An 896,810-nucleotide genomic window follows, 5' to 3' on the forward strand; every position below is an offset into this window, starting at 1 on the left:
GCCCGGCTGTTTGGGCCCGAGCGCGCCAATTCGGCCGGGCTCGACCTTGCGGACGAGAGCGTTCTCGCCGGCCTCGCCGGGGCCCTCGGGTCGAGCGCGCGATCGGAGTGGTCCGCCGCCCCGGGGGCCGGGGAGGGGACGCGCCGGCCGGTGCGCAATCCGGCCCGGCCCGCCGACGTCGTCGGCCATGTGACGGAGGCCTCGCCCGCGGCGGTCGTCGAGATGCTCGACCGGGCGGAGCGGGCCGCGGCGCGCTGGCCCGAGAGCCCGCCGATGATCCGGGCGGCCATCCTGGAGCGCGCCGCCGCGCTGATGGAGGCGCGGAGCGGCGAGCTGATCGGCCTCATCGTCCGCGAGGCGGGCCGCACAGCGCCGAACGCCCTCGCCGAGCTGCGCGAGGCGGTCGATTTCCTGCGCTACTATGCGGCCGGCGTCAGGGGCTGGTCCGAGGCCGCGCACCGGTCGCTCGGGCCGATCGTGTGCATCAGCCCGTGGAACTTCCCGCTGTCGATCTTCACCGGCCAGGTCTCGGCGGCGCTCGCGGCCGGCAACGTCGTGCTGGCGAAGCCCGCGGAGGAGACGCCGCTGACCGCCGCAGCTGCGGTCGCGCTGCTGCACGAGGCCGGGATCCCGAAGGACGCGCTGCAGCTCGTTCCGGGCGACGGCGAGGTCGGGGCGGCCCTCGTGGACGATCCGTCCGTGCAGGGCGTGCTGTTCACCGGCTCGACCGAGGTCGCGCGGCTCATCCAGAGGCGGCTCGCGCGGCGGCTCGGGCCGAACGGCGCCCCGACGCCGCTGATCGCCGAGACGGGCGGCCAGAACGCGCTGATCGCGGACTCCTCCGCCCTGCCCGAGCAGGTCGTGGCGGACGCGCTCGCCTCCGCGTTCGACTCCGCCGGCCAGCGCTGCTCGGCGCTGCGCCTGCTCTGCCTGCAGGAGGACGTCGCGGACCGGCTCCTCGACATGCTCAAGGGCGGGATGGCGGAGCTCACGGTCGGGGATCCGGCGAGCCTCGCCACCGATGTCGGCCCGGTGATCTCCGACGAGGCTCGCAGGACGGTCGAGGAGCATGTCGAGGCGATGCGCCAGAAGGGCTTTCCGGTCACGCGCGCGGCGCCGCGCGGCCCGGCGGCCGGAAGCTTCGTCGAGCCCACGCTGATCGAGATCCCGCGCGTCGCGGAGCTGAGCCGCGAGGTGTTCGGGCCGGTGCTGCATGTCGTGCGCTACGCGCGCGACCGGCTGGACGAGCTGATCGGGGAGATCAACGCGACCGGCTATGCGCTGACCTTCGGACTGCACACCCGCATCGACGAGACCGTCACGCGGGCGCTGGCGCGCATCTCCGCCGGCAACCTCTACGTCAACCGCAACATCATCGGCGCCGTGGTGGGCTCGCAGCCCTTCGGCGGACATGGTCTGTCCGGAACCGGGCCCAAGGCCGGGGGGCCGCTCTATCTGCGGAGGCTTCTGGCCTGGAAGGGGCCGGACCGCGACCTCGTGGAGGCGACGGCCGCGGATCCGTGGGCGCAGTGGCTGTCGGCCGCTGGCTACGAGGCGGCCGCCGCGCGCTGCCGGCGGCTCGCCGCCCGTTCGCCGCTGGGCGTCAGCCTGAAGCTGCCGGGGCCGGCCGGCGAACAGAACACGTATGAGTTGCGTCCTGGCGGCGCCGTGCTCTGCCGCGCGCGGGCGGCGGACGCGCTGTTCGTGCAGATCGGGGCCGCACTGGCGACCGGCAATGTCGCGCTGGTCGACGCTCCCCCGCAGGTCGAGGGTCTGCTCGACGACCTCCCGGAGACGCTGCGGCCCGTGATCCGTCTCGCGCGGCTGGAGCAGTCCAGCCCGCTCGCCGCAGCCCTTGTGGAGGATCAGCCCGAGGAGACGCTCGCGCTGCTGCGCGAGATGGCGGCCCGGCCGGGCCCGGTCGTCCCGGTCCATGTTGTCCCCGCGCCTTACGGCGACGAGGCGATCGGCCTCGAATGGCTCGTGCGCGAGCGCAGCGTCAGCGTCAATCTCGCGGCGGTGGGCGGCGACGCCGGCCTGATGTCGCTCGACGTCTGAGATCAGGCGCGCTGCAGCGCCTTGGACGCGTCCGGAAGGTCCGGCATCTGGATGCGGCGGTAGAGCGCCTGCACGACCCCGAACGCGCCGAATGCGAACAGGCCGAGCGCGACCAGCCCGAGCAGCGCCCAGCCATAGGGCTGGCTCTCGAGGCTGTGCAGCGCGCCGCCCAGTCCCTTCGCCTCCTTGGAGTTGCCATGCAGGGCCGCGGCCACGAGGAAGCCGCCGATCAGGATGAAGGTCACCCCGCGCGCCGCATAGCCGATCCGCCCGAGATATCTGGCGAACCGCTCCCGCGCCGGAGGAACCGACAGCCGCTTCAGCACGTCGCCGCGCCAGCCCTTCAGCACGTGAACGCAGCCGCCGACGATGAAGCCGATCCCGACGGCCGCGACGAGCCAGCGCCCGAACGCATGCGCCAGCGCCCATTCGGTCCAGTCCTGCGCGGCCTGATCGTCGCCGCCGGAGCTGAAGCCGAGGCCGAGCGCGAGGCTGATCGCCGAGACCGCCAGCGCGCCGTTGGCGAAGCCGCTGAGCAGGTGGACGGCGCGCGTCGCGAGCCCCTTGGGGGACGAGCCGCAGCCATCCGCGTCGGTCGTGGCCTCCACGATCCGCCACAGCGCGAAGAAGGCGAGCCCGAGCCCGACGGCGAGCAGCAGCGCCGCCCCGAAAGGCTGGCCGAGCAGCGAGCGCAGCGCGCTCTTGTTGCCGCCGACGTCGCCGCCCGAGCCGATCGCGGCCAGCAGCGCGAGCCCGCCCACGAGGCAGTACACGGCGCCGCGGGCGGCGAAGCCCGCGCGGGCGAAATGTTCGAGGCGAAGAGCGGCCGGGGGAGTCATCTAAGGATCATCGGTCGCCGCGGCCGGGCTTCAAGCCGCCGGCCCGCGAGCGGCCGAAAAAACCGCAAGGCGCGTGAGCGCTTAGCTTGCGGTCGTCCCGCGCCGGGCCCACATGGGCTCTGTCGTCAACAACCGAAAGGAGGTGATCCAGTGTCTCGTTGCGCCAATCGCCGTTCGCAGAACGCCGTGACCTGGATCTTGGCCTCAGCCGGGATTCACGCCTGATCAAGGCGAAGGCCGCGGCCTTCTCGAAACGCCGCGATCTGCAATGTGAAGGGCCGTCCCTCCGGGGCGGCCCTTCTTCTTTCCGGCTCAGGCGGCGCCGACGGTCCGCGCCTCGGCCGGCAGGGCCACGGCCGGCAGCGTCTCGAACCCCGGCCGGGCGAGCAGATAGCCCTGCATCAGCCGCACGCCCATCTCCTGCAGGCGGCGGAACTCGCCCTCGGTCTCGATCCCTTCGGCGATGAGCTCGACGTCCAGTTCGCGCGCCATCCGGACGACGCTCGCCACGATCGCTTGGCGCGGACGGTCATGGTCGAGGCCCCGGACCAGATCCATGTCGAGCTTGATCACGTCGGGCTGGAACTCGGCGAGCAGGTTGAGGCCGGAGTGGCCGGCGCCGAAATCGTCGATCGCGGTGATGAAGCCTTGCCGCTTGTACTCGTTCAGGATCCGGACGAGATGCGGCCGGTCCTCGATCCGCTCGCCCTCCGTGACCTCGAACATGATGCGCTCGATCGGAAAGGCGTGGCGCCGCGCGGCCGCGAGCGTGGTGCCGAGGCAGAGGCTCGGCTGATAGACGGCGTTGGGCAGGAAATTGATGCTGACCCGGCTTTCGACGCCGAGCCGGGCGGCGTGCTCGACCGCGGTGCGGCGGCAGAGCTGGTCGAATGCGAACCGGTTCTCCGGCGTGACCCGCGACAACACCGCGCCGGCGCCCGATCCGTCCGCGCCGCGCACCAACGCCTCATAGGCGAACACCGATCCGTCGGCGACGTTCACGATGGGCTGGAAGGCCATCGTGATCGCTCCCTCGAACGGCGCCCGGCATCCCGGGCAGCCGCTCTCCTCCAAGAGATCAGATGATTCCCGGCCCTCTGTCATGCCATCCTCTTCGGCGGGAAGGAGTGGGGTTTGGTGTTCGGCTACCACCCTGCAGCCCTGACTCTTACGAGCCGGTTACTCCTGGCGGGGATGCGTTCGATGACGAGCAGGTATCGCGAGGTTTACAGGGCGTCGCTGGAGGACCGGGACGCCTTCTGGCTCAAGGCCGCGGAGGCGATCGACTGGTTCGAGAAGCCGCTCAAGGCGTTCGATCCCACGCTCGGCGCCTATGGCCGCTGGTTCCCGGACGGCATGACGAACGCCTGCCACAACGCGCTCGACCGGCATGTCGAGGACGGCCGCGGCGACCAGGCGGCGCTGATCTATGACAGCCCGGTCACGGGCGCGAAGCGGACCTACAGCTACGCGGAGTTGCTCAACGAGGTCTCCAGCTTCGCCGCGATCCTGCAGGATTTCGGCGTCCGGAAAGGCGATCGCGTCGTCATCTACATGCCGATGGTCCCCGAGGCTCTCGTCGGCATGTTCGCCTGCGCCCGGCTCGGCGCGATCCATTCGGTCGTGTTCGGCGGCTTCGCCGCGAACGAACTCGCCAAGCGCATCGACGACGCCCGCCCGAAGGTGATCCTCACCGCCTCCTGCGGCGTCGAGCCGAGCCGCAAAGTCGCCTACAAGCCGCTGCTCGACGAGGCGATCAGGCTGTCGAGCCACGCGCCCGAAGCGGTGATCCTGCTGCAGCGGCCGCAGCTCGAGGCGGAGCTCGTCTCTGGCCGCGACCATGACTGGGCGACGCTGCGCGAGGCCGCGCGCGGCCGCAGCGCCCAGTGCGAGCCGATGCGGGCGACCGACCCGCTCTACATCCTCTATACCTCCGGCACGACCGGCGCGCCCAAGGGCGTGGTCCGCGACCTCGGCGGCTACATGGTCGCGCTCGCCTGGTCGATGGAGGCGATCTACGGCGTGAAGCGGGGAGAGACCTTCTTCTGCGCCTCCGACATCGGCTGGGTGGTGGGCCACTCCTACATCGTCTATGCGCCGCTGCTCGCGGGCTGCACGACCATCCTCTACGAGGGCAAGCCGGTCGGCACGCCGGACGCGGGCGCGCTGTGTCGGGTCGCGTCCGAATACGGCGCGGTCGCGCTGTTCACCGCGCCGACCGCGATCCGCGCCGTGAAGAAGGAGGACCCGCAGGGCGAAAAGCTCGCGGGCCACGATCTGTCCAGGATGCGCGCGCTGTTCCTGGCCGGCGAGCGCGCAGACCCCGCGACGGTCGACTGGGCGGAGAAGCTGCTCGGGGTCCCGGTTATCGACCATTGCTGGCAAACCGAGACCGGCTGGGCGATCGTGGCGAATCCGCTCGGGCTCGGCCTGCTGCCGGTGAAGCACGGCTCTCCGACCGTGCCGATGCCGGGCTACGACGTGACGATCCTCGACGACGCCGGCCACGAGGTCGCGCCCGGCACGCTCGGCAACATCGTGATCCGCCTGCCGCTGCCGCCCGGCTGCCTGCCGACGCTGTGGAACGACGAGGAGCGCTTCCGGTCCGCCTATCTGACGGGCTTCCCCGGCTACTACCAGACCTCGGACGCCGGCTTCATCGACGAGGACGGCTACGTGTTCTTCATGGCCCGCACCGACGACATCATCAACGTGGCCGGGCACCGGCTGTCGACGGGCGGCATGGAGGAGGCGATCGCCAGCCATCCGGACGTCGCGGAGTGCGCCGTCGTGGGCGTCGCCGACACCATCAAGGGGCAGTCGCCGCTCGGCTTCGTGGTGCTGAAGGCGGGCGTCGACCGCACGCCGGCGGAGATCGAGCGCGAGATCGTGACGCTGGTGCGCGAACGGGTCGGGCCCGTGGCCTCCTTCAAGCAGGCCCTCACCGTGCCGCGGCTGCCGAAGACCCGCTCGGGCAAGATCCTGCGGGGCACGATCCAGAAGATCGCCGACGGCGAGGCGTGGACCATGCCGGCGACGATCGAGGACCCGGGCGCGCTCGACGACATCGGCGACGCGCTGGCGGACCGGCGCTAGGCCAAGCAGCACGACCTCGGCGCCGCGGCCGGTTTCGGCGGGGCGTCGAGCAGCGCATATTGCGCGCCAATCTTCTCGGCGATGAGCATCCAGATCTGCCGCAGCCGGTGGACGTGCAGGTCGTCGATCATCAGGCGCACGAGGCGCCGGACGCCTTGCCGGGTCAAGGCCTCGGCGTTGTGGGCCAGACGATCCGGCGCGTCGGCGGGCGCCGCGCCGGCGTAGGTCGGCTCGAACTTGAGCGCGCGCCGGCAGCGCGCGTTGCGGTCGTGATCCGTGAGCAAGACGGCGCCGACCAGGTCGACCAGCGTTTCGTCGCTCTCTACCGGAAGCACCGCGCGCTCGAGATCGAAGATCGTCCGGATGTTGTAGGACTTGAGCAGCAGGAACCGCTCCGGCCCCACGACGGTGCAGAGTTGCGCCTGCGCCACCCAGTCGATCGCCTCATAGATCCCATAGGGGTTCTCGATGTGGATCATGATCGGATTGGCGGTGGCGAGGTTCTGGATGTCGAAGATGTTGGCCTCTTCGAGCCGGAACGCCGTGAAGGCGTCCACGCCGTCCAGAATGGTCAGCGGGACCGTCTTGGCGTGCTCCTCGATCTCCACATAGCGGTCCTTGAAGCGGACGCCCGAGCGCTGCAGCACATATTGCAGGGCCGCGTCCGGCACGAAGCCGAGCGCGAAGGACAGCATCAGCCAGATCGAATTGACGCCGTCGCGCGGGTCCGGGCCGGGGATCGCGCCGGGCGCCGGCTTGTCCGCCAGTCCCACGGACGCGACGCTGTCCCTGATGAAGTCCGCCGCGCCCGCGACGCTCGGGAACACCCGATACAGGACGATCGCCAAGGTGGTGGCCAGCACCATATGGGCGAACGCCCGCAGGAAGGTCAGCGGCGAGAGGTCGAACACGCCGACGGCCCTGAGCAGCAGCCGGACGCAGTAGAAATACGCGCCGGCGAAACAGAAAGCGCCCACCGTCAGCAGATTGGCGTGCGCGGCGGCGAACATGTCGGGGTCGCGGATGAGGCCGACCGGGGCTCCTCCGAGCGACAGGAAGCTCGCCCACAGCCAGCCGCTGATGCTCTTCTCGGGCTCCAGCACCTCGATAATCGGCGCGAACAGGATGAAGCCCCAGAAGAACGAATAGGCCATCAGGGGCAGGGCGCAGACCAGAAGCATCCAGTCCGCGTGCAGCATCATGGGGAAGCGCGGGATCGTCTCGAGCTTCGGCTCTTCCCCGTCTCGCAGGTCGAGGTCGACGTAGTACTTTCCCTTGACGAATTCGAACGACACCGGCGCGCCCTCGCGTCCGGCGGCGCCCGGGGCGGCCATGCTCAGATCGAAGGTGGTCGCGAACAGGCTGATCAGCTTGATGCGCGTCAGCCGGATCTGGTGCCGGATCGCGATCGTCGTCACCGGGAGGATGACGGCCAGGAACAGGCTCGTCACGATCGGGAACAACAGCTGGGTCCGCCAGCCGAGCGCGGCGTAGACCAGGAAGCCGATCAGCGCCGCCAGCGCCGCAAAGCCCAGAAATCCCAGGACGCCGACGGCGACGCCCTTCGCCCGATGGCCTGCCATTGGCGCGGTCCCCCTGAAGGCGCGCTCGCAAAGCGAGCGCCTGCAGGGTGACGCTACCTCAGATTGTATTCAGCGGAAGGCGTACAACTACGTACCGGCCGTGGGGGGCCGGCGCTGGGAAGCGCTTCGGATGTCCGTGACGTGACGAGGAGACGCCGGGGCGCCTCCCGGGAAGCCGCCTTAGCGACGGTCCTCGTCGTCGTCCTCGTCCTGATCTTCGCGCTTGAGCTGGTTGAGCTTCGCGAAGACGCTCTGGACGTCGAGTTCGGCCTCCGCGCCGGGCTCGGCGGTCGTGACCTCGGCCGGCAGCAGGGTGTCCTCCGGCTCCTCCTTGCGGAGCACCGCGTCGGGATTCGCCTTGCCGGCCTTCGCCACCTCGAAGTCGAGGTCGATCTGCGAGCAGAGGCCAAGCGTGACCGGATCGGCCGGCGCCAGGTTCTGCGCGTTCCAGTGGGTGCGGTCGCGGATCGCCGCGATCGTCGTCTTGGTCGTGCCGACCAGACGCATGATCTGGCTGTCCTTGAGCTCAGGATGGTTGCGCACCAGCCAGAGGATCGCGTTCGGACGGTCCTGGCGGCGGGACACGGGCGTGTAGCGCGGACCCTTGCGGGGCTTGACCGGCGGCAGCCGCACCTTCGACACCGCCACGCTCAGGCGGTAGTCCGGGTTCTTCTGCCCGCGCTCGATCTCTTCGCGGGTCAACTGGCCCGAGGTGATCGGGTCGAGGCCACGAATGCCCTGCGCCGCCTCGCCGTCCGCCACCGCCTTCACTTCGAGCTCGTGCAGCTTGCAGAAGTCGGCGATCTGCGCGAACGACAGCGACGTGTTCTCGACGAGCCAGACCGCGGTCGCTTTCGGCATCAGCGGCGCGTTCGACATCTGCAATACTCCTCTCGCTCCGTCCGCCGGAACTGCGACGGAGCCCTGACCGATATCTCGATGACGGGATCGGGTGGATATAGGCCTTTCGGCATATCCGCGCAACGGAGCCGGAGACCGGACTTCTCGTCTTCGGCGCCCGCTCCGGATCGGGACTCGCGGCGGCGCCTTGCGGCCGCACGTCCCGCTGCGGCACGGTGCCGGTCCCGGCGCGACAGGAGATCAGACATGGCCGCGTTCGACGACGAACTTCCCCGGGCCCCCGCGGCGTCGCCGGAGCACGTGATCGGGCAGGATCTATCGACGCTTTCGGTGGAGGAGCTGACGCGGCGCGTCGCGGTGCTGAAGTCGGAGATCGAGCGCCTGGAGGCGGCGGTCGCGGCCAAGACCGCGCACCGGAGCGTAGCGGATTCGCTGTTCCGCTCCTGAAACTCCAGGACTTAACGCTCTGTTAACCTTTCGTCGGGCTCAATATCGGCGAGTGGTTTTCCTGCCCACTCGGTACGCCTCCCTATGATCAGCCTCCGGCCGCCCCCTCCGGCGGCCTTTTTTTGGCTTAACGTTTCGGTAACCCTCGACTCAGGTCGGCTGGGGACAAGCGGCCGGTTGGTCCGGCGTTTGCCCACCGGGTCTCGTTGATGCGAAGATCGGGTCCCGCTAGCGTGCGGCGCCCGCGTGGCGTTCCGGAAGGGTGGCGAGGATGACGGACAGGACCGCGAAAGCGGAGGACGGCGGCGCGGTGTCGTTCGGCGCGCGGCTGGTCGGCTCTGCGGCCTTCACCTCGCTGTTCCGCGAGGGAATGGCGCTGGTCGAGGAGACCGCCGCCTATCTGGACGGCGACGGACGGACCGAGTCCCGCAGCCTCGGCCGCCCGGAATCGATCGCCTACGCGACCGAGAGCATGCGGCTCACCACCCGGTTGATGCAGATCGCGTCCTGGCTGCTGGTCCAGCGCGCGGTCAACGACGGCGAGATGTCGGCTGATCAGGCGCGCGACGAGAAGCGCAAGGTGCGGCTCAGCCCGATCACCTCCACGCTGTCGCCGGAGATCTTCGGGCGGCTGCCCGAGCGGCTGCGCGACATCGTCGAGCGGGCCGGGCGGCTGCAGGAGCGCGTGCAGATCCTCGACGCGCAGCTCGACGGCAAGCTGGTCGCCGAAGAGCCCTCGCGCAACCCGCTCGAGGGCCAGATGGAGCTGCTGCGCCAGGCCTTCGGCCGCGGTTGACGGCGCAAACGAAAACCCCGGCCGCAGGGCCGGGGTCGGGCAGCTCGGCTATCAGGCCGGCGCTCAGGTCTTCGAGATGCCGAAGTTGGCGAAGCGCTTGTTGAAGCGCGACAGGCGGCCGCCGCGGTCGGTCAGCTGCGCCGAGCCGCCGGTCCATGCCGGATGGGTCTTCGGGTCGATGTCGAGCTGGAGGGTGTCGCCCTCTTTGCCGTAGGTCGAACGGCTCTCGTACTCGGTGCCATCGGTCATGACGACCTTGATGGTGTGGTAGTCGGGATGGATGTCGGCCTTCATGGGTCGTCTCTGTCGGTTGCGCGCGAGAAACCGCAGCGCGTCTGAAATCGTCGCGATGGCGTCAGGCCGCAGCCTATATCGCAAAGGCGCCCGCCGGACAACCGCGCGCGACGAGACGGCCGCGGACTTGTCCTCCGGCCTCCGAGGGCTCAATAAGGCCGCGCATGACGACTGGAAAGACCCAAAAGAAGCGCGCCCATGGCCCGACGCCGCTCCGCCGCCGCTGACGCCGGAACGGAGGCCGCGCCCCGATCCCGCTCGCTGAGGCCGCTCGCGGCGCTCAAGCCCTATGCGCTTGCGCACAAGGGGCGGCTCCTCGGCGCGCTGGTCGCCCTCACTGCGGCGTCGGCCGCGACGCTCGCGATCCCGGTCGCGGTTCGCAGGCTGATCGACTTCGGGTTCTCGCGCGACCATCCGGGCATGGTGGACGCCTATTTCGGCGCGGTGCTCGCGGTCGTCGGAATGCTCGCGGTGGCGAGCGCCGCCCGCTACTGGTTCGTGACGACGCTCGGCGAGCGCGTGGTCGCGGACCTCCGCAAGGCCGTGTTCGCCCATCTCACGCGGCTGTCGCCGGCCTTCTACGACGCGACCCGCGCGGGCGAGATCGTCTCCCGGCTCACCGCCGACACCACCCAGATCAAGTCGGCCTTCGGCGTCACCGCCTCGCAGGCGCTGAGAAACCTGTTCCTGTTCATCGGCGCGGCCGTGATGATGGTGGTCACCAGCCCGAAGCTGTCGGCGATGGTGCTGATCGCGATCCCGGTCATCGTGCTGCCGCTCGCGGCGTTCGGGCGCTCGGTCCGCCGCCGCTCGCGCGCCGCGCAGGACACGCTGGCTGAAGCCTCCGCGCTCGCGGCCGAAGCTGTCGGCTCGATGCGCGGCGTCCAGGCCTTCACGGCGGAGCGCAGCGTCGTCGCGCGCTTCTCGGCGGCGGTCGAAGACGCCTACGGGGCCGCGCAGGGCTCGATCACCGCGCGCGCGGTGCTGACCTTCATCGCCATCTTCCTGATCTTCGCGAGCGTCGTCGGCGTGCTGTGGTATGGCGCGAACGGCGTGCTGACCGGCGAGATGACGCCCGGCACCCTCGGCCAGTTCGTGCTCTACGCCGTGTTCGGCGCGGCGGCGATCGGCGAGCTCTCCAATGTCTGGGGCGAGATCTCGCAGGCCGCCGGCTCGGCCGAGCGCCTGAACGAACTGCTGCTGACGCAGCCGGCAGTGGCCGATCCGGCGAGCCCGCGCCGGCTGCCGACGTCGTCGCGCGGGGCGCTCGCCTTCCAAGACGTAGTCTTCTCCTATCCGGCCGAGCCTGCGGCCGGCGTGCTGAACGGCGTGACGCTCGAGGCCGCGCCGGGCGAGACGGTCGCGATCGTCGGTCCATCGGGCGCCGGCAAGAGCACGCTGTTCCACCTCGCGCTGCGCTTCTACGACCCGCTCGGCGGCCGGGTGACGCTCGACGGCGTCGACGTGCGGGAGGCCGCGCTCGCCGAGATCCGTTCGCGCATCGCGCTCGTGCCGCAGGACCCGGTGATCTTCGCCGCCAGCGTGCGCGACAACATCCGGCTCGGCCAGGACGAGGCCGGCGACGCCGAGGTCGAGGCCGCCGCGCGGCTCGCCGGCTGCGAGCGCTTCGTGTCGGCGCTGCCGCAGGGCTACGACACGCCGCTCGGCGAACGCGGCGTGAACCTCTCGGGCGGCCAGCGCCAGCGCATCGCGCTCGCCCGCGCGCTCCTCAAGGACGCGCCCGTGCTGCTGCTCGACGAGGCGACCTCGGCGCTCGACGCCGAGAGCGAGACGCTGGTCCAGGAGGCGCTCGCCGCCACCCGCGCCGGCCGCACCACGCTCGTCATCGCCCACCGGCTCGCGACCGTGCTGGCCGCCGACCGGATCATCGTGCTCGACGGCGGCAGGATCGTCGAGGAGGGCACGCATGCGGAGCTTGTCGCCCGGCGCGGCCTCTACGCCCGCCTCGCCGAGCTTCAGTTCGGCGGACATGAGCGCGTGCGCCGCGCGGAGATCGCGGCCGGCTGAGGTGGCCCTCGAGATCGTCCTCTCCGATCCGCCCTCGGCTCACGACCACGCCGCGATCGTGCGGCCGCTGGTGGCCTTCAACACGGCCGCCTTCGGCCCCTCCGGCCATCGCACGCTTGCGCTGCTGCTGCGCGACGAATCCGGCGCGACGGCGGGCGGCCTGTGGGCGCGGGCGAACTTCGGCTGGCTCTATGTCGAGATGCTCGTCGTGCCGGAGGCGCAGCGGGGCAGGGGGCTCGGCGCGCGGCTCATGCGCCGCGCCGAGACGGAAGCGCGCCGCCTGGGCTGCCGCGGCGTGTGGGTGGACTGCTTCGCGCCGATGCGGGGCTTCTACGAGACGCTCGGCTATGTGGCCTTCGGGACGATCCCGGACCACCCCGAGGGCGTCGAGCGGGTGTTCCTCAGGAAGCCCCTGTGACCGCCCAACTCCGCCTCAGCGCTCGGTCAGCTTGAGCTCGATGCGGCGGTTGCGCTTGTAGGCCTCTTCGTTCTGCGCCGTGTCGAGCGGCTGGAACTCGGCGAAGCCGGCCGCGAGCAGCCGCTGCGGGGCGACGCCCTTCTGGACCAGATACTCCACCACCGCGATCGCGCGGGCGGTCGACAGCGACCAGTTCGACGGGAAGGCGCCGCGGGTCGGTCGGATGTCGGTGTGGCCGTCCACCCGCATCACCCAGTTGATGTCCGGCGGGATCTCCTTGGCGAGCTCGATCAGCGCGGTGGCGATCTTGTCGAGCTCGGGCTTGGCGGCCTCGTTCAGGTCGGCCTGGCCGGTCTCGAACAGCACCTCCGACTGGAACACGAAGCGGTCGCCCACCACCCGCACGTCCGGCCGGTCGGCGAGGATCTGGCGCAGTCGGCCGAAGAAGTCCGAGCGGTATCGGTTGAGCTCCTGGACGCGCTGGGCGAGCGCCACGTTCAGGCGTGAGCCGAGATCCGCGATCTTGGCCTGGCTTTCCCGGTCGCGCGATTCGGACGCGTTGAGCGCGTCCTCGAGCGCGGCGATCTGCCGGCGCAGCGCGGCGATCTGCTGGTTCAGAAGGTCGACCTGGCTGAGCGCACGGGCGCTCACCTCCCTCTGCTGATCGAGCTGGGCCGCGAGGCCGCTCGCCTTGTCGCCCTCGGAGCGAGCGCGGTCGGCGCCGCTCGCCGCGTCCGCCTTGAGCTTCTCGGTCTCGGTCTGCAGCGCGCCGAGATTGGCCTGCAGGCTGGTGAGCTCGTCCTTGGCGGAGCGCGAGGCGCCGCGCTCCAGCGCCAGCAGCTCGGTCAGCTCCTCGATCTGCGCATTGAGCCGCTGCAGCGCGGTGTCCTTGCCCGTGACCTCCCGGCCGAGCAGGAACTGGGCGATCATGAACACGGTCAGCAGGAAGATGATGACCAGCAGCAGCGTCGACAGGGCGTCGACGAAGCCGGGCCAGTAGTCCACCGCCCGGTAGCGCCGGCGGGAGCTCAGCGCCATCAGGGGCGCTCCGCCGCCGTCACGGCTCAGCCCTGGCGCGCTGCTCCAGCAGGCGCTCGAGCAGCGCCTTCAGGTCGCCCTGCTGGTTGGACTGCGCCTCGACCCAGTCGCGGATCATCTGCTGCTCGGAGCGCATGTGCTTGACGAGGCCCTGAATGCCTTCGGCCAGATGCGCGGTCGCCTGGGCGGCGGTCTTGGTGCCGGATTCGGAGAGCGTCTTGTTGAGCCGCTCGAGCGACGCGATCAGCTCCGCCGGGTCGCGCGTTCCGGGCGAGCCGACCGGCGACGCCTCATCGTCGAGATCGGCCGAGACCACGGCGGCCAGCCAGTCCTCGAGCTCGTTGTGGAAGCGGTTCTGCGCCTGGCCGGCCTGGAGGTCGAGGAAGCCGAGGATCAGCGAGCCCGAGAGGCCGAACAGCGAGGCCGAGAAGGAGGTGCCCATGCCGGCGAGCGGGCCCGCCAGGCCCGACTTCAGCTCCTCGAACAGCGCCGCCGTGTCCTCGGTTCCGTTGCCGCCGAGCGTGGAGATGACGTTGGAGATCGAGCCGACCGTCTCAAGCAGGCCCCAGAAGGTTCCGAGCAGGCCGAGGAACACGAGCAGCCCGGTGAGGTAGCGGCCGATCTCGCGCGCCTCGTCGAGACGCGTGCCGATCGAATCCAGGATCGAGCGCATCAGCGCCGTGCCGATCGGCGCGTTGCCGAGCCGGTCGCCGAGCAGGGACGCCATCGGGGCCAGCAGCCGCGGCTGCTCGCGCAGCGCCAGGCCGGGCTCGCTCATGCGGAAGCCGTTGACCCAGCGGACCTCCGGGAACAGCCGGATCACCTGCCGGAACGCCAGCAGCACGCCGATCACCAGCACGGCGAAGATCAGCCCGTTGAGGCCGGGATTGGACAGGAAAGCGCGCTTGATCTGCTGGTTCAGGATCAGCGCCACGAACCCCGCCAGTGCGAGGAAGATCACCATCCGGAGCAGGAAGACCCGGGGCGACGACAGCTTGTAAGGGTCTAGCTCGGACAGGGACATCGCGGACCGGAGGCCGTGTTGAACGCGCACGCGTCCATAGTGCACGGTTTGCGTTCGCGAAGAAGTGCGCCGCAGCCACGCCGCCCGGTCATTGCGAGGAGCCTTGGCGGGCGAGGAGCCCTCAGGCCTTCACGAGCTTCAGCAGCTCGCCATGCATGACCTCGTTGCCCGCGACGATCGAGCCGTTGGTCAGCATTCCGTCGCCGCCCTGTCCGTCGGTCACGAAGCCGCCGGCCTCGCGCACCAGCAGGATCCCGGCCGCCATGTCCCACGACTTCAGGTGGCGCTCCCAGTACCCGTCGAAGCGGCCGGAGGCGACCCAGGCGAGGTCGAGCGCCGCCGAGCCGAAGCGGCGGATGCCCGAGACCTTGATCTGGACGCGCGCCAGCTCCTCGCGGAACCGGTCGTGGTTGGGCTTGCCGAGATGCGGCACGCCGGTCGCGATCACGGCGTCGGCGAAGTCCCGCCGGGCCGCGACGCGCAGACGCCGGTCGTTCATGTAGGCGCCGCCGCCGCGCTCGGCCGTGTAGAGCTCGTCGGTCGCCGGATTGAAGATGACGCTCGCCACCAGCACGCCGGCGCGCTCGAGCGCGACCGAGATCGCGAACATCGGGATGCCGTGCAGGAAATTGGTGGTGCCGTCGAGCGGATCGATGATCCAGCGGTGGTCGGGGTCGCTGCCCTCGATCACGCCGCCTTCCTCCATGACGAAGCCGTAGCCCGGCCGCGCGCGGGACAGTTCGGCGCGCAGCGCCTCTTCCGCCCGGCGGTCGGCGACGCTGACGAAGTCGCCCGGTCCCTTGGTCGAGACCTGAAGCTGCTCGACCTCGCCAAAGTCGCGCCGCAGGGCGCGGCCGGCCTTCATGACGGCCTGGACCATGACGTGGAGAACGGGGGAGCGGGCCATGGGTGCTTTCAGTCTGCGGAACGGGGCGCGCCCCGAGCGTCAGCCCGGACGGGGCGACGCGCAGGGCCGGGTTCGTCGCGCCTGGGGCGGCGCTGGTTCTGCGACGGTCGGCCGGGCGGCGTGGCCGCTCACGCCGGACCGACGTCCTCGGAGCGCCGCGTCAGTCGGCGCGGCGGAGATAGGTGACTTCGTTGGTGTCGACCACGATGCGCTCGCCGGACGCGATGAAGGGCGGCACCATCACGCGCAGGCCGTTCTCGAGCTTCGCGGGCTTGTAGGAGGAGGCGGCCGTCTGGCCCTTCACGACGGGGTCGGCCTCGACGATCTCGAGCGTCACCTGGTCGGGCAGCTTGACGCCGATCGGACGCTCCTCGTGCATCTCGACCGTCACCGTCATGCCGTCCTGCAGGAAGGCCGCGCGCTCGCCGACGAAATCGCTCGCCAGCTGCATCTGCTCGTAGGTCGCGAGGTCCATGAACACCAGATCGTCGCCTTCGGCGTAGAGGAACTGGAAGTCCTTCTGCTCGAGCCGGACGCGCTCGACGGTCTCGTCGGCCCGGAAGCGCTCGTTGAGCTTGCGGCCGTCGATCAGGTTCTTGAGCTCGACCTGGTTGAACGCGCCGCCCTTGCCGGGCTTCACGGCGTTGGTCTTGACGGCGGCCCAGAGGCCGCCCTGGTGCTCGATGACCATGCCGGGGGTGATCTGGTTGCCGTTGATCTTCATTCGTCAGGTCTTTCGAGAGAGGCGGCGTGCGTGCTGGGCGCCACGTCGGCGCCCGCTCGTTTGCCCTCGGATCACAGCCGCGTCAAGGTTTGCGGCCGCCGGCCTCGGCGGTCGTCTCCTGCGCGATCGGGCCGAAACCTTCGCTCCATTTCGCGACAAGACCGTCCGCCGCGGCGCGGTCCGCCGCCGGCAGGCTCGCCACGAAGCCGTCGAGCCAGGCGTCCGCCAGTCCCTGGCGGCGGGCGAGCTGGTGCCAGGCGGCGGCGCGCGCGGGATCGCGCGCGAGGCCCCGGCCATGGGCGTAGAGCCGGGCGAGCCGGTTCTGGGCGATGGCGTTGCCGCGCTCGGCGGCGCGCCTGAAGAACTGCGAGGCGGCCGCCTCGTCCTTTTCGACGCCGCGCCCGTTGAACAGCGAGATGGCGTATTCCACCATCGCGGGGATGTCGTCCTGCTCCGCCGCCCGCCTGAGCCAGTCGGCGGAGGCCGCGAGGTCGCGATCGACGCCCTGGCCCTCCCTGAGCAGGACCGCATAGGCGTACTGGGCCTGCGCCTGGCCGAGCTCGGCGGCGGCCTTCATGTGCCTGGCCGCCGAAGCGAAGTTCTGCGGCCGGCCTTCGCCCTGCAGCTCGATCACCGCGAGGTTGTAGAGCGCCTCCGGCTCGCCGAGCGCGGCCGCCTTCTCGAACAGCTTCGCCGCGCCCGCCACGTCCCGCGATGCGCCCTCGCCATTAAGCTTGAGCAGGCCGAGCTGCAGCATCGCCTCGCGGTCGCCCTTGGCGGCGGCGCGCTCATACCAGCGGGCGGCCTGCCTGGGGTCGCGGGCGACGCCGGCGCCGTCGGCGTAGAGCTGGCCGAGCAGCGTCATCGCGGCGGTGTCCGGCGGGTTCGCCTCAGCGCGCTTCTTCGCCTCGTCGAAGGCGGCGCGGTAGAGGCCGCGCTGGTAGGCCCCATAGGCGACGTCGGCGTTGGGGTCCGTTGGGCCCTCGTCGTCCTCGACGGCCTGCGTCGGCGCGTTCTGCTGCGCGTCCCAAGGGTTGACGAGCATCATGTCGCGGAAGCTCGGCACCGCGGTCGAGGGCTGCTGCAGGTCGGACGCCGAGGGAACCGGGGCGGACAGCGTCTTCCGCGGCTCGCTCGCCGCGAACGCGCCGCCGGAGGCGGCCAGCAGGGCCGCCGCTGCGAGCAGCGCCCGCGTCATGGGGCGGGCTGGCGGGAGAGCGACAGCATCGCCTCCGCAGAGGCGACCGCGGCCGCAGGGCCTTCCTCATGGCGCCAGACGGCGTCGCCGAGCGCCGCGAACTCCGCGTCCGCGGCCGCGAGCGCCGCGACGTCGTCGAGCGCGCGGGCGAAGCCGACGCAGGGCACCTCGAAGATCGGCGCCCACCATTCGACCCGCTCCAGCGTCGCGGCGAACGGCTCGTCCCTCGCCGGGTCGCCGAACAGCACGTAATCCGCGCCGGCCTCGCCGGCCGACATCGCGTCGTCGCGCGCGCCCTGCGCCACCGCGCCCACGATCTTCTCGGGCTTGAACCGGCCGATCACCTCGCCGAAGCCTTCGCCGGCCTCCGCCTGCAGCCCGTCCGCGCCGGATCTGCCGACGATGTCCTCGACGCCCTCGCCCGAAAGCAGCGCCGCGGCGCCGGCGTCCTGCGCGGCCTGCACAAGCGTCTTGGCGCGGGCCAGCCGGGACCGCTCGTCGGCCGGCGCGAGGCGGATCACCACGGCCGCGACGTCGCCCGCCGCGAGCGCGGCGCGCAGCATCGGCTCGAACGCCTCGACCTCGTCGAGCTCGGGCGTGATCAGCATCAGGCGGGTGGCGGGCGCTTGGGCCATGGCTGAGGACTCAGGATAGGAGAAGGGATCGTCGCGAAGCCCGATGGCGAAACCGGGGCGAGGTCGACCGGATCGGCCTGCGAACGACAAGGGCGCGGCAATCGCCGCGCCCCTGCCTGATGGGTCCGCTCCGGCTGGCGATCCGGGCGATGCGCCCGTTCACGCCGCCTTGGCGTAGATGTCCATGATCTGGTGGAGGAGCTGGATCGCCTCCTCCTTCGGACGCTGGAAGGCGTTGCGGCCCATGATCGAGCCGAACGCGCCGCCGGCGGCGATCTCGCGGATCTCGTCCAGCACGGCGTTGGGGTCGCTCTTCGCCTCGCCGCCCGAGAAGATCACGATGCGGCGGCCGTTGAAGCAGCTCTTCACCACGTCGCGGATGCGGTCCGACAGGGTGCCGAGCTCAATGCCGCCGGCCTTGTAGGCCTTCTTGGCGGCGTCGAGCGCGATGTGGTCCGACGGCGGCTTCACCTTGATGATGTGGGCGCCGAGCAGCGCCGCCATGTGCGCCGCATAGGAGATCACGTCGGCCGCGGTCTCGCCCTTCTTGTCAAGCGTGCCGCCGCGCGCATAGGACCAGATCACGACCGCGAGGCCGACCGACTTGGCTTCGGCCGCGAGCTGGCGGATCTCCTCCATCTGCGAATAGGCGCGGTCGGAGCCGGGATAGATGGTGAAGCCGATCGCCGAGCAGCCGAGCCGCACCGCGTCGGCGACCGAAGCCGTGACGGCCTGGTCGGCGTCCTCGTTGAGGCGCGACAGCGAGTTCGCGCTGTTCATCTTGAGAATGGTCGGGATCTGGCCCGCGAAGGTGTCGGCGCCGGCCTCCAGCATGCCGAGCGGCGCGGCGTAGGCGTTGAGCCCGGCGTCGATCGCAAGCTGGAAGTGATAATGCGGGTCATAGGCCGGCGGATTGACCGAGAAGGAGCGGGCAGGGCCGTGCTCGAAGCCCTGGTCGACGGGCAGGATCACGAGCTTGCCCGTGCCGGCGAGGCGCCCGGTCATCAGCAGCCGGACGAGATTTCCCTTCGTCCCCGGATTGTCGCTTTCGTACCAGGACAGGATCTCGCGCACCCGCGGCGTGATCGCGAGGCGGCGTTCGGCGGTGATCGGGGTGGAGACGTTCATCGTACTCTCGGAAGCGCGTTTTCTGATTGGGCGCGGATTATAGGGCGGGGCCGCTACTTTGTCGCGGTCAGCGCGGCGACGCCGGGCAGTTCCTTGCCCTCGAGCCATTCGAGGAAGGCCCCGCCGGCCGTCGAGATATAGGAGAAGTCGTCCGCCACGCCGGCTGCGTTGAGCGCCGCGACCGTGTCGCCGCCGCCCGCCACCGTCAGCAGCCGCCCCTCGCGGGTGAGCGCGGCGGCCTTCTGCGCCACAGCCACGGTCCCCTCGTCGAAGGGCTGCATCTCGAACGCCCCGAACGGTCCGTTCCAGACCAGCGTCCTGGCGCCCTCGATCACCTGCGCGACGCGCTCGACCGACTTCGGCCCGATGTCGAGGATCATCTCGTCGGCGCCGACCTCGGTGGCCGGGACGACGCGATTCTCGGCGTGGGCGCGGAACTCCTTCGCGACCCGGCCGTCGACCGGCAGCACGATCTCGCAACCGGCCTCGCCGGCCTTGGCGACGATCTCGCGGGCGGTGTCGAGCAGATCGCGCTCGCACAGCGACTTGCCGATCTCGGCGCCCTGCGCGGCCAGGAAGGTGTTGGCCATGCCGCCGCCGATCACCAGCGCGTCGACCCGCTTCACGAGATTCCCGAGAAGGTCGAGCTTGGTCGAGACCTTGGCGCCGCCGACGATCGCCACCACCGGCCGCTCGGGGGAGGAGAGGGCCTTGTCGAGCGCGTCGAGCTCGGCCTGCATGGACCGGCCCGCATAGGCCGGCAGCAGCCGGGCGACGCCCTCCGTGGAGGCGTGCGCGCGGTGCGCGGCCGAGAAGGCGTCGTTGACATAGATGTCGCCGAGCCGCGCCAGCGCTTCGGCGAAGGCCGGGTCGTTCTTCTCCTCGCCGGCGTGGAAGCGGGTGTTCTCGAGCAGCAGTACGTCGCCCGGCGTGAGCTTCGTGACGGCGGCCTCCGCGGCCTCGCCGACGCAGTCGTCGGCGAAATGCACGTCCTGCTTCAGCGTCTGCTCGAGCGCCGGCAGGATCGCCTTCAGCGACTGGCTCTCGTCGCGCTTGCCCTTCGGCCGGCCGAAATGGGCGAGCAGGATCGTCTTGGCGCCCTTCTGGGCGAGTTCGTTGATGGTGGGCGCGACGGCGCGCAGCCGGGTGTCGTCGGTCACCCGGGCGCCGTCCATCGGCACGTTGAGATCGACGCGCACCAGCACGCGCTTGCCGGCCACGTTGACGTCGTCGAGGGTCTTGTAGGCAGCCATCAGAGCACCCGCGCGAAGAGTTGTGCGTAGTCGGTCACGAGCCCGTCCTCGTCGACGGAGAGCTCGGCCTCGAAGGATAGGTCGGCCGCTTGGTACTGGAAGCGCCGGCCGGGCTCAATGCAGCGGTAGATCTGCGCCTCCGCGACGGGCTCGAAGCTGTCGAAGGGCACGAACGCCATCTTCAGCTCCCGCTGCTCCCCCTCGCGCCATGACAGGCGGCGGATCGGCAGGGTGTTGGTGAAGGGCGTGCCCGAGAGATCGAGGTCCAGGCAGCCGTCGAGGGCGGGGAGGGGCTCGCCCGTCCCCATCGCCCAGCGCCCCTCGCCGTTCGCGACGAGGTGGAGGCCGCGTCCGTCGGAGGTCGCCAGCGCGAGCTCGCGCGTGCGCCAGCCGAGATCGCAGTCGATCCGGTAGTAGACGCCGTAGGGGACGTCGCCGCGCGCTCCGACCGCAACGCCGCGTGCGACGATGCGGTCCGGCTCGGACGCGAGGGTCACGTGGTCGAGACCCTCGCAGTCCAGGCTCCGCCAGCGGGCGGAGACGGCCTTCAACTCACGGAAGGCCGGCACCGCGTGGCGCTCAGATGAGCTCGGCCATCGCGACGGCGGTGTCCGACATGCGGGACGAGAAGCCCCACTCGTTGTCGTACCAGCTGAGCACGCGCACGAAGTTGCCCTCGAGCACCTTCGTCTGGTCGAGCGCGAAGCTCGACGAGTGCGGGTTGTGGTTGAAGTCGGACGAGACCAGCGGCGCGTCGACGATGTCGAGGACGCCCTTGAGCGGGCCGGCGGCGGCCGCCTTGATGGCGTCGTTCACCTCCTGCACGGAGGTCTGCCGCTTCGCCACGAACTTGAAGTCGATGCACGACACGTTCGGGGTCGGCACGCGGATCGAGACGCCGTCGAGCTTGCCCTTGAGCTCCGGCAGCACGAGGCCGACGGCCTTCGCGGCGCCCGTCGAGGTCGGGATCATGCTGAGGGCCGCCGCGCGGGCGCGGTAGAGGTCCTTGTGCATGGTGTCGAGCGTCGGCTGATCGCCCGTGTAGGAGTGGATCGTCGTCATGAAGCCGTGCTGGATGCCGATCGCGTCGTTCAGCACCTTGGCGACCGGCGCCAGGCAGTTGGTGGTGCAGGACGCGTTCGAGACGACGATGTGGTCCTTCGAGAGCGTGTTCTCGTTGACGCCGAACACGACGGTCAGATCGGCGCCGTCCGCGGGAGCGGAGACCAGGACGCGCTTGGCGCCCGCCTGGAGATGGGCCGAGGCCTTCTCCTTGGAGGTGAACAGGCCCGTGCATTCGAGCGCGATGTCGACGCCGAGGTCCTTGTGCGGCAGCTCCGCGGGGTTGCGGATGGCGGTCGCCTTGATGTCGCCGTAGCCGGCCACCGAGATGACGTCGCCGTTGACCGACACCTCGGCCGGGAAGCGGCCGTGGATGGAATCGTAGCGCAGCAGATGCGCGTTGGTCTCGACCGGGCCCAGGTCGTTGATGGCGACCACCTGGATGTCCTTGCGTCCGGACTCGACGATCGCCCGCAGCACCAGCCGGCCGATGCGCCCGAACCCGTTGATCGCGACCTTCACCGCCATTTTCGTAACGTCCTTCCCTGAACCTCTGCGCGGCTGATCCGCCGCGACCCTTATCTAGGCGCCGTTCGCCTGTTTTTCCTTAGCGAGCGAAACGATCGCGTCGGTCGTGATGCCGAAGACGCGGTAGACCTCCTTGTACGGCCCGCTTTCGCCGAAGCCGTTCATGCCCACGAAGCCGCCGTCGGAGCCGATGATGGCGTCCCAGCCCTGCCGGATCGCGGCCTCGATCCCGATCTTCACCGGGGCCGTGCCGATGACCTCGGCCCGATAGGCGCCGGGCTGGTCGAGGAACAGGTCCATGCAGGGCACCGAGACCACGCGGGTCGGCAGCCCCTCGGCCTCGAGACGCTCCCTGGCCTCCATCGCAAGGCTGACTTCGGAGCCGCTCGCGAACAGGCTGACCGCGGCGACGCCGTTCGCCGGCGCGAGCTCGTAGGCGCCCTTCGCGGTGAGGTTCTCGCCGACGTCCTTCAGGCGGAGCTGGGGCAGGTTCTGGCGGGTCAGCGCCAGGATGCTCGGCCGCGTCTTGCTCGCGACCGCGACCTCCCAGGCCTCCGCCGTCTCGATCGCGTCGCAGGGGCGGAACACGTTGAGGTTCGGGATCGCGCGCAGCGCCGCCAGATGCTCGACCGGCTGATGGGTCGGGCCGTCCTCGCCCACGCCGATCGAGTCGTGCGTGAAGACGTGCACGACGCGGATCTTCATCAGCGCCGCGAGCCGGATCGCCGGACGGCAGTAGTCGGAGAACACCAGGAAGGTGGAGTCGACCGGCAGCAGCCCGCCATGGATCGCGAGGCCGTTCGAGGCCCCCGCCATGCCGTGCTCCCGGATGCCCCAGTGCATGAACGAGCCGCCATATTCGCCGGGGCGGATCACCGTCATGTTCTTGGTGAGCGTGTTGTTGGACGGCGTCAGGTCGGCCGAGCCCGAGATCAGCTCGGGCAGCTGCCCCTTGACCACGGTGAGCGCGGCCTCGCCGGCCTTGCGGGTCGCCATTTCCTTCGGCTCGGCGAACAGCTTCGCCTTGTGCTCCGCCATCGCGGCCGCGAAGCCCTCCGGCAGGTCGGCGCGCAGCCGGCGCTCGAGATCGGCGAGCGTCGCCGGGTCGACGGCGGCGCGCCGCTTCTCCCAGGCTTCGCGCTGAGCCGCGCCGCGGCGGCCGGCCTCAAGCCAGAGCGCGCGCAGGTCGTCCGGGATCTCGAACGGCGGGTAATCCCAGCCAAGCGCCTTGCGGGCGCCCTCGATCTCCTCCGCGCCGAGCGGCGAGCCGTGCGCCTTCTCGGTGCCGGCCTTCTTGGGCGCTCCGAAGCCGATGATGGTCTTGCACGCGATCAGCGTCGGCTTGTCGGAGCCCTCGGTCGCCCGGAGGGCGGCCTCGATCGCGTCGGCGTCATGGCCGTCGACCCGCACGCCGTTCCAGCCGCAGGCCTCGAAGCGGGCGATCTGGTCGACCGAATCCGACAGCGAGGTGTCGCCGTCGATCGAGATGGAGTTGTCGTCCCACAGGAAGACCAGCTTGTTCAGCCGGTAGTGCCCGGCGATCGCGATCGCCTCCTGGCTGATGCCTTCCATCAGGTCGCCGTCCGAGCACAGCGCGAAGGTGCGGTGGTCGAACAGCGTGGGGTATTCCGCGGCCAGGATGCGCTCGGCGAGCGCGAGGCCGACGGCGTTCGAGATGCCGGCGCCGAGCGGGCCGGTCGTGGTCTCGACGCTCTCGGTGTGGCCGCGCTCCGGATGGCCGGGCGTCTTCGAGCCGACCTGCCGGAAGCGCTTCAGCTCGTCGATCGTCATCTCCTTCGAACCCGTGAGGTGAAGGAGCGCGTAGAGCAGCATCGAGCCGTGGCCGGCCGACAGGATGAAGCGGTCGCGGTCGATCCAGTGCGGATCGGCCGCGTCATATTTCAGGACCTTGGTCCACAGCACGGTCGCCACGTCGGCCATGCCCATCGGCATGCCGGGATGGCCCGAATTCGCCTTCTCGACCGCGTCCATGGCGAGCGCGCGGATCGCGTTCGCCATCCGCCGGGTCGTGGTCGCATCAGTCATTGCGAGAAGTCCGATCCTGGATATGCGGGCCGCTCCCGCCTGCGTCCGCGCCTGCGAGGGGCCGGAGCCGTCGCGCGGACGTTTAAAGTGGACCTAGGGCATGTCAATACAGGGGCTGCCCTGCGGTTTTGCCGAAACTCCCGTGGACGAGGCCGGTCGCGGATTGACGGCTTTTCAAGGCGGCTCCTAAAGTCGCACCCGCAAGGCGTTGCGGAGCCGTCGGTTTCGCCGCGCGGCATGGTCCGCGACTTGGCCCGGGGGGATTGGGTGAGCGATCTCGACGTGGCGCTGCGGCGCCTCGACCAGGCTCTGGAGGCGGCGGAGGCCGCCGTGGGGCGGGCGCTCGACGCCGCCGATGCGGCGCGCGCCCGCGAGGAGGAGCTGTCCGCCTTCGCGGAGGACCGCCAGCGGTTGGCCGAACTGCTCGACGTCTCGGCCGCGCAGGCCGAGTCCGCCAAGGCGGCGCGCGACGAGGTGAAGACGCGGCTCGACTCCGCGATCGCCACCGTGGAGTCGGTGCTGGCCGAGGCGGGGAGCTGACGCCATGCCGCAGGTGACGGTGCAGATCGGCGGCCGCGACTACAAGATGGCCTGCGGCGAGGGCGAGGAGCAGCACCTGCTCTCGCTCGCCCGCAGCGTCGACGAGCGCCACGCGCAGCTGAAGCGGCAGTTCGGCGAGGTCGGCGACATCCGCCTGTCGATCATGACGGCGATCATGATGGCCGACGAGCTCAACGAGGCCAGTCGGACGCGCGCCGAGCTCGAGGCCGAGATCGTCGCCCTCAAGGCCGCCGACCAGAACGCCGTGGAGGCCTTCGACGCCCGGCACGCCGACGTCGCCGAGCAGGTCAGCAACGCCGCGGCGCGGCTCGAACGGCTCGCCGAGGAGCTCGCAGAGGGCGTCCGGCGGGAGTGAGGCGCCAAGCCACTGGCGCGCGGCCGCGCGGTCGCCTATCTTCCCTCCCGCGGTGCTGCGGGGCGCGTCAGGAAACTAGAATCCCCGGGCCCTTACGATTCCGAACGGGAGCTGTCACTGGCCTTGACCGTGGTCTTGGCCACAACGGCGCCCACCTACTCTGTAGGTGTCCCGGGATCAAAACTCCAACGGCCATCGTGGCTCCGCGCTCAGTTTCTTGATGATCCAGCAGGCCCTTCAGACCACCGCCGCCGACGAGCAGAAGGCGGCGCTGCGCGCCAGCGCTCTCAAGGCGCGCTCGGAGCTCGCGGAGGAGGGCCGCATCGCGGCCGGCCTCGCGGTCGCGGCCGAAGGCGCGGCGCTGGTCGCGCGCCGGCGCCCGAAGCGGGTGTCGCTGTTCTTTTCCGTCCGCGGCGAGATCGACACGCTGCCGCTCGCGCGCCGTCTGGCGGAGCAGGGCGTCGCGCTCTGCCTGCCGGTGATCGTGAAGAAGGCCGCGCCGCTCGTGTTCCGCGACTGGCGGCCGGGCGACCCGCTGGTGGACAGGCCTTTCGGCCTCAAGGAGCCGCCCGCCGACGCCGCCGAGGTCACGCCCGATTTCGTGTTCGTGCCGCTCGCGGCCTTCGACGCCGCCGGCGGCCGGCTCGGCTATGGCGGCGGATTCTACGACCGCACGCTTGAACAGCTGCGCGCGAAGCAACGCGTCGTCGCTGTCGGCCTCGCCTTCGCGGCGCAGGAGGTCGAGGCCGTGCCGACGCTCGACCATGACGCGCCGCTCGACGGCGTGCTGACCGAGCTCGGTTTCCGCCCGACGGCCGGAGCCGAGATCTGATGCGCTTTCTGTTCCTGGGCGACGTGGTCGGACGCGCCGGCCGCAACGCGGTCGCCGAGCGCCTGCCGGCGCTGCGCGAGCGCTGGTCGCTCGACCTCGTGGTGATCAATGGCGAGAACGCCGCCGGCGGCTTCGGCATCACGGAGCAGATCTACGAGGATCTGCTGAACGCCGGCGCGGACGCGGTCACGCTCGGCAACCACTCCTTCGACCAGCGCGAGGCGCTGGTGTTCTCCGAGCGCGCCGAGCGGCTCGTGCGGCCGGTGAACTTCCCGCCCGGCACGCCCGGGCGCGGCGCCACGATCGTGGAGGCGCGCGACGGCGCCCGCGTGCTCGTCGTCAACGTCATGGGCAACGTATTCATGGGGCAGGCGCTGAACGATCCGTTCCGCGCGATCGACGCCGAGCTCGAGGCCTGCCCGCTGGGTCTCGGGGCCGACGCCGTGATTGTGGACTTCCATGCCGAAGCCACCAGCGAGAAGCAGGCCTTCGGGCATTTCCTCGACGGCCGCGCGAGCGTGGTGGTGGGCACCCACACCCACGCGCCGACCTCCGACCACAGGATTCTTCCGGGCGGCACGGCCTTCATGTCAGACGCCGGCATGTGCGGCGACTATGACAGCGTGCTGGGCATGCGGAAGGACGAGCCGATCCACCGCTTCCTGACCAAGCTCTCGGCCGGGCGCTTCGAACCGGCCGACGGCGAGGCGACGCTGTCGGGGCTGGCGGTCGAGATTGACGGGCGGGGCCTCGCCGCGAAGGTCGCGCCGGTGCGCGTGGGCGGCGTGCTCAGCGAAGCGCTGCCGGAGTTCTGGGAAAGCTGAGGACACGCGGCGCGGTCCGCCGCCGGACCGGCGCCCGATGGCCCGCCGGCTTGCCAACACCCCCGCCAGGGGGTATGTATTCATTGTCGATCTTGTCCGTTGGATGTTGTTGAGCGCCTCTGCGCGGCGGCGAACTTCCTCTCAATATCGATGTTTCAGCGCCGTCGGGTTTAACTCCGGCGGAGTAAATCCGCGTCGATTTTAGAAGGAAATCGTCATGACCACCGGAACCGTGAAGTTTTTCAACGTCCAGAAGGGCTACGGCTTCATTCAGCCGGACGGCGGCTCGACCGACGTGTTCGTGCACATCTCGGCCGTTGAGCGTTCGGGCCTCCACACCCTCGTCGAAGGCCAGAAGGTTAGCTTCGAGATCGTGCAGGACAAGCGCTCCGGGAAGAGCGCCGCCGAGAACCTGCAGGCCGCGTAAGGCCTGATTGTCGTGGGGAACGCGATGGCGCTCCCCACGGCCGATCAACGCTTCGAAGGCCGGGTCTCCGACCCGGCCTTTTTCATTTCTCGAGCGGAGTTGGCCGGCATGCAGAAGATGTCCAAGGAGACGTTGTTCAAGCCGTCCCGCGGCGAGGTGAAGGGCGACGCCACCACGCGCGCCGCCCGTGAGATCATCGACCGCGAGCGCGCGGAACGTGACGCCAAGACCGAGCGGCTGCGCACGGCGCGCCTGGCCAAGGAGGCCGCTGACGAGGAGGCCGCCCGTCTGGCTCCGCCGCCGGCCCCGCGTCGCGCCGCCGCCAAGAGCCCGGCCAAGAGCACGACCAAGACCGCCGCGAAGGCGAAGCAGTCCGCCTGAGGGCGGGACGGCCTAGGCCGCGAGCGCCGCGCCCTCGAGGAGCCGCGCGCCGGCGTCGGTGAGTTCGAGCCGCGTGCGCTGCGTGCGCGGATCGCGGCCCGTCACTGCGACCAGACCGAACTCGTCTGCAAGCTCGCTCGTGGCGCGCAGCACCAGCGCGTGCGGGACGCCGAACACCTTGGCGAAGGCCCGCGTATCGCCCGCCACCCCCATGCGCAGCGCCGCCAGCAGGCCCGCGTCGAGCGGCGACAGCTCAGGCGCCCGCCCGACCAGCGATTCCACAGCCGCCATGAAGGCGCCCGCGTCGGGAGCCTCCGTCGCCATCAGGCGGCCTCGCGCGGCCGGAACGTCACCATCACGGACTTCGACAGCGGCGTGTCGCTGAGGTCGCCGGCCTCGGAGAACGGCACCACGGCGTTGAGCTCGGGGTAGTAGCCCGCCACGCAGCCGCGGGGGATGTCGTAGGCGACGAGCCGGAAATCCTCCGCCACCCGGGTCCGGCCGTCCTCGTGCAGGCCGACCACGTCGACCCGCGCATTGGGCGTCGCGCCCATCGCGGCGATGTCGTCCGGATGCGCGAACACCACGCGGCGCTCGCCGTAGACGCCGCGGTAGCGGTCATCCATGCCGTAGATCGTGGTGTTGTACTGGTCGTGGCTGCGGAAGGTCTGCAGCACGTAGGCGCTCTTCCGGCGGCGCGCCTGCTGGTGCTCGATCTCGGCGGGCAGGGGCGCGGCCGAGAACTCCGCCTTGCCGGAAGGGGTGTTCCATTCGCGCTCGGCCGCGGCGTTGCGCAGGCGGAAGCCGCGCGGCCTGCGGACGCGGACATTGTAGTCCTCGAAGCCGGGAATCACCCGCGCGATCGCGTCGCGGATGCGGTCGTAGTCGGCCGCGAATCCCGCCCAGTCGATCCGCTCCGAGCCGACGGTCGCGGCCGCCATGCCGGCGATGATCGCGATCTCCGACTTCAGATGCGGGGAGGCCGGCTTGTTGATGCCGCCCGAGCCGTGGACCATGCTCATCGAATCCTCGACGGTCACGATCTGCGATTTGCCGGCCGCGTCGCGGTCGATCTCCGTGCGGCCCAGGCAGGGCAGCAGGAAGGCGACCTCGCCGACCGCCATGTGGCCGAGGTTCGGCTTGGTGGCGATCTGCACCGTCAGCCGGCAGCGCCTCAGGGCTTCGGCGACGAGCTCGGTGTCCGGGGTGGCGCGGGCGAAATTGCCCCCGAGGCCGATGAAGGCCCGGGCGCGGCCCTCGGTCATGGCGTGGATCGCGTGCAGCACGTTGTGGCCGGGCTCGCGCGGGACAGCGACGCCGAACTCGCGCTCCAGAGCGGCCAGAAACCACTCCGGCGCGTTCTCGTTGATGCCGACCGTGCGGTCGCCCTGCACGTTGGAGTGGCCGCGCACCGGGCAGAGCCCCGCGCCCTCGCGGCCGACATGGCCGCGCAGCAGCAGCAGGTTGGTGATCTCCCGCACCGTGATCACCGAATGGCGGTGCTGGGTGACGCCCATCGCCCAGGTGGCGATCACCCGCTCAGCGCCGAGATAAACCTCGGCGAGCGTCTGGATCTCGTCGAAGGTGAGGCCGGACTGGTCCTCGATCTGGCCCCAGGAGGTGGCCTCGACTTCGGCCCGCCAGGCGTCGAGGCCGGTGGTGTGCTGCGCGATGAAGGCGTCGTCGAGCAAGCCCGGCTCGCCCGCCGCGCGCGCCTCGGCGTCGCGCATCAGGACGATCTTGGCGACGCCCCGGATCGCGGCCATGTCGCCGCCGAGCTTCGGCTGGAAGTAATGCGTCGCGATCGAGGTGGAGCCGCCGCGCAGCATCTCGATCTTGGCCTGCGGATCCGCGAAGCGCTCGAGGCCGCGCTCACGCACGGGGTTCAGCACCGCGACCCTGGCGCCGCGCTGCGCGGCCCGGCGCAGGTCGCCCAGCATGCGCGGATGGTTGGTGCCGGGGTTCTGGCCGATGACGATGATCGCGTCGGCGCGCTCGAAATCCTCGAGCAGCACGGTGCCCTTGCCGACCCCGAGCGACTGCGTCAGCCCCACGCCCGAAGCCTCGTGGCACATGTTCGAGCAGTCCGGGAAATTGTTGGTCCCGTAGGCGCGGGCGAACAGCTGGTAGAGGAAGGCCGCCTCGTTCGAGGCGCGGCCGGAGGTGTAGAACTCCGCCTCGTCCGGCGAGGCGAGGGCGCGCAGTTCGGCGCCGATCTCGGCGAACGCCTCGTCCCAGGACACCGGCAGGTAGCGGTCGGTCTTGGCGTCGTAGCGCATCGGCTCGGTCAGCCGGCCGACATTCTCGAGGGCGTAGTCGGTCCAGCCGCGCAGCTCGCTCACAGTGTGCTGGGCGAAGAAGGCCGGCGTGGCGCGGCGGGCGGTGGCCTCCCACGAGACCGCCTTCACGCCGTTCTCGCAGAACTCGAAGGACGAGCCGTGCTCCGGATCGCCCCAGGCGCAGCCCGGACAGTCGAAGCCATCGGACTGATTGGCCTTGAGCAGCGTCATCGCGCCGGTCAGGGCCGAGCCGCTCTTCAGCAGGTGCTTTCCGCAACTGCGAAGGGCGCCCCAGCCGCCGGCTGCATGGGACTTCTTGAGAGGCGGCGCGACGTTCGCCATAGTGTTTACCTATTGGAAAGAAGCGCAGGGCAAGCCCCGGCCCGCCTTTGCCATCTACGTCCGAATGCGCTGATGTTCAATATGAAAAGCGCAATTTGGAGGTGTTGAAAGATGCCGGAGCGCGATCGCTTGATCGGAGATTCTGATCACGGCGTTTAACGGTCACGATAGAGAAACCCGATCGCGTAATTCGGTTGGGGCCCGCCATTGGCATGCCAGACGGAGCGTCCTTGCTGCGATGCAATGCGCGGGCGGCGCTGATCGGTGGGCGCGAACTCGTGGCCCTCGGTCGCGCAGGCGCGGACGCTTCGTCTTCCTTTCGAGCCGTCCCGGCCCTATAAGGCCGCTTTCCTCAAGCGTCGGACGTCCGCCGCGCCCGCCTCGCCGGCGACCCGGGACGTCCCCACATCTCGGAGGCGACCCTTGGCCGGGCATTCGCAGTTCAAGAACATCATGCACCGCAAGGGCCGCCAGGACGCGGTCCGGGCGAAGCTGTTCTCAAAGCTTGCGCGCGAGATCACCGTCGCGGCCAAGGCCGGTCTGCCCGATCCCGACATGAACCCGCGCCTGCGGCTCGCGATCAACGCCGCCAAGGCCCAGTCCATGCCGAAGGACAACATCCAGCGCGCCATCAACAAGGCGTCCGGCGGCGACAGCGAGAACTACGAGGAAGTCCGTTACGAGGGCTACGGCCCGGGCGGCGTGGCGATCATCGTCGAAGCGCTGACCGACAACCGCAACCGCACGGCGTCGGCGGTGCGCTCCTACTTCACCAAGTCCGGCGGCGCGCTCGGCGAGACCGGCTCGGTCGGCTTCATGTTCAACCGCGTCGGCGAGATCGTCTATCCGGCCAAGGCGGGCTCGGCCGACGACGTGCTGGAGGCGGCGATCGAGGCCGGCGCCGAGGATGTCCAGTCGGACGAGGAGAACCACGTCGTCACCTGCGCCTTCGAGGACCTGAACGAGGTCTCCAAGAGCCTGGAGGCGAAGCTCGGCGCGGCGGAGAGCGCCAAGGCGGTGTGGCGTCCGACCACCACGACCGCGCTCGACGAGGACAAGGCCGCCTCGCTGATGAAGCTGCTCGACGCGCTGGACGAGGACGACGACGTCCAGAACGTGCACGGCAACTACGAGATCTCCGACGAGGTGATGGCCAAGCTCGGCTGACGGCGGCCGCTCAGCGCCACGCTGCGTCCCACACCGGGGCCGAAAGCGCGGCGGCGAGCAGGATCACCGCATAGGCGGCGCGCCGGTAGCCGGCCTCCGTCGCGCCGAGGAAGCGCCGCGCGCCGAGGAAGATGCCGATCCCGTAGGCCGGGCCGAGCCAGAGGCAGAGCCACAGCACCTCGGTGGTCACGAGGCCTGCCCACAGCAGCGACCCGAAGGTCACGAACGACACCAGCGCGAACACCGCGATCATGTTGGCGCGGATGATCCCGCGCTCGCCCGGCCCCGCCAGCCAGTAGGCCGCGATCGGGGCGCCGGAGATCTGCGCGGAGCCGCCCAGCACGCCGGCCGCGGCGCCGACCGCGAGCGTGGCGGCCGCCGGCGGCCGGCCACGGTAGCGCAGTCCGCTCGCCAGCAGCGCCAGCGTGGCCGCGACCGCAAGCGCGATCGCCCAGCGCAGCGTGACGGGATCCACCGCCACCAGCGCATAGACGCCGAGCGGCGTGAAGGCCGCCGTGGCCAGCGCCATCGGGGCGACCTCCGCCCAGTGGCAGCGCCCGAAGGCGCGGAGCGCCATCGGAGCCATCAGGGCTGCGTCGATCAGGCAGAACGTCGGCGTCGCCCGCGCCGGATCGTAGAGCGCCGAGATCAGCGGCACGAAGATCAGCGCGCTGCCGAAGCCCGAGAATCCGCGGACGACGCCCGAAAGCAGCGCGATGGCGATGGCGAGAGCGAGCGTCATGGAAAGGCCGGCGGCGGGGCGTTCATCTAGCACCGGGGCGCGCGCGCCGACGACCCGTCCTTTAGCCGGCGGCGCCGCGGCGCGTCGCTTCGTCCAATCGCCTTCGCGGGCGTCCTGCGCGACACGAGCGCGATGACAGCCTGCGGACTCGATTTCGGCACTTCAAACACCACGCTCGGCCTCGCCGAGGCGGGTCGCCCTGCGCTCATGCGGCTGGAGGGCGACGAGACCACCATCCCGAGCGCGATCTTCTTCGCCCCCACCACGGAGGCGAAGGTCGGACGGGCGGCGATGAGCGCCTATCTGGACGGCGAGCCCGGCCGGCTGATGCGCAGCCTCAAATCCGTGCTCGGCACGGGGCTGATCGACGAGGCGACGCAGGTCGGCCGCGAGCGCGTGAAGTTCCGCGAGGTCATCGCCCGCTACCTGGCCATCGTTAAGCGCCGCGCTGAGGCGGCGGCGGGCCGCCCGCTCGACGCCGTGGTGCACGGCCGCCCTGTGCATTTCGTCGACGGCGACCAGCAGGGCGACCAGCGGGCCGAGGACACGCTGCGCGAGATCGCGCTGTCGCTCGGCTTCCGGGAGGTGTCGTTCCAATACGAGCCGGTCGCGGCCGCGCTCGATTATGAGCGTGGGGTGGCGGGCGAGGAGCTTGCGCTGATCGCCGACATCGGCGGCGGCACCTCGGACTTCTCGGTGATCCGGCTCGGCCCGGACCGCCACGCGCGAGACCGCGCCGCCGACATCCTGGCCAATGAGGGCGTGCGGGTCGGCGGCGTCGATTTCGACCGGCGGCTCAGCCTTGGCGCGGTGATGCCGCTGCTCGGCTACGGCTCGCGGATGAAGCGCGCCGAGCTCGAGGTGCCATCGACCTATTTCCACGAGCTCGCCACTTGGTCGAGCATCAACAAGCTCTACGACGGCCGCGCCGTCCGGCAGATCAGGGAGGTGCGGCGCGAGGCGGCGCGGCCCGAGCTGCTCGACAGGCTGATCCGGGTCATCGACGACGAGCGTGGCCACGGGCTCGCGGCCGAGGTCGAGACCGCCAAGATCCGGCTCTCGGAGCAGGACGAGGCCGCCCTGCCGCTCGGCTGGGTGGAGAGCGGTCTCGAGGCGCGCATCCGCCGCGAGGCCTTCGAGCGGCACACCCACGCGCTCGCAGAGAAGATCCGCGAGCGCATCGCGCGTTGCCTGATCGCCGCCGGGATCGCGGCCGACCGCATCGACGCGGTGTTCCTCACCGGCGGCTCGACCCGCATCCCGCATGTCCGCCAGGCGATCCTCGGCGCGGTTCCGGCCGCCCGCGCGATCGAGGGCGACACCTTCGGGGCGGTCGGCGCCGGGCTCACCATCGAGGCCGCCCGCCGCTACGGGTGAGGGCGGTTCCGTTCCGCTTGTGTTCCGTCAACCTCTGCGCGGCTATGCTCGCCGCATGAGCCTTGCCCCGATTCGCATCCTCGGCATCGACCCCGGACTCCGCCGCACCGGCTGGGGGGTGATCGGCGTCGAAGGCTCGCGGCTGTCTTTCGTGGCCGCGGGCGTGGTCACGCCGGACGACGCGATCGACCTCGCCCGCCGGCTCGCGCTGCTGCATGAGGGGCTGTCGGCGGTGATCGCCGCCCATGCGCCGGACGAGGCGGCGGTCGAGGAGACCTTCGTCAACGCCAACCCTGCCGCGACCCTAAAGCTCGGCCAGGCGCGCGGCGTCGCCATGCTGGTCCCGGCGCTTTGCGGCGTGCCGGTCGCCGAATATTCGCCGAACCTGATCAAGAAGACCGTGGTCGGGGCCGGCCACGCCGACAAGCGCCAGATCCAGGCGATGATCTCCATCCTGCTGCCCAAGGCGGTCGTCAGCGGGGCGGACGCCGCCGACGCGCTCGCCATCGCGATCTGTCACGCTCAGCACCGCGGCGCGGCCGCCCGCATCGCGGCCGCGAGGCTCTCGGCATGATCGGCAAGCTCACCGGCAAGGTCGATTCGGTCGGCCCGGACTGGGTGATCCTCGACGTCGGCGGCGTCGGCTATGTGGTGCACTGCTCGAGCCGCACGCTGGGCCGGCTGCCCAAGGCGGGCGAGATCGTGCGGCTGTCGATTGAGACCCATGTGCGCGAGGACCGCATCCAGCTGTTCGGCTTCATGGCCGATCTGGAGCGCGAATGGTTCCGGCTGCTCAACACCGTGCAGGGCGTCGGCACCAAGGTCGCGCTGGCGGTGCTGTCGACGCTCGAAGCCTCCGATCTCGCGACCGCGATCGCGCTGCAGGACAAGGCGGCGGTCTCCCGCGCGCCGGGCGTCGGCCCCAAGGTCGCGGTGCGGATCGTGACGGAGCTCAAGGACAGGGCGCCGCTGTTCGCCGACGTCGACCCGGGGCTCGCGCGCTTCGCCGGCGAGGTGGCGGAGGCGAGGGGGCCGCGCCCGGCCCGCGACGCAGTCTCCGCGCTCGTCAATCTCGGCTATGCGGCCCCGCAGGCGAGCGCCGCGATCGCCGCCGCCATGAAGGCCGCAGGCGACGACGCCACCACCGAGACGCTGATCCGCGCCGGCTTGAAGGAGCTGGCGAAGTAGCCAGCTTCGACGGGCTGCAGGCGCGGTCGGCCGCTCGCGCGTTTGCTGATCGCCGCGGATGCCGTATCACCGAGCAGCCCCCTTCGCACCGATCGGCCGCATGACCGCTCCAAGCCCCGTCCGCGATCCCGCCGTACGCGAGGACGACGCGCTCGACGCCACCATCCGGCCGCAGACGCTCGCCGACTTCACGGGCCAGCGGCAGGCGCGCGAGAACCTGTCGGTGTTCATCCAGGCCGCCAAGGCGCGCGGCGAGGCGCTCGATCACGTGCTGCTCGCCGGCCCGCCCGGCCTCGGCAAGACCACGCTCGCCCAGATCGTCGCCCGCGAGCTCGGGGTAGGCTTCCGGGCGACCTCGGGCCCGGTCATCGCCAAGGCGGGCGATCTCGCCGCGCTGCTGACCAATCTGGAAGAGCGAGATGTCCTGTTCATCGACGAGATCCACCGGCTGAACCCGGCGGTCGAGGAGATCCTCTACCCGGCGATGGAGGACTTCCAGCTCGACCTGATCATCGGGGAGGGGCCGGCGGCGCGCTCCGTGCGGATCGACCTGTCGAAGTTCACGCTGGTCGGCGCCACCACCCGCGCCGGCCTGCTCACCACCCCGCTGCGCGACCGTTTCGGGATTCCCATCCGGCTCAATTTCTACGAGGTCGACGAGCTGGAACTGATCGTCGCGCGCGGCGCCCGCGTGCTCGGGCTGCCGATGAGCCGCGACGGCGCGCGCGAGATCGCCCGGCGGGCGCGCGGCACCCCGCGCATCGCCGGCCGGCTGCTGCGCCGCGTCCGCGATTTCGCCGCCGTCTCGGGCGAGGTCGAGGTGACGCGCGCCGCCGCCGACCGCGCGCTCCGGCTGCTCGACGTCGACGATCTGGGGCTCGACGCCATGGATCGCCGTTATCTCTCCGCCATAGCGATGAACTACGGCGGCGGACCGGTCGGGGTGGAGACGATGGCGGCCGCGCTGTCGGAGCCGCGCGACGCGATCGAGGAGATCATCGAGCCCTATTTGCTGCAGCAGGGGTTTTTGCAGCGGACGCCGAGAGGCCGCATGCTGACGGCGCACGCCTATCGGCACCTCGGCCTCGAGGCTCCGACCTCGACGACCCAGATGCCGCTGTTCGACGGGACCGAAGATTGAGCGCAGACGTGAATGACCCCCTCGGGGGCCGGATGGACGGGGTGCGTCACATCATGACGCTCCGCATCTACTACGAAGACACCGACTTCTCGGGCGCGGTGTATCACGCCAGCTATCTGCGCTTCCTGGAGCGCGCCCGCACCGAAATCCTCCGCGCGATCGGCTTCGACCACCGCCATCTCTACGAGACGAAGCGCGAGGGCTTCGTCGTGCGCCGCATGACGATCGACTATCTGAAGCCGGCGCGGATGGACGACGTCGTGGCGGTCGTGACCTCGGCCGAGAGCGTCAAGGCCGCCTCGCTGGTGCTGCGCCAGACGGTGGTGCGCGACGGCGAGACGCTCGTCACCGCGCTCGCGCAATGCGCCTATCTGCGCCACGGCCGGCCGGCGCGCATGCCGGAGCGTATGCGCCGGGAAATGATGCGCACCGAGTAGGGTCGTTCAGTTCGACCGCTTGGCCCGCGACAGCATGGTGCGGAAGCCGCGCGACCGCGGGTCGAGCACGGCCATGAACACGGTTGAGTTGCAGAGGCTCTTCTTCCGCACGATCGCGATCACCACGCCCCAGACGCCGGCGGACGACGCCACCGGGCCGCCGCTGTCGCCGCGGCAGATGGAGCCGCCCGCGACCCCGAGCGCGACCGCGGTCGGCCCGTCGGTGACCACCTCGGCGTCGACGCGCGCGATGCGGAGCTGGCCGGCGGAGCCTTCGTCGGCCGGGACCCGCAGCCCGGCCCCCAGCAACACGGACGACCGCTTGGCGGCGTCGAGCGGCCGCGAGGCCAGCGCGATCGGCCGGCGGTCGGCGGGCGCCGGGTCCGCGAGCTTCAGGATGGCGAGGTCGGCCCCGAGCATCTCGGGCTTGGGATCCTCGGCGCTGGCGCGGCCCGCATAGTCCGGGTGCAGGGCGCCCGAGGCGACCTGCACGGTGCGCACGATGCGATTGGAGCTGTCGAAGAACTGCGCCACCACGAGGCTCGGGCCGCCCATGTCGGACAGGCAATGGCCCGCGGTCAGCACCAGGTCACGTTCGATCAGCACCCCGGTGCAGTTGCCGACCTCGGCGCGGTCGCGGCCGGACGGGGTCAGGCTGGTGATGAACACGGTGGCGCGGGTCAGCCGGTCGCCGGCGCGCGCGGGCGAACCCCCGGCGAGCGCGCCGGCTGGCGAAGCCAGGCCCAGCGACAGGCACGCCGCCAATGTCATACGCCACGCCGTCGACCGCATGCTCACGTCCCGAACGAGCCGCCACTGCGGTCTCCAATGCGGCGCACCTTGGCACGCCAAAAACCGCCCGGGCGATGATTAATCGCCGCGGAGGGGCCTGCGCGACGGGGCTGTGGCCCCACGGCGACATCCCCTCTCAGGGGGCGGCGACCATCGACCGCATCCGCGCGAAGCCCGGAGAGGCGGGGTCGACGAGGGCGGCCGCGAACCGCCCGCCGCAGCCGGAGGACGGGCGCAGAACCGCGACCGCGACCGCCCAGACGCGCTCTCCGTCCGGGCCCGGGGCGGCGAGCGGGCCGCCGGAATCGCCGCCGCAGACCGTCCCGCGCGCGCTCGCGAACGCGATCGTCGCGCCGGTTCCGGAGGACAGCCTGAACGACGTCAGCGGCAGCCGCTTGAGCAGGCCGCCGCGGGCGCCCGCGGCCGCCGGGCCGGTTCCGCTCACCGTCGCGGCCTGCGTCGCCACATCCGGCGGCGGGCCAAGCCGCGCGGGCGTGACGCCGCCGGGCGGGGTCGCGAGGCGCAGCAGCGCAAGATCTGCTGCGATCTCGCGCTGCCGGGTCTCGGGAGCGCCCGGGCGGGCCCGCCATCCGAGGACGTGGTCCGGGTGGCGGGCGAAGGCCGCGACAGCGAGCGGGCGCGGGACCGGGCGGGGGCCGTCATAGGCGAAGGCCGCGACCTGCGCGGGCGACGAGATCAGGTCGAGGCAGTGGCCGGCGGTCAGCACGAGGTCAGGCGCGATCAGCACGCCGCTGCATTCGGTGACCCGCGCGCGGCCGTCCGGGGTCGGCGCCACCGCCTGCACGGCGAGCGTCGCGCCGCGCGGGTCCTGCGCGGAGGCAGGCGATGCGGCGAGCAGGAGCGCGGCGGCGAGCAGAAGGGGACGGTGGCGCATCCCGCGAGCCTATCAGGCCACGCCGCGACGGCCGTCGCCGCCGGGCAACAGGGGAGGGCGGTAACGCCGTCTTAACCCTGACAGTTCATGAACGAAGCCGGATATGCGGGATCGGGTCGCAGTTTCAACACATTAACGCGCGACACGCGCCGTCGCTCCGAGCCTTGGGTCGAAGGATGCGGCGCCGGCGGCGGACATGGCCGCGTCGCGCCTCCCGTGAACGTGGCCGCGCACGGAGACTGGAGACGACCTGACGATGCATACCCCCGACATGTCGCTGTGGGGCCTGTTCCTGCAGGCCAGCATCATCGTGAAGTTCGTGATGCTCGGGCTCATCGCGGCCTCGATCTGGTGCTGGGCGATCGTCATCGACAAGCAGCTGCTGTTCTCCCGCACCAAGCGGAACATGGACCGCTTCGAGAAGATCTTCTGGTCGGGCCAGAGCCTTGAGGAGCTCTACCGCTCGCTGGTCAACCGGCCCAACACCTCGATGGCCGCGCTTTTCGTGGCCGCGATGCGCGAGTGGAAGCGCTCCTTTGAGGGCGGCGGCCGCTCGGTGGCCGGGCTCCAGCAGCGCATCGACAAGGTGCTCGACGTCACGATCGCGCGCGAGGTCGAGCGGCTGGAGTCCAAGCTGCTGGTGCTCGCCACCGTCGGCTCGGCCGGCCCGTTCATCGGCCTGTTCGGCACGGTGTGGGGCATCATGACCTCGTTCCAGTCGATCGCCGCCTCGAAGAACACCTCGCTCGCCGTCGTCGCGCCCGGCATCGCGGAGGCGCTGTTCGCGACCGCGATCGGCCTCGTGGCCGCGATCCCGGCGGTCATTTTCTACAACAAGTTCTCCAACCAGGTGACGCGCCAGGCGAGCCGCATGGAGGGCTTCGCGGACGAGTTCTCCGCCATCCTGTCCCGCCAGATCGACGAGCGGGCCTGACCCGATGGGCATGAGCGGCGCAGGCGGAGGATCGAGCGGCCACGGCGCGCGCCGGCGACGGCGCAGCCATGTGATGTCCGACATCAACGTGACGCCGATGGTCGACGTCATGCTGGTGCTGCTGATCATCTTCATGGTCTCGGCGCCGCTGCTCACCGTAGGCGTGCCGATCGACCTGCCGCAGACCTCGGCCAATCCGCTCAACGAGGAGAAGGAGCCGCTCACCATCACGGTGAAGAACGACGGCGCCGTGTTCCTGCAGGAGACGCCGATCGAGGTCGACGAACTCGCGCCGCGCCTCATTGCCATCACGAACTCGGGCTATGAGGAGCGCATCTATGTTCGAGGCGACCGCAACGTGAACTACGGCCAGGTGATGAAGGTAATGGGCACGCTGTCCTCGGCGGGCTTTCGCCGGGTCGCGCTCGTCACCGAGCTGGAGCAGGGGGGCTGACGCTTGAAACTGCGTCCGGGCCTCATCTGCTCGTGCGCCGGCCACGCGCTGGTCCTCGCGTGGGGGCTCATCAATTTCTCGTCCGCGAAGCCGTTTGACGTCGGCGCCACCGAGGCGCTGCCGATCGAGATCCTGACGCCTCAGGAATTCGACGCCATGACCAAGGGCTCGAAGACCTCCAAGAAGGTCGACGCGCCCAAGGTGAAGGCCGAAAAGGTCGCCGAGGCCGATCCGGAGCCTGCCGACGACGACACGCCCGTCGCCAAGGAGGACGTGAAGGCGCCGCCGCCGCCGCCGGAGGCCGCGCCCGTCACCGCCGAGGCGCCGCCGAAGCCGGAGCCCAAGCCCGAGCCGAAACCCGATCCTGAGGCCGCTAAGGCCGCCGCCGAGAAGGCCGCGCAGGCGGAGGCCGCGAAGGCCGCCGAGGCCAAGGCCGCGCAGGAGAAGGCCGCCGCCGACAAGGCCGCCAAGGCCGCCGCCGAGAAGGCGGCGCAGGAGAAGGCCGAAAAGCTCGCCCAGGCGGCCGAGGCCGAGAAGCTCGCCAAGGCTGAAGCCGACAAGGCCGCCAAGGAGAAGGCGGAGGCCGAGAAGGCCGCCAAGGCCGAGGCCGAGAAGGCGGCCAAGGAGAAGGCCGAGAAACTCGCCAAGGCGGAAGCCGAGAAGGCCGCCAAGGAAAAGGCCGAGAAGCTCGCCAAGGCCGAGGCCGAAAAGGCCGCGAAGGAGAAGGCCGAGGCGGCCGCCAAGGCCAAGGAGCGCAAGTTCGATCCGTCCAAGATCGCGAGCCTGCTCGGCGACAAGCCGTCCTCCAGCGACAGCGCCATGAAGGACGTGCGCGACGCGAGCCGCAAGGCTGCGGCGGCGCGCGAGACCTCGCCCGAGACCACCGCCGGCACCTCGCGCGGCACGGCGACCAAGCTGTCGATGTCGCAGCGCACCGGCATCGACAATGCGGTGCGCGAGCAGGTCATGCAGTGCTGGAACCCGCCCTTCGGCGCCTCGAGCGACGGCAGCCTTGCGGTGCGGGTGCATTTCACCCTGAACGCCGACGGTTCGCTGTCCGGCGGCCCGGAGGTGATGAATTCGTCCTCCAACCCCGCGTTCCGGGCCGCCGCCGACGCCGCGACCCGCGCGGTGCGGCGCTGCTCGCCCTTGAAGCTGCCCGCCGAGGCTTACGATTACTGGCGCCAGGTGAACATCAATTTCGACCCCAAGGACATGATGGGCGGATGACGGCGTTTCGACGTTCTCCGTTCCGGCCCGGCCGACCCGGTCCGACCTCTCATTCGCGACTGCGCTTCGTCGCCTTTTCATTCCGGCGCAAGCGCGCCTCATCCGGAAGAGCCTGATGACGCTTCTCCCCGCTCGCCTTCTTCGAGCCGCAACCTTCGCCGCGCTCGCGCTCCTCGCCGCGGCGCCCCTTGCTCCGGCGCGCGCGCAGGTGTCGATCGACATCAACCAGGGCAATGTGCAGCCGCTGCCGATCGCGATCCCGGACTTCCTGGCCAATGGCAGCGATCCGAAGCTCGCCGCCGACATGGCGGGCGTCATCGCCGCCGACCTGCAGCGCTCCGGCCTGTTCGCCCCGATCGACAAGCGCGCCTTCATCGAGAAGATCTCGAATTTCGACGCCGCGCCGCGCTTCGGCGACTGGCGCATCATCAACGCGCAGGCGCTGGTCACCGGCCAGATCGTGCGGCAGGGCGACGGCCGGCTGCGCACCGATTTCCGCCTGTGGGACGTGTTCGCGGGCAACCAGCTGGAAGGCCAGCAGTTCTTCACCGACAAGAACTGGCGGCGCGTCGCGCACCTGATCGCCGACATGATCTATGAGCGGCTGACCGGCGAGAAGGGCTATTTCGACACCCGCATCGTCTATGTCGACGAGAGCGGCCCGAAGAACAACCGGGTCAAGCGCCTCGCGATCATGGACCAGGACGGCTATGGCAGCCGCTTCATCACCTCCGGCAGCGAACTGGTGCTGACGCCGCGCTTCAGCCCGACGAGCCAGGAGATCACCTACATGTCGTTCGGGCAGGGCGACCCGCGCGTCTATCTGCTGAACATCGAGACCGGGCAGCGCGAGGCGGTCGGCAACTTCCCCGGCATGACGTTCGCGCCCCGCTTCTCGCCGGACGGCCAGAAGGTGGCGATGAGCCTCGAGCAGGGCGGCAACGCGTCGATCTATGTCATGGACCTGCGCTCGCGCGCGACCACCAAGCTCACCGATTCCGGGGCGATCGACACCTCGCCCTCGTTCTCGCCCGACGGCTCCAAGATCGTGTTCGAGAGCGATCGCGGCGGCAATCAGCAGATCTACGTGATGAGCGCCTCGGGCGGCGGCGCGCAGCGCATCTCGTTCGGCGACGGGCGCTACTCGACCCCGGTGTGGTCGCCGCGCGGCGACCTGATCGCCTTCACCAAGCAGTCCGGCGGCAAGTTCGCGATCGGCGTGATGCGGCCGGACGGCACCGGCGAGCGCATCCTGACCGAGGGCTTCCACAATGAGGGCCCGACCTGGGCCCCGAACGGCCGCGTGCTGATGTTCTTCCGCGACGTCGGGCCGGGGCCGAAGATCTTCTCGATCGACATCACCGGCCGCAACGAGCAGCGCGTCCCGACCCCCGGCTTCGCCTCCGACCCCGCCTGGTCCCCGCTGCTGAACTGACCCCGCTCCAGCGCACGCGAGCGCGCCGCCTTTTCTCCCTCCTCGCGGCGAAGCCGCGGCGAGGGTGGCCTCGGCCGCAAGGCCTAGGTCGGGTGGGGCCTTGGGCGTGGGGAGGCGCCCGTCGTCCTCGGGCCTGCGACGGACCCGCGGGGCCGCCTCGCCGTGATGCCCGCTTGCGAGCATCCACGACTTCCTTCCGCAACGCCGGTCAGAGAAATCGTGGATACCCGCGCGAAGGCGCGGGCATGACGCGCAGGTTCGGGCGGTCCATTCCGAGAACACCCCACCCGGCCGGCTTTCGCCACTCACCCTCCACCCTCCGCGTCTCGCGAGGGAGGGAGAAGAGCGGCCTTCGCCTTGGCGGGGCGCTTCATCTCGCCCTTGAGGGCTGTGTCCTCAAGGACTCACACGGCGCCGAACACTCCACGGCCGCGGTCGCGCCATGAAGCGGTCGCGTTCGCCGGAACAAGGTTAACGGCGCGGGTTTATGAAGAGGCCGAAATAAACCCTTGTTTAAGCCTAACGGAACCTTCGGTTAAGGGGGAGAATGCTATGGATCGCGCAACCGACAGCCACAAGGAGTCATCGGGCATGTTGCGTACCATGCGTATCGGTCGGAGCGCGAAAATCGCCGTCGTGCTCTGCGCGGCGCTCGCTCTCGGCGCCTGCGCCAAGAAGCCGGGCGACGGCCTCGACGGCGCGAACGGGGCCTATGGGGCCGGCGGCCGCGGCGGCCCTCCCGGCAGCCAGCAGGATTTCGTGGTGAACGTCGGCGATCGCGTCTTCTTCGAGACCGACTCGACCGAACTCACCTCCACCTCGCGCGCCACCCTCGACAAGCAGGCCCAGTGGCTGTCGCGCTACCCGCGCTACGCCATCACCATCGAGGGTCATGCGGACGAGCGCGGCACGCGCGAGTACAACTTCGCCCTCGGCGCCCGCCGCTCGCAGGTCACGCGCGACTATCTCGTGGCGCGCGGCGTGCCGGCCAACCGGATGCGCACGATCTCCTACGGCAAGGAGCGGCCTGTCGCGGTGTGCGACGACATCTCCTGCTGGTCGCAGAACCGGCGCGCCGTCACGCTGCTCGGCGGCGCCGGATCGTGATGATCTCTCGGTCCCGGCGGGCGCGCCTCTGGCGTCGCCCGCCGGGATCGGCCCTAATTCAGCCGAACTGCGAGCGTAGCGGCCTCATGACAGCCCTCGCGTCTCAGCCGGGATTCCCACTCAAGATGTTCGACGTCCTGCGCTCTTCGCCCGTCCGACGCTTCGCGCTCGGCGCCCTGCTGGCTTGTGTCGCGTCCGGGGCGGCCGTCGCCGCGCAGCCCGGAGACGCGGAGGCGCCGTCCTGGGTCGAGCAGCGCGTCAGCGGCCTCGAGCAGAAGCTCGCCTTCTTCGGCGAGCGGCCCGAGCGGCGCGGCGAGCCGAGCTATGTGCAGCCTGCGCAGTCGTCCTCGATGGCCGACATCGCGGTCCGGCTAGACCGGCTCGAGAACCAGATGCGCCAGCTGAACGGCCGGCTCGAGCAGCTCGAATTCCAGAGCCGCAAGAACGACGAGGCGCTGAAGCGTTTCCAGGGCGACGTCGACTACCGCTTCCAGGACCTCGAGAGCGGCAAGGGCGGCGGAGCCAAGCCGGGGCGGCGCAGCGACGTCGGGCCGGCGTCCGGCTCCAGCGGCCCGGCGCAGATCGGCTCGTCCTCCGGACCGGGCGCGCCGCCGGCCTCGCTGGGCGCCTCGCGCTCGGCCGACAGCAGCGACGCGATCGGCGGCCTGCTGGGGAGCGATCCGGGCGACGATCCGGATGGGCCGATGAGCATCCAGCCGCCCGGCCTCTCGCGGGGCGACGCGGGCCCCGCCCGGGGGCCGAGCGCGACCGCGTCGCTCGGCGACGGCGGCGGCGTCGTCGCGGGCTCGGGCAGCGCCCGCGACCAGTTCGATCTCGGCGTCGGCTTCATGCAGCGCCGCAACTACGACCAGGCGGAAGCCACCTTCCGCGACTTCCTGCGCAGCTATCCCAACGACGCCAAGGCGCCGGAGGCGCGCTACTGGCTCGGCGAGAGCCTGTACCAGCGCAGGAAGTACACCGACGCGGCCGACAGCTTCTTCACGATCTACAAGGAGGCGCCGCAGTCCTCCAAGGCGCCCGAGAGCATGCTCAAGCTCGGCATGTCGCTGAACGGCATGGGCAAGAAGGAGGAGGCCTGCGCGACCATCGCGGAGGCCGGCCGCAAATATGCGCGCATCAAGGCCCAGTCCGACCGCGAGTTGAAGCGCATCTCCTGCTAGCCTGCGGCCCCGGCTGAAGGCGGCCGGAGCGGGCGCGGGCGATGCTGCGGAAGGTCGAGACTCCAGAGAAATCCGAGCGCCCGATCGAGGCGGCCGAAGCCGAGGCGCTGTTCGACGCGGCGTTCGGCGGCGTGTCGCATGTGGTGCTCGCCGTCTCCGGCGGCGCCGATTCCATCGCGCTGCTCCGCCTCGCCGCCGAATGGGCGCAGGCGCGCTCGGCGCCGCGGCTGTCGGTCGCGACGGTTCATCACGGACTGAGGCCGGAGGCCGACCAGGAGGTCGCGCTGGTCGCGGCCCACGCCGCCGCGCTCGGCCTGGCGCACGCCCGCCTCGACGCGCCGCTCGCGCCGGGCGCGACCCGGATCGAGGAGACCGCGCGCGACCTGCGCTACGCCGCGCTCAAGGCTCACGCGCGCGCTCTCGGCGCCGACGCGATCGCGACCGCCCACACGCTCGACGACCAGGCCGAGACGGTGCTGCTGCGGCTCGCCGCCGGCAGCGGCCCGCGCGGCCTCGCCGGCATGCGGGCGACGACCGAGCGTGAGGGGCTTCGCCATCTGCGCCCGTTGCTCGGGACGCCCAAGAGCCGGCTGGTCGCGAGCCTCCGGAGCCGCGGCCTCGCCTGGGCCGAGGACGCGATGAACGCCGATCCGCGCTTCGCCCGCGCCCGGCTCAGGGCGTCGCGCGCGGCGCTTGAGCGGGAGGGCCTGACGCCTGAGCGGCTCGGAACGCTCGCGGCCCGGCTGGCGCGATGCGAGGCGGCGCTCGAGAGCGCGGTGGACGCGGCGCAGAGCGCGTGTCTGGCGCAGGACGGCGCGGCCTGGCGCATCGACCCGGCCGCCGCGGCGCTGCCGGCAGAAATCCGCCTGCGGCTGCTCGAACGGGCGCTTGCGGCGGGCGAGGGCGGACGGCTGCGGCTCGACCGCGTGGAGCGGCTCGCGTCCCGGATCGCGGCCGAGCCAGCGGGCGTCGCGACGCTCGCCGGGTGGCGGGTGGCCTGGACGGCCGAGAAGGAGATCCGCGGCGCCCCGGCGCCGGCGCGGAGATGGCGCGGCGCGCCGTCCGGGCGTAAGGAGCCGGAATGATCCGCCTGCTCAGCGGCCGCCGCCGCTTCGCCTATCTGCTGGCCTCGATCTTCGCCGCCTACCTCATGGCGGCGGGCGCGACGCTTGGCGGCCACGCCGCGCGGGCGGCGGAGTTCGGCGCTTTCGTCATCTGCTTCGGCGAGCCCGGGGGCGCCCCGCCAGCCGATCAGTCCTGCCCCTGCGCGGACCTCTGCCGGATCGCCGCCTCGCCGATGCTGGACGTGGTGGGGCCCGCGGCCGTGGCGGCCGCGCCGCCGGTCGCGTTCCGGGCGGATTTCCTGCTGCGCCGGCCGGCGCGCGCGGCCTCGCCGACCGAGCCATCGGCGCGTGACCCTCCGCGACCGGTCTGACTGCTTTTCGTCGTCAGATCATGCAGCCGCGGCAGGCTGACCGGCCGCGCATGGAGGCACCAAAAATGTTCAGATCCCTTCTTCCCGCTCTCGCGGCGCTCGGCCTTCTCTGGGCCGGCGCGGCCTCGGCGGAGGACTACAAGGCGGGCGACCTGCTGATCAGCAATCCCTGGTCGCGCGCCACCGCCAGCGGCGCCAAGGTCGGCGCCGGCTATTTCACCCTCACGAACCATGGCGCCACGCCGGACCGGCTGGTGTCGGTTTCGAGCGGCTTCTCCGAGAAGGCCGAGATGCACGAGACCACCACCGAGAACGGCGTCTCGCGCATGCGGCCGATCCCGGACGGGCTGGAGATCAAGCCCGGCGAGACAATCCAGTTCGAGCCGGGCGGCAAGCACCTGATGTTCCTGGGGCTTCGCCAGCCGCTCAAGCAGGGCGAGAGCGTCAAGGGCGCGCTGGTGTTCCGGAACGCCGGAAAGGTCGACCTCGAATTCGAGGTGAAGGCCGTCGGCGCGTCGCCGAAAGCCGGGGAAATGAGCGGCGGTAAGCGGATGGATCACGCCAACTGACCCCGCGCGGATCGCTTCCGGCCGGCGAATCTCCTAGACCGGCCGGATGACGGCGACAGCCCTTCTTCCCCAGTCCGCCATGCCCTCTGTGGAGCCGGCGGTCGAGGACGAGAAGCGGCGGGTGCTCAAGAGCGCCTTCGGCTTCGACGAGTTCCGCCCTGGACAGGAGCGCGTGATCGACGCGCTGCTGTCGGGGCGGAACGTGCTCGCCGTGATGCCGACCGGCGCGGGCAAGTCGCTCTGCTATCAGGTTCCGGCGCTGGTGATGGGCGGGCTGACGATCGTCGTCTCGCCGCTGATCGCGCTGATGGAGGACCAGGTCGCGGCGTTGCGGCTCAACGGCGTCGCCGCGGAGGCGATCCATTCCGCGCGCAGCCGCGAGGAGAACGTCGCCTCCTGGCGGAGAATCGCGTCCGGGGAGGCGCGGCTGCTCTATCTGGCGCCCGAGCGGCTGATGACCGAGCGCATGCTCTCCGCCCTGTCGCGCCTGCCGGTGTCGCTGATCGCGATCGACGAGGCGCACTGCATCTCCCAATGGGGGCACAGTTTCCGCGCCGAATATCTCGAACTCGGCCGGGCGCGCGAGGTCCTCCCGGCCGCCCGCATGATCGCTCTCACGGCGACCGCCGACGAGGCGACGCAGCAGGACGTGCTGCAGAAGCTGTTCGGAGGAGACGCCGAGGCCTTTGTGGCCGGCTTCGACCGGCCCAACATCTCGATCGCCGTGGCCGAGAAGCGCGACGCGGCGGCCGCGATCGAGCGCTATGTCGCCGCCCGGAAGGGCCAGAGCGGCGTCATCTACCGGATATCGCGCAAGAAGGTCGAGGAGACGGCGGAGCGGCTGAGGCGGTCGGGCGTCAACGCGCTCGCCTATCACGCCGGCATGGAGGCGGCGGCGCGCGCGGCGGCCCAGGAGGCGTTCCTGGCGGAGCCCGGGATCGTGATGGTCGCGACCGTGGCGTTCGGCATGGGCATCGACAAGTCGGACGTGCGCTACGTGGTCCATGGCGACATTCCGGGCTCGCTCGAAGCCTATTATCAGGAGATCGGCCGCGCAGGCCGGGACGGCGCGCCGGCCGAGGCCATGATGTTCTATGGGCTCGAGGATGTTCGCACGCGCCGCCGCTTCATCGACGAGCAGGACAGCGCGCCGGAACGCAAGCGCGTCGAAGCCCGCAGGCTCGACGCTCTGATCGGCTTCTGCGAAACGACCGCGTGCCGCCGTCAGACGCTGCTCGCCTATTTCGGCGAGACGTCGGGCGCCTGCGGAAACTGCGACGTCTGCCTGAATCCGCCCGAGGTGGTCGACGGCACCGAGGAGGCGCGGCTGCTGCTGTCCCTGGTCTCCGACACCGGCGAGCGTTTTGGCGCCGCGCATATCGTGGCGCTGGCGGTGGGACATCTGTCGGAGACCGTCGAGGCCCGCGGCCACGATAAGCTCGCGGGGTTCGGGCGCGGCGCCGACCGGCCGGCCTCCGACTGGCGCGCCATCCTGCGCCAGCTGGTGGCCGCCGGGGCCCTCACGGTCGAGACCGGCGCCTATGGCGGACTGACGCTGACGCCCAGGGGCGCGCGTATCCTGCAGGCCGGCGAGCGGATCTCGATCGCGAAGCCCAAGCCGAAAACGCGGGAGCGCGGCCGGATGGCGGCCGAGGCGGTGGCGCCCGACGGCTACGACGCGGAACTGCTCGCGAAGCTCAAGGCGCTGAGGCGGGAACTCGCGACCGCCCGGGCGGTGCCGGCCTATGTGATCTTTTCGGACAAGACGCTCGTGGAGATGGCCGCCGGCAAGCCGCGTGACGCCGAGGCGCTGTCGCGCGTGAAGGGCGTGGGCGCCGCCAAGCTCGAGGCCTTCGGCGACGTGTTCCTCAAGGTTCTGCGCGCAGCCTGAAGCGCTACGCTCCGCGCGCCAGCCGGTACAGCGCGATCCCGCTGGTCGTCGCGACGTTGAGACTGTCGAAGCCGTGCGCCATGGGGATGCGGACCGTCGTGGCGCGGGCCATCAGCGCGTGCGGAAGACCGGGTCCTTCGGCGCCGAGCATCACGCAGGTGCGGGCGGCCGGCCGCGCCTCCTCCAGCGTAAGCTCGCCCGAGGGGCTGAGAGCGAAGGTGGTGAAGCCGGCGTCGGCGAGGGCGTCGAGCAGTTCCCACCCGGAGCCGCCCCGCGCGAAGGGCGTGACGAGACTCGCCCCGACCGAGACGCGGATCGCCTTGCGGTAGAGCGGGTCGCAGCTCGCGCCGTCGAGCAGCACGGCGTCGGCGCCGAAGGCCGCCGCGTTGCGGAATACGCCGCCGACATTGTCGTGGTTGGAGACGCCGACGAGGGCGACCACGAGCGCCCGCGGCGGAAGCCGGGCGAGCAGGGCGGCGGCGTCTTCGGCCGGCGCCCGTCGGCCGATCGCCAGAACCCCGCGATGGATGTGGAAGCCGACGATGGCGTCCATGACGGCGGGGCTCGCGACATAGATAGGAACGTGGCCGGCCGCGCCGAGGAGGGGCTCCAACCCGGCCACACGGCTCTCGGCGATGAGGACGCTTTCGGCCTGGTGGCGGGAGCTGTCGCCCAGCAGCAGGCGGAGCACGACCTCGCCTTCCGCCACGAAGCGTTCGCCGCGGCCGACGACGTCGCGTTCGCGCACCGCCCGGTAGGCAGCGATCCGCGGATCGTCGGGATCGTCGATCCGGATCACCCGGCGGCGAGCTCTTCCCGCAGCATCTCGAGCTCGAGCCAGCGGTCCTCCGCCGCCGCCCGCTCATGCTGCGCTTGGCTGAGCGCCTCGCTCGCGGAGGCGAACGCCGCGGGATCGGACGCGTACAGCGCCGGATCGGCGAGCCGCGCCTCGAGCCGCGCGATCTCCGCCTCCAGAGCGGCGATCCGAGCCGGCAGCGTCTCCAGCGCGTGCTGGTCCTTGAACGACAGCTTCTTGCGGGCCGGAGCGGAAGCCGGCGCGGCCGCCGGAGCCCGTTCACGAGGGGCCGAGGGCTCGGCGGACGCGCGCGGGTCGATCCCGCGGCCCCGCTGCGCGACCATGTCGCCATAGCCGCCCGCATACTCGACCCAGCGTCCGTCGCCTTCAGCGACGATCACCGAGCCGACCGTCCGGTCGAGGAAGTCACGGTCGTGGCTGACCAGCAGGATCGTGCCCGGATAGTCGGCGATCATCTCCTGCAGCAGGTCGAGCGTCTCGAGGTCGAGATCGTTGGTCGGCTCGTCGAGGACGAGCAGGTTGGCCGGCTGCGCGAGCGCGCGCGCAAGCAGCAGGCGACCGCGCTCGCCGCCTGACAGCGCGCGGACCGGCGAGCCCGCCTGTTCGGGCGCGAACAGGAAGTCCTTCATGTAGCTGACGACATGCTTGGTCTGCCCGCCCGCCTCGACCGTGTCGCCCCGTCCGCCGGTCAGCGCGTCGCGCAACGTCGTGTCGGGGGCGAGGCTCGCGCGCCGCTGGTCGATGGTCGCGATCGCGACATTGGCCCCAATCCGCACGGTCCCTTCGTCGGGCGGGAGCGCGCCCGTGAGCAGGTTCAGCAGCGTCGTCTTGCCCGCGCCGTTGGCGCCGACGAGGCCCACGCGATCCCCGCGCGCGATCCGGACCGAGAAGTCGGAGACGATCGGGCGATCGCCGAACGCCTTCGACACGCGCTTGGCCTCGATCACCAGCGCGCCCGAGCTTTCCGCCTCCGTCACCGTGAGCTGCACCGAGCCCTGGGCGCGGCGCGCGTTGCGGCGCGTTTCGCGCAGCGTCTCGAGCGCCCGCATACGACCCTGATTGCGCTTGCGGCGGGCGGTGACGCCGTAGCGAAGCCAGTCCTTCTCCATCTCGATCTTGCGATCGAGCTTGTGGCGGTCGCGCTCTTCCTGGGCGAGCAGCTCGTCGCGCCACGCCTCGAACGCAGCGAACCCCTGGTCGAGCCGGCGCGTCCGGCCGCGGTCGAGCCACAGCGTCGTGCGCGTCAGATTCTGGAGGAAGCGACGGTCATGGCTGATGAGAACCAGCGCCGAGCGCGAGCTCTTGAGCTCGGCTTCGAGCCACTCGATCGCCGGCAGGTCGAGATGGTTCGTCGGCTCGTCCAGCAACAGGATGTCGGGCTCCGGCGCCAATGACCGGGCGAGCGCCGCGCGGCGCGCTTCTCCTCCGGAGAGCTTGTCGGTCGGGAAGTCGCCCGAAAGACCAAGCGCCTCGAGCAGGTATGCGCCACGGTACGGGTCGTCACCGGGAGCGAGGCCGGCGTCCACATAGGCGCGCAGCGTCGCGAAGCCCGAGAGGTCAGGCTCCTGCGGCAGATAGCGGATGGTCGCGCCCGGCTGCACGAAGCGCGAGCCGTCGTCCGCCTCCACGGCGCCGGCCGCGATCTTGAGGAGCGTGGACTTGCCGGAGCCGTTGCGGCCGACAAGGCCGAGCCGCTCTCCGGCCGATACGGAAATTTCAGCGCCGTCCAGCAGGGGCTGACCGCCGAAGGTCAGCCGGACGTCCTTGAGCAACAAAAGGGGAGGGGCCATGGCGGTGGAGATACGCCGGGCCGGCAGGGTCCTGCAAGGTGGACAGCCGCCTCAGGCGGCCGTTCGCGACCGCATCCCGATCGTAGGCTTTTCGGAGGCGAGGGAGACCACGAGCCGGATCGCGCCGCCGTCGAGTTCCTCGATCGCCGTTCCAAGCTGATCCGCATAAGCGCGGATCAGACGCTGCGACAGGCCGGGACCGGGCAGCCATCCGGGAGGCGGCCCCGAAATGGTCAGCGCGAGCTTGCCCCCAGGCTCCGCAGAGGCTTCGACGACCGCAGAGTCGGCAGCCGCAGCCGCGGCGCTGAGGAGTTCGGTCAGCAGCAAGGCGAGCGACACCGCGAGGTCCAGATCGACCTCGAAGGCGTCCTCGGGGAAATGCGCCACGACCTCGAACAGCCGCGCGCCGTTCGTCTGACGCGCCTGAAGCGCGACGTCGCGGATCAGCTCCGCGACCGCCACATGGCCGATCTCGCCGGACGCGTAGGAAACCTTGTAGGCCGCGGCCATCGCGCGCACCCGGTCCTCCGGGGCGCGGAGCACGGCGCTCAGAGTGTCCGGCGCTTCCTGGCGCTGCAGCGCGAGCAGGCTCGCGATCATCTGGAAGTTGTTCTTCACCCTGTGGTGCAACTCACGCAGCAGGCGGTCGCGCTCCTCGATCGCCGCCTCCAGCGCCAGCGAGCGCTCCTCCACGCGCCGCGACATCGCCGCCAGCGTATCGCCGAGCTCCGTGAGCTCGCGCGGCGCGCCCTTGAGCGTGGCGGCCTTGGTGTCCAGGCGACCGCCGTCATAGGAAGCGGTCGACGCCCGGAGCGCCCGGATCCAGCGGAGAACGAAGCGCTCGATCCCGAACAGCACGAGGCCGACGCACAACAGGACCATGAGCGCCGGGAGACCGAGCGCGAGAAGCAGCCACTGGGTCTGGCTGTGGCCGGTCACGTCGAACGGAGCGGCCACGATCGCGGAAAGCCCCGAGCGCGGTATCGGCGCGATGGCGTAGCGATAGGCGCGTCCATCCTCGCCACGCGCCTTCAGGACGCGAGGGTCGTCGTCGAGCCGGTTCGTCGGAAGGCCGTCCTTCGGCAACCAGGCGGAGCCATAGGGCGCGGTCTCGTCGTCGCGAGCGAGCAGGCGGCCGTCCTTGTCGACGATCGCAGCTGCGATCTCCGCTCGTGAGCCACGGTCGCGGAAGATCTGGTGGCGCTCCTCCGCCGTGATCGGCTGCTCGGCCCGCAGGGCTGCCGCGCGAGCGGAGACCAGCTCCGCAGCCTGCACAAGCCTGTCGCGGTCGAACCGGTCGGACAGGGCGAACTGCTGCAAGCCGATCGTGATCGCGAATGCGATCACGGGAAGATTGGCGGCGATCAGGAGAAGCGCGATGCGGCTTCGGAGAGTCTTGAACACATGAACCCTACGGTTCGGCGCCTCGCGCCATCAGCCGGTTCCGGAGCCCACCGCCGGTCCCAGAGCGGCCTTGAGAGCGGGCTCGATGCCAATCTCGCCGACTTCGAGATTGAGCCGGCGCGCCAGCGCGGTGCGAGCGCGGTTGACCCGGCTTTTCACCGTGCCGACGGCGCAGCCCGAAATCTCCGCCGCCTCCTCGTAGGAGAATTCCGCGGCGCCGATCAGGATCAGGGCCTCGCGCTGCTCTTCCGGAAGCGCGGTGAGCGCCTTGCGGAAGTCCTCGAGGTCCATGTGGCCGTTCTGCTGAGGCGCGACGGCGACGTTCTCGGAGAAGACGCCGTCGGTGTCCTGAACCTCGCGCCTGCGGCGGCGGATCTCGGAGATGTAGACATTGCGCAAAATCGTGAACAGCCACGCGCGCATGTTCGTGCCCTCGGTGAAGCTGCCGAGGTTGCGCCAGGCCTTGACCAGCGTCTCCTGAACCAGGTCATCGGCCCGGTCCAGTTGCCCGGAGAGCGAAACCGCGAAGGCCCGGAGACTTGGGATGTGAACAAGAAGTTCGTCGCGCGGTGCGCGGCTGACACCTTCGCTCATCGAGAGCCGTTCTGACGCAGCTCGTCACTCGTCCGTTCCGCCTCGCCCTCGCGGGTGTCGAGTTCCGCAAGGAGCTCAAGGAAGCGATCAGGCACGGGCTGATTGAGGATATCTACGTAGCCGGCCCGCAGTTGCCGGCCGATATGCGCCTGGACATCAGGATCCAGCTTATTTTCAGGCTTCCGCTGGGTCATCCACTCACCTTCCCGCACGCTCGCAGGCTGTTCCGGCGAGGTGCGATGAACCCGCGCGTACTGCGCAGGCGCGCCCGCGAGGGCGCTCGTCCCATGATCGCCGACTGCGGTTGACGATCTGCTAACGATATTGGTGCGGTCGCCGCCGTTGGCGAGTGGCGCATGGCCTTGATCGTGAGGCACTTCGAAAGCGTCACTTCCCTGCGTCATCCAGCGGCGAATGCCTCGTTAGCGGCACCGTCGCGTTTCGCGCGACGGTCGTCACCTGGCCGGCAGGATCGTTCATGTAGACGACGCGGCCCGCCGCGTCACGGCGGATTTCAGCGCCTCCGGACAGTCGCCCGCCCTCGGTTGCCACTGACGCCATCCTGATCGGAGCGCCCGCGAGGCGATCCCCCTTGGCCGCAGCGCCGCTCGCGACCTCATGGCGGCTCATGCCGGCGCCCGAGAGCGCCACGATCACGGCTCCGGCAGCGACAGCGACCAGCGCCGAGCGAGCGAGGAGCCCGCTGCCGGCCGGCGACGACGAGAGGCTGCGGCGGTCGAGATGATACGCGCGATACTGGCCTTGGCTGACATACGCCATGAGCGGCTCCTTTTCGTCAGTCGGCGACGATCGCCCTCAGCATCCAAATCGCCTTCTCGTGGAAGGCGAGACGCTCGGTGAGAAGGTCGTGCGTCACGAAATCGTTAACTTCTTCGGCCTGCGCCGCGCCTTCGCGGACGAGACGCACAAGCGCCTCGTGGTCTTCCACGAGCTCTTCCACCATCGCCTTGGCGGTGAGCTGGGAGCCGAGCGAGAGCGCCTTGTCGAGGCCAAGCGCCGCCTTGCCGGTCGGCACCGGATAACCCAGCGCCCTGATCCGCTCGGCGAGAAGATCGATCGCGGCGAAGAGGTCGGAATAGTGCTGTTCGGTCAGCGCATGGATCGGCTGGAACAGCGGGCCGACCACGTTCCAGTGCACGACCTGGGAGCGCAGCAGCGTCCGGTAGGTCTGGACCGTGAGTTCGCTCAGCGTCTCCGCAATGAGCTTGCGGTCCGCGTCGCGCAGACCGTTGTTGGGCTTTTCGGCCCTGGTCCTTACCTCAAGTACGACGCCGGCCTTCGACATGCACCATCTCGCTGTAGTGAGCGGCAGTGCGGCGATCGGGCCGCGCTGCCTCGCTCCAACAACGTTGATGCAGCCATAAGGTTGCAGTGCGTCGTGACGTGATCGTCAGGCCGCGCCGCGGCGGTCCGTGTTCCGGGCGCGGGCGCCGAAGAAAAGCGCTTGGCTGACGATCGCCTTCACGGTCGAAGCCTGGAACGGCTTCGTGACCAGGAACACCGGCTCCGGCCGCTGGCCGCTGAGCAGGCGTTCGGGATAGGCGGTGATGAAGATCACCGGAACCTCGAGGTTCGGCAGGATCTCCTTCACGGCGTCAAGGCCGGAGCTGCCATCCGCAAGCTGGATGTCCGCGAGCACGAGCCCGGGGGAGGTGCGCTCCGCCAGGGCCAGCGCCTCGGTGTGCGTGCGGGCAGTGCCCACCACCCTGTGGCCGAGGCCCTCGACGAGCTTCGCGAGGTCCATGGCGATGATCGGCTCGTCCTCGATGATCAGGACGTCGGTCGCCACCTGCTCGGCGATCTCACGGCCGGCCTCATCGATCGCGCGCGTGATCTCGGCATCGGACAGCGAGAGGATCTGGCCGGCTTCCGACGGCGTGAAGCCCTCCACCGACACCAGCAGGAAGACCTGCCGCGAGCGCGGCGTCAGAGCCTCGATGGTGCGCTCGGAGTAGGGCGCCTCAAGGCCGGTCTCGACGTTGAGGGCGACGGACGACCAGATTCGCGAGAAGATCGAGTAGAGCCCGACGCGCGGCTCGCAGTCCGAAGGGAAGATGCTGGGATCGGCGATCAGCGCCTTCAGCACCGCGGCGACATAGGCGTCTCCGCTGTCCTGCCGACCGGTCAGCGCGCGGGCGTAGCGCCGCAGGAACGGAAGATGGGGAGCAATGGTGTCGGCGAGAGCCATAGCGATGCGTTTCCAAGGGCGAAGTCAAAGACAAGCGAAGCCGGGCAGGCCGGCGCAAAATGGAGCGCGCCACGCAATGAGCAAGCCTTAGCGGGTGAAGTCAACGCCGTTTGCTTCGCGGGGAACCGACACCCGCCTGACCAGGCCGTCGCCGCCCCGCACGGCCGCGCCGCCAAGACTTCGGGCTAGCCCTTCCAGAAGAAGCTCCCCGAGCGAGCCTGAGGCGGCCGCGCTCTCGTCAGCGAACTCCCGCTTGGTCAGCCAGATAGCCAGGAACTCCCCGTCCTCGGCCAGGACGATCTCCGCTTCGTCATCTTCGCTGCGATAGATCTTGATCAGCAGCTCCGTGACGATCTGCGCGAGCACGCCGGTCTGGCGCGGCGGCGCCTGCAGCGGGCAGATCTTGACGGCCACCCGACGACGGCCGTCCGGATCGTAGAGCTGGCGGATCCGGTGGCCCAGCAGCGTCAGCATGCGATCGGCCGCGAGCAGCCCGCCGGAGGCGGAGTCCTCAGGCTGGATGATCGTCAAAGCCTCCATGCGCGCGCGCAGATCGTCAAGCGCGGCGCGGCTTTCCTCCGCCGAAGCGCGCTGAGCCGCCAGGCTCACCAGGCTCGCCATCGTCTGGAGCTGGTTGCGGAACTGATGGATGAGACTCGCGACGGCCGGGCTTTGGCGATCGAGAGGCGCGACAGAGGCGGCCAGTTCCGTTGTGTCCATTGAAGCGATCTAGCGCGCGCAGATCGGCTTAGGTATGTGTTTTGACATAGCGCGATTGGGTAAATTCATGGATGGCTCGCGCGCGTCGCAAGCCTCCTCTTCCGAGCTCCTGAATCCGCTCATGTACGTACGCTGTCACGGTTGCCCTCTCCGCACCAAACCGGCGTTCCACGACAAGACTCAAGACGAGATCGCGGTCATCGACCAGATGAAGAGCGATCATCTTCGGGTCTCGGCGGGAACGGAATTCATCCATCCCGAGCAAACGGATGCGGAGCTCTACACGCTCTTTTCCGGTTGGGCTTTCCGCTACAAGGAACTGGCGGACGGCCGCCGCCAGATACTGAATTTCTCCCTGCCCGGCGACCTGATCGGGATGCAGGCGGCGCTGCTCGACAAGTCGCTCTACGGGGCCGTCGCGCTGACTGACGCGGAGCTCTGCGTCGTGCCGAGACGCCGCCTGTTCAAGCTGTTCGAACATGCGCCCGGCGCCGCCTACGAGCTGACCTGGCTCGGCGCGCGCGAGGAGGCTCTGGTCGACGAAAACCTGCTCACGGCCGGGCGACGCAACGCGATGGAGCGCGTCGCCGCCATGGTCGCCGCGCTCTACAAGAGGGCCGAGCAACTCGACCTGGTGCAGGACGGGGTGATGGATTTCCCCCTGACGCAGCAGCATATCGCCGACGCGCTGGGTCTTTCGCTGGTCCACACCAACAAGACCCTCGCGCGCCTGCGGGCGCAGGGCATGTTCAGGATAGCGGACGGCAAACTCGCCTTGTTGAACCCACGCGCGGTCGCTCGGCTGGCTCAGTACTTCGAGAAGGAGCCGGCCCGGCGGCCTATCATCTAGCAGCCAGGCGGGGCCGCCCGCGGACAAGACAGCTTGCGGCGATCGCCGCCGCCGTGTCCTTCTCCGCGTCAGTGCTCCCGTTTCGAAAGGAACAACGATGACCGTCCTCGTCACCGGCGGCGCCGGCTATATCGGCAGCCACATGGTGCTCGCGCTGTCGGACGCCCGGCGGCCGGTCGTGGTTCTGGACGATCTGTCCACCGGCTCGCGCGCCGCCGTGCCGTCCACGGTCCCGTTGGTGCAGGGCTGCTGCGGCGACGAAGGCCTGCTGGACGACGTGATCCGCGACCATGGCGTCACCGCGATCGTGCATTTCGCGGGATCCATCGTGGTCCCCGACTCCGTCACCGACCCGCTCGGCTACTACCTCAACAACACGGTGCGGTCCCGGGCGCTGATCGCCGCCGCGGTGCGAGGCGGGGTCAAGAGCTTCGTCTTCTCATCGACGGCCGCGGTCTATGGCGAAGGCGCCGCCGAACCGCTGCGCGAGACCGCCGCGCTCGACCCGGTTTCTCCCTACGGGGCGTCCAAGCTCATGACCGAGCGCATGCTGTCGGACGCCAGCCGCGCCCATGGCTTCGCCTACGCGGCTCTGCGCTACTTCAACGTCGCGGGAGCCGATCCCGCCGGGCGCGCGGGGCAGTCGACCCCGCGCGCGACCCATCTGATCAAGGTCGCGGCCGAGGCCGTGACCGGCAAGCGGGACAGGTTGCAGATCTTCGGGGACGACTACCCGACGCCGGACGGCACCTGCGTGCGCGACTACATCCATGTGAGCGATCTCGCCAAGGCCCACGTCCTGGCGCTCGATCATCTCGCCCGTACCGGCGAGAACCTGGTGGCGAACTGCGGCTACGGCCGCGGCGCCTCGGTGCTCGAGGTGATCGAGTCGGTGAAGCGGGTGTCGGGCGTCGACTTTCCGGTCGAGCGCGCGCCGCGCCGGCCGGGCGATCCTGCGCTGCTCGTCGCAGATCCGGCGCGGGCGCGCACGACGCTCGGCTGGCGCCCGGACTACGACGATCTCGACACCATCGTCGGTCATGCGCTCGCATGGGAGCGCAAAATCGCCGCCAGGGCCGCCGCCGAGTGACCGCCCGGGGGCAGGCGGACCAGCGCGCCGCGGCTGTCGAGATCGACATCCCCGCCCGCATGGACCGGCTGCCCTGGTCGCGCTTCCATCTGCTCGTCGTGCTGGCCCTTGGCGTGACCTGGGCGCTGGACGGTCTCGAGGTCACCATCATCGGCGGCCTCGGGCCGCGGCTTCAGGACAAGGCGACGCTCGGGCTGTCGGAAGCGGACATCGGCGCGCTCGCCTCGGCCTACCTGATCGGAGCGGTCGGGGGCGCCCTCGGCTTCGGCTGGCTGACCGACCGCTACGGCCGCCGGCTGATCTTCTTCGTGACGCTCGGCATCTATGTCGCGGGCGTGCTGTTCTCCGCATTCGCCTGGGATTTCTGGAGCCTCGCCGCATTCCGGCTGCTGACGGGGATCGGCATCGGCGGCGAATACGCGGCGGTCAACTCGGCCATCGACGAACTGATGCCCGCACGCCTGCGCGGGCGGATCGCCCTGATCGTGAACGGCAGCTTCTGGGCCGGCGCCGCCGTCGGCTCCGTCGCGACGATCGTGCTGCTCGATCCGGCGATCTTCGGGCTCGACGTCGGGTGGCGGCTGGGCTTCGGGGTCGGGGCGGCGCTGGGGCTCATGATCCTGCTGACGCGCCGCTTCGTGCCCGAAAGCCCGCGCTGGCTGGCGAGCCATGACCGGATCGCCGAAGGCGAAGCGGTCATGGCGGAGATCGAGCGACGGGTTCAGCAGGACACCGGCGAGCGGCTCCCTCCCGCGGAGGGGCGCCTCACGATCCATCCCCAGAGGCATTTCGGGCTCGGGGTGATCTTCAGGGCGATGTTCCGCCAGTACCGCTCGCGCTCGCTGCTGGTGTTGCTGCTGATGGCCGCGCAGGCCTTTCTCTACAACGCGATCTTCTTCACCTACGGCCTGGTGCTCGCGCGCTTCTATGGCGTCCCCCCAGCCCATGTCGGGCTCTACCTCATCCCCTTCGCGATCGGGAACGTGCTCGGGCCGATCGTGCTCGGGCCGTTCTTCGACAGCGTCGGGCGGCGCAAGATGATCCTGCTGTCTTACGGGCTCGCGGGCGTTCTGCTTCTCGGGACCGGCTGGCTGTTCGCCGTCGGCGTGCTCACCGCCGTCACCCAGACCGCGGCGTGGTGCGTGATCTTCTTCTTCGCGTCGGCGGCGGCGAGCGCGGCCTATCTGACAGCGAGCGAGGTGTTCCCGCTCGAGGTTCGGGCTCTGGCGATTGCAGCCTTCTACGCCCTCGGCACCGCGATCGGCGGGGTTCTGGCGCCGTACCTGTTCGGCCTGCTGATCGGCGCCGGAGATCCGTGGGCGATCTTCTGGGGATATGCCGGCGCGGCCGTTCTGATGATCGTCGCCGGGGTCGCAGCGCTGCTCTATGGCGTGGATGCGGAAGGCCGGTCGCTCGAAGAGGTCGCGGCGCCGCTCTCACAAGCGGCCTGATCGGCGCATCGATCCGCGACGCAACCTTCGCCGCATTTCTGGCGTTTGTTCGGCTGGTCGATTCGGTGCGCGCGCTGGCGCGAGCTCGTTCGGATATGGCGGCCTTGAGCCCGGGAGGATCGATGTCTCAGCGAGAGCCGGCTGCCGCCACGCCCCCCGCCGCCCCCGGCGCGAGCGCCCGCGACTGGCGGATCGATTTCTGGCGCGGCCTCGCCATCGTTTTCATTTTCTGGAACCACTCTGTCGACAACGTCATGAGCTGGTTCACGACCAAGAACTTTGGCGTTTCGGACTCCGCCGAGCTGTTCGTCTTTCTGTCGGGCTTCGCGATGGCCGGCATGTTCACGGCCAAGTTCCTGACGCGGCCCGTGATGGCGATGCCCTATGCGGTGAGCCGCGCCTTCACCCTCTACCTGCATCACCTCTCGGCCTTCGTGGTGATCGCCACGCTCGCGGTTCTCTACCGCGGCTATGCGGGCTCCAGCGTGATGGAGCGCGACCTCTTCATCCGCCCGTTCCTGATCGCGACCGAGACCGTGCTGCCGAAGCTCGCGACGCTCGCCTATCTGCCGCCGCTGCTCGACATCCTGCCGCTCTACATTCTGCTGACGCTGCTTGTGGGCGTGCTCTTCTTCGCCTTCCGCGCCCAGTGGCGGCTCTACGCGGTTTTCGCCGTCGTGGTGTGGCTGATCGCCGAGGTGACCGGCGCCACGCTCTCGTCCTATCCGGACACGCGGCTCTGGACCTTCAATCCTTTCGCCTGGCAGGCCGTCTTCCTCGCGGGCTTCGTCGTCTGTCTGGCCCGCGACGAGCCCTGGCTGCGCAGGATCGTGAGCGCTCCGGCGACGGTCGCGCTCTCGATCACGATCCTGATCATCGGCTTCATCGCGGCCGCGCCCTGGGCGACGCTCGGGCTGCTCGAGTGGCGGCCGCTGCGGATCATCACCGACTACGCCTCGAAGGCGAACGCGTCGCCGATCCGTCTCGCGCACTTCCTCGCGATGGCGCACATCGCGACGCTGCTCCTGAAGCAGACGAACCCGCTCGGCAAGACGCTGATCGGGCGTTCGATGATCCTGATCGGCAGGCGCAGCCTGCCGATGTTCGTCATCTCGACCGTCTTCGCGGCGATGAGCCACGGGGTGTTCGACTGGTTCGGAAAGTCCGTTCCGGTTCAGGCCGCCTATTCACTTGGCATGGCGGCCATCCTTGTCGGCCTCGCCTTCGTCGCCGACGCCCTTGGCCGGGCGAGCCGGGGCGGCCCGGGGGCGCCGTCGACCGCGCCCCGCGACAAGGCCCCTCGCCCGGCGAAGGCCGCGCCGATGCTGCCGGCCCCCGCAGCGCCCGAGTTCCGCTGACCCCGGAGCCCGGTCCGGAACGACGCCGTTTTAGACCGTTCCCTCCGCGCGACTTTGGTTTAACGTCGGCCTGAGCGGCCGCAGGTGGGGGCGGGCGCTTTCCCGCCATTCGGCCGCCCGGCCGCCCGCCTCATTGAGGTCGCCGCTCGCGATGAACGTCGATAGCTCCGTAGCGTCCCGGAAGATCACCAAGCTTCTCGTCGCCAACAGATCCGAAATCGCGATCCGGGTGTTCCGGGCCGCGGCGGAACTGGGGATCCGCACCGTCGCGATCTATGCGGAGGAGGACAAGCTCTCCCTCCACCGGTTCAAGGCGGACGAGGCCTATCGCGTCGGCAAGGGGATGGGGCCGCTCGAGGCCTATCTGTCGATCCCCGAGGTGATACGGGTCGCGCGCGAAGCGGGCGTGGACGCGATCCACCCGGGCTACGGCTTCCTCTCCGAGAGCCCCGAATTCGCGGACGCCTGCGCCGCGGCCGGCATCCTGTTCATCGGGCCGAGCCCCGACACGATGCGCAAGCTCGGCAACAAGGTCGCGGCTCGCAATCTCGCGATCAGCGTCGGCGTGCCGGTGATGCCCGCCTCCGAGCCGTTGCCGGACGACCCCGACGCGATCCGCAGGGCCGCGGAGGAAATCGGCCTGCCGGTGATGCTGAAGGCGTCATGGGGCGGCGGCGGGCGCGGCATGCGCGTCATCCGCGACATGGCGAAGCTTCCGCAGGAGGTGATCAACGCCAAGCGGGAGGCGAAATCGGCCTTCGGCAAGGACGACGTCTATCTCGAGAAGCTCGTCGAGCGCGCTCGGCACGTCGAGGTCCAGGTCCTCGGCGACCGGCACGGCAATGTGGTGCATCTGTTCGAGCGCGACTGCTCGGTCCAGCGGCGCCACCAGAAGGTCGTCGAGCGCGCGCCTGCGCCAAATCTTGACGATGAGCGCCGGGGCGCGCTCTGCGAAAGCGCGCTGAAACTCGCCCGCGCGACAGATTATGTCGGCGCGGGCACCGTCGAATACCTGATGGACGCCGACACTGGCGAGTTTTACTTCATCGAGGTCAATCCGCGCATCCAGGTCGAGCACACGGTGACCGAGATGGTCACCGGCGTCGACATCGTGAAGGCGCAGATCAAGGTCATTCAGGGCGCCGCCATCGGCTCGCCCGAGTCAGGCGTGCCGGGCCAGGCGGAGATGCGGCTGAACGGCCACGCGCTGCAGTGCCGGATCACCACCGAGAACCCGGAAGACAACTTCATCCCGGATTACGGCCGGATCTCCGCCTATCGGGGCGCCATGGGCTTCGGCGTGCGGGTCGACGGAGGCACCGCCTATTCGGGCGCGGTCATCACCCGCTTCTACGACCCTCTGCTCGAGAAGGTCACCTGCTGGGCGCCGACCCCGGACGAGGCCTGCCTGCGCATGAGCCGGGCGCTGCGCGAGTACCGCATCCGCGGCGTCGCCACCAACCTCGCCTTTCTGGAGAACGTGGTCGAGCACCCGATCTTCCTGCGCGGCGAGACCACGACCCGCTTCATCGACGAGACGCAGGAACTGTTCGCCTTCGAGAAGCGGCAGGATCGCGCCACGCGGCTGCTGACCTACATCGCCGACGTCAGCGTCAACGGCCATCCGGAGGTGAAGGGGCGCGCCCGGCCCAAGGAGGGAGCTCCCCGGCCGCTTGCGCCGCTGTTCGGGGAAGGCGAGCCGCCCGCCGGCTCCCGCCAGCTGCTGCAGCAACTGGGACCCAGGAAGTTCGGCGAATGGATGCGCGCCGAACAGCGCGTGCTGGTCACCGACACGACCATGCGGGACGCGCACCAGTCGCTCTTGGCGACCCGCGTGCGCACGGCCGACATCGCCGCCGCCGCCGGCTCCTACGCGAGCGGCCTTCCGAACCTGCTGAGCCTCGAATGCTGGGGCGGCGCGACCTTCGACGTCGCCATGCGTTTCCTCACCGAAGATCCGTGGGAGCGGCTCGCAAAGATCCGCGAAGGCGCGCCGAACCTGCTGCTGCAGTGCCTCGTGCGCGGCTCGAACGGCGTCGGCTACGCAAATTACCCGGACAATGTCGTGGCCGCCTTCGTGAAGCAGGCCGCGAAGGAGGGCATGGACCTCTTCCGCGTCTTCGATTGCCTCAACTGGATCGAGAACATGCGCGTCACGATCGACGCCGTGAACGAGACCGGCGCGATTTGCGAAGCGGCGATCTGCTACACGGGCGACGTGCTCGACCCGTCGCGGGCCAAGTACGATCTCAAATACTATGTCGATCTCGCCAAGGAGCTCGAGCGCGCCGGCGCGCACGTCCTTTGTCTCAAGGACATGGCTGGGCTGCTGAAGCCGGCGGCCGCGAGCGTTCTGATCAAGGCGCTGCGCGAGGAGGTCGGGCTTCCGCTGCACCTCCACACCCATGACACGTCGGGCATCTCCGGCGCGACCCTGATCGCGGCGATCGACGCCGGCGTCGACGCGATCGACGCCGCTATGGACTCGTTCTCCGGCATGACCTCGCAGCCCTGCCTTGGCTCCGTCGTGGCCGCGCTGAAGGGCGGGCCGCGCGACAGCGGCCTCGACATGGACGCGATCCGCAAGATCTCGCTCTACTGGGAGGCCGCCCGCGCGCAATACGCGGCTTTCGAGAGCAACCTGCTTGCGCCCGCCTCCGAGGTGTACCTGCACGAGATGCCCGGCGGGCAGTTCACCAACCTCAAGGAGCAGGCGCGCTCGCTCGGTCTGGAGACCCGCTGGAACGAGGTCGCCACCACCTATCGCGAGGTCAACGACATGTTCGGCGACATCGTGAAGGTGACGCCGACCTCCAAGGTCGTCGGCGACATGGCTCTGGTGATGGTTTCGGCGGGCCTCTCCCGGGAGGAGGTCGAGGACCCCCGCGTGGAGGTCTCTTTCCCCGAGAGCGTCGTCCAGCTGATGAAGGGCGAGCTTTCGATGCCGCCCGGCGGGTTTCCGGAGAAGATCCAGAAGAAGATCCTGAAGGGCGAGGAGCCGCTCAGGGAGCGCGCCGGCGCGTTGATGCCGCCAGCGGACTTCGGGGCGGTTCGCGCCGAGCTCGAGGAGAAGATCGGCCGGCTGCCCTCCGACACCGAGCTTGCGTCGTTTCTGATGTACCCGAAGGTCTTCGTCGATTACGTGGCGGCGGAGAAGAAGTACGGGCCGGTTTCGACCCTGCCGACCCCGATCTTCTTCTACGGGCTGCCGGTCGGGGAGGAGATCTCGGTCGAGATCGAACGCGGCAAGACGCTCGTGATCCGCTGTCTCGGCGTCGGGGAGACGGACGAGGAGGGCCAGGTCAAGGTCTTCTTCGAGCTGAACGGCCAGCCGCGCGTCATCAAGGTCCCGAACCGCCACGCGACCAATGTCCGCGAAGCGCGGCGGAAGGCGGAGGAGGGCAATGCGAGCCACATCGCGGCGCCCATGCCCGGCGTGATCTCGACCGTCTCGGTCAAGCAGGGACAGGCGGTCAGCCAAGGCGACGTGATCTGCTCGATCGAGGCCATGAAGATGGAGACCGCGCTGCACGCGGAGCGCGGCGGCGTGGTGAAGGAGGTCCTCGTCAGCCCCGGCACGCCGGTGGACGCCAAGGATCTGCTCGTCGTGCTCGGAGACTGACCTGCTGACTCCCGCTGCGCGCGGGGACCGGCTAGTGTCGCCGGATGCAGGACGCGGACGTCAGGGGCGGATCGCCCCAGAAAACCCCGGTGGTCGGGCCGCTGCGCGAGGCGCTGCGGCGCGCCCGGGCGGAAGCTGCGGAGCGTGGCGAGGTGGTGGCCGATTTGCGCCAGGCGGAGATCGCGCGGCTCGAAATCCTGCAGGACGCCCTGCGGCCGGTGTTCGCCGAGGTTCCGGAGCCGATCGACATCTTCGATGTCGGACTGGTGCCGGGCGAGCGGCCGCGCCTGTTCGTCGACATGGTGGCGTTCGTCGAGATGGGCCCCGACCGCAAGGTCTACCGGTTCCTGCGCGACGGACGGCATGGCCGCTCCGTGGTGGCGGAGAGCGAGCAGACCCAACCGATCGTCGACGCGGTGACGGCCTATGTGGCGCGCCGCCTCGTGGAGCGTGAGCAACTGCTCGCCGACCAGGAGAGGTTCGTCGCGCCGCGCGCCGCGCCTGCGGCCGCTCCGGCGGCGGCGCCGGTCGAGCCAGCTGCCGCTTCCAAGGCGGAGGCTGCGGTCCCGGCGCCCGCAAGGCCTTCGGCCGGCGCCCGTTGGCTTCGGCTGGTGGCGATCGTGCTCGCCTTCTGCGTCGGCGGCGGCGTCGGAGGCGCGGTCGTCGTCGGACTGATGGTCGCGGCCGCGAAGGGATTGCTGCCGGGCGTGGGGTGACGCCTCAGGGCAGCGCGTAGCGGTCCGTCTCGCCGATGGTGCCGTCAGGGCGAAGGCCCCGAGTCACCACCTCGCAGTTCCACGCCGAAGTCTCTCCGGTGACGCAGTAGAGGTTATAGGCCGCCAGCGGCTCATGGCTGAGCGGCCCTGCGGAACAGGACGGCACGCCGATCACCGGAATCGGCTTCTCGGGGCCAGGAATCTCGTTCCGCGCGGGCTCGTGATTGTGGCCGTGGATGACGAGTTCGGCGCCCTCCAGCGCCAGCACCTCGCGCAGGCGGTCGGCGTCCCTCAGCCGCCGAAGCCAGGGCGTCCCGTCCTCGGCCACCGGGTGATGCACCATCACGAGCCGGAAGAAGCCCTCCTGCTTCAGTCCGCGCAGCATCGGACCGAGCGCGTCGAGCTGGACAGCGCCGACTTCTCCGGTCGCGGCGAGCGGCGCCGTGGCGACCGCGGAGGACAGCCCGATCAAGGCCACCACCCCCTGACGCCGGATGAACGGGAAGCCGACGCGCCCGTCGTCGCTCGACATGTGCGCGCCCCAGACGCGCGCCGGGGCGCTCTTCACGGTGCGCACATAGGCGTCGTGATTGCCCGGAATCGCGGCCACGCGGTCAGCTGGGCCGAGCTTGCCCAGGAACTCGGCCGCCGGCAGGAATTCAGCCTGCAATCCCAGGTTGGTCAGGTCGCCGGTGACCGCGATCGCGTCGGGCGCCTCGTCGACGACGTCGGCTACGATCTGCTCGAGCACCGCCATGTCGTGCCAGCGGCGGCGGCGGCGGAAATAGTTGATCGCCCCGAGCCCGCGCTTCGACATCATCTCGAAAAGCGTGAAGTGGGGCAGCGGCCCGAGATGCGGGTCCGACAGGTGGGCGATGACCGTCACGAGCGAGCGCCGGATGAGAGGGCTGGAAGGTTCCGGGGCGGCTTCGCCCCGCCGTCAGTCATACGGTCAGGCGCAGGCGCCGTCAGTTCTTCGCAAATGTCGCGAGCGCGGTCACCGCGGCCCCGCTCGGAGTGCGCAGCGCGCTCAGCCATGAATGAGCCGCCTGGGCCGGGCCCTGACGGAACGAAAAAAGCCAGAACATATGATCCTCGTCGAGGCGCAGCCTCGGCCCCCGATGGGCGTCCGGCTCCGCTGAGCTTGAGATGGCGACGCAAGGCTCCGGACGCCAGCGGCGGGCGGGAAGGCGGCGCGCGCGCGGGGGCTATATCACGTTCCGGCATGAGGCGGGAGGGGAGACCATGAGCTCGATCCGAGGGCGGATCGTTCGGGCCGCGGCGGCGCGCTGGGGCCGCGCGCGCCGCGCGGTCACGCTCGGCGTCAGGGTTCTGGCCGTCGATGGCGATCACGCGCTGCTGGTCCGGCATGGATATGTGGAGGGCTGGCACCTGCCCGGCGGCGCGGTCGAGCTTGGCGAGACCGCCGAGGAGGCCGCCGCGCGCGAACTGCTGGAGGAGACCGGGGTGTCGGCGGCGCGGCCGCTGCGGCTCGTCGGGCTTTACTTCAATCCCGCGTTGGGCGGACGCGATCATGTCGCGCTGTTCAGAACCGACGCCTTCGCGATCGGCGCGGCGCCCGAGCCGAACCGCGAGATAGCCGAGAGCGGCTGGTTCCCCTTGTCGGCGCTTCCACAGGGCGCGACGCCCGCCACCCGCCGCCGCATCGAAGAGTGTCTGGGACAGCGGGCCGCGAACGGTCGATGGTGAGCGCGGATGCGCTGGCGCGCGGCTTTGCGCCGTGCTAAGCGCGCGCCGTCATGGTCATCATCCGCCACACCCCTTCGCGACGACGCGCGGCGCGCCGGCTGCCGGCGCCGATCCAGCGCGGCTGACCCTCGCACAGGCGACGGGCGGCCTCTCAAGACCCTTTCGTCCGAGCCCGCCATGACCTCCCTTCCGCTTGCGATCCTCCATGAGCAGCCCGACGACCGGGCGGCGATCGACCGCCTGCAGGAGCGCGCGTTCGGGCCGGGCCGCTACGCCCGATCGGCCTATCGCCTGCGGGAGGGCGTCGCGCCGCTGCCGAAGCTTTCCTTCGTGGCCCGCGTGGGCACCTTTCTGGTCGGGTCGAACAGGATGACGCCGATCCGCATCGGGAGGACGCCGGCTCTGCTGCTGGGGCCGCTCGTCGTCGATCCGGCCTTCCGTAGCCGGGGCATCGGGCAGGCGTTGATCAACGCCTCGATCGCCGCCGCGGAGAGCGCCGGACACCGCCTCGTCCTGCTTGTCGGCGATGAACCCTATTATGCGCGGCTCGGCTTCCAGCGCGTGCCTGACGGCCGGGTGGTCATGCCGGGACCCGTCGACCCGGACCGCGTTCTGTGGCGAAGGCTCGCGCCGGATGCGGACAGCGAGGCGCGGGGCCTGGTCTGGAAGACGTTCTGAGCCGCTGAGACGTCAGCACGCGACGGCCTCGACCGCCTCCAGGATCACGCCGATGCAGACGAGGAACAGGCCGATCGGGATGATCAGCAGCCCGATCAGGTATTTGAGGGTCGCGACGCCGAACGCGACGACCTTCCAGCCGAAGTTCTTGGTGGCTTTGCCCTGCCCGCAGCTGTCGTCCTTCTTCTCGACCGCCAGCGACGGGAGGCTGATCGCGGCTGCGGCCGCCGGATAGCCGCCGGCGCCGCTGACGCGAACCCCTCCCGTCAGACAGAGCAGGCAGAGCAGCGTACGGATCAGCAGGGTGCCCCGAGCTTTCATGGCGGAAGTCCTTCCGGTTGCGGGGGTCATCGCGCAGGAACGCCGGGACCGCAAGTCGGCCGCCAGGCAGACGGACCTCGAGAGGCTGCCGGCCTCGCGGTCGCCGTGAACCGGCGAGGCGCTACTTGTCACGAGTTCCACCTCGGAAGGAGCACTCGATGACGCGCATTCGCACGCTCGCCCTCGCGGCCGCCATCTCGTTCGGAGCCGTGAGCGCCGCGCTCGCCGACGAGCCAGGACCGGACTGGATGTCGGCCGAGCAGGTGAAGGAGAACGTTCTGAAGTCGGGCTACACGGGCGTCGCGGAGATCAAGGCGGAGAAGGACCATTGGCGCGGAGAAGGGATCAAGAACGGTCAGAAGATGGAGTTCTTCGCTGATCCGAAGAGCGGCGCTCTGGTGATCGAGAAGCCGGTGGTGGAGTGACGGCGTTCACCGGAGGGCCGCTCCCAGTCCTGCGGCGCGCAGTGCGTCCAGAACGCCGTTGAGCGTGATCTGGACCCCGACGCACAGCAGGATGAAGGCGGCGAGCCTGGCGATGATGCGAATGCGCGGCTCGCCCAGCAGCCGCGTGATCCAGTCCGCCGAGGAGTAGGCGAACCAGACGACCGCCGCGATCGCGATGGCGGCGAGCGATGATCCGACCACGAAGCCGATGAACGCGCCCGGCTCGGACGGCCGGTTCGCCCCGAGGGCGATGGCGACCGAGATGGTGCCCGGCCCGGTGGTCAGCGGCAGCGTCAGCGGGAAGAACGCGACCTCGTCGGCGTTCATGGCGTGGCCGGCCTGAGCCTGCTTGACCTCGTCCATATGCTCGGGCGCCGTCAGCAGACGCCAGCCGCTGACCGCGACCACGAGGCCGCCCGCGATCCGCAGGGCGGGGAGCGTTATTCCGAAGAAGGCGAGCACATAGGCGCCCATCCAGAGCGAGATCAGCATCACCAGCGCCGAGTAGGTCCCGACGCGCCGCGCGAGCAGGATACGTTCGGCGTGTGTGCGGTCGCCCGTCACCTGCGCGAAGATCAGCGCGCCGCCCATGGGGTTGACGATCGAAAACAGCGCTGAGCTCGCAAGCAGGAAGCTCTGGAGCAGCTCGACCTGCCAGTTCAAGGCGCGCTCCTCAGGATGGCCGGCGCGAGGACGCGCTCATCGTCCTTCGCGCGCCCAGGCGGCGGCGAAAGAACCTATCAGCAGCAGAAGGCCAAGCAATCCCGCGAAGATCGGCAGAATGCCAAGGCCGCGGACGACGCTGGCGTCCGCCTGATGAACGCCGATCCAGTCGGCTCCGGACGCGCGCGCGCCCGAGCTCACCGGCACGACGCGCGGAATGTCCAGATCTCCTCCGGCGTCGGGCTGGACCCTGCGAACCGAACCGCCCGTCGCGGACGCGACCGCCTGCAGCCGCTTGTCGGTGCTCGCCACTTCGGTGAACTCGCGCGGATTGGGCGGTCCGACATTGACCAGAGTGGTGAACGTCCCGTCGGTCGCGCGGTGCAGCCCCAGCTCCGGCGTCTCCAGGACGCCGCGCCACAGCCCCGGCTCCGCTTCCGCGAGCGCCACGCGACGGCGCTCTCCGCTCGGCAGGGCCACGTCGACCGGGCTGACCTCGTCCTTCAGCGTCTGCCGCTCGAAGGTGACGGTCCTGCCGGTGGCCCTCGCGCGCAGCGCCTCCTCCTCGAGGTCGGGCTCCTTCATCAGCCAATGCGACAGCCGGCGCAGCAGATCGACATGCGGGCCGCCGCCGTCGAAACCGCGCGCCCATAGCCAGGCATGGTCCGACAGCAGGACCGCGACGCGCCCCTTGTCCTCGCGCGCCAGCACCAGAAGCGGGCGGTCCTCGGGACCGTCGAGCACGGCTTCGCCCCCGCGAAGCCGGGAATCGACCATCCGGAACCATGGCGCCCAGCTCGGCGGCTCGGTCTCGGAGCCCGTCAGGCCACGGGTGACCGGGTGCTTGCGGCCGACCTCCGAGAGCGTCGGTCTGAACTCCCGCTCGATCACCCCGCCCATGGGCTCCGCCGGAAGCACCTGGGCAAGCGGCGTCTCGAAGAGCGAGCCGGGATCGGCGTAGTCGGGTCCGCCCGCGACCAGCACGGCGCCGCCGTTGCGGACGTAACGGGCGATGTTGTCGAAATAGACGATCGGCAGGATGCCCTGACGCGCGTAGCGATCGAAGATGATGAGGTCGAACTCGTCGATCTTCTGAGCGAACAGCTCGCGCGTGGGAAAGGCGATCAGCGAGAGCTCGTTGATCGGCGTGCCGTCCTGCTTCTCCGGCGGCCGCAGGATGGTGAAGTGCACCAGGTCGACGCTGGCGTCGGCCTTGAGCAGGTTGCGCCAGGTGCGTTCGCCCGCGTGCGGCTCGCCCGAGACCAGCAGCACGCGCAGCTTCTCGCGCACGCCGTCGATCGGCAGGACGGCGCGGTTGTTGACCGTGGTGATCTCACCGCCGGCGTCCTCGGCCTCGACCTCGACGAAGTTCACGCCCGGATGGACGATAGGGACGTCGATCGTCGTGACCTGACCGGGCGTCGCGTTCAGCCGCTGGATCTCCTCGCCGTCACGCCGGACGATCACCGGGGCAGGGCCGCCGAGGCCTGGGCCGACCTCGTCGATCCGGAAGCCGATCTTCTGGGTCTGGCCCACGATGCCGAAGCGGGGCGCAAGCGTCAGCGCCACCCGCCGGTCGCGCTCGTCGGGCCTCCCGGTGATCAGCGCATGCACCGGCGCGCTGAAGCCGATCGATCTGGCGTCCGGCGGCGCGTCGTGGACCACGCCGTCCGTCAGGAACAGCGCGCCCGCGATCCGTTCGGGCGGCACGTCGGCGACGCCGTCTCGCAGCGCCGCGAACAGTTCGGTGCCGTCGCTCGACGTCGCGTCCTGACCGGCCTCGATCCAGCGCACCTCAGTGTTCGGCAACCCGGCCAGCCTCTGGGCGAGCTGCTCGCGAGCGGCGTCCGTCTGTCCCTTGCGGCCGTTGAGCGTCTGGCTGCCGGAGCGATCGACCACGACCGGGAGCACGTTCGTCAGCGGCTCGCGGTCTTCCCGGGTGAAGGACGGGTTCGCCAGCGCGAGCAGCAGGCACGCGAGGGCCCCCGCGCGCAGCCAGGCGCCGCGGGTGCGGCCGAGCAGGCACAGCAGGACGACGACGCCGCCGGCGATCGCGAGCGCGATCAGGCCGGGGAGCGGAATGAGCGGCGAGAAGGCGACGTCGAGATTCATGCGCTACGGCTTGCCGCGCGGCGGCGTCCCAGGGGCTCGTTCATTGGCCGAGCCTTTCCAGCAGAGCCGGCACATGCACCTGGTCGGCCTTGTAGTTTCCGGTGAGGGTATACATCACGATGTTGACGCCGACCCGGTAGGCCATCTCCCGTTGCCGCTCGTCGGTCGAGGTCGGCAGCAGCGGCTCGCCATTGGCGCCGATCGCCCAGGCGCCGGCGAAGTCCGCGCCCGTGATCAGGATCGGCGAGACGCCGTCGCCTGCGCGCGCGGGGCGCTCCTCGCCCTCATCGACCGGCGGCAGGGCTTCCACCCAGAGCGGGCTGCCGGCGTATCGCCCCGGAAAATCCTCGAGCAGATAGAAGGCCTTCGTCAGCACGTGGTCCGGCGGCGCCTTCTCGAGCGCCGGGACGTCGAGACCGCCGAGCAGGCGCTTAAGCGTCTCGTTCTGCATGCCCGGCCCGCTGGTGAGCGCGTCCCGCGTGTCGAACAGAATGGTGCCGCCCTGTTTCATGTAGGCGTCGATCCGCGCCAGCGCTTCCGGGGAAGGCGCAGGCGCGCCGTCGACCACAGGCCAGTAGAGCAGCGGGAAGAACGACAGTTCGTCCTTCGCCGGGTCGACGGCCATCGGCGCGCCGGGCTCCAGCGCCGTGCGCTGTCCCAGCGTCTGCGTGAGGCCTTCGAGCCCGGCCTTGCTGACGCGATCGACCTCGGAGTCCCCCGTCGTCACATAGGCGAGCCTCGTCGAGAGCGTCGCCTCGAGGGCGAAGCGATCGTCGATCGGAGTGCGCCCGGCCGGCTCGGCGCGTAGCGCGCCGGGTCCCGCGAACAGAGCGAGCCCCGCAGCCGCAAGGAGAAGCGCCGCGGCTCGCGGACGGCGCCCGAGCAACGCCGCGCCACCCCCGAGCAGGAACACGACCAGGCTGTCCACAATGGCGGCGATCGCGGCCAGCGTGAGCAGCCATGGCGCGATCGGCATGGGCTCCTCGGTCGCGATCTGCGCCACGGACATCCTCAGCCCCGCCAGGTCGAGCCGCTGCAGCGCGGCGTCTGCGGGCAGCGTATTGATCGCCACGCCGGCGTCGATGGGGCCGTAGAAGCCTGGCGGATTGTCCGGCGTCGCAGCTGGGCGGCCCTCGGCGGGAGCGGGGCGGGCGGTCGCCGGCGGGCTGCGGAAGGCGCCGTAGCCGTCCAGGGTGCGCGTCGGCGGAAGCGCGGGACGCCGGGCCGAGGACGCTGCCGACGCAGCGTCGGGCGCGAGCGCGGCGGGACTGGAGCCGGCGAGGTCGACGATCCGCCGCAGCATGTCCACGAAGGCTCCCGAGAGCGGCAGGTTCGACCACCGCGTATCGGACGTGACGTGGAAGAGAACGCTCAGGCCCTTGTCCTGGCGCGCTCCGGTCACCAGAGGCGTGCCGTCGCCGAGCGTCGCCCACACGCGCCCCGGAAGCTCCGCGTCGGGTTCGGCCAGAACCTGGCGGCTGACGGTTACGTCGCTAGGCGCGACGAGCGGCGCGAAGGGGCCGTTCGGCGAGAAGCTCGCAAGCGGCTGCGGGGTCTCCCAGGCGAGCGCCCCGCCCAGCACCCGTCCTCCCTGGCGCAGGCGAACGGGAGAGAGTTCGTCGTCCGGCGCTCCGGCCAGGCGCGGCCCGGCAAAGCGGATCAGCACGCCGCCGTTGCGCAGCCACCCCGCGAGCGCAGCGTGAGCCTCCCGGGTCAGAGCGCCGACATCCGCGAGAATGATGACCGGAAGCTTCTCGGAGACGAACCTCTCGACCGCCTGGCTTGCGCCCTGGCCGCTCGCTTCACGGACGTCGGCGAACGGCTTGAGCGCGCGCGAAACATAGTAGGTCGGCGACAGCAGCGGCTGGGCGACGTCGGCGGTCGCTCCGGTGACGAGCCCCACAGCGCGCCGCTTGGAACGTTGATCGAGCAACTGGACGGCCCCTGCGGACCGCGCGGCCACGATCTCCAGCCGCGCAACGTCGTTGCGGAGTTCTATGGGGAGGTCGAAGGTCGCGCTAGCGTCACGGGCGCCAATTGCGAATGCGCCCTCGGCCTCGGCGAGCGGGCGGCCGCGGAGATCGGAGGCGCGAACGCGGAACGGCTCCGGCCCGGCCGCCTCGGCCCGCAGCGCCTTCACGGTCAGCGCCGCCGGCGTGTTCTCGGCGGCCGCCAGGGCGCGGGCCGAACGCGTGTCGTCGAGCCGCATCTGCAGGCGACCGCCGAGCGCCGCGTCGAGGCCTTCGGCGAAGGCGCGCGCCTCGCCGCCGGCGAGGCCGTCGGAGATCCACACGGCCTCGGTGGCGGGATTGGCAGAGAGCAGCTTGCGGATCGGACCCAGCAGCGGCGTCCGGTCGGGCGTGAAGGGCTCCGGCGCAAGGACGCGCAGCCGCTCGGTGGCCTCGCCCGCCGTGGTCAGCGTCAGCTCGCGGGGCGGCTCCGCGGTCCCGACCAGGGCCACGGGACGCCCGGCGTCGCCCGCGGTCGCGATCGCCGCCTCGGCGGCTGCCGCCCGCGCCGCCCAGTCCGGCGCCGACGCCCAGCCATTGTCGATGATGACCAGCAACGGGCCGCTCTGGCCGGAGGCCGCCTCAGCCGGGTTCCAGATCGGCCGCGCCAGAGCGAGAATGATGAGCGCTGCGAGCGCGAGGCGCAGCAGCAGCAGCCACCACGGCGTTCGGACCGGCGTCTCGCGCCTGGCGGTGACGTCGAGCAGCAGGCGCAGGGGCGGGAAGTCCACGCGCCGCGGCCGCGGCGGCACGATCCGCAGCAGCAGCCACAGCGCGGGCAGCGCAAGCAGCGCCGCCAGCATCCAGGGGCTGAGAAACGCGAGCGGCAGCGCGCTCATCGCTCGGCCTCGCCGAGCTGCGCATGCAGGCCGAGCAGCGCCTCGGTCGCGGGCCGATCGGTGCGGTGGATGATGAAGCTCCAGCCATGGCGGCGCGCGATCCCGGCGACTGCGGCGCGGTGGCGCGCAAGCCGTTCCTCATAGCCCGCCCGCCACTCCTCGGCCCGGCCCGCGACCAGCCTGAGGCCGCCATCCGGGTCGATGAATTCGGTGCGGCCCCAGAACGGGAACGTCTCCTCCGCGGGGTCGGCGATCATCACCAGATGCCCCCGGCCGCCGCGTCCGGCGAGACCCGCGACCGCCGCTTCGATCTCCTCTTCGGGCGCCAGCAGGTCGCCGATCACCACCGCTTCCGCGAGGCGGGCGATCGGCGCCGTGGCCGGCGGCAGATGTCCGCCATCGTCGGGAGCGTAGGCGAGCGCCTGCGCCAGACGCTCGGTGGCGAGCCGGCTGGCCGTCGGCCGGCTGAGGCCAAGCAGGCCGACCCGCTCTCCGCCCCGCACCAGAAGATCCGCGAGCGCAAGGCCCAGCACCACGGCCCGCTCGATCTTCGGGACGGGCGCGAGACTCGATCGGAAGGCCATGGACCGGGAACGGTCGATCCAGATCCAGACGGTGTGGGCCGCCTCCCATTCCTGCTCGCGCACGTAGAGGTGCTCGTCCCGGGCGGAACGGCGCCAGTCGATCCGGCCGGGAGCGTCGCCGGCCGAGAAGCGGCGGAACTGCCAGAAATTCTCGCCGACGCCGGCCCGCCGCCTGCCGTGCAGCCCATGCACGACCGTGGCCGAAGCGCGCCGCGCCGCGACCAGCAGCCGGGGCAGGCTTCCGGCGAGATCGAGCGCGGCCTCCTCGTGCCGCGAGACGATCCGGACGGCCGAGGAATCGACGAGCTCGGCGCGAACCGCCATCAGCGTCAGCCGAGCCGCTCGACGAGCCTGGCGATCACCGCCTCGAGGGTCTCGCCCGAGCTGCGCGCCGAGAAGTTCAGGGCCATGCGATGCTTCAGCACCGGCGGCGCGAGCGCGGCGACGTCGTCGATCGATGGCGCGAACCGCCCGTCGAGCAGCGCGCGGGCGCGAACGGCGAGCATCAGCGCCTGGCTCGCGCGCGGGCCGGGGCCCCAGGCGATCTTGTCCGCGAACGCCTTGTCGGCGGTCTCCGGCCGCGCCGAGCGCACCAGGTCCAGAATGGCCTCGACCACGGACTCGCCGACCGGCAGGCGGCGCACCAGGCGCTGGGCGCCCATCAGGTCCTCGGCGCTGAGCGCCTGGCGGGGGCGAACCTCCTCGGCGCCGGTCGTCGCGAGCAGGATCCGCCGTTCCGCGTCGCGGTCCGGGTAGTCGACGTCGATCTGCAGCAGGAAACGGTCGAGCTGGGCTTCGGGCAGCGGGTAGGTGCCTTCCTGCTCCAGCGGGTTCTGGGTCGCGAGCACATGGAACGGACGGGGCAGGTCGTGGCGCGCGCCCGCGACCGTGACGTGATACTCCTGCATGGCCTGCAGCAGCGCGGACTGCGTGCGCGGGCTGGCGCGGTTGATCTCGTCCGCCATCAGGAGCTGAGCGAACACCGGCCCCTGGATGAAGCGGAACGAGCGGCGCCCGTGGGCGTCTTCCTCGAGCACCTCGGAGCCCAGAATATCCGACGGCATCAGGTCCGGCGTGAACTGCACGCGCCGTGCGTCGAGGCCGAGCACCGTTCCCATCGCTTCGACCAGCTTGGTCTTGGCGAGGCCGGGGACGCCGACGAGCAGGGCGTGCCCGCCGCACAGCACCGTCAGAAGCGCCTGCTCGACCACCTTCTCCTGGCCGAAAATGACCTCACCTATGGCCGCGCGCGCCGCCGCGACATGGCCGCCGATGGCTTCCGCGCCCCGCACGATGGCGGCGTCCAGGTCAGTCGCCGGCTCGGTCATCCGAACTCTCCTCGATTCCGCGTTGGCGGACTTGCCGTTCATCCGACGACCCTACGGGCGATATTGCAACCGCCGATCTGGCGGCGCAGCAAGGCGCGGACCTTACCCGCCGCGTCCGGGCGCCATACCTTCAGGCGGACCAGAGACCGACAACCGGGCGATGTTGAGGCCGGCATGTCGACCATGAGAGCGTCAACCTGAAGTGAACATGGAAGTTCCAGACGCATCACCGCAAGACGCGGCAGCCGCGCGGATGCAGCTCCTCGCCGAGGCGGCCCGTGAGGCCTGCAGCCGGGGGCCGGCGCCGGTCGAGGCCTGGAACCCCGCCCATTGCGGCGCGCTCGACCTCGTCATCAAGGCGAACGGAACCTGGGTCTATGAGGGCTCGCCGATCAGCCGGCCCGCAATGGTCAAGCTGTTCTCCACGGTGCTCCGGCGGGACCCGGACGGCTATGTGCTCGTGACGCCCGCCGAGAAGCTGTCGATCACGGTGGAGGATGCGCCGTTCCTGGCGGTCGAGATGGCGGCCGAGGGCGAGGGTCTGGCGCGCCGCATCCGCTTCCGCACCAATGTCGACGAGGTGATCGACGCAGGGCCCGACCATCCGATCCGGTTCGACCAGTCAGGCCCGGGCCTCAAGCCCTATGTGCGGGTGCGCTCCGACCTGTGGGCGCTGGTGGCGCGCTCCGCGACCTATGATCTGGTCGAGCTGATCGAGGAGCGCGACGGTCAGCAGGGCGTCGCGGCCGGAGGGATGTTTTTCCCGGTTGATCCGCAGGGGACGACGCCGTGAGCGGCGTCTCCGCGGTCGCCGAGCAATCGCTCTTCGGGCTCGATGACATCCGTCGCCGGGCGAGCCTTCGCCTCCTGCCCGAACCGCCTGACCCCGACGACCCCGAGACGGTCGTGACCGGCGAGAGCGAATTGCTCCCGGCCCATGTCACGCCGCGCGCGGCTGCGGTTCTGGTCGGGGTGGTGGCGCGGCCGCAGCCGCAGCTGCTGTTCACCCAGCGCGCGCAAGGCCTGCCCGTCCACGCCGGGCAGATCTCTTTTCCGGGCGGCAAGCGCGAGCCAGAAGACCGGTCGCCGCTCGATACGGCGCTCCGCGAGGCCGAGGAGGAGATCGGCCTCGATCGCGCCCTGGTCCGGCCGCTCGGCTATCTTGACCTTTACGTGACCAACTCGGGTTTCGGCATTGTGGGGGTGGTGGCGGAGATCGACCCGCTTTACCGACTGACGCTCGATCCGGGGGAGGTGGACGACGCCTTCGAGGCGCCGTTCGATTTCCTGATGAGCGAAGAGAACCACAGCGTGGAAATGCGCGAATGGCGCGGCGGCTTCAGGCGGATCCACCACATGCCCTGGCAGGAGCGCCATATCTGGGGCGTGACGGCGGGACTGCTCCGCAATCTGTATGAGAGGCTGTACGGCTCATGAGCCGCATCGCGCTTCAAGCGCTCCTGTTTTTCCTGCCTTTCGTGATCTACGCGCTGTGGCTCGGCGCAAGCGGCCGCGGCTGGCGGGCGCCCGAGCGGTGGCGCGGCGTTCCGATGGCGTGGCTCGGCGCGGCCGGCGTCGCGCTCGTGCTCTCGAGCCTCGCGGCGCTCGCGCTCACGAGCGGCGGCTCCACGCGGGCGCTCTACATCCCGGCCCATGAAAAGGACGGCGTTTTCGTGCCCGGCCGGCTCGTCGAACCGGGCCAGCAATGACCGAACGTCGCGGCCGGATCGCAGATCTGGCGTGGCTGACGTCGCGGCCGCTTGCGGGCCTGCTGGCCGCGCTCGATTCGGACGGCGAGGAGGCGCGGGTCAGCGGCGGCGCGGTTCGCGACGCGTTGCTGGGCGATGCGCCCGGCGACGTGGACGTCGCGACCACGGCCACGCCGCAGGTCGTGCTGGCGCGCGCCGCTGATCGCGGCTGGAAGACGGTCCCGACCGGCCTCGCGCATGGCACGGTCACGGTCATCGTCGACGGGACGCCATTCGAGGTGACCACCCTTCGCCGCGACGTGGCGACCGACGGCCGACGGGCGGTGGTGGCCTTCACGCGGGACTGGGCCGAGGACGCGCAACGCCGCGACCTCACCATCAACGGCCTCTATCTGGATCGCTCCGGCGTGGTCCACGACCATGTCGGAGGGCTCGCGGACCTGAAGGCGCGGCGGGTGCGCTTCATCGGCTCGGCGTGCGAGCGGATACGGGAGGACTACCTTCGCATCCTCCGCTTCTTCCGCTTCCATGCCCGCTACGCCGAAGGGGCTCCGGATCCTGACGGCCTTCTCGCCTCGGTCCGGCAGCGAGAGGGGCTCGTGAGCCTCTCGCGCGAGAGGGTGCGGGCGGAATTGCTGAAGCTGCTCGTCGCGCGTCGCGCGGCCGAGACCATCGCCGTGATGGCGCAGGCCGGCCTGCTCGCCCCGCTGATCGGCGGCGCCTACCGGCTCGCCCGTCTCGACCGCCTGACCCGGCTCGACGCGCGCGCCCCGGACGCGCTGCTTCGGCTCGCAGCGCTCTCGCAGTTCGTCAGCGAAGACGCAGAACGCCTGCGCTCACGCTTGCGGCTGTCGAACGCGGAAGCCGAGCGCCTCGAAAAGATCGGCGACATGATCCCCGCCCTTTCCCCTGACGGCGACGAGGCGGCCGCGCGCCGCCTGCTGTACAGGGAGGGGGCCGAGGCCTATCGGGACCGCGTCCGTCTCGCCTGGGCGGACGCGGGAAAGGAGCCCGGCGACTGGCGCTGGGCCATGCTGCTGACGCTCCCCGACCGCTGGAAGGCGCCGCCTCTGCCGTTCTCGGCGGCGGACCTGTTCGACAGGGGCGTGCCGCCTGGCCCGCGCATGGGCCGGGCGCTGCGGGCCGCCGAGCGGGCCTGGATCGCGGCGGATTTCCCCGACGGCGCCACGGCGGTCGCGCAGGTGCTCGAGTTCGCTCTCGGAGAGGTCGGAGAGCTCTAGGGCCAGGCCGCGTGCGGCGGCAGGGAGGAGAGGATCGAGGCGACGTTGCCGCCGGTCTTCAGCCCGAAGATCGTGCCGCGATCGTAGAGCAGGTTGAACTCCACATAGCGGCCCCGGCGGACGAGTTGCTCGGCACGGTCCTGCTCGGTCCATGGCGTCTGCACGTTGGCTCGGACGATCTTCGGATAGATCTCCAGGAATTTCTCACCGACCGAACGCGTGAAGGCGAAGTCGGCTTCCAAGTCCCCGCTGTCCAGCCAGTCGTAGAAGACGCCGCCGATGCCGCGCGGCTCGCCGCGGTGCTTGAGGAAGAAATACTCGTCGCACCACGCCTTGTACTTGGCGTAGTCGGCCACCGCATGACCCTCGCACGCCTCGCGCATCGCGGCATGAAAGGCCTGCGCGTCCGGATCCTCCTGCGTCCTGCGCCGGTCGAGCACCGGCGTGAGGTCGGCCCCGCCGCCGAACCAGGCCCGGCTCGTCACCACGAACCGGGTGTTCATATGCACGGTAGGCACGTTCGGATTGATCGGGTGCGCGATCAGCGAAATCCCGGACGCCCAGAACTCCGGCGCCTCCATCGCGCCGGGAATCTCCTTGCGGAACTCGGGCGCGAACTCGCCATGCACGGTGGAGACGTGGACGCCCACCTTCTCGAACACGCGGCCCTTCATCATGCCCATCACGCCGCCGCCGCCGGGCTTGCCGGTGTGGTCGGTCCTGTTCCAGGGCGTGCGCTCGAAGCGTCCCGCCGGGCCGTCGCCCGGGCCGGCGTCCTCGATCGCCTCGAACGCGGCGTGCAGCCTGTCGCGCAATTCCTCGAACCAGGCGCGGGCGCGCTCCTTGCGGTCAGCGATGTCGACGAGCGACGCGGTCATGGGTGTCTCCAGCACAATCAGTGCGGTCTACGCCGGCGGCGGCCAGGAGGGAAACTGCCCGGTCTGCCGGAGCGCCTCCGACAGGACCATCGCGGCCGCTATCGCGACATTGAGCGACCGCAACTCCGGCAGCATCGGGACGGCGACCCGCAGCTCGGCGGCGTCATGCACCTCCGGCGGCGCGCCGACCGATTCGCGACCGACCATCAGGACGTCGTCCGGGGCGAAGCGCGCGTCCAGATAGGAGGTCTCGGCGCGGGTGGTCAGCAGCACGAGCCGGCTGCCTTCCGCGCGCCGCCGGGCCTCGAACGCCGCGAACGACGCATGCCGGACGACCGAGACCTTCTCGAGATAATCGAGCCCCGCCCGCCGGAAAGCGCGGTCCGAGACCGGGAAGCCGGCAGGCTCGACGATGTCCGCCGCAAGGCCCATGCAGGCGGCGAGTCGGAGGAGCGTTCCGGCGTTCTGCGGAATGTCCGGCTGGTACAACGCAAGGCGCATGATCGCGAAGGCCTTAAAATCACCGCGTGTTACCGCGCTGCGACATGGTGTCCCGATCGGTGCGACACCGCGTCGTAACCCCGGCCGCAGGGTGGACAGCCGCGGCTTCCGGGTGCGAGAAGCCGGCGACTGTTTCGACTTACTCTCATGACAAGCCGACCGGGAAACGCGGCGCGTGAGACGAGACGAATTCGTGGCTGGGAGCACGAGTGTGACAGCGATGGACGACGCGCAAGATCCGAATCGTCGCGACTTCCTTTTCCTGGCGACAGGAGCTGCGGCGGGGGTCGGCGCCGCGTTTCTGGCGTGGCCGTTCATCGCGCAGATGAACCCTGACCGCGCGGCGCTCGCGCTCGCCTCGACCGAGGTCGACCTCTCGCAGATCCCCGAAGGCCAGGTCGTCACCATCAAGTGGCGCGGCAAGCCCGTGTTCGTGTGGAACCGGTCCAAGGAGCAGGTCGAGGAGGCCAAGCAGGTCAAGCTCGAGCAGCTGGTCGACCGCGTGGCGCGCAACGACAACCTGCCGCCCGACGCTCCGGCGACCGACGAGAACCGCGCCGCGCAGGGCAAGGAGAACTGGCTCGTCGTCGTCGGCGTGTGCACCCATCTCGGCTGCGTGCCGATCAGCAACGCCGGCGACTTCGGCGGCTGGTTCTGCCCCTGCCACGGTTCGCATTACGACAGCGCCGGGCGCGTCCGGCAGGGTCCGGCGCCGCAGAACCTTCAGGTTCCCACCTACGCATTCGAGTCGGACACCAAGATAAAAATCGGCTGAAACGACACAATCATAAGCAACGCCGATATTCGGGGACGGGACGTCGATGGAAGGGCACTCAACGTACGAGCCGAAAAGTCGGGCCGCGCGATGGCTCGAAGACCGGCTGCCGATCGCGGGTCTGGTTCATTCCAGCGCAATCGCCTATCCGGTGCCGCGCAACCTGAACTATTTCTGGACGTTCGGCGCGATCCTCGTGGTCATGCTGGTCGCGCAGATCCTCACCGGCGTCGTGCTCGCGATGCACTACGACCCGAACGCCGGCAACGCGTTCCTGTCGGTCGAGAAGATCATGCGCGACGTCAACTATGGTTGGCTGCTGCGCTACATGCACGCCAACGGCGCGTCGATGTTCTTCATCGCGGTGTTCATCCACATCTTCCGCGGCATGTATTACGGCTCCTACAAGGCGCCCCGCGAAGTGCTGTGGATCCTCGGCGTCATCATCCTGCTGCTGATGATGGCCACCGCCTTCATGGGCTACGTGCTGCCCTGGGGCCAGATGTCCTTCTGGGGCGCGACCGTCATCACCAACCTGTTCTCGGCGATCCCCGTCGTGGGCGAGGCGATCGTCACGTGGCTGTGGGGCGGGTTCGCGGTCGACAACGCGACGCTCAACCGGTTCTTCGCGCTGCACTACCTGCTGCCGTTCATGATCGTCGGCGTGGTCGGGCTCCACATCTGGGCGCTGCACCATGTCGGGCAGAACAATCCGACCGGCGTCGAGGTCAAGGACATCCGCAAGGACACCGTTCCGTTCACGCCCTACGCGACGCTCAAGGACGCCTTCGCGGTCGTCTGCTTCATGATCATGTTCGCGTGGTTCATCTTCTACACGCCGAACTACCTTGGGCACGCCGACAACTACATCCCGGCGAACCCGCTCGTGACGCCGGCCCATATCGTTCCGGAATGGTACTTCCTGCCGTTCTACGCGATCCTGCGCGCGATCCCGTCCAAGCTCGGCGGCGTGATGGCCCTGTTCGGCTCGGTCGCCATCCTGGCCTTCCTGCCCTGGCTCGACACCTCCAAGGTCCGGTCGGCGAACTACAGGCCGCTTTACCGTCAGTTCTTCTGGATCTTCGTGGGCGTGTGCATCCTGCTGGGCTGGCTGGGCTCGAAGCCCGCCGAGGGCTGGTACGTCGTGTTCGCCCGCATCGCGACGGTCTACTACTTCGCGCACTTCCTGATCATCCTGCCGCTGCTGGGCTTCTTCGAGAAGACCAAGCCCTTGCCGCCGTCCATCGCGGACTCTGTTCTGGACGTCGCGCGCGGGCCCGCGCCGGGCACTCCCGGCCTTGCGGCGCCGGCGACGGGAGGCGGGCGTTGAGCGCGGCCATGTGGGGGCGGATCGGGGGAATGAGCATGAACGCCGCACACGCTGCGCGCACGCTGCGCGCCGCCGCGCTGGCCATGGGCGTCGGCCTGGCGTTCGCCGCTCTTGGCGCGGGCGCCGCGGGCGCCGCCGAGCAGGTCCAGCCGCCGCGTGAGAAGTGGTCGTTCTCGGGGCCCTTCGGCAAGTTCGATCCCGGCCAGCTCCAGCGCGGCTTCAAGGTCTACCGCGAGGTCTGCGCGAACTGCCATTCGCTCTCCATGGTGGCGTTCCGCAATCTTGCGGAGGAGGGCGGCCCGGGCTTCACGGAGGCCCAGGCCAGGGCCATCGCGGCGGAATACCAGATCAAGGACGGCCCGAACGACCAGGGCGACATGTTCGAGCGCCCGGGCCGGCTGTCGGACTACTTCCCGGCCCCGTTCCCGAACGAGCAGGCGGCGCGCGCCGCCAATGGCGGAGCCTATCCGCCGGACATGTCGACGCTCGCCAAGGCGCGCACCTATGAGCGCGGCTTCCCGTGGTTCGTGTTCGACATCTTCACGCAGTTCCAGGAGCAGGGGCCGGACTACCTCCACGCCGTGCTGAACGGCTACGAGGAGCCGCCGGCGGGCCAGAAGCCCGCGCAGGGGAACCTGCACTACAACAAGTACTTCCCGGGCCACTGGATCGCGATGCCCAAGCCGATCCAGGACGGGCAGGTCGAGTACACGGACGGCGCTCCGACCACGGTGGACCAGTACAGCCGTGACGTGACGGCCTTCATGGTCTGGGCCGCGGAGCCGCACCTGGTCGACCGCAAGCGGCTCGGGCTTGTGGTGATGTTCTTCCTGATCGTGTTCGCGGGACTGCTGTACTTCACGAAGCGGCGGGTGTGGGCTTCCGCTCACTGACCTGTTGATTTCCGCGAGCAGGGATTTTCGTGCGGCGGGCCCCGGTGGTCCGCCGTTCCTGCATCTGGAGGGAGACAGTCATGAAAGCGACCCTCGGCATCATCGGCGGCTCCGGCGTCTATGATCTGGCGGAACTCACCCGCGTCCGCGAACTCGACATCACGAGCCCCTGGGGCATGCCTTCGGCGCCGCCCAAGGAGGGCTGGCTCGGTGAGACCCGGGTGGTCTTCATGCCGCGGCACGGGGCCGGGCACCGGCTATCGCCGTCCGACATCAACTACCGCGCCAACATCGACGTGCTGAAGCGGGCGGGCGTCACCGATCTGGTGTCGCTGTCGGCGTGCGGGTCCTATCGCGAGGATCTGCCGCCCGGGACCTTCGTTCTCGTCGACCAGTTCATGGATCGCACCTTCCGCCGCGAGACCTCGTTCTTCGGCGCCGGCTGCGTCGCCCATGTGGCGTTTTCGGATCCGGTCTCGCCCAACCTCGTCGCGCGGCTCGCGAACGCGGCCGTCGAGGCCGGAGCGCGGCATGTGGTGGGGGGGACCTATGTCTGCATGGAAGGCCCACAGTTCTCCACCCGGGCGGAATCGCTGGCCTACAAGGCGATGGGGGCGTCGGTCGTGGGCATGACCAACATGCCCGAGGCGAAGCTCGCCCGGGAGGCGGAGATCGCCTATGCGAGCGTCGCCATGGTCACGGATTACGACGCCTGGCGGCCGCACGAGGACGGGGTCGGGGTCGCCGAGATCCTCGAGGTGATGCGGGAGAACGGCGCGGTGGCGCGGCGCCTGATCGCGAGCCTCGCGGCCGCCTTCCCGGCGGAGCATGAGCCGTGCCCGATCGGGTCCGACCGGGCGCTCGATTTCGCTCTCGTCACCGCGCCCGAGCATCGCGATCCGGCTCTGCTGGCGAAGCTCGACGCCGTCGCGGGCCGCGTGCTCGGCTGACGGCGAGGCGGCGGCTCAGTCCGGTCGCCGCTCCACCAGAACCACGCTGGTGAATTCCAGGACCTCGACGCCGTCCTGATTGACCGCCGAGTTCCGGGCGCGCAGCACGCCCCAGCCGGGACGCGAGGCGCTCGGCCGCGTCTCCAGCACCTCGGTGAAATAGGTGATCCGGTCGCCGGCGTAGACCGGACGCTTCCAGCTCAGATTGGAGAAGCCCGGCGAGGGGCCGACGCGGCCGACCGGAAGCCCCGCCGCGGTCCGCTCCTTCGCGAGCCGCGCCTGGAAGCCCAGCAGCAGCCGCATCCACACCGCGCAGGTGTGCCAGCCGGAAGCCGCCAGCCGCCCGAACGGGCCGGCGCGGCCGCCTTCCTCGGAGAGGTGGAAGGGCTGCGGATCATATCTGGACGCGAACCGGATGATGTCTTCCGCGGTGAACAGGTGCGAGCCGAGCTCGGCCTTGTCGCCGACGGCGTAATCCTCGAGATGCATCAGGCGGCGCTCCGGTCGCGGCGGCCGAGCATGACCGGGTTGACCTGGCGCATCGCGACGACGCCGTTCTGGTTGATGACCTCGAAGGCGAAGGTGACGAGGCCCATCTCCGGCCGCGACTTCGAGGGGCGCGTCGCCAGGGTCGTTCGCCGCACGCGCAGCCGGTCGCCGGCCCGAACCGGCGCCAGCCATTCGACGCTCTCGACGCCGGGCGCGCCCAACGAGGCCGCCTGGAGCAGCATGTGCTCGCAGTTGATCCGCATCAGAAGGGCGATCGTGTACCAGCCCGAGGCGATCAGCTCGCCCAGCATGGTTCCGCGCGCGCCTCCTCGGAGAGGTGCATGGGCTGCGGGTCGAACTCGCGCGCGAAGGCGACCATGTCCTCGCGATCGACGAGCCAGTCGCCATATTCGGCGACCTCGCCCGGCGCGAAATCCTCAAAGGTAAGCAGGGGCTCGGCCATCTTGCTCTCCGCAGCCGCGCCCCTTGCGGCCGCAGCTAGTTCGCGAACCGGAAGTGCAGCACGTCGCCGTCGGCGACGACGTAATCCTTTCCTTCGAGCCGCATCTTGCCGGCCTCCTTCGCGCCTGTCTCGCCCTTGAGCGCGACATAGTCGGCGAACGAGATCGTCTCGGAGCGGATGAAGCCCTTCTCGAAATCGGAATGGATGACGCCGGCCGCCTGCGGGGCCTTGGTGCCGCGCTCGATCGTCCAGGCGCGCGCCTCCTTGGGCCCCACGGTGAAGTAGGTGACGAGGCCGAGCAGCCGGTAGCCGGCGTTGATCAGGCGGTCGAGGCCGGTCTCATGCAGCCCCAGCGCATCGAGATACTCGGCGCGCTCCTCGGGCGGCAGCGTGGCGATCTCGCTCTCGATCCGGGCGGAGATCACGACGGCGACCGCGCCTTCCTCCTTGGCGCGCGCCTCGACCTGCGCGGAATAGGCGTTTCCGGTCGCGGCCGAGCCCTCGTCGACGTTCGCGACATAGAGCACCGGCTTGGAGGTCAGCAGGTTGAGGGCGGCGAAGGCCGCGCGCTCGTCGTCGGAGATCTTCGCGAGCCGCGCCGGCTTTCCGTCGCGCAGCAGCGGCAGCACCCGGTTGACGAGATCGAGCTGCTCCTTGGCCTCCTTGTCGTTCGAGCGCGCGCGCTTCTCGAGCGCCACGACCCGCTTCTCGAGGCTCTCGAGGTCGGCGATCATCAGCTCCGTCTCGACCGTCTCGGCGTCCGACAGCGGATCGATGCGGCCCTCGACATGGGTGATGTCGTCGTCCTCGAAGCAGCGCAGCACGTAGGCGATGGCGTCGACTTCACGGATATGGGCGAGGAACTGGTTGCCGAGGCCCTCGCCCTTGGAGGCGCCGCGGACAAGGCCCGCGATGTCCACGAAGGTGAGCCGGGTCGGGATGATCTGCGCGGACTTCGCGATCGCAGCGAGCTCCGTCAGGCGCGGATCCGGAACCGCGACCTCGCCGACATTCGGCTCGATCGTGCAGAACGGATAATTCGCGGCCTGCGCGGCGGCGGTCTGCGTGAGCGCGTTGAAGAGCGTCGACTTGCCGACGTTCGGCAGGCCGACAATGCCGCATTTGAAACCCATGGAACTCGCTCGTGACGTTCGGGAGATGGGGCGGCTTCTAGCACGCGCCGAAGATCATGCGCGAGCTTCGCCGATCCTTTGCGGATTGGCGAAGCCTGCGGCCTCCATCCGGAGATGGACCTTGTTCTGGAAGCTCTCGTCCTCGTTCCGCGCCAGAAGCTCGGCGGCCTCCGCCACGGCGTCGGTCAGCCCGTCCACCCAGGGCTGCTCCGATTTGCCGAAGTCGTTCAGCACGTAGGAGAGCACCGCGTCCCGGCCGGGATGGCCGATGCCGAGCCGCACGCGCTTGTAGTCATTGCCCATATGGGCGGTGATGGAGCGCAGGCCGTTATGGCCGGCGTTGCCGCCGCCGACCTTCACCCGGAGCTTGCCGGGCGCGAGGTCGAGCTCGTCGTGGAAGACAGCGAGATCGGACAGCGCGGCCTTGTAGAAGCGCGCGGCCTCCGCGACCGCCCGGCCGCTCTCGTTCATGTAGGTGCGCGGCTTCAGCAGCAGCGCCTTGACGCCCGCGATCGAGCCTTCGCACGCATCCGACTGGAAGCGCGCCCGCCAAGGGCCGAAGCCATGGCGGGCGGCGATCCGGTCGACGGCCATGAAGCCGATATTGTGCCGGTTCTTCGCGTATTTCGGCCCCGGATTGCCGAGGCCGACCAGGAGCAGCATCGCGAGTGGCTCCGGCAGGTTCGCGTCAGCCCTCGGCGGGCTTCTCGCCTTCGCCGGCTTCCGCCTCGTCGGCGGACTCGGCTGCGGCCTCGGTCTCAGCCGGCTCTTCAGCCTCGACCGGGACGGTCGGAGCCGCGATCGTCGCGATCGTGAAGTCGCGATCGTCGATCGAGAAGGCGACGCCTTCCGGCAGCTTCACCGCGGAGGCGTGCAGGCTGTCGCCGATGTTCAGGCCCGCGAGATCGACCTCGATATGCTCCGGCAGATGGCCGACGTCGGTCGTCACCTCGACGGTGTGACGGACGATGTTCAGCACGCCGCCGCGCTTGAGGCCGGGCGCCTTGTCCTCGTTGAGGAAGTGCACCGGCACGTCGACATGGACCTTGCTGGTGGCCGAGACGCGGAAGAAGTCCACGTGCAGCAGCGTGTCCTTCACGACGTCGCGCTGATAGTCGCGCGGGATCGCCCGCTCGACGCCGGCGCCCGTGTCGATCTCGAACACGGTGGTCTTGAAGCCGCCGGCGTGCAGCAGGCGGAACATCTCGTGGCCATCGAGCGCGATGCTGACGGGAGGCTTCTTGCCGCCATAGATGACAGCCGGAATCTTGCCTTCACGGCGAAGCGCGCGGGCGGCCCCCTTGCCGGCCTTCTCGCGCGCGACCGCCTTCAGGGGCTTGGTCGCAGTCATATCCGTTCTCCGAAATGAAATGGCCGCTCGCGACGAGCGGCCTGCCGCGGCGAACCCCTCCAGGGGTGTGGGACGCCGCGCGCGAGGCCATAGCCCAAAAACCGCCCCAAGACAATCAGGGCCTTGGGGATGACGCCGTCAGTCGAACAGGCTCGACACCGATTCCTCGGAGGAGGTGCGGGCGATCGCCTCGCCGATCAGCGTCGCGATCGAGACGGTGCGGATGTTCTTGGCGACGCGCACCGCCTCGGTCGGCTGGATCGAGTCGGTGATCACCATCTCCTTGATCCGGGAGGCGGTGACGCGGGCGACCGCGCCGCCCGAGAGCACGCCATGGGTCAGGTAGGCGTAGACTTCCTTGGCGCCCTGGGCGAGCAGCGCCTCGGCGGCGTTCACCAGGGTGCCGCCGGAATCGACGATGTCGTCCACCAGGATGCAGGAGCGGCCCTCGACCTTGCCGATGATGTTCATCACCTCGCTCTCGCCGGCGCGCTCGCGGCGCTTGTCGACGATGGCGAGCTGGGCGTCGATGCGCTTCGCGATCGCGCGGGCGCGGACCACGCCGCCGACGTCCGGCGAGACCACCATGACGTTGTCGGCCGGCAGCCGCTCCTTGATGTCGCGGACCATGACGGGGGCCGCGAACAGGTTGTCGGTCGGGATGTCGAAGAAGCCCTGGATCTGGCCGGCGTGCAGGTCGAGGGTCATGACCCGGTCCGCGCCGGCCTGGGTGATCATGTTGGCGACGAGCTTCGCCGAGATCGGCGTGCGGCCGGAGGAGCGGCGATCCTGACGGGCGTAGCCGAAATAGGGCATCACGGCCGTGATGCGCCGCGCCGAGGAGCGGCGCAGCGCGTCGATGATGATCAGCAGCTCCATCAGGTGGTCGTTCGCCGGGAACGACGTGGACTGCACGACGAACACGTCCTCGCCGCGCACGTTCTCGAGGATCTCGACGAACACCTCCATGTCGGCGAAACGCCGGACATTGCAGCGGGTGAGCGGTGTCGCGAGATAGGCGGCGATAGCCTCGGCGAGCGCCCGGTTGGAGTTGCCGGCGACGACCTTCATGCGACTTGTCCTGATATTTTCGCGTCCCGCAGCCTTGAGCATGCGGGGCCAAAGGGGCTCTGGGCTCTTAACAGCGATTCAAAACGGGCTCAACAAGCGCTGAGCCGCGGCCGGCCGCCGTCCGCCGGCAAAACCGCCGACATGGTTAGCCTCGAGCGCCTGTCGAGAACGTTGGCGGCCGCTCGCCGCGGGCGCTTCAGGCCAGCGTGATCGCGGCGATGAGCCGCCCGTAGTCCGGCTCCGCGCGATGGGTGGCGCGGCGGAAGCTGAAGAAGCGGGCTTCATCCGCATAGGTGTCGAGACCGAGATCGTCGACCTCGCCGACGCCTGCCGCCTCCAGGCGCGCCACGACGAAGCCGCCGAGATCGAACAGCGCGTGCCCGGGCTTGCCGGAGGGGACGAAGAACCGCGCATTGCCCGGATCGCCCGCGGTGAAGCGGGCGGCGAACTCGGGCCCCACCTCGTAGCTCGGCTGCCGGATGCACGGGCCGAGCGCCGCCGTGACGTCCTTGCGACGGGCGCCGAGCTCCTCCATGCGGACGAGCGTCGCCTCGAGCACGCCTCCGATGGCGCCCTTCCAGCCCGCATGGGCGGCCGCCACCACGCCGGACTTCGGATCGGCGAACAGGATCGGCCCGCAATCCGCGACCGTGACGGCGACCGCGAGGCCCGGCGTCGCGGTCGCGACCGCGTCGACATGCGGCGCCTCGTGGCGCGCCCAGGGCGCGGCGGCGATCGTCGCCTCCGCCGAATGCACCTGCCACGGCACGGCGAGACGTCCTGCAGAGAGCCCGAGCGCGGCCGTCATGCGCCGGCGGTTCTCCTGCACCGCATCCGGGTCGTCGTTCGACCCGAGTCCGCCGTTCAGGCTGGCGTAAAGCCCGGTCGAGACGCCCCCCTGACGGGTGAAGAAGGCGTGCCGGACCCCCGCCAGCGCCGCCAGCTTCCGCGACTGCACGAAGACCGCAGCCTCGGTGGGGGGCTCGCTCAAGGCGGCGTCGGTCATGGCGTCGGCTCCTCTCATGGGGCCGCGGGAGCGAATCCCGGCAGCGGTCCGAGCCGAGGATCGGCGAAGGCGAGCGCCTTGAACAGCGCCCCCATGCCGGTCGGCGCGCGATCGGTCAGGCGCGCGGCCGCCGCCTCGATCGCCGCGCGCTGCTCGTCCGTCGCCGCCCGGCGCAATTGCGCGGCGCGCTGGGGGAGGCCCAGTCGCTCGAGGAAATCACCCTGGGGCAGCAGCTCCATGACGCTCGCGCCGGCAGCGGCGGCCGCGCGGGCGAGAGCGCCGAAATCCACATGGGCGGTGAGATCGGCCTCGCCGGGAGCGCAAAGCGGATCGACGTAGCGGTGGGCGCGCACCGCCTGCAGCGTGTCGCCGCCGGCCGCCCCTGCGCCGTAATCGATGGCGAGCGCCGCCCCGCCATGCGCGGCGACATGGCGCGCGATCCGCGCGCCGATCACAGCCGCATCGGGGCAGATCTCGAGAACCGCGCCAGCCGGACTTTCCGGCAGCCGCACGTCGCGCGGCGCTTCCGGCGCCAGTCCGAAGACGAGGGAGCGCTCGGCCGAGAGCCCCACCAGCCGCTCACGCCAGCCCGCCTCGGTCCGAACGAACTGGCGGACCGCAAGCGCGTCGAAGAATTCGTTGGCGACCACGAGCGCAGGGGCCGGGGTGGAGAGCGCTTCCTCGACCGTGGCGGCCCAGCGCGGCGGGACGGCCGTTTCGGCGAGAGTCCCGGCCTGGACATCTCTCAGCGTGGGACTGGTCTCGACCAGCACGACGTCGAGCGCGGCGCGGAACTCCGGAACCGCTTTCGCCGCGCGCAGCATGTCCGTCATCAGGGTGCCGCGGCCCGGGCCGAGCTCGACCAGGAGGACGCGCGCGGGGGAGCCCATCTGGCGCCAGACTTCGGCGCACCACAGGCCGATCAGCTCGCCGAACATCTGGCTGATTTCGGGCGCCGTGACGAAGTCGCCGCGCGGGCCGAACGGATTTCGGGTGACGTAGTAGCCGTGCGCCGGATGGCCGAGGCAGAGCCCCATGTAGCGGGCGACGGTGATCGGGCCCTCGTGGGAGATCAGCTCGACGATCTCGCGCTCGAGCGCGGTCATGCGGCCGCGGGACGCCTTGCCGCGTAGACCACCAGCGCGAGGCCCGCGAGCAGCATGGGGATCGACAGCAGCATTCCCATCGTCAGGCCGCCCGCCAGGAAGCCGATCTGGGCGTCCGGCTGGCGGAACTCCTCGCCGATGATCCGGGCGACCGCATAGCCGGCCGCGAAGGCGCCGGTGACCAGGCCGGGCCGCTTCAGGGCGCCCGATCGCGCCAGGATCTGGACCAGCAGGAACAGGCAGACCCCTTCGAGCGCCGCCTGATAGAGCTGGCTCGGATGACGGGGCTCCGGGCCGCCGCCCGGAAACACCATGCCCCACGACACGTCGGTGGCCCGGCCATACAGCTCGCCATTGATGAAGTTCGCGATGCGGCCGAAGAACAGGCCGATCGGCGTCACCGCCGCCGCGAGGTCGAAGGTGGGCAGCACCGGCAGTTTTCGGGAGCGGGCGAACAGCGCGAGCGCGAGCGCCGCGCCGAGCAGGCCGCCATGGAAGCTCATGCCGCCGCGCCACAGCTTCAGCGCCTCGAGCGGCTCCTCGACGTAGAGCGCGAAGTCGTAGAACAGCACATAGCCGAGGCGCCCCCCGAGGATGACGCCGAAAGCGACCCAGACAATGAGGTCGTCGACGTCGAGAGGCTTCGGATGGGCGGTCGCGCCCCAATACGCGTCGCGGCCGGCGATGCGCTTGGCGAGCCACCAGCCGATCAGCAGTCCGGCGATATAGGCGAGCGCATACCAGCGGATCACGAGCGGTCCGATCTGGAGCGCGACCGGATCGATCATCGGAAAGGCGATCGCGAACAGCGGCATCGGACGCTCCGGAGGGACCGGCGCGTGATGGTCGAAGCCGCCCGGAGCGTCAAGCGCGCGTGGTCGCTTTCCCGTGTCGCCGTTCACGTTTGCCCAACCGCCATCGGGCAATCTGACGTTCAGGGGGAGATCGACGATGACGCGAGGCGGATTGCTCACCACGCTGGCGGCGGGATTGCTCGCCGGCGCCGGAACGCCGGCGGCGGCGCAGGACGTCGGCCCGTTGAAGACGTTCAAGGACTGGGTGGTCGGCTGCGACAACCTCAGGGCGTGCGTGGCGCTCGGGTCCTCCCCCGACGAGGCGAAAACCGCCTATGTGAAGATCACGCGCGGCGCCGCCGCCGACGACGAGCCCACCGTCTCGTTTCATGTGGCGCCCGATGCGGAGCCGGCCGCGCCCGGTCTGTCGCTCGTTCTGGACGGGGCGGCGCCGACGCCGCTTCAGGCGGCGCTCGACGGCTCCTATGTCGTCGCCTCCCTCCCTGCAGGAAAGGCGCGCGAAGTCGCCTCCGCGCTGAAGCAGGCGAAGAGCCTCGCCGTGACCCTGAGCGACGGCGGCAAACTCGCCGGGTCGTTCAATATTTCGCTGTCGGGCTCTGCGGCCGCGCTCCTGTTCATGGATGACCGCCAGGGCCGGGTCGGAGGCGTCACGGCGCTCGCAAAGCCCGGCCCGGCGCCGGCCAGCTCCGTTCCGCCGGCGCCCCGTGCGCCGCTTGTGAAGGCGCTCGCGATGAAGGAGGTCGAGCAGCCCGACCCTCTACCGTCCGGGATCGGGAAGGCCAGCTCGGACGACTGCAAGGATGTCCCACCGATCGAGCTGCGTCTGGAAGGCGGCAAGGCGCTGTGGGGCGTGTGCACCTACCTGGCGGCCTACAATGGCGGCTTCCGGATGTGGCTCGCCGGCCCCGAGGGGGCGTCTCAGGTCAACTTCGCGCCGCCCGGCGAGAAACCCGACGACGCCGCCGAGCTGACCAATCCCTATCTGTCCGAGGACGGCCTCATCCTGAACGCCTTCGCGAAGGGGCGCGGCATCGGCGACTGCGGCGAGGCGACGTCCTGGACATGGGACGGCTCCGCGTTCCGGCTGGCGCGGCTGATGCGCATGGAGGAGTGCCGCGGCGTGCCGCAGAGCGACTGGCCGGTGCTCTACCAGGCCGAGCTCGCGCGCGACTAGGCCGCCGAGGGCGCCGCGTCGGTCGGGAACTGGTCGGCCGCAGGCCTTGGCGCGGCGACCGGGCCCAAACCTGCGGGGTTCGCGGCCGGCCTGATCGCCAGAAAGCGCATCATGCCGTGGGCGATCTCGCGCTCGCCCATCACCACCTCGTCGGCGCCGAGCTTCATGAGATGCTCGACTTCCGCGTCCGAGTGCGCGCGCGCGATGATCTTGAGGCTGGGGTTGAGGGCGCGGGCCTGCTCGACGGTCTGGCCCGCCTCGAACGCCTCCGGGATGGCCACCACGAGGGCCTGCGCCTGGGGCAGGTTCGTGAGCGCGAGCACCGCCGGGTCAGCGCCGTTGCCGACGATCGTCTCCACGCCGCGTTCGCGCAGTTCGGTGAGCGGCTTCTCCGAATCCTCGATGACGAGAAAGCGCGCGCCGCTTTCCGCGAGCTCCGCCCCGACGGCGCCGCCGACGCGGCCGAAGCCGACCAGCACGACATGGTCCGTCAGCGCCGTGGGATGCGGCGTGCCTTCGTCGGCCGAGAGCTCCGGCGTCGAAGACTCGGAGCGCGTCTGGGCGGCCGGGGCGACGGCCGCCTCCAGTGGAGAGGACGGCGCCGCCGCGGGCGCCGCCGTCGCCTCGACGGGCGCTGCCTTGGGCTGCCTGCGCCCGATGAATGTCTCGATGCGCGACCGGAATCGCTCGGCCGCGAAGAACGCCAGCGGGTTCAGGACGATCGAGATCAGCGCGCCGCCGAGGATCAGATCCCGCCCGGCTTCAGGCAGAAGCTTCAGCCCGACCCCGAGCTCGGCGAGGATGAAGGAGAACTCGCCGATCTGCGCGAGGCTCGCCGAAATCGTGAGCGCCGAGGACACCGTGCCGCGGAAGGCGAGCACGATCAGGAAGGCGGCGATCGACTTGCCGATGAGGATGATGAACACGACCGCCGCGACGCTCCATGGGTCGCGCAAGATGATCGACGGGTCGAACAGCATTCCGACCGAGACGAAGAACAGCACCGCGAAGGCGTCACGCAGCGGCAGGCTCTCCTGCGCGGCGCGATGGCTGAGCTCGCTTTCGGCGAGCACCATCCCGGCGAAGAACGCCCCGAGCGCCAGCGACACGCCGAACAGGGCGGAGGAGCCGAAGGCGACGCCGAGCGCGATGGCGAGCACGCCGAGGCGGAACAGTTCACGCGAGCCGCTGTGCGCGATGCGGTGGAGCACGGCCGGGATCAGCCGGCGTCCCACGACGAGCATCAGGCCCACGAACACCGCGACCTTGAGCAGCGTCAGGGCGACCACGCCCGCCATGCCGATCTTGATGCCGAGCGCCTCGCTGACCGCCGCGGCCAGCGGCTCCGGCGCTTGATCCGCCGATCCCGCAAGCGCCGGGATCAGGACCAGCGCGAGCACCATCGCGAGATCTTCCACGATCAGCCAGCCGACCGCGATCTTGCCCCGCTCGCTGTCGAGCAGGCGTCGATCCTGAAGCGCCTTGAGCAGCACGACCGTGGAGGCGACCGAAAGCGCGAGGCCGAACACCAGGCCGCCGCCCAACGACCACCCGAGCAGCCAGGCGAGGCCGCAGCCGAGACCTGTCGCGGCCGCGATCTGCACGATCGCGCCGGGAATCGCGATGCCTCGGACCGACATCAGGTCCTTCAGGGAGAAGTGCAGGCCGACGCCGAACATCAGCAGGATCACGCCGATCTCGGCGAGTTCCGGCGCCAGGCTCTGATCGGCGACGTAGCCGGGGGTGTGCGGCCCGACGAGCACGCCGGCGAGAAGGTAGCCGACCAGCGGCGGCAGCCGCAGGCGATGCGCGATCGCTCCGAAAATAAACGCCAGAACAAGCCCCGCCACGATGGTCGAGATCAGCGGGGTTGCGTGCGGCATAGGCTTGGCGGACCTCCTGCGGGTGCGGCCGTCTTTCTAAGTCAAAGCGGCGTCGGCCGATATTGGCCGCCCGCAATGGTCAATTCAACTTGTCGTAGAGGCCGCGGCTTGATCGCCGGGGCAGGACGGGCCACATCTGGGGAGAACAGAGAGGATGCCTCATGACTGAAACCCGCGGGCGCATGTTCGACGAGATCGGACGCCTGATGACCGACGCCGCCGGCATGGCTTCAGGCTTGCGGCGCGAGGTCGAGACGGTTGTGCGGCAGCAGGCCTCGCGGATCCTCTCGGACCTCGATCTCGTGCGTCGCGACGAGTTCGAGGCCGTCCGGGCGATGGCGAGCCGCGCGCGGGAAGAGAACGAGAAGCTCGCCGAGCGGCTTGCGGCGCTCGAGGAGCGTCTTGGTCGCTCCGAGGTCGACGCCGACAGCGTGTTCGGCGAGAAGGCCGCCGAGCCGGCCCCGGTCGGCGCGCCCAAAGGCTTTGACGACGCGGTGGGGGATTGATCCCCCTGTCTGCGCAACAGCCTGTGTGCAGCGCCGCGAGAGGCGCCATATACTGAACCAGGCGGCTCGAATCGCCGGAGGTTTTCCGGGGTTAGGAGTCGCGGTTGGCGAGCCGCGCACAGCGGCGCGCCCGTCACGCGCGACGTCGTTCCCACGCCCGCTGACGTCGGGCCTCACCCGGGGAGGAGCTTATGGCTCTCATCGACGTGGACGCTGATCGCCAGGGACATCCTGTCGACATGATCGAACGTATCGCGACGTTGAACGACTGGGTGTTCGACCGGTCGGGCGACGACGAGATCACGATCTCCGTCGACGGAGCATGGACCGATTACCACGTGTCGTTCACGTGGATGGGCGATCTGGAGTCCCTTCACCTGGCCTGCGCCTTCGATCTCAAGGTTCCCGATCGCCGGAAGACGGAGGTCCTGCAACTGCTGACGCTCGTGAACGAGCAGATGTGGCTCGGCCATTTCGACCTGTGGAGTCAGGAGGGCGTGGTGGCCTATCGTCACTCTCTGCTGCTGTCCGGAGGCGCGGAGGCGAGCGCGCCGCAATGCGAAGCTCTGCTCGAGGCCGCGATCGAAGCGTGCGAGCGCCACTACCAGGCCTTCCAGTTCGTTCTGTGGGCCGGCAAGAGCGCCAAGGAGGCCATGGAGGTGGTGGCCTTCGAGACGGTGGGGGAGGCGTGACGACCTCAGCATTCTCTTGAACGCGCACTGCTCCGGGCCGCTCGATGCGGGCGGCCCGGTTCTGCTGATCGGCGCCGGCAAGATGGGCGGCGCGCTGCTCGACGGCTGGCTCGCCCGCGGGCTCGACCCGGCGAGCGTGTTCGTCGTCGACCCGGCGCTGCCGGAGTTCACGGCCGAGCGCTGGCGCCGCGCCGGCGTGCGGCTCGGGCCGCAGCCGGGCGATCTTTCCGGCCCGGCCGCCATCCTGCTCGCGGTGAAGCCGCAGGCGGTCGAGGGCGCGCTGCCGGCCGCGGCGACCTTCGCCGGCCCCGACACCGTCGTGGTTTCGGTGCTCGCCGGCACGACGCTCGCCACCCTGTCCGCAGGACTGGCCGACGGTCAGGCGGTCGTTCGCGCCATGCCGAACACGCCCGCCGCCGTCGGCCGCGGCGTCACGGGCTGCGTCGCCGGCGGCCAGACGCGTCCCGAGCAGCGCGATCTCGCCGACCGGCTGCTGCGCGCGGTGGGCGATGTGGTCTGGGTCGAGGACGAGGGGCTGATCGACGCCGTCACGGGCGTTTCGGGCTCCGGCCCGGCCTATGTTTTTCTCCTGGTCGAGACGCTGGCGCGCGCCGGCGTCGCCGCGGGCCTGCCGGCCGAGCTGGCCCAGACCCTCGCGCGCAAGACGGTCGAGGGCGCAGGCGAGCTGCTCGCGCGCTCCTCCGAGCCGCCCGAGATCCTGCGCAGGAACGTCACCTCGCCGAACGGCACCACGGCGGCCGCGCTCGAGGTGCTGATGGCCGAGGACGGCCTCGCGCCGCTGATGGAGCGCGCCGTGGCGGCCGCCACCAGACGCTCCCGCGAGCTCGCCGGCTGAGGCGACCTTGGATGCCGGCCGGGTTCGGCCCTATCTTGAAGGCGCGACCCATCAGCCGAGGAGAGACGTCCATGGCGGCCGATTTCAATGCGGGCGCGACGCCCGGCGCAGGCGAGGCGGGCCCGGGCGCCGCAAGGCTCGACAGGCCGGCGGCGCCCGCTGATCCGAAGGACAAGATCGTCGCGGCGCTTTTCACGCTTCTCGGTGAGAAGAGCTGGGGCGAGATCGGGCTCTATGAAGTCGCGCAGCGGGCCGGCGTGTCGCTCGCCGAGCTCCGCAGCGCCTTTCCGTCGAAGGGCGCGATCCTCGCCGCCTATCTGCGCAAGATCGACCTCGACGTGCTGTCGCACGACATGCGCGACATGGCGGACGAGCCGGCCCGTGAGCGGCTGTTCGACGTGCTGATGCGCCGGTTCGAGGCGATGGCGCCGCAGCGCGAGGCGCTCCGGGCGGTGCGGGACGGGCTGCGGACCGATCCGCTCGGCGCGACGGCGCTGAACCAGGTCGCGGTCTCCTCCATGCAGTGGATGCTGGCGGCGGCGGGCGTCAACGAGGCGGGTCCGCTCGGCGCCGCCCGCGCGCAGGGCCTCGTGCTGGTGACGGCGCGCGTCTTCGACACGTTCCTGCGTGACAGGGAGCCCGGCCTGCCCGAGACCATGAAGGCGCTCGACGAGGAGCTGCGGAAAGCCGAGCGCTGGGCCCAGCGCGCGGACGATCTCGGTCGCCTGGCGGCGCCGTTGCGCTCCGCCCTCGACCGAATCCTCGGACGCGATCCGCGCCGCCCGCGCGATCGCAGCGGCGGCGACGACATGGCGTCCGCCGCGTGAGCGGAGCGTCCGTCGCGCCGCAGATCGGCTTCGATGATTTCCTCCGCGTCGACATCCGGGTCGGCACGGTGATCGAAGCCGAGCCCTATCCGGAGGCCCGGAAGCCGGCGATCAAGCTGCGGATCGATTTCGGACCGCAGATCGGCGTGAAGCGTTCGTCGGCGCAGATCACTCGCCACTACGCGCCGGAGGCGCTTGTCGGGAAGCAGGTCGTCGCGGTGGTGAATTTTCCGCCGCGGCAGATCGGCAAGTTCATGTCCGAGGTGCTGACGCTCGGCGTTCCTGACGAAAGCGGCGAGGTGGTGCTGCTGTCGCCCACCGTCGCGGTTCCGGACGGCGGGCGGATGTTCTGACGGAAGCTGGCTTCACCCTGACCTGGGCGGGACGGGAGCGTCGGAGTTGATGACCGTCCGCCAGTGGTGATGGAGAGCCGCAACGTCGCCGCTGGTCAGGATGGGCATGGCCTGCTGCAGTTGGTCGTCGCTCCAATTCCACCAGCGAAGTTCGAGCAGTCGGTCGATGTCGGCGTTGGCGAAACGCTTCCGGATGATCCTGGCCGGGTTCCCGCCAACGATGGCGTAGGGCTCGACATCCTTCGTCACCAGAGCCCGCGTCCCAATGACGGCGCCGTCGCCGATCGTGACGCCGGGCATCACGATCGCTTCGGACCCGATCCAGACATCATTTCCGACCACCGTATCGCCGGCCGGCTGGAATCCGTTCTTTGCCCCGGCGAAGGATGAGACTTCAGGCATCCAGAAGAAGGGAAAGGTGCTGATCCAGTCGCTGCGATGCCCCTGGTTTCCGGCCATGATGAAGGCGGCCCCTGAGCCGATGGAGCAGAACGAGCCGATGATGAGCTTGTCGGCGTCTTCGTCTGGCAGGAGGAAGCGGGCGCAGTCGTCGAAACCATGCCCGTGATAGTAGCCAGAGTAATAGCTGTGCCGCCCGACCCGAATGTTGGGATGGGTGACAAGACGATCGAGAGTGATGCCCTTGAAGGGGCTTTCGAAGACATTGTGCATGATGAGCGCCATCGGCTAGTGGGCCGCGCATGCGGCGACGGTCCACCCGCTGGGTGCGGGCGAACGTCCGCGGACGACCATTGGTCGCCTGCTTCAGCTTCTCACGTCAGAGACGCGGAAGCGCGATGCGGATGGTACTCGGAGCGACCTTCATTCTCCGATGATAGATTGAGCGGCCGCCCGCCGCCAAGCGCGGTGGCGGCCAGCCGCCTGGCTGACACGCTCTGACAGACCCTAGGCCGGTACCCGCACCACCGCCCTCAGGCCGCCGAGGGGGCTGGCCTCCAGCGTCACGTCGCCGCCATGGCTGCGGGCGATGTCGCGGGTGATGGCGAGGCCGAGACCGGAGGAGCCCGCTCCGTCCTGGTTGCGGGCTTCGTCGAGCCGCAGGAACGGTCGAAAGACCTCCTCGCGCTTGTCCGGCGGAATTCCCGGGCCGTCGTCGTCGATCCTCACCTCGAGCAGGCGGCCGTCGTGGACGGCGACGATCGCGATCCGCTTGGCGTAGCGCGCCGCGTTGGCGACGAGGTTCTGCAGGCAGCGCCGGAACGCGTCGGGACGGACGATCGCCATGCGCTCGCCGTGGCTCTCGACCGTGGCGCCCACGCCCGAGGTCTCGGCCGCCCGCTTCAGATCCTGCAGCATCTGCGGGATGTCCGTGGGCGAAGCCGGCTCGCCGGCGTCGCCGCGCATGAAGGCCAGATAGCCTTCCAGCATGCGCGACATCTCCTCGACGTCCCGGTTGAGGTCCTCGACCTCGGGCGAGTCGTCGAGCAGCGCGAGCTGCAGCCGGAAGCGGGTCAGGATCGTGCGCAGGTCGTGGCTCACGCCTGCGAGCATGGTGGTGCGCTGCTCCATGGCGCGCTCGATGCGATCCCGCATGCTGACGAAGGATTCCGCCGCCAGCCGGATTTCGCGCGCCCCGCGCGGCCGGAAGTCCGGCGCCGCTCGCCCTTTGCCGAAGCTGTCGGCCGCTTCGGACAGGGCCAGGATCGGCCGCAGCTGCGCGCGCAGGAAGTAGATCGCCACGCCGAGCAGCACGAGCGAGGCCCCGACCATCCAGATCAGGAAGATGTGGCTGTTCGAGGCGTAGGTCTGGTTGCGGCGGGCCAGCACCTTCATCACGGCGTCGCCGAGCTGGATACGGATCTCGACGAAATTCGATCGTCCGACGGTGTCGATCCAGAACGGCAGCTTGATGTCGTCGGCGATTTCCTCGGAAAGGCGCTCATCCAGGATCGAGAAGAACGGCCGCGGCAGCGGCGGAGGCAGCGCCTGCGGCGGCAGGAATTCGACCTGAAGCGCCAGCCGCTCGCGGGCGATGCGAACGATCTCGGCGTCGCTCACCGGCGGCTTCGATTGATGCAGGTCGACCAGTGCGGCGATGTCGCGGCTCACCGCCGAGGAGAGGCGTTTGGTGACGAGCTCGTAGTGCCGCTCCAGGAACACGAACGCGACGACGCCCTGCAGCAGCACCATCGGGGCGATGATGATGATCAGCGATTGGGTGTAGAGCCCGCGCGGCGCCCGCCGCCGGAGCCAGCCTATGAAGCCGGTCTTCCTGCTCATTCGTCTGTGAGCAGGCGGTAGCCGAGCCCGCGCACCGTCTGCAGCAGGATGGGGTTGGCGGGATCCGCCTCGATCTTGCGGCGGAGCCGGGTGACCACGACGTCGACCGCCCGGTCGCCCGGCGCGGCGTCGTCGCCCGCGATGGCGGCGCGCGGCACCGTCTGGCCGGGGCGTTCGGCGAGCGCCGCGAGCAGGTCGCGCTCCCGGTCGGTGAGCCGGACCACCTCGTCGCCGCGCTTCAGCTCGCCCCGACCGCGGTGGAAGACGAACGGGCCGAAGCGCACCTCGGGCGCCGACCCGGAGGTGGCGGCGGCGGCCGAGCGGCGCAGGATGCCGCCGACCCGCAGCAGCAACTCCCGCGGGTTGAACGGCTTGATCAGGTAATCGTCCGCGCCGGTTTCGAGCCCCGCTATGCGGTCCTCCGCCTCGGAGCGGGCGGTGAGCATCAGGATGGGCACCGGGGAGCGCGCGCGCACCGCGCGGGCGAGCTCGAGGCCGTTTTCGCCGGGCATCATGACGTCCAGCACGAGCAGGTCGAACGACAGCGAGTCGAGCTTCAGCCGCGCCTCGCTGGCCGAGGACGCCGTGGTCACCCGATAGCCGTTCGTGGTCAGGAACTTGTGCAGCAGCGACCTGATCCGCGAATCGTCGTCGACCACCAGCAGGTGCGCCGCGTCGTCGGCTATCGGCCGGCGCTCCGCCGCTCCCGCCATCATCTCACCTCCGTCCGTCCGCTCCGAAGCCCGACAGGCGCGAGACCTTGCCGCGCTCCTCCGGATCGATGATCTCGAACAGAAAACGCTTCACGGCGTCCCGCTCGGCCGGCTCCGCGTCCACCAGCGCGCGCGCGACGCGGCGTCCCTGCAGCCGGGCGAGCTCGCGCGCCAGCCGGTCGCCGCGATCGGTGACATAGAGCAGGCGCTGGCGGCGGTCGGCTTCGCCTTCGCGCTGCACGATGAAGCCCTTGTCGACAAGCTCGCGCAAGACGCGCCCGAGGCTCTGCTTGGTGATCTTCAGGATGTCGAGCAGTTCCGTGACCCTGAGGCCGGGATTGCGGTCGACGAAATGCAGCACGCGATGATGCGCGCGGCCGAATCCATAGACCGCAAGCGCTTCGTCGGCGTCCCGCACGAAGTCCCGATACGCGAAGAACAGCAGCTCGATGATGTCGTAAGCGGCGCCGCTCGCGGCCTCCAGCGCCGGGGCGCTCGCCGCGGCGACGTCGTCCCCGGCCGAAATTACGTCAGCCATGTTGACTTATTTCGATCCCGTGGCAAAGTGCCGACCGTTTTCGGAACCGGCCGGTTCCGTCGCGCCAGCCGGCCCGCGGGCCCTCCAACGCTCTTGCGAAGATACCGGCTAGAAGGCGGCGACGCAAAAGAGCTTGCCCAGCGCAGCCTTTGCGACGATCTGATTTATTGTGGTCACGCGCTTGGGCGCGGGTCCATACGCAGCCGGCGACCCGGCGACTGGTCAAGGAGCTCGAACCATGGCGGACGCTCAACCCTTCGATAGCCGGGACGGCGTCATCTGGTTCGACGGCGCGTTCGTGCCCTGGTCCGACGCCAAGGTGCACGTGCTCACGCATGGCCTGCATTACGCCAGCGGCGTGTTCGAAGGCGAGCGCGCCTATGGCGGCGTCATCTTCAAGATGCGGGAGCATAACCAGCGGCTGATCGAATCCGCGCGGCTGCTCGGCTTCGAGATCCCGTTCACGGTCGAGCAGATCGACCGCGCCTGCGTGGAGACGCTGGCGCGGCAGGGCTTCGAGGACGCCTATGTGCGGCCGATCGCCTGGCGCGGCAGCGAGATGATGGGCGTCGCGGCCCAGCAGAACACGATCCACCTCGCGATCGCGGTCTGGCAGTGGCCGAGCTATTTCGACCCGGCCCAGCGCCTGAAGGGCATCCGGGTCGACCTTGCGGAGTGGCGCCGCCCCGACCCGCGCACCGCGCCTTCGCGGGCGAAGGCGACCGGCCTCTACATGATCTGCACCCTGTCGAAGCACGCGGCGGAGCAAAAGGGCTACGCGGACGCCCTGATGCTCGACTGGCGCGGCCAGGTCGCCGAGTGCACGGGCGCGAACGTGTTCTTCGTGAAGGACGGCGCGCTGCACACGCCGACGCCGGACTGCTTCCTGGACGGCATCACCCGGCGCACCGTCATCGATCTCGCCCGCAAGCGCGGCGTCGAGGTGATCGAGCGCGCGATCATGCCGGAGGAGCTGGCAGGCTTCGAGCAGTGCTTCATCTGCGGCACGGCGGCCGAGGTGACGCCCGTGTCCGAGATCGCGCAGTGGCGCTTCACCGTCGGCGACCTCACGAAGGCGCTGATGGAAGACTACGAGGCGACGGTCAGGCCGGCCGCCAAGGCCGAGGTCGCGGCGGCCTGAGAACAGCCTCGCCTGGCCGTTCTCCTGTTCGTCAGGAGACGGCCGGGCGACGGGCGATCAGGCGCGCCAGCCGCGCCTCCAGACTGTCGACGCCGTGGTCGGCCTCGGCTTCCGCGGTGAGCCGCGCGAGGCGATCCGGATCGGCCTCCAGCCAGACCGCCATCAGCACGCCGGCGTCGTGCGCGATCAGCGCGCCGATCCGGGCGAGGATCGCCGCGCTCGGGATCATGGTCGCGAACCAGAGGCCGGGGATCGACTGAAGCCCGCCGTCCTGCATCGGAAGCCGCAGCGCGTGGAGGGCGGCGGCGGTCAGGCCGGCCAGCGCGTACAGCGCCGCGATCGCGATCAGATAGTTGAGGGCCTTGTCGAGGCCGATCACGCTGGCCCCCTTGTGCACGACGCCCCAGGCGAAGCCGCCGGCGGTCAGGGCGCCGATCAGCCCCCAGGAGAGGGAGGCGGCAAGCGTGTAGAGCCCGGCCGTTCCGGGATGTCCGGCGGCCTTGAGCGCCGCCACGCGGGCGCCCGTGGTCTCGGCCGTGAGCCATGAGACCTGAGGCTCGTAATGACCGACGGCCTGCCAGAGATCGCGGCCGACGCCGAAAACGAGGACGCTCACGATCGTCGCGTAAGCGCCGACGATCAGGGCCGTTCCCATACGAAACGAGATGCCTTGGCCCATTGGCGGCGGATCCTGCGCCCGCCCCGCGGGCCGGCAGCGTTAACACTTCGTTACGCTACCAGCATTTTTTACGCGTCCCAAGACGGGACAGCAAAGCGCGGACTATTTTTTCCAGCGGTCCGCGGCTGCGTCGTCGGTCGCCTTGGCCGCGACCCATGAGCGGCCGTCCGCCGTCTCCTCCTGCTTCCAGAACGGAGCGGAGGTCTTGAGGTAGTCCATCAGGAACTCGGCGGCCTCGAAAGCCGCCGCCCGATGCGGCGCCAGCGTGACGACCAGAACGATCGGCTCACCGGCGAGAATCCGGCCGTGACGGTGGATCACCAGCGCGTCGGCGAGGCTCCACCGCGCGCGGGCCTCCGCCTCGATCCGCGAAAGCTCGTCCTCGACCATACCAGGGTAATGCTCGAGAGTCAGCGCGACGAGCTCGGCGCCGGAATCCGTGCGGTCCCGGCAGACGCCCATGAAGGTCACCACTGCGCCGACGTCGGAGCGGCCGTCGGTCAGGCGCGCGACCTCGGCGCCGAGGTCGAACGGCTCCGTCTGCAGCCGGACCGTCATGCCGGGCTCAGCCGCCCGTCATGGGCGGGAAGAAGGCGATCTCGCGCGCGCCCGCGATCGGCGCGTCGGCCCGCGCGTGGCGCTTGTCGATCGCGGCGCGGATCGCGGGTCCAGCCTCGAAGGCGTGCTCATATTCGGGGCCGCGCCCGCGCAGCCACTCGATCAGCTCGGCGACCGTGCTCACGCCGGCCGGCGCCTCGGCCTCCTCCTCGGCGCGGCCGACCCGCTCGCGCACCCAGGCGAAATACAGCAGCTTCATTCCGAAGGCTCCTCCAGGACGTGGCGAAGGCCAGCCCGGAGATAGTCATAGCCGGTGTAGAGCGTAAGGAGCGCCGCCACCCACAGCAGGCCGATGCCGATCTGGGTGTTGCCGGGCAGCACCTTGTCGCCGGCGGGCCCCGCGAGCAGGAAGCCGATCGCGATCAGCTGGGTGGTCGTCTTGTATTTGGCGAGCTGCGTCACCGGTACGCTCGCCCGCAGCTCCGCCAGGAACTCGCGCAGGCCAGAGACCAGCACCTCGCGGCACAGGATCACCATCGCGGCCCAGATCGACCAGCCCGAGATCGTGTTGTTCGCGGCCAGCATCAGCAGGCAGGCCGCGACCAGAAGCTTGTCGGCGATCGAGTCCAGCATGCGCCCGAGCGGCGACTGCTGCTGCCAGGCGCGCGCCAGATAGCCGTCGAGAAAATCGGTGACGGCCGCGATCGCGAAAATGGCGAACGCCGCCCAGCGCAGGGAGTCGCCGCCGACGAACAGGCACGCCGCCACCATCGGCACGGCCGCGATGCGCCCGTAGGTCAGCATGTTCGGCAGGCTCAGCGCGTGCAGCCGGGATGGATTGACGCGCGGACGACGGAGGCCCATCGGTGCGAGATGGCTCTCAGAACTCATGTTTTCGAAGCGAACTCAGGCGCAGGTGACCCGGGACACGACCACGCGGGGCGGCGGGCGTCAACACGCAGATTTGAGGGTCGGGCGGCCGGCGGGATGCGGCCTCAGCCACGGTCGCCGCGCTCGTGGAAGAAGTCGTAGATCACCTTCGCCATCGCTTTGCTGACCCCGGGGGCCTTCTCGAGATCGGCGAGACCGGCCCGCGCCACCGCCTTCGCGGTTCCGAAGTGGCGAAGCAGCGCACGTTTCCGCGTCGGCCCGACGCCCGGCACCTCGTCGAGAGGATTGGCGACGAACTCCTTCGAGCGACGCGCCCGATGGGTCCCGATCGCGAAGCGGTGCGCTTCGTCGCGCAGCCGCTGGACGTAATAGAGGACGGGGTCGCGCGGCGGCAGACGGAACGGCGTCTTGCCTTCCACGAAGAAGGTTTCGCGACCGGCCTCCCGGTCGACGCCCTTGGCGATGCCGACCAGCGGCGCGTCGGCGAGCCCGAGCTCGGCCAGCGTCTCGCGCGCCGCAGTAAGCTGCCCCTGGCCGCCGTCGATCATCACGAGATCGGGCCAGGGAGGCGCGTCCTGCGCCGTGCGACCCTCCGCGTCGCGCGGGGACTCCTTCTGCAGCCGCGCGAACCGCCGCCGCAGCACCTGCCGCATCATCGCGGTGTCGTCGCCCGGCGTGATGTCGTCGGGGCGGATGTTGAACTTGCGGTAGTGGTTCTTCTGGAAGCCCTCGGGCCCGGCCACGATCATCGCGCCGACTGCAGCGGTCCCCATGATGTGGCTGTTGTCGTAGACCTCGATCCGCTGCGGCGGGGAGGGCAGGCCGAACGCCTCGGCGACGCCGGCGAGCAGCTTGGCCTGCGTCGAGGTCTCGGCCAGCCGGCGGCCCAGCGCCTCGCGGGCGTTGGCCAGCGCGCGCGCCACGAGATCGCGCTTTTCCCCGCGGGCGGGGACGGAGACCTCGACCCTGCGACCGGAGCGGATGCTCAGCGCCTCGGCGAGCAGCGCCCGATCCTCGATCTCCTCGCTCAGCAGGACGAGGCGCGGCGGCTCCTCGGCGTCATAGAACTGGGCGACGAACGACCCCAGGACCTCGCGCGGCTCCAGACTGCGGTCCGCCTTGGGGAAGTAGGCCCGCGCGCCCCAGTTCTGATAGGCGCGGAAGAAGAAGGCTTCGACGCAGGTCTGGCCGCCCTCGGCGTGGATCGCGAAGACGTCGGCCTCCTCCACCGTGCGCGGATTGACGCCCTGATGGGACTGGATCGCCGCGAGCGCCGCTAGACGGTCGCGGTAGACGGCCGCGCGCTCGAAGTCGAGCGTCTCGGACGCCTGCTCCATGGCGTGGGCGAGCTCCTGCTTCACCTTGTCGGTCTTCCCGGTGAGGAAATCGCGCGCCTCCTGAACGAGCTCTGCATAGGCCTGCGGCGTGATTTCGCCGGTGCAGGGCGCCGAGCAGCGCTTGATCTGGAACAGCAGGCACGGCCTCGTCCGGCCCTCGAAATAGCTGTCCGAGCAGGAGCGCAGCAGGAAGGCGCGCTCGAGCGCGTTGATCGTCCGTCCGACCGCGCCGGCGGAGGCGAACGGGCCGAAGTAGTCGCCCTTCCGCACCCGGGCGCCGCGGTGCTTGGCGATCTGCGGGGCAGGGTGGTCGGTCGCGATCAGGATGTAGGGGAACGACTTGTCGTCGCGCAGCAGCACGTTGTAGCGCGGCCGCAGGCGCTTGATGAGGTTCGCCTCGAGCAGCAGCGCCTCGGTTTCGGTCTCGGTCGAGACGAACTCCATGGAGCAGGTCTCGGCGATCATCCGCGCGATGCGGGTGTTGTGGCCGATTCCGCGCGCATAATTCGCGACCCGCTTCTTCAGCGAGCGCGCCTTGCCGACGTAGAGCACCTCGCCGGCGCCGTCGAACATGCGGTAGACGCCGGGAGCGTTCGGCAGATGTCGCAACTGTGACCGGATCACCTCGACGCCGCGCCTGAGGTTCTCCGGGGCGGCTTCGAGCTCTCCCGTTTCGGGGGAAGAGAGCTCCAGGTCGTCGATGTCGTCGGCCTCGTCCGCTTCCGCGGGCGGCCTGTCTGGTTCGGTCATGGCGTCAAGGCTGGGGCGGGGCGATCGCGCATTCGCTGCCTCCACATAAGGGCAGGAGAGCGCTTTGGCACGCCCCGTCGGTCCCGGGCGGCGGGCTCCCCCCGCGAGCCTGGCCCCGCAGATCCACTGGAGCGCGGGGCCTGCGAGGCGGGGACGTGGCGCGGAACCGCCGCGCCATGTTGCACTGCGGCCACGGAGGGCAGGCGCCACATTTTGGCCGGTGGGACGCCACATTGCCGCGCGCCAGGGCCCCTATGTGGAGGCCGCTGTCTTGAATCGCGGCCGCCTCGTCACTTCATGGAACTAAGTTGAAGCGACGGGCGTTTGCGGGGCAGGTCTGGGGCTCACGCCTCGACTGGTCGCTCATCAGAGCGTCGGGGAGTTTGGAAATGAGGCGCATTGCAGGGCTGGTCGGCGCGACCATCGCGCTGCTGTCCGGAGGAGCGGCCGTCGCGGCCGACCTCGGCGCGCCCGCGCTTGCGCCCGCAGTCTCCGTGCCGTCGTTCTCGTGGACGGGCCCCTATGTCGGGGTTCAGGCCGGCTATGACTGGTTCAAGGCCGATTCGAAGGTGAACGGCTTCTCGGCGAACTCCAGCCCCAGCGGCGTCACCGTCGGGGGCTATGTCGGCTACAATCATCAACTCGACGGCTCGCCGCTCGTTCTGGGCATCGAGACGGATCTCAGCTTCTCGGACGCCAAGGACAGCGGACGTGGCGGCGGCACGCGGCTGCGGACGGATCTCGGCCTCAACGGCGCCGTGCGCGGCCGGGTCGGATACGCCTTCGAGCGGTTCCTGGTCTATGGCGCGGGCGGTCTCGCCTATGCCGACCGGGACACTAAGGCCCGCGGCCTGGCGAACGGTTCGGATGACACTGTCGCGGTCGGCTGGACGATCGGCGGCGGCGTCGAAGCTGCGCTCAGCGACAACGTCACGGCGCGGGTGGAGTATCGCTATTCAGATTTCGGCACGGACTCGTTCAGCGTGGCCGGGACCCGGATGAAGTCTGATGTTACCGATAATCGAGTTCTTCTTGGGCTCGGTTACAAATTCTCAACGGGTTGGTGACAACCACTTATGAACGTCGACTAAAAGGTCTCGGCCCATTTTTGGACACGTTTCGTCCGGAATGACGTCATGGTTACAGGGGATTTGCTAGCCGGCGTAGGAATTTACAGGTGAATGGTGTGTTGCAGAAGCGTCACTGTTCTCCTGTCTGTGAGACTGGCTCTATGAATGTTCAGGGCCGTGCAGTAGAACTAGCTCAAGTGTCTCAATCGGAGGGATTCAAATGATCCGCCACATCGCCCTCGGCGCAGCGTCTGCCGCCGTTCTTGCCCTTTATGCGCCTGCCGTCATGGCGGCGGATCTTCCGGCGTATGAGCCCGCTCCTGCGGTCATCGCTCCCGCCGGCTTCACCTGGACCGGCCCGTACATCGGCGCCCAGGCCGGCTACAGCTGGGGCGACGCCGCGAAGGCCAGCCCGGACGGCTGGATGGTCGGCGGCTATCTCGGCTACAACTACCAGTTCGACGGCTCGCCGGTCGTGATCGGCATCGAGACCGACATCAACTACGCCGACATCGACGACCGGCGTAGCGCCCGTGGCGGCCGCACCAAGGTCTCCACGAACTGGGCCGGCGCGACCCGCGCCCGCATCGGCTACGCCTTCGACCGCTTCATGGTCTACGGCGCGGGCGGTCTCGCCTACGCCGGCCGCGAGTTCAGCCGCAGCCCGGGCGACAAGGACAAGAAGACCGCTGTCGGCTGGACGATCGGCGGCGGCGTCGAGTACGCCGCGAGCGACAACGTCGCGGTTCGCGCCGAGTATCGTTACAGCGACTACGGCAAGGACACCTTCCGGCTGGCCAACAGCTCGCCGAAGTCGAGCTACAGCGAGCACCGCGTGATGGTCGGCGTCGCCTACAAGTTCGACTCGCCGTTCTGATCTGACATCGCGCCCCTCGGGGCGCCGTGTTCCGGAAAACCCCGCGACGCAAGTCGCGGGGTTTTCTTTGTGTTCGGCTAACCTTCACCAATCGCTAAGGAATGCGCGGTAGCGTCCGGGCGACGTTCGGGACCTTCCCCGGCGTCTCTGCCAGCGTGATGCGTTCCGGATATCCCCCCGTTCCGGCTGTTGAGTACCGAGGTTCACATGTTGCGTAACATCTTCGTCGCGGCGGCCTCCGCCGCCGCCGTGGCCGTCGCGGCGCCGGCCGCCATGGCCGCCGATCTGCCGGCCTACGAGCCCGCTCCCGCCTACGCAGCTCCGGCTCCCGCCTCCAACTGGAGCGGCGCCTATATCGGCGCTCAGGCCGGCTATGGCTGGGGCCGCGCCACCAACAAGCGCGGCGCTCCGAACACCAAGCCGGACGGCGCCGTCCTCGGCGCCTATGCCGGCTATGATCATCAGTTCGACGGCTCGCCGGTCGTGGTCGGCGTCGAGACCGACCTGAACTACAACAACGCCCACGACACCAAGAGCAACGCCGGCGGCCGGATCCGCAACGAGCTGAACTGGTCGGGCGCGACGCGCGCCCGCATCGGCTACGCCATGGACAACGTCATGGTCTACGGCGCCGCGGGCGTCGCCTATGGCGAGCACAAGGTGAAGGCGCGCGTCGGCGCGGCCCGGTCCACCGACGACAAGACGGCGATCGGCTACACGGTCGGCGGCGGCGTCGAGGCGAAGGTCGCCGACAACGTCACCGCGCGCGTCGACTATCGCTACAACGATTACGGCACGGACAGCTTCCAGGTCCCCGGCGGCAAGGTGAAGTCCGACCTGACCGAGAATCGTCTCACCGCAGGCGTCGCCTACAAGTTCAGCTCCTGGTGAGCTGAACCGCTTCTGCGAACGAGCAAGCCCCGTGGCGCAAGCCGCGGGGCTTTTTCGTTTTCGGACGATTAAGGGCTTGTTGATCTTCTGACAGTTCCATTCGGGGGCCGGCCCTTCTTCGGCCGGCGTTCCGACGCCGCGCGGGGATAAGCGCCACCGGACGGTCCATGTCGCTGCTGATCCGCTCAGCGCTGACGGCGTCGCTGCTCTGGACGCCGTCGCAGCTTCAGGCCTGGGAGCGCCTGGAAGCCTCGTCCGCAGGCTCGCCGACCGCGGCGACCTGGCTCAGCCTGCGGGCGCTCGATTCGCTGCTCACCGGCTCGACGCCGGATCTGTCGGTCCCGCGCAGCGCCTTCGACCGAATCGTCGTCGGGTTCGGCGGCGGGTCGAGTCGGGCGGGCGCCGACGCGCGGTTCGCCGACAGCCTGACCGACGGCCGCATCTCTTCCGCGATCGAGGCGCGGATCGGCTACGCGTTCGGCCGGTTCGTCGCCTACGGCGCGGCCGGACTGGCGTCGGCCTCCGCCGAGTTCGCCCGGGGCGGGCAGGGAAGGTCCGCGCTCGCCTGGAGCCTGGGGGGAGGCCTGGAAGCCCAGCTGCCGGGCGGCGTCACGGCGCGGTTGGGGTACCTGTATGTCGATCTCGGCCGGCGGCGCTCGGAGGGGAATGGCGAGGCCAGCCTCGCGCCCGCCGGGGGACAAATGACGGCCGGGCTCAACTATCGGTTCTGAGGCGCCTTCTCCGACCGCCTTCGGGCGGTATCATCAAGTGCGGTCACGACAGAGGAGGCCGCGCGCATGGGCGTGTTCGATTTCATCAAGGACGTAGGCGAAAAGCTGTTCGGGGCGAGCGAGGCTCAGGCCGCCAGCGCCGAGAAGATCAAGGCGGAGATCGAGAAGCACGGGCTCGACGCGAAGGACCTTAAGGTCGACGTGTCGGGCGACACCGTCAAGATCAGCGGCACCGCGGCATCCAACGAGGTGCGCGAGAAGATCATCCTCGCCGCCGGCAACACGCTCGGAACCGCGAAGGTCGAGGAAGCTCTCCAGGTCGAGAAGTCCGAACCGGAGTCGCGCTTCTACACCGTCAAGAAGGGCGACAATCTCTCGAGGATCGCGGAGGCCGAGTACGGCAAGGGTCAGGCGGGGCGCTACAAGGACATCTTCGAGGCCAACAAGCCGATGCTGAAGGACCCCGACAAGATCTATCCCGGCCAGGTCCTCCGCATCCCCGCCTGACGCTCGGCGCGCCTCACCCGGTGGGGCGCGTCTTGTCGAAGGCGGGGGTGGCGGCCTCGAAGGCCTTCAGCCATTCGGCGAGGCGCGGGTGCTGCTCGCGCCAGCCCTCGCCGAAGCGGAAGTCGAGATAGCCGAGCGCGCAGGCCACCGCGATGGTTCCGACATCGTGGCCTGCGCCCGGCAGGTCCGCCTCGAGCGCCGCGAGCGACCGGGCGACCTTGTCGGCCTGCCGCTGGGTCCAGCGTTCGGAGCGCTGTCCCTCGTCCCGGAACCGCACCTCGTAGACCTGCAGCAGGGCGGCGTCGAGAACGCCGTCGGCCAGCGCCTGCGTGCGCAGCGCGCGGAAGCGGGCCGCAGGCTCGGCCGGTATGACCTTGCCGCCGCCGGCGAGGTGGTCGAGATATTCCAGGATCACCCGGCTGTCGAAGAGCGTGCTCCCGTCCTCGAGCTCGAGCGTCGGGATCTTGCCGAGCGGATTGAGGCGGCGGATCGGGTCGTCCTCCGCCACCGTGTCGGTCTGGACGACCTCGATCCTGTCCGACAGGCCGAGGATCGCCGCCGCGATCTTGACCTTGCGACCGTAAGGAGAGGGCGTCGCGGAACGCAGGATGAGCATCGTCATTTCCCGAGCATGAGCGGCGCGGCGCGCGCAGCGGATGGACCGCTTCTAGGCGATCCGCCGCTTCGGGAAAACCTTCGGCGTTGCTGAAGACCGGCCGCGCGCGCGAGCACAGGCGCCGCCGGCGCGGCGCCTGCCGAAGGCCCGCGAGCGCCGTAGGATCGGCTGCGCGCCGATCCTCCGATGGCGCGAATTCAGCCGACGGAGATGTTGACCGCCTTGGGGCCCTTGCCCTTGCGGTCCGGCTCCACTTCGAAGGACACCTGCTGTCCTTCCGAAAGCGTGGTCAGCCCCGACCGCGTCACGGCGGAGACATGCACGAAGATGTCGGACCCGCCGTCGTCCGGCTTGATGAAGCCGTAGCCTTTTTCAGCGTTGAAGAACTTTACCGTTCCGCTCTGAGCCATCGAGCGCCCCCTTGCCAGTCCCCCGGTCCCGCGCCGTCCGCCTATCGGCCACGAGAGCTCCGGCAGGTCGAGACGACGCAATGCGAATGCTGGCAAGTATTCGCCGGCTGCGAGCCGCTAGAGCCTCTATTTGGTAGCGGCATGTTCATTCGGATGGCAAGGCGAAAAAGTGGCGTGTTCCGGAGGCGGACCGCTGCATTCCTAAGCGCCGGCGAGCGTCTCCACGACGGCCGCCGCCCCGGGACCCTGCGCCAGCGCCTGCGCCACCTCCGGAAGGCCGGCGCGGAGATCGGCCTCAAGGGTCCACGGCGGATTGGCGATCAGGAGGCCCGAGCCGGAAAGCACTTTCGGGTCGGAGGGCGCGCGAACGAGCAGTTCGACGCGCAGCAGCTTGGCCGCGCCGCTGGCCCGGATCGCGTCGAGGAACGCGCGCGTGTCCGCCGGGTCCTTGATCGGCCGCCAAAGCGCGTAGACGCCCGTCGGCCAGATCCGCTGCGCGCGCGAGAAGGCGTCCGCCATGCGCCTGAGTTCGCCGGGCTCCTCGAACGGCGGGTCGATCAGCACGAGACCGCGGCGCTCGCGCGGCGGCAGCCAGGCGTTGAGCGCCGTCCAGCCGTCGATCTCCACGACCTTCACGCGCCGGTCGCGGCCCATCGCCTCCGAGAGCGCGGCGCAGTCCTTCGGGTGCTTCTCGCAAAGCCGCAGACGGTCTTCGCGCCGCGCCATGCGGCGCACGATCTCGGGGGAGCCGGGGTAGAGCCGGCCGCCCGGGTGGTCCGCCGCAAGCCCCGCGATGACCTCGCGCCAGGGCGCCAGGAGGGCTTCCGCGGCGTCGCCCAGCCGCCGTCCTTCGAGACGGCCGACGCCGTTGCGCCACTCGCCCGTCCGCTCCGACTGCTCGCCTTCGAGGTCGTAGATCCCGCAGCCGGCGTGGGTGTCGAGATAGCTCCAGGGCGAGGGCTTTGCGTTCAGATGGCGCACGATCAGCGCGAGCACGACGTGCTTCAGCACGTCCGCGAAGTTTCCGGCGTGGAAGGCGTGGCGATAGTTCACGGGACTGCGACGGGCCTCACGCCTCGTCCGCCTCGGGCGGCAGCATGACGACGAAGTCCTTGGCGCAGGGTTCGATCACCGACCACACGCCCGTGAAGCCTGGCTCCAGAACCATCGCGTCGCCGGGTCCAAGCGTGGTCGGCTCGCCGCCGTCGGGCGTGACGACGCAGCGCCCGGAGCGCAGGCGGCACCATTCCCATTCCTCGTAAGCCACCCGCCAGGCGCCCGGGGTGGCCTCCCACACGCCGGCGAACAGCCGGCCGTCCGGCGCCTCGTAATGCACATGGGTGCGGAAGGAAGGCGACCCCTCGATCACGCGATCGGGCCGCGGCGCGCTCTCCTCGGGCGGCTCGGCGGCCGCGCCGAGCCGGTGAAGCCGCATGGCGGCGTCGGGATTGCCGGTCATCCTTCATCTCCGCCAGAGGCCGGCAGGACCACGCGATCGGACCGGCAGGCGCGCCGGTCGACCTCCGCGCAGGGCCTGAAACGCAGATCCTTTGTCATGCAGACGCGCACCTCGTTGAGCAAGCGGCCCCGGCACTGGACGGCGATCATCGACGGGCGCAGCGAGGGATTGGCCGCGACGAACGCCTCTTCCACTGCGGCCGGGGACGTCTCGATCGGGCTGTCCGGCGCGGCGAAGGCCGGCGGCACGCGGACGTGCTCCGCGGCCCTGCGAACCTGCCTGAAATATGAGCTCGGATCGAGACCCGAACAGGTTCCGTGCTTGCGCCATTGATGGCGGATCAGGCCGGGGCTCGGCATCAGGTCGAGCATTCCGTCGACCTGAGCGCGCGTCGGATTGCGGCCCGTGACAGCGCAGAAGCCGGGGAAGCCGCGCTCATATTGCGGCCACAGCCCGTGAACCACGAAGCCGCGGGGCGCCGCCGAGCCGCACTGGACAGGATCGGCGCGCGACCCCTTCGCGGCGCAGTAGCTCGGCGACCAGGACAGCGAAAGCACGTAGAAGTCGAAGTCGCCGGGCCGGTCGGACTGCGCCTGCGCAGCCCCGCAGCTCAGCGCCGCGGCGGCCGCCAGGGCCGCCGTCAGCAGCCTCATGGACGCGCCATCTTGCAGTCCGGCGCGTAGGCGTAGTTCCGGTCGAGCCCGGTCACGCACCAGTCGACGCCCGGGCCGAGGGACAGCCATTGCTGCCCTTCCGCCACGAGCCAGTAAACGTGGCGGCGCACGCCGTCATTCGTGAAGGCCTCGGCGGAGCAGAACCTGCGAGGGATGAACTCGACGCCCCAGCTTCGATAGCCGAGCTCGGCCGGGCGGACGAAACCCGAAAGCGCCAGTCCCGAATGCCAGTACATGCGCTCGCGCTTGGCGAACGCGTCGCGGATCTGGCGATGGACATGCGGGTCGGCGCAGGACGGCAGGCGTCCGGTGTAACCCCGGTAGAAGGAGTCGGACGCGCTTCGAGCCGTCGAGCCGCCGCCGTAGCCGTAATCCGCCGCTGACGCGGCGCCGCCGCTCGCGATGCAGAGCAGGGCTCCCGCGGCAGCCGCAATCAACGCGTTTCTCATCACGAAACCCTCTGGCCGACAGCGCCGACCATCCTTCGGCCGGCCCCGCAAATCAAGCGGAGCGGACGACGGGGGTGGGGATCGCGCCCGCGACCGCTACCTTCAGGCCCGGGCGATGGAAGGGCGTGCGCATGCAGAAGTTCGAGACGGCGCGGGACGCGGCGCTGGCGCTGAGGCCGGACCGGCCGCTTTACGCTTTCAGGCCATCGGTCCTGACCGCGGACGCCGGCTCCTTCCTCTCCGGCTTCCGCGGCCTCACCGCCTATGCGGTCAAGACCAACGGCGAGGATTTCGTGCTCGACGCGCTCGCGCGCGCGGGCGTGTCCGCCTTCGACGTCGCGAGCCCGGCGGAGTTCGCGGCCGCGCGCCGGGCCTCGGGCTCGGCCCGGCTGCTCTACATGCATCCGGTCAAGGCGCAGTCCGACGTCAGGCTGGGCCTCGAGACCTACGGAATCAGGTCGATCGCGGTCGACCATGAGGACGAGATCGCCAAGGTTCTGCGGGTCGTGCGCGCGCAGGACATCCCGCCCGGCGACATCACCGTCTTCGTCCGCCTCGCCACCAAGGGGCATGCGGCTTACGAGCTGTCGAAGAAGTTCGGGGCGACGCCGGCTCACGCGGTCGAACTGCTGCGCCGCATCGACGGCATCGGCTTCCGGGCGGGACTGACCTTCCATGTCGGCAGCCAGGTCGAGGACCTGGCCGCCTATGATCGCGCGGTCGCGACCGCCGCCTGGGTGCGCGGCCGCGCCGGCGTGCCGCTGGCGGAGCTCGACATCGGCGGCGGCTTCCCCGCGCCCTATGGCCATGATCCGAAGCGCCCGGCGCCGCCGCCGCCGGACCTTGGAGGGCTGCTCGCCCGCATCCAGCGCGAGATCGACGACTGGGGCCTCGGCGACCTGCCGCTGGTCGCCGAGCCCGGCCGGGTCATCGTGGCGCGCTGCCTCTCGGTGGTGGTCCGCGTGCTGCTGAAGAAGGGCCAGCGGCTCTACATCAACGACGGCATCTGGAGCTCGCTGTCCGATTCATGGACGGGCAAAATCATGCTGCCCGCGCAACTTATTCCCGATCCGGCGCGGACGCGGGCGAAGCGGAACACCGCCCCGAGGCTCGCGCCGTTCCGCGTGTGCGGGGCGACCTGCGACTCGGTGGACATCCTGACGCGCCCGTTCTGGCTGCCGGACACGGTCGCGACGGGAGACTGGATCGAGATCGGGCACATCGGGGCCTACAGCCTGGCGCTCAGGACCCATTTCAACGGCTTCTACCCGAACGATTTCGTCGAGGTCGCAGCGCCGTTCGAGAGCACCGAGGGGCTCGAGGGCGTCGCCAATGTGGAGCCGCGCGCCGCGATGGCGTGAGGCGCTCAGCGCTCGCCGCGGAACACGATCGGAAAGTTCTCCGCCTTGCCGGAGCCGTCGCACTCTTCCTTGGCCCGGTACTCGATCATCCGGAACGCGGCGCCGACCCACTCCCACGTGCCGACCGTTCCGCAATCGCCGGCCGCGCGTCCCTTGTCGAACGCCGTGAGCTGCCTCTTGTCGGGGTCGTAGGCGACGTTCGAGAGCGTATCGACGCCGGTCCAGCCGATCGACTCGACGAAGGACGCGAACAGCAGCGGCTCGAACCGGTTGGCGGCGCGCGAGGGATCCTCGACGAACAGCACGGATTCGACGTTGTAGGCGCCGGACGTGCAGACGATCGACCACAGCGTGCGCCCTCCGCCGAGGTCGGCCGCGAACGATTCCTCGGCGAGGAAGGAGGGGTTCCCCTCGGTCGTGTCCCAGACGGGGCAGTCCCGGTCCGCCATGGCCTGCTTGAGCGGCGCAGGCGCCGCGTCGCGGGGGACGTCCCTCAGGCGGCCTGACAGCGCCGCCGGGCTCGACCCGCCGATCAGCGCCGTGAGCGCGTCCTGGCGTTCGGCGCGGCCCTGCCGGTTGTCCATCTCGGCGGCCGCGGGTCCGAAGCCGGCGAGCGACAGCTCGACCGCGATCTGGTCGCCGCCTTCGCCGGACACCGATGCGCTCAGCGTCTTGCCGCGCCGCAGGAACGGCAGAAGGCGGCGCGTCGCGCTTTCGGAGAGCCGCAGTTCGATCGCGCCCGGATCCGCGCCGGGGCCGATGCTGAGATCAGAGCCCGAGGCGAGCCGGACAGGCGGCCCGCCGTCAATGGCGAGCGCCAGCCTTGGACGCGGAGGCGTGCGCAGCGCGCCCACGAAGGTCAGGCTGAGCCGGGGCGGCGCGTCCTTTCCCGGCTCGCGGGAAACCGTCAGCCGCACGCTCTGCGCGCCGGAGGCCGGGGCCTCGGTCCGCGCGTGGCAAGCCGGGCCGCTCTTGGCGTCGGCGCACGCGGCGGTCCACGCCTCGAAGCTCGTCTCGGCCCCGAGGGCGGAGCCGGGCAGCAGGATGCTGGCGAGCAGGAGCAGAGGCGATCGCATGGGTCATGGCATCCGGCTGCGAAAGGGCGGGAATCCCCGATCGGTCTGGTGGGGGAAAGCCCAAGTTTAATCACGAAGACGTTATCGCGTCGCGGGGGAGGGGGTCTGAAAAGTCGCAACCGGTGGCCTCCCGCCACAGTTGAACCCCCGGGCGGACTGTGGCGCGGCGACGCGCCGTGAGCATCAGAGGAGAAGAAGATTTGAAGAAGGCCCTCACTTTGGCGTTCGCCGCCACCTTCGGATTCGCAAGCTTCGCGGAAGCGTCCCCACGCACGCAGGGCGACGCTCCGCGACCGGCGCAGTCGCTCGAACAGGTTCGCGCGGACGCGATGGCGCGTCTGGCGGCCGGCGACATCGAGCAGGTCGGCAAGCGCGGGAGGCGCGGCGGCCGCGGTTGGCACGGCGGCGGCGGTCGTGGCTGGCACGGAGGAGGCCGCCGGGGCCATCGCGGTCACTGGAACCGCGGCTGGAACGGCGGCACGAACTACGGCTATCGCCGGAACTGGCGCGGGGGCCGTCATTGGGGAGGGCGACGCCACTGGGGCGGCCGCCGCTACTACTATGGCCACCGTCACCGCCACAGGGATTACGGCTACTGGGGCGCCGGGGTCGCGGGCCTGGCGCTGGGCGCCGCCATCGCAAGCTCGGCCCGGCCGGGCTATCGCGCGGGGCCCGGCTATCGCACCAAGCGCTGGTGCGCGAACCGGTACCGCACCTACGACTGGCGGACCGAGACCTTCATCGGAAACGGCGGCCGTCGTTATCGTTGCCCCTGACGCATCCGACCCGGCCGGCCCGCCGGCCGGGTCTCTTCCTGTCGTCGGAACCTTGCCTGGCGCGGAACGTTGAACGAGAGAACGAAAACAGAACGGAGGCGAGGATGGCGGCCTATGACACACCCGAAAGCCGGACCGACGCGCGCCGCGCGGCGGACCCGGACGCTCCGAAGCCGGGATCGGACGCAAAGACGGTGGACGTAAACCCGAAGACCGCGCCGGACCCGGCGAGCAACACCGAAAAGGATCCCGCGGACTGGGTCTCGGGCGACGAGCCGATGACGGGGGCGCAGGCGTCATATCTCAAGACGCTCTCGGAGGAGACCGGAGCTGCGGCGTTCAGGCCGGACCTCACGAAGGCGGAGGCGTCCATGGTGATCGACGAGTTGAAGACCGCGCGGAACCAGAAACGCTGAAGCGGCCGGTCCGCTTGTGAGGTTCGTGTTCCGCTTCGCCGCCGGTCTATAGTTCCGGCCCACGAAATTGCGCGACGCGGCATGGCGAAGACGAAGATCATCCCGGTCATCTTGTGCGGCGGATCCGGGATGAGGCTGTGGCCCTCGTCCCGCGAGAGCTACCCCAAGCAGTTCCTCCCGCTCGCCGGCGACAACACGCTGTTGCAGGACGCCGCGTTGCGGGTGAACGACCCGGACCGCTTCGAGCAGCCGATCGTGGTGGCGAACCACGAGCACCGGTTCATCGCCGCGGAGCAACTGGGCCAGATCGGCGTCGCCGCGCTTCTGGCGCTGGAGCCGGTCCGGCGCGATTCCGCGGCGGCGATCGGAGCGGCTGCGGCGCTTGCGCTGAAGCGCGACCCTGAGGCGGTCGTGCTGGTCCTCGCCTCCGACCATGTGATCGCCGACACGGCAGGGTTTCTGGCGGCGGTCGACCGCGGCCTGCCGGCGGCGCTCGCCGGCCGGATCGTGACGTTCGGGGTCCGGCCCAGCACGGCGACGTCCAGGTACGGCTATATCCGCGTCGGAGCCCCGCTCGAGGATGGCGGGGACGTGATGGGGGTGGAAGCCTTCGTCGAGAAACCGGACCGGGCGGCGGCGGAGCGGTTGATCGCCGAGGGCTGCGTCTGGAACTCGGGCAACTTCCTCGCCCGGGCCGAGACCCTGCTGTCGGAGCTCGACAGGCTGGCGCCCGGGATCGCCGGGCCCGCCGTGGCGGCGGTCGAACGGGCGAGCCGGGACCTCGATTTCCTCAGGCTCGACGCCGAGAGCTTCGCCGCGGCCGACAAGGGCTCCATCGACTACGCCGTCATGGAGCGCACGCCGCTCGCCGCCGTGGCGCCGGCCGAGTTCGGGTGGTCCGACGTCGGCGGCTGGTCGGCGCTGTGGGACATCGCGGAGCGGGACGCCGCCGGCAACGCCCTGATCGGCCCGACTGCGGCGGCCGACAGCCGGAACTGCTACGTCCGCTCGGAGAAGCACTTCACCGCGCTGGTCGGCGTCGACGACCTCGTCGTGGTCTCGACCGGCGACGCGGTTCTGGTGACGACGCGCGAACGCTCCGACGAGGTGAAGGACCTGGTCGCCCGGCTCGCGGCGGAAGGCGAGGGCACGGCGACCCAGGCCGCGCTGGTTCATCGGCCCTGGGGGTCGTATCAGGTCATCGATCAGGGCGGCCGCTTCCAGGTGAAGCGGATCACCGTGAAGGCCGGCCGGAAGCTGTCCCTGCAGAGCCACGCGCACCGCGCCGAACACTGGGTGGTGGTGCGGGGCGAGGCGCGCGTGACGATCGATGACCAGATCAGGCTCGTTCAGGAGAACGAGTCCGTCTACATCCCGCTTGGCGCGCGCCACCGCCTGGAGAACGCCGGCGAGCAGCCGCTCGACCTGATCGAGGTGCAGTCCGGCGCCTATCTGGGCGAGGACGACATCGTCCGCTACGAGGACGACTATCGCCGCCTCTGACGGTTCAGAGGCCGAGTTCGCTCAGCGACGGGTGATCGTCCGGCCGCCGGCCCAGCGGCCAGTGATATTTGCGGTCCGCCTCCGTGATCGGCAGGTCGTTGATGCTGGCGATCCGCCGCCGCATCAGCCCCTCCTCGTCGAACTCCCAGTTCTCGTTGCCGTAGCTGCGGAACCAGCTGCCGCTGTCGTCGCGCCATTCATAGGCGAAGCGCACCGCGATCCGGTTCTCGCGCCAGGCCCAGACTTCCTTGATCAGGCGGTAGTCCAGCTCGCGCGCCCATTTGCGGGTGAGGAAGGCTTCGATCGCGTCGCGGCCCTGAAGGAACTCGGCCCGGTTCCGCCAGACGCTGTCCACGGTGTAGGCCTGCGCGACGCGATGGGGGTCGCGGGTGTTCCACGCGTCTTCGGCCATCCGGGCCTTTTGCGCGGCGGTCTCGGCGGTGAATGGCGGGAAGGGCGGGCGGCTCATGGGCGGCGATCCTCGCGAGCGGTCGTGGCGGTCCTCAGCCGGCGCAGCTTCCAGCAAAATCGGCGTGAGTCCAGCGCGAGACGCAGGCGTCCGCGGAGCGGCTCCCATGCGGCGGCGGCCGTTGCGCGCGTGCGCGGAAAAGTCCAAGCCCGCCCCCCATGCAGCATCCCGAAAGCGATGCGCCGCCGGCGCGCCGCAGTCCCCGACTGTCGCTCGCCGCCGCGCCGCCGCCGCTTCATTGGGCTGCGCTGCTGGCCCTCTCGGTCGTGTTCGTCGCCGCGCTCGGGCTCCTGCGGCTTCCTGCTGCGGTGCTGCTGGGGCCGATGGCGGCCGGGATCCTCGTCGCGATCAGCGGGGGCGAGCCGCGCGTGCCGCGCCCCGCCTTCTTCGCCGCGCAGGGCGTCATCGGCTGCATGATCGCGATCAGCATCCCGATCTTCACCATCCAGAAGATCGCGGACGACTGGCCGCTGATGCTTGGGAGCGTGGCGTTCGTCGTGGTCGCGAGCAACGCGCTCGGCTTCGCCCTGGCCCGCTGGGGCCTGCTGCCGGGCACGACCGCCGTCTGGGGCTCGTCGCCGGGGGCGGCTTCGGCCATGACGCTCATGTCGGAAAGCTATGGCGCCGACATCCGCCTCGTCGCCTTCATGCAGTACACCCGCGTCGTCGTCGTGGTGCTCGTCGCCTCGGTCGCCATCCGGATGTGGGGCGGGGCGGACCCCGGCGCGACCGGGATGACGTGGTTCCCGGCGGTCCGCTGGCTGCCGCTCGCGGAAACGGCCGCGATCGCCATCGGTGGCGCCTGGCTGGGGCGCGCGCTCCGCGTCCCTGCCGGCCCGCTGCTGATACCGCTGGTGGCCACGCTCGCGCTGCAAGGCTCAGGTCTGGCCACGCTCGATCTGCCGCCCTGGCTGCTGGCCCTGAGCTATTCGGTCGTCGGCTGGAGCATCGGGCTGCGCTTCACGCGCCCCATCATCCTTCACGCCGTGCGCGCCCTGCCGCAGGTGCTGGGCTCGATCCTCGCCCTGATCGCGGTCTGCGGCGGCTTCGGGGCCTGCCTCACGATCTTCGCCGGGATCGATCCGCTGACCGCCTTTCTGGCGACCAGCCCGGGCGGCGCGGATTCAGTCGCGATCATCGCCGCGTTCAGCAATGTCGACCTGCCGTTCGTGATGGCGCTGCAGACGGCGCGGCTGCTGGTCGTGATCGCGACCGGTCCGGCCATCGCGCGCTTCGTCGCCCGCCACGCGGCGCGGCGCTAGGCCAGCCCCCCGGCGCGCTTGATGAACGCGACCACCGGCTCGACGCCGTCGCCGTTCCGGACGCTCGCGAACACATAGGGCCGGTCCTTGCGCATGCGGATCGTGTCGGCCTCCATCACCGAGAGGTCGGCGCCGACCATCGGGGCGAGGTCCGTCTTGTTGACGACCAGCATGTCCGACCGGGTGATGCCGGGGCCGCCCTTGCGCGGGATCTTCTCGCCGCCCGCCACGTCGATCACGTAGATCGTGATGTCCGCGAGCTCGGGCGAGAAGGTCGCCGCGAGATTGTCGCCGCCGGACTCGATCAGGATCAGGTCGAGGGCGGGGAACTTGCGGGTCATCTCCGCGATCGCCGCGAGGTTGATCGAGGCGTCCTCGCGGATTGCGGTGTGGGGGCAGCCGCCCGTCTCGACGCCCATGATGCGCTCCTCGGGCAGGGCGCCGGTCGCGGTGAGGATGCGGGCGTCCTCCTTGGTGTAGATGTCGTTGGTGATCGCGCAGATCTCGTAGGGGCCGTGGAAGGCGCGGCAGAGCGCCTCCAGCAGCGCGGTCTTGCCGGAGCCGACCGGTCCGCCGACGCCGACCCTCAGAGGTCCGTTCGAAGAGCTCATGAGCGAAAAAGCCTTGTGTACTGGGTCTCGTGCCGGGCGGAGCCGAGATCGAGCCTGAAGGTGGACGACGCAAGGTCGTCGAGGGTGAGACTGGCGGCTTCCACGGCGAGGCGCTGCGCGAGCGGCGCAAGCCGCGCCACGATCCGCGCGCCCGCCGTCTGGCCGACGGGCGCGAGGCGGACCCCGGCCGAGACGAGCGCCTGCGTCAGCGCGGCGAGATAGGCTGCGGCGGCGGTCTCGCCCGCGATGCCGTGGGCCGCGGCTGCGGCCCCGACGGCGACCGGGTAGGCGACTTCGCCGGGCAGCTCGGAAGCGGTCGTCCGGAGCGCGTCGTTCGGCCAAGCGGCCAGAACGGCGTCCAGGAAGCTGCGGCCCTGCTGCGCGGTTTCGAGATGAAGCTCCCGCGTGGGCGCGAAGGCGAGCGCGAGCTCGTTGGCTTCCCTGAGCGTCGCCAGGTCGCCTGCGGCCACGGCGCGCTGCGCCGCCTGCAGCAGGATCGCGTCGTTGCGGCCAAGCCCGAGCGCCAGCGCCTCCTCGAGCCAGACCTCCAGCGACGCCGGGTCCATGACGTCGCCATCCTCGACCGCCTGCTCCAGCCCGTGGCTGTAGGCATAGCCGCCGACCGGAAAGGCGGGCGACAGCCACGCGAGCAGCGGGAGGAGGGTGGCGGCGTCGGTTCTGCGCACGCCGTCATGCCCCGGCTTGTCCGGGGCATCCAGGCTTCCGCTCGCGCGGCGCTCGGTCGTCTGGCATGGATCCCCCGGACAAGCCGGGGGATGACGCATCTCATTCTGCAGACGCCGAAGCTCACTCATGCGCGTGCCCGTGATAGGCGCCGTGTTCGGGCCGGAACGGGCGCGTCACCGGCCGCGCGGCGCCGCCGAGGCCGCGGACCATCTCGACCAGCACATGGTCGGGGGCGACATAGATCGCCTCCTCGGTCACCTCGGCCGGCGTGTGCCGGTTGCCGAGGTGCCAGGCGATCTTGGCGAGCCGCAGCGGGGTCGCGGCGGTGATCTCGACCAGCTCTTCGTCCGCCGCGCGCACCAGCACCAGCCGTCCGTCCTCGAGCTCAAGCGCGTCGCCGTCGTTGAGGTTCGCGGGCCGGGCCAGGTCGAGCAGGAAGGCGAGGCCGCCATCCGTCGTCATGGCGAGCCGCCGCCGCCCGCGCGCCTCATGGTCGAGGGTGATGGAGTCCGTGACGGCGCCAGGCTTCACGGCGGGTCGGCGGATGACGGAGACGGCGCGGGTCATGATTGGCGGAAGCGATCTGCGTGCTTCGAGACGCTTCGGCTGACGCCGAAGCTCCTCAGCATGAGGAACGTGGAGGATGGCGAAAGCAACGCCGCCGTCGGCCTCCGGCTTGACCGGAGGACCCATCGTCAGCGTCGAGCCCTACGCCGGACATGGATGGTCCGGTCAAGCCGGACCATGACGAACTCGAGGGCTCAAAACAGAAAATACCGCTGCGCCATCGGCAGGTTCTCGGCCGGCTCGCAGACCAGCAGCTCGCCGTCGGCGCGCACGTCGTAGGTCTCGGGGTCGATCTCGATGACGGGCGTGGCGTCGTTCAGGATCATGGCCTTCTTGCCGATGCCGCCGCGCACGTTCTCCACCGCCACCATCGGCTTGCGGCCGGAAATCTTCGACGGAAGGTCGTCCTCCAGCGCGGCCCGGGAGACGAAGGTCAGCGAGTTCGCGAGCGGCGCCGGGCCGAAGCCGCCGAACATCGGACGGTAATGCGCCGGCTGCGGCGTGGGGATCGAGGCGTTCGGGTCGCCCATGATCGCGCAGGCGATCACGCCGCCCTTGATCACGAGGTCCGGCTTCACGCCGAAGAAGGCCGGCGTCCAGACCACGAGGTCGGCGAGCTTGCCGGCCTCGACCGACCCGACATGCTTCGACACGCCATGCGCGATCGCCGGGTTGATCGTGTACTTCGCCACATAGCGGCGGGCGCGCAGATTGTCGTTGTCGCCGGTCTCGCCCGGCAGGGCGCCGCGCTGGCGCTTCATCTTGTCCGCCGTCTGCCAGGTGCGGATGATCACCTCGCCGACGCGGCCCATCGCCTGGCTGTCCGAGGACATCATCGAGAGCGCGCCGAGGTCGTGCAGGATGTCCTCGGCCGCGATCGTCTCGCGGCGGATGCGGCTCTCCGCGAAGGCGAGGTCCTCCGGGATCGACGGGTCGAGGTGGTGGCACACCATCAGCATGTCGAGATGCTCGTCGATGGTGTTGCGGGTGTAGGGCCGCGTCGGGTTGGTCGAGGACGGCAGCACGTTGGCGAGCCCTGCGACCTTCATGATGTCCGGCGCGTGGCCGCCGCCGGCGCCTTCCGTGTGGAAGGCGTGGATGGTGCGGCCCTTGAACGCCGCGATCGTGCTCTCGACGAAGCCGCTCTCGTTCAGGGTGTCGGTGTGGATCATCACCTGGACGTCCATCGCGTCCGCGACCGAGAGGCAGCAGTCGATCGCGGCCGGCGTCGTGCCCCAGTCCTCATGGAGCTTCAGCGCGCAGGCGCCGCCGCGCACCATCTCCTCGAGCCCGGCGGGCAGCGAGGCGTTACCCTTGCCGGCGAAGCCCAGGTTCATCGGAAAGGCGTCGGCCGCCTCGATCATGCGCGCGAGGTGCCACGGGCCCGGCGTGCAGGTGGTGGCGTTGGTGCCGGTGGCCGGCCCCGTGCCGCCGCCGAGCATCGAGGTGATCCCCGAGGCCAGCGCCTCCTCGATCTGCTGCGGGCAGATGAAATGGATGTGGCTGTCGAAGCCGCCGGCGGTGATGATCTTGCCCTCGCCGGCGATCACCTCCGTGCCCGGCCCGACCACGATGTCGACGCCCGGCTGCACGTCCGGATTGCCCGCCTTGCCGACCTTGTGGATGCGCCCGTTCAGAATGCCGATGTCGGCCTTGATGATCCCGGCATGGTCGAGGATGACCGCATTGGTGATGACGGTGTCGACCGCGCCTTCTGCCCGCGTGGCCTGGCTCTGCCCCATGCCGTCGCGGATCGTCTTGCCGCCGCCGAACTTCACCTCCTCGCCATAGGTGGTGAGGTCGCGCTCGACCTCGATGACGAGCGAGGTGTCAGCGAGGCGAATCCTGTCGCCGGTCGTCGGGCCGAACATGTCGGCATAGGCGGAACGGGAGATCTTGGCTGGCATCAGAGCGGCCCCATCACGTCCTGGCGGAAGCCGAACACCTTCCGGTCGCCGGAGAACGGCACCAGCGTCACGGTCCGCGTCTGGCCGGGCTCGAAGCGCACGGCGGTGCCGGAGGCGATGTCGAGGCGCATGCCGCGCGCGGCGGCGCGGTCGAACTCCAGCGCCGGGTTGGTCTCGGCGAAGTGGTAGTGGCTGCCGACCTGGATCGGCCGGTCGCCGGTGTTGGCGACCGTCACCGTCACGGCCTCCGCGCCGGCGTTCAGCTCGATCTCGCCCGGCGCGGGGATCACCTCGCCGGCGCTGAGCTCCGACGCCTCGCCCCGGATCGGATGATGCACGGTCACGAGCTTGGTGCCGTCCGGGAAGGTCGCCTCGACCTGGATGTCGTGGATCATCTCCGCCACGCCGTCCATGCACTGGTCGGCGGTGACGACATGCGCCCCGGCCTCCATCAGCTCCGCGACCGTGCGGCCGTCGCGGGCGCCTTCGACCACGAAGTCGGTGATCAGCGCGATCGCTTCGGGATGATTGAGCTTCACCCCGCGGGCGAGGCGGTTGCGGGCCACGATCGCCGCCATGGCGACCAGCAGCTTGTCCTTTTCGCGGGGAGTGAGATTCACCGGATCCTCTCAGCAAGACCAGACACGGGGCAGGGGGCGGCCCATCAGCAGCGGCAGGACCGCGCGCGCGGCGTCGCGCAGGCGCTCGGCGAGACAGGCGAGGAGGCGCACGACGAGCAGCCCGTTCCAGGCGCTGGCGCCGGCCTCGACGTCGCAGCCGTCGAGCGCCCGCCGGACATCGTCGACCTTCGCCTCCGCGTCCGGCGCGACGTAGAGCAAAGTGGCCAGGCAGGCGCGGCCGCCGGCCACGGTGCGTTTCGCCATCAGATCGCGGATCTGGCCGTTCAGGCGCAGCGTCTCGGCGAAGATCAGCCTGCCGCCGCGGCGGACGCGCCAGCGGTCCTCGAGATCGCCGACCTGCACGGTCTCGCCGCGGGCGGCGCGACCGAACATCAGCGCCTCCCAAGCGAGCAGCCGCCCGTCGGGGGCGACCTCGGCGTCGAGGCGGCGGGCGAGCCGCGCGCGATCGAACAGGATCGTCTCCTGCGGCAGCCAGGCGAGCGCGCCGCCGGCCTCCACCGCAAGCCGCGTGGCGACCTGCGTGGTCGCGCCGTCGGAGCGATAGATGCGTTCGGCGCCGGGGGTCGAAAGCGTCAGCGCCGCGTGCGGCCCGACCTCCGCCTCGACGCTCATGCGGTCGCCGCAGGCGAGCCCGCCGGCGACGTTCAGCATCGCCCCGTCGAGCCCGTGCTGGCCGCGCGGAAACCTGAGCCGGGACGCGCCGCTCTCCGCCACCCGGACGGCGCGCGACACGCCGCGCGAGGCCTCGACGCGGAGGACGATGGCCCCCTCGGAGCGCTGGCGGCGACGAGCCCCCGCATCCGCGCCGGGGCCCGGACGGGTCGGATCGGAGGAGGCCTGCGCCGTGGCGAATTCCTCAGAACGCAAGGCGCTGCCGTACATCGTCCCCCTGCAGCGCCTTGGCGTCGCCGCTCTCGATCACCTCGCCGCGCTCCATGACGATGAAGCGGTCAGCGAGCTCCTGCGCGAAATCGAAATACTGCTCGACCAGCACGATGGCCATCTGCCCCGTGCCGCGCAAGAACCGGATGGCGCGGCCGATGTCCTTGATGATCGACGGCTGGATGCCTTCGGTGGGCTCGTCAAGCACCAGAAGCTTCGGGCGCATGACGAGCGCGCGGCCGATCGCGAGCTGCTGCTGCTGCCCGCCCGAGAGGTCGCCGCCGCGCCGGTGCAGCATCGACTTGAGCACCGGGAACAGCTCGAAAACCTCGTCCGGGATCGTGCGCTGCCCGCGCTTGAGCGGCGCGAACCCGGTCTCGAGGTTCTCGCGCACGGTCAGCAGCGGAAAGATCTCGCGGCCCTGCGGCACGTAGCCGACGCCGAGGCTCGCCCGCTCATAGGGCTTGAGCTGGGCGATCGGCTTGCCGTCGAAGGAGATGCGGCCGCCCGAGATCGGCCGCTGGCCGACGATGGCGCGCAGCAGCGAGCTCTTGCCGACGCCATTGCGCCCGAGGACGCAGGTGACCTCGCCCACCTCGGCGGTCAGCGAGACGCCTCTCAGCGCGCGCGACGAGCCGTAGTGCAGCGAAACGTCCTCGACCCTCAGCATCCGGCCGTCCTCTCAGAACAAGGCTCGTCATGGTCCGGCGCGACCGGACCATCCACGTCGACCCTGCGCTCGGCGCCCGGCGTGGGTCCTCCGGCCAAGCCGGGGGACGACGACCCTTCTTGAAACCTCGAGCCCGTCCTCATCGCCCGAGATACACCTCGATCACCCGCTCGTTCGACGACACGGCGTCGAGCGAGCCTTCCGCCAGCACCGAGCCTTCGTGCAGGCAGGTCACCTTCACCCCGAGGTCGCGCACGAAGGTCATGTCGTGCTCGACCACCACGACCGAGCGCGTCTTCGCGATCTCGCGCAGCAGGTCCGCGGTGTCGGCGGTCTCCTGGTCGGTCATGCCGGCGGCCGGCTCGTCCACCAGCAACAGCTTCGGCTCCTGCGCGAGCAGCATGCCGATCTCGAGCCACTGCTTCTGGCCGTGGCTGAGCTCGCCCGCGAGCCGATGGCGATGACCCGTGAGGCGCACGCGCTCGAGCAGCGCGTCGATCCGCTCCTTCTCGGGCGGTGTGCGACGGGAGAACAGAACCGGGAAGGGGCGCCGGTCGGTCTTCAGCGCGAGCAGGATGTTGTCCTCGACTGTGTGCATCTCGAACACGGTCGGCGTCTGGAACTTCCGCCCGATGCCGAGCTCGGCGATCGCGGCCTCGTCGAGCCGGGTGAGGTCGTGGCTCGCCTCGAACACGGCCTCGCCGGAGTTCGGCCGGGTCTTGCCGGTGATCACGTCCATCATCGTGGTCTTGCCCGCGCCGTTCGGGCCGATGATCGCGCGCATCTCGGCGTGGTCGATCGAGAGCGACAGCCCGTTCAGGGCGCGGAAGCCGTCGAACGTCACGGAGACGTTGTCGAGGTAGAGCAGGGCGTTGGTGGTGCGGCCGCCGATCACCATGGGCTCACTCCGCCGGGCTCTTCGCGGCCGCGACAATGCTCTGCGCGGCCGGCAGCTCGCTCTTGCGACGGACGCCGAGGAGGTCCGTGACGGCGCCGACGACCCCCTTCGGGATCAGCAGCGTGGTGGCCACGAACAGCCCGCCGAGCGCGAACAGCCACAGGTCCGGCAGCACGCCGGTGAACCAGGTCTTGCCGGCGTTGACCAGGAAGGCGCCGAGCGCCGCGCCGAGCAGCGTGCCGCGTCCGCCGACCGCGACCCAGATCACCGCCTCGATCGAGTTCGCGGGCGCGAACTCGGAGGGGTTGATGATGCCGACCTGGGGCACGTAAAGCGCGCCCGCGACGCCTGCGAGCATGGCCGAGAGGGTGAAGACCAGGAGCTTGTAGTTCTCGACCCGGTAGCCGATGAACCGGGTCCGGCTCTCGGCGTCGCGCACCGCGACCACCACCTTGCCGAGCTTCGACGTCACCACCCAGCGGCAGAGCAGGTAGGACAGCGCGAGCGCGACCGCGGTGGCGGCGAACAGCGCGGCGCGCGTCTCCGGCGCCTGGACGGAGAAGCCGAGGATCTCCTTGAAGTCGGTGAGGCCGTTGTTGCCGCCGAATCCCATGTCGTTGCGGAAGAAGGCGAGCATCAGCGCGAAGGTCATCGCCTGCGTGATGATCGAGAGGTAGACGCCGGTGACGCGGGAGCGGAAGGCGAACCAGCCGAAGCAGAAGGCGAGCGCGCCGGGGACGAGGATCGCCATCAGGGCCGCGAACCAGAACTGGTCGAAGCCGAGCCAGAACCAGGGCAGCTCCTGCCAGTTCAGGAACACCATGAAGTCCGGCAGAACCGGATTTCCATAGACCCCGCGCGGGCCGATCTGGCGCATCAGATACATGCCCATCGCGTAGCCGCCGAGCGCGAAGAACGCGCCGTGGCCAAGCGAGAGGATTCCGCAATAGCCCCACACCAGGTCGAGCGCGAGCGCGAGCATCGCGAAGGCCAGATACTTGCCGAGCAGCGGCACGAGATAGTCGGAGACGTGCAGGGCGGAGTCCGGCGGCAGAAGCAGGTTCGAGGCCGGGACCAGCACGGCCATCGCGAGCACGACGCCGAGGAAGATCAGCCCGGCCGCGTCGAGGAAGCGATAGCGGCTCATGCCTCCACCGCCCGGCCCTTGAGGGCGAACAGGCCCCGCGGCTTCTTCTGGATGAACAGGATGATGGCAACGAGCAGCACGATCTTGCCCAGCACAGCGCCCGCCCAGGGCTCCAGCAGCTTGTTGGCGACCCCGATCGACAGCGCGCCGACGAGCGTGCCCCACAGATTGCCGACGCCGCCGAACACCACGACCAGGAAGCTGTCGATGATGTAGCCCTGGCCGAGGTTCGGGCTGACATTGTCGATCTGGCTGAGCGCCACGCCTGCGACGCCGGCCACTCCCGAGCCGAGCCCGAAGGTGAGCGCGTCGATCCGCGCCGTGCGGATGCCCATCGAGCCCGCCATGCGGCGGTTCTGGGTGACGGCGCGCACCTGCAGGCCGAGGCTGGTGCGCCGCAGGAGGAGCTGGAGCCCGGCGAACACCAGCAGCGCGAACAGCACGATCGCGATGCGGTTCAGCGTCAGCGAGACGCCGAGGATCTCGATCGAACCCTGCAGCCAGTCGGGCGTCTGAACCTCGCGATTGCTCGGGCCGAACAGCGTGCGGACGGCCTGCTGCAGGATCAGGCTGACGCCCCAGGTGGCGAGCAGCGTCTCGAGCGGGCGGCCGTAGAGGAAGCGGATGACGGTGCGCTCGATCGCGACGCCGACCGCGCCCGCGACCAGGAACGCGACCGGGATGGCGATCAGGAGCGAGGCGCCGTCGAGCGCCGGGGCGTGCGCCCGGATGAGGTTCTGGGTGAGGAAGGTCGCGTAGGCGCCGATCATCACCATCTCGCCATGGGCCATGTTGATCACCCCCATCACCCCGAAGGTGATGGCGAGGCCGATGGCGGCGAGCAGCAGCACGGAGCCGAGCGACACCCCGTAGACCAGGTTCTGGATCAGGTTGGCGATCGACCGCCAGCGTTCGATCTTGGCGATGCCCGCCGCGGCGGCGTCGTTCACCGCCTGGGGGGACCCGGCCGGCAGCGAGTTCAGGATCGCGAGCGCGTCCTGGTCGCCGGCGGCCGCGACCGCGTCGACCGCTGCGATCCGCTCGGCCTCCGGCGCGTCGGGCTTGCTCACGATGATGGCGGCGCGGGCCTGTTCGAGCGCGGCCCTTGCGCCGGCGTCGGTCTCGGCGGCCAGCGCGGCCTCGATCGCCGGCAGCGCGGCGGCCTCTCGCGAGCGGAACACCGCGCGGGCCGCGGCGGCGCGTTTCGCCGGGTCCGGCGCGCGCAGCGCGAAGGCGCCGGAGCCGGCCTCGACCGCGCGCCGGATCCGGTTGTTCACCCGCACCGTCTTGAGCGGCTTGCCCGCGATCTCCGCGGACGCCGGCTCGCCCGTTCTGGCGAGGCTCAGCTTGCCGTCGGCGTGCCTGACCAGGACGGTCCTGCTTTCCGGCTCGTAGGCCAGACGGCCGGAGCCGAGCGCAGCGAGGATCTCGGCGCCGTTCGGCGGAGCCGCCGCGACGAGCGCCGCGATCGCCTTCTCGGTGTCGTCGTACTTGTCGGCCGTGAACCCGGCGAGGGCGTCGTCCAGCGCGTCCGCCCGCGCGGGAGCGGCCAGGGCGCAGAGCGCGAGGCCCAGCAGGAGGAGCAGGGCGCCGCAGCGTCCGCCCCCGAAAAATCGTATCGATCGCATGGTCTGGCCGGTCATGTCAGAGGTCGAAGGGCGACGGCGGGAGGAGGAGGCCGCCGCCCTTCGCAAGAGGCTCGTCAGGTCAGCTCACGAGCCCTGACCGCCGCACTTCTTGGTCTTGGCGTTGTAGTTGCCGCACTTGAGGTCGACCCAGTCGGCCTCGAGGTCCTTGGAGCCCGGCAGGAAGTCCGACCAGGCGTCGCCCGCGACCAGCTCGTCGGTCTTCGACACGACGTCGAACTGGCCGTCGTCGCGGATCTCGCCGATCAGGACCGGCTTGGTGATGTGGTGGTTGGGCAGCATCTTGGAGACGCCGCCGGTGAGGTTCGCCTGCTCGGTCCCGGGCAGCGCGTCGATCACCTTGTCCGGGTCCGTCGTGCCGGCCTTCTCGACCGCCTTCACCCACATGTTGAAGCCGATGTAGTGCGCTTCCATCGGATCGTTGGTGACGCGCTTCGGGTTCCTGGTGAAGGCGCGCCACTGGTCGATGAACGCCTTGTTCTCGGGCGTCTCCACGCTCTCGAAGTAGTTCCAGGCCGCGAGATGGCCGACCAGCGGCGCGGTGTCGATGCCGGCGAGCTCCTCCTCGCCGACCGAGAAGGCCACGACCGGGATGTCGGTCGCCTTGACGCCCTGGTTGCCGAGCTCCTTGTAGAAGGGAACGTTGGCGTCGCCGTTGATGGTCGAGACCACCGCGGTCTTCTTTCCGGCCGAGCCGAACTTCTTGATGTCGGACACGATCGTCTGCCAGTCGGAATGACCGAACGGCGTGTAGTTGATCATGATGTCCTCGTCCTTGACGCCCTTCGCCTTGAGATAGGCCTCGAGGATCTTGTTCGTGGTGCGCGGATAGACGTAGTCGGTGCCGGCCAGCACCCAGCGCTGCACCTCTTCCTCCTTCATCAGGTAGTCGACCGCCGGGATCGCCTGCTGGTTCGGCGCGGCGCCGGTGTAGAACACGTTCCGCTCGCTCTCCTCGCCCTCATACTGGACGGGATAGAACAGGATCGAGTTCAGCTCCTTGAACACCGGCAGCACGGATTTGCGGGACACCGAGGTCCAGCAGCCGAACACGACCGCGACCTTGTCCTTGGTGATCAGCTCGCGCGCCTTCTCGGCGAACAGCGGCCAGTTGGAGGCGGGATCGACGACCACCGGCTCCAGCTTCTTGCCGAGCACGCCGCCCTTCTTGTTCTGCTCGTCGATGAGCATGAGCATGGCGTCCTTCAGCGTGGTCTCGCTGATCGCCATCGTGCCGGAGAGCGAATGCAGGATGCCGACCTTGATGGTGTCGTCGGCCGCAGCAGCAGGCGCGGGCGCGCCCGTCAGAAGCGCGGCGGCCATCGCGCCCGCCGCCGCCAATCCCCCAAGGAAGGTTCGCATCTATCGCTCTCCGTCGATCCGTTTCCGCCAAGCGGCGGGCAGGACCACGCAAGCGGGATGCCAACGAAGCAGGCGGCGTCCATCAACGGATTGCCTGAAAGTTGCGCCGCAAACGGGCGCCGGCAGTGATCAAATGTTGAGCAAACTCCAAATTTTGCACACGAAATAGGCTGATACGCCCCGTGCGGCCTCCGCAATCAGGCGAAAGCGGGTGGCGCAAGCTTTGCTGGCTTTCGTGTCTGCCGTTCGGAGCGAACATAGCCGCCCGTTCGTCACGGTGATTCCAGGAGCAGTCGATGCGCAGAACATTCCTCAGGTCAGCCCTCGCTCTGGCGGCGGCCTTCGTCCCGGCCGTCGCGCAGGCGCATGTCGGCGCCGGCGCGACCCACGGCTTCGCGCATGGCCTCGCGCATCCCGTCGGCGGGCTCGACCACGTGCTGGCGATGACGCTGGTGGGCGTGCTGGCCTTCCAGATGGGCGGGCGGGCGATCTGGATGGTCCCGGCGGCGTTCGTCGGCGTGATGATGCTTGGAGGAGCGCTCGGCGCAGCGGGCGTGGAGCTGCCGTTCGTCGAAACCGGCATCGCGCTTTCGGTGGTCGTGCTCGGCGCGATGGTCGCGTTCCGGGCGAAGGCGTCCGCGGCGGCCGCCGCCACGATCGTCGGCCTGTTCGCGGTGTTCCACGGGCACGCCCATGGCGCCGAAATGCCCGCGACGGGCAGCGGCCTCTCCTATGGCGCAGGCTTCGTGCTCGCGACGGTCGCGCTTCATGGCGCCGGCGTCGCGCTGGGCTACGTGCTGCATCTTCTCACCGAAACCAGAGCGAGGCTCCTCACGCAGGGCGTCGGAGGCGGCGCGGCGATCCTCGGCCTCATGATCATGGCCGGCGTGGCCTGACGGGCCTCGCATGCGCCGCTTTCGCGGCGGCGCGGCGGCGCGGCTCCGGCCGGCGCGCGGCGACGCAGAGGGCTTGACGCGGCCGCCATGCATCTATACCTCGCGGTACGATACCGATCGGTATAGTTTCAGGGGGCGGCCATGAGGCAGGTTCTTAGCGGATCGAAGTTCTGGCTCGGCGCCGCTGTCGTGGTTCTGGCGGGCGGCGCCCTCTGCCTTCCCTCGGTCATTCCGGCCGGCGAGGCCACCGAAGCCGTCGCGGCGACGCCGCCGGCCGCGACGCCCGTCGCGGTCGCCAAGGTCGAGGCGCGCGAGATCGTCTCCTGGTCCGAGTTCTCCGGCCGGCTCGAGGCGGTCGATCGGGTCGAGGTCCGGTCGCGGGTCGCCGGCCAGATTCAGACAGTCCATTTCCGCGAGGGCGCGCTGGTGCGCGAAGGCGCGCCCTTGTTCACGATCGACCCGGCGCCGTTCCAGGCCGAGGTCGAGCGGGCGAAGGCCGACGTCGCCGCCGCAGAGGCGCGCGTGACGCTGGCGCGCTCCGACGTCGAGCGCGGGCAGAAGATGACGGCGCTCGCGACCATTTCGCAGCGCGACCTCGACCAGCGGCAGAGCGCGCTGCGTGGGGCGGAAGCGAGCCGGCAGGCCGCCGAGGCGGCGCTGCGCACGGCGGAGCTCAACCTCGGCTACACGGAGGTTCGCGCGCCGATCGCCGGCCGCGTCGGCAAGATCGAGATCACGCCCGGCAATCTGGTGGCGGCCGGCCCCGGAGCGCCGGTGCTGACGAGGCTCGTCTCGGTCGATCCGATCTACGCGAGCTTCGACGCCGACGAGCGGGCGGTGCTGGCCGCGGTCGACACCCTGCCCGGCGAAGGCGACCTGCCGAGCCGGATCGACGCGATCCCGGTCGAGATGACGACCACAACGGCGGGGCAGGCCGTCCGCGGCAAGCTTCAGTACATCGACCCCTCCGTGGATCCCGGCACCGGCTCCGTCCGCGTCCGCGCGGCGTTCGCCAATCCCGGCGGCCGGCTGATGCCGGGTCAGTTCGCGCGGCTGCGGATGGGGCAGGCGAAGCCCGAACAGGCCGTTCTGGTGAGCGAGCGAGCCGTCGGGGTCGACCAGGACAAGAAGTTCGTTCTGGTCGTCGGCGCGGACGACAAGGCGGCCTATCGCGAGGTCAAGCTCGGCTCGTCGACGGATGGTCTGAAGGTGGTGCTGAGCGGGCTGCAGCCCGGCGAGCGCATCGTGGTCAACGGCCTGCAGAAGATCCGGCCGGGCGCCCTGGTCGCGCCCGAGCCCGCCGCGATGGACGGCTCGGCTCTGAACCAGAAGCAGGCTTCGGCGGAGTAAAGCCGTCATCCCGGACGGCCGTCAGGCCGATCCGGGATCGTCACTGAACAGGGCCCCTGCGGGACCCGCATATCCTGAAAACGATCCCGGCTCTCCGCTTCGCTGCGGCCGGGACGACGGCGCGCTCAACCCGGGAGCCGGCCATGAACATCTCGAAGTTCTTCATCGACCGGCCCGTCTTCGCAGGCGTGCTGTCGACCGTCATCTTCCTCGCCGGCCTGCTGTCGCTGCGCGTGCTGCCGATCTCCGAATATCCGGACGTCGTGCCGCCGCAGATCGTGGTGCGCGCGACCTATCCGGGCGCGAGCCCGAAGGTCATCTCGGAAACCACCGCGACGCCGATCGAAGAGCAGATCAACGGCGTCGAGGACATGCTCTACATGGCCAGCCAGGCGACCACCGACGGCGTGATGACGCTGACGGTGACGTTCGCGCTCGGGACGGATCCCGACAAGGCGCAGCAGCTTGTCCAGAACCGCGTCAGCCAGGCCGAGCCCCGGCTGCCCGCGGAGGTGAGGGCGCTCGGCGTCACGACGGTCAAATCATCGCCCGACCTGACCCTCGTGGTGCATCTGACCTCGCCGAACGGCCGCTACGACATGACGTATCTGCGCAATTACGCGGTGCTCAACGTCAAGGACCGGCTGGCGCGCATTCCGGGCGTCGGGCAGGTCCAGCTGTTCGGCTCGGGCGACTATTCGATGCGCGTCTGGCTCGATCCGCAGAAGGTCGCGGAGAACGGGCTGTCGGCCTCCGACGTCGTCAACGAGATCCGCGCCCAGAACGTGCAGGCGGCGGCCGGCGCCGTGGGCGGCTCGCCGACGCCTTCGGACGTCGACCTGCAGCTCTCGCTGAACGCCCAGGGTCGGCTGCAGAGCGAGGAGGAGTTCGGCGACATCATCGTCAAGACGGGCGCGAACGGCGAGATCGTGCGGCTGCGCGACGTCGCGCGCATCGAGATGGGCGCCGCCGACTACGCGCTGCGCTCGCTGCTCGACAACAAGTCCGCCGTCGCGGTGCCGATCTTCCAGGCGCCGGGCTCGAACGCCATCGAGATCGCCGACCGGGTGCGCGCCGAGATGGAGGACATCAAGGCCAACATGCCGGACGGCGTGGACTACTCGATCGTCTACGACACCACGCAGTTCGTGCGCGCCTCGATCGAGGCCGTGATCCACACGCTGCTCGAGGCGGTGGCGCTGGTGGTGCTCGTGGTCGTGCTGTTCCTGCAGACCTGGCGGGCCTCGATCATCCCGCTGGTCGCCGTGCCGGTCTCGGTGATCGGCACCTTCGCGGTGATGCACCTGCTCGGCTTCTCGATCAACGCGCTCAGCCTGTTCGGGCTGGTGCTGGCGATCGGCATCGTGGTCGACGACGCGATCGTCGTGGTCGAGAACGTCGAGCGCAACATCGAGGATGGGCTGCAGCCGCGCGACGCCGCGCTCAAGGCGATGCAGGAAGTGTCGGGACCGATCATCGCGATCGCGCTGGTGCTGGTCGCCGTGTTCGTGCCGCTCGCCTTCATCAGCGGCCTGACCGGGCAGTTCTACCGCCAGTTCGCGCTGACGATCGCGATCTCGACCGTGATCTCGGCGATCAACTCGCTCACCCTGTCGCCGGCGCTCGCCGCGCTGCTGCTGAAGGGCCACGGCGCGCCGAAGGACCGGCTGACCCGCTTCCTGGACTTCACGCTCGGCTGGTTCTTCCGCGGCTTCAATCGCGCCTTCGGCTGGGGCGCGCGCACCTATGGCCGCGGCGTCACCTTCGCGATCGGCCGCAAGGCGGTGATGCTCGCGCTCTACGTCGTCCTGCTCGGCGTCACCGGGCACCTGTTCCGCGTGATCCCCGGCGGCTTCGTGCCGGCGCAGGACAAGCAGTATCTGGTCGGCTTCGCGCAGCTCCCCGACGCCGCAACCCTCGACCGCACCGAGAACGTCATCCGCCGCATGGGCGACATCGCGCTCAAGCAGCCCGGCGTGCAGAGCGCGGTGGCCTTCCCGGGCCTGTCGATCAACGGCTTCACCAACTCGTCCAACGCCGGCATCGTGTTCGTCACGCTGACGCCGTTCGAGGAGCGGCGCGACCCGTCGCTCAGCGCGGGCGCGATCGCCATGAACCTGAACCGGCAGTACGCCGGCATCCAGGAGGCGGTCATCGCCATGTTCCCGCCGCCGCCCGTCCAGGGGCTCGGCACGATCGGCGGCTTCAAGCTGGAGATCGAGGACAAGGCGGGCCTCGGCTACGAGGCGCTCGACCAGGCCACCAAGGCCTTCCTCGCCAAGGCGCAGACCGCGCCCGAGCTCGCCGGCCTGTTCTCGTCCTATCAGGTGAACGTGCCGCAGCTGTTCGCCGACATCGACCGCACCAAGGCGCGCCAGCTCGGCGTGCCGGTCACGGAAGTCTTCAACACGCTGCAGATCTATTTCGGCTCGCTGTACGTCAACGATTTCAACAAGTTCGGACGGACCTACTCGGTCCGCGTCCAGGCCGACGCCAGCTATCGCGCGCGCGCCGAAGACGTCGGCTTCCTGAAGGTGAGGTCGAACTCGGGCGACATGATCCCGCTGTCCGCGCTCATGACGGTCAGGTCGAGCGCGGGTCCCGAGCGCGCGATGCGCTACAACGGCTTCCTGTCCGCCGACATCAATGGCGGCGCCGCGCCGGGCTTTTCGACCGGCCAGGCGCAGGCGGCCGTGACCAAGATCGCCGCCGAGACCCTGCCCAAGGGCTTCGCCTTCGAGTGGACGGAGCTCACCTACCAGGAGTTCATCGCGGGCAATTCCGGGCTGATCGTCTTTCCCGTCGCGATCCTGCTCGTCTTCCTGGTGCTGGCCGCCCAGTACGAGAGCCTGACTCTGCCGATCGCGATCATCCTGATCGTGCCGATGGGCATTCTGGCGGCGCTGACCGGGGTCTGGCTGTCGGGCGGCGACAACAACGTCTTCACCCAGATCGGCCTGATCGTGCTGGTCGGGCTATCGGCCAAGAACGCGATCCTGATCGTCGAGTTCGCGCGCGAGCTCGAGCTCTCGGGACGGACGCCGATCCAGGCGGCGGTCGAGGCGAGCCGGTTGCGGCTGAGGCCGATCCTCATGACCTCGCTCGCCTTCATCATGGGCGTCCTGCCGCTCGTCACCTCGGTCGGGGCGGGCGCCGAGATGCGCGCCGCGATGGGCGTCGCGGTGTTCGCGGGCATGATCGGAGTGACGGCCTTCGGCCTGTTCCTGACGCCGGTGTTCTACGTCGTCATCCGCATGATGGCGGGCGGCCGCAAGCTGAAGGGCGCGGGCGGGCATGCGCCGCTCACCGGCGAGCACGAGCAGCCCGCCCCGGGCGCCGCCGGCGCCCCGCTGTCGATCGGTTAGGGCCTCGCGAGGCGAAAGCGTCCCCACGCGCTCGCCAGGCCTTGACGGTGGCGGCCGCCGAAGAAATTCGGCGGCCGCCGACCTGTCTGGTTTTCGGCAGGAGAGGGGGAGCGCCGAGACCCTGAAGGGTTCAGGCCACCTCGGCGGCGCGGTCGGCGCGGACCGGCAGCGCCCGGAGCGCAAGGTCGGCGACGCGCTCCAGTTCGCAGCGGCTCGCGCCGGAGGCGGCCTTCACCGCCATGCCGAGGCCGACCGACATCACGTAGCGCGCCCAGTCGGCCGGGTCCTCGCCGGGCGGAAGCTCGCCCTCGGCGGCGGCGCGCTCCAGCCGCTCGCGCAACGTCTCCTCGCTCAGCGAGCGTCGGGCGATGAGTTCCTGCCGGATCGTGTCGCTGCCTTCGCCGCCGCACACCGCGCTGTTGACGCCGAGGCAGCCGGGGGGGTGCATCGGGTCGGTCAGCACGTCGGCGTAGCCCTTGAGCAGCTTCTCGATGGTGGAACGCACGCTGGGCTCCGCGAGCGCATGCGCCACGAAGCACATGTGGTTCTGCTCGTAGCGGTCGAGCACCTTGCGGAACAGCTCTTCCTTGTTGCCGTAGGTGGCGTAGAGGCTGGGCCGCGTGATGCCCATCGCCTCGGTCAGCTCGGTGAGCGACGCGCCCTCATAACCGTGCCGCCAGAACACCTGGAGCGCAGCGCACAACGCCTCGTCGACGTCGAATTCCTTGGGCCTGCCCATGGTGGCGACTGATCCGTCCGAGTTCTGTACCGACCGATATAGTGTTACGGTCGGTCTGTGTCGAGGTTGTGGTCGGGGTGCGCCGCAGGGGTGCGGTTCGACATGGCGGCCGCGATCACCTGGACGATCTCGCCCTGCGCGAAAGGCTTCGCAAGCTTCGGCAGCGAGATGTCGAGGTTCTCCGAAAGCTCCGCATAGCCGGAGGTGAGGATGATCGGCAGGTCCGGCCGCTCGACGCGGATCGCGCGGGCGAGCTCGACGCCTGTCATCTGCGGCATCGCGTGGTCGGTGATCACGAAGTCGATGGTGGGCTCGCGCCGCAGGGTCGCGAGCGCCTCGTCGCCGGACGCCGCCGGGAACACGGTGAAGCCCAGATCCTCCAGCATCGCGGTCGTGTTCACCAGCACCAGCGGGTCGTCGTCGACGGCGAGCGCCACGAAGCGGTGCAGGTCGTCGCTCGAATGCGCGGCATCCCTGCGCGCCGCGTACGCCCCCGCCAGCGCCGGCGTTTCGGAGACCGGCATCCAGAGTTCGACCGTGGTCCCTTCGCCCGGCCGGCTCCTGAGCGTCATGCGGCCGCCAAGCTGCTCCATCGTGCCGTGCACCATGGAGAGGCCGAGGCCGGTGCCTTTCCCGACGCCCTTGGTGGTGAAGAAAGGCTCCACCGCCCGGGCCACGGTGGCCTCGTCCATGCCCACGCCGGTGTCGGAGACCGCAAGGCGCACATATCTGCCGGGCTTCAGGCCGTCGGGGGCGTCGGCGATCTCAACGGGCTGCGCCTCGATCACGATCGCTCCGCCGTCCGGCATCGCGTCGCGCGCGTTCACGACGAGGTTGAGCAATGTGAGCTCGAGCTGGTTGGCGTCCGCCTGCACGGCGTCGAGGGCGCCGGGGAAGCGCGTCTCGAGCGTCACCGTCGGGCCGAGCGAACGCATCAGCAGATCCATCATGCTGCGGACGAGCTCGGGAACGTCGACGGCGGTCAGCGTCAGCTCCTGCCGCCGCGCGAAAGCCAGCATGCGCTGCGTCAGCGAGGCGCCGCGGCGGGCGCCCTGCAGGGCGTTCTCGATCAGACGGCTGGCGCGCGGATCGGAAGGCACGTGTTTGCGCAGCATCTCCAGGCTGCCGATGATCACCATCAGCAGGTTGTTGAAGTCGTGCGCGACCCCGCCGGTCAGCTGGCCGATCGCCTCCATCTTCTGCGCCTGGAAGAACGCCTCGCGCACCTTCTCCAGCTCGCGCTGCGCCTCGCGGCGCTCGGTGATGTCGCGGGTGACCTTGGCGAAGCCGATGAGCTTGCCGGCGTCGTCGCGGATGGCGTCGATGACGATGTTGGCCCAGAAGCGGGTGCCGTCCTTGCGGACGCGCCAGCCTTCCTTCTCGAACCGGCCCTCCCGCGCCGCGATGCCGAGCCCGCGGGCGGGCTCTCCGGCGGCGGCGTCTTCCTCCGTGTAGAAGCGCGAGAAATGCTGGCCGATGATCTCGTCGGGCCGGTAGCCCTTGATGCGCTGGGCGCCAGCGTTCCAGCTCGCGATCCGCCCTTCGGCGTCCAGCATGTAGATCGCGTAGTCGGTGACGCTCTGCACCAGAAGCCGGAACTGCTCCTCGCTGCGCTCCAGCACGGCCGCCGCCTGAAGGCGTTCGCTGAGGTCGCGGGTGATCTTGGCGAAGCCGATCAGCTCGCCCGCCTCGTCCCGGACGGGGTCGATGACGACATGCGCCCAGAACCGCCCGCCGTCCTTGCGGACGCGCCAGCCTTCGGCCTCGAAGCGGCCCTCGCGCGCCGCCATCTCCAGGGCGCGCTCCGGTCCGCCCGCCTGGCGGTCCTCGTCGGTGTAGAACAGGGAGAAGTGCTTGCCGAGGATCTCGCCCGGAGCGTAGCCTTTGATCCGCGCGGCGCCCGAATTCCAGCTGGAGACGTAGCCGTCCCGGTCGACCATGTAGATCGCGTAGTCGGTCACCGCCTCGACCAGCAGCCGGTAGCGCTTCTCCTCAGCCTGTGCTTCGCCAACCCGCTCGTGATGCGCCATTACGTTCCTTCACGGGATCGCTCCCGCGTCCCCGCCGTTCATCCGCCCCCCTGCGCGAAGTTGCAAGGAGCTTATGAGCGCAGAGGCCCGGCTTCAGCGCCGGGCGGTCATTTCTCCACGAAGGCCTTCTCGATCACGAAGTGGCCGGCCTCGCCGTGGTTGCCCTCCTGGTAGCCGCCCTCGATCAGCAGCGCGCGCGTGTCGCGGATCATCTCGGGGCTGCCGCACAGCATGAAGCGGTCGCGCTCCTTCGACATCATCGGCAGCCCGACATCGGAGAACAGCCGGCCCGAGCGCATCAGGTCGGTGATCCGCCCGGTGTTGCGGAACGGCTCGCGGGTCACGGTCGGGTAGTACACCAGCCCCGCCGAGATCATCTCGCCGAGATGCTCGTCCTGCGGCAGCCCCTGCGTGATCGTGTCCCCATAGGCGAGCTCGGCCACCTGCCGCACGCCGTGCACCAGGACGACCTTCTCGAACCGCTCATAGGTCTCGGGGTCCTTGATGATCGACAGGAAGGGCGCGAGCCCCGTGCCGGTGCCGAGCAGGTAGAGGTTCTGGCCCGCCATCAGATTGTCCAGCACCAGCGTGCCGGTCGGCTTCTTGCCGATCAGGATCGGGTCGCCGACCTTCAGGTGCTGCAGACGCGACGTCAGCGGCCCGTCCGGAACCTTGATCGAGAAGAACTCGAGCTCCTCGTCATAGTTCGCGCTCACCACCGAATAGGCCCGCGTCAGCGGACGGCCCTCGACCTCGAGCCCGATCATCGTGAACTCGCCATTGCGGAAGCGGAACGACGGGTCGCGCGTCGTGCGGAACGAAAACAGCGTCTCCGTCCAGTGATGCACATGCGTCACGCGCTCTTCCAGATACTTGCTCATCGTCCCGTCTTTCCCGAAGAGGCCGCTCCGCCCCGCAACCGGCAGGGCCCGGGCGAGGCCGTCCCGCTCGACGCGGGCTGAGCCGTCGCGGCAACCTCCACCTGTCTGCGCTCGAGGGGATTTTGCGGGACCGACATAAGCGATCCGGGCGTGGATTTCCACCGTCCCCGGGGGCCTTTGGGGCCACGCTGGCGAAGACCGCCTATGCGGCAGGCTGGGCGCTCGCCGGGGCCGCGGCGTTGGTCCGCTGGGCGGTCGCCTTCAGGATCGCCGTGACCGTCTCGAAGTCCGCCGGCCGCGCGAAATGATAGCCCTGCGCCAGCCGGCATCCCATGGCGGTGAGCTGTTTCGCCTGCAGCGGGGTCTCCACGCCCTCCGCCACGATCTTCATTCCGAGCTTGCGCGCGATCTCGACCAGTCCCTCGACCACCGCCGCGCTCGCCGATCCGGACCTCAGGTCAGAGACGAAGGACCGGTCGATCTTGATCACGTCGACCGGGAAGGTGACCAGATGGGTGAGGGAGGCGTAGCCTGTCCCGAAGTCGTCCAGCGCAACCAGGAGGCCGCGCGCGCGCAGCCCCTTCACGGCCTGGGCGACGGTCTGGTCGCTGTCGCCCATATAGACGGACTCCGTCACCTCCAGGATGACGTGCCTGAGCGGCACGCCGAAGCGCTCGAACGTGGTGGCGATGCGTTGCTCCAGGTCGCCGCGCTGGAAGTCGCCGGTGGTGACGTTGATCCCGACATGCTGGAACGGGATGCCGGCGTTCAGCCATGCGCGCACGTCGCGGGCGACCGCCTCCAGCATCCGCTCGGTGAGGCGAGCCGCCGCCGTCGGATCCGACATCGCCTGATGGAACCGGGCCGCCGGCAGGATCTCGCCCTCCGGGGTGCGGATACGGCAGAGCGCCTCGAGGCCGACGGTCTCGCCCGTGGCGAGGCCGACGATCGGCTGGTAGTGCGCCTGGAGCCGGTTCTCGTCGAGCGCCGAGGTGAGCTCATGGATCGCGCGGAAGCGCTGGGTGATGGTGGTGCTCAGGTCCGGGCGGTAGCGCAGATAGCCGCCGCGCGCCTTCTCCTTCGCGTCGTAGAGCGCGAAGTCGGCGTTCTGCCGGAGAGCGTCCACCGTCGAGCCGTCCCGGTCGAAGACCGCCGCGCCGAGGGTGACGGTCGGTTGCAGCGCGCGGCCGCGGCAGATCGCCGGCAGCTTCATCGCCTGCAGGATCTCGTGGGCGATCTCCTCGATCCGAAGATCGGCGTCAGGCCCGCTATAGATCGCCGCGAACTCGTCGCCGCCCAGCCGATAGCCCACTCCGGGCCCCACGCTGCGCGCGATCCTTGCGCCGACTTCCCGGATCAGATCGTCGCCGCCAGCGTGGCCCAGGGTGTCGTTGACGATCTTGAGGCGGTCCACATCGATCAGGAGCAGGCCGAACGAGTTGGTCTCCGCGAGCTCCGCCTGCTGGAGCGCGAGGTTGAAGCTCACTCTGTTGGCCAGCCCCGTCAGGCTGTCGAAGTAAGCAAGCCTGCGGTTGACGAGTTCTGCTTCATGCCGCTCCAGCGCGATGGCGCAGAGATTGACGCAGGCCTCGACGATCCGTCGCTCCATCGCGTCGGGCCCGCGCGGCAGGCGGTAGTAGAACGCGAAGGTCCCGACGACCCGGCCGGTATTCCCGAAGATCGGCGTCGACCAGCACGCGACCAGCCCGAGCGGAAGCACCAGGTCGCGATAGTTCTCCCAGAGCGGGTCGGTGCGGATGTCGGTGACCGTGACCGGGGCCTTGAGGAAGGCGGCGGTCCCGCAGGAGCCGACTTGCGGCCCGATCTTCAGGCCGTCGAGCGCGTCCGAATAGGCCTGCGGCAGACTTGGCCCGGCGAGCGGATGGATCGCGCCCTCACAGTCGACCGTAAGCACGGAGCAGATGCAGCCCGGCGCGAGGATTTCGGCCTCGGTGCAGATGCGTTCCGCGGTCCGCGCCAGAGGCGCTCCGCGAGCGACCATCTCCAAGACCACATTCTGAAGCTGTACGATCAACATGCGCTTCGTCGCCGCCCCCGCAGCGTCGTTCTACGCTGCGCCACCTGAACCGCAGGTGCATCTCATGCGAGCAATTTTAGACGAATGCGACTTCGCGGATCGCCGCGGCCGATCGGGGGCCTCCGGCGTCGTGGCTTCGCGCCCGAGCAACGGCGGGCGCCCGTCAGTGCGCCGAATGGCGGGGAGCAGGGCTCCCCGCCTCAGCTCTCTTCAGGTCTTCAGGCGGCGGTCTTCTTGCGGCCCCGCTTGGCCGGCGCGGAAGCGGTCTTCTCGGCCGCGGCGGGCTTCGCGGCGGCCTGCGCCGCCTTGCGGCCGAGGCCCATCTTGAGCGCGAGCTGCGAGCGCGCGGCCGCATAGTTCGGCGCGACCATCGGATAGTCGGCCGGCAGGCCCCACTTGGCGCGGTAATCTTCCGGGCTCATGTCGTAGGCCGTGCGCAGGTGGCGCTTGAGGCTCTTGTACTTCTTGCCGTCCTCGAGGCTGATCAGATAGTCCGGCGTGATGGACTTCTTGATCGGAACCGCCGGCTTGAGCTCGACAGCCGGCTCTTCCGTCTTGCCGCGCGCCGTCGCGCCCAGCGCCGCATGCACAGACTGGATCAGAGCGGGGAGCTCGGCCGCAGGCACCGAATTGTTGCTGACATAGGCGCCGACGATATCGGCCGCGAGGCCGACGAAATCAATTTCATCGTTCATCGTGTCTTTCGCTCCTTCACGAGTGAAGCACACATGCGCGCGCAAGACCGGAGATGCAAGCTCTTTCCCGGGAAATTTTTGGTCTCCCGACCTGCGTTGTTGCGCGCGCCGATGACGAGAGGGCCGCGAGGTCCGGAGGAGAAGTAAAAATGGCGCGCATTCAGGTGGACGGCATGTCACGACGGCGGCGACGCGACCGGTCGCAACTGGCGGCCGGAAAAATTGTTTGTCCAGAAGGCGTTATGAGGCGCTTCCTTGCGCGATCCAAGTTCTGTCAGAACGCTGACAGCCCCGTCAGGCCGCGTCCGATAATCAGCGCATGAATGTCATGCGTGCCTTCGTAAGTGTTCACAGCTTCGAGATTCAGCATGTGCCGCATGATCGGGAAATCTTCCGAAACGCCGGCCGCGCCAAGCATGTCGCGCGCCTGCCGGGCGATGTCGAGCGCCTTTCCGCAGTTGTTGCGCTTCACGATCGACACTGATTCGGCGGCCAGCTGGCCTTCGTCGAACAGGCGCCCGACGCGAAGCGCCGCCTGCAGGCCAAGCGCGATCTCGGTCGCCATGTCGGCGAGCTTCTTCTGGACGAGCTGGTTGGCCGCGAGCGGGCGATCGAACTGGCGGCGTTCGAGCGTGTAATCGCGCGCCACCTGCAGGCACTCCTCGGCCGCTCCCATGGCGCCCCAGGCGATGCCGTAGCGCGCGGCCATGAGGCAGCTGAACGGGGCGCGAAGGCCGGCGGCGCCCGGAAGCAGCGCCTCCTCCGCAACATGCACGTCGTCCATCACGATTTCGCCCGTGACGGACGCCCGCAGCGAAAGCTTGCCGGCGATCTTCGGCGCGGAGAGCCCGCGCGCGCCCTTGTCCAGCAGGAAGCCGCGCACCTCGCCGTCATGCGCCTCCGACTTCGCCCAGACGAGGAAGACATCGGCGAGGGGCGCGTTCGAGATCCAGGTCTTGCTTCCGGTGAGCACAAAGCCGTCGGAGACCTTGCGGGCCCGCGTCAGCATCGAGGCCGGGTCTGACCCGGCGCCCGGTTCAGTGAGGCCAAAACATCCGATCAGTTCGCCGGTCGCGAGCCCGGGCAAGTAACGGGCGCGCTGGCGCTCGTCGCCGAAGGCATGGATCGGATGCATCACGAGCGAGGACTGCACGCTCATCATGGAGCGGTAGCCGCTGTCGACCCGCTCGATCTCGCGAGCGGCCAGCCCCGACGCGACATAGGAGGCGCCGGCGCAGCCATATTCCGTCGGCAGGGTCACGCCCAGCAGCCCGCGGGCGCCCATCTCGCGGAAGATGCCGGGGTCGGCCTCCTCCCGGGCGAAAGCCCGGACGACGCGTCGACGCAGCGTCTCGCGCGCGAAATCCGCCGCCGCGTCGCGGATCATCCGCTCCTCCGAGCTCAGTTGCTCTTCGAGCAGAAACGGATCGTCCCAGCGAAAGGTCTTGCGGCTCAACTGCGGCTCCCTGGTGAGACCGGACGATCCTGGCGCTCGGCGCTCGGCGCCCGGCGGTGGCGGCCGTCGCGCTTTGTCGCCAGACAGGTATTGACCGCCTGAAATGCTGCGCATAGCCTTTGCTGCAAGAGCGAAGGGGCTCTCGCCGGCGCAGGCCGGGCGAGGGCCCCTTTTTTCGTTTTTGCGGGGGCTCATGGCGGCGAAACTAGACCTGAACCGTCCGCTGATCGTCGGCGCGCTCTACTCGCAGACAGGGCCGACGGCGTTCGTCGAGCGCACGCAATACAACGCGACGCTGCTCGCCATAGAGGAGGTCAACGCCGCCGGCGGCGTGGGAGGCCGGGAAGTGATCCCGGTCACCTATGACGCGCGTTCCGATCCCGCCCGCTTCAGCCAGCTCGCGGAACGCATGATCGACGAGGACGGCGCGTCCCTGCTGGTCGGCTGCTACATGAGCAACACCCGCCAGGCGGTGGTCCCGGTCGTGGAGCGGCGCGGCGCGCTGCTCGCCTATGCGGCTCCCTATGAGGGCTTCGAGTATTCGCCGAACGTGATCTATGGCGGCGCGGTGCCGAGCCAGCACATCGTCATGCTGGCGCGCCATCTGATGGGCGCAGGCGGCAAGAGCTTCTATCTCGTCGGCACCCGCTACACCTTCCCGATCGAGTGCAACCGCGTGATGATGACGCTGGTGGCCGAGCGCAACGGGCAGACGCTCGCCGAGCGCTATGTGCCGCTCGACGTCTCGCGGCGCGAGCTCGACCAGATCGTGCAGGACATCCGGGCGAAGCGGCCCGACGTCGTCTTCTGCGCCGTGGTGGGGGAGGCGGCGAGCGCGTTCTACGAGCTCTGCGCGGAGGCCGGCGTGGGCCAGCACACCACGATCGCGAGCCTCACCACCACCGAGGCCGAACTGGCCCTGATGCCGCCCGGCCTCGTTGAAGGCCACCTGACGGCCGCGACCTACTTCCAGTCCGTGGCGTCGGCCGCCAATCGTCGCTTCGTGCGCAGCTACCAGGCGCGCTTCGGCCTGCAGGAGCGGCTGAACGCGATGGCCGAGACGGCCTACAGCCTGACCCACATGGTTCTCGCCGCCGTGGGCCGCGCCGGCTCGGTCGACGCCTCCGCGCTGCGCGAGGATCTCGCCGCCACGCCGTTCCAGGCGCCGCAGGGGGAGATCCGGCTCGATGCCGAGAACGGGCACATGTATCTCTGGCCGCGGATCGCGCGGGTTCAGTCGAACGACTTCAAGATCGTGGAGGAGACGGCCGCCCCGGTGAAACCCGACCCGTATCTGATCGACCACGCGCCGCCTGAGTGGGACATCAGGCCGGAGACGACGGGCCGGGCGGTGGGGCTGTAGGCCATGCTCAAGGCTCTGCGCGACATCCGCAACGTCCGCGTCGTGGTCTTTCATCCGAAGGATCGCGAATGCGACGAGCTGGTCGCGCAGCTCAGACGGATCGGCTGCCAGGTGGAGGCCATCTGGCCGCCGCGCGAGGAGGTTCTGCCGCTCGCCGAAGTGGTCTTCATGCTGTTTCGCCAGGACGGCTTCACCCATGTGCTGCTGAAGGCCCTGGCGGAGCGCGGACCCGACGTCACGCTGGTCGGGATCGTCGAGTTCGAGAGCCCGGCGGTGATCGAGGCCGTGGCGCGCGCCGGGGTCAGCGCCATCATCACCAAGCCGATCCGGGCCTTCGGCCTGCTGACCAGCATGGTCGTGGCGCAAACTTTGTCGACAAGAGAAAAAAGCCTGCTTGACAGAGTTCGGAAGCTTGAGGATAAATTAAACGGCTTCAGGCGGCTTGAGAAAGCCAAGTCTATTCTGATGACCCGCAGGGGATGGTCTGAGAAAGAGGCTTACGAAGCTATCAGATCTCGCGCGATGTCTGCGCGAGTTGCTATGGACGTCGTCTGTTCGACGATCATAGATGCAGAGGAATTGACCGGACCCTAGTCGCGTCGGCGCTGCTGCGCCGCCACCGGTCCGGACATATCGATCCGCGCGCGCCACCGATGTCGCGAACGGGTCACGGCTAAGGAAGCCATCGCCAGCATCACCGCTGGCGGTGGCTTTTTTCGTTTCTGCGCCCGGCCGCTGCGGCGGACGGCGCCGACCGCATGGAGAGCGATCGATGACGACGGAAATAGACGCCCTCGACAAGAAGGTCCGGGTCGCCTGCGACGTAGGCGGCACCTTCACGGACATCTGCGTGCTGAACGAGAAGTCCGGCCTGATGCACGTGGCGAAGGTGCCCACCACGCCTGACCCGATCGACGGGGTGTTGGCGGGCATCGACGCCGGCGGCGTCGACCTCAACGACCTGCTGCTGTTCAAGCACGGCACCACGCTCGCCACCAACGCGCTGATCACCCGCCGCTTCCCGCCCGCGGTGATGATCACCACCAAGGGCTTTCGGGACACGATCGAGATCCGGCGCGGCAACCGCGACGATCTCTGGGACACCTACAAGGAGATGGCGAAGCCCTACATCCGCCGTCGCGACCGCCTGGTGGTCACGGAGCGGACGGACTACGCCGGCAAGATCGTCACCCCGCTCGACGAGGCGGAAGCCGCCGACCTCGCGCGCATCGTCAAGAAGCGCGGCGTGAAGACCGTGGCGATCTGCTTCGCCAACGCCTTCGTCAATCCGGAAAACGAGCGCCGGATGCGGGACGTCATCGCCCGCGAGATCCCGGATGCGACCATCTCGATCTCGAGCGACATCATGCCCGAGATCTTCGAGCATGAGCGCTTCTCCACCACCGTCGCCAACGCGGTGCTGGCCCCGGTCGTGGGCGGCTACGCCAAGCGGCTCGAGGGCCGCATGAAGGAAGGCGGCTACAAGGAGGACGTGCTGCTGCTGCACTCCGGCGGCGGCGTGATGACGGCCAAGATGGCGGAGAACTTCGCCGCGCGCCTGTCGGCCTCCGGCATCGCGGCGGGCGCGATCGCGAGCCGTTTCGTGGCCGAGCAGGCCGGCTTCAAGAACTCGATCGGCCTCGACATGGGCGGCACCTCGACGGACGTGTCGCTGTGCGACGACGGCCAGCTGCGGGTCACCAAGGAGTGGTTCGTCGAATACGGCTACCCGATCTGCTTCCCCTCGATCGAGGTGCTGACGATCGGCGCCGGCGGCGGGTCGCTCGCCTGGATCGACGCGGCCAAGTCGCTGCGCAACGGCCCGCAGTCGGCGGGCTCGACGCCGGGGCCGGCCTGCTACGGCCGCGGCGGCGAGAACCCGACGAACTGCGACGCAAACGTCGTGCTCGGCCGGCTCAGCGACGAGCTCGCCGGCGGCAAGGTCTCGCTCGACAAGGCGCTTGCCACCGAGGCGATCCGCAAGGGCGTCGCCGAGCCGATGGGCATGTCGATCGAGGACGCGGCGCTGTCCATCCTCAAGGTCGCCAACGCCAACATGGCGGACGCGGTGCGGCTGCTGTCGATCCGCCGCGGCTATGATCCGCGCGACTTCGCGCTGGTCGCGTTCGGCGGCGCAGGCCCGCTCCATGGCGCGGCGCTCGCCAAGGACCTGTCGATCCCGGTCGTCCTGGTGCCGCCGAATCCGGGCGTCACCTCCGCGCTCGGTTGCCTGCTCGTCGACATCCAGCACGACGTCACGCAGATGTACCTCGCCAAGGCCGACGACGTGGACATCGCGGAGGTCGAGCAGACCTTCCAGGCGCTCGAGCGCGAAGGCCGCGAGCGCCTCAAGATGGAAGGCGTCACCGACGACCGCATGGTGTTCCAGCGCAAGATCGACATGCGCTATCTCGGCCAGTGGCGCGCGCTCTCGATTTCGCTCTCGGCGCCCGTGACCTCGCTCGACGAGGCGATCGCGACCTTCCACCACGAGCACGGCCGCGAGCACAATTACTCGCGCCCTGGCGCGCCGGTCGAAATCTACCGGCTGAGCGTCATCGCGACCGGCGTCACCGCCAAGGCGAAATTCGCCGAGTTCGAGCCCGTGGACGCCAGGCCGGAGCCCTCGGGCGCCCGCATGGTGCGCTTCGACGAACTGCCGGAGGCGGTCGAGACGCCGGTCTACGACCGCACCGATCTCCGCGCCGGCATGAAGGTCGCGGGCCCGGCGGTGATCGACCAGCTCGACTCCACCGTCATCGTTCCGCCCGGCGTCACCGCCGAGGTCGACCGGTTCCTCACCATCGTCATGCGCATCCCGCAGGCCTGAGCCCGGCGAAGCGACAAGGGAAAACAGTCATGGCTGGCAGCTATCAAGACCTCGACCCGGTGACTTTCGAGGTTCTCAAGAACGCCTACGTCAACATCGTCGACCAGATGGCCGAGCAGATCTTCCGGACCTGCTACTCCTTCGTCATCTATTCGCGCGACTTCTCCTCCGCCCTGTGCGACGCCAATGGCGACACGATCATGCAGGGCTCCGGCGACATCGCCGCGCATGTCGGCACGCTGCACTACACGGCGAAGGCGGTGATCAACGCCTTCAAGGACGACATCCATCCGGGCGACGTCTTCGTCGTGAACGACGTCTACCAGGGCGGAACGCACTTCAACGACACCCGCATCGTCCGCCCGATGTTCTACAAGGACGAACTGCTGGGCTTCGCGCAGGCCAACGGCCACTGGGCCGACGTGGGCGGCGCAGTGCCGGGCTCGTTCAACGTCAACGCGCTCGACCACATGGCCGAGGGCCTGCGCATCACGCCCACCCGGGTGTGGAGCAAGGGCAGGTGCCTGGACGACGTCTGCAACCTGATCGCCTCCAACACCCGCGCGCCGGCCGACATCATCGGCGACATGCAGGCCCAGGCCGAGGCCGCCAAGGTCGCGGAGCAGGAGATCTGCCGGCTGGTCGAGAAATACGGGCTCGACGTGATCAAGACATCGTTCGGCGCGGTGCAGGACTATGTCGAGACGCTCACCCGCCAGCGCATCGACGCGCTGCCGGACGGCGTGTGGGAGACCGAGGACTACATCGACGTCGATCCCGGCGCCGGCGAAGGCCTCGTGCCGATCCGGGTCCGCATGACGATCGACGGCGACACGGTGCATTACGACCTGTCGAAGTCGCATCCGAAGTCGATCAGAAGCTTCCTCAACGCCTGTTTCGGCGGCTCCTTCGCGGCGATCGTCGCGGGCACCAAGATGCAGTTCCCGGAGATCCCGCTGAACTCCGGCTTCTACCGCGTCGTGACCGTCGACCTCGGGCCGGAGGGCTCGGTGGTCAACGCCGCCTGGCCGACGCCGGTCGCGGGCTTCTGCTCGGGGCCGTTCGAGAAGATCATGAACTCGATCTTCGAGCTCTGGGCGGAGGTGATGCCGGAGCGCGCGATGGCCTGCACCTTCAACCTCGACTACCTGCTGATCGGCGGGCGGGACGGGCGCGAGGCGGGCCACAAATACTTCATGTGGTACGACTGGATGGTCGGCGGCTGGGGCGCCCGCAACGGGCGCGACGGATGGGCGGCGACCGGACCGGTGTTCGGCGTCCAGCTGGGCACGCAGCCCTTCGAGGGGCAGGAGCGCCTCGCGCCGGTGCTCACCACCTGCCACGAGCTGCGCGTCGACTCCGGCGGACCGGGGGAATCCCGCGGCGGCATGGGGGTCGAGAAGGGCGTCATCCTGACCAATGTCGACCGGACCGTGGTGTCCTACTGCTGCGACCGGGAGCGCTCGATCACCTGGGGCCTCTGGGGCGGGTTGCCCTCGATCCCGCACGGCGTCTGGGTGAACCAGGGCCGGGAGAACGAGAAGTATCTCGGCTCGCTGTTCTCCAACGAACCGCTGCAGTCCGGCGACCTCGTCAGCCGACCTTCCGCCGGCGGCGGCGGCCTCGGCGACCCGCTCGAGCGGGATCCGCAACTCGTCTGCGAGGACGTCGCCGACGGCTATGTGTCGATCGCGCGGGCCGCGCTCGACTACGGCGTCGTCGTGAAGGAGGTCGACGCCGATCTCGCCGAGTACCGCGTGGACCACGAGGCGACGCTCGCCAAGCGGGCCTTTATCCGGGCCAACCGCCTCAAATGGCTGCAGGTCGATCCGGAGGAGATCGCGGCGAAATACCGCGCCGGCGAACTCGACATGCTCGACCTGATCCGGACCTACGGGGTGATCGTCAACTGGGGCTCGGGGGAGTTGCTGCGCAAGACCACGGAGCAGTTCCGAGCGATGCTTCTGCGCCGCGCGGCGCCCTATTGGGGCAAGCGGCGCTCGCCGGGCGAGGACGCCACGGTTTCGCTCAAGGTCGCCTGAGCGCGTGCCGCGCTGGCCGGCCTCCTGCGGGAGGCCGGCTCGGTCATCGGCTGCGGGCCGCGCGGCCAGAACCCGCGCGGCCGGCACGCCTTCGCCGGCCGATACGTCACCTAAACAATTCGTCTAGACGTACAATCGCGCAACATGCCGCCGCCCATGCGCTTGACGCACCTGCGCGGCATGTTGCGTTGCACGGTACGGGCTCTCGCAGAGACGGGGAGGGCGCGCCCCCGGGTCTGTCCGTGGCCTCGAATGGAGCGAAGCCGGCTCATCGACCGAAGCCACGCCAGGCGGGCCCGCTGGGGCGCGGATCAGAGCGCGCTGCGGTCCGTCGTTGAGTTCGCGCCCCGCCGATTTGTCCGACAGGCTGGCGCGTCGGATGCGCGCTCGACGCTTGGCGGCGTTGGAAAAATATAAGCCTAAGCAGACGTTTGTGCCTACGCGCTAGGCGGCTTCTGTTCAGTCGTGGCCCGCTTGATCGAGCTCGGAGGCAGACATGGCCGCAGAGCGCGTCTGCGTTCGGGTGCGGCGCCCGCGCACGCCGCGCGAGGCTCCTTTGGGGCTGATGCGTTCGGAGGCGCGCCGCAGAATCGGCTCCCTTCTGCGGTGCAAAAAACTGCGCCTCTTGGGCATCCGAAAGCGAAAAAAAGCAGCAACGACCGCTAGGCGCTGCGCCACAAAGAACGTCTAGATCATGCTCGAAAGGGGGCTCGCGCCGCCGCTTCGGGATTTGTCCTTCATCATTGATCGGCCCTTGAGACGGCAAGCAGACCGGGGCGGCGGGTCACGTCGTGTCGCAAGTCGATCTGCTGTTGGAGAGCATTATAGAGTCGCACCTAAAACTGAAAACTAGCGTAAAAGTGGCGAGATGATACTTCATGCAATCGGCGTATTCGAAGGTATTATGCTGTTTTGCATGGTGTTCACACGGAGAAACGAGACTGGCACGCGGCTTGCTGACATTGCACGACCTTCAAACGGGGAGAATGCCAATGTCGATGACCCGCCGCACGATGCTCAGCGTCTCGGCAGCTTCGCTCGCCGCGCCTTACTTCTTCACGAGGTCGGCCCAGGCCGCCGGTCCGATCAAGGTCGGGGTGCTGTTCTCGCTCACCGGCGGCCTGTCGATCATCGAGAAGTCGCTGCGCGACGCGACCATGATGGCGATCGCGGAGGTGAACGCGGCCGGCGGCGTCGGCGGTCGCCAGATCGAGGCGATCGTCGAGGACGGAGCTTCCGACCCCAAGACCTACAATGAAAAGGCCTCCAAGCTCGTCATCCGCGACAAGTGCGTGACGGTGTTCGGCTCCTACACCTCGGCCAGCCGCAAGGCGGTGCTGCCGGTGTTCGAGAAGCGCAAGAATCTCTACGTCTACCCGACGTTCTACGAGGGCTTCGAGTGCTCGAAGAACGTGATCTACACCAATGCGGTGCCGAACCAGCAGCTGTCGAACTTCATCCCCTGGATCTCCAAGACCCTTGGCAAGAAGAAGTTCTTCATCGTCGGTTCGAACTACGTCTACCCGCGCGAGATGGCCAAGGTCTCCAAGATCCTGATCCAGCAGCAGGGCGGGGAATACGTCGCTGACGAGTATCTCGAGCTCGGCGATTCCGAGTGGGGTTCGATGGTCAACAAGATCAAGAACTCGGGCTGCGACGCCGTCATCTCCAACGTGGTCGGCGACTCGATCGTGGCGTTCTACCGCGAGTTCAAGAACCAGGGTCTTTCGCAGGACAAGATCCCGATCTGCGCCTCGGTGACCTCGGAGATCGAGATCGCCGCGATGGGCCCGGAATACGCCGCCGGCAGCTACTCGTCCTTCCCGTATCTGATGGCGATCGACACCGACGCCAACAAGAGCTTCATCGAGCGCTACCGGAAGTTCGTCAACGATCCCAAGGCGGTGACGCACAGCCCGCTGCAGTCGGCCTATATGGGCGTGTTCCTCTGGAAGCAGGCCTGCGAGAAGGCCGGCGAACTCGAGCCGCTCGCCATCCGGGACGCCTTCAAGGGGCAGGAGATGGACGCCCCGATCGGCCGCGTGAAGATCGATGGCGAGAACCTCCACACCTACCTGACGCCGCGCATCGCCCAGTGGGGGGCGGACGGCCAGGGCAAGATCGTCGACGAGTACAAGGAGCCGCTGCGGCCGCTGCCCTATGCGGCCTATGGCGAGACCGCCGACAACCTGTTCTGCAAAGAGAGCGGCCTCGACAGCTCCAAGCTGAAGCTCTGATCAAGCCCTGACGACCGGTCGCCATGGCGGCCGGTCGCAAGCATCAATCGAGGTCAGGTTCATGGTAGACACGTTATTCATCGGTCTAAGCGTCGGCTCGGTGCTTCTGCTGGTCGCGCTTGGACTCGCGATCACCTACGGCGCCATGGGGGTCATCAACATGGCCCATGGCGAGATGGTGATGCTCGGGGCCTATACGACGGTGATGACGTCGACCTGGCTCGGTCTGGGGATCTGGTGGTCGCTGCCGATCGCCTTCGTGGTCACGGCCCTCGTGGGGCTGCTCATCGAGCGCCTGATCATCCGCCGCCTCTATGGCCGATTGCTCGACACCCTGCTCGCCACATGGGGCGTGGCGATCCTGATCCAGCAGATGATCCGGCTGGAGTTCGGCCTGTCCTTCTTCGGGATCCACATCCAGGGGCTCGGGCCGGGCCTGCAGAACATGTCCATCCCCGACGTATTGGCGGGAACGATCAATATCTTCGGGGCTGAGTTCAACAAGTACCGCGTCTTCATGATCCTGGTCTGCGCCCTCATGACCGGCGTGACCTGGTTCATCATGTACAAGACCAGCGTCGGCATGCAGGTGCGCGCCATCATCCGCAACGCCAGGATGGCGGCCGCCTGCGGCATCGACGTGAAGCGCGTCAACGCGCTGACCTTCGCGTTCGGCTCCGGGCTCGCGGGCGTGGCGGGCGTCCTGATGGCCGGCTTCAAGACCGTCTTCCCCGACATGAGCACGCCGATGGTGGTCGACGGCTTCCTGGTCGTCGTGGTCGGCGGCATCGGCAGCCTGATCGGCAGCATCCTGGCGGCCGGGCTGCTCGGACAGGTCAACGCGCTCGTGGCGTGGGGCCACAACGACGTCATCGCCCGCGCGGTGGTGTTCGCGGTCGTCATCCTGACCATCGTGCTGAAGCCCAACGGGCTGTTCGCTTACAAGAGGCGCTGAGATGCAAGCCACAAAGCTGCGGCTGAATCTGGCCGTCTACCTCATATTCATCGCCTGCATCCTGCTCGCCCCGATGTTCCTGGAGGAGTTCGCGCTCAACCGGCTCGCCAAGTTCCTCGTCTTCGGAATGCTTGGCGTCGCCATCGCGCTGTCGTGGGGCTATGCGGGCATCCTCAATCTCGGCCAGGGGCTGTTCTTCGGCCTCGGGGCTTACATGCTCGGCATGTCGCTGAAGCTCGCGAGCCCGACCAGCATGGCGCAGGGCTCCGATACGCCCGTGCCGGACTTCATGCTGTGGAACGCGGAGCCGGGCTCCAAGACCGACCTCTGCTGCATCAATGGCGGCTCATGGCTGTGGATCCCGTTCCAGAGCCACTGGTTCGGCATCCTGATGGGGATGGCGCTGCCCACTCTGGTGGCGTTCGGCCTCGGCACGGTGGTGTTCCGCAAGCGGATCGCCGGCGTCTTCGTGTCGGTGATCACGCTCGCCTGCGTGCTGCTGGTCCGCCTGCTGATCGTGGACGCCCAGCCGCTCACCAATGGCTGGAACGGTCTCACCGACCTCGGCGTGCTGACCATCGGCGAGACCGAGTTCGACCCGTACAGCGCCACGACCTACTACCTCGTCGCGATCTCGCTTTCGGTCACGCTCATCCTCGGCCGGCTGCTGACCGAGACGCGCAGCGGCATGATCCTCCAGGCGATCCGCGACGACTACAACCGCGCGCGCTACCTCGGCTTCGAGGTGTCGTCCTTCCAGGTGTTCTTCTTCTGCGCGTCGGCCCTGATCGCCGGCTATGCGGGCATGCTCTACGTCATCGTCGCGGAGTTCGCCTCGCCCTCCTTCATGGAGCTGTCCTTCTCGATCACCATGGTGGTGTGGGCGGCCGTGGGCGGCCGGGGCTCGCTGATCGGCGCCTGCATCGGCGCGCTGCTGATCAACGTGATCGAGACTTCGGTGAGCGAGACCCCTGCGCTGGTCGAGGCGTGGAAGGTCATCATCGGCCTGATCTTCGTCCTTGTCGTGCTGTTCATGCCGCAGGGCATCGCCGGCCTCGCGAGCTCCGTGACGGACCGGGCGCTGGAGCGTTTCAGCGGCCGCGCCGCCCGTCTGCGGCAGGCCGACAGCCAGCACCAGCCTGCGGAGTGATCGAGCAATGACTGTCGCAGCCCTGACCCTGGACGGACTCGGCGTCGCCTTCGCGGGCTTCAAAGCCGTCGACGGCGTCTCGATCATCATCGAAGAGGGAGAACTGCGGGTCGTGCTCGGCGCCAACGGCGCCGGCAAGACCACGCTGATGGACCTGATCAGCGGCAAGACCCGGAACACCTCCGGCCGGGTCTTCCTCTACGACACCGACATCACGCACTGGCAGGAGCACCAGATCGCGCGCGCCGGGATCGGCCGCAAGTTCCAGATCCCGAGCGTCTTCCGGGAGCTCTCGGTGCGGCGGAACCTCGAGGTCGCGAGCTTCGAGACGCCGGGCGTGTTCTCGAACCTCTCGCTTCGCCAGACCGCCGCGAGCAAGCGGCGGGTCGAGGAGGCCCTGGAACTGACCGGACTCGGGCCGCAGGCGGATCGTCTCGCCGGCGGCCTCAGCCACGGCCAGACCCAATGGCTCGAGCTCGGCATGCTGATCACCCAGAACCCGAAGATCCTGCTGCTCGACGAGCCGACCGCCGGCATGACGCAGGCCGAGACCCACAAGACCACCGAGATCCTCAACGCGCTGCGCGGCAAGCACACGATCATCGTCGTCGAGCACGACATGGCCTTCGTGCGCGAGGTCGCCCGGCGGATCACCGTGATGCATCTCGGCCAGGTGCTCGCCGAGGGCGACATCAAGACCATCGAGAAGGACGAGCGGGTGAAGCAGGCCTATCTCGGCTCGAAGGGGATCATGTGATGCTGAGCGTCGCCAACATCGACAGCTACTACGCGCGCAGCCAGATCCTGCATCGCGTCACGGCCGACATCCCGACCGGCGAGATCACCGCCGTGCTCGGGAGGAACGGGGTCGGCAAGACCACCTTCCTGAAGACCATCATGGGCCTGACCGACAGGATGTCGGGGCAGATCACCCTGGACGGCAAGCCGCTCGGGACGGAGCCGACCTTCCGGCGCGCGCGCGCCGGCATCGCCTATGTGCCGCAGGGACGCGAGATCGTTCCCGACTTCACGGTGCGCGAGAACATCCTGATGGGCGCCTTCGCGGCCCCTCCGGGCGAGCGCGAAGTGCCGCCGCTGGTCGGCGAGCTGTTCCCCTATCTGCGGGACAACATGAACCGGCACGGCGGGCTGCTGTCGGGCGGGCAGCAGCAGCAGCTCGCCATCGCGCGGGCGCTCGCGGCCAAGCCCAGCATCCTGCTGCTCGACGAGCCGACCGAGGGCATCCAGCCCAACATCGTCGAGGAGATCGAGAACATCATCATCCGGCTCAACAAGGAGCTCGGCCTGACCATCATCCTTGTCGAGCAGAACCTCGAATTCGCCCGCCGCGCGGGAGACAACTTCGTGATGATGGAGAAGGGCCGGATCGTGGCCTCGGGCCGGATGAGCGACCTGACGGACGACCTCATCCACCGCCACCTCGCCGTCTGAGGCCGCCGGCCCGCTTCACCGGCGCCTCTCCCGAAAAGCGCGGCCGGCCGAGGGGGCCGCGGCGCGTGGACCGGCCCGCCTTCCCGCCCCAAGGGTCAATCCGAAACCGTGGATCGTCGGAGCGCCGGCGATCCGCCTCGGGAGCCCCTTTCGGGCGGCTGAACGGCGGCGCCCCCCGGACGCCCCCGGGGGCGCCGTTCGTTCTCTCTTCCCGTCGGAGCAAAGGCGCGCAAATGATCACAGGACGTCTCGAGGCGATCTGGCGTCACCCGGTGAAATCCCTGCTCGGGGAGAGCCTCGGCGCCGCCGCGATCGGCCCGGCGGGCGTCGAGGGGGACAGGGCCTACGCGCTGGTCGACGTCGAAACCGGCAAGGTCGCCAGCGCGAAGCGCCCGCAGCTCTGGCGGCGGCTGCTTGAGGTCGGCGCCGAGACCGCGCCGGACGGAGAGCTTCGGGTGCGCTTTCCGGCCCGTGACCCGGAGCCGCTCGGCGGGGCCGGAATCGATCAGCTCTTCTCCGAGTTTCTCGGCCGCAAGGTCCGGCTCTCCGCTCTCCGGCGGAGCAGCCAGAGCCTCGACCGCTCCGTGCCCGAGGAGGTGCTGGCGGCGGGCGAGGGGGAGGCGGTCGGCATGACCGATCTGCCGATCGCGCAGGCGGCGCCTGACGGCGGCTTCTTCGACTACGCCCCGATCCATGTGCTGACGCGCGCGAGCCTCGATCGCATCCGCCAAGCGTGCGGCGACGACACGGTGACGGCCGAACGCTATCGGCCGAACCTCGTGATCGACTGTCCGGACGCGCCGGCCTTCGCCGAGAACGGCTGGACGGGCGGCGAGATCCAGATCGGCGGCGCGGCGCTGAAGATCATCTGCCCCACCCCGCGCTGCTCGGTGCCGATGCTCGCTCAAGGGGCGCTCGGCAGGGCGCCGGGCGCGCTGACGGCCGTGCTCGAGCTCAACCGCATCGAACTGCCGGACTTCGGCCCCGGCCTCTATCCGTGCCTCGGCGCCTTCGCGGCGCCGGCCGCTCCCGGTCGGGTGAGGGTGGGCGATCCCGTCAGCGTCCTCATCTGACCACGTTGACGGAGGTCCTCACCGTCGCCTGTTCGAAATCCGAGATCAGGATGTCGACCCGCACCGTCCAGCGGCCGGGCGACGGAATGCTGACCTCGTCCACCACCCAGCTCGCGTCGGTGAGCCTGCGCGCCGGACGGCGGATCGGCTCCAATCGCCCGAGCGGATCGAGCAGGACGACGGTGACCTCCCTGGCCGCGAGCGGCGTGGCGTCGACGTTGAGAACGTTCACCGTCGCTTTGGAGCGGCCGACGCGGGCGGGGCTCAGCTCCAGGTTCGCCATCGCGCGCACGCCGTGGGCGTGGAACTGCAGTCCGTTCACGGTGACGGTCACGGCCTCCATGCTGCGCGGCGGCGGCGTGAAGCGCCACAGGCCGACGACGCCGAGCGTCAGCACGCCCAACAGCAGCTCGGCGGCGATCGTCCTGCGCAGCCGCCGGATCGCGGCGGGGCGGCCCGCCGCCACCCCGCGCGCCAGGGCGAAACGGTTGACGGCGCCGAGCGCGAACATCGGCGCGACGAGCGCGAGCTTGGCGAGCAGCACGACCCCGTAGGCGCTGCTCCAGAGCTCCGAGACGGCGCCGAGCTGCGCCCACGCCATCACGAAGCCGGTGAGCAGCAGCACCGCCGAGGTGACGAAGATCGGCGCCGAGAAGCGGGCGAGGGCGGTCGCGCCTTCCCCGGGGGAGGAGCGCAGCGCGTTGAGCAGCGGAGCGAAGGAGCCGAGCCAGAGCAGAACCGCCGCGACGTGAAGCGCGATCGCAGGCTGCATCAGCCATGCGGGCTCCGCGGCGCGCGCATGTCCGTAGGCGACGAAGGCCGCCACGACGGCCGCCGCCGCGGCGGCGGACAGCCAGCGCCCGGCGGCTCCGCTGACGCCTCCCGTCGCGCAGACCAGCGCGAGGATCAGGGCGCAGCCGGCGAGGCCTGCGCCCAGCCCGAAGCCGTTCACGAGCAATGCGTTCCAGACGTCCGACGCCCGCAGGCCGGAGGCCCCGAGGCCGCTGACGTCGACCGCCTGCGCGTAGACGAAGGCCGCGAGGCTCAGCGCCCCAAGGCCGGCGGCGCCGGCCGCGAGCCGCATGTCGCCGCGCCGTTCGGCTGCGAACACCCAGTAGCGGAACAGGATCGCCCCGACGCTTGCGAACAGCCCGACCATCAGGAGGAAGCGCGCGGCCCAGCTCGGCGCCCGATAGGTGCTCCAGGCGAGGTCCTGCGCCGGCTCGGTCCCCGCGCCGATCGTGAAGGTGATGCTGCCGCCGACCGGATGGCCGTCGGCCGAGGCCACGCGCCAGTTCAGGATCGCGGTTCCGGTCACGCCCTCAAGCGCGAGCGGAGCCTCGATCGTCGCCCCGTCGGCGCGCGGATCGGGCAGCCTGACGATCTCGCCGTCCGGGCGCAGCAGTCGAAAGGCGAGCGGCGTCACGGGCTCGCTGAACGTCAGCACGACGCGCGTCGGTGGCGCGTCGAGCGAGGCGCCGTCCGCAGGGGTCGCCGTCTGCAGGATGGCGTGGGCCTGCGCCGCGCCGCCCAGGAGGCACAGCAGGACCGCGAAGGCCGCGATCCGAAGCAGCAGGCTCAACGACCCGCGCCGACCACCAGGCTCGCCGCCGGCGTCTCGCCGTCCTCCGACGGATCGATCCAGCGAATGACGTTCTTCTCGCATTGCTGAACCGACGGAAAGACGAGCCGATCGCCTGGCTTGAGCCCATCCGCGAGGCCGAAGGCGAAGGTGAAGGCGCCCTTCGTATGGGCCCCGAGCCGCCCTGACCAGACAATCTCGACGACGCCGCCCGCGAGCTCGGCGCCCTTGTAGATCTGCGGCTTCCCGTAGGCCCCGGTGACGGTCTCGACCTTCCATCCCGCCGGCGCCGTCGGCGCCACGTCCACCACGCCGGGCGGCATCCGCACCCTGAGCGTCACGGTCGGATCGTCGGCGCCGCAGCCATGGCCGACCATCAACGTCTTTTCCTGCGCCTCGCCCACGACCGCGCCGGGCGCGGTGAACGCCACATGGGCTGCGGCCGGGGCGGCGCCGAGCACGAGCGCGAAGGCGGCGGCGCCGAGGCGGCGAACTGCAGTCATGAGCCGTTCCTTCTGCTGGCGGTCCGGCGGCTTACCATTCATGTCGTCGGGCGCGCCAGCAGGCGCGGCAGCTCCGCCGCGAGCGCGCCGGCCAGGCCGTCGGCGGAGTCGATGCGGACGGATCGCGGATAGAGGCGGCCGACGTCATAGCCGATCCCGATCGCGAACAGCTCGACGAGCCCGCGGCGCTCGATCGCGGCGATCGTCTCGCGCAGATGCGCCTCGAGGCAGTTCCCCGGATAGGCCGACAGCGACAGCGTCGTCTCCTCGCTCGGGGCGCCGTCGGAGACCATGATCAGGATCCGCCGCCGCTCGGGCCGGCGCATCAGGCGGCGGCAGGCCCAGTCGAGCGCCTCGTCGTCCACGTTCTCCTTCGGCAGGCCGCGAACCTGAAGCAGCTTCAGCGCCTGCCGCAGGCCGCGCGAAGGCGCGTCCGCCGCCTTGTAGACGATGTGGAGCAGCTCGCTCACCCGCCCCGGGTCGGCGGGCCGGCCGGCCGCGATCCAGGCCTCGCGGGCGCGACCGCCGCGCCAGCTCCGGGTGGTGAAGCCGAGCGCCTCCACCCGCACGCCGGCGCTCTCCATCGCCCACGTCATCAGCTCCGTCGTCAGCGCGACGATCCTCAGCGGCTCGCCGCGCATGGAGCTTGAATTGTCGAGCAGCAGGGTCACGACCGTGTCGGCGAAAGGCTCGTTCTTCTCCTGCCGGAAGAAGCGGCCGGAAGTCGGGTCCGTCACCACCCGCGCGAGACGGGCGGGGTCGAGGAGTCCCTCGGCCTGGTCGCGCTCCCACCCGCGCGGCTGCATGGCCATCAGCGAGCGGCGCAGCCGCGCGGCGAGGCGGGCCGCCTCCCGGCGCCGCTCCGCGAAGCCTTCGGGATCTTCGTCCTCCTCCGGCGGCGACAGCTCGGCGAGCAATGTCGCGGCCGAGACCGTCCGGTCGAACGCGGTGGTGAACACCCGGTAGTTCGACGGCGCCCGGGACTCTCCGCCGCCGGCTGTCGGTCGGGCGGCCTGGGTGGCGGCGTCCTCGACCGACGCCAAGGCGGCGGCGTCGGTCTCGCCGCCGCTCGTCTCCGTCGCCTCGGGCTGGCCGAACAGCGGCGCGTCCTCGGTCGCCTCCTCGGTCGCGGATTTCAGCCCGCGCGCCTCACCCTCGGACTTCCGCTCGCCCTGGATCGGACCGGGGTCGCGGTCGCCGCGGGCCGGCTCCTCCTTGTCCACGAGGCCCTCGGCGAGGCCTTCGGTCTCCGGCGTCAGCGCGCGCGCCAGCCTGAGCGCGGCGGTCGCGAAACGGCGCTGGTCGCGCAACGCCGTTTCGAGCTCGGGCAGATACGTCGCCAGCGCCGCCGACAGAGCCGCGCGCCGCGCCTCGACGAAGCCGAAGCGGCGCGCGGGCAGGGCCGCCGGCGCGAGCCGCTCGCGCAGCAGCATGGCGAGCGCCTCCGCCTGCAGGATCTCGCCGGCCGCTTCCGCGTAATGCGGCTTCAGGCACCGCTCCTCGAGGGCGGCGGCGAGATTGTGCGCGACGCCGCGATACTCCGCGCCGCCGATCGCCTCAATCCGCGCCCGCTCGAGCGCCCGCAGCACGCGCGCCTCCCGGTCGGACATGGCGGCACCCACGCGGGCGGGGTCGTGATGAGCCCGGTAGAGGCCGACGAGGTCGGCCTCCCCGCGCAGGGCTGCGCGCAGCTCCGGCGGCAGGTCGGGCGCGCGGCGCGTGACGCGCCCGGCCGCCGGGTCGGCCTCCTGCTCCGCGCCGCCGAAGGAAATCGCGACCTCCGCGCCGGCGCCAAGCGCGCGGGCGCAGACGGCGATCGCCTCCTCGAGGTCGTCGCCCTTGGCGCGCGCGCCGGTGCGGTGATCCTGGGTCGCGGCGCCCCGGACGCCCGCGGACGATCCGGTGAGGCTCATGCGGCCGCCGGACCGGAGAGCCGGCCTCCGAGCTCGCGGTCGAAACAGCGCTGGAAGAACTCGCGCACCGCCCCGTGCTCGGCGCGGTCGCACTTGTTCAGGAAGGTGACGCGGAAGCCGAAATCGAGGTCTCCCAGGATCTGCGCGTTCTCCGCCCAGGCGACCAGCCCGCGCGTGCTCATCAGGACGCTGAGATCGCCATTCGCGAAGGCCGTGCGGGTCAGGCCCGCAAAGCGCACCATCGCGGACACGGTCTCCGGACCCTCGCCCTCGCGCATCCAGGGCGCCTTGGCGAGCACGATCGCGAGCTCCTTGTCGTGCGGCAGGTAGTCGAGCGTGGCGACGACGTTCCAGCGGTCCATCTGGCCCTGGTTCATCTGCTGGGCGCCGTGATAGAGGCCGGTCGCGTCGCCGAGACCGACGGTGTTGGCGGTCGCGAACAGCCGGAACGCCGGATGCGGCTCGATCACCCGGTTGTCGTCGAGCAGGGTCAGCGCGCCTTCCGCCTCCAGCACCCGCTGGATCACGAACAGGACCTCTGGCCGGCCCGCGTCGTACTCGTCGAACACCAGCGCGCAGGGCCGCTGGAGCGCCCAGGGCAACACGCCCTCCCGGAACTCCGTCACCTGCTTGCCGTCGCGCAGCACGATGGCGTCGCGGCCGACGAGATCGATGCGCCCGACGTGGCCGTCGAGGTTGACGCGCAGGCACGGCCAGTTGAGCCGCGCGGCCACCTGCTCGATATGGGTCGACTTTCCCGTGCCGTGGAAGCCGGTGATCATCACCCGCCGGTTGTGCGTGAAGCCGGCGAGGATCGACAGGGTGGTCTCGGGGTCGAACAGATAGTCCGGGTCGATCGCGGGGGTGAGGCGCGACCGCTGGGAGAAGCGCGGCGCCCGCAGGTCGCTGTCGAGCCCGAACAGTTCGCGCGCCGTCGCCTCGCTGTCCGGCCGGTCGGCTGCGATCGTCTCTGGCGACGGCATGGCGGTCATTGGCTGACGGGCGCAGGCCCGGGCGCGCCGGGCTCGGGCGTCGGCCGGAACAGCAGGCTCACGGCGCCGTAATGGCCCTGGCTGACCTGACCGCCGCCCAGATAGAAGGTGAGCTCCGCCGCGCGGTCCCCGGCGTCGAGGCTGCAGAGCTGGACGACGAGATATTCGACCTCGGCGCCGTGCAGCCGCGCCGGCATCGAGGGCTCGCCGATCATCTGCAGCCTGAACCATTGCGCCCAGCCATGCGGCTCGTCCTCGCAGGCGCCGCTCGACGGCCGGGGCGCGACGACGTCGCCGCTCACGCCCTGCACCGCCTGGATGCTGCGGACCTCGAGCGGCCCGGTGACGCGCGCCTCGTTGTGCACCTTGACCAGAAAGGTGCTCCAGCGCCACTGGACGAGCGGACGATCCGCGGGGTCGCGCGAACCCGGCGACACGCTGAACCAGGCCTCGTCGTCGAGATGGACCTCGGCCAGCGCATAACCGTTCAGGATCTCCTGAATCCGACCGACCGCGTCGGCGTCGGGCAGGGCGGCCGTGGCCGCCAGCGCGGCGCGATCGGGCTCGGAGATCGGCCGCCCGGCCTCGGCCATGACCTTCAGGATCTCCGCCACATTGGCGTCGAGCCGTTCGCGCGCCGGCCGCGGCTGGCGGGCGACCTCGATCGCGAGTTGAGCCGCCGGAGGCGGCGGGGCGGCGAGGTCGCGCGCCGAAGCGGCGCCCGCTCCGGCGAGCAGGCTCATGACGATGGCGGGCGCGAGCGCGCGGAGACGGGCGACGGCGCTCAATGCTGGTGCGCCTCGAAGCCGAAGCCGAAATGCGCGTGATAATGCGCGATCTGCCACTGTCCTGCTTCCTTGCGAAGTACGTAGGTCGTGAGCACGCTGTGAAAGTGCTGGATCTCGTCGGGCTTCGCCTTGAAGGCGATGTGGAACTGGCTGAGCTCCGTGACCCACGCGACCGAGCCGGACTGCTCCACGACGACCTGCAGCGGCTCGATCGTCAGGGCCTGGACCTCGCCGAAAGTCTTCTTCCAGCTCGCGATGACGTTCTCCGGTCCGAAGAACGGCACCGGCGCCGTCGGCTGCAGCGCGGTGACGCTCTTCTGCGGCGAGAACAGCTCGAACATCGCCCCGAGTTCGAGCGCCGAGAACGCCGCAGTGAAGCGCTCATGGAGCTTCCACACCGGGTCGTCCGGGCGCTCGATCGGCGGCGGCGCGAGGACGATCGTCGCGGGATCGTCGGTCATCGTGCGGAAGCCGGGAAAATGCCCGTGATAGTGCGCGAGCCGCCATTCGCCGTTCTGGCGCTTGTAGACCTCGGTGGTGAACATGCGGTCCAGCAGCACGAACTGCCCGGTCTGGGTCTGGACCGCCTCGTAGCGCACGGCGCTGACGAACCAGGCGACGTCGCCCTCCCGGGCGCTGCGCAGCAGCCTGGCGTCGACCCTGACGTTGCGGTTGTGCGCGAAGGTGCGCCGGAAGCTCTCCTGCACGTTGCCCCAGCCGACCGAGAGCGTCGCCGAGGCGGGGAACGCCGCCGAGATTCTGTCGTCGTCGCGCGCCCAGAGCTGGCTCATGCGCCAGAGGTCGCCGGCCTCATAGGCGCTCCAGAAGGTCCTGTGAGCGGCGATGAGCGCCGCGTCGTCCTGCGCGGCGGGCGCCTGGGGCGCTTCGGCGCTTGCGGGCGAGACGACCGTACAGGCGAGCGCGAGGCAGCCCAGAAGGGCGGCCGCAAAACGGTGACGCATCGGAACTCCCCGCCGGCAGGCGTCGTGAGGGGGCGGCCCGGAGGCCGCCCCGCATGGCGTCTCTCGCACGTCGGCTGTTCCCTCAGGGCGCCGACGTCTCGTGGAGGATCTTCTTGAAGGACTGGTAGGCGTAGTCGTAGGCGGCGGTCGCCTCGTCATAGTCCTCCGGCCGCCAGCCGTTGCGCTTCACCTCATAGGCCTGCTGGAGCGCCCGGATCATCCACTCGACGCTCGCCTTCGACCCGCGGATCGGCTTCTTGTCCACGAGCACGAAGGCCGGGTTGGTGTGGCTCGCCCCGAGGATGCGCAGCGCGATCCAGCTGCTCTGCTCGATCGGGATGTTGAACTCGACCGGCCGGATCTCCCCGTCGGCGACGATCTGCTTGCTCGCTGCCGGCTTGCCGTTGACCACGACCTCGAGCAGCACGTTGCGCGTGTCGCCGATGCGGGCGCGCTCGATGTGCCACCAGGGGATGTTGCGCCAGCTCACGCCCGTGACCGGAAGCTCGGAGATGCGCTGCTTCCTGGGCTCCGGCATGGGGTGATAGACGGTCGCCTGGGTCTCCATCGGGTAGCTCGAGCCGAGCACCTCGATCGTCTCCGGCTCGTCCTGCAGGAGCGCCGTGACGTCGGCCGTGACGGTGACGGTCGAGCCGGCGGGCAGCTTGATCTCGCCGCCGACCTTCCGGGACGGCAGATCGCCGTTGACCTTGAAGTTCATCAGGTGGCTGCGGCCGTCGGAGACGTAGGAGTCGCCGGCGTCGATGGAGTCGAGGATGCCCTGATAGGTGACCGCCGCCTGCGGGTTGGGGATCTTGGCGTAGGAGCGGCCGCGGCCGACATTCTCGCCGTTGATGCAGGGCCAGTCCGTCTCGCCCGCGATCTGCGCCCGGTAGCCGGCGTTGAGCGTGTGATACCAGATGTTCAGTTCGGAGATGAAGTTGGTGTTGCCGACGCCGAGCAGATCCGTCGCGCCATGCGCCACCGTCATGATGTATTCGTTGGCCCCGATGCTGTCCATCGGCGGCGTGATGTAGTTCGGAAGATCCGCCGACTGCACGTCGAGGCCGAAGCCGGAGTGCGTATAGCTGGACAGGGCGCCCTGCGACTGCATCCATTTGAGGACGGGAAGCGTGTAGCTCGGCCAGTCCTCGATCTTCTTGGCGCCCGGATAGTCGATGTCGCGGATGCCGTGGCCGGAGGTGTGTCCGCCGGCGCTGCTCGGGAACTGCGAGACTTCGAGGTTGTGGGTGACGACGTTGTTCGGCGTCGAGATCGGATCGGGCTGGCCGGTGAAGTACTTGGCCTTCTGGTAGTACCAGTTCGGGCCCCAGATCAGGATGTCGGCGACGTCGAGGTCCTCGCCGGTCGAGTAGCGCAGCATGTCCTTCGGCTCGATGCCGTAGGTGGGGTCGTTGTAGTGCAGGCAGCCGGCGGTGTGGACGTGCTTGTCCAGGCTCTGGTAGCCGAGCGCCCGCGGGTTGACCCAGCGCCTGTATTTGAACGTCTCGGTCGAGGGCGCGTCGGCCTTGACCGTTATGGTCCGGCTGTACTTCTCGTATTGCGGGCCGCGGCCGGTCTCGACCGTGTATTCGCCGGCCGGAAGGTCGACGGTCTCGCCGTCATAGCGATAGATCTGGTTCTGGAAGAACAGGTCCGGGACGTAGCGCTTCGAGCGGTAGGGATAGACCCGGCCGAGCTTGTCGCGGATCGTGAAGCGGGCCGCTGTGGGCTGCCCGTTCTCGTCGAGCACGCGCAGCGTCACCGGCACCGCCTTGGCGACGTTGAAGCTGAACTGCGCCTCGCCGCGCATGCCGGGATTGCCGGGCGCGTAGGGCGCGGATCCTGTGCCGCTCGAGCGCAGGCTCCCGACATTGAAGGACATCGTCATCGACTTCAGGCCTTCGTCGCGGCTGTAGACCTGAAGGATCGCGTATTCGAGCGGGAAGCCCGACAGCGTCTTCTGCATCGGCGCGCCCTGGAACAGGCTGACGGCCGCCCACCGGTCCTTGGTCGGCACGAAGGACAGGTCGCCGTGCTGCGGCCAGACCCCGGTCTGCTCCGGCTGCGGCGGCTGCTTGTACGGATAGCCGCCGCCCCAGGTGCCCCAGGTCACGCCGGTGTGGAACACGTGCTCCAGCATGACGTCGGTGAACTGGTCGTCATAGACGCTGCGCTCGACCTGCATGCGGGTGAAGTCGTAGGGCATCGCCGCCTGCGGACTGTCGACGTCGAGAGCGTCGGTCGCGCCGGCGCGGTTCGAGATCTTGACCAGGAAGGTCGTCCAGCCGTCCTTGGTGAGGCCTTCGGCCGAGCCGGTCACCGGCAGCACCGTCACCTTGCGCAGCGGATCGATGTCGACGCGGGCGATGGCGTAGCGGTCGAGGATCTGCTGGAGGGCCGCGACGGCCTGGTCGTCCGGCAGCTGGCCCGCCTTGTAGAGCGCGTCGCGATCGGCGTCGGCGATCGGGCGCCCGACGAAGGCCATGGCCTGCAGCAGGTGATCGACCTGGACCATCAGCGGCTGCTTCGCGATCCCGCTGACGAGGGGCGACAGCGCGCTTGCGGACTGGAAGGGCTGCCCCAGCGCGATCTCGGACGCGGCTGGAGCAAACAGCAAGGGCGCCGCCACCAGGCCGACGCAAGTCACGCGCGACGCGACGGCGCGCATTCCCGAAGAACGCCTGATCATCTCATCTCCTGCCAAAGCCTCGGAAGCCACGGCGCGCCCTCGCCTGCTGCACTGCAAAAGCAGAGTCCGTGCCACGCGGTCGCCGGGGCCTTCAGGGCGCCCGATCGGCGCGGCGCGGCGAGGCGAGCCACGCGGTCCGTCCCCGGGGCGGAACGCTTGAGGCCAGTGGCTTTCCGGCGGCGGGGGCGGGGGGCGCCTCGGGGGCGCCTCCGACCTGAGCAGAAGAGGCGCGGCGGCAAGCAATAAAACGGGAGGGTGTAAAATATAGACGGCGCAATGTGCGGTTTTGGCGAGCGAGTTTCTTAAGCCCGCGAGCCGGAGCGTGGTTCAAGGACGCCCGTCACGAGATGACGCGCCTCGTCCTCGCTCCTGCATGACGCGATCCGTCCGCACGAGCGGAACTTTGCGCCGTCAGGGCGTCTCGGTTTCGTTGAGGATTCCGCCGTAGATCTCGTAGGCGTACTGGAAGGCTGCGGCGGCCACCGGCGCGTCGTCCGGGCTCCATCGGGAGCTTTCCGCGTCATAGGCCTGGAGCAGGGCGCGCTGGCTCCACTCCACGCTGGCGCGGGACGCCCGGACCGGCTTGTTGTCGACAAGCACGAAGACGGGATTCGAGTGCCCGGCGCCCATCAGGCGCAGCGCGATCCAGCTGCTGCGCTCGATCGGGATCGCGAACGTGAGGTTCTGCAGCGTGCCGTCGGCCGGGACGGGTTTGCTCGCCGCCACGCGGCCATTGACGACGATCTCGACCGTCACCGACCGGGTGGAGCCGTAGCGGGCGCGTTCGATGTCCCAGCCGGGCGCGGCCGACGCGGCGGAGGCGCCCTTCAACTCCGCCGCGAGCGTGGCGTCGATCCGGACGACGCCCGGCGCTTCGAGCTTCACCTCCGCGCCGGAGCGGCGGTCCGGGCTCTTCCCCGCCACCGTGAACGCCACCAGCGCGCTGCGGCCGTCCGAGACATAGAGGTTGTGGGCGTCGAAGCGCTCGCGGACGGAGGCCGGCGCGGCGCCGAGCGACGCAAGCGTCGGGGTCGCGGCCTCCACGCCCTCGGTCGCGTCGCAGCGCAGGCCGCCGACGATGTTGGCCCGCATGCCGGCGTTGAGGCTGTGATACCAGGGGTTCAGCTCCGCGACGAACGAGCCGCGGCCGACGTCGAGCACGTCGAGAGCGTCATGGGCGAGGCCGAGCGCGAAGGTGCCGGCTCCGGGGCTCACCGCGTTGGCCGTGTTCGGCAGCCGCTCAAGGCCGGCCTGCGCGGGACCGGGCTCCGGCGTGAAGCCCGCCAGTCCGCCCTGGCTCCGGATCGAGGCCAGCAGGGGCAGGGCGTAGCCGGCCGCGTCGGCGTCGGCCGACGTGCGGATGAGGCTCGGGTCGCGCACGCCATAGCCGTCGATCACGCCCCCGAACGTCCCGCGCAAGGTGGCGCGCGAGACGATCTCCGAGCCCTGGCCGGGGCCGCGGCCGGCGAGCGCGCACAGGGCGAGCGCCTGACGGCGGGGGGCGTCCTGCGCCACGTCGCCGCCAGGGGCCGCATTCGCGGGAGACGAGGCGGTGGCGGGCGCCGCCGCGGCGGGGGCCGCCGGCTGCGCGCCGGCTGCGCTCACCGGCGGTCGCGCGACGTCCTGCGTCGCCGGCGCAGCCCCGCCCTCCGGGGCCGCGGGGCCCCAGGAGACGCGGAACTGGCTGCCGCCGTCGAAGGTCAGGGAGAGCAGGGCTCGGAGCTCGCCGAGGGCCGGCGCGGTCCAGGGGCTGCCGAACAGCGCCTGATAGCTTCCGGCGACGACGATGATCGCCGCTGCGGCCGCCTTCACCGCCGTGGCGAGCCGCCGGTACAGGCGCGCTTTGGCGGCCCCGAGCATGCCTCAGCCGCGCCCGGGGGCCTGCAGCAGAAGCTGCGCGCGCTTCCGCACGACGGACATGCACTTGTCGGCGAAGAAGCCGAGAACGCCCGGCAGCGTCACTTCGAGCTTCACCATTTCGGGCAGAACTTCGATCTGGCCCAAGCAACTCTGCCCCATCGCGCTGACGCGGAACTGGAGCACGTTGTCCGCCCAGCTGTCTTCCTCGATCGTGAGCGGAAGAGACATGTTCTTCGCCTTGACGATCCCGTCCTTTATTCGCTTGATGGCTTGATCTTGCCCGAGTTGATGACTGACCGTCATTGTCACTGGCTTTGACATCTGTACCTCCTGACCGGACCCGATCGATGAAGACTTCCGTCGTCCGACCCATGCTGGTCTTGGTTGCGGCGCTGGGCGTTGGCTCCGCCGCGGACGCCGCCGGCAGCGCAGCCGCCGGAGGGGCGCAGTTTCGCGCGCGGTGCGGCATCTGTCACAAGGCCGCTCCTGAGGCGAATTCCATTGGGCCGACGCTCTACGGTGTGTTCGGCCGGAAGGCCGGGACCGCGCCAGGATACCACTATTCGGATGCGATGGTCTCTGCCGGAACGGTGTGGGACGAGGCGAGCCTCGACGCCTTCCTGAAGAGCCCGAACGCTGCGGTTCCGGGAACGAAGATGTCGTTCGCCGGGATGGCCGACGCCGGGCAGCGCGCGGATCTCGTCGCCTTCCTGAGGACTCTCGGCGAAGGCCAGCCCTGACCACGGTCACAGCCCGGCGCTGCGGAAGCGGGCGCGGGTGATGGCGTCCGCCGACAGGGCTTCGGCCTCCAGCCGGGCGAGCTTCCGCTCCAGCATCGCGAGTTCGTCTCCCACGAGCGCGGACTGCGGCGCCTCGCCCGAGCGGAACGGCGCCTCGATCATCGGTTGCTCCTCGTCGGGCGCGAAGGCGAGGAGCACCCGCGCCACGACGTAGAACGCGGCGTAAGCCAGCAGGGTGGTCGAGGCGCTGAACACGAGGCCGAGCAGGAAGGCGCCCCGGAACATCAGCGGGCTGATCCCCGTGAGGTCCGAGAGCGTGGCGCAGACGCCGAGCAGCCATCCGCCGAGCCGCCGGGGAACGAGAGCCCGCGCCCGCCGGATCATCGCATGAGCTCCGACGCCGCCTGGCCGCGCTCGGCGCGCATCACCGTCTCGAGGTTCTCGATCCGCATCGCGATGTCCGCCGCATTGCTGGTCAGGGCCTGCATGCGGTCCTCCTCGTCGGCCTTGGCGGCCGCGCTCTCCAGCCAGCGGAGGAGCGCCGCCGCGACCGCCACCGTGGGGGTCACGACGAAGCACAGGAAGGCGAGCGCCGACAGCAAGGGTCAGCTCTTGGCGTAGGAGAGCGCGCTCTGGCCGGCGAGCTTCTCCTTGAGGTCCTTGAGCTCGGCGCTTGCGGCCGACTCGATCGCGAGCCGGTTCAGCGCGGCGTTGACCTCCGAGGCGCGGCCGACGTCATAGACCTCGACCCGGCCCTCCAGTTCGTCGAGCAGTCCCTCCACCTCGCCGAGCTGCGACATGGCGGCGTCGATGCGCTGGTCGTAGGTCTTGCGGCGCAGCCACAGCCGCGTGGCGGCGGAGCGCTGGAGGGTGCGCATGGCGCGTTCGCGGGCCTTGGCCTCCTGCAGCTTCATCTGCAGACCCTGCATGTCCTGGCTCTGATGGGCGAGCGAGCGAAGCACGCTTTCGAGCTGCTCCTCGAGCGTCGCCAGCATCGAGACGTTGCGCGCCTTGGCCTGCAGGGCTTCGGTCGCGAGGTCGTCGCGGCCGCGCTGGACGGCGATCTCTGCCTTGGACTGCCAGTCCGCGACCTCGGCCTTCAGCTTGGCGACGCGGCGCTCGAGCTCCTTCTTCTCCGTGATGCTGGCGATCGCGGAGGAGCGCGCCTTCACGAGCGTCTCCTCCATGTCCTGGATGAGCAGGCGAAGGCGCTTCTGCGGATTGCTCGCCCAGGTCACGACCGAGTTCACGTGTGACCGGCCGACATGGATCGCTCGCGAAATGATTCCCATGCCAAGCTCCCTGCTGGACGCGGCCGGAAGCGACCGCGCGCTCCGCCGACGCGGAGCAAGTCGCATGCCATGGGATCTCAACGACGGCGCGTCGCGGGGCGGGGCTTCTGAAACGCGCTGTGATGGCGCAGCGCGGTCGCGCGCTTGATGCCCCTTGGAGCCTATGCCATAGGCAACGCCTCCCCGCGGGCGCAGACTTCAGAAGGTGGCGTAGATGACGGAAGTCCAGGGCCTGATGGCCGGCAAGCGCGGGCTCGTGATGGGCGTCGCCAACAACCGGTCGATCGCCTGGGGCATCGCCAAGGCCGCCGCCGCCGCCGGCGCGAAGCTCGCCTTCACCTATCAGGGCGAGGCGCTGAAGAAGCGGGTCGAGCCGCTCGCCGCGGAACTCTCGGCCGAAGTGGTCGGCCATTGCGACGTCACCGATCCGGCCACGATAGACGCCGTCTTCGAGAAGACCGGCGAGCTTCTCGGCGGGCTCGACTTCCTGGTCCACGCCATCGCCTTCTCGGACAAGGACCAGCTCGACGGTCGCTACCTCGAGACCACGCCCGAGAACTTCCACAAGACGATGTTCGTCTCCTGCTATTCGCTGACCGCGGTCGCGCAGCGCGCCGAGAAGCTGATGTCCGGCGGCGGCTCGATCCTGACGCTGACCTATTACGGCGCCGAGAAGTGGATGCCGCACTACAACGTCATGGGCGTCGCCAAGGCCGCGCTCGAGGCGAGCGTGCGCTACCTCGCGGCCGACCTCGGACCGCAGGCGATCCGCGTCAACGCGATCTCGGCCGGTCCGATCAAGACGCTGGCCGCATCGGGCATCGGCGACTTCCGCTACATCCTGCGGTGGAACGAGTACAACGCGCCGCTGCGCCGCACGGTCTCGATCGAAGAGGTCGGCGACTCGGCGCTCTATCTGCTGTCCGATCTCGGCCGCGGCGTGACCGGCGAAGTCCACCATGTCGACGCCGGCTACCACATCGTCGGCATGAAGAACCCGGACGCGCCCGACATCTCCGTCGTGGGCTGACCCGGCGGGCGCGGTCGTCGCGCCGGCTCGGGGAACTGCATCCTCCAACGGCGTTGGACGTTCGGCGATCGCCAGCATACAATCTTGCGATCGTATGGAATCCGTAGCGAGGATCGTGGCGCGTGACGTCTGCGTGGAGGCCGCGGATCGGAGCTGCGGCGGGACCGCTCTATCTGCAGATCGCCGACCAGATCGAGGGCGCGCTCGCGTCCGGCGACCTGCGCGCCGGCGACCGGCTGCCGCCCCAGCGCGCGCTGGCGCAGGAGCTCGGCGTCGATCTGACGACCGTGACGCGCGCCTATGCGGAGGCGCGCCGGCGCAACCTGCTTGACGCGGTCACCGGCCGCGGCTCCTTCGTGGCCGCGCCAAGACGGCCTGCAGGGCCCGCCATCGACCTCACCATGAACGTGCCGCCGTCGCCGCGCGGCGTGCGGATGGCGGAGGAGATCGGCCGCGGGCTGCGCGAGCTGCTGGCGCGCTCCGACGTCGACACGCTGATGTCCTACCACGCCGGGCCGGGCGCCCCCGGCGACCGCGCCTGCGCGGCCGCCTGGCTGCGGCGGACGCTGGGGCCGGTCGATCCGGAGCGGCTCTGCATCAGCCCGGGCGCGCAGCCGGCGCTCACGGCGGTGCTCGCGATGCACGCGCGCGGGCAGGGCGTCGCGCTCGCCGAGCCTCTCACCTATCCAGGACTGCTGGCGGCGGCCGCGCATCTGCGGCTTCAGATCGCGCCGGTGGAGGCCGACCAGCACGGCATGCGGCCGGACGCGATCGAGGCGGCGGCGGCGCGGACGGGCGCGCGGCTGATCTACCTGAACCCCACGATCTGCAATCCGACGACTGAAACCATGCCGGAGGCGCGGCGGCGGGAGATCGTCGCGGTCGCGTCGCGCCTGGGCCTGACGATCGTCGAGGACGATCCTTACGCTCCGCTCGCCGACGACGCGCCGCCCGCCTTTGCGGCTTTGGCCCCCTCGCTGACCTGGCACGTCGCGACGGTCTCCAAATGCCTCGCGCCGGGCTTCCGGACCGCCTTCGTGGTCGCCCCGGACAGCGCTGGCGCGGCGGGGCTCGCCCGCGGCCTCCGGGCGCTCACCCTGATGCCCGCGCCGCTGATGGTTTCGCTGCTGAGTTGCTGGATCCGGGACGGCGTCGCCGGCGAGGTTTTGGCGGGCGTGCGCGCCGAGGCGGCCGCCCGGCAGACGCTGGCGCGGGAGATCCTGCCCGCCGAGGCGCGGGCGCACCCGAACGGGCTGCACGTCTGGCTGCCGCTGCCGAGCCGCTGGAACAGGCACCGGCTGATCGAGAGCGCGCGCGCCCAGGGGCTCGGGGTCACGCCATCCGACGCGTTTCTGGCGGGCGGCGGCGACGCCCCGGAGGCGGTGAGGATCGCGCTCGGCGGGGTGCCGGAACGCGCCCGCCTAGCCGGCGCGCTGCGGACGCTCGCGGCGGTCGTCGCGGACGCGGAGGCGGCCGCTCACGAGGTCGTCTGAGACTTGATGTCCAGCCAGACGGAATGGGCTTCCGCCTCGTCCTTCCGCACAAGCCGGCCTTCGCCGGCCTTGTGGTGATACTGGCTCGCGACCAGCCAGCCCTTCAGGGGGCGCAGCGGCGGGATGCAGGTCAGCAGCAGCAGCGGCAGGGTGGTGAACAGGTGCACCCAGTAGGGCGCCGTGTAGGCCGCCTCGAGCCACACCGCGAAGAAGGCGGACGGCAGGCACGCGAAGGTGATCGCGAAGAAGGCCGGCCCGTCCGCCGGATCGGCGTAGGAATAATCCAGGCCGCAGACCTCGCATTCCGGACGCAGCTTCAGGAAGCCCTGGAACAGGTGGCCTTCGCCGCAGCGCGGGCACCGGCCGCGGATGCCGACAGCATAGGGCGCGAGGTTGGGCTGGTGAGCGGACATGGCGTCTTGCCTCCCGGCCGCCCGTCACGCGAGCGGCTCCTGTGACGCAATATGGGGAGCCGGAGCATACAATGTCAACATTGTACGCTCCAGAACTCAGCTCCGGGAGAAACGCGCCACCGCCTCCACATGGGCCGAATGCCGGAACTGGTCCACCGGCGTGACGGAGTCCAGCCGATAGCCGCCGGCGATCAGGATCGCGGCGTCGCGCGCCAGCGTCGCGGCGCTGCAAGACACCGCGACTACGCTGCGGACCTTCGAGGCGGCGAGCGTCCGGGCCTGCGCCTCCGCGCCGGCCCGCGGCGGATCGAACACGACGGCGTCGAACTTCGCGAGCTCCGCCGCGGTCAGCGGGCGGCGGAACAGGTCGCGCGCCTCAGCCGTGACGCGCTTCAGCCCGCTCGCCATGCGGGCGGCGGCGGCCAGGGCCTCGACCGCGGGCTTTTCGGTGTCGGCGGCGTAGACCTCCGACGCCCCGGCGAGGCGGAGCGCGAACGGCCCGACGCCGCAGAACAGATCGGCCACGCGCTTCGCGCCCGCGACGCCTTCAGCCACGAGGCGCGCAAGCTCGGCCTCGCCCAGCGCCGTGGCCTGCAGGAAGGCGCCGGGCGGCGGGGTCACCTCGGCGCGGCCGATCGCGAGCGTCGGCCGCCGTCGTTCCACCACGACGTCGCCATGAATCGAAAGGCGGGCGAGATCGAGCCGGCCGGCGAGTTCCACGAGCCGCAGCCGCAACGACTCCGGCGGAGGACCGCCGCCTCTGACGTCGACGTCGAGGCCGGCGAGCGTCGCGCTCGCCACGATGTCGAGCGGCTTGCGGCGCGAGCTCAGCGCCGCCGCGAGCGCCCGCGCGGCCGGCAGGGCGCCGGCGAGTTCGGGCGCGAGCAGCGGGCAGGCCGCGATCGGCACGATCGCATGGCTGCGCGCTTCGGCGAAGCCGACCGCGATGCGCCCGTCTGCGCCCGGGCGCGCGTGAAAGGTGACGCGCCGACGACCGGCTCCGTGGGCGTCGAGGCAGGGCGCGATGCGGTCCTCGACCTCAAGGCCCGCGCGCCCGAACGCCTCCGCAAGCAACTGCCGCTTCCAGGCGAGCGCGGAAGCTTGCGCGAACTGCTGGGTCGCGCACCCGCCGCAGGCGCCGACCTCCGGGCAATAGGGCGCGACCCGCTCCGGGGCCGCTTCGACGACGCGGACGAGGCGCGGCCGCTCCCCCGAAAGGTCCGCCTCGACCAGCTCGCCGGGCAGAGCCAGCGGGACGTGAACGGCGCCGCCGGCGGCGAGCGCGACCCCGTCGCCGCGGTGGCCGAGGCGATTGATGCGCAGCATCTCGGTCATGCGCGTCGCGCTCCGAGCAGGAATTCGCGGTTGCCGTCGCCGCCTGCGATCGGCGAGTCGACGACGCCGAGCGGCTCGCAGCCGAGCCCGGCGACGAGCGCGGTCGCGGCCTCGGTGACGCGGGCGTGCACCTGCGGGTCCTTGACCACGCCGCCCTTGCCGACGTCCTTCCGCCCGGCCTCGAACTGCGGCTTCACCAGCGCGATGAGGGCCGCCGCCGGGGCCGCCAGCGCGAGCGCGGCGGGAAGCACGACGGCGAGCGGCGCGAAGCTCACGTCCACGGCGATGATCGAGGGCGGGGCCGGCAGCGCGTTCGGGGCCAGCGTGCGGATGTCGGTGCCCTCGAGGCTCAGCAGGCGCGGCTCCCCCTGTAGCCGCGGGTGAAGCTGCCCGCGGCCGACGTCCACCGCCGTGACATGTGCGGCGCCGCGCGACAGCAGGACTTCGCTGAAGCCGCCGGTCGAGGAGCCGACGTCGAGCGCATGCGCCTCCGCCACGTCGATCCCGAAATGGTCGAGCGCGAAAGCGAGCTTCACGCCGCCGCGGGAGACGTAAGGGTGGGCCGGCTCCGCCTCGATAGCGGCGTCGGCCGCGAGCCCGTCGGAGGCGCGCCGGACCGTCGCTCCATCGGCGCGCACCAGGCCGGCTGCGATGGCCGCCTGCGCCTTGGCGCGGCTTTCGAAGAAGCCCCGCTCGACGAGCAGCAGGTCCGCGCGGCGGCGGGGAGGGGAGGACATGAGGCGGATGCGGCCGTCTGGATGAACCGGGCCGCTGTCTAGCACGCCGGAAACGAAAACGGGGGCGCAGAGCGCCCCCGTTCCGTCAGATCAGATCTGTCGATCGTCTCAGTACTTGGTGACGATCGGAGCCGGAGCCGCCGGGGTCCACAGCGGGATGATCACGCGGGTCCAGAGACGGGTCTCCTTGCCGCCGAGGTTCCGCTGCCACACGTCGCGGGTCAGGTAGGCCTGCATGATGACCGGGCCGAAGTTGTAGCCGACGAGCGGGCCGAGGGCGAACTGCTTCTGCTTCGGACGGCCGTTCGGGGTGTCGTACTCGGTCGAGCCGAACGCCGCGAGGCCGAGTTCCCACTTGCCGAAGGTCTTGGTCGCGGTCAGGTCGAGGTTGAAGCCGTTCGCGGTCTTGCCGCCGACCGACTTGTCGGTGTCGAACGTGATGCCCCAGAGCAGGTTGGCGGTCAGGTTCCAGCCGTCGCCGGTGTAGCTCGCCGCGAAGTCCTGACGCCAGGTGGTGGCGCGAACGCGGATGTCCTTGTCGCCGGCGTTGAAGTAGAAGCCCGACAGGTAGCTGACGCCGAAGCCGTTGCCGAGGTCCCAAGCGAGGGCGGCGGCGGCGAACGGGTTGTAGAGGCCGTAGTTGTCGGCGCCGCCAGCGGCGTCCACGTGAGCGTTCGGCAGGGCGCCGAGCAGCTGGAAGTTGCCGCCGAGGATGGTCCACGGGGTCGACCAGGCGATGACCGGAATGTCGACGAGGAGCTTGGTGTCGGGGTTCGTGTTGCGAACGCCCCAGCTCAGCGTGTTGACGAAGTAGACGCCTTCCGGAAGCGGCGCGCCGCGCGCCAGGCCGACCGTCTCACCGGTCTGCGCAGTCGCGGGGAAGGCGCTGGCCTCCATCGACGAGGCGCCGAGCATCATTGCGCCCACCGCCGCAATTTTCATCACGTTCTTCAGCATGTTGCCTTTCCTCCGATCGGCGCCCTGCCGGGACGCCGCCTCTCCGAGCACGAAATCGTTTTCGCCTACCGGTTCGGTTTCTTCCGTCCCCGAAGTCGAAATCTGTCGGAAACAGAACCGATGGCTCAACAAGCGCCCCCGACTCGGCGCCGCTAGGTGGAGAGGACATTTTTTGGGCGCGTTTCGCCACCGGAATCACGGGGTCTCGCCTTAGTTGCGAGCCCACTGTCGCTGAAATGTCGCAGCACTTGTTGGGTAAACGAGTCGTTAATTCACGTTGCAGCGAGAGCGGAGCGGCGCCCTCTCTTTGTGCAAGTTATAAGAACTTCAAACAGTTGGCGGGTTGCAGAAGCCTCGCCAGCGGCGGCCCACGCTACCTGAGCGTGTTTTGCGCGACCGTCAGCCCCGGCAGACCACCCGAGCCGCCGATCGCCAGATCGGGCGTCGCGACCTGGTCCCAGCGGTAGCCCAGAACCCCGCCGCGCCGTGATCCCGTCACAGTATTGCCCACGATCGTCGCCGGTCCGACGCCTTCGACGACCGAGACGCTGATTCCCACGTCGCAGCCGCGCACGACGTTCCCGGTGATCGTGACGTCGCGCAGATAGGGGCCCCACCCGGCGTTGATCCCGGCGGTCGGCGCGTTCTCGACCACGTTGCCCGTTACGGCGACGTCCGCCTCCACGCCGATCCCGAGGCCGTAGCTGTCGCCCGGGCCGTCGAGCTTCTTCCGCCGGAAGAGGTTGCGGACGAGATTGCCGACCACCGTGCCGAGCCGGCCTCCCTCGTTGAAGTTCGCGATGCAGATGCCGTTGCCGGCGCCGTCGACCAGGTTCGAGGAGATCACCGCGCCCGAGAAGCCGTATTCGGCGAAGATGCAGGTCTCGCCGCTGTCCAGGCACAGATTGTCGGTGATCATGACGTCGTCGGCCGCGTGGGCGCGAACGGCCGAGAAGGCGGAGCGGCGGATGGCGTTGCCGGAGATCATCACGCCGCCGGCCTTGGAGACGTTGATGGCGTTGCCGTTCCAGCCGAGGCCGCCGTCGAGCGCGCCGGTGTCCTCGATCCGGTTGCGGCTGATCACGGAGCTCTCGTCGGCCTTGTCGTTCCGGCGGAGCAGCACGCCGTTGTTGCGGCAGCCGAGGATGACGCTGTCGGTGAGCGACACGCCCTTGCCGTCGATCGAGAACAGCGCCGCCTGACGCGCGCCCTCGAAGCGGCAGTCGCGGAGCGTGCCGCCGGAGCGCACCAGCATCACGCTGTTCGCGCCGGCGTCGAGCACGGTCACGTCGTCCATGGCGAGCCCGGAAACGTCCGCGAATTCGAGAACGCCGGTTTCGGCCGCGCCCGGGATCGAGCCTCCCACGAAGGTGATGCCGCGCAGCGCGATCCGCCTGGCGCCCCTTGCGGACAGCACGGGGCCCGAACCGGAGAGCTCCAGCCGGGTCGCCCGCGGCGCCCCGACCAGCGTGACCCCGTCGGGCAGGCTGACGTTCGACACGCGGTAGGTCCCGGGCCTGAGCGCGAGCGGCCGGCCTTCGCGCGCCGCGCGCTCGAGAGCGCGGCCCAGAGCGCGGCTCTGGTCCGCCTCGCCGGGACGCAGCCCGAGCGTCTCGCCGTCGAGCGCGCCCGGCAGCGCTTCGGCGAAGGGAGGCGCCGCCGCGAGCCCGGCGAAGGCCGCGCTGGCCGCCATGAAGCGTCTGCGCGAGAGCGAGAGATCGGCTGGCGCCGCGCGGGTCACTGGTCGCCTCCGGGAGAACGCGGTCCCGCCGGGCGGGGACGCCTCAAGCTTCGCCGTTGGCGAGCTCGCGAACAAGCCGCGCGTGGGAGTCCAGCGTTCGCGCTCGGTCGATCGTGATGCAGCGGCCCTGCTCGACGACGACGCGGCCGCCGACGATCGTGGTCGCAGCGCGGGCCGGCCCGCACAGCACGAGCGCCGCGACCGGGTCCCACTCCGCACCGGCGAAGGCCGGGCCGGAGACGTCGAACGCGGCGACGTCCGCCGCCTTTCCGGGCGCGAGCCGGCCGATGTCGGGTCGGCCGAGCGTCCTGGCGCCGCCGAGCGTCGCAAGCTCCAGCGCCTGGCGCGCCGTCATCGCCGCAGCGCCGGTCGCGACGCGCTGCAACAGCAGCGCCTGGCGCGCCTCGTTGAGAAGATGGCCGGAATCGTTGGACGCCGATCCGTCGACGCCGAGCCCCACCGTGACGCCGGTCGCCAGCATCCTGCGCACGGGAGCGATCCCGCTGCCGAGGCGCATGTTCGAGCACGGACAATGCGCGACCGCGGTTCCGGTGCGGGCGAACAGGTCGATCTCTGAAGGATCGAGCTTGACGCAGTGCGCGTGCCAGACGTCGGGGCCGCACCAGCCGAGCTCCTCGGCGTACTCCCCGGGCCGAACCCCGAACCGCTCCAGCGAGTAGCTGACGTCCTCGTCGTTCTCGGCGAGATGGGTGTGCAGCGGGACGCCATAGCTCCGCGCCAGTTCGGCGGAGTCGCGCATCAGCTCGCGGCTGACCGAGAAGGGCGAGCATGGCGCCACGCCGACGCGGGTCATGGAGAAGGGGCTCGGATCGTCGAACGCCTCGATCAGCCGTCGCGTGTCGGCCAGGATCGCGTCCTCGCTCTCGACCATGGCGTCGGGCGGCACGCCGCCCTGCGACTGGCCGATGCTGATCGCGCCGCGGGTGGCGTGGAAGCGCAGCCCGACCTCGCCCGCCGCCTCGATCGAATCGTCGAGCCGGGCGCCGTTCGGGAACATGTAGAGGTGGTCGGAGCTGGTGGTGCAGCCGCTCTCGGCGAGCTCGGCCAGCGCCACCATCGCCGAGACCCGGATGTGCTCCGGTCGCATCCGCATCCACAGCGGATAGTGCGCGCTGAGCCAGCCGAACAGCAGCGCGTCCTGCCCCGCAGGCAGCGCGCGCGTCAGGTTCTGGAACATGTGGTGGTGGGTGTTCACCAGGCCGGGGGTCACCACGCAGCCGCGCATGTCGAGCGAGAGGTCGGCGTCGCGCGGCAGCTCCGCGGTCGGGCCGACCTGCTCGATCACCCCGTCGCGGGCGAACAGGCCGCCGTCCCGGATCTCCCGCCGTTCCTCGTCCATCGTGACGAGGACGTCCGCGTTCCGGATCAGCAGGGTCGGCAAGGGCGGCTCCAGGGCAGGGGCGGGTCCGGCGCTTCATGGCCGACGGCGAAGGCGGCGTCGAGGACGCGGAACGAGCGCGGACGGGACAGGACGCGGCTTTCGAGGATAGCCGCTTGCGGCGGCCTATTCGGCCGCCGCCGGCGCCTCGGCGCGCTCCGGTTCGAGCGCCGCCGCGATCGCGTCGTCGACACGCTCCAGCCAAATGAACTCCAGCCGGTCCCGCGCGCCTTGCGGGATCTCGTCATAATCGCGGCGGTTGCGCGCCGGCAGCATCACCCGGGTGACGCCGGCGGCCGCGGCGGCGACCACCTTCTCCTTGATGCCCCCGACCGGCAGCACGAGCCCGCGCAGCGAGATCTCGCCGGTCATCGCGGTGTCGCTGCGGACGGTGCGGTTGGTGAGCAGCGACGCCAGCGCGACATACATGGCGACGCCTGCGCTCGGCCCGTCCTTCGGCGTCGCGCCGGCCGGGACGTGCACATGCACGTCGTTCTTCTCGAACATCTCCGGCTCGACCCCGAGCGAAGCCGCGCGGCTCTTCACCAGGCTCATCGCCGCCTGCGCGCTCTCGCGCATCACCTCTCCGAGCTGGCCGGTGAGGATGAGCCCGCCGCGGCCCGGCGTGCGGGTCGCCTCGATGAACAGGATGTCGCCGCCGACGGGCGTCCAGGCGAGGCCGGTGGCGACCCCCGGGACGCTGGTGCGCATCGCGACCTCGTTCTCGAAGCGCGGCTGGCCGAGGATGGTCGTGAGCTCGTCGACGCCGATCCGCACCTGGGCGGCGCTGCCTTCGGCGACCTGCACGGCGGCGTGCCGCAGCGCGCGGCCGATCTCGCGCTCGAGATTGCGCACGCCGGCCTCGCGCGTATAGGCGCGGATGATCGCCCGCAGCGCGTCGTCGTCGATGTCCGCCTGTTCGGCCGTGAGGCCGTTCGCCTCGAGCTGCCGGCGAACGAGATAGCGCCGCGCGATCTGCAGCTTCTCGTCCTCTGTGTAGCCGGCGAGGCTGATGATCTCCATGCGGTCGCGCAGCGGCCCGGGGATCGTGTCGAGCATGTTGGCGGTCGCGATGAAGGCGACGCGCGACAGGTCGAACGGCACGCCGAGATAGTTGTCGCGGAAGGTCGAGTTCTGCTCCGGATCGAGCACCTCGAGCATCGCGGCGGAGGGGTCGCCCTGCACGCCGCGGCCCATCTTGTCGATCTCGTCCAGCATCATCACGCAGTTGCGCGCCTTGGCCTTGCGGATGCCCTGGATGATGTTGCCCGGGAGCGCGCCCACATAGGTGCGGCGGTGACCGCGGATCTCGGCCTCGTCATGCACGCCGCCGAGGCTGACGCGCACGAAGGGCCGGCCCATCGCGCGGGCGATCGACTGGCCGAGCGAGGTCTTTCCGACGCCGGGCGGGCCCACGAAGCACAGAATGGGCGCGCGGCCCTGCGGGGCGAGCTTTCGGACCGCGAGATATTCGACGATCCGGCTCTTGATCCGTTCCAGGCCGTAATGGTCCTCGTCCAGGATGCGGCGGGCTTCGGCGATGTCGATCAGCTTCTCGTCGCCGAGCCGCCAGGGCAGCTCGATCAGCCAGTCGAGATAGGTGCGCACCATGCCGGCTTCGGCGGCCGCCTCCGGCATGCGCTCATAGCGGCGCAGCTCCTTGCGGGCCTGCTCCTCGACCTCGGTCGGCATTTCGGCCTTGGCGATGGCTTCGCTGAGTTCGGCGACCTCCTGCGTCTTGCCCTCGCCCTCGCCCAGCTGGCGCTGGATCGCGGCCATCTGCTCGCGCAGCACCGCCTCGCGCTGCCGCTCGTCGAACGACGCCTTGGTCTGCCGGCCGATCTCGGCCGTGATGCGCAGCACCTCGATCCGCTCGGCGAGCAGCCGGGAGACCTTCTCCATTCGCGCGCTGAGGTCGAGGGTCTCGAGGATCTCCTGCTTGTCCTCGGGCCTGACGTCCAGATAGGCGGCGGCGAGGTCCGCCAGCTGACCCGCCGACGTTGCGCCCTGCACGGCGGCGATCAGCTCCTGCGGCGCCTGCGGCAGCAAGCTCAGCGCCTCGACGGCCTGGCCCTGCAGGTGCAGGAACCGCGCCTCGATCTCGGGCGAGCGCGACTCCGGCTCCGGGATGTGCAGGACGCGCGCGGTGGGAAACGGCGTGCCGGGCAGGAAATCCAGCACGCGCATGCGCTGGACGCCCTGGCAGACGATGTGATGCGAGCCGTCCGGCGCCGTCATGTAGCGCACGATGTTGGCCACCGTGCCGACGCGGTGGAGCTGGTCCGGCGTGGGATCGTCGATCTCCGCGTCGCGCTGCAGCAGCACGCCGATCGGCCGCTCCTCGCGCACCGCCTGCTGGACGGCGGCGATGGATTTCGGCCGGCCGATCGAGAACGGCGCGATGAGGTGCGGGAACAGCACCGCGTTGCGCACGGGAAGGATGATCAGCGCGTCCGACGGGATCGGCTCGCCCTGCGAGGGCGCCGGAGTGTCGGGGCCGGGGGCGCCCGAGGCGTCGCTTGGCGTCATCGGCTTGCTCCTACGTGACCTTGGAGAGGCTGAAGACGAGGCAGCCATTGTGCGCGACGCGACGGACCACGTAGCGGCCCGCCGGAAGCGGGATGCGGCGCTCGAACCGGCCCTGCGGCAGCTCCAGCCGGTGGATGGCCGCGTTGCGCAGTTCGGGCGGCAGCACGCGCCGACCCGCGACGATCAGCGCGCCGTCGTCGATCACGGCCTCGACCTGGTCGGGATCGACGCCCGGCAGGCCGACGATGACCAGAACCTCGTGCTCGGTCTCGATGACGTCGACCGGCGGCTCCCAGCAGGGCTCCGGCGCGGCGCCTCCCGGCCTGAGCTGAAAGATCTGCCGGCGCATGCGTTCGGCGCGCGCCAGCGTCTCGACCGCTTCCGCCAGCATCCAGTTCGCCGGATCCCGGTTCGCCATTGGGGGCCTCTCTTCGTCGTGTCCGCCGAGCGCGCCCGACAGAGCGTCGTCGGCGAGTCAGCGCGTCTGGCCTGAAAGCGTCAAGCCGACGTCCGGCCCCCAGTTAAGGAGTCCGGACGTCGCCGGTCCATGACCTCGGACAATCGCGAGACGCAGATCGCCTGCTCGCCTTCGTCACTGCTGTTTCCGTCGCTCCGCGACCTTTTCGGGCGTCACCTGGCCCTGCTTCCCGCTGAAGTGGCCGATGACGTAGTTCGCCACGGCGGCGAGCTCAACGTCCGAATAGGCGGCGAAGCTCGGCATCCACGCGCCGGAGTTGATGTCCTTCAGGTCCGATCCCTGAAGCAGCGCCATCGTCAGGTTCACGCCGTCGGGATCGTTCACCGAGCGCAGGCCCGCGAGCCCGGCGTAGGGCGTCTGCTGGCCCTTGCCGTCGTACTGATGGCAGCTGGCGCAGGCGCCCTCGAAGATCTTGCGGCCGAGATCGCCCTTCGCGGCGTCCGCCGGCGGGGCCCAGGCGGTGGATTTCTTCAGCGACTCCGGATCAGGCGCGATCTCGGTCCCGGCGGGCCCGGGCTGCGCCTTCACGATCCGCAGGTAGCTGATCAGCGCGTTCCGGTCGCCCTCGTTCAGGTGGCGGGTGCTGTATTCGACCGCCTCCGCCATCGGGCCGGAAGCCGCCGCGCGTCCCTCGGCGTGGCCCTTCGCGAAGTAGTCGGAGAGCTGCTGGTCGGTCCAGGCGCCGACGCCGAAGGTCTTGTCCGAGGTGATGTTGTAGGCCCGCCAGCCCTGGATGTCGGCGCCGGCGAACTCCTTGCCGTCATCGAGCGCGAAGGCGAGGTTGCGCGGCGTGTGGCACTCGCCGCAATGACCCAGCGCGTTGGCCACGTAGTCGCCCCTGTTCTGCTCCGGCTTGCGGTCAGGATCGTCGCGGAAGCGGCGGGCGTCGAGGAACGCCATGTTCCAGAACGCCATCGCCCAGCGCTGGTTGAACGGGAAGGACAGCTCGTTCTTCTTCGCCGGCGCGTGAACCGGCTCGAGGCTGAACAGGTAGGCCTTGATGGCCACCGCGTCGTCGCGGCTCATCCTGGTGTAGGACGTGTAGGGGAAGGCCGGATAGAGATGGCGGCCGTCCTTGCGGACGCCGTGATGGAGCGCGCGGACGAAGTCGTCGTCGCTCCAGGTCCCGATGCCGGTCTCCTTGTCGGGCGTGATGTTGGTCGAATAGATCACCCCGAAAGGCAGCTTGAACGGCGTTCCGCCCGCATAGGGCTTGCCGCCCGGGACCTGATGGCAGGCGACGCAGTCGGCCGCATGCGCCAGATACTCGCCGCGCCTGACGAGTTCGGGCGACGCCGGCGCGTCGGCCGCCATGACGTCCCTGTCGTTGTGCAGCCAGCGGTAGCCGGCGAGCCCCGCGATCCCGATGGCGGCCAGAACGACGATCGCGACCGCGATCCTGACCAGGTTTCTCACGACCGCCCTCACGCCGCGCCCGCCTTCGGATCAGCGAGCAGCCGGGGGTCGAGCGGCAGCCTCCGCAGGCGGACGCCGGTCGCGGCGAACACCGCATTGGCGAGCGCCGGGGCGGCGATCGCGGTGCCGACCTCGCCCATGCCGCCGATGGGGCCTTCGTTCTTAACGATGTGCACCTCGATCGGCGGCGTCTCGTTCAGGCGCATCATCCGGTAGTCGTGGAAGTTGCTCTGCTTCACGGCGCCCTTCTCGAAGGTGATCTCGTTGAAGAGGGCCATCGTCCAGCCGAAGATCAGGCCGCCCTGGATCTGCGCCTCCACCGTGTTCGGGTTCATCACCGGGCCGCAGTCGATCGCGGCCACGCCGCGCCTGATGCGGATGACGCCGCGCGGCGACACCTCGACCTCCGCGATCGCGCAGACATGGCTTCCGAACGGCGATGCGAAGGCGACGCCGCGGCCGACGCGCGGCGGCAGCTTCTCGCCCCAGCCGATCGCCTCCGCGGCCTTGTTCAGCACAGAGAGCGGACGCGGGTTCTTGGTCAGCATCTTGCGCCGGAACTCCACCGGATCCTTGCCGGCGGCGTGCGCGAGCTCGTCGACGAAGCCCTCGACCTTGAAGATGTTGTGCGTCGGTCCGACGCCGCGCCACCAGCCGATCGGAATGGCCTCCGGCATGTCATGCGGCACCCATTCCACGTGGAAGGCGGGGATGTCGTAGGACAGCTCGTCGGAGCACTCCGTCAGGTCGGCGTCGAAGCCGTCCTTGCGCAGCATCTGCGGCGCCCAGCGCTTCGGCACCGAGGCTCCGCAGGTGCGATCCTTCCAGACCACCGGGTAGCCCTCGTCGTCCACCACGGCCGAGACCCGGTCGAGATAGGCCGTGCGCGGAATGTCGTGGCGGATGTCGTGCTCGCGCGACCAGATCATCTTGACCGGGTAGGGAACCTGCTTGGCGATGTTGACCGCGAGCTCGACGGAGTCGACCTCGAGCCTGCGCCCGAAACCGCCGCCCAGATACTGGTTGTGGAGGATGATCTTGTCCTCCGGCAGTCCGGTCAGCTTCGCGGCCGCGCCGACGGCCCGGGTCGGCACCTGGCTGCCCACCCAGATCTCGCAGGCGTCCGGCCGCACATGCACGACCGCGTTGAGCGGCTCCATCGGGGCATGCGCGAGGATCGGGTGCTGGTAGACCGCCTCGATGGTCTTGCCCTTGCGGTCGAGCGGGCCGTCGCTGCGGGCGACCAGCGCCTTGCCGGTGCGCGACGCCTCGTCGAGCGCCTTGAACAGGCCCTCGGTCGAGAAATCGACGTTGGGCCCGTGGTCCCACTCGATCTCCAGGGCCTCGGCGGCCTTCTTCGCCGCCCAGTAGTTCGGCGCCGTCACCGCGACGCCGTGCGGCAGGCGGATGACGTCCTTCACGCCCGGCTGCTTGCGCGCCTCGTCCTCCTTGACCGACTTCAGCGTGCCGCCGGCGGTCGGACAGGTGATCACATAGGCGACCTGCATGTCGGGCACGCGGATGTCGATGCCGAAGATCGCCGAGCCGTCGACCTTGGAGGGGCTGTCGATGCGCCGCATCGGCTTGCCGACGAGCTTGAAGTCCTTCGGGTCCTTCAGCCCGACCTTCTCGGGCGTCTGCTGCCTTGCGGCGGCCTCGGCGAGTTCGTTGTAGGTCGCGGAGCGTCCGCTGGCGGCGTGCTTCACGACGCCCGCCTTGGTGACGCATTCGGCGGCCGGCACGCCCCACTGCTCGGCCGCGGCGGAGATCAGCATGGCGCGCGCCACCGCGCCGGCCTCGCGCAGGATCATCCAGTTCGCCCGCACCGTCGTCGAGCCGCCGGTGGTCTGCGACTTGAGCAGCGGCGTGCCGTAGAGCGCGTCGATCGGCGGGGCGTGCTGGACGATGACCTGGTCGAGCCCGACGTCGAGCTCCTCGGCGAGCAGCATCGCTTCCGTGGTGTAGACGCCCTGGCCCATCTCGACGTTCGGCATCACCAGCCGCACCGGCCCTTCTCGGTCGATGCGGATCAGCGCGTTGGGGGCGAAGGTCGCGCCTTCCCGGGCGGCGAGCTCGGCGTCGCCGGGCTGGGGGCGCGCCGAGATGGTGGCCCTGGCCGAGCCGACGCCGAGGAAGAAGGCGAGCGCGAAGCCGCCGCCGGTCTGCAGGAGCGCGCGGCGGCTGGGCTGCGCGACGTCGGGGATCGGGAGGGTCATTGCGCCGGCCCCTTCTGGAGGTTGTAGGCGATCGTCTGTTCGGCGACCGGCTTACCGGTGGCGGCCTGATGGATCGCCTGGCGGATGCGCACATAGGTGCCGCAGCGGCAGATGTTGCCCGACATGGCGGCGTCGATGTCCTCGTCGGTCGGCTGCGGGTTGTGCCGCAGCAGCGCGGCGGCGCTCATCACCTGGCCGGTCTGGCAGTAGCCGCACTGCACGACCTCGACGGCGAGCCACGCGTCCTGGATCTTCTTGCCCTCCGGCGTCGCGCCGATCGCCTCCACAGTGGTGATCTTGGCGTCGCCGAGCTCCCCGACCGGCAGCACGCAGGAGCGCACCGCCTGGCCGTCGACATGCACCGTGCAGGCGCCGCACTGGGCGATGCCGCAGCCGAACTTGGTTCCGGTGAGGCCGATCACGTCGCGCAGCACCCAGAGGAGCGGCATGTCCTCGGGAACCTCGACGGAGCGGTCCTCGCCATTGACGTTGAGCGTGAGCATGCCGGCGAGCCTCCCTCGATCCTGAGGCGGCGCCTGGACGCCGCTTCGGGCGACATAGCGCCGGGATCCTGCGCTTTCGACGCTCGCTGCTGCAAGCTAGACGTGCAGAGATGAGCATGGCCGGGAGGGCCGCCGGGGTCGCAAGGTCCGCCGCGACAGGGCCCCGGTCGCCCGCCCGGTCCGTAGGCTGCGTTTTCTCTCGACCGGCCCGTACGGCCCCCATCTGCGAGAACAAGCATGGATTACGTCAAACTCGGCTCCACCGGCCTCGACGTCTCGCGCGTCTGTCTCGGCTGCATGACCTATGGCGAGCCCGGACGCGGCGCCCACGCCTGGACGCTCGACGAGCAGACCAGCCGGCCGCTGATCCGGCAGGCGCTCGAGCTCGGGATCAATTTCCTCGACACCGCGAATTTCTACTCGCTCGGCTCCTCGGAGGAGATCGTCGGCCGCGCGATCCGGGACTTCGCCCGCCGCGACGAGATCGTGCTGGCCACCAAGGTGTTCATGCCGATGCGGCCGGGCCCGAACGGCCGCGGCCTGTCCCGCAAGGCGATCTTCGCGGAGCTCGACGCGAGCCTGAAGCGGCTGGGGACGGATTACGTCGATCTCTACCAGATCCACCGCTGGGACTACGCCACGCCCATCGAGGAGACGCTGGAGGCGCTGAACGACGTCGTGCGCGCCGGCAAGGTCCGCTACATCGGCGCCTCGTCCATGTACGCCTGGCAGTTCGCCAAGGCGCTCTACGTGTCTCGGCTCAATGGCTGGGTCGAGTTCGTGAGCATGCAGAACCACCTCAACCTGATCTACCGCGAGGAGGAGCGCGAGATGCTGCCGCTCTGCGCGGACCAGGGCGTCGGGGTGATCCCGTGGAGCCCGCTGGCGCGCGGGCGGCTCACCCGGGACTGGGACGAGAGCAGCGCGCGGCAGGACAGGGACGAATTCGGCCGAACGCTCTACGTGCCGAGCGACCGGCAGGTCGCCGAAGCCGTGGCCAAGGTCGCGGCGGCGCGCGGCGTGTCCCGCGCCCAGGTGGCGCTCGCCTGGGTGGCGCAGAAGTCGGAAGTCACGGCGCCCATCATCGGCGCCTCGAAGCCCGGCCACCTTACGGACGCGGCCGCCGCGCTCTCGCTGGACCTTTCGGCCGACGAGATCGCCGCGCTGGAGGCGCCCTACCAGCCGCACGCCGTGGCGGGCTTCGCCTGAGCCCTGACGATAGACGTTGCGCCTTGACCGCGTCGGCTGATAGGTCTGCTATATGATATAAGACTGTGCGCGCTGTTTCGGTCGCCCGCCGCTGCGCGACTCCCGCTATAGGGTGGCTGGTCTACGGCATGTCTGGCGCGAGCGCGATGAACGAGAAGGAACTGGCCGAACTCTCCGGCGGCGTGGAATCGCTGGGGTTCCGGCCGCTTTACCGGCAGGTCCGCGACCGGCTGATCAGGCGGCTCGTGGACGGCGTGTGGGCGCCGGGCGAGCCGCTGCCGAGCGAGATCCAGCTCGCCGCGGAGCTCGGCGTGAGCCAGGGGACGGTCCGCAAGGCGCTCGACGCGATGGCGGCCGAGAACCTGGTGGTGCGCCGGCAGGGCCGGGGGACCTTCGTGGCCCGCCACGACGAAGAACGGATCATGTTCCAGTTCTTCAAGCTCGTCGGCGATGACGGCCAGAGGACCTTTCCGCAAAGCAAGGTGCTCGCCCTGTCGCTCGCCAGGGCCAACGCCGCCGAGCGCGCCGCGCTGAAGCTCGCCAAGGACACGCGCGTGATCCGCATCCGCCGGCTGCGCTCGATCAAGGGCGCGCCGGTGATCGTCGAGAACATCGCGCTGCCGGAGCCGATGTTCCCGGGCCTTGCGGCCATGGAGCCGCCGAACAACCTCTACGGCCTCTATGCGATGCGGTTCGGCGTCACGGTCGCCAGCACGCGGGAGCAGCTCAAGGCCGTCGCCGTCTGCGAGGCCGACGCCGAGGCGCTCGGCGCGACGCCGGGCGTTCCGGCGCTCAAGATCGACCGCCTCGCGCTGTCGCTCGAGCGCCAGCCCGTCGAGTGGCGCGTCAGCGTCTGCCTCACCGAGAAGCTGCACTACCTCTCTGAACTGCGCTGAGGCCCGATGGCGGGCGCGCTCGCGAAGCCGTGTCGGCGCGCAGTCTTATAAAAGATATGTTATCACTTTACTTCGCGGGGGAGGGCGTCTAGCGTCCTCGACCTGTCAGAGGACGGCCCGCCAAGAGGCCGCCTCGCAGTCGGCGCGAACCGGCGCCGGCGAGCAGCGGGATGGAAGCGTGACGAACGGCGTGGAACACGCAAAGGCTCACCTGTCCGAATGGCGGAGCATGGCGCACGGCGCCTGCTCCGCCCGCACTGCTGCTCCCGATACGCGACAAGATCAGAACAATCGATTTGTCCTTGGGAGGGACGCATGGCTTCAGAGGGCCCTCTTCTGGAGGTGGCCGGCGTAACGCTTCGCTATAAGACGCCGCAGCATCTGATTACTGCGACCTACCGGGTCGATTTCCAGGTCTTCACCGGCGACCGGTTCATTCTGCTCGGACCTTCGGGCTGCGGGAAGTCGACGCTGCAGAAGGCGGTCGGCGGCTACATGACGCCGACCGAAGGCCAGATCCGGCTGAAGGGCAAGGTCGTGACGCGGCCGGGCCCGGACCGCATGATGGTGTTCCAGGAGTTCGACCAGCTGCTGCCGTGGAAGACGGTGCGGCAGAACGTGGTGTTCGCGCTCGAGGCCTCCGGCCGGCTGACCGGCAAGGCCGCCGACGACAAGGCGATGCACTACATCGAGAAGGTCAATCTCGGCGGCTTCGCCGACAGCTACCCGCACATGCTGTCGGGCGGCATGAAGCAGCGCGTGGCGATCGCGCGCGGCATGGCGATGGAGCCCGACATCCTGCTGATGGACGAGCCGTTCGCCGCGCTCGACGCGCTGACGCGCCGCAAGATGCAGGACGAACTGCTGATGCTCTGGGAGGAGACGCGCTTCACGGTGCTGTTCGTCACCCATTCGATCCCGGAGGCCATCAAGATCGGCAACCGCATCCTGCTGCTGTCGCCGCATCCGGGCCGGGTCAAGGCCGAGCTCAACAGCGTCCAGGACCCGCAGGAGGCTCGGGTGCTCGAGCAGCGGATCCACAACATGCTGTTCTCCGACGAAGTCAGCGAAGCGATGGAGCCGGTTCATGCGTGATTCCGCCGGCGCCGCCGCCATGCCGGGCTTCCCGTCTCCGCGCCCCGAACTGGTGCGCGAGGACGCTTCCGGAGAGGCCATCACGGTCGTCGAGAAGCCGCTTTCGACTTTCGAGATCTGCTACAATTCGAGCTGGCTCAGGAAGGCGCTCATCCTCGTCGTGCTGGCGGTGATCTGGGAGCTCTACGCCCGTTACCTGAACAACGACCTGCTGTTCCCGACCTTCACGGCCACGATCTCGGCCTTCGCCCGCAACGTGGCGGACGGGGTCCTGCCGGCGCGCGCCTGGGCCTCCATCAAGGTTCTGCTGATCGGCTACGCCCTCGGCGTGTTTCTGGCGGCGTTGCTCACCGCGCTCGCCATCGCGTCGCGGATCGGCACGGATTTCCTCGAGACCATGACCTCGATGTTCAATCCGCTGCCGGCGATCGCGCTGCTTCCGCTCGCGCTGATCTGGTTCGGCCTCGGCAATGGCAGCCTGGTCTTCGTGCTGGTCCATTCCGTCACCTGGGCGATCGCGCTCAACACCCATTCGGGCTTCTGCTCCGTCAGCAAGACGCTGAAGATGGTCGGCAGGAATTACGGCCTCGGCGGCGCGCGCTTCATCTGGAAGATACTGATCCCGGCGGCCTTCCCGAGCATCCTCACCGGGCTGAAGATCGGCTGGGCGTTCGCGTGGCGCACGCTGATCGCCGCCGAGCTCGTGTTCGGCGTCAGCTCCGGCTCCGGCGGCCTCGGCTGGTTCATCTTCGAAAACAAGAACATGCTGGACATCCCCAACGTGTTCGCGGGGCTGCTGACCGTCATCCTGATCGGTCTCGTGGTCGAGAACCTGATCTTCCAGACCATCGAGCGCCGCACGATCCAGCGCTGGGGCATGCAGAACTGACGACCGCCCCCTCCATATCAACTATCTTATATATGACCTAAGACGTTGACATCGTCGGACCGCCGGATAGCCTCGGCGGGTCAATAAGAAACGATAAAGCCGCCAACAGGCGGCGGGGAGAAAACGCATGGCCATCGGATTGACGCGGGGCCTCTGCCTCGCCGCAGCGCTCGCTTTCGGCTGGTCGACCGCCGCCTCGGCGGAGGTCAGCACCGTCAGGCTCGCCAAGCAGTTCGGCATTTCCTACCTGCCGCTGACCGTGATCCAGGAGGAGAAGCTCCTCGAGAAGCACGCCAAGGACCAGGGTCTCGACGTCACCACCGAGTGGCTGCGCTTCACCGGCGGCTCCGGCATGAACGAGGCCCTGCTGTCCGGCAATCTCGACTTCGCGGCCGGGGGCGTCGGTCCTGCGCTCACCATCTGGGGCAAGACGCGCAACAATCTGAAGGTCAGGGGCGTCGCCGCGCTCAACGCGATGCCGCTCTACCTCGTCACCACAAATCCTGACGTAAAGACGATCAAGGACTTCACCTCGAAGGACAAGATCGCCCTGCCGACCGTCAAGACGTCGATCCAGGCCGTGACGCTGCAGATGGCCGCCGAAAAGGCGTTCGGAGAAGGTCAGCAGAACAAGCTCGACCCGCTCACGGTCTCGATGGGCCATCCGGACGCGCAGATCGCCATGATGGGCGGCAAGTCCGAGATCAACGCGCATTTCGGCTCCTCGCCGTTCCAGGAGCTTGAGCTCAAGGACCCGAAAGCCCACAAGGTGCTCGACAGCTACGACGTGCTGGGCGGGCCGCACACCTTCAACCTGGTCTGGGCGAGCACCCGCTTCGTCGACGCGAACCCGAAGATCGTGACCGCCCTCGTGGCCGCGCTCGAGGACGCGATGCAGCGGATCAAGACCGATCCGAAGGCGGCCGCGGAGCTCTGGATCAAGGCCGAGAACGTCAAGATGCCGGTCGAGGACGCGGTGGCGATCATCTCCAATCCCCAGAACGAGTGGACCACGACGCCGAAGAAGATGCTCGCCTATCTCGATTACATGAACCGGGCGGGCCTGGTCTCCACCAAGACGGATGACTGGAAGGAACTGTTCTTCCCGAACATCCAGAACGCCCAGGGCAGCTGAGGCGAAACCGGCATGAGCGCAGCGGCGACGGCGGCGCGCGCGGACGCGGACGGTCAATTGACCGTTCGGGTCTGGCGAGGCGCGGAGCACGGCGGGTTCCAGACGTTCCAGGTCGCCCGTCGGGCGAACCAGACGATCCTGGACGTGGTGACCGAGATCCAGCGCGAGCAGGACGCGACGCTCGCCTATCGCTACGCGTGCCGGGTCGGCATGTGCGGGTCCTGCGCGATGGTGGTCAACGGCCGCCCGCGCTGGACCTGCCGCACCCGCGTGGCGCGGGCGGAGGAGGGCGGGCAGATCACGCTCGAGCCGATGCGCAACATGCCGGTCGTGAAGGATCTCGCCGTCGACATGGAAAGCTTCTTCGAGAAGTGGCGCGACGCGAAGGGCTTCTTCGAGCCGGGCGAGACGCCGGCGAACGACTTCGCGGTCGTGCGTCCCGACAGCCCCGAACGCGCCCAGGCCGACGCCGGCGTCGAATGCATCAATTGCGGCGTCTGCTACTCGGCCTGCGACGTCGTCAGCTGGAATCCCGAATATCTTGGCCCGGCGGCGCTCAATCGCGCCTGGACGCTCGTCAACGACGTGCGGGACCGCGGCCAGGACGCGCGGCTCGACGCGGTCAGCGGCGACGCCGGCTGCCACTCCTGCCACAGCCATATGAGCTGCACCGAGTTCTGCCCCAAGGCGCTCGCCCCCACCTATGCGATCGCGGGGCTGAAGCGCGTCACCGCGCGCCGCGTCTGGAAGCGCGGATCGTGAGCGCGCGTCTCTATCTCGCGCAGCGGCTGACCGCGATGGTGCTCGCCTTCGCGGTGACGGTCCATCTCGTCACGATCGTCTATGCGGTGCGCGGCGGCCTCACGGCCGGCGACATCCTGGCCCGCACCACGGGCAATGTCGGCTTCCTGGCGTTCTACGTCGTGTTCGTGATCGCCGCGGCCATCCACGCGCCGATCGGGCTGCGGAGCGTGCTGCGCGAGTGGACGCCGTGGCGCGGCCGCTCGCTCGACCTCGCGATGCTGGGCGTCGCGGCCGTGATCGCGGCGCTGGGCCTCAGGGCCGCCTATGCGGTCTACGCCGCATGACCGCCGCGACCGGCGCGCTCCGGGCCTCCCGCCGCAAGCCCGGCTTCATCGCCGCGATGCTGCATCGCCTGTCGGGCGTCGCGCTCGCGATCTTCCTGCCGATGCACTTCATCGCGCTCGGCACGGCGCTGGGCGGCGCCGACCGGCTCGAGAGCTTCCTGCTGCTGACCCACAATCCGGTCGCGCGCTTCGCCGAGTGGGGCCTCGTCAGCGCGCTCGCGCTGCACATGGCCCTCGGGCTGCGGGTGCTGGCGATCGAGTTCGCGGCGGTGCGCGAGCGCACGGCCGTCACGGTTTCGCTCGCCTGCGCGGCCGGCATGGCGGTCGGCCTCCTGTTCCTGATGAGCGGAGCATGACCGCGCTCGCGGGCATCCCGCTGTCGACGCTGGCCTATCTGTGGGCCGGGGCGTTCGTGGGCGGCGTGGCCTCGGGCGGCGCCGGCTTCGCCTTCGCGCTCGCGGCCTCCGCGATCTGGCTGCACGCGCTCGAGCCGGCGCAGACCACCGCGCTCACCGTCACCTGCGGGACGCTGCTCCAGTTCGTCACCGTCTGGCCCTTCCGGAAGGAGATCGACCGCGGCCGGCTGACGCCCTTCGTCATCGGGGCTGCGATCGGCGTTCCGCTCGGGGTCGCGGTGCTCTCCAGCGTCGACGTGCCGAAGCTCAAGATCGCGATCGGCGCCGGCCTTGCGGTCTACGGCGCCTATGCGCTGATCGCGCCGCGACTGCCCCGCGTCAGCGCCGGCGGCCGGAAGGCGGACGTCGCGGTCGGCATCGCGGGCGGCGTGCTTGGCGGCATCGGGGGCTATTCGGGCGTGCTGCCGACGATCTGGTCGCAGCTGCGCGGCTGGCCCAAGGCGACCGCGCGGGCGGTCTACCAGCCGTACATCCTGTTCGCGAACTTCCTGACCATCGCGCTGCTCGGCGCGGTGGCCTTCGACAGCCGGGGCGTCTCGCTGTTCCTGCTCGCCCTGCCGGCGCTCGCGCTCGGCGGCTGGGCGGGACTTTCGATCTTCAGCCGGCTCGACGAGCGGCTGTTCCGGCGGTTCCTGGCCGGGATGCTGCTCGTCTCCGGCCTGGCGCTCCTGATCTAGGAGGACGAACGATGCGACTGGACATGAACGAGGTCGAGGCGGTCTGCTCGGACCTCTACGTCCGCGCGCTCAAGATCCTGCCGCCGGACATCAAGGCGGGCTTCAAGGAGCTCGTCGGCGCGGAGACCGGCGAGACCGCCAAGGCCGTGCTCGGCACCATGGTGGAGAACATCGCGGTCGCGGAGCGCACCAACAACATCCTGTGCCAGGACACCGGCATCCCGATCTACAACGTCACGATCGGTCGCGGCGTCGATTTCGACGGCGCCGAGCTGAAGGCCGCGATCCGCCGCGGCTGCGAGCGCTCCACGAAGGAGAACTCGCTGCGCTCCTCGGTGGTGCATCCGATCACCCGCAAGAACGACCAGACCTCCTGCGGCGTGCGGGTGCCGATCATCCATGTCGACTTCGACGAGCGCCAGGAGACGGTCGCGATCGAGATGATCCCGAAGGGCTCGGGCTCGGAGAACGGCTCGTTCCTGCAGATGCTGCTGCCCTCCGACGGCATCAACGCCGCCAAGCGCTTCGTCATCGACCGGGTGATCGAGCTCGGTGGCCGGGTATGCCCGCCGACCATCGTGGGCGTCGGGCTCGGCGGCACCTCGGATCTCTGCATGCACCTCGCCAAGATGGCCGCGACGCGGCCGTTGAGGTCGGTCTGCTCCGACCCGGAAGGGGCGAGGATCGAGGCGGAGCTGTCGCGCGCCGTGAACGAGCTCGGCATCGGCCCGCAGGGGCTCGGCGGCCGCTCGACCAGCTTCGCGGTCCATGTCGAGATCGCCGCCACCCACATCACGCAGAACCCGGTCGCGGTGAACATCCAGTGCCACTCCGCCCGGCGCGCCACGGCGACCATCACGCCGGGCGGCATCGCGTTCAGCTGAGGCAGAGATGACCCATCATGTCCTCGACATGCCCGTCGACGAGGCCGCGGTCCGCGCGCTCAGGGTCGGCGACACCGTCACGCTGCGCCGGACGCTGTTCGGCATCCGCGACGCGACGCTGATCCACATGTTCGACCGCGGCCGCGAGACCCGGCTCGAGCTCGCGGGCCACGCCGTCATCCACACCGCGCCAAACGTGCGGCGGGTGGAGCCGTCGGAGGCCGCGCCGGTCGGCTATGAGCCGTTCTGCATCGGCACCACCACCTCGATGCGGATGGAGCGCTTCACCCGCCCGCTGATGGAGCGGGAGGGCGTGCGGCTGATCATCGGCAAGGGCGGCATGGGGCCGGGGACGCTGGAGGCCTTCCGCGACCTCGGCGGCGCCTATCTGGCGATCGTCGGCGGGGCCGCGGCGCTGGAGACGACCTGGATCGAGCAGATCGAGGACGTCGACATGGACGACCTTCACCCCGAGAGCCTGTGGCGCTTCAGGATCCGTGACTTCGGCCCGCTGCTGGTCGGCATGGATTCCCACGGCGGCTCGCTCTACGCCAACGTCCGGGACGACGTCGCCAGCCGGCGCGCCGCGGTGCTGGCGAGCATCGGAGCCGGCGAATGACGCCGGCGCTCCGCACGGTCGACACCGACATCCTGATCCTCGGCTCCGGCGGCGCGGGTCTGTTCGCAGCCCTGCACGCCAAGAAGACCGCCCCCGATCTCGAGGTCACGGTCGCGGTGAAGGGCCTGCTCGGCAAGTGCGGCTGCACCCGCATGGTGCAGGGCGGCTACAACGTCGCGCTGGCGCCCGGCGACTCCGTCGAGCGCCACTTCATGGACACGATCGAGGGCGGCAAGTGGCTCAACGACCAGGATCTCGCCTGGACGCTGGTGACGGAGGCGCAGATCCGCATCCGCGAGCTTGAGAGCGAGCTCGGCTGCTTCTTCGACCGCAACCCTGACGGGACCGTCCACCAGAAGGCCTTCGCGGGCCAGACCTTCGACCGCACGGTCCACAAGGGCGACCTGACGGGCATCGAGATCATCAACCGCCTGTCCGAGCAGGTCTGGCGCCGCGACGTGAAGCGGCTCGAGGATCACAGGGCGCTGGAGCTGATCCCCGCCGCGGACGGCTCCGGCCTCGCCGGCGTGCTGATGCTCGACATGCGCTCCGGCGAGCCGCTGTTCGTGCGCGCCAAGGCCACGCTGCTCGCGACCGGCGGCGGGCCGACCATGTACAAGTACCACACGCCCTCGGGCGACAAGTCGTGCGACGGGCTCGCCATGGCGCTGCGCGCCGGCCTGCCGCTGCGCGACATGGAGATGGTGCAGTTTCACCCGACCGGGCTGCTCGCGGGTCCCGACACCCGAATGACCGGGACGGTGCTGGAGGAGGGGCTGCGCGGCGCCGGCGGCTATCTGCTCGACGGCGGCCGCGAGCGCTTCATGCATCTCTACGACCCGCGCAACGAACGCGCGACGCGCGACATCGTCAGCCGCTCGATCATCCGCCGCATCCGCGACGGCCACGCCACCGAGAATGGCGGCGTCTACATCCAGATGAGCCATCTCGGGCCCGAGAAGGTCAGGAAAGACTTCAAGGGCATGGTGGAGCGCTGCGCGGATTGCGGTTTCGACCTCGCGGCGGGCCTCGTCGAGGTCATCCCGACGGCGCATTACATGATGGGCGGCGTCGCCTTCGGCGGCGACTGCCGGACCGAGCTGCCGCGGCTCTACGCGGCCGGCGAGGACACCGGGGGAGTGCACGGCGCCAACCGGCTCGGCGGCAACGGTGTCGCGAACTCGACCGTGTTCGGCGGCGTGGCGGGCCGCGCCATGGCGCATGAGGTCGTGCGCGCAGGATCGCGCGCCGACCCGGACCCCTCCGCCATCGAACAGGGGCTGGCGCGCTGCTTCGGCCCGCTCGGGCGGCCGTCCGGCGAGCTCGGCGCGATCCGCGAAGCGCTCTACGAAACGATGTGGGCGGACGCCGGCATCCTGCGCGACGCCGCCGGGCTCCAGCGCGCCGAGGTCGCGCTGGCCGGGCTCGCCGAGGCGGTGGCGCGCTCCGGCGCGCCGGACGGCGACCGCCGCTACAACCTGACCTGGATGGACCGGCTGAACCTCGAGAGCCTGGTCGCCGTCAGCCGCGCGATCTGCGCCGCCGCGCTCGCCCGCACCGACAGCCGCGGCGCGCATTTCCGGGAGGATTTTCCGGAGACGTCGGACCTCGCGACCTCGCGCTACACCGTCGTGCGCGAGCGTTCCGGCGCGCTTCAGGTCGGGACCGAGCCGGTCGTGTTCACCCGCGTCCGGCCCGGCCAGTCGCTGCTCGACGAGGCGGCGTGAGCGTGGAGGCGAACGCCATGAAGTCCCTGCGCGGCGCCGACATCGTGGCCCGATCGCTCGAGCGGCTCGGGGTCACGCGGATCTTCACGCTGTCCGGCAATCACATCATGCCGATCTTCGACGCGCTGCTCGAGACCGGCATCGAGATCGTGCATGTCCGCCAGGAGGCGGCGGCGGTGCACATGGCGGACGCCTGGGGCCGGCTGACCGGCGAGGTCGGGGTCGCGATGGTGACCGGCGGGCAGGGCCACTCCAACGCCGCCGCCGCTTTGTTCACCGCCCAGGCGGCGGAATCCCCGCTGCTGCTGCTGTCCGGCCATGCGCCGCTGCGCGAGCTCGGCCGCGGCGCCTTCCAGGAGATGGCGCAGGCCGACATCGCCCGGCCGATGACCAAGGCCTCCTGGACCTCCGCCTCGCTCGACGCTCTTGGGGACGATCTGGCGCTGGCCATGAAGCTGGCGCGCGAGGGCCGACCCGGGCCGGTGCATGTCAGCCTGCCGAGCGACCTGCTCGAGGAAGAGGCCGCCATCGGCGACCTCCGCCTGCCGGACCCGGGCGCCGCCCGGCCGGCTCCGGCGCCGGCCGACCCGCATCTCGTCGACTCGGTCGCGCTGCGGCTCACGCAGGCCGAGCGGCCGCTGATCCTTTGCGGTCCCGCGATGTGCGGCGAGCGCGGCCGGATCGCGATGGAGGCGCTGGAGCAGGCCTCCGGCGTCCCGGTGATCGGCATGGAGAGCCCGCGCGGGGTCAACGATCCGGGCCTCGGCGCGCTCGGCGAGGTGCTCGGCGAAGCGGACCTCATCCTGCTGCTCGGCAAGCCGCTCGACTTCACGCTCAAATTCGGCGCCGCGCCCACGGTCGCCGCCGATTGCGGCTTCGTGGCCGTCGATCCCGATCCCTCCCTGTTGCTGCGCGCCGCGCGCGAAAAAGGCGACCGGCTGCTGGCCTCCGGGGTCGCCGATCCGTTCGCCTTCATCGCCGCGCTCACGGAGCGGCTGGCGGCCTCGAACGACGCGTCGCGCTGGCGCGAGACGGTCGCGGCCGCGCTGTCCTATGCCCCGCCGGACTGGGACGACGTCCGCGGCTCGCCCGGACGGCTGCACCCGGTAGAGCTCTGCCGGGAGGTCTCGGCCTTCCTGTCGCGCCATGCCGGCGGCACGCTGATCTGCGACGGCGGCGAGATCGGCCAATGGCCGCAGGCCCTGGTCCCGGCCAAACGGCGCCTCGTCAACGGCGTGTCAGGCACGATCGGCGCGTCGATTCCGTTCGCGATCGCGGCCAAGACGCTCTCGCCGGACGCGCCCGTGGTGGCGGTGCTCGGCGACGGCACCTTCGGTTTTCACATGGCCGAGTTCGACACCGCCGTGCGCTACGGGCTGCCGTTCATCGCGGTCGTCGGCAACGACGCGCGCTGGAACGCCGAGCACCAGATCCAGCTGCGGAACTATGGTCCGGAGCGCGCCCGCCACTGCGACCTGCTGCCGTCCCGCTACGACCAGGTCGCGGTCGCGCTCGGGGGCTTCGGCGCGCTCGCCACCACGCCGGCCGAACTGTCCGAGGCGCTCGAGGAGGCGCACCGCAGCGGCAGGCCAGCCTGCATCAACGTGATGATCGACGGCGCGCCCGCGCCGGCGATCCGGCGACCCAAAGCGGCCTGAGGCCCGGTCGCGACAAAGAGACTGCCGACAAGAGCAGGCGACTGGGAGGGACGGGCATGCTGGGTAGGGTTTTGTTGGTCGCCGCGACGATGGTCGCAGCGGCCGCGCTGACGGCCGCGCACGCGGAGGTCGATCAGGTCAGGATCGCGCGGCAGCCGAGCCTCGGCCATCTGCCGCTGATGATCATGGAGGAGCGGAAACTCCTCGAGAAGAACGCGGCCGCGCGCGGCGTGCCCGATCTCAAGGTGACCTACGCGACGCTCGCCGGCGGCGCCGCGATGAACGACGCGCTGCTGTCGGGCGCGATCCAGTTCGCGGCCGGCGGCGTGCCGCCGCTCGTCCTGCTGTGGTCGAAGACCGCCGGATCGGGCAATCCGGTGAAGGCGGTCACCGCCATGAACTCGATGCCGCTGCTGCTGAACACGACCAATCCCGAGGTGAAGTCGCTGAAGGACTTCACCTCGCGCGACAAGATCGCGCTGCCGGCCGTGAAGGTCTCGATCCAGGCGATGTTCCTGCAGATGGCGGCCGAGAAGGAGCTCGGTCCGGATCGCCGCAACGAGCTCGACAAGCTGACGGTGACGCTGTCGCACCCCGACGGCATGGCGGCGCTGCTGTCGCGCAACGAGGTCACGGCGCATTTCACCGCGGCGCCGATCCAGGAGCTCGAGCTGAAGCAGGCCGGGGTCCGCACCGTGCTGAACAGCTTCGACGTCATGGGCGGCCCCTGCACCTTCAACGTCATCTGGGCGACGTCGCGGTTCGTCGAGCAGAACCCGAAGGTCTACGAGGCCTTCGTGGCCTCCGTCGATGAAGCCGTCGGCGTCATCAACGCCGACAAGAAGGCGGCCGCCGAGGCCTATGTGCGTCTCGCCAAGGACTCGAGCGACCTCGCGCTGATCGAGCAGATCCTGAACGACCCGCAGGTGACGTTCACGACCACGCCCCAGAACATCCAGAAATACGTGGACTTCATGGCCCGCACCAAGGCGATCGGCCGCAGCGCCGACAGCTGGAAGGAGCTGTTCTTCGAAAACGCGCATTCCAAGCAGGGCGGCTGACGTCGCCCTGGCGCGAACGTCGTTGACCAAAAACATGTCATATGTCTTATACAAGATATGTCCGAGGCAGCCGCTAAGGGCGCGCCCGGCAGCAGGGAGGATCAGGAGCCGATGACCGAGCAAGCCAACGGGGACGGCCGCAACCCGCATGTCCTCGCCCATAGTCCGAAGGACAATGTCGCGGTCGCGGTCATCGAGGGGCTGAAGGCCGACACCGACGCGTTCGGCGTGGTGACGGAGAACGACAGCACGTTCCGCGTCCATGTGAAGAGCGACATACCGATCGGCCACAAGGTCGCGCTGACCGATCTCAAGGCCGGCGACACCGCGATCAAGTATGGTCAGGACGTCGGAAAGATCACCGCGGACGTCGCCAAGGGCGAACACGTCCACACCCACAACATGAAGACAAAGCGCTGGTGAGGGCGGACTGATGGCTGACGTCATGATCTCCAATCAGAGCCCGTTCGTCGGCGGCGCTCCGGACCAATTCTACACCCCGGCGCTGCCGAGCGCGCGCGCGTCGGTCGACGCCGCCAAGGCCACCTTCATGGGCTGGCGGCGCGAGAACGGCCGCGTCGGCGTGCGGAACCACGTCGTGCTGCTGCCGCTCGACGATCTGTCCAACGCCGCCTGCGAGGCGGTGGCGAACAACATCAAGGGCACGATGGCGCTGCCCCACGCCTATGGCCGTCTGCAGTTCGGCGAGGATCTCGCGATCCATTTCCGCACGCTGATCGGCATCGGCTCGAACCCGAACGTCGCGGCCGTGATCGTGATCGGGATCGAGGAGCAGTGGACCAACCGGGTCGTCGAAGGCATCGCCAAGACCGGCAAGCCGGTCGTGGGCTTCGGCATCGAGCAGCACGGCGACATCGCGACGATCGCCCGGGCGAGCTACCAGGCGAAGAAGTTCCTGCAGTGGGCGACCGAACTGCCGCGCGAGGAGTGCTCGATCACCGAGCTCTGGATCTCGACCAAATGCGGCGAGTCCGACACCACGACGGGCCTGTCGTCCTGCCCGACGGTCGGCAACATGTACGACAAGCTGATCCCGCACGGCATCTATGGCGTGTTCGGCGAAACCTCCGAGATCACGGGCGCGGAGCACCTCTGCAAGGAGCGCGCGGCGAGCCCGGAGGTCGCCGAGAAGTGGTACAAGATGTGGAAGTCCTATCAGGACGACGTCATCGAGGCCCACAAGACCGACGACCTGTCGGACAGCCAGCCCACCAAGGGCAACATCGAGGGCGGCCTGACCACCATCGAGGAGAAGGCGCTCGGCAACCTCGAGAAGATCGGCCACGAGTGTAAGTACATCGACGCGCTCGAGCCGGCCGAGACGCCCGCCAAGGGCCCGGGCCTGTACTACATGGACACCTCGTCCGCCGCGGCCGAATGCGTCACCCTGATGGCCGCCGCCGGCTATGTCGTGCACACCTTCCCGACCGGCCAGGGCAACGTCATCGGCAACCCGATCGTCCCGGTGATCAAGATCTCCGGCAATCCGCGCACGCTGCGGACGATGGGCGAGCATATCGACGTGGACGTCACCGGCGTGCTCAGGCGCGACATGACGATCCCGGAAGCCGGCGACGCGCTGATCGACATGATCGTGCGCACCGCGAACGGCCGCCTCACGGCCGCCGAGGCCCTTGGTCACCGCGAATTCGTGATGACCAAGCTCTACCGCAGCGCCTGACGCCTCGCCCCTCCCTGCGGCCGACGCGGGGAGGGGCGACCGTCGGCCCTCCGACATCCTGACGCCCGAAAGCCCTGACGCGAGCCGAGGCCTCGGAGCACGCAGTCGACCTCCGCTCAGCAGGCGCAGCGCATGCCCAAGATCGTCATCCCGGAGTTCATGGACGAGGCCGCGATCCGCAGCGCCTTCGTGGGCTTCGACGTCGTCTATGATCCCGCCCTCGTGGACCAGCCTGACCGGCTCGCCGCCGAGGCGTCCGACGCCGACGCGCTGATCGTCCGCAACCGGACGCAGGTGCGCGGCGCGCTGCTCGAGGGCGCGGCGCGCCTGCGTTGCGTGGGGCGGCTCGGCGTCGGGCTCGACAACATCGATCTCGCGGCCTGCAAGACGCGCGGGATCGCGGTCTATCCGGCGACCGGCGCGAACGACGTGTCCGTCGCCGAATACGTCATCGGAACCGCGATGCTGCTGCTGCGCGGCGCCTATCGGGCGAGCGACGAGATGGCGGCCGGAACCTGGCCGCGCGACGCCTTTTCGGGAGGCCGCGAGATCTCCGGCAAGCGGCTCGGCCTCATCGGCTACGGCTCGATCGCGCGGGAGACGGCGCGCCGGGCGGCGGCGCTCGGCATGTCGGTCGCGGCCCACGATCCCTATCTGGCGGAAGACGACGCGCATTGGCGGCCGTCCTGGGGGCGGGTCGAGCCGAAGCCGCTCGACGACCTGCTGCGCGTCTCCGACGTCGTCTCGCTGCATGTGCCGCTGACCGAGGGCACGCGGGGGATGATCGGCGCCGAAGAAATCGCGGCGATGCAGGACGACGCCATCCTGATCAACGCCGCCCGCGGCGGCGTGGTCGACGAGGCCGCGGTGGCGGACGCGCTGCGGGCCGGCCGGCTCGGAGGCGCGGCGCTCGACGTGTTCGACGCTGAGCCGCTGAAGGGCGCCGCGGCCGAACGCTTCGCCGGCTGCCCGAACCTGGTGCTGACGCCGCACATCGCCGGCGTCACGGCGGAATCGAACGTCCGCGTCTCGCGCGTCACGGCCGAAGCCGTCGCGCAGCACCTGAGGGATCTCTGACCATGGCCAGGCTCTCGCTCGCCGAGGCGCGGGATCTCGTCGCGGCCGCGCTGACCGCCAACGGCGCGTCGCAGCCGAACGCCGCGAGCGTCGCCCGCGCGCTGGTCGGCGCAGAGGCTGACGGGTTGAAGGGCCACGGCCTCTCCCGGGTCGCGACCTATGTGGCGCAGCTGCGCGCCGGAAAGGCGCTCGGCGACGTCGCCCCCGTCGCGACCCGACCTCGGCCGGGGGTCCTGGCGATCGACGCCGCGCATGGCTTCGCCTATCCGGCGCTCGACCTCGCCGTGGACGCGCTGCCGGCGATCGCGCGCGAGCAGGGGATCGCCGCGGCCTCCATCAGCCGGTCGCACCATTGCGGCGCTGCCGGACAGCCGGTCGAGGCGCTCGCGGATGCGGGGCTCGTCGCCATGCTGTTCGCCAACACGCCGGCCGCCATGGCGCCCTGGGGCGGCCGCACGGCGGTGCTCGGCACCAACCCGATCGCCTTCGCGTGCCCGCTGCCGGGCGAGGCGCCGATCGTGGTCGACCTGTCGCTGTCGCGCGTCGCCCGCGGCAACATCATGGCCGCCAGGCAGCGCGGCGAGCCCATCCCGGAAGGCTGGGCGCTCGACGCCGAAGGGCGGCCGACGACCGATCCCGCCGCCGCGCTCAAGGGCACCATGGCGCCGCTCGGCGACGCCAAGGGCGTCGCGCTCGCGCTGATGGTCGAGCTGCTCGCCGCCGGGCTCACGGGCGCGCTCTACGCGGGCGAGGCCTCCTCCTTCCTCGACGCGGAGGGCGGTCCGCCCGGCACCGGCCAGCTGATCATCGCCTTCGATCCCGCGGCCTTCTCGGCCGGGGCCCCTGAGCGCTTCGCGGCGCTGGCGCGCGCCATCGACGGCCAGGAGGGCGCGCGGCTGCCCGGCGCCCGCCGGCTCGCCAACCGGGAGCGCGCGGCCCGGGAGGGGCTCGAGGCGCCCGACGCGCTGATCGCCGAAATCGGATCGCTCGCCGGCCGCAACGGCTGACCCGCTGTCGAGCGATAGATCATCTGGAGGAGCCGTAAGGGCGCAGCTATCGCCGCATAGGAACTAACGTCCTGCTGCGGCTGCGCAATCTTTCGGATCGGCGGCGGCCGTGTGATAGAAGGCGATCACGGATCCGTCACCGGACGATCCGTCGACGCCCCGCCGCAAGCCGGCCGCCGCTCTCGCGGCCTGACTGACACCGCCACGCGAAGATCGCCTCATGCCGCCGATCCTGCCCCGCTCTCCGGCGCAAAGCTCCGCCCGCGACGGGCGCGCTGCGGCCGGCGGGCCTGCGCGGGCCGCCTGCGCCGGGGGCATGCGGTGATCCGGCTCACCTCCGGCTGGTGGCGCCAGGTCAACCGCAACACGGCGCGCGCCGACGCGCTCGCGGGGCTGCTCGGCGCGCTGCTGGTGCTGCCGCAGGGCATCGCCTTCGCGACCCTGGCCGGACTTCCGCCGCAATACGGCCTCTACAGCGCGGTCGTGCCGACCATCGTGGCCGCCGTCTTCGGCTCGAGCCTGCACGTCGCCTCCGGCCCCACCAATGCGAACTCGCTCGCGCTGTTCGCGGCGATCAGCCCGCTCGCGGCGGCCGGCAGCCCCGAATATGTCACGCTCGTGCTGGCCGTCACCGTGATGGTCGGCGTGATCCAGTTCGCGGTCGGCGCGTCGCGGCTCGGCGGCCTCACGGACTTCCTGTCGCCCTCCGTCCTGCTCGGCTTCATGAGCGGGGCGGCGATGCTGATCGCCTGCTACGCGCTGCCCGACGCCGCCGGCCTCCCGGCCCACGCCGGTCGCGGACCGTTCGCGGCCGTGGCCTCGGTGTTCGCCGAGTGGCGCATGATCAATCCCGGCGCGGTGGCGGTCGCGCTGGCGACGCTCGCCGTCACCCTCGGCGCCCGCGCGATCTCGCGGCGGCTGCCCTTCATGCTGTTCGGCCTCGCGGCGGGGTGGATCGTCTCGGAGGCGCTGACCTTCTGGGGCGGGCCCGAGGCCGTCGAGGTGATCGGCGCGATCCCGACCCCGATCCCGCCCCTCAGCATGCCGCTGCCGCCGCTCGACAGCCTGCCGCATCTGGTGCCGATCGCCGGGGCGCTGGCGGTGATCGCGCTCGGCCAGTCGGTGTCGATCGCGAAGGCGGTCGCGGCGCGCTCCGGACAGCGGATCGACGTCAACCGTGAGTTCATCGGGCAGGGCCTGTCCAACATCGCGGGCGGCTTCTTCTCGTCCTATCTCTCCTGCGGCTCGCTCAACCGGTCGCTGCCGAACCTCGAGGCGGGCGCGCGGACGCCGCTCGCGGCCGTCATGTCGGCGGGCTTTCTGGTCGTCATGGTGGCGGTCGCCGCGCCGATCCTGCGGGACATCCCCACCGCGGCGATCGCGGCGCTGCTGCTCTACACGGCCTGGAGCCTGCTCGATCTCGGCCGCTTCGCCGAGACCGCGAAGCTCAGCCGGATCGAGTTCGCGGTCGCGGCGACGACCTTCGTGGCGATGCTGTTCCTGCCGTTCCACGTCGCGATCCTGATCGGCGTCGCGTTCTCGCTGGTCGCCTATCTGCACCGGACGTCGCACCCCAACATCCTCGCGCTCGCGCCGGACCGCGACACCGAGGTCGGCCGCTTCACGCCGCTGTCCCACCTCCCGCAGGCGCGGGAATGCCCGCAGCTCAAGCTGCTGCGCATCGAAGGCGCGGCCTATTTCGGCGCCGCCCCCTATGTGGGCGATCGCCTGCACGACCTCCGGACCCAGTCGCCCACGCAGAAGCACCTGCTGGTCATGGCGCGCAGCATGAACTTCATCGACCTCGCCGGCGCGGAACTCTGGGAGACCGAACTCAAGCGGCGCAGGCTGGTGGGCGGCGACCTTTACTTCCATCGGCCCCGGCAGGCCGTTCTGGACCTCTGGCGCAAGACCGGTTTTCTGAAGCGGCTCGGGGAGGACCACATATTCCACTCGAAGGCGGACGCGATCGGCGCGATCTTCCGCAAGATGGATCCGAAGATCTGCGCGGCCTGCCAGGCGCGGATCTTCAGGGAATGCGGCGAAGGCTCGGCGACCTCGTTCTTCGACGCCAAGGCCGCCGGCAGCTACCGGGACGACGAGGCGGCGCTCGAGACCGCCACGCCCCCGACCCGCTGAAAGGCGCTCTTTCCCCACGCTGCGCGCGAGGAGGGAGAAGAGGCGTCGCGCGGCGGCGAAGGGCGCTCTTTCCCTCCCTCGCAGAGGGGAGGGTGGACGGCGAAGCCGGCCGGGTGGGGTGGTTTCAGGACTGAGCTCTACGCCCGAGGCCCCACCCGACCCTTCGCTGCGCGAAGGGTCACCCTCCCCACGCTGCGCGTGAGGAGGGAGAAGAGGCGGCGCGGCTTGGCGAAGGGCGCCCTTTCCCTCCCTCGCAGAGGGGAGGGTGGACGGGCGAAGCCCGGGGGGGGTCTCAGGACGGAGCTCTACGCCGAAGACCCCACCCGACCTCGGCCTGTCGGCCGAGGCCACCCTCCCCACGGCTCACGCCGTGAGGAGGGAGAAGAGGCGGCGCGGCTCGGCGAAGGGCGCTCTTTCCCTCCCTCGCGAGACGCGGAGGGTGGACGGCGAAGCCCGGCCGGGTGGGGTGGTCTCAGGACGGAGCTCTACGCCCGAAGACCCCACCCGACCTCGGCCTGTCGGCCGAGGCCACCCTCCCCACGGCTTCGCCGCGAGGAGGGAGAAGAAGAGGTCCGCGAAGGCGCGCGTGGAGGAGCCGGCGGCGGAGGAACCTGCTCCCTGGGCGGGGGCGCAAAAAAAGGCCGGCGGGGATCGCGCCGGCCTTTGGCTGCAGAGGGAGAAAGCGGTCAGGCCGCCTTCTTGCTCGCCTTGCCGGCGAGACCGAGGCCGAGCAGCCGGTCGGCGTTCTTCCAGGTGGCCTTCTCCCAGGCTTCGGGGGACAGGCCGAGCTGGCGGAAGTCCTCGACGCCCTGCTTCATCGGCCGGAACGGATAGGAGCTGCCGAACAGGAACTGGTCCGCCATGAAGTGGTTGGCGGCCTCGACGTAGAGATTGCCGCCCGGGCAGAAGGTGTACATGTCCGGCGAAACGAAGACGTTCTCGTTGCGGAACGCGACGGTCACGATCTCCCGGACGTTCGGGTAGAAGCCGTGGCAGCAGACGATCGGCAGCTTCGGGAAGGTCTTGGCGACGTTGTCGACCGCGTAGGGGTCGTTGAGGCGCAGGTCGGGCGTGGTGGGGCCGGACATCACGAAGGCCGGGACGCCGAGCTGCTCGCAGACCTCGTAAAGCGGCATCAGCCGGTAGTCGTCGGCGCGCAGCGGGGTGGCGTAGAAGCCGGCGTCGAGGTTGAGTCCCTTCATGCCGAGCTTCTTGATCGCGCGGGTCGCCTCCGCGACGGCCGCCTCGCGGCCGAGCTCGATCGGATCGACGGAGGCGATCGGCACCAGGCGCTTGCGGTTCGCGGCCGCGACGGCGGCCAGATCGTCGTTCGAGACGCGCACGCCCGGCACGCTGCGGGCGACCATCACGGCGACGCTGATGCCGGCGTCGTCCATCTCGGAGACCACGCCGTCGGCGTCCTTGGCGCGGGTGAAGTGTTCGATGTCGCGGCCGCCGACGCGCTTGTTGAGCCACTTCACGACTTCGAACTGCGGCGTATCCGGCTGCGCGCCGAAGAAGGCGTGAAGAAACGCCGGCCGGCTTCGCATGTCGACCACGGGCGTATTCGTCGGATAGGCCTCGGACATGTGTTTCGCTCCTGAGGGGTGTTCTTGCTTGTTGTGCGCGACGGCGCCGACGCGTGGCCGCCGATCATCCGGCGACCGTCGGAACGACCATGTTCGGGAACGCTCAGCCGGTTACGCCCCGCCACTATCCGCGCGCGCAGAGCCTCAAGGCCATTCGATTTTCTGCATCGTTTCATAGAAGCCGGTTATTCCGCCCGAGGAGCGGCCGGACCCGGAGCGGCGTTGAAAGCGGATATCCCGGTCAATGAATTGATAGACGCAAACGAATTTACAGGCGGAATCTGGGGCTCCACCGTGAACTTTGCGCCGGCGTCAAAGAACCGGCCGTCAGGTCATGGGAGAGAACATTGAGCCCATTCGAATGGAGGTCCGTCGGCGACCACGATCCGAAGCGGCTGGCGGAGGCCCGCAACCAGCTTCTCAGCGCGACGCAGTGGCTGGCGCGGATCGAGCGGAGCTACGCCGCGCCCCACGACCCCGAGGTGAGCCTGCGCTGGCTGGACGACCGCAACGTCATCTCGACGCATGATCTCGGTTCCGAGCTCAGCCTCGTGCTCAACGTCGACGACCTGAGGATGCAGTTCAACGAGGCCGGGAACCCGTCCGATCACGAGATCGACGTCGAGGAGAGGTCGCCGGCGCATATCGAGGCCTGGCTGCTCATCGAGCTGCTGCACCGCGGCGTCGACCGCGAGCGGTTCTCGAAGGACCTGCCCTATGACAGCGTGGGGCTGCTGAACGGCGACGGCGTCGAGTTCTCGCCCGGCGAATACGAGCCCGAGCTGCGGGCGCTCGACGCCTGGATGCGCAACGCGGCGCAGGCGATCAAGGCCGCCGCGTCCGCGCCCGGCGGGCAGGACGACGTGTTGCGGGTGTCGCCGCGCGACCTGCGGGTCCAGGCGGCGGCCGGCGGGCGGGTGCTCGGCTTCTCGCCCGGCGACGAGATGATCCCGGAGCCGTTCTTCTTCGTGGCTGAGGCCGGCCGAGCCGACGGGGCGGCGGAGCCGATCGCCGTCCTTCGCGCCTCGGAGATCCGTGATTCCGACGCGCCCGAAAGGGTGGTCGCCTTCCTCCGGTCCGGCGGCCAGCCGACGACGCACTGAGCGTCGTCGGTGCCTATCGGGGCCGCGCCGGCGCCTTCAGGCCGGCAGGGGGACTGCGTTTCTCGCGCTCTCGCGGCTCGTCTCGCTCGACAGCGGGGCGAGCGAGGCGTTTTCGGGGGTGATCTCCGCAAGGCGGGCGTCGAGGCCGCCCTGCTTGTTCAGCTTCTTGACCGCGCTCACCAGCGTCGCCGCCATCGGCGTCATGATCTCGCCCTCGGCCCAGAACAGGCAGACGTCCTGGCTCACCACCGGGTCGACCAGACGCAGCGCCCTGGTGCCGCGATGCAGGCCCGGCATGTGGGTGAAGTGCGAGGGGATGATGGTGCAAAGGCCCGCGAACTGGACCTGGAACATGAGGTGCAGGATCGACTCGGACTCCACCTTCGCCTCGGGCGCGGCGCCGACCTTCTCGAAGACGCGGTCGACGAAGCGCCGCTCGTGCATGCCTTCCCGCAACATCGCGAGCGGCAGTTCGGCCGCCTCGCTCCAGCTGATCTCGTCACGGCCCCGGAACTCGGCGACGTCCGGCACCAGCAGGCTGAGGTTCTCCTTGTAGATCTTCAGCGTGTTGCGGCGCCCGAGCTCGGCCTGGTCGAAATAGGTGAGGGCGACGTCGAGGGTGAAGTTGTTGAGCCCGGTCTTCATCGCGTCGTTGCCGAGAAACTGAACGTCCATCGCGACGTTCGGGTGCTGCTCGCGCACCATCTGCAGCAGGACCGGCAGAATGGGCGACATCGACGGCATCGCGCCCATGCGCAGCCGGCCGTGCAGGTTCTTCTGCATGGCCGCGACCTCGTCCCTCATCGCCTCGCAGTTCGCGATGACGTTGCGCGCCCACTTCGCGACGCGGTCGCCTTCCGGGGTCAGCCCGCAGAAGCGCTGTCCGCGGCCGCGCAGGAAGATCGGCACGCCGATCTCGAGTTCGAGCTGCTTGATGCCGCAAGACAGGCTCGGCTGAGTGACGTTGCACTTCTGCGCTGCCCGGCCGAAGTGCCCCTCCTCCACCACCGCCGTCAAGTACTTGAACTGACGAAGAAACATGGCGTGCTCCATCCCAACAGTCACCGGACGAAGATGTCTCGACGTCCGTTCGGCCGTTACCGGCTCTTTGGAATTAGTGTAGTTGAACCCGCGCAGTTCGCAATCCGATTGAGCGCTTCAATTATTGAAAGTAGCGATCAAATCGTTTTGAGACGCAGGGAGTCTCGGTTTCGCGCTGCGGTTGTTTTCTCGCGATTAAGTCAAGAGCCCTGCCTCATCACAGCGAGACAGCCCGATGGATGAGCTTGCACTGGCTGTGGGCGTCATCGGCCTGACCGCCGGCGTGATGATCGGCTGCGTCGGGGTGGGCGGCGTGATCGTGGTGCCGGCGCTGGTCTACGGCCTCGGACTGAGGATCCAGGACGCCATCGCCTCCGCGATGATGGGCTACATCCTGACCGGTCTGATCGGCACCATGGTCTACGCCCGGGCCGGGTCGATCCGCTGGTCGCTCGCCGGGTGGATCGCCGTCGGGGCGGCTCCGGGCGCTCTCGCGGGCGCCTGGGCCAGCAATGGGGTCGATCCGCGGCTGCTCGAGCTGCTGGTCGGCGCGTTGGCGCTGTGGTCGGGGGCGAACAGCCTGTTCGGCGGGGGAGGCCATGCCGAACGGGACCGCCCGCTGCGGCCGCTCGAACTCGCCGCCGTGGGCGCGCTGACCGGGGTTCTGTCGGCGATGACCGGCACCGGAGGCCCTCTGGTGCTGGTGCCGCTCCTGATCTGGCTGCGGCTGCCGCCGCTCGCCGCCGTCGGTTTGAGCCAGGCCGCGCAGATCCCGATCGCCGCGCTCGCGACCGTCGGGAACTTCGCCTATGGCGATCCCGACGTCAGCATCGGGCTCGTGCTGGGGCTCAGCCTCGCGGCCGGGACCTGGGGCGGCGCGAAGCTCGCCCATGCGCTCTCGCGCGAGGCGCTCGGGCGGGTGGCTTCGACCCTTCTGGTGGTGGTGGGCGTGCTGATCCTGACACGGCTCGGCCTCAGGCAGTTCGCCTGAGGCCGCTTCAGCCGTCGCGATGGGAGGGGCGTCCCCCGTCGCTCAGCCGAACTTGTCGTAGCGGATCGCGGAGGGGCTGAGCCCGCCCTGCGTGATGAGCGTGCGCAGCGCGCCGTCCACCATCGGCGGCGGTCCGGCCACATAGGCCATCAGGTCGTCATAGCGGCCCGCCATCGCCCGGCTCGCCACTTCGTGAACCATTCCGCCTGCGAGCTTCACGCCGGGATGGTCCGGATGATCCTCCCGCGAGGGTTCCTCGTGCGACAGCGCCAGGGTCACCTCGAGATTGCCGTTCGCCTCGGCGACGCGCCGGGCGAACTCCTCCAGGTAGAAGCCGTCCGCCAGCGTACGGACGCCGAAGAAGACGTAGCCCTTGCGCGTGCGGAAATGATCGGACTCGGCGGCCGAGGCGAGGATCGACATCATCCCGGCGATGCCCGAGCCGCCGGCGATCATCAGGAGGTTCTTGTTCTCGTCGGCGTGGAAGGTGGCCCGGCCGAGCGGCCCGAACACCTTCACCTCGGCGCCTTCCGCGCCCGGCCCGAACAGCCAGTCGCCGAAGCCGCCGCTCGGCTTGCGCTTGACGACCAGCTCGATCCGCTCGGCGGAGCGCGTGAAGTTCACCATGGAGTAGGCGCGGGCGCCCTGCAGGCCCGGAGCCTCCACCACCACGAACTGACCGGCGTCGAACTCCATCGGCGTCGACAGGGCGACCTCGAAGCTGATGACGTCGCTGGTGAGCCTGCGGATGTTCTCCATCAGCCCCGTCCGATAGGCGGGGATTTGGTGGCGCGCCGGCTTCTCGGCGACCTCCGCCGGCACGCGCAGCACGCAGTCGCCGAGCGCCCGGGTCTGGCACAGCAGGATGTCGCCCTTGTCGCGCTTGAGGCGCGCGGCGCCCGGCGCCTCCTCCCAGGCGACGTCGACCTCCCCCGTCATCACCCGCGCGCGGCACGTGCCGCAGGTTCCGGTCGCGCATTCGTGCGGAAGGGTCAGGCCGTGCCTCAGCCCTGCATAGAGCAGGGTTTCGCCCGGCGCGCAGTCGAAACCGAAGACGCCGGACTTCGTCTCGACCGAGACGGCGCAATGCTCGTGCGCGAGCGGCTCCGCCGCGAGGTTCTCAGCTCTTGCTAAAGAAGTCATCGTCCATGTCGTCTTCTTCTTCGAAGTCGTAGGTCAGCTCCTCGGTGATGTAGGCGAGCAGCTTACCGTCCTCCTCCTTGACCTCGTACGTCTTGAGCGGCTTCTCGGTCTCGCCGAGCATGTCGAGCGAGATCAGGTTCCAGGCCCAGAGATGCTTGGTGCAGGTGAGCACGCAGTTGGCGATGACGCCGGATTCTTCCAGCGGCTCCTCCATGTGCGGGCAGATCGGCGGGATCGCGCGGAAGCCGGAGCCGTAATTGGCGACGACGATCCGGATGTCGTTCGCGTCGACGAGCTTCAGGGAATTCGGCGCCACCTCGGCGGCGTCGCAGAGATACGTCCAACTCATCAGGGCGCCCTTTTCTTGGGTGAGGTCGGCGGCCGAGCGTCGATCGGGGCGAACCTCCGACGCCCGGCGCGACCGCCCGCCACGGAGTCCGGCGGCGGACTCACGATCAGATCGGCCAGTGGGAGCCCTTGTCCAGCCGTCGGTTCTCCAGCCTGGTCTCGCGGCTGGTGAACAGAGCGCGGCCGTTTTCGATCCGGAACGTGTCGTAGTACTTGCCGACCAGGAACAGCCGGCTCTCGCCCGAGTCGATATGCGAGTTGGTGCCGTCCAGCAGGTGCTGGAACACGATGAAGGCGCTGACAGTCTTCGCCGTCGCGCCGTCGTCGGCGACATCGACGGTGTAGACGGTCGTGTGGCGGGTCAGCGGCGAATGATCGGTGTTGTGCTTGGGAAGCAGTCGGATCAGCGCTTCGAGATCTTTCCGCGACCCGTGCAGATAGGTCATGTCATAGTTGATCTCGGGGCTCCACGCCTTGATGTCGTAAACGAAGTTCTCGTCGCAGAGCGCGAGCCACTCGTCCCACTTCTGGCTGTCGAGCAGGATGGTGGCGCGGTAGATCGCGTTCCGGACGGCGTCGGCGGCCTCGCGGGCCTGCGCGGGGTCAAGTCCGCCGCTCAGCGGCGGCGCGGTCATCTCGGTCTGGATATCCATCTTGCTCTCGTTTCCTCGCGCGGTGGAGGGCCTGATCGGCCAGGCGCAGCTGCGCCGACCGGCCTCTTCTCGTGTTCTTGCAGAAGAATAAGGAGGCCCGGCGGGAGAGGGGCGACCCGCCAGGCCTCCGACCGTCACTCGGCGGCGATCGCCGGCGCGGAGTAGGGCAGTTCGGGATTGCTGGGCGAGCGGTTCATCCACTTGCCCCACTCGTCGTAGTAGTGACGCATCCCGTTCTCGTCGTGGATCGTCTGGTTCTCCTGGCGGCCGTGCAGGATGCGGCGCGGCTCCTGGCCCGGCCGCATGGTCGTGCCCTGGCCCTGCACGCCGATCAGGTCCTCATGCAGGTTGCGGCCGAACGGGCCCCAGATCGAGTTGTGGTGGTTGATCCGGGTCTGGCGCTCCTCGGGCGTGTCGCTCTTGAGGCCGAGGCCGCGGAACTCGATCATCACCTTGTTGGGCCCGAGCGGCGTGACGACGTCACAACGCAGCGCCGAGCCGCGCAGGTTGAAGTTCATGCCCGGGAACAGGTCGATCATGTACCACTGGTTCGGCGGCAGATGCGGGAAGGAGAGACCCGCCCGGCTCTCGAAGCCTTCGTACTGGTCGTAGTTGACCTCGAAGGTGCCGACCACGATGTGGCCGTGCTCGAAGGACTCGTTCTTCCGCGCGAAGTAGGCGTCGTTAAAACCGGTCACGCGGTTATGATAGTGCATGAAGTCATGATAGAACTCGCAGTTCGTATCATGCCAGAGCTTGTAGTTCGTATCGACGATCGCCTTGTGATAGTGGAAAACCTCCATCGGCTCGGCTTCGAGCGTCTTGCGGAGGCACTGGAACGGCTCTCCGGCCCAGTCTTCCAGTGAGATCGGGTTGTCGTCGAGGTTGACCCACACGAAGCCGCCGAACTTCACCTCGCAGCGCAGCCGGCGCAGGCCGACGTTCTCCTTCGGGAGCCGGTCCTGGTAGCCTTCCTTCTCGCGGCTGATGTAGACGCAGTTCCCCTTCATATCGAACTGCCATGCATGGAACATGCACGTCATCCGCTTCGGGTTCCCGGAGGGCTGGCCCTCATAGAAGCTGCCGGAGGGGCGGCGCTCGATCAACATGCCGCGATGCGGGCACACGTTGAGGAAGGCGCGAACCTCGTTGTCGGGGCCGCGCGTCACGATGATCGGCTCGTTGGCGATGCTCGTGGTGCGGAAATCATAGGCCTTGGGCAGTTCGGACTCGTGGCAGACCGGGACCCACGCCTTCTTGAAGATCTTCTCGAGCTCCTCGTCGAAAATCTCCTGGTCGGTGTAGACGCGGCTGTCGACCCACTCGCCCTTCTGCAGGGGCGGGGTGGCCATCCATTGGGTGTGATTCCTCGCTGGCATCGGCGCTTCCTCTGCTCCTTTTTATCGGCGACGGCTTGCCGCCGCCGTGCGTTGCCGCTCCATTCGGTGCGTGGGGAAACGATCGCCGGGACAATCCGATTGGCCAAATGAAAGGTTCTTATTGTTTGATAGATACAGCCTTCGCAGCGCGCCCGTTCCGCCGGCGCCCTCGCGCGCGGGAGCGCGGCGGCGAAAATAGGCGGGCCCCGCATCTATGCGCGTCCGCAATAGCGCGACCCTATCACTCCATTTGAAGGAACAATTTTACTCTGGCGGCGTGGCGGCGTGCCATCGCTGTCGAGACGGGCGCTAGCGCGTCTCCAACGCAAAAAAAGCTCTGCCGGACAAGATCCGCAAAAGCGGGCACGTCAATCAACGGCCGAGCTTCCCTTGGGAGGGAACATGGCCAGCACCAGAGCATCGGCGATGCTCGTCGCAGCGCTCGCAGCTGCGACGACCACGGCTTTCACGCCCGCGAACGCGGCGATGAGCTTCGGCAAGCCCGGCGAGAAGGTCGACCTCGTGGTCGGCTATCAGCCGTACTACACCGCGTCCTGGTCGGGCGTGGTCAACAACGGCAAGAGCTTCTGGAAGAAGTATCTGCCGGAGGGCTCGACCGCCTCGTTCCAGATCGGTCTGCAGGGCGCGGTCATCGTCAACGCGATGACCGGCGAGAAGCAGCACATCGGCTACGTCGGCGACATGCCCGCGATCGCCGCGACCTTCCGCAATCTGCGGGATCGCGGCGGCACCGACCTTCGCATCGTCGCGACGCTCGGCACCTCCGAGCAGCAGTGCAACATCATGCTCGTCCGCAACGACGCGCCCGACTTCAAGGACGGCCAGGAGGCCGTCAAATGGCTGGGCGGCAAGCAGACCTCGGCGCCCCAGGGCGCCTGCTCCGACCGCTTCGCGCGCCTGGCCTTCGATCAGACCGGCGCCAAGCCTGCGACCTACCTGAACCAGAACGTCGAGGTGATCACCACCAACTTCCGCGCCAAGAAGCTCGATGGCGCGACCGTGTGGGAGCCGACCGCATCGAAAATCGAGATGACGGGGCTCGCCAAGCGGGTGGCGACCGGACGCGACTTCAACGCCATCGACGGCGCCTTCCTGGTGATGGCGAACGATCTCATCCAGCAGCGGCCCGACGTGGTGAAGGGTTGGCTCGAATCCGAGATCGACGCGCAGCTGTTCATGGCGGACATGAAGAACGCCGATGAAGTGGCGCAGCTCGCCGAGGCGCAGACGGAGCGGATGGACCGCAAGATCCTCTGGACCGCGCTTTACGGCGCGGCCTCCGAGAAGGACATCGGCTCGACCAAGCTGCAGTTCGACTTCGTCGTCACCGACCGCGTGCACAAGCTGCTCGATGACGCCACCGCCTTCCTGAACACGCTGCCGGCGAAGCCTGCGGCCGAGCCCAAGATCCGCGAAGGCGGCGTCGACGACTCGATCGCCAGGGAAGTGCTGGCCGCCCGCGGCCTGCAGAGCCCGATCGGCGTCATCACCGCCCATCCCGCCGCGGATTCCAAGGCGAACTGACGACTACGCCCGCGGGCGCTCCGGCGCCCGCGCCGCTCCCTGACTCACAGAGGAATGCAAGATGAGCGTACTCGCCGATGACGCGTTCGCGGCCGGCCAGCGACCCGCGAAGGCGCCGAGACGGCAGCCGACAGGGTTCGGCCTCATGGCCTACCGTGCGAGCAAGGGCGTCCGGTCGCCGACGCCATATTTGATGCTGTTCGGGATCAGCCTGTGGCTGGTCGCCTACTGGATGCTGTGCGAGGGCCTGCAGCTTCCACGTTTCGAGAAGATACCGGGTCCGATCACCATTCTGTCAGACTGGCTGTCGAGGACTCCCGCGCAGGGCACGTCCGTCTTCACGCCTGAATACTACCAGCACATCTATGTGAGCTGCCGGCGCATCGCGATCGCCTTCTTCCTCGCGACTCTCCTCGGCGTGCCGCTCGGGCTCCTGATGGGTTGGTCGAAGACCATCAAGGACTACACCTTCCCGGTGCTCGAGACGCTGCGCCCGATCCCGATCATGGCGTGGGTGCCGCTCGCGATCCTGATGTTCTCGGGCTACGAGACCCCCGTCATCTTCCTCGCGACGCTCGCCTCGTTCTTCGCCACGACGCTCAACACCATGCTGGGCGTGCAGTCGATCGACGAATCCTACTTCCGCGCGGCCGGCTGCCTCGGCTCCAAGAAGTGGGACGTGTTCCGCCACGTCGTCGTGCCGGGCGCGCTGCCCTTCATCTTCACCGGGCTGCAGATCAGCGTCGGCGTCGCCTGGTTCTCGCTCGTCGCGGCCGAGATGGTCTCGGGCGATTACGGCCTGGGCTACCTGATCCTGTCTTCGTACGTGAACAGCGTCACCGTCCCGATGGTGATCGGCATGCTCACGCTCGGCTTCGTCGGCTGGTTCTCCTCGGCGGCTGTCCGCTGGGTCGGCAACCGACTGATGCAGTGGCACGTCAAAGCGCTCGCGATGCAGGGCCGGTGAGGGGAACCACGATGCAAACCCAGCTCAATAATCCGGCCGGCGCTCCGGCTTCCAAGGGCGCCATCAGCATCCGCAACGTCACCAAGGTCTACGACCCCGACGGGGCGCAGGTGATGGCGGTGGACAACTGCTCCATGGAGATCGCGCCCGGCGAGGTCTGCATGATCGTCGGCCCCTCGGGGTGCGGGAAGACCACGCTGCTGAACGCGATCGCCGGCTTCCACTCGATCACCGGCGGCGAGATCCTGCTCGACGGCGTCCCGCTCTGCGGAGCGAAGAAGCCGCTCGCCGACCAGGGCTCCGATCGGATCGTGGTCTTCCAGAACGGCGCGCTGTTCCCATGGAAGACTCTGGCCGAGAACGTCGCCTACGGCCCGATGGTGCAGGGCCGCTGGCCGAAGGCGGAGTGCATTGAGCGCGCCAGAAGCGCGCTCAACGAAGCGGGGCTCGGCGCCGTCGCGGACAAGTATCCGGGCGAGGTGTCGTCCGGAATGGCGCGGCGCGCCGAGATCGTGCGCGCCCTGATCAATGAGCCGAAGGTCCTGCTGCTCGACGAGCCCTATCGCGCGATGGACGCTCTGACCAAGCAGATCATGCATGAAGCTCTGCTTGAGATGTACGACCGGACGAAGGTCACGATCTACTTCATCACGCATGATCTCGAGGAGGCGATCTTCCTCGGCGACCGGGTCTACGTCATGACGACCCGGCCCTGCCGGGTGAAGAAGGTGATCGACATCAACCTGCCGCGTCCGCGCGATTACCACACGCTGACGTCCGAGGCCTTCCGCCTGCTGGTGCAGGAGGCCGACGAAGCCGTCCACGAGGAGGCGATCAAGGCCTTCCAGGCGGGCGAGCGCGAGATGGCCTGAGCGGCCTGAGCCCCAGCCATCCAGCGCTTTATCAAGGACACAAGAAAATGAGCGCCGTAACACTCGACCCTGCCGCCGCCCCGCCGCCTCCGGCCTTCCGCCGCCGCTCCAAGCTGGAGCGCACGCTCTCGAACGCCGCGTTCTGGCGGGGGCTCGCGGGCCTCCTCGTCTTCCTGCTGGTCTGGCAGGCGGGCGGCTTTCTTCACACCTCGCTGGGGATCGATGTTCCGTTCTTCAGCAAGCTTCCGGCCCCGACGGCCGTCGCGGCGGCGGCGTCCGAAGTGGTGGTGCAGTCCGGCTACTGGATGAGCTGGATCGAGAGCATCAAGCGCGTCATGATCGGCTTCCTGATCGCTCAGCTGATCGGCATCCCGTTCGGTCTCTTTCTCGCGGTCAACAAGTATTTCCGCGACATCTTCTTCCCGCCGTTCGAGATCCTGCGGCCGATCCCGCCGCTCGCCTGGGTGCCGGCGGCTCTGATCTTCTGGCCGACGAACGAGATGTCGATCATCTTCGTCACCTTCCTGGGCGCCTTCTTCACGATCGTGATCAACGTGCTGGGCGGCGCCCGGACGATCGACGTCCGCTATCTGCGGGCCGCGCAGTCCATGGGCGCCACCCAGTGGCACCTGTTCTCGCGGATCATCCTGCCCGGCACGCTGCCGTCGATCTTCACGGGCGCCGCGGTCGGCATGGGCATCACCTGGAACGTGGTGCTGGCGGCCGAGATGGTCTCCGGCGGCGGCTCGCAGTCCGGCGGCGGCTTGGGCTTCTTCATCTGGAGCTCGTACATGGGCGGCTCCATGGAGCACATCATCGTCGGCATGATCTCGATCGGCATTGCGGGCTACCTCTCGAGCGCCCTCATCCGCCTTCTCGGCGAACGCGTCATGCCCTGGCGGCGCGCCTTCTGAGCGACCGCGCCCGTCATTCTCCAGGAGTTCGACCTATGGTCACGACCGTTCCGCAATCGGAAATCGACATCCCCGCCACCGCGGCCGGGAAGAGCCGCGTTGAACTGAAGAACGTCTCGCGCGGTTTCGGCGAGGAGTGGGACCGCGAGGAGGTCATCAAGAACCTGACCTTCGAGATCAAGCCCGGCGACCTCACCTGCATCGTCGGCCCCTCGGGCTGCGGCAAGTCCACGATCGTCAACCTGGTCGCGGGCTACGACACGCCGGAATCCGGCGAGATCCTGCTGAACGGCAGCCCCGTACGGGGACCGGGCAAGGATCGCATGGTGGTGTTCCAGGAAACGGCGCTGATGCCGTGGCAGACCACCTATGACAACGTCGTGTTCGGGCCGCTGCTGCGCGGCGAGGGGACCCGCGCCGAGATCGACAAGGAGGCGCGCCGTCTGCTCGACCGCGTCGGCCTCGGCGACTTCAAGAAGAAGTATCCGTCGCAGCTCTCGGGCGGCATGCAGCGGCGCGCTGAGCTCGCCCGGGCCCTGATCAACAAGCCCGTGCTGCTGATCATGGACGAGCCGTTCCGCGGCCTCGACGCCATGTCCCGGCCGCTGATGCAGGAGTTCTTCCTGCGGCTGTTCGAGGAGAACCGGCGCACCAACCTGTTCGTCACCTCCGAGATCGAGGAGGCGATCTTTCTGGCCGACCGCCTGATCGTGCTGTCGAACCGTCCCGCCCAGGTTCGCGCGGTCATCGAGATTCCGCTGCCGCGGCCGCGCCAGTTCCACATGATGAGCTCGCCCGAAGTGTTCGAGATCAAGAGGCAAGCGCTCGAGATCCTGCACGAGGAGGCGATGAAGAGCTTCCGCGGGCAGGGCGCGCGGGGCGAGCAGGTTCGGCCTCAGGCCCAGCCATGACGGGGATCGGCCGAGGCGCGCGATGAGCGTCCTCGGCGTCCTCCTCTCGCGCGAGGCGATCATCGCGGTGGCGATCTGCGGCGCGCTCCTGTGCGTCGTAGGCTCGCTCCGGGCGGGTCGAACTGCCCCGGCCGGAGTCCTGGTGAAGACCGGCTACGCGTTGACGGGCGTCAGCATGCTGCTGATGATCGTGGCGGGGTTCATGTCCGGTCGCTGACGGCGAGTGCGCGTAAGAATGCTTGTCGTGGCGCAGTCTCTCGCCAAACGCTTCGGAGGAGCGCCGGCTCTCGGCGGCGTCTCCTTCCAGGCGGGGGCAGGCGAGATCGTTGGTCTGCTCGGGGCCAACGGAGCCGGCAAATCCACGACGATGCGGCTGCTCGCAGGCTATCTGAGGCCCGACGCGGGCTCGGCCTCCATCGCGGGACGCGACGTGGTCTCGGATCGTCTGGCTGCGCGCGCGGCCGTCGGGTACCTGCCGGAATCGCCCACGGGTTTTCCCGATCTCACGATCTCCGAGTTCCTTGCCTTCGCCGCGGAGGCCCGCGGGCTCTTCGGCGCCGCGCGACGCCGCGCCATCGAGCGCGCCGTGGACTTCGCCGATCTCGCCCTGGCGCTCGGCCGGCCGCTCGGCGCGCTCTCTCAGGGCTGGCGGCAGCGGGCCTGGATCGCGCAGGCGGTGGCGCATGATCCGCCGGCGCTCATCCTCGATGAGCCGACGACGGCGCTCGATCCGGAGCAGAAGGCGCGCCTGCGCGGCAGGCTCAGGGACGCAGCGCCCGGCAAGGCGATCCTGATCTCCACCCACATTCTCGAAGAGGCGGAGACGCTCTGCGACCGCGTCATCGTCTTCCGCGCGGGCCGCATCGTGGCGGATGCGCCGCTCCCCTCGCTCCTCGACGAGCGGGGACGGCTCGCCCCGGCCTACGCGGCGCTGAACGCAGCCGATGGCCGCTGAGCCGGCTCTCCCGCGACCGCCGTCCTGGCTGCAGGCGGCGCGCGCCGCGTTCCGCCACCAGCTGCGGCTGCTGGTCTACTCGCGGCTGACGCTGGTCTTTCAGGTCGGCTTCCTGATCACGCTTCCGGTTTTCGTGTTCCTGATCGGCGATCTGTTCGCCGGGGACCGCGCCTCGCTCGACCTGATGCTGGCCTTCCTGCCATGGGTCGCGCTGATCTTCGTTCCGGCGCTCGCGATGCGCGCCTTCGCGGATCGGCCGCTCGACCGGGAGCGGGAGTTCCTCCTCACGCTTCCCCTGCCGCCGAGCGCGATCGCGGCGGGCGCCTGGCTCGCCGGCGCCGTGGTGATGCTCGTCACGCTGCTCTTCACCACGCCGCTCGTCGCCACGCTCGCCTATCTCGGCGAACCGGATTTCGGGGCCGTGGCGGCCGGTTATGTCGGCGCCGCCTGCCTGCTGGTCGCCTTCTACGCGATCGGTCTTTTCGCCTCGGCGCTGGCGCGCAGCGAGGTCGGCGCTTTCGTGATCGCGCTCGCCATGCTGTTCGTCCTGCTGCTGTTCGGCTGGGACGGCGTCGGGCGGCTGGCGCCCGGCTCCTCGACGGCGCGGCCGTTCGACGTCCTGGCCTTCGCCTCGCCCAAGTTCTGGCTCGACCAGCTCGCGACCGGAGAGGTGCAGCTGAGGGCGCTCGCCTATTTCGCGTTTCTGACGGCGCTCGCGGTGGCGGGCGCGGCGGCGGCGTTGCGGGCGGGCGGCGACCGTCGCCCGGGGGGCGCTGCGCGGCTGGTCGCTGCGGTCGCCGTGGCCGCGGCGGCGGTGGTCGCGGTCACCGCCGCCATCCCCGCGCGCTTCGCGCTGGACTTCACCGAGGCCCGGCGTTTCACGCTGTCACGCGGCCTGCTCGAGATCGTCGGCCGCCTGCCGGAGGACGCGCGCATCGACCTCTACTGGAGCGCGCAGGGTCCCGAGACGCCCGAGGCGATCCGGGCCTATGCGGCGAGGGTGCGGGACTTCCTCGAGCTCGTCACGGGCCGCTCGCAGGGCCGGCTCGCGGTCGCGGTTCATGATCCCGCTCCCGGCAGCCGTGCGGAAGCCGCGGCGGAGAGCGCCGGAATCCGCCGGATGCCGCTGAGTTCAGGCGACGCCTTCTTCCTCGGCGCCTCGCTGACATCCGCCGGGCGTCAGATTCCCATCGGCTATTTCGACCAGACGCGCGAGGCCCTGCTGGAATATGACGTCGCCACGGCCCTTGCCGGGCTCGCCCGGGCGACCGCGCCCAGGGTCGGCGTGATCTCGCCACTTCTGGCGCCCGGCGGCGCCGACCCCAGCCAGGCCGGGCTGAACGCCATAGCCGAGCTCAGGCGCGCCTACGACGTCGCCATCATCCCGGCCTTCGCCGACAGCCTGCCCGAGGGGCTCGACTGCGTCATCGTGATCGGCGCGACCTTCCTGAAGAAGGAGATGCTGCGCTCGATCGACCAGGCGGTCACCCGGGGCGCCGGGCTGATCGTGATGATCGATCCACGGCTTAGGCTCAGTCCCAAGAGCGACAGCGCGACGCCCCAGCCGTCCCGCGAGATCGACGACATCTCCGATCTGCTGCTGCGTTACGGCCTCCGCTACAGGGGCGACGACGTGGTCGGCGACGCGAAGCTCGCGACCCCGGTCGCAGACCCGTCCGGCAGGACCATCACCTTTCCGTTCTGGATGAGGTTCGCCAGGGACCGGCTGTCGGCCGCGAACCCCGTCACGGCCGGACTCGGCGACCTCCTGTTCGTCGAGCCCGGCGCGTTCGAGGCGCCCGACGAGGCGGCGTTGGTCGCGACCACGGAGGCGGCCGGCGCAACGCCGCGGGCCGGGATGGCCGCGACGGCCCCGGCGGCCCTCGCGGCGGCGTTTCGGCCGGGCGGCGGCCGCCGCGTCATCGTTGCCGAGGCGGAGGGCCCGTTCCGCAGCGCCTTCAGCGAAGCCGCCGCCGCTCTGCCGCGCGAGGGCGGCGCGTCAACGGTCTTCGCGGTCGCGGACATCGACTGGATCCTGGATCCTTTCGCCTATGAGGGCGGCGCCGACGCGGGCGGCGCGCGCAAACCGCGCAACGACAACGCCGCCCTGTTCCTCAACATGGTGGAGCGGGCGAGCGGAGGCGGCGCGCTGATCGCGACGCGCTCGCGGGCGACCGACAGCCGTCCGCTGAGCCGCGTGGCGGCGCTCGCCCGCGAAGTCTCGCTCGCCGATCAGGAGGCGATCTCGGCGGCGGCCACACGGGTCGCCGAAGTGGAGCAGCGGATCGCTGCGCTTCCGGAGGCCGCGGGGGTGCGCTCCTTCGCGGATCTGCCGCCCGACGTGAGGGAAAGGGCGGACGAACTGCGCCGCGCGCTCGCTTCCGACCGGGCGACGCTGCGGGCGGTTCAGGACCGGGAGCGGGCCGCGCTCCAGACGCTTCGCTCGCGCGTGATCCTGTTCAACCTCGCCGCCGGCCCGGCGCTGGCGCTCGCCTGGACGGCGGGCGTGGCGCTGCTGCGCCGCCGCCGCGCGCCCTAGCGCGCTGGCCTGTTCGGGCCCATGGGCGGCCCTTCTCATCTATTGGCACTGTTTATTTCCGTCGGCGCTCAAGGAAGCGTCTAATGCCGCCTGGCGGCTGCGCGTCGAAGCAATCGGAAAGTACCCGCAAGAAAGCCGCTCCCTCAGGATCGGGCGGGTTCAAAAGAAGATGATAGTAAAATCCTGCGCAGGAAAATCGCTGGTCGCTTCAATGGTCGCGAATGGGCTCGGTTCTACCTCAATCTAAATCGACGAACGAAACGATCGATTTAAATCATAAGCGAATACAGTCCTCATGCGTTGCGGCCAGTTTGGGGCTTGTCTAAAAATAATCAGGCGCTGTTTCGCCTGCTGATCTTGGGATGTGCGGATCGCTATGAGTCTGATCTCTGATGCTCTTGGGCACGCAACCGGCTTCTTCCGGCGCGCCGGCGGGCCGCGCCCGGTTCGGTCCGAGCCTGGCCGTCCGGACATGCTGGAGGCGCTCGCCGGCCCCGGCGAGGTGGTGGAGACCTCTCCCACGGTCGCGGACGAGGTCAAGTACACGACCTGCTACATGTGCGCGTGCCGGTGCGGGATCAAAGTCCACCTGAAGGACGGCCGCATCCGCTACATCGAGGGCAACAAGGATCATCCGGTCAATCGCGGCGTGCTGTGCGGCAAGGGCTCGGCCGGCATCATGCAGCAATATTCGCCGGCCAAGCTGCGCAAGCCGCTGCTGCGGACCGGCGAGCGGGGATCCGGCGAGTTCAAGGAGATCGAGTGGGACGAGGCGCTGGCGCTGGCCACCAAGTGGCTCGGCGACATCCGCCGCACGGATCCCAAGAAGCTCGCCTTCTTCACCGGCCGCGACCAGAGCCAGTCGCTGACGGGCTGGTGGGCCGCGCAGTTCGGCACGCCGAACTTCGCCGCGCATGGCGGCTTCTGCTCGGTCAACATGGCGGCGGCGGGTCTCTATTCGATCGGCGGCGCCTTCTGGGAGTTCGGCGAGCCGGACTGGGATCAGGCGCGCTACTTCATGCTCTTCGGCGTCGCCGAGGACCATGACTCCAATCCGATCAAGATCGGCCTGTCGAAGCTCAAGGAGCGCGGCGCCAAGTTCCTTTCGGTGAACCCGGTCAAGACGGGCTATTCGGCGATCGCCGACGAGTGGGTCGGCATACGCCCGGGCACGGATGGGCTGTTCATCTTCGCCCTGATCCATGTCCTGCTGCGCAACGACATCGTCGATTTCGAATTCCTCGCCCGCTATACCAACGCGACCTGGCTGGTGATCGACAATCCCGGCGGCTCGGACCACGGCCTGTTCGCCCGCGACGCCGAAGGCGCCCCGCTCGCCTGGGACAAGGATCGCGGTGAGCCTGTCGCCGCCTCGAAGGCCGACTTCTCGCCCGCCGTCGTCGGAACCTTCGACCTTCCGGACGGCCGGCGCGCGTCGCCGTCGTTCCAGCTGCTCGCCGACCGCTATCTGAGCGACGAGTTCGCCCCCGAGGCGGTCGCGGACCGCTGCGGCGTCACGGCGGAGCGCATCCGGCGCATCGCCGCGGAGATCGCGGAGGCGTTCAACAATCCGGTGGTGATCGACCAGCCCTGGACGGACTGGGCCGGCCGCCGGCACGAGACGATGGTCGGGCGCCCGATCGCGATGCACGCGATGCGCGGCATCTCGGCCCATTCCAACGGTTTCCACACCTGCCGCGCCCTGCATGTGCTGCAGATGCTGCTCGGCGCGGTCGATACGCCGGGCTCCTGGCGGTACAAGGCGCCCTATCCGAAGCCGCTGCCCGGCGGTCCGAAGCCCGCGGGCAAGACCGTCGCGCCGAACACGCCGCTCGGCGGCATGCCGCTCGGCTTCACGATGGGGCCGGAGGATCTGCTGGTCGAGGCGGACGGAACCCCGAAGCGTCTCGACAAGGCCTATTCGTGGGAGGCCCCGATCGCCGCCCACGGCCTGATGCACATGGCGATCCACAACGCCTGGGCGGGCGATCCCTATCCGATCGACGTCCTGTTCATGTACATGGCCAACATGGCCTGGAACTCGTCGATGAACACGGCGGGGACCATGCAGATGCTGACCGACAAGCATCCGGACGGGACCTACAAGATCCCGAAGATCATCTACTCCGACGCCTATGCGTCCGAGATGGTCTCCTATGCCGACCTCGTGCTGCCGGACACGACCTATCTCGAGCGCTGGGACTGCATCTCGCTGCTCGACCGGCCGATCGGCAGCGCGCACGGCCCGGCCGACGCCATCCGTCGCCCGGTGCTGAAGCCAGACCGCGACGTCCGGCCGTTCCAGGAGGTGATGATCGACCTCGGGGCGCGGCTCGGCCTGCCGGGCTTCGTCAACGAGGACGGCTCCCCCAAATATCCGGGCGGCTACCCCGACTACATCGTCAATCACGAGCGCAAGCCCGGCATCGGGCCGCTCGCGGGCTTCCGCGGCGAAGACGGGGAGACCGCCGGCAAGGGCGCGCCCAACAAGAGCCAGCTCGACCGCTACGTCGCCAACAAGAGCTTCTGGCGGATGGAGCTGCCGCACGATCAGCTCTACTTCAAGCACGGCAACAAGGGCTATCTCGAGAACGCGGTGAAGCTTGGCCTGATCGACAAGGCCGAGCAGATCGTTCTGCACCTCTACAGCGAGCCGCTGCAGAAATTCCGGCTCGCCGCGGAGGGGCATGGCGAACTCCAGCCGCCCGAGCGCGACCGCGAACGGCTCAAGGCCTATTTCGATCCGCTGCCGATCTGGTACGCGCCGCTCGAGGAGCAGGCCGTCTCGGCCGAGGAGTTCCCGCTTTCGGCGATCACGCAGCGGCCGATGGCGATGTACCATTCGTGGCACTCGCAGAACTCCTGGCTTCGCCAGATCTACTCGAAGAACTTCCTCTACATGAACCGCGAGACCGCCAGGTCCCTCGGCATCGAGGACGGCGACTACGCTTGGGTGACCAGCAACCACGGCCGCATCCGCGCCCCGGTGCGGACCATGGAGGGCGTGAACCCTCACACGGTCTGGACCTGGAACGCGATCGGCAAGCGCAAGGGCGCCTGGAACCTGCCGGCCGACGCGCCGGAGGGCCAGGAAGGCTTCCTGCTCAACCACGTGATCTCCGAGCACCTGCCCGAAAAGAACGGCTACAGCCACTCGAACTCCGACCCCGTCACGGGCCAGGCCGCCTGGTACGACGTCCGGGTCCGGGTCGAGAAGGCGGTCGATTGCGAACAGTCGCCGCTGCCGAGTTTCCCGCCGCTCGCGCGGCCTCCCCGCATGCCGAACCGCCCCGACGTGCTGCGCTACGACGCGGAAGGCCGCAAGTGGCCGTGGCAGCGCCGGCAGGCCGCAAAGACGTCTGGAGTTAAATGACGTGACTTGTCTTCCCGAGGCCGTTCCCGGCCAGAAGAAGCTGGGCCTGGTGATCGATCTCGACACCTGCGTCGGCTGCCACGCCTGCGCGGTCAACTGCAAGGAGTGGAACGCGAGCGGCCATTCCGGACCGCTCACCGACTACCAGAACACCTCCGACGGCGTGTGGTTCAACCGCGTCCACACCTTCGAGGCCGGGCAGGGCGAGACCTCCCGCACCGTGAACTTCCCGCGCTCCTGCCTGCATTGCGAGGAGCCGGCCTGCGTCACCGTCTGCCCGACCGGCGCCTCCTACAAGCGCGCCGAGGACGGCATCGTGCTGGTCAACGCCGAGACCTGCATCGGCTGCAAGCTCTGCTCCTGGGCCTGCCCGTACGGCGCCCGCGAGTTCGACGAAGACGACGGCGTGATGAAGAAGTGCACGCTGTGCGTCGACAAGATCTACAATGACAATCTGCCCGAGGCCGACCGGGTGCCGGCCTGCGTCGCCACCTGTCCGTCGCACGCCCGGCACTTCGGCGATCTCGGCGACCCGAACTCGGACGTCTCGATCCTGGTCGCCGAGCGCGGCGGCTACGAGCTGATGCCGGAGCTCGGCTACAAGCCGGTGAACCGCTATCTGCCGCCGCGGCCGCGCAAGAACGGGCCTCCGCCGCCGAGCGCCGCCTCGTCGTCCTCCTGCGGCTCGGACGAAACCATCTCGCTCCTCGATCTTGCGATGAAGAAGCCGGACGGGAAGGGCTCGGCCTTCCTGCGCTGGGCCGATCGCGTCCTGTCGCGGTGACGTCATGCATCCTGCGCTATCAGTCATCATCTTCACCACGGCCACCGGCGCCGGCTACGGCCTGCTGATCTGGTCCGGCCTGTTGTCCGCGTTCTCGGCGACCCCCGCCGAGCGGGTAGTGGCGCTCGTCACGCTTGGGACGGCGTTGCTACTCGTTACGCTCGGGCTGCTGTCGTCCACGCTGCATCTCGGCCGGCCTGAGCGGGCTTGGCGGGCCTTGTCGCAGTGGCGGACGTCGTGGCTGTCGCGTGAAGGCCTTGCGGCGATCGCGACCTATGTGCCCGCGACGCTGCTCGGCCTCGCCTGGATCGTGTCGCCGGACCCGGGCCTTGCGGCCGTGTTGCTCGGCGTGATGACCGCCTGCTGCGCGGTCGTGACGATCTACTGCACGGCGATGATCTACGCGTCGCTGAAGACCGTCCACCAGTGGCGCAACCAGTACGTGGTGCCCAACTATTTCGCGCTCGGCCTGTACTGCGGCGCGCTGCTGTTCGCCGCGCTGCTGCACCTGCTCGGCCACGGCCAGCCGCTGGTCGACGGCGTCGCGGCGGCGGCGGGTCTGGTCGCGCTCGGCGGCAAGCTCGCCTACTGGCGCTTCATCGCCACGACCAGCCACGTCAGCACGCCGGAATCCGCCACGGGTCTCGGCGGCATCGGCAAGGTCCGCCTGTTCGAGGCGCCGCATACTGAAGAGAACTACCTGATGCGCGAGATGGGCTTCACCATCGCGCGCAAGCACGCCGACAAGCTGCGCAAGCTGGTTGTGCTCGCGCTGTTCGGCGCTCCGATCCTGCTGATGCTGATCTCGCTGCTGCTCGGCGGCGTGGCGGCCGCGGTGGTCGCCCTGATCGCCGTGCTCTCGGCGGGCGCCGGGATCCTGGTCGAACGCTGGCTGTTCTTCGCCGAAGCCAAGCACACCGTGATGCTCTACTACGGAGCGCGCGCCGCATGAGCGACCACGCTCCGTCTTCTCCAGTGGGACTGGCGTGGGCGGGGCTTGGTCGCGCGCTGCGACCGCAATGGATCTCCGCCGTCACGCCGGCGACCATCCGCTCCGACGTCGTCGCGGGCCTGACCAGCGCCACCGTTGTCCTTCCGCAGGCGGTGGCGTTCGCGGCGATCGCCGGTCTGCCGCCGCAATACGGCTTCTACACCGCGATCGTCGTGCCGGTGGTGGCCGCGCTGCTCGGCTCCTCCTGGGTCATGGTGTCGGGACCGACGCTCGTGATCTCGGCGCTGATGGCGAGCACGCTCAGCGCCCACGCCCAGCCGTTCACCGCCGAGTTCATCTCGCTCGCGATCTTCCTCACCTTCCTGGTCGGCGTCCTGCAATGCGCCTTCGGGGCGCTGCAGCTCGGCCGGTTCGTGAACTTCATCTCGCACTCCGTGATGATCGGGTTCACGGCGGCGGCCGCGTTGCTGATCTCGGTCAGCCAGCTGAAGGACGCGCTGGGGCTGAGCGCCGAGCGCGGCCAGAGCATCTTCGGCCAGATCGCGAATCTGGCGGCCGCGGCGGGCGAGACGAATCTGGCCGCGCTCGCGATCGCGGGCGTCACGCTCGGAACGCTGGTCGCCCTGCGGGTGTTCGCGCCGAAGCTGCCGGGCTTCATCGTCGCGCTCGGCGTCGGCAGCCTGCTCGGCGTCCTGATCGAGGCGGAGGCCAGGGGCGTTCGCATGGTGGGAGCGCTGCCCTCGGTCGCGCCGACGCCGGCGATGCCGGCGTTCTCGTTCGAGACGCTGCACGCGCTCGGGGAGGGGGCCTTCGCGATCGCTTTGCTCGGTCTCGTCGAGGCGATCTCGATCGGCCGCGCCTTCGCGCTCAAGCAGAACCGGCCGTTCGAGGCCAACCGCGAGATCGCGGCGCAGGGGGTGTCGAACGTCGTCGGCAGCTTCTTCCAGTGCTACGCGGGCTCCGGCTCCTTCACCCGCAGCGGCGTCAACTACGAGGCCGGCGCGGCGACGCCGCTGTCCGCGATCCTGTCGTCCTGCTTCCTCCTGGCGATCCTGCTGGTGGTCGCGCCGCTGTTCGGGCAGGTGCCGATCCCGGCCGTCGCGGCCGTGATCCTCTACGTCGCGTTCCGGCTGGTCGACCTTCGGGCGATCCGGCGGCTGGCGGCCACGAGCCGGACCGAGACGACCATCGTGGCGATCACCTTCGCGGCGGGTCTCTTCGTCAACCTGGAGTTCGCCGTCTATGGCGGCGTGATCGTCTCGCTGCTGATCTTCCTGTCGCGCACCGCCAAGCCGACGCTGTCCGTCGGCGCGCCTGACGGGCTGCAGTCTCACCGCCCGTTCCGCAATGCCGAGCTCTACAGCCTGCCGGAATGTCCGCAGGCTGCCTTCGCCCGGCTCGAGGGGCCGCTTTACTTTGGCTCCGTCGACTATCTCGAGCGCGAGCTTGGCCGCATCCAGCGGCAGCGGCCGAACCAGAAGCGCCTCGGCATCATCCTGCGCGGCGGCGGCGACGTCGACCTTCCGGGGGCGGAGCTGCTGATCTCCGAGGCGAAGCGCCGGCGGGCCATGGGCGGCGACCTCTACCTGATCGCGCGCTTCCCGCCGCTGCTGCGGACGCTCGAGCGGTTCCATGTGATCGAGGCGCTCGGCCGGGACCACGTCATGGCGTCGAAGGGCGAGGCCATCGCCCGGATCGTCCCCGAACTCGATCCCGAGATCTGTCGGGCCTGCAAGACGAGGATCTTCCGCGAATGTCCCGCGGCGGCCGGCATGGAGAGCGCGCCGTCGACCGAGCGCCTGTCAGCGAGCGTCGCGGCGTCATGAGGATGATCCTGTCTGATCGCGACCAGATGCGGCTGCGCCGCCGCCCCGGCCCCGGTCTGCCTGCCCGAGAAGACGGAAAATGCGGCGAGAAAGCCCGCATGGGGAGGAAGCGCAATGAGACGGAGAGGGTCGGACGAAGCGTATGAACCTTTGGCCGCGTCGCGGCCGGTGGACGAGGAGTGCCCCTGCCAGGAGGGGATGAGGCCGCAGGCGGGGCTCGGGCGTCGCCAGCTTCTGCTGTCGGCGGCCTCCACGCTGGGCGCGACGGCGCTCGCGGCCGGCGCGGCGAGGGCGGCTGAATCCGCGCCTCCGGGTTCCGTGCATTACGACGTGCCGGAAGATCCCACCAAGGAACAGGGCCGGCCGCTGCTCGCCGACGGCGGCTACGGGACGCGCTCCCAGTTCGAGACCGAGGTGCGGTCCAAGGCCAACAACCCGACCGACCTGACGTCCTGGACCTTCACGCCGCTCGCAGCCCAGATCGGCAATCTCACGCCCTCGGGCCTGCATTTCGAGCGCCATCACGGCGGCATTCCGACGATCGATCCCGCCCGTCACGAACTGGTCGTGCACGGCATGGTCGGGACGGCCAAGAAGTTCTCTGTCGCCGATCTCAAGCGGATGCCGTCCGTCACTCGGAAGCACTTCATCGAGTGCTCGGGCAACACGCTGACCGAATGGGCCAAGCCCACCGCCAAGAACGTGCAGGTCACGCATGGCCTGCTCAGCACCTCGGAATGGACGGGCGTGCTGTTCTCGACGCTGGCGCGCGAGGTCGGGCTCAAGGAGGCCGCGCTTTGGGTGCTGGCGGAGGGCGCCGACGCCGCGGTGATGACGCGCAGCGTGCCGCTCGAGAAGCTGCTGTCGGACGGCATGATCGCCTACGGCCAGAACGGCGAGGCGCTGCGCCCCGAGCAGGGGTACCCGCTGCGCCTGCTGCTGCCCGGCTATGAGGGCAACACGCACATCAAATGGCTGCGGCGGCTGCAGGTCAGCGACCGGCCGTTCATGACCCGGGAGGAGACCTCGAAATACACCGACCTGATGCCGGACGGCCGCGCCAAGCTGTTCACGCTGCAGATGGGCGCGAAGTCCGTGATCACTTTCCCGTCGGCGGACATGATGCTGCCGAAGCCCGGGCTCTACGAGATCAAGGGGATCGCCTGGTCGGGGCGCGGCCGGGTCCAGTCCGTCGAGGTTTCGACCGACGCGGGCAAGACCTGGCGGCCGGCCAACATCGAGAACGTCGCGGAGCCGATGTGCACCGTGCGCTTCAACTGCCCGTGGGCCTGGGACGGACAGGCGGCGACACTGCAGAGCCGGTGCGTCGACGAGACCGGCTATGTGCAGCCCACGCGCGAGGAACTCGTCCGGCTGCGGGGCCTGAATTCTGTCTACCACTACAACGCGATCCAGAGCTGGGCGGTCGCCGCCGACGGAGGGGTCAGCAATGTCCACGCTTAAGTTCGGCCTCGCCGCGCTCGCGCTCTCGCTCGGCGCCTCCGCCGCCTTCGCCGAGACGCTGGAGGTGGGCGCGCCGGCGTCCGACCAGGACCTTGCGCGATACTTCGCCATCCAGCCGGACGGGGAGGGGCTTCCGCCCGGCAGCGGAACGGTGTCGGCGGGCGCGAAGGTCTACGGGGAGCGATGCGCCGCCTGCCACGGCGACAAGCTCCAGGGCGTCCCGGCGGCGGGCGGAGCGCCGCTCGTCGGGGGGCGCGGCACCCTGTCGTCGGCCAAGCCGGTGAAGACCGTCGAGAGCTACTGGCCCTACGCCTCGACGCTCTACGACTTTGTCTGGCGCGCCATGCCGTTCGACCAGCCGGGTTCGCTGTCGCCCGACGAGGTCTACGCCGTGACGGCCTACGTGCTCGCGAAGGGCGGCGTCATCCCCGAGGACGCCACCCTGGACGCCAGCAGCCTGCCCAAGGTCGAGATGCCGAACGCCAAGGGCTTCTACGACGGGCGGGGGCCGGACCTGCCGCTCTACAACGCCGGGCGCTGACGCCGGGCCGGCGGGACGGCGAGGCTTCACTGCCTCGCCGTCTCGCGATCGTCCCCTGCCATATCCGGAGCTTCGCTCAGGACTGCGGCTTGATCTTCAGCTGGTCGATGGCCCAGAGCCATTCGCCGCCCGCCTGGCGGCGCGCGACCTCCGCCGAAATCGCGCCATTGGGCAGGCGGGCGAACGTCATGGCCGTGTCGCCGTTGCGCAGCGTCGGCAGCTGCTCTGGCGCGGGGAAGCTTTTTCGCCGCTCGAGCAGGGCGGCGTAGAATTTGCGGATCTCCGCGTGGCCGGTGGCCACGATCTCGCCCGCGGCCAGAACGGCTTCGGGCTCGTAGAGGGCGACGAGACCCTCGACGTCGCCTTCGTTGGCGCGGGCGATGAAGAGGCGGGCGAGATCGTCCGGGTCCCGTGCGGCCTCGCGTTCGGCAGTGGTCATCTGCTGGCTCCTTCTTGAGGCGAAGGCGAGCGGCGGGCCCTCAGGTCAGCAGCCGCCCTTCGCGATCGCGCACCACGACGCTCACCGGAACGCCGGTCTGGACGCTTTCGGACACGGTGCAGAAGCGCTGGAACTGGGAGATCGCGCTATCCGCCCGAGGCATCTGGTCCGCCGACGCCCCAAGCGTGATCGCGACGTCGATGCCCTCCACCCGCAGCCGGTTCTCGGCGTTCCGCGCGACCCGGCACGACGCCTCGGCCTGCACGTCGCCCGCATCCTGCTTGTACTTGCCCAACGCGAAGACCAGGCTCGCGCACAGGCAGTTCGCAACGCTCGCGACCAGCAACTGCTCCGGGTGCGGCCCGGCGTCGTCGCCGATCGGCGCGGCCTCGTCGACCAGCAGATCCGGGATGGCGGCGCCGAAGTCGACCATGAAGCGATAGCCGTCGATCTGGCGAATCCGGATTCGCGCTTCGGTCGTCATGGATGATCCCGGGCTGATGCTGCGGCGACGTTCGGGGCTAGCCACGGCGCGGGAAGGGCCGCAGCCGCGGGCCTCGGCCGGCCGGAAGCGGCCCGCTGTTCGTGACCCCGCCGGAGTATGGAGCGCAGGGCGCCGGCGGCAACCGCCGGCCTCAGCGGCCTTGACTTCAAGCCGAAGCTGGCATACCAAATACCACATATAACAGCGCGCAAAGTCACACAAAGTGACGCGCAGTCGGAGACCCAAAAGCGGCTCCGGCAAAAGGAGGAAACAGTAGATGACGAAACAGCGTCCTATTTGCGACTGAAGCCGGCTACCGAACGAGTTTCTCTCGTCTTGAACAGCCGTTGAACGATCTGGCGCCGGTCTTGGCGACCCGTGTCCTGCCTGCGCACCCGGACCTCCATGTCAGGAGCGGGCTGATCGGAGGATTTATGTCGCAGAACGTGGATCTGGAGCAGTTGGTGGCCGCAGTCGGCGACGCGATCGTCGTGTCGGACCGCGACGGCCGCATCACGCTCTGGAACCCCGCCGCGGAACGGATGTTCGGCTTCACCGAGGCCGAGGCCGTCGGGCAGTCGCTCGATCTGATCACGCCCGAACGGCATCGCGCGCGACACTGGCGCGGCTACGCCAGGACGGCCGAGACCGGCAAGACCAAGTACGGGCACGAGCTCCTGAAGGTGCCGGCGATCGGCAAGGATGGCCGGTCGCTGTCGATCGCCTTCACGGTCTCCCTCCTGTTCGACGCTGATCGCCGGGTCACGGGCGTCGCCGCGGTGATCCGCGACGAGACCGCCCGGTGGAGCGAGGAGCGGGAGCTTCGCAAGCGGCTCGCCGCGCTCGAAGCCGCCCAATCCGCGAGGCAGGAGGCTGAGCCACAGGTTTCCCCCGCGTGAGGCGGACGCGCCGAGGACGTTTCGGCGCACAATCGCAAGTCAGTCAACAGAAATCACGATCCAAAGATCGAAAGGGAGCACCACATGAGCAAGCCGCTCGAGGGCATCAAGATCATCGACTTCACGCATGTGCAGGCGGGTCCTGCCTGCACCCAGCTGCTGGCGTGGTTCGGCGCTGACGTGATCAAGGTCGAGCGCCCCGGCGCCGGCGACGTCACGCGCTCGCAGCTCCGCCACGTCGAAGACGCCGACGCGCTGTACTTCACGATGCTGAACTCCAACAAGCGCTCGCTGACGCTCGACACCAAGACTCCCGAGGGCAAGGAAGTCCTCGAGAAGCTGATCCGTGAATCGGACGTGATGGTCGAGAACTTCGGCCCCGGCGCGCTCGACCGCATGGGCTTCTCCTGGGCGCGCATCCAGGAGCTCAACCCGGGCATGATCCTCGCCTCGGTGAAGGGCTTCTCGGACGGCCACCACTACGAGGACCTGAAGGTCTACGAGAACGTCGCGCAGTGCGCGGGCGGCGCCGCGTCGACCACCGGCTTCTGGGACGGCCCCCCCACCGTTTCGGGCGCGGCGCTCGGCGACAGCAACACCGGCATGCATCTCGCGATCGGCATCCTCACGGCGCTGCATCAGAAGAACAAGACCGGCAAGGGCCAGAAGGTCGCCGTGTCCATGCAGGACTCGGTGCTCAACCTCTGCCGCGTCAAGCTGCGTGACCAGCAGCGCCTCGACGCCCTCGGCTATCTCGAGGAGTACCCGCAGTATCCGCACGGCGAGTTCTCCGACGTGGTGCCGCGCGGCGGCAACGCCGGCGGCGGCGGCCAGCCGGGCTGGGTGCTGAAGTGCAAGGGCTGGGAGACCGATCCCAACGCCTACATCTACTTCACCATCCAGGGTCACGCCTGGGCCCCGATCTGCAAGGCGCTCGGCAAGGAAGAGTGGATCGACGATCCGGCCTACAACACCGCCCGCGCCCGCCAGGACAAGATCATGGACATCTTCGCCACGATCGAGGAATGGCTCGCCGACAAGACCAAGTTCGAGGCGGTCGACATCCTGCGCAAGTTCGACATCCCCTGCGCGCCGGTGCTGTCGATGAAGGAGATCGCGAACGACGAGTCGCTCCGCAAGAGCGGCACGGTCGTCGAGGTCGATCATCCCAAGCTCGGCAAGTATCTGACCGTCGGCAGCCCGATCAAGTTCTCGGACATGGAGGTCGACGTGAAGGCTTCCCCGCTGCTCGGCGAGCACACCGACGAAGTGCTGCGCGACCTCGGCTACACCGAGCAGCAGATCGAGATGCTGCACCAGGCCCGCGCGGTCTGATCGCCGCCCGTCAACTTACCTGACGGCATGGCGGCGCGTTCCAACGCGCCGCCATTTTCTTTTCCCGGCCTCGTCCTGTGAGGCGTGCGCCATCCAAAACGGGGCCTCATGATCGACCCCCACCTGGCCGGCCGGCTCGACTTCGCCCACCGGCTGCCGACCCTGCCGCCGCTGCCTCCCGGTCGGAACGCCCTGGGGCTGTTCGACCAGCGCGACGCGGTGCTCTACGTGCCCGAGGGGATCGACGCGCGCCGGCCGACGCCGCTGGTGACGCTGTTCCACGGCGGCGGCGGCCACGCGGCCAAGATCCTGCCGATGCTGGAGGAGCACGCCGCGCGGCGGCGCTTCCTGCTGCTCGCGCCGCAATCGCTGTTTCCGACCTGGGACCTGGTGATCGCCGGCCATGGGCCGGACCGCGAGCGGCTGGACGCCGCCCTCGGGGCGGTCGCCGCGCGATTCCTCCTGGACCCGAGCCGCTTCGTGTTCGCGGGCCACTCCGACGGCGGCAGCTACGCCCTGTCGCTCGGCCTCGCCAACGGGGCGTTCGTCAGCCATCTGGTGATCTCGTCGGCCGGCTTCATGTCGGTGCATCTTCAGACCGGCGCGCCGAAGATCTTCATCTCGCACGGCACGCGCGACGAGCAGATCCCGATCGAGCGCAGCGCCCGGGTCCACGCCGCGAGGCTGACCGAGGCGGGCTACGACGTCTCCTATGTCGAGTATGCCGGACCGCACGCCTGGCAGCCGACGGTGGTCTCGCAGGCCGTGGACTTCTTCATGGCGCCGACGGCCGCCGTCTCGGTGGCCCAGTCCTGACGCCTTCCCGCCGGGCGCCGCCGCGTCCGGCCTGCCTCAACGCCTGATCCGGAAATCTGGAGCGCGCGGCGGCTGCTGCGGCTGCCCGGCCGCGCCGGGCTCCGGCCCACAGGACAAAAAAAAACCGGCGGGCTTGCGCCCGCCGGGGTTCGGATGCCGTGAGGAGGGGAGCCCAGGGCGTCCGTCGTCAGGGTTACTTCTTGCGGACGACCACGCTCTGCGGGTTGAGGCTGCCGATGTTGCCGCTCTCGCTGCCGGCCGCCGGGTCGATCACCGCGTTGATGAGCGTCGGGCGGCCGGAGTCCATCGCCTCGTCGACGGCGCGCTTCAGCTCGTCCGGCGTCGTCACGTGGACGCCGACGCCGCCGAAGGCCTCCATCATCTTGTCGTAGCGCGAGTCCTTCACGAACACGGTCGTGCCGGGGTCGCGGCCGGTCGGGTCCATGTCGGTGCCGCGATAGATGCCGTTGTTGTTGAAGATCACGATGCACACCGGGAGGTTGTACCGGCAGATCGTCTCGACCTCCATGCCTGAGAACCCGAAGGCCGAGTCGCCCTCGACCGCCAGGACGGGCTTGCCGGTCTCGATCGCGGCCGCGATCGCGAAGCCCATGCCGATGCCCATCACGCCCCAGGTGCCGACGTCCAGGCGCTTGCGCGGCTGGTACATGTCGATGATGCCGCGGGCGAGATCGAGCGTGTTGGCGCCCTCGTTGACGAGGATCGCGTCCGGCCGCTCCTTGATGACCTGCTTCAGGGCGCCGAGCGCGGTGTGGAAGCACATCGGCGAGGAGTTCTTGCCGAGCTTCGCCGCCATCTTGGAGATGTTGGCGTCCTTCTTGGCCTTGATGGTCTCGGTCCACTCGGCGGGCACGCCCGGCCAGCTGGAGTCGATCCCGGCGAGCAGCGCGGAGACCACGGAGCCGATATCGCCCACGAGCGGCGCGGCGATCTCGACGTTGGAGTCCATCTCCTTCGGCTCGATGTCGATCTGGATGAACTTCTTGGAGCCCGGCTCGCCCCACTGCTTGCCCTTGCCGTGGCTGAGCAGCCAGTTCAGGCGCGCGCCGACCAGCACCACGACGTCGGAGTCCTTGAGCACCGTCGAGCGGGCGGCGCCCGCCGAGAGCGGGTGGTTGTCGGGCAGGAGGCCCTTCGCCATGCTCATCGGAATGTAGGGGATGCCGCTCTTCTCGACGAACTGGCGGATCTCGTCGTCAGCCTGGGCGTAGGCGGCGCCCTTGCCGAGAACGATCAGCGGGCGCTTGGCGCTCTTGAGCAGGTCCATGGCGCGCTTGACGGCCGAGGGGGCCGGCAGCTGGGCCGGGGCCGGGTCGATGACCTTAACCAGGGAACGCTCGCCCTTGGCGGCGTCGAGCACCTGGGAGAACAGCTTCGCCGGCAGATCGAGATAGACGCCGCCCGGACGGCCCGAAACCGCGGCGCGGATGGCGCGCGCGACGCCGATGCCGATGTCCTCGGCGTGAAGCACGCGGAACGCCGCCTTGCAGAGCGGCTTGGCGATCGCGAGCTGGTCCATCTCCTCATAGTCGCCCTGCTGCAGGTCGACGATCTCGCGCTCCGAGGAGCCCGAGATGAGGATCATCGGGAAGCAGTTGGTGGTGGCGTTGGCGAGGGCGGTGAGGCCGTTGAGGAAGCCCGGAGCGGACACCGTCAGGCAGACGCCCGGCTTCTTGGTCAGGAAGCCCGCGATCGCGGCCGCGTTGCCGGCGTTCTGCTCATGGCGGAACGACACCACGCGGATGCCTTCAGCCTGCGCCATGCGGCCGAGATCGGTGATCGGAATGCCCGGCACGCCATAGATCGTCTCGATGCCGTTCAGCTTCAGCGCGTCGATGACGAGGTGAAAGCCGTCCGTCAGCTCCTGGGGAGCGTCGGCTTCGGCCATGCTGACGTCGGCGGTCGTGGAGTTGATCAGCTGCGCTACTGCGGACATTTGCTTCCTCCGGAGAATTCTTGGCTGTTCATCCAGCCGTTGTTGCTAGGCGCCTGGCGTGTGGGGCACGTGACGTTGCGACCGCTTCAGAGCTCGAACAGGGCGCGCCGGCTGGCCGGGCGCTGGATCTGCGGCGAGGGGCGGCGCGCCGCGCCGTCTCCGCGGGCCATCGAACAGAACCGTGCTGCTGGCGGCGTCAGCCTCGTGGCTGTCATGGGCCGTCTCCTCGATCCCTTCGCGCCGCCGCCGGTTGACCGGTCTCTGGAATGACGCGTCTTATTTAGTTTTCCTGAGCCCGAAGCGGCCTCTCTTCAGGAGACCAAGTATCCGACCCTCAGTCGCGCCCTCATCCGGTCTCCAACGAAAGTCGTGGAGCGCATATGGACGTGTTTCAGCGCGTCAGTACGTTGTCCAGAACACTGGCATGCCAGATGCCAAGCGTCAATACGATCTTCGATCGACCCATTGCCAAATGCGCGCGTCGGCCCATTGCGGCCGGGGCGATTTCGTCGGACGCCGGGGGCCACGAGCGGCGAAACCTCGTGGGGCGGCGCCCGGCCTCTTCCGACCAGAGAACGCCGCTGGCGCGACCCGTTCCGCGGCCCCGGAGTCCCGGGCGCCCGCCCGTCAGTCCGCCTCGGACGGCGGCTGTTTGGGAGGGGCGATCACCGAGATCGCGCGGGGCAGCAGCCGGAAGGTCGCCGGCGTCTTGGTGACGATCTCGCCGTCGGCGTTGACCGAGCGGGGGCGACGCGTGCGGATCTCGAATTCGTGGCCGGACATCGCCCGCACCTCGCTCCACGCGCCGTGCTCGCCCGCGCGGAAAGAGCGGAGCATGAGCGCGAGCCGCCAGGCCCGCGAGAACTCCAGGCTGTAGAGATCGAGCCGGCCGTCGTCGATCTCGGCGTCCTGCTCGATCACGTTGCCGCCGCCATAATAGCGCCCGTTGCCGATCGCGACCTGCAGGGTCAGCGCCCGGCACGTCCTGTCCGCGCTGCGGATGCGGACCCGGAAAGGCCTGGCGCGGGCCAGCACCTTGAGCGCCGTGATCAGATAGCCGAGCTTGCCGAAGCGCTGCTTGATCTCGCTGGTCAGCGACTTGGCGAGTTCGGCGCTCAGGCCGATGCTCGCGACGTTGAAGAACAGCCGGCCGTTGACCTCGCCGAGGTCGATCTGGCGGACCTCGCCTTCCGCGATGATGCGGCACGCCTCCGGAATGTCGGCCGGAATGTCGAGCGTGCGCGCGAGATCGTTGGCGGTGCCGGTCGGCACGAGGCCGAGCGGCCGCCCGGCGTCCACGACGCCGCGCGCCGCGGCGTTCATGCTGCCGTCGCCGCCGCCGACCACGATCACGTCGTAGGCGGGTCCCTCCCGCGCGATCAGGGCCGAGGTCTTGTCGGGCGTGTCGCAGTCGAGGGGGGTGACGGCGAAGCCGCGGCCCTCCAGCTCTTCCCGAATCTGCTTGGCTGCCGCCTCGCCGCTACGGCTTTTGGCGTTTACGACGAGCAACGCGCGACGCATGAACGGTCGGCTCCCCAATGACTCTCGCCGACTATCTAGCGCGCCGCGCGTCCGTGGCGCTGTCTTTCGACATGCCCGCCGCCACTTCTCGGCCGCGGGCTTCAGGAGGGCGACCGGAGCGAAGAGAACGGCGTCTGCGCGAGGCCATCGCGCTCTCGACCTCGTCGCGTCATCCGCACGAAGGCCCGCGGGCGGCGAAAAGCCGCCGCCCGCTTCCTTTCAGAAAAACCCCGTGAGCGGCACGCGCTCGCCCGAGATCAGGTGCTGGCCGACGCCGCGCGCCTTATAGGCGGCGGGGTTGTGGGTCGCGAGCGTGCGGGCGTTCCGCCAGTGCCGGTCGAGATTGGCGCCTCGCCTCGTCGAGCTCGCGCCCCCGACGTCGAAGATGCGTGAGCCTGAGCGGATCGCGAGTTCATCGACGATCACCTTGGCCTTGGCAGCCGCGAGCGCGCCCTCATGGGCCGCTTCGAGATCCGGCGCACCGTCGACACGGCTCTCGACCGCGCGGTCGAGAGCCTCGGCCGCCGCGAGCACCGCCGCCTCGGCCGCGAAGGCCGCGCTCGCGATCTCGCCGACAGCCTGCTGCAGGATCGGGTCGTCGGCCGGCTTCTCGGCCGGCGCGAAGGAGAAGGAGCGGGCGCGGCGCTTCACCAGCGCGGCCGCGTCGGCGGCGGCGGAGCGGATGATCCCGGCGACGATCGAGGTGAGGAACAGCTGCTGGAAAGAGCCGTGATAGGGGCGGTCGTAGGCGAGGCCGCGGCTCTCGTCGTCGAACACCGCCTCGTCCCGTGCGACGGCCGCGTTCTCGAAGATCGTGGAGCCGGTGCCCGTGAGGCGTTGCCCGAAGCCGTCCCAGTCGTCGACGCGCGTGACGCCCTCGCGGTCGACCGGGATGACCACGGTCACGAAGCGGCCCGCGAGGTCCTGCGCGCGCACCGTGACGTAGTCGGCGAACAGCGTGCCGGTGCTGAAATACTTGGTCCCGTTCAGCACGTAGCCGTCGCCGCTGGGGCTGAGCCTGGTGTCGAAGTCCACGCCGCCGACGCTCCGGTTGTTGAGCTCGGTCATGGCGAGACCGACGATCTCTCCGCCGGCGACCAGCCGCGCCCAGCGCCGATGCGCGCCGCCCGGCGCCGGCTGGCAGAAGCGCTCCACGAAGCCGAAATGGTTGCGCAGGATCTGCGCCACGTTCGGGTCGGCCTCGCCGAGCGCGATGACGGTCGCGAACACCTCGCGCAGCGAGGCGCCGCCGCCGCCTTCGTCCTTCGGCACGCGAAGCGCGCCGAGCCGCGCGCGGCGGACGAGCTCCACCTGCTCGAACGGCAGGATGCGCTTGGCGTCGCGTTCGGAGGCCCCCTGGGCGATTCCAGCGAGCAGGGCCTTCAGCTCCGGAGAGCCGAGGCGCGGGATGGCCGGTCCCTTGAACCGGATGGCCGGGGCGATAGCGTTCATCGGATCCTCTTCGGGCGACAGGCGGGGGCGCGTTCGTTCCGCGACCCGCGCGTACGCGCAGGCCGCGGCGGCGGTCAGGGCGGAAGCGCCTGCGGAGATCAGACCTTCGCCAGCAGCTCGCTGACGGTGACCTTCTCGGGCAGCACCTTGCGCTCGACCAGCCAGTCCGCCGCGTTCTGCAGCCGGGCCACGAAGTCCTGGTCGGTGACCGGATAGATCTCGTAGCGACGCTTCAGCTTGAGGAAGTTCTCGCGCACGACGTCGCCGTAGCGGGGCGGCGCGCCCTGCGCGATCTTCTCGGCGTCCTCGGGGCTCGCGCTCGCCCAGTCGGCCTCTGCCTTGAAGGCGGCGTTCACGGCGCGGACGATGTCGGCGTTCTCCTCCGCGAACTGACGGCGCGTGAGCCAGGTCGTGAAGTCGATCTGGAAGTCGAGGTCGCGCTCTTCGATGAAGACGTCGTGCGCCTTGTATTCGACGCGCGCGATGTCGACCCCGGGGCTCCACATCGACCACGCGTCGACCTTGCCGGAAGCGAGCGCGGGCGCGGCGTCCGGCGGGTTCAGATAGACGAACTTCACCTGGCTGCGGTCGAGACCGTTCTTCTCGAGCGCGGCGACGAGCAGAAACTCGCCAAGCCCGGAGCGGTTGACCGCGACCGACTTGCCCACGAGGTCCTTCACGCTGTCGATGCCGGAGCCGTCCCGGGCGATGATCGCCGTCGTGCGCGGCCGGTAGATCAGGAACTGGGTGAACACGAGCGGGGAGCCGGCGATGATCGCCGCCAGCGCGGGCGTCGTGGAGCCGCCGAACGAGAAGTCGGCGCTGTTTCCGGTCACGGCCTGCAGAGTCGGGGCATGGTTCGGGAAGGGGCCAACCCACTCGACCTTGAGGCCCTGGTCGGCGAGCGTCTTCTCGAACGCGCCGCGTTCCTTGGCGATCAGCGTCAGCCCTCCGGACGGGCCGAAGGTCAGCCGCACCTTGTCGGTGTTGCGGGAGAGCGCCGCCCCCGGCTTCAGCCCGAGCGCGACTGCGCCGGAGGTTGCGGCGGCGGCCGCGAGGAGGGAGCGGCGCGACAGTTTCTTGAACGAGGGCATGTCGGGACTCGGTTTGCGACTCAGAGGGTGTTGAGAGAGGGCGCCGGGCGATGCGCGGCGCCGCGGGGGCCGGGCGCCACGCCCAGCTGCGCGAGCAGCTCTTCGCGCAGGCCGGGATGCGGCTCGCCGTCGAGCCTGCGCTCGAAGGCGATCGCGCCTCCGCGCATCACGAGAATCCGGTCGGCGAGGCCGATCGCCTCGTCGACGTCATGGGTGACGAGCAGCACGCCAGGGCGATGGCGGGCGACCAGCTCCTTGACCAGCGCCTGCATCTTGAGGCGGGTCAGCGCGTCGAGGGCCGCGAACGGCTCGTCGAGCAGCAGCAGTTCCGGCTGCTGCACCAGAGCGCGGGCGAGCGCGACTCGCTGCGCCTGTCCGCCCGACAGGTTGCGCGGCCAGTCGTCGAGCCGCTGGCCGAGTCCAACCTCGGCGAGCGCCGCCGCGGCGCGCTGGCGCGCGTTCTCCGCGGGCTGCCCGAGCGACACGTTGCGCCACAGGCTGTCCCAGGGAAGCAACCGGTGCTCCTGGAACACCACGGCGGGCTTGCCGGGGGCCTGGATGCTGCCGCCGTCGATCGGATCGAGGCCGGAGAGCGCGCGCAGCAGGGTGGTCTTGCCGCAGCCGCTTTCGCCGAGCAGGGCGACGAACTCGCCGCGGTCGATCACGAGGTCGAGCCCGTCGATGACCGTGCGCTCGCCGTAGCGGCGGACGAGGCGCCGGACGATGACGGCGGCGCTCATCGACCGCCGCCCCCGAAGTTCGGGTGCCAGCGCAACAGCCGCCGCTCGAGCAGCCGCGCGATCCAGTCCGAGCCCGCGCCGATCAGAGCGTAGATCACGATCGTCAGCACGATCACGTCGGTGCGCAGGAACTCGCGCGCGTCCATGGCGAGGAAGCCGAGCCCCGCCTGCGCGCCGACGGTCTCGGCCACCACGAGCGCGAGCCAGGCGACCGCGAGCGCGTAGCGCAGGCCGGTCAGGATCGAGGGCAGGGCGCCGGGCAGCACGATCCGACGGATCGTGGTCCAGTGCGACAGGCCCTGGACGCGGCCGAGCTCCAGCAGCTTCGGATCGACCTGCCGGATGCCGAGCACGGTGTTCACGTAGATCGGGAACAGCACGCCGAGCGAAACGAGGAAGATCTTCTGTCCCTCGCCGACGCCGAACCAGATGATGGTCAGCGGCAGCGCGGCCAGGAACGGCACGGCGCGCACCATCTGCACGCTCCGGTCGATCGCGGCCTCCGCGACGCGCGAGAAGCCGACCGCCACCCCGAGCGTGAAGCCGAGTAGCCCGCCGATGGCGAAGCCGGTCGCCGCGCGGGCGAGACTGACGGCGAGATCGTTGAACAGGCCGCCCGTGGAGGCGAGCCTGACCGCGGTCGCGGCCACCTTGCTCGGCGCTGGAAGGATCTGCGGCGCGACATAGCCGGAGCGGCAGAGCGTCTCCCAGACGACGAGCAGGATCAGCGGCGCCGCCCAGGAGAGCGCGAACAGCCACGATCCGGAGGGAGCCCGGCGCGGCGCGCGGGGCTTTGCGAGCGGCGCGCTCGCCGGCGCGAAGCCGCCCGTCGGGTGGATCTCGGCGACGCTCATTTCGCCCCCGAGAGCAGAGGGGCGAGCGGCGCCGCCCTGCCGACCCGCGGGAAGACTTCCTCGGCGAAGCGTCGCATTTCGGCGCGCAGCGGCTGGAACTGGAGCATGAACAGCTCCACGCCGGCCTGATGGAACGCCCAGATGCGCTCGGCGACCTGATCGTAGGAGCCGACGAGCCCGGCCGCGGTGCCGCCATTGGTGCCCACGAAGGCGTGCTTCGCCATCGTCTGCAGCATCACGACCTTGCTGTCGGCGTGCGCCCGCTGCGCCGCCTTGTCAGGCCGGTCCAGTTCGGCGAGCGCGACCAGTCGGCGGTGCTCCGCCTGGGCCTCGGCCTCGGTCTCCCGCGCGATCACGAAGGCCGCCAGCCCGAAGCGCAGCCCGGCGCCGCGGCGCGGCCGAGCCTTCGCGTCCTGGATCAGGGTCGCCACCGCGGGAAGCGGCTGGCCGTTGATGAACCAGACGTCGCTCTGCGCCGCCGCGAGGTCCCGCGCCGGCTCCGACTCCCCGCCCAGATAGATGCGCGGACGGGGACGGAAGCGCCCCGCGGGCGCCAGCCTGTAGCCCTCGACCGTGAAGTGCCTGCCGCGATGGTCGACCGTCTCGCCTCGCAGAAGCCGCTCGACGATCCACAGCCATTCGGCGCCGTAGGCGTAGCGTTCGTCATGCTCGAGGAAGGGGAGGCCGGCCCTTTCGAACTCCGCCCTGTTCCAGGCGTTGACGAGGTTCAGGGCGAAGCGGCCCCGCGAAATCTCCTCGATCTGCAGCGCCATCTTGGCGAGCACGACCGGATGGTAGAGCGCTGGCTTGATGGCCGCGATGATCTCGATCCGGCTCGTCAGCGCCGCAAGCGCGGCGGAGGAAGCCCAGGCCTCCAGCTGGTCGCGCTCCGCGAAGCGCGGGTTGGCCGTGTGCTGCGCGACGAGCGTGGAGTCGTAGCCGAGCGCCTCGGCCTCCAGCACCGTCGCGCGGTTGTGCTCCCACGAGGCGTCATAGGGTTCGGCCGGATCCTGCGCGGCCGCGCGGGGCCCGTGCACCGGGGCCCAGATTCCGAAGCGGATGAACGACATGAAAGCTCCCAGACCTGCGATCTGGGGCGCAGTCTAGAAGCAGCTCCGGTCATCAGTCTATAAAAAATATCGAAATAGTGGATTTGCTTTCGTGGCTGCAGCCGAGGCTCCTTGAGACTGCTGGCGCCGAGCCGGCGCGCTTTTGCGAACGCCGGAGAACTCCTGGCGCCTGAGATCGCGGAACGGAGGCATCGGAGCGTCGTTGCTTCCCGAAAGGAGTACGCATGGCTGAGCCGCGTGGCGTCCCTGATCACTGAAGATCCGGCCACTGGCGCGCGCCGCCCTCCGGGCGGGGTGGCGCGGTCGCAGGATGGCGGCTGCCCTGCGGGCGCGTCCCGGCTCAGCATCGACTTGTCCGAAGGACAGGTTTTGGCCGGCTACGAAGCCGGGAGCGGCCCGGACGCGGTGCTCATCCACGGAACGATCGTCACCTCCGAGGACATGGGCGCGAGCCTTCTTGGCCCCTTCGCCCGCCGCTTTCGCACCGTCGCGTTCGACCGGCCGGGGCATGGGGCCAGCACCCGCCCGCCCGGGCAGGGGGCTCTCTCCCAGCAGGCGAGGTTCGTGCGGGAGGGGATGGATCGGCTCGGGCTGCGGCGACCGGTTCTGGTCGGACACTCCATAGGCGGCTCGCTCGCGCTTCAGCTCGCTCTCGCCGCGCCCGAGCGCTATGCGGGCGTGGTCGTGATCGGTCCGCTGGTTTTCCCCGAGCCGCGGCTCGGGCCGGTTCTGTTCGGCCCCCGCGCGCTGGCGCGTCTGGGCGGCAATCGGGCGGGCCTGGGCGGGCCGGGCCTCGACGCCGCCTCCCTGCCGCTGCTCTGGCGCGCGATCTTCCTTCCGCAGCATGCGCCTGCGGAGTTCAGGCGGCGAATGGCTTTCGAAGCGGTCGGGAGCGACGCCGGCATCGCCTCGGTTGGAGAGGATTCCCTGGCGATCTGGAGCGATCTCACGCTCAACCTCTTCAGATACCGGAAGCTGATCTGCCCGGTCGAGATCGTGTGCGGCGAGATCGACATCGTCGTGAACCCCGCGCTGCACGGCCGCGCGCTCCGACGGCTGCTGCCGCGGGCGAGCTTCACCTCGGTCCCCGGCGTCGGCCACATGGCCCACCACTTTGAGCCCAGGCTCATCCTGGAGAAGGCGCTGCAGGTAAGCGCAGCGGCGGCGCCGAGGCCCGTGGCGGCGCGTTGACGCCTGGCTTCGCAGAGAAGGCCGCCACGGCGCGCGGAGCCGGGCTTTCCGCGCGCTTTCGTCAAATTGGGCTCGTCCCGGGAATCGGGAACAAGTGCCGCCCTCGCGGCGTTACGGCCGCAGGCCGGGCGTCTTCGCCCCGGCACAGGAGCGAATACGTATGATTGATCTGACCATCAACGGCCAACCGCGGCGCTATGAGGGCGACCCGGCCATGCCGCTGCTTTGGTATTTGCGCGACGAGCTCGGCCTTACCGGAACAAAATTCGGCTGCGGGATCGCGGCGTGCGGCGCCTGCACGATTCACCTCGACGGCAAAGCCGCCAGAGGGTGCGTCACGCCGGTGTCGGCCGCGGCCGGCAAGAAGGTCACCACGATCGAGGGGCTGTCTCCCGACGGGAACCATCCGGTCCAGGTGGCGTGGAGGGAGCTCAACGTCTCCCAATGCGGTTACTGCCAGCCCGGCCAGATGATGCAGGCGGCCTCGCTGCTCAACGAGAAGCCGCAGCCGAGCGATGACGACATCGATCAGGAAATGTATGGCAATCTCTGCCGCTGCGGGACCTATCCGCGCATCCGGAACGCGATAAAGCACGCGGCCAAGAGCGTGCGGCCATGACGGTGGCGCGGAACCCGGGCGTGTCGGTCGAGGCCGCGCGAAGCGCTCTCAATCCCGACGTCAGCCGCCGCGCCGCCCTCGGCGGCGCGCTCGCGTTGATCATCTCCGCATCCCTGCCGTCGGGCGTGCTCGCCAAGGAAGACGAGCCGCTGAAGTTCGGACGGGACGCCATGCCGAACGGCTGGCGGGACGATCCCCGCGTCTTCGTGGCGATCGACCCCGAGGGGATCGTCACGGTCACCTGCCACCGCTCCGAGATGGGCCAGGGCGTGCGCACCTCCATCGCCATGGTGGTCGCCGAGGAGTTGGGCGCAGACTGGTCGAAGGTCCGCGTCGCCCAGGCGTGGGGCGATGAAACCGTCTTCGGGAACCAGGACACGGACGGGTCGCGCTCGCTCCGTCACTTCTTCATGCCGCTGCGCCGGGCCGGCGCGGCGGCCCGGACGATGCTCGAGCAGGCGGCTGCGGCCGAATGGGGCGTGCCGGCGAGCGAGGTGGTCGCGGGAGACCAGATGGTCCGGCACGAGCCCTCGGGCCGGAAGGAGAACTGGGGCCGGTTCGCCGAGCGTGCGTCGAAGCTTCCGCTGCCCGATCCGGCCTCGCTCAAGCTCCGGGCGCCGGCCGACTTCCGCTACATCGGAAAGGGCGAAATCGGGTTGATCGACAACCACGATTTCACCACGGGCAAGGCGAATTACGGGATCGACGTGCGTCTCGATGGACTGCTCTATGCAGTCATCGCGCGGCCCCCCGTGTTCCGCGGCCGGGTCAGGAAGTTCGACGCCTCCGCCGCCATGAAGGTGCCGGGCGTTCTCAAGGTCTTCGAGATCGAGCCGTCCCCGCCGCCGACCGAGTTCAACCCGTTGGGCGGGGTGGCGGTCGTCGCGCGCAACACCTGGGCGGCGATCAAGGGGCGCGAGGCGCTGAAGATCGAGTGGGACGACGGCCCGAACGCGTCCTACGACTCGGCGGCGTTCCGGACCGCGCTCGAGGAATCGGCCCGCAAGCCCGGCAAGACGGTTCGCGCCGACGGCGACGTGGACGCGGCCTTCGCCGCCGCCAAGCAGCGTGTGACGGCCGAGTACTACGTCCCGCACCTGGCCCAGGCGCCCATGGAGCCCCCGGTCGCGACGGCTCGCGCCACCGACACGTCCTGCGAGGTCTGGACCTGCACCCAGGCGCCGCAGGCGACGCGCGCCAATCTCGCCAAGCGCCTCGGCCTCAAGCTGGACGACGTCCGGGTGAACGTGACGCTTCTGGGCGGCGGCTTCGGGCGCAAGTCCAAGCCGGACTACGTGGTGGAGGCGGCGCTGTGCAGCCGGGCGATGGACGGCGCCCCGGTGAAGCTCACATGGACACGCGAAGACGACATCAGCCACAGCTACTACCACACCGTCTCCGTCGAGCGGATCGAGGCCGCGCTTGACGAACGCGGCTTCCCGACCGCCTGGCTCCACCGCAGCGTGGCCCCGACGATCGGGTCCACCTATGTCGAGGGAGCCAAGAACGAACTTCCGTTCGAGCTCGGCATGGGGCTCGTGAACCTGCCGTTCGCGATCCCGAACATCCGGATCGAGAACCCCGAAGCGCCTGCGCATGTGAGGATCGGCTGGTTCCGGTCGGTGTCGAACATTCCGCACGCCTTCGCGATCCAGTCGTTCGCCGCCGAGCTCGCGCACGCCGCCGGGCGGGACCCGAAGGAGTATCTGCTCGAACTCATCGGCCCGGACCGAATCCTGGACGCGGCGGCGCTGGGCGATGTCTGGAACTACGGCGAGGACCCGGCCGTCTATCGCCTCGATACGGGGCGGCTGAAGCGGACGATCGAGGCGGCGGCCGCCGGCGTCGGCTGGGGGCGCAAGCTCGGCGAGGGCAGGGGCCTCGGCATCGCCGGCCACTACAGCTTCGTGACCTACACGGCGGTCGCGGCCGAGGTCGAGGTCAAGGACGGCGAGATTGCTGTCCGGCAGGTCGACATAGCGGTCGACTGCGGTCCTCAGGTGAACCCGGAACGGATCCGCTCCCAGATGGAGGGCGCCGTCATCATGGGGATGGGCCTCGGGCTCAGCGCCGAGATCACCTTCAAGGATGGCCGCTCCGAGCAGCGAAACTTCGACGGCTACGACCTGACCCGCATCGACGCCTCGCCGAAGATCCTGAACGTCCACCTGCTGCCGTCGGGCGACTATGACGGTCCGCTCGGGGGCGTCGGAGAACCTGGGGTTCCCCCGGTCGCGCCGGCGATCGCCAACGCCGTGTTCGCGGCGACGGGCAAGCGCATCCGCGGGCTTCCGCTCAACAAGCATTTTGGAGCGTGAGGTCATGAAGATGCGTCGATACGCCTACGCGCTCGCGGCCTGCGCCGCGATCTCCGCCTCATCCGCTTCGGCTCAGCCCTGCCAGGACAGGATCGCCGCGCTGGAGCCGCGCCTCGTCGACGAGGGGCGGGAGGCGATCTCCGCGTCCACCAGCGGCAAGGAGACGGGCGCCCGCCGGGAGGCCAAGGCCGTGGACGGGAGGTCTTCGGCCGCAGGGGGCGCCGAAACCCAGGGAGAGCGCGCGGCTGAAGAGGCCGCGGGCGGAGGGGACGGGGTCCTGCAGGCCAAGGCCCGGCTGAACGAGGCCCGGATCGCGTCGCGGGACGGCGACGAGAACCGCTGCGCCGAATTGGTGACGGAAGCCGAGCGGCTGCTTGAACCTCGGCCCTAGCCTGAACCCCGCCAAGATCGCCGAGGGACCGGTCGTCATGCGGGCGACCGGTCCCAGCCTTGCCGCCGGCGGCCAGACGCCCGCCTCCCGATGAGACGCCGCGCCCGGGTCGCCTTCGGCGTCATGGGCAGGGCGGCCGTCGCCCTCGCGTTCCTCGCCCTTTCCGCGTGGACTTGCCTGGCCCTGTGGCATCAGGCGGGGGACGACGACCGCTGGCGTCTGGCGGCGGTCGTCGCCTGGGCCGCGCTTCTCGTGTTCCTGGCCCGGTTCGCGTGGCGCCGGACGAGGCTCGGCCTCATCCTGATCGCGGCGGCCTTCGCGGCCTTCGGCGCCTGGTGGCTGTCGATCGAGCCCCGGCTGGACCGCGACTGGGCGCCGGACGTCGCGCGGACCGTCACTGGGCGCATCGAGGGCGATGTGGCCACCCTGGAGAACGTCAGGGACTTCGCGTGGCGCGACGCCTCCGACGCCGAAGAGCGGTGGAAGACCGAGCGATACGACCTGTCCGAGCTGAGGGAGACCGACGTCATCCTCTCCTACTGGGGCACGGAGGCGATCGCCCACACGCTGGTGAGCTTCGGGTTCTCGGACGGCCGGCGCGTCGTGTTCTCGATCGAGATACGCCGCGAGACGCACGAGCAGTTTTCTTCCCTCGCGGGCTTCTTCAAGACCTATGAGCTGGCGCTCATCGCAGCCGAGGAGCGGGACATCCTGTACCTGCGCACCAACGCCCGGGGCGAGCGCGCCTACCTCTATCCGCTGAGGCTGCCGAAACCGGCGGCGGCGGCCCTGTTCCGGAGCTATGTGGAGACCGGCGACGCCCTGGCCCGGGAGCCCGAATTCTACAACACCCTCACGGCCAACTGCACCACCGTGGCGTTCGATCTCGCCCGTCTGATCGAGCCGGGAATTCCGTCGGACTGGCGCATTCTCCTATCCGGGTATCTGCCGGGCTACCTGGCCGATCAGGGCGTGCTGCTGTGGAACATGCCCCTGGAGGCGCTGCGGCGACGGGCGGAGATCAGCACGAAGGCGAAGGCCGCGCCGCCCGGCGCCGACTATTCCGAGGCGATCCGCCGTGAGCCCTGACCAGAGGCTTTCGCCTGAGGCGGCGCCGGTCGAGCCATACGACAGCGCCGCGGGGCTTCGTCGGAGCACAACCCCGCCTAGATGATCTGGCCGCGGCCGGCGCCTGAGGGCGTCAGCTGCGCTCGACCTTTCCATCCCTCTGTCCGGAGCAGACATGTGCGCGCATTGATCGTCGTCGCCCACCCCGATCCGGGCTCACTGACGCACGCCGTCGCGACGATCATCGCGAACGCCGTGAAGGGGGCGGGCCCGGGCCATGCGGCGAGCATCGCCGACCTCGCGGCGGAAGGCTTCGACCCGCGGCACAAGGCGGACGATCTGGCCTTCTTCAGAGGGGAGGCCAGCGCTCCGGCCGACGTTCTGGCCGAGCAGGCGCGGATCGACCGCGCGGACGCCCTCGTCCTGGTGTTTCCCGTCCACTGGTGGTCGATGCCCGCGCAGTTGAAGGGCTGGATCGACCGCGTGTTCACCGGCGGCTGGGCCTTCAACGAGCGGCCCGACGGGTCGATCGAGAAGATGCTGGGACGCCTCGCCGTCCATCTGGTCGCCATCGGCGGGGCCGATGAGGGCGTCTACGACCGGCACGGCTACGCCGAGGCCATGCGGACGCAGATAGACCACGGCGTCTTCGGCTATTGCGGCGCTCGCGTCCTGAGCTCGGACCTGCTCACCCCTTCAGACGCGCCGTTCCCGCGCGCGGCTCTGGACCGTGCGGAAAGCATCGGTCGAGCCGTCGTGGCCGGTTGAGGCCTGACTAGTCGGGCCCCCCAGACCGGGGCGCGCGATGCCAAGAGAGTGATGGTGCCGCGTGCAGGGATCGAACCCGCGACCCCCTGATTACAAATCAGGTGCTCTACCAACTGAGCTAACGCGGCGGATCTTCGTTCTGTCTGGCTCTCGCTCCGAACACGCCTGACGGCGCGTCCGGAGCTTTTTGCAGCGACAGGCGGCCGATCACAAGAGCGTCGGCCGTATGTCGCGTCAGGCGAGCGCCGTGCGGCGCGCCGTGACGAGGTTCACCGCCACCGCGACGCCCACGTTCAGCGCGAGCGCCACCAGCCCGATATAGACCGTGACGCCGGCGGGGCCGCCGAACGGCAGCGCCTGCAGCGGCTTCAGGCCCTCCGGTCCCCAGGCCATCCAGCTGCCGCTCGCGAAGCCCACCGCCCAGCCGGCCAGCAGCCCGGGGGCGCGGAACCAGCTGGTGTAGAGGCCGAACACCAGCGCCGGCAGGGTCTGCAGGATCCAGATGCCGCCGAGCAGCTGCAGGTCGAGCGCGAACTTGGTGGGCAGGTAGACGATCACCAGCAGCGCCCCGACCTTGACCACCAGCGAGGTGATCTTGGCGACGGCGGCCTCGCCCGCAGGCGTGACCTGCGGATTGACGTAGGCCTTCCAGAAGTTGCGGGTGAAGAGGTTCGCGGCGCCGATCGACATGACGGCCGCCGGGACCAGCGCGCCGATGCCGATCGCCGCATAGGCGAAGCCCGCGAACCAGCCGGAGAACAGCGTGTCGAACAGCGCCGGCACGATGTCGTTGTTGGTGGCGACCTTGATGCCGGCGGCATGGCCCATATAGCCCAGCATGGCGATCAGCCCGAGCAGCAGCGTGTAGGCCGGCAGCAGCACCGCGTTCTTTCGGATCGTGTTGGCGCTGTTGGAGGCGAAGATGCCGGTCAGCGTGTGCGGATACATGAAGGCCGCGAGCGCCGAGCCGAACGCCAGCGTGGCGTAGGCCGCCATCTGGTTTCCGCCGAGCAGCAGCCCGCCCTTGCCGGCGGCCGCGAAATCCGCCCCCGCCTTGTCGAACACGGCGCCGTAGCCGCCGAGCTTCATCGGCACCACGACGACCGCCACGATCACCACGATGTAGATCATGATGTCCTTGACGAAGGCGATCAGCGCGGGGGCCCGGAGGCCCGAGGAGTAGGTGTAGAAGGCGAGGATCAGGAAGGCGGTCGTGAGCGGGACATTGTGGATCGGCCCGAGCGAGATGCCCGCCAGACCGAGCGCCTTGATCACGGCCTCCATGCCGATCAGCTGGAGCGCGATGTAGGGCATCGTCGCGACGACGCCCGTGATCGCCACGACGAGCTCCAGCGCGCGCGAGCCGTACTTGCCGTGCACGATGTCGCCGGCCGTGACGTAGTTCATCCCCTTGGCCTTCTTCCACAGCAGCGGCATCACGAGGAAGACGAACGGATAGACCACGATCGTGTAGGGCAGGGCGAAGAAGCCGTAGGCGCCGACCGCATAGACCAGCGCCGGCACCGCGATCACCGTGTAGGCGGTGTAGAAGTCGCCGCCGACCAGGAACCAGGTGATCCAGGTGCCGAAGTTGCGGCCGCCGAGGCCCCATTCGTCGATATGGGCGAGCGTTTCCGGCTTCCGCCAGTGCGCCGCCACGAAGCCCATCAGGGTGACGAGCAGGAAGAAGAACAGGAAGACGGCGAGCGCGGGATAGTTGAGCGTCGGCGTCCAGACCGCCGGAGCGGCCGCCGGATCAGTCGTCATCGCGCACGCTCCGATAGGCGACGTACGTCAGGAGCGCGGTGATCGGCACGAAGGCGAGCTGGTACCAGTAGAAGAACGGGAAGCCCCACAGCCTCGGCTCGAGGTGGTTGTAGAAGGCCGGGTAGAGCAGCCCGACATAGGGAATGATCAGCAGCCACAAGGCTGCGCGCGGCTTCCGACGGTCCATCCTTACCTCCCAGCCGATAACGAAGTTGTGATAGCGGTTTGGGGAGTCGGCGCGGCCCGTCAAGTCGCGGCGCTCGGGCGGGGCCTCCTGGCGGGTCGCGGGAGACGTTCCGTCGCCAGTCTTTGCCGTCCGGCCGGCCGCGCGGCCCGCTGACGTCGCGCGGCCGCTTCTTCTGCGATCTCCGGCGCGTCCCATGCGGTCAAGGGCATGGCGCCGCTCCATGGCGGCGAACTTCTGCATGCGGCGTTGCAGGGCGAACTTCGCATCGACGCACTCGAGCGCGCGGCCGCGCGCGAGACCCGCGCTTTCGAAGAATTCTTCGAGCAGAAGAGCGTCGTTAAACTGAAATAAACGGCGGATCGCGCCTTTTAGTAGAATTGTTCCCGCCGGACACGTCCTCCATGCGTATCAGCACCAAGATCTTCGCCCTTGTGGGCTCGCTCGGCCTCGTGGCCGCGACGCTGACCGGTGTCGGCCTCTACTCGCTCTCAAGCTTGCGGACCGCTTTCGTCGCCGCCCAGCACGCCGACACGGAAGCGCTGAACGGCGAGCGGCTCAACCGGCTCGTCACCGCGACCGTGATGGACGCGCGCGGCATCTACGCGGCCGAGGACTCGGCGAGCGCGAAGCCCTTCGGGGCGGGCGTGATGGCCTCGCTCGACGCGATCGACGAACTGCTGAACCGGTGGCGGGCGATCGTTGACGAGCAGGACCGCGAGCTGTTCGAGGCCGTGGCCCGGGACGTGGCCCGGTTCCGGGAGTTCCGCACCGAGACCGTGCGCCTCGCCGCGGAGGTTTCGCCGCGCGCCGCCAACGAGCAGGGCAACAACGAGGCGAACCGCTCCAACCGGAAGGCGTTCCAGGCCAGCATCGACGCCCTGACGCGAAGGAACCTCGACCAGCAGCGGGCGATCAACGCCGCCGAGGAGGAGCTTTACGCCCGAACAATCACGCTTCTTCTTCTGCTGTCGATCGGCGGCGTGGCCGGCGCCCTTGCGCTGTCCTTCTTCGTGGCCCAGCGCACGATCGTGCGGCCGCTGCGCGGCGTGACGGGCGCGATCCAGCGGCTCGCCGCCGGCGACTACCGCCTCCCGGCGGTGAAGGAGAGCGCGGACGAGATCGGAGACATCTGGCGCAGCATGCGCGTGTTCGCGGCCGCGATGGAGGAGGCGGAGACGCTGCGCGCCCGGCAGGCGGAGGCCGACAGCCAGCGCGCCGCGGGCCGCCGCAGCGAGATGAACGGGCTCGCCCGCACGTTCGAGGGCAGCGTCGGCGAACTGGTGCAGAGCCTTTCGGCGGCCGCGCAGGAGATGGAGGCGACCTCCCGCGGCCTCGCCGCCAACGCCGAGCAGACCACGCGCCAGTCGGCCGCCGCGCTGTTCGCCGCGAACGAGACCTCCGCCGCCATGCAGGCCTGCGCCGCCGCGACCGAGGAACTCGCGACCTGCGCCGAGGAGCTCGGCCGCCAGGTCGAGCGCACCTCCGGCGCGGCCTCCGAAGCCGTCAACAATGTGCGGCGCGCCCATGAGCGGGTCGACGTGCTGGTCAACGGCTCGCGCAAGATCGGCGAGATCGTGTCGCTCATCCAGAGCATCGCGGAGCAGACCAACCTGCTCGCGCTCAACGCCACGATCGAGGCGGCGCGCGCCGGAGAGGCCGGGCGCGGCTTCGCGGTCGTGGCGGCCGAGGTCAAGGATCTCGCCGGACAGACCGCGAAGGCGACGGAGGAGATCACCGCCCAGATCGGCGCCATCCAGGACGCCACCAACGGAACCGCCGGCGCGATCCAGGAGATCGCCGGCATCATCGACGACGTCCACCACATCGCGACCGAAACCTCCGCGGCGGTGGAGCAGCAGCGCGCCGCCACTCAGGAGATCGCGCGCAACGTCAGCCAGGCGGCCGCCGGCACGCAGCAGGTGAGCTCCGACGTCTCGCAGATGCAGATCGCGGCGCGCGAGGCCGGCCAGGGCGCGGTGGACGTGAACTCCGCGGCCGGCGAGCTCGCCCGCCAGTCGGCGCGTCTCGAGCAGGAGGTCGACGGCTTCCTGGTCGGCGTCCGCGCCGCCTGAGACCGCTACGCCGCCAACCGACTGGCCGCCTCCGGCGCGCCGCGCCGGCGCTCGGCCGCCTCCAGGCGGAACGAGGCGAACAGCACGACGCCCCCGGCGACCGCGAGCAGCGCTCCGACCGCGCCGGGGGAGGTCCAGCCGAAGCCCATCGCGATCGCGGCGCCGCCAAGCCAGGCGCCGAGCGCGTTGGCGAGGTTGAAGGCGGAGTGGTTGAGCGCCGCCGCGAGCGTCTGGGCGTCGCCCGCGACGTCCATCAGCCGGGTCTGGAGCGCCGGCCCCATCGCGATGCAGCCGCCGATCAGGAACAGGTTGATCGCCGCGCTCCAGCTCGCCGCCGAGGTGAACACGAACGCGCCCAGCACCGCGCCGTTCCAGACCAGCGCCCCGACCAGCGTCGCCTTGAGCGCCCTGTCCGATAGCCAGCCGCCCGCGACGTTGCCGACGATCATGCCGAGCCCGAGCAGCGCGAGCATCGGCGGCACCATCGACAGGCTGAGGCCGGTGACGTCGGTCAGCGTCGGCGTCACGTAGCTGTAGACGGCGAACATGCCGCCGAAGCCGATCGCTGCGACGCCCAGCGTCAGCCAGACCTGCGGCCGGCGCAGCGCGCCGAGCTCACGGCGCGGGCTGGCGCCTTCCGGCGCCGGGATCTCGGGCGTGAACAGCCGCACCGACAGGGCCGTGAGCGCGGCGAGCGCCGCCACCACCAGGAAGGTCGTGCGCCAGCCGAATTCCTGCCCGAGCCAGGTCGCGAACGGCACGCCCACGACATTGGCGACGCTCAGGCCGAGCAGCACGTTCGCCACCGCCCGGGCGCGCCTGGCGGGCGGCACGAGCGCGGCCGCGGCCAGCATGGCCACGCCGAAATAGGCCCCGTGGGGCAGGCCGGCGATGAAGCGGGCGGCGATCACGCTCTCGTAGCTGGAGGCGAGGGCGCTGAGCAGGTTGCCGACGCCGAACACCGCCATCAGACCGATCAGCAGCATCCGCCGCGGCGCCCTGGCGAGCGCCACGGTGATCGCGGGCGCGCCCACCACCACGCCCAGCGCATAGGCCGAGATCATGTGGCCGGCTTCCGGGATGCTGACGTCGACGGCCGTCGCGACGGACGGGAGAATCCCCATCGCGGCGAACTCGCCGGTGCCGATGGCGAATCCGCCGATCGCCAGGGCGAGCTGCCCGAGGGCGGCGCCATGAGGCGCTTCCATCGGCGCCGCCGCAAGCTCGGCCTCGGCGGCGGCGAGGTCGGCGGGATCGGAAAGGCGGCGCTCGGCGGCGGTCATAGGCGCTCGGCGTGATATCGGCAGAGCCGGCGAAGCTGGGCCTGTCCCCCGTCTGTTGCAATGCAGCAGCCGCGCATGGCGGCCATACGCCTCACCTGTGTGCGGCCCCGCATCGCAAAGCCGTGCGGGCGGCGCTAAGGTCGGGCGGGAAACGACGGACGATTCCGATGCAAGCCTATCTCGAGCTCCTGCGCCGCATCCTCGATGAGGGCGCGCGCAAGGAGGACCGCACCGGCACCGGCACGCTCTCGATCTTCGGCGCGCAGCTGCGCTTCGACCTCAGCCGCGGCTTCCCGCTCGTCACCACCAAGCGGCTGCACCTCAAGTCGATCATCCACGAGCTGATCTGGTTCCTGCGCGGCGACACCAATGTCGGCTATCTGCGGGAGAACGGCGTCACGATCTGGGACGAGTGGGCGGACGCCAACGGCGATCTCGGGCCGGTCTACGGCAAGCAGTGGCGCTCCTGGGCGGCGCCCGACGGCCGCGCGATCGACCAGCTGGCGGGCGTGCTGGCGGAGCTTCGCCGCAACCCGTCGTCGCGCCGTCTCGTGGTGTCGGCCTGGAACCCGGCCGATCTGCCCGATATGGCGCTGGCGCCATGCCACTGCCTGTTCCAGTTCCACGTCTCGGAGGGGCGGCTCTCCTGCCAGCTCTACCAGCGTTCGGCGGACGTGTTCCTGGGCGTGCCGTTCAACATCGCGTCCTACGCGTTGCTGACCCATCTGGCGGCGCGGGACGCCGGGCTTGAGCCGGGCGACTTCATCCACAGCTTCGGCGACGTCCATCTCTACCTGAACCATGTCGAGCAGGCCCGCGAACAGCTGACGCGCGACCCGCGGCCCCTGCCGAGGCTGCGGCTGAACCCCGCCGTCCGCTCGCTGTTCGACGTCGCCTATGAGGACATCTCGATCGAAGGCTACGATCCGCATCCGGCCATCAAGGCGCCGGTCGCCGTATAGGCGCCGCGCGGCCGGCCGACCCCGTTCCGGCGCGGGAACGGGTATTGGAAGGCCTTCAGGGACGTGGCGAGCCACGTCCAGACGGTGTATCGCGTGAGCGGGGCCGGGGCGGCCCGACTCACAGGTTCTGGTGGACAACGCGCCATCGCCCGCGCGTTCGGGGACAGGGACGGACAGAGATGAACCTCAGGATCGCGGCGCTGGCGGCCGCTCTGCTGGCCGGAAGCGTGGGAACGGCGTTCGCGCTCAGCACGCCGGCCGTGTTCGCGCAGACCGAGCAGGCTCTTCGGGCCAAGCTGAAGTCGGCCTACGCCGGCCAGCCGGCCCGCTTCGGCTTCGAGAACTTCCGCCGCCGCACCAACGGCAAGGACGAGGCGGTCTGCGGCCAGGCCACGATCTATATCGGCCGCGACAAGCCGAGCCTCGTGCGCTTCGTGTATCGCTACAATTCCGGCGACGCGGCGATCGAGACGCTGAACGCAGGCGAGACCGCGACCGTCCAGAAGCTCTGGACGCCGCTGTGCCTGCGCGGACGGCCGATCGAGTGAGGGTTCCGATCGCAATCGTCGCGGCGGTCGCGTCGAACCGGGTCATCGGCCGTGACAACGGGATGCCCTGGCGGCTCCCGAGCGACCTGAAGCGGTTCAAGGCGATCACCTGGGGCAAGCCGCTGATCGTCGGCCGCCGCAGTCATGCGGCGATCGGGCGGCCCTTGCCCGGGCGCGAGACCATCGTGCTGACCCGCGACAGGGCCTTCCAGGAGGAGGGCGTGCATGTCGCCCACGACCTGAAGGACGCGCTGGGCCTCGCCGAGGCGATCGCGGAGGGGATGGGGGCGGACGAGATCATCAGCGTCGGCGGCGGCGAGATCTACGAGCTGACCCTGCCGCTGGCGACCGTGATGCACCTGACCGAGATCGACGCCGCCCCGGACGGCGACGTGCTGTTCCCGGAATACGACGCCTCCCAGTGGCGCGAGACCTTCCGCGAGGAGCATGCGGCCGGCGGCCGGGACGAGTATGGCTTCACCTTCCGGGACTTGGTCCGCACACGTGGCGCTTGAGAGGACGTGATCGGATCCATGCCGAATTCCGATTGACGGGCCGGCGCCGGCGCCCCACTGGCTGAGCGCCGGCGTTGAACGCGCGCGCAGCGGGTATATCCTGCGCCCGCCGGCCACTGACGTAGCAAGGAGTCTTGATGCCCTGGAGCAACCAGAGTGGCGGCGGCGGGCCGTGGCGCAACCAGGGCGGACCCTGGGGGCAGGGCCCGCAGCAGCCGGGACCGACCCCTCCGGACCTCGAGGACATGCTGCGCCGCGCCCAGGAGCGGTTCCGCACGATGCTGCCGGGCGGCGGCGGCGGCGGCCGTGGCCTTCTCGCCCTCGTCTTCCTCGGCCTGATCGGCTGGGGCCTCTCCGGCTTCTACAAGGTGGAGGCGGATGAAGAGGGCGTCGTGCTGCGCTTCGGCAAGTATGTCGGCACCACCCAGCCGGGCCTGAATTATCATCTTCCCTATCCGATCGAGACCGTGCTGACCCCCAAGGTCACCACGCAGAACTCGATCGAGGTCGGCATGCGCAGCGGCCCCGGCGGAACGCGCGGCGCAAGCCGCGACATCCCGCAGGAGAGCCTGATGCTGACCGGCGACGAGAACATCGTCGACGTCAACTTCTCGGTCGTCTGGGTGATCAAGCCCGCCAACGGCGCGACCGGCCAGCCGAGCGGCGCCGCCGACTATCTGTTCAACCTCGAGAATCCCGAAGCCACCATCAAGGCCGTCGCCGAGAGCTCCATGCGCGAGGTGGTGGGCCGCTCGCGCCTCCAGCAGATCCTCACCGAGGGCACGCCGGAGACCGAGAGCGTGGCCCAGCCGCTGGCACCCGACGCGCCGCCGGTCGAACCCGTCGGCCCGCAGGTCGAGGCGCAGCCTGCGGCGGTCACCGCCGCGGCCGTTCGCGAGCTGATGCAGAAGACGCTCGACAGCTACCGCGCCGGCGTCGACATCACCCAGGTCCAGCTCCAGAAGATCGCGCCGCCGAGCGAGGTGCTGAGCGCCTTCCGCGAGGTGCAGGTGGCGCAGGCCGACCGCATCCGTCTGACCAACGAGGCGCAGGCCTACGCCAACCGCGTCGTGCCGGAAGCGCGCGGCAAGGCGGCCCAGGCGACCCAGGCGGCGGAGGGCTACAAGGCCTCCGTGGTCGCGGCCGCGCAGGGCCAGGCGTCTCGCTTCCGCGAGGTCGCCGCCGCCTACGACCAGTCGCCGGCCGTCACCCGCGAACGGCTGTTCCTCGAGACCATGGAGCGCATCTACGGCGCCGTCGACAAGGTGATCATCGATCCGAAGGCGAGCGGGCAGGGCATCGTGCCGTTCCTGCCGCTTGATCAACTGCAGAAGTCGGGGCGCAACGCTCCCGCGGCCGAAGCGACGGGAGCCGCGCAATGAACCGCAGCGTGTTTGGCGGCTTCTTCGCCGCGATCGTCCTGTTCGCGCTGGTCGCGCTCTACAGCGCGCTCTACACCGTCTACCAGACCCAGCAGGTCATCGTGCTGCGCTTCGGCCAGCCGGTCGCCACCGTCACCGAGCCGGGCCTGCACGTGAAGATGCCCTTCATCGAGACCGTGACGCGGATCGACAAGCGCATCCTCGACCTCGACATGCCCGAGCGGGAGGCCACCACCAACGACCAGAAGCGGCTCGTGGTGGACGCCTTCTCGCGCTACCGCATCACCAACCCGCTGCGCTTCAGGCAGGCGGTCGGGTCGATCGAGCAGGCGAATGCGCGGCTGACCAACGTGCTCACCGACGCGCTCCTGGAGGTGATCCGTTCCTCGACCTTCCAGCAGATCGTGCGCGACCGGCGCGATCAGATCATGGAGCGCATCCGGGACCAGGCGAACCGCGAGGCCGACCGCTTCGGCATCCAGGTCGTCGACGTCCTGATCCGCCGCGCGGACCTGCCGGAGCAGAACTCGAAGGCGGTGTTCGAGCGCATGGAGTCCGAGCGCGCGCAGGAGGCGGCTGAGATCCGCGCCCGCGGCGCCGAGCAGGCGCAGGGCATCCGGGCGCGCGCCGACCGCGACTCGCAGGTGATCATCGCCAACGCCAACCGCGACGCGGACATCGTGCGCGGCCAGGGCGAGGCCGAGAAGACGCGGATCCTCGCCGAGGCCTACAGCTCCAATCAGAGCTTCTTCGAGTTCTACCGCTCGATGCAGGCTTACGAGACCGCGCTGAAGAACGGCACCCGGCTCGTGCTGGCGCCCGACAACGCGTTCCTCCGGTTCTTCCAGCAGCCCGCTGGCGCCCAGGGCGCGCCGGCCGCGCCGACAGGCGCGCCGCCGGCGCAATGACGGACTTCTTCGCGGCTCTCGGGCTGGTCCTGGCGATCGAGGGACTTGTGTTCGCCGGGTTCCCCGGGGCCGCGAAGCGCGCCAGCCAGAACATCGTGGCCACTCCGGATCAAACGTTGCGGCTGATCGGAGTGGCTTCGGCCGCGCTCGGCGTCCTGATCGTCTGGATGGTCCGCGGCTGAGGGCAGCCTCCCGGTCAGGCATGCTCTGGCCGCGTGGCGGGACGTCGTGCTAAACCGCGCCGTCCCCGCCATGGAGCTCGCCCGGATGGACGGTCCGACCGACCCTGCGCTGCATCTCATGCAGGCCTATATCGACGGCGCGCTTGTGGGCGAGCCGACCGAGCCGGTGACCGACCCGGCCACCGGCCGTCTCGTCGGCCGCGTGCCTGATCTCGGCGCGGAGCACGCCGCGCAGGCGATCGACGCCGCGCAGCGCGCGTTCCGTCCGTGGGCGGCGAAGACCGCCAAGGAGCGGTCCGCGATCCTCCGGCGCTGGTTCGATCTCGTCATCGCCAACAAGGAGGAGCTCGCGCTCCTGATGACGCGCGAGCAGGGCAAGCCGCTCGCCGAGGCCCGCGGCGAGATCGACTACGCCGCCTCGTTCATCGAGTTTTACGCCGAAGAGGCGAAACGCGTCTCGGGCGACACCCTGCCGACCCACCGCGCCGACGCGCGCATCCTGGTGCTGCGGCAGCCGGCCGGCGTGGTGGCGGCGATCACGCCGTGGAACTTCCCGGCGGCGATGATCACGCGCAAATGCGCGCCGGCGCTCGCGGTCGGCTGCACCTTCGTGGTGAAGCCCGCGATGGAGACGCCGCTCACCGCGCTCGCGCTGGCGCGCCTCGCCGAGGAGGCGGGGTTCCCGAAGGGCGTCTTCAACGTCGTCACCGGACAGGACGCGGCGGCGATCGGCAAGGTGTTCACCAGCCACCCGGCGGTCAGGGTCGTGTCCTTCACGGGCTCCACGGAGGTCGGCAAGATCCTGATGAGCCAGGCCGCGGCCGGCGTGAAGCGGGTCGCCCTGGAGCTCGGCGGCAACGCGCCGTTCATCGTCTTCGACGACGCCGACCTCGACGCTGCGGTCGAGGGCGCGATGGTGTCAAAGTACCGCAACATGGGCCAGACCTGCGTCTGCGCCAATCGCATCTATGTCCAGTCCGGCGTCTATGACGCTTTTCTCGAGAAGCTGACCCGCGCGGTCTCCCGGCTCAAGGTCGGCTCCGGGACCGAGGAGGGCGTGACCCAGGGGCCGCTGATCACGCTCGAGGCCGTCGAGAAGGTCGAGCGTCACCTCGGCGACGCAGTGTCCAAGGGCGCGCGCGTCCTCGCCGGCGGCAAGCGCCATGCGCTCGGCGGCTCCTTCTTCGAGCCGACGGTCGTGGCGGACGTCACGCAAGACATGGCGGTCGCGCGGGAAGAGACCTTCGGCCCCGTCGCGCCGGTGTTCCGCTTTGAAACCGAGCAGCAGGCGATCGAATACGCCAACGCGACGGAGTTTGGTCTCGCGGCTTACTTCTATGCGCGGGACGTGGGACGGATATTCCGGGTCGCGGAGGCCCTTGAATACGGCATGGTCGGCATCAACTCTGGTCTGATATCGACCGAGCTGGCGCCCTTTGGGGGCGTCAAGGAAAGCGGTCACGGCCGCGAGGGATCGCAGCGCGGCGTCGACGAGTTCGTCGACATCAAATATCTGCTCGTCGCCGGCATCTCCGGCTGAAAGGACGGGACGTCTTGAGCATTCAGGATTTCAAGCGCGCAGCCGCGGAGGCGGCGCTCGCGCATGTCGAGCCCGGCATGAAGCTCGGCCTCGGCACAGGCTCGACCGCGGCGATTTTCGTGGAGTTGCTAGGCCAGAAGGTCGAACAGGGGCTGGACGTCGTCGGCGTGCCGACCTCCGAGGCGACGCGCGAACTCGCCGAGCGCTTCGGCGTCCCGCTGACGACGATGAAGGACGAGCCGGAGCTCGACCTCACCATCGACGGCGCCGACGAGGTCGACCCGCAGCTCCGGCTGATCAAGGGCGGCGGAGGCGCGCTGCTGCGCGAGAAGATCGTCGCCTGCGCCAGCAAGCGGATGATCGTCATCGCGGACGAGAGCAAGCGCGTCGAGCGGCTCGGCAAGTTCCCGCTCCCGATCGAGGTCGTTCCGTTCGGCAAGGAGTCCACGTTGCGCGCGATCGCCAAGCTCGCGCTCCGACTCGGGCTGGAGGGCGAGGTGGTGCTGCGCCGCTCCGAGGACGGCTGCCCGGTTGTGACCGACAGCGGGCACGTCATTCTCGACGGCCATTTCCACCGGATCGACGATCCCGAGGGGCTCGCGGCCGCGCTTGTCAGCCTTCCGGGCGTCGTCGAGCACGGCCTGTTCCTCGGGCTCGCCAGCCTTGCGATCATCGCCGGCGAGAACGGCGTTTCGACCATCGAGCCAACCCAGTTCCAGCAATCCCCCAGGAGGATCGCATGATCCTGTCGCTCGCTCCGCGTCGCGCCGCGTCGGCGGTTCTGTTCGCAGCCGTCATGGCGTGCGCGCCGGCTTCGGCGGCGGACCTCAAGCTGGCGAGGCAGGTCGTCGAGGTCTCCGGAGCGGCTTCGAGCTTCAAGGACATCGTGCCGATCTTCCTCGATGAGGCGAAGCGCACCTTCGTCCGCACCAACCCGGAGCTCTCGGGCGATCTGGATCAGGCGATCAAGACCCTGACCCCGGAGTTCGAGCAGCGGCGGGAGCAACTCCTCGATGAGATCGCGAGGGCCTACGCGGCCCGCTTCTCCGAGCAGGAGCTCATGGAGATCAAGACGTTCTACGAGACCCCGACCGGCGCGAAGCTGGTCAAGGCCCTGCCGGGCATCCTCCAGGAAAGCTACGACAAGACCAACGCCTGGAGCCGCCAGATGAGCCAGGACGTGGTCACGCGCCTGCGCGAGGAGCTGAAGAAAAAAGGTCACGACTTGTGACCTGGCGCGAGGAGCGCGACTGCATTGAGTGAGTACGACGTCGACCTCTTCGTGATCGGCGCGGGGTCCGGCGGGGTTCGGGCCGCGCGCATCGCGGCGGGCCATGGCGCGCGCGTCGCGATCGCGGAGGAATTCCGCATCGGAGGCACCTGCGTCATTCGCGGCTGCGTGCCGAAGAAGCTGCTGGTCTACGCCAGCCGGTTCCCGGACGCCTTCGAGGACGCGGAGGGTTTCGGCTGGACCCTGCCGCAGGCGCCGCAGTTCTCATGGCCGGCGCTGATCTCCGCCAAGGACCGGGAGATCGCGCGGCTGTCCGGTCTCTACGAAGCCAATCTCGAGCGCTCCAACGTCGTCGTGCACCAGCAGCGCGCCGTCATCGACGGCCCTCACGCGGTGCGGCTCGCGGACGGCTCCCGCATCACCGCGGGGGCGATCGTGATCGCCGTCGGCGGCTATCCGGTGACGATGGAGTTCCCCGGCTTCGAGCTCGCGATCTCCTCCAACGAAGCGCTCGATCTCCCTGAGCTGCCTGAGCGAATTATTGTCCAGGGCGGCGGCTATATCGCGGTCGAGTTCGCCTCAGTGTTCGCGGCCCTCGGGGTCGAGACCACGCTGATCCACCGCGGCGGCAAGGTGCTGCGCGGCTTTGACGAGGATCTGCGGGACGACGTCCAGGAGGCGATGGCCCGGCGCGGCGTGAAGTTCCTGATGAACGACCATGTGGTCGCGATCGAACGGACCGAGGCCGGCAAGCTGGTCCGCACCGATTGCGGCGCGACGCTCGAGGCGGGCGAGGTCATGATGGCGATCGGCCGCCGGCCGCTGACGGCCGGGCTCGGCCTCGAGTCCGTGGGGGTCGAGCCGGACCACAAGGGCGCGATCGCCGTCGACGAATACTCGCGCACCTCGGCGCCCTCGATCTACGCGATCGGCGACGTCACCAACCGGATGAACCTCACCCCCATCGCGATCCGCGAGGGCCATGCGCTCGCGGACACGCTGTTCGGCGGCCGCCCGACGTCGATCGACTACGCCAACGTGCCGACGGCGGTCTTCACGACGCCGGAGATCGGCACCGTCGGCCTGAGCGAGGAGCAGGCCCGCGAAAGCGGTCGCGCGATCGACATCTACAAGACCCGCTTCCGGCCCATGAAGGCGACGCTGTCGGGCGCCGAGGGGCGGATGCTGATGAAGCTCGTCGTCGACGCGCAGAGCGACCGGGTGCTGGGCGTCCATGTCCTCGGCGAGGACGCCGCCGAGATCGTTCAGGTCGCGGCGATCGCGGTGAAGATGGGCGCGACGAAGGCCGACTTCGACGCGACGGTCGCCCTCCATCCCACGGCCAGTGAGGAGCTCGTCACCTTGCGCACGAAATGGACGGGGGCTTGAGGCCAGCCGCCACGGCGTCCCGGCCGGCGCGGGAGGCTGCGAGCGAAACGCCGCTGACCGAGGCGCGCAAGCGGCAGATTGTGGTCGGCGTGCTGGTCGCGATGCTGCTCGCCGCGCTCGACCAGACCATCGTGGCCCCGGCCATGACCACGATCGGGCAGAGCCTCGGGTACATCGAATATCTGCCCTGGGTGATCTCGGCCTATTTCGTGACCGCGACCGCCGTCACGCCGCTCTACGGCAAGCTCGCCGACATCCACGGCCGGCGGACCATGATGGTCCTGGCGGTCGTGATCTTCGTCGTGGCGTCGGTGCTGTGCGCGCTGGCCTCGACCCTGTGGGCGCTGATCCTCGCCCGCGCGCTTCAGGGGCTTGGCGGCGGCGGGCTGATCGCGCTCGCCCAGACCATCATGGGCGACCTCGTCCCGCCGAAGCAGCGCGCGAAATACGCGGCGCAGATCTCCGCCGTGTGGGCGACCGCGAGCGTGCTCGGTCCGCTCGTCGGCGGCGTGTTCGCGCAGCACCTGCACTGGTCGCTGGTGTTCTGGATCAACCTGCCGCTCGGCGTCGCGGCGCTCTGGGTGATGAACGCGCCGCTGAAGGATCTGCCGTTCCACCGCCACCCGCACCGGCTCGACGCGCCGGGCGCGGCGCTCGTCGTGCTCGGCACGTCGATCGCCATGCTGGCGCTGTCGATCGGCCGCCAGGGCGGCGACTGGTTCTCGCCGACCGTGCTCGCCCTCACGGGGGCCTCGCTGCTGTCATGGCTGCTGTTCGGCGTGCGGCTGAAGACTTTCGCGGAGCCGCTGATCCCGATCGAGGTGCTGCGCGACAGGGTGGTGCTGTGCGGCACGCTCACGGTCGCGATGGGCATGGCGAGCTTCGTCGGCCTGGCGGCGATCGCGCCGATCTATTTCGAGGTGCAGAATCAGGTCAGCCCGGACGTCGCCGCTCTCGGCCTGATCGGCATGGCGGCCGGATCGGTCTCCGGCGCGGCGCTGACCGGCCGCTCGATTCCGAAGCTCGTGCACTATAGGCGCCCCGCGCTGTTCGGCCTGGCGCTGTCGGCGGCCGCCCTGGCGGCTCTCGCGGCGACGATCGAGATGCGCTCCTTCGCGCTCGCCGACGGGCTGCTGTTTCTGTTCGGGCTGGGCCTCGGGCCGATCTTCCCGACCGTGACGGTGAGCGTGCAGAACGCCGTGGCCCGGCGCGATCTCGGGGCGGCCACCGGGCTGCTGGCCTTCCTCCGCTCGCTCGGCTCCGCCTTCGGGGTCGCGATCCTCGGCGCGATCGTGCTCGGCGCGGGCGGCGAGGGGGTGACGGCGGCGGGGCTCGACATCGACCCGTCCGACTTCCGGCTCGCCTTCATCGCGGCCCTGATCGCGACCCTGATCGGCCTCGGCTGCCTCGCCGCCATGCCCGAGCGCCCGCTGCGCGACACGATCGAGCCGCACGTCTCCGGCGACTGACGGGTGGCGATGTCGGGCCGGCGGTGCTAGAAGCCCGCCAACGAGCGGCCGCCTGCGGCCGGGCGACGCATGGTCGTTTCCGCGAAGAGCCGCTCGGTCGACCAAATGGAGCAGGACATGTCGGAGCGTTGGAGCCCGTCGAGCTGGCGCGACAAGCCGATCGAGCAGTCGCCGGTCTATCCGGACCACGCGGCCCTCGGCGCCGCCGAGGCGCAGCTCGCGAGCTTTCCCCCGCTCGTCTTCGCGGGCGAGGCGCGCAAGCTGAAGCGTCAGCTCGCCAAGGTCGCGGCGGGCGAGGCCTTCCTGCTGCAGGGCGGCGACTGCGCCGAGGCCTTCGCGGAGCATTCCGCCGACAACATCCGCGACTTCTTCCGCGTGCTGCTGCAGATGGCGGTGGTGCTGACCTATGCGGCCGCCTCGCCGGTGGTGAAGGTCGGCCGCGTGGCGGGCCAGTTCGCCAAGCCCCGTTCGTCCCCGACCGAGGTCATCGACGGCGTCGAGCTGCCGATCTATCGCGGCGACATCGTCAACGGCACCGAGCCGACGCCTGAGGCGCGCATTCCCGACCCGCGCCGCCAGCTCGAGGCCTACCGGCAATCGGCCGCGACGCTCAACCTGCTGCGCGCCTTCGCGAATGGCGGCTACGCCAATCTCGATTTCGTGCACCAGTGGATGCTCGGCTTCGTGAAGGAGAGCCCGCAGTCCGGCCGCTACCGCGAGGTCGCCGACCGGATCGCCGAGGCGCTCGACTTCATGCGCGCCTGCGGCATCGACCCGGAGTCGCATCCCGAGCTCAAGACCACGGATTTCTTCACCAGCCACGAGGCGCTGCTGCTCGGCTATGAGCAGGCGCTGACCCGCGTGGATTCCACGACCGGCGACTGGTACGCGACCTCCGGCCACATGATCTGGATCGGCGACCGCACCCGGCAGCTCGACCACGCCCATGTCGAATACGCCCGCGGCGTGAAGAACCCGGTCGGCCTGAAGTGCGGACCGTCGCTCAAGCCGGACGACCTGATGCGTCTCATTGAGACGCTCGACCCGGACAACGAGCCGGGGCGGCTGACGCTGATCGCGCGGTTCGGCGCCGACAAGGTGTTCGACCACCTGCCGGCCCTGGTGCGCGCCGTGAAGGCCGAGGGCCGCAGCGTCGTGTGGTCGTGCGATCCGATGCACGGCAACACGATCAAGTCGGCCTCCGGCTACAAGACCCGGCCGTTCGAGCGCATCCTGCAGGAGGCGAGGGCGTTCTTCGAGGTGCACCGCGCCGAGGGGACCTACGCCGGCGGCATCCATGTCGAGATGACGGGCAAGAACGTCACCGAATGCACGGGCGGCGCCCGGGCGATCTCGGACTCGGATCTGCACGACCGCTACCACACGCACTGCGACCCGCGGCTCAACGCCGAGCAGGCGATCGAACTCGCATTCCTGGTGGCCGAGGAGCTCAAGAAGGAGCGTCTGGCGCGCGGGCCGCGGCAGGTCATCGCGGCGGAGTGAACGGAACGCGCGGCGGGGGCGAACAGCGAGCAGGGTTCAAGCGTTCACTTCGTGGCAGAGGGTAAGGCGACGGTCATCCGACCGGCGTCCCCGACACGCCAGGGAGGAAAGAAGATGCGAAAGCGTCTGATGCTGCCCGCCGTTCTCACCGTCGCCGCCTGCCTGTCCGGCGCAGGTTTCGCCGCCGCGCAGGCCGGGCCCCCGCCGCCCCCGCCGCCGCCTCAGGGCGGTCCCGGCGGCCCCGGCCCTGGGCCAGGCGGTCCCGGCCCCGGCATGCGCGGCATGCCGATGCACGGCATGCACGGGATGCGCGGCATGTCCCACCACGGCATGCGCGGCGCGCGCCGCGCGATGTGGCTCGCCGAGCGTCTTTCGGCCATGGAGACCCTGCTCGGCATCCGGCCCGACCAGCTCGACGCCTGGCGCGCCTTCACGGCGGCCGCGATCAACTTCGTCTCGCCGTTGCGGCCAAAGCCGCCCGCGGAGGGCGACAAGCCGGATGATGGCGGCGGGGCCTTCGCCCTCGCCGAACGCATGGCCGACAGGGCGATAGCGCGGGCCGACAGGGCCAAGGCCCTGAAGGACGCGATCGCGGCGCTTCGCCAGAAGCTGACGCCGGAGCAGCTCGAACGCGTCAAGTCGGTGGAGGCCGAGATGCGCGGCCGCTTCCATGGTCGTGGCCACGGGCCGATGCACGGCCCCGGTGGGCCGGGGGCCGGCGGGCCCGGGCCGGATGGACCTGACGGGCCCGATGGGCCCGATGGACCGGGGCCGGATGGGCCGCCGGAGCCCGACCAGCAGTAGCGGTCCCGCCAAGCGGGACATGAGCCTCGAAGGCCTCGCAGTCCGCTGCGGGGCCTTCTTCTTGGGGGCTGGCGATTGCCCGCGGGCGGGCGGGCGGCTAGACGACCTGATGCCACGCTTCCCTGCGCCGACCCTGACCAGGAACTCGCCCGAGACACCCGCTTGCGCGTGGCTGACCCCATGAACGTCTACCGCTTCGCCCCGTCGCCCACGGGCTATCTCCACCTCGGCAACGCCCGCACGCTGCTGCTCAACGCGCTGCCGGCGCGCGCTGGGGGCAAGTTCATCCTGCGGCTCGACGACACCGACGCGGCGCGCGTGCGCGAGGAGTTCGTCGCGGGCATCCGGGAGGATCTGGCCTGGCTCGGGATCGCGCCCGACGAGGAGCGCCGCCAGTCGGAGCGGGAGGAGATCTACCGCGCCGCCTTCGAGCGGCTGCGCGCCGCCGGCCGCATCTACCCGGCTTACGAGACGCCGGAGGAGCTCGAACGGGCGCGCAGGCTTGCGCGGCTCTCGGGTCGGCCCCCGGTCTATGACCGGCGCGCGCTCAGGCTGACGGAGGCGGAACGGGCGGCGCTCGAGGCGGAAGGCCGGCGGCCGCACTGGCGCTTCCGGCTCTCCGAAGGCCGGATCGGCTGGCCGGACGGTTTCCGGGGACCGCAGGAGATCGATCTCGCGAGCCTCTCGGATCCGGTGATCGTGCGCGACGACGGCGCGTTCCTCTATGTCTTCAGCAGCGTCGTGGACGACGCCGACCTCGGCGTCACCTCGGTGGTGCGCGGCGAGGACCACGTCACCAACACCGCCGTCCAGCTCGACATGTTCGCGGCGCTCGGCGCGACCCCGCCGGCTTTCGCGCACCACAACCTGCTGACGAGGGCGGACGGCGAGGGGCTTTCGAAGCGGCAGGGCAGCCTGTCGCTGCGATCGCTTCGCGAACAGGGCGTCGAGCCGCTGGCGGTCGCAGCCTATGCGGCGCTGATCGGCAGCTCCGAGGCGGTGCGGCCGGTCGCGGATCTCGGCGAGCTCGCGGCTCTGGTCGCGTCCGCCCGCCCGTCGCGCGCGCCGGCGCGGATCGATCCGGACGAACTCGCCGCGCTCTCGGCCAAGACCGTCCATGCGCTCGATTTCCAGGCGGTCGCGCCCCGGCTCGAACAGCTCGGCGTGGGCGGCGGCGCCGTGTTCTGGGAGACCGTGCGCGGCAACCTCGCGACCTTGGCGGAGGCCGCGGACTGGTGGCGTATCGCGCGCGAGGCGGCCGCGCCCTCGTCGCCAGCCCTCGAAGACGTTCCGCTGCTCGCCGAGGCCGTGCGGTCGCTGCCGGCCGAGCCCTGGGACGAAACGACGTGGAAGAGCTGGACCGCCGGCCTTTCGGCCGCGACCGGACGAAAGGGGCGCGCGCTGTTCGCGCCGCTCCGGCTCGCGCTCACGGGTCTGCCCCACGGGCCCGAACTCGCCCGCCTGCTGCCGTTCATCGGGCGTGAGCGCGCGCTCGCGCGGCTCACGGAAGCTCAGCTTCGCGCAGCCTCGTCCTCGCCGGCCGAAGGCGACGGCTGATCGCGCAGCCAGCGGACGACGCCGTCGGCCGCCGCCGCTCCGGTGGCGAAGCATGCCTGCAGCAGATAGCCGCCGGTCGGCGCTTCCCAGTCGAGCATCTCCCCGGCCACGAACACGCCGGGCTTGCGCACGAGCATGAAGCGGTCGTCGATCTGGTCCAGGCGCACGCCGCCTGCGGTCGAGATCGCCTTCTCCAGACCGTAAGGCGCGACAAGGGTTAGGGGCAGATTCTTGATGCGCCGTGCGAGCTCTGCCGCCTCCTCGGGCAGGGGCCCGGCCTCGCGCAGGAGCGCCACGGCGACCGGCGGCAGCGCCGCGGCCTTGCGCAGATGGGTCGACCATGAACGGGACCCGCGCGAAGCGGCGAGCCGCCGCGCGAGTTCGTCCTGCGAGAGATCGGGCCGGAGGTCGAGCAGCGGCCGGGCCGATCCGTCGCGCTCGATGGCGTCGCGCAGCTGCGCGGAGAGGGCATAGATCAGCCCGCCCTCGATCCCCTCGCGGGTCACGATGGCCTCGCCGCGGGCTCGGCGGCCCTCGAACGAAAGAGCTGCGCGCTTGATCGGCTCGCCGGCGAAGCGCTCGCTGAGATGCTGCGACCAGCGCACGACGAAGCCGCAATTCGCCGGCCGCAGCGTCGCCGCCTCGACGCCTTCAGCCGCCAGGATCTCCAGCCAGCCGCCGTCGGAGCCGAGCCGTGGCCAGCTGGCGCCGCCGAGCGCCAGCACCACCGCGTCGGCCTTGACCGCGACCGCTCCTTCCGGAGCCTCGAACAGCAGGCCGCCATCGGGGGCGAACCCCGTCCAGCGATGCCGGAGACGAAACTCCACGCCGAGCTCCGCCAGCCGCCGGAGCCAGGCGCGCAGCAGCGGCGACGCCTTCAGGGGCCGGGGGAAGACGCGGCCGCTCGTGCCCACGAAGGTCTCGACCCCGAGCCCCTCGCACCAGGCGATCAGCTCAGCGGGCGAGAAGGCCTGCAAGGCGCGCTCGAGCGCCTGGCGGGCGCTCCCGTATCGCTCCAGCAGGCGCTCGAACGGCTCCGAATGGGTGAGATTGAGGCCGCCCCGGCCGGCGAGCAGGAACTTGCGCGCAGGCGCGGCCATGCGGTCGTAGACCGTGACCGCGCAGCCGGACGCGGCCAGCCGTTCGGCGGCGATCAGCCCGGCGGGGCCCGCTCCGACGATCGCGACCCGGCGTCGCGGCGAGCCCGGCCGGGCCGTTTCCGCGTCCGTCACAGGGGCCGATCCGGCCGGACCGCGCGAACGAGAAACGCCCGACGATCAGGGCGCTTACCCCCTGATTTCTCAGTGCTCATTGTCTTTTCTTTAAGGCGTTTTTGCTAGACCGGGCAGGATCGCGTCAGTCCGACGAGAGGCTTCCGGCGGCTACCTGCGCCGGCCAGTCATCGTCATTCGCACGGTTTACGCGAGCGAGGCCGGCGCGGCCAAGAGGTTTCGACGACCGACATGCCGCTGATCTGCATCCTGGACGACCGCGTCACCAACCGGAACATCTTCGCCAAACTCGCGGCGTCGATCGAGCCGGACGTGACCGTGCGCGCGTTCGGCAGCCCGCTCGAGGCGCTCGCCTGGATGGCGGAGAACACGCCCGACCTCGTCATCACCGACTTCAAGATGCCGGAGCTCGACGGCGCGGAGTTCACGCGCCGCTTCCGGTCGCTGCGGGGCTGCGAGGACGTCCCCGTCGTGGTGCTGACGGTCTACGAGGAGCGCAGCTTCCGCCTCAGCGCGCTGGAGGCCGGCGCGACCGACTTCCTGCAGAGCCCGGTCGATCATCACGAGTTCCTGACCCGGGCGCGCAACCTGCTGAAGATGCGCCGCCAGCAGCTGGTCATCGCCAGCCGGGCCGTGACGCTCGAGAAGGAGCTGCGCAGCAGCGAGCGCTCGCGCCAGCAGGCGCTGCGCGATTCCTCGGAGCGTCTCGCGCAGGTGATCGACACCGTGCCGGCGATGATCAGCGCCGCCGACCGCGCCGGCCGCTGCATCTTCGTCAACGCCTACCAGGCCGCCCTGAAGGGGCTCGAGGCGCCGGCGCTGCTCGGCCGCTCGGCGATCGACATGTTCGGGCCCGAGCACGGCGCCCGCAGCGCGGCGCTCGACCGGCTGATCTGCGAGAGCGGCGCCACGATCCCGTCCTTCGAGGAGGAGATCGTCACCCGGGGCGGCGAGCGGCGCTGCTTCCTGACCACCAAGGCGCCGCTGCGCGACGCCGCCGGCGACATCGTCGCGGTGCTCACCACCTCGCTCGACATCACGGACCGCAAGCGGGCGGAGGGCCATCTCCGGCATCTCGCGCACCACGACGCGCTGACCGACCTGCCGAACCGCGCGCTGCTGCACGAGCGGGTGCGCCACGAGATCGCGCATGCGCGCCGCACCGACCGCAAGTTCGCGCTGCACCTGTTCGACCTCGACCGCTTCAAGGGCATCAACGACGTGCTCGGCCACCATGTCGGCGATCGGCTGCTGCGCGCGGTCGCCGACCGGCTGCGGGCGACGGTGCGGGACAGCGATACGGTGGCTCGCCTCGGCGGCGACGAGTTCGCGATCCTCCAGGCCAATGTGCTCACCGTCGACGATACCACGGAGCTCGCCCGCAGGGTGCGCGAGGCGCTCGCCATCCCGTTCCGTTTCGACGGCGAGGAGGTCTCGACCTCGGCCAGCATCGGCATCGCGCTGTTCCCGGACAACGGCTTCGACGTCGACGACCTGCTCAAGAACGCCGACCTCGCGATGTACCGCGCCAAGGCGGACGGCCGCGACGGCTTCCGCGCCTTCGCGGCCGACATGGACACCAGCGCCCGCGCCATCACGGTGCTGGAGAGCGATCTGCGCCGCGCCCTGGTCCGCAATGAGTTCGAACTGCACTACCAGCCGCAGGTCGACCTCGCGACCGGCCGCATCGTCGGCGCGGAGGCGCTGATCCGGTGGCGGCGGGAGAACGGCGATCTGGTGAGCCCGGGCGAGTTCCTGCCGCGCGCCGAGGAGAACGGCCTGATCGTCCCGATCAACGAGTGGGTGCTGCGGGAGGCCTGCTCGCAGGCCGCCTCCTGGCCGAAGCTCGGGCTTCCGCCGATCCGCATCGCGGTCAACCTCTCGGGCGTCCAGTTCCGCAAGGTCGACGTCCGGCAGGTGGTGCTCGACGCGCTGGAGGCCTCCGAGCTCGACCCGACGCGGCTCGAACTCGAGCTGACCGAGACCATCCTGCTGCAGGACACCGGCACGGTCGTCGGGCAGCTCAAGGCGCTGCAGGAGCGCGGCGTCACCTTCTCGATCGACGACTTCGGCACCGGCTACTCGTCGCTGGCCTATGTGAAGAACTTCCCCGTCGACCGGCTGAAGATCGACCGCAGCTTCGTCGACAACCTCAAGAACGACGCCAACGACGCCGCGATCGTGCGCGCCATCATCAATCTCGGGCACAGCCTCGATCTCGAGGTCATCGCGGAGGGCGTGGAGACCGCCGCGCAGGTGGCGCATCTGCGCGCCGAGGGCTGCGACGAGGTCCAGGGTTTCTATTTCGGGCGGCCCATGCGCGCTCCCGACCTCGTGGAGCTGGTCCGGCGCGAGACGCTGCTGGTCCGGACTGCATGATGAGGCGCCGGTCGAAGGCCGCGGCGGCGCAGCAGACGCCGCGTCGCCCGTCGCTTCTCAGAAGGATGATGACGCGTCTCCGGAACAGGCCGGACGGCGAGCACGAGATGGCGCTCAACCGCCTGGTGCTGGCGTTGCTGGTGCTCGGCTATCTGAGCGTCCAAGCCTATGAGGAGAGCAACCCGTTCACCGGGCCGTTCGAGATCACGGCCGCCTACACGCTCGGCGCGATCGGCTTCCTCGCGCACATGCTCTGGCGGCCGGGCTCCTCGCTGCCGCGTCGCACGATCGCGATGGTGTTCGACTTCGCCGGCATCTCCTATTGCCTGCACGCTGGCGGGGCCATGACGGCGATCATCTACCCGACCTATCTGTGGGTGATCTTCGGCAACGGCTTCCGCTTCGGGATTCCCTCCCTGCTCGGGGCCGCCTCGGTCGGCATCGCGAGCTTCGCGGTGGTGATCGCGACCACGCCCTACTGGCACGACAATCTCGGCCTCTCGCTCGGCCTGCTGTTCGGGCTGCTGGTGCTGCCCGCCTATGCGGCGACGCTCATCAAGAAGCTGCAGCGCGCGAAGCTCGCCGCCGAGGAGGCGAGCCGGGCGAAGAGCCAGTTCCTGGCGAGCGTGAGCCATGAGCTGCGCACGCCGCTCAACGCCGTCATCGGCCTGACCGACCTGCTGGACGCCACCGAGCTCGATCCGGAGCAGCGCGACATGGTGCGCACCACGGGCGAGTCCGGCCGGGTGCTGCTCGGGCTGATCGACGAGCTGCTGACCTTCAGCCGCATCGAGGCGGGCCGGATGCCGACGAACATCGTCGACTTCGACCTGCACGAACTGCTCGCGGGCGTCCGCGGCCTGCTGACGACGCAGGCCCGCACCAAGGATCTCCGCTTCGGGATCCACGTGACGCCGCGCACGCCGTTCCGGCTGCGGGGCGAGTCCCGGCAGATCCGTGACGTGCTGCTCAACCTCGCGGGCAACGCGGTCAAGTTCACGGAGCAGGGCGGCGTCGCGGTCAGCGTCGATCTGGTCGGCGGCTCGGACGAGCGGCCGCGGCTGCGCTTCGAAGTCTCCGACACCGGCATCGGCATCGCGCCCGAGGCACGCAGCCGGATCTTCGACAGCTTCACGCAGGCCGACGAGACGATCATCAACAGCTACGGCGGGACCGGCCTCGGCCTCGCCATCTGCAAGCAACTCGTCGAGCATCAGGGCGGGACCATCGAGCTCGAGAGCGAGCCCGGAATTGGCAGCACCTTCGCGTTCGAGCTCGATCTCGCCGCCGCCCAGGATCCGGCCACGATCCCGGAGCGCGTGGAGGCGCAGGTCGTCGCCCTCGCGCCGCGACCGGACGCAGCGGCCGCGCTCGCGCAGGCTCTGCGGGACATCGGCGTCGAGGCGGCCCCGGCCGTCGACGTCCGTTCGGCGGTGCGGCTGCTGCGCGCGGAGCCGGGCGGGCGGCGCGTCGTGATGGTCGAGGCGCAGCCCGGCGAGGCCGACGCCGAGGCGCTGGCGCGCGCGGTCCGCGCGGCCGACACGGAGGAGCTCGTCGAGATCGCGCTCATCGACCGGTCGCTGGGGGCGGGCCTGCCGGAGATCGACCTTCGCCTGCTGTGCGCCTCGGCCGCGGCGCGGCCGAGCTCGGCCGAGCTCGCCGCCATGGTCAGGGCCGCAAGCGCGGGCTCGGGCGGACGGCTGGGCGCGCGTCGCGTCGCCGGCGAGGTGAAGCTCGCGGAACGCCGGCTCGCCATCCTGGTCGCCGAGGACAACCGCACCAACCAGAAGGTCATCACCAAGATCCTCGAGCGCGCCGGCCACGAGGTCCGCATCGCGGACAATGGCGAACTTGCGCTCGACGCGCTGACCGAGCGGCAGTTCGACCTGGTGCTGATGGACGTCAACATGCCGGTCCTGGACGGCATCGAGTGCGCCAAGCTCTATCGCTTCGCCTCGATCGGGAAGGCGCGGACGCCGATCGTCGCGCTGACGGCCGACGCCACTCCGGCCGCGCGCGAGCGCTGTCTCGAGGCCGGCATGGACGCCTGCCTGACGAAGCCGATCGAGCCGGACCGGCTGCTTGCGATCATCGACGAGGTCACGGCCGGCGCGCCCGGGCACGCGACGGCCGAGGCCGAGGCGGCCGCGGCGGAGCCGCTGCACCCGGTCGACGACGAGCTCGTCGCCAACATCGCCGCGCATCCGAACTTCCGCCCCGCGCGCCGCGCGGTGGTCGACAAGCGCACGCTGTCCGACCTCGAGGACCTCGGCGGCAAGGAGTTCGTCGGCGATCTCGTGGGCGAATTCATCGGCGAGGCCGCCGGCGTGCTCAAGGCGCTGAACGACGCGGTCCGGCATGGCGAGCCCGGCGCGTTCCGCGAGCAGGCCCACGCGCTGCGCAGCGGCGCGGCGAATATCGGCGCGCGCGGCATCTACGAGATCTGCCTGTCGTGCCGGAACTTCGACGCGCGCGAGCTCGCCGCGCACGGCGCCGAGCGCGTCAGCAGGCTCGAAGCGGAGTTCGACAGGGTCCGCAAGACGCTGCTGCGGCAGTTCCCGGATCGCGAGGAGCGCCAGGGGGAAGGCGGCTAGCCCCCCGGGCTACTCCGCGGCCACCGAGCCGCCGGTCTGGAGCCGGCGGTCTTGCGCGGCCGTCAGCCGGCCCATCTTGCGAAGGTCCGACTCCTCGATCTGCAAGGCGGCGTCCACCCAGATGTCGGTGATGTCGCGCAGCTCGTCATAGAGCAGGGGCGCGACCCGCCGTCCGGCCCGGAACAGGGCGGAGAGGCCGTTGTGCCGCCGCAGGTTGCGGCTCAGCAGGCGGTGCGTCTCGGCGACGCCGTCGCCCGGCTCCGCGAGCGCCTGCACGAGCCCGCGCTCGTGAAGCTCCTCCGCCGAGTAGAGCTTGCCGCTGGCGATGATCTTCTCGGCCTCCGCCATCCCCACCCGGCGGGCGAGCAGGCTGTAGGCGCCCATGCCCGGAAACAGGTTGAACAGGATCTCGGGCAGCCCGAACTTGGCGCCGCGCTCCGCGACGATCATGTCGCAGGACAGGGCCGCCTCGAATCCTCCGCCGAGCGCGTCCCCCTGGACCAGAGCGACGGTGATGACCGACTGGTCGAAGCCGATCGCGTTCTCGTGCAGCACGTCGATGCAGGCCCGCGCGTAGTCCCGCAGCCCCTCGCGATCCTGTGCGCGGATCCAGCCCCGGAACAGGTCGAGGTCTCCGCCGAGGTTGAACATGCCGGGCAGGCGGGACGCCAGCACCCAGTATTTCAGCGGCGGCTCCTCGGGCGCGGCCTCGGCGAACGACTCGCGGATCGCCATCTGATGCGCAGAGATGTCGCGCAGCAGGCCTGGGGTGAAGCTCGGCGCGCCGATGGGGTTCATCCAGCACCAGCAGGCGCTCTGCGCGGCGTCGAGCTCGACCTCGATTTCATCGTAGCCGATTGCGTCCAGCGCGGGACGGGCGGGCTGGCGGATCGCCGACGTGGCGCCCAGCGCCGAGCGCAGCTTCGCGCGCGCTCGGTCAAGGCTCACGAAAGGGCGACCTTCAGGGAGGCTCATCGACACCGACATTGCGAACTCACCCAACCCAACTGACAACCGCAGAGCGTCCGTCCTTGCGATATTAACGTTCTGTTTACCTCTCTGAAAGGGGCGGCCAATTCTCACTCCCTTGTTTACGTCTCGTTAACTATATATTCGCGCTCCGGGCCAGACGATCTGAATGAAGTAGTGTTGTCTCACGTCGGGAATACTGATGATGCGGCGGCGCGGCAGAAGTCGAGAGCATGCGGTGCGGCCCAGGATTTTGCGTTAGTTCCCGCCGCGACCGCCTCGCCGGAGGTCGAGGGCAGGTCGAGAGATCGAATAGAGGGCGCCGCGGAGGCGTCCGGCGCCGGGAGTTTATTGTAAGCTGGCCAACCTCTTGGCGATTCCTCAACGGCACATAGGGCGGGACCGGCGAACTGGGCCCCCCGCCACTGTCACGGATGCGTGGCGTGCGGCATTCTGACGCACGTCCGGCGGCGGCGCCCCTCCACGGGTGCACCGCGTGGCGGCCGGCCGGAAGACACCGGCCGTGGGAGCGGGTAGGTTCCGCGGCGACGTTGGGCTCGGACGGGACTTGTGATGACAGGACTGCGCTGGCTGCTCGCTCCGCTGTGGGCGGCGCAAATCTTCACCGGGGCCAAGTCGTTCTGCGACAATGGCATCCTGGGCAGCGAGAAGCTGAATCGCCGGGGCCTGCATGTCTGGCGCGTGCGGCTGGCGTATCGGATGGCCGAGAAGCGCCGCGCGCGTCTCGCCTCAAGGGTCGCGGAGAGCGACCGCCGGGCGTTCGCGCGCGACGGCTTCATCATGAAGAACGATTTTCTCCCGCCGGAGGCGTTTCGCGCGCTCGTCGCCGAGTTGGAGGACGCCCGCGTCCCGGCGCGTGAGATGAAGCAGGGCGACGCCGTCACGCGGCGGATCGCGCTCGATCCCGAGACGCTCAAGGACCTTCCGGCCTGCGCGGCGCTCGTGCGGCGGCCGGAGTTCCAGAACCTGCTGCGCTACGTCGCGAGCTTCGACGTCGAGCCGATCATCTACGTCCAGACCGTGTTCGCGCAGGTGGACCGCTCCGCGACCGATCCGCAGACGGCCGTCCACGCCGACTGCTTCCATCCTACGATGAAGGCGTGGCTGTTCCTGCACGACGTGGAGGAGGATCTGGGGCCGTTCGTCTACGTGCCGGGCTCGCATCGGCCGACGCCGAGAAAGCTCGCCTGGGAGAAGCGGATGAGCGTCCGCGCCTCCTCGCTCGACCGGCTCTCCGCCCGCGGCTCCTTCCGGGTCGGCCCGGGCGACCTCAAGCGGATGCGGTTGCCGGAGCCGCGCAAGTTCGCCGTGCCGGCGAACACGCTGATCGTGGGCGACACCTCGGGCTTCCACGCCCGAGGCAAGAGCGAGCGGCCGTCGACGCGCGTCGAGATCTGGGCCTATTCGCGGCGCAATCCGTTTCTGCCCTGGACCGGGCTCGACATCTGGTCGCTCGGTCCCCTGCGCGGCCGTCAGGCGCCGCTGTTCTGGGGTCTGCTCGACCGGCTCGAGCGCTTCGGCCTCGGCCGCAGCCCGTGGCGAAAGGCCGGGATCGTCACCCCGTCCTCGCCGCCGGCTCCGCGCCGGTGATCGCCGCTCACCATTTGCCGCTGTTGGGCATCGAGGCCCAAGGCTCGGCCGGCGGCTTGGCCGGCCCCACCTGCAGCAGTTCGATCGAGATGTTGTCGGGGGAGCGCACGAAGGCCATGCGGCCGTCGCGCGGGGGCCGGTTGATCGTGACGCCGGCCGCCATCAGGCGCTCGCAGGCGGCGTAGATGTCATCGACCTCATAGGCCAGGTGGCCGAAGTTCCGGCCCTCGCCATAGACCTCCGGGTCCCAGTTGTAGGTCAGCTCGATCTGGGCCTCGGGCTGCCCGGGCGCGGCCAGGAAGATCAGCGTGAAACGTCCTTGCGGGCTTTCGGTGCGGCGGACCTCCTCCAGCCCGAGCTTCGCGCAATAGAAATCGAGCGAGGCGTCCACGTCGCTCACGCGCACCATCGTGTGCAGATATTTCATGAAGGCGTTCTCCGGCTTCCGGCGCGGCTAGCTATAGGCCCGAACGCCAAGCGCAAGAGAGGCGCGACGGACCGCCTCCGCCGAAATTTCGACCTCCGGTTTAACCGGCTCTTCGCCCTGTGCATGGACGCGACGCCTTGATTGGGCCATTTTTCGCTTCCCCCCGACCCGTCGGGTGGTATCGTTAGGTTTGATGGAGTCGAGGCGGCGGCTCTCGTCACGCGGTGTTTCCGGGCGGGCGGTTGTAATGGGTGCTGACAGGGCGAGGAGTGGTTCCCCCGGAGCGATGGAGCGTTCAGACGCTTCGTCCGAGGCGGTTCCCATCGATCTGTACGAGGTCTCCGGCACCATCAAGTGGTTCGATGTGGCCAAGGGATACGGCTTCATCGTGCCCGATAATGGCGGCCCGGACGTCCTGCTGCACGTCACCTGCATGCGCCGCGACGGCTTCCAGACCGCCAATGAGGGCGCCCGCATCGTCTGCGAGGCGCAGCTTAGGCCCAAGGGCGCCCAGGCGTTCCGGGTGCTGTCGATCGACGACAGCACGGCGCTTCACCCGGGGGAGCTTCCGCCGCCGCGCACCCATGTCTCGGTGACGCCGACCAGCTCGCTGGAGCTGGTCGAGGTGAAATGGTTCAACCGGCTGCGCGGCTTCGGCTTCCTGACGCGCGGCGACGGTTCGCCTGACATCTTCGTCCACATGGAGACGCTCCGCCGGTTCGGCATCATGGAGCTGCGGCCCGGACAGAAGGTGTTCGTCCGCTATGGCCCCGGCCCGAAGGGGCTGATGGCCGCTGAGGTCCGGCCGGACGGGCCGGGCGGCGGCCCGTCCTCGCACTGACCGCGGCGCCTCCACGGGAATCCGCATGACGACGCAAATGCTGGCGCGCTTCGCGCTCGCCTTCGCTCTGCTTGTCTGCGGCCTCAGCCCGGGCCGGGCCGCTGCCCTCGAGAAGCTGACCTTCGAGACCGCGACCGGCCCCCATACGTTCATGGTCGAGGTCGCCGTCACGCCGGAGGAGCGCGAGGTCGGCCTGATGTACCGGCGGTCGATGCCGGCGGATCACGGCATGCTGTTCGACTTCGGCAAGTCGGACGAGATCGCCATGTGGATGCAGAACACCTACCTGTCGCTCGACATGGTGTTCGTCACCGCCGACGGTCGCGTGAGGCGCGTCGAACGGGCCACGCAGCCGCTGTCGACCCGCGTGATCCCCTCCGAAGGCCCGGTGAGATACGTCGTGGAGCTCGTGGCCGGCGCCGCCGAGCGCATCGGGCTGAAGCCCGGGGATCGGGTCGTCCACCCCCGCATCGCGCAAACCGACCTCTGAGGCGGTCGCTCAGATCTTCCTGACCTCGCCCGGAGCGACGCCGAGGCGGCGGAGCTCATCGGCCGACAGCGGCAGCAGGGGCGCGCTTGGAACCGAGGAGCCATAGGGGATCGCGCGCCTGGCGGCGGCCTTGTCCACGATCGCGGCGGCCCATGAGCCGGCCTTCGCCCGCTCCTCGCCGCGAAGGTTCGCGAGCGGAAGAGTGAGCCGCCAGCCGGCGGGCGTCACGTCATGCGGCGCAGCGTCGGACGCCATGCGGCCCGCCTCAGCCCGCGCCGTCATCGTTCTCACTCGTCAGCTGGTCCACCGGAATGGCGCCCGCGCCGGAGGCCGCGGCGAGCCGTCCGCGCACCGCCTCGCGCAGCGTGTCGTTGATGCGGTCCTGCCAGCCCGCGCCGTCGGACTGGAACAGCTCGAGCACGTCCGAGTCGATGCGCAGCGTCACCATCTCGCGCGCTCCCGGAACCCCCTGCTTGCGCTCCGGAGCGGGCGCGGGCGGCGCCTTTGGCCGGAACGCGGCTTCGGCGGCTGCGCGCGGGTCGATCGGTCGACGGGCCATCGATGCTCCTGCCTTACTGCTCGCTGTAGGTTTCGCCGCGCCGGCCTCCGACGCGCTCGAAGCCGGCCACGGCGCGGGGATCCTTGCCGTCGATGTTGAGCGCCTGCGCGAAGGACGCGCGGGCGTTGCCGATCTCGTTGCGCTTCTCGAACGCCAGGCCGCGGCCGATCCAGGCGTCGATATATTTGGGGTTGAGCGTGCGGGCGGTGTTGAAGTCGTCGAGCGCGGCCTTGTCGTCGCCCTGAGCCAGATAGCTCATGCCGCGCCCGACATAAGGCTCTGCGGCGGTGACGGAGATCGCCGTCGCCTTGGTGAAGTCGTCGATCGCCTCGTCCTGTCGGCCCTGCGACTGATGGATCAGTCCGCGATTGTGCCAGGCCTGCGCGTTGTTCGGATCGAGCTGGATCGCCTGGTCGTAGTCCGCGACCGCGGCGTCGAGGCGGCCCGTCTGCCGGTAGAGATTGCCGCGGCCCACATAGGCGGGGCTGTAGTTCGAATCGGCCTGGATCGCGCGATTGTAGTCGGCGAGCGCGGCGCTCATGTTGTTCTGCGAGCGGTAGGCGAGCGCGCGGTTGGCGTAGGCCTTCGCGAAGGAGCCGTTCAGCTGGATCGCGCGGTTGAAGTCGCCGATCGCGTTGTCGTACTGGCCGAGCCGCGCATAGGCCGAGCCGCGCATGTTCCAGGCTTCGGGGTCGCTCGGGTTGTTGTTGACCACCTGGGTCAGCGAGCCGAGGTCCGTCTGGCGGGCTGCGTAGACGTCCGGGTCGATCGAGCGCGAGCCTGAGCCCGAGCCGACGGTGTCGCATGCCGCGAGGCCGAGCGCCGCGAGGGCCAGCCCCGCCAATCCGCCCAACGTTCGTGAAGCGCTGCCCCGTCCCATAGCCTGTCCCGCCTTCTGTGCGCCGCCTGAAGGCCCGTCAGACAAGGCGATTGCGGCGGCAATGCGATTCTAGGGCGCGTCCGGCCCGGCGTCGCGTCGCAACAGCCACGGACACGAAAAAACGCCCGCCGGCGTGGCCTGACGGGCGCACTGCGCGAACCCGGCGGGCGGCTCTGGGCCGGCGCGCCGCGTCCGCCGAAGCGATCAGCGAATCACTTCTTCTTCATGGGAAGCAGGCCCTCGCGCTGGGCGCGCTTGCGGGCCAGCTTGCGGGCGCGGCGGACGGCTTCGGCGGCCTCGCGGGCGCGCTTCTCCGACGGCTTCTCGTAATGGCCGCGCAGCTTCATCTCGCGAAAAATGCCTTCGCGCTGCATCTTCTTCTTGAGGGCCTTGAGGGCCTGGTCGACATTATTGTCGCGAACGAGAACCTGCACGTCGTGCCTCGTCTGGGCGTTTCGGGATCGGCGAAACAGTGGTCCGCCTGCGCGGACGCGGAAAACAAAAAACAGCGCGCCCGCATTGGCGCGGGCCGCCGTCTGCGAAGGAAACTAGCAAAGACCTTGGGGCTTGTCACGCGGGCGTGTGGGGCGGCCATGCGATTTCCGCAAGGCCCTCCGGGGACGCCTGGCTTCAGCTTTTCACCCGCGTGACATGGCCCATCTTGCGGCCCGGCACAGGCTCGGACTTGCCGTAGAGGTGAAGCGCGGCGCCGGGCTCCGCCAGCAGGGCGCGCCAGTCGTTCGCCTCGGCGCCGAGCAGGTTCGTCATCGTCACCCGGCCGCGCGTGTCGGTCGCCCCGAGCGGCCACCCGGCGATCGCCCGGACGTGCTGCTCGAACTGGCTCGTCAGCGCGCCCTCGATCGTCCAGTGGCCGGAGTTGTGCACCCGCGGCGCGATCTCGTTGACCACGACCCGCTCGCCGGCCGGCCCGTCCACGAGGAACAGCTCGACCCCCAGCACGCCGACATAGTCGAGGGCCTCCGCGATCTTGCGCGCGATGGCGACCGCCGAGGCGGTGGTCTCCGGCTTGACGTCGGCCGGCGCTTCCGATGTGCGCAGGACGTGGTTCTCATGGCGGTTCTCGACCACGTCGAACGCCGCGAAGGTCCCGTCGCGGCCGCGCGCCGCGATCACCGAGACCTCGGCGCGGAAATGCACGAAGGCCTCCAGGATGGCGGGCTGGCCGTTCATCATGGCGAGCGCCGCGTCGAGGCCGAGCCCCTCCCGCACCAGCACCTGGCCCTTGCCGTCATAGCCGAAGCGGCGCGTCTTCAGCACGGCCGGGCGCCCGATGGCCCCGACGGCCGCCGCCATGCTGGCGCGGTCGTCGACCGCCGCGAAGGCCGGCGTCGGGATGCCGAGATCGCGGACGAAGGTCTTCTCGAGCAGGCGGTCCTGCGTGGTCGCGAGCGCGCGGGCGTCCGGATACAGCGGCCGGTGCTGCGCGACGAGCTGCGCGGTCGCGGCCGGCACGTTCTCGAACTCATAGGTCACGACGTCGACGCTGTCGGCGAACAGCGCGAGCGCCGCCTCGTCCTCATAGGCCGCCACGGTCCGCTCGGTCGCGACGTCGAAGGCCGGGCTCTTGGGGTCCGGCGCATAGATGTGGGTCTTCAGTCCGAGCGGGGCGGCCGCGAGGGCGATCATGCGGCCGAGCTGGCCGCCGCCCAGGATGCCGATCGTGTCGCCGGGGGCGAGAATGCGCGTGGTCATGTTCAGGCGCTCCCGGAAGGGGTCTCGGCGACGCCGTCGGTCTGCGCGCGCCGCCATCCGGCCAGGCGTCCGGCGAGCTCGCGGTCGGAGAGCGCGAGCACCGAGGCGGCGAGCAGGGCGGCGTTCACCGCGCCGGCGCGGCCGATCGCCAGAGTGCCGACCGGCACGCCGGCCGGCATCTGGACGATCGACAGCAGGCTGTCGAGCCCCGAGAGGGTGCTGGACTGGACCGGCACGCCGAACACCGGAAGCGCCGTCATGGAGGCGACCATCCCGGGCAGATGCGCCGCGCCTCCGGCGCCGGCGATCACGACCCTGAAGCCCTCGGCCTCGGCGCCCTTGGCGAACGCCACCAGCCGGTCCGGGGTCCGGTGCGCGGACACGATCCTGGCCGAATAGGGCACCCCGAGCGCGTCCAGCGTCTCGGCGGCGTGCGCGAGCGTGGCCCAGTCTGACTGGCTGCCCATCACGATCGCGACGGGGGGCGGCTCGGCGCGGTTGTCCGCGACCATCTGGGCATGCTCCGAAGAAAAGAGGGGATCAGCGGTCGACAATAGGCGCCCGCGGTTTGGCAGGCAAGCAAGCCCGCCGGACGTCAGGCGATGATGTCGGGCGTGAGCTGGTCTTCCAGGAAGCCGATGCGGTCCTTGAGGCTCAGCTTGCGCTTCTTCAGCCGCTGGACCTGCAGCCGGTCGCCGGAGCCCAGCGCCTCGAGCGCGTCGATCGCGTGGTCGAGATCGCGGTGCTCCTCACGAAGGCGGGCGAGCTCCTCCCGGGCCGCCTGTTCCTGGGCCCGCGTCTCCTCGTCCCGCCCCGTCATTCGTCAGCCTGTCTCTCACGCACGCGCTCTCCGCCCCCGAGTATCGCCGCCGTCCGCACGAGCGGCAAGCTCCGCCCGGCACGGCCCTGTGAAGGTCCGGAGAGCGATCTCTGTTCGACAGGCGGGGTCGACCGTGACATCATCGCCACGTCGATCCTAAAAAAAGGGAGACGTGCTTTATGTCCATCGAGTCCCACATCGCTGAGCTCGAGAAGAAACATCAAGCGATCGAACGGGAAATTGAGATCGAACTCACGCGCCCGAGCACCGACGATGTCAGGGTAGCGTCTCTAAAGCGGAAGAAACTCCGCATCAAAGACGAAATGATGCGTTTGCAGTCACCGCAGCCCACGATTCACTGAACCAGCGGTTTTCAAACCTATCTTGCGTTTGCGCCGTCGACCTCATGGTCGGCGGCGCTTTCATGAGCGGAGCCGTGCTCGCGACGCGGCGGCCGCAGGCGCCTCAGCGCACCACGACCTTGGTGCCGATCGGCACGCGCTCATAGAGATCCTGCACGTCGAAATTGATCATGCGGATGCAGCCCGAGGACATCGCGCGGCCGATGGTCAGCGGTTCGTTCGTCCCGTGGATGCGGAACAGCGTGTCCTTGCCGTCGCGGTAGAGATACATCGCGCGGGCGCCGAGCGGGTTCTCGGGGCCGCCCGACATCCGCAGCGGCAGCTCCGGGCGGCGCTGGAGCATCTCGGCGGGCGGAATCCAGTCCGGCCACTCCTGCTTGGCGCCGACCTTGGCCTCGCCGGTCCAGCCGAAGCCCTCCTTGCCGACGCCCACCCCGTAGCGCATCGCCTTGCCGTCGGGCTCGACGAAATAGAGGAACTTGTCCTTCGTATCGATCACGATCGTGCCCGGCTTCTCGCCCGTCGGATCGACGACCTGCTGCCGGCGGTACTGGACCGGAAGGGCTGAGGGGTAGCTGGTCGACATTGCCGCGGCGATCGGGTCGGAGCCGAGATTGCTGGCGCAGCCCGCCAGCATCGAAGACGCCGCGAGCAACGCGGCCGCGGCGCAGCCTCGTACGACGTGAGACACTGAACTCATCTTGATCCCTGGCGTCCTGCACGTCGCGCTGGGGTCTCTTCCGGAGGACCCGAGCCGCCTGCTCCCTTGTTCGGACGATAAACGCAGCAATGGCCGTTCCGGGAGCATCCGGTTTCTTCGTTGTTGTTTTCGAAGCTGCTCGTGGCGCGCGGGCCACACTCCGGGGCCAGGAAATCGCCAAGACGGCCCAAGAAGAGACGGGCCCGGACCCCGGAACCGACGCGGCGCGGTCTTCAGCCGCGCGGCCGGCCGATCCCGTGGTAGACGAAGCCGTGCCGCTGCATCTCCTCGCGCGCATAAACGTTGCGCAGGTCGACCACGATCGGCTCACGCAGCAATTGCCTGACCCGGGCGAGGTCGAGCGCGCGGAACTGATCCCATTCGGTGAGCAGCACCAGGGCGTGGGCGCCGTCGAGCGCCTCATAGGCGTGGCCGGCGTAGATGACGTTGGGGAGATGGCTCCGCGCCTGCTCGGTCGCCTCGGGGTCGTAGGCCGACACGACGGCTCCCGCCGCCTCCAGCGCCGGCACCAGCGCGAGCGCCGGGGCCTCTCGCATATCGTCCGTGTTGGGCTTGAAGGCCAGACCGAGCAGACCGATCCGCTTGCCCGCGACCGACCCGCCGCAGGCCGCGATCACGCGGCCGGCGAGCGCGTCGCGGCGCGCCTCGTTGACCGCGATCACGGTCTCCACGATCCGGACCGGCGAGCCGTATTCCTGCGCCGTAAGGGCAAGCGCCCGCGTGTCCTTCGGGAAGCAGGAGCCTCCGAAGCCAGGCCCCGCGTGCAGGAACTTCGGCCCGATGCGGTTGTCGAGACCGATGCCGCGCGCGACCTCCTGCACGTTCGCGCCGACCTTCTCGCACAGGTCGGCGATCTCGTTGATGAAGGTGATCTTGGTCGCGAGGAACGCGTTCGAGGCGTATTTGATGAGCTCCGCCGAACGTCGGTCGGTGAACACCAGCGGCGCGACATTCAGATAGAGCGGGCGGTAGAGAGCCTCCATGGCCGCCCGCGCGCGGGGATCCTCGACGCCGACCACGATCCGGTCGGGCCGCTTGAAGTCGTCGATCGCGGAGCCTTCCCGCAGGAATTCCGGGTTGGAGGCGACGGCGAGGTCAGCGTCCGGATTGGTCTCGCGCATGACGCGCTCGACGTCGTCGCCGGCGCCGACCGGCACGGTCGACTTGTTCACCACCACCGTGAAGCCTTCGAGCGCCCCGGCGATCTGCCGGGCCGCCTCCATCACGAAGGTCAGGTCGGCGTGACCGTTCCCGCGACGCGAAGGCGTGCCGACGGCGATCATCACGACGTCCGCCTCGCGCACCGCAGGCGCAAGCTCGGTCGAAAACGTCAGCCGGCCGGCGGAGAGATTTCGCTCGACGAGTTCGTCGAGGCCGGGCTCGTAGATCGGCACGATCGCCTTGTTGAGCGCTTCGATCTTTCGTTCGTCAGAGTCGATGCAGGCCACCTGGTGGCCGAAATCCGCGAAACATGCGCCGGAGACCAGCCCGACGTAGCCCGAACCGATGACAGTGACGCGCAACGACTAGGCCCTCTGATGCTACGCCCGCGGTTCGGCCCGTGGGATGGTGGGCGGATATGGCTTTCCAAGCGAACCAAGTAGAGCGCCCGCGTCGGAAGTCCTCAGGGCGCAAGGTCGCGGAATAGTTGTGCGTACACCTTGGCGGACGCGGCCCACGAGACGTCGGTCGCCATGCCGTTGCGCTGGAGGCGGGCCCAAGTTCCCTGATCGGCGTAGAGCGCGGCCGTCCGCCGGATGGCGGCCTCGAGAGCCCCGCGGCCGGCGGGAGAAAACTGCACGCCGGTCGCCACGCCGGCGGCGATCGCCACCGGGTTGGCGTCGATGACCGTGTCGGCGAGCCCGCCCACCCGGGCGACGACCGGAACCGCGCCATAGCGCAGGGCGCAGAGCTGGGTGAGGCCGCAGGGCTCGAAGCGCGACGGGACCACCAGGGCGTCGGCGCCGCCCTGGATGAGATGAGCCAGCGTCTCGTCATAGCCGAAGGCGCAGCCGATCCGGCCCGGATGCGTCTCCGCAAGGGCGCGGAAGCGATCCTCCAGGGCCACGTCGCCCGCCCCGAGCACCGCCAGGTTGGCGCCGGCCTCGAGCAGGGCCGGCATCGCGTCCGCAAGCAGGTCGAGGCCCTTCTGCGCGGACAGCCGGCTCACGACGCCGAAGGTCGGCCCGGCGCTCGCGGCCAGCCGGAACCGCTCCGACAGCGCGCGCTTGTTGAGACGCCGGCCCGAAAGGTCCTTCGCCGAGTAGCGCATCTCGAGCGCGGGGTCGGTCGCGGGGTCCCAGACTTCGACGTCGATGCCGTTCAGTATGCCGAAGACGTCGCGCTTGCGGCTGCGCAGCAGCCCCTCGAGGCCCATCCCGCCGGCGGGCTCCAGGATCTCGGAGGCGTAGCTCGGCGACACGGTGGTGATCCGGTCGGCGTAGTAGATCCCGGCCTTCAGGAAGCCGATCCCGCCATAATACTCGACGCCTTCGATCGACATGGCCTGCGGGGGAAGCCCGAGGCGCGGAAGCAGATCCGCCGGAAACGAGCCCTGGAAGGCGATGTTGTGAATGGTGGCGACGATCCGCGGCCGCCGTTCGGCATGGGCCATGTAGGCCGCCGCGAAACCGGACTGCCAGTCGTGCAGGTGCGCCACGTCGGGGGCGGGAAGAGCGGTCGCGCCGCGGCCGATCTCGGCGGCGACCCGCCCGAGGGCCGCGAAGCGGAACGCGTTGTCCGGCCAGTCGCGGCCGCCGGCGTCCGCGTAAAGCCCGCCGGGCCGCGCGTAGAGATGAGGCGCGTCGATCGCGATCACCTCGAGCCCCGCGGCTCGGCCGGCCACCGCAGCGGCGGGCCCGCCGAACAGGTCGTCGAAACGCGCGACGATCTCGCCGTCGCGCAGCGCGTGCAGCACCGCCCCGAAGCCCGGGAGTAGGGTCTGGACGCGCACTCCGGTCGGCTCGAGCGCGGCGGGAAGCGCGCCGACCACGTCCGCCAGCCCGCCGGTCTTGACCAGCGGGTAAGCTTCGGAGGCGACGGCCAGAACGTTCAATGACATCGGCTCTCTCTTGTGGGAGCGAGGCGAGGTTCATAGCCCTTGATGGCGGCGGAGACGACCCCGCGCCCGGGGATCAAAGACGGTCGATCATCGACTGGGTGATCAGGCAGACGCCCTTCTTGGTCCGCCGGAAGCGTTGCGCGTCGAGTTCGGGGTCCTCGCCGACGACGAGCTTTGGCGGAATCTTCACGCCGCGGTCCACCACGACGTTCTTCAGCCGGCAGGAGCGCCCGATGTCGACATAGGGGAGCACGACGGCGCGCTCGACCTCGGTGTAGGAGTTCACCCGCACGCCGGTGAACAGCAGCGACTCCGTCACGCAGGCGCCCGAGACCACGCAGCCGCCCGACACCAGCGAGGAGACCGCCTGGCCGCGGCGCCCGTCCTCGTTGTGGATGAACTTGGCGGGCGGGACCATCTCGGCGAAGGTCGAGATCGGCCAGTTCTGATCGTAGAGATCGAGGGCCGGGACGAAGTCGGTGAGGTCGAGATTGGCCTCGAAATAGGCGTCCACCGTGCCGACGTCGCGCCAGTAGGGCTCCTTTTCCGAGGATGACCGCACGCAGGAGCGCGAGAAGTGGTGCGCCACCGCTTTCCCGCCCTTCACGATCTGCGGGATGATGTCGTGCCCGAAATCGTGGCTGGAGTTCGGGTCCTCGGCGTCCTTGCGCAGCAGCTCGAACAGGAACGGCGTGTCGAAGACATAGATGCCCATGCTGGCGAGCGCCTGGTCGGGCTTGCCGGGCATCCCGGGCGGATCGGCGGGCTTCTCCAGGAAGGCGATGACGCGGTCGCGTTCGTCGACATGCATGACGCCGAAGGCGCTCGCCTCGCTGCGCTCGACCTCGAGGCAGCCGATCGTGACGTCCGCGCCGCTCTCGACGTGCTGCGCGAGCATCTGCTCGTAGTCCATCTTGTAGATGTGGTCGCCAGCCAGCACGACGATGTGGCGCGGCGCGTAGTCCTCGATGATGTCGATGTTCTGATAGACCGCGTCCGCGGTCCCGAGATACCAGGCGCCTTCCGAAACCCGCTGGCTGGCCGGGAGCAGGTCGAAGCTCTCGTTGCGCTCGGCGCGGAAGAAGTTCCAGCCCCTCTGCAGGTGGCGGAGCAGGCTGTGCGCCTTGTATTGCGTGGCGACGCCGATCCGCCGGATCCCCGAGTTCAGCGCGTTCGAGAGCGCGAAGTCGATGATGCGCGACTTGCCCCCGAAATAGACCGCCGGCTTGGCGCGCCGGTCGGTCAGCTCCCTGAGGCGGGATCCGCGCCCCCCCGCCAGGACGAACGCCATCGCCCCGCGGGCGTAGGGCGGGCCAAGCGGCGTCTTGGGGGGCATGCGGGCGTCTCCTGGCGTCGCCTGGCTCCGCGGCCTCAGGCGAGATCGCTCGAGGGCTGCACGTTCCAGATCTCCTTGGCGTACTCAAGTATGGTCCGGTCGGACGAGAACCAGCCCACCTGCGCGGTGTTCTTGACGCTGGCGCTCATCCAGGCGGACTTGTCGCGCCACAGTCTGTACACGCTCCGCTGGGCGTCGAAATAGGCGTCGAAGTCCGCCGTCACCAGGAAAACGTCGTTGTCGAGCAGCCCGTCGATCAGGCCGCGATAGCGGCTCGGATCGTCCGGCGAGAACACGCCGTTGCGGATCGAGTCCAGCACCTCGCGCAGGGTCGGGGAGGCCTCCACGGCGGCGTGGGCGTTGAAGCCGCGCTGCTTGCGCGCCTGCACCTCCTGGGCCGTGAGCCCGAAGATGAAGATATTGTCGTCGCCGACGCGCTCGCGGATCTCCACATTGGCGCCGTCCAGCGTGCCGATGGTGAGCGCGCCGTTCAGGGCGAGCTTCATGTTGCCCGTGCCGGACGCTTCGGTGCCCGCGGTGGAGATCTGCTCGGAAAGGTCGGCCGCCGGGATTATCGCCTCGGCGAGGCTCACATTGTAGTTCGGCAGGAAGGCCACCTTGAGCAGCCCGCGCACGGTCGGGTCGGAATTGACGATCCGGGCGACATCGTTGGCGAGCTTGATGATCAGCTTGGCCTGATGGTAGCTCGCCGCCGCCTTGCCCGCGAAGATCTTCACGCGCGGCATCCAGGCGCGCATCGGCTGCGCGCGGATCGCGTTGTAGACCGCCACCGTCTCGAGAATGTTCAGAAGCTGCCGCTTGTATTCGTGAATGCGCTTGATCTGGACGTCGAACAGCGCGTCCGGGTCGACCCAGACGTCGTTGCGCTCGGCGATGATCTTGGCGAGCGCCACCTTGTTCTCGCGTCGCGCGTTCAGCAGCGCGTCGTGCAGTCCGGCGTCGTCCGCCATCGGCAGCAACAGCTCGAGCCGCTCCGGATCGTCGAGCAGCTCCGGGCCGACGGCCTCGATCAGGATTTTGGTCAGCCTCGGATTGGCCTGCGCCAGCCAGCGCCGGAAGGTGATGCCGTTGGTCTTGTTGACGATCCGGTCCGGGTGCAGCGCGTGCAGGTCCCGGAACACGGTCTGCTTCATGAGGTCGGTGTGAAGCGCCGAGACGCCGTTCACCTTGTGTGAGCCGATGAAGGCCAGCACGCCCATCCGCACTCGTCGGCCGCCGTTCTCGTCGATCAGCGAGACCGAGGACAGCAGCCCGTCGTCGCCCGGCCGCTTGCCGCGCGCGGTCTCGAGCTCGAGCGCGTTGATCATGTAGATGATCTGCATGTGGCGCGGCAGCAGCCGCTCCATCAGCGGCAGCGGCCAGCTCTCCAGCGCCTCGGGCAGAAGCGTGTGGTTGGTGTAGGAGAACGTGCCGACCGTGATCAGCCAGGCCTCCGCCCACGGCACGTCGTGGAGGTCGATCAGGATGCGCATCAGCTCAGGGATGGCGATCGCCGGATGCGTGTCGTTCAGCTGAATGGCGACGTGGTCGGGCAGCGACCCGAGGTCGCCATGCTCCTCCAGATGCCGGCGGACGAGATCCTGCAGCGAGGCGGAAGCGAAGAAGTATTCCTGGCGCAGCCGCAGCTCCTGGCCGGCCGGCGTCTCGTCGCTCGGGTAGAGGACCTTGGAGATCGACTCGACCCGGACGCGGTCGGCGAGCGCGCCGACATAGTCGCCGCGGTTGAACGCCGCGAGGCTCAGCGGGTCGGGCGCGCGGGCGGACCACAGACGCAGCGTGTTGACGTGCTTGCCGCGCCAGCCGACGACCGGGATGTCGAACGCCACCGCGTCGACCTTCTCGGCCGGCCGCCAGACGTGCTTGGCCCGGCCGCCCGAATTGATCTGTTCGACATAGCCGCCGAAGCCGATGGCGTAGTCGATCTCCGGATGGGCGAACTCCCAGGGGTTGCCGAACGAGAGCCAGTCTTCGGGATATTCCTGCTGCCAGCCGTCGCGCATGCCCTGGCGGAACAGGCCGTGGTCGTAGCGGATGCCGTAGCCGAAGGCCGGGACGCCGACGGAGGCCATCGAATCCATGAAGCAGGCGGCGAGCCGGCCGAGGCCGCCATTGCCGAGCGCGGCGTCCGGCTCGGCTTCGCGCACGCGGTCGAGCTCGACGCCAAGGCCCGCGAGCGCTTCGCGCGCGGCATCGGTGAGGCCGAGATTATGCAGCGCGTCGAACAGCAGGCGGCCGATGAGGAACTCAAGCGAGAGATAGTAGACGCGCTTGCGCGGCCGCGCGTGATCGGGCGCATGCTCGAGCAGCCAGCGATCGACGATCCGGTCGCGCACGGCGAGGGCGGTCGCGACGAACCAGTCCCGTGTGCTGGCGGTCTCCGGGGAGCGGCCGACCGAATAGGTCAGCTCCGCCAGGATCTCCTGCCGCAGCTTCGTGGCGTCCGTCGTTCCGCTCGCCTCTGAGCCCGCCTTGCGCACAGGGCGGCGCGCCACGTCCGCCGCGAGGGCGGTGGGTGTGTCGTTCATCGCGCTGTCTCCGTCTTCGCCGGCGTCCGCACCGACGCCGCGGCTCCAGTCAAACACGTGGAGTTCGCGATGGCGACCTCCAGAGCCGGCCTCTGTGGAAGATGACGCGGGGCGACGCCGGCGCCCTCAGGAGCCGACGGGGCAGGCCACGAAGGAGAAGGCGCGCAACCGGTCAGGCGCGCGCGAACAGCAATACGTTGCCTTCAGGGTCGTCCGTCGCTTCGCGGACGGCGTCCTCCTGGTCGGCGGCGGCTTCGAGCCGGCCTCGCAGGTTGCGCACCGCGCCCAGCATCTCGAGGCCGAGGCCGAGCGGGGCGCACATCAGGGTCGTCGCATATACGTCCAGAGCCTGACCCAGCAGTTCCGCGTCGTGACGGGAGAGCGGCAGTTTCAGCGTGTCCATGGCCAAACCATCAGGGAGCCGTGGCGCGAGTGGGAGCTCTAATCCTGCGACTCGCGCGGTGTTGGCCGGCTCACTGAATTTCTGCTCTCGCACGGCATGAATTGACATACGCAGTATGTCTCATGCCCCGTCGCCGACGCTCAGCAACGCGACCGGCAGGCTGAGCGCGTCAGCCAAGGAGATCTTGGCCTGAAGCGCGACCTTGCGGCCCGAGAACAGCTCCGTCGCCGATCGGCCGACAAGCTCCGATGGAAGCGTGACGTGGCATTCGCGCAACAGTTCGGGTTTAGCCACAAGGCTCGGGAACGAAGTCTGCTTATCGTAAAGGTTGCGGAGGCCGACCACGCACACGGCTTCCCCGTTGAGCGTCCGCGCGAAAGCCACCACGTCGTCGGCGTTCCCTCCCTCGGCCTTGAGCGGGGTGTAGGCCCCGTCGGCGAACAGCGCGGCGCGCTTGCGGCGCTCGGCCAACACGGTGCTGATCAGGGCCTGCTTCACCGCGCCGTCCCGCCAATGCTCCGCCGCCTCGAGCACGGTCTCGCCGCGGGCGAGGGAGGCCTCGCGCGCCGGGTAGTCGACCGGGCGGCGGTTGTCGGGATCGACCAGAGTAAGGTCCCAGTACTCCGTCCCCTGATAGGTGTCGGGCACGCCGGGGACGGTGAGCTTCAGCAGGATCTGGAGCAGGCCGTTCGCCGCGCCGGCGAGACCGATGCGGTCGGCGAAGGCGGCGATCTCCGCCCGCAGCGGCAGGCCGGGCTCGGTCAGGAGGCGCGTCAGGAGCTCGCGCGCGGCCGTTTCGTAGGGCTCGTTTTGCTTGCTCCAGTCGGTGGCGAGCTTCGCCTCGCGCATGGCCTTCTCCTGCCAAGCCACGAGCCGTTCGGCGAAAGCCTTGCAGCCTTCGAGATCGTCGGGCGCGAGATCATGCGGCCATGCCCCGACGAGCGTCTGGTAGAGGATGGCCTCATCGCCGGGCGCGGGCGCGGCCTCGCTCCGCAGCGGCTCGGCGGCCGCGCGCCAGCGGGTGACGGCCTCCGCCCAGTCCTCCGGGATCTCGCTCAGCACCGCCACCCGCGCGCGGACGTCTTCGCCGCGCTTGTGGTCGTGCGTCGCGGTGGTCAGCATGGCGCGCGGGAAGCTCTTGGCCCGGGCGATCATCTTGTCGTGGAAGGTCTCGACGCTGATCGAGAAGGTCGCGACGTCGAAGCCGACGTCGGTGCGCGAGATCAGGCGGCCGTAGCGGTAGAAGGCGGTGTCCTCGACCGCCTTGGCGGCCACCGGCGCCGACAGCTGCTGGAAGCGCTGGATCGCGCGGTCGCGCAGATAGAGCTGGTCGGCGGGGCCGACCTCGCCGCCGAGCCATTTGTCGAGCAGGTCCAGCACCGGCGCGTCGGCCGGCAGGATCGTCTGCCGGGCCTTCTCCAGCGCGCGGCCGAACAGCTCCTTGTCGGCCTCGGTGCGGCCGGTCGCGGCGGAGGCGTAGGTCCGGTAGGCGGGAAAATGCACCAGCAGCTCGGTCAGCGCGCGCCGGATGGCGGCGCGGGGCGTGTCGCGGGTGTGGTAGTCGAGCCGCGCCACGGCGTGCAGCGCGTTGGTCGCCTGGTCGAGCTGCGCGGAGAAGGATCGGTCGAGGATCTCGCGGCGGGCGATCTCCTCCTCGGCGTGGAAGTCCGGCGAACGGCCGCTGATCTCGGCCCAGAAGGCGCCGAGCTTCTCCTCGCCGCGCGGGTCGTGCAGCAGGGCGCTCACGTCGTCCATGAAGTCGTAGCCGCTGGCGCCGTCGACCTTCCAGTCGGCCGGCAGGCGCTCGCCGGGGCCGAGGATCTTCTCGACGACCAGATAGGCGGGCTGCCTGGCGAGCTCACCGGGCCGTTCGCGCTGCGCCTCCTCGAGATGCTCCCGAAGGTTGCGCGCATAGAGCTTCGGGTCCGCCAGACCGTCGATGTGGTCGACGCGGAAGCCGTCGATCAGCCCTTCCGCATAGAGCCGCAGCAGAAGCTCGTGGGTGGCCTCGAACACGGCGGGATCGGAGATCCTGAGGCCCGCGAGTTCGTTCACGTCGAAGAAGCGCCGCCAGTTGATCTCGTCGCCCGCCACCGTCCAGGAGGCGAGGCGGAAGTTCTGCTTCTCGAGCAGCGCGTGGAGCAGGGCCTCGCCCTCGGGCGTGGTCCCGTCATAGGCCTCGAGGCCGTTCGCCTCGATCTCGAGCCGGTCCTGCGGCCGAAGCGGGAACAGGTGGTCGGCGTAGCGCAGCGTCAGCCCGCCGCGCCGGCCCTCGCGGGTGATCTTGAGCTCGCCGGACCGCAGCGCCTCGCCATAGGACATGCCGAGCGTCGGCAGCAGGATCTTGCCGTCGAGCGCGGGGTCGGCCGGCTCCCAGTCGATGTCGAAGAAATGGCCGAAGCGGCTCCCGCGGCCATAGGCCAGCACGTCGAGCCACCAGGCGTTGTCGTCGCGCCCCACCGCCATGTGGTTCGGGACGATGTCGACGATCATCCCGAGCCCTTCCGCGCGCAGCGCGGCGACCAGGGCGCGGAAGCCCTCCTCGCCGCCGAGCTCGGGATTGACGGTGGTCGGGTCGACCACGTCGTAGCCGTGCATCGAACCGGCGCGCGCGGTCAGGATCGGCGACGAGTAGAGGTGGCTGATCCCGAGCTTGCGCAGATAGGGGACGAGCGGAATGGCCGCCTGGAACGGAAAGTCCTTGTGGAACTGCATCCGCATGGTGGCGCGAGGGGGGTAGGCGGGCGCCTGCGCTTGCGTCACGAGGAACGTCTCCTGTCGAGGGCCGAGAGGCGGCCGGCGGCGTCGGGTTCGGCCAGCAGTTGCGGCGCAGGCGCGGGCAGGCGCCGCCGCCAGTTGGGATGTTCGTCGAGCGTGCCCGGCAGGTTCGGCTGCTCGGTCTGGCCGAGCGCGTCCTCGAGCGGGAGCAGCACCAGCCGCGACGGCGTGGCGCTCAGGAACCGGATCGCGGCGTCCACCACCGGGCCGGTGTCGTCAGGCGCGGGCGGCTCGCCTTCGGCCGCGCCCGCCTCGCGGAAGGTCGCCCATAGCAGCGGCCGATCCGTGGCGCGCTGGGCGGCGGCGCCCGCCTCGTCGTCGCCGAACTGGTCGCCGGGGATCGAGGCCTTGAGCTTGATGTCGGCGCCGGACCACCAGCCGGCCGTGGTCGGCAGGTCATGGGTGGTGCTCATCGCGAGCGCCTCGGGCGGATAGGCGCTGGGGGCGAAGAAGCGCCGCTCGTCCCGTTCGAACTGCAGCACGCGCATGCCCGCCACCCCGGCCTCCGCCAGACGCTCGCGAAAACCCTCCGGCACGGTGCCGAGATCCTCGCCGACCACCACGGCGCCGTGGCGGTGGGACTCGAGCGCGATCAGCCTGAGCATGTCGTCGAGCGGCAGGCTGAGATAGGCGCCCTCCGTGGCGCGCGCGCCGTCGGGCGCCATCCACAGCCGGGTGAGCCCCATGACGTGGTCGATCCGCACGCCGCCGGCGTGCCGCATGCAGGCGCGCAGCGTCGCCAGGAAGGGCGCGAAGCCTGTCGCCCTGAGCGCGAGCGGCGAGAAGGTCGCGAGCCCCCAGGACTGGCCGTTCGGATTGAACAGATCCGGCGGAGAGCCGACCGAAAGGCCGACCAGCACGTCCCTGTGCCGGCTCCAGGCGTGGCTGCCGCCGGCGTCCATGCCGACCGCGAGGTCAGAGATCAGGCCGATCGACATGCCGGAATCGCGCGCGGCCTTCTGGGCGGCGGCGAGCGAGCGGTCCGCGATCCACTGCATGAAGCTGTGGAAGTCGACCTCGCCGGCCGCCCGCGCCGCGAACGCCGCGACTTCCGGGCTGTCGGGATCGCGCAGCGGCTCGGGCCATGAGCGCCAGTCCCACTGCGAGGGATCGGCGCCGAAACGCTCGGCGTGCAGCGCCTCGAAGCGCGCGTGCTGCTCCAGCAACTCCCCGCCTTCCTTGCGGAAGGCCGCGAAATCGAGCGCGAGGCGGCCGCCCGGCTGCTGCGCCTGATCGAAGGCGCGGAAGCTCTCGAACAGGGTGCGCAGCGTGGCGAGCTTGGCGGCGGCGGCCGTCGGCCAGTCGATCAGACCCGCGCCTTCGCCGGCGCGCCGCGTGTCGCCGACGCCCGAAGCCTCGATGGCCTCCGCGACCCGGTCCTCGCCGAACAGGAACTCCGGGTCGGCGTTGAGCGGATTGAGGAACAGGCGGCTCGACGGCGAATAGGGCCCGAAATGGTGCGGATCGGCGCTGAAGCCGGCATGCAGCGGGCTCAGCGCGAGCGCGTCCGCTCCCGCGCGGCCGAGCGTGTCGGCGAGCGCCGCGACGCCGCCCATGTCGCCGATGCCGCCGTCGCCGCGGCGCGGCAGGCCGTAGACCTGCGCCGCCACGCCCCACATCCGGCGGCCGCCGCCGGCGTCGAGGATGCTCCTGCCACAGGTGGGCGCGGCCGCGATCGTCACGACCTGGTCGCCGACTTCGAGGCGGTGATAGCCGGGCTCCAGGACCGGGCGCATCAGGGCGAGCCCGCCCGGGGCCTCGCCGAGCGTCAGGTCGAAGGTCGCGCCGTCCTCGCGCACGAAGCGGGCGGGCGCGTTCGGCCGGGCCTTCAGGGCGAAGGACTGGCCGACGGGGGCGGTGACGAGCGGCTCGGGGGTCCGGTCGATCTGGTCGAGCCGGTTCAGCGAGTCCTGCGCGTCGGCGTCCGTCCCGCAGGGAAGGTCCATCGCGTCCAGCAGACGGCGCAGCGCGTCCGGCGCGACGGTCTGTTGCTCCCCTGCCTGATCCGTCCAGTCGACCGCGAAGCCGACGCGGGTGGCGACCTTGCTAACGAGATCGTCCTTGCTCAAGCGGCGCGCTCCAACAACGCTACGGTCGTGTAGCCGGGCAGCGTTCCGGCCGCGGCGGCCTCGGCGGCGCCGGAGGACGATTCAAACAGCACGGGTCCGGCGAGACCGGACGCCGCGATCGAAGCATCGGCGAGGTTCACCGCGATGGTGAGCACGGCCCCGTCCTCCGCCTTCCAGCGCGAGACGACGGCCTTGGGTCCGATCACCTCGGCGCCCGCCGGGGCGAAGCCGGGAAGGCGGGGCGTTATCTCGGCGGCGCGCAGCGACAGCAGGCGCCGGAACAACGCCGTTCGGGCCTCCGCCCGCTGCGGGTGCGGCTCGGGGATCGAGGCCTCGAAGGTCTCGACCGCGTTCGGGTCCGGCACCTCGGCGCCCGCGAAGGCGGCGAACTTGGCGAACTCCTTCCGCCGGCCCTCCCGGACCGCGTCGGCCAGGTCGCCATGATGGTCGGTGAAAAACAGGAAGGGGGTCTCGCTGGCGACCTCCTCTCCCATGAAGATCATCGGCACCTGCGGGCACAGCAGCAGCACGGCGGTGGCGGCCTCGACGCCCTCCGGCGGGGCGAGCTTCGTCAGGCGATCGCCGAAGGCGCGGTTGCCGATCTGGTCGTGGTTCTGCAGGAAGCTGACGAAGGCGGTCGGCGGCAGATGGGCGCTCGGCGTGCCGCGCGGCTTGCCGCCCTGATGCGGCGAGGGATCGCCCTGGTAGACGAAGCCCTCCTGCAGCGTGCGGGCGAGCTTGCCGGCCGTGTCGTGGGCGAAGTCTTCGTAATAGCCCTCGTGCTCTCCCGTCAGCAGCACATGGAAGACGTGGTGGAAGTCGTCGTTCCACTGCGCGTCCACCTCGCCGGCGAGGTGGCTCTGCTCGTTGAACTCGTTCTCGAGGATGAGGTGGACGTAGCGGCCGTCCTGCTCGGCTTCGCGCACGGCGCGCGCAGTCTCGTCGATCCAGTCCTGCTCGGAGATCGCGTGGACGGCGTCCATGCGCAGGCCGTCGAAGCGATACTCCTGGAGCCAGAACAGCATGTTCTCGGTGAAGTAGCTGCGCACCTCCGGGAGCCGGAAGTCGATCGCGCCGCCCCAGGGGGTCTGGAGGTCGTCCCGGAACATCGGCGGCGCATAGGCGCCGATGTAGTTCCCGTCCGGGCCGAAGTGGTTGTAGACCACGTCGAGGATCATCATCAGGCCGAGCTCGTGGGCGCGGTCGACCAGCGCCTTGAGCTCCTCCGGCGTGCCGTAGGCAGCGTCCGGCGCATAGGGCAGCACGCCGTCATAGCCCCAGTTCCGGGTCCCGGGAAAATCCGCGATCGGCATCAGCTCGATCGCCGTCACGCCGAGCTCGGCGAGCAGGGGCAGGGCTTCCGCCACGCCGACGAAGCCCCCGAAGCAGCCGACATGCAGCTCGTACACGACGGCTTCCTGCCAGGGCCGGCCGCGCCAGTCGCCCGATCGCCAGGAATAGGCCTTCGGGTCGACCACCACGCTCCAGCCATGCACGTCGCCGTCCTGGAAGCGCGAAGCCGGGTCCGGGACCGTCAGCCCGTCCGGCAGATGGAAGCGGTAGCGGGCGCCGGCCGGAACCTCGACCGTCTTGCTGAACCAGCCCCCGTCCTCGGGATCCATCAGGATCGGATCGCGGTCGCGGATCTCGAGCCGGACCTCCGGATGCGCGGGCGCCCAGAAGCGGAACGTCGCGCGGCCATCGGAAAAGGCCGCGCCGAAAGGCAGGCGGCGTTCGAACACGGAGGGCAAAAAGCTAAGCTCCCGATGGGCCGGACGGGGATCCCGGCTCTGGCGAGGGGACGAGGGAAAGGCCGAGCACCGCGCTTTTCGCCGCGACCTGCACCACCTCGCGATCGACGACGCGCTCAGGCGCGTCGGGCCGGGCGCTGTCGATCAGGAGAAAGGTGGGCAGGCCCGGAGAGGGCAGCCGGAACGCGCGGTCCTTGTCGGTCGGATTGAGCATGAGAGTGAGAATGGGCGTCGAGCCGTCCTCGCGGCGCTCGGCGCGGCGGAGCGTCAACGTTCGCTCCGCAGGGTCGTTCCAGGCCTCCGCGCTGATTGGCTCGCCGTGCTCGTCGAACCACGCGATGTCGAGCACGCCCGGCGCCGGCTCCTCCCGCCCGTGCAGGAAATTCTTCGAGCGGAGAACCGGCTGCGCTTTGCGGAGCGCGATCAGACGGGCGACGAAGGCCGTCAGGGCCGCGCCCTCGTCCTCCTCGGCGAGCGTCCAGTCGATCCACGAAATCTCGTTGTCCTGCGCGTAGGCGTTGTTGTTGCCCCGCTGGCTGCGGCCGAACTCGTCGCCCGCCAGCAGCATGGGCGTGCCGTTGGCGAAGATCGTGGTGGTGAGCATGGCGCGCGCCACACGGCCTCTGATCGTCCGGATGATGGGGTCGAAGGTCGGGCCCTCGACGCCCCAGTTCGCCGAATAGTTCTCGTGGTGGCCGTCGCGGTTCTCCTCGCCGTTGGCGTGGTTGTGTCGCGCGACGTAGGAGGTCGCGTCGGCCAGCGTGTAGCCGTCATGCGAGGCGACGTAGTTGATCGAGGCCCACGGCTTCCTCGAACGGCGGTCGAACAGGTCGCTGGAGCCGGCGAGCCGCGCGGCGAGCTCGGGGCGCTGGCCGCCGTCGCCGCGCCAGAAGCGGCGCACGCTGTCCCGGAACCTGTCGTTCCATTCCGCGAAGCCCGGCGGGTGGTGGCCGAGCTGGTAGCCGCCCGGACCGATGTCCCACGGTTCCGAGATCAGCTTGACCCGGGCGAGGGTCGGATCCTGCCGCAACGCGTCGAAGAAGCCCGAGCCGGGATCGAAGCCATGGGCCTCGCGGCCGAGCGTCACCCCGAGGTCGAAGCGGAACCCGTCGACGTGGTAGGCCTCAACCCAGTACCGCAAGCTGTCCATGACCACCTGAAGCACCCGGGGGTGCGAAAGGTTCACGGTGTTGCCGGTGCCGGTGTCGTTTACGCAGTAGCGCGGCTCGCCCTCGATCAGCCGGTAGTAGCTGGCGTTGTCGAGTCCGCGGAACGACAGGGTGGGACCGAGCTCGCTGCCCTCGGCGGTGTGGTTGTAGACGACGTCGAGGATGACCTCGAGGCCGGCCGCGTGCAGCCGGCGAATCGCAACCTTGAGCTCGTTCAGCGAGCCGTCGGAAAGATACCGGGCCTCGGGCGCGAAGAAGCCGAGCGTGTTGTAGCCCCAGTAGTTCCTCAGGCCTTTCTCGACGAGCACGCGGTCCTGCAGGAAGGCGTGGATCGGCAGAAGCTCGATCGCGGTGACGCCCAGCCGCTTGTAGTGCTCGATCATCGGCGGGCTCGCCAGCGCCGCGAAGGTGCCGCGCTCGTGGGCGCGGATGTCCTGGCGCAGCATCGTCAGGCCGCGGACATGCGCCTCGTAGATGACGGTGTCGCTCCACGGCGTGTTGGGCGGCCGGTCGTCTCCCCAGTTGAAGACGTCGTCGGTCACCACCGCCTTCGGCATCGCGGGCGCGCTGTCCCGCCGGTCCATGGTCAGGTCGGCGCGCGGGCTGTGCAGGCGGTAGCCGTAGAGCGCGTCGGACCAGCGCACCTCGCCCGCGATCTGCTTGGCGTAGGGGTCGAGCAGCAGCTTGTGCGGGTTGAAGCGGTGCCCGTCCTGCGGCTCGTAGGGGCCGTGCGCGCGGAAACCGTAGAGCAGTCCTGCGCGGGCGTCGGGCAGATAGCCGTGGAAGACCTCGTCGGTCTTCTCCGGCAGGGGCATCCGGGCGATCTCCCGGCGCCCCGAGGGGTCGAAAAGGCAGAGGTCGATCTGCTCGGCGTGCGCGGAGAACACCGCGAAGTTCACGCCGAGCCCGTCCCAGGTCGCCCCGAGCGGGTAAGGCGAGCCGGGCTCCAGGACCCCGCTCACGAGCCGCCCCCTCGGACGGCTTTCGTCCCTCTAAGAGCGGAGAACGGAGCGCTCGGCCGGCGGTCAGGCGGGCCTGAGCGCCACGACGCCAAGCGGCGGAAGCGTGAGGTCGAGCGCCTGCTGCTCGCCGTGGCTGGCGGCCTCGACGGTCGGGACCGCGCCCCCATTGCCGACGTTGGATCCGCCATAGATCTCCGCATCCGTGTTGATGATCTCCCGCCAGACCCCGGCCGTCGGGACGCCGATGCGATATCCGTGCCGAGGCACGGGCGTCATGTTCGCGACGACCAGCACGGGCGGGGCGCCCGCCTCACCGTAGCGCAAGAACGCGAACACCGAGTTGGCGCGATCGTCGCCGATCATCCAGCGGAAGCCGGCCGGCTCGGCGTCCTTGGCATGCAGGGCGCCCTCCGCCGCGTAGACGCGGTTCAGGTCGCGGATCAGGCGCTGCACGCCCGCGTGATTGGGGTTGTCGAGCGCGGGCCAGTCGAGCTGGTCGTCATGGTTCCACTCGCGCCCCTGCGCGATCTCGCCGCCCATGAACAGCAGCTTCTTTCCCGGATGGGTCCACATCAGGCCGTACAGGGCGCGCAGATTGGCGAATTTCTGCCACGCGTCGCCCGGCATCTTGCCCAGCAGCGAGCCCTTGCCGTGCACCACCTCGTCATGGCTCAGCGGCAGCACGAACTTCTCCGAAAAGGCGTAGACCAGCCCGAAGGTGATCCCGTCATGATCGTACTGACGGTAGATCGGGTTCTGCTGCATGTAATGCAGCGTGTCGTGCATCCAGCCCATGTTCCACTTGTAGTGGAAGCCAAGTCCGTTCTCCTCGGTCGGGCGGGTGACGCCGGGCCACGCCGTCGATTCCTCCGCGATCGTCATCGCGCTCGGGACCCGCTCCCGCACCACCGCGTTCATGTGCTGGAGGAAGGCGACCGCCTCCAGGTTCTCGCGCCCGCCATACTGGTTCGGGATCCACTCGCCGGCCTTGCGGCTGTAGTCGCGGTAGAGCATCGACGCGACGGCGTCGACGCGCAGCCCGTCGACGTGGAAGCGCTCCAGCCAGAACAGTCCGCTCGCGATCAGGAAGTTCTGCACCTCGCGGCGGCCGAAATTGTAGATCGCGGTGTTCCAGTCGATGTGGAAGCCTTCGCGCGGGTCGGCGTGCTCGTAGAGCGCTGTGCCGTCGAAGCGGTAGAGGCCGTGGCTGTCGGTCGGGAAATGCGCCGGAACCCAGTCGACCACCACGCCGATGCCGGCCGCATGCGCGGCGTCCACGAAGCGGGCGAAATCCTCGGGCGCGCCGTACCGGCCGGTCGGCGCGAACAGGCCGAGCGGCTGATAGCCCCACGAGCCGCCGAACGGATGCTCGGCCACGGGCAGCAGTTCGATATGGGTGAAGCCGAGATCGGCCACGTAGGGGATGAGCTTCTCGATCGCGAAGCTCCAGTCGACCTCGCGACCGTTAGGCTTCATCCACGAGCCGAGATGAACCTCATAGAAGCTGAGCGGCGCCTCCGGCGCCTGGCGCTCGCCCCGTCGCGCCATCCACTCGTGGTCCGTCCAGGCGTAGGGCTCAGCGGACGCCACGATCGAGGCGGTGCCGGGCGCCTTCTCGGCGGAGCGGGCGATCGGGTCGGCCTTGTCGGGCAGCCGCGAGCCGTCGGGGCCGATCAGCGCGAACTTGTAACGCTCGCCGGGCCTCAGCCGCGGAACGAAGATCTCCCAAACGCCGGAAGGCAGACGGCGGCGCATGCCGTGCCGGCGGCTGTCCCAGGAGTTGAAGTCGCCGATGACCGAGACGCGCCGGGCGTTGGGCGCCCAGACCGCGAAGCGCACGCCCTCGACGCCGTCGATGGTCATCGGGTTGGCGCCGAGCGCGGAGGCGAGCTCGAAGTGCCGGGATTCGCCAAGCAGATGGAGGTCGAGGTCGCCGAGCAGGAGCCCGAACGAATACGGGTCCTCGGTTTCCTGAACGCCGCCCGGCCATTCGATCCTCAGCAGATAGGGATCGACGCCGGAGATCGGGCCCTCGAACACGCCAGTGCCCTCGATCTCGCGCAGGACGCCGAGCGGCCGACGATCATCGCGCGACACGACCTCGACGGAAGCCGCGCCCGGCAGGACGGCGCGCACATAGGGTCCGTCGCCGTCGTCACGCCGGCCGAGCGCTCCGAAGGGATCGCCGTGCGTTCCATCGGCGAGCGCCGCCAGGGCGCCGGAGTTGAGCGACGTCGTCGCCACGCTCATGCCGCGCCTCCTTCCTCGGGAGCGAGCCGTTGGGCGAGCGCGTGGAGGCCGCCCAGCGGCACGTCGAGCCAGCTCGGCCGGTTCGCCGCCTCATAGGCGATCTCGTAAGCCGCCTTCTCGATCAGGAACATGTCCAGCAGCTCCACGGATAGCGGCAGCCCGGCGGCCAGGGTGGTCTGGCGATAGGCGTTGAGGAAGGCTTCGGCCGCGTCGGAGCGGAAGCGCTCCAGGAAGTCCTCGCGGCGCGCGCCGGAGACGTGCGGAGACGACTGCTCGTTGCGGCCGACCATCGCGGCCGCATAGTCGAAGGACCGCAGCACGCCGGCGACGTCGCGCAGCGGGCTCGCCTTGCCGCGTCGCTCCTCGAGGGGCCGGGCCGGCTCCCCCTCGAAGTCGATGAAGACCGCGTCCTCGCCCGCGACGAGGATCTGGCCGAGATGGAGGTCGCCGTGGATGCGCGTCACCGGGGAGCCGATGCCGGTATCCGCCAGCCGCCCGATCGCCGCCTCGAGCGCGTCCTTGCGCCTGATGAGCGACGCCGAGCGCTCGGCGTCTTCCTCGCGCTCCCAGTCCGACCGCGCCTCGAGCGCGTGCATGGCCCCCTCGAGCAGGCTCAGGGCGCGCTTCTTCCAGCTCTCGACCTCGCGGGTCGTGGCGGACAGCGGCGCGAAGTCCGGCTCGGAGCTCGGGCGCGCCAGCACGCCGTGCAGCTCCGCGAGGCGCGCGCCCAGATTGCCGGCGAACCGCGTGAACTCGGTGAAGCGGTGGTGTTCGGACATGTCGCCGCCGCCGGCCGCGCCGAAATCGTCGAGGGCGCGGGTGAGATGGTCGAGCGTCCACTGCCAGGCGTCGCCCTGGTTGCGGACATAGCCCTGGATGATCGCGAGCGTCGCGCGCGAGCCGTCGGCCGCGACGCGCACCATCTCGCCCAGGAAGGGCGCGGCGTTGCCGTAGCCCTGCTCGGTCAGGTAGCGCCCCATCTCGGCTTCCGGGTGGACGCCGGGGGCGACCTTGCGGAGCAGCTTGATCATCATCGCGTCGCCGGCGATCAGCGACGAGTTGGACTGCTCGGCCGAGAGCCAGTGGATCTCGGCGTCCTCGGGCAGCTCCGGAATCTCCACGCCCGCGGCGCGTTCGAAGATGATCTCGCCTTCGCCGCTCTTGAGGCGCTTGCCTTCCCGCAGGGAGCTCCCGATCGCGAATGCGAAGGACGGCAGCGCGAAGGCGTCGGTCAGAAGCTGGACCTCGCGGCCGCGGCGGACGCGGGCGAGCGCCAGCCGGCTCGCGAGCGCGGACAGGCGCTCGTCCTCCGAGACCACCGCGAGCGGGAGCAGCCAGCGCGTCGGCTCGGCGCCGCCGGTGACTTCGACCTCGATCAGGCCGATCTCCTGTGCGCCCCCCGGCAGACGGGAAAGCGCCTTGATCCGCGCCACGATCTGCTTCTGGTCCTTGCCTGAGAACCAGCGGCGTTTCGCCAGATAGCTCGGCAGCACGGCGCTCTCGAGCGTCTTGCGAGCTTCCGTCTGCATCGCGTCGTCCACGCCTGCGCGCAGCACGAGTGTCTCGTAGTCAGCCATGGGTTCGGGCGCCGGGGTATGCCAGGCGGGCCGGGCTTCCTCGGTGGCGAGGACGAACCAGTAGAACCCGTATGGCGGGAGGGTGAGGAGGTAGGTCAGCTGGCCGATCGGCGGGAACACCGATCCCGCCGTCAGTTCGACCGGCACGCGGCCGGCGAACTCTGAAAGCTCGAGCTCCACCGCCTGCGGGGACCGTCCCATATTGGCCACGCACAGGATGGTCTCGCCTTCGTGCTCGCGCAGATAGGCCAGCACCCGGCGGTTCTGCGGGAACAGGAACCTGATGCTGCCACGGCCGAAGGCCGGGTGCTGTCGCCGCGTCGCCAGCATGCGGCGCGTCCAGTTCAGCAGCGAATGCGGGTCGCGGGCCTGCGCTTCCACATTGACGGCGTAGTAGCCGTAGAGCGGGTCCATCACCGGCGGCAGCACCAGCGACGCCGGGTCGGCGCGCGAGAAGCCGCCGTTCCGGTCGATCGACCACTGCATCGGCGTGCGCACGCCGTCGCGGTCGCCGAGATGGATGTTGTCCCCCATGCCGATCTCGTCGCCGTAGTAGATCACCGGCGTGCCGGGCATCGACAGCAGCAGGCAGTTCATCAACTCGATGCGGCGCCGGTCGCGCTCCATGAGCGGGGCGAGACGGCGGCGGATGCCGAGGTTGATGCGGGCGCGCTTGTCGGAGGCGTAGGTGTTCCAGAGGTAGTCGCGCTCCTTGTCGGTGACCATCTCGAGCGTCAGCTCGTCGTGGTTCCGCAGGAAGATCGCCCACTGGCAGTTGTCCGGGATCGCCGGCGTCTGCCGCATGATGTCGGTGATCGGGAAGCGGTCCTCGCGCGCGATCGCCATGTACATCCGCGGCATCAGCGGGAAGTGGAACGCCATGTGGCATTCGTCGCCGTCGCCGAAATAGTCCTTGGTGTCCTCCGGCCACATGTTGGCCTCGGCGATCAGGAACCGGTCCGGATAGGTGCGGTCGAGCTCGGCCCTGATCTTCTTCAGGATGTCGTGGGTCTCGGGCAGGTTCTCGTTGGAGGTGCCGTCGCGCTCGATCAGGTAGGGGACCGCGTCGAGGCGCAGCCCGTCGATGCCGAGGTCGAGCCAGAACTTCATCACCCCGAACACGGCCTTCAGCACGGCAGGGTTCTCGAAGTTCAGGTCGGGCTGGTGGCTGTAGAACCGGTGCCAGAAATACTGGCCGGCGACCGGGTCCCAGGTCCAGTTCGACCGCTCGGTGTCGAGGAAGATGATGCGCGTTCCGGAGTAGAGCGTGTCGTCGTCCGACCAGACGTAGAAGTTGCGGTGCGCGGAGCCCTTCTTGGCCTTGCGCGCCCGCTGGAACCAGGGGTGTTGGTCCGAGGTGTGGTTGATGACGAGCTCGGAGACGACCTTCAGGCCCCGCCGATGCGCCTCGTGGATGAAGCGCTTCACGTCGGCGAGCGTGCCGTAGTCCGGCGAGACGCCCTTGTATTCGGAGATGTCGTAGCCGTCGTCGAGCCGCGGGCTCGGATAGAACGGCAGAAGCCAGATCACGCTGACGCCGAGGCCCGCGATGTAGTCGAGCTTCGAGATCAGGCCCGGGAAATCGCCGATGCCGTCCTCGTTCGAGTCGAAGAACGACTTGACGTGCAACTGGTAGATGATCGCGTCCTTGTACCACAAGGGATCGACGCCCTCGCGGGTGACGACGGTTCCGCGCGGCTTGGTCAGCTCGGCGTGGGCCACGGGCGCATTCATCAAGCGACTCCCTGGAGGCGGGTCAGCCTCCACACGTGAAACGGCATTTCCCGGGGGTTGAAATAGACCGATTGGGTCTTGCCGGTCAGCGTGAAACGATTGCCGCGCATGAGATCCTCCACGGCCAGTGCGCCATGGTCGGGAAGACCAAACTCCCAAAGCGGCAATTCGTAGGTCGCGTGGCGTTCAAAATCCGGATCGAGCGAGATGAGGACGAGGATCATCTCGTCGAGCGGGGCGCCGTCCGGCGAGCCGCCCGGCTTGCCGAAGCACAGCACCATGTCGTCGAACGCGTTGTAGAAGCGGACGTTGAGGTGCGTCTGGAGCGCCGGGTTCTCGCGCCTGATGCGGTTCAGGCGGGTGATCTCGGTGATGATGTTGCCGGGCTGGTTCCAGTTCCGGACTCGGATCTCGTACTTCTCGCTGTCGAGATACTCCTCCTTGCCCGGCAGCGGCGCGGCCTCGCAAAGCTCGAAGCCGTTGTACATGCCCCAGAGGCCCGACAGCGTGGTGGCGAGCGCCGCCCGGATCAGGAAGCCGGCGCGCCCCGACGTCTGCAGGAAGAACGGGTTGATGTCAGGCGTGTTGACAAAGAAGTGCGGCCTGAAGAAATGCTTCGGGTCCGCGGTGCTCAGCTCCGTCAGGTACTCCTGAATTTCCTGCTTGTGGTTGCGCCAGGTGAAGTAGGTGTAGGACTGCGAGTATCCGAGCTTGGCGAGCCGATACATCACCTTCGGGCGCGTGAAGGCCTCGGCCAGGAAGATCACGTCGGGATGTTCGGCGCGGATGTCGGCGATCATCCATTCCCAGAAGGCGAACGACTTGGTGTGCGGGTTGTCGACCCGGAAGGTCTTCACGCCCTGCTCGACCCAGTACAGCACGACGTCGCGCAGCGCCTGCCACAGGCCGGGCACCGCGTCGGGCGCGTAGAAGTCGACGTTGACGATGTCCTGGTACTTTTTCGGCGGGTTCTCGGCGTATTTGATGGTGCCGTCCGGCCGCCAGTCGAACCAGCCCGGATGCTCCTTGAGCCAGGGATGGTCGGGCGAGCACTGGATCGCGAAGTCGAGCGCGATTTCGAGCCCGTGCTGCGCGGCGGCCGCGACCAGCTCGCGGAAATCCTCGATGGTGCCGAGCTCCGGATGCACGGCGTCATGGCCGCCCTCGGCCGATCCGATGGCGTAGGGGCTGCCGACATCCGCCGGCCCGGGGGTCAGGGTGTTGTTGCGGCCCTTGCGATTGGTCTCGCCGATCGGGTGGATCGGCGGGAAATAGAGGACGTCGAAGCCCATGTCGCGGATCATCGGCAGCCGCCGGATGACGTCGCGGAACGAGCCGTGGCGGTTGGGATCGCCGCTCTCGGAACGTGGGAACAGTTCGTACCAGCTCGCGAACTCCGCCTGGATCCGCTCCACCTCTAGCGGATAGGAGTCGCTGCGCGAGGCGAAGGCGCGCCGGTCCGCCCTGAGCGCGGCCTCATGGGTCGCCCGCGAGAGCAGCTGGCTCACCCGGTCCGCCACGTCGGAATCGCGCGCCCTCAGGATCAGGTCGACCAGCGGCCGCGCCGCCTCGGGGCGGGCGGCGGAGGCCAGCTTCTCGAGCAGGATCAGGCCTTCCTCGGTCTCCAGCGAGACGTCCAGGCCGACCTCGCGCTTCTTGGTCAGGTCGCGCCGGAACGTCCCGAACTCGTCCCACCAGGCCTCGACGACGATCTCGTGCCGCCCGATCGCCTCGGGCGTCAGCACGGCCCGCCAGCGGTCGTTCGCGATCAGCCGCATCGGCGCCCGGCGGAACTCCTGGTCGTCCGGGCCTCGCCACAGCACGTCGGCGAGCAGCATGTCGTGGCCGTCGGCGAAAATGTCGGCCTCGACCGTGACGGGCCGGCCGACGATCGTCTTCACCGGGAAACGCCCGGCGTCGACCGTAGGGCTCAGCGCCTCGATCGCGATCCGGGGCCGCCTGGCCGCCTCGACGGCTCCGGCAGAGTCATCACGCATAAAAAGGGCTCCGGCTGGTTCAGCGACTGGCAGGGTGGTTCGAACCGGGAAATGCTGTGCGGGGTTCCGCCCGGAACTCGACACATCGGTCGGAGGTTCTTTCCGACAACCCCTGAGCACCACGAAGGAAGCCAGGAATGAAGGACCGCGAACGCAGAACTCGGGAAATCGCCTATCGGCTCTGGGAAGACGCGGGGCGCCCGGAGGGCCAGGAGCGCGAGCACTGGCTGGAGGCGGAGCGTCGGGTGGCGGCGGAAGCCGGCGAGCCCGCTCCGAAGGCGGTCCAGAAGGCCGACAAGAAGGCCGACAAAAAGCCGGTCAAGGCGCCGAAGGCGGCCGCGCTCGGCGCCGCCGACGCCGCGAAGGCGGCGGTCGCCGCCGGCAAGGGCAAGGCGGACCCGAAAATGCAGCCCAAGCCGTCGGGGAAGAAGCCGTCGCCGGCGGACACGCCCGCGGTCTCGGCGCCTCCGGTCCGCGGCGCCGCCGGCAAGGCCGCCAAGGCGAAGCCGGCCAAGCCCTCCAAATGATTTCAGCCGGAACGTCCGGCGGGCGGGAACGCCTGTCGCGGGTTCGCCGTTAGGAAGGCTGCGATTGGCAGGCGGCTTTCCGCCCGCCGCAGAGGGGCGACATCCATATGGCCGATATCAGGACGGACCGCCGGGCTGAAGCCGGGCGGCCGACGCAGCTTGGCGCGACCTATGACGGGGAGGGCACCAATTTCGCGCTGTTCTCCGCCTATGCCGAGCGGGTGGAGCTCTGTCTGTTCAACGCCGACGGCGTCGAGACCGAGCGGGTCACGCTGCCCGAATACACCGACGAGATCTGGCACGGCTATCTGCCGGGCGTCGGCCCCGGGCAGATCTACGGCTACCGCGTCCACGGCCGCTACGCCCCGGAGGAGGGGCACCGCTTCAATCCGAACAAGCTGCTGATCGACCCTTACGCGAAGTCGCTGGTCGGTTCGATCGACTGGAACGACGCGCATTTCGGCTACGATCTCCTCGCCGAGGACAAGGATCTGACGTTCGACGAGCGCGACAGCGCGCCGTTCATGCCGAAATGCGAGGTGATCGACCCCAGCTTCGATTGGTCGGGCGACGTCAAGCCGGACGTCCCGTGGGACCGGACGGTGTTCTACGAGACCCATGTGCGCGGCTTCACCAAGCTGCATCCGGGGGTGCCGGAGGAGCTGCGCGGCACCTTCGACGGGCTCTCCCAGGACGTCGTCGTGGACTACATCAAGGCGCTCGGGGTGACCTCGGTCGAGCTGTTGCCGGTCCACGCCTTCCTCGACGACCAGCATCTGCTCGACAAGGGGCTGCGGAACTACTGGGGCTACAACACCATCGCCTTCTTCGCCCCGATGGGCCGCTACATGGGCAAGGGGCGGCTCGCGAGCTTCAAGAACATGGTGCGCCGGTTCCACGACGCCGGCCTCGAGGTGATCCTCGACGTGGTCTACAACCACACCGCCGAAGGCAATGAGCTCGGCCCGACGCTGTCGTTCAAGGGCATCGACAACCTGTCCTACTACCGCACGATGCCGGACGAGCATCGCTATTACATCAACGACACCGGCACCGGGAACACCGTCAACACCAGCCATCCGCGCGTCCTGCAGATGGTGACCGACAGCCTGCGGTACTGGGTGGAGGAGTGCCACGTCGACGGCTTCCGTTTCGATCTCGGCACCATTCTCGGGCGGGAGCCGCACGGCTTCGACCAGCGCGGCGGCTTCTTCGACGCCGTGGGCCAGGACCCGGTGCTCAGGAACGTCAAGCTGGTGGGCGAGCCCTGGGACATCGGCCCGGGCGGCTATCAGGTCGGCGGCTTCCCGCCCGGCTGGGCGGAGTGGAACGACAAGTACCGCGACGAGGTCCGCGATTACTGGAAGTCGGGCGCCGGCCATCTGGGCAACTTCGCGGCGCGCGTCACCGGCTCGGGCGACGTCTATGACTTCCGCGGCCGGCGGCCCTGGGCGGGGGTGAACTTCATCACCGCGCATGACGGTTTCACGCTGAACGACCTCGTCTCCTACAACGAGAAGCACAACGAGGCGAACGGCGAAGACAACAATGACGGGCACGGCGACAACCGCAGCTACAATTACGGCGTCGAGGGCGAGACCGACGATCCCGGCATCATCGCCGTCCGCGAGCGCCAGAAGCGCAACCTGATCGCGACGCTGCTGCTCAGCCACGGCACGCCGATGATCCTCGCCGGCGACGAGTTCGGCCGCACCCAGGGCGGCAACAACAACGGCTACTGCCAGGACAACGAGATCTCCTGGGTGAACTGGGAGCTCGACGAGAAGGACGAGATTCTGCTCGCCTTCACCAAGCGCCTGCTCCAGCTGCGCGCCGACAACCCGATCCTGCGCCGCGCGAACTGGCGCGACGGCATGGGCGTCACCTGGATCAATCCCGGCGGCGGCGAGCAGACCGCGGAGCAATGGGCCGACGAGGCCGCGGACTGCATCGGCCTGCACCTCAGGACGCCGGAGGGCGCGGAGGCGGTGCTGGCGTTCAACGCGCATGACGGCCCGGTGCCGTTCGTCCTTCCGGAGCGCGAAGGGGGAGGGGCGTGGCGGGTCGTGGTCGACACCGGCCAGCCGCAGGACGACGCTCGCGAGGTTTCTGGTCCCGAGCCGATCGAAGTCGAAGGCCGCTCGCTCCTCCTGCTGCTCTGAGCATCCTCGCCCCAATCGCGACGCCTCTTTCTCCCTCCTCGCGGCGAAGCCGTGAGGAGGGTGGCCCCTTGCGGCAGCGAGGGGTCGGGTGGGGTCTTGGGCGTAGGGGCGCAGCCGCCCGTCGTCCTCGGGCCTGCGCCGGGCCCGCAGGCCCTCCTCGCCGTCATGCCGGCGTGCGGGCATCCACGCCTTCCTTCGCCGTCACGCTTGAGCAAGTCGTGGATACCCGCGCGAAGGCGCAGGTATGACGCGGAGGTTCGGGCGGTTCGGCCTGAGAACACCCCACCCGGCCGGGCTTCGCCCGTCCACCCTCCCCTCTGCGAGGGAGGGAAAGACCGCTCTTCATCCACAGCGCGACGCCTCTTCTCCCTCCTCGCGGCGAAGCCGTGGGGAGGGTGGCCCCTCGCGGCAGCGAGGGGTCGGGTGGGGTCTTGGACGCGTGGGACGCCCGTCGTCCTCGGGCCTGCGACGGACCCGGGCCCTCCTCGCCGTCATGCCCGCTTGCGGGCATCCACGCCTTCCTTCGCCGTCACGCTTGAGCAAGTCGTGGATACCCGTGCGAAGGCGCGGGCATGACGGGGAGGTTCGGCGGCGTTCCGAAGACACCCCACCCGGCCGGGCTTCGCCCCGTCCACCCTCCGCCTCTCGCGAGGGAGGGAGAAGAGCGCCCTATGCCTGAGCGGGGCGCTTCTTCTCGCCGAGCGTGCGCGAAGGCATAGGATCGCCGATGCGACGGCCAGAACTCCGCGGCTCGAGGCCGCCGGAGCGATCACGGCTGGGCGCGCGATGAATCGCTTCCGCGCAGCGCCGGACGCACTGTTTGGCGGCCGCCGTCGCCACCATATGACCCCATGAACCGCCCCGCGCGGGGGCGCCCCGAGGGTCCCGCGCGGATTCACGCCCGACCCGGATCGTTGTGCTTGATGCCTTGATCGGCTAGGGTCCGGCCCGCGCGCGGCGTCGCCTCACAGCGGCGACTTCCGATTCGCGCGCGCGCCGGAACGACGACCGCATCCGGTCATGCCCGACCAACCGGCAGGTGTTATGGATTTCCTCAAGCCACGGTATACGCCGATGAACCGCCGCCGCCGCATCTATGAAGGCAAGGCGAAAGTCCTCTATGAGGGCCCCGAGCCCGGCACCCTGATCCAGCACTTCAAGGACGACGCGACCGCGTTCAACGCCAAGAAGCACGAAGTGATCGACGGCAAGGGGGTGCTGAACAACCGCATCTCCGAGTTCATTTTCCAGAATCTGAACGACATCGGGGTGCCGACGCATTTCATCCGGCGGCTGAACATGCGCGAGCAGCTCATCCGCGAGGTCGAGATCGTTCCGCTCGAGGTGGTGGTGCGCAACGTCGCCGCCGGCTCGCTGGCGACCAAGCTCGGGCTTGAGGAGGGCACGCAGCTCCCTCGCTCGATCATCGAGTTCTATTACAAGAACGACGCGCTCAACGACCCGATGGTGTCGGAAGAGCACATCACCGCGTTCGGCTGGGCGACGCCCCAGGAGATCGACGACATCATGGCGCTCGCCATCCGGGTCAACGACTTCCTGTCGGGCCTGTTCCTCGGCGTCGGCATCCGTCTCGTCGACTTCAAGATGGAGACCGGGCGGCTCTGGGAGAACGACACCGTTCGGATCGTGGTGGCCGACGAGATCTCGCCGGATTCGTGCCGGCTCTGGGACATCAAGTCGAACGACAAGCTCGACAAGGACCGCTTCCGCCGCGACATGGGCGGCCTCGTCGAGGCCTACACCGAAGTCGCGCGCCGTCTTGGCATCCTGCCCGAATCCGAGACCCCGAACGGTCGCGGCCCGGTGCTGGTGACGTCCAAGGACTGAACGGCCTCGCCCTCCGATATCCGGAACGCCCCGCTCGACGGCGGGGCGTTTTGCGTTCCGCGGGAGCGTCAGAACCTGAGCGGAACGGCGAAGGTCACCACGTCGCCGGTCATTTCCCCTGGCGGCGGCGCGGGGAAGTATTGGGAGGCGCGCCGCACGATCCGCTTGGCCACGTCATCGACGGTGGTGGAGCCGAAGCCCTTGATGGCGCGGCAGCGGACGAGCTTGCCCTGCCGGTCGACCGTGAACTGGACCACGACCACTCCGCTGTAGGGAACGGAAATTCTGGCGTGCGGCGGCCGCGAATGCATGAGGATCAGGCTGTAGATCGACGTCGCATAGCGCGACATGGCCTGGGACGGGGCGCTCTGCGCCGCCGCGCCCTCGCATGCCGCGACCATCATCAAAGCGGCCGCCAGGAAGGATCGGATCGTTCGCGAATCGCGCATGGGAGCCCCCCGGCTTTGCACGAGGACGATTGTCGAGCGGAACCTGGCCGCCCGCAAAGGAGGTCCCGCAGCCGATTGCGCGCCACGCCCGGAAACATCGGCGAGCGATCCTGTGGCGCTCCGTCGTTTGATATGGCCATCGCGGCGCTCGTTCGTTAAACGGCTCGTCTGACCGATCTCTGATCCGGAGCCCCAAATGAAGGCGCGCGTCACCGTCACGCTCAAGAACGGCGTGCTCGATCCGCAGGGCAAAGCCATCCAGGGGGCCCTCGGCTCGCTCGGCGTCGCCGGCGTCGAGAGCGTGCGCCAGGGCAAGCTGTTCGACGTCGAGCTCGCGACCAGCGACCGGGCCGAGGCCGAGGCGACGCTCAAGGCGATGTGCGAGAAGCTGCTCGCGAACACCGTCATCGAGAGCTACCGCTACGAGATCGCCGGCTGAGCTCGCGACCGCCCGCAAGGGCGCGCGGCGCCAGGAAAGCTCAGGGAGAACACGCCATATGACGTCTGTCCTGCGACTGAGCGCGGCCTTCGCCGCCCTGCTGGCCTGCTCTCCGGCCTTCGCCCAAGGGGCGCCTGCGCCGTCCCAGGGGGCCGCGCCGGGGCCGGGCGGCCAGCAGCAGCCGTCAGGGCCGGCCGCCGGCCAGGCGCCCGGGCCGTCGACGCCGATCATCGGCCCGAAGGGCTCCTTCCGCCTGACGCCGGACGGCGAGAAATGGGCGCGGTTCCAGACGGTGCGGGCGATCGGCGTCTCCTGCACGGACAAGAACTGCGGCGGCGACCGCGTGTTCTGCATGATCCAGGTGCGCGCCGCGGCCGACGCCAAGCCGGGCGGCGACGTGCCGGCCGAATCGGCGAAGAAGCTCGGCGACGGCCTGATCGGCCACACGCCGAAAGAGATGAAGGCCGAGTGGGCCGCCCCCTTCGCGCCGAAGACGATCGGCGGCCATAAGGGCCTCTGGGGCGAGATTCAGGCCTCCGGGGAGCCGGGCTCGGTGCATTCGGGGCTGTTCATGGTCGCGGCCGAGGGCCACGAGGTCGCCTTCAACTGCGTCGCTCCCGCCGACAAGTGGACGACGCATCTCCCCAAGATCGAGCAGGTGATCGCCTCGCTCGAGATCACCAAGTAAGCCGCCGCCGGAGACCGCCGTGAACGCCGCCGTACTCGTCTTCCCCGGCTCGAACCGCGAGCGGGACGTCGTCCGCGCCCTCAAGGCGGGCTCCGGCCAGGAGCCGAAGCTGGTGTGGCATGCGGAGACCGAGCTGCCGGCGGGCACCGACCTCGTCGTGCTGCCGGGCGGCTTCTCCTATGGCGACTATTTGCGCTGCGGCGCGATCGCGGCGCGCGCGCCGATCATGGACGCGGTGCGGGCGCACGCCGCGCGCGGCGGCCTGGTGCTCGGCATCTGCAACGGCTTCCAGATCCTCGTCGAGGCCGGCCTGCTGCCGGGGATCCTGACCCGCAACGCCAATCTGCGCTTCATCTGCCATCTTCAGCATCTGAAGGTCGAACGCGCCGACACCGCCTTCACCCGCGCCTATCAGCCCGGGCAGACGATCGAGGTGTGCGTGGCGCATGGCGAGGGCAACTACTTCGCCGACGCCGAGACGCTGGCGCGGCTCGAAGGGGACGGCCGCGTCGCCTTCCGGTACTGCGACGCCGAGGGCAATGTCGGCGGCGACGCCAACCGCAACGGCTCGCTCAACGACATCGCCGGGATCTACTCCGAGAAGCTGAACGTGCTCGGCATGATGCCGCACCCCGAGAACCTGATCGACGCCGCGGTCGGCGGCACGGACGGCGCCAAGCTGTTCGCCGGGCTGGCTCAGGCGGCGTGATGGCGGCCGGCGCGATCCGGGTCGGGATCGGCGGCTGGACCTACGAGCCCTGGCGCGGCGTGTTCTATCCCGCCGACCTGCCGCAGAAGCGCGAGCTCGCCTACACGGCCGAACGCCTGACGGCGATCGAGATCAACGCCACCTTCTACGGCGCGCAGAAGCCAGAGAGCTTCCGCAAATGGGCGGCGGAGACGCCGGAGGGCTTCGTGTTCTCCGTGAAGGGTCCGCGCTTCGCGACCCAGCGCCGCGTGCTGACCGAAGGCGCGGAGTCGATCGAGCGCTTTCTCGGCGGCGGCGTGACGGAGCTGGGCCCCAAGCTCGGCCCCATCGTCTGGCAGTTTCCTGCGACCAAGCGCTTCGACCCGGCCGACATAGAAGGCTTCCTCAAGCTGCTGCCGCGCGAGCGCGGCGGCGTGCGCCTCCGCCACGCCATCGAGGCGCGCCACGAGAGCTTCGCCGATCCGGCCTTCGTCGACCTGCTCAGGGCCGCCGATGCCGAGGTCACGCAGGTGGTCCTCGATGATCCGGACCACCCGATGATCGCCGACGTCACCGCCGAGTTCGTCTATCTGCGCCTCGAACGCGCCCAGGAGGAGCTCGAGGGCGGCTATCCCGCGGAAGATCTCGACGCCTGGGCGCCTCGCCTCGAGACCTATGCGAGAGGCGGCCAGCCGGCGGATCTGCCTGCGCTGACCGGCGACAAGCCGAAGAAGCAGCCGCGCGACGTGTTCGCCTTCTTCATCTCCGGGGCAAAGGTCCGCAATCCGGCCGCCGCGATGGCGATGATCGGCCGGCTCGACTCCGCGCACTAGCGCGCCGGGCCCCATTGGCGTAGCAAGACCTCACCTTTCCCAGCCTCAGCCCGCGAGTCCGATGCCGACGTCCGAGCCCGCAATCACGCCCGAACTCGTCGCCGCCCACGGGCTCAAGCCGGACGAATACGAGCGGATCCTGAAGCTCATCGGCCGGGAGCCGAGCTTCACCGAGCTCGGCATCTTCTCGGCGATGTGGAACGAGCACTGCTCCTACAAGAGCTCGAAGATCTGGCTCAAGACGCTGCCGACCTCCGGGCCGCGCGTCATCCAGGGCCCGGGCGAGAATGCGGGCGTGGTCGACATCGGCGACGGCGAAGCCGTGGTCTTCAAGATGGAGAGCCACAACCATCCCTCGTTCATCGAGCCCTATCAGGGCGCGGCGACCGGGGTCGGCGGCATCTTGCGCGACGTCTTCACCATGGGCGCGCGGCCTGTGGCGGCATTGAACGCGCTTCGGTTCGGCTCCCCGGAACATCCCCGCACCCGCCACCTGGTGTCCGGCGTCGTCGCCGGCGTCGGCGGCTATGGCAACTCATTCGGCGTCCCGACGGTCGGCGGCCTCGTCGGCTTCCACAGCCGATATGACGGCAACATCCTGGTCAACGCCATGGCGGTCGGCCTCGCCAAGGCGGACGGCATCTTCTACGCCAAGGCCACCGGCGTCGGCCTGCCCGTCGTCTATCTCGGCTCGAAGACCGGCCGGGACGGCATCCACGGCGCCACCATGGCGTCGGCGGAATTCGACGAGTCGTCCGAAGAGAAGCGCCCGACCGTGCAGGTCGGCGATCCGTTCGCGGAGAAGCTGCTGCTCGAGGCCTGCCTGGAGCTGATGGCCTCCGGCGCAGTCGTCGCGATTCAGGACATGGGCGCCGCGGGCCTCACCTGCTCGGCCGTGGAGATGGGCGCCAAGGGCGACCTCGGCATCCGGCTCGACCTCGAGAACGTGCCCACCCGCGAGGAGGGCATGACGGCCTACGAGATGATGCTCTCGGAGAGCCAGGAGCGCATGCTCATGGTGCTGCATCCCGAAAAGGAGGATGTGGCCCGCGCGATCTTCACCAAGTGGGGCCTCGACTTCGCCGTCGTCGGCCACACCACGGACGATCTCCGCTTCAAGGTCTATCTGAACGGCGAGCTCAAGGCCGACCTCCCGATCAAGGAGCTCGGCGACGAGGCCCCGGAATACGACCGTCCGTGGACCGAAACGCCGAGGCAGCAGCAGGTCGCGGTCGCGAACGTGGACGCGCCCTGCGACACCCGCGAGGCTTTGCTGACGCTGATGGGCTCGGCGGAGCTCTCCTCCCGGCGCTGGGTGTGGGAGCAGTACGACCACATCATCCTCGGCGACACAGTCCAGAAGCCCGGCGGCGACGCCGCGGTGATCCGCGTCGAGGGCGGCCGCAAGGGGCTTGCGTTCACCGCCGACGTGACGCCGCGCTACTGCGAGGCTGATCCGTTCGAGGGCGGCAAGCAGGCGGTCGCCGAGGCGTGGCGCAACCTCACCGCCGTGGGCGCGACCCCGCTCGCCGTGACCGACAATCTGAACTTCGGCAATCCCGAGCGGCCCGAGATCATGGGCCAGCTGGTGGGCTGCATCAAAGGCATCGGGGAGGCCTGCCGGGCGCTCGACTTCCCGGTCGTGTCCGGCAACGTGTCCCTCTACAACGAGACCCAGGGTCGCGCGATCCTGCCGACCCCGACCATCGGCGCCGTCGGCCTGCTCGACGACGTGGCCAAGAGCGCGACGCTCGCCTTCAAGCGGGAGGGCGAGGCCGTCCTGCTGATCGGCGACTCCAAGGGCTGGCTCGGCCGCTCCTGCTGGCTCTGGCTGGTCGCCGGCCGGGAGGAGGGCGCGCCCCCACCGGTCGATCTCGCGGCGGAGAAGCGCAATGGCGACTTCGTCCGCAGCATGATCTCGGCCGGCGTCGCGACCGCTGTCCACGATGTCTCGGACGGCGGGCTTCTTGTCGCGGTCGCCGAGATGGCGCTCGCCGGCCGCATCGGCGCGAGGCTCGACGGCGCTCATCCGGGCGCGCCCGCCCACGGCTACTTCTTCGGCGAGGATCAGGGTCGCTACCTCGTCACCGTCCCGGAGGATCGCGCCGGGATGGTGATCGACGCGGCGAGCGCCGCCGGAGTGACGGCCACGCGGATCGGGACCACGGGCGGCGACCGATTGATTCCCGGCGACGAAGCCCCCATCCTCCTGAACGAACTGCGCGAGTCCCACGAAGGTTGGTTCCCGCGCTACATGGCCGGCCCGGCGATCGACGCCGCGCCCGCGGACTGAGGAGGCTCCGACCAGATGCCGATGGACGCACGCGAGATCGAGCGCCTGATCCGCGACGCGCTGCCCGACGCGCAGGTGACGATCCGCGACCTCGCCGGCGACGGCGATCATTATGCGGCGACGGTGGTCTCGGAGGCTTTTCGCGGCAAAAGCCGCGTGCAGCAGCACCAGATCGTATATCAGGCGTTGAAAGGTCAGATGGGCGGGGCGCTTCACGCGCTTGCGCTGCAGACCAGCGCGGGCCCGGCGCCGGAGCCCGACACAGCGAAAGGCTACGTATTATGAGCGCACAGCAGCAGATCGCCGACGCGATCGCTTCCAATGACGTGGTGCTCTTCATGAAGGGCACGCCGCAGTTCCCACAGTGCGGGTTCTCCGGTCAGGTCGTGCAGATCCTCGACTATCTCGGCGTGCCGTATGCGGGGGTCAACGTCCTCGCGAGCGACGAGATGCGTAACGGCATCAAGGAGTTCTCGAACTGGCCGACGATCCCGCAGCTCTACGTCAAGGGCGAGTTCATCGGCGGCTGCGACATCGTGCGCGAGATGTTCCAGGCCGGCGAGTTGCAGAGCCACCTCAAGCAGGCAGGCGTCGCGGTCAAGCAGCCCGCCGCCTGAAAGATCCTGACCATCCAGAAAACGCCCGGCTCAACCGCCGGGCGTTTTCTTGTTCAGGCCGCCGCTCCGGAGCAGACGAGTCAGGGCCGTTCGGTCCGCCGTGGCCGCTCGAGAGCGACTGGTTAACCGCTCCGCCGGCCGTGACTGGACCGGCGTCCCGCCCGGCGCCATAGGTCACCTGCCTCCCGCCCCTGAACCGAAACGACCGTGATGCCGCTCGTCACCCGCCGCGCTTTGCTCACCGCCGGCAGCGCGGGCTTCCTGGTCTCCGCCGCGGGCGGGGCCTATGCGGGGCTGATCGAGCCGTCTCTGATGCTCGACGTCACCGAGTACCGGCTGACGCCCCCAGGCTGGCCGGCGGATCTGCCGCTGACGATCGCGGTGATCGCGGACGTGCATGTCTGCGAACCCTACGTGCCGATCGGCCGGGTGCAGCGGATCGTCGAGACGGTCAACCGGCTGAAGCCCGATCTGATCGTCCATCTCGGCGACCATGAGGCGACGTCCCGGAAGATCGCTGCGCGGCGGGTGCCGCCGCGCGAATGGGCGGCGGCCTATGCGGACCTCTCGGCGCCTCTCGGCCTCTACACCGTCCTCGGCAATCACGACTGGTGGCACAACGCCGACGAGATCCGGCGCGCGCTCGACGGCGCCCGCATCCGGGTGATGTCGAACGAGGCCGAGCTGATCGAGCATGCGGGCAGGCGCTTCTGGCTGTGCGGTCTCGGCGACCAGCTCGCTCATTGGCTGAAGCGCGGCGGCTTCCGCGGCGAGGACGACCTGCCGGGCACTCTCGCCCAGCTGAAGACCGACGATCCCGCGCTGCTGCTCGCCCATGAGCCGGACATCTTCACCGAGGTGCCGGCGCGGGTGTCGCTGACGCTCTCGGGGCACACCCATGGCGGGCAGGTCCACATCCCGCATCTTAGGAACCCGTTCATCCCCTCCGCCTATGGCGGGCGGTTCCGCTACGGCCACATCGTGGAGGACGACCGACACCTGATCGTCTCAGGCGGCATCGGGATGAGCGGCCTGCCGGTCCGCTTCGGCGTCCCGCCGGAGATCGTCCTGGTGCGCCTCGGCCAGCAGACCGCGACCGTCTAACGAAAAAGGCCGCCCGGAGGCGGCCTTCGAATTCGTCAGGAAGAACCCGTCAGCGCGAGTAGAACTCGACGACCAGGTTCGGCTCCATGTGGACCGGGTAGGGCACCTCGGTGAGCACCGGGATGCGGACATACTTCGCGGTCATCTTGTTGTGATCGACCTCGAGATAGTCCGGCACGTCGCGCTCGCCGGAGGCGGCGGCCTCGATCACGATGGCGAGCTGCTTCGAGCTTTCCTTCACCTCGATCACGTCGCCGACCTTCACGAGGTAGGACGGGATGTTCACGCGGCGGCCGTTCACCCGGACGTGGCCGTGGTTCACGAACTGGCGGGCCGCGAAGGGGGTCGGGACGAACTTGGCGCGGTAGACCACCGCGTCGAGACGGCGCTCCAGCAGGCCGATCAGGTTGGCGGAGGTGTCGCCCTTGAGGCGGGTCGCCTCGGCGTAGATCCGGCGGAACTGCTTCTCGGAGATCGAGCCGTAGTAGCCCTTGAGCTTCTGCTTGGCGCGCAGCTGGACGCCGAAGTCGGACAGCTTGCCCTTGCGGCGCTGGCCATGCTGGCCGGGGCCGTACTCACGGCGGTTCACGGGGCTCTTCGGGCGACCCCAGATGCTCTCGCCCATGCGGCGATCAATTTTGTACTTCGAGGCGTGCCGCTTCGACATCGCGTCCTCCTGTGACAGGTTGAGGAACGCGCCCTCCTGCTGCGCCCTCTCGGGCGCCGACAGGTCCAAGCGTCGCGAGAACGCCGGACCACGGGTGCGCAAAACGCCGACGCGGGGCTTTTTGGCCCCGCGCGACGAGGCCGTTCTCTAGAGGGAGAGGGGGGCGGTGTCAATCAGTCCGGCGGCGCGGAGCCGCCGACCCCCGCTCCCGCCAGCCCTGTGAATTACGGGCGGCGTTGAGCGCGCCGTCCGCGACTCGCGCCGCACGTTGTATTATCGCCGATTGGTCACCCTCCGGAACGATCCCTGCGCGATGCGCTTCAGCCCTTCCTTCCTCGACGAACTGCGCCAGCGCCTTCCGGTCTCGGAGGTCGTGGGCCGTCGCGTGAAGCTGAAGCGGCAGGGGCGGGAGTTCGCCGGGCTCTCGCCGTTCAATCAGGAGCGGACGCCGTCCTTCTTCGTCAACGATCAGAAGGGCTTCTATCACTGCTTCTCGTCCGGCAAGCACGGGGACGTCTTCAAGTTCCTGATGGAAGTCGAGGGACTGTCGTTCCCCGACGCGGTCGCGCAGATCGCGGAGATGGCCGGCGTGCCGCTGCCGAAGGACTCGCCGGAAGAGGAGCGCCGGCAGGAGCGTCGCGCGGGTCTCGTCGAGATCATGGAGATGGCGGCGCGGTTCTTCGAGGCGGAGCTGCAGGGCAGGGCGGGCGCCGCCGCGCGCGGCTATCTGGCGAGCCGGGGCATGAGCCCGCAGACCCAGGCCAACTTCCGCGTCGGCTACGCCCCGAATGATCGAGGCGCGCTCAAGGGGCGCCTGCGCCAGCAGGGGGTCTCGGTCGCCGACATGGTCGAGGCCGGTCTGCTCGTCGCCGGCGACGACGTGCCGGAGCCGTTCGACCGCTTTCGCGACCGCGTGATCTTCCCGATCCAGGACGTGCGGGGCCGCATCATCGCCTTCGGCGGCCGGGCCATGCAGGCCGACGCGCCGGCCAAGTACCTGAACTCCCCGGAAACCCCGCTGTTTCACAAGGGAGCCACGCTCTACAACCACCATCGCGCGCGAGCCGCCGCGCACAAGGCTGAATCGGTCGTCGCCGTCGAGGGCTATATCGACGTCATCGCGCTCTCGGCCGCCGGCGTGGAGCATGTCGTCGCGCCCCTCGGCACCGCGCTGACCGCCGAGCAGATCGAGCTGCTCTGGCGCATGGCGCCGGAGCCGATCCTCTGCTTCGACGGAGACAAGGCCGGACGACGGGCGGGCTTCCGCGCGGTGGAGACCGCGTTGCCGTTGCTCCAGCCGGGGCGCTCGCTGCGCTTCGCCTTCCTTCCCGAGGGTCAGGACCCGGACGATCTGGTTCGCGCCGAGGGCCGGGAAGCGGTGGACGCGGCGCTCTCCGCCGCAGCGCCCCTGGTCGACGTCCTATGGGCGCGGGAGCTCGACGCCGGGCCGACGGACACGCCCGAGCGGGCCGCGGCGTTCGAGCGGCGCCTGCACGAGGCGCTCGCGGCGATCCGGGACGAAACGGTCCGGCGCCACTACCGCACCGCGATCGAGGACCGGCTGGCGCGGTTCGGTCGTTCCGCGCCTGCGCAGCGGCGGCAGGGCCCGCGGCCGCAGGGCCGCCGGGGTAGGACGGACCGGGCCTGGCGCGAACCTGCGGCGCCGCTCGCCGCCTCGGCAGGCCTGCGGAAGAGTTCAGCGGTGGCGGGCCCCTCGGGGCGGCTCCAGTCGCGCGAGGTTGCGCTCGTGCTCGCCATCGCCAATCACCCGGCGCTGCTCGACCAGCTGGCGGAAGCCTTCGCGGAGCTGGAGCTCACGAGCCGTGAGCTCGCCAAGCTGCGGACGGCCGTTCTGGACGCCTACGCCCACGGCGCGCTTGAACGGGAGGCGATCGTCCAGGAGCTCGACGCGGCGGGCCTCGCTCCGCTCCTTGAGCGGGCGCGCGCGGCGCTCTTGCCGGGCGATTGGTGGGTGGGCGACGAGGCGGATCCTGCCGACGTGGGCTTGGCGTGGCGGCACGCGGCCGCCTTGCATAACAAGGTCCGGGCGTTACATAGAGAGCTCCGCGAGGCGGAGCAGGAATTCGGGCGCGAATTCACGGACACGAATTTCCGCCGCATCGTGGAGATTCAGCGTCAGCTTTCCACAGCGGAAGGCTCTGAAGCGTCGATTGACGGCTTCGGCGGCGCTTCGGGTCGCGCGGTGCGGCCGATGTGACAGATGGAGCCGCCGCCGTGGGACTCGCTACGTGGCGGCCCGTGGTTTATGGCGAGGTTCCTCCAGGGTTAAAGTGGGCGTAAGGCTGCTCTGCTTTACCTTTTAAGCGACACTGATTCGCCGCCGCCGGGACGCCGGGGGCGGTTATTGCGTGGCCGGGCGGCGCGGTCTGGCGCGGAGATTGGACGAATGGCGACCAAACTGCAGGCGAAGGACGAAACCGAGACGAGCGCGCCGGAGGCCGAAGCTGGTCCCCTGCTCGATCTCAATGATCAGGCCGTCCGGCGCATGATCAAGGCCGCGAAGAAGCGCGGCTACGTCACCAATGACGAACTGAACGACGTTCTGCCGTCGGACCAGAATACGGCCGATCAGATCGAGGACATCATGTCGATGCTCAACGAGATGGGCATCAATGTGGTGGACTCGGAGGAAGCCGAGGAAAAGACGGAGCGCGAGGAAGGGGCGTCCGACGAAGACGAGCCCGAGGGCGGCGAACTCGTCGAGAGCAGCCCGCGCGCCTCGGCGGTCGCTGTCACCCAGAAGGCCGAGCCGACCGATCGCACCGACGATCCCGTCCGCATGTATCTGCGCGAGATGGGCTCGGTCGAGCTGTTGTCGCGCGAAGGCGAGATCGCGATCGCCAAGCGCATCGAGGCGGGCCGCGAGGCCATGATCGCCGGGCTCTGCGAGAGCCCGCTCACGTTCCAGGCCATCATCATCTGGCGTGACGAGCTCAACGAAGGCAAGATTCTGCTCCGCGAGATCATCGATCTCGAGGCGACCTACGCCGGTCCGGAGACCCGAGCCGACGCGACGCAGACGGACGGCGAAGGCGAAGAGGCGGAGGCCTCCGAGGCCGCGGCGCCCGAGAGCGACGTCGACGACGACGACATGGAGAACAATGTCTCGCTCTCCGCGATGGAGACCGAGCTGAAGCCGAAGGTCGTGGCGACCTTCGACGCCATCGCTGACGACTACAAGAAGCTGCGCCGCCTGCAGGACCAGAACGTCGAGAACCGGCTGCAGAACCGCACCCTGTCGCCCGCGCAGGACCGCAAATACAAGAAGCTCAAGGACGACATCGTCGTCAACGTGAAGTCGCTGTCGCTCAACCAGAACCGCATCGACTCGCTGGTGGAGCAGCTCTACGACATCAACAAGCGGCTGGTGGCGCTTGAGGGCCGGCTGATGCGTCTCGCCGAGAGCTTCGGCGTCGATCGGCTGGACTTCCTGAAGCAGTACCAGGGCTACGAACTCGACCCGAACTGGATCCGTCGGGTCGCCAACCTCGGCACGAAGGGCTGGAAGGGCTTCGTCGCGGCCGAGAAGGATCTCGTCAAGGACATCCGCGGCGACATCCATAACCTCGCGACCGAGACCGGCCTGGAGATCCAGGAGTTCCGCCGCATCGTCCAGATGGTGCAGAAGGGCGAGCGTGAGGCCCGGCAGGCGAAGAAGGAGATGGTGGAGGCGAACCTCCGCCTCGTGATCTCGATCGCCAAGAAGTACACCAACCGCGGCCTGCAGTTCCTGGACCTGATCCAGGAGGGCAACATCGGCCTGATGAAGGCGGTCGACAAGTTCGAGTACCGCCGCGGCTACAAGTTCTCGACCTACGCGACGTGGTGGATCCGGCAGGCGATCACCCGCTCGATCGCGGACCAGGCGCGCACCATCCGCATCCCGGTCCACATGATCGAGACGATCAACAAGATCGTCCGCACCTCGCGCCAGATGCTGCACGAGATCGGCCGCGAGCCGACCCCGGAGGAGCTGGCCGAGAAGCTCGCCATGCCGCTCGAGAAGGTCCGCAAGGTCCTCAAGATCGCCAAGGAGCCGATATCGCTCGAAACCCCGATCGGCGACGAGGAGGATTCTCACCTCGGCGACTTCATCGAGGACAAGAACGCGATCCTGCCGATCGACGCCGCGATCCAGAGCAATCTGCGCGAGACCACGACCCGCGTCCTGGCCTCGCTCACGCCCCGCGAGGAGCGCGTTCTGCGCATGCGTTTCGGCATCGGCATGAACACCGACCACACCCTCGAGGAGGTCGGCCAGCAGTTCTCGGTGACGCGCGAGCGCATCCGCCAGATCGAGGCGAAGGCGCTCCGCAAGCTCAAGCACCCGAGCCGCTCGCGGAAGCTCCGCAGCTTCCTCGACAACTGAGGCTGTGCAGCTTGGCGCTAATTCGATCCTTTGAGGAGACGGCCAAAGAGCGCGTGTCTCTTCACGAGGAGATCAGCGCCAAATACTGCGTCATTGAACGTGATGGCCGGACCCTAGTCCAGATCGACACCTACGGCCGCACCAGTCGCGAAATGCCAGGTAAGATAAGTCAGTCGTTTCAACTGGATCGAACAGGTGCCGAACGTCTGGTGAAGATCCTGAAAGCGGCATTCGACCTCTGATGTGCAACGTGTGACCGTCGGGCGTCTCTCCCGTCCCGATCGCGTCCCCTATGCCGACCGCAGCGGCGCCTCCGGCGTCGTGGCCTATGCGGCGGGCGACGGCTTCATTGACCTCTGGTTCAGGGACGGCGGCGGTTATCGCTACGACGCGACCGCGCCGGGGCAGGAGCACGTCGCGGCCATGACGCGGCTCGCGGCTGCGGGCGAGGGACTCGCCACCTACGTCAACCAGCACGTCCGCACGAACTACGCCCGCAGACTAAGAAGGCGCGGGGCGGTTCTGCGCGCCGCCGTCAATCCGCTCAACGGGGTTTGAGCGTGAGCGGCTTCACGCCGGCCGCGGGATGGGCGACAAACCGCCTCCCCCGTAACGGTCCGGAACGCAGATCATGAAACAGCTTCTTTCGGCCCTCGCTGTCGCGCTCGTCGCAGCCGCCGCGCCCGCTGTGGCGCAGCAGGTCCCCGGCGCGGCCGACGTCTCGAAGGTCCAGGCCGGCGCCTACAAGGCCGACCCGAACCACACCCAGGTCGTCTGGTCCGTCGATCACATGGGCTTCTCGACCCTGACCGGCATGTTCGGACAGATCACCGGCAGCCTCACGATCGATCCGAAGGAGCCCGCCAAGGCGAAGCTCGAGGTCGAGGTCCCGATGTCGGGGCTCGCCGTCACCTCCGAGAAGTTCGCGAAGCACCTCGCGACGCCGGAGTTCCTGGACGTCGCCAAGCACCCGACGGCGACCTTCCGGTCGACCTCGATCGAGGCGTCGGGCGATAAGGCGACGATCGTCGGTGACCTGACGCTTCACGGCGTCACCAAGCCCGTGACGCTGCAGGCCGTCTTCCACGGCGTGGGCGTCAACCCGATGAACAAGGCCGAGACGATCGGCTTCTCGGCGACGGGCAAGGTGAAGCGCAGCGATTTCGGCCTCGGCGCCTTCGCCCCGGTGGTCTCCGATGAGGTGGACCTCACGATCGCCGGCGCGTTCGAGAAGTAGGTCTCCCGGCGGACCCTCAGCCGCGGAACACCGAAAACGCGAACGGCGCCCCGTGGGGCGCCGTTCTGTCGTTGTGACTCTCGCCGGATCGTTCAGTTCAATGCGCGGCCGGCAGGTATCACCAACTCGCCGTCGGTATGGTGGCTCTTGCCGTTGACCGGGGCCGTCCAGAGCGGAACAGCCTCCTGGATCCGCCGGAACTCCGCGAGAGCCTGACCGACCACCTGATCCATGTTGTAATAGCGATAGGTCGCCAGCCGCCCGACGAAGTGGACGTTGTCGGTCTCGGCGGCAAGAGCTTGATACTTCTTGTAGAGCGCCTGATTTTCAGGCCGCGGGATCGGGTAGTACGGATCGCCCTTCGCGGACGGATATTCATAGGTGATGGTCGTGGCGTGGTGCTTCTGCCCGGTCAGGTGCTTGTACTCACTGATCCGGGTGTATTCCTCGCTCATGGGGTAGTTGACCGTTCCGGTCTCCTGGAACTGTTCCTGCTCCAGCGTCCGGTGCTCGAAGCGCAGCGACCGGTAAGGGAGCTTGCCGTAACGGAAGTCGAAGAACTCGTCGATCGGGCCGGTGTAGATCAGCCGCCGGTGCGGAACGATATCGCGGATTTCGCGATAGTCAGCGTTCAGCATGATCTTGATGTTCGGATGCGACAGCATCTTCTCGAACATGCGCGTGTAACCATGCTTCGGCATGATCTGGTGCGTGTCGGTGAAGTAGCGATCATCCTCATTGGTCCGCGTCGGCACCCGCGCGGTCACCGACTTGTCGAGCTCCGACGGATCAAGGCCCCACTGCTTGCGCGTGTAGCCGCGGAAGAATTTCTCGTAGAGCTCGCGCCCGACCTTGCTGACGACCACGTCCTCCGACGTCCTGATCTCCTCGACGGGCTCTGCGCGCGAAGCCAAGAAGGCTTCCGCCTCCTCGTCCGTCCGCAGGTCCAGCCCGTAGAGCGCGTTGATCGTCGTCCGGTTGATCGGAATAGGGACCAGCTTGTCGTCGATCCGTCCGAGCACCCGATGCTCGTAAGGCCGCCACTCGGTGAACTGCGACAGGTAGTCGACGATGGCGTCCGAATTGGTGTGGAAAATGTGCGGACCGTACTGATGCATCAGGACGCCCGCGTCGTCGTGCCGATCGTAGGCGTTGCCGGCGATGTGCGGACGGCGGTCGATGATCAGCACGGACTGGTCGCGCTGGGAGGCGATGCGTTCGGCCAGCACGCTGCCGGCGAAGCCGGCTCCGACGATCAGCCAATCATACACGGAAGGTATCCTTTCTCAGGTGCGCCCCTTCGTGGTCCGCGCCGCTGCGCCGACCGGCGGCCGCGACGAGTTCGTAAATCCTCTCGAATGTCTGATCCCAGGAGGACTCCGCGAGCTTCTGGTCGACGCGCTGGAGCCAGTCCGTCCGTTCCATCGCCATCAGCTCTTCGGCAGCTTCGACGAACGCCGCAGCGCCTTGAGCGATCACGACATGCTTCTCGTCGCCGTATGAACGCACGACGTCGACGATAGGGGTCGAGACGACCGGCACGCCGGCCGCCAGAAACTCGGGCGTCTTGGTCGGGCTGATGAACTGGGTCGACTCGTTCATCGCAAACGGCATGAAGCCCACGTCCCAACCGCCGATGTACTCGGGAAGGGTCTTGTAGTCGCGCCCGCCGAGCCAGTGGATGTTCGACCGGCGAGGAAGGTCCGCCGGGTCGATCTTGACCACCGGGCCGATCATTACGAACGACCAATTCGGCCGCGTGTCCGCGAGCTCGCGCACGAGGTCGAGATCCATGCGCTCGTCCACCACGCCGAAAAAGCCGACGCGAGGGCCGGGGATCGCCGCCTGGTCCTCCGGCTCCATACGGTCATGGGCTCGTCCGCGCCCGAAATGGGCCACGTCGATGCTGCTCGGGAAGGCGTGGATGTTGTCGTGCCGGTGCTTCTTCGCCTCGTAAAGGCTGTGTCCGCCGGTGAACACGACGTGCGCGCGGGCCAGCATCTCGTCCTCGAGCGCGACCAGCTCGGGCGGCGCGCCCTTGAAGGCGGACAGCTGGTCCATGTTGTCGAAGACGACGACGTCGGCGTCGAGATGGCGGCTGAACAGCAGCGCCATCGGCGTGTAGTACCAGAGGATGCGTGGGGAGGGGGGCAGCGACGCCAGTTGCTGATCCACCAGTTGCCGTTGGGCGAGGATCTTGCCGCTTTCGCTCAGCCCGTGCGGCAGCACCGGAACGCCGACCCGGACGCGGCCTTCGCGCGCGCCGAGGCGCATCGTCGGCTCGGCGACGTCCTCGAACACCGGCTCCTCGATGAACAGCACGTCGTGACGGCGCGCGAGGCGGCTCAGCAGATGTTGCGGCCGCTGATAGACGAAGTCCCATCTGAGATGAGAGAAGCAGACGACGGTGGCGTCCTCGATTGTCAGAAGCTCTTCGGATCCCACGCTTTCGGCGTAGTTGGCCGTCGTTCGCATATTCTCTCCCGCTGATATGTGGCGACAGTCCGAGGCTGGCGGAGGCAGACGACATGGCGACGCGCGCCGCGCCCCGCACTTCGTCCCTTGCGAAACAACCTCTGGCTCCGGCGGTTCCCGGCGGCCCTATTTTGTACGCTGCCGTACAAAAGCCTCGACGGCGGGTTTACTATTCCCAAACCGGGCGTGGGGAAGGCGCGTCGCGCGGGCTTTCAGGAGTGGCTTTTGACCGGATCAGCGTTGCCGCCCACAGCGGGGCTGCGAAGCTTCTTTCTTGCGGGCTTTGAATGCGCCGCGCAGAAGAGAGGCGATGGCCGCAGGCTCGATCTGCTGGCGTCGACCCGGCACGACCTTCATGCGCGCGCCGACTACGCGGCGGTCGCCGCGCATGGCATGCGCGCCGCCCGGGACGGAATGCGCTGGCACCGGATCGAGGTGTCGCCCGGCTTCTACGACTGGTCGAGCGTCGCTCCCATGGCCAAGGCCGCGGCGGAGGCCGGAGTCCAGGTGATCTGGGACCTGTGCCACTACGGCTACCCGGACAAGCTCGACATCTGGTCGGCCTCTTTCCCCGAGCGCTTCGCCAGGTTCGCCAAGGCCGCCGCGCGTTTCCTCCGCAACGAGAGCGACGACGTTCCCTATTTCTGTCCCGTGAACGAGATCTCGTACTGGGCGTGGGCCGGCGGCGACATGGCGCTGTTCAACCCGATGGCGCGTCGCCGGGGCGCCGAGCTCAAGCGTCAGCTGGTGCGCGCCGCGATCGCCGCGACCGACGCGATACGTGAGGTCGAGCCGCGGGCGCGTTTCATCTGCGCCGAGCCGGCGATCAACGTCGTCCCTGCGTCGGCCCGGCAGGCTGATCAGGCAGCGGCGGAGAACTACCGGCTCTCGCAGTTCGAGGCCCATGACATGCTCGCCGGGCGCGTCGCGCCGGAACTCGGCGGATCCCCGGACAAGCTCGATATCATCGGCCTCAACTTCTATCCGGACAATCAGTGGGTGCACGGCGGCGGGGCGATCCCGATGGGCCACCACGACTACAAGCCGTTCAGCGAGATGCTCGCGGAGACGCACGAGCGCTACGGCCGCCCGGTGATCGTCTCGGAGACCGGAGCGGAACGCTCGGCGCGGCCGGCCTGGCTCAACTATGTGTCCGGCGAGGTGCAGGCGGCGCGCCAGTCCGGCGTTCCGGTCGAGGCCGTGTGCCTTTATCCCATCCTCGACTATCCAGGCTGGGAGAACGACCGCGCCTGCGAAGTCGGCCTCCTCGGATCGCCGGACGAGAGCGGTCGACGCGCCGTCTATCAGCCGCTCGCCGAGGAGCTGGAACGTCAGCAGGCGCGGTTTGCGGCCGCGGCCGAGAGCGCTTCCCCTCCGCTTCTGCGGCGCGTCGCCTCGTGAGCGCGGCGGAGCTCGCCTACGCGCCGGAGCGCCGCGAGGAAGACGCGCCGCTCGCCTCCGCGCTGCGCAGCCCGAAGGCGTTCCTCTGGCGCTACTGCAAGCGCTGGCCCGGTCACTTCATCGGCCTGATGACGGTCGTCACCGTGGCCTCGTGCTGCATGATCGCCTCCCAGTACGGGATGAAGCTTCTCGTCGACGCGATGGAGAAACCGGCGCGCGGCAATGAGGCGGTGTGGTTCGCGCTCGCCTTCTTCATCGGCCTGACGGCGATCGAAAGCATTCTGTGGCGTGTGAGCGGATGGCTCGGCTGCCGGACGACGGTCGGCGTCGGGGTCGATATCAGGCTCGATCTGCTCGACTACGTCGCCGGACACCCCATGCGGTTCTTCCAGGAGGAACGCGCCGGCGGCCTTGGGCACCGGATCACCTCGACCGCCGGTGATTTCGGTCAGTTCGTGAACAAGCTGACCTGGAACGTGATGCCGCCGATCGTCAGCTTCTTCGGCGCGCTCCTCATCTTCTTCACGATCAATGTCGGCATGGCGGTGGCGCTCACCGTGGCTGTCGTCGGCATAACCCTCGGGCTGATCGCCTTCAGCGTGAAGGGCAGGCCTCTGCACCGGCGCTACGCGGAGCAGGCCGGGACGGTCGGCGGCGAGCTGATCGACGTCATCTCGAACATCTGGGCGGTCAAGGCTTTCGCCGCGAATGCGCGGGAGCGGGCGCGGCTGCGCGCGACGTTCGACGTCGAGGCGCGGGCGCAGCGAAGGAGCTGGATGTTCACCGAGAAGGCGCGGATCCTGCACGACGCGCTGCTCTGGGTGATGGCCGGTTCGATGCTGATCTGGGCCGTGACGCTCTGGACGCGCGGAAGCGTCACCGGCGGCGACGTGGTGGTGGTCAGCACGCTGGTCTTCCGGATCCTTCACGGGTCCCGCGACCTCGCGATGGCCCTCGTCGATATGGAGCAGCACCTCAGCTACATCGGCGAAACGCTCAGGGTGATCGGAAAGCCGCACGAGGTCATCGACGCCCCGAACGCGCGGCCCTTCCGGCGCAAGGGCGGCGCCATAAAGTTCGAGAACGTCAGCTTCGGCTATGGCGGCGGCAAGCCCGTGCTGCACGACTTCTCGCTCGAGATACCGGCCGGCCAGAAGGTGGGCGTGGTCGGCGCCTCGGGAGCGGGCAAGTCCACCCTGATCCACCTCGTCCAGAGGCTGCACGACGTGCAGCAGGGACGGGTGCTGATCGACGGCCAGGCGACCTCGGAGCTGACGCAGGAGTCCCTGCGCTACGCGATCGCGGTGGTGCCGCAGGAAATCTCGCTGTTCCACCGGACCGTGATGGAGAACATCCGCTTCGGCCGTCCTGAGGCGACCGACGAGGAGGTCTATGAGGCAGCCGCGGCGGCGCAGTGCGACTTCATCCTCGACCTCCCCGAGGGGTACGACACCCTGGTGGGCGAACGGGGCGCCAAGCTTTCGGGCGGGCAGCGGCAGCGCATCGGCATCGCACGCGCGATCCTGAAGAACGCGCAGATCGTGGTGCTCGATGAGGCGACCTCGGCGCTCGACACCGAGGCGGAGATCGAGGTGCAGCGCGCGCTCGACCGGCTGACGCGCGGCCGCACCGTTATCGCCGTCGCCCACCGTCTGTCGACGCTGTCGGATTTCGACCGCATCGTCGTGCTCAGCAAGGGACGCGTGCTCGAAGACGGCTCGATCGAGGAGCTCCTCGGCTCTCATGGCGCCTTCGCAAAGATGTGGCGCCTTCAGTCGCGCGGGCTCTCGGTCGACGAGGCTCTCGAAGAAGTCGGGTGACGCGCCGGCGGTCGTCGCGCCGTCGCCGTCAGCCCGTCGGCGCTCGCGGGGCCTCGCATCCGCAGGACAGCGCCTCGAGCCTCGCCGGATCGCGGATCTCTATCCGGCCTCGCCAGCAGCGGATCGCCATCTCGCCCTCCAGCAGATGAAGGCTCGTCGTGACGCTGGCGCGCCGGACGCCGAACAGCGAGGCGAACTGCTGGTGCGTGATCTCGACCGGCTTGTGCCCGAGCAGCTGCGACGCCTGCAGCAGCCAGCGCGCAAGGCGCCGCTCGATCGAGTGACGCGCCGCGCAAACGCAGAGCTGCTCGGTCTCGGCGATCCGCCGCGCGGCGTAGTCGAAGAGTTCACGCCGCAGGACCGCGGAGCGCTGAAGGGCCTGGAGAACGGCGGACCGGGGGACCTGCACGCCACGAACCGACGTGAGGGCGACCGCGACCGTGCGCGTCGCGCTCGTCCCCAGCACAGCCTGATACTCGACGAGCCCGGCGGGCCCGACCAGACCGGCCTCCGCGATTCCGTCGGGCGCCTGGGCGAGGATCGCCACCAGTCCTTCCGTGACGAAGTGCAACCGATCTGGGCCGTCCTGGGAGGAGTGAACGAATTGGCCGCGCTCCCGCTCAAAGGCCTGCGCCGTGGGCCCAATCGGGGCGGCGCCTTCCATGCGAGCGTCCAGAAGCAGCCTTTGCAGCTGCCCCAGGGTCGAGTTCCTCGACGTCCCCGGATCCACCGAAGCTCCCGTTCTGGCTCAGCGCGACAGGAGCGCCATCCTAGATCTCGTACACGAACGAATTCATGTCGGTGTCGCCGATGTCCCTGAGCTCCGCGAGGCTCTGCTTGTCGAGCACATCGGAGATCGAGTTGCGGACCTCGATCATCAGCAGGCGCACCTGGCAGGTCTTCACGTCGCGGCAGTCGTCGCAAGGCACATAGGCGCTGCGGCTGGCGCAGGCGATCGGCGCGAGCGGCCCGTCGAGCGCGCGGACGATGGAGCCCACCGTGATCTGCTGGGGCGGCTTGGACAGCATGTAGCCGCCGGCCTTGCCCTTCTTGCTCGTAAGCAGGCCGGCGTTACGCAGTTCCCCGAGAATGGCGTCGAGGAACTTCTTCGGAATGCCGTTTCGCTCGGCCACGTCCGCGACGAAGCTGGAGCGCCCCGCCTCCAGCCGCGCGAGGTCGACCATCGCCTTGAGACCGTATTTGGCTTTCTTGGTGAGCATTCTGCCGTCCTGAGCGCGAGGACATAAGCTGAACGCCCTACGCAAACAATAGAAATGCGGGAGAGCGGCTAGCTCCCTGCGGCGGCTTCGTCCGAACGGCTCGTCGCGCGCGGCTTCAGGATCTTCCAGAGCCCCGCCGCGGAGGCGATGTTGCGGCGGCCGACCCGCAGCGTCCCACGCAGGAACACGATAGAGGAGGTCAGCCGCAGCACCTCGGGCTCCACGAAGACGAAGGAGCCGAGCGGGGCGGCGGTCAGGAACTGCATGTCGAACTGAACGGTGACGCAGGGCCGGCCGCCGGCCGCGTCCCATGCCGCCACGCCGAGCGCGCGGTCGGCGAGCGTCATCAGCATGCCCCCCTGCACGACGCCGACAAGGTTCGAGTGCTTCTGCCCGGCGCGAAAGCCGAAGGCGCGGGGCGAGCCCGGATCGCTGCGCTCGTAGAGCGGCCCCACCAGGTCGATGAACCCTTCGTCTTCGAAGAGCGTCCAGCCCTCCGGCGCGGCGTCTGTCCGATTGATCATGAGCGCCTCGGGAGCGGAATACGGCCTGCCCCCTCAGGCCGCATTGAGCCTCCCGCGTCAACCGCGCGCGTGAGTTGTGAAGGCCAGAATAGCAACGAGGAATTGCAAAAGGATCCTCGGCGCCTACTCTGGGTCGGCACAGGCGCGGGGGACGGCGCATGACGGACGGGGCCGTCGAGGCTTTCATCCAGCGTTGGCAGGGACGCGAAGGCGGGCAGGAGCGCGCGAACTACGCGCTGTTCCTCTCGGAGCTGACCGACGTGATCGGCGCGCCCCGTCCCGAGCCCGCCTCGGCGGTGGACGCGGACCGCTATGCGATCCGGCGGTCGCCTTGAGCCTGACGTCGCGGGGTTGGCGAATCGCGGCGTCACCCGCCATGGTCGCGAGCTGACGAGACCGGAGTCTCCATGAGCTCGTTTCGCTTTCTCCATGCGGCCGATCTGCACCTCGGCAGCCCGCTTGCGGGCCTCGCCCGGGCGGACGCCGAGGTCGCGGCCCTGTTCGCGGCGGCCAGCCGCGACGCCTTCGCCGACCTTGTCGATCGGGCCATCGAGGCGCGCATCGCCTTTGCGGTGTTCGCCGGCGACATCTACGACGGCGAGTGGAAGGACGCGTCCATCGGCCTGTTCTTCAACCGCCAGCTCGCGAAGCTCGACCGCGCCGGAGTGCCGGTCTTCCTGCTCAAGGGCAACCATGACGCGGACAGCGTCGTCACCAAGAGCATTTCGCTTCCCCCGAGCGTGCGCGAGTTCGGCTCCAGAAAGCCCGAGACGTTCCGGCTCGAGAGCCTGCGTGTGGCGCTGCACGGTCAGAGCTTCGCGGCGCGCTCCGCGCTCGACAATCTGTCCTCCTCCTACCCGGCCCCGGTCCCCGGCTGGTTCAATATTGGCGTGCTGCACACCTGCTGCGAGAGCTCGGCCCATGCGCGCTACGCGCCGTGCACGCTCGATGAGCTCTGCCGCAAGGGCTATGACTACTGGGCGCTCGGCCATGTTCACGAGCACGCGGTGCTCTCCCGGGAGCCCTGGGTCGTGTTTCCCGGCAACCTCCAGGGCCGCAGCGTGCGGGAGTGCGGTCCCAAGGGCGCCGTCCTGGTCGACGTCGCGGATAGCCGCGTCACGGGCGTCGAGCGCCTCCTGACCGACCGCGCGCGTTGGGCGGCTGCGACCGTGGATCTTTCCGGCGCGGAGAGTGAGCAAGCGGCGCTCGCGGCTGTCGAGAGCGCCATCCGGCCGGTCGTCGCCGAGGCGGACGGGCGGCCGGTCGCGCTCCGGATCACGCTTGTGGGGGAGACGCGGCTGCACGGCGGCTTCGCCCGGGACCCGCGCCGCCTTGCGGATGAGGTTCAGGCGGCCGCGCATCGGGTGTCTCCCAATGTCTGGATCGAGAAGGCGAAGCTCGAGACGGCGCCGCTTCACCGCGGCGACGGGGCCGCGCCCGAGTTGAAATCGCTCGACCTGGCGGCCTTGCTCGAGGGCCTGGACGCGGAGCCTGAACTGCTCGAGCGCGCCGCCGAGACGGTCGGCGTCATCGCCGCCAAGCTCCCCGGCGGCGTCTTCGTGGATGAGGCGGCCTTGGCCGACGAGCTTCCTGAACTTGTGAACGAGGCGCGCGAGCTCGTCCTCGGCCGCCTCGGGCGCTGACGCGTGCGGCTTCGACGGCTCGATCTGGAGAAGTACGGCGCCTTCGAGGGCCGCTCGCTCGTCTTCCGGCCGGAAGCCGCGCTGCATGTGGTCTACGGACCCAACGAGGCCGGCAAGACCTCGGCGCTGGCCGCCGTGTCCGATCTGCTGTTCGGGTTCGGGCAGCGGACGGATTTCGCGTTCCGCTACCCGACGAGCGACCTTCGCCTCGGGGCGACGATCTGCGACGCCAGCGGCCGGGAGCTCAGCTTTCGCCGTCGCAAGGGAAACAAGGCGACGCTCGTCGGCCCCGACGACGCGCCGCTGCGCGACGATCTGCTCGCGGGCCATCTCGGCTCGCTGACGCGCGACGTGTTCGAGCGGGCCTTCGGCCTGAGCGCCGCAGCGCTGCGGGAGGGCGCCGAGGATCTGCTCTCGGCGGACGGCGAGAGCGGCGCGAGCCTGTTCGCGGCGGCGTCCGGACTGCGTGGCGTCGAGGATCAGCGCAAGGCGCTGGAGGCGGAGGCCGATGCGCTCTTCCGTCCGCAGGCCTCCACCCGGCGGTTCAACGAAGAGTTCCGGCGTTACGAGGCGTCGCGCCGGGATGTCGCGACGCATGAGCTCGGGGCGTCCGCGTGGAAGCGGATCAACGAGAGCATCGAGGCGCTCGAGGCGCGCCACGCCGACCTCGATGCGAAGCTCAAGGCGCTGAGAACCGATCGAGCGCGCGTCGAGCGGCTGGGCCGCGCCCATCGCGCGGCCGCCGCGGTGGACGAAGCGCGCCGGGCGCTCGACGAGGCGGGCGCGGCGCCGGAGCTTGCCCCCGGGGCGGCGGACGCCCTGAGGCGCGCGCTCGACGCCGCCGACGGCGCGGAGGCGCAGGCGGCGCGCGCCGCGGAGGCGCTGAAGCGGGCGGAGGCGGACGCCGCCGAGATCGCCCTCGACCCGCGCCTGATCGCCGCCGCGGAGGAGATCGAGGCGGTGTTCCGGGATTCCGGGGCGTACCGCACGCTGCAGAACGACCTGCCGCGCGTGCAGCGCGAAGCGGACGAACGGGACGCGGCGCTGCTGCGACTGGCGGCCCGTCTCGGCGTCGCCGAGATCGGAAGCGCGCGACCGACCGACGCCGCGCGCGCCGATCTGAGGGCGCTGATCGAAGAAGGACGTGAGTTCGCCCGCGCGGTCGCCGACCGGACGGCCGCGATCCAGTCCGAGCGCGAGCGGCTGCAGGCGTTGAGGGAGCAGGGCGCAGGCGGCGAGGCTGTCGATCCGCGCCCGCTGCGCGAGGCCTTCGACGCGCTCGAAGGGCGCCTGAGGGCGCTTGATCGGCGCGACGAACGCGCAGCCGAGGCGGCCGGGGAGGCGCGGGCCCTGCGTGACGCGGCCGCGCGGCTTTCGCCGGCGGTGGACGATCTCGACGCGCTCGCGGTCCGGCCGCTGCCGACCGCGGAGACGATCGCGCGCTTCCGGGACGAGATCGAAAAGCGCGCTCAGGCGGAAGGTCGCATGCGCGAACGCGCCGAAGCGGCGCGGGCCGAGATGGAGCTGGTCGACTCCGAACTCCGGGCGCTCGCGTCGGACGGCCCGATCGCGTCCCCTGACGCGATCCGCGAGGCGCGGGAGGCGCGGCAAGCGGCCTGGGAGCCGATCCGCGAGCATGTGCTCGGCCTCGCGCCCCTGGACGCCGGGAGCCTGCTCCCCAATGTGGCTTCGTTCGAGCGGAAGACAGCGGAGGCTGATCGCCTTTCCGACCGCGCGGCGGAGGACGCCGCCCGGGCCGCGCGCGCGGCGGAGCTCGCCAGGCGACGCGCGGACCTCGCGCGCGCTGTCGAAAGCGGCGAGGCGCGCCTTGCCGAGTTGGCCGCGGCCATGGAGGCGACCGAAGGCGCCTGGCGCAAGGCGTGGCGCGCGTGCGGCGTAGCCCCGGAGTCGCCGGCGGAGATGGAGGCATGGCGAAAGGACCTCGCCGCCCTGCTCGCCCGACGCGACCAGAACCTGCGGCGTCTCGCCGAGATCGCGGTGCTGGACGAGGCGGCGGCCGCCTTGCTGCCTGAGCTGTCGTCGATCTGCGAGCAGGCGGGGCTGGACGACTGCGGCGACCGGAACCCGCGCGCTCTCGCGGCCCGGCTCAGCGCGCGCCTCGCGACGCTCTCCAGCCGCTGGCACGAGGCGGCGGAGAGAGCCGCGGCGATCACCGAGCTCGAGCGCCGCATCGCCCATCTGGCGGCGCAGGAGCGCGCCGCCGAGGCGGAGGCGACGTCCCGTCGGGAGCGGTGGGGGGCCGCTCTCAGGTCGGTCGGCCTCGCGCCAGACTCCTCGCTCGCGGCCGCGGCGGCCGCGCTCGCGGCCTGGGATGAGGCGCCAGCGCTGATCGACGAGCGCGACAACAGGCTTCGGCGCATCCGCGGCATCAAGCGAGACGCCGATGCGTTCTCCGCGCGCGTCTTGGCCCTGGTGTCATCGATCGCGACGGACCTGGCGGACCTCGCGGCCGATGCGGCCGCCCGCAGGCTGCACGAGCGGCTGACGGCCGCCCGCGAGGCGCATGCGCGCCACGCCGAAGCGTCCCGCCGGCGAGACGAGGCGCGTCGCGCCGACGCCGAGGCGCGCGTGAAGGCCGCGGACGCCCGCGCTGCGGTGGCGGCGGCGGCGGCCGGCCTGCCCGAGGACACGGATCTGCGCGCGCTTCTCGCCAGAGCGGAGACCCGCGAGGGACTCATGAGGACCTTGGCCGAACGTCGGGCGCAACTGGCGCTCGTCGGCGAGCGCGCCGAGGAGGAGATCCTGAGAGCCGAACTCGACGGCTTCGACCCCGACGCGGCGCCCGCGATCATCGAGGCGGCGAAGGCCGAAGAGGCGCGGCTCGAGGCCGAGGACCGGCAGGTCTATGCGGAGCTGGCGGCGGAGCGCGAACGGCGCGAGGCGCTCGGCGGGGCCGCGGCGGAGGCCGCGGCGGCCCAGCAGAGAGCCGCCGGGGCCGCGCTCGCGGCCACTGCGCGTGAATGGGCGGTGTTGCGGATCGCCTCTCTGATGCTCGGCGCCGCGATGGAGCGTGCGCGGCTCGCGGAGCGGAACCCGACGCTGGAGCGCGCCTCGGCGCTGTTCCGGGAGCTCACCGGCGGCGCCTTCGCCGGCGTCGCCGAACGGTTCGAGGACGACGCCCAGAGGCTCGTGGCGCTGCGGCCCTCGGGCGAGACCTGCCCGGTTTCCGGCTTGAGCGAGGGCACGCGGGACCAGTTCTACCTGGCGCTGCGTCTGGCCTATCTCGAGGATTACGCCGAGCGCGCCGAACCGGCCCCGTTCATCGGGGACGATCTGTTCGCGAGCTTTGACGACGCCCGCACGGCCCACGGCGTCCGGGCGCTCGCCGCCACCGGCCGCAAGGTTCAGCCGATCCTGTTCACGCATCACCGCGCGGTCGTCGACATCGCCCGCTCCGCTCTTGGAGACGCGGTGGACGTGGTGGAGTTCGCGCAGCTCACGCCCTGAGAAGCCGCCGCAGGCTCGCCCGCAAACGTCTCAGCAGCGCGGCGCCCTCCCGCCACACGCGCGTCGCGCGGATCCACGCGAGCGCCGCATCCCGCAGGCCGGTGAGGAAGAAGAAGCCGCGCGCGAACCAGCCGATGGTCAGCAGCTTCGGTCGGCCGACATGAAAGATCCGCTCGCAGATCAGGATGCTGGCGAGATGTGCGGCGATCGTGGTGACGGCGCCGAGAAGCAGGCGGCCTTCCGCGAGCCAATAGAGCCCGATGTACTTGAACGGCTCGATCACCGCGAACGGCGCCAGCAGCAGGACGAGGATGACGTAGGGCGGCAGCGCCGCGATCGCCCTGCCGAGGCGCACGAAGAAGGGCGCGCGCGCGAGCACGGCGATCGCCGGCAGGACAAGCCGCCGGAACAGCGCCTCGCCCGCCTCGTAGATCAGCAGGAACGCCGCGAGCGGGACCGAGGCGAGACGTTTCAGATGCTCCGTCATGCCCGCGGCCGCCCGGCCAGGACGGCGACAGGGGGCGGGAGGGCTGGGCGCTCGCTCAGCTCAGAGGATCTGTCCGAGGAAGGCGCGCGTGCGTTCATCCTTCGCATTGGCGAAGAACTCCTCGGGCGGCCCATGCTCGACGATCACGCCGCGGTCGGTGAAGTAGATGTGGTCGGCGATCTCGCGGGCGAACTTCATCTCGTGGGTGACGAGGATGCAGGTCATGCCCTCTTCCGCGAGCTCCCGGATCGTGACGAGCACCTCCTTGACGGTCTCCGGATCGAGCGCCGCCGTCACCTCGTCGAACAGCATTATGTCGGGCCGCATCGCAAGCGACCGGGCGATCGCCACGCGCTGCTGCTGACCGCCTGAGAGCTCGCCCGGATAGCTGTTCTCCTTGCCCGTCAGCCGGACCTTGGCCAGGAGGCTGCGGGCCCGCTCCTCCACCTCCGCCTTGTTCTGCTTCAGCACCTGGATCGGCGCCATCATGACGTTCTGCAGGGCGGTCTTGTGCGGGAACAGGTTGTACTGCTGGAACACCATGCCGACCTTGCGGCGCAGCATCAGCTTGTCGAGAGCGGGATCGTTGACCTCCTGGTTCTCGACCAGGATGGAGCCCTGGTCGATCGGCACCAGCGCGTTGATGCAACGGATCAGGGTGGATTTGCCTGATCCCGACGGGCCGATGATGCAGACCACCTCGCCCTTCCGGACGTCGAACGAGACGTCCTTCAGCACCTCGAGCGCGCCGAACGACTTCCGCACGGACCGGATGCTGACGATCGGCTGATCCGGGGTCCAGGGGGCGGCGGCGGGTGCGCCGATGGGAGCTTTCAAGACCGGTCTCCTTGCCGTGCGGTCAGGTCTTCACGTGGAAGCGGCGCTCGAGATACTGCGTGGCCCGGTCGATCGGCCAGCAGTAGATGAAGAAGCACAGCATCGCGAAACCGTAGAGGGGCGCCAGCAGCTCCGGCCGGCCGCCCTCGGCGGCGTGAACCTCCGCGGTCAGCGTCAACATCTCGGACACGCCGACGAGGTTCGCCATCACGGTCGCCATCGTGATCAGCGAGTACAGGTTCATCCAGGGCGGCAGCATGCGCTTCACGCATTGGGGCAGGATGATCAGCCACAGCGTCTTGTTGCGCGAGAAGGCGAGGGATTCGGCGGCCTCCCACTGGCCGTTCGGGATCGAGCGGATCGCGCCGCGCAGCAGTTCCGCGACGTTCGCCATGACGGGCAGGCCGAAGCCGATGATCGCCTTCACCCAGTCCGGGAACGGGATGACGTAGCCGAACACGGTGAACTGGTACGGGATCATGAACATCGCGAAGAACAGCAGCACGAGCCACGGCGCGTTCCGGAAGAACTGCGTGGTGACCCAGGCGAACTGCCGGAGCCAGCGATGCTGGCTGATCTGCGCCAGACCGAGCATCAGCCCCGCGACCGTGCCGAGCGCCATGGCCAGCACGGAGATCAGGATGTTGAAGAGGAAGCCCTTCATCAGGAGGGGCAGCCACTTGATGATCACGGTCAACGCGGTCGCCGGCGCCTGTGTCAGCGCTTCGGCCGCGGGCGCCGCGGCCGGAGCGTCCGGGGCCTGCGCGTGGGCGACCGTCGCGATGAGCAGCACCGCGGTCACGAACAGGAGGCCGTGCCGCGTCGTGACGCGCGGCAGCGGCTCCGGCTCGCGGGGCCGCAACGGGAGCAGCACCGCCATGGGGCGGAACGGAGGATCGCGCTCCGGGGTCATCGGACGCCTCCCTGTCCGTAGCCCGGGATCGCCAGCGCGCGCTCCCACCGGTGCATCCCCCAGACCAGGACGCCGACCAGCAGAACGTAGACGACGAGCAGGGTGATCATCATCTCCGGCACGTTCTGGCGGTCCGTCCAGATCTGCTTGCAGACATAGAGCAACTCCGGAACCGCGATCGCATAGGCGAGCGACGTCACCTTGAGCAGGTTGACGAGATTGTTGTTCAGCGCCGGCAGGCAGACCCTGAGCGCGAGCGGCAGGACGATGTGGCGATAGACGCCAAGCCGCGTATAGCCGAGCGCCTCACCGGCCTCCTTGGTCGAATTCGGCACCGCCTCGATGCCCGAGCGGAAGATCTCGATGTTGAAGGCGCCTGCGAACAGCGACAGCGCGATGATCGCCCACTGCACCGAACTCAGCAGCGGCTGCATCATGCCGTCGGGGTCCTCGACGCGCGGCAGCAACGGGCTGAGGCCGAAGTAGAAGAACAGGATCTGGACGAGCGGCGGCGTGTTGCGGAAGAAGGTGACGAAGGCGTTCACCAGCCAGCGCACCGGCGCCAGCGGGGAACTCTGCGCCCAGGCGCCGACCGCGCCGATGATGAGGCTGAAAATGACGCCGACGACGCTGAGATAGATCGTCATCCAAAGGCCGGACAGGAACCGCGCCCGGTCCCAGGGATCATAGATGTAGCTTAGATTGATCCCGGTCGTCTCGTAGAGGCTTCGCGCCCACTCCGCCAATAGGTCCATCGGTCCTCGCGCCCGCCAAGGAGAAGCTTCGGGCCGGCCGTGGCCGGCCACAGGCGCGCCGGGTCAGGCCGGCGCGCCGCCCGAGCTCAGCCCTTGTGCTTGTCGCGCATGCGCAGCGAGTAGTCGGTGGGCTGGATGCCCCATTTCTGCTCTTCCTCGACCACCGTACCGTTCTTGAACCAGTCGATGGTGGTCTCGCTGAGGAACTTCTGGAAGCCGTCCTCGCCGTTCTTGACCGCCATGATCCACGGGGTCTCCAGGATGCCCGGAAGCGGCATGTGGTAGCCGGACTTCCATTCGTCGTCGAGCAGCTTCCCCTGGACGAAGGTCTGGTCATACAAGTAACCGATGCACTCACCCTGCTTCAGGGCGAACAGCGGCTTGTCCGAACCGTCGAAAGCCTTGATCTGGACGCCGTACTTCTCCGCGACATCCTTGTTGTAGAATGATCCCGAGGTGGCGCAGAGCGTCTTGCCCTTCAGGTCTTCCCAGTTGGTGTATTTCGCCTTCTTGTTCATCAGGACGTTGACCGAGTCGGAATAGTACTGCGGGTCGACCGCCAGCACGCTTCGGCGTCGCTCGGGCTTGTCCGACATCGTCGCGATCAGCAGGTCGATCTTGCCCTGGTTCAGGAACTCGATCCGGTTCGAGGCGACCACCGGCACGAGCTCCAGCTTCACGCCGAGCCGCTTGGCGATGTCTGCTGCGAGGTCGGGCTCGATCCCGACCACCGTTCCCGAGGGATCGCGGAAGCCGAACGGCTTGTAGTCCGCCTTGACCCCGACCACGAGCGTGCCGCGCTGCTTGACCTGCTCCATGACGTCCGCCGCGGCGGGCGCTGCTCCGGCCAGGAGCAGGGCGATCGAGCCGATGATCAGCTTCTTCATTGTCAGACATCCTTCCGGAGCGGCGTCTGGCGACGAGCCCAGACGTCCTGTCGCTTCTTAGCGTCACCAAAGTTGGAGCAGCGTCAAGCGGCGGCCAGCGAATGGCGCCCATGAATGCGCCTTGCCTTGATTGGAGGCGCGAAGGCGACCTAAAGCGCCCTGGAAGGAATCGGCAGGCGCCGAACCGGCCGGGGCGGGTGCGTGAGGGAGCGCGCGCCGCAGCCTGGAGGCAGAAGGGCTTCGCGAGACAAAGCGCGTCGCGGCGCTATGCGCGGTCGCCTCAGTCGGCCGATCTCGCGTCGGTCTCGGGGGGTGCGCCGAGGTCGGCCAGGAACGCCTTCAGCGCCTGCGTGACGTAGCGCTGCCGGTGCATCAGCGCGAGGAAGCGGCGGCGGGGCAGGGGGAAGCTGACCGCCACCAGGGAGCCGGCGCGCAGCGCCGCCTCGGCGACCAGCCGCGACATCACCGTCGCGCCGGCGCCGGCCTCCACCGCCGCCCGCACCGCCTCGTTGGAGGGCAGCTCCATCGCGACGTCGAGGTCGGCGAGCGAGAGCCCCGCGCTTTCGGCCGCCCGCTCCAGAATCGACCGGGTGCCGGAGCCCGGCTCGCGCAGCGTCCAGCGGCTGTCGGCGAGATTGCGCCCCTCGATGGCCCGGCCGTCGGCCCAGGGGTGGCCCGGCGCGACCACCAGCACGAGCTCGTCCTCGGCGACCGGAGCGACGCTGAGCGTCGGGTCCTCGGTCTCGCCCTCGACGATGCCGAGATCGGCGGTCCCCTCGCGCACCAGCTTGGCAACCGACTCGGTGTTGCCGATGGTCAGCTCGACCGACACCCCCGGGAACCGCTCCTGGTAGCGGTGGATCAGCGGCGGCAGCCAGTAGCTCGCGACCGTCTGGCTGGCGCCGAGCGCGAGCCGGCCCTTCTTCAGCCCGGCGAGATCGGCCAGCACCGTCTCGGCGGCGGCGGCGCGGGCCAGCACGGCGCGGGCCTCGTTCAGAAACAGCCGGCCCGCCTCGGTCAGCACGATCCTCCGGCCGACGCGGTCGAACAGCTTCGTGGCGTAGCGCGCCTCGAGCGTGGCGACGGCCGCGCTGGTGGCGGACTGCGTGAGATGCAGGTCGCCGGCGGCGCGGGTGACGTGCTCCCGCTCGGCGACCGCCACGAAGATCCGGAGCTGTTCGAGGGTCATCGGCCTTCTGTCATGCGGCGAGCTTCACGAGGACGAGGCTGAAGCCCGCGATGAATAGGAATGACGCGAGGCCGAGAAGCAAGGGCCGCAGACCCATCGCCCTGAGCTTCCGCAGGTCGGCCGAAAGCCCCATCGCGGCGAGCGCCGCCGAGAGCAGAAAGCCGGTCGCCGTCGCGACCGCGGCCTTGGCCTCGGCCGGTATGACGAAGACGCTGTTCAGGGCCGCGAGCGCCAGGAAGCCGAGCACGAACCACGGCATCGGCGCGCCGCCGCCGCCTTCGCCGCGCCGTGCCGCGAAGAAGCTTAGCGCGAGCACCGCCGGCGCGAGCAGGATGACCCGCGAGAGCTTGGCGATGGTCCCGAACTCGCCGGAGTCCTGGCCGTTCTGGAACGCTGCGGCGACCACCTGCGCGATCTCGTGAATCGAGGCGCCCGACCACAGTCCGTAGGCCTGCGGGTCGAGATGCAGCAGGCCCGGCAGCCACGGATAGAGGAACATGGCGATCGAGCCGAACACCGTGACGCACGCCACCGCATAGGCGACGTCCTCGTCCGAGCCGCGCGTCACCGTGTTGGCGGCGATCACCGCCGAGGCCCCGCAGATCGAGGTGCCGGCTGCGATCAGCTGCGCCAGCCGCGCCTCGACGCCGAGCAGCCGGCCAAGCCAGACCGTGAAGATGAAGGTCGCGCCGAGCGTGGCCGCGATCACCGCGAGGCCGCTGACCCCGACCTCGGCCACCTGGCCGAAGGTCAGCTGCAGCCCGAGCAGGATGATGGCGAGGCGCAGGATCCGGCGCAGCGAGAACGCCACCCCCGGGCCGGCGAGCGCCGGCATGCCGAACATGTTGCGCGCCGCCATGCCGATCACGATCGCCAGGATCATCGGGCTGAGCGCGGTGAAGCCCGTCGCCCAACGCGTCGCGTAGGCCAGCCCGGCGATCCCGAAGGCCAGCGCCAGGCCCGGCAGCAGCCGCCCGCCGGCCTGGGCGGCCGTCACCCAAACGGACGCCGGCTGCGGCAGCTCGGCCGCGTGATAATTCGTCGTCATCGTCGTTCTCCTCGAGGGGAGAAATGACGCATTGCGGTAGTTCAGAAAAACGAATTGTTCTCCTAGAAACGTTCGAGTTTATCGAACGATCGTGAGGGCGTCATTCCCTCCCCTCAGAGGGGAGGGTGGACGGGCGAAGCCCGGCCGGGTGGGGCGATCTCAGGACAGAACTCTACGCCCGAAGACCCCACACGACCCTTCGCTGCGCGAAGGGCCACCCTCCCCACGCTGTGCGTGAGGAGGGAGAAGAGGCGGCGCCGATAAGGGGCGCTCTTTCCCTCCCCCGCAGAGGGGAGGGTGGACGGGCGAAGCCCGGCCGGGTGGGGTGGTCTCAGGACAGAGTTCTATGCCCGAAGACCCCACCCGACCCTTCGCTGCGCGAAGGGCCACCTTCCCCACGCTGTGCGTGAGGAGGGTGAGGAGGCGGCGGTTGGGCGAAGGGCGGGCGAGCGCTCGCGCGGCGTCGACGCCAAGCGTCGCGCGGGCCGAGGAGCGAACGGAAACCTGAAGAAAGGGAAAGTGGAGGCTTCTGTTGCCAGGCGCCTCCGGGCCCCGCCCGACAGCTGCTAGACCGTCAGGACTTTAGGTTTGGTCTTTCAAACCGCTCACGCGGCCTGAGCAACCGGAGCATAGTTGTCGTTGGCAACTATAGAAAGGCCCGATAACGGCGGTACCATGCCGGGCAAAAGCCCGCCCTTTACGCCCCCGTCGATCCTGTTTCGCCCCCGCCGAAATCCGCGAACTTGCGCGGACTTTGGTGGAGGCGCCGGGTACTGCCCCCGGGTCCGAAGGGTTTATTGCGGCGAACGTTTATCACCATAGCCGGATGCCTCCGGCAGGATTGAATATAGGGGACCAGGCGGCGCCGCGAAAGGGGTGATCGCCCGCCCGGGCGCGATGTCGCGCGTCAGTACCGGCGGAACGAGGGCTTGATCTCGACGATGTCGGCGAACCTGACGGTCTCGACCAGCGCGCCGCCCTCGTCGCAGATCTCGATCCGGTCGCCGTCGAGCGGGCGGCCCTCCTCGATCTGTTCGGCCAGGATGTCGCGCGCGCCCACGATGGCCGCCGCGACGGCTTGGGCGAGCCCTTCGAACTCGGCTCCTTCGGCGTCTTCGGTGAAACCGTCACGGTCGCGGATGTGCAGAAAATATCGCGGCATCGGTCTCGGGCGCTCGGGTGACGCTTGCTTTCCCGCCTGCAACGGGGACGGGAGGGCAACCGTTCCACCAGAGCCGCGCCATCGACTGTGCGGTGACACAGGGCCGCGGACAGCGGCCCGGAAGCCTCACATGGCGAGGGCGAGGCGCCCCGCTTTGGACCGCCGGGCGCGGGGCATGGCCGACGCCGCGGCGCCGCGGCGGAGCTCGTCGATGACGCCCGCCAGGAAGCGCCGGCAGCGCGCGTTGACCGGGTTCGCGAGCTTGACGGGGAACATCGGGTCATAGGCCTCGAGCGACTTCAGGAGCGCCTCGAGCCGGAACAGCAGAAGGGCCCGCTCGTGGGCCAGCGAGCAGAGCAGCTCCCGCGACAGCTCGCCCGCGAACTCGCGGGCGCGGGAGCCGATCTCGTCGTCCTGCGCCAGGGCGCAGGACAGAAAGCGGGCTCGGGCCCTGCTCTCGACGCCTTCGATGTTCATCGCAGCCGTGCCTCGTCATGCCTGTCCGTGTCCCGAGCGGACCATGACGGCGATGACGGCTTGATGACGCGGCGGCGCCTCGGCCGGGCGTCAGGACTCCCGGCCGGCGAACTGCGCTTCGTGAAGGCTGCGATAGAGCCCGGCGCGGGCGAGCAGATCCTGGTGCCGCCCCTGCTCGACGCGGCCGCCGGCGTCCACCACCACGATGCGGTCGGCGTCGCGGACGGTCGCGAGCCGATGCGCGATGACCAGCGTGGTGCGCCCGCGGGCGAGCTCGCTGAGCGCCTGCTGGATCAGCCGCTCGGTCTCGGTGTCGAGCGCCGAGGTCGCCTCGTCGAGGATCAGGATGGGCGGGTTCTTCAGGAACATGCGGGCGATCGCCACGCGCTGCTTCTGGCCGCCAGAGAGCTTCACGCCGCGCTCGCCGATGATGGTGTCGAGCCCGTCCGGAAGCGAGGCCACGAGGCTCTCGAGCCGCGCGCGCCGGGCGGCGTCCATGATCTCGGCGTCGGAGGCGCCGAGGCGGCCATAGGCGATGTTCTCGCGGATCGTCCCGGCGAACAGGAACACGTCCTGCTGGACGACGCCGATCTGCCTGCGAAGCGAGGCGAGCGTCATGTCGCGGATGTCGATCCCGTCGATCGTGATCCGGCCTGAGGTCACCTCGTAGAACCGCGGCAGCAGCGAGCAGAGCGTGGTCTTGCCCGCGCCCGACGGTCCGACGAACGCCACCGTCTCGCCGGCCCCGATGGCGAGGTCGAGGTCGCGCAGGACCTCCCGCCCGCCCGAATAGCCGAAGCTCACCCCCTCGTAGCGGATGTCGCCGCGCAGCGACTTGACCTCGATCGCGCCCTGTCGGTCGACGATGTCCGGCTCGGTCTCCAGGAACTCCAGATAGCGGCGGAAGCCCGCGACGCCCTTCGGATAGGTCTCGATGACGGCGTTGATCTTCTCGATCGGCCGGAAGAACACCGTCACCAGCAGCAGGAAGCCAACGAAGCCGCCTTGGGTCAGCGAGCCGGTGATCACGAAATAGCTGCCGGCGATCATCACCACGAGCTGGGTGAGCCGCATGCTCAGATAGCTGAGCGACGTGCTCGCGGCCATGATCCGGTAGGCGTGCAGCTTGGTCGCGCGGTAGCGGACATTGTCCTGAGCGAACAGGCGGCGCTCGTGGTCCTCGTTGGCGAAGGCCTGCACCACCCGGATGCCGCCGACATTCTCCTCGATGCGGGCGTTGAAGGCGCCGACGCGGCCGTAGAGCTCGTGCCAGTTGCGCGTCATCCGCCCGCCATAGCGGCTCGTCACCCAGGCAGTGAGCGGCAGCGCCGCGGCGGTGATCAGCGCGAGCTTCACGTCGACCGAGAACATCAGCACGAAGGCCCCGATCACCGTCATCACGGCGATGAACAGGTCCTCGGGGCCGTGATGCGCGACCTCTCCGATCTCCTCCAGGTCCTTGGTCAGGCGGCCGATCAGGTGGCCGGTCTTCTGGTTGTCGAAGAAGCCGAAGGACAGCTTCTGGAGATGGTCGAACGCCTTGCGGCGCATCTCGGTCTCGATGTTGATGCCGAGCATGTGGCCCCAATAGGTGACCACCGCCATCAGACCGGTGTTCAGCAGGTAGATCGCCAGCAGGCCGAGCACGGCGAGCACGACCAGGCCCCAGTGCTGGCTCGGCAGCAGGTCGTCGACGAACATCTTGACCGCCAGCGGGAAGCCGAGCTCGAGCAGCCCCGACACGACCGCGCTGGAGAAGTCGAGGATGAAAAGCCGCTTGTGGGGTTTGTAGTAGCCGAAGAAGCGCCTCAGCGTCGGCTGCGCTCCGGGCGATCGCTGCGTGTCCATGGCGTGAGGCGATAGCGGCACCTGAGCCGCTCGTCCACCATGGTCGCGCGGCTGTTCAGGGAGAGCCGTCGGGCCGCCGCCGCCTTCATGGCCGCGCGCGATGCGGAAGCGGTCCCGAAACGCCTTCCTCAGGCGCTGGAATCCGCCGCCTCACGGGCCCAAGGACAGCGTTCGCCGTGGCATTGTGCATACCCAATGCGGCGAATTGTGCTGTCTTTCGAAACGCAGTAGGGAGGGAAAATTCTCGTGTGCATCCGGAAGAGAACATGGCTCGCAACATTCTAGTTCTTGGGGCGTCTTACGGCTCGTTGCTGGCGACGAAGCTGTTGATGGCGGGCCACAACGCTACGCTGGTGTGCCGGCAGAAGACTGCTGATCTGATCAATCGCGAAGGCACCGAAGTCCGCATCAAGCTGCGCGACGAGCCGACGCACCGGGCGATCTTCTCGCGCGACCAGCCGGGCCGGCTGGACGCCACGCCGCCGCAGGACGTCGACGTCTCGAAATACGACCTGGTCGTACTGGCGATGCAGGAGCCGCAATACGCCAACCACACGATCCGCGTGCTGATGATCAAGATCGCGGAGGCCGGGCTGCCCTGCCTCTCGCTCATGAACATGCCGCCGCTGCCCTACCTGAAGCGCATTCCGGCGCTCGCCGGCATGGACCTCGACGAGGCCTACACCAACGCCTCGGTGTGGGAGCGCTTCCAGCCGGGCCTGATGTCGCTCTGCTCGCCGGACCCGCAGGCGTTCCGCCCGCCGGAGGAAGGGGCGAACGTCCTGCATGTCGGCCTGCCGACCAACTTCAAGGCCGCGACCTTCGAGGACGAGGCGCACAACCAGCTCCTGCGCGAGCTCGAAGCCGACATCGACGCCGTCCGGATCGACGGCCACGACGTGCCAGTGAAGCTGAAGGTGTTCGATTCGCTGTTCGTGCCGCTCGCCAAATGGTCGATGCTGCTCACCGGCAATTATCGCTGCATCACCACCGGCGAGCCGCAGTCGATCCGCGACGCCGTGCATGGCGACCTCGAGCTCTCGCGGTCGATCTATGAGCATGTCGACGCCGTCGCTCGCCGGCTCGGGGCCGACCCGAGCGACCAGGTGCCGTTCGAGAAGTACGCCAAGGCGGCCGAAAGCCTGCTCAAGCCGTCCTCGGCGGCCCGCGCGGTGGCGAGCGGCGCGCCGTTCATCGAGCGCGTCGACCTGCTGGTGAGGCTGATCGAAGATCAGCTCGGCATGCCGAACGCCGAGATCGACCGCACCGTGAAGACGGTCGACGCCAGGCTGGGCGAGAGCATCGTTCCGGGCTGAGCTCCGAAGACGCGAAGCGGGAGCGCTCCGGCAGGAAGCGCTCCCGCGACGCTCTGCTTCTTCGCCCCCGGCGCCTCGCGGAAGAAGGCGGGTGACCATGCGGGCCCGCGGGCCATCGCCATCGCGACGGCCAGGGTCCATATCAAGCGTCACGTCGGGATTCGAGGTGACGAGATGGCCGCTGCGAGCGCGCTGAAGCTCCGCATCGAGGGCATGGACTGCGGGTCCTGCGCCCAGAAGATCGAGACCGCGATGCGCCGCCTGCCGGGCGTCGCCGAGGTCGAGGTCAGCGTCTCCGCGGCCTCCATGTCGATCACCGTCGACGAGGACCGCACCAGCCGCGCCGCCATCCGGGCCAAGATCGACGCGCTCGGGTTCAAGGCCCACGATCCCGCTGCGGCCGGCGCCGATCTTTCTCACGGTCACGATCACGGTCACGAGGAAGGCCCCTGGCACGCCTCCTCGAAGGGCCGGCTTGTGCTCGCGACAGGGGCGCTTCTGGCGGCGGCCTGGGCCGTGTCGCTGGCGGAGCCCGGCTGGGCGGCCTGGCCCTATGTGGCGGCCGCGGCGCTTGGCCTCGTGCCGATCGTCCGCCGCGCCGTCGTGGGCGCGCTCAACGGCACGCCCTTCAGCATCGAGACGCTGATGTCGGTCGCGGCGATCGGCGCGATCGCGATCGGCGAGGCGCCGGAGGCCGCGGTCGTGGTCTTCCTGTTCGCGGTCGGCGAACTGCTCGAGGGCGTCGCGGCGAGCCGCGCGCGGGCCGGCGTGAAGGCGCTGGCCGACCTCATCCCCAGAACCGCCCGGCGCGTCCGCGGCGACGCGGTCGAGACCGTGGCGGCCTCCGAGCTCGAGGTCGGCGACCTCGTCCTCGTCCGGCCGGGCGACCGCATCCCCTCCGACGGTTCGGTCGTCAGCGGGACCTCCGAGGTGAACGAGGCGCCGATCACCGGCGAGTCCCGTCCCGTCCCCAAGGAGGCCGGGGCGAGCGTCTACGCGGGCAGCATCAACGCCAATGGCGAGCTCCACGTCGCCATCACCAGGACCGCCGCCGACAACACGATCGCCCGCATCGTCCACATGGTCGAGGAGGCGCAAAGCTCGAAGGCGCCCACCGCCCGTTTCATCGAACGCTTCAGCCGCTGGTACACGCCGGCCGCGATGGCGCTCGCGCTCGCGGTCGTGGTCGGGCCGCCGCTTCTCGTCGGCGCCGACTGGCAGACCTGGATCTACCGCGGCCTCGCCGTGCTGCTCATCGCGTGTCCCTGCGCGCTCGTGATCTCGACGCCGGCGGCGGTCGCCTCGGGGCTCGCGTCGGGCGCGCGCCGCGGGCTGCTCATCAAGGGCGGCGCGGCGCTTGAGACGCTCGGCCGGATCAGGACGGTCGCGTTCGACAAGACGGGCACGCTGACCGAGGGGCGGCCGAGGGTCGTCGACGTGGCGGAGATCGGCGCGCCCGCCGAGGCGGTGCTCGCGAAGGCCGCGGCGGTCGAGCGCAGTTCGAGTCATCCGCTTGGCGCCGCGATCATCGAGGCGGCCGAGGCGCGCGGGCTCGAGATCCCCCGCGCGTTCGGCGGGATCGCGACGCCCGGCAAGGCGGTCACGGCCCGCATCTCCTCGGGCTTCGTGTCGGTCGGCTCTCCCCGTCACGCCGCCGAGCAAGGGATTCTGACAGCGGAGGCCGCCGAGCGCGTCGCCTCGCTCGAGAGCGAGGGCAATACGGTCGTCGCGGTCAGCGAGGGCAAGCGGCTGCTCGGCTTGGTCGCCCTGATGGACCGGCCGCGCGCCGACGCTGTCGCCGGGCTCGCCCGGCTCCGCTCGCTCGGCCTGCGCGCGGTCATGCTGACCGGCGACAATGCGCGCGCCGCGGCGACGATCGCGGGAGAGCTCGGCATCGAGCACCGGGCGGAACTGCTGCCGGCCGCCAAACTGGACGCGATCGCGGCTTACCGTGCGGACGGGCCGGTCGCGATGGTGGGCGACGGCGTGAACGACGCCCCGGCGCTCGCCGCGGCCTCGGTGGGCGTCGCCATGGGCGGCGGCGCGGACGTCGCGCTCGAGACCGCCGACGCCGCGCTGCTCAAGGACCGGGTCGGCGGGGTGGCGGAGCTGGTCGTGCTGTCGCGCGCGACGCTGGCGAACATCTGGACCAACGTCGCGCTCGCGCTCGGGCTGAAGGGCGCGTTCCTGGTTGCGACCCTGGCGGGCGCGACGCCGCTCTGGATGGCGATCCTCGCCGACACCGGCGCGACCGTGCTCGTCACCGCCAACGCGCTCCGGCTGCTGCGTTTCAATCCGTCGGACGCGTCAAGGTGAGGTCGCGCGGCTGAGGCCTCGACCTCCCCGGGCTCTCGCGTCGTTCGTTGCGTCTGTAACAGAAGCCGATTTTTCGGTAGCCGGGACGTAACTCTCCCGGCGCACCTCACGAATGTACGCTCGTGCCCCTTTTCGGCTCGGCGCGACCTGAGGTCGCGTCGTCGCCGGGCCCTTCGTTGAGAAGGGGCGGGGTTCGTTCGTCCTCGGCGGGGGCGGGAGATCGCGGCCCAGGATTGGGCGCATTCGCCCGATCCAGTCACCGCCGCCGGCCGAAAGTGTTCGATCAGATCTGACGCGGAAACGACTTGCGTGAACTTGGCGCGGCGCGTCATCCATTAGCAGCGGGGCGGGCGTGGCGCGGAAGTATCATGTCGCCGTCGTCGACGACGACGCATCAATGCGCGATCTGATCGGAGATTACCTGGTCAAGCACGGCTTTGACGTGAGCCGCGCCGCGGACAGCGTGGCGATGAAGCGGGCGTTGGCGTGGAAGCCCGCCGATCTCATCATGCTCGATCTTCAGCTCGGCGAAGAGAACGGCCTCGACGTCCTGCGCAAGCTCGACGGCGAGGACGACCTCCCGGTCATCATCATCACCGGCAATGGCGGGGAGGAGGCCGACAAGGTCGTCGGGCTGGAGCTCGGGGCCGACGATTACATCGTGAAGCCATTCGGCCTGCGGGAGATGCTGGCCCGCGTCCGGGCCGTCCTGCGACGGGCCGAGGGCGCCCGGGCCGCCGCCCGGCGGCGGGCGGAGCGCGCCGTCTACCGCTTCGCCGGATGGAAGCTCGCGATGAAGACGCGCGTGCTCACCGGACCGGACGGCGCGGCGACGCGGCTGACGGCGGGAGAGTTCAACCTGCTGGCGGCCTTCGTCCGCAACCCCCAGCATGTGCTGACGCGCGAGCAACTGCTCGGGGCGAGCCGCGTCCATGACGAGGAGGTGTTCGATCGAAGCATCGACGTGCAGATCCTCCGGCTCCGGCGAAAGCTCGAAGTGGATCCGACGCAGCCGAAGCTGATCCGCACGGAGCGAGGGGTCGGATATGTCTTCGCCGTCGCCGTCGAAGTCGTCTAGGCGCGGCGCGGCTCTCGCCCGGGTCCTCGCGCCGCTCGTCGGGGCCGCTCTCGTCGCCGGCGCGGTGTTCGCGATCGGCGGCTCGGGGGTCGGCCGCAGCTGGGGCGCCGCGCAGAGCTACGCGATCGCGCCGATCGTCCCGCTTCCCGTGGACCCTGCGAAAGCCGTGCTCGGGGGGATGCTGTTCGAGGACGAGCGGCTGTCCCATGACGATCAGACCTCCTGCGCCACGTGCCACGATCTGAAGAAGGGAGGGGTCGGCCCCAGCCCGGCCAAGCCGCGGAACGGCGCGAAGAGCGCCTTCGACACGCTCAGCGTCTTCAACGCCGTTTTCAACTACCGCCTGAACTGGCTGGGGGAGTTCAGCAGCCTGGAGGAGGCGATCGACTCGGCGGTCGACGATCCCGCCGAGCTCGCGACCAACTGGAACGACATGCTGACGAAGCTGAAGGCGGATCCTCTCTATGCCGACCGGTTCCGGGCGCTCTACGGCGGCGGCTGGGACAAGGCCGCCGTGCTGGACGCCCTCGTTCAGTTCCAGCGCACCCTCGTCACGCCGGACAGCCGGTTCGACCGGTTTCTGCGGGATCAGGAAGGCGCGATCACGGCGGAGGAGGAGAAGGGCTTTCGACTGTTCGAGGGCTTCGGCTGCATCGCCTGTCATCAGGGCCGCAACGTCGGGGGCAATCTCGTCCAGAAGTTCGGGGTGTTCGCGAAGCCGGCCGGCGACCGGAAGATGATGAAGCCGGCCGACCTCGGGCGCATCGCCATCACGGGTCTCGAGCGCGACCGGTTCGTGTTCCGCGTTCCAAGCCTCCGGAACGTCGCCGTGACGGCGCCGTATCTGCATGACGGCAGCGTCGCCTCGCTCGAGGAGGTCGTCGCGATCATGGGGCGGACGCAGCTCGGCCGCGAGCTCGGCACGTCGGACATCGACCTGATCGTGAAGTTCCTCCGGACCCTTACCGGGCGCTACCAGGGCGTGCCGCTCGACCAGGCCGAGGATGTCGGGGCCGCGAAGTGAAGCGTATCGGCGGGCCGGCTCTCATCGGCGCCCTGCTGCTGGTGTCTGTCTACCTGGTGACGCGCGGGGCCTTTCCGGACGCGACGCTGCATCAGCGCGTGCTGGTCGCCCTGATCGAAACCTTCCTCGACGACGCCGCGCTGCAGCGGGACGTGCTGCAGGCCCGCGCCGGAACGCTCGGCAACTACGACAGGCTCAACGAACGCATCGCGGAGCTGCGGCAGGCGACCGAAGAGCTGAAGGCCGCGAACTCGATCGCGTCGGGGGAGGCCAAGGCCGGCATCGAGGATGCGCTGGTCGAGCTCGACGACGCCGTCGCCGCCAAGGAGGACCTCGTCGAGCGCTTCAAGGGAGCGGTCGCGCTCACGCGGAACTCGGTGCGCATCTTCATCTACGCCGCCGAACGTATCAACGAGAGCAGCGCGGCCGCGGGCGCGGACTGGGCCGCCGCGATCTCGCAATCCGTGGTGGCGATCATGGCGTTTCTGGAACGCCCCGAGATCGACAATCGCGATCGCGCGATCGCGGCGCTGAAGGGGCTCGACGCCGAGGCCCAGAAGCCCGGCGCGCCAGCCGAGTTCAAGGAGCTCGCGCTCCACGGCAAGCTGCTGATCAACTACGTCCCTACGCTCGCCTTCCTCACCGACGAGATCCAGGGCGACGCCGTCCGGGATCGCGCGAAGACGCTCCGCTCCAGATATCTCGAGGCCTACAACGAGGCCGAGACGCACGCGGCGCGGATCCAGGCCTTCCTCGTCCTGAGCGCTATCGGCCTCTGCCTTCTCAATTTCTTCCTGATCGTGCGCCTCGGCGTGGGCGCGCGGCGCCTCGAGCGGCGCGCGTCGCTGGAGCGCGCGGCCGCCACCATATCGGGGCGCTTCATCGCGCTTCCCTGGCGCCAGACGGCGGACGCCGTGCGGTTCGCGCTGGAGCGGCTCGCCGAGCAGACCGGGGCCGACGAGATCGACCTGCTGGTCCTCGACGACGACCGGCAGATCGACGAGAAGCACCACTGGCCGCCGTCCGGAGGCGGGCTCTCGGACGCCGAGACGGCCGCCGTGCTGTCGCTTTCGGAAGGCGCCACCGGCCCGCTGATTCATTCGGTGCGTGACGCGCAGGGCAAGTTCGTGGAGTCACGGGCCGTCCTCAAGTTCCCGCTTCAGGGGCCGGGACGCTCCGCCGGCTTCCTCGTGCTGAGGGCGCAGGATCCGAGCGCGCGTTTCGTCGACGAGGACCGCGCCCTGCTCGGAATGGTGGGCGACATCTTCCGCTCCGCCCTCGAACGATCGCGCAACGAGAAGGAGCGCCACGCGCTTCAGACGCAGCTGTCCCGCGCCCAGCGGCTCGAGGCGCTCGGCACGCTCGCCGGCAGCGTCGCGCACGAGTTCAACAACATCCTCGGCGCCATAAGGGGGCATGCCGAGTTCGCGTCCGACACGCTTCGGCGGGACGGGCCGGCGCGGCGCCACATCGCGCAGATCCTCACCGCCAGCGCCCGGGCCCAGACCGTGATCGACCGGATCCTAGCCTTCGGCCGCCGGCGGCGCGAGCACAACCGTCCGTTCGACGCCAGCCAGGCGCTGGAGGAGGCGCTGACCCTGCTGCGCGCCTCGCTGCCGGTGGGCATCGAGTTCAAGACCCAGATCGCCCCTGACGTGATCCTCCACGGCGAGGTGACCGAGCTTCAGCAGATCGTGCTCAACCTCTGCACGAACGCGGCGCACGCGATGAACGGGGAGGGCGTCGTCACGGTCGAGCTGTCACGGGTGAAGCTCGACGGCGATCGCGCGCCGGCTCTGCGCCGCCTGCCGGCCGGCTGGTGCGCGCGCATCGCGGTGGCGGACCACGGCAGCGGCATCGCGCCGGGCATGCTGGACCGCATCTTCGAGCCGTTCTTCACGACGAAGAGGGTCGGCGTGGGGACGGGCCTCGGCCTGTCGACCGTCCAGGAGATCGTGGAGGCCTGGGGCGGCGGGTTGACCGTGTCGAGCGCGCTCGGCGCCGGCACCGTGATGCAGGTCTACCTGCCGGTCTCGCGCCAGAGCGCCCTGAACCAGGACAAGGGCGCCGCGCGCGGCAGCGGGGAGACGGTCCTGATCGCCGAGCGCGACCGTCAGGCGCTCGAGCGCGACGAGGAGATCCTAGCGGCACTCGGCTACGAACCCGTCGGCTTTACGGACGCCGGCCAGGCGCTCGCCGCGATCCGCGCAGAGCCGGACCGGTTCCAGATCGGCGTCATCGACGACCGTTTCGCGCGCGAGACCGGCGTCGACCTGCCCCGGCGCATCGCCGAGATCGGAGCGGGCTTCCCCCTCCTGCTCATCGCCCATTCCGAAGAGGAAGCCGACGCCGCCTATCTGAAGGAGGTCGGCGTGTCCGACGTTCTGCGGAGACCGCTCCGGCTGCGCGACATCGCGGACGCGCTCTCGCGGCGCAAGGCCAAGGCGTCCCAGGGCGGCTGAATCCGGCGTGGCCGGCGATCCGGCCGGGCATGGCCGTCCGCCGCGGTTTCAGCCGTAGCCGAGAAACGGCGTGCGGAAACCATACACAGTCCCGGCGACGGCACCCTCGGGGGAGACGGACGCGTCGCGCCCGCTTGCCCACGCTACGAGGGACCGCCAATGGTCGAAAGCCTCCGCACGCCCGAGACCTTTTCCGACTTCAGCCACACGCCGCCCGCTATCAAGACCACCGAGGCGCTCACGCTCTACAACCCCTTCTACTACGACCTCTCGACCACCCCGCTCGCGATCGACCCCGAGTGGGCGGCGGCGCCCGGGATCACGCTGAACTGGCTCGCGCAGACGATCGACGGCCAGACGCGGCTCGTCTTTGGGGTGGAGGCCGACACGCCGGCGAACTTCCTCGCCTTCGCCGACCGTTTCGCAATGGGGCACAACCTGACGGAGCAAGACGCCGCCCGTCTGTGCTTCACGGGGCACCCGACGCTCGCGCATATCGGGACCGGCGCGCCCCAGGGTCGCGACCTCAGAGGAAGGGACCTCGCCGGTTACGTGGGCAGTCTCCAGAACTACACCGGGGTGATCGGCGGCGAGCTGAGGCGTCAGCACGACGAGTGGTGGATCAACGATCAATCCGGCCGCTATGGCAGCCAGCGACAGTCGCGGGGGCCCAACGCGGCGGAGCTCAGGCTGGACAACCCGGCGCGAATGGCGGCCTTTCGGAAGGAGCTGATGACCATCGTGAAGAGGAAGTTCAGCGAATCCGCGAGTCTCGACGTGCAGTTCGCTCCTTGATGCGGTGAAGCGCCCGGCGTTACGGCCAGTCGATCGGCGAACGATCGCCTGATCACGCCGCTTCCGCGATCCGGGCCGAGGAGAACGTCGCCTCGGCCGCGTCGCGCCTTCGCCCCCCGCTGACCGGAAGCCATCCGGTCCAGCCGAGCCTGCAGGGGGCGTCGGGACCAAGGGTCGGGGCCGGAACGGCCGGCGCCGCCAGCACGGGGTTCACCGCAAAGCCGGTCGCGGCGCCGAGATAGGCCCGGGCGAGCGCAGCCAGACGCTCGAGCAGCGCGCCGCCGGGAAGCAGGGCGTTGAACTCCTCCAGATCAAGCGGCCCGATCCTCAACGTGATCCGGGACTGGATGTCCCATGCGCGCGCGCCGATGGCGGCGTCGACGCCAAGCCGATTGAAGCGGCCCGCGCCGGCCCTCGGCAGCATCGTCATCTGCCCCTGGCCAAGCTCAAGCCACCCCCCGGTGAATTGCTCGACGGCGACCGGCCGTCCCAGCCATTCCGAAAGAAGGCTCTCGAGCCGGTCGGCCGAGCGGGGGCGGGCGGAAAAGGCGCCCGAATAGAACAGCAGCGGCTCCAGCCCTGGACGCGCGCGCGCCTGCAGATCGGGGGCGGCGTATCCGACCAGAGCGAGCAGCGCGTCGCGGATCCCGTCTTGTGGGGAAACGGTCGCGTCCGCGCCGCCGATCGCTGCGGCGTCGGCCGATCGCGCGGGGCGATACTTGAGGCCCGCGGCGGCGAACTGGGCCGCCGGCCGCTGGACCAGCAGGTCCAGAAACTGGCCGAGCGCACCGGACCGGTTGCGCGCCTCCGAGATCGCCAGCTCCGTGTAGGACCGCGGCAGGACGCCGGCCGGCCCCGTCAGCCCAAGGAGGCCCGTCCTCACGATGAAGCCGCCGTCGTCGGATCGGCGGATGGCGAGCACGTCGCTCGGGACGAAGGCGAGGCCGAGCGCGGCTTCATGCCGGACGGCGCTTCCGGGATCGCCGCGCCCGCTCGCGCGCCTCAGGACCGACAGGGCGGCGTCGAATGAGAAGCGCGCGGGCTCGTCCAGCAGGGTCTGCAGCAGGGAGCGGCGCGCCGCGTCCGGCGAGACGCGTGGGAGAACAGGCGCTAAGCTCGTCCGGCCGAGCTCGCCCGCGGCGGGAGCGGATCCGTCGCGCGTCACAGCAGCGCCTGCGCGCCCGCGCGGGGCGGATATCGCACGACCGGGCCGGGCCGCCCGCGCAGCATGACCTCCGTCCTGACGAAGGAGTTGACCGTGGCGTGCAGCGCCAGGAACCGCTCCAGCACCGTCGCGAGCAGGAACAGGCCGCCGCTCTCCCAGGCGTCCTTCTCGAAGGTCAAGGTCACGTCGAGTCCCCGGCAGAAGCTACCGCGCCTGGCCCCCGGAACCCGGGCGGTCGCGTCGGACGAACGGACGTCGACCAGCGCCGCGATCGCCGCGCGCGTCTCGGCGGTGTCGCGCACGTCGTAAAGCCGAAGCGCTTCGCGAAGCGTCCCGGCCGCCTCCTGCCCACCGACGATCGACAGGTGGCCGAGCGAGAGGTGCGAAATCAGCCGCCAGCTCCGCGGCTCGTGAAGCGGCGGCCGCCAAGACGGGGTCGGCGCGGTCAGACAGGCGATGCGCGAGACGGAGCTCAATCCGTCCTGGGCGAACAGGCGAGGCTGGTCGCCCCCGAACGGAAGCTGCGCGGGAAGCTCCCGATTGGTGCAGAGCGCGTCGACGGAGAGAACCTTGTCGGCCGGTCGGTTCACGTCCAGCTCGGGATAGAAGGGCGCCAGCAGAACCTCCGACCCGCCTGCGGCGCCCGGGCTGTCGCGCCTCGCGGTGGCGTAGAAGCCGGCGGGCGCCTCTCCGGCGTGAAGCGCGCCGACGTTCCTGTAAAAGGGAAGCAGCGGGGCGCTGGAGCCGTCGTCGGCGATCTCCCGCACCTGCTCCACGCTCCAGACCTCGTAGGCCCGCGGACTCTGGTAATCCGGGACGAGGGGATATTCGACGCGGGCGCCGTCGACCTCGACGGGCTCGCATCGCCGGGGGAACAGGTTCACGATCGGCGTGCAGCCGAGCGCCAGCGTCTCGGCGCGCACCGAGCGTTCGAGCGCAGGGGCCGCCTGGTCGAAATAGATGAACAGCTCCAGGCGGCCGCTGTCCTGCACGAGCGTGCGCGCGCCCAGTCCCGCGATGTCCACGAACAGGAATTTCTCGGGCAGGGCGAAGTATTCCGTCAGGAGCCGGAACCCGGAGAACGATCGCGCCGGCCATGGGCACAGGGCCTCCTCCGGCGCGAAGCCGACGGGGCGCAGGCTCGCCGCCGGCAGGAGGGTCGGCCGGTCGTCGTTCGGCCCGTCGGCCAGGGCGAGGCCGACCGTGTGGGCGCACAGCAACTCGTAAAGCGGAAGCGTCTGCTCCGATGGGCCGCGCAGAAAGAAGCGCAGCTCATCCGTCTCTAGTTCGGCGAAGGTGGCTTCCGGGTCCGTGAGGCGCAGCACGACCCTCAGGCTGGCGCGCGCCCCCGGCGCCGCCGGGTTCGCCGGCGCGGTCAGCGGGAGGCCCGAGAGGCGCGCGCTCTCGACCTCGATCGGCCAGAGCGTGGCGGGATAGACCGTCCGGTAGCGGATCGGCTCGCCGGCGACCGGTTCGGTCTCGAGCATCGTTCCCGCCGGGACGACGACCGGGACGCGGAGATCCGGCTTGCAGCCGAACTGCGCGATCGCGGCCGACGGAGTCGGGCGGAGATAATTGGGGTAGAGGACGCCGAGCAGCGCGTCGGTGAGCTCCGGCAGCTCGTCGTCGAGCCGCTGATGCGTCCGCGCGGTCAGGAAGGCCACACCCTCGAGCAGCCTCTCCACATGGGGATCGTCGACCTTGTCGCCGCTCAGCCGCAGGCGGCCCGCGATCTTGGGATGCGCGTCGGCGAATTCACGCGCGAGACCCCGCAGCGCCTCGAGTTCCCGGTTGTAGGAGAACAGCAGCGCGTCATCCACGGTCAGACCTCCTCGGCCAGCCGGAGCACGACGTCCGCGGTCGTGGTGTCGACCAGCGTGTCGAAGCTGATGGGTTCGGGACTCGGGTCGATCATCAGGAGCCCGCCGATGCTGAGGGCGAGCGTGGCCCGGAGCGTCGAGGCCTGTTCGGCGAGACGGACCTGAACCTGGCCCAGCCGGGGCTCGAAGCGCCGGATGGCGTCCTCGATCTCCGCCCGGAAGTCCTCCCGGGCCTCCTCGTCGTTGAAGGCGCCGGCCGTCAGGTCCGGGACGCCGTATCCGAGAGGCGACGTGCGCAGCGCCGGCCAGGCGACGGACCGCCAGGGGCGGCGGGCGTTGAGCAGGTGCTCGACGTCGCGCTGAACGGCGGATCTGAGGTCCTCGACCGTCTGGGAGGTGGTCTTCGTCCTGTCCCTTGCCCTCTGGGGCTCGGCGTCGAGCAGCCGGTCGAGCACGGAGGCTCTCGCCCGCAGAGGCTTTGACGCGGCGCTCATGCGAACTCCACCGAGCGGAGGTCGCCGAGAGCGACGCCATCGTCGCCGGCCAGAAAAATCCTCTGGCCGCTGCCGCGCACGGGCGCCGTGTCGGTCCAGTCGGTGCGCCGGCCGAGGCGCAGCTCGTCGTCGGCCGTCGGCCCGTCATAGAGCGCAGGCAGGTAGACGTCGCCCTGCGGGCCGTCCCGCACGGTCAGCGTGCAGCGCCGCCAGAACAGGTCGCGCGGCCGCTCCTGCGGGTGCAGCTCCATGCTGACCACCCGTTCGAGCGGCGCCCAGAAATACTTCCCGGTGGTGGTCAGAACCTCGAGGCTGCCGCCGCAAAGGTCGTCGGCGTCACGGAAATCCTCGAACGCCGCGCCGTTCGCCTGACCGGAGACGGACGGGCGGAGCCGCTCCGCCGCCTCCGCGGCCGCGGCCGCGCCGGCGTCGTCCCCGTCGCGCAGCGCGACGACCACGCCGAGCGCGGCCTTCTGGCTCTCGGTGGGCTCGCCCAAGAACTCCGGGAGACGGCCTTCGCCGAAAAGCTGCCGTCGCGCGGTCGCGGCCCGGAGCAGCTGCCGGAACTCGGCGACCACCAGCGCCGCCCCCGGCTCGATCGCCTCCGCCGCCGCCATCATGTCGTCCGCCCGCTTGAACTCGCCCGCGAACAGCAGGAGCTCGGCGAGCAGAAGGCGCGGCGCGACGTCGGCCGGGCGCTTCTGGACGCTCGAGGCGGCCGCCGCGATCGCTTCGGCGAGCCTGCCCTGCCGGAAGAAGGCTCCGGCGTCATGGCTGTCCATTCTCTGCCTCCATTCTCTTCGGGTTCGTCGGACGGCTCATGCGGCGGCGCCCGGGGCGCCGAGGCCGGTGACCAGGCGGAAGGTCGTCGAGAGATCGTCGAGCTGATGGTGCGGCTGCAGGTGGATCACGCAGCCATAGGCGCCCGGGCGCCCGGGCGTCTCGCGGACCTGCACCGAGGCCGCGACGAGCGGGTGGCGGGCGCGGCCGTCCGCCGACTGGCCGGGGTTCACATTGGTGTAGCGGGCGAGCCATGCGGACAGGCGTCGCTCGATGGCTGCGGCGTCCGCGAGCGAGCCGGTCAGCTCCCGTCCGATGATCTTCACGTAATGGGCGAAGCGGGAGACGCAGAGCATCGCGCTGATCTGCGCCGAGAGCCGCCTGTTGGCGAGGAAGGCCGTGGGCTCGCGCCCGGGCGCGCCGGGCGGCGTCGCGTGCAGGCTGTGGACCGAGGCGAACGCCGCGCCGCCATGCGGCAGCGTGTTGAGCGGCATGATCCCCGCGAGCACGAGATCGCGCTCCTGGCGATCCGTCAGCGCGAGGTCGAGCGGCGACCGCTCCCAGCGGGTCCTCTCGCCGAGGACGAACGCCTCGCCCGGAAGGTCCAGCACGAGGCCGCCGCCGATCCGGTCGATGCTGACGCCCCGGATGTCGGCCGGCCAGCCATGGGCGGCGAACGCTCGCCCGACCGTGGCCGCGAAGGCGTAGCCGGCGACGAACCAGGTCCGCTCGCGGGCGCTCGGGGCGTGCTCCCGGTACCAGAGGCTGCCGGGATGCTCCGACCAGGGCGGCCGCGCCAGGATGCGGGGCATGGTCACGCTCAGGAAGCGCGCCTCCTCACGGGAGGCGAGGGCCCGCCAGCGCGCGTGGTCGGGCCCGGCGAACTGCGCCGTGACGTCGTGCGACAGAACGAGGTCGGCGAAGTCGTCGACCCCGAGAAGGCCGGGCGAGGCCGTCAGAACCACGGGGGCGAAGGCCGCGGCCGCGATCGCCGCGAGCGCCTCCATCACCACGACGTCGTCGATCGGCGCCGGGTCGCCCGGACGGCGCGGCGCGGGCCTGTGCCGGACTTCATGGTCCACGACCAGCAGGCCAAAAGGCTCTCCGCCCGCATGGCCGAACTCGTTCTCGTAGATCAGCCTGAAGAGGTGCGACTGGTCGAACTCGATCGCCCGCGAGAGGTCGCGCTCGAGTTCGCGCCAGCTCGCCGCCAGCAGCGAGATCTTCAGCCGCTTGCCCGGCTCGAAGCGCTCCACGAGCCAGTCGAGCCCGCGCCACGACCCTTCAAGCCGCCTGAGCCGGGGGTGATGCAGCACGGCGTCGAGCTGCGCCGTCAGAAGCCGGTCGATCAGGACGAGGTCGCGGTCGATCAGCCCGCGCAGTCGCGCGGGGTCGGCAGCCAGGGTCTCCATGGCTTCCGGACCGAACCAGCGCGTGAGCGCGCCCGCGTCGCTGTCGAGGAACAGCGCGAGATCGTCGCCGAAGTCGGCGGCCCCGGCCAGGCTGTGGCGCCCGCTCAGGAGCAGCGCGCGCAGCCCGGCCCGAGCCGCGGGCGCGTCCTGAGCCGTAAGGCCGGTCAAACCCGCTCCGGGATGCGAGCGACCATGCGCATGCTGGTGGTGAGCTCCTCGAACTGGAGCCAGGGGCGCAGGAAGGCGACGGCGTTGAACGCTCCCGGGCGTCCCGGGATCTCCTGCACCTCGATCCGCGCCTCGCGCAGCGGATAGCGCGCCTTGTTCTCGGGGCCGGCGTCCTCGTTGGTGTTGACGTAGTTCTGGATCCAGCGGTTGAGCCAGCGCTCGCAGTCGTCGGCCTCCATGAAGCTGCCGATCTTGTCCCGCGCCATGACCTTCAGGTAATGGGCGAAACGTCCTGTCGCGAGGATGTACGGAAGACGCGCCGAGATCCGTGCGTTGGCGTTGGCCTCCGGCCGATCGTATTCCTTTGGCTTCTGCGCCGTCTGGCCGCCGAAGAACACCGCGTTGTCTTCGTTTTTGTAGTGGCAGAGCGGCAGGAAGCCGAGGTTCGACAGCTCGTATTCGCGCCGGTCGGTGATGCCGATCTCCGTCGGGCATTTGGCGTCGAGGTCGCCGTCGTCCGACATGAAGATGTGCGTCGGCAGGTTCTCCACCTTGCCGCCGCCCTCCGCGCCGCGGATGGCGGTGCAGAAGCCGTATTTGGCGAACGCTTCCGTCAGCCGCGTGCCCATGACGAAGGCGGCGTTCATCCAGCAGTAGTGGTCGTGCTCCATCTGGAGCGGCGCGCCGTTCGGGTCGATCGGCGCCTCCTCGTAGCCGAACTCGTCGATCGGGCTGGTCCGGGCGCCGTAGGGAAGCCGGGCGAGGACGCGCGGCATGACGAGCGAGACGAAGCGGCTGTCCTCGCTTTCGCGGAACCCGCGCCACTTCTGGTACTCGACGGTGTCGAAGATCTTGGCGAGGTCGCGCGGCCGCGACAGGTCGCTCCACCGCTCGAAGCCCATCAGCGAGGCGCCGGCGGCGGAGATGAACGGCGCGAACGCCGCCGCGCTGACGCTGGAGATCAGCCGCAGGGCCTCGATGTCCTCGGGGTGGTTGGTCCACTCATAGTCGCCGATCAGCGCGCCGTAGGGTTCGCCGCCGGGCGTGCCGAACTCGTTCTCGTAGATCTTGCGGAACAGCAGGCTCTGGTCGAACTCGACCGAGCGCGTCAGGTCGCGATGCAGCTCGCGCTTCGAGGCGTTGACGATCCTGATCTTCAGGTTCGTGCTCGTCTCGGTGTTCATGACGAGGTAGTGCAGGCCGCGCCAGCTGCCTTCGAGCTTGAGAAAGCGCTCGTCATGCATGACGGCGTTGAGCTGCGACGACAGCGCCTCGTCGATCTGCCGGATCGCCGCCTCGATGGTGCGGCCGAGGTTTTGATCGAAGCTGACGGTGCCCCTGTTGGCTTCCTCGATCAGCGTTCGCACCAGCTCCTGGGCTCGGCTGGGCTCGGTCTGGCGCGTCGCCGACACGACCTGGTCGAGCAGGCTGACGGCGTCGGTCGCCGGCGCGGCTTCGGCGAGGCCCTGGGTCTCGGTGTCGGCCATGTCAGTCGTCCTTTCCGGCGGCTTCGACGCCGAGCTCGCCCGCGATGGCGTCGAGGTCGGCCCTGTTCTTCAGGATCTTCTCCAGCAGCAGCTCGAGGTTCTCGGACCTGTCGGCCTTGCTCATGAGGTCGCGCAGGCGATTGCGGGTCTCGAGCAGGGTCTTCAGCGCCGGCACCTGGTCGAGCACCCTGCCGGGCTCGAAATCCTCGATGCTGTTGAAGGCGAGGTCGACGGCCATCGAGCTGCCGTCGCCGGCGAGCTTGTTCTCGACCTTGAGCTTCAGGCCGGGCGCGAGCCGCCGCATGACCTCGTTGAAGTTGTCGCGGTCGATCTGGATGAACTTCCGCTCGGCGAACGGCCGCAGCGGCTTGGTCGGATCGCCCGAGAAATCGCCCACGACGCCGACCACGAAGGGAAGCTCCCGGACGATCTCCGCGCCCTCGGTCTCGACCTCGTAGGTGATGTGGACCCGCGGCCGGCGCACGCGCGCGAGCTTCTCGTGGATGCTGGGCATGGTTTGCGCTCCTGCTGTCAGTCTGGCGTTCCGGTTGCGTCGGGGCGGCTCAACCCGGCGGTGGTCAGCACCGCGCTCCGGGCGCCGGCGTCGGGCATCAGTTCGCGCAGCAGGTCGGGCCAGGGCATCCGCGCGCGGCGGACGGCCTCCTCCAGCGTGAAGCCGACGGGAGAGCTCGGCTCGCTGAGCCGGAAGGCGGCCGCGATGCGCAGCACCTCGTCGAGCAGCGCCTCCCGGCCATGCGCCGGCGCCGCGCCTGCGGCCGGCGCCCCGCCGGCGGCTTCCTCCGCGCCGGCGGGGGTGTCGGGGGCGGCGGGGCTCTCGGGCGCGTAGCGCGTGGCGATCCTGCGCACGGTCTCGAGCAGACCGCGGACGCGGCCGGTGGACGGGCGCATGGCTTCGGGGACCGATCGTTCGATGGAGGCCTCCATCGTCGCCCACGCGGCCTCGGCGCGCGCGGCGTCGCGCCCGACGGCCTGCAGCGCGGCGCGGCCCGGTCCGCGCGCCTCGGCCTCGAGATCCGCGAACGGCGCGACCGTGTCCGGAACGCGCTGGGCCTTGCCCACCTCGGCGCCCAGCGCCGCCACGCTCATCGAGCGCTCGAAGCTCCAGAGCGTGACCGGCGCCCCATCGGCGCGCGCGAACAGTTCCGTCTTGCGCAGGGGCTGCATCAGCGACCCGTCGCGGTCTCGTCCGCTGAGGCCCGTCAGCGCCAGAAGGCGACCCTCCGGATCGTCCTGCTCCGCAGCCGGATGGAGGCCCACGTCCCAGTACCGTTCGACGAGACCGGCGATGAGCCCGGCGCCGGCGGCGAGACCGGCGAGGCCGTCATGGCGCGTCAGGCTCTCGGTCAGCCAGCAGGCGATCTCCACGTCCTTGCTGCGCGTCGCCAGCGCCTCCAGCGCAAGCTCACGCACGGTCGACCATTGCGGCGGAGCCGCGTCGCCGAGATCCGGGTCGTTGTCCGCCAGTCGTTCGGCCGCCCGCGCTTCGAGCCGGGCGTCGCGAAGCCTCGAATAGAGCCCGTCATGCGTCTCATCGAGCCGGAGATCTTCGCCGGCCGGCGCCTCATCCAAGATGGGCTCGAGCAGCGATGACAAATGTTCGGTTTCGCCGGAAGCCAGCATGGAGCCATCGATACGATTTGCAGGTAGATCACGTCTTCATTTGACGTCGCAGAAAGTATGGATGTCATCCGTGTTTATTGTTTCAGCGATAAGTCTGAGTGTTACAAATGAAGGTAAGTAATAATGGATCGGCGGGCGGTATGAGAGATAGCGTTGCTGGTGACGCCGGGCGAAAGCCGGCCGCGGGAGCGAAGAGCCTTGCCGAGCATCGATCTGCCAAAGCTGGTGAGCCGGCTCGACGGGCCCGCCCGAAGGGCGCTCGAGGGCGCGGGCGGAAGCGCGCTGTCGCGCACGCACTACAATGTCGAGATCGAGCACTGGCTGTCGCAGCTCATCGACGAGCCGCGGGGAGAGGTCGGCGCGATCCTTGGCGCGCACGGCGTCGACGCCGGGGTGGTCCAGGCGGCGCTCACGGCGGCGCTCGACCGCATGACCTCGGGCGCCGGCCGCACGCCGAGCCTGTCGCCTGACATCGTCCGGGTCGCGAAAGAGGCGTGGTTCCTCGCTTCGGTGGAGCAGGGAAGGGCCGCGATCCGGCCGGGGCACCTGCTATGGGCCGCGCTCGCCGACGAGGCGGTGGCGGCGCGGCTGCACGCCGCCGAGCCCGCGCTGAGGAGGATCGTCCCCGACGTGCTTCGGCGCGACCTGCCGGAGATGCTGGTCGGCGACGACGAAGGCGGCGCACGCGCTGCGGCGTCAGGCGCCGCGGACCCTGCCGCCGGAGGCCCGAGCCAGACCCCCGCGCTCGATCGGTTCACCGTCGATCTGACGGCGCGGGCGAAGGCCGGGCGGATCGATCCGGTGCTCGGCCGCGACGCGGAGATCCGGCAGGTCGTCGACATCCTGCTGCGCCGCCGGCAGAACAACCCGATCATGACCGGCGAGGCCGGGGTGGGAAAAACCGCCGTGGTCGAGGGGCTCGCGCTCCGGATCGCGGCCGGGGACGTCCCGCCGCCGCTGGCCGACGTGGCGCTGAGGACGCTGGACCTTGGCCTGCTTCAGGCCGGCGCGGGCGTGAAGGGGGAGTTCGAGAACCGGCTCCGCGCCGTCATCGACGAGGCGCGCGGCGCGGCGGTCCCGACGATCCTGTTCATCGACGAGGCGCACACGCTGATCGGCGCCGGCGGCGCGGCCGGGCAGGGCGACGCCGCGAACCTGCTCAAGCCGCCGCTCGCCCGCGGCGAGCTTCGCGTGGTCGCGGCGACGACCTGGGCGGAATACAAGCGCTACTTCGAGAAGGACGCGGCGCTGGCGCGCCGCTTCCAGCCGGTCGCCGTGGCGGAGCCGAGCGAGCCGGTCGCGACCGACATGGTGCGCGGCCTGATCGCCTCGCTCGAGCAGCACCACGGCGTCCGCATCCTCGACGAGGCGGCGGAGGCCGCCGTGCGGCTGTCGGCGCGCTACATCCAGGGCCGGCGACTGCCCGACAAGGCCGTCAGCCTGATCGACACCGCCTGCGCCCGGGTTGCGATGAGCCAGGCCGCCACGCCGCCTGCGATCGAGGATCGCCGGCGCCGGATCGCCGCGCTCGAGACCCGGGCGCGCGTGCTGCGGCGGGAGCAGGTCTCCGGAGCGGACCATGCGGCGGCGCTCGCCGCGCTGGAGACCGAGAGCGAGGCCGAACGATCCGCGCTCGCGGCGCTGGAGGCCCGCTGGGCGGAGGAGCGCGGCCTCGCCGCCGAACTCGGCCGCCGCCGCGAGGCCGCCGAGAGCGGACCCGACGATGCCGGCCTTCGCGCCGGAGTGGCCGCCGCCGCCGCGGCGCTCTCCAGACTGCAGGGCGAGCAGCCGATGGTGTTCCCCGTGGTGGACGGCCAGGCGGTGGCCGAGATCGTCGAGAACTGGACCGGCGTCCCGGCCGGCCGGATGACGGCGGGCGAGATCGGAAGCGTGCTGAACCTTCGCGAGGCGCTCGGCCGCCGGGTGATCGGACAGGGCCACGCGCTCGAAGCCGTCTCGCAGGCGATCCGCACCTCACGGGCCGGGCTGACCGATCCGCGCAAGCCGGTCGGCGTGTTCCTGATGGTCGGGACGTCGGGGGTCGGCAAGACCGAGACGGCGCTCGCGCTCGCCGAGCTGCTCTATGGCGGCGAGCAGAGCCTCACCACCATCAACATGAGCGAGTTCAAGGAGGAGCATAAGGTCTCCCTCCTGATGGGAAGCCCGCCCGGCTATGTCGGCTATGGGGAAGGCGGGGTCTTGACCGAGGCGGTCCGCCGCCGGCCGCATTCGGTGCTGCTGCTCGACGAGATCGAGAAGGCGCATCCGGGCGTCCAGGACGTGTTCTTCCAGGTCTTCGACAAGGGGACCATGAAGGACGGCGAGGGGCGGGACATCGACTTCCGCAACACCGTCATCATCATGACCTCGAACGCCGGGACGGAGCTGATCGACAGCCTGTTCGCGGACCCGGAGACCGCCCCCGACGCCGCCGGCCTCGCCGAAGCGCTGCGGGGCGAGCTGTCGCGGCGCTTCAAGCCCGCCTTCCTCGGCCGCGTCACGCTCGTCCCCTATCTGCCGCTCGCGCGCGAGACGCTGCGCCGCGTCGTCGGCCTGCAGATCGACAGGATCGCGGAGCGCCTGGCGCGCGCCTATGGCGCGACGCTGAGCGTGAGCGACGCCGCGCGTGAGGCGATCCTCGCGCGGTCCGAGTTGCCCGGCGCAGGCGCCCGGGGCGTGGAGGCGTACCTGTCGCAGACGGTCTTGCCGGCGCTGTCGGCGCGGCTCTTGGCGCAGATGGCGGAAGGCGTCCCCACCGGCGAGGCGCGGATCGACCTTGGTCCGCACGACGAGATCGTCTGCCAGGTCGGATGGGCCGCCGAGGGGCGGCCACCCGAGCACGTGATGAAGCGTTGCGCTGTCGGCTCGTAATTGGTGGCGATGGAGCTGCGCAGTCAAAGCGATGCTCCGAATAGTTACAGATCAAACGTGCCGGCTCGTTCTGAAAGACGGGCGTCGCGCAGGCACGATTATATTGAATTTCGCTGCTTTGGCGGATGGAGAGATGAAATGGCGATCTACATGAAGCTTGCAGGCGCTGACGGCGACGTGACCGAGCAGGGCCACAAGAACTGGATCGAACTGCTCGACCTGCAGTGGAGCATGTCGCGCACGGTCCGCAGCGCCGTCGGCGTCGGCAAGAACCGCGAGTCGACCTCGGCCTATGTCAGCGAGATCACGGTGACGAAGTATGTCGACTCCGGCAGCAAGGGCGTCGCGACCAACGCCTTCGTCGGCAAGGCGTCCGACGTCCAGATCGACTTCACGCGCGTGGAGAAGGGCCAGGAAGCCGTGTTCCGGACGCTGAAGCTCACCAACGCGATCATTAGCGGCCTCAGCAACAAGGCGACCGGGGGCGAGCGTCCGGTGGAGGTGATCGCGCTGAACTTCACCAAGATCGCCATCACGGACAAGACCGCCGGGGTGGACAATTCGGCGGGGTCGCAGTCGGTGACGACCTACAACCTCGAGACCGCGCAGACGGAGTGACGGTCGCGGGTGTCGTCTGAGGGCGCGCGGTCGCGAGACCGTCGCGCCTTTTTTCGTGACGCCGCGCCGGTCCTGTTCCGCGCCGGTCCTGCGCCGTGTCGTCAGACGGCCGCGACGATCGCGGTGACGTTGTCGCTGGCCAGCGCGACGAGCGCGGCGTCCAGAAGCGCGGTCACCGGCTCGCGGCGCGCCATGCAGGCGGCGATCGTCTCCTCGGGCAGCGCCTTGAGCAGGCCGTCGCTGCACAGCAGGATGCGGTCGCCGGGTTCGATCGTGGCGATGACCTTGTCGATCAACGCGTCCTCCGGCCCGGCCCCGATCGCCCGGGTGATGACGTTGCCCCTGGGGTGCCGGCCGGCCTCCGGGTCCGTCAATCGCCCGGCGCGAACCATCTCCTCCACCAGGCTGTGATCCGCGGTGAGCCGCGTCAGCCGCCCGTCCCGCAGGACATAGGCGCGGGAATCGCCGATCCAGACGCAGGTCAGGTGGCGGCCGCTCACCAGCACGACCACCACGGTGGTGGCCGGCGAGCCGCCCTTCGCGTCCGGTCCGGCGCGCCGGAGCGTCTCGTGCGCGGCCTGCAACTGGCGGCGGACGGCGTTGAGCAGTTCGGCAGGCCCCAGCTCGGGCGGAAGCTCCGCCAGCAGCCGCACGACTTCCGATGAGGCGAAGCCGCCGCCTGCGCTTCCGCCGACGCCGTCCGCGACGGCGAACAGGCCGATCTCGGGCCGGCTGAGGAAGGCGTCCTGGTTGCTCCGGCGCAGCGCGCCGGGATGAGTGGCCGCCCAGTGCCGAAGAGCGGGCGTCATGGCGTCAGCATCCGGGCCAGCATGCCGGCGTCGGGCATTCCGGCGCTCTCGAAACGTCTGTGGGCCGCCGGAGCGTCGCTGCGCCACCAGCGCGCGCCGGCCTGCGGCGCGGCCGGTCCGGGGAGCGCCTCGGGCATGTGGCTCAGGCGCTCCGCCAGGTCGTCCGGGCCGAGTTCGCCCGCGATCGTCGCGAGCCCGAGCGCCTCGGCGCGATCGAGCCAGATCTCCGTGATCGCCCCGCCCGTCGCGACGACCAGCGGAAAGGGCCGTCCGGCGCGGTCCGCGCTGGTCAGCCAGACGCCGGTCATGGCGCCCCCGCAGAGACCGGGCGCGAGAGCGAAGCGCCACGGGCGCGCCGCGCGCCAGGCCGCGATCCAACGCCCGTCGAACAGCGCCGCGACCTCGGGCAGGGTCGCGTCCAGCCAGCCGTCCCAGGCCGCCGCCGCGGCGCGCGGCAGCCCCCTCCGGACGAAATCGCCCCGCGACGGGATCTTGCCGTAGAAGCCGACGGGCGCGGCGGCCCCGTTCATCGGATGATGGGGCATCTGAAGCCGGTCAGCACGTCACGCGCGAACGGGTTCCGCACCGAACCGGCCTGAAGCACGAAGGCCGCCCGCCGGCCGGCTGCGTCGAAGGTCAGGTTGAAGACGGTCGGGTTCCGGGTCGGCGCCACGCGGCCGCGCCTGATGAGCCGCAAGGCGGCCCAGGGGCCGCTGAACTGCAGCGCAGGGCCGGCCGCCTGCGCCCTCGTGGTCAATCCCGGGAACTGGAACCCACCCTGGTCCTCGAAGGACAGCGAGGCGGCGCTCAGTCCGCCGCCCCCGGGCCAGTTGAACGACGCGGCCTGGTTGACGTCCTTGCTGACCGTCGTGCCGCCGATCGCGAGCGTCGCGGCCGGCTCGCCGCCCGCGGCCGGCGCGAGCGAGAAGCTCAGCTGCGGCGCGCCTCCGGTCGGAAAGAACGCATCGCGGATGGCCGCGATCCGCTGAAAGCCGGCTGCGGTCGCGGCGTCGATCGGCGGCTCGACCCCGCCGAGCGTCCGCGGACGCCAGGTCGCGCCGCTGGTGTCGACGAAGGGCGCGATCTGCTTCGCGAAGTAGAGGTCGAACTGGCCGCCCGGCCCGAACAGGCGGGCGAAATCGTCGATCGGCGCGTCGAGCGTCGACGAGGCGTCGAACGGGAAATGGCCGTCCACGACGCTTCGGCAGGTCGCCTGAGGCCCGTTCGCGGCCGCATAGGCGGCGACGAGCGAGGCGCGCGTGGCGTCCCCGAGAATGGCCCGGCCCGAGGTGGCGAGCTCCCGAAGCCAGCTCGAGACCGGCGCGGGCTGGCGATCGGCCTCGGCGAGCAGCAGCTCGGCCGGATCGCCGCCGCCCGGCAGGCCGTTCTCCGCGTTCGCGGCGGCCGGCCCCGACGCGGCGAGCGCCTGATGCAGGGCGGAGACCGCCTGGAGGATCCTGCCGAAAGGCGCGGCGTCGTCGCCCTTGCCGACGAGCTCGAAGAGCGCGCCGTAATGGCTTGCGATCGCGGCGAGAGCGGGCGGCGGCGGCCCGCCCGCCTCGCGGCCGTTCTCGGAGGCGTCCTGCGGCTCCCGGACGCGCAGCTCCTGCGTGATCGCGACCAGAAGATCGCGCATCGGCGATTGCGGCGACGACAGGACATAGAGGTCGCGGATGGTCTGCTGGCGGCCGCGGAACGGCGCGAGGACGAGGTCGCCGAGAAGCGCGTCCCAGACCTTCCTGAACTCCTCGGCGTAGAGCGTGACGACCGACTGCTCGAGCGCGGCGAGCTGCGGACCTTCCGTCGGCGCCTGCTCGACGCGTCCGAGCACCCAGCTTTCGACCGCGACGTCGCGCGTGACCGCCGGCAGCGCGCGGACCAGGGCTTCGCGGTGGCCGCGGGCGGTGAACAGGCCCGGGACACCGTCGGTCAGCGGGCGGCCGGACGGACGTCTGAAAAAGCGGACGCCGTTCGGCCCGAGGACCGCCGCCGGCGCCCAGTCGGGCAGGCTCTGGGCCGCGCTGTCGGCGCGGACCCGGCTGTAGATGCGCTCGGCGAGCGACACGCGGCTCAGGACCGCGCGGGCGGCCTCGATCAGCGCGGCGTCCGACGAGATCTGCGGCAGCGGGGCCGCCAGCAACGCGTCGAGGTTCGCGGCGAGCGAGCTCCTGAGCGGCGCGTTCAGCGCTCCGGGAAAGCGGACGTCCCAGTCGGCCTTCATCCAGGCGCGGACGGCGCCGGCCTGCAGCGGCCCCTGGCCGGCGAGCATGAGGTAGACGCGGGTGGCGTCATAGAGGCGGGCCGGGTCCTCGAAGCTGGCGCGCAGCTGGTGCTCGAGCCGCCACAGCAGCCGGGGGAGCAGGATGCGCTCAAGCGCGCGCCGGTAGACGAGCCGGTCGGCCTGAGCGAGCTTCGCCTCCTGCGACAGACCGAACGACGCCGGGGGCTCGGACGCCGCCCGCTGCAGGGCTGCGGCGGCGTCGAGCGCGGGCGCGACGCCGGGCAGATCGTCGTCCGTCACGGGGTCGAGCTTGAGGCCGGAGATCCTCTGGCGGTACGCGGCGAAGGCTTCGCTGGCCTGCTCGACGGCGACCCGGTTCGCGGCGTCCGCGCGCCAGATCAGCCCTCCGCCGACGGCCAGGCCGAGGCCGATCGCAGCGAAGCTCGCGACGCGCAGGGCGCGGGTGGTCCGCCAGCCGCGGTTGCGGGAGACGAGCAGCGCCTCGCCGAGGATGACCTCGCGGATAAGGCGGGTCACGAAATAGCTTTTGCCGGAGACCGGCCGGAGCGCCTCGATCGAGGTCTGGTCGAGGCCGAACGACCGCGCCAGCATGCCGGTGAGCCGGTCGATCGGCGTGCCGTGCTGGGTGGCCGAGGTCATGTAGACGCCCCGGAGCATCGGCGCAGGGTCGACCCGGCTCCCGGAGAAGGCGAGCTTGAGGAACTCCGCCAGCGGCTGTTCGAGGCTCGCGACCTGCAGGGGGAACTGGCCGATCAACGCCCTGCGCTGGCCGGCGCGCTCGGCCTGCAGGCGCTCCACGAGCCGGTCCTCCAGACGGCGCAGCAGCAGCCTGAACTCGGATGCGAAGGCCTCCGCGCCCTTGTCGAGCGGAAAGGTCACGCCCCAGACCTGCGAGCGGCCGCCGGCGTCCAGATCGTCGAAATAGGCGTCGAAGCCCCGGAGCTGGTCGGCCTTGCTGAGCATCAGGTAGACGGGGACGCGCAGACGGGTGCGCTCCGTGATCTCGTTGATGCGCAGGCGGACCGCCCTGGCGTGCGCGCCCAGCTCCGCGGGCGTCGCGGTGGCGAGCTCGGGCAGGGACAGGACCACGATCACGCCGTTGATCGGCTGCCGCGGTCTCGTCCGCCGCAACAGGTCCAGGAAGCCCCGCCAGCCGGCGGCGTCCACGGCGGCCGACGAGTCCTGCGTGGTGTAGCGGCCGGCCGTGTCGATCAGCACCGCCTCGTCGGCGAACCACCAGTCGCACAGCCGGGTGCCGCCGACGCCGCTCACCGCCGCTCCGCCCTCGTCGTCGCGAAGCGGGAGATGAAGGCCGCAGTTCATGAGCGCGGTGGTCTTGCCCGAGCCCGGCGGCCCGATCAGCACGAACCAGGGCTGGTCATAGAGCTGGCGTCCCCGCCAGCCCCTGCGCCGGAGCCGGAGAAGCGACTGCTTCAGCCGCGCGCGCAGCTCGGCGACCTCCTCGGCGGCCTCGGCTTCGTCCGCCTGCGCCCGGCCCGCGGGGGGATCGTCCTCCATTCCGGCCGCGAGCGCCCGGCGCCGGAGGCGCGCGCGCCACGACAGCGCGCCGTTGACGGCGAGACAGACGACGAGCAACGCCGCGATGGCGCCGAAGCGCACCGCCGGCGGCTCCAGCGCCGGCACGAGCGGAAACAGGTAGTAGATCGCGGCGCTGACGATCGCCCAGCCGGCGAGGCCTGCGCCCCACGTCGCGGCGAACTGCATGAGAACAGCGACGAGCTCGTTCATCGTGGGGGCGCTTCCCGGCCGGCGACGAGTTCGATCCGCCGGTTCGCCCGACGACCCGCGGGCGTCGCGTTGCTGGCGATCGGCTCCGCGTCGGCGCGGCCCTCGATGGTGATCCGAGCCGGGTCGATCTCGGTCGTGATCGCGGCGCCGGCGGCCTTCGCCCGCGCTTGCGAGAGCTCAAAATTGGAGGGGAAGGCCACGGTGCGGATCGCGACATTGTCCGTATGGCCGACGATGCGCACGGGTCCGCCGAAACCCTGGAGAGCCGCGCCGACCCGCCTGAAGATCGGCAGGAACTTCGGATCGATCGTCGCGCTGCCGGAGGCGAACATGCCCGCGCTCTGGATGCGGATGATCGGGGCGGCCGGAGTGCCAGCGATGCTGACGAGGCCCTCCCGCACCTCGGGCTCGAGGAAGCGCGCGAACCGGTCGCCGACGTTGTCGGGCGGCGGCGATTGCGGCGCCGGGGCAGGCGGCGCCTCGGTCTTTGGCGGCTCCTCGCGCGCGATCGCCGGCATCGCGACGGGCGGGACGACGCCTGCGGCCGCGAACAGCCGGTCGGAGGCGCCGTTGAGGCCGAACAGCACGAGCGCGTAGGCGAGGCCCAGAAGTCCGGCCGCTGCGAGCGCCGCGAGCCAGACCGGGACCTCGGCCCTCAGCGGCCGATAGGGGGCCGAAACGCCCCGCCAGTGCGGCGACAGCGCCGGATCCGCGGCGCCCCGCTGGCGCAGGATGACGAGGTAGGTGTCCTCGCGCACGCGGTCGAGTTCAGCCACGCCGCGGGCCGAGACCCGATAGCGCCCCTGCATGCCGAGCGACATGCACAGATACATGAGCTCGATGGCGGGCAGGAACGTGCCCGGCGTCTGCCGCAGCCGGGCGAGCAGATCGAAGAAGCGGTCGCCGCTGCGGACCTCCTGATGAAAGGTCGAGACCAGCGAGGCCGACGCCCATGAGCCGCGGCTGCCCCAGGGCGTGTTCTGCACGACGTCGTCGAGGCTCGCGCACAGCGCGTAGTGACTGGCGCGGATCAGCTCGAGCGGCAGCCGGGCGTCGCGCAGCGCCTGCTCGTAACGGCGCACCTCGATGATCGCGCGTTCCCGCAAGCCTGAGGGATCGGGCGCGGTCGCGACGTTGCGCAGGCTCGCGAGCAGCGCGAGAAGCGGCGCGGCGGCCGACAGGACGGGCGAACCGCTGACGGCCGGAAGGTTGGCGAAGGCGTCCGAACCTGCAGCCTCCGGCTGCCGCGGGGCGGGCGGAGCGGGAGCGGTCGCCGGGCGCGGCGATCTTGGAATGACGATGGTGCGGTCGTCATCGCCCGGCTCCGCGAACGGGTTGTCGCTCAACGGCGCTCTCATGCCCGGATCGCCCAGAGCTCGAGAACCAGGCCGGGAAAGTCCCCGGAGACGTGGACGGCGAAGCCGCCCGAATTCTGCATCTGCCGCCAGTGCGGCGAATTGCGGTCGAGCTCGAAGTACTGCGCCTCGGGGATGAAGCGCATCTGCCTCGGCGCGACCGGCAGGGGCCGCAGCTCGATGCCCGGAATGGCCACGTTGACCAGTTCGCGGATGTGCTCGACGGCGCCGATCTTGGCTGTGCTGGGAAACAGGCGACGCAGGTTCTCGCTCGGCACGTCGGCCTTCGCGACGAGCACGATCGTCGTGCCGGCGAGCAGCGTGCGATCGAGGATCGGCCCGACCCTGACGCCGTGCCGGCGCTCCTGCAGCGGGATCTGGATCGCGGTCTGCTCGAGCACCGCGGAGAGCGACCGCCGGATGTCCGCGATCACGGGCGTGAACGTCCGCTGCAGATCGTCGTGGCGATAGGAATCGAACCGACTCGGCCGCCGCCGCGGATCCGTGAAGGTCGCGAGCTCGCCCGCCATCTGCAGCAGGATCACGTAAAGCGACTCCGGATGGATGTTTCCGGCGTCCGCGAGATGCGAGAACATCGTCTGCCAGCCGTTGATCGACTGGAGCAGCAGGAAGTCCGCGACCTCGGTGTTGCTCTTCGACGCCGCCGCCGTGAGCCGCGCGGCGATCGCTTCGCCGCGCTGGTTCAGCATGCCGGCGAGCTCCGTGAGCACGCTCGCCAGCTGCGGCGCCGCCACGCAGGCAAGCACGGTCGGTATCCACGCGTCGTCCAGGATGACGCGCTGGTCGGCGGTCACCTCGACGATGCGGGCGACGGGCAGGCAGACATAGCCCTCGCGGTCGTCGGTCCCGAGAAGCAGGCGCAGGCGCAGCGTGCCGACCTCGAGCTGCGCGGCCTCCGTCGCCCCGGAATGCGTGTCGAAGGCCTCGAAGGTCTCGGCCTCATAGCGCCCCGAACGGTCGTGCCCGGCGACCTCGGCGGCCCCAGGCTGCTGCAGCTGGACGCCGAGATAGACGAGCACGTCCCGCGCGGACTCAGGCGGCGTCAGGGGCGGCGGAAGCGGCCCCTCGTCGGGCGCCGAGAACACGGTGCCGTCGTCGAACGAACCTGCAGCGGCGGTCAGCGCGAAGCGGCCCGAGCCCAGCAGGTCGCGCGAGACGGAGAGCGTCGTGAAGCCGAACGGGAACGGCCGAAGCCCCCGCACGCTTCGGCGCAGCTCCGAGGAGGCCCAGCGGTCCTGCTGCTGGAAATGCTGCGCGCGCAGGAACATGCCCTCCTGCCAGAGGACGCGGCTGTGCCACGTCACGTCGCCCTCCTCGGGGTCGTGGCGGGCCGGGCGGCGGGAGCGGCGGTCATCGCTCTTCCTTCATGGAGATCGAGGACAGCGCGGCCTCGTAGGCGCGGGCGAACGACCTGCCGAACACGCTGTCGAAGTCGTCCCCGAGGGCGCGCAGCACCTCGGCGTGGCGCGCGGCGTAGATGTCCCAGGCGAGCTGCTTCCGGCGTCCCAGAACGCCGTCGATCGCGCTCTCGCGGACCCCGTTCAGGATCTTCCGGGGCGCGATCTCCGCGACGAGGTCGCGGACCGCGCTCTGCAGGGCCGCCGCGGTGGCGAGTTCGTGCAGGCGGATGTCGCGCAACGCCTCGCTGACCGCTTCCTCCGGGCTCATGCCCCCGCGGCGTCCCGCACCGAGCAGCGCCGCCAGCGCGTCGTCGTCGTCCGCTGCGAACTTCAGGGGGTTGTTCCCGGCGGCGCGGATCATCGTCTGGCCGATCCGGAACTCGTCCTTCACGGTCGCCCGGGCGATCATGCTCTGGCGCAAGCCGCTGACCATCGCTCGGAACGCCGCCCCAAGCGCCTCGAAGGCCTTCCGGACGTCGGCCGGCGGGACGCCCGCCAGCCCCGCGCCCGTCAGGAAGGCCGCGAACGCGTCGGCGTCGGCCGGAGTCGTGTTCGCCTCGGGCTCCTGCGACGGAAACGGGACGGGGCCATTCGGCGCCGGCGGGGCGGCGTCCGGGTCCGCCACGGCCGCCGGCGCCTCCTGCTCGGCGTCCCAGTCTTCAGGCAGCAGGTCGAAGGTGGGGCGCGGAGGCCGAAAATGCGCGTGGATGTCGGGGACGTTGTCCGAGGCGGGGAATGGGCTCTCGGCCGGGTCGTCGTCGAACCTCAGCGGATCGAAGTCCTGGGGCAGTCCAATGGACGCGCGCGCTGCGCCGAGATCGTCATCCGCTTCGGCGCGGAACGGGTCGCTGGTCAGCCGCCCGTCGCCGGGCGCCTCGGAACGGAAGGCGAAGCGCGTCGGCGCGTCGCTCGGGTCCTGAATCTCCGCGTGACCGATCTGCGCCTCGATCTCGTAGTCGCCGAGCGTCAGCCGGTCGTTGTCCCGCAGCGGATGCGGCAGGTCGCCCTCCAGCGCCGCGCCGTTGAGGAAGGTGCCGTTGACGCTGGTGTCGGTCACCAGCCACCCGTCGGGGCGGGGCGCTATCAGGCAATGCCGCTTGGAGAGCACCTTGGCGGGATCGGGAAGCACCCAGCCGCATTCCACGCCCCGGCCGATCGCGAGCGGCTCGCCCGTCACCTCCCGCCGCGTGGCCGCGACGCCGTCCGGACAGCGGGTGGTGGTGAGGATCAACGGCATCTCTAGGCGACGCTTCCGCTGAGGAGGTCGCCGCCGGTCAGCCGGCCGGCGCCGCCATTGCCGATGTCGACGCCGCTGTCGAAGAACCGGGCGAAGCGTCTCCGTCGCTCCTCGCCGTCGCGCCGGCCGCGCTCCGCCGCGCGCGTCACGGCCATCGCCGCGCCCCGTCCTCCGCAAAGGTCGGCCATGAACTCTTCGCGGTGGCTCCACGAGGCGCCGAGCGCCGACCAGGAGCCCGGGGCCGCGTAGCCTGCGGCGCTCGCGGCCATCGCGGCCTCCCGGCGAGCCTCAGTCTCCGGCTGGCGGACCCAGGCCTCGGCGGCCTCGACCGCGACAAGCTCGAGCCCCGTCACCGCGTCTCCGGCGTGCCGCACGCACATGCAGCTCCACCACACGGCCTCGCGCTCGGGCAGCCCGTAGGCGAGCAGACGCATCGCCTCCGCCCAGAGGCCGAGCTCGCGAAGCCGCGCCAGCAGCGCCGCCGGCTCGTCCGTCTCCCGGATCAGGCCGACGTGGTCCGGGGGAAGCTTCAGCCAGTGCTGGAGCAGCTCGGGCTCGAAGCGGCGCAGCTTGGCGCAGGCAAGATCGCTCATCCGCGCTCCTCAGGCCGGTATCGGAGGCGGCGCTTCGAACAGCGGCGTCGCGAGGACGACCGCGCCCGCCTGCACGGTGAACGTCGCCGCGGTGACGTTGAAGGTGGCGCCGACTGTCTGGATCGCCGGCGCCTGGATGCTGAGAGCGGGGGTCGCGATCCTGATGCCGGCGGGGGTCAGGACGATGGAGCTCGCCCCCACCCTCAGGGTCAGCGTGGTCGCCGCGGTCACGGTGACCGCGCCTGCGGCCGCCGTTATGGAGACGGCGCCGGTGCGGCTGGTCAGGCTGTCGTCGCGGATGGTGGCGACGGTCCGGTCGCGGCCGATCTCGACGTCCTGGTCGTTCTCGACCTCGACCTTGTGGTCCTTCTGCGCGTGGAGAAGCACGACCTCCTGGCCCGCGCGATCATCGAAGGACAGCTCGTTGTAGTCCCTTGTCCTGCCTCGCAGGGTGGAGCGGCTCCTGAAGCCCTGCTTCGTCTGCTCGGCCGGCGCCGGAAAGGGCGGCAGATTCTCGTCGTGGTAGAAACAGCCGACCACGACCGGATTGTCCGGATCTCCGTTCATGAAGGAGATGCCGACTTCCGTGCCGACGCGCGGCAGATGCTGCCAGCCCCAGCCGTCTCCGGCCCAGGCGTGAAGGATGCGGACGAAGATCGACTTCGCCGCCGTGGTGTCCTTGCGGTGATCGAACAGCGGCTGAACCTTGACCCGCGCCAGACGGTCCGAGTGGATTTCCTCGCCCGGCTCGCCGAGCACGATCGCCGAGAACACGCCGGTCATCGCCGGGCGCGGGATCGACAGGTCGTCCCGCCATGTCACCGCCTGCCGGAAGCAGACGAAACTGCTCTCGAAGCTGGCCTCCCCGGCGCCGCCGAGCCAGGTGTCGTCCGCCGCCGTGTGGACCACGCTGTGGATCACATGCTCGACGCTCCGCGCGCCCGTGATCGGATCGGTCGCCAGCGTGAAGCGGAAGCCGGGGCAGAAATTGGGATCGTAGCCGTGCCCGCTGCAGAGCGCCGCGGACGCCTCCGCCGCCTCCTGCCGGAACCGGGCGCGATCGGCGGCGACGGCGTTGTCCGTGGTCATCGCCGGCCAGCGATAGGCCCTTCGCCGCGCGGCGCCTGCGGTGCGGAGGCGCGTCCGCCGTTCGCCGTTCACCGGCTTGCGCGGCTTTTCGGGATCGTAGTCCTGGAGCTGCACGCGGCCATAGGTGGTCTCGCGCGCGTCGCTCCAGGCGTCCACGATGTCGCTGTTGTCGCCCTGATAGACGACCCGATGCACGGTATCGACCTGCGGCCGGAACGCCTGGTTGTGATCCGCTATGACCAGGACGTGCTTCGAGGCGGAATGCTCGAAGAAGTAAAAATAGCCGCTCTCCTGCATGATCCGCTGGACGAACTGCAGGTCGGTCTCGCCGAACTGGGTCGTGTAGGGGCGGACGCCGCCGCGGCTAAGGACGCGGAACTCGACATGCTCGACGCCGTGCTCCCCGAAGATCTCCTTCAGGATGTCGATCGCCGTCTTCTGCTGGAAGATCCGGCAATCGCTGATCTGGCTGAGGAACCAGAGGCGCGGGACGATCTCCAGCCGGTACCGCCACCGGTCGCGCTGGTCGCTGCCGAGCGCCTCCATGCGGCGGACGACGCCGTGGAACAGTCGTTCATGCCCGTCCTTGAGCCGCACGGTGATCGTGACAGGCTGGTAGAGCAGTCTGTCGGGGTCGAGCGCCCGGATGGTCGAGACGGCGAGGACGTCGATCTCGAACGGCGCGCTCAGCCGCTCCCGGGCGCTCATGCTGACCGCATGAAGCGTCTCGTCCTGGAATGGCCGCCGGTCAGCGCCGAGCGGCGACTTGAGCAGCAGGAGCGGGGACGATCCGCCGGCCATCAGCGAGCCGCTCCGGCGCGCCGGGTGATTTGCTCGTCGGGGACGGGGGGCCGCGCCGGGTGGGAAGAAGCCATGAACGATCTGCGTCGCCGGGCATGAGAGCGCCGGCGTCATCCTCTTGCGGGTGCGTGTCGTTGATCCGGAGCCTCGGCCCGCTCGATTACGCGACGGTTTCAGGATCGTCGGGCTTCAACACAGCGGTAATCGGCCTTCGCGCGTGGATGGCATCCGATCCTCGCCGCCGCCGGCGCTACCGGTCGGAGTGCGCCGGCGCGCGCGGTTTCGGAACCGGGCGACACACGCCTGTGCTCTGCACGAGGAGCGGCGTGGCGCCGATCATCGCCTGTCGGCCGAGGGCGCTCGGAACGCCGCCGCTCCGTCCCGCCGAGACGAACAGCGTCAGGGTCGCGGCGTCGCCGTTCGGGTTCACGGAGGCGAGCAGGGCCTGCCTGTCGGTCCTGATGATGCGCGCGACGGTCGCGCCGTCTCGGTCGATCAGCGCCGCGCGCCGCCGCCGCACGTCCTCGGCGGAAGCCGCGATGAGCAGCGTCGACGAGCCGCTCGGCGCGCCGGGTCCGTAGTCCAGCCCACGGAACTGGCCGACCGACACGGCGTGGAAGCTGCAGGCCAGCGGCGCTGCGAGCAGATCGTCGAGCGCATCCGGAGCGCCCCCGGACGCCGGCGGCCTCTCGGCGGACGGAGCCGCCGCGTCGAGGACGGCGAGGCTTCGTCGGAGGAGATCGCGTGCGCTCGGCTCGGGCTGGTCTCCCCCTGCCGCGCCGCCCGCGATGGCGTCGATCCCGAACTGACTGATGCGCTCCGCCAGCGCGGTCTCGGCTGACGTCAGGGGCTTCTCGGGAAGGGTAGCGGATGGAGGCGCGTCGGCCGATCCAGCCGCATCCGGTTCCGGAGAACCGGATGCGGCTGGCGCAGCCGGCGGATAGGTCGCCTGGCGCTTCTGCTCTCCCGAGGCGGAGGACGGCCCGAACTGGGCGAGCTTCGGCGGGGACCCCGTCCCGCTCTCGGGATTCGGGCGCATTTCGCCCGGGCGAGGAGGGGCGAAGTCGTAGCTCCTTCGAGCTGTGTCCGGCTTCTCCGGCGCCGGCGCCTCCGCGGGGGAGAACGCGGTCAGGGCGACGATCGCGGCGATCCCCATGAGCCGCCGGGCCCGCGCCGCCAGCATCCGCTCACAGGACATGAACGGCCACCACCAAATTGTTGAAGGTGAGATAGAAAAGGAGGTTGCTCGCACGATCGGCGCGCTGCTTCGGGACCCGGAAAGCGATCTTCCCGAGCACAACGCGATCGGGATCGTCCCGGCGCAGCGTCACCTTGACCGGTCGAGCGTCGTCGAACAGCCAGTCGACCTTCCGGCCGCGTTCCGCCGGGCGGTACAATGAGAGGCCGAGCCAGTCGAAGTGGAGCTCGCCCGTCTCCCGCGTCGCGCCGCCGTCGCTCGGGTCCATCGACACGTTGAGATAGTCGACGGTCACGACGTAGGCGTCGCCCTCGTCCTGGCAGCGCGCCGCCCCGCTTGCGAGGACGCCCCAGGAGGCGCCGGCGATCTTGACCGGCGACGGCTCGCCCCGCCCCGCGCAGAGCGCCGCGTTCCGGCCGAAGCCGAGCCAGAAATCCGGCTGGCCCTCGTCGGCCCCGGCTGCGGCGGATGACGTCAGAGCCGCCGCCAAGGCGAGGCAGATCGGGATGCGCCGTCGCGCGCGGGCGTCACCGAATGACGACACGGCCGTCGTCCTCCACCGTGAGCGTGGCCGCCCGCACCCGCTCCCTGGCGGTCCGCAGCGTCCGGGGCGGAAGCGCGCGGCGTCCCGTCCGGTCGAACACCGCGCCGCTCACCTCGACGGTCGACCCGGCCGGCAGGCCGTTCGCCACATAATCGATCTGGTAGGGGCCGGGCGTCGCCGCCGGATGCTCCCAGACTTCGACGCCCGGGCCTCCGGTCATGTCGGAGCTGAGTTCCGCGGCGCTCGAGGCGTAGTCGAGGCCGCTGGCGTTCGGCCGGCGCCAGAAGAACTCCTGTCCGGCCGGGTCGGTCACGTGCAGGTCGACGTCGGCGCCGCTCGCGGCCCAGCGGATACGCACCAGCACGAAAGGCGGCCCCGGCGGCCGCGCGGCTTCGAGCTGGCTCTCCAGCCTCCGGATCGTCTCGTCCTTGAGCGCGAGCCGCTCGGGCGCGGTGCGCCCTTCGCCGTAATAGGGGAACAGGATGATCGTCACGAGGATGAAGGCGCCGAGCGCCGACGCGAACAGATCGAGCGCGGAGATGCTGAAGATCTCGATGTGGCGGCGTCGCCGGCGAAGCATGGCGGCGGCTCAGTCCGCGGCCGCCGGGGCGGCTGTGCGCTGCGTGGGGCCGTCAGGAACCTCCCGTTGCTTCGGGACCGGGATGCGGGACCGCGCGTCTCGGCGCCACCACGGTCGCGTCCGGGTCACGGGCCAGGTCGCGGCGCGTCCCGCCGTGATCCTCGGGCCGCGAGGCGGCCTGCTCCTCCCTCGCGCGTTCCCGTCCTCGGCTGGCGTCGCGGGCCGGCCAGGCCAGGCGAGCGGAGACCGGGACTGGTCGAGGCGGCAAGACGGTGACGTCGAGCTCCCTGTCCGGCCCGCGGGTCGCGGCGAGCTCGGCTTCGGGCGTCCGCCGAAGCGGGGCGCGGCGGGGCGAGCGCGACAACAGGGCGAGGATGCGTCTGAACACGGGGGCGCCTTCATGCGGCCGGCTCGGGGTTCGGGACGTAGAGCCGGTTGATGAGATGATCGAGGCAGCGCTGGCCCGAGAGATTGAGGGCGTGCTCTTCGCGCGCCTCCGCGACGCCCTGCCAGAACAGCAGGACCGCGGCCATCAGCAGCGCCACCAGCGTTCCGTCGAACGACACGGCGAGCCGGGCGGTCACCTCGGTCAGCAGCGTGGGCTCCTGGAGCCGGCCGGGCTCGCCCGCGTAGGACAGGGCGTGGCCGATGCCCGTCACGGTGCCGATGAAGCCGAGCGACGGGATCAGCCAGGTGATGTAGCGGAGCGGGGCGTAGCGCAGCTCGATCTCGTGGGAGATCAGGTCGAGCGTGGAGTTCATCAGCATGGTGCACTGCTCGACCGAGGAGCTGATCTGGAACTGGAGGATGCAGCGGGAGATCAGCCGGGGCAGGAAGCTGCGCTCCGCCGCGCCGCTCTCGCGCACCCGCCGGTAGATCAGTTCGAGATCGTCGGCCTGCAGCACGACGCTCGGGTCTTCCGGCAGGTAGCCCAGGGTCAGTTGCCGCAACTCGCGGGAGGCGGCGCGCATCCGCAGCGCGAGCTCGCCCGCCGCGATGCAGAACACGATCCACATGACGTTCTGCACGGAGAACGGATAGAGCAGGCCGCCGCGGTCTATCATGATCTTCGCGGCGGCGTCGGGCAGCACGGCGTGGAAGGCTGCGCAGAGCGCGACGCCGAACAGGCCGGTGGCCGCCGCGAGCGTGGCCCGGCGGTCTTCGAGCCGGGGGCGGCTTCCAGAGAGGCCGTCCGGCGTCGCCGGTTCGGCGGCTGCGATCGTCATCGATTGCGCACCACGATCCGCCCCGTGAGGGGGTCCCTTTCCACGCGACGGAGCGGCCGCGTGGGAGAGGGCAGTTTTGCGCGCTCGAGAAGATCCCCTACCGTCGTCTCGAACTCGCCGAGGCGGATGAGGTCCCCGGCCGCGAGCTGCGCCTCCGTCATCGGCAGCCAGTCGTCGCCCTCCCTGCGGCAGCTACCGGCGGTGCTTCCCGTGTCCACGAACAGGAACCGGCCGGGCCCCACGGCGCTGAGCCGGGCGTGCTGGCGGGACACGGTCGGATCGACGACGACGATGTCGCAGCTCGGCGCGCGGCCGATCGAGAAGCTCGACATGGTCTAGCGCCCCTGCTTTCCGGCCAAACGGACCACCACCGACAGGCGCTTCGACATCACCGGCGGATCGAACTGCCGGCCGTCCGCGTCGGTGAAGACGAGCTGCAGCGTGTGCCGCCCGGGCGGGAGCCGCAGTTCCGCCTCGGTGGCGCCGTCCGGGAAGCCGCGATGACGATCGTCCTGCGGAAGGAGATCGTCCGGCGAGAGCTCGCCCGCGTCGACCAGCAGATGATGATGCCCGGAGTTCGGCCGGGCGCCGGCGTCCGCCGGAGCGACGCCCATGCCCCGAAGGCCGAAATAGACGGTCATGCGCGGCGGGACGGTCTGGCCGTCGCGCAGCCCGACCAGGTAGACCTCGGCCCCGGCCGGCGCCGACAGGCGTGGCGGGACGGCGACGACGTTGATCGTGGGCGAGGCCACGGACGGTTCGAGCGGCGCGTGATCCTTGTCGCCGATCACGAGCTGCAGCGTGTGGGGGCCGGGGCTGAGCTCTATGTCGGCCTCGGTCTGGCCCTGGCCGAGATGCAGATGATTGTCGTCGGCGGGGATCGGCCGGTCGGGCGCGGGCGGTGGGGCGTCGATGAGCAGGTGATGGTGGCCGGTTCCGGGGAACGCCACGCCGGCCGGCGAGACGCCCATGTTGGACAGGCCGAAGCGGACCCGGAGCTTCAGCGGCACGCGCGCGCCGTCCTGGAGATCGATGAAATAGACGGCCGCCCCCTCCGGCGCCCGCGTTGGCTCGGCGTGCGGCGGCGCCGCGTGGGATTGGTCGGCCCGCACGTCGGCGGCCGCGCCCGCGAGAAGCAGGGCGGCGACGGCGGCTGACCGCCATCCGCGCAGGAAGCAGCCGGCGCTCCGCTCAGGCGGCGGCCCCGGCCGCCGGCTCGGATCAACGTGGGTCGCGGCTTTCCTGAACATGATCTTCCCTGGGTTCGAGGGGCGCTGACCAGACGCGGGCGCTGAAGCCGTCACTCGTTGTCGAAGGGCCATGGCTTTCGCTCCGGCGGCGCGCCCGCGTCCGTCGGCGTGGCGGTGTCCAGGCCGTCCGCCGCGATCGGCGCCGCGAAGCGCTGTCCGGGCGGGCTCGGCCTCGCGAAGGGCGGGAAGGCGCCGGTCCGCATCGCCGCAGCCATGCGGCGCGCGCGCAGGGGCGAGTCCGAGCGGCTCCACTTGGACTGCTCCATCGACGCCGTGGCGGCCGGCCAGTCCTGCGCCTGCACGGCCGGGATCAGCCGCCGGAACTTGCCGAACCGCGCCTCGCCCATCTGGTAGACCATCGCCGACAGGACGATCTGGCGCGGCAGGTCGATGACGCGGAAGCGGGGGAAGTGGCGGCACACGCCGTTGAGAGCCACGAACTCCGATATCAGCAGCAGCGACTGAGCTTCGGGCTCGGTCAGGAAGGCCGCCTTGGCGATCAGGTCGGACGTCGTCTTCGCCGTCACGCGGCGCAGGACGCCCGCCGCGCCGCCGTCCTCGAGGTTGAACCCGTAGCCGATGGTCGCGATGCCCTTGCTGTCCCGGTAGGACACATGCAGCCCGTTCCGCACGATGCGGCCCTCCTCGAAGATCAGGAGGTTCTTCAGCCGGTCGGTGAGCTCGTCGGCGGAGCCGGCGGCGACGCAGGGCGGCGGGGGCGAGAGCGCGGCCGTCATGGCAGGTTGATCGTCACGATCGCGCTGTTTTTTTTTGAGCAGGCGGCGTCCGCGCAGGTCTGCGCGATCCAGAACTCGCCGCCCGCGAGGCCGACCTCGTCGCCGCGGACGATCATCCGGCTTTCGTCCGTCACGGCCTCCCGGAGTTGCGCGGCCTTCAGCAGTTTTTCGGCGACCGTCCGCAGCTGCTCCCTGGGCACGACGGTGTTGGACGCGCCTTCCGTCACCCGCACCTGCGGGGCCGTCAGCTCCAGGATCGGCGCAGGGTCGCCGGATGCGGCGCTCCGGGCGATGCCGTTGACGACGCCTTCGACCTGCGCGACGTCGAAATCGCGCGCCTCGAGGTCGCGTCGCAGCGTCGGCGAGGCGGCGTAGACGCGCCGCTCGGCGGTCTGCGCAGCGGCGAGGGCGCAACTCCCCAGCGTGAAGGCCAGGCTTGCCGCGAGCGTCCTGATCATGATGGCCATGATGCCGCCTCCTATGGCCGCGCTGCCGGCGCGGGGGCGGCCGCGAGATCGCTCACGACCCGCAACCCGTTGGTCACGTAGGGGACCGCCGCGTCGTACTTGAAGCGCGCGGCGGACCGCACATAGCGGGCGTCGCTGTTGAAGCCGCCGCCCCGGAGCACGCGCTGTCCGCAATCCGGAGTGGTCACAGCGCGCGCGTCCGACGGTGCCGAGCGGTAGTCCGGGGTCCAGCAATCCTCGACCCACTCGGCCGCGTTTCCCGCTGTGTCGTAGAGCCCGAAGCCGTTGGGCGGGAAGCTGCCCGTCGCCACGACGGCGCCCCGGGCGCCGCCGCAGTCCGCGCAATTCGCGTGGGTCTCCCCGACCTCGTCGCCCCACCAGAACGAGCCGACTGCGCCGCCCCGCGCGGCGTATTCCCACTCGGCCTCGCTCGGCAGGCGGTAGGGCTGGCCGGTCGCGTCGGAGAGCCAGTCGGCGTAGCGGCGAGCCTGGTTCCAGCTGACGCCGGTGGCGGGCGCGCGGTCGTCCGCGGCGCGCGGATTCCGGGCGAGCGGCTCGCAGCCTCCCGCGGCCACGCAGGCGACCCATTCACGCCGCGTCACCTCGCGCTGGCCGATCGCGAAGGGCTTCGCCAGCGTCACGATGCGCACCGGCCGCTCGTCGGCGCGGCCGTCGTCGGAGCCCATCCGGAACGCCCCGGCGGGCGCCACCGTCATCACGGGGCAGTCCTGGCAATCCTTGAACGTGGCGCCGGGACGAAGACCCGCGGTCTCCCGCTCGGAAAGCGCCTTGGGCGGCGCGCTCGCTATCGCGGGCGCATCGGCTTCCGGCGCCCGTGCCCGCGGCAGCAGGAACGCCGCGGCCCCGGCGACGATGACGACGGTCGCGACCGCGAGGCCGACGACTTTCGCGCGGCCGCTCGCGGACCTGGCGCCCCCGCCGGGCGCGGGCGCCGCAGGAGCCTGCGCGGCGGCCGGCAGCAGGCTTCTTGCGTGGGCGACCGAGGCCGGCCGCCCGGCGGGCTCGATCGCGAGCAGCGCATCGACGAGCCGAAGAAGCGCCTCGTCGTAGCGCCCCGCGGCGGCGACGCCGGCGGGCGGAAGCGGATCGTCCCGCAGGCGCCTCAGGGAGTCGGTCGGAACCTTGCCGGTGACCGCCCGGTAGAGGATCGCCCCAAGGGAGTAGATGTCCGACCAGGGTCCCTGCTGATCCCCGATGCCGTACTGCTCGGGCGGCGAGTAGTTCGGCGATACGATCTGGGTGACGGTCGCGCTGTGGCGCAGTCCGAAATCGCGCGCCGCGCCGAAGTCGATGAGGACCGGCGTGTCGTCGTCGCGCAGGATCACGTTCCTCGGCTTTAGGTCGCGATGCAGGATGGCCCGGTCATGGAGCGCGCCCAGCCCATCGAGCACGCCGTTCAGGATGCTGAGGACGCGGCGCTCCGGCAGCGGCGCCTCCTCGAGCGTCGCCTCCAGCGAGCGGCCCTGCACGAAGTCCAGCACGATGTAGCCGGTGCCGTGGGCCTCGAAGAACCTGCGGACCTGCACGATGTTGGGGTGCCGAACGCGGGCGATGATCCGGGCCTCGTCCAGGAAGGACGCGACGCCGGCGTCGAAGGTCGCGGCGTCCCGGCTCGACCGCGCCCGCGCCGACTGGTCGCTGGCCCTGATCGCCGCGTGCGCGGGAAAGAACTCCTTGACCGCGACCGGCTCCCTGAGAAGCGTGTCCTCGGCCAGATAGGTGATGCCGAAGCCGCCGTGGCCCAGCACGGCGTCGATCCGGTACTCGAACAGGCGCGTGCCGCGCGAAAGCGCGGCCAGGTGGTCGTCCGTCCCGCCGAAGCGGGCGGCGTTCCGGAGCGCCGGATCTGTCGCCCGCAGAAGATCGCCGCTGTCCTCCTTCGCCATCAATCGGCGCTTCGGAAGGTGAGGCCGGCGAACGTCCGGCATCCCGGCTGCGCGGGGTCGACCGCAAATCCTCCGAAGACGCTGGCGACCCGGCAGGTGAAGGGAAACCGGGTTCTTCCGACGTCGCCGTCGCCGTTCACGAAGGTGATGGCGCCGGCGCGGCTCTCGTAGCGGCCGACCGCCTGGCGAGCGCCTCCGAGTTCCTGGACCAGGAACGCGCCGTCCGGCTGGAGGGAGAGGGCGACGGAGGCCGAGAGGTAGATTCCGGGCCGCACCCTCGCGCCGCCGCCGCTCTTGGTCCCGACCGCGTCCGCGGCCGCGATCCCGAGGACGGACGCCGCAAGCGCGACCACGCCGACGCTGCGGCTGCGCGCCGGCCGTAGCGGCGCGGCCGCGCCGTCCCGTCGAGAGGAGGGAAAAAGCTTCCTGCGGCTCAGCTTGGACCGTCGCCGGACGTCGGCCTCGGTCGGGCGCATCATGATTTCGAACAAGGGATGACCGGCGGCTGAAGGGCTTCGATGACTGAATGAAGACCCGGCGCGTTGCACCCAGATGTTCCGCTGGTTACGCCTGTAATTGCGTCTTCCGGGGAATGGGGCGCCGAATTCATGCCGGCCGCCGCGAAAGCGCTGGTCGCCCCTCGCGCCTGCTTCAGTCGGCGAGCGGCCGCTTCGGACCGCCCAGCAGCGCGGCGCGCACCCGGACGTCCGCGAGCGCCAGCCCGACCCAGATCGAGAGCCCGAGGAAGATGCTCAAAAGCTGAGGCGGGGACCCGAACCCCTCGACCCGAAAATGCGAGCAGATCGCTCCGCCGAGGAAGCCGGTCGTGAGCACCGCCCCGAGCGGCGCGAACCGGGGGATCGCAAGCAGGGCCGCGCAGGTCAGGGTGATGACCGCAAGTCGCGGGCCCTGGTCCGCGGCGAAGCCGATCTGCGTCAGGGCGCGCACCATCACGTCCGGCGAAAGGATCTGGAGGATGCCGTCTGCGAGCAGGAGCAACGAGGCCCCCAGGACAACCGCGCGCCCGAGCACCGCGGCGCGCACCGTCCCGATGCTTCGGGATGAGGGAAGTGCTTCGTACGTCATCTCTGGATGTCCTCGTCTGAGGGTGAAGTCGTCTTCAGACCGCGCCAGCAACGCCGACGGCCGCGCCGCCGCGTGAGGCGGTCGCCTCGGATCGTCGGCGTCGCGCTAGATGGTCAGTTCGCCCGTCCGGGCGGCGCGGTAGCGTTCCTCGATGCGCGCCCAGTTCAGCACGTCCCACCACGCCTTGAGGTAGTCGGCGCGCCGGCTCTGATACTTGAGGTAGTAGGAGTGCTCCCACAGATCGTTGCCGAACAGGACGCGTTTGCCGTCCATCAGGGGCGTGTCCTGGTTCGGCCGGGTCTCGATCGCGAGCCTGCCCGTCCGGTCGACCGTCACGAACACCCAGCCCGACCCGAAAACGCCGGCGCCGGCTGCGTTGAACCGGCGCTGCAGGTCATCGAGCCCGCCGAAGTCGCGCTCAATCGCCTCCATGGCTTCGCCGGTCGGCGCGCCTCCGGCGCCGCCCATGACCAGCCAGTACATCGAGTGGTTCGCATGGCCGCCGAGATTGTTGTGCACCGTGGCGCGCACGGCGTCCGGCAGGTCGCCGAGGCGGGAGAGCACGTGCTCGATGGGGCGCTTCGCGATCTCCGGGGCGACCTTCGCGGCCTGGTTCAGGTTGGCGACGTAAGCCGCATGATGCCGGCCGTGATGCAGAGCGACGGTCTGGGCGTCGATGCTCGGCTCCAGCGCGCTCGCCGCGTAGGGCAGGGGAGGAAGCTGGAACGGACCGGAGGAGCCGCCCGCGCTCGTGTTGTCGTAGGACTGGCTGAAGCCGTCGCGCGAGGTCGCGACGATCGCCGTCGCGCCGGCGGCGACGGTCAGCAGGGTGCGGCGTGTCATGGCCACGGTCGATCCTTTCCCGAGAGGAACGGAGGGGGAGCCGGAGGCGAGGATCGCCTTCGGGTTCGATGCGGAACTTGTGGGCGGGGCGGCGCGACGGGCGCTCAGCCGCGGAGAAAGACGTACTCCGCGGCGTAGGGTTGGAGATGGAGAGCGCCGGGCTCGCCGCAGATCCCGCTGAAGACGCCGCCATGGGTCTCCAGCCGCTGGATCGTTGTGGCCTGCGCGAGCGATCCCTCGCCGCTTCGCCGGACGACGGCGAGCTTGAGCTGGGCGATGTCGCCGGCGGTCGGGCCCGGGCTCTGGGCTTCCACGCGGCCGACGACCACGTCTCCGGAAAGCTCCCAGCTCGGACCTGCGAAGTGGCGGCCGACCGTCTTGCCGTCCTGCAGCAGCGTGGCGAGCGGCTCCCGGAACCGCCACGCCAGGCCCGCCGGCCCGGCGACGCATTCGTAGATCTGGACGCCCTCAGCGTGCAGCCGCGCGATCTCGACCTTGCCGGGCGCGGCGATCTGCGCGGGAATGTCGGCGGCGGTCGGGGCGCCGGCGGCGAGCAGACCGCCGATGGCGATCAGGCCGAGCCCGCCCGCCGCGAGCCAACTCGCTGACATGCGAGGCGCGCCGGGCGCGCTCGCGGAGACGTCAGGCTTCATCGCGATTACCCCTCCGAGAGCGCCGGGGCCCGTGTCGCTCGGCCCGTGTGCGGCTCCGCCGAAGCAAGTCCGTCAGTGCGACGGGGCTGGCGCGGCGGCGTTCCTGGAGGTGATCTGCAAGTATGGATAATGCAGTCGCGTTTCACTTGGGGTTTGTCCTGCTACAGAAGTAATGGCGCTCCGCTGATGCGCGAAGATGCGCCGGCTCCCCAGCGCCCCTTGTGTTGCATTCGTAATGGGGCGGCCGATCGCGCCATGCCCGTGTAACCGAGGCCAGCTACCTCGCGGCCCTTCAGGACCGCCCGCGCCATCCCGGCCGGCGGCCCGCCGGAGAAGCGAGATGGCGATGGACAGACAATCGAGCCTGGGCGCGGCCGCCCGCATGCGTGAGCGCTTCGAGGAGCCGGCCGGAGCGGCGCGCATCCTCGCCGAGATCGACGCGCTCGCGCCGGTGATCGTCGCGGAGGCGTCGAAGGGCGAGGCGGAGCGGCGGATATCGCCGGTCATCATGGAGCGGCTCGGCGCGGCCGGCCTCTACCGGGCGACCGCCCCGCGGAGCCACGGCGGCCTCGAGGTCGACCTCGCGACCATCGGCACGATCATCCGCCGCCTCGCGCGGCTCGACGCCTCCGTCGGATGGGTCGCGGGCGTGCGCATGGTGGTGCAACTCGGCCTGCCTCTGCTGCCCCGCGACCGGTACGAGGCCGTGATGGGCGATGGCCCGGACGTCCTGCTCAACGCCAGCAACCAGCCCGGCGGACAGGCCGAGGCGACGCCGGAAGGACTGCGCGTCACCGGCCGCTGGCCGTTCGCGAGCGGCTGCGAGGATTCGCACTGGATGGCGCTCGCCTGCGTGCTGACCCGGGACGGCGCGCCGCTTCCCGGCCCGATGGAAGGCGTCCCGGCGATGCGGATGGTGCTCGTGCCGCGCCGGCACATACGGATTGAAGACACCTGGCGCGCCCTGGGGCTCGAGGCCACGGCGAGCCATCATGTGGTGGTTGATGGCGCGGTGATCCCGGAAAGCGACGCGATCGACGTCGGGTCGGCGCGCTCCTGCCTGCCGGGCCCGCTCCAGGGCCGGGCGATGCAGATCGCGGCGCTCATGCATTGCCCCCTGGCGCTGGGCGTCGCCGAAGGCGCGCTCGACGACCTCGTCGCCGCGGCGAAAGCCGGCCGCCGCCTGCTCGGCTCCGCGACGGCGTTGAAGGATTCCGAGGTCTTTCAGTTCCAGCTCGGTCAGGCCCAGGCTGAACTGAGGGCGGCCGAGGCGCTCACCGACGCCGAGACCGCGCGGCTGTGGAACGACGCCGAGGCCGGCCTGCTTCAGCCGGGGCTCCCGCACCCGGCGCTCCTCCAGTCGGCGGCCTGGATCACGCAGGCCTGCCTGCGGGTGACCCAGAAATGCTTCGAGCTCTGCGGCGCCTCGGCCGTCTACGAAAGCTCGTCCCTGCAGCGTCGTCTGCGCGACCTGTCGACCGCGGCGCAGCACACCCATGTGCAGGGCCGCAACTACATCCCGGCGAGCCGCCTGCTCCTCCAGTGAAGCCGGCGTGACCGGCGCCGTGTGGGCTGGCGGAGGCCTGCGAGCAGGACTGTCCTCACCGCCAAGCACGTTCGGGAGCGCGGATGCGCGCGCTCTCGAACGATGCGGCGCACGAGCTTCAGCGGCGCGGCCTCAAGGCTTCCCGCTGGAAGGCGCTGCGCCTCCAGCAATGCCAAGCGGACGGCCGAATATGCGCCGCGGTTCGCCCAAGGCGTCTAGCGGGTGTCAGGCCGCCTCGAGCACCCTGACATCGAGGGTCCGCCCAAGCGCATCGAAGGCGGCTTCCAGTTGATCAAGCCGCGAGGCGTGATCCAACCGGAAGAGCCGGTCCACCTGCTCACGATGCCAGCCAAGGCGGCGCGCGAGTTCAGCCCGCGACATGCCTTGAGCCTTCAGAGCCATGTAAAGCAGGGTCTTCACGGCGGTGAGCGCCGGAAGCCGCGCCACGCTGTCGCCGGCCTTCAAGGCCGGCGTCGGGATCTCGGCGCCCTCTGCGATCCTCGCGGCGATCGCCTCCTCGATAGCGGAGACGGCGTTCGACAGGACGCTCGGACCATCCTCGCCGTAGGTGGTGACCTCCGGCAGATCGGGACAGGTGACAAGGAACGTGCCGTTGTCATCCGGTGTGGTCTGGATCTTGTACGCGAGCATCACTTCAGTCCCAGGTCCTTGAGGATCTTGTTCACGAGCCCCGTGCCGAGCTCCTTACGGCCATGCATCGGAAGCTGAGAGGTCCGGCCGTCACGCTTCACCGTCAGGTGACCGCTGCCGCCCCGGTGTGTCTCGAAGGTGCAGCCGCTCCTGGCGAGGAGCTTCTTGAGTTCGTTCGCGTTCACGAAATTAGGGTGCTCCACACTTCTGTGGAAGTCAACAGAAGTGTGGAACGTTGGTCTCGTTGCTGCAGCGCCTGCGATTGGGAGACCGACATCAGTCGCCGTTAGAACCCGATGACGTCCCTGCTGGCGTTGGTCGCGGGCATCAGCGAACTGCCGGCTTATGTCCGGCATCCGGGAGCGTCCTGTTCCGCCATGTCGGCTTTGTCCGCAGGACACTTTCCCAAGAAGCTCTCGGGATGTATGGCTGGGGCGGGAGGAACCCCACCTGCATACAAGCTCTCTCTGCGGCCCTTGAGGCATCAAGGATTTCCGCCGACGCGCGGGTGGACGGTGCGCCACCCCAGCGCGCCAGGTCAAGGCCCGGGCGCGAGACGTGTCAGCCGCACGACCGAGGGACGACAGACGGGCTGAGGCCATGGGCCTCGAGGATGGCGAGCGCATCCGCCAGAGCGGCTTCAGCATTGTCGCCGCGCGACCGCTGCGCTGCGAGCTCCGCGTCCATGGAGGCGCGGTAACGCCTGGCCCTGTGGAACTCCTCGGCCGCTTCAGCCTCGCGCGCCGCCAGACGTGCTTCGTCCTCGTTCCTCAGCTCGATAAGGCGGTTCTGAAGCCGGCGCTTCGCATCCATGATCGCCTTGTCCCGTTCGCGCTCGAGGCGCCGCGTCGTCAGATGGACTTCGCGCGTCCGCCGGCGGCGACGAGGACCATAGCGCTCATGGCCGAACCGGGAGCCGACAGCGTCGTGATAATCGTCCAGCAGGCCGCTCATCGCCGTGCAGTAAGCGAGCCGCTCGGCCCGCTTACTTTCCCTGTCGGAGCCGGGCGCGGGCGCGCCTGCGACGACGCTCTTTTCCCTGGCGGCGACGATCGCGGCGCGACCGCAGTGGATCAGATCGTGCCGCAGCCGGCCCTCCAGGAGTGGCGGCACGATGAAAAAGTGGATGTGAGGATATTCCTCGTCGAGGTGCAGGACCGCGGACTTAAGCGCGGAGCCAAACTGCTTCTGCGCCCATTTCAGCGCCGCTTCCTTCCAGGCGAGGAAGGCGGGATCGACGATCCTGCGGCGGCCGCCGTGATCACGGCTCACGACGCTGCTTGTCTGCTTCGGGTAGCTCGCGACTGCGGCGAACATGACGATGGCGTCGATCCGGACTTTTCTTCCGATGGCGTCTCTGGCGTGATCAGCCTGCGCGATCGCCTCGGCGGCCGCCTCGCTGGGCGAGCCGCCGAAGAGGCGGATCGGCTTCATCGGCGACGGAACGTGGCGGCAGGCATGCCGCTGGCGTTCAGCCTCGGCGATGATCCCGGCGACATGCGCCTTCGGATCGCCGGTTTTGCGGGCGGCTCGCGGGTACCCGATGATGTGGAAAAAGTCGAACTTTGGCATCGCTGTCTCCTTCGAGACGTTGATGCCCGAGAGTCTGGAAAGAGACACGCGATCATCGAACGTGCCATCGGGCGCGATCGATATCCTATGACCGACTAGGCTATGTTTTTTTCCGGGGGCGCGAAGGACGATAGAGGGTCGACACCTCTGCGAGATCGGGGCGCGGCGGCGGCATGCGGATCCCCAGCGGCGCCGGGCGAGATTTGCGGGTCCGGCTAAGGTAGCGGGCTATCGCCGGAGCCCTGTCGCGGATCGTCGGACGGCCGATGGCTTCGAGTCCCACATCGAGCAGATGATGGACGAAAGCGTTGACGGACACGCGGTGCGTCCGAGCGAGATCGTGCAGATCGTCGATCACCGCGCGAGGCGTACGCACGACTAGCTGGTCCACAGCTCCAATTGCGGCCGTCAGATCCGGATCACGCTCGGCCACGTCGCGGATCTCGTCGAGGAGGGTTCTGTGTGCGGAGCTCACGTCACGCTCCTGCGGTCTGAGCAAGCCGGCGGCGGATCGCTCGCCAGGCGACCTTCGGCTCGTCCGCGAGCTCAGGGTCTCCGGACATCTCGGAGACCGAGAGACCGCTCGCGATCGCCGATTGATATCGGACCCGGTCCGAAAGCTGCGCATCAAGCACGCAGCCGCCAGACCGGCGATGGTAATCTCGGATCTGCTGCACTCGGGCTTCCGTGTTCGCCTTCACGCATGTCAGCAAGACACCGAACGCGACGCCCGCCCTCCGGCAGGACCAGACGTTGGGCGCGATCGCGTCTCGATCCAGCACCGTCGGACGACACGGCACAGCGACGAAGTCGGAGCACGCGATCAAGCCGGTCAAGGCCGGGTCGTCACGACCGGCGGTGTCGACGAAAACGAGATCGAAGCCTTCATCTCGGGCCCGGCGCAGCCTGCGATCAACGTCAGCCAGGCGACACGCTTCCACCACAGGCCAGGGAGCGTTCCGGCGGCCGCGCCAGGCCAGCGCACTGCCCTGCGCTATGTCGGTGTCCAGGATCAAGACGCCGGCCCTTTCCATCCGCGCAGCGGCCACGGAGACTGAAATAAGGCTCGTGGTCTTTGCTGAGCCGCCCTTCTGCGAAATGAACGCGACGCATTCCATCTCCGACCTCACCGCTGATCACTGGAGCCGGCTATTGGGCTCTATGCAAAAAAGCGTAAGAGGAGATCGCCTCGCGGAAAAAGGAATTCTTGTCGAGTAAATCGCGGCGGCTCGCAGAACGCGAGTTTCGTCGATCTCAAGACATCAAGACCACAAGACCTCAGCGTCTCTGCCGCCGGGCTTCAAAGGCCGCGTGGGTAGCTCGGGCGAAGAACATCAGCGAGGGGAGGAGCCGGGGCCCCGTTCCACCAGGTAACGCGTCACTCAGCAGTCGGAAGGCCAGTGGCGTAGCGCATGTGCGTCACGGCTGACCGCGAGTTCAGACCCTAAAGCGCCACGCCGTCCTGCTTTTCACCACGCGCGACAACCATCAGCGCGTCGTCCGGCAACGGACGCTGGAGCGCCTTCGCCTCATCCCAGGACGCGCGCATCCAGACGTCGATCTCCTCCGCCGTCGTGAGGATCACCGGCATCGCCTTCGGGTGGATGAGCGCGACGACGGCGTTCGGCTCCGTCGTGAGGAAGCCGTAGACGTCGCAGGTGACCTCGCCCTCCGACTTCTTCCGAACGCAGCTCCAGTTCGTCCAGAGCCCGGCGAACACGCAGAGCGGCCGGCTCTCGTCGAGCGCGAACCACACGGGGACTTTCTTGCCCTCAGGGTTCGTCTCGTATTCCGAGAACGACGTCATCGGAACGACGCAGCGGTTCGCCGGGCCCAGCCACCGCCGCCAGTGCTGAGACGCGACGTTGCGGATGTTGGTCGTGCCGATGTCCGGCTCCGCCCTCAGCAGCGCCTGGAAGTCGACGGGCTGCCCCTTCTTCTCCAGCGCCGCGGCACGCTTCTTCGTCGCCTCGAAAATGGCGCGGCTGGAGGACGGCATTCCCCACCGGGCGAGCACGAGCTCGCGGCCCTCTTCCGAGTTGCGGACGATGGGGGCGGGATAGTCCGGGAAAATCGCCGGCATGGGTGGGAGGTTGCCGGTGCGGTCGACGAGAGCCTTGGTCAGCTCGCGGATCGCCGCCTGGCCTTTGGTGACGCTGTAGAGGTTGCACATCGGCGCAGTCTGCCGCGGTGGACGACTCACTTAAAGACCCGCTTGCGGCCCTTCGGAAGGTGGGCGCGGACCCGTTCGATCTCCGCGTTCACCGCGGCCGGCGCCTCCGTCGAGGGCTCCGGTTCCGGATGCTGCGCCACCAGCTGTCCAAAGCGCCGAAGCACGATCTGCTGCCCCTGCTCCAGCTTCAGAACCTCGATCGCGGCATGGAAGGCCGCGCGCGCGACGTCGCTGTCCGCTGAGGCGGCGATCATGCGGTCGAGAGAGCCACCGGCGCGGTAGAGCTCCACCCGATGCGGCAGCGCCGCCATGTCCTCGCGTGGCGAGGGCGCACGGACGCCGCCCTCGTCCGTGATCGGAGGCGGCATGAAGGCGACGGCGACTTTCAGCGACCGGCACGCCGGGCAACGGAGCCGGCCCGCAAGATCGCCAAGAGGAAGCCCGGCGCCGCGCGTCCAGACGAGCGTCTCCATCTCGAGCTCGTATTCGCGATGACACTCCCGGATCGACTTCATTCCGTCGCGCTTGCCGTGCGCGCAGCGCGCCTTCACGCGCCAGCCGGCGCGCCAAGCTTCGCCGAGCGTCTCGACGGTCACGGGAGCTTCCGCAGCGGCTGGCGTCCGCGCCGATAGCCGAGCGAGATCCGGCTGTGCGCCAGGGCCCTGGCCTCCTCGCGCTCAGCCAGCTGCACAAGCAGCGCCCAGACCGCCGCACGTGGGTCCCCGCCGGCCGCCCGAATCGCGTCGTCGACGGCGGCTTCGCGCGCGCCTAAGCTCTCGTCCTCAAGCCGCTCGGCAGCGTCCGTCATGATCCATCTCCATCTTCAGGAGAGATGGATTCCATGAGAACGAAATGAGAACAAGAGCGATGAGGAAGGACGGTCGCCGGCACTGGGATCATGACGAGGATCCGCGGCCGATCCTCTCGACCGTGTTCGCGATCGTCACGCCGCTAGCGCTTGCGGCGCTCATCTGGCTGCGCTGGGGATGAGATGAAAGCCCCCGAACGCCGCCCGATAAAGTAATGCCCTTAGCGCTAGTGGGTAAATTTGGCCCGGCTTGGTTAGCTTCATACGACGCGCTTCCTGTGTCCCGCGCTGCTCCGCCGCCGCGGTGCGCCGATCTTCCCGGCTCCACGACAGCTGCAGAGACGTCAGTCCCCAAGCGGCCACTTTCGCCTCAGGCCCACGGCGCATGCTCCTCCGATCAAGCAGCGCTGCTCCAGCAGCAGCTCCCCCAGCGTCCTCACCTCCGCCTCGCGTGCGCTGACGAGCTCCATGGTCTCCCCCATCAGCCGTTCGAGGTCTTTGCTGACGATGCGCCGGAGCTCCGGATCAAGCGCGAGCGCCTTTTCGGCGCGCTCCGGAGGCACGCGTGAGAGCAGCGTGTCGGCGAGCCCGAACGAGGCGTGGACCGCGGTCACGAGCGCCGTCGCGTGCCGCAGATCGGACGTCGCCCCGGTCGTCGCTCCGCCCGAGAACAGGACGTCGGCGGCGCGACCGGCGAGCGTCGTCTTCACGTCGCGCTCGATATCGCCGCGGCTGAGGACTCCCGTGTCGGCCGCGAAGGTGGTGACGCCGCCCATGGCTCCTCTGGAGACGATCGAGACGCTGAGCAGCTTGCGGCCAAGCGCCAGGCCGACCACGGCGTGAGCCGCTTCGTGCAGGGCGATTGCCCGCCGCAGCTCGAGCGGCGTGGCGTCCGGCGGCGCGATGGCGTCGATGAGGTCGGCGAGCGTTATGGACCGAGAGGCAACGCGGGCGCGCTGACGCGCCTGCTTCACCCAGCCCTCCGCCTCCGCGCCAGTGGCGCCAAGGCCGAGGCGTGCGGCTCTCGTGACGTCATGATCTCGCAGATCGTCACCAAGATGATGGCGAAGGACCTCCGAGAGTTCCTCCACCGTCTCCGGCGGGCGGATCTCGATGTGACGGTCGAAGCGGCCCGGTCGCTTCAGCGCCCCATCGAGCCGATCGATGTGGTTGGTGGCGCCGATCAGGATGACCGACGGCCGCTCGGCGCGGACGCGGTCGATCATCAGCAGCACGCCCGTGATCACAGGCGTCCACCAGTCGCGTCCGCGGTCTGACAGGCGCTCCCGATCCGGCAGAGCGTCCAGCTCGTCCAGGAAGCCGATCGCAGGCGCGGCCGCGGTCAGCCAGTCGAAGAAGGTCTGAGCCGCCTTCGCGACGTCGCCGAGGTTGCCCTCGGTCCTGGCGAACCATTCGCTGACGCTGGTGGTGACGATCGGCAGGCCGAGCGTTCTGGCGATCGACCTGGCCAACATGGTCATGCCCGTGCCGGGCGCGCCATGCAGCAGCATGCTCGGCGGCGGCGCTCCAGCTGCGTCCGCCGCGATCCAGTCGCGAGCCTCGGCGATGATCGTCTCGATCTCAGCCATGGCGCCGCCATAGCCCTTGAGCTGCTCGAGCGTCGGGGTGGCGTGGTCTGCCCGAACCGCGATGCGACGCTCCGCCGTGCGGCGCATGCGCCGAACAGCGGCCGCGGCGCTGGAACGGGGCCTTACCGCCAGCATGAGGTCCGGCAGATCGAGGCCTGCGACGTCGCGCGGCGTCACCGCTGCGCTGCGGCCAAGCGCGAGGCGCAGCCCCTCACGCGCGATCCTCGGCGTGAGGCGCAGGCGCACCCGAAGATCGGCCGCGTCCACATAGCCCGCCGGCAGCCAGGCCGGATTGTTGGTGATGGCCAGCACCGGCCGGTCGGCCGGCAGCGTAACGAGCTGCTCGAACCGGCTCGGCGCCTTGTTCATCGCGATGATGCGGCAGAGCGGCCAGAGCTCGCCGGCCGCACGGCCAAGCTGCGGGACCCAGTCCGGCGTGGGCGCCTCGACGACCACCACCAGCGGCTTGCCGCGTTCAAACGCGCGCCACACCCTGCGGGGCAGCAGCTCGACGATCGCGGCTCGCGCGAAGGCCGCGCTCGGCGACAGCTGCGGATCCGGCCCGTCCAGATCGTCATCGGGATCCGTATCATCATCGGAAGCCCCCTCGATGAAGGGGAGCAACGGCTCGTCGATCACCTGCGCCGTCTCCTTGTCTGCCGGCGCGTGGGGGCTGCGATCGAGCCGCGCGAGGGAGACGCTGGTGGACAGCGTCTTCCCCTTGGGCGTGTCAGCGGCTGCGGAGCGGGAGGCTTTGGAGCTGGTCATGATCAGAACCCCATCCCGATCGGCGCGCTGATCGCCAGGCCCCTGGCCTTCAGGCGGATCAGCAGAATGTCGAACACGTCCGCCGCGCTCGGCGTCCCGTCGATGGCGCAGGCCAGCACCGCGCTCATGGCGAGGTCGAGCGAGCCCGTCGCGGCCGGCTCGCCCTGGAGCGGGTTGGTGACCCTGAGCGCCGCCCGCACCGCCGCCTTGAGGTCTCCCTGCACGGCGCGCGGCCAGTCCGGCTCGCCGAGCAGCGCGGTGCGCCCCAAGACCTCGCGGATGCTCTTCGCGTCCTCCGCCGTGCAGGCCTGCGGGGAGGCTTCACGCCAGAGCGTGAGCCAGGCGGCGGAAGCCGCCCGCGGCTCCGCCTTCGGCGTGGAGGCGCGCTTCCAGTGGCCGGACGTGCTGCCCGAGACGAAGCAGGCGAGCCGCGTCTGGTTCTCGAACAGCAGGTCGCGCATCGTGATGAGCGCGCCGTGCTGCTCGGTCACCAGGCCGGCATAGAGCGCCTCCTGCCGGTGGATCGCCGCCCGGGTCCCGATGCTGGCGACCGTGAAGGAGCGGACGTGGCTGCCCTTCTTCAGCAGGCAGCGACCGTCCTGCAGGAACAGGGCCTCGGCCTTGTAGCCGCCGCCCCGGGTCCGCATGCGCCGGGCGCCGATCAGCGCCTCGAGCGCGGGCTCCACCAGCAGCTCGGCGCACATGCTCATGCCGGTCAGAGCCTGCCGCCAGCGGCCCCCAAGAGGCAGCAGACTGGACTGGCCGATGCGCGTCAGCACGTCGGCCGTGAAGCAGCAGAGCTGCTCGAAGCGCGGCTGGTCGACCGGCGCGTGGGAGGGCTCGTCGAGATTGTCGAGCTCGATCATCGGCTCGGCGGCAAGCCCGAGGTAGATCAGCCGCTCGAGCGTGCGGACATCCGGCTTGGCGAGGTCGCCACGCTCGGACGTGACCGCGATGACGAACACGGCTCCGCTGTTCGGCCGCAGGCGGCTGTGCCCGGCGAGCCGGTTCGACAGCAAGCCGGCCTCGCCGACATAGATGGAGGGCGGCGAGCCGGGCTCCTCGCGGACGATCAGATAGGCCCCGGCGTTCTCCAGCGCCTCGGCGTCGCCGAGGGGCAGGCTCGAACCCGAGATCACGGTGATGACGGGACGGCTGAGGGTGGGCGTCAGGGTGTAGACGGTCGGCAGCCCGGTGAGCAGGTGGGGGCGGGGCTTGGCGCCCGAGAAGATGAGTGAAGACATGGAGAGAGTCCTTCCGCGCCGCGTCCGGCAGCGCAGTTGAGATGAAGACAGAGGGGTTCAGAAGCGCGGACGCGCGCCGCCGCGGGCAGCCGTCACGAGCGACGTGACGTCAGATCGAAGCTGCTGATGCGGAAGACGTGCGCCCGGGCTTTGGCGTCAGCGCTCGATGCGCAGCCGCGACGCCGCGCGGCGCGTGAGGTCGGGCGTGCGGCGTCGGCGGTCAGGCCTGATCCGGCGGCGTCCGGCGCTGCTCTGCTGAGCCCTCAGGCTCTCTCCGGGGGGATTGCGGTCGGCGCGCAGCCGACCATAGATGGCGCAAGCCATGCTTGGTTCTCCTGTCACAGCAGGATCGCCGACATGGTCAGGGCGTCGGTCGCTGTTAGCGCAGCTTCCGGCGCCCGCCTCACCGCTCATGCGGGGACCAGGGCGAATCCGCGACGTCGGTGACGTCACATGCCAAGGATCAGCGGGGGTTGCGCGGGGCGCAAGCGGTTTGTGGCTGAAGACAACGCGATCGTCCGGGATGGTTAATCGCTCTGCGGTTGCGCGATGCTTGTGGCAGTGTGGCGCGCCGTCGGCGCCCGCCCGACTGGGCGCGTGGTGCGTGATGGCGTCTCTGAACGGCCGTGCGGCCGCTGCAGTTGCAGGGGAGGCGACCTGGCCGACGCTCGGTTTGTCTGCGCGGAGACGGCTACGAATGCGGGCGCCGGAACTCGAACCTGGAGCGGTCTCGTTCTTGGCCCTTCTGACCATCACCAAGGTCGGCCGCTGCGTCGCGCTCACCGCCAATCGTGATAAGCCAACGCGCACGGGAAACGGCAGGCGCCGTGCGGCCTTGTCCGGTGATCAGGTAGCTCATGCGAGCTGAACCCGAGTTCGAAATCTCTGTGCCGGCTTGGCGGGCTCGGCGGCTCCGTGGTCATCTGGCGGCGCAGAGAGCCGCGGGGCGCGCGGCAAAGGCGGCCGGTGAGTCCAGGATCGTCCCATCTGAACTGGCGCATCGAGCCGAGGCTCGGTGCTGGCTCTCTGGCTGGGATCAGGCCGGCTCCGACAGCGGCGACGTCAAGCCCGCGCCGACGGCCAGGCAACTGATGAAGCTCGACCGGTGGCAGCGCGGCGCCGGCCGGCTGTCGCAGACGCAGGGCCAGCTTCGGCGAGCGATTCTGCAAGGCGTCACCGATGAGTTGCTCGCCAACCGCCCATTGAGGTCTGGCGCCATTGCAAAGGCACACAGGGAAGCGGTGCGCCGCTGTCGTGATGCGGGACTACCAGCGCCGAAGGCGTCTCGGTATCGTAAATGGCTGAAGCTGATCAGAGGGATATAGAAGTAACTGTCTGCTTCTGACCCGTCTCGGACCTTCGCCAGGTCCGCTTCCGGTAGACTGGTTGCCCGAAAACTGACCTGTCCTCGGACAACGGAACCGAGCTGACGCCGCACGCCATGCTGCAGTGGCAGGAGGAGTGCAGCGTCGGTCGGCATTACATCGCGCCGGACACGCTGGAGGCGAAGGGTGCCGATACCTTGGCAGCCGGTCCAGGCTTACGAGCGGTCGGAGCGCTTGCCCATGGGAAGGCTGGTCCTCACCGACGACAGCAGCGCGCTTGCGCGAGCCAGATCTCGCGTCGAGAATCCTTCGTCGAATTGCCTGTACAGGCGCTCGAGCCTTTCCGTCGCGTCGGGCTGAAGGCCCATTTCCATCATGCTGACGGCGATGCGAAGCTGCCACGACTTGGCGCCGATCGCCTCTGCATCCGCCATCGCGCGGGCAAACAGGCGGGTGGCGCCGTCCGTGTCGCCGCCTCGCATGCGCACGACGCCAGCGACCCGCAACACTTCAGGACGGCACCACCCTTCGCGCTGCGTTTCTACGCCTGCCTCGGCCGCGGCGATCACCCTCTGCGCTTCGACAAGTTGACCGTTCGTCGCGAGCGCCTCGGCGAGGACGCTCCGGTAGAACGGCACGCGTATTAGGAACCGCCCCCCTGCAAGTTCGGCGATCGAGGAGCGTAGCGTTTCGATCGAACCCGGGCTGCGGCGCTCCGTGGCGGCCCAAGCTGTGAGCGTGCGGCCGAGTGGACGCCAGATCCAGATGTCGTTGCGACGAACGGTGTCGTCGAGAAGCGCGAGATACTTATCGGTCTCGTCCAGATCTCCGCGCCAAAGCGCCACTAGGAGCGCTGACGCGACGAGCGAATTGGCGACCGACATGCCGTGTTCGATCGATTGCGCGATGCCCACGGATTCCGCGGCGGCCTGCGCCGCCTGATCGGGGAATCCCAAAAGCCAGAACGTGAGTGACCGGGTGCTGCGGATCCCAACTGTGAGATCGAAGTGGAACCGGCCTAGCTTCACGCGCGGCGACGAGGCGTGATGGCCGCGCGCCAGCGCTTCGAGCCGACGATGCGCGGCTTTTAATTCGCCAGCTTGAAACTCCGCGAGCGCGCGAAGTCGCTCGCCATCCGGAAGCGCTGCGGCGTCCTCACGTGTCGCGACCTCGGCGAAACGGTCGAGCGGCGACAACGCTTCGAGATGACGACCCGAGTAGATAAGGTAGTAGACTAAGCCCCAAAGCGCGCGCAGCTGGATGTCCGCGTTCCCAACGCGTTTGGCGAGTTCGATGCAGCGCTCCCATGCGCCCTCGATCTCGGGCACGAGCGTTTCTTCGCGTGTCAGACCCCATGCGTGCGACGCGCGCAGCTTCGCCTCGATGGAGCCGTCGCCGCACTTCCTATCTTCTAACAGGGCGAGCGCGCGGGCGACATGAGATCGGCTTTCTCCGACGAGCGACAGCGCATCCCAAAGCGGGATCGCGGCGCTCGTCAGGCGCAGTCCGAGGTCCGCGTCTTCGCAAGGGCCGAAAGCCCAACCGAGCGCCTTGCGAAGATCGTCGATCCGGCCTGCGTAGAGAACTGACCAGTCGCGGGTCGGACGGAAATGCCATTCAGCTTCGGCTCTTTCGAAAACCGCAAGCAGATGGCGCGCATGCCGGCGGGCGCAGTCGCGATCCTCGCCCGCGGCCCGCAGGCGACTTGACGCATAGACCCGCGTGCTTTCCAGAAGGCGGTAGCGAAGGGTGCCCCCGCGATAGTCGCTCGTGATGAGGGATTTCGCTGTCAGTGCCGCGACGCCGGCCGCGACTTCGGCGGGGAAAGGTGCGCGTTCGCGACCACGGCGATCGCATCGTCGGCGCCGAAGTAGCCGGCGAACACCGACACGCTGCGCAGAATGAGCGCCTCGTCTTCCGACAACAGGCTATAGCTCCAATCCAGCGTCGCGGTCAGTGTCTGTTGTCTCAGCGGAGCGCTGCGGGGGCCATGCGCGAGAAGCGCGAGGCTGTTCGACACCAGGGCGCGGATGGTTGTGAGATCCAGGGTGATTACCCGCGCGGCGGCGAGCTCGATCGCCAGCGGAATGCCGTCGAGAAGGCGGCAGATGTCGGCGACGACCGGCGCGTCGCCGCTGCACAGTTCATAACCGTTCCGCTGGCGCGCACGGATCACGAAAAGCTCGATCGCGGGGAAGGCGAGTGCTTCGTCCACCCTTAGCGCCACGTCCGGCCGGGGGCTGGCAAGCGGCTGGAGCCAGTAAACGTGCTCTTGGCTGAGGCCAAGAGGCGCGCGGCTGGTCGCAAGGATGCTCGCGGCCGACGCTAGCTTGTGAAGGCGCTCCGCCGATACGGCGACGACGTGCGCCAGATGCTCGCAGCCGTCGAGTACGACCAGTCCCGGCTGGAGGCGCAGCGCGGCGACGGCGGCGTCGAGTGCATTGGGATAGGTCGCGGCGCCGAGCGCAGCAGCGATTGCGATGGGCGCCAACTGCGGATCGCCAACAGTCGAGAGATCAACGAAGGTTACAGTTTGCCCAAGCGCAGCCGCCCGGCGCGCAGCAGCTGCGGCCACCGTGGTCTTGCCTACGCCGCCTGCGCCGACGATCGTCACAAGCCGCGCTGTCGCCAGCTGCCGGACCACTGCCTCGATGTCGTCGGCGCGGCCGATAACGCCGAGATCCTTGGGCAGGTTCGCGGGACTGTTTGCGACGGGCGCGATCACCATGGTCTCGACGCTGACCGGAGCGACGAAACGATAACCCCGCCCGATTTCGGTGGCGATGAACGCCATTCCCGGCGCGACTGCAGCGAGCGCGCGGCGCAGGGCGGCGATGTTCACCCTCAAGTTGTGTTCTTCGACGAACGTGTTCGGCCAGGTATGGCGTACCAAATCCTCCTTGGAGACAACGCTTCCGGCACGTGCAACGAGTAACGTTAATATATCAAAAGCGCGAGAGCCGATCGTAACTGGTTGCCCGTCGGCCAACAGAAGTCGTGTGTGAGGCACAAAACGAAACGGACCAAAGAAATACTGAGATTCTTCGGGCGCGTACTTATCTGTAACGGCGATCGCGTTCTCCGGAGCGCCAGGCGGTGTCAGATCCTCAGGTGATGACATGGCGTTTCCGCTCCCCCAGCCATGATCGCGCCAGTCCGCACGCCAAGCCGGCGAGGCCTAGCTGGAACCAGCCTCCACCAAACGACGGAACCGCGACATCGAGGGTGAAGCGCATAATTTATACCAGTTTACGCCGCTTAACGAGACAGGTCCTCCAAAGACGAGCAGGTTTTCATCAACGCTCTGTGCAAGCAGCGTGGATCGCGCATTGCGATACAGGCTAGGCAACCAGAGTACGGAAAGCCGCTCGCGGAAAAAGAGGACAGTTATGGAAACGATGCGTGCAGTCGTAGCGGAAGAGCTACGTAGGCCGATGGAAGTCAAGAACATACCGATCCCGAACATCGGCGACGATGATATTCTCGTTCGTCCCTCAGCGTCCGGCATTTGCCGGACTGATTGGCACGTCTGGAACGGCGACTGGACTTGGGGCGGGCTAAAGCTCCCGCTTCCGATCGTGCTCGGTCACGAGATCGGTGGCGTGGTCGAGCGTGTGGGAGCGAACGTCAGGCACCTCAAGCCCGGCACGCGCGTCTGCGTGCCGTTCAACTACGCCGACGGAGACTGTCCCTACTGTCGCAAGGGGCTGCAGAACCTCTGCGACAATCCTGCCTGGGGGTTTACCACCCAGGGCTCCGGAGGTTTCGCTCAGTTCGCCCGGGTCCCGAACGCGAACCTCAATTGCGTGGCTTTGCCCGAGAACGTCACGGAGAAGGACGCCGCCGCACTGGGGTGCCGCTACATGACGTCCTTCCGGGCGGTCAAGACGCGTGCGCAGGTTCAGGGCGGCGAAACCGTCGTGGTGGTCGGCTGCGGAGGCGTCGGCAGATCCGCGGTGCAGATCGCGGCGGCGATGGGCGCCCTGGTGGTCGCAATCGACACCAAGGACAGTGCGCTGGAAGCATCCAAGGCGCTGGGCGCGAGCTACGCGATCAATTCCTCCGGCCTCACGCCCTTTGAGGTTCGCGAGAGCCTCGACAAGCTCGTCGGAAGCCGGGGCGCTGACGTCGCGATCGACGCGATGGGTGGACAGAATTCGACTCTTACGTCCCTGCATACGCTGGCGAAGGGCGGTCGCCTGTGCGTCGCCGGCCTGACCACGCAGGATGACCGAGGCGAGATAACGCTTCCGATCGACATGCTCGTGTTCAAGGAGTGGTCGCTCGTCGGCACGCTCGGCAACCCGCACAGCGACTATCCCGAACTGCTGCGATTGGTCGACAGCGGCAAGCTTCAACCAAGCAAACTGATAACGGAGGAGGTCGGGCTCAAGGACGTCCAGAGCGTCTTCGATCGGATGCCGAGCTTTAAGACAGAGGGCTTCGTCGTCGTCACCGATTTCAACTGAGCCGGATCACAGGAGATACCTCATGCCCATCATGTTCCTCAGCGCCGCCGAAGGCACCTTCGACCAAGCCGCCAAGGATGCAATCGCCCAACAGTTGACCGATCTTGGTGCCGAATGCGAGCGCCTCGCCCGCACCGACTTCGTGCGCAGCACGACTTTTCTGCACGTCTGCGATCTCCCCGCCGGCGACATCTACCATGGCGGCAAGCGCGCCACGGCCAAGATTGCAACGCTTCTCGTCAATGTCCTCGAGGGCGGCTTCGACGCGACGGCGAAGGAGCTCTTCATGGAGCGCGCCACCAAGATCCTTGGTGACGCCTCCGGCCAGACCGGACGGGTGCCGGCCTACATCATCTTCAGGGACGTCTCGAACATCAGCCTAGCCCTGTTCGGCGGGACGGCCACGCTGAAGGATCTTCGCGAACCCGATCCGAACGCAAAGCCGATCTGAGTTCGGCGAGTAGACGGCAGCGGTGTCGATGACCGACCGGCAGGCACAGCCGTCGGCGCCGCAGGCTCTAAACAAGCAGTAAGCTGCCGATCGGAAACAGAGATGAGCGAGAACATTATTTTTTCGGACGCAGTCAGACTGGCCGAACGGATCCGCACCAGGGAGGTGTCGCCGGTCGAAGTCGTGAAGGCGTATCTCGAGCGGATTGAAACGGTCGACCGGAAGATCAACGCCATCGTCGCCCTCGCAGACGGCGCAATTGAGGGCGCTAGGAAGGCGGAGGCCGCGATCTTGGCCGGCGACGACGTCGGACCGCTCCACGGCGTTCCGTTCACAGTCAAAGATTCAATCGACACAGCCGGCGTCCTCACTCAGCGCGGCTCCCCGATCTTCGAGGGGCGCATCCCGGAGACAGACGCCACGAGCGTCGCGCGAATGAAGAAGGCGGGCGGCATCCTGCTCGCCAAGACTAACCTTCCCGAATTCTCCTACTGGATCGAGAGCGACAACCTTCTTTCCGGTAGGTCGAACAATCCTTGGGACGTGACCCGCACGCCCGGCGGATCGAGCGGGGGCGAGTCGGCCGCAATCGCAGCTGGTATGTCGCCGATCGGGCTCGGCACGGACCTCGCCATTTCGGTTCGCGGCCCGGCCGCGCAGACCGGCATCGTCTCGCTCAAGGCGACGCATGGGCGGGTGCCGATGACCGGCGTCTATCCACGCGCGCCGCGCCGCTTCTGGCACGTGGGCCCGATGGCGCGCAGCATTCGCGACCTCGCTCTCGCGTTTTCGCAGCTTGCAGGTCCGGACGGAAAGGATGCCTTCGCCACCAGCGCCGGACAGTTCGACGCGGGCATCGGGCGTCAACCCTATCGGCAGCTCCGTGTCGGCTGGCTGGTGGAGCCGGGCTTCGGTCCGATCGACCCTGAAGTCGCCAGGACAGTCGAGGAAGCGGCTGAAGCTTTGAAGAGCCTCGGCCTCCACGTCGAACCCGTCCGCATTCCCGCGCTCGAGACGGACTTTGCGCTAGACGTCTTCAACCGGCTGCACGTGATGGAGATGAAGCCCGAGTTCGCCGCGGCGACTGCCGGGCACGAAGACCAGATGTACAAGATGTCAAAGACAATGCTCTCGCTGCCTGACACGTCCATGAAGGACTTCATCGCCGCCGAACAGGCCGCCGAGCGCCTGCGCGACGGCTATGCCGAATACTTCCGAAGCTTTGACGCGCTGGTCACGCCCGTATTGCCGCTGCCTGCGCACAAGCATGGACAGGCAGAATTCGTCATCAACGGGCAAAAGGTCGACGCAACCTACCTGCAGGGCGCGACAGTCCCACTCAACATCACGGGCCTGCCGGGTATTTCGATGCGGTTTGGCAGCAGCCAGGAAGGGCTCCCGATTAACGTTCAGATCGTCGGAAGTTGGCTGGCCGAGTCCACGATCCTCAACGTCGCATCGCTTCTCGAAAGCGTAAGTCCGGTCCGCGGTCTGAATCCGGACCTCTGACAGGTCTCGGGCCAAGTCTGTTGTGCTTGCCCGCCCCCTACGTGGTCGGGGCGTTCCGGCTAACAACCGGCGCCAACGCGACGGACTCGGGCGCCTTAGACGATCCTGCCTTTCTCTGATCGGATCTGCATATAGGCGAAGTTCCCGGCATGCTCGTCTTCGTCTCGCGCCTGATCGAGGCATTCAGTAAGCCGTTTTTGCTTGGCGACCATGATGAAGATAAGCATGCAGAATAAGTCTTACTCTTCTGTCAACCGACGTGATCTTGTACTTAGATCGTCTGCCGGAGCTGCGTCGGCGGTCATGCTCGCGGATGCGGCTACCGCACGGGACCAGAACGCGCCGGTCCGGAACCCGCACGACCCGAACCGAAGAGATTTGCAGGCAAACGCGTTCTCGTCACGGGCGACTCGCGCGGCATCGGAGCAGGGATGGCTGCCGCACCATCAATTGGTTCAATCACCGGGCGTCAGGTTCGCCGCCACCTCGCCGATCAGCGATCTCAGCCAGCGGTGCGCGGCATCGTGCCGATAGCGCACGTGCCATGCCATCTCGACCGGGAAGGTCCCGAGGTCGACCGGGGCAGGCAGAACCTTCAGCCTCCGATCGTGCGCCACCCTGCGGCAGATCAGCTTTGGCAGCGTCGCGCAGTAGTCGGTGACGGCGATCATCTCAACGACGGCAAAGAAGTTCGTGACCGAGATCGCAACGTCGCGCCTCAGCTGTTGCTGCGACAGTGCCTGGAACAGGCCGGCGCGCATACGGCCGGGCGGCACAACGTTGATGTGCTTGAGCCGCTCGAACTGTTCGCGGCTGATTCTGTCGCCGATCTCGGGATGATCCGTCCTCACGACGCAGGCCAGACCGTCGTCCAGCAGGTGCGTCACGACCAGATTGTCGGGGGGATCGACGATGCGGCCGAGCGCAAGCGCGGTCGCGCCGGAGCTGACGCCGGTCTCCACCAGGTCGTTTCCATAGGGGATCAGGCGCAGCTTAACGCCGGGAGCGTCACGCCCGAGCCGAGCGATGATCGCGGGCACGATCGCAAACTCGACGTAGCCGTTGGGCGCGATGGCGAACAAGCGTTCGGCATTCGCCGGGTCGAAGTCCTGCTGGCCGAGGACCGCGTCGTCAAGCCGGGCTAGGGCCTCCGCGATGACCGGCGCAAGCTCGAGCGCGATCGGCGTCGGCTGAACGCCGTAGCGCTCACGGGTGAAGAGCTGGTCCTGCATCATCACGCGCAGGCGCGAGAGGGCGTTCGAAAGCGCCGGCTGGGTCATGCCGAGTCGGTCCGCCGCGCGGGTGACGCTGCGCTCCTCCATCAGGGCGACGAAAATCGGCAGCAGGTTCAGGTCGTAGCGCATCAGTTATAACGCAAAGCACATAACTAAGATTAAGGAAATAAATTTCTGTAATATGTGGTGCTGAGCCACATTCCGTCTGCCCGCAGCGACCGCGGCCAAACTCAGACGGAGGCTCAGATGACAAACGCCACAGTTCTCGTGATCGGCTCCAACGCCACCCGGATCGAGCTCCAGGGCGGCGGCTCGGCGGAGATCGGCCAGTACCTCAACGAGACGGTCGTGCCGGCGATGGCGCTGCTCGAGGCCGGCTACGACATCGTGCTCGCGACCCCGGACGGAACCAAGCCGCACATCGACGAGGCGTCGGATACCGCGGACCATTTCGGCGGCGACGCGGCATCCTATCAGCGCGCCAGGAGCTTTTACGCCGACCACCCGTCGATGAATCAGGTCCGCACGCTGGCGTCCGTGCTGCGCGACGGCCTGGACGGTTACGCCGGCGTATTCGTTCCCGGCGGACACGCGCCGGCGGTCGATCTGATGCAGGACGCGGACGTCGGCGAAATCCTCCGCCGCTTCCACGACGCCGGCAAGCCGACCGCCCTGCTGTGCCACGGCCCGATCGCGCTTCTGGCGGCGCTGCCCAACGCGCGCGCGTTCCGCGCCGCGCTGATCCAGGAAGACAGGGAAGCCGCGACCGACGCGGCGCGCGACTGGCCCTACGCCGGCTACGCCATGACCGTGTTCTCGGCCAGCGAGGAGCGGGTCGCCGAGGAGCATCTCCTCAAGGGCAGGCTGCACTTCAACATGCCCGAAGCCCTGGAGCTCGCCGGCGGCAAGGTGAACGTCGTCGCGACGGACTTCGCGCCGAACGTGGTCGTCGATCGCGAGCTGATCACCGGCCAGAACCCGGCCTCGGATCACCAGATCGCCGCGCAGCTGATCGAAGCGCTCGGCGGCCGCCGCGCGGCCGCATGAGCACGCGCATGACCGGCTGGGCGCCTCCGTCTGCGCCCCGCCTTCACCCCCACGCACCGCAAGAGGAACGTCACCATGTCCCGTCACGTGAAGATCACCGCGATTCTCGTCGCCCACCCGGGCAAGGCCGCGGAGCTCAGGACCCTCCTTGAGGGCATGACCGCTCCGAGCCGGGCGGAGGCCGGAAACCTTCGCTACGACCTCTGGCAGGATCAGGCCGATTCCGACCGCTTCGTGATCGACGAACTCTACGTCCACGACGACGCCGTCGCGGCCCATCGCGCCACCCCGCATTTCCAGAACTACGCCGCCGCCGTCGGCGGCCTGGCGGAGCGCACCGCCCTCGTCCTCAACCCCGTTTCAGTCGCCTGAAGAAGGCAAGAAGGAGAAACTCGTCATGTTCGGCAAGATTTCAGGCCTCCTCGCTTTGGCGATGGCCGCAGCGGCCGTTCTTCCCGCGAAGGCCGCGGAGAAGCCGGTCTCCATCGTTCTGGTCCACGGCGCTTTTGTCGACGCTTCCGGGTGGCGCGCGGTCTACGACCGGCTGACCCGAGACGGCTACGAAGTGCTGGTGGTCCAGAACCCGACGATCACGCTCAAGGACGACGCGGCCGTCACGAGACGCGCGATCGCGAAGGCGAAGCACCCGGTGGTTCTGGTCGGCCATTCCTACGGCGGCGCCGTCATCACCGAGGCCGGCGACGATCCCAAGGTCCGCAGCCTCGTCTATGTCGCGGCCTTCGCGCCGGACGTCGGAGAGTCCGTCGCGACGCTGGCCGAGAAGCCGGTTCCCGGCGAACCGCAGGCGCCGCTGCTGCCGCCCGCAGATGGCTTCCTGATCGTGGACCCGACCAAGTTCGCAGCCGCCTTTGCGGCGGATGTGGACGCCGGAACGACGGCGTTCATGGCGAACGCGCAGAATCCCTGGGGCATCGGCGCGGTGGGCGGCGCGGTCACCACGGCGGCCTGGAAGTCGAAGCCGAGCCACTACCTCGTGGCGACGGAGGATCTGATGGTGCCCCCGACCGCCCAGCGCAGGATGGCGAAGCGCATCGGCGCGACGATCAAGGAGCTGAAGGCCAGCCACGCCGTGATGATGTCCCAGCCCGACGAGGTCGTGGCCTTCATCGAAAGCGCGGACGCAACGCCCAGGTGAGCGAAAGACGGAGCGCTTCTCTTTACGGAGCGGGGCGCTTCAACGCTCAAGGGCTCTCTCGGAGCTTTTTGCGACGAGAGGGGCGCGGTCCAAGAGTCCCGGGGTGCCTGCCGAGACGTCGAGCCGCCCTGCCGATTCCGTCGCCCGAGCGCCACGACGCCGAGCGCAAGCCTCGTCTTCAACCCCGTCACCGAACCGTCCGGCCGCCGCCGAACAGAGCGCCAGCGACCGCGACACTCTGAAAAGGAGAGCAGACATGAAAGTCTTCATCATCGGCGTCGCCGGCGGCGTGGGACGCCGGGTCGCGGAGCAACTGGCCGAGGCGGGCGACGAACCCACCGGTCTCGTGCGCCGGCCTGAGCAGGCGGCGGCGCTGGCCGCGAGCGGCGTACGAACCGCGGCAGGCGATCTGGTCGCGATGTCGGTCGACGAGTTGGCGGAGGCCATGCGCGGCTCCGACGCCGTCGTGTTCAGCGCCGGAGCCGGCGGCAGGGACAGCGACGACGCGACCACCCAGGTCGACGGCGACGGACCAGGAAAACTGGCCGCTGCGGCGAAGCTCGCGGGCGTTCGACGCTTCGTCCTCGTCTCGGTCTTCCCCGAGGCGTGGCGCGAGCGGCGCATGGACGCCGCGTTCGAGCGCTACATGGTCCAGAAGAAGAAGGCGGAGACCCACCTGGTCCTGACCGGCCTAGACTGGCTGATCGTGCGGCCCTCCGCCCTGACGAACGAGCCCGGGACCGGCCGCGTCGACCTGGGCCTTGCGAAGACCCACACCGAGATCGCGCGTGACGACGTCGCGGCCACGATCGTCGCGCTTCTGAGGGCGCCCCACCTCAAGCGGCTGATCCTGGAGGTCACGGGCGGACCGACGCCGATCGCCGACGCGGTCGAAGCGATGACTGGCGCGCCGCAGTGAAAAGGGGTCATCGGGTGGCGATGGGTTCACCGATTCCAGCGCGCTTCCGGCGATCGGCGCCAGTTGACCCTCAGCGGATGTTCGTGAGGTCTGCTGTAGGGCAAGGGAGCAGATGTCCCCGCAGACGATCTGGGGCTGAGCTCGGCGCTCCGGGGCCCGGCGCCCCGAGGCCCTGCTTTGCCAGCTTGGCCGGCTGGACGGTACGCTAGCTGCGCGTCTCGGCGAGGGCGTCGCTCGTGGCGTGCTCTGGCTTCTGCACAAACATCTTCATGTTCGTCAGCTCGCCCAGCCTGTCGAGCACCGCCTGGAGCAGGAGGTCAAAGGGCTCCCGGGGCACGCCTCCGGACACAATGCCGAAGATGCCCCGCTCGCGCCCGATGTCGGCACCGTGGGCGCAGCGGGCGCGCATTCGCGGCGCGTAGTTCCGGAACGCCTGCGGATCGAGGTCCAGGCGGCGGATCTCATTCTCATACCGGTCGAGCCACTTCGACCGCTTTTTCTTGTCCACGATGAGCAGCTCCAATGCGCGGTAGAGCGCCAGGAAGCGGTAGTGGCGGGGGATCTCGGGACGCATGGCCTCCCTGAGCGCGGCGAGCGCGTCCGAATGCTCGGCCGTTTGAGCCGCGAGGGTGAGCAGGCCGTTGAGGTCCCAACGATGAGGCAGGCCCTCAGGCAACGTGATGCCGATCCCGTAGGCGCTCGGCACGGGCTCGGCGCTGAAGTAGCCGACGGAGATGAAGTCGCCGTCATCCCCAGCGAGGACCGGCCGGACCTGGGTGGAATAGCTGATGCTGGCCGCCGCGAGCAGCCGGCTCAGGGCGTCGCTGACCAGCCGATGGTAGGGCTCTTCCGACCGCATGAACCAGGACGGCACGGAGACGCCGAGCACGTCGATGTGGCCGGGCTCGCCCTTGCGGGGGCCTGGACGTCCCATCAGGTACATGTGCCAGGTCCAGCCCTTGTCGTGCCGCACATCTACCGCCGCAAGCAGCCGCACCTCGGCGGGCTCTGGCGGGGGCGAGAGGGGCCAAGCGCAATGCCAGTAGGGCTTATCGTCCCCAGGTCCGCCCTGCCCGGGCCGGGAGGGCTCAGTCCTCGTAGCTCCAACGCAGGTCGATGTTGCCGAAGTCGACGTGCAGGCGGCGACGGTTAACCTCGACCTCCACGGCGGAGGGCTCTGGATCCAAGGCGCGGTTGATGGTGACGCTGACGCTGACGCGGTGGCTGCTCTCAACGTCGTCCGACTGGGTGTTCAGGCGCACATACTCCCCGTCAATGCTGTCGCGGACCGAAAGGTCGAACTGCGCCACGAACCGGATCAGGCAGTCGAGCTCCATCGAGAAGGTGACCTCGTCGCCTTCGAGCGACAGCACCTGCGGGGGCGAGGCGATCGTCCAGGTCTGCTGAGAGGCGCTTTCGGGCTCCGCTTCGAAGTGGAAGGACGAGCGCGCCTCCACCTCGAAGTCGGCTTCGTCCAGCCAGGCCTGGATCGCTATATTGAGGTCGTGCTCCACGTCCGGCGCCTGGCCGGCCTTGAGCAGCTCCACCGCCCGGTGCACCACTCGCTGTCCGGCCTGGTTGAAGAGGTTGAGCGCGCCGGTGAAGTTGGGCGTGCAGACGAGGCGCGTCGAACCCTCCGCGAAGGCCCGCCAGTCGCCGTCGCGGCTGATGGCGAGGACGGTGGTGTCCTGCTGCTCTGCCCAAGCTTCGAGAGCCAGGAGGGCTATGGCGTCCGGGAACTCGGCCTTCTTGGACACCGCGCCCCTGAAGGGCGGCTGGGAGCTGAAGTAGCGCTGCAGCAATGGGCCGACCTGCCAACCCCTCGCACCTGATCTCCGTCCCCCCGACAGCGCTCAGGAAAGACTCCCACTCCTCTTGCGCCAGCTCTGCGGGGTCGGCCTGCAGGTCGTCGTCAGCGCCGACGCTTCGTTTTCGGGCCTGCGCCAGGCCTTACGGTACTGGTTCAGGGCGGCGGTGAGCTTGGCGGCTTGGTCGGTCGCCGCGCGCGCGATGTGCGCCTGCACCTCCCGCGCGGTGACATCGGTGAAGATGAGCGCCACCCCATGCTGGGAGGCCACCGGTCCGAGCGACCGCAGCGCCCGGTAGTCGAGGTTGCACTCGAACTGGTCGAAGACGCTTGTGTCCAGGGTCATGGCGCCGAAGCAGCCCTCGGCGACGGCGTCGGCCAGCTCGGCGTCGCTCATGGCAGGCAAGGGGCAGGTCTCCTCGACGGCGCTAGTCTGTGCTCCGCAGCGGTGGGGCCAAGCGCCGCCGCCGTCACCCGCTGCAACCTCATGGGGCCGCTGAAAGCCGCTCCCGGAGCTGGCTGATCCAGACCTTCACCATAGCGGAGTACGGCGCCTGGGGAGCCGCCATTCGCCTGAGCTCCGCCAAGATCTGGTCCTGCAGGAAGTGCAGCCGCTTCACCGCCACGGGAACGATGGCCCCCGTGGCGCCGGTCTCCAGGTCTTCTGCCAGCTTGCCCAGCTCGATGATCAGCATCTCCAGGAACTCGAGGCGGCGAAGGACGCGCGTGCGCTCCTGGACGAGGCCCAGGCGGTTGAGGCCGTAGACCTGGATCGAGACTGCGCCGCGTTGGCTGATGGCGGGATCGCCGGCCTCAGGATCCGGCGTGGCGGCAGCGTCGGGCCGGGGCAGGACCAGGCTGATGGGGTTGGTGCCTTCGGTGTAGAAGAGCAGGTGCTCCTCTGGATCGTCGTCACAGGGGTTCAGCAGGAGCGGCTGCTCCCCGGCGAGAGGGTCGTTCTCCGACCTCGCCCGAACCCCCGCGATGGGGAAGGCGTCCTTCTTGCCCGAGGACAGGACGGCGGACGAGCCGAGCGTCCGGCTGTTCTCGTCCAGGGTCTGGAGGCTGGCGCTGCCGGTGGGGGTCACCTGCCGGCGGCGACGGTTGCAGTCGATGCAGCTCGGCAGGAGGTTCTCCCACACCATGGCGAGCCACCAGTAGCCATGATGCTGGTCGTCGCCTTCCACCGCCGCCTTTGGCCTGAAATGCTCCACGTCGACCGGGGCGCTGGAGGCGTAGACGGTCTCGCAGTAGGCGCACTTGCCGTGGAAGAGGTCCTCCAGGCGACCCTTCACCTCTGCGGCCTTGTAGACCGCGAAGGGGAAGCTGCCGGTCTTCGGATCGTAGGGGTCGGAATAGTGCGCCCTGCCGCGCTCGAGCTCGGTCTGACCCTGGACGAGGACGGCCAGGGCGCGGGGAGGCGGAGAGACGCCGCGGCTCGCCCTTCGCATTAGACGCCCTCCAGCGCTTTGACGATCCGGCGCCGCGTGTCCTCCCGAAGCTCCCGCAGGCTCTGGCTAGACTGCTCGCGCTTGAGCTTCAGGTAGTCGGCGACGGCCTGCTGCACCTGGCGCTGCACTTCCGTGGCGCCCACCGGGAGGGCCGAAGCGACTTCCGCCTCGAACTGGGAGAGCGTCGCCGCCTCTTCAGGGTCCAGCGGCTTGCCCGCCGCGCGCTTCGTGAGGAGGTCGGCGACGCTCGCAAGCCTCCGCTCCGTCTCCGGCTCGTCGGTGGAGAAGAGGCTGAAGAAGTCCGATGTCAGGAGCTGCTGGACCGTAAGCGCGCCCACGTTCGGCAGATCTGTGAGCTGTTCGACGAAGATGGGCAGGCTGGTCCTGTCAGTGGCCGCGCCGGCGATCCGGTGCAGGACCAGCACCTCCCCGTCGGCCATCCCGCGCAGGCAGAGGGGGTCGTGGGTCGTGGCGATGAAGGTCATGTTCGGCAGCGCCCGGCGAAGCCCGGTCATGATCTGTATCTTCCACCGTGGGTGCAGGTGCGCCTCGACCTCGTCCACGAGGACGACGCCGCGGGCCGAGGCGAAGGTGTTGAAGACCGGGTTGACCCGCTCGTCCATGAGGCCTTCGAGGATGTCGCAGATCATGGCGAGGACGGAGCGGAAGCCGGACGAGACCAGGCCGAGGGGCGTCTGCGTCTCGACGAGGCGGCCGTCGGGGCCGCGGGTCGCCGTGACGACGAGGCAACGCCGCCGGGCCGGGTCACGACGAAGGACCTCGAAATCCTCCTCCACGGAGAGGATCTCACGAAGGGCACGGACCACCATGTTGAAGCGGTCCTCCTTCAGGCCCAGCAGCCACTCCTCCGGGTTGGACAGCAGCGTGTCCGTCCTGAACAGGCTGGCGATGGATCGGGCGGGCATATAGCGCCGGCGACCGTCCAAGTACTGGCGGTAGGCGCCGTAGGCGAAGACCGGCGGCCGGTCCTGCCGGCCGGAGGCGGCCATGCCGCGCGCATCGATGACGAGCCGTCGCTCCTCCCCGTCGTCGAACGACAGCACCACCTCCGCAGATGGCACAGGTCGGGCCTGGTCGACGCCCATAAAGGCCGGATCCAGGCGCAGCTTCGACGGATCGAGCTTTAGGCCTTCCCAGGCCAGACCGGAGCACATGGCCAGGGCGATGGCCTCGAGGATGGAGCTCTTCCCCGCGGCGTTCTCGCCGAGGATCAGCAGCGCCGGCGTGGGCGCCTCCGGATCGGAGTCGGCCGCATTGAGCCCAACCGGAAAGTCCAGGGACTCCAGGCCCTTGAACCTGCGGATGCTGACGTGCGTCAGGCGGGCCTTGCTGTGGGTGAGGTCCTGCGCCACGGGCTCGAGGGGCGGCCCCGCCTCATCAAGTTCCCGGACGGCTTCGAAGGCGGCCGTCAGCTCGGTCGCTGAGACCCGCCGCCGCGGCGACGTCAGGAAGGCGGCGATGCGGGCGGGCGAAAGGGTCGGCGTTCCGCCCTCGCGGCGCGCCAGTTCGCCGGCGACCCGGCGAAGGAGGAGATACCAGCCGCCGCCGAAGGGCAGGGCTGGGAAGTCGAACACCTCGGGGGTGTCCGGCGGCCTTGGGGCGTCCTCCCCGTCGATGGAAAGGAGCCGGAGCAGGCGGGCGCGATAGCTGGCGAAGGCCGTCGCTCGCTGATCGACGAGCTTCGGGCGATGGAGCCTGAATTGCTGGATCGTGAACCTCGCGCGGTCCGTCTTGCCGACAACGCGGCCGTCCTCCTGGAGATGGAAGTGGGACACGAAATCCTGCTGCACGCAGGGCTCGATGAGCATGGGCCGCTCGCGAGGAGGATAGTCCCGCCACAGGCCGGCCCCTTCCTCCACATAGCGCTCGATCTGTTTGGGCGTCGGCACGGGCGCCCGCGAGCCGCGCACCGGAAACAGGTCGGGCTGTTCGGGGCGGCAACCCTCGCAGATCGGGTAAAGGTTCTCCCAGGCCTCCGCGAGCCAGGCGTAGTAGAGATGGCCAGTGCGGGGCTGGAAGGGCAGGGCTTCGCTGGCGGGTCTGAAGCGGTAGGGCGTGATGGGATCCGGCGCCTCGCAGAAGGCGCACCTGCCCCGGAAGAGCCGCCTCAGGGATTCCCTGACGGAGACGTGGTCCAGGTTCGGGCGGCGGTTGACCGCCGTCTGCAGTTGCCGTTCCGCGCCGGAGCTGAAGAGCCGCTGCAGGTCCTCGCGCGCGACCTGGGCTTCCCTTTCCAGGAGAAACTTCGGCGGCGGCTCTGTGTTGCGCTCGAACTTCTGCATGCGGCCCTCCTTCCCCAAGGCGACGCTAGCAACTGTAACCTCAGGTTGTGAAGCCTAAGGGCCTCGCTCACCTCTGCTGAAGCGACCGGTAGTAGACGCGCGGGGCGCCCGGCGTGGGCTCCCACGTAAAGCACTCGCAGTAGTCGTCGATGGCCTGAATGACTCCGAGGAGCGAAGCGCCGGTGAAGGTTAGGGTCTGGCCCGTGCCCCAGTGGCTTAGAAAGTTGCTGGTGATGGTGAAGAAGTTGGCGTTGAGGCCCGCGACCTGCGCCGGCTCCAGCACCAGGATCCCGGCCGCCTGATGCAGCTTCACGGCGGCCTCTAGGGCCTTCAGAAATTCGCCGGCCAGCTGCTTGTTGTCGTTGAAGGCGACGTCCACGGGCACTGGGATCCGCAGCCGGCTGATCAGGTCGCTCAGGCGGTACTCCAGGTATTGGCGCAGGCCTTCCTTGGCGTTGTCCACCTGGCCAGCCTGGAGCATAGAGATGGTGCCCTCACGGACCTTGTTGACCGCGCCCGCCTGGGGGAGGACGGCGAACTTGGGCGTCCCTTCCAGGCGCTGATGCCACCATCCCCCTAAGTTGCAGTGCTTGTTGAACAGCTTCTCGAGCATGGTGTCGTGGCTGAGCATGATCACCTGCGGGCCGCACGGATTGCCGGGCCTCGCGTAGCTCGTCCGGATCAGCTCGACCAGGTAGTTCTGGTGGCCGGCGTCGAAGCTCGAGGTGACATCGTCGAGGATTATGAACTTCGGCAGCCCGCCGAAGAGCGAGGCCGCGGCCAGGTAGAGGGAGATCGAGAACGCGTTCCGGAAGCTCTCCGAGAGGACGGCCTGGGGCGAGACATTCGACTGCCCGTGGAAGTCGGCGAGCCGGATCTGCAGGTCCTCGCTGCTCGCGCGCTTGGCCACGGCAGGCTCGACGCCCAGGAACCACATCCGCTTATAGTAGTCTTTGAAGACCGGCTCGACCGCCGCCAGCCGCGCCTTGCTGAGATTGGATTCCGCCACGCCGAAGGTCTGGGACGCGAAGTCGAGGAAGGTCTTGACGCGGGTGACGCGCCCCTCCTGCTCCAGCAGGCGCGAGACTTCCGCCTGCGCCGCGGCGAGCTTGCGCCAGTTGTCCTGCAGCCGGCGCGCGGTCTCGATCTTCTTAGTGACCTCCACCGAGGATTGGGGCAGCTCCTTCTCGAGCTGCGTCTGTTCCGTGGCGAGGGCCTCTTCGCGGGACCGGGCCTGCTCGCGCAGCGCCTGCAGCCAGTCCACGAGCTGCTGGGCCTCTTCGCGCGTGATAGCGCCCGCCTCCGCGCGCGGATGCAGCGCGCCGATCAGCCTCGCCTCGGGCGCGGCTTGGAGCTCCGCCTCCAGCGCGGTCAGCTCCGCCCAGCCCGCCTCGCCCCATTCGACGCCGCAAGCCTCCGCGGCCTGGTCCAGCAGGCTGAATTCGGCAAGCTTCGCGGCGAGGTGGTGGCGCAGGTCGTGGGGCGCAGAGCTGTCGCAGAGAGGGCAGATCTTCGGATCCGTCCAGTCGGGATCCTGCACCACCTTTGCTCCGGTCTGGAACAGCTGGAGCATGAGGTCGCCCGCGGTCTTGGCGAGGGCCTCGTCCCGTTCGGCGGCGCGGCTGACCAGCTGCTTCGCGCGCTCCGTGGACGGGGCTTCCAGGTTGAGCTTGCCGAGCTCGGCGCGCTCGCGCAGGCAGGCCGAGAGTCGCTCGCGCTTAGGGCCGCCCTCGGCCGCCTTGATGGCCTCGATGCAGCCCTCGATATCTACCTCGCCGAAGGTCTTGGCCTCGCACAGCCCCTTCAGCGGCGCGATCTGGGCCAGGGCGTCGAGGCATCGCTCTTGGGCCTGGGCGTCGCCGAGACCCTGCAGGGACGCGCCCACATGGAGCTCGAAGTCCGTGGCGAGCGCCGCATTGGCGTCCGCCGCCGCCTTGCGCTCGCGCGCCAGCGCCTGGGTCCTGGCCGTCACCTCGAAGTGGTTGTTGAAGGCCTTGGCGTGGGCGAGACCGGCCAGGGCTTGGCGCAGGGCGCTGTAGGCGGAGAGGCCCAGCAACCCTGCGAATGTGCGTCCACGCTCCAGCGGCTTGTCGGCGATGAACCGCCGGAAGGTTGGGCCATCGAGGAACACGAACTCCCGATCCAGCCCGGCCAGGATGGCGTTCGCGTCCCAGGGGGCCGGCGCGCTGACGGTGCGGACTCCCTGATCGTCGCGGACGACGGTGATCTCGCATTTGGCGCCCGTGGGCTCGGCGACCAGCCGCAGCTTGATGGTCGCCTTGCGCCCGGAGTGGAAGCGATTGAGGTAGTAGTCGCCCTCGCGCTCCGCAGCGGGCAGGTCCTCCAGCCAGGGCAGGCGGCCGGTGATCGCGTAGCGAACGGCGTCGTGGACGGAGCTCTTTCCCACCCCGTTGACCGCCGCGACGCTGTTGACCTTGTTGGGGTGGAACTTCAGGTCAAGCGGCTTGCCCTCGTTGTTCACGCCCCGGAAGCCCTCGATGCTAATCCCCTCCAACAGCCAACCGGTGATCGGGTTGGGCGCTGGCGGCGACGGTCCAGCTGCCGGCGGCGTAGGAGCAGGCTGAGGCGTAGCTGCCGGCCCAGGGGCGGCCACGGCGGAGGATGGCGGCGACGGCGATGTCGCGGCCAGGAGGTCCCGGACGGCCTCCTCGTCGTGAGTGTCCGCCGCCATCGCGGCGAAGTGCTTCGCCAGCTCCGGGCCGAGCGCAGCGTCGGCCTGGGTCAAGTGCGCGGCGAAGCGTGCGAGATTGTCCTCCAGGGAGGCGCTTTCGTCGAAGGCGAAGGAGCTGACTGGGGTCGGCATGGCGTTTTCTTAAGGGCCCGATCCTAGCCGCCGGGGGCGTCCGCCTCGTCGCCAAATAGCGCATGCGGAAGATTACGGCTCGTGCGTCTCAGGAGCGGGCAAGTGTGTCCTGCGCCGTTGTACCGTGTAGCCTGGGCGGGCAGTAGCTGAGATCACAATGAGCTCACAAGACCGGATCGATCCCAATGCAGCTCGAAGACGGCCGACTCCTGCTCAGCGCCTCGGACCTCGTCGGCCATCTGAACTGCCGTCACCTCACGGAGCTGGACCGCGCGAGCGCTCATCGCCAGCTGCAACGCCCACAGGTTTGGGATCCGCTCCTCGATCTCCTGCGCGAGCGGGGCGCGCGCCATGAGCAGGGCTATGTGGACAGCCTGCGCGCCCAAGGCCTGGGGGTGGTCGCCATCGACGGTGTGGGTGTGGACGCCGCCGCCGTCGCCCGGACGGTCGAGGCGATGCGGGCTGGTGCGGCGGTCATCGTGCAGGGCGCGCTGCGCCATAGCGCCTGGGGAGGCCGGGCCGACATCCTCTTGCGCGTGGAGCGGCCGAGCCAACTGGGCGGCTGGTCCTATGAGCCGCTCGACGCCAAGCTGGCACGCGAGACCAAGGCAGGGTCGGTGCTGCAGCTTTGCCTCTACGCCGACCTGCTGGCCGCCGTGCAGGGCGCGTGGCCGGAGACGGCCTACATCGTCGCGCCGTGGACGGACTACACCCCGGAGCCCTTCCGACTGGCCGACTACGCCGCCTACTACAGGCGCGTGAAGGCGGGGCTGGAGGACGCTGTCGCCGGCGGGCCCGGCGCGACCTACCCCGACCCCACAACCTATTGCGACGTCTGCCGGTGGCGGCTCGCCTGCGAGGCGCGGCGGCGGGAGGACGATCACCTCTCGCTGGTGGCCGGGATCAGCAAGATCCAGCACAACGAGCTTCGCGCCCACGGCGTCGAGACCGCCAGCGCCTTGGCCGCCCTGCCGACGCCCCTTCCGTGGCGGCCGGAGCGCGGCGCGCGGGAGTCCTATGAGCGCATCCGCGAGCAGGCGCGCATCCAGCTGGAGGGCCGCACGGCAGGCGCTCTGCTCTACGAGCTGCTGCCGGTCTCCGCCGAGTGCGGGCTCCCGCGCCTTTCGGAGCCCAGCGCAGGCGACATCTTCCTCGACCTGGAGGGCGACCCGTTCGTCGGTGAGGCCGGGCTCGAGTACCTCTTCGGCTACGCCTGGGCCGAGGCGGACGGCGCAGAGCAGTACCGCGCCGCATGGGCGCTCTCGCGAGACGCAGAGCGGCAGGCGTTCGAGGGGTTCATCGACTTCGTCCTCGAGCGGCTCGAGACTTACCCGGACCTGCACGTCTATCACTTCGCGCCCTACGAGCCGGCGGCGCTGAAGCGGCTGATGGGCCGCTACGCGACGCGGGAGGAGGCGTTGGACCGCCTGCTCCGCGCGCAGGTCTTCGTGGACCTCTATGCGGTCACCCGCCGCGCCATCCGGGCCAGCGTCGAAAGCTACTCGATCAAGAAGCTGGAGCCCCTCTACGGCTTCACGCGCGAGGTGCCGCTGGTGGTGGCGAACCAAGCCCTGGCCCGGCTGCAGGCGCACCTGGAACTTGGCGAGACGGCCGCTATCGGGCCAGCGGAACGGGCCGAGGTGGAGGGCTACAACCGCGACGACTGCATTTCCACCTGGCGTCTGCGGGACTGGCTTGAGGCGCGCCGCAGCGAACTCGTCGCCGCCGGCGTGGAGGTTCCCCGGCCCGAGCCGGTCGTGGGGGAGGCAGGCGAGGGTGTGGCGGCCTGGACCGCGAGGATCGCGCCTGTCATGGCGGCGCTCCTCCAAGGCGTGCCGGACGATCCGCAAGCGCGGAGCGCCGAGCAGCAGGGACGATGGCTCCTGGCCCACATGCTCGACTGGCATCGGAGGGAGCAGAAGGCGGTCTGGTGGGAATTCTTCAGGTTGGCGGACCTGACGGCGGAGGACCTCCTGGAGGAGCGGGCGGCCATCTCCGGCCTGGAGTTCGTCGAGGCCGCCGGCGGCACGGCCGCGGCGCCGATCCACCGCTACCGTTTCCCGCCGCAGGAGACGGAACTGCGCGGCGGCGAGGAACTGCGATCCCGCGGCGGCGGCAAGTTCGGCAAAGTGGAGGCGATCTCGGTCGAGGCCCGGTGGGTTGACATCAAGAAGCGGAAGGACACCGCCACGGTCCATGCGGACGCGGTGTTCTCGCACAAGCTGGTGCCCGTCGAGGTGCTGCAGGAATCGCTGCTTCGCCTTGGGACCTATGTGGCCGAGAACGGGCTCACGGGCGCGGGCCCTTACAGCGCCGCCCGAGACCTGCTGCTGCGCGCGCCACCGCCTTCAGGAGGCGGGGTTGTCCAACAGCCCGGGGAAACGACCCTGGACGCCGCTCTCCGGCTGGCCGACGCGCTCGGACCCGGCGTGCTGCCGATCCAGGGCCCGCCCGGTGCCGGCAAGACCTTCACGGCGGCGCGGATGATCTGCCGGCTGGTCGACCGGGGACAAACCGTGGCCATCACCGCCAACAGCCACAAGGTTGTGCGCAACCTGATCGACGAGGTGCTCGTGGCCGCCGCCGAGATGTCGGTGGACGTCATCTGCCTGCAGAAGCCGGACGTCATGGAGCCGAACCAGGCGCGGCTGCGCTTCGCCAAGGTGAATGGCGAGGTGTTCGCGGGCCTCGGGTCCGACTGCTCGGTGGCGGGCGGGACCGCCTGGCTCTGGGCCTCGCCCGAGGCCTTCGAAAGCGTCGACGTCCTCTTCGTCGACGAGGCGGCCCAGATGTCGCTCGCCAATGTGCTGGCGGTCGCCCAGTGCGCGCGGACCGTTGTTCTGCTGGGCGACCCGCAGCAGCTCGATCAGCCCTTGCAAGGAAGCCACCCCGACGGGACCGACGCCTCCGCCCTCCACCACCTCCTTGAGGGTTGCCAGACCATCCCGCCGGAGCGCGGGCTCTTCCTCGACGAAACCTGGCGGCTGCACCCGCGAATCTGCGCCTTCACCTCGGAGGTCTTCTACGAAGGCCGTCTGCAGTCGCGCCCCGGGCTGGAGGGGATGCGCTTGGAGGGCGCCGGTAGCCTTGGCGGCGCAGGGCTCCGCTACCTGCCGGTCCTCCATGAGGGCAACCAGAACGCCTCCCCGGAGGAAGCCGAGCGGGTGGCCGCGCTGGTGCGCGAGCTCCTCGCCGCGGCCCCCATCTGGGTGGACCGGCGCGGGCAGTCGCATCCCCTCCGCCTGGAGGACGTGCTGGTGATCGCGCCTTACAACGCCCAGGTCTTCGAGCTGCAGCAACGACTCCCCGGCGCGCGGGTCGGTACGGTCGACAAGTTCCAGGGGCAGGAGGCGCCGCTCGTCATCTACTCGATGACGACCTCGTGCCATGCGGATGCGCCTCGGGGTATGGAGTTCCTCTACAGCCTGAACCGGCTGAACGTGGCCACCTCGCGCGCCAAGTGCGTCTGCGTGCTGGCGGCGTCGCCCGCCCTGCTCGCCGCCGACTGCCGCACCCCGCGGCAGATCCAGCTGGTCAACGCCTTCTGCCGCTATCTGGAGCTGGCGGAGCCGGTCTAGACGAGGTCCGCGAGCTTGAAGCGGTCCAGATAGTCGGGCGTCTTGGGCCAGGGTGCCCCTGGCAGCCGCTGGACAAGCCGCGAGAACACCTGGGCGAAGGCGGCGCGGCCCGCCTGGTCCGTCAGCGCCGCCGCCGCGGCGTTGGGCAGCAGGGGTCTCCCCTGAAACGGTGCACGAGCACCTGGAGCTGGCGGAGCGGCGCTATGGGCCGCTTACGGACTGCGTCCGAGGTGTCGTGTTTCCGCGCCGACCTCAATGTCGCCTCCTGGCGCCAAGCGGCTGCCGACGACCGGCTGCTGACCTGTTGCGGGCGATGAGTGAGCGTGGAAGCGGAACGGCCGGCGTGGCATGATATGGGCATGACCTACCACGTCGAGATAATCGAGTTATCGGATCCCACTGACGACGGTTTCCTGTCGCAGCGGCTATCTGGGGCCTATCCCACGCTAGACGCCGCGCGGGCGGGCGCTCATGCCTATCTTGGAAGGCGAGACGCCAATCTCGGCAGGGTGACGTTCAGAATCGTGGATGAGAACGGGGATCCTGCGGAGACCGGCGGCGGTTAGTCTCGGTTTGCCCTGGACTGAGAGGGCGGGTAAGCGGACTTCCCCTCAGCCTCCAGCTGAGCTTTGGCGCGCCCCCAGTATAGCTCGGCCCTTCCTTCCGGCCTTCCGTCTTGTTCCCACATGCTATACGCAAGCTCGCGAATGCGATCTTCTATGTGAGCGGGATTTTTGTCGTTCTTGTCATAGTGCTGGTTTGGCTGGTCAGCCATGGCTCGATCTTTTTCTTAGTTTGAACGCTGACCTTAGCACACGGAAGGTGAGCCAAGCAGCGTTAATCGCCGTTCTTCCATCGGGCATTTATCTGCAACCGGCCGCTAATGTGGAGCGAGGCTCAGTACCCGAAGGCGCCTCGCGATCGCGGCTTGGACAAGGTCGGCTACGGCGCTGCCGTCTGCTTGCAGGAAGAAAGAGACCTCCAGCAGCCGAAGCCCTTTGGTCTGAGAAGCGGCGTTCGAGGCATAGCCGGTCAGGAACTTGCTGATGGCGATCTGGCCGATCGGCAGATCTAATGGCCCCAGCTTGGTGAGGGCTCCGAGGCATGTTTCGAGTTTGGACATGCCTTCAAGTACGCGCTTGTTTCCAGACGAACGCAAGCTGCGGGAACCCAAAGACCCGGCGACAGCCCTTTGAACACACAACAAGACCATGCGGATGGCACATGCGCCGCCTCACGCGCCTGACGAGCGTCTTCTTAGGAGCTATGGTTTACCCATGCCCCGCCGGCGGCGTAGCCTTGAGCTCTTCCTGGGCCTCGACATCCTCTCGGATGATCCACCAGGAGCCGCGGCGGCGTTCCGCAGCAGAAGCGATATCTTCTCTGGCGTCAGCTCGGCCCGGACCTCCGTCCCTGTCCGAGCTGAGCAGGAAGCGGAGGTGGCGCCGGTCACTAATTTTGCCGCGCCCGATCGCTTCCGATCTCTTTTGAAGCTGGAACATCGCCTCGCACGCGGTGAAAGACGAGCGCGAATAAGCCGAACAGTGCGGAGGCAGCGGCGCAGTTCGGCATGTCGGACCACAAGAAGATCGCTGCGAGCCCGGCCGACGGAACCACGATCAGGGCGAACCGGACCGTGCGGAGACGCCACCGTTCAGTCGTCGGCTTGGAGAGAAACGCGCGGCGTTCCTCCAATTCCCTCGCCATCTGTTGATCAAAGGCGCGACGCCAACTCATTCTTCTGGGCCTAACGTCAGTTCGGGTGGCGACCAGCCGACTGGGTGCACCAGCCGGCCGCGCTTTCGAACGGTTCCGGGAGTGACGCCCTTATTGGGCGGCTCTCCAGGCGGCGTGCACGGCCGTCAGCCGGCCTCGGCTCTCGCCGCGGACGGCCGCTGAGTTGGCGGCTAGCCCGGCCGTCGCATAGTGCATCGCGCCGATCGTGCCCGGGCTTTGAGACGCGGCCCCGTCGTTCGCGGTGCGTCCCGCAGGGCCCATGCGGCGGTCCATTGTTGAAGCGTCCAGTCGATCGGGCCGGTCGACGGCCATGGACGACGTCGCCGTAAGCGCCACGATCGCTGCGGCGAATAAGTATTTCAATAGCATCAGAGGATCCTTCCGGAGGATGGCCTCAAACGTTTCCTCGAAGTTTAAACATTAATTTCCCTAGATAATGCACGAATGAACGTCTATGTCAATATTATTCGTAGCGGCGTTCTATTTTTTACAATCCGGACGTCGCTATCCATCGGTCCGTGAGCATAGGCGCAAGCGCAATATTCAGGCCGCCGTGCGCTCGAACATTCTGGTGCGGAGACGCCGCGCTGAGAAATCAGGAGCGATTCGGCATTCTGCGACTGCTGCGGACCAAGAAGATCGACCCTGGCGGCCGCTGATCTAGATGCCGACCAGACTCGCGGCGCCGTTGGCGGGGCGGTCTCTACGCCGCCCCTCTGGGCAGACAGAGCGTCAGGTCGTGCTCCTGCGCATCGAGGGGTATCCGCACGCCTTCAGCGGTAAGCTCGAGCGTTGATCCGTCAAGCGTATGTGACGCTTGACGGAGACCCGGGGGGAGCCTTTCGACCCGAACCCGACAGACTGTGCCTTCAACTGAGAGCGTCGCTTCGAAGCCTGGCCATGACGGCGGCACCACCGGCGCGACCCGAAGATGCGACGCCTCGCGGGTGACGCCGAGAATGCCCTCAAGGCCGGCCCGGTACATCCACGCGGCCGAGCCCGTGTACCAGGTCCAGCCGCCGCGGCCGACATGGGGAGCGACCGAGTAGACGTCCGCGGCCACCACGTAGGGCTCAACCTTGTATCGTTCGACCAGTTCGGCATCGAGCGCGTGATTTATCGGATTCAACATGGCGAACAGGTCGTGCGCCTTGGCTCCGTCGCCGAGCTTTGCGAAGGCGAGTACCGACCACATGGCCGCGTGGGAGTACTGGCCGCCGTTCTCGCGCAGTCCTGCCGGATAGCCCTTGATGTAGCCCGGATCGCGCGGCGTGGAGACGAACGGTGGGGTAAACAGCGCCGCGACGCCGTCCTCTCGCCGGATCAGCCGCTCGTCGACCGACGCCATCGCTCGGGTCGCCCGCTCCGGGTCGGCGGCGCCGGACAGCACCGCCCAAGACTGCGCGATCTGGTCGATGCGGCACTCGTCACTGGTCGCGGACCCGAGCCAGGCGCCATCGTCGAAGGTCGCGCGACGATACCATGCGCCGTCCCAGGCCTCGCGTTCGATCGCAGCGCGGACGTTTTCCGCGTGCGCCCGCCAACGCGCGGCGCGGTCGGGGGCGCGCGCGTCCGAGTGGGGCGCGAACAGCTCCACGGACCGGATGAACAGCCAACCGAGCCAGACGCTCTCGCCTCGGCCGCCTTCCCCTACGCGGTTCATTCCGTCGTTCCAGTCCCCGGTGCCCATCAGGGGCAGCCCATGCGGGCCGGTGAGTTCGACGCACTGGTCAAGGCCGCGGGCGCAATGCTCGAAGAGCGAGGCGCGTTGAGCAGACTCCATCGGCTGGAAGAAGGCGTCATGTTCGCCGGCTTTCAGGAGCGGGCCTTCGAGGAAGTTGGTTTCCTCCTCGAGCACTGCGGCGTCGCCGGAGGTCGCGACATAGGTCGCGGCCGCATAGGCAAGCCACACGCGGTCGTCCGAGATGCGCGTGCGGACGCCCTGGCCCGAATGCGGCAGCCACCAATGTTGGACGTCGCCTTCAGGGAACTGACGGCCCGCGGCGCGCAGCAGGTGGCGGCGGGTCTCAGCAGGATCGATCAGCGACAGCGCCATTCCGTCCTGCATCTGGTCGCGGAACCCGTAGGCGCCGCTCGCCTGATAGAAGCCGGAGCGCGCCCAGATCCGGCAGCCGAGCGCCTGATAGAGCAGCCACCCGTTGAGCATGATGTCCATGGCGCGATCCGGCGTGCGGACCTGCACGGCTCCGAGACGCCTCGCCCAGCTTTGGGAGACCACCATCAGCATGGCGTCGATGTCCGCCGCACGGGTGCGGACCAAGCAAGCGCGGGCTTCCTCTTCCGAGCGGCACTGCCCCAACAGCCAGACGATCTCGACGCTTTCGCCTACGCCGAGCGCGACATCAGTTGAAAGGGCAGCGCAGGGATCAAGGCCGGCTCCTGCGGCGCCTGAAAGGCAGCTTTCGCGGAACAATGCGGCAGGCGCCTCAGGCCCGCCATTCCGTCCTAGAAATTCCGTTCGGTCGGAGGTCCAGCTTGTTTGGCGGCCCAGCAGATCGGCGAACGCCACGCGATCGGGGAACGCGGAACGCCAGCGGTTGCGCGCGAACAGCGCGCCGGTTTCGGGGTCTACAGAGGTGACGACGAACGGCGCGGACGCCTCCCGCGCGGTGCCGAGCGCCCATTCGGCGAACGCCGTGACCGAGAGCCGCCTCGGACGCCCGGAGGTGTTGCGAAGCGTCAGGCGCGAGATCTTGATGGGGTCCGCGACAGGAACGAACTGGGTCAGCGCCAGCGCGACGCCGTTGGCCTCGTGCTCAAAACGGGTCGAGCCAAAGCGATGCCGCGCCACGTAGAGCCCGCCGTCGCAGATCGGTTGGGCGGTCGGCGTCCAGACGTCCCTAGTCACTTCGTCCCGGACGTACATGGCTTCGCCCACTGGGTCCATGACGGGATCGTTCGACCAGGGCGTCAGCTGGTTCTCCCGGCTGTTTTCGGACCAGGTCGAGCCGCTGCCGCCGGCGGAAGCCTGGAATCCGAACGCCGGGTTGGCGATCACGTTGATCCACGGCGCGGGCGTCGTCTGTCCGCCGTCGAGAACGACGACATATTCGCGGCCGCCGTCGCCGAAGCCGCCGAGCCCATTGAAGAATTCGAGGTCGTCAGTCGCCCTGCCGCGCTGCGTTTCCGTGCTTTTCGTTGCGGGGGTCTTCCGCGGCCGGGGCGCGGCGAGCGGCGCGGCCGCGGGAAGGCGCTCCATCTGCGCCGCGATAGGCCCGCGCCGAGCGACGAGCACGACGCGCGCGACCGACAGCAGCAGATTGCGGGCTTCAATCGGAAGCAGGTCGGCGCGCAGCGTGTAGACATCGCCCTGCGCGGGCGCATCGCCGGACCGCGGCCGCGACTGGCTTGAGCGTACGGCGGTGTCAATCGCGATCTGCAGGTCCTGAAGATAGGACGAGGCGTGCTCGTTGATGATGACGAGATCAACCGAAAGGCGTTTCATACGCCAGTACTCGATGGCGCGGAGAAGCTGCCGGACCTGGTTGATGTCCTCGACGTCATCGATCCTGAGCAGGACGATCGGCAGGTCCCCAGAGATCGAATAAGGCCAGAGCCCGGACTGCGGACCCGCGCCGCCGAGGATGACGTCCGAGGCCGCCCGAAAGCGCGCGTCGGGGTAGAGAAGCGGCGCCGCGAGACGCTGGAAGTCGGCGGCTTCGTCCGCCGTCACGTCGAGATGACGAAGCTGCACCTGCGCCTGCGTCCAGGCGAGCGTCTTCGCCCGTTCGAATGCACTACGGTCGTGATGGGCGTCGACGAGGTCGAGCAGGTCCGCACGCGTGGCGGCGACCACCGTCCAGAACGCAACGCGCACCTGGGCCCCTGAGGGGACCACCACCCGGCGGCGGATGGAGAACACCGGGTCGAGGACCGTTCCTGCGGTGTTCGAAAGCGGCCGGGCGGCGTTGCATGCGAAGGCCGCCGGGTTGGGGAGGCCGCGCCCGAGGAATTTCGCACGATCACTCTCGTATTGTGGCTCGGCGGACTCGGCGCCTTCGATAACCGCGAAATGCGCCGCCCACGGTGTCGCCTCACCATTTGCTCGCGGGCGGCGGGTCGCGACCAGCGCGCCGAACTCGGGCAAATGCTCGGTCACGACAAACAATTTCGCGAAGGCCGGGTGCGCGGCGTCGGCGGCCTGCGGCCCGAGCACGATCTCGGAATAGGACGTGAGTTCGATTTCGAAGGCGGTGCGGCCGGCGTTCGTCAGCGTCACGCGTCGCACCTCGGCGTCGACCTCGCCGGACACGATGACCTCAACGGTTGTGGTGAGCGGACCGTCGCGGCGAATGAAGCTCGCCTGGTCCTCGGCGAATACCACCTCCTGCTGGTCGGCCGGAGCGCCGAGCGGCTGGGCGGTCGCCGACCAGATCCGGCCGCTCGCGACATCGCGCAGCATCACGAACGAACCGAGGTCGTCGCGCGTGGCGTCGCCGCGCCAGCGAGTGACCGCGAGGTCGCGCCAGCGGCTGTAGCCGCCGCCGTCCGCACTCAACATGACGGCGTATCGGCCGTTCGACAGCAGGTGCGTGACCGGGGCTCCGCCCGTCGCCGGCGTCACATGCCGCACGACCGAGGCTTCCGTGAGGTCGCCCGGCGAGGCCCTGACTTCTTCGGCCCGCGGCTGGAGCACGGCGACGTCCCGCGGCACCCGCTCCTGCATCAGCGAATCGCAGGCCTCGATCATCGGCTCCCGGTGAAAGCGCGCACGCATCCGGCCGTCCTGCAGGACGTTTGCGAGGGACACGATGGTCATGCCCTGGTGGTGGGCCATGAAGGTGCGCACGATCGCGACGTTTTCGCCCGCCGGCAGGCGGCCGCGCGTGAAATCGATCGCGTCGTAGAAACCATAGCGGCCGCTGGCGCCAATGGCGGCGAGGCGGGTGAAATTCGCCAGCGCTCCCTGCGGATCCACCATGGCGGCGAGGGCGGTCGCGTAAGGGGCGAACACCGCGTTCTCAGCGAGGCCCCGCTTGAGCCCCAGGCCTGGCACGCCGAAGTTCGAATACTGGTAGGTGAACTCGAGGTCGCGGGCGTTGTAGGCCGACTCCGAGACGCCCCACGGAACGCCGAGCGATCGGCCGTAATCCTGTTGGCGGCGTACGATCAGGCGGTTGGTCTGCTCCAGCAGACTTCCGGCCGGCGCGCGCATGACGAGCGACGGCATCAGATATTCGAACATTGAGCCCGACCACGAGAGCAGCGCGGACGCGCCGCCGGTCGGAGTCGCAGTGCGGCCGAGGCGGAACCAGTGCCGCGTTGGGGCGTCGCCCTTAGCGATGGCGAAGAGGCTCGCAAGCCGCGCCTCTGAGGCGAGGAGGTCGTAACAGCTCGGATCGAGCCGGTTGTCCGGCAGCGAGTAGCCGATGGAGAACAGCTTACGCTCAGGGTCCAGCAGGAACGCGAAGTCCATCGCGAGTGCAGTGGCGCGCGCTTCCACGGCAATCCGCGCAGCCCGTTCGCGAAGAGGGAGGGCCGTTCGATCGCACCCCGCGTCGCGAGCGTGCTCCGTGACGCCGCGCATAAACGCCGTGATCCAGAACTGAAAATCCGCCGCGCCTTCGGATGCGATCGGCGGCAGCACACCACGAGCGATCTTCAGCGTCTTGTCGGACAGTCGCATCAAGGCCGGCGCGAGTGTCGAAATAGGGACGCCGCCGTTCAGCTGGGCGTCGATCTCGTCGATGATCTCGCTGATCGGCCGGGTCTGGGCCTTGTTCCCCGAAACGAGCTTGGTGAGGGTCCTCCGAGCCAGCGCCAGGGAGTCGGCGAGCCCCTGCCGGGCGAATAGCGCCACAGGCTCCGCAGGCCAATCCTCGCAGGCGTTGGCGAGTGCGATGAGGTGACCGGCAAGGTTGCCACTGTCGACAGTCGACACATAGGCCGGGATCAGTGGCTCGCCGTTCTCGGTGCCGTACCAGTTCAGAAAATGGCCGCGGTGGCGCTGCAGCGTCTTGAGCGACGCGAAGGTTGCCTCGAGCCGATCCAGGGTCTCGGTCGTGCCTGCCCAGCCGAAGTCGCGCGCCGCTACCGCCGACAACAGATAGAGCCCAATATTGGTGGGCGAGGTGCGCCGTGCGATGACTGGGTGAGGATCTTCCTGGAAATTGTCCGGCGGCAGCATATTGTCGGCCGGCGTCACGAAGGTCTCGAAGAACCGCCACGTCCTGCGGGCGATCAGACGGAGTTCAAGTGCGTCGTCCGGCGACAGCGCGAGATCCGTGGCGGCGTCCGGAGAGCGGCTCGCCCATAGCGCGATCGCAGGGGCCGCGCCCCAGGCGACGGCGAACGGCAGAATCAACGCCCAGCTTGCAGGGGCGAGCACGAGGCACAGGCCCGCAAGCCCAAGCCCGAGAGCCACGCCTCCCGCCATCATCCTGTAGAAGCCGGCCAGCGTGAGCCGCGGCGCGGCAGTGGACTGCGCCGCAGTTGTCCATTCGAGCAGCCGCCGCCTCGTTCGAAACACGCGGTCGATCGTGCGCCCGATGGCGTCGCCCGCCCGCCAAGCCTGATCCGGCAGGAAGGCGAGGGACAGGCCGATCTGGGTCGCCGCCAGCCTAAGGTCGCTGAGCAGCGCCCGGTTGTGGGCCGCGAGCTGGATTCCGGCCCGGCGTGGCACGACGGAGAAGAACAGGTGGAGGGCACCGGGCAAGACGAGCGCCAGAACCAGGAACAGCGCACCCCACGCGGCTGCGGGCGGTGGAGCGAGCCAGCACGCCGCGAGCGTCGCTAACGCGGCCGGCGCGACGAGCGAGCGGCGGAGATTGTCGAGCATCTTGACCCGACCAACCGGGGAAAGGGCTCCGGGCCCTCCCAAGGCGCCCAGCACCAACGGCAGCAACTGCCAGTCGCCGCGCATCCAGCGGTGCTGCCGCCGCGCTGCGACGTCGTAACGGGACGGGAAATCCTCAATGACCTCGACATCCGATGCGAGACCCGCCCGTGCGAACACACCTTCGAACAGGTCGTGGCTCAGCATTGCGTTTTCGGGGGTCCGGCCAGCGAGCGCCGCCTCGAAGGCGTCGACGTCGTAGATCCCTTTCCCCGTGTACGAGCCCTCGCCGAACAGGTCCTGATAGACGTCCGAGATCGCAGCTGCATACGGGTCGATGCCGCCGGGCGCCGAGAATGCTCGCTGATAGACCGACCCCTCCCGGCCAATCGGGAGGGACGGCGTCACGCGGGGCTGAAGGATGCCATAGCCCGCGACGACGCGCTGTCTGTGGGCGTCGAAGTTCGGCCGGTTCAGCGGATGGGCCATCTTGCCTATCAGCCGGCTCGCGGCGTCTCGAGGCAGGCGCGTGTCGGCGTCGAGCGTGATGACGTAGCGAACATCGGCAGGGACGCGCGGCGCGCGTTCGTCGACCCGAGTGAAGGTCGTGTCGGTCGCGCCGCGTAGAAGTCGGTTCAGCTCGTGCAACTTGCCGCGCTTGCGCTCCCAGGCCATCCAGACGCCGTCGACGGAGTTGAAGACGCGGCGGCGATGGAGCAGCAGGAAGCGGTCGCCGCCGGGGGCCGGCCCATGCTTGGCGTTCAACCGCGCTATCGCCGAAGAGGCTATCGCGAGAAGGGCGGCGTCGGTGCGAAGCGTCTCGCGGTCCGCATCGACGCCGTCGACCACGAGCGCGAACGAGATATCGCCGCCTGCGCCGGACAGATGGTGCACCTCCAGGTGTGCGATCTGCTCGGCTAGATCGGCTTCGCCCGTGAGTAGGGTCGGTATTGCGACCAAGGTCCGGAACTCGGACGGCACGCCGGCGGACAGGTCCAGCCCTGGAAGGGGATGGGCTCCAAAGCTCCAGCCGATCAGGCGGTTGACAAGCGCGGTCGCGACGTCCGTGGCCGGAATGAAGCCGAGCAGCGCGATCACAGCCGGCCAGGTCGTTCCGCCGCCCGCCGCGATCAACGCCGAGACGGCACCGCCGAGCAACGCAGCCGTAAGGGCCAGGATCGCGCCCAAGTAACCGGCGACGCCGAGCCTTATGCTGAGCCGGTTGAACCACAGCCGGGGCGACGCTCGAAAGTCGAGCGCCCGTTCGAGGTCGAGGCGGCCTTCCGCGATTAGATGGTAGCCGGGATCGCGGACACGCTGCGTCCCGGGGGCGTCCGTCGGACCCTCGCGTCGCGACGCGGCCAGAGCCGCGTCGGCGACTACGAGTTCGCTGGCCAATGAGCCGCGCGAGAGTTGCTCTATCGCGCTCCGATAGAGATTACGGGTCGGGAAATCCATCGCCGCGAAATCGCTCGAGCGACGCAGCTTCTCGTCGACGAGACTGACAGCTTCGAATAGCTCCGCCCAATCGATGTCCGAGATCAGCCGCATGCTCGTGATGACGTTGCGGATCGTGAGGTTTGACGCGCCCTGACGCATCTGAGCGTGCCGGATGGCCTCCTCGATCGACGAGCCTTGCAGCGTCATGCGCCGATCGAGCCACTCCAGCGCGGGATTGGTGCGCGGATCCTGATCGCGGAGCCGTTTGGCCAGTTGAGCCGCGAACAGTTCGGAGACTGGTCCGGTGGCGCGTGTGGCGATGTCGGTCTCGAGCGCGGACCGCGCGCCGCCGGACGCGAGCAGCCGGTCGGCCAGAAGATCGGCGTCGGCGCGGGCCGCTCGCGCGACGCTGATCTGATCGGCGAGCCTTCGCAGATTCTCGATGAGGACTATGCGGATCGTGATCGCTACGGCCCAGAGTTCACCCATCGTGAGCGGCTGCACTCCTTGATAGGCGGCCACGAAACGCTTCAGGATCTCTGGATCGAAGTGGCTGTCGGTGTGGGCGACATAGGCCCAGGCGAGGCCGAATACACGCGGATAGCCCCTGAACGGTCCTCCGGAAAGCTTCGGTAGCTGGCGGTAGTACCCCGGCGGAAGATCCTCACGGATCTCTCGCACTTGATCTTCGACAAGATGGTAGTTGTCGAGCAGCCACTCCGCCGCCGGCGTGACGCCACCTCCGCTCTCGAGCTCCGCGGCGCTTGCCTTGTAGGCGGCGAGCAGTCTAGCCGCATTGTCGTTCAGTCGAACTCGAAGCGATCGGACGAATAGCGGCCGGTCAGTAACGGATTGGGCGGCCGCGAGAGATTCTGCGTGCTGCTCGAGGCGCTCTACTCCGAATAACTCATCCCGGACTGGCGCCGCACTGTCCCAAGGAGCTGAGGACGATCGACCATTAAAGAGATTTCCTACAACTTCAAGCATGCTCACCCTCGCTGCCCGGATCTAACGGCGAGGAGAACTGCAGCGGCTATTGATGCGGCAAGGCCATCGTTGACGTCAGAGGACGGGCTTGATCGATCTCGTCCCTCGGAGAAGGGTGGTAGTCGTGATAATCGCCGACGGAAGATAAATCTCTCCTTTATCTGATGTCGACTTTGCGCGGCAGGTTGCAATCGACCAGAAGGTCTCACAATCCTGCAACCGCTTTCTTGTCGGCCTCGAGAGCTGCTTCGAGATCCGCGGGCTCGACGAGGTGGGACTGAACGGTTCGGCTGCGGGTGGCGAGCGCGGGCGTCTGTAGTCGCGTGGCGACTCGATGGTAAGCGAGGATGGAGACGCCAAGAATCTCGGCTTCATCGACAACCAGCCGATAGGTTCCGGGTGGCTGCGGACCATCCAGCGCCTTCAGAGTAAAGGGTCGCTTGAACGTCACTGTGGTTTCGAGTGTTCGATCAGCCACATCTCTCTCCGTCGGGTTCTTTAAGTTCGGGCGCGTGTCCAGTAGGAAAGGGGTTGAACGTCATGCAGGTCAGGTCCCGCTTCGGCCCTTGATCTTGGTCCGCCGGGCTTCTCGCGGTGGCGGTCTTCTTCTGTTCTCCGTCGGACGTCGTGCCATCCAAAAAGAAGACGACGCCGCGAACGCTGCGGCGGGTTTGGGACGCCAAGACGCCACTTCGGAACTGATGCCGTCCCGCCGCTGAACGAGGTTAGATCGTTGTCGACTTCGCTCGTTAACGCGTGTCGCTGTCCCCTGGAGCGCCGGTCGGGGAGGGCGACAGTCAGGTCTGATCTGCAGCTGATCGCAGTGAGCTATCCGCTCTTGCGGTCAAGAACGAGCTCGTAAGCGATCTTCTGGATCTCCTGCAAATCAGATATGCCGGCGCGCTCCAAAGCGCTCATATGCACGAACTCGTCACCGCCGCCATTGTCCGGCTCGCTGAGGCCTACGCCTTATCGGCGTAACCTTTGACCTGCTCCGGAGGAATGAAGTCCCCTCTCAAGTAATAGACGCGTCAGCCTTTGAGGCCGGAGAGCGGCAGTGTTCCGGATGAAAAATAGAAACGGGTCGCTCGGGTGCCGGGTTGAGTGGCGCAACATCGAGCGATTCTGTCAGCAAATCAGAAGATGATGTGCTTTTTGCCGCTTGCAATGATGTGGCTGGCTTATTTTTGCAGAATTGCATCCTTATGGCTGAATTTATCGTGCCACACTCCTGATCCTCGGCGCGCTTGGGTCTACAGCTAGCGGATCGTCCGCGAGAAGTTGGTTTTGACCGTTGCGGCCCGTTCGCGGCAAGTCCCAAGGCCGTCGCGTCATCTCCTCCGAGGTCAGGTGCCCGTCCTCGTGACTGCTGCGCGAAGGATCTTGACGAGGTCTGCGCTCGATTAAGCACCACATCGCCATCGTCACGCTGTCGTTCGCCGGGGACGCTGTCTTCGACGATAGTTAGATAAATGAGCGCCGCGCCCTCTGGAGGGCGCGGCGCTTGCGCGCGGCCGTCAGAGCGGCAACCGTCAAGCGGATGTCGATCGAGGCGGCTGACTAGCGCTCGACCCGCCGCGGTATCATCATCGAGCGAACATCTCATCGTTCCGGGCGCGCCAGGCGAGATCCGTCAGCCAACCGAAATCCTGGTCTGGCATTTGCGGAATAGTTGTCATCTCAGCGTGCGATATTCTAAGAAAGAAGATGCTGCGCTCCTGAGCGACTTGCATCGACTGTAGCGGGACGACGATGCTGCTTGTCCCGGGGGTGAAAAATCCGCCTGAGGCTACAATCACGTAGTCGCGACGATCTTTCGTCCCGAACACAATGTTCCTGACCTCTCCGACGATCTTATCATCGGCGCTCCTGACCTCGGCGCCCATGATTTCGTCAGCTCTCAGTCCGGGCGAGAGACTGTCAACGGCGACGAGTGGCTTAGCGCCTGCGTCTGCCCGGTGCCCCACCCCGCCTCCTGCCCGGATTTGCGGCTTCAGCGCGTCGGCTTGCTTGTCAGCTTCCTCCTCGTCGTTATCTCCCAAGGATGACATCACGGGGCCCGATATGAGCTCTCTGATGTTTCCGAGAAGGCGCTCGCAATCCTCGTGGCGCCCATACGAACGAAGGGTAAAAGCCGCGTCTCGGAGATTTCGAAGGTCGCGAACCGCTTGTCTGTTCGCCGGACCGCGAAGGGCCGGACTTTTGAGGACTGCTTCCTCCAATTTCGCGTCGGCAATCTGACAGTCGGCGAGAGCTCCCGCAGCCCCAGACCCGCTCAGAACAGCCGCTATCAATGCAATTTTCGCGATTCGCATAATTGGTCCCGTCTCTGGCAAAGCAGATGTTGGAGTTAGTGTATCAGCAATCTCGTCAGGCGAGGGAAAAAGAGAAGAAATAAAATCGACTGGTGAGAATGAAGCGAGGGCGGTGAAGCTGCTGAGCGTCACGTGGCACCGGCGTAGGCTGGCATTTTACACGGCGTTATTTGAATGGGAGCTTAGGCGCCCCATCGATCCGTTGCTTGAGCTGCGGCCCATCGGATCGAAGGCGCTCGCCTCAAGCGACGGTGACGGAGCGGCCTCGTCGTGCGCACGCGGTCGGTGGGGCAGACCGCACGGCGGCGACCCACAACGGTTCTGAGCGGCGGATCGCTGCTGCGCCTTCAGGGGCGGCGGCAGCCCGACTCGGCCGTCAGAACGCTCTTCGAGGAGTCGGCCGACCGGCTGAACGCGATGGCTCGCGTCCACGACATGCTGAGTCGGTCCGAACACGCGCAGCGCGTCGATGTCGCCACCTATGTCGCCGAGCTCTGCGAGGCGCTGAAGTCGCTGACCGGCGGAGATGGGCGGATCGCCCTGAGGGCGCGCGTCGAAGAGGATATCCTAGTCGACGCCGACGCAGCCTTTCCGATCGGTATCGTGCTGACAGAGCTGATCACAAACGCGGTGAAGTACGCCTTCCCAGAGCACCGCTCGGGGATCATCCTGGTTCAAGCTAGGCGTAGCGGACCCGGTCGGGTGGAGCTGATCATCAGGGACAACGGCGTCGGGATGACTGACTTCCGGGAGGGATCGCTCGGCTACGGCTTGGTCCGTTCTCTTGTGAAGCAAATCGGGGGCGAGCTGGAGATACAGGGCGATGCAGGCGTGACCGTCACCATCTCATTCTCGGACGCCTCCCGGTTCCCGCCGCCGGGCGGCCGCGATCCCGCATCGGCCTAGGCAGAGGACGAACCCCGGAGCGAGCCACGGTCGCGGCTGGGACCGCAGGGCAGACCCCGGCGGCCGCTCCGAACAGCGGACGTGAGACCGTGTCGCAGCAACCTTCTCGGCCGTCGCCTTGAAGCGGACGAGTTCGCGGTAGCCGAATGTGACCTTTCGGAAGCTCAGGATGTCCGCCTTCCGGGCGGCGATCAGCAGCGCGTTCCTGGGAGTCCCGCGAGGGTGAGGACGCTCCCCCGGAGCTTGTCCGGGGGAGCTGTCAGCGAACGGGCTCGCGCCGCTCAGAAGCGGTAGGAGACGCTGGCGGTCGCGCCGTGCTTGGTCGTTTCACGGCCGAATTCGCCATCGTACTGGACGCGCAGATCGATCGAATTGTCCTGGTAGAGCTGCAGCCCGGCGCTGGCGCGGCCCGTGACCCGATCGAGAGGCGCGTTCAGCCGGAAGTCGTCGCTCGACGAACCGGCGCTGAATTTGCCGCGGCTGCGCCACTCGTCATTGGTGCGCACGTTCAGGCCGACCGTCACGAAGCTCCGCAGCGTCCGTCCGCCCCAGACCTCGTCCGCCCTGCCGATCTCCAGCGCGGGGGTGACGATCGCCGAGGTGTAGGAGCCGTGCGAGATGGTCAGGCCGAGGCCGCCCTTCTCCTTCTCCGAGAAGCCGCTGTTGCGCGCATGAACGAGGTCGAGGTTGAGGTAGGGCCTCAGATAGAAGTCCTCCGCCCCGAGCGTGTAGGCGACGCGGGCCCGGACGCCCGCGCTGTACGCGTCGCTGTCGGACTTCGCGGTGGCGGCGTAGCCGGCCGCGGAGATTCGGCGCTTGATGTCGTAGTCGCCATAGCTCCCGAACAGCGCTCCCGTCAGCAGGAACGGGCCGCTCTGGCGCTTCAGGGTCAGGGCGCCCTGCACGCTGGAGCCCTTAGCCGAAACGCCGTCGTGGCCGTTGAAGGAGTCCGCCTGATAGGCGAGCGAGCCGCCCAGCAGCAGCCCGGAGTCGAGCTCTCCCTGGACGCCGACCTGCCAGGACAGGCTGTCCATGTCGGACTTGCCGCGATTGGCGTCGCCCTTGAACGAGGCGCGCTGTCCGCGCGTCGTTCCGTAGACGCAGGAGCCCTCGGTGAGGAACGTCTTCGAGCCCGACGGTCCGGCGTCGAACACCGGGCAGCTCATCGACGCGTCGGCGATTCGCGAGGCGTCCGCGGCGACCCGCGCGAACAGCGTCGAGATGCTACGCGGCGAGACTTCCGCGATGGCAGCCTCGTAGCGGCCGAGATCCGCGCCTGCTGTCGCGTCCAGTCCGGCGAAGAACGAGCCGAGCTCGGCGCGCCCTTCCGCGAACACGTTCTCGAGCGCGTTGGCGACCGCGCTGTGATGCGACGTCAGACCGAAGCTGTCCTTGTCGAACTGCGCGCCCGTGATCGCGATGTCGTAGCGGCCGGCGTCCTCGCGCAGCGCGTAGGAAAACAGCGGGCTGTCGGGCGCCGTCAGCGAACCCGTGACGGCGCCCTGCACGGTGAGCGCCGGCAGGAAGATGTTGGGCAGCGCGCTCGCAAGATTGGGCCGGACGCCGCCGTCGAGGACGGCGTTCCCGGTCACCACATAGGCGCCGCTGGTCATGTTGCTGAAGTCGAGATGCGGCGCGATGCGGCCTTCGGCGGTCTGGATGAGGTGCCCGTCGAGGTACGAGCGCTGGCCCGGAAGCGCGACGAGCGTACCGGAATTCGTCAGGGTGCCCGCCATCTCGCGGGGCGGCGAGCCGTTGGTGTTCTGGAAGTTGCCGGTGATCGACCCGCCCTGAAGCCAGGTGTCGCCATAGATCTGGCCCTGGTTGTCGACGTCGACCTTCTGCGATCCGTAAGCCCCCGTGGTCTTGATGGCGTTTCCGGACGCCGCCCACACCCAGCCGTCCTTGCCGATGTTGATCTGGTTGGACGCGTTCCCGCCGTCGATCAGGATGCCGACGCCCTGCGCGCCGGAGCCGCCGGCGACCGTGCCGTTGACGTTCACCGTCACCGCGCCTGCGCTTCCCGGCGCGCTGCTCTGCGCGAGCACGCCGATGCTGTTCTCGCCCGTCGCCGACACCCCGCCATCGACGTTGACCGTCACCGCCCCCGCCGTGGACGAGGCGTTCCGGCCAGTGTGGCCGATGAACACGCCGCCGCCGTTCGCGATCAACCCGCCGCCGCCGCCGATGCTCTGCGCGATGATGCCGAAGGCGCCGGCGGCCGAGGTCCCGACATAGCCTGCGGCGCTCACCGTGACGGCGCCGCCGGAGCCGACGCCCGCATCGGCGTCGGAGCTCTTTGGGCCATCATATGTGCCGGTCAGCACCGGAGGCGCTCCGCTCGAGGCGTATCCCATGAACAGGCCGCCGCCGCCGCCGACGCTCTGCGCGATGACGCCATGGCCGCCGATCCCATAGGTGTAGACGCTGCTTTCGGACTGCGGGAGCGAGACCGAAACGCTCCCGCCGTCGCTCGCATATTTCGTGCTGGAGTTCAGCGAGCCGAACTGCGCGACCGAGGCGCTCTGGCCGGGCGTCGCCGCCGCGATGCCGCCGCCGCCGCCGACGCTCTGCGCGATCATGCCGGCCGCGCCCGTTCCGCTCGTCCTGATGTTGGTGACGCCCTGGCCGAAGTCGGCGGTGACCTTGCCGCCCTTGCCCGCCGCGCCGGCGCCGCCCCCGAGCGTGAAGTTCACCGCCCAGTCGTCGGTGGAAGTCGTTGATCCGGTCGCCCCCATGCCGCCGCCGCCGCCGACGGATTGCAGCACGACGCCATGCGAGACGTCGCCCTGGGTCACGACGCTGAACCCGTTGGACAGGGCGGCGAGCGACACCGAGCCGCCGTCGCCTGCGCCCTCGGAGGAATCCGTGATGGTCAGGCCGAGCGCGACGCTGCCCGAAGGCGCGTCCGAACCGTCATAGGCGCTGCCGCCGCCGCCGCCGACGCTCTGCGCCAGAAGCCCGACGGCGTGGGCCCCGACGGTAGACAGCGAGGGGATGCCCTGGTCCAGATTTACGGCGACCGAGCCGCCATTGCCGCCATAACCGCCGGACCCGTTGAAGCCCAGCGTCATGGAGGAGCTGACCGAGAGCTGCGCGAAGGTATAGAGCAGGCTGTTGGCGCTGCCGCCGGCGACCGCCATGCCGCCCATTCCGCCGCCGCCGCCGATGCTCTGCGCCAGCAATGCAGGCGCGTGATCGCCCTGCGTCGCAATCGAGCCCTCGAGGTTCACGGCGACGGCGCCGCCGTCGCCGCCCGGGCCCCCCAGTCCCCCGAGCGAAAGGGTCGGCGTGACGTAGATCGTGGGCATCGGCACGCCCTCGACGTTCCGCGCGACCACCTCGGCGGCCGACGTCGTCCCGCCATTCGCCGGAGCGACGCCGGCGGTCCCGCCGACGCCGCCGCCGCCGCCGACCGACTGCGCGATGAGGCCGGCGGAGTTCGCCCCCTTAGTGGTGATGGCCCCTGCATGGGTCACGGTCACCGTCCCGCCGTCCCCGCCCGAGCCTCCGGTGCGGCCGACATTCACCGTCGGCACGATGGAGATCGTCGGCGTCACCTGGGTCTTCTCGACGCTCTTCGCCCAGCTCAGAAGGCCGCTGACGTCGAACGATCCGCCCGACGCCACTCCGCCGCCGCCGCCGATCGACTGGACCAGCAGACCGTTCGAACTGACGCCCTCGGTGGCGATCACGCCATTGGCGTTGACGGTCGCGGCCGCCGCGCCTCCGTCGCCGCCCGCGCCGCCATTCGATCCCGTCGTGACGCTGACGTTGATGGTCGAACCGGCGCCGACGCTGTTGGCGTTCGCCGAGCCGATCCCTGCGTTGCCGCCGCCGCCGCCGATGGACTGAACCAGGCCGCCATTGGAAAAATCGCCATAGGTGGCGATTTGCGACGTCGTCGTGGAGGCGTCTCCGACCGTCAGGGTCGCGTGGCCGCCGGCGCCGCCGGCGCATTTGTCGTCGCAGTCGCCGCCGACCGCGACGCTCAGATCGACGGCCATGCTCGTCAGCGTGTTGTCGGCGATATAGCCCGAGCCGTAGCCGACGGCGGCCGCCATCGCCGAACTGTCGCCGCCCTGGCCGCCGCCGCCGCCGATGGACTGCACGACGGCGCCGCTGCTGCCCGCGCCATAGGTGAGCACTCCGGCGCCGTCAGCGAGCGAGATGGACGCGGAGCCGCCGTCGAGCACCGCCGAGCCGCCATTGCCGCCGGAGCCGCCGGTGGCGTGGGCGATGCTCAGGGTAGGGGTTCCGGAGATCCCCTCTTCGGTCGGAACCGGCAGCGAGATCGCGGTCGCGAGCGCCGAAGCGCCGCCGCCGATGCCGCCGCTGCCGCCGATCGATTGCGCGAGCACGCCGATGGCGTCGAACTGGGCGTTGTCGTCCGAGGACACGCCTGTGGTGATCCGGGATCCGGACAGCGTCACGTCCACGGTTCCGGGAGCGCCGCCATCGCCGCCGCTGCCGCCCACGGCGACTGCGTAGCTGAGCAACCCGTTGGCGCTCGTCGCGTAGGCCGCGCCGCCTGCGCCGCCGCTGCCGCCGATCGACTGGGCGACCACGCCGATCGCGCCGCTCCCGGTCGTGGTCGCGGTCAATCCCGTGGCGTCGAGCGCCACGGCGCCGCCCGCGCCGCCGGTCCCGGCCGTGCCGCCGATCGAGATCACGCTTTCGAGGCCGGAGCCATAGGCGTTGCCGCCGATGCCGCCGCCGCCGCCGATCGACTGCGCCACGATGGCGTGGGCGAGCGTGCCTGCGGTCGACACGGACGCGCCGTCGTCCCCGCCGAGCGTCATGTCGACCTTGCCGCCGGCGCCGCCATTGCCGCCGGCGCCGCCCTCGACGCTGATCATGCCGCCCGCGGTGCCGCCGGCGCCGCCGTCGCCGCCGATCGACTGCGCGACGACGCCCTGGGCGCTCTCTCCGGACGTGACGACCGCCCCCGTATGGGTCAGCTGGATCTCGCCGCCGGAGGCGCCGGACGCGCCGCGCCCGCCCTTGTCGGAAAAGGGGCTGCCCGAGGCGGTGCCGGCCGCGCCGCCGCTGCCGGAGATCGACTGGGCCAGTATGCCCTGGGAGTACGCGCCATGCGTGGTGATCGCGCCGGAGTTCTTGACCGTGATCAGCCCGATGCCGCCGCCGCTGCCGGCGTTTCCGCTGGTGGTGCCGCTCGCGCCCGTGGCGGAGCCGCCCGCTCCGCCCGCGCCCGACATCGCCTGGACGAGGATGCCGCGCGCGGTGGCGCCCGACGTGTTGATGGTCGCTCCGGACGTGACGGCGACGCCGCCCGAATCCCCGCCGCGGCCGCCGTCGCCGCCATGACCGTCGCCCAGGCCGGCGGTGATCGCCCCGGCGTCGCCGGCGTCGCCGCCGATGCTGAGAGCCGTTATCCCGTTCGATGAATCGCCCGAGGTGGTGAGCGTGACGCCGGCGTCCGCCGAGACCGTTACGAGCTTGGCGGCGCCGCCGGCCCCCCCGGGCTGGCCTTGGGAGAAGGTGCCGACGGCGTCCACCGTCCCGCTCATGCCGCCTTGGCCGCCCTTCGCGGAGGCCAGAACGGCGCTCGATGAAGAGCCGCTGGTCTTGATCGTCGCGCCGGCGCCGACGCTGACGCTCACTGAATCGCCGCGACCGCCGGCGCCGGCCGCAGAGGGGGTGATGCCGGTGCCGCGCGCTTCGCCGCCGTTGCCGCCTTTCCCGCCCTGGGCTTTCGCCTCGATGCCCGACGAATCCGAGCCTGTCGTGGTGATCGCGAGCAGGCCGGTAGTGGTCACCGACACCGCGGTCAGCCCGGCGGCGTGTCCGGCGTTGCCGCCGTCGCCGCCATTGCCGGGCGTGACGTTGATGCTGACCCCGATGCCGTCGTCGCCGCCGGTCGAGCCATTGCCGCCGGCCGCTACGGCGGAGACGCCGGACGCGGTTGAGCCGGCCGTCGAGATGACGTTCCCGGCGCCGGAGCCCTGCGTGAGCGTGATCGTCAGAGCGTTGCCGCTGCCGCCGATGGCGCCGTTGCTGTTGTCGTTGTCGTCGCCGTCGGCCACGCCGGCCGCGCCGCCGGTCTGTCTGGCGACGAGACCGCCCATGTGGTCGCCTTTGGCCGAGATCGTGCTGTCCGTCACCTTGATCGTCGCCGGACCGCTGCCGCCGCCGAGCCCCGCGGACTGGTCGTGATAGCCGGCGCCGCCGGCGCCGCCGATCTGCTCGACGAACACGGCCGCCCCCTTGGGGGTCTGCGCGTTGGTGTTCACCGAGATGGTGCTGTTGCTGAGCGTCAGATCGACCACGCCCGCCGCGGAGCCGGGCGCGCCGCTGTAGTCGTGGCTGGTGCTGTCGCCTCCCGTCCCCCCGTGAGTCTGGACGTAGAGCCCGAATACGGCGTTCATCGGTATCGAGCCGGGGGTGAAGGCGAGCTCCATGTCGAGCAGGCTCAGGTTGGTGGTGATCGATCCTGTCGGAGTGCCTGCGCCGGGCGGCTCCCCCTTCTGACCGCCGTTTCCGAGGGTCGACTGGTAGATGCCCCCGATGACCCCTTGAGCGGTCGACGCCGAGGGGTTGGTGAACGTGACGCTCGCGCCGGAGCTCGTCAGGGAGAGGGGCGTCGCGTCGGTCACGCTGCCCAACTGCTCCACCGCGAAGCCCGGGCGGCCGGAGATCGTGTAATTGTATGAGCCGCTCAGCGTGTCGTCATAGCCCATATACTGCTGCGCGAGAGCCGCGCTTCCGGAGAACCCCGCCTCGACGGTGAAGACGATCGACAGAACCATTCGATTTGTTAGTCGGCTCATCTTTTGGCTCCAAGAAGCTCTTGCGGCCGCTCCCCGGGCGGGGCGCAGTCCAGAACGTCACGGCTGCGGACCGCGGTCGCGCATGTTTGATCGCCGGATTCAGCGGCCACCTTCAGATGAGAGGCGGCGGAGATCCTTTGGCGTCGCCGAGTTGCGCCGTGGTCTAAGTTTAGGCTGACCGATAGGCGCGACGTCAGTCCGCGCGTCTAAGACGTGATTTAATGTAAATTTTTTTATAGCTTTCCATTATTCGTCCCCTTCGCCGTCCTGCGATCGACACTTGTCCAGCTGGCGCCCTTGCAACGTCGAATTCTATTCGTCGGCTAATTTGAAATGTACATTGATGGCGCGGAAACACCGAAATCAAGCGCGCGGCCGGTGTTAATCCTACGATCAACAACCGCTGGTAGCTGGTCCGGCAGATTGCGGGGGGGGGGGGGGGGGCGAGCGTGCCTCGTCGACGGCGGGCAGGTCCGGATCTTCACGAAGAACGGCTTCGACTGGGCGGCGCGCATGCCAGCGATCGCCGCGCTCGAGCAGCTGCCGGTCTCCTCCTGGCCTCAGCCAGGCGCTGACCGAAGCCGGCGCGCTTCCCCTCTCGGCCGGCTGGGATACACGACAGGAAGTGCCCGGCGTCGGCGCATTGCCCCAGCGCCGGATTCCATGCCCGACCTTCGCTGCCACGCGATCGGTTCTGGAACGCGTCATCAGCCAAAGGCTAAAGGCGCAGACCAACGTCACGATCCGCCGCGGGGTCGCCGCGCTTGGCGTTTCCACGGCTCCTGACGGAAGTCGGGCGACCGGCGTCCGCGTCGACGACGAGAACGGAGAGGCCAAGGATATCAGGGCCGATCTGGTTGTGGACGCCTCGGGCCGGATTGGTCTTATCGCCAGGGCTCTGGAGGCGATGGGGCGCCCGACGCCGAGGGGCGAGGCGATCGGCATCGACATCGGCTACACGACCGGAGTGTTCCGGATCCCGAACGACGCTGAGCCCCATGTCGGGGAGGGGTTTGTCGCCCCTCGAGCCGAAACGCTTCTGCGCGCAAGCGCCTCGTTCAGCAGGCTAGACCGGGGAGATGCCGTCAGACAGGCCTCGCGTCGGCTCGCGATCTGATGATGTCATCACATCAAAATCTCCTCACATCGCCGAATACCGCGACGACCACCGGCAGAGGCAAGTCCTCGGCCGCCGGTCGTTCAGGCTCGCAGAAGAGCCGCTCGGCGAGAGGCTTTCGCCCAAGGCGCGGCTTCACGGTTTGCGACCCAGTCGAGCAGCTGGACTTCGACCGGTTTCAGGTGCTTCGTCAGTGTGGGAAGCTTCTCCAGAAGCTTGCGCTGCTTCATGACCTCAATCGGGTCGCAATAGCGGTTGGTCGTCTCCGACCTGCCTGTGTGGCCCATCAGATCCTGGCGAAACTCTTCCGCTACGCCGGCCTTCTTGAGCTGGTCGTTGAAGAAGTGACGGTAGCCATGGGGCGAGGCGGCGTTCGTTTCGATGACCGACGCGATCTCCTTGTAGAAGCGGTCTCCCAGCTGGCCCCTTGAGGAGGCTGAGTAGAGATCAGGAAACAGCAGCTCATGGCCAAGGGCCCTGATTTTCTCGACATAGCCGACAAAGCCGAGGCGGATGAGTTCGGGATGAGCGAGGATGTTCCGCTCCGAGACCTCGTTCTTGAGGCGCCGGAATTTGTTTCCGCGAACCATGAAATAGGCTGCGCCGTCAACGAAGCCGACATCATCGACGGCCAGGCCGCAGGCCTCGTCGCGTCTCATGCCGGAGTAAGCCAGTATGATCGGGACCCAGTAAGCGGCCCGGTGAAGGACGAGCGGTCCGGGTTTGGCGAGCCTGCGCCAATGGGCGTAGCCGGTGTAGATCGTGGACCCGAAAAGGCCCGCGACGGCGTCCTCCTTCGGGACCGGCCGTTGTCGGCGAGCCGGCTTGTTCTGACGCTGGTGAAATTTGGACGCGTCGAGCCGCTCGTCCACGGTCTCGCCGCTTGATTTTGCGAACTCGATCAGCTGGCCGATGAAGGTCCAGTGCCTGTTGCGCGTGCCGATTTCGAGACCGCGTTCCGCGCTTTGCGGCCCCTTCGCGCTGTCCTCGAACTCGCGGATGGTCCTGAGTTTGTCGTGAGGGCTCTTGCCATACGTTTTGGGAAGGGTCCGACGTAACAGGACATCGAACGCGGCGAGGCGGTCCTGTCTCAGATCGGCGATCCGATCCGATCCATGGCTCTCGCTCATGAAGCGCTGGAGCAGATTGAAGATCGAACGGGCCTGCGAGGCGGTCTTCGGCGTCCAGTGATGATCGTCGCCCTGCTTGTTCGCGCAGAGGCGATCGCCGAGCGCCACGATGGTTGGGCCGACTGCGGCGCTCCTGTTCGTATCCTGAGCGTTCGCCACATTGCTCGGCGCGGGGGAGGGCGTCCGGGGCGAAGTTGCGGCGAGCTCGCCCGCACGGTCGATCGGGGCTCCTTCTTCCAGAAGCGCCGCGACCGCCTCCACCACGAGGTCGTCGTAGGGCAGATCAAGGTTGACCATGTCCGCGCTTCGGATCAGGGCTTCGCCAAGCGCGCGATAGTAGATGTTTTTCGAGGCCGTCACGTTGCGCGCGTTCGGCTCGGCTCCGATGGTCGAAAGCAGCTTCTGGATCCGACCGACCGATGTTGCCGAAGCCGTTATCGTGCGGAGCTCTTCGAGCTGCTGGAGGGCGCGATCCGCGCCCGGTTCGCTCAACCCGCGTGAGAGCAGGTGCTGGCGCTCTCCGGACGACGGGGCTGCGCCAAACTCCGACAGCATCAGATAGGCGTGGCCTCTCGCGCGCTCGAGCTCGGCGATGTTCTCGAGGTTGCGGCCGTCGGCGCGGTCGATTTCCCTCAGCTGCATCATCTTGACGAGATGCTTCGTGAAGGCCGCGGTGAACAGGTCGCTGGCCTGCTGCTTGGTGAGGATTGCGGAGATCGGCATTGCGAACAGACGCTCGGCGAGTGCTGACATCTGCGCTCCCCGGAAACGTGCGATCCGCGAATCCATCGTGCGCAATGAAATTTTCAGGTGTGATTTGCCAATCCGACAAGCGATTTCGGCGGGCAGCCTGCGGCGCCAGTAATAGACGGCGCCGCGCCGCGCGAGATTTGAAACCCGACCCATGGGACTGCGCCTTCGCTTCAGGCGCGCGTTCAGAGTGTTTCGCCGGCGGTTGAGGCGCGTGACCCAGGCTTGTGACCCCGGACTGTGCCCCACCTCGCGGCTGGACTCCCCAGCTGGAACGGAAGATCCAAGAGGTTCTTGGGCCAAAGATGTGCTTGGCTGGGGCGGGAGGATTCGAACCTCCGCATGGGGGAATCAAAATCCCCTGCCTTACCGCTTGGCGACGCCCCACCGAGCGGCTATGGCCGCTCGCCGTGGGCGATGGATAGCGGCGCGCGGGAGCGCCCGCAACCGCCAACATCTCGGGGAGCCGAACAGGGGCCGGTGATGAGCGACGACCTCGACCTCGACCTGAGCGCGGAGGCGCAGCCCGGCGCGGTCGTCGAGGTCGCCCCGCTGGTGCGCCGCATCGTGGCCCCCAATCCTTCGCCCTTCACCTTCACGGGCACCGCCAGCTACGTGGTCGGCCGCGGCCAGGTCGCGATCGTCGATCCGGGCCCGGACGACCCTGCGCACCGCGCCTCCCTGCTGCGCGCGGTGGCGGGCGAGACGGTGCGGTTCGTGGTGGCGACCCACACCCATATGGACCACACAGCGGGCGCGCCCGCGCTCGCCGCGGCGGTCGGGGCGCCGATCGTCGGGGCCGGGCCTCACCGCACGTTCCGCCCGCCGCACGAGGGCGAGGCCGCCCGGCTCGACGCGGGGGTCGACGGGACCTACCGGCCCGACCAGGAGATGGCGGACGGCGACGTCGTCTCCGGGCCCGGATGGTCCCTGAGGGCGGTCGCGACCCCGGGCCACACCGCGAACCATCTGGCGTTCGCGCTGCCGGAGGCGGGGCTGCTGCTCTCGGGCGATCACGTGATGGGCTGGTCGACGACCATCGTCGCGCCGCCCGACGGCTCCATGGCCGCCTATATGGCTTCGCTCGAGAAGCTGCTGGAGCGGCCGGAGGAGCTCTATCTGCCCGGCCATGGCCCGGCGGTGCGCAACGCCCGGGCCTTCGTGCGCCAGATCATCGGCCACCGCCGCATGCGCGAGGCGGCGATCCGCAGCCGGCTGGAGGAGGGCGCCCGCACGATCCCTGAGCTGGTGGCGGAGCTCTACCGCGACCTCGACCCCCGGCTGAAGGGCGCGGCCGGGCTGTCGGTCTTCGCGCATATCGAGGAGCTGGTCGCCCGCGGCGAGGCCGCCGCCGAGGGTCCGCCGGCTCTCGCCGCGACCTACCGGCGCGCCGGCTGAAGTCGGTTAGGGCACGGCGTTCGCCGCCGCCGCGAGATCCGCCAGGAAGCTCCTGATGCGCGCCGCCCCGGCCCCGAAGTCGACGCCTCCGACCCGGGAGGCCGAGCGCATGTCGACCCGCGCGCCGTCGCCCTCGGGGCGAACGCGGATCGAGACGTCCGATTGCAGCCCGAGAATCGACGAGGCCGCGACCGCCTCGATGCGCCCGGTCGGCGGACCGCCGCGCGGGAAAGCGGTCGGCCCGAGGATGCGCCATCCCCGGCTTTCCACGACGCCGAGCACGAGGCCGGCGACGTCGTCGGGCGGAAGCGCGAGCCGCAGCGGGGCTAGGTCCGGATAGGCGCTTCGTTGCCGCTGCGCCTGTTCGGCCGGGATCAGCTTCGGCGGCGCGGGAAGGTCGCCCGTCATCCGGTCGTGCGCCGCGCGCTCGAAGCGCGGCGGATCCGCGAGGTCGGTCGAGACGTCGTCGATCCGCGTCGGCCAGGAGCCGTGCCCAAACGCGACGTAGAGCGGTCCGGCGAGCACCGCCGTCCCGAGCAATGTCGCGAAGATCGCGCGCACGCCGCCGCGTCGGCCGCTCCGCCACACCGCCGCCATCGCGGCGAGGCCGGTCAGCACCGCGAACCCCGCGATGGCGAGGCCGGAGGCGAAGGCCGCGAAGCCGGGTCCGGCCGCGACCGCATGGGATCGCAACAGCAGCATCGAATAGAGCGTGACGCAGATCGCGAAGCCGGCGAGCGCGAGGGCCGCCCCCGCGAGGCGCGAGCGTCCGCGCGGGGTGAGCCGGAGATCGAGCGTCATGCGGCGCTCCGAGGACCGAAAGCCCGCTGATCGCGGGAGAAAGGCCTGTCGTTTCCGCGCACCGAACCACCCCTTCGGCGTGACGCCGACATGCGACTTCTTCCACATCGAGGGGGAGGGTGAAAGGTGGCGGCGCCGTTCAGGCGGCCTGCCGTGCGCCTTCGGAGGCGGCCCAGCTCTCGGCCCGGTCGAGCGCCCGTCCGAGGCGATCGAACAGCTGGTCGATCTCCTCTTCGGTGATGACGAGGGGCGGGCAGATCGACACGGCGTCGCCGATCGCGCGCACGATCAGGCCTTCCTCCTGCGCGAGCGCGACCACCTTGGCGGCGGCGAAGCGCTTCGCGTCGAACGGCCGCTTGCTGGCCTTGTCGGCGACGAGGTCGACCGCGCCGACGAGCCCCATGCCGCGGGCCTCGCCGACCATCGGGTGATCGCCGAAGGCGCGCAGCCGCTGCTGGAAGTGCGGCATGACCTCGCGCACATGGCCGAGGATGTTCTCGCGCTCATAGATCTCCAGCGTCTTGAGCGCGACGGCGGCGGCGACCGGATGGCCCGAATAGGTGAAGCCGTGGCCGAACACGCCGATCTTCTCGCTCTGCCGGTTCAGCGCCTCGTCGATCCAGTTCGGGATGATGACGGCGGCGATCGGCAGGTAGGAGGAGGAGAGCTGCTTGGCGACCGACATCGTGTCCGGCTTCATGCCGAGAGCGGTCGAGCCGAACCATTCGCCAAGCCGTCCGAAGCCACAGATCACCTCGTCGGCGATCAGCATGACGTCGTATTTCTCAAGCACCGGCTGGATCTTCTCGAAATAGGTCCGGGGCGGCACGATCACGCCGCCGGCGCCCATCACGGGCTCGGCGATGAAGGCCGCCACCGTGTCCGGGCCTTCGGCCTGGATCATCGCGTCGAGTTCGGCTGCGAGCCGGCTGGCGAACTCCTCCTCGGTCTCGCCCTCGAGCGCGAAGCGATAGTGATGCGGGCAGCCTGCGTGCCGCACCTGCGGCAGCGGCAGGTCGAAGTCGATGTGGTTGTTCGGCAGCCCCGTCAGGCTGGCGCTCGCCACCGTGACGCCGTGATAGGCCTTGATGCGGGAGATGATCTTCTTCTTCTGCGGCCGGCCGAGCGCGTTGTTGACGTACCAGACCAGCTTCACCTGGGTGTCGTTGGCTTCCGAGCCGGAATTGCAGAAGAACGCCTTGGCGGCGTTGCCGGGGGCGAGCTCCTTCAGCTTCTCCGCAAGCGCGATCGCCGGATCATGGCTCTTGCCCGTGAAGAGATGCGCGAAGGGCAGCCTGCGCATCTGCTCCGACGCGGCCTCCACGAGCTCCTCGCGGCCGTGTCCGAGCGCATTGCACCACAGTCCGGCCATGCCCTCGATGTAGGGCTTGCCCTCGACGTCATAGACGAACACCCCGTCGCCCCGCTCGAGGATGAGAGAGCCCTGCTGCGGCAGCGCGGCGAGGTTCGTGTAGGGGTGGAGGACCGTGGCGGCGTCGCGCGCCTGGAGATTGCTGAGCATTCAGGAGTCCCTTCCAGCTTCGCCGGCGGCTGCGGCCCCTCAGGATAGCGTCCGGGCGCGTCGATCCGGGCCAGCGTTTTCGGCGCGGCTCCGCCCCACAAAAGAATCTTCACGAACGTCGACTTTAGTGGAACTATCCAATCAGGTCGCCGTTGTCGCGGCGGCTCCCACTCTTACCCCGGGTGATCTTCGATGCGGCTCGCCCTGTTCGGCGCAGCTCTGGCTGTTGCGGCGTTCTCGGCCTTCAGCCATGTCACCTATCTCAACACCGGCGGCTTCTCGGCCGACTGGGCGGAGCATCGTCGGATCGACGTCGTGTCCGCCACCGCCTGCGCGGAGATCCTGCAGCGGGCGGAGAGGACGCTTGGCGCCGGCAACGGGCTGCGCTGCGAGCCGGTCCCGCTCTACCGCCACTGGTTCAACCTCGCCCGCGCGAGCTATGAGCAGCGCGGGCTGATGACGCTCGCCTCGACGCTGTTCGGCGGCGAAGCGCTGGCGAGCGCCGCGGCCCCTGCGCCCTCCAACGCGCGCTGACCTCAGTCCGGACGCCACTGGCACAGCCGGGAATTGCTGCGCCGGGGCTGCAGGTCGACGTGAAGATGGTCCTCGTGGGCCTCGTCGGAGCCCGGCCCCAGCACCGTGTTGAACCGCGTGCAAGCCGCGCCCTTGACCACGACCCCCAGAAGCTCCGGCAGCTCCTTGGCGTAGACGCCGACTGAGCGGCCGCCCGACAGGCCGAAGCCCGAAATGTCGAGCGCGTTCGCCCGGCCATGCTCGCTGAGCTTGGCGCCGGAGACGTTGTTGCGCCCCCGGCAGGCATAGGAGCCCGCGACGTTGACGGCGTCGAGCTTCGCGCCCGACGCCTCGGCGGCCGGGGCGAGGTCGTTGCGCACATAGGCGGCGACGACCCGCGCCATCGCGCAGCGCAGGGTCGCGGCGGGCTTCAGCTCGACCACGCCGCCATCCTTCCGGCGCACGCCCGAAAGCTCGACCAGCGCGCCCGTGCGGCAAATCTCCGGCTGGTCGGAAAGCTCCGCGGGCTTGAAGATCGCGACGCCCTCCGAAGTCAGCTCCCGGCAATCTGCATCCTCCTCGCGGGAAGTTTCCGGAAGCGGGAGGTCGGGCGGGGCAGGACCCGCCGGCTTTTCGGCCGGCAGGGGCGCCTTCGGGATCAGGGCGGCCGTCCTGGCGTCTCCGTCGGGGCGCTCCGGCGGAACCGGAACCGAGGCCTCGGGGCTTTCCTTCGGCGGCTCGGGCGCAGTCGGGCCGTCGGGCTCGGCGCGCGCGACGGTCTCGACGGGCGGCGCAGGAGGCTCGTCGCGCGGCCGCTCGGGGGGCAGCGGGACGCCCGGAGCGCCGGCCTCGGCGCGCTTCGGCGGCGCCGGCGTCTCCACGACGGGCGTCGGGGCGGGCTCCGCGACCGGCTTCGGAACCGGTCTCGGGGCGGGTTTGGCCGCCGGCTTCGAGGCCCGCCTGGCGGCAGGCTTCGCCGCCGCCGGACGCTTCTTCGCCGTCGCGGGTTTCCGTGCGCGGCGCGATGAGGCCCGCGAACCCTGCCACGGCAGTCCCAGCTGCGACAGGAATGAACCGCCGCGCGTCTCGCGCGCCACGGCCGGACTTTCCGGAACCGCGGAGGCGACGAACGCGAGGCAGGCGAACAGCAGGACGGCGCAGCGGCCGGACAGGATTGGCATCGCAGGACAACTAGGTCGCAGGGCCGCAAAAGCCCGGCCTCAGCCGAATGGCCGATGCCAACGCCCGGTTTGCGCAAGCTATCGTGTTTGCGCGCCTCTGGCGGCTGGTGTAACGCTCCGAGGCTGAATTCTGAGGACGCCGTTCCGCCTGTGCCCCTGCCGACAGCCAAGCCGGCGCTCGACTCGGTCCGTACGCCGGCCGACCTCCGGCGCCTCCCTGAAGACCGTCTCCGCCAGCTGGCGGACGAGCTCCGCCAGGAGACCATCGAGGCCGTCTCGGTCACCGGCGGCCATCTCGGCGCCGGCCTTGGCGTTGTCGAGCTCACGGTCGCGCTGCATTACGTGTTCGACACGCCCGACGACCGGCTGATCTGGGACGTCGGCCACCAGTGCTACCCGCACAAGATCCTGACCGACCGGCGCGACCGCATCCGCACGCTGCGCCGCGGCGGCGGGCTGTCCGGCTTCACCAACCGGGCGGAGAGCGACTACGACCCATTCGGCGCCGGCCACTCCTCGACCTCGATCTCCGCCGGCCTCGGCATGGCGGTCGCCCGCGATCTCAAGGGCGGCGACAACCACGTCGTCTGCGTGATCGGCGACGGGGCGATGTCGGCCGGCATGGCCTATGAGGCGATGAACAACGCCGGCGCCCTCGGCTCCCGGCTGATCGTCATCCTGAACGACAACGACATGTCGATCGCGCCGCCGACCGGCGCGATGTCGGCCTATCTCGCGCGCCTCGCGTCGAGCCGCACCTATCTGTCGCTGCGCGACATCGGGCGCGGCCTGGTGAGGAAGCTGCCCAAATTCGTCGAGCGCGGCGCGGCCAAGGCCGAGGAATACGCCCGCGGGCTCGCCATGGGCGGAACGCTGTTCGAGGAGCTCGGCTTCTACTATGTCGGGCCGATCGACGGGCACAATCTCGACCACCTGCTGCCGGTGCTCAAGAACGTGCGGGACGCCGGCCACGGGCCGATCCTGGTCCACGTCGTGACCCAGAAGGGCAAGGGCTACGGGCCGGCCGAGGAATCCGACGACAAGTATCACGGCGTCTCGGCCTTCGACGTGGTGTCGGGCGCCCAGGCCAAGCCCAAGGCCAACGCCCCGACCTACACGAGGGTTTTCGCCGAGGCCCTGATCCGCGAGGCCGAGGCCGACGAGCGCGTGGTGGCCGTCACCGCCGCGATGCCGGGCGGCACGGGGCTCGACCTGTTCGGCCGCGCCTTCCCGGCCCGCACCTTCGACGTCGGCATCGCCGAGCAGCACGCCGTCACCTTCGCGGCCGGGCTCGCGACCGAGGGGCTGAAGCCGTTCTGCGCGATCTACTCGACCTTCCTGCAGCGGGCCTACGATCAGGTGGTGCACGACGTCGCCATCCAGCGGCTGCCCGTGCGGTTTGCGCTCGACCGCGCCGGCCTGGTGGGCGCCGACGGCGCCACGCATGCGGGCGCCTATGACCTCGCCTATCTGGGCTGCCTGCCGGACTTCGTCCTTATGGCGCCGGCCGACGAGGCGGAGCTCGTCCACATGGTGGCGACCGCGGCGGCCTATGACGAGGGCCCGTCCGCCTTCCGCTATCCGCGCGGCGAGGGCGTCGGCGTCGAACTGCCGACCCGGGGCGAGGTGCTGCCGATCGGACGCGGCCGCGTGCTGCGCGAGGGCGCGACCGTCGCGCTGCTGTCGCTCGGCACGAGGCTCGCCGCCGTCCGGGAGGCGGCAGAGGAGCTCGGCCTGCGCGGCGTCTCCGCCACCGTGGCCGACGCCCGCTTCGCCAAGCCGCTCGACCGGGAGCTCATCCTCCGGCTCGCCCGCGCGCACGAAGTTCTGCTCACGGTCGAGGAAGGGTCTTCGGGCGGCTTCGGGGCCGCCGTGCTGCAGCTGCTCGCCGGCGAAGGCGCGCTCGATCGCGGCCTCAAGATCCGCACGCTCGCGCTTCCGGACCGCTTCATCGAGCATGACAAGCCCGAGGTCCAGGTGGCCGAGGCGGGGCTCGACGCCCGCGCCATCGCGGCGGCCGCGCTCGCGGCTCTGGGCCGCGAGGTCCGGCCCGCGCTCAGGGCCTGATCGGCGCCTCGGGCCGCATCGTCGCGCTGTCGAACACCCGGAACGCGCCGCGCCCGGCGGCCTTGGCGGCGTAGAGCGCGACGTCGGCCTGCATGAACAGCTCCGAGGGGGTCCCTCCGGCGGAGAACGCCACGCCGACCGAGGCCCCGAAGCGGATCCGCCCGGCGCCGCGCTCGACCGGCGCGCCGAGGGCCTCGACGACCGCCGCCGCCAGCCGCTCCGTCTCCGGCCGGGCCCAGCCGCGGTCGAGCAGGACGGCGAACTCGTCGCCTCCGATGCGCGCGACGAGCGCCGCGCCGCGGCACGCGGTCCGGAGCCGCGCGCCGGTCTCCCGCAGGCAGTCGTCCCCGATCGCGTGGCCGAACGTGTCGTTGACCTGCTTGAAGCCGTCGAGGTCGGCGAGCAGCAGCGCTCCGCCGCGGCCTTCCACGCAGAGCCCGGCGAGCCGGGCCTCGAACAGCGCCCGGTTGGCGAGCCCGGTGACCGGGTCCATCTGCGCGAGCCGGCGGGCCTGTTCGGCGGCCGCCTTGGCTTCCGTCACGTCCTGCTTCAGCCCGTAGAGCTCGCGGACCCCGCGGCTTCCGCGCCCCACGGTCGCGGAGATCCGGATCCACCGGCTGCGGCCTCTCGCGGTGACGATCGCGGCGTCGAGCGCAAAACCCTGGCCGTCGCTGATCGCGCGGGCGCGCGCCGCCTCGAGCGCCGCGCGCGAGCGCGGCTCGTAGAGCTCCAGTATCTCCTGCCGGCGCAACGGCGAGCCCTGCCGGACGTCGAAAAGGTCATAGACGCCGGCGGTCCAGTTCAGGCGCTCGTCGGCGAGCCGGCAGCGCCAGACGCCGGCGCCGGCCGCCGAGAGCGCGCCGCCGATAAGCCGCCGGGCCTCGCGCAGGCAACTCTCCCGCTCGCGCAGCCTTTCCCGGGCCGCGGCAAGCTCCGCCTTCAGCGACGCGACGGTCTCGGCGTCCGCGCCGGGGCGCGCGGCTGGTCCTGACCGGTCTTGCGGTCGTCTGGCGCGGGTCGCGAGATCGAGCATCGAAGCCGGGAGTCTCCCAAGGGGGCTGCCGCCATCCTGGCCCGGGAGCCTTAAACCTTCGTTTGAAGCTCGCCTGCGCGCTCGGGAGTCGCCCGGCCCGCCGATTGTCCCTCCAGAAGCTCCCTGAACTCCGGGATCCCGAACGTGGCGACGACCTCGCCCTCGGGTCCGAGTATCTCATAGATCGGTCCGCGGACGTTCCTGTTGGTGAAATAGACGATCGCGTCGCAGTCGCCCCCGCCCTCGGTGTGCGGCTCGCCTCCGGCCGCGGCCGCGACATAGCTGCCGACAGGCCTCACTTCCTTCAGCTCGCCGTCCGGACGGTAGATCCGGAGTTCGCCCTGGAGCACCAGGGTTCGGTAGTCGGCCATGTGCCGATGAAGAACGATCCGCTCGTTGGCGGCGAACCGGAAGAGCAGATCGACGATGCGGGCGTCTTCGTCCACGCTCAGAACGTGGTAGGCGATGTGCTCGAAACCTTCGATGGTTCGCCATGTGATGTTTCGATCGTCAAAGCCGCGTTCCGGCATCCTCTGCTCCCATCTCCGCCGTGTCGGGCGGGATCGTAGGAACGCGTTCTCCACGCCGCTTGCCATTTCGCGCCAAACCACGCCCTCCGCGGCGAGGAGCGAAGCGCCATGACGCTCGCGCTCACGCGCGCCAGCACCGTCGGGCCGGTCGCGCAGGCGGTGGAGCAGGCGGGCGGCTCCGTGCGCCGCCTCCTGCGGGCGGTGGACCTTCCGGCCCGGACGCTGGAGCGGCCGGACTCGCTGATCCTGCTGCGCGACCAGTTCCGCCTTGTCGAGGTGGCCGCGCGGCTGATCGGAGACGACGCCTTGCCGGCCCGGCTTGCGACCGACGCCGGCGTGCAGGGCCTCGGGCCCTACGGCGACCACGTCATGTCCTTCCCGGATCTCGGGGCCGGGATCGCCCGCGCCTATCTCGACTATGGCCGCCTGCTGCAGGCGGCGACGCAGATGGAGCTTCGCGTGCGGGACGGCCGGGCGGTCTGGTCCTACCGGGTGACCGCGCCGCTCACGACCGGGCGCCAGAAGAACGAACTGCTGGCGCTCGGCTACATGCTCAGCATCATCCGCAGCTTCGCCGGCGCCTCCTGGACTCCGGACCGCGTCGAGGTTCCGGGGACCCTTCAGGGAAGGGCGGCGGTGGAGGACGTCTTCCGGGCCGCGATCGCGCCCGGCGCGCGGGCGGCGGTGGTCTTCCCGGCGGCGCTGCTCGCCTGCCCGGCGCCCGCTACGGCCGGAACGAAGCAGGCGGCGCCCGAAGCGCCCGTTCCGGCCGCCGACGACGTGCGCGGCGTCGCCAGGATCATGATCGGGATCGAGCGCGATCTCGGTCGTTTTGGAGTGGCGGCGGTCGCGGCGCGCCTCGGGATGACGCAGCGCAGCCTGCAGAGGCTGCTGTCACGGTCGGGCACGTCCTACACGGCGCTCAGGGCCGAGCATCATCGGGACGCCGCCATGGAGCTGCTCGGCGCCGTCGGACTGTCGGTGACCGAGACCGCCGCTCGGCTTGGCTACGCAGACGTGGCGCATTTCTCCCGGGCCTTCCGACGCTGGACCGGGATGGCGCCCAGCCGGTGGCGAGATCGACGGGGCTGATCGGCCTTGCGCGCAGGTTCGGCTCCAGCGGCGGGGCTCAGAACCCCAGCACGCGGGCGATCTCGTCGGCCGCCATCGTGGGGGCGGTCTCGCCGGAGGCGACGGCGCGCTCCAGCGCGGGAAGCCGCTCGGCCAGCCGCGAGTCTTCGGCGAGGCGCTCGCGGAAGCGCGCCTCCACCATCGTCCACATCCAGCGCACCTGCTGGCGCTCGCGCCGGGCGCGGAGTTCGCCGGCCGCTTCCCGGGCGGCGCGACAGGCCAGGACGCGCGACCAGAGCGTGTCGAGGTTCAGGTCGGCGCGGCCCGAGATCGTCAGCACCTCCGGCTCCCAGGCGCCGGACTGGGCGTCGAGGATCCGCAGCGCGGCCTTGTACTCCGCGGCGGCCGCCCGGGCCCCTGCGGCGCCGTCGCCGTCGGCCTTGTTGACGGCGATGATGTCGGCGATCTCCAGCACGCCCTTCTTGATGCCCTGCAGTTCGTCGCCCGCGCCCGGCAGCATCAGGACGAGGAAGACGTCGGTCATGTCCGCGACCGCGACCTCCGACTGGCCGATCCCGACGGTCTCGACCAGGATCACGTCGAAGCCGGCGGCTTCCGCGAGCAGCATCGACTCGCGCGTCTTGGCCGCGACGCCGCCCAGCGTGCCGGCGGAGGGCGAGGGGCGCACATAGGCGTTCGGATCGAGCGCCAGCCGGTTCATGCGCGTCTTGTCGCCGAGGATCGAGCCGCCGGTGCGGGTCGAGGACGGGTCGACCGCCAGCACGGCGACGCGGTGGCCGGCCGCCGTGAGGCGGGAGCCGAGGGCGTCGATCGTGGTCGACTTGCCGACGCCCGGCACGCCGGTGATCCCGATCCGCACGGCCTTGCCGGTGTCGGGCAGCAGCGACTGCACCAGCGCGCGGGCGGCGGCCTGATGATCGGTCCGGCGGCTCTCGACCAGCGTGATCGCGCGGGCGAGCGCGGCGCGCTCCCCGGCGCGGATGCGCGCGGCGTAGTCGTCGACGTCGATGGCGGGCCTTTGCGGGGACACGCGGCAAACCTTCGGAGGAGGCGGGGGAGGGAGGCTAACGCGGCCGGAGAGGCCCGTTCACGGAAATTTCGTGAGCTGCCGTCCGAACTGTCATCAAGCCTTTAGCGTTCTCGGAGCATAAAGACGTTACAAAGTGTTTCAGCTCTCAGGGAGGGCGCCATGAACGCGGATCGCTTGGAAGGCCGGTATCGTCAGCTGAAGGGCCGGCTGCAGCAGATTTGGGGCCGGATCACCGGCGACCGCACGCTGACGCTGCGGGGCCGGGCCACCGAATTCGCCGGCGCCGCCCAAGCGAGCTTCGGCCGCGCGATGGACGCCGCGCGCCCCTTCGGCCTGCGTCGCCGCCTCGGGGTGTGAAACTGCACAGCTGAGGCGCCGTTACTGCGGCGCCTCGAGCAGCATCTCGTGGGCGCGCTTGCGATAGGCGTCGCGCGCCTCGTCGGTCGCCACCTGGAAACCTTCGGTCGAACGCCCGGGGGCCTCGAACAACTTGGTGTCCCAAAGCAGCGAGGGCGGGTTCTCCGCCCGGAACAGCTGCTTGGCCATCGCCTCGACCAGTTCGGGCGACGGCTCTTCGGGCGTGTCGTCGATATCGCTCATTCGGCCGCCTGAGCCTCCGTATAGCCGAGCCGCGCGCTGAGCAGCCGCATCAGCTCCTTGGCGGCCTCGGCCACCACCGTGCCGGGCGGGAAGATCAGGCTCGCGCCCGCGTCTTTCAGCGCCGGATAATCGACCGGCGGAATGACGCCGCCGACCACGATCATGATGTCGTCGCGACCCTCGGCGCGGAGCGCGTCGCGCAGCGCCGGCACGAGCGTCAGATGGCCGGCGGTCATGGTCGAGATGCCGACCACGTGCACGTCGTTCTCGATCGCCTGCCGCGCGGCCTCCTCGGGCGTGGCGAACAGCGGCCCGATGTCGACGTCGAAGCCGAGGTCGGCGAAGGCCGAGGCGATGATCTTCTGGCCGCGGTCGTGGCCGTCCTGACCGACCTTGGCGACAAGAATGCGCGGCCGGCGCCCGTCGGCGCGCTCGAAAGCCGTCACCTGCGCCTGCACGTCCTCGATCGCGCCCATGGCGCGGGCCTCCCGCTTGTAGACGCCGGAAATCGAGCGGATCTCCGCCTTGTGCCGGCCGAACACCTTCTCCATCGCCTCGGTGATCTCGCCGACGGTGGCCTTGGCCCGCGCCGCCTCGATCGACAGCGCGAGCAGGTTGCCGTCGCCCCGCGCGCCGTTCTCGAGCGCCGTCAGCGCCGCCTCGACGGCCTTCGGGTCGCGCTCCTCGCGCAGGCGCTTGAGCTTGGCCTCCTGCGCGGCGCGCACCTCGGCGTTCTTGATCTGGCGGACGTCGAGCGTCTCGTTCTGCAGCACCTTATACTTGTTGACGCCCACCACGGTCTGCTCGCCGGAGTCGATCCGCGCCTGCGTGGTGGCGGCGGCCTCCTCGATGCGCAGCTTCGGCACGCCGGCCTCGATCGCCTTGGCCATGCCGCCCAGCCGGTCGATCTCGGCGATGTGGGCGAGCGCCTTGGCGGCGAGGTCGTGCGTCAGGCGCTCCACATAGGCAGAGCCGCCCCATGGGTCGATGAAGCGCGTCGTGCCGCTCTCCATCTGCAGCACCAGCTGCGTGTTGCGGGCGATGCGGGCGGAAAAATCCGTCGGCAGCGCCAGCGCCTCGTCGAACGAGTTGGTGTGCAGCGACTGGGTGCCGCCCTGGGTGGCGGCGACCGCCTCGAGCGTGGTGCGGATGACGTTGTTGTAGACGTCCTGCGCGGTGAGCGACCAGCCGCTGGTCTGGCTGTGGGTCCTGAGAGGCAGCGACTTCGGGTTCCTGGCCCCGAGGTCGCTCATGAGCTTCGTCCAGATGAGGCGCGCGGCCCGCATCTTGGCGATCTCCATGAACACGTTCATGCCGATCGCCCAGAAGAACGACAGGCGCGGCGCGAAACGGTCGATGTCGAGCCCGGCCGCCATGCCGGCGCGGACGTATTCGGCGCCGTCGGCGAGCGTGTAGGCGAGCTCGAGGTCGGCCGTCGCCCCGGCCTCCTGCATGTGGTAGCCGGAGATCGAGATCGAGTTGAACTTGGGCATGTGCTCGGACGTGTGCGCGAAGATGTCCGAGACGATCCGCATGGAGGGCTGCGGCGGGTAGATGTAGGTGTTGCGGACCATGAACTCCTTCAGAATGTCGTTCTGAATGGTCCCGGCCAGCTTCTCCTGCGGCACGCCCTGTTCTTCGCCCGCCACGATGAACAGCGCGAGGACCGGCAACACGGCCCCGTTCATCGTCATCGACACGGTCATCTTTTCGAGCGGGATGCCGTCGAACAGCGTGCGCATGTCGTAGATCGAGTCGATCGCGACGCCCGCCATGCCGACGTCGCCCGCGACGCGCGGATGGTCGCTGTCATAGCCGCGGTGGGTCGCGAGGTCGAAGGCGACCGACACGCCGGTCTGCCCGGCCGCGAGGTTCGCGCGATAGAAGGCGTTGGAGTCCTCGGCGGTGGAGAAGCCGGCATATTGCCGGATCGTCCAGGGCTGCGAGGCGTACATGGTCGGGTAGGGGCCGCGGATGAACGGCGCCAGCCCCGGCCAGGTGTCGAGGCCTTCGAGCCCGGCGAGATCGGCCTCGCCGTAGAGCGGCGCGACCGCGATGCCTTCCGGCGTGATCCACGGTTCTGCGGCCCGCGGGGGCGGGGCGAGATCCGGCCGGCGCCACTCGATCGCTGCGAAATCGGGGAGCTTGGCGGTCATGATGCCTCTCCGGCGCGCGCGTCCACGACCGCAGCGAGCTTCGACGCTTCCCGCAGAACGTCAAGCGCGTTGTCTCCGGCGGCGACGAGGCGGCTGACGCCCGCCTCCTGCAGTTCCGCGGCGTTCTTCGGCCGGCCGGCGAGCCACACCGTCGCGCCGGCCGCGCGCAGCGCCGCCACGCAGGCCGCCGCCTGTTCGTCATAGGCGTCGTCAGAGCCGCAAAGGATCGCGAGCGGAGCGCCGCTGGCGCGCCACGCCGCGGCGGCGGCCAGCGGCTCCGCTCCGATCGGCCCGTCCACGGCTTCGACGCCGCCTGCGGTCAGCAGGTTGCGGACGAAGCCGGCGCGCGGCGCGTGGCGGGCGATCGGGCCGAGCAGAGCGAGGAAGGCGCGGGGCCGGCGCGCCGCGCCTTCATTGACCGCGCGCAGTTCCTCGAAGGGAGACGCCAGGCGGTCGAGGTCGAGCGGCGTGGCGGAGGCGGTGGGCCTCGGCCGCGACGCCAGCCGGATGTCCGCGACGCTTGCGCCGGCGGCGAGCGCCGCGACGATCGCCCGGAAGCCGGCCGCGTCGTCGCCGAACTCGCCCACCGTGCGGCTGGCCGCGGACGGCGCAGGGCTGTCGACGGCGGGCTGCGGCGCGAGTGACGGCGGAACCTCGCCGCTCTGCGGGAACTCCGAGACGCCGACGAGCGGCGCGCGGCGCGTCGCGACGGCTTCGGCGCGCGCGGCCCTGATCTCGAGGATCTGGGTCTGCCAGAAGCCGGAGCGCAGCGCCTCGAACAGGCCGCCCTGGCGCTCGATCTCGCGGAACGTCCGCCAGCCGGCTTCGGCGAACTTGTCGGTCAGCCGTTCGATCGCTCCGGCGCCGGCGGCCGGGTCCGCGACGCGATAGGCGTTGCTCTCCTCGAGGATGATCGACTGCGCGTTGCGGGCGAGCCGCCGGCTGTCGGCGTCGGACGCGCCGAAGGCATGGGTGTAGGGCAGCACGACGATGGAATCCGCCCCGCCGACGCCGGCCGCGAAGGCGGCGATCGTGGTGCGCACCATGTTCGTGTGGGCGTCCCGCTGGGTCATCATCCGCCGCGAGGTCTCGGCGTGGATGTGGACGGGCGCGGGCGCGAGACCCGCTTCCTCGCGCCAGCGCGCCCACAACAGCCGGGCCGCGCGCAGCTTGGCGATCGAGGCGAATTGCTGGGCGTCGCAGGCGAAGGCGAACGCGATCTGTCCCGCCGCCGCCTCAAGCGTGAAGCCATGATCGATCATCGCCCGGACGTGGTCCGTGGCCGACCCCAGCACTGTCGCGAGTTCCTGGATCTCGCTCGCGCCGGCGCAGTGCACGACCCGCGAGTCGGCCAGCACGACGGGGCCGGCGAAGCCACGCGCGGTGATGTCCTCGGCGACGCCTGCGAAGCGTCGCCGCATGTCCGGCCACGCCCTGGCGAGCGCGCCGGTGCGGCTGAGGTCGCGAAGCAGGTCCACCCCGAACAGCGCCTTCACGGAGGCGGGCGCGAGGCCCCGCCGCTCCACCAGCGCGGCCAGCATCGCGGTCGCGATGCGGCCCTCATAGGGCGCGAGGTCGAGATGGATCGGCGCGAGATCGAGCAGCACGCCGTCCAGCGTGCGGTCGAGATCGCTCAGGCTCTCGATCCGCAGCCCCTGGCCGATGCCTTGGCCCGCCAGCGTGAGGGACAGGCCCGTGGCGCCGTTGTTCAGGTCCTCGAGCGCCTGCGCGTTGGCCTCGGACGGATCCGCCAGATCGATCCGCGTCATTGCGATCCAGGGCGCGCCCGCGGGTCGCCCGGCGATGGTCCGGGGAGCCGCGCGGGACGCGATGGCGTCGACCGAGACGCCGTCGATCGTGCGGTGCGAAAGCACCGAGTCGAGCGAGCGGCCCTTGAGCGCCGCTTCGGCGGCGCGGCGCCACTCTTCCTCGGTCGCTGCGAATTCGGCGGCGAAGCTGGTCGCCGTCATGTTCGATTCCATCGTCATCCGGTTCTCGGCCTGAAGCGGCGGGGACCCTGCCACACGGGCCGTGCCCTCGCCATTACCGACAATGGAATTAGGGCGTTCGCAGCATGTGGCGCGATCGCCCTGTCGACACAGCGCGCCAGGCGCTGTGCGCTGCAGCGAAAATAGGCCCGTGCGCCGGACGGGGAGCCTAGAAGTGAACGCCCAGTCGGGCGCGGCTCGAATGGGTCGCCAGATCGTCCCGGCGCCCATAGTCGTAGTTCACGCTCAGATTGACGCCGGGCGCGAGGTCGGTCCCGGCGCCGACGCCGCCCACCACGCCGCGCCCGTTGGGGCTGCCCACCGAGGCGAGGCGGGCGCGGGCGCCGGAGGCGTCGGTCGACGACAGCGCTCCGGCCTTGAACGCGAGCACCTCCTCGGCGCCGATGAACGCCTCCAGCGCCAGTTCATGCCCCGGGGCGAGCCCGACCTTGCGCGCGCCCGTCAGGCGGAACGACCCGATCGCCGCGCGGGCGCTGCGGGAGGCGAACGACCGCGGGTTCTCCCCGCCGCGTTCCCGGTAGGCGGTCGAGGTGCTGGAATAGGCCGCGAGCCCGACCGTCGGCGTGATCCTGATGCGGTCGAAGGTCAGCGTGGCGCCGATCTGGCTGCCGGCGCGGAAGCCGTAGCCGAAGGCCGAGGCGCGGCTCCGGCCGTCCTCGGGGCCGCGATCAACCGACCAGAAGTCGAAGACGGAGCCGCCGAACAGCATCTTGACGAAGACCGGCCCGCGGTTGAGCCGGCCATAGATGTCGGCGTTCTGCGCGAAGGTCTTGGCGCTCAGGTCGCCGGAATTGACGTCGCCGAAGCCCGCGCTGGCCGCCGCGCCGACGATGGTTCCGGACCCGATGTCGCGATCGACCCCGAGCCGCATGACCGACGTCGATCCGCCCGAGCCAAGCCGGCCGTCTCGCTCGGCTTGCCCGAACGAGGCGGAGCCGTTCTCCCAGTAGACGGAGGCCTTCGGGATCGGCTGCTTGTCGTCGGGCCGGGCCGCGTCGAGGCGGGCGAAGGCGGCGTCGGTCTCGGCATGCGCCAGGAAGGCGCCGCTCTCGGCCAGCGCCTGCGCGGAGCGCAGATCATCGGCGCGTGCAGCCGAGGCGCAAGCCAGCGCCGCCATGCCGAGCGCGAGCCCGGCGCGTGATTTCAGCAAGTCCATAGTCGTCACTCGGAGCGACGCTGCCGACGGCCCGCACGGCGACGGCCAGCGTTCTTCGCAGGCGCAGTATGAACGAACGTTCAGATTTCGCGATTCACACTGGTTCACGATGGCGAGAGAGGTATTCGGCTAAATACCTTTCTCGTCTTCCCGGCCGCCTGCGCAACAATCCCGGCCCGCCGCCGCGCGCCCCGGAGAAGCTTTCGCGATCAGCCGGCGAGCGCCGCAAGTATGCGGATCCAGGAACGCGTGCCTTTTCGGAAGCTCTCCAGGTCGTATTTCTCGTTCGGCGAGTGGATGCGATCGTCATCGAGCGCGAAACCGACGAGCAGCGCGTCGAGCCCGAGCGTCCGCTTGAAGTCGCCGACCACCGGTATCGAGCCGCCTGAGCCGATCGTGACCGGCGCGACCCCCCACTCGGCTTCCAGCGCCGTCCGGGCCTTGGCGAGCGCCGGGCTGTCGAACGGCAGCTGGATCGCGCGCGAGCCCTTGTGGCCGGTGAACTCGACCTTGCAGTCGGCGGGCGTCCGTTCGCGCACGAAGGCGCGGAACGCCTGCCGGATCGCCGCCGGGTCCTGGTCGCCGACCAGCCGGAAGGAGATCTTGGCCTGGGCTTCGGACGGGATGACGGTCTTCGCTCCCGCGCCGGTGTAGCCGCCCCACAGGCCGTTCACGTCGCAGGTAGGGCGCGACTGGATCTGCTCGATCACCATGCGATCCGTCTCGCCGGCCGGGACCGAGAGGCCGATCGGGCCGAGGAACGTCTCCGCGTCGAGGCCGAGCCCGCGCCACTGCTCCCGCACCTCTTCGGGGATGTTCGGGACGCCCTCGTAGAAGCCGGGCAGCGTCACGCGCCCCTGCTCGTCATGGAGGTCCGCCACGATGCGGGCGAGCACGTGGAGGGGGTTGCGCGCCGCCCCGCCATACATGCCGGAGTGCAGGTCGCGATCCGCGGCGCGGACCGTGACCTCCTCATAGAGCAGGCCACGCAGCGAGGACGTGATCGCCGGCGCGCCCTCGGCCCACATGGTGGTGTCGCAGACCAGCGCGACGTCGGCCGACAGCTCCTCCCGCGCCTCCTCCAGGAAGCCCGGCAGGTTGACCGATCCGGACTCCTCCTCGCCCTCGATCACCATCGTGACGCCGCAGGGCAGCGAGCCGGTGGCGGCCTTCCAGGCGCGGCACGCCTCGACGAAGGTCATCACCTGGCCTTTGTCGTCGCTCGCGCCGCGCGCCACGATGATCTGCCGGCCGGCCTTGGTGGCGGCGATCCGCGGCTCGAAGGGCGGCGTCTCCCATTTCTCCAGCGGGTCGACCGGCTGCACGTCGTAATGGCCGTAGAACAGGACGTTCGGCCCGTCCGGCCGGGGCTGCTTCGCGAGCACGATCGGGTGACCCGGCGTCTCGCGCAGCTCGGCCGCGAAGCCAAGCGTGGCGAGGTCGCGCCGCAGCCAGTCGGCGGCCTCGCGGCAGCCGTTGCGGTAGGCGGGGTCGGTCGAGATCGACGGGATCCGCAGCAGCGCGAACAGCCGCTCCAGGCTTTTGTCGAGGCTGTCGTCCGCGGCTGCGAGGGCGCGGTCGAGATCGGACATCGCTGTCGGCTCCTGTGGCGAAGGGCGCAAGGTGGCGCGGTATGGACGAAACCGGCCCCGATGTGGAGCCTCGCTCGCGCGGCCCAGATCTACCGACGCATCAGGCTGCCGAGCACCCCGCGCACGACGGCCCGGCCGAGCGAGCCGCCGAGGCTGCCGGCGACCGACTTGCCGACGGAGGCCGCGACGTCGCCGGCGGTGCGGTTGACGATGGTGCGGGTCACCTCGCGGGCGACGCGCTGGCCGGGCGTCAGCGTCCCCTTGCGGCCTGCGCCGGCCCCGAAGACCGTCTTGAACAGGCCGCCCAGCAGGTCTTCGCCGCCCGCGTCCGCCTGCGTCGCCGCCTGATCGGCCGCGACTGTCGTCTCCGCCTTTCGCGCGAGCATCTCGTAGGCGGAGTCCCGGTCGATCGCGATGTCATAGCGGCCGGCGACCGGCGAGGACGCGATCAGCGCCTTGCGCTCCTCGGGCGTGACCGGGCCGATGCGGCCCGCCGGCGGCGCGATCAGCGTGCGCTGCACGATGGTCGGCGCGCCCTTGCCCTCGAGCGTCGAGACGAGCGCCTCGCCGACGCCGAGCTCGGTGATGACCTGCGCGGTCTTGAGGTCGGGGTTCGGCCGGAAGGTCTCGGCCGCGGCCCTGACCGCCTTCTGGTCGCGCGGCGTGTAGGCGCGCAGCGCGTGCTGGATGCGGCTGCCGAGCTGCCCCGCCACCGTCTCCGGCACGTCGATCGGGTTCTGCGTGACGAAATAGACGCCGACGCCCTTGGAGCGGATCAGCCGCACCACCTGCTCGACCTTGTCGATCAGCGCCTTGGGCGCCTCGTCGAACAGCAGATGCGCCTCGTCGAAGAAGAACACGAGCTTCGGCTTGTCGGGGTCGCCGACCTCCGGCAGCTCCTCGAACAGCTCCGACATCAGCCAGAGCAGGAAGGTCGCGTAGAGCCTGGGGCTCGCCATCAGCTTGTCGGCGGCCAGGATGTTGATGACGCCGCGGCCGTCTCGCGCCGTGCGCATGAGGTCGTTCAGCGACAGCGCCGGCTCGCCGAAGAACTTGCCGCCGCCCTGTTGCTCCAGCACCAGCAGCTGGCGCTGGACGGCCCCGACCGTGGCCTTGGCGACGTTGCCGTATTTGGTCGTGAAGGTCGCCGCGTTCTCCGCCACGTAACCGAGCAGCGCCTGCAGGTCCTTGAGGTCGAGCAGCAGCAGGCCCTGTTCGTCGGCGACGCGGAAGACGATGTTGAGCACGCCCTCCTGGGTGTCGTTGAGCCCCATCAGGCGCGCGAGCAGCAGCGGCCCCATCTCGGACACGGTGGCGCGGATCGGATGGCCCTGCTCGCCGAACAGGTCCCACAGCGCCACCGGAAAAGCGCTGTTCTGATAGGGCTCGAGGCCCACCTCCCTGGCGCGCTTCACCAGGAAGTCCTTGGGCTCGCCCATCTGGGAGACGCCCGAGAGATCGCCCTTGATGTCGGCGGCGAACACCGGGACGCCGGCGCGCGAAAATCCTTCGGCGAGGACCTGCAGGGTGACGGTCTTGCCGGTTCCGGTTGCGCCGGTGACCAGACCGTGCCGGTTGGCGAGCCGCAGCTCGAGCTCCTCCGCCTTCACCCGCGCGCCATGGGAGTCGAAGCTCGTCCCGATGAAGATCTTGCCGTTCTCCGCCATGCGGCCTCGTCCTTCGCCCGTCAGGCGCGAGCCTGCCACGGCGGGCGGAGCGAACCAAGCGGGCCTCCTTCCAATGGCCGCTTGTCATGGGACCACCGACCCCTAAACTGCGCCGCCGAACGGAGGGGACAGGCATGGACGAATTGGTGAACCGGCTATCCAACGCCGCTCACATCGACCGCGCCAAGGCTGCGGCCGCGGTCAAGACCATCTTGGTTTTCCTCGACAAGGAGGCGCCTCCGGCGGCCGTGAAGGAGCTGGTGGACGCGATCCCGGGCGCCGCTTCCGTGCTCGACGAGGGCAGGGCGGAGGCGGCGGAGTCCCCCGGCTACCCGGGCTTCGGCGCGATGGCGGCCTATCACGCGCTGACCGCCGCCGGCCTCTCGGGCGGCGAGGTTCAGGTCGTGACGCGTGAAATGCTCGCCTATTCGCGCGATGCCGTCGGGGAGGAGACCACGGGCCGCATCGTCGGGGCCGTGCCGGGGCTCGAAGCCTTCATCTGACCGGAACGCCGCCTCGCGCGGCGTTCCTGCCTGCGCGTTCGCATGGCCCGCATAGCATTGGGCTCGGGCCGATCACCATGCCGCGCAGGAGGGGCGACGCATGTCCTATCCGGTCTCCGAGGTTGGGTGCGTCGGGCCGGAGGTCATCGCGAAGCTGAAGGCCGTGCGGGTGCGGACGACGGCGACGCTTCTGGAGAAGGCCAGCACGCCGAAAGGCCGCAAGGCGCTCGCGGCCGCCGCCGGGCTCGACGACACGGTGATCCTGAAGCTCGCGAACATCGCCGATCTCACCCGCGTGCCGGGCGTCGCGCTCGACTACGCGGTGCTGCTCGAAGCCGCGGGCGTCGACACGGTTCCGGACCTGCGCAACCGCAATCCCGCCAATCTCGCCCGGGCGGTGGCCCGGCTGAACCAGGCGCGCAGGATCGTGCACGCGCCGCCGTCGGAAAAGCTGCTGGCGAAATGGATCGAGCGCGCCAAGGCGCTGCCGGTCACGCTGACCTATTGATCGCCCGCGGGGCTTCTTCCGGCGGCGAAATCATGCTGATGGTCTGCCGCTCGCCATCCTAGCGCCCGGGTTCCGCATGTCCGACGGCTCGTCCAAGCCCGCCTTCTCCGCCGCCCGCCTGTTCGATCGCGCCGGCGGCCCGCGCATCATGGGCATCCTGAACGTCACGCCGGATTCGTTTTCCGACGGCGGGCGTTTCGCGGCCGTCGAGAACGCGGTCGCGCACGCCCGCGCGATGGCGGAGGAGGGCGCCGACGTGATCGACATCGGCGGCGAGTCGACCCGGCCGGGCTATCAGGCGGTCGACGCCGAGGAGGAGATCCGCCGCGTCGTGCCGGCCATCCGCGCCGTGAGGGTGGCGGTCGACACGCCGATCTCGATCGACACAATGAAGGCCAAGGTGGCGGCCGCCGCGCTCGAGGCCGGCGCCGAAATCGTCAATGACGTCTGGGGCCTGCAGCGCGATCCGGACATCGCCCGCGTGGCCGCCGAGCACGGCGCCCCGGTCGTGGTGATGCATCACCGCACGGAGGTCGATCCCGCGCTCGACATCGTCGAGGACATGAAGCGGTTTCTCGGCCGCTCGGTCGAGATCGCCCAGAAGGCTGGGATCCCGGACGCCGCGATCGCGCTTGATCCGGGCGTCGGCTTCGGCAAGACGATCCCCCAGAACCTGATCGCCATCAGGCGGGTCGACGCGCTCGTCGCCATGGGTTTTCCGGTGCTGCTCGGGACCTCGCGCAAATCGCTGATCGGGCACATCCTCGAACGCCGGCCGGAGGAGCGGGTGTTCGGTACGGTGGCGACCTCGGTGCTCGGCTGGCGTCAGGGCGCGGTGATGTTCCGCGTCCACGACGTGCGCGCCAATCGCGACGCGCTGCTGGTGGCCCAGGCGATCCTCGACGCCTGAGGGGGCGCTCCAAACGAAAAGCGGGGCCCGAAGGCCCCGCGGGATCAGTCGCTTGCGACGATCACTTCGCCTTGGAGTACAGCTCCTCGACATACTCCCAGTTCACCAGATTCTCGATGAACGCCTTGAGGTAGTCGGGACGGCGGTTGCGGTAGTCGATGTAGTAGGAGTGCTCCCAGACGTCGACGCCGAGCAGCGGCGTCGCGCCGTGCACCAGCGGGTTCTCGCCGTTCGGGGTCTTCATCACCTCGAGCTTGCCGTTCTTGAGCGCGAGCCACGCCCAGCCGGAGCCGAACTGGCCCTTGCCGGCCTCGATGAAGTCCTCCTTGAACTTCTCGACGCCGCCGAGGTCCTCCTTGATCTTGGCCTCGAGCGAGCCCGGGATCGCGCCGCCGCCGTTCGGCTTCATCCACTTCCAGAAATGGATGTGGTTGAAGTGCTGGCCGGCGTTGTTGAACAGCGCCTGGTTCTTCCCGTAGGAGCCGATCACCACCTCTTCGAGGGACTTGCCTTCAAGGCCGGAGCCGGCGAGCAGCTTGTTGCCCGTCTCGACATAGGCGTTGTGATGCTTGTCGTGATGGAACTCCAAGGTCTCCTTGGACATATAAGGCTGCAGAGCGTCGTAGGCGTAGGGCAGGTCCGGAAGCTCGAAGGCCATCGAAAATCTCCACGTGAAAGATGGGCGTTCCGCTGGGCCGCGAGTCGTGACGAAGCTCCGCGTGCAGCGGCAGGTCGCCCGCGTTAGATATGCTTGTCGGCCCTTGGGGACAACGCCGCTGCTGATCAGCGGTCGCTTCACCGGCCGGTAACCATCACGGGTCGAGACAGACGCAAGAGCAGACACCTCGCGAGGCCGCCATAGCCATGTCCGTCGTCCTGTACCTGCTCGGAGCGGGCCTGCTGGCCTGGAGCGGCGTCATGCTGCTGCAGGGCGACGCCTTCGCGACGCTCGACATCGCGACCCGGCTCGCCGGGTCGGGCGTGCTGGCGATCGGCCTTGGGGCCGTGACCGGCGCGATCCAGAGATTCGGCCGAATCGTCGCCCGCGTCGCCGGCGGGCGCGAGGGCGAGGCCGGCTGGCTGGATGGCGTGCTTTCGCGCCGCCGGAGGCCCAGCCCCCCGCCGCCGCCCCGGCCGTTGCCGAGGGCGCCCGCCCCGGCCGCCGCTCCTTCCGAGCCCGACCCCGTGGTCGCGGCCGCGCCCGAACCCGAGGTGGAGCGGCCCGTCCCCCGGCCGGCGCCTGCGCCGGAGCCGGTAGCGGTCCGTGTGGAGCCGCCGGTAGCCGTGGAGCCCCGCCCCGGGAAGGGCAAGCGCGCAAGGGAACGCCAGGCGGCCGCGGCGGCTTCGGCGACGTTCGAGCCGCCGGTGGTGGTCGCGCCGGCGTTGGGCGGGGTGACCGCGCCCCAGCCGCCCCGGCCGGAGCCGTCGCCCGAGGCCGTCGTCCGGGAGCGCGACCCCGCGCCCGAAGCGTCGGAGAAGATCGAGGTCGAGCCGGCGCCTGCCCCCGAGCCCGTCCCCGAACCCGAAGCCGCGCCGGCGGCTGCGCCGGCGGTCGAGGTCCAGGCTGACGAGAGCGCCGGTTCGCCGGAGCCCGCGCCGGTCGAGGAGCCCGCGCCGCAGCAGCCCACGGCCGCCGCGGAGGTCGCGTCAGATCCTGCCCCGAACGAGAAGCGCGCGGCGCCGCCCGAGTGGCTGATCCGCGCCCGCGAGCGGCGCGAGGCCCGGGCGCGCGGAGAGCGGGTCGAGCCGAGGCTCGGCGAGCCCGCGCCGGAGCCTGCGCCGATCGCGCCGCAGGCCGAAGCCCAAACCGAAACCGAAACCGAAACCGAGGCCTCCGTCGCGGCGGATCCCGCGGTCGAGCCGGAGGCGCAGACCGCTGGTCCGCGGCTCGTCCGGGAGGGCGAGCTCAAGGGCGTGACCTACCGTTTCTTCGACGACGGTTCGGTCGAGGCGGAATCGCCGCATGGCCGCCGCCGCTTCGCTTCGGTGGACGATCTGCGCAGGACGGTGCTGGCCGCGCGCGGCGGGGTGTTCGACCCCGCGGACGAACCCGAGGAGGAAGACGAGCCGGCGCCGGCGGCGGCCTCGGCGGAGCACGATCGGCCGCGCTTCGGCGGAGAGCCTCAGGAGGCGCCGCCGGTCACCGTCAGCCCCGCCGATCGCGTCTCGGAGGACCCGCTCGACGCCGCGCTCGCGGAGCTCGAGCAGGGCGCGCCGCCGATCAGGCGGTAGCGGCGGCCGGCTCCGCTTCGGCCTTTCCGACGGCCCAGAGCGCGAAGGCGTAGGACAGCGCGACCTCCTCCAGCCGGTCGAACCGGCCCGCGGCGCCGCCATGGCCGGCGTCCATGTTGGTCTTCAGCAGGATCGGCCGGTCGGAGGTCGTGGCGTCGCGCAGCCGCGCCGCCCATTTGGCCGGCTCCCAGTATGTGACGCGCGGATCGGTGAGGCCTGCGAGCGCCAGGATCGCCGGATAGGGACGCGGCCCGACATTGTCGACCGGGCTGTAGCTCCGGATGCGCCGGAACGCCTCCGGGTCCTCGATCGGATTGCCCCATTCGGGCCATTCGGGCGGCGTCAGCGGCAGCGTGTCGTCGAGCATCGTGGTCAGCACGTCCACGAACGGCACGTCGGCGATGATCCCTGCGAACAGGTCCGGCCGCAGATTGGCGATCGCGCCCATCAGCATGCCGCCGGCCGAACCGCCATGAGCCACGATCCGGCCGGAGGAGGTGAAGCCGGCCTCCGCGAGATGCTCCGCCACGGCGATGAAGTCCGAAAAGGTGTTCGGCTTGTTCTCGAGCTTGCCGTCGAGATACCAGCCCCAGCCCTTCTCGGTCCCGCCGCGGACATGTGCGATCGCATAGACGAAGCCGCGATCGACCAGCGACAGCCTGCCGCCGGAGAACCCGGCCGGGATCGAGATGCCATAGGCGCCGTAGCCGTAGAGCAGGCACGGCGCGGAGCCGTCGAGCGCGAGACCCGCCCGGTGCAGCACGGTGACCGGCACCTGCGCGCCGTCCGGCGCGGTCGCGGTCAGCCGGCGCGTCACATACGCGGCCGGGTCGTGGCCGGAGGGAATCTCCTGGCGCTTGCGCAGCCGGCGCTCCCCCGTCGCCATGTCGTAGTCCCACACTTCAGCTGGCGTCGCCGGCGAGGAGTAGGTGAAGCGCGTGCGATCGGCGTCGAACTCGCGGCCGGCGTCGAAGCCGAGCGCGTAGGCCTCCTCGGGGAAGGCGATCTCGTGCTCGCCGCCGTCCGCGAGCGTGCGGACGACCAGCCGGGGCACGGCGTCGACCCGCTCGAGCCGCACGAGGTGACGCGCCGTGACAGCGTGGTCGAGCACGTAGGTCCCCGGCCGGTGGGGCAGGATCTCGCGGGCGGGGCCCGCCGGCTCGTCCGCCGCGACGGCGACCAGCTTGAAGTCGACCGCGCCGTCCGCGTTGGTGCGGATGACGAGGGTCGAGCGGCCGTCGAGATCAGGGTGATGGTCGAGCTCATAGCGGACGCCGGTGCGGCGCGGCCAGACCAGGCGCGGCGGGCTTTCGGGCGCGCCGCGCGGGATGAGATGCGCCTCGCTGGTGTCGTGGTCCGAGACGGTGATGACGCAGAACGCGCCGGAGCGCGTCTCCTCGACGCCGACGAACCAGCCGGGATCCTGCTCCTTGAAGACCAGTTCGTCCTGCTCGACCGGGCTCCCGAGGCGATGGCGATAGACCTCGAGCGCGCGGTGCCGCTCGTCGAGCCGGACGTACCAGAAGCTCCGTCCGTCGGCCGCCCAGACGGTCGCGCCGGTTGCGCTCGGGATCTCGTCAGGCAGATCCGCGCCGGTTTCGAGGTCCCTCACCCGGATGGTGTCGAACTCCGAGCCCTTGTCGTCGGCGCTCCAGGCGAGCAGCGCGTGGTCCGGCGAGGCGCGCCAGTGGCCGAGCTGGAAAAAGGCGTGGCCTTTCGCCAGAGCGTCGCCGTCGAGCAATGTGCGCTCCGCTTCCGCCTCCGCTCCGCGGGGCCGGCGGACGATCAGCGGGTGCTGGCCGCCCTCGCGATAGCGGACGGCGTATTCGTACGGGCCGTCCGGCGAGGGCGTCGTCGAATCATCTTCCTTGATGCGGCCGCGCATTTCGCCGACGAGTTTCGTCTTAAGCGGCTCGAGCGGACCCAGCAGCGCCGCCGCATAGGCGTTCTCGGCGTCCAGGTAGGCGCGGATGTCCGCCGGCAGGACCTCGGGCCGGCGGATCGCCTCGGCCCAGTTCTCGGCCTTGAGCCAGGCGTAGGGGTCCTCCAGCCGGACGCCGTGGATCTCGCGCGCGAACGGCCGCCGCTCCGCCCGGGCCGGCGTGGGGTCGCGACGTTCGGGTGTCTGAGCCGGAAGGGTCATGCCCGCCTTTCTTTCGCCGTTTACCGGAGCGACTTGGCGTCGCAGAACGCCGGGACCGTAGTTTTGGCGGGACGCTTCGGCAAGAACAGGACCGCTTCGCCGGCCGACGGCGAGCTGTGCGGCATTTCGCCGGAGCCGAAATTGGTTGGTCGGCTTCTAGGAAGCGCCGGTAATCGCTACAGTCATTGCGATGGGGCGCAAACAAAAGCAGTTGAGAACGTCCCCGAGAACTTGCGCCGACATGGGTGATTGTCTATTTCACAATGACTCCCGCCGGCCGGATCCATAAAGCTCGCGGCCGCCGCCAGTCCACAAGGGCGCGCTGATATTATCTCACAGGCCCGGCCGGTCGCCTGGGCCGACAGTTTTCAACAAAACTCACGGAACGGGATCTCCATGAGCGAAACCGCCACGACGTCGAACTATATCGAGCTCGCGGCAGACATCGTGTCTGCCTATGTCAGCAACAATTCGGTCGCATCGGCTGACTTGCCTGGGCTGATCAACGAGGTCCACGCAGCGCTCACCCGCATGTCGACCGGAGCGGCCGAGCCCGCCGCCGAGGCGCTCAAGCCCGCGATCCCGGTCAAGAAGTCCGTGACCTCGGACTACATCGTCTGCCTCGAGGACGGTAAGAAGTTCAAGTCGCTCAAGCGTCACCTGCGGACGCAGTACAACATGTCGCCCGAGGAATATCGGGAGAAGTGGGGCCTGCCGTCCGATTACCCGATGGTGGCGCCGAACTATGCGGCCGCCCGCTCGGAGCTGGCCAAGAAGATGGGCCTCGGCCAGCAGCGCGTCCGCGGGCGCTGAAGCTCGAACTGCCCGCCTCTCGAAAAAAGCCGCCCCTTCCGGGCGGCTTTTTTTGCGCCTGAAGCGCACGTCCGGCCGAGGGCTCAGTCATCTCCCGGCGGCGGGTCGTCGTCCGTCCTGTTCCGCCTGCAGGGCCTGCAGCAGGGCGATATGGCGGTTGAGATCGTAGGTCCAGTGCCCGGCGCGGCCGCGCCGTCGCTCGGCTCGGAGCGCCTGCGCAAGCCGCGTCACGATCCGGCGACGAAGCGCCGGCCCGTCTTCCGCGAGCTCCCGGGGGTCGAGCCCGATGAGACGCGGGAGAGCAAGGCGCCGATCATAGTCCCCGGTCGCGCGCGTCGTCGCGGCGAGGCCGCGCTCCGCCGCGGCTCGCAGCGCCGAATCCAAGCCCGGCGAGCGTCCCCGCCCGAGCTCCGCCACGACGCGTCGTCCATCCTGTTCCGGCCTCATCGCGCTCTCCTCCAGGTCGCCGGGGAGCATGCGGAGCTTTGTGTCGCTGGACAAGAAAAAAATCCTATGCAAGTTTTCTGTCCTAAAGCGGGAGGCGCGCATGGCGAGACGCAAGGCGGGTGGGGACGAGGGGGCGGCGGTGTCGGCCGCCGGGATGAGGCTGCTCGGCAGGGTCATGGCCGCGGGCCGCGCCGGGTTGCGCTCGGCGCCGGCCGGGCCGACGGCCGAACTCGAGAGCCGCGGCCTTGTCCGGGTCAGCGGGGAGGGAGGGCTGGTGGCCACCGCGGAGGGCGCGGCGCGGCTCGCCCGCGCGCAGGGCGGCTTTCTCGCGCAGCACCGCGCGCTCGGCCGGCGCTCGGTTCCGGCGGACGGCGGCGGCGGCTTCGAGAGCGCGCTGGTCGATCTCGACGAGAGCCCGCTGGGCTGGCTGGCGCGCCGCAAGGGGCGGGACGGCAAACCGCTGCTCGCCCCCCATGAGGTGGCGGCCGGCGAGCGGCTGCGGGCCGATTTCACGCGCGGTCAGATGACGCCGCGCGTCACCGCGAACTGGGAGGCGTCAGTGTCGCGCGGCAGGCGGGGCGGCGCAGGGGCGGGCGCCGAGCTTTCGGACCACGCGATGGCGGCGCGCGATCGGGTGCGCCGCGCCATCGAGGCCGTGGGCCCCGAGCTCTCCGGCGCGCTGCTCGACGTGTGCTGCTTCCTGAAAGGGATGGAGGAGGTGGAGCGGGATCGCGGCTGGCCGGCGCGCGGCGCCAAGCTGGTGCTCGGCCTCGCGCTGTCGCGGCTCGCCCGGCACTACGGCTACGCGCCCGACGAACCGGCGCCGGACAGGCCCGGACGTATCGTCAGGTGGGGAACGGCGGACAGCCGGCCCACGATCGACGGCGCCGAGCCGCAGGCCTGATCGTCAGGAAGCCGCCGCGGCGGTCTCCGCGCCTGCCGCCGCGGCGGCCTCGCGCTTGATGCGCTCCACCATCGAGCGAAGCCCGTTTGAGCGTTGCGGGGTGAGATGCTCGCGCAGCTGGATGCGGTCGAAGACCTCTCCGGCGTCCGTCTTCAGGATCTCCCTGGCGGTGCGGCCCGAATAGAGCGTGACCGTGATCGCCACGAGCCCCTTGACCAGATGGGCGTCGCTGTCGCCCCTGAAGGTGAGCACCGGATCGGCGCCGTCGCCGATGGTCGTCTCGAGCCAGACCTGGCTGGCGCAGCCCTGCACCTTGTTGGCGGCGGTGCGCGCCTCCGGGGGCAGCGGCTCCAGTTCGCGGCCGAGCTCGATGAGGTAGCGGATGCGCTCCTCCCAGTCGTCGATGAACTCGAAGCCTTCGAGGATTTCGTCGATCTTCATCACGCCCTCTCGTCACGTCCGAGGTAGTGCGGATGCCGGCGCTCTGCAAAGGAAAAGCGCCGCTCGTGGCGGCGCCGGGGGCAGGGAGTCCGAGCCGTCAGGCCGAGCGGGCCGGGACGGGGCCGCGCCAGGCGGGCTTCCTGTCGGTGGCGGTCAGCGTGTCGCGCGTTCCCGCCGTGCTGGCCGCGGTCGCCTTCGGGGCGCTCGCGCCGTCGCTCAGATAGCCGGTCAGCATCTCGGCCCCGCTGCGGGCGCGCTCGCCCACCAGCTTGAGCGCCTGCGAGCCGACCGCGCAGGCGTCCGGCTGCCGCTCGCAGAAGCCGCTCACGTCCGAAACGGTGGCGCCGGCCGCCGCGAGCGCCGACAGGGCGTCGATCGAGGCCCGCTCCTTCTCGTTCGGACCGTCGCCGCCTCCGCCGCCGATCGGCAGAAAGACCGCGAGGACGCAGAGCCAGAACGCGATGCGCAACAGGAAGAACATGGCGGGCAGCCTCTCGTGACCACGGCGTCCGGCGGCGCTGGCCGGGCGACATCCATCAAGCTAGCACGGCCGCACTAACCGCCGTTGAAGCCACAAACGGCAAATGTCTCAGATGGTTTCATGTTTTTGAAAGGAGCTGGAAAGGTTCCGTAAAGTGTTGCGGCCGCGCCGCGGCCTGCGCGTGAAGGTTGATGCCCGGCGCCTGTAAAATCGCGCTTTTTAGCGTTCGCTTAAGCGGCGCCTGCGAACGTGGCGGTGGAGGCGGAACCCGGATCAGCGCCGCCGCAGGCGAAGCGGTTCCAGGGCGTCGACGCGTGGAGTGTGCGTGTTGCTTCAGTTCGCGGATCTGAAAGCGTTCGCGGAGCAGGTCGCAGCCAGGCTCCGTGTGTCCGCCGAAACGAGCGCAGGCGCCAGCTTCCGCCAGCGCGCCTTCGTGGCGACCCATCTTATCCTCGGCGTGCTGCCGTTCGGCGTCCTGCCCGTGCTGCTGGCGCTCGGCCGCGCGCCGTCGGCGCTCGACCTGGCGGCTTTCGCGCTGTCCGTGGCGCCCATCCTGATCGCTCTCCAGCTGTCCCGCTCCGGCGACCTCGACCGCGCCTGCGCGCTGTCTGCGGTCGCCTTCGCGTCGTTCGCGACCTGCGTCGGGGCGGTGCAGGGCGGCCTGGCCTCCGCGGCCACCGCCTGGCTCGCCCTGCCGCTGATCGAGTCTGCGCTGTCGGGCGGCCGCCGCGCCGTGTGGGCCGCGGCCTCCGCAAGCGCCGCCGCCTTCGCGGCCCTCGCACTGGTGAGCGTCGCCGGCGGGGCGCCTGCGCCCGACGCTTCGGCGCTCGCGGTCGCGGGCGTGCTGGTGGCGAGCGTCTATGGCGTCGCGCTCGCCGCGCGGACGGCGCTGACGCTCGGCGCCGCCGAGCACGCGCAGCGTGAGCGGGGCGCGCTCGCGGATCTGTTCGCCGGCTCCGTCGCCGATCTCGTCACCCGTCACGGGCCGAACGGCGCCGTGAGCTTCGCGTCGCCCGCCGCGAGGGCGATGCTTGGCGTCGAGCCGCGGGAACTCCTGGGCGGCGGTCTTCTGGCCCGAATCCATATCGCCGACCGGCCGGCCTTCCTGCAGGCGCTGGCGGCGGCGAAGGATTCGCATGGGCCGAGGGCGGTCGAAGTCCGGCTGCGGCGAGACCCGCAGGACGGCCGCGTGGGCGCGCCCAGCTTCATCTGGACCGAGATGCGCCCGCTGCCGCCGGCGGCCGCCATGGGGGCCGAACTCGTCGCCGTGTTCCGCGACGTCTCCGAGCGCAAGGCGCATGAGGAGGCGCTGGTCGCCGCCCGCGACGAGGCCCGGCAGGCGAACGTCGCCAAAACGCGCTTCCTGGCGCATATGAGCCACGAGCTGAGGACGCCGCTCAACGCCATCATCGGCTTCTCGGAGATTCTCTCCGACGACGAGCTCTGCCGCCTCGCGCCCGAGCGGCGCGCCGACTACGCGGCCCTGATCCATCGCTCCGGCGCGCATCTGCTCGAGGTGGTGAACTCGATCCTCGATATGGCGCGGATCGAGAGCGGCGCTTTTGCGATCCTTCCCGAGCCCTGCGAGGCGGCGCCGATCGTCGGGCACTGCGTGAGCCTGATGGCGCTGAAGGCGCAGGCCGCCGGCGTGCGCCTCTCCGCGCATGTCGATCCCGAGGTCGCGGAGATCCACGCCGACCGCCGCGCGCTGACGCAGATCCTGATCAACCTGCTGGCCAACGCGATCAAGTTCACGCCGCGGGACGGCGAGGTCTGGGTCGAGGTCCGCAGCCGCCACAAGGGCCTGGCGCTCTCGGTCCGCGACACCGGCGTCGGGATCGCGCCCGAGGACATCGGGCGGCTCGGCGAGGCCTTCTTCCAGGCCGACGCCGGCTACGGGCGGCGTCATGAGGGCGCGGGCATCGGCCTGTCGGTGGTGCGCGGCCTTGTGGCATTGCACAATGGCGAGATGCAGGTCGAGAGCTCGCTCGGCCGGGGCACTCGGGTGACGATCCTGCTGCCGGCCGACTGCCGCGGCGGCGCCAGCGTCGTGACCTCCATGCCGCGCGCCGAAGCGAGCCTCGGCCTGGCGAACGAACCCCAAACCCTGAGGATGAAACGACGTGCCTAGCGCCCGCCCAGACCCGCGCAGTTTCGATGAGCCGCACGGGATCCTGTCCGCCGTCGCGGGGGTGCTGCGTCGCCGGCCGCTCGACTGCCTTGCGGGGGCGCTCGCCGCGGCCTGCGTGGCCATGGTGTTCGTGAACGCGCTGGCGCTGCAGCCGGCGCGTCCGCGCACCGAGGCGTTCGTCCCGCCGGTCAAGGCGGAAGCAGTCGCGGCCGCTCCGGCCGCGAAGCCGGACGAGCTCGTCTCCCAGATCCAGTCGGCGCTCGCCGCCCTCGGCTATTATGACGGCCCCGTCGACGGGCTGATGGGCGCCCGCACCGGCGCCTCCATCCGCGCCTTCCAGCAGGCGCAGCGGCTCGATCAGACGGGCGCGCCGAGCGAGGGCCTGCTGGCGGCGGCGCTGATCGCCTCGCCGCGCAAGGCGGAAGCCGCGGCGCCGGCGCCCGTCGCGCGGCCGGCGGCGGCTGCGCCGGCCACCACCGGTTCGACCGAGATGCCCGCCGGCAAGCTGATGGCCGTGCAGCGCGCGCTCGCCCGCATCGGCTACGGCCCGGTGACGATCGACGGCAAGATGGGGGCCGAAACCCGCAACGCGATCCGCAGCTTCGAGCGCGACCACAAGATGCCCGAGACCGGCGAGCCGTCGCCCCAGGTGCTGCGGGCCCTGCAGGCGATGACCGGCGCGCAGCTCCAGTGACGCGGCGCGGCTGATGTCGTCCCGCCTGACTTCCGACTTCTGGGTCTCCGCCTATGTCCGGCGCTGTCACCTCGAGGGCGGCTTCGCGCTCGTCCGCCGGCGGGGCGCCAAGGAGGCCGGCGCGATCTTTCTGGTGATCGACCGGCTCGACGGCGGCAACGACCTCTATGCGCCTGCTCCCCAGAGCGAGGCCGATGATACGCGCGGCCGGTCGTTCGAGCGCGTGCTCGAAGCGGTCGACGGGCTGACCATCGAGGAGCGGCTCGCGCGCGAACTGCGCTTCGACTCCGACATCTGGATCGTCGCGGTCGAGGACCGGCAGGGCCGGGCCTTCCTCGACGAGGACTGAGCGTCAGCCGCGCTGGCGCGCGGCCACGTCGCCGGCCCGCGAGAAGGTGCGGCGGGCGCGGGGCGCGGCGCGCGCGGCGCCGGCGCGTTCGGGCGTCCCGGAGGGGTCGAGCAACGGCTCGTGCCGCGCCGGCGCGCGGGCTTCGGTTCTGGTCAGAGCCGCCACGATGTCGCCGGCCACAGCCCGGGAGGTGCTCTCGGCGACCTCGACGAGCTCGAAGAAACGCGCCACCGAGGCGGCGATCTCCGGCTGGCCGACGAGCAGCGCGCGGGCCACGGAATCGCTGTCGACGCCCGTCGCGCGCAGCATCATCACGAACGCCTCTCCACTCGGCTCGGAGGCGAGCCAGGCGGCCTCCTCGGGCTTGAGTCCAAGCGCCTCGCCCAACGCTTCGACGATGACATGGCTGCGGCCGCTTTCGGTCGCGGCCTCCACCAGGGCCGCGTCCACGGCGTCGGCGTTGCGGACCGGCCGCGCCGCGAAGGCCGGGCGGGTGGGGCGGCTCTCCAGCGCCTGACGGATCTCGGCGCGGCGCTCGCGGCTCGCCAGCAGATAGAGCGGCGCGAGCCCGGCCGCGTCGAAATCCTGGCGGCGGAGCACGGCGGAGGCGAGCGGGGGCGCGGCGAGCGCGCGCGAGACGAGCGCGGCGAGCGAAGCCTCGCCGGGCTTTGCGGCCGGATTTGCGACCAGGCTCTCGAGCACCAGGTCGTCCGGGTGATGCGAGAGGATGCGGATGATGTCGCTGTCGATGTCGGACCGCAGCGCCACCGCGCTCGCCTCGATCGCGCCGCCGTCGAGCGCGACCGTCAGCAGCACATGACGCGGCACGTCCAGGCAGCGCGCAAGGATGGGGGCCGCGACCGCGGGTTCGTCCTGCAGCAGCCGGTCGATCAGCCGGCGCGGCGCGCGCGGCTCCTCCGCGAGCTTGCGGGCCACGATCGCGCGGGTGTGGGCGTCGACCGTCTCGATCAGCTGAAGCGCGAGTTCTTCGTAGCGCGCGACCTCTTCGGGGGCGTGGTGCGGCTTCTGGATGAACAGATCGGTCAGCACACGCACCAGGATCGGGCGCACGTCGACGCCTTCCTGACGGCTCAGCCGGTCGAGCGTCTCTACGGGCAGCAGCTCGTCGCTCATCGATCGTCCGTGTTCGCAGGGAGGACGCCGCGTTTTATCGGCCGTCCCACGTTGGGACGCTACCCGCACTATGGTTAGCATTCGGTAAAGGAGCGGCTGAGACGCGCATGGTTCTGGCGACGGTAACGAGCCGTTAACCATTCCGGCCGCTCAATCTCATGACGAGGGCCCGCATCCGCCATCCGCCCCGGGCCCAGAGCGAACCAACCCCCTGACGGGGAGGAGCGACATGGGCCTGGTGCTCGCCTTCCAGACGCCGCGACCGGCGTCCCGACCGCCGCAGCGGCGCGCAAATCCGGCGCGCAGCGCCGAGGTGCTGTTCTTCACCGGCGTCCGCTACGAGCGTGAGAGGCCGCCCGCGCGGCCGTCCACCTCCGAGCGCGCGGCTGAGCGCATCCCGCCCGCATCGTGAGCGCCGCTCCTGCGCTGGCGGCGACCGACCCGCCGCCCGGCGCCGGACGACGCGCCGCGCTGGCCGGTTTGGCGGCTTTCCTCGTCGCTCCGCTTGCGGGCTGCGGGCCCGCGACCGGCGATTTCGGCCGGCCGGTCCCGAACGTGATCCACGACGAGCTGATGCCGGCCGCCGGCGACGCTCTGGCGCGCGCGCGCCGGGAGCCGGTCTCCGCCTATCCTCTCACGGACGACGAACGACTGCTGCGCGATCTCGGGTGGGCCGTGGTGATGCCGCCGCTTGAGGCGCAGCGGCGCCAGCGCGCGCTCGCCGAGCTGCGCCGCACCCGCATCCTGCCGGTCGACCGCCGGAGGTTCGACAAGGCGTCCTACGTGAAGACGCTGCTCGCGGAGCCCTATCGATCGAGCGCGGCGCGCTACGCCCGGCTCAAGGACGACGTCGTGGCCGACACGCTCCGGATCGACCCGTTCTTCCAGGTCGCCGCGCGGGTCGCCGCCGCGGACCGGGCGCGGCGCAGGGCGCTCGGCCTGGCGCCCGAGGTGCAGCCTGCCGAGCAATCGAACGCGCTCGCGCGGATCGAGGAGAACGGACTGTTCATCGCCTGGGTGCGCGAGTCATTCGATGAGCGCCTGATCTCCTACCGCTATGCGCTCGATCGGCTGATTCTCGCGACGCCCGACCGGGCCTCGATCGAAGTCGCGGGCGCGATCGACGCCTTCGAGGACGTTCTGGCGAGCCTGAGGCCGCTCGGCGCGCCGCGAGGCGTGTTCAAGGGCTGATCTGACGCGTCGGCTCGCGGTCGCAACTCGCCTTGCCGGCGAGATCCCGCAGCGCCGGCCGCGCGCTCGGACCGGACGCGAACAGCCGCACGAGCACGAAGCCCGTCGCGGTCGGCGACACGATCCGCAGGGCGGGCCGTCCCTCCGGCGCCTCCTCGACCTCCGCCGCGGCGACGTCGTCCGAACTCAGGATCGTCACCTCGACCGCCCCGTCGGTCGCCGCCTTGTCGGTGAGCGCATAGAACGGCTGGCCGTAGCGGTTGTGGACCGACATGGAGCCGTAGGTGGAGGGGAGGCTCGCCCGGATTGCGACCGGGCCGGCCGCCAGATCGTAGCGGCAGGCGGCCACCACGAAGCTCGGGTCGCGGAACGGCAGCGTCTCCGCGCCGGCCTCGGGCAGCACCGCGAAGCGGCCGACCGGCGCCGCGCCCGCGAGACGATCATAGGCGGAGCCCGGCGCCATCAGCGGCACCGCGAACAGCGTCGCGATGTGCACGAGGCCGCCGAGCGTCACCCCCAGCGCGAGCGCGTAAAGCAGCCGCATCATCGGCAGCTCTCCCGCCGGATCGCGAGCAGCGCGTCCGGATCGGAGCGGTCAAGCGGCGTGCCGATCGTGGTGTCGTAGAGGGTCAGCCTCAGCACGAAGGGCCCGGCGCCGCTGAGCTGCTGCCAGTTTCCGGGTCGCGCCTCCCGCGACAGCGCGATCCGCAGCGGGCCGCCGTCGAACCGGATGATGTTCGCGCTGTTCAGGCCGACCGTCTCGCCCTGGCTTTCGATGGGGCTGCCGGAGGGCGAAAAGGCCGCCAGGCTCCAGAGCCGCGCATTGGGCAGCCGGCCCTCCAGCGCATAGTCGCAGGCGAGGTCGAGCGGCCGTCCGGCGTCGTCGGTCTCGGCCGTGAAGGGCAGCCCGTCGCCGGCGGCCAGCGGGGCCTCGCCTCGCCGCGCGGCTCCGGCGCGCTCGTAAGGATCGGCCGCGAGCGTGCCGGCGTCCGGCTCCGCCCGCCAGGGGCCGATCGCGAGCCGGGCCACCGGCAGGCCATGCGCCACGGTCCACCAGGTCGCCCCCAGACCGATGCCGGCGGCCAGACCGAAGACCAGAATGACGAGCAGGATCAGGCGCATCGCCGCGTCCGTGTCACTGAGCGACCTGCGCCGGGGCGCGTCCGGCCGGGATTTCGAGCGAAGCCCTCTCGGGCTTCGGACCGCCGGCCGCGGTGACGTCCGAGACGATCGCGTTGAGGATCCGCGCCGCGCCGTCCGTCAGGTTGCGGGAGCGCGGCAGGCCATCGTCGCCGCCGCCTGCGCCGGCCGCGGCGACCGCTGCGCCCGGCGGCAGCTTCAGCCCCGGGATCGGGCGCGGCGGGAGGCCCTGATGCGCGAACGTCATGATCTCCTTCCAGGTCATGGCCGGCAGCGAGCCGCCGGTCATCTCCTTGGTGGTGGTGAAGTCGTCATTGCCGAACCAGACGCCGCCGACGAACGACCCCGTGAACCCGACGAACCAGGCGTCGCGATAGGACTGCGACGTGCCGGTCTTGCCGCACACCTGGTAGCCGTCGAGCCGCGCCCGGCCTCCGGTGCCGTTCTCGGTGACGGCGAGCATCATCCGCGTCATGTCGGCGACCACGTAAGGCGCGAGCACCTGCTCGGGAGGCTTGGTGTCGCGGTCGTGCCGCCAGATCAGCTCGCCCTTGGAGTCCGCCACCTCGATCGCCGCGTAAGGCGGCGCGCGCCGCCCGCCGTTGGCGATTGTGGAATAGGCCGAGGTGTGGTCGAGCACCGTCACCTCCTCGACCCCCAACGCGAAGGCGCGCCCCGGATCGAGCTTGCTGCGCAGGCCCATGCGATGCGCAAGATCGATCACCGGCTTCTGTCCAATTGCCAATGCGAGACGTACAGGCACAGTATTGATAGATTTCGCATAAGCATTGAGGAGTTGGACTCGGCCGGCGAAGCGGCGGCCGTAGTTTCGCGGGCACCAGTTGCCGATGCAGAACGGCGCGTCGACGATGTAGGCCTCGGGCGTGTAGCGGCCGGAGGCGAAGGCGGCGGCGTACACATAGGTCTTGAACGACGAGCCCGGCTGCCGGAGCGCGTCGGTCGCGCGGTTGAACTGGCTCTGCCCGTAGTCGCGCCCGCCCACCATGGCGCGCACCGCCCCCTCGGGCTCCATCACCACCGCGGCCGCCTGGTCGACGTCGTACTGCTCGCCATACTGCCGGAGCGTCTGCTCGATCGCGCTCTCGGCGTGGCGCTGCAGCGCCGGGTCGAGCGCGGTGCGCACCGTCAGCACCCGCTGCCCCCGGAACGCGCCGTCGCGCGCAAGCCCGCGCACCTCCGCATAGGCCCAGTCGAGATAATAGTCCGGGCTCGTCGCCTGCGCGGTCGGAACCGGCGTCGCGGGGCCGAGCCGCGCCGGCTGCACCTGGCCCTCGGTCATGAAGCCGGCGTCGACCAGATTGTCGAGCACCTGGCTCGCCCGCGCGCGCGCCGCCGCGAGGTTGATGTGCGGCGCGAACTTGGTCGGCGCCTTGAACAGGCCCGCCAGCATCGCGCTCTCGGCGAGGTTCACGTCGCGCGCGCTCTTGCCGAAATAGAAATGCGCCGCCGCGTCCACCCCGAACGCCCCGCCGCCCATATAGGCCCGGTCGAGATAGAGCTTCAGAATCTCGTCCTTGGTCAGGTGGTGCTCGAGCCACAGCGCCAGGAACGCCTCCCGGATCTTGCGCTCCAGCGTCCGCTCATTGGTCAGAAAGATGTTTTTTGCGAGCTGCTGGCTGATCGAGGAGCCGCCCTGCCGCACGCCGTTCGCCCTTGCGTTGGTGACGAGCGCCCGCATCGTGCCCGCGATGTCGATGCCGAAATGCTGGTAGAAGCGCCGGTCCTCGGTCGCGAGCGCGGCCTTGATCAGATGGTCGGGATATTCGGCGAGCGGGATGCCGTCGTTCTGCATCACGCCGCGCTTGCCCATCTCGACGCCGTGCCGGTCGAGGAAGGTGACCGAGATGTCGCCGCGGTTCAGCCAGTCGCCGACCGTGTCCTGGAAGGCGGGGGTGGCGAGCGCGAGCAGCAGCACCGCGCCGGCCGCCCCGAGCGTCAGCCCCTCGCAGGCGAGCTCCACCGTCCAGCGCCGCCAGCCGCGCGCCCGGAACGCGTCGAACGCCGCGCACACCCCGTCCCACTGCCGCGAGAAGCCCGGCCAGATGCGCCAGACCGTGTCGTCGAGCCAGGAATCGAGCGCCAGCAGCGTGCGCCGCATGTCGAACTTTTTCCGCCCGCCGCCCGCGGCAGCCGCCGCGCCGCCGGCCGCCGCCGCTCCGGCGCCCGTCCGCCGCATCAGCGCGGCGCGCCGCTCGGCGGCCTCTTTGCGCTCCGTCCGGGCCGCGGCGCGCGCGGCGGCTTTCTCCGCCGCCGCCTGCTCGGATTCCGCCCGCGCCTGCGCGAGCCTTGCGCGGCCGCGGGCCTGCCCGGCCTCCAGCGCGTCGAGCGTCCGTTCCGCCTGGGGCCGCAGGCGGGCGAGGAGCGCCTTCCATGCCGCGCGGGCCTTTGCGCCGAACTCGTCCACTCGAAAAAAGCCCCCGATCGCCGCGCGCGTCCTGCCCAGACACGACTTGACGCCACGCCCCCTGCGCGCGCAAGAGCCATGCCGCGCGGTATTTTGGAACAGCCCGGCTCCCTTGACGCAAGCCACGACCCTAAAGCCCGCCCCCTTCTGGAGGGTGAAGCGGCTCGACGAGATGTCGTCACAAGAATGGGAGAGCCTGTGCGACGGCTGCGGCCGCTGCTGCCTGCTCAAGCTGCAGGACGAGGAGACCGAGCGGGTCTACTACACCGACGTCGCCTGCCGCCTGCTCGACTGCGACAGCTGCCGCTGCAAATCCTACCCCGACCGCAAGGCCCATGTGCCGGACTGCGTGCAGCTGACGCCCAAGACCGTCGAGGACATCGGCTGGCTCCCGCTCACCTGCGCCTACCGCCTGGTCGACGAAGGCCACGACCTCCCCTGGTGGCACCCGCTGGTGTCCGGAAGTCCCGAAACGGTGCACGAGGCCGGCGTTTCCGTGCGGGGGAGGGTCTCCGGCACGGAAGACGAGGTGCCGCCGGAGGACCTCGAGGACCGGGTGGTGGACTGGCCGGTGCGGAAGGTGCGGGGAAAGCGGAGGGGGTGAGGGGGCCGGGATAGGGGGGAGAGCCCGCTACGCATTCGAGCTCATCCAAGATGGACGGTGCGGTTCCTTAAGTTAAGGCTGCTTCTACTCCGAACCGATACTTGCGCCGTCTAAGGTCGAAAGCCATTTCTCCGCCTTCCATTATATCAGTGATTGCGCGCTTTACAGATGGCGTCTCGATTGCTCCGTCAGTCTTCAATCCCACGCGAGGGCTCTCCGCACCCGGTCGCGGGTCTGCCCGGCCACCCTCCAGCGTGATTACTTTATCCGCGTCTCCGTTCACGACAATGTTCGGATTATGCGTGGCAAACACGAGCTGACGGTTGGTTTTCGACGAGCGGATTAGCTCTACGATCTTCATGACAACGTTGTTATCTAAATCGTCTTCGGGCTGATCGATGATCAGAGTCCCGGCCGATTGACGCAACAGTAGTTCGAGCAACGCTGAGGCCTGCTGTCCCTCCGATGCTTTCTCAAAGGCGAGATCTTTTCCGTTCGAATCCAAGTAAGTTAAAATGATGTGGTCTCGTGGAGCCGCCGACAGGACGGCTCCGACGGTGGCATCGGACAGCAGACTATAGACGCGGGTAGCGGCGAAGGGCGTCAGCTGTCCTCCTCCAAAGAATAACCCCTGGATACGGGTGAGGAGCGTATCCCCCGGCTCGGCTGGCGCGCCAGCCATCGACTTGGTCTCGTACAGCTGAAGGATCTGACCGGAAATCGAAGCCCAGGCTCCTGGATCACTGCTGAGTGCCGCTTTGATCCAGTCCCCGATCCGCTCGCGGCAGTCTGAAACCCGGCTCCCCTCTAGGAGAGCCGCTATCGCATCCACATACTCGGACGGAACGGGGTCGGCCTTCACCCTTGCTTTGAGGGTTTGGCTGGAGTGGTCCGCGACCTTGGCGGCTGCATCTTTAAGAACCCGGCGGCGGCGTTCTAGGTGTTCCTTCAGGCGCTCGGATGCTGTGGCCAAACCGTCGACCGCGTGACTGGCCTCTTCTGCCGCCTTTGCCGCAGCCTGCTCCTCTTGCTTTGCAGCCTGAAGAGCTTCGGTCAGCTTAGCGTTCTCATCGATGATCGCTCGATGCGCTTGCTGCTCAAGGCGAGCTTCCTCGTAGATCTCCCTGAACGCTAATTCTTCGTGTCCAAAAGCGACTTTCGCAACGTTCTTCAGCCGATCTAACTCACTAAGTGCTCGGATCGCCTCTTGGATATGCTGCTGAACGGCGATTCGCGCCTCGCCGGCATCTTTCTTCAACTGACTGATAACGGGTAGATCGGCGTCGTTCGGCGCCTGTCCTGCCGCGCTGAGTACCCTTGGCGAGATAGCAGTTAACTCGGCTACTGCCGAGCTAATGCTAGCGTCAAGCTGTCGGATATAAGCGCCACTCTGCGCGAAGCTGGGCGCTTTGGCGATGATCTCACGAGCCTCGGAACTTACACCTTCCGCCCTGAGTCGCTCCGCCACCAGTGATGCTCTAGTTTGCATTTCGCTTGTGAAAGCCGTCTTCCGCTGAGCGTCCAGCCGGGCCTGCCAGTAGGCGGCGAGTTGTTGCAAAGCCAGCGTCACCGACCTTTTCGCGGACTGGATATCCTCGTCGATCCTGCGCCGCTGCTCGACCTCCTCGGCGGCCGCGATGCCCGTGATCTGGTCCGCCGCCCGCTTGGGGTCAGTCATCGTCGATGACAGTCCCTTCTGATCGAAAGCCCTCGCAGGGAACCTGCGCTGGGCATCGCCGAGGGGAACTATGGTCTCGCTGCCGGCAGCATCGCGTACAGAGATTGTTTCTCTGTTCGCGTAGTCCCGCCTCCAAGTCTCGGCGATGCCTTCCCGCTCAAGAGCGACCTCAACATAACCGCCGTCTTTTAACGTCTCCTCGATCAGCTTAGCGGTACGGTCCTTCAGTCGGGATTCACCGCCCGGCATGTCAGTTGCGGTGCGTCCGAGCCCAAATCGTAGGTATTCGAGAAGCGCACTTTTGCCTGAGCCGCGGCCCCCAATTATGGCGTTGAACCCGGGATTGAAGCGAATGCTGACGGGATCATTGCCGAACAGTGTGGATTGCACCGTCAGTGTAACCAGGCGCTCGTCCGGCTCCCTGGGAGCCTCGAACGCGACCCGCGCTTCATCCGCAAGAAGCGCCTGACGGATGCCCTCTATGGTCGGCTCGCCCAGCTTTATCCAGCAGCCGTGAGCACCGAGCCGGGCCCAGTCTTCCCGTCGATTGTCGCCTGTCGGGATAAGGGCGCGGCGACGGCTACCCCAGTCCGGGATCTCTCCACGGATCTTCCGCTTTGTCAGTTCGTCCACTTGAGCGATCGGGACTTCAACGTAAACGCCGTCGCAACCGAGGGATGCGAACCGGTGGTGATGCCCCACCTCGTTCAGGCTCTTGTGAGAAGTGTCCTGGTTTCCAAAATGTGGGAAGAGGATGCAATGCTCACGGAGATGCTCGTCATCAAGTATTGCTTGGTACAGCTCGGCTACGGTCCTCCCGATCGGCTGGATCACGCATGTTTTCTCCTCCTCTCGACCGGCAGGCATCGCGTTAGTAAGAAGGCCAAGGACCTTGTTCTGGAAGTCAACGCCGCATCTGGGATCAAAAATAACCAGGCATTGCGCGTTGTCTCTGCAGGTTATCTCGATACCGGGATAGAAAACGAAGCTATCATCATCTTCCGCGGTGATCCTGACATAATCTGCCAGGCAGATGTCATGATGGTCGGTGATGGACGCGATACTCAGCCCCCTTTCCTTGCAGGCGGCGATGAACTCGGCCGCCCAGGCACGCCGCGCATGTTCTTGCGCTTGGCGGCCACCCGGAAGAGAGGCTGTGCCTTGCCACCCGCGATCTCGTGGTGAATGACACTGTAGGTCGGCCTTATGCCATACGGTTCCCGGATGCATGCCCTTTGCGTACGCCACCGCGGTCCCCCAGCTCCTCAACCGACGACAGTTTGAATAAGGGGGAGGCGCGCACGCAAGCATATGTTCGCGCCTGGGCTGTGGCAGCTGAGACGGACGGCCAGGAAGGCCCATTCACAGGCGCTGCAGAAACATCCGCTTCCGGCGCTAACCGGCCGAAGCTTCGCGCTAGTCACCTAGGAAAAAAAGCATAGAACGCGCCGCGGCGTCGTGCGATGATCGGCGGGTCGCCGCCCGGACCCCCACCATGCCCGCCTTCCGCGCCCATTCCGCTGACGAGATCGCCCACGCCAGGACCCTCTATGAGGAGACCGATCTCTCGCCGCATGACATCGCCAGAATTCTCGGGATCGGGACCAACACCTTCTATCGGCGGGTGAAGAGCTGGGGGTGGCGGCGGCGCAGGCTTCGGGTGGAGGAGGTGGAGGCTGCGGCGGTCGTGGCCGCGGGCTCGCGCGACAGGGCGCTCCAAGAACTCGGCCAAAGGGTGCTGGACGAGCGGCGGGCGGCGATCGACCGGGCGGAGGACGCCATCGTCGCGCAGCTCGACGCGCTCGAGACGATGCAGGCGCGGGTCGCGGCGGCGGCCATGACGGTGCTTGAGGGCGAGAAGGCGGCGCGCACGCTGCGGCTTCTGACGCAGACGCTGGTCGAGGTCGGCCGCTACCGCAGCGAGGCGGCGGCGCAGGCCGCGGGGCGGCGCGCGCGCGGGGAGGCGGACGCGGCGGAGCTGGAGAAGGCGCGCGAGGCGCTGCGCGGCAAGATCGAGGCGCTGTGGGCGCAGGAGCGCGGCGGCGGCTGATTTTTGGCGCGTAGCGCGCCTTGGGGGCCGGCGCCTCTGCGGCGGCCGGCTCCACGCCTGTCTGGGCGCGGGGCCCGGCGAGGCGCCGAGGGTCAAGAGGGCGGCGGTCGGCGCGAGGGCCTGAGCGCGGCTCGCTTGACAGCGGGGCCGGCGGCGCCTTCCTACGCCGGTCTCTCCGAGCGCGAGCGAATGCTGGCATGACCGACCTTCCGGCCGCAGTCCGGCTCCGCGCGCTCTCCAAGACTTTCGGCGCGAAGCCCGTGCTGCGGGAGCTCACGCTCGACGTCGCGGCCGGCGAGATTCTCAGCCTGGTCGGCCAGTCCGGCTGCGGGAAATCGACCCTGCTGCGCCTGATCGCGGGGCTCGACACGCCGTCCTCCGGCGAGATCCGGATCGCCGGCGCGCTGGTCGCCGGGCGCGGCGTGTTCGTCGAGCCGGACCGGCGCAGCGTCGGCTTCATGTTCCAGGACTACGCGCTGTTCCCGCATCTGTCGGTCGCGCAGAACGTCCGCTTCGGCCTGCGCGGCCTTCGGCGGGCGGAGGCTGACGCGGTGGTCGACGCGTGGCTGGAGCGGGTCGGCCTCGCGGGCTTCGGGCCGCGCTATCCGCACGAGCTGTCCGGCGGCGAGCAGCAGCGCGTCGCGCTCGCCCGCGCGCTCGCGCCGGGGCCCGCGGTGCTGCTGATGGACGAGCCGTTCTCGAACCTCGACCGCAGGCTCGGCGCGCAGATCCGCGAGCGCACGCTCGACGTGCTGCGCGCCGCGGGCGCGGCCGCCATCCTGGTCACCCACGATCCCGAGGAGGCGATGGCGAGCGGCGACCGCGTGGCGCTGATGCGCGCCGGCGCGCTGGTTCAGGCCGGCCCGCCCGAGGAGGTCTATCGCCGGCCGGCGAGCCGCGAGGCGGCGGACTTCTTCGCGCCGGCGGTCGCCCTGCCGGGCCGCCGCGTCGGCGCAGCGGTGGAGACGCGGCTCGGCGCCTTCCCCGCGCCGGCGACGGTCGCGGACGGGGAGGCCGCCACCGTGTTCGTCCGGGCGCGGGACGTGAGGCTGGCCTGCGCCGCCGAGGGCGTTCCGGCCGAGGTGCTGGCGGTCGCCTTCGTCGGCCACGCGCATGACCTGACGCTCCGGGTCGCCGGGCTGGAGGAGCCCGTGCGGGCCCAGGTCATCGACCCGCCGGCGCTCGCGGCCGGCGACCTCGTTCACATCGTCGTCAACCCGGCCGCCGGAATGATCTTTCCGGCGAGCGCGAAACACTGAAGAACAGGCGGCCTCATCGGCGCCGATGGTGTAAATCGCGCCCTCGCCGCAGTATCTTTGAACAACTCTAAAACAACGCGCTTGATCTTGGGCCGGAACTGTCGCCAATCCTCTTCGCCGCGCCCCGCGGCGAGACGAAAGGAGACGACAATGGCCATCGCCGGACGTTCCATGCGCCTCGTTCTTGCGGGGATGATCGCAGCCGCCGCGCCCGCGGCCGCCGGCGCCGCCGAGGTCAACCTCTACACGACGCGCGAGCCCGGCCTGATCAAGCCGCTGCTCGAGCGGTTCGAGAAGGAGACGGGGACGAAGGTCAACACCGTCGTCCTCAAGGACGGCCTGGCGGAGCGGGTCAAGTCGGAGGGCGCCAGTTCGCCCGCCGACGTGCTGATGACGGTCGACTTCGGAAATCTCGTCGATCTCGTCGACCAGGGCGTGACCCAGCCCGTGACGTCCGCGGCGCTCGAGAACGCCATTCCGCCGCAGCTGCGCGACAAGGACGGCCAGTGGTTCGCGCTCTCGATGCGCGCGCGGGTCGTCTACGCCGCGAACGACCTCGACCTCTCGAAGATCACCTATGAGGAGCTCGCCGATCCCAAGTGGAAGGGCAAGCTCTGCATCCGCTCCGGGCAGCATCCCTACAACACCGCGCTGGTCGCGGCGTTCATCGCGCGGAACGGCAAGCCGGCGGCCCAGGAGTGGCTGACGGGCCTCAAGGCCAATCTCGCCCGCAAGCCGGCCGGCGGCGACCGCGACGTCGCGCGCGACATCCTCGGCGGCGTCTGCGACATCGGCGTCGCCAACTCCTACTATGTCGGCCTCATGCGCTCCGGCAAAGGCGGCAAGGAGCAGGAGGAGTGGGGCAAGGCGATCAAGATCGTCCTGCCGCGCTTCGAGAAGGGCGGCGCGCATGTGAACGTCTCGGGCGCCGCGATCGCCAGGAACGCGCCCAACAGGGACGCCGCGGTGAAGCTGCTCGAGTTCCTGGTCTCGGACGAGGCGCAGAAGATCTACGCCGAGGCGAACTTCGAGTATCCGGTGGCCCGCTCCGCCCAGGCTCATCCGCTCATCGCCGAGCTCGGCGAGCTGAACGTCGACGACACGCCGCTGATGACGATCGCCGCCCATCGCAAGGAAGCGAGCGAGCTCGTCGATCAGGTCGGCTTCGACAAATGACGCGGCGTTGATCCGGCTGCGGCGTCAGTGACGGCGGCGCTGAAAGCGGGCGTGGTCGGCCGCCGGATTCTGCCGCGCCACGCCGGCTGGATCGCCGCCGCGGCGCTGGTCGCGGCGCTGCCCGCGGGCTCGGCGCTGTCGCTGGTCGCGACGGCGCTCGGCGGCTCGCTCGAGCAGTGGCCGCACCTGCTCGCCTATGTGCTGCCGGACGCCGTCCGGGAGACGGCGGCGCTGCTCATCGGCGTCGGCCTGTTCGTCGCGACGGTCGGCTGCGGCGCGGCCTGGCTGGTCACCGCCTGCGATTTCCCCGGGCGGCGCGCGCTGGAATGGCTGCTGCTGCTGCCGCTCGCGATCCCGACCTATGTCGTCGCCTTCGCCTATCTGGACATGCTGCATCCGGTGGGGCCGGTGCAGGGCGCCGTGCGGGCGCTGCTCGGCTATGAGAGCCCGCGCGCGTTCCGCCTGCCCGACATACGCTCGATGACGGGCTGCATCCTGCTGCTCGGGCTCGTGCTCTACCCTTACGTCTATCTCTCGGTGCGCGCCGTGTTCCTCACCCAGTCCGCCGGTCTGCTCGAGGCCGCGCGCACGCTCGGCGCCTCGCGGCGGGAAGCGTTCTGGCGGGTGGCTCTGCCGCTCGCACGGCCGGGAATCGCGCTCGGGGTCAGTCTCGCCCTGATGGAGGCGCTGAACGACATCGGCGCCTCCGAATTCCTTGGCGTCCGGACCATCACGGTCACGATCTACACCACCTGGATCACCCGCTCCGACCTCGCAGGCGCGGCGCAGATCGCGCTCGTGATGCTCGCGCTCGTCTCGGCGCTCGTTGCGATCGAGCGCTGGGCGCGCCGCCGGCAGCGCTTCGCGAACGCCGGCCACGCGCCGCGCCGCTGGGAGCCGCGGCGGCTGTCGCCCGCGAAGGGCGCGCTCGCCTTCTCGCTCGGCATGCTGCCGGTCCTGTTCGGCTTCGCCGCGCCCGCGGCCCATCTCGCGGTGCAGGCGGCGAAGCGCGTGGCCGAGAACGGTCTGTCGGACCAGATCCCGCGCGAGATCCTGAACACGGCGCTGGTCGCCGGCGCCGCCACCTTGGTGGTGATCGCGCTCGGCGCGCTCGTCGCCTATGCGGCTCGCCTCGCGCCGCGGACGGCGGCGCCCGGCCTCGCGCGCGTCGCGACGCTCGGCTACGCGATGCCCGGGACGGTGGTGGTGATCGGCCTGCTCGGGCCGCTCGGCGCGCTCGACGGTCTGATCGCCGCGGCGGCGCAGGCCGGCTTCGAGGCGCAGCTCCGCGCGCCGCTGATCGGGGCCGGGATCGCGCTCGTGACGGCCTATGTGATCCGCTTCCTCGCCATCGGGGTCGGGGGCGCGGAGAGCGGGCTCGCCCGCATACCCCCGGCGGTCGACGGCGCCGCGCGCACGCTCGGCCAGAGCGCAGGCGGCGCCTTCCTGCGCATCCACCTGCCCCTGTCGAAGAGCGCGCTCGCGGCCGCCGCGCTGCTCGTCTTCGTGGACTGCATGAAGGAGCTGCCCGCGACGCTGCTGATCCGTCCGCTCAATTTCGAGACGCTGGCGACGCATCTCTACGGCGAGGCCGCGCGCGGAACCTATGAGGACGGGGCGGTGGCGGCGCTGATCATCGTCGCGGTCGGGCTGCTGCCGGTCATCCTGCTGTCCCGGATCGGCGCTACGAGGACGGCCCGGGCGACCGTCTCGGCCACGCTTGGCGACGCCCCGCGCGGACCGGTCGAGGTCAGCCCCGCGCACTAGACCGGCGACGCCGGGCGCCCTCTCGGCAAGCCGGCGCTTCGTCGGAAGACGATCCGGACCTCGCCGGGCGTTCCGTCCGGCCATGACGCTGGGCCTCGGCGCGCTATCCTCAAGCGGGCTGCGGCGCGGCGCAGGGCCGGCCGGCGCGCGGGAGGCAAGCTCATGTCCGAAGCGAAGCGCGTTCTCATCATCGGCGAGAAGCCCGACATGGTCGACTTCTCGGACCCGGCGATCCCGCCGGGCATGGACGCCGCCAAGGTGCAGGCCGGCCTCGACGCCGCGATGCGCGCGCTGCGCGAGCGCGGCCATGAGGCGGAGCTTGCGCTCACCACGACGGCGGAGGCCGCGGCCGGCGAGGTCGCGGCCGCGCTTGCGGGCAAGCGGTTCGACTGCGTCGTGGTCGGGGCGGGGCTCCGGATCGTGCCCGCCATGACCCCGATCTTCGAGGCGGTGATCAACGCGCTGCGCGAGCATGCGCCGGAGGCGCGGCTGGCGTTCAACCTCAGCCCTGAGGATTCCGCGGACGCGGCCGAACGGCAGTTAAGCCGGGCGGGCTGAGGCGAGGGAGGCTGCGGATCAGCGCACCTGCTGGCGCTCGCGCGCCTGGGCGACGGCGTCGCGGAACTCCTCATAGGTCGGCGCGGCTGCGACCAGCAGCGGACCGATCAGATAGACCGGCGTGCCGGCGAAGCCCATGCCGCGCGCCTGCGCGTCGTTGCGCTTGAGCAGCGCGACGATCTCGGCGTCGTGGGCGGCGGCGTCGGTCTCGAGCCGGGCCATGTCGATGCCGGCCGTGGCGGCGGCCGCCAGCATCTTGGCATGCGCGACATTTCCCCCCGGCAGGCTCATCAGCGCGCGATGGGCGGCCTCGTACTTGCCCTGATACTTGGCCGCGAGCGCGATCTTGGCGCCGGCGACCGAGCTTTCCGCGAGGATCGGCCAGTCCTTGTAGACGAGCTTGATCCTGCCGTCGGTCTTCACCAGCCTCTCGAGCGCCGGGGCCGACCTTTTGCAGAAGCCGCAATTGTAATCGAGATAGGCGACGATGGTGACGTCGCCCTTCGGATCGCCCCCGACCGGGGCCGCCGGGTCGCCGATGATCATCTCGCGGCTGATGTCGCGCGCGTCGAGCCCGGGCGGGGCCGCGTGCGCCGCCGCCGGCGCGAGCGCGGCCAGCAGGGCGATCAGGCGGAGGGCGAAGCGGCGGGAGCAGGGCGGGGCGATGCGCATGAGGCCAGCCTGACAGCCTTGCGCCTCGCGGTCGAGCGGCGGCCGCGCACGCTTTCGCACCGCTTTCGCACGGCGCCCGGCAAGAACTGCCGGGTCGTTTACGCCCCGTTAACCAAGCGGGCGTCAACTCAGCTCAACGCTTCCTTAACCACCTGAGTCCGGGACGCCGACCGTGCCGCCAGCCGCCGCCCTCCAGATCGTTCCCAACACGCCCGAACCGGAGGGCAAACGCCGGCAGGTGCGCTTCCGCGGCCGCTCCTTCATGGCGCTGGTGCTGACGCCCGAACCGCCCACCGAGGACTGGCTGGCCGAGCTCGACGCGCTCGCGGCGCGTTCGCCCGGCTTCTTCGGCGACCGCCCGGTGGTGCTCGACGTCTCCGCCATCAAGGCCTCGCCGCGCACGCTCGCGGCGCTGCTCGGCCAGCTCGAGAGCCGCGGCGTGCGGCTGATCGGCGTCGAGGGCTGCGACCCGAAGTTCCTGGACGGCCCCAACGCCCGGCTCGCCATGCCGGTCGGCGGCCGCGCGGCCGGCGAACTCTCGGCGCCCGAGCCCGGCAGCGTCGCGACCGGCTCGCTGGTGGTGGAGCAGCCGGTGCGCTCCGGCCAGACCATCTCGTTCAACGGCGACGTGACGATCTGCGGCTCGGTCGCCTCCGGCGCGGAGGTGATCGCCTCCGGCTCGATCCACGTCTACGGCGCGCTGCGCGGCCGGGCGATCGCGGGCTCCGCCGGCAACGCCAAGGCGCGCATCTTCTGCCGCAAGCTCGACGCCGAGCTGCTCGCCATCGACGGCGTCTACATGACCACCGAACGCCTTGATCCGAAGCTCAAGGGCAAGGCCGTAAAGGCCTGGCTCGACGGGGAAAACTTGCGCGTCGACGCGCTCGACTGACGTGACGCTCCAAACATCCTTTACGGGGAGAATTCCAAATGGCTGAGGTTCTGGTCGTCACGTCGGGCAAGGGAGGCGTCGGCAAGACCACGTCGACCGCGGCGCTCGGCGCGGCTCTGGCGCAGACCGGGCAAAACGTCGTGGTCATCGACTTCGACGTCGGGCTGCGCAATCTCGACCTCGTCATGGGGGCCGAGCGGCGGGTGGTGTACGACCTGATCAACGTGGTCCAGGGCGACGCCAACCTCAACCAGGCGCTGATCAAGGACAAGCGGGTCGATTCGCTCTCGCTGCTGCCCGCGAGCCAGACCCGCGACAAGGACGCCCTGACCGCCGAAGGCGTCGAGCGCGTCATCAACGAGCTCAAGGGCCGCTTCGACTGGATCATCTGCGACAGCCCCGCCGGCATCGAGCGCGGCGCCTATTTCGCGATGCGCCACGCGGATCTGGCGGTGATCGTCACCAACCCGGAAGTCTCCAGCGTCCGCGACAGCGACCGGATCATCGGCCTGCTGGACAGCAAGACCGAGAAGGCCGAGCGCGGCGAGACCATCGAGAAGCTGCTGCTGCTGACGCGCTACGACCCGGTGCGGGCCGAGCGCGGCGACATGCTCAAGGTCGACGACGTCCTCGAGATCCTGTCGATCCCGCTGCTCGGCATCATCCCCGAGAGCCCGGAAGTGCTGAAGGCCTCCAACCTCGGCTCGCCCGTCACCCTGGCCAACCCGATCTCGGCCCCGTCCCGGGCCTATCTGGACGCCGCCCGCAGGCTGAGGGGCGAGACGATCGAGATGACGGTCCCGACCGAGAAGAGGGGCCTCTTCGGCTCCCTGTTCGGAAGGAGGGCGGCATGAGCGTTCTCAAGTTCTTCTCCCGGCGCAGCTCCGCGCCGGCGGCCCGCGAGCGGCTGCAACTGCTGCTCGCCCATGAGCGGGCGGTGTTCGGCCGCACCGACCTGGTCGCGACGCTGAAGGACGAGATCCTCGCGGTGATCGCCAAGCACATCGCGATCGACCCCGAGAAGGTGCGGATCACCACCGACACCAAGGACACGCTGGCGACCCTCGAGGTCGACATCGAGATCCGCACGCCCAATGGCGGGCTGAAGCTCGCCGGCTGAGGCGCTTGCCGCAAGGGTCGCTTCCCCGGCTTCGGGGAGGCGTTATGATCGCGGCGGGGAGAAACGCCTTGCCGACGATCTTCGATCTGCAGAGCCGTCCGCTCGACGCGCTCAGGGGCCTGATGGGCCGAGCGCCGCGCGAGGCCGTCCGCGGCGACGGGCCGGACTTCTTCTGCGTCGGGCTGCAGAAGGCCGGCACGCAGTGGCTCTACGACCAGCTGCAGCTCCATCCGGACTTCTGGATGCCGCCCTTCAAGGAGCTGCATTACTTCGACCGGACGTTCCCGACCGGCCGGATCGCGCACGCGACCCAGCGCTTCCTCACCGATCCTGAGCGCTATGCGCGCACGCGCCGCCGGCGCGGCCTGAAGCCGCTCGACGCCCGTGACAAGGCCTTCTTCCGCAAGGTCGCGGCGCTCGCGGACAAGCCCAAGGACCTCGACGCCTATGCGGATCTGTTCGCCGACAAGGCGGATCAGATCTCGGGCGACATCACGCCCGGCTATTCCTCGCTGGCGAACCCGGTCATCCGGCAGCTCGCGCGGCGGTTCCCGTCCGCGAAGGTCGTGCTGCTGCTGCGCGATCCCGTCGAGCGGGCGTGGTCGGCCTGGCGGATGGCGCTCGCGGGAAACGACGACGCGGCCGAGCGCGAGCAGGACCTCGCGGCGGTCACGGCCTTCCTCGACCGGCCGGGGGTGATCCACCGGTCCTATCCGACGCGGATCGCCGCCAAATGGAGCAAGCGCTTCGACGGCCGCTTCCGCTTCTTCTTCCTCGACGACATCGCCGCCGAGCCCGAGGCCACGCGCGCCGAGATCCTGGGGTTTCTTGGCGCGGCCGCCGCGAAGCCGTCCGGCGTCCGCCCGGATTTCAACCGCAAGGCGAAGCCGAAGCCGCCTTTCCGCTCCGAGCCGATCCAGGCGCTGATGCGCGAGCGGTTCGCCGAGGAGCGCGAACGCTGCGCCCGCATGTTTGGAGGGGCGGCGACCGAGTGGCCGAACGCCTCCTACTGAGCTTCGCCGGGCCCCGCGTCGCTTCGACACGTCTTAAGCGATCTGCTACCCGTCCTGCCGAAAATAACGAATCAGGCCTCACGGGGCCGGCGGCGAAAGGGTCGGGGGGACCATGAGCGACCTGGAGCTTGAAGCAGCGCTGGCCGGCATTCTGGCGCGCCTGTCCGACGGCGACGACCCGGCGCTCGCGGACCGGGCGATCGACCTCCTGCTCAACCGCATCGGCGACGATCAGGCGGCCCGCATGGCGGCGATCAAGCGGCTCACGCGCGACCTGCTGGCGGCGGCGCCCGCCGAGGACGAGGCATCCGAGATCGAGCCTGCGCGCGCACGCAGCAAGGCCTGATCGCGCGCCGTCAGGCGGGCGTGAGGCTGGTCGTCATCGCGTCGCTCACGAAACCGAACGCCGCAAGCGCCCCCGCCAGCACCGCGTCTTCTTCTTCGGCCGGCACCGGGGCGGCGTCGAGCCGGCTCCGGAAGCTGCGCCAGAACGCGCCGAGGCCTTCGGGCGGAGGGGCGAGGTGGCGCGCGCCGAAGGCGGCGTTCAGGCCGAGGCGGTCGGCCGTCGCGGCGAGCACCGCCCCGCCGAGCCGGGAGCCCTCCGCCACATAGAGCCAGCCCAGCCCTTCCGCGGAGGTCGCCCGGAGGCGCGGAACGGCCCGCAGCGGAGGCGCCCCGAGGTCCTCGGCGTCGGCGTTCACCGCGCGGAGCCGCGAGGAGCCGGAGAGCCGGGGCAGCCAGCTCGCCAGCACCGGATCGTGATAGAGGTCTTCGACGTGGTGCAGAAAGCTTCGCTGGGCCGAGAGAAAACCGGCGAAACGCGCGCGGTCCCGGAACGGCTCGGCCGCCATGATCCGGCGGTCCAGGCCGGCGTGGGAGGCGGCCGTGTCACGGCGAAGCCGGGCGGCGCGGCCGGCGTTCGGGTAGGCAGGACACGTCAAATCAGGTTTTCCATATCGGCGTACCATGCCATAGCTCGCGGCGGGGAGCTGTCCAAGCCGGAGACCCGTCACCTTTGAGCAGTCCCGACCTGACGGCGTGCGACCGGGAACCCATACACGTTCCGGGCGCGATCCAACCCCATGGCCTTCTTCTCGCGCTGGACGGCGATCAGAACGCGGTCGCGGGCGCCGGCGACATCCAGGACGTGCTCGGCGTCGGCGACTGGCTCGGCAAATCCGCGACCGAGCTGCTTGGCCTCGAGATCGTCGACGCTCTGCCGGCCGCCTCGGCGGCGCGCTCCGGCGCGGCCTGCATCGGCGTGTTGCGCGGGCCGTCGGGCGCGCTCTTCGACGTCAGCGCGCAGCGATCCGGCGACCTCACCATGGTGGAGCTCGAGCCCGCCGGCCCCGACGGCGCGCGGCTGGGCGTGGTGCTCGGGGATCTCGAAGCGGCTGCGTCCGAGTTCGAGCGGGCTTCCACGGTGGAGCAGCTGTGCGGGTTTGCGGCCGCCGAGTTCCGGCGTCTCACCGGCTTTGACCGGGTGATGATCTACCAGTTCCTCGACGACGATTCCGGTTCGGTCGTCGGCGAGGACCGGCGCGAAGGTCTCCGCTCGTTCCTGAATCATCGCTTCCCGGCTTCCGACATCCCGCGGCAGGCGCGCGCGCTCTATCTCCGCAACCCGATCCGCGTGATTCCGGACGTCGACTACACGCCGGCGCCCCTTCAGCCCGCGACCCTCGGCGGCGAGCCGATCGACCTCAGCGACGTCGCGCTTCGCAGCGTCTCGCCGATCCACCTCCAGTATCTGCGCAACATGGGCGTGCGCGCCTCGGCGTCGGTCTCGATCGTCAAGGACGGGGTCCTGTGGGGGCTGGTGGCCTGCCACAACGAGACCCCCCTGCACATTCCGTTCGCGCGGCGCGCCGCCTGCCGGGCGCTCGCCGGAATGCTCGGACGGCAGATCCGGGCCAAGGACGAGAGCGACGCGTTCCGCGAGCGCGTGCGGCTGCGGGGCTTCCAGGACGATCTCGTGGCGCTGCTGTCGCGGGAGGGGTCGCTCGACGCCGCGATCTCCAACCATGTGGCCGAAATCCGCCGTGCGCTCGGGGGCGACGGCGTGGCGATCCTGCGCGGCGGCGATCTGCTGACCAATGGCCGCTGCCCGGCCGAGGAGCAGATCCGCGCGCTCGCCGCCTGGGCGCTCAACCGTAGCGCCGACCAGGTGTTCAGCACCGCGCGGCTTGCTGAGCTGCTGCCTGACGCGGCGGCCTACCGGCACGCCGCGAGCGGCCTGCTCGCCATCACGCTCTCGCTCAGCGAGCCCTGGATCGTGATGTGGTTCCGCGCGGAGGAGATCGAGGTCGTCGAGTGGGCCGGAAACCCCCACAAGGACGTTGCGAAAGGACCGGAGGAGGCGCTGACGCCGCGCGCCTCGTTCGAGAGCTGGCGCGAGACGGTGCGCGGGCGCGCGCGGCGCTGGACCGGTCCTGAAATAGAGGCCGCGGGTCGGCTGCGGGCCGCCGTCACCGAGGTCTGGCAGTCGCGCCGGCTGCGCGACCTGAACCGTCGCCTGGTGGCCGCGCTCGACGAAAAGGACCTGCTGATCCAGCAAAAGGACTTCCTGGTCGGCGAGGTCAATCACCGCGTCCAGAACAGTCTTCAGCTGGTGTCGAGCTTTCTGGCGCTGCAGGCTCGCGCGTCCGATCAGCCGGGGCTCGCCCCCGCGCTGGACGAGGCGCGCCGCCGGCTCACCGCGGTCGCGCTCGTGCATCGCCGGCTCTACCGCGCCGACCAGGTCCGCTCGGTGGACGCCGCCCGCTATGTCGAGGAGCTGGTCCACGACATCGCGGCCTCGATCGGCGACGACTGGGCGCGCCAGATGTCGCTCGACGTCGCGCCCGTCCTGGTTCCGACCGACCGCGCGATCAGCCTTGGGCTGGTGCTCACCGAGCTCGTGATCAACGCCACCAAATACGCCTATGGGGGCGCGGCCGGCCCGCTCGCGATCTCGCTCGTCGAGGATCGGGCGCGGCTCCGGCTTTCGGTCGCGGACCAGGGCGTTGGGGCGCAGGATCAGTCCAAGCAGGGTTTTGGCACGCGCATGATCGCCGCGCTGGTCAGGCAGCTCGAGGGCGAGCTCGTCCAGGAAGACAACCGGCCGGGCCTCAAGGTCACGCTGGTCGCGCCCGTGGCGGCCGACGCCGCGCTCGCGCCGCACGGCGTCTGACGCCGCGGCGGTTTCAGCCGGCCGCGTCGTCCAGCACCGCCCGCACGCGGCCGGCGAGATTGTTGAACGTGAACGGCTTGCTGATCAGCTCCACGCCCGGGTCGAGCCGGCCGTGATGCACGATGGCGTCGCGCGCATAGCCGGAGGCGAACAGCACCTTGAGCGACGGCCGCAGCGCGCGCGCCCGCTCCGCGAGCGCCGCGCCCGTCATTCCGCTTGGCAGCACGACGTCGGTGAACAGCAGGTCCACCCGGCCGTCCTGGCGCTCCAGCAGCCGGAGCGCGGAGGGCCCGTCATGCGCCTCCAGCACATGGTAGCCGAGGTCGCGCAGCACGCCGACGGAATAGGCGCGGACATGGTCGTCGTCCTCGCAGACCAGGATGGTCTCGCCGCCGCCGCGCCGGGTCTCGACCGGCTCCGGCTGCGTCTCCCCGGGATCGCGCTCATCCTGTCCGACAAGACGCGGCAGGTAGATCCGCACGGTGGCGCCGCCGCCGAGCTCTGAAATCGCCTTCACATAGCCGCCGGACTGCCGGACGAAGCCGTACACCATCGAAAGCCCGAGCCCGGTGCCCTTGCCGACCTCCTTGGTGGTGAAGAACGGCTCGAAGGCCCGCTCCAGCACGTCGCGCGCCATGCCCACGCCGGTGTCGGCGACGCTGATCGTGACGTATTCGCCGGGCGCTATGTCGCGTGTCCTCGCGTCGACCTTCTCGTTCGCCGTTTCGATGGTCAGCCTGCCGCCTTCCGGCATGGCGTCGCGGGCGTTGATGGCGAGGTTGAGCAGGGCGTTCTCGAGCTGGTTCGGGTCGACCTCGACCCGCCAGAGATTGGGCGCCGGCGCGATCGCGATCTCGACGATCTCGCCGAGCGTGCGGCCGAGAAGCTCGGACATGCCCGCGATCAGCCCGTTGACGTCCGTCGGCTTCGGCTGGAGCGGCTGGCGCCGGGAGAAGGCGAGCAGGCGCTGCGTGAGCTGGGCCGCCCGCCGAGCGCCCGTCATGGCGTTTTCCGCGGCGCGCCTGAGCCTCGGCGCGTCCTCCGGCAGGTTGCGCTGCATGAGCTCGAGATTGCCGCTGATGATCTGGAGCAGATTGTTGAAATCGTGCGCCACGCCGCCGGTGAGCTGGCCGACGGTCTCCATCTTCTGCGCCTGGCGCAGCGTCTCCTCGGCCTCGCGCAACGCCTCGGCGGCCTCGATCTCCCGGGTGACGTCACGCGCCACGCAATAAACCAGCCCATCCTCCGCGACGGCCGTCCAGGAGAAGCGCGAATAGCCGCCAGTGCTGCTGCGGAAGCGGCTTTCGAACCGCTCGACGGTCTCCTCGCCGGCGGCGAGGCGCGCCAGCCAGTCCCTCATCGTGGCGCGATCGTCGGGGTGCTCCATCCACTCGGAGGTCCGCCCCAGCAGGTCCTGCTCGGTCCAGCCGAGCAGGTCCGTCCAGGCGGGGCTGACGCTCAGCCAGCGCCCCTCGCGGTCCGCCACCAGGAAGGGGTCGCGGGACAGCCGCCAGATCCGATCGCGCTCGCGGGTCCGCTCCGCCACCCTGGCTTCGAGCGTCCGGTTGAGCGCCTGCTGGGCCTGGAACAGGCGGGCGTTGTCGATCGCGATCGCAGATTGCGCGGCGAGCCCGGTGATCAGCCGCTCGGTCCGGTCGCCGAACACGCCGGGCTCGGGATGTCCGAAGAAAAGCCCGCCGATGACGTCGCCGCCGCGGGAGGTCACCGGAACGGCCAGATAGCTCCGCACCGACAGCGGCGCCTCGGAGGCTCCGTCCGCCAGCAGGGCCTGCCCGTAGCGCGGATCGGCCGCGAGGTCGGCGCAACGCACGACGCCTTCCCCGCGGAAGGTCGGCCCGAACAGCTCGGGCGCGTGCGGCGTCGGGAACTGCGAGAAGCCGCCGACCTCGGCGCCCGGAAGGCCCTGCGCAGCGCCGCCGGCGTCTTCCTCGTCGCGCGGCGCGCTGTGGAAGAACGCGCCATATCGGGCGCCGGAGAGCTCGACGCCGGCGTCGACCACCGCCTGCACGAGCTTGTCGAGATCGAGCTCGGCGGCCAGCCGGGCGGCGGTGGAGTTCAGGATCTCGAGCGCGTTGGTCTCCTCGCGGAGCGCCCGCTCGGAGGCGATCAGCGCCGCCTCGGCCTGCTTGCGGCTGCTGATGTCGACCACGGTGCCGACGAAGCGGCCGCTGGCGCCGCCCTCGCCGACGACCTTGCCGCGGGCCGACAGCCAGCGCTCGACGCCGTCGTCGATCCCGATCGTCCGGTATTCGATGTCGAACTGGGCCCCCTCCAAGGTGGCGGCGCGCACCGCGGCCGCCACGCGGTCGCGGTCGTCGGGATGCAGGCCAGCGAGGAAGGCGTTCTCATAGGTGATCGGGCGGTCAGGCGAGATGCCGAACAGCTCGCGGCAGCGCCGGTCCCAACGCAGCGCGCCGCCGCGCGGGTCGTAGTCCCAGGTGCCGACCGCGGCGGCCTCGGTGGCGAGCCGTAGCCGGTCCTCGCTCTCGCGCTGCCCCTCGAGCGCGCGCATCTGGTCGGTGACGTCCGTGCCCTCGACGAAGATCCCGGTGACGCGTCCGCCGCGGTCCTTGAGCGGCTGGTAGATGAAATCGAGCGAGCGCTGCTCCGGCGGCCCACCGCCGGCGCGCGGCAGCGCCGCGGTCATGCCGCGGCCTGTGAACGGCTCCCCTGTCGCGTAGACGCGGTCGAGCAGCTCCAGAAATCCCTGGCCGGCAAGCTCCGGAAGCGCCGCCCGCAGGGGCTTTCCGAGAACCTTGCGGCCGCCGATCAGCCTCTGATAGGCGGCGTTGGTCAGCGTGAACACGTGGTCGGGACCGTCCAGCACGGCCATGAAGCCCGGCGCCTGCTTGAACATCTCCGCCAGACGCTCGCGGTCGGCGATCGCCTTGCGCTGCGCCTGGATGCGGTCGGTCGTCTCGTTGACGATGCACAGCACGCCTTCGACGGCGCCTCCGTCGTCGAACAGGGGCGAATACGAGATGTCGAAGAACACCTCTTCGCCGAAGCCGTGACGCTCGATGTAGAAGGGGCGGTCGTGCGCGAACACGGTCCCGCGGCCGTCGCGGACCCGGCTCAGCAGGGGCTCCAGGTCGTCCCAGAGCTCGCCCCAGTTCTCGATCGCGGGGCGGCCGAACGCGCGCGGATGCTTGTCGCCGATCGTGGGCGCGTAGGCGTCGTTGTACAGGGCGACGAAGTCCGGGCCCCAGAACAGCACGATCTGGACGCGCGCCGGGAGGATCGTCGTGACGATGTTGCGGAGCGCGAGCGGCCAGCGGTTCGCGGGGCCGAGGGGACAGTTGCCGGCGTGGAGGCCCGCGAGCAGCCTGGAGCAACCGTCGCTCGCTGAGCCAGGCGGGGCGAAGCTCACCTGCGTCTGCAACTCGCCCGCCATGCCAGTCCATCCTCCGCCCCTGCCGGCAAGCCGGCTCAGGCTAACTCGCGACAAGCGGCTTCAGGTTCCTCGCCGACCGCTTTATTTCGCGTCACCATGCATCGCGCGCCCTTTCCGGAACCCTTACCCGGCTTCAGAAGTTTGCTGCTCGTAAGCGCGTCGTTCGACGCCGTGACGAGCGGTTAGATTCGGAGCCAACAGATGTCGACGATCCTGATCATCATTCTCGTTCTGCTCGTCATCGGCGCGCTGCCGACCTGGCCCTACTCGTCGGGCTTCGGATACGGCCCGAGCGGCATTCTCGGCATCATCCTGATCATCATCGTCATTCTGGCGCTGACCGGGCGGCTCTGATCCGGCGGCGGCGCGGGGAGCTTCCCGCGTCACCGCCAGAGCCCGTAACTCTCCCAGTCCTTCTGGGGGATCGCAGCGCCGACGCGGTAGGTCAGCGCGAGCACGCGCATGCGATCGCCCGTCGCGCGGCAGCTGAAGGCGAGCCGATACCACTTGCCGCCGCTGCGGATGGCCGCGCCGCTGCCCGACAGGGTGTCGCCGGTCGCCGTGGCGGGGCGGATCGCGTCCATCACCATGCGGTCCGGCTTCAACGGGCCGCCTTCCTCCTGGATGCGCCGCATCGTTTCGATGTCGCAAAGCTGATGGAAGCGCGTCTCCGGCTCGAGCCGCCGGAGGCTTGCCGCGAGGCCGGCGTCGGCGGCCGAACAAGGAGCGGAGCTGAGCAGGAGCGCGAGCGCGCAGGCAAGGCGACGCATGAACAGGGACCCTCGATTCGTGTGTCGGGGTCCCGACTAGCATACCTCGCGGACGACACGGCCCGGCTCAGTCGACGCGGCGCAGCACCTGGGTCTTGCACAGAAGCCCGCCGATCACGCAGCCGCGCAGCTTCAGCCGGCTGCTCCCGTCGGCCATGATCGTGCCTGCATAGGTGCGGCCGTCGTCCGGATTGTAGAACCGGCCCGCCCATCCGTTGCCCTCGCGCCTCATGTCGGTGAGCAGCGAGAGACCGATCACGGGGCGATTGCGCAGGGCAGGGTTGGGGTTGTGCTTGTCCACCTTGGGGCGGCCGTTCTTGTCGTTCGGCTTCCTGAGGCCGATCAGGGTCGCGCACAGCGCGTCGCCGCAGGTCGAGATCCGGATCGTCGCCTTGTCCTTCGGCATGCTCCACACGCCGACCGGAGCCGGGGCCGCGACGGCCGACGCCGCGAGCAGCAGCCCCGAAGCGACCAGAATCCCGCGCATCATGAGCGCCTCCTTCTCACATACGTTCTGCGGCTTGCACGCAGCGGCCCCGGGCTCTCTGCGCGCCGCACGCGCAGGCGAGCGTTCGGGCTCAGGCAGCGGGTCGTCGTGCATATCGGCGCCCATGACGTAAATGTTCCATGCGGCGGCGAAAACAAATCCGGCGCGTTCGCGAAACAGATGTGTCGACACGGACCGTATCGGGATCGCGGCTGCGCTTCTGCGGCCGCTGTCTGGCGGCGCACGTAAGCCTGATCCGAAGCCGTGTGACCTGCCGCCCCAAGTCGAAGACATAGCGGAGGAATCATGATCACTCGCAACGCCATCGCGGCCAGCGTCGCCGCGCTCGCGCTCGCCGCCGCGCCGACCCTCGCCATGGCGCAGGCCACCGGCGCCGGGAACAACGCGTCCGGCATGGGCGCGAACTCGGCCATGGAGCAGGGCCCGAGCGGCTCCATGAGCGGCGATCACATGGGGAAGCACGCCAAGGACAAGAAAGCGGACAAGCACAAGAAGGCGGACAAGCACCACAAGAAGGCCAAGCACGACAAGAAGTCGATGGACGGCTCGGCGGGCGCGGATGGGATGAAGGACACGCCGACCTCGGCCGGGACCGCCGACGCCCCCGTCAAGGACCTGCGCGGCCACAGCGAGACCCCGACCACCGGCAGGTGACGGAGCGCCCGAACGCGCCGGCCGTCCTGCGCAGGCGGCCGGCGCGGTTCGTTCTGCGCGAGAATAGGAAAATAGTCATTGAGAGCGTGACGCTCCTCGGTTAGGGTTCAGCCATGCTCCGAAATCGCGTCCAGAACGGCCGGGCGGTCCCCGCCGGCGAGGACGCGGCGTTCCCCAGGCGGACGGCGCCGGCGTCGCGCATCACCGAGACGATGGTCGCCGAAGCCCGGCGGCTATACGAGGAGAGCGAGCTCAGCCAGGTCGAGATCGCCCTTCGGGTCGGCCTCTCGCGGAGCTCGCTCGGCCGGCTCGCGGCGCGCGAGAGCTGGCGGCGTCGCAGCGTCGAACGCGCTCGCGCCGTAAGCCGGATTCGCTGCGAAGTGGACAGGCAGATCAGCGCCGTCGAGGCGGTGTTCGCCGGACAGGACGGCCTCGCCGCCGGCGAGGCGGCGGTCCACGCGCGGACGCTCGCGAGCCTCGTGCGCTCTCTGCGCGAGCTTCAGAAATACGAGGCCGGGCCGGCGATCGGCGCTGCGGAGGATGATGACGCGGATGGCGCTCCCGCCGATATTGACGCCCTCCGCGATGCGCTTGCGGACCGCATTGCTCGCCTGCGAGGGGAGGACGCGTGACCGCCTGCTGGCGTCGCTGTCGCCCAATGAGATAGAATTCCTTGACGGCGACTGGCCCGTCTGGTCCCGCGAGGACCAGCAGCCGCCGCCCGGCGACTGGACCACCTGGCTCGTGCTGGGCGGCCGCGGCGCCGGCAAGACCCGGGCCGGCGCCGAATGGGTGCGCGGGGTCGCGCTCGGCGCGACCGGCTTCGCGGAGCGGCCGGCCGGGCGCATCGCGCTGGTGGCCGAAACCTATTCGGATCTGCGCGAGGTGATGATCGACGGCGTTTCCGGCCTGCTCGCGGTGCATCGACGCTGGGACCGGCCGACCTATGAGCCGAGCCGGCGCCGGCTGGTCTGGCGCAACGGCGCGATCGCGCAGGGGTTTTCGGCCGAAGACCCCGAGGCGCTGCGGGGGCCTCAGTTCGACGCCGCCTGGTGCGACGAGATCGCCAAATGGCGGCGCGCGGAGGAGACCTGGGACATGCTGCAGTTTGGGCTGCGCCTCGGGCGGCTGCCACGGCAGATCGCCACCACCACGCCCCGCGCCGTCCCGCTGCTGAAGCGGCTGCTCGCCGATCCGGCGGTCGCCGTCACCCGGGCCACGACGCGCGCCAACGCGGCCAACCTTGCGCCGGGCTTCCTGCGCGCGGTGGTCGGGACCTATGCGGGGACGAGGCTCGGCCGACAGGAGCTCGACGGCGAACTGCTCGAGGATCGGGACGACGGGCTCTGGACGCGCGAGGCGATCAACCGCGGCCGGGTCGCGGCCGCGCCTGAGCTGACCCGCATCGTGGTGGCGGTCGATCCGCCGGCCGGCGGCAAGAAGTCGGACGCCTGCGGGCTGGTGGCCGTCGGGCTCGGCGCGGATGGGCGCGGCTATGTGCTGGAGGACGCGACGCTCCACGCCAGCCGCCCCGAGGTGTGGGCCGCGCGCGCGGTGGCGCTCTGGCGTCGCCTGGAGGCGGACGCACTCGTCGCGGAGGTCAATCAGGGGGGCGACATGGTGCGCGCGGTGATCGCGCAGGCCGACCCGCAGGTTCCGGTGGTCGCCGTGCGGGCCACGCGCGGCAAGTGGTTGCGGGCGGAGCCGGTGGCGGCGCTCTACGCGCAGGGCCGCGTCCTCCATGTCGGCGCGCATGCGCGGCTGGAGGACGAGATGGCGGCGCTGGGCCTCGACGGCCTCGCCGACGGGCGTTCGCCGGACCGCGTCGACGCGCTGGTCTGGGCGGTGACGCATCTGATGCTGAGCGCGCGCGGCCGAGGGCCGCGCGTGCTCGGCCTGTGACTAGCGGCGCTCGATGCCCGCGTTGAGCGAAGGATCGTCCGCCGCGCCTTCGGACGCGCCCGGCGCCCTTCCGCCGGCGGTCGCGCCGGATCGGCCGGCGCCCGCGCTGCCCTGGCCGGGGGCGGTTCCGGACGAGCCGGTCAGCTGGCCTGTCTGACCGGACTGGATGTTCGACTCGACGCTCCCGCCGCCGTCGATCCGGCTGTTGCGGGTGGTGTTCGGCTGGCCGCTGCTGTTGAAGCTCGGATTGGACAGGCCGCCGGTTCCGCCGGGGGCGACGCCGACGGAGTTGCCAGGCCCGCCGTTCATGGCGCCGCCCATGGTCCCGCCGGTCGCGGCCGAGCCGGTTCCGGCGGCTCCGCCCGATCGGCCGGCCGCGCCGCCGACGCTCGAGCCCGCCGAGCCTGCGGACGCGCCCCCGGCCGAGCCGCCGCCCGAGCCGCCTCCGGAGCCGCCGCCGCTCTGGGCGAGGGCCGCGGGAGCGGCAAGAAGCGCCGCTGCGAAGAGCGGCGCGAGAAGTTTGTTCGTCATGGCGAGAATCCTCCTGATCGCGAACGTCTCGTTCGCCTGGAGCTCGTCCCGGAAACGTAGGGCCGTCTGGCTTTGTTCCAGTCGGGCCGCGGATGCGCTCCGCGGCCCGACCGGACGTCGGTCAGCTCTCGATGACGTAGACGATCTCGTAGGTGTCCGGATCGACGATGACGATCACGTCGTCATCGGTGATGAAGTAGCTGTACTCTGCGTATTCCGGGACGATCTCGACGATCTTCGGCGGCAGCCGATGGATCGTGACCGTCCGCGGCACCGACACGCCGACGCTGACCTTCGCTCCGCCCAGGCTCGAGCGCGAGACTTTCGCGCCGCCGCCGGAGCTCACGATGGTCTGGCGGATCGTCGTCCGCTGATCGCTGGTGACGTTGACCTTTGTCTTCGAGGTGCTCGTCTCCCGGGATGCGCCGCCGCTGCGCGTGTCGCTTTCGGTGGTCGAGCGGGAGTCCGAGCGGTGATCGGAGCCGGATTTGTCGTCCGGAGAGGAGGTGGAGCGATCCGAGCCCGAGCGATGCCCCGCGCGATCCTTCGTGGCGTCGTCCCGGCCCGCAGAGCCGGACCCGGTGCGCGACTTCTCGGAATCCTGGCTCGGTTCCGACCGGTCGGAACCGCTCTTCTCCATTTCGCCCGGCCGGGTTTCGGAACGCGATCCATCGGCCTTCTCGGAACGCGAGGACTCTCCCGCGGAAGGCGAGCCGGAGCCCGAGCGGTCGCCGCCACGCTCATCCGACGCTGAACCGCCGGCCGAACCGGACATGCCCCGCTCGCCGGCCGAACCGCCTCGCGAGCCGGGCTCCGAGCCGGCGGAAGGCGAGGTCCCGCCTGAGCTCGTGCCGCCGCCGGCGGTCGAGCCGGACGAGGATGCGTCGCCGCCTGCGGAGCCGGACGAGCCCGCGCCGCTCATGCCCGCGCCGCCGGACGAGCCGGATGACGAGCCCCCCGCGCTGGACGGGCTCGATGATGAGCCCTGGTTGGAACTCTGCGCGAACGCGCCGACCGGCGCCGCGACGATGGCGATCGCCGCGGCCGTGCCAAGAAGAATGTTCCTCATGAATAAAGCCCTCATACGCCGCGATATTGCGCGGCTCACAAGTGCGCCCTCGGCTCCCGAACGTCGCCCAGTCAGAATTGTTCCAGAACTCCCGCGCCGGTCTCTCCGTCGGAGCTGACGATTACGCTGCAATGCGGCAGGGGCGCTGCGTGCGATCCTGCGAAGATCTCCTCTCCGCCGGACGGGCGTCCAGCCCGTTCATCTCTAGTTCAGAATACTGGAGGGCTTCATGGGCTTTGCTTTCCCGCGCCTGTTCCGCCGCGCGCCGCACACCAAGAGCGGGGGCTTCGCGGCCTTTGCGGCGCTGCACGGAGGCGCTCGGGCGGTCTGGAGCGCGCGCGATCCGGCGACGCTCGCCCGCGAGGGCTACCAGCGAAACCCCGTGGCGCATCGCGCGGTGCGGATGGTGGCGGAGGCCGCGGGCGGGGTGCCGCTGATCCTCACGGAAGGCGAGCGCGAGCTCGACGCCCACCCCCTGCTCGACCTGCTGGGCCGACCCAATCCGCGGCAGGGCAAGGCCGGGCTCGTCGAAGCCCTCGTCTCGCACCTGCTGATCTCCGGCGACGCCTATCTGGAGGCCGTGACGCTGGACGGCGAGCCGCGCGAACTGCACGTGCTGCGGCCGGACCGGATGCGGGTGCTGCCCGACCCGGAAGGCTGGCCGGAAGCCTATGAGTACCGCGTCGGCGCGGAGGTCTCGCGCTTCGACCAGCGCGCCGAGCCTACGCCGCCGATCCTGCACCTGACGCTGTTCCACCCGTTCGACGATCATTACGGGCTGAGCCCGCTCGAGCCGGCCGCGCAGGCGGTCGACCTCCACAACGCCGCCTCCGCCTGGAACAAGGCGCTGCTCGACAATGCGGCCCGGCCCTCCGGCGCGCTGGTCTACAAGGGGCCGGAGGGGCAGGGGCTTTCGGACGACCAGGTCGAGCGGCTGAAGGCGGAGCTCGAGGCGCAGTTTTCGGGCGCCGCGAACGCCGGGCGGCCGCTGCTGCTCGACGGCGGGCTGGACTGGCGGCCGATGGCGCTGACGCCGCAGGAGATGGACTTCCTGCAGGCCAGGAACGCGGCGGCGCGCGACATCGCGCTCGCCTTCGGAGTGCCGCCGATGCTGCTGGGCATTCCGGGGGACGCCACCTACGCCAACTACAGCGAGGCCAACCGCGCGCTGTGGCGCCAGACGGCGCTGCCGCTGCTGTCGCGGATCGCGCAGTCGATCGCCGGATGGCTCGGCCCGGCTTGGGGCGCGGAGCTGGCGCTCAGGCCGGACCTCGACGCGGTCGAGGCGCTGGCGGGCGAGCGCGAGGCGCTGTGGCGCCGGGTCACCGCCGCGACCTTCCTCAGCGACGACGAGAAACGCGCCGCGGTGGGTTATCAGCCGCGAGACCGGAGGCGCGACGAGGCGTGACGGCCGCTCAGCGCTTGTCCTCGCCCGCGGGCTTCTCCGGAGGCGGCGGCGGCTCCGGCTTGAAGCTGGCGCCGGCGTAGTTCGCCCAGCCGCGCTCGACCGCCGTCTTCAGGGGACCGTCCGGACACTCGGTCCGCCGGCCCGCGCGCCGCGCCGCGGCGAGGCGTCTTTTCTCCTTTGCGGTGAGCTCGCCGAGCCCCGCGCTCAAACGCTCGAACATCTCCGCGGCCTGCGCTTCGGTCGCCACCTTGCAGGCCACGACATAGCCCGCGAACAGCCCGAGATTGAGGATCTTCTCCTCCTGGATCCGGGGGTCCGTCGCGCTCGCCCGGGTCTGCGCGCAGACGAGCGCCGCCAGCGCGATGGCGGCGACCTTTCCCCGGCTGGTCGTGGCTGAGCTCATCGCTGCGTCATAGCGCTTCTGGAAGAACCCGCCATGCCCCATCCGCTCACCCGGGCGCGCTCCGACGCGCCCGAACTGAAGCGCCTGCCCGTCGCGCCGGCGGTCTCCGCCGATGGGCGGGTCGAGGGTTACGCCTCGCTGTTCGGCGTCGTCGACCTCGGCCGCGACCGGGTGGAGCGCGGCGCCTTCGCAAGATCGCTCGCCGCCAGAGGCCCGCTCGGCGTGCGCTTCCTGTTCCAGCACGATCCGGCCGAGCCGATCGGCGCCTGGAGCGCGCTCGTCGAGGATTCCCGCGGGCTGCGCGTCACAGGCCGGCTCAACCTGGCGGTCGCCCGCGCCCGCGAGGTCCACGCGCTGCTGCGGCAGGGCGCGCTCGACGGGCTGTCGATCGGCTTCCGCGCCGTGCGCAGCGTCCGCGAGGCCGGCGGCGTGCGCCGCCTCACCGAGATCGACCTCTGGGAGATCTCGGTCGTCACCTTCCCGATGCTGCCGGACGCCCGCGTCGCGGCGGTCAAGCGCGGCTCACTTCATCCTTCCCGCCGCCTCAGCGCGGCTGTTTCGCCAGAGGCTGACCGATGACGCATGCCGAACTCCGCTCGCCCGAGACCAAGGCCGCCGAGGGCGCGCCGTCGAGCCTCGAGGTGGTGACCGCCTTCGACGACTTCATGCGCGCTTTCGAGACCTTCAAGGAGGTCAATGACGAGCGCCTGGCCGAGATCGAGGCGCGGCTCTCGCCTGACGCGCTGACGAGCGAGAAGCTCGCCCGGCTCGACGACGCGCTCGACCGCCAGCAGCGGGTCCTCGACACGCTCGCGCTGAAGAGCCGCCGTCCCCCGCTCGAGGCCGCAGGCGGCCGGGAGCCGGCGGCGCGCGGCGAGCACAAGGCGGCGTTCGACGCCTATGTGCGCCGCGGCGAGGTCGCCTCGCTGAAGAGCCTCGAAGGCAAGGCGCTCGCCGCCGTGACCGACGCGCAGGGCGGCTATCTCGTGCCGGAGGTCACCGAACGCGAGATCGGCCGCCGGCTCGCCGAGGTCTCCCCGATCCGCGCCATCGCGACCGTGCGCCAGGTCACCGCCTCGGTGTTCCGCAAGCCGTTCGCGACCGCGGGCTTCGCCTCCGGCTGGGCCTCCGAGACCGGCGGCCGGGCGCAGTCCGCGACGCCGACGCTCGACGAGCTCGCCTTCCCGGCGATGGAGCTGTTCGCGATGCCGGCCGCGACCCAGACGCTGCTCGACGACGCGGCGGTCGACCTCGACCAGTGGATCGCCGAGGAGGTCGAGACCGCCTTCGCCGAGCAGGAGAGCGTGGCCTTCGTCACCGGCGACGGAACCACCCGGCCGCAGGGCTTCCTGACGCCCGCCAAGGTCGCGAACTCGGCCTGGGAGTGGGGCAAGATCGGCTATGTGGCGACCGGCGCGGACGGCGCCTTCGCGACCACGAGCCCCTCCGACCGCCTGCTCGACCTGATCTATGCGCTGCGCTCGGGCTATCGCCGCAACGCGACCTTCGTGATGAACCGCCGCACCCAGGCGGCCGTGCGCAAGCTCAAGGACGCCGACGGCCGCTATCTCTGGGAGCCGCCGGCGACCGGGCAGGGCAGCGCCACGCTGATCGGCTTCCCCGTGGTGGAGGCCGAGGCGATGCCCGACGTCGCCGAGGACGCCCACGCCATCGCCTTCGGGGATTTCCGCCGAGGCTATCTGGTGGTCGACCGGATCGGCGTGCGGATCCTGCGCGATCCCTTCACGGCCAAGCCCTACGTGCTGTTCTACACCACCAAGCGCGTCGGCGGCGGCGTCCAGGACTTCGACGCCATCAAGACGCTGAAGTTTGGCGAGAGCTGAGCTTCCGTCATCCCGGCCGGCGGCGCCGCGCCGCCGATCCGGCATCGCGTTCAGGATCGAGCGCCCCTCGGGGAGGACGATCCCGGCTCGCAGCGCGCGGCCGGGATCACGCGCTCACGCCTTTCCTTCATCTCAGGACATCGTCATGCCCGCCGTGATGCTCACCGCGCCGGAGGCCGAGCCGATCGGCCTCGCGGACGCGAAGGCCTATCTGCGCCTCGACCACGACGCCGAGGACCCGCTGGTCCAGGACCTGATCGCGGCCGCGGCCCGGCAGGTCGAAAAGCTGACGCGTCGCGTTCTGATCGCGCAGCGCTGGCGGCTCGACGTCCGGCTGCCCTGCGGCGAGGCGATCCCGCTCAGGCCGCGCCCGGTGCGCGAGGTCGAGGCGGTGCGCCTGCGCCGCCCGGACGGCGGCTTCGAGACGCTTCCCACGGACGCCTGGAGCTTCGACTGGGCCGGGGAGCGGCTGATCCTGCTGCGCCCGCCGCCCGGCCGCGGCGCGCTCGAGATCGAGCTCGCCTGCGGCTATGGCGATCCGGAGGACGTGCCGGAGTCGCTGCTGCTCGCGATGCGCCGGCTGGTCGCGGACGGCTACGAGCGCCGCAGCCCCGCCGAGGGACCGCCGGCCGACGTCGCGGCGCTGCTCGCGCCCTACCGGGACCTCTCGCTGTGAGCCCGGGCGCGCTGCGGCGGCGCGTGACGATCGAGGCGCCCGCCGACGCGCCGGACGGCGCAGGCGGCGTCGTCCGCGGCTTCGCCCCGCTGGCTCAGGCCTGCGCCGCGCTGGAGCCGGTCTCGGCCGCCGAGGCCGAGCAGGGCCGCGCCGCCGGCCTCAGACGTCTGTGGCGGGTGACGATCCGGGCGCGCGGCGACGTCACCGGCGGCTGCCGCCTCGTCTGGCGCGAGAAGCGTTTCGACGTGCTGTCCGTCCGCCCGCTCGACGCGGACGGGCGCTACGAGGAACTGCTCTGCGAGGAGACCGCGCCGTGACGCAGCTCTCCTCCGCGCTGGCGCTGCGCAGCGCCGTCCATCAGCGTCTCGCCGGCGACGGCGCGCTCGGCGCCCTGCTGGGCGGCGCGCGGATCTATGACGAGCCGCCCCGCGCGGCCGCGCCGCCTTACCTGGTGCTGGCCGAGATCGAGACGCGCGATCTCTCGGGCGACGCGGCGCCGGCCCACGAACACGCCTTCGCGCTGGAGGTCTGGTCACGGCAGGGCGGTCTGTCGGAGGCGCTCAAGGCCGCCGACCGCGTGGTCCGCCTGATCGACGGCGCGGCGCTCGAGCTCGACGGCGTCCGGCTCGCGAACCTCGCCTGGATCTCGACCGAGGCCGAGCGGCTCGTCGGCCGGGACCTGCGCCGCGCCGCCATCCGTTTCCGCGCGGTGACCGAGCCCGCGGCCCCCACCGACGCGCTCTAGACGAGGATCAAGATGGCCATCCAGAAGGGCAAGGACCTGCTCCTGAAGGTCTCGGACGGCGCCGGCGGCTTCGTCACCGTGGCGGGGCTGCGGTCGCGCTCGCTGTCGTTCAACGCCGAGCCGGTCGACGTCACCCATTCCGAAAGCGCCGGCCGCTGGCGCGAGCTGCTGGCGGGCGCCGGCGTCAAGAAGGCGAGCGTGGCCGGCGCGGGCGTGTTCCGCGACGAGGCCTCGGACGGCCTGGTGTTCGACGGCGCGATCGCCGAATTCCAGATCGTCATCCCGGATTTCGGAGCCGTGCAGGGCCCGTTTCAGGTGACGGGGCTCGAGTTTCGCGGCGAACACGCCGGAGAGGTCGCCTACGACCTCGCGCTGGAGAGCGCCGGCGCGCTGAGCTTCGCGGCCGCCTGATCAGGCCGCACGCGGGCTGTCGAAGCCGCCGTCACGTCGTCCCGGAAGGTTTCACCGGCAGGCCGACGGCCTCACGCTCGGCAGCGAGCGCGTCCGCGATGTCTTCGCGGCTCACCGAAGCCTCCGGAAAGGCGTCGTGAAGTTGTGCGGCGGTCGCGTGCACGTCCAGCGGCCCGTCCGCCGCGGTCGCGACATCTGCGATTTCTACCGCCAGGGGCAGCTTGCTCATCGTCTTCCTCCGGAGGGCAGGTGACGCAACGCGTTCGTTACCGGACCAATCGTCCCCGGCGGCTCTTGGTTCCTTGAAAAAGCAGAGGAACTCGCCATGGGCGTCGTCGAGCTGATCGTCGCGCTCTGCCTTCAGGCGGAGCCCGGCGCCTGCCGCGTCGAGCGCCGGCAGCAGCCTGCGCCGTTCACGGCCTGCGTCGTCGCCGAGGAGGCGCGGGAGCTCGCGCCGCCGCCCGGCTGGTACCTGGCGCGCTGGACCTGCCGGTGGCGGGGTTAGCCCCCGAACGCTTGGATTCAGAGGAGATCGCGATGCCCGTGAACCGCCGCCGCGGCGAGACCGAGGCCGTGTTCGACGGCCGGCCGCACCGCCTTGCGCTCACGCTCGGCGCGCTCGCGGAGCTCGAGCACGCGTTCGGCGTCGCCGACCTCGCGGCGCTTGCGGAGCGCTTCGAGAGCGGCCGGCTTTCGGCGTCCGACGCTTTACGCATTCTTGGCGCGGGCCTGCGCGGCGCCGGGGCGGAGATCGCCGACGCCGAGGTGGCGCGCCTGACACACGCGGCCGGCGCGGCCGGCTTCGTCCGGGCCGTGGCGGAGCTTCTCGAGGCGACCTTCGGCGGCGCGACGGAGGGCGGCGGCGGAGGCGCCCAAAACCCTTTCCCTGGGACGAACTGACTGCCTTCGGGCTCGGCGTGCTGCGGCTTTCGCCGGACGCCTTCTGGCGCGCGACGCCGCGGGAGATCGCGGCGGCCGCCGAGGGAATGTTCGGCCGCCGGACGGCCGCGCCGCTGAACTGCTCCGAGCTCGCCGCCCTGATGGCGCGCTTTCCAGATCGGGAGACCATCCATGCCGGACGCTGATCCCATCGTCGTCTCCGTCGACATCAGCGCCTTCCGGCGCGAGGTGACGGAAGCCGAGCGCCTGTCGCGCGGCTTCGGGCGCGCGCTCGGCGACGCGCTGGAGGGCGGGGTCGTGCGGGGACGCTCGCTGACCGACGTGCTGCGCGGTCTCGGGGCGAGGCTCTCGGCGCTCGCGCTGTCCGCAGCGCTGAAGCCCGTCGAGAACGCGCTCGGCGGCCTGTTCTCGAACCTCACGCGCGGACTGCTCGGCGGCGTCGCCCCTTTCGCCGCGGGCGGCCAGCTGAGCGCGCCGGGCGTCCTGGCGTCGGGCGGCGCGGCGTCCGCGCTCGCTGACCCCGGGGCCGCGCCGCCGCCGGCCCGCGGCGGTCCGGCGGCGGCCGCGGCGACCGCGCCGGTGACGGTGAACATCGCGACGCCCGACATCGAAGGGTTCCGGCGCTCGGAGACCCAGGTGGCCGCGGCCCTCGCCCGCGCCGTGGCGCGGGGCCGCCGCGGGCTGTGAGGTCGACGCGTCATCCCGGACGGCCTTTGGGCTGATCCGGCGTCGCGCCCCGATCCGCTCCTTTTCTGCTCACGATCCCGGCTGTCGCGTCGTTCGGCCGGGATGACGGAGGTCTCCATGACCCCCTTTCACGAGGTGCGCTTCCCGACCGACATCGCGCGCGGCGCGACGGGCGGACCGGAGCGCAGGACCGAGATCGCGACGCTCGGCTCCGGCTTCGAGGAGCGCAACGCGGTGTGGGCCCATGCGCGCCGGCGCTGGGACGCCGGGCTCGGCGTCCGCACGCTGGCGCAGCTGTCCGTCGTGGTGGCGTTCTTCGAGGAGCGGCGTGGCCGGCTGATCGGCTTCCGCTTCCGCGATCCGCTCGACCACTCCTCCGCCGCGCCCGGGGCCGCCGTCACGGCGACCGACCAGCCGCTCGCGACGGGCGACGGCGAGACCATGACGTTCGGGCTGCAGAAGACCTACGGCGCCGCGTTCGATCCCTACCGGCGGCCGATACGAAAGCCTGTCGCCGGAACCGTCAGGGTCGCGGTGGCGGGCGTCGAGACCACAGCCTTCACGCTCGATCCCGTGAACGGAGCGGTGACGCTCGACGCGCCGCCGCCTGGGGGCGCAGCCGTGACGGCCGGCTTCGCGTTCGACGTGCCGGTCCGGTTCGACACGGACCGGCTGGAGATCGAGCTATCCGCCTTCGAGGCGGGCTCCGCGCCGTCGGTCCCGCTCGTCGAGATCCGGCTGAGCTGACGAGGGCCGCCATGCGCCAGATCCCCGAGCCCCTGCAGGCGGCGCTCGCCTCGGGCGTCACCACGCTCGCCCGCTGCTGGCGGCTGACGCGGCGCGACGGCGTCGCGATGGGCTTCACCGACCATGACGAGGACATCGCTTTCGACGGCCTCGCCTATCGGGCCGCGAGCGGCATGACGGCCTCCGCCGCCGAGACCGCGCTCGGCCTCGCGGTCGGCGGGCTCGAGGTGGCCGGCGCGCTCGACGACGACGGCCTGGGCGAGGCCGACCTCGCCCGCGGCCTCTATGACGGCGCGGAGGTCGCGCTGTTCCTGGTCGACTGGTCGGCGGCCGACAGCCGGCTGCTGCTGTTCGCGGGCGCGCTCGGCGAGGTCGCCCGGGAGGGCGGGCTGTTCACCGCCGAGCTCCGGAGTCTGGCGCACGCGCTGGCCCAGCCGCAGGGCCGCGTCTACCAGCGGACCTGCGACGCCGACCTCGGCGACGCCCGCTGCGGCGTCGATCTCTGCCGCCCGGAGCATCGCGCCGAAGGGCAGGTGGCGAGCTTGGCGGGCGCCCGCGGCTTCTCCTCCGCGGCGCTCGCGGGCCGCGGCGCGATCTTCGCCCGCGGGCGGCTCGTCTGGACGGCCGGCGCCAATTCGGGCGCGGCCTGCGAGCTGCGCCGCCACGCGGACGCGCTCGCGGAGCTCGCCGAGCCGCCCGCCATGCCGATCGCCGTGGGCGACGCGTTCACGGTCACGGCCGGCTGCGACAAGCAACTCGCGACCTGCCGCGAGCGCTTCGCCAACCTGCTGAACTTCCGCGGTTTCCCGCAGATGCCCGGCAATGACTGGCTGTCCGGGGCGGCCCGCGAGGACGGCGACAATGACGGAGGCCGGCTTGTCTGAGCGTGCGCACGGCCCGACGCAGGACGCCGCCGCCGTGGTGGCCGCCGCGCGCTCCTGGCTCGGCACGCCCTACCGCCACCAGGCGAGCCTCAAGGGCGCGGGCGCCGATTGCCTCGGCGTGGTGCGCGGCGTGTGGCGCGAACTGGTCGGGCCCGAGCCCGAGCCGCCGCCGCCCTACGGCCGCTCCTGGGCCGCGGACGGCGCCGGGGAACTGATGCTGGAGGCCGCCTCCCGCTGGCTGGTCGCGGCGCCGCCCGTCCCGGTCGCGGCCGGCGACGTGCTGCTGTTCCGCGTGCGCCGTGACGGTCCCGCGCAGCATGCCGGGATCGCGACCGGCGCGGACACGATGGTCCACGCCTATGACGGCCACGCCGTCGCCGAGACCGCGATCCCGGACGTCTGGCGCGCCCGGCTCGTCGGCCGCTTCCGGTTTCCGGCGCGCTTGACCGGTTGAGCCGAAGCCGACGCCCGCAAGGCTGAGCTCGCCGTCCTCCGGCCTGGCCCGAGGACCCATGCCCCGCCGGGGCTCGACGCTCGAACGACTCCTCCGGCCAAGCCGGAGGATGACGCCCTTCTTCCCCACGCGCTTCCTGATCCCGAAAGCCCTTCTCATGGCCGTGCTTGCGCTCACCGCCGTCGGCTCCGCGATCGGCGGGGCGCTGCTGCCCGGAGGGCTCAGCTTCCTCGGCGCGAGCCTGTCGGGCGCCGCGCTCGGCGGCGCGCTGGGCGGGCTCGCGGGCGCCGCGCTCGACCAGAGCCTGCTCGCGCCGACCCACAAGGCCAGGGGGCCGCGCCTCACCGATCTGCGCATCACCGCCTCGACCGAAGGCGCGCCGGTGATGCGCGTCTATGGCCGCATGCGGATCGGCGGGCAGGTGATCTGGGCGAGCCGGTTCCGGGAGACCAGCTCCACCGAAAGCCATGGCGGCAAGGGCGGCGGCCCCAAGGTCCGGACCACCACCTACGCCTATTCGGCGAGCTTCGCGGTCGGCCTGTGCGAGGGCCCGATCTCGGCGATCGGCCGGATCTGGGCGGACGGCGAGCCGCTCGACCGGGGCGCCCACGAGATCCGGCTCCATCGCGGCACGGGGGACCAGCAGCCCGACCCCAAGATCGTGGCGGTGGAGGGCGCGGACTTCGCGCCGGCCTATCGCGGGCTCGCCTATCTGGTGTTCGAGGAGCTGCCGCTCGAGGCTTTCGGCAACCGCGTGCCGCAGATCACCGTCGAGGTGATCCGCCGGCCGCCTTCGGAGGCGCCGCAGCTCGAGGATCTCGTCACCGGCGTGACGCTGATCCCCGGCGCGTCCGAATTCGCCTATGCGACCGACGTGGTCGAGCGCAGGACCGGCTTCGGCGCCTGGCGGGCCGAGAACGCCCATGTGGCGGGCGGGCGGGCCGATCTCGTCGAGGCGCTCGAAGACCTTCAGGCGCTGGCGCCTGCGGCGGGCCACGTCTCTCTGGTGGTCGCCTGGCACGGCACGGATCTGCGCGTCGGCCATTGCGAGATCGTCCCCAAGGCGGAGCTCGTCGCGAAGCCGACGCGGCCCTGGGAGTGGCTCGTGTCGGGCCGCGAGCGCCATCAGGTCCCGCTCGTCTCCCGGCGCGACGGCGCGCCCGCGGTCGGCGGCGCTCCGGCGGACCGCGCCGTCTTCCAGGCGATCCGCGAGCTGAAGGCCCGGGGCCTCAAGGTCATGCTGAACCCGTTCGTGATGATGGACGTCGCGCCGGAGAACGGCCTGCCCGATCCCTATGGCGGGCCGGAGCAGGCCGCCTATCCCTGGCGCGGCCGCATCACCTGCATCCCCGCGTCGGGGCGTCCGGGCTCGCCGGACAGGACGACCGCGATCGCGGCCGAGGTCGACGCATTCTTCGGGGCCGCGGCGGCCGGCGATTTCACGTGGCGCGAAGGGCCCATGACGGTCGGCTATGACGGGCCCGACGAATGGTCCTACCGCCGCTTCGTGCTGCACATGGCGCGGATCGCGCTCGCGGCCGGCGGCGTCGACGGCTTCCTGATCGGCTCCGAGATGGTCGGCCTGACCCGGCTGCGCGACGCGCCCGGAAGCTATCCGGCGGTCCAGAAGCTGCGGGAGCTCGCGGCCGAGGCGCGCGCCATGCTCGGGCCGGAGGTCCGCATCGGCTATGCGGCGGACTGGACCGAATACGCCAATCATCGCCCGCAGGACGGCTCGGGCGACCTGTTCTTCCACCTCGACCCGCTGTGGGCCGACGACAACATCGACTTCGTCGGCGTCGACAATTACGCGCCGCTCGCCGACTGGCGCGACGGCCCGGGCCATCTGGACGCGGAGGCCGGCTGGCGGGGCCCGCGCGACGCCGCCTATCTCGACGCCAACATCGAGGGCGGCGAGGGCTTCGACTGGTTCTACGCCAGTCCCGCCGACCGGCTGTCGCAAAGCCGCACGCCGATCGTCGACACCGCGCATGGCGAGCACTGGGCGTTCCGCTTCGAGGATTTTCGCGGCTGGTGGGAGAACCCGCACCATGACCGGCCGGGCGGCGTCCGCGCCGCCACGCCGACCGCCTGGGTCCCGCAGTCGAAGCCGATCGTGCTCTGCGAGATCGGCTGCCCGGCGGTCGACCGCGGGCCCAACCAGCCGAACGTGTTCGTCGACGCCAAGTCCGCCGAATCCGCCATTCCGCATTTCTCCAGCGGAAGCCGCGACGACCTCGCCCAACGCGCCTGCCTGACCGCGCAGCTCCAGCACTGGGCGCCGGCGAGCGGCGCCAATCCCGTCTCGGCGCTGACCGGTGAGCGGATGATCGATCCGGCGCGGATCTTCGTCTGGACCTGGGACGCGCGCCCGCACGCCGCCTTCCCGCTGCGCCGCGACGTGTGGGCCGACGCGGAGAACTGGCGGCTCGGCCACTGGCTCACCGGCCGGCTCGGCTTCGCGGCGCTGCGCGACGTGGTGGCGGACATCGGCGGCGGGCTCGGCGCGCCGCTCGCGCTCGACGATCTCGACGGTCTGGTGCGCGGCTACGCGCTCGACGCGGTGATGAGCCCGCGCGAGGCGATCGAGCCGCTGCTCGACGCCTATGGCGCCGTGGCGCGGGCGAGCGGCGCCGCGCTGCGCTTCTCGAACGCCGCGCCGGCGCTCGCCGCGGAGCTCACGCCGGCGGAGCTGATCGATCCCGGCGCTGACAAGCGGCTCTACCGGCTGACGCGCGGCCAGGCCTCGGAGGCGCCGCGCGCGCTCAAGCTGACCCATATCGACCCGGAGGCCGACTACCGGCAGAGCGCGGTCGAGGCGCGGCGGCTCGCCGGCGAGGGCAGGGCGGTCGCCGAGGCCGCCTTCCCGCTCGCGCTGCCGTCCGAGGAGGCGCAGGCGCTCGCCGACGGCATGCTGATCGAGACCTCGGTGGCGCGGGAGCGGGCCGAATGGGCGCTGCCGCCGAGCCGCCTCGCGCTCGAGCCGGGCGACCTCGTGACCTTCACGGCCCAGGGCCGCGCGATGCTGATGCGGCTCGACAGCGTCGGCGAGGAATATGCGCGCCCGATCAGGGCGACGCGCTTCGACCCCGGCGCGCGCGACGTCGAGGCGGCGGCGATCGAGCGTCGCCCGCCGCCGCCGCCCGGGCGGCCGACCGCGCCGGCCTTCGAGATCCTCGACCTGCCGCTGCTGTCCGGCGAGGAGCCGGCGCACGCGCCGCGGCTCGCGGCTTACGCGCGACCCTGGACCCCGGTGGCGGTCTACCGGTCCGACGGGGGCGACGGCTTCGTCTACGACCAGACCTTGCCGCAGCCGGCGGTGATCGGCCGGCTCGCCGCGCCGCTCGCCCGCCACGACAGCGGCCGGTTCGACCGCGCCAACGCGCTCGAGGTCGAGGTCGGGCCGGACCGCACGCTGGAAAGCCGCAGCGAGGCCGCCGTGCTGAACGGCGCCAATGTCGCGGCCGTGCGCGGTCCCGCCGGCGCCTGGGAGGTCCTGCAGTTCTGCTCCGCCGAACTGGTCGGCCCCGGGCGTTATCGCCTGACGGATCTGCTGCGCGGCCAGGCCGGGACCGAGGACGCCATCGGCGCGCCGACGCCGGAAGGCGCGGCCTTCGTGCTGATCGACGCGCGCACGCCGCCTTCCGCCGCGCCCGAGACCGAGCGGGGACGCCTCGTCAGATGGCGCGTCGGGCCGGTCAGCCGACCGCGCGACGATGCGAGCTATGTCGAGGCGCAGGCCGTGATGGCCGGGCGGGGCCTGACGCCGCTTGCGCCGGTCCACCTGCGGGCGCGGCGGAACCCGGGCGCCGGCGACGTGACGCTGAGCTGGGTCCGTCGCACTCGCCTCGGCGGCGACGATTTCGAGATCCGCGACGTGCGGCTCGGAGAGGACGCGGAAGCCTACGAGGTCCAGATCCTCGACGGCGGCGTCCCGGTGCGGACCATCCCGGCCTCCTCGCAGTCGGCCGTGTACCCGCACGCAGAGCAGCTTGCGGACTTCGGCGCCGCGCCTGAGGCGGTCGAGATCGCGGTCCGCCAGCTTTCCGCGACCGTCGGGCCGGGCCTCACCGCCCGCGCGACCCTGCCGCTTTAGCCGTCCGGGGTCCGCCCGTCTTCACCCGCCTTCTCGGGAGCCTGCCCATGAGCCAGAGCCCGCATCTCGGCCTGAGCTATCTCGCGCCCGCGCAGGCGCAGAAGCACGTCACCGTCAACGAGGCGCTCCGGCGGCTCGACGCGCTGGTGCAGCTCGGCGTGCTCGACCGCACGCTGACCGCGCCTCCGCCGGATCCGGAGGAAGGCGAGCGCCACATCGTGGCGGAAGGCGCGGCCGGCGCGTGGGCGGGCCATGACGGCGACATCGCCGCCTTCCTCGACGGCGTCTGGGTGTTGGTCACGCCGAAGCCCGGCTGGCTCGCCTATGTGGCGGCGGAATCCGTCCTGCTCGCCTATCTCGGAGGCGCGTGGGTCGGGGCGGTCGGCGCGCTCGCCTCGCTCGACGGGCTGGCGCGGCTCGGCGTCGCGACGGAAGCCGATGAGGTCAACCGGCTCGCGGTCGCGTCCGGCGCCGTGCTGCTCACCCATGCGGGCGCGGGCGTGCAGCTCAAGCTCAACAAGGCCTCCGCCGGCGACACCGCGAGCCTGCTGCTGCAGGACGGCTATTCGGGACGGGCCGAGTTCGGCCTGGCGGGCTCCGACGCGCTCAGCCTGAAAGTCTCGGCGGACGGCGCGGCGTGGACCACGGCGCTCGCCGTGGATCCTGCGAGCGGCGCCGTCAGCCTGCCGCAGACGCCGCGCCATCAGGTCGACAGGTTCACCGCCTCCGGGACCTGGACGAAGCCGGCCTGGGCGAACTGGGTGCGCGTCATGCTGTGCAGCGGCGGGGCCGGCGGCGGGTCGGGCGCGACGGGGGCGGCCGGGGCGCAGACGGCGGGCGGCGGCGGCGGCGCGCCCGGAACCTGGGTCGAGGCCCTGTTCGCCGCGGCGGATCTGCCGGCCAGCGTCGCCGTGGTGGTGGGCGCGGGCGGCGCGGGCGGCGCGGCGCAAAGCGCCGCATCCTCGGCCGGCCTCTCCGGTTCGAGCGGCGGCCACACGACCTTCGGGACGCTGCTCAGGGCGTTCGCCAACGGGGCCTCGCCCGGCGGCGGCGGAGGTCTCGCGGCGGCGGGCGCAGGCGGCGCCGCCGCGGGCAGCCGCTTCGTGCCCCCGGCGGGCGACATCTCGGGCGGCGCCGGAGGCTATTCGGCCGCCGCCGTCGCGGGCGGGGTCGGGGCCGGGCGCTATTCGGGAGGCGCGGGCGGCGGCGGCCGCATTTCGACCGGCGACGTTCCGAGCGTCGGTCAGGCGAGCGGGGCCACCGCTTCCGGCCTCGGCTTCTATTCACAGACCGCGGCCGGCGGCGCGGCGGGCCTCGACGGCGCGGACGGCGCGGCCGGACCCTCGCTGCCCGCGATCCTGGGCGGCGGGGTCTCGGGCGGAGGCGGGGCGCCTTCGCGACCGGGAACGGCGGCCGCGGCGGCGACGGCGGCGCGCCGGGCGGGGCGGGCGGCGGCGGCGGCGCGGCGCGCAACGGCTTCTCCTCCGGCCGCGGCGGCAATGGCGCGCGGGGCGAGGCCTGGATCATCGCCTACGCCTGAGCGGCCCCGCGCGGCCCTCCATCGGCATCTCTCGCACCGGAGACCTTCCATGAACGTGCTGGACCTCCAGCGGCGGCTCCACGCGCTCGGCTTCGATCCGGGCCCGCGCGACGGCGTCTGGGGCCGCCGCACCATCGCGGCGCTGAAGGCGTTTCAGCGCACGCGCGGGCTCGTCCCGGACGCGGTCGTCGGGCCGAAGACGCTCGCGGCGCTCGGCGCCCCGAACGGCGCCGTGGCGCCCGATCCGCCATGGCTGATCGAAGCGCGGCGCTGGATCGGGCTGACGGAGATCGCCGGTCCCCGTTCCAGCGCGCGCATCCTGGCCTGGGGGCAGGCGATCGCGGACTGGTATCGCGACGACGACACGCCCTGGTGCGGCGCCTTCGTGCACGGCCAGATCGCCGCCGCGCTGCCCGAGGAGCCGCTGCCGGCGAACGCGTTGCAGGCGCGCGCCTGGGCGACGTTCGGCGTCGCGCTGCCGCGGCCGGCGCCCGGGGCCGTGCTGGTGTTCTCCCGGTCCGGCGGCGGCCATGTCGGCTTCTATCTCGGCGAGGATTCCGCCCGCTACCGGGTGCTCGGCGGCAACCAGTCCAACGCCGTCGGCGAAACCTGGATCGCCCGGTCCCGCCTGCTCGCCATCCGCTGGCCGAAGACCTTTCCGGCGCCGTCCGCGCGCCCGGTCCTGATCACCGCCGGCGGGCCGACCAGCCTGGACGAAGCCTGACTGCCCGCCGGCATTTCCTCTCCTCCCGCCGAAAGGTCGCGCCATGTCGAAGGCGATCACGAAGTCGAAACTGCAGAGCGTTGTGGCGGACGTCGCCGCAGGCGTGATCCGCGAGGCCGCCGTTGCGGGCGAGGCCACCCCGGGCAAGGCGGTCGCCAAGGCGCGCAGGGTGGCGGACGCGGTGGTGGCCGATCCGCGCATCGCCGCCGCGCTCGAGCCGGTGCCGCGGCTCCAAAGCCAGACGCTGCGCGGCCTCCTGATCGCGGCCGGCGCGCCGCTCGTGGTGGCGCTCGCGCGGCTCGCCGGCGTCGAACTCGCCGAAGGCGACGCCGTGACCGCCGTGTCGAGCCTCGTCTCGCTCGTCGGCGCGGCTTACGCCTGGTACGGCCGCGAGACCACCACGCGGCCTCTCGGCCGATCATGAGCGCGGCGGTCCAGCCGCGGGGCGCGGCGCCCTATGTCCGCGGCGACGCCAAGCTCGCGGCGCTGGAGCAGCGGGTCTACGGCCTGGAACGCGGGGTGCAGGACCTCAACCAGCTCTTCACCGGGCGGATCGGCGAAGTCTCGGCGCAGCTGTCGGGGCTCGCAGCGAAGCTCGACGAGCGCTCCCGCACCCCGTGGGCGACGATCGTCTCCGCCATGGGCGTCGTGCTCGCGATCGTGATCGCCGGCGGCCAGCTCGCCAAGACCCCGGTCGACGACGCCATCCGCCGGCTCGAGCGAGACGCCGCCGAGGCGACGCCGCTGACGACCTTCGGGGACTTCAAGGCGACCTATGAGAACAACCGGCTGGTCAACCGGCAGGACATGGACGCCCGGTTCCTCCGCGTCGAGACGATGCTCAAGGCGCTGGAGATTCAGGCGAGAGAGGCCCAGGCCGCGGTCGTGCCGCGCGGCGAGCATCAGGAGCGGTGGCGGTCCCAGGATCTCGCGCTGCAGACAGTCCAGCGCCAGATCGACGATCTGAAGCAGGCGCTCGGATCGATCTATGGCGCGCGCGACGTGATCATCGATCTGCGCGAGCGGCTCGATCGGGTCGAACGCGCCGGCGCGCCGCCCGCGGGCTGATCCGCACTGGTCGCCCGGCGGCGGTCGCTTACCTGTCCGGGGGAACGCGGCGCCAGCCGCTCATTCATCGCGGGTTCAGGGCGGAGGCCCAAGAAATCGCCACCATGTTCCGGCCCATCGCAGCAGCGTTGATCGCGTCTCTGGCGATCTGCGGCATGGCGGTCGCCGTCGTCGCCGAGGACGCCCCGCGCGTCATGCGCGGCGACGGCCCCCGCGAGCAGCCGCGCGCGCCCGACGACCGCCGCGGCCCCGACGACTTCCGCCGCCCGCCGGATGATCGCGGACGCAGTTCCGACGACGCCCGACGCGGACCCGACGACCGGCCGCGTCCGGAGGAAGGCGGCGGCGGGGATGACCACCCGCGGCCCGGCCCGCGGGAGTCGGAAGACGCCCGCGACATCGACCGCGCCCGCGCCGCGGCGCGGGCCAGCGAGACGCCGGGCGACGACCTTGACCGGGCGCGCGCGGCGGCCCGGGCCGCAAGTCCGTGGTTCCAGGGCCTCGAACGCTCGCGCGCTCTCGCCCGGGGCGGCGACCCGACCGGCGGCACCGACTGCCTGTCCGGCCGCGACGCCCGCCGCGCGATTATCGCCAAGCGCGCCGTCCCGCTGTCGCAGGCGGTGCGCTCGGCGCGCGAAGCCTGGTCGGGCGAGGTGATCGACTATCGGCTGTGCACCTACGCCGGCAGCCTCGCCTACGAACTCACGCTCCTCAACGCCGACGGCAAGGTGGCCCGCGTCAGGGTCGACGCCGCCGACGGCCATCTGCTCGGGGTGAGATAACCATGCGCGAAGCTGCTCTCACCGCGGCCCGTTCCGGAGCGCTATAACCAGCGGCTCAACCGCCCGAGGCCTGTTCAATGCGTCTGCTCGTCGTCGAGGACGATCCCGACCTCAATCGCCAGATCACCGCCGCGCTGGAGGAGGCCGGCTACGCCGTCGACCGCGCGTTCGACGGCGAGGAAGGGCATTTCCTCGGCGACACGGAGCCTTACGACGCCATCGTGCTCGACATCGGCCTGCCCAAGATGGACGGGATCAGCGTGCTCGAGCAGTGGCGGCGCGACGGAAAGACCACGCCGGTGCTGATCCTGACGGCGCGCGACCGCTGGTCGGACAAGGTCCAGGGCTTCGACGCCGGGGCCGACGACTACGTGCCGAAGCCGTTCCACATGGAGGAGATCCTCGCCCGGCTGCGGGCCCTGCTGCGGCGCGCCAGCGGTCACGCCTCGAGCGAACTGCTGTGTGGCCCGGTGCGCCTCGACACCCGCGCCGGCCGCGTCACGATCGACGGCCGGGCCGTCAAGCTGACCTCGCACGAATACCGGCTGCTCGCCTATCTGATGCACCATCAGGGGCGCGTGGTGTCGCGCACCGAGCTTGTCGAGCATCTCTACGACCAGGACTTCGACCGCGACTCCAACACGATCGAGGTGTTCGTCGGGCGTCTGCGCAAGAAGCTCGGCGCCGACGTGATCCAGACCGTGCGCGGCCTGGGCTACGTGCTCGCGCCGCCCGAGGCCGCATGAGCGTCGGCGCCGAGGGGTCGGCCGACGCGGGCCTCGGCGCCTCGGCGCCCGCGGCGCGCGCCGAGCCTGCGCCAGCCCCGGCCGTCGCCGACGCCTCGCGCAAGCCCGCCTCGATCGCGGTCCGGCTGTTCCTCTCGGCGGCGCTGTGGACCGGCGCGGTCCTGCTGATCGTCGGCGTGACGCTGTCGTCCTACTACACCCGCTCGGTCGAGCGCGGCTTCGACCAGCGGCTGCACGTCTATCTCAAGACGCTGGTCGCGGCGGTCGCCGACGGCACCTTCAGCCGGGAGGACCCGGGCTCCTTCGGCGAGCCGCGTTTCGATCTGCCGCTCTCCGGCTGGTACTGGCAGATCACCCGCATCGATCGCGAGCCGCCGGAATCCACGACCTCCAAATCGCTGTTCGAGGAGCAGCTGCCGCGCCTCGCCGATCTGGGCGTCGGCGAGACGCTGGTTGGCACGCGCGAGGGCTATGCGCTGGGGCCGGAGGAGCAGCGCCTCCGGATGGTCGAGCGCATCATCGATCTTGGGCAGGACGGCCGCTACCTGATCTCGATCGGGGCGGCGTCGGGCGAGATCGACAAGGACGTCGCGGACTTCAACTTCGCGCTTCTGATGAGCTTCCTTGCGCTCGGGCTTGGCCTGATGGCCACGACCGGGTTCCAGGTGGTGTTCGGGCTGCGCCCGCTCGGGCGGATGCGGAGCCAGCTCTCCGAGATCCGGCGCGGCGGCCGCTCAAGCCTCGATGGCGATTTCCCCAAGGAGATCGCGCCCTTGGTGGGCGAGCTCAACGCGCTGCTTGAATCGAATCGCGAGATCGTCGAGCGCGCCCGCACCCATGTCGGCAACCTCGCGCACGGGCTGAAGACGCCGCTCTCGGTCATCGCCAACGAGGCGCATGCGGGCGAGGGCGGCTTCGCCGAGAAGGTCCGCGAGCAGGCGCTCGTCATGCGCCGCCAGATCGACCACCACCTCGAACGGGCCCGGCTCTCCGCCGGCGTCGCCTTCACGGGCGAGACCGCCGAGGTGAAGCCCGCGCTCGAGGCGCTCGCCCGCACGATGCAGAAGGTGCACCGCGAGCGTGAGCTCATCGTCGAGGCCTCCGCGCCGGCGGATCTGCGGTTCCGGGGCGAACGGCAGGATCTCGACGAGATGGTCGGCAACCTGGTGGACAACGCCTGCAAATGGGCGCGGACGCGCGTGACGCTCTCGGCCGAGGCGGGGGCGGCGCGCGGCCGCCCGACGCTGCGCGTGGTGATCGAGGACGACGGTCCGGGCCTCGGCGCCGACCAGCGCGAAGACGTGCTGCGGCGCGGGCGAAGGCTCGACGAGAGCAAGCCGGGCTCGGGGCTCGGCCTCGCGATCGTCAGCGACCTCGCCGCCATGTATGGCGGCCGGCTTCAGCTCGGGGAATCCGCCTCCGGCGGGCTGCGCTGCGAGCTCGAACTCCCCGCGGCGTGACGCCGTCGGGCTCTTCTCCTCAGATCGAGGTCACGCCCGGTCGGCCTTGAAGGGGGCCGTGGCGCGCGCGGCGAGCAGTCCGACCGTCGGGCGCCCGGGCGAGGGCGCGGGCGGCCTGCCGGCGCCGATCGTGGCGAACAGCCGGGCGGGAAGGTCGGCCGAGAGCCGGCCGCCGTCGAGCCCGCCGCCGAGCCCCAGTCGCCGCGCCAGAGCCCCCGGCCCGGGGGTCACCGCCGCTTCGGCCGCCGCATAGACGTCCGCGGCGGTGACGTCGGCGCCGATGTCCACGAAGGCCGTGCCGGCGCGCGCCGGGTCGAGCCGCTCCAGATAGCCGGCGACGCCGTCGTCCGGTTCGTCCCTGGCGGCGTCCACGTTCGGGGCGGCGGCGGTCGGCTCCGCGCCGAGGCGGCGCGCGGCCGCCGCTCCGGCGGCCCAGCCGCCGGCGACCGCATCGGCCGCGTCCGGCCCCGTGTGAGCGACGAACAGCCCCTCCGCTTCGGTCAGGCCGCAGCGCCGCGCCAGTTCATCGCGCGGCGCGAACCCGCCCGACACCACCAGCGCGTCCGCCTCGAGCGTCCGGGCGCCGGCCGAGACGCCCTCGCCGAAGCGGTTCTGCGCCCGCACCTCGCAGAGCCCGCCCCGCGCCGGGTCGTATTCGACGCCGGTCACGACCGAGAACAGGCTCAGCGGGACCCCGAGCGCCTTTGCGAGATCGACCGCAGGCCCCTGCGGGTTGTCCCGGGCGTCGAGCACGAGACCGACCTCGACCCCGGCCCGCCTGAGATCGATCGCGGTGCGGTAGCCGTCGTCGGAGGTGGTCGCGACCACCACCCGCTCGCCCGGGGCGATCGCCTGCCGGCGCAGCAGCGCACGCGCGGCGCAGGACAGCACCACGCCGGGCCGGTCGTTGTCGGCGAAGATCAGCGGACGTTCGCGGTATCCGGTCGCGAGCACGATCGCGCCGGGCGAGAGCGCCCGGACCGCGATTTCGCTCGGCCGGCTGGCGTCGGTCCGTTCGACGACCGTCACCGCGCCGTCCGCGCCGATCGAGATGGCGGTCGAGTTGAGGGCGAGCGCGCCGCCGAGCGCGGCGGCTTCGGCGTCGGTCCAGACCTTGAGCGAGAGGCCGTCGATCTGGCCGTCGAACAGATCCGCGACGCCGCCGGCGCGCCTTGAAGCCTCCACGACGCGGACGTCGAGGCCGGCCGCGCGCGCGGCGGCGGCTGCGGCGAGCCCCGCGAGGCCGGCGCCGATCACCACGAGATCGCAGGTCTCGCGCCGCGCCGGGGGCGGCGGGCGCGTCGCGGCGAGCCGCGGCGCCGGGAGCGGCAGGGAGCGGCGCAGCGCCTCGGTCAGCCGCCGGACCGCGGGCAGCAGCGCGCGGCCGCCCGCAAGACCGGCCGGATCGGCGCCCGCCGCAACCGCGCGGCGCGCGCTCATCGCCTCCCGCAGCACGATCTCGTCCGCGGCCGCGGCCGACCAGGCGCCGGAATCGCCGCCGACCGTGAGCAGCGCGGCGTCGTCGACGCCGAGCCCCATGGGGCCGCGCGGCCGGCCGAGTCGCGGGCTCGTCGACCAGACGGGCACGCCCGCCGCCAGCAGGCCGCTCGCCAGCGTGTCGCCGTAACAGCCGGTGTGCTGGCGGCCCGCGAAGCGGAAGCTCGCCGGCTCCGCCGCGTCGAGCTCGACGCCGAAACCGGCCGGAGGCGCCGGCAGCCGGCGAGGACCGCTCATCGCGAGAGCTCCCTTTCGCGCGCCGCGGGGCGACGGGTCGGGGCGAACGGCTCGAAGGCGGGGTCCACCCGGCGATCGAACAGCAGCCCTGCGATCTGCCGTGCGGCCGCGCCGGCCGCCGAAAGCGGGTCGCGGCCGAAGCCGAGCGCGAGCCAGAGCCCCGGAATGTCCGCGGCCCCGACCTGGGCACGACCGTCGATCCCGGTCCAGACCGTCACGGGCTCCTCGGCCGCGACCGAGAGCCCCGAGAGCGACGGCGCCAGCCTGACCAGCCGCTCCGCCAGCGCGTCGATCGGACCGGAGGTCGTCAGCACGCCGGCCGGGTCGCGCGACAGCGTCACGTCGCCGGCGATCAGCGCCGGCCCGATGTAGGGCGCGCCGGGTTCGGTGGTCAGCGACAGCCTTTCCTCGCGCTTCAGCGACAGCCGGCCCTTGCCTTCACGCACGAGACGGATCGCCGAGAGATCGTCGGCCAGCACGACGGCGCCGGCCGCGACGACGGCGTCGCCGAGGACGACCCCGCGCACCTCGCCGTCTTCCCGATCGAGCGCCGAGACCTGCGTGAACGGAAACAGATCGACCCCTGCCTCCGCGATCGCGGTCGCGAGCGCCAGCGCGAGCGCGTCCGCATCCAGCGTGACGGCGCGCTGCTCGTGCAGCGCGGGGGCCAGGGCGCGACCGCCGGCGAGCGGCGGGCTGAGGGCCGCGACCTCGCGGGCCGGCACCATCCAGGCGTCGACGCGCGCTGCCTTGGCCTGGGCCGCGACGGCTGTCAGCGCCTCCACGGTCTCGGCGCCTCCCGACAGGGCCAGGCATCCGGTCACCTGCCGCGGGACGCGTGTGGGCAATCGCGAGATCAGGCGCAGCACCCGCTTCGGCGCGCGCGCCTCGACCGCGAGCCGCAGCCGGTCGCCATGGGCGGACCGTACGACGGGCCAGGCCCGCTCGTCGGGCGCAGCCGCGATCTCGCCGGGCGCGAGCAGCGCGACCGCCGCCCCGTTCGCCGCGCAGGAGCGCGCGATCGCAAGCGCGCGCACGCCGCCGCCGATCACGATGACGTCGTAGGACGCTCGCAGCGTCGGCCGGCGCGCCGCCGGATTCTCAGCGGAGCGCTGCGTCAGACGCAGGAGAGGCAGCGTGGCGAGGGCGCTTCGGAGCAAGGGTCCCGCGGGGGAGGGAATGAGCCTTCAACCCGTATAATGCGTTGCGGCGCCGGGTTCAGCCCGCCCACGACGATTTCACCGCCCCTGCGGCCTTCGCGCGACGGCGTGTCCCTTCACCTCGCGGCGTGGGCCCGCTATGTCACGCCCCGGAAGGAAACGGACCAATGACGGCTCTCTGGCTGACGGTCGCGCTGATGACCGGCGCGGCGGTCTTCGTCGTGCTGGGCTCGCTGGCGCGTCGGCGCGAGGTTCCCGCCGACGCCGCCGAGGCGGACGTCGCGGTGTATCGCGACCAGATCGACGAGATCGCCCGTGATCGCGCGCGGGGGCTGATCGACGAGCGCGACGCCGACAGCGCCCGGGTCGAGGTCGCGCGCCGGCTGATCGCAGCCTCCGACCGGGGCGGCCTGGAGGCCGAGGCCGCGCCGAGCGTGCGCCGCCGCCGCGCCGCCGCCGTGATCGCTCTGGTCGGATTGCCGCTGGTCTCGCTCGGCGGCTACGCGGTCCTCGGCAGTCCCGGCGTTCCGGATCAGCCGCTCGCAGCCCGGGCGAAGCAGGCGCCGGACGTGAGCCGCGTCGCCGACATGGTTTCGCGCGTCGAGGCGGCGCTCGCCAAGAACCCCGACGACGGCCGCGGCTGGGAGGTGATCGCGCCGATCTACCTCGGCATGGGACGGGCCGACGACGCCGCCGGCGCCTACCGCAACGTGATCAGACTGCTGGGCTCCACGCCGGACCGGCAGGCCAATCTCGGCGAGGCGCTGTTCGCGGCCGCGGAGGGCGTGGTCACGCAGGACGCCCGAATCGCGTTCGAGCGGTCCGTCGAGGGGGACGCGCCGTCGATCAAGGGCTCGCTCTATCTGGCGCGGGCCGCGCAGCAGGACGGCGACCTGCCGGCCGCGCTCGCCCGGCTCAAGACCCTGATGGAGCGCGCGCCCAAGGACGCGCCCTATCTGGGCGCGCTGAAGGACGAGCTGCAGCGCATGGCCGAGGTTCCGCCGCTGCCGCTGCCGACGGGAGCGGAGGCCGAGGCGCTCAAGACGCCAGAGCAGCGCATGGCCAAGGTGCGGGAGATGGTCGACGCCCTGGGCGACCGGCTGGCCGGGGAGGGCGGCGACCTCGGCGAGTGGCTGAGGCTGGCGAGAGCGCGCGCGGTGCTCGGCGACACGGACAAGGCGAGGGCCGCGATCGAGCAGGCGAGGGCGAAGTTCTCCGGCGACGGCCGGGCGGCCGCGCGGCTCGATGCGCTGGCGCTGGGGCTTGGTCTCGAGGGCAGAGGCGCGTAGAGGGTTCAGGAATGACGATCGACGCCGCTCCTTCCTTTCCGTCTCCGCGCCGGCGCGCGGGCGCCCGCAAACGGCGAAGGCTGGCGCTGCTGGCGGTCGTCGGCGTGGTGCTCGCCGCCGCGACCGCGCTGATACTCAACGCCTTCAGCGACACGCTGGTGTTCTTCCGCACCCCGAGCGAGATCGCCGCGCGCGCCGAGGCGCCCGGAGCGAGGCTCCGGCTCGGCGGCCTCGTCAAGCAGGGCTCCGTCAGGCATGAGGGGACGACGACGCACTTCGTCGTCACGGACATGAAGAGCGAACTGCCGGTGACCTTCACCGGCCTGCTGCCCGACCTGTTCCGCGAGGGGCAGGGCGTCGTCACGGAAGGCTCGGTCGGCCAGGACGGCGTGTTCCGGGCCGACTCGGTGCTCGCCAAGCACGACGAGAACTACATGCCGAAGGACGTCGCCGATCGGCTCAAGGCCCAGGGCGAATGGCGGCCCGAAACCGGCGGAGCGGCCCCCAAATGATCGCGGAAGCCGGACATTACGCGCTCGTTCTCGCGCTCGCCGTAGCCCTGCTGCAGGCGGCCCTGCCGCTGTGGGGCGCCCGGGCACGGGACGCCGCGCTCATGGGCCTCGGGAGCCCGCTCGCGGTCGCGCAGTTCGTGCTGGTGGCGATCTCGTTCGCGGCGCTCACCCACGCCTATGTGACCTCCGACTTCTCGGTGCTGAACGTCGTCGAGAACTCGCACTCGGCCAAGCCGCTGATCTACAAGATCTCCGGCGTGTGGGGGAACCATGAGGGCTCCCTGCTGCTGTGGGTGCTGATCCTCGTTCTGTTCGGCGCGCTGGTGGCGCTGTTCGGGCGCAATCTCCCGTTGCGGCTCAAGGCCGACGTTCTCGCCGTGCAGGCGATGATCTCCGTCGCCTTCCTGCTGTTCGTGCTCGTCACCTCGAACCCGTTCCGGCGGGTCTGGCCCGCCCCGCTCGAGGGGCAGGACCTCAATCCGCTGCTGCAGGACCCCGGCCTCGCGATCCATCCGCCGCTGCTCTACATCGGCTATGTCGGCTTCTCGATGGCGTTCTCCTTCGCGGTCGCGGCGCTGCTCGAGGGCCGCGTCGACGCCGCCTGGGCGCGGTGGGTCCGGCCCTGGACGCTCACCGCCTGGCTGTTCCTGACGCTCGGCATCGCAATGGGCTCCTACTGGGCCTATTACGAGCTCGGCTGGGGCGGCTTCTGGTTCTGGGACCCGGTCGAGAACGCCTCCCTGATGCCGTGGCTGTCCGGGACCGCGCTGCTGCACTCCGCGGTGGTGATGGAGAAGCGCGAGGCGCTCAAGGTCTGGACGATCCTGCTCGCGCTGCTGACCTTCGCGCTGTCGCTGCTCGGCACCTTCCTGGTGCGCTCGGGCGTGCTCACCTCGGTGCACGCCTTCGCGGTGGATCCCGCCCGCGGCGTCGCGATCCTGCTCATCCTCAGCGTGTTCGTCGGCGGCAGCCTGACGCTCTACGCCTTCCGCGCCCCGGTCCTGAAGCAGGGCGGCCTGTTCGCGCCGGTCAGCCGCGAAGGCGCGCTGGTGATGAACAACATCTTCCTGACGGCGGCCTGCGCGGCGGTGTTCATCGGCACGCTCTACCCGCTCGCGCTCGAAGCCTTCACGGGCGAGAAGATCTCGGTCGGACCGCCCTTCTTCAACATGACCTTCGGCCCGATCATGCTGCCGGTGCTGATGGTCATGCCGTTCGCCCCGCTGCTCGCCTGGAAGCGAGGCGACGCGCTGCGGGCCGCCCAGGGCCTGACCTTCGCGTTCGGCGTGGCGATCCTCGGAACGGCGCTGGTCGCGGGCTTCCTGCGCGGCGGACCGACGCTCGCGCCCCTCGGGGTCGGCGTCGCGCTGTTCGCCATGGTGGGCGCTTTCGCCGAGATCCAGGAGCGCACCAAGCTGTTCCGGGCGCCGTTGGCCGAAAGCCTTCGGCGCGCGCGCGGCCTGCCGAGCTCGGCTTGGGGCGCGGCGCTCGCCCATGCGGGCGTCGGCGTGACGCTGCTCGGCATCGTGGCCGCCACGGCCTGGTCGAGCGAGTCGATCGTCGCGCTCAAGCCGGGCGAGACGGCCAAGCTCGCGGGCATGGAGCTCACCTTCGACGGCGTGTCGCAGCGCAAAGGTCCGAACTATCGCTCGACCATCGCCGCGCTCACGGTGCGGGAGGACGGCAAGGTGATCGCGACGCTCGAGCCGGGCCGCAGGCTCTATCTCGCGCGCAATATGGACCTGTCGGAATCGAGCATCGCCACCTTCGGCTTCTCGCAGCTCTACGCCTCGATGGCGGAAGAGCGCGACGACGGACAGACCGGGCTGCGGCTGCATTACAAGCCGCTGGTCGTGCTGATCTGGCTCGGCTCGGTCATCATGAGCCTCGGCGGGCTGCTGTCGCTCGCCGACCGGCGCCTCAGGGTCGGGGCCCCGCGCAAGGCCGCGCGCCCGGCGCCCGCGCTGCAGCCCGCCGAATGAGGCCGCGCCGGCGGAGCGGGCGGCTTTCGGCGGCGGCGCTCGCCCTCGCGCTGCTCGCCGCGCCGGCGCTCGCGGTAAACCCGGGCGAGCAGCTGCCGGACCCGGCCCAGGAGGCGCGGGCGCGGGAGATCAGCGCCGAGCTGCGCTGCATGGTTTGCCAGAACCAGTCGATCGACGATTCAGACGCTCCGCTCGCGAAGGATCTGCGGCTGCTCGTCCGCGAGCGCATCAGGGCGGGCGACGACGACAAGCAGGTGCTGGCCTTCCTCACCGAGCGCTATGGCGAGTTCGTCCTGCTGCGCCCGCGGCTGCGGGGCGAGACGCTGCTGCTCTGGGGTTTTGCGCCCGCGATCCTCGTTCTCGGCCTCGCCGGCTACGCCATCTGGGCGTTCCGGGCGCGCCGCCGCACGGCCGCCGCGCAGGGTCTGACCGAGGAGGAGCGTGTCAGGGTGGAGGCGCTTCTGGCGCGCGAGGCCGGGCCCGGCGCCAAGGGCTGACGCGCCGGCCCGGAGCCTTAACGAAATTTCACGCCGCAGTCAGACAGCCGTAAGGCCGAATACGTGAATCTCCGCATCAACCGCCCATATGGGGCTCAGGACCTTTCCGCCTGGAGATCACACGAATGACGATTGAACCCAGAAGGCCGTCGGATACCGGCAGCGGCTTCCTCGCTCGGCGCCGCAGGACGGTCATCGCCTCGGCGCTGGCGCTCGGCGTCGCGGGCGCGCTCGGCGGGCAGGCGCTCACCTCTTATGTCGCGCCGGCTCACGCCGACACCGCCTCCGCCATCCAGCCTCAGGCCGGCCCGGCTCTGCCGAGCTTCGCCGAGGTCGTGGACCGCGTTAAGCCCGCGGTCGTCAGCGTCCGCGTCAAGAACATCGCGACCGACGACGAGGCCAGCGCCGGCGGCATGCCCGGCGTGCCCGGCCTCGACCAGCTTCCCAACGATCATCCGCTGAAGAAGTTCTTCAGGGAGTTCGGCCAGGGCCAGGGCGGCAAGCCGCGGCAGCATCGCGGCATGGCGCAGGGCTCCGGCTTCTTCATCTCGTCCGACGGCTACGTGGTGACCAACAACCACGTCGTGCAGGGCGCCAAGGAAGTCGAGCTCAAGCCCGACGACGACACCACCTACAAGGCGAAGGTCGTCGGCACTGATCCGCGCACCGACCTCGCGCTGCTCAAGGTCGAGGGCGACAAGAAGGACTTCCCCTATGTGAAGTTCGCCAAGGACGGTCCCCGCGTCGGCGACTGGGTGATCGCGGTCGGCAACCCGTTCGGTCTCGGCGGCTCGGTCACGGCCGGCATCGTCTCGGCGCGCGGCCGCGACATCGGCGCCGGCCCGTATGACGACTTCCTGCAGATCGACGCGGCGGTGAACCGCGGCAACTCCGGCGGCCCGACCTTCAACCTCCGGGGCGAAGTGGTCGGCGTGAACACCGCGATCTACTCGCCGTCCGGCGGCAATGTCGGCATCGCGTTCTCGATCCCGTCGGAAGTCGCGACCGGCATCGTCGAGAAGCTCAAGACCGGCGGCACGATCGCCCGCGGCTATATCGGCGTGCAGATCCAGCCGGTGACGGATGAGATCGCCGAGAGCCTCGGCCTGAAGAAGGCGCAGGGCGCGCTCGTCGCGGAGGCCCAGAAGGGCACCCCCGGCGAGAAGGCTGGCCTCAAGTCCGGCGACACCATCCTCAAGGTGGATGGCGAGGAGATCGGCAGCGCGCGTGACCTGTCGCGCAAGATCGCCTCGATGGACCCGGGCAAGGAAGTCACGCTCACCATCTGGCGCGACGGCAAGGAAGAGACCAAGACGCTCAAGCTGGGCACGCTGCCCGAAGAGCCCAAGCAGGCTGCGCTCGACCAGAGCGACGACGACGCCTCCGGCTCAAAGGTCAAGCTCGGCATCGAGGTCACGCCGGCCAGCAAGATGGCGGGCGCGGGCGACCAGGGCCTTGTCGTCACCAATGTCGACGAGGACGGGGCCGCAGCGGGCAAGCTCGAGGCGGGCGACGTGATCCTGCGGGTCGGCGGCAAGGACGTGTCGAGCGTCTCTGACGTCACCTCCCAGCTCGACGCTGCGCAGAAGGAGGGCAAGAAGTCCGTGCTTCTGCTCATCAAGCGCAGCGACGCCACGCGCTTCGTGGCGATCGAGATCGGCAAGAGCTGAGGCTCTGCCGACAGGTCCCGCCCGGCCGACCCCCCGCGGCCGACGGGACCTGACTGCGAGCGGCGGACGGACCTCCCCCCGACCGTCCGCCGCTTCGCATTCGCGCCCGGGCGGGCCGCCTCTCCCTCGCCCGCCCGGGACCGCGCCTTTCAGCAGCGCCGCGCTTGCAGCCGGATCGCCTCCGCGCCATGACCAACTCCATGAAACTCCTGATCGTCGAAGACGACCGCGAAGCGGCGGCCTACGTCGTCAAGGCCCTGACCGAGGCCGGCCACGTGGCCGACCACGCGGCGGACGGGCTGGACGGCTACGCGCTCGCCACCGGGTCGAACTACGACGTGCTGGTGATCGACCGCATGTTGCCGAAGCTCGACGGCCTGTCGCTGATCGGGCGCCTGCGGGCGGAGGGGCTGAAGACGCCGGTCCTGATCCTCTCGGCGCTCGGCCAGGTGGACGACCGCGTCCAAGGCCTGCGGGCCGGCGGCGACGACTATCTCACCAAGCCCTACGCCTTCGCCGAGCTGCTCGCCCGCGTGGAGGCGCTGTCGCGCCGCGGCGGGCCGGCGGCGGCCGAGACCGTCTACCGGGTCGGCGATCTGGAGCTCGATCGCCTGTCCCACACGGTGACCCGCGCCGGGCAGGACATCCCCCTCCAGCCGCGCGAATTCCGCCTGCTCGAATATCTCATGCGCAACGCCGGCCAGGTGGTCACGCGCACGATGCTTTTGGAGAATGTCTGGGATTATCATTTCGACCCCCAGACCAACGTGATCGACGTCCATGTCTCCCGCCTGCGCTCGAAGATCGACAAGGGCTTCGACAAGCAGCTGCTGCACACCGTGCGCGGCGCGGGCTACATGATCCGTGACGGCGCTCGGTAAGCTCCTCCGCACGACCGCCTTCCGGCTGGCGCTCGCCTATCTGCTGGTGTTCGCGACGCTCTCGACGGTCGTGCTGGCCTATGTGGCCTGGCACGCCAACGCGCTGATCGCCGCCCAGCTGAACGCCACCGTCGACGCCGAGATCACGGGCCTCGCCGAGCAGTACCGGCAGGGCGGCATCCGCAAGCTGGTCGCTGTGGTCGAAGAGCGCTCCAACCGCTCCTCGCAGGGCACGCTCTACCTGCTGACGACCGCCCAGGGCGACGTTCTGGCCGGCAACCTCCAGGCGATCCCCGGCGCCTCTCTGGCGGAGGCGGGCGAGCGCGAGATTCCGTATCAGCGCGTCGGCGAGAACAGCGTGGCGCCATATCCGGCGGTGGTGCGGGTGTTCGTGCTGCCGGGCGGCTACCGGCTGCTGGTGGGGCGGGACACCGAGGAGCGCGAGCGGCTCTCCGCGGTCATCGCGAACGCCGTGCAGTGGTCGCTCGGGCTGGTCGTGGTGTTCGGCCTCGCCGGCGGCGTGTTCGTCGCCCGTCGCGTCCTGAGGCGGCTCGACGCCATGACCGAGACGAGCCGGACCATCATGGCCGGCGATCTTTCGGGTCGCCTCGCCGTGACCGGGTCCGACGACGAGTTCGACCGCCTGGCGCAGGCCACCAACGCGATGCTCGACCGCATCAACGAGCTCATGGCAGGCCTCAAGGAGGTCTCGGACAACATCGCGCATGACCTCAAGACGCCGCTGACCCGCCTGCGCAACCGGGCCGAGGCGGCGCTGCGCGCCGCCCATGGCGATGAGGAGTGGCAGGCCGCGATGGAGCAGATCATCTCGGATTCGGAAGGCATGATCCGGATCTTCGACGCGCTGCTGCTGATCGCCCGCGCCGAATCGGGCGGCGCCCGGGGGCAGATCTCCGAGGTCGACGTCGCGGAGGTCGCGCGCGGCGTGGTCGAGCTCTACGAGCCGCTCGCCGAGGAGCGGGGCGCGACCCTCACGGTCGACGCGCCCGCCAGCATCCGGGTGCTCGGCAACCGCGAACTCATCGGGCAGCTCGTCGCGAACCTTGTGGAGAACGCGCTCAACTATGGCGCCTCGGAAGGCCGGCCGGGCGAGGTGACGGTCTCCGCGTCGGCGAGCGAGACGGAGGCGCGCATCGTGGTGGCCGATCGCGGGCCGGGCATCCCCCCGCAGGACCGGTCGCGCGCCATGGAGCGCTTCGTGCGGCTCGACACCAGCCGCTCCAGGCCCGGGTCAGGCCTCGGCCTCGCGCTGGCGGCCGCGGTCGCGCGCCTGCACGGCGGCGCCTTGACGCTCGAGGACAATGGGCCCGGGCTGAGGGCGACGCTGAGCCTGCCGCGCGCGGCCGACGCCATCCTGGCGCCGGCGGAGACTGCGAAGCTCCCGCCGCCCGCCGCCGCCGAATAGAGCCGCGCCGCCGGGCTTGCCTCGCTCGCCCGCGCGTGGCAAGCCCGACCCACCACCAGACGGGGCAGGCTTCCTGGCCGCTCTTCGCTGGCTCCCCCCGCCCCAAGGAGGCAAGCTTGGAGAAACGCGAGCTCGAGCGCGTGCAGACCTACATGCGCAAGCTGTTCCAGAACCAGACGGTTCGGGTCGTGGCCCGGCCGCGCAAGGACGATTCCGCCGAGGTCTATCTCGGCGACGAGTTCGTCGGCGTGCTGTTCCGCGACGACGAGGACGGCGACCTGTCCTACAACTTCCAGATGGCGATCCTCGAGACCGACCTCGAGTGACGCCGGACTGACCGTCCCGCGACGGGACGGCCCGCGTCTTGCCACAGGGCCGGCGACCACGACGCCGACGCGGAGAGTGTCCCATGTCCTTCCTGATCCCGGCCCTCACCGTGGCGCTCGGTTTTGCGATATCGGGCGCCGCGGCGTCCGCTTTCGAGGCGCTGACCGAGCGGCGGGCGAGCTTCGGACTGCTGCGCGAGCCGGACGTGACCGCGGCGGCCGCCGTGCCGGTGGTCACCATCGGCGCATCCTATATCCTGGCGCGCAGCCTGCTGTTCGGCGGCCGCCGGCCGGCCTGGGCGATGTGCCTGGGGACGGCCCTGCTCGGCGGATGGAGCCTCGTGCTCGGCGCCGCGGCGCTCGCAGCCTTCGTCGGCTAGAGAAGAACGGAGATCCAAGGTGGCGCTTTATTCGCTCGGCGGCGTGAGCCCCAGAACCCCGGCCAACGGCCGCTTCTTCGTGGCCGAAAGCGCCGTGGTGGTGGGCGACGTCATCCTCGAGGAAGACGCCAGCGTCTGGTTCGGCTCGGTGCTGCGCGGCGACAACGAGCCCATCACGATCGGCGCGCGCTCCAATGTGCAGGACGGCTGCGTGCTGCACACCGACCCGGGCTTTCCGCTGGTGATCGGCGAGGACTGCTCGCTCGGCCACGGCGCGATCGTGCATGGCTGCACCATCGGCGACTGCAGCCTGATCGGCATGGGCGCGACCGTGCTGAACGGCGCGAAGATCGGCCGCTACTGCCTGGTCGGCGCCGGCGCGCTGGTGACCGAGGGCAAGGAGTTCCCGGATTTCTCGATGATCATCGGCGCGCCTGCCCGGGTGGTGAAGACGCTCGGTCCGGAGTTCGAGGTGCGCCAGCTCGGCTCGGCGGCGCGCTACGTGGCCAATGGCCGGCGCTTCCGCGAGGGCATGGCGCGCGTCGGCTGACGTCCTGATCGCAGAAAAAGGCGAGGCCGGCTCCCTGGCGGAGAGCCGGCCTCTGGCTTGCGGCCTGTCGGGCGGGAGTTGGGGACGTGACAGGCTGCGAGCGTTCCCTGGAATTGCGGCTTACGGGGCGGTGGCGACCCCGACCGGGCCGATGCCGTCGCCCAGCAGCACCCACACGTTCGGGTCGATCTGCGACTGGCGCTTGATGTAGGTGTAGCCGGTCTCGAACCACGGCTTCACGTCGTCGGCCTGGTTGTCGAGCGTGTAGTCGCCGCGGTCGGTGACCACGGTCAGCACTGCGTGACCATCGCCCTTGAGGTCGCGCACGACCGTGATCAGCAGCGCCTGGCGCGGCCAGCCGGCGTCCATCAGCATGCGGCGCTTGAGCAGGACGTAATCCTCGCAGTCGCCCTTATCGACCGGATAGGTCCACTTCTCCTCGACGCCGTAGAGCTCCTGGTCGGTCATCGGCGCGATCGCCGCGTTGACCTTGCGGTTGATGGCGTCGAGCTCCTTGAGGCGGGCTTCCGTGAGCGGCGCGCGGACAGGCCGGGCCGCCTTCACGTCGCAATCCGCCGAATGGGTCTTGCAGAAGTCGATCCAGCCGATCGGCGACTTCGCCGAGCCCTCGACCTGCATCGGCGTCGCAAGCGCCAGCTTCACGGACGGCGCCGCCTGCGCGCCGGAAAAGGTGAATCCAGCTGCAACCAGTCCAAACAAGAAGTAAATCGACTTAAACTTACCCCGCAGAAGCATTTCCAACTCCCGTTCTGTCCCGGGAGCAAAAGTCTCATATCCGATTTGCCGTCCGTCTAAGTCGAAGTTCAGAGTTTTAGGAACGAGATTTGGACTTTGGCAAGGTTCTGGAGATGATTTGTTTAGAGATGCATTGCAAGTTTTATTTACCAACAGGCATGGAGCCAAGAAGATGAGCGGTCGACTTGGCGACCAAAAAGTTAACGCGACCCCGGTTTCGGCAGGGTCGTTTTAGAAAGTGTAAACCATGTCGCTGAATGGCTGTTCAGGCGTCAGCCGAGCGCCCGCCTCGTCCCGAGGTCGGACGGCGCGCATGAACGAAAAACGCCGCCCCTGGGGCGGCGCTCTGAAGACCCGGCAGACGGAAGGCGGCGTTAGCCGAACTGCTCCTGCAGCGCCTCGAGATTCTGCGTGCGGGTGAACTCGACCGCCAGGCCGCGCTCGAAATGCCGGACCACCCGCGCCGCGGTGCGGCCGAGCATGACCGGGGTCCCGATCGGCAGGTCGAGATTGATGTTGATCGCCGCGCCCGACAGCGAGACGTCGATCACGCGGCATTCGTGCTCGACGCCGTCCTCGGTGGTCAGCACCGAACGGGCGTTGCGCGGCACGAGACGTTCGTGGCGGCGATCCTCGGGCAGTCCGAGGATGCTGCGGTTGGCCAGCCAGGTGAGCTGGGCCGCCAGCTTGTCGCGCTTGCGGATGGTGGCGGTCACGGTCATCGCGAAGCCGTTGGCGATCGGCCGCACCATCAGCCCCTCGATCCGGCCGATATGGTCCAGATAGGCGACGACGCGCTCGCCGGGCTGCGCCGGGACGGGCGCGATCAGGGCCAGTCCGCCCGGCGACATGTCGAGCGTCTGGCAGGGATATTCGCGCCGGGACGTCAGCATGTAGCGCCCGAGCAGCGCGACCTTGACCCGCTGGTGGCGGCGGCGCTCGTCGGAGAGCGGCATCTTCAACGAAAACATCGAAGGGCCTTCGAGGATGGGTGACGCCGGCCGCAGCCAGCCGCCTTCCTCGAATCTAAAGGAACGCCGTTAACGCGGCGTAACCCGCTCGCTCAGCGTCCCCCGTCGAACACCAGGAAGCGGCCGATGCGCCGTCCAAGCCCCGCGAGCGTGTGGGGCGCAGGCGCGACGGGCTCGGGCGAGGGATCGGAGAAGGAGCGGTTGCGTCCGCTCGGCCAGATCATCCGGAGCGAACTGAGCTCGAAGCGGGTGACCGGGCAGGCGCCGAGCCAGTAGGGCGTCTCGACCGGCGCCAGCGAACCGAGGATGCGGGCATGCGTGCGGCCGCGGTGGCGCAGCGGCAGCAGGGCGAGCTCGAGGTCCACCTTCCGGCCGAGATCCGTCGACCCCTGCGCGCCCAGCACCGCGACGGCGGCGTCGTCCGAGACGGTCTCGAGCGCGCCGAGCAGGGTCGCGCGATCGGGCCCCCGCCACAGGGACAGGAACTGCTCGTCCCGCATCTCGTGTCCGGTGACGGCGCAGATCCGCGACCCGGACAGCCGGAACGGGTAGCCGGCGGAGCCGTCGGCTTCGAGGATGAAGGTGTCGCCCAGGATCGAGCGGATCTGGCCCGGGTCCACGTCGGAGCGCTCGGGGGCGGCCCGGGCGCCGCGCAGGCGGTTCCAGTACCCGAACAGCTCCTTCGTGGTGACGGCCTTCATCGTGACGCTCTCACACGGTCTGATCTGCGCCGGTCGTCCCGCTTCGGCACAGGCCGGGCGGCGACGGGCGGTTAACAAACCGTTGAGCAGGAGCCGTGCCATTCTTCGGTGGTTCTCCGTGAGCCTCGCCTTGCAATCGCCTGAACTTCAGGCGAGCACTTGCGCGTGGCGCGTCCATGATGGGACCAGCCCCGTCCCGAGAGACCGATCCAGCCCTTGCCCCGCGAACATCAGCCGGCCTTCAACGCTCCGCGCGTGATCACCGTGACGCTCGTCGTCCTGGCGGCGATCCACCTCGTCCGCTTCTTTCTGAGCGACGAGGCGGACCTCGAGCTGCTGCTCCGCTTCGCCTTCATACCGGCCCGGTACGACCCCTCCTTTCCATACGCCGACGAGCTGCTCGGGGGGGAGGGGGCGAAGGTCTGGACCTTCGTGACCTACGCCTTTCTCCACGGGAATCTCACCCACCTTGTGGTCAACGGTGTATGGCTGCTGGCTTTCGGCAGCGCTCTGGCGTGGCGGTTCGGCACAAGCCGCTTTCTTGTGTTTTCGGCCTTGACGGCGGCCGCAGGCGCGGCCACGCACCTCGCGCTCCATTACGGAGAGGCCACGCCGGTGATCGGCGCGTCGGCCGCGATCTCCGGACACACCGCGGCCGCGATGCGGTTCATGTTCGAATCCGGCGGCCCGCTCGACGTGTTCCGCCGCGGCGGGCGCGAGGCCTTCCTCATCCCGGCCGAGCCCCTGCGCACCTCCCTGCGCCGCCCGCAGGCGCTCATCTTCCTGCTCGTCTGGTTCGGCGGCAACGCGCTGGCCGGCCTCGGTTCGACGACGATCGGGATGGGCGACGCCAGCATCGCCTGGGAGGCGCATATCGGCGGCTTCATCGCCGGGCTGCTGCTGTTTCCGCTGTTCGACCCGGTCCGGAGGGGCGTCCGCCCTTCGTCGCAAGAGACTTTCGACGTCTTGCCACCCTCGCGGCATCCGCCCCATGATGACGGAACAGGGGCCGCGGGTCGGCCGTAAGGATCAAGAGTAGCCGCCGCCGACGTCCCGCGCCCGACCAGATACCGCCGACCGCTCCGGCGGCGGCGAACAGGGAGGACAGGACATGCGCGTCAAGGCGATTCTCTCGACCAAGGGCAGCGGCGTCGTCACCGTCTCGCCCCAGGCGCTCGTCTCCGACGTGGTCCGCACGCTGGCTGAAAAGAGCATCGGCGCCGTCGTGGTGGACGACGGGGCGGACGGACTTTCCGGCATCCTCACGGAACGGGACGTGGTTCGCGCGCTCGCCGCGCACGGCTGCGACGCGCTCGACCGCCCGGCTTCCGACTTCATGACCCGGGAGGTCGTGACCGGGCATTTCGACAACACGGTCGACGAGCTCATGGATCGCATGACCAACGGCAAGTTCCGCCATGTCCCGATCATGGACGGGAACCGGCTCGCCGGCATGATCTCGATCGGCGACGTCGTGAAGCACCGCATGGACCAGATCGAGGCCGAGGCCTCGGCCATGCGGGACTACATCGCGACGGCGTAGGATCAGGACGCCTCATCCCGGCCGTTTCCGGGAAGAGGCGCGTGCTTCAGAGATCCAGAAGCTCTTCCGGCTTCTCCGGCAGCCGGCCTTCGGGAACATGCGCGGCCTGCCGGTCGAGACGCTCGCGCCGCACATCGGGCGGCGTCGCCTCGTCGGCGAGGCTCGCCACGCACTCGTCGAGCGACATCGGCGTCTGGTTCTGCGAGCCGAGGCGGCGGATCGAGACGTGGCGCGTCTCGGCCTCCTTCTTGCCGACCACGACCAGCACCGGGATCTTGGCCAGCGAGTGCTCGCGGACCTTGTAGTTGATCTTCTCGTTGCGGAGGTCGAGGTCGACCCGCAGCCCGGCCTTGCGGAGCTCCGCCGCGACTTCGCCCGCGTAGCCGTCCGCCTCCGAGGTGATCGTGGTCACCACCGCCTGCACGGGCGCGAGCCAGAGCGGGAAGTGGCCGGCGAAATGCTCGATCAGGATGCCGGTGAAGCGCTCGAGCGAGCCGAAGATCGCGCGGTGGATCATCACCGGCGCATGCTTCTCGCCGTCCGCGCCGATGTAGAAGGCGCCGAAACGGTCGGGCAGGTTGAAGTCGACCTGGATGGTGCCGCACTGCCAGTCGCGGCCGATCGCGTCGCGCAGCACATACTCGAACTTCGGCCCGTAGAACGCGCCTTCGCCGGGGTTCACGGCCGTCGTCACGCGATTGCCGTAGCGCGACGAGATCTCCTTGAGCGCGTCGCCCATCACCTGCTCGGCGCGGTCCCACAGCGCGTCCGATCCGACCCGCTTCTCCGGCCGCGTCGAGAGCTTCAGCACGATGCGGTCGAAGCCGAAGTCGGCGTACATCGACAGGATCAGTTCGTTCAGCGCGAGCGTCTCGGCCATGAACTGCTCGTCGGTGCAGAAGATGTGCGCGTCGTCCTGCGTGAAGGCGCGCACGCGCATCATGCCGTGCAGCGCGCCGGACGGCTCATAGCGATGCACGATTCCGAATTCGCCCATGCGGATCGGCAGTTCGCGATAGCTCCGCAGGCCGTGCTTGAAGATCTGCACGTGACCCGGGCAGTTCATCGGCTTGATCGCGAAGACGCGCTCGTCCTCGGTCTCCGTGACGAACATGTTCTCGCGGTACCAGTCCCAGTGGCCGGAGGTCTGCCACAGCGAGGCGTCGAGAACCTGGGGGGTGTTGACCTCGACGAAGCCCGAGCCGGCCGTGCGGCGGCGCGAATAGTCCATCAGCGTGCGGAACAGCGTCCAGCCCTTCGGGTGCCAGAACACCGCGCCTGGGCCTTCCTCCTGGAAGTGGAAGAGGTCCATCTCGCGGCCGAGGCGGCGGTGGTCGCGCTTCTCGGCCTCCTCCAGCATGTGCAGATAGGCGTCGAGTGCGGCCTTGTCCGGGAAGGCCGTGCCGTAGATGCGCTGGAGCATCGGATTGTTGGAGTCGCCGCGCCAGTAGGCGCCCGCGACCTTCATCAGCTTGAAGGCGTCGCCGACCTTGCCAGTCGAGGTCATGTGCGGACCGCGGCAGAGGTCCATCCACTCGCCCTGGGCGTACATCTTGATCGTCTGGTCCGCCGGGATGGCGTCGACCAGCTCGACCTTGAAGGTCTCGCCCCTGGCGGCGAACCAGTCCTTGGCGCGGTCGCGGCTCCAGACGTCCTTCGTGAACGGCCGGTCGCGCGCGATGATCCGGCGCATCTCGGCCTCGATCGCCGCGAGGTCGTCGGTCGAGAACGGCTCGTCGCGGGCGAAGTCGTAATAGAAGCCGTTCTCGATCACCGGGCCGATCGTGACCTGCGTCTCGGGCCACAGCGTCTGCACGGCCTCCGCGAGGACATGCGCGCAATCGTGGCGGATCAGCTCGAGCGAGCGGGGATCGTTACGGTCGAGGAACTCGATATGGACGTCGCGCTCGATCGGGTCGGCGAGGTCCACGACCTGGCCATCGAGCGCCATGGCGACGGTGCGCTTCAGCAGCGACTTCGAGATTTCGCCGGCGATCTGCGCGCCGGTGACGCCGGCCTCATAGGATTTCTGTGCGCCGTCGGGAAAGGTGACGAGGGGCATGTCGGGTCTCCGCTCACTCGCTGCCTACGAATGCAGGTAAGCGCTTCAGGTGGTTGGTCAGACGGTCCGCCGGCCGCCGCCGACGGGTTCGCAGCGGGGCCGTTCGGGGCCCGCCGCATAGCGCCACGGCCTAGACCAGCGGGCGCCGGGAGGCAATTCCCGCGGGACCGGTTCGTAGCCCGAGCCGCCCCATGGATGGCAGCGGCAGACGCGGCCGGCCGCCATCCAGCCGCCGGCCCATGCGCCGTGGCGGGCGATCGCCTCGTCGGCGAACTCCGAGCAGGTCGGAAGATAGCGGCAGCGCCGCCCGATCAGCATCGACAGCGAATAGCGATAGGCCAGGATCGGCAGGCGCAGCGCATGGCGCGGCGCGCGCCGGAGCCACGCGAGCAGGCGCGCGCTCACGCCGCCCGCTTGGCCGCGATCTGGTCGAGCGCGTCGACGACGGCCTCGAAGGTCAGCAGGGTGGAGGCGTGGCGGGCCTTGTAGTCGCGCACCGGCTCCAGGACCTTCAGGTCCTCCCACACGCCGTCCGGCGCGGGCCCGTTCTCCTTGAGCATCCGGCGCACGGCCTCGCGAACCTCGCGCAGCTCCTGCGCCGTGCGCCCCACCACGACGCGCGCCATCACGGAGGACGAAGCCTGGCCGAGCGCGCAGGCCCGCACCTCGTGAGCGAAGTCGGTCACCGTCTCGCCGTCGAACACGATATCCACCGTCACGGTCGAGCCGCACAGCCGCGAGTGCTGGGTCGAGCTCGCGTCAGGCGCCGCGAGGCGGCCGAGCCGCGGGATGTCCGCCGCGAGCTCGAGGATTCTGCGATTGTAGATGTCGTCGATCATCGGGGCTCCCGCCCTACGCCAAGCGTTTTGATCAATCGCGTCGATTGTTCGGCGCCGTGGGTCCATTATATAAGCGGCCGCGCCGGCCCTCGCCATGATCCGTTACGGGCCTTGTGCCAGGAGTGCAGGTTGAGTTCCGCCGGTGGCGTTGAGGGGGCCGACGGTCCTCCGAAGAGGAAGCCCATGGACGCTGTCGTACAGCACCCGTTCGCGCGCGTGCCCATCCCGGCCCCGAAGGGCCACCAGACCTTCCGCAAGCCGACCCGGGAGGAGGCGGAGGCCGCCGTGCGCACGCTGATCGCCTGGGCGGGCGACAATCCGAACCGCGAAGGCCTGATGGACACGCCCAAGCGCGTGGTGAAGGCCTATAGCGAGCTGTTCGCCGGCTACGCCCAGGACGCCGCGCAGGATCTCGAGCGCGTGTTCGAGGACGTGCAGGGCTACGACGACATGGTCGTGCTGCGCGACATCCCGTATTTCTCGCATTGCGAGCACCACATGGTGCCGTTCTTCGGCAAGGCGCATGTCGCCTATTACCCGCAGAACGGCGTGGTCGGCCTGTCCAAGATCGCACGCGTGATCGACACCTACGCCAAGCGCCTGCAGACGCAGGAGGCGCTGACGGCGCAGATCCTGGCGGCGATCGACGAGCATCTGCGCCCGCGCGGCGTCGCCGTGATGCTCGAGGGCGAGCACATGTGCATGTCGATGCGCGGCATCCAGAAGCAGGGCGTTTCGACCGTGACCACCCAGTTCACCGGCGTCTTCCGCGACGAGCCGGCCGAGCAGGCGCGGTTCATCACGCTGGTGCGCGCCGGCCACGGCTCGCGCTGAAGCGCCCAAGGGGCGGCGCTCGCCCGTTCCCTCTCCCCAGGCGCCCTCGATCATGACCTCAAGCTTTCCGCCCCCCGGTCCTCATGAGGAGCTGGAGGAGGGGCTGCGCCTCACGCCCCGATTCGACCGCGACGGGCTGGTGGCGGCGATCGTGACGGATGCGCGCGCCGGCGGGGTGCTGATGTTCGCCCACATGAACGCGGAGGCGCTGCGGGCCACGATCGAGACCGGCGTCGCGCATTTCTGGTCGCGCTCGCGCGGCAAGCTCTGGCGCAAGGGCGAGGAAAGCGGCCACCAGATGAAGGTGGTCGAGCTCCGGGTCGACTGCGACCAGGACGCGCTGTGGCTCTCGGTCGAGGTCGCCGGAACGGGCGCCGCCTGCCACACCGGCCGCCGCTCCTGCTTCTACCGCAAGGTCCCCGTGGGCCCCGGCGCGCTCGGGGAGGCGCTGGCGCCCGCCGACGCCGCGCGGCTGTTCGAGCCCGGCTCGGTCTACAAGGCGCCCAAGGGCTAGCCGCCGTCGGCGGTGAGCTGTACGGCCGTCGGCACGCCGGTCTTCACGGCGAAGCTCTGCTGATACATGCGCCCGTCATGGCGCGCGATCGCCATGTAGTCGCCCTCCGCCAGCACGATGCGCGGGAGCGCGCCGATCGAGTCGCGGATCACGTCGCCGCCCGGCGTCAGGATCGTCCAGGAGGTGTTGCCGAGCTCCCGGCCGCCCGCGCGGTCGACGAGCTTCAGCGTCACCGAGGCGGCCCTGTGGTGAACCTGGGCGTTGACGAGCTTGCCGGGCGGGACCTGCAGGTCGACCTCGACGATGGCGTTGGCGTCGCCATAGTTCGACACGACGTGGTAATCGCCCGCCGGCAGGCGCAGCAGCGTGCCCGGACGGACGTTATCGGCCACCTTCTGGGCCATGCCGCCCTCGTCGCGCGACAGGGTGAAGGTGACGTCGGCCTCCGGCGGCTTGGCGTCGCCCACGAAGGCCGACAGCCTGACGCCGCCCGCCTTCAGCACCATCCGCTGGGTCGTGGGCTGGCGCGGGCGGACGGTCACGAACTTCGCCGCGCTCGCAAGCCCATAGACCGCGTGCACGATGTAGTTGCCGGGATCGAGCTCGAAGCGCGGCTCGGCCTCGGTCGATTCGGCCACCAGAAGGTGCTCGCCATTGGCGTCCGGCTGGTCGGTGAACACGCGCCACTTGACCCCGCCCGGAACCTTGGCGCCGCCCTCGTCGAAGACGGCCGACAGGGACACCGGCTCCTTGATGACGGGCGCGACGGGCGGCGGCAGGGCCGCTTCCTTGGGCGCCGAGGGCGAGGGCGCCGCGGGCCGCACGGGCGCCGGCCCGGCGGGGTCGAGCCTCGGCAGCCGGAGGCCGTCGATTACCGCAGGGTCGACCTTGTCGAGCCGCTCCGGCGAGAACATCGACGGCGGCGGCATACGCGGGGTCTGCTCGCGCTGAGGGGCTTCGCTGGAGGACGGGCCGATCAGGTTCATGCGGCCCGAGATCGTGCCGCCGATCAGGCCGCCGCCGGGCTCCCGGCCGGGCATGGCGGGCGCGGGCGTCCGGTTGGCCGCCGGCGCGCCGGGCGGCGTGCGGTCTTCCGCGGCGGCGGTCGCCTGGACGCTGACCGCCAGCAGGACGGACGCCAGAGCGCGATGCAGGATGCGGCCCATGCGTGGAGCGATGCCACCGGCGACCACGCCTGGCAAGATCGTCACTTGGCGGATCACGCCGACTTTTTCGCCTTGGCGAGCCGCGACATGGCCCGTGACGGCGCAGCGCGGCCGGGGGAGGTGCGGAATGGCTTGAATCCCGCTGCGGGAGCGATCGGCAATGGCCGGAGCCAGAGCCTTCCTGAGGTGAGGGCCTGCGTGATCTACACGCCGGAACGCGGGATGAGAAGGCGACGGCTGCGCGCGCCTCGTTGGCGCGCGGGGACGAACATCGCTAAAGCCTTGGTCCCCACAGCGCCCCGTCGGCCTCGGGCCGGCGGCGTCTCCTCAGGAGAGGTCATGAACGAGACCCTGGACCTGCTCGGCTCGCGTCGCTCCGTGCCCGCCAACGCGCTGGCCGAACCCGGCCCGTCGACCGACGAACTGGACCGCATGCTGACGCTCGCGGCGCGCGTGCCGGATCATGGCAAGCTCGCGCCCTGGCGCTTCATCCTGATCGAAGGGGAGGCGCGCGCCGCCCTCGGCGCGCGGCTCGCCGCGCTGCTGAAGGAGCTCGATCCCGGCGTCGCCGAGGGCCGCGTGCAACAGCAGGCGAACGCGTTCTCGCAATCCGCCCTGGTGGTCGCGGTGGTGAGCTGCGCCGCGCCGCATGTGAAGATCCCGGAATGGGAGCAGGTGCTCTCCGTCGGGGCCGTCTGCATGAACCTGTCCGTCGCCGCCAACGCGCTCGGCTACGGGGCGCAGTGGGTGACCGGCTGGGCCGCCTATGAGCCCCGGGCGCTCGAGATCCTCGGCCTCAAGCCGAACGAGAAGCTCGCCGGGTTCATCCATATCGGGACGCCGACCGAGCGCCTCCCGGATCGCCCGCGTCCGGCGCTGTCGGAGATCGTCACCCGCTGGAGCGCGTGACGATGTTCTACGAGCCCGGGGCCGGCCACGGCCTGCCGCATGATCCGTTCAAGGCGATCGTCGCGCCGCGCCCGATCGGCTGGATCTCAACCGTGGACCCGGCGGGGCGGCCGAACCTCGCGCCCTACAGCTTCTTCAACGGCGTCTGCGACGATCCGCCGATCGTGATGTTCTCGTCCGCGGGCCGGAAAGACTCCGTCGCGAACGCGGAGGCGACCGGCGAGTTCGTGTGCAACTTCGTGAGCTTCGCCCTCAAGGACGCCATGAACGAGAGCTCCGCGCCGCTTCCGGCCGGCGAGAGCGAGTTCGAGCGCGCCGGGCTCGAGACCGCGCCATGCCGGCTGGTGAAACCGCCGCGCGTCGCGCTCAGCCCTGCGGCGCTCGAATGCAAGGTGCTGAACGTGACCGAACTGCACGACCTCGCCGGCCGCTCGGCCGGGCGGTTCGTGGTGACGGGCCAGGTCGTCGGGGTCCATATCGACGACGCCGCGTTGACGGACGGGCTGTTCGACACGAGCCGCGAGGGCGCGGTGGCGCGCTGCGGCTACCTCGACTACGCGGCCGTGTTCGAGATGTTCGCGATGCCGCGGCCGCGCGGCTGAGGCTGCTCAGGGGGCGTCCCGGAACACCTCCGCAAGCGCGGCGAGCTGCGCCGCGTCGACCGCGATCTTTCCCGCGAATCCGTCCCGACGGGCGGTCTCGGCTTCGCCACGCAGGGCGCCGGCCGCAGCGTTCCGGAAGGGCGCGTCGATGGCCGGGATCCCTGCCGCCGCGGCGGCCGCGAGGACGAGGGAGCGCGCCGTCTGGCAGCACCCGGTCCAGCTTCCTTCGGCGTCGCGCGCAGCTTCCGCGCCGACGTCCCGCGCCAGCGACTCGCCGTCCCAGAGCAGAGCCTCCAGGCGGCCGCTGCAGCCGGGCAGGGAGGGGAGACGCAGAAACGCCGCTGCGCTGTCCACGCAGGGCAGGAGGGTGAGCGCGCCGTCGGGCAGGCCGGCGCGCGCTTCCGCGACCGCCAGCAGCGCGGCGACGTGCTGGACGTCGGCGCCGGACGCGGCGTCGGTCAGCACGACGCCTTGCAGCTTCGCCTCGGCCGCCGCCGCGAGATCGGCTTCCGCCTCATCCGTCTCCAGAGAATGGATCCGCGCGTAGAGCGGGGTCGGGGCGGTCCGCGAGATCAGCACGAGCCGCGCGCGAGCCTCCCGGACCGACAGAGCGGTCGCCGGCAGGTCGAGCACGAGCGCCTCGGCGCCGGCCGTAGGGCCGCTTTCGGGGGCGTCTTCCGGCCGCAGCATGAGCCAGCGCCGGGGACCGGGGGAAAGGCGGGCGGCGACGGCCATCTGTTAAGGTCTCACAGGCGCCTGAAGGCGGCGTTAACGGCCGGTTTACCATAAAGGCCCGATAGTTTGCCGGCATCGCCCATTGGCGGCGCAAAGGGCGCGTGGCGCGTCGGCAGAGCGGGCATAGGGCGAATGCAGCTCATCACTCCGGCGGATGCTGCGGGGGGCGTGGCGGCGGCGCTTCGGAAAGCCGCGCAGGCCACCGGGGCGAGTTTCGACTATCTCCTGCAGACCGCCAAGCGCGAGTCCTCGCTCGATCCGGCCGCCAAGGCGCCGACCTCCTCCGCGCGCGGGCTGTTCCAGTTCATCGACCAGACCTGGCTGCAGGTGTTGAAGGAAGACGGCCCGAGCCTCGGCTACGCCAGCGAGGCCGCGGACGTCTCCCGCACGTCGTCCGGCCGCTACGTCGTCGCCGATCCCGCCCGCCGCGCCGAACTTCTGGCGCTGCGCGACGACCCCACGGCGTCTGCGCTGCTCGCCGGCGCCTTCACCCGCCGCAACGCGCAGGCGCTCGGCTCCGCGCTCGGCCGGTCCGCTACCCCGGGGGAGCTCTACGCCGCGCATTTCCTGGGCGCGCAGGGCGCGATCCAGCTGGTCAGCCTCGCCGCCAACGCCCCGACGGCTTCGGCCGCCGACGCCTTCCCGGCGCAGGCCTCCGCCAACCGGGCGATCTTCTTCGACAAGGGACGGCCCCGCACGGCCTCCGAGGTCTACGCGCGGATCACCGCGGCGCATGACGAGATCCCGAACGCGGCGCCCGCGCGCGCGACCGTTCTGGCGCTCCAGGAGGCTCCGCAGGACGAGCAGTACGGGCCGTTCAACGGCGGCGTGGAGAACGACGCCGCGCCGTTCCATTCGCTGTTCAAGACCGGGCGGCGCTCGCCCGTCTCGGCCTATGTGGCGCAGGCCTGGTCGTCCTTCGGCGCGGCCGGGCTGGTGTCGGACGCCGCGCCCGCGACGCGGCGGCGCGCCGCCTCCGCGGCCGAGGCGCAGCCGGCGGCGCGCGCGCAGGCCGTGGCCTCGCCGGTTTCGGCTCCGGCCGGCATCGCGGTCCGCAGCGCCGCAACCGCTCCGGTCGAGGCCCCGTCCTTCGCGAAAGTCCACCTCGCCGCGCCGCCCGCGTCCTCTCCCGCGCCGCAACGGATCGCCCGCAGATGATCGTCGAACGCTACCTGGAATGGGCCGCGGGGGCCCCGGCGCATCTGCGCGCCGAGGCGGCCGGAGCGCTCGCCCGATCCTGGCTGCATGGCGATCTCGAGCCGCAGGTCCGCGACGAGGTCGAGGCGGTGCTCACCCGCAGCCTCGACGATCCCGCCATCGCGGTGCGCTGCGCGATCGCGGAGGCGCTCTCCGCCGCGCCCGACGCCCCGCATGCGCTGATGCTCTCGCTGGCGCAGGACGCCGCCGACGTGGCGGAGCCGGTGCTCGCGCGCTCTCCCGGGCTGACCGATCTCGAGCTCGTCGATCTGGTGGCTCTCGGGGATGTCCGCGCCCAGGTCGCGATCGCCAGGCGGCGTATGGTCTCCGGCCCCCTCGCTGCGGCGATCGCCGAAGTCGGCTCCGCCCGCGCCTGCGAGGCGCTGCTGCGCAACCCCGGCGCGCGGCTGACGCGTTCGGCGGCGGCCCGCATGGCGGAGCGCCATGGCGGCGACGGCGGGGTGCGCGACGCGCTGCTGGCGCATGACGAGGTCGGCGCGGAGCTCCGGCATATCCTGATGCGTTCGGTGGCGCAGGCGCTGTCGGCGTTCGTGACGGAGTGCGGCTGGCTTCGTCCGGACCGCGCGCGCCGGGCGGCCGACGAGGCCTGCGACCGCGGCGCGGTCGCCATCGCGGGGCGCTCGGACGACGCCGGGGCCTTCGTGCGGCATCTTTCGGAACGCGGCGAGTTCTCGCCGAGCCTCGCCCTGCGCGCGCTGCTTTCGGGCAATCTCGCTCTGTTCGAAGCCTCGCTCGCCACGCTGAGCGGCCAGCCCGCGCGGCGGGTCGCGGGCTTCGTGCGCGATTTCGAAGGGCGCGGCTTCGAGGCGCTCTATCGCTCCGCGGGCTTTCCGATGTCGGCGCTGCCGATCTTCCGTGCGGCGCTGTCGGCGGTCCGGGAGTCCGGCTTCGTCGGCTCGGCGTCGGGCGGCGCGGCTCTTTCCCGCCGCATGGTCGAGCGCGCCCTGAGCGCCTGCGAAGGCTCCGACGTCGACGTCGAGAGCATGCGCGCGCTGCTTCGCCGGTTCGCGGCCGAGGCCGCGCGCGAGGAGTCGCGTCGCGGCTATGCGGCGGCTCCGGACGTGGCGCGCGCCGCCTGAGGGCGGACTACTCGGCCCCCATCCCCGGAGCGTATTGGGCGCGCAGCTGGGCGAGCCTGAGCGTGAGCGCGACGCCGACCGGGTTGTCGCGGCCGCGCACGTCCTGCCGGACGATCGCGCGGATCGACTCGACGTGGCGGTCCACGACGGCCTGCGGGAGCGGCCTCGCCTCGAGCCGTTCGATGAAGACGCAAAGCCCCTCGGCGATCTCGCCCGCGAGCGGGTAGCCGAGCGTCGCGGCCTGGCCGCGCAGATCATGGGCGACCCGATAGAGCGCGTCCGCCGCGTCCCGGTAGGGCTTCGTCGCGAAGGCCTTGCGCGCCTCCTCGAGACGCTCGATCTCGGCGTCCATCCAGGAGGCGAACTCCTGGGACAGCACTCCGAGCGCCCGTTCGGCCCGATGGATGGCCTCGGCCTCGCCGGAGCCCCGGGGGCCGATCAGCTCCGTGGCGCGCTCCTTCAGCCGGTTAGGCGGATGCAGCACCGTGTGATCGGAGAACACCTCGGCGTCGACTTTGCGCCATTCGACGTCGAGCGGCGGATCGAGGGGCGTGTGCGGCATCTGGGCTCGCCTCAGGACAATGCGCTGTCGCGCAGCCGCTTGGCCGCTGGATCGGCCACCACGGCGTCGTTCGAAGTCCGGCGCTCGGGACCGCTGTACACGCCGGAGATGTTGCGGCGACGGTCCGGGCCGAAATAGTCGCGTGTCTTGATGAAGGGGCGCGGGTTGAGCACGCAGTTGAGCAGGCGCTGGTGCAGCGACTTCGCCGAGATCGGCTTGCACAGGAACTCGGTCACGCCGGCGTCCCGGGCGCGCATCACCTTGCTCTTCTCGGAATGCCCGGTGAGCATGATGATCGGCACATAGGGGTTCACGGCGCTGTTCGGGCGCCGGATCATGCTGGTCAACTCGATGCCGTCGAAGATCGGCATCGCCCAGTCCACGATGATGATGTCCGGCAGATGCGTGGTGAACATCTCGAGGCCCGCGGCGCCGTCCTCGGCCTCGTAGACCTCCCGCGAGCCGAACCCGTGCAGCAGCGTCCGGACGATGCGGCGCATATGCGCGTTGTCGTCGACGACGAGGATTCGGAGCTTGGTGAAATCGACGCGGACCATCTCGGTCGACGATGATCCGCCAACGTCGTTAACGGCGAGTGTGCGGCGTCACCAGCCGAACTGCTCGGCCAGTATCCGTTCGTCGAGGCCGTGGCCGGGATCGTGCAGCATGGTCAGGCTGGTCTTGCGGTCGAGCGCGATCTCGACCCGCCGGATGTCGCGGAACTCGCTGTTGTCCGCGACGGCCGCCACTGGCCGCTTCTCGTGCTCCAGCACCTCGATCGCCACCGCGGCGCGGTCAGGCAGCAGCGCGCCGCGCCACCGCCTCGGACGGAAGGGCGAGATCGGCGTCATGGCGAGCAGCGGGCTTGCGAGCGGCAGCAGGGGGCCGTGGGCGGAGAGATTGTAGGCGGTCGATCCCGTCGGGGTCGCGACGAGGATGCCGTCGCAGGTCAGCTCCGCCAGCCGCACCTTGCCGTCGACCTCCACCCGGAGCTTGGCGGCCTGGTAGGTCTGCCGCCACAGCTGGACTTCGTTGATCGCCTTGGCGATGTGGACCCGACCCTCGCAGTCGCGCGCCCGCATCGTCAGCGGGTGGATCACGGCGCGCTCGGCCGCGGCGATCCGCTCCGGCAGGGCCTCCTCCGAATAGTCGTTCATCAGAAAGCCGACGGAGCCGCGGTTCATGCCGTAGATCGGCAGGCCGCGGCCCATCACCTCGTGCAGCGTCAGCAGCATCTGGCCGTCGCCGCCAAGCGCGACCACCACCTCCGCCTCGTCGAGCGACGCCTCGCCATAGCGGGCCGCCAGCGCGGCGCGGGCGGCCTGCGCGTCTTCCGTGGCGCTCGCCGCAAAGGCGATGCGTTCGATCGGCCGGTTCGCGCTCATCTGGATCGGGATTGGCTCGACAGGACTCCGGGCCGGCCGTGCTTACACGGGGCCGGAGCCGTTCGTCCATCCGCGGGAGGGTTCAAGGCCTAGAGCGCGGCGTCCCACATCACCGGAACGAACGTGTAGCTCGTGCCGCGCCGCGCGATGTGGCCGACGGCCGGGAAGGGGAAGTGGTAGCCGGCGATCGGCAGCCGGTCGGCGGCCACCATGTCCAGCATCCGCCGGCGCGTCGTTTCGGCGAGTTCGGGATCCATGTCGAACACCGCATGCCATCCGGGATTCCGGACGAACAGGGCGGGGTGGTTCGTCACGTCGGACCAGATGATCAGGTCCTTGCCTTCCGAGCTCAGGCGGAAAGCGGTGTGGCCGGGCGTGTGTCCGGGCGCCGGCAGCGCCGTGATCCCCGGCGTCACCTCCGCTTCGCGCTCGAACTTGCGGACCTCCCGGGCCATCGGCTCGAACACCCGGCGAACCATCTTGAAGGCGGGCTGCAGCGCGTCCGGGGCGCGGCTCATCTGGCCTTCGTCCATCCAGAACGCCCACTCGGCCTGGGGGACCAGCACCTCGGCGTTCGGGAACGCGGCGGTTCCGTCCTTGAGGCGCAGGCCGGCGATGTGGTCGGGGTGGAAATGCGAGATCAGGACCATGTCGATGGCCTTGGGGTCGACGCCCGCGGCCGCCATGTTCTCGTAGAGCTGCCCTGCCGTGGGGGCCAGGAAGCCGCCGGTGCCGGCGTCGATCAGCACAAGCCTGCCGCCGGTGTTGACGACCACGCAGGTGAAGGGGATCGAGACCTTGTCGATGCTGAGGAAGGCCTGGTCGAGCGCCTGTCTGACGTCCTCGAGCGGGGCGTTGCGGACGAGGGTGGCGTCAAGCGGGCGACGGGCGACGCCGTCGGTCAGCGCCGTCACCTCGAACGAGCCGACATGGTAGCGGTAGACGCCCGGCGCCTGCCGTCCGGCGGCCGGCGCGGCGGCTCTGGCGGTTCCGGACGCGACCCCGGAGGCCGCCGACGCGGCGGCTGCAGCCGCCAGGATGGTTCTGCGCGACATGGCGGTCATCTCGTCACTCTCCCGCGTGCGCGGACGGCCGGGCCGTCGGATCTGCGTACCTCGGGGATAATCACGGCGCCCGACCGGCACAATCGGGCTTCCCGCGCTGGGCCTCAATCTTGCGTGACGCCCCCGGCGTCGCGAACCCGCGAGATAGGCGGCCGGCGTGGGAGAACAACCGTCTGCGACAGGATGGCGTCAGGCGACGACGCGGGCCTCCGCGACCCTGCCCGCATAGCTGCGGATGACGTCGCCGGCGACCTCCTCCGCATGCCGCCCGACCTCCGGCAGGCCCATCAATTCGCCGAAGGCGCCCCGGGCGAGAGGGCCTGCGATCCAGAACGTCGGTCGTGCGCGCCCGCCGCGGCCGACGGCCCGGCTTCGCCCGTCGACCGCGAGCGCGAGACCGACGTCATCGAGCGTGACCAGGCCGCTTCGATGCAGTTCGAAGAACAGCGGATCGGTCTCGACCAGGGCGCGGTGCGCCGGGCCGGTCGCTAGCGCCACCGCGTCGAACGCGCCGGTCTCAAGGCGGCCGCCGCGATGCTGGATCGTCACCTCGATGGCGGCGTCGTTCGGCTTGGCCTCCACGATCCGCGCGGCGTCCACCCGCAGCCCGCCCTCGCGAAGCCGGCGCCGCAGCACCGCGTCCGTCTGAGGCGCGACCCGGAAGCGATGGGCGTCCCAGAACGGACGCAGCCGTCGCGCGAGGCGGCGACGCTCGGCCGGCGGGAGAGCCGCCCAGATCGCGCGCCCCTGCGTCCGGCAGGCGTCCATGACGTGCTGCCAGGGGCGCCCCTCGGCTTCGGCGAGCCGGATCGTCCCGCGGACGCGCCGAAGAAGGGCGAGCGCCGTGCGGCTCGGGGCCTCGGCGAAGGCGCCGAACTCGCCCGGCGCATCGGCGTGCGGGCGCGGAATGAGCCCGCGCCGGGAGATCGCGTGGATCGGGCCGCCATGTCCACGCGCGTCCAGCGACGCCACGATGTCCGCCATGGCGAGCCCGCAGCCCACGATCAGCACGCGGGCGTCCGGGGAGAGCCGGCGCAACGCCTGCCCGGTCATCGCGTTGCGGATCAGCCGTGGATCGCCGGCGAAATGCGCGAGCGGCGGCGGTGCGGCCGGCGCCGGATGGCTGGCGGCGAGCGCCACGAAGTCCGCCTCCTGAGCGGCGCCCTCGGCGAGCTCTATCCGGTAGCCGTCGGCGGTCTCGCGGACCGCCGTCGCGCGGTCGCAGAGATGCTCGATCTCGCCGGTCAGGAGGAACGGTTCGATCGTCTCGGCGGCGTAGCGGCCGAACAGGCTTCGCCGCGGAAACTTCCGGCCGTCCGGCAGCGTCGCCTCGGGGTCGTCCCTCAGCGCCCCGTCCGCCTTCAGCCAGCGGTCGAAATGGCAGGGGTCGGACGGCAGGAAGGTCATGCGCGACGCCGGAACGTTGGTCCGGTGCGCCGGATCGGGCGTCGAGTAGGCGAGCCCGCCGCCGAGCTGCGGCCTCGGCTCGATGACGACGATCCGGAACACGTCCGGCGCCCGTCGGGCCAGCTGATAGGCCAGCGCGGCGCCGACGAAGCCGCCGCCGATCACCGCGACGACCAGCCGGCCGCGCCCGCTCATGACTCGGCGATCCGCAGCTCGGGCCGCACGGCGTTCGCGATGGTCTCGCCGAACGGGCCCATGTTGACCGGGACAGGCCGGTCGCCGGCCTGCGTCGCGAGCGGGAGCAGCGGGAACACCAGCTCCGCCACGCGATAGGCTTCCTCGAGGTGCGGGTAGCCGGAGAGGATGAAGGTGTCGACGCCGGCCGCCATGTACTCCTTCATGCGCGCCGCGACGGTCTGCGGATCGCCGACCAGGGCCGTGCCGGCGCCGCCGCGCACCAGGCCGACGCCCGCCCACAGGTTGGGACTGACCTCGAGCTTGTCGCGCCGCCCGCCATGCAGGGCGGCCATCCGCTGTTGTCCCACCGAGTCCATGCGGGCGTAGACCTTCTGGGCGGCCGCGATCGTCTGGTCGTCGACCTGGCTGATCAGCCTGTCGGCGGCGTCCCACGCCTCGGCGTTGGTCTCGCGCACGATCACGTGCAGGCGGATGCCGAAGGTGACCTTCCGGCCGATGCGGTCCGCAAGCGTCCGCACGCCTGCGATCTTCTCCGCGACCTGCGCCGGAGGCTCGCCCCAGGTCAGGTACTTGTCCACCAGAGCGGCCGCCACATTGGTGGCCGCGGGGGACGAGCCGCCGAAATAGAGCGGCGGGCCGTCCTTCTGGTGCGGCTCGAACAGCAGCTTCCCGCCTTCGATCTTCAGGTGCTCGCCGTCAAAGTTCACGGTCCTGCCGCGCAGCAGGTCGCGATAGATCTCGAGGAACTCGTTCGTCACCTCGTAGCGCTCGTCATGGTCGAGGAAGACGCCGTCGCCGGCGTTCTCGACCGGGTCGCCGCCGGTGACGACGTTGATCAGCAGACGCCCGTTCGAGATTCGGTCGAGGGTCGCGGTCATGCGCGCGGCCACCGTCGGGGACTGCAGACCCGGCCGCACCGCCACCAGGAAGCGAAGCTTCTGGGTCAGCGGCGCGAGCGCCGAGGCGACGACCCAGCTGTCCTCGCAGGATTTTCCGGTCGGCAGCAGCACCCCGAAATAGCCGAGCCGGTCGGCCGCCTGCGCGACCTGCGTGAGATAGGTGAGGTCAACGGCCCGGCCGCCCTTCGCGGAGCCGAGATAGCGGCCGTCGCCATGGGTGGGCAGGAACCAAAGCACATTGGCCTGATGCGCGGCGTGACGGCTCATTTCGCGACCTCCGCGGTCTTGAGCTTCAGGACGGCGTCTTCGACGACGATCGGCTTGGGCAGGAGCTTCAGCTTCAGGAAGGTGTCGGCGATGCGCTGCTGGGCGGCGACGACCTCCGGCGTGACCGGCTGGACGCCCAGCCCCTGGCGGGAGATCGCGGTGGTGAGCAGCGGGGCCGGGATGCCGACGAGCGGCGCGAGTTCGGCCGCGGCCGCCGCGGGGTCCTTCGCGACCCATTCCTCCACCGCGCGCAGCTCCGAGAGCACGGCCCGCAGCACGTCCTCATTGTCCTTGGCGTAGTCGCGCGAGGTCAGGAAGAACTGATGGTTCTCGACGATGCCGGTCCCGTCCGTCAGCACCCGCGCGCCCGCCGCTTCGGCGGCTGCGTAATAGGGGTCCCACACCGACCAGGCGTCGACCGATCCGCGCGTGAAGGCGGAGCGCGCGTCGGCCGGGGCCAGCCAGGAGAGCGTCACGTCCGAATAGGGGACGCCGCCCTTCTCGAGCGCCTTCACCAGCAGGTAGTGGCTGTTCGAGCCCTTCGCGACCGCGATGTTCTTGCCCTTGAGGTCGGCCAGCGTCCGGATCGGGCTGTCCTTCGGAACGAGGATCGCCTCGCCCCGCGGCGAGGCCGGGTCGTTCGCCACATAGGCCAGCCTGTCGCTGGCCGCCTGGGCGAAGATCGGCGGCGCCTCGCCGGTCGTGCCGAAGTCGATCGCGCCGGCGTTGACGGCCTCCAGCAGAGGCGGGCCGAACTGGAACTCGGCCCATCTGACCGTCACGCCGAGCGGCTTGAGCTTCTCCTCGAGCGTGCCCTTGCCCTTCAGCAGGATCAGGGTGCCGTATTTCTGGTAGCCGATCCGCAGAACGCGGTCGGCCGCGGAAGCGCCCGGAACCCCTGCGGCGGCGGCGAGCAGCGTCGCCGCGAGGGAGAGGCGGATGAGGCGGGAAAGCTTCGTCATCTGGTGGATTCCTGAAGACGGCGCATGAGCCGTTCTGTGCTTGATGATCAGGCGCGGGCGGCGGCCTCGGCCGCCGCGGGAAGGCGCCCGCTACATCGGCGCCGGTCCCCGGCCGGGGCGCTGGCCGCGCGGCCGTCGCGGCTCACGCGACCGCCTCCTGCGGCGCGCCCGCCGCGACCCGCTCGACGGGCGCCGGCTTGCCGAACAGGCGGTCGAGGATCTCGCCCTCGAGCCGCGCCATCTCGGGCGAGCCCCTGCGCCGCGGCCGCGGGAGGGAGACCGGGAGGTCGAGCGCGAGGCGTCCCTCCTCGATGAGGATGACGCGGTCGGCGAGGGCGAGCGCTTCCGAGACGTCGTGGGTGACGAGCACCGCGGTGAAGCGCTGGCGCCGCCAGACGCTTTCGAGCAGGTTCTGCATCTCGATCCGCGTCAGCGCGTCGAGCGCGCCGAGCGGCTCGTCGAGCGCCAGCAGGGAGGGGCGGCTGACGAGCGCGCGGGCGAGCGCCACGCGCTGCTTCTGGCCGCCGGACAGCACGGAGGGCCATTCGCCCGCGCGGTCGCCCAGGCCGACCTGCTCGAGCGCCGCTTGCGCCGCGGCGCGGCCGGCGGCCTTGCCCTCGCCGCGCGGCGCGCCGACCCGGACATTGTCGAGCACGCGCGCCCAGGGAAGCAGGCGCGGCTCCTGGAACATGATGCGGCTCAGCCCCGCGCGGCGGCCGTCGCCGACCGCGACCGCGCCGGAGGTGGGCGCGTCGAGGCCGAGCAGGATGCGCAGCAGCGTGCTCTTGCCGCAGCCGCTGCGACCGACGATCGCGAGGAACTGGCCGGCCGGCACGTGAAGGTCGACCTGCCGCAGCACCTGCTTGTCGCCGAAGCTGCGGCTCAGGCCGCGCAGATCGATCGCGGCGGCCTCCGACGCGGCCCGGGACTGAACCGGAGCGAGGACCGTCGGCGCGAACGGCATGGCGGGATTGCTTGCTGTCATCGTCAGCCTCAGGCGGGGAGGTAGGCGGGGTGCCAGGAGAGCGTCGCGCGCTCGAGCAGCCTGGCGAGCGAGTCCGCGAGCTTGCCGAGGGCGGCGTAGATGAGGATCGACAGCACGACGACGTCGACCATCATGAATTCGCGGGCGTTCATGGCCATGTAGCCGAGGCCGGTGGAGGCCGAGATCGTCTCCGCGACGATCAGGGTCAGCCACATGATGCCGAGGGCGTAGCGCAGGCCGACGAAAATCGACGGCAGCGCGCCCGGAAGCACGACGCGGGCGAACAGCTCCCAGGCCGACATGCCGTAGGCGCGGGCCATCTCGACGAGCTGGGCGTCGACCGTGCGGATGCCGTGCAGCGTGTTCAGGTAGACGGGGAAGAACACGCCGAGCGCGACGAGGAAGATCTTGGCGGTCTCGTCGATGCCGAACCACAGGATGACGAGCGGGATCATCGCGAGGTGCGGGATGGTCCGCACCATCTGCAGGGTGGGGTCGGTCAGCCGCTCCGAGAGCCGCGACAGGCCATTGGCGAGGCCGAAGGCGAAACCGACGCCGCCGCCGATGATCAGGCCGATCACCGCGCGCCAGGTGCTGATCGTGACGTTGCTCCACAGCTCGCCGGTCCAGGCGAGCCGCCACCCGGCGGCCGCGACGGCGGTCGGGGCCGGCAGCACGGACTCGGGAATCTCGCCGAGGCTGGAGAGGGCCTGCCAGCCGAGCAGCAGGAGCGCGGGGATGATGAAGGCCAGCAGAGCCTTCCCGTCGAGCTTCATGTCGCCTCCCGTGAGACTGGGCTCCGCCGCCTGCCGCGTGGCCCGAGGGGTCCAGGCCGGCGCGGCGAAGCAGCGGAGTTCGAAACTATCCACACAATCTATAGAACGAGTCAACTGATGAAGTCGGGCGCGGTGGGCCGTCCGGCGGCTGGCTAAGCCAGGCCGAATCCGCCACGACTCGGCGGCGCCAAGGCGCGAGTCCGCCTCGTTCCCAGGGAGCCGCCGTGTCCGAATCTGCGCAGAGCCCGGCCGAAGGCCGCGACGTCCCGCGGCCGATGCTCGCCAAGCGGCTCGCGAGCGGTCTGCTCGGCTACGCCTCGGGGCTGCCGCTGCTGCTGGTCGGCGGCACCTTCGCGTTCTGGATGCGCGAGGCGGGCGTCAGCCTCCAGGTGATCGGGCTGCTGTCATGGGCGAGCATCGCCTACAGCCTCAAATTCCTGATCGCGCCCGTGATGGACGCCTACGCGCTTGGGCCATTCGGGCGGATCTTCGGGCGCCGGCGGGCCTGGATCCTGCTCGCGCAGCTCGGCGTGACCGCGGGGCTCGCCGCGATGGCGTTCGGCGATCCGGCGACCAACCTGCCGCTTGCGGCCGCGGCCTGCTTCGCGGCCGCCATCGCCTCGGCGTCGCAGGACGCGGCCGTCGACGGGTGGCGCGTCGAGCTCGCGCCGACGGAGGAGCAGGGGCTGCTGGTCGCCGCCTACCAGCTCGGCTATCGCCTCGCGATGCTGACCGCCGGCGCGGGCGCGCTCTACCTCGCGGAGGGCCTCGACTGGGTCGGCGCCTATTCGGCGATGGCGGGGATCATGGCGCTGATCGCGGTCGTGACCGCGACCCTCATCCCGCGCACCCCGAGAGACGACGAGCCGCGCGACCCCGCCGCCAGGGGCCTGGCGCTCGCGGCCCCGCTGAAGGATCTCATGGCGCTGGTCGCCGCCACGCCCCTCACGACGCTGGCGATGATCGGGCTCTACCGGGTGCCGGACCAGCTGGCCAACGTGATGTCGTCGCCGCTCTACAAGGACCTCGGCTTCACCAATATCGAGATCGCCAACGTCACCAAGGTGTTCGGCGTCGTTCTCGGGATCTTCGGCGCCTTCGTGGGCGGCTTCCTGCTGACCCGGCTTTCGCTGCGCACGGTCCTGATAATCGGGATCGTGGCGTCAGCGGCCACGAACCTGTTCTACAGCGCGCTCGCCGTGACCGGGCACAGCGTGCTGATGCTCGCCGCCACGATCAGCTTCGACAATGTGGCCTCCGCGATCGCCGGCACCGCGCTGATCGCCTTCATGTCGAAGCTTGCGGCCTCGGAATTCTCCGCCACCCGCTACGCCGTGCTGAGCTCGATCTACGCGCTGCCCGGCCATCTGCTGGCGGGCGGCTCCGGCTTCGTCGCCAGCGCCAGTGGCTTCCCGGTCTATTTCGCGCTGACTTTCGTGTCCGGGCTCCCGGCGCTGCTGCTCGTCCTCGCGCTCAGGGAGCCGAGGCCCGCGCCGACGCGCGCCGGGCCTAGCCTCGCCGCCTGATCGCGGCGACGAGGGAGAGCAGGACGAGAGCGATCCAGCTCAGGATGAGGATCATGCCGCCGGTCGGGGCCGCCATCGGCAGCGGGCTCGCCCCATAGGCGACGCGGATCATCAGGTCGCCGGAGAACAGCAGCGCGCCGAGCGCGAGCCCTGCGGCCGGCAGAAGTCCGAACCGCCCCAGGCCGGCGGAGACGGCCACCACGCCGACGATCGCGGCCGCGTTCAGCATCAGGAAGCTGGCGGCGGTCGCAAGCCGCGGGTCGCCGGTCATGTGCGCCCCCGCGGCGGCGGCGGCGACGCCGACCGCGCCATAGAGCCCTGCGACGGCGAGGAGGAGGAGGGCGGAGCGGGACATCGGGGGCTTCCGGGTTCAGGAGTGAAGCGATCTTGCCGCGCGTTTCGGGGCGGGAACCTTCGCCGTCATGGTCAGGCCTGACCGGGCCATGACGAGGGAGCGCCCGCCTTACAGGGGCGCGCAGGCGGCTTCCAGCCACGCGCGCGTCTCGCGGTCGACCAGCGGTCCGACCTCGGCGAGCACCCGGGCGTGGTAGCCGTCGAGCCAGGCGCGCTCGCCCGTGGTCAGCAGCGCCGGCTCGATCGCGCGGCGGTCGATCGGGGCGAGCGTCAGCGTCTCGAAGCCGTACATCTCGCGCTCCGCGCCGGGGATCGCGCGCTTCTCCACCAGCACCAGCGTCTCGGTGCGGATGCCGTAATGACCTTCCCTGTAGTAGCCGGGCTCGTTGGACAGGATCATGCCCGGCTCGAGCGGGACGGTCCCGAGCTTCGAGATGCGCTGCGGGCCCTCGTGAACCGAGAGATAGGAGCCGACGCCGTGGCCGGTGCCATGGTCGAAATCGAGCCCCGCCTCCCATAGCGGACGGCGCGCGAAGGCGTCGATCTGCGCGCCGCTGACGCCCTTCGGGAACACCGCGGTCGAGATCGCGATGTGGCCGCGAAGGACGCGCGTGAAGCGGTCCTTCATCTCCTCGCTCGCAGCCCCGATCACCACCGTGCGGGTCACGTCGGTGGTGCCGTCCTCATACTGCGCGCCGGAATCGATCAGGTAGAAGCCGGGGGTGAGCTTACGGTTGGTGGCGCGCGTCACGCGATAGTGCGGCAGCGCGGCGTTGGGGCCGGCGGCCGAGATCGAGTCGAAGGAGATCTCCTTCAGCTTGCCCGTCTCGCGCCGGAAGGTCTCCAGCGCCTCGGCGCAGCCGATCTCGTCCAGCGCGCCTTTGGGGGCCTCGCGGTCGAGCCAGCACAGGAAGCGGCACAGGGCTGCGGCGTCCCGTAGGTGCGCGGCGCGGGCGCCGGCGATCTCGGCGGCGTTCTTCACCGCTTTCAGCTTCGCGATCGGGTCGGGGCCGCGCTGCACGGTCGCGCCGGCGGCCTCGAGCGAGCGGGCGTAGGCCACCGCAGATCCTGACGGATCGAGCCGCACCTTCGCCTGCCCGGCGCCGAGCCTGCCGAGCGCGCCCTCCAGATCTTTCGGCTCCGCGACCTCGGCGATCCGTGAGAGCGCCGCGCGCACGGCGTTGGAGAGCTTGCGGGAATCGAGGAACAGATCCGGCCGCCCCTCCCGGCGCACGACGGCGAAGCCGAGCGGCAGCGGCGTGTGGGCGACGTCGCCGCCGCGGATGTTGAACAGCCAGGCGAGGCAGTGCGCGTCGGTGACGAGCAGCGCGTCGGCCTTCACCCTGGCGAGCTCGCTCTGGACCCGCGCGATCTTCGCCGCGGCGCCTTCGCCGGCGAGCGCGTCGTCGTGCGGCGCGACCGGCGCGAGCGGCGGGGCGGGGCGGTCGGTCCACAGCGCGTCGAGCGGATTGTCCCGAACCGCGACGAGCTCGATCTCCGCCCCCTTGGCCGCGGCCTCGAAACGCTCGAAGCCGTCCACGGTGTGCAGTTTTGGATCGTAGCCGACGCGCTGGCCGCGAACGGCGTTCTGCTTCAGCCATTCGGACGGCGAAAGCTCCGCGACGTTGACGATCACGAAAGCCTTCTGGTCGACCTGCGAGCGGGCCTGAACCGTGTAGCGACCGTCGACAAAAAGCGCCGCCTTTTCAGGCAGAACGATCACGAAGCCGAAGGAGCCCGTGAAGCCGGTCAGCCAGGCCAGCCGCTCCGCGGAGGGCGGCAGGTATTCGTTCTGGTGCTCGTCCGCCCGCGGCAGCAGGAAGCCGTCGAGGCCATCCGCCGCAAGCGCACTGCGCAGCGCCGCGAGCCGCGCCGCCCCCTGGGAGGGGTCGGCGGTCTCCTCGAACGACTGGAACCGGGCTTCGAACATGGGCGCTCCTCCAGGCCGGTCGGCTTTGTAGGCCAGCGCGGTCGAAGGCGCATCTGCGTCAGCGTCGCGTCAGTGGTCCATCAACAGCGGCGCCCGGGTGTTCTCCAGCATGCTCTGCGTCACGCCGCCGAACAGCCATTCCACGACGGAGGATCGAGCGAAGGCGCCCATGACGATCAGGTCGGCGCGGGAGAGCCCGGCCTGCTCCCTGAGACTCTCGCCGATGTCGCGGCCGGCGGGCAGGTCCTTGACGACGGCGTTCACGCCGTGCCGGCCGAGGGCGACGGCGATGTCCGCCCCCGGCGCGCTCCGCGTCAGGTCCTTCTCGCCGAGATAGCAGACGATCTCGACCAGCTCGGCGGCGCGCAGGAAGGGCATGGCGGCGGCCACGGCCCGCGCCGCAGGCTCGCTTCCGTCCCACGCGACGATGATGCGCCTGCAGCCGAACTCACGGACGCCCTTCGGGACCACGATGCTCGGCCGGCCGCTCGCGAAGATCAGCTTCCGGAGCAGGCCGCCGTCGATCGTGATGGCGCTCGGATCCGCGTCCAGAACGATCAGGTCGCTGACGCGGGCCTGCGCGAGAATACGGTCACGGAGGTCGGCATAGGAGAGCTGCGGCGCTTCCACGACGCAGGTGACGCCGGAGAGCGCCGCGGCCTTGCGGGTCTCTTCCGCCACCCGCTCGGTGAGCTTGCGGAGCCGGGCGTTCTCCTCGGCGACAAGCTGCCCGACGATCGCCGAGCTACGCGTATGCGGGACGTTGAGCGGCACCGAGCCCGAGTGGATCACCAGCCGGGCGTCGGCCTGGGCGGCGAGCGACAGGCCATAGGCCAGAGCGGAGGAACGCTCGCCCTCTCCCTCTTCGGTCGCGACGACGAGGATGTTCTTGATGTTGTCGATCTGAGGCATGCGTCCCTCTTGCCGCGGGTGGAGGTGAGACATGCGGCCTAGCTTCGCCCAGACCGGCGCGATCTGGAACGATCCGCCCTATCACGTCTCCTTGGCTGCGGCCAAGATCAACGTGGACCACCCTTCGAGTTGACGCGACGCCACGACCTCCAGCCCCTGCGCCGCATAGGCCGCCGCAACCCGCTCCGCCTCGTGGTTCATCAGACCTGACAGGACGACCCGGCCGCCTGCGGCGAGATTGCGTTTCACGTCGGGGGCGAGCTCGACCAGCGGGCCGGCGAGGATGTTGGCGACGATCAGGTCGAAGGGGCCGCGCTCGGCGAACGCCGGATGGTCGAAGCCGGTGGCGTGGATCGACTCCACATAGTCGCCCGCGCCGTTGGCCTCGGCGTTCTCGCCCGCGATGCGGGCCGAGACCTCGTCGATGTCGGTCGCGAGCACCGGGGACTTCTGGGCGAGGCCGATCGCGATCGCGAGCACGCCGGTGCCGGAGCCGAGGTCCAGCACGCGCTCGAAACGGCGCTCCGTCAGAAGCTCGTCGATCGCCAGCAGACAGCCGCGGGTGGTGCCGTGATGGCCGGTGCCGAAGGCGAGCGCGGCCTCGATCTCGATGCCGATGACGCCGTCCGGAATCTTGTCGCGGTCGTGGCTGCCGTGCACCACGAAGCGCCCGGCCGGCACGGGGTTGAGGCCGGCGAGGCTCTTCGCCACCCAGTCCGCCTCGTCGATCGCGCCTTCCTCGACCCGCAGGCCGGCGCTCTCCGGTCCCAAGGCCTCGCGCATCGCCCGGGCGAGCTCGGCGCTCGACAGCTCCGGCGAACCGTAGACCTCGACGTTCCAGGCGTTGGGGCCGGTCTCGAACGCCGAGACCGAGACCTCGCCGAACGGGAACGCGTCGTCGAGCATGTCGGCGACGCGCTTTGCGGTGGCCTCGTCGAGCGCGAGGCGGATCATGGGGGTTTGGGTCACGGAGGCGTTCCGGAGCTTGCGCGGGAGGCGGAGCCTTAAACCCTAGGACCCACCGCGTCATCCCGGCCGAGCGTCAGCGAGCGCCGGGATCGTTTGCAGGATCGAGCTTTCGACATCAAAGACGATCCCGGATCGGCCTGCGGCCGTCCGGGATGACGGCCCGCTTACGCGGCCTTCACGAAGCCGTCCAGCACGCGCTTTTCGCCGGCCTTGTCGAACGAGACGGTGAGCTTGTTGCCGTCGACCTCGACAACCGTGCCGTTGCCGAACTTCTGGTGGAAGACGCGCGCGCCTTGCTTGAAGCCGGCGGACTTCGCGCTCGACGAGGCGACCAGCTCGCCCTCGATGGTCATCGGGCCGCCGCGTCGCGCGCCGGGGCCCGGCGAGGCGGTCGCGCCGCCGCGCTCCTGCGCCCGCCGCCAGCCGGGCGTGGCGTAGGTCGAGGAGAAGGGCTGCGCGTTGTCGAACCGGCTCGGTCCATAGCCGCCGCCCATGCCGCCGCCGAAGGTCGCCGGCGCCTCCACGACGTCGACATCCGCCTCCGGCAGCTCGTCGAGGAATCGCGAGGGGATCGACGACTGCCACATGCCGTGGACGCGGCGGTTCGAGGCGAACCAGATCTTGGCGCGCCGCCGCGCGCGGGTCAGGCCCACATAGGCGAGCCGGCGTTCTTCCTCGAGGCCGGCGCGGCCGCTCTCGTCCAGCGAGCGCTGATGCGGGAACAGGCCTTCCTCCCAGCCGGGCAGGAAGACGGTGTCGAACTCCAGCCCCTTGGCGCCGTGCAGCGTCATGATGGTGACGGCGTCCTCGCTGGGGCCTCGGTCGGCGTCCATCACCAGCGAGACATGCTCGAGGAAGCCGCGCAGGTTCTCGAACGGCTCCATGGAGCGCACGAGCTCCTTCAGGTTCTCGAGCCGCCCCTGGGCCTCCGCGGTGCGGTCCTTGGCCCACATGTCGGTGTAGCCGGACTCCTCCAGGATGATCTCGGCGAGCTCGGTGTGCGGCGTCTTGTCGATCAGCCCCGACCAGCGGTCGAAGGACAGGATCAGGTCCTTGAGCGCCGCGCGGGCCTTGCCCTTCATCTCGCCGGCGTCGCACAGCCGGCGCGCGGCTTCCGGCAGCGTCACCTCGTCGGCGCGGGCGCGCTCGTTGATCAGCTTGAGCGCGGCGTCGCCGAGGCCCCGCTTCGGGACGTTGACGATGCGCTCGAACGCGAGCGCGTCCGCCGGGCTCGCCACCACCCTGAGATAGGCCATGGCGTCGCGAATCTCGGCGCGCTCGTAGAAGCGCGGGCCGCCGATCACCCGGTAGGGCAGGCCGAGCGTGATGAAGCGCTCTTCGAACTCGCGCATCTGGAACGACGCGCGCACGAGGATCGCCATGTCGTCGAGCTTGTGGCCCTTCGACTGGAGGGCCTCGATCTCGTCGCCGATGGCGCGCGCCTCTTCGCCGGAATCCCAGGATCCGGCGACCGTCACCTTCTCGCCGAGCTCGGTCTGCGGCCGCAGCGTCTTGCCGAGCCGGCCCTCGTTCTTCGCAATCAGATGCGAGGCGGCGTTGAGGATATGTCCGGTCGAGCGGTAGTTGCGCTCCAGCCGGACCACCTTGGCGCCCGGAAAATCGCGCTCGAAGCGCAGGATGTTCTCCACCTCCGCGCCGCGCCAGCCATAGATCGACTGGTCGTCGTCGCCCACGCAGGCGAGGTTCTTCGAGCCCTGCGCGAGCAGGCGCAGCCACAGATACTGCGCGACGTTGGTGTCCTGGTACTCGTCCACCAGCATGAACCGGAACCGGCGGTGGTACTGCTCCAGCACGTCCGGATGGTCGCGGAAGATGCGGATCGGCCCGAGCAGCAGGTCGCCGAAATCGACCGCGTTGAGCTGCTTCAGGCGCGCCTGGTAGATCCCGTAGAGCTCGGCGCCGCGGCCGGCCGCGAAGGCCTGCGCCTCTCCGGCCGGCACGTCCTTGGGGCCGAGCGCGCGGTTCTTCCAGCCGTCGATCGCGAAGGCGAGCTGGCGCGCCGGCCAGCGCTTGTCGTCGATGTTCTCGGCCGAGAGCACCTGCTTGATCAGCCGGATCTGGTCGTCGGTGTCGAGGATCGTGAAGCTCGACTGCAGGCCCACGAGCTCCGCGTGACGGCGCAGGATGCGCGTGCCGATCGAGTGGAAGGTGCCGAGCCACTGCATGCCCTCGGCGGCCTGGCCCAGCAGCTTGCCGACGCGCTCCCGCATCTCGCGGGCGGCCTTGTTGGTGAAGGTGACTGCGAGGATCTCGAACGGCCGGGCGCGGCCGAGCGCGAGGATGTGCGCGATGCGGGTCGTCAGCACGCGGGTCTTGCCGGTGCCCGCGCCGGCGAGCACCAGCAGGGGGCCGTCCAGCGTCTCGACCGCTTCGCGCTGCTCCGGGTTGAGCCCCGCCAGATAATCCGGCCCGGCCGCGCGCAGGCCCGCGGCGGCCCGCGCGGCTATGCCGCCGGGGCGCGGGGCGGCGAATTCGCCGGGACGGTCGGCCAGTGGCTCGGGCAAGCAGGAGCTCCGAAGGGAGAATGGGGGCGGGCGTACGAATCGCGCCCGGCGGCCTCGCCAACATGGCGCCGCGAGGCGGCGATTTCGAGGTTCGCTCTCGGCGACGCGGCCGGAACGTAATTTGACATACGACGTTTGGACGGTGGGCGGACCACAGGAGGATAACCTCATGCGTTCCAAAACTCTCGTTCTTGCTCTCGCTCTCGGCCTGGCGGCCCCGGCCGCGGCTTTCGCTCAGGAAGGCACGGCGTCCGGCGTCGCAGGCGGCGCCGCGACCGGCGCGGTGCTGGGCGGACCTGTCGGAGCGGCGGCCGGCGCAGTCGCCGGCGGCGTGATCGGCACTGCGATCGCGCCTCCAAAGAAGGTCAAGGAATACGTCGTGCGCGAGGAGCGCCCGTCGGTGCGCTATGAAGGCGAGGTCGTGGTGGGCAAGGCCCTGCCGCAGGACGTCGAGATCTATCAGGTGCCCGACAGCGACTACAGCTACACGGTCGTGAACGACCGCCGCTACATCGTCGACAGCGACCGCAAGGTGGTCGAAGTCGTGGAATGAGCGGACTCCGCTGACGGACTTCCGACAAAGCCCTGCGCCTCCCGGCGCAGGGCTTTTTTGCGTTCTCAGACCGCGGGCTGAAATCTGCTAGGAGAGGCGGGCAAACCCTCGCTGGCCCCGGAGAGACAGACATGGCGCCCGCCGCCGGAATGAGGCCGTCCCCGGACGCCCTCTCGGTCGTGATGGACGCGCTCTCGCGGCGCCTCGCCGACCGCTTCTCGGTTTCGGCGGCCGTAAGAGAACAGCACGCCCATACGCTGACCTGGATCCAGAACCAGCCGCCGGACTGCGTGGTGTTCCCGCGGGACACCGCGGAGGTCGCGGAGGTCGTGCGGCTCTGCGTCCGGCACGGCGCGCCGATCGTGCCGTTCGGGACCGGCACGTCGCTCGAGGGCCACGTCAACGCCCCGTTCGGCGGCGTCTGCGTCTCGACGGAACGGATGAGCGAGATCGTCGCCGTTCATCCGGAAGACCTCGACGCCGTCGTGCAACCCGGCGTCACGCGAAGACGCCTGAACGACCATCTCCGCGATCAGGGCCTGTTCTTTCCGATCGACCCGGGCGCCGACGCCTCGCTGGGCGGCATGGCCGCCACGCGCGCCTCCGGAACCAACGCGGTCCGCTACGGCACGATGCGCGACAACGTGCTGGGGCTGACCGCGGTGCTCGCCTCCGGCGAGATCATCCGCGCCGGCGGCCGGGCGAAGAAGTCCTCGTCCGGCTACGATCTCACGCGCCTTCTGGTCGGATCAGAAGGCACGCTCGGGATCATCACCGAGCTCACCCTGCGGCTGCATGGGACGCCGGAGGCGATCGCCGCCGGGGTCTGCCCGTTTCCGAGCGTCGCCGCCGCATGCGCCGCCACGACGGCGACGATCCAGTGCGGAATTCCGGTCGCGCGCATCGAACTGCTGGACGCGCTGCAGGTCCGCGCCTGCAACGCCTATTCGAAGCTCGCTCTGCCCGAGGTCCCGACGCTGTTCCTGGAGTTCCACGGCAGCGACGCCGGCGTGGCGGAGCAGTCAGAGCGCTTCGGCGAGATCGCGGCCGACTTTGGCGGCGGGCCGTTCGAGTGGGCGACCCGGACCGAGGAGCGCAACCGGCTCTGGCAGGCCCGGCACGACGCCTTCTGGGCGGCGGCCGCCATGCGGCCCGGCGCGCGGCCGATGTCCACCGACGTCTGCGTGCCGATCTCCCGCCTGGCCGATTGCGTGGCGGAGACTCAGGCCGACATCGCCGCCTCCGGGCTGGTCGCGCCGATCGTCGGTCATGTGGGCGACGGCAACTTCCACTGCCTGCCGCTGATCGACATGGCGGATCCCGCCGAGATCGCGGCGTGCGAAGCCTTCGTGGGCCGGCTGGTCGAGCGGGCGCTCGCGATGGGCGGCGCCTGTTCGGGCGAGCACGGCGTCGGCCAGGCCAAGATGAAGCACCTCGAGGCGGAGCACGGGGCCGGGGCGATGGCGGCGATGCGGGCGATCAAACGCGCGCTCGACCCGCAGAACATCATGAATCCCGGTAAGATCGTGATTCCGTGACGAGGGGCTGAGCGTATAGTGAGACCCTCGGGAGGGCGGCCGGACAGTCGCCGATCGGATCGGGCGGACCCGACGTCGTGAACAACACCCTCACCGGGCTTGGGCTCGCGCTCGTGCTGGCGCTGCTCGTCGCCCTGATCGGTCCCTGGTTCATCAACTGGAGCGTCTACCGCGACGAGTTCGCCGCGCAGGCGAGCGCGCTCGTGGGCGCGCCCGTGACGGTTTCGGGCGCGGTCGACGCGCGGCTCCTGCCGAGCCCCTATGTCCGCTTCCGTGATCTCACGGCCGGCCGCGGGCCCGGGCGCCTGGCGGCCGCCGAGGTCGAGATCGAATTCGCGATCGCCCCGCTGCTGCGCGGCGAGTTCCGCGCCGAGCGCGTCAAGATCGTCCGTCCGAGGCTGGAGATGGCGGTGCGGCCCGACGGCGCGGTCGAGGCGCCGTTCTCCGCCGCCCACGGCTCCGCGAGGGCCGAGCGCATCTCCTTCGATCGCGCGGAGATCATCGACGGCGCGGTCTCGGTGAAGGGGGCGAGCGGCGACTTTCTGCTCGACCGGCTGAACGGCGTCGCCGAGGCGGGCTCGCTCAAGGGCCCGTACCGCTTCGAGGGCGAAGGCAGCGCCTTCGGGCGAACGGCTGGCCTGCGGCTGTCCACCGGCCGCGCCGACGCCGCCGACCAGCTGCGCCTCAAGCTCAACGTCGCGCCGCGCGGGCGCCCCGAGACCTTCGATCTCGACGGGACGCTCTCGTTCGCGGCCGCAAAGCCGACGCTCGAGGGTCAGGCCAGTCTGGTCCGGGCGGCCCCGCCTCGGAAGGAGCCGCAGCCGGCCGACGCCGCCGAGCCGTGGCGCGTGTCGGCGCGCCTCAGCGCGCGGCCCGATCTGGTCGAGTTTCAGGATATCGACGCCTCTTATGGCCCTGACGAGCGCGCGCTGCGTTTCGGCGGCCGCGGGAGCGCGACGCTCGGCCCCGCGCCGCGCTTCGACGTCACGCTCGACTCCCGTCAGATCGACTTCGATCGGATGGCCGGGGGCGGCGGCCGCGGCCCCGGCGACGTTCTGGCGGCCGTCGCGCCCCGGTTCGCGGCGGCGGCCCGCCCGCCGATCGACGGCCAGCTGACCATCGGCGTCCGCGGGATCGTGCTGGGCGGCGACGTCGTCCGGGACCTGCGCGCGGTCCTTCGCGCCGAACAGGGCGCCTGGCGGATTCAGTCCGGTTCCGCCGAGCTCCCGGGCGCATCGACCATGACGGCGTCCGGAGCGGTCGCGTTCGGAGAGGCGGGGCCGGGCTTCGCTGGCCCGGTCACGTTCGCGTCCGAAGACTTCCAGTCCTTCCGGCGGTGGCTCTCGCGCGGGGATGACGTCGTCGGCTCGCAGCTCGGCGAGAAGATCACCCTGAAGGGCGACGTCAGCGCGCGGCTTGGCGCCGTGCAGATCCAGAACGCCGACCTTTCGGTGGACGGCGCGCTCTCCTCGGGACGGCTCGCCTGGACCTCGGGCGAGGATGGCGGGCGGCCGCGCCTTGACGCGCAGCTCGTCTCCGACCGGCTGGACCTCGACGCGCTCGGGATCGGCCGCATCGCGAGCGGCGCCCTGGCCGGCGGTCCTCTGGACCTCTCGCTGTCGCTGAACGCGAAGACGCTCGTGTTCGGCGGCGTCACCATGGCGGGCGTCGCCGTCGAAGGGTTCGTGGGCGCAGACGGAATCGAGCTCACGCGCCTGGCGGTGGCGGATGCTGACGGCGCGGCGCTGTCCGGCGCCGGGAGGCTCGCCGCGGACGGCGCCGGGAGGCTCGACTTCAAGCTTTCGGCGCGGGACCTGGCGCCGCTGCTGACGCTCGGCAGACGGGCCGGCGCCCCGCCGGCGGCCCTCGCGCTGCTCGACGCCCGCGCGGACGCGTTGGCGCCGCTGAAACTCGACATCGGCGTCGACTCTGCGGGCGAGGCGCGGCGCATCTCGGTCACCGGGCAGGCGGCCGGCGGCGCGGTCGACCTGACCGCCACATCCTCCGAGCTCTCGCTCGACTCCGATATGGATCTCGACCTCCGGATCGCCTCGGGCGACGGCCGCAGGCTGGCGGCGCTCGTCGGCGTCTGGACCAGTCCCCTGGCCGCGGCGCGGGGCGGCGAGATCGCGCTGAGGCTGCATGGCGTTCCGACGCGCTCGATGAGCGGCGATGCGCGCTTCTCCGGCGTCGGGCTGGAGATCACCGGCCGCGGCGCCGTCGGCTTCGCCCCGGAGACCGGCGTCAGCGCCTCCGGCGACGTGTCGCTCGCCTCCACGGATCTCGCGACGGCGGGCGAGGCGCTGGCACGGCTGCCGCCAGGGGGCGCGCCGCCGCTGCCCGCGCGGCTGAGCGCGAAGATCGTCATCGGCGACGAGCAGGCGCGGTTCGACGATCTGCGCGGCGAGGTCGCGGGCCGGGCGCTCTCCGGACGGCTGCGGATCCCGTTCACGGCCGCCCGGGGCTTCGAGGGCGACCTGAAGATCGACCGCATCTCCCTGGCCGAGCTCGCCGGTCTGGCGCTCTCGCCGGAGGCCTTGGGACGCGCGCCCGGCGGGCGTCCGTCTCTGTGGCCGACCGCCCCCTTCGGCGGGTCGCCGCTCCAAGGGCTCAGCGGGCGTCTGACGGTCACCGCCGCCGAGACGCCGCTGGCGGCGGGTCATGTGGCGACCGGCGCCAGATTCGCGCTCGCGCTTCGGCCGAACGCGATGACGATCGCGGACTACGCGGCCGACCTCGACGGCGGCCGGCTGACCGGGTCGCTCAGGATCAGCCGCGCAGGGAGCGACGCGACGGCGACCCTTGCGGCTGCGCTTTCGGGGGCTTCCGCGGAGAAGGCGCTGGGCATGTCGGGGGGCGCGTCGCCGCTCGCCGGAACGGTCGACGTGAAGCTCGACGCGCAGGGGACGGGCCGTTCGCTGGCGGCCGTCGTGGGTTCGCTCGCAGGGGCCGGCTCGATCTCCTTGCGGGACGGGACGATCCGCAGGCTCGATCCTGCGGCGATCGATCGGATCGAGCCGCAGGTCGAGGCGGGGCTGGCGCTCGACGGGCCGAAGATCGCGGCCGCTCTCGAGGTTCCGCTTGGACGCGGCGACCTGACGCTGCGGCGGCTGTCCGCGCCCTTCACCATATCGGGCGGCGTGGCGCGAAGCGGGGCGGTGTCGAGCTCCGGGGCGGCCCGGCTGGGCGGCTCGGCGACGCTGGACCTCGCGCGCCTCACGCTCGACGCCGACCTGACCCTTGCGCCAGACCGCCCGGATGGGCCGCAGATCGGCGTGTCCTTCGAAGGACCGTTGGCGTCGCCGAAGCGGCGGATCGACGCCACGTCGTTCACCAGCTGGCTGTCCGTTCGGGCCGTCGAGCGGGAGACCAGGCGCATCGAGGCGATGGAGGCCGATATGCGTGAGCGCGCCCGGATCGCGCGTGAGCGCGCCGAGCAGGAGCGGAAGGCCGAAGAAGCCCGGAAGGCGGAAGAGGCCCGGAAGGCGGAGGAGGCGGCGCGCGCCGAGGCCGAGCGCAAGCGGCAGGAGGAGCAGGCGCGCTCGCTGATCGAGGCCGTTCCGCCGCCGGCCGCCGTCGCTCCGATGAGGCCCTCGTCCCCGCTCGATCTGACGCCGCCTGCCGTTCGGACCGAACGCGGCGCTCATGGGGGCGTGGGCGGCGCCGCGGCGCCCGGAACCCGGCGGCCCGGGCGGCCGTCTCAGGACGAGCCGCAGATCCTGCCGCCGCCGATGATCATCAGCCCGCTGGCGCAGTAAGGCCGATCAGGCGCCGGCTACGCTCGCCGCGGCGCCCGCGCGCCGGCGGTAATGGTCGAGAACGAAGAGCCGCACGGCCGACGACAGATTGCCGCCGCTGCGGCGCGCGTCGATCTCGGCCACCAGGCTGCGCAGGGACTGAGCGCGCTCCCGCGCGATGTCCTTGAGCGCGTGCCAGAAGGCGTCCTCCAGGCTGACGCTCGTCTTGTGGCCCGCCACGACGATCGAGCGCTTCACGATCTCAGGGTTCGATCCCGCGCCCGCCTCCGGCGCGGCGTCGCCCAGCAACTCCTGAACGATCACGCCTTCCGCGCCCTGAGTGGGAATCGCGCGCAGATGGCCTTCGCCCTCAGCAGGGGAATTGGCGATCTCGATATCGATGCCAGGTACAGTCATGAATCGGCGTCGCCCCCATTCTCGCGACGATGATCCTCGAGCCGCCTGTCTGCCAAGGTGCGGCGGGCGGTCTCGAGATCCTTGTCCTGCTTCGACGTTCCGAACCTGGTGCGGTTCTCCGCAGCCAGCTTTTCGGACGCCGCACGCGCCCGGCTCTTCCGGGCGCGCCGCAGATTGATGATCTCTGCCACGCCCATGCTCTTACACGTCCGTGACGTAAAAATCGAGGGCGGCGGGAACAGAACAGGGAGTGCGGGAGTTAAGGCCGATTCAGCTCGGCCGGATCATGGCCTCGGGGCGGACGATGCGGTCGAACTCCTCGGCCGTGACGAAGCCCAGCCGCACGGCTTCTTCGCGCAAAGTCGTGCCGTTCTTGTGCGCAGTCTTCGCGACCGTGGTGGCCTTGTCGTAGCCGATGGTCGGCGCGAGCGCCGTCACCAGCATCAGCGAGCGGCTCATCAGATCAGCGATGCGGGCCTCATCGGCCTCGATGCCGACCACACAATTATCCGTGAAGCTGACCGCGGCGTCGGCCAGGATGCGGATCGACTGCAGCATGCAGTACGCCATCACGGGCTTGTAGACGTTGAGCTCGAAATGGCCCTGGCTGCCGCTGAAGGTGATGGTCGCGTTGTTTCCGAACACCTGGGCGCACACCATCGTCAGCGCCTCGCACTGCGTCGGGTTCACCTTGCCGGGCATGATCGACGAGCCGGGCTCGTTCTCCGGCAGCTTCAGTTCTCCGAGACCCGAGCGCGGACCCGACCCCAGCAGCCGGATGTCGTTGGCGATCTTGAACAGGCCCGCCGCAAGCGCGTTCAGCGCCCCGTGGGCGTGCACATAGGCGTCGTGCGAGGCGAGCGCCTCGAACTTGTTGGCGGCGGTCACGAAGGGCAGGCCGGTGATCTCCGCGACGCGAGCCGCGAAGCCCTCCGCGAAGCCGACCTTGGCGTTGATGCCCGTGCCGACCGCGGTGCCGCCCTGGGCGAGCGGGTAGAGGTGCCGCAGCGTCTCGCGGATTCGCTCCGCCCCGAGCCGCACCTGGGCGACATAGCCCGAGAACTCCTGGCCGAGGGTGAGCGGCGTCGCGTCCTGGGTGTGCGTGCGGCCGATCTTGATGATGTGCTCGAACGCCCTGGACTTGGCTTCCAGGGCGTCGGCGAGATGGGCGAGGGCGGGCAGCAGCCGGCGTTCGATCTCCTCCGCGGCTGCGATGTGCATCGCGGTCGGGAAGGTGTCGTTGGACGACTGGCTCATGTTGACGTGGTCGTTCGGATGAACCGGCGTCTTGGAGCCGAGCGCGCCGCCAAGCAGCTCGATCGCGCGGTTCGAGATCACCTCGTTGGCGTTCATGTTCGACTGCGTGCCGGAGCCCGTCTGCCAGACGACGAGCGGGAAGTGGTCGTCGAACTTGCCGTCGACGACCTCCTTGGCGGCGGCCGAGATGGCCTCAGCCAGCCTGGGGTCGAGGATGCCGAGATCGCGGTTGGTGAGCGCCGCCGCGCGCTTGATGATGCCGAGCGCCCGAACCAGCGGCTTCGGCATGGTCTCGCCGCCGATCTTGAAGTTCTGCAGCGAGCGCTGCGTCTGCGCGCCCCAGTACCGGTCCGCGGGCACCTCCAGCGGGCCGAATGAGTCGGTCTCGGTGCGGGTCGCTGTCATCGGAGGCCCCCAGGCTCGTCGTCGCGCTTCGATCTGCGCGAGGCGTGCCTAGCACGCGGCGTTCGGCCGCGTCACGCCGCCTTCGGGCGCAGTCACTTCTTCCGGAACTTGTCCAGGCTGACGACCTCGGCGCCGCCCTCGGAGGCCGCCGCGGGAGAGGCGTCCGCCCCTTGCTCGTCCGTCCCGCTCGGCTCCGGCTGACGGAGCGGCTCGACGGCGGCCCCGGAGGTCTCTCCGTCGACGTCTTCATCGGCCGCGCCGGGCGCGTCGGGGTTGTCGAACTTCAGCCCGAACTGGACGGACGGATCGAAGAAGCCGGTCACGGACGCGAACGGGACGCTCAGCTTCTCCGGGATGTTGCGGAAGGAGAGGCCGACCTCGAAGCCGTCCTCGCGCACGGTCAGGTCCCAGAACTGGTGCTGGAGCACGATCGTCATCTCGGCCGGATATTCCGCGCGCAGACGCTGCGACAGCCGGACGTCGGGATCGGTGGTGCGGAAGGAGATGTAGAAATGATGGTCGCCGGGCGCGCCCTCGCGCGCCACGCGGGCCAGCACGTCGTGCACCACGCCGCGCAACGCCTTCTGCGTCAGCAGGTCGTAGCGGATGAAGTCCTGAACGGGCGGGGTCGGCGGCGTCGTCGTCATGCCCGGTACATAGTCGGATTCGGCGCGCAGGGAACATCGCGACCGGTCGCCGCGACCCGAAATCGCGTGAACGGCGGCGGTTGCGCCCCGGCCAAGCGAGGGGCGCCCCTGAACGAACGCAGCCCGGCGGTGAGCCGGGCTGCGCGCGAAGCGTCGGTCCTGTCGCGAGACAGGGAGGACCTCAGGAGTGTTCGTAGGTCTCGAGGTCCCGGTCCTTGGTCTCGGGCACGAAGAACAGTCCGATCACCACCGTCATGAGGGCGAAGACGATCGGGTACCAGAGGCCGAAGTAGATGTCGCCGGTCGCGGCCACCATGGCGAAGGCCGTCGCCGGCAACAGGCCGCCGAACCAGCCATTGCCGATGTGGTACGGCAGCGACATCGAGGTGTAGCGGATGCGCGTCGGGAACATCTCGACCAGCGCGGCGGCGATCGGCCCGTAGACCATCGTCACGAACAGCACGAGCACGAACAGCAGCAGCACGATGCCGCCGGTCTGGGCTCGGAAGATGTCGAACACGTGCTCCATCTTCGCGATGCCGGGATCGCCCGCCTTCGGGTAGCCGGCCGCCTGAAGGGCGGCGAGCGTCGCCTTGCTGGACTCCGCCGCGGCCGCGCCGCCGACGAACGGAATCTCCTGATCGTTGACGCGGACCTTGGTCTCGCCGGCCGGGCCAGCTTCGGTCGTGTACCTGACCGAGGACTTCGACAGGAAGTCGCGCGCCTGGTCACAGGCGCTCGTGTACTTGCGCGTGCCGACCGGGTTGAACAGATCGCCGCATTCGGCCGGATCCGCGATCACCGTGACCTTGACGGTCTCGATGGCGTGGTTGAGCGCGGGATTACCGAGCGCGGTGATCTGGTGGAAGATCGGGAAGTAGCAGACCGCGGCGATCAGGCAGCCGCCGAGGATGATCGGCTTGCGGCCGATCTTGTCGGAGAGCGCGCCGAACACGATGAAGAAGCCGGTGCCGAGCAGCAGCGACCAGGCGATCAGAAGGTTCGAGGTGAAGGCGTCGACCTTGAGGATCGATTGCAGGAAGAACAGCGCGTAGAACTGGCCGGTGTACCAGACGACGCCCTGGCCGGCGGTGAGGCCGAGCAGCGCGATCAGGGCGATCTTGGCGTTGCGCCACTGACCGAAGGACTCCGAGAGCGGCGCCTTGGAGCGGGTGCCCTCGGCCTTCATCTTCTGGAAGGCGGGAGACTCGTTCAGCGAGAGCCGGATCCACACGGAGATGCCGAGCAGCACGACCGAGATCAGGAACGGAATGCGCCAGCCCCAGTCCTTGAAGGCCTCCTCGCCGACCATGCCGCGGGTGAACAGGATCACCAGCAGCGACAGGAACAGTCCGAGGGTCGCAGTGGTCTGGATCCACGAGGTGTAGAAGCCGCGCCGGCCGACCGGAGCATGCTCGGCCACATAGGTCGCCGCGCCGCCATACTCGCCGCCGAGCGCGAGGCCCTGCAGCAGGCGCAGAATGATCAGGATGACCGGAGCCGCGAAGCCGATCGTCGCGGCGTTGGGCAGGATGCCCACCACGAAGGTCGACAGGCCCATGATCAGGATGGTGACCAGGAAGGTGTATTTGCGGCCGACGAGGTCGCCCAGGCGGCCGAACACCAGGGCGCCGAACGGGCGCACCAGGAAGCCCGCCGCGAAGGCGAGCAGGGCGAAGATGCCGCGCGTCGATTCAGGATACTGGCTGAAGAACTGCGCGCCGATGATCACGGCGAGCGAGCCGTAGAGGTAGAAATCGTACCACTCGAAGACGGTGCCGAGCGACGAGGCGAAGATGACCTTCTTCTCCTCCCGCGTCATCGGCCGCGCCTGCTGGGGCGCTACAGTCGTGCTTGCGACGGACATAGGCCTGTTTCACCTCGGCGTTAGGGAGCGGCGTCGCGTGGGCGCGGACGCGACGACGACCGTGAGCCGTCCCTGCGGACGGCGCTGTTTTTTTGTTGAGTCGGCTGGCCCGCGCCGCAGGCCCTTCTCAGGTGGATGCGGCGCCCCCCGCATCGGTTTCTCCCTGACGAGCCGGATCACGGCGCGCTTCGCGGATCTGTCCGTGGCCCTGAAATCCCCTCGAGCCCTAGCGCACAACTCCGCACCACCTAGATACACAGTGTGGCGACGACTCGTCGACGGGCCCGCGAATGCGACCTTCGTTTAATCTGCTGTTAAGTTTTTCTTTGTGCGCGCTGGTGCTGGCGCCTGAGGTCCGGGCCGAGTACCGGCCGGGCACGATCATCTCCGAGCCGGCTGACCAGCGCGGGGGCGCGATCACCCGCCCGGCCGGAAAGCCGGATCGCGAATGGCGACGCGGGCGGAAGACGCCGGAGCTGCGACGCGCCCCGCAGCGGCCGATCGCCGGACCGGCCGCTCCGCCCCGATTCGACAGCCGCGGCCGCCGGCTGGACGTGCCGGGCCGGCCCGACACCTATGACGCGATCGGCCGTGTGCGGCGCGATTATCCGAGGCCGGGCGTGACGATCGTCCCGAGCGGTCCGACCGTGCGCACCGACGCCGCCACCAGAATCAATCAGTTCCCGCCGCGGTGAGCGGCTTGGCGCGGCGCGCCACGTAGAGCGCGATCGCGGCGGCGTTCGAGACGTTGAGGCTCTTGATCGCGCCCGGCGCGTCGAGCCGGGCCAGCCGGTCGCAGGTCTCCCGCGTGAGCTGCCGCAATCCCTTGCCTTCCGCCCCCAGCACCAGCGCGACTCCGCCAGAGCCCAGAGCCGATTCGTCGAAGCTCGCGTCGCCTTCGGAATCGAGGCCGATCCGCAGGAAGCCGCGGTCGCCAAGCGTCTGCAGCGCGCGAGCGAGGTTCTGCACCAGCACGAGCGGCGCATGCTCAAGTCCGCCGCTTGCGGACTTCGCGAGCACGCCGGTCGCCTCCGGGCTGTGGCGCGCGGTGGTGACGATCGCGTCGACCGCGAAGGCCGCGGCGGTGCGCACGATCGCGCCGACATTGTGGGGGTCGGTGATCTGGTCGAGCACCAGCACCAGCCCGTCCCGCGGGATCGTCTCCAGCGTCGGGCCGTCGAGCGCCTCCGCTTCCAGGTAGAGGCCCTGGTGAACGGCGTCCGGTGTGAGCAGGCGGTCGATCGCGCCCGGGCGCACGATCTCCGGCGTGACGCGGCCGAGCAGGCCGGCCTCGGTGAGCCGCGCGACCGCGTTCTCGGTCGCGAGCAGCCGGATCGGCTTGCGGCGCGGATTGGCGAGCGCCTCGGCGACGCTGTGATAGCCGTAGATCACCACCGGCCCCTCGTGATCGCGCGGGAAGCCGCGGGGGCCTTCGCGCCCGCCGCCCTGAACGGGGCGCTTCTTCCAGCGCGGAGAGCCGGACCCGGCTGGGCGCGGCGAACGGGGCGGGCGCATTCTGCGATCTCAGGGCAGGAGACGGGGGACGGCCGGCGTTCTGTCACGGCGCCGACGCCTTGGCAACGCGCGGCCGGGAAGCCGCGCTTCCGGTTTTCCGGTTGACACCGGGGCGGGCCGAACCCTAAAGCACCGGCCGCGAAGGACGACGGCGGCGACGTCGCGGCCTTCCCGCTTCGGCCCGGTTGACCGCGCCGATGCGAGCGTGGAGGGGTGCCCGAGTGGTTAAAGGGGACGGACTGTAAATCCGTTGGCTTAGCCTACGTTGGTTCGAATCCAACCCCCTCCACCATCTCTCGCCTCCCACCCGATCCTCTCTGAATTTCCCGCGCAAAGCGGCGGCCTGACGGCCGCGGCTGCGGGCGCTTTCGCCTTCGCGATGGCGCTGCGCTGGAACGAAAGCCCGCCTTCGCGACTTCGCGACAGGGGCGGTCAAGTCCGCGCGTCCGCGCCTGAACCACGGCGCGCCGCGCCGCCCTGCGGAGGATGGCGAGGGCCGGGCGGCATGGGGGCAGACGAAGATCAGGCGGCGCTGCTCGCCCTGCGCGCGAGCGCTGCGCGTTACAGGCTGATTCTCGAAAGCTCGACCGAGTTCGCGATCATCGCGGCCGACGGCGACCGTCGGATCACCGAATGGAACGCCGGCGCGGAGAAAATATTCCAGTGGCGTGAGGAGGAGGTGCTCGGTCGCAGGGCCGACCTGATTTTTACGGAAGAGGATCAGGCGAACGGCGCGCCCGCCCGCGAGGCCAGCACCGCCGACGCCGAAGGCCGCGCCGTCGACGATCGCTGGCACCTCCGCAAGGACGGCGCCCGGTTCTGGGGTTCGGGGATGATGTTCCCGCTTCGCGACGGAGCCCGGGGTTACCTGAAAATTCTCTACGACCGCACCGAGCATCGGAACGCCGAGGAGCGCCAGAAACTTCTGCTGGGCGAGCTCCAGCACCGCGTCCGCAACATTCTCGCGGTGGTGAGGTCGCTTGCGAGGAGGACCATCGAGATGAGCCCTAACCTCCAGGAGTTCGAACAGAGCTTCGACGGGCGTCTGGCGACGCTGGCCCGAACCCAGAACGTCCTGACCCGCTCGGGCGACGTCGCGCTCGAGCTCGGCGAGCTGATTCGCGACGAACTCGCGGCGGTCGGCGCATCGGTGGGCGACCGGGTGACCGTTCAGGGGCCGGACGTGAAGCTGCGTCGGCGCGCGGCGGAAGTCGTGGCGCTTGCCGCGCATGAGCTTGCGACCAACGCGCTGAAGCATGGCGCGCTGGCCGTGCCTGACGGGCGGCTCGACGTGCGCTGGCGCCTTGTCCCGGGCGCCGACGGCCCGCTGCTCTCGATGGAGTGGCGCGAGCGGGGCGTGTCGTTCCCGGAGGGGGCGCCGGCCCGCAAGGGTTTCGGCAGGGAGCTGATCGAGCAGGGCCTGCCCTATGAGCTCGGCGCCGCCACCTCGCTGGAGTTCGACGTGGAGGGGCTTCGGGCGACCATCCGGTTTCCTCTGTGCCAAGGAGACGAAGGAGAGCAGGACGCGTGACGCCCATCCAGGATCCGCCTCTCGCCGGCTGGAAGGTTCTGATCGTGGAGGATCAGTTCCTGATCGCCTCGGACATGAAGCGCATCGTGGCGGCGCTCGGCGGCGAAACGATCGGGCCATGCCGCAGCGTCGAGCAGGCGCGGGAATTGCTGGCCTCCCGATCGCCCGACTTCGCGCTGCTCGACATCAACCTCGACGACAAGCCGGTCTTCGACCTGGCCGAGGAGCTCTCGCATCGCGGCGTGCCGTTCGTGTTCGCGAGCGGCTACGACGATTTCGCTGTTCCGGAGCCGTATCGGCACGTGCCTCGTCTGGACAAGCCGCTGTCCCGCGCCGATCTGGAGCAGGCTGTGCTCCGCCTGAGGGCCGGCGTCTCGCCGTCCTAGAGCAGGAGGCCCCCGGCGAAAGCGGCTCCGAACGCCAGGATGACCAGAACCAGAATCATGGCCACGCGTGGGGTGTGGCGAGGCCGCGCCGCGGCATGCTCGTCGCGCGGTCGTTCGTCCGAGAGGCCGGGCGCCCGGCTCATCGCGCCTTGGCCGCCAGGCGTTTCGGCCGCGAGGGCCGTCTGCGTCCGCTCGGCCGTCGGCGGTTCGCCTGCAGCCTCGTCGTCGGCGCCGAGGGGCGCCGCCGCCGGATCCGTGAACGGCGCCTTGTCGCCGGTCCGGCCGCTGTCGATCGCGTCGCGCAGCCGTTCGACCCCGGCGTCTGATGTGTCGCGTTCAGCTGTCATCGTCTCCGTCATCCTTCCGGCCGCCGCGCAGGAGCCGTCCGCGCGGTCGCCCGCCAAGGGCAATCCCTGAAATGGCCGGCATGTTCCCGGACGAGGGTCGCGAAAGCCCGCGTCACCGCGCGCGGAACCTGCTGGCGCTGGTCCAGGCGCTGGCGGAAGCGTCGCGCCCGGGCGAATCGCTCGAGGATTATCGGTCGAGGCTCGGTCGCCGCCTGGCGGCGCTCGCCCGCGCCGAGAGCCTGCTGCCGGAGCGGGAAGGGGAACAGGCGCCGTCGGTCGGCCGGCTTGTGCGGGGCGAACTCGCGAGCTGGGGCTTGGGCGAGGACAGTCGCGTCGCCCTCGCCGGGCCCGTGGCGCCGATACGTCCGCGCGCGGTTCGCATGCTCGCTCTCGCGCTGCACGAACTCGCCGCGAACGCCGCCGAACACGGCGCGCTCGCCCGCGACGGCGGCGGCCTCGCGATCTCCTGGGAGCGGAAGGGCGGCCACGTCGTCATCGAATGGCGGGAGACCTGCGCTTCGGCGTCTCCGGATGCGCCGCGCGGCTTCGGTCGTGAACTGATCGAGGAGGGATTGCCTCACCAGCTCGGCGCGACGGTCGATTACCGGCTCGGTCCTGAAGGGCTCATCTGCCGGATCGTCGCCCAGATCGCGGCTGATTGACCCGATCTGGCGGGAACCAGCCGGCCGCCGGGCGATTTCAGAAGGAGACCCCCCGCGACAGCGGACCGTCTGAAGGAGGCCACGATGACGAGGAAGGCGACGCCCCCGGTTCCTCCCGGCAACCGGAGCCCGAAGGGAGCCGGCGACGACAAGCGCGCTTCACCGGGATCCGCCGCCGGCGGCAGCGGCCAGGTCGCGAATCCCGAGCAGCGCGGCCAGACCGGCAACACCAAGCAGAACACGACCCACCAGGGCCACCAGCAGGACCGCTGAGGGAGCAGCCCATGTCGACATCGACCAAGACGCCGAACAGCATCCGCCAGGGCGGCCCCGGCGCCTCGCACGAGAACGCCAAGGAGCCCCTCGAGGTCAGGAAACCGCCGGCGGACAGCGATCAGCGGGCGCGCAGCCGCGTGTCCACGGGCGGCGGCGAGGAGGACGCCCGGCACAGCCGCGACGAAAAGCGCAAATGAGAGAGGGCGGGGATCGGATGCCGATCCCCGCCCTCGAATCTGGAGCGGACGACGAGACTCGAACTCGCGACCCTCAGGGTGGAAACCTGATGCTCTACCAACTGAGCTACATCCGCGGACGGCCCCGCGCGGAGGCCGTATCGACGAGATAAAGCAGCCGCGCCTGGGCCGCAATGGCGTCGCGGCGCAGGTGAGGCGCGCGGTCCTCAGACCCGGCTCATAATGGGTCTCGGCGCCAATCCGCGGACGTGTTTTGTGGGTCCTCAGCAGCCAAGACGCCATTTCGGGCTTGTGCGGCGGCGTGAACCTGCCTAGAGGAGCGGCGCTTCTCGGCACCGAGACCTCGAGCAGGATACGTCTATGGCCAAGGAAAAGTTCGCGCGGACGAAGCCGCATTGCAACATCGGGACGATTGGCCATGTCGACCATGGCAAGACGTCCCTGACGGCTGCGATCACGAAGATCCTTGCCGAGACGGGCGGCGCGACGTTCACGGCGTATGACCAGATCGACAAGGCTCCTGAGGAGAAGGCGCGCGGCATCACGATCTCGACGGCGCATGTCGAGTACGAGACCGAGAACCGTCATTACGCGCATGTCGACTGCCCCGGGCACGCCGACTATGTGAAGAACATGATCACCGGCGCGGCGCAGATGGACGGCGCGATCCTGGTGGTTTCGGCGGCTGACGGCCCGATGCCGCAGACCCGCGAGCACATCCTTCTGGCCCGCCAGGTCGGCGTTCCGGCGCTGGTGGTGTTCCTGAACAAGTGCGACATGGTCGACGACGCCGAGCTTCTGGAGCTCGTCGAGCTCGAGGTTCGCGAGCTGCTGTCGAAGTACGACTTCCCGGGCGACGACATTCCGATCATCAAGGGCTCGGCGCTGGTGGCGCTCGAGAACGGCGATCCGAAGCTCGGCCATGACGCGATCCTGGAGCTGATGAAGGCTGTCGACGCCTACATCCCGCAGCCGGAGCGTCCGGTGGACCAGCCGTTCCTGATGCCTGTCGAGGACGTGTTCTCGATCTCGGGCCGCGGCACGGTGGTGACGGGTCGCGTCGAGCGCGGCATCGTCAAGGTCGGCGAGGAAGTCGAGATCGTCGGCATCCGTCCGACGGTGAAGACGACGGTGACGGGCGTGGAGATGTTCCGCAAGCTGCTCGACCAGGGGCAGGCGGGCGACAACATCGGCGCGCTGCTGCGCGGCACGAAGCGCGAGGACGTCGAGCGCGGCCAGGTGCTGTGCAAGCCGGGCTCGGTGAAGCCGCACACCAAGTTCAAGGCCGAGGCCTACATCCTGACGAAGGAGGAGGGCGGCCGCCACACGCCGTTCTTCACGAACTACCGCCCGCAGTTCTACTTCCGCACGACGGACGTGACCGGCGTGGTGCATCTTCCCGAAGGCACCGAGATGGTGATGCCGGGCGACAACATCGCGATGGAGGTGCACCTGATCGTGCCGATCGCGATGGAGGAGAAGCTGCGCTTCGCGATCCGCGAAGGCGGCCGAACCGTCGGCGCCGGCGTCGTCGCCAGCATCATCGAGTGATCGAAATCGGGGCGGCCCTCGCGGCCGCCCTGGTCGCCCGGCGGCGCAAGCCGTCCGGGGCGGGCCGCCCGCCCGCGAAAGGGACTTGAAAGAACGCGCCGGGGCGTGCCATAAGGCGAGCCCGCTCGAAACCCCCCGGCGACTCTAGGAGTGTAGCTCAACTGGTCAGAGCACCGGTCTCCAAAACCGGGGGTTGGGGGTTCGAGTCCCTCCACTCCTGCCACGCTCGGGCGGCGTTGGCGGGGCGGAACGTGAAGCGGAGCGCGCGACGGCTGGTGCGTCGCAGTCTTCCATTGTTGTGCGGGGTGCGAGCCTGTCTAGGAGCGCGCCCCTTTGGACGTTAACGAGGCCATGGCGAAGACTTCTCCGGTGGAATTCCTGAGGCAGGTAGGCGCCGAGACCGCGAAGGTGGTCTGGCCGACCCGCCGCGAGACGATGATCACCACCGCGATGGTGTTCGTCTTCGTGTTCATCGCGGCCGTGTTCTTCTTCGTCGCTGACCTGCTTATGCGCACCGGCGTCACCTGGATCCTGGGGTTCGGCCAATGAGCGCTGTTGAGGCTCGCGCGGGCGGACGTCCCAAGCGCTGGTACATCGTCCACGCCTATTCGAACTTCGAGAAGAAGGTCGCCGAGTCGATCCGCGAGAAGGCGGAGCAGACCGGGCTTGCGGACCTCTTCGAGGAAATCCTTGTCCCGACTGAGAAGGTCGTGGAGGTCCGGCGCGGCCGGAAGGTGGACGCCGAGCGCAAGTTCTTCCCGGGCTACGTGCTGGTGAAGATGGACCTGACCGATCAGGCCTACCATCTCATCCGCAACACCCCAAAGGTCACCGGCTTCCTCGGCGCGGAGAACAAGCCCTCGCCGATCTCGGAGGCCGAGGCCACCCGCATCATGCGGCAGGTTCAGGAGGGCATCGAGCGCCCGAAGCCGTCGGTCTCGTTCGAGATCGGCGAGCAGGTCCGGGTGTCGGATGGCCCGTTCGCGTCCTTCTCGGGCGTGGTGCAGGACGTCGACGAGGCGCGGGCGCGTCTCAAGATCGACGTCTCGATCTTCGGCCGCGCGACGACGGTCGATCTCGAATACGGGCAGGTCGAGAAGGTCTGATCCGTTTCCAGCCGTGGGAGAAAGACGCCGGGCTCTTCGCTGCCCGGACGATCGATCGCACCACGGATCACGACGGCCGGTTGCAGCGCCGTCCAGGAGAACCTAAATGGCGAAGAAAGTAACTGGCTACATCAAGTTGCAGGTGCCCGCGGGCGCCGCGAACCCGTCGCCGCCGATTGGCCCGGCGCTCGGTCAGCGCGGCCTCAACATCATGGAATTCTGCAAGGCGTTCAACGCGCAGACGGCCCAGCTTGAGAAGGGGATGCCGATCCCCGTCGTCATCACGGCCTATGCGGACCGCTCCTTCACGTTCCAGATGAAGACCCCGCCGGTCTCGTACTTCCTCAAGCAGGCGGCGAAGATCACCAAGGGCTCCCAGGCCACCGGCAAGTCCGCTGCTGTCGGCAAGGTCAGCCAGGCTCAGCTCCGCGAGATCGCGGAGAAGAAGATGGCCGACCTCAACTGCGACTCCGTCGATGCGGCGGTCGCGATGATCGCGGGCTCCGCCCGCTCGATGGGCCTCGCGGTGGAGGGCTGACCATGGCGAAGATCGGAAAGCGCGTCGCCAAGGCCCGTGAGGGCGTCGATCGCACCAAGCTTTACGGCCTCGACGAGGCGCTTGCGCTCGTCAAGGAGCGGGCGACCGCCAAGTTCGACGAGACCATCGAGGTCTCCATCAACCTCGGCGTCGATCCCCGCCACGCCGACCAGATGGTCCGCGGCGTCTGCCAGCTGCCGAACGGCTCCGGCCGGACCGTGCGGGTCGGCGTGTTCGCGCGCGGCCCGAAGGCCGAGGAGGCGAAGGCCGCCGGCGCCGACGTCGTGGGCGCCGAGGATCTGCTCGAGATCGTCCAGGGCGGCACGATCGAGTTCGATCGCTGCATCGCGACCCCGGACATGATGCCGCTCGTCGGCCGTCTCGGTAAGGTGCTGGGCCCGCGCGGCCTGATGCCGAACCCGAAGGTCGGCACGGTGACCACCGACGTCGCCGGCGCGGTGAAGGCCGCCAAGGGCGGCGCGGTCGAGTTCCGCGTCGAGAAGGCCGGCATCATCCACGGCGGCGTCGGCAAGGCGTCGTTCGACGCCGCCAAGCTCGCCGAGAACATCAAGGCGTTCACGGACGCCGTGGTGAAGGCCAAGCCGACCGGCGCCAAGGGCCAGTACGTGCAGCGCATCGCCGTGTCCTCGACGATGGGCCCGGGCGTGCATGTCGAGCCCTCGACGGTGCTCGGCTCCTGATCTGACGAATTTCGCGCCGGGCTCGTCCCGGCGCGGGAAGGGCGGGGCGGAGCGATCCGCCCTCCCGACCTGTCCGAGAAAGCAGGCGTTCGCCCACGGGGGCGGATCCTAAGCCCGGAGCACCGGGACCTGCCGAGACGGGGAAGACCGGATTTCATCGTCCGGTTCGAACCATCGCCGTGAGCGCTCTTCGGGCGATCACGCGCGGACAGGCTTCAAGCCGCCGCTTCCGAGGCTCTCTGGCTCCGGAGGCGGTCGTTGCAACCCGGCGGTCCGGCGCTTGTCGGATCGTCAACCGGAGAGAGCACGTGGACCGCGCGGAAAAGCGTGACATGGTCGCGACGCTGAACTCGGTGTTTTCGAACTCCGGGGCCATCGTCGTCGCTCACTACTCGGGCCTGACCGTCGCCCAGATGTCGACCCTGCGTCGGCAGATGCGCGACGCCGGCGCGAGCGTGAAGGTCGCGAAGAACCGTCTCGCCAAAATCGCTCTCGAGGGCACGGAAGTGTCCCATCTCGGTTCGTTGCTGCAGGGCCCCACGGTCCTGGCCTACAGCGACGATCCGGTGGCGGCGCCGAAGATCGCGGTGGAGTTCGCCAAGGCGAACGACAAGTTCGTGATCCTTGGCGGCGCGATGGGCGCGACCTCCCTGAACGCCGACGCAGTGAAGGCGCTCGCCTCGCTGCCGTCGCTCGACGAACTGCGCGCCAAGCTCGTGGGCCTCATCCAGGCGCCCGCGACCAAGCTCGCTCAGCTCTCGACCGCGCCCGCTGCCAAGCTGGCGCGTGTGTTCGGGGCCTACGCCACCCGAGACGAGGCGGCGTGAGCCGTTCTTCACAATTCAAACCTGGTTCGAACTTAAGGACGTAAGACAATGGCTGATCTGACGAAGATCGTCGACGAGCTGTCCAACCTGACGGTGCTCGAGGCTGCCGAGCTCGCGAAGCTCCTGGAAGAGAAGTGGGGCGTCTCGGCCGCGGCTGCGGTCGCGGTCGCGGCTCCGGCCGGCGGCGCTGCGGCTCCGGCCGCGGAAGAGCAGACGGAGTTCACCGTCGTGCTCGCGGCTGCGGGCGACAAGAAGATCGAGGTCATCAAGGAGGTCCGCGCGATCACCGGCCTCGGCCTCAAGGAAGCCAAGGACCTCGTCGAGGCTGCGCCGAAGCCCGTCAAGGAAGGCGTCGCCAAGGACGAGGCCGAGAAGCTCAAGGCCCAGCTCGAGAAGGCCGGCGCCAAGATCGAGCTCAAGTGAGGCTGGGCGGACGAGCGATCGTCCGCGCCGCCTGAATACCTGCGGGGCCGCTCGGCCGGTCCCGCAGGCGCATCAAAGCCGCGGGGAACGGCGTCGTTCGCGACGTCGGTTCCTACGCGGCTTTCAGCGCCTCCGGACCCTTCCGGGACCGGAAAGCGCTTCTACAGCGGGCTCGCGACGAGATGGAGCCCGCCGCGCCTGATCCAAGCCCCGCGTCCGCGGTTTTTGGATCAGGCGTGCCCTCGGCAGGATTGAGGAAGACGATGGCTCAGACGATCACCGGCCGCAAGCGTGTTCGCAAGTTCTTCGGCAAGATCCGGGAAGTGACGCAGATGCCGAACCTCATCGAGGTTCAGAAGGCGTCTTACGACCAGTTCCTGCTGTTCGACGGAAACGAGGCGCGTCCGGACGAAGGTCTTCAGACGGTCTTCAAGTCGGTGTTCCCGATCTCCGATTTCTCGAACACCTCGATGCTCGAGTTCGTCAAGTACGAGTTCGAACAGCCGAAATACGACGTCGACGAGTGCCGCCAGCGCGGCATGACCTTCGCGGCCCCGCTGAAGGTGACGCTGCGCCTGATCGTGTTCGACGTGGACGAGGAGACCGGCGCCAAGTCCGTCAAGGACATCAAGGAGCAGGACGTCTACATGGGCGACATGCCGCTCATGACGGACAACGGCACCTTCATCGTCAACGGCACCGAGCGCGTCATCGTCTCGCAGATGCACCGCTCGCCGGGCGTGTTCTTCGACCACGACAAGGGCAAGACGCACTCGTCGGGTAAGCTGCTGTTCGCGGCGCGCATCATCCCCTATCGCGGCTCCTGGCTCGACATCGAGTTCGACGCCAAGGACATCGTGCACGCGCGCATCGACCGTCGCCGCAAGATCCCCGTGACGTCGCTGCTGTTCGCGCTGGGCATGGACGGCGAGGAGATCCTCGACACCTTCTACAACAAGGTCCCGCACGCCCGTGACGGCGACGCATGGCGCATGCCGTTCGACGGCGAGCGCATGCGCGGCTTCAACGCGACCGTCGACCTGATCGACGCCGACACCGGCGAGGTCGTGCTCGAGGCCGGCAAGAAGCTGACCCCGCGCCAGGCCCGCCTCATCGGCGAGAAGGGCGTGAAGTTCCTCCGGGTCTCCAACGAGGAGATGGTCGGCCAGTATGTCGGCGAGGATCTCGTCAACGTCGAGACCGGCGAGGTCTGGGCGGAAGCCGGCGAGGAGATCACGCCGAAGCTGCTCGAGCTGCTGGCCGAGGTCGGCGTCAACGAGCTCGACCTGCTCGACATCGACCACGTCAACACCGGCGGCTACATCCGCAACACGCTGCACGCCGACAAGAACTCGACGCGCGAAGAGGCGCTGTTCGACATCTACCGCGTGATGCGTCCGGGCGAGCCGCCCACCCTCGACACCGCGGAAGCGATGTTCCAGTCGCTGTTCTTCGACAGCGAGCGCTACGACCTCTCGGCGGTCGGCCGCGTGAAGATGAACATGCGCCTCGACCTCGACGCGGAGGACACGGTCCGCACGCTGCGCAAGGCCGACATCCTGGCGGTCGTCAAGACCTTGGTCGACCTGCGCGACGGCAAGGGCGAGATCGACGACATCGACCATCTCGGCAACCGCCGCGTCCGGTCGGTCGGCGAGCTGATGGAGAACCAGTACCGCGTCGGCCTGCTCCGCATGGAGCGCGCCATCAAGGAGCGCATGTCCTCCGTCGAGATCGACACGGTCATGCCGCAGGACCTGATCAACGCGAAGCCCGCGGCGGCCGCGGTGCGCGAGTTCTTCGGCTCGTCGCAGCTGTCGCAGTTCATGGACCAGACCAACCCGCTCAGCGAGATCACGCACAAGCGTCGTCTCTCGGCGCTTGGCCCGGGCGGCCTGACGCGTGAGCGCGCCGGCTTCGAGGTGCGCGACGTGCACCCGACGCATTACGGCCGCATCTGCCCGATCGAGACGCCGGAAGGCCCGAACATCGGCCTGATCAACTCGCTCGCCACCTTCGCGCGAGTCAACAAGTACGGCTTCATCGAGGCCCCGTACCGCAAGGTTCGGGACGGCGCGGTGACGGACGAGGTCCACTACCTCTCGGCGGTCGAGGAATCGAAGCACCACGTCGCCCAGGCGAACGCGGTGATCACCGAGGACGGCAAGTTCACCGAGGACCTGATCGTCTGCCGCCACATGGGCGAGGTGGTGTTCGCGCCGGTCGAGCGCGTGGACTACATGGACGTGTCGCCGAAGCAGCTCGTCTCGGTCGCCGCGGCGCTGATCCCGTTCCTCGAGAACGACGACGCCAACCGCGCGCTGATGGGCTCGAACATGCAGCGCCAGGCGGTGCCGCTCGTCCGCGCCGACGCGCCGTTCGTCGGCACCGGCATGGAGGCGGTCGTCGCCCATGACTCCGGCGCGGCCATCGCCGCCCGCCGCGGCGGCATCGTCGACCAGGTGGACGCGACCCGTATCGTCATCCGCGCGACCGACGAGGCCGACGCCTCGAAGCCCGGCGTCGACATCTATCGCCTGATGAAGTTCCAGCGCTCCAACCAGTCGACCTGCATCACGCAGAAGCCGCTGGTCCGCGTCGGCGACCTCGTCAAGAAGGGCGACATCATCGCCGACGGCCCGTCGACCGAGCTCGGCGAGCTCGCGCTCGGTCGCAACGTCCTCGTCGCGTTCATGCCTTGGAACGGCTACAACTTCGAGGACTCCATCCTCCTCAGCGAGAAGATCGTCTCCGACGACATCTTCACCTCGATCCACATCGAGGAGTTCGAGGTGATGGCCCGCGACACCAAGCTCGGGCCGGAGGAGATCACGCGCGACATTCCGAACGTGTCGGAAGAGGCGCTGAAGAACCTCGACGAAGCCGGCATCGTCTACATCGGCGCTGAAGTGCAGGCGGGCGACATCCTCGTCGGCAAGATCACGCCGAAGGGCGAGAGCCCGATGACGCCGGAGGAGAAGCTGCTCCGCGCGATCTTCGGCGAGAAGGCCTCGGACGTGCGCGACACGTCGCTGCGCGTTCCGCCCGGCGTGACGGGCACGATCGTCGAAGTGCGCGTCTTCAACCGGCACGGCGTCGACAAGGACGAGCGCGCCCAGGCGATCGAGCGCGAGGAGATCGAGCGTCTTGCGAAGGACCGCGACGACGAGCTCGCGATCCTCGACCGCAACACCTACGCGCGTCTCGCCGAGATGCTCGTCGGCAAGACCGCCATCGGCGGTCCGAAGGCGATCAAGAAGGACGAGGCGATCACCCGCGAGGCGCTCACCGAGGCGCCGCGGTCGCAGTGGTGGCAGATCGTGGTGTCGGACGACAAGCTGACGTCCGAGCTCGAGGCCATGCGCGCCCAGTACGACGAGCAGAAGAAGCGTCTCGAGCAGCGTTTCCTCGACAAGGTCGAGAAGCTGCAGCGCGGCGACGAGCTGCCCCCGGGCGTGATGAAGATGGTCAAGGTCTTCATCGCGGTGAAGCGCAAGATCCAGCCGGGCGACAAGATGGCCGGCCGCCACGGCAACAAGGGCGTCGTGTCGCGCATCGTGCCGGTCGAGGACATGCCGTTCCTCGAGGACGGCACGCATGTCGACATCGTGCTGAACCCGCTCGGCGTGCCGAGCCGGATGAACGTCGGACAGATCCTCGAGACCCATCTCGGATGGGCCTGCGCGGGTCTCGGCGCTCAGATCGGCAGGGCGATCGACGCCTATCGGGCCGGCGCGGGCATCGACGAGCTCAAGTCGCGCATCGACCTCGTCTATGGCGACAACGCCGAGGTCAAGGGCATGAACGACCAGGAGCTGGTCGAGATGTCCGAGACGCTCCGGCGTGGCGTGCCGATCGCGACGCCGGTGTTCGACGGCGCCAAGGAGGCGGACATCGAGCACATGCTCGAGCTCGCCGGCGTGCCGACCTCCGGGCAGGTGACGCTGCATGACGGCCGGACCGGCGACGCGTTCGATCGACAGGTCACGGTGGGCTACATATATATGCTGAAGCTCCACCATCTCGTGGACGACAAGATCCACGCCCGTTCGATCGGCCCGTACTCGCTCGTCACCCAGCAGCCGCTGGGCGGAAAGGCGCAGTTCGGCGGTCAGCGGTTCGGCGAGATGGAGGTCTGGGCTCTGGAGGCTTACGGCGCGGCCTACACGCTGCAGGAGATGCTGACGGTGAAGTCCGACGACGTCGCGGGCCGCACCAAGGTCTACGAGTCGATCGTCCGCGGCGACGACACGTTCGAGGCCGGCATTCCCGAGAGCTTCAATGTGCTCGTGAAGGAGATGCGCTCGCTCGGCCTCAACGTCGACCTGCACACTTCGAAGCGGCGCGCGGGCGATCCGCCCGCCGAGGCGGCCGAATGACGGCCGCGTCCTAGGACGCAGCCTCCGGGCGGACGGGCCATTGGCCCGCCCGCCTTTTCGACTTTGGATTTTCAGGCGGGCGGGAACGGCGTGGCGGCGGCGCCCCGTTCCAGGCTTCGCTAAAGGAGACGGCGATGAACCAGGAAGTGATGAATCTCTTCAACACGCAGGTTCCTGCCCAGACGTTCGACCAGATCCGCATCTCGATCGCCAGCCCGGAGAAGATCCTCTCCTGGTCGTTCGGCGAGATCAAGAAGCCGGAGACGATCAACTACCGGACCTTCAAGCCGGAGCGTGACGGCCTGTTCTGCGCGCGGATCTTCGGCCCGATCAAGGACTACGAGTGCTTGTGCGGCAAGTACAAGCGCATGAAGTACAAGGGCGTCATCTGTGAGAAGTGCGGCGTCGAGGTCACGCTGTCGCGCGTTCGCCGCGAGCGCATGGGCCATATCGAGCTCGCCGCGCCGGTCGCCCACATCTGGTTCTTGAAGTCGCTGCCGTCGCGCATCGGCCTTCTGCTCGACATGACGCTGAAGGACCTCGAGGCGATCCTGTACTTCGAGAAGTACGTCGTGCTCGAGACGGGTCTCACCCCGCTCAAGGACCGGCAGCTGCTCTCGGAGGAGGAGTACCTCCACGCTCAGGACGAGTATGGCGAGGACGCCTTCACGGCCCAGATCGGCGCCGAGGCGATCCAGTCGATGCTGCGCACGCTCGACCTCGAGAAGATGGCGGCCGACATCCGCGTCGAGATCGCCGAGGCGACCACCGAGCTGAAGCCGAAAAAGCTCGCCAAGCGCCTGAAGATCGTCGAGGCCTTCATCGAGTCCGGCAACAAGCCCGACTGGATGATCATGACCGTCGTGCCGGTGATCCCGCCGGATCTGCGCCCGCTCGTCCCGCTCGACGGCGGCCGGTTCGCGACCTCGGACCTGAACGACCTCTACCGGCGCGTCATCAACCGCAACAACCGCCTGAAGCGGCTGATCGAGCTGCGCGCCCCGGACATCATCATCCGCAATGAGAAGCGGATGCTGCAGGAGGCCGTCGACGCGCTGTTCGACAACGGCCGCCGCGGCCGCGTCATCACGGGCGTCAACAAGCGCCCGCTGAAGTCGCTGTCCGACATGCTGAAGGGCAAGCAGGGTCGCTTCCGCCAGAACCTGCTCGGAAAGCGCGTCGACTATTCCGGCCGCTCGGTGATCGTGGTCGGCCCGGAGCTCAAGCTGCACCAGTGCGGCCTGCCGAAGAAGATGGCGCTCGAGCTGTTCAAGCCGTTCATCTATTCGCGGCTTGACGCCAAGGGCCTGTCGGCGACCGTGAAGCAGGCGAAGAAGCTCGTCGAGAAGGAGAAGCCGGAGGTCTGGGACATCCTGGACGAGGTGATCCGCGAGCATCCGGTCATGCTGAACCGCGCGCCGACCCTGCACCGTCTGGGCATCCAGGCGTTCGAGCCGGTGCTGATCGAGGGCAAGGCGATCCAGCTTCACCCGCTGGTCTGCGCCGCCTTCAACGCCGACTTCGACGGCGACCAGATGGCCGTGCACGTTCCGCTGAGCCTTGAGGCTCAGCTGGAGGCGCGGGTCCTCATGATGTCGACCAACAACATCCTGCACCCGGCGAACGGCCAGCCGATCATCGTGCCGTCGCAGGACATCGTGCTCGGCCTCTACTACCTCACCATCATGCGGGACAACGAGCCCGGCGAGGGCATCGCGTTCTCGAACATGGGCGAGCTCGAGCACGCCCTGTTCAACAAGTCGGTCACGCTCCACACCAAGATCAAGGGGCGGTTCACCTCGATCGACGAGGACGGCAACGAGGTCTCGAAGGTTTACGAGACCACTCCTGGCCGGATGATGCTCGGGCAGCTGCTGCCCAAGACCCCGAAGCTGACCTTCGACGTCGTCAACAAGCTGATGACGAAGAAGGAAATCTCCAACATGATCGACACCGTCTACCGGAACTGCGGTCAGAAGGACACGGTCATCTTCTGCGACCGGATCATGGCGCTCGGCTTCCACAACGCGTTCAAGGCCGGCATCTCGTTCGGCAAGGACGACATGGTCGTGCCGGACACCAAGCCGAAGATCGTCGAGGAGACCCGCACGCTCGCCAAGGAGTACGAGCAGCAGTACCAGGACGGCCTGATCACCCAGGGCGAGAAGTACAACAAGGTCGTCGACGCCTGGGCGAAGTGCACGGACAAGATCGCCGACGAGATGATGGCGCGCATCTCCTCCGTCCAGATCGACGAGGAGACCGGCCGGGCCAAGCAGATCAACTCGATCTACATGATGAGCCACTCGGGCGCCCGCGGATCGCCCGCGCAGATGAAGCAGCTCGCCGGCATGCGCGGCCTCATGGCCAAGCCGTCGGGCGAGATCATCGAGAGCCCGATCATCTCGAACTTCAAGGAAGGCCTCTCGGTTCTCGAGTACTTCAACTCGACCCACGGCGCCCGTAAGGGCCTTGCGGACACCGCGCTCAAGACGGCCAACTCGGGCTACCTGACCCGCCGCCTGGTCGACGTGGCGCAGGACTGCATCATCACCGAGGACGATTGCGGCACCGACGCCGGCATCCGCGTTCGCCCGGTGGTCGACGCCGGCCAGATCGTCGCGACGCTCGGCATGCGCACGCTCGGCCGCACCGCGGCCGAGGATGTCGAGAACCCGGCGACCGGCGAGGTCATCATCGCCAAGAACACGCTGATCTCCGAGAAGGACGTCGACGCCATGGCGGCCGTCGGGGTCCAGGAGGTCCGCATCCGGTCGGTGCTGACCTGCGAGACCAAGGTCGGCGTCTGCAAGGCCTGCTACGGACGCGATCTCGCTCGCGGCACGCCCGTCAACATGGGCGAGGCCGTCGGCGTCATCGCGGCTCAGTCGATCGGCGAGCCGGGCACCCAGCTCACGATGCGCACGTTCCACATCGGCGGCACCGCGCAGCTGGCGGACTCGTCCTTCGTGGAGAGCTCGTTCGAAGGCACGGTGAAGATCCGCAACCGCAACGTGGCGCGGAACTCGGACGGCGACGTCATCGTCATGGGCCGCAACGTGGCCGTGGTGATCGTCGACGCCAACGGCGTGACCGAGCGGGCGACGCACCGCCTGCAGTACGGCTCCAAGCTGCGCGTGGACGAAGGCGACAAGATCAAGCGCGGCCAGCGGATCGCCGAATGGGATCCGTACACCCGTCCGATCCTCACCGAGGTGGACGGCAAGGTCGGCTTCGAGGATCTGGTCGAAGGCGCCTCGATGAAGGAGACCTCGGACGAGGCGACCGGCATCACCAAGCGCGTCGTCACCGACTGGCGCACCTCGGCCCGCAACGCGGACCTGCGGCCGTCGATCATCATCCAGGACGAGACCGGCAAGATCGCCAAGCCGGCCAAGGGCGGCGAGGCGCGCTACCAGCTCGCCCCGGAGGCGATCCTGTCGGTGTCTCCGGGCTCTGAGGTCAAGGCCGGCGACGTGCTCGCGCGTATCCCGACCGAGAGCGCCAAGACGCGCGACATCACCGGCGGTCTGCCGCGGGTGGCGGAGCTGTTCGAGGCGAGGCGTCCGAAGGATGCGGCGATCATCGCCGAGATCGCCGGCACCGTGCAGTTCGGAAAGGACTACAAGAACAAGCGCCGCATCACCCTTGTGCCGGCCGACGGCGGCGATCCGGTCGAGTACCTGATCCCGAAGGGCAAGCACATCCAGCTGCAGGACGGCGACGTCGTGGAGCAGGGCGACTACATCGTCGACGGCAACCCGGCGCCGCACGACATCCTGGCGATCAAGGGCGTGGAGGAGCTCGCGGCTTACCTCGTCAACGAGATCCAGGAGGTCTACCGACTGCAGGGCGTGCAGATCAACGACAAGCACATCGAGGTGATCGTCCGCCAGATGCTGCAGAAGGTCGAGGTCTCGGACGCCGGCGACACCGACCTGATCACCAACGAGCAGGTCGACCGCATGGACTTCGACGCCGTCAACGCCAAGATGCTGGAGGAGGGCAAGAAGCCCGCCGTCGGTCATCCGGTGCTGCTCGGCATCACCAAGGCGAGCCTGCAGACCCGCTCGTTCATCTCCGCCGCCTCCTTCCAGGAGACGACGCGCGTCCTCACCGAGGCCGCCGTCAACGGCAAGGCGGACGACCTCGAGGGCCTGAAGGAGAACGTGATCGTGGGTCGCCTCATCCCGGCCGGCACCGGCTCGGTGATGAACAAGGTCCGCGAGATCGCAATGCACCGCGACGACCTGATCCTCGCCCAGAGGGCGCAGGAATCGAACGGCGGGCGGCAGGATCTGCTGCCGAGCCCGGCCGACGCCGCGGAGTAAGGGCAGGGCGGTCCGCCTTCCGCTCGCACGATATGAAAGCCGCCGGAGCGATCCGGCGGCTTTTTCTTTTCGCCTCGTCGAAGCTCAGGGCTGGCTCCACGCGGCCGGCGGCGGTACGGAATGACCGAGCCGGCCGCTGGCCGGAGCGGCCCTGGCCGCGTCGCAGACGGGCGCAGGGGCGCGTCAGGGCCTCGGCCGGCAGCGGCCCGCGATATCGGAGCTGCTCCGCCGAGCTGGCGGGGTCGAAATCCGCGGAATCCCTGACAGAGTGTTGACTATCTGCGAGTCGGCGGGTACAAGCCGCCTACTCTTCGGCAGGCGGTGATCCCACGCTGCTCGGTCGCGGTCCAACGCACCGACCTTTCGGGATCAGACGCTGCCGCGACCAGCTTGGGTCAGTTGCGGTTCATGACCGTCGTCGCTCGTCGGCGGCGGTCCTCTGCAAGGAGCGGCGCTCTCCACCGGGAAACCGGCGGAAGGCGTCAGTTTCGTTTTGTGCGCCGGCGTGCCGGCGCGCCGGACGTCGATCAAACGAAAGCGGTTAGGCCATCAATGCCCACCATCAGCCAGTTGATCCGCAAGCCGCGGCAAGCTCCCACGGCGCGCAATACGGTTCCGGCCCTTCAGGCGTGTCCCCAGAAGCGCGGCGTCTGCACGCGCGTCTACACGACCACGCCGAAGAAGCCGAACTCGGCGCTCCGTAAGGTCGCCAAGGTGCGTCTGACCAATGGCTTCGAGGTGATCGGCTACATCCCCGGTGAGGGCCATAACCTTCAGGAGCACTCGGTGGTCATGATCCGCGGCGGCCGCGTGAAGGACCTTCCGGGCGTGCGTTACCACATCCTCCGCGGCGTGCTCGACACGCAGGGCGTGAAGAACCGCAAGCAGCGCCGTTCGAAGTACGGCGCCAAGCGGCCGAAGTGAGGAACTGAGCGATGTCCCGTCGTCACTCCGCCGAACGCCGCGAAGTCCATCCCGATCCGAAGTTCGGGGACGTCGTGGTCACGAAGTTCATGAACACCGTGATGCAGCACGGCAAGAAGTCGACCGCCGAGTCGATCGTTTACGGCGCGTTCGACACCGTCGAGTCGAAGCTCAAGCAGAGCCCCGTCGCGGTGTTCCATCAGGCGCTCGAGAACATCGCGCCGGCCCTCGAGGTCCGCTCCCGCCGCGTCGGCGGCGCGACCTACCAGGTCCCGGTCGAGGTTCGCCCGGAGCGCCGTCAGGCTCTCGCCCTGCGCTGGCTGCTCGCTTCGGCCCGTGCTCGCAACGAGAAGACCATGATCGACCGGCTTTCCGCCGAGCTGATCGACGCCTCGAATAACCGCGGAGCCGCGGTGAAGAAGCGCGAGGACACGCACCGCATGGCGGAAGCGAACCGCGCCTTCTCGCACTACCGCTGGTGACCCGAGACTAAGTTTAAGGACGCGATCATGCCCCGCTCTCACGCGATCGAGAACTATCGTAACTTCGGCATCATGGCCCACATCGATGCCGGCAAGACGACGACGACCGAGCGCGTCCTGTTCTACTCGGGCAAGAACCACAAGATCGGCGAGACGCACGACGGCGCCTCGACGATGGACTGGATGGAGCAGGAGCAGGAGCGCGGCATCACGATCACGTCCGCCGCGACGACCACCTTCTGGAAGGACAAGCGTCTCAACATCATCGACACGCCGGGCCACGTCGACTTCACGATCGAAGTCGAGCGCAGCCTCCGCGTGCTCGACGGCGCCGTGTGCGTGCTCGACGGCAACGCCGGCGTGGAGCCGCAGACCGAGACCGTATGGCGTCAGGCTGACAAGTACGAAGTGCCGCGCATCGTGTTCGTCAACAAGATGGACAAGATCGGCGCCGACTTCTTCCGGTGCCTGAGCGAGATCGACAGCCGCGTCGCCGGCAAGCCGGTCGCGATCCAGCTCCCGATCGGCTCCGAGAACGCGTTCGCGGGCGTCATCGACCTCGTCCGCATGAAGGCGGTCGTGTGGGAGAACGAGAACCTCGGCGCGAGCTTCCGCGACGAGGAGATCCCGGCTGATCTGCTCGACCAGGCCGTCGAGTACCGCGCCAAGATGATCGAGGCGGCCGTCGAGCTCGACGACACGGCGCTCGAGAAGTTCCTCGAGGGCGAGGAGCCCGACGAGGCGACGCTGAAGTCCCTTCTGCGCAAGGCCGTGCTGAGCCGCGCGTTCACGCCGGTGCTCTGCGGCTCCGCGTTCAAGAACAAGGGCGTTCAGCCGCTGCTCGACGCGGTCGTCGACTATCTCCCGTCGCCGCTCGATCGCGGCGCGGTCCATGGCGTCGACTTCAAGACCGAAGAGCCGGTGGTCCGGAACCCGTCGGACGACGAAGGTCTGTCCGTCCTGGCGTTCAAGATCATGGACGACCCGTTCGTCGGCACGATCACCTTCTGCCGCGTCTATTCGGGCAAGCTGGAGTCGGGCTCGACCCTGCTGAACTCGACCCGCGACAAGAAGGAGCGCGTCGGCCGCATGCTCCTGATGCATGCGAACAACCGCGAGGACATCAAGGAGGCCTATGCTGGCGACATCGTCGCTCTCGCCGGCCTCAAGGACGTCCGCACCGGCGACACGCTGTGCGATCCGGCCAAGCCCGTGATCCTCGAGCAGATGGTGTTCCCGGAGCCGGTGATCACCATCGCGATCGAGCCGAAGACCAAGGCCGACCAGGAGAAGCTGGGCGTCGCGCTGTCGAAGCTCGCCGCCGAGGACCCGTCCTTCCGCGTCTCGACGGACACCGAGTCCGGCCAGACCATCCTGAAGGGCATGGGCGAGCTCCACCTCGACATCAAGGTCGACATCCTGCGCCGCACCTACAAGGTCGACGCCAACATCGGCGCTCCGCAGGTCGCCTACCGTGAGACGCTGACCAAGCCGGTCGACGTCGACTACACGCACAAGAAGCAGACCGGCGGCACCGGTCAGTTCGCCCGCGTGAAGTTCCACGTCGAGCCGAACGAGCCGGGCGCAGGCTTCGCCTTCGAGTCCAAGATCGTCGGCGGCGCGGTGCCGAAGGAGTACATCCCGGGCGTCCAGAAGGGCCTCGAGTCGGTGCTCGGCGCCGGCACGGTCGCCGGCTTCCCGGTCGTCGACGTCAAGGTCGAGCTGGTCGACGGCGCCTACCACGAGGTCGACTCCTCGGCGCTCGCCTTCGAGATCGCGTCCCGCGCGGCGTTCCGTGAGGCCCTGCAGAAGGGCGGCGCGGTGCTGCTGGAGCCGATCATGAAGGTCGAGGTCGTGACGCCGGAGGAATACACCGGCTCCGTCATCGGCGATCTGAACTCGCGGCGCGGACAGATCCAGGGCCAGGACATGCGCGGCAACGCGAATGTCGTGAACGCCATGGTGCCGCTCGCCAGCATGTTCGGCTACATCAACACGCTGCGTTCGTTCAGCCAGGGGCGGGCGAACTACAGCATGGAATTCGATCACTACGAGCAGGTTCCGTCCAATGTCGCGCAGGAGGTTCAGGCGAAGTACGCCTGATCCGACAGCGAGTTACGACGAACCCCATAGATACGAAGTTCAGAGAAGAACGGAGCCTTCGCCATGGCCAAGGAAAAGTTCGCGCGGACGAAGCCGCATTGCAACATCGGGACGATTGGCCATGTCGACCATGGCAAGACGTCTCTGACGGCTGCGATCACGAAGATCCTTGCCGAGACGGGCGGCGCGACGTTCACGGCGTATGACCAGATCGACAAGGCTCCTGAGGAGAAGGCGCGCGGCATCACGATCTCGACGGCGCATGTCGAGTACGAGACCGAGAACCGGCACTACGCGCATGTCGACTGCCCCGGGCACGCCGACTATGTGAAGAACATGATCACCGGCGCGGCGCAGATGGACGGCGCGATCCTGGTGGTTTCGGCGGCTGACGGCCCGATGCCGCAGACCCGCGAGCACATCCTTCTGGCGCGCCAGGTCGGCGTTCCGGCGCTGGTGGTGTTCCTGAACAAGTGCGACATGGTCGACGACGCCGAGCTTCTGGAGCTCGTCGAGCTCGAGGTTCGCGAGCTGCTGTCGAAGTACGACTTCCCGGGCGACGACATTCCGATCATCAAGGGCTCGGCGCTGGTGGCGCTCGAGAACGGCGATCCGAAGCTCGGCCATGACGCGATCCTGGAGCTGATGAAGGCTGTCGACGCCTACATCCCGCAGCCGGAGCGTCCCGTGGACCAGCCGTTCCTGATGCCTGTCGAGGACGTGTTCTCGATCTCGGGCCGCGGCACGGTGGTGACGGGTCGCGTCGAGCGCGGCATCGTCAAGGTCGGCGAGGAAGTCGAGATCGTCGGCATCCGTCCGACGGTGAAGACGACGGTGACGGGCGTGGAGATGTTCCGCAAGCTGCTCGACCAGGGGCAGGCGGGCGACAACATCGGCGCGCTGCTGCGCGGCACGAAGCGCGAGGACGTCGAGCGCGGCCAGGTGCTGTGCAAGCCGGGCTCGGTGAAGCCGCACACCAAGTTCAAGGCCGAGGCCTACATCCTGACGAAGGAGGAGGGCGGCCGCCACACGCCGTTCTTCACGAACTACCGCCCGCAGTTCTACTTCCGCACGACGGACGTGACCGGGGTGGTGCATCTTCCCGAAGGCACCGAGATGGTGATGCCGGGCGACAACATCGCGATGGAGGTGCACCTGATCGTGCCGATCGCGATGGAGGAGAAGCTGCGCTTCGCGATCCGCGAAGGCGGCCGAACCGTCGGCGCCGGCGTCGTCGCCAGCATCATCGAGTGATCGGAACCTTCTTGCTTTGACCGCGGCGGGCGCGCCGGACCTCCGGCGCCGCCCGTCTCGTGGAGACGGACGAACATGAACGGCCAGAACATCCGGATCCGCCTGAAGGCGTTCGATCACCGCATCCTCGACACCTCGACTCGCGAGATCGTGTCGACGGCGAAGCGGACCGGCGCCCAGGTGCGCGGGCCCATCCCGCTGCCGACGCGCATCGAGAAGTTCACCGTGAACCGCTCGCCTCACGTCGACAAGAAGAGCCGCGAACAGTTCGAGATCCGGACGCACAAGCGTCTCCTCGACATCGTCGACCCGACCCCGCAGACCGTGGACGCGCTCATGAAGCTCGACCTCGCGGCCGGCGTGGATGTCGAGATCAAGCTCTGATCGGATTATTCGGAAGGACGACGCAAATGCGGTCCGGACTCATCGCACAGAAGCTGGGCATGACCCGCGTCTTCACGGACGCCGGCGAGCATGTCCCCGTGACGGTGCTGAAGGTTGACCAGTGCCAGGTGGTTGGCCACCGCACTGTTGAGGCTCAGGGCTACGTCGCGCTTCAGCTCGGCGCGGGCTCGCGCAAGCCGAAGAACGTGACGCGCGCCGAGCGCGGTCATTTCGCCAAGGTCGAGGTGGAGCCGAAGCGCAAGCTCGTCGAGTTCCGCGTCAGCGAAGATGCGCTGATCCCAGTCGGCGCCGAGCTGACCGCCGACCACTTCGTGGCCGGCCAGCGCGTCGACGTCACCGGCACCTCGATCGGCAAGGGCTTCGCCGGCGCCATGAAGCGGCACAACTTCGGCGGCCTTCGCGCCACCCACGGCGTGTCGATCTCGCACCGTTCGCACGGTTCGACCGGCGGCCGCCAGGATCCGGGCAAGGTCTTCAAGAACAAGAAGATGGCCGGTCACATGGGCGACGTGCGGGTGACCACTCAGAACCTGCGGGTGGTCTCCACCGACGTCGAGCGTGGGCTGATCCTCGTCGAGGGCGCCGTTCCGGGCGCCAAGGGCGGCTGGATCCTGGTGCGCGACGCCGTCAAGACCAAGCTGCCCGAGGGCACCCCGATGCCCGGCTCGTTCCGGGAGCGCGGCGCCGCCGCCGCTTCGGTCGAGACCTCGGCCACCGAGACGGAGAACGCGTGATGGTCGACATCGCGATCACCAAGGCCGACGGCCAGGCCGGCGAGACGGTCACGCTGTCGGACGACATCTTCGGCCTCGAGCCGCGGACGGACATCCTGCACCGCGTCGTGCGCTGGCAGCTCGCCAAGCGCCAGGCCGGCACGCACCAGACGCTCGGCCGCTCGGACATCGCCCGCACGGGCAAGAAGATGTACAAGCAGAAGGGCACGGGCCGCGCCCGTCACGCCCAGGCTTCGGCGCCGCAGTTCCGCGGCGGCGGTCGCGCCTTCGGGCCTGTCGTGCGCTCCCATGCGCATGACCTGCCGAAGAAGGTCCGCGCGCTCGGCCTGAAGCACGCGCTCTCGGCCAAGGCCCGCGATCAGCAGATCGTCGTCGTCGACGCCTTCGGTCTCGAAGAGGCCAAGACGAAGGCGTTCAAGGCGCACATCGAGAAGCTCGGCTTCTCGAACGCGCTGGTGGTCGACGGCGCCGAGGTGAACGCGAACGTCAAGCTCGCCGCTCGCTCCGTGCACACCGTCGACGTGCTGCCGGTTCAGGGCATCAACGTCTACGACATCCTCCGCCGCGACGTGCTGGTGCTGACCAAGGCGGCGATCGATGCGCTGGAGGCGCGCTTCAAATGACCGATCTGCGCCATTACGACGTCATCCGGTCGCCGATCATCACCGAGAAGGCGACCTACGCGTCCGAAGAGAACAAGGTCGTGTTCCAGGTGTCCGACACCGCGACCAAGCCGCAGATCAAGGCTGCGGTCGAGAAGCTCTTCGACGTCAAGGTCGTGAGCGTCAACACGCTGGTCCGCAAGGGCAAGACGAAGCGATTCCGTGGCCGGCTCGGCCAGCAGTCGGACTCGAAGCGCGCGATCGTGACGTTGGCCGAAGGCCATTCGATCGACGTGACCACGGGTCTCTGAGGCGGGACGGGGAAGGGAGCCGACAATGGCGCTCAAGAGTTACAATCCGATCACGCCCGGCCTCCGCCAGCTGGTGATCGTCGACCGGTCGGCCCTCTACAAGGGCGCGCCGCTCAAGCAGCTGACCGAGGGCCTTTCGTCCAAGGGCGGCCGCAACAACTACGGTCGCGTCACTGTCCGCTTCCGCGGCGGCGGCCACAAGCGGACCTACCGCCTGATCGACTTCAAGCGGCGCAAGCTCGACGTGCCGGCGACGGTGGAGCGGATCGAGTACGATCCCAACCGCTCGGCCTTCATCGCGCTGATCCGCTACGCCGACGGCGAGCTGAGCTACATCCTGGCGCCGCAGCGCCTGCAGGTCGGCGACTCGGTCGTCGCCGGCGCGCAGGTCGACGTGAAGCCCGGCAACGCGATGCCGCTCGGCGCCGCGCCGGTCGGCACGATCGTCCACAATGTGGAGATCAAGATCGGCCGCGGCGGCCAGATCGCTCGCTCCGCCGGCTCCTACGCGCAGATCGTCGCCCGTGACCAGGGCTACGTCACGCTGCGTCTGAGCTCGGGCGAGCAGCGCCTGGTGCACGGCCAGTGCTTCGGGACCGTCGGCGCCGTGTCGAACCCGGACCACTCGAACATCAACCTCGGCAAGGCTGGGCGTTCGCGCTGGCTGGGCCGGCGTCCGCATAACCGCGGCGTGACCATGAACCCGGTCGATCATCCGCATGGCGGCGGCGAAGGCCGCACCTCGGGCGGCCGTCACCCGGTGACCCCCTGGGGCAAGCCGACCAAGGGCAAGCGGACGCGCAGCAACAAGGCGACCGACAAGTTCATTGTGTCGAGCCGTCACGCCCGGAAGAAGAAGTAAGGAGAGCCGGCCATGGCGCGTTCAGTCTGGAAGGGTCCCTTCGTCGACGGGTACCTGCTGAAGAAGGCGGACGCTGCGCGGTCATCGACCCGCAGCGAGGTCATCAAGACCTGGAGCCGCCGCTCGACGATCCTGCCGCAGTTCGTGGGCCTCACTTTCGGGGTCTACAACGGCCAGAAGCACATTCCCGTGGCGGTCTCTGAAGAGATGATCGGTCACAAGTTCGGCGAGTTCGCCCCGACGCGCACCTTCTACGGGCACGCGGCGGACAAGAAGGCGAAGAGGAAGTAACGATGGGCAAGCAGGCAGCCAAGCGCGCGCTTCCCGACAACGAGGCGAAGGCCGTGCTCCGCATGGTCCGCATCTCGCCGCAGAAGCTGAACCTGGTCGCGCAGATGATCCGCGGCAAGAAGGTCGAGACGGCGCTCGCCGATCTCACCTTCTCGCGCAAGCGGATCGCCGGCCAGGTGAAGAAGACGCTCGAGAGCGCGATCGCCAACGCCGAGAACAATCACGACCTCGACGTCGACGATCTCATCGTCTCGCAGGCCTATGTCGGCAAGTCGATCGTGATGAAGCGCTTCAGCCCCCGCGCCCGCGGCCGCGTCGGCACGATCCAGAAGCCGTTCTCGCACCTGACGATCGTCGTTCGTCAGGTCGAGGCGGAAGCGGCGAAGGCCTGAGGAGAAGACGATGGGTCATAAGGTCAACCCGATCGGGCTTCGGCTCGGCATCAACCGCACCTGGGATTCGCGCTGGTTCGCCAGCAAGGGCGAGTACGGCAAGCTGCTCCGCGAGGACGTGGCGATCCGCGACGCGCTCCTGAAGGACCTCAAGCAGGCGGCGGTCTCCAAGATCGTCATCGAGCGCCCGCACAAGAAGTGCCGGGTGTCGATCTACTCCGCCCGTCCGGGCATCGTGATCGGCAAGAAGGGCGCGGACATCGAGAAGCTTCGCAAGAAGGTCGGCTCGATGACCACCTCCGAGGTGCACATCAACATCGTCGAGGTCCGCAAGCCGGAAGTCGACGCGACGCTGGTGGCCGAGTCGATCGCGCAGCAGCTGGAGCGCCGCGTGGCGTTCCGCCGGGCGATGAAGCGCGCAGTCCAGTCCGCGATGCGGCTCGGGGCCGAGGGCATCCGGATCAACTGCGCCGGTCGTCTCGGCGGCGCGGAGATCGCCCGCACGGAGTGGTATCGCGAGGGTCGCGTTCCGCTGCACACGCTGCGCGCCGACGTGGACTATGGCGTCGCGACCGCCAAGACCGCGATGGGCACCTGCGGCGTGAAGGTCTGGATCTTCAAGGGCGAGGTCATGGAGCACGATCCCATGGCCCAGGACCGGCGTCTGAACGACGGCGACGGCGGTCGTCCGCCGCGCCGCGACCACGCGTGAGCGGGGGCGCAGGAGTTTAAGCCATGCTGCAACCGAAGAAGACTAAGTTCCGCAAGCAGTTCAAGGGCCGCATCAGCGGCGTCGCGAAGGGAGGTTTCGACCTCGACTTCGGGGCGTTCGGTCTGAAGGCGCTTGAGCCGGAGCGCATCACCGCCCGTCAGATCGAAGCCGCACGCCGGGCGCTCACGCGTCACATGAAGCGCGCCGGCCGGGTCTGGATCCGCGTGTTCCCGGACGTGCCGGTCTCCAAGAAGCCGACCGAAGTCCGCATGGGCAAGGGCAAGGGCGCGAACGAGTTCTGGGCCGCCAAGGTGAAGCCGGGCCGCATCATGTTCGAGATCGACGGCGTTTCGGCCGAGATCGCCCGCGAGGCGCTGGCGCTCGCCGCCGCCAAGCTGCCGATCCGCACGCGCTTCGTTCAGCGCATCGCCGAGTGAGGATTTGATCATGGCCAAGGCGCAGGACTTTCGCGCGATGACCGTCGACCAGCTCGACGACGAGCTTGTGAAGCTGAAGAAAGAGCAGTTTAACCTGCGCTTCCAGCGGGCCACGGGCCAGCTCGAGAACACGGCGCGCGTGCGCCAGGTGCGGCGCGACATCGCCCGCATCCGCACTGTCGCGACCGTCAAGCGCGGCGAAGCCGCGACGAAGGCCTGAGGAGGACACCATGCCCAAACGCGTCCTTCTCGGGACTGTCATTTCGGACAAGAACGCCAAGACCGTCGTGGTCAAGGTCGAGCGCCGCTTCACCCATCCGCTTCTCAAGAAGACGGTGCGGCGGTCCAAGCACTACCACGCCCATGACGAGGACGGCCGGTTCAAGGTCGGCGACCTCGTGTGGATCGAGGAGAGCCGGCCGATCTCGCGCCTCAAGCGCTGGGTCGTGAAGTCGGACGCCTCGGTCAGCCCGGACGCCTCCGCGCCCGCGCCGACTGAGTAAACAAACATCTGAAGGGCCCGCCGGGCGAGGTCCGCGTGAATGCGGATACCGGTCCGGGCGAAATGGAAAGGCTGAACGGCCATGATTCAGATGCAGAGCAATCTCGATGTCGCCGACAATTCCGGCGCCAAGCGAGTGATGTGCATCAAGGTGCTCGGCGGCGCCGGTCGCCGCTATGCGCGCGTCGGCGACGTGATCGTCGTCTCCGTCAAGGAGGCGATCCCGCGCGGCCGCGTGAAGAAGGGCGACGTCATGAAGGCGGTCGTCGTTCGCACCGCCAAGGACATCCGTCGTCTGGACGGTTCGGTGATCCGCTTCGACCGCAACGCGGCCGTGCTGATCAACAACCAGAAAGAGCCGGTGGGCACGCGTATCTTCGGCCCGGTTCCGCGCGAGCTGCGCGCCAAGAACCACATGAAGATCATCTCGCTCGCGCCGGAGGTGTTGTGATGGCCGCGAAGATCAAGAAGGGCGACAAGGTCGTCGTTCTCGCCGGTCGCGACAAGGGCAAGACCGGCGAAGTGCTTCAGGTGATGCCGAAGGACGAGCGCGCCCTGGTGCGCGGCGTGAACATGATCGCGCGTCACCAGAAGCAGACCCAGACGCAGGAAGGCGGCATCATCCGCAAGGAAGCCGCTATCCATCTTTCCAACCTCGCGCTCGCCGATCCGAAGGACGGCAAGGCGACGCGCGTCGGCTTCAAGGTCCTGGACGACGGCCGGAAGGTGCGCGTCGCGACCCGTTCGGGGGAGCAGATCGATGCCTGAGGCAGTCTACACGCCGCGCATGAAGCAGCACTACGACGAGGTGGTGCGCGCGAAGCTGATCGAAGAGTTCGGCTACAAGAACCCGATGGCTGTGCCGGCGATCGAGAAGATCGTCGTCAACATGGGCATCGGCGAGGCCGTGGCCGACTCGAAGAAGGCGATCACCGCCGCCGGCGAGCTCGCCAAGATCACCGGTCAGAAGCCGGTGATCACCAAGGCGCGCAAGTCGATCGCGACCTTCAAGCTGCGCGAGGGCCAGTCGGTCGGCGCCAAGGTGACCCTGCGTCGCCAGCGCATGTACGACTTCCTCGATCGCCTGGTCACGATCGCGCTGCCGCGGGTCCGCGACTTCCGCGGCCTGAACCCCAAGAGCTTCGACGGCCGCGGCAACTTCGCCCTCGGCATCAAGGAGCATATCGTGTTCCCCGAGATCGAGTACGACAAGATCGATCAGGTTTGGGGCATGGACGTCATCGTCTGCACGACGGCGAAGTCTGACGACGAAGCGCGCGCGCTGCTGCGCGCCTTCAACTTCCCCTTCAGGCAGTGACGGGAGGATCGCATGGCTAAGAAAAGCGCGATCGAGAAGAACAACCGGCGCCGCCGCCTGGTCGCCAGGGACGCTGAGAAGCGTGCCGAGCTCAAGGCGATCGCCAAGGACGACACCCGCGAGCTGGAGGAGCGCTTCGCCGCGCGCCTGAAGCTGGCCGAGCTGCCGCGCAACGGCTCCAAGGTCCGCATCCGCAACCGCTGCGAGATGACGGGCCGGCCGCGGGCCTACTACCGCAAGCTCGGCGTGTCGCGCATCGCGATCCGGGATCTCGGCTCCAAGGGCCTGATTCCCGGTCTCCTGAAGTCGAGCTGGTGAGGAGGAGGGAATCATGTCGATGATCGATCCCCTCGGCGATATGCTGACGCGCATCCGCAACGCGCATATGCGGAACAAGACGTCGTGCTCGACGCCCGGCTCCCGGCTGCGCCAGCACGTGCTGGACGTGCTGCAGGCGGAAGGCTACATCCGGGGTTACACCCAGACTGAGCTGGCCAACGGCCGCACCGAGTTCGAGATCGAGCTGAAGTACTATGACGGCGCGCCGGTCATCCGCGAGATTCAGCGGGTGTCCAAGCCGGGCCGCCGGGTGTACGCCTCGGTCAAGAACCTGCCGCGAGTCGCCAACGGCCTCGGCATCTCGATCCTGTCCACGCCCAAGGGCGTGATGGCGGATCATGACGCCCGCGACCAGAACGTGGGTGGGGAGATCCTCTGCCGCGTCTTCTGACGCTTGGGCAGAGGGTTTTCTGAAGCAGGATACGGAGAGCGATCATGTCGCGCATCGGCAAGAAGCCGGTCGACGTGCCGTCGGGCGTGACCGCGGCGGTTGACGGGCAGAACATCAAGGTCAAGGGTCCGAAGGGCGAACTCGCCTTCCGCGCCCATGACGACGTCGTCGTCGAGTTCAAGGACGGCAAGATTTCGGTCCAGCCGCGCGAGGACACCAAGCGCGCCCGGTCGATGTGGGGCATGTCGCGGACGATGGTGCAGAACCTCGTCACCGGCGTGACCTCGGGCTTCGAGAAGAAGCTCGAGATCAACGGCGTCGGCTATCGCGCCTCCATCCAGGGCAAGAACCTGGTGCTGGCGCTCGGCTATAGCCACGACGTCGTCTATCCGATCCCGGACGGCATCCAGATCGTGGCGGCCAAGCCGACGGAGCTCACCGTGAGCGGCGTCGACAGCCAGCGCGTCGGTCAGGTGGCCGCCGAGATCCGGGACTTCCGCCGCCCCGAGCCTTACAAGGGCAAGGGCGTGAAGTACGCGGGCGAGTTCATCTTCCGCAAGGAAGGCAAGAAGAAGTAAGGGCCCGGAACCATGTCGAAGAATCTCGCGACCCAGGCCCGCCGCAAGGCGCGCGTGCGCCGGGCCCTTCTGGCCAACGCCAACGGCCGTCCGCGGCTGTCCGTCCATCGCTCGTCGAAGCAGATCTACGCTCAGATCATCGACGACGCGAAGGGCGTGACCCTCGCCGCAGCCTCCACGCTCGACAAGGACTTCCGCGCCAGCGGCAAGACCGGGGCGGACATGGCGGCCGCCCAGGCGGTCGGCAAGCTCGTGGCCGAGCGCGCTCAGGCGGCTGGCGTCAAGGACGTCGTGTTCGACCGCGGCGCATACATCTATCACGGCCGGGTCAAAGCCCTGGCCGAGGCCGCCCGTGAGGGCGGGCTCAACTTCTGAAGCCCGCTCGAGGCGAGAGGATAGCAAATGGCTCGTGAGCCCAGAGAGAACCGCCGCGATCGCGAACGCGAGGACAGCGAGTTCGTCGACAAGCTCGTCCACATCAACCGCGTCGCCAAGGTCGTCAAGGGCGGCCGGCGCTTCGGCTTCGCCGCGCTCGTCGTGGTGGGCGACCAGAAGGGCCGCGTCGGCTTCGGCCACGGCAAGGCGCGTGAGGTGCCGGAGGCGATCCGCAAGGCGACCGAGAGCGCCAAGCGTGGTCTGATCCGCGTTCCGCTGCGCGAGGGCCGCACGCTTCACCACGACGTCGACGGTCGCCATGGCGCCGGCCGCGTCGTGCTGCGCGCCGCTCCGGCCGGCACCGGCATCATCGCCGGCGGTCCGATGCGCGCCGTGTTCGAGACGCTCGGCGTCCATGACGTCGTCGCCAAGTCGCTGGGCTCTTCGAACCCGTACAACATGGTGCGTGCCACCTTCGACGCCCTCAAGGCCGAGGACAGCCCGCGCTCCGTCGCCGCCCGCCGCGGTCTCAAGGTTTCGACGCTGCAGGCTCGCCGCCGCGACGTCGACGCTGACGCCGTCGCCGAAGGCTGACGGTCTTAAGGAGCTTGATCATGGCTGACGCCGCCAAGAAGAAGTCGCAGTCCGGCAGCGTGACGGTGGTCCAGACCGGCTCGTCCACCCGCCGTCCTGCTGACCAGCACGCCACGCTCGTGGGCCTCGGCCTCGGGCGCATCGGCAAGCGCCGCGAACTGGCCGACACGCCCGCCGTTCGCGGGATGATCGCCAAGGTCGCGCACCTCGTGCGCGTCGAGACGCCTGCGGGAGAGAAGTGATGGTGAAGCTCAACGACCTCCGGGACAATCCCGGCGCGACCAAGGAGCGGATCCGCGTCGGCCGCGGCATCGGCTCGGGCAAGGGCAAGACCGGCGGTCGCGGCGTGAAGGGCCAGAAGTCCCGCACCGGCGTCGCCATCAAGGCGTTCGAGGGCGGCCAGATGCCGCTCTATCGCCGCCTGCCGAAGCGCGGCTTCCACAACCTGTTCGCCAAGGACCTCAACGAGGTCAACCTGGCGCGCCTTCAGCAGGCGGTGGACGCCGGCAAGCTCGACGCCTCGAAGCCGGTGACGGAAGCGGCCCTCATCGAGGCCGGCGTGCTGTCCAAGAAGCGGGACGGCGTGAAGGTGCTCGGCCGCGGCGAGCTGACGACGAAGCTCGACCTCGAGGTCTACGCGGTCTCGAAGAGCGTCTCGGACGCCATCGAGAAGCTCGGCGGCAAGGTGACGCTGCTCGCTCCCCAGAAGGATGCGGACGCCGCCTGACGTCCCTATCTGGGGGCGGCGTATGTACTCCTATTCGTGGACGTGATCGATGGCTTCCGCCGCTGAGCAGCTTGCTGCCAACCTGAACTTCTCCGCCTTTTCGAAGGCGGACGAACTCAAGAAGCGCATCTGGTTCACGCTCGGCGCGCTGCTCGTCTACCGGCTCGGGACCTATATCCCGATGCCGGGCATCAACCCGGTGGCGCTGGCGGAGCTCTTCCGCCAGCAGTCGACCGGCATCATCGGCCTGTTCAACATGTTCTCCGGGGGCGCGGTCGGCCGTATGGCGATCTTCGCCCTGGCGATCATGCCCTACATCTCCGCCTCCATCATCGTGCAGCTGATGACCACGGTCTCGCCGCACCTCGAGGCGCTGAAGAAGGAGGGCGAGCAGGGCCGCAAGGTCATCAACCAGTACACGCGTTACGGCACGGTGGCGCTCGCCGCCGTCCAGGCCTACGGCATCGCCGTCGGTCTGGAGGGCCAGCAGAACGTCGTCGTCGATCCTGGCCTTTTCTTCCGCCTCTCGACCGTCGTGACGCTGACCGGCGGCACGATGTTCCTGATGTGGCTGGGCGAGCAGATCACCGCTCGCGGCATCGGCAACGGCATCTCGCTGATCATCTTCGCCGGCATCGTGGCCGAGCTGCCCCAGGCTCTCGCCGGGACGCTCGAGCTCAGCCGCCAGGGCGCTCTCTCGACGGGCCTGATCCTCGCCGTCATGGTGATGGCCGTCGCCGTCATCGCCTTCATCGTCTACGTCGAACGGGCCCAGCGCCGGCTGCTGATCCAGTATCCGAAGCGCCAGGTCTCGCAGAACAAGATGACGGGCGGCGAGTCCTCGCATCTGCCGCTGAAGCTCAACACCGCGGGCGTCATCCCGCCGATCTTCGCCTCGTCGCTGCTGCTGCTGCCGACCACGATCGCGAACTTCTCGGCCTCGCAGGCCGGGGGCACGGGCTGGCTGAGCGTGGTCACCACGCATCTGGCGCATGGCCGCCCGCTCTACATGGTGCTCTACGTCGCGCTGATCGTGTTCTTCGCGTTCTTCTACACCGCGATCGTCTTCAATCCGAAGGAGACGGCCGACAATCTGAAGAAGTATGGCGGCTTCATTCCGGGCATCCGGCCCGGCGATCGCACCGCCGAGTACATCGACTATGTGTTGACTCGCATCACGGTGGTCGGCGCGGCTTACATCGCCCTGGTCTGCGTGATCCCTGAGATCCTCATCTCGTACGCAGCGGTTCCGTTCTACTTCGGCGGCACATCGCTCCTGATCGTCGTCTCCGTCACGATGGACACGGTCGCGCAGGTACAGGGCCACCTTTACGCCGCGCAGTATGAGGGCCTGATCAAGAAGGCCAAGCTGAGGGGTAAGCGCAGATGAGGCTGATTCTCCTGGGACCGCCCGGCGCCGGCAAGGGAACGCAGGCGGAGCGTCTCGTCGAGAAGAACGGCATCATCCAGCTCTCGACGGGCGACATGCTGCGGGCCGCGGTCGCGGCCGGCAGCGAGGTCGGACTCGAGGCCAAGGACCTGATGGCCCGTGGGCAGCTCTGCCCGGACGGCCTGGTGGTCAAGATCGTCGCCGATCGGATTAGCCAGCCGGACGCGCAGCGCGGCTTCATCCTCGACGGCTTTCCGCGCACGGTGAGCCAGGCCGAGGCGCTCGAGCAGATGCTCGAGCAGAAGGGCATGAAGCTCGACGCCGTGATCGAGCTCTCGGTCGACGAGAACGCGCTGCTGGCTCGGGTCGAGGGCAGGGCGCGGGACGCGGCCGCGGCGGGCAAGCCCCTTCGGAGCGACGACGCTCCCGAGGTGGTCGCCCGGCGCATCGCGGATTATCGCGAGGTCACGAGCCGGCTCCGGCCGTTCTACAAGGAGCGTGGGATCTACGCTTCCGTCGACGGCATGGCGCCGATCGAGGACGTCGCGCGTGCGATCGACGAGGTTCTGGCCGACACCAAGGCGTCCGCCTGACGCGGCCAGAGGGTAATTTGGGCTTGACGCGGGGCGAACGAGACGCTACGCGCAGGCCCTCACCTATAGAGTGATGACTGCTGGGCGTCACGACGCCCAGCTTTCCTTTCGTTTGCCGATGCGCAAGGGCCGGGCTCCACCGGACGCGCGTCTGTCCCGGCCTCGGCCGGATCTCACATGGAGACTGCCTCGTGGCCCGTATCGCCGGCGTAAACATCCCGACGAACAAGCGCGTGATCATCGCGCTTCAGTACATTCACGGCATCGGCGCCAAGAAGGCCGAGGAGATCTGCGAGAAGGTCGCGATCCCGTCGGAGCGCCGGGTCAACCAGCTGACCGACGCCGAAGTCATCCAGATCCGCGAGACGATCGATCGCGACTACATGGTCGAGGGCGACCTCCGGCGCGAAGTCTCGATGAACATCAAGCGCCTGATGGACCTCGGCTCCTATCGCGGCCTGCGGCACCGCCGCGGCCTTCCGGTCCACGGCCAGCGCACGCACACCAACGCCCGCACCCGCAAGGGCAAGGCGAAGCCGATCGCCGGCAAGAAGAAGTAACGGCCTGCGGCCGTCAGGCCGCGGACCGCGCGCCGGCCGCTTCGGCGGCCGGCAGCCCTCCAGCGAGGGCGATACGAGAAAGCTCCCGATGTCGGCTCTCGCCGGCCGGGGATGACGCAAAACTCCCGAGCGCCTGGAACTACGGGCGCGCCTGAAGGATCGAAGGTTATATGGCCAAGGAAGCCCAGCGCATTCGCCGCCGCGAGCGCAAGAATATCGCTTCGGGCGTCGCGCATGTGAATGCGACGTTCAACAACACGATGATCACCATCACCGACGCACAGGGCAACACCGTGTCCTGGTCTTCGGCCGGCGCGCAGGGCTTCAAGGGCTCCCGCAAGTCGACGCCCTACGCCGCGCAGGTCGCGGCCGAGGACGCGGCCAAGAAGGCCGCCGAGCACGGCATGCGTACGCTTGAGGTCGAGGTTCGCGGACCCGGTTCGGGCCGTGAGTCGGCGCTCCGGGCCCTTCAGGCCGCCGGTTTCATGGTGACTTCGATCCGCGACGTGACGCCGATCCCGCACAATGGCTGCCGGCCGCGCAAGCGCCGGCGGGTCTGAGCAGACCGCCGGTTTTGCGTGCGCCCCGGTCGCGGGGCGCGTGTCCGTTTCAGGCCCCCGCCTCGGCGGCGAGGCCTACTGTGGAGCGCGAGGGCGCGTTTCCACGGTGACTGACGAAGGATGCAGTCCGTGATCCAGAAGAACTGGCAAGACCTGATCAAGCCGAACAAGCTCGAGGTCACCTCGAGCGGCCGTGGCGACCGCATCGCCACCATGGTCGCCGAGCCGCTCGAGCGGGGCTTCGGCCTCACGCTCGGCAACGCGCTGCGCCGCATCCTGCTGTCGTCGCTCCAGGGCGCGGCGGTGACCTCGGTGCATATCGACGGCGTGCTGCACGAGTTCTCGTCGATCCCGGGCGTGCGCGAAGACGTGACCGACATCGTCCTCAACATCAAGGACGTGGCGATCAAGATGCAGGGCGAAGGCCCGAAGCGGATGGTGCTGCGCAAGCAGGGCCCGGGGCAGGTCGTCGCCGGCGACATCCAGGTGGTGGGCGACGTCCAGATCCTGAACCCGGACCTGGCGCTCTGCACGCTGGACGACGGCGCCGAGATCCGCATGGAGTTCACCGTCGACACCGGCAAGGGCTACGTCCCGGCGGACCGCAACCGTCCCGAGGACGCGCCGATTGGCCTGATCCCGGTCGACAGCCTCTACTCGCCTGTCAAGAAGGTCTCCTACCGCGTTGAAAACACGCGTGAAGGTCAGATCCTGGACTATGACAAGCTGACGCTGACGGTCGAGACCAACGGTTCCGTGTCGCCCGAGGACGCGGTCGCCTACGCGGCCCGCATCCTGCAGGACCAGCTCGAAGTGTTCGTGAACTTCGAGGAGCCGAAGAAGGAAGCCGCGCCTTCCGCCATTCCGGAGCTGGCCTTCAACCCGGCGCTGCTCAAGAAGGTCGACGAGCTCGAGCTTTCGGTCCGTTCGGCGAACTGCCTGAAGAACGACAACATCGTCTACATCGGCGACCTCATCCAGAAGACCGAGGCGGAGATGCTCCGCACTCCGAACTTCGGCCGGAAGTCGCTGAACGAGATCAAGGAAGTGCTCGCCCAGATGGGCCTGCACCTCGGGATGGAGGTCGGCGGTTGGCCGCCGGACAACATCGACGAACTCGCCAAGCGCTTCGAAGAACACTACTGAGATCGCTGAGCTCGGCGGCCAGGCCGCCTGAGCTCCGAAGGAGAAGACGAAATGTCCATGCACGCCCGGCGGGGACGCCGCTTCAACCGGCTGCAGAGCCACCGGAAGGCGATGTTCGCCAACCTCGCGCTCTCGCTGATCGAGCACGAGCAGATCGTGACCACCCTGCCGAAGGCGAAAGACCTTCGTCCGGTGGTCGAGAAGCTCGTGACGCTGGCCAAGCGCGGCGACCTGCACGCGCGCCGTCAGGCGATCTCCGAGATCCGCCACGTCCCGACCGTGAAGAAGCTCTTCGACACGATCGGCCCGCGCTACAAGGACCGCAACGGCGGTTATCTGCGGATCATCAAGGCCGGTTTCCGCCATGGCGACAACGCGCCGGTGGCGGTGATCGAGTTCGTCGAGCGTGACGTCGACGCCAAGGGCGCCGCCGACCGCGCCCGCGCCGAGGCGGAAGCCGCCGCCTGATCAGGCGACGGCTCTTCTGCGATCTCTGAGAAGCGGCCGGCGACGGCCGCTTTTTCTTTTCTGAGGGTCTGGTTCAGCGGCGCGACCAGGCGGCGAGGGCGAGGCCGGCCGCCGCGAGCGCGGCGCCGTAATAGGCCCACTGGGTCTGGCGGATCATGAAGCTCGACGCGGGCCAGGCGACGTAGCCGAGGCCCTGTCCGATCCAGAGCCCGCCGACGGCGATCGCCGCGAGCCCGATGATGAGAAGAAGCGTTCGCATGAGGCCGTCTCCAGGCTTCGGTTCGGTGGCCGGCGCCGTCGCGCGGCCATGTCGCGGTTTCGCAATCGGCGCGTCGGCCTTATGTCAGACGCCGCCTCACAGAACCTGAGCGGAGCGCGTTTCATGAAGCTCACCGCCGCGATCCTCGCCCTGGTCGCCGCCCTGGTCATTCCCGCCCAAGCGCAGGAGCAGCGGCGGCTGCCGGAGAGTCGTGAGGAGATCAAGCTCTCCTTCGCGGCGGTGGTGCATCACGTTACGCCGGCCGTGGTGAACATCTACGCCAGCCGGACCGAGCGGCGGCAGCGCAATCCGCTGTTCGACGATCCCTTTTTCCGTCAGTTCTTCGGCGACCGCGGCGGGCCGCGCGAACGGGTGCAGCGCTCGCTCGGCTCCGGCGTGATCGTCGGCTCCGACGGTCTGGTGGTCACGAACAATCACGTGGTCGAGGGCATGACGGAGGTCCGCGTCGCGCTCGCGGACAAGCGCGAGTTCGAGGCCAAGATCCTGCTCAAGGACCAGCGCGCCGACATGGCGGTGCTGAAGATCGGCGACGGCTCGGAGAAGTTTCCGACCCTCGACTTCGCCGACTCGGACGCGGTGCAGGTGGGCGATCTGGTGCTCGCCGTCGGCAACCCGTTCGGCGTCGGCCAGACGGTCACGTCGGGCATCGTCTCGGCGCTCGCGCGCACCCAGATCGGCGTCGACGACTACCAGTCCTTCATTCAGACGGACGCCGCGATCAATCCGGGCAACTCGGGAGGCGCGCTTGTCGATCTCGACGGCAAGCTCGTCGGCATCAACACCGCGATCTTCTCCCAGTCAGGCGGCTCGGTCGGCATCGGCTTCGCGATCCCTTCGAACATGGTTCGGGTCGTGCTGTCGTCGGCGCGCTCCGGCGCCAAGTCCGTCGTGCGCCCCTGGTTCGGCGCCTCGCTGCAGACGGTCACGCCGGAGCTCGCGGAAGGTCTCGGGCTCAAGGCGCCGACGGGCGTTCTAGTCGCGAGCGTGGCGCCGGATTCGCCCGCCGCGAAGGCCGGCGTCGAGCAGGGCGATTTGGTGATCGCCGTGGACGGGCGGCCGGTCGACGGCGTCGAGGGCTTCAACTACCGCTTCGCGACCCGGCCCGTCGGAGGGCAGGCGGAGGTCACGCTGAGCCGCGGCGGCGCCGAGCGCAAGGTCCGGGTCGAGCTGTCGCGCGCCCCCGAGGTTCCTGCGCGCGACGCTCGCTTGCTCCGAAGCGACTCCCCGTTCCAGGGCGCTACGGTCGGCAATCTGTCGCCAGCGCTCGCCGACGAGATGTCGCTCGACCAAGCGCTGCGCGGCGTCGTGGTGATGGAGATCGCCGACGGCTCGATCGCCCAGCAACTCGGCTTCCAGAAGGCCGACATCGTGCGGGCTGTGAACGACGGGAAGGTCGGGGACGTGCGCGACCTCGTCCGGATCTCGTCCTCGCGCCCTCGCGTCTGGAAGGTTACGATCGAGCGCGACGGGCATACCATCACCTCCGTGTTCGGAGGCTGATGCGTGGCGAACCTGTTCGAGGCGGCTGGACTTGAGCGCGAAGCGCCGCGGCCGCTCGCCGACAGGCTTCGCCCGCAGACGCTCGATGAGGTCATCGGGCAGGAGCATCTTCTGGGACCGGATGGGGCGCTCGGCCGCCTCGTGGCGGCGCGGAGCCTGGGAAGCCTGATCTTCTGGGGACCTCCCGGGACCGGAAAGACGACGGTCGGCCGTTTGCTCGCGGACGCCACCAACCTCGCCTTCGAACCGATCTCGGCGATCTTCTCGGGGGTCGCCGATCTGAAGAAGGTGTTCGAGACCGCGCGGGCGCGCCGCGCGGCCGGCCGCGGCACATTGCTGTTCGTCGACGAGATTCACCGCTTCAACAAGGCGCAGCAGGACAGCTTCCTGCCGGTCATGGAGGACGGCACCGTCACGCTCGTCGGCGCGACGACCGAGAACCCGTCCTTCGCGCTGAATGCGGCTCTGCTGTCGCGGGCGCGCGTGCTGGTCTTCAGGTCGCTCGACGCGGAGGCGATCGAGAAGCTGCTCGCGCGCGCCGAAGCCATCGAGGGCAGGGCGCTTCCGCTCGATCCGGGGGCGCGCGCCGCGCTCATCCGGATGGCGGACGGCGACGGCCGCGCCGCGCTCACCCTCGCCGAGGAGATCTGGCGCGCCGCCCGGCCGGACGAGGTTTTCGACGCCGAGCGGGTGCAGGACGTCGTGCAGCGGCGCGCGCCCATCTACGACAAGTCCGCGGACGGGCACTACAACCTGATCTCGGCGCTCCACAAATCGGTGCGCGGCTCGGATCCGGACGCCGCGCTCTACTGGCTGGCGCGCATGCTCGACGCCGGGGAGGATCCGCTCTACCTCGCCCGCCGCCTGATCCGCATGGCCTCCGAGGACATCGGCCTCGCGGACCCGCAGGCGCTCACCGTCGCCATCGCGGCCCGCGACGCCTATGAGCAGCTCGGCACGCCCGAGGGGGAGCTGGCGCTCGCCGAATGCGTGGTGCATCTCGCGACCGCCCCGAAGTCGAACGCGGTTTACGTCGCCTACAAGCGCGCCCGCGCCGCCGCGAAGGAGCACGGCTCGCTGCTGCCGCCGAAGCACATCCTGAACGCGCCGACCAAGCTCATGAAGTCGGAAGGCTATGGCGCCGGCTACGCCTATGATCACGACGCGCCCGAAGCCTTCTCTGGCCAGGACTACTTCCCGGAGGAGATGGGCCGCCGGCGGTTCTACGACCCGCCGGACCGGGGCTTCGAGCGCGAACTCAGGAAGCGGCTGGACTATTGGGCGAAGCTCCGGGCGGAGCGGGAGTAGATCATGGTCCCCGTGCTTCTGGTCGCGCTCGGAGGAGCGTTGGGGTCGGTCGCCCGCTACCTCGTCAACGTCGCCAGCAGCCGCGTGTTCGGGATGGGGTTTCCCTGGGGCACGCTGACCGTGAACGTCGTCGGCGGCTTCGCCATGGGGCTGCTCGCGGCCCTGCTGGCGCTGAAGGGCGGCTCCCAGGAGACGCGCGTGTTCCTGATGACGGGCGTGCTCGGCGGCTTCACGACATTCTCGGCCTTCTCGCTGGACGCCGTGGCGCTGTGGGAGCGCGGCGCGGCCGGCCTTGCGGCAGGCTACGTGGCGGCCTCGGTCGCGCTCTCGATCGGGGCGCTGTTCGGCGGCCTCGCGCTTGGGCGCGCTCTGGGGTAAAAGGCCAGTTCTTCTCACTCGAAACGCAAGTCGCCGACGCCCCGCAAGCCGGGCGTCGCGGCCGTGTCGGCGAACCGAAAGCACGTCCCCGATGGCCGACCGCCCCTCACGCGGACCCAAGCCAGGCTCCCGCCCCCCCGCGCGCACCAAGACCGGACGGCCGACCAAGGCCGCAGCTCGGGCCGCAGCCGGCGCGGCGTTCCGCAATCCGGCGAAGAAGCCCGCCGCGCAGAAATCCTCCGGCGCGCCACGCTCCGCGGTGGAGAAGAGCCTTGCGATGGCCGTCAGGCCGTTGCCGGCGCTTCCGGGCAAGTCCGCCGGCGTCCAGACGATCCCGGTCCGCGAGGCGGAAGAGGGCATGCGTCTCGACCGCTGGTTCAAGGAGCGCTTTCCGGCGCTGGCGTTCGGGCACCTCCAGAAGCTCTGCCGGACAGGCCAGATCCGCGTCGACGGAGCGCGCGCCAAGACCGCGACGCGGCTCTCGGCCGGCATGCAGGTCCGCGTCCCGCCGCTGAAGAACGAGGACGACGATGGGGAGGGGGTCGCCGCCCCCGCCGTCCGCCATCCGGCCAGCGACGACAAGGACGCGCGGTTCCTGAAGGACATCACGCTCTTCGAGAGCCGCGACATCCTGGTGTTGAACAAGCCGTTCGGCCTGGCGGTGCAGGGCGGCTCGGGCACCACCCGGCATGTCGACGGCCTGCTCGAGGCGCTGCGCGACCGGCAGGGCCAGAAGCCGCGCCTGGTTCACCGGATCGACAAGGACACCGCCGGCGTGCTGGTCGTCGCCAAGACGCGGCTGGCCGCCTCCGAGCTCGCGCGCGCGTTCCGCTCGCGTCTCACCCGCAAGATCTACTGGGCGCTCGTCGCCGGCGTGCCGCGGGTCCGGCAGGGCCGGATCTCGACCTATCTGGCGAAGGGCGAGGGCGACGGTCCCGAGGGCGAGCGCATGCAGGTCGCCGATCACGGCCACGACGGCGCCAGCCACGCGCTGACCTATTATGCGGTGGTGGATCAGGCCGGGCAGAAGCTGTCCTGGCTGTCGCTGAAGCCGGTCACCGGCCGGACCCATCAGCTGCGCGCTCATTGCGCCCATATCGGCCATCCGATCGTGGGCGATCCCAAATACTTCAACGTCGAGAACTGGGAGTTCCCGGGCGGCTTGCAGAACCGGCTGCACCTTCTCGCGCGGCGGCTCGTGCTGCCGCTCGCCAATGGCGACGTGCTCGACGTCTCCGCGCCCTTGCCGCCGCATATGGCGCAGTCGTGGAGCGTTCTCGGCTTCGACGCCAGCGATTACGACCCGATCGTCGACGCGCCGGAGGACTGAGCGGCCGTCGGTCCCCGGGTCGCTTGTGCGCGTGGGCCCGCGGGCTTAGTTCATGACCATGAAGCTCGTCATCTTCGACGTCGACGGCACGCTCCTCGACAGCCAGCACGCCATCGTGGCGGCGATGGCGAAAGCCTATATCCAGCATGGCCTGCCGGCGCCCACGCGCGAGGCCGTGCGGGCGATCGTCGGGCTCTCGGTCGCCGAAGCGGTGGCGGCGCTTTCGGCGGAGGCGTCCGACCACCCGCTCCAGGACATCGGCGACGCCTTCAAGCGCAGCTTCATGGAAAGCCGCAAGAGCTCGCCCGACGGGATGGCGCTCTATCCGGGCGCGCTCGAGATCATCGAAACGTTGGCGGCCCGCCACGACGTCCTCCTCGGACTCGCCACCGGCAACTCACGGCGCGGCGTGGCGCATTTTCTTGAACGTTTCGGCATCGAGGACCGCTTCGTCACGCGCCAGACGGCCGACGACGCGCCGTCGAAGCCGCATCCGGCGATGGTGCTCCAGGCGATCGCCGAGGCGGGCGTGTCGCCCGAATGCGCGGTGATGATCGGCGACACCACCTTCGACATGGAGATGGCGCGGGCTGCGGGCGCGCGGGCGATCGGCGTCGGGTGGGGCTATCACCCGCGCGAGCGCCTGTTCGCCGCCGGCGCCGAGACCATACTGGAGAGCTTCGAGGAACTGCCGGGGGTTCTCGGGCTGCTGGACGCCGTGGAGGCCGCGTGATGGTTGAGATCGCTCCGGAGGCGCTCGGGAAGGCTCCGCTCCCGAAGCGATTCTATACGCAGGTCGAGGTTCTCGACGAGGCGGGGCGTTTCTTCGTGACGCTTGATCGCCGCAAGGTGAGGACTCCGGCCAAGGCCGCCCTCACCTTCGCGTCGCCCCCCCTCGCCGAAGCCGTGGCCGAGGAATGGCGCGCCCAGCAGGACGTCATCGATCCGCGGACGATGCCGCTCACCCGCATCGCCAACGTGGCGATCGACGGCGTCGCGCCCGAGCGCGAGGCGGTCCTGGCGGAGATCGTCAAATACGCGTCGAGCGATCTCGTCTGCTACCGGGCCGACATGCCGGATCGGCTCGTGGCGCGGCAGACGGAACATTGGGACCCGGTGCTGGCCTTCGCCCGCGACGATCTCGGGGCCCGCTTCGTGCTCGCCCAAGGCGTGATGTTCGTCGACCAGCCCGAAGAGACGCTCGAGGCGGTGCGGCGGGCGCTGCCCCGCGACGACCATTTCGTGCTCGCGGCGCTCAGCACGATGACCACCCTGACTGGCTCGGCACTGCTGGCGCTCGGGGTCCTGAGGGGCTGGCACACGGTCGAGCAGGCCTGGGCCGCCGCGAATGTCGACGAGGGCTGGAACGCCGATCTCTGGGGCCACGACGCCGAGGCCGCGGCCCGCCAGGAGGCGCGGCGCGTCGAGATGGAAGCCGCCGCCCGCATGATCGCTCTGAGCCTCTCGGCCCGCTGAGGCGCCCGCGAGAACCGAGCCGGCTCCTCAGTCCCCGGAAGTGAGCGCCGCAGGGGAGGGAAAAGCCGCCTCCAGGCTCCGCCGTCTTCCTCCTTTGTCGACGTTGCCGGGCCGCGTCGGTCGGGCTAGGGCTGCACCGCAACATCCTTGATATTTGAAGGGCGGCGGTCGCGATGAAGGACATTCTGCAGGAGCTCGAGCAGCGTCGCGCAACCGCCCGCCTCGGCGGCGGCGAGAAGCGCATCGCCGCCCAGCACGCGCGCGGCAAGCTGACCGCCCGCGAGCGTCTCGAGATCCTGCTCGATCCCGGCTCCTTCGAAGAATACGACATGTTCGTCGAGCATCGCTCGAGCGATTTCGGGATGGAGAAGCAGAAGATCCCCGGCGACGGCGTCGTTACCGGCTGGGGCACGGTGAACGGCCGCAAGGTCTTCGTCTTCGCCAAGGACTTCACCGTGTTCGGCGGTTCGCTGTCCGAAGCGCACGCCCAGAAGATCACCAAGATCCAGGACATGGCGATCCGGAACCGGGCCCCGGTGATCGGCCTGTTCGACGCGGGCGGGGCCCGCATCCAGGAAGGCGTCGCGGCGCTGGGCGGCTATGGCGAGGTCTTCCAGCGCAACGTGCTGGCCTCCGGCGTGATCCCGCAGATCTCGGTGATCATGGGCCCGTGCGCGGGCGGCGACGTCTATTCGCCGGCGATGACCGACTTCATCTTCATGGTCCGCGACCGCTCCTACATGTTCGTGACCGGGCCGGACGTCGTGAAGACGGTGACCAACGAGACGGTCACCGCGGAAGAGCTCGGCGGCGCCAAGGTGCACACGACGAAGTCGTCGATCGCCGACGGGGCCTATGACAATGACGTCGACGCTCTGGTCGACATGCGCCGGCTGATGGACTTCCTGCCGGGCAACAACATCGAAGGCGTGCCCGAATGGCCTTCCTTCGATGATCCGGACCGGCTCGACGCTTCGCTCGACACGCTGATCCCGGACAACCCGAACAAGCCCTACGACATCAAGGAACTGATCCTGAAGACCGTCGACGAGAGCGACTTCTTCGAGATTCAGGAAGCCTTCGCGCGAAACATCGTCACCGGGTTCGGCCGGATGGAGGGCCGCACGGTCGGGATCGTCGCCAACCAGCCGATGGTGCTGGCGGGCGTTCTCGACAGCGACGCGAGCCGCAAGGCGGCGCGCTTCGTGCGGTTCTGCGACTGCTTCGAGATCCCGATCGTCACCTTCGTCGACGTGCCGGGCTTCCTGCCCGGCACCGCGCAGGAGTATGGCGGGCTCATCAAGCACGGCGCGAAGCTGCTGTTCGCCTACGCGGAGGCGACAGTCCCGAAGGTCACGGTGATCACCCGCAAGGCGTATGGCGGCGCCTATGACGTCATGGCCTCGAAGCATCTGCGCGGCGACGTGAACTATGCCTGGCCGTCAGCGCAGATCGCCGTCATGGGCGCCAAGGGCGCGGTCGAGATCATCTTCCGCGGCGCCGACGCGGACGGCATCGCGCAGAAGACCAGGGAGTACGAGGACCGTTTCATGTCGCCCTTCGTGGCGGCCGAGCGCGGCTATATCGACGAGGTCATCCTGCCGCGATCGACCCGCCGCCGCGTCGCCCGCGCGCTCGCGATGCTCCGCGGCAAGCGGCTCGAAAACCCCTGGAAGAAGCACGACAACATTCCGCTTTGAGGCTTTTCGTCCCGAAATGGCACGTAACGGCGGATGCGGCTTGACAAAAAAGTTCGCCGGTTAACCTTCCGTTAACTTCCGACTCGCTTTTTCCGGGCGTTAACGCTTCATTAACCCTCGCGATCGGGAGCGAGGGCGTGCGCCTGCGCCGCTGACAAAGCGGCGCTCCGTGGCTGATCGCGTGTAGCGATGAGGTCAGGAATGGTCGCACTCGATCTTGCCCCGCTCCACGGCGAAGCCGAGGAGCGCGTTCACCCACGCAAAGGCGTCAAGGTCGGTGGCCCCGACGCCCTCTGGAAACGGCTGGAATACGGCACGCTGATCGGCGGCATGGCGATCGGCGCCATGCTCGGCGTCTGGTGGATGTTCACCCACCAGATGACCTGGATCGAGTGGACCTCGCTGGCCGTGGGCTACGTCGTCATCAATGTCGGCGTCGGCATGGGCTACCATCGCTATTTCACCCACCGCGCCTTCGAGACCTCGAAGCCGATGCGCTATGCGATCGGCGTCCTGGCGCAGCTCTGCTGCCAGGGCTCGGTGCTGCGCTGGGTGGCCGATCACCGCCGCCACCACGCGCACGCGGACCAGTGCGGCGACGTCCACAGCCCGGTCGTCGACGGCATGTGCAACAACGAGGGCACGCTGAAGGGCCTGTTTCACAGCCATATCGGCTGGCTCGCTGACGCCACGACGACGGACCTCGACGTGTTCGCGCGCGATCTCCAGCAGGACCCGGTCATCATGTGGTGCCACCGCACCCGCTGGTTCTGGGCCTTCGTCTCGATGGCCGGCGCGCCCTTCCTGTTCGGCTACGCGTTCGGCGGTCTCGAGCACGGCATCGGCTCGATGCTGGTCGGCGGGTTCCTCCGGACGTTCCTGTTCCTCAACATCGTCCTCGCGGTGAACTCGATCGGCCACACCTTCGGTTCGGAGCGGTTCGAGAACCACAGCCACGCCAAGAACAACTGGATCCTGGCTCTGCTGACCTTCGGCGACGGCTGGCACAACAACCACCACAAGCACCCGCGCAACGCCTATGCGGGGCTCGCCTGGTACGAGATCGACGTGAACGGCTACATCATCTCCGGCCTGGAGAAGCTGGGGCTGGTGTGGAACGTCGTGCGCGTGCCGACCGCCAAGGCCGACTGACCCGTCGGTTCCCTCTCTCTCTCTCTCTCTCTCTCTCAACTTGTCCAGCCGGAGCCTTGCGCTCCGGCTTTTTCGTATGCGCGGATTTGCGCGTTGAGGGGAAAGCACTTTTGGCCCGGGATCACATATACGTAAGCGATGCCCGGGCAACGCTTGGGGCGTTCGGGCGAGATGATGCGCGTATTGGTCGTGTCGATCGGCACATATGGCGACGTGCTGCCATTCATCGCGATGGCGGCGGAGCTCGGCCGCCGCGGCCATGAGGTCACGCTCGCCAGCGCCGAGACGTTCGAGGCGCCGGCGCGGCGGGCGGGCGTTCCCTTCGAGCCGCTGATGTCGACGGCCGAATACGCCGGCCTGTTCGATCATCCGGATTTCTGGCGGCCATGGCTGGGACCGCAGCGCCTGTTCTCGGCGCTTCCGGAGCTGGCGCGGCCGACCTACGAGTTCATCGCGCGCAACCACCAGCCGGGAGAGACGGTGGTGGTCGCCTCCGCGCTGGCGTTCGGCGCCCGCGTGGCCGAGGAGATCCTCCGGGTCCCCGTGGTCTGGGCGCATCTGACGCCCATCCTGCTTCCGAGCCGCCACGAGCCGCCGCGGCTGCCCTTTCTGCCGCTGCCGCGCTGGCTCCCGCCGGTCATCAAATGGAAGCTCCAGACCGGGGCGTACAAGTTCGCCATCGCGCCTCGACTGCGGCCGAAGCTGAACGCATTCAGGGCCGAGCTCGGCCTGCCGCCGATCGAGAACCTGCGCAAGTGGTGGCGGCCGCGTCGGCGCATGGCGCTTCTGTTCCCGGACTGGTTCGCGGCCCCGCAGCCGGACTGGCCCGAGCAGGCCCGCCAGCTCGATTTCCCGCGGGCGGATCTCTTCGGCGCGCGGTCGGAACGCCTCGATCCGGCCCTCCAGGCGTTTCTGAGCGCCGGGGAGAAGCCGATCGCCATCACGTTCGGATCAGCGCGGTTCGGGTCCGACAAGCTCTATCGCGCCGCGATCGAGGCCTGCGTGCGGCTCGGTCGGCGGTGCCTCGTGCTCTCCCAGCAGCCGATGGAGGCGGTCGAGGGCCTCGAGCACGCCGCCTTCTTCACTGAATACGCGCCGCTGAGCCAGGTTCTGCCGAACTGCGCGGCCCTGGTTCATCATGGCGGCGTCGGCACTGTCTCGCTCGCGCTCGCCGCCGGCGTGCCGCAGTTGATCGCGCCGATGGCGTTCGATCAGTTTGATCACGCGGCGCGCGTGCGGCGGCTCGGTTGCGGCGCCTCGCTCTCCCGCCGGCGGTTTGGGGCGCGCAGCGCCGCGAGCGTCCTGGCTCGCATTCTCGACTCCCCCGAGGTGGCCGCGAGTTGCGCGGCTGCGGCCGCGCGCAGCGGTCGGGGCGACGCGATCATCGACGCCTGCGACCTGATCGAGCGGGAGGGGACGCCTCGCTCCATGGCCGCGCCGGCGCGCCGTCGCAGCAGCGTTTGACGGCGCCCGCTGGCCGGGTCATGAAATTGGGGAAGACCGCAGGTCCATCGGGCCGGCGACCTCCGCCTCATGCACGTGCTGATTGCGGCGATCGGCAGCTCCGGAGACGTCCTCCCGCTGATCGCGATAGGAGGCGAGCTTCAGCGACGCGGGCACCGGGTGACGATGGCCGCGCCGGCGCCGTTCGGCCCGATGGCGGCGCGCGCCGGCATCGGCTTCGAGGCTCTCGGGACAGAGCGGGATTACGCGGCCGCCTTCGCTGATCCTGCGCTCTGGAGCTCCCGCCGCGGAGTGCGCACGCTGTTCGCGGCGGTCGCAGCCGCCATTCCGCCGACATTCGCCTTCGTGATGCGGCGACATCGCCGCGGCCGCACGATCGTCCTGGCCTCCTCGCTGGCGCTTGGCGCGCGCGTGGCGGTGGGCGTCCGACGCGGTCCATACATCGTCGTCCACCTGCAGCCGGTGCTGATGCAGAGCCGGCATGAGGCGCCCAGACTGCCGGGACTGTTCAGCCTGGGCTGGCTGCCGGCAGAGCTGAAGTGGCGACTGCAGATCGGCGCCGACAGATACGTCATCGATCCGGCCCTGCTCCCCGCGCTGAACGCGTTTCGCGCCGAGATCGGACAGGATCCCGTGCGTCGTCTGCGCCATTGGTGGAATGCGCGCGGCCGGGTGCTGCTGCTCTACCCGCCATGGTTCGCGGCGTTCCAGCCGGACTGGCCGAAGAACGCGCGTCAGGTCGGCTTTCCTTGCGCGGACATGGTCGGAGCGCCGGACGAGGGCCCGGAGGCGCTCGCCGCGTTTCTGGACGCCGGCCCCAAACCGGTGGCCGTGACGTTCGGCACCGGCATGCTGCACGGGGAAGCGATGTATCGGGCGGCGATCGCCGCCTGCGCCGCGCTCGGGCTCCGCTGCGTGGTGTCGTGCCCCCATCCGCTCGAGATTCCGCCTGAGGGGCGGGGTCAGGTCTTCGTCCTTCGCTATGCGCCGTTCAGCGTTCTGCTGCCGCGCTGCCGCGCGATCATTCATCACGGCGGCATCGGCACGGTCGCGCAGGCCTTCGCCGCGGCGATCCCGCAGCTGATCGTGCCGCTCGCCTTTGACCAGTTCGACAATGCGGAACGCGTGAAACGGCTGGGCTGCGGGCTCGTTCTGCGCCGCGAGGCGTTTGGCGCGCGCATAGCCGCCCGGCGACTGCGGGGCCTGCTCGCCTCGACCCGGGTCTCCGAGGCGTGCGCGGGCGTCGCGCAGCGCTGCGTCGGAGCCGACGCCATCGGGAGGGTCTGCGAGGAGGTCGAGGCTGTCTTCGCGGAAAGCAGGGCGCTGCGCGGCGGAGGAGATCGATAGACGGGCGTCCCGCTCCATCTGAGGATACGGGCGGGGGAGCCCGACGGGAGGTGGAGCGATGCGCTTGTCTGACCGGGCGGAGATGGAGCCGACCCAAGCCGCGTGCGCCTCCACGACGTCCCGTGGCGACGAGGTGCGGCCCGACGAAGGACGTCCGCCGGCCGCGGAAGCCGAGCCGTCGGCTCAGGAGGTCCGGCGCCGGCACGTCCTCTACATCCAGGGCTACGATCCGCGCGGTCCGGCGGAGTACCGGCGGCTGATCGCGCTCGAACTCCGGCGCTTCGCGCGTCTCTGGGGCGCGACCGCGAGCATCAAGCCCGGCCTTGTCGAGGACGCCCGCACGCCGAGCGCTGAATGGGCGGCCTCCGTTCGGGGCGGCGAGGCGCAGGTGGCGGTTCGCTACGAAACCCTGCGGTGGGACGACCTGGTGCAGAAGGACTTCGCTGCGCCGCTCCCGGTTAAGGTGCTGCGCGGCTTCGTGACGCTTTGGGACGCGGTGACGTCGGGCCTGCTGTGGCGGGTGGCGCGGGCCTCCCCGCGCTGCGCCATCGCGTGGAGCTATCCGGTGGCCGTGATCCTGCTGATCACCGCCCTCTCGGCGGCGGCAGGGACGGGCGCCTGCGCCTGGGTGGCGGCGCACGGTCCCTGGCCGCTCGCGCTGGCGCTCGGAGCGGCGGTCGCGGTCGCGCTCCTGCTGGGCGCGCTGCAGCTCGTGAAACGGGCCGGCGGCTTCGTCTTCCACCTGATGGACGACGGCCGCTCGCAGCGGCGTTACGCCCGGCGCGAGGACGCCGCCCTGCATGCCCGCGTCGACCGTTTCGCCGACCGGATCCGAGAGGTCGTCGCGGCCGGAGAGGCGGACGAGATCCTGGTGGTCGGCCACAGCAGCGGCAGCTTCCTTGCGATCGACGCCCTCGCGCGCGTCTATGAGCGCGACCCGGACTTCGCCGCGCGGAGCCGTTCGACGCTCTCGCTGCTCACCGTCGGGGCGACCGAACTCCTGATCGGGCTGCACCCCAAAGGCGGCTGGTTCCGGGAACGGCTCGGCCGACTGGCGGGCGAGCCGACGCTGTTCTGGGCCGAGGTGGTGGGCCCCTGGGACTTCCTCAACTTCCCGCACCGCGACCCGGTCTCTGAGCTTCGCCTCTCGCCCGGAGAGAAGCCTTGCAACCCGACGTTCCGCAGAGCCTATCTGACCAAGATGCTCGGCAAGCAGAGCATCGATCGCATGCGGCGGCGCTGGCAGGTGTTCCGCCTGCACTTTCAGTTCATCATGGCGAACGAGGTGAAGGGTCCGTACGATTACTTCTCGCTCGTCTGCGGACCATGGACCGCGCGCAGCCAGTTCGCGCGCACGGCGCGGGGATCGCTGATGGCGCCGCTGCTCGGCCCGCCCCCGCCGCCGCTGCCGCGGCCGTCCTACCTGCCGCCATTGCCCGGCGCGAAGCGCTGAACGCGGTCGTTCCCTTCGTCCTTCGGCCGATGGACGAGCGCTCCGCAGCTACCGTAATAACGCGCGTTCCCTCCGTCCTGTCCCGCTAGGGACGCCGCCTCCGTCTGGGGATTTCAGCCTCCATGTTCAGCAAGATCCTCATCGCCAACCGTGGCGAGATCGCCTGCCGCGTCATCAAGACCGCCCGGCGCATGGGGATCGCGACCGTCGCGGTGTTTTCGGACGCTGACCGCGATGCGCTGCATGTCGAGATGGCCGACGAGGCGGTGCATATCGGGCCGCCGGCGGCCGCGCAGTCCTACCTGCTGATCGACAGGATCGTCGCCGCCTGCAAGCAGACGGGCGCGCAGGCCGTGCACCCCGGCTATGGCTTCCTCTCCGAGCGCGCCGCCTTCCCTGAGGCGCTCGCGGCCGAGGGGATCGTGTTCATCGGCCCGAACCCCAGGGCGATCGAGGCCATGGGCGACAAGATCGAGTCCAAGAAGGCCGCGGCCGCCGCCAGGGTTTCGACCGTGCCGGGCAATCTCGGCGTGATCGAGACGCCAGAGGACGCGGTGCGGGTCGCCGAGGAGATCGGCTTCCCGGTGATGATCAAGGCGTCAGCCGGCGGCGGCGGCAAGGGCATGCGGATCGCCTATTCGGCGAGCGACGTCGCGGAAGGCTTCCGGGCCTCGAAGTCGGAGGCGAAGTCGTCCTTCGGCGACGACCGCGTGTTCATCGAAAAGTTCATCGTGAACCCGCGCCACATCGAGATCCAGGTGCTCGGCGACAAGCACGGCAACGTCATCTATCTCGGCGAGCGCGAATGCTCGATCCAGCGCCGCAACCAGAAGGTCGTCGAGGAGGCGCCGTCGCCACTGCTCGACGAGGCCACGCGCCGGGCGATGGGCGAGCAGTCGGTCGCTCTCGCGAAGGCGGTGGGCTACGATTCCGCCGGCACGGTCGAGTTCGTGGCCGGGCAGGACAAGTCCTTCTACTTCCTCGAGATGAACACCCGGCTCCAGGTCGAGCATCCGGTCACCGAGCTCGTCACCGGCATCGACCTCGTCGAACAGATGATCCGGGTCGCTGCCGGTGAGAAGCTGTCGATCAGCCAGTCCGACGTGAGACTCGACGGCTGGGCCGTCGAGAGCCGGATCTACGCCGAGGACCCGTACCGCAACTTCCTGCCCTCGATCGGCCGGCTCACCACCTACCGGCCGCCGGCCGAGTCCACCGAGGACGGGATCACGGTCCGCAACGACACCGGCGTGACCGAAGGTGGCGAGATCTCGCTGCATTACGACCCGATGATCGCGAAGCTCGTGACGCATGGCCCGACCCGCCTGGCCGCCATCGAGGCGCAGGGGGCGGCGCTCGACGCCTTCGCGATCGACGGCATCCAGCACAACGTCCCGTTCCTCGCAGCGCTGATGGAGCACCCGCGCTGGCGCGAGGGCCGGCTGTCGACCGGCTTCATCGCCGAGGAGTTTCCGGACGGCTTCGCTCCGCGAAAGGCCGAAGGGGAAGTGGCCGACACGATCGTGGCGATCGCGGCCCAGATCGACTGGCTGGTGATGGAGCGCCGCCGGCTGATCTCGAACCAGCTGCGCAAGGGCGCAGCCACAAAGGAGCGGCTGCGGACCGTCCTGCTGGACGGCGAGGCGACAAGCGTCGAGACCAGCGCCGACGGCGACGTCGTGATCGTCCGGACGCTGGATGAAGCGGGGAGGGAGACCGCCATCCGGCGGGTCGTCACCAGCTGGCGGCCGGGCGAGCCGGTGTGGAGCGGCGAGATCGACGGCGTCGCGGTCTCGGCCCAGGTTCGTCGCCGTCGCGGCGCCTATGGCTACGACATCGCCCATCGCGGCGTCGCGGTCTATGCGCGCGTCCATGGCGGGCGCATCGCCGAGCTGCTCGCGATGATGCCCGAGAAGGCCGTCCCGGACACCTCCAAGCATCTGCTGTGCCCGATGCCGGGCCTCGTGGTCTCGATCGCGGTCGAAGAGGGGCAGGAGGTCAAGGTCGGCGAGACGCTGGCGGTCGTCGAAGCCATGAAGATGGAGAATGTGCTGCGCGCCGAGCGCGACGGCACCGTGCACAAGGTCCACGTCAAGGCCGGCCACAGCCTTGCGGTCGACGCGGTGATCCTCGAGTTCGTCTGAGCTGTTCCGACCGCCGGCTTGCCGTCCACGGCCACGCGACCATCTCACCGGGCATGACCGAAGCCGTCGAACGCATCGAGATCACCGGCCGCGTGCAGGGCGTGGCCTACCGCAAATGGGCCCAAGACAAGGCCCGATCGCTTGGGCTGCGCGGCTTCGTGCGCAACCGCAGCGACGGCTCGGTGGAGGCGGTCGTGGCCGGACCGCAGGCCGGCGTCGACGCCTTCGCCGAAGCCTGCCGCGAGGGCCCTGGCCCGGCGAGGGTCAGTTCGGTGCGCCGTTCGGCGGCTGACGCCTCGGACGTGGCCGGCCATGACGGCGTCCATGTCGCGGACGACGCCTAGGCGTCCTCAGCGGTCGTCGGCCCGAAGATCTCCTCGAACGTCTCCCGCAGAGCCATGTCGACCTCGGCCATCGAGACGATTCGGCCGAGGTCGGCGAGACTCGTGACGCCATGGTCGCGGACGCCGCAGGGCACGATGCCCGCGTAGTGCGACAGGTCCGGCTCGACATTGAGACTGACGCCGTGGAGCGTGACCCAGCGCCTCACCCGCACGCCGATCGCCGCGATCTTGTCCTCCGCGTCGCGTCCTCGTTCCGGACGGCGCACCCACACGCCGACCCGGTCCTCGCGGCGCTCGCCCGTGACGCCGAAGCGGTCGAGCGTGGCGATCAGCCACGCTTCGAGCGCGGCCACGTAACGGCGCAAGTCCGGCGCGCGGCGCCGGAGGTCGAGCATCGCATAGGCCACCCGCTGGCCTGGCCCGTGATAGGTGTATTGGCCGCCGCGACCGGTCGCGAACACCGGCAGCAGGTCCGGCTGCGTCAGATCCGCCGCCTGCGCGCTGGTGCCGGCCGTGTAGAGCGGGCGATGCTCGAGCAGCCAGACCAGTTCGGGCGCGCGCCCATCCGCGATCTGGGCCGCGCGCGCCTCCATGGCGGCCATGGCCTCCTCGTAGCCGGTGAGGCCCTCGGTGACGCGCCACGCCACGGGCGCCGCCGGCGCCTCCGTCAGGAAGCCGCCAGCGAGCGAATCGCGTCGTCTCGGAGGCGCAGGATCAACCATGCGTTAACCATGTCCGTGGCGTGATCGGCTGGCGCGGATACGGCCGCGCGGGCGGAGACGACGTTTCGTGCCACCGATCAGCAAGGTCAACCTCGAGATTTCGGTGGTGCTGGGCGCCACCAAAATGCCCATCCACCAATTGCTGCGGATGGGCCGCGGGGCCGTCATCGAACTGCAGGCGAGCGAGGATGACGCCGTGACGCTGCTGGCCAACGACCATCCGATCGCGAGGGGAGCGGTGTTCGTCAGCGGCGACCGCATCGGCGTCGAGATCACCAGCATGCTGCTGCGCGACGAGCGTGGACGCACCGAGCGCGAGCCCGCGGAGGGGCTGCCGGACGTCGCAGCCTGAGAGCCGCCGAACGTGCTTGTGGTCCGGAGATCGATTTGTTATCAGCACGCCGCCGCGGTCGTGGCGGAACTGGTAGACGCGCAGCGTTGAGGTCGCTGTGGGGCAACCCGTGGAAGTTCGAGTCTTCTCGACCGCACCAACTGAACTGGACTGAAGATCGCCGGAGACCCCGACAACCGTCGGACCCCCGGACCTCCGATCGAAAAAACGGCCCGCCTTCGAGCGGGCCGTTTTCGTTTGCGGCGCCCATGGCCGCGCAAAGTCATGGCGCCCGCACGAGCCTCCAGATCCAGACGTTCTTGAGCTCGCACGCGGGCGGCGCCTGAGTTGCGGCGCGGCGCCGGACGACCTACACCGCGAGCGCGCTGCCGCTTCCATCCCGAACCCGTCGAGGGCGCATGACCGCTGACGCCGATCCGCGCGACGCGACGAGCGAGCTCGAGCCTGAGATCCGGGACGAGGACGGGCGACTCGCCTCGGGATTCGTCGAGGAGGTCGCCGAGGCGATCTCCGCGAATGACTCGGCGCGGGTTCGCGATCTTTCGGGGCGCCTCCACGAATCGGATCTGGGCGACCTGATCGAGACGCTCGGCCCGGACGACCGGCCGAAGCTGATCGAACTGCTCGGCAAGGACTTCGATTTCGCGGCGCTGACCGAGATCGACGAGACCGTGCGTGTCCAGCTCCTCGAGGAGCTGCCGCCCGAGACCGTCGCCAAGGGCATGCGGGAGCTCGACTCCGACGACGCCGTCTACATCCTGGAGGACCTCGACGAGGCGGACCGCGCGCGGATTCTCGCGCAGATGCCGGCGCTCGACCGCGTCGCGCTGACCCGCAGCCTCGACTACCCGGAAGATTCCGCCGGCAGGCGGATGCAGACCGAGTTCGTAGCCGCGCCTCCGTTCTGGACCGTCGGCCACACCATCGACTACATCGCCGACACCGACGGCCTGCCTGACACCTTCTACGAGATCTTCGTCGTCGACCCCGCGCACAAGCTGCTTGGCTCGGTGCCGCTGGATCGCCTGCTGCGGACGCGCCGCAGCCGGCTGCTCTCGGAGATCCTGGAGGAGAACCCGCGCACGATTCGCGCGACGGAAGACCAGGAACAGGCGGCGCGCATGTTCGAGCGCTACAACCTGGTCTCGGCCGCGGTCGTCGACGACGCCGGACGGCTGGTCGGCGTTCTCATGGTCGACGACATCCTCGACGTCATTGAGGAGGAGGCCGACGAGGATCTCCGCGCGCTGGGCGGCGTCACCGGCGACGAGGAAATCTCCGACCCGGTGCTCTACACCGCGCGAAGCCGCATCTTCTGGCTGCTCGTGAACCTGGCCACCGCTTTCGTCTCGGCCAGCGTGATCGGCCTGTTCGAAGGCACCATCCAGCAGATGGTGGCGCTCGCGGTGCTGATGCCGATCGTCGCCTCCATGGGCGGCAACGCCGGCACCCAGACGATGACGGTGGCGGTGCGCGCCCTCGCCACGCGCGACCTCGGCAGCCACAACGCCCGGCGGCTCGTCCGCCGCGAAACGCTGGTCGGGCTCGTGAACGGCGTCATTCTTGCGGTTCTGGTCGGCACGTTCGCGGGCGGCTGGTTCCAGAACGCGCAGCTCGGCCTGATCATCGGCGCGGCGATGGTGACCAATTTCGTCTGCGCCGGCCTATTCGGCATCCTGATCCCGCTCACGCTGGACAAACTCAAGGCCGACCCGGCCGTGGCGTCCGGCGTGTTCCTGACGACTGTCACCGACACCGTCGGGTTCTTTTCGTTCCTGGGGCTTGCGACCTGGTGGTTCGGGATTGGGCTTGGCGGCTGAAACATGGTGAGCGGAGTGTTAACGCTTTCGCCACCTTTCGAGATTTACGCTGCGCGTGATCCGACAGTCACTGGAGTGCCCCTGCGATGATTGACCCGATGATTGGACGCCTTGCGGGATGTCTCGTGTTCGGCGGCCTGCTCTTCGGTATGGTCACGCTGGTCGACGGGACGAGGGACACCCGGGCCTCGCAGCGCGTCGCTGCGGCCGAGGTCCAGCAGCGCGTGCTGAACCACACTTCGTTCACGCGTCCGTGAACAGCGCGGGGTCGCGATCGGACTAAGATACCTCCGCCAACGGGGAGCGATCGGGGCCATGCGAGTGAACGGGGGACGCGCTGCGCGCTTGCGCGGCTTGGGCGTCGCGATCGCGGCGTTCGCCGTGATGGGGCTTGGCGCCTGCTCTTCGGTGAGCGGCGACGTCGACATTCAGCCGACGCGGCTCACCACCACCGTCGACACTGCGACCGGGCTGTCCTCTCCGCTTTCGGGCGTCGTCACCACGCCTGACGATCACGGCATCAAGGGCATCGACGTCTCCAAGTACCAGGGCCCGATCGACTGGGCGACGGTTCGGGCGTCGGGCGTCTCCTTCGCCTATGTGAAGGCGACCGAGGGCGGCGACCGCGTCGATGATCGCTTCGCCGAAAACTGGGCGGCCGCGAAGGCCGCCGGCGTCCCGCGCGGCGCGTATCATTTCTACTATTTCTGCCGCACCGGCGCCGAACAGGCCGCCTGGTTCATCCGCAACGTGCCTGCCGATCCGGACGCCCTGCCGCCCGTGCTCGACATGGAGTGGAACCCGGATTCCCCGAGCTGCAAGCGCCGGCCGCCGGTCGCCGAGATCCATCGCGAGATGGCGAGCTTCCTGCGCATCGTCGAGAAGCATTACGGCAAGCGGCCGATGATCTACACCAGCGTCGACTTCCACCGCGACGCGCTGGTCGCCGCTTTTCCGCAGCACCATTTCTGGCTTCGCAGCGTCGCCGGCCATCCTTCGCTGAAGTATGGTTCGCGCAGCTTCGCGATGTGGCAGCACACCGCCACCGGTCGGGTTCCGGGCATCAGCGGCAACGTCGACCAGAACGTCTTCGTCGGCGGGTCGAACGACTGGCGCCGGTTCGCCTCCACCGGCCGCTGAGGGCTGACCGCCGGCCGGCCAACGCGCCTCAAGGGCGCCCTTGAAGGCGGCTGGGGTCTCGCGCCGTGGTCGGCTGAGCATCAGGCGCTCCAGCGCGACCGAAGCCTCGCGGCCCCTCACGCGATGGCGAGGCGGCGCCGGATCGCTGCGGTGAGGGGGCTGATGAACCGGCCGAGCGGCCGCTCCACGTAGTTCGCCGAGAGGGCGCCCGCTGCGAGCGCGAGCGGCAGGGCTGCGAGGAAGACCTGGATCGCGGACCATTCCGGCGCCGCGTCGGCGATGAACTGCTCGATCATGTAGCCCCAGATATAGAACCCGTAGGACCAGGCCCCGAGCTGGGCGAGGGCGGCGGTCAGGCGGCCGCCGAGAAATCCGATGCACAGGGTCGCATAGGCGATGAGGATCAGGCCCGCGAGCGCCGCCACGTGCGAGTAGGCGAGGGGCGCCGTCAGCACGACGATCACGAGGAGGATCCGGTTGGACACCGGCACCCGGTCGGCATAGAGCGAGAGCACTACGCCGATGCCGAAGGCGGTGGTGAACCGCACCATGTGGTGGAGCGAACCCAGATAAGCGTAGGTTTCCCCGTTCCAGAACCAGCCCAGGTTGACCACCGCGGTCAACGCGAGCCCCGCCAGCGCCAGTCGGCGCCAGCGCAGGAGGCCGAGGGCCCAGATCGCCACCAGCGTCACCTCGAACACCAGCTGGTAGTGCACGGTCCAGAGCGGGACGAAGAGGATGCCCGGCTGGGGGCTCTCCATGAAGACGCCCGGCAGCGTGGCGTTGACGTCGTAGAGGGTCGTCACAACCAGGATGAACCGGAGCAGGTCCAGGCTGAAATAGTCGCGGAGCGTCAGCGTGGTGACCAGCGGCCCCAGCACGATCGTCGCGAACAGCGCGGCGACGAAGATCGGCGGCAGATAGCGGATCAGGCGCGAGACGACGAAACGGAGCCCGTCCTGCCGCCGCATGAGGCTGCGCGTCACCAGCATGCCCGACAGGATGAAGAAGGCGTGTACGCCCTGGAAGTCCGGCGAGAAGCCGAAGATATGGAAGAAGTCCGCCGTCTCGATGCCAGGCGTGGTGACGACCCACGCGTGGCAATACAGGACGGCGGTCGCAGCCAGCAGCCTGACGGCGGCGAGGTCGTTCGTCTCGCGCTGGAAGCACTCGTCGAGGGTGGCTGGCAACCGACGAAACCTCTCGTGGCGCGGTGCTCTGGAACCGTCCCTATAATCGCGCTTTCATGAACAAAGCGTCGAGTCGATCCCAGAGCCGCGAGTTGGGCAGGCCGTCATGTTCTTCGTTCTGTCCAAGGTTATGGGCTTTCTCACGACGCCTTCAAACCTGGCGGTGATGGCCGGGCTCGCCGGCGGGCTCGCGGCCATGCTGGGAGCGCGCGGGTTCGGCTCCGCCCTGATGGGGGCGGCGATCCTGTCGCTGGCGATCGCGGGGCTGTCGCCGCTCGGCAACCTGCTGCTCATTCCGCTCGAGGAACGTTTTCCGCGCGCATCGGACGATCCGGCGCCGACAGGGTTCATCGTGCTCGGGGGTTCGTTCGACACCGTGGTCGCGGCGTCTCGCGGGGAGATCACGCTGACCAAGGCGGCGGGACGGCTGACCGAGATCGCCGAGCTCGCCCGCCGCTGGCCGCAGGCGCGGATCGTGTTCTCCGGCGGATCGGGCGCCCTGCTGTTCGACGGCGCCACCGAGGCCGATCTCGCCGCGCGGCTGCTGCAGAGCTTCGGCGTCGACCCGGAGCGGATCCTGCTTGAGGATCGCTCCCGGAACACGATCGAGAACGCGCGCTTCACGCGCGAACTGATCGACCCGCGCCCCGGGGAACGATGGCTGCTGGTGACGTCCGCCTACCACATGCCGCGCTCCATGGGCTGTTTCCGCGCCGTGGGGCTGCAGGTCGAGGCCTGGCCGGTGGACTTCCGGACCCGCGGATCGGAGGACGCCCTGCGGCCCTTCCGGTCGGTGAGCGCCGGGCTCAGCCGCGTGGACGTGGCGGTGCGGGAATGGGTCGGCCTTGTGACCTATTGGCTGTTGGGCTATGTGAGCGGCCCGTTGCCCCGCCCCTGATCACTCACAGATATGCCTACGCGCCGTAGGTTGTGCAGCGCAACGTTCCGCCGTGGATGCGGCTCAAGGGTCACGATGACGACAAGCTCCGACGAAGGCGCGGCCTCGCAGACCGCGGCCTCGAGCCAGGCCTATGACGGCCAGACCGCCGGGGCGAGCGGGACTCATGGCGCAAGCGTCGCTCAGGAGGCGGCGGTCAAGGGGAAGCGCCACGGCTTCTGGACCATGACGATCGGCAGCGTCGGCGTCGTCTATGGCGACATCGGGACGAGCCCGCTCTACGCGATGCGGGAGTCGCTGCTCCATCTCGGGCGGGTGCCGAACGCCGAGGAGATCATCGGCGTCGCCTCGCTGCTGATCTGGTCGCTGATCGTTGTGGTGACGCTGAAATACGTCATCATCCTGCTGCGCGCGGACAACCACGGGGAGGGCGGCACGCTCTCGCTGATGGCGCTGGCGCGGAACGCCCTCGGACGGCGCTCCAACATCGTGCTGGCGCTGGGCGTCGTCGGGGCCGCCCTGTTCTACGGCGACGCTGTGATCACGCCGGCGGTCTCGGTGCTGTCCGCGACCGAGGGCCTGAACGTCGCGGCCCCGGCGCTCGGCCCGTACGTGCTGCCGATGACGCTCGCGATCATCATCGGACTGTTCGCGGCGCAATCCTATGGCACGGGTCGGGTGGCGGCGCTGTTCGGTCCGCTGATGGTGGTCTGGTTCCTGTCGCTGTTCGGGCTCGGGCTCTACCACGTGTTCGACGCGCCCAGCGTGCTGGTGGCGCTCAATCCCTATCACGCGCTCCTTTTCCTGTTCGACCACGGCTTTCTCGGCTTCGTGGTTCTGGGCGCGACCTTCCTCGCGGTGACCGGCGCGGAGGCGCTCTACGCCGACATGGGCCATTTCGGCCGCGGTCCGATCCGCACGGCGTGGCTCAGTCTCGTGCTCCCGGCGCTGGTGATGAACTATCTGGGCCAGGCCGCGCTCGCCACGACGCAGCCGGAGGCGATCAGCAACCTGTTCTTCCTGCTCGCGCCGGAATGGCTGCGGCTGCCGCTGGTGCTGTTCTCCTGCGTGGCGACGGTGGTCGCAAGCCAGGCCAACATCTCGGGCGCCTACTCGCTGACGCGGCAAGGCATGCAGCTCGGCCTGCTGCCGCATCTCGAGGTCCAGCACACCTCCGAGACCCAGCACGGGCAGATCTACATGCCCAAGGTGAACTGGCTGATGCTCGCCTGCGTGCTGTTCCTGGTGATCGCCTTCCAGACCTCCGGCCGGCTCGCCGCCGCCTACGGCCTGTCGGTGATCGGCACGATGATCATGACCACGATCCTCGCCGTGGTGGTGATCGCGAAGGCCTGGAAGCTCGGCTGGCCGCTCGCGCTGCTGATCATGGCGCCGCTGGTGGTGACCGACGCCGCCTTCCTCAGCGCCAATCTGCTGAAGATCAAGGACGGCGGCTATATCCCGCTTATGCTGGGCTTGATCGGCGTGGTGCTGATGTGGACCTGGATCCGCGGCACCCGTTACGTCCAGGGCCGAATCGAGCACGAGGCGATACCGATCGGAGAGTTCGCCAAGTCGATGTCGACCAGCTCCGCGACGCGCGTGAAGGGCACGGCGATGTATCTTACGTCGTCGGCCGGCATCACGCCGCCGGCGCTGCTGCACAACCTCAAGCACAACAAGGTGCTGCACGAGCGGAACGTCATCGTCACCGTGCACACGCTGAACCAGCCGGTGGCGCCGTCGGAGGAGCGGATCAGCCTGACGCGGGTGTCGGAGGACTTCTCGACGCTGGAGCTGCGCTACGGCTTCATGGAGGACCCGAACCTGCCGCGGGCGCTCTCGCTCGCCAAGGAGCACGGCCTGCCGTTCGACATGATGAAGACGTCGTTCTTCGTCGGGCGTCGATCGTTCCGGGCGTCGGCGAGCGTGGGCATGCCGCTCTGGCAGGACCACGTCTTCATCTTCCTGGTCCGCCAGTCCTACGACGCGACCGAGTACTTCCGGATCCCGGCCGGCCGCGTGGTCGAGCTCGGCAACCAGATGGTGGTGTGAGCAGGCGTCACAAACCCTTCGCGAGCAGTGCCTCGATCGCCGCCTTGTCGGTGGCTCCGACGGAGCGCGCCACCTCCCGTCCGCCTTTGAACACGATGATCGTGCTGCGATCGGGCGCGTTCAGCGCCCGCATCGCTTTCTTCTCGGTGTCGTAATCGACCAGGAAGGCGCGGAACGCCGCGAACCGCCCGTCTTCGAGAAGCTTCGCCAGAGCGGGTCGCTGCGCCCGGCAGGTCGGGCACCAGTCGGCGTCGATATGCGCGACCACAGGGCCGCCCGCCGCCAGCGCTGCCTCGAAGTTGACGTTGGCGTAGCGCTGCATGCCCGCGGCGTCCGCCAGGGACGGGATCAGCGCCGCCGCGGCGGCGGCGAGCAGGATCTGGCGGCGGTTCCGCATGGACGCCTCGCGAGACGGATCGAACTGCCCGTCTCTACGGGTCCGTCGGCGGATTGGTTACGCCGTCGTCGCCGATCGTCGTCGGGGCGGGAGACTCAATCTGCTCCGGCTCGTCGCCGGCGCCTTCAGGCGGCAGGCCGATGCGGTAGACGCCCTTGAAGGTTTCCGGATCGACGGGCTTGCCCTTGCGGTAGATCGCCAGCCGGCCGCGCCGCGCCAGCCGCGTCGCAGCCGCCTTCACGCCGCCGAGCCGGCCCTGCCAATCCTCTTCGCCGCGCTGTTCGGCTGCGGCCTTGGCGGCTTCGGCCGGGCTGATCGTCTTGCCGGCGCCGCGCTCGGTCGCGAGCCGCAGCACCAGATCTTCGATGGTCTCGCTCATTCGGCGGCCTCGGCGGCGGGCGTCGTGTCGCCGGACAGCCAGCGCGCGAGATCGACGCGGGCCCGGTCGGTGAACATGCGTTTCTTCGCCTGCGCCTTGGCGGCGCCGCGGGGACGCGAGCCGTCCGGAGCGCGAAGCGGCCCCTCGATCGGCGGGAACAGGCCGAAGTTCACGTTCATGGGCTGATAGCTCTTCGGGCCTTCACCCTCCACCGAGAGATGACCCCCGGTGACATGGCCGAGCAGCGCGCCGAGCGCGGTGGTGGCGGGCGGCGCGGCGACGCAGCCGCCGAGCCGGTCTCCCGCCGCGAACCGGCCGGCGAGAAGGCCGATCGCGGCGCTTTCCACGTAACCCTCGCAGCCCGTCATCTGCCCGGCGAAGCGCAGGCGCGGCTCGGCTTTCAGCCGAAGCGAACGGTCGAGCAGCTTCGGGCTGTTCAGATAGGTGTTGCGATGCAGACCGCCGAGCCGGGCGAACTCCGCCCGCTCCAGCCCCGGAATGGTGCGGAACAGCCGCACCTGCTCGGCGTGGCGGAGCTTCGTCTGGAAACCCACCATGTTGAACAGCGTGCCGAGCGCGTTGTCTTGCCGGAGTTGGACCACCGCATAGGGCTTCTCGTCCGGCTTGTGCGCGTTGGTGAGGCCCATCGGCTTCATGGGGCCATGGCGCAGCGTTTCGGGTCCGCGCTCGGCCATGACCTCGATCGGCAGGCAGCCGTCGAAATAGGGGGTCGAGGCCTCCCATTGCTTGAACGAGACCTTCTCGCCCGCGACCAGCCCCGCCACGAAGGCCTCATACTGCTCCCGCGTCATGGGGCAGTTGAGGTAGTCCGCGCCGGTCCCGCCGGGCCCGACCTTGTCGTAGCGCGACTGCCTCCAGGCGACGCTCATGTCGATCGTCTCGGCGTGGACGATCGGGGCGATCGCATCGAAGAACGCGAGTTCGCCTTCGCCGGTGAGCTTCGCGATCGCCTCGGCGAGCGGATCGGAGGTGAGCGGGCCGGTCGCGACGATCACGCTGTCCCATTCGGCGGGCGGCAGGCCCGCGACTTCCTCGCGCCGGATCTCCACCAGGGGATGTTCTTCAAGCGCGGCCGAGACCGCGGCCGCGAAGCCGTCGCGGTCCACCGCGAGAGCGCCGCCGGCCGGGACCTGGTTGGCGTCGGCCGAGCGCATGATCAGCGAACCGAGCGCGCGCATCTCCTGGTGGAGAAGGCCGACCGCGTTCTGCTCGGCGTCGTCGGAGCGGAACGAGTTCGAGCAGACGAGCTCGGCGAGCGAGTCGGTCTGATGCGCCTCGGTGGAGCGTTGCGGCCGCATCTCGTGCAGCACGACGCGGACGCCAGCCTGCGCCAGCTGCCAGGCGGCCTCGCTGCCGGCGAGGCCGCCGCCGATGACGTGGACGGGTGCAGGGTCGGGGGTGTCGATCATCGCGCGACCGTAGTGGGCGCGCCCGGCGCGGGCAACGGCGCCCCACCGGACAAACAGACCCGGGGGGCCGTGACGCGCTGATCCGCAGAGAAGCCGGGATCAGGAAGAGGCGAGGGCCGCCTGTCGCGCCACGCGCGGGATCTCGCTGCGCGCTACGTTGATGTCGGCCAGCGCGCGGTCGTCGAGGCTGGCGAGCTCCTCGAGTGTTGCGCGATAGCTCCGCCAGGTCCGGTAGCGCTTGAGGAGGAAGGTCCAGAACAGCATTTCGGTCGTCCAAAGGTCATGGGCGCGAGCGAGCGGAACGCGGCTCGCCGGCCCTATGCGAGGTGCGTTGGAGCGACCACGTAGGGAGCCTGAGCTTGATGCAGAAGAACTGGGCGCACAGTGCTGCACTGCGCGCCAGTCATGGGCGCGGTCATAAAATATAGAGGAAGTTACGGATCAGTCTTGCGGCGGCCGCAAGACTTGGCCGCCTGCCCAGAAAGCGGCTCTGCCCAGGATTTACTCGGCGGCGTCCTTCATCGCCGGCCTGAGCGGCCGGCGCTTCAGCACGTCGGCGAGGAAGCGGCCGGTGTGGCTGCCCTTGGCCTTCACGATCTGCTCCGGCGTCCCGGTCGCCACGACCTGCCCGCCGCCGTCGCCGCCCTCGGGACCCATGTCGATGATCCAGTCCGCAGTCTTGATGACCTCGAGATTGTGCTCGATCACCGCGACCGTGTTGCCCTGGTCGACAAGCTCGTGGAGCACCTCGAGAAGCTTGGCGACGTCGTGGAAGTGCAGGCCGGTCGTCGGCTCGTCCAGGATGTAGAGCGTCCGTCCCGTGGCCCGGCGCGACAGCTCCTTCGACAGCTTCACGCGCTGCGCCTCGCCGCCGGACAGCGTGGTGGCCTGCTGGCCGACCTTCACATAGCCGAGGCCGACGCGCGCCAGCGTCTCCATCTTCTCGCGGATCGACGGCACCGCCTTGAAGAACACGACCGCCTCGTCGACCGTCATGTCGAGCACGTCGGCGATCGACTTGTTCTTGTAGGTCACCTCCAGCGTCTCGCGATCGTAGCGCTTGCCCTTGCAGACGTCGCAGGTGACGTAGACGTCCGGCAGGAAGTGCATCTCGATCTTGATGACGCCGTCGCCCTGGCAGGCCTCGCAGCGGCCGCCCTTGACGTTGAACGAGAAGCGGCCGGGCTTGTAGCCGCGCGCCTTGGCTTCCGGCAGGCCGGAGAACCAGTCGCGGATCGGCGTGAAGGCGCCCGTGTAGGTCGCGGGATTCGAGCGCGGCGTGCGGCCGATCGGCGACTGGTCGATGTCGATGACCTTGTCGAGCGCCTCGAAGCCCTCGATCCGCTCATGCGCTCCCGGGTTCTCGTTGGCGCCGTTGAGCTTGCGCGCCGCAGCCTTGAACACGGTGTCGATCAGCAGGGTGGACTTGCCGCCGCCCGAAACCCCGGTCACGCAGGTGAAGGTCCCGAGCGGGATTTCGGCCGTCACGTCCTTCAGGTTGTTGGCGCGGGCGCCGATCACCTTGAGGGTCTTCTTCTTGTCGAAGGGCCGACGGCGCGCGGGCGTCGGCACCATGCGCTCGCCGGTCAGGTACTGCCCAGTGAGGCTGTCCGGGTTCGACATGACCTGGTCGGGCGTTCCCGAGGCGACGATCCGGCCGCCATGGACGCCGGCGCCGGGACCGACGTCGACCACGTAGTCGGCGAGACGGATCGCGTCCTCGTCATGCTCGACCACGATGACCGTGTTGCCGAGGTCGCGCAGCCGCTCCAGCGTGCCGAGCAGCCGCTCATTGTCGCGCTGGTGCAGGCCGATGGAGGGCTCGTCCAGCACATAGAGCACGCCGGTGAGGCCCGAGCCGATCTGGCTCGCGAGCCGGATGCGCTGGCTCTCGCCGCCGGACAGGGAGCCGGAGCCGCGGGCGAGCGTGAGGTAGTCGAGCCCGACGTCGACAAGAAACCGCAGGCGGTCGCGGATCTCCTTGAGGATTCGGTAGGCGATCTCGTTCTGCTTGTCCGTGAGCCGGTTCGGCAGGTCCTCGAACCAGGCGTGCGCCGCCTTCACCGACAGCTGAGAGGCCTGGCCGATGTGGCTGTCGCCGATCCGCACGGCGAGCGCTTCCGGCTTCAGCCGGTAGCCTTCGCAGACGAGGCAGGGGACGTCGGACATGTAGCGCCCGATCTCCTCGCGCGCCCAGTCGCTGTCGGTCTCCTTCCAGCGGCGCTCGAGGTTGCGGACCACGCCCTCGAAGGTCTTCACGGTCTCGTAGGAGCGCAGGCCGTCGTCGTAGACGAAGCGCACCTTCTCGTCGCCGGAGCCATAGAGGATGACGTTGCGCGCCTTCTCGGGCAGATCGGCCCAGGGCTTGGTCAGCGAGAAGCCATAGTGCTTGGCGAGAGCGTCGAGCGTCTGGATGTAATAGGGCGAGGTGGAGCGCGCCCACGGCGCGATGGCGCCCTTGCGAAGCGAGATGCCGCCCTCGGGCACGACGAGGTTCGGATCGACGCTGAGCTCCGTCCCGAGGCCGTCGCAGGCCGGGCACGCGCCGAACGGGTTGTTGAAGGAGAACAGCCGCGGCTCGATCTCCGCGATCGTGAAGCCGGAGACCGGGCAGGCGAACTTCTCGGAGAAGGTCAGCCGACGCGCCTCGCCATGCTCGTCCGTCTGGTCCGCGAACTCCGCGATGGCGATGCCGTCCGCGAGCCCCAGCGCCGTCTCCAGGCTGTCGGCGAGGCGGCTTGCGATATCGCCGCGGATCACCACGCGGTCCACCACCACGTCGATGTCGTGCTTCAGCTTCTTGTCGAGCGCCGGCGCGTCCGCGATCTCGTAGAAGACGCCGTCGATCTTGAGGCGCTGAAAGCCCTTCTTCTGGAACTCGGCGATCTCCTTGCGGTATTCGCCCTTGCGGCCACGGACCACGGGCGCGAGGAGGTAGAGCCGCGAGCCTTCCGGCAGGTCCTTCAGCCGGTCCACCATCTGGCTGACGGTCTGGCTCTCGATCGGCAGGCCGGTCGCGGGCGAATAGGGGATGCCGACGCGCGCCCACAGCAGGCGCATGTAGTCGTAGATCTCGGTGACGGTGCCGACCGTCGAGCGCGGGTTCTTCGAGGTCGTCTTCTGCTCGATCGAGATGGCGGGCGACAGGCCGTCGATCTGGTCGACGTCCGGCTTCTGCATCATCTCGAGGAACTGGCGCGCATAGGCGGACAGGCTCTCGACGTAGCGCCGCTGGCCTTCGGCGTAGATCGTGTCGAAGGCGAGCGACGACTTGCCCGAGCCGGACAGGCCCGTGAACACGACGAGACGGTCGCGCGGGATGTCGAGGTCGACGTTCTTGAGGTTGTGCTCCCGCGCGCCGCGGATGGAGATCAGCCGCGCGTCGCGCGCCTCGCGCCGCCCGGCCGCAGCGTCGAAGGCGGCCTCCAGCGCGGCCGCGCCGGCCCGTTCACGCGCCGGCTTCGCGTCAGCCTTCTTGGCGCGCGCGGCCGGTTTGGCGGAGCGCGTCGTCGTCTTCGTCATGTCGCATCGTCCCGTGGCGGGGGAGGGACCGCCGGTCGTCCGTTAGGTCGTGTCGCTCGGCGCCGGGTCAAGGAGCGCTTGCGACTCCCGACGCCGGATGATAGAGAACATAAAAAGAACAAGCGCGCCAGCGGCGGGCATTTTCCCAAACGGCGCGCTTGTGGACAAGACGGCGCATCGGCGCGACCGGCACGTCCGTTCGGCGTAAGGTGCCCTCTTAGCTTCAGGAGATCGCCATGGCGGGCAGCGTTAACAAGGTCATTCTGGTCGGCAATCTCGGCCGTGACCCCGAGGTCCGCCGGCTGAATTCCGGCGAGCCCGTGGTGAACCTGCGGATCGCCACCTCGGAGAACTGGCGCGACAAGCAGAGCGGCGAGCGCCGCGAGCGCACCGAGTGGCATCAGGTGGTGATCTTCAACGAGCAGCTCGCGAAGGTCGCCGAGCAGTACCTGCGCAAGGGCTCGAAGGTCTACGTCGAGGGCCAGCTCCAGACCCGGAAGTACACCGACGCGCAGGGAGTCGAGAAGTACTCCACGGAGATCGTGCTGCAGCGCTATCGCGGCGAACTCGCGATGCTCGACGGCCGCGGCGGCGGGGACAGCGGCGGCGACTCCTATGAGGGCGGCGGCAGCGAGAGCTTCGGGCGGTCGAGCCCCACGGAGCGTCGCGCGCCGGCGCCGGCCAGCGGCGGCGGGCGCGGCGGCTACAGCGACGCCATGGACGACGACATTCCGTTCTGAGAACCCGCTGCGTCCCCGCCGCGCGGTGTCGCGCAGCGGGGCTCCGGGACGGCAGGCGCCTTCGCGACTTGTGCGCGATACGGGCCCCGGCTGGTCAGCGCCGCCGGGCTGCCTTGCGGCGTGATCGGCGCTCCGCCGCACGCCGTATGATCGGGCGCGCTTCCGAGCATAGTTCGGCGCTGCGCTGGAACGCGCCGGCAAGATATTGAATTTTCTGCGCTATTGCCCCGGGTGAGCGGGCAGGGAAAAGTGGCGTTCCGGAGCGGAATCGTCTAGGGTCGCGCGCGCAAAGCGACAGAGAAAGCCCCTAAATCTTGGCTGATCCCAAAGACCCGACGTCGGGCGAGCCGTCCGACGTCCGCCTCGTTTCGATCGCTGACGAGATGCGTCGCTCGTATCTCGACTATGCGATGTCCGTCATCGTGGCGCGGGCGTTGCCCGACGTGCGCGACGGACTGAAGCCGGTGCATCGCCGCATTCTGTTCTCGATGAACGAGAACGGCTACTTCCCGGATCGGCCCTATCGCAAGTCGGCCCGCGTGGTCGGCGACGTCATCGGTAAATACCACCCGCACGGCGACCAATCGATCTACGACGCGCTCGTGCGCATGGCGCAGCCGTTCTCGATGCGCCTGATGCTCGCGGACGGGCAGGGGAATTTCGGCTCGGTCGACGGCGATCCGCCCGCGGCGATGCGGTACACCGAAATCCGCCTGGCCAAGCCAGCCATGGCGCTGCTCGCCGACATCGACGAGGACACCGTCGATTTTCAGGACAACTACGACGGCTCCGAGAAGGAGCCGACGGTTCTTCCTGCCAAGTTCCCGAACCTGCTGGTCAACGGCGCCGGCGGCATCGCGGTCGGCATGGCGACCAACATCCCGCCGCACAATCTGGGCGAGGTCGTCGACGCCTGCGTCGCGCTGATCGCCGAGCCGGAGATGGAGCTCGACGCCCTGCTCGAGATCATCCCCGGTCCGGACTTCCCGACCGCAGGGCGCATTCTCGGCCGCGGCGGCATCCGGTCGGCCTACTCGACCGGCCGCGGCTCGATCATCATGCGCGCCAAGGTCGAGACCGAGGAGATCCGCAAGGATCGCGAGGCGCTGATCGTCACCGAACTGCCCTACCAGGTGAACAAGGCGCGGCTGATCGAGCACATCGCCGAGCTTGTCCGCGACAAGCGCGTGGAGGGCATCTCCGATCTGCGCGACGAGAGCGACCGCCAGGGCATGCGGATCGTCATCGAGCTGAAGCGCGAAGCCGTCGCCGACGTGGTGCTCAACCAGCTCTACCGGTTCTCCTCGCTGCAGACGACCTTCGGCGCCAACATGGTCGCGCTCAACGGCGGCCGGCCCGAGCTGATGAATCTCAAGGACGCGCTGACGGCGTTCATCGCGTTCCGCGAGGACGTCATCAGCCGCCGCACCAAGTTCCGGCTCAACAAGGCGCGCGACCGCGCCCATGTGTTGGTCGGCCTCGCGATCGCCGTCGCCAATATCGACGAGGTGATCCACCTGATCCGCACGGCGCCGGACCCGGCCACCGCGCGCGAGCGGCTGATGGACCGCGACTGGCCGGCCGCGGACGTCGCGCCGCTGATCGCCCTGATCGACGACCCGCGCCACATGCTGTCGGAGAACGGGACCTATCGTCTGTCCTTCGAGCAGGCGCGCGCGATCCTCGACCTCAGGCTGCAGCGCCTCACCGCGCTCGGCCGCGACGAGATCGGCGGCGAACTCGACAAGCTCGCCGCCGAGATCGCGGACTATCTCGACATCCTGCGCTCGCGCGAGCGCGTCCAGGACATCGTGCGGGAGGAGCTGCTTTCCGCGAAGGCCGATTACGCGACGCCGCGGCGGACGGAGATCCTCGAGTCGGAGGCCGACTTCGAGGACGAGGACCTGATCCAGCGCGAGGACATGGTCGTCACCTTCACGCATGGCGGCTACATCAAGCGCGTGCCGCTGGCGACGTACCGCTCCCAGAACCGCGGCGGCAAGGGCCGCTCCGGCATGGCGACGCGCGACGAGGATTTCGTCAGCCGCCTGTTCGTGGCCAACACCCACACGCCGGTGCTGTTCTTCTCGTCGCGCGGCCAGGTCTACAAGGAGAAGGTGTGGCGTCTGCCGCTCTCGGCGCCGCAGGCGCGCGGCAAGGCGTTGGTCAACATGCTGCCGCTCTCCGAGGGCGAGCGCATCACGACCATCATGCCGCTCGTCGAGAACGAGTCCGAATGGTCGAAGTACGACGTGATGTTCGCGACGTCCGGCGGAACCGTGCGGCGCAACAAGCTGTCGGACTTCGTCAACGTCAATCGGGCCGGCAAGATCGCCATGAAGCTCGACGAGGGCGAGGCGATCGTCGACGTGCAGATCTGCTCGGAGGATGACGACGTCCTGCTGACGACGCATCTCGGCCAGTGCATCCGCTTCCGCGTCACGGACGTGCGGGTGTTCAAGGGCCGCGACAGCGTCGGCGTCCGGGGCGTGACTCTGGCCGAGGGCGACCGCGTCATCGGCCTCTCGATCCTGCGCCACTTCGAGGCGACGCCGGCCGAGCGCGTGGCGTATCTCAAGCTCGCCAACGCGGTCCGTCGCGGCCAGGGAGAGAGCGTCGCGGACGAAGCCGGCCCGGACTCCGATGGCGACGTCGAGGCGGGTTCGGAGATCGAGCTCGGCCAGGACCGCTACACTGCGATGAGCGAGGCCGAGCAGCTGATCCTGACGATCTCCGAGAACGGCTACGGGAAGCGCTCGTCCTCTTTCGAGTACCGCGTCACCGGGCGCGGCGGAAAGGGGATCGTGGCGATGGTCACCAACGAGCGGAACGGGCCGCTTGTGGCGTCCTTCCCGGTCGAGCATGCCGACCAGATCATGCTGGTCACCAATGGCGGCCAGACGATCCGGGTGCCGGTCGACGGCATCCGGCTGGCCGGCCGCAGCACGCAGGGCGTGATCGTGTTCGCGACCGGCGAGGGCGAGCGGGTCGTCTCCGTCGAGCACATCGGGGAAGAGCAGGAGCAGGAGACCGAGACGGACTGACCGTCGCGGCTCCGCTCCAGATTAACTCTAATCCGAGCGTTTCCTTGCCGGCTACCGGCCCTCATGGGAGGATCGGTCGTCGGCCCGGTGGGGGAATGGCTACCCGGGGGGCGGGAACGTCTCCTCATCCTGGTTCAAGTCCAGGCTGGGCCTCCAAGATTGAAGCAGCGTCGCCTCAGGGGCGGCGCTGCTTCCGTTTAGGGCCATGCCATGGACGAAAAGTCGCCCGGCCGCTCCCCATGCGGCCGGGCGTCCTCGTGCGTGTTCGGAACGGAGAGGGGCGGGTATCCGGTCCGTCGCCGGTTCGCGGCGGGGGTCAGCGCCCGAGGGGGCTCAGGTCGAGGGGCGGGCGGGCCGGAAGGCGTGTCTCGCCGCCCGTGCTCGCGGTGGCGAGCACTGCGAGCGCCGCCGCCGCGCACAGGACCGCGAAGGCGGTCACCGCCGCCTTCCATCCTGTCATGCGTGCGCCGGGCTCCGCAGTCATCGCCTGCTCCTCGAGATCGTGCGCCCAGCTTAGCGGGCGCCACTGAACGGAGGCCGGCCACGCCGTTCATCGATGGTTCACCCGAAGCGCGCTTGCAGCCGCCGGGGGGCGCGGGGTAAGCACGGCGGTCAACCGCCCGGATGCCCCATGCCGCGCACCGCTTTCTATCCGGGCTCGTTCGACCCGGTGACACATGGCCATCTCGATGTCCTGACCCGGGCTTTCCGGCTGGCGGACCGGGTCGTGGTCGGCGTCGGCGCGAACGCCGGCAAGACGCCGCTGTTCGCCGCCGCAGAGCGCGCGGAGCTGTTGCGGGCCTGCGCCGCGCCGCTCGCCGACGCTGCGGGGGCGACGTTCGAAGTGGTCGTGTTCGAGGGTCTTGTGGTTGAGGCGGCGGCGCGCAGCGGCGCCTCTCTGCTGGTGCGCGGGCTGCGCGACGGCGCCGACTTCGACTACGAGATGCAGATGGCGGGCATGAACGGAGAGCTTGCGCCAGGCCTCCAGACGGTGTTCCTGCCTGCGGCGCCGGGCCTGCGCGCGATCAGCGCGACGCTTGTCCGGCAGATCGCCGCGCTGGGCGGCGACGTCGCCGCGTTCGTGCCGCCCGCCGTCGTGGAACGGCTGGCCGCCCGCTTCCCCCGATGAGCCAGCCGCCGCGGCGTCAGTCCCGAGAGGTCATATGATGAGAATCCTGCTCGCGTTCCTGGTCGCCCTTGGCTTCGCGACCGTGGCCCAGGCCGCCGGCCCCGCGCCGTCGATCGTGATGGAGACCACCAAGGGAACGGTCACGATCCGCCTGCGGCCGGATCTCGCGCCGAACCATGTCGCCCGCATCGAACAGCTCGTCCGTGAGAAGTTCTATGACGGGGTTCCGTTTCACCGCGTGATCGCGGGCTTCATGGCCCAGACCGGCGACCCCACGGGCACCGGCGAGGGCGGCTCCAAATACCCCGACCTCAAGGCCGAGTTCTCGAAGGAGAGCTTCAAGCGCGGCACCGTCGGAATGGCCCGTACGTCCGACCCCGACACGGCGAACAGCCAGTTCTTCATCTGCTTCGGGCCCGCCTCCTGGCTGGACGGCCAGTACACGATCATCGGCGAAGTCACGTCCGGCATGGACGTCGTGGACAAGCTGAAGAAGGGCGCCGCCGGCAGCGGGACGGTCCAGAACCCCGACAAGGTGAAGTCGATCAGGCTCGCCGACGGCCCCGCCTGAGCGCGGCCGCACCGACTACAAGGAGACGACCATGAGCGATCCCGAAAACACCCTGCTGATCGAGACCTCGCAGGGGCCGGTGAAGGTCGAGCTGAGGCCTGACCTCGCGCCCGTCCACGTCGCCCGCATCAAGGAGCTGGCCCGCGAGGGGTTCTATGACGGCGTCGTGTTCCACCGCGTCATCGAAGGCTTCATGGCTCAGACCGGCGACCCGGAGGGCACTGGCCGCGGCGGTTCCGGCAAGAAGCTGAAGGCCGAGTTCTCCAAGGAGAAGCATGTCCGCGGCACCGTCTCGGCGGCGCGCGCGATGGATCCGGATTCCGCCGACAGCCAGTTCTTCATCTGCTTCGGCGACGCCCCCTGGCTCGACGGCCAGTACTCGGTGTGGGGCAACGTCGTCGAAGGCATGGAGAACATCGACAAGATCAAGCGCGGCGAGCCCGTGCGCGATCCGGACCGCATCGTGTCCATGAAGGTCGCGGCCGACGTGGCCTGACGCGTCAACGGGGCGATGGCCGGCCCTCTGCTCTGCGCCCTGCTCGCCGTCGCGCTTGGTTGCGCGATGGCGGTGCAGGGCGTCGTCAACGCCGGCCTCGGCCGCGCGCTGGGATCGAGCGTCCTGGCCGCGGCTGTGTCGTTCTGGGTCGGCGCGATGGCGCTTGCGGGCGTCAGCCTGGCCGCAGGAGGCATCGGGCCGGCGCTGGCCTCCGCCCGGGCCCTCGGACCGGGCTGGTGGATCGGCGGGGGCCTGCTCGGGGCCTTCATCGTCGCCTCCATCGCCTTCGTGGTCCCGCGCCTCGGCGTCGGTCCGGCGATGGCGTTCGCGATCGCGGCGCAGCTGATCACCGCGGTCGCGCTCGACCATTTCGGGCTGCTCGGAACCGAGCAGCATCCCCTCGGCGCCGCGCGCGCGGCAGGCGTCGTCCTGCTGGTGGCGGGCGCGCTGCTGATCCAGTTCTTCTAGGCGTCCGCCAGGACGACAGGACCGTGGACGTCTCGCTTTTCGATTTCGAGCTCCCCGAGGAGCTGATCGCCCTCCGGCCGGTCGCGCCGCGCGACGCCGCTCGCCTCCTGGTCGTTCGGCCGGGCGGGTCGCCCGAATTGGAGGACCGGCGCGTCTCGGATCTTCCGGCGCTGCTCGCTCCGGGTGACGCCCTGGTGGTGAACGCGACCCGCGTCATACCGGCCCGTCTGCGCGCGCTGCGTCGGCGAGGCGAGGCGGCTGCGCGCGTCGAGCTTCTGCTGCACCAGCGGCTCGACGCCGCCCGCTGGCTGGCCTTCGCGCGGCCGGCGAAGAAGCTGGCGGTCGGCGACCGCGTCACGATCGGCGACGAGCGCGCCGGGGAGGCCTGTCTGCTGGGCCGCCTGGAGGCGACCGTCGAGGCGCGTGGCGACGGCGGGGAGGTGACGCTCGCCTTCGACCTCGCTGGCCCCGATCTCGATCTCGCCATCGCGTCTGCGGGCGAGCTGCCGCTGCCGCCCTACATCGCCGGCCGCCGCCCGACAGACGAGCGCGACGTCGCGGACTATCAGACGGTCTTCGCCCGCGAGCCCGGCGCCGTCGCCGCGCCGACCGCCGGCCTGCATTTCACCCCCGAATTGCTTGCGGCGCTCGACCGCCGCGGCGTCGTCCGCCACGAAACGGTGCTGCATGTCGGCGCCGGCACCTTCCTGCCGGTCAAGGTCGAGGACACCGACGACCATCGGATGCACGCCGAAAGCGGCTTCCTCGACGCGGCCACGGCCGAAGCGCTCAACGCCGTCCGCGACGCCGGCGGCCGGATCGTGGCGGTCGGCACGACGGCCGCGCGCTTGCTCGAGAGCGCTGTCGGGGACGACGGCCGCATCGCCGCCTTCTCGGGCGAGACCGACATCTTCATTACCCCCGGCTTCCGCTTCTGCGGGGTGGACGCCCTGCTGACGAACTTCCACCTGCCGCGCTCGACCCTGATGATGCTGATCTCCGCCTTCGCCGGGCTGGACGTGGTGCGCCGCGCCTACGCGCACGCGATCGCCGAGCGGTACCGGTTCTATTCCTACGGCGACGCCTGCCTGTTTCTCCCGGAGCGCCGCGCGTGAGCCGCATCCCTTTCCACGTCAACGCCAGCGAGGGCGCGGCGCGCGTCGGCGAGCTGGTGTTCCCGCGCGGGACGATCCGGACGCCCGCCTTCATGCCGGTCGGAACCGCCGCCACCGTGAAGGCGCTCTACCCCGAACAGGTGCGGGGGACGGGCGCCGACGTCGTGCTCGGCAACGTCTACCATCTGATGCTGCGCCCCGGCGCGGAGCGCGTCGCATCGCTCGGGGGCCTGCACGCCTTCATGCGCTGGCCGCACCCGATCCTGACGGATTCCGGCGGCTTCCAGGTCATGTCGCTCTCCGCGCTGCGGAAGCTCGACAAGGACGGAGTGACGTTCCGCTCGCATCTCGACGGCTCGACGCACCGCCTGACGCCAGTGCGCTCGATCGAGATCCAGAGCCTGCTCGGCTCCGACATCGCGATGCAGTTCGACGAATGCGTGCGGCTGCCTGCGCCGCGCTCGGAGATCGAGCGCGCCATGCTGCTGTCGCTCGACTGGGCCGAGCGCTCCAAGGTCGCTTTCGGATCGCCCGAGGGGCGGGCGCTGTTCGGGATCGTGCAGGGCGGCGACGACGCCGCGCTGCGGAGCTTCTCCGCCCGCCGGTTGGTCGAGATCGGCTTCGACGGCTACGCGGTCGGCGGGCTGGCGGTCGGCGAGCCCCAGGCCACGATGCTCTCGGTGCTCGACGATGTGGTTCCGGAATTGCCCGTCGGGCGGCCGCGCTACCTCATGGGGGTCGGCTCTCCGGACGATCTTCTCAAATGCGTCGCGCGCGGCATCGACATGTTCGACTGCGTGATGCCGACCAGGGCGGGCCGCCATGGCCAGGCTTTCACCCGCTTCGGCAAGATCAACCTGAAGAACGCCCGGCATGCCGACGATCCGCGGCCGCTGGACGAGGAAAGCGACTGCCCCGCGCTCAGGGACTATTCGCGCGCCTACCTCCATCACCTCGTGCGCTCGGGCGAGATCCTCGGCATGATGCTGCTGAGCTGGGCCAACGTGGCCTACTATCAGCAATTGATGGCCGGCGCCCGGGAGGCGATCGCGGCCGGCCGCTTCGCCGACTACGCAGAGACGGCGCGCGCGGGTTGGGCCAGAGGCGACATACCGCAGCTGCCCACTTGAGATAGTTTTTACCCTCGCGCGTTGAGCCGGCTTTCCATCCGTCGGCCGCGCCTAGGTTCCTACGTACGCAGTCGATCCGGTTGCGGCGGGAGCTTGCCTCAGCATACTTCGCGACGAGGCGAGCGCGCGGGCGTAGGGAACAAGACGTCCATGGCGGAGACGAAGACGGAAGCGACCGGCGCGGGCGCCGAGGCCCTGAAGCAGGTGCTTCGGGAACTGCGCTCCGCCGTGGGCCTGCTCGCGATCTTCAGCATAGCCATCAACCTGCTGCTGCTGGTCCCGTCTCTTTACATGATGCAGGTCTACGACCGCGTCCTGAGAAGCGGCGTGGTGGAGACCCTGATCTACGTCACGCTGATCGCCGCGGGGGCGATCGCGGTCTACGCGGCTCTGGAGGCGCTCCGCCTGCGCGCGCTCGCACGGATCGGCGAGTGGATCGAGGACACGCTGTTCGAGCCGGTCTTCGCCGCCGCGCTCACCGCCGAGCGCGGGCTCATCAAGACCTCGGGCGCGCAGGAGGGCACGCCCTTCACCGACCTCAGGACGGTGCGCAGCTTCCTTTCCGGACCGACGCTGCCGTCGCTCTGCGACATCCCCTGGATGCCGATCTTCCTGCTCGGCTGCACGCTCATACACCCCTATCTCGGCCTGCTCGGACTGGTGTTCTCGGTCCTGATCGTGGCGCTCGCGGTGCTGAACGACCGCGTCACCAGGCCGGCGGCGGAGCGGGTCGCGAAGGGTCAGCAGGAGGCGCAGCGCGTGCTGGCCGAGGCGGCGCGGAATGTCGACAGCGTGTCGGCGATGGGGCTCGGCCGTCCGCTCGCCGCTCAGGCGAGCCAGGTGAACGCCGCCGCGACCCTGACCCTGGGCGCCGCCGCCGATCGTGGGACGGTGATGATCGGAGCGGGCAAGTTCCTGCGCGTCGTCGCCCAGATCGCGACTCTCGCGCTCGGCGCGTACCTCTCCCTCCAGGGCCACATCACGCCCGGCGGGATGATCGCGAGCTCGATCCTGCTGTCGCGCGCGCTGGCGCCGCTCGACCAGTCGATCGCGGCGTGGCGCGGCCTGCAGCAGTGCCGCATGGCGTGGCGCCGGATCTCGGCGCTGCTTAACGCTTCGGGCGCCGCGGTCGACGACCCGATCGCGTTGCCGGCCCCTGAAGGCCGGGTGAGCATCGAGGGCGTGACGGTCGTGGCCGGAGGCGGCAAGGCCATCCTGGCCGGGGTGTCCCTCGCCATCGCTCCCGGCGAGAGCGTGGCCTTCATCGGGCCTTCCGGCTCCGGCAAGAGCACGCTGTGCCGCGCGATCGTCGGCAGCCGCGCGCCGACGCGCGGCGTCGTGCGGCTCGACGGCGGCGACATCCTGTTGTGGCGCGACGACCAGCGCCGCCGCTATGTCGGATATCTGGCGCAGGGCACGGAGCTGTTCTCGGGCCGCGTGCGCGACGTCATCGCCCGCTTCGACGAGCCGGACGACGAGGCCGTGGTGGCCGCGGCGAAGCTCGCGGGTTGCCACGATCTCATCCTCGGACTGCCGCAGGGCTACGACACCCATCTGGCGAATGGCGGCGCCATGCTGTCGGGCGGGCAGCGCCAGCGGGTGGCGCTCGCCCGCGCGGTCTATGGCGAAACCCGCCTCGTGGTGCTCGACGAGCCGAACGCCAGCCTCGACGGAGAAGGCGAGCGGGCGCTGGTCGCCTGCATCGCGGCTCTGAAGCGGCGCGGCGTCACGGTGTTGCTTGTGACCCACAAGCCCGCGCTCGCGCATCTCGCGGACCGCGTGGCGGTCATGCAGAACGGGCAGCTCGTGAAGGTCGGCCCGCCGACCGAGATCCTACGCGAACTGGTGGCGCCGGTGCCCTCGTCGGATGTGCGCTCCATTCCGGGGGCGGCCCGATGACGGCTTCGAAGACGACGGCTCCGCTCCCCCCGCGGCCGGCGCGGCTCGCGGTGCGGCTGCGAGGCGTGGCGATCGCGGGCGGCGTGGTGATCGTGGGCTTCATGGGCGGCTTCACCGTGTGGGCGGCCACGGCGCCGCTGGCCGCCGGAGCGGTCGTTCGCGGCGTGGTCGGTCCCGAGGCCAGCCGCAAGTCCGTCTCCCACCTCGAAGGCGGCATCATCAGCGAGATCCTGGTCAAGGATGGCGACTACGTGAAGCGCGGCGCGCCGCTGGTCACGCTGCAGCGGGCCCAGGCCCAGGCCATGGTCGGTCAGGTCCGGGGGGCGCTGTCCCGTCGCGAGGCCGAGGCGGCGCGGCTCGCCGCGCAGCTCGCCGGGTCGGATCAGATCGATTTTTCGGCGGCGCTGGCAGTTGCGGGCGACGACCCGCAGTTCGCGACGTTCCTGAACGGCCAGCAGCGGCTGTTCGAGACCTCGGTCAAGGGACTGCAGGAGAAGCAGGACCTCCTGCAGACGCAGATCTCGCGGCTGCGCGCCGAGGTGGAGGGCGCCCGCGCGCGCATCAGCGGCTCCGAGGAGCAGCGCGCGCTGGTGGACGTCCAGATCGCCGACACGCAGGGGCTGTTGGAGAAGGGCCTCGCCCGCAAGCCGCAAATGCTCGACCTGCAGCGCCGCAGGTCGGAGCTCGAGACCGAGGTCGCGGCCCTGAGAGCGCAGATCAAGCGCTCGGAGATCGAGGCGGTCGAGAAGCAGATCACGCTTCAGAACGCGGGCACCAGCTACCTGAACGACGTTTCCGCCGAACTCGCCAAGGCGCGGGCGGAGATCGCCGGCATGCGGGCCAAGCTCGCCGCCAGCGACGACGTGCTCACCCGCACGCAGGTGCTCGCCCCCGACACGGGCTATGTGCTGAACCTTCAGGTGAAGACGGTGGGCGGGGTGGTGAAGGCGGGTCAGGAGATCCTGCAGATCGTCCCCACCGAAGGGGACCTCGTGATCGAGGGCAGGGTGTCGCCGCAGGAGATCCGCAGCATCGAGGCGGGCCAGGCGGCGCGCGTCTCGTTCACCACCTTCCCCATGCGCGACATGCCGATGATCCCGGGCCGCGTCGTCAAGGTGGCGGCCGACATCATCACCGACCCACAGACCCGCGAGAGCTTCTACACGGCCCAGGTCGCCGTGGACCGCTCCGCCTTCAGCGCCTATGCGAACCCCGCCGACATGAAGCCGGGCACGCCCGTCGAAGCCTATGTCGAGTCGAGGAAACGGGTGGCGATGGAGTATTTCATCGAACCGGTGGTGCACTCCTTCCGGAAAAGCTTCCGGGAACAGTGACGCGGCGGCGATCGCCGTCGGCCGCGGGTCTCACCTCGTGAGGAACCAGGTCTCCCGCTGGCGGTTGTCAGAGGGAGACCGCCGCCATGCGCGGTCCTTGCGAGGAGCACCAATGACGACCAATTCCGACATCGATCGCGTCTGGCGCCTCGTGGACGAGATTCGCGTCTGCATGCTGACGTCGAAGCAGGGCCGCGCTCTGCGCGCCCGTCCGATGCACGCCATCGTGGATCGTGAAGCGGGCGAAATCGCTTTCCTGACGGACGCGCGGGCGCACAAGGACGACGAGATCGCCGCGGACCCCGAGGTGTGCCTCGCCTTCGCGAAGCCCGGCTCCAACGATTACGTCTCGATCTCCGCGACCGCCGAGGTGAGCGACGATCGCTCGGCGATCAAGGCGCATTGGTCGGAGATGGCCAAGACCTGGTTCCCGGACGGCCCCGACGATCCGAACATCCGTCTCCTGAGGGTCATCCCGCACTCGGCGGAGTTCTGGGAGGGCGTCTCAAATCCGTTCGTGGTGGCGTTCGAGATCGCGAAGGCCCGGGCGAAGCACGAGCGGCCCGATCTTGGCGAGGCCGGCAAGGTGGCGCTCGGCTGACGCGGCCCGGGGGCCGCGGACCAGCCGCATCCGACGCTTGATGATCAAGGAGGCCCAGATGGGACCCAATGTGCCGAATCCGCCCATGCCGGGCGAACCGATCAGCCCGCCCACGCCGCAGGAGACCCCGGTCCAGGATCCGGACATCGTGCCGAATCCGGAGCCGGCGATCGATCCGTCGATCGACGAGCCAGGGGAGCCCCCGGCGGAGCCGATCATCAACCCGCCGATGTGATCGGACAGGTGGTGAGCGCGCTGGGACTCGAACCCAGGACCTACAGATTAAAAGTCCGTTGCTCTACCAGCTGAGCTACGCGCTCCTGCGACGCGCTGCGTCGCGGGGCGTCATCTAGCATCTCATTCGCCGGCGCGCGAGCCTCGATGTCACGCGCGCGGATCGGAATTAGGACCGGCCGACCGGATCAGGAAGCTGAGCCCGGCGCCTTCCGGGCGGATCGCCAGAAGCTCCGCGCCTGCTTCCCGCGCGGCGTTCGGGACATCGATCCGCGCCAGCGGATCGTCGGCCAGCACGTTCAGCACCCCGCCGGCAGGCGCGCGTCTCAGGGCCTTGAGCGTCCTGAGCGCGGGCAGGGGGCATCTCAGCCCCCGAACGTCCACCTCAGTCACAGATGTCTCGTCCATCCGTCCTCCGGAGCCGGCGCAGCGTCGCCGGGGACCAGGGGCCGGGGCTGGCCGCAGCCACTATCTGCGGCCAGCGACCCGATTCAAGCTGGACGAGAAGAGCCGGCCTGGAATCAGAGGCCGAACGGGAAGTCCCGATGCGCGCGGTGGATGGCGCGGCCCTGCTCTTCGAAAAAGGCGTCGAACCGGGTGATGAACCCGGACAGGAAGCCCGCGAACGGCGAGCGGGAGATCATTTCGACGACGACAGCGGTCATGGTTTCGCACCTCGGCTGGGGCGCTAGGGCCCGATTATCTGCCGTGGTATGTGGCATGCCAGACGAAGGGCTTGAACCATCGGACCCGCATGGCTGTCCTGCAAGCGGGAATAGCCCACGCCTTACGTTTCGTTAGGTTCTGCCAGGGGGCTCGCCGGAAAGGCCTCAGGAGCGCGGGTCGCTTCCAATCCCCGTGGGGTCGGCTATTGATCGAGGCGCCGTAGCGCGGCTCCGCCGCCTCGCGTGAGGATCGCCGAGAATGTCGACCCTTCAGACGTTCCCGAACGCAGCCCGGCCGCAGGGTCCGGGCCCTGCATGGGCGCCAATGGGCTGCCTTCCCGTCATCCGCGGCTCCGCGGCCCGCGTCGTGGGTGATCGCATGGACGTGGCGACCGCCGCTCGCGACGGGGCGAACTCATGAGCTGGCTCAAGACATTCTTCAAGAGCGCTTTCCAGGACGAGACCGAGGAAGAGCAGGACGACGGCGACCTCGCTGCGCTGCTCGACTCGGCCTTCAGGGCCGCTTCGAGAGGCGATTACGAAACTGCCGTCGCGATGTGGCGGCCGCTCGCGGAGAGCGGCGTTCCGCAGGCGCAGACGAGTCTCGGCGCCTGCTGCGCTGAAGGGCTCGGGACGCCGCGCGATCCCGCCGCGGCCGCTTCATGGTTCCGGCGCGCCGCCGCGGAAGGCGACGCCGTCGGGCAGCGTCACCTCGCGGCGCTCCACTTCAAGGGCGAAGGCGTGCCCCAGGACTATGAGGAAGCCCTCCGCCTCTATCGGCTCGCGGCCGAGCAGGGCGACCCTGCGGCGCAGGACATGCTGAGCTGGATGCTGCTGGAGGGGCAGGGCGGTGACTCGGATCCCGTCGAGGCGCGCCGCTGGGCGCTCGCCGCAGCAGAGCAGGAGATCGCGAGCAGCATGACGCGGCTTGGCCTGATCGCCCAGGACGCGCTGGGCATGGAGCGTGATTCCGAGGAGGCCGCCCGCTGGTGGTACGAAGCGGCGCGGCGCGGCGACGCCGACGGGCAGGCGATGCTCGGGGCTGCGCTCCACCTCGGCGCAGGCGTCGAGAAGGATGATCGCGCGGCGCTGATCTGGCTGCTGCGCGCGGACGCCGCTGGCAGCGCGCTCGCTGAGCGGTTCATTGGGCCCGCGCGCGACTCGCTTTCGGCGGAGCAGATCGCCGAGGCCGAGCAGGCGGCGCAGCGCACGCCCTATCGGCCCGGCGCCGAGGTGGCGGAGTGACCGCCGGCGTGCGCTCCATCGGCGAAGTCGGTTCTTTGCTCGCCAGCGACATCTGCGGAGATCCCGGTCTGCTTTCGGCCATGTCGGCGCAGGAAAGGGCGGCCGCCCTGGTGGCCGGCCCGGTCAAGGCGGAAACCGTCGACCTGGCGCGGCTGCGCGGCCGCATCTCCGCCGAGGACGTCGTGAGCCCGACGCCGCTGCCGCCGTTCGACCATTCCGCGATGGACGGCTACGCGGTCGCGAGCCTCGACCTTGATCACGTCGTCCGAAGCCGGCTGGCCGCGGGCGCTTCGGGCGAGCCGGAGACGCTTCGGCCCGGAGACGCGGCGCGCATCTTCACCGGCGCGCCGCTGCCGCCCGGCGCCGTAGCGGTCGCGATGCAGGAGCGCGCCCGCCGCGAAGGCGACCGGATCCGCCTGGAGTTCAGGCCGGATCACGGCGCGAACATCCGACGCCGGGGCGAGGACGTGGCCGCGGGCGACGTGATCGTGCCGGCGGGAGTCAGGCTCGACGCGCGCCATCTCGCGATCCTCGCCTCGGCAGGGGTCGAGGCCGTCGCGGTCCGGCGGCCGGTGGTCGTCGGCCTCATGTCGACCGGCGATGAATTGCTGCGGCCCGGCGAACCGCTGCGCGCGGGCAGAATCCATGACGCGAACCGACCGATGCTGGCCGCCATCCTCGCGCGGCCGTCGCATGAAGTGGTCGACCTCGGCGTCGCGCCGGACGATCGGCCGACCCTGACGAAGCTGCTGCTCGAGGCCGCCGAGCGCTGCGACGTGATCGTGACGAGCGGCGCGACGTCGGTCGGCGACGAGGATCATCTCGCCGCCTCGGTCTCTGCCGCGGGCGGGCGGCTCGATCTCGCGCGGGTGGCGCTCAAGCCGGGCAAGCCGGTCGTGGTCGGCCACGTGGGCGGCGCGGTTCTCATCGGCCTGCCCGGAAATCCGTTCGCCGCGCTCGTGGCTCACATGCTGATCGGGCGTGTCGCGCTCGAGCGGCTGGCAGGCCTGACGCCGCGACCGCTGCGGCCGCTGCCGGCGATCGCGGCTTTCGGCCAGCGCGGTCCCGGCTCGCGCACCGAGTTCGCGCCGGCGGCGCTGCTCGGCGCCGATTCGCGCGGCGTCCTGAGGGTTGAGAAGCTCGGACGCGGCGGGTCGGCCCGGCTCGCGCCGCTGATCGCGGCGGACGGCCTCGCCGTCATTCCTGCAGGGCGTGAGGAAATCCGGCCGGGCGATCCGATCGGATTCCTCCCCTTCGAAGCCGCGATGGAACTCTAGGGGCAAAAAAAACCGCCCGAACGACGGGCGGCAGGCTTGGTTGCGCTTGGCGGCGCCACGAAATTCATCGCGCCGCCAGGAGGGGATTGCCTATACAACAAGCCGAATAAGGCCGAGTTCCGGCGGGCGCGCATTTATTGTGAGGCGCCGGCGACCTCGATGCGATCGGCGGGCGCCTCGCGCGGCAGCCGCGCCAGGAGCGCCAGAAGGGCCCGGTCGTGCAGCACGACGGTCTTCTCCTTGGGCGTAAGCCAGGCGACCGCGTCGCCGAGGTATTCCGCATCCGAGAGCTTGGCCGCCGCCATCACACGGTCGGTCTCGATCGCCCCCTTCGGGCGACGGGGCGCGGCGGGCAGCATGCGTTCGTGCTCGGCGAAGAAGTTCGGGTCCTGGTGGATGGCGACGAGCGCCTCGGCGTCGTCCGAGCCGCCTTCGGCCAGCGCCGCGGCGTTGGCGCGCGCGGCGACCGCGATCTCCGGCGCGATCGTCTCTTCCGGGATGAGCATCAGCCCCAGCCGCCGCAATGCGAGCCCGGAGCCGAGATGGCCTGACAGCCACGACAGCGGGATCGCAAGCAGCAGTCCGGCGATGGTGGGGGACATCCAGGCCACCAGCGACGGGGCGATCGCGGCGCCCGTCACCAGCGTCACGACGCCGAGCGCCGTGTGCCAGCGGTGCCGCTGGACGATCGCCGAGAACGGGATCGAGCCATCGTCGCGCCGCTGCGGGTTCCAGCCGGTGGCCCGGCCCGCCAGGATCTGGAACACCGAGCCGGACTGGACCAGCATCATGATCGGGGCGAACAGCGAAGACAGGATCACCTCCAGGACGGAGGAGACGAGGATGCGGATCGTGCCTCCTCCGGCGCGCCGCGACGGGCCGTGCAGCAGGTAGAGCAGCAGTCCGAAAACTTTTGGCGCGAGCAGGATCGCCATCGTCACGCCGAACAGCGTCAGAGCGCGTTCCGCGTCGAAGCGCGGCCAGGCGGGGAACAGCGAGAACTCGTCGGTGAAATATTCCGGGCGGATGAACTTGGACTGCAGGGCGAGGGCGATGCCGCAGAGCAGCATGAACATCCAGAACGGCGAGGCGAGATAGGAGAAGATGCCGTTCAGGAAGTGGTAGCGGCTCAGCGGGTGCAGCCCCCGGGCGTTGAGCAGCGCGGAATGCTGGAGGTTGCCCTGGCACCAGCGCCGGTCGCGCTGCGCCACGTCGATCAGCGACGGCGGGCTTTCCTCGTAGGAGCCCTCGATCCGGGGCAGCATGTAGACCGCCCAGCCCTTTCGGCGGATCAGCGCCGCTTCCACGAAATCGTGGCTGAGGATGAGCCCCCCGAAAGGCGGCTTGCCGGGCAGGTCCGGGAGGCCCGCGCCCGACGCGAAGGCTTCGGTCCGGATGATCGCGTTGTGGCCCCAGTAATTGCCGTCGCGGCCGTACCAGACGGTGATGCCTGCGGCGATCACCGGGCCATAGACGCGTGACGCGAACTGCTGGACGCGCGCGAAAAGCGTGTTGCGGTTGATGACCAGCGGCAGCGTCTGGATGATCCCCGCGTCGGGATCGGCCTCCATGGCGGCGGCGAGCGCGATCACCGCATGGCCGGTCATCAGGCTGTCGGCGTCGAGCACCAGCATGTGGTCGTAGGCGCCGCCCCAGCGGGTCACGAAGTCTTCGATATTGCCGGCCTTGCGGCGGTGGTTCTTGGCGCGGTGGCGGTAGAACACCCGCGCGTCGGGCCCGAGCAGTTCGCGCAGCCGCAGGAACGCGCGCTCCTCCGCGATCCACACGTCCGGGTCGGTGGTGTCCGACAACAGGAAGCAGTCGAAATGGTCGCCGAAGCCGAGCCGCTGCACGTCCTCATAGGCCGCCTGTACGGCGCCGAACACGCGGCTCGGCTGCTCGTTGTAGATCGGCATGACGATCGCGGTGCGGCTCGTCAGCTTTTCCGGAAGGTCAGGGCGCGTGAGCGCCGCGCGGCCGAACAGGGCGAAGAAGCCAACCACGCTGCTGATGAACGCCAGCGCGATCCAAGCGAAGTTGATGACGAACAGCGCAAGCAGCGCCCATTCGAGCACGGTGACGCCGCCGACCTCGACCACGCGGTACATCTCGCGTGCGCCGAAGCCGGTGACCACGATCGCCCCGACCCCGACAAAGGCGCGCGTCGCCCAAGGGGTGCTCCACGCCTCGGGCCGCGCGCGCGGGCGGGCCTGATCTCGCGACCAGGCCCGGAGCGGCTGCGCGGGCATCGCGAGCGGCGCCTCCGGCGGCATCGCTTCGGGCGTGTTGGCGCCCGCGGCGCGCGGCGCCCCCCGCTCCTCGATCACGCGGTCCATCGATAGAGCCAGGTTTCGCTGATCGGGCCGCCGTCGGCCTCGAGCACCAAGCGCAATTCGCAAAGCTCCTCGCCGGCGGGGTCAAGGTCGAACGTCACCCGGTAGCCCTTTATTTCCGGATTGGGGCGCCCGGACGGCTCGATCACCTTGCCTGCGGAGGTGGAGACATTGGGCCGGATCGCCGCGGCGCGCGCCGGATCGGCCACGGCCTCGCCGGCGAAGTCCACCACGAAGCGGCGGCGCCTGCCTCCCGCGCTGCCCGTCGTGGTGCCATAGACGATCGCCCCGGCCGGGCGGTCCGGCGGCGTCCAGCACCAGTGCATGCGGTACGCCATGGAGACGCGCGCGCCCGGCTCCAGCCCCGCCTTCGGCCGCCAGTACGCGACGATGTTCTCGTTGATGTCGGTGTCCGTCGGGATCTCGATGAGCTGGAACTGGCCTTCGCCCCAATCGCCGATCGGCTCGACCCAGACGCTCGGCATCCGGTCGTAGCGGCGGCCGAGATCGTTGTAGGCCGCGAAGCCGCGCTGGCGCTGCAGCAGCCCGAAGCCGCGCGGGTTCTTGTCCAGAAACACGCTGATCTGGAGATCGCCCGGGTTGTTCAGGGGGCGCCAGACCCACTCGCCCGCGCCGTTCCAGATCTGCAGCCCGTCGGCGCGGTGGACCTGGCCTCGCACGTCGTCGACGCCCGCGCGGTCGTTCGGACCGAACAGGAACATGGACGTCATCGGGCCGATGCCGACATGCCCGACCGCCTCGCGCGGGAACAGCGTCAGCTCGACGTCGACCACGGTGATCTCGCCGGGCCGCAGAGTGAACCGGTAGGCGCCGGTCAGCCGCCGGCTGTCGAGCAGCGCGTGCGCCACGACGCTTGGGGCGCCGGGGTTGGGCCGCTCGATCCAGAAGGCACGGAACAGCGGGAACTCCTCGCCGTTCGGTTCGCCGGTGTCGATCGCCAGCCCGCGTGCGGAGGTGCCGAAGATCTGTCCGCGCGCCAGCGCGCGGAAGATCGTGGCCCCCTGGAAGGTCGCGAAGTCGCGGAATTCCTCGGGCCGGTCGATCGGCGCCCGGGCGCTGAAGCCGGAGAACGGAAACGGCTTGTCCGCCGGAGGCTTCGGAGCCTTTCCGTAGTCGAACCAGGACGGGTCGTCCGGCAGCATCCGGACATGTCCCTCGTCGACCGTCGCGATGCGGACGGGGGACCGGAAGATGAATCCGCCCGGCAGGAGATCGAGGGTGAAGCCCCGGTTCTCGGCCGCCCAGGGGGCGCGATCCGGCAGCATCCGGATCGTTCGGAAGACGTCGAGCGGCAGTTCGGCGTAGCCGTCCGGCAGCAGCGATCGCGGAGCCTCGAAGCCGCGCGTTGCGAGCAGGCGCGCGTGCTCCTCCAGCGCCTCCCGGCTGAACGGGGCGCCGTCAGCGTAGAGATCCGGCGGGGAGGGCGCGGGCGCAGGGCCGGGCGCGGCCTCTTGCGCGCGGGCGACCCCCGACATCAGAGCGGCGACCGAGACGCCGGCGCAAAATTCCCTACGGTTCATCGGCTTAGCGCAAGGCCGGCCGCATCAAGCGGCGAGGCCCGGAGAAAGGGGCAGGACGGAAGACGGATGATGTTGCGCTCCCACGGCAAATCCAGTGTTGAGCAAGCGCGCGACACCGCCCCAGCTGCGCGATCGCCCGGACGTTCAGGGCCGCATCAGCGGCTCTCCGCCGAAGATCGTCGTATCGCAGGCAAAGCCCTGATCTGCAAGGGTCGCGCAAGCCTGATCGGCCTCCGCCCGGCTTGCGAATGGGCCGGCGACGAGGTCGACCAGCGGCCCGCCATTCTGGCGGAGCGCTCGTGGCGTCAGCTTGGCCAGCGCCTGGGGGTAACGCGCGGAAAGCGCTCCCCAGCGGCGGCGCACCGCATCTATCGAGGCGTCGGGGCCCAGAGAGACGGCGAACTGTTGGCCCCGTTCTTCCGGGGCCGCTGGACGGCGGATCGAGCCGGTGACCTCCGGCGCGCCGACGGCGGCGGCCAGCTTGAGTTCGCCGAGGCCGCGCTCCAGCCGGGCGACCCGCTCCGCCAGCTCGTCACGCTGGGCGGTCAGCTCGTGCAGGCTGCGCCGCAGTTCCTGAGATCCGTCAGCTGCGATCAGCCGCTCGGGCGGCGCGCCGCCTCCGGTCCAAGCGGTCACGCTCGCGGCCGCTATCGCGACGACCATGAGCGCGCCCCAGATCACGGCGGGCGACGCGGGCGACAGCCCCTCTTCTGAGTGGGCCCGCTCGTCATAATGGCGGTAGTCCAAGCGGGCGGCTCCTGCGCACCGGTTACGCGGCGCCACAATAGCTGAGTCGGGGCCCTGGCCGGCGCGCCGCGCGGGCTCGGGAGTTGCAGGCGCCGCCACGAGACGCCACTGTCTGCCTCGCTCCCGCCTCCGACGGTTCGCCGCCGCCGCCTTCTCGAGTTTGTAATGACCGCCTCTGATCCGCATCGCCGTTGCCTGACCATCGTGCTCGCCGCCGGCGAAGGCACGCGAATGCGGTCTGATCTGCCGAAGGTCCTGCACAAGGCGGCGGGCCGCACGCTCGTGGCCCACGTGCTCGCCGCAGCGGCGGAAGCCGGATCGGACGCTCTCGCGGTCGTCGTCGGGCCCGGCCGCGAGGACGTGGCGCAGGAAGCCGTCCGTGCGGCGCCGGAAGCGCGCGTCTTCGTCCAGGAAGAGCGGCGCGGGACCGCCCACGCCGTGCTGACCGCGCGCGAGGCGATCACGGAAGGCTTCGACGATGTGCTGGTCGTCTACGGCGACACGCCGCTCGTGCGGCCTGAGACCCTGCGTCGCCTGCGCGCCCCTCTGGCGCATGCCGCCTCGGTCGTGGTGCTGGGCTTCGAGGCCGACGATCCGACCGGCTATGGCCGGCTGATATCCGATGGTCCGAACCTCGTCGCCATTCGCGAGGAGCGGGACGCCACGGAGGAAGAGCGGGCGATCAAGCTCTCGAACGCCGGGCTGATCGCGATCTCGGGCGCTTGCGCGCTCGAACTGCTCGAGCGGATCGGCGATGACAACGCCAAACGCGAGTTCTACCTCACCGACATCGTTGAGGTGGCGGTGAGGCGGGGCCTCGCGGTCGCCGCGGAAGCAGCCTCCGAGGCGGAGGTTCGCGGCGTAAACACGCGCGCCCAGCTCGCCGAGGTCGAGGCCGCCTTCCAGGACAGGCTGAGGGCGGCCGCGATGGACGGGGGGGCGACCCTGATCGCGCCCGAAACCGTGTTCTTCTCGCACGACACAAAACTCGGACGCGACGTCATCGTGGAGCCGAACGTGGTGTTCGCCACGGGCGTGACGGTCGCGGACGGCGCCGTGATCCACGCCTTCAGCCATCTCGACGGCGCCGAGGTGGGGGCCAGCGTCTCGGTGGGTCCGTTCGCGCGGCTGCGGCCGGGAACGCGGCTTGCGGCGGGCGCCCGCGTCGGCAACTTCGTCGAGGTCAAGAACGCCGAAGTCGGCGAAGGCGCCAAACTCAACCACCTCACCTATGTGGGCGACGCCTCCGTCGGAGCGCGCGCCAATCTCGGCGCCGGCACGATCACCTGCAACTATGACGGCGTCGCCAAGCACCGCACCACGATCGGCGCGGACGCCTTCATCGGCACCAACTCTTCGCTCGTGGCGCCCGTCACGATCGGCGACGGCGCCTATGTGGGCACCGGCAGCGTGGTGACCGACGACGTGCCCGCTGACGCGCTGGCGATCGCGCGCTCGCGCCAGGTCACCAAGCCGGGCCGCGCCGCAAAGCTGCGCCAGGCGTTCAAGGTGCGGCGGGACGCCTAGTCCTCGTTTCGCCTTGTTTTCACGACGCTCCTTCAGCCGGCGCTAAGCACTCGCGTGCTATCGGCGTGCGGCGGGACGATCTGGAGAACTGAGCGGCATGTGCGGCATCGTTGGCATTCTGGCGCGTGATACCGTGGCCCCGCAGCTCGTCGAAGGGCTGAAGCGGCTCGAGTATCGCGGCTACGACTCCGCCGGCGTGGCGACCCTCGATCATGGCCGCATCGTCCGGCGCAGGGCCGAGGGCAAGCTGCGGAACCTGGAGGCGGCGCTCGCCGCGGCGCCTCTGGCCGGACGTTCGGGGATCGGCCACACGCGGTGGGCGACGCACGGCGCCCCGACCGAAGCCAACGCGCATCCGCATGCGACCGAGACCGTCGCCGTCGTCCATAACGGCATCATCGAGAATTTTCGCGAGCTCCGCGACGAACTGACGGCGCAGGGCGCGGCGTTCACGAGCCAGACAGACACCGAGGTGGTCGCTCACCTGGTGAGCCACGCGCTGGCCGCCGGAGCGACCCCGCGGCTCGCCGTCCAGCAGGCGTTGAAACGGCTGCGCGGGGCGTTCGCGCTCGCCTTCCTGTTCGCCGGGGAGGACGATCTTCTGATCGGCGCCCGGCGCGGCAGCCCGCTCGCGCTCGGCCATGGCGACGGCGAGGTCTATCTCGGCTCGGACGCGGTGGCGCTCGCGCCGTTCACCGACGAGATCACCTATCTGGAGGATGGCGACTGGGTCGCCCTAACGCGCGACAGCGTGGAGATCTTCGACGAGGCCGGGGCGCTGGTCGAGCGCGAGACGGTGCGGTCCTCGGTCGCCTCGGTGGTCGTCGACAAGGGCGCTCACCGCCACTTCATGTCGAAGGAGATCGCGGAGCAGCCGGAGGTCGTCGGCCACACGCTGGTCCGGTTCATCGACATGACCTCGGGCCGGGTGCGGTTGCCTGCAGGCGGCGATTTCGACTTCTCCGGCCTCGACCGGCTGGCGATCTCGGCCTGCGGCACCGCCTATTACGCAGGCCTCGTCGCCCGCTACTGGTTCGAGAAATTCGCTCGGCTTCCGGTCGACATCGACATCGCCTCGGAGTTTCGCTACCGCGAGCCGCCGCTGACGCCGGGCGGTCTGGCGCTGATGATCTCGCAGTCCGGCGAGACGGCGGACACGCTCGCGACGCTCCGCCATTGCCGCGCCCAGGGCATGAAGATCGGCGCGGTCGTCAACGTGCCGACCTCGACGATCGCCCGGGAGGCCGACGTCGTGTTTCCGACCGTCGCCGGCGTCGAGGTCGGGGTCGCGTCCACCAAGGCGTTCACCTGCCAGCTCGCCGTGCTGGCGGCGCTCGCCATCAAGGCGGGCCGCGACCGGAAGGTTCTGTCGGAGGAGGATGAAGCCAAGCTTGTGGCGTCGCTGATCGAGTTGCCGAGGCTGATGGCCGAGACGCTGCGTCTCGAGCCGCAGATCGAGAAGCTGGCGCAGACCTTCTCGAAGGCGCTCGACGTGCTCTATCTCGGCCGCGGGACGAGCTATCCCATCGCGCTCGAGGGCGCGCTGAAGCTCAAGGAAATCTCCTACATCCACGCCGAGGGCTACGCTGCGGGCGAGCTCAAGCACGGGCCCATCGCGCTCGTCGACGAGAACGTGCCGGTGGTCGTGCTCGCGCCCTACGACGCGCTGTTCGAGAAGACCGCCTCCAACATGCAGGAGGTCGCGGCGCGCGGCGGAAGGATCGTGCTGATCACCGATCGGGAGGGCGCGGGCCACGCCGGCGACACGCTCGCGACCATCGTCGTGCCGGACTCCTACGCCTTCGTCAGTCCGCTGATCTACGCCATCCCAGTGCAGTTGCTCGCCTATCACACGGCGGTGTTCATGGGCACCGACGTCGATCAGCCGAGGAACCTGGCGAAGTCCGTCACGGTGGAGTGAGGCGCTGCGGGGGGCGCTCAGCCTTCGGGCGCGACGGCCTCGTCCCCACGTACAGAGCGCCGGCTGCGATCAGCGCGGCGGTCGAGACGATGGCGATCGGGGGCGCGTCCGACACGCTGACCAGCGCGAGCGAGAAGCCCATGCCGACGAACGCCAGGATCTTCGCCCTGACAGGGATCACCCCGTCCCGCCTCCAGGCCACCACCGTCGGCCCGTACCTCGGGTGCTCCAGCAGCCAGCGCTCCAGGCGCGGCGACGAGCGCGTGAAGCAGGCGGCGGCAAGGATCAGGAACACGGTCCCGGGCATCAGCGGCAGGATCAGCCCGACGACGCCGAGACCGGTGAGCGCGACGCCGAGCGCCAGCCAGGCCCAACGCGCCACGCGCGCACGGGCCCCATGTTTGCTGGTCCGCTCCGAAGCCCTCACGCCGTAGCCCCTCCTATCGTCATGTCGCCGCCCCAGATGATATCGCCTATTGTGCGTCGCGGCGCCCCGACGGCGAGCGGACGTGCGAACAACGGAGGCAGCCAGCCGCGATGACGCAACCCGTCTCAAGTCCTCTGGGAGCTCTTCCGCCGCCTGGGCCGGCCCCAAGCCCCTTGGCCCGCTTGCGGACATACTTCCTGACCGGCTTGGTCGTGGCCGGGCCGGTGGCGATCACCATCTGGCTGACCCTGTGGCTCATCGGGCTGATCGACGGCTGGGTGAAGCCGCTGATCCCGCAGGCATGGAACCCGAACAGCTACCTTCCCGTGGCGGTGCCGGGCGTCGGCGTGCTGGCGGCGGTGATCGGGCTCACCATCCTCGGATTCCTGGCCGCGAACCTGGTCGGGCGCGCCGTCGTGCAGTCGGGCGAGCAGGTGCTCAACCGGATGCCGATCGTGCGAAGCCTGTACAAGGGCGTGAAGCAGATCTTCGAAACGGTGTTCAAGCAGGACGGCACGAGCTTCCGCCGCGTCGGCCTGATCGAATGGCCGGGACCTGGCCTCTGGTCGCTCTGCTTCATCACCGAGCCGGCGCGCGGCGCGCTGGCGGCCGGTCTGCCGTCGGCCGACCATGTCTGCGTTTTCGTGCCCTGCACGCCGAACCCCACCACCGGCTATCTGGTGATGATGGAGGCCTCCAAGGTGACCGAAATCGGGGTCACCACCGACGAGGCCTTCAAGCTGATCATGTCCATGGGCATCATCCAGCCGCGCGACACGCCTCCGGCGCAGCTCGCCGAGCCTCCTCAGCGCATCGACGGCTCGTCGCTCGCCGCCGAGTGACATTCCGATTAAGCGCAGCCGCCATGCGTCGGGCGGGAACGATCAGGCGCGGTGATTGCTTGCCTCCTTGCTCGGGGACGTTCGAGCAAGGAGCGTCGGCATGGGAATAGCCGAACTCATCGTCGCGGTGTGCCTGCAGGCGGAGCCTGCGGCCTGCATGGTTCACCACCGCCAGTCCGCCGCCATCAACGGCTGCGCCGTCGTCGAAGACATCAGCGACCTCGCGGCGCCGCCGGGCTGGTACGTGGCGCGCTGGACTTGCCGATGGCGCCGCTGACCTCTAGCCCGCCCGCAGCAGGCGCACCGCGGCGTCGCGTTCGAACAGCTGCAGGAGCAGCCTGAGAGCCTGGCCGCGCGGGCTCGTCAGCGCAGGATCCCGCGCCAGAAGCAGCGCGGCGTCCTGGTGCGCGGTGCGCACGAGTTCGCCATGAACCTCCATGCGGGCGAGCCGGAAGCCCGGCGCGCCGCTCTGGCGCGATCCCAGCACCTCGCCTTCGCCGCGAAGCTCCAGGTCCTTCTCGGCGATCACGAAACCGTCCTCGGTGTCGCGCAGCGTCTCGAGCCGGGCCTTCGCGGTCTCGCCAAGCGGGCCTTTCCAGAGCAGCAGGCAGGTGGAGCGGCCGGCGCCCCGCCCGACGCGGCCGCGCAGCTGGTGGAGCTGGGCGAGGCCGAAGCGCTCGGCGTGCTCGATGACCATGACGGTCGCCTCCGGCACGTTGACGCCGACTTCGATCACCGTGGTGGCGACCAGCAGCGGCGTCTCGCCCGAGACGAAGCGCGCGACCGCCGCATCCTTCTCGGTCCCCTTCATCTTGCCGTGTACGAGCCCGACCTTGCCCGGTAAGGCTTCAGCAAGCGACGCGAAGCGGTCTTCCGCCGCAGCGACGTCAAGCGTCTCGGACTGCTCGACCAGAGGGCACACCCAGTAGACGCGCGCGCCCTTCGCCATGGCGCGGCCGATCGCATCCACCGTCTCGTCCAGCCTGTCGAGACTGACGAGCCGGGTGTCGATCGGCGCGCGCCCGGGCGGCTTCTCGTCGAGCGCCGAATGATCCATGTCGCCGAACGCCGTCAGCACCAAAGTGCGGGGGATGGGCGTGGCGGTCATCACCAGCACGTCCACCGCGACTCCCTTGGAGGCGAGAGCCAGCCGCTGCCGGACGCCGAACTTGTGCTGCTCGTCGACGACCGCCAGCGCGAGGTCGCGGAACACGACGTCTTCCTGGAACAGGGCATGCGTCCCGACCAGGAGATCGATCTCGCCGGCCGCCAGCCGGGCGAGGACGTCGGCGCGCTCGCGCCCCTTCTCCCGGCCGGTCAGCACGGCGACCCGCAGATCGGCCGCCGCGGCGAGCGGCTCCAGCGTCGCGAGGTGCTGGCGCGCAAGGATTTCGGTGGGCGCCATCAGGGCCGCCTGCCGGCCCGCCTCCACGGCGGTCGCGGCGGCCAGCAGCGCGACCACAGTCTTGCCGGAGCCGACGTCGCCCTGCAGCAGGCGGAGCATCCGGGTCTCGGCCGCCATGTCGTCCCGGATGGCGGAGACCGCGCGGGTCTGCGCGCCGGTCAGCGCGAAGGGCAGGGCGGCCTCGATCCTGCGGGAGACGCGACCGTCGCCGGCGCTGCTGCGCCCGGCGCCGCGACGCATATGCGCCCGCACGAGCTGGAGCGCGAGCTGATTGGCCAGCAGTTCGTCATAGGCGAGGCGCGTGAGGGGCGCGCCTTCCGGCGCGACGTCGCGCGGCGTCTTGGGGACATGGAGCGCGTTGAGCGAGGCGCCGAAGCCTGCGAAGCCGCGCTGCGCGAGCAGCGTTTCGTCGAGCCATTCCGGAAGCGCGGGAAGCCGCTCCAGCGCGGCGCGCGCCAGCCTGCCGAGCAGCCCGTGCGTCAGCCCCTCGACGAGCGGGTAGGTCGGCTCGACGGGGGGCAGCTTGCCGAGGCCTTCGGCGTCCAGCACGTGGCTCGGATGGACCATCTGGAAGGAGCCGTCGAAGAGCTCGGGCGTCCCTGAGACCCAGCGTCTTTCGCCCAGCGGCAGAAGTCGCTCGATGTAGCCTGCCTGCGCCTTGAAGAAGACCAGGCTCATCGCCCCGGTCTCGTCCGCCACCACGACGCGGTAGGGCGCGCGGGGACTGCGGGGCGGCTGGTGGCGCTCGACCTCGACCTCGACGGTCGCCACCTCGCCCGCGGTCAGCTCCGCGATCTTGGGCCGCGCCCGCCGGTCGATCGCGCCGCTCGGGGCGTGCAGCAACAGGTCGAGCACCCGCGGCTCGCCGCCCGAAGGGGAGCCGTCGAGCAGCCGCGCCAGAGCCTTGGCGACCTTCGGTCCGACCCCGGTCAGAACGGTCGCTTCGGCGAACAGGGGATCGAGCCGCGAGTCGCGCATCGGGCCTAAGGGAGGCGAGCCGGGGAGGCGGCGCAAGAGGAGAAGCTGACACGGCGGCGTCGGGCTGGTAGGAACCCGCACCGCGCTCCATCTCTTTCCCGCACATGACCGGAACCACCAGAACAGCCGAGGGCCTGGATCCTCGCCGCCGCCGCGCGTTGTACCGCTCCTGGCGGCGCGGAACGCGCGAGATGGACCTCCTGATGGGCCGTTTCGCCGACGCCGAGATCGACGGCTTCAGCGACGACGAGTTCCGGGCCTTCGAGGCGCTTATCGAGCTTCCGGACCGCGAGCTGTTCGCCTGGATCGCGGAAAGGGAGCCCACGCCCGCCGAGCATGACAGCCAGGTTTTCCGGCGGCTCAAAGCCTTCCACCGAGCCTTTCCCACGACCGAGCATATCGGCTGAGCCGCGGCGGCGGCTCTGCAGTCCAGCGCTTCGGCGTCCCCAGACCAGAAGACCATGACCCTGAAGCTCGACGCTCTTCTCGACCGCAAGCCCGCGACCGTCGGCGGCGTCCCGGACGGTTTCGACGCGCTGCTCGTCGCAGATCTCGCGCGCGCCCTTTCGGCGCGGAGCCACGCGGCCGGCGGCGTCGTCCACATCTCGCGCGACGGCGCGCGGCTGGCGGCGATCGATCGGGCGCTCGCCTTCATGGCGCCGGAGGTCGAGCGGCTGGTTTTCCCCGGCTGGGATTGCCAGCCCTATGACCGGGTTTCGCCAAACGGGCCGGTCGTCGCGGCCCGGATGACGACGCTGGCGCGGCTCGCCGCGACACGCGGCGGCGACAAGCCCCGCATCGTGCTGACCACCGCCGGGGCGGCCCTGCAGCGGGTCGCGACGCCCGAGAGCGTCGCCCGCCAGAGTTTTTCGGCCGCGCCCGGCAACGTCGTCGACCTCAAGGCCTTGGGCGAATGGCTCGAGACCAACGGCTTCCTGCGGTCCTCGACGGTGCGCGACTATGGCGAGTACGCCATCCGCGGCGGCATCGTCGACCTGTTCCCGGCGGGGCACGCCGAGCCGATCCGCCTCGATTTCTTCGGCGATACGCTTGAATCCATCCGCCCGTTCGACCCGGAGACGCAGCGCTCCACGGGCCAGCTTCGCGCTCTCGACCTCGTGCCGATGAGCGAGGTGCAGCTCACCTCCGACACCATCCGGCGCTTCCGCCAGGCCTACGCCGCGACCTTCGGCGCGCCGGGACCGAATGATCCGCTCTACGCCGCGATCAGCGAGGGCCGGCGTTATCCCGGCATGGAGCACTGGCTGCCGCTGTTCCACGAGCGGCTCGGCACGCTTTTCGACCACCTGCCGGACGCGCGCTACGTGCTCGATCCGCTGGCCGAGGATTCCGCGGGCGAGCGGCTCGCGCAGATCGCCGACTACTACGACGCCCGTCAGACCGCCCGGCAGCACGACAGGTCGCCGACCGCCTACAAGCCGCTGAAGCCCGACGCGCTCTACCTCACCCCGGAGGAGTGGCGCGAGCGCATCGAGGAGGCGGCTCCGATCCGCCTGACGCCGTTCACGCCGCCCGACGCAGGCAAGGGCAGCGTTTTCGACGCCGGGGTCCGGAGCTCACGCAGCTTCGCGGCTGAACGGGCGGACGAGAACGCCAATGTGTTCGAGGCGGTCGTCGGCCACATCCGCGCCCTCAAGGAGGACGGCAAGCGCGTGCTGGTGGCGGCCTGGACGGACGGCGCCCGCGACCGGATGGCGACCGTTCTGGGCGACCACGGCGTCGCCGCGCGCCGCATGGCTGCGAACTGGCGCGAGGCTCTGGCGCAGCCGAAGGACGCCGTGGCGTTCGGCGTGCTCGGTCTGGAGCAGGGGTTCGAGACGGACGACGTCGCCGTCATCGCCGAGCAGGACGTGCTCGGCGACCGGCTCGTGCGCGGCAAGGCGAAACGCCGCCGGCCCCAGGATTATCTGACGGAGGCGGCCGGTCTCGCCGCCGGCGACCTCGTCGTCCATGTCGATCACGGCATCGGCCGTTTCGTCGGCCTGCAGAGCATCGACGTCGCAGGCGCGCCGCATGACTGCCTCGAGCTGCATTATGCGGGCGGCGACAAGCTGTTCCTGCCGGTCGAGAACATCGAGCTTCTGACCCGTTACGGTTCGGAAGGAACGGAGGCGCAGCTCGACAAGCTCGGGGGCTCGGGCTGGCAGGGCCGCAAGGCGAAGCTCAAGAACCGCATCCGCGAGATGGCGGGCGAGCTGATCAAGATCGCCGCCGCCCGGCTGACGAAGGAAGCGCCGCGCGCCACGCCGCCCGAAGGCCTCTACGACGAGTTCGCAGCGCGCTTCCCCTATGACGAGACCGACGACCAGCAGGCGGCGATCGACGCGGTGCTGGACGATCTCGCCGCCGGCCGCCCGATGGACCGGCTGGTCTGCGGCGATGTCGGCTTCGGCAAGACCGAGGTCGCGCTGCGCGCGGCGTTCGTGGTCGCGATGAGTGGCCGGCAGGTCGCGGTCGTCGTTCCGACGACCCTGCTCGCGCGGCAGCACTACGCCACCTTCGCGGACCGCTTCCGCGGGCTGCCTCTCAAGGTCGCGCAAGCCTCGCGCTTCGTCGGGACGAAGGAGACCGCCGAGACCAAGAAGGGTCTCGCCTCGGGCGACGTCGACATCGTGGTCGGCACCCATGCGCTGCTCGGCAAGTCGATCGAGTTCAAGGATCTCGGCCTCGTCATCGTCGACGAGGAGCAGCATTTCGGCGTGACCCACAAGGAGCGGCTGAAGCAGCTGCGCGCCGAGGTCCATGTGCTGACTCTGTCGGCGACTCCGATCCCGCGCACGCTGCAGCTCGCCATGACGGGCGTGCGCGATCTCTCGATGATCGCGACGCCGCCGGTCGACCGTCTCGCGGTCCGCAGCTTCATCGCGCCCTTCGATCCGCTGATCGTGCGCGAGGCGCTGCTGCGCGAACGCTACCGCTCCGGCCAGTCCTTCTTCGTCTGTCCGCGCGTCGAGGACATCGCGGACGCGCGCGCCTTCCTGGCCTCCGAGGTTCCGGAGGTGAAGGTCGCGGTCGCGCACGGCCAGATGGCGGCGAGCGAGCTCGAGAAGATCATGACCGAGTTCTACGAGGGCCACTACGACGTGCTGCTCTCGACCGCGATCGTCGAGTCGGGCCTCGACATCCCGAACGCCAACACGCTGATCGTCTACCGCGCCGACATGTTCGGCCTCGCGGCGCTCTATCAGCTGCGCGGCCGCGTCGGCCGCTCCAAGACGCGCGCCTATGCGCTGTTCACGGTGCCGGCGAACAAGACCCTGACGCCGAACGCCGAACGGCGGCTCAAGGTGCTGCAGTCGCTGGAGGGCCTCGGCGCGGGCTTCCAGCTGGCGTCGCACGACCTCGACATTCGCGGCGCGGGCAATCTGCTCGGCGAGGAGCAGTCGGGCCACATCAAGGAGGTCGGCTACGAGCTCTACCAGCAGATGCTGGCCGACGCGGTCGAGGCGCTGAAGGAGGGCGGCGCGGAAGTCACGCAGGACCAGTGGTCGCCGCAGATCACGCTGGGCGCGCCGGTGATGATCCCGGAAGACTACATCGCCGACATCGCGATCCGGCTGTCGCTGTATCGCCGTCTCGCCGAGATCGACACCGACGAGGCGCTCGACGCCTTCGCCAGCGAGCTGGCCGACCGCTTCGGGCCGCTGCCGACCGAGGTGAAACAGCTGCTGGAGACGGCCGCCATCAAGGCCCTGTGCCGGCGCGCCAACGTCGAGAAGATCGATGCGGGCCCCAAGGGCGTGGTGCTCTCCTTCCGCGAAAACTCCTTCGCCAATCCGGAAGGGCTCGTCATGCACCTCGCGCGCGAAGAAGGCCCGAACGCCAAGGTTCGGCCGGACATGAAGGTCGTGTTCAAGCGCGAGTGGAGCACGCCCGAGAAGCGGCTGAAGGGCGCGGCCAAGCTGCTTCGGGAACTGGTCAGGATCGCCGAGGCCCCGAAGAAGGCGGCGTGAGCCTCGAGGCCCCCCGCGTTCACCCTCTGAAGCGTCGCCAACCTCCCTCATGCTGAGGAGCGAGCCGTCAGGCTCGCGTCTCGAAGCACGCATTGATCGGTTCAGCTTTCACGCCGCCGCCTCGATAGCTCCCGCAGACGGTCATATGCGCCGGCTATCAGCGCTTCCTTCTTGATTCTGGACCAGCCCTTAATCTGGCGCTCAGCAGCGACGGCGTCTTCGATCCGGTCGAACCCTTCTGAGAAGGCTAATTCAACGGGCCGGCGGCTCGCCGCGAAGCCGCCATATGCGCCGGCCTGATGTTCTGCGATCCGCTTTCCGAGGTCGCTCCCCCGTGCGCTACCGACATAATACGAGCCGTCAGCACAGCGGAGGATATAGACCCACGCGTTCGGCATCGGGTTGATCCGTGCGTGCTTCGAGACGCCGTCCTGCGGACGGCTCCTCAGCATGAGGAGTGGCGATGCTGATGGAAAGGCCAGCCGCTTGGTCGCTCATGAAAAAGCTCTCGCGGCTCGGCCCTTACGCCTCGTCCTCGTCGCCGAGCGCGCGGTCGATCGCCTCGACCAGCACCTCCGGCGGATGGGCGCCCATCACCACGAGCTTGTTCTCGAAGATGAAGCAGGGGACGCCCTCGACGCCGATCGCGCGGGCCTGGGCGATCTCCTCGCGGACGTCCTCGACGTCCTCGTCGCTGTCGAGCCGGTCCCGCAGCGTCTCCCAATCGAGGCCGGCCTCCTCGGCCGCCCGGCCGATCACGTCGAGATCGGAGATGTCCTCGGATTCGGTGAAATAGGCCTCGAACAGGCGCTCGATCAGCGCGCCCTGCGCCACGGGGCCTTCTTCGGCGGCCCAGCGGATCGCGCGATGGGCGTCGAGGGTGTTCGGGGCGCGCGTGATGTCGGCGAACAGGAACGCGATGCCTTCGTCGCGGCCGATGGCGGTGACCTGATCGAGCGTCGCTCGCAGCCGGGCCACGTCGTCGAACTTGCTTTCGAGATACTCATCGCGGTCGAGCCCTTCCGGGGGGATCGACGGATCCAGCTGATACGGCCGCCAGCGGATCACGGCGTCCACGTCCGGCCGGGCCGCGAGTGCGGCTTCGAGGCGGCGCTTGCCGATCCAGCACCAGGGGCAGACAGGATCGGCGAAGACGTCGATCGCGAGCGGAACGGACATGAGGAAGAGCCTGTCAGCAAGATGAAGCCGCCGATATGGGGCGGCTTGGTCGGGTTCGTAACCCCGTCAGGCCGCGCCGCGCGCGCGGTCGCTGACAGCGGAGGCCGGGAGCAGGGCCGGGCTGAACCCGGCGGCGAGAATGGCTTCCGCCGACGACGCGCCGTCCTCGACCGGGCCAAGGACGAAGCGGGCGCCGAAAAGCGCGTCGTCCTGCGCCTCCAGCTTCCCCGGAAGACTCGCGACCTGGGCCGCCATCTCGGCGTCCCCAAGGCTCACCGCGAGACCGCCGATCTGGGCCACGCCGCGCCGTTTGCCGCCGGGCAGGACGCGCCCCACGACGCGGTCGGCAAGCCCGATCAGACCGGTGTCGAGATAGCCGTCCGCTCCGAAGGGCGGGGTCGGCGCGCCCGGGTCGCCGGGAAACGCCGCCTGCGGACAGGCGGGGCCGCGGACGAACAGTCGCCCGTCGGGAAGCACGCGCAGGTCGATCAGCGGCCCGAGCCCGTCGGGGCCGGAGGGGCCGAGCGGCAGCGGCGCGTGCAGCGTTTCGCTGGAGCGGGCGGCGGCCAGCAGCCCGAGTTCGCCGATCGCGACGGCGTCCACCACGGTCGCGCCCTCGACGCCGAGCGGCTTGGCGGGCCCGCGGCCATCAGGCGCCCGCCACAGGGCGGTGACGCCGTGGAGGCCGGCCTGGCCGAGGCCGCATTCCTCGATCAGACGGTCAGCGGCCCGCCCGGGCAGGATCAGATGCGTCGCCCCGATCTCACGCACCGCGGCGGCCAGCGCGGGGCCGTCGGAGGCCTGGTGGAACAGAACGGTCGCGGCGGTCGTCAGCCACGGCGCGAGGCCGGTCGCCAGGCCCGCCAGGCCGGCGAGATCGATTGTGGAGACGAGCGCCGCCTGCTCCGAGAGGCGCGCGGCCAGCAGCGGCGTCAGAGCGGCGGCGACCAGATCGTTGTGGCTCCGCGGAACGGGCGCGCCGCCGGCCTCGAACGTGATGATCGCGACGTGGTCGGCCGCGTCTTCCGGAGGCGTGCGGCCGTCCCAGGAGACGTCAGGCTCCGAGAAAGCCTCTTCGAGCGGGGTCGCGCCGTCGGGCGCGCCGTCGCCAAAGCAGCCGACGAAACGCACGCCCTCCAGCCCCCAGGCCACCTCGCAGGCGATCTCGACGAGGGGCGCGCCTGCGGCGTGGGTCATGGTGATCATCGCGCTCGCGTCGACCGAGAGCAGCGCCCGCGCGACCTCGAACCGCCGCCACGCGAGCGGCAGCATCGCCGGCACGAGACCCGCGCGCCAGAGCCCGAGGCAGACCAGCGCGCCCTGCCAGCTCGAGCCGAGCTGGACGCCGACCACCGCGTCTTCCCGCAGCCGCCAGGAGGCGAACACGGCCGCCAGCGCCGACACGGCCTCGTCGACGTCGCGCCAGGAGCCCGCGAAGGGCAGGCCGTCGCCCGCGAGCGCGCGGCGCTCCGGGCTGCGGCGCGCGTTCAGCGCCAGCACGCCGTCGAGCGTCAGCCGGCCTGCGACCGGGTTCGGCATCGGGTCGGGAGCGAATGGACTGAGGCGCATGGCTAACCGTCGGTGCCGGCCGGCGACGTCGCGCGCCACCAGGTTTCGAGTACAGGTCCGTAGAGCGGCGTGACGTCCGGGCGCTGGATCGCCTTCCAGCGCGCGATCCACTGCTCCCTCACGTGGAACAGCGGGACGACATAGAAGCCAGAGAGCAGGATTCGGTCGAGCGCGCGAACCGCCGAGACGAAGTCGGGCCGCTCCCGCGCCGCCAGCATGGCGTCGATCATGGCGTCGACCGCAGGCTCCTTGACGCCCATGTAGTTGCGCTCGCCGGGAGTGTCGGCGGCGGCGGCGCTCCAATACTTCTTCTGTTCGGTCCCGGGGGAGAGCGACGACACCCAGTTGTAGACGATCATGTCGAAGTCATAGGTCTGCAACCGCCGGAACGCCTGGATGGAATCCGCCAGCCGCACGTCCGCCCGCGCTCCGATCCGCTCGAGACCACGCGCGAAGGCGAGCGCCAGTCGCTCGTCCTCCTTGGTCGAGACCATGATCTCGAACCGGAACGGCGCCCCGTCCGAGTCGCGCGCCAGCGCGCCGCCCTTCAGCGACCAGCCAGCCGCGGCGAGCAGGTCGAGCGCCTTCCGCAACTGCTCGCGATCCCGGCCGGAGCCGTCTCCGCTGGGCGCGCTCCAGCGGCCCTCAAGAATGTCGTCCCTGACGACGCCCGGGAACCGCGCCAGCAACTCCCGCTCCCGCGCGTCGGCCGGCCGGCCGTGCGACGACAGCTCGGAGCCTTCGTAGTAGCTCTGGGTCCGCACCGTGGCGCCGCCGAACATGTTCCGGTCGACCCACTCGTAGTCGAACAGGAAGCCGAGCGCCTCGCGCACCCGCACATCCGAGAAGATCGGCTTGCGGGTGTTGAACACGAAGGCGTTCATGCCCCAGGGCAGGCCGGACGTGAAGCTCTCGAGCACGACATCTCCGCGGCGGACCGCCGGGATGTCGTAGCCGGTCGTCCAGCGCACCGGATCGGCCTCGATCCTTATGTCGACCAGGCCTCGCTTGAACGCCTCGAGCATCGCGTTGGCGTCGCGATAATAGTCGTAGCGGATCTCGTCGAAATTGTTCACGCCGCGGTTCACCGGCAGGTCGCGGCCCCAGTAGTTCGGGTCGCGCCGATAGGTGATCGAGCGGCCGGGATCGATCGCGCTCACGCCGTAAGGGCCGGTGCCGACCAGCGGCGTGAAGGTGGTCTGCTCGAACCGGCCGACATCCGTCGCGTGGCTCGCGAGCACCGGCATCAGCCCGAGAATCATCGCCAGTTCGCGGTCGTCCGTCGGCAGGTCGAATCTGATGGTGCGCTGATCGATCACCGCGGCGTTGCGGACGCGGCGGTAGTTTGACCGGAACGCCGGCTGCCCACGCTCCCGGAGCAGTTCGAAGGTGAACAGCACGTCCTCCGCGCCGACCGCCTCGCCGTCCGAGAAGCGTGCCCGCGGATCGATGTGGAAGACGATGAAGTCCCGGTCGTCGGGCAACTCGACGGATTCCGCGACGAGGCCATAGAGCGCGAACGGCTCGTCATAGTTGCGAGCCAGCAGGCTCTCATAGACGAACCCCTTGAGGCCCTGCGCCGGGACGCCCTTGTAGGCGTAGGGATTGAGAGTGTCGAAGGCGCCGAGCCAGCCGTTGGTCAGCCGGCCGCCCTTGGGAGCGTCGGCGCGGGCGTAGGGCAGGCGCTCGAATCCGGGAGGAAGAGCGGGCTCGCCATGCATCGCCACGCCGTGGCGTCGCGGAAGCGGTTCGTCGGCCGCCGCCGCCGGCAGGGGCCGGCATAGCGCCAGAGCAAGCGCGGGCGCCGCTCTCAGCACATCCCGACGCGCGATCAATGGACCCTTCAACGGCTCGGTCGCCATTCTCTCGTGCGGCTGGCGCGAGCCGCGATTCGCAAATCCTGAAAAGGAGGTTATCACAGGCGTGGTCTTGGGCGCGCCCTGCGCCGACGGGCCGCCGGGGGCGCCTGCCGGGTCACTGTCTCGCCGTATTTGCTGGACAGACAGCCGGTCACCGCTTTCGCAGTCGAGCGGCTTCCGCGTAGATGCGCGACGCGCAGGATTTCACTATAGACGCGCGGCGGCCGAGCGGGTCGGGTCGTGCTGAACGACAGGAAGGATACTGCATGGAACTGGGTAAGATCGCGCGCCTCGCCCTGCTGTCCGCGGCGCTAGGCATGGTCGCCGCACCGTCCTACGCGCAGGACAAGCCTGCTGCGGGCGACGCTCAGAAGGCTCCTGACGCCGCGGCCGGGCCTGGTCCGATGTCGGCGAATCCGCCCGCCCCGCCGCAGCCGAACTGGGTCAAGATCTGCAACACCGACCCGAATGCGAAGAAGGAGGTCTGCCTGACCTCCCGCGACCTTCGGACCGAGACCGGCCAGACGATCGCCTCCATCGCCGTGCGGGTGGTGAGCGGCGAGAACAAGAAGTTCGTGCTCGCGGCTGTCCCCCCCGGCCTCCTGATCCAGCCGGGCGTGCGCATCGCGGTCGACCAGAACAGCCCGACGAACGGCAAGTACTCGATCTGCTTCCCGAACGCCTGCTACGCCGAGCTCGAGATCAACGACGCCTTCTTCAACAACATGAAGAAAGGCAGCAATCTCGTTCTGCAGGCGATGAACCAGCAGGCCAAGACGCTGAATTTCCCGATCAGCCTGGCGGGCTTCACCAAGGCCTATGAGGGGCCGGCCGCGGACCCGAAGGCGATCGAGGAATACAAGAAGGAAATGAACGAGGGGCTGAACCGCCTCGCGGAGCAGCAGCGCAACAAGCTGCAGGCGCCGAGCACGCCGGTCCCGCCGAGCGACGGCGGCCCCTCCATCGGCGACAAGGCGCCGGTCAAGGGTCAGTAAGCCCTTCAGGTCTTGAAAACGCGAAACGCCCGGGCCTCGGCCCGGGCTTTTTTCTTCCGCTTCGTCGCGGTCAGTTCATGAAGAACCGGCGGATCCTGTACGAGCCGTCCTCGGCCCGCCGGAACATCGCCTCGACCTGCGGGTGGCGGACCGGCTCGCCGCTTATGTCCCGCTCGAGGTTCTGCTCCGAAACGTAAGCGACGTATTCGGTTTCCTCGTTCTCGGCGAACACGTGGTAGAATGGCTGATCGCGCGCCGGACGCACGTCCACCGGGATCGCCTCCAGCCACTCCTCGCTGTTCGAGAAGGTCGGGTCAACGTCGTAGATCACGCCCCTGAAGGGGTGGACGCGGTGGCGGACCACCTGGCCGATCGTGAACTTCGCGCGGCGGAAGCGCTCGGAATGCATCAGGAATCCCGTTTATGGACGCGCGACATGATCTGAGCCGCGCGCCTCCGTCAACGGTCCCGCGTCTTCAGAGTCCGTAGCGCTCGGCCGCCTCGGGCTCGCGTTCGGCGATCTGCCGGGCGAGGTCGACGATGACCTTCGCCTGCTTCCAGGTCGCGTCGTCCTGCATCTTGCCGTCGAGCATCACCGCGCCGGTGCCGTCCGGCATGGCGTCCACGATGCGCTTGGCGAACCTGACCTCCTCGACGTCGGGCGAGAACACCTTCCTGGCGATCGCGACCTGGCTCGGATGCAGCGTCCAGGCGCCCACGCAGCCGAGCAGGAACGCGTTGCGGAACTGCGCCTCGCAGGCTTCCGCGTCGGCGAAGTCGCCGAACGGTCCGTAGAACGGCTTGATGCCGTTGGCCGCGCAGGCGTCGACCATCTTGGCGATGGTGTAGTGCCAGAGGTCGCTCTGCGAGAAGGCGCGGGCGCCGTACCCCTCCTTGTCGGCGAGCACGCCGTAGCTCGGGTGGCCGCCGCCGACCCGCGTGGTCTTCATCCGGCGCGAAGCCGCGAGATCCGCCGGCCCGAGGCTCATGCCGTGCATGCGCGGACTGGCCCTGGCGATCTCCTCGACGTTCATCACGCCCTGCGCGGTCTCCAGGATCGCGTGGATCATGATCGGCTTCTGAAGCTTGTGCCGGGCCTCGAGCTGCGCGAGCAGCCGGTCCAGATAGTGGACGTCCCAGGCGCCCTCGACCTTCGGCAGCATGATGACGTCGAGCTTGTCGCCGACCGCCCCGACGATCTCGATCACGTCGTCGAGCGCCCACGGGCTGTCGAGCGCGTTCATCCGGATCCACAGGCCCGCCGCGCCGAAGTCGGTCGCCTGCGCCATCTGGATGAAGCCGGCGCGGGCGGCCTCCTTTGCGTCCGCCGGGACCGCGTCCTCGAGATTGCCGAGCACAACGTCGACCTGCGCGGCGAGATCAGCCGCGCGCGCGCGGATCTTCTCGACGTGCGGCGGGACGAAATGGATCATCCGCTCCACCTTGACCGGCGGCTCGCGGAAGGGCGCGGGCGCGCCGAGCGCGAGCGGGCGGTAATAGGCGCTCGGGACGATCATGTTGGCGGCCTTTCGCTGAGGCGGTGGAGGCGCAGATTTCGCGGGCGCAATGCTGCGTCGCAAGACGGCTTTCGTCGCATGGCCGGCGGGCGCGCCGGTCGGCCCTCATGCGAGCCATGCCGCGCCCGCCATTGACCCGCGCCCGAGGAACACTTAGCCGGAAATCTGCACAGGACCCGCAGCCCCAGGAGCGCGCCAGTCCATGACCGACGTGGCCGGACTGGCGCTGCCCTTTTTCGGGCTGATCTTCCTCGGCTTCCTGTGCGGGCGGATCGGCAAGGCGCCGCAGAGCGGCCTCGCCTGGTTCAACATCTACATCGTCTATGTCGCGGTGCCGGCGCTCTACTTCGTGCTGATCTCGAAGACGCCGTTCGAGGAGCTGGCCAATGTCGGCTTCGTGGCCGCCACGACCGCCGCGACCTTCACGGCCTTCCTGCTGTCGCTCGGCATCGGCCTTGTGGCGAGCGGCGGCCGGCTGCCGGAGGCCGCGATCCAGGGGGCGGCGGGCAGCTACTCCAACGTCGGCTACATGGGTCCAGGGCTGACGCTCGCGACGCTCGGGCCCGCCGCCGCGGCGCCGACCGCGCTGATCTTCGTGTTCGACTGCACGCTGCTGTTCACGCTCGTGCCGCTGCTGATGTCGATCTCGGGCCCGAGGCACCAAAGCCCCTGGGTCACGGCGGGGCTCGTGCTGCGCCGCATCGTGTTCCACCCGTTCAACATCGCGACCGTGGTGGGGGGGCTCGCGGCCTACTTCCACTATGCTCCGCCGGAGCCCGTGATGCGGATGGTCACGCTGCTCAGCGGCTCGGCGGCGCCCTGCGCGCTGTTCATGATGGGCGTCACGGTCGCGCTCGCCCCTCTGACGCGGATCCCGCTCGAGCTTCCGGCGCTGGTGACCGTCAAGCTGCTGGTCCACCCGCTGATCGTGTTCGGAATCCTGCAGCTCGTCGGGGGCTTCGATCCCGTTTGGGTCGCGACGGCGGTGCTGATGGCCTCGCTGCCGCCGGCGCTCAACGTCTTCGTCATGGCCAGCCAATACGGCGTCTATGTCGAGCGCGCGTCGAGCGTCATCCTTGTGGGCACGGTCTGCTCGGTGCTGACGGTCACGGGTCTGCTGGCGCTGATCGTCGGCGGCTGGCTGGACTAAACCTCAAAGGCCGGGCGCGCCGAGCAGTCCCTCACGCATGACGAAGCGACGCAAAGGGCCGATCCGCGAGATCGCCGCGAGGCCGACGCCGCGGGCGAAATGGACCGGCGGCAGCGGGGACAGCAGCGACAGATTGAGGAGATCGGTCGCGGCCGCGCGCGTCAGCACGTCGGCCGCACGGGCCCGGGAATAGGCGCCGAGCGCCTGCGCTCCGCCGGGATCGCGCCGCTCCGCGAGCGCCGCGGCTATGACGGCCGCCGCGCGCGCTGCGTCCCGTACGCCCAGGTTGAGCCCCTGAGCGCCGATCGGCGGCAGCACATGGCCGGCTTCGCCGACCAGCAGGGTGCGGCGCGCCGCAAAGCAGGTCGCCGCCCCGACCGTGATCGGGAAACGGCCGATAGAGCCGGTGACCCGAATCTCTCCCAGGATCCGCCCGCTCTTGCGCGTCGCGGCCTTTCCGAGCGCTTCGGGGCTGAGGGCGGAGAGCTCCTCCGCCTGCCCGGGCGTCGCGACCCAGACGATGCTCGACCGTCGGCCCGGCATCGGCACGAGCGTGAACGGGCCTTCCTCGAAATGGAACTCCGTGGAGACGCCCTCGTGCTCGCGGTCATGCTCGACCGCGAAGGCGAGCGCCGTCTGGGGCGCGCGGTGGCTCTTGAAACTGATCCCGGCGGCGTCCCGAAGCAGAGAGTTCCGCCCGTCGGCGGCGATCGCGACCCTGGCCTCGATGGTCGAGCCATCGTCCAGCGTCAGTGCGATCAGCTTCTCGCCCGGCCGGCTCTCGCGCGCCTGGGCGAACCGCCGCGCGGCCCCGGGCGCGCGCATGAAGGCCTCGGCCAGCGCCGCCGTGAGCGCCGTGTTGGGCACGTTCCAGCCGAAAGCCTCGAGCCCGAGTTCGCTGGCCCGAAAGGTGGCTTCCGGCGCCCGAAACAGCCGCCGTCCGCCGTCGACGATCCTGAGCGTCCGGAGCGGCGCGGCCGCGCCCCGCAGGGAGTCCCAGACGCCGGCCTCGCGCAACACCGCGACAGAGCCTTCGAGCAGTGCGGTGGTGCGGGCGTCCTGCGGCGGGGGCGGCGCGATCAGCGTCGTCGCCGCTCCGGCGCGCGCCGCCAGCAGCGCGGCCAGCAGCCCCGCGGGACCACCCCCAACCACCACGACTTCGGAGTGATCCGCGTCCATATCTTGCGCCTTCGGCTGCAATCCGAACCGCTGGTTTAGGGCCGATCGGCCGCTGGAGGAAGGCGGGGCGGGCGGGGCGCGAGCGTCGGCTCGCAGGCGCACGCGGCGGAAGACGTCTCCCGCGATGCTCGAAATTCCCAGCGTGTTTGCTAAAACGCGCCGCGACCGCACGGCCGGCGTGAAGAGTCCGACCCGCCCCGGAACTCCTCCGCCTGGCCGCCGGCGCTGACCGGAGGCGAACGATGAAGAACAGATCGTGGGGACTGCTGGCGGCGCTCGTTTTGGCGTCGGCCCTGCCGGGAGCCGGCGTGCGGGCGGCTGACGCCGAACCCGGCACGGCCTGGGTGGAGAACCACAGCGAGCCCACGGACTGCGCCGAGTTCGACAATGTCTACTACACGCTGACCGACCAGCGCGTGCGCGCCTTCCAGATCGACGTCAGCGCGCCCGTCTATCTGAACGATCTCAAGACTGACGACACGGCCCCGAACTTCGCGAACTGCGAAGCGATGAAGGACGATCCCAAGAACAAGTTCACGCCCAAGCAGGTCACGCTCTACGACGACGGCGAGACGCGGGTCGTTGGGCACACCTACGCCGAGTCCTGGCGTCCCAAGGGGGCCGAGGTCGTGGTCGGCGAGAAGGCGGAGCGCGACCTGCACCTCGTGCAGCTGTTCGAGAAGGTCGACGGCAAGTTCATCGAGTATCTCGTCGTCTACCCGTTCGACGGATACTGGCGGGCGAAGCCGCTGCCGCCCGAGCGGTTCCCCGACGCGGCCTACGGCACGTCCTTCCTCGTCGGCCCGGTGGAGACCCAGCACCGCCCGATCGTCGACATCTCCCGGCTCGAGATCGATCCGAAGGCGAAGCTGTTCCGGATGACCTTCGCGCGTGGCGGGTCGGCCGAGCTGAAGGTCAGCAGCGTCGACCGCTCCCGCGTCCTGCTCGACGTGCTGCTCGAGGGGCCGAAGGTCAGCCCGCCGGCGCCCTTCGCCGCGATCCGTTCGATGTTCGTGAGCCCGACCAACGCGGACGCCGCCCGGGTCAACTGGCGGACCACGGCGGGACTCTACAACGCGCCCATCATGGAGTTTAAGGGAGCCAATGCGAGCGAGGTCCGGTTCGACCGAATCGAGCTCTCCCGACACAACACCAGCGCGCCGGACGTGACCTTCCGCAACTTCGTCACCGCGCTCGGAAAGTAGGAGCGGCCATGGCCAAGGCGATCCGGATCAGCCAGACGGGCGGCGCCGACGTCCTGAGCTTCGAAGACGTCGAGGTTCCGGCGCCCGGCAAGGGCGAGGCCGCGATCCGCCAGACCGCGATCGGCGTCAATTTCCTCGACGTCTATCACCGCACCGGGCTCTATCCGCAGCCTCTGCCGTTCACGGTGGGCTCCGAGGGCGCGGGCGTCGTGACCGCGGTTGGCGAGGGCGTGACGGAGATCGCCGTCGGCGACCGGGTGGCCTATGCGGGCGGCCCGCTCGGCGCCTACGCGACCGAGCGCGTGCTGCCTGCCGAAAGGCTGGTGAAGATCCCGGCCGGCGTCAGCGACGAGATCGCAGCCGCGGCGATGCTCAAGGGCATGACGGCCCAATACCTTCTGCGCCGCACGTTCAGGGTCGGGCCGGAGCATGTGATCCTGTTCCACGCGGCGGCCGGCGGAGTGGGGCAGATCGCCTGCCAGTGGGCGGCTCATCTCGGCGCGACCGTGATCGGCACCGCCGGCGGATCGGAGAAGGTCGCGCTCGCAAAGACAAAGGGCTGCGCCCACGTCATCGACTACCGGACGGAGAGCTTCGTCGATCGCGTCCGGGAGATCACCGGCGGCAAGGGCGTCGACGTGGTGTATGACTCCGTCGGCAGGGACGCGTTCCCGGGCTCGCTGGACTGCCTGAAGCAGCGCGGGATGTGGGTGAGCTTCGGCCAGTCGTCCGGCCCGATCGAGCCGTTCCCGATCGCAATGCTTGGACAGAAAGGCTCGCTCTTCGCGACGCGCGCCAGCCTGTTCCACTACATCGCGACCCGTCCGGAACTGCTCGCGACGGCGGAGGATCTCTTCGACGTCATCGCATCGGGCGTGGTCTCGATCGACATCGGCCAGCGCTTCCCCCTCGCAGAGGCGGCGGAGGCCCACAGGGCCCTGGAGGGCAGGGCGACCACGGGCTCGACGATCCTGATCCCCTGAGGGCTTGCCTGACCGAGGACCGAGCGCTGGCGGCCGCCGCCCTTCGCCAGCGTCCCGCGCCTCGGCTATAGTCCGCAATCCGACGTTCCTTCAGCGAGCCTGATGCCGACCTTTCGCACCACCCGACGCGTGCTCCACACCGCCGACGAGATGTTCGATCTCGTGGCGGACGTCGAAAAGTATCCGCTGTTCCTGCCGCTCTGCGAAGCGCTCCGGATCCGCCGCCGGGAAGAGCGTGATCATCGGCCCGTGTTCGTCGCGGACATGACGATCGCCTACAAGATCATCCGCGAGACGTTCACGAGCCGCGTCACCCTCGATCGCGAGGCGAGCGCCATTCTTGTCGAGTATCTCGACGGTCCGTTCAGCCACCTCGAGAACCGCTGGACGTTCCGGCCGCTCGAGAATGGCGGTTGCGAGGTGCAGTTCTTCATCGACTGGGAACTGCGCAGCCGCACCCTGGGCATGCTCGTCGGATCGGTGTTCGATCGCGTTTTCCGGCGCTACGCCGAGGCGTTCGAGCAACGCGCCGAGGTGGTGTACGGCGCACGGCGGGCGCTCGCGTGAGGCCCGGATGACGGTCGGCCGCCCGGACGAGGCCGGACTGATCGCCCGGTTCTTCCGTCCGCTCGCGACGGCTCCGGGAGCGGCGCTGCTGCTGGACGACGCGGCCACGGTGCCCGCGGACGGGGGGCGGGAGCTGGTCGTGACCACCGACGCCATCGTGGCGGGGATCCACTTCTTCCCGGACGACCCGCCGGACGCGATCGCCCGCAAGGCTCTTCGGGTCAATCTCTCAGACATCGCCGCCAAAGGGGCCGCGCCCGCCGGCTATCTGGTGACGCTGGCGCTGCCGCAGGACTGGACGACGGACTGGCTCGAGGGCTTCGTCGACGGCCTTGCGGCCGATCAGGAGGAGTTCGGGGTCAGCCTTCTGGGCGGGGACACGGTCCGGACCCCGGGTCCGCTCTGGGTGTCCGTCACCGCTCTCGGGCACGCGCAGGAAGGCCATGTGCCGAGGCGCAGCGGCGGGGCGCCCGGGCAGCGGCTCTACGTCACCGGCACGATCGGCGACGCGGCGCTGGGGCTGCGGCTGCGCCGTGACGAGCGCCTGGCGCTGCGCTGGGATCTCCGGCGCGCCGAGAAGGAGCTCCTGCTCGACCGCTACCTGCTTCCCGAGCCGCGCCTCGGGCTCTCGCGCATCGTGGCCGCATATGCGACCGCGGCGATGGACGTCTCGGACGGCCTCGCGGGGGACGCCGGCAAGCTCGCCGCCGCCTCGCGCTGCGGGGCGGTGATCGACGCCGCGCGCGTGCCTGTCTCGCGCGCCGTCGCCAGGGCGGTGGAGCATGACGAAGCGGCGCTCGCCGCAGCGCTGACGGGCGGCGACGACTACGAGCTGCTGCTCGCGATCGATCCCGGCGACGCTCCCGCTTTCGAGTTCGAGGCGGCCGCGACCGGCATCGCCGTCACCGACATCGGCGCCCTCGTCGAGGGCGGCGGGATCGAGATCGACAGGCAGGGACGGCCGCTTGACCTCGGACGCGGCTCCTTCACGCATTTCTAACCACGTGCGTGGCTTCGTGATGGGCGATTTCTGAGCGGCCCGTCCTATAAAGCAAAACAATCGCGTTTTTCCGAAGCAGAGTGGTCCGCGGACCTGCGCCGCTGAAACGGGAATTCGTGGCCGTTCATGGGTTTGGACAACGCGGCGGAGCCGACATGCATAAGATGAAGACTTCAGTGACGGTTGCTATCCTGCTGGCGGCCGCAGCGACCGGATCGGCTTCGGCCGCGAGCTGCGGCAACACCGGCGACGGCTTCCAGCAGTGGGTGCAGGCCTTCAAGGCCGAGGCCCAGGCGCAAGGCGTTTCCGCCCGCACGGCCGAGGCGGCTCTCGGGAACGTCAGCTATGACCGCAATCTGATCGCGTTCGACCGCAACCAGAAGGTCTTCAAGCAGAGTTTCGAGCAGTTCTCGGCCCGCATGGCCTCCAACGCGCGCGTGAACGGCGCCAAGTCCCGCATGGCGCGCTACGGCGCGGTGCTGCAGCGGACCGAGCAGCGCACCGGTGTGCCGGCCCCGGTGATCCTCGCAATCTGGGGGCTCGAGACCGATTTCGGCCAGGTGCAGGGCAAGAAGCCGGTCTTCAACGGCCTCGCGACGCTGGCCTATGACTGCCGCCGCACCGAGATGTTCCAGCGTGAGCTGATCGCGGCGATGAAGATCGTCGACCGCGGCGATCTCACCATGTCGGAAATGCGCGGCGCGGCGCATGGCGAACTCGGCCAGGCGCAGTTCCTGCCGAGCTCCTATCTGAAGTTCGCGACCGACGGCGATGGCGACGGCCGTCGCGACCTGGTGCGTTCGGGCGCCGACACCATCGCTTCCATCGGCTCCTATCTGCAGGGCTATGGCTGGCGCGCCGGCGGCGGCTGGCAGGAAGGCTCGGCGAACTTCGGCGTATTCAAGGAGTGGAACCGCTCGAGCGTCTATCAGCGGACCATCGCTCTGCTCGCCACGAAGATCGCCGCCGCGACGGGCTACAGCAGCGCCGGACGCTGAGCGTCAGGAGCGGCGCGGCTTTCCGTCGACCTTCGACCTTGGTTGGTCGCGCCGCTTCATCTTGTTCGCCGCATTGCGGAAGTTGAACGCATCTGGCAGCCTCCCTGTGACCTTTCGGGCGGGCGGGGAATACAAGCCCAACATGGACAAAAAGGCCCCGGCTTCGGCCGGAACGGCTTCCGGTGGGTCGCGGCTGGAAACGCGTTCAAGGAACAGAGACAATGGCGCTGACGCTCATCGTCCTTCTCGGACTGTTATCAATCGTCTACGGCGTATGGGCGACCCGCTCGCTGCTTGAGGCCGACGCCGGCAGTCCGCGAATGCAGGAGATCGCTGCGGCGATCGCCGAAGGCGCCCAAGCTTACTTGAAGCGCCAGTACACGACGATCGGAATAGTCGGCGTCGTCATCTTCGTGCTTCTTGCGTATTTCCTGTCGCTGCCGGTGGCGGTCGGCTTCCTCATCGGCGCGGTGCTGTCCGGCGCCGCCGGCTTCATCGGCATGAACGTGTCGGTGCGGGCCAATGTGAGGACCGCTCAGGCGGCGACGAGGTCGCTCGGCGCCGGCCTCGAGGTTGCGTTCAGGTCGGGCGCCGTCACCGGCATGCTGGTCGCCGGCCTCGCTCTGCTGGGGGTCGCGATCTACTACGCGATCCTGACCTCCTTCCTCGGCCACGCCAGCAGCGACCGCGTCGTGATCGACGCCCTCGTGGCCCTCGGCTTCGGCGCCTCGCTGATCTCGATCTTCGCGCGCCTCGGGGGCGGCATCTTCACCAAGGGCGCCGACGTCGGCGGCGATCTCGTCGGCAAGGTCGAGGCGGGCATCCCCGAGGACGATCCGCGCAACCCCGCCACGATCGCCGACAATGTCGGCGACAATGTCGGCGATTGCGCAGGCATGGCGGCCGACCTCTTCGAGACCTATGCGGTGACGGTCGTCGCCACCATGGTGCTCGCCTCAATCTTCTTCGCCGGCAACCCGGCGCTTTCGAGCCTGATCCTCTACCCGCTCGGCATCTGCGCCGCCTGCATTGTCACCTCGATCGCCGGCACGTTCTTCGTGAAGCTGCCGGCGAACCAGTCGATCATGGGCGCGCTTTATCGGGGCTTCGGCGTCTCGGCGGGTCTCTCGCTCATCGGCATCGCGATCGCCACGGCCGCGCTTGTCGGCTTCAGCGCCGAATACACCACCTCGACGGGCGCGACCTTCACCGGGTGGGACCTGTTCCTCTGCGCGGTCGTGGGCCTGGTCATCACGGGCCTGATCGTCGTGATCACCGAGTACTACACCGGGACCGGATACCGCCCGGTGAGGTCGATCGCTGCGGCGTCCGTCACCGGCCATGGCACCAACGTCATCCAGGGCCTCGCGGTCTCGCTCGAGGCGACGGCCCTGCCGGCGCTCGTCATCATCGCCGGCATCATCGTGACCTATTCGCTGGCGGGGCTGTTCGGCATCGCGATCGCCGTCACGGCGATGCTGGCCCTCGCGGGCTTCGTGGTCGCGCTCGACGCCTTCGGCCCGGTGACGGACAACGCCGGCGGCATCGCCGAAATGGCCGGCCTGCCGGCGGAGGTGCGCACGTCGACGGATGCTCTCGACGCCGTAGGCAACACCACCAAGGCCGTCACCAAGGGCTACGCGATCGGCTCGGCCGGCCTCGGCGCGCTCGTGCTGTTCGCCGCCTATACGTCGGACCTCAACCACTTCATCGCGAACGCCGCCGACTATCCCTACTTCGCCGACGTGAAGCTCGATTTCTCGTTGGCGAATCCGTACGTGGTCGTGGGCTTGCTGTTCGGCGGAATGCTGCCGTTCCTGTTCGGCGCGATGGGGATGACGGCGGTCGGCCGGGCGGCCGGCGCGATCGTCGAGGAGGTCCGCCGCCAGTTCCGCGAGAGACCCGGCATCATGCAGGGCACCGACCGCCCGGACTACGGGCGCGCGGTCGACCTGCTGACCAAGGCGGCGATCAAGGAGATGATCATCCCGTCGCTGTTGCCGGTGCTCTCTCCGATCTTCGCCTACTTCGTGGTGCTCGGCGTGGCCGGGAAGAACGAGGCGTTCTCCGCGGTCGGCGCCATGCTGCTCGGCGTCATCGTCACCGGACTGTTCGTCGCGCTCTCCATGACCTCGGGCGGCGGGGCCTGGGACAACGCCAAGAAGTACATCGAGGACGGCAATCACGGCGGCAAGGGCTCGGACGCCCACAAGGCGGCCGTGACCGGCGACACGGTGGGCGACCCCTACAAGGACACCGCCGGGCCTGCGGTGAACCCGATGATCAAGATCACGAACATCGTGGCGCTGCTGCTCCTCGCTGTCCTGGCTCACGCGGGCTGACGAGAGCCTCGGCCCCGTCCCGGCGCTCGCCGGGGCGGGGTCGGCCATGTCGGGGGCGGGGGATCGGCCGGCGGGCCATCGCCGCACACGCCCCCTAGGTCCCTCATCAGGATGGGCTGACACGCCTCGGCGCGGCGCTTAAATCGCTCAGACGGGAACGCTACCGGCGCCCTGAGGCTTCGGTCACTCACCAGCGCGAGAACGTCGGGCTGTCTCGCAGGTCTCGGCGTCTCGCGCGATCGGCCGGCTGCGGCTGAGTTCCGCCTGCTAAGCGCTTCGCGGCGTCTGGCCCCCCCGGCGGCGGAACTTCGCGTATCTCCGGCGCAGGGCCGCCAGCGCGTATTTCAGCGTGATGTTGAACGACGCCTTGAGCACCGGGAACGGGCTGTTCGGATGCCCGGCGATCCGCCCGCCGGCGTTGCGCCATGCGGCCAGGCCGCCGCGCAGCGCGCGGGCGCCGCTCAGTCCGAGGGCGCGGGCGCGTTTGGCGGCCTTCAGCGGAGCGGCCTTGGGTCCGCCATAGAAGATGAAGACCTTGCCGGGCTCGAACAGTCGGGTGTGAAGGGGGCTCGCGGGATCGACGAGGCCGGCGAACTCGCCGGGCGGGCAATGGAATGAACCTTCGATCCACCCACGCTGATCGGCTGTCTCCCAGTCGCTCAGATCGACCATCACGACCTGTTTGCGGCGCCACATGGCGATCGCTTCCGGAGCCTTGATCGCGAGCGGCGTCTCGGCGCGCCTGCGGGCCTGGCTGCCAGGCCGCTGAAGAGCGGTAAGCGGCGTCATGCTGGGAAGCGCAGAACTCGTGAACGCCATGTCAGGCGGTCCTTCGAACGTGATTCGGATCAGCGCACGCTAAGTATACCGCGCCGCGGCCATCGTGCCGCCGCGGTTTGAAGCTTTGATGACGGGGATATTGTCTATTAGACGAACGCCTGACAGCCGGGCGGCGGCGAGAAGCCGCGCGGGACGATCCAGGGACGGATCGTAAGCCCCGAGCGTCTCCGCGTCGCGGAGTTCGAGATAATCTATCGTGAACCCAACGCTTTCCATCTGCCGCCGTGCAACGGCCAAAGCCGCCTCCGGGTTCCCGCCCGCGGAGATCGATCCTGCGGCGGCCGTCATCGCCTTGTGCAGCGTCGCCGCCGTGTCCCGATCCGCAGCGCTCAGATAGGCGTTCCGCGACGACAGCGCGAGACCTGACGGCTCGCGCACAGTCGCAAGCGTCTCGATGCGGACCGGCAAGCAGAGATCACGGACCAGCCGCCGAACCACCGCGGCCTGCTGGAAATCCTTCTCGCCGAACACGGCCACGTCGGGCGCGCACTGGATCAACAGTTTCGCCACGACCGTCGCGACGCCGGCGAAGAAGTGCGGTCGGGCGTCGCTCTCGAGGCCGTTGGCGGGGCCCCCGACGGTGACGACCGTCGATGCGCCCTCCGGATACATCTCGGCCGGATCGGGCGCGAAGACGAGGTCGACCGGGACGCCCTCAAGCTTCCGGAGGTCGCTCGCCAGATCGCGCGGGTAGGTCGCGAGATCTTCATGAGGCGCGAACTGGGTCGGATTGACGAAGATCGAGACCACGACCTTCTCGGCCTCTTCGGCGGCCTTCCGAACCAGGGACAGGTGGCCTTCGTGCAGCGCGCCCATGGTCGGGACCAGCGCGATCCCGCCGCCCCCCGAGCGCCAGGGGCGCAGTCGGGCTCTCAGTTCCGAGACGGTGGAGACGACGACGGGTGGGGACATCGGGCGCTCACTCTCACCTTGCCGCTCTCGCGGCGGCGGGGCGCCTGCGTTATCAGGATGTCGGGCTGCGCGCCACGCCGCGTTCGCCGCGGTCCCGCGCCGCCAGGCTGGCGGCGGACGAGCAGGAAAGACATGATCTGGATTCTTCTGGGAGCGATGGCGCTCGCCGCCCTCGTCGCGCTGACCCGCATCGTCATCAAGTCCGACCCGCGGCGGTCGCGGCGGTCCGTGCAGGTGGCCTCAGCGCTTTGCTGGGCGCTGGGACTGACTCTCGCTCTCACGGGCAAGCCGATCCCGGGGCTGATCCTGATGGCGCTGGGGGCCTTCGGGACCGGCGCGCTTGCGCGCCGCGCCCCTTCAAGAGTCGGTGAAAGAGAGCGTCGCGGCGGGGCGGCCGGAGGGGGTCCGGACTTCCAGGGTCACGCGAACCCGGGGGGCCGAGAGCGAGACGTCCGCGGCCGGCGGTCGGGCGTAATGACGGAAGAGGAGGCGTATCAGGTCCTTGGCCTGCAGCCGGGGGCGACCGCGGAGGAGGTCGCTCGTGCGCATCGGGCGCTGATGAAGAAAGTCCATCCCGACCAAGGGGGGTCGACCGAGCTCGCGGCGAGGGTCAACGCTGCCAAGGACGTTCTCGCGGCGCGGCGACATGCCTAGCCTCCCCGGTCCGCCTTAGTTCTTGATCGCGAAGCAGCTGACGGAGCTGCGCTTGAGCGCCTTGCAGGCCGCGCCAGCCGTCCGCTCGTTCAGACCCGCGAAGCGCGCCCGGTAATAGGTCGTCTCGCCTTTCGTGAACGTCTCGGTGAACGGCTCTGCGCGCTTGAGGACGGCCCCGCCCTTGGCCTTCGCGTTCGACAGCAGCTGCTGCGCCTGGTCCGGCGCGGTCGTGGCGCCGATCTGGATCATCCAGCCCGAGCGGACGGGCGCGCGCTCCGCCGTAGGGGCGGGCCGCGGCGCGACGTCGAGATCGCGCGTGGCGGAGGCCACCCGGACGGGGCGCGCGGGCGCCTCCTCGCGGTCTTCGATCACGGCGGCCACGACCGGATCAGGCTTCCGGGCGACGCTGCCGGTGACGGAGGGCTGGTTGCCCACCACCCAGCGCATCGGCTGGCCGACCTCGGCTACGGCAGGCGCCGGCTCCGGCTCGACCGGCAGGGAAGCGACCGCGACCGGCTCTTCCGCCGGCGGGAGCGCCCGCGCCACGGCCTTGGGCGTCGCGCCCGAGGCCACAGGGGCGGGCGAGGGCAGGGGAACCGGAACGTCAGCCACCTGCTGCTCGCGGACCGGCATCAAGGGCGCCGGCAGCGGCAGCGGGGTCGGCACGCTCGCCATCACGGCCGGACGGGTGCTCCTGGAGCCACGATCATTCTCGGCCACCAGCGGCGCGGTGCGCGAGCCGGACTGGGCCTTCGGCAGGTTGAGCGCGATCAGCTCGCGCATGTGGGCGTCGCGCGAGGGGCCGGTGCGGCCGCCCATGACGACGGCGACGATGCTGCGGCCCTGGCTCTTCACCGAGGTGAGGAGGTTGAAGCCGGAGGCGTTGGTGTAGCCGGTCTTGATGCCGTCGACGCCCTCGACGCGGCCGAGGAGCTTGTTGTGGTTCGGCATGGTGCGGCCGGCGAAGTTGAACACGCGCGTGCCGAAATAGCCGTAATAACGGGGGAAGCGGTCCTGGATCGCGCGGCCGAGCGTCACCAGGTCGCGCGCCGTCGACACGTGGGTCGGGTTGGGCAGGCCGGACGCGTTGCGGAATACGGTCTTGCTCATGCCGACGGCGCGCGCCTTGCGCGTCATGCGGTCGGCGAAGCCCGCCTCTGAGCCTTCGAGATTTTCGGCGAACGCGCAGGCGACGTCGTTGGCGGATTTCGTCACAAGCGCCTTGATGCCGTCCTCGACCCGCAGGGACTGGCCGGGCCGGAGGCCGAGCTTGGAGGGCGCCGCGGCCGCGCAGTTCGCGGACATCGTGATGCGGCTGTCGAGACTGATGCGGGAGCGCTCCAGATCCTCGAACACGAGGTAGAGCGTCATCACCTTCGTGACGGAGGCCGGGAAGCGGAGGTTGTCGGCGTTCTTCTCGTAGAGGACCGCCCCGGTCTTGGCGTCGACGACCAGCGCGGCGTAGTTCGAGGCGCCGGTGAAGGTGGCGGCCGGCGCGATGCGGGCCTTGTGCTGAGACGAGTGGCGCTTCTTTGATCGCGCCTCGGCGCTATCGACCGTGGCGAAAATCGCGCCTGTCAGCACGCCCGCGGCGGCCACGCAGGTGACAAATCGGCCGCTCCAACTCACAACGCAACTCGGCTTCATCACACGCATTCCCGTATCGCCCGCGCCAGGTGGACGTTGCCGGTCCACCCATTCGACGCCCGCCTCGCGCCGTCGGCGTCTCCCGGACAGCGCAGTCAACGACGCTAAGCAGACGCGGTTACGGAGGGGTTAAGGCGAAATCGCGGGTTGTGCGGTGCAAAACACGATCTTGACAGTCATGCTGCACTGCATATATTCCGTCCGCTTGAACGCTAAGACGTTCGAAAGCGCTCCGCTGAAGGGTTGAGCCGCTTTCAAGACAGCGGGGCGCGCGTGGCGCAGCCCAACCCTCCAGGAGGAGACCGGCATGACGACCAACACGTTCGAGGACGCTCAGAAGTACGGCCGCGAGAACATGGATCTCGCGCTCAAGAGCTTCGGAGCCGTGAGCAAGGGTCTGCAGGCGATCGCCGTCGAAGTGGCCGATTATTCGAAGAAGGCCTTCGAGGACGGCACCGCTCTGGTCGAGAAGATCGCCAGCGCCAAGAGTGTGGACAAGGCGTTCGAGGTACAGTCGCAGTTCGTGAGGTCGAGCTATGAGACGTATCTCGCCCGCGCGACCAAGATCGGCGAGCTTTACGCGGACATCGCCAAGGAAAGCTACAAGCCGATCGAGACGGCCTTCACCAAAGCCAAGTGAGGCGCTGACGTCATCGGCCCGGTCCCGCGACCGGCGCACCCCAGCCCGGCTTCTCGCCGGGCTTTTTTTTGCCTGCGCGTCTACCTACTTGATCGTCGGCGGGACGTTCCGACAGTCTGGCGTGCGTGATGCTCCAGAGCTAGGATCAGCTCGGATGAATGTGATGCGGCGCCGCGCGGTCCCTCGTACGCGCCGCGACGACTGACGAGGCGGCGGCTGACTCATGAGGGAGACGAGGACGAGCAATTCGAAGCGTGGACTGCGTCGGACGGATGTGCGGCGCAGCGGTGCGGCCCTTCGGGCCGCGAAACTCACCGGCGGGCTGCGCCGGGTGGAGGATGCGGGTCCTGGCACGGGCGTCGTCACGAAGACGCGCCCGAAGGTCAAGAGGCCGAGCCTTTACCGGGTGCTGATACTTAACGACGACTACACTCCGATGGAGTTTGTCGTGCATGTGCTGGAACAGTTTTTTGCAAAGGACCGTGAAGCTGCGACGCGGATCATGCTCCACGTCCATAATCACGGCGCGGGGGAGTGCGGCGTCTACACCTACGAGGTGGCCGAAACCAAAGTGACGCAAGTCATGGATTTCGCTCGGAAGCACCAGCATCCATTGCAGTGCGTCATGGAAAAGAAGTGAGGTAAAGCAATTGCCGTCATTCTCGCGCAGCCTCGAGCAGTCTCTCCACCGCGCTCTCGCTTTCGCCAATGAGCGTCACCATGAGTACGCCACTCTCGAGCACCTGCTGCTGTCCCTGGTTGACGATCAGGACGCCGCGGCGGTCATGCGGGCCTGCAATGTCGACCTGGAGATCCTGCGCCGGAACCTGATCGAGTACGTCGACGCCGAACTCGACAATCTGGTCGGGGACACGTCCGAGGACTCCAAGCCGACGGCAGGCTTCCAGCGCGTCATCCAGCGCGCCGTCATCCATGTCACGTCTTCCGGTCGCGAAGAGGTCACGGGCGCCAACGTGCTCGTGGCGATCTTCGCCGAGCGCGAGAGCCACGCCGCGTTCTTCCTGCAGGAGCAGGACATGACGCGCTACGACGCCGTGAACTACATCAGCCACGGGATCGCCAAGCGTCCGGGCCTGTCCGAGGCGCGCCCGGCGCGCGGGGCCGACGACGAAGCCGGAGCGAGCGCCGAGGAGACGCCGGGCGGCGGCAAGAAGAAGGCCGACGCGCTCGACGCCTATTGCGTCAACCTCAACAAGAAGGCTCGCGAGGGCCGGATCGACCCGCTGATCGGCCGTGACGCCGAGATCACCCGGACCATCCAGATCCTGTGCCGCCGGACCAAGAACAACCCGCTCTTCGTGGGCGACCCGGGCGTCGGCAAGACGGCGATCGCCGAGGGCCTGGCGCTGCGCATCGTTCGCGACGAGGTGCCTGAGGTCCTGCAGGACGCCACCGTGTTCTCGCTCGACATGGGCGCGCTGCTGGCGGGCACGCGCTATCGCGGCGACTTCGAGGAGCGGCTGAAGCAGGTCGTGAAGGAGCTCGAGGCGACCCCCGGCGCGATCCTGTTCATCGACGAGATCCACACCGTCATCGGCGCGGGCGCCACGTCCGGCGGCGCGATGGACGCCTCGAACCTGCTGAAGCCGGCGCTCGCTTCCGGAACGCTGCGCTGCGTCGGTTCGACGACCTACAAGGAGTATCGCCAGCACTTCGAGAAGGACCGGGCGCTCGTCCGGCGCTTCCAGAAGATCGACGTGGCCGAACCCTCGGTCGAGGACGCGGTCGAGATCCTCAAGGGCCTCAAGCCCTACTACGAGAGCTATCACCAGGTCCGCTACACGAACGAGGCGATCAAGGCCGCGGTCGAGCTCGCGCACCGCTACATCAACGACCGCAAGCTGCCCGACAAGGCGATCGACGTCATCGACGAGACGGGCGCCTCGCAGATGGTCCTGCCTGAGAACAAGCGGCGCAAGACGATCGGCGTGAAGGAGATCGAGGCGACCATCGCCACGATGGCCCGCATCCCGCCGAAGTCCGTCTCCAAGGACGACGCCGAGGTGCTGCGGTCGCTGACCGAGAGCCTGAAGCGCGTGGTCTACGGCCAGGAGGCGGCGATCGAGGCGCTCTCCTCGACGATCAAGCTCGCGCGCGCAGGCCTCCGCGATCCGGAGAAGCCGATCGGCTGTTACCTGTTCTCAGGGCCCACCGGCGTCGGCAAGACCGAAGTCGCCCGCCAGCTCTCGTCGCTCCTGGGCGTCAAGCTGCTGCGGTTCGACATGTCGGAGTACATGGAGCGCCACACGGTCAGCCGTCTGATCGGCGCGCCTCCGGGCTATGTCGGCTTCGATCAGGGCGGCCTGCTGACGGACGGCATCGATCAGAACCCGCATTGCGTGCTGCTGCTCGACGAGATCGAGAAGGCGCATCCCGATCTGTTCAACATCCTGCTGCAGGTGATGGACCACGGGAAGCTGACCGACCACAACGGGAAGCAGGTCGATTTCCGCAACGTCATCCTGATCATGACGACCAATGCGGGAGCCTCCGACCTCGCCAAGGAGCCGATCGGCTTCAACCGTTCCAAGCGGTCCGGCGAGGATTCCGACGCGATCAACCGTCTGTTTGCGCCGGAATTCCGCAACCGGCTCGATGCGATCATCGCCTTCGGCAATCTGCCGATCGAGGTGGTGCGGCAGATCGTCGAGAAGTTCGTCCTGCAACTCGAGGCGCAGCTCGCCGATCGCAACATCACCATCGAGCTCTCCGACGAGGCGCGCGACTGGCTCGCCGAGCGCGGCTACGATCCGCAGATGGGCGCCCGGCCGCTGGCGCGTCTCATCCAGGAGGCGATCAAGACGCCGCTCGCCGACGAGGTTCTGTTCGGGCGGCTCAAGGGCGGCGGCGCGGTCCGCGTGCTGGTCGAGACCAAGGAGGACGGCAAGACCGGACTTGGTTTCGCCTTCCCGGAAGGGCCGGTCACGCCCAAGCCCGAGAAGATCGGCGACGCGGACGGCGAGAGACCGGCGCGCCGTCGCTCGGAAGGCTCCCGGAAAGGCGGCTCCAAGGCGCCGCCGCTCGTGCGCAGTGAGGGCTGAGCGGGCGCGAAGCCCGGCGCTTGGCGCGCCGGGTTGATCGCTCGATGGATCTGACGCCCTCTCAGGAGGCGCCGACCCCGGTCGGCGCCTCGCGTCCGTTCTGGCAGGGCGCGCGCGCGGCCCTGAGCACGCCCGGCCTCGTGCTGTTCGGAAGCTTCACCGGCTTCGGGGCGATGACGCATGATTTCGGCTGGCCGATCTGGATCGCGGCGCTGTCCACCATCCTGATCTGGGCGGCCCCCGCCCAGCTGGTGCTCGCCGGCGCGCTTGCGAGCGGGGCCGGCATCGCGGCGTCCTCGCTCGCCGTGACGATCTCCGCGGTGCGGCTGTTGCCGATGGTGGTCTCGATCCTTCCGGTCCTGCGCTCCGACCGCACCTCCCTCGGCGCGCGTCTGCTCGCCGCCCATTACGTCGCGGTGACGGCCTGGTTCGAGGGGCTGCGGCGCACGCCGGCGCTTGAACGCGAGAGCCGCATGCCGTTCTTCCTCGGCCTCGCAAACGGGCTGGTGCTGGGCAGCACCATCGCGACCGCGGCCGGCCACGCGGCGGCCGGCCTGCTTCCGGCTGCGCTGTCCATCGGCCTGCTCGGCCTGACGCCGATCTACTTCCTGCTCTCGCTCGAGCGCGGCGCCTGGGGCTTGGGAGAGCGGCTCGCGATCGGCCTCGGGCTCGTTCTGGCGCCGTTGATCGCCACCGTGACGCCCCGCTTCGATCTGCTCTGGACGGGGATCATCGGAGGCACCATCGCCTTCCTGATCGACAAGGCCGCGCGCCGGCGTCGGTCAGCCCAATGACCACCCCCGACGTCGGCTTCCTGCTGCTCGCCGTGGTCGCGGCCTTTTTCGCCAACGAGCTCTGGCGGGTCCTCGGCGCGGTGCTGTCCGCGAGGCTGAACGAGGACGGCGCGGTGTTCGCCTGGGTGCGGATGGTCGCCACGGCGCTGGTCGCGGGGCTGGTGGCCAAACTCGTGCTCTCGCCGAGCGGCGGCTTTGCGCTGGCGCCGCTCTGGCTCCGTCTCGGTTCGGCGGCCGCGGGCATCGCGGCCTATGCAGTCGGCCGCCGTTCCCTTGCGTTGGGCGTGGCGACCGCGGAGATCGCCCTTATCGCAGGGATGGTCGCGCTCGGAGCCTAGCTGCGAGGCTCCCCGGACCTACAGGGCGGCCCGGATCTTCTCCGCGTGCGCGGCGAGCACGTCCTGCTTCTCCATCTGGCCCGTGTGAGGCCTCAGCGGCACGTCGGTCCAGCGCGGCAGGATATGGATATGGGTGTGGAAGATCACCTGACCGCCCGCGGTCTCGTTGAACTGCTGGATGGTGACGCCCTCGGCGCCCATGCCCGCCTTCACGGCGCGCGCGACCTTCTGCACAGCGGCGAACAGCGGTCCGAGATCCGCGGCTTCCGCCTCCAGCAGCGTCCGTGACGGGGCTTTCGGGATCACCAGCACATGGCCGTCCGCTCGCGGCATGACGTCCATGAAGGCCAGGGTGGCCTCGTCCTCATAGACCTTGTGGGCCGGCAGATCGCCACGCAGGATCTTGGCGAAAATGTTCTCGGGGTCGTACTCAGCCATCGGCGGCGCGGCTCCGTCGGGAAGAAAGGGCGGCCAAAGGATCGCGCCGGCGCGTTCCGGTCAAGCGCCCTCTTCAGAGGCGGCGGGAGTTCGCCGGTAAGGTGTCGCGGTCTCGAGCGCGTCGTGCGCTTCGGCGACGTGGCGGCGTTCGCGGGCGAGATAGTCCTTCACCGCCCGCGCCAGACCGGGGTCGGCGAAGGCGTGCGCGGAGTAGGTCGTCACCGGCCGATAGCCGCGCGCCAGCTTGTGTTCGCCCTGGGCACCGGCCTCGACGCGCGGCAGCTTGAGCGCGATCGCGGCGTCGATCGCCTGATGGTAGCAGACCTCGAAATGCAGAAACGGATGTTCCTCGACCGCCCCCCAGTAGCGCCCATAGAGCGCATCGCCCCCTATGAAGTTCAGCGCGCCCGCGATCGGCTTCCCCGCCCGCTCCGCGAGCACCAGGAGGATCCGCTCCGGCATCGCCTCGCCGATCAGGCTGAAGAACCGGCGATTCAGGTAAGGCCGTCCCCATTTGCGGGACGCCGTGTCGAGATAGAAGGCGAAGAAGGCGTCCCAGTGCTCTTCGCGCAGATCCGATCCGGTCAGATGGCGGATCACGATCCCGTCCGCCGACGCCTCGCGGCGCTCGCGCTTCAGCTGCTTCCGCTTGCGTGACGCCAGCGCCGACAGGAAGTCGTCGTAAGAGCCGTAGCCCTCATTGCGCCAGTGAAACTGCTGGTCGGTCCTCGCGATGAAGCCCTGCCGGACCAGCAGCTCCTGCTCGGCCTCGCTGATGAACGTCACATGCGCGGAGGAGGCGCCGATCTGGCGCGTCAGCGCCTGCAGCGCCGCCGCAAGTCCGGACTGGACCGCCTCCCGGTCCTGCCCGGGCGCCGCCAGAAGGCGCGGGCCGGTGGCGGGCGTGAAAGGCGACGACACCTGCAGCTTGGGATAGTAGCGTCCGCCCGCCCGCTCATAGGCGTCGGCGAAAGCGTGGTCGAAGACGTACTCGCCCTGGCTGTGGCTCTTCAGATAGCAGGGCGCGAAGCCGACCGTCGCGCCCTCCGTGTCCTCCAGCGCGATATGGGCGGGGGTCCAGCCCGTGCCGGGGCCGACCGCCCCGGAATCTTCGAGCGCCTTGAGAAACCTGTGGTCGACGAAGGGATTGTATCCCGCGTTCCCTCCGGGCTGCGCGGCGGCCTGCCAGGCCGCGACGTCGATGTCGGCGATGCGCCCGACGAGGCGCGCGCGGAAGGATGGTCGCTCTGACATTCTTGGCGCTTGTGCGTGTGGGTAGCCGCAGGAAGCTAGGTTGCGGGCGAGCCGTGTCCAAGGCCCAGGGGTGCGGCGAACCGTCGGTCAGTCAGGGCTTTATCCGCGGCGCGTGCTTTGGTTCTATGCGGCGCGGCCGTACGGCCCAAGAAAGGTCGCTCGCGGCGGATCACCCTGCCGCGGGCGCCGAAGGTGGAAGGAAGCGACGCATGAAGATTCAACTTCTCGCCGCCGCTGCGGTCCTGCTCGGGCTCGCGAGCGCCGTCCAGGCGCATGGCCCGACCCGGCAGAAAACCCAGCAGGAGGTCGAGATCAACGCCCCCGCCGACAAGGTGTGGAAGGCGATCGGGAATTTCCAGGACGCCAGCTGGATCCCGGTGGTCGAGAAGACCGAAGGGCAGGGCGGCAATGAGAAGGGCGCGACCCGCAAGCTGACCCTGAAGGGCGGCGGCACGGTCGAAGAGGTGCTGGACACCTACGACGAGGGCAAGACCTTCCACTACCGCATCAGCAATGTGGACGTGAAGGTTCTGCCGGTCACCAACTACTCCTCCAAGGTGACCGTGACCCCGGACGGCGACAAGACCAAGGTCGTCTGGTGGGGCGCCTTCTATCGCGGCTACCCGAACAACGATCCCCCGGCGGATCTGAACGACGAGGCGGCGGTCAAGGCGGTGAACGGGCTCTACCGGACGACGCTCGACGCCCTCAAGGAGAAGCTCGAGAAGGGGAGCTGATCTGATCCCCCGCATTCTCGCAGCCTTTGTGGCGCTGCTCCTCGTCGGCGCGGGGTCTTCCCGCGCCGATGAGGCGTTCGTCACCAATCAGGCCGAGGACGATCTGAGCGTTCTCGACCTCGACAGCGGCAAGGCGGTCGCCACGATACCGATCGGCGGCAAGCCGGCGGGCGTCGCAGTCTCGGCCGACGGCGCGCGCGTCTACGTCACGAGCCCTGACGGACGCGCCCTTTCGATTATCGACGCGCCGGCCCGCAAGCTCCTGCACCGCATTCCCCTCGAGGGCGGTCCGCTTGGCGTAGCCGTGCATCCGTCTGGTTCGCCGATCTACGTAGCCGATTGGTATGCGTCGCGGATTCTGGTGGTCGACCCGGAAAAGCGGGAAGTGACCGGCAGCATCGAGGTCGGCAAGTCGCCGTCGGGTCTCGCCGTCACGCCAGACGGCAAATTGCTCCTGTCGGCGGACAGGGAATCCCATCAGGTCTCGATCATCGATACGGCCGGCCAGAAGGTGCTCGGGACCGTTCCCGTGGGCCAGCACCCGTTCGGCGTGACGATCGACGCCAAGGGCGAGCGCGCCTACACGGCCAATGTCACCTCGAACGACGTCTCGGTCATCGACATCGCCGCCCGCAAGGTCGTCGGCGCCGTCAAGGTGGGCGAGCGGCCCTACGTGGTCGCGCTGGCGAATGGGCGCGCCTTCGTGACCGACCAGTATGCGGGGCAGGTGTCGGTGTTCGACACGACCTCGCTCCAGTCTCTGGGCGTGGTAGCGGTCGGCGAATACCCCGAGGGCGCGCAGGCCTCGGCCGACGGACGCCGCGTCTATATCGTGAACTGGGCCTCAAACGCCGTGACAGTGATCGATTCCGAGACGCTGAAGGTTACCGGCGAGATGACGACGGGCGATGGCCCGCGCGCGTTCGGCCTCTTTATCCGGCCGACTGGGGCGGGCCCTCCGGCTCCATAAGGGCGCGGACCTGGGCGGCCAGTCGCATCGGATCAAACGGTTTCGGGATCACCGCGAGCGCGCCCAGACACTTGAAGCGGAGCACTTCGCTCGCTTGGGTCCGCGCCGTGATAAAAATGACCGGCGTGCGCCGGGTCGCGTCGTGGCTGCGCAGCTGCGCCAAGGTGGCCACGCCGTCCATTTCCGGCATCATGACGTCCAGCAGGACGAGGTCAGGCGCGAAGCTCTCAGCGAGCGCGATTGCCTCCGCGCCTGTGGCGGCGGTCCGGACTCGTATCGCGGGATCAAGCTCGAGCGCGAGCTGCGCGATCTCTCGAATGTCCGACTCGTCGTCAACGTACAGAACGCGCACGAGCGGCCTTCGAGTGTGACGTTTATAGCGCGGCAGGATCAGATGCAGCGTCTAGCGGCGACTCCGCCACATTATCGTCTTGATTATCCGAACGCGCCCATGGCGCTCCAGATGATCGCGCCGGACATCAATGCAAGTCCGACGACGTCGCCGCGAAGAAGCTGGCGCTCAATTGCGTTGTGCGGCGAGGTATTCAGCAGCGCATCGTCGACAATATCTATGTCGTCCGATCCAAGATCAGCTTGGCCTTCAATGAAGTCCTGCTGCGCCCCGAAATCAACCGGCAGATTCGCTGCGGCAACGGCGGCGGTATCTGCAGGGCTCGCTCTATTCTCGAGAACATAAAACATTGGAACGTCTCGGGCGTGTGTCGCTCAATTAAGCGTTCAACGCACCGATCGCCACCGGGTTCCGCTCAGAACCCGATTCTTCACGCTTTCTTTACGTCTGGAGAATCAGCCGCGGGGAAGTTCGCCGTCGTCGATCAGGTGCTCAAGCGCGCCGATCGCGACCTCGAGATCCGCAATTTTGCGAAGCGCGCCGTCCGACGGCAGCGTGCGCGCCCTGGCCGCAGCCGTGAGGAGCTCGATCTGGGCCGCCTTCATGCGCTCGAGCAGAGTCTTGTAATCGTCCATGGGCGGCGGAAATCCCCTCGACGGGGGAGATTCGCCGATCGGCTATCCCCCGCCAGTAAATGAAGTTTGGTCGGAGCGGCGGGATTTGAACCCACGACCCCTAGTCCCCCAGACTAGTGCGCTAACCGGGCTGCGCCACGCTCCGACACCCCATGAGGGGCGGCGCTTGCCCTACCGCCATTCGGCCCGCCGCGCAAGCCGCGCGGCGGCGCTCGGAGGCGCTGTCCCTTGTCGGATTGCTGAACGGAAAATGAATGGCGCGTCCGGACGCCGTTCACCCGCACCCGGGCAGGCTGGCTGGGCTTTCGAGATACTCCCCCGCCTTGAACAGGCGTCAGCGCGGATACCGCCCCTCTTCGCGCTGAATTCTCTCGGAGGATGCGCCCGGCCGTCAGGGGAGCGGCCGGGCCATTTTTTTTCAGCGACAAGCCGATCTGTCCGACCACAAGCCCCGGACGCGTCGTCGCCCGCTCCATAAAACTAGTAAGTTTATAGAATGACGTTGACAGGCGGTCCGGGGCGTGGCGTGCTTGGCTGAGGATCGGCTCTGGAGACTTGTTCATGAACTTCCGTATTGCAGTTGGCGTCGCTGCAGCGCTGGCGTTCGCCGCGCCGCTGTCGGCCGCCTCTCAGGCGAACGCGCAGGCTCGCATCACCAACGTCTCCTATGATCCGACGCGAGAGCTCTACCGGGAGTTCGGCGCGGCCTTCGAGAAGAAGTGGAAGGCGGACACGGGCGAGGACATCAGGGTGCAGGCCTCGCATGGCGGCTCCGGCAAGCAGGCGCGGGCCGTGATCGACGGGCTCAACGCGGACGTCGTGACCCTCGCGCTCGCCGCGGACATCGACGCGATCGCGTCGGCCACCGGCAAGATCCCGGCGGATTGGCAGGCGCGCCTGCCGCGGAACTCTTCGCCCTACACGTCCACGATCGTGTTCCTCGTCCGCAAGGGGAACCCGAAGGACGTGAAGGATTGGGACGATCTGGTGAAGCCGGACATTCAGGTCATCACGCCGAATCCCAAGACCTCGGGCGGCGCCCGGTGGAATTACCTCGCGGCGTGGGCCTACGCGGCGGAGAAGAATGGCGGCGATCAGGACAAGGCGCGCGCCTTCGTCGCGGCTTTGTTCAAGAACGTGCCGGTGCTCGACTCCGGCGCCCGCGGCTCGACCACGACATTCGCGCAACGCGGCCTCGGCGACGTGCTGCTCGCCTGGGAGAACGAGGCCTTCCTGTCCTTCAAGGAGTTCGGCGAGGACAAGTTCGAGATCGTCTATCCGTCGCTCTCGATCCTCGCCGAGCCCCCGGTCGCTCTCGTCGAGGGCAATGTCGACAAGAACGGCACCCGAAAGGCCGCGGAGGCCTATCTCAAGCTCCTTTATGAGAAGGAGGGGCAGACCATCGCGGCCCGCAACTTCTATCGCCCGAGCTTGCCCGAGCTCGCCGACCCCCAGGACGTCGCGCGCTTCAAGCAGCTGAAGCTTGTCACGATCGACGGCGCGTTCGGCGGCTGGAAGAAGGCCCAGGCCGAGCATTTCGGCGACGGCGGCACGTTCGACCAGATCTACAAGCCGGGCGGCTGATCTACCCGCCGTCCGACGATGAACGCGCGGTCCTCGGGCCGCGCGTTCGCGCTTATCCCCCGATGCGCCATCCGCTAAGATGTGCAGGCCAGGACCGCCGAGGACGCCATGGATCTGAAGATCAGGAACATCCGCAAGGACTACGGGAAGTTCCCGGCGCTTAATGGCGTGACGCTGGACATCCGTTCGGGCGAACTGATCGCGCTGCTCGGCCCCTCCGGCTCAGGCAAGACCACGTTGCTCCGCGCCATAGCGGGGCTGGAGTTTCCGGACGGCGGACAGATCCTGTTCGGGGACAAGGACGCGTCCCGCAAGACCGTCCAGGAGCGCAATGTCGGCTTCGTCTTCCAGAGCTACGCGCTGTTCCGGCACATGAAGGTGTTCGACAACATCGCTTTCGGCCTGAGGGTGCGGGAGCGATCCCGGAGGCCCTCGGAGGCCGAGATCCGCCGGCGCGTTCTGGAGCTGCTGGACCTGGTCCAGCTCACCGGCCTCGAGGGACGCTATCCGGCCCAGCTGTCGGGCGGGCAACGGCAGCGCGTGGCGCTGGCCCGGGCCCTCGCGATCGAGCCGCAGGTGCTGCTGCTCGACGAGCCGTTCGGCGCGCTCGACGCGCAGGTCCGCAAGGAGCTGCGGCGTTGGCTCCGCAAGATCCATGACGAGACCGGCCACACCACCGTGTTCGTCACTCATGATCAGGACGAGGCGATGGAGCTCGCCGACAGGGTGGCGGTGCTCCACAAGGGCGACCTTCAGCAGGTCGGCACGCCGGACGAGGTCTACGACCAGCCGGCGACCCCCTTCGTCTACGGGTTCATCGGTGAGTCGACGGCCTTGCCGGTGGTCGTGCGCGCAGGACGCGTCGAGTTCGAGGGCCAGGCGCTTCCGGTCCCGGCGAGCGAGGTCTCCGATGGGCTGGCGCGTCTGCTGGTGCGCCCGCAGGACGTCGAGCTTGTCGACGCGGCCTCCGGCGTGGTCATGGGCGACGTGGTGGCGATGAGGCGATCGGGATCGAACCGGCGGATCGACATCTGCGTCGGCGCCGACAGGAGCCGGATCGAAGCCCTGGTGTCTCCCCAGCACGAGATCGCCGTCGGCGACCGCGTCGGGCTGGCTTTCCGCCGCCACGCGCTTTTTCCGGATGAGGTCCCCGTGGCGGCCGCCGCACGCGCCGCATGAGGCGCCGCGCCGCCGCCGCTGCTACTGTCCCGCCGCGCCACGATCAGGGGATTCGGCGCGCCCCGGTGTGACGGCGGGAACCGCGCGATGGCGATAGATGTGGCGTAAGGCGGCCTCGGTCGGTGGGCTGACGCTCCTATCGCGCCTGTTCGGCTTCGTTCGCGACGTGATGATGGCGGCGCTTCTGGGCGCCGGGCCGCTCGCAGACGCGTTCATGGTCGCCTTCCGGCTGCCGAACCATTTCCGCGCGATCTTCGCCGAGGGCGCTTTCAACGCGGCGTTCGTACCGCGATACGCCCATGCGCTCGAGCGCCATGGTCCAGCGGAGGCGAAGGCGTTCGCGGAGGACGTGCTGGCGATCACGCTCGCCGTGCAGTTCGTCCTGCTCATTCTCGCTCTGGTGTTCGCGCCGTTCGTGGTCGCGCTGCTCGCTCCCGGCTTCACGGAGGAGCCCGGGCAGATCGAGCTCACCGCGAGCCTCACCCGCATCACCTTCCCCTATCTGCTGCTGATCTCGTGGATGACGCTCGCCTCGGGCGTGCTGAACGCGCACGACCGGTTCGCGGCCGCCGCATCCGCCTCGATCCTGCTCAACGTCTGCATGATCGGCGGCATGCTGATGAGCGGCCTGTTTCCGACCGTCGCGCATGCGCTGGCGGTGGGGGTGCTTGTCTCGGGCTTCGCGCAGCTCGGCCTCGTCCTGTGGGACCTCAAGCGGGCAGGGCGTTCGCTGCGCCTCAAGCGACCGCGGATCACCCCGCATGTGCGGAACTTCCTGCGGGGCTTCGGCCCGGCGGTGCTGGGCTCCGGGGGCGTCCAGATCGCGATGTTCGCCGACACGATCCTGGCGTCGTTCCTGCCGACGGGTTCGGTGTCCTACCTCTATTACGCGGACCGGCTGTACCAGCTGCCGCTGGCGGTCGTGGGCATCGCCATCGGGACGGTGCTGCTGCCGGAGCTGGCGCGGCGGCTGGCGGCGAACGACGGGGCGGGCGCCCGCGACAGGCTCAACCGCGCCCTTGAAGGCGCGATGTTGATGACCCTGCCGTTCGTGGCGCTGTTCGCCGCGGCCCCCGGACCCATCGTGGCGGCATTGTTCGGGCGCGGCGCTTTCGATGCGGCGGCGGTCGAGGGATCCGCGGCCGTGCTGCAGGCCTACGCCGTCGGCCTTCCGGCCGTGGTCGCCCTGCGTTGCGTGACGCCCGGGTTCCACGCATCCGGCGACACGGCGACCCCCGTGAAGGCGCTGGCGGCGGCGACGATCGTCAATGTGGCGCTCAAGGTGCTGCTCGTCGGCTCGTTCTTCAGCGCGGGCCTGGCCTTCGCGACCTCGATGGGCGCCTGGGCGAATCTGCTGTTGCTGACATGGCTGCTGCGCAAGCGGGACGGCTTTGCGCCGGACCGCCGCTTCGCGCTCAGCATGGCGTCGCTCGGCCTCGCGACCGCGGCCTCCGCAGCGGCGATCCGCTGGTCGCTTGGGCCCGCGGCTGGCTTGAAGGGGCTGATCCCGCAGTTCCCGGATTTCGCGCCCGCGGCGTTCATCGGTCTGCTCGGCATCGCCGCCTATGCGGCCATCGCGGCGCCGGGCTTCCTGTTCGCTCGCCGTTGAGCGGTCAGGCCGCCGGGGGAAGCTTGGGGCGCCCCGGCGCGTTAAGCCGGTTCTGATATGCGGCGGTCGCCGCGATGAAGCCCCACATCATCCCCAGCAGCGCCCATTGGTGTCGCCAGTGGTCGACGTCGATGACGGCGGCCTCGATCATCAGCACCACCCAGGTGGAGAAGGTGCAGATGAACACGGGCCGCCACGGCGTCGGCGTCAGGACGTAGCGCGCGCCCGCGACCAGGGTCAGGACCGTCAGCACCGCCAGCGACACGCCGCCGAGCCAGCCATAGGACATGAAGCCGTTCAGATACGTGTTGTGAACGTCCGCGCCGAAGCGTCTGGAAAACTGAAAGATTCCGATCCCGAACGGCTTCTCGAGGGCGAGCCGGAATCCTCGCACGTGGTTCGCGAACCGCCCGCCATGCTCGACGTCGTAGCTCTGCTCGAGGCTCGCGCGCTGCTCGAAGAGGCTCCCCACCGTCGGCAGCTGGATCAGGATCACCAGGAAGAGCGCCGCCAGCCCGGTCGCGACCACGCAGGTGACCAGGATGCGCGCGCGCGCGGCGGGCGAGGGGGCCGTCAGAACGGTGAGCCCCGTCATCAGCGCGGCCGATGCGATCAGGTGTCCCCAGGAGCCGCGCGAAAAGCTCAGGAGCACGCCCGCCACGATGATTCCCAGCGGCAGGACAAGAAGGAGCGACTTCTTCAGATCGCTCGCATAGAGCCGCTGGATCAGGATCAGCGCCGGGAAGATCAGGTGCGGCGCGAAGACGTTCGGGTCCTTGAACGCGCCCTTGGCCCGGTTGTAGCGCAGCAGGCTGTCGGCGAACGGCACCAGATGGAAGTAACCGACGATCGCCAGCAGGCCGCTCGCCACGCCGGCGATCACCCACGCGTTCGCGATCAGGCGGGCGCGGATCTCGGTGCGTTCGGCGAGGAACAGGGAATAGAAGCAGCCGGTCGCGGCGAGAAAGACGCCGATCGTGGTCCATATCTGCGTGTCGGCCCGGTCGAACACCAGCGTCAGCGTCAGGACGGCGCCGAGCTGGTACAGGATGACGAGGAGCAGGAACGGCAGCAGCGCGCGCGGCAGCTTCAGCCCGGTGCCGATGAACAGCACGATCGCGACGACCATGAGGAGGTCGTAGGCCGCCGGCTCGAACATCACGAAGAAGCTCGAGGCGATGGCCAGCCAGACGACGCCTTCGCGCAGCGTCTCCGCCCGGATGGTCAACGGCCGGCGTGCGCTCCGGCCCGGAAGCGCGCCGGCGTCGCTCAATAGGCGTTGTCCGTCTTGGCGAGGGCGAAGGGCGTCTTCAGCAGGATCAGGATGTCGAACAGGATCGACCAGTTCTCGATGTAATAGAGGTCGTAATCGACGCGCTTGCGCAGCTTCTCGGGCGTGTCGACCTCGCCGCGCCAGCCGTTGATCTGGGCCCAGCCCGTCACGCCAGGCTTGACCTTGTGGCGGGCGAAGTAGCCGTCGACCACTTCGTTCCACAGGCGCTCCGAGGTGTGCGCGCCGACCGCATGGGGCCGAGGGCCGACCAGCGAAAGCTCTCCCTTCAGCACGTTGAAGAGCTGCGGCAACTCGTCGATCGAGGTCTTGCGGATGAACCGCCCGACGCGGGTGACCCGGGGATCGTTCTTGGTCACCACCGTCTTGGCGTCCGGGTCCGCCATCTCCTGCCGCAGCGAGCGGAACTTGTAGACGTCGATGACCTCGTTGTTGAAACCGTAGCGCTTCTGGCGAAAGAACACCGGTCCCGGGCTGTCGAGCTTGATGGCGATCGCGGTGGCGATCATCACCGGGGAGACAAGGATCAGCGCGAGCGTTCCGACGATCAGGTCGAAGGTCCGCTTCGCGACGAAATCCCAGTTCTGGATCGGCTTCTCGGCGAGTTCCACCATCGGGATGGCGCCAAGATAGGAATGAGCGCGCGGCCGGAACCGGAGCTTGTCGGTGTGCGCCGCGAGCCGGATGTCCACCGGCAGCACCCAGAGCGTCTTCAGAATCTGCGCGACGCGGCCCTCTGCGCTGACCGGCAGGGTGACGATCAGCAGGTCGATATGCGCGAGCCGCCCGAATTCGACGAGTTCGGCGATGTTGCCGAGCTTCGGATAGCCGGCGACCACGGCTGGCGAGCGGTCGTCGGATCGATCGTCGAACACGCCGCAGATGTGGACGTCGTTGTCCGGCATGGATTCGAGCGAGTGGATGAGCTCGGCAGCCGGTTCTCCGCCGCCGACGATCACGGCCTTGCGGCCCAGCCGCCCCTCGCGCGCCCAATGCTTGACCAGCAGGCTCATCGCGCCGTGCGCCACGACCAGCCCGCCTGCGCCGAAGAGGAACCAGTAGCCCAGCCAGTTCCGCTGAACGATCCCGCCGAAATCAAAGAAAGCGCCGATCACCGAGAAGCCGGCGAACACCAGGGTCCAGGCGCCGAGCGCACGGCCGATCTGGCCACGGGCCGAGCGGAAGGCCACCACATGGTAGATGTCGGCCGCATGGGCGAAGACGAGCGTCAGCATCAGCCCGATGGCGATCGCCGCGACATATGCCCAACCGAAGGGACGGAACCCGCCAAATACGGTTCCGTAGGCCGCCAGGCCGGAGCCGATGACGACCACGGCGTCGACGAGGCGCGCGGACCCTGTCAGCAGCACGGGCGAGATCGAGGCCGCGCTGAAACGTTCGGCGATCTCGCGCGCCTGTTCGTTCAGCCGCGCCTGGCGTTGCTTGGCGGCGGCTGACTTCGGTTTTTGGGCGGTGTCGATTCGGGCCATGGACAGGTCGGTCAAGTCGCTGGCTCTCCCCTCGAGCGGACCGGCACTCTCCCCCGTAAACGCGAAGATTGTTTTACGCGGATCGCCTAATCCCCGCTAGACCTGCGTCGGAGCGCGGCCCGGTAGACCGCTTCGACGCGCGAGGCCATTTCGGCCAGCGAGAACTCGCCGGAGATGTGCGTGCGCCGCGCCAGCGCCGCCTCCCTGGCCGCATCTGGATCAGCGCAGATCCCGGCCATCGCGGCGGCGAGCGCCTCGGGGTCGCCGGGCGGAACCAGCTCGTCGGAATGACGCCCGAAGATCTCCGGTATGCCGCCCACCCGGGTCGCCACGATCGGCAGACCCGCCGCGATCGCCTCCAGCACCACGTAGGGCATCGACTCGGCCCGCGACGGGACCACGATCGCGCGCCCCAGCGCGAACGCCTCGCGCGCCGGGGTCGATTTCTGGAATCTGACGCGGGAGCCGAGCCCGCGTTCGGCGACCATCGCCCTGTAGCGGGCTTCGTCCGGTCCGTCGCCGACGATCACGGCCGTTCTTGGCCGGCCGCGGCTTTCGAGCAGCGCGAGCGCCTCGATGAAGACGTCGACCCCCTTCAGGTCCCGCAACATGCCCAGATAGAGGAAATCGGCCGCGTCCGGATCTGGCGCGACGGGCTCGAACTCTTCCGGCGCCAGTCCGTTGCGGACGACGACCGCGGGGCAGCGCGGCGGACCGATCTTCTCCACATAGACCCGCTGCTCGTAGGCGCTGACGTGGATCAGCGAGTCGGTCAGCCGCTCCAGCGCGCGCTCGACGCGGAAATACAGGCGGCCCTCGAGGGACGCCGGATCGTAATGCAGGCTGCCGCCGTGGGGCGCGTAGAGCCGCGCCACCGGCCTCGACCGGCCGAGCCATGTGCCCACGACGCGGCCGAACGCGCCGCCCTTGGCGCCATGGCAGTGCAGAACGTCCGGGGCGAGCGGCGCCAGCGTCCGGCTGACCCGGGTGAGGGCGACCACGTCGGCGGGCGATATCTGGCGGGGGATTGGCAGGCGGACGGCGCCGAGCGCCAGCTTCGGCCGGAGGAGGGCGATCCGCGCCTCCTCGAAGGCGCCGCCGGTGGTGCTGTCGCAGACGAGGCCGACGCTGTGGCCGGCCGCCGCCTGCGCGCCGATCAGATCCGCGATGTGCCGAAAGATCCCGCCCACCGGCGAGCGGACCAGGTGCACGATACGCAGGGGCGTCGCGTCGCTCATGAGCCCTCCGGGCAATCGCATTCCGCGGCCGGCAGGGCGCGGCCTGCTAGAACCAACGTTCCTCGACGTTGATCGTATCGCCGGGTCGGATCGGGTAGGTCAGCGGGACCTCGCCCTTGAACACCCTCTCGCCGATCCGGCGCGTGAGCTCAACCCGATCGCGCTTGGCCCGCGGAGAGAATCCGCTCGCGATCGCGACGGCGTTCTCGGCCGTCATGCCGGCCACATAGGGATACTGGCCGGCGTTGGTGACCTCGCCGAGGATGAAGAACGGCCGGTAAGACTCGATCTCCACCGAGACGTTCGGATCGCGTAAGAATCCGCTCTTCAGCTTCGCTTCGAGCCCGGTCCGGACCTGATCGGAGGTCTTTCCGCTCACGGGGAAGCGCCCCACGAGCGGCATCGCGATGCTGCCGTCCGGCTCGACCGCGTAGGTGTTCGTCAGGTTCTGCTGGCCGAACACGTTGATCCGGAGCTTGTCGCCGCTCGCCAGCACGTAGGGCTCACCGAAATCCGCCGACAATGGAGGCGGCACGGCGCGCGGGGCGGCGCAGCCCGCCAGCAGGGCGGCTAGAGCCAGCGCAGTCGTGCGGCGAGGCGACCTCATGGCGAACCCTTGCAGAGATGGTTTACCCTTCGTTACCGCAACATCGTTAACGAGCGGTTGCCGGTTGATCTCGCTCAGGACGGCCAATTAACTCTGCGGCAACCATGATCATGCTGTGCTGCGATTGATGAAATGCAGTGCGGCGGTCGAGGGCACGGAATGATCCAGAGGATCAGCCACGGCGTGGAGGACGATCGTCCCCAAGGGGGCGAGATCGACCTTCGTGCGCTTGGCCGCGGTCTCTGGCGTCGCAAGCGCTGGATACTGGGGCCGACGCTGCTTGCGGCGCTGGTCGCCTTTCTGTTCGTCGAGCTCAGCCCTCCCTATTACCGATCGACGGCTCTGATCCTGATCGAGAATCGGGAAGGCGCCTCGCCGGGTCCCCGCGACGACCGCGCGACGCAGTTGCCGGACGAGCAGGCCGTGGCGAGCCAGGTCCAGCTCATCCAGTCCCGCGATCTCGTGCGTACGGTGGTGAAGAACCTCCACCTCGCCGACGATCCGGAATTCTCGGCGCAGAAGGGATCGATTCTCAGGCGCCTGCTGCGCGCCGTTGGGCTCGCCCGCCAGGACGACACGTCGCTGAGCGAGGGCGTCGTCGACAAGGTGGCGGAAAACCTCTCGGTCTATCCGGTGACCGGATCCCGCGTGGTGGGCATCGAGTTCGTGTCGAAGAACGCCGACACCGCCGCAAAGGTCGTGAACGGTTTCGTCGACGCGTACATGGATCTCCAGCGCGCCGCCAAGCAGGAGGCGAACCAGCAGGCGGCCCAGTATCTCTCCCGCGAGATTGAAGGCCTGCGCACGCGCGTCCGGGAGGCGGAGGAGAAGGTCGAGGCGTTCCGCGCCAAGGCGGGCCTGCTCGTGGGCGCCAACAACGCGACCGTCGCCCAGCAGCAGCTCGGGGACGCCACGACCCAGCTTTCCGCGGCCCGCACCCAGGAGGCGGAGGCGCAGGCGAAGGCGAACATGATCCGCACCGTGATCCGCCAGGGCCGGCCTGCGGAGGCGCTCGAGATCGCAAACTCCGATCTGGTGCGCTCGCTGACTCAGCAGCGTTCGCAACTGGCCGCGCAGATCGCCAGCGAAGGCCGCACCTTGCTGCCGCAGCACCCGCGCATGCGCGAGCTGTCCGCGCAGCTGCAGGGCCTCGACGAGCAGATCCGCCGCGAAGCCGAGCAGCTCGCGCGCGCCTATGAGAACGACGCGAAGACGGCGGGGGCGCGGGTCAAGGCTCTGAGCACGCAGCTCGACGAGCTCAAGGAGGCGGCGTCCAAGGCCAACAACGAGGACGTTCAGCTCCGCGCGCTTGAGCGCGACGCGCGCTCCCAGCGGGACCTGCTCGAGCAACTTCTGGCGCGATACCGGGAGACCACCGCTCGCGAGAACCCCGAGGCGCTGCTCGCCGACGCGCGAGTCGTCTCCCGCGGCGCCGTGGCCACGGGGCCCTACTTCCCCAAGAAGCTTCCGACCATCGCTCTGGTGACGATCGCCGCCTTCACGCTGTCCTTGTTCGGCGCGGCCGCCGCGGAGGTGTTCGGCACGCAGCGCCGGGCCGACGAGGGCGACGCGGCGCCGCCGCCCGCGGTCGGGGCCGTGCCGGTCTTCGGCCGGCTCCAGGAGCCGCTGAGGGCGCAGCCGACCGCGCCGCCGCCACCGGCGGTCTCGCCGCCGCCCGCAGGCTTGTCAAAGGATGTGTCGTCCGGCGCCGCCGCCTCGGCGGAATCGACGTCGGCGCGCGCTGCGAGCATCGAGTTCGCCGACGCCACCCTCGTCGCCGCGCTCGCGCGCCAGCTCGCCGCGATGCCGACGACCGACGGGGCGCTACGCATCCTCACCACCGGCGCTACGCCGGAGCTCCCGGCCGCCGGCGTCGCGAGCGAACTTGCGGCCACGCTGTCCGCGTCGGGCCGGCGGGTGGTGGCGATCGACGCCGGCGGCGGCTCCGCGCGCCCTGGCGACGAGCCTATCGAGCCGGGACTGGCCGAGCTCCTGACCGGCGCCGCGACCTTCGCCCAGGCGATCCACCGCGACCAGGGTTCGCGCATCCACCTCGTGCCGGGCGGCGCCACGCCGTTCCGGGCGCTCGACGCGGCCGCTCAGGCGCGGCTTGACGTCGTGCTGGAAGCCCTCGCGCTGACCTACGATTTCGTCATCCTCATCGCGCCGGGCGGTCCCGGCGGCGCGGAGCCGTTCGCCCCCTATTGCAGCGCGGCTGTGCTGATCTCGGCGGCCGGCGCCGGCGACATCGCCACCGTCGAGGCCCATGAGCGGCTGAAATCCCAGGGCATCGAGGACGTGGTGGTGCTGCTCGTGACCGACGGAGACGGCGATCCCCGCGGTCGCTCGCTGGCGGCCGCCTGACGGCAGGGGCTAGTCCGCGTCCGGCGCCGGATGCGGGCGGCCGGCGCGAAGCACGCGGATCTTCTCGACCAGCGCATAGGCGGTGGGATTCGCCTTGATGCGCGCCTTCGCGGCCGTCTTGGCGGCGGCCGCCGCCGCGACCGCCCTTCCGCGCAGCGTGACGCCGAAGATCGAGTCGAACAGCGGCTCCAGATCGGGGCAGTACATCTTCTTGTAGGTGGCCGCGCCGACCCCGAGGTCGAAGGTCCTGAGCCCCCGGCGGATCGAATCCTCGACGACGAAGTTCATTAGCATCTCGCCGGGGCTGTACTTCGCGTGTTCGCCGCTGGTGATCGAGATGAACATGCCGCAGTAGCGCTCCGCGTCAGCGAGGCCGCCTGTGACCGCGATCGTCTCGTCGTCCAGATCGAAGCCGTAGAGGCCGATCACCGGGGGGCGCCCGGCGAGCCCGCAGGCCTCGGACAGGAACTCCGGCACGCCCGGATGGGCGAACACGTTCTCGATCCCGCGCTCGGCGAACTGCTGGGCCTTCTGGGACAAGAAGGCGGCCAACAGGCGCCGCCGCTGTTCGTCGGTCTCGGCGCGGAAAATGTGCGGGCGCCCCCGCTCCTCGAAGCGCCGCATCTTGCGGCGCTGGTTCGAGCGGGACTTGGGGGAGACGAAGAGCTTGAGGTGCTCTTCCAGGCTCGCCGCCAGCGGCCCGCTGAAGGCCGGGTCCGGCGAGGGCTGCCGCGGCAGCGCCATGAACGGGTTGCGAACGCCCTCCCAGCCCTCCGGCTGGTTCGTCAGCTCGAACAGGTCGATTCCGGCGAGCGCCGCCGTCGTGGAGAACAGCCGCTCCACCTCGCCGCGGTCGAACAGCTCGACATGATCGCGGCGGATGACCGGGACGTTGTAGTTCATATGGCTGCCGCCCAGGAACCGGGCGACCGTCACGCCCCATCTGCGGCTGACGCCGAACGGCAGCAGCGCGACGGCGGCGCCGGCCTCGTCCCTGGCGACGACGATCAGCGGCCGCACGCCCTCATGAGCCGCGACGTTCTCGATCCAGGGCAGAAGCAATCCGGGTTGCTGATACGGCGTCGCGAGCGCGTCGCGGAGCAGTTCGGACCACGGGTCGAGCGCGCTGACGCCGTCCCTGTGGATGTCGATCGACGAAAAAGCCGGTCCGGAACTGGCGGGAGAGTAGGGCAGGGGAGCAGGCTCCTGGCGCTTGCGGAACGATCGTGAGCCGAGCGGCCGACGCCGTTCCGGAAGCGGCCGCAGGATCGACTCTTATGGCATGACTCGCTCTGGAGCGCTTCTCCGGGGTGGCCTCACTTGCTGACGCGCAGGTTCGACAGGGAGTCGCCGATCGTGCGGAACGCCGTGTTCAGAGCGGCCTGGTTGCCCGCGTCGAAATAGTAGGCGGCGCTCGTTGCGCAGTTCTGCATCATTGACTTGGTCGCGCCGCCTGGATTGTCAAACGCGACAGTATATACGATGATGCCCGCAGACTTCATGCTCGAGCAAACGGCGGTCAGGCGTTTATTGAGCTCTGCGGCGGCCAGGTTAGAGTTGTCGGTTCCAAGTCGTTTTTCCGACAGGTCGCCGTATGCGGTGTAGGTGCTGGGAAAGAAAGTATTGTCTCCGTCCGTCATGATGACGGCGGCCTTGCTCATGTTCTTGGTCCCGTAGTCGAGGGGAAGAGTGCTGCTTCCCCAATAACCCCGCCACCGCGGCGAGAGCACGCGCCAGCCCCACACCGCGCCGAGATTGATATGGGTGTTTCCGTTCGCCGTCATGGCGTTGATCGCAGAGCTCACCGTGCTCTTTACGTTGGTGAGCGGCGTAATCTCCTTGGGGCAGTTGAAGTTGCCTGTCAGGGACTTGATGAGGTCGGGGTAGCTGAACTTTGTCGAGGTCGTGGCTGGGGGGTCATCGCTCTGGTCCAGCGGCGCATTCCGGGCCATCGCACACCCGGTCCAGCCGAAGAATGGCTTCGTCCCCGTGAACCACGACGTCCTGCTTGTCCCCACATTCACGGCTTGAGAGAAAGGCACCAGCCCGACATAGAGATTGGCGCCGACGCTCTCGCCGCCGAACAGGATGTCGACGAGATCGTTCGCCGATTTCCGCAGGGACGGCATGCTGCCGCTCTGGTCCATGGAACCGGTGTTGTCGAGCACCATCACGAGCTCAAGTCCTGAGGAGGAGCGCGTCACCTCCGACGTCGCGTTGACCGTCACGCTCTTCTGGCCGAACAGCTTCATGAAGATCGTCGGAACCGTCGCCGTCGCGCTGAGCGAGATCACGCTCTTGGTCGAATTGGCGGTGGCGGTGACCTTCGTGACGGTCGCGCCCGCATAGCCGTCCCTGAAGTTCGCGTTCACGAACTTCAGGGCGTCGGCCGAATAGTCAGAGGTGCTGAGCCGCGCGCCGACCGCCAGCCCCGCGGCGTCAAGCGCGTCGACCAGCCGGGCCCGGACCAGGACCGAGCGCCCCACATCTATCGCAAAGCCCATGCAGCCGATCAGGACCAGCATCACGATCCCGATCAGAGGCGCGACCGCGCCTCTCTCCGATCGGAAGAACCGCGTCAGCACGGAGGATCGCGGGGCGAAGCGGGGCGCGCGCATGGTTCAGCACGGTTTGGTGTTGAGGGCGCCGAGGCGCGGGCGATAAGTCGACTGCGTGTAGATGTCGAAGCCGCTCTTGAAGACCTTCGAGAAGATCGGGGTGAACTTGTAGAAGACTTCAGCGACGATCAGATTGTCGTTTCCGTCGGCCAGCAGGCCGGAAGGCACCGCGGCGGTCGCGCCTTCTGCGCCGACCTTGCTTTTCCAGCTGGTGCCGGCGGTGCTGTAGCACTGCCAGCGGACTTTCGGGACGTTGCTCGAGTTCAGATAGACGGAGGTCAGGATCGTCACGCCATTTGTCCCGGAGACGTAGGACGGCAGGCTGGACCCGGTGATGAGGAACACCTCCTTCATCGCCTTGGGGCTGAGCTCCTGGTACTGCGAGGTCACGTCCGCGACCGAGAAGCCGACCTTGTCCACACCCGACCGGATGCCGACGAAGCGCGCCACGTCGTAGCCGCCGAGCAGCAGGAGGGCGAGCAACGGCGCCGCGAGCGCGAGCTCCAGCGCGGCCAGCCCGTCCTGCGAGCGTCGAAAGCGTGCCAGCAGGGCGCGGAGCCGGATCCTCATCAGTAAGGCTCGTTCTTCACGACGACGCTGGACTTGAGCGGGACCACGCCATTGGCTCCGAGCAAGTGCTTCAGCACCGGCGTGAACAGCTTCCAGCTGTAGGTGGCCGTGTAGGACACGATCTCGCCTGAGCTGCCGGTTCCGCTGGCGCCGACGCCGTTGTCGTATTTTCCGTTGCCGTTGAGGTCCGTATAGGCCTCGCCGCTGTCCCACTTGCCGTTCTTGTTCTTGTCCGTGAACGGCTCCGGCTTGAGATACGAATAGTCCGGGTATGAGGTGCTGGTGAGCGTGATCTTGGCGGGGTCAAGCAAAGCCGAAGCGGCCTTCTTGATGCCGGCCTGGATGGTCTGCGCCTGCGTCTGGCCGCTCGCCTTGTAGCCCGTCTTGCCGGTGCGGGAGCCCACGAACACCGCGTCGTTCAGGATGGCCTGGGCGCCAGCCATCAGACCGAGCTCCACCGTGCCCATGATCAGCAGCACGAGCACCGGAGCGATGATGGCGAACTCCACGGCCGTCGCTCCGGACGGGTCTCGGCGGAGGCGCCTCGCTATGCGCGTGATGCTGGGCTTCGTCATGTCTCGCGGTGCGGATCTCGGTGTTCCGATCGCGCAGGACGGTAGAAACGAAAAATCTACAACAGGTGAAGCCGATCGAATAAAACTTGAGGTAATATTGCGGTGGAGCGCTCCACCTCGCTGGATTTCCGCGCTTTTTTCTGGCGCGGCGAGGCTGTCCCGGCGGCCGACGCCAGCTGCCGGACGTGCAACACACGACGGCGCCTCGTATTTTCGCCTTCTGCGATCAAGCGTCCTGGCGTCGCCGAACTACACGGTTCGTTCACCCTCCGGCCCGAAAGGTCAGCGTCTTCTTTGGATAAGGGCAGGCGATCATCATGAGCGCAGCGCGCACGACGCTGTTTCGCGCGGCTTTCACCGCGCTCGACCTTGCGCGCGCCAACCGTCTCCTGAGACGCCGCGCCCAAGGGTTGGGCGTCATCCTGACCCTGCACCATGTGCGGCCGTGGTCGGGCAAGGCCTTCGCTCCGAACCGGCTGCTGGAGGTTGAGCCGGCTTTCCTCGACGAGACGCTCAGTCGCGCGCGTGAGCTCGGGTTCGACTTCGTCTCGATGGATGAGGCGTGGCGGCGGGTGACGACCGGGGTTTCAGTCAGGCCGTTCCTGCACCTGGCCTTCGACGACGGCTACCGGGACGTGCGCGATCACGCGCTGCCGATCCTCGAGCGCCACGGCGCCCCCGCCACGATCTACGTCGCTTCCGGATTCGCGGAGGGCCAGGCAGAGCTCTGGTGGCTTGCGCTCGAGGAGGCGATCGCCCGAGCAAGCCGCGTCTATTTCGACGCGGGCGACGGCGAGGCGGTCTATCAGACGGGAACCCCGGCCGAGAAGGCGGCCGCCTGGTCCACGATCTACTGGCGGCTGAGGGCGGGGCCCGAAGAAGAGCTGCGCGCTGAAGTCCGCCGCCTCGCCGAGCAACAGGGGGTCGACTCCTTCTCCTTCGCCCGCGCGCTCTGCATGGGCTGGGACGAACTGCAGGAGATCGCGGCCGACCCGCTGATCACGATCGGGGCGCACACCGTCTCGCACCCCATGCTCGCGAAGCATCCTCCCGAGACGGTCCGGGCCGAGATGGCCGGCAGCCGGGACGCCATCCGCCAGAAGCTGGGCCTCGAGGCCGAGCACTTCGCCTACCCTGTCGGGGATCGCTCGGCTGCGGGCGAACGGGATTACGCGCTTGCGGCGGAGCTCGGCTTCACGACCGCGGTGACGACCCGCCCCGGCCACCTGACAAAGGCCCATGCGGCCACGCCCACGGCGCTTCCGCGGGTTTCGCTGAACGGGAATTTTCAGACGCGCTCGGCGATCGACGCCCTTCTGTGTGGGACGCCCTTCCTGATGACGGATGCGCTCGCGCGGCTGCGCGACTGAGATCACCGGGGAGGGCCGACCCGCTCCATCCAGCGGATCAGAAGCGCGGCCGGCACGATCCAGATCAGGCCGAAGAAGGCGAAGAAGGCGAGCTGCGCGAGCGGGCCGGCGTCGGCCATCCTGATCTGCCCGACCGTCAGCACCACGAAGGCGTAGGCCATGACGCCGATCAGCAGGACAAAGACGCCGATGAACTTCTTGGCGCGCGGCGGCATGGCAGGTCCGTAGGGGGTGGACGTCTCGTCGCCTTGCGGGCGCCGCAGGGCGGACGTAAAGCCGGGCTCCGTTCCGGGTCAACCCCGACAAGGAGAGCGTGCGTGTCCCAGGCGAACGCAACCCCCCGCCGGCGCTTCGTGAGCGTCTGGCTTGTCGTCACGATCGCGCTGGTCGCCCTGATGGTCGTCGTCGGCGGCGCCACGCGCCTCACCGGCTCCGGCCTGTCGATCACCGAATGGCGCCCCGTGACCGGAGCGATCCCGCCGATCGGGGAGGCGGCTTGGGCGGAGGAGTTCGCCAAATACCGGGCGAGCCCGCAATACAAGCTGCTCAACGAGGGCATGTCGCTCGGGGAGTTCCAGTTCATCTACTGGTGGGAGTGGAGCCATCGCCAGCTCGGTCGGCTGATCGGGCTTGTCTTCGCCGGCGGGCTGCTGTTCGCCGCGGTGACGCGCCGGGTCACCCTTGGGGAGGGGCTGACGCTGTTCGGAATGGGCCTTCTGCTTGCGACCCAGGGCGCGATCGGCTGGATCATGGTGGCTTCCGGGCTTCAGCCGGGGATGACCGCCGTCGCTCCGATCAAGCTGACGCTGCATCTCGGCTTCGCGCTGCTCTTCTTCGGGGCCCTCGTGGCCTTCCTGATCCATGTGCGGCCGCCTCGTTCCGAGACGCCGCGCCTCTCCGCTCCGCTGAGGGCAGGCGCCTACCTGGTCCTCGCGCTGACCTTCGTTCAGATCCTGCTCGGAGGCCTGGTGGCCGGCTCGCGCGCCGGACTGACGTTCAACACCTGGCCGCTGATGGATGGCGGGTTCGCGCCGTCCCTCGACGGGCTGTTCGCCGTCACGCCGTGGTGGGAGAACTTCGTCGACAACGTCGCTCTGGTTCAGCTGAACCACCGGATCGGAGCCTACGTGCTCCTGATCGCGATCGCGCTCTACGCCTTCGCGGTGGTGCGCGCGGGCGCGGACCGTGCGACGAGGAGGCGCGTCTTCGAACTCCTGGGCGTCATGATCCTGCAGGCGGGGCTGGGCGTCGCGACGCTCGTGATGGTGGTTCCGCTGTCGCTCGGACTCGCCCATCAGTTCGGCGCGGTCGTGGCGCTCGCGCTCGCCGTCCGCAACGTCGCGCTGGCCGCGGGAGGGACCAGCCAGCGGGTGCGGGAACGGCGTCCGGGCGCCGTCGCGCAGCCGGTATAAGCCTTCAGAGGCCGAGCCGCGGAACCTCTATGGCGGGGCAGCGGTCCATGATGACCGTCAGCCCCCGGGCCTCGGCGCGGCTCGCCGCAGCCTCGTCGCGCAGGCCGAGCTGGGTCCAGATCACTTTGGGGAGCGGCTCGAGCGCAAGCGCCTCATCGACCACGCCGCCGATGTGCTCGAGCGAGCGGAAGACGTCGACCATGTCGATCGGCTCCGGCACGTCGGCGAGCCGGGCCACGCAGGGCGAGCCCGCCACTGTTCCGCCGGCGTGGCCGGGATTCACGCAGAACACCCGGTAGCCGCGCCGTCTCAGGAAACCCGCGACCCCATTGCTGGGCCGCATCGGGTTCGGACTGGCGCCGACGACCGCAATGGTGCGCACGCTCTGCAGCACGGAGCGAAGCAGCGCGTCCGGATATCGATCCGCGCCGCCGCCGGCTCCGCGCCCCGAGGTCGTGTCGGCGGTCAGTTGTCTTCCTCGTCGCCGAACAGCGCCTTGATCTTGTCGAGGTAGGGCTTCACGACGTCGACGTTGCCGGGCAGGGGCTGGAAGCTCTCGAGCGCGGAGAACTGTTCGTCGAGGTCCTTCAGCGCAGCCTTCTTCTCGTCCTCCGAGAGAGCCGCGTCGTTCTCGATCTCGCTCTGCACCTTCTTCTTTTCGCCGGCGAGATCGGTCTCGTTGCCCTCGGGATCGCTCGCGCCGAAAGCGAGAAGTACCGACTGCGCGACGTTCGCCCAGTCCGCATAGGTCGCGAACTCATACTTCTTCAGGATGGCGTCGATCTGCGCCTTCGCCTCCGGCTTATCCAGATAAGCCGCCAGAGCGCCGACCGGATCTTCCGCTTCGCCGACCTCGGCCTCGTCGCTCTCGGGCTGATTGTCGGGGGTCTTCGCCTGGGACTTATCGGCAGGGTCGTTCGCGGCCAGCTTCTCGCGCAGCGCTTCGAACTCCGGCCAGGCCGAGATGAAGGCCTCGACGAGTTTCGGCGTGAGCGGAACCTGCTTCGGCTCGGCGTCGTCGGGCGCTTCGCCCTGTGGCTGCGCCGCCCCGGCGGCCGGGCTCTGGGTCGTCTCCTGCGCGACAACTGGCGTCGCAAGCGCCAACGCCGCCACGCCGGCGGCGGCGAGCAGGAAGGAGCGCAGGGGGCGGTCGGCGATCAGCATTGACGTCCTCCGGGAGACGCTTGGCGCCTCGAAGCTTGCGCAGGACTGCGGTCGTGGCTTCATCGCCATTCGCGCCGATCCCGCCCGAGACTCAGGCGCTTCTTCGAATCGAACTATGGCCCGTGAAAATGGACGCGACCATGACGGAAATGCCACGCCCCGCCACCGATCGCGCGCCGCTCATGACAGTCGAGGAAGCCGAAGCCTTCCTTGAAACCGAATTTCCGCAGACCGCCTTTGGCGGCCGCACCTATGTGGTCGAGGACGTCGGACATGGCTCCGCCCGGCTCCGTCTCCTGTTCCACGAACGTCACCTGAGACCCGGCGGCACCTTGTCGGGGCCGTCCATGATGGCGCTCGCGGACGTCGCGCTCTACGTCGCGCTGCTCGGGGCGATCGGCCCGGTGAAGCTCGCCGTCACGACCAATCTGACGATCAACTTCTTCCGGAAGCCCGCGCCGCGGGATCTGCTCGCAGAGTGCCGCTACATGAAGATCGGCCGCAGCCTCTCGGTGGCCGAGGCGACGCTGTTTCAGGACGTCGGCGAAGCCGTGGCGCATGTCGTCGCGACATATTCGATCCCGCCTGAGGCTCGACCGGATGGGCCGGGCCCGCAGGAGGCGCGGCAGGATCAAGGGAGTTCCCGTCCCAAAACCGACGCTTAAACGGGGGGTAATAAATTACCCTTTTTATAAACCTATGAAATTGCTCATGTTTTCAGGCCGCTCCGCCGTTGATTTCGGCGGGGCGCTCGTCTATTAACTCCACCTGTCGCGCAGGGCTCCCCTGCGCGTTCTCGTTTTCCAATCCGAGGCTTCTCTCATGCGACCCCAGCCGGCCCGCTCTTTCGTGGCCAAACCGGCCGACGTCGAGAAGAAGTGGGTGGTGATCGACGCCAAGGGCCTGGTCGTGGGCCGGCTGGCTTCGCTCATTGCGCTTCGTCTCCGCGGCAAGCACAAGCCGTCCTTCACGCCGCACGTCGACGACGGCGACAACGTCATCGTGATCAACGCGGCCCAGGTCGCGTTCACGGGCAAGAAGCGCGAGGACAAGTCGTACTTCTGGCACACCGGCTATCCGGGCGGCATCAAGGAGCGCAAGGCGCACCAGATCCTCGACGGGCGCTTCCCCGAGCGCGTGATCGAGAAAGCCGTGGAGCGCATGCTTCCGCGCGGCCCGCTCGGCCGCAAGCAGCTCGGCAACCTGCGGGTCTACGCCGGCGAAAGCCACCCCCATGAGGCCCAGCAGCCGGTCGCGCTCGACATTGGCGGCCTCAATCGCAAGAACGTGCGGAGCGCTTGATCATGGCCGAGAACATCCAGTCCCTCGGCGAACTCGGCGGCGCCCTTAACGGCGGCCAGCCGGACGCCCCGAAATACGTCAAGAAGGTCGACCAGTTCGGCCGCGCCTACGCCACCGGCAAGCGCAAGGACGCGGTCGCCCGCGTCTGGATCCGTCCCGGCTCCGGCAAGGTCACGGTGAACAAGCGTTCGATCGAGGTCTACTTCGCGCGCCCCGTGCTGCGCATGATCCTCGAGCAGCCGCTCAACGTCGCGAACCGCAAGGGTCAGTACGACATCACCGTCACGGTCGCGGGCGGCGGGCTTTCGGGTCAGGCCGGCGCGGTGCGCCACGGTCTGTCGAAGGCGCTGACCTACTTCGAGCCGGAGCTGCGCGGCGTCCTCAAGAAGGGCGGCTTCCTCACCCGCGACAGCCGCGTGGTGGAGCGCAAGAAGTACGGCCGCGCCAAGGCGCGCCGGAGCTTCCAGTTCTCCAAGCGCTGACGCGCCGAAAAGTTCAGGTACTGCGTACGGAAAAGGCGGGCCCTCGGGCCCGCCTTTTTTCGTTCGGAGGCCGGCGCGGGCGCTTGGGCTGCTAAGCGCCCGCGATCACCGCCACCACGTCGCCGGCGCGCACGGTGCGCCCCTGCCGGGCGCGCAGGCTCACGATCCTGCCGGCGACGGGGGCGGAGATCTCCATCTCCATCTTCATGGCCTCCACGACCACGATCGGCTGACCGGCGGCCACCTCGTCGCCTTCCGCCACGAGCAGCTTCCAGACGTTTCCAGTCATGTGGCTCGGCGCCGCCGTGCAGCCCTCCGGAACCGCCTCGTCGCTCCGCGACGGCTCGGTCCCCGCCTCGCTGACGAAGCTGTCGAGGCCGCGCGCCTTCCAGTCGGCGCGCTCGGTCTCGAAGGCGGCCTGCCGGCTTCTCTGGAAGGCGTCGATGCTTTCGGCGTTGTCGGACAGGAACCGGGCGTAGTCACGGTACGAGAACGGGCTGTCCTCGATCCGGACCTCGTAGCGGCCGTGCGGGAAGGCGTCCCGCATCTCCAGTAGCTCCTGCTCGTCCACCGGGAAGAACCGCACGCGATCGAAGAAGCGCAGCAGGTAAGGGCGTCCCGGTTGGAAGGCCTTCGTCACGCGCCAGCTGTTCCACATCTGGATCGTGCGCCCGAACAGCTGGTAGCCGCCGGGCCCCTCCATTCCGTATACGCACAGATAGGCGCCGCCGATGCCGACGGCGTTCTCCGGCGTCCAGGTTCGGGCAGGATTGTATTTGGTGGTCACCAGCCTGTGGCGCGGGTCGACCGGGGTCGCGACCGGCGCGCCGAGATAGACGTCGCCGAGGCCGAGCACGAGATACTCGGCGTCGAACACGATGCGGCGCACGTCCTCGATCGAGCCGAGCCCGTTGATGCGGCGGATGAACTCGATGTTGTCCGGGCACCAGGGAGCGTCCGGCCGGACGAGCTCCTGATATTTGCGCATCGCAAGCCGGATCTGCGGGTCGTTCCACGATAGCGGCAGCCAGACCGTGCTGCTCGGCACGGTCACGTCTTCGGGCGCGGGCAGATCCCTCTCGATGCGCGTCAGCGCGTCGAGGAGGCGCTCGACGGGCAGGGTGGCGCTGTCGAAATGCACCTGCAGGGACCGGATGCCCGGGGTGAGATCGAGGATCCCCGGCATCTTCTCGGCGGCGAGCGCCTCCGCCAGGACATGCACGCGCATCCGGAGCGCGACGTCGAGCGCCATCGGCCCGTATTCGACGAGCAGATTGTCGTCGCCCGCCCGGCGATAGACGACCCGTGTCGGCCCGTCCTCGCTCATGCCGAGGATCGGGCTCGGGATGTCGCATGCGCGGCGGATCGAAGGGCAGGCGAGGCCGTGCGGCGTGAACCGCACCCGGTCGCCTGGCCTCAGTTGCCCCGCCTTCCACAACTCGTCGCGCGCGATCACGACGGGGCAGACGAAGCCGCCGAGGCTCGGCCCGTCGGGGCCGAGGATGATCGGCATGTCTCCGGTGAAATCGAGAGAGCCCACCGCATAGGCGTTGTCGTGAATGTTCGACGGATGCAGCCCGGCCTCGCCGCCGTCCGGCCGCGCCCAGCGGGGTTGCGGGCCGATCAGCCGGACTCCGGTGCGGTCGCTGTTGAAGTGCACCTCGTAGGTCGCGCCGAACAGGTCGACGATGTCGGCGTCCTGGAAGAAGTCCGGCGCGCCGTGCGGGCCCGACCTGACGCCGATCGTCCAGTCGCTCGTCAGCTCGGGCCGCTCGTCGGCTCGCGCGGCGCGCGGCTCGCCTTCCGGCGGAAGCGCGTCGATCTTCAGCATGTCCCCGGTCTTGAGAGCGCCCTGCGCATTGCCGCCGAAGCGGCCGAGCATGAAGGTCGATCTGGAGCCGAAGGCTTCCGCCGCCTCGATCCCGCCGCGCACCGCGAGATAGCCGCGCTGACCGGGACCGGATACCCGGCCGAGCGCGAGGGTCGATCCGGCCGGAGCCAGAAACGGCGCGAAGCGGGGCGCAGGCGCGCCGTCGAGCGTCGCCTGCATGTCGGCGCCGCCGAGCGCCACGATGGCCTCGCGGTGGAACTTCAGGGTCGGTCCGCTGACGGCGCACTCCAGCCCCGGCGCGCCCTCCGGATTGCCGACCAGCCTGTTGGCGAGGCGGAACGAGCGGTCGTCCATCGGTCCCGAGGGCGGCACGCCGACATCCCAAAGCCCCAGACGCCCCGGCCAATCCTGCACGCTGGTTTGCGCGCCCGGCGTCAGCACCTCGATGGCGCGCGGCGTGAACGGGAACGTCTTCAACGCGGCCGTCCAGACCTCGCCCGAGCGCAACAGATCGGACGCTGCGATCGCGCGCAGATAGTCGAGATTGGTTTCGATCCCGAGGAGAGTGGTGTCGCTCAAAGCCGCGGCCAGCTTCGCGAGCGCCGCCGTCCGATCCTCCCCGTGAACGATCACCTTGGCGAGCATCGGATCATACCAGGGCGTCACCTCGGCCCCGGTCTCGACCCAGCCGTCGACCCGCACGTCCTCAGGAAACGCGACCTTCGTCAGCAGGCCGGTGGACGGGCGGAAATCGGCCTGCGGGGTTTCGGCGTAGATCCGCGCCTCGAACGCCGCCCCCTTTGCGACGAGCTCTTCAGGCGCGGGCAGGGTGAGTTCGCCGGCCGCCTGCCTCACCATCCACTCGACGAGGTCGACCCCGAACACGGCCTCGGTGACGGGATGCTCGACCTGCAGCCGCGTATTGACCTCGAGGAAGGAGAAGTCCTGGCGCGCCACGTCGTAGATGAACTCGACGGTCCCGGCGGACTCGTAGGCGACGGCCTCCCCGAGCGCGACCGCCGCGGCGTGGAGCCGCGAGCGCACGGGCTCCGGGAGGTTCGGCGCCGGCGTCTCCTCGACGACCTTCTGGTTGCGCCGCTGGAGCGAGCAGTCGCGCTCGCCGAGCGCCACCACGCGGCCCCGCCCGTCACCGAAGATCTGCACCTCGACATGCCGGGCGGTCGCCACGAAGCGCTCGAGATAGACCCGCGCGTCGCCGAAACTGGCGCCGGCCATCCGCTGCACCGCATCGAAGCGCTGGCGCAACTCCACAACGTCCTGGCAAAGCTGCATGCCGATGCCGCCGCCGCCTGCGGTCGACTTCAGCATCACCGGAAAGCCGATCGCCTCGGCGGCGGCGATCGCCTCATCGGCGGATCCAAGCAGCCCCGATCCCGCCAACAGGGGCACGCCGGCGCGCTGCGCGATCTCCCGGGCCGTATGCTTCAGTCCGAAGCCGCGCAGATGCTCCGGCCGCGGCCCGATGAAGACGATTCCGTTTGCGGCGAGGCGCTCGGCGAACGCGGCGTTCTCGGACAGGAACCCGTATCCGGGGTGAACGGCATCCGCGCCTGTCCGGAGGCAGGCTTCGATGATGGCGTCGATGTCGAGATAGCTTTCGCGGGCGGGGGCGGGCCCGACCCGCACCGCCTCGTCCGCCTCCAGCACCGGCCGCGTGAACCGGTCCGCATCCGAATAGACCGCGACGGACGCGATCCCGAGCTTGCGGAGCGTTCTGACGATCCGGCCGGCGATCTCGCCCCGGTTCGCGATCAGGACCTTGTTGAACATTTGCGGGCGGTTCCGATGGGCGGGGGGAGGCGCACGAAATCCTGTGGCGGGCGGTCCTCTGCGAGGAGCGGCGTCCGCCGGCGAAGCCGCGGTCGAGGCTTGAACCCGAGCGAGGCGTCAGGCGCTCGACGGATCGAAGATCAGCACCTGCACCGGCGACGGGTCGAAGCCGTTGCAGGGGTTGTTGATCTGCGGGCAGTTCGAGATCACGCAGAGCAGGTCCATCGTGGCGAGCACGTCCACGTAGTCGCCCGGGGCCGAGACGCCGTCGACAATCGCAAGCGCGCCAGTAGGTTCGATCGGGACGTTCATGAAGAAGTTGATGTTGGGCACGACATCGCGCTTGGTCATGCCGTGCTTGGAGACCTCGATGACGAAGTTCTCGCGGCAGGCGTGCATGAAGCGCGTCTGATGACCGAACCGGACGGTGTTCGCCTCGCAGGAGCAGGCGCCCGCGGAGGTGTCGTGCCGGCCGCAGGAGTCCGCGATCACCACGCCGAGCACGCTGCCCTGGTTCGAGATCAGGCGCGTTCCGGCCGAGACGTATGACGCGCCCTGATCCAGGATGGTGTCCTGCGCGCTGTAGCGCTCTCCATGGTCGTGGGCGTTGTAGAAGAGCGTGTCGACGGCCTGGCAGCCCTGCAGGTCGACGATCCGCAGGATCTGTCCCTTCTCGACGAGCCCCGACCAGGGCCGGTTGGCCGGAATCGTGAAGTCGTAGATCGCCTGCCCGGGATCGAGGCCGACGGGCGCTGCGATGAAGGGGGAGGGTCGCCCGGAGAGGGAGGTCGGCTGCATCTGGCTCTCCTCAGCGCGCGCGCAGATAGCGGTCGGTGTTCTCGAAGCCGCGCACGGCCTCGGCGGTCGCGGTCCGGCACAGATCGTCGGGACCGGCTTCGGGAAGCCGATGCACGATCAGCTCTATCTCGCCGGGCTCATGCGCTGCGCCGGGCGCGAGCGGGTGAGGGCAGTTCGACACCGCGACCAGAAGGTCGACCTCCGCCCGCAGGTCGACGAAGTCCCCTGGCTGGACGACCCCGGGCCGGAAGGCCACACGCCCGCTCTCGTCGTGGACCACCGGCGCGAAGAGCGTGAGCACCGGCGAGATGTCGCGCGGGCCGAGACCGAACTTCGAGGCCGAGAGGATCATGTTCTCGCGCGTCGACCGCAGGCCGGGGTCCCCATGCTTCTTGAGGTTCGACGCGGGCGTCGAGCCGCCGACGACGGCGTCATGGGCGCCGCAGCTGTCCTCGACGATCGACATCAGCGCGCGCCCCATGTCGGAGAACAGCACGCGCCCCTTCCGCAGCTCGGTCGTCCACTGGATCTTGATCGTGTCGGCGCTGTTGTAGCGCTCGGACGGATCGGCCGCGTTCCAGAAGAACAGCGAGACGCCGGGCGTGCCGGAGACGTTGAGCACGCGCAGCGCTTCGCCGCGCATCACCGCCTCCGCCCAATACCAGCCGCCCGGAACAGTGATCCGCTCGCGCACGGCGGACGGTTCAATCGGGGCGGCGTCGCGTGGCGTGAGGGGCGGCAGCGTCCTCGGCGCGCTTGTCTGGCCCTCGGCCTTGAGCTGTTCGTAGCTTCGGCGGCGCTCCGCGATGAGCGCGGACTTTTCCTGGGTGGGATCGCTTGGCATAGCTGAGCTCCGCTTCCGAAACGTCGTCAGACCTCGGAAGTCGGCGCGGACCATCGCGGCGCCTGTTCCAGGCCCTTGAGGTCTCCCGGGATTTTGCCCCGCCGTGTCCCTGCCGGATGTCTCCCGGCAAGGCGGCAGCTCTCGGACCAGCCGTCTGGATCAGACGCGGAACCCTAGCCGCCAACTCAGTGCGTCGATGATAGAACGACCCTTCGGATAAGCCGCAGCCCAAAGAAACGGCATGGCGCGGAAATTGGCGGCGCCCTTAGGTCGCGCTGCGCGAGCCGACCAGAGCCGGGCTCGGCTCGCCCCAACTCTCCTCGAAAACGAGGTCCTCCAGCGGGAGCCGCCGCGCCCATCGCCGGGCTTCGAGTTCCGGCCGGTCGAACAGCCGGTCGACATAGCCGACGCAAAGATAGGCGACGATGATCGTCTCCTGCGGCACGCCGAGGATCGGGCGAAGGTCGTCGGGGTCGAAAATGCTGACCCAGCCCACCCCGATTCCCTCGGCGCGCGCCGCCAGCCAGAGGTTCTGGACCGCGCAGACCGCGCTGTAGAGGTCGGTGTCCCGCTGATGGGTGCGGCCGAGCACGACGGGGCCGCCGCGCGCGCGGTCGCAGGTGACGCAGATGTTGAGCGGCGCCTTGAGAATGCCCTCGAGCTTAAGCGCCCGGTACAGCGCGCCGCGTTCTCCCTCGAACATCTGGGCGGCTTCGGCGTTGCAGCGTGCGAAGGCGTCGCGGACGCGCGCCCGGGTCTCCGCGCTGCGGATCAGGATGAAGTTCCAGGGCTGCATCAGACCCACCGAAGGCGCGCTGTGCGCCGCGCGCAGCAGGCGGAGCAGGACGTCGTCCGGGATCGGACGCGGCAGGAACTCGTCGCGCACGTCCCGCCGGGTCTCGATAGCCCGATACACCGCCGCCCGATCAGCCTCGCCGAAAGAACCAGCCGGAACAGGATCTTCGGCTGGAATGCACAGATCGTGCTTCAGGACAGACGACATCGTTTCCGCTCCATGCGAAAGCAACGCCGGTCCCGCCGTCCGCGCGGTCCTGGCACATGCGTCCGGTCGGCCTTCTGGCTCTGGTTCATCCCGGAACGGCGCCTTCCCAGCCCTGCGGCCAGTGGCGTATCGCCGTCCAGTCCCCATCACAGCGCTGGGCGCGCCGCGGAATTCCACCGCGTTTCCGATTCTCCCGTCCCGGACGGGCGCCGAACATGCGCAACCTAGCGGTACGGCGGCTTGCATCCAAGCGGACCGGCCTTGCGCCATTCGGCCTAGCGAGCGCGGGGCGCGATGCCGATGTCATCATCTCCCCAGGGGCAACCGCGGATGAACAGCATGATTCCCTTCTCGGTCCTCGACCTTGCGCCGATCGCGGAAGGCTCCACGGCGGCGGACGCGTTCCGCAACTCCGTCGCTTATGCGCAAGCCGCCGAGGCGCTCGGCTACGAGCGGTTCTGGCTGGCCGAGCACCACAACATGACCGGCATCGCGAGCGCCGCGACGGCGGTCGTGATCGGGCATGTGGCCGGGGCGACGCGCTCGATCCGGGTGGGCTCCGGCGGCGTCATGCTGCCGAACCACGCGCCGCTCGTGATCGCGGAGCAGTTCGGCACGCTCGCCTCCCTCTATCCGGGCAGGATCGACCTTGGGCTGGGGCGGGCGCCGGGGACCGACATGGCCACGGCGCGCGCCCTGCGGCGCGGCCTCGATCGCTCCGACGAGTTCCCCCAGGACGTGGTGGAGTTGATGGGCTACTTCGCGCCCGCGGAGCCTGGCCAGCGCATCCGGGCGGTCCCGGGCGCCGGGCTCGACGTGCCGGTGTGGCTGCTCGGCTCGAGCCTTTTCTCCGCGCAGCTGGCCGCGATGCTCGGCCTGCCTTTCGCCTTCGCCTCGCACTTTGCGCCGACGGATCTGGTCGACGCCTTCGCCGTCTATCGTGAGCGCTTCCGCCCCTCGCCGCGGCTCGCGGCGCCCTACGCCATGGCGGCCGTGAACGTGCTGGCGGCCGACAGCGACGAGGAGGCGCGGCGGCTGTTCACCTCGCAGCAGCAGTCCTTCATCAATCTGCGCCGGGGGCGACCGGGTCTCCTGCCGGCGCCCATCGACGACATCGATCTGTACTGCACGCCTGCCGAGAAGGCCGGGATGCAGCACATGCTCGCCTATTCGTTCGTCGGTTCTTCGGAGACGGTGGAGCGCGGCCTCGCCGGGTTCCTGGATCAGCTCAAGCCGGACGAGCTGATGATCACCGGCCACGTCTTCGATTCGGCCGCGCGCGTGAGGTCGCTGGAGCTGACGGCGGAGATACGTGACCGGCTGAACGGCGGCGTCAGAAGGGCGGTCGCCTGAGGGGACCTACTTGACCGGGCGCTTCTCCAGCTTCCTGGCGAGCGTCCGTCGGTGCATGCCGAGCCTGCGGGCGGTCTCCGAGATGTTGAAGTCGGTCTCGATCAGCGTCTCGTGGATGCGCTCCCACTCGAGCGTCTTGATCGATGTCGGCCGTTCGGTGAGCGGCGCCGTCACGTCGCCTTCCGCTCGCCCGAAGGCCGCTTCGATGTCGTCGGTGTTGGAGGGCTTGGCCAGATAGTGCCGGGCGCCGAGCTTGATGGCTTCGACGGCCGTCGCGATGCTGGCGAAGCCGGTCAGCACGACGATCACCGTCTCCGGGTCATGGGCGTGCAGCGCCTGCACGCAGGCCAGGCCGGAGGCGCCGGCGAGCTTCAGGTCGACGACGGCGTAGTCGGGCGACCGGGTCTTCAGCAGTTCCTGAAGCTCCTCGAGGCTCGCCGCATGCAGCGCCTCGTAGCCGCGCCGCTCGAACGAGCGGCGGAGCGTGCGGGCGAACTGCGCGTCGTCCTCGACGATGACCAGCAGTCGTTCAGCGGCCATTGGCGCGCGTCTCCTCAATCGCCAGGGATGCGAGCGGCAGGGTGAGCGTCACCAGCGCTCCGCCCTCAGACAGGTTCCGGGCCCCAACGCGACCGCCGAGCTTGCGCAGGACGTTCACGACAAGAAACAGGCCCAATCCTCCGCCCTCGCGCCCCTTGCTCGACTGATAAGGCTTGCCGAGGTTCGCCAGCATCTCGGGCGGAAAACCTGTTCCGCGGTCGGCGATCTCGAGCACCAGGTTTTCGTCCTCGCGGCGCGCCGCGAACCCGACCCAGCGCGGCGAGGCGTCGACGGCGTTGTCGATCACGTTGCAGATCACCTGCTTCAGCCCGGTGTCGGAAACGATCGGGAGGTCGGGCCCGAAGCCGTTCTGGAACACGAGGTTCACGCCCTGACGCGCCGAGCGCCGGTCCTGCACGATGTCGTCCAGGAAGGCGTTGACGGTGGTGATGACGGGCTGCTCGCCACGCGCCTCGCCGGCGGACCGCAGGATGTCCGTGACGATCGCCTTGCAGCGCCGGACCTCGGCCTGCATCTCTTCGATCTCGGGCGCAAGCTCGGGATCGGACGCAAGCCGGGGCATTCTCCGCCAGTCGCTCAGGATGACGTCGAGCGTGGCGAGCGGCGTTCCGAGCTCGTGCGCGGCGCCGGACGCGAGCAATCCCATACGGACGATGTGATCCTCCTCCGCCGCGCGCTGCCGGAGATCGGCGAGCCGGGCGTCCCGCTCGCGGAGGTTCCGCCCGATCCGGTTGACGAAGACGACCAACAGCGCCGCGTCGAGCACGAAGCAGATCAGCATGCCCTGCACGTGGAGCCGGAACAGCGATCCGGCGTCCTCTCCGGGCAGCGCTATCGGCTGGTTGAACAGGGCGAGGCCGGCAAAGCAGGCGGTCGTGATGAGCACCATCGCCCAGGCGGACCAGACCTCGAGCAGCACCGCGCTCAGCGTGACCTGAAGCAGATACAGGAAGGCGAACGGGTTCGTCGCGCCCCCGCTGAAATAGAGCTGCGCCGTCAGCGCCGCCGCGTCGAAGGCGAGCGCGAGAAACAGGCCGGTGTTGCTGACCTCCGCATGCGTCCGGAGGCGCAGGAGGGTGGCGAGGTTGAGCGCGACCAGGGCCGCAAGCACGACGCCCATGGGCGCGAGCGGCAGCGCGACCCCGAGACCGAGTTCGACGACGGCGATCGTCAAAATCTGCCCGACCACGGCGATCCATCGCAGCTGAACCAGCTGCAGGATGTTCTTGCGGGCGGTCGACTGGCTGGCTGGTGAGAGGTCGCTGGTCACGAAAGCGGGCACGCTGGGACTTCGTGTCGTCGCACAGGCCGGATCGCGACCAGGCGGATGACGATGGACGCGGGCGTCAGCGCCCGCGGCGGAGCCGCAGCTCTCGCCGCATCATATAGGCGCCAGCGCCCGCGGCCATCAGGGCCAGCGAGAACCAGGTGAGCGCATAGACCAGATGGTTGTTGTGGAACGCGACGACCGTCAGGCCGCCTTTCGGGCCGCCCGGCCGGTCGCCGCCCGCATCGGCGTCGATGAAGTAGGGCGCGACGTCCTTCAATCCGCGCGCGGCCGCGATCGCCTGGACGTCGCGGGAGAACCAGCGGTCGGCGGCGGGATCGTTGGAGCGGAGGAAGCCGCCGTTGGGCTCGCTTATGCGCAGCAGGCCGGTGACGGAGGTCTCGCGGTCCGGACCGTCGAGGTCGCCGCGCCAGCCCGACGGAACGAAGCCGCGGTTGATCAGGACGGTGAAGCCCTCGGAGGTGCGGAACGGCGAGAGGACCCAGTAGCCGGCGCCGAGATCGGTCACGGCCTGGGTCAGCGCCGGCTTCGCCTGCTCGAAGACGCCGGAGACCCGCACCCGGCGGTACTCGTCGCTCTCGGCGGTCACCGACCGCCACTGCGCCGGGCCGGGAGCAGGCGAGGGCGCCGCGTGGACGCGGCGCTCGACCCGGTCGATCAGGTCGAGCTTCCAGGAGAGCCGCTGGACCTGCCAGATCCCGAGCGCCGTGAAGACCGCGCAGGCGAGCAGGAGCAGAAAGACGAGCCCCAAGAACGCGCCGGGCCCGCGCCGGGAGCTTCCGTCGGCTTTCCGCTCCGCGGCCATCCTCAGCGCGGCCGACGCAGCCTCAGTGGCCGCCGTGGGGCGGGCTGACCCCGGGGGTCATGTCGTGCATTCCGGCCGGGCCGCCCATGCCCTCCATCGGCACATGGGCGGGCATCATGTTCGCGTTCAGGTGGAACATGACCCAGAACGAGCCGGCGAGCGTGATCACCACGATCACGATCGTGAAGATCGCCGCCAGCATCGTCCAGCCGCCTTCGGACTTCGTGTTCATGTGCAGGAAGAAGATCATGTGGACCACGATCTGCATCGCCGCGAACACCAGGACCGTGATGGCCGCCGTCCGCGGATCACGGAACACGTCGCCCATCACCAGCCAGAACGGAATGGCGGTCAGGATGACCGAGAGGAAGAAGCCCAGCAGGTAGCCGCGCATCGTGCCGTGGCTGGCGTGCGAGTGGTCGAGCTCGTGGCCGTGCCCGGCCCCATGCGGCTCGTGCGATGCGGCGTGGGCGTCGGCGCTCATCGCAGAACTCCCATCAGGTAGACGAAGGTGAAGACGCCGATCCAGATGACGTCGAGGAAGTGCCAGAACATGCTGAGGCACATCAGCCGGCGGCGGTTCTCGATGACCAGCCCGCGCTGGGCGACCTGCACCATCAGCGTGACGAGCCAGATGACGCCGAAGGTGACGTGCAGTCCGTGCGTGCCGACGAGCGCGAAGAAGGACGACAGGAAGGCGCTGCGCTGGGGCGTGGCGCCCTCATGGATGAGGTGCGCGAACTCGTAGAGCTCGATCCCCAGGAAGGCCAGGCCGAACAGGCCAGTGACGCCGAGCCAGACCAGCGTCTGCGCCTTGCGGTCCTTGGCCATCGCCAGCATGGCGAAGCCATACGTGATGGACGAGAACAGCAGCATCGCCGTGTTCACCGCCACCAGCGACAGATCGAACAGGTCCGCCCCGGTGGGCCCGGCTGCGTAGCTGCGGCCCAGGACGCCGTAACAGGCGAACAGGACCGCGAAGATGAGACAATCGCTCATCAGGTAGATCCAGAAGCCGAGCAGCGTCCCGTTTTCGGGATGATGCTCGTCCTGGAGGTAGAAGGTCGTCGGGTCGGCCTGGGCGGCCGCGGCGGCGGGGTTGGCGCTCATCGGTTTCAGGCCCCCGCCGTCAGAAGGCGCGTGCGCTCGTTCTCGATCTCGGCGACGCGTTCGGCCGGGATGTAGAAGTCACGCGCATAGTTGAAGGTGTGGGCGATCGAGACGACCAGGATCGCCGCGAAGCTCAACGCCGCCAGCCACCAGATGTACCAGATCAGCGCGAAGCCGAGCACGGTGGACAGGCCCGCCAGGACGATGCCGGCGCCGGTGTTCTTCGGCATGTGGATGGCTTTGTAGCCTCCCACCGGCCGCACGTAGCCGCGCTTCTTCATGTCCCACCAGGCGTCGAGATCGTGGACGCGCGGCGTGAAGGCGAAGTTGTACTCCGGCGGAGGCGAAGAGGTCGCCCACTCGAGCGTGCGGCCGCCCCAGGGATCGCCCGTCGTGTCGCGCAGCTGCTCGCGGCGCTTGAAGCTCACGAAGAGCTGGATGAGGAACGACAGGATGCCGATCGCTATGAGCACCGCGCCGAAGGCCGCGATCACGAACCAGATCTGCAGCGACGGATCGTCGAAGCGGTTCAGGCGGCGCGTCACGCCCATCAGGCCGAGCACGTAGAGCGGCATGAAGGCGAAGTAGAAGCCGACCACCCAGAACCAGAACGACATCTTGCCCCAGAACGGATCGAGCTTGAAGCCGAAGGCCTTCGGGAACCAGTAGGTCACGCCCGCCATCAGGCCGAACACGACGCCGCCGATGATCACGTTGTGGAAGTGCGCGATCAGGAACAGCGAGTTGTGCAGCACGAAGTCGGCCGGCGGCACCGCGAGCAGAACGCCCGTCATGCCGCCGATCACGAAGGTCAGCATGAAGGCGAGCGTCCACATCATCGGCAGCTCGAACCGGATCCGGCCGCGATACATGGTGAACAGCCAGTTGAAGATCTTCGCGCCTGTCGGGATCGAGATGATCATCGTCGTGATCCCGAAGAACGAGTTCACGCTCGCGCCCGACCCCATCGTGAAGAAGTGGTGGAGCCACACCAGGTACGACAGAATGGTGATGACCACGGTCGCGTAGACCATCGACGCGTAGCCGAACAGCCGCTTGCCGCAATAGGTGGACACGACTTCGGAGAAGATGCCGAAGGCCGGCAGGATCAGGATGTAGACCTCCGGGTGGCCCCAGATCCAGATCAGGTTCACGTACATCATCGGCGAGCCGCCGAAGTCGTTCGTGAAGAAGTTCGTCCCGACGTAGCGGTCGAGCGACAGCAGCGCGAGCACCGCCGTGAGCACCGGGAAGGCCGCGACGATTAGCACGTTCGTGCAGAGCGCGGTCCAGGTGAAGACTGGCATCTTCATCAGGGTCATGCCGGGCGCGCGCATCTTGACGATGGTCGCGATCAGATTGACGCCGGACAGCAACGTCCCGACGCCTGCGATCTGCAGCGCCCAGATGTAGTAGTCGACGCCGACGCCCGGACTGTAGGAGGACCCCGACAGCGGCGGGTAGGCGAGCCAGCCCGTGCGCGCGAACTCGCCGACGAAGAGCGAGACCATGACCAGAGTGGCGCCGCTCGCGGTCATCCAGAAGCTGAAGTTGTTCAGGAACGGGAAGGCCACGTCGCGCGCGCCGATCTGCAGCGGCACGACGTAGTTCATCAGCCCGGTCACGAACGGCATCGCCATGAAGAAGATCATGATGACGCCGTGCGCGGTGAACACCTGGTCGTAGTGGTGCGGCGGCAGGTAGCCGTTGACCTCGCCGAACGCGATCGCCTGCTGGGCGCGCATCATGATCGCGTCCGCGAAGCCGCGCAGCAGCATCACGATCGCCAGGATGATGTACATGATGCCGATCTTCTTGTGATCGACAGTGGTGAACCACTCTTTCCAGAGATAGCCCCAGAGGCGGTAGTAGGTCAGCGCGCCGACGATGGCGATCCCGCCGAGCGCGACGGCGATGAACGTCGCGACCAGGATCGGCTCGTGATACGGGAACGCCTCGAGCGACAGCCGTCCGAAGATCAACTGCTGGAGGTCCAGGTTGGAAAACATGATGTCTGCTCGTTCAGTCAGCTAGGGCGGTCGGCGGCGGGCTTAGTGGTCATGCATCTGACCGGGAGCGGGACCCTGCTGGTCCCCCCCGGGCATCCGATGGCCCTGGCCTTCGTCCGGCTGGGTCTGCTGCTTGTTGACGTCAGGCGTCAGCGAGTCGGGCTTCATGCCCTGCGGCTGAACGTTGGTGTTCGGCGGGCGGCCCGAGACCGGGAAGGTCGCGCCCGGCTCCTCGACGCCCTGGCGCAGCCGGTGCCCGTCGTAGCGCAGGCGCTCACGGTTGGCTTCGCTGTTCTTGTGGTCGCCGCCCTTCGCGTCGATGTGCATCATCTCGCTCATGCACATCTGGCCGGGCAGGGCGCACATGTTGAGAATCTTGTTGTAGAGGCCGGTCTCGACTGACGCGTAGTAGCGCACCGGCTCGCCCTCGCTCGGGCGCTCGAGCGCCCGATAGACGTCCTGGTCGAGCGGCGAGCCTTCGGCCTTCGCCTTGGCGATCCACTCGTCGAAGGCCTTGTGGTCGAGCCCCAGGAACTTGAAGTTCATCCGGGAGAACCCGGCCCCGCTGTAGTTCGCCGAGAAGCCGTTGAAGTCGCCGGGCTTGTTGATCACCGCGTGGAGCTTGGTCTCCATTCCGGGCATCGCGTAGATCTGGCCCGCGAGCGCCGGAATGAAGAACGAGTTCATCACCGAGGATGCGGTGATGTGGAAGGTGATCGGCCGGTCCACGGGCGCGGCGAGCTCGTTGACGGTGGCGATGCCGTACTCGGGGTAGAAGAACAGCCACTTCCAGTCGAGCGCGACGACCTGCACGTCCAGCGGCCTGGCGTCCGGCGGCATGGGCTTCGACTGGGAGATGCGGTCGAGCGGACGGAACGGATCGAGCAGATGGGTGCTGATCCAAGTGATCGCGCCGAGCGCGATGATGATCGCCAGAGGCGCCGACCAGATGACGACCTCGAGCCGCGTCGAGTGGTGCCAGTCCGGATCGTAGGTCGCGGACTTGTTCGACGCCCGATAGCGCCACGCGAACAGCACCGTGAGCGCCATCACCGGGACGATGATGATCAGCATCAGGATCGTCGAGATGACGATCAGGTCTCGCTGCTGGGCCGCAATGTCCCCAGAGGGGCTCATCACCACCATCTCGCAGCCTGCGAGCAGGAACAGCAGCGGCAGAAGGACGATTTTGCGGAGAATGCTCACGGGCAGGCCGACGGTCGGTGGGGAGGCTTTGGGCTGCGTTAAGCCCCTCACCGAAGCCAAGATAGTGGACGGTTTGTCCCATCGGCTGAGACGTCGCAGGCGCCTCTCGGGACCGGACGCGGCGTTCGCGCGTTTGGGCGACGGGGTCGCGGCGGCCGCCTTGGCCGTAAGAACAAATGCGGTGCTGGGGCGTTCCATGGTCATCTAGCGGCGCGGCCGAGCGGTGGCCGCCGCCAGAGTTGGCGTCCCGGAGCGAAGAAACGCATGAGCCACGATTACGCCCTGTCGCATAGCGCGCCTCTGGAGCGCGACGCCCGCCTCGTCAGCGGCGACGCCAAGGTGGCGCCCGGCGAGATCGCGATTGCGGTCGTCATCGGCCGGACGTCCGAGTTCTTCGATTTCTTCGTCTACGGCATCGCCTCGGTGCTGGTGTTCCCGCAGCTGCTGTTCCCCGAGTTCGATCCGCTGACGGCGACGCTCTACTCCTTTGCGATCTTCTCGCTCGCCTTCATCGCGCGGCCCATAGGCTCCGTGATCTTCATGCAGATCGACCGGCTTCACGGTCGGGGAGTGAAGCTGACGATCGCGTTGTTCCTGCTCGGCGGCTCGACAGCGGCGATGAGCTTCCTGCCGGGCTACGCCCAGATCGGATTCTTCGCGGCCGGAATGCTCGCCTTCCTCCGGATCTGCCAAGGTCTGGCGCTGGCGGGCGCATGGGACGGCCTCGCCTCGCTGCTGGCGCTGAACGCGCCCCAGAGGCGTCGCGGATGGTACGCGATGATGCCGCAGCTCGGCGCGCCGCTGGGCTTCCTGCTGGCCGCCGGCCTGTTCGCCTTCTTCGTCAGCAATCTCTCGAACGAGGACTTCCTGGACTGGGGCTGGCGCTACCCGTTCTTCGTGGCCTTCGCGATCAACGTCGTGGCGCTGTTCGCCCGACTTCGCCTCGTCGCCACGGACGAGTTCACCGCCCTGCTCGAGCGCCGTGAGCTGAAGCCCACGCCGGTCTGGCAGATGTTCCGCAACGAAGGCGGCAACGTCCTGATCGGCGCCTTTGCGGCGCTGGGCAGCTTTGCGCTGTTCCACCTGGTCACGATCTTCCCGCTGTCCTGGGTCACGCTCTTCACGGGCCGCTCCGCGCGGGAGTTTCTCTTGACCGAGATGGCCGGCGCGGTGGTCTGCCTGCTCGCGATCATCGCTTCAGGCGTGATCGCTGATCGGATCGGGCGGCGCACGCTGCTCGGGATCTGCGCGGTGCTGATCGGCCTGTTCAGCTTCGCGGCCCCGTTCCTGCTGGCCGGCGGCGCGATTTCGGAGGCGGGCTTCATCGTCCTCGGTTTCGCCCTTCTGGGCCTCTCCCACGGGCAGGCGTCCGGCGCCGTGACGTCGAATTTCTCGACCCAGTACCGCTACACCGGCGCTGCGCTGACCTCGGACATGTCCTGGCTGTTCGGCGCGGCCTTCGCGCCGCTCGTGGCGCTCGGTCTGTCGGCGAAGTTCGGCCTGGCCTTCGTCGGGCTCTATCTGCTGTCCGGCGCCGTCTGCAGCGGCGTCTCGCTGTTGATCAACCGGCGCATGCTCGACATCCGGGACTGATCGCGCACGGCGCCAGCGCGGGACCTTCTGCGTCGCTCGGTCGTTGTCAAAGCGAAGGCCGCTCCTCGGGGAGCGGCCGCGTTGTCAGACAAGGAGCACGACGTGGCGATCCAGAACCCGACAGCAGACGCCCCGCAGCCGCCTCAGCCGAAGCAGCAGCAGGACATGCCGGGACACACCGGCGACATGCGTCCTCGTCCTGACCACGGCGAGGAAAGCTACCGCGGCTCCGGCCGGCTCAGCGGGATGGCGGCGATCATCACGGGGGCCGACTCGGGAATCGGCCGCGCCGTCGCGATCGCTTACGCGCGCGAGGGCGCGGACGTTCTGATCTCGTATTACGACGAGCACGAGGACGCTCAGGAAACCGCGCGCTGGGTTGAAGAAGCCGGGCGCAAGGCCGTCGTGGTCGCGGGCGACATCAAGCAGGAAGCGCACTGCAAAGAGCTGATCGAGAAGGCGATGGCCGAGTTCGGTCGGCTCGACATCCTCGTCAACAACGCTGCCCACCAGGCGAGCTTCGAGAAGATAGAGGATATCAGCGCGGAAGAGTGGGACGTCACCTTCCGGACCAACATCTACAGCCAGTTCTACCTCTGCAAGGCAGCGATCCCGCGCATGAAGCCGGGCTCATCGATCGTCAACACGACCTCGATCAACGCCAAGAACCCGAGCCCGCACCTGCTCGCCTACGCGACCACCAAGGGCGCGATCGCGAACTTCACCGCCGGCCTCGCCGGCCTCGTGGCCGAGCAGGGCATCCGCGTGAACGCGGTGGCGCCGGGGCCGATCTGGACCCCGCTCATCCCCTCCACCATGCCGCCCGAGGCGGTGGAGAGCTTCGGCGAGAACACGCCGCTCGGCCGCGCGGGGCAGCCCGCCGAACTCGCGCCCGCCTATGTGATGCTCGCCTCCAGGGAAGCGAGCTACATCACCGGCGCCGTCATCCCGGTCACGGGCGGGCGGCCGATGCTCTAGCGGCTCAGGCCTTGTGAAAGAGGCGGCGGAGCTCGTCCTTCGCCGCCTCCAGCGTGGCGCGCTGCCGGTCGCTCAGGTTGGAGCCGGCGCGGTTGATGTGGAAGGTCAGCATCGACATCGCCGAGCGGTAGGGATCCGATTTCCGCCGCTTGCTCCGCTCGGCCGAGCGCTTCAGCGAGGCTGCGATATCGGCGGGATCGTCCTTGGTGAAAACGCCCTCCTCGAGGTCGAGCGCGTCGCTTTCACGGGTGACCTTCGCGGACCACCGATGGTCCTGATCCGCGCCTGCGTTCGAGCCTGACATCGTTCTTCCTCCACATCTGACCCCGGGGCGGTCGCGCACGCTGGTGGAACCCTCAGGCGGCCGTCGTGTTCCGGCCGGCTTCTCCCGGAGGATGGAGCCGCCGCGCCGCGATTCACGCTGCCCGGTGACGCCTCCAGCCGCCCTTCAGCTTCGATGTGGGATGCAGGCCGCCGTCGAAGGCTTCACCCCGCCACGAGATCAGAACGTCGATCGGCAGGCCGCCGCGCTGCGGGCGGAGCACCAATGGCGCGGGTATCGTCGGAGCATTGCAGCAGGTAGCTCTCCGCCAACGCGACGCTGCCCTCGGTGTAGCGAACGCCCATGGCCTGCGCGGTGGGCGTCTCGGCGTGCGACGCGACCCAGGCGGTGAGCAGGATCCGGCGGAGCAGCAGGAATGTCGGCATCATGGCCCGGTCCTCGGCCGAAATCGGCGCGACCTCGGCGTAGCCGCTGAGCCAGGCGTCCTCGAGCTCCGCTATGAACGGCTCGTGCTCCATGAAGCTGACGGCCGCAGCGAAGTCGTACAGGAACCAGGAGAAGCCGCAGTCGTCGAAGTCGATGACGCCGAGCCGGTCGCGGTCCACCAGCAGGTTGGCGAGCCGCAGATCGCCATGGATCAGGCCGAATCTCTCCGGAGTAGCCCCGTAGGCGCTGAGCCGCCGCCTCAGAACGCCCGCCGCGCGATCGAGGATGTCGCGGCCCTGGGGGTCGAGCCCGAGTCCATCGCGCCAGTCTCCCCAGAGCGGGCGATCGCCGAGCATGGCGTCGAAATCCCAGGTCTTGCGGGCGAACCGCGCCGGCGCCCGCCAATTGCGCGCGTGGTGGTGAAGCCGCGCCGTGATCTGGCCGAGCGACCGGAACCACGGGACGAGATGGGCGCCGGGCTCCGGCTGCTGGCCGCTCATGAACTCGAAAGCCGTGACGTCGCGCCAGCGCCCGCCGTCTTCGAAGCCGCCGAGGAGATCGCCGTTCTTCGCTCGCAGAGGCGCCGGGGTCTCGGCGACGTCGCTCGCCCGCAACGCTTCGATCCAGGCGAGCTCGGACCGGATCTCGGCGCTGCAATGATAGTCGGGCCGGTGGACGCGAAGAACGACCCGAGCGCCGCACTCGGTCTCCGCCAGGAAGGTGGCGTTCTCCGAGATCGCCAGCAGCCGGAGCGGGGCGTCGGGGCCAAGCCCCCACTGGGTCAGCGACCCGCGAAGCCTGCTCTCCAGCCGCGACACGGCGGCCTCGTCATACATGGCGGAACCTGCGCCCTGGCCTTTGATGGGCGAGATCGCGGATCGTCGGTCGCCGGGATGATCTTGAAAGCTTCATGCGTCAGGACATGCGAGCGGGGGAGGGAGGCGAACGATAGCATGCCGCCCTCCGGGGTTCGCCGTTGGGGCGTCGGCCATGCAGCCGATCGGGCTGAACGTGGCCACGGGCCGCTATCGTCATCAGGAGCGGGCGCTGCTAATCAGCTTGGGAGGCGCGTTCCCGGCGCGGTCGCGTCGACGTCATCCGCGAGAGCCATGGCCAAAGACCCGCTTTTTCCTCGTCCCGTCGACGACGCGCTCGACGCCTCCCGCCGCTACGGCGAGTCGATCGAGTCGAACTACGCCGGCGCCGTCTCCTTCCTGCGCCGGCCTTATGCGCGCTCCGCCGAGGGGTTCGACGTCGCCGTGTGGGGCGTGCCCCTCGACACCTCAGTCTCCAACCGGCCCGGGACGCGCTTCGGGCCACGCGCCATCCGCGAGGTGTCGACGATTAACGTCGGAGACCCCACCTATCCGTTCCAGTTCGACATCTTCAGCGAGCTCGCGGTGGCCGACACGGGCGACTGCTCGCTGGATTACGGCCGGGTCGATCAGATGCCGGCCGCCATCGAGGCGCAGGCGGCGGCGCGCCTTGCGACCGGAGCGCATCTCGTCACCCTCGGCGGGGATCACTTCCTCACCTACCCGGTGCTGAAGGCGCTGGTCGCCCGCATCGGGCGCCCCGTGGCGCTGGTGCAGTTCGACGCCCATCAGGACACCTGGGACGACGACGGCAGCCGGATCGATCACGGCACGATGATCACCCGCGCGGTCCGGGAAGGGCTGATCGTTCCGGAGCGCTCCATCCAGATCGGCATCCGCACGAACGCGCCGCAGGATTGCGGCCTGTCCATCGTTGACGGCCTTCTGGCGCAGGAACTCGGTCCGCTGGCGACCGCGAGCCGCATCCTCGGCCATGTCGAGGACACGCCCGTCTACGTGACCTTCGACATCGACTGCCTCGATCCGGCGTTCGCGCCCGGAACCGGGACGCCGGTGTGCGGCGGGATCTCCTCCAGCTTCGCGATCTCCTGCCTCAGGCGGCTTGGCGCCCTCGACCTCAAGGGCTTCGATGTCGTCGAGGTCTCGCCCCCATACGACCACGCCGGGATCACGGCGCTCGCCGGCTGCACCATGGCGCAGATGTATCTCGGCCTGCTCGCGGAGCGGAAGCGGATGGGCAAGCAGATCGCGCCCTGAGGAGAGGAAGGCCCATGCGCCAGATCCGTCTCATGACCGCCGCCGCCCTCGCCATCGCGGTCTCCGGCTGCGCGGGAGAGAAGCTCTGGATGAAGCGCGGGGCAGGGCCGGGGGAGGCCAACGCCGACGAGATGTCGTGCGCCGAGGAATCCGAAAGCCGCGCCAGCATCGTCATCGGGGACGGTCTGGGCCCCGGCTTCGGGCCGGCGACAGACCGCTTCAGCCAGCGTTTCGCCTGCCTGAGGTCGCGCGGCTACCGACTGGTGACGATCACCCCCGAGGAGAGCGCGCGGCTGGAGAGCCTTGGCGGGATCGAGCGCGAGGCCTACTGGAGCGAGCTGCAGCGCAAATACGGCGTCGCGCCCTGACGCGGTCAGGCGTTTTCCGCATCGGCCGTCAGGGCGTCACGCAGCGCGCGAACGTCCTGGTTGAGGCGCTTGAGCTCGGGGATCTTCATTCCGGAGCGCGCGAGCAGGGTCATCGGCACGCAGGCCGCGCGCTCCTGAAGGGCCCGTCCGGCGTCGGTCAACTCGACCAGCACCTGCCGTTCGTCTTCCGCGCTGCGACGGCGCGCCACGAGCCCCGCGCTTTCCAGCCTCTTGAGCAGCGGCGTGAGCGTGCTCGACTCCAGCATCAGCCGTTCCGCGATGTCCTTCACGGCCAGCCGGTCCTGCTCCCACAGGGCGAGCATGGTGAGATACTGCGGGTAGGTGAGGCCAAGCTGGTCGAGCGCCGGTTTGTAGGCGCGATTGATCGCCAGGGCCGCCGAATAGACGGCGTAGCAGAGCTGGTCCTGCAGTTTGAGGCTCGGTGAGTGGGGCACTTTCAGTCTCCGGGGGCGGCCCCAAGATAATGCATATCGCGATAATAATCTGCATGGCCGCCATGCGCCGTGACAGGTTGAGAAAGTTATCGCGATAATGAAATAGTCGACATCGAAGCGGGCGGCGGAGCCGCTCCATCAAAGGAGGCTGACATGAAGGCGCTTTATCAGACCGAGGCCATCGCCACCGGCGGCCGGACGGGCACCGCCGCAACCACGGACGGCAACCTCAAGGTCGATCTCGTCACCGCCAAGGAACTCGGCGGGCCCGGCGGCGCGGGCACCAATCCCGAACAGCTTTTCGCGGCCGGCTACTCGGCCTGCTTCCTCGGCGCGCTGAAATTCGTGGCGTCCAAGGAGAAGGTGAAGATCCCGGACGACACGACGGTCGCCGCCAAGGTCGGCATCGGGCCGCGCGATGACGGGCAGGGGTTCGGCCTCACCCTCGCGATCAAGGTCACGATCCCGGGCCTCGATCGCGCCCAGGCCGAGGAACTCGCCGCCAAGGCGCACGTGGTCTGCCCCTACTCGAACCTCGCCAAGGTCGGCGCGGACGTCGACGTTTCGGTGGCGTGAGGCCTGCAGCGTCCGGCCCGCGTCAGGCGGGCTGGACGCGCGTTACTCGAGACGGGCTCAGGCGACCGCGACGTCGAGGCCGAGGTCGAGCGTCGGCGCGGAATGGGTGATGCGCCCGACCGAGATCAGGTCCACACCCGACTCGGCGATCGCCACGACCGTGTCGAGCGACACGTTGCCGGACGCCTCGGCCAGCATCCGGCCGTCGATCCTCTCGACAGCCTCCCGGAGAACCGCCGGCGACATGTTGTCGAGCAGCACCACGTCCGCGCCCTCGGCGATGACCCGGTCAAGCTGCTCCAACGTGTCGACCTCGATCTCGATCTTCAGGAGATGGCCGGCCGAGGACTTTGCGCCGCGCAGCGCAGCCTCGACGCCTCCGGCGACGGCGATGTGGTTGTCCTTGATCAGGATCGCGTCGTCGAGCCCGAACCTGTGGTTCGAGCCGCCGCCGCAGCGCACCGCGTATTTCTCGAAGATCCGCAGTCCGGGCGTGGTTTTCCGCGTGCAGCAGATCCGCGCCCTGGTGTGGGCGATGAGGTCGCCGTAGCGGGCGGTCTCGGTCGCGACCCCCGACAGATGGCCGAGGAAGTTGAGCGCGGTGCGTTCGGCCGAGAGCACGGCTCGCGCCGGCCCCTCAATGCGCGCGATCACCTCGCCGGCCGTGAGGCGGGCCCCATCCTCGACCTCGGCCTTGAACGAGATCGCGGGATCGAGCGAGCGGAACGCGGCCTCGGCGAGCTGCAGGCCGGCGAGGCGCCCGGTCTGGCGGGCGGCGATCACCACTCGCGCGACGGCGCTCGCCGGAATGGTCGCGGCGCTGGTGATGTCGCCGGCGCGGCCGAGGTCCTCCGCGAGGGCGGCCTCGACCGCGCGACGAACCGCGATCGGATCGAGCGGCGCGGGCGCAGTCACGAAGCGGCCATCCGGGGTTCCGCCGCCGGGGGAAGCCCCGCGAGAGCATCTGCGAGCGTGAGCGTTGAGCGGCGCGCCAGCGCCTCGACCGGCGCATCATGATCGGACCGGAAGTGCGCGCCGCGGCTTTCCTTTCGCCGCTCGGCGGCCACCGCGACCAGAAGCGCGGACGTCGCCATGTTCCGCAAGTCTGCGCTCTCGGCCTTCCGCCTGATGTCGTCAAACGCCGTGATCGCCGCCGCCAGACGTCCGCCGTCGCGCACGACGCCGACCGCGTCGGTCATCCACCGCCGCAGCGTGGCCACAGCGGCGTCGTCAGCCTTGACGCATCCCAGAGCCCGCGTGGTCGGCGGTCGGGACGAAACCGGCGCGCTAGGAACGACGCCAAGGATGTCCTCCGCGATCCGGGACGCGAACACGACGGCCTCGAGCAGCGAGTTGGACGCCAGGCGGTTCGCTCCATGCGCGCCCGTCGAAGCCGCCTCGCCGCAGGCCCAGAGGCCGTCGACCGAGGCGCGCCCGTTCGCGTCCACGAAAACACCGCCCATGTGGTAGTGCGCCGCCGGGGCGACCGGAATCGGCTCCGACGCGGGATCCAGGCCGGCGGATCGGCAGGCCTCATACACGGTGGGGAAGCGGCCGGCGAAGGCCGAGCCCACGCCCTCCCGCGCATCAAGAAAGGCGCCGCCCGAGCGCGCCGCCTCATAGACCGCACGCGCGACGATGTCGCGCGGCGCGAGGTCGAGATCGGGATGGACGCCCTCCATGATCCGGCGTCCCGCGCGATCGATCAGGATCGCGCCTTCGCCGCGCAGCGCTTCGGTGGCGAGCGGCGCCGGATCGCGCCCGATGGCGATCGCCGTCGGGTGGAACTGAACGAATTCGAGGTCCGCCAGCAGGGCGCCGGCGCGCGCCGCCATGGCGAGCCCGCCGCCGCGCGCCTCCACAGGGTTGGTCGTGACGGCGTAGAGATGCCCGACGCCCCCCGAGGCGAGAACGACCGCCCGCGCGGAGAGATGGAGCGGCTTTGCGGCATGGTCGCCCAGCGGGCGCGCGGAGACGCCCGTCACGAACCTCCCCTCCATGACGAGGTCTTCGGCGACGAAGCCCTCCAGCACGCGGATCGAGGGAGTGTTGCGCACCGCCGTCACGAGCGCAGCCATGATCGCCTTGCCGGCGAGGTCGCCATTGACCCGCACGATCCGGCGCTGGCTATGCGCGGCTTCGCGCGACAGCAGCAGCTTGCCCTCGAGGTCGCGGTCGAACGGGACGCCGTAAGCGAGCAGGTCTGCGATGCGCGCCGGCGCCTCGCGGGTCATCAGCGCCGCGACCGCGTCATCCACGATGCCGGCGCCGGCCGCGATCGTGTCGGCTGCGTGGGCTTCCGCGCTGTCCCCGAGACCCACCGCGGCCGCGATCCCGCCTTGCGCCCAGGCGGACGACGCGCCCGCGCCGAGCGGGGCGGCGGCGATCACCGTCACCGGTCGCGGCGCGAGCTTCAGCGCGCAGAACAGCCCGGCCAGCCCTCCGCCGACGATGACGACGTCGTCGACGCCGCGCCAGGAGAGAGGGGCGAGATCGTCCGGATCTACGAGGTCGGGGGCGTCAGTCATGGGTTTCACCCGTCACCCCGTGGGCCGCGGCCCAATCCGGGATCGTCGCGAGATGAAGCGCCGCGGGCTCAGCCCCGGCTCTCGTGGGGCTTGAGACGCTGGTCGCCTAGATCTTCAGGTTCACCATCCGCTCGACGCTGCGGCGCGCGCGGGCGGCGATCACCGGGTCGACGAGCACCTCGTCGCGCATGTGCAGCAGCGAATCGAGGATCGCCGGCAGCGTGATCCGCTTCATGTGCGGGCAGAGGTTGCACGGCTTGATGAACTCGGTCTCCGGCGCGTCGGCCATGACGTTGTCGGCCATCGAGCACTCGGTGATCAGCGCGACCTTCTTCGGCTTCCGCTGCTTGACGTAGTCGGCGAGCTTCGCCGTGGAGCCCGTGAAGTCGGCCTCGGCCAGCACGTCGGGCGGGCACTCCGGATGGGCGAGGATCGTGATGCCGGGATTGTCCGCCCGGTAGGAGCGCAGCTCTTCGGCGGTGAAGCGCTCATGCACCTCGCACGCGCCGTTCCAGCTGATGATCTTCACCTTGGTCTGCGAGGCGATCCAAGCCGCGAGATACTGGTCCGGCAGGACCATCACTTCCGGCGCGCCGAGCGACTCCACCACCTGCACGGCGTTGCCGGAGGTCAGGCAGATGTCGGCCTCGGCTTTCACCTCCGCGGTGGTGTTCACATAGACCGCCACCGGCACGCCGGGGTGCTTCTCGCGCAGCGCGCGAACGTCGGCGGCCGTGATCGAGGTGGCGAGCGAGCAACCGGCGCGGCTGTCCGGAATCAGAACCGTCTTTTCGGGGTTCAGGATCTTGGACGTCTCGGCCATGAAGTGCACGCCGCACTGAACGATGACCTCGGCGTCGGTCTTGGTCGCCTCGCGGGCCAGCTGGAAGCTGTCGCCGACGACGTCCGCCACGCAATTGTAGATCTCGGGCGTCTGGTAGTTGTGCGCCAGGATGACGGCGTTGCGCACTCGCTTGAGCTCGTTGATCGCCTTGACGTAAGGCGCGAAGAACGGCCATTCGACAGGCGGGATGACCGTCTTGACGCGTTCGTAGAGGTGGGCGGTTTCCGCTTCCACAGCCGGCGTCCATTCCAGGGACGGCGCGGCCACAGGGGCGAACTGACGTGGAGCCCGGCCGGACGGGGCGGCAGGCTTCAGGAGCGCGGCGGCGGAAGGGGACATGGCGTCCTCCGGCAAGTGCCCATTATGCTCATTTCGAGCATAACTATGATAGTTGCCCGGGGACACGATTTGAAGCCCCGGCGCCAGTTAAATATGCATTGGCCCGCTCGATCATTTGGCGCGCCGCCCTAGCGCGCGCCGGTCATCTGCATTCGCGATGATCGGGATCACGTAGTTTCATCGCACCCGGCCCGCGTTTGGATCTAATGGTGCGGGCGCATCTCACGCGCCGCGCCAGCGACCGGGCTCGCCATGACAGTTCGCCAGCTTCAGAGTCCCCGAGGCCCGACCTCGCTGCTTGTCATCCTGTGCGGCTGCGCGATCGCCTGCCTCACCTTCGGTCCGCGCGCGACCGTCGGTCTTCTACTGACGCCGATCTCGGAGACGAATGGGTGGGGGAGGGACGTCTTCGCCCTGTCCTTCGCCATCCAGAACCTGCTTTGGGGGATCGGCCAGCCTTTCGCCGGCGCGGTGGCGGATCGTTTCGGAACGCGTCGCGTGCTCGCCGCGGGCGGGTTGCTCTACGCCGCGGGCCTCGCCCTCATGCCGCTCTCGGCTTCTCCGGGCGCGATGCACATCACCGCCGGCGCGATGATCGGGCTCGCGCTTTCGGGGGCGTCCTTTTCGATCGTGATCGGCGCCTTCGGCAAGCTCCTGCCGGCGGAGTGGCGCACCATCGGCTTCGGCCTCGGCACCGCGGCGGGTTCTCTCGGCCAGTTCCTTTTCACCCCGTTCGCAGCGGCGCTGATCTCCGCCTATGGCTGGCAGGCGACCGTGCTCGTCTTTGCGGCGCTGATGCTGCTGGTGGTGCCGCTGTCCCTGCCGCTCGCCACACGCGCGGCGCAGCCGGCATCAAGCGGACCAGCGGCCCGCACCCAGTCGATCGGCCAGGCGCTGGGCGAGGCGTTCCGCACGCCGAGCTACTGGCTTCTGGTCATCGGCTTCTTCACCTGCGGCTTTCATCTCGCCTTCGTCACCGCCCATCTGCCGCCGTTCCTGCTCGACAAGCATATCTCCGCCTCCGTGGGCGGCTGGACGCTCGCCCTGGTCGGGCTGTTCAACATCGCGGGGTCGCTGGGCTCCGGCGTCCTTTCGAGCCGCATGCCGAAGCGGCTGCTGCTGGCGGCGATCTACTTCGCCCGCGCGGTGCTGATCTCGGCTTTCGTGTTTCTGCCGGTGACGCCCGTGAGCGCGCTCGCGTTCGGCGCCGGGATCGGGCTGCTGTGGCTTTCCACCGTCCCGCCGACCTCCGGGATCGTCGTCACGCTGTTCGGGCCGCGATACCTCACCATGCTCTACGGCTTCGTCTTCTTCAGCCACCAGCTCGGCTCCTTCGCCGGCGTCTGGCTCGGGGGCGAGCTTTACGAGCGCACGGGCTCCTACGACCTCGTGTGGCAGATCGCGATCGCGCTCAGCGTCATGTCCGGCCTGATCAACCTGCCGATCCGTGAGCGGCCGGTGGCGCGGCTCGCCGCCGCTGCGGCGCCCGCAGAGTGACGCGGCCGATCCCGGCCCCTATCTAGGCCGAGGCCCAAGTCAGCGATCGAGGAAAAGATGTCCACCTTCCGCGCCCTGCGCATCGACAAGGCCGACACGGGCCAGACGATCTCCGCCGTCGACTTCGATGAAGCGGAGCTGATGGACGGCGACGTCGTCGTTCGCGTTTCGCATTCGACCGTGAACTACAAGGACGGGCTGGCGGTCACGGGCAAGTCGCCGGTGGTGCGCCGCTTCCCGATGATCCCCGGCATCGACTTCGCCGGCCGCGTGATCGCGTCGACGAGCGACGAGTTCGCCGAAGGCGACCAGGTCGTGCTCAACGGCTGGGGCGTCGGAGAGACCCATCTCGGCGGCTACGCCGAAGTTGCGCGCGTGAAGTCCGACTGGCTGGTGCCGCTTCCGGCGAACATGACTTCCGCGGAGGCCATGGCGATCGGCACCGCGGGCTACACGGCCATGCTCTGCCTGATGGCGCTCGAGCGCCACGGCGTGACGCCTGCGCGCGGGCCGGTGCTGGTCACAGGCGCCTCGGGCGGCGTCGGCTCGGTGGCGGTCGCGCTGCTTGGCGGCCTCGGCTACGAGGTCGTCGCCTCCACGGGCCGGCCCGAGGAGGCCGACTACCTCCGCGGCCTCGGGGCCTCCTCCATCATCCCGCGTGAGGAACTCGCCGCCCCGGGCAAGCCGCTGCAGAAAGAGCGTTTCGCCGGCGTGATCGACTCGGTCGGCTCCGTGCCGCTCGCCAACGCGCTCGCCCAGACCATGTCGGGCGGAGCGGTCGCGGCCTGCGGGCTCGCGGCCGGAATGGACCTGCCGACCAGCGTCGCGCCTTTCATCCTGCGCGGCGTCTCGCTGCTCGGCGTCAACAGCGTCACCGTCCCGAAGCCGATCCGCATCGAAGCCTGGAGCCGGCTCGCGCGCGACCTGGATCGCGAAAAACTGAGTGCGATGACCGAGACGGTCGGCTTCGACGACATCATCCCGACGGCCAAGGCGATCCTTGAGGGCAAAATCCGGGGCAGGGTGGTGGTCGAGATCTGAAGATCGTCGGCGTCGCGACCGGCGCGGCCGTGCGCCGGCCGCTGAACGCGTATAGACCTCCGGGCACGCATGCCGCTCCGAGCCAAGGCACGAGAAGATGACTGACACTGTGAACGTCGCCATCCTGGGCGCTTCCGGTTACACGGGCGCGGAGCTCGTGCGCCTTCTGCTCCGGCATCCGCGTGTCCGCGTCACGGCGCTGACGGCGGATCGCAAGGCCGGCCACGCCATGGCGGACGTGTTCGCGCAGTTCTCCGGCATCGAGCTGCCGCGCCTGACGTCGATCGGCGAGTTCGATCTCGACGCCGTCGACCTGGTCTTCTGCGCCCTGCCGCACGGCACGACGCAGCAGGTCATCGCCGACCTGTTCGCGCGCAAGCCGTCGCTCAAGGTGGTCGACCTGTCGGCCGACTTCCGGCTGACGGATCCCGCGGCCTATGAGGAGTGGTACGGCCACCCGCATCAGGCGCTGGAGCTCCAGGGCGGGGCGGTCTTCGGTCTCACGGAGCTGAACCGCGAGGCGATCAAGGCGGCGCGGCTGGTCGCCAACCCCGGCTGCCACTCGACCACGTCGATCCTCCCGATCATTCCCCTTCTGCGCGAGCGTCTGATCAACCCAGACGCGATCGTCATCAACTCCGCCACGGGCATGTCGGGCGCGGGACGGGGCGCGAAGGAGGAGATGCTGTTCTCGGAAGTCTCCGAGGGCGTGCACGCCTATGGGGTCGGCCGTCATCGGCACACGGCGGAGCTCGATCAGGAGTACGAGAAGGCCGCCGGACGCTCGGCGCGGGCGACCTTCACGCCGATGCTGCTGCCGATGAACCGGGGCATATACGCCACCATCACGGTGACGCTCGAGGCGGGAGCGACGGCCGAGGCGCTGCACGCCTCCCTGGCGACCACCTATTGGGGAGAACCCTTCGTGCAGGTCCTTCCGCTCGGCAAGGCGCCGCACTCCCGCCACGTGCGGGGCTCGAACAACGTTCAGATCGGGGTGATCGCCGACCGCGGGCCGGATCGGGCGATCGTCATCTCGACGCTCGACAATCTGGTGAAGGGCGCCTCCGGCCAGGCGGTGCAGAACATGAACCTGCTGTGCGGCTTCGAGGAGACCGACGGGCTCGGCCAGCTCGCCATCTTCCCCTGACGCCGCCTCCCCGTGGGCGAAGGCGGCGCATCCGGGCTCAGGCTTTGACTTTCACATAGGAGCCCGGCGCGTCCTCGAGCGCCGGGTAGGGGCCGTCGCCGGGCGTTCGGGCGGGCGCCATCGTCGCGTCGGAGGCGGCGAGCCAGGCTCGCCAGTCCGGCCACCAGGAGCCCGGCCTCTCCTCGGCCTTCGCCACCCAGTCGGCAAGCGTCCCGCGGGGCTCCTCGCCCACCCAGTGCTGGTACTTCATGCGCGCCGGCGGGTTCACGACGCCGGCGATGTGACCCGAGCCCGCCAGCACGAACCGCGCGGGGCCGCCGAACAGCTGCGCGCCCAGGAACACCGAACGCGCGGGCGCGATGTGATCCTCGCGCGTCGCGAGATTGTAGGTCGGCGTCATGACCTTCTTCAGGTCGAGCGTCTTGCCGCCGATCTCCATGCGGCCCTCCGCGAGGTCGTTATGGAGGTAGCAGCCGCGCAGATAGAAGGAGTGGTTCGCGGCCGGCATGCGGGTCGCGTCCGAGTTCCAGTAGAGCAGATCGAACGGGAAGGGCGCTTTTCCCTTCAGATAGTTGTTCACGACATAGGGCCAGATCAGGTCGTTCGAGCGGATCATGTTGAAGGCGTTCGCCATCCGCGCGCCCTCGAGGTATCCGGTCTGCGCCATGTGCGCCTCGACGGCCGCGACCTGCTCCTCGTCCACGAAGACCTTGAGGTCCCCGGCGTCGGTGAAGTCCACCTGCGCCGTCATGAACGTCGCGCTGGCGATGCGCTCGTCATTCGTCTGGGCCATATAGGCGAGCGTGATCGCGAGCAGCGTGCCGCCGACGCAATAACCGACCGTGTCGACCTTCTCGACCGCGCAGATTTCACGGGCGACGTCGACCGCCTGCATGATGCCTTCGCGCATGTACTGCTCGAAGCTCTTCCGCGCGTGCCGTGCGTCCGGGTTGACCCAGGACACGCAGAAGATGGTCAGCCCCTGTTCGACGCACCACTTGATCATGCTCTTCTCGGGAGTCAGATCGAGGATGTAGAACTTGTTGATCCAGGGCGGCACGATCACGACCGGACGCGTGCGGACCAGTTCAGTCGCCGGCGAATACTGGATCAGCTCGAACAATTCGTTCCGGTAGACGACCTTGCCCGGCGACACGGCGAGGTTGCGGCCGACCTCGAAGCTGGCCGGATCGGTCTGCCGGATCCGCAGGTCGCCCTGGCCGGCGGCGATGTCCTCCGCGAGCATGCGCATGCCGCGCACCAGATTCTCACCCTTGCTCGCGAGCGTTTCGCGGATGAGTTCCGGATTCGTCGGAACGAAGTTCGAAGGCGACGCCGCGTTCGACAGCAGCTTCACGTAGAAGGCCGCCTTGTGCCGGGTGTGCGGGTCGATTTCGTCGGCCTCTTCGACAATGCGCTCAGCCCAGCGCGAGGCGTGCAGATAGGCCTGTTTGAGGAAGTCGAAGACCGGGTTCTCGGACCATTCCGGATCCCGGAAACGCTGGTCCTTCGGGTCCGGGCGAACCAGCGGCTCGGCGTCTTCTCCCGAAAAGCGCCTGAGCGTCCCCGCCCAGAGGTCCAGGAAGCCGCTCGCGAAGGCGCGCTGCGCCTCGGCGACACGCGCGGGCTCCGCGAGCCAGCGCTCGGCGACCTGCCCGAGCGTCTTCACGATGTCCGCGATCTGCTCGGCGCCCGACGACGCTTTTGCGCCGTTCTCCCGCGGGCGCATGTAGGCCGACATGGCTCGGCCGCTCTCCTCCCAGAAGCGGGCCATGTTGGCGGCGAACGCCTCGACCTCCGGCGTGAGGAAGGGCGTCTCGGTCCCGTCGCCCGCGCCGTGGTCCTGCGGCCCGGCGCCGGCGGCCTCCTCCGAGGCGGGCTGAGCATCTCCGGGCGGCGCCTTGCGATCCTCGGACCGGTCGGCTCCGGCGGCGCGGGCGTTCTCGCGCCGCGCGGGCTTCTTGGCCGTCTTGCCCGGCTTCGCGGGGGCTCGCGGTTCGGCCTTCGGGCGCGCCGCCTTGGCTTTGGAGGCGCCGCCGGGCCGCTTTGCCGCTTTGGGCCGGGCGGGCGCCACGTCCGCGTCGGCCGCGGCGGAGGGCGCCTTCGGCCTCGCGCGCACAGTGGAAAGTTCAGCCGTCGCCGGACGTGAGGCGGCCTCGACCGGTTTGGTCGGGGATCGGCTCACGGTGCTCCGGGCCATGCAGGCGGTCCTTTCCCTCGGATCCACGGTGAAGCGGCCGCCCGGACGCCCCGTGGGTTGCTTCAAGTCTTGTTCCCGTGACAATAGGCGCAAGCTGATCGGGACGCCACGGTCAGCCGCCGCCGTCCAGAAATTCCGATCCTCATTCCTTCGCCAGAGACGCGCCGATGACCCTGCCCGGGAAGCTCCTTCGCGCCGCGCTCGTGGTCGCCAGCGCGGGCGCTTTGCAGGCGTGTGGACCCTACGGGCCAAAGGGCGATCGCGGGCTGCCGCCGCCCCCGGCGGCGTTGCCCTATCCGAACGTCTACCGCACCCAGCCGGACGTTCACGGCAGGCTCAAGAGCCCCGAGGAGCAGAAGAGGCTCGAGGCCGACCTGCTGGCGGGCAAGCGGCAGTCGCGGCAGAGCCGCTAGCTCGCGCGGTTTCGCGGCGGGAAAGCGACCGCGGGGTTTGATCGCAGTCGGCCTGTACGATATTGCCTTCAGACTCGGCTGCTCTAGGCCGCTCCAACCGCGAAACGCGTCGCCATGACCGAATTTCACTCCGTTCGCCGCCTCCCGCCTTACGTCTTCGAACAGGTGAACCGGGTGAAGGCCGCCGCCCGCAAGGCCGGAGCCGACATCATCGATCTCGGCATGGGCAATCCCGACCTTCCCACGCCCGAGCACATCAACGCGAAGCTCGTGGAGGCGGTGACCAAGCCGCGGACCAACCGCTACTCGACCTCCAAGGGCATTCCGGGGCTGAGGCGCGCGCAGGCGGCCTATTACGCCAGACGCTTCGGCGTGAAGCTCGACCCGGACACGCAGATCGTCGCGACGCTGGGCTCGAAGGAAGGCTTCGCCAACATGGCGCAGGCCATCACCGCGCCCGGCGACGTCGTGCTGGCGCCGAACCCGAGCTATCCGATCCACGCTTTCGGCTTCCTGATGGCCGGCGGCGTCATCCGCAACGTGCCGGCGACGCCGGGGCCGGATTACTTCCGCGCGCTCGAGCGCGCGGTGATCCACTCGATCCCGAAGCCGATCGCGATCATCACCTGCTATCCGTCGAACCCGACGGCCGAGGTCGCGGATCTCGACTTCTACAAGGACGTCATCCGCTTCGCGAAGCAGCACGATCTGTTCGTGCTCTCCGACCTCGCCTATTCGGAGATCTATTTCGACGGCCCGCCGCCGCCCTCGATCCTGCAGGTGCCGGGCGCGTTCGACGTCGCCGTCGAGTTCACCTCGCTCTCCAAGACCTATTCGATGCCGGGATGGCGGGTCGGCTTCGCGGTCGGCAATGAGCGGCTCATCGCGGCGCTGGCGCGCGTGAAGTCCTATCTCGACTACGGCGCCTACACGCCGATCCAGGTGGCGGCCTCGGCCGCCCTGAACGGCCCGGACGACTGCATCGTCGAGGCGCGCGAAATCTACCGCAAGCGCCGTGACACGCTCGTGGAATCCTTCGGTCGGGCAGGGTTCCCGGTGCCGTCGCCGCGGGCGTCGATGTTCGCCTGGGCCCCGATTCCCGAGAAGTTCCGCCCGCTCGGCAGCGTCGAGTTCTCGAAGTTGCTGGTGGAGAAGGCCTCTGTCGCCGTCGCGCCCGGCATCGGGTTCGGAGAGCACGGCGACGACTTCGTGCGCATCGCGCTGGTGGAGAACGAGCACCGCATCCGGCAGGCCGCGCGGTCGATCCGCCGGTTCCTTGAAACGGCCGACGATACGTTGCACAACGTCGTCCCGCTCGCGGCGGCCCGGTAAGCACCATCCCGGGCCGGCTCGCGCCGGCCCTGAAGCAATAGCCGCGCGGACGCGCTGCGTGCTTCGAGACGCCCTGGTCCAGAGCCAGGGCTCCTCAGCATGAGGCGCAGTCCGCCGACGGCTTTCCGCCGCCTGATGCTGGGGAGCGTCCTTTCGGATGCGCTTCGACGCGCGTGGCCGGCCGTCGCGGTCCGCCCCGCCCTTCTGTCTCTGAACGGAACAGCCTCATGGCCGAACCTCTGAAAGTCGGCGTCGCCGGTCTTGGCACCGTCGGCGCCTCGGTTGTCCGCATCCTTCAGCAGAAAGCGGAGCAGATCGCGGCGCGCGCCGGCCGCCCGGTTGTGGTGACGGCGGTTTCGGCCCGCGACAAGGGCCGCAGCCGCGGCCTCGACCTTTCGAACGTCGCCTGGCACATGGATCCGAGCCAGCTCGCGCGGGCGCGGGACGTCGATCTCGTGGTGGAGCTGATCGGCGGCGCCGAAGGCCCGGCGCGCGCCTGCGTCGAGACCGCGCTGGGGGCCGGAAGGCCGGTCGTGACGGCCAACAAGGCCCTGCTGGCCAAGCATGGCGTCGCTCTCGCGCTCGCGGCCGAGGGGGCCGGCGTTACCATCGCGTTCGAGGCTGCTGTCGCGGGCGGCATCCCGATCGTCAAGACGCTGCGCGAGGGCCTCACCGGCAACAACGTCAGCCGCGTGTTCGGCATCCTCAACGGCACGTGCAACTACATCCTGACCCGTATGGAGAAGGACCGGATCGGCTTCGCGGAATGCCTCGCGGACGCCCAGCGCCTCGGCTACGCCGAGGCCGACCCGACTTTCGACATCGGAGGGTTCGACGCGGCTCACAAGCTCGCCCTGCTGGCCGCGCTCGCGTTCGGCGTCCAGGTCGATCCGGACGGCATCTATATCGAGGGCATCGCCTCCATCACGCCGTTCGACCTCGCCATGGCCGAGGAGCTTGGCTTCCGGGTCAAGCTGCTCGGCGTCGCTACGCAGAGCGAATCCGGGATCGAGCTTCGGGTGCATCCCTCGATGCTCCCGAAGGACAGCGCGATCGCCCGCGTCGACGGCGTCACCAACGCCGTGGAGATCGACGGCGACGTGGTCGGCGCGCTCGTGCTCGCCGGGCCGGGCGCGGGCGGCGACGCCACCGCGTCGGCGGTCATCGCCGACATCGTCGACATCGCCCGCGGCGCGAAGCTGCCGGTGTTCGGCGTGCCGGCGGCCGAGCTCACCGCGCCCAAACGGGCGCCTATGGGCACCCATCAGGGCGGTTACTACATCCGCCTCTCGGTCCTCGACCGGCCGGGGGCCGCTGCGGCCATCGCCACCCGCATGGCGGAGCAGGGCATCTCCCTGCGCAGCATCGTCCAGCGCGGCCGCGAGCCGGACTTCGACCGCCCGAACGCCGACCCGGTCGCGGTCGTGCTCATCACTTACGCCACCAACGAGGCTGCGCTGCGCGTTGCGCTGGACGCGATCGAAGCGGACGGTCATATCGATGGTGCGCCTCAGGTGATACGAATCGAGAAACGCTGAGGCGGAGCGCGCAACGACGCGCCGAGGAAACGTCATGGCCAAGTCGAGCGCCGCAGGACGCTCCGTCGTGTCCCTCCGGGGCGCGGGAACGAAGTCTCTCTCGCTTCACGAGATGATCGACCGCTCGCTGGTGATCGAGGTGGTGCGCGTCACCGAGCACGCGGCCGTGGCGGCCGCCCGGCTGCGAGGGCGCGGCGACGAGATGGCCGCCGATCAGGCCGCCGTCGACGCCATGCGGCGGATGCTGAACGCGCTCCCGATCCAGGGCACGGTGGTGATCGGCGAGGGCGAGCGCGACGCAGCCCCGATGCTCTACATCGGCGAGGAGGTCGGAGATCCGGCCGGCCCGCGGTTCGACATCGCGCTCGACCCGCTGGAGGGCACGACCCTCTGCGCCAAGGATCAGCCGGGCGCCATCACGGCGATCGCGCTGGCCGAGCCGGGCACGCTGCTCAACGCGCCCGACGTCTACATGGACAAGATCGCCATCGGGCCGGGTTATCCGGAAGACACCGTTCATCTCGACTGGTCGCCGGCCGAGAACATCGCGCGTCTCGCGAAAGCGAAAGGCGTCTCGGTCCGCGAGATCACCGCCTGCGTGCTGGACCGGCCGCGCCACGCGCGGCTGCTCGAGGCGATCCGGGGGACCGGCGCATCTGTGCGGCTGATAGCCGACGGGGACATCGCCGGGGTGGTGGACGCCACCAATCCGAACGACACAGGCGTCGATATCTATCTCGGCGTCGGCGGCGCTCCGGAAGGCGTGCTTGCGGCGGCGGCGCTCAAATGCCTCGGCGGCTTCATGCAGGGCCGACTCCTGCTCGACGATCCGGAGAGCCGGCGGCGGGCCGCGGAGATGGGGATCAGCGATCCGCGCCGGGTCTACAGCGTCAGCGACATGGCGGCGGGCGACGTGCTGTTCGCCGCGACCGGCGTGACCGGCGGGGGCATGCTGGCCGGCGTGCGCTTCGGTCCCGAAGGCATCGTGACCGAGACGATCGTGATGCGTCATTCCACCGGCGCGCGCCGGCGCATCCGGTCCGAGCATCGGATGACGGGACGGTTCGACCGCGCCTGACGGTCTGGGCCGCCGGGCGCTTCTCGGCTACCACCAACGTCCGAGCCTCGCCGCGATTCGGCGGGTGTGACGAGACGATCGCTCGAATGACCGCCGCTCTCCGCACCGCGCGCCCGCGCGGCGACGCGTTTCTCGGCGTCGAAGCCTCCTTCGACGGTCGGCCCTGGCGCGACCGGCTCGACGCGCGCGGCCGGGCGGCCGCGGCCGAGATCGTCCGGGACCATGGACATTCGGAACTGCTGGCGCGCGTTCTGGCGGGGCGGAATGTCCCGAACGCGGAAGCGTCCGCCTTCCTGGAGCCTTCGCTTCGGGGGCTGATGCCCGACCCCTCATGCATGACGGACATGGACGCGGCCGCGGCCCGTCTCGCTGACGCCATCGAGGGCGGCGAGGCGATCGCGGTGTTCGGCGATTACGACGTGGACGGCGCCACGTCCGCGGCGCTGCTGGCCGGCTTCGTCACCGAGGCCGGGGGCGACGCCCGGACCTACATCCCGGACCGCATCTTCGAAGGCTACGGCCCGAATGTCGGCGCGATCGACATGCTCGCCGACGGCGGCGCCAGGCTGCTGGTGACGGTCGATTGCGGCTCGACGAGCTTCGAGGCGCTCGATCACGCGCGACGCCGCGGCATGGACGTGGTCGTGCTCGACCACCATCAGGTCGGCGCCGAGCTTCCGGCGGTCAGCGCGCTGGTGAACCCCAACCGGCAGGACGATCTTTCCGGTCTCGGCCATCTGGCTGCGTGCGGCGTGGTGTTCATGACGCTGGTCGCGACCCAGCGTGAGCTTCGTCGCCGCGGTTTCTGGGCCGCGCGCGGCCGGGAGCCGGACCTTCTGGCGGCGCTCGACCTGGTGGCTCTCGGAACGGTGGCCGACGTCGTCCCGCTGACGGGGCTGAACCGCGCCTTCGTCACGAAAGGCCTGATCGCGATGCGTTCGCGCCGCCGTCTCGGTCTGCGCGCGCTGATGGACGCCGCCCGGCTCGACGGGCCGGTCGCGCCCTATCACCTGGGCTTCCTGCTTGGGCCTCGGATCAACGCGGGAGGCCGCATCGGCGACGCCGGGCTGGGCTGCCGCCTGATGCTGTGCGGCGACGAGACCGAGGCGACGCGCATCGCGGCGGAGCTCGATCGACTGAACGGCGAACGGCAGGCGATCGAGCGCGCGACGCTCGCGGAGGCGGAGGCCGAGGCGCTCGCCGCGCTCGGGCTGGACGGCGAGGGCGCTTCCGTCGTCGTCGTGTCCGGAGAAGGTTGGCATCCGGGCGTCGTCGGCCTCGTCGCCGCCCGGCTGAAGGAGCGCTATCGCCGGCCGGCGTTCGCCGTCGCCTTCGGGGCCGACGGCGTGGGGACAGGTTCGGGACGTTCGATCTCCGGCGTCGACCTCGGCGCCGCCGTGCGAGAGGCGGTCGGCGAGGGGCTGCTGGTCAAGGGAGGCGGCCACGCCATGGCGGCCGGCGTCACGCTCAAGGCCGAGCGGCTGGGAGCCTTCCGGGCGTTTCTGGAGCAGCGCCTGGCGGCAGCGGTCGCGGCGGCGCGCGGCGAGCGCGCCCTCAAGATCGACGCCGCGCTGACGGCCGCGGCCGCGACGCCGAATCTCGTGCGGGAGCTCGATCGCGCGGGTCCATTCGGCGCCGGCTCGCCCGAGCCTCTTCTGGCGCTGCCGGGGCACGCCGTGACCTCTGCGGACGTCGTCGGCCAGGGCCACATCCGGCTTCGGCTGCGCGCCGGCGACGGCGCCTCCGTGGGCGCGATGGCGTTCCGCGCGGCGGAGACCGATCTGGGCCGCGCCCTGCTCGCGAGCAGGGGCGCGCGCATCCATGCGGCCGGCTCACTCACGATCGACCGCTGGGGTGGTTCCGAACGGGTGTGTCTTCGGGTGGTGGACGCCGCGCGCGCGGAGTTTTGACGCGCTTGTGCATGCGCGCGCGCTTGTCGGCGAACCATGAACGCGCCAACTGTCGACATCTTCGCAGGCTAGCGTCGACCTTCCCCCAACAGCACGACCTGAAGAGCTCCATTGTCCGACCCCGCACGCAGTGAACCCCTCGAGGCAGGCGACCAGCCGCAACTGGCCGGAGGAGGTTTCTCGGAGGTCCTGCAGCGGCTGAGCGAAGGCGACGTCGAGCGGGTCAGCGTCGGGGCGATTCTGGAGGCTTTCGGCGACCGGGCTTTCGGCGCCCTGCTGCTGGTGTTCGCGCTCCCCAACGCCTTGCCGATGCCTCCCGGGACTTCGGCGGTCCTGGGCGCGCCGCTGGTGTTCATCGCCTTTCAGCTGATGATCGGCCGCTCCGTGCTGTGGCTGCCGAGCTTCATCACCAAGCGGTCCATGCGCCGCGAGGATTTCGGCGCGCTGACCGCGAAGGTCGTCCCCTGGGTCAAGCGGCTGGAGCGACTTCTGAAACCGCGCGCGCAGCTGCTGACCACCCCGGTGGCCGACCGGTTCACCGGAGCGGCCTGCTTCGCGCTGTCGCTGATTCTCTTCCTGCCGATTCCCTTCGGCAACATGCCGCCCGCCGTGGCGATCTCGGCCTTCGCCCTTGGCATGCTCGAAGCCGACGGCGTTGCGATCGCGATCGGCTGGCTGTCGACCACGGTCAGCTTCGGTATCATGGTGGCCCTCTGGAAGGTCGTCCTGGCCGGCGTCCACGCTTTTGCGGCCCCGGTGCTGCGGCTCTTCGGCTTCTGAGCCCCGCGCCGGAGCTTCTGGCTTGCCCAGGCCCGGCAACCCCCCTATACGTCCCCCCGCCGCGCCCTTCGTCTATCGGTTAGGACGTCAGCCTTTCACGCTGGAGAGACGGGTTCGACTCCCGTAGGGCGCGCCACTTCCGCCATCATGGCGTTGATCTGAGATCCTCTCATCCGTCTCGATAAGCTGTCGCCGCCGCGCGACGGGGGGCGGCCATGTGCGCCTGCCGACGCGCTTAAGGAGGCGCGGCGCCCGTCGTCGCGTTGCTTCGGTCCGGCGCCTCTCCACGAGGCTGCAGGGGGGGGACGCTGAAACAGAGCAGGGGGACAAACAGTCCCCGAGCACAGGCGCAACGGGCCTGCAGGCGGCGTCATCCTCGTCCGCAAACTGACCGCCACTGAAGGAGGGAGGAAGAGCCGTCTTCCCTGGACCCGCTATTGGCGCTGAGGCCGCGGCGCGGCTGACGCCGACCGGCGATTCGTATGGCCGGTCCCGCGCCGGGTCGCGCCGTCACGGCAGGCGCGAGCCTTCGCCCTCAGGCGTCGAATCGCGCGCCGGCCTCGAGTCCTACCGCCTGGGCCCAATCGGCCGCTGGCGCCTTCGCTTCGCCCTCCGGCTGCACGCGGGTCACGCGGAACCGACCATCGGCGCACACGACCACAAACCCGTCCTGCTCGACGGCGACGATCTCGCCGAGCTTGCCGCCGATGTCCTTCGGCGTCTTGGCGGGCAGGGGCCTGGCGTCCAGGATCTTCACGACCTGGCGGCCAAGGGTCGTCCAGGCGCCGGGGGAGGGGTTGCACCCCCGGATCAGCCGGTCGATCTGCTCCCACGGCTTGCCCCAGTCGATCCGGGCGTTGCCCTTGCGGCAGAGGCCCTCATAGGTCGCCCGGCTTTCGTCCTGCTTTATGTGCGGCGCCCTGCCCGCCTTCACGAGGTCCACGGCTTCGAGGATCGCCTCGACGCCCATCGGGAACAGGCGATCGAAATAGACCGAGCCGAGCGTATCCTCGGGGCCGATCGGGGTGGTCTTCTGCAGAAGCACGTCGCCGGTGTCGAGGCCGTCATCGGGCCAGAAAATCGAGAGACCGGTCTCGGTCTCGCCCTTGATGATCGGCCAGTTGATCGCCGACGCGCCGCGATAGGCCGGCAGCAGGGACGGGTGGTACTGGATCGAGCCATGCGTCGGGATGTTGAGGAAGCTCGACGGCACGAACAGCGTGACGAAGGCCATGACCTGGAGGTCCGGCTTCAAGGCTCGGAACTCTTCCGCCACCGCCTCGTCCTTGTAGGAGGAGGGCTGCCGGACTTCGAGCCCGGCGGCCAGCGCGGCCTCCTTCAGCGGGTCGGCCTTCTGGCCTTCCTTCTCCGGCGCGACATAGACCGCGACGACCTCTTCGCCGCGCGCCAGCAGCGCCTCGAGCACCGCCTTGCCAAAAGCCTGTTGACCGTGAACGACGATCCGCATCGAGCTCTCCGCGATGTTCGGCGCCGCTGATCAAATGCGCCGATTATGACGACGGTCGGAGGGTTTGGAACGTGGATGTGCTCGAACCAACCGACGCCGTGGTGTGGCTGACGGACATCACTCTGTCTGAGGCCGAAATCAAGGTCGAGGTCTCAACGCCGCCTTACGACTACGGGCGACAGGGAGCCAACGGGCTCGCTTACGCCAAGTACGTTGTGTCAGACGACGGCTGGAAGGGCGTCGCGACGTTCTTCCGTCGTCACGGCGACGCGATCCGGCGACTCATCGAGTCCGGCGCCATCGGGGCGGCGACGCTCGACGTGGCCTTTGTCTTCCCCGCGGAAAGGATCTCGCGGAGCGCAGAGATTCCGCCCGACGTCGCGGCGATCGTTGGGGCCTCTGGCGTCAGCCTTGTCATCTCGACCTACCCGTCAGACGGTAGCTGAGACGACGGCTTCGGCCGTAAAAGAAGCCCTGCCGCCGGAGCGGCAGGGCTGCAATTGATGCGCTGGCAGCTTACTCCGCTGCGAGCTTGGTCACGCGGCCGCAGGCGCCCGATCCTTCGATCTCGGCGACCTCGTTGTCGTCATAGCCGAGAACCTCGCGAAGGATCTCCTCGGTGTGCTCGCCGAGCAGGGGCGAGCGGACGACCTCGACCGGGCTGTTCGACAGCTTGATGGGGCTGCCGACCGACAGATACTTGCCGCGCGTCGGATGATCGACCTCCACGACGGTGCCGTTGGCGCGCAGCGCCTCGTCCTCGGCGATCTCCTTCATCGAGAGGATCGGCCCGCAGGGGATGTCGTACTCGTTGAGGATGTCCATCGCCTCGAACTTGTCGTGCTTCATCGTCCACGCCTCGATGCGCGTGAAGATCTCGTTCAGATGCGGCAGACGCGCCTTCGGCGTGGCGTAGTTCGGGTCGGTCTTCCAGCCCGGCTCGCCGATGATGTCGCAGATCGGCTCCCACACCGCGGCCTGGGTGATGAAGTAGATGTAGGCGTTGGGATCGTGCTCCCAGCCCTTGCACTTCAGGATGCGGCCGGGCTGGCCTCCGCCGGAGTCGTTGCCGGCGCGCGGCACTGCGTCGCCGAACGGCACGCCCTCTCCGAACTGGCTGTACTCCTTGAGCGGGCCGCGCTCGAGGCGCTGCTGGTCACGCAGCTTGACGCGGCAGAGGTTCAGCACGGCGTCCTGCATCGCGCAGTCCACCTTCTGGCCGACGCCCGAATGGGTACGGTGATAGAGCGCCGTCACGATGCCGAGCGCGAGATGGAGGCCGGTGCCGGAGTCGCCGATCTGCGCGCCGGTGACCATCGGAACGCCGTCGCGGAAGCCGGTCGTCGAGGCCGAGCCGCCAGCGCACTGCGCGACGTTCTCATAGACCTTGCAATCCTGGTAGCGGCCGGGGCCGAAGCCCTTGACGGAGGCGACGATCAGCTTCGGGTTGGCCTCGTGCAGCTTCTCCCAGGAGAAGCCCATCCGGTCGAGCGCGCCGGGCGCGAAGTTTTCGACGAGGACGTCGCACTCCTTCACGAGCCGCCAGAGCACTTCCTTGCCCTTGGGGCTCTTGGTGTCGATCGTGATCGAGCGCTTGTTGTGGTTCAGCATCGTGAAATAGAGGCTGTCCACGTCCGGGATGTCCTGGAGCTGCTGACGGGTGGCGTCGCCGGCGCCGGGGCGCTCCACCTTGATGACGTCCGCGCCGAACCAGGCGAGCAACTGGGTGCAGGTCGGGCCCGACTGCACATGGGTGAAGTCCAGGATCCGGACCCCTTCGAGAGCCTTGCTCATAACGTCTTCTCCTCCCGTCCCGGGCCGATTGCGATGCCGATGCACTGGTGTGCCAGCCTTTAAGCGGAAATGGCGTCGCGGGAAAAGCGCCGTCAGATCGCCTGCCCGCGTCCAGTCGGCAGACTTAAGTCGAATGCGCCCATCAGGAGGCCTGTTGAGCGCCTTGGAATATCGCTTGTTCGCGTCCGGTTGTCCCGACTGAGCACAGGCGACGAAGCTGCAAGCGAGCGCCGATGTCCGCAGCGCCGGAGCAGGGCGATCTCAGCTGAAGCCCGCCAACGCCAGCGACCTTCGGATAGCTGGCATGCCACGAATCGGCCTGTCAACGAGCGCTGCGGCGCCGACGATGTCCCTTTTTGCTGCGGTGCGAGAGCGCGGCTCGCGGCCCTAACGCCCTGAAGCTCCAAGGAGATGTTCCGCGCGCTCCGCAGGCGCTCGAAGCGGACCCTGCTCTGTGAGAGTTGGGTGAGAGGGGATGCGCAAGCCCATCCGGCCTACCTTTCCGGCCCAGGCCGAAAAATTTTTTTCAAGCGCCAAGCCGAATTTTTTCTTCAATCGCTACAATGTGATCGGCCCGTTTTTAGGCCTTGCGAGCGCTCACGGAAATGTGTGGTTGTGGGTTCTCGCGCTTGCCCAACTGGCATTAGGCATACCAGGATGCCTCTAAGGGTGGCGTTGACCGCTCGGCAAAAGCGAAAGCTTAAGGGGTAGGAAATGACTGTTTCGCCTGAGACTGGGGGCCAAGCGCCCCGGGTCAGCGACGCCTATCGCTGGACCCAGCTCGCCGTCGGCGTGCTCTGCATGGTGATGATCGCCAACCTGCAATATGGCTGGACGTTCTTCGTCACCGACATCCAAAAGACCTTCGGCTGGGATCGCGCCGCCATCCAGTGGGCGTTCACGCTGTTCGTGCTGTTCGAGACCTGGCTTGTCCCGGTCGAAGGCTGGTTCGTCGACAAGTACGGGCCGCGCTCCGTCGTCATGTTCGGTGGCGTGCTGTGCGGCGTCGGCTGGGTGATCAACGGCTACGCGACGTCGCTGACCGGCTTCTATATCGGCCAGGTGATCGCGGGCATCGGCGCCGGCGCCGTATACGGCACCTGCGTCGGCAACGCTCTGAAGTGGTTCCCCGACAAGCGCGGGCTCGCCGCCGGCATCACGGCCGCCGGCTTCGGCGCCGGCTCGGCGCTGACCGTCGCCCCGATCCAGGCGATGATCGCAAACTCGGGCTTCCAGGCCGCGTTCATCAACTTCGGCATCGGCCAGGCCGTGATCATCATGATCGCCGCGATCTTCCTCGTCGGTCCGCGGACGGGCCAGGTTCCGGTTCCGGTGGTGAGCCACAACATCGTTCAGTCGCGGCGGAACTACAGCCCCGGCGAAGTGCTCAAGCACCCGATCTTCTGGCTCATGTACCTGATGTTCGTCGCCGTGGGCGCGGGCGGCCTGATGGTCACCGCGAACCTGAAGCCGATCGCGGCCGACTTCCACATCGACAAGATCGACGTCACCCTCGCGGGCCTGACCATGACGACCGTGACCTTCGCGGCCACGATCGACCGCATCCTCAATGGCCTCACCCGTCCGTTCTTCGGCTGGATCTCCGACAAGATCGGCCGTGAGAACACGATGTTCATCGCGTTCGGCTTCGAGGGCGTGGGCATCTACCTGCTGTACCTCTACGGCCATGACCCGGTGATGTTCGTCATCCTGACCGGCCTCGTGTTCTTCGCCTGGGGCGAGATCTACTCGCTGTTCCCGTCGACCTGCACGGACACGTTCGGCTCGAAGTTCGCGACCACCAACGCCGGCCTGCTCTACACGGCGAAGGGCACAGCGGCTCTGCTGGTGCCGTTCGCCAACATCCTGCAGCAGTCCAGCGGCTCTTGGGACGGCGTGTTCCTGGTGGCGGCGGCGGCGAACATCCTCGCCTCGTTGCTCGCGGTCCTCGTGCTCAAGCCCTGGCGCCGCAGCGTGGTGGCCAATGCGCAGATCGAGACGCAGGACGCCCCAGCCCCGCGGAGCGCGCCAGCCGTCTGAACTCGGCGAGCTCCGCCCGACCGCTCGGTGCGAAAGGCCTCCGGCGACCCCGCCGGAGGCCTTTCAGCTTAACGGGTCTCAGCCTTTAGTCTGCGGCGGTATGAAACTTCGCCACAGCGCCTCGCTCTGGTATGCAAAGTTGCGGTCAGAGTTGTCCGGGGAGTGAATGCTTTGAGAACACCGTTGCGGTGGCCTGTCGAGGACGACCCGCACGACGAACTCGTTCTCGAGCGTTTTGCGCCCGAGGAGACCTACAAGACGAGGGTCTACGCCGCCCTCAAGCAAGCCATCGTCAACATGGACATCTACTCCTCGGAGGATCCGACCTGGCTGGACGAGCGCCAGCTGTCGGAGCGCCTGGGGGTGAGCCGCACGCCCGTCCGCGAGGCGATCGCCATGCTGGAGCAGGAGGGATTCGTTAAGTCGATGCCCCGCCGCGGCATCATGGTCCTGAAGAAGACGCGGCGCGAAGTCACCGAGATGATCGAAGCCTGGGCCGCGCTTGAGAGCATGGCGGCCCGCCTTGCCGCCCAGAAGGCGAGCGACTCCGACATCGGCAAGCTTCGCAAGCTTTTCGAAGGCTTCAACGAGAGCCACAGGCCGGCCGATTACCTGAGCGAATATTCGGCCGCCAACATCCAGTTTCATCAGACCCTGATCAGGCTCAGCGGCTCCCACGTGCTGCTCGAGATCACGTCGAACATCCTCATGCATGTCCGCGGCATCCGGCAGATCACGATCGGCCGCGACGACCGCGCGACGCGCTCGATGGACGACCATCTGGCGATCATCGAAGCGCTCGAGCGGCGCGACGTGGACGGAGCCGAACGCCGGTCGCGAGAGCACACGCTGGGGCTTGCGCGCTACGTCGAGGAGCACGGCGACATCTTCGACTGAACGGCCGCGAGCGTCCGCCCTTGGGCGACTTGGCGCTCGGAAGCATCGGGTATACCAAAGAGCGCCGCCCAGGCGCCCGATGGAGGGACTTGTCGCGCCATGCGACTCCACGAATTCCAGGCGAAGCGGCTGCTGGCCGACTATGGATTGCCCACGCCGCGCGGCGGGGTCGCGTTCACGCCCGACGAGGCGGAGGCGATCGCCCGTGACCTCGCGGTCAGCCCGCTCGCGGTCAAGGCGCAGGTCCTCGCCGGCGACCGGCTGCAGGCAGGCGGCGTGCGGATGGTGCAGGGGCCGGCCACGGTGCGTTCGGCCGCCGCCTCCATGCTGGGACAGCGGCTAGCGACCGCCCAGACCGAAGACGAAGGCCTGATCGTCCGGCGCGTCTATGTGGAGGAGGGGGTCGCGATCGCGCGGTCGCTCTACCTGACGCTGCTGATCGATCTCAGGACCGCGGGACTCATCGTCATCGGCAGCCCCGAAGGGGGCGAGGGGATCGAGGAGCGCGAGCGCAGAGGGGACCTGCGCTGCGAGCGATTGAGCCTGCCCGTCGGCGGTCCCGCCGATCGCGCGGAACTCTCCGGCTTCCTCGGCCGACTCGGTCTCGAGGGAGCGACCCTCGAGCGTGGTTGCGATCTCGTCGAGGGGTTGAGGCGCGCCTTCGTGGAGCTCGACGCCAGCCTCATCGAGATCAACCCGTTGGCGGTCACGACCTCCGGCGAGCTCAAGGCGATCGACGTCAAGATGGCGGTCGACGACAACGCCCTGTTCCGTCATCCGGAGCTCGCCTCGTTGCGCGACGAGGCGGAGGCCGAGCGGATGAAGCTGAGCGCGCACCGCAACCAGCTGAATTTCGTCCAGCTCGACGGCGATATCGGCATCGTCTCCAACGGCGCCGGATTGGGCCTCGCGACGCTCGACATGGTCCATCGCGCCGGCGGCCGGCCGGCGAACTTCATGGACATTCGAACCACGGCGCGCAGCCTCGACATCGCGCACGGATTCGCGCTGCTGCTTGACAATCCGAAGATCCGCACGCTGCTGATGAACGTGCATGGCGGCGGCATGCAGTCCTGCGACACGATCGCCGAAGGCCTCGGGATCGCGCTGCGCAAGTCCGGCCGCAAGCTGCCGATCGTGGTCCGCCTCGCCGGCCTCAACGCCGACCTCGGGCGCTACCGGCTCGCCAACTTCGGCTGCCACGTCATAGAGGCGCCGGACATGGGTACGGCCGCCGAACACGCTGTCGCCGTGGCGGCGGGGAGGACCTGACATGGCGATCCTCCTCGACCGCGATACGCGCGTGCTGTGCCAGGGGATGACCGGCTGGGCCGGCAGCCACCACGTCGCGCAGATGATCGAATACGGCACCCAGGTCGTCGCCGGCGTCACGCCCGGCAAGGGCGGACGCACGCATCTCGGCCTGCCGGTCTATGACCGGGTCGCGGACGCCCGGAGCGAAACCGGGGCGAACGCCAGCATCGTCTTCGTGCCGCCCGTCAATGCGGCCGCGGCGATGATCGAGGCGATCGAAGCCGAGATCCCGCTGGTCGTGACCGTGACCGAGCGGGTCCCGGTGCTCGACATGGTGCGGGTGCGGGACGCCCTTAGGGGCTCCGGAACACGGCTCGTCGGCGCCAACTCGCAGGGCGTCCTCGCTCCCGGAATCTGCAAGCTTGGCGTCATGGCGACGGGGTCGGAACGTCCCGGCGTCGTCGGCGTCGTCTCGCGCTCCGCCTCGCTCACCAGCGAGGTGGTCGCGCAATTGACGGAGGCGGGCCTGGGACAGTCGACCACGGTGGGCGTTGGCGGCGATCCCGTGCATGGCATGTCGATGCGTGATTGCCTTGAGCTGTTCCTCGCCGACGACGAGACAAAGGGCGTCGTGCTGATCGGCGAGATCGGCGGCTTCGAGGAGGAAGAGGTCGCGGACTTCATCGCCCAGGTGAGGCCAGCCAAGCCGATCGTTTCGCTGGTCGTCGGGATCCACGCGCCGCGCGAGCGCCGCATGGGCCATGCCGGCGCGCTGACGTCCGGCGGTTCCGGCGACGCGGCCGCCAAGGCGGCGGCGCTGGAGCGAGCCGGCGCCCGCATCGCGGCCAGCGCGCATCTCGTAGGCCGCACGATGGCCGAAGCCCTGTCCGGCGGCCGCTAGCAGGCGATCTCTCGACAAGAGCGGCGCTGCCTGACGCCCGGGGCGACCAGGCGACGAGCGCCCGCGCTCTGGCCGGACGCGGTCGAGGAACCGCAAAGTGATGGGCGCGGCGCCTCGCCAACGCTGTCTCGGGACGGCAAGTTCACGGTCCGCTGTTCGTCGCGAGAAAGGATCGTCGCCAATGTTCGCCGCCGCATCGACCCGCTGGGCGCCCTACGTCCTCAGCATCCTCCGGATCATGTCCGCTCTGCTGTTCATCGCCCACGGAACGATGAAGCTCATTGGGTTTCCGGCCGCCTACCCCAACCCGTTGACGGCGCTCTCCGCCACGGCCGGCGGCCTGGAGATGTTCGGGGGCCTGTTGCTGGCGATCGGCCTCTTCACGCGCCCGGTCGCGTTCCTGCTGTCGGGGCAGATGGCGGTCGCCTACTTCATGGCCCACGCGCCGAAGAGCTTCTACCCGGTGCTGAACGGCGGCGACGCGGCGATCCTGTTCTGCTTCGTCTTCCTCTATCTCGTGTTCGCCGGCCCGGGCCCATGGAGCATCGACGCCATGCGGGCGAAGGGCCGTCCGGTCTGAGGCTTGTTCTCGAGCTTCGGCCCGTCGAGCGGCGCAAGGCCCGAGCGGGCCGCGTCCCGTCTGGTCGCGACGCTGCGCCGCGCTGCGGCGATCGCCCGAGCGAGCCGTCGGAGGTCAGGGAGCGGCGCGGCCTTGTTGTCGTAGAGATGACGGTCGAGCTCGGCGATCGCCGCCCGGATGTCGCTGCGGCCTGACCACGCCGCGGTGCGCTCCGGTTCGGCGCGCGCGAGCTCGGAGATCGCGGCGCGCGCGCCGGCCGCGTCGGCGCGCCTGGCGGCCGCCTTGAGCTTCCAGAGCGCCCGCGGCGGCAAGGCCGGCAGCACCGGACGTCGGCCTCCGCCGACGAGCAGCAGCGCGACGCCGGCCAGAAAAGCCAGCAACCCCGCCGCCGCCGTGGCGGCGGCGGACGGGCGCTCGACCGTGGTCGCCGCGCCGCCGGGCGCGCCGGCGGCCGCGGCCCACGCCATGCGCTGCGCCGGTATGGTGGCGGTCCGCATCGTCCTGGAGACGGTGTCGAACCAGGGGATCTGCACCGGCTCCACGATCGCCGGAAAGGCCGTCGTCGGCCGCATGTCCCACCGATAGACCGCGCGCGCGACAGGGCCGGACGCGGTGATCCGCGTGTCCCGTTCCGTCGGCCCGCGGAAGCTGATGACGCCGGGGGAGCGCATCACCGGGGGTGGGGGAAGCTGCTCGGCCGTCACGCCGAAAGCCTCGATGGTGACCGTGCGCCGCGTGGTCTCGCCGCGCGGAACGTGGTTCGGGTCCGAGGCCCACTCGTCCGTGACCCGAACCTCGCTCGCCGGAAGCCACCAGGCGCTAGGGTCGGACGGTCCTCCGGGGCCGTTCCATTTGGCGATGTTGATCGTGACCGGCGGCGACTTCACCTCCAGCTCCCGGCTGCCCACGCCGTCGACCACGCTCAGTTTGTGGGTGAAGCTGCCGATCGTGAGGGGGCCGCTCTTCTCGGCGAAGACCGCGATCACCCGCTCGTAGCCGGTGGCGGAGAAGCCGCCGAAGTTCGTCTCGAACGCCCTGTCCATGGTCAGGTGCATCCAGCCGAAATCGGTCAGCGACGGCTGCAGCAGATGCTGGATCTTGATCCTGGGGCGATAGGTCCCGCGGATGCGCACGAGGATCAGCTCGTTCGGATAAGGGTCGACGCCGTGTGTCTCGGGCAGGACCTCGAGCTTCACGTCATCGAAGATCGACCGCTCCTGGGCGGCCGCGGAGGCGGCCAGCATGGGCCCCGCTAGCAGGATCGCCAGGGTGAGGAGACGCCTCTTCGCCATCAGGATCATGCTCCTCTTCGGAACAGCATGAGCAGCGGAAGAGCCGCTGCGAAAAGCAGCCAGCGCCCGAGATCATACCAGGCGAGCGATGCGTATGCGCCGGGGCCCAGCCTCTGCGCCGCTCCGCGCGCGAGCCGGTCCTCGACTGGCGCGAGATGCTCGATATCCGAGGCGGTTCCCCCGCCGATGGAGGCGAGCGCGTCGAGTTCGGGGCGTCCCGTGGGCTTCGGGCCCGGCGGAGCCGCGGAGGGCGCCTTGGGCGCGACGTAGAGAGCGTGAACGGCGTGGCCGTCATCGGCGAGGGCGCGGGCTTCGTTCCGCGCGCCTTCGTCGATGCCGCCGCCGTCGGTGATGAGGATCACGTCGCCGGAGACGACTTCCGCGTCCGCAAGCGTCTTCCGCGCCAGGGCGAGCGCGCGCGTGGGGGCGCTGCCGAGATCAGGCACGGCGCCGCCGTCGAGCGAGAACAGCGTGGTCTCGAGCCCCTTCCGGTCTGCGGTGGGCGGGCTCACCAGATAGGCGTCGCCCGCGAAGGCGATGACGGCGACCTGCCGCGAGCCTCCGGCTTCCGCAGCCTCGAGCGCGGCGATCTTGGCGTCGCGGAATTGCGGGCTGTCGGCGACGGAACGCGAAAGATCGAGCGCGATGATGATCGTGTCGAGGTTGCGGAAGCTCGACGTCTGACTGCGCTCGACGGCGGGACCGAGCAGCGCGAGCGCGATCAGGGCCGATCCGGCTGCGGCGAAGGCCGCTCCGCCGCCTTTCCCGGCCACCACCGCCCCGCGCCGGGTGAGGGCCTCCAGCAGATGCGGATCGACCGCTCTCCGCCAGTCGCCGACCCCGCCCGCGCGACGGACGGCGGCCAGCATGGCCAGCGCCGCCACCGGCAGACCCAAGATCCACCATGGCCGCAGCAAGGCGAGGCCGAAAACCTCGATCATGGGCCTCGCCTCCGGGTCAGCACGGTGCCGGCGGAAGCCATGAACGCGAGGGCGGCGGGCCAGGGCCAGAGCTCCCGCCAGATCGGCGCCGGCGGCGCGATCGACCGGGTGGGCTCGATCTCGTCGATCACGTCGATCGCCGCCTTGAGATCGTCGCTCGTCTTCACCCGGAACGCGCGGCCGCCGCTCGCCGAGGCGATCGCCTCCAGGGTTTGGACGTCGACCACATCGGGGTTGTAGTCGGTCTCGCCGAGAGCGCGGGGGCCCATGGCGATGGTGTGCACGCGGACGTTCATCTCGGCGGCCAGTCTCGCGACGTCCTTGGGCGCGGAGTTGCCGGCGTTGTTGACGCCGTCCGACAGCAGCACGACGACCCGCGACTTCGCGTCGGTCGACGCCAGCCGGCGAAGGGCGAGGCCGAGCCCGTCCCCGATGGCGGTGGAGCGGCCCACAAGGCCGATAACGAAGCCGTCCAGCGACCGCGCGACCGCCTCGACGTCATAGCTCGGCGGCGACACGACCGCCGCCCGATCCGCATAGGCCACGACGCCGACGCGGTCGCCGGCGCGACTGCGGATGAACCTGGCGCCGAGCGTCTTGACCACGTCGAGCCGGCGCACCGTGGCGCCGTCCAGTTCGAAGTCCGTGCGCTCCATGCTGCCGGAAAGGTCGAGCGCCATGATCAGGTCGCGCCCCGTCGTCGGCAGCGCTTGGGCGGGCAGCACGACCTGCGGGCCGGCGAGGGCGGTCACGAGGGCGATCCACGCGATCCACGCCAAGGCTGTCTTGCCGGTCGAGGCGACGGCCGACGCGTCAGCTTCTCCATGCGGGCCGGCGACGGTGCCCGGAACCTTCAGCGCCCCGCCCACCCGGCCCTCGGCCGGCAGCACGCGCCGCACGAGGAGCGGCAGCGGCAGCAGCAGAAACAGCAGGGGCGTCGCAAACTGCCACATCCGTCAGCGCCGAAGGCCGGAGATCAGCGCCGCGAGTCGACGATCGATCTCACCCTCTGCCTCGCCTGCGCCGTCGGGCCGCACGTAAAGGCCCGTGGCGAACACCTGTCCGGCGCCGGAGGTGAAAAAGTCCGTGCGGAGGACGCGGTCCAGCGTCTCGCCCCAGGCGAGACCCTCGCGGCGCGCCGCTTCGTCGCCGTCGATCGTTCTCACCACCCGGCGCAGCAGCGCGGCCTGCGCGACGCGCCGATCGGGCTCGGGCAGATCCTTCGCCCGATGGAGGGCGTCGAGCGCGGAGACGCGCAACGACTGCTTCGGCCGGAACAGCACGCGGATCGCGATCGCGGCCGCGAGCGCCGCCAGCAGCCCGACCGCGGCAGAAAGCCAGATGTCGGACCAGAACGACGCCGGCTGTTCCGGAAGGTGCAGACCCCGGAGGCCGTCGAGCGGATCAGTGGACGGCATCGAGCCGCTCCAGCAGAGGCGCGACCCGCTCGGGCCCCGCGGCCGCGTCGATCGAGATCACCGGCACTCCGAGCCCCATCAGGCGCTCACGCCGGAAGTCGGCGCGCGCATCGCCGCCGCGGCGTCCCGAGAGCCAGCCGCTGCGGCCGTCGCGGGACAGAAACGCATAGGCGCCGCGGGGCGCGTCGCGCTCGAATGCGTCCGTCACGAGCAGAACCGCGATCGAGACGCGGGTCGAGGCGGCCCGGACGACCTCGTCGAACCGCAGCCCCGGCTCGTCGAGCCCGCTGGCGAGGATCAGATGGCCGCCGCGGGGAAGCGCCCCGACGGCGATCTCGAGCGCGTCCGCAAGCGGCGGATCGGGTTGGTCCGGGGCGGCCAGAGCCTCCGCATGGGCGCGCGCCATGACGCCGATGACGCCGTTCATGGCTCGCTCGCCGCCTTTGGGGCGGGCGAAATCGGGCTCGCCCGCGCCGGCCGCCAGCAGACCGATCCGGCCGCCTTCGGCGGCGGCCCGCCAGCCGACGAGCGCCAGCGCCTCGGCCGCCGCGACCGAGCGAAAGGCGCGGCGGGTGCCGAACAGCATCGCCGGCCTGAAATCGGCGACCAGCAGCACGGCGCGCTCGCGCTCGTCCCGGAAGGTGCGCGTATGAAGCTCGCCGGTGCGCGCCGTCGCGTTGCGGTCGATGTGCCTGATGTCGTCGCCGTCGATCCAGGGGCGCACGTCGTCGATCTCGCTGCCGCGTCCGCGGCGGCGGGTGACGATGCCCCCCGGCCGGGCCGCGAGCCGGCGCGACGAAGACGCCGGCGCGCCGCGCGCGAGGTGGCGCAGCCCCAGGAGCGCGGCGGCGTCGACGTCGACCCCCGGAACCGGAACGCCCTCCACCGCGGCTTCCTAGAGCGGCCGCACCTGGTCGAGCAGCGGCGCGACCAGGTCGCGCGCCGTCCGACCGTCCGCGGCGGCCCGCCAGGTCAGCACCAGTCGATGAGCGAGAGTGTCTTCCGCCAGTCCGGCGACGTCGTCCGGCGTGACGTGGTCCCGGCCGTCGAGATAGGCGCGGGCCTTGGACGCTGCGGCGAGCGAGAGCGTGCCCCGCGGCGACACCGGATACTCGATCGCCCGCCTGACCTCCGGCACGGTGTCAGGCTCGCGCGTCGCGGACACGATGCGGACGATATAGTCCTTGATCGCCGGCGCGAGATGGATGTTGGCGACGTCGCGCCGTGCGCGTCGGACCTCGTCGGCCGTCAGGCGGACCCCGAGCGGCTGTTCGTGCCCAATCGCCTCGCGCTCCACCAGATCGAGAATCAGACGTTCCGACGCCGCGTCCGGAAGGTCGACCACGACGTGCAGCAGGAAGCGGTCGAGCTGCGCTTCCGGCAGCGGGAACGTTCCTTCGTGCTCGATCGGGTTCTGGGTGGCCACCACCATGAACGGGTCCGGCAGCGGGTAGGTGTTCGCCCCCGCGGTCACCTGCCGTTCGGCCATCGCCTCGAGCAGCGCCGACTGCACCTTCGGAGGGGCCCGGTTGATCTCGTCCACCAGCACCAGCGAATGGAAGATGGGTCCCTGCAGGAACTCGAAGCGGCCCTGGTCCGGGCGCCAGACGGTGGTTCCCGTCAGATCCGCGGGCATCAGGTCGGGCGTGCACTGGATGCGGGCGAACGAGGCCTCAAGCCCGGAGGACAGACGCTTCACGGCGCGGGTCTTGGCGAGCCCGGGAGCGCCTTCCACGAGGACATGTCCGCCGGTCAGGAGCCCGATCAGAAGCCGCTCGATGAGCCCCGAGACGCCGATCAGGCCGTCCTCCAGTCCGCGCCGGAGGGCGCCGACCCGCTCCCGCAGCGCCGCGTCAGCCGCATCTCCGACGGCCGTGACGGCTTTCTCCTGAATGTTCATGAGGGCCGGGGGCTTCGGCGCGGGGTGCGTCGCCCGAGCGCCGCGCGATGTTGGCCGATCCGCATGATTCTTCGACGCTCCTCACACAGCCTCTTAGGGCCTTATTAGGATCACGCCCGTTCCACGCAGCCGCGTCAATACGGCAGCGCGATTAAAGCCCGCGACATGCAACTTGGCCGTGGCGACGCTGCAGGTCGACAGCGGGCGCCCGGATGATATCTGATGCCTCTCGTGCGGCAGCGCCTTCAAGACGCGAGGTTTTCATGGACATCGGGGTGATCGGTCTTGGCCGCATGGGCGGGAACATCGTCCGCCGCCTGATGGACGGCGGCCACCGCTGCGCCGTGTTCGACGTCAATCCGCAGGCCGTCGCCGACCTCGCGAAGGAGGGCGCCACGCCGGCGGCCTCGATCGAAGAGCTCGTGGCGGCCTTGCCGGCGCCGCGTGCGGTCTGGGTGATGCTGCCGGAGGGCAAGATCACCGGGGACGCGATCGCGACGCTCGGCGAGACGCTCGCCCCGGGCGACGTCGTCATCGACGGCGGCAACTCCTTCTACAAGGACGACATCAGGCGCGCGGCCGAGCTGGCCGAGAAACAGGTGATGTTCGTCGACGCGGGCACGTCGGGCGGCATCTGGGGGCGCGAACGCGGCTACTGCCTGATGATCGGGGGCGACGAGGAGGTCGTGCGGCGGCTCGATCCCATCTTCGCGACTCTCGCGCCGGGCAGGGGTGAGATACCGCCGACGCCGGGGCGCGAGGCGCGGGATCCGAGGGTGGAGCAAGGCTACATGCGCTGCGGGCCGGTCGGCGCCGGCCACTTCGTGAAGATGGTCCACAACGGCATCGAGTACGGCCTGATGCAGGCCTATGCGGAAGGCTTCGACGTCTTGCGGAGCAAAGGCTCCGCCGAGTTGCCCGAGGACCGGCGCTATCAGATCGACGTCGCCGACGTCGCCGAGCTCTGGCGACGCGGCAGCGTGGTGTCTTCGTGGTTGCTCGATCTCACCGCGATCGCGCTGGCCGACGATCCGAAGCTCGATGGCTTCGCGGGTCGCGTCGCGGATTCGGGGGAGGGACGCTGGACCATCGAAGCGGCGATCGAGGAGGCCGTTCCGGTGGACGTGCTGGCGACGGCGCTGTTCGCGCGCTTCCGCTCGCGGGTCGACAACTCGTTCGCCGACCGCATCCTGTCCGCGATGCGCCGCCAGTTCGGAGGCCATGCGGAAGCCCCGGCGGGCGTCGGCGAGACGAAGAAGGTCAGGACGTGACGGCGTCACTCCGCCGGCTGGAGCTCTGAGGGGGCCGTCCTCTTCCGCCGCCTCAGCCGGTCGAGCAGCAGGTAGATCGCCGGCGTCGTGTAGAGCGTCAGGGCCTGTGAGACGATCAGGCCGCCGACGATCGTGATCCCAAGCGGCCGCCGCAGCTCGGAGCCGGGACCTTCGCCGAAGGCGAGGGGAAGGGCGCCGAGGAGCGCCGCGAAAGTCGTCATCAGGATCGGCCGGAAGCGCACGCGGGCGGCCTCCACGATCGAGTCATGCGGAGACAGGCCCATCGTGCGCTCGGCCGTCAGGGCGAAGTCGACCAGCATGATGCCGTTCTTCTTCACCAGCCCGATCAGCAGGATGATGCCGACCAGCGCGATCAGGGTCAGGTCGTAGCCGACGAACTGCAGTGCGAGCAGCGCCCCGAGGCCGGCCGGGGGCAAGGTGGAGAGGATCGTCAGCGGGTGGACGTAGCTCTCATAGAGCACGCCGAGCACCAGATAGATCGCCACCAGCGCAGCCAGGATGGTGAGGGGCTGGCTCGACGCGGACGCCGCGAACTGGGCCGCGTCGCCGGCGAACTCGGCGTTCACTCCGTCGGGCAGCCGCATTTCCGCGACGGCGCGGGACACGGCCTCCATCGCGTCGCCTGCGGACGCGTCCGGCGCCACGTCGTAGGTGATGGTGATCGCGGGATACTGGCCCTGATGGTTCACCGTAAGCGGCGCGACGCGACGCGTCATGGTGGCGACGGTGGAGAGCGGGATCTGTGCCCCCGAGCTCGTGGGCACGTGGATCTTGAGCACGTCCGCCGAGTCGTCCGCCTGGTCCGGCGCAAGCTCGATGACCACCCGGTACTGGTTCCGGCGACCGTAGATCACCGAGATCTGACGCTGCGAGAAGGCGGTGTTCAGCGCCGCGTCTATCGCTTCGATCGAGACGCCCAGCCGGGACGCGGCGTCCCGGTCGATGTCGAGCCGCAGGTCGATGCCGTTCGCCTCGCGATCGGTCGCTACGTCGCGCAGGCCGGGAATTCTGCGGAGCCTCTCCACCACCCGGGGCGCAGTCTCCTGCAGCAGATCGAGGTCGTGGGACCACAGCGTGAACTGGTACTGCGAGCGGCCCTGCCGGCCGCCGGCGCGGATGTCCTGCTGCAGGCTCAGGAACACGCGGAGGCCGGGAATCTCCGAGAGCGGCTTGCGAAGACGCTCGATCACGGCGTTCGCGCCCGGCCGTTCGCCAGACGGCTTCAAGGCGATCTGGATTCGGCCCTGGTTGGAGACGCTGCGGCCCCCGCCGACCGAGGGCGCGACGGACTCCACCGCGGGGTCGGCCGCGATGATGTCGGCCGCCTTCTTCTGAAGCTCCGACATGGCGGCGAAGGAGACGTCGGGCGCCGCCTCGGTGAAGGCGTTCACGATCCCGGTGTCGTCCTGCGGCAGGAAACCCTTGGGCATCGCGATGTAGAGGTGAACGCTCCAGGCGACCGCGCCGAGCATCAGCAACGCCATCAGCCAGGGCGCTTTCATCGCCACGCGGAGACTGCGCGCGTAGCCGTCGGCGAGGCGATCCACGAGTCCGCGTCGCCGCTCGGCCGGCTCGGGCCGCAGCAACTGGCCGCAGATCATCGGCGTCACGGTGAGCGACACCACCGTCGAGACGACGATCGCGAACACCAGCGTCATCGAAAACTCGAAGAACAGCCGGCCTGCGATGCCGCCGAGGAACAGCAGCGGGATGAAGGCCGCGATCAGCGATATCGAGATCGCCAGCACCGTGAAAGCTATCTCCCGCGCTCCCGCGAGCGCCGCCTCGAACGGCGACATGCCCTTCTCGAGATTGCGGTAGGCGTTCTCGATCATGACGATGGCGTCGTCGACGACGAACCCGACCGCGACGGCGAGCGCCATCAGAGACAGGTTGTCGATCGAGAAGCCGAAGACCCACATCCCCGCGAAGGAGCCGGCGAGCGCCAGCGGCACGGTCACGCCGGCCGCGAAGGTCGGCGCGAGACGCTTCAGGAACGCCAGCACCACCAGCATCACGAGGGCGATCGAGAGCAGCAGGGTCTTCTGCATGTCCTCGACGCTCGCGCGGATGGTGGCGGTCCGGTCCACCAGCACCGTCACGTCGATCGCCGCCGGTATCCAGCGCGACAGGTTCGGCAGCAGCGCCTTCACGCCGTCGACGGTCTTGAGCACGTTGGCGTCCGGCTGCTTCGTGACGTTGACCAGGACGGCCGGCTTGCCGTTGAACCAGCCGCCGGTGCGCTCGTTGCGGGTTCCGGCCGCGACGTCGGCGACGTCGCCGAGCCGCACGGTCGCGCCGTTCGAGGTCCGGACGACGATGTCGCGGTAGCGCTCCGGATCCTGACCGAGCTCGCCATCCAGCGCGATCGCCATCTGGCGCTTGTCGTCCGAGAGGGCGCCGACCGGCGCGAGAACGTTGGCGTTGTCGATCGCCGAACGGACATCGTCCAGCGAGAGCCCCATCGCGGCCAGCCGGTCAGGATCGAGCCGGACCCGCACGGCGGGCTGCTCGGCGCCCGCGACGCTCACCTCGCCGACGCCGGCCACCTGGGACAGGCGTTGCACCAGAACGCTGTCGGCCGCGTCGTAGATGCGGCTCGTCGGCAGCGCGTCGGAGGTCAGCGCAAGGACGAGAACCGGGGAGGCCGCCGGATTGATCTTCCGGAACGTCGGAAGGTTCGGCATGTCGGACGGCAGATCGACGGAGGCCTCGTTGAGCGCCGCCTGCACGTCCCTGGCCGCGTCGTCGATGTTGCGGTTGAGGTCGAAGATCACCGCGATCCGGGTCGAGCCGAGAGCCGATGTGGAGGTGAGCTCGCTCACGCCGGCGATCGCGCCGAGCGCCCGCTCGAGAGGCGCCGCGACGGTCGCCGCCATGACGCTCGGGTCGGCGCCGGGACGGCTCGCCTGCACGAAGATCGCCGGGAACTCGACGTTCGGCACGCTCGCGACCGGCAGCCGCGCATAAGCGGCGATGCCGATCAGCATGAGCCCGATCGCCAGGAGCGTGGTCCCCACGGGTCGGCGGATGAAGGGCGCGGAGAGCGACATCTAGCCGACCGTGTCGTGATGATCGGGCCGGACCGCGCGGTTCATTCGGCCGGCTCCACGCGGTGCTGCGCGGGACGCCCGACGACGGCGAGCCGGAGGCGCTCCATGGCCAGATAGACGACAGGCGTGGTGTAGAGGGTCAGCAACTGGCTCAGCAGCAGGCCGCCGATGATGGTGACGCCGAGCGGCGTCCGGAGCTCGGCCCCGGGCCCGGTCGCGAGGGCCAGCGGCAGGGCGCCCAGCAGGGCGGCGAGCGTCGTCATCATGATGGGGCGGAAGCGCAGCGCGGCCGCCTCGACGATCGACTCCTCCGGCGAGAGCCCGCGCTCGCGCTCGGCGTCGAGCGCGAAGTCGATCATCATGATCGCGTTCTTCTTCACGATGCCCATCAGCAGGATCACGCCGATCAGCGCGACGATCGACAGCTCCATCCCGAACAGCTCGAGCGCGATGAGCGCTCCGACGCCGGCTGACGGCAGCGTGGAGAGGATCGTGAGCGGATGGATGAAGCTCTCGTAGAGCACGCCGAGGACGATGTAGATCGCGACCACGGCCGCGAGCACGAGCCATGGCTGGCCCGCGAGAGACTGCGCGAATTCGGCGGCGTCGCCCGAGAAGCTTCCGACGGCGGTCGGGGGCAGCGAGATGTCCGCCTCCGCCTGCTGGATGATCTCCACCGCGTCGCTCAGAGAAGCGTCTCCGGCCAGATCGAAGGAGATCGTGACGGCCGGGAACTGCTCCTCGTTGGTGACGACGAGGTTGGCCGGCTCCACCGCCACCTCCGCGATCGCCGAGAGCGGCACCGGCTGCCCGCCCGAGGACGACACATAGAGGCTCTTGAGCGCGTCGGGGTCCTTGGCCTGGCCGGGCGTCGCCTCGAGCACCACGCGGTACTGGTTCGCCTGCCCGTAGATCGTCGAGATCTGGCGCTGGCCGTAGGCGTCGTAGAGCGCGTCGGCGATCGACTGCATCGTCACCCCGAGCCTTCCGGCCGAGGTGCGATCGACGGTCACGCGCGCCTGAAGTCCGCCGGGCCGCGCGTCCGAGCCGACATTGCGCAGTTTCGGCGAGGCCTGGAGCCTTTCGACGAGCAGCGCGGCGGAGCGGGCGAGCTCCGCGGCGTCCTGATCGGTCAGCGTGTACTGGTAGCGCGCGCGCGACGACCGGGTGGAGACCTGCAGGTCCTGCACGGACTGGAAGACCACCGAGAGTCCGGGGATCGTGGCGGCCGCCCGCTCCAGCCGCGCGATCACCTCGGGCGCCGGATCGTCCCGCGCGGCGTGCGGCTTCAGCACGATCGAGAGTCTGCCGGCGTTGGGCGTCGCGGTCTGATCGCTGACGCCCAGCACCGACACGACGTTCTGGACCGCCGGGTCCTTCCGGACGAGCGCCACCAGCTCCGCGTCGCGCCGCTGCAGTTCAGGGAAGGAGACGTCCTGCTCCGCCTCGATGGTGGCGGTGATCAGGCCCGAATCCTCCTCGGGCAGAAAGCCTTTCGGCGCGATCACGTAGAGCCACGCGGTCGCCGCGAGGGTCGCAAGCGTCAGCAGCAGCATCAGCGTCTGGTGGCGGATCACCACCCGGAGCGACTTCCGGTAGCCCTCGATGAAGCGCGTGGTGGCGCGTTCGGCCGCCGCGCCCAGGCGCGACTTCGACGCCTTCGGCGCGCGCAGCAGCCGCCCGCACATCATCGGCGTCAGGGTGAGCGAGATCACCATGGAGACGATGACGGCGATCGTCAGCGTCGCCGCGAACTCCCGGAACACGCGCCCGATAAGGCCGCTCATGAACAGCAGAGGGATGAACACCGCGACGAGGGACGCCGTCAGCGAGACGATCGTGAAGCCGATCTCGCGGGCGCCGTCATAAGCCGCCTTGAGCGGCGGAGAACCCTCTTCGATGTGGCGCGACACGTTCTCGATCATGACGATCGCGTCGTCGACGATGAAGCCTGCGCCGACCACCAGCGCCATCAGGGAGAGGTTGTCGACGCTGTAGCCGAAGGCCCACATCACCGCGAAGGTCGCGATCAGGGACAGGGGCAGGGCGACGCCGGCGATCAGCGTCGCCCGGAACGTCCGCAGGAACAGCAGGACGACCAGCACCACCAGGCCGACGGAGAGCGCCAGCGTGAACTGAACCTCGTGCAGCGAGGCCTTGATGGCGTCCGTGCGGTCGTCGACCACCGCCAGCCGCACGCCGGCCGGCATCGCCCGCTGGATCTCCGGTAGCTGGCGCCGAAGGGCGTCGACGGTCGCGACCGTGTTGGCGCCGGGCTGGCGCAGCACGTCGATGACGATCGCCGGCCGCCCCTGGAAGCTCGCGGCGACCTGATTGTCCTCGAGCCCGTCGACCACGTCCGCCACGTCGCGCAGCTTGACCGGCACGCCGTTGCTGATCGCGACCACGACGTCCGAATAGGCTTGCGCCGTGTTGATCTGGTCGTTCGCCGAGATCGTGAAGGACTGTCGCTGGCCGTCGATCGAGCCCTTCGGACCGGCCACGCTGGCGCCCGCGATCGCGGTCCGCAGCGTCTCGAGGCTCAACCCGTAGGCGGCGAGGCGACGGACGTCGGCCTGCACGCGTACCGCAGGCTTCACGCCGCCGCCGACGCTGACCCGGCCCACCCCCGCAACCTCCGCAAGGCGCTGCGCGACCAGCGTGTCGGCGAGATCCGAGACATCGCGGATCGGCATCGTGTCGGAGGTCAGGGCGACGGTGAGCACCGGCGTGTTCGCCGGGTTCACCTTCGAGAACACCGGCGGGTAGGGGAGGTTCTTCGGAAGCGTCGAGTTGGCGGCGTTGATCGCGGCCTGCACGTCCTGCGCGGCGCCGTCGACATCGCGGTCGAGATCGAAGCGCAACGTGATCCGGCTGAGCCCGAAGGAACTCGTGGAGGTCATCGCGTCGAGCGACGGAATCTGGCCGAGCTGGCGTTCGAGCGGCGCCGTGACCAGCGAGGCCATGGTCTGCGGATTTGCGCCCGGCAGCCGGGTGGTCACCTGGATCGTCGGGAAGTCGACCTGCGGCAGCGACGAGACGGGCAGCTGCAGGTAACCGAGCACGCCGGCGAGCAGCGCCGCGAAGGCGAGCAAGGTCGTCGCTACGGGGCGCGCGATGAAGGGAGCGGATATGTTCATCGCGCCGTCACTTCCCCGGCGCGGCGTCGCCCTCGGCGCGGCGGTCCGGCGCTCCGTCACGACGTGGGCCCGCGGGACGTGAGTCGGAGGACCGCGCGTCGTCCGGCTGGGCGCCGTCGGAGCTTCCGAGCTCGACCTTCTGGCCGTCTCTGAGACGCGTGAAGCCGGTCGTGATCACCTTGTCGCCCGCCTCCAGCCCGGAGGCGATCACGGCGAGTTCCGCGTCCTGGCGGGTGACGCCGACCGCGCGCTGCGCCACCGTGCCGTCATCCTGCACCACATAGACGAAGGGCCCGTCGGGCCCCTGCTGAACGGCGGCTCCCGGAACGGTCACGACATCGCGGAGCGTGTCGACGGCGATCCTGACATTGGTGAACTGGCCGGGCCACAGCGAGAGCTCGGCGTTCGGGAACGTGGCCTTGAGCTTCACCGTCCCGGTCGCCTGGTCGACCTGGTTGTCGATGACGTCGAGCGTCCCGCGATCCAGAGTCCTCTCCCCGTCGGCCGCCAGGGCTTCGACCGTGACGGGCCCGCGGGCCATCGCCTTGTTCACCGCTGCGATGTTCTGCTGGGGCAGCGTGAACAGAGCGGCGATCGGCTGAAGCTGCGTGATCGTCACGATCCCGGTCGCGTCGCCCACCGTGACGTAGTTGCCCTGGTCGACGCCGCGCACGCCGGTTCGCCCGCTGATCGGAGCGCGGACGATCGTGCGGTCGAGGGTCGTCTTCGCCTGTTCGATCAGGGCTCCGTAGTAGCGGACCTGAGCCTCGAGCTGGTTGACGGTGGCCTTCTGCGTCTCGGCCTGCTGCTGCGAGCCGTAGTCGTTCCTGGCGAGCCGCTGATAGCGCTCGAGGTCGGTCCGGGCGTTGGCGAGCTGCGCCTCGAACTGCGCCTTCTGGGCGACGGCCTGGTCGTACTGCGCCTGATAGGTGGCGGGGTCGATGCGAGCGAGGACGTCGCCGGCCTTGACGTCCTGGCCCTCGCGGAAGGCGACCTCGACGAGCGTCCCTTCGACCTGGGGCTTCACCGTCACCGTGTTGAGCGCCTGGAACGTCCCGACGCCCTCCAGGAAGACCGGCACGTCCTGGCGCACCGCAGCGGACGCGATGACCGGGACGGGCTGATCCGACATCCCGCCTCTGCGGCCGGCGCGGCGGGGCTGCTCGCGTTGCGACGGCGCTCCTTCGTTGGAGGCGGACAGGAAGGACGGCGGCCAGAACGGCGGCGGCCAGAAGCGCCACGCGGCGACCCCCGCAGCGACCACGAGGAGCAGGATGATCAGCCGTTTCATTTCATCAGCGCCGTTTCGGGCAGCGGAGCGCCCCCCGGCCGTCGTCCGGACGCCGCCCATCCTCCGCCAAGCGCCTGGAACATCTGGACGATCGCCTGGTAGCGGGCGAGCCGCGCCTCGGCGAGGTTCTGCTGGGCCGAGAACAAGGTCTGCTGCGTGTTGAGCACCGTGACGATGTCGACGGTGCCTTCCCGCATCTGCACCTGCGCGATGTCGTAGGCTTCGCGAGCGCTCTTCACGGCCGCCTCCTGCAGCCTCTGCTGCTCGGCGCTCTTCCGCATCGTGATTAGAGCGTTCTCCACGTCGACGAACGCCTGGATCGCGGCCTTGCGGTAGGCGTAGAGGTTCTCCCGGTACTGTCCTTTCGCGAGGTCCAAATCGCCCGGCAGGGTGGGGTCCAGGAGCGGCTGGGTCAGCCCGGCGGCGAGCGAATAGAACGCGGATTGCGAGCTGAACAGGCTGCGGAGCGCGGCGCTCTCGAAGCCGCCCTGAGCGGTGAGGTCGATCGACGGCAGAAAGGCCGCCCGCGCGGCGGTGACGTTCGCGTCGGTCGCGGCCAGGTTCGCCTCGGCCTCACGGACGTCGGGGCGCCGCAACAGGAGCTCGGAGGGAAGCCCCGGCGCGACGCGCGGCGATTTCAGGCTGGCCAGCCGGCCGCCCTTGACCGGCAGCAGAACCGGCGGTCGGCCGAGCAGCAGCGCGAGCGCCGTCTGGTTGGTCCGGATCTCCTGCTCGATCGGCGGAATCGTGGCGCGCTGCTGGTCCAGCACCGCGCGCTGCTGCGCCCGATCGAGCGCGTTGGCGGTGCCGACATCCAGCCGTCCCTGGATGGCGTCCAGTATGGTTTGCGCGCTTTTCACGTTGCCATGGGCGATTGCGAGCCGCTCTTGCGCCGACATGAGCGCGAAATAGGTATTCGCGACGCTCGCCACCACACCCAGCGCGACGACCTCCTCGGCATAGCGGGCGGAGAGCGCCGAAGCCTGGGCGGAGCGCAGCGTCGCGCGGTTCTTGCCCCAGAAGTCGAGTTCGTAGCTCGCCGAAAGCGCCGCCTGGAAGCCGCCCACGACCGGCGTTCCGGGGGACTTCTGTGCGGTGGCGTCGCCGGATCCCTGGATCAGCGGAATGAGCGCTGCGCCATTGATGCGCACCTGCGCGTCGGCCTGCTCGATCCGCGCCTTGGCGGCGCCGATGTCCTGATTGGAGCGCTCCGCCTCCGCGATCAGCGTCGACAGTTCGCTCGAGCCGAACGCGCGCCACCAGTCTCTCTGCGGCCACACCGGCTGACTGGCCCGGGCGTCCTCCCACCGGCTCGGCGAGCTGACGCCAAGCGAAGGACGCGCCCAGCCGTTCGCGCAGGCGCTGAGGCCGAGCGATGCGGCGACCACGACCGCGACACGCGATCCAGTTTTTAGCCCCCGCAAACTCTTCGCCTCGTGGTGAACGCGCAATTACTGAAAGTGACATGGTCGACCTCCCTGCGCCGTTGCCGGGAAGCGACATCGCGGGGCGACTTTCCTGCCTTGTACGCAGCTGAAGCCGGGTCCCTTCGCGAGGTTCCTGCGCTCAAGGCGAAAGCGTGCGCAGGAACGGGACCGTGACCATGGTCACGCCGGCGCCGGCGCCGCCGAGATGGCGCGCGGGACGTCCCGGGTCGCCCAGCGTGTCGAACACCGCCGCCGCGCCCGAGAAATCCTGATCGTCGGTGTAGAAGCTGGGCGTCACCACGCTGCGCAGGCCCGCCGCCGTGGCCGCGCGCAGCCCATAGACCGTGTCCTCGAACGCGATCGCGCGGGAGGGATCGACGCCCAGCAGGCGCACCGCGAGTTCGAAGACGTCAGGCGCGGGCTTCTTGGTCGCGACCTCGTCGCCGGCCGCCACCGCCTCGAAAATGCGCCGTGCGTCGGGCCCGAGAGTCGCCGCCAGCAGGGCCTCCACGTTCGCGAGGCTCGTGGTCGTGGCGATGGCGAGCCTCAGACCTTCGGCGCGGGCCTCGCGAATAAGCCGCTCCACCCCCGGGCGCAGCCTGACGTCGCCCGCCGCCACGAGGGCGGCGTAGCGCTCGTTCTTGGCGGCGTGGAGCTTCGGCAGCGCCGCGAGCGCAGCCTCGGCCTTCGCCGGCCGGTCATGTTCGATGAAGTGGCGCAGCCGCTCCTTGCCGCCCATGATCCGAAGCAGGCGCCGGTAGGTCGGCTGGTCCCAGCTCCACGGAAGGTCGAAATCGGCGAAGGTGGCGTTGAGCGCCTGTCGGTGCGTCTCTTCGGTCTCGGCGAGCGTGCCGTCGACGTCGAAGATCAACGCCTCGAGCGGCATCAGGCGGCCCGGTTGGCGAACGCCGTCTCGGCCGCGGCCCGGATCGCCGCGATGTTGCTGCGGTAGGCCTCCGGTCCGTCCTTGAACACCGCGTTGCCGGCGACGAAGACGTCGGCTCCGGCGGCCGCGCAGAGCGGGGCCGTCTCGGGCGTGACGCCGCCGTCGATCTCGATCGAGATCGGGCGCTCACCGATCATCCGGCGCAGCCTGCGCACCTTCTCGATCTGCTCCGGGATGAAGGCCTGGCCGCCGAAGCCCGGGTTCACGGTCATCACGATGATCAGGTCGATCTTGTCGAGCACGTACTCCACGGCGCTCTCCGGGGTCGACGGGTTCAGCGCCACCCCGGCCTTCTTCCCGAGCGACCGGATGATCTGCAGCGATCGGTCGAGATGCGGGCCGGCCTCGGCGTGCACCGTCAGCCGGTCGCAGCCCGCCTTGGCGAAGGCCTCGAGATAGTTGTCGGCGGGCGCGATCATCAGGTGGCAGTCGAACAGCGCGTTGGTCCAGCGGCGAAGCCGCTTCACGACCTCGGGGCCGAAGGTGATGTTCGGCACGAAGTGGCCGTCCATCACGTCGAGATGGACCCAGTCGGCGCCTGCGGCGACGACGTCCCGGGTCTCCTCGCCGAGGCGCGAGAAATCCGCTGAGAGAATGGACGGAGCGATGATGACGGACATGGCGCCTCGCCGGTTGCTGCAGTGCGGCACGCTGTTAAACCGATTGGGCATGCCAGTACAGGGGCGCGGCCAGCCTTAGCCGGCGCGCCGCTTGCGCTCCACGAGCTGCATGATCATCGGCGTGAGGATCAGCTGCATCGCGAGATCGAGCTTCCCGCCTGGGATGACGATCGAGTTCGCGCGGGACATGAAGCTCTGCGGGAGCATCGAGAGCAGATAAGGGAAATCTATCCCGCGCGGATCGCGGAAGCGGATCACGACCATCGACTCGTCCGCCGTCGGGATCGAGCGCGCGATGAAGGGGTTGGAGGTGTCGACGGTCGGTATGCGCTGGAAGTTGATGTCGGTGCGGGTGAACTGCGGGCAGATGTAGCGGACGTAGTCCGGCATCCGGCGCAGGATCGTCTGGGTGACGTCCTCCGTCGAGTAGCCGCGGTCATTGCGGTCGCGGTGGATCTTCTGGATCCACTCGAGATTGATGACCGGAACCACTCCGATCTTCAGGTCGGCGTATCGGGCGATGTCGACGCCGTCGCCGACGATCGCGCCGTGCAGCCCTTCGTAGAACATCAGGTCGGTCGGCTGCGGCAGGTCGGTCCAGTCGGTGAACGTCCCCATCGGCAGCCCGAGCCGTTGGGCGGCTTCGAGGTCATGGACGTATCGGCGCGTGCGCCCGGCGCCGCTCGAGCCGTAGGACGCGAACACCTCCTCGAGCTCCTCGAGCATGTTCGCGTCATGGCCGAAGTGGCTGAAGTGGTGGTTGCCGCGCGCCTCCTCCTCCATGGCCTTCTGGCGCATGCCGTCGCGGTCGTAGCGATGGAAGGCGTCGCCGTCGACGAACGCCGCCACGATTCGCTCGCGGCGGAAAATCTGCTCGAAGGTGTCTCGGACCGAAGTGGTGCCGGAGCCGGAGGAGCCTGTGACGGAGATGATCGGGTGACGGATCGACATGCCGCGGCGGATCAGGAGAGGAACAGTCCGCGCTTCGCGAAGAGCGGCGACGACTGCCGGGCCTCGTCGCCGTAGTACCGGCCGATGCGCTCGACCTCTTCGGCCGATCCGGCGACCAGCGGCGCGCGCGCGTGCAGCCTGGAAGGCACGATATCGAGGATGCGCGTCTTGCCGTCGGTCGCCGCGCCGCCGGCCTGCTCGCACACCATCGCGATAGGGTTGCACTCGTAGACGAGCCGGAGGCGGCCGGAGCCGTACCCCTCGCGCGCGTCGCCCGGATAGAGATAGACGCCGCCGCGCACCAGGATCCGGAACACGTCCGCGACCAGCGAGCCGACCCACCGCGTGTTGAAGTTCTTCTCGCGCGGCCCGTCCGCGCCGGCGAGGCAGTCCGCGATGTAGGCGCGCATCGGCTCCGCCCAGTGCCGGGCGTTCGACGCGTTGATGGCGTATTCCTTGGTCGTCTTCGGGATCTGCACGTCCGCGCTGGTGCGCACGAAAGGCCCGCCGACGCCGTCCATCATGAAGATGTGCGTTCCGGTTCCGACCGTCAGCACCAGTGCGGTCGCCGGGCCGTAGACGATGAAGCCGGCGGCGAGCTGGCGCGAGCCGGGCTGCAGGAACGTCTCCTCTCCGGCCTCGGGGAGGATTCCGAAGAGCGTTCCGATCGAGACGTTGGTCTCGATGTTGGAGGAGCCGTCCAGCGGGTCCGCCGCGACCGCCACCGGGGCCGCCGGGTCGAGGACGATCACGTCCTCGGCCTCTTCCGAGCCGAGCCGCGAGACCGGCGCCCCCCGCAGCGCCTCGACCAGGATGTCGTGCGTCCTGACGTCGAGCGCCTTCTGGGTGTCGCCTCCGGCGTTCTCGCCGACCGCGGAGCCCATGGCCTCTTCGAGCGCGCCGCGGGCCACCAGCGCCGCGATCGTGCGGCCGGCGTCGCACACGGCCCGCACCGTAGCGGCGGTCGCGCCGCGCACGGCGTCGCCGGCGCTCCACTGATCGAGAAAGGCGTCGAGGGTCATATGCTCGGCCACGGGAATCTCCTCACGCGTCAGACGCGTCATGCACTTCGGTTGTCTGCCGGCGCTGGGGCCGCCTGCATGCGGTTGGGGGCCAGCGCCCGTCTATCGACGTTGATCAGAAAAGCCACATAAACTAAACGCCAATTTCAGCATGTCTGAAGACCTTGTCCGTTCGCTCACACTGAAGCAACTGCGTGCCCTCTCGGCGGTCGCCGAAACAGGGGCGGTGAGCGCGGCTGCGCGGCGGCTGAACGTCACGCCTCCGGCCGTCACCATGCAAGTCCAACTGCTGGAGGCCGCAGTCGGCCTTCCCCTGATCGACCGGACGGGCGAACGGTTCCGTCCGACCGACGCCGGCCGCGAGCTGGTCGAGGCGGCGGCGCGCATCGAGATCGCGCTGCGGGAATGCGTCGGCGCGCTCGAGGCGATGAAGGGGCTGGAGGGCGGCCGTGTTTCCGTCGCGATCGTCTCCACCGCAAAATATTTCGCCCCCATGGCGCTCGGCGCCTTCGCGCGCGCCCATCCGGGCATCGACCTCAGCCTGTCGGTCGGCAACCGCGCCGAAGTCATCGGGCTGCTCCGCTCCGACCAGGTGGACGTCGCCATCATGGGACGCCCGCCCGAGGATCTGGACAACGTGGCCGCGATCATCGGCGAACATCCCCAGATCATCATCGCCGCGCCGGACCATGAACTCGCTTCCCGCCGGGACATAGCTCCCTCGGAGCTCAGCGGCCAGACGTTCCTGATGCGCGAGCGCGGGTCCGGGACCCGGCTGGTGATGGAGCGGCTGTTCGAACAGGAGGGAGTGACGCCGAAGATCGGCATGGAGATCGGTTCGAACGAAACGATCAAGCAGGCGGTGATCGGCGGCCTGGGCCTGGCCTTCATCTCGGCGCACACCGTCGCGGCCGAGATCGCGGATGGGCGGCTGGTCCAGCTCGACGTGGCCGGGCTTCCGATTCTGCGCCGGTGGCACGTCGTGCGGCGGGCCGGGCGGAGGCTCACTCCGCCTGCGGCCGCGATGGCCGCCTTCCTGAGCGAGCGGGGCGCCGAGTTCCTGCCGCAGATTTCCTCCACCGACGGAACGATCCCTGCCGCCTCAACGTCTTGAGTGGCGGCCAGCGGACGTCCTGCAGCGCGGCCGTCCAGGGCGGCAGGAGCGTAGCGTGCGATGCGGGTGCTTATTCTCGAGGATCAGGCGATCGTTGGCCTCGAGGTCGAGGCGATCGTTCGCGCTCGTCTGCCAGGCGCGACCGTGACGCTCGCCGCCACCATACGCGAGGGCCGGGACGTCGCCCGCGGGACGGTCGACCTCGCCCTCCTCGACATCGATGTCGCTGACGGCAAGACCTACGAACTCGCGTCCGACCTCGATCGCGCGGGCGCGAGGGTCATCTTCGTTTCCGGCTCGACGCGCGCCGACACGCCGCAGGGCCTGACGCATCTCGCGTTCATCTCCAAGCCGTTCTCGCATTTCGAGATCGTGCGGGCGATCGAGGAGGCGTGCGCCGAGGCGCCGCGGGCGCGCCGGACGGAAGACCTCTAGTCCTTGGGCAGCGGCCGCCATGGAGGCGCGAGCCGGGACAGGCCGGCCGAGCCCGCAGCGGTGGCGGCGTCCCGGATCGATTTTCCGTCGAGCACGAGCTCGGGCCTGATCTCGGCCAGGGGCGCCAACACGAAGGCGCGGTTGAACATCTCCTTGTGGGGAACGATCAGCCGCGCAGACGCCACCTTAGCGTCGCCGAGATACAGGATGTCGACGTCGATCACCCGCGGTCCCCAGCGAAAGGTCTTTTCTCGACCGAGCTCCTCCTCGACGGACTGCGTGAAGACGAGAGCCTCCTCGGGCGACATGTCGGTCTCGCCGACCGCGCACGCGTTCGCGAACCAGTCCTGATCGACATAGCCCCAGGGCGCGGTGCGCCACACGGAGGAAGCGGCCAGAAAACGAATCTCGCCGGTGGCGAATACGCGCTCCATCGCGCGATGAAGGTTCGCGACCTTGTCGCCGACATTGCTGCCGAAGCCGAGCCCGATCTCCGTCATGCGCTCAGCGTCCGGCGCCGTCGCGGTCGCGGAAAATCTCCACGCCCACATCCCCGAACACGCCCGCTATGGGCGCGCTCGGCTTATGGATTTCGACCCGGACCCGCTTGATCGGCGCGAAGCTGTCGAGCAGGCGCTGGGCGACCCGCTCGGCGACCGCCTCGATCAGGTTGAGGCTGGGCTCGCCCGCGGCCTGCACCACGGCGTCATAGACGTCCGCGTAGGAGACCGCGGCGGTCGGGTCGTCGGCCCGCGCATAGGCTTGCGCCTCGACCCAGAAGTCGATGTCGAAAACGAAACGCTGGCCGAGCCGGCGCTCTTCCTCGAACACGCCGTGTCGGGCGTGAACGGGAATGCCCCTCAAGAAGATCCGATCGCTCATGTCTCTCGAACTCGCAGCAGGGCAGGCGGTTTCCAACCCGGATCAGACGCGTGGATGAAGCCGGTCATCGTGCGGCGAGCAGCCGGGCGACTGCGACGGCCGGCGCGCAATCCGCCGCCGCTGCGGCGAGCCCCTCGTCCTCCGACCATTCACGCCCGAGGTCGCGATACATGAGGCCGAGCCGGTCCGCCAGTCGACGCGCGAGGAAACGGCCGACGCCGGCGCCGAAGACCGTCGGCGCCCGGCCCGCGTCGGGTCGCGACATGATCAGCGCGGTCGCGTCGCAGAGTCTCCGCAGCATCGCTTCCGCCAGCCAGGCGGCGAGCGCATGCGCCTGGACCTCCGTCTGCGCGTCGAGATCGGCGCCGACCATGCGCAGCAGCCGGCGGGCGCTGGCCGCAGTCGTCTTCGCTCCGCCGTCCGCGGCCGGATGGAGGTCGGCGCCGTCGGGGAGATCGCCCGTCAGCCGGAACACGTCCGCCGTGGTGGCGAAGAACTCCGCCATGGGGGAGATCCACCCGCCGCCGAAGGGCATCCTGGCGGCGAGCGCCATGACGGGCGTCCGTGCGACTCCGAGATAGACCAGCTCGTCGGCCGCCATGCGCCCGGCGTCGTCCGTTCCCCGGGCGAGAACCTCTCCGGACGCGAAGGGAATCAGGTCGCTGGTGGTCGAGCCGATGTCGATCAGCAGCCCGGTCTCGCCGCCCCGGGCGGCGGCCGCGGCTGTCGCGCGCCAGTTCGCGGACGCGATCGCGCTCCAATGCGCCGCCTCTTCGCCAGCCGGCACGAAGCCCGCCGCGCCGGCATAGAAGACGAGCCGGTCCCGCCCGACCAGCGCGCCGACCGCTTCGGAGATCGCCGCGACGCCGGTCTGACGGTCGGTCCAGAGGTCGACGAGTTCGCCCGTCATCGTCACCGCGAAGGACGCGGCGGGCGGGATCTCTGCCTCGAGCGACGCAAACGCCTTCTCGAGTTCATTGAGGCCGCGCCAGAGCGGGCAGGGCGCGATGCGCGCAGCCTCCAGCCGCCCCGCAGGCGTGACCCGCGAGAGCTTGAGGTGCGCCCCGCCGACATCGAGCCCGATGATCGCGCTCACAGCGCGATCTCGACGGGCCGGAGCGCTTCGGCGGACCGTGGGGCCTCGGCGACGAGACCGAGGAGCCCGGCCGGGTTCAGTCCGAGGGCTCCGCGAAGCCCCGCATAGGCCGTGGTCACCCGCGGATTGATCTCGATCACCGTCGCGCCCTCCGGGCGCAGGACGAGGTCGATCCCGAAGAAGCCATCAAGGCCCGGGACAGCTCGCCAGACTCTTTGCGCAAGAGCGTCCAGATCCCGGTCGGCCGGAACAGCGCCGACCGTCAGCCCATTGAAGCGGAAGACGCCGTCCTGGATCGCGACATGCTGATCGTTCGCTGCCAGCACCGAGACGGACCCGCCGGCTCCAAGGCAGGTCAGGCTCGCGGCTGCGCCAGGCTCGTAGCGTTGCACGATGTGGTCAGGGCCCAGCGCGCCGGGAGCAGGGCGGTCGGTCCAGAACCGGGTCGAGCCGCACCCTGCGCCGTCATCAGGCTTGCTGATGAACGGACCTGCTTCGCCGGCGGGGATCGAATCAGGGCTCCAGACAGCGGGCGTCGGAACGCCATGCGCAAGCAGACGCTCCGCAGTGAGGCGCTTGCTCGCCGAGATCTGGATCGCCGGAAGGGTGGGGCCGAGCACGCGCGCGCCGGCGGCGTCGCAGAGCCTCCAGAGCCGTTCCAGAACGCCGTCGGTCTCCGGCGCCACGATGCAGGCGAGATCAGCCGCGCCAGCGAGCGCTTCCCAGATTTCCCAGCAATCCTGCTCGGCCTCGACGGCGACGCATTCTGCGCCGGGCGGAGTCGGCAGCCGGCCGTCACAGGTCACGACGGCTTCGACGCCAGGCAGCTCCGAAAAGTCCCGCGCCAGCGCGTCGCGCATCAACAGGCCTTCGCGCGCCAGCGAGGCGGGAAGGGCGTCCCGCCGCATTCCGCCGCCCGTCACGAATTCGCATATGAAGACCCGCATCACGCCGCCGATCCTTGGTCGAGCCCCCCGCCCGACCGCGAGGGCTTAGCCGAAAAGCAGCGGCGCCTCACCTCCCGAATCATGAGGCCAGCAATGGACGTCGTTCCGGTGATCGACCTCATGGGCGGCCAGGTGGTGCATGCGCGCCGCGGAGAGCGGGGCGCCTACCAGCCGATCCATTCCCCGCTCGTCGAGGGCGCCCGGCCGCAGGCCGTCGCCGAGGCGCTGCTCGCGCTCGCCCCGTTCCGAAGGCTTTACGTCGCGGATCTCGACGCAATTCGCGGAATGGGCGGCCACGACGCGGTCATCGCCGAGATCGCCGACGCCCATCCGGAGCTCGAGATCTGGGTCGACCGCGGGGAGACCGATCCGGACGCACTCGGCCGGCGCGCCCAGGCCGGCCCCGGCGTGAGCGTCATCGGCAGCGAGTCGTTCAAGGACGCGGAAGCGCTGAGAAGCGCCTGCAGGGCTTCGGGAGGCGTGCTGTCGCTCGATCACGATGCGAACGGGCCGATCGGACCCGCTGATGCGCATGATGATTCGTCGTTCTGGCCCGACCGGGTCATCGTCATGACCCTGGCCCGCGTCGGCGCGGATGCGGGGCCCGACATCAGCCGGTTGCAGGATGTGCTGGGCCGGGCCGAGGACCGCCGCGTCTACGCCGCAGGCGGCGTGCGCGGCGCCCACGATCTCGCGGCGCTCTCCGCGCTGGGGGTGGCGGGCGCTCTGGTCGCGAGCGCCCTGCATGGCGGCAGGCTCAGCCGCGAGGCTCTGGCGGAGGCGCTTCGAGGCGAGCGGTGAACAGCGCCGCGACGGTGAGGTCGGCGGTGGTGCCGGGGTTCAGGCCCTTGGCCTTCAGGTGCAGGTCGAACGCGTCGAGCGCCCGCTCCCGGTCCTCGCGGAAGTCGAGGCTCTCGGCGAAGGCGGCCGCCTCGCGCCGAAGCGTCTCGGCGACCTCGGCTCCGAACTTCCGGACGACGTGGCTGTCCGGGAAAAGGCTGAGCAGGCCAAGATAGACGTCCTCGACCGCCTCCCGACCAGAACGACGCGCCTGATAGGCCGCCGCGGCGGCGAACACGTCCTCGAAGTCGTTGACGTACTGCAGGGCGATCCGGTCGCGGCTCGCCGCGGCCGCCATGGCCTCGCGGAGAGTGATGGTCGGCGGCTCGGCGACGTCATGCTCGTCGGCGCGTCCGAGCCCGCCCGGATTGGCGGCCGCGATCGCCCGGTAGGCGGCTTCGGCGTCCTCCACGGTCAGTCGCTCCAGAACCCGGGCGAGCGCCGGCCTCAGGGGCTCTCCCGGACCGCGCTCGAACGCAGCATGCGCGAGGGGGGCGCAGAGCAGCACGATGCCCAGATTGGCGTTGCAGCCGACCGCCGCGAGCGAGGCCCTGACGGCGCCTTCGATCCGCTCGCCGACGGTGCGGCCGGCGACCAGACGCACCGCGGCCACTTCGGCCGCGCGTTCGAAGGTCGCGGCGGTCATGCCGTGACCTTCGCGGAAATTGTGGACGTTGCCGGGCTTCAGCGCTGCGAGTTCGGCGCGGCAGGCGTCCCGAAACGCGGCCGCGACCGCCGCCATGTCCCAGCTTGACTCAGGCGGCATCGGGACGCGCGAGGCGCTCGGACATGTCGCGCGCAAGCGCGCCGGCGACGTCGACGCCAGTCGCCTCCCACAGTCCTTTCCAGGCCGGCATCGAATTCACCTCAAGGATCAGGAAGCGGCCGTCCTCGGACTCGATCAGGTCGACGCCGGCATAATCGGCGCCGACCGCCGCGGCGGCCTTCACCGCAAGCGCCGCCGCCTCTCCGTCGGTCGCCGCCGGCTCTCCCGCGGCTCCCTGGAAGATGTTGGTGATCCAGCCTTCCGAACGCCGGATCATCGCCCCGATCGGCCGCCCGTCGAGCACGAACACGCGCCAGTCGTGCGCCCCGCCCGCGATTCGGGAACCGCGGCTCGCCACGAACTCCTGGAGATAGTAGACGCCGCCGACGGCGTCCGGCTCCGGCAGGGCGTCGCCCGGCGCGAGCCGGATGAGGCCCTTGCCCTGGGCGCCGAACAGCGGCTTCAGCACGGCGTCGCCGGCCATCCGGTCGAACGCCGCCTGCGCCATGTCGCGCCGTTCGAACACCGCGGTGCGCGGGGTGGGCAGCCCCGCATGCGCGAGCGCGAAGGTCGTCATCGACTTGTCGACGCAGACTTCGATCGCACGTGCGTCGTTCACGACGCGGACGCCCGCCGCCCGCGCGGCGTGCAGAAAGCCGAGCCGCGCGGTGATCTGTTCCGTCGTGCCCCCGGGAATGAGCCGCACGAAGATCGCGCCCGGCAGCCGCCCGTCCAGTTCGGGGAAGGACAGGCCGGGCGCGCCGGGCGCGACGTCGAAGCCGCATTCGGTCATCGACAGGATCGTCGGGCGCAGGCCTTCGCGCGCCATGGCGGCGGCGAGGCCCTTGCTGTGCCAGTCAGCCTTCTCCGTGAAGATGACGACGGCGTCTTCGACGATCATTCCCGTGCTCTCCGCTCCGGCGATCAGCCGCCGAAGGAACGCTCGATCAGCGCCGGCTCGTAGGCGCCGGCGGTGAAGCTCTTGCCGGTCGAGAGCGCGGTCACGGTCACGAGGGCGGGCGAGAACAGGCCGGCGTCACAGGCGTAGAAGTCGTAGTTGTAGCCCGCGAACACCTCGCCGAAGGGCCGGCCGTGGTCGCGCGAGGTCGAGGACGGCAGCCCGTTCGCGAGCTGCTCCGCCTCATCTTCCGGACCCTCGACATAAAGGGCGATCTCGCCGCCGTAGAGCACGGCGTCATTGGTGCGGCCCATGGCGGTGAGGAAGTCTGCGCCCGGAGGCGGGACCGGCGCGGTGCCGAAGCCGTCGACGATCCGCTCCAGCGGGAAGTGGATCGTGTGCGCCTTGTGGAGCGCGACCTCGAGCACGCGGCCGACGACCTGGACCGTGCCGGCGAGGCTCGACGTCGGCGTGAGGATCAGGGTGAGCTTGTCCTCAGCCACGCCGCAATCCTTGGCGATCTGCGCGATCAGCGTGTCCGGCGGCCGCTTGTCGACCTCGAGCACGAGAGCGGCGCTGTCCGAGGCGTCCTTGTAGGCGAGCTCCTCGTAAAGCGTCTCCTTGGCCGCGAGAGCGCGGCCCGGGCCCGAGCCGAGGGCGAAGAAGTCGCCCTCCGAAAGGCTCCATCCAGCGTACTGGCTGCCGAGACACGCGATCACCGGATCAGCCGTCGTCACATGGACGGCCTGGCCCCAGCGCTTGAAGCGCACGTCGGACTGGAAGGTCGCGCGGCCGAGGCCGCCGAGGCAGATCTCGATGATCCGGCGGCCGGCTTCGAGGCCGCCGCGCACCGCGATTCCCGCGTCGACGATGCGCGCGCCCGTCGCGGTGCGGTCGACCGCGAGACGCAGAGTCTCCGCGTCCTGCACGAGCGCCTCGACGAGCGGGGCGGAGAGTTTTCCGACGCTGGGCTTGGCTGTCATCCGGACACCATGGTGAGTTGGCCGCACGCCCTCGGGATTGCGGCGCGAAGCGATGCGAGAAGCGAGGCGCGCCGCTCGAAGAACAGAGCGCGAGCCGCGGAGGGCGAGCCGCCGGCGGCGATGACCGTGCATAGGGGCGCGCCAGCGGGGACGCTGTCCTCGCATGCGGGCCAGTCCGCCGTCCAGACCGGCCTTCGAAGGGAGGCCACGGAGGTCGGCGCCTCCGCGTAGACGACGCCCGCCGCCTGCGCGCATGGAAAGTCGAAGCTGGCCGAGGGCAGCGCGCCCTCGCAGGCGGCGAGGTGAAGCCCGAGAAGCGCAGGGGAAGGCGCGCGGTCGAAGACGTCGAGCGTCGCGCCCGGCCGCGGATTGATCTCGAGCAGCCAGAAGGCGGCGTCGGCGTCGGAGACGAGCAGGTCAGCGCTCGCGAGGCCGACGAGGCCGGTGGCCGCGACGATACGGCTCAGCGCGGCGCCGACCCTCCCGGCGACGGCCGCGTCGAGCGCGACGGGTCCGACGGCCCCGCCATAGCGGAAGGGAGCGGAGGGGGTCGGATCAGCCCATTGTTCGGAGAAGCTGACGACTTCGGCCTGCCGTCCGTCGCTCAGGAAGAGCGCCGAGACTGGGCGGCCGTTCACCTGCTTCTGGAAGTATCGTCCGCGCCCCGGAAGCCCCTCGGCCGCCCTGATGTGCGCCCCGCCGGCGCCGCCGCGGCGCTTTGACAGAATCTGCTCGCCGGCCGCAGCCACGAGCTCCGGGTGAGGCACGCCGAGCTCCGCGAGCAGCGTGGCGAAGCGGACAGGATCCTTCAGCAGCCGCACCGTCGCGGGCGCGGCGCCGATCAACGGGTTGCGCGCCCGGAGCGCGCTCATCATCCGGGGCGCGTGCTCGAATCCGGCGCCGAGCACGACCGGCAGGCCCTTCGGGACGTTCTCTTCCAGCGCGATCGACAAAGCCCGCGGGTCGAAGCCCAGGCTGCGCCGCGCGGCGCGGACCCGCGCGGCCTTCACGGCGTGTTCGCTCGTATCGGCGTCGGCGAACAGATCGAGCGCGATCGCCCTCAATCCCGCGCGCCTCGCGGAGCGGGCGAGCGCCCGCGCCGACAGAGCTATGAGGGCGACGTCGTAGGCGTCACTCGGAGAGCGTGCGCGCGAGTTCATAGGCCTCCAGGAAGCCGATCCGCAGAGCGACGTCGCTCTCCCGGATCCGCTTCAGCATCCGGTGCTGCACCTGATACTTGATCTGGCCGATGACCAGCGCGCCGATCCCGACGCCGTACGGCAGCGCGACGCCGTCGTCGTTCGAGCCGACCCCTTCGATGCCGGTCGGCGGGACCGCGTTGATGTCGGCCGCGACCAGCAGGTTCTTCGCCGATTCAAGGACATCCTTCGAGATGACCTGAACGCCCGCCGAGGCGGCGGTCAGGATCACCTCCGCGTCCGCGACCAGCTTCTTCTTGTCCTCGTCGCTTGTCGCGACGGCGCAGTCGAGCGTGACCCCGAACCGCTTCTTGAAGTCGATCGCCTTCAGCTGGACGTCTTCGATGATCATGTGCCCGACCATCGTGACGTGCGCCCCGGCCTGGGCTGCGATCACGGCCGCGATGCCGCCGATGATTCCGGTGGCGCCGTAGACCTGGACGCGCGCGCCCTCGAGGCCCTTTTCACGCTTGCCGAGCAGGTGCTTCTCGACCTGCGCGATCATCGCCGCCGCCGTCGTGAAGGCTCCCGCCGGGTCGGCGAAGATCGAGATCTCGAAGGGCGGGAACAGAGCGGACGCGGCGGCCGCCATCTGGTCGAGCGCGAGGCTCGCGTCCTTGCCGCCGATGAACAGCACGGTCCGCTTGGCGTCCGACGGCGCGCGGCTGAACATCGCGTCCTGGGTCAGCGGCACGACGTCCTTGAGCTCGACCCCGACATAGGTCGCGATGTCGTGGAAGCCCGCGTCGACCGCCATGTTCACGTCGAACGGGCTCGTGTGCCTGAGCGGCGTGATCATGTGGAGAATCGGTGCGGCGTCGGACATTCGGTGTCTCCTGTGGAGCTCAGACGGTGGCGCCAAGCGCCAGCGCAGGCGCGAGGTCGATCGTGGCGCCGTGATTGTTTCCCCGGACGACGTCGAAGACCAGATTCGGGCGGTCGGAGAAACGTCGCCTCAGGTCGTGCGCTGCGGCGTCAGCCGCGGCGGCGTCGCCATAGACCGCGAAGCCAGTCGGCCCCCACGAACTCTGACCGACGCCCGGGACGCCGTCCGCCTCGATGATCTGGAGCGCCTCCGCGACGTCGGGACTCGTGAAGCGGCCGCCCTGGAACGGCGCGAAGTGGTCGCCCAGCCGACGCTGGATCTCGCCGACCGCGCGCCCGAAGCCGATCGCGTCGCCTTCGGCCGCGGCCGGCAGGGCGGCCATGACGGTGAGCCGGCAGAGGTGGTCGGCGAGCGCCTCCGGGAACGGCGGCAGTTCCTCCATCGCCTGGATCTCGTCGCCTCCGCTCAGCCCCACGCGGCCGCCATCGAAGATGAGGAGAATCCTCCACGCCTCCGGAATCGGCAGCCGCGACAGCAGCGGGGGTGGCTGGCGACGCGGTCCCGAGACGGGCTTGCCGCCGTCGAGCAGGATTCCTCCGCCCTGGAAGGCGCCGAGGCCGATGCTCGATCGGGCCCCGCGGCTCAGAGCGTGCGCGACGTCCCGGGCGTCGATGGCCTTGCCGCTGAGGGCGCAAGCTCCGACCCCGACGGCGAGCGCGAGCTGGGTGCCGGAGCCGAGGCCGCTATGCGCAGGAAGCGCCGCCTCGACGGTGATCTTGACGTTCTCGCCGAGCCCGAACTCGGCCGCGGCGCATTTCAGCGCCTTCTCCGCGCGAGCGGCGTCCGGACCGCTCGCGGCCAGCGCCGCGGCGTTCTCCATCAGGACCCGCGTCACAGGTCGCTCCAGCGTCAGGCCGAGGCTGCCGAACCGCCTGCCCAGTGAGCCGTTGAGGTCGAGAAATCCGATATGCAGCCGGCCCGGCGCGATGACGCGCACCGCCCGGAGGGCGCGCGAGGGGTCGCCGTCCAGGCGATTTTGCGGGGTGACTCTCATGGCGTTTCCGGCGGCACCTTATTCGCCGCGGGCCGCGCTCGCCAACCTCGCTCCTTGGCCTAAGTCGCTATCGGACGAAACGTCGCGACGCGTTGCGCCGGCTCAAAGCGCTGTGTAAGCCTCGCGCCACTTCCAGTGTTTTGGGGCTCCGTCCGCCAATGGCCGAACGAAAAGCCGTCATTCCGCCAGATCAGGTGGAGGCCCGCCTCGCCGCCGAGCTGCCCAAGTGGCGGCTGGAGGACGGCTGGATCCGGCGCACCTACAAGACCCAGAGCTGGAAGAGCACGCTGATGGTGATCAACACCGTCGGCCATCTTGCGGAGGCCGCGTGGCATCATCCGGACCTCACCGCCTCCTACGCCTGGGTGGAGGTGCGGCTGATGTCCCACGACGCCAAGGGAATCACAGATCGCGACTTTGAGCTCGCGAAGAAGATAGAGAGCGTCATTCAATGGCAGCCCGGCTTGGAAGGCGGCGCGCTCGAGGGCACGCCGCAGGGCGACCAGCGCTTCGCGTATGTGAAGTATGACTGACGTGTCCAGCGGCGGCGTTACGCATCACGACGTCGTATGCCCGTTCTGCGGTTTGGGCTGCGACGACGTCTCGCTTACGGTTCGGGGGAACGCTGTCGAGGCCGGGGAGGGCGCCTGCGGGCGCGCCGCCGCGCTGTTCCGGCGCTCGGCCGATCCCGCGCCCTCGGCGCGCGTGATGGGCCGCGAGGTGGCCCTCGACGAGGCGCTGGCCGCCGCCGCGGAGCTGGTCTCCGCCGCGCGGTCGCCGGTCTATGGCGGGCTCGGCACGGACGTCGACGGCGTCAGGGCGCTGATCAAGCTCGCCAGCAAGACGGGCGGCAGCGTCGATCACTATGCTTCGACGGGCCTGTTCCGGAACCTCTCGACCTCCCAGCGCAAGGGCTGGATCGCGACCACGCTCGCGGAGGTCCGCAACCATTGCGACCTTCTGGTGGTGATCGGTCCCGACCCCTCGGAGGCGTTCCACCGGCTCTACAACCGGATCACGCCGCCGACCGGCCGCTTCATCAAGGGCAAGCGCAAGGTCGTGTTCCTCGGTGGCGCGCCGTCCGATGAGGCGCGCGCTCAGCTTGAGGGCGTGGAGATCCAGACGATCGCCGTTCCGGAAGGCGAGCTTCTCGATGCGCTGTCGCGTCTGCAGGGGCTGCTCTCGGACGCTCCGGCGGTGCCGGGCGGCCCCGATCTCGCCGCGCTCGCGGAGGGGCTCAAGGGCGCGCATTACGGGGTGCTGGCCTGGAGCGCCGGAATGCTCGGCGGGGACGGCGACCTGATCGTGGAGCGAGCCTCGATCATCGTCGACATCCTGAACGTCGACACCCGCGCCGCCTGTCTGCCGCTCGCGGGCCGGGACAATCTGATCGGCGCGAACCAGGCGTTCCTGTGGAACATCGGCTTCCCGCTGCGGACCGCGTTCCGCGGCGGCCAGGCCGACCACGACCAGCTGCTCAACAGCACGGAAGAAGCGCTTAAGTCCGGCGATCTGCTGATCTGGACCTCGGCTTTCCGGCCGGAGCAGCCGCCCGCCTTCGAGGGCCAGCTGGTCGCCTTCGCGCATCCCGACACGATCTTCGAGCGCGAGCCGGAGGTGTTCGTGCCGGTCGGTCAGCCCGGCCTCGATCATCGCGGGCTCGCGTTCCGCACCGACACCGTGGTGAGCATTCCCCTCGGGCATTATCGCGACGCCGGCCTGCCGAGCATCGCGATGGTGGCCAAGGGTCTTCGGGAGCGTCTGTCATGAGCGCCGTGCGCATCACCGGCGGCAAGGTCCTCGATCCGGCGAACGGCGAAGTCGGGGTCGAGCGCGACGTCTTCATCCAGGACGGCCGCATCGCCGCGTCCGGAGCGGTGGGCGAGGGCGTGACCGAGACGATCGACGCCAAGGGCGGCGTCGTCATGGCCGGCGCGATCGACATCCACACCCATATCGCGGGCGGCAAGTCGAACATCGCGCGTCTGCTGATGGTCGAGGAGCAGCGGGCGATCCGCGAGCCCGCGGGCCCGTTCTGCGCCTGCGGCGGCGGGCTTTCGACCATGACCGCGCACGCCACCGGCTGCCGGTACGTGGAGATGGGCTACACGGCGGCATTCGAACCCGCCGTGGTCGGCGCCAATGCGCGGCACATGCATTACGAGATGGGCGACATCCCGTTCCTCGACACCGGCGGCTATCTGGTGCTGGGCAACGATGACTTCCTGCTCGATCTGATCGCCAGCGGCGCGGGTCAGCAGGCCGTCAACGACTATGTCGCCTGGATGCTCGCCGCGACCAAGTGCATGGCGATCAAGATCGTCAATCCGGGCGGCATCAACGCCTTCAAGTTCAACGCGCGCAGGCTCGACCTCGACGAGGCCAACCCGCATTACGAGATCACCCCGCGCAAGATCCTCACCACGCTCATCCGGGCGGTGACCGAGCTCGGGCTGGCGCATCCGATTCACCTGCACGGCTGCAATCTCGGCGTGCCGGGCAACGAGCAGACCACGCTCGACACGATCGCGGCGACCGAGGGCCTCCCCCTGCACATGACGCATGTGCAGTTCCACTCCTACGGGACCGAGGGCGACCGGAAGTTCTCCTCCGGAGCGGCCAAGATCGCCGAGGCCGTGAACAAGAACCCGAACATCTCGATCGACGTCGGCCAGATCATGTTCGGCCAGACCGTGACGGCTTCCGCCGACCTGATGTCGCAACACCGCAACCGCGGCATCGCCACGCCGAAGCGCTGGATCGGCATGGACATCGAGATGGACGCGGCCTGCGGGATCGTGCCCTTCGAGTACAAAGACAAGTCCTTCGTCAACGCGCTGCAGTGGGCCATCGGGCTGGAGCTGTTCCTGCTGGTCGAGGACCCCTGGCGGATCTTCCTGACGACCGACCACCCCAACGGCGCTCCCTTCACCACCTATCCGCATCTGCTGCGGCTGCTGATGGACAAGCCGTTCCGCGACGAGCAGTTCGCCAAGCTGCCGAAGTCGGCGCGCAAGCACTCCATCCTCAATGAGCTGAAGCGGGAATACACGCTCGAGGAGATCGCGATCGTCACCCGGGCGGCGCCCGCCAAGATCCTCGGCCTGACCGATCGCGGACATCTCGGGGCCGGCGCCGCCGGCGACGTCGTGATCTATCGCGACGATCCCGACCGCGAGGCGATGTTCTCCAAGGCCGAGTACGTCCTGAAGGACGGGCGGGTCGTGGTGAAGGACGGCGAGATCGTCGACGTCGTCTATGGCCGCACCCACTCGGTCGCTCCCGACTACGACAAGAGCATGGACGCCAAGCTCGACCGCTGGTTCGACCAGGCGATCGGCTTCAAGGCCAAGACCTTCAAGATGCGGGACCACGAGATCCGCGACGGACAGGGCACGGTCGTGCACGCCACCAAGAGGTCCGCATGATCCTCAACGGCGTCGAGATCCGCGACAGCTTCGCGGAGGCGTTCCCGATGGTCGGGACGCGTTTGATCATCACGGCGGACACGCCGCGCTGGGCGATGACCGCCGCGAAGACCATGACGGGCTTCGCGACCTCGGTGATCGGCTGCGGCTGCGAGGCGGGCGTGGAGCGCGTCGTTCCGGCCGAGGAGACGCCGGACGGACGGCCCGGCGTCGCCGTGCTCATCTTCGCGATGGACATCAAGGGGCTGAAGGCGGTCGTGCCGCTCCGCATCGGGCAGTGCGTGCTGACCTCGCCGACCTCGGCCTGCTTCGCCGGCATGACCGGCGGCGACACGGTCTCCATCGGCAAGGCGCTGCGCTATTTCGGCGACGGCTGGCAGATCGCCAAGAACGTCGACGGGCGCAGGATCTGGCGCATTCCGGTGATGGAAGGCGAGTTCGTCTGCGACCATGAGAGCGGCACCGTGTCCGGGGTCGGCGGCGGGAACATCCTGATCCTCGCGACCTCGCGCGGCGAGGCGCTCGCCGCCGCCGAAGCCGCCGTCGACGCCATGGAAAAGGTCGAAGGCTGCATCCTGCCGTTCCCGGGCGGCGTGGTGCGGTCCGGCTCGAAGGTCGGCTCGAAGTACAAAGGCATGTTCGCCTCCACCAACAACTTCTACTGCCCGACGCTGCGGGCGCAGACGCCGACGCAGCTTCCGCCGGAGGTCGCCTCGGTGATGGAGATCGTGATCGACGGAGTCTCGCCGGAAGCGGTCTCGGCCTGCACGCGCGCCGGCATCGAGGCGGTCGTCGCGCTCGGCCGCGCCAAGGGCGTGGTGGCGATCGACGCCGGAAACTACGGCGGCAACCTCGGGCCGTTCCACTTCAAGCTGCGGGAGATCATGGCGTGACCGGCGTGATCCTCACCGCGCGCGGCGACTTCGAAGCCCGCGTCGACCTGACTGGCGTGCTGCCCGGCGCAGACGGCGGCCTCGCTAAGCGCGCGATCCCCTATGGGGGCCGCGTGGTGGAGCTGGGCGAACTGTTCGACGTCTCGGGCTCAGGCGCCGAGCGGCTGACGATCGAGGGCGGCGACGCCCGCCTCGACGGCGTGGGCGCGGGTCTCTCCGAGGGAGAGATCGTCGTCCGCGGCGACGTCGGCGCGCGGCTGGGCCACAAGATGAGCGGCGGCATGATCTCCGTGAAGGGATCCGCCGGCGCTTACGCGGCGAGCGAGATGTCGGGCGGCAAGATCGCGATCGGCGGCGACGCCGGCGAGCGCCTCGGCGCGGCCGCTGACGGCAGCCGGCGCGGCATGAGCGGCGGGGTCGTGATCCTCGGCGGCTCCGCCGGCGCCCGCTCCGCGGAGAGGCTGCGCGGAGGCGTCGTCGTGATCGAGGGCGACGCCGGCGAAGGCGCGGCTTCCGATCTGATCGCCGGCACCGTCGCGGTCGGCGGCAGGCTCGCCGGCGGCGCCGGCCGCGGCATGAAGCGCGGGACGCTGTTTCTCCGGTCGCCGGAGGGGCTGTCGGGCGGCTTCAGGGACGCAGGCGAGCATGACCTCGTCCTGCTTCGGGTGCTCGTCCGGCGCTCGGCGGAGCTTGCGGCCTTCCTCGGCCCTGACATCACCCGCGCCCATCGTTTCGCGGGCGACCTCTACGCGGGCGGAAAGGGCGAAGCGCTCGTGGTGGCGCCGTCCGGCCGGATGTGAGTCCGGACCCTCACGCGGCCTGGCGGGATTCCGCCAGCGCCTGCCGTATCGAGGTCATCGCGGCCGGGTGAAGCCGGCCGGTCCGGCCGCCTTCACATAGCGCCCCGCGAAATCCGAGATAGTCCGGTCCGATCGCCGCCAGCGGCGCGACGTCGTCCGACTTCAGCGAACCCGCAAGACCCGTGAGCAGGCCGAGCCCACGCGCCGCGCCTACGAACCGTCGCAGGTCAGGCTCGGACAAATGCGCCCGGAGGCCGCCAGCGGATTTGTCGGCGGTGTCCAGCATCGCTCCACGGAAGCCGGCCGCCGCGATCCGAGGAAGCAGTCCGAAGTCGGACGCGCGATCGGCGAAGAAGACGGCGATCAGCTGCGCCCGCTCTGCGAGCGGCCGGAGCGCCGCGAGACACCCAGCGACGTCGCCCGCGAACAGTCCGAGCTTCACCATCGGAACGCCCGTCGCCGCCACCCGCTCGGCGGCCGCGCGGACCAGCTCCGGCGCCATGGGCTGATCGCCGATCGTGGCGCTCAGCGCCGGCTTGGGCCCCATCCAGGTCCGCCAGCGCTCCACGGCGGCCGTGAGCTCCGGAGTTTCCCATGCGCCCAAAGCGCCTTGCGCGGGATTCTTCAAGTCCACGATGTCGGCTCCGCCGGCGCGGACGAGCTCCATCTCGTCAAGCGTGGCGACGCTCGCCAGGAGGCCGGTCATGACGCCGCCCGCGCGCGGTGGTCGCGGATCGCGTCGAGCAGCCACTGCCAGGCCTCGAGCTCGCTTGGCCCCGCGGTCTTGTCGATCGCGATCTGCAGATAGGCGAACTCGGCGTCGATCTTCTCAGGCGGCAGCATGTTCAGGCGGCTCACCAGGACGGCCCCCTCGAGGACGGCTGCGATCGCCCGGTTGAGGCCGAGGAATGCGCGATGGGTTTTCTCGGCGACGACCACGCAGTGCAGCTTCGGGCGCTCGTCGCTTCCGTCTATCCGCGCCACCCGCACCTCGTGGTGCGACAGGGCGGCTTGCAGGCGAACCGACGGAATCGCGCTCGTCGCGACGGTCGGCCAGGTCGGGAGCCGACGGGTGACGCAGCCGGCGAAGATCCGGGCGTCATCCGTGAAGTTCACCACGCCGCAACGCGTCGCGAGGAAGTTGTCGAGGGTCGTCGAAGGGCGGAAGGGTTGCAGCAGCCAGCCTTCCTCGGTCGGGGTCGCGCCCATCGGCGCGACATGAGGGACCCCGTCAGGCGAGAGCGTGGTGACGACCGTCTCGCGGATCATGACGGCTCGGCCTTTGCGCCGCGCTTCGCGGCGAGCGTGGAGCCAGCCTCCTTGAACCCCATCTTGTGGGCCTCCTCGACGCTTTCCGCGGTTACGGCGGCCACGCCGAACCGCAGGCCTTCATCCTGCGCGTAGCGCTTGCCGAGCCGGAAGGCGATCTCGGCGCGGGCGGTCTCGACGCCGAGGTAGAATGCGTGCGCCGCGTCGCCCTCGACCGCCAGATGCGGGAAATGGTCGAAAGGATCCGTCGCCAGCCAATGGCCGTCGCGGTTGAACACGTGCACTCCGGCCTCGCTCACCTGGATGCGGTAGTTGGGATCGCGGATCTGGCCCGCCAGGCTTTCAATATCGGCGGCGCTCGACGTGACAGGCCGGCGATCGCGCAGCGCCATGAGCCCGCCGCCGAAGCCCTGAGGCAGCGAGTTCGCCTCGCGGGCGGCGAAGAACTCCCGGCGCGCGCGGTCGAACTCCCGCACTGCCGTCCGGCAATGGGGGCTCACCTGCACCGCCAGCACGGCGGCGACCCTGAGCTCCGAGATCATCCCCATCAGAATCGCGTTGATGCCGGTGGTGTCCGCATCAGTCAGTTCGGTGACGTTGCCGATCCCCATCAGGATCGGGGCGTCCGGCCGCTGTCGCCTGAGCTCGGCGTAGCGCACGACCGACTCGGTGAAGCCGAAATGGATGGGATCGAGGATCGGGTCCGCGAGATAGGGCGCCCCCTTTGCCGCCATGGCGTCCATCGCCCTCAGCAGCGAGGCCATGTCGCCAGGAGAGGACGGCACGAGAACCGGAACGGCGTCCCCCTCGTCGGCGATCCCCAGCGTATTCTCGTGCAGGCTCAGAAGGTAGCTCGCTCCGGCGCGGTTGGCGCGGGCGAGTTCCTCTCCATCCGCGGAATCGACGCTGACCCTGAAGCCCGCTTGGGCGAGCGCCGCGATCGAGTCCTCCAGATGCGGGAAAGCCGTATCGGGCATGCAGCCGAGGTCGATCACGTCGGCCCCGTCGGCGGCGAGCATCCGGGCTCGGGCGACGATCTCCTCCACCGACAGCCCGGTCGCGTCCACGATCTCGGCGAAGATCAGGCAGTCGTGACGCGACAGGTCCGGCTCGACGCCGCCCTGGCCGAAGAAGGTGGGGAGATCGGCGAGCTCCTCCGGCCCTCGCTCGAAGCGCGCTCCGAAGCGGTCGCTCAAGCGGTCCAGGTCTCCCCGGAAACGGCCAGGCAGCACCACCCGGTCCACCGCGTCAGGCATTTTCAGCCGGCGCTCGATGATCTCCGCGGTCATCAGCGCCGCGACCTTGACGCCGATGTTCACCACCACCGGATCGAGCGCGTCGTTGCGCAGCTCGTCGGCCATGCGCGCCACGCGCTGCTCGGCGAGCGAGCCCGTCAGCAGGGCGACCCTCTCAGCGCTCACGCTGCGACGCCGAAGGGCGCGGAGATGGCCTCGGCGAGCGCCTCGGGAGAAGCGCGGCCGACGCAGACGATCTCTCCTGCGAAGGCTTCAGCAAGGCGAGGAAAGTGCCCGTCGACCAGACCGGCGCGCGCCCATTCGGCGGGGACCGAGGTCGCCGGCGCTTCGGCGGCTTTCACAAGGACCAGCTTGCGCGCCCCGAGCGCGCCGGCGAGCCAAAGCGCGAGGCTGTCTGACGTCACGTCCCAGCTTGCGGGCAACGGCGCCGAAGACGCCATCCGGCGCGGCAGCCAAAGCGCGGGACGCCCGCTCGACGCCTCGAAATCCGCGCGCGAGGCGCATGCGCTGAACCCCGGCGCGCGGTCGAGCAACAGATGGCTGACCTGCTCCATCGCGAGAATGGCCATCCGGTGCGCGGCCGCGTCGCTGAAGCCGAGCCGCGCCTGCGCCTCGCGCACCGCATCGGCGAAGCGGCCGCCGCCAGGCGCCACGACCGCCGAATGGCGCTCCGCTATGGCGAGCAGCTGGGCCAGCGCGCCATGCTCGATGAGGCTGCCGCCCAGTTTCACGACCGTCGGTCTCATAGTCTCGGGGGCTCTGGTTCACGGTGGCGCCGATGCGCCTCGGGGCGCAGAGACTATCAGCGCCGCGAGGGCATCTCAATTTGGCGCCCGGCGCGCCGGATGGTCTCAGGGGAACTGAGCCGGCGCATGGAGCGCCCGGCGACCGGAAGGGCGCGATATGGAGTCTACGCACTCTCCGGATGGTTTGAGGGCCGACGATCTCAGGCGCCGAGAGGCTGGGCGACCCTTTTCGCTGCTGAGGGGCGGCTCGCGCCCCGAGCGTTAAGGGACGCTGTGTTCGGGCCCGGCCAACGCGGGTCGAAATCTGAGCCCGTCGAAATAATGCAGCGCAATATAATAAGTTCGCAACCGCAGCAAAATCATAATAATGTCCTTATGTCTTAAAGTCCTGTTGCGAACCCCAGGGAAGGGAGCTACGTTCCGCCGCAGTCTTCAGTTTCTACGCGGAACTCCATAAAGAGGGGCGGCGGATCGTAGGGATGCGGATGCGGGTCGGGGCTCATGCCTGCGGAACGCTTTGCCAGCAAACCGTGACACGATGCTGAAGGCGCAAGTCCAATAATAAACGCTCGCTTCTCTAAGGCTTCGGAGCCGGCGAGGGCTGACTACGGACTGCGTACAAGAGGGAGAAATAACGAATGCGCAAAGTCGCAATCGCGGCCGGCCTGATGGCCTCCGTCGCACTGAGCCTGCCGGCATTCGCGGCTGAAGACCTTGCCTCGATCCTCAAGGATCCCAAGCAGCAGGCTCTGCAGACGCTCGACTACGCCAACACCCGCTACTCGAAGCTCAAAGAGATCACCAACGAGAACGTCAAGAAGCTCCAGGTCGTCTGGACCTTCTCGACCGGCGTTCTGCGCGGCCACGAGGGCTCGCCCCTTGTGATCGGCGACGTCATGTACGTGCACACGCCGTTCCCGAACAACGTGTACGCGCTCGATCTGAACGACAACGGCAAGATCATCTGGCGGTACGAGCCGAAGCAGGATCCGAGCGTCATTCCGGTGATGTGCTGCGACACGGTTAACCGTGGTCTGGCCTATGCCGACGGCAAGATCTTCCTGCACCAGGCCGACACGACCATCGTCGCGCTCGACGCCAAGACGGGCGAGAAGAAGTGGTCGGCGGTCAACGGCGACCCGAAGAAGGGCGAGACCAACACCGCGACCGTCATGCCGGTGAAGGACAAGCTGATCGTCGGCATCTCGGGCGCCGAGTTCGGCGTGCGCGGCCACATCAGCGCCTACAACATCGCTGACGGCAAGCTGGTCTGGCGCGCCTACTCGACCGGTCCGGACGAGGAGATGCTCGTCGACCCCGAGAAGACCACGCAGCTCGGCAAGCCGATCGGCAAGGACTCCTCGCTGAAGAGCTGGGAAGGCGACCAGTGGAAGATCGGCGGCGGCTCCACCTGGGGCTGGTACTCCTACGATCCGAAGCTGAACCTGATCTACTACGGCACCGGCAACCCCTCGACCTGGAACCCGAAGCAGCGCCCGGGTGACAACAAGTGGTCGATGACGATGTTCGCCCGTGATCCGGACACCGGCATGGCCAAGTGGGTCTACCAGATGACCCCCCATGACGAGTGGGACTACGACGGCATCAACGAGATGATCCTCACGGATCAGAAGATCGACGGCAAGGAGCGCCAGCTCCTGACGCACTTCGACCGTAACGGTTTCGGTTACACGATGGACCGGGCCACGGGCGAGCTGCTGGTCGCCGAGAAGTACGATCCGGTCGTGAACTGGGCGACCAAGATCGACATGGACAAGGACTCCAAGACCTACGGTCGTCCTCTCGTCGTCGCCAAGTACTCCACCGAGCAGAACGGCGAAGACGTGAACGCCAAGGGCATCTGCCCCGCGGCGCTCGGCACGAAGGACCAGCAGCCGGCGGCGTACTCGCCGGAGACCGAGCTGTTCTACGTCCCGACGAACCACGTCTGCATGGACTACGAGCCGTTCCGCGTCTCGTACACGGCCGGTCAGCCGTATGTCGGCGCGACCCTGTCGATGTTCCCGGCGCCGGGCGGCACCGGCAACATGGGCAACTTCATCGCCTGGGACAACAAGAAGGGTAAGATCGTTTGGTCCAATAAGGAGCAGTTCTCCGTTTGGTCCGGCGCTCTCGCCACCGCTGGCGGCGTCGTGTTCTACGGCACGCTCGAAGGTTACCTGAAGGCTGTCGACGCCAAGACGGGCAAGGAACTCTACAAGTTCAAGACCCCGTCCGGCATCATCGGCAACGTCATGACCTATGAGCACAAGGGCAAGCAGCACATCGCCGTCCTCTCGGGCGTCGGCGGCTGGGCCGGCATCGGCCTCGCGGCTGGTCTCGCCAACCCGACCGATGGTCTCGGCGCGGTCGGCGGCTACGCGGCTCTCGCCAACTACACCGCTCTCGGCGGTCAGCTGACCGTGTTCGCCCTGCCGAACTCGTAAGCAGAAAGACGAGGTCAGTTTCGACTGACTTCCGGTGAATGGGGACCCGGTCATCACGCGATGGCCGGGTCTTCCCGTATCGGGGCCTCTCCCAATTGACCGCCAGCGTGGCCGGTTGAGCCGGGAAACGCCCGCCAGTCGAAGGGCAGGGGCGCCTGGATCGCCCGACGTGACCTGTCTTTGCGCGACCTTGGCCAGAAGGGCGGCGCCTGAGCGTCAGACCCGCAGGCCCTGGGGTCTCGGCTTGAGCGCGCCGCATTCGGAGAGCATCACTCCAGATCCGGCGCGAGCGGTCGGCGGCGAGCCCGGCGCCACAGCGGCTTGCCGCGTCGCAATCCCGCACGAAAACGCCGGTGACGGCGCTCAGGAGGAATCTTGCCTCGGATGATGAATTTACGTGCTTTCATGGGCGGCTGGTCGGTCGCGGCGATCGCCGCGCTCGGGGTCGCCACCTGGGCCGCCGTTCCAGCGGCCGCGCAGACGTCCGACCTCGTGAACCGCGCGACCCTCCGGGTCTGCGCCGATCCGGCGGACATGCCGCTCTCGAACGAGGCCGGCGAGGGATTCGAGAACAAGATCGCGGAGCTCCTTTCGAAGGATCTCGGCGTGCCGCTCGTCTACACCTGGTTTCCGCAAGCCACCGGCTTCTACCGGATGACCCTCGGCCTGAAGCGGTGCGACGTCGTCCTCGGCGTGCCGTCCGGAGCAGACCCGTACCTCAACACCAACGCCTACTTCCGCTCCACCTCGCTCCTGATCGTGAAGAAGGGCGGTCCGCTCGACGGCGTCGATACGCTCGGGGATCCGAAGCTCAAGAACGCCAAGGTCGGCGTGATCGCCGGCAGCCCCACGGCGAGCTACCTCGTCCAGTACGGTCTGATGGGGAAGGCCAAGCCGTACCCGCTGACGGTGGATCGTCGCTATGACTCGCCGGCGGAGGCGATGATCAAGGACGTTGAGTCCGGGGCGATCGACGCGGGCGTGCTCTGGGGCCCGATCGGCGGTTACTTCGCCGCCAAACTCCCCGATCTCTCTGCGACGCCGCTTCTGAAGGAGCGCGGTGGCCCGCCGATGGCTTACCGTCTGACGTTCGGCATCCGGCCTGGAGAAGAGAACTGGAAACACCGGCTGAACGACTTCATCAGGAAGAACCAGTCGGAGATCAACAAGATACTGGCGTCATTCCATGTCCCGCTGCTCGATGAGCAGGATAATCTGATCGAAGTCTCTCAATAGCCGAGCCGTGGCGGCCGATGCTTGCCTTGCCGGGCGAGCGTCGGCGGCCTGTTCGCGGGGCGAAAGCGCTCAGAGCAGGCCGGCGGCGTCGAACAGCGCCGCCATTCGGGCGCGCTCCCGATCGAGCAACGCCGCGAACTGGGGACCTGGCGCATAGAGCTCCTGCCAGCTGCGCTGGTTCAGCAGCTGCCGCCAGCCGGTGGCATGTGACAGCTGCTTGAGCGCGTCCGAGAAGCGGGCGGCGAGCGCCGGGTCGAGGCTCTTCCGGGCGATCACGCCCCTCCAGTGCAGCAGCGCGACATCGACGCCCTGCTCGCGGAAGGTGGGGATCTCGATGCCGGGCGCCGGTTCATCGGAAGCGAGCCCAAGCGCGCGGACAGTGCCCCCGCGGATCTGCGCGAGGAGGTCGGCGAGGCCGCCGGTCGCGACCGAAACCTCCCCCCTCAGCAACCTGCCGACCACCTCGGTTCGGTCGTCCCCGGCGAGATAGTTCACTCTCCTGAGATCGCCTCCCGCGGCCTGCGTGGTGAGCAGGCTGATCTGGTGATCGGCTCCCCCCAGCCTTCGGCCGCCCCAGCGCACCGCGCCCTGGTCATCGCGGATCGCGGCGAGAAGGTCAGGCACGGTGCGGATCGGCGAATCCGCCGCCACGATCACGGGCTGCCGTTCGCCGATCATCGTGGCGAGGGGAAGAGTTCGGTCGAGTTCCTGATCCGCCTTCCGAAGCACGAGCGAACCCAGTGTGCCGAGCCCGAGGACCATCAGTCCCGGCTTCGGCCTGGCGCCCGAGACGAACTGCCGGAAGCCGGTCACGCCGTCCTCGCCCGGCGCGGCGGCGGCGCCGGCGCTCGGCAGCAGATGGGTCGAGGTGAGACCCTCGGCGATTGCGCGCGCGAGCTGATCGTCGCCGTCGCCGGCGCCAGTCGCTGCGACGACCTCCATGCTCGCGATCTGCGCGTCAGCCGGCCTGCTCGTCAGCGCGGCCGCGGCAGCCGCCGCGAGCAATCCGCCCGCGACGACCCGGCGATCCGGCCGAGGCCGCTCTCGCGACATGGGGGGAACGTCAGTCGAGATGGCTCTGGATCTCACGGCCCAGGTCGAAGGCGCGCTGCTCCAGAATGACCGGGGTCTCGCACACATAGGTGAGCGACTGCGCCCGCTCGTCATAGACCCTGGTGTCCCAATCCAGCGCCTGCTGGTCGCGCTGACCTTCGGGACTCATCTGCGCGGCCATGCCCTTCTGGCTCGCGGCGATCCGCTGGCTCTCCTCCTTGATCCGGTCGGAGAGCGCGCGCTGCTTGCGCGCATAGCGCTCGATGCCCGCGATGATGCGTGTGCGCTGATCGTTCAGCTCCTCGAACGCGCCGGCGAACAGGCGCGGGAGCTTCTGGTTCTTCTCCGCGCCCGCGCGCTGGGCGAAATCGGCGATTGCGGCCTTCGCCTCCTCCATCGACGTGCGCCGGGCCACGATCGTCGGCACCAGCTCGGCGACGGCCTTGTCGTCGCGCCAGGTCCTGGCGGCGTCGTCGAGCGGCGGGCCCGACCACACCTGCCCGAAGCTCATGGTGGGGACCTTGCGCTGAACGCAGGGCCAGTCGGGATCGTGCGCCGCTGCGCTCTGGCCGGGCTGGGGCGCCCTCGGCGTGTCGCGCGGCGGGAGGGGCGTCTTCGGCTGCGCCGAAGCCGCAGACGCGAGCGCGAGGAGAACGGCCGCGCCGAAGACCAGAGGCCGGACCGTGCGTCTCATGGCAATTCCTTCTCCTGAACGCGACAACGACGCTGTCATTTCCCGGCGTCCGGGCCGCCCCGCCGGGAGGTCAGGCCGGTGGATGGATCATAGGCGAAGATCGCCGCCGCCAGGAACACGACGGAGCAGCCGGCGACGACGGCAAGGGACGTCCAGTCGATCTGGCGGTAGAGCGCGAACCGGATCAGCTCGACCGCCGAAGTGAACGGGTTATAGCGGCAGATCTCGTAGAGCGGGATGCTGGCCTGCTGGACCCGCCACAACGGGTAGAGCGCCGACGAGGCGAAGAACATCGGGAAGATGACGAAGTTCATCACGCTCGCGAAATTCTCGAGCTGTTTGAACACCGACGACATCGCAAGGCCCATCGCGCCCAGCATGAAGCCGGTCAGGATCAGAGCGGGCAGCACCGTGAGGTAGCCGATGGGATCGTCCGGCTGGACGTCCCAGAAATAAGCGACCAGCAGGAACGCGTAGACCTGCAGCAGGGACACCGCGATGCCGGCGACCAGCTTGGAGACCAGCAGGAACCAGCGAGGGTAGGGGCTGACCAGCAGGATGCGCATCGCCCCCACCTCGCGGTCGTAGACCATCGACAGCGACGATTGCAGCCCGTTGAACAGCTGGATCATCGCGATCAGCCCGGGCGCGATGTAAACCTCGTAGAGGACATAGGTCTCGTAGGGCGGGATGATCGAGACGCCGAGCGTGGCCCGGAAGCCGGCGGCGAAGATGAAGAGCCAGACGAGCGGCCTCACGAGCGCGGAGAGGAACCGCCCGCGCTGGTGCAGAAAGCGCAGGCTCTCGCGCCAGACGATGCCGCCGAGGCAGACCAGATAGCCGCCCGCAGTGATGCGCCGCTCCACCCCGGGAGCCGTCGTGGCGATCGTCACGCCGAAGCCCTCCGGGCCAGAACCACGCCCTCTGCGTCGTCCGCGCCCACCACCGCGAGGAAGGCCGCGCCGACATCCTCGGCGCCCGCCCTGGCTCTCAGTTCGTCGACAGTGCCGTCGGCCATCACCCTGCCCTTGTGGAGCACGACCACCCGATCCGCCACCTCTATCTCGTCGACCAGGTGGGTGGCCCAGAGCACGCCGATCCCGTCCTCATCGATCAGCCGCCGGACCTCTTCGATGAGGGTGCGGCGGGAGCCGATGTCGAGTCCGGTCGTGGGCTCATCGAGGAGAAGAAGGCTCGGCTGGTGGAGCAGCGCCCGCGCGATCTCCACCCGCCGCATCTGGCCGCCGGAGAGCGCCCGGACGCGATCCTTCGCCCGCCCCTCGAGGCTCACGCGTCGCAGCGCGACGTAGGCGCGCTCCTTGGCCTCACGGCGTCCGATGCCGTGAAGCGCAGCGTGGTAGAGGAGGTTCTGAAGAACGGTCAGCTCGAGATCGAGCGTGCGGGACTGAAACACCACCCCGAGCTGCGAGAGCGCCGCGGCCGGATCCCGCCTGACGTCGTGGCCGAGAACCCGGATGGTCCCGGAACGGTTGTCGTAAAGCCGCGTGATCAGGGAGAACAGCGTGGTCTTGCCGGCGCCGTTCTGGCCGACAAGAGCCGTGAAGGCGCCGCGGGGCGCTTCCAGCGTAACGTCATCCAGGGCCTTGCGCGCGCCGAACGTATGGGTGACGCCGGTCACGCTGAGAGCCGGTTCGGAAGGCGCGACGGGCGCGCGGCTCTGCGGTGCGATCGTCATCACTGGGCTCATCTAGGCCGCCGTCCGGGCCGCGCCAGCGCGTGGATTGTCACGGGATGGCCACCACGCCCCATGGCGACCGACCCACCGCGACCGACTTCTTCACCTTGAGGCTGTCGACATCGATCACGGACACGTCGTTGGAGTTGCCGTTGGTGGTGTAAAGGGTCTTCTTGTCCGGCGAGAACGCCATCTGCCAGACCCGCTGGCCGACGAGCAGATAGGCCTTCGTCTCATAGGTGGGGACGTCTACGACCGCCACCCGGTTGGCCGGGCCCAGCGCAACGAAGGCGGTCTTTCCGTCGTCGGTGATGCGAATGCCGACCGGCTGGATCGCCTCCTCGTTCACCCCGGGGATCGAGAAGGTGAGCTTCTTCACCACCTGATGCGTGGCGTTGTCGATCACCGAAACGGTGCCGCCCACCTCGGCCGAAACCCAGGTGTGCTTGCCGTCGGGCGTGAACGTGGCGACGCGCGGCCGGCTGTCGACCAGCACGTTCTCCACGATCTGCTTGGTCTGCGTGTCGATGAAATGCGCCATGCTCGTGGTCTCGGAGGTGTTGACCAGGAGCTTCCCGTCCGGGGAGATCCCCATGCCTTCAGGCTCGACGCCGACCGGAATCTCACCCTCGACCTGGCCGGTCTCGGTGTTCACGATGGTGACGAGCGCGTCATCCTCGTTGGCGATGTAGAGCGGGTTCCCCGAGGGATGCAGGACGAACAGCTCCGGGTCGGGCCCGGACGGCAGCGTCTTCACCAGGCGGTAGTCGTTGGCGTCATAGACCTCGACCCGGTCGTCATCGGACGCGCAGACATAGATGAGCTTTCCGTCGGGACTGGCGGTGACGCCACGCGGACGGCGGCCCGTCTTGATCGTCTCGATGATGTTCAGCGAGTCGCTGTCGAGCACGGTCATGGTGTGATCGCGTTCGTTGGTCACGAACACCTTGCCGGCCCAGGCCGGCGCGGGAAACGCGGCGAGGGCGGCGAGCGCGACCCCGGCCGTCATGGTCCTCACGAGCGCAAGCGACGCCCGGCCGGACAGACGAGAGTTCATCGGCGATCTCCAGCGTGAGACGAGGGCGGCTGAGAGTCGTCAGCCGTGGTCACTGAGCGTTGAAACGACACTGGCTCTCCGGCTTGTCGAAGCCGATCGTGTCGAGCGGGTTGGTCTGGTGCAGGAAGCCCGGCTGCGGCGATGCGGTGACCAGCGCTTCGTCCGTCGTCAGAACGATCGGCTGACGGAGCTGGTTGTCCCAGGGCCGGTAGGTGAAAGACCCGCCCTTGAACCCCGCGAGCTCGAAATCCCTGCCGAAGATGAACTCGCGCAGCTTGGCGGGATCGTTGGATCGGGTGCGCGTGGCGGCCTCGCCGATCGTCCGCATCGCCAGCCACATCTGGAAGTCCAGCGGGCGCATGCCGCGCTTCGACTGCCGGAAGAAGCGGTTCTGGATCTGCTCCGCGCCCCACCCGGTCACGGTGACGTTCCAGGTCGTGGCTCTCAGCCCGGCGGTGCCGACCGTCGGGCGGGGGTCCCAGCTGCGATAGGCGATCAGCGGCCCGAATTCGCCGAGCTCGTCCGCGATGACGATGACGTCGTAGCTCGCGCCCTGCGTGAAGACGGGAATGATGTCGTTGCCGGTCTCGCGGGCGTCAGGCCCGAAATCCCACGTCCGCTCGTCGACGATCTTGGCGCCGAACTTCTTGGCCGACCGTTTCACCGCCTCGGCGTAGAGCTTGTCGTCCGGACGGCGGCCGACCAGCAGCAGCCATTTGGACCACCGCTTGGTGACGAGGTACTGCGCGACGGCGTCCGTCAGCATCGCCCGGCTGGGGGCGGTGTGGAGCACGTCGGCCCGGCAGTCGGCCCCGCGCAGCCGGTCGTCGGTCGCGCCGACGTTGAACAGGATGACGTCCTTGCCCTTCGCGGCGTCGGCCATCTTCAAGAGCGCATCGGCCGGCACTGCGAGCAGGATGAACTTCGCCCCGCTTTCCAGGATGCGGTTGAAGGCCGGCATTGGGTCCGCGTCGTTCGGCACCAGCTCCTGGGCGACGATCTTGTAGTCCTGCTTGAGGAACCGGCCGGTGGTGTTGTTGTCCACGATGCCGAGGCTCGCGCCCGCGATGCCGTCATCCTGCGGCGGCAACGTCACGATGTTGTTCCACCACGGCGGATTTTCGGGAAACTGACGCAACACGCCGAAGGTCAGCTCCATCGGCGCGGCCGCGTTCTTGGGCGTCGGAGCGGGGGCGGGCGCGGCGGGCGCAGTCTGGGCGAGCGCGGGTGCGCCGGTCGCGAGCAGCGCCGCCACGAGGCAGATCGCGACGCCCCTCACGCCAGATCGCCTCTGGAGCAGGTGGAAAAGACGATCATGAGCGCCTCCTGCGGGCGGTCGCGCCGCCCGTGCCGTTCTTATTGGACGCTGTTCCGGCGAAGTCGAGAGCACGTCGTCATGAGGCAGAGCGCCGCATCCAATCCGGCTCGACCGGCCAGGGAACATTTCCCAGCGATTCCATATTCCGGCTCTCGCCAAATGCAATGCATAAGAGAATAATAAGTACTGACGTTTGCTTGATTCACCTGTTCATGGCAGCAATTTATCCTGTATGGCGTTGCGTGCAGAGCGCCGAGGGGCTGCGGAAGCGCCATAAAAAGAACGACCCCCAGGGAGGAGCCGATGCATCGCATCACAGCGATTCCACTGCTCGGCGCGCTCGCGGCCTCGTGCTCCGCGCTTTCTGTCCAGACCGCTGCGCCGAAGGCTTCCTGATGAGCCCGATCAGTCTTTCGCGCCGGGCGGCTCTTGCGGCCTGCGCAGGCGCCGCCGCCATGACGGCGCTGCGTCCCGCAGCGGCCTCGGCCGCCGCGCCGCTGCGCATCGTGACCTTGAAGTTCGGCACCGTGAACTGGCTTCTGGACACGATCCATGGCGAGGGCTTCGACGCGCGGGAGGGGGTCACGATGGCCCGCACCGAGCTCGCTTCGACCCAGGCCCTGACGGTCTCGCTGCAGGCGGGTGACTGCGACCTCGCGGTGAGCGACTGGCCCTGGGCGATGCGTCGTCGGCTGGACGGCGAGCCGTTCCGTTTCGCGCCCTACTCATCGGCGCTTGGCGCCGTCATGGTCGGCGGCGATTCGGGGATCGCTTCGATCGCCGATCTCAAGGGCAAGAAGCTCGGCGTCGCCGGCGGACCGCTCGACAAGAGCTGGCTGCTGCTGCGGGCCTATGCGCACGACAAGGTCGACGGCGACATCGCGACCATGCTGGAGCCGGTGTTCGGCGCGCCTCCGCTGCTCTCGGAGCAGCTGCGGCTTGGCCGCGTCGACGGCGTCCTGACCTATTGGAACTATGCGGCCCGGCTCGACGCCGGAGGATATCGTCGCCTCGTCGACATGAGCGACGTCATGAAGCAGCTCGGCCTGACGCCGCCGCCGCCGCTCGTGGGCTTCGTCTGGCGCGAAACGCTGCTCGACAAGGCCGGCGCGCAGGTCGAAGGCTTCTTCCGCGCCGTGGCCGCCGCCAATGCGACCCTCAAAACCTCCGATGCGGCCTGGGAGCGCCTTCGCCCCAGCATGCAGGTGACGTCGGACGCCGAGTTCGCGAGGCTGAGGGACTATTTCCGGTCCGGCGTCCCGGGTCCCTGGACCGAGGCCGACCTGAAATCTTCGCAGAAGCTCTATGAGCTCCTGACCGATCTTGGCGGCGCGGAGTTCGTCGGCCCGAACCCGCATTTCGATCCCGCGCTGTTCTGGTCCCCTAAGGTCTGAGGCGGTCAGTTGGCGGCGGCTGGTCGACTGGGATGGTGGGCTCTGTCGCTCGCCATGTTCGTGGCAGTCTGGTGGGCGGTGGCGCTGCTGCGCCAGGATTTCAGGCTTCTGCCGACGCCGGACCTCGTGCTCGAGGCGTTGGTCGCGGCCGCCAAGACCGGCGCCTTGCAGAGCAATCTGCTGATCACGATGGCGCGCGTCGCGGCGAGCTTCTTCATCGCCATGACCCTCGGATCCGCGCTCGGCATCCTGCTCGGCATGTCGCGCACGGCTGACCGCCTGCTCGGCCCCTGGGTGGTTCTGTTCCTGAACCTGCCGGCGCTCGTCATCATCATCCTCTGTTACGTGTGGTTCGGCCTGATCGAAGCGGCCGCGGTGGCCGCGGTCTCCATAAACAAGATCCCGAACGTGGCCGTGACGCTGAGGGAAGGAGCGGCGGCGCTGAGCCGCGACCTGGCGGAGATGGCCGCCGTCTATCGCTTCGGGCGCTGGAAGACCCTCCGGCACGTCATACTGCCGCAGCTTTCTCCCTATTTCGCGGCCGCGGCGCGGTCGGGGCTCGCCCTCGTGTGGAAGATCGTGCTCGTCGTCGAGCTGCTCGGCCGGCCTAACGGCGTCGGCTTCGAGCTGCAGACGGCCTTCCAGCTGTTCGACGTCGCGACCATCCTCGCCTATGCGCTGGCGTTTGGGCTGATCGTCCAGGCGATCGAGCTCGGAATCATCCAGCCCTGGGAGCGGGCCGTGAACAGGTGGCGGCGGTGACGGGCGTCACGATCGAGATCGAGGAGAAGACGTTTCCGGCCGCCCGCGGCGCGCCGGCGCGCGCGCTTTACCGGGATTTCCGGCTGGAGCTGGCCGACCAGAGCTTCGTGGCGCTGCTCGGACCCTCGGGCCTCGGCAAGACGACGCTGCTCAACATGATCGCCGGCGTCGATCGCGGCTTCGAGGGCCGGATCACGTTCTCGCGCGGCCCGGACCCGCGGATCGCCTATGTCTTCCAGAGCCCGCGGCTGCTGCCGTGGCGGACGGTGCTGCAGAACGTGCTGCTGCCGCTGCCGCCCGGGGCCGACAGTCTGAACCGGGCGCGGTCGGTGCTGCGCGACATGGGGCTGGGCGACGCCGAAGAGGTCTACCCGGAGCGTCTCTCGCTCGGCATGCAGCGCCGGGTCGCGCTTGCGCGTGCCTTCGCGCTGGAGCCGGAGCTGCTGCTGATGGACGAGCCCTTCGTCTCGCTTGACGAGGCGAACGCCAGCCGCCTCAGGGACCTTCTGGCGGAGCTGATCGAGGCGCGGCCGACCACGGTGCTGTTCGTGACCCATGACAGCCACGAGGCCGTGCGCCTGGCGGATCGCGTGGTCGTGCTCGGCGGCCCGCCCGTGCGGGTGGTGCGCGACGTAAGGGTGGAGCTCAGCCGGGAAGGGCGGCTCGCCGCCGGCGAGGTCGAGCGCGTGCGCGGAACCGTTCTGGGCGCGGGTCCCACGGTCGCGGCCTGAGGGCGCGGATCCGGAAGTTTTCCGAACTAGTGTCGAAACGCGGAAACGGCCCGAAGCTTGCGCTTCGGGCCGTCGCCGACCGTCTCATTTGCCAAAGAGCAGGGCGGCCAACCGCTGGAGCAGGCCTGGAGGCTTTGCTGCAGGCGGGTTCTGTCCAGGGTGGTTTCCGCTCTATGCGTTGGCGGCGAAGGGGTGCTTCGCCGTCGCGGCCTGCGCCACGACGTCCTTGGCCTTCGGCTCGCCGGTGACGGCGCGCTTCAGGGCTTCCTTGGTCGCCTCGTAGTTGTACTGCTGGATCTTGGCGTCGTCCGCAGCTTCCCAGTGGATGAACACGCCGACCGAGATGAACAGGTCGTCGGCTTCGTCCTCGGGGATCACGCCTTCAGCGACGCTGTCGACGACAGCCTTCGCGACGCCGTACTGAGCCGGGCCGAACATCTGGACGGCCTGACGGGCGTCCTTGATGGTGACCTTGTTGAACAGGATCGTGTTCGGCTTGGCGAGCAGGTTCGGCGTCACGACCGCGAGAAGCGAGGTGAAGCCGTCCTTGTTGTTCGTCAGAGCGTTGACGAACGCCGACTCGGCCGTCGAGCCGCGCGGGCCGATGATCAGGTCGATGTGAGCGACCTCATTGCCGTCGCCAACCAGCGACTCACCGATGAGCGTCTTGGTAATCTTCGCCATAAGCATCCTCCCAGCTTTAAGCCATGGTGTAGTCGGCGCGCCTCAATGGCCGCCACCGACTCGATGCCCCAGGCTATCGTTGCGACTGCGTTCGGCGGAGACCGAACCGGTTGGCCTGATAGCTTCGAATAAGGACATGCGGGCGCACACTAGTCGCGACCACGCTCAAACGGCAAGGCCTTCTTATAAGGCGCGACCGCTCGTCGCCTCCCGGCCGCCAAACCTCCTGCGCACCGAGGCCCTTCGCCCGGTTCCTCGCAGTGCACCAAAAAATATTGCGGCGCACAATAGGGCGCGTACACTTCTATCTTGTCGCCGGCTTCAGCCGGAGTTTCGCCAGGAGACCGACATGGACCTCGTCCTGTTAGTGTGCCTCGCCGCGTCGCCCGAATCCTGTCGCGAGGAGCGGGTCCTCATGGGCGCTCAGACGAGCGAATCCCGCATGTGCATGGTGGGCGCCGTGCCTGTTCTCGCCGAGTGGGCGGGAGATCATCCGGAGTGGCAGATCTCACGGTGGAAGTGCGAACGACCGGGGCAGGTCCGGGTCACACGGAACGCCGACTAAGCGTGGTCTAAGCGGTACATCATAATAAAAGAATAAGGGTGCGCGAGTATAGACGCGCTCTCTCGGCGGACATAGTCTTCTTCAACCCTCCGGCTGGAGGCGGGGAATCTATGTTCAAGGGCCGCGCGCGGCGCCTGGGACGCATGGGCGCGAGCGCGGCGCGCCTCGTCCAAGCGCCGGCGTGGACCCTGAAGGCTTGCCATCCTCCGAGATAGTCCAGGATAAGCCGGCGTCTGGATGGTGAGCGGCCGTCCGCGCGGCGCGGCGCTCCCGCTTCGGGCGCTCCGGCCGGCGTCAAAAGAGCCCGAAGGGGCCGCAACGGGAGACGAGGAATGTTCAAACGCTATGTCGCCTTGCTGGGGATGGCCGTCGCGCTCGTCGCCGGCGCCCCTGCGCACGCAGTCGATCTCGCCAAAGGGCGCACCAATCTGCCCGACCTCGTCTTCGGAGACGACCAGGGCAACGACTACGCCGTGAGCCAGAAGGATATCGAGCTGGAGGCGGGCAAGTCCTACAGGCTCGATATCGTCTCGAAAGGCGGCAAGGAATACAAGTTCTTCTCGCCCGAGTTCTTCCGCAACATCTGGATCAACCAGATCGTCATCAATCATCTTGAGATCCACGGCCCCGGGTCGCCGCACCATCTTGAGTGGGACGACGCGGGCGCGATCCGTCTGGAGTTCGTCGTCATCCGTCCGGGCGAGTTCAAGTGGTGGATCGACGGGCTCGAGGGTCATGGCATGACCGGCCGGATCATCGCCAAATGAGGGAGGCGCGCATGATGAAGGTGTTTTTGCTGGCGGCGGCCGGTCTGGCGTTCGCCGGGGCGACGGCGCAGGCCGACGAGGCGTCTGACTGCGACGCCGGGATCGCGATGATCCGGGCCGAGGCCGCAGGCTCGCATCCGCCGGCCGTCGCCGACTCCCTCAAGACGGCCCTGCGGGTCGCCGAGCGGGAACAGGGCGAGAAGGAGTATGACGAGTGCCTCGACGCGATCGATGACGCGAAGAAGGCGTTGAACAAGAAGTGAAGCCGCCGTCGGCCGCAAGGCCCGGCGCGTCCGCGAAATCGCCGGGGCGGCAAAGCCCGCTCCGGCTGCCTAAGGTCCGCCGCATGTGGCGACGCGCGTACCAATCTCTGAGATTCCGTCTCGCGGTGCTGGTCGCGACCGTGGTCATCGTGACGGGCGCGGCCGCGTTCGCCGTCGCCTGGACGCTCGGCGTCGCGAGCGGCCACGTCAGCGAGCTTTCCTCCGCGCAGCGCCGGCTCGAACTGCTCTCTGCGGTGTCCGGGCGGGTGACGGACTATGCGCTGACCGCCCTTCAGACCACGCAGACAAGCGAGTTGCAGTCCGATCGACTGTCGCCGCCGCGCAAGCGCGTCCAGGAGGCGTTCGAGCGGCTGAACGACGAGGTCGCGCGCGAGTACGAACGACAGGCTGACGAGGAGGCCGCGACGCTGGTCGCCGCCCGCAGCCGCGTCTTCGCGTTCATGCGCGCTCGGTTCGATTTTCTCGACCGCCAGACATTGCAGGCGATCAGGGACGCCAGGGGCGGCCAGTCGGACGCCGCCGCGCGGGTCAAGATCGCGCTCGACGAGTTCGCAAGCGGCTTCACTCCGGCTTTGGGCCAGGCCATCGAGGAGGAGCGCGCGGCTGCACGCGCCGCGACCGACGCTATGGCGGATCTGCGCGCGCGCCTTGCGCCGATATCGATCGCCGCCGTGACCCTGGCTGCGCTGATCGCCTTTCTCCTCTATCGGGCGATCGCCAGCCCCTTGCTGGCGCGGGTGTCCCGCGTGGCCGGCGCCGCCGCCGCGATCGCTCGCGGGCAGACGGCCACGCGTCTGCCGGTGCGCGGCCATGACGAGCTCAGCCTGCTGATGATGAGGTTCAACCGGATGGCGCTCCAGCTCTCGCGGCGGGAGGAGCGCCTGATGAAAGCGCAGTTGCGGCTCCAGGAGGTCGTGAACGCGCGGACGGCCGAACTGCGCGAGGCGAACGCCCGCCTCTCGGACATCGACCGCGCCCGCCGTCGGTTCTTCACGGATGTCAGCCACGAACTCCGGACGCCGCTCACCGTGATCCTCGGGGAGGTCGACATCTCGCTGCGCGGCCAGCCGGACGCCGGCAGCCTGCGCGGCGCTCTGGCGACGATCAGGGCGCGGGCCCGCGCGCTGCACCGCCGGGTGGAGGACCTGCTTCGGGTCGCGCGTTCCGAGAGCGGGCAGCTCGAGCTCGACTTCTCTCCGGTGTCGCTGGCCGAGATCGTGCAGACCGCCGCCGACAGCGCGGAGGCCGGCGCGAAGGCCGCCCGCGTCAAGCTTTATGCGGGCCCCTTCTCGGTCGATCCGATCGTGGAGGCGGACGCCGATTGGCTTCGCCAGGTGATCGAGGGCCTGATCGCGAACGCGGTCCGCCACACCCCGCCGGATGGCGCCGTTCGCCTCGACGTGCACGCCTCCCGCGACGGCTCGGCGGAGATTCTTGTGGCCGACGACGGCGCCGGAATCCCGGAAGCCGACCTTCCCAGAATCTTCGAGCGCTTCTATCGGGGGGCTGATCAGAAGGAGGGGTCGGGCTTCGGCATCGGCCTCGCTCTCGCGCGCTGGGTGGTCGAACGCCACGGCGGAGAGATCGCCATCGACAGCAGCACCGGAGGAGGCGGACTGCCCTCCGGAACCATCGTCACCATTCGTCTGCCGGCGCACGCGCCGCGACTCGTCATCGGAGCCGCTTCATGACCATCCTGATCGTGGAAGACGACGCCGACATCGGATCGGTGCTGCGCCGCGGCTTCGCCGCCGAGAGCTACGACGTGGAACTCGTGGGAGACGGGGACGCGGCGCTCGCCGCCGCGACCGGCAAGCCGCTCTGCGCGATCATCCTTGACGTCATGCTGCCGGGGCGGTCGGGCATCGACGTGTGCAAGGCGCTGCGCGCGGCCGGCCAGACCGCCCCGATCATCATGCTCTCGGCGAAATCGAGCGTTTCGGACCGCACCGAAGGATTGCTCGCGGGCGCCGACGATTATCTCGTGAAGCCGTTCGATTTCGAGGAGCTGCTGGCGCGGGTGCGCGTCCAGGAGATGAGGCGCGAGACCAACGCGACGGACCAGCGCCACCTGATCGTGCCGCCGCTCGATCTCGATCTCGAGACCCGCACCGCCATCACGCCGGATGGCTCGGCGCGGCTGACGGAGCGCGAGGTCGACCTGCTGGCGCTGCTGATGCGGCACGCGGGGGAGCCGCTCAGCCGCACCGATATCTTCGCCGCTCTCTGGGCGGGCCACGGCGGCGCGTCCCTCAACGTCGTCGACGTTTATATCGGCTACCTGCGCCACAAGCTGAGCGAGGCGATGCCGGAGGGCGGGCGCCTGATCGTGACGGTGCGCGGCCGCGGCTTCATGTTCGCGCCGACGTGAGTCCCTGCGGCCTGGCGGCATATTGGCGCGACCGGGCGCTGCGGTGCATAATACGCGCATAAGAAGGGGGCCGCCGCGGCCCGCGACGGCGCTTCCGCCGCGGATGAAGCCCCCGCTCTCGTCGAGGAAGGCTTGCCCCATGCGTCGTTTCGTTACCGGCTGCAGCTTCGCGGCTGGGCTTGCTTTGTCCGTCGTCATGGCGGCGCCGGCGTCCGCCGCGCCGACGGCGGTCGATCTCGTGTTCTACGCGCCGTTCCTGAAGAAGGTCGAGAACGGTTCCGAGCTGTCCTATCGCTACGTGAGGAAGGCCGACGGCAAGGATCTCGCTCCCTCGTTCGAGGATGAGGTGAAGCTCACAGTGGGCCCGAAGGGCGCTGAGGAGTCGATCAGGATCGACCTGTTCACCGGCGCCCGCGGCCGTGCTCTGGAGAACCTGGCGCGGAGCGGCAATCCGCTCGTCGTCGCCCTTTTCGAGGCTGACGTGCGCGAGATGCAGAAGATCTCGGGCGGCAGCCCCTACTACCTGCGCAATCGGATCATGGAAGCGATCAAGGCCAACCCGCCGATCGAACCGACCAAGATCGAGTATGACGGCCGCACCATCGACGCCTTGACGGTGAAGCTCGAGCCGTTTGCGAAGGACCAGCATCGCGCTCAGCTCAAGGGGTTCGCCGATCGGACTTATGAGCTTACCTTCGCGGATGAAGTGCCGGGCGGGCTTTACGCCCTCAAAAGCGTCACCCCGAAGCCGGACCGCACCGGCCCGCTCCTCGTGGAGGAGCTGACGCTTCAATCGGCCAAGGCGACCCAGACCACGGAGGGCGCAAAACAGTGATCAAGAGGATAGCGGTCGCGGCCGTGGCGCTTCTGCTCCCGGCAGGAGCGGCTTTCGCCGGCGTCGGCGACGACTACACGACGGTCGACAAGGCCGATTACATCTTCGGCTGCATGGCCGCCAACGGCCAGACGCGGCAAGCCCTCGAGCAATGCTCGTGCTCGATCGACAAGATCGCGGCCTTGCTGCCTCACTCCGAATATGAGGAGGCGCAGACGGTGCTGAGCATGGACAAGATCGCCGGGCAGGCGTCGGAGGTGTTCCGCAACAGCCCGAATCTTCGCGACAAGGTCGCCAACCTGCGTCGCGCTCAGGCCGAAGCCGACATCCAGTGCTTCCCCTGAGCCGAAGCGCGCCCTAGCGAACGACCGTGACGCGCTTGGCCGCGCGGGTGAGCCCCGTGTAGAGCCAGCGCGCGCGGTGCTCCCGGAACGCGTAGCTCTCGTCGAACAGCACCACGTCGTCCCACTGCGAACCCTGCGCCTTGTGGACGGTCAAGGCGTAGCCGTAGTCGAACTCGTCCGATCGCTTGCGCTGCGCGAACGGGATCGCTTCGGCCTCGCCCGTGAAGAACGCCTTGAGCACCGTGATGGAGACGGAGCGGCGGGCGCTCTCGTCGTCGGGAAGCACGTCCATCTTCACGCGCGTGGCGTCGGCGCTCTTCAGCCGCTGAACGACCCACGTCCCGCCGTTCAGCAACCCCTTTGTCTTGTCGTTCCGCAGGCAGACCAGCTTGTCCCCGACGGCCGGCATCGGATCCAGCAACCCTTTCAGCTCCCGCAGCCGGCCATTGTAGAGGCGGCGCGTGCGGTTGGTGCCGACCAGCACCTGATCGGCGCCCGTCACCTCCTCCGTGGTGATCTCGCGCCGCGAGACGACGCGGCTTTCGCCGAACTCCCCCGCATCCAGCTCCCGACCTTCCCGGACCGCGAGGGACATGCGGATGATCGGGTTGTCCGCCGCCTGCCGGTGCACCTCGGTCAGCATGGCGTCAGGCTCGGCCTCGGTGAAGAAGCCGCCCCCCCGCACCGGAGGAAGCTGCGCCGGGTCCCCCAGCACCAGGACCTTCTTGCCGAAGGAAAGCAGATCGCGGCCGAGCTCCTCGTCCACCATCGAGCATTCGTCGATCACGATCAGGTCGGCCTTGGCGGCGGGGCCGTCGCGATTGAGCGCGAAGGAGGGGCCCTCCTCGTCGCCTCCTCGGGGCCGATAGATCATTGCGTGGATCGTGCTCGCGTCCTCGCAGCCCTTGCCGCGCAGCACCAGAGCGGCCTTGCCCGTATAGGCGCCGAAGCAGACGTCGCCGTCGACGTCTTCGGCCAGATGGCGCGCGAGCGTCGTCTTGCCGGTCCCGGCGTAGCCGAACAGCCGGAAGACCTGGGACTTCGGTCGCCGCAGCCATTCGGCGGCGGCGGCGAGGGCGGCGTCCTGTTGAGGCGACCAGCGCATCAGATTCCGTCAGACGGCGTTGCGTTGGCGGCCTTGTAGCGCGAGTCGCCGGGCGCGCCCGCCCGCTCCGGAGCCTTCATGCCACTCTCTGAAGCCAGCCGAGCCCATCTTCCGTGCGCCCCAGCGGCCTGTACTCGCAGCCGACCCAGCCGCCATAGCCGAGCTCATCGAGCGCCCGGAATATCCTGAGGTCGTCGAGTTCGCCGGCGCCCGGCTCGTTGCGCCCAGGAACGGACGCCGTCTGGACGTGCCCGATGATCGGCAGCAGCGCCTCGAGGCCTCTCAGCACGTCTCCGTGGAGGATCTGGCGGTGATAGACGTCGAACTGCAGCTTCAGATTCGGGAGCGCCAGGCCCCGGATGATCTCCGCCGCAGCGGCGAAGTCGTCCAGAAAGTACCCGGGCATGTCGCGGACATTGATCGGCTCGATCATGATCTCCACGCCGCGCGGCCCGGCCTGTTCGCAGGCGTAGCGCAGCGCGTCCCGATAGGCCGCCTGCGCCTGCGGATCGGCGCGTGAGGCAATCCCCGCCATGGCGTGCAGCTTCCGCGTTCCGGTCGCCTCGGCGTAGGCAAGCGCCGTCGCGACGGAGGCGCGGAACTCGTCACGCCGGAGCGGCAGCGCCGCCAGTCCGCGATCGCCGGCCGCCCAGTCCCCGGGGCTGAGGTTGAAAAGCGTCAGCTCGAGACCCGCGGCCGCGAGCCGACTCGCGATCGCGTCGGCCGGGTGCTCATAAGGGAACTGCAGTTCGACAGCGGCGAAGCCGGCGTCGGCCGCCGCCGCGAAACGATCGAGGAGCGGGCGCTCCGTAAACATCAGCGAGAGGTTGGCTGCGAAACGCGGCATCGGCGGGGCTCTGGGCGGGGCGCGGAGCATAGCCGAGGCGCCCGGAAACGCCACCGGCGGGCTTCGCCGATCCCGACCCCGCCCGGATACCGCTTATGGGAATCTTAGAAAATCACGAAGGCGTAAGTAAAGTCGTGATCTGGATAACATGTCTGTAGGCGTATTGATGTCCCGTTCTTGAGGAACGAAGTCATGGAGGCCGAACATAAAGGCTCGCCGCGGCGGTATTCGTCGGCGGACGACAACTGTTGCAAACGCAACGCCAACGGAAGGAGACGGGTAGATGAGCGTGCTGAAGAGCGCAGGCGCGATGTTGCTCGCGGCAGGGGGACTGGCCTTGGCCGCCGGTCCTGCGTTGGCCCTCACTGTGACGAACCAGAGCGACCAGGCGCAGGAGATCACCGTCGATCTCGGCAACGACGAGCCCAAGACCAAGATCGAAGCCGGGAAGTCCGCGAATCTCGCGTGCCCCGAAGGCTGCGAGGTCAGGGTCACCGGGATGAGCTACGGCCTGTCGGCCAATGACGGCGACAAGGTCATCGTCGGTAAGGACCTCAGGCTCTCCTTCGCCGACGGGGCCCAGGCGGCCAATGGGGCCGGAGACAAGGCCGGCAAGAAGACGAAGGCTAACTGAGCCGGCGTCACGCGGCGCCGCCCAGCGGCGCCGCCCTTCCGGGATCAGCGCTCCCCGAGCCGGTCCAGGACCTTCTCAGGCGTGATCTTGCGCTGCGCGTCATCGACTTCCGGCTCCTTCTCGAGCGGGATGTCCAGCTTCGCGGCGATCTCCTTCACCATCTTCACCAGCGTCGTGATCTCTCGCTCCGAAAGAAGGTTCACGTGCAGGTCGAGCTGCGCGCGCCGCTCGGCGATGGCGGCGTCGCGGTTCTGGCTGATCAGAACAAAGGTCGAGAGGAAGATGGCTTCGACCGAGGCGGCGGTCGCCAGGATCACGAATGTCGGGTCGAACGGCCTGACGGCGGGAACCAGCCCCAGGTTCACCGCCACCCAGCAGGCCACGACGGCGAGGTGCGCATAGACGAACCCCATGCTGCCGGTCGCCGCCGTGATGCGCGCGGCGAGCCGCTCCTCGAGCGGCGCCTTGGTTTCCTCGGCCTGACGGTGCTGTTCGAGCCTGCGGATGTTCTGGTCCAGGACCGGGCCGAGGTCCTCCCGCCGGGCTTCCTCGGTCACGCTGTTCTCAGCGTCTCTGCGTGTCATCGTAGCTTCAGCCCCGTTCGCCGTGGATGATCTCTGACCGGGAGGTCGCGCGCCGGGCATAGTCGCCGGCGCAACATCGGCGGGGGCGATCCTGTTCCGCGCGGCTCGGCCGAGGCGCGCCGCCGACAGGGCGACTGAGCCGAAAGCATGAGCGCGCCGAACGCGGGGCGCCGGTATATGGCGCCTCGCCGGAAGAGAGCCGCCATGTCCGCCATCGTCACCGAAGCGCCTGTTCAGTCGTCCGGGCCGGACGACGCCTTCAATCTCGCGCGCCACTGCCTGGCCGAGAACGCCCTGCATCGGGCGGGGCGGACAGCGTTGATCATCGCCGATGGCGAGGGCGGCGGCGCGCTGCGGATGAGCTTCGCGGAGGTTCTGGAGGCGGTCATGCGCCTCGCAGGCGGTCTGGCGCAGCTGAATCTGCCGCCGCGCTCCCGGATCGTGATCCGGATGGGGAACGAGCTCGACACGGTCCTGCTGTTCTTCGCAGTGATCGCGGCGGGCCATGTCGCCGTGCCGACCTCGATGATGCTGACGACGGAGGACGTGCGCTTCGTCGCTGCGGACGCGGAGGCTGCGGCGGTGGCGCTTGGGCGCGAAGCCGCGGGCGAGGGCGGCTTCGGCGACGCGCTCGTGCTCCGGCCGGATGATCTCGCACGCCTGAAGCGCGCGGAGCCGCTGAGCGACTTCGCCGACACGGCGGCCGAAGAGCCGGCCTATCTGGTCTACACGTCGGGCACCACGGGACGGCCGAAGGGCGTGCTCCACGCACACCGGGTGGCGCTCGGCCGCCGGCCGATGCACCAGCATTGGCTGGGCCTGCGCCCCGGCGACGTGATGCTGCACGCCGGCGCGTTCAACTGGACCTACACGCTCGGGGTCGGCGTGCTGGACCCATGGTCGTGCGGCGCGACCGCGGCTCTTGCGCGCGGCGTGAGCGACCCCGCCGCCTGGCCGCGGCTGATCGCCGAACTTGGCGCCACCATCTTCGCCGCCACCCCCGGGGTCTACCGGCAGATCATGAAGCGTGGCTGGACCGACGGTCTTTCGCTTCCCACCCTCCGCCATGGGGTCGCGGCAGGCGAAGCGCTCGCCCCGCCGCTGCTCGCCGAGTGGCGCCAGAGGACGGGGAGGGAGCTCTACGAATCGTTCGGCATGAGCGAGATCTCGACCTTCATCTCGTCCGGCCCGGCGACGCCGCCGCGCGCCGGTTCCGCAGGAAAGCCGCAGCCCGGACGCCGCATCGCGGTCTTGCCGCAGGAGGGCGGGACCGACCCGCTCCCGGCCGGGCAGGCGGGGCTGCTCGCGGTGCATCGGTCCGACCCCGGCCTGATGCTCGGCTACTGGCGGCGGCCCGAAGAGGACGCCGCAGCCCTTCGGGGGGAGTGGTTCGTCAGCGGCGACCTCGTCTCCGTGGACGACGAGGGGTACGTCTGGCACCACGGCCGCGCCGACGACGTGATGAACGCGCTCGGCTACCGGGTGTCGCCGGCGGAAGTGGAGGCGGCGCTGGCCGACCATCCCTCGGTCGCCGACATCGGCGTGACGGAATGGCGGCCGCGGGAAGATCTCTCGATCATCGCCGCCTTCGTGGTGCTGCGAGACGGCGTCGAGGCCGACGAGGCGGGCCTCGCCAGACAGGCGTCGGAGCGCCTCGCCGCCTACAAGCGCCCGAAGGCGTTCCACTTCGTGTCGGCGTTGCCGCGCTCGGCGAACGGCAAGCTGCAGCGCCGGCTGCTGGCCGCGACCGTTCCCGACGCTCGTTCGCGCGCCTGACGTCTACTCGCCTTCGCGAAGCCCCCAGCCGGTGGCGCCGAGATACTCCTGCGGCCGGAAACGGCGCTTGTAGTCCATCTTCGGGGAGCCATCGACCCAATAGCCGAGATACAGGTAGGGCAGCCCCAGGCTCTTGGCGCGCGCCACGTGGTCGAGGATCACATGGGTGCCGAGGCCGCGGTCCTGCGCCTCGGGGTCGTAGAACGAGTAGACCAGCGAGAGGCCGTCCGACAGCCGGTCGACGAGCGCGACCGCCAGCAGCGGCCCCGCGCCGCGCCCGTTGATCGCAGTGTCGGGCCCGCGCCGGCGATACTCGACGAGCCCGGTCCGGACATGGCTGTCCTCGATCATGGTGGCGTAGTCGAGCACCGTCATGTCGACCATACCGCCGTCCGCGTGGCGGCGGTCGAGATAGGCGCGGAACAGGGAATACTGTTCGGAGGTCGGCTGCAGGCCGATCTCCCGGCCCACCAGATCGCGGTTCAAGGCGCGGTTCCGGCGGAAGGCCTTGGTCCAGACGAAGTCGTCGACGCGCACCCGGACCGACACGCAGGCGCGGCAGTTCTCGCAGGCGGGACGGTAGGCGATCGTCTGGCTGCGGCGGAAACCGCCATGGGTGAGCAGGTCGTTCAGCCCGGCGGCCTTGTCGCCGACCAGGTGCGTGAAGACTTTCCGCTCGAACTGGCCCTTCAGGTAAGGGCAGGGCGAGGGCGCTGTCAGGTAGAACTGCGGCGTATCGCGAGCGTGAGCGGTCAAGGCGCGTACCCGGGACTCACCGCGGTCACGACCCGCAGCCCAAGTCCAGCCATCAGGATATCAGCGAGGCTGCGGTCGACAAGACCGGCTCAGGCGAGCCGGTCCAACGCGCCCCGGTCGACGAACAGCGTTCCCAGCACGAGGTCGTGCAGCAACTGCTTGCGACGCGTGAAGAGGCCGACGGCGAGCACGAGCGGCGTGAGGATCGAGACGGAGAGATAAAGGAAAACCACATGCGCGGCGGCGATCACGAAGCCGGGCCGAGCGCCGTCCGAAAGCCGGCAGGTGAGGCCGGTGAGGCGCATTCCCAAGGTCGCCGCGCGGTCGCCGCCCAGAGTCGCGCCGGAGTACAGGATGGCCACGATTGGGAAGACCATGCCGTAGAGCAACCATGCGAGCCCGAAGGTGAAGACTCCCAGCACGCCGATCACGACGCTCGCGACCACCGTAAGGGTCAGCACGACGCAGAAGTCGACGCAGAACGCCAGCACCCGACGGCTGAGCACGCCGTCATAAAGCCGAGGCTCGACCAGCGGATCCCAGCGGTCACGCGGCGAAACGGCGGCAGTCGGATAGAGAGGCGCAGGCTGCATGGCGCGTCGGCTCCATAGGGGGCTGAATACCCTCCCGAATCTGGTGTTGCTCGGGCCCCTCCGCAAGCGCCGGAGCCTCAGGGCCGCGCCTGCGTCGGTTCGGGCCCGCGAGCGTCCCGGTTCCTGGAGAGATTCGGCTTTGGGTCGGCGTCACGCCGCGGCTTGCGAGCGCAGCAGCGGACGACGGTAAGGCTGGAGGCCACGCCCGGAATCGAACCGGGATACAAGGATTTGCAGTCCTCTGCGTAACCATTCCGCCACGTGGCCTCGCGCGCGGGCCGGGAGCTTTGAGGTTCCTCGGCGTTGCTTCCGCGGAATGGGCGGCTCTCCATAACCTGCGCTCTCCCCGGCCGCAATACGGCGCCGCCGGCGCTGCTTGCCACGACGCCGCGGCTGTCGCAGAAGAAGCGCGGCAGCGCGGCCGGCGGGCGCCGCGCGGGAGCGAGGCCCATGACGGATTTCGAGCGTCTCAGGCACGGCATGGTCGACGGCCAGATCCGGGTCGCCGATGTCACCGATCACCGGGTTCTCGCGGCGTTCCTGACCGTTCCGCGCGAGAGATTCGTCCCCGCGGGCCGCGAGGACCTCGCCTACCTGGACATCCGCGCGCCGCTCGGCGCGCCCGGACGCGCGATGCTGGAGCCGATGACGCTTGCGCGGCTCGTGCAGCTCGCCGCTCCGGAAGAACACGAATCCGTGCTCGTGGTCGGCTGCGGCCTCGGCTACAGCGTCGCGATCTTCGCGGAGCTGGCGGCGCGGGTCGTCGGGCTCGAGTGCGATGCGGATCTCGCCGCGGGCGCCCGCGAGCGTCTGAGCGGGCGTCCGAACGTCACGGTCGTGGAGGGCGATCTGACCGCCGGCGCGCCCCAGAGCGCGCCGTTCGATCTGATCTTCTGCGACGGCGCCGTGGCGGTCGGCCTCGAGGCGCTCGCCGAGCAGCTGTCGCCTTCAGGTCGGATCGTCGCGCCTGCGGGCCCCGGGCCCGCGACGAAGGCGACGACGTTCCGTCCACATCACGGCAAGCTCGCGGCAGCGCAGTTCTTCGACGCCTACGGCCCTGATCTTCCGGGCTTCCAGCCTGTCGAGACCTTCGCCTTCTGAATGTCCGGCTGTGGCCGCTTTGCGCCACCCGGCACGGTCTTTCCGTTAACCGAGCCTCCGCCGGTTTCCTCCCGTGGAGCCGCCCGCTACGCTGCCCGCGGGGTCGCGTTCATGCCGCGCAGCGACGGAGTATCCATCGCCCGCGGCGCTCGAAATTCGGTGTGTAGAATGTCGACGAACGTTTCGTTTCGTCGTCGCGCGGGCGCCTTGTGCGCCAGTGTGGCGCTTGGGCTCCTGTCCGCCGTTCCGGCGGGTCAGGCGGCGCGTGCGCAATCTCTCGAACAGGCGCTCGCCCGCGCCTATGGCGCGAGCCCGACGCTGAACGCTCAGCGCGCCGCCGTCCGCGCGACCGACGAACAGGTGCCTCAGGCGCTGTCCGGCTATCGGCCGACGATCGCGGCGTCTGTCGATTACGGCGTCCAGCGGACCCAGCAGGTCACGCCGTCTTCCCAGTTGCTCGGCATCACCGTGCCGAAGAGCAAGACGACCGACACCAGCCAGCCCCGCGGCGTGGCCATCACGGCCGATCAGAACCTGTTCAACGGCTTCCGCACGCAGAACCAGGTCCGCACTGCTGAATCGAACGTGCTCGGCGCGCGCGAAGAACTCCGCAACACCGAACAGAACGTCCTGTTCGACGCGGCGCAGGCCTATATGGACGTTCTCCGCGACTACGCGATCCTCGACGTCCGCCGGAACAATGTCGACGTCCTGAAGGAGGAGCTTCGCGCGGCCCGCGAGCGTTTCCAGGTCGGCGAGGTGACACGGACCGACACGGCCCAGGCCGAGGCGGCGGTCGAGGGCGCGCATACGGCGGTCAGCCAGGCGGAAGCGCAGCTCAACACCAGCCGTGCGACCTATCGGCAGGTGGTGGGCGACGACATCGGAAGGCCGAAGCCGGCGCGCTCGATCGACAGGCTGCTCCCCAAGAACCTGACGGACGCCATCAATCTCAGCCAGGCGCAGCACCCTGCGATCCTCGCCGCGTTCCATGGCGTCGACGCCGCGAACCTGCAGATCCGCGTGGTCGAGGGCCAGCTCTACCCGACCATCGGGCTCGAGGCGGCGTTCCAGCGCCGCTACGACGACAGCTCGCAGGTCTCGCGCGTGACCGCCGGCTCGATCGTCGGCCGCATGACCATCCCGATCTATCAGGCTGGCTCCGTCTCCTCGCAGGTCCGGCAGGCCAAGGAAGTCGCCGGTCAGCGTCGGCTCGAGGCCGACATCGCACGCGACCAGGTCCGCCAGGCGACGGTCTCCGCGTGGGGGCAGCTTCAGGCCGCGACGGCGCAGATCGCTTCGGCCAAGGCCCAGATCCAGGCCTCTCAGACGGCGTTGAACGGCGTGCGCGAGGAAGCCAAGGTCGGCCAGCGCACCACGCTCGACGTCCTCAACGCCCAGCAGGATCTGTTGAACGCGCGCGTCACCCTGATCCAGGCGCAGCGCGACCGCGTGGTGGCCGCATACGCGGTGATGTCCGCGGTGGGTTGGCTGACGGCGGCCCGCCTCGGCCTCGGGGTCCCGCGCTACGACGCCAACGTCCATTACGATCAGGTTCGCGACAAGTGGACCGGGCTCCGCACGCCGGACGGCCGCTGAGGAGCTGTGGGCGACCACGCCGGCGCGCTTGTGGAGCGCCCGGCTGGTGCAATACTCGCCGTTAACGAAGGGTCGGCGTCTCCGGGTGATTCGTGAGCTGCGCGCGCAGGCGGGCGGCTCTCCCGGGGCGGCTCTGAAGATGACGGAGAGACCATGAGCACGCCCGCGAAGGCTCAAGAGCCGACGATGGAGGAAATTCTGGCCTCAATCCGCCGCATCATCTCGGATGACGAGCCGACCCAGGCCCTGACGCCGCCGAAAGCGGCGGCCAAGGCCGCCGCGAAGGCCGAGCCCGCTCGGCAGCCCGAGCCGGATCCGGAGCCCGAGGCGGAAGCCGAAGAGCCGCTCGGTCAGGACGACATCGACGCGATGTTCGCGTCGTTCGACGCGCCGGCGAAGCCCGAGCTTGCCGCTCCGAAGCGGCCGGAGCCACGGCCCGCGTCGGTCATCACGGCGGAAGATCTCGACGTCTTCGAGCTCACCGAGGACATGGCTGAGGAGCCCACGCCCCCGACCGCGTCCGCCGCGCCGAAGGCCGCAGACAGGCCGCCCGCCTCCCGGCCGCCCGAGTCGACGGAGCGGCTGCTGTCGGAGGCGGCCGACGACGCGGTCAGCAACGCGTTCGGGTCGCTCGCGAACACGATCCTTTCGAACAACGCCCGCACGCTGGACGACATCGTCAAGGAGATGCTCCGGCCGATGCTGCGCGCGTGGCTCGACGACAATCTGCCGCCGCTCGTCGAACGTCTGGTGCGCAACGAGATCGAGCGGGTCGCTCGCGGCGGTCGCTAGCGCAGACAGGCTCCGCGGCCGGACGTCGTCCCGGCCGACCGCCTGCTCGACATTGACACCCCCCACGGGGCTGGGCTTCAACGCGCCCTCAGTCCCGTACGTCTCAAGGCGCGTTTCCCAATGCTCGAGAAGACCTATTCCCCGGCCGAGATCGAGCCGCGCATCGCCGCGCGCTGGGACGAGGCCGGCGCATTCAAGGCCGGAGCCGGGGCGAAGCCGGGCGCGGAGCCCTACTGCATCGTCATCCCGCCGCCGAACGTCACCGGCTCCCTCCATATGGGGCACGCGCTCAACGACACGCTGCAGGATATCCTCGTGCGCTTCGAACGCATGCGGGGCAAGGACGTGCTGTGGCAGCCGGGCATGGACCACGCCGGCATCGCCACCCAAATGGTCGTCGAGCGCCAGCTCAGCGCGCGCGGCGAGCCGGGCCGGCGTGACCTCGGACGCGAGAAGTTCGTCGAGCGGATCTGGGAGTGGAAGGCCGAGTCAGGCGGAACGATCCTCAAGCAGCTCAAGCGCCTCGGCGCCTCCTGCGACTGGTCCCGCGAGCGCTTCACCATGGACGAGGGCCTCTCGCGCGCCGTCGTCAAGCTGTTCGTCCGCCTGCACAAGGACGGGCTGATCTACCGCGACAAGCGGCTCGTGAACTGGGATCCGAAGCTGCTCACCGCGATCTCGGACATCGAGGTCCAGTCGATCGAGGTGAAGGGCCACCTCTGGCACCTGCGCTATCCGGTCGAGGACTCGGACGAGTCGATCGTCGTCGCGACGACGCGGCCGGAGACGATGCTCGGCGACGCCGCGGTCGCCGTTCATCCGGAGGATGAGCGCTACCGGCATCTTGTCGGCAAGAACGTCGTCCTGCCGCTCGTCGGGCGGAAGATCCCGATCGTCGCCGACGAGTATTCCGACCCCGAGAAGGGGACCGGCGCGGTCAAGATCACGCCGGCCCACGACTTCAACGACTTCGAGGTCGGCAAGCGCCACGGGCTGCCGCTGATCAACGTGCTGACGCCGGACGGTCGGCTCTGCCTGCTCGAGAACGAGGGCTTCCTCGACGGTCTGCCCGACTTCGTCGACATGGATCTTCTCATGTCGCTGGATGGTCTCGACCGCGCCGAGGGCCGCAAGCGCGTGCTGGCGCTGCTGGAGGAGCTCGGCCTGCTGGTCGAGACCGAGCCGCATGTCCATCAGGTGCCGCATGGCGACCGTTCGGGCGTCGTGATCGAGCCCTATCTCACCGACCAGTGGTACGTCGACGCACAGAAGCTCGCGGTCGAGGCGATGGCCGCCGTGCGGGACGGACGGACGCGCTTCGTTCCGGAGAACTGGTCCAAGACCTATTTCGAGTGGATGGAGAACATCCAGCCGTGGTGCGTGTCGCGCCAGCTGTGGTGGGGCCATCAGATTCCGGCCTGGTTCGGGCCGGACGGCGCGATCTTCGTGGAGGAGACCGAGGCCGAGGCGCTGGCCGCGGCCGAGGCGCATTACGGCGCGCCGACCGCGCTCATGCGGGACGAGGATGTCCTCGACACCTGGTTCTCGTCCGCCCTCTGGCCGTTCTCCACGCTCGGCTGGCCGGATCAGACCCCCGAGCTGAAGAGCTACTATCCGAATGCGGCGCTCGTCACCGGCTTCGACATCATCTTCTTCTGGGTCGCCCGGATGATGATGATGGGCCTTTACGTGATGAAGGAGGTCCCGTTCCGCGACGTCTACATCCATGCCCTCGTCCGCGACGAGAAGGGGGCGAAGATGTCGAAGTCCAAGGGCAACGTCATCGACCCGATCGAGCTGGTGGACGCCTATGGCGCGGACGCGCTGCGCTTCACCCTCGCGGCGATGGCCGCGCAGGGGCGCGACATCAAGCTCGCGAAGTCACGCGTCGAGGGCTACCGGAACTTCGCGACCAAGCTCTGGAACGCCTCGCGCTTCGCCGAGATGAACGGCTCTGCGCCGGTCGACGGCTTCGACCCGAAAGCCGTCAAGACGACCCTCAACCGGTGGATCCTCGGCGAAGCCGCGCGGGCGGCGGCCGACACCACGGCCGCGATCGAGGCCTACCGGTTCAACGACGCGGCGGCCTTCGTCTACCGTTTCGTCTGGAACGTCGTCTGCGACTGGTATGTCGAGCTCGCCAAGCCGGTGCTGCAGGGGCAGGGCGGGAGCGAGGAGGAGGCCGCCGAGACCCGCGCGACGCTGGCGTTCATCCTCGACCAGTCGGCGAAGCTGCTGCATCCGTTCATGCCCTTCGTGACCGAAGAACTCTGGGCCGCGCGCGCAGGCGAGGGCGGACGGGACGGCCTTCTGGTTCTTTCCGAATGGCCCTCGCTGGAGGGCCTTGGCGATCCCGAGAGCGAGGCTGAGATCGGCTGGCTGGTGGAGCTCGTGACGGAACTGCGCTCCGCCCGCGCCGAGATGGGCGTCCCGCCGGCGGCGACGCTGCCGCTGGTGCTTGTCGGGGCGGACGGGGCGCTTCAGGCCCGCGCCGAGCGCGCCGCGCCCACTCTCGCGCGCATCGCCCGCGTGTCGGGCGTCTCGTTCGCGGAAACGGCGCCCGGCGAGGCGATCCAGCTCCTGGTGCGCGGCACGATCGTGGCCGTGCCGCTGAGCGGCGTCGTCGACATCGGCGCCGAGCGGGCCCGGCTCGCCAAGGAGCGCGAGAAGACCCTCGGTGAGATCAAGCGGATCGACGGCAAGCTCTCCAACGAGAGCTTCGTCGCGCGCGCGCCGGAGGATGTCGTCGAGGGCGAGCGCGAGAAGCGCGCCGGCTACCAGGATCGCCTAGCCAAGATCGAGGCGGCCCTGCGGCAGCTGGGGGCGTGACTGGCTGGGGGATTGGCGGGCGGCGGGCCAGGCGAGCTCGTCGCCTCGAAACCTAGTCCTTCCGCCATAGAATGGCGCGAGACGTGAACGGAGAGAATTTCAGGGTGATCTACAGTCGTCGAGAGGCGGTCGCGTTGCTTGGCGCGGGCGGAGCGGCGTTGCTCGTCCCTTCGGTAGTCCGCGCGGAGACGAACAGGTTCGATTTCGACCACGGGATCGTTATCGAGCGGGCGCGCCAGCTCGCTGCGCATCCTTACCAGCCGCCGCGCGCAGAGCTGCCGAAGGCGCTCGACGACCTCTCGTTCGACGCCTACCGCGCCATCCGGTTCCGCAGGGACAAGGCCTTCTTCGGGAAGGGCCGCAGCGACTTCCGCATGGAGCTGTTCCACCTCGGCTTCCTCTACAAAGCGCCGGTCGTGGTGAACCTCGTGCGGGAAGGCGTCGCGACCCCGATCCCCTACGACGCTTCGCTGTTCGATTTCGGCGAGACCAAGCTGAAGGACCGGCTGCCGATCGATTTCGGCTTCGCGGGGCTTCGGCTGCTGTTTCCGCTGAACAAGCCGACCGTGATGGACGAGCTCGCGGTCTTCCTGGGCGCGAGCTACTTCCGGTTCCTGGGCGCAGGCCAGCACTATGGCCTCTCCGCGCGCGGGATCGCGGTGGGCACCGGCGAGGCGGAGCCGGAGGAGTTTCCGATGTTCCGCGAGTTCTGGGTCGAGGAGCCGCTTCCGGGAGCGACCTCCATCGTGATCCACGCCCTGCTCGACGGACCTTCGCTCGCCGGCTCGTATCGGATGGTGATCACGCCCGGGGAGGAGACCACGGTCGCGGTGGGCTCGACGCTGTTCCCGCGCCGCGACATCCCGAAGCTGGGCGTGGCGCCGCTCACCTCGATGTTCTTCTATGGCGAGAACGACCGCCGCCAGTATCGCGGCTTCCGTCCGGAGGTGCATGATTCCGACGGCCTGCTGATCCACGGCGGCGGCTCGGAGGAGTGGACGTGGCGTCCTCTCGTCAATCCGGACGTGCTGCGGAAGAGCTCGTTCCCGGATCCGTCCGTCCGGGGCTTCGGCCTGCTGCAGCGCGACCGGCTGTTCGAGGACTATCAGGACCTCGAGGTCCGCTACGATCTTCGCCCGAGCTATTGGGTCCAGCCGGAAGGCGGCTGGGGCCCCGGACGGGTCGAACTGGTCGAACTGCCGACCGACAACGAGACCTTCGACAACATCGTTTCCTACTGGGTCCCGGAGACGCCCCCGAAGGCGGGGGAGACGCTCCGGTTCTCCTACGGGCTGCGCGCGCTGAAACTGGCGGAACGGCTCACGCCCCTGGGGCATGCCGTCCACACCTTCGTGACGGAGGCGCGGGCTTCCGGAGACCCGAGCGCGCCGCCGCCTCACGTGCGCCGCTTCATCGTGGATTTCGAGGGCGGCGAGCTCGATTACTGGCTCGGCGAGCCGAAGCGGGTGGTGACCGACACGCATGCGAGCGTCGGCAAGATCAACGCCGCCTATGTGGTGCCCAATCCGGAGATCCGGGGCTTCCGCCTGTTCCTCGATCATGAGATCGAGCAGCCGCACACCTCCGCCGAGCTGAGGGCCGTTCTGAAGGTCGGCGACCGGGTGATCACCGAGACGTGGGTCTTCCCCTGGACCCGCAAGGACTAGGCGTCGGGCGTGCTCGCACGGCTTTGACAAAGCCGGTCACGGGATCGATCCTTCCACCTGCCGGGGGGTGAGGGGGACGCCTTGGACGTCCTTTTCATCCACAACAACTTCCCGGGCCAGTTCGTCCACACGTCGCGGGCGCTGGCGCAGCGACCCGGCGTCAGGGTGTTCGCCGTCGGGGGACCGACCGCCCGGTCCAGACCCGGCGTCAGCCTGGCGGCCTACGCGACGCCCGCCTCGCCTCCGCGCGCCGGTCACCCGCTGGCCGAGCGCTTCGTGGCCGACGTCACGCGCGGCGAGCTCGCGGCCGCAGCCATGCAGCGGCTGAAACGGGAGGCGGGGTGCGACCCGGCGGTGGTGATCGGCCATTCCGGCTGGGGCGAGACGCTGTTCGCCAGCGACCTGTTCCCGAACGCGCGGCATCTCGTCTACAGCGAGTTCTTCTACAATTTCCGCGGCGCGGATGTCGGCTTCGATCCGGAGTTTCCCGATGTCGGTCTGCGCTCGGCCTTGCCCGTGAGAACCAAGAACGCCGCGATGCTGACCTCGCTCGCCGCGGCGGACGTCGCCGTCTCGCCCACCGAGTGGCAGAAACGCCAGCACCCGGATTTCCTGTGGGAGAAGATCAGGGTCATCCATGACGGGGTCGACACGGTCGCGGCCAGCCCGAAGCCGAGCGCGCGCTTTTCAGTCCCGGGAACCAACCTGACGCTCAGGCCCCGCGACGAGGTCATCACCTTCGTCAATCGGCAGCTCGAGCCTTATCGCGGCTACCACGTCTTCATGCGGGCGCTGCCGGCGATCCTGGCGCGCCGGCCCCAGGCGCAGGTCGTGATCGTCGGCGGCGACGGCGTCTCCTATGGCAGGCGGGCGCCGGAGGGAAAAACCTGGAAGGACATCTTTCTGGGCGAGGTGCGCGATCGCCTCGACCTGTCGCGCGTGCACTTCGTCGGCAACATCCCGAAGCCTGAGTTCATCGCGATGCTGCAGGTCTCATCCTGCCACGTCTATCTCACCTACCCGTTCGTCCTGTCATGGTCGCTGATCGAAGCCATGGCGGCGGAATGCCTTATCGTCGCGTCCGGCACTCCGCCGGTGCGCGAAGTCATCGAGGATGGGGTCACGGGCCGGCTGTTCGACTTCTTCGACGTCGCGGGTCTTTCTGAGCGGGTGATCGAGACGCTGGCGGATCGGGAGCAATTCGCCCAACTGGGGCGGGCGGCGAGAGTCGTCGCGGTCGAAAACTATGATCTCGCGCGCGTTTGCCTCCCGCGTCAGGTCGCATTGATCGACGATCTCGCCGCAGGAACTACGGTGAACGGACCGTTGCAGGCCGCTCAATCGTCCGTGGCATAAGCGCAACATAAATAGAGCAGAGCGACCGGGCCGGTCGCTCACAGCTCAACTCGCCGCCATTCAGCCACAAATCGCCAACTATTTCGGAGGTAACCTGCTGCCTGAAAACGCTGTCTCGTCTTGAGACGGTCGGGGGACCAAGGCGTTTGGCGGCGGCGGGCCGCGCGCGTTCGGATACTGGCGTCAGATGGCGCCATGGTCGGTCCGCCCCGCTGAGCAAGAGTATGGGGCGCGTTTCGCCCCGAGGGATTGGGGCGGCATGGATTCGAAGGTTTTCGACAAGTCGAAACTGCCTAGCCGGCACGTCACCGAGGGCCCGTCGCGCGCCCCGCACCGCTCCTACCTCTACGCCATGGGTCTGACCAAGGCTCAGATCCACCAGCCGCTGGTCGGCGTCGCCTCGTGCTGGAACGAGGCTGCGCCCTGCAACATCTCCCTGATGCGCCAGGCGCAGGCCGTGAAGAAGGGCGTCGCGGCCGCCAACGGCACGCCGCGCGAGTTCTGCACCATCACAGTGACCGACGGCATCGCCATGGGCCATGAGGGGATGAAGTCCTCGCTGGCCTCGCGCGAAGTGATCGCGGACTCCGTCGAGCTCACGATGCGCGGCCACTGCTACGACGCCCTCGTGGGGCTCGCCGGCTGCGACAAGTCCCTGCCGGGCATGATGATGGCGATGGTGCGCCTCAACGTGCCTTCGATCTTCATCTATGGCGGCAGCATCCTGCCCGGCTCGTTCCGCGGCCAGCCCATCACGATCCAGGACGTGTTCGAGGCGGTCGGCAAGCATTCGGTCCACGCGATGTCCGACGAGGACCTCGACGAGATCGAGCAGGCGGCCTGCCCGTCCGCCGGCGCCTGCGGCGCGCAGTTCACCGCGAACACCATGGCGACAGTGTCCGAGGCGATCGGACTGGCGCTGCCCTATTCGGCGGGCGCGCCCGCGCCCTATGAGATCCGCGACCGGTTCTGCATGGCGGCCGGCGAGATGGTCATGGAACTGATCGCCCGCAACATCCGCCCGCGCGACATCGTCACCCGGAAGGCGCTCGAGAACGCCGCGACTGTGGTGGCGGCTTCAGGCGGATCCACCAACGCTGCGCTCCATCTGCCGGCGCTGGCCCATGAGGCCGGCATCGAGTTCGACCTGTTCGACGTCGCCGAGATCTTCAGGCGGACGCCATATGTGGCGGATTTGAAGCCGGGCGGTCGTTATGTCGCCAAAGACTTGTTCGAGGTTGGCGGCGTGCCGCTGCTTATGAAGACTCTGCTCGACCACGGTTTTCTTCATGGCGACTGCATCACCGTCACTGGACGCACGATCGCCGAGAACATGGAGAAGGTTCGCTGGAACGCCGACCAGGACGTGGTGCTGCCGGCCGACAGGCCGCTGACCCGGACCGGCGGCGTGGTGGGGCTGCGGGGCAACCTCGCCCCGGACGGCGCGATCGTGAAGGTCGCGGGCATGAAGGAGCAGCGATTTACCGGACCAGCCCGCTGCTTCGACAGCGAGGAAGCCTGCTTCGAGGCGGTCTCGAACCGGACCTACGAGGAAGGCGAGGTGCTGGTCATCCGCTATGAGGGCCCCAAGGGCGGCCCGGGAATGCGCGAGATGCTGGCGACGACCGCTGCGCTGTACGGGCAGGGGATGGGCGACAAGGTCGCGCTCATCACGGACGGCCGGTTTTCGGGCGCGACGCGCGGCTTCTGCGTCGGGCATGTCGGACCGGAGGCTGCGGTCGGCGGTCCCATCGGGCTCATCCGCGACGGCGACGTGATCACGATCGACGCTGTCGCGGGTTCGATCGACGTCGCGCTCACGGACGAGGAGCTCGATGCGCGCCGGCAGGGCTGGCGGCCGCGCGACCACGGCTTCGGATCCGGCGCGTTGTGGAAATTCGCCCAGGGCGTCGGGCCGGCGCGTTTCGGCGCCGTCACCCATCCGGGCGGCAAGCATGAGCGGCGCTCCTATGCCGATGTATGATCGAGCAGCCATAGTCGCCGCGGCGCTGGTTGCGCTCCTCGGCGCCCTCGGGGCGGCGCACGCCTTCGACGGCGCGCCGTCGACCTCCAAGAAAGAGCCGTCGCCGTTCGAGGCGTTCCAGACGGGCGCCCGGGCCTATATTGCGGGCGACAAGGCGACAGCGGTGACCTCGCTGCTCGACGCGGCGAAGCGCGGTCACGCGATGGCGCAATGGAAGCTCGCCCGCATGTACGCCGAGGGCGACGGCGTCGATCGCGACGACGTCAAGGCGTTCGACTATTTCAGCCAGGTCGCCAACGCTCACGCGGACGACGCGCCGGGCACCATGCAGGCGCGGTTCGTGGCCAATTCCTTCGTCGCGCTCGGCAACTATTATCTGGACGGCGTCCCGAACAGTCCGATCAGGGCGGACCCAGCGCGCGCCCGCGAGATGTTCGCCTATGCGGCCTCGTACTTCGGCGACCCCGACGCGCAGTACAACCTCGCCCGGATGTATATCGACGGGCCGGATGGCGAGAAGGACCCGCGGCAGGCCGCGCGTTGGCTCGGACTGGCGGCGAACAAGGGGCAGCGCGAGGCGCAGGCCGTTCTCGGCCACATGCTGTTCAACGGACTTCAGATACCCCGTCAGCGTGCGCGCGGGCTGATGTGGCTGACGCTCGCCAACGACGCCTCCGGCGGGAGCCAGAAGTGGATCGCCGACCTCTATGGCGAGGCCCTGGCGGAAGCCTCTCCCGAAGAGCAGGAGACCGCGCAGAGCTACGTGACGGCCTGGAAGAAGGACCGCGAATAGCTTCGCGGTCTCGCCAGGGCTACGGCGCGCCGAACGGAAGCGGGGTCGTGGTCGAGACACGCCCGGCGTCACGGGCCTGAAGCCGCCGCCCTGCGCGGCCGAAGCATCTTTCCGCGCGCTGTTCAGAGCGCGAGTTCAGCCACCACCGGCACGTGATCGGACGGCCGCTCCCAGGCGCGGACGTGCTTGTCGATCCGAACGCCCACCAGTCGGTCCGCCGCCTGCGGCGAGAGCAGCAGGTGGTCGATGCGGATGCCGTCGTTCTTCTGCCAGGCGCCCGCCTGATAGTCCCAGAAGGTGAAGAGGCCGGCTGCGTCGTCGCAGGCGCGCACGGCGTCCGTCATCCCGAGAGCGAGCAGGCGCCTCCAGGCGGCGCGGGTCTCCGGCAGGAACAGCGCGTCGTGGACCCACGCGGCCGGCCGCTTCGCATCCTCGGCTGCGGGGATCACGTTGAAGTCGCCGGCCAGCACGAAGATCTCCTCGTGGGCCAGCCGCTCGGCGGCGTGCGCGCGCAGCCGCTCCATCCAGGCCAGCTTGTAGCCGTATTTCGGCGTGTCGGCGGGGTTGCCGTTCGGCAAGTACAGTCCGCCCAGGCGCACCACGCCCGCCTCGGTCGACACCACCGCCTCGATGAAGCGGGCGTGTTCGTCCTGCTCATCCCCGCCGAGTCGAACGTGGACGTCCTCCAGAGGATGGCGCGAGAGGATCGCGACGCCGTTATAGGACTTCTGCCCGTGGACGGCGACGTTGTAGCCGGCGGCCTCGATCTCGGCCCGAGGAAAGGCTTCGTCGACGCACTTGATCTCCTGCAGGCAGACGAGATCCGGCTTCGCCTCGTCCAGCCAGCGCAGGAGCAGCTCGAGACGCGTCTTGATGGAGTTCACGTTCCAGGTCGCGATCTGCACGTTCTTCATCTCCCCGGGCCGCGGCAGGCAATAGACGAAAAAAAGGCCGCTCGCGAGGCGAGCGGCCTAAGTCTAGGGAGGAAACGCCCAAGGAGGGCAAACGACAGAAAGCGCAAACCGTCCGTCGCTCCCGATTATTTCGCCTTTCCTCCGCGATTTTTCCAGTACTGCGATCGAAAATCGGGCCGCGCGAAACGACGCAGGCGGCCGCCACTCGCTTGATCGGATATCTCGATCGTCGCCCGCGAGGCGCGCGATGGGCCGTTGCCTCCCGCAAGCATGAGAATCAACCACATAGACGCCACAGAAATGTGCGGACGATGGCTAAATCCTCAGCAACGGCGATGGCCGCCGAGCCGCCGCGGGCGGCCGTCCCTAGATCAACTCGCGCTCGGAAGCCGAGCCCTGGCGGTAGAATGGGGTGGGCAGATCGCGCTCCAGCCCGTTCTCCAGGCGCTCCGCCAGATCACGGAGAACGAGGCCGGTGATCGCCGGCAGATCAAGCCGTCGCGCCTCGTCGAAGGTCACCCAGACCAACTCGACCAGCTCTGCGTCCGGATGGATGACGTCGGCTCGCGTGGCTGACACGAGCGACCGGTCGGCCGCGAAGAAGCGCGTGTCGAAGCGGCGAGGCCGGCCAGGAGGGGTGATCGCCCGGGCGACCAGGTGAAGACCCTCGAGCGACGGGAAGACGCTCGCTTCCGCGAACGCCTTCCACGACTCGCTTCGTGCGTGGAAGCCCTCCATCTCGGCCTCGCCGATCAGCAGCCCGGTCTCTTCCGCGAGTTCCCGGAGCGCCGCGAGTCCGTAGGCGCGGGCGCGGGTGATCGACGGGCGAGCCACGCGGGCCTGCAGGCTGCGCTCGACGTGCGGCGCGTATGTGCCGGCGACGTTGACGCGGCCGTCCTCCGGTTCGACGCGCCCGCCCGGGAACACGTACTTGCCGGGCATGAACCGCACGGCATGGTGCCGGCGGCCCATGAGGACTTTCGGTTCGGACTCGGAGCGGTCGAGCAGGATGAGCGTCGCGGCGTCCCTGATCGGCTGCCGCGGCTTCCGGCCTTGCGGCGCTGCCGACGCTTCCGGCGCGCTCACGCCTGAGGCGTGGGCCTGAGGCCGCCGTCCGCGGGCAGCCCATCATCCTCGCCGCCGAAGCCATGCATCCGGAGCGCCCACTGCAGGCCCACCAGGGAGCCTTTCACGGGCGGCAGCAGGAGGAGCGAGAGGATCACCGTCAGCGGCAGCCACAGGGCCATGTGGAGCCAGACCGGCGGCTGGTAGGCCAGCTCCACCGCCAGGATCAGAGCCACGATCACGTGGCCGACGATGGAGATCACCACATAGGGAGGCGCGTCGTCGGCGCGCTGGTGGTGGAGCTCCTCGGTGCAGGCGGCGCACTGCGGCGCGACCTTGAGATAGCTGCCGAACATGCGGCCCTGTCCGCAGGCGGGGCAGCGGCACAGCGACCCGCGCAGCAGGGAGCGCCCGATCAGGCGCGGCTCTGGAGCGTCTCTGGAAGCGGTCTTTACCTCGAAGCTCATCGGGATCCCTTGCCTTTCGAGCCGCGCGTCGCGCGCGCGCCCTTCTTACGACCCCCGGGCGCATTTTTCGAATCCCCAGCCGCGGCGCGTCGCGAGCCACGCTTGCCTCGGCCCGCGGGGCGGCCAGGCTGTCCTTCGGACAGCATCTCGAAGCGCAGGGCGCCGGCGACCGGCGCGGCCTCGACCAGCTTGACCTCGACCGTGTCGCCGAGCCGGTAGCGTTCCCCGGTCCGCTCCCCGACGAGGGCGCGAGCGGCCTCGTCATGAGAGAAGTATTCCGCGCCGAGGGTCGAGATCGGGACGAAGCCGTCCGCGCCGGTCTCGTCGAGTTTCACGAACAGGCCCGAGCGGGTCACGCCGGCGATCCGCCCGGTGAACGTCGCGCCGACACGGTCGGCGAGGAAGTGCGCGATGAGCCGGTCCACGGTCTCGCGCTCCGCGGCCATGGCGCGCCGCTCGGCCGCGGAGATGCGGGCGCCGATCTCGCCCAGCGTCTCGGCCGTGGCGCTGTCAGGCAGCCCGTCGGATCCGAGGTCGAGCCCCCGGATCAGCGCGCGATGCACGATCAGGTCGGCGTAGCGGCGGATCGGCGAGGTGAAATGCGCATAGCGGCGCAGGTTGAGGCCGAAATGGCCGTAGTTCTCGGCCGCGTACTCGGCCTGAGCCTGGGTCCGGAGCACCACCTCGTTGATCAGGCTCGCGCTTTCGCTTTCAGCCGTCCGCGCCAGGATGCGGTTGAAGTGCATCGGCCGGAGATTGCCGGACTGGGCGAACTCGATGTCCAGCGTCTTGAGCAGCTCGCGAAGCGCCTCGAGCTTTTCCAGCGAGGGCGCGTCATGGACCCGGTAGACCAGCGGCGTGCGCCGCGCCTCGAGCGTCTCGGCCGCGGCGACGTTCGCCTGGATCATGAATTCTTCGATCAGCCTGTGCGCGTCGAGCCGCGGGGGCACGATCACGCGGTCGACGGTGCCGTCGGGCTTCAGCAGCAACTTGCGCTCGGGCAGGTCGAGGTCGAGCGGGCCGCGCGCGTCGCGCGCCGTCTTGAGCGCCGCATAGGCGGCCCAGAGCGGCTTCAGGACCGGCTCGAGCAGCGGTCCGGTCGCGTCGTCGGGCGCGCCGTCGATCGCAGCCTGCGCCTGGCTGTAGGAGAGCTTGGCGGCGGACCGCATCATCACCCGGTGGAACGAGTGGCGAAGCTTGCGCCCGTCCTTGCCGATCCACATCCGGACAGCGAGGGCAGGGCGGTTCTCCTTCTCACGCAGCGAGCAGAGATCGTTGGAGATGCGCTCCGGCAGCATCGGAACCACGCGGTCCGGGAAGTAGACCGAGTTTCCGCGCTCCAACGCCTCGCGATCGAGCGCCGAGCCCGGATGCACATAGGCGGCGACGTCCGCGATCGCGACGGTGACGATATGGCCGCCCGCGTTCGCCGGGTCCGGGTCGGGCTCGGCGTGGACAGCGTCGTCGTGGTCCTTGGCGTCCGCCGGGTCGATCGTGATCAACGGGACCCGCCGCCAGTCCTCACGTCCCTGGAGGGAAGCGGCGGGCGCAGCCTCCGCCTCTGCGAGCGCGGCCGCCGGGAAGACATGCGGGATCTGATGAGCGTGGATCGCGATCAGGCTGACCGCGCGCTCGCTCTTCAGCGAGCCGAGTCGCTCGCGCACCCGGGCGGCGGGGAGGCCGTAGCGGCCCTCCTTGATGATGTCGGCGGAGATCAGATCGCCGTCCTTGGCGCCGCCGGAGTCCGCGGTGGCGATCGCGAGCTCGCGGCCCGCGTTGCGCTTCTCCACGGGCACGAGCCGGCCCGAGCCGTCCGGCAGAAGCCGGAAGATGCCCAGAACCCGCGCGGACTGCTTCGACAGCACCTTGATGACGCGGCCATGATGCGTGGCGCCGCCCGGCTCGACCTCCTCAAGCGGTTCGGCCCGGACCAGGACGCGGTCGCCGATCCCCGGCGCGAGGCCCGGCTTGCGCCCGCGCGAAGGCGCAGGGTCGATCAGTATCCTCGGCGGGGCGCCGTGCTCCTCCTCATCCCACTCGGCGGGCTCCGCGAGCAACTCGCCATCGCGGTCGCGGCCGACGACGTCGGCCAGCACGACGGAGGGCAGGGCGCCGGAGCGTGCGAGCCGCTTGCCCCTCCGGGCGACGACGCCTTCGTCCTGCAACTCGTGCAGCATGCGCTTCAGTTCGACCCGCTCGGCGCCGGAGATCCGGAACGCGCGCGCGATCTCGCGCTTGCCGACCTTGCCGCCTTCAGAAGCGATGAAGGCCACCAGCTCGTCGCGCGACGGCAGGCCGCGGGATGGTGCGCTGGGGGCTGCGGTCTTGGGAGAGGTCTTCCGGGCCAACTTCGTCCTGCCTGCGGCTGCGCAGCCTGCTCGCGTCTCGGCGGCGTTACTTCTCAGCTGCGATGTGGTCCAGCAGGCCGACGGCGGCGCGCTCGATGGTCATCAGCGGGTTGGCCAGGCAGTACTCGTCGACCCATTTCGTCAGAGTCTCGGGCCGGACGTCCACGTCCTTCAGCTTCAGTCCCTCGCGGGCGAAGCCCGCGCCGGTGACGAAACCGTGCACCCACGATTGGTACGCCTCCGCCTTCGCCTGATTGGTGCGCTGCGCGTCGATCCATGCGCCGCAGCGGCGCGAGCCGACCCCCCAGACCACATAGGAACCGGCGGCCGCTTCCATCACCGGAGATGCGAGCGCCAGCACCATGGCGGTAATCGCGACCTTCTTCATTTGGTTCCCCGTCGAGCGTTCACCCCGTGGCCGCCTTGGCGGCTTTGCCGGTCTTGCCCGACGCAGCCTTCTTGGCGGCCGGCTTCTTGGCCGCGGCCTTCTTCGCGGCGGGCTTGCGCGCCGGCTTGCGGCCGCCGCCCTTCTCGGCCTTGGCGTCCACCAGCCTGACGGCTTCCTCGAGGGTCAGCGCCTCCGGATCCGTCCCCTGGGGCAGGGTGGCGTTGACCTTGCCATATTTGACATAGGGGCCGTAGCGCCCGGCGTGCACCGTGATCGGCCCGCCTCCCGGGTGCTCGCCGAGAGCGCGGCCGGCGACGGCGCCGCGGGCGCCCCGCTTCTCCTTCTTCTCGGCGAGCGCCGCGACGGCGCGATTGATGCCGACCGAGAACACCTCGTCGACGCCGTCAAGGTTGGCGTAGACGCCGTCATGGCTGACATAGGGACCGTAGCGGCCGAGGTTGGCTTCGATCGGCTTGCCCGACTCCGGATGCACGCCGACCAGCCGGGGCAGCGACAGCAGCTTGAGCGCTCCCTCGAGATCGAGCTCGGCGGCGGACCACCCCTTCGGCAGCGACGCGCGCTTCGGCTTCTCCTTCTCGACCGGCTCTCCGAGCTGGACGTAGGGGCCGAAGCGTCCGTTGCGCAGGGTCACCTCCTGACCGGACGCCGGGTCGGTCCCGAGCGCCTTCACGCCGTCCGCGCCGGCCGCAGCGCCGTCCGTTCCGTCGAGCTCGGCGCCGAGCGGACGTGTGTAACGGCACTCAGGATAGTTCGAGCAGCCGACGAACGAGCCGAACTTGCCGAGCTTGAGCGACAGCTGACCGGTTCCGCAGGTCGGGCAGACCCGCGGGTCTCCGCCGTCCGCGCGCGCAGGGAAGATGTACGGCCCCAGAACCTCGTTCAGCGCGTTCAGCACCTCGGTGACGCGCAGTTCCTTGGTGGCGTCGATCGCGCCGGTGAACTCGCGCCAGAAGTCCCGCAGGACCTCCTTCCAGTCGAGTTCGTCGTTCGACACGCGGTCGAGCTGCTCCTCGAGCCCGGCCGTGAAGTCGTACTCGACGTAGCGGTTGAAGAAGCTCTCGAGGAAGGCCGTGACGAGCCGGCCCTTGTCGTCCGGCACCAGCCGCTTCTTGTCGAGCTGCACGTAGCCGCGATCGCGCAGCACGGTGAGCGTGGCCGCATAGGTGGAGGGGCGGCCGATGCCAAGCTCCTCCATGCGCTTGACCAGGGCGGCCTCGGTGTAGCGGGGCGGCGGCTCCGTGAAGTGCTGCGTGGCCGCGACCGGCGCCACGCGGTCGAGCGGCTCGCCGGCGCTCATCTGCGGCAGGCGGCGCGCCTCGTCGTCCTCCTCGTCGTCTCGGCCTTCCTGATAAAGCGCGAGGAAGCCGTCGAAGGTGACGACGGTGCCGGTCGCGCGGAGCTCGATGCGCCGGTCGGAACCGTTGGCGGAGATGTCGACGGTGGTGCGCTCGACTTCGGCCGACTCCATCTGGCTCGCGACGGTCCGCTTCCAGATCAGCTCGTAGAGCTTCGCCTGGTCGTCATCGAGCCGGCGCGCCATCTCCTTCGGCGTGCGACGGGGATCCGTCGGGCGCACGGCCTCGTGGGCCTCCTGAGCGTTCTTCGCCTTGGTCGTGTAACGCCGCGGCGAAGAGGGCAGGTAGCGGTCGCCATAGTCGGAGCCGATCAGGGAGCGGACGGCGGTCACCGCCTCGGGCGCCATGTCGACGCCGTCGGTCCGCATATAGGTGATCAGGCCGACCGTCTCGCCGCCGATGTCGACGCCCTCATAGAGCCGCTGCGCGAGCTGCATCGTGCGGTTCGGCGCGAAGCCGAGCTTGCGCGAGGCTTCCTGCTGGAGCGTCGAGGTGGTGAAGGGCGGCTGCGGATTGCGCCGTCCGGGCTTGGCCTCGACATTCGCGACGGCGAGCTCCGACGCCTCGATCGCCTGCTTCAGCGCGGTCGCGGTGGCCTCGTCCGGCACGTCCAGCCGGCCCAGCCGCTTGCCGTCGGCGGAGGAGATTCGCGCCTCGAAGGCTTCGCCGCGCGGCGTCTTGAGCTGCGCGACCAGGGACCAGTATTCGCGCGGCTTGAAGCGCTCGATCTCGACCTCCCGGTCGCAGACGAGCCTGAGCGCGACGGACTGCACCCGCCCGGCGGAGCGCGCCCCGGGAAGCTTACGCCACAGCACAGGCGAGAGGTTGAAGCCGACGAGATAATCGAGCGCGCGGCGCGCCAGGTAAGCGTCGACCAGCGCCGAGTCGATCTCGCGCGGGTGCTTCATGGCGTCCAGGATCGCCTGCTTGGTGATCGCGTTGAACACCACGCGTTCGACCGGCTGGTCCTTCAGCGCCTTCTTGGCGCGGAGCACTTCCAGCACATGCCAGGAGATGGCCTCGCCTTCGCGATCCGGGTCGGTGGCGAGGATCAGCTTGTCCGCGCCCTTCACGGCGCGAGCGATCTCGTTCAGCCGCTGAGCCGACTTGCCGTCGACCTCCCACAGCATGTGGAAGTCCGCCTCCGGGTCCACCGACCCGTCCTTGGCCGGCAGGTCGCGGACGTGCCCGTAGGAGGCGAGAACCTCGTAATCCGAGCCGAGATATTTGTTGATCGTCTTCGCCTTCGCAGGCGATTCGACGATGACGACGTTGTGCATGAAGCGGGTGCCCCTGGCCGGCCGGTTGCCTACGGCGGCGGGCCGGAAAATGGGAGAGCGTCCCGAGCCTGTCAAATCGAGGCCCGCGCCGGCGGCGCCGCGTGACGCCCGGAGGCCAAGGAAACATAGCGCTCCCTCTCCTTATGGTTTATGATTTTTATCTCTACAACCATAAGGGGAGGCGAGGGGTTGTCCAGGTCGGATCAGCGAAGGCCGTCCTCGACATCTCTGAAGGGCGAAGAGATCGCGGCCTATGTCGCGTCGCTGGCGGGCGATCTGCGTGAGCTCGCGCGCCGCAACGGTCTGACGACGCTCGCCTACCTGCTCGACATGGCGCGGCTGGAGGCCGAGGCCGAGATCCGCGCCGCCCGCGAGGCGCAGGAGGACTCTTCAGTCCCAGAGATCCCCGGCGAGTAACCTGACCCTGCCGTCGCTCTGACGCTCCAGCCGGCCCGCGAGCTCGAGCTCCAGCAGCACGATCTGGACTGTGCGGGCTTCGGCGTCGGCCTGCCGGACCAACTCGTCGACAGAAGCGGGGGAGGGGCCCAGAAGCTCGAGGATTCGGGCGCGGTCGCAGCTGGCGGGCTCGCCATGGTCGAAGCCGGCGGCCTCGGCCTGCGCGAGGGAGATCGGGCGCGGCGCAGGCGGACCACGGTCGACCAATGGCGCAAGCGCATCGATGACGTCGTCTGAGCGCGTGATGAAGACCGCGCCGTCGCGCAGCAGTCCGTTGGAGCCCTCGCAGCGGGGATCGAGCGGCGAACCGGGAGCCGCCATCACCTCGCGCCCCATCTCGGCGGCGAGCCTTGCGGTGATCAGGGAGCCCGACCGCAAGGCCGCCTCGACGACGATCACCCCGAGCGACATCCCCGCGATCAGCCTGTTCCGGCGGGGGAAGTCTCGCCCGCGCGGCTGCCAGCCCATCGGCATCTCGCTGACGAGGGCGCCCTCATTCACGATGCGGCCTGCGAGATCCGCGTGCTCGGGCGGGTAGACGCAGTTGAGGCCGCCCGCATAGGCGGCCACGGTTCCCGAGGCGAGCGAGGCGGAGTGCGCGGCGGCGTCGACGCCGCGAGCAAGGCCGGAGACGATCACCCACCCCGCGCCTCCGAGTTCGGCGGCGAGCCGCGCCGCGAACGACCGGCCCGCGGAGGACGCGTTGCGGGCGCCGACGATCGCCACCATCGGCCGCTGGAAGACGGCTGCGTTGCCCGCCACGGCGATGAGCGGAGGGGCGCCGTCGGCGGCCGCCAGCGCAGGCGGGTAATCGGCTTCGCCGAGCGCCACGAACCGCGCGCCCCGTCGCCGGGCGTCGTCCATCTCGGCCTCGGCCTCGGCCTGGCCGCAGACCCGGATCGCGCGTCCGCCCCGGCGGGCGAGGTCGGGCAGCGCGCTCAGGGCGGCGCCGGCGCCGCCGAAATGGTTGACGAGGTTGCGGAAGGCGTGGGGGCCGACGTTCTCGGAGCGGATCAGGCGCAGCCAGGCGAGGCGTTGTTCGTCGGTCAGCCGCCCCGGCATCGTGCCTCTACCCCCGGCCGGGAGCGGCGGAGCGTTGGCCGATGCGGCTTTCCTCGCCCGCCAGCAGTCGGCTGATATTGTCCCGGTGAAGCGCCCAGAGAAGCGCGGTCAGGACCGTGAACACGACGGCTGTCTCGGCGGGCCACCAGATCGCCAGAAGCGCCGGCGCGACCAGGCTGGCGACCAGGGCCGAGGCCGAGGAATAGCGGGTCACGAGAGCGACCGCGATCCAGACCCCCGCGAAAGCGAGGGCGACCGGCCAGGCGGCTCCCAGAAGCCCGCCGACATAGGTCGCCACGCCCTTGCCGCCTTTGAAGCGAAGCCAGACCGGGAAGACATGCCCGATGAAGGCGGCCGCTCCGGCGAGAACCCCGGCCTGTCCGCCCCAGAGCCAGTCCGCGAGCAGGACCGCGGCGGTCGCCTTCAGCATGTCGCCGAGCAGCGTCAGCGCCGCGAGCTCCTTGCGGCCGGTCCGCAGGACGTTCGTCGTCCCGATATTGCCGGAGCCGATGGCTCGAATGTCGCCGCCGCCGCCGAGGCGGGTCACGATCAAGCCAAAAGGGATCGATCCCAGCAGGTAACCCAGGCCGATGGATGAGAGGATAGCGAGCGGCATTGTCGGATCGGGGGCGCTCAGGTTGGCGGCGCGAGACTTCTTCTTGCGCAGCCTGGGGCCGCGGGCGGATCAAGCGTATGCGTAGACGGTCCGGCCGGCAACGATGGTGCGCAGCGTCCGACCCTGGAGCCTCGCGCCATCGAACGGCGTGTTCTTCGACTTCGACCGGAGCGACGCCGGATCGAGCACCCACGGGGCGTCGAGGTCGATGACGATCAGGTCGGCGGGGGCGCCGAGCCGGAGGGCGCCGCCCGGCAGGCCGAGCAACTGGGCAGGGCGCGTGGACATCGCCGCCAGCAGCCGGTGAAGCGTGACCTCACCGGCGTGAACCAGGCGCAATCCCGCCGCCAGCATGGTCTCGAGCCCGATCGCGCCGTCCTCGGCCTCTGCGAACGGCCGCCGCTTGGTCTCGACGTCCTGGGGGTCGTGGGCCGACACCACCACGTCGATCAGCCCGTCCGCCAGTCCCTGAACCAGAGCGCGCCGGTCGTCTTCGCTGCGGAGGGGCGGCGCCACCTTGAAGAAGGTGCGGTACTCGCCGACGTCGTTCTCGTTGAGCGACAGATGCGCGATCGAGGCGCCGCAGGTGACGGCCGCGCCCGAGACCTTCGCGCGCGCGATCACGTCGAGGCTCGCTCCGCAGGTGACCAGATTAGCGTGGTAGCGGCAGCCGGTCAGGGCCGCGAGCCGCACGTCACGCTCGATGATCAGCGTCTCGGCCGCGGCGGGCCGACCGGGCAGTCCCAGTCGCGTCGCGAACTCGCCTTCGTTCATCGCGCCGCCCGCGATCAGCTCCGGATCCTCGGCGTGGCAGCAGACCAGCGCGTCGAAATCCCGCGCGTAGGTCATCGCCCGGCGCATCACCCGGGAGCTCGAGATGGTGCGCGGTCCATCTCCGAAAGCCACGGCCCCCGCTTCGAGCAGGAGGCCGATCTCCGTCATCTCCGCGCCGGCGAGCCCCTTGGTCAGCGCGGCCATCGGATAGACGTGGACGCTTGCCGTGTCGCGCGCTCGCCTCTTGAGGTAGTCGACGATCTCGGGGGCATCGACGGGCGGCGTGGTGTCGGCGCGCGTCACGATGGTGGTCACGCCGCCGGCCGCTGCGGCCTCGCTCGCGGTCGCGATCGTCTCTCGATGCTCGGCGCCGGGCTCCCCGACGAACGCGCCCAGGTCGATCAGTCCCGGGGCGAGCGTCGCGCCGCGGCAGTCGACGATCTCGGCGCCGGCAGGCGCCCGCAGATCGGAGCCGATGGCCGCGATGACGCCGCCTTCGACGAGCAAGCCGCCGATCTCGTCCCGTGCGGTGGCCGGGCAGACGAGCCGGGCGTTGGTGAACAGCGTCGCCGGCGCTTCCGGAGTTGAGGGATCACGCATCGGGAAGATGCCGCGCGAGAGCTTCGAGCACCGCCATGCGCACCGCCACGCCCATCTCGACCTGGTCGCGGATCAGAGACCGGGGCCCGTCGGCCACCTCGGAGGCGATCTCGACGCCACGGTTCATCGGACCGGGGTGCATCACCACGGCGTCCGGCGCCGCGAAGGCGAGCTTCGCCGCGTCGAGCCCGAACTGCTGGAAGTACTCCTTCACCGAAGGCACGAACGAGCCGTTCATCCGCTCGAGTTGCAGCCGCAGCATCATGACGACGTCCGCTCCCTCGAGTCCTTCGCGCATGTTCCGGTAAGCGGTCACGCCGAGCCGTTCGACGCCCGCTGGAAGCAGGGTCGAGGGCGCCACCACCCGCACCCGCGCGCCGAGCGCGTTGAGCAGCAGGATGTTGGAGCGGGCGACGCGGCTGTGCAGCACGTCTCCGCAGATCGCCACCGTCAGCCCTTCGATGCGGCCCTTGGCGCGCTTGATCGTCAGCGCGTCGAGCAGCGCCTGCGTCGGATGCTCATGGGCGCCGTCGCCGGCGTTGACGACCGAGCAGTCGACCTTCTGGGCGAGCAGCGCCACGGCTCCCGCGGCGTGGTGGCGCACGACGATGATGTCGGGCCGCATCGCGTTGAGCGTAGCGGCCGTGTCCAGCACCGTCTCCCCCTTTTTGATCGAGGAGGAGGCGACCGACATGTTCATGACGTCGGCGCCCAGCCGCTTGCCGGCGATCTCGAAGGACGACTGCGTGCGCGTCGAGCTCTCGAAGAACAGATTGATCTGCGTGCGGCCGCGCAGCGTGGTGCGCTTCTTCTCGACCTGCCGGCTCAGGGCGACCGCGTCCTCGGCCGCGGCCAGCAGGCCTTCGATCTCGTTCGGCGACAGCCCCGCCACGCCAAGCAGGTGCCGGTGGGGAAAGGCGAACGGCTGGCTTGGGTCAGGGCGCATTAAGGCCGGTCTCTTAGCGCCAGGACGGCGCGGGGGGCAAGCGCTCACGCGATCTTGTCCACGTCCCCAATAACACCATGTCTCCTCAAGAGGGCACTCGGGCCTGCGGCGCACGCCGCCGACCCGGCATTCGGCGGCGTCCGGCTCCTCAGAACCTGCCGGCGTGCGCAGGGAGAGCGTGCAATGATGTCACTTCGGAATGCGATTATCGCCGGAGTCTCGGCGGCCGGAATCGTGGCCGCCTCGGTTCCGGCGCAAGCGGCTCCGGCAAACGCGACCATCGCCGGCGTGAAGTACAGCGACATCCAGACCGTCGGCCACCGCGGCGGCGGCGGCCGGGGTTGGGGTGGCGGCGGCGGCCGCCACTGGGGCGGCGGCGGCGGGCACTGGGGCGGCGGAGGTCGCCACTGGGGCGGCGGAGGTCGTCACTGGGGCGGCGGCGGCCGGCATTGGGGCGGAGGCGGCTGGGGACGTCACGGCTACTATGGCCGCCACCGCTACTACGGCCATCGTCACCGCTACTACGGAGGGTATGCCGCGGCGGGCATTCTCGGGCTGGCGGCCGGCGCCGCATTGGCGAGCCCGTACTACTATGATGACGACTACTACTATTATGGCGGGCCGTACTACGGCTATCGGCGCGCCTACTACGGACCGGAGTGCAGGGTGATCACGCGCACCCGCGATCGTCGCGGGCGGCCGATCGAGGTGATCCGCTACCGGCCCTGCTGATAATGGCGAGTCGGGCGGAGCCTCAGGGCTCGGCCTGACTCCCGTTCTCTGCATCCGGCTGGCGGCGCAGCGCCGACAGCCGGTCGAGCGCGCCCTGCAGAATGTAGGCGGCGGCGAGCTTGTCGACGGTCTCGGCGCGCCGCTTTCGGCTGGTGTCGAACGAGATCATCAGCCGCTCCACGGCCGCGGTCGAAAGCCTTTCGTCCCAGAGCGCGATCGGAACCTCCACGCGCTGCGCGAGATTGCGGGCGAAGGCGCGGGTCGCCTGCGCGCGCGGCCCCTCGGTCCCGTCCATGTTCATCGGCAGCCCGAGCACCAGACCGACGCATCGGCGGCTCGTCATGATCGCGAACAGCTTTTCGGCGTCGAGCGTGAACTTGGTGCGGGCGATCGTCTCGAGCGGCGACGCGATCATGCGGCCGGGATCCGAGACCGCCACCCCTATGGTCTTGGCGCCGAGGTCCAGTCCGATCACCTGCCCGAGGGTCGGAAGGTCCGTTCCGAAGCTTCTGAGATCGTCGTATATCGTGGCCATCGCACGCTCCTAGCACAGCGCGGAGGGTCGGCGCGGCCCTGTCGGCGCGCTTGCCCTCCCGGCCGAACCGATTAGTTGTCTGCTCCGACTCTCACCGGGACGAGGACGACGCACCTTATGCGCATCACCTGGTACGGCCATTCCGCCTTCAAGCTCGAGTTCGCCTCGAGCACCGTGCTCATCGACCCGTTCCTCGAGAACGGGACCTTCCACGGGGACAAGACGGAGGCCACGAAGGGCACGACGCACATCCTTCTCACCCACGGCCATTACGACCACGTCGGCGAGACGGTCGAGATCGCGAAGAGGACGGGCGCCACGGTGGTGGCGGACTTCGACCTCGCCCAGTGGATCGGCGGGCAGGGCGTGGAGAAGCTCGAACCGATGAACACCGGCGGCTCCATCGAGCTGGGCGGCTTCCGGGTCACGATGACCCAGGCGCTCCACTCCTCCGGCACGTTCGAGAACGGCGTCTCGCATTATCTTGGAGATCCGCACGGCCTGATCATCTCGCCCCAGGGCGAGGACGAGCCTGTCGTCTATGCGATGGGCGACACGGGCATCTTCGGCGACATGAAGCTGATCAACGAGCTTTACGCCCCCACCGTCGGCTTCGTGCCGATCGGCGACCGTTTCACGATGGGCCCGAAGACCGCGGCCTACGCATGCCGCCACTTCTTCGATTTCGATCTGGTCGTGCCCTGCCACTATGCGACCTTCCCGCTGCTCGAGCAGTCGGCGGACCGGTTCATCGAACTGATGGACAGCGTGCGCGGCACGACCGTGAAGGCGCCGCCCATCGGCGAGGCCTTCGAAACCGAGTCCTGAGCGGCGGCGGAGGCGGCGTTGCGGGCCGCGCTGGCCCTATGATAAAGCCCGGCCGTCGCCAAAACGCCTGAAAGTCGCTGATGTCCGTCGACGAATCCACCGTGCGCCGCGTGGCGAAGCTCGCCCGCATTGCGGTCTCCGATGCGGAGGTCACGAAGCTGCGGGGCGAGCTCGACGCCATCCTCTCCTTCGTGGAAGAGCTCTCCGCCCTCGACGTCGAGGGGGTGGAGCCGATGACGAGCGTCATCCCGACGGCGCTGAGGCTGCGGGAAGACGTGGTGACCGACGGCGAGAAGCCTGAAGACGTGCTGCGCAACGCGCCGGCGCGCGAGGGCGATTTCTACGTCGTCCCCAAGGTCGTCGAATGAGCGCGCGCCGCCGCCGAACTTTTGCGTCCTCCCACATTCAAAGCCGTTCATGACAGATCTGCTGGACCTCACTTTCGCCGAAGCTCGCGCGGCGCTCATCCGGAAGGATTTCTCCGCGGTCGAGCTGACGCGGGCTTATCTGACGGCGATGGAGCAGGCCCGGACGCTCAACGCCTACGTGCTCGAGACCCCCGAGGTCGCCGTCGCGCGGGCGGAGGAATCGGACCAGAGGCTCGCCAAAGGGGAGGCGGGCGCGCTCGAGGGCATGCCGCTCGGCGTCAAGGATCTTTTCTGCACCGAGGGCGTGCGGACGACGGCCTGCTCGCGGATCCTCGACGGCTTCGTGCCTCCTTATGAGTCGCATGTCACGGAGCGGATGCGCAAAGCTGGCGCGGTCATGCTCGGCAAGCTCAACAATGATGAGTTCGCGATGGGCTCGTCCAACGAGACGTCGTGCTTTGGCGCGCCCATCAACCCTTGGCGCCGGAAGGGCTCGGACGCCCAGCTGGTCGCGGGCGGATCGTCCGGCGGCTCGGCGGCGGCGGTCGCCGGCCGGATCTGTCTCGGCGCGACCGCGACGGACACCGGCGGCTCCATCCGGCAGCCGGCGGCGTTCACCGGAACGGTCGGGGTCAAGCCGACCTACGGCCGCTGCTCCCGCTGGGGCATCGTCGCCTTCGCCTCCTCGCTCGACCAGGCCGGCCCGATCGCGCGCGACGTTCGCGACGCGGCGATCATGCTCGGCGCGATGGCGGGCTTCGACCCGCGGGATTCGACGTCCGTCGACCGCGAGGTGCCGGATTACGAGGCCGCGGTCGGCCGCTCGGTTAAGGGGCTGCGCATCGGCATTCCCCGGGAGTACCGGGTCGACGGCATGCCGGCCGAGATCGAGGCCCTCTGGACCAGGGGCGCCGAGCAGTTGAAGGCGGCCGGCGCGGAGATCGTCGAGATCTCGCTGCCGCACACGAAGTACGCCCTGCCGGCCTACTACATCGTCGCGCCTGCGGAAGCCTCCTCGAACCTCGCGCGCTATGACGGGGTGCGCTACGGCCTGCGCGTTCCCGGCCGCGACGTGACGGAGATGTACGAGAACACCCGCGCGCAGGGTTTTGGGGCCGAGGTTCGCCGCCGCGTGATGATCGGCGCCTATGTGCTCTCGGCCGGCTACTACGACGCCTATTACGTCCGGGCGCAGAAGGTCCGCACCCTGATCAAGCGTGACTTCGAGACGGTCTTCGCTGACGGCGTCGACGCGATCCTGACCCCCGCGACGCCTTCGGCGGCGTTCGGCGTCGGCGAGATGTCGAACGCTTCGCCGGTCGAGATGTACCTGAACGACGTCTTCACCGTGACAGTGAACATGGCGGGCCTGCCCGGGATTTCGGTTCCGGCCGGTCTGTCGGCCGAGGGCCTTCCGCTCGCGCTCCAGCTGATCGGGCGGCCGTTCGACGAAGAGACCCTGTTTGCGACCGGGGCGGTGATCGAGGACGCCGCTGGCCGCTTCTCCGCCGAGCGCTGGTGGTGAGCGGGTCGGAGCGCCCGACCTACGGGTCCATGGCGGAAGTCCGCGCAGCGATCGATTCCATCGACGAGGCGCTGATGCCCCTGATAGCGGCGCGGGCGCACTGCATCGCGGAAGCGGCGCGCCTCAAGGGGAATCCCCAGATCGCCCTCGTGCCGTGGCGGGTCGAGGAAGTCGCCGCGCATGTCCGCGACCTCGCGGGCCGCCACGATGTGGATCCCGACCTTGTCGAAAGGCTGTGGCGTGCGATGATGGCCGAGTTCATCTCGCATGAACGACGGCTGATGGAGCAGACCGCGGCGCGGTAGGCCTCCGAGCTCCCCCCGTAGACCCGCCCCTCGGCCCGACCGATGGCGTCAATCGCGTGCCGAGCATGAACACCGATCCCGAGACCGAGGGGCTCGCCGAAGAGCTCGCGGCGACGCCCGAGCTTGCCGAAGCTCTGGAGTCCGACCGCTTCAAGCAGTTCCTCGACCATGTTCCCGTCGCGATCCTCGTGGGCGAGATCGCGGAGGGCGGCGAGGAGCGGATCGTCTATGCGAACCAGGAGGCGGAACTCGTGCTCGGAGTTTCGTTCTCCGAGATCGAGAGTGCGGCCTGGTCTCAGCTCAACGATCGCCTGACGTGCGAGGGCGATCTCGCGTTCGCCGATGCGGTCGTGGAGGACGAGCCTTCGGGCCGCTCCTATCTCGCCGCGCCGCGGGACGCCGATCCGCCCCGCCGGATCGAGCTTCAGAGCGCGACGGTGACCACGGATGACGGCCGGCCGAAGTACCGGCTTGTCGCCCTGATCGACGTCACGGAGCGCGACGCGCCGCAGCGGGAGGCGTTCGAGGCGCAGCTTCGCGACAAGGACGTCCTGCTGCGCGAGATCCAGCACCGGGTGAAGAACAATCTGCAAATCGTCACGGCGCTGATCAGGATGGAGGCGCGCCGGGCCGGACCGCAGATCGGCGACGGCCCCTTCGAGCGGCTGGCAGGCCGGATCGACGCTCTCGGGCTGCTGTACCGCCAGCTGTCCCTTGAGGGCGCCTCGGGGGCGATCGACCTCGGATCGCTGATCAGCGAGATCGCCGGGTCGGTGATCCGCTCTCAAGGCGCCGAGGGCGTGAGGCTCGATCTCCAGATCGAACCCTGCCAGACGACCGTGGACGTCGCGATGCCCGTGGGCCTGCTCGTGAACGAACTGCTGACCAACGCGATGAAATACGCGTTCGAAGGCCGCAGCGAAGGCGTCGTCACGGTGCGGTGCCTCAAGGAAGGGGCGGAGGAGTGCGTGGTCTCGGTTTCCGACGACGGCGTCGGGCTGCCGGAAGGCGAGACCTGGCCGAAGCCCGGCAAGCTTGGCGCCCTGATGGTGAGCTCGCTGGAGGCGAACACGCGGGCGAAGGTCCAGGTCGGAGCTTCCGAGGCGGGCGGCCTGGCCATCACCATCCGGTTCTGGCTCACTCCGCCGGCCGAAACCTCCAGGCGCTGAGCGCGGCCGGCCGTTGTGCTGGCCTGCGGCTTGGCGGTAGGAGTTGCGGCGACATCCCATGCAAGGTTTGATCTGACGATGAACGCGCCGTCCCGCACGCCCGCCTCCTCGAAGCTCATTTCCGGAGCGACCGGCGACTGGGAACTGGTCATCGGGCTCGAGATCCACGCCCAGGTGACCTCGGAGGCCAAGCTGTTCTCCGGCTCGTCGACGGCCTTCGGCGCGCCGCCCAACAGCCATGTCAGCCTCGTCGACGCCGCCATGCCGGGCATGCTGCCTGTGCTGAACCACGAATGCGTGCGCCAGGCGATCCGCACGGGCCTCGGGGTGAAGGCCCGCATCAATCTGCAGTCGACCTTCGACCGGAAGAACTACTTCTATCCGGACCTGCCGCAGGGCTATCAGATCTCCCAGTACAAGAGCCCGATCGTCGGCGAGGGGGAGGTCGCGGTCGACCTGCCCGGCGGCGAGACCGTGATGGTCGGCATCGAGCGCATCCATCTCGAGCAGGACGCCGGCAAGTCGATCCACGATCAGGACCCGAGCTCCTCCTTCGTCGATCTCAACCGCTCGGGCGTCGCCCTGATGGAGATCGTGTCGAAGCCGGACATGCGCTCCTCCGAGGAGGCCAAGGCCTACGTCACCAAGCTGCGCACGATCCTGCGGTATATCGGGACCTGCGACGGCGACATGGAGAAGGGCAACCTGCGCGCCGACGTGAACGTCTCCGTGCGGAGGCCCGGCGAGCCCTTCGGCACCCGCTGCGAGATCAAGAACGTCAACTCGATCCGCTTCATCGGCCAGGCGATCGAAACCGAGGCGCGCCGCCAGATCGGCATTCTTGAGGACGGCGGGTCGATCGACCAGGAGACGCGGTTGTTCGATCCCGTGCGGGGCGAGACGCGCGCCATGCGCTCCAAGGAGGAGGCGCACGACTATCGCTATTTCCCCGACCCGGACCTGCTGCCGCTCGTGGTCGAGCAGGCGGAGGTCGATGAACTCGCGGCCGCGCTGCCGGAGCTGCCGGACGCCAAGAAGGCGCGGTTCGTCAGCGACTACGGCGTGACCCCCTATGACGCGATGGTGCTCACGCTCGAGCGGGAATCGGCCGCCTTCTTCGAGGAGGTGGCCGCCGGGCGCGATGCGAAGCTCGCCGCGAACTGGGTCATCAACGAGCTGTTCGGCCGCCTGAACAAGGAAGGCCAATCGATCACGGAAAGCCCGGTCACCGCGAAGCAGCTGGGCGGACTGCTGGATCTCATCTCGGAGAACGTCATCTCGGGCAAGATCGCCAAGGACCTGTTCGAGATCCTCTGGAGCGAAGGCGGCGACCCGCGCGAGCTGGTCGAGAGCCGGGGCCTGAGGCAGGTTACGGACACGGGTGCGATCGAGAAGGTCGTCGACGAGGTCATCGCCGCGAATCCCGACAAGGTGGAGCAGGCGAGGGCGAAGCCGACGCTGATCGGCTGGTTCGTCGGACAGGTCATGAAGGCCTCGGGAGGCAAGGCCAACCCGCAGGCGGTGAACGACATCCTGAAGTCCAAGCTCGGCATCTGAGGCAAGGCCTTGGAGAGCGCCGCAGCGATCTTCGACGGCTTCGTTTGGGAGCACGCCGTCCGCCTGCTCCTTGCCGTCGCGTGCGGCGTCATGATCGGCTTCAACCGCGACCTGAAGGGCAAGCCCACAGGCATGCGGACGCTCGGCCTGGTCTCGCTAGGCGCCTGTCTGGTGTCGCTCGCCGCGCTGGAGGATCCGGCCTGGCGCGATGAGCCGGACGCCCTGAGCCGGGTGGTGCAGGGCGTCCTTCAGGGGGTCCTGACCGGCGTCGGCTTCCTCGGCGCCGGCGTGATCCTGAAGGACACGGGCGACCAGCGGGTGCATGGCCTCACGACCGCCGCGACGGTCTGGCTGACCGCGGCGCTCGGCCTCGCCTGCGCGCTCGCGCAGTGGCCGCTGATCATCATGGGGCTGGGGCTCGCGCTCCTGGTGCTGATGGTGCCGCACCAGTTCGGCCGCAAGCTCGGAGGAGCCCGCTCCACGGAAGACGACGACGGCTGACGCCGCCGCGCCAGCCTAGTGTCCGTCGATGCGGTTCTGCGCGCCCTGCCAGGCGAGGAAGTTCCTGCGCGCTTCCTGCACGAACGGACTGCGCCGCACCGCCCACATGAAGCTGCGCCCGATGGCGCGGCCGGGCTGCCGCATCGGACGCTCGAACTGCACCAGAAGGATCACGCGGGTTTCGTCGGTCTCGTTCCAGACCTCATGGAAATAGGTGTCGTCGAAAACCGCGGTCTTGCCTTCGCGCCAGTAGACCATGTCGTCATGGACCGCCATGCGGCAGCGCTCCCAGTCCTTGGGAACCAGCAGCCCGAGATGGCAGGTGATCAGGTTCTTGGTCACGCCGCGGTGGCGGGGAATGCGAGCGCCCGGGGTCAGGATCGAGAAGAAGGCGCTGTTCAGGCCAGGCACCTTGCTGACGAGCTTCGCCGTCTCCGGGCACTTCTGGCAGTTGCCCTCGACGCGGTAGCCGTACCCGTAGAGGAAGAACGACTTCCACTTACGGTCGCCGCCGAGGCGGCCGTGGTCGGGAGAGATGTCCGCGAGGATCGGGATGTCCTCGGTCTGCAGCACCGAGAAGGCCTCGCGGCGGATGGCCTCCCAGTTGTTCTCGAGCTCGGCGGTCCACGGGAAGGTTCCGGCCGGGAACACCGGCGGATTGCCGACCAGCGAGCATTTGGCCAGTTGCTCGTCGAGCCAGGGCCGAAGCTTCTTGCCCGTGCGGTACAGCCATCCGCGCTTGGGCTTGGACGGCTTCTTCACCTCGGTGTTGCTGGCGACTTCGACCATGGCAGTGCTCTGCTGACGTCGTCCCCCACGCCGAACTCCGGCGGAAGGACCATTGTTTCCGAGACGATCCTATTGCAGCGCGGGGTGCAGGTCACGCCGCCCCGCGCATGGCTGCCTAGCGGCAGACCGGCTCACCCTGTTCAGCCAGGCCCCGTCGCGACGGGTCGCCCGCCCGCGCCCCACTCGGCCCAGGAGCCGTCGTAGAGCCCCGCCGCGCGCGCTCCCACGCTCTCCAGCGCCAGCGCGAGGATCGCGGCGGTCACCCCTGAGCCGCAGGTCGTCACGACCGGCCGTCCAAGGTCGACGCCGGCCTTCTCGAAGGCGGCGCGGAGCTCTTCCTCGTCGCGCAGGCGACCGTCGGCGCCCAGCACGTCCTGAAATGGCAGGTTGAGCGAGCCCGGAATATGGCCCGAGGCCAGACCCGGGCGGGGCTCGGGCGCTTCGCCGCGGAAGCGCGGGCTGGAGCGGGCGTCGAGAACCTGGACCGAATGGGCGCGCAGCGCCTCCGCGATCTGGTCGGCGCTCTTGACGGCGGTCTGGTCGAACTGGGCGGCGAACGACGTTGGCTGTCTGCTCGAGGCGCCGGTCTCGACCGGACGGCCTTCGGCGAGCCATTTCAGCAGCCCGCCGTCGAGCACATAGACCTTGTTCACGCCCATGACGCGGAACGTCCACCACACCCGGGCGGCCGCGAACAATCCGGCGCCGTCATAGGCCACGACCGTCGAGCCGGTCCCGATCCCGAGGCGACCGACGGCTTCGGCGAAGACCTCGGGCGAGGGCAGCATGTGCGGGAGCCCCGAGGACAGGTCCGCGACGGCGTTGATGTCGAAGAACGCCGCGCCCGGGATGTGCCTGTCCCGGAACTCGGCCGCGCCGTCGCGCCCTGCGTCCGGCAGATACCAGGAGCCGTCCACCGGCACGACGTCAGGGTCGCCAAGACGCGCCGCCAGCCACTCGGTCGAGACCAGATTGGGATTCATTCCATGACCTTCGCGAGATCGACAGTGCCGGGACGTTCAAGCCAGACCGGGACCGGGAGATCCTTGGAGCGCAGGAAATCGGGATTGAACAGTTTCGACTGATAGCGCGTGCCGTAGTCGCACAGCACGGTCACGATGGTGTGGCCCGGGCCGAGCTCGCGCGCGAGCCGTACCGCGCCGGCGACGTTGACGCCGGACGAGCCGCCGAGGCAGAGGCCTTCGTGCTCCAGCAGGTCGAACACCACCTGCACCGACTCCGCGTCCGGGATCTGGTAGGCGAAGTCGACCGGCGCGCCCTCGAGATTGGCGGTGATCCGGCCTTGTCCGATCCCCTCCGTGATCGAGGAGCCCTCCGCCTTCAGTTCGCCGGTGGTGTAATAGCTGTAGAGCGCGGCGCCCGGCGGGTCGGCGAGCGCGATCTTCACGTTGGGGTCGCGCTCCTTCAGGGCGATGCCCGTGCCGGCGAGGGTGCCGCCGGTGCCGACCGCGGAGACGAAGCCGTCGACCTTGCCGTCGAGGTCCCGCCAAATCTCCGGGCCGGTCGCGTCGATATGCGCCTGACGGTTGGCGACGTTGTCGAACTGGTTCGCCCAGATGGCGCCCGCCGGCTCCGTTTTCGCAAGTTGCTCAGCGAGACGGCCGGAAAGCTTCACGTAGTTGTTCGGGTCCTTGTAGGGGACGGCCGGCACCTCGACGAGCTCAGCGCCCGCGAGCCGCAGCATCTGCTTCTTCTCGTCCGACTGCGTGTCGGGGATGACGATGACCGTGCGGAAGCCGAGCGCGTTCGCCACCAGCGCGAGCCCGATGCCGGTGTTGCCCGCGGTGCCCTCGACGATCACGCCGCCGGGCTGCAGTTCGCCCCGCTCGACGGCGTCCTGGATCATCCAGAGAGCGGCCCGATCCTTCACCGACTGGCCCGGGTTCATGAACTCGGCCTTGCCGAGAATCGTGCAGCCCGTCGCCTCGGAAGGACCGACCAGCCGGATCAGCGGCGTGTTCCCGATGGCGTCGACGAGCCCGGTGCGGATGCGCATCACAAGATTCACTGGCTGGATGATCGGGAGGGCGGCGGCGGCACGTTAGGCGCAGGGGCGCGCCGTGAAAAGATGCGCCCCCCGGCCGATCGCTCGGGCGGGAGCGTGATGGCTCACGCGCCGGGATCCGGCGTCGGGTCGGAGATCTGCGCCAGCGCCGCGAGCGCCCGCTTGCGAGCCGCGGCGTGGTCCACGATCGGCCGCGGATAGTCGCGGCCGAGCTCCACGCCCGCAGCGTCCAGCGCCTCGGACGGCGCCTCCCAGGGGGCGTGGATCCATTTGGCGGGGAGGCGGCTGAGCTCCGGCACGTAGGTCCGCACATAATCGCCGGACGGGTCGAACTTCCGGCCCTGCAGAACCGGGTTGAAGATGCGGAAGAACGGCGCGGCGTCGGCGCCGGAGCCCGCGACCCACTGCCAGTTCATGGCGTTGTTCGCCGGATCGGCGTCGACCAGCGTGTCCCAGAACCAGGCCTCGCCGATCCGCCAGTCGACCAGAAGATCCTTGATGAGGAACGACGCCGCGATCATCCGAACCCGGTTGTGCATCCATCCGGTTCGCCACAGCTGGCGCATGCCGGCGTCGACGATCGGGTAGCCGGTCAGCCCGCCTCGCCAGGCGTCCAGTTCGGCGGCGTCGGGCTTGCGCCAGGAGAAGCCGTCGAAGCGCGAGGAGGCGTTGCGACGCGCCATGTCGGGGAAGGCGGCGAGGAGGTGGTGGGCGAATTCGCGCCAGCCGAGCTCGTTGCGGAACTTCTCCACGTCCCGGGCCTGAGCCAGGCCTTCGGCGAGCGCGGCTTCGCTCGCGTGCCAGAGCTGGACCGGGCTGATCTCGCCGAACCGCAGATGCGGCGAGAGGCGGGACGTTCCGGGAAGATCCGGTCGATCTCGCGCGGCGGAGTAACCGCTCAGCCCATCCTGTAGGAAGGTTTCGAGCGCGTCCCGCGCTCCGGATTCGCCTGGCGTCCACGCCTCGCGGAGCCCGCCCGCCCAGTCGGGAGCGCGCGGCTCCAGTCCGAGGGCGTCGATCTCATCGCCGCCGAGCCGCGGCCCCGCGATGATCTTCTGGCCCGCCGGAGCGGGCAGGGGCGCGCGCGGAGCGCCGCCCGACCGGGCCGCCCGCCAGAACGCGCCATAGACCTTGAAGGGCGCTCCCGACCCGGAGCGCACGGCGGAAGGCTCGTGCAGCAGGCGCCCGCCGAAGGTTTGCACGACCGCGCCGCCCCTATCGAGAGCCCGCCGCAGTTCCGCGTCGATGGAGGCCTCCGGCTCGCTGTAGCGGCGCGTCCAGAAAACCTGAGCGGCGCCGCTTTCCTCCACGGTCTGGGGGATCGCCGTGCCGGCAGACCCGCTTCGGACCGCGAACGGCAGGCTGATTCGGTCGCAGTCGCGGGCGAGCGCCTTCAGCGACTGCGAGAGCCACCAGCGCGAGGCGCCGCCGAGAGGGCGCAAGCCGGCGCTCTGTTCGTCGAGCAGGAAGAGAGCGGTGACGGGGAGCCCGCTTGCGACCGCCGCCGTCACCGCGGGGTTGTCCGTGAGGCGCAGATCCTCGCGGAACCAGATCAGGGCGCAGGGCGGGCGGCCGGGCGAGATCATGCGGGTTCTCGAGAGGCGGGCGGAGCGGGGCGCGGCCGAGACGCGGCGCGAAGGATCAGGATCTGGTCCTGAATGAAACAGGGGGCCGACCTTGCGGTCGACCCCCTGTCGAAACTGGCTCCTCGGGCAGGATTCGAACCTGCGACAACTCGATTAACAGTCGAGGGCTCTACCGCTGAGCTACCGAGGAATCTGCGCGCCGGGGGCGCGCTTGCGGCACGGCCGGGCCTATAGCAGACGGCGCGGCGCGGCGCCAACCCCACTCGACGCTATCCTGTCGAGATAGTGGCTGGCTCAGGCGGGCTGATCCGCGCGAGGCTCCTGCTCGAAGACGAGCAGGTCCAGAACCGGTCCTGCGCTTCGGCCCCCGAGCCGCGTCACCAGCGCATGCGCCTGGCCGCGGTGATGCGTCTGATGATTGAAGAAGTGCAGGAGAGCCGAGGCCAGCGGCTGCTCGACCGCGTCGGGACTGGTGATCCGCCTGTAGCGAATCTTTCCGAGAAGGTCGTCGGGCGTGAGGCGGTGGGCGAAGGCGAGAATTCTGCGGTCCTCGGCGGCGCGCGCCGCGGCGAGATCCGCCAGATCCTCGAACAGGATGGCGTCGAGACGGTCGGGGGCGTCGCCTTCGCCCGTGAACCGTCGCATCCAGATTCGGTCCGCGGCCAGAAGATGGTTGAGCGTCCCGCAGAGGCCGCCGAAGAACGCGCCGGCGTCCGCGTGAAAGGCCCCCTCGGGAAGCGCGGCGACCGACGCGTAGAGGCGGCTGTTCGCCCACGCATTGTAACGTGCGCAGGTGATCCACTGTTGCGTCTGCATCGGCGGCTTCCTTGGGCTGACCCGGAAGCTAGACGTTCCACGCCTGCCGGGAAACAGCCGCCGCCACGCCGAACGAACGCGGCGGCCAGTCGGCCGCCGCGTCGCTTCATCAGTGGCTGGTCCGTTACTCCGCCGCCTGCTGCGGGGTCGCGGGCGTGACCGAGATCGCCGGCTCGCGGCCGTCGAGCTCCGCCCGCGCGCGCCGCACGCCGGCGGCGTAGTCCGGATGCACTCGCTCGAAGTGGACGAGCTGACGCTCGGCGATCTCCTCCGGAATGCCGCTCATCGCAGCTGCGATGTTGGCGAACAGCCGGTTCTTCTGACCCTCGTCGAACAGGTTGAACAGAGCGGTGACCTGGCCGTAGTCGTCATTGCCGTCACGGTGGTTGAAGCGGTCGGCGTCGCCCGAAAGCCGCAGCGGGGGCTCCTTGGCGAACCTGTCCTCAGCCGGTCCGTTCATCGAGTTCGGCTCGTAATAGGCGTCCGGGTTGCCGGTGCGGATGCCGCCATAGACGTTCATCTGCCCGTCCTTGTGGTAGTGGTGCACCGGGCAGCGCGGCATGTTCACCGGGATCGACTCGTAGTGCGTGCCGAGCCGGTAACGATGCGCGTCGGCGTAGGAGAACACCCGCGCCTGCAGCATCTTGTCGGGCGAGAAGCCGATGCCCGGCACGATGTTGGACGGCGAGAACGCCGCCTGCTCGATCTCCGCGAAGTAGTTTTCGGCGTTCCGGTTGAGCTCGAGCACGCCGACCTCGATCGGCGGGAACTCGCCATGCGGCCACACCTTGGTCAGGTCGAAGGGGTTGTAGGACGTCTGCTCGGCCTGTTCCTCGGTCATGATCTGGACCTGCATCGTCCAGCGCGGGAACTCGCCCTTCTCGATGCCCCCGAACAGAGCCTCCTGATAGCTCTCGCGAGTCTTGCCGATGACCTGGTCGGCCTCTTCGTTCGTGTAGTGCTTGTGGCCCTGCTGGGTCTTGAAATGGAACTTCACATAGTAGCGCTCGCCGGCGTCGTTCCAGAACGAGTAGGTGTGCGAGCCGTAGCCGTTCATGTGCATCGGAGACACGGGCAGGCCGCGGTCCGACATCAGGATGGTGACCTGATGCAGGCTTTCGGGCGAAAGCGACCAGAAGTCCCACATCGCGGTCGGAGAGCGCATGTTGGTCTTCGGGTGGCGCTTCTGGGTGTGGATGAAGTCCGGGAACTTGTAGGGATCGCGGACGAAGAACACCGGCGTGTTGTTGCCGACGAGGTCCCAGTTGCCTTCCTCGGTGTAGAACTTCAGCGCAAAGCCGCGGACGTCGCGCTCCGCGTCGGCCGCGCCCAGTTCGCCCGCGACGGTGGAGAAGCGCGCCAGCAGCGGCGTTTCGGCGCCAGGCTGCAGGGCTTTCGCCTTGGTGTATTTCGAGATGTCGCCCGTGATCTTGAGGACGCCATACGCGCCCCACCCCTTGGCGTGCACGACGCGCTCCGGGATGCGCTCTCGGTTCTGGTGCGCGAGCTTCTCGACGAGCTGGTAGTCCTGGATCAGCAGCGGGCCCCGGGGACCGGCGGTCCAGGAGTTCTGGTTGTCCGGAACCGGCGCGCCGGCCGTCGTGGTCAGGCGATGGGTCATCAGCAGCCTCCTAGGTCGGGCCCGCTCCTCGTTCCAGACGCTTTGGTGATGCGCAGGCGGGGCGGCTCCACGAGGCGAGTGTCCCTGCGAGGGTCGATAAGCGCAAATCAGTTGTTCAGTCGGTGCGATAAGCTTATCTGATCGGGGATGATATCGCTTCGGCAGCTCCGCTATTTCGATCAGCTCGCGCGTCTCCGGCATTTCGGGCGCGCGGCCGCGGCATGTTCGGTGACCCAGCCCGCGCTCTCGATGCAGATCCGGGAGCTCGAGGCTGAACTTGGCCGTGCGTTGATCGAGCGCGGCCGTGACGGCGTGAAGCTCACGAGGACCGGCGAGGAAGTCGCCGCCCGCGCCGTCACGATTCTCGCGGCGGTGGCGGATCTGGAGCGCCGCGCCCGGGGCGACGATGAACAGCTCGTCGGCTCGGTGAGCCTCGGCGTGATCCCTTCCGTCGCTCCCTATCTGCTGCCCCGCCTGCTGCCCGCGATCGCCGAGCGCCATCGGCACGCGCAGCTCTCGTTGCGCGAAACGCAGACCGAGACGTTGATGCGCGAGCTGCTCGCAGGATCGCTCGACGCCGTCCTCGTCAGTCTTCCGGTCGAGGCGAGCGAGGTCGAGGTGGAGCCGCTTTTCGACGACGCTTTCCTGCTGGCGGTTCCGGCGAGAAGCCCGCTCGCGCGGCGGCGCGTCGCCAGCATCGATCTGCTCGACGACGCCGAGCTCCTGCTGCTCGAGGACGGGCACTGCTTCCGCGAGCAGGCGCTGACCGTCTGCCGCTCGATCGATCCGCGACGGCTGCGAAGCTTCGGCGCCACCAGCCTCTCGACGCTCATGCAGCTGGTGGCGAACGGCCACGGGGTCACGCTGCTGCCGCAGATGTTCGTCGATGCGGAGGCGCGCGACGATCCGCGGGTCAGTTTGCTGAGATTCGCGGAGCCTGAGCCGAAGCGCGTCCTGGCGCTCGCCTACAGGAGCACGTCGCCGGTCAAGACCGGCCTGTCGGCGCTCGCAGAGACGATCAGAACGGCTTGCGGCCCGGAGCTTCCGGCGGAAAAATCTTCCGCCGGTCCGGTCGGCGCGCTATAAGCCGGGCGCTTTCCGAGATCCTCCCCCGTCGCGCGCGCCTTCAGCAAGGCCGCCGCGGCTCATCCAAAGACAGGCGATCCATGGCTATCGAGCGCACCTTTTCCATCATCAAGCCGGATGCGACTCGCCGGAACATCACCGGCAAGGTGCTGACCCTGATCGAGGACGCGGGTCTCCGGGTGATCGCGCAGAAGCGGCTCCACCTGACCAAGGAGCAGGCCGAGGGCTTCTACGCCGTTCACAAGGAGCGGCCGTTCTTCGGCGAGCTCGTCAGCTTCATGACCTCCGGCCCGGTCGTCGTTCAGGTGCTCGAGGGCGAGAACGCCATCGCAAAGTATCGTGAAGTGATGGGCGCGACCAACCCGGCGAACGCGGCTCCGGGTACGATCCGCAAGGAACTCGCCGAATCGATCGAGGCGAACACCGTCCACGGGTCCGACAGCCCCGAGACGGCTCCGCAGGAGATCGCGTACTTCTTCAAGGACGAAGAGATCGTCGGCTGACGATCTGAGGGCCCGGGGGCCTTTCCGGAGGCCCTTCGTGCTCCATTGTCGCGCAAGCGCGGCCTGACGTTGCATTGTGCGCGGGGCGAGCCAACGCCCCGTGAGGTTGGTGGGAGAAGACGGAATGGAATTCACTTTCGCCTTCGATCAGCCGACCTTTTGGTTCGCGCTGCTGCAGATCATCTGGATCGATCTGCTGCTGTCCGGCGACAACGCGGTGGTCATCGCGCTCGCCTGCCGCAAGCTGCCGCCGCATCAGCGCCGCACGGGCATCCTGCTGGGCGCCGGCGCCGCGGTCGGCCTGCGCATCATGTTCGCCTTCGGCGTCACCTTCCTGCTGACGGTGCCGTTCCTCAAGATCGGCGGCGGCATTCTCCTCTTCTGGATCGCGATCAAGCTCGCCACGGATGAGCACGACGCGCACGGAGAGGTCGAGGCCTCGGCGAGCCTGTGGGGCGCTGTGCGCACCATCGCGATCGCGGACGCGGTGATGAGCCTCGACAACGTCGTCGCGATCGCGGCGGCCGCGAAGGGGCATCCGGAGCTCTTCATCTTCGGACTGCTGCTGACGATTCCGCTGATCATCGCCGGCTCGTCGCTGCTCACCACGCTTCTGACCCGTTTCCCGATCCTGGTCTGGATCGGCGCGGCGCTGCTCGGCTGGATCGCGGGCGAGATGATCGTGGGCGACGTCAAGGCGCTGGAGTGGCTGCAGGCCTACAACCCGTCGCTGGTCATCCCGAACCCGGAGACGCCGGGCGTGATGACGACCGCGAAGCCGCTGCACTACGGGGCCGCGGTGGCGGGGGCGGCGTTCGTCCTGATCGTGTCCTACATCATCAAGCGCCGCCGCCACCGCTCGGCGGAAGCCACGATCGAGAGCGCCTGACGGGAAGGGCCCTTTAGGGCCAGATGAACGGGGACGGCGGCTCGTCCGGGCCGTCGACGACCACCTTGCCGTCGACGAGCCGCGCCCTGCCGGACGCCCACAGCGCGAGCGCCCGCGGATAGAGCAGGTGTTCGGCCGTCAGCACCCGGGCGGCGAGGCTTGCCTCATCGTCCCCGTCAAGCACCGGAACGGCCGCCTGCGCCACGATGGGGCCGGCGTCCATCTCCTCGGTGACGAGATGGACGGTGCAGCCGTGGAGCCGCACGCCCGTCTCCAGCGCCCGGCGATGCGTGTCGAGCCCCTTGAAGCTCGGCAGCAGGGCAGGGTGGATGTTGAGCATCCGGCCCTCCCAGCGCGCGATGAAGCCGCCCGTCAGGAGCCGCATGAAGCCTGCGAGGCAGACGATTTCCGGGGTGAAGCCCGCGAGCGTCCGGTCGAGCTCCGCGTCGAACGCGTCGCGTGACGGGAACAGCTTGTGGTCGACCACCGCCGTCGGGATTCCGGCCCGCTCCGCGACAGCGAGAGCGCCGGCGTTCGGACGGTTCGAGACGACCGCGACGATCTCTGCCGGATAGCCGGGCTCGGCCGCCGCGTCGATCAAAGCGGCCATGTTCGACCCGCGGCCCGACACCAGGATCGCGACCCGCGCGCGGCTCATGAGAAGGCGAGGCGCCCGTGGAAGCGCACCGGCTCGTCGGCGGCGGAGATGGGGACGATCTGCCCGATGGTCGTGACCGTCTCGCCCTCGCGGCGGAGCAGCTCGGCGACCGCCTCGGCCTCGTCCGCCGCGACCACCGCGACCATGCCGACGCCGCAGTTGAAGGCGCGCAGCATCTCGGCCTCGGCGACGCCGCCGGCGCCGGCGAGCCAGCCGAACACCGGCGGCGGCGTGATCCGGGACAGGTCGATCTCGGCGCCCAGGCCGTCGGGCAGCACCCGGGGCAGATTGTCGGGCAGGCCGCCGCCGGTGATGTGGGCGAGGGCCTTGAGCCCCCCGGTCGCCTTCAGCGCGGCGAGGAGAGGACGCACGTAGATTCTGGTCGGCGCGAGCAGCGCCCGCCCGAGGCTCTGCAGCGGCGCGAACGGGGCGGGAGCCTGCAGCGAGACGCCTGACCGGGCGACGATCCGGCGAACCAGCGAGAAGCCATTGGAATGGACGCCCGAAGAGGCGAGGGCGATCAACACGTCGCCCGCCGCGACGTCCCGGCGCGGGAGCAGGCGGCCGCGCTCCGCAGCCCCGACCGCAAAGCCCGCGAGATCGTAGTCGCCGTCGGCGTACATGCCGGGCATCTCCGCCGTCTCGCCTCCGACAAGCGCGCAGCCGGCCTCCATGCAGCCGGTCGCGATGCCCTTGACGACCTCGTAGGCCACGTCGCCCGCAAGCTTGCCGCAGGCGAAATAGTCGAGGAAGAACAGGGGCTCCGCGCCCTGCACGATGACGTCGTTCACCGACATCGCGACAAGGTCGATGCCGACCGTATCGTGCACGCCGGTCTCGATCGCGATCTTGAGCTTTGTCCCGACGCCGTCATTGGCCGCGACCAGCACGGGATCTGTGAAGCCGGCGGCCTTCAGATCGAACAGACCGCCGAACCCGCCGATCTCGGCGTCGGCGCCGCTCCGGCGGGTCGCGCGCACCAACGCCTTGAGGCGTTCGACGAGAGCGTTGCCGGCCTCGATGTCGACGCCCGCCTGCGCGTAGGTGAGGCCGCCATTGGTCGTCTTGTTCTCGGCCATTCCCGCCTCGATGCTGCGTCGCCCGCCCCATAGACCGACAGCGGCGGCCGCGCAACCAAAGCGCTCGGCTTCAGTTTGCGCGCGAGACCCGCATCCGTATGTGGTGAGATCGGAACGTGGGCGGTTTGGAGCTGCGACGGGCGTGAACCTGCCGAACTCTCTGACGATGGCGCGGCTGCTGGCGGTTCCGCTCGTGGTGTGGCTGATCGCGACCGGCGAGCATCTCGCGGCCTTCGTGACCTTCGCGCTCGCCGGGGTCACCGACGCGCTCGACGGCGCGCTGGCGCGCGCTCTCGACCAGAGGACGAGGCTCGGCGCCTGTCTGGACGCGGTCGCCGACAAGAGCCTGATCGCCGCGATCTATGTGACGCTTGCTCTGACCGAGCACCTTCCGGCGGCGCTCGCCGCCGTGGTGGTCCTGCGCGACGTCCTGATCGTCGCGGCCGTGCTCGTCACCTGGCTGCTCGGACGGCCGATCCCGATCCAGCCGAGCGGGATCAGCAAGGCCAACACCTTCGTGCAGATCGCCTTCGCGGCCCTGATGCTGGGCGCGCGCGGCTTCGGCTGGAGCGCGCCGGGCCTCGAGGTCGCGGGGGCGTGGCTTGTGGGCGCCTTGACGTTGTGGTCGGCCGCCGCCTATCTCGCTACCTTTCTACGCCACAACATGGTCGCCGGGGCCCGTTCGACGGATGGATAGGCTTGGCGGGGCGACAGGAGGGCGGGCCACATGAGCTTGCAACGCCAGGCTCTCTTCTGGCTCGCCGCGCTCGTCGCGGTGGCGTTCTTCCTCTACCTGTTCTCAGGCATCCTGCTGCCCTTCGTTGCGGGCCTCGCGCTCGCCTACCTGCTCGACCCGCTCGCCGACAGGCTCGAGAGGCTCGGCCTCCCGCGGGTCGCGGCCACGGTGGTGATCCTGCTGTCGGTGCTGCTCGTCTTCGTCGCGGCGATAATCCTGATAGCGCCGCTGATCGGCCAGCAGATCCTCGGGCTCGTGCAGCGCATGCCGGAGACCATCGCGCGCTTGCAGGAGCTCCTCGCGACGCAGCGGCAGGGCTGGTTCGGCGGCGTGGTCAACCAGGGCCTCGGCCAACTGCGCGATTCGCTGGGCACGGTCGTCAGCCAGGCGGTGAACTGGATCACCGCCTTCCTCAGCTCGCTGTGGGCGAGCGGCGACGCGATCATGTCGGTCGTCAGCCTGCTGGTGGTGACGCCGGTGGTCGCCTTCTACATGCTGATCGACTGGGACCGCATGGTCGGCACCATCGACGCCTGGACGCCTCTGCGCCACAAGGAGACGGTGCGGTCCCTCGCCCGGGAGATGGACGAGAGCATCGCCGGCTTCGTTCGCGGGCAGGCGCTGGTCTGTTTGCTGCTCGGCACGTTCTACGGCATCGCGCTGTCGACGGTCGGGCTCAACTTCGGCCTCGTGATCGGGCTTGCGGCCGGCCTCATCGGCTTCATTCCCTATGTCGGTTCGCTCACCGGCCTTATCGTCTCCGTCGGCGTCGCGACCGTGCAGTTCTGGCCGGACTGGACGATGATCCTTCTGGTCTTCGGCATTTTCGTCATCGGCCAGTTCGTCGAAGGAAACATCCTGCAGCCGCGACTGGTCGGCGCCTCGGTCGGCCTCCATCCGGTCTGGCTGATGTTCGCGCTGGTCGCGTTCGGCTATCTGTTCGGCTTCGTCGGCCTGCTGGTCGCCGTCCCGCTCGCGGCGAGCCTGGCCGTGCTGATGAGGTTCGCCATCCGCCGCTATCTCGAGAGCCCCTTCTACACGGGGGCGCAAGGACCCAGCATGCTGCCGGGCGGCCCGAAGGGCGCGAGCCTGTTCGGGCCGCGCGGACTTCCTCCGCAGGACCCGCGGCCCATCGCCGGCCCGCCGGAGCAGAGCTGAGACGCCGATGCCGCGCGAGGCGCCGCGCCAGTACCCGCTGGAGCTCCCCCATGCGAGCCGCTTCGGGACCGAGGATTATCTGATCGGTCCGGCCAACGCGGCCGCTCACGCCCTGGTCACCGGCTGGCCCGCCTGGCCCGACCGGCTCCTCCTGCTGATCGGCGAGGAGGGGGCGGGCAAGTCGCACCTCGCGGAGATCTGGCGCTCCCAGACGGGCGCCACGGCGGCGGCCGACGCACGCGACGCGATCGCGCTGTTTCTCGAGCGGCCGGGCCGGGCCGTGCTGCTCGACGACGCCGATCGGGCGGGGGCGGATGAAGACGCCCTGTTTCACCTCCTTAACACCGCTCGGGAGCGCGGCGGGGATCTGCTGCTGACCGCGCGCTCCGCGCCGAGCCCGGCATGGCCGTCATTGCCCGATCTCGCGTCTCGCCTGCGTGCGCTGCCGGTGGCGCGGCTGGAGCCTCCGGACGAGGCGATGGTCAAGGCGGTGCTGGTCAAGATGCTCGACGATCGACAGCTCCGCGTGGATTCGGACGTCGTCGAGTTCATCGCGAAGCGCTCCGACCGGTCGCTCGGAGCGATCCGACGCGTCGTCGCCGAGCTCGACCGCGAGTCGCTCGCCCGCGGGCGAGGCGTGGGCCGCGGACTGGCGGCGGACGTTCTTGCGCGATCCCTCACGGAAGAGGATTGAGAGCTGAATGGACGTTGCAAAACCGTCACAAGAGCGTCGTAAAGAGAGCGCCGGCGCGCGTCGCACCGCGGCGGGCCGCAAGCGTTCGGCGAGAGATGACGGCATGTCCGACAACGTCCTCCAGGTTCCCCCGCGGGCGGCGATCGCTGAAGCGCAACTGGAGGCGCCTGCTCCGGCGGAGGCCGAAGCTCCTGGCGGAGATCCGTCGCGCTTCGTCAATCGCGAGATCTCCTGGATCGGCTTCAACCGCCGCGTCCTGGAGGAGGCGTCGAACCCCAACCACCCGCTGCTCGAGCAACTGCGCTTCCTCTCGATCTCGGCCAACAACCTCGACGAGTTCTTCATGGTGCGGGTGGCCGGCCTGCGCGGCCAGCTGCGCACCGGGATGGTCGCGCTTTCGCCCGACGGGCTGACGCCGGCCGAGCAACTCGCCCGGATCGGAGAAGTCGTTTCGTCGCTGGCGCATGACCAGCAGATCCGCTGGCTCGAGCTCAGGGAGAAGCTCGCGAAGGCCGGAGTGGTCCTGGTCGAGGGACCCCAGCTGACGAAGTCGGAGCGGGTATGGCTGGAGGATCGTTTCCTTCAGCACATTTTCCCGATCCTGACGCCGCTCGCGGTCGATCCGGCGCACCCGTTCCCGTTCATCCCGAACCTCGGCTTCACGATCGCCTTGCAGCTCGCGAGGCAGAGCGACGGCCGGATGCTCAACGCCCTGATCCGCATGCCGGGGCGGATGGAGCGCTTCATCCGCCTGCCGGACGGCGAGCTCGAGGGCGCCCGGTTCGTCAGCCTGGAGCAGGTGATCGGTCTCTTCATCGGCCGTCTTTTCCCCGGATATACGGTCACGGCGCAGTCCGCCTTCAGGGTGATCCGCGACAGCGACCTCGAGGTGGAGGAAGAGGCGGAGGATCTGGTCCGGACCTTCGAGACCGCGCTCAAGCGCCGCCGCCGCGGCTCGGTGATCCGGCTCGAGATCGAGAACACGATGCCGCCGGAGCTTCGCGCCTTCATCGTCGCGGCGCTCGACGTTTCCGATGACGAGGTCTTCGTGGTCGACGGCGTGCTGGCGCTGGGCGACCTGTCCCAGATCATCGCGATCGACAGGCCCGACCTGAAGTTCAAGCCCTACAATCCGCGCTTCCCGGAACGCGTCCGCGAGCACGCCGGCGACTGTTTCGCCGCGGTCCGGGAGAAGGACTTCATCGTCCACCACCCCTACGAGTCGTTCGACGTCGTCGTGCAGTTCCTGAACCAGGCGGCGCGCGACCCGAACGTGGTCGCGATCAAGCAGACGCTCTATCGGACCTCGTCCGACAGCCCGATCGTCAGGGCGCTGGCGGAGGCCGCCGAGGCCGGCAAATCCGTCACCGCGCTGGTCGAGTTGAAGGCGCGCTTCGACGAGGAGGCGAACATCCGCTGGTCGCGCGATCTGGAGCGCGCGGGCGTCCAGGTCGTGTTCGGCTTCATCGAGCTCAAGACGCACTCGAAGCTGTCGATCGTCGTCCGCCGCGAGGGCGGCTCGCTGACCACCTACTGCCATGTCGGCACGGGCAACTATCACCCGGTGACCGCCAAGGTTTATACCGACCTGTCGTTCTTCACGGCCGACCCGACCATCAGCCGCGACGTGGGGCGGCTGTTCAACTTCATCACTGGCTATGCCGAGCCCGCTGAGCTCGAGCTGCTGGCGGCGTCGCCGCATACGCTCCGCAAGCGCTTCCTCACGCATGTCGGCGAGGAGATCGCGCACGCCAAGGCGGGCCGGCCGGCTGCGATCTGGGGCAAGTGCAACAGCCTGATAGATCCGGAGATCATCGACGCGCTCTATGACGCCAGCCAGGCCGGCGTGAAGATAGACTTCATCGTCCGCGGCATGTGTTCGCTGAGGCCCGGCGTGCCGGGGCTTTCGGAGAACATCCGCGTCAAATCGATCGTCGGCCGGTTCCTGGAGCACAGCCGCATCTACGCTTTCGGCGCCGGACATGGGCTCCCTTCGCCGAACGCGCACGTCTATATTTCGTCAGCAGACCTGATGCAGCGCAACCTCGACCGCCGCGTCGAAGTCATGGTGCCTATCCTCAACCCGACGGTCCACGAGCAGGTGCTCGACCAGATCATGGTGGCCAATCTGAAGGACAACCAGCAGAGTTGGACCGTCCTGCCGGACGGAACCTCCCGCCGGATCGTGCCGGCTGAAGGCGAAGAGCCCTTCAACGCCCATCAAT

General features: G+C 69.5%; 840 protein-coding genes, 12 tRNA genes, 2 other RNA genes, 3 pseudogenes and 2 riboswitches (2 of these 859 running past the window's edge). Of the genes and pseudogenes, 443 read left to right on the forward strand and 414 right to left on the reverse strand.

Annotation, left to right across the window (positions count from 1 at the left end; translation table 11 throughout):
* A protein-coding gene (gene putA / locus GGR24_RS00475; protein ID WP_246397884.1) for a bifunctional proline dehydrogenase/L-glutamate gamma-semialdehyde dehydrogenase PutA crosses the window boundary here: on the forward strand, positions 1–2,058 show its 3' portion. It extends 1,587 nt beyond the left edge of the window; 2,058 of the gene's 3,645 nt are visible here — the last part of the coding sequence; the start codon falls outside the window, past its left edge; its stop codon occupies positions 2,056–2,058.
* Between the two features lie 2 nt (positions 2,059–2,060).
* On the opposite strand, the gene GGR24_RS00480 is transcribed toward putA, so the two are convergent.
* Positions 2,061–2,897 carry a DUF1206 domain-containing protein gene (locus tag GGR24_RS00480; protein WP_183393341.1) on the reverse strand — a complete coding sequence of 279 codons (837 nt, stop codon included), beginning with the start codon at positions 2,895–2,897 and terminating at the stop codon, positions 2,061–2,063.
* Between the two features lie 312 nt (positions 2,898–3,209).
* The gene (locus tag GGR24_RS00485) at positions 3,210–3,917 is read right to left on the reverse strand and encodes an EAL domain-containing protein (protein ID WP_183393342.1); all 708 of its coding nucleotides are present in this window, start codon (positions 3,915–3,917) and stop codon (positions 3,210–3,212) included.
* A 183-nt stretch (positions 3,918–4,100) separates the two neighbouring features.
* Between GGR24_RS00485 and GGR24_RS00490 the strand changes: the two genes are divergently transcribed.
* The gene (locus tag GGR24_RS00490) at positions 4,101–5,993 is read left to right on the forward strand and encodes a propionyl-CoA synthetase (protein ID WP_183393343.1); all 1,893 of its coding nucleotides are present in this window, start codon (positions 4,101–4,103) and stop codon (positions 5,991–5,993) included.
* Here the strand turns inward: GGR24_RS00490 and GGR24_RS00495 are convergent.
* Both GGR24_RS00495 and GGR24_RS00500 read right to left on the reverse strand, forming a co-directional pair.
* The gene (locus GGR24_RS00495) at positions 5,990–7,576 is read right to left on the reverse strand and encodes a hypothetical protein (protein WP_183393344.1); all 1,587 of its coding nucleotides are present in this window, start codon (positions 7,574–7,576) and stop codon (positions 5,990–5,992) included. The two genes, GGR24_RS00490 and GGR24_RS00495, sit on opposite strands and share 4 nt — an antisense overlap.
* 180 nt (positions 7,577–7,756) lie before the next feature.
* Complete coding sequence (locus GGR24_RS00500; RefSeq protein ID WP_183393345.1) at positions 7,757–8,455, reverse strand: DUF1013 domain-containing protein; 699 nt, start codon at positions 8,453–8,455, stop codon at positions 7,757–7,759.
* 228 nt (positions 8,456–8,683) lie between these two features.
* Here GGR24_RS00500 and GGR24_RS00505 point away from each other — a divergent pair, with 228 nt between their 5' ends.
* Together GGR24_RS00505 and rcdA are read left to right on the forward strand one after the other, a co-directional pair.
* Complete coding sequence (locus GGR24_RS00505) at positions 8,684–8,884, forward strand: DUF1192 domain-containing protein (protein WP_183393346.1); 201 nt, start codon at positions 8,684–8,686, stop codon at positions 8,882–8,884.
* 271 nt (positions 8,885–9,155) lie between these two features.
* Complete coding sequence (gene rcdA / locus GGR24_RS00510; RefSeq protein ID WP_183393347.1) at positions 9,156–9,680, forward strand: protease adaptor protein RcdA; 525 nt, start codon at positions 9,156–9,158, stop codon at positions 9,678–9,680.
* 63 nt (positions 9,681–9,743) lie between these two features.
* On the opposite strand, the gene rpmE is transcribed toward rcdA, so the two are convergent.
* Positions 9,744–9,974 (reverse strand): 50S ribosomal protein L31, encoded by a 231-nt coding sequence (rpmE, locus tag GGR24_RS00515; protein ID WP_183393348.1) that lies wholly within the window; start codon positions 9,972–9,974, stop codon positions 9,744–9,746.
* A gap of 198 nt (positions 9,975–10,172) precedes the next feature.
* On the opposite strand from rpmE, the gene GGR24_RS00520 reads away from it, so the two are divergent.
* On the forward strand, positions 10,173–12,002 hold the full coding sequence (locus GGR24_RS00520) for an ABC transporter transmembrane domain-containing protein (protein WP_183393349.1): 1,830 nt from the start codon (positions 10,173–10,175) through the stop codon (positions 12,000–12,002).
* Position 12,003: 1 nt separating this feature from the next.
* Positions 12,004–12,420: a GNAT family N-acetyltransferase gene (locus tag GGR24_RS00525; RefSeq protein ID WP_343066156.1), complete on the forward strand. Its 417-nt coding sequence runs from the start codon at positions 12,004–12,006 to the stop codon at positions 12,418–12,420.
* 15 nt (positions 12,421–12,435) lie between these two features.
* On the opposite strand, the gene GGR24_RS00530 is transcribed toward GGR24_RS00525, so the two are convergent.
* The 11 genes from GGR24_RS00530 to tkt form a co-directional block, all read right to left on the reverse strand.
* Complete coding sequence (locus tag GGR24_RS00530) at positions 12,436–13,458, reverse strand: peptidoglycan -binding protein (protein ID WP_183393351.1); 1,023 nt, start codon at positions 13,456–13,458, stop codon at positions 12,436–12,438.
* Positions 13,459–13,477: 19 nt separating this feature from the next.
* The gene (locus tag GGR24_RS00535) at positions 13,478–14,482 is read right to left on the reverse strand and encodes a flagellar motor protein MotA (protein ID WP_183393352.1); all 1,005 of its coding nucleotides are present in this window, start codon (positions 14,480–14,482) and stop codon (positions 13,478–13,480) included.
* Positions 14,483–14,603: 121 nt separating this feature from the next.
* Positions 14,604–15,389, reverse strand: coding sequence for an inositol monophosphatase family protein (locus GGR24_RS00540; protein ID WP_183393353.1), 786 nt, complete (start codon positions 15,387–15,389; stop codon positions 14,604–14,606).
* Between the two features lie 160 nt (positions 15,390–15,549).
* Positions 15,550–16,113: an elongation factor P gene (gene efp, locus GGR24_RS00545; RefSeq protein WP_183393354.1), complete on the reverse strand. Its 564-nt coding sequence runs from the start codon at positions 16,111–16,113 to the stop codon at positions 15,550–15,552.
* An 82-nt stretch (positions 16,114–16,195) separates the two neighbouring features.
* Positions 16,196–17,311 carry a tetratricopeptide repeat protein gene (locus GGR24_RS00550; protein ID WP_183393355.1) on the reverse strand — a complete coding sequence of 372 codons (1,116 nt, stop codon included), beginning with the start codon at positions 17,309–17,311 and terminating at the stop codon, positions 16,196–16,198.
* The gene (locus GGR24_RS00555; RefSeq protein WP_183393356.1) at positions 17,308–17,946 is read right to left on the reverse strand and encodes a thiamine phosphate synthase; all 639 of its coding nucleotides are present in this window, start codon (positions 17,944–17,946) and stop codon (positions 17,308–17,310) included. The genes GGR24_RS00550 and GGR24_RS00555 overlap by 4 nt, the downstream gene beginning before the upstream one ends.
* 159 nt (positions 17,947–18,105) lie before the next feature.
* Positions 18,106–19,074 (reverse strand): class I fructose-bisphosphate aldolase, encoded by a 969-nt coding sequence (locus GGR24_RS00560; protein WP_183393357.1) that lies wholly within the window; start codon positions 19,072–19,074, stop codon positions 18,106–18,108.
* Between the two features lie 53 nt (positions 19,075–19,127).
* Positions 19,128–20,327, reverse strand: coding sequence for a phosphoglycerate kinase (locus GGR24_RS00565; RefSeq protein WP_183393358.1), 1,200 nt, complete (start codon positions 20,325–20,327; stop codon positions 19,128–19,130).
* Positions 20,327–20,896 carry a putative glycolipid-binding domain-containing protein gene (locus GGR24_RS00570; RefSeq protein WP_183393359.1) on the reverse strand — a complete coding sequence of 190 codons (570 nt, stop codon included), beginning with the start codon at positions 20,894–20,896 and terminating at the stop codon, positions 20,327–20,329. The genes GGR24_RS00565 and GGR24_RS00570 overlap by 1 nt, the downstream gene beginning before the upstream one ends.
* Positions 20,897–20,906: 10 nt before the next feature.
* On the reverse strand, positions 20,907–21,917 hold the full coding sequence (gene gap / locus GGR24_RS00575; RefSeq protein WP_183393360.1) for a type I glyceraldehyde-3-phosphate dehydrogenase: 1,011 nt from the start codon (positions 21,915–21,917) through the stop codon (positions 20,907–20,909).
* 54 nt (positions 21,918–21,971) lie between these two features.
* Positions 21,972–23,963, reverse strand: coding sequence for a transketolase (tkt, locus tag GGR24_RS00580; RefSeq protein WP_183393361.1), 1,992 nt, complete (start codon positions 23,961–23,963; stop codon positions 21,972–21,974).
* 267 nt (positions 23,964–24,230) lie between these two features.
* Between tkt and GGR24_RS00585 the strand changes: the two genes are divergently transcribed.
* From GGR24_RS00585 to GGR24_RS00615, 7 genes are all read left to right on the forward strand, one after another.
* Positions 24,231–24,503 carry a DUF4164 family protein gene (locus tag GGR24_RS00585; protein WP_183393362.1) on the forward strand — a complete coding sequence of 91 codons (273 nt, stop codon included), beginning with the start codon at positions 24,231–24,233 and terminating at the stop codon, positions 24,501–24,503.
* 4 nt (positions 24,504–24,507) lie between these two features.
* Positions 24,508–24,879, forward strand: coding sequence for a cell division protein ZapA (zapA, locus tag GGR24_RS00590; RefSeq protein ID WP_183393363.1), 372 nt, complete (start codon positions 24,508–24,510; stop codon positions 24,877–24,879).
* Between the two features lie 49 nt (positions 24,880–24,928).
* Positions 24,929–25,087: non-coding RNA, 6S RNA (ssrS, locus tag GGR24_RS00595), on the forward strand.
* Positions 25,088–25,099: 12 nt separating this feature from the next.
* On the forward strand, positions 25,100–25,711 hold the full coding sequence (locus GGR24_RS00600) for a 5-formyltetrahydrofolate cyclo-ligase (protein ID WP_183393364.1): 612 nt from the start codon (positions 25,100–25,102) through the stop codon (positions 25,709–25,711).
* Entirely contained in the window at positions 25,711–26,535 is an 825-nt protein-coding gene (locus GGR24_RS00605; RefSeq protein WP_183393365.1) for a TIGR00282 family metallophosphoesterase, read from the forward strand. Before GGR24_RS00600 ends, GGR24_RS00605 begins: the two co-directional genes overlap by 1 nt.
* A gap of 217 nt (positions 26,536–26,752) precedes the next feature.
* A complete protein-coding gene (locus tag GGR24_RS00610) occupies positions 26,753–26,962 on the forward strand; it encodes a cold-shock protein (RefSeq protein WP_183393366.1) in 210 nt (69 codons plus the stop codon).
* A 108-nt stretch (positions 26,963–27,070) separates the two neighbouring features.
* Complete coding sequence (locus GGR24_RS00615; protein ID WP_183393367.1) at positions 27,071–27,343, forward strand: hypothetical protein; 273 nt, start codon at positions 27,071–27,073, stop codon at positions 27,341–27,343.
* Positions 27,344–27,355: 12 nt separating this feature from the next.
* Here GGR24_RS00615 and GGR24_RS00620 read toward each other — a convergent pair whose 3' ends face one another.
* On the reverse strand, positions 27,356–27,667 hold the full coding sequence (locus GGR24_RS00620; RefSeq protein ID WP_183393368.1) for a hypothetical protein: 312 nt from the start codon (positions 27,665–27,667) through the stop codon (positions 27,356–27,358).
* Positions 27,667–29,964, reverse strand: coding sequence for an FdhF/YdeP family oxidoreductase (locus GGR24_RS00625; RefSeq protein ID WP_183393369.1), 2,298 nt, complete (start codon positions 29,962–29,964; stop codon positions 27,667–27,669). Before GGR24_RS00625 ends, GGR24_RS00620 begins: the two co-directional genes overlap by 1 nt.
* Before the next feature lie 423 nt (positions 29,965–30,387).
* Here GGR24_RS00625 and GGR24_RS00630 point away from each other — a divergent pair, with 423 nt between their 5' ends.
* A complete protein-coding gene (locus GGR24_RS00630; RefSeq protein WP_183393370.1) occupies positions 30,388–31,131 on the forward strand; it encodes a YebC/PmpR family DNA-binding transcriptional regulator in 744 nt (247 codons plus the stop codon).
* Between the two features lie 10 nt (positions 31,132–31,141).
* On the opposite strand, the gene GGR24_RS00635 is transcribed toward GGR24_RS00630, so the two are convergent.
* Positions 31,142–31,873 carry a sulfite exporter TauE/SafE family protein gene (locus tag GGR24_RS00635; RefSeq protein ID WP_210285997.1) on the reverse strand — a complete coding sequence of 244 codons (732 nt, stop codon included), beginning with the start codon at positions 31,871–31,873 and terminating at the stop codon, positions 31,142–31,144.
* Positions 31,874–32,005: 132 nt separating this feature from the next.
* Here GGR24_RS00635 and GGR24_RS00640 point away from each other — a divergent pair, with 132 nt between their 5' ends.
* The 5 genes from GGR24_RS00640 to ybgC all read left to right on the forward strand — a co-directional run bounded on the left by GGR24_RS00640 (position 32,006) and on the right by ybgC (position 36,016).
* Entirely contained in the window at positions 32,006–33,250 is a 1,245-nt protein-coding gene (locus GGR24_RS00640) for an Hsp70 family protein (RefSeq protein ID WP_183393371.1), read from the forward strand.
* Between the two features lie 55 nt (positions 33,251–33,305).
* Positions 33,306–33,824, forward strand: coding sequence for a crossover junction endodeoxyribonuclease RuvC (ruvC, locus tag GGR24_RS00645; RefSeq protein ID WP_183393372.1), 519 nt, complete (start codon positions 33,306–33,308; stop codon positions 33,822–33,824).
* A complete protein-coding gene (gene ruvA, locus GGR24_RS00650; RefSeq protein ID WP_183393373.1) occupies positions 33,821–34,438 on the forward strand; it encodes a Holliday junction branch migration protein RuvA in 618 nt (205 codons plus the stop codon). The genes ruvC and ruvA overlap by 4 nt, the downstream gene beginning before the upstream one ends.
* 100 nt (positions 34,439–34,538) lie before the next feature.
* The gene (ruvB, locus tag GGR24_RS00655; RefSeq protein WP_183393374.1) at positions 34,539–35,579 is read left to right on the forward strand and encodes a Holliday junction branch migration DNA helicase RuvB; all 1,041 of its coding nucleotides are present in this window, start codon (positions 34,539–34,541) and stop codon (positions 35,577–35,579) included.
* Between the two features lie 32 nt (positions 35,580–35,611).
* Positions 35,612–36,016, forward strand: a complete 405-nt coding sequence (gene ybgC, locus GGR24_RS00660; RefSeq protein ID WP_281375296.1) for a tol-pal system-associated acyl-CoA thioesterase — start codon at positions 35,612–35,614, stop codon at positions 36,014–36,016.
* Between the two features lie 6 nt (positions 36,017–36,022).
* On the opposite strand, the gene GGR24_RS00665 is transcribed toward ybgC, so the two are convergent.
* The gene (locus tag GGR24_RS00665; RefSeq protein ID WP_246397885.1) at positions 36,023–36,787 is read right to left on the reverse strand and encodes a S1 family peptidase; all 765 of its coding nucleotides are present in this window, start codon (positions 36,785–36,787) and stop codon (positions 36,023–36,025) included.
* Positions 36,788–36,944: 157 nt separating this feature from the next.
* Complete coding sequence (locus GGR24_RS00670) at positions 36,945–37,703, reverse strand: trypsin-like serine protease (RefSeq protein WP_183393376.1); 759 nt, start codon at positions 37,701–37,703, stop codon at positions 36,945–36,947.
* Positions 37,704–37,959: 256 nt separating this feature from the next.
* Here GGR24_RS00670 and tolQ point away from each other — a divergent pair, with 256 nt between their 5' ends.
* From tolQ to recQ, 10 genes are all read left to right on the forward strand, one after another.
* Positions 37,960–38,637, forward strand: coding sequence for a protein TolQ (tolQ, locus tag GGR24_RS00675; RefSeq protein WP_183393377.1), 678 nt, complete (start codon positions 37,960–37,962; stop codon positions 38,635–38,637).
* 4 nt (positions 38,638–38,641) lie between these two features.
* Entirely contained in the window at positions 38,642–39,091 is a 450-nt protein-coding gene (tolR, locus tag GGR24_RS00680) for a protein TolR (protein WP_183393378.1), read from the forward strand.
* Positions 39,092–39,094: 3 nt separating this feature from the next.
* Positions 39,095–40,321 carry a cell envelope integrity protein TolA gene (gene tolA / locus GGR24_RS00685; RefSeq protein ID WP_246397886.1) on the forward strand — a complete coding sequence of 409 codons (1,227 nt, stop codon included), beginning with the start codon at positions 39,095–39,097 and terminating at the stop codon, positions 40,319–40,321.
* Between the two features lie 115 nt (positions 40,322–40,436).
* On the forward strand, positions 40,437–41,756 hold the full coding sequence (gene tolB, locus GGR24_RS00690) for a Tol-Pal system beta propeller repeat protein TolB (protein ID WP_183393379.1): 1,320 nt from the start codon (positions 40,437–40,439) through the stop codon (positions 41,754–41,756).
* Positions 41,757–42,347: 591 nt separating this feature from the next.
* Positions 42,348–42,863 carry a peptidoglycan-associated lipoprotein Pal gene (gene pal / locus GGR24_RS00695; protein WP_246397887.1) on the forward strand — a complete coding sequence of 172 codons (516 nt, stop codon included), beginning with the start codon at positions 42,348–42,350 and terminating at the stop codon, positions 42,861–42,863.
* Between the two features lie 125 nt (positions 42,864–42,988).
* On the forward strand, positions 42,989–44,044 hold the full coding sequence (gene ybgF, locus GGR24_RS00700; protein ID WP_183393380.1) for a tol-pal system protein YbgF: 1,056 nt from the start codon (positions 42,989–42,991) through the stop codon (positions 44,042–44,044).
* Positions 44,045–44,085: 41 nt separating this feature from the next.
* Entirely contained in the window at positions 44,086–45,129 is a 1,044-nt protein-coding gene (gene tilS, locus GGR24_RS00705) for a tRNA lysidine(34) synthetase TilS (RefSeq protein ID WP_183393381.1), read from the forward strand.
* A complete protein-coding gene (locus GGR24_RS00710) occupies positions 45,126–45,479 on the forward strand; it encodes a hypothetical protein (protein ID WP_183393382.1) in 354 nt (117 codons plus the stop codon). The genes tilS and GGR24_RS00710 overlap by 4 nt, the downstream gene beginning before the upstream one ends.
* Positions 45,480–45,544: 65 nt before the next feature.
* Positions 45,545–46,048: a copper chaperone PCu(A)C gene (locus GGR24_RS00715; RefSeq protein WP_183393383.1), complete on the forward strand. Its 504-nt coding sequence runs from the start codon at positions 45,545–45,547 to the stop codon at positions 46,046–46,048.
* 46 nt (positions 46,049–46,094) lie between these two features.
* Positions 46,095–47,939, forward strand: coding sequence for a DNA helicase RecQ (gene recQ, locus GGR24_RS00720; RefSeq protein WP_183393384.1), 1,845 nt, complete (start codon positions 46,095–46,097; stop codon positions 47,937–47,939).
* 4 nt (positions 47,940–47,943) lie between these two features.
* Here the strand turns inward: recQ and GGR24_RS00725 are convergent, their stop codons facing one another.
* From GGR24_RS00725 to GGR24_RS00765, 9 genes are all read right to left on the reverse strand, one after another.
* Positions 47,944–48,738, reverse strand: a complete 795-nt coding sequence (locus tag GGR24_RS00725; RefSeq protein ID WP_183393385.1) for a TrmH family RNA methyltransferase — start codon at positions 48,736–48,738, stop codon at positions 47,944–47,946.
* Positions 48,735–50,546: an ABC-F family ATP-binding cassette domain-containing protein gene (locus GGR24_RS00730; RefSeq protein ID WP_183393386.1), complete on the reverse strand. Its 1,812-nt coding sequence runs from the start codon at positions 50,544–50,546 to the stop codon at positions 48,735–48,737. Before GGR24_RS00730 ends, GGR24_RS00725 begins: the two co-directional genes overlap by 4 nt.
* Before the next feature lie 51 nt (positions 50,547–50,597).
* On the reverse strand, positions 50,598–51,950 hold the full coding sequence (locus tag GGR24_RS00735; protein ID WP_183393387.1) for a histidine kinase dimerization/phosphoacceptor domain -containing protein: 1,353 nt from the start codon (positions 51,948–51,950) through the stop codon (positions 50,598–50,600).
* 30 nt (positions 51,951–51,980) lie between these two features.
* Positions 51,981–52,544, reverse strand: a complete 564-nt coding sequence (locus GGR24_RS00740) for a sigma-70 family RNA polymerase sigma factor (protein WP_183393388.1) — start codon at positions 52,542–52,544, stop codon at positions 51,981–51,983.
* Positions 52,541–52,948: a NepR family anti-sigma factor gene (locus tag GGR24_RS17525; protein ID WP_246397888.1), complete on the reverse strand. Its 408-nt coding sequence runs from the start codon at positions 52,946–52,948 to the stop codon at positions 52,541–52,543. Before GGR24_RS17525 ends, GGR24_RS00740 begins: the two co-directional genes overlap by 4 nt.
* Complete coding sequence (locus GGR24_RS00750) at positions 52,932–53,324, reverse strand: hypothetical protein (RefSeq protein ID WP_183393389.1); 393 nt, start codon at positions 53,322–53,324, stop codon at positions 52,932–52,934. Before GGR24_RS00750 ends, GGR24_RS17525 begins: the two co-directional genes overlap by 17 nt.
* Positions 53,325–53,340: 16 nt before the next feature.
* On the reverse strand, positions 53,341–53,850 hold the full coding sequence (locus GGR24_RS00755) for a Dps family protein (RefSeq protein WP_183393390.1): 510 nt from the start codon (positions 53,848–53,850) through the stop codon (positions 53,341–53,343).
* Between the two features lie 105 nt (positions 53,851–53,955).
* The gene (locus tag GGR24_RS00760; RefSeq protein WP_183393391.1) at positions 53,956–54,753 is read right to left on the reverse strand and encodes a response regulator; all 798 of its coding nucleotides are present in this window, start codon (positions 54,751–54,753) and stop codon (positions 53,956–53,958) included.
* Positions 54,754–54,840: 87 nt separating this feature from the next.
* Positions 54,841–55,473 carry a histidine kinase dimerization/phosphoacceptor domain -containing protein gene (locus GGR24_RS00765; protein WP_183393392.1) on the reverse strand — a complete coding sequence of 211 codons (633 nt, stop codon included), beginning with the start codon at positions 55,471–55,473 and terminating at the stop codon, positions 54,841–54,843.
* A 67-nt stretch (positions 55,474–55,540) separates the two neighbouring features.
* Between GGR24_RS00765 and GGR24_RS00770 the strand changes: the two genes are divergently transcribed.
* The 6 genes from GGR24_RS00770 to GGR24_RS00795 all read left to right on the forward strand — a co-directional run bounded on the left by GGR24_RS00770 (position 55,541) and on the right by GGR24_RS00795 (position 64,560).
* On the forward strand, positions 55,541–56,323 hold the full coding sequence (locus GGR24_RS00770) for a Crp/Fnr family transcriptional regulator (protein ID WP_246397889.1): 783 nt from the start codon (positions 55,541–55,543) through the stop codon (positions 56,321–56,323).
* A 97-nt stretch (positions 56,324–56,420) separates the two neighbouring features.
* On the forward strand, positions 56,421–57,413 hold the full coding sequence (galE, locus tag GGR24_RS00775) for a UDP-glucose 4-epimerase GalE (protein WP_183393393.1): 993 nt from the start codon (positions 56,421–56,423) through the stop codon (positions 57,411–57,413).
* 59 nt (positions 57,414–57,472) lie between these two features.
* Complete coding sequence (locus GGR24_RS00780) at positions 57,473–58,864, forward strand: MFS transporter (RefSeq protein WP_183394418.1); 1,392 nt, start codon at positions 57,473–57,475, stop codon at positions 58,862–58,864.
* Between the two features lie 122 nt (positions 58,865–58,986).
* The gene (gene opgC / locus GGR24_RS00785; protein ID WP_183393394.1) at positions 58,987–60,222 is read left to right on the forward strand and encodes an OpgC domain-containing protein; all 1,236 of its coding nucleotides are present in this window, start codon (positions 58,987–58,989) and stop codon (positions 60,220–60,222) included.
* A 151-nt stretch (positions 60,223–60,373) separates the two neighbouring features.
* Entirely contained in the window at positions 60,374–63,844 is a 3,471-nt protein-coding gene (gene pyc / locus GGR24_RS00790) for a pyruvate carboxylase (RefSeq protein ID WP_183393395.1), read from the forward strand.
* 44 nt (positions 63,845–63,888) lie between these two features.
* Complete coding sequence (locus tag GGR24_RS00795) at positions 63,889–64,560, forward strand: hypothetical protein (protein WP_183393396.1); 672 nt, start codon at positions 63,889–63,891, stop codon at positions 64,558–64,560.
* Between the two features lie 4 nt (positions 64,561–64,564).
* Here the strand turns inward: GGR24_RS00795 and GGR24_RS00800 are convergent, their stop codons facing one another.
* On the reverse strand, positions 64,565–65,446 hold the full coding sequence (locus GGR24_RS00800) for a metallophosphoesterase (protein WP_183393397.1): 882 nt from the start codon (positions 65,444–65,446) through the stop codon (positions 64,565–64,567).
* A gap of 359 nt (positions 65,447–65,805) precedes the next feature.
* Here GGR24_RS00800 and GGR24_RS00805 point away from each other — a divergent pair, with 359 nt between their 5' ends.
* Positions 65,806–66,270, forward strand: a complete 465-nt coding sequence (locus GGR24_RS00805) for an NUDIX domain-containing protein (protein ID WP_183393398.1) — start codon at positions 65,806–65,808, stop codon at positions 66,268–66,270.
* A 177-nt stretch (positions 66,271–66,447) separates the two neighbouring features.
* On the forward strand, positions 66,448–66,948 hold the full coding sequence (locus GGR24_RS00810; RefSeq protein WP_183393399.1) for a GNAT family N-acetyltransferase: 501 nt from the start codon (positions 66,448–66,450) through the stop codon (positions 66,946–66,948).
* Between the two features lie 12 nt (positions 66,949–66,960).
* Here GGR24_RS00810 and GGR24_RS00815 read toward each other — a convergent pair whose 3' ends face one another.
* Complete coding sequence (locus GGR24_RS00815; RefSeq protein ID WP_183393400.1) at positions 66,961–67,269, reverse strand: hypothetical protein; 309 nt, start codon at positions 67,267–67,269, stop codon at positions 66,961–66,963.
* A gap of 158 nt (positions 67,270–67,427) precedes the next feature.
* On the opposite strand from GGR24_RS00815, the gene GGR24_RS00820 reads away from it, so the two are divergent.
* Positions 67,428–67,694, forward strand: coding sequence for a PepSY domain-containing protein (locus GGR24_RS00820; RefSeq protein ID WP_183393401.1), 267 nt, complete (start codon positions 67,428–67,430; stop codon positions 67,692–67,694).
* A 6-nt stretch (positions 67,695–67,700) separates the two neighbouring features.
* Here the strand turns inward: GGR24_RS00820 and GGR24_RS00825 are convergent, their stop codons facing one another.
* The 5 genes from GGR24_RS00825 to GGR24_RS00845 are packed head-to-tail and all read right to left on the reverse strand — an operon-like array spanning position 67,701 to position 75,250.
* The gene (locus GGR24_RS00825; protein ID WP_210285998.1) at positions 67,701–68,378 is read right to left on the reverse strand and encodes a MarC family protein; all 678 of its coding nucleotides are present in this window, start codon (positions 68,376–68,378) and stop codon (positions 67,701–67,703) included.
* A gap of 36 nt (positions 68,379–68,414) precedes the next feature.
* Positions 68,415–70,490 carry a hypothetical protein gene (locus GGR24_RS00830; RefSeq protein ID WP_183393402.1) on the reverse strand — a complete coding sequence of 692 codons (2,076 nt, stop codon included), beginning with the start codon at positions 70,488–70,490 and terminating at the stop codon, positions 68,415–68,417.
* Positions 70,491–70,530: 40 nt separating this feature from the next.
* Positions 70,531–73,338 (reverse strand): DUF4159 domain-containing protein, encoded by a 2,808-nt coding sequence (locus GGR24_RS00835; RefSeq protein ID WP_183393403.1) that lies wholly within the window; start codon positions 73,336–73,338, stop codon positions 70,531–70,533.
* Positions 73,335–74,246 (reverse strand): DUF58 domain-containing protein, encoded by a 912-nt coding sequence (locus GGR24_RS00840; RefSeq protein WP_183393404.1) that lies wholly within the window; start codon positions 74,244–74,246, stop codon positions 73,335–73,337. The genes GGR24_RS00835 and GGR24_RS00840 overlap by 4 nt, the downstream gene beginning before the upstream one ends.
* A gap of 5 nt (positions 74,247–74,251) precedes the next feature.
* Positions 74,252–75,250, reverse strand: a complete 999-nt coding sequence (locus tag GGR24_RS00845; RefSeq protein WP_183393405.1) for an AAA family ATPase — start codon at positions 75,248–75,250, stop codon at positions 74,252–74,254.
* Positions 75,251–75,503: 253 nt separating this feature from the next.
* Here GGR24_RS00845 and GGR24_RS00850 point away from each other — a divergent pair, with 253 nt between their 5' ends.
* From GGR24_RS00850 to GGR24_RS00865, 4 genes are read left to right on the forward strand one after another with little or no spacing between them, the layout of a single operon-like run.
* Positions 75,504–76,043, forward strand: a complete 540-nt coding sequence (locus GGR24_RS00850; RefSeq protein WP_183393406.1) for a DUF1285 domain-containing protein — start codon at positions 75,504–75,506, stop codon at positions 76,041–76,043.
* Entirely contained in the window at positions 76,040–76,687 is a 648-nt protein-coding gene (locus GGR24_RS00855; protein ID WP_183393407.1) for an NUDIX domain-containing protein, read from the forward strand. Before GGR24_RS00850 ends, GGR24_RS00855 begins: the two co-directional genes overlap by 4 nt.
* Entirely contained in the window at positions 76,684–76,959 is a 276-nt protein-coding gene (locus GGR24_RS00860; protein ID WP_183393408.1) for a DUF6111 family protein, read from the forward strand. Before GGR24_RS00855 ends, GGR24_RS00860 begins: the two co-directional genes overlap by 4 nt.
* Positions 76,956–78,200, forward strand: a complete 1,245-nt coding sequence (locus GGR24_RS00865; RefSeq protein WP_183393409.1) for a CCA tRNA nucleotidyltransferase — start codon at positions 76,956–76,958, stop codon at positions 78,198–78,200. Before GGR24_RS00860 ends, GGR24_RS00865 begins: the two co-directional genes overlap by 4 nt.
* On the opposite strand, the gene hemF is transcribed toward GGR24_RS00865, so the two are convergent.
* Both hemF and GGR24_RS00875 read right to left on the reverse strand, forming a co-directional pair.
* Positions 78,197–79,078: an oxygen-dependent coproporphyrinogen oxidase gene (hemF, locus tag GGR24_RS00870; protein ID WP_183393410.1), complete on the reverse strand. Its 882-nt coding sequence runs from the start codon at positions 79,076–79,078 to the stop codon at positions 78,197–78,199. The genes GGR24_RS00865 and hemF overlap by 4 nt on opposite strands.
* 27 nt (positions 79,079–79,105) lie before the next feature.
* The gene (locus GGR24_RS00875) at positions 79,106–79,579 is read right to left on the reverse strand and encodes a tRNA (cytidine(34)-2'-O)-methyltransferase (RefSeq protein WP_183393411.1); all 474 of its coding nucleotides are present in this window, start codon (positions 79,577–79,579) and stop codon (positions 79,106–79,108) included.
* A gap of 220 nt (positions 79,580–79,799) precedes the next feature.
* On the opposite strand from GGR24_RS00875, the gene petA reads away from it, so the two are divergent.
* The 4 genes from petA (at position 79,800) to GGR24_RS00895 (ending at position 83,527) form a co-directional block, all read left to right on the forward strand.
* A complete protein-coding gene (petA, locus tag GGR24_RS00880) occupies positions 79,800–80,354 on the forward strand; it encodes a ubiquinol-cytochrome c reductase iron-sulfur subunit (protein ID WP_183393412.1) in 555 nt (184 codons plus the stop codon).
* A gap of 46 nt (positions 80,355–80,400) precedes the next feature.
* Positions 80,401–81,684: a cytochrome b gene (locus tag GGR24_RS00885; RefSeq protein WP_183393413.1), complete on the forward strand. Its 1,284-nt coding sequence runs from the start codon at positions 80,401–80,403 to the stop codon at positions 81,682–81,684.
* Positions 81,685–81,719: 35 nt separating this feature from the next.
* A complete protein-coding gene (locus GGR24_RS00890) occupies positions 81,720–82,577 on the forward strand; it encodes a cytochrome c1 (RefSeq protein ID WP_246397890.1) in 858 nt (285 codons plus the stop codon).
* A gap of 80 nt (positions 82,578–82,657) precedes the next feature.
* Entirely contained in the window at positions 82,658–83,527 is an 870-nt protein-coding gene (locus GGR24_RS00895) for an S-methyl-5'-thioadenosine phosphorylase (RefSeq protein WP_183393414.1), read from the forward strand.
* Positions 83,528–83,542: 15 nt separating this feature from the next.
* Here GGR24_RS00895 and GGR24_RS00900 read toward each other — a convergent pair whose 3' ends face one another.
* From GGR24_RS00900 to lgt, 10 genes are all read right to left on the reverse strand, one after another.
* Entirely contained in the window at positions 83,543–84,016 is a 474-nt protein-coding gene (locus tag GGR24_RS00900) for a MaoC family dehydratase (protein WP_183393415.1), read from the reverse strand.
* Entirely contained in the window at positions 84,016–84,327 is a 312-nt protein-coding gene (locus GGR24_RS00905) for a hotdog family protein (protein WP_246397891.1), read from the reverse strand. Before GGR24_RS00905 ends, GGR24_RS00900 begins: the two co-directional genes overlap by 1 nt.
* Positions 84,312–84,479, reverse strand: a complete 168-nt coding sequence (locus tag GGR24_RS17530) for a hotdog family protein (RefSeq protein WP_246397892.1) — start codon at positions 84,477–84,479, stop codon at positions 84,312–84,314. Before GGR24_RS17530 ends, GGR24_RS00905 begins: the two co-directional genes overlap by 16 nt.
* 35 nt (positions 84,480–84,514) lie before the next feature.
* A complete protein-coding gene (gene ychF / locus GGR24_RS00910; protein ID WP_183393416.1) occupies positions 84,515–85,612 on the reverse strand; it encodes a redox-regulated ATPase YchF in 1,098 nt (365 codons plus the stop codon).
* Positions 85,613–85,666: 54 nt separating this feature from the next.
* Positions 85,667–86,275, reverse strand: coding sequence for an aminoacyl-tRNA hydrolase (gene pth, locus GGR24_RS00915; protein WP_183393417.1), 609 nt, complete (start codon positions 86,273–86,275; stop codon positions 85,667–85,669).
* A gap of 25 nt (positions 86,276–86,300) precedes the next feature.
* Positions 86,301–86,963, reverse strand: a complete 663-nt coding sequence (locus tag GGR24_RS00920; protein ID WP_183393418.1) for a 50S ribosomal protein L25/general stress protein Ctc — start codon at positions 86,961–86,963, stop codon at positions 86,301–86,303.
* Between the two features lie 138 nt (positions 86,964–87,101).
* A complete protein-coding gene (locus GGR24_RS00925; protein WP_183393419.1) occupies positions 87,102–88,034 on the reverse strand; it encodes a ribose-phosphate pyrophosphokinase in 933 nt (310 codons plus the stop codon).
* Positions 88,035–88,230: 196 nt separating this feature from the next.
* Entirely contained in the window at positions 88,231–89,040 is an 810-nt protein-coding gene (pgeF, locus tag GGR24_RS00930) for a peptidoglycan editing factor PgeF (protein ID WP_183393420.1), read from the reverse strand.
* A 14-nt stretch (positions 89,041–89,054) separates the two neighbouring features.
* Positions 89,055–90,146 (reverse strand): class I SAM-dependent methyltransferase, encoded by a 1,092-nt coding sequence (locus GGR24_RS00935; RefSeq protein WP_183393421.1) that lies wholly within the window; start codon positions 90,144–90,146, stop codon positions 89,055–89,057.
* Positions 90,143–90,961 (reverse strand): prolipoprotein diacylglyceryl transferase, encoded by an 819-nt coding sequence (gene lgt / locus GGR24_RS00940; RefSeq protein ID WP_183393422.1) that lies wholly within the window; start codon positions 90,959–90,961, stop codon positions 90,143–90,145. The genes GGR24_RS00935 and lgt overlap by 4 nt, the downstream gene beginning before the upstream one ends.
* 136 nt (positions 90,962–91,097) lie before the next feature.
* Between lgt and GGR24_RS00945 the strand changes: the two genes are divergently transcribed.
* On the forward strand, positions 91,098–92,135 hold the full coding sequence (locus GGR24_RS00945; protein ID WP_183393423.1) for a DUF1176 domain-containing protein: 1,038 nt from the start codon (positions 91,098–91,100) through the stop codon (positions 92,133–92,135).
* On the opposite strand, the gene GGR24_RS00950 is transcribed toward GGR24_RS00945, so the two are convergent.
* A complete protein-coding gene (locus GGR24_RS00950; protein ID WP_183393424.1) occupies positions 92,132–94,018 on the reverse strand; it encodes a cation:proton antiporter domain-containing protein in 1,887 nt (628 codons plus the stop codon). The two genes, GGR24_RS00945 and GGR24_RS00950, sit on opposite strands and share 4 nt — an antisense overlap.
* A 161-nt stretch (positions 94,019–94,179) precedes the next feature.
* Between GGR24_RS00950 and GGR24_RS00955 the strand changes: the two genes are divergently transcribed.
* From GGR24_RS00955 to GGR24_RS00975, 5 genes are all read left to right on the forward strand, one after another.
* Positions 94,180–94,524: an accessory factor UbiK family protein gene (locus GGR24_RS00955; RefSeq protein WP_183393425.1), complete on the forward strand. Its 345-nt coding sequence runs from the start codon at positions 94,180–94,182 to the stop codon at positions 94,522–94,524.
* Between the two features lie 191 nt (positions 94,525–94,715).
* A complete protein-coding gene (locus GGR24_RS00960; protein ID WP_183393426.1) occupies positions 94,716–95,216 on the forward strand; it encodes a type III secretion system chaperone family protein in 501 nt (166 codons plus the stop codon).
* Positions 95,217–95,232: 16 nt separating this feature from the next.
* A complete protein-coding gene (gene proC, locus GGR24_RS00965) occupies positions 95,233–96,072 on the forward strand; it encodes a pyrroline-5-carboxylate reductase (RefSeq protein WP_183393427.1) in 840 nt (279 codons plus the stop codon).
* A 71-nt stretch (positions 96,073–96,143) separates the two neighbouring features.
* A complete protein-coding gene (locus tag GGR24_RS00970) occupies positions 96,144–96,899 on the forward strand; it encodes a TetR/AcrR family transcriptional regulator (RefSeq protein ID WP_246397893.1) in 756 nt (251 codons plus the stop codon).
* Positions 96,896–97,252 (forward strand): tRNA-binding protein, encoded by a 357-nt coding sequence (locus GGR24_RS00975; RefSeq protein ID WP_183393428.1) that lies wholly within the window; start codon positions 96,896–96,898, stop codon positions 97,250–97,252. The genes GGR24_RS00970 and GGR24_RS00975 overlap by 4 nt, the downstream gene beginning before the upstream one ends.
* A 12-nt stretch (positions 97,253–97,264) precedes the next feature.
* Here the strand turns inward: GGR24_RS00975 and catB are convergent, their stop codons facing one another.
* From catB to GGR24_RS00995, 4 genes are all read right to left on the reverse strand, one after another.
* The gene (gene catB / locus GGR24_RS00980; protein WP_183394422.1) at positions 97,265–97,924 is read right to left on the reverse strand and encodes a type B chloramphenicol O-acetyltransferase; all 660 of its coding nucleotides are present in this window, start codon (positions 97,922–97,924) and stop codon (positions 97,265–97,267) included.
* A 234-nt stretch (positions 97,925–98,158) separates the two neighbouring features.
* Positions 98,159–99,493 (reverse strand): ATP-binding protein, encoded by a 1,335-nt coding sequence (locus GGR24_RS00985; protein WP_183393429.1) that lies wholly within the window; start codon positions 99,491–99,493, stop codon positions 98,159–98,161.
* The gene (locus GGR24_RS00990) at positions 99,490–100,209 is read right to left on the reverse strand and encodes a response regulator (protein WP_428978209.1); all 720 of its coding nucleotides are present in this window, start codon (positions 100,207–100,209) and stop codon (positions 99,490–99,492) included. Before GGR24_RS00990 ends, GGR24_RS00985 begins: the two co-directional genes overlap by 4 nt.
* Position 100,210: 1 nt before the next feature.
* Complete coding sequence (locus tag GGR24_RS00995; protein ID WP_183393430.1) at positions 100,211–100,744, reverse strand: MarR family winged helix-turn-helix transcriptional regulator; 534 nt, start codon at positions 100,742–100,744, stop codon at positions 100,211–100,213.
* Between the two features lie 238 nt (positions 100,745–100,982).
* Between GGR24_RS00995 and GGR24_RS01000 the strand changes: the two genes are divergently transcribed.
* Positions 100,983–101,885 carry a branched-chain amino acid aminotransferase gene (locus GGR24_RS01000; protein WP_183393431.1) on the forward strand — a complete coding sequence of 301 codons (903 nt, stop codon included), beginning with the start codon at positions 100,983–100,985 and terminating at the stop codon, positions 101,883–101,885.
* 31 nt (positions 101,886–101,916) lie between these two features.
* Here GGR24_RS01000 and GGR24_RS01005 read toward each other — a convergent pair whose 3' ends face one another.
* The 5 genes from GGR24_RS01005 to uvrC form a co-directional block, all read right to left on the reverse strand.
* Positions 101,917–102,564 (reverse strand): hypothetical protein, encoded by a 648-nt coding sequence (locus GGR24_RS01005; protein ID WP_183393432.1) that lies wholly within the window; start codon positions 102,562–102,564, stop codon positions 101,917–101,919.
* Between the two features lie 102 nt (positions 102,565–102,666).
* Positions 102,667–103,122, reverse strand: coding sequence for a molybdenum cofactor biosynthesis protein MoaE (locus GGR24_RS01010; RefSeq protein ID WP_183393433.1), 456 nt, complete (start codon positions 103,120–103,122; stop codon positions 102,667–102,669).
* 7 nt (positions 103,123–103,129) lie between these two features.
* Complete coding sequence (gene moaD, locus GGR24_RS01015; RefSeq protein WP_183393434.1) at positions 103,130–103,381, reverse strand: molybdopterin converting factor subunit 1; 252 nt, start codon at positions 103,379–103,381, stop codon at positions 103,130–103,132.
* Positions 103,378–103,986, reverse strand: a complete 609-nt coding sequence (pgsA, locus tag GGR24_RS01020) for a CDP-diacylglycerol--glycerol-3-phosphate 3-phosphatidyltransferase (RefSeq protein WP_246397894.1) — start codon at positions 103,984–103,986, stop codon at positions 103,378–103,380. The genes moaD and pgsA overlap by 4 nt, the downstream gene beginning before the upstream one ends.
* Before the next feature lie 131 nt (positions 103,987–104,117).
* Positions 104,118–106,100, reverse strand: a complete 1,983-nt coding sequence (gene uvrC, locus GGR24_RS01025; protein WP_183393436.1) for an excinuclease ABC subunit UvrC — start codon at positions 106,098–106,100, stop codon at positions 104,118–104,120.
* Positions 106,101–106,489: 389 nt separating this feature from the next.
* On the opposite strand from uvrC, the gene GGR24_RS01030 reads away from it, so the two are divergent.
* The 5 genes from GGR24_RS01030 (at position 106,490) to lysM (ending at position 110,176) form a co-directional block, all read left to right on the forward strand.
* Entirely contained in the window at positions 106,490–107,167 is a 678-nt protein-coding gene (locus GGR24_RS01030; RefSeq protein ID WP_183393437.1) for an outer membrane protein, read from the forward strand.
* 223 nt (positions 107,168–107,390) lie between these two features.
* Positions 107,391–108,047 carry an outer membrane protein gene (locus tag GGR24_RS01035; protein ID WP_183393438.1) on the forward strand — a complete coding sequence of 219 codons (657 nt, stop codon included), beginning with the start codon at positions 107,391–107,393 and terminating at the stop codon, positions 108,045–108,047.
* Between the two features lie 207 nt (positions 108,048–108,254).
* Positions 108,255–108,938 carry an outer membrane protein gene (locus GGR24_RS01040; RefSeq protein ID WP_183393439.1) on the forward strand — a complete coding sequence of 228 codons (684 nt, stop codon included), beginning with the start codon at positions 108,255–108,257 and terminating at the stop codon, positions 108,936–108,938.
* 167 nt (positions 108,939–109,105) lie between these two features.
* A complete protein-coding gene (locus tag GGR24_RS01045) occupies positions 109,106–109,669 on the forward strand; it encodes an outer membrane protein (protein ID WP_183393440.1) in 564 nt (187 codons plus the stop codon).
* 66 nt (positions 109,670–109,735) lie between these two features.
* A complete protein-coding gene (gene lysM / locus GGR24_RS01050; protein ID WP_183393441.1) occupies positions 109,736–110,176 on the forward strand; it encodes a peptidoglycan-binding protein LysM in 441 nt (146 codons plus the stop codon).
* Between the two features lie 13 nt (positions 110,177–110,189).
* Here the strand turns inward: lysM and GGR24_RS01055 are convergent, their stop codons facing one another.
* From GGR24_RS01055 to GGR24_RS01080, 6 genes are all read right to left on the reverse strand, one after another.
* A complete protein-coding gene (locus GGR24_RS01055) occupies positions 110,190–110,792 on the reverse strand; it encodes a glutathione S-transferase family protein (protein ID WP_183394424.1) in 603 nt (200 codons plus the stop codon).
* A 197-nt stretch (positions 110,793–110,989) separates the two neighbouring features.
* Complete coding sequence (locus tag GGR24_RS01060; protein ID WP_183393442.1) at positions 110,990–111,202, reverse strand: cold-shock protein; 213 nt, start codon at positions 111,200–111,202, stop codon at positions 110,990–110,992.
* 201 nt (positions 111,203–111,403) lie between these two features.
* Complete coding sequence (locus GGR24_RS01065) at positions 111,404–112,255, reverse strand: 23S rRNA (adenine(2030)-N(6))-methyltransferase RlmJ (protein WP_183393443.1); 852 nt, start codon at positions 112,253–112,255, stop codon at positions 111,404–111,406.
* A 16-nt stretch (positions 112,256–112,271) separates the two neighbouring features.
* Positions 112,272–112,661: a cupin domain-containing protein gene (locus tag GGR24_RS01070; RefSeq protein WP_183393444.1), complete on the reverse strand. Its 390-nt coding sequence runs from the start codon at positions 112,659–112,661 to the stop codon at positions 112,272–112,274.
* Positions 112,658–113,314, reverse strand: a complete 657-nt coding sequence (locus GGR24_RS01075) for a ribonuclease T2 family protein (protein WP_183393445.1) — start codon at positions 113,312–113,314, stop codon at positions 112,658–112,660. The genes GGR24_RS01070 and GGR24_RS01075 overlap by 4 nt, the downstream gene beginning before the upstream one ends.
* A complete protein-coding gene (locus tag GGR24_RS01080) occupies positions 113,311–113,784 on the reverse strand; it encodes a hypothetical protein (protein ID WP_183393446.1) in 474 nt (157 codons plus the stop codon). Before GGR24_RS01080 ends, GGR24_RS01075 begins: the two co-directional genes overlap by 4 nt.
* A 131-nt stretch (positions 113,785–113,915) precedes the next feature.
* On the opposite strand from GGR24_RS01080, the gene GGR24_RS01085 reads away from it, so the two are divergent.
* On the forward strand, positions 113,916–115,145 hold the full coding sequence (locus tag GGR24_RS01085) for a type III PLP-dependent enzyme domain-containing protein (RefSeq protein ID WP_183393447.1): 1,230 nt from the start codon (positions 113,916–113,918) through the stop codon (positions 115,143–115,145).
* A 5-nt stretch (positions 115,146–115,150) separates the two neighbouring features.
* Here GGR24_RS01085 and GGR24_RS01090 read toward each other — a convergent pair whose 3' ends face one another.
* Entirely contained in the window at positions 115,151–116,221 is a 1,071-nt protein-coding gene (locus GGR24_RS01090) for a DUF1176 domain-containing protein (protein WP_183393448.1), read from the reverse strand.
* A 200-nt stretch (positions 116,222–116,421) separates the two neighbouring features.
* Between GGR24_RS01090 and GGR24_RS01095 the strand changes: the two genes are divergently transcribed.
* The 3 genes from GGR24_RS01095 to GGR24_RS01105 all read left to right on the forward strand — a co-directional run bounded on the left by GGR24_RS01095 (position 116,422) and on the right by GGR24_RS01105 (position 118,916).
* Positions 116,422–116,997, forward strand: a complete 576-nt coding sequence (locus tag GGR24_RS01095) for a BA14K family protein (RefSeq protein WP_183393449.1) — start codon at positions 116,422–116,424, stop codon at positions 116,995–116,997.
* Between the two features lie 194 nt (positions 116,998–117,191).
* Entirely contained in the window at positions 117,192–117,413 is a 222-nt protein-coding gene (locus GGR24_RS01100) for a DUF3072 domain-containing protein (RefSeq protein WP_428978216.1), read from the forward strand.
* A gap of 81 nt (positions 117,414–117,494) precedes the next feature.
* Positions 117,495–118,916: a mannose-1-phosphate guanylyltransferase/mannose-6-phosphate isomerase gene (locus GGR24_RS01105; RefSeq protein ID WP_183393451.1), complete on the forward strand. Its 1,422-nt coding sequence runs from the start codon at positions 117,495–117,497 to the stop codon at positions 118,914–118,916.
* Positions 118,917–118,920: 4 nt separating this feature from the next.
* Here GGR24_RS01105 and GGR24_RS01110 read toward each other — a convergent pair whose 3' ends face one another.
* Positions 118,921–119,385, reverse strand: a complete 465-nt coding sequence (locus GGR24_RS01110) for a nuclear transport factor 2 family protein (RefSeq protein ID WP_183393452.1) — start codon at positions 119,383–119,385, stop codon at positions 118,921–118,923.
* A 158-nt stretch (positions 119,386–119,543) separates the two neighbouring features.
* Between GGR24_RS01110 and GGR24_RS01115 the strand changes: the two genes are divergently transcribed.
* Positions 119,544–120,647 (forward strand): AbrB family transcriptional regulator, encoded by a 1,104-nt coding sequence (locus tag GGR24_RS01115; RefSeq protein WP_183393453.1) that lies wholly within the window; start codon positions 119,544–119,546, stop codon positions 120,645–120,647.
* Here GGR24_RS01115 and ureG read toward each other — a convergent pair.
* The 11 genes from ureG to urtA form a co-directional block, all read right to left on the reverse strand.
* Positions 120,644–121,258: an urease accessory protein UreG gene (gene ureG / locus GGR24_RS01120; RefSeq protein ID WP_183393454.1), complete on the reverse strand. Its 615-nt coding sequence runs from the start codon at positions 121,256–121,258 to the stop codon at positions 120,644–120,646. The genes GGR24_RS01115 and ureG overlap by 4 nt on opposite strands.
* Positions 121,255–121,944, reverse strand: coding sequence for an urease accessory protein UreF (locus GGR24_RS01125; RefSeq protein WP_343066158.1), 690 nt, complete (start codon positions 121,942–121,944; stop codon positions 121,255–121,257). Before GGR24_RS01125 ends, ureG begins: the two co-directional genes overlap by 4 nt.
* A 121-nt stretch (positions 121,945–122,065) precedes the next feature.
* On the reverse strand, positions 122,066–122,512 hold the full coding sequence (locus tag GGR24_RS01130) for an urease accessory protein UreE (RefSeq protein WP_183393456.1): 447 nt from the start codon (positions 122,510–122,512) through the stop codon (positions 122,066–122,068).
* 194 nt (positions 122,513–122,706) lie between these two features.
* Positions 122,707–124,419, reverse strand: a complete 1,713-nt coding sequence (ureC, locus tag GGR24_RS01135) for an urease subunit alpha (RefSeq protein ID WP_183393457.1) — start codon at positions 124,417–124,419, stop codon at positions 122,707–122,709.
* Entirely contained in the window at positions 124,419–125,039 is a 621-nt protein-coding gene (locus GGR24_RS01140; protein WP_183393458.1) for an urease subunit gamma, read from the reverse strand. The genes ureC and GGR24_RS01140 overlap by 1 nt, the downstream gene beginning before the upstream one ends.
* 9 nt (positions 125,040–125,048) lie before the next feature.
* Positions 125,049–125,927 carry an urease accessory protein UreD gene (locus GGR24_RS01145; protein WP_246397896.1) on the reverse strand — a complete coding sequence of 293 codons (879 nt, stop codon included), beginning with the start codon at positions 125,925–125,927 and terminating at the stop codon, positions 125,049–125,051.
* A complete protein-coding gene (gene urtE, locus GGR24_RS01150; protein ID WP_183393460.1) occupies positions 125,917–126,612 on the reverse strand; it encodes an urea ABC transporter ATP-binding subunit UrtE in 696 nt (231 codons plus the stop codon). Before urtE (GGR24_RS01150) ends, GGR24_RS01145 begins: the two co-directional genes overlap by 11 nt.
* Positions 126,613–126,751: 139 nt before the next feature.
* Positions 126,752–127,510 (reverse strand): urea ABC transporter ATP-binding protein UrtD, encoded by a 759-nt coding sequence (gene urtD, locus GGR24_RS01155; RefSeq protein WP_183393461.1) that lies wholly within the window; start codon positions 127,508–127,510, stop codon positions 126,752–126,754.
* Between the two features lie 4 nt (positions 127,511–127,514).
* Complete coding sequence (urtC, locus tag GGR24_RS01160; protein WP_183393462.1) at positions 127,515–128,657, reverse strand: urea ABC transporter permease subunit UrtC; 1,143 nt, start codon at positions 128,655–128,657, stop codon at positions 127,515–127,517.
* Positions 128,654–130,300, reverse strand: coding sequence for an urea ABC transporter permease subunit UrtB (urtB, locus tag GGR24_RS01165; protein WP_246397897.1), 1,647 nt, complete (start codon positions 130,298–130,300; stop codon positions 128,654–128,656). The genes urtC (GGR24_RS01160) and urtB (GGR24_RS01165) overlap by 4 nt, the downstream gene beginning before the upstream one ends.
* A 69-nt stretch (positions 130,301–130,369) precedes the next feature.
* Positions 130,370–131,626 carry an urea ABC transporter substrate-binding protein gene (gene urtA, locus GGR24_RS01170; protein ID WP_246397957.1) on the reverse strand — a complete coding sequence of 419 codons (1,257 nt, stop codon included), beginning with the start codon at positions 131,624–131,626 and terminating at the stop codon, positions 130,370–130,372.
* A gap of 335 nt (positions 131,627–131,961) precedes the next feature.
* On the opposite strand from urtA, the gene GGR24_RS01175 reads away from it, so the two are divergent.
* The 3 genes from GGR24_RS01175 to GGR24_RS01185 all read left to right on the forward strand — a co-directional run bounded on the left by GGR24_RS01175 (position 131,962) and on the right by GGR24_RS01185 (position 137,276).
* Entirely contained in the window at positions 131,962–132,561 is a 600-nt protein-coding gene (locus GGR24_RS01175) for a HupE/UreJ family protein (protein ID WP_183393464.1), read from the forward strand.
* 141 nt (positions 132,562–132,702) lie between these two features.
* Positions 132,703–133,911: an efflux RND transporter periplasmic adaptor subunit gene (locus tag GGR24_RS01180; protein WP_183393465.1), complete on the forward strand. Its 1,209-nt coding sequence runs from the start codon at positions 132,703–132,705 to the stop codon at positions 133,909–133,911.
* A gap of 143 nt (positions 133,912–134,054) precedes the next feature.
* Positions 134,055–137,276: an efflux RND transporter permease subunit gene (locus GGR24_RS01185; protein WP_183393466.1), complete on the forward strand. Its 3,222-nt coding sequence runs from the start codon at positions 134,055–134,057 to the stop codon at positions 137,274–137,276.
* 130 nt (positions 137,277–137,406) lie between these two features.
* Here the strand turns inward: GGR24_RS01185 and GGR24_RS01190 are convergent, their stop codons facing one another.
* From GGR24_RS01190 to GGR24_RS01215, 6 genes are all read right to left on the reverse strand, one after another.
* Entirely contained in the window at positions 137,407–138,015 is a 609-nt protein-coding gene (locus tag GGR24_RS01190; protein ID WP_183393467.1) for a TetR/AcrR family transcriptional regulator, read from the reverse strand.
* Between the two features lie 44 nt (positions 138,016–138,059).
* Positions 138,060–140,045, reverse strand: a complete 1,986-nt coding sequence (locus GGR24_RS01195) for a hybrid sensor histidine kinase/response regulator (RefSeq protein WP_183393468.1) — start codon at positions 140,043–140,045, stop codon at positions 138,060–138,062.
* 107 nt (positions 140,046–140,152) lie between these two features.
* Positions 140,153–140,926, reverse strand: a complete 774-nt coding sequence (locus tag GGR24_RS01200) for a ferredoxin--NADP reductase (protein ID WP_183393469.1) — start codon at positions 140,924–140,926, stop codon at positions 140,153–140,155.
* Positions 140,927–141,128: 202 nt separating this feature from the next.
* On the reverse strand, positions 141,129–142,961 hold the full coding sequence (locus tag GGR24_RS01205) for a bifunctional diguanylate cyclase/phosphodiesterase (RefSeq protein ID WP_183394426.1): 1,833 nt from the start codon (positions 142,959–142,961) through the stop codon (positions 141,129–141,131).
* A gap of 221 nt (positions 142,962–143,182) precedes the next feature.
* A complete protein-coding gene (locus GGR24_RS01210) occupies positions 143,183–143,659 on the reverse strand; it encodes a Ros/MucR family transcriptional regulator (protein WP_183393470.1) in 477 nt (158 codons plus the stop codon).
* Between the two features lie 274 nt (positions 143,660–143,933).
* A complete protein-coding gene (locus GGR24_RS01215; protein ID WP_246397899.1) occupies positions 143,934–145,115 on the reverse strand; it encodes an acyl-CoA dehydrogenase in 1,182 nt (393 codons plus the stop codon).
* A 193-nt stretch (positions 145,116–145,308) separates the two neighbouring features.
* Here GGR24_RS01215 and GGR24_RS01220 point away from each other — a divergent pair, with 193 nt between their 5' ends.
* The 10 genes from GGR24_RS01220 (at position 145,309) to GGR24_RS01265 (ending at position 158,217) form a co-directional block, all read left to right on the forward strand.
* A complete protein-coding gene (locus tag GGR24_RS01220) occupies positions 145,309–146,478 on the forward strand; it encodes a transporter substrate-binding domain-containing protein (RefSeq protein WP_183393472.1) in 1,170 nt (389 codons plus the stop codon).
* A 3-nt stretch (positions 146,479–146,481) separates the two neighbouring features.
* The gene (locus tag GGR24_RS01225; protein ID WP_183393473.1) at positions 146,482–147,072 is read left to right on the forward strand and encodes an ANTAR domain-containing response regulator; all 591 of its coding nucleotides are present in this window, start codon (positions 146,482–146,484) and stop codon (positions 147,070–147,072) included.
* Between the two features lie 178 nt (positions 147,073–147,250).
* The gene (locus GGR24_RS01230; RefSeq protein ID WP_183393474.1) at positions 147,251–149,308 is read left to right on the forward strand and encodes a hydantoinase/oxoprolinase family protein; all 2,058 of its coding nucleotides are present in this window, start codon (positions 147,251–147,253) and stop codon (positions 149,306–149,308) included.
* A 29-nt stretch (positions 149,309–149,337) separates the two neighbouring features.
* Positions 149,338–151,350 carry a hydantoinase B/oxoprolinase family protein gene (locus GGR24_RS01235; RefSeq protein ID WP_183393475.1) on the forward strand — a complete coding sequence of 671 codons (2,013 nt, stop codon included), beginning with the start codon at positions 149,338–149,340 and terminating at the stop codon, positions 151,348–151,350.
* A 992-nt stretch (positions 151,351–152,342) separates the two neighbouring features.
* On the forward strand, positions 152,343–153,587 hold the full coding sequence (locus tag GGR24_RS01240; protein WP_183393476.1) for a transporter substrate-binding domain-containing protein: 1,245 nt from the start codon (positions 152,343–152,345) through the stop codon (positions 153,585–153,587).
* Between the two features lie 61 nt (positions 153,588–153,648).
* A complete protein-coding gene (gene urtB, locus GGR24_RS01245; protein WP_183393477.1) occupies positions 153,649–154,542 on the forward strand; it encodes an urea ABC transporter permease subunit UrtB in 894 nt (297 codons plus the stop codon).
* A gap of 1 nt (position 154,543) precedes the next feature.
* A complete protein-coding gene (urtC, locus tag GGR24_RS01250; RefSeq protein ID WP_183393478.1) occupies positions 154,544–155,692 on the forward strand; it encodes an urea ABC transporter permease subunit UrtC in 1,149 nt (382 codons plus the stop codon).
* Between the two features lie 7 nt (positions 155,693–155,699).
* Complete coding sequence (gene urtD, locus GGR24_RS01255) at positions 155,700–156,449, forward strand: urea ABC transporter ATP-binding protein UrtD (protein WP_183393479.1); 750 nt, start codon at positions 155,700–155,702, stop codon at positions 156,447–156,449.
* The gene (gene urtE, locus GGR24_RS01260; protein WP_183393480.1) at positions 156,449–157,144 is read left to right on the forward strand and encodes an urea ABC transporter ATP-binding subunit UrtE; all 696 of its coding nucleotides are present in this window, start codon (positions 156,449–156,451) and stop codon (positions 157,142–157,144) included. The genes urtD (GGR24_RS01255) and urtE (GGR24_RS01260) overlap by 1 nt, the downstream gene beginning before the upstream one ends.
* A gap of 233 nt (positions 157,145–157,377) precedes the next feature.
* Positions 157,378–158,217: an MOSC domain-containing protein gene (locus GGR24_RS01265; RefSeq protein ID WP_183393481.1), complete on the forward strand. Its 840-nt coding sequence runs from the start codon at positions 157,378–157,380 to the stop codon at positions 158,215–158,217.
* On the opposite strand, the gene GGR24_RS01270 is transcribed toward GGR24_RS01265, so the two are convergent.
* The 9 genes from GGR24_RS01270 to GGR24_RS01310 form a co-directional block, all read right to left on the reverse strand.
* Positions 158,210–159,799, reverse strand: a complete 1,590-nt coding sequence (locus GGR24_RS01270; protein ID WP_183393482.1) for a copper resistance CopC/CopD family protein — start codon at positions 159,797–159,799, stop codon at positions 158,210–158,212. The two genes, GGR24_RS01265 and GGR24_RS01270, sit on opposite strands and share 8 nt — an antisense overlap.
* Positions 159,796–160,302, reverse strand: coding sequence for a DUF1775 domain-containing protein (locus tag GGR24_RS01275; protein WP_183393483.1), 507 nt, complete (start codon positions 160,300–160,302; stop codon positions 159,796–159,798). Before GGR24_RS01275 ends, GGR24_RS01270 begins: the two co-directional genes overlap by 4 nt.
* A 38-nt stretch (positions 160,303–160,340) precedes the next feature.
* Positions 160,341–162,215: a cobaltochelatase CobT-related protein gene (locus tag GGR24_RS01280; protein ID WP_183393484.1), complete on the reverse strand. Its 1,875-nt coding sequence runs from the start codon at positions 162,213–162,215 to the stop codon at positions 160,341–160,343.
* Complete coding sequence (locus GGR24_RS01285; protein WP_428978210.1) at positions 162,212–163,198, reverse strand: AAA family ATPase; 987 nt, start codon at positions 163,196–163,198, stop codon at positions 162,212–162,214. The genes GGR24_RS01280 and GGR24_RS01285 overlap by 4 nt, the downstream gene beginning before the upstream one ends.
* A gap of 5 nt (positions 163,199–163,203) precedes the next feature.
* On the reverse strand, positions 163,204–163,995 hold the full coding sequence (locus GGR24_RS01290; protein WP_183393486.1) for a hypothetical protein: 792 nt from the start codon (positions 163,993–163,995) through the stop codon (positions 163,204–163,206).
* A complete protein-coding gene (locus GGR24_RS01295) occupies positions 163,992–164,957 on the reverse strand; it encodes a nuclear transport factor 2 family protein (RefSeq protein ID WP_183393487.1) in 966 nt (321 codons plus the stop codon). The genes GGR24_RS01290 and GGR24_RS01295 overlap by 4 nt, the downstream gene beginning before the upstream one ends.
* An 82-nt stretch (positions 164,958–165,039) precedes the next feature.
* Positions 165,040–167,649, reverse strand: a complete 2,610-nt coding sequence (locus tag GGR24_RS01300) for a CehA/McbA family metallohydrolase (RefSeq protein WP_183393488.1) — start codon at positions 167,647–167,649, stop codon at positions 165,040–165,042.
* 411 nt (positions 167,650–168,060) lie between these two features.
* On the reverse strand, positions 168,061–169,509 hold the full coding sequence (locus GGR24_RS01305; protein ID WP_183393489.1) for a CehA/McbA family metallohydrolase: 1,449 nt from the start codon (positions 169,507–169,509) through the stop codon (positions 168,061–168,063).
* 3 nt (positions 169,510–169,512) lie between these two features.
* Entirely contained in the window at positions 169,513–169,830 is a 318-nt protein-coding gene (locus GGR24_RS01310; RefSeq protein WP_183393490.1) for a polyhydroxyalkanoic acid system family protein, read from the reverse strand.
* A gap of 26 nt (positions 169,831–169,856) precedes the next feature.
* On the opposite strand from GGR24_RS01310, the gene GGR24_RS01315 reads away from it, so the two are divergent.
* Positions 169,857–170,249, forward strand: coding sequence for a c-type cytochrome (locus GGR24_RS01315; protein ID WP_183393491.1), 393 nt, complete (start codon positions 169,857–169,859; stop codon positions 170,247–170,249).
* A gap of 6 nt (positions 170,250–170,255) precedes the next feature.
* Here the strand turns inward: GGR24_RS01315 and GGR24_RS01320 are convergent, their stop codons facing one another.
* From GGR24_RS01320 to GGR24_RS01330, 3 genes are read right to left on the reverse strand one after another with little or no spacing between them, the layout of a single operon-like run.
* Positions 170,256–170,633, reverse strand: coding sequence for a PspC domain-containing protein (locus GGR24_RS01320; RefSeq protein ID WP_183393492.1), 378 nt, complete (start codon positions 170,631–170,633; stop codon positions 170,256–170,258).
* On the reverse strand, positions 170,630–170,851 hold the full coding sequence (locus GGR24_RS01325; protein ID WP_183393493.1) for a hypothetical protein: 222 nt from the start codon (positions 170,849–170,851) through the stop codon (positions 170,630–170,632). The genes GGR24_RS01320 and GGR24_RS01325 overlap by 4 nt, the downstream gene beginning before the upstream one ends.
* 3 nt (positions 170,852–170,854) lie before the next feature.
* Positions 170,855–171,541, reverse strand: a complete 687-nt coding sequence (locus GGR24_RS01330; RefSeq protein WP_183393494.1) for a PspA/IM30 family protein — start codon at positions 171,539–171,541, stop codon at positions 170,855–170,857.
* Positions 171,542–171,755: 214 nt separating this feature from the next.
* Between GGR24_RS01330 and fabI the strand changes: the two genes are divergently transcribed.
* On the forward strand, positions 171,756–172,571 hold the full coding sequence (gene fabI / locus GGR24_RS01335) for an enoyl-ACP reductase FabI (protein WP_183393495.1): 816 nt from the start codon (positions 171,756–171,758) through the stop codon (positions 172,569–172,571).
* A 122-nt stretch (positions 172,572–172,693) separates the two neighbouring features.
* A complete protein-coding gene (locus GGR24_RS01340) occupies positions 172,694–174,064 on the forward strand; it encodes an aminotransferase class I/II-fold pyridoxal phosphate-dependent enzyme (protein WP_183393496.1) in 1,371 nt (456 codons plus the stop codon).
* On the opposite strand, the gene GGR24_RS01345 is transcribed toward GGR24_RS01340, so the two are convergent.
* From GGR24_RS01345 to GGR24_RS01395, 11 genes are all read right to left on the reverse strand, one after another.
* Positions 174,049–174,477 (reverse strand): DUF983 domain-containing protein, encoded by a 429-nt coding sequence (locus GGR24_RS01345; protein ID WP_183393497.1) that lies wholly within the window; start codon positions 174,475–174,477, stop codon positions 174,049–174,051. The genes GGR24_RS01340 and GGR24_RS01345 overlap by 16 nt on opposite strands.
* A 96-nt stretch (positions 174,478–174,573) precedes the next feature.
* A complete protein-coding gene (locus tag GGR24_RS01350; RefSeq protein WP_183393498.1) occupies positions 174,574–175,812 on the reverse strand; it encodes a class I SAM-dependent RNA methyltransferase in 1,239 nt (412 codons plus the stop codon).
* A complete protein-coding gene (locus tag GGR24_RS01355; protein WP_183393499.1) occupies positions 175,809–176,549 on the reverse strand; it encodes a TlyA family RNA methyltransferase in 741 nt (246 codons plus the stop codon). The genes GGR24_RS01350 and GGR24_RS01355 overlap by 4 nt, the downstream gene beginning before the upstream one ends.
* Before the next feature lie 108 nt (positions 176,550–176,657).
* Entirely contained in the window at positions 176,658–177,506 is an 849-nt protein-coding gene (locus GGR24_RS01360) for a transporter (protein WP_183393500.1), read from the reverse strand.
* A gap of 373 nt (positions 177,507–177,879) precedes the next feature.
* A complete protein-coding gene (locus GGR24_RS01365; RefSeq protein WP_343066159.1) occupies positions 177,880–179,247 on the reverse strand; it encodes a TIGR03808 family TAT-translocated repetitive protein in 1,368 nt (455 codons plus the stop codon).
* A gap of 43 nt (positions 179,248–179,290) precedes the next feature.
* Positions 179,291–180,649 (reverse strand): 8-oxoguanine deaminase, encoded by a 1,359-nt coding sequence (locus GGR24_RS01370; protein WP_183393501.1) that lies wholly within the window; start codon positions 180,647–180,649, stop codon positions 179,291–179,293.
* Between the two features lie 123 nt (positions 180,650–180,772).
* Positions 180,773–183,175: an endopeptidase La gene (gene lon, locus GGR24_RS01375; protein WP_183393502.1), complete on the reverse strand. Its 2,403-nt coding sequence runs from the start codon at positions 183,173–183,175 to the stop codon at positions 180,773–180,775.
* A gap of 10 nt (positions 183,176–183,185) precedes the next feature.
* On the reverse strand, positions 183,186–183,593 hold the full coding sequence (locus GGR24_RS01380; RefSeq protein ID WP_183393503.1) for an Hsp20/alpha crystallin family protein: 408 nt from the start codon (positions 183,591–183,593) through the stop codon (positions 183,186–183,188).
* A 174-nt stretch (positions 183,594–183,767) separates the two neighbouring features.
* Complete coding sequence (locus GGR24_RS01385; RefSeq protein ID WP_343066160.1) at positions 183,768–185,069, reverse strand: c-type cytochrome; 1,302 nt, start codon at positions 185,067–185,069, stop codon at positions 183,768–183,770.
* Positions 185,070–185,077: 8 nt separating this feature from the next.
* Positions 185,078–187,285, reverse strand: a complete 2,208-nt coding sequence (locus tag GGR24_RS01390) for a xanthine dehydrogenase family protein molybdopterin-binding subunit (protein WP_183393505.1) — start codon at positions 187,283–187,285, stop codon at positions 185,078–185,080.
* Positions 187,282–187,788, reverse strand: a complete 507-nt coding sequence (locus GGR24_RS01395) for a (2Fe-2S)-binding protein (RefSeq protein WP_183393506.1) — start codon at positions 187,786–187,788, stop codon at positions 187,282–187,284. The genes GGR24_RS01390 and GGR24_RS01395 overlap by 4 nt, the downstream gene beginning before the upstream one ends.
* A 237-nt stretch (positions 187,789–188,025) precedes the next feature.
* Between GGR24_RS01395 and GGR24_RS01400 the strand changes: the two genes are divergently transcribed.
* The 19 genes from GGR24_RS01400 to GGR24_RS01490 all read left to right on the forward strand — a co-directional run bounded on the left by GGR24_RS01400 (position 188,026) and on the right by GGR24_RS01490 (position 207,067).
* On the forward strand, positions 188,026–188,997 hold the full coding sequence (locus tag GGR24_RS01400; protein WP_183393507.1) for an aldo/keto reductase: 972 nt from the start codon (positions 188,026–188,028) through the stop codon (positions 188,995–188,997).
* 146 nt (positions 188,998–189,143) lie between these two features.
* Positions 189,144–189,893, forward strand: coding sequence for a GntR family transcriptional regulator (locus GGR24_RS01405; protein ID WP_183393508.1), 750 nt, complete (start codon positions 189,144–189,146; stop codon positions 189,891–189,893).
* Positions 189,894–190,208: 315 nt separating this feature from the next.
* Positions 190,209–190,988 carry an ABC transporter ATP-binding protein gene (locus tag GGR24_RS01410; protein WP_183393509.1) on the forward strand — a complete coding sequence of 260 codons (780 nt, stop codon included), beginning with the start codon at positions 190,209–190,211 and terminating at the stop codon, positions 190,986–190,988.
* Positions 190,981–191,877 (forward strand): ABC transporter permease, encoded by an 897-nt coding sequence (locus GGR24_RS01415; RefSeq protein ID WP_183393510.1) that lies wholly within the window; start codon positions 190,981–190,983, stop codon positions 191,875–191,877. Before GGR24_RS01410 ends, GGR24_RS01415 begins: the two co-directional genes overlap by 8 nt.
* Before the next feature lie 127 nt (positions 191,878–192,004).
* Positions 192,005–193,012 (forward strand): ABC transporter substrate-binding protein, encoded by a 1,008-nt coding sequence (locus GGR24_RS01420; RefSeq protein ID WP_183393511.1) that lies wholly within the window; start codon positions 192,005–192,007, stop codon positions 193,010–193,012.
* Between the two features lie 57 nt (positions 193,013–193,069).
* Positions 193,070–193,774: a succinate dehydrogenase/fumarate reductase iron-sulfur subunit gene (locus tag GGR24_RS01425; protein ID WP_246397900.1), complete on the forward strand. Its 705-nt coding sequence runs from the start codon at positions 193,070–193,072 to the stop codon at positions 193,772–193,774.
* Positions 193,771–194,100 (forward strand): succinate dehydrogenase/fumarate reductase transmembrane subunit, encoded by a 330-nt coding sequence (locus tag GGR24_RS01430; RefSeq protein WP_183393513.1) that lies wholly within the window; start codon positions 193,771–193,773, stop codon positions 194,098–194,100. The genes GGR24_RS01425 and GGR24_RS01430 overlap by 4 nt, the downstream gene beginning before the upstream one ends.
* On the forward strand, positions 194,097–194,456 hold the full coding sequence (gene sdhC, locus GGR24_RS01435) for a succinate dehydrogenase, cytochrome b556 subunit (protein WP_183393514.1): 360 nt from the start codon (positions 194,097–194,099) through the stop codon (positions 194,454–194,456). The genes GGR24_RS01430 and sdhC overlap by 4 nt, the downstream gene beginning before the upstream one ends.
* Positions 194,453–195,193 carry a sulfite exporter TauE/SafE family protein gene (locus tag GGR24_RS01440; protein WP_183393515.1) on the forward strand — a complete coding sequence of 247 codons (741 nt, stop codon included), beginning with the start codon at positions 194,453–194,455 and terminating at the stop codon, positions 195,191–195,193. The genes sdhC and GGR24_RS01440 overlap by 4 nt, the downstream gene beginning before the upstream one ends.
* Positions 195,194–195,204: 11 nt before the next feature.
* On the forward strand, positions 195,205–196,077 hold the full coding sequence (locus tag GGR24_RS01445; RefSeq protein ID WP_183393516.1) for a fumarate hydratase: 873 nt from the start codon (positions 195,205–195,207) through the stop codon (positions 196,075–196,077).
* Positions 196,078–196,084: 7 nt separating this feature from the next.
* On the forward strand, positions 196,085–196,696 hold the full coding sequence (locus tag GGR24_RS01450; RefSeq protein ID WP_183393517.1) for a fumarate hydratase C-terminal domain-containing protein: 612 nt from the start codon (positions 196,085–196,087) through the stop codon (positions 196,694–196,696).
* Positions 196,693–198,423 carry an L-aspartate oxidase gene (locus GGR24_RS01455; RefSeq protein WP_183393518.1) on the forward strand — a complete coding sequence of 577 codons (1,731 nt, stop codon included), beginning with the start codon at positions 196,693–196,695 and terminating at the stop codon, positions 198,421–198,423. Before GGR24_RS01450 ends, GGR24_RS01455 begins: the two co-directional genes overlap by 4 nt.
* A complete protein-coding gene (locus tag GGR24_RS01460; RefSeq protein WP_343066161.1) occupies positions 198,420–200,081 on the forward strand; it encodes a thiamine pyrophosphate-binding protein in 1,662 nt (553 codons plus the stop codon). The genes GGR24_RS01455 and GGR24_RS01460 overlap by 4 nt, the downstream gene beginning before the upstream one ends.
* Positions 200,082–200,137: 56 nt before the next feature.
* Entirely contained in the window at positions 200,138–201,142 is a 1,005-nt protein-coding gene (locus tag GGR24_RS01465; protein WP_183393519.1) for an ABC transporter substrate-binding protein, read from the forward strand.
* A 111-nt stretch (positions 201,143–201,253) separates the two neighbouring features.
* Positions 201,254–201,565 carry a UxaA family hydrolase gene (locus GGR24_RS01470; protein WP_183393520.1) on the forward strand — a complete coding sequence of 104 codons (312 nt, stop codon included), beginning with the start codon at positions 201,254–201,256 and terminating at the stop codon, positions 201,563–201,565.
* 10 nt (positions 201,566–201,575) lie between these two features.
* Positions 201,576–202,844 (forward strand): UxaA family hydrolase, encoded by a 1,269-nt coding sequence (locus GGR24_RS01475; protein WP_281375279.1) that lies wholly within the window; start codon positions 201,576–201,578, stop codon positions 202,842–202,844.
* A 132-nt stretch (positions 202,845–202,976) separates the two neighbouring features.
* Positions 202,977–203,921, forward strand: coding sequence for a hydroxyacid dehydrogenase (locus GGR24_RS01480; RefSeq protein ID WP_183393521.1), 945 nt, complete (start codon positions 202,977–202,979; stop codon positions 203,919–203,921).
* Between the two features lie 2 nt (positions 203,922–203,923).
* Entirely contained in the window at positions 203,924–204,928 is a 1,005-nt protein-coding gene (locus GGR24_RS01485) for an Ldh family oxidoreductase (protein WP_183393522.1), read from the forward strand.
* A 321-nt stretch (positions 204,929–205,249) separates the two neighbouring features.
* Positions 205,250–207,067: a SulP family inorganic anion transporter gene (locus GGR24_RS01490; protein WP_210285999.1), complete on the forward strand. Its 1,818-nt coding sequence runs from the start codon at positions 205,250–205,252 to the stop codon at positions 207,065–207,067.
* Positions 207,068–207,753: 686 nt separating this feature from the next.
* On the opposite strand, the gene GGR24_RS01495 is transcribed toward GGR24_RS01490, so the two are convergent.
* Positions 207,754–208,656: an amidohydrolase family protein gene (locus tag GGR24_RS01495; RefSeq protein ID WP_183393523.1), complete on the reverse strand. Its 903-nt coding sequence runs from the start codon at positions 208,654–208,656 to the stop codon at positions 207,754–207,756.
* Between the two features lie 347 nt (positions 208,657–209,003).
* Between GGR24_RS01495 and GGR24_RS01500 the strand changes: the two genes are divergently transcribed.
* Positions 209,004–209,759, forward strand: a complete 756-nt coding sequence (locus tag GGR24_RS01500; protein ID WP_183393524.1) for a hypothetical protein — start codon at positions 209,004–209,006, stop codon at positions 209,757–209,759.
* 36 nt (positions 209,760–209,795) lie between these two features.
* On the opposite strand, the gene GGR24_RS01505 is transcribed toward GGR24_RS01500, so the two are convergent.
* A complete protein-coding gene (locus GGR24_RS01505) occupies positions 209,796–210,800 on the reverse strand; it encodes a LysR family transcriptional regulator (protein WP_183393525.1) in 1,005 nt (334 codons plus the stop codon).
* Between the two features lie 235 nt (positions 210,801–211,035).
* Between GGR24_RS01505 and GGR24_RS01510 the strand changes: the two genes are divergently transcribed.
* Positions 211,036–211,791 carry a sulfite exporter TauE/SafE family protein gene (locus GGR24_RS01510; RefSeq protein WP_183393526.1) on the forward strand — a complete coding sequence of 252 codons (756 nt, stop codon included), beginning with the start codon at positions 211,036–211,038 and terminating at the stop codon, positions 211,789–211,791.
* Between the two features lie 42 nt (positions 211,792–211,833).
* Here GGR24_RS01510 and GGR24_RS01515 read toward each other — a convergent pair whose 3' ends face one another.
* The 4 genes from GGR24_RS01515 to GGR24_RS01530 all read right to left on the reverse strand — a co-directional run bounded on the left by GGR24_RS01515 (position 211,834) and on the right by GGR24_RS01530 (position 215,287).
* Positions 211,834–212,934 (reverse strand): 2Fe-2S iron-sulfur cluster-binding protein, encoded by a 1,101-nt coding sequence (locus GGR24_RS01515; protein WP_183393527.1) that lies wholly within the window; start codon positions 212,932–212,934, stop codon positions 211,834–211,836.
* Positions 212,912–213,283 carry a Rieske 2Fe-2S domain-containing protein gene (locus GGR24_RS01520; RefSeq protein WP_183393528.1) on the reverse strand — a complete coding sequence of 124 codons (372 nt, stop codon included), beginning with the start codon at positions 213,281–213,283 and terminating at the stop codon, positions 212,912–212,914. Before GGR24_RS01520 ends, GGR24_RS01515 begins: the two co-directional genes overlap by 23 nt.
* Before the next feature lie 106 nt (positions 213,284–213,389).
* Positions 213,390–213,935: an aromatic-ring-hydroxylating dioxygenase subunit beta gene (locus tag GGR24_RS01525; RefSeq protein ID WP_246397901.1), complete on the reverse strand. Its 546-nt coding sequence runs from the start codon at positions 213,933–213,935 to the stop codon at positions 213,390–213,392.
* Positions 213,936–214,069: 134 nt separating this feature from the next.
* The gene (locus tag GGR24_RS01530) at positions 214,070–215,287 is read right to left on the reverse strand and encodes an aromatic ring-hydroxylating oxygenase subunit alpha (protein WP_246397902.1); all 1,218 of its coding nucleotides are present in this window, start codon (positions 215,285–215,287) and stop codon (positions 214,070–214,072) included.
* A 429-nt stretch (positions 215,288–215,716) separates the two neighbouring features.
* Between GGR24_RS01530 and GGR24_RS01535 the strand changes: the two genes are divergently transcribed.
* The 14 genes from GGR24_RS01535 to GGR24_RS01600 all read left to right on the forward strand — a co-directional run bounded on the left by GGR24_RS01535 (position 215,717) and on the right by GGR24_RS01600 (position 232,957).
* Positions 215,717–216,859 (forward strand): ABC transporter substrate-binding protein, encoded by a 1,143-nt coding sequence (locus tag GGR24_RS01535; RefSeq protein WP_246397903.1) that lies wholly within the window; start codon positions 215,717–215,719, stop codon positions 216,857–216,859.
* A gap of 61 nt (positions 216,860–216,920) precedes the next feature.
* Positions 216,921–217,826 (forward strand): ABC transporter permease, encoded by a 906-nt coding sequence (locus GGR24_RS01540; RefSeq protein WP_246397904.1) that lies wholly within the window; start codon positions 216,921–216,923, stop codon positions 217,824–217,826.
* An 11-nt stretch (positions 217,827–217,837) separates the two neighbouring features.
* Positions 217,838–218,698 (forward strand): ABC transporter ATP-binding protein, encoded by an 861-nt coding sequence (locus tag GGR24_RS01545; protein WP_183393530.1) that lies wholly within the window; start codon positions 217,838–217,840, stop codon positions 218,696–218,698.
* Positions 218,699–218,745: 47 nt separating this feature from the next.
* Positions 218,746–219,612, forward strand: coding sequence for an ABC transporter permease (locus tag GGR24_RS01550; protein WP_183393531.1), 867 nt, complete (start codon positions 218,746–218,748; stop codon positions 219,610–219,612).
* Between the two features lie 35 nt (positions 219,613–219,647).
* Positions 219,648–220,523, forward strand: a complete 876-nt coding sequence (locus GGR24_RS01555) for an ABC transporter ATP-binding protein (protein WP_183393532.1) — start codon at positions 219,648–219,650, stop codon at positions 220,521–220,523.
* Positions 220,524–220,545: 22 nt separating this feature from the next.
* Complete coding sequence (locus tag GGR24_RS01560) at positions 220,546–220,740, forward strand: hypothetical protein (protein ID WP_183393533.1); 195 nt, start codon at positions 220,546–220,548, stop codon at positions 220,738–220,740.
* A 27-nt stretch (positions 220,741–220,767) separates the two neighbouring features.
* Positions 220,768–221,478, forward strand: coding sequence for an ATP-binding cassette domain-containing protein (locus GGR24_RS01565; RefSeq protein ID WP_183393534.1), 711 nt, complete (start codon positions 220,768–220,770; stop codon positions 221,476–221,478).
* On the forward strand, positions 221,468–224,017 hold the full coding sequence (locus GGR24_RS01570; protein ID WP_183393535.1) for a Gldg family protein: 2,550 nt from the start codon (positions 221,468–221,470) through the stop codon (positions 224,015–224,017). The genes GGR24_RS01565 and GGR24_RS01570 overlap by 11 nt, the downstream gene beginning before the upstream one ends.
* Positions 224,018–224,489: 472 nt before the next feature.
* Positions 224,490–227,390 carry a molybdopterin oxidoreductase family protein gene (locus tag GGR24_RS01575; protein WP_183393536.1) on the forward strand — a complete coding sequence of 967 codons (2,901 nt, stop codon included), beginning with the start codon at positions 224,490–224,492 and terminating at the stop codon, positions 227,388–227,390.
* A 1-nt stretch (position 227,391) separates the two neighbouring features.
* A complete protein-coding gene (locus GGR24_RS01580) occupies positions 227,392–228,174 on the forward strand; it encodes a 4Fe-4S dicluster domain-containing protein (protein WP_183393537.1) in 783 nt (260 codons plus the stop codon).
* Between the two features lie 4 nt (positions 228,175–228,178).
* Positions 228,179–229,126 carry a dimethyl sulfoxide reductase anchor subunit family protein gene (locus GGR24_RS01585; protein ID WP_183393538.1) on the forward strand — a complete coding sequence of 316 codons (948 nt, stop codon included), beginning with the start codon at positions 228,179–228,181 and terminating at the stop codon, positions 229,124–229,126.
* On the forward strand, positions 229,123–230,952 hold the full coding sequence (locus GGR24_RS01590) for a SulP family inorganic anion transporter (protein ID WP_183393539.1): 1,830 nt from the start codon (positions 229,123–229,125) through the stop codon (positions 230,950–230,952). The genes GGR24_RS01585 and GGR24_RS01590 overlap by 4 nt, the downstream gene beginning before the upstream one ends.
* 198 nt (positions 230,953–231,150) lie before the next feature.
* Complete coding sequence (soxC, locus tag GGR24_RS01595; protein ID WP_183393540.1) at positions 231,151–232,416, forward strand: sulfite dehydrogenase; 1,266 nt, start codon at positions 231,151–231,153, stop codon at positions 232,414–232,416.
* Positions 232,403–232,957, forward strand: a complete 555-nt coding sequence (locus GGR24_RS01600) for a c-type cytochrome (RefSeq protein WP_183393541.1) — start codon at positions 232,403–232,405, stop codon at positions 232,955–232,957. The genes soxC and GGR24_RS01600 overlap by 14 nt, the downstream gene beginning before the upstream one ends.
* Before the next feature lie 76 nt (positions 232,958–233,033).
* Here the strand turns inward: GGR24_RS01600 and GGR24_RS01605 are convergent, their stop codons facing one another.
* Positions 233,034–233,396, reverse strand: a complete 363-nt coding sequence (locus GGR24_RS01605) for a YybH family protein (protein WP_183393542.1) — start codon at positions 233,394–233,396, stop codon at positions 233,034–233,036.
* Positions 233,397–233,436: 40 nt separating this feature from the next.
* Complete coding sequence (locus GGR24_RS01610) at positions 233,437–233,880, reverse strand: OsmC family protein (RefSeq protein WP_183393543.1); 444 nt, start codon at positions 233,878–233,880, stop codon at positions 233,437–233,439.
* Between the two features lie 434 nt (positions 233,881–234,314).
* Between GGR24_RS01610 and GGR24_RS01615 the strand changes: the two genes are divergently transcribed.
* The 3 genes from GGR24_RS01615 (at position 234,315) to GGR24_RS01625 (ending at position 236,930) form a co-directional block, all read left to right on the forward strand.
* Positions 234,315–234,779 (forward strand): PAS domain S-box protein, encoded by a 465-nt coding sequence (locus tag GGR24_RS01615; protein ID WP_183393544.1) that lies wholly within the window; start codon positions 234,315–234,317, stop codon positions 234,777–234,779.
* 84 nt (positions 234,780–234,863) lie between these two features.
* On the forward strand, positions 234,864–236,114 hold the full coding sequence (gene frc, locus GGR24_RS01620) for a formyl-CoA transferase (RefSeq protein ID WP_183393545.1): 1,251 nt from the start codon (positions 234,864–234,866) through the stop codon (positions 236,112–236,114).
* A 108-nt stretch (positions 236,115–236,222) separates the two neighbouring features.
* Positions 236,223–236,930 carry an alpha/beta hydrolase gene (locus tag GGR24_RS01625; RefSeq protein ID WP_183393546.1) on the forward strand — a complete coding sequence of 236 codons (708 nt, stop codon included), beginning with the start codon at positions 236,223–236,225 and terminating at the stop codon, positions 236,928–236,930.
* 193 nt (positions 236,931–237,123) lie between these two features.
* Here the strand turns inward: GGR24_RS01625 and oxc are convergent, their stop codons facing one another.
* The 8 genes from oxc to GGR24_RS01660 all read right to left on the reverse strand — a co-directional run bounded on the left by oxc (position 237,124) and on the right by GGR24_RS01660 (position 245,618).
* Positions 237,124–238,887 (reverse strand): oxalyl-CoA decarboxylase, encoded by a 1,764-nt coding sequence (gene oxc / locus GGR24_RS01630; RefSeq protein ID WP_183393547.1) that lies wholly within the window; start codon positions 238,885–238,887, stop codon positions 237,124–237,126.
* 86 nt (positions 238,888–238,973) lie between these two features.
* Positions 238,974–239,102, reverse strand: a complete 129-nt coding sequence (locus GGR24_RS17735) for a hypothetical protein (RefSeq protein WP_281375280.1) — start codon at positions 239,100–239,102, stop codon at positions 238,974–238,976.
* A 412-nt stretch (positions 239,103–239,514) separates the two neighbouring features.
* The gene (locus GGR24_RS01635) at positions 239,515–240,408 is read right to left on the reverse strand and encodes a lipid kinase (RefSeq protein WP_183393548.1); all 894 of its coding nucleotides are present in this window, start codon (positions 240,406–240,408) and stop codon (positions 239,515–239,517) included.
* Between the two features lie 219 nt (positions 240,409–240,627).
* Entirely contained in the window at positions 240,628–241,860 is a 1,233-nt protein-coding gene (locus tag GGR24_RS01640; protein WP_183393549.1) for an acyl-CoA dehydrogenase family protein, read from the reverse strand.
* 98 nt (positions 241,861–241,958) lie between these two features.
* The gene (locus tag GGR24_RS01645; protein WP_183393550.1) at positions 241,959–242,954 is read right to left on the reverse strand and encodes an NrtA/SsuA/CpmA family ABC transporter substrate-binding protein; all 996 of its coding nucleotides are present in this window, start codon (positions 242,952–242,954) and stop codon (positions 241,959–241,961) included.
* 20 nt (positions 242,955–242,974) lie between these two features.
* The gene (locus tag GGR24_RS01650) at positions 242,975–243,694 is read right to left on the reverse strand and encodes an ABC transporter ATP-binding protein (protein ID WP_183393551.1); all 720 of its coding nucleotides are present in this window, start codon (positions 243,692–243,694) and stop codon (positions 242,975–242,977) included.
* On the reverse strand, positions 243,691–244,548 hold the full coding sequence (locus tag GGR24_RS01655; protein WP_183393552.1) for an ABC transporter permease subunit: 858 nt from the start codon (positions 244,546–244,548) through the stop codon (positions 243,691–243,693). The genes GGR24_RS01650 and GGR24_RS01655 overlap by 4 nt, the downstream gene beginning before the upstream one ends.
* The gene (locus GGR24_RS01660; protein ID WP_183393553.1) at positions 244,545–245,618 is read right to left on the reverse strand and encodes an LLM class flavin-dependent oxidoreductase; all 1,074 of its coding nucleotides are present in this window, start codon (positions 245,616–245,618) and stop codon (positions 244,545–244,547) included. The genes GGR24_RS01655 and GGR24_RS01660 overlap by 4 nt, the downstream gene beginning before the upstream one ends.
* Positions 245,619–245,987: 369 nt before the next feature.
* Here GGR24_RS01660 and GGR24_RS01665 point away from each other — a divergent pair, with 369 nt between their 5' ends.
* The 6 genes from GGR24_RS01665 (at position 245,988) to GGR24_RS01690 (ending at position 251,973) form a co-directional block, all read left to right on the forward strand.
* Positions 245,988–246,809, forward strand: coding sequence for an alpha/beta fold hydrolase (locus tag GGR24_RS01665; RefSeq protein ID WP_183393554.1), 822 nt, complete (start codon positions 245,988–245,990; stop codon positions 246,807–246,809).
* 160 nt (positions 246,810–246,969) lie between these two features.
* Complete coding sequence (locus tag GGR24_RS01670) at positions 246,970–247,428, forward strand: (2Fe-2S)-binding protein (RefSeq protein WP_183393555.1); 459 nt, start codon at positions 246,970–246,972, stop codon at positions 247,426–247,428.
* Positions 247,425–249,746, forward strand: a complete 2,322-nt coding sequence (locus tag GGR24_RS01675) for a molybdopterin cofactor-binding domain-containing protein (protein WP_183393556.1) — start codon at positions 247,425–247,427, stop codon at positions 249,744–249,746. Before GGR24_RS01670 ends, GGR24_RS01675 begins: the two co-directional genes overlap by 4 nt.
* A 4-nt stretch (positions 249,747–249,750) precedes the next feature.
* The gene (locus GGR24_RS01680; RefSeq protein ID WP_183393557.1) at positions 249,751–250,137 is read left to right on the forward strand and encodes a hypothetical protein; all 387 of its coding nucleotides are present in this window, start codon (positions 249,751–249,753) and stop codon (positions 250,135–250,137) included.
* 90 nt (positions 250,138–250,227) lie between these two features.
* Positions 250,228–251,226: an Lnb N-terminal periplasmic domain-containing protein gene (locus tag GGR24_RS01685; protein ID WP_183393558.1), complete on the forward strand. Its 999-nt coding sequence runs from the start codon at positions 250,228–250,230 to the stop codon at positions 251,224–251,226.
* A 156-nt stretch (positions 251,227–251,382) separates the two neighbouring features.
* Positions 251,383–251,973 (forward strand): NAD(P)H-dependent oxidoreductase, encoded by a 591-nt coding sequence (locus GGR24_RS01690; RefSeq protein WP_183393559.1) that lies wholly within the window; start codon positions 251,383–251,385, stop codon positions 251,971–251,973.
* Between the two features lie 52 nt (positions 251,974–252,025).
* Here GGR24_RS01690 and GGR24_RS01695 read toward each other — a convergent pair.
* The 3 genes from GGR24_RS01695 to GGR24_RS01705 all read right to left on the reverse strand — a co-directional run bounded on the left by GGR24_RS01695 (position 252,026) and on the right by GGR24_RS01705 (position 253,927).
* Positions 252,026–252,101: transfer RNA gene (locus GGR24_RS01695), tRNA-Thr, on the reverse strand.
* A 106-nt stretch (positions 252,102–252,207) separates the two neighbouring features.
* Entirely contained in the window at positions 252,208–253,740 is a 1,533-nt protein-coding gene (gene mctP, locus GGR24_RS01700; protein WP_183393560.1) for a monocarboxylate uptake permease MctP, read from the reverse strand.
* Complete coding sequence (locus GGR24_RS01705) at positions 253,730–253,927, reverse strand: DUF3311 domain-containing protein (RefSeq protein ID WP_183393561.1); 198 nt, start codon at positions 253,925–253,927, stop codon at positions 253,730–253,732. The genes mctP and GGR24_RS01705 overlap by 11 nt, the downstream gene beginning before the upstream one ends.
* 207 nt (positions 253,928–254,134) lie before the next feature.
* Here GGR24_RS01705 and GGR24_RS01710 point away from each other — a divergent pair, with 207 nt between their 5' ends.
* Both GGR24_RS01710 and GGR24_RS01715 read left to right on the forward strand, forming a co-directional pair.
* The gene (locus GGR24_RS01710; RefSeq protein ID WP_183393562.1) at positions 254,135–254,278 is read left to right on the forward strand and encodes a hypothetical protein; all 144 of its coding nucleotides are present in this window, start codon (positions 254,135–254,137) and stop codon (positions 254,276–254,278) included.
* A 50-nt stretch (positions 254,279–254,328) separates the two neighbouring features.
* On the forward strand, positions 254,329–255,999 hold the full coding sequence (locus GGR24_RS01715; protein WP_183393563.1) for a methyl-accepting chemotaxis protein: 1,671 nt from the start codon (positions 254,329–254,331) through the stop codon (positions 255,997–255,999).
* 5 nt (positions 256,000–256,004) lie between these two features.
* Here the strand turns inward: GGR24_RS01715 and GGR24_RS01720 are convergent, their stop codons facing one another.
* A complete protein-coding gene (locus GGR24_RS01720) occupies positions 256,005–257,282 on the reverse strand; it encodes an MFS transporter (RefSeq protein WP_183393564.1) in 1,278 nt (425 codons plus the stop codon).
* A 167-nt stretch (positions 257,283–257,449) separates the two neighbouring features.
* On the opposite strand from GGR24_RS01720, the gene GGR24_RS01725 reads away from it, so the two are divergent.
* The 14 genes from GGR24_RS01725 (at position 257,450) to GGR24_RS01790 (ending at position 271,272) form a co-directional block, all read left to right on the forward strand.
* Positions 257,450–258,244: a thymidylate synthase gene (locus GGR24_RS01725; protein WP_183393565.1), complete on the forward strand. Its 795-nt coding sequence runs from the start codon at positions 257,450–257,452 to the stop codon at positions 258,242–258,244.
* Between the two features lie 179 nt (positions 258,245–258,423).
* Positions 258,424–258,792, forward strand: coding sequence for a hypothetical protein (locus tag GGR24_RS01730; RefSeq protein ID WP_183393566.1), 369 nt, complete (start codon positions 258,424–258,426; stop codon positions 258,790–258,792).
* On the forward strand, positions 258,789–259,307 hold the full coding sequence (locus GGR24_RS01735; RefSeq protein WP_183393567.1) for a dihydrofolate reductase: 519 nt from the start codon (positions 258,789–258,791) through the stop codon (positions 259,305–259,307). Before GGR24_RS01730 ends, GGR24_RS01735 begins: the two co-directional genes overlap by 4 nt.
* Before the next feature lie 137 nt (positions 259,308–259,444).
* On the forward strand, positions 259,445–260,689 hold the full coding sequence (locus GGR24_RS01740; RefSeq protein ID WP_183393568.1) for a protease modulator HflK: 1,245 nt from the start codon (positions 259,445–259,447) through the stop codon (positions 260,687–260,689).
* On the forward strand, positions 260,686–261,597 hold the full coding sequence (gene hflC, locus GGR24_RS01745; RefSeq protein WP_183393569.1) for a protease modulator HflC: 912 nt from the start codon (positions 260,686–260,688) through the stop codon (positions 261,595–261,597). Before GGR24_RS01740 ends, hflC begins: the two co-directional genes overlap by 4 nt.
* Entirely contained in the window at positions 261,594–261,779 is a 186-nt protein-coding gene (locus GGR24_RS01750) for a DUF2065 domain-containing protein (protein WP_183393570.1), read from the forward strand. The genes hflC and GGR24_RS01750 overlap by 4 nt, the downstream gene beginning before the upstream one ends.
* 85 nt (positions 261,780–261,864) lie before the next feature.
* Positions 261,865–263,319, forward strand: a complete 1,455-nt coding sequence (locus GGR24_RS01755; RefSeq protein WP_183394434.1) for an NAD-dependent succinate-semialdehyde dehydrogenase — start codon at positions 261,865–261,867, stop codon at positions 263,317–263,319.
* Positions 263,320–263,333: 14 nt separating this feature from the next.
* Positions 263,334–264,062, forward strand: coding sequence for a ribose-5-phosphate isomerase RpiA (rpiA, locus tag GGR24_RS01760; RefSeq protein ID WP_183393571.1), 729 nt, complete (start codon positions 263,334–263,336; stop codon positions 264,060–264,062).
* Positions 264,059–264,550 carry a DUF2059 domain-containing protein gene (locus GGR24_RS01765; RefSeq protein WP_183393572.1) on the forward strand — a complete coding sequence of 164 codons (492 nt, stop codon included), beginning with the start codon at positions 264,059–264,061 and terminating at the stop codon, positions 264,548–264,550. Before rpiA ends, GGR24_RS01765 begins: the two co-directional genes overlap by 4 nt.
* Positions 264,551–264,574: 24 nt before the next feature.
* On the forward strand, positions 264,575–265,939 hold the full coding sequence (gene gor / locus GGR24_RS01770; RefSeq protein ID WP_183393573.1) for a glutathione-disulfide reductase: 1,365 nt from the start codon (positions 264,575–264,577) through the stop codon (positions 265,937–265,939).
* The gene (locus tag GGR24_RS01775; RefSeq protein WP_246397906.1) at positions 265,936–267,408 is read left to right on the forward strand and encodes an MFS transporter; all 1,473 of its coding nucleotides are present in this window, start codon (positions 265,936–265,938) and stop codon (positions 267,406–267,408) included. Before gor ends, GGR24_RS01775 begins: the two co-directional genes overlap by 4 nt.
* A 117-nt stretch (positions 267,409–267,525) precedes the next feature.
* The gene (locus tag GGR24_RS01780) at positions 267,526–268,911 is read left to right on the forward strand and encodes a class II 3-deoxy-7-phosphoheptulonate synthase (protein WP_183393575.1); all 1,386 of its coding nucleotides are present in this window, start codon (positions 267,526–267,528) and stop codon (positions 268,909–268,911) included.
* Between the two features lie 114 nt (positions 268,912–269,025).
* Entirely contained in the window at positions 269,026–269,715 is a 690-nt protein-coding gene (locus GGR24_RS01785) for a Spy/CpxP family protein refolding chaperone (RefSeq protein WP_183393576.1), read from the forward strand.
* A gap of 180 nt (positions 269,716–269,895) precedes the next feature.
* The gene (locus GGR24_RS01790) at positions 269,896–271,272 is read left to right on the forward strand and encodes a glutamate--tRNA ligase (protein ID WP_183394435.1); all 1,377 of its coding nucleotides are present in this window, start codon (positions 269,896–269,898) and stop codon (positions 271,270–271,272) included.
* On the opposite strand, the gene GGR24_RS01795 is transcribed toward GGR24_RS01790, so the two are convergent.
* A complete protein-coding gene (locus GGR24_RS01795) occupies positions 271,227–272,504 on the reverse strand; it encodes a TIGR03862 family flavoprotein (protein WP_183393577.1) in 1,278 nt (425 codons plus the stop codon). The two genes, GGR24_RS01790 and GGR24_RS01795, sit on opposite strands and share 46 nt — an antisense overlap.
* Positions 272,505–272,735: 231 nt before the next feature.
* Between GGR24_RS01795 and GGR24_RS01800 the strand changes: the two genes are divergently transcribed.
* Both GGR24_RS01800 and GGR24_RS01805 read left to right on the forward strand, forming a co-directional pair.
* Entirely contained in the window at positions 272,736–274,883 is a 2,148-nt protein-coding gene (locus GGR24_RS01800) for a putative bifunctional diguanylate cyclase/phosphodiesterase (RefSeq protein WP_183393578.1), read from the forward strand.
* Positions 274,884–274,948: 65 nt separating this feature from the next.
* Positions 274,949–277,477 carry a hybrid sensor histidine kinase/response regulator gene (locus GGR24_RS01805; protein ID WP_210286002.1) on the forward strand — a complete coding sequence of 843 codons (2,529 nt, stop codon included), beginning with the start codon at positions 274,949–274,951 and terminating at the stop codon, positions 277,475–277,477.
* Between the two features lie 9 nt (positions 277,478–277,486).
* Here GGR24_RS01805 and GGR24_RS01810 read toward each other — a convergent pair whose 3' ends face one another.
* Positions 277,487–278,425 (reverse strand): crotonase/enoyl-CoA hydratase family protein, encoded by a 939-nt coding sequence (locus tag GGR24_RS01810; protein ID WP_343066162.1) that lies wholly within the window; start codon positions 278,423–278,425, stop codon positions 277,487–277,489.
* A 594-nt stretch (positions 278,426–279,019) separates the two neighbouring features.
* Between GGR24_RS01810 and GGR24_RS01815 the strand changes: the two genes are divergently transcribed.
* Positions 279,020–280,057, forward strand: a complete 1,038-nt coding sequence (locus tag GGR24_RS01815; protein WP_183393581.1) for a phytanoyl-CoA dioxygenase family protein — start codon at positions 279,020–279,022, stop codon at positions 280,055–280,057.
* Positions 280,058–280,064: 7 nt separating this feature from the next.
* Here GGR24_RS01815 and GGR24_RS01820 read toward each other — a convergent pair whose 3' ends face one another.
* On the reverse strand, positions 280,065–280,484 hold the full coding sequence (locus GGR24_RS01820; protein WP_183393582.1) for a VOC family protein: 420 nt from the start codon (positions 280,482–280,484) through the stop codon (positions 280,065–280,067).
* Between the two features lie 286 nt (positions 280,485–280,770).
* On the opposite strand from GGR24_RS01820, the gene GGR24_RS01825 reads away from it, so the two are divergent.
* Positions 280,771–281,325 (forward strand): cold-shock protein, encoded by a 555-nt coding sequence (locus tag GGR24_RS01825; protein WP_246397907.1) that lies wholly within the window; start codon positions 280,771–280,773, stop codon positions 281,323–281,325.
* A 25-nt stretch (positions 281,326–281,350) separates the two neighbouring features.
* Positions 281,351–281,815 carry a DUF192 domain-containing protein gene (locus GGR24_RS01830; RefSeq protein WP_183393584.1) on the forward strand — a complete coding sequence of 155 codons (465 nt, stop codon included), beginning with the start codon at positions 281,351–281,353 and terminating at the stop codon, positions 281,813–281,815.
* A 9-nt stretch (positions 281,816–281,824) separates the two neighbouring features.
* Here GGR24_RS01830 and GGR24_RS01835 read toward each other — a convergent pair whose 3' ends face one another.
* The 7 genes and pseudogenes from GGR24_RS01835 to GGR24_RS01865 form a co-directional block, all read right to left on the reverse strand.
* Entirely contained in the window at positions 281,825–282,097 is a 273-nt protein-coding gene (locus GGR24_RS01835; protein WP_246397908.1) for a hypothetical protein, read from the reverse strand.
* Positions 282,081–282,374 (reverse strand): BrnA antitoxin family protein, encoded by a 294-nt coding sequence (locus tag GGR24_RS01840; RefSeq protein ID WP_183393585.1) that lies wholly within the window; start codon positions 282,372–282,374, stop codon positions 282,081–282,083. Before GGR24_RS01840 ends, GGR24_RS01835 begins: the two co-directional genes overlap by 17 nt.
* 13 nt (positions 282,375–282,387) lie before the next feature.
* Positions 282,388–283,218 (reverse strand): tetratricopeptide repeat protein, encoded by an 831-nt coding sequence (locus GGR24_RS01845; protein ID WP_246397909.1) that lies wholly within the window; start codon positions 283,216–283,218, stop codon positions 282,388–282,390.
* Between the two features lie 251 nt (positions 283,219–283,469).
* Positions 283,470–283,688, reverse strand: a pseudogene (gene rpsU, locus GGR24_RS17740) (30S ribosomal protein S21); the annotation flags it as partial.
* Positions 283,689–283,884: 196 nt separating this feature from the next.
* Complete coding sequence (locus GGR24_RS01855) at positions 283,885–284,967, reverse strand: 5-(carboxyamino)imidazole ribonucleotide synthase (protein ID WP_183393588.1); 1,083 nt, start codon at positions 284,965–284,967, stop codon at positions 283,885–283,887.
* Positions 284,968–284,969: 2 nt separating this feature from the next.
* The gene (gene purE, locus GGR24_RS01860) at positions 284,970–285,479 is read right to left on the reverse strand and encodes a 5-(carboxyamino)imidazole ribonucleotide mutase (RefSeq protein ID WP_183393589.1); all 510 of its coding nucleotides are present in this window, start codon (positions 285,477–285,479) and stop codon (positions 284,970–284,972) included.
* 83 nt (positions 285,480–285,562) lie between these two features.
* Positions 285,563–285,787 (reverse strand): YdcH family protein, encoded by a 225-nt coding sequence (locus tag GGR24_RS01865; RefSeq protein WP_183393590.1) that lies wholly within the window; start codon positions 285,785–285,787, stop codon positions 285,563–285,565.
* 179 nt (positions 285,788–285,966) lie between these two features.
* Here GGR24_RS01865 and GGR24_RS01870 point away from each other — a divergent pair, with 179 nt between their 5' ends.
* Positions 285,967–286,149: a YdcH family protein gene (locus tag GGR24_RS01870; RefSeq protein WP_183393591.1), complete on the forward strand. Its 183-nt coding sequence runs from the start codon at positions 285,967–285,969 to the stop codon at positions 286,147–286,149.
* Positions 286,150–286,252: 103 nt separating this feature from the next.
* Here the strand turns inward: GGR24_RS01870 and GGR24_RS01875 are convergent, their stop codons facing one another.
* The 13 genes from GGR24_RS01875 to GGR24_RS01935 form a co-directional block, all read right to left on the reverse strand.
* Entirely contained in the window at positions 286,253–286,849 is a 597-nt protein-coding gene (locus GGR24_RS01875) for a L,D-transpeptidase (protein WP_183393592.1), read from the reverse strand.
* A gap of 233 nt (positions 286,850–287,082) precedes the next feature.
* Positions 287,083–288,393 carry a UDP-glucose dehydrogenase family protein gene (locus tag GGR24_RS01880; protein WP_183393593.1) on the reverse strand — a complete coding sequence of 437 codons (1,311 nt, stop codon included), beginning with the start codon at positions 288,391–288,393 and terminating at the stop codon, positions 287,083–287,085.
* A gap of 101 nt (positions 288,394–288,494) precedes the next feature.
* Positions 288,495–289,931, reverse strand: a complete 1,437-nt coding sequence (gene glgA, locus GGR24_RS01885; protein ID WP_183393594.1) for a glycogen synthase GlgA — start codon at positions 289,929–289,931, stop codon at positions 288,495–288,497.
* Between the two features lie 73 nt (positions 289,932–290,004).
* Entirely contained in the window at positions 290,005–291,267 is a 1,263-nt protein-coding gene (gene glgC / locus GGR24_RS01890; protein WP_183393595.1) for a glucose-1-phosphate adenylyltransferase, read from the reverse strand.
* Between the two features lie 35 nt (positions 291,268–291,302).
* A complete protein-coding gene (locus tag GGR24_RS01895; protein WP_183393596.1) occupies positions 291,303–293,813 on the reverse strand; it encodes a glycogen/starch/alpha-glucan phosphorylase in 2,511 nt (836 codons plus the stop codon).
* Positions 293,814–293,985: 172 nt separating this feature from the next.
* Complete coding sequence (locus GGR24_RS01900; RefSeq protein ID WP_183393597.1) at positions 293,986–294,216, reverse strand: hypothetical protein; 231 nt, start codon at positions 294,214–294,216, stop codon at positions 293,986–293,988.
* Positions 294,217–294,336: 120 nt separating this feature from the next.
* Entirely contained in the window at positions 294,337–296,979 is a 2,643-nt protein-coding gene (treY, locus tag GGR24_RS01905; protein WP_343066163.1) for a malto-oligosyltrehalose synthase, read from the reverse strand.
* Positions 296,976–299,063 (reverse strand): 4-alpha-glucanotransferase, encoded by a 2,088-nt coding sequence (malQ, locus tag GGR24_RS01910; RefSeq protein WP_183393598.1) that lies wholly within the window; start codon positions 299,061–299,063, stop codon positions 296,976–296,978. The genes treY and malQ overlap by 4 nt, the downstream gene beginning before the upstream one ends.
* Positions 299,060–300,805: a malto-oligosyltrehalose trehalohydrolase gene (gene treZ / locus GGR24_RS01915; protein ID WP_343066212.1), complete on the reverse strand. Its 1,746-nt coding sequence runs from the start codon at positions 300,803–300,805 to the stop codon at positions 299,060–299,062. Before treZ ends, malQ begins: the two co-directional genes overlap by 4 nt.
* A gap of 13 nt (positions 300,806–300,818) precedes the next feature.
* Entirely contained in the window at positions 300,819–302,945 is a 2,127-nt protein-coding gene (glgX, locus tag GGR24_RS01920; protein ID WP_183393600.1) for a glycogen debranching protein GlgX, read from the reverse strand.
* 63 nt (positions 302,946–303,008) lie between these two features.
* On the reverse strand, positions 303,009–305,195 hold the full coding sequence (gene glgB / locus GGR24_RS01925) for a 1,4-alpha-glucan branching protein GlgB (protein WP_183393601.1): 2,187 nt from the start codon (positions 305,193–305,195) through the stop codon (positions 303,009–303,011).
* Positions 305,192–308,506 (reverse strand): maltose alpha-D-glucosyltransferase, encoded by a 3,315-nt coding sequence (gene treS / locus GGR24_RS01930; RefSeq protein ID WP_183393602.1) that lies wholly within the window; start codon positions 308,504–308,506, stop codon positions 305,192–305,194. The genes glgB and treS overlap by 4 nt, the downstream gene beginning before the upstream one ends.
* On the reverse strand, positions 308,506–310,503 hold the full coding sequence (locus GGR24_RS01935) for an alpha-1,4-glucan--maltose-1-phosphate maltosyltransferase (RefSeq protein ID WP_183393603.1): 1,998 nt from the start codon (positions 310,501–310,503) through the stop codon (positions 308,506–308,508). Before GGR24_RS01935 ends, treS begins: the two co-directional genes overlap by 1 nt.
* 137 nt (positions 310,504–310,640) lie before the next feature.
* Between GGR24_RS01935 and GGR24_RS01940 the strand changes: the two genes are divergently transcribed.
* The 3 genes from GGR24_RS01940 to purC all read left to right on the forward strand — a co-directional run bounded on the left by GGR24_RS01940 (position 310,641) and on the right by purC (position 315,040).
* Complete coding sequence (locus tag GGR24_RS01940; protein ID WP_183393604.1) at positions 310,641–311,030, forward strand: DUF2934 domain-containing protein; 390 nt, start codon at positions 310,641–310,643, stop codon at positions 311,028–311,030.
* Positions 311,031–311,137: 107 nt separating this feature from the next.
* Entirely contained in the window at positions 311,138–313,192 is a 2,055-nt protein-coding gene (gene glgX / locus GGR24_RS01945) for a glycogen debranching protein GlgX (protein ID WP_183393605.1), read from the forward strand.
* 1,044 nt (positions 313,193–314,236) lie between these two features.
* Positions 314,237–315,040 carry a phosphoribosylaminoimidazolesuccinocarboxamide synthase gene (gene purC / locus GGR24_RS01950; RefSeq protein ID WP_183394438.1) on the forward strand — a complete coding sequence of 268 codons (804 nt, stop codon included), beginning with the start codon at positions 314,237–314,239 and terminating at the stop codon, positions 315,038–315,040.
* Between the two features lie 68 nt (positions 315,041–315,108).
* Here purC and GGR24_RS01955 read toward each other — a convergent pair whose 3' ends face one another.
* On the reverse strand, positions 315,109–315,489 hold the full coding sequence (locus GGR24_RS01955; protein WP_183393606.1) for an energy transducer TonB family protein: 381 nt from the start codon (positions 315,487–315,489) through the stop codon (positions 315,109–315,111).
* 196 nt (positions 315,490–315,685) lie between these two features.
* Here GGR24_RS01955 and purS point away from each other — a divergent pair, with 196 nt between their 5' ends.
* The 8 genes from purS (at position 315,686) to GGR24_RS01995 (ending at position 322,151) form a co-directional block, all read left to right on the forward strand.
* Entirely contained in the window at positions 315,686–315,928 is a 243-nt protein-coding gene (purS, locus tag GGR24_RS01960; protein ID WP_183393607.1) for a phosphoribosylformylglycinamidine synthase subunit PurS, read from the forward strand.
* A gap of 58 nt (positions 315,929–315,986) precedes the next feature.
* A complete protein-coding gene (locus tag GGR24_RS01965; protein WP_183393608.1) occupies positions 315,987–316,616 on the forward strand; it encodes a hypothetical protein in 630 nt (209 codons plus the stop codon).
* A 19-nt stretch (positions 316,617–316,635) separates the two neighbouring features.
* Complete coding sequence (purQ, locus tag GGR24_RS01970; RefSeq protein WP_183393609.1) at positions 316,636–317,325, forward strand: phosphoribosylformylglycinamidine synthase subunit PurQ; 690 nt, start codon at positions 316,636–316,638, stop codon at positions 317,323–317,325.
* Complete coding sequence (locus GGR24_RS01975; protein WP_183393610.1) at positions 317,325–318,137, forward strand: DUF72 domain-containing protein; 813 nt, start codon at positions 317,325–317,327, stop codon at positions 318,135–318,137. Before purQ ends, GGR24_RS01975 begins: the two co-directional genes overlap by 1 nt.
* 61 nt (positions 318,138–318,198) lie before the next feature.
* Complete coding sequence (gene purL, locus GGR24_RS01980; RefSeq protein WP_183393611.1) at positions 318,199–320,430, forward strand: phosphoribosylformylglycinamidine synthase subunit PurL; 2,232 nt, start codon at positions 318,199–318,201, stop codon at positions 320,428–320,430.
* Between the two features lie 15 nt (positions 320,431–320,445).
* Positions 320,446–320,715, forward strand: a complete 270-nt coding sequence (locus GGR24_RS01985; RefSeq protein ID WP_183393612.1) for a BolA family protein — start codon at positions 320,446–320,448, stop codon at positions 320,713–320,715.
* A complete protein-coding gene (gene grxD / locus GGR24_RS01990; RefSeq protein ID WP_183393613.1) occupies positions 320,712–321,047 on the forward strand; it encodes a Grx4 family monothiol glutaredoxin in 336 nt (111 codons plus the stop codon). The genes GGR24_RS01985 and grxD overlap by 4 nt, the downstream gene beginning before the upstream one ends.
* 210 nt (positions 321,048–321,257) lie before the next feature.
* Positions 321,258–322,151, forward strand: coding sequence for a metallophosphoesterase (locus tag GGR24_RS01995; RefSeq protein ID WP_183393614.1), 894 nt, complete (start codon positions 321,258–321,260; stop codon positions 322,149–322,151).
* A gap of 49 nt (positions 322,152–322,200) precedes the next feature.
* On the opposite strand, the gene rpsD is transcribed toward GGR24_RS01995, so the two are convergent.
* A complete protein-coding gene (gene rpsD / locus GGR24_RS02000; protein WP_183393615.1) occupies positions 322,201–322,818 on the reverse strand; it encodes a 30S ribosomal protein S4 in 618 nt (205 codons plus the stop codon).
* 313 nt (positions 322,819–323,131) lie between these two features.
* Here rpsD and dnaG point away from each other — a divergent pair, with 313 nt between their 5' ends.
* The 5 genes from dnaG (at position 323,132) to GGR24_RS02025 (ending at position 328,445) form a co-directional block, all read left to right on the forward strand.
* The gene (dnaG, locus tag GGR24_RS02005) at positions 323,132–325,036 is read left to right on the forward strand and encodes a DNA primase (protein ID WP_183393616.1); all 1,905 of its coding nucleotides are present in this window, start codon (positions 323,132–323,134) and stop codon (positions 325,034–325,036) included.
* Between the two features lie 189 nt (positions 325,037–325,225).
* Positions 325,226–327,208 (forward strand): RNA polymerase sigma factor RpoD, encoded by a 1,983-nt coding sequence (rpoD, locus tag GGR24_RS02010; RefSeq protein WP_183393617.1) that lies wholly within the window; start codon positions 325,226–325,228, stop codon positions 327,206–327,208.
* Between the two features lie 53 nt (positions 327,209–327,261).
* Positions 327,262–327,450: a methionyl-tRNA formyltransferase gene (locus tag GGR24_RS02015; RefSeq protein WP_343066164.1), complete on the forward strand. Its 189-nt coding sequence runs from the start codon at positions 327,262–327,264 to the stop codon at positions 327,448–327,450.
* A 1-nt stretch (position 327,451) separates the two neighbouring features.
* The gene (locus tag GGR24_RS02020) at positions 327,452–327,766 is read left to right on the forward strand and encodes a hypothetical protein (RefSeq protein ID WP_210286003.1); all 315 of its coding nucleotides are present in this window, start codon (positions 327,452–327,454) and stop codon (positions 327,764–327,766) included.
* A gap of 73 nt (positions 327,767–327,839) precedes the next feature.
* The gene (locus tag GGR24_RS02025) at positions 327,840–328,445 is read left to right on the forward strand and encodes a YceI family protein (RefSeq protein ID WP_183393619.1); all 606 of its coding nucleotides are present in this window, start codon (positions 327,840–327,842) and stop codon (positions 328,443–328,445) included.
* 92 nt (positions 328,446–328,537) lie between these two features.
* On the opposite strand, the gene glf is transcribed toward GGR24_RS02025, so the two are convergent.
* Together glf and GGR24_RS02035 are read right to left on the reverse strand one after the other, a co-directional pair.
* Complete coding sequence (gene glf, locus GGR24_RS02030; RefSeq protein WP_183393620.1) at positions 328,538–329,716, reverse strand: UDP-galactopyranose mutase; 1,179 nt, start codon at positions 329,714–329,716, stop codon at positions 328,538–328,540.
* Complete coding sequence (locus GGR24_RS02035; RefSeq protein ID WP_183393621.1) at positions 329,709–330,920, reverse strand: glycosyltransferase; 1,212 nt, start codon at positions 330,918–330,920, stop codon at positions 329,709–329,711. The genes glf and GGR24_RS02035 overlap by 8 nt, the downstream gene beginning before the upstream one ends.
* A 240-nt stretch (positions 330,921–331,160) precedes the next feature.
* Here GGR24_RS02035 and GGR24_RS02040 point away from each other — a divergent pair, with 240 nt between their 5' ends.
* Both GGR24_RS02040 and GGR24_RS02045 read left to right on the forward strand, forming a co-directional pair.
* Positions 331,161–332,321, forward strand: a complete 1,161-nt coding sequence (locus tag GGR24_RS02040) for a glycoside hydrolase family 1 protein (protein WP_183393622.1) — start codon at positions 331,161–331,163, stop codon at positions 332,319–332,321.
* The gene (locus GGR24_RS02045; RefSeq protein WP_343066165.1) at positions 332,318–334,141 is read left to right on the forward strand and encodes an ABC transporter ATP-binding protein; all 1,824 of its coding nucleotides are present in this window, start codon (positions 332,318–332,320) and stop codon (positions 334,139–334,141) included. The genes GGR24_RS02040 and GGR24_RS02045 overlap by 4 nt, the downstream gene beginning before the upstream one ends.
* A gap of 28 nt (positions 334,142–334,169) precedes the next feature.
* Here the strand turns inward: GGR24_RS02045 and GGR24_RS02050 are convergent, their stop codons facing one another.
* The 3 genes from GGR24_RS02050 to GGR24_RS02060 all read right to left on the reverse strand — a co-directional run bounded on the left by GGR24_RS02050 (position 334,170) and on the right by GGR24_RS02060 (position 335,885).
* Complete coding sequence (locus GGR24_RS02050; RefSeq protein WP_183393623.1) at positions 334,170–334,805, reverse strand: helix-turn-helix domain-containing protein; 636 nt, start codon at positions 334,803–334,805, stop codon at positions 334,170–334,172.
* A 106-nt stretch (positions 334,806–334,911) separates the two neighbouring features.
* Positions 334,912–335,361 carry an RrF2 family transcriptional regulator gene (locus GGR24_RS02055; RefSeq protein ID WP_183393624.1) on the reverse strand — a complete coding sequence of 150 codons (450 nt, stop codon included), beginning with the start codon at positions 335,359–335,361 and terminating at the stop codon, positions 334,912–334,914.
* A 68-nt stretch (positions 335,362–335,429) separates the two neighbouring features.
* A complete protein-coding gene (locus GGR24_RS02060; protein ID WP_183393625.1) occupies positions 335,430–335,885 on the reverse strand; it encodes a PaaI family thioesterase in 456 nt (151 codons plus the stop codon).
* A 158-nt stretch (positions 335,886–336,043) separates the two neighbouring features.
* Between GGR24_RS02060 and GGR24_RS02065 the strand changes: the two genes are divergently transcribed.
* The 3 genes from GGR24_RS02065 (at position 336,044) to GGR24_RS02075 (ending at position 340,996) form a co-directional block, all read left to right on the forward strand.
* Positions 336,044–336,220 (forward strand): hypothetical protein, encoded by a 177-nt coding sequence (locus GGR24_RS02065; RefSeq protein WP_183393626.1) that lies wholly within the window; start codon positions 336,044–336,046, stop codon positions 336,218–336,220.
* A 72-nt stretch (positions 336,221–336,292) separates the two neighbouring features.
* The gene (locus GGR24_RS02070) at positions 336,293–337,528 is read left to right on the forward strand and encodes a metallophosphoesterase family protein (protein ID WP_183393627.1); all 1,236 of its coding nucleotides are present in this window, start codon (positions 336,293–336,295) and stop codon (positions 337,526–337,528) included.
* Positions 337,529–337,531: 3 nt separating this feature from the next.
* Positions 337,532–340,996: an AAA family ATPase gene (locus tag GGR24_RS02075; protein WP_183393628.1), complete on the forward strand. Its 3,465-nt coding sequence runs from the start codon at positions 337,532–337,534 to the stop codon at positions 340,994–340,996.
* Here GGR24_RS02075 and GGR24_RS02080 read toward each other — a convergent pair.
* The 11 genes from GGR24_RS02080 to GGR24_RS02130 all read right to left on the reverse strand — a co-directional run bounded on the left by GGR24_RS02080 (position 340,986) and on the right by GGR24_RS02130 (position 350,599).
* Positions 340,986–341,483 (reverse strand): hypothetical protein, encoded by a 498-nt coding sequence (locus tag GGR24_RS02080; RefSeq protein WP_183393629.1) that lies wholly within the window; start codon positions 341,481–341,483, stop codon positions 340,986–340,988. The genes GGR24_RS02075 and GGR24_RS02080 overlap by 11 nt on opposite strands.
* Before the next feature lie 60 nt (positions 341,484–341,543).
* Positions 341,544–342,320 carry an amino acid ABC transporter ATP-binding protein gene (locus GGR24_RS02085; RefSeq protein ID WP_210286005.1) on the reverse strand — a complete coding sequence of 259 codons (777 nt, stop codon included), beginning with the start codon at positions 342,318–342,320 and terminating at the stop codon, positions 341,544–341,546.
* Between the two features lie 22 nt (positions 342,321–342,342).
* Positions 342,343–343,233 (reverse strand): amino acid ABC transporter permease, encoded by an 891-nt coding sequence (locus GGR24_RS02090; protein WP_183393630.1) that lies wholly within the window; start codon positions 343,231–343,233, stop codon positions 342,343–342,345.
* Complete coding sequence (locus tag GGR24_RS02095; RefSeq protein WP_183393631.1) at positions 343,230–343,988, reverse strand: amino acid ABC transporter permease; 759 nt, start codon at positions 343,986–343,988, stop codon at positions 343,230–343,232. The genes GGR24_RS02090 and GGR24_RS02095 overlap by 4 nt, the downstream gene beginning before the upstream one ends.
* Positions 343,989–344,074: 86 nt before the next feature.
* Positions 344,075–344,875 (reverse strand): transporter substrate-binding domain-containing protein, encoded by an 801-nt coding sequence (locus GGR24_RS02100; protein ID WP_183393632.1) that lies wholly within the window; start codon positions 344,873–344,875, stop codon positions 344,075–344,077.
* Positions 344,876–345,155: 280 nt separating this feature from the next.
* Positions 345,156–346,064: a LysR family transcriptional regulator gene (locus GGR24_RS02105; RefSeq protein ID WP_183393633.1), complete on the reverse strand. Its 909-nt coding sequence runs from the start codon at positions 346,062–346,064 to the stop codon at positions 345,156–345,158.
* A 10-nt stretch (positions 346,065–346,074) separates the two neighbouring features.
* Entirely contained in the window at positions 346,075–347,112 is a 1,038-nt protein-coding gene (locus GGR24_RS02110; protein WP_183393634.1) for a YeiH family protein, read from the reverse strand.
* Positions 347,113–347,630: 518 nt separating this feature from the next.
* Positions 347,631–347,989, reverse strand: a transfer-messenger RNA (tmRNA) gene (ssrA, locus tag GGR24_RS02115).
* A gap of 30 nt (positions 347,990–348,019) precedes the next feature.
* On the reverse strand, positions 348,020–348,274 hold the full coding sequence (locus tag GGR24_RS02120) for a DUF6894 family protein (RefSeq protein WP_183393635.1): 255 nt from the start codon (positions 348,272–348,274) through the stop codon (positions 348,020–348,022).
* 126 nt (positions 348,275–348,400) lie between these two features.
* The gene (locus GGR24_RS02125; protein WP_183393636.1) at positions 348,401–348,751 is read right to left on the reverse strand and encodes a hypothetical protein; all 351 of its coding nucleotides are present in this window, start codon (positions 348,749–348,751) and stop codon (positions 348,401–348,403) included.
* Between the two features lie 90 nt (positions 348,752–348,841).
* On the reverse strand, positions 348,842–350,599 hold the full coding sequence (locus GGR24_RS02130) for an ABC transporter ATP-binding protein (RefSeq protein WP_183394442.1): 1,758 nt from the start codon (positions 350,597–350,599) through the stop codon (positions 348,842–348,844).
* Between the two features lie 266 nt (positions 350,600–350,865).
* Between GGR24_RS02130 and GGR24_RS02135 the strand changes: the two genes are divergently transcribed.
* The 6 genes from GGR24_RS02135 (at position 350,866) to GGR24_RS02160 (ending at position 359,590) form a co-directional block, all read left to right on the forward strand.
* Entirely contained in the window at positions 350,866–351,915 is a 1,050-nt protein-coding gene (locus GGR24_RS02135; protein WP_183393637.1) for a ketopantoate reductase family protein, read from the forward strand.
* 174 nt (positions 351,916–352,089) lie between these two features.
* Positions 352,090–354,231 carry a heavy metal translocating P-type ATPase gene (locus tag GGR24_RS02140; RefSeq protein WP_183393638.1) on the forward strand — a complete coding sequence of 714 codons (2,142 nt, stop codon included), beginning with the start codon at positions 352,090–352,092 and terminating at the stop codon, positions 354,229–354,231.
* A gap of 352 nt (positions 354,232–354,583) precedes the next feature.
* On the forward strand, positions 354,584–355,309 hold the full coding sequence (locus tag GGR24_RS02145) for a response regulator (protein WP_343066166.1): 726 nt from the start codon (positions 354,584–354,586) through the stop codon (positions 355,307–355,309).
* Entirely contained in the window at positions 355,278–356,333 is a 1,056-nt protein-coding gene (locus GGR24_RS02150) for a cytochrome-c peroxidase (RefSeq protein ID WP_183393640.1), read from the forward strand. The genes GGR24_RS02145 and GGR24_RS02150 overlap by 32 nt, the downstream gene beginning before the upstream one ends.
* Positions 356,330–358,795 (forward strand): DAHL domain-containing protein, encoded by a 2,466-nt coding sequence (locus tag GGR24_RS02155; protein ID WP_183393641.1) that lies wholly within the window; start codon positions 356,330–356,332, stop codon positions 358,793–358,795. The genes GGR24_RS02150 and GGR24_RS02155 overlap by 4 nt, the downstream gene beginning before the upstream one ends.
* A gap of 159 nt (positions 358,796–358,954) precedes the next feature.
* The gene (locus tag GGR24_RS02160) at positions 358,955–359,590 is read left to right on the forward strand and encodes a hypothetical protein (protein WP_183393642.1); all 636 of its coding nucleotides are present in this window, start codon (positions 358,955–358,957) and stop codon (positions 359,588–359,590) included.
* A 52-nt stretch (positions 359,591–359,642) separates the two neighbouring features.
* On the opposite strand, the gene tssG is transcribed toward GGR24_RS02160, so the two are convergent.
* Genes tssG through tssA form a run of 8 tightly spaced genes read right to left on the reverse strand, consistent with a single transcriptional unit; the run spans position 359,643 to position 368,557 of the window.
* The gene (tssG, locus tag GGR24_RS02165; RefSeq protein WP_183393643.1) at positions 359,643–360,755 is read right to left on the reverse strand and encodes a type VI secretion system baseplate subunit TssG; all 1,113 of its coding nucleotides are present in this window, start codon (positions 360,753–360,755) and stop codon (positions 359,643–359,645) included.
* Positions 360,752–362,575 (reverse strand): type VI secretion system baseplate subunit TssF, encoded by a 1,824-nt coding sequence (gene tssF / locus GGR24_RS02170; RefSeq protein ID WP_183393644.1) that lies wholly within the window; start codon positions 362,573–362,575, stop codon positions 360,752–360,754. The genes tssG and tssF overlap by 4 nt, the downstream gene beginning before the upstream one ends.
* Positions 362,576–362,577: 2 nt before the next feature.
* Positions 362,578–363,069 carry a type VI secretion system baseplate subunit TssE gene (gene tssE / locus GGR24_RS02175; RefSeq protein WP_183393645.1) on the reverse strand — a complete coding sequence of 164 codons (492 nt, stop codon included), beginning with the start codon at positions 363,067–363,069 and terminating at the stop codon, positions 362,578–362,580.
* Positions 363,066–363,851, reverse strand: coding sequence for a type VI secretion system accessory protein TagJ (locus tag GGR24_RS02180; protein ID WP_183393646.1), 786 nt, complete (start codon positions 363,849–363,851; stop codon positions 363,066–363,068). Before GGR24_RS02180 ends, tssE begins: the two co-directional genes overlap by 4 nt.
* Positions 363,852–363,887: 36 nt before the next feature.
* Positions 363,888–365,429 (reverse strand): type VI secretion system contractile sheath large subunit, encoded by a 1,542-nt coding sequence (tssC, locus tag GGR24_RS02185; RefSeq protein ID WP_183393647.1) that lies wholly within the window; start codon positions 365,427–365,429, stop codon positions 363,888–363,890.
* Positions 365,426–366,916: a type VI secretion system contractile sheath large subunit gene (gene tssC, locus GGR24_RS02190; protein ID WP_183393648.1), complete on the reverse strand. Its 1,491-nt coding sequence runs from the start codon at positions 366,914–366,916 to the stop codon at positions 365,426–365,428. The genes tssC (GGR24_RS02185) and tssC (GGR24_RS02190) overlap by 4 nt, the downstream gene beginning before the upstream one ends.
* A gap of 1 nt (position 366,917) precedes the next feature.
* Positions 366,918–367,430, reverse strand: coding sequence for a type VI secretion system contractile sheath small subunit (gene tssB, locus GGR24_RS02195; RefSeq protein ID WP_183393649.1), 513 nt, complete (start codon positions 367,428–367,430; stop codon positions 366,918–366,920).
* Between the two features lie 17 nt (positions 367,431–367,447).
* Positions 367,448–368,557, reverse strand: coding sequence for a type VI secretion system protein TssA (gene tssA, locus GGR24_RS02200; RefSeq protein ID WP_281375282.1), 1,110 nt, complete (start codon positions 368,555–368,557; stop codon positions 367,448–367,450).
* A 198-nt stretch (positions 368,558–368,755) separates the two neighbouring features.
* Between tssA and tssH the strand changes: the two genes are divergently transcribed.
* On the forward strand, positions 368,756–371,428 hold the full coding sequence (tssH, locus tag GGR24_RS02205) for a type VI secretion system ATPase TssH (protein ID WP_183393651.1): 2,673 nt from the start codon (positions 368,756–368,758) through the stop codon (positions 371,426–371,428).
* Positions 371,429–371,566: 138 nt separating this feature from the next.
* Positions 371,567–372,046, forward strand: a complete 480-nt coding sequence (locus GGR24_RS02210; RefSeq protein WP_183393652.1) for an Hcp family type VI secretion system effector — start codon at positions 371,567–371,569, stop codon at positions 372,044–372,046.
* Between the two features lie 101 nt (positions 372,047–372,147).
* Here GGR24_RS02210 and GGR24_RS02215 read toward each other — a convergent pair whose 3' ends face one another.
* The 21 genes from GGR24_RS02215 to GGR24_RS02315 all read right to left on the reverse strand — a co-directional run bounded on the left by GGR24_RS02215 (position 372,148) and on the right by GGR24_RS02315 (position 393,791).
* Entirely contained in the window at positions 372,148–372,855 is a 708-nt protein-coding gene (locus tag GGR24_RS02215; protein WP_183393653.1) for a PP2C family protein-serine/threonine phosphatase, read from the reverse strand.
* A complete protein-coding gene (tagF, locus tag GGR24_RS02220) occupies positions 372,852–373,400 on the reverse strand; it encodes a type VI secretion system-associated protein TagF (protein ID WP_183393654.1) in 549 nt (182 codons plus the stop codon). The genes GGR24_RS02215 and tagF overlap by 4 nt, the downstream gene beginning before the upstream one ends.
* Positions 373,382–376,846, reverse strand: coding sequence for a type VI secretion system membrane subunit TssM (gene tssM / locus GGR24_RS02225; protein ID WP_183393655.1), 3,465 nt, complete (start codon positions 376,844–376,846; stop codon positions 373,382–373,384). Before tssM ends, tagF begins: the two co-directional genes overlap by 19 nt.
* Positions 376,843–378,192, reverse strand: coding sequence for a type VI secretion system protein TssL, long form (tssL, locus tag GGR24_RS02230; RefSeq protein ID WP_183393656.1), 1,350 nt, complete (start codon positions 378,190–378,192; stop codon positions 376,843–376,845). The genes tssM and tssL overlap by 4 nt, the downstream gene beginning before the upstream one ends.
* Before the next feature lie 8 nt (positions 378,193–378,200).
* Positions 378,201–379,526, reverse strand: coding sequence for a type VI secretion system baseplate subunit TssK (tssK, locus tag GGR24_RS02235; RefSeq protein WP_183393657.1), 1,326 nt, complete (start codon positions 379,524–379,526; stop codon positions 378,201–378,203).
* A gap of 46 nt (positions 379,527–379,572) precedes the next feature.
* Positions 379,573–380,859: a type VI secretion system-associated FHA domain protein TagH gene (gene tagH, locus GGR24_RS02240; protein ID WP_183393658.1), complete on the reverse strand. Its 1,287-nt coding sequence runs from the start codon at positions 380,857–380,859 to the stop codon at positions 379,573–379,575.
* A 2-nt stretch (positions 380,860–380,861) separates the two neighbouring features.
* Positions 380,862–381,452, reverse strand: coding sequence for a DUF6931 family protein (locus tag GGR24_RS02245; RefSeq protein ID WP_183393659.1), 591 nt, complete (start codon positions 381,450–381,452; stop codon positions 380,862–380,864).
* A gap of 9 nt (positions 381,453–381,461) precedes the next feature.
* The gene (locus GGR24_RS02250) at positions 381,462–383,342 is read right to left on the reverse strand and encodes a type VI secretion system Vgr family protein (RefSeq protein ID WP_183393660.1); all 1,881 of its coding nucleotides are present in this window, start codon (positions 383,340–383,342) and stop codon (positions 381,462–381,464) included.
* 250 nt (positions 383,343–383,592) lie between these two features.
* Positions 383,593–384,540 (reverse strand): hypothetical protein, encoded by a 948-nt coding sequence (locus GGR24_RS02255; RefSeq protein WP_183393661.1) that lies wholly within the window; start codon positions 384,538–384,540, stop codon positions 383,593–383,595.
* Positions 384,530–385,084: a hypothetical protein gene (locus GGR24_RS02260; protein WP_183393662.1), complete on the reverse strand. Its 555-nt coding sequence runs from the start codon at positions 385,082–385,084 to the stop codon at positions 384,530–384,532. The genes GGR24_RS02255 and GGR24_RS02260 overlap by 11 nt, the downstream gene beginning before the upstream one ends.
* Positions 385,068–385,664 (reverse strand): DUF2135 domain-containing protein, encoded by a 597-nt coding sequence (locus tag GGR24_RS02265; RefSeq protein ID WP_183393663.1) that lies wholly within the window; start codon positions 385,662–385,664, stop codon positions 385,068–385,070. Before GGR24_RS02265 ends, GGR24_RS02260 begins: the two co-directional genes overlap by 17 nt.
* A gap of 398 nt (positions 385,665–386,062) precedes the next feature.
* The gene (locus tag GGR24_RS02270) at positions 386,063–386,890 is read right to left on the reverse strand and encodes a MotA/TolQ/ExbB proton channel family protein (RefSeq protein WP_183393664.1); all 828 of its coding nucleotides are present in this window, start codon (positions 386,888–386,890) and stop codon (positions 386,063–386,065) included.
* Entirely contained in the window at positions 386,887–387,222 is a 336-nt protein-coding gene (locus GGR24_RS02275) for an FHA domain-containing protein (protein ID WP_183393665.1), read from the reverse strand. The genes GGR24_RS02270 and GGR24_RS02275 overlap by 4 nt, the downstream gene beginning before the upstream one ends.
* Before the next feature lie 3 nt (positions 387,223–387,225).
* A complete protein-coding gene (locus GGR24_RS02280; RefSeq protein WP_183393666.1) occupies positions 387,226–388,140 on the reverse strand; it encodes a DUF4399 domain-containing protein in 915 nt (304 codons plus the stop codon).
* 50 nt (positions 388,141–388,190) lie between these two features.
* Entirely contained in the window at positions 388,191–388,877 is a 687-nt protein-coding gene (locus tag GGR24_RS02285; protein WP_183393667.1) for a lysozyme family protein, read from the reverse strand.
* On the reverse strand, positions 388,874–389,344 hold the full coding sequence (locus GGR24_RS02290; RefSeq protein WP_183393668.1) for a hypothetical protein: 471 nt from the start codon (positions 389,342–389,344) through the stop codon (positions 388,874–388,876). The genes GGR24_RS02285 and GGR24_RS02290 overlap by 4 nt, the downstream gene beginning before the upstream one ends.
* 11 nt (positions 389,345–389,355) lie before the next feature.
* Entirely contained in the window at positions 389,356–391,251 is a 1,896-nt protein-coding gene (locus GGR24_RS02295; protein ID WP_183393669.1) for a bifunctional serine/threonine-protein kinase/formylglycine-generating enzyme family protein, read from the reverse strand.
* Positions 391,251–391,742, reverse strand: coding sequence for a hypothetical protein (locus tag GGR24_RS02300; RefSeq protein WP_183393670.1), 492 nt, complete (start codon positions 391,740–391,742; stop codon positions 391,251–391,253). The genes GGR24_RS02295 and GGR24_RS02300 overlap by 1 nt, the downstream gene beginning before the upstream one ends.
* Positions 391,743–391,902: 160 nt before the next feature.
* Positions 391,903–392,337 carry a DoxX family protein gene (locus GGR24_RS02305; protein ID WP_183393671.1) on the reverse strand — a complete coding sequence of 145 codons (435 nt, stop codon included), beginning with the start codon at positions 392,335–392,337 and terminating at the stop codon, positions 391,903–391,905.
* Positions 392,338–392,442: 105 nt separating this feature from the next.
* Positions 392,443–393,180 carry a superoxide dismutase gene (locus tag GGR24_RS02310; RefSeq protein WP_183393672.1) on the reverse strand — a complete coding sequence of 246 codons (738 nt, stop codon included), beginning with the start codon at positions 393,178–393,180 and terminating at the stop codon, positions 392,443–392,445.
* Between the two features lie 104 nt (positions 393,181–393,284).
* A complete protein-coding gene (locus tag GGR24_RS02315) occupies positions 393,285–393,791 on the reverse strand; it encodes a DUF3455 domain-containing protein (protein ID WP_183393673.1) in 507 nt (168 codons plus the stop codon).
* A 382-nt stretch (positions 393,792–394,173) separates the two neighbouring features.
* Here GGR24_RS02315 and GGR24_RS02320 point away from each other — a divergent pair, with 382 nt between their 5' ends.
* On the forward strand, positions 394,174–395,379 hold the full coding sequence (locus GGR24_RS02320; protein ID WP_183393674.1) for an acyl-CoA dehydrogenase family protein: 1,206 nt from the start codon (positions 394,174–394,176) through the stop codon (positions 395,377–395,379).
* Between the two features lie 225 nt (positions 395,380–395,604).
* Here the strand turns inward: GGR24_RS02320 and GGR24_RS02325 are convergent, their stop codons facing one another.
* The 8 genes from GGR24_RS02325 to GGR24_RS02360 form a co-directional block, all read right to left on the reverse strand.
* Positions 395,605–396,030 carry a type II toxin-antitoxin system HicB family antitoxin gene (locus tag GGR24_RS02325; protein ID WP_183393675.1) on the reverse strand — a complete coding sequence of 142 codons (426 nt, stop codon included), beginning with the start codon at positions 396,028–396,030 and terminating at the stop codon, positions 395,605–395,607.
* Entirely contained in the window at positions 396,030–396,215 is a 186-nt protein-coding gene (locus tag GGR24_RS17540; RefSeq protein WP_183393676.1) for a type II toxin-antitoxin system HicA family toxin, read from the reverse strand. Before GGR24_RS17540 ends, GGR24_RS02325 begins: the two co-directional genes overlap by 1 nt.
* Before the next feature lie 376 nt (positions 396,216–396,591).
* Complete coding sequence (locus GGR24_RS02335; protein WP_183393677.1) at positions 396,592–397,602, reverse strand: plasmid recombination protein; 1,011 nt, start codon at positions 397,600–397,602, stop codon at positions 396,592–396,594.
* 100 nt (positions 397,603–397,702) lie between these two features.
* Positions 397,703–398,077: a hypothetical protein gene (locus GGR24_RS02340; RefSeq protein ID WP_183393678.1), complete on the reverse strand. Its 375-nt coding sequence runs from the start codon at positions 398,075–398,077 to the stop codon at positions 397,703–397,705.
* 1 nt (position 398,078) lies between these two features.
* Entirely contained in the window at positions 398,079–398,720 is a 642-nt protein-coding gene (locus GGR24_RS02345) for a ParA family protein (RefSeq protein WP_183393679.1), read from the reverse strand.
* A 326-nt stretch (positions 398,721–399,046) separates the two neighbouring features.
* Complete coding sequence (locus GGR24_RS02350) at positions 399,047–399,775, reverse strand: SOS response-associated peptidase (protein WP_183393680.1); 729 nt, start codon at positions 399,773–399,775, stop codon at positions 399,047–399,049.
* Positions 399,776–399,801: 26 nt separating this feature from the next.
* A complete protein-coding gene (locus tag GGR24_RS17545; protein ID WP_246397911.1) occupies positions 399,802–400,371 on the reverse strand; it encodes a hypothetical protein in 570 nt (189 codons plus the stop codon).
* Positions 400,368–400,583 carry a hypothetical protein gene (locus tag GGR24_RS02360; RefSeq protein WP_183393681.1) on the reverse strand — a complete coding sequence of 72 codons (216 nt, stop codon included), beginning with the start codon at positions 400,581–400,583 and terminating at the stop codon, positions 400,368–400,370. Before GGR24_RS02360 ends, GGR24_RS17545 begins: the two co-directional genes overlap by 4 nt.
* Positions 400,584–400,642: 59 nt before the next feature.
* On the opposite strand from GGR24_RS02360, the gene GGR24_RS17745 reads away from it, so the two are divergent.
* Positions 400,643–400,765, forward strand: coding sequence for a hypothetical protein (locus GGR24_RS17745; protein WP_281375283.1), 123 nt, complete (start codon positions 400,643–400,645; stop codon positions 400,763–400,765).
* Between the two features lie 162 nt (positions 400,766–400,927).
* On the opposite strand, the gene GGR24_RS02365 is transcribed toward GGR24_RS17745, so the two are convergent.
* The 5 genes from GGR24_RS02365 to GGR24_RS02385 all read right to left on the reverse strand — a co-directional run bounded on the left by GGR24_RS02365 (position 400,928) and on the right by GGR24_RS02385 (position 408,630).
* Entirely contained in the window at positions 400,928–402,940 is a 2,013-nt protein-coding gene (locus GGR24_RS02365) for an AAA family ATPase (RefSeq protein ID WP_183393682.1), read from the reverse strand.
* 2 nt (positions 402,941–402,942) lie between these two features.
* Positions 402,943–404,184 carry a DUF4357 domain-containing protein gene (locus tag GGR24_RS02370; protein WP_183393683.1) on the reverse strand — a complete coding sequence of 414 codons (1,242 nt, stop codon included), beginning with the start codon at positions 404,182–404,184 and terminating at the stop codon, positions 402,943–402,945.
* Positions 404,185–404,340: 156 nt separating this feature from the next.
* Positions 404,341–404,508, reverse strand: a complete 168-nt coding sequence (locus tag GGR24_RS02375) for a hypothetical protein (protein WP_183393684.1) — start codon at positions 404,506–404,508, stop codon at positions 404,341–404,343.
* 1,216 nt (positions 404,509–405,724) lie between these two features.
* Positions 405,725–406,837 carry a hypothetical protein gene (locus tag GGR24_RS02380; protein ID WP_183393685.1) on the reverse strand — a complete coding sequence of 371 codons (1,113 nt, stop codon included), beginning with the start codon at positions 406,835–406,837 and terminating at the stop codon, positions 405,725–405,727.
* 461 nt (positions 406,838–407,298) lie between these two features.
* The gene (locus GGR24_RS02385; RefSeq protein WP_183393686.1) at positions 407,299–408,630 is read right to left on the reverse strand and encodes an ATP-binding protein; all 1,332 of its coding nucleotides are present in this window, start codon (positions 408,628–408,630) and stop codon (positions 407,299–407,301) included.
* A gap of 313 nt (positions 408,631–408,943) precedes the next feature.
* Here GGR24_RS02385 and GGR24_RS02390 point away from each other — a divergent pair, with 313 nt between their 5' ends.
* From GGR24_RS02390 to GGR24_RS02400, 3 genes are all read left to right on the forward strand, one after another.
* The gene (locus GGR24_RS02390; protein WP_183393687.1) at positions 408,944–409,978 is read left to right on the forward strand and encodes an alcohol dehydrogenase catalytic domain-containing protein; all 1,035 of its coding nucleotides are present in this window, start codon (positions 408,944–408,946) and stop codon (positions 409,976–409,978) included.
* Positions 409,979–410,000: 22 nt separating this feature from the next.
* A complete protein-coding gene (locus tag GGR24_RS02395) occupies positions 410,001–410,429 on the forward strand; it encodes a hypothetical protein (protein ID WP_183393688.1) in 429 nt (142 codons plus the stop codon).
* A 102-nt stretch (positions 410,430–410,531) separates the two neighbouring features.
* Positions 410,532–411,938 (forward strand): amidase, encoded by a 1,407-nt coding sequence (locus tag GGR24_RS02400; RefSeq protein WP_183393689.1) that lies wholly within the window; start codon positions 410,532–410,534, stop codon positions 411,936–411,938.
* Between the two features lie 455 nt (positions 411,939–412,393).
* Here GGR24_RS02400 and GGR24_RS02405 read toward each other — a convergent pair whose 3' ends face one another.
* Complete coding sequence (locus tag GGR24_RS02405; RefSeq protein ID WP_183393690.1) at positions 412,394–413,302, reverse strand: LysR family transcriptional regulator; 909 nt, start codon at positions 413,300–413,302, stop codon at positions 412,394–412,396.
* 117 nt (positions 413,303–413,419) lie between these two features.
* Here GGR24_RS02405 and GGR24_RS02410 point away from each other — a divergent pair, with 117 nt between their 5' ends.
* The 4 genes from GGR24_RS02410 (at position 413,420) to GGR24_RS02425 (ending at position 416,295) form a co-directional block, all read left to right on the forward strand.
* On the forward strand, positions 413,420–414,220 hold the full coding sequence (locus GGR24_RS02410; RefSeq protein WP_183393691.1) for a type 1 glutamine amidotransferase domain-containing protein: 801 nt from the start codon (positions 413,420–413,422) through the stop codon (positions 414,218–414,220).
* Between the two features lie 75 nt (positions 414,221–414,295).
* Positions 414,296–414,592: a putative quinol monooxygenase gene (locus tag GGR24_RS02415; RefSeq protein WP_183393692.1), complete on the forward strand. Its 297-nt coding sequence runs from the start codon at positions 414,296–414,298 to the stop codon at positions 414,590–414,592.
* A gap of 61 nt (positions 414,593–414,653) precedes the next feature.
* Positions 414,654–415,376: an alpha/beta fold hydrolase gene (locus GGR24_RS02420; protein WP_246397985.1), complete on the forward strand. Its 723-nt coding sequence runs from the start codon at positions 414,654–414,656 to the stop codon at positions 415,374–415,376.
* Between the two features lie 256 nt (positions 415,377–415,632).
* A complete protein-coding gene (locus GGR24_RS02425; RefSeq protein WP_183393694.1) occupies positions 415,633–416,295 on the forward strand; it encodes an NAD(P)H-binding protein in 663 nt (220 codons plus the stop codon).
* Positions 416,296–416,500: 205 nt separating this feature from the next.
* Here GGR24_RS02425 and GGR24_RS02430 read toward each other — a convergent pair whose 3' ends face one another.
* The 6 genes from GGR24_RS02430 to GGR24_RS02455 form a co-directional block, all read right to left on the reverse strand.
* Entirely contained in the window at positions 416,501–417,292 is a 792-nt protein-coding gene (locus GGR24_RS02430; RefSeq protein ID WP_183393695.1) for a hypothetical protein, read from the reverse strand.
* Between the two features lie 91 nt (positions 417,293–417,383).
* On the reverse strand, positions 417,384–418,097 hold the full coding sequence (locus tag GGR24_RS02435) for a PIN domain-containing protein (RefSeq protein ID WP_183393696.1): 714 nt from the start codon (positions 418,095–418,097) through the stop codon (positions 417,384–417,386).
* A 51-nt stretch (positions 418,098–418,148) separates the two neighbouring features.
* Positions 418,149–418,508 carry a PIN domain-containing protein gene (locus GGR24_RS02440; protein ID WP_183393697.1) on the reverse strand — a complete coding sequence of 120 codons (360 nt, stop codon included), beginning with the start codon at positions 418,506–418,508 and terminating at the stop codon, positions 418,149–418,151.
* A gap of 79 nt (positions 418,509–418,587) precedes the next feature.
* On the reverse strand, positions 418,588–419,553 hold the full coding sequence (locus tag GGR24_RS02445) for an HNH endonuclease family protein (RefSeq protein ID WP_183393698.1): 966 nt from the start codon (positions 419,551–419,553) through the stop codon (positions 418,588–418,590).
* Positions 419,553–421,856: an AAA family ATPase gene (locus GGR24_RS17460; protein WP_210286007.1), complete on the reverse strand. Its 2,304-nt coding sequence runs from the start codon at positions 421,854–421,856 to the stop codon at positions 419,553–419,555. Before GGR24_RS17460 ends, GGR24_RS02445 begins: the two co-directional genes overlap by 1 nt.
* 67 nt (positions 421,857–421,923) lie before the next feature.
* A complete protein-coding gene (locus GGR24_RS02455; RefSeq protein WP_183393699.1) occupies positions 421,924–424,680 on the reverse strand; it encodes a hypothetical protein in 2,757 nt (918 codons plus the stop codon).
* Between the two features lie 185 nt (positions 424,681–424,865).
* On the opposite strand from GGR24_RS02455, the gene GGR24_RS02460 reads away from it, so the two are divergent.
* Positions 424,866–428,258: a TM0106 family RecB-like putative nuclease gene (locus GGR24_RS02460; RefSeq protein ID WP_183393700.1), complete on the forward strand. Its 3,393-nt coding sequence runs from the start codon at positions 424,866–424,868 to the stop codon at positions 428,256–428,258.
* A gap of 562 nt (positions 428,259–428,820) precedes the next feature.
* Here the strand turns inward: GGR24_RS02460 and GGR24_RS17895 are convergent.
* From GGR24_RS17895 to GGR24_RS02495, 6 genes are all read right to left on the reverse strand, one after another.
* The gene (locus tag GGR24_RS17895) at positions 428,821–429,033 is read right to left on the reverse strand and encodes a DUF2934 domain-containing protein (RefSeq protein ID WP_183393701.1); all 213 of its coding nucleotides are present in this window, start codon (positions 429,031–429,033) and stop codon (positions 428,821–428,823) included.
* A 105-nt stretch (positions 429,034–429,138) separates the two neighbouring features.
* Entirely contained in the window at positions 429,139–429,381 is a 243-nt protein-coding gene (locus tag GGR24_RS02470) for a hypothetical protein (protein WP_183393702.1), read from the reverse strand.
* Positions 429,382–429,710: 329 nt separating this feature from the next.
* Entirely contained in the window at positions 429,711–429,995 is a 285-nt protein-coding gene (locus GGR24_RS02475) for a hypothetical protein (protein ID WP_183393703.1), read from the reverse strand.
* A 703-nt stretch (positions 429,996–430,698) separates the two neighbouring features.
* Positions 430,699–439,218 carry a GH36-type glycosyl hydrolase domain-containing protein gene (locus GGR24_RS02480; protein ID WP_183393704.1) on the reverse strand — a complete coding sequence of 2,840 codons (8,520 nt, stop codon included), beginning with the start codon at positions 439,216–439,218 and terminating at the stop codon, positions 430,699–430,701.
* Between the two features lie 205 nt (positions 439,219–439,423).
* On the reverse strand, positions 439,424–439,696 hold the full coding sequence (locus GGR24_RS02485) for a hypothetical protein (RefSeq protein WP_183393705.1): 273 nt from the start codon (positions 439,694–439,696) through the stop codon (positions 439,424–439,426).
* A gap of 1,108 nt (positions 439,697–440,804) precedes the next feature.
* The gene (locus GGR24_RS02495) at positions 440,805–441,533 is read right to left on the reverse strand and encodes a PRC-barrel domain-containing protein (protein ID WP_183393707.1); all 729 of its coding nucleotides are present in this window, start codon (positions 441,531–441,533) and stop codon (positions 440,805–440,807) included.
* Between the two features lie 270 nt (positions 441,534–441,803).
* On the opposite strand from GGR24_RS02495, the gene GGR24_RS02500 reads away from it, so the two are divergent.
* Complete coding sequence (locus GGR24_RS02500) at positions 441,804–442,439, forward strand: histidine kinase dimerization/phosphoacceptor domain -containing protein (RefSeq protein ID WP_183393708.1); 636 nt, start codon at positions 441,804–441,806, stop codon at positions 442,437–442,439.
* A gap of 281 nt (positions 442,440–442,720) precedes the next feature.
* Here the strand turns inward: GGR24_RS02500 and GGR24_RS02505 are convergent, their stop codons facing one another.
* The gene (locus GGR24_RS02505; RefSeq protein WP_183393709.1) at positions 442,721–449,230 is read right to left on the reverse strand and encodes an autotransporter outer membrane beta-barrel domain-containing protein; all 6,510 of its coding nucleotides are present in this window, start codon (positions 449,228–449,230) and stop codon (positions 442,721–442,723) included.
* Positions 449,231–449,855: 625 nt separating this feature from the next.
* On the opposite strand from GGR24_RS02505, the gene GGR24_RS02510 reads away from it, so the two are divergent.
* On the forward strand, positions 449,856–450,347 hold the full coding sequence (locus GGR24_RS02510) for an NAD(P)/FAD-dependent oxidoreductase (RefSeq protein WP_183393710.1): 492 nt from the start codon (positions 449,856–449,858) through the stop codon (positions 450,345–450,347).
* An 83-nt stretch (positions 450,348–450,430) separates the two neighbouring features.
* Here the strand turns inward: GGR24_RS02510 and GGR24_RS02515 are convergent, their stop codons facing one another.
* Entirely contained in the window at positions 450,431–452,530 is a 2,100-nt protein-coding gene (locus tag GGR24_RS02515) for a DUF6538 domain-containing protein (RefSeq protein WP_183393711.1), read from the reverse strand.
* Positions 452,531–452,539: 9 nt separating this feature from the next.
* Positions 452,540–452,614 (reverse strand) — tRNA-Gln (locus tag GGR24_RS02520).
* Positions 452,615–452,710: 96 nt separating this feature from the next.
* On the opposite strand from GGR24_RS02520, the gene GGR24_RS02525 reads away from it, so the two are divergent.
* Entirely contained in the window at positions 452,711–453,625 is a 915-nt protein-coding gene (locus tag GGR24_RS02525; protein WP_183393712.1) for an MBL fold metallo-hydrolase, read from the forward strand.
* A gap of 6 nt (positions 453,626–453,631) precedes the next feature.
* Here GGR24_RS02525 and GGR24_RS02530 read toward each other — a convergent pair whose 3' ends face one another.
* Both GGR24_RS02530 and GGR24_RS02535 read right to left on the reverse strand, forming a co-directional pair.
* Entirely contained in the window at positions 453,632–454,426 is a 795-nt protein-coding gene (locus GGR24_RS02530) for a DUF1499 domain-containing protein (protein WP_183393713.1), read from the reverse strand.
* 139 nt (positions 454,427–454,565) lie between these two features.
* Positions 454,566–455,948: an aspartate aminotransferase family protein gene (locus GGR24_RS02535; protein WP_183393714.1), complete on the reverse strand. Its 1,383-nt coding sequence runs from the start codon at positions 455,946–455,948 to the stop codon at positions 454,566–454,568.
* Positions 455,949–456,140: 192 nt separating this feature from the next.
* On the opposite strand from GGR24_RS02535, the gene GGR24_RS02540 reads away from it, so the two are divergent.
* Positions 456,141–456,482 (forward strand): hypothetical protein, encoded by a 342-nt coding sequence (locus GGR24_RS02540; protein WP_183393715.1) that lies wholly within the window; start codon positions 456,141–456,143, stop codon positions 456,480–456,482.
* A gap of 2 nt (positions 456,483–456,484) precedes the next feature.
* Here GGR24_RS02540 and GGR24_RS02545 read toward each other — a convergent pair whose 3' ends face one another.
* Entirely contained in the window at positions 456,485–457,642 is a 1,158-nt protein-coding gene (locus tag GGR24_RS02545) for an extensin-like domain-containing protein (protein ID WP_183393716.1), read from the reverse strand.
* A 150-nt stretch (positions 457,643–457,792) separates the two neighbouring features.
* Here GGR24_RS02545 and dxs point away from each other — a divergent pair, with 150 nt between their 5' ends.
* Positions 457,793–459,709: a 1-deoxy-D-xylulose-5-phosphate synthase gene (dxs, locus tag GGR24_RS02550; protein WP_343066167.1), complete on the forward strand. Its 1,917-nt coding sequence runs from the start codon at positions 457,793–457,795 to the stop codon at positions 459,707–459,709.
* On the opposite strand, the gene GGR24_RS02555 is transcribed toward dxs, so the two are convergent.
* Complete coding sequence (locus GGR24_RS02555; protein ID WP_183393718.1) at positions 459,699–460,742, reverse strand: GGDEF domain-containing protein; 1,044 nt, start codon at positions 460,740–460,742, stop codon at positions 459,699–459,701. The two genes, dxs and GGR24_RS02555, sit on opposite strands and share 11 nt — an antisense overlap.
* Positions 460,743–460,792: 50 nt before the next feature.
* A complete protein-coding gene (locus GGR24_RS02560; RefSeq protein ID WP_183393719.1) occupies positions 460,793–461,272 on the reverse strand; it encodes a cupin domain-containing protein in 480 nt (159 codons plus the stop codon).
* Positions 461,273–461,380: 108 nt separating this feature from the next.
* Between GGR24_RS02560 and GGR24_RS02565 the strand changes: the two genes are divergently transcribed.
* Positions 461,381–462,364: an AraC family transcriptional regulator gene (locus tag GGR24_RS02565; protein WP_183393720.1), complete on the forward strand. Its 984-nt coding sequence runs from the start codon at positions 461,381–461,383 to the stop codon at positions 462,362–462,364.
* 37 nt (positions 462,365–462,401) lie between these two features.
* Here GGR24_RS02565 and meaB read toward each other — a convergent pair whose 3' ends face one another.
* Positions 462,402–463,394, reverse strand: coding sequence for a methylmalonyl Co-A mutase-associated GTPase MeaB (gene meaB / locus GGR24_RS02570; protein WP_183393721.1), 993 nt, complete (start codon positions 463,392–463,394; stop codon positions 462,402–462,404).
* Positions 463,395–463,553: 159 nt separating this feature from the next.
* On the opposite strand from meaB, the gene GGR24_RS02575 reads away from it, so the two are divergent.
* Positions 463,554–463,751 carry a CsbD family protein gene (locus GGR24_RS02575; protein ID WP_183393722.1) on the forward strand — a complete coding sequence of 66 codons (198 nt, stop codon included), beginning with the start codon at positions 463,554–463,556 and terminating at the stop codon, positions 463,749–463,751.
* A gap of 21 nt (positions 463,752–463,772) precedes the next feature.
* Here the strand turns inward: GGR24_RS02575 and GGR24_RS02580 are convergent, their stop codons facing one another.
* The 6 genes from GGR24_RS02580 to GGR24_RS02605 all read right to left on the reverse strand — a co-directional run bounded on the left by GGR24_RS02580 (position 463,773) and on the right by GGR24_RS02605 (position 472,574).
* Positions 463,773–463,994 carry a hypothetical protein gene (locus GGR24_RS02580; protein ID WP_183393723.1) on the reverse strand — a complete coding sequence of 74 codons (222 nt, stop codon included), beginning with the start codon at positions 463,992–463,994 and terminating at the stop codon, positions 463,773–463,775.
* Positions 463,991–466,150 carry a methylmalonyl-CoA mutase gene (scpA, locus tag GGR24_RS02585; RefSeq protein ID WP_183393724.1) on the reverse strand — a complete coding sequence of 720 codons (2,160 nt, stop codon included), beginning with the start codon at positions 466,148–466,150 and terminating at the stop codon, positions 463,991–463,993. The genes GGR24_RS02580 and scpA overlap by 4 nt, the downstream gene beginning before the upstream one ends.
* Positions 466,147–468,120, reverse strand: coding sequence for a methylmalonyl-CoA mutase family protein (locus GGR24_RS02590; RefSeq protein ID WP_246397912.1), 1,974 nt, complete (start codon positions 468,118–468,120; stop codon positions 466,147–466,149). Before GGR24_RS02590 ends, scpA begins: the two co-directional genes overlap by 4 nt.
* A gap of 187 nt (positions 468,121–468,307) precedes the next feature.
* Positions 468,308–469,315, reverse strand: a complete 1,008-nt coding sequence (locus GGR24_RS02595; protein ID WP_183393726.1) for an autotransporter outer membrane beta-barrel domain-containing protein — start codon at positions 469,313–469,315, stop codon at positions 468,308–468,310.
* Positions 469,316–469,524: 209 nt separating this feature from the next.
* Entirely contained in the window at positions 469,525–470,907 is a 1,383-nt protein-coding gene (locus GGR24_RS02600) for a dipeptidase (RefSeq protein ID WP_183393727.1), read from the reverse strand.
* Between the two features lie 89 nt (positions 470,908–470,996).
* Positions 470,997–472,574: a helicase HerA-like domain-containing protein gene (locus tag GGR24_RS02605; RefSeq protein ID WP_183393728.1), complete on the reverse strand. Its 1,578-nt coding sequence runs from the start codon at positions 472,572–472,574 to the stop codon at positions 470,997–470,999.
* A 134-nt stretch (positions 472,575–472,708) separates the two neighbouring features.
* On the opposite strand from GGR24_RS02605, the gene GGR24_RS02610 reads away from it, so the two are divergent.
* The 3 genes from GGR24_RS02610 (at position 472,709) to folP (ending at position 474,495) form a co-directional block, all read left to right on the forward strand.
* Positions 472,709–473,077, forward strand: coding sequence for a hypothetical protein (locus tag GGR24_RS02610; RefSeq protein WP_183393729.1), 369 nt, complete (start codon positions 472,709–472,711; stop codon positions 473,075–473,077).
* 100 nt (positions 473,078–473,177) lie between these two features.
* Positions 473,178–473,585: a DUF4332 domain-containing protein gene (locus GGR24_RS02615; RefSeq protein ID WP_183393730.1), complete on the forward strand. Its 408-nt coding sequence runs from the start codon at positions 473,178–473,180 to the stop codon at positions 473,583–473,585.
* Between the two features lie 76 nt (positions 473,586–473,661).
* Positions 473,662–474,495: a dihydropteroate synthase gene (gene folP / locus GGR24_RS02620; RefSeq protein WP_183393731.1), complete on the forward strand. Its 834-nt coding sequence runs from the start codon at positions 473,662–473,664 to the stop codon at positions 474,493–474,495.
* A gap of 61 nt (positions 474,496–474,556) precedes the next feature.
* Here folP and GGR24_RS02625 read toward each other — a convergent pair whose 3' ends face one another.
* Complete coding sequence (locus tag GGR24_RS02625) at positions 474,557–475,153, reverse strand: superoxide dismutase (protein WP_183393732.1); 597 nt, start codon at positions 475,151–475,153, stop codon at positions 474,557–474,559.
* Positions 475,154–475,359: 206 nt separating this feature from the next.
* Here GGR24_RS02625 and GGR24_RS02630 point away from each other — a divergent pair, with 206 nt between their 5' ends.
* Positions 475,360–476,727: a hypothetical protein gene (locus tag GGR24_RS02630; protein WP_183393733.1), complete on the forward strand. Its 1,368-nt coding sequence runs from the start codon at positions 475,360–475,362 to the stop codon at positions 476,725–476,727.
* Here GGR24_RS02630 and GGR24_RS02635 read toward each other — a convergent pair.
* Positions 476,717–478,870, reverse strand: coding sequence for a S9 family peptidase (locus GGR24_RS02635; protein WP_183393734.1), 2,154 nt, complete (start codon positions 478,868–478,870; stop codon positions 476,717–476,719). The genes GGR24_RS02630 and GGR24_RS02635 overlap by 11 nt on opposite strands.
* Before the next feature lie 396 nt (positions 478,871–479,266).
* On the opposite strand from GGR24_RS02635, the gene GGR24_RS02640 reads away from it, so the two are divergent.
* Positions 479,267–479,683, forward strand: coding sequence for a Ros/MucR family transcriptional regulator (locus GGR24_RS02640; RefSeq protein WP_183393735.1), 417 nt, complete (start codon positions 479,267–479,269; stop codon positions 479,681–479,683).
* 87 nt (positions 479,684–479,770) lie between these two features.
* On the opposite strand, the gene GGR24_RS02645 is transcribed toward GGR24_RS02640, so the two are convergent.
* Positions 479,771–480,184: a DUF6477 family protein gene (locus tag GGR24_RS02645; protein ID WP_246397913.1), complete on the reverse strand. Its 414-nt coding sequence runs from the start codon at positions 480,182–480,184 to the stop codon at positions 479,771–479,773.
* A 46-nt stretch (positions 480,185–480,230) separates the two neighbouring features.
* Here GGR24_RS02645 and GGR24_RS02650 point away from each other — a divergent pair, with 46 nt between their 5' ends.
* Positions 480,231–481,034 carry a DUF6456 domain-containing protein gene (locus GGR24_RS02650; RefSeq protein WP_183393736.1) on the forward strand — a complete coding sequence of 268 codons (804 nt, stop codon included), beginning with the start codon at positions 480,231–480,233 and terminating at the stop codon, positions 481,032–481,034.
* A gap of 3 nt (positions 481,035–481,037) precedes the next feature.
* Here the strand turns inward: GGR24_RS02650 and GGR24_RS02655 are convergent, their stop codons facing one another.
* Both GGR24_RS02655 and GGR24_RS02660 read right to left on the reverse strand, forming a co-directional pair.
* Entirely contained in the window at positions 481,038–481,475 is a 438-nt protein-coding gene (locus GGR24_RS02655) for a SufE family protein (RefSeq protein ID WP_183393737.1), read from the reverse strand.
* A 97-nt stretch (positions 481,476–481,572) separates the two neighbouring features.
* A complete protein-coding gene (locus GGR24_RS02660) occupies positions 481,573–481,956 on the reverse strand; it encodes a DUF5330 domain-containing protein (RefSeq protein ID WP_183393738.1) in 384 nt (127 codons plus the stop codon).
* A 325-nt stretch (positions 481,957–482,281) separates the two neighbouring features.
* On the opposite strand from GGR24_RS02660, the gene GGR24_RS02665 reads away from it, so the two are divergent.
* The 3 genes from GGR24_RS02665 to GGR24_RS02675 are packed head-to-tail and all read left to right on the forward strand — an operon-like array spanning position 482,282 to position 485,130.
* Positions 482,282–484,087 (forward strand): sensor histidine kinase, encoded by a 1,806-nt coding sequence (locus GGR24_RS02665; RefSeq protein ID WP_343066168.1) that lies wholly within the window; start codon positions 482,282–482,284, stop codon positions 484,085–484,087.
* Complete coding sequence (locus GGR24_RS02670; protein ID WP_183393739.1) at positions 484,080–484,781, forward strand: peptidoglycan-binding protein; 702 nt, start codon at positions 484,080–484,082, stop codon at positions 484,779–484,781. Before GGR24_RS02665 ends, GGR24_RS02670 begins: the two co-directional genes overlap by 8 nt.
* A 13-nt stretch (positions 484,782–484,794) precedes the next feature.
* Positions 484,795–485,130 (forward strand): DUF1491 family protein, encoded by a 336-nt coding sequence (locus tag GGR24_RS02675; protein WP_183393740.1) that lies wholly within the window; start codon positions 484,795–484,797, stop codon positions 485,128–485,130.
* 3 nt (positions 485,131–485,133) lie between these two features.
* On the opposite strand, the gene GGR24_RS02680 is transcribed toward GGR24_RS02675, so the two are convergent.
* Positions 485,134–486,264: a DUF2336 domain-containing protein gene (locus GGR24_RS02680; protein WP_183393741.1), complete on the reverse strand. Its 1,131-nt coding sequence runs from the start codon at positions 486,262–486,264 to the stop codon at positions 485,134–485,136.
* Positions 486,265–486,493: 229 nt separating this feature from the next.
* Here GGR24_RS02680 and GGR24_RS02685 point away from each other — a divergent pair, with 229 nt between their 5' ends.
* Entirely contained in the window at positions 486,494–486,676 is a 183-nt protein-coding gene (locus tag GGR24_RS02685) for a hypothetical protein (protein ID WP_183393742.1), read from the forward strand.
* The gene (locus GGR24_RS02690) at positions 486,673–487,455 is read left to right on the forward strand and encodes a hypothetical protein (protein WP_183393743.1); all 783 of its coding nucleotides are present in this window, start codon (positions 486,673–486,675) and stop codon (positions 487,453–487,455) included. Before GGR24_RS02685 ends, GGR24_RS02690 begins: the two co-directional genes overlap by 4 nt.
* Here the strand turns inward: GGR24_RS02690 and GGR24_RS02695 are convergent.
* The 3 genes from GGR24_RS02695 to GGR24_RS02705 are packed head-to-tail and all read right to left on the reverse strand — an operon-like array spanning position 487,445 to position 491,020.
* Positions 487,445–488,002: a DUF1254 domain-containing protein gene (locus tag GGR24_RS02695; RefSeq protein WP_183393744.1), complete on the reverse strand. Its 558-nt coding sequence runs from the start codon at positions 488,000–488,002 to the stop codon at positions 487,445–487,447. The two genes, GGR24_RS02690 and GGR24_RS02695, sit on opposite strands and share 11 nt — an antisense overlap.
* Positions 487,999–488,577, reverse strand: coding sequence for a DUF1214 domain-containing protein (locus GGR24_RS02700; RefSeq protein ID WP_183393745.1), 579 nt, complete (start codon positions 488,575–488,577; stop codon positions 487,999–488,001). The genes GGR24_RS02695 and GGR24_RS02700 overlap by 4 nt, the downstream gene beginning before the upstream one ends.
* Positions 488,578–488,590: 13 nt before the next feature.
* Positions 488,591–491,020: a transglycosylase domain-containing protein gene (locus tag GGR24_RS02705; RefSeq protein WP_343066169.1), complete on the reverse strand. Its 2,430-nt coding sequence runs from the start codon at positions 491,018–491,020 to the stop codon at positions 488,591–488,593.
* Positions 491,021–491,132: 112 nt separating this feature from the next.
* Here GGR24_RS02705 and GGR24_RS17550 point away from each other — a divergent pair, with 112 nt between their 5' ends.
* Entirely contained in the window at positions 491,133–491,624 is a 492-nt protein-coding gene (locus tag GGR24_RS17550) for a YcgN family cysteine cluster protein (protein ID WP_281375284.1), read from the forward strand.
* A gap of 67 nt (positions 491,625–491,691) precedes the next feature.
* On the opposite strand, the gene GGR24_RS02715 is transcribed toward GGR24_RS17550, so the two are convergent.
* Complete coding sequence (locus GGR24_RS02715) at positions 491,692–494,664, reverse strand: TrlF family AAA-like ATPase (protein WP_343066170.1); 2,973 nt, start codon at positions 494,662–494,664, stop codon at positions 491,692–491,694.
* Between the two features lie 133 nt (positions 494,665–494,797).
* On the opposite strand from GGR24_RS02715, the gene GGR24_RS02725 reads away from it, so the two are divergent.
* The 5 genes from GGR24_RS02725 to GGR24_RS02745 all read left to right on the forward strand — a co-directional run bounded on the left by GGR24_RS02725 (position 494,798) and on the right by GGR24_RS02745 (position 500,112).
* Positions 494,798–495,352: an IS1 family transposase gene (locus GGR24_RS02725; RefSeq protein ID WP_183393749.1), complete on the forward strand. Its 555-nt coding sequence runs from the start codon at positions 494,798–494,800 to the stop codon at positions 495,350–495,352.
* A 197-nt stretch (positions 495,353–495,549) separates the two neighbouring features.
* Positions 495,550–496,611, forward strand: coding sequence for an ABC transporter ATP-binding protein (locus tag GGR24_RS02730; RefSeq protein ID WP_183393750.1), 1,062 nt, complete (start codon positions 495,550–495,552; stop codon positions 496,609–496,611).
* Positions 496,612–496,761: 150 nt separating this feature from the next.
* Positions 496,762–497,787, forward strand: a complete 1,026-nt coding sequence (locus tag GGR24_RS02735) for an extracellular solute-binding protein (RefSeq protein WP_428978211.1) — start codon at positions 496,762–496,764, stop codon at positions 497,785–497,787.
* 27 nt (positions 497,788–497,814) lie between these two features.
* Entirely contained in the window at positions 497,815–499,554 is a 1,740-nt protein-coding gene (locus tag GGR24_RS02740) for an ABC transporter permease (protein ID WP_183393751.1), read from the forward strand.
* Positions 499,555–499,716: 162 nt separating this feature from the next.
* Positions 499,717–500,112 (forward strand): hypothetical protein, encoded by a 396-nt coding sequence (locus GGR24_RS02745; RefSeq protein ID WP_183393752.1) that lies wholly within the window; start codon positions 499,717–499,719, stop codon positions 500,110–500,112.
* Between the two features lie 18 nt (positions 500,113–500,130).
* Here GGR24_RS02745 and GGR24_RS02750 read toward each other — a convergent pair whose 3' ends face one another.
* Positions 500,131–500,784 (reverse strand): DsbA family protein, encoded by a 654-nt coding sequence (locus tag GGR24_RS02750; RefSeq protein WP_183393753.1) that lies wholly within the window; start codon positions 500,782–500,784, stop codon positions 500,131–500,133.
* Positions 500,785–500,956: 172 nt separating this feature from the next.
* On the opposite strand from GGR24_RS02750, the gene minC reads away from it, so the two are divergent.
* The 5 genes from minC (at position 500,957) to GGR24_RS02775 (ending at position 504,155) form a co-directional block, all read left to right on the forward strand.
* Positions 500,957–501,676: a septum site-determining protein MinC gene (gene minC / locus GGR24_RS02755; RefSeq protein ID WP_183393754.1), complete on the forward strand. Its 720-nt coding sequence runs from the start codon at positions 500,957–500,959 to the stop codon at positions 501,674–501,676.
* A 38-nt stretch (positions 501,677–501,714) separates the two neighbouring features.
* On the forward strand, positions 501,715–502,530 hold the full coding sequence (minD, locus tag GGR24_RS02760; protein ID WP_183393755.1) for a septum site-determining protein MinD: 816 nt from the start codon (positions 501,715–501,717) through the stop codon (positions 502,528–502,530).
* The gene (minE, locus tag GGR24_RS02765) at positions 502,527–502,796 is read left to right on the forward strand and encodes a cell division topological specificity factor MinE (RefSeq protein ID WP_183393756.1); all 270 of its coding nucleotides are present in this window, start codon (positions 502,527–502,529) and stop codon (positions 502,794–502,796) included. The genes minD and minE overlap by 4 nt, the downstream gene beginning before the upstream one ends.
* Before the next feature lie 68 nt (positions 502,797–502,864).
* The gene (locus tag GGR24_RS02770; RefSeq protein ID WP_183393757.1) at positions 502,865–503,809 is read left to right on the forward strand and encodes a sulfotransferase; all 945 of its coding nucleotides are present in this window, start codon (positions 502,865–502,867) and stop codon (positions 503,807–503,809) included.
* A 112-nt stretch (positions 503,810–503,921) separates the two neighbouring features.
* Positions 503,922–504,155: a hypothetical protein gene (locus GGR24_RS02775; protein WP_183393758.1), complete on the forward strand. Its 234-nt coding sequence runs from the start codon at positions 503,922–503,924 to the stop codon at positions 504,153–504,155.
* Positions 504,156–504,165: 10 nt separating this feature from the next.
* Here GGR24_RS02775 and GGR24_RS02780 read toward each other — a convergent pair whose 3' ends face one another.
* Positions 504,166–504,750: a biliverdin-producing heme oxygenase gene (locus tag GGR24_RS02780; protein WP_210286008.1), complete on the reverse strand. Its 585-nt coding sequence runs from the start codon at positions 504,748–504,750 to the stop codon at positions 504,166–504,168.
* 74 nt (positions 504,751–504,824) lie between these two features.
* Here GGR24_RS02780 and GGR24_RS02785 point away from each other — a divergent pair, with 74 nt between their 5' ends.
* The gene (locus GGR24_RS02785; protein ID WP_183393760.1) at positions 504,825–506,981 is read left to right on the forward strand and encodes a histidine kinase dimerization/phosphoacceptor domain -containing protein; all 2,157 of its coding nucleotides are present in this window, start codon (positions 504,825–504,827) and stop codon (positions 506,979–506,981) included.
* Between the two features lie 13 nt (positions 506,982–506,994).
* On the opposite strand, the gene GGR24_RS17465 is transcribed toward GGR24_RS02785, so the two are convergent.
* The gene (locus GGR24_RS17465; protein ID WP_210286009.1) at positions 506,995–510,396 is read right to left on the reverse strand and encodes a PAS domain S-box protein; all 3,402 of its coding nucleotides are present in this window, start codon (positions 510,394–510,396) and stop codon (positions 506,995–506,997) included.
* Between the two features lie 201 nt (positions 510,397–510,597).
* Between GGR24_RS17465 and GGR24_RS02810 the strand changes: the two genes are divergently transcribed.
* On the forward strand, positions 510,598–510,750 hold the full coding sequence (locus GGR24_RS02810) for a DUF3309 family protein (protein WP_183393761.1): 153 nt from the start codon (positions 510,598–510,600) through the stop codon (positions 510,748–510,750).
* A 29-nt stretch (positions 510,751–510,779) separates the two neighbouring features.
* On the opposite strand, the gene GGR24_RS02815 is transcribed toward GGR24_RS02810, so the two are convergent.
* Entirely contained in the window at positions 510,780–511,166 is a 387-nt protein-coding gene (locus tag GGR24_RS02815) for a DUF930 domain-containing protein (protein WP_183393762.1), read from the reverse strand.
* A 67-nt stretch (positions 511,167–511,233) separates the two neighbouring features.
* Positions 511,234–511,656 carry a DUF2147 domain-containing protein gene (locus tag GGR24_RS02820; RefSeq protein WP_246397914.1) on the reverse strand — a complete coding sequence of 141 codons (423 nt, stop codon included), beginning with the start codon at positions 511,654–511,656 and terminating at the stop codon, positions 511,234–511,236.
* Positions 511,657–511,959: 303 nt separating this feature from the next.
* Here GGR24_RS02820 and GGR24_RS02825 point away from each other — a divergent pair, with 303 nt between their 5' ends.
* The 3 genes from GGR24_RS02825 to GGR24_RS02835 all read left to right on the forward strand — a co-directional run bounded on the left by GGR24_RS02825 (position 511,960) and on the right by GGR24_RS02835 (position 514,230).
* On the forward strand, positions 511,960–512,328 hold the full coding sequence (locus GGR24_RS02825; RefSeq protein WP_210286010.1) for a hypothetical protein: 369 nt from the start codon (positions 511,960–511,962) through the stop codon (positions 512,326–512,328).
* Positions 512,329–512,441: 113 nt separating this feature from the next.
* Positions 512,442–512,960 carry a hypothetical protein gene (locus GGR24_RS02830; RefSeq protein WP_183393763.1) on the forward strand — a complete coding sequence of 173 codons (519 nt, stop codon included), beginning with the start codon at positions 512,442–512,444 and terminating at the stop codon, positions 512,958–512,960.
* Complete coding sequence (locus tag GGR24_RS02835; protein WP_246397915.1) at positions 512,914–514,230, forward strand: DNA-packaging protein; 1,317 nt, start codon at positions 512,914–512,916, stop codon at positions 514,228–514,230. Before GGR24_RS02830 ends, GGR24_RS02835 begins: the two co-directional genes overlap by 47 nt.
* Here the strand turns inward: GGR24_RS02835 and GGR24_RS02840 are convergent, their stop codons facing one another.
* Together GGR24_RS02840 and GGR24_RS02845 are read right to left on the reverse strand one after the other, a co-directional pair.
* Entirely contained in the window at positions 514,231–514,761 is a 531-nt protein-coding gene (locus tag GGR24_RS02840) for a hypothetical protein (RefSeq protein WP_183393765.1), read from the reverse strand.
* Positions 514,762–514,882: 121 nt separating this feature from the next.
* Positions 514,883–515,830: a DUF1236 domain-containing protein gene (locus tag GGR24_RS02845; protein WP_183393766.1), complete on the reverse strand. Its 948-nt coding sequence runs from the start codon at positions 515,828–515,830 to the stop codon at positions 514,883–514,885.
* 229 nt (positions 515,831–516,059) lie between these two features.
* On the opposite strand from GGR24_RS02845, the gene GGR24_RS02850 reads away from it, so the two are divergent.
* Entirely contained in the window at positions 516,060–517,238 is a 1,179-nt protein-coding gene (locus tag GGR24_RS02850) for a phage portal protein (protein ID WP_183393767.1), read from the forward strand.
* A 7-nt stretch (positions 517,239–517,245) separates the two neighbouring features.
* Here GGR24_RS02850 and GGR24_RS02855 read toward each other — a convergent pair whose 3' ends face one another.
* Entirely contained in the window at positions 517,246–517,641 is a 396-nt protein-coding gene (locus GGR24_RS02855) for a hypothetical protein (RefSeq protein ID WP_183393768.1), read from the reverse strand.
* 33 nt (positions 517,642–517,674) lie between these two features.
* Between GGR24_RS02855 and GGR24_RS02860 the strand changes: the two genes are divergently transcribed.
* The 6 genes from GGR24_RS02860 (at position 517,675) to GGR24_RS02885 (ending at position 521,317) form a co-directional block, all read left to right on the forward strand.
* Entirely contained in the window at positions 517,675–518,220 is a 546-nt protein-coding gene (locus GGR24_RS02860; RefSeq protein WP_183393769.1) for an HK97 family phage prohead protease, read from the forward strand.
* Entirely contained in the window at positions 518,217–519,485 is a 1,269-nt protein-coding gene (locus tag GGR24_RS02865; protein ID WP_183393770.1) for a phage major capsid protein, read from the forward strand. The genes GGR24_RS02860 and GGR24_RS02865 overlap by 4 nt, the downstream gene beginning before the upstream one ends.
* Positions 519,486–519,630: 145 nt before the next feature.
* On the forward strand, positions 519,631–520,161 hold the full coding sequence (locus GGR24_RS02870) for a head-tail connector protein (RefSeq protein ID WP_183393771.1): 531 nt from the start codon (positions 519,631–519,633) through the stop codon (positions 520,159–520,161).
* Positions 520,158–520,478: a phage head closure protein gene (locus tag GGR24_RS02875; protein ID WP_343066171.1), complete on the forward strand. Its 321-nt coding sequence runs from the start codon at positions 520,158–520,160 to the stop codon at positions 520,476–520,478. The genes GGR24_RS02870 and GGR24_RS02875 overlap by 4 nt, the downstream gene beginning before the upstream one ends.
* Positions 520,475–520,906, forward strand: a complete 432-nt coding sequence (locus tag GGR24_RS02880) for a tail completion protein gp17 (protein ID WP_183393772.1) — start codon at positions 520,475–520,477, stop codon at positions 520,904–520,906. The genes GGR24_RS02875 and GGR24_RS02880 overlap by 4 nt, the downstream gene beginning before the upstream one ends.
* A 12-nt stretch (positions 520,907–520,918) precedes the next feature.
* Positions 520,919–521,317 carry a phage major tail protein, TP901-1 family gene (locus GGR24_RS02885; protein ID WP_183393773.1) on the forward strand — a complete coding sequence of 133 codons (399 nt, stop codon included), beginning with the start codon at positions 520,919–520,921 and terminating at the stop codon, positions 521,315–521,317.
* 31 nt (positions 521,318–521,348) lie between these two features.
* On the opposite strand, the gene GGR24_RS02890 is transcribed toward GGR24_RS02885, so the two are convergent.
* A complete protein-coding gene (locus tag GGR24_RS02890; protein ID WP_183393774.1) occupies positions 521,349–521,546 on the reverse strand; it encodes a hypothetical protein in 198 nt (65 codons plus the stop codon).
* A 96-nt stretch (positions 521,547–521,642) separates the two neighbouring features.
* On the opposite strand from GGR24_RS02890, the gene GGR24_RS17555 reads away from it, so the two are divergent.
* The 14 genes from GGR24_RS17555 (at position 521,643) to GGR24_RS02950 (ending at position 535,405) form a co-directional block, all read left to right on the forward strand.
* On the forward strand, positions 521,643–521,822 hold the full coding sequence (locus GGR24_RS17555; protein WP_246397916.1) for a hypothetical protein: 180 nt from the start codon (positions 521,643–521,645) through the stop codon (positions 521,820–521,822).
* Positions 521,823–521,854: 32 nt separating this feature from the next.
* The gene (locus GGR24_RS17560; protein ID WP_246397917.1) at positions 521,855–522,217 is read left to right on the forward strand and encodes a gene transfer agent family protein; all 363 of its coding nucleotides are present in this window, start codon (positions 521,855–521,857) and stop codon (positions 522,215–522,217) included.
* Positions 522,218–522,234: 17 nt separating this feature from the next.
* Positions 522,235–522,402: a phage tail assembly chaperone gene (locus GGR24_RS17565; RefSeq protein WP_343066172.1), complete on the forward strand. Its 168-nt coding sequence runs from the start codon at positions 522,235–522,237 to the stop codon at positions 522,400–522,402.
* Complete coding sequence (locus GGR24_RS02900) at positions 522,389–522,904, forward strand: phage tail tape measure protein (RefSeq protein ID WP_183393775.1); 516 nt, start codon at positions 522,389–522,391, stop codon at positions 522,902–522,904. Before GGR24_RS17565 ends, GGR24_RS02900 begins: the two co-directional genes overlap by 14 nt.
* A 117-nt stretch (positions 522,905–523,021) precedes the next feature.
* Positions 523,022–523,651 (forward strand): DUF2460 domain-containing protein, encoded by a 630-nt coding sequence (locus tag GGR24_RS02905; RefSeq protein WP_183393776.1) that lies wholly within the window; start codon positions 523,022–523,024, stop codon positions 523,649–523,651.
* An 11-nt stretch (positions 523,652–523,662) separates the two neighbouring features.
* A complete protein-coding gene (locus GGR24_RS02910; RefSeq protein WP_183393777.1) occupies positions 523,663–524,535 on the forward strand; it encodes a DUF2163 domain-containing protein in 873 nt (290 codons plus the stop codon).
* Complete coding sequence (locus GGR24_RS02915) at positions 524,528–524,989, forward strand: NlpC/P60 family protein (protein ID WP_246397918.1); 462 nt, start codon at positions 524,528–524,530, stop codon at positions 524,987–524,989. Before GGR24_RS02910 ends, GGR24_RS02915 begins: the two co-directional genes overlap by 8 nt.
* 157 nt (positions 524,990–525,146) lie before the next feature.
* Positions 525,147–529,085 (forward strand): baseplate multidomain protein megatron, encoded by a 3,939-nt coding sequence (locus GGR24_RS02920; RefSeq protein ID WP_183394453.1) that lies wholly within the window; start codon positions 525,147–525,149, stop codon positions 529,083–529,085.
* A gap of 47 nt (positions 529,086–529,132) precedes the next feature.
* Entirely contained in the window at positions 529,133–531,349 is a 2,217-nt protein-coding gene (locus GGR24_RS02925; RefSeq protein ID WP_183393779.1) for a TIGR02594 family protein, read from the forward strand.
* Positions 531,350–531,392: 43 nt separating this feature from the next.
* On the forward strand, positions 531,393–531,773 hold the full coding sequence (locus GGR24_RS02930; protein ID WP_183393780.1) for a hypothetical protein: 381 nt from the start codon (positions 531,393–531,395) through the stop codon (positions 531,771–531,773).
* Positions 531,770–532,417 carry a hypothetical protein gene (locus GGR24_RS02935; protein WP_183393781.1) on the forward strand — a complete coding sequence of 216 codons (648 nt, stop codon included), beginning with the start codon at positions 531,770–531,772 and terminating at the stop codon, positions 532,415–532,417. The genes GGR24_RS02930 and GGR24_RS02935 overlap by 4 nt, the downstream gene beginning before the upstream one ends.
* Before the next feature lie 104 nt (positions 532,418–532,521).
* On the forward strand, positions 532,522–533,199 hold the full coding sequence (locus GGR24_RS02940; protein ID WP_183393782.1) for a PepSY domain-containing protein: 678 nt from the start codon (positions 532,522–532,524) through the stop codon (positions 533,197–533,199).
* A gap of 77 nt (positions 533,200–533,276) precedes the next feature.
* On the forward strand, positions 533,277–533,945 hold the full coding sequence (locus tag GGR24_RS02945) for a response regulator transcription factor (protein ID WP_183393783.1): 669 nt from the start codon (positions 533,277–533,279) through the stop codon (positions 533,943–533,945).
* Entirely contained in the window at positions 533,942–535,405 is a 1,464-nt protein-coding gene (locus GGR24_RS02950) for an ATP-binding protein (protein ID WP_183393784.1), read from the forward strand. The genes GGR24_RS02945 and GGR24_RS02950 overlap by 4 nt, the downstream gene beginning before the upstream one ends.
* A 30-nt stretch (positions 535,406–535,435) precedes the next feature.
* Here the strand turns inward: GGR24_RS02950 and GGR24_RS02955 are convergent, their stop codons facing one another.
* Entirely contained in the window at positions 535,436–537,139 is a 1,704-nt protein-coding gene (locus GGR24_RS02955; RefSeq protein ID WP_183393785.1) for an FAD-dependent oxidoreductase, read from the reverse strand.
* A complete protein-coding gene (locus GGR24_RS02960; RefSeq protein WP_183393786.1) occupies positions 537,136–538,299 on the reverse strand; it encodes an NAD(P)/FAD-dependent oxidoreductase in 1,164 nt (387 codons plus the stop codon). The genes GGR24_RS02955 and GGR24_RS02960 overlap by 4 nt, the downstream gene beginning before the upstream one ends.
* 167 nt (positions 538,300–538,466) lie before the next feature.
* On the opposite strand from GGR24_RS02960, the gene ccmI reads away from it, so the two are divergent.
* From ccmI to GGR24_RS03010, 10 genes are all read left to right on the forward strand, one after another.
* Positions 538,467–539,588, forward strand: coding sequence for a c-type cytochrome biogenesis protein CcmI (ccmI, locus tag GGR24_RS02965; protein WP_183393787.1), 1,122 nt, complete (start codon positions 538,467–538,469; stop codon positions 539,586–539,588).
* A gap of 11 nt (positions 539,589–539,599) precedes the next feature.
* Positions 539,600–540,100, forward strand: coding sequence for a cytochrome c maturation protein CcmE (ccmE, locus tag GGR24_RS02970; protein ID WP_183393788.1), 501 nt, complete (start codon positions 539,600–539,602; stop codon positions 540,098–540,100).
* Positions 540,097–542,082, forward strand: a complete 1,986-nt coding sequence (locus tag GGR24_RS02975) for a heme lyase CcmF/NrfE family subunit (RefSeq protein WP_183393789.1) — start codon at positions 540,097–540,099, stop codon at positions 542,080–542,082. Before ccmE ends, GGR24_RS02975 begins: the two co-directional genes overlap by 4 nt.
* Entirely contained in the window at positions 542,079–542,579 is a 501-nt protein-coding gene (locus tag GGR24_RS02980; RefSeq protein ID WP_183393790.1) for a cytochrome c-type biogenesis protein, read from the forward strand. Before GGR24_RS02975 ends, GGR24_RS02980 begins: the two co-directional genes overlap by 4 nt.
* Positions 542,580–542,704: 125 nt before the next feature.
* Positions 542,705–544,249 carry a Do family serine endopeptidase gene (locus GGR24_RS02985; RefSeq protein ID WP_183393791.1) on the forward strand — a complete coding sequence of 515 codons (1,545 nt, stop codon included), beginning with the start codon at positions 542,705–542,707 and terminating at the stop codon, positions 544,247–544,249.
* A 188-nt stretch (positions 544,250–544,437) separates the two neighbouring features.
* Positions 544,438–545,130 (forward strand): winged helix-turn-helix domain-containing protein, encoded by a 693-nt coding sequence (locus GGR24_RS02990; RefSeq protein ID WP_281375285.1) that lies wholly within the window; start codon positions 544,438–544,440, stop codon positions 545,128–545,130.
* Positions 545,114–546,556: an ATP-binding protein gene (locus tag GGR24_RS02995; RefSeq protein WP_183393793.1), complete on the forward strand. Its 1,443-nt coding sequence runs from the start codon at positions 545,114–545,116 to the stop codon at positions 546,554–546,556. Before GGR24_RS02990 ends, GGR24_RS02995 begins: the two co-directional genes overlap by 17 nt.
* 116 nt (positions 546,557–546,672) lie before the next feature.
* Positions 546,673–546,882: a DUF3126 family protein gene (locus tag GGR24_RS03000; protein ID WP_183393794.1), complete on the forward strand. Its 210-nt coding sequence runs from the start codon at positions 546,673–546,675 to the stop codon at positions 546,880–546,882.
* Between the two features lie 83 nt (positions 546,883–546,965).
* Positions 546,966–547,262, forward strand: coding sequence for a DUF6949 family protein (locus tag GGR24_RS03005; protein ID WP_183393795.1), 297 nt, complete (start codon positions 546,966–546,968; stop codon positions 547,260–547,262).
* 19 nt (positions 547,263–547,281) lie between these two features.
* Positions 547,282–547,812 carry a DapH/DapD/GlmU-related protein gene (locus tag GGR24_RS03010; RefSeq protein ID WP_183393796.1) on the forward strand — a complete coding sequence of 177 codons (531 nt, stop codon included), beginning with the start codon at positions 547,282–547,284 and terminating at the stop codon, positions 547,810–547,812.
* 120 nt (positions 547,813–547,932) lie between these two features.
* Here GGR24_RS03010 and GGR24_RS03015 read toward each other — a convergent pair whose 3' ends face one another.
* From GGR24_RS03015 to GGR24_RS03025, 3 genes are all read right to left on the reverse strand, one after another.
* Positions 547,933–548,568, reverse strand: a complete 636-nt coding sequence (locus tag GGR24_RS03015) for a transglutaminase-like cysteine peptidase (RefSeq protein ID WP_183393797.1) — start codon at positions 548,566–548,568, stop codon at positions 547,933–547,935.
* Between the two features lie 374 nt (positions 548,569–548,942).
* Positions 548,943–549,539 (reverse strand): PilZ domain-containing protein, encoded by a 597-nt coding sequence (locus GGR24_RS03020; RefSeq protein ID WP_183393798.1) that lies wholly within the window; start codon positions 549,537–549,539, stop codon positions 548,943–548,945.
* Positions 549,540–549,631: 92 nt separating this feature from the next.
* Complete coding sequence (locus GGR24_RS03025; RefSeq protein WP_183393799.1) at positions 549,632–550,240, reverse strand: PAS domain-containing protein; 609 nt, start codon at positions 550,238–550,240, stop codon at positions 549,632–549,634.
* Positions 550,241–550,456: 216 nt separating this feature from the next.
* On the opposite strand from GGR24_RS03025, the gene GGR24_RS03030 reads away from it, so the two are divergent.
* Both GGR24_RS03030 and GGR24_RS03035 read left to right on the forward strand, forming a co-directional pair.
* The gene (locus tag GGR24_RS03030; RefSeq protein ID WP_183393800.1) at positions 550,457–551,266 is read left to right on the forward strand and encodes a rhomboid family intramembrane serine protease; all 810 of its coding nucleotides are present in this window, start codon (positions 550,457–550,459) and stop codon (positions 551,264–551,266) included.
* Between the two features lie 85 nt (positions 551,267–551,351).
* On the forward strand, positions 551,352–551,783 hold the full coding sequence (locus GGR24_RS03035) for a CBS domain-containing protein (RefSeq protein ID WP_183393801.1): 432 nt from the start codon (positions 551,352–551,354) through the stop codon (positions 551,781–551,783).
* Positions 551,784–551,829: 46 nt separating this feature from the next.
* On the opposite strand, the gene thrS is transcribed toward GGR24_RS03035, so the two are convergent.
* The 3 genes from thrS to GGR24_RS03050 are packed head-to-tail and all read right to left on the reverse strand — an operon-like array spanning position 551,830 to position 554,684.
* A complete protein-coding gene (thrS, locus tag GGR24_RS03040; protein ID WP_183393802.1) occupies positions 551,830–553,845 on the reverse strand; it encodes a threonine--tRNA ligase in 2,016 nt (671 codons plus the stop codon).
* Positions 553,846–553,902: 57 nt separating this feature from the next.
* Positions 553,903–554,250, reverse strand: coding sequence for a membrane protein insertion efficiency factor YidD (gene yidD / locus GGR24_RS03045; protein WP_343066175.1), 348 nt, complete (start codon positions 554,248–554,250; stop codon positions 553,903–553,905).
* A complete protein-coding gene (locus GGR24_RS03050; protein ID WP_183393803.1) occupies positions 554,247–554,684 on the reverse strand; it encodes an iron-sulfur cluster assembly scaffold protein in 438 nt (145 codons plus the stop codon). Before GGR24_RS03050 ends, yidD begins: the two co-directional genes overlap by 4 nt.
* A gap of 183 nt (positions 554,685–554,867) precedes the next feature.
* Between GGR24_RS03050 and folE the strand changes: the two genes are divergently transcribed.
* Both folE and hisI read left to right on the forward strand, forming a co-directional pair.
* Positions 554,868–555,518: a GTP cyclohydrolase I FolE gene (folE, locus tag GGR24_RS03055; RefSeq protein WP_183393804.1), complete on the forward strand. Its 651-nt coding sequence runs from the start codon at positions 554,868–554,870 to the stop codon at positions 555,516–555,518.
* Between the two features lie 52 nt (positions 555,519–555,570).
* Complete coding sequence (hisI, locus tag GGR24_RS03060; RefSeq protein WP_183393805.1) at positions 555,571–556,032, forward strand: phosphoribosyl-AMP cyclohydrolase; 462 nt, start codon at positions 555,571–555,573, stop codon at positions 556,030–556,032.
* Here hisI and GGR24_RS03065 read toward each other — a convergent pair.
* Positions 556,029–557,243, reverse strand: coding sequence for a hypothetical protein (locus GGR24_RS03065; RefSeq protein ID WP_343066176.1), 1,215 nt, complete (start codon positions 557,241–557,243; stop codon positions 556,029–556,031). The two genes, hisI and GGR24_RS03065, sit on opposite strands and share 4 nt — an antisense overlap.
* A 294-nt stretch (positions 557,244–557,537) precedes the next feature.
* Here GGR24_RS03065 and GGR24_RS03070 point away from each other — a divergent pair, with 294 nt between their 5' ends.
* On the forward strand, positions 557,538–558,107 hold the full coding sequence (locus GGR24_RS03070) for a nitroreductase family protein (RefSeq protein WP_183393806.1): 570 nt from the start codon (positions 557,538–557,540) through the stop codon (positions 558,105–558,107).
* A 2-nt stretch (positions 558,108–558,109) separates the two neighbouring features.
* A complete protein-coding gene (locus tag GGR24_RS03075; protein ID WP_183393807.1) occupies positions 558,110–558,709 on the forward strand; it encodes a flavin reductase family protein in 600 nt (199 codons plus the stop codon).
* Positions 558,710–558,715: 6 nt separating this feature from the next.
* Here the strand turns inward: GGR24_RS03075 and GGR24_RS03080 are convergent, their stop codons facing one another.
* Complete coding sequence (locus GGR24_RS03080; RefSeq protein WP_183393808.1) at positions 558,716–559,444, reverse strand: aldolase/citrate lyase family protein; 729 nt, start codon at positions 559,442–559,444, stop codon at positions 558,716–558,718.
* Between the two features lie 132 nt (positions 559,445–559,576).
* Here GGR24_RS03080 and GGR24_RS03085 point away from each other — a divergent pair, with 132 nt between their 5' ends.
* Together GGR24_RS03085 and GGR24_RS03090 are read left to right on the forward strand one after the other, a co-directional pair.
* Complete coding sequence (locus GGR24_RS03085; RefSeq protein WP_183393809.1) at positions 559,577–560,602, forward strand: lytic transglycosylase domain-containing protein; 1,026 nt, start codon at positions 559,577–559,579, stop codon at positions 560,600–560,602.
* Complete coding sequence (locus GGR24_RS03090; RefSeq protein ID WP_183393810.1) at positions 560,599–561,741, forward strand: DUF2336 domain-containing protein; 1,143 nt, start codon at positions 560,599–560,601, stop codon at positions 561,739–561,741. The genes GGR24_RS03085 and GGR24_RS03090 overlap by 4 nt, the downstream gene beginning before the upstream one ends.
* A gap of 7 nt (positions 561,742–561,748) precedes the next feature.
* Here the strand turns inward: GGR24_RS03090 and GGR24_RS03095 are convergent, their stop codons facing one another.
* The 9 genes from GGR24_RS03095 to GGR24_RS03135 form a co-directional block, all read right to left on the reverse strand.
* Positions 561,749–562,303: an Hpt domain-containing protein gene (locus GGR24_RS03095; protein WP_183393811.1), complete on the reverse strand. Its 555-nt coding sequence runs from the start codon at positions 562,301–562,303 to the stop codon at positions 561,749–561,751.
* 11 nt (positions 562,304–562,314) lie between these two features.
* Positions 562,315–562,860 (reverse strand): response regulator, encoded by a 546-nt coding sequence (locus GGR24_RS03100; protein ID WP_183393812.1) that lies wholly within the window; start codon positions 562,858–562,860, stop codon positions 562,315–562,317.
* Positions 562,861–562,908: 48 nt separating this feature from the next.
* Entirely contained in the window at positions 562,909–563,688 is a 780-nt protein-coding gene (locus GGR24_RS03105; protein ID WP_183393813.1) for an NAD kinase, read from the reverse strand.
* Positions 563,689–563,777: 89 nt separating this feature from the next.
* Positions 563,778–564,752, reverse strand: coding sequence for an MBL fold metallo-hydrolase (locus GGR24_RS03110; protein ID WP_183393814.1), 975 nt, complete (start codon positions 564,750–564,752; stop codon positions 563,778–563,780).
* A gap of 189 nt (positions 564,753–564,941) precedes the next feature.
* A complete protein-coding gene (locus tag GGR24_RS03115; protein ID WP_183393815.1) occupies positions 564,942–566,354 on the reverse strand; it encodes an FAD/NAD(P)-binding protein in 1,413 nt (470 codons plus the stop codon).
* Complete coding sequence (ssuD, locus tag GGR24_RS03120; RefSeq protein WP_183393816.1) at positions 566,351–567,523, reverse strand: FMNH2-dependent alkanesulfonate monooxygenase; 1,173 nt, start codon at positions 567,521–567,523, stop codon at positions 566,351–566,353. The genes GGR24_RS03115 and ssuD overlap by 4 nt, the downstream gene beginning before the upstream one ends.
* The gene (locus GGR24_RS03125) at positions 567,520–568,485 is read right to left on the reverse strand and encodes a sulfonate ABC transporter substrate-binding protein (RefSeq protein WP_183393817.1); all 966 of its coding nucleotides are present in this window, start codon (positions 568,483–568,485) and stop codon (positions 567,520–567,522) included. The genes ssuD and GGR24_RS03125 overlap by 4 nt, the downstream gene beginning before the upstream one ends.
* Positions 568,486–568,627: 142 nt before the next feature.
* Positions 568,628–569,470 (reverse strand): ATP-binding cassette domain-containing protein, encoded by an 843-nt coding sequence (locus GGR24_RS03130; protein ID WP_183393818.1) that lies wholly within the window; start codon positions 569,468–569,470, stop codon positions 568,628–568,630.
* Between the two features lie 8 nt (positions 569,471–569,478).
* A complete protein-coding gene (locus tag GGR24_RS03135) occupies positions 569,479–570,246 on the reverse strand; it encodes an ABC transporter permease subunit (protein WP_183393819.1) in 768 nt (255 codons plus the stop codon).
* A gap of 224 nt (positions 570,247–570,470) precedes the next feature.
* Between GGR24_RS03135 and GGR24_RS03140 the strand changes: the two genes are divergently transcribed.
* Entirely contained in the window at positions 570,471–571,772 is a 1,302-nt protein-coding gene (locus GGR24_RS03140) for an AmpG family muropeptide MFS transporter (protein WP_343066177.1), read from the forward strand.
* Here GGR24_RS03140 and GGR24_RS03145 read toward each other — a convergent pair.
* The 5 genes from GGR24_RS03145 to GGR24_RS03165 all read right to left on the reverse strand — a co-directional run bounded on the left by GGR24_RS03145 (position 571,756) and on the right by GGR24_RS03165 (position 578,462).
* The gene (locus tag GGR24_RS03145) at positions 571,756–572,127 is read right to left on the reverse strand and encodes a DUF423 domain-containing protein (protein ID WP_183393820.1); all 372 of its coding nucleotides are present in this window, start codon (positions 572,125–572,127) and stop codon (positions 571,756–571,758) included. The two genes, GGR24_RS03140 and GGR24_RS03145, sit on opposite strands and share 17 nt — an antisense overlap.
* Positions 572,128–572,235: 108 nt before the next feature.
* Positions 572,236–574,056: an aminopeptidase P family protein gene (locus GGR24_RS03150; protein WP_183393821.1), complete on the reverse strand. Its 1,821-nt coding sequence runs from the start codon at positions 574,054–574,056 to the stop codon at positions 572,236–572,238.
* 69 nt (positions 574,057–574,125) lie between these two features.
* The gene (locus tag GGR24_RS03155; protein ID WP_183393822.1) at positions 574,126–574,968 is read right to left on the reverse strand and encodes a universal stress protein; all 843 of its coding nucleotides are present in this window, start codon (positions 574,966–574,968) and stop codon (positions 574,126–574,128) included.
* Positions 574,969–575,049: 81 nt separating this feature from the next.
* The gene (locus GGR24_RS03160; protein ID WP_343066178.1) at positions 575,050–575,937 is read right to left on the reverse strand and encodes a 50S ribosomal protein L11 methyltransferase; all 888 of its coding nucleotides are present in this window, start codon (positions 575,935–575,937) and stop codon (positions 575,050–575,052) included.
* A gap of 164 nt (positions 575,938–576,101) precedes the next feature.
* Entirely contained in the window at positions 576,102–578,462 is a 2,361-nt protein-coding gene (locus tag GGR24_RS03165) for an ATP-dependent helicase (protein ID WP_183393823.1), read from the reverse strand.
* Positions 578,463–578,631: 169 nt separating this feature from the next.
* On the opposite strand from GGR24_RS03165, the gene GGR24_RS03170 reads away from it, so the two are divergent.
* From GGR24_RS03170 to GGR24_RS17820, 3 genes are all read left to right on the forward strand, one after another.
* On the forward strand, positions 578,632–579,015 hold the full coding sequence (locus GGR24_RS03170; RefSeq protein WP_183393824.1) for a DUF1236 domain-containing protein: 384 nt from the start codon (positions 578,632–578,634) through the stop codon (positions 579,013–579,015).
* A 131-nt stretch (positions 579,016–579,146) separates the two neighbouring features.
* On the forward strand, positions 579,147–580,553 hold the full coding sequence (locus GGR24_RS03175) for an FAD-binding oxidoreductase (RefSeq protein WP_183393825.1): 1,407 nt from the start codon (positions 579,147–579,149) through the stop codon (positions 580,551–580,553).
* A gap of 77 nt (positions 580,554–580,630) precedes the next feature.
* Positions 580,631–584,311 (forward strand): AsmA family protein, encoded by a 3,681-nt coding sequence (locus GGR24_RS17820; protein WP_183393826.1) that lies wholly within the window; start codon positions 580,631–580,633, stop codon positions 584,309–584,311.
* Positions 584,312–584,317: 6 nt separating this feature from the next.
* Here GGR24_RS17820 and GGR24_RS03185 read toward each other — a convergent pair whose 3' ends face one another.
* The 5 genes from GGR24_RS03185 to GGR24_RS03205 form a co-directional block, all read right to left on the reverse strand.
* Positions 584,318–584,551, reverse strand: coding sequence for a ribbon-helix-helix domain-containing protein (locus GGR24_RS03185; protein ID WP_343066213.1), 234 nt, complete (start codon positions 584,549–584,551; stop codon positions 584,318–584,320).
* 152 nt (positions 584,552–584,703) lie between these two features.
* On the reverse strand, positions 584,704–584,898 hold the full coding sequence (locus GGR24_RS03190; protein WP_183393828.1) for a DUF4169 family protein: 195 nt from the start codon (positions 584,896–584,898) through the stop codon (positions 584,704–584,706).
* A 79-nt stretch (positions 584,899–584,977) separates the two neighbouring features.
* Positions 584,978–586,369, reverse strand: coding sequence for a class II fumarate hydratase (fumC, locus tag GGR24_RS03195; RefSeq protein ID WP_183393829.1), 1,392 nt, complete (start codon positions 586,367–586,369; stop codon positions 584,978–584,980).
* 92 nt (positions 586,370–586,461) lie between these two features.
* The gene (locus tag GGR24_RS03200) at positions 586,462–587,016 is read right to left on the reverse strand and encodes an SspB family protein (protein ID WP_183393830.1); all 555 of its coding nucleotides are present in this window, start codon (positions 587,014–587,016) and stop codon (positions 586,462–586,464) included.
* Positions 587,017–587,197: 181 nt separating this feature from the next.
* Positions 587,198–588,838: an MFS transporter gene (locus GGR24_RS03205; RefSeq protein ID WP_183393831.1), complete on the reverse strand. Its 1,641-nt coding sequence runs from the start codon at positions 588,836–588,838 to the stop codon at positions 587,198–587,200.
* Between the two features lie 335 nt (positions 588,839–589,173).
* On the opposite strand from GGR24_RS03205, the gene GGR24_RS03210 reads away from it, so the two are divergent.
* Entirely contained in the window at positions 589,174–589,578 is a 405-nt protein-coding gene (locus GGR24_RS03210) for a hypothetical protein (RefSeq protein ID WP_183393832.1), read from the forward strand.
* Here GGR24_RS03210 and GGR24_RS03215 read toward each other — a convergent pair.
* Positions 589,556–590,398, reverse strand: coding sequence for a TrmH family RNA methyltransferase (locus tag GGR24_RS03215; protein ID WP_183393833.1), 843 nt, complete (start codon positions 590,396–590,398; stop codon positions 589,556–589,558). The genes GGR24_RS03210 and GGR24_RS03215 overlap by 23 nt on opposite strands.
* A 207-nt stretch (positions 590,399–590,605) precedes the next feature.
* Between GGR24_RS03215 and GGR24_RS03220 the strand changes: the two genes are divergently transcribed.
* The 3 genes from GGR24_RS03220 to GGR24_RS03230 all read left to right on the forward strand — a co-directional run bounded on the left by GGR24_RS03220 (position 590,606) and on the right by GGR24_RS03230 (position 592,315).
* Positions 590,606–590,690 (forward strand) — tRNA-Tyr (locus tag GGR24_RS03220).
* 213 nt (positions 590,691–590,903) lie between these two features.
* Positions 590,904–591,929: a sensor histidine kinase gene (locus GGR24_RS03225; RefSeq protein WP_183393834.1), complete on the forward strand. Its 1,026-nt coding sequence runs from the start codon at positions 590,904–590,906 to the stop codon at positions 591,927–591,929.
* A complete protein-coding gene (locus tag GGR24_RS03230) occupies positions 591,926–592,315 on the forward strand; it encodes a response regulator (RefSeq protein ID WP_183393835.1) in 390 nt (129 codons plus the stop codon). Before GGR24_RS03225 ends, GGR24_RS03230 begins: the two co-directional genes overlap by 4 nt.
* Here GGR24_RS03230 and GGR24_RS03235 read toward each other — a convergent pair.
* Entirely contained in the window at positions 592,312–592,662 is a 351-nt protein-coding gene (locus GGR24_RS03235) for a hypothetical protein (RefSeq protein ID WP_183394517.1), read from the reverse strand. The two genes, GGR24_RS03230 and GGR24_RS03235, sit on opposite strands and share 4 nt — an antisense overlap.
* Before the next feature lie 71 nt (positions 592,663–592,733).
* On the opposite strand from GGR24_RS03235, the gene GGR24_RS17750 reads away from it, so the two are divergent.
* The 3 genes from GGR24_RS17750 (at position 592,734) to GGR24_RS03250 (ending at position 593,797) form a co-directional block, all read left to right on the forward strand.
* Complete coding sequence (locus tag GGR24_RS17750) at positions 592,734–593,324, forward strand: HWE histidine kinase domain-containing protein (protein WP_183393836.1); 591 nt, start codon at positions 592,734–592,736, stop codon at positions 593,322–593,324.
* An 84-nt stretch (positions 593,325–593,408) separates the two neighbouring features.
* Positions 593,409–593,597, forward strand: a complete 189-nt coding sequence (locus GGR24_RS03245) for a hypothetical protein (protein WP_183393837.1) — start codon at positions 593,409–593,411, stop codon at positions 593,595–593,597.
* Positions 593,598–593,608: 11 nt separating this feature from the next.
* Entirely contained in the window at positions 593,609–593,797 is a 189-nt protein-coding gene (locus tag GGR24_RS03250) for a hypothetical protein (protein WP_183393838.1), read from the forward strand.
* Positions 593,798–593,837: 40 nt separating this feature from the next.
* On the opposite strand, the gene GGR24_RS03255 is transcribed toward GGR24_RS03250, so the two are convergent.
* Positions 593,838–593,913 (reverse strand) — tRNA-Gly (locus tag GGR24_RS03255).
* Positions 593,914–594,157: 244 nt separating this feature from the next.
* On the opposite strand from GGR24_RS03255, the gene tuf (GGR24_RS03260) reads away from it, so the two are divergent.
* The 41 genes from tuf (GGR24_RS03260) to rplQ all read left to right on the forward strand — a co-directional run bounded on the left by tuf (GGR24_RS03260) (position 594,158) and on the right by rplQ (position 626,703).
* Positions 594,158–595,348 (forward strand): elongation factor Tu, encoded by a 1,191-nt coding sequence (tuf, locus tag GGR24_RS03260; protein ID WP_183393839.1) that lies wholly within the window; start codon positions 594,158–594,160, stop codon positions 595,346–595,348.
* Positions 595,349–595,494: 146 nt separating this feature from the next.
* Positions 595,495–595,571 (forward strand) — tRNA-Trp (locus tag GGR24_RS03265).
* Positions 595,572–595,699: 128 nt separating this feature from the next.
* The gene (gene secE, locus GGR24_RS03270) at positions 595,700–595,897 is read left to right on the forward strand and encodes a preprotein translocase subunit SecE (RefSeq protein WP_183393840.1); all 198 of its coding nucleotides are present in this window, start codon (positions 595,700–595,702) and stop codon (positions 595,895–595,897) included.
* Positions 595,894–596,454, forward strand: a complete 561-nt coding sequence (gene nusG, locus GGR24_RS03275) for a transcription termination/antitermination protein NusG (protein WP_183393841.1) — start codon at positions 595,894–595,896, stop codon at positions 596,452–596,454. Before secE ends, nusG begins: the two co-directional genes overlap by 4 nt.
* A gap of 106 nt (positions 596,455–596,560) precedes the next feature.
* Positions 596,561–596,992 carry a 50S ribosomal protein L11 gene (rplK, locus tag GGR24_RS03280; protein WP_183393842.1) on the forward strand — a complete coding sequence of 144 codons (432 nt, stop codon included), beginning with the start codon at positions 596,561–596,563 and terminating at the stop codon, positions 596,990–596,992.
* Positions 596,993–596,994: 2 nt separating this feature from the next.
* Entirely contained in the window at positions 596,995–597,693 is a 699-nt protein-coding gene (rplA, locus tag GGR24_RS03285; protein ID WP_183393843.1) for a 50S ribosomal protein L1, read from the forward strand.
* A 308-nt stretch (positions 597,694–598,001) separates the two neighbouring features.
* A complete protein-coding gene (gene rplJ / locus GGR24_RS03290) occupies positions 598,002–598,520 on the forward strand; it encodes a 50S ribosomal protein L10 (RefSeq protein ID WP_183393844.1) in 519 nt (172 codons plus the stop codon).
* A 48-nt stretch (positions 598,521–598,568) separates the two neighbouring features.
* Positions 598,569–598,943: a 50S ribosomal protein L7/L12 gene (gene rplL / locus GGR24_RS03295; RefSeq protein ID WP_183393845.1), complete on the forward strand. Its 375-nt coding sequence runs from the start codon at positions 598,569–598,571 to the stop codon at positions 598,941–598,943.
* Between the two features lie 263 nt (positions 598,944–599,206).
* The gene (gene rpoB / locus GGR24_RS03300) at positions 599,207–603,322 is read left to right on the forward strand and encodes a DNA-directed RNA polymerase subunit beta (protein ID WP_183393846.1); all 4,116 of its coding nucleotides are present in this window, start codon (positions 599,207–599,209) and stop codon (positions 603,320–603,322) included.
* Positions 603,323–603,456: 134 nt separating this feature from the next.
* The gene (rpoC, locus tag GGR24_RS03305) at positions 603,457–607,653 is read left to right on the forward strand and encodes a DNA-directed RNA polymerase subunit beta' (RefSeq protein WP_183393847.1); all 4,197 of its coding nucleotides are present in this window, start codon (positions 603,457–603,459) and stop codon (positions 607,651–607,653) included.
* 552 nt (positions 607,654–608,205) lie between these two features.
* Complete coding sequence (gene rpsL / locus GGR24_RS03310) at positions 608,206–608,577, forward strand: 30S ribosomal protein S12 (RefSeq protein WP_020178159.1); 372 nt, start codon at positions 608,206–608,208, stop codon at positions 608,575–608,577.
* 11 nt (positions 608,578–608,588) lie between these two features.
* Positions 608,589–609,059, forward strand: a complete 471-nt coding sequence (gene rpsG, locus GGR24_RS03315) for a 30S ribosomal protein S7 (protein ID WP_183393848.1) — start codon at positions 608,589–608,591, stop codon at positions 609,057–609,059.
* A gap of 27 nt (positions 609,060–609,086) precedes the next feature.
* The gene (gene fusA / locus GGR24_RS03320) at positions 609,087–611,162 is read left to right on the forward strand and encodes an elongation factor G (protein ID WP_183393849.1); all 2,076 of its coding nucleotides are present in this window, start codon (positions 609,087–609,089) and stop codon (positions 611,160–611,162) included.
* Positions 611,163–611,225: 63 nt separating this feature from the next.
* Positions 611,226–612,416 (forward strand): elongation factor Tu, encoded by a 1,191-nt coding sequence (tuf, locus tag GGR24_RS03325; RefSeq protein ID WP_183393839.1) that lies wholly within the window; start codon positions 611,226–611,228, stop codon positions 612,414–612,416.
* A gap of 75 nt (positions 612,417–612,491) precedes the next feature.
* Positions 612,492–612,800, forward strand: coding sequence for a 30S ribosomal protein S10 (rpsJ, locus tag GGR24_RS03330; RefSeq protein ID WP_020178162.1), 309 nt, complete (start codon positions 612,492–612,494; stop codon positions 612,798–612,800).
* A gap of 26 nt (positions 612,801–612,826) precedes the next feature.
* Positions 612,827–613,555, forward strand: coding sequence for a 50S ribosomal protein L3 (gene rplC / locus GGR24_RS03335; RefSeq protein WP_183393850.1), 729 nt, complete (start codon positions 612,827–612,829; stop codon positions 613,553–613,555).
* Complete coding sequence (rplD, locus tag GGR24_RS03340) at positions 613,555–614,178, forward strand: 50S ribosomal protein L4 (RefSeq protein WP_183393851.1); 624 nt, start codon at positions 613,555–613,557, stop codon at positions 614,176–614,178. Before rplC ends, rplD begins: the two co-directional genes overlap by 1 nt.
* Positions 614,175–614,468 (forward strand): 50S ribosomal protein L23, encoded by a 294-nt coding sequence (locus tag GGR24_RS03345; RefSeq protein WP_183393852.1) that lies wholly within the window; start codon positions 614,175–614,177, stop codon positions 614,466–614,468. Before rplD ends, GGR24_RS03345 begins: the two co-directional genes overlap by 4 nt.
* 25 nt (positions 614,469–614,493) lie before the next feature.
* A complete protein-coding gene (rplB, locus tag GGR24_RS03350; protein WP_183393853.1) occupies positions 614,494–615,330 on the forward strand; it encodes a 50S ribosomal protein L2 in 837 nt (278 codons plus the stop codon).
* A 12-nt stretch (positions 615,331–615,342) separates the two neighbouring features.
* Positions 615,343–615,621 (forward strand): 30S ribosomal protein S19, encoded by a 279-nt coding sequence (gene rpsS / locus GGR24_RS03355; RefSeq protein ID WP_183393854.1) that lies wholly within the window; start codon positions 615,343–615,345, stop codon positions 615,619–615,621.
* A 2-nt stretch (positions 615,622–615,623) separates the two neighbouring features.
* Positions 615,624–616,013 carry a 50S ribosomal protein L22 gene (gene rplV, locus GGR24_RS03360; RefSeq protein WP_183393855.1) on the forward strand — a complete coding sequence of 130 codons (390 nt, stop codon included), beginning with the start codon at positions 615,624–615,626 and terminating at the stop codon, positions 616,011–616,013.
* A gap of 10 nt (positions 616,014–616,023) precedes the next feature.
* The gene (rpsC, locus tag GGR24_RS03365) at positions 616,024–616,725 is read left to right on the forward strand and encodes a 30S ribosomal protein S3 (protein WP_183393856.1); all 702 of its coding nucleotides are present in this window, start codon (positions 616,024–616,026) and stop codon (positions 616,723–616,725) included.
* A gap of 23 nt (positions 616,726–616,748) precedes the next feature.
* The gene (rplP, locus tag GGR24_RS03370) at positions 616,749–617,162 is read left to right on the forward strand and encodes a 50S ribosomal protein L16 (protein WP_183393857.1); all 414 of its coding nucleotides are present in this window, start codon (positions 616,749–616,751) and stop codon (positions 617,160–617,162) included.
* Positions 617,163–617,172: 10 nt separating this feature from the next.
* The gene (gene rpmC, locus GGR24_RS03375; RefSeq protein WP_183393858.1) at positions 617,173–617,382 is read left to right on the forward strand and encodes a 50S ribosomal protein L29; all 210 of its coding nucleotides are present in this window, start codon (positions 617,173–617,175) and stop codon (positions 617,380–617,382) included.
* A gap of 10 nt (positions 617,383–617,392) precedes the next feature.
* A complete protein-coding gene (gene rpsQ / locus GGR24_RS03380) occupies positions 617,393–617,665 on the forward strand; it encodes a 30S ribosomal protein S17 (RefSeq protein WP_183393859.1) in 273 nt (90 codons plus the stop codon).
* A gap of 81 nt (positions 617,666–617,746) precedes the next feature.
* Positions 617,747–618,115 (forward strand): 50S ribosomal protein L14, encoded by a 369-nt coding sequence (gene rplN / locus GGR24_RS03385; RefSeq protein ID WP_183393860.1) that lies wholly within the window; start codon positions 617,747–617,749, stop codon positions 618,113–618,115.
* Positions 618,115–618,432 carry a 50S ribosomal protein L24 gene (rplX, locus tag GGR24_RS03390; RefSeq protein WP_183393861.1) on the forward strand — a complete coding sequence of 106 codons (318 nt, stop codon included), beginning with the start codon at positions 618,115–618,117 and terminating at the stop codon, positions 618,430–618,432. The genes rplN and rplX overlap by 1 nt, the downstream gene beginning before the upstream one ends.
* On the forward strand, positions 618,425–618,982 hold the full coding sequence (rplE, locus tag GGR24_RS03395; protein WP_183393862.1) for a 50S ribosomal protein L5: 558 nt from the start codon (positions 618,425–618,427) through the stop codon (positions 618,980–618,982). Before rplX ends, rplE begins: the two co-directional genes overlap by 8 nt.
* Positions 618,983–618,994: 12 nt before the next feature.
* Positions 618,995–619,300 carry a 30S ribosomal protein S14 gene (rpsN, locus tag GGR24_RS03400; protein WP_183393863.1) on the forward strand — a complete coding sequence of 102 codons (306 nt, stop codon included), beginning with the start codon at positions 618,995–618,997 and terminating at the stop codon, positions 619,298–619,300.
* Between the two features lie 13 nt (positions 619,301–619,313).
* Positions 619,314–619,712 carry a 30S ribosomal protein S8 gene (rpsH, locus tag GGR24_RS03405; protein ID WP_183393864.1) on the forward strand — a complete coding sequence of 133 codons (399 nt, stop codon included), beginning with the start codon at positions 619,314–619,316 and terminating at the stop codon, positions 619,710–619,712.
* 44 nt (positions 619,713–619,756) lie between these two features.
* Complete coding sequence (rplF, locus tag GGR24_RS03410; protein ID WP_183393865.1) at positions 619,757–620,290, forward strand: 50S ribosomal protein L6; 534 nt, start codon at positions 619,757–619,759, stop codon at positions 620,288–620,290.
* A 12-nt stretch (positions 620,291–620,302) separates the two neighbouring features.
* Positions 620,303–620,665 (forward strand): 50S ribosomal protein L18, encoded by a 363-nt coding sequence (rplR, locus tag GGR24_RS03415; RefSeq protein ID WP_183393866.1) that lies wholly within the window; start codon positions 620,303–620,305, stop codon positions 620,663–620,665.
* A 27-nt stretch (positions 620,666–620,692) separates the two neighbouring features.
* A complete protein-coding gene (gene rpsE / locus GGR24_RS03420; protein WP_183393867.1) occupies positions 620,693–621,259 on the forward strand; it encodes a 30S ribosomal protein S5 in 567 nt (188 codons plus the stop codon).
* 20 nt (positions 621,260–621,279) lie between these two features.
* Positions 621,280–621,501: a 50S ribosomal protein L30 gene (gene rpmD / locus GGR24_RS03425; RefSeq protein ID WP_183393868.1), complete on the forward strand. Its 222-nt coding sequence runs from the start codon at positions 621,280–621,282 to the stop codon at positions 621,499–621,501.
* Between the two features lie 2 nt (positions 621,502–621,503).
* Positions 621,504–621,986, forward strand: a complete 483-nt coding sequence (rplO, locus tag GGR24_RS03430) for a 50S ribosomal protein L15 (protein WP_183394458.1) — start codon at positions 621,504–621,506, stop codon at positions 621,984–621,986.
* Positions 621,987–622,035: 49 nt separating this feature from the next.
* Positions 622,036–623,376 (forward strand): preprotein translocase subunit SecY, encoded by a 1,341-nt coding sequence (secY, locus tag GGR24_RS03435; protein ID WP_183393869.1) that lies wholly within the window; start codon positions 622,036–622,038, stop codon positions 623,374–623,376.
* Complete coding sequence (locus GGR24_RS03440) at positions 623,373–623,969, forward strand: adenylate kinase (protein WP_183393870.1); 597 nt, start codon at positions 623,373–623,375, stop codon at positions 623,967–623,969. Before secY ends, GGR24_RS03440 begins: the two co-directional genes overlap by 4 nt.
* 191 nt (positions 623,970–624,160) lie before the next feature.
* Positions 624,161–624,529, forward strand: a complete 369-nt coding sequence (rpsM, locus tag GGR24_RS03445) for a 30S ribosomal protein S13 (RefSeq protein WP_183393871.1) — start codon at positions 624,161–624,163, stop codon at positions 624,527–624,529.
* 170 nt (positions 624,530–624,699) lie between these two features.
* Positions 624,700–625,089, forward strand: coding sequence for a 30S ribosomal protein S11 (gene rpsK, locus GGR24_RS03450; protein WP_020178186.1), 390 nt, complete (start codon positions 624,700–624,702; stop codon positions 625,087–625,089).
* 120 nt (positions 625,090–625,209) lie between these two features.
* Positions 625,210–626,235 carry a DNA-directed RNA polymerase subunit alpha gene (locus GGR24_RS03455; protein ID WP_183393872.1) on the forward strand — a complete coding sequence of 342 codons (1,026 nt, stop codon included), beginning with the start codon at positions 625,210–625,212 and terminating at the stop codon, positions 626,233–626,235.
* A gap of 57 nt (positions 626,236–626,292) precedes the next feature.
* Complete coding sequence (gene rplQ, locus GGR24_RS03460) at positions 626,293–626,703, forward strand: 50S ribosomal protein L17 (RefSeq protein WP_183394459.1); 411 nt, start codon at positions 626,293–626,295, stop codon at positions 626,701–626,703.
* A 73-nt stretch (positions 626,704–626,776) separates the two neighbouring features.
* On the opposite strand, the gene GGR24_RS03465 is transcribed toward rplQ, so the two are convergent.
* Complete coding sequence (locus GGR24_RS03465) at positions 626,777–626,962, reverse strand: hypothetical protein (protein WP_183393873.1); 186 nt, start codon at positions 626,960–626,962, stop codon at positions 626,777–626,779.
* Positions 626,963–627,085: 123 nt separating this feature from the next.
* Between GGR24_RS03465 and GGR24_RS03470 the strand changes: the two genes are divergently transcribed.
* The 13 genes from GGR24_RS03470 (at position 627,086) to GGR24_RS03530 (ending at position 642,579) form a co-directional block, all read left to right on the forward strand.
* A complete protein-coding gene (locus tag GGR24_RS03470; protein WP_183393874.1) occupies positions 627,086–628,483 on the forward strand; it encodes a DegQ family serine endoprotease in 1,398 nt (465 codons plus the stop codon).
* Between the two features lie 3 nt (positions 628,484–628,486).
* On the forward strand, positions 628,487–629,791 hold the full coding sequence (locus GGR24_RS03475; protein WP_183393875.1) for an AAA family ATPase: 1,305 nt from the start codon (positions 628,487–628,489) through the stop codon (positions 629,789–629,791).
* A 3-nt stretch (positions 629,792–629,794) separates the two neighbouring features.
* Complete coding sequence (gene crcB / locus GGR24_RS03480) at positions 629,795–630,169, forward strand: fluoride efflux transporter CrcB (RefSeq protein ID WP_183393876.1); 375 nt, start codon at positions 629,795–629,797, stop codon at positions 630,167–630,169.
* A gap of 91 nt (positions 630,170–630,260) precedes the next feature.
* Positions 630,261–631,499 carry an RluA family pseudouridine synthase gene (locus GGR24_RS03485; RefSeq protein ID WP_183393877.1) on the forward strand — a complete coding sequence of 413 codons (1,239 nt, stop codon included), beginning with the start codon at positions 630,261–630,263 and terminating at the stop codon, positions 631,497–631,499.
* 52 nt (positions 631,500–631,551) lie between these two features.
* Complete coding sequence (locus tag GGR24_RS03490; RefSeq protein ID WP_246397919.1) at positions 631,552–632,232, forward strand: HAD-IA family hydrolase; 681 nt, start codon at positions 631,552–631,554, stop codon at positions 632,230–632,232.
* Entirely contained in the window at positions 632,232–632,975 is a 744-nt protein-coding gene (locus GGR24_RS03495) for an ATP12 family chaperone protein (RefSeq protein ID WP_183393878.1), read from the forward strand. The genes GGR24_RS03490 and GGR24_RS03495 overlap by 1 nt, the downstream gene beginning before the upstream one ends.
* A 173-nt stretch (positions 632,976–633,148) precedes the next feature.
* Positions 633,149–634,675 (forward strand): acyl-CoA carboxylase subunit beta, encoded by a 1,527-nt coding sequence (locus GGR24_RS03500; protein ID WP_183393879.1) that lies wholly within the window; start codon positions 633,149–633,151, stop codon positions 634,673–634,675.
* A 201-nt stretch (positions 634,676–634,876) separates the two neighbouring features.
* Positions 634,877–635,827: an acyl-CoA desaturase gene (locus tag GGR24_RS03505; RefSeq protein WP_183393880.1), complete on the forward strand. Its 951-nt coding sequence runs from the start codon at positions 634,877–634,879 to the stop codon at positions 635,825–635,827.
* Positions 635,828–635,998: 171 nt separating this feature from the next.
* A complete protein-coding gene (locus tag GGR24_RS03510; RefSeq protein WP_183393881.1) occupies positions 635,999–637,291 on the forward strand; it encodes a glycosyltransferase in 1,293 nt (430 codons plus the stop codon).
* 69 nt (positions 637,292–637,360) lie between these two features.
* Positions 637,361–638,638 carry a glycosyltransferase gene (locus tag GGR24_RS03515; RefSeq protein WP_183393882.1) on the forward strand — a complete coding sequence of 426 codons (1,278 nt, stop codon included), beginning with the start codon at positions 637,361–637,363 and terminating at the stop codon, positions 638,636–638,638.
* A gap of 58 nt (positions 638,639–638,696) precedes the next feature.
* The gene (locus GGR24_RS03520) at positions 638,697–640,091 is read left to right on the forward strand and encodes a hypothetical protein (protein WP_183393883.1); all 1,395 of its coding nucleotides are present in this window, start codon (positions 638,697–638,699) and stop codon (positions 640,089–640,091) included.
* 122 nt (positions 640,092–640,213) lie between these two features.
* Positions 640,214–642,235 carry an acetyl-CoA carboxylase biotin carboxylase subunit gene (locus tag GGR24_RS03525; protein ID WP_183393884.1) on the forward strand — a complete coding sequence of 674 codons (2,022 nt, stop codon included), beginning with the start codon at positions 640,214–640,216 and terminating at the stop codon, positions 642,233–642,235.
* 53 nt (positions 642,236–642,288) lie between these two features.
* On the forward strand, positions 642,289–642,579 hold the full coding sequence (locus GGR24_RS03530) for an acylphosphatase (RefSeq protein WP_183393885.1): 291 nt from the start codon (positions 642,289–642,291) through the stop codon (positions 642,577–642,579).
* Here the strand turns inward: GGR24_RS03530 and lipB are convergent.
* The gene (gene lipB, locus GGR24_RS03535) at positions 642,576–643,301 is read right to left on the reverse strand and encodes a lipoyl(octanoyl) transferase LipB (protein ID WP_183393886.1); all 726 of its coding nucleotides are present in this window, start codon (positions 643,299–643,301) and stop codon (positions 642,576–642,578) included. The two genes, GGR24_RS03530 and lipB, sit on opposite strands and share 4 nt — an antisense overlap.
* Before the next feature lie 67 nt (positions 643,302–643,368).
* Between lipB and GGR24_RS03540 the strand changes: the two genes are divergently transcribed.
* The 5 genes from GGR24_RS03540 to GGR24_RS03560 all read left to right on the forward strand — a co-directional run bounded on the left by GGR24_RS03540 (position 643,369) and on the right by GGR24_RS03560 (position 646,613).
* Positions 643,369–643,653 carry a FliM/FliN family flagellar motor switch protein gene (locus tag GGR24_RS03540; RefSeq protein ID WP_183393887.1) on the forward strand — a complete coding sequence of 95 codons (285 nt, stop codon included), beginning with the start codon at positions 643,369–643,371 and terminating at the stop codon, positions 643,651–643,653.
* Positions 643,654–643,707: 54 nt separating this feature from the next.
* Positions 643,708–643,792, forward strand: a tRNA-Leu gene (locus GGR24_RS03545).
* 259 nt (positions 643,793–644,051) lie between these two features.
* Positions 644,052–645,473, forward strand: a complete 1,422-nt coding sequence (mgtE, locus tag GGR24_RS03550) for a magnesium transporter (RefSeq protein WP_183393888.1) — start codon at positions 644,052–644,054, stop codon at positions 645,471–645,473.
* Positions 645,474–645,559: 86 nt separating this feature from the next.
* Entirely contained in the window at positions 645,560–645,730 is a 171-nt protein-coding gene (locus GGR24_RS03555) for a hypothetical protein (RefSeq protein ID WP_183393889.1), read from the forward strand.
* A gap of 58 nt (positions 645,731–645,788) precedes the next feature.
* On the forward strand, positions 645,789–646,613 hold the full coding sequence (locus tag GGR24_RS03560) for a glycoside hydrolase family 25 protein (RefSeq protein WP_428978212.1): 825 nt from the start codon (positions 645,789–645,791) through the stop codon (positions 646,611–646,613).
* Positions 646,614–646,729: 116 nt separating this feature from the next.
* On the opposite strand, the gene GGR24_RS03565 is transcribed toward GGR24_RS03560, so the two are convergent.
* Entirely contained in the window at positions 646,730–647,803 is a 1,074-nt protein-coding gene (locus tag GGR24_RS03565; protein WP_183393890.1) for an acyltransferase family protein, read from the reverse strand.
* A 106-nt stretch (positions 647,804–647,909) separates the two neighbouring features.
* Between GGR24_RS03565 and GGR24_RS03570 the strand changes: the two genes are divergently transcribed.
* Positions 647,910–648,701, forward strand: a complete 792-nt coding sequence (locus tag GGR24_RS03570; RefSeq protein ID WP_183393891.1) for a YdcF family protein — start codon at positions 647,910–647,912, stop codon at positions 648,699–648,701.
* Positions 648,702–648,776: 75 nt separating this feature from the next.
* Positions 648,777–650,756 (forward strand): potassium transporter Kup, encoded by a 1,980-nt coding sequence (locus GGR24_RS03575; protein WP_183393892.1) that lies wholly within the window; start codon positions 648,777–648,779, stop codon positions 650,754–650,756.
* A gap of 7 nt (positions 650,757–650,763) precedes the next feature.
* Here GGR24_RS03575 and GGR24_RS03580 read toward each other — a convergent pair whose 3' ends face one another.
* The 5 genes from GGR24_RS03580 to uvrA form a co-directional block, all read right to left on the reverse strand.
* Positions 650,764–651,153 (reverse strand): thioredoxin family protein, encoded by a 390-nt coding sequence (locus GGR24_RS03580; RefSeq protein ID WP_183393893.1) that lies wholly within the window; start codon positions 651,151–651,153, stop codon positions 650,764–650,766.
* Between the two features lie 34 nt (positions 651,154–651,187).
* Positions 651,188–651,532: a DUF3253 domain-containing protein gene (locus GGR24_RS03585; protein WP_183393894.1), complete on the reverse strand. Its 345-nt coding sequence runs from the start codon at positions 651,530–651,532 to the stop codon at positions 651,188–651,190.
* The gene (gene trmFO / locus GGR24_RS03590) at positions 651,529–652,962 is read right to left on the reverse strand and encodes a methylenetetrahydrofolate--tRNA-(uracil(54)-C(5))-methyltransferase (FADH(2)-oxidizing) TrmFO (protein WP_183393895.1); all 1,434 of its coding nucleotides are present in this window, start codon (positions 652,960–652,962) and stop codon (positions 651,529–651,531) included. The genes GGR24_RS03585 and trmFO overlap by 4 nt, the downstream gene beginning before the upstream one ends.
* 99 nt (positions 652,963–653,061) lie before the next feature.
* The gene (locus tag GGR24_RS03595; protein ID WP_183393896.1) at positions 653,062–653,226 is read right to left on the reverse strand and encodes a DUF1127 domain-containing protein; all 165 of its coding nucleotides are present in this window, start codon (positions 653,224–653,226) and stop codon (positions 653,062–653,064) included.
* 237 nt (positions 653,227–653,463) lie between these two features.
* On the reverse strand, positions 653,464–656,484 hold the full coding sequence (gene uvrA / locus GGR24_RS03600; protein WP_246397921.1) for an excinuclease ABC subunit UvrA: 3,021 nt from the start codon (positions 656,482–656,484) through the stop codon (positions 653,464–653,466).
* A gap of 236 nt (positions 656,485–656,720) precedes the next feature.
* On the opposite strand from uvrA, the gene ssb reads away from it, so the two are divergent.
* The 3 genes from ssb (at position 656,721) to GGR24_RS03615 (ending at position 660,424) form a co-directional block, all read left to right on the forward strand.
* Positions 656,721–657,224 (forward strand): single-stranded DNA-binding protein, encoded by a 504-nt coding sequence (ssb, locus tag GGR24_RS03605; protein ID WP_183393897.1) that lies wholly within the window; start codon positions 656,721–656,723, stop codon positions 657,222–657,224.
* Positions 657,225–657,538: 314 nt separating this feature from the next.
* Positions 657,539–660,268, forward strand: coding sequence for a DNA gyrase subunit A (gyrA, locus tag GGR24_RS03610; protein WP_183393898.1), 2,730 nt, complete (start codon positions 657,539–657,541; stop codon positions 660,266–660,268).
* A gap of 81 nt (positions 660,269–660,349) precedes the next feature.
* Positions 660,350–660,424: transfer RNA gene (locus tag GGR24_RS03615), tRNA-Ser, on the forward strand.
* Between the two features lie 160 nt (positions 660,425–660,584).
* Here the strand turns inward: GGR24_RS03615 and GGR24_RS03620 are convergent.
* The gene (locus GGR24_RS03620; RefSeq protein ID WP_183393899.1) at positions 660,585–660,728 is read right to left on the reverse strand and encodes a hypothetical protein; all 144 of its coding nucleotides are present in this window, start codon (positions 660,726–660,728) and stop codon (positions 660,585–660,587) included.
* 171 nt (positions 660,729–660,899) lie between these two features.
* On the opposite strand from GGR24_RS03620, the gene coaD reads away from it, so the two are divergent.
* From coaD to GGR24_RS03670, 10 genes are all read left to right on the forward strand, one after another.
* The gene (coaD, locus tag GGR24_RS03625; RefSeq protein WP_183393900.1) at positions 660,900–661,397 is read left to right on the forward strand and encodes a pantetheine-phosphate adenylyltransferase; all 498 of its coding nucleotides are present in this window, start codon (positions 660,900–660,902) and stop codon (positions 661,395–661,397) included.
* A 37-nt stretch (positions 661,398–661,434) separates the two neighbouring features.
* A complete protein-coding gene (locus GGR24_RS03630) occupies positions 661,435–661,968 on the forward strand; it encodes a peptidylprolyl isomerase (protein ID WP_183394463.1) in 534 nt (177 codons plus the stop codon).
* 31 nt (positions 661,969–661,999) lie between these two features.
* On the forward strand, positions 662,000–662,464 hold the full coding sequence (locus GGR24_RS03635) for a peptidylprolyl isomerase (RefSeq protein ID WP_183393901.1): 465 nt from the start codon (positions 662,000–662,002) through the stop codon (positions 662,462–662,464).
* 15 nt (positions 662,465–662,479) lie between these two features.
* Positions 662,480–662,932: a DMT family transporter gene (locus GGR24_RS03640; protein WP_183393902.1), complete on the forward strand. Its 453-nt coding sequence runs from the start codon at positions 662,480–662,482 to the stop codon at positions 662,930–662,932.
* Between the two features lie 23 nt (positions 662,933–662,955).
* Entirely contained in the window at positions 662,956–664,047 is a 1,092-nt protein-coding gene (gene queA / locus GGR24_RS03645; protein ID WP_183393903.1) for a tRNA preQ1(34) S-adenosylmethionine ribosyltransferase-isomerase QueA, read from the forward strand.
* On the forward strand, positions 664,044–665,177 hold the full coding sequence (gene tgt, locus GGR24_RS03650) for a tRNA guanosine(34) transglycosylase Tgt (protein WP_183393904.1): 1,134 nt from the start codon (positions 664,044–664,046) through the stop codon (positions 665,175–665,177). Before queA ends, tgt begins: the two co-directional genes overlap by 4 nt.
* 150 nt (positions 665,178–665,327) lie before the next feature.
* Positions 665,328–667,076, forward strand: coding sequence for a type I secretion system permease/ATPase (locus GGR24_RS03655; RefSeq protein WP_183393905.1), 1,749 nt, complete (start codon positions 665,328–665,330; stop codon positions 667,074–667,076).
* Entirely contained in the window at positions 667,073–668,410 is a 1,338-nt protein-coding gene (locus tag GGR24_RS03660) for an HlyD family type I secretion periplasmic adaptor subunit (protein WP_183393906.1), read from the forward strand. The genes GGR24_RS03655 and GGR24_RS03660 overlap by 4 nt, the downstream gene beginning before the upstream one ends.
* 112 nt (positions 668,411–668,522) lie before the next feature.
* Positions 668,523–669,011, forward strand: a complete 489-nt coding sequence (locus GGR24_RS03665; RefSeq protein ID WP_183393907.1) for a pyridoxamine 5'-phosphate oxidase family protein — start codon at positions 668,523–668,525, stop codon at positions 669,009–669,011.
* 58 nt (positions 669,012–669,069) lie between these two features.
* A complete protein-coding gene (locus GGR24_RS03670; RefSeq protein ID WP_246397922.1) occupies positions 669,070–669,246 on the forward strand; it encodes a hypothetical protein in 177 nt (58 codons plus the stop codon).
* A 9-nt stretch (positions 669,247–669,255) separates the two neighbouring features.
* On the opposite strand, the gene GGR24_RS03675 is transcribed toward GGR24_RS03670, so the two are convergent.
* From GGR24_RS03675 to GGR24_RS03685, 3 genes are all read right to left on the reverse strand, one after another.
* A tRNA-Lys gene (locus GGR24_RS03675) sits at positions 669,256–669,331 on the reverse strand.
* Positions 669,332–669,395: 64 nt separating this feature from the next.
* Positions 669,396–669,653 carry a sulfurtransferase TusA family protein gene (locus tag GGR24_RS03680; RefSeq protein ID WP_183393909.1) on the reverse strand — a complete coding sequence of 86 codons (258 nt, stop codon included), beginning with the start codon at positions 669,651–669,653 and terminating at the stop codon, positions 669,396–669,398.
* A gap of 113 nt (positions 669,654–669,766) precedes the next feature.
* Positions 669,767–669,910, reverse strand: a complete 144-nt coding sequence (locus GGR24_RS03685; protein ID WP_183393910.1) for a hypothetical protein — start codon at positions 669,908–669,910, stop codon at positions 669,767–669,769.
* Between the two features lie 417 nt (positions 669,911–670,327).
* Between GGR24_RS03685 and GGR24_RS03690 the strand changes: the two genes are divergently transcribed.
* Together GGR24_RS03690 and GGR24_RS03695 are read left to right on the forward strand one after the other, a co-directional pair.
* On the forward strand, positions 670,328–671,155 hold the full coding sequence (locus tag GGR24_RS03690) for a tetratricopeptide repeat protein (RefSeq protein ID WP_183393911.1): 828 nt from the start codon (positions 670,328–670,330) through the stop codon (positions 671,153–671,155).
* Positions 671,152–672,432: a molybdopterin molybdotransferase MoeA gene (locus GGR24_RS03695; protein WP_343066179.1), complete on the forward strand. Its 1,281-nt coding sequence runs from the start codon at positions 671,152–671,154 to the stop codon at positions 672,430–672,432. The genes GGR24_RS03690 and GGR24_RS03695 overlap by 4 nt, the downstream gene beginning before the upstream one ends.
* Before the next feature lie 134 nt (positions 672,433–672,566).
* On the opposite strand, the gene mdoH is transcribed toward GGR24_RS03695, so the two are convergent.
* The 3 genes from mdoH to GGR24_RS03710 form a co-directional block, all read right to left on the reverse strand.
* Positions 672,567–674,768: a glucans biosynthesis glucosyltransferase MdoH gene (gene mdoH / locus GGR24_RS03700; RefSeq protein WP_183393912.1), complete on the reverse strand. Its 2,202-nt coding sequence runs from the start codon at positions 674,766–674,768 to the stop codon at positions 672,567–672,569.
* Positions 674,756–676,306 (reverse strand): OpgD/OpgG family glucan biosynthesis protein, encoded by a 1,551-nt coding sequence (locus tag GGR24_RS03705; protein ID WP_183393913.1) that lies wholly within the window; start codon positions 676,304–676,306, stop codon positions 674,756–674,758. Before GGR24_RS03705 ends, mdoH begins: the two co-directional genes overlap by 13 nt.
* Positions 676,307–676,450: 144 nt before the next feature.
* On the reverse strand, positions 676,451–677,089 hold the full coding sequence (locus tag GGR24_RS03710) for an SPOR domain-containing protein (protein WP_183393914.1): 639 nt from the start codon (positions 677,087–677,089) through the stop codon (positions 676,451–676,453).
* A 129-nt stretch (positions 677,090–677,218) separates the two neighbouring features.
* Here GGR24_RS03710 and glmU point away from each other — a divergent pair, with 129 nt between their 5' ends.
* A complete protein-coding gene (gene glmU / locus GGR24_RS03715) occupies positions 677,219–678,580 on the forward strand; it encodes a bifunctional UDP-N-acetylglucosamine diphosphorylase/glucosamine-1-phosphate N-acetyltransferase GlmU (RefSeq protein WP_183393915.1) in 1,362 nt (453 codons plus the stop codon).
* A gap of 97 nt (positions 678,581–678,677) precedes the next feature.
* On the forward strand, positions 678,678–680,501 hold the full coding sequence (glmS, locus tag GGR24_RS03720) for a glutamine--fructose-6-phosphate transaminase (isomerizing) (protein WP_183393916.1): 1,824 nt from the start codon (positions 678,678–678,680) through the stop codon (positions 680,499–680,501).
* On the opposite strand, the gene GGR24_RS03725 is transcribed toward glmS, so the two are convergent.
* Positions 680,488–680,883 (reverse strand): YbaN family protein, encoded by a 396-nt coding sequence (locus GGR24_RS03725; protein WP_343066180.1) that lies wholly within the window; start codon positions 680,881–680,883, stop codon positions 680,488–680,490. The genes glmS and GGR24_RS03725 overlap by 14 nt on opposite strands.
* A gap of 218 nt (positions 680,884–681,101) precedes the next feature.
* Between GGR24_RS03725 and GGR24_RS03730 the strand changes: the two genes are divergently transcribed.
* A complete protein-coding gene (locus tag GGR24_RS03730; protein WP_246397923.1) occupies positions 681,102–681,770 on the forward strand; it encodes a DUF502 domain-containing protein in 669 nt (222 codons plus the stop codon).
* 100 nt (positions 681,771–681,870) lie between these two features.
* The gene (locus GGR24_RS03735) at positions 681,871–682,047 is read left to right on the forward strand and encodes a hypothetical protein (protein WP_183393919.1); all 177 of its coding nucleotides are present in this window, start codon (positions 681,871–681,873) and stop codon (positions 682,045–682,047) included.
* Between the two features lie 3 nt (positions 682,048–682,050).
* Here the strand turns inward: GGR24_RS03735 and recG are convergent, their stop codons facing one another.
* Positions 682,051–684,153 carry an ATP-dependent DNA helicase RecG gene (gene recG / locus GGR24_RS03740; RefSeq protein ID WP_183393920.1) on the reverse strand — a complete coding sequence of 701 codons (2,103 nt, stop codon included), beginning with the start codon at positions 684,151–684,153 and terminating at the stop codon, positions 682,051–682,053.
* A gap of 104 nt (positions 684,154–684,257) precedes the next feature.
* Between recG and GGR24_RS03745 the strand changes: the two genes are divergently transcribed.
* Positions 684,258–684,560 carry an FAD assembly factor SdhE gene (locus GGR24_RS03745; protein ID WP_183393921.1) on the forward strand — a complete coding sequence of 101 codons (303 nt, stop codon included), beginning with the start codon at positions 684,258–684,260 and terminating at the stop codon, positions 684,558–684,560.
* Between the two features lie 54 nt (positions 684,561–684,614).
* Positions 684,615–688,127, forward strand: a complete 3,513-nt coding sequence (gene mfd / locus GGR24_RS03750; protein ID WP_183393922.1) for a transcription-repair coupling factor — start codon at positions 684,615–684,617, stop codon at positions 688,125–688,127.
* A gap of 101 nt (positions 688,128–688,228) precedes the next feature.
* Here the strand turns inward: mfd and GGR24_RS03755 are convergent, their stop codons facing one another.
* From GGR24_RS03755 to GGR24_RS03770, 4 genes are all read right to left on the reverse strand, one after another.
* Positions 688,229–688,525: a GIY-YIG nuclease family protein gene (locus GGR24_RS03755; RefSeq protein ID WP_183393923.1), complete on the reverse strand. Its 297-nt coding sequence runs from the start codon at positions 688,523–688,525 to the stop codon at positions 688,229–688,231.
* Between the two features lie 124 nt (positions 688,526–688,649).
* Positions 688,650–689,306, reverse strand: a complete 657-nt coding sequence (locus GGR24_RS03760; protein WP_183393924.1) for a DsbA family oxidoreductase — start codon at positions 689,304–689,306, stop codon at positions 688,650–688,652.
* 66 nt (positions 689,307–689,372) lie between these two features.
* Complete coding sequence (locus GGR24_RS03765) at positions 689,373–690,875, reverse strand: AMP-binding protein (protein WP_183393925.1); 1,503 nt, start codon at positions 690,873–690,875, stop codon at positions 689,373–689,375.
* 2 nt (positions 690,876–690,877) lie between these two features.
* The gene (locus GGR24_RS03770) at positions 690,878–692,596 is read right to left on the reverse strand and encodes an extracellular solute-binding protein (protein ID WP_246397924.1); all 1,719 of its coding nucleotides are present in this window, start codon (positions 692,594–692,596) and stop codon (positions 690,878–690,880) included.
* 404 nt (positions 692,597–693,000) lie between these two features.
* Between GGR24_RS03770 and GGR24_RS03775 the strand changes: the two genes are divergently transcribed.
* Complete coding sequence (locus GGR24_RS03775; RefSeq protein ID WP_246397925.1) at positions 693,001–693,729, forward strand: invasion associated locus B family protein; 729 nt, start codon at positions 693,001–693,003, stop codon at positions 693,727–693,729.
* Positions 693,730–693,799: 70 nt separating this feature from the next.
* Here GGR24_RS03775 and hspQ read toward each other — a convergent pair whose 3' ends face one another.
* Both hspQ and GGR24_RS03785 read right to left on the reverse strand, forming a co-directional pair.
* Entirely contained in the window at positions 693,800–694,138 is a 339-nt protein-coding gene (gene hspQ / locus GGR24_RS03780) for a heat shock protein HspQ (RefSeq protein ID WP_183393927.1), read from the reverse strand.
* A gap of 67 nt (positions 694,139–694,205) precedes the next feature.
* The gene (locus GGR24_RS03785) at positions 694,206–695,246 is read right to left on the reverse strand and encodes an HpcH/HpaI aldolase/citrate lyase family protein (RefSeq protein WP_183393928.1); all 1,041 of its coding nucleotides are present in this window, start codon (positions 695,244–695,246) and stop codon (positions 694,206–694,208) included.
* 202 nt (positions 695,247–695,448) lie between these two features.
* On the opposite strand from GGR24_RS03785, the gene GGR24_RS03790 reads away from it, so the two are divergent.
* Positions 695,449–696,396, forward strand: coding sequence for an AEC family transporter (locus tag GGR24_RS03790; RefSeq protein ID WP_183393929.1), 948 nt, complete (start codon positions 695,449–695,451; stop codon positions 696,394–696,396).
* Between the two features lie 3 nt (positions 696,397–696,399).
* Here GGR24_RS03790 and GGR24_RS03795 read toward each other — a convergent pair whose 3' ends face one another.
* Positions 696,400–697,575: a UbiH/UbiF family hydroxylase gene (locus GGR24_RS03795; RefSeq protein ID WP_183393930.1), complete on the reverse strand. Its 1,176-nt coding sequence runs from the start codon at positions 697,573–697,575 to the stop codon at positions 696,400–696,402.
* A 242-nt stretch (positions 697,576–697,817) separates the two neighbouring features.
* On the opposite strand from GGR24_RS03795, the gene GGR24_RS03800 reads away from it, so the two are divergent.
* The 6 genes from GGR24_RS03800 (at position 697,818) to GGR24_RS03825 (ending at position 704,670) form a co-directional block, all read left to right on the forward strand.
* On the forward strand, positions 697,818–698,780 hold the full coding sequence (locus tag GGR24_RS03800) for a hypothetical protein (RefSeq protein ID WP_183393931.1): 963 nt from the start codon (positions 697,818–697,820) through the stop codon (positions 698,778–698,780).
* Between the two features lie 8 nt (positions 698,781–698,788).
* Positions 698,789–699,763: a quinone oxidoreductase family protein gene (locus GGR24_RS03805; protein WP_183393932.1), complete on the forward strand. Its 975-nt coding sequence runs from the start codon at positions 698,789–698,791 to the stop codon at positions 699,761–699,763.
* Positions 699,764–699,865: 102 nt separating this feature from the next.
* Positions 699,866–700,330 (forward strand): type II toxin-antitoxin system RatA family toxin, encoded by a 465-nt coding sequence (locus tag GGR24_RS03810; RefSeq protein ID WP_183393933.1) that lies wholly within the window; start codon positions 699,866–699,868, stop codon positions 700,328–700,330.
* A 7-nt stretch (positions 700,331–700,337) separates the two neighbouring features.
* Positions 700,338–701,330 (forward strand): thiamine-phosphate kinase, encoded by a 993-nt coding sequence (gene thiL / locus GGR24_RS03815; RefSeq protein WP_183393934.1) that lies wholly within the window; start codon positions 700,338–700,340, stop codon positions 701,328–701,330.
* Between the two features lie 155 nt (positions 701,331–701,485).
* Positions 701,486–702,328, forward strand: a complete 843-nt coding sequence (locus GGR24_RS03820; protein WP_183393935.1) for a lytic murein transglycosylase — start codon at positions 701,486–701,488, stop codon at positions 702,326–702,328.
* A gap of 221 nt (positions 702,329–702,549) precedes the next feature.
* Positions 702,550–704,670, forward strand: a complete 2,121-nt coding sequence (locus GGR24_RS03825; protein ID WP_183393936.1) for a sodium-translocating pyrophosphatase — start codon at positions 702,550–702,552, stop codon at positions 704,668–704,670.
* A gap of 267 nt (positions 704,671–704,937) precedes the next feature.
* On the opposite strand, the gene GGR24_RS03830 is transcribed toward GGR24_RS03825, so the two are convergent.
* Positions 704,938–705,489 (reverse strand): rhodanese-like domain-containing protein, encoded by a 552-nt coding sequence (locus GGR24_RS03830; protein WP_183393937.1) that lies wholly within the window; start codon positions 705,487–705,489, stop codon positions 704,938–704,940.
* Between the two features lie 39 nt (positions 705,490–705,528).
* Positions 705,529–706,422, reverse strand: coding sequence for a pantoate--beta-alanine ligase (gene panC, locus GGR24_RS03835; RefSeq protein WP_183393938.1), 894 nt, complete (start codon positions 706,420–706,422; stop codon positions 705,529–705,531).
* A gap of 405 nt (positions 706,423–706,827) precedes the next feature.
* Between panC and GGR24_RS17585 the strand changes: the two are divergent.
* Positions 706,828–707,076: pseudogene (locus tag GGR24_RS17585) on the forward strand (DnaJ domain-containing protein); the annotation flags it as partial.
* A gap of 15 nt (positions 707,077–707,091) precedes the next feature.
* On the opposite strand, the gene GGR24_RS03845 reads toward GGR24_RS17585, so the two are convergent.
* Positions 707,092–708,675, reverse strand: a complete 1,584-nt coding sequence (locus tag GGR24_RS03845; protein ID WP_343066181.1) for a serine hydrolase — start codon at positions 708,673–708,675, stop codon at positions 707,092–707,094.
* A gap of 355 nt (positions 708,676–709,030) precedes the next feature.
* Between GGR24_RS03845 and GGR24_RS03850 the strand changes: the two genes are divergently transcribed.
* The 5 genes from GGR24_RS03850 to GGR24_RS03870 all read left to right on the forward strand — a co-directional run bounded on the left by GGR24_RS03850 (position 709,031) and on the right by GGR24_RS03870 (position 713,557).
* Positions 709,031–709,363 carry a phasin family protein gene (locus GGR24_RS03850; protein WP_183393941.1) on the forward strand — a complete coding sequence of 111 codons (333 nt, stop codon included), beginning with the start codon at positions 709,031–709,033 and terminating at the stop codon, positions 709,361–709,363.
* Between the two features lie 223 nt (positions 709,364–709,586).
* The gene (clpS, locus tag GGR24_RS03855; RefSeq protein ID WP_246397926.1) at positions 709,587–710,003 is read left to right on the forward strand and encodes an ATP-dependent Clp protease adapter ClpS; all 417 of its coding nucleotides are present in this window, start codon (positions 709,587–709,589) and stop codon (positions 710,001–710,003) included.
* 10 nt (positions 710,004–710,013) lie between these two features.
* Positions 710,014–712,425: an ATP-dependent Clp protease ATP-binding subunit ClpA gene (gene clpA / locus GGR24_RS03860; protein ID WP_183393942.1), complete on the forward strand. Its 2,412-nt coding sequence runs from the start codon at positions 710,014–710,016 to the stop codon at positions 712,423–712,425.
* Positions 712,426–712,469: 44 nt separating this feature from the next.
* The gene (locus GGR24_RS03865; RefSeq protein ID WP_183393943.1) at positions 712,470–713,219 is read left to right on the forward strand and encodes an AzlC family ABC transporter permease; all 750 of its coding nucleotides are present in this window, start codon (positions 712,470–712,472) and stop codon (positions 713,217–713,219) included.
* Positions 713,216–713,557, forward strand: a complete 342-nt coding sequence (locus GGR24_RS03870; RefSeq protein ID WP_183393944.1) for an AzlD domain-containing protein — start codon at positions 713,216–713,218, stop codon at positions 713,555–713,557. Before GGR24_RS03865 ends, GGR24_RS03870 begins: the two co-directional genes overlap by 4 nt.
* An 18-nt stretch (positions 713,558–713,575) precedes the next feature.
* Here the strand turns inward: GGR24_RS03870 and GGR24_RS03875 are convergent, their stop codons facing one another.
* Together GGR24_RS03875 and GGR24_RS03880 are read right to left on the reverse strand one after the other, a co-directional pair.
* The gene (locus tag GGR24_RS03875; RefSeq protein ID WP_183393945.1) at positions 713,576–713,995 is read right to left on the reverse strand and encodes an HIT family protein; all 420 of its coding nucleotides are present in this window, start codon (positions 713,993–713,995) and stop codon (positions 713,576–713,578) included.
* Positions 713,996–714,055: 60 nt separating this feature from the next.
* Positions 714,056–715,249 (reverse strand): GNAT family N-acetyltransferase, encoded by a 1,194-nt coding sequence (locus tag GGR24_RS03880; protein WP_183393946.1) that lies wholly within the window; start codon positions 715,247–715,249, stop codon positions 714,056–714,058.
* Positions 715,250–715,458: 209 nt separating this feature from the next.
* Between GGR24_RS03880 and GGR24_RS03885 the strand changes: the two genes are divergently transcribed.
* Both GGR24_RS03885 and GGR24_RS03890 read left to right on the forward strand, forming a co-directional pair.
* Positions 715,459–715,986 carry an SRPBCC family protein gene (locus GGR24_RS03885; RefSeq protein ID WP_183393947.1) on the forward strand — a complete coding sequence of 176 codons (528 nt, stop codon included), beginning with the start codon at positions 715,459–715,461 and terminating at the stop codon, positions 715,984–715,986.
* A 28-nt stretch (positions 715,987–716,014) separates the two neighbouring features.
* Positions 716,015–716,956 (forward strand): beta-propeller fold lactonase family protein, encoded by a 942-nt coding sequence (locus GGR24_RS03890; RefSeq protein WP_343066182.1) that lies wholly within the window; start codon positions 716,015–716,017, stop codon positions 716,954–716,956.
* Here the strand turns inward: GGR24_RS03890 and GGR24_RS03895 are convergent.
* From GGR24_RS03895 to GGR24_RS03910, 4 genes are all read right to left on the reverse strand, one after another.
* Entirely contained in the window at positions 716,919–717,308 is a 390-nt protein-coding gene (locus tag GGR24_RS03895) for a response regulator (protein WP_183393948.1), read from the reverse strand. The genes GGR24_RS03890 and GGR24_RS03895 overlap by 38 nt on opposite strands.
* An 83-nt stretch (positions 717,309–717,391) precedes the next feature.
* On the reverse strand, positions 717,392–717,658 hold the full coding sequence (locus tag GGR24_RS03900) for a hypothetical protein (RefSeq protein WP_183394518.1): 267 nt from the start codon (positions 717,656–717,658) through the stop codon (positions 717,392–717,394).
* Positions 717,659–717,763: 105 nt separating this feature from the next.
* A complete protein-coding gene (locus tag GGR24_RS03905; RefSeq protein WP_183393949.1) occupies positions 717,764–717,943 on the reverse strand; it encodes a hypothetical protein in 180 nt (59 codons plus the stop codon).
* Positions 717,944–718,010: 67 nt separating this feature from the next.
* Positions 718,011–718,088, reverse strand: a tRNA-Pro gene (locus GGR24_RS03910).
* A gap of 416 nt (positions 718,089–718,504) precedes the next feature.
* Here GGR24_RS03910 and GGR24_RS03915 point away from each other — a divergent pair.
* The 3 genes from GGR24_RS03915 (at position 718,505) to murJ (ending at position 722,315) form a co-directional block, all read left to right on the forward strand.
* Positions 718,505–719,527 (forward strand): sulfate ABC transporter substrate-binding protein, encoded by a 1,023-nt coding sequence (locus tag GGR24_RS03915; protein ID WP_183393950.1) that lies wholly within the window; start codon positions 718,505–718,507, stop codon positions 719,525–719,527.
* 108 nt (positions 719,528–719,635) lie between these two features.
* Positions 719,636–720,706: a sulfate/molybdate ABC transporter ATP-binding protein gene (locus GGR24_RS03920; protein ID WP_183393951.1), complete on the forward strand. Its 1,071-nt coding sequence runs from the start codon at positions 719,636–719,638 to the stop codon at positions 720,704–720,706.
* A 97-nt stretch (positions 720,707–720,803) separates the two neighbouring features.
* Complete coding sequence (murJ, locus tag GGR24_RS03925) at positions 720,804–722,315, forward strand: murein biosynthesis integral membrane protein MurJ (RefSeq protein WP_183393952.1); 1,512 nt, start codon at positions 720,804–720,806, stop codon at positions 722,313–722,315.
* Between the two features lie 4 nt (positions 722,316–722,319).
* Here the strand turns inward: murJ and GGR24_RS03930 are convergent, their stop codons facing one another.
* The 4 genes from GGR24_RS03930 to GGR24_RS03945 form a co-directional block, all read right to left on the reverse strand.
* Positions 722,320–723,543, reverse strand: coding sequence for an O-antigen ligase family protein (locus GGR24_RS03930; protein ID WP_246397927.1), 1,224 nt, complete (start codon positions 723,541–723,543; stop codon positions 722,320–722,322).
* A 41-nt stretch (positions 723,544–723,584) separates the two neighbouring features.
* Complete coding sequence (locus GGR24_RS03935; RefSeq protein ID WP_183394468.1) at positions 723,585–725,096, reverse strand: undecaprenyl-phosphate glucose phosphotransferase; 1,512 nt, start codon at positions 725,094–725,096, stop codon at positions 723,585–723,587.
* Between the two features lie 86 nt (positions 725,097–725,182).
* A complete protein-coding gene (locus GGR24_RS03940) occupies positions 725,183–726,334 on the reverse strand; it encodes a glycosyltransferase family 4 protein (protein ID WP_183393954.1) in 1,152 nt (383 codons plus the stop codon).
* A gap of 46 nt (positions 726,335–726,380) precedes the next feature.
* The gene (locus GGR24_RS03945; protein WP_183393955.1) at positions 726,381–726,941 is read right to left on the reverse strand and encodes a polysaccharide biosynthesis/export family protein; all 561 of its coding nucleotides are present in this window, start codon (positions 726,939–726,941) and stop codon (positions 726,381–726,383) included.
* Positions 726,942–727,100: 159 nt separating this feature from the next.
* Between GGR24_RS03945 and GGR24_RS03950 the strand changes: the two genes are divergently transcribed.
* Positions 727,101–729,305, forward strand: coding sequence for a GumC family protein (locus GGR24_RS03950; protein WP_183393956.1), 2,205 nt, complete (start codon positions 727,101–727,103; stop codon positions 729,303–729,305).
* A gap of 9 nt (positions 729,306–729,314) precedes the next feature.
* On the opposite strand, the gene GGR24_RS03955 is transcribed toward GGR24_RS03950, so the two are convergent.
* The 4 genes from GGR24_RS03955 to GGR24_RS03970 all read right to left on the reverse strand — a co-directional run bounded on the left by GGR24_RS03955 (position 729,315) and on the right by GGR24_RS03970 (position 733,002).
* Complete coding sequence (locus GGR24_RS03955; protein WP_246397928.1) at positions 729,315–730,367, reverse strand: GNAT family N-acetyltransferase; 1,053 nt, start codon at positions 730,365–730,367, stop codon at positions 729,315–729,317.
* 254 nt (positions 730,368–730,621) lie between these two features.
* On the reverse strand, positions 730,622–731,923 hold the full coding sequence (locus tag GGR24_RS03960) for a TadE/TadG family type IV pilus assembly protein (protein WP_183393957.1): 1,302 nt from the start codon (positions 731,921–731,923) through the stop codon (positions 730,622–730,624).
* 3 nt (positions 731,924–731,926) lie between these two features.
* A complete protein-coding gene (locus GGR24_RS03965; RefSeq protein WP_183393958.1) occupies positions 731,927–732,493 on the reverse strand; it encodes a pilus assembly protein in 567 nt (188 codons plus the stop codon).
* Complete coding sequence (locus GGR24_RS03970; RefSeq protein WP_343066183.1) at positions 732,493–733,002, reverse strand: TadE/TadG family type IV pilus assembly protein; 510 nt, start codon at positions 733,000–733,002, stop codon at positions 732,493–732,495. Before GGR24_RS03970 ends, GGR24_RS03965 begins: the two co-directional genes overlap by 1 nt.
* A gap of 383 nt (positions 733,003–733,385) precedes the next feature.
* Here GGR24_RS03970 and GGR24_RS03975 point away from each other — a divergent pair, with 383 nt between their 5' ends.
* Positions 733,386–734,438 carry a polysaccharide deacetylase family protein gene (locus GGR24_RS03975; RefSeq protein ID WP_183393960.1) on the forward strand — a complete coding sequence of 351 codons (1,053 nt, stop codon included), beginning with the start codon at positions 733,386–733,388 and terminating at the stop codon, positions 734,436–734,438.
* A 2-nt stretch (positions 734,439–734,440) separates the two neighbouring features.
* Here the strand turns inward: GGR24_RS03975 and GGR24_RS03980 are convergent, their stop codons facing one another.
* Complete coding sequence (locus GGR24_RS03980; RefSeq protein ID WP_183393961.1) at positions 734,441–734,653, reverse strand: DUF2842 domain-containing protein; 213 nt, start codon at positions 734,651–734,653, stop codon at positions 734,441–734,443.
* A 102-nt stretch (positions 734,654–734,755) separates the two neighbouring features.
* Between GGR24_RS03980 and GGR24_RS03985 the strand changes: the two genes are divergently transcribed.
* Complete coding sequence (locus GGR24_RS03985) at positions 734,756–735,850, forward strand: COX15/CtaA family protein (protein WP_343066184.1); 1,095 nt, start codon at positions 734,756–734,758, stop codon at positions 735,848–735,850.
* Positions 735,851–735,854: 4 nt separating this feature from the next.
* On the opposite strand, the gene GGR24_RS03990 is transcribed toward GGR24_RS03985, so the two are convergent.
* On the reverse strand, positions 735,855–736,244 hold the full coding sequence (locus GGR24_RS03990; RefSeq protein ID WP_343066185.1) for a CoA-binding protein: 390 nt from the start codon (positions 736,242–736,244) through the stop codon (positions 735,855–735,857).
* A 71-nt stretch (positions 736,245–736,315) separates the two neighbouring features.
* Positions 736,316–737,014, reverse strand: coding sequence for a hypothetical protein (locus tag GGR24_RS03995; protein ID WP_183393962.1), 699 nt, complete (start codon positions 737,012–737,014; stop codon positions 736,316–736,318).
* Between the two features lie 149 nt (positions 737,015–737,163).
* Between GGR24_RS03995 and GGR24_RS04000 the strand changes: the two are divergent.
* From GGR24_RS04000 to rpsI, 3 genes and pseudogenes are all read left to right on the forward strand, one after another.
* A pseudogene (locus tag GGR24_RS04000) lies at positions 737,164–737,604 on the forward strand (PaaI family thioesterase); the annotation flags it as partial.
* Positions 737,605–737,836: 232 nt separating this feature from the next.
* The gene (rplM, locus tag GGR24_RS04005) at positions 737,837–738,316 is read left to right on the forward strand and encodes a 50S ribosomal protein L13 (protein ID WP_183393963.1); all 480 of its coding nucleotides are present in this window, start codon (positions 737,837–737,839) and stop codon (positions 738,314–738,316) included.
* 2 nt (positions 738,317–738,318) lie between these two features.
* The gene (rpsI, locus tag GGR24_RS04010; protein WP_183393964.1) at positions 738,319–738,798 is read left to right on the forward strand and encodes a 30S ribosomal protein S9; all 480 of its coding nucleotides are present in this window, start codon (positions 738,319–738,321) and stop codon (positions 738,796–738,798) included.
* Between the two features lie 91 nt (positions 738,799–738,889).
* On the opposite strand, the gene GGR24_RS04015 is transcribed toward rpsI, so the two are convergent.
* The 4 genes from GGR24_RS04015 to bluB all read right to left on the reverse strand — a co-directional run bounded on the left by GGR24_RS04015 (position 738,890) and on the right by bluB (position 745,065).
* Positions 738,890–742,420: a 5-oxoprolinase/urea amidolyase family protein gene (locus GGR24_RS04015; RefSeq protein ID WP_183393965.1), complete on the reverse strand. Its 3,531-nt coding sequence runs from the start codon at positions 742,418–742,420 to the stop codon at positions 738,890–738,892.
* Positions 742,421–742,537: 117 nt separating this feature from the next.
* Entirely contained in the window at positions 742,538–743,218 is a 681-nt protein-coding gene (locus GGR24_RS04020) for an urea amidolyase associated protein UAAP2 (RefSeq protein ID WP_183393966.1), read from the reverse strand.
* A 10-nt stretch (positions 743,219–743,228) separates the two neighbouring features.
* Positions 743,229–744,062 carry an urea amidolyase associated protein UAAP1 gene (locus GGR24_RS04025; RefSeq protein WP_183393967.1) on the reverse strand — a complete coding sequence of 278 codons (834 nt, stop codon included), beginning with the start codon at positions 744,060–744,062 and terminating at the stop codon, positions 743,229–743,231.
* Between the two features lie 80 nt (positions 744,063–744,142).
* Positions 744,143–744,250, reverse strand: a riboswitch (guanidine-I (ykkC/yxkD leader).
* Between the two features lie 77 nt (positions 744,251–744,327).
* Positions 744,328–745,065 (reverse strand): 5,6-dimethylbenzimidazole synthase, encoded by a 738-nt coding sequence (gene bluB / locus GGR24_RS04030; RefSeq protein ID WP_183393968.1) that lies wholly within the window; start codon positions 745,063–745,065, stop codon positions 744,328–744,330.
* A gap of 47 nt (positions 745,066–745,112) precedes the next feature.
* Positions 745,113–745,294: riboswitch (cobalamin riboswitch) on the reverse strand.
* A gap of 110 nt (positions 745,295–745,404) precedes the next feature.
* Here bluB and GGR24_RS04035 point away from each other — a divergent pair.
* Positions 745,405–746,418: an LLM class flavin-dependent oxidoreductase gene (locus GGR24_RS04035; protein ID WP_183394473.1), complete on the forward strand. Its 1,014-nt coding sequence runs from the start codon at positions 745,405–745,407 to the stop codon at positions 746,416–746,418.
* 6 nt (positions 746,419–746,424) lie between these two features.
* On the opposite strand, the gene GGR24_RS04040 is transcribed toward GGR24_RS04035, so the two are convergent.
* From GGR24_RS04040 to cyoA, 7 genes are all read right to left on the reverse strand, one after another.
* Positions 746,425–746,958 (reverse strand): response regulator transcription factor, encoded by a 534-nt coding sequence (locus GGR24_RS04040; RefSeq protein ID WP_183393969.1) that lies wholly within the window; start codon positions 746,956–746,958, stop codon positions 746,425–746,427.
* Positions 746,948–748,261, reverse strand: a complete 1,314-nt coding sequence (locus GGR24_RS04045; protein WP_343066186.1) for an ATP-binding protein — start codon at positions 748,259–748,261, stop codon at positions 746,948–746,950. Before GGR24_RS04045 ends, GGR24_RS04040 begins: the two co-directional genes overlap by 11 nt.
* Positions 748,262–748,325: 64 nt before the next feature.
* Positions 748,326–749,072: an SURF1 family protein gene (locus tag GGR24_RS04050; RefSeq protein ID WP_183393970.1), complete on the reverse strand. Its 747-nt coding sequence runs from the start codon at positions 749,070–749,072 to the stop codon at positions 748,326–748,328.
* A gap of 22 nt (positions 749,073–749,094) precedes the next feature.
* Complete coding sequence (gene cyoD, locus GGR24_RS04055; protein WP_183393971.1) at positions 749,095–749,556, reverse strand: cytochrome o ubiquinol oxidase subunit IV; 462 nt, start codon at positions 749,554–749,556, stop codon at positions 749,095–749,097.
* A complete protein-coding gene (cyoC, locus tag GGR24_RS04060) occupies positions 749,553–750,182 on the reverse strand; it encodes a cytochrome o ubiquinol oxidase subunit III (RefSeq protein WP_183393972.1) in 630 nt (209 codons plus the stop codon). Before cyoC ends, cyoD begins: the two co-directional genes overlap by 4 nt.
* 5 nt (positions 750,183–750,187) lie before the next feature.
* Complete coding sequence (gene cyoB, locus GGR24_RS04065; RefSeq protein WP_183393973.1) at positions 750,188–752,191, reverse strand: cytochrome o ubiquinol oxidase subunit I; 2,004 nt, start codon at positions 752,189–752,191, stop codon at positions 750,188–750,190.
* 42 nt (positions 752,192–752,233) lie between these two features.
* Positions 752,234–753,403, reverse strand: a complete 1,170-nt coding sequence (gene cyoA, locus GGR24_RS04070; protein ID WP_281375310.1) for a ubiquinol oxidase subunit II — start codon at positions 753,401–753,403, stop codon at positions 752,234–752,236.
* A gap of 258 nt (positions 753,404–753,661) precedes the next feature.
* Here cyoA and GGR24_RS04075 point away from each other — a divergent pair, with 258 nt between their 5' ends.
* Both GGR24_RS04075 and GGR24_RS04080 read left to right on the forward strand, forming a co-directional pair.
* A complete protein-coding gene (locus GGR24_RS04075; RefSeq protein ID WP_183393974.1) occupies positions 753,662–754,990 on the forward strand; it encodes an MFS transporter in 1,329 nt (442 codons plus the stop codon).
* Between the two features lie 165 nt (positions 754,991–755,155).
* Positions 755,156–755,968, forward strand: coding sequence for an SDR family oxidoreductase (locus tag GGR24_RS04080; RefSeq protein WP_183394476.1), 813 nt, complete (start codon positions 755,156–755,158; stop codon positions 755,966–755,968).
* A gap of 4 nt (positions 755,969–755,972) precedes the next feature.
* Here the strand turns inward: GGR24_RS04080 and GGR24_RS04085 are convergent, their stop codons facing one another.
* Positions 755,973–756,272, reverse strand: coding sequence for a DUF3175 domain-containing protein (locus GGR24_RS04085; RefSeq protein ID WP_183393975.1), 300 nt, complete (start codon positions 756,270–756,272; stop codon positions 755,973–755,975).
* A gap of 182 nt (positions 756,273–756,454) precedes the next feature.
* Positions 756,455–757,513: a phosphotransferase enzyme family protein gene (locus GGR24_RS04090; protein WP_183393976.1), complete on the reverse strand. Its 1,059-nt coding sequence runs from the start codon at positions 757,511–757,513 to the stop codon at positions 756,455–756,457.
* A 273-nt stretch (positions 757,514–757,786) separates the two neighbouring features.
* Here GGR24_RS04090 and speB point away from each other — a divergent pair, with 273 nt between their 5' ends.
* Entirely contained in the window at positions 757,787–758,770 is a 984-nt protein-coding gene (gene speB, locus GGR24_RS04095; RefSeq protein ID WP_183393977.1) for an agmatinase, read from the forward strand.
* 14 nt (positions 758,771–758,784) lie between these two features.
* Positions 758,785–759,138 carry a hypothetical protein gene (locus tag GGR24_RS04100; protein WP_183393978.1) on the forward strand — a complete coding sequence of 118 codons (354 nt, stop codon included), beginning with the start codon at positions 758,785–758,787 and terminating at the stop codon, positions 759,136–759,138.
* Between the two features lie 5 nt (positions 759,139–759,143).
* On the opposite strand, the gene GGR24_RS04105 is transcribed toward GGR24_RS04100, so the two are convergent.
* Positions 759,144–759,599, reverse strand: a complete 456-nt coding sequence (locus tag GGR24_RS04105) for a MarR family winged helix-turn-helix transcriptional regulator (RefSeq protein ID WP_183394477.1) — start codon at positions 759,597–759,599, stop codon at positions 759,144–759,146.
* A gap of 147 nt (positions 759,600–759,746) precedes the next feature.
* On the opposite strand from GGR24_RS04105, the gene GGR24_RS04110 reads away from it, so the two are divergent.
* Positions 759,747–760,169, forward strand: a complete 423-nt coding sequence (locus GGR24_RS04110) for an organic hydroperoxide resistance protein (protein WP_183393979.1) — start codon at positions 759,747–759,749, stop codon at positions 760,167–760,169.
* Positions 760,170–760,226: 57 nt separating this feature from the next.
* Here the strand turns inward: GGR24_RS04110 and nadC are convergent, their stop codons facing one another.
* The 3 genes from nadC to nadA form a co-directional block, all read right to left on the reverse strand.
* Positions 760,227–761,084 (reverse strand): carboxylating nicotinate-nucleotide diphosphorylase, encoded by an 858-nt coding sequence (nadC, locus tag GGR24_RS04115; protein WP_183393980.1) that lies wholly within the window; start codon positions 761,082–761,084, stop codon positions 760,227–760,229.
* On the reverse strand, positions 761,081–762,697 hold the full coding sequence (locus GGR24_RS04120; RefSeq protein ID WP_183393981.1) for an L-aspartate oxidase: 1,617 nt from the start codon (positions 762,695–762,697) through the stop codon (positions 761,081–761,083). The genes nadC and GGR24_RS04120 overlap by 4 nt, the downstream gene beginning before the upstream one ends.
* A 106-nt stretch (positions 762,698–762,803) precedes the next feature.
* Positions 762,804–763,880: a quinolinate synthase NadA gene (nadA, locus tag GGR24_RS04125; protein WP_183393982.1), complete on the reverse strand. Its 1,077-nt coding sequence runs from the start codon at positions 763,878–763,880 to the stop codon at positions 762,804–762,806.
* A gap of 252 nt (positions 763,881–764,132) precedes the next feature.
* Between nadA and GGR24_RS04130 the strand changes: the two genes are divergently transcribed.
* The 3 genes from GGR24_RS04130 (at position 764,133) to argC (ending at position 767,568) form a co-directional block, all read left to right on the forward strand.
* Positions 764,133–765,377, forward strand: a complete 1,245-nt coding sequence (locus GGR24_RS04130; RefSeq protein ID WP_183393983.1) for an MFS transporter — start codon at positions 764,133–764,135, stop codon at positions 765,375–765,377.
* A 57-nt stretch (positions 765,378–765,434) separates the two neighbouring features.
* Entirely contained in the window at positions 765,435–766,418 is a 984-nt protein-coding gene (gene acuI / locus GGR24_RS04135) for an acrylyl-CoA reductase (NADPH) (protein WP_183393984.1), read from the forward strand.
* A 97-nt stretch (positions 766,419–766,515) separates the two neighbouring features.
* Positions 766,516–767,568 (forward strand): N-acetyl-gamma-glutamyl-phosphate reductase, encoded by a 1,053-nt coding sequence (argC, locus tag GGR24_RS04140; RefSeq protein WP_183393985.1) that lies wholly within the window; start codon positions 766,516–766,518, stop codon positions 767,566–767,568.
* A 37-nt stretch (positions 767,569–767,605) separates the two neighbouring features.
* Here argC and phaC read toward each other — a convergent pair whose 3' ends face one another.
* Complete coding sequence (phaC, locus tag GGR24_RS04145) at positions 767,606–769,342, reverse strand: class I poly(R)-hydroxyalkanoic acid synthase (RefSeq protein ID WP_246398047.1); 1,737 nt, start codon at positions 769,340–769,342, stop codon at positions 767,606–767,608.
* A 593-nt stretch (positions 769,343–769,935) separates the two neighbouring features.
* Here phaC and GGR24_RS04150 point away from each other — a divergent pair.
* From GGR24_RS04150 to GGR24_RS04180, 7 genes are all read left to right on the forward strand, one after another.
* On the forward strand, positions 769,936–770,181 hold the full coding sequence (locus GGR24_RS04150; protein WP_183393987.1) for a hypothetical protein: 246 nt from the start codon (positions 769,936–769,938) through the stop codon (positions 770,179–770,181).
* A 114-nt stretch (positions 770,182–770,295) separates the two neighbouring features.
* Positions 770,296–771,513, forward strand: coding sequence for an LL-diaminopimelate aminotransferase (locus tag GGR24_RS04155; protein ID WP_183393988.1), 1,218 nt, complete (start codon positions 770,296–770,298; stop codon positions 771,511–771,513).
* Positions 771,514–771,740: 227 nt separating this feature from the next.
* Entirely contained in the window at positions 771,741–773,051 is a 1,311-nt protein-coding gene (locus tag GGR24_RS04160; RefSeq protein WP_183393989.1) for a homoserine dehydrogenase, read from the forward strand.
* Between the two features lie 112 nt (positions 773,052–773,163).
* Entirely contained in the window at positions 773,164–774,129 is a 966-nt protein-coding gene (gene glpX / locus GGR24_RS04165; RefSeq protein WP_246398049.1) for a class II fructose-bisphosphatase, read from the forward strand.
* An 86-nt stretch (positions 774,130–774,215) separates the two neighbouring features.
* On the forward strand, positions 774,216–776,039 hold the full coding sequence (recJ, locus tag GGR24_RS04170; RefSeq protein ID WP_183393991.1) for a single-stranded-DNA-specific exonuclease RecJ: 1,824 nt from the start codon (positions 774,216–774,218) through the stop codon (positions 776,037–776,039).
* Between the two features lie 111 nt (positions 776,040–776,150).
* Positions 776,151–776,819, forward strand: coding sequence for an exopolysaccharide biosynthesis protein (locus GGR24_RS04175; protein ID WP_183393992.1), 669 nt, complete (start codon positions 776,151–776,153; stop codon positions 776,817–776,819).
* A 61-nt stretch (positions 776,820–776,880) separates the two neighbouring features.
* Positions 776,881–776,955 (forward strand) — tRNA-Glu (locus GGR24_RS04180).
* A 399-nt stretch (positions 776,956–777,354) separates the two neighbouring features.
* Here the strand turns inward: GGR24_RS04180 and GGR24_RS04185 are convergent.
* Positions 777,355–778,287 carry a methionyl-tRNA formyltransferase gene (locus GGR24_RS04185; RefSeq protein ID WP_183393993.1) on the reverse strand — a complete coding sequence of 311 codons (933 nt, stop codon included), beginning with the start codon at positions 778,285–778,287 and terminating at the stop codon, positions 777,355–777,357.
* 71 nt (positions 778,288–778,358) lie between these two features.
* On the opposite strand from GGR24_RS04185, the gene GGR24_RS04190 reads away from it, so the two are divergent.
* Positions 778,359–778,733 (forward strand): hypothetical protein, encoded by a 375-nt coding sequence (locus tag GGR24_RS04190; protein WP_183393994.1) that lies wholly within the window; start codon positions 778,359–778,361, stop codon positions 778,731–778,733.
* Between the two features lie 70 nt (positions 778,734–778,803).
* Here GGR24_RS04190 and frc (GGR24_RS04195) read toward each other — a convergent pair whose 3' ends face one another.
* Positions 778,804–780,081 (reverse strand): formyl-CoA transferase, encoded by a 1,278-nt coding sequence (frc, locus tag GGR24_RS04195; protein ID WP_183393995.1) that lies wholly within the window; start codon positions 780,079–780,081, stop codon positions 778,804–778,806.
* Between the two features lie 714 nt (positions 780,082–780,795).
* On the opposite strand from frc (GGR24_RS04195), the gene oxlT reads away from it, so the two are divergent.
* The 5 genes from oxlT to GGR24_RS04220 all read left to right on the forward strand — a co-directional run bounded on the left by oxlT (position 780,796) and on the right by GGR24_RS04220 (position 785,753).
* A complete protein-coding gene (gene oxlT, locus GGR24_RS04200) occupies positions 780,796–782,121 on the forward strand; it encodes an oxalate/formate MFS antiporter (RefSeq protein ID WP_183393996.1) in 1,326 nt (441 codons plus the stop codon).
* 171 nt (positions 782,122–782,292) lie between these two features.
* Positions 782,293–783,018: a GntR family transcriptional regulator gene (locus tag GGR24_RS04205; protein ID WP_183393997.1), complete on the forward strand. Its 726-nt coding sequence runs from the start codon at positions 782,293–782,295 to the stop codon at positions 783,016–783,018.
* A gap of 99 nt (positions 783,019–783,117) precedes the next feature.
* The gene (locus GGR24_RS04210) at positions 783,118–784,290 is read left to right on the forward strand and encodes a succinate--CoA ligase subunit beta (protein WP_183393998.1); all 1,173 of its coding nucleotides are present in this window, start codon (positions 783,118–783,120) and stop codon (positions 784,288–784,290) included.
* A 1-nt stretch (position 784,291) separates the two neighbouring features.
* Positions 784,292–785,173, forward strand: coding sequence for a succinate--CoA ligase subunit alpha (sucD, locus tag GGR24_RS04215; RefSeq protein ID WP_183393999.1), 882 nt, complete (start codon positions 784,292–784,294; stop codon positions 785,171–785,173).
* Positions 785,174–785,354: 181 nt separating this feature from the next.
* A complete protein-coding gene (locus GGR24_RS04220) occupies positions 785,355–785,753 on the forward strand; it encodes a DoxX family protein (protein WP_183394000.1) in 399 nt (132 codons plus the stop codon).
* Here the strand turns inward: GGR24_RS04220 and GGR24_RS04225 are convergent.
* The 6 genes from GGR24_RS04225 to GGR24_RS04250 are packed head-to-tail and all read right to left on the reverse strand — an operon-like array spanning position 785,684 to position 791,304.
* On the reverse strand, positions 785,684–787,045 hold the full coding sequence (locus GGR24_RS04225; protein ID WP_183394001.1) for a BatD family protein: 1,362 nt from the start codon (positions 787,043–787,045) through the stop codon (positions 785,684–785,686). The genes GGR24_RS04220 and GGR24_RS04225 overlap by 70 nt on opposite strands.
* A gap of 5 nt (positions 787,046–787,050) precedes the next feature.
* The gene (locus GGR24_RS04230; protein WP_183394002.1) at positions 787,051–787,986 is read right to left on the reverse strand and encodes a VWA domain-containing protein; all 936 of its coding nucleotides are present in this window, start codon (positions 787,984–787,986) and stop codon (positions 787,051–787,053) included.
* Positions 787,983–788,939, reverse strand: coding sequence for a VWA domain-containing protein (locus GGR24_RS04235; protein ID WP_183394003.1), 957 nt, complete (start codon positions 788,937–788,939; stop codon positions 787,983–787,985). Before GGR24_RS04235 ends, GGR24_RS04230 begins: the two co-directional genes overlap by 4 nt.
* Before the next feature lie 3 nt (positions 788,940–788,942).
* The gene (locus tag GGR24_RS04240) at positions 788,943–789,404 is read right to left on the reverse strand and encodes a DUF4381 family protein (RefSeq protein WP_183394004.1); all 462 of its coding nucleotides are present in this window, start codon (positions 789,402–789,404) and stop codon (positions 788,943–788,945) included.
* Entirely contained in the window at positions 789,391–790,290 is a 900-nt protein-coding gene (locus tag GGR24_RS04245) for a DUF58 domain-containing protein (protein ID WP_183394005.1), read from the reverse strand. Before GGR24_RS04245 ends, GGR24_RS04240 begins: the two co-directional genes overlap by 14 nt.
* Before the next feature lie 9 nt (positions 790,291–790,299).
* Complete coding sequence (locus GGR24_RS04250) at positions 790,300–791,304, reverse strand: AAA family ATPase (RefSeq protein WP_183394006.1); 1,005 nt, start codon at positions 791,302–791,304, stop codon at positions 790,300–790,302.
* 263 nt (positions 791,305–791,567) lie between these two features.
* On the opposite strand from GGR24_RS04250, the gene gnd reads away from it, so the two are divergent.
* Positions 791,568–792,575 carry a phosphogluconate dehydrogenase (NAD(+)-dependent, decarboxylating) gene (gnd, locus tag GGR24_RS04255; protein ID WP_183394007.1) on the forward strand — a complete coding sequence of 336 codons (1,008 nt, stop codon included), beginning with the start codon at positions 791,568–791,570 and terminating at the stop codon, positions 792,573–792,575.
* A 5-nt stretch (positions 792,576–792,580) separates the two neighbouring features.
* Here the strand turns inward: gnd and GGR24_RS04260 are convergent, their stop codons facing one another.
* From GGR24_RS04260 to GGR24_RS04295, 8 genes are all read right to left on the reverse strand, one after another.
* A complete protein-coding gene (locus GGR24_RS04260) occupies positions 792,581–795,649 on the reverse strand; it encodes an efflux RND transporter permease subunit (protein WP_183394008.1) in 3,069 nt (1,022 codons plus the stop codon).
* A gap of 41 nt (positions 795,650–795,690) precedes the next feature.
* Entirely contained in the window at positions 795,691–798,789 is a 3,099-nt protein-coding gene (locus tag GGR24_RS04265) for an efflux RND transporter permease subunit (protein ID WP_183394009.1), read from the reverse strand.
* A 7-nt stretch (positions 798,790–798,796) separates the two neighbouring features.
* A complete protein-coding gene (locus GGR24_RS04270; RefSeq protein ID WP_183394010.1) occupies positions 798,797–800,080 on the reverse strand; it encodes an efflux RND transporter periplasmic adaptor subunit in 1,284 nt (427 codons plus the stop codon).
* Positions 800,077–801,468 carry an efflux transporter outer membrane subunit gene (locus GGR24_RS04275; RefSeq protein WP_183394011.1) on the reverse strand — a complete coding sequence of 464 codons (1,392 nt, stop codon included), beginning with the start codon at positions 801,466–801,468 and terminating at the stop codon, positions 800,077–800,079. Before GGR24_RS04275 ends, GGR24_RS04270 begins: the two co-directional genes overlap by 4 nt.
* Positions 801,469–801,646: 178 nt before the next feature.
* Positions 801,647–802,393: an HAD-IA family hydrolase gene (locus GGR24_RS04280; RefSeq protein WP_183394012.1), complete on the reverse strand. Its 747-nt coding sequence runs from the start codon at positions 802,391–802,393 to the stop codon at positions 801,647–801,649.
* Complete coding sequence (rpe, locus tag GGR24_RS04285) at positions 802,393–803,073, reverse strand: ribulose-phosphate 3-epimerase (protein ID WP_183394013.1); 681 nt, start codon at positions 803,071–803,073, stop codon at positions 802,393–802,395. Before rpe ends, GGR24_RS04280 begins: the two co-directional genes overlap by 1 nt.
* Before the next feature lie 75 nt (positions 803,074–803,148).
* A complete protein-coding gene (locus GGR24_RS04290; RefSeq protein WP_183394014.1) occupies positions 803,149–804,024 on the reverse strand; it encodes a phosphoribulokinase in 876 nt (291 codons plus the stop codon).
* An 11-nt stretch (positions 804,025–804,035) separates the two neighbouring features.
* Entirely contained in the window at positions 804,036–805,058 is a 1,023-nt protein-coding gene (locus GGR24_RS04295; RefSeq protein ID WP_343066188.1) for a class 1 fructose-bisphosphatase, read from the reverse strand.
* A 139-nt stretch (positions 805,059–805,197) separates the two neighbouring features.
* Here GGR24_RS04295 and GGR24_RS04300 point away from each other — a divergent pair, with 139 nt between their 5' ends.
* Both GGR24_RS04300 and GGR24_RS04305 read left to right on the forward strand, forming a co-directional pair.
* A complete protein-coding gene (locus GGR24_RS04300; protein ID WP_183394015.1) occupies positions 805,198–806,160 on the forward strand; it encodes a LysR family transcriptional regulator in 963 nt (320 codons plus the stop codon).
* A 60-nt stretch (positions 806,161–806,220) separates the two neighbouring features.
* Positions 806,221–806,595: a response regulator gene (locus tag GGR24_RS04305; protein WP_183394016.1), complete on the forward strand. Its 375-nt coding sequence runs from the start codon at positions 806,221–806,223 to the stop codon at positions 806,593–806,595.
* On the opposite strand, the gene folK is transcribed toward GGR24_RS04305, so the two are convergent.
* The 4 genes from folK to GGR24_RS04325 form a co-directional block, all read right to left on the reverse strand.
* On the reverse strand, positions 806,592–807,095 hold the full coding sequence (folK, locus tag GGR24_RS04310; protein WP_183394017.1) for a 2-amino-4-hydroxy-6-hydroxymethyldihydropteridine diphosphokinase: 504 nt from the start codon (positions 807,093–807,095) through the stop codon (positions 806,592–806,594). The two genes, GGR24_RS04305 and folK, sit on opposite strands and share 4 nt — an antisense overlap.
* Before the next feature lie 4 nt (positions 807,096–807,099).
* Complete coding sequence (gene folB, locus GGR24_RS04315) at positions 807,100–807,477, reverse strand: dihydroneopterin aldolase (RefSeq protein WP_183394018.1); 378 nt, start codon at positions 807,475–807,477, stop codon at positions 807,100–807,102.
* Between the two features lie 64 nt (positions 807,478–807,541).
* Positions 807,542–808,573 (reverse strand): hydantoinase/oxoprolinase family protein, encoded by a 1,032-nt coding sequence (locus GGR24_RS04320; RefSeq protein ID WP_183394019.1) that lies wholly within the window; start codon positions 808,571–808,573, stop codon positions 807,542–807,544.
* Positions 808,570–809,520, reverse strand: coding sequence for an ATP-grasp domain-containing protein (locus GGR24_RS04325; protein ID WP_183394020.1), 951 nt, complete (start codon positions 809,518–809,520; stop codon positions 808,570–808,572). The genes GGR24_RS04320 and GGR24_RS04325 overlap by 4 nt, the downstream gene beginning before the upstream one ends.
* A 93-nt stretch (positions 809,521–809,613) precedes the next feature.
* Between GGR24_RS04325 and GGR24_RS04330 the strand changes: the two genes are divergently transcribed.
* Entirely contained in the window at positions 809,614–810,321 is a 708-nt protein-coding gene (locus GGR24_RS04330) for a HisA/HisF-related TIM barrel protein (RefSeq protein WP_183394021.1), read from the forward strand.
* On the opposite strand, the gene GGR24_RS04335 is transcribed toward GGR24_RS04330, so the two are convergent.
* From GGR24_RS04335 to GGR24_RS04360, 6 genes are read right to left on the reverse strand one after another with little or no spacing between them, the layout of a single operon-like run.
* Positions 810,278–811,126 carry a triphosphoribosyl-dephospho-CoA synthase gene (locus GGR24_RS04335; protein ID WP_246397931.1) on the reverse strand — a complete coding sequence of 283 codons (849 nt, stop codon included), beginning with the start codon at positions 811,124–811,126 and terminating at the stop codon, positions 810,278–810,280. The genes GGR24_RS04330 and GGR24_RS04335 overlap by 44 nt on opposite strands.
* Positions 811,116–812,027, reverse strand: coding sequence for an ATP-grasp domain-containing protein (locus tag GGR24_RS04340; protein WP_183394022.1), 912 nt, complete (start codon positions 812,025–812,027; stop codon positions 811,116–811,118). Before GGR24_RS04340 ends, GGR24_RS04335 begins: the two co-directional genes overlap by 11 nt.
* A gap of 23 nt (positions 812,028–812,050) precedes the next feature.
* Positions 812,051–813,007, reverse strand: a complete 957-nt coding sequence (gene mch / locus GGR24_RS04345; RefSeq protein WP_183394023.1) for a methenyltetrahydromethanopterin cyclohydrolase — start codon at positions 813,005–813,007, stop codon at positions 812,051–812,053.
* A complete protein-coding gene (locus GGR24_RS04350; protein ID WP_183394024.1) occupies positions 813,004–814,167 on the reverse strand; it encodes an ATP-grasp domain-containing protein in 1,164 nt (387 codons plus the stop codon). Before GGR24_RS04350 ends, mch begins: the two co-directional genes overlap by 4 nt.
* On the reverse strand, positions 814,139–815,032 hold the full coding sequence (locus GGR24_RS04355; RefSeq protein ID WP_183394025.1) for an NAD(P)-dependent methylenetetrahydromethanopterin dehydrogenase: 894 nt from the start codon (positions 815,030–815,032) through the stop codon (positions 814,139–814,141). The genes GGR24_RS04350 and GGR24_RS04355 overlap by 29 nt, the downstream gene beginning before the upstream one ends.
* Positions 815,033–815,051: 19 nt before the next feature.
* Positions 815,052–816,086 carry a beta-ribofuranosylaminobenzene 5'-phosphate synthase family protein gene (locus GGR24_RS04360; protein ID WP_183394026.1) on the reverse strand — a complete coding sequence of 345 codons (1,035 nt, stop codon included), beginning with the start codon at positions 816,084–816,086 and terminating at the stop codon, positions 815,052–815,054.
* Positions 816,087–816,244: 158 nt separating this feature from the next.
* Here GGR24_RS04360 and GGR24_RS04365 point away from each other — a divergent pair, with 158 nt between their 5' ends.
* From GGR24_RS04365 to GGR24_RS04385, 5 genes are read left to right on the forward strand one after another with little or no spacing between them, the layout of a single operon-like run.
* Complete coding sequence (locus GGR24_RS04365) at positions 816,245–816,619, forward strand: 4a-hydroxytetrahydrobiopterin dehydratase (protein WP_183394027.1); 375 nt, start codon at positions 816,245–816,247, stop codon at positions 816,617–816,619.
* On the forward strand, positions 816,612–817,856 hold the full coding sequence (locus tag GGR24_RS04370) for a molybdopterin-binding domain-containing protein (protein WP_183394028.1): 1,245 nt from the start codon (positions 816,612–816,614) through the stop codon (positions 817,854–817,856). Before GGR24_RS04365 ends, GGR24_RS04370 begins: the two co-directional genes overlap by 8 nt.
* Complete coding sequence (locus GGR24_RS04375; RefSeq protein WP_183394029.1) at positions 817,853–819,514, forward strand: formylmethanofuran dehydrogenase subunit A; 1,662 nt, start codon at positions 817,853–817,855, stop codon at positions 819,512–819,514. Before GGR24_RS04370 ends, GGR24_RS04375 begins: the two co-directional genes overlap by 4 nt.
* Positions 819,511–820,407 (forward strand): formylmethanofuran--tetrahydromethanopterin N-formyltransferase, encoded by an 897-nt coding sequence (fhcD, locus tag GGR24_RS04380; RefSeq protein WP_183394030.1) that lies wholly within the window; start codon positions 819,511–819,513, stop codon positions 820,405–820,407. Before GGR24_RS04375 ends, fhcD begins: the two co-directional genes overlap by 4 nt.
* Positions 820,404–821,207, forward strand: a complete 804-nt coding sequence (locus GGR24_RS04385) for a formylmethanofuran dehydrogenase subunit C (protein WP_183394031.1) — start codon at positions 820,404–820,406, stop codon at positions 821,205–821,207. Before fhcD ends, GGR24_RS04385 begins: the two co-directional genes overlap by 4 nt.
* 10 nt (positions 821,208–821,217) lie before the next feature.
* Here GGR24_RS04385 and GGR24_RS04390 read toward each other — a convergent pair whose 3' ends face one another.
* Genes GGR24_RS04390 through GGR24_RS04405 form a run of 4 tightly spaced genes read right to left on the reverse strand, consistent with a single transcriptional unit; the run spans position 821,218 to position 824,478 of the window.
* A complete protein-coding gene (locus GGR24_RS04390; protein WP_183394032.1) occupies positions 821,218–821,913 on the reverse strand; it encodes a (5-formylfuran-3-yl)methyl phosphate synthase in 696 nt (231 codons plus the stop codon).
* The gene (locus GGR24_RS04395; protein ID WP_183394033.1) at positions 821,910–822,476 is read right to left on the reverse strand and encodes a DUF447 domain-containing protein; all 567 of its coding nucleotides are present in this window, start codon (positions 822,474–822,476) and stop codon (positions 821,910–821,912) included. The genes GGR24_RS04390 and GGR24_RS04395 overlap by 4 nt, the downstream gene beginning before the upstream one ends.
* Complete coding sequence (locus tag GGR24_RS04400) at positions 822,473–823,897, reverse strand: DUF6513 domain-containing protein (RefSeq protein WP_183394034.1); 1,425 nt, start codon at positions 823,895–823,897, stop codon at positions 822,473–822,475. The genes GGR24_RS04395 and GGR24_RS04400 overlap by 4 nt, the downstream gene beginning before the upstream one ends.
* On the reverse strand, positions 823,894–824,478 hold the full coding sequence (locus GGR24_RS04405; protein ID WP_183394035.1) for an amino acid kinase family protein: 585 nt from the start codon (positions 824,476–824,478) through the stop codon (positions 823,894–823,896). Before GGR24_RS04405 ends, GGR24_RS04400 begins: the two co-directional genes overlap by 4 nt.
* A 638-nt stretch (positions 824,479–825,116) precedes the next feature.
* On the opposite strand from GGR24_RS04405, the gene xoxF5 reads away from it, so the two are divergent.
* Positions 825,117–826,925, forward strand: coding sequence for a lanthanide-dependent methanol dehydrogenase XoxF5 (gene xoxF5 / locus GGR24_RS04410; RefSeq protein WP_183394036.1), 1,809 nt, complete (start codon positions 825,117–825,119; stop codon positions 826,923–826,925).
* Between the two features lie 384 nt (positions 826,926–827,309).
* Positions 827,310–828,161 carry a quinoprotein dehydrogenase-associated putative ABC transporter substrate-binding protein gene (locus GGR24_RS04415; RefSeq protein WP_246397932.1) on the forward strand — a complete coding sequence of 284 codons (852 nt, stop codon included), beginning with the start codon at positions 827,310–827,312 and terminating at the stop codon, positions 828,159–828,161.
* 69 nt (positions 828,162–828,230) lie between these two features.
* On the opposite strand, the gene GGR24_RS04420 is transcribed toward GGR24_RS04415, so the two are convergent.
* From GGR24_RS04420 to GGR24_RS04445, 6 genes are all read right to left on the reverse strand, one after another.
* Positions 828,231–829,103: a Bug family tripartite tricarboxylate transporter substrate binding protein gene (locus tag GGR24_RS04420; RefSeq protein WP_183394037.1), complete on the reverse strand. Its 873-nt coding sequence runs from the start codon at positions 829,101–829,103 to the stop codon at positions 828,231–828,233.
* A 121-nt stretch (positions 829,104–829,224) separates the two neighbouring features.
* Positions 829,225–829,908, reverse strand: a complete 684-nt coding sequence (locus GGR24_RS04425; RefSeq protein WP_183394038.1) for a hypothetical protein — start codon at positions 829,906–829,908, stop codon at positions 829,225–829,227.
* Between the two features lie 35 nt (positions 829,909–829,943).
* Positions 829,944–830,795, reverse strand: a complete 852-nt coding sequence (locus GGR24_RS04430; RefSeq protein ID WP_428978217.1) for an ABC transporter permease — start codon at positions 830,793–830,795, stop codon at positions 829,944–829,946.
* Positions 830,796–830,797: 2 nt separating this feature from the next.
* A complete protein-coding gene (locus GGR24_RS04435; RefSeq protein WP_183394039.1) occupies positions 830,798–831,604 on the reverse strand; it encodes an ABC transporter ATP-binding protein in 807 nt (268 codons plus the stop codon).
* A gap of 49 nt (positions 831,605–831,653) precedes the next feature.
* A complete protein-coding gene (locus GGR24_RS04440; RefSeq protein ID WP_210286014.1) occupies positions 831,654–832,661 on the reverse strand; it encodes a PQQ-dependent catabolism-associated beta-propeller protein in 1,008 nt (335 codons plus the stop codon).
* 49 nt (positions 832,662–832,710) lie between these two features.
* Entirely contained in the window at positions 832,711–833,940 is a 1,230-nt protein-coding gene (locus GGR24_RS04445) for an ABC transporter substrate-binding protein (protein ID WP_343066189.1), read from the reverse strand.
* Positions 833,941–834,374: 434 nt separating this feature from the next.
* Between GGR24_RS04445 and GGR24_RS04450 the strand changes: the two genes are divergently transcribed.
* Genes GGR24_RS04450 through GGR24_RS04460 form a run of 3 tightly spaced genes read left to right on the forward strand, consistent with a single transcriptional unit; the run spans position 834,375 to position 836,866 of the window.
* A complete protein-coding gene (locus tag GGR24_RS04450; protein WP_183394041.1) occupies positions 834,375–835,373 on the forward strand; it encodes an ABC transporter substrate-binding protein in 999 nt (332 codons plus the stop codon).
* Positions 835,374–835,427: 54 nt separating this feature from the next.
* Positions 835,428–836,135, forward strand: coding sequence for an ABC transporter permease (locus tag GGR24_RS04455; protein WP_183394042.1), 708 nt, complete (start codon positions 835,428–835,430; stop codon positions 836,133–836,135).
* Positions 836,123–836,866, forward strand: a complete 744-nt coding sequence (locus GGR24_RS04460) for an ATP-binding cassette domain-containing protein (protein WP_183394043.1) — start codon at positions 836,123–836,125, stop codon at positions 836,864–836,866. Before GGR24_RS04455 ends, GGR24_RS04460 begins: the two co-directional genes overlap by 13 nt.
* A gap of 171 nt (positions 836,867–837,037) precedes the next feature.
* Here GGR24_RS04460 and fae read toward each other — a convergent pair whose 3' ends face one another.
* Entirely contained in the window at positions 837,038–837,550 is a 513-nt protein-coding gene (fae, locus tag GGR24_RS04465; protein WP_183394044.1) for a formaldehyde-activating enzyme, read from the reverse strand.
* A gap of 897 nt (positions 837,551–838,447) precedes the next feature.
* Between fae and GGR24_RS04470 the strand changes: the two genes are divergently transcribed.
* The 6 genes from GGR24_RS04470 to GGR24_RS04495 all read left to right on the forward strand — a co-directional run bounded on the left by GGR24_RS04470 (position 838,448) and on the right by GGR24_RS04495 (position 842,716).
* Positions 838,448–838,882 carry a cupredoxin domain-containing protein gene (locus tag GGR24_RS04470; RefSeq protein ID WP_183394045.1) on the forward strand — a complete coding sequence of 145 codons (435 nt, stop codon included), beginning with the start codon at positions 838,448–838,450 and terminating at the stop codon, positions 838,880–838,882.
* Positions 838,883–838,896: 14 nt separating this feature from the next.
* A complete protein-coding gene (locus GGR24_RS04475) occupies positions 838,897–839,145 on the forward strand; it encodes a histidine kinase (protein ID WP_183394483.1) in 249 nt (82 codons plus the stop codon).
* An 83-nt stretch (positions 839,146–839,228) separates the two neighbouring features.
* Positions 839,229–840,857 carry a sensor histidine kinase gene (locus GGR24_RS04480; RefSeq protein ID WP_183394046.1) on the forward strand — a complete coding sequence of 543 codons (1,629 nt, stop codon included), beginning with the start codon at positions 839,229–839,231 and terminating at the stop codon, positions 840,855–840,857.
* Positions 840,854–841,537: a response regulator transcription factor gene (locus GGR24_RS04485; protein WP_183394047.1), complete on the forward strand. Its 684-nt coding sequence runs from the start codon at positions 840,854–840,856 to the stop codon at positions 841,535–841,537. Before GGR24_RS04480 ends, GGR24_RS04485 begins: the two co-directional genes overlap by 4 nt.
* A 139-nt stretch (positions 841,538–841,676) precedes the next feature.
* Entirely contained in the window at positions 841,677–842,372 is a 696-nt protein-coding gene (locus GGR24_RS04490; RefSeq protein WP_183394048.1) for a hypothetical protein, read from the forward strand.
* Positions 842,369–842,716, forward strand: a complete 348-nt coding sequence (locus GGR24_RS04495) for a hypothetical protein (protein ID WP_183394049.1) — start codon at positions 842,369–842,371, stop codon at positions 842,714–842,716. The genes GGR24_RS04490 and GGR24_RS04495 overlap by 4 nt, the downstream gene beginning before the upstream one ends.
* A gap of 13 nt (positions 842,717–842,729) precedes the next feature.
* Here the strand turns inward: GGR24_RS04495 and GGR24_RS04500 are convergent, their stop codons facing one another.
* Both GGR24_RS04500 and otnI read right to left on the reverse strand, forming a co-directional pair.
* On the reverse strand, positions 842,730–843,821 hold the full coding sequence (locus tag GGR24_RS04500) for an ATP-dependent DNA helicase (RefSeq protein ID WP_183394050.1): 1,092 nt from the start codon (positions 843,819–843,821) through the stop codon (positions 842,730–842,732).
* Between the two features lie 76 nt (positions 843,822–843,897).
* Positions 843,898–844,668 carry a 2-oxo-tetronate isomerase gene (gene otnI / locus GGR24_RS04505; RefSeq protein WP_183394051.1) on the reverse strand — a complete coding sequence of 257 codons (771 nt, stop codon included), beginning with the start codon at positions 844,666–844,668 and terminating at the stop codon, positions 843,898–843,900.
* A gap of 283 nt (positions 844,669–844,951) precedes the next feature.
* Here otnI and GGR24_RS04510 point away from each other — a divergent pair, with 283 nt between their 5' ends.
* A complete protein-coding gene (locus GGR24_RS04510; RefSeq protein WP_183394052.1) occupies positions 844,952–845,302 on the forward strand; it encodes a hypothetical protein in 351 nt (116 codons plus the stop codon).
* Between the two features lie 44 nt (positions 845,303–845,346).
* Here GGR24_RS04510 and GGR24_RS04515 read toward each other — a convergent pair whose 3' ends face one another.
* Positions 845,347–845,859 carry a DUF1003 domain-containing protein gene (locus tag GGR24_RS04515; protein WP_343066191.1) on the reverse strand — a complete coding sequence of 171 codons (513 nt, stop codon included), beginning with the start codon at positions 845,857–845,859 and terminating at the stop codon, positions 845,347–845,349.
* A 231-nt stretch (positions 845,860–846,090) separates the two neighbouring features.
* On the opposite strand from GGR24_RS04515, the gene GGR24_RS04520 reads away from it, so the two are divergent.
* Positions 846,091–847,662 (forward strand): acetate--CoA ligase, encoded by a 1,572-nt coding sequence (locus tag GGR24_RS04520; protein ID WP_183394054.1) that lies wholly within the window; start codon positions 846,091–846,093, stop codon positions 847,660–847,662.
* A 3-nt stretch (positions 847,663–847,665) separates the two neighbouring features.
* Here GGR24_RS04520 and GGR24_RS04525 read toward each other — a convergent pair whose 3' ends face one another.
* The 3 genes from GGR24_RS04525 to GGR24_RS04535 all read right to left on the reverse strand — a co-directional run bounded on the left by GGR24_RS04525 (position 847,666) and on the right by GGR24_RS04535 (position 849,278).
* A complete protein-coding gene (locus GGR24_RS04525; RefSeq protein WP_183394055.1) occupies positions 847,666–848,418 on the reverse strand; it encodes an arginyltransferase in 753 nt (250 codons plus the stop codon).
* Positions 848,419–848,507: 89 nt separating this feature from the next.
* Positions 848,508–849,011 (reverse strand): RDD family protein, encoded by a 504-nt coding sequence (locus tag GGR24_RS04530; RefSeq protein ID WP_183394056.1) that lies wholly within the window; start codon positions 849,009–849,011, stop codon positions 848,508–848,510.
* 193 nt (positions 849,012–849,204) lie between these two features.
* Positions 849,205–849,278, reverse strand: a tRNA-Cys gene (locus GGR24_RS04535).
* Between the two features lie 183 nt (positions 849,279–849,461).
* On the opposite strand from GGR24_RS04535, the gene GGR24_RS04540 reads away from it, so the two are divergent.
* The 8 genes from GGR24_RS04540 to GGR24_RS04575 all read left to right on the forward strand — a co-directional run bounded on the left by GGR24_RS04540 (position 849,462) and on the right by GGR24_RS04575 (position 861,132).
* Positions 849,462–850,112 (forward strand): protein-L-isoaspartate O-methyltransferase family protein, encoded by a 651-nt coding sequence (locus GGR24_RS04540; protein ID WP_183394057.1) that lies wholly within the window; start codon positions 849,462–849,464, stop codon positions 850,110–850,112.
* Positions 850,113–850,331: 219 nt separating this feature from the next.
* The gene (locus tag GGR24_RS04545) at positions 850,332–851,711 is read left to right on the forward strand and encodes a TolC family outer membrane protein (RefSeq protein WP_343066192.1); all 1,380 of its coding nucleotides are present in this window, start codon (positions 850,332–850,334) and stop codon (positions 851,709–851,711) included.
* A gap of 186 nt (positions 851,712–851,897) precedes the next feature.
* The gene (locus tag GGR24_RS17960; protein WP_487327384.1) at positions 851,898–852,503 is read left to right on the forward strand and encodes a PopZ family protein; all 606 of its coding nucleotides are present in this window, start codon (positions 851,898–851,900) and stop codon (positions 852,501–852,503) included.
* A 120-nt stretch (positions 852,504–852,623) separates the two neighbouring features.
* Positions 852,624–855,332, forward strand: coding sequence for a valine--tRNA ligase (locus tag GGR24_RS04555; RefSeq protein WP_183394060.1), 2,709 nt, complete (start codon positions 852,624–852,626; stop codon positions 855,330–855,332).
* An 83-nt stretch (positions 855,333–855,415) separates the two neighbouring features.
* Positions 855,416–856,999, forward strand: a complete 1,584-nt coding sequence (locus GGR24_RS04560) for an OpgD/OpgG family glucan biosynthesis protein (protein ID WP_343066193.1) — start codon at positions 855,416–855,418, stop codon at positions 856,997–856,999.
* Between the two features lie 81 nt (positions 857,000–857,080).
* Entirely contained in the window at positions 857,081–858,355 is a 1,275-nt protein-coding gene (locus tag GGR24_RS04565; protein WP_183394062.1) for a glycosyltransferase, read from the forward strand.
* A 259-nt stretch (positions 858,356–858,614) separates the two neighbouring features.
* Positions 858,615–860,339: a dihydroxy-acid dehydratase gene (gene ilvD / locus GGR24_RS04570; protein ID WP_183394063.1), complete on the forward strand. Its 1,725-nt coding sequence runs from the start codon at positions 858,615–858,617 to the stop codon at positions 860,337–860,339.
* Complete coding sequence (locus GGR24_RS04575; RefSeq protein WP_246397933.1) at positions 860,311–861,132, forward strand: tetratricopeptide repeat protein; 822 nt, start codon at positions 860,311–860,313, stop codon at positions 861,130–861,132. The genes ilvD and GGR24_RS04575 overlap by 29 nt, the downstream gene beginning before the upstream one ends.
* 122 nt (positions 861,133–861,254) lie before the next feature.
* On the opposite strand, the gene xth is transcribed toward GGR24_RS04575, so the two are convergent.
* The 6 genes from xth to topA all read right to left on the reverse strand — a co-directional run bounded on the left by xth (position 861,255) and on the right by topA (position 868,970).
* Positions 861,255–862,037 carry an exodeoxyribonuclease III gene (xth, locus tag GGR24_RS04580; protein ID WP_183394485.1) on the reverse strand — a complete coding sequence of 261 codons (783 nt, stop codon included), beginning with the start codon at positions 862,035–862,037 and terminating at the stop codon, positions 861,255–861,257.
* A 375-nt stretch (positions 862,038–862,412) separates the two neighbouring features.
* On the reverse strand, positions 862,413–863,132 hold the full coding sequence (locus GGR24_RS04585) for an NUDIX hydrolase (protein WP_183394064.1): 720 nt from the start codon (positions 863,130–863,132) through the stop codon (positions 862,413–862,415).
* Positions 863,129–863,578, reverse strand: a complete 450-nt coding sequence (locus GGR24_RS04590; RefSeq protein WP_183394065.1) for a DUF983 domain-containing protein — start codon at positions 863,576–863,578, stop codon at positions 863,129–863,131. Before GGR24_RS04590 ends, GGR24_RS04585 begins: the two co-directional genes overlap by 4 nt.
* The gene (gene rnr, locus GGR24_RS04595) at positions 863,575–865,926 is read right to left on the reverse strand and encodes a ribonuclease R (protein WP_183394066.1); all 2,352 of its coding nucleotides are present in this window, start codon (positions 865,924–865,926) and stop codon (positions 863,575–863,577) included. Before rnr ends, GGR24_RS04590 begins: the two co-directional genes overlap by 4 nt.
* Positions 865,927–865,972: 46 nt before the next feature.
* Positions 865,973–866,314: a hypothetical protein gene (locus GGR24_RS04600; RefSeq protein ID WP_183394067.1), complete on the reverse strand. Its 342-nt coding sequence runs from the start codon at positions 866,312–866,314 to the stop codon at positions 865,973–865,975.
* Between the two features lie 19 nt (positions 866,315–866,333).
* Positions 866,334–868,970, reverse strand: a complete 2,637-nt coding sequence (gene topA, locus GGR24_RS04605; RefSeq protein WP_183394068.1) for a type I DNA topoisomerase — start codon at positions 868,968–868,970, stop codon at positions 866,334–866,336.
* A 189-nt stretch (positions 868,971–869,159) separates the two neighbouring features.
* Here topA and GGR24_RS04610 point away from each other — a divergent pair, with 189 nt between their 5' ends.
* Entirely contained in the window at positions 869,160–869,387 is a 228-nt protein-coding gene (locus GGR24_RS04610) for a hypothetical protein (RefSeq protein WP_183394069.1), read from the forward strand.
* Here the strand turns inward: GGR24_RS04610 and dprA are convergent.
* The 4 genes from dprA to GGR24_RS04630 form a co-directional block, all read right to left on the reverse strand.
* Entirely contained in the window at positions 869,361–870,488 is a 1,128-nt protein-coding gene (gene dprA / locus GGR24_RS04615) for a DNA-processing protein DprA (protein ID WP_183394070.1), read from the reverse strand. The two genes, GGR24_RS04610 and dprA, sit on opposite strands and share 27 nt — an antisense overlap.
* A gap of 7 nt (positions 870,489–870,495) precedes the next feature.
* The gene (plsY, locus tag GGR24_RS04620) at positions 870,496–871,104 is read right to left on the reverse strand and encodes a glycerol-3-phosphate 1-O-acyltransferase PlsY (RefSeq protein WP_183394071.1); all 609 of its coding nucleotides are present in this window, start codon (positions 871,102–871,104) and stop codon (positions 870,496–870,498) included.
* 69 nt (positions 871,105–871,173) lie between these two features.
* Entirely contained in the window at positions 871,174–872,478 is a 1,305-nt protein-coding gene (locus GGR24_RS04625) for a dihydroorotase (protein WP_183394072.1), read from the reverse strand.
* Complete coding sequence (locus tag GGR24_RS04630; protein WP_183394073.1) at positions 872,471–873,424, reverse strand: aspartate carbamoyltransferase catalytic subunit; 954 nt, start codon at positions 873,422–873,424, stop codon at positions 872,471–872,473. Before GGR24_RS04630 ends, GGR24_RS04625 begins: the two co-directional genes overlap by 8 nt.
* Before the next feature lie 183 nt (positions 873,425–873,607).
* Between GGR24_RS04630 and GGR24_RS04635 the strand changes: the two genes are divergently transcribed.
* Positions 873,608–874,156 (forward strand): BA14K family protein, encoded by a 549-nt coding sequence (locus GGR24_RS04635; RefSeq protein WP_183394074.1) that lies wholly within the window; start codon positions 873,608–873,610, stop codon positions 874,154–874,156.
* Between the two features lie 22 nt (positions 874,157–874,178).
* Here GGR24_RS04635 and ruvX read toward each other — a convergent pair whose 3' ends face one another.
* Positions 874,179–874,691: a Holliday junction resolvase RuvX gene (gene ruvX, locus GGR24_RS04640; RefSeq protein ID WP_183394075.1), complete on the reverse strand. Its 513-nt coding sequence runs from the start codon at positions 874,689–874,691 to the stop codon at positions 874,179–874,181.
* Positions 874,692–874,808: 117 nt separating this feature from the next.
* On the opposite strand from ruvX, the gene GGR24_RS04645 reads away from it, so the two are divergent.
* The 7 genes from GGR24_RS04645 to GGR24_RS04675 all read left to right on the forward strand — a co-directional run bounded on the left by GGR24_RS04645 (position 874,809) and on the right by GGR24_RS04675 (position 880,944).
* The gene (locus GGR24_RS04645; RefSeq protein WP_183394076.1) at positions 874,809–875,519 is read left to right on the forward strand and encodes a metal-dependent hydrolase; all 711 of its coding nucleotides are present in this window, start codon (positions 874,809–874,811) and stop codon (positions 875,517–875,519) included.
* 80 nt (positions 875,520–875,599) lie between these two features.
* Positions 875,600–875,887, forward strand: a complete 288-nt coding sequence (gatC, locus tag GGR24_RS04650) for an Asp-tRNA(Asn)/Glu-tRNA(Gln) amidotransferase subunit GatC (protein WP_183394077.1) — start codon at positions 875,600–875,602, stop codon at positions 875,885–875,887.
* A 49-nt stretch (positions 875,888–875,936) separates the two neighbouring features.
* Positions 875,937–877,412 carry an Asp-tRNA(Asn)/Glu-tRNA(Gln) amidotransferase subunit GatA gene (gene gatA, locus GGR24_RS04655; RefSeq protein ID WP_183394078.1) on the forward strand — a complete coding sequence of 492 codons (1,476 nt, stop codon included), beginning with the start codon at positions 875,937–875,939 and terminating at the stop codon, positions 877,410–877,412.
* Positions 877,409–877,717 (forward strand): chorismate mutase, encoded by a 309-nt coding sequence (locus GGR24_RS04660; RefSeq protein ID WP_343066194.1) that lies wholly within the window; start codon positions 877,409–877,411, stop codon positions 877,715–877,717. Before gatA ends, GGR24_RS04660 begins: the two co-directional genes overlap by 4 nt.
* Positions 877,718–877,782: 65 nt before the next feature.
* Positions 877,783–878,886: a sensor histidine kinase gene (locus tag GGR24_RS04665; RefSeq protein ID WP_246398063.1), complete on the forward strand. Its 1,104-nt coding sequence runs from the start codon at positions 877,783–877,785 to the stop codon at positions 878,884–878,886.
* Positions 878,887–878,964: 78 nt separating this feature from the next.
* Positions 878,965–880,443: an Asp-tRNA(Asn)/Glu-tRNA(Gln) amidotransferase subunit GatB gene (gene gatB, locus GGR24_RS04670; RefSeq protein ID WP_183394080.1), complete on the forward strand. Its 1,479-nt coding sequence runs from the start codon at positions 878,965–878,967 to the stop codon at positions 880,441–880,443.
* Positions 880,444–880,452: 9 nt separating this feature from the next.
* Positions 880,453–880,944, forward strand: a complete 492-nt coding sequence (locus GGR24_RS04675; RefSeq protein ID WP_246397934.1) for an MgtC/SapB family protein — start codon at positions 880,453–880,455, stop codon at positions 880,942–880,944.
* A 15-nt stretch (positions 880,945–880,959) separates the two neighbouring features.
* Here the strand turns inward: GGR24_RS04675 and GGR24_RS04680 are convergent, their stop codons facing one another.
* The 7 genes from GGR24_RS04680 to katA form a co-directional block, all read right to left on the reverse strand.
* The gene (locus GGR24_RS04680) at positions 880,960–881,733 is read right to left on the reverse strand and encodes an aspartyl/asparaginyl beta-hydroxylase domain-containing protein (RefSeq protein WP_183394081.1); all 774 of its coding nucleotides are present in this window, start codon (positions 881,731–881,733) and stop codon (positions 880,960–880,962) included.
* Positions 881,734–881,873: 140 nt separating this feature from the next.
* A complete protein-coding gene (gene sseA, locus GGR24_RS04685) occupies positions 881,874–882,716 on the reverse strand; it encodes a 3-mercaptopyruvate sulfurtransferase (protein WP_183394082.1) in 843 nt (280 codons plus the stop codon).
* Positions 882,713–883,750, reverse strand: a complete 1,038-nt coding sequence (locus GGR24_RS04690; protein ID WP_183394083.1) for a cysteine synthase A — start codon at positions 883,748–883,750, stop codon at positions 882,713–882,715. Before GGR24_RS04690 ends, sseA begins: the two co-directional genes overlap by 4 nt.
* A gap of 113 nt (positions 883,751–883,863) precedes the next feature.
* Positions 883,864–885,345: a cryptochrome/photolyase family protein gene (locus tag GGR24_RS04695; protein WP_183394084.1), complete on the reverse strand. Its 1,482-nt coding sequence runs from the start codon at positions 885,343–885,345 to the stop codon at positions 883,864–883,866.
* 115 nt (positions 885,346–885,460) lie between these two features.
* Positions 885,461–885,535: transfer RNA gene (locus GGR24_RS04700), tRNA-Asn, on the reverse strand.
* A 104-nt stretch (positions 885,536–885,639) separates the two neighbouring features.
* Positions 885,640–886,161, reverse strand: coding sequence for a DinB family protein (locus GGR24_RS04705; protein WP_183394085.1), 522 nt, complete (start codon positions 886,159–886,161; stop codon positions 885,640–885,642).
* A 124-nt stretch (positions 886,162–886,285) separates the two neighbouring features.
* Entirely contained in the window at positions 886,286–887,782 is a 1,497-nt protein-coding gene (gene katA, locus GGR24_RS04710) for a catalase KatA (protein WP_183394086.1), read from the reverse strand.
* Positions 887,783–887,929: 147 nt separating this feature from the next.
* Between katA and GGR24_RS04715 the strand changes: the two genes are divergently transcribed.
* The 3 genes from GGR24_RS04715 (at position 887,930) to GGR24_RS04725 (ending at position 890,260) form a co-directional block, all read left to right on the forward strand.
* A complete protein-coding gene (locus GGR24_RS04715; protein ID WP_183394087.1) occupies positions 887,930–888,868 on the forward strand; it encodes a hydrogen peroxide-inducible genes activator in 939 nt (312 codons plus the stop codon).
* An 80-nt stretch (positions 888,869–888,948) separates the two neighbouring features.
* The gene (gene ndk, locus GGR24_RS04720) at positions 888,949–889,371 is read left to right on the forward strand and encodes a nucleoside-diphosphate kinase (protein ID WP_183394088.1); all 423 of its coding nucleotides are present in this window, start codon (positions 888,949–888,951) and stop codon (positions 889,369–889,371) included.
* A 124-nt stretch (positions 889,372–889,495) separates the two neighbouring features.
* Entirely contained in the window at positions 889,496–890,260 is a 765-nt protein-coding gene (locus GGR24_RS04725; RefSeq protein ID WP_183394089.1) for a TerC family protein, read from the forward strand.
* 13 nt (positions 890,261–890,273) lie between these two features.
* Here GGR24_RS04725 and purN read toward each other — a convergent pair whose 3' ends face one another.
* The gene (gene purN / locus GGR24_RS04730) at positions 890,274–890,918 is read right to left on the reverse strand and encodes a phosphoribosylglycinamide formyltransferase (protein ID WP_183394090.1); all 645 of its coding nucleotides are present in this window, start codon (positions 890,916–890,918) and stop codon (positions 890,274–890,276) included.
* A complete protein-coding gene (gene purM / locus GGR24_RS04735) occupies positions 890,915–891,997 on the reverse strand; it encodes a phosphoribosylformylglycinamidine cyclo-ligase (protein WP_183394091.1) in 1,083 nt (360 codons plus the stop codon). Before purM ends, purN begins: the two co-directional genes overlap by 4 nt.
* Before the next feature lie 142 nt (positions 891,998–892,139).
* Between purM and GGR24_RS04740 the strand changes: the two genes are divergently transcribed.
* The 4 genes from GGR24_RS04740 to GGR24_RS04755 all read left to right on the forward strand — a co-directional run.
* Positions 892,140–892,694 (forward strand): CDP-alcohol phosphatidyltransferase family protein, encoded by a 555-nt coding sequence (locus GGR24_RS04740; RefSeq protein WP_183394092.1) that lies wholly within the window; start codon positions 892,140–892,142, stop codon positions 892,692–892,694.
* A gap of 30 nt (positions 892,695–892,724) precedes the next feature.
* A complete protein-coding gene (locus GGR24_RS04745) occupies positions 892,725–893,891 on the forward strand; it encodes an AI-2E family transporter (RefSeq protein WP_183394093.1) in 1,167 nt (388 codons plus the stop codon).
* Between the two features lie 7 nt (positions 893,892–893,898).
* Positions 893,899–894,585, forward strand: coding sequence for a P-loop NTPase family protein (locus tag GGR24_RS04750; protein ID WP_183394094.1), 687 nt, complete (start codon positions 893,899–893,901; stop codon positions 894,583–894,585).
* A 103-nt stretch (positions 894,586–894,688) separates the two neighbouring features.
* A protein-coding gene (locus tag GGR24_RS04755; RefSeq protein WP_183394095.1) for an RNA degradosome polyphosphate kinase crosses the window boundary here: on the forward strand, positions 894,689–896,810 show its 5' portion. Its footprint extends 83 nt past the window's final position; the window shows 2,122 of its 2,205 coding nt (coding positions 1–2,122); it begins with the start codon at positions 894,689–894,691; the stop codon falls past the right edge of the window.

The sequence above is a fragment of the Hansschlegelia beijingensis genome (genome assembly GCF_014196425.1).
In the GTDB taxonomy this organism is placed as follows: Bacteria; Pseudomonadota; Alphaproteobacteria; order Rhizobiales; family Methylopilaceae; genus Methylopila; species Methylopila beijingensis.

What these genes read in the sequence shown, in the direction of transcription:
- GGR24_RS00480 (WP_183393341.1), bottom strand. Translation starts at nt 2,897, where the DNA reads ATGACTCCCCCGGCCGCTCTTCGCCTCGAACATTTCGCCCGCGCGGGC.
- GGR24_RS00485 (WP_183393342.1), bottom strand. Translation starts at nt 3,917, where the DNA reads ATGGCCTTCCAGCCCATCGTGAACGTCGCCGACGGATCGGTGTTCGCC.
- GGR24_RS00490 (WP_183393343.1), top strand. Translation starts at nt 4,101, where the DNA reads ATGACGAGCAGGTATCGCGAGGTTTACAGGGCGTCGCTGGAGGACCGG.
- GGR24_RS00495 (WP_183393344.1), bottom strand. Translation starts at nt 7,576, where the DNA reads ATGGCAGGCCATCGGGCGAAGGGCGTCGCCGTCGGCGTCCTGGGATTT.
- GGR24_RS00500 (WP_183393345.1), bottom strand. Translation starts at nt 8,455, where the DNA reads ATGTCGAACGCGCCGCTGATGCCGAAAGCGACCGCGGTCTGGCTCGTC.
- GGR24_RS00505 (WP_183393346.1), top strand. Translation starts at nt 8,684, where the DNA reads ATGGCCGCGTTCGACGACGAACTTCCCCGGGCCCCCGCGGCGTCGCCG.
- rcdA (WP_183393347.1), top strand. Translation starts at nt 9,156, where the DNA reads ATGACGGACAGGACCGCGAAAGCGGAGGACGGCGGCGCGGTGTCGTTC.
- rpmE (WP_183393348.1), bottom strand. Translation starts at nt 9,974, where the DNA reads ATGAAGGCCGACATCCATCCCGACTACCACACCATCAAGGTCGTCATG.
- GGR24_RS00520 (WP_183393349.1), top strand. Translation starts at nt 10,173, where the DNA reads ATGGCCCGACGCCGCTCCGCCGCCGCTGACGCCGGAACGGAGGCCGCG.
- GGR24_RS00530 (WP_183393351.1), bottom strand. Translation starts at nt 13,458, where the DNA reads ATGGCGCTGAGCTCCCGCCGGCGCTACCGGGCGGTGGACTACTGGCCC.
- GGR24_RS00535 (WP_183393352.1), bottom strand. Translation starts at nt 14,482, where the DNA reads ATGTCCCTGTCCGAGCTAGACCCTTACAAGCTGTCGTCGCCCCGGGTC.
- GGR24_RS00540 (WP_183393353.1), bottom strand. Translation starts at nt 15,389, where the DNA reads ATGGCCCGCTCCCCCGTTCTCCACGTCATGGTCCAGGCCGTCATGAAG.
- efp (WP_183393354.1), bottom strand. Translation starts at nt 16,113, where the DNA reads ATGAAGATCAACGGCAACCAGATCACCCCCGGCATGGTCATCGAGCAC.
- GGR24_RS00550 (WP_183393355.1), bottom strand. Translation starts at nt 17,311, where the DNA reads ATGACGCGGGCGCTGCTCGCAGCGGCGGCCCTGCTGGCCGCCTCCGGC.
- GGR24_RS00555 (WP_183393356.1), bottom strand. Translation starts at nt 17,946, where the DNA reads ATGGCCCAAGCGCCCGCCACCCGCCTGATGCTGATCACGCCCGAGCTC.
- GGR24_RS00560 (WP_183393357.1), bottom strand. Translation starts at nt 19,074, where the DNA reads ATGAACGTCTCCACCCCGATCACCGCCGAACGCCGCCTCGCGATCACG.
- GGR24_RS00565 (WP_183393358.1), bottom strand. Translation starts at nt 20,327, where the DNA reads ATGGCTGCCTACAAGACCCTCGACGACGTCAACGTGGCCGGCAAGCGC.
- gap (WP_183393360.1), bottom strand. Translation starts at nt 21,917, where the DNA reads ATGGCGGTGAAGGTCGCGATCAACGGGTTCGGGCGCATCGGCCGGCTG.
- tkt (WP_183393361.1), bottom strand. Translation starts at nt 23,963, where the DNA reads ATGACTGATGCGACCACGACCCGGCGGATGGCGAACGCGATCCGCGCG.
- zapA (WP_183393363.1), top strand. Translation starts at nt 24,508, where the DNA reads ATGCCGCAGGTGACGGTGCAGATCGGCGGCCGCGACTACAAGATGGCC.
- GGR24_RS00600 (WP_183393364.1), top strand. Translation starts at nt 25,100, where the DNA reads ATGATCCAGCAGGCCCTTCAGACCACCGCCGCCGACGAGCAGAAGGCG.
- GGR24_RS00605 (WP_183393365.1), top strand. Translation starts at nt 25,711, where the DNA reads ATGCGCTTTCTGTTCCTGGGCGACGTGGTCGGACGCGCCGGCCGCAAC.
- GGR24_RS00610 (WP_183393366.1), top strand. Translation starts at nt 26,753, where the DNA reads ATGACCACCGGAACCGTGAAGTTTTTCAACGTCCAGAAGGGCTACGGC.
- GGR24_RS00615 (WP_183393367.1), top strand. Translation starts at nt 27,071, where the DNA reads ATGCAGAAGATGTCCAAGGAGACGTTGTTCAAGCCGTCCCGCGGCGAG.
- GGR24_RS00620 (WP_183393368.1), bottom strand. Translation starts at nt 27,667, where the DNA reads ATGGCGACGGAGGCTCCCGACGCGGGCGCCTTCATGGCGGCTGTGGAA.
- GGR24_RS00625 (WP_183393369.1), bottom strand. Translation starts at nt 29,964, where the DNA reads ATGGCGAACGTCGCGCCGCCTCTCAAGAAGTCCCATGCAGCCGGCGGC.
- GGR24_RS00635 (WP_210285997.1), bottom strand. Translation starts at nt 31,873, where the DNA reads ATGACGCTCGCTCTCGCCATCGCCATCGCGCTGCTTTCGGGCGTCGTC.
- GGR24_RS00640 (WP_183393371.1), top strand. Translation starts at nt 32,006, where the DNA reads ATGACAGCCTGCGGACTCGATTTCGGCACTTCAAACACCACGCTCGGC.
- ruvC (WP_183393372.1), top strand. Translation starts at nt 33,306, where the DNA reads ATGAGCCTTGCCCCGATTCGCATCCTCGGCATCGACCCCGGACTCCGC.
- ruvA (WP_183393373.1), top strand. Translation starts at nt 33,821, where the DNA reads ATGATCGGCAAGCTCACCGGCAAGGTCGATTCGGTCGGCCCGGACTGG.
- ruvB (WP_183393374.1), top strand. Translation starts at nt 34,539, where the DNA reads ATGACCGCTCCAAGCCCCGTCCGCGATCCCGCCGTACGCGAGGACGAC.
- ybgC (WP_281375296.1), top strand. Translation starts at nt 35,612, where the DNA reads ATGGACGGGGTGCGTCACATCATGACGCTCCGCATCTACTACGAAGAC.
- GGR24_RS00665 (WP_246397885.1), bottom strand. Translation starts at nt 36,787, where the DNA reads ATGACATTGGCGGCGTGCCTGTCGCTGGGCCTGGCTTCGCCAGCCGGC.
- GGR24_RS00670 (WP_183393376.1), bottom strand. Translation starts at nt 37,703, where the DNA reads ATGCGCCACCGTCCCCTTCTGCTCGCCGCCGCGCTCCTGCTCGCCGCA.
- tolQ (WP_183393377.1), top strand. Translation starts at nt 37,960, where the DNA reads ATGCATACCCCCGACATGTCGCTGTGGGGCCTGTTCCTGCAGGCCAGC.
- tolR (WP_183393378.1), top strand. Translation starts at nt 38,642, where the DNA reads ATGGGCATGAGCGGCGCAGGCGGAGGATCGAGCGGCCACGGCGCGCGC.
- tolB (WP_183393379.1), top strand. Translation starts at nt 40,437, where the DNA reads ATGACGCTTCTCCCCGCTCGCCTTCTTCGAGCCGCAACCTTCGCCGCG.
- pal (WP_246397887.1), top strand. Translation starts at nt 42,348, where the DNA reads ATGTTGCGTACCATGCGTATCGGTCGGAGCGCGAAAATCGCCGTCGTG.
- ybgF (WP_183393380.1), top strand. Translation starts at nt 42,989, where the DNA reads ATGTTCGACGTCCTGCGCTCTTCGCCCGTCCGACGCTTCGCGCTCGGC.
- tilS (WP_183393381.1), top strand. Translation starts at nt 44,086, where the DNA reads ATGCTGCGGAAGGTCGAGACTCCAGAGAAATCCGAGCGCCCGATCGAG.
- GGR24_RS00710 (WP_183393382.1), top strand. Translation starts at nt 45,126, where the DNA reads ATGATCCGCCTGCTCAGCGGCCGCCGCCGCTTCGCCTATCTGCTGGCC.
- GGR24_RS00715 (WP_183393383.1), top strand. Translation starts at nt 45,545, where the DNA reads ATGTTCAGATCCCTTCTTCCCGCTCTCGCGGCGCTCGGCCTTCTCTGG.
- recQ (WP_183393384.1), top strand. Translation starts at nt 46,095, where the DNA reads ATGACGGCGACAGCCCTTCTTCCCCAGTCCGCCATGCCCTCTGTGGAG.
- GGR24_RS00730 (WP_183393386.1), bottom strand. Translation starts at nt 50,546, where the DNA reads ATGGCCCCTCCCCTTTTGTTGCTCAAGGACGTCCGGCTGACCTTCGGC.
- GGR24_RS00740 (WP_183393388.1), bottom strand. Translation starts at nt 52,544, where the DNA reads ATGAGCGAAGGTGTCAGCCGCGCACCGCGCGACGAACTTCTTGTTCAC.
- GGR24_RS17525 (WP_246397888.1), bottom strand. Translation starts at nt 52,948, where the DNA reads ATGACGCAGGGAAGTGACGCTTTCGAAGTGCCTCACGATCAAGGCCAT.
- GGR24_RS00750 (WP_183393389.1), bottom strand. Translation starts at nt 53,324, where the DNA reads ATGGCGTATGTCAGCCAAGGCCAGTATCGCGCGTATCATCTCGACCGC.
- GGR24_RS00755 (WP_183393390.1), bottom strand. Translation starts at nt 53,850, where the DNA reads ATGTCGAAGGCCGGCGTCGTACTTGAGGTAAGGACCAGGGCCGAAAAG.
- GGR24_RS00760 (WP_183393391.1), bottom strand. Translation starts at nt 54,753, where the DNA reads ATGGCTCTCGCCGACACCATTGCTCCCCATCTTCCGTTCCTGCGGCGC.
- GGR24_RS00765 (WP_183393392.1), bottom strand. Translation starts at nt 55,473, where the DNA reads ATGGACACAACGGAACTGGCCGCCTCTGTCGCGCCTCTCGATCGCCAA.
- GGR24_RS00770 (WP_246397889.1), top strand. Translation starts at nt 55,541, where the DNA reads ATGGATGGCTCGCGCGCGTCGCAAGCCTCCTCTTCCGAGCTCCTGAAT.
- galE (WP_183393393.1), top strand. Translation starts at nt 56,421, where the DNA reads ATGACCGTCCTCGTCACCGGCGGCGCCGGCTATATCGGCAGCCACATG.
- GGR24_RS00780 (WP_183394418.1), top strand. Translation starts at nt 57,473, where the DNA reads ATGGACCGGCTGCCCTGGTCGCGCTTCCATCTGCTCGTCGTGCTGGCC.
- opgC (WP_183393394.1), top strand. Translation starts at nt 58,987, where the DNA reads ATGTCTCAGCGAGAGCCGGCTGCCGCCACGCCCCCCGCCGCCCCCGGC.
- pyc (WP_183393395.1), top strand. Translation starts at nt 60,374, where the DNA reads ATGAACGTCGATAGCTCCGTAGCGTCCCGGAAGATCACCAAGCTTCTC.
- GGR24_RS00795 (WP_183393396.1), top strand. Translation starts at nt 63,889, where the DNA reads ATGCAGGACGCGGACGTCAGGGGCGGATCGCCCCAGAAAACCCCGGTG.
- GGR24_RS00805 (WP_183393398.1), top strand. Translation starts at nt 65,806, where the DNA reads ATGAGCTCGATCCGAGGGCGGATCGTTCGGGCCGCGGCGGCGCGCTGG.
- GGR24_RS00810 (WP_183393399.1), top strand. Translation starts at nt 66,448, where the DNA reads ATGACCTCCCTTCCGCTTGCGATCCTCCATGAGCAGCCCGACGACCGG.
- GGR24_RS00815 (WP_183393400.1), bottom strand. Translation starts at nt 67,269, where the DNA reads ATGAAAGCTCGGGGCACCCTGCTGATCCGTACGCTGCTCTGCCTGCTC.
- GGR24_RS00820 (WP_183393401.1), top strand. Translation starts at nt 67,428, where the DNA reads ATGACGCGCATTCGCACGCTCGCCCTCGCGGCCGCCATCTCGTTCGGA.
- GGR24_RS00830 (WP_183393402.1), bottom strand. Translation starts at nt 70,490, where the DNA reads ATGAATCTCGACGTCGCCTTCTCGCCGCTCATTCCGCTCCCCGGCCTG.
- GGR24_RS00835 (WP_183393403.1), bottom strand. Translation starts at nt 73,338, where the DNA reads ATGAGCGCGCTGCCGCTCGCGTTTCTCAGCCCCTGGATGCTGGCGGCG.
- GGR24_RS00840 (WP_183393404.1), bottom strand. Translation starts at nt 74,246, where the DNA reads ATGGCGGTTCGCGCCGAGCTCGTCGATTCCTCGGCCGTCCGGATCGTC.
- GGR24_RS00845 (WP_183393405.1), bottom strand. Translation starts at nt 75,250, where the DNA reads ATGACCGAGCCGGCGACTGACCTGGACGCCGCCATCGTGCGGGGCGCG.
- GGR24_RS00850 (WP_183393406.1), top strand. Translation starts at nt 75,504, where the DNA reads ATGCAGCTCCTCGCCGAGGCGGCCCGTGAGGCCTGCAGCCGGGGGCCG.
- GGR24_RS00860 (WP_183393408.1), top strand. Translation starts at nt 76,684, where the DNA reads ATGAGCCGCATCGCGCTTCAAGCGCTCCTGTTTTTCCTGCCTTTCGTG.
- GGR24_RS00865 (WP_183393409.1), top strand. Translation starts at nt 76,956, where the DNA reads ATGACCGAACGTCGCGGCCGGATCGCAGATCTGGCGTGGCTGACGTCG.
- hemF (WP_183393410.1), bottom strand. Translation starts at nt 79,078, where the DNA reads ATGACCGCGTCGCTCGTCGACATCGCTGACCGCAAGGAGCGCGCCCGC.
- GGR24_RS00875 (WP_183393411.1), bottom strand. Translation starts at nt 79,579, where the DNA reads ATGCGCCTTGCGTTGTACCAGCCGGACATTCCGCAGAACGCCGGAACG.
- petA (WP_183393412.1), top strand. Translation starts at nt 79,800, where the DNA reads ATGGACGACGCGCAAGATCCGAATCGTCGCGACTTCCTTTTCCTGGCG.
- GGR24_RS00885 (WP_183393413.1), top strand. Translation starts at nt 80,401, where the DNA reads ATGGAAGGGCACTCAACGTACGAGCCGAAAAGTCGGGCCGCGCGATGG.
- GGR24_RS00890 (WP_246397890.1), top strand. Translation starts at nt 81,720, where the DNA reads ATGAACGCCGCACACGCTGCGCGCACGCTGCGCGCCGCCGCGCTGGCC.
- GGR24_RS00895 (WP_183393414.1), top strand. Translation starts at nt 82,658, where the DNA reads ATGAAAGCGACCCTCGGCATCATCGGCGGCTCCGGCGTCTATGATCTG.
- GGR24_RS00900 (WP_183393415.1), bottom strand. Translation starts at nt 84,016, where the DNA reads ATGCATCTCGAGGATTACGCCGTCGGCGACAAGGCCGAGCTCGGCTCG.
- GGR24_RS00905 (WP_246397891.1), bottom strand. Translation starts at nt 84,327, where the DNA reads ATGCTGGGCGAGCTGATCGCCTCGGGCTGGTACACGATCGCCCTTCTG.
- GGR24_RS17530 (WP_246397892.1), bottom strand. Translation starts at nt 84,479, where the DNA reads ATGGCCGAGCCCCTGCTTACCTTTGAGGATTTCGCGCCGGGCGAGGTC.
- ychF (WP_183393416.1), bottom strand. Translation starts at nt 85,612, where the DNA reads ATGGGTTTCAAATGCGGCATTGTCGGCCTGCCGAACGTCGGCAAGTCG.
- pth (WP_183393417.1), bottom strand. Translation starts at nt 86,275, where the DNA reads ATGCTGCTCCTGGTCGGCCTCGGCAATCCGGGGCCGAAATACGCGAAG.
- GGR24_RS00920 (WP_183393418.1), bottom strand. Translation starts at nt 86,963, where the DNA reads ATGACTGCGACCAAGCCCCTGAAGGCGGTCGCGCGCGAGAAGGCCGGC.
- GGR24_RS00925 (WP_183393419.1), bottom strand. Translation starts at nt 88,034, where the DNA reads ATGAAGGTCGTCGCCGGCAACTCCAACCGGGCGCTCGCCGAGGCTATC.
- pgeF (WP_183393420.1), bottom strand. Translation starts at nt 89,040, where the DNA reads ATGACCGACGCCGCCTTGAGCGAGCCCCCCACCGAGGCTGCGGTCTTC.
- GGR24_RS00935 (WP_183393421.1), bottom strand. Translation starts at nt 90,146, where the DNA reads ATGACCGCGCTCGAGCGCGAGATCGTCGAGCTGATCTCCCACGAGGGC.
- lgt (WP_183393422.1), bottom strand. Translation starts at nt 90,961, where the DNA reads ATGCCGCTGTTCGCGATCGCCTTTCCGATGATCGATCCGGTCGCGCTC.
- GGR24_RS00945 (WP_183393423.1), top strand. Translation starts at nt 91,098, where the DNA reads ATGACGCGAGGCGGATTGCTCACCACGCTGGCGGCGGGATTGCTCGCC.
- GGR24_RS00950 (WP_183393424.1), bottom strand. Translation starts at nt 94,018, where the DNA reads ATGCCGCACGCAACCCCGCTGATCTCGACCATCGTGGCGGGGCTTGTT.
- GGR24_RS00955 (WP_183393425.1), top strand. Translation starts at nt 94,180, where the DNA reads ATGACTGAAACCCGCGGGCGCATGTTCGACGAGATCGGACGCCTGATG.
- GGR24_RS00960 (WP_183393426.1), top strand. Translation starts at nt 94,716, where the DNA reads ATGGCTCTCATCGACGTGGACGCTGATCGCCAGGGACATCCTGTCGAC.
- GGR24_RS00970 (WP_246397893.1), top strand. Translation starts at nt 96,144, where the DNA reads ATGGCGGCCGATTTCAATGCGGGCGCGACGCCCGGCGCAGGCGAGGCG.
- catB (WP_183394422.1), bottom strand. Translation starts at nt 97,924, where the DNA reads ATGCACAATGTCTTCGAAAGCCCCTTCAAGGGCATCACTCTCGATCGT.
- GGR24_RS00985 (WP_183393429.1), bottom strand. Translation starts at nt 99,493, where the DNA reads ATGAGCAGGAAGACCGGCTTCATAGGCTGGCTCCGGCGGCGGGCGCCG.
- GGR24_RS00990 (WP_428978209.1), bottom strand. Translation starts at nt 100,209, where the DNA reads ATGATGGCGGGAGCGGCGGAGCGCCGGCCGATAGCCGACGACGCGGCG.
- GGR24_RS00995 (WP_183393430.1), bottom strand. Translation starts at nt 100,744, where the DNA reads ATGGCTGACGTAATTTCGGCCGGGGACGACGTCGCCGCGGCGAGCGCC.
- GGR24_RS01000 (WP_183393431.1), top strand. Translation starts at nt 100,983, where the DNA reads ATGGCGGACGCTCAACCCTTCGATAGCCGGGACGGCGTCATCTGGTTC.
- GGR24_RS01005 (WP_183393432.1), bottom strand. Translation starts at nt 102,564, where the DNA reads ATGGGCCAAGGCATCTCGTTTCGTATGGGAACGGCCCTGATCGTCGGC.
- GGR24_RS01010 (WP_183393433.1), bottom strand. Translation starts at nt 103,122, where the DNA reads ATGACGGTCCGGCTGCAGACGGAGCCGTTCGACCTCGGCGCCGAGGTC.
- moaD (WP_183393434.1), bottom strand. Translation starts at nt 103,381, where the DNA reads ATGAAGCTGCTGTATTTCGCCTGGGTGCGCGAGCGGGTCGGCCGCGCC.
- pgsA (WP_246397894.1), bottom strand. Translation starts at nt 103,986, where the DNA reads ATGGGCCTCCGTCGTCCGCGCGTCAATCCATCCCGGCTGCACGCGCTG.
- uvrC (WP_183393436.1), bottom strand. Translation starts at nt 106,100, where the DNA reads ATGACCGAACCAGACAGGCCGCCCGCGGAAGCGGACGAGGCCGACGAC.
- GGR24_RS01030 (WP_183393437.1), top strand. Translation starts at nt 106,490, where the DNA reads ATGAGGCGCATTGCAGGGCTGGTCGGCGCGACCATCGCGCTGCTGTCC.
- GGR24_RS01035 (WP_183393438.1), top strand. Translation starts at nt 107,391, where the DNA reads ATGATCCGCCACATCGCCCTCGGCGCAGCGTCTGCCGCCGTTCTTGCC.
- GGR24_RS01040 (WP_183393439.1), top strand. Translation starts at nt 108,255, where the DNA reads ATGTTGCGTAACATCTTCGTCGCGGCGGCCTCCGCCGCCGCCGTGGCC.
- GGR24_RS01045 (WP_183393440.1), top strand. Translation starts at nt 109,106, where the DNA reads ATGTCGCTGCTGATCCGCTCAGCGCTGACGGCGTCGCTGCTCTGGACG.
- lysM (WP_183393441.1), top strand. Translation starts at nt 109,736, where the DNA reads ATGGGCGTGTTCGATTTCATCAAGGACGTAGGCGAAAAGCTGTTCGGG.
- GGR24_RS01055 (WP_183394424.1), bottom strand. Translation starts at nt 110,792, where the DNA reads ATGCTCATCCTGCGTTCCGCGACGCCCTCTCCTTACGGTCGCAAGGTC.
- GGR24_RS01060 (WP_183393442.1), bottom strand. Translation starts at nt 111,202, where the DNA reads ATGGCTCAGAGCGGAACGGTAAAGTTCTTCAACGCTGAAAAAGGCTAC.
- GGR24_RS01070 (WP_183393444.1), bottom strand. Translation starts at nt 112,661, where the DNA reads ATGACCGGCAATCCCGACGCCGCCATGCGGCTTCACCGGCTCGGCGCG.
- GGR24_RS01075 (WP_183393445.1), bottom strand. Translation starts at nt 113,314, where the DNA reads ATGAGGCTGCTGACGGCGGCCCTGGCGGCCGCCGCGGCGCTGAGCTGC.
- GGR24_RS01080 (WP_183393446.1), bottom strand. Translation starts at nt 113,784, where the DNA reads ATGAGAAACGCGTTGATTGCGGCTGCCGCGGGAGCCCTGCTCTGCATC.
- GGR24_RS01085 (WP_183393447.1), top strand. Translation starts at nt 113,916, where the DNA reads ATGCAGAAGTTCGAGACGGCGCGGGACGCGGCGCTGGCGCTGAGGCCG.
- GGR24_RS01090 (WP_183393448.1), bottom strand. Translation starts at nt 116,221, where the DNA reads ATGCGATCGCCTCTGCTCCTGCTCGCCAGCATCCTGCTGCCCGGCTCC.
- GGR24_RS01105 (WP_183393451.1), top strand. Translation starts at nt 117,495, where the DNA reads ATGGCGAAGACGAAGATCATCCCGGTCATCTTGTGCGGCGGATCCGGG.
- GGR24_RS01110 (WP_183393452.1), bottom strand. Translation starts at nt 119,385, where the DNA reads ATGAGCCGCCCGCCCTTCCCGCCATTCACCGCCGAGACCGCCGCGCAA.
- GGR24_RS01115 (WP_183393453.1), top strand. Translation starts at nt 119,544, where the DNA reads ATGCAGCATCCCGAAAGCGATGCGCCGCCGGCGCGCCGCAGTCCCCGA.
- ureG (WP_183393454.1), bottom strand. Translation starts at nt 121,258, where the DNA reads ATGAGCTCTTCGAACGGACCTCTGAGGGTCGGCGTCGGCGGACCGGTC.
- GGR24_RS01130 (WP_183393456.1), bottom strand. Translation starts at nt 122,512, where the DNA reads ATGACCCGCGCCGTCTCCGTCATCCGCCGACCCGCCGTGAAGCCTGGC.
- ureC (WP_183393457.1), bottom strand. Translation starts at nt 124,419, where the DNA reads ATGCCAGCCAAGATCTCCCGTTCCGCCTATGCCGACATGTTCGGCCCG.
- urtE (WP_183393460.1), bottom strand. Translation starts at nt 126,612, where the DNA reads ATGCTGAGGGTCGAGGACGTTTCGCTGCACTACGGCTCGTCGCGCGCG.
- urtD (WP_183393461.1), bottom strand. Translation starts at nt 127,510, where the DNA reads ATGGTGATCGGCGGCCGCACCACCAACGCCCTGCTCTACCTCGACAAC.
- urtC (WP_183393462.1), bottom strand. Translation starts at nt 128,657, where the DNA reads ATGAGCCGCTATCGCTTCCTCGACGCGGCCGGGCTGATCTTCCTCGGC.
- urtB (WP_246397897.1), bottom strand. Translation starts at nt 130,300, where the DNA reads ATGACCGGCCAGACCATGCGATCGATACGATTTTTCGGGGGCGGACGC.
- urtA (WP_246397957.1), bottom strand. Translation starts at nt 131,626, where the DNA reads ATGGCCGCCGCGCTTCTGACGGGCGCGCCCGCGCCTGCTGCTGCGGCC.
- GGR24_RS01175 (WP_183393464.1), top strand. Translation starts at nt 131,962, where the DNA reads ATGCGCAGAACATTCCTCAGGTCAGCCCTCGCTCTGGCGGCGGCCTTC.
- GGR24_RS01180 (WP_183393465.1), top strand. Translation starts at nt 132,703, where the DNA reads ATGAGGCAGGTTCTTAGCGGATCGAAGTTCTGGCTCGGCGCCGCTGTC.
- GGR24_RS01185 (WP_183393466.1), top strand. Translation starts at nt 134,055, where the DNA reads ATGAACATCTCGAAGTTCTTCATCGACCGGCCCGTCTTCGCAGGCGTG.
- GGR24_RS01190 (WP_183393467.1), bottom strand. Translation starts at nt 138,015, where the DNA reads ATGGGCAGGCCCAAGGAATTCGACGTCGACGAGGCGTTGTGCGCTGCG.
- GGR24_RS01195 (WP_183393468.1), bottom strand. Translation starts at nt 140,045, where the DNA reads ATGGCGCATCACGAGCGGGTTGGCGAAGCACAGGCTGAGGAGAAGCGC.
- GGR24_RS01200 (WP_183393469.1), bottom strand. Translation starts at nt 140,926, where the DNA reads ATGAGCAAGTATCTGGAAGAGCGCGTGACGCATGTGCATCACTGGACG.
- GGR24_RS01210 (WP_183393470.1), bottom strand. Translation starts at nt 143,659, where the DNA reads ATGAACGATGAAATTGATTTCGTCGGCCTCGCGGCCGATATCGTCGGC.
- GGR24_RS01220 (WP_183393472.1), top strand. Translation starts at nt 145,309, where the DNA reads ATGGCGGCGAAACTAGACCTGAACCGTCCGCTGATCGTCGGCGCGCTC.
- GGR24_RS01225 (WP_183393473.1), top strand. Translation starts at nt 146,482, where the DNA reads ATGCTCAAGGCTCTGCGCGACATCCGCAACGTCCGCGTCGTGGTCTTT.
- GGR24_RS01230 (WP_183393474.1), top strand. Translation starts at nt 147,251, where the DNA reads ATGACGACGGAAATAGACGCCCTCGACAAGAAGGTCCGGGTCGCCTGC.
- GGR24_RS01235 (WP_183393475.1), top strand. Translation starts at nt 149,338, where the DNA reads ATGGCTGGCAGCTATCAAGACCTCGACCCGGTGACTTTCGAGGTTCTC.
- GGR24_RS01240 (WP_183393476.1), top strand. Translation starts at nt 152,343, where the DNA reads ATGTCGATGACCCGCCGCACGATGCTCAGCGTCTCGGCAGCTTCGCTC.
- urtB (WP_183393477.1), top strand. Translation starts at nt 153,649, where the DNA reads ATGGTAGACACGTTATTCATCGGTCTAAGCGTCGGCTCGGTGCTTCTG.
- urtC (WP_183393478.1), top strand. Translation starts at nt 154,544, where the DNA reads ATGCAAGCCACAAAGCTGCGGCTGAATCTGGCCGTCTACCTCATATTC.
- urtD (WP_183393479.1), top strand. Translation starts at nt 155,700, where the DNA reads ATGACTGTCGCAGCCCTGACCCTGGACGGACTCGGCGTCGCCTTCGCG.
- urtE (WP_183393480.1), top strand. Translation starts at nt 156,449, where the DNA reads ATGCTGAGCGTCGCCAACATCGACAGCTACTACGCGCGCAGCCAGATC.
- GGR24_RS01265 (WP_183393481.1), top strand. Translation starts at nt 157,378, where the DNA reads ATGATCACAGGACGTCTCGAGGCGATCTGGCGTCACCCGGTGAAATCC.
- GGR24_RS01275 (WP_183393483.1), bottom strand. Translation starts at nt 160,302, where the DNA reads ATGACTGCAGTTCGCCGCCTCGGCGCCGCCGCCTTCGCGCTCGTGCTC.
- GGR24_RS01280 (WP_183393484.1), bottom strand. Translation starts at nt 162,215, where the DNA reads ATGAGCCTCACCGGATCGTCCGCGGGCGTCCGGGGCGCCGCGACCCAG.
- GGR24_RS01285 (WP_428978210.1), bottom strand. Translation starts at nt 163,198, where the DNA reads ATGCCGTCGCCAGAGACGATCGCAGCCGACCGGCCGGACAGCGAGGCG.
- GGR24_RS01295 (WP_183393487.1), bottom strand. Translation starts at nt 164,957, where the DNA reads ATGCGTCACCGTTTTGCGGCCGCCCTTCTGGGCTGCCTCGCGCTCGCC.
- GGR24_RS01300 (WP_183393488.1), bottom strand. Translation starts at nt 167,649, where the DNA reads ATGATCAGGCGTTCTTCGGGAATGCGCGCCGTCGCGTCGCGCGTGACT.
- GGR24_RS01305 (WP_183393489.1), bottom strand. Translation starts at nt 169,509, where the DNA reads ATGCTCGGGGCCGCCAAAGCGCGCCTGTACCGGCGGCTCGCCACGGCG.
- GGR24_RS01310 (WP_183393490.1), bottom strand. Translation starts at nt 169,830, where the DNA reads ATGTCAAAGCCAGTGACAATGACGGTCAGTCATCAACTCGGGCAAGAT.
- GGR24_RS01315 (WP_183393491.1), top strand. Translation starts at nt 169,857, where the DNA reads ATGAAGACTTCCGTCGTCCGACCCATGCTGGTCTTGGTTGCGGCGCTG.
- GGR24_RS01320 (WP_183393492.1), bottom strand. Translation starts at nt 170,633, where the DNA reads ATGATCCGGCGGGCGCGGGCTCTCGTTCCCCGGCGGCTCGGCGGATGG.
- GGR24_RS01330 (WP_183393494.1), bottom strand. Translation starts at nt 171,541, where the DNA reads ATGGGAATCATTTCGCGAGCGATCCATGTCGGCCGGTCACACGTGAAC.
- fabI (WP_183393495.1), top strand. Translation starts at nt 171,756, where the DNA reads ATGACGGAAGTCCAGGGCCTGATGGCCGGCAAGCGCGGGCTCGTGATG.
- GGR24_RS01345 (WP_183393497.1), bottom strand. Translation starts at nt 174,477, where the DNA reads ATGTCCGCTCACCAGCCCAACCTCGCGCCCTATGCTGTCGGCATCCGC.
- GGR24_RS01350 (WP_183393498.1), bottom strand. Translation starts at nt 175,812, where the DNA reads ATGACCGAGATGCTGCGCATCAATCGCCTCGGCCACCGCGGCGACGGG.
- GGR24_RS01355 (WP_183393499.1), bottom strand. Translation starts at nt 176,549, where the DNA reads ATGTCCTCCCCTCCCCGCCGCCGCGCGGACCTGCTGCTCGTCGAGCGG.
- GGR24_RS01360 (WP_183393500.1), bottom strand. Translation starts at nt 177,506, where the DNA reads ATGCTGAAGAACGTGATGAAAATTGCGGCGGTGGGCGCAATGATGCTC.
- lon (WP_183393502.1), bottom strand. Translation starts at nt 183,175, where the DNA reads ATGACGCCAAGCGACGCCTCGGGCGCCCCCGGCCCCGACACTCCGGCG.
- GGR24_RS01380 (WP_183393503.1), bottom strand. Translation starts at nt 183,593, where the DNA reads ATGGCGAACCGGGATCCGGCGAACTGGATGCTGGCGGAAGCGGTCGAG.
- GGR24_RS01390 (WP_183393505.1), bottom strand. Translation starts at nt 187,285, where the DNA reads ATGACCCTCCCGATCCCCGACGTCGCGCAGCCCAGCCGCCGCGCGCTC.
- GGR24_RS01395 (WP_183393506.1), bottom strand. Translation starts at nt 187,788, where the DNA reads ATGCTCACGCTCAACGTCAATGGCGAGGACCGCTCCGTCGAGGTTCCC.
- GGR24_RS01400 (WP_183393507.1), top strand. Translation starts at nt 188,026, where the DNA reads ATGGATTACGTCAAACTCGGCTCCACCGGCCTCGACGTCTCGCGCGTC.
- GGR24_RS01405 (WP_183393508.1), top strand. Translation starts at nt 189,144, where the DNA reads ATGAACGAGAAGGAACTGGCCGAACTCTCCGGCGGCGTGGAATCGCTG.
- GGR24_RS01410 (WP_183393509.1), top strand. Translation starts at nt 190,209, where the DNA reads ATGGCTTCAGAGGGCCCTCTTCTGGAGGTGGCCGGCGTAACGCTTCGC.
- GGR24_RS01415 (WP_183393510.1), top strand. Translation starts at nt 190,981, where the DNA reads ATGCGTGATTCCGCCGGCGCCGCCGCCATGCCGGGCTTCCCGTCTCCG.
- GGR24_RS01420 (WP_183393511.1), top strand. Translation starts at nt 192,005, where the DNA reads ATGGCCATCGGATTGACGCGGGGCCTCTGCCTCGCCGCAGCGCTCGCT.
- sdhC (WP_183393514.1), top strand. Translation starts at nt 194,097, where the DNA reads ATGACCGCCGCGACCGGCGCGCTCCGGGCCTCCCGCCGCAAGCCCGGC.
- GGR24_RS01440 (WP_183393515.1), top strand. Translation starts at nt 194,453, where the DNA reads ATGACCGCGCTCGCGGGCATCCCGCTGTCGACGCTGGCCTATCTGTGG.
- GGR24_RS01445 (WP_183393516.1), top strand. Translation starts at nt 195,205, where the DNA reads ATGCGACTGGACATGAACGAGGTCGAGGCGGTCTGCTCGGACCTCTAC.
- GGR24_RS01450 (WP_183393517.1), top strand. Translation starts at nt 196,085, where the DNA reads ATGACCCATCATGTCCTCGACATGCCCGTCGACGAGGCCGCGGTCCGC.
- GGR24_RS01455 (WP_183393518.1), top strand. Translation starts at nt 196,693, where the DNA reads ATGACGCCGGCGCTCCGCACGGTCGACACCGACATCCTGATCCTCGGC.
- GGR24_RS01465 (WP_183393519.1), top strand. Translation starts at nt 200,138, where the DNA reads ATGCTGGGTAGGGTTTTGTTGGTCGCCGCGACGATGGTCGCAGCGGCC.
- GGR24_RS01470 (WP_183393520.1), top strand. Translation starts at nt 201,254, where the DNA reads ATGACCGAGCAAGCCAACGGGGACGGCCGCAACCCGCATGTCCTCGCC.
- GGR24_RS01475 (WP_281375279.1), top strand. Translation starts at nt 201,576, where the DNA reads ATGGCTGACGTCATGATCTCCAATCAGAGCCCGTTCGTCGGCGGCGCT.
- GGR24_RS01480 (WP_183393521.1), top strand. Translation starts at nt 202,977, where the DNA reads ATGCCCAAGATCGTCATCCCGGAGTTCATGGACGAGGCCGCGATCCGC.
- GGR24_RS01485 (WP_183393522.1), top strand. Translation starts at nt 203,924, where the DNA reads ATGGCCAGGCTCTCGCTCGCCGAGGCGCGGGATCTCGTCGCGGCCGCG.
- GGR24_RS01495 (WP_183393523.1), bottom strand. Translation starts at nt 208,656, where the DNA reads ATGTCCGAGGCCTATCCGACGAATACGCCCGTGGTCGACATGCGAAGC.
- GGR24_RS01505 (WP_183393525.1), bottom strand. Translation starts at nt 210,800, where the DNA reads ATGTTTCTTCGTCAGTTCAAGTACTTGACGGCGGTGGTGGAGGAGGGG.
- GGR24_RS01510 (WP_183393526.1), top strand. Translation starts at nt 211,036, where the DNA reads ATGGATGAGCTTGCACTGGCTGTGGGCGTCATCGGCCTGACCGCCGGC.
- GGR24_RS01515 (WP_183393527.1), bottom strand. Translation starts at nt 212,934, where the DNA reads ATGACTTCTTTAGCAAGAGCTGAGAACCTCGCGGCGGAGCCGCTCGCG.
- GGR24_RS01520 (WP_183393528.1), bottom strand. Translation starts at nt 213,283, where the DNA reads ATGAGTTGGACGTATCTCTGCGACGCCGCCGAGGTGGCGCCGAATTCC.
- GGR24_RS01525 (WP_246397901.1), bottom strand. Translation starts at nt 213,935, where the DNA reads ATGGATATCCAGACCGAGATGACCGCGCCGCCGCTGAGCGGCGGACTT.
- GGR24_RS01530 (WP_246397902.1), bottom strand. Translation starts at nt 215,287, where the DNA reads ATGGCCACCCCGCCCCTGCAGAAGGGCGAGTGGGTCGACAGCCGCGTC.
- GGR24_RS01535 (WP_246397903.1), top strand. Translation starts at nt 215,717, where the DNA reads ATGGCCAGCACCAGAGCATCGGCGATGCTCGTCGCAGCGCTCGCAGCT.
- GGR24_RS01540 (WP_246397904.1), top strand. Translation starts at nt 216,921, where the DNA reads ATGAGCGTACTCGCCGATGACGCGTTCGCGGCCGGCCAGCGACCCGCG.
- GGR24_RS01545 (WP_183393530.1), top strand. Translation starts at nt 217,838, where the DNA reads ATGCAAACCCAGCTCAATAATCCGGCCGGCGCTCCGGCTTCCAAGGGC.
- GGR24_RS01550 (WP_183393531.1), top strand. Translation starts at nt 218,746, where the DNA reads ATGAGCGCCGTAACACTCGACCCTGCCGCCGCCCCGCCGCCTCCGGCC.
- GGR24_RS01555 (WP_183393532.1), top strand. Translation starts at nt 219,648, where the DNA reads ATGGTCACGACCGTTCCGCAATCGGAAATCGACATCCCCGCCACCGCG.
- GGR24_RS01560 (WP_183393533.1), top strand. Translation starts at nt 220,546, where the DNA reads ATGAGCGTCCTCGGCGTCCTCCTCTCGCGCGAGGCGATCATCGCGGTG.
- GGR24_RS01570 (WP_183393535.1), top strand. Translation starts at nt 221,468, where the DNA reads ATGGCCGCTGAGCCGGCTCTCCCGCGACCGCCGTCCTGGCTGCAGGCG.
- GGR24_RS01575 (WP_183393536.1), top strand. Translation starts at nt 224,490, where the DNA reads ATGCTGGAGGCGCTCGCCGGCCCCGGCGAGGTGGTGGAGACCTCTCCC.
- GGR24_RS01585 (WP_183393538.1), top strand. Translation starts at nt 228,179, where the DNA reads ATGCATCCTGCGCTATCAGTCATCATCTTCACCACGGCCACCGGCGCC.
- GGR24_RS01590 (WP_183393539.1), top strand. Translation starts at nt 229,123, where the DNA reads ATGAGCGACCACGCTCCGTCTTCTCCAGTGGGACTGGCGTGGGCGGGG.
- soxC (WP_183393540.1), top strand. Translation starts at nt 231,151, where the DNA reads ATGAGGCCGCAGGCGGGGCTCGGGCGTCGCCAGCTTCTGCTGTCGGCG.
- GGR24_RS01600 (WP_183393541.1), top strand. Translation starts at nt 232,403, where the DNA reads ATGTCCACGCTTAAGTTCGGCCTCGCCGCGCTCGCGCTCTCGCTCGGC.
- GGR24_RS01605 (WP_183393542.1), bottom strand. Translation starts at nt 233,396, where the DNA reads ATGACCACTGCCGAACGCGAGGCCGCACGGGACCCGGACGATCTCGCC.
- GGR24_RS01610 (WP_183393543.1), bottom strand. Translation starts at nt 233,880, where the DNA reads ATGACGACCGAAGCGCGAATCCGGATTCGCCAGATCGACGGCTATCGC.
- GGR24_RS01615 (WP_183393544.1), top strand. Translation starts at nt 234,315, where the DNA reads ATGTCGCAGAACGTGGATCTGGAGCAGTTGGTGGCCGCAGTCGGCGAC.
- frc (WP_183393545.1), top strand. Translation starts at nt 234,864, where the DNA reads ATGAGCAAGCCGCTCGAGGGCATCAAGATCATCGACTTCACGCATGTG.
- GGR24_RS01625 (WP_183393546.1), top strand. Translation starts at nt 236,223, where the DNA reads ATGATCGACCCCCACCTGGCCGGCCGGCTCGACTTCGCCCACCGGCTG.
- oxc (WP_183393547.1), bottom strand. Translation starts at nt 238,887, where the DNA reads ATGTCCGCAGTAGCGCAGCTGATCAACTCCACGACCGCCGACGTCAGC.
- GGR24_RS17735 (WP_281375280.1), bottom strand. Translation starts at nt 239,102, where the DNA reads ATGACAGCCACGAGGCTGACGCCGCCAGCAGCACGGTTCTGTTCGATG.
- GGR24_RS01635 (WP_183393548.1), bottom strand. Translation starts at nt 240,408, where the DNA reads ATGCGTCGCGCGTTGCTCGTCGTAAACGCCAAAAGCCGTAGCGGCGAG.
- GGR24_RS01640 (WP_183393549.1), bottom strand. Translation starts at nt 241,860, where the DNA reads ATGAACGCTATCGCCCCGGCCATCCGGTTCAAGGGACCGGCCATCCCG.
- GGR24_RS01645 (WP_183393550.1), bottom strand. Translation starts at nt 242,954, where the DNA reads ATGCCCTCGTTCAAGAAACTGTCGCGCCGCTCCCTCCTCGCGGCCGCC.
- GGR24_RS01650 (WP_183393551.1), bottom strand. Translation starts at nt 243,694, where the DNA reads ATGAGCGCCGCCGTCATCGTCCGGCGCCTCGTCCGCCGCTACGGCGAG.
- GGR24_RS01655 (WP_183393552.1), bottom strand. Translation starts at nt 244,548, where the DNA reads ATGAGCGTCGCCGAGATCCACCCGACGGGCGGCTTCGCGCCGGCGAGC.
- GGR24_RS01660 (WP_183393553.1), bottom strand. Translation starts at nt 245,618, where the DNA reads ATGTCGTTCATCCGCTTCGGAATCTGGGCCCCGGTGCACGGGCCCCGC.
- GGR24_RS01670 (WP_183393555.1), top strand. Translation starts at nt 246,970, where the DNA reads ATGATTGATCTGACCATCAACGGCCAACCGCGGCGCTATGAGGGCGAC.
- GGR24_RS01675 (WP_183393556.1), top strand. Translation starts at nt 247,425, where the DNA reads ATGACGGTGGCGCGGAACCCGGGCGTGTCGGTCGAGGCCGCGCGAAGC.
- GGR24_RS01680 (WP_183393557.1), top strand. Translation starts at nt 249,751, where the DNA reads ATGAAGATGCGTCGATACGCCTACGCGCTCGCGGCCTGCGCCGCGATC.
- GGR24_RS01685 (WP_183393558.1), top strand. Translation starts at nt 250,228, where the DNA reads ATGAGACGCCGCGCCCGGGTCGCCTTCGGCGTCATGGGCAGGGCGGCC.
- mctP (WP_183393560.1), bottom strand. Translation starts at nt 253,740, where the DNA reads ATGACGACTGATCCGGCGGCCGCTCCGGCGGTCTGGACGCCGACGCTC.
- GGR24_RS01705 (WP_183393561.1), bottom strand. Translation starts at nt 253,927, where the DNA reads ATGGACCGTCGGAAGCCGCGCGCAGCCTTGTGGCTGCTGATCATTCCC.
- GGR24_RS01710 (WP_183393562.1), top strand. Translation starts at nt 254,135, where the DNA reads ATGGCGCCGCTCCATGGCGGCGAACTTCTGCATGCGGCGTTGCAGGGC.
- GGR24_RS01715 (WP_183393563.1), top strand. Translation starts at nt 254,329, where the DNA reads ATGCGTATCAGCACCAAGATCTTCGCCCTTGTGGGCTCGCTCGGCCTC.
- GGR24_RS01720 (WP_183393564.1), bottom strand. Translation starts at nt 257,282, where the DNA reads ATGACCGCCGCCGAGCGCCGCCTTTCCGATCCCGCCGACCTCGCCGCC.
- GGR24_RS01725 (WP_183393565.1), top strand. Translation starts at nt 257,450, where the DNA reads ATGCAAGCCTATCTCGAGCTCCTGCGCCGCATCCTCGATGAGGGCGCG.
- GGR24_RS01730 (WP_183393566.1), top strand. Translation starts at nt 258,424, where the DNA reads ATGAACCTCAGGATCGCGGCGCTGGCGGCCGCTCTGCTGGCCGGAAGC.
- GGR24_RS01740 (WP_183393568.1), top strand. Translation starts at nt 259,445, where the DNA reads ATGCCCTGGAGCAACCAGAGTGGCGGCGGCGGGCCGTGGCGCAACCAG.
- hflC (WP_183393569.1), top strand. Translation starts at nt 260,686, where the DNA reads ATGAACCGCAGCGTGTTTGGCGGCTTCTTCGCCGCGATCGTCCTGTTC.
- GGR24_RS01750 (WP_183393570.1), top strand. Translation starts at nt 261,594, where the DNA reads ATGACGGACTTCTTCGCGGCTCTCGGGCTGGTCCTGGCGATCGAGGGA.
- GGR24_RS01755 (WP_183394434.1), top strand. Translation starts at nt 261,865, where the DNA reads ATGGACGGTCCGACCGACCCTGCGCTGCATCTCATGCAGGCCTATATC.
- GGR24_RS01765 (WP_183393572.1), top strand. Translation starts at nt 264,059, where the DNA reads ATGATCCTGTCGCTCGCTCCGCGTCGCGCCGCGTCGGCGGTTCTGTTC.
- GGR24_RS01780 (WP_183393575.1), top strand. Translation starts at nt 267,526, where the DNA reads ATGTCGGAGCGTTGGAGCCCGTCGAGCTGGCGCGACAAGCCGATCGAG.
- GGR24_RS01785 (WP_183393576.1), top strand. Translation starts at nt 269,026, where the DNA reads ATGCGAAAGCGTCTGATGCTGCCCGCCGTTCTCACCGTCGCCGCCTGC.
- GGR24_RS01790 (WP_183394435.1), top strand. Translation starts at nt 269,896, where the DNA reads ATGAACGTCTACCGCTTCGCCCCGTCGCCCACGGGCTATCTCCACCTC.
- GGR24_RS01800 (WP_183393578.1), top strand. Translation starts at nt 272,736, where the DNA reads ATGCCGCTGATCTGCATCCTGGACGACCGCGTCACCAACCGGAACATC.
- GGR24_RS01805 (WP_210286002.1), top strand. Translation starts at nt 274,949, where the DNA reads ATGATGACGCGTCTCCGGAACAGGCCGGACGGCGAGCACGAGATGGCG.
- GGR24_RS01815 (WP_183393581.1), top strand. Translation starts at nt 279,020, where the DNA reads ATGACAGGACTGCGCTGGCTGCTCGCTCCGCTGTGGGCGGCGCAAATC.
- GGR24_RS01820 (WP_183393582.1), bottom strand. Translation starts at nt 280,484, where the DNA reads ATGAAATATCTGCACACGATGGTGCGCGTGAGCGACGTGGACGCCTCG.
- GGR24_RS01825 (WP_246397907.1), top strand. Translation starts at nt 280,771, where the DNA reads ATGGAGCGTTCAGACGCTTCGTCCGAGGCGGTTCCCATCGATCTGTAC.
- GGR24_RS01830 (WP_183393584.1), top strand. Translation starts at nt 281,351, where the DNA reads ATGACGACGCAAATGCTGGCGCGCTTCGCGCTCGCCTTCGCTCTGCTT.
- GGR24_RS01835 (WP_246397908.1), bottom strand. Translation starts at nt 282,097, where the DNA reads ATGACGGCGCGGGCTGAGGCGGGCCGCATGGCGTCCGACGCTGCGCCG.
- GGR24_RS01840 (WP_183393585.1), bottom strand. Translation starts at nt 282,374, where the DNA reads ATGGCCCGTCGACCGATCGACCCGCGCGCAGCCGCCGAAGCCGCGTTC.
- GGR24_RS01855 (WP_183393588.1), bottom strand. Translation starts at nt 284,967, where the DNA reads ATGACCACGCGCATTCTCGCCCCCGGCGACACGATCGGCATCCTGGGC.
- purE (WP_183393589.1), bottom strand. Translation starts at nt 285,479, where the DNA reads ATGGTCGCGGACAACCGCGCCGAGCCGCCCCCCGTCGCGATCGTGATG.
- GGR24_RS01865 (WP_183393590.1), bottom strand. Translation starts at nt 285,787, where the DNA reads ATGACGGGGCGGGACGAGGAGACGCGGGCCCAGGAACAGGCGGCCCGG.
- GGR24_RS01870 (WP_183393591.1), top strand. Translation starts at nt 285,967, where the DNA reads ATGTCCATCGAGTCCCACATCGCTGAGCTCGAGAAGAAACATCAAGCG.
- GGR24_RS01875 (WP_183393592.1), bottom strand. Translation starts at nt 286,849, where the DNA reads ATGAGTTCAGTGTCTCACGTCGTACGAGGCTGCGCCGCGGCCGCGTTG.
- glgA (WP_183393594.1), bottom strand. Translation starts at nt 289,931, where the DNA reads ATGTCATTGAACGTTCTGGCCGTCGCCTCCGAAGCTTACCCGCTGGTC.
- glgC (WP_183393595.1), bottom strand. Translation starts at nt 291,267, where the DNA reads ATGCCCCCCAAGACGCCGCTTGGCCCGCCCTACGCCCGCGGGGCGATG.
- GGR24_RS01895 (WP_183393596.1), bottom strand. Translation starts at nt 293,813, where the DNA reads ATGAACGACACACCCACCGCCCTCGCGGCGGACGTGGCGCGCCGCCCT.
- GGR24_RS01900 (WP_183393597.1), bottom strand. Translation starts at nt 294,216, where the DNA reads ATGGACACGCTGAAACTGCCGCTCTCCCGTCACGACGCGGAACTGCTG.
- glgB (WP_183393601.1), bottom strand. Translation starts at nt 305,195, where the DNA reads ATGAGCGTGGCGACGACGTCGCTCAACTCCGGCGCCCTGGCGGCGCTC.
- treS (WP_183393602.1), bottom strand. Translation starts at nt 308,506, where the DNA reads ATGAATGCGCCCGTGGCCCACGCCGAGCTGACCAAGCCGCGCGGAACC.
- GGR24_RS01935 (WP_183393603.1), bottom strand. Translation starts at nt 310,503, where the DNA reads ATGCGTGATGACTCTGCCGGAGCCGTCGAGGCGGCCAGGCGGCCCCGG.
- GGR24_RS01940 (WP_183393604.1), top strand. Translation starts at nt 310,641, where the DNA reads ATGAAGGACCGCGAACGCAGAACTCGGGAAATCGCCTATCGGCTCTGG.
- glgX (WP_183393605.1), top strand. Translation starts at nt 311,138, where the DNA reads ATGGCCGATATCAGGACGGACCGCCGGGCTGAAGCCGGGCGGCCGACG.
- purC (WP_183394438.1), top strand. Translation starts at nt 314,237, where the DNA reads ATGGATTTCCTCAAGCCACGGTATACGCCGATGAACCGCCGCCGCCGC.
- GGR24_RS01955 (WP_183393606.1), bottom strand. Translation starts at nt 315,489, where the DNA reads ATGCGCGATTCGCGAACGATCCGATCCTTCCTGGCGGCCGCTTTGATG.
- purS (WP_183393607.1), top strand. Translation starts at nt 315,686, where the DNA reads ATGAAGGCGCGCGTCACCGTCACGCTCAAGAACGGCGTGCTCGATCCG.
- GGR24_RS01965 (WP_183393608.1), top strand. Translation starts at nt 315,987, where the DNA reads ATGACGTCTGTCCTGCGACTGAGCGCGGCCTTCGCCGCCCTGCTGGCC.
- GGR24_RS01975 (WP_183393610.1), top strand. Translation starts at nt 317,325, where the DNA reads ATGGCGGCCGGCGCGATCCGGGTCGGGATCGGCGGCTGGACCTACGAG.
- purL (WP_183393611.1), top strand. Translation starts at nt 318,199, where the DNA reads ATGCCGACGTCCGAGCCCGCAATCACGCCCGAACTCGTCGCCGCCCAC.
- GGR24_RS01985 (WP_183393612.1), top strand. Translation starts at nt 320,446, where the DNA reads ATGCCGATGGACGCACGCGAGATCGAGCGCCTGATCCGCGACGCGCTG.
- grxD (WP_183393613.1), top strand. Translation starts at nt 320,712, where the DNA reads ATGAGCGCACAGCAGCAGATCGCCGACGCGATCGCTTCCAATGACGTG.
- GGR24_RS01995 (WP_183393614.1), top strand. Translation starts at nt 321,258, where the DNA reads ATGCCGCTCGTCACCCGCCGCGCTTTGCTCACCGCCGGCAGCGCGGGC.
- rpsD (WP_183393615.1), bottom strand. Translation starts at nt 322,818, where the DNA reads ATGTCGAAGCGGCACGCCTCGAAGTACAAAATTGATCGCCGCATGGGC.
- dnaG (WP_183393616.1), top strand. Translation starts at nt 323,132, where the DNA reads ATGCGCTTCAGCCCTTCCTTCCTCGACGAACTGCGCCAGCGCCTTCCG.
- rpoD (WP_183393617.1), top strand. Translation starts at nt 325,226, where the DNA reads ATGGCGACCAAACTGCAGGCGAAGGACGAAACCGAGACGAGCGCGCCG.
- GGR24_RS02025 (WP_183393619.1), top strand. Translation starts at nt 327,840, where the DNA reads ATGAAACAGCTTCTTTCGGCCCTCGCTGTCGCGCTCGTCGCAGCCGCC.
- GGR24_RS02035 (WP_183393621.1), bottom strand. Translation starts at nt 330,920, where the DNA reads ATGCGAACGACGGCCAACTACGCCGAAAGCGTGGGATCCGAAGAGCTT.
- GGR24_RS02050 (WP_183393623.1), bottom strand. Translation starts at nt 334,805, where the DNA reads ATGGAAGGCGCCGCCCCGATTGGGCCCACGGCGCAGGCCTTTGAGCGG.
- GGR24_RS02055 (WP_183393624.1), bottom strand. Translation starts at nt 335,361, where the DNA reads ATGCTCACCAAGAAAGCCAAATACGGTCTCAAGGCGATGGTCGACCTC.
- GGR24_RS02060 (WP_183393625.1), bottom strand. Translation starts at nt 335,885, where the DNA reads ATGATCAATCGGACAGACGCCGCGCCGGAGGGCTGGACGCTCTTCGAA.
- GGR24_RS02065 (WP_183393626.1), top strand. Translation starts at nt 336,044, where the DNA reads ATGACGGACGGGGCCGTCGAGGCTTTCATCCAGCGTTGGCAGGGACGC.
- GGR24_RS02070 (WP_183393627.1), top strand. Translation starts at nt 336,293, where the DNA reads ATGAGCTCGTTTCGCTTTCTCCATGCGGCCGATCTGCACCTCGGCAGC.
- GGR24_RS02080 (WP_183393629.1), bottom strand. Translation starts at nt 341,483, where the DNA reads ATGACGGAGCATCTGAAACGTCTCGCCTCGGTCCCGCTCGCGGCGTTC.
- GGR24_RS02090 (WP_183393630.1), bottom strand. Translation starts at nt 343,233, where the DNA reads ATGACCCCGGAGCGCGATCCTCCGTTCCGCCCCATGGCGGTGCTGCTC.
- GGR24_RS02095 (WP_183393631.1), bottom strand. Translation starts at nt 343,988, where the DNA reads ATGGACCTATTGGCGGAGTGGGCGCGAAGCCTCTACGAGACGACCGGG.
- GGR24_RS02100 (WP_183393632.1), bottom strand. Translation starts at nt 344,875, where the DNA reads ATGAAGAAGCTGATCATCGGCTCGATCGCCCTGCTCCTGGCCGGAGCA.
- GGR24_RS02105 (WP_183393633.1), bottom strand. Translation starts at nt 346,064, where the DNA reads ATGACCCTCGAACAGCTCCGGATCTTCGTGGCGGTCGCCGAGCGGGAG.
- GGR24_RS02110 (WP_183393634.1), bottom strand. Translation starts at nt 347,112, where the DNA reads ATGACGACGAATTATCACGCGGCCGAGCTGCCGCAGCCGGCGTCCGTT.
- GGR24_RS02120 (WP_183393635.1), bottom strand. Translation starts at nt 348,274, where the DNA reads ATGCCGCGATATTTTCTGCACATCCGCGACCGTGACGGTTTCACCGAA.
- GGR24_RS02125 (WP_183393636.1), bottom strand. Translation starts at nt 348,751, where the DNA reads ATGAACATCGAAGGCGTCGAGAGCAGGGCCCGAGCCCGCTTTCTGTCC.
- GGR24_RS02130 (WP_183394442.1), bottom strand. Translation starts at nt 350,599, where the DNA reads ATGGACACGCAGCGATCGCCCGGAGCGCAGCCGACGCTGAGGCGCTTC.
- GGR24_RS02135 (WP_183393637.1), top strand. Translation starts at nt 350,866, where the DNA reads ATGGCTCGCAACATTCTAGTTCTTGGGGCGTCTTACGGCTCGTTGCTG.
- GGR24_RS02140 (WP_183393638.1), top strand. Translation starts at nt 352,090, where the DNA reads ATGGCCGCTGCGAGCGCGCTGAAGCTCCGCATCGAGGGCATGGACTGC.
- GGR24_RS02150 (WP_183393640.1), top strand. Translation starts at nt 355,278, where the DNA reads ATGTCTTCGCCGTCGCCGTCGAAGTCGTCTAGGCGCGGCGCGGCTCTC.
- GGR24_RS02160 (WP_183393642.1), top strand. Translation starts at nt 358,955, where the DNA reads ATGGTCGAAAGCCTCCGCACGCCCGAGACCTTTTCCGACTTCAGCCAC.
- tssE (WP_183393645.1), bottom strand. Translation starts at nt 363,069, where the DNA reads ATGAGCGCCGCGTCAAAGCCTCTGCGGGCGAGAGCCTCCGTGCTCGAC.
- GGR24_RS02180 (WP_183393646.1), bottom strand. Translation starts at nt 363,851, where the DNA reads ATGGACAGCCATGACGCCGGAGCCTTCTTCCGGCAGGGCAGGCTCGCC.
- tssC (WP_183393648.1), bottom strand. Translation starts at nt 366,916, where the DNA reads ATGGCCGACACCGAGACCCAGGGCCTCGCCGAAGCCGCGCCGGCGACC.
- tssB (WP_183393649.1), bottom strand. Translation starts at nt 367,430, where the DNA reads ATGCCCAGCATCCACGAGAAGCTCGCGCGCGTGCGCCGGCCGCGGGTC.
- tssA (WP_281375282.1), bottom strand. Translation starts at nt 368,557, where the DNA reads ATGCTGGCTTCCGGCGAAACCGAACATTTGTCATCGCTGCTCGAGCCC.
- GGR24_RS02210 (WP_183393652.1), top strand. Translation starts at nt 371,567, where the DNA reads ATGGCGATCTACATGAAGCTTGCAGGCGCTGACGGCGACGTGACCGAG.
- GGR24_RS02215 (WP_183393653.1), bottom strand. Translation starts at nt 372,855, where the DNA reads ATGACGCCCGCTCTTCGGCACTGGGCGGCCACTCATCCCGGCGCGCTG.
- tagF (WP_183393654.1), bottom strand. Translation starts at nt 373,400, where the DNA reads ATGCCCCATCATCCGATGAACGGGGCCGCCGCGCCCGTCGGCTTCTAC.
- tssM (WP_183393655.1), bottom strand. Translation starts at nt 376,846, where the DNA reads ATGAACGAGCTCGTCGCTGTTCTCATGCAGTTCGCCGCGACGTGGGGC.
- tagH (WP_183393658.1), bottom strand. Translation starts at nt 380,859, where the DNA reads ATGCCGTTGATCCTCACCACCACCCGCTGTCCGGACGGCGTCGCGGCC.
- GGR24_RS02245 (WP_183393659.1), bottom strand. Translation starts at nt 381,452, where the DNA reads ATGAGCGATCTTGCCTGCGCCAAGCTGCGCCGCTTCGAGCCCGAGCTG.
- GGR24_RS02250 (WP_183393660.1), bottom strand. Translation starts at nt 383,342, where the DNA reads ATGGCCGGCGGATCGTCCCCGCTCCTGCTGCTCAAGTCGCCGCTCGGC.
- GGR24_RS02255 (WP_183393661.1), bottom strand. Translation starts at nt 384,540, where the DNA reads ATGTCCTGTGAGCGGATGCTGGCGGCGCGGGCCCGGCGGCTCATGGGG.
- GGR24_RS02265 (WP_183393663.1), bottom strand. Translation starts at nt 385,664, where the DNA reads ATGCTTCGCCGGCGACGCCGCCACATCGAGATCTTCAGCATCTCCGCG.
- GGR24_RS02270 (WP_183393664.1), bottom strand. Translation starts at nt 386,890, where the DNA reads ATGACGATCGCAGCCGCCGAACCGGCGACGCCGGACGGCCTCTCTGGA.
- GGR24_RS02275 (WP_183393665.1), bottom strand. Translation starts at nt 387,222, where the DNA reads ATGTCGAGCTTCTCGATCGGCCGCGCGCCGAGCTGCGACATCGTCGTC.
- GGR24_RS02280 (WP_183393666.1), bottom strand. Translation starts at nt 388,140, where the DNA reads ATGTTCAGGAAAGCCGCGACCCACGTTGATCCGAGCCGGCGGCCGGGG.
- GGR24_RS02285 (WP_183393667.1), bottom strand. Translation starts at nt 388,877, where the DNA reads ATGACGGCCGCGCTCTCGCCCCCGCCGCCCTGCGTCGCCGCCGGCTCC.
- GGR24_RS02290 (WP_183393668.1), bottom strand. Translation starts at nt 389,344, where the DNA reads ATGGCCATCATGATCAGGACGCTCGCGGCAAGCCTGGCCTTCACGCTG.
- GGR24_RS02295 (WP_183393669.1), bottom strand. Translation starts at nt 391,251, where the DNA reads ATGGCGAAGGAGGACAGCGGCGATCTTCTGCGGGCGACAGATCCGGCG.
- GGR24_RS02305 (WP_183393671.1), bottom strand. Translation starts at nt 392,337, where the DNA reads ATGACGTACGAAGCACTTCCCTCATCCCGAAGCATCGGGACGGTGCGC.
- GGR24_RS02310 (WP_183393672.1), bottom strand. Translation starts at nt 393,180, where the DNA reads ATGACACGCCGCACCCTGCTGACCGTCGCCGCCGGCGCGACGGCGATC.
- GGR24_RS02315 (WP_183393673.1), bottom strand. Translation starts at nt 393,791, where the DNA reads ATGTCAGCGAGTTGGCTCGCGGCGGGCGGGCTCGGCCTGATCGCCATC.
- GGR24_RS02320 (WP_183393674.1), top strand. Translation starts at nt 394,174, where the DNA reads ATGGCGATGGACAGACAATCGAGCCTGGGCGCGGCCGCCCGCATGCGT.
- GGR24_RS02325 (WP_183393675.1), bottom strand. Translation starts at nt 396,030, where the DNA reads ATGCTCGCGTACAAGATCCAGACCACACCGGATGACAACGGCACGTTC.
- GGR24_RS02335 (WP_183393677.1), bottom strand. Translation starts at nt 397,602, where the DNA reads ATGCCAAAGTTCGACTTTTTCCACATCATCGGGTACCCGCGAGCCGCC.
- GGR24_RS02345 (WP_183393679.1), bottom strand. Translation starts at nt 398,720, where the DNA reads ATGGAATGCGTCGCGTTCATTTCGCAGAAGGGCGGCTCAGCAAAGACC.
- GGR24_RS02350 (WP_183393680.1), bottom strand. Translation starts at nt 399,775, where the DNA reads ATGTGCAACCTCTACAGCGTCACCAAAGGCCAGGCGGCGATCCGCGAG.
- GGR24_RS02360 (WP_183393681.1), bottom strand. Translation starts at nt 400,583, where the DNA reads ATGACGGACGCTGCCGAGCGGCTTGAGGACGAGAGCTTAGGCGCGCGC.
- GGR24_RS17745 (WP_281375283.1), top strand. Translation starts at nt 400,643, where the DNA reads ATGAGGAAGGACGGTCGCCGGCACTGGGATCATGACGAGGATCCGCGG.
- GGR24_RS02365 (WP_183393682.1), bottom strand. Translation starts at nt 402,940, where the DNA reads ATGACCAGCTCCAAAGCCTCCCGCTCCGCAGCCGCTGACACGCCCAAG.
- GGR24_RS02370 (WP_183393683.1), bottom strand. Translation starts at nt 404,184, where the DNA reads ATGTCTTCACTCATCTTCTCGGGCGCCAAGCCCCGCCCCCACCTGCTC.
- GGR24_RS02375 (WP_183393684.1), bottom strand. Translation starts at nt 404,508, where the DNA reads ATGGCTTGCGCCATCTATGGTCGGCTGCGCGCCGACCGCAATCCCCCC.
- GGR24_RS02385 (WP_183393686.1), bottom strand. Translation starts at nt 408,630, where the DNA reads ATGTCATCACCTGAGGATCTGACACCGCCTGGCGCTCCGGAGAACGCG.
- GGR24_RS02390 (WP_183393687.1), top strand. Translation starts at nt 408,944, where the DNA reads ATGGAAGTCAAGAACATACCGATCCCGAACATCGGCGACGATGATATT.
- GGR24_RS02395 (WP_183393688.1), top strand. Translation starts at nt 410,001, where the DNA reads ATGCCCATCATGTTCCTCAGCGCCGCCGAAGGCACCTTCGACCAAGCC.
- GGR24_RS02400 (WP_183393689.1), top strand. Translation starts at nt 410,532, where the DNA reads ATGAGCGAGAACATTATTTTTTCGGACGCAGTCAGACTGGCCGAACGG.
- GGR24_RS02405 (WP_183393690.1), bottom strand. Translation starts at nt 413,302, where the DNA reads ATGCGCTACGACCTGAACCTGCTGCCGATTTTCGTCGCCCTGATGGAG.
- GGR24_RS02410 (WP_183393691.1), top strand. Translation starts at nt 413,420, where the DNA reads ATGACAAACGCCACAGTTCTCGTGATCGGCTCCAACGCCACCCGGATC.
- GGR24_RS02415 (WP_183393692.1), top strand. Translation starts at nt 414,296, where the DNA reads ATGTCCCGTCACGTGAAGATCACCGCGATTCTCGTCGCCCACCCGGGC.
- GGR24_RS02420 (WP_246397985.1), top strand. Translation starts at nt 414,654, where the DNA reads ATGGCCGCAGCGGCCGTTCTTCCCGCGAAGGCCGCGGAGAAGCCGGTC.
- GGR24_RS02425 (WP_183393694.1), top strand. Translation starts at nt 415,633, where the DNA reads ATGAAAGTCTTCATCATCGGCGTCGCCGGCGGCGTGGGACGCCGGGTC.
- GGR24_RS02445 (WP_183393698.1), bottom strand. Translation starts at nt 419,553, where the DNA reads ATGCGAAGGGCGAGCCGCGGCGTCTCTCCGCCTCCCCGCGCCCTGGCC.
- GGR24_RS17460 (WP_210286007.1), bottom strand. Translation starts at nt 421,856, where the DNA reads ATGCAGAAGTTCGAGCGCAACACAGAGCCGCCGCCGAAGTTTCTCCTG.
- GGR24_RS02455 (WP_183393699.1), bottom strand. Translation starts at nt 424,680, where the DNA reads ATGCCGACCCCAGTCAGCTCCTTCGCCTTCGACGAAAGCGCCTCCCTG.
- GGR24_RS02460 (WP_183393700.1), top strand. Translation starts at nt 424,866, where the DNA reads ATGCAGCTCGAAGACGGCCGACTCCTGCTCAGCGCCTCGGACCTCGTC.
- GGR24_RS17895 (WP_183393701.1), bottom strand. Translation starts at nt 429,033, where the DNA reads ATGGCTGACCAGCCAAACCAGCACTATGACAAGAACGACAAAAATCCC.
- GGR24_RS02470 (WP_183393702.1), bottom strand. Translation starts at nt 429,381, where the DNA reads ATGTCCAAACTCGAAACATGCCTCGGAGCCCTCACCAAGCTGGGGCCA.
- GGR24_RS02475 (WP_183393703.1), bottom strand. Translation starts at nt 429,995, where the DNA reads ATGAGTTGGCGTCGCGCCTTTGATCAACAGATGGCGAGGGAATTGGAG.
- GGR24_RS02480 (WP_183393704.1), bottom strand. Translation starts at nt 439,218, where the DNA reads ATGCTTGAAGTTGTAGGAAATCTCTTTAATGGTCGATCGTCCTCAGCT.
- GGR24_RS02495 (WP_183393707.1), bottom strand. Translation starts at nt 441,533, where the DNA reads ATGCGAATCGCGAAAATTGCATTGATAGCGGCTGTTCTGAGCGGGTCT.
- GGR24_RS02505 (WP_183393709.1), bottom strand. Translation starts at nt 449,230, where the DNA reads ATGAGCCGACTAACAAATCGAATGGTTCTGTCGATCGTCTTCACCGTC.
- GGR24_RS02525 (WP_183393712.1), top strand. Translation starts at nt 452,711, where the DNA reads ATGAGCGACGACCTCGACCTCGACCTGAGCGCGGAGGCGCAGCCCGGC.
- GGR24_RS02530 (WP_183393713.1), bottom strand. Translation starts at nt 454,426, where the DNA reads ATGACGCTCGATCTCCGGCTCACCCCGCGCGGACGCTCGCGCCTCGCG.
- GGR24_RS02535 (WP_183393714.1), bottom strand. Translation starts at nt 455,948, where the DNA reads ATGCTCAGCAATCTCCAGGCGCGCGACGCCGCCACGGTCCTCCACCCC.
- GGR24_RS02540 (WP_183393715.1), top strand. Translation starts at nt 456,141, where the DNA reads ATGCGGCTCGCCCTGTTCGGCGCAGCTCTGGCTGTTGCGGCGTTCTCG.
- GGR24_RS02545 (WP_183393716.1), bottom strand. Translation starts at nt 457,642, where the DNA reads ATGCCAATCCTGTCCGGCCGCTGCGCCGTCCTGCTGTTCGCCTGCCTC.
- GGR24_RS02555 (WP_183393718.1), bottom strand. Translation starts at nt 460,742, where the DNA reads ATGCTCGATCTCGCGACCCGCGCCAGACGACCGCAAGACCGGTCAGGA.
- GGR24_RS02560 (WP_183393719.1), bottom strand. Translation starts at nt 461,272, where the DNA reads ATGCCGGAACGCGGCTTTGACGATCGAAACATCACATGGCGAACCATC.
- GGR24_RS02565 (WP_183393720.1), top strand. Translation starts at nt 461,381, where the DNA reads ATGACGCTCGCGCTCACGCGCGCCAGCACCGTCGGGCCGGTCGCGCAG.
- GGR24_RS02575 (WP_183393722.1), top strand. Translation starts at nt 463,554, where the DNA reads ATGAACGCGGATCGCTTGGAAGGCCGGTATCGTCAGCTGAAGGGCCGG.
- GGR24_RS02580 (WP_183393723.1), bottom strand. Translation starts at nt 463,994, where the DNA reads ATGAGCGATATCGACGACACGCCCGAAGAGCCGTCGCCCGAACTGGTC.
- scpA (WP_183393724.1), bottom strand. Translation starts at nt 466,150, where the DNA reads ATGACCGCCAAGCTCCCCGATTTCGCAGCGATCGAGTGGCGCCGGCCG.
- GGR24_RS02590 (WP_246397912.1), bottom strand. Translation starts at nt 468,120, where the DNA reads ATGACGGCGACCAGCTTCGCCGCCGAATTCGCAGCGACCGAGGAAGAG.
- GGR24_RS02595 (WP_183393726.1), bottom strand. Translation starts at nt 469,315, where the DNA reads ATGGACTTGCTGAAATCACGCGCCGGGCTCGCGCTCGGCATGGCGGCG.
- GGR24_RS02600 (WP_183393727.1), bottom strand. Translation starts at nt 470,907, where the DNA reads ATGTCCGATCTCGACCGCGCCCTCGCAGCCGCGGACGACAGCCTCGAC.
- GGR24_RS02605 (WP_183393728.1), bottom strand. Translation starts at nt 472,574, where the DNA reads ATGGCGGAGAACGGCAAGATCTTCATCGGGACGAGCTTCGACTCCCAT.
- GGR24_RS02610 (WP_183393729.1), top strand. Translation starts at nt 472,709, where the DNA reads ATGGACGAATTGGTGAACCGGCTATCCAACGCCGCTCACATCGACCGC.
- GGR24_RS02615 (WP_183393730.1), top strand. Translation starts at nt 473,178, where the DNA reads ATGTCCTATCCGGTCTCCGAGGTTGGGTGCGTCGGGCCGGAGGTCATC.
- folP (WP_183393731.1), top strand. Translation starts at nt 473,662, where the DNA reads ATGTCCGACGGCTCGTCCAAGCCCGCCTTCTCCGCCGCCCGCCTGTTC.
- GGR24_RS02625 (WP_183393732.1), bottom strand. Translation starts at nt 475,153, where the DNA reads ATGGCCTTCGAGCTTCCGGACCTGCCCTACGCCTACGACGCTCTGCAG.
- GGR24_RS02630 (WP_183393733.1), top strand. Translation starts at nt 475,360, where the DNA reads ATGTCCGTCGTCCTGTACCTGCTCGGAGCGGGCCTGCTGGCCTGGAGC.
- GGR24_RS02635 (WP_183393734.1), bottom strand. Translation starts at nt 478,870, where the DNA reads ATGACCCTTCCGGCTCAGACACCCGAACGTCGCGACCCCACGCCGGCC.
- GGR24_RS02640 (WP_183393735.1), top strand. Translation starts at nt 479,267, where the DNA reads ATGAGCGAAACCGCCACGACGTCGAACTATATCGAGCTCGCGGCAGAC.
- GGR24_RS02650 (WP_183393736.1), top strand. Translation starts at nt 480,231, where the DNA reads ATGGCGAGACGCAAGGCGGGTGGGGACGAGGGGGCGGCGGTGTCGGCC.
- GGR24_RS02655 (WP_183393737.1), bottom strand. Translation starts at nt 481,475, where the DNA reads ATGAAGATCGACGAAATCCTCGAAGGCTTCGAGTTCATCGACGACTGG.
- GGR24_RS02660 (WP_183393738.1), bottom strand. Translation starts at nt 481,956, where the DNA reads ATGTTCTTCCTGTTGCGCATCGCGTTCTGGCTCTGCGTCCTCGCGGTC.
- GGR24_RS02675 (WP_183393740.1), top strand. Translation starts at nt 484,795, where the DNA reads ATGTCGTCCCGCCTGACTTCCGACTTCTGGGTCTCCGCCTATGTCCGG.
- GGR24_RS02680 (WP_183393741.1), bottom strand. Translation starts at nt 486,264, where the DNA reads ATGAGCGACGAGCTGCTGCCCGTAGAGACGCTCGACCGGCTGAGCCGT.
- GGR24_RS02685 (WP_183393742.1), top strand. Translation starts at nt 486,494, where the DNA reads ATGGGCCTGGTGCTCGCCTTCCAGACGCCGCGACCGGCGTCCCGACCG.
- GGR24_RS02695 (WP_183393744.1), bottom strand. Translation starts at nt 488,002, where the DNA reads ATGATGCGGCTGCTTTACGCGCTCGCGCTGGGGGTGACGCTCGGCGGC.
- GGR24_RS02700 (WP_183393745.1), bottom strand. Translation starts at nt 488,577, where the DNA reads ATGCGCCTGATCCTGCTCGTCATTCTGGTCTTCGGTCTGGCCGCCGGC.
- GGR24_RS02715 (WP_343066170.1), bottom strand. Translation starts at nt 494,664, where the DNA reads ATGGGCCTTCCTGGCCGTCCGTCTCAGCTGCCACAGCCCAGGCGCGAA.
- GGR24_RS02725 (WP_183393749.1), top strand. Translation starts at nt 494,798, where the DNA reads ATGCCCGCCTTCCGCGCCCATTCCGCTGACGAGATCGCCCACGCCAGG.
- GGR24_RS02730 (WP_183393750.1), top strand. Translation starts at nt 495,550, where the DNA reads ATGACCGACCTTCCGGCCGCAGTCCGGCTCCGCGCGCTCTCCAAGACT.
- GGR24_RS02735 (WP_428978211.1), top strand. Translation starts at nt 496,762, where the DNA reads ATGGCCATCGCCGGACGTTCCATGCGCCTCGTTCTTGCGGGGATGATC.
- GGR24_RS02745 (WP_183393752.1), top strand. Translation starts at nt 499,717, where the DNA reads ATGTCCGAAGCGAAGCGCGTTCTCATCATCGGCGAGAAGCCCGACATG.
- GGR24_RS02750 (WP_183393753.1), bottom strand. Translation starts at nt 500,784, where the DNA reads ATGCGCATCGCCCCGCCCTGCTCCCGCCGCTTCGCCCTCCGCCTGATC.
- minD (WP_183393755.1), top strand. Translation starts at nt 501,715, where the DNA reads ATGGCTGAGGTTCTGGTCGTCACGTCGGGCAAGGGAGGCGTCGGCAAG.
- minE (WP_183393756.1), top strand. Translation starts at nt 502,527, where the DNA reads ATGAGCGTTCTCAAGTTCTTCTCCCGGCGCAGCTCCGCGCCGGCGGCC.
- GGR24_RS02775 (WP_183393758.1), top strand. Translation starts at nt 503,922, where the DNA reads ATGAGCGACCTGGAGCTTGAAGCAGCGCTGGCCGGCATTCTGGCGCGC.
- GGR24_RS17465 (WP_210286009.1), bottom strand. Translation starts at nt 510,396, where the DNA reads ATGGCGGGCGAGTTGCAGACGCAGGTGAGCTTCGCCCCGCCTGGCTCA.
- GGR24_RS02810 (WP_183393761.1), top strand. Translation starts at nt 510,598, where the DNA reads ATGTCGACGATCCTGATCATCATTCTCGTTCTGCTCGTCATCGGCGCG.
- GGR24_RS02815 (WP_183393762.1), bottom strand. Translation starts at nt 511,166, where the DNA reads ATGCGTCGCCTTGCCTGCGCGCTCGCGCTCCTGCTCAGCTCCGCTCCT.
- GGR24_RS02820 (WP_246397914.1), bottom strand. Translation starts at nt 511,656, where the DNA reads ATGATGCGCGGGATTCTGGTCGCTTCGGGGCTGCTGCTCGCGGCGTCG.
- GGR24_RS02825 (WP_210286010.1), top strand. Translation starts at nt 511,960, where the DNA reads ATGATCACTCGCAACGCCATCGCGGCCAGCGTCGCCGCGCTCGCGCTC.
- GGR24_RS02830 (WP_183393763.1), top strand. Translation starts at nt 512,442, where the DNA reads ATGCTCCGAAATCGCGTCCAGAACGGCCGGGCGGTCCCCGCCGGCGAG.
- GGR24_RS02835 (WP_246397915.1), top strand. Translation starts at nt 512,914, where the DNA reads ATGCGCTTGCGGACCGCATTGCTCGCCTGCGAGGGGAGGACGCGTGAC.
- GGR24_RS02840 (WP_183393765.1), bottom strand. Translation starts at nt 514,761, where the DNA reads ATGACGAACAAACTTCTCGCGCCGCTCTTCGCAGCGGCGCTTCTTGCC.
- GGR24_RS02845 (WP_183393766.1), bottom strand. Translation starts at nt 515,830, where the DNA reads ATGAGGAACATTCTTCTTGGCACGGCCGCGGCGATCGCCATCGTCGCG.
- GGR24_RS02850 (WP_183393767.1), top strand. Translation starts at nt 516,060, where the DNA reads ATGGGCTTTGCTTTCCCGCGCCTGTTCCGCCGCGCGCCGCACACCAAG.
- GGR24_RS02855 (WP_183393768.1), bottom strand. Translation starts at nt 517,641, where the DNA reads ATGAGCTCAGCCACGACCAGCCGGGGAAAGGTCGCCGCCATCGCGCTG.
- GGR24_RS02860 (WP_183393769.1), top strand. Translation starts at nt 517,675, where the DNA reads ATGCCCCATCCGCTCACCCGGGCGCGCTCCGACGCGCCCGAACTGAAG.
- GGR24_RS02865 (WP_183393770.1), top strand. Translation starts at nt 518,217, where the DNA reads ATGACGCATGCCGAACTCCGCTCGCCCGAGACCAAGGCCGCCGAGGGC.
- GGR24_RS02870 (WP_183393771.1), top strand. Translation starts at nt 519,631, where the DNA reads ATGCCCGCCGTGATGCTCACCGCGCCGGAGGCCGAGCCGATCGGCCTC.
- GGR24_RS02885 (WP_183393773.1), top strand. Translation starts at nt 520,919, where the DNA reads ATGGCCATCCAGAAGGGCAAGGACCTGCTCCTGAAGGTCTCGGACGGC.
- GGR24_RS02890 (WP_183393774.1), bottom strand. Translation starts at nt 521,546, where the DNA reads ATGAGCAAGCTGCCCCTGGCGGTAGAAATCGCAGATGTCGCGACCGCG.
- GGR24_RS17555 (WP_246397916.1), top strand. Translation starts at nt 521,643, where the DNA reads ATGGGCGTCGTCGAGCTGATCGTCGCGCTCTGCCTTCAGGCGGAGCCC.
- GGR24_RS17560 (WP_246397917.1), top strand. Translation starts at nt 521,855, where the DNA reads ATGCCCGTGAACCGCCGCCGCGGCGAGACCGAGGCCGTGTTCGACGGC.
- GGR24_RS02900 (WP_183393775.1), top strand. Translation starts at nt 522,389, where the DNA reads ATGCCGGACGCTGATCCCATCGTCGTCTCCGTCGACATCAGCGCCTTC.
- GGR24_RS02905 (WP_183393776.1), top strand. Translation starts at nt 523,022, where the DNA reads ATGACCCCCTTTCACGAGGTGCGCTTCCCGACCGACATCGCGCGCGGC.
- GGR24_RS02910 (WP_183393777.1), top strand. Translation starts at nt 523,663, where the DNA reads ATGCGCCAGATCCCCGAGCCCCTGCAGGCGGCGCTCGCCTCGGGCGTC.
- GGR24_RS02920 (WP_183394453.1), top strand. Translation starts at nt 525,147, where the DNA reads ATGGCCGTGCTTGCGCTCACCGCCGTCGGCTCCGCGATCGGCGGGGCG.
- GGR24_RS02925 (WP_183393779.1), top strand. Translation starts at nt 529,133, where the DNA reads ATGAGCCAGAGCCCGCATCTCGGCCTGAGCTATCTCGCGCCCGCGCAG.
- GGR24_RS02930 (WP_183393780.1), top strand. Translation starts at nt 531,393, where the DNA reads ATGTCGAAGGCGATCACGAAGTCGAAACTGCAGAGCGTTGTGGCGGAC.
- GGR24_RS02935 (WP_183393781.1), top strand. Translation starts at nt 531,770, where the DNA reads ATGAGCGCGGCGGTCCAGCCGCGGGGCGCGGCGCCCTATGTCCGCGGC.
- GGR24_RS02940 (WP_183393782.1), top strand. Translation starts at nt 532,522, where the DNA reads ATGTTCCGGCCCATCGCAGCAGCGTTGATCGCGTCTCTGGCGATCTGC.
- GGR24_RS02945 (WP_183393783.1), top strand. Translation starts at nt 533,277, where the DNA reads ATGCGTCTGCTCGTCGTCGAGGACGATCCCGACCTCAATCGCCAGATC.
- GGR24_RS02950 (WP_183393784.1), top strand. Translation starts at nt 533,942, where the DNA reads ATGAGCGTCGGCGCCGAGGGGTCGGCCGACGCGGGCCTCGGCGCCTCG.
- GGR24_RS02955 (WP_183393785.1), bottom strand. Translation starts at nt 537,139, where the DNA reads ATGAGCGGTCCTCGCCGGCTGCCGGCGCCTCCGGCCGGTTTCGGCGTC.
- ccmI (WP_183393787.1), top strand. Translation starts at nt 538,467, where the DNA reads ATGACGGCTCTCTGGCTGACGGTCGCGCTGATGACCGGCGCGGCGGTC.
- ccmE (WP_183393788.1), top strand. Translation starts at nt 539,600, where the DNA reads ATGACGATCGACGCCGCTCCTTCCTTTCCGTCTCCGCGCCGGCGCGCG.
- GGR24_RS02975 (WP_183393789.1), top strand. Translation starts at nt 540,097, where the DNA reads ATGATCGCGGAAGCCGGACATTACGCGCTCGTTCTCGCGCTCGCCGTA.
- GGR24_RS02980 (WP_183393790.1), top strand. Translation starts at nt 542,079, where the DNA reads ATGAGGCCGCGCCGGCGGAGCGGGCGGCTTTCGGCGGCGGCGCTCGCC.
- GGR24_RS02985 (WP_183393791.1), top strand. Translation starts at nt 542,705, where the DNA reads ATGACGATTGAACCCAGAAGGCCGTCGGATACCGGCAGCGGCTTCCTC.
- GGR24_RS02990 (WP_281375285.1), top strand. Translation starts at nt 544,438, where the DNA reads ATGACCAACTCCATGAAACTCCTGATCGTCGAAGACGACCGCGAAGCG.
- GGR24_RS03005 (WP_183393795.1), top strand. Translation starts at nt 546,966, where the DNA reads ATGTCCTTCCTGATCCCGGCCCTCACCGTGGCGCTCGGTTTTGCGATA.
- GGR24_RS03015 (WP_183393797.1), bottom strand. Translation starts at nt 548,568, where the DNA reads ATGCTTCTGCGGGGTAAGTTTAAGTCGATTTACTTCTTGTTTGGACTG.
- GGR24_RS03020 (WP_183393798.1), bottom strand. Translation starts at nt 549,539, where the DNA reads ATGTTTTCGTTGAAGATGCCGCTCTCCGACGAGCGCCGCCGCCACCAG.
- GGR24_RS03025 (WP_183393799.1), bottom strand. Translation starts at nt 550,240, where the DNA reads ATGAAGGCCGTCACCACGAAGGAGCTGTTCGGGTACTGGAACCGCCTG.
- GGR24_RS03035 (WP_183393801.1), top strand. Translation starts at nt 551,352, where the DNA reads ATGCGCGTCAAGGCGATTCTCTCGACCAAGGGCAGCGGCGTCGTCACC.
- thrS (WP_183393802.1), bottom strand. Translation starts at nt 553,845, where the DNA reads ATGCCCCTCGTCACCTTTCCCGACGGCGCACAGAAATCCTATGAGGCC.
- GGR24_RS03050 (WP_183393803.1), bottom strand. Translation starts at nt 554,684, where the DNA reads ATGATCGACGACATCTACAATCGCAGAATCCTCGAGCTCGCGGCGGAC.
- folE (WP_183393804.1), top strand. Translation starts at nt 554,868, where the DNA reads ATGGACGCTGTCGTACAGCACCCGTTCGCGCGCGTGCCCATCCCGGCC.
- hisI (WP_183393805.1), top strand. Translation starts at nt 555,571, where the DNA reads ATGACCTCAAGCTTTCCGCCCCCCGGTCCTCATGAGGAGCTGGAGGAG.
- GGR24_RS03070 (WP_183393806.1), top strand. Translation starts at nt 557,538, where the DNA reads ATGAACGAGACCCTGGACCTGCTCGGCTCGCGTCGCTCCGTGCCCGCC.
- GGR24_RS03075 (WP_183393807.1), top strand. Translation starts at nt 558,110, where the DNA reads ATGTTCTACGAGCCCGGGGCCGGCCACGGCCTGCCGCATGATCCGTTC.
- GGR24_RS03080 (WP_183393808.1), bottom strand. Translation starts at nt 559,444, where the DNA reads ATGGCCGTCGCCGCCCGCCTTTCCCCCGGTCCCCGGCGCTGGCTCATG.
- GGR24_RS03085 (WP_183393809.1), top strand. Translation starts at nt 559,577, where the DNA reads ATGCAGCTCATCACTCCGGCGGATGCTGCGGGGGGCGTGGCGGCGGCG.
- GGR24_RS03090 (WP_183393810.1), top strand. Translation starts at nt 560,599, where the DNA reads ATGATCGTCGAACGCTACCTGGAATGGGCCGCGGGGGCCCCGGCGCAT.
- GGR24_RS03095 (WP_183393811.1), bottom strand. Translation starts at nt 562,303, where the DNA reads ATGCCGCACACGCCCCTCGATCCGCCGCTCGACGTCGAATGGCGCAAA.
- GGR24_RS03100 (WP_183393812.1), bottom strand. Translation starts at nt 562,860, where the DNA reads ATGGTCCGCGTCGATTTCACCAAGCTCCGAATCCTCGTCGTCGACGAC.
- GGR24_RS03105 (WP_183393813.1), bottom strand. Translation starts at nt 563,688, where the DNA reads ATGAGCGCGAACCGGCCGATCGAACGCATCGCCTTTGCGGCGAGCGCC.
- GGR24_RS03110 (WP_183393814.1), bottom strand. Translation starts at nt 564,752, where the DNA reads ATGACCGCCATGTCGCGCAGAACCATCCTGGCGGCTGCAGCCGCCGCG.
- GGR24_RS03115 (WP_183393815.1), bottom strand. Translation starts at nt 566,354, where the DNA reads ATGAGCGGGCGCGGCCGGCTGGTCGTCGCGGTGATCGGCGGCGGCTTC.
- ssuD (WP_183393816.1), bottom strand. Translation starts at nt 567,523, where the DNA reads ATGAGCCGTCACGCCGCGCATCAGGCCAATGTGCTTTGGTTCCTGCCC.
- GGR24_RS03125 (WP_183393817.1), bottom strand. Translation starts at nt 568,485, where the DNA reads ATGACGAAGCTTTCCCGCCTCATCCGCCTCTCCCTCGCGGCGACGCTG.
- GGR24_RS03130 (WP_183393818.1), bottom strand. Translation starts at nt 569,470, where the DNA reads ATGACAGCAAGCAATCCCGCCATGCCGTTCGCGCCGACGGTCCTCGCT.
- GGR24_RS03135 (WP_183393819.1), bottom strand. Translation starts at nt 570,246, where the DNA reads ATGAAGCTCGACGGGAAGGCTCTGCTGGCCTTCATCATCCCCGCGCTC.
- GGR24_RS03145 (WP_183393820.1), bottom strand. Translation starts at nt 572,127, where the DNA reads ATGTCCCGCTCCGCCCTCCTCCTCCTCGCCGTCGCAGGGCTCTATGGC.
- GGR24_RS03150 (WP_183393821.1), bottom strand. Translation starts at nt 574,056, where the DNA reads ATGTTCGAAGCCCGGTTCCAGTCGTTCGAGGAGACCGCCGACCCCTCC.
- GGR24_RS03155 (WP_183393822.1), bottom strand. Translation starts at nt 574,968, where the DNA reads ATGCCTCAGATCGACAACATCAAGAACATCCTCGTCGTCGCGACCGAA.
- GGR24_RS03170 (WP_183393824.1), top strand. Translation starts at nt 578,632, where the DNA reads ATGCGTTCCAAAACTCTCGTTCTTGCTCTCGCTCTCGGCCTGGCGGCC.
- GGR24_RS03175 (WP_183393825.1), top strand. Translation starts at nt 579,147, where the DNA reads ATGGCGCCCGCCGCCGGAATGAGGCCGTCCCCGGACGCCCTCTCGGTC.
- fumC (WP_183393829.1), bottom strand. Translation starts at nt 586,369, where the DNA reads ATGACAGCGACCCGCACCGAGACCGACTCATTCGGCCCGCTGGAGGTG.
- GGR24_RS03200 (WP_183393830.1), bottom strand. Translation starts at nt 587,016, where the DNA reads ATGACGACGACGCCGCCGACCCCGCCCGTTCAGGACTTCATCCGCTAC.
- GGR24_RS03205 (WP_183393831.1), bottom strand. Translation starts at nt 588,838, where the DNA reads ATGACGCGGGAGGAGAAGAAGGTCATCTTCGCCTCGTCGCTCGGCACC.
- GGR24_RS03210 (WP_183393832.1), top strand. Translation starts at nt 589,174, where the DNA reads ATGCGACCTTCGTTTAATCTGCTGTTAAGTTTTTCTTTGTGCGCGCTG.
- GGR24_RS03215 (WP_183393833.1), bottom strand. Translation starts at nt 590,398, where the DNA reads ATGCGCCCGCCCCGTTCGCCGCGCCCAGCCGGGTCCGGCTCTCCGCGC.
- GGR24_RS03225 (WP_183393834.1), top strand. Translation starts at nt 590,904, where the DNA reads ATGGGGGCAGACGAAGATCAGGCGGCGCTGCTCGCCCTGCGCGCGAGC.
- GGR24_RS03235 (WP_183394517.1), bottom strand. Translation starts at nt 592,662, where the DNA reads ATGACAGCTGAACGCGACACATCAGACGCCGGGGTCGAACGGCTGCGC.
- GGR24_RS17750 (WP_183393836.1), top strand. Translation starts at nt 592,734, where the DNA reads ATGGCCGGCATGTTCCCGGACGAGGGTCGCGAAAGCCCGCGTCACCGC.
- GGR24_RS03245 (WP_183393837.1), top strand. Translation starts at nt 593,409, where the DNA reads ATGACGAGGAAGGCGACGCCCCCGGTTCCTCCCGGCAACCGGAGCCCG.
- GGR24_RS03250 (WP_183393838.1), top strand. Translation starts at nt 593,609, where the DNA reads ATGTCGACATCGACCAAGACGCCGAACAGCATCCGCCAGGGCGGCCCC.
- tuf (WP_183393839.1), top strand. Translation starts at nt 594,158, where the DNA reads ATGGCCAAGGAAAAGTTCGCGCGGACGAAGCCGCATTGCAACATCGGG.
- secE (WP_183393840.1), top strand. Translation starts at nt 595,700, where the DNA reads ATGGCGAAGACTTCTCCGGTGGAATTCCTGAGGCAGGTAGGCGCCGAG.
- nusG (WP_183393841.1), top strand. Translation starts at nt 595,894, where the DNA reads ATGAGCGCTGTTGAGGCTCGCGCGGGCGGACGTCCCAAGCGCTGGTAC.
- rplK (WP_183393842.1), top strand. Translation starts at nt 596,561, where the DNA reads ATGGCGAAGAAAGTAACTGGCTACATCAAGTTGCAGGTGCCCGCGGGC.
- rplA (WP_183393843.1), top strand. Translation starts at nt 596,995, where the DNA reads ATGGCGAAGATCGGAAAGCGCGTCGCCAAGGCCCGTGAGGGCGTCGAT.
- rplL (WP_183393845.1), top strand. Translation starts at nt 598,569, where the DNA reads ATGGCTGATCTGACGAAGATCGTCGACGAGCTGTCCAACCTGACGGTG.
- rpoB (WP_183393846.1), top strand. Translation starts at nt 599,207, where the DNA reads ATGGCTCAGACGATCACCGGCCGCAAGCGTGTTCGCAAGTTCTTCGGC.
- rpoC (WP_183393847.1), top strand. Translation starts at nt 603,457, where the DNA reads ATGAACCAGGAAGTGATGAATCTCTTCAACACGCAGGTTCCTGCCCAG.
- rpsL (WP_020178159.1), top strand. Translation starts at nt 608,206, where the DNA reads ATGCCCACCATCAGCCAGTTGATCCGCAAGCCGCGGCAAGCTCCCACG.
- rpsG (WP_183393848.1), top strand. Translation starts at nt 608,589, where the DNA reads ATGTCCCGTCGTCACTCCGCCGAACGCCGCGAAGTCCATCCCGATCCG.
- fusA (WP_183393849.1), top strand. Translation starts at nt 609,087, where the DNA reads ATGCCCCGCTCTCACGCGATCGAGAACTATCGTAACTTCGGCATCATG.
- tuf (WP_183393839.1), top strand. Translation starts at nt 611,226, where the DNA reads ATGGCCAAGGAAAAGTTCGCGCGGACGAAGCCGCATTGCAACATCGGG.
- rpsJ (WP_020178162.1), top strand. Translation starts at nt 612,492, where the DNA reads ATGAACGGCCAGAACATCCGGATCCGCCTGAAGGCGTTCGATCACCGC.
- rplC (WP_183393850.1), top strand. Translation starts at nt 612,827, where the DNA reads ATGCGGTCCGGACTCATCGCACAGAAGCTGGGCATGACCCGCGTCTTC.
- rplD (WP_183393851.1), top strand. Translation starts at nt 613,555, where the DNA reads ATGGTCGACATCGCGATCACCAAGGCCGACGGCCAGGCCGGCGAGACG.
- GGR24_RS03345 (WP_183393852.1), top strand. Translation starts at nt 614,175, where the DNA reads ATGACCGATCTGCGCCATTACGACGTCATCCGGTCGCCGATCATCACC.
- rplB (WP_183393853.1), top strand. Translation starts at nt 614,494, where the DNA reads ATGGCGCTCAAGAGTTACAATCCGATCACGCCCGGCCTCCGCCAGCTG.
- rpsS (WP_183393854.1), top strand. Translation starts at nt 615,343, where the DNA reads ATGGCGCGTTCAGTCTGGAAGGGTCCCTTCGTCGACGGGTACCTGCTG.
- rplV (WP_183393855.1), top strand. Translation starts at nt 615,624, where the DNA reads ATGGGCAAGCAGGCAGCCAAGCGCGCGCTTCCCGACAACGAGGCGAAG.
- rpsC (WP_183393856.1), top strand. Translation starts at nt 616,024, where the DNA reads ATGGGTCATAAGGTCAACCCGATCGGGCTTCGGCTCGGCATCAACCGC.
- rplP (WP_183393857.1), top strand. Translation starts at nt 616,749, where the DNA reads ATGCTGCAACCGAAGAAGACTAAGTTCCGCAAGCAGTTCAAGGGCCGC.
- rpmC (WP_183393858.1), top strand. Translation starts at nt 617,173, where the DNA reads ATGGCCAAGGCGCAGGACTTTCGCGCGATGACCGTCGACCAGCTCGAC.
- rpsQ (WP_183393859.1), top strand. Translation starts at nt 617,393, where the DNA reads ATGCCCAAACGCGTCCTTCTCGGGACTGTCATTTCGGACAAGAACGCC.
- rplN (WP_183393860.1), top strand. Translation starts at nt 617,747, where the DNA reads ATGATTCAGATGCAGAGCAATCTCGATGTCGCCGACAATTCCGGCGCC.
- rplX (WP_183393861.1), top strand. Translation starts at nt 618,115, where the DNA reads ATGGCCGCGAAGATCAAGAAGGGCGACAAGGTCGTCGTTCTCGCCGGT.
- rplE (WP_183393862.1), top strand. Translation starts at nt 618,425, where the DNA reads ATGCCTGAGGCAGTCTACACGCCGCGCATGAAGCAGCACTACGACGAG.
- rpsN (WP_183393863.1), top strand. Translation starts at nt 618,995, where the DNA reads ATGGCTAAGAAAAGCGCGATCGAGAAGAACAACCGGCGCCGCCGCCTG.
- rpsH (WP_183393864.1), top strand. Translation starts at nt 619,314, where the DNA reads ATGTCGATGATCGATCCCCTCGGCGATATGCTGACGCGCATCCGCAAC.
- rplF (WP_183393865.1), top strand. Translation starts at nt 619,757, where the DNA reads ATGTCGCGCATCGGCAAGAAGCCGGTCGACGTGCCGTCGGGCGTGACC.
- rplR (WP_183393866.1), top strand. Translation starts at nt 620,303, where the DNA reads ATGTCGAAGAATCTCGCGACCCAGGCCCGCCGCAAGGCGCGCGTGCGC.
- rpsE (WP_183393867.1), top strand. Translation starts at nt 620,693, where the DNA reads ATGGCTCGTGAGCCCAGAGAGAACCGCCGCGATCGCGAACGCGAGGAC.
- rpmD (WP_183393868.1), top strand. Translation starts at nt 621,280, where the DNA reads ATGGCTGACGCCGCCAAGAAGAAGTCGCAGTCCGGCAGCGTGACGGTG.
- secY (WP_183393869.1), top strand. Translation starts at nt 622,036, where the DNA reads ATGGCTTCCGCCGCTGAGCAGCTTGCTGCCAACCTGAACTTCTCCGCC.
- GGR24_RS03440 (WP_183393870.1), top strand. Translation starts at nt 623,373, where the DNA reads ATGAGGCTGATTCTCCTGGGACCGCCCGGCGCCGGCAAGGGAACGCAG.
- rpsK (WP_020178186.1), top strand. Translation starts at nt 624,700, where the DNA reads ATGGCCAAGGAAGCCCAGCGCATTCGCCGCCGCGAGCGCAAGAATATC.
- GGR24_RS03455 (WP_183393872.1), top strand. Translation starts at nt 625,210, where the DNA reads ATGCAGTCCGTGATCCAGAAGAACTGGCAAGACCTGATCAAGCCGAAC.
- rplQ (WP_183394459.1), top strand. Translation starts at nt 626,293, where the DNA reads ATGCACGCCCGGCGGGGACGCCGCTTCAACCGGCTGCAGAGCCACCGG.
- GGR24_RS03465 (WP_183393873.1), bottom strand. Translation starts at nt 626,962, where the DNA reads ATGCGAACGCTTCTTCTCATCATCGGGCTCGCGGCGATCGCCGTCGGC.
- GGR24_RS03470 (WP_183393874.1), top strand. Translation starts at nt 627,086, where the DNA reads ATGAAGCTCACCGCCGCGATCCTCGCCCTGGTCGCCGCCCTGGTCATT.
- crcB (WP_183393876.1), top strand. Translation starts at nt 629,795, where the DNA reads ATGGTCCCCGTGCTTCTGGTCGCGCTCGGAGGAGCGTTGGGGTCGGTC.
- GGR24_RS03485 (WP_183393877.1), top strand. Translation starts at nt 630,261, where the DNA reads ATGGCCGACCGCCCCTCACGCGGACCCAAGCCAGGCTCCCGCCCCCCC.
- GGR24_RS03490 (WP_246397919.1), top strand. Translation starts at nt 631,552, where the DNA reads ATGACCATGAAGCTCGTCATCTTCGACGTCGACGGCACGCTCCTCGAC.
- GGR24_RS03495 (WP_183393878.1), top strand. Translation starts at nt 632,232, where the DNA reads ATGGTTGAGATCGCTCCGGAGGCGCTCGGGAAGGCTCCGCTCCCGAAG.
- GGR24_RS03500 (WP_183393879.1), top strand. Translation starts at nt 633,149, where the DNA reads ATGAAGGACATTCTGCAGGAGCTCGAGCAGCGTCGCGCAACCGCCCGC.
- GGR24_RS03505 (WP_183393880.1), top strand. Translation starts at nt 634,877, where the DNA reads ATGGTCGCACTCGATCTTGCCCCGCTCCACGGCGAAGCCGAGGAGCGC.
- GGR24_RS03510 (WP_183393881.1), top strand. Translation starts at nt 635,999, where the DNA reads ATGATGCGCGTATTGGTCGTGTCGATCGGCACATATGGCGACGTGCTG.
- GGR24_RS03515 (WP_183393882.1), top strand. Translation starts at nt 637,361, where the DNA reads ATGCACGTGCTGATTGCGGCGATCGGCAGCTCCGGAGACGTCCTCCCG.
- GGR24_RS03520 (WP_183393883.1), top strand. Translation starts at nt 638,697, where the DNA reads ATGCGCTTGTCTGACCGGGCGGAGATGGAGCCGACCCAAGCCGCGTGC.
- GGR24_RS03525 (WP_183393884.1), top strand. Translation starts at nt 640,214, where the DNA reads ATGTTCAGCAAGATCCTCATCGCCAACCGTGGCGAGATCGCCTGCCGC.
- GGR24_RS03530 (WP_183393885.1), top strand. Translation starts at nt 642,289, where the DNA reads ATGACCGAAGCCGTCGAACGCATCGAGATCACCGGCCGCGTGCAGGGC.
- lipB (WP_183393886.1), bottom strand. Translation starts at nt 643,301, where the DNA reads ATGGTTGATCCTGCGCCTCCGAGACGACGCGATTCGCTCGCTGGCGGC.
- mgtE (WP_183393888.1), top strand. Translation starts at nt 644,052, where the DNA reads ATGACCGCTGACGCCGATCCGCGCGACGCGACGAGCGAGCTCGAGCCT.
- GGR24_RS03555 (WP_183393889.1), top strand. Translation starts at nt 645,560, where the DNA reads ATGATTGACCCGATGATTGGACGCCTTGCGGGATGTCTCGTGTTCGGC.
- GGR24_RS03560 (WP_428978212.1), top strand. Translation starts at nt 645,789, where the DNA reads ATGCGAGTGAACGGGGGACGCGCTGCGCGCTTGCGCGGCTTGGGCGTC.
- GGR24_RS03570 (WP_183393891.1), top strand. Translation starts at nt 647,910, where the DNA reads ATGTTCTTCGTTCTGTCCAAGGTTATGGGCTTTCTCACGACGCCTTCA.
- GGR24_RS03575 (WP_183393892.1), top strand. Translation starts at nt 648,777, where the DNA reads ATGACGACAAGCTCCGACGAAGGCGCGGCCTCGCAGACCGCGGCCTCG.
- GGR24_RS03580 (WP_183393893.1), bottom strand. Translation starts at nt 651,153, where the DNA reads ATGCGGAACCGCCGCCAGATCCTGCTCGCCGCCGCCGCGGCGGCGCTG.
- GGR24_RS03585 (WP_183393894.1), bottom strand. Translation starts at nt 651,532, where the DNA reads ATGAGCGAGACCATCGAAGATCTGGTGCTGCGGCTCGCGACCGAGCGC.
- trmFO (WP_183393895.1), bottom strand. Translation starts at nt 652,962, where the DNA reads ATGATCGACACCCCCGACCCTGCACCCGTCCACGTCATCGGCGGCGGC.
- GGR24_RS03595 (WP_183393896.1), bottom strand. Translation starts at nt 653,226, where the DNA reads ATGCTGTTCTGGACCTTCCTCCTCAAGCGCTACCGGACCTGGCGGAGC.
- uvrA (WP_246397921.1), bottom strand. Translation starts at nt 656,484, where the DNA reads ATGACGAAGACGACGACGCGCTCCGCCAAACCGGCCGCGCGCGCCAAG.
- ssb (WP_183393897.1), top strand. Translation starts at nt 656,721, where the DNA reads ATGGCGGGCAGCGTTAACAAGGTCATTCTGGTCGGCAATCTCGGCCGT.
- GGR24_RS03620 (WP_183393899.1), bottom strand. Translation starts at nt 660,728, where the DNA reads ATGACAGGATGGAAGGCGGCGGTGACCGCCTTCGCGGTCCTGTGCGCG.
- coaD (WP_183393900.1), top strand. Translation starts at nt 660,900, where the DNA reads ATGCCGCGCACCGCTTTCTATCCGGGCTCGTTCGACCCGGTGACACAT.
- GGR24_RS03630 (WP_183394463.1), top strand. Translation starts at nt 661,435, where the DNA reads ATGAGAATCCTGCTCGCGTTCCTGGTCGCCCTTGGCTTCGCGACCGTG.
- GGR24_RS03635 (WP_183393901.1), top strand. Translation starts at nt 662,000, where the DNA reads ATGAGCGATCCCGAAAACACCCTGCTGATCGAGACCTCGCAGGGGCCG.
- GGR24_RS03640 (WP_183393902.1), top strand. Translation starts at nt 662,480, where the DNA reads ATGGCCGGCCCTCTGCTCTGCGCCCTGCTCGCCGTCGCGCTTGGTTGC.
- GGR24_RS03655 (WP_183393905.1), top strand. Translation starts at nt 665,328, where the DNA reads ATGGCGGAGACGAAGACGGAAGCGACCGGCGCGGGCGCCGAGGCCCTG.
- GGR24_RS03660 (WP_183393906.1), top strand. Translation starts at nt 667,073, where the DNA reads ATGACGGCTTCGAAGACGACGGCTCCGCTCCCCCCGCGGCCGGCGCGG.
- GGR24_RS03665 (WP_183393907.1), top strand. Translation starts at nt 668,523, where the DNA reads ATGACGACCAATTCCGACATCGATCGCGTCTGGCGCCTCGTGGACGAG.
- GGR24_RS03670 (WP_246397922.1), top strand. Translation starts at nt 669,070, where the DNA reads ATGGGACCCAATGTGCCGAATCCGCCCATGCCGGGCGAACCGATCAGC.
- GGR24_RS03680 (WP_183393909.1), bottom strand. Translation starts at nt 669,653, where the DNA reads ATGGACGAGACATCTGTGACTGAGGTGGACGTTCGGGGGCTGAGATGC.
- GGR24_RS03685 (WP_183393910.1), bottom strand. Translation starts at nt 669,910, where the DNA reads ATGACCGCTGTCGTCGTCGAAATGATCTCCCGCTCGCCGTTCGCGGGC.
- GGR24_RS03690 (WP_183393911.1), top strand. Translation starts at nt 670,328, where the DNA reads ATGAGCTGGCTCAAGACATTCTTCAAGAGCGCTTTCCAGGACGAGACC.
- mdoH (WP_183393912.1), bottom strand. Translation starts at nt 674,768, where the DNA reads ATGGACCGCGTGATCGAGGAGCGGGGGGCGCCGCGCGCCGCGGGCGCC.
- GGR24_RS03705 (WP_183393913.1), bottom strand. Translation starts at nt 676,306, where the DNA reads ATGAACCGTAGGGAATTTTGCGCCGGCGTCTCGGTCGCCGCTCTGATG.
- glmU (WP_183393915.1), top strand. Translation starts at nt 677,219, where the DNA reads ATGACCGCCTCTGATCCGCATCGCCGTTGCCTGACCATCGTGCTCGCC.
- glmS (WP_183393916.1), top strand. Translation starts at nt 678,678, where the DNA reads ATGTGCGGCATCGTTGGCATTCTGGCGCGTGATACCGTGGCCCCGCAG.
- GGR24_RS03735 (WP_183393919.1), top strand. Translation starts at nt 681,871, where the DNA reads ATGGGAATAGCCGAACTCATCGTCGCGGTGTGCCTGCAGGCGGAGCCT.
- recG (WP_183393920.1), bottom strand. Translation starts at nt 684,153, where the DNA reads ATGCGCGACTCGCGGCTCGATCCCCTGTTCGCCGAAGCGACCGTTCTG.
- GGR24_RS03745 (WP_183393921.1), top strand. Translation starts at nt 684,258, where the DNA reads ATGACCGGAACCACCAGAACAGCCGAGGGCCTGGATCCTCGCCGCCGC.
- mfd (WP_183393922.1), top strand. Translation starts at nt 684,615, where the DNA reads ATGACCCTGAAGCTCGACGCTCTTCTCGACCGCAAGCCCGCGACCGTC.
- GGR24_RS03755 (WP_183393923.1), bottom strand. Translation starts at nt 688,525, where the DNA reads ATGCCGAACGCGTGGGTCTATATCCTCCGCTGTGCTGACGGCTCGTAT.
- GGR24_RS03760 (WP_183393924.1), bottom strand. Translation starts at nt 689,306, where the DNA reads ATGTCCGTTCCGCTCGCGATCGACGTCTTCGCCGATCCTGTCTGCCCC.
- GGR24_RS03765 (WP_183393925.1), bottom strand. Translation starts at nt 690,875, where the DNA reads ATGCGCCTCAGTCCATTCGCTCCCGACCCGATGCCGAACCCGGTCGCA.
- GGR24_RS03770 (WP_246397924.1), bottom strand. Translation starts at nt 692,596, where the DNA reads ATGCATGGCGAGCCCGCTCTTCCTCCCGGATTCGAGCGCCTGCCCTAC.
- GGR24_RS03775 (WP_246397925.1), top strand. Translation starts at nt 693,001, where the DNA reads ATGGAACTGGGTAAGATCGCGCGCCTCGCCCTGCTGTCCGCGGCGCTA.
- hspQ (WP_183393927.1), bottom strand. Translation starts at nt 694,138, where the DNA reads ATGCATTCCGAGCGCTTCCGCCGCGCGAAGTTCACGATCGGCCAGGTG.
- GGR24_RS03785 (WP_183393928.1), bottom strand. Translation starts at nt 695,246, where the DNA reads ATGATCGTCCCGAGCGCCTATTACCGCCCGCTCGCGCTCGGCGCGCCC.
- GGR24_RS03790 (WP_183393929.1), top strand. Translation starts at nt 695,449, where the DNA reads ATGACCGACGTGGCCGGACTGGCGCTGCCCTTTTTCGGGCTGATCTTC.
- GGR24_RS03795 (WP_183393930.1), bottom strand. Translation starts at nt 697,575, where the DNA reads ATGGACGCGGATCACTCCGAAGTCGTGGTGGTTGGGGGTGGTCCCGCG.
- GGR24_RS03800 (WP_183393931.1), top strand. Translation starts at nt 697,818, where the DNA reads ATGAAGAACAGATCGTGGGGACTGCTGGCGGCGCTCGTTTTGGCGTCG.
- GGR24_RS03805 (WP_183393932.1), top strand. Translation starts at nt 698,789, where the DNA reads ATGGCCAAGGCGATCCGGATCAGCCAGACGGGCGGCGCCGACGTCCTG.
- GGR24_RS03810 (WP_183393933.1), top strand. Translation starts at nt 699,866, where the DNA reads ATGCCGACCTTTCGCACCACCCGACGCGTGCTCCACACCGCCGACGAG.
- thiL (WP_183393934.1), top strand. Translation starts at nt 700,338, where the DNA reads ATGACGGTCGGCCGCCCGGACGAGGCCGGACTGATCGCCCGGTTCTTC.
- GGR24_RS03820 (WP_183393935.1), top strand. Translation starts at nt 701,486, where the DNA reads ATGCATAAGATGAAGACTTCAGTGACGGTTGCTATCCTGCTGGCGGCC.
- GGR24_RS03825 (WP_183393936.1), top strand. Translation starts at nt 702,550, where the DNA reads ATGGCGCTGACGCTCATCGTCCTTCTCGGACTGTTATCAATCGTCTAC.
- GGR24_RS03830 (WP_183393937.1), bottom strand. Translation starts at nt 705,489, where the DNA reads ATGGCGTTCACGAGTTCTGCGCTTCCCAGCATGACGCCGCTTACCGCT.
- panC (WP_183393938.1), bottom strand. Translation starts at nt 706,422, where the DNA reads ATGTCCCCACCCGTCGTCGTCTCCACCGTCTCGGAACTGAGAGCCCGA.
- GGR24_RS03850 (WP_183393941.1), top strand. Translation starts at nt 709,031, where the DNA reads ATGACGACCAACACGTTCGAGGACGCTCAGAAGTACGGCCGCGAGAAC.
- clpS (WP_246397926.1), top strand. Translation starts at nt 709,587, where the DNA reads ATGAGGGAGACGAGGACGAGCAATTCGAAGCGTGGACTGCGTCGGACG.
- GGR24_RS03865 (WP_183393943.1), top strand. Translation starts at nt 712,470, where the DNA reads ATGGATCTGACGCCCTCTCAGGAGGCGCCGACCCCGGTCGGCGCCTCG.
- GGR24_RS03870 (WP_183393944.1), top strand. Translation starts at nt 713,216, where the DNA reads ATGACCACCCCCGACGTCGGCTTCCTGCTGCTCGCCGTGGTCGCGGCC.
- GGR24_RS03875 (WP_183393945.1), bottom strand. Translation starts at nt 713,995, where the DNA reads ATGGCTGAGTACGACCCCGAGAACATTTTCGCCAAGATCCTGCGTGGC.
- GGR24_RS03880 (WP_183393946.1), bottom strand. Translation starts at nt 715,249, where the DNA reads ATGTCAGAGCGACCATCCTTCCGCGCGCGCCTCGTCGGGCGCATCGCC.
- GGR24_RS03885 (WP_183393947.1), top strand. Translation starts at nt 715,459, where the DNA reads ATGAAGATTCAACTTCTCGCCGCCGCTGCGGTCCTGCTCGGGCTCGCG.
- GGR24_RS03900 (WP_183394518.1), bottom strand. Translation starts at nt 717,658, where the DNA reads ATGTTTTATGTTCTCGAGAATAGAGCGAGCCCTGCAGATACCGCCGCC.
- GGR24_RS03905 (WP_183393949.1), bottom strand. Translation starts at nt 717,943, where the DNA reads ATGGACGATTACAAGACTCTGCTCGAGCGCATGAAGGCGGCCCAGATC.
- GGR24_RS03915 (WP_183393950.1), top strand. Translation starts at nt 718,505, where the DNA reads ATGAACTTCCGTATTGCAGTTGGCGTCGCTGCAGCGCTGGCGTTCGCC.
- GGR24_RS03920 (WP_183393951.1), top strand. Translation starts at nt 719,636, where the DNA reads ATGGATCTGAAGATCAGGAACATCCGCAAGGACTACGGGAAGTTCCCG.
- murJ (WP_183393952.1), top strand. Translation starts at nt 720,804, where the DNA reads ATGTGGCGTAAGGCGGCCTCGGTCGGTGGGCTGACGCTCCTATCGCGC.
- GGR24_RS03935 (WP_183394468.1), bottom strand. Translation starts at nt 725,096, where the DNA reads ATGGCCCGAATCGACACCGCCCAAAAACCGAAGTCAGCCGCCGCCAAG.
- GGR24_RS03940 (WP_183393954.1), bottom strand. Translation starts at nt 726,334, where the DNA reads ATGAGCGACGCGACGCCCCTGCGTATCGTGCACCTGGTCCGCTCGCCG.
- GGR24_RS03945 (WP_183393955.1), bottom strand. Translation starts at nt 726,941, where the DNA reads ATGAGGTCGCCTCGCCGCACGACTGCGCTGGCTCTAGCCGCCCTGCTG.
- GGR24_RS03950 (WP_183393956.1), top strand. Translation starts at nt 727,101, where the DNA reads ATGATCCAGAGGATCAGCCACGGCGTGGAGGACGATCGTCCCCAAGGG.
- GGR24_RS03960 (WP_183393957.1), bottom strand. Translation starts at nt 731,923, where the DNA reads ATGCGCGCGCCCCGCTTCGCCCCGCGATCCTCCGTGCTGACGCGGTTC.
- GGR24_RS03965 (WP_183393958.1), bottom strand. Translation starts at nt 732,493, where the DNA reads ATGAGGATCCGGCTCCGCGCCCTGCTGGCACGCTTTCGACGCTCGCAG.
- GGR24_RS03975 (WP_183393960.1), top strand. Translation starts at nt 733,386, where the DNA reads ATGAGCGCAGCGCGCACGACGCTGTTTCGCGCGGCTTTCACCGCGCTC.
- GGR24_RS03980 (WP_183393961.1), bottom strand. Translation starts at nt 734,653, where the DNA reads ATGCCGCCGCGCGCCAAGAAGTTCATCGGCGTCTTTGTCCTGCTGATC.
- GGR24_RS03995 (WP_183393962.1), bottom strand. Translation starts at nt 737,014, where the DNA reads ATGCTGATCGCCGACCGCCCCCTGCGCTCCTTCCTGCTCGCCGCCGCC.
- rplM (WP_183393963.1), top strand. Translation starts at nt 737,837, where the DNA reads ATGCGACCCCAGCCGGCCCGCTCTTTCGTGGCCAAACCGGCCGACGTC.
- rpsI (WP_183393964.1), top strand. Translation starts at nt 738,319, where the DNA reads ATGGCCGAGAACATCCAGTCCCTCGGCGAACTCGGCGGCGCCCTTAAC.
- GGR24_RS04015 (WP_183393965.1), bottom strand. Translation starts at nt 742,420, where the DNA reads ATGTTCAACAAGGTCCTGATCGCGAACCGGGGCGAGATCGCCGGCCGG.
- GGR24_RS04020 (WP_183393966.1), bottom strand. Translation starts at nt 743,218, where the DNA reads ATGCAGCCGACCTCCCTCTCCGGGCGACCCTCCCCCTTCATCGCAGCG.
- GGR24_RS04025 (WP_183393967.1), bottom strand. Translation starts at nt 744,062, where the DNA reads ATGCCAAGCGATCCCACCCAGGAAAAGTCCGCGCTCATCGCGGAGCGC.
- bluB (WP_183393968.1), bottom strand. Translation starts at nt 745,065, where the DNA reads ATGTCGTCTGTCCTGAAGCACGATCTGTGCATTCCAGCCGAAGATCCT.
- GGR24_RS04035 (WP_183394473.1), top strand. Translation starts at nt 745,405, where the DNA reads ATGATTCCCTTCTCGGTCCTCGACCTTGCGCCGATCGCGGAAGGCTCC.
- GGR24_RS04040 (WP_183393969.1), bottom strand. Translation starts at nt 746,958, where the DNA reads ATGGCCGCTGAACGACTGCTGGTCATCGTCGAGGACGACGCGCAGTTC.
- GGR24_RS04050 (WP_183393970.1), bottom strand. Translation starts at nt 749,072, where the DNA reads ATGGCCGCGGAGCGGAAAGCCGACGGAAGCTCCCGGCGCGGGCCCGGC.
- cyoD (WP_183393971.1), bottom strand. Translation starts at nt 749,556, where the DNA reads ATGAGCGCCGACGCCCACGCCGCATCGCACGAGCCGCATGGGGCCGGG.
- cyoC (WP_183393972.1), bottom strand. Translation starts at nt 750,182, where the DNA reads ATGAGCGCCAACCCCGCCGCCGCGGCCGCCCAGGCCGACCCGACGACC.
- cyoB (WP_183393973.1), bottom strand. Translation starts at nt 752,191, where the DNA reads ATGTTTTCCAACCTGGACCTCCAGCAGTTGATCTTCGGACGGCTGTCG.
- GGR24_RS04075 (WP_183393974.1), top strand. Translation starts at nt 753,662, where the DNA reads ATGAGCCACGATTACGCCCTGTCGCATAGCGCGCCTCTGGAGCGCGAC.
- GGR24_RS04080 (WP_183394476.1), top strand. Translation starts at nt 755,156, where the DNA reads ATGCCGGGACACACCGGCGACATGCGTCCTCGTCCTGACCACGGCGAG.
- GGR24_RS04085 (WP_183393975.1), bottom strand. Translation starts at nt 756,272, where the DNA reads ATGTCAGGCTCGAACGCAGGCGCGGATCAGGACCATCGGTGGTCCGCG.
- GGR24_RS04090 (WP_183393976.1), bottom strand. Translation starts at nt 757,513, where the DNA reads ATGTATGACGAGGCCGCCGTGTCGCGGCTGGAGAGCAGGCTTCGCGGG.
- speB (WP_183393977.1), top strand. Translation starts at nt 757,787, where the DNA reads ATGGCCAAAGACCCGCTTTTTCCTCGTCCCGTCGACGACGCGCTCGAC.
- GGR24_RS04100 (WP_183393978.1), top strand. Translation starts at nt 758,785, where the DNA reads ATGCGCCAGATCCGTCTCATGACCGCCGCCGCCCTCGCCATCGCGGTC.
- GGR24_RS04110 (WP_183393979.1), top strand. Translation starts at nt 759,747, where the DNA reads ATGAAGGCGCTTTATCAGACCGAGGCCATCGCCACCGGCGGCCGGACG.
- GGR24_RS04120 (WP_183393981.1), bottom strand. Translation starts at nt 762,697, where the DNA reads ATGACTGACGCCCCCGACCTCGTAGATCCGGACGATCTCGCCCCTCTC.
- nadA (WP_183393982.1), bottom strand. Translation starts at nt 763,880, where the DNA reads ATGTCCCCTTCCGCCGCCGCGCTCCTGAAGCCTGCCGCCCCGTCCGGC.
- GGR24_RS04130 (WP_183393983.1), top strand. Translation starts at nt 764,133, where the DNA reads ATGACAGTTCGCCAGCTTCAGAGTCCCCGAGGCCCGACCTCGCTGCTT.
- acuI (WP_183393984.1), top strand. Translation starts at nt 765,435, where the DNA reads ATGTCCACCTTCCGCGCCCTGCGCATCGACAAGGCCGACACGGGCCAG.
- argC (WP_183393985.1), top strand. Translation starts at nt 766,516, where the DNA reads ATGACTGACACTGTGAACGTCGCCATCCTGGGCGCTTCCGGTTACACG.
- phaC (WP_246398047.1), bottom strand. Translation starts at nt 769,342, where the DNA reads ATGGCCCGCTTCTGGGAGGAGAGCGGCCGAGCCATGTCGGCCTACATG.
- GGR24_RS04150 (WP_183393987.1), top strand. Translation starts at nt 769,936, where the DNA reads ATGACCCTGCCCGGGAAGCTCCTTCGCGCCGCGCTCGTGGTCGCCAGC.
- GGR24_RS04155 (WP_183393988.1), top strand. Translation starts at nt 770,296, where the DNA reads ATGACCGAATTTCACTCCGTTCGCCGCCTCCCGCCTTACGTCTTCGAA.
- GGR24_RS04160 (WP_183393989.1), top strand. Translation starts at nt 771,741, where the DNA reads ATGGCCGAACCTCTGAAAGTCGGCGTCGCCGGTCTTGGCACCGTCGGC.
- glpX (WP_246398049.1), top strand. Translation starts at nt 773,164, where the DNA reads ATGATCGACCGCTCGCTGGTGATCGAGGTGGTGCGCGTCACCGAGCAC.
- recJ (WP_183393991.1), top strand. Translation starts at nt 774,216, where the DNA reads ATGACCGCCGCTCTCCGCACCGCGCGCCCGCGCGGCGACGCGTTTCTC.
- GGR24_RS04185 (WP_183393993.1), bottom strand. Translation starts at nt 778,287, where the DNA reads ATGCGGATCGTCGTTCACGGTCAACAGGCTTTTGGCAAGGCGGTGCTC.
- frc (WP_183393995.1), bottom strand. Translation starts at nt 780,081, where the DNA reads ATGAGCAAGGCTCTCGAAGGGGTCCGGATCCTGGACTTCACCCATGTG.
- oxlT (WP_183393996.1), top strand. Translation starts at nt 780,796, where the DNA reads ATGACTGTTTCGCCTGAGACTGGGGGCCAAGCGCCCCGGGTCAGCGAC.
- GGR24_RS04210 (WP_183393998.1), top strand. Translation starts at nt 783,118, where the DNA reads ATGCGACTCCACGAATTCCAGGCGAAGCGGCTGCTGGCCGACTATGGA.
- sucD (WP_183393999.1), top strand. Translation starts at nt 784,292, where the DNA reads ATGGCGATCCTCCTCGACCGCGATACGCGCGTGCTGTGCCAGGGGATG.
- GGR24_RS04220 (WP_183394000.1), top strand. Translation starts at nt 785,355, where the DNA reads ATGTTCGCCGCCGCATCGACCCGCTGGGCGCCCTACGTCCTCAGCATC.
- GGR24_RS04225 (WP_183394001.1), bottom strand. Translation starts at nt 787,045, where the DNA reads ATGGCGAAGAGGCGTCTCCTCACCCTGGCGATCCTGCTAGCGGGGCCC.
- GGR24_RS04230 (WP_183394002.1), bottom strand. Translation starts at nt 787,986, where the DNA reads ATGATCGAGGTTTTCGGCCTCGCCTTGCTGCGGCCATGGTGGATCTTG.
- GGR24_RS04235 (WP_183394003.1), bottom strand. Translation starts at nt 788,939, where the DNA reads ATGTGGCAGTTTGCGACGCCCCTGCTGTTTCTGCTGCTGCCGCTGCCG.
- GGR24_RS04240 (WP_183394004.1), bottom strand. Translation starts at nt 789,404, where the DNA reads ATGCCGTCCACTGATCCGCTCGACGGCCTCCGGGGTCTGCACCTTCCG.
- GGR24_RS04250 (WP_183394006.1), bottom strand. Translation starts at nt 791,304, where the DNA reads ATGAACATTCAGGAGAAAGCCGTCACGGCCGTCGGAGATGCGGCTGAC.
- gnd (WP_183394007.1), top strand. Translation starts at nt 791,568, where the DNA reads ATGGACATCGGGGTGATCGGTCTTGGCCGCATGGGCGGGAACATCGTC.
- GGR24_RS04260 (WP_183394008.1), bottom strand. Translation starts at nt 795,649, where the DNA reads ATGTCGCTCTCCGCGCCCTTCATCCGCCGACCCGTGGGGACCACGCTC.
- GGR24_RS04265 (WP_183394009.1), bottom strand. Translation starts at nt 798,789, where the DNA reads ATGAACATATCCGCTCCCTTCATCGCGCGCCCCGTAGCGACGACCTTG.
- GGR24_RS04270 (WP_183394010.1), bottom strand. Translation starts at nt 800,080, where the DNA reads ATGAAACGGCTGATCATCCTGCTCCTCGTGGTCGCTGCGGGGGTCGCC.
- GGR24_RS04280 (WP_183394012.1), bottom strand. Translation starts at nt 802,393, where the DNA reads ATGCCGCTCGAGGCGTTGATCTTCGACGTCGACGGCACGCTCGCCGAG.
- rpe (WP_183394013.1), bottom strand. Translation starts at nt 803,073, where the DNA reads ATGTCCGTCATCATCGCTCCGTCCATTCTCTCAGCGGATTTCTCGCGC.
- GGR24_RS04290 (WP_183394014.1), bottom strand. Translation starts at nt 804,024, where the DNA reads ATGTCGATCCGTCACCCGATCATCTCCGTCACAGGCTCCTCCGGCTCC.
- GGR24_RS04300 (WP_183394015.1), top strand. Translation starts at nt 805,198, where the DNA reads ATGTCTGAAGACCTTGTCCGTTCGCTCACACTGAAGCAACTGCGTGCC.
- GGR24_RS04305 (WP_183394016.1), top strand. Translation starts at nt 806,221, where the DNA reads ATGCGGGTGCTTATTCTCGAGGATCAGGCGATCGTTGGCCTCGAGGTC.
- folK (WP_183394017.1), bottom strand. Translation starts at nt 807,095, where the DNA reads ATGACGGAGATCGGGCTCGGCTTCGGCAGCAATGTCGGCGACAAGGTC.
- folB (WP_183394018.1), bottom strand. Translation starts at nt 807,477, where the DNA reads ATGAGCGATCGGATCTTCTTGAGGGGCATTCCCGTTCACGCCCGACAC.
- GGR24_RS04325 (WP_183394020.1), bottom strand. Translation starts at nt 809,520, where the DNA reads ATGCGGGTCTTCATATGCGAATTCGTGACGGGCGGCGGAATGCGGCGG.
- GGR24_RS04330 (WP_183394021.1), top strand. Translation starts at nt 809,614, where the DNA reads ATGGACGTCGTTCCGGTGATCGACCTCATGGGCGGCCAGGTGGTGCAT.
- GGR24_RS04335 (WP_246397931.1), bottom strand. Translation starts at nt 811,126, where the DNA reads ATGCCGCCTGAGTCAAGCTGGGACATGGCGGCGGTCGCGGCCGCGTTT.
- GGR24_RS04340 (WP_183394022.1), bottom strand. Translation starts at nt 812,027, where the DNA reads ATGATCGTCGAAGACGCCGTCGTCATCTTCACGGAGAAGGCTGACTGG.
- mch (WP_183394023.1), bottom strand. Translation starts at nt 813,007, where the DNA reads ATGACAGCCAAGCCCAGCGTCGGAAAACTCTCCGCCCCGCTCGTCGAG.
- GGR24_RS04350 (WP_183394024.1), bottom strand. Translation starts at nt 814,167, where the DNA reads ATGAACTCGCGCGCACGCTCTCCGAGTGACGCCTACGACGTCGCCCTC.
- GGR24_RS04355 (WP_183394025.1), bottom strand. Translation starts at nt 815,032, where the DNA reads ATGTCCGACGCCGCACCGATTCTCCACATGATCACGCCGCTCAGGCAC.
- GGR24_RS04360 (WP_183394026.1), bottom strand. Translation starts at nt 816,086, where the DNA reads ATGAGAGTCACCCCGCAAAATCGCCTGGACGGCGACCCCTCGCGCGCC.
- GGR24_RS04365 (WP_183394027.1), top strand. Translation starts at nt 816,245, where the DNA reads ATGGCCGAACGAAAAGCCGTCATTCCGCCAGATCAGGTGGAGGCCCGC.
- GGR24_RS04370 (WP_183394028.1), top strand. Translation starts at nt 816,612, where the DNA reads ATGACTGACGTGTCCAGCGGCGGCGTTACGCATCACGACGTCGTATGC.
- GGR24_RS04375 (WP_183394029.1), top strand. Translation starts at nt 817,853, where the DNA reads ATGAGCGCCGTGCGCATCACCGGCGGCAAGGTCCTCGATCCGGCGAAC.
- fhcD (WP_183394030.1), top strand. Translation starts at nt 819,511, where the DNA reads ATGATCCTCAACGGCGTCGAGATCCGCGACAGCTTCGCGGAGGCGTTC.
- GGR24_RS04390 (WP_183394032.1), bottom strand. Translation starts at nt 821,913, where the DNA reads ATGACCGGCCTCCTGGCGAGCGTCGCCACGCTTGACGAGATGGAGCTC.
- GGR24_RS04395 (WP_183394033.1), bottom strand. Translation starts at nt 822,476, where the DNA reads ATGATCCGCGAGACGGTCGTCACCACGCTCTCGCCTGACGGGGTCCCT.
- GGR24_RS04405 (WP_183394035.1), bottom strand. Translation starts at nt 824,478, where the DNA reads ATGAGACCGACGGTCGTGAAACTGGGCGGCAGCCTCATCGAGCATGGC.
- xoxF5 (WP_183394036.1), top strand. Translation starts at nt 825,117, where the DNA reads ATGCGCAAAGTCGCAATCGCGGCCGGCCTGATGGCCTCCGTCGCACTG.
- GGR24_RS04415 (WP_246397932.1), top strand. Translation starts at nt 827,310, where the DNA reads ATGATGAATTTACGTGCTTTCATGGGCGGCTGGTCGGTCGCGGCGATC.
- GGR24_RS04420 (WP_183394037.1), bottom strand. Translation starts at nt 829,103, where the DNA reads ATGGAGGTCGTCGCAGCGACTGGCGCCGGCGACGGCGACGATCAGCTC.
- GGR24_RS04425 (WP_183394038.1), bottom strand. Translation starts at nt 829,908, where the DNA reads ATGAGACGCACGGTCCGGCCTCTGGTCTTCGGCGCGGCCGTTCTCCTC.
- GGR24_RS04435 (WP_183394039.1), bottom strand. Translation starts at nt 831,604, where the DNA reads ATGACGATCGCACCGCAGAGCCGCGCGCCCGTCGCGCCTTCCGAACCG.
- GGR24_RS04440 (WP_210286014.1), bottom strand. Translation starts at nt 832,661, where the DNA reads ATGAACTCTCGTCTGTCCGGCCGGGCGTCGCTTGCGCTCGTGAGGACC.
- GGR24_RS04450 (WP_183394041.1), top strand. Translation starts at nt 834,375, where the DNA reads ATGAGCCCGATCAGTCTTTCGCGCCGGGCGGCTCTTGCGGCCTGCGCA.
- GGR24_RS04455 (WP_183394042.1), top strand. Translation starts at nt 835,428, where the DNA reads ATGTTCGTGGCAGTCTGGTGGGCGGTGGCGCTGCTGCGCCAGGATTTC.
- fae (WP_183394044.1), bottom strand. Translation starts at nt 837,550, where the DNA reads ATGGCGAAGATTACCAAGACGCTCATCGGTGAGTCGCTGGTTGGCGAC.
- GGR24_RS04470 (WP_183394045.1), top strand. Translation starts at nt 838,448, where the DNA reads ATGTTCAAACGCTATGTCGCCTTGCTGGGGATGGCCGTCGCGCTCGTC.
- GGR24_RS04475 (WP_183394483.1), top strand. Translation starts at nt 838,897, where the DNA reads ATGAAGGTGTTTTTGCTGGCGGCGGCCGGTCTGGCGTTCGCCGGGGCG.
- GGR24_RS04480 (WP_183394046.1), top strand. Translation starts at nt 839,229, where the DNA reads ATGTGGCGACGCGCGTACCAATCTCTGAGATTCCGTCTCGCGGTGCTG.
- GGR24_RS04485 (WP_183394047.1), top strand. Translation starts at nt 840,854, where the DNA reads ATGACCATCCTGATCGTGGAAGACGACGCCGACATCGGATCGGTGCTG.
- GGR24_RS04490 (WP_183394048.1), top strand. Translation starts at nt 841,677, where the DNA reads ATGCGTCGTTTCGTTACCGGCTGCAGCTTCGCGGCTGGGCTTGCTTTG.
- GGR24_RS04500 (WP_183394050.1), bottom strand. Translation starts at nt 843,821, where the DNA reads ATGCGCTGGTCGCCTCAACAGGACGCCGCCCTCGCCGCCGCCGCCGAA.
- otnI (WP_183394051.1), bottom strand. Translation starts at nt 844,668, where the DNA reads ATGCCGCGTTTCGCAGCCAACCTCTCGCTGATGTTTACGGAGCGCCCG.
- GGR24_RS04510 (WP_183394052.1), top strand. Translation starts at nt 844,952, where the DNA reads ATGAGCGTGCTGAAGAGCGCAGGCGCGATGTTGCTCGCGGCAGGGGGA.
- GGR24_RS04520 (WP_183394054.1), top strand. Translation starts at nt 846,091, where the DNA reads ATGTCCGCCATCGTCACCGAAGCGCCTGTTCAGTCGTCCGGGCCGGAC.
- GGR24_RS04530 (WP_183394056.1), bottom strand. Translation starts at nt 849,011, where the DNA reads ATGCAGCCTGCGCCTCTCTATCCGACTGCCGCCGTTTCGCCGCGTGAC.
- GGR24_RS04540 (WP_183394057.1), top strand. Translation starts at nt 849,462, where the DNA reads ATGACGGATTTCGAGCGTCTCAGGCACGGCATGGTCGACGGCCAGATC.
- GGR24_RS17960 (WP_487327384.1), top strand. Translation starts at nt 851,898, where the DNA reads ATGGAGGAAATTCTGGCCTCAATCCGCCGCATCATCTCGGATGACGAG.
- GGR24_RS04555 (WP_183394060.1), top strand. Translation starts at nt 852,624, where the DNA reads ATGCTCGAGAAGACCTATTCCCCGGCCGAGATCGAGCCGCGCATCGCC.
- ilvD (WP_183394063.1), top strand. Translation starts at nt 858,615, where the DNA reads ATGGATTCGAAGGTTTTCGACAAGTCGAAACTGCCTAGCCGGCACGTC.
- GGR24_RS04575 (WP_246397933.1), top strand. Translation starts at nt 860,311, where the DNA reads ATGAGCGGCGCTCCTATGCCGATGTATGATCGAGCAGCCATAGTCGCC.
- GGR24_RS04590 (WP_183394065.1), bottom strand. Translation starts at nt 863,578, where the DNA reads ATGAGCTTCGAGGTAAAGACCGCTTCCAGAGACGCTCCAGAGCCGCGC.
- GGR24_RS04600 (WP_183394067.1), bottom strand. Translation starts at nt 866,314, where the DNA reads ATGAAGAAGGTCGCGATTACCGCCATGGTGCTGGCGCTCGCATCTCCG.
- topA (WP_183394068.1), bottom strand. Translation starts at nt 868,970, where the DNA reads ATGCACAACGTCGTCATCGTCGAATCGCCTGCGAAGGCGAAGACGATC.
- dprA (WP_183394070.1), bottom strand. Translation starts at nt 870,488, where the DNA reads ATGCCGGGGCGGCTGACCGACGAACAACGCCTCGCCTGGCTGCGCCTG.
- plsY (WP_183394071.1), bottom strand. Translation starts at nt 871,104, where the DNA reads ATGCCGCTCGCTATCCTCTCATCCATCGGCCTGGGTTACCTGCTGGGA.
- GGR24_RS04625 (WP_183394072.1), bottom strand. Translation starts at nt 872,478, where the DNA reads ATGCGTGATCCCTCAACTCCGGAAGCGCCGGCGACGCTGTTCACCAAC.
- GGR24_RS04630 (WP_183394073.1), bottom strand. Translation starts at nt 873,424, where the DNA reads ATGCGCCCTGACCCAAGCCAGCCGTTCGCCTTTCCCCACCGGCACCTG.
- GGR24_RS04635 (WP_183394074.1), top strand. Translation starts at nt 873,608, where the DNA reads ATGATGTCACTTCGGAATGCGATTATCGCCGGAGTCTCGGCGGCCGGA.
- ruvX (WP_183394075.1), bottom strand. Translation starts at nt 874,691, where the DNA reads ATGGCCACGATATACGACGATCTCAGAAGCTTCGGAACGGACCTTCCG.
- GGR24_RS04645 (WP_183394076.1), top strand. Translation starts at nt 874,809, where the DNA reads ATGCGCATCACCTGGTACGGCCATTCCGCCTTCAAGCTCGAGTTCGCC.
- gatC (WP_183394077.1), top strand. Translation starts at nt 875,600, where the DNA reads ATGTCCGTCGACGAATCCACCGTGCGCCGCGTGGCGAAGCTCGCCCGC.
- gatA (WP_183394078.1), top strand. Translation starts at nt 875,937, where the DNA reads ATGACAGATCTGCTGGACCTCACTTTCGCCGAAGCTCGCGCGGCGCTC.
- GGR24_RS04665 (WP_246398063.1), top strand. Translation starts at nt 877,783, where the DNA reads ATGAACACCGATCCCGAGACCGAGGGGCTCGCCGAAGAGCTCGCGGCG.
- gatB (WP_183394080.1), top strand. Translation starts at nt 878,965, where the DNA reads ATGAACGCGCCGTCCCGCACGCCCGCCTCCTCGAAGCTCATTTCCGGA.
- GGR24_RS04680 (WP_183394081.1), bottom strand. Translation starts at nt 881,733, where the DNA reads ATGGTCGAAGTCGCCAGCAACACCGAGGTGAAGAAGCCGTCCAAGCCC.
- sseA (WP_183394082.1), bottom strand. Translation starts at nt 882,716, where the DNA reads ATGAATCCCAATCTGGTCTCGACCGAGTGGCTGGCGGCGCGTCTTGGC.
- GGR24_RS04690 (WP_183394083.1), bottom strand. Translation starts at nt 883,750, where the DNA reads ATGCGCATCCGCACCGGGCTCGTCGACGCCATCGGGAACACGCCGCTG.
- GGR24_RS04695 (WP_183394084.1), bottom strand. Translation starts at nt 885,345, where the DNA reads ATGATCTCGCCCGGCCGCCCGCCCTGCGCCCTGATCTGGTTCCGCGAG.
- GGR24_RS04705 (WP_183394085.1), bottom strand. Translation starts at nt 886,161, where the DNA reads ATGCAGACGCAACAGTGGATCACCTGCGCACGTTACAATGCGTGGGCG.
- katA (WP_183394086.1), bottom strand. Translation starts at nt 887,782, where the DNA reads ATGACCCATCGCCTGACCACGACGGCCGGCGCGCCGGTTCCGGACAAC.
- GGR24_RS04715 (WP_183394087.1), top strand. Translation starts at nt 887,930, where the DNA reads ATGATATCGCTTCGGCAGCTCCGCTATTTCGATCAGCTCGCGCGTCTC.
- ndk (WP_183394088.1), top strand. Translation starts at nt 888,949, where the DNA reads ATGGCTATCGAGCGCACCTTTTCCATCATCAAGCCGGATGCGACTCGC.
- GGR24_RS04725 (WP_183394089.1), top strand. Translation starts at nt 889,496, where the DNA reads ATGGAATTCACTTTCGCCTTCGATCAGCCGACCTTTTGGTTCGCGCTG.
- purN (WP_183394090.1), bottom strand. Translation starts at nt 890,918, where the DNA reads ATGAGCCGCGCGCGGGTCGCGATCCTGGTGTCGGGCCGCGGGTCGAAC.
- purM (WP_183394091.1), bottom strand. Translation starts at nt 891,997, where the DNA reads ATGGCCGAGAACAAGACGACCAATGGCGGCCTCACCTACGCGCAGGCG.
- GGR24_RS04745 (WP_183394093.1), top strand. Translation starts at nt 892,725, where the DNA reads ATGAGCTTGCAACGCCAGGCTCTCTTCTGGCTCGCCGCGCTCGTCGCG.
- GGR24_RS04750 (WP_183394094.1), top strand. Translation starts at nt 893,899, where the DNA reads ATGCCGCGCGAGGCGCCGCGCCAGTACCCGCTGGAGCTCCCCCATGCG.